The 922,746-nt window shown below is 53.5% G+C and carries 840 protein-coding genes, 10 tRNA genes, 3 rRNA genes, 2 other RNA genes, 7 pseudogenes, 2 CRISPR repeat arrays and 1 riboswitch (2 of these 865 cut by a window edge); of the genes and pseudogenes, 414 read left to right on the top strand and 448 right to left on the bottom strand.

Annotation, left to right across the window (positions count from 1 at the left end; genetic code table 11):
• The 4 genes from putA to guaD form a co-directional block, all read right to left on the bottom strand.
• Positions 1-782: the 5' portion of a bifunctional proline dehydrogenase/L-glutamate gamma-semialdehyde dehydrogenase PutA gene (gene putA, locus ACU6TU_RS10160; RefSeq protein WP_447141316.1), read on the bottom strand. 2,410 nt of this gene lie to the left of the window's left edge; only the first 782 of its 3,192 coding nucleotides appear in the window; the start codon lies at positions 780-782; its stop codon lies beyond the left edge, outside the window.
• 153 nt (positions 783-935) lie between these two features.
• The gene (locus tag ACU6TU_RS10155; RefSeq protein ID WP_447141315.1) at positions 936-1,766 is read right to left on the bottom strand and encodes a helix-turn-helix domain-containing protein; all 831 of its coding nucleotides are present in this window, start codon (positions 1,764-1,766) and stop codon (positions 936-938) included.
• Between the two features lie 23 nt (positions 1,767-1,789).
• Entirely contained in the window at positions 1,790-2,149 is a 360-nt protein-coding gene (locus ACU6TU_RS10150) for a hypothetical protein (RefSeq protein WP_447141314.1), read from the bottom strand.
• 226 nt (positions 2,150-2,375) lie between these two features.
• Complete coding sequence (gene guaD, locus ACU6TU_RS10145; protein WP_447141313.1) at positions 2,376-3,701, bottom strand: guanine deaminase; 1,326 nt, start codon at positions 3,699-3,701, stop codon at positions 2,376-2,378.
• A 42-nt stretch (positions 3,702-3,743) separates the two neighbouring features.
• On the opposite strand from guaD, the gene hrpB reads away from it, so the two are divergent.
• Positions 3,744-6,221, top strand: coding sequence for an ATP-dependent helicase HrpB (hrpB, locus tag ACU6TU_RS10140; RefSeq protein WP_447141312.1), 2,478 nt, complete (start codon positions 3,744-3,746; stop codon positions 6,219-6,221).
• A 19-nt stretch (positions 6,222-6,240) separates the two neighbouring features.
• Here hrpB and ACU6TU_RS10135 read toward each other — a convergent pair whose 3' ends face one another.
• The 3 genes from ACU6TU_RS10135 to ACU6TU_RS10125 form a co-directional block, all read right to left on the bottom strand.
• On the bottom strand, positions 6,241-8,988 hold the full coding sequence (locus ACU6TU_RS10135) for a cation-translocating P-type ATPase (protein WP_447141311.1): 2,748 nt from the start codon (positions 8,986-8,988) through the stop codon (positions 6,241-6,243).
• Positions 8,989-9,124: 136 nt separating this feature from the next.
• On the bottom strand, positions 9,125-9,454 hold the full coding sequence (locus ACU6TU_RS10130; RefSeq protein WP_447141310.1) for a DUF6482 family protein: 330 nt from the start codon (positions 9,452-9,454) through the stop codon (positions 9,125-9,127).
• 524 nt (positions 9,455-9,978) lie between these two features.
• The gene (locus ACU6TU_RS10125; RefSeq protein WP_447141309.1) at positions 9,979-10,371 is read right to left on the bottom strand and encodes a hypothetical protein; all 393 of its coding nucleotides are present in this window, start codon (positions 10,369-10,371) and stop codon (positions 9,979-9,981) included.
• A gap of 256 nt (positions 10,372-10,627) precedes the next feature.
• Here ACU6TU_RS10125 and ACU6TU_RS10120 point away from each other — a divergent pair, with 256 nt between their 5' ends.
• From ACU6TU_RS10120 to ACU6TU_RS10020, 21 genes are all read left to right on the top strand, one after another.
• Positions 10,628-11,095, top strand: coding sequence for a DUF2489 domain-containing protein (locus ACU6TU_RS10120; protein WP_447141308.1), 468 nt, complete (start codon positions 10,628-10,630; stop codon positions 11,093-11,095).
• Positions 11,096-11,483: 388 nt separating this feature from the next.
• Positions 11,484-12,350 (top strand): OmpA family protein, encoded by an 867-nt coding sequence (locus ACU6TU_RS10115; RefSeq protein ID WP_447141307.1) that lies wholly within the window; start codon positions 11,484-11,486, stop codon positions 12,348-12,350.
• Positions 12,351-12,589: 239 nt separating this feature from the next.
• Positions 12,590-14,512 (top strand): threonine--tRNA ligase, encoded by a 1,923-nt coding sequence (gene thrS, locus ACU6TU_RS10110; RefSeq protein ID WP_447141306.1) that lies wholly within the window; start codon positions 12,590-12,592, stop codon positions 14,510-14,512.
• A gap of 12 nt (positions 14,513-14,524) precedes the next feature.
• Positions 14,525-15,064 carry a translation initiation factor IF-3 gene (gene infC / locus ACU6TU_RS10105; RefSeq protein ID WP_447144223.1) on the top strand — a complete coding sequence of 180 codons (540 nt, stop codon included), beginning with the start codon at positions 14,525-14,527 and terminating at the stop codon, positions 15,062-15,064.
• Positions 15,065-15,146: 82 nt separating this feature from the next.
• Positions 15,147-15,341 (top strand): 50S ribosomal protein L35, encoded by a 195-nt coding sequence (gene rpmI, locus ACU6TU_RS10100; RefSeq protein ID WP_089725334.1) that lies wholly within the window; start codon positions 15,147-15,149, stop codon positions 15,339-15,341.
• Between the two features lie 62 nt (positions 15,342-15,403).
• Positions 15,404-15,757: a 50S ribosomal protein L20 gene (rplT, locus tag ACU6TU_RS10095; protein ID WP_100820269.1), complete on the top strand. Its 354-nt coding sequence runs from the start codon at positions 15,404-15,406 to the stop codon at positions 15,755-15,757.
• Between the two features lie 167 nt (positions 15,758-15,924).
• Positions 15,925-16,944, top strand: a complete 1,020-nt coding sequence (gene pheS, locus ACU6TU_RS10090; protein ID WP_447141305.1) for a phenylalanine--tRNA ligase subunit alpha — start codon at positions 15,925-15,927, stop codon at positions 16,942-16,944.
• A 27-nt stretch (positions 16,945-16,971) separates the two neighbouring features.
• Positions 16,972-19,353, top strand: coding sequence for a phenylalanine--tRNA ligase subunit beta (gene pheT / locus ACU6TU_RS10085; RefSeq protein WP_447141304.1), 2,382 nt, complete (start codon positions 16,972-16,974; stop codon positions 19,351-19,353).
• Between the two features lie 68 nt (positions 19,354-19,421).
• Positions 19,422-19,718 carry an integration host factor subunit alpha gene (locus ACU6TU_RS10080; RefSeq protein ID WP_447141303.1) on the top strand — a complete coding sequence of 99 codons (297 nt, stop codon included), beginning with the start codon at positions 19,422-19,424 and terminating at the stop codon, positions 19,716-19,718.
• Positions 19,719-19,923: 205 nt separating this feature from the next.
• On the top strand, positions 19,924-20,373 hold the full coding sequence (locus ACU6TU_RS10075) for a LexA family protein (protein ID WP_447141302.1): 450 nt from the start codon (positions 19,924-19,926) through the stop codon (positions 20,371-20,373).
• Positions 20,370-21,650 carry a Y-family DNA polymerase gene (locus tag ACU6TU_RS10070; RefSeq protein ID WP_447141301.1) on the top strand — a complete coding sequence of 427 codons (1,281 nt, stop codon included), beginning with the start codon at positions 20,370-20,372 and terminating at the stop codon, positions 21,648-21,650. The genes ACU6TU_RS10075 and ACU6TU_RS10070 overlap by 4 nt, the downstream gene beginning before the upstream one ends.
• A gap of 51 nt (positions 21,651-21,701) precedes the next feature.
• Positions 21,702-22,253, top strand: coding sequence for a hypothetical protein (locus tag ACU6TU_RS10065; RefSeq protein ID WP_447141300.1), 552 nt, complete (start codon positions 21,702-21,704; stop codon positions 22,251-22,253).
• A gap of 107 nt (positions 22,254-22,360) precedes the next feature.
• Entirely contained in the window at positions 22,361-24,337 is a 1,977-nt protein-coding gene (locus tag ACU6TU_RS10060) for a type I restriction-modification system subunit M (protein ID WP_447141299.1), read from the top strand.
• On the top strand, positions 24,334-24,687 hold the full coding sequence (locus ACU6TU_RS10055; protein ID WP_447141298.1) for a hypothetical protein: 354 nt from the start codon (positions 24,334-24,336) through the stop codon (positions 24,685-24,687). The genes ACU6TU_RS10060 and ACU6TU_RS10055 overlap by 4 nt, the downstream gene beginning before the upstream one ends.
• Positions 24,684-25,607, top strand: coding sequence for an Abi family protein (locus ACU6TU_RS10050; RefSeq protein WP_447141297.1), 924 nt, complete (start codon positions 24,684-24,686; stop codon positions 25,605-25,607). The genes ACU6TU_RS10055 and ACU6TU_RS10050 overlap by 4 nt, the downstream gene beginning before the upstream one ends.
• The gene (locus ACU6TU_RS10045; RefSeq protein WP_447141296.1) at positions 25,604-26,980 is read left to right on the top strand and encodes a restriction endonuclease subunit S; all 1,377 of its coding nucleotides are present in this window, start codon (positions 25,604-25,606) and stop codon (positions 26,978-26,980) included. The genes ACU6TU_RS10050 and ACU6TU_RS10045 overlap by 4 nt, the downstream gene beginning before the upstream one ends.
• Before the next feature lie 331 nt (positions 26,981-27,311).
• Positions 27,312-28,253, top strand: coding sequence for a GIY-YIG nuclease family protein (locus ACU6TU_RS10040; RefSeq protein WP_447141295.1), 942 nt, complete (start codon positions 27,312-27,314; stop codon positions 28,251-28,253).
• Entirely contained in the window at positions 28,246-28,764 is a 519-nt protein-coding gene (locus tag ACU6TU_RS10035; RefSeq protein ID WP_447141294.1) for a hypothetical protein, read from the top strand. The genes ACU6TU_RS10040 and ACU6TU_RS10035 overlap by 8 nt, the downstream gene beginning before the upstream one ends.
• A gap of 16 nt (positions 28,765-28,780) precedes the next feature.
• A complete protein-coding gene (locus tag ACU6TU_RS10030) occupies positions 28,781-32,005 on the top strand; it encodes a type I restriction endonuclease subunit R (RefSeq protein ID WP_447141293.1) in 3,225 nt (1,074 codons plus the stop codon).
• Between the two features lie 590 nt (positions 32,006-32,595).
• Positions 32,596-33,921: a tyrosine-type recombinase/integrase gene (locus ACU6TU_RS10025; protein ID WP_447141292.1), complete on the top strand. Its 1,326-nt coding sequence runs from the start codon at positions 32,596-32,598 to the stop codon at positions 33,919-33,921.
• 58 nt (positions 33,922-33,979) lie between these two features.
• Positions 33,980-34,684 carry an endonuclease/exonuclease/phosphatase family protein gene (locus ACU6TU_RS10020; RefSeq protein ID WP_447141291.1) on the top strand — a complete coding sequence of 235 codons (705 nt, stop codon included), beginning with the start codon at positions 33,980-33,982 and terminating at the stop codon, positions 34,682-34,684.
• Positions 34,685-34,851: 167 nt separating this feature from the next.
• On the opposite strand, the gene ACU6TU_RS10015 is transcribed toward ACU6TU_RS10020, so the two are convergent.
• Positions 34,852-34,928, bottom strand: a tRNA-Pro gene (locus ACU6TU_RS10015).
• A gap of 238 nt (positions 34,929-35,166) precedes the next feature.
• Here ACU6TU_RS10015 and ACU6TU_RS10010 point away from each other — a divergent pair.
• Positions 35,167-36,753: an ABC-F family ATPase gene (locus ACU6TU_RS10010; RefSeq protein WP_447141290.1), complete on the top strand. Its 1,587-nt coding sequence runs from the start codon at positions 35,167-35,169 to the stop codon at positions 36,751-36,753.
• A 132-nt stretch (positions 36,754-36,885) separates the two neighbouring features.
• On the opposite strand, the gene arfB is transcribed toward ACU6TU_RS10010, so the two are convergent.
• Both arfB and ppnN read right to left on the bottom strand, forming a co-directional pair.
• On the bottom strand, positions 36,886-37,299 hold the full coding sequence (gene arfB / locus ACU6TU_RS10005; RefSeq protein WP_447141289.1) for an alternative ribosome rescue aminoacyl-tRNA hydrolase ArfB: 414 nt from the start codon (positions 37,297-37,299) through the stop codon (positions 36,886-36,888).
• Positions 37,300-37,362: 63 nt separating this feature from the next.
• The gene (gene ppnN / locus ACU6TU_RS10000; protein ID WP_447141288.1) at positions 37,363-38,745 is read right to left on the bottom strand and encodes a nucleotide 5'-monophosphate nucleosidase PpnN; all 1,383 of its coding nucleotides are present in this window, start codon (positions 38,743-38,745) and stop codon (positions 37,363-37,365) included.
• A gap of 252 nt (positions 38,746-38,997) precedes the next feature.
• On the opposite strand from ppnN, the gene ACU6TU_RS09995 reads away from it, so the two are divergent.
• Positions 38,998-39,903: a LysR family transcriptional regulator gene (locus ACU6TU_RS09995; protein WP_447141287.1), complete on the top strand. Its 906-nt coding sequence runs from the start codon at positions 38,998-39,000 to the stop codon at positions 39,901-39,903.
• Positions 39,904-39,973: 70 nt separating this feature from the next.
• Here the strand turns inward: ACU6TU_RS09995 and gcvP are convergent, their stop codons facing one another.
• The gene (gcvP, locus tag ACU6TU_RS09990; protein ID WP_447141286.1) at positions 39,974-42,898 is read right to left on the bottom strand and encodes an aminomethyl-transferring glycine dehydrogenase; all 2,925 of its coding nucleotides are present in this window, start codon (positions 42,896-42,898) and stop codon (positions 39,974-39,976) included.
• A 92-nt stretch (positions 42,899-42,990) separates the two neighbouring features.
• Positions 42,991-43,377, bottom strand: a complete 387-nt coding sequence (gene gcvH, locus ACU6TU_RS09985) for a glycine cleavage system protein GcvH (RefSeq protein ID WP_447141285.1) — start codon at positions 43,375-43,377, stop codon at positions 42,991-42,993.
• 571 nt (positions 43,378-43,948) lie between these two features.
• On the opposite strand from gcvH, the gene ACU6TU_RS09980 reads away from it, so the two are divergent.
• Positions 43,949-45,358 (top strand): alanine/glycine:cation symporter family protein, encoded by a 1,410-nt coding sequence (locus ACU6TU_RS09980; protein WP_447141284.1) that lies wholly within the window; start codon positions 43,949-43,951, stop codon positions 45,356-45,358.
• 166 nt (positions 45,359-45,524) lie between these two features.
• Positions 45,525-46,658: a glycine cleavage system aminomethyltransferase GcvT gene (gene gcvT / locus ACU6TU_RS09975; RefSeq protein WP_447141283.1), complete on the top strand. Its 1,134-nt coding sequence runs from the start codon at positions 45,525-45,527 to the stop codon at positions 46,656-46,658.
• Positions 46,659-46,696: 38 nt separating this feature from the next.
• Here the strand turns inward: gcvT and ACU6TU_RS09970 are convergent, their stop codons facing one another.
• The 3 genes from ACU6TU_RS09970 to ACU6TU_RS09960 all read right to left on the bottom strand — a co-directional run bounded on the left by ACU6TU_RS09970 (position 46,697) and on the right by ACU6TU_RS09960 (position 49,468).
• Positions 46,697-47,458, bottom strand: a complete 762-nt coding sequence (locus tag ACU6TU_RS09970; protein ID WP_447144222.1) for a LysM peptidoglycan-binding domain-containing protein — start codon at positions 47,456-47,458, stop codon at positions 46,697-46,699.
• 116 nt (positions 47,459-47,574) lie between these two features.
• Positions 47,575-48,447 (bottom strand): acetyltransferase, encoded by an 873-nt coding sequence (locus ACU6TU_RS09965; RefSeq protein ID WP_447144221.1) that lies wholly within the window; start codon positions 48,445-48,447, stop codon positions 47,575-47,577.
• A gap of 124 nt (positions 48,448-48,571) precedes the next feature.
• The gene (locus ACU6TU_RS09960; RefSeq protein ID WP_447141282.1) at positions 48,572-49,468 is read right to left on the bottom strand and encodes a LysR family transcriptional regulator; all 897 of its coding nucleotides are present in this window, start codon (positions 49,466-49,468) and stop codon (positions 48,572-48,574) included.
• A gap of 195 nt (positions 49,469-49,663) precedes the next feature.
• Here ACU6TU_RS09960 and ACU6TU_RS09955 point away from each other — a divergent pair, with 195 nt between their 5' ends.
• Positions 49,664-50,362 carry a CoA transferase subunit A gene (locus ACU6TU_RS09955; protein ID WP_447141281.1) on the top strand — a complete coding sequence of 233 codons (699 nt, stop codon included), beginning with the start codon at positions 49,664-49,666 and terminating at the stop codon, positions 50,360-50,362.
• Positions 50,363-50,442: 80 nt separating this feature from the next.
• A complete protein-coding gene (locus ACU6TU_RS09950; protein WP_447141280.1) occupies positions 50,443-51,108 on the top strand; it encodes a CoA transferase subunit B in 666 nt (221 codons plus the stop codon).
• 114 nt (positions 51,109-51,222) lie between these two features.
• Here the strand turns inward: ACU6TU_RS09950 and ACU6TU_RS09945 are convergent, their stop codons facing one another.
• Entirely contained in the window at positions 51,223-51,993 is a 771-nt protein-coding gene (locus ACU6TU_RS09945) for a DUF1338 domain-containing protein (RefSeq protein ID WP_447141279.1), read from the bottom strand.
• 105 nt (positions 51,994-52,098) lie between these two features.
• Positions 52,099-52,362 (bottom strand): GrxA family glutaredoxin, encoded by a 264-nt coding sequence (locus ACU6TU_RS09940; RefSeq protein ID WP_447141278.1) that lies wholly within the window; start codon positions 52,360-52,362, stop codon positions 52,099-52,101.
• Positions 52,363-52,507: 145 nt separating this feature from the next.
• Here ACU6TU_RS09940 and hybE point away from each other — a divergent pair, with 145 nt between their 5' ends.
• Complete coding sequence (hybE, locus tag ACU6TU_RS09935; RefSeq protein WP_447141277.1) at positions 52,508-52,933, top strand: [NiFe]-hydrogenase assembly chaperone HybE; 426 nt, start codon at positions 52,508-52,510, stop codon at positions 52,931-52,933.
• Between the two features lie 87 nt (positions 52,934-53,020).
• Complete coding sequence (locus ACU6TU_RS09930; protein ID WP_447141276.1) at positions 53,021-53,800, top strand: 3-hydroxybutyrate dehydrogenase; 780 nt, start codon at positions 53,021-53,023, stop codon at positions 53,798-53,800.
• Positions 53,801-53,856: 56 nt separating this feature from the next.
• Here the strand turns inward: ACU6TU_RS09930 and ACU6TU_RS09925 are convergent, their stop codons facing one another.
• The 3 genes from ACU6TU_RS09925 to ACU6TU_RS09915 all read right to left on the bottom strand — a co-directional run bounded on the left by ACU6TU_RS09925 (position 53,857) and on the right by ACU6TU_RS09915 (position 56,168).
• Positions 53,857-54,411 (bottom strand): response regulator transcription factor, encoded by a 555-nt coding sequence (locus tag ACU6TU_RS09925; protein WP_447141275.1) that lies wholly within the window; start codon positions 54,409-54,411, stop codon positions 53,857-53,859.
• A gap of 61 nt (positions 54,412-54,472) precedes the next feature.
• On the bottom strand, positions 54,473-55,747 hold the full coding sequence (locus ACU6TU_RS09920; protein ID WP_447141274.1) for an ATP-binding protein: 1,275 nt from the start codon (positions 55,745-55,747) through the stop codon (positions 54,473-54,475).
• 4 nt (positions 55,748-55,751) lie between these two features.
• Complete coding sequence (locus tag ACU6TU_RS09915) at positions 55,752-56,168, bottom strand: hypothetical protein (RefSeq protein ID WP_447141273.1); 417 nt, start codon at positions 56,166-56,168, stop codon at positions 55,752-55,754.
• 263 nt (positions 56,169-56,431) lie between these two features.
• Here ACU6TU_RS09915 and pyrC point away from each other — a divergent pair, with 263 nt between their 5' ends.
• Positions 56,432-57,478, top strand: a complete 1,047-nt coding sequence (gene pyrC / locus ACU6TU_RS09910; protein WP_447141272.1) for a dihydroorotase — start codon at positions 56,432-56,434, stop codon at positions 57,476-57,478.
• A 28-nt stretch (positions 57,479-57,506) separates the two neighbouring features.
• Here pyrC and mtnN read toward each other — a convergent pair whose 3' ends face one another.
• Complete coding sequence (gene mtnN, locus ACU6TU_RS09905; protein ID WP_447141271.1) at positions 57,507-58,238, bottom strand: 5'-methylthioadenosine/S-adenosylhomocysteine nucleosidase; 732 nt, start codon at positions 58,236-58,238, stop codon at positions 57,507-57,509.
• 52 nt (positions 58,239-58,290) lie between these two features.
• A complete protein-coding gene (folD, locus tag ACU6TU_RS09900) occupies positions 58,291-59,160 on the bottom strand; it encodes a bifunctional methylenetetrahydrofolate dehydrogenase/methenyltetrahydrofolate cyclohydrolase FolD (protein WP_447141270.1) in 870 nt (289 codons plus the stop codon).
• Between the two features lie 186 nt (positions 59,161-59,346).
• Between folD and ACU6TU_RS09895 the strand changes: the two genes are divergently transcribed.
• The 6 genes from ACU6TU_RS09895 to ACU6TU_RS09870 all read left to right on the top strand — a co-directional run bounded on the left by ACU6TU_RS09895 (position 59,347) and on the right by ACU6TU_RS09870 (position 61,962).
• Positions 59,347-59,423, top strand: a tRNA-Pro gene (locus tag ACU6TU_RS09895).
• 96 nt (positions 59,424-59,519) lie between these two features.
• Positions 59,520-59,596: transfer RNA gene (locus ACU6TU_RS09890), tRNA-Arg, on the top strand.
• Between the two features lie 65 nt (positions 59,597-59,661).
• Positions 59,662-59,736, top strand: a tRNA-His gene (locus ACU6TU_RS09885).
• 52 nt (positions 59,737-59,788) lie between these two features.
• Positions 59,789-59,863: transfer RNA gene (locus tag ACU6TU_RS09880), tRNA-His, on the top strand.
• 556 nt (positions 59,864-60,419) lie between these two features.
• Positions 60,420-61,658 (top strand): NAD(P)/FAD-dependent oxidoreductase, encoded by a 1,239-nt coding sequence (locus tag ACU6TU_RS09875; protein WP_447141269.1) that lies wholly within the window; start codon positions 60,420-60,422, stop codon positions 61,656-61,658.
• A gap of 88 nt (positions 61,659-61,746) precedes the next feature.
• Positions 61,747-61,962 (top strand): putative motility protein, encoded by a 216-nt coding sequence (locus ACU6TU_RS09870; protein WP_447141268.1) that lies wholly within the window; start codon positions 61,747-61,749, stop codon positions 61,960-61,962.
• 280 nt (positions 61,963-62,242) lie between these two features.
• Here the strand turns inward: ACU6TU_RS09870 and ACU6TU_RS09865 are convergent, their stop codons facing one another.
• From ACU6TU_RS09865 to ACU6TU_RS09850, 4 genes are all read right to left on the bottom strand, one after another.
• Entirely contained in the window at positions 62,243-62,977 is a 735-nt protein-coding gene (locus ACU6TU_RS09865) for an RNA methyltransferase (protein WP_447144220.1), read from the bottom strand.
• Positions 62,978-63,221: 244 nt separating this feature from the next.
• Entirely contained in the window at positions 63,222-64,865 is a 1,644-nt protein-coding gene (gene groL, locus ACU6TU_RS09860; protein WP_447141267.1) for a chaperonin GroEL, read from the bottom strand.
• 68 nt (positions 64,866-64,933) lie between these two features.
• Complete coding sequence (locus ACU6TU_RS09855; RefSeq protein WP_100820035.1) at positions 64,934-65,227, bottom strand: co-chaperone GroES; 294 nt, start codon at positions 65,225-65,227, stop codon at positions 64,934-64,936.
• A gap of 233 nt (positions 65,228-65,460) precedes the next feature.
• Positions 65,461-65,988, bottom strand: a complete 528-nt coding sequence (locus ACU6TU_RS09850) for an FxsA family protein (RefSeq protein WP_447141266.1) — start codon at positions 65,986-65,988, stop codon at positions 65,461-65,463.
• Between the two features lie 152 nt (positions 65,989-66,140).
• Between ACU6TU_RS09850 and ACU6TU_RS09845 the strand changes: the two genes are divergently transcribed.
• Positions 66,141-66,902: an SDR family oxidoreductase gene (locus tag ACU6TU_RS09845; RefSeq protein ID WP_447141265.1), complete on the top strand. Its 762-nt coding sequence runs from the start codon at positions 66,141-66,143 to the stop codon at positions 66,900-66,902.
• Positions 66,903-66,989: 87 nt separating this feature from the next.
• Here the strand turns inward: ACU6TU_RS09845 and ACU6TU_RS09840 are convergent, their stop codons facing one another.
• The 3 genes from ACU6TU_RS09840 to ACU6TU_RS09830 form a co-directional block, all read right to left on the bottom strand.
• The gene (locus ACU6TU_RS09840) at positions 66,990-67,949 is read right to left on the bottom strand and encodes a hypothetical protein (RefSeq protein WP_447144219.1); all 960 of its coding nucleotides are present in this window, start codon (positions 67,947-67,949) and stop codon (positions 66,990-66,992) included.
• Between the two features lie 150 nt (positions 67,950-68,099).
• Positions 68,100-69,629, bottom strand: coding sequence for an AAA domain-containing protein (locus ACU6TU_RS09835; protein WP_447141264.1), 1,530 nt, complete (start codon positions 69,627-69,629; stop codon positions 68,100-68,102).
• Positions 69,605-73,435 (bottom strand): hypothetical protein, encoded by a 3,831-nt coding sequence (locus ACU6TU_RS09830; protein ID WP_447141263.1) that lies wholly within the window; start codon positions 73,433-73,435, stop codon positions 69,605-69,607. Before ACU6TU_RS09830 ends, ACU6TU_RS09835 begins: the two co-directional genes overlap by 25 nt.
• A 142-nt stretch (positions 73,436-73,577) precedes the next feature.
• Here ACU6TU_RS09830 and cas6 point away from each other — a divergent pair, with 142 nt between their 5' ends.
• Both cas6 and ACU6TU_RS09820 read left to right on the top strand, forming a co-directional pair.
• Positions 73,578-74,510, top strand: a complete 933-nt coding sequence (gene cas6, locus ACU6TU_RS09825; protein ID WP_447141262.1) for a CRISPR system precrRNA processing endoribonuclease RAMP protein Cas6 — start codon at positions 73,578-73,580, stop codon at positions 74,508-74,510.
• An 83-nt stretch (positions 74,511-74,593) separates the two neighbouring features.
• Positions 74,594-75,064, top strand: a complete 471-nt coding sequence (locus ACU6TU_RS09820) for a hypothetical protein (RefSeq protein ID WP_447141261.1) — start codon at positions 74,594-74,596, stop codon at positions 75,062-75,064.
• Between the two features lie 153 nt (positions 75,065-75,217).
• Here the strand turns inward: ACU6TU_RS09820 and ACU6TU_RS09815 are convergent, their stop codons facing one another.
• The 6 genes and pseudogenes from ACU6TU_RS09815 to cas1 form a co-directional block, all read right to left on the bottom strand.
• Complete coding sequence (locus ACU6TU_RS09815; protein ID WP_447141260.1) at positions 75,218-75,565, bottom strand: hypothetical protein; 348 nt, start codon at positions 75,563-75,565, stop codon at positions 75,218-75,220.
• Positions 75,566-75,794: 229 nt separating this feature from the next.
• Positions 75,795-76,640: a hypothetical protein gene (locus ACU6TU_RS09810; protein ID WP_447141259.1), complete on the bottom strand. Its 846-nt coding sequence runs from the start codon at positions 76,638-76,640 to the stop codon at positions 75,795-75,797.
• 74 nt (positions 76,641-76,714) lie between these two features.
• Complete coding sequence (locus tag ACU6TU_RS09805; protein WP_447141258.1) at positions 76,715-76,879, bottom strand: hypothetical protein; 165 nt, start codon at positions 76,877-76,879, stop codon at positions 76,715-76,717.
• A gap of 71 nt (positions 76,880-76,950) precedes the next feature.
• Complete coding sequence (locus ACU6TU_RS09800; protein ID WP_447141257.1) at positions 76,951-77,154, bottom strand: hypothetical protein; 204 nt, start codon at positions 77,152-77,154, stop codon at positions 76,951-76,953.
• Positions 77,155-77,483: 329 nt separating this feature from the next.
• A CRISPR array of direct repeats spans positions 77,484-77,860; the repeat unit is 36 nt; unit sequence GTCTTAATCCCTTTGAAAGCAGGGAAGGGTCCGGAC.
• A gap of 141 nt (positions 77,861-78,001) precedes the next feature.
• Positions 78,002-78,319, bottom strand: a complete 318-nt coding sequence (cas2, locus tag ACU6TU_RS09795; protein WP_447141256.1) for a CRISPR-associated endonuclease Cas2 — start codon at positions 78,317-78,319, stop codon at positions 78,002-78,004.
• Positions 78,316-79,209, bottom strand: a pseudogene (gene cas1 / locus ACU6TU_RS09790) (CRISPR-associated endonuclease Cas1); the annotation flags it as partial. The pseudogene cas1 and the gene cas2, both read right to left, overlap by 4 nt.
• Before the next feature lie 317 nt (positions 79,210-79,526).
• On the opposite strand from cas1, the gene csm6 reads away from it, so the two are divergent.
• From csm6 to ACU6TU_RS09765, 5 genes are all read left to right on the top strand, one after another.
• The gene (gene csm6, locus ACU6TU_RS09785; protein ID WP_447141255.1) at positions 79,527-80,777 is read left to right on the top strand and encodes a CRISPR-associated ring nuclease Csm6; all 1,251 of its coding nucleotides are present in this window, start codon (positions 79,527-79,529) and stop codon (positions 80,775-80,777) included.
• Between the two features lie 130 nt (positions 80,778-80,907).
• Positions 80,908-81,426, top strand: coding sequence for a hypothetical protein (locus ACU6TU_RS09780; protein ID WP_447141254.1), 519 nt, complete (start codon positions 80,908-80,910; stop codon positions 81,424-81,426).
• Between the two features lie 143 nt (positions 81,427-81,569).
• Positions 81,570-82,094 carry a hypothetical protein gene (locus ACU6TU_RS09775; RefSeq protein ID WP_447141253.1) on the top strand — a complete coding sequence of 175 codons (525 nt, stop codon included), beginning with the start codon at positions 81,570-81,572 and terminating at the stop codon, positions 82,092-82,094.
• A 47-nt stretch (positions 82,095-82,141) separates the two neighbouring features.
• Entirely contained in the window at positions 82,142-85,642 is a 3,501-nt protein-coding gene (locus ACU6TU_RS09770) for a hypothetical protein (protein WP_447141252.1), read from the top strand.
• Positions 85,639-87,735, top strand: coding sequence for a hypothetical protein (locus ACU6TU_RS09765; protein WP_447141251.1), 2,097 nt, complete (start codon positions 85,639-85,641; stop codon positions 87,733-87,735). Before ACU6TU_RS09770 ends, ACU6TU_RS09765 begins: the two co-directional genes overlap by 4 nt.
• A 55-nt stretch (positions 87,736-87,790) precedes the next feature.
• Here ACU6TU_RS09765 and ACU6TU_RS09760 read toward each other — a convergent pair whose 3' ends face one another.
• The 3 genes from ACU6TU_RS09760 to ACU6TU_RS09750 form a co-directional block, all read right to left on the bottom strand.
• On the bottom strand, positions 87,791-88,621 hold the full coding sequence (locus ACU6TU_RS09760) for a cold-shock protein (protein WP_447141250.1): 831 nt from the start codon (positions 88,619-88,621) through the stop codon (positions 87,791-87,793).
• Positions 88,622-88,745: 124 nt separating this feature from the next.
• The gene (locus ACU6TU_RS09755; protein WP_447141249.1) at positions 88,746-89,270 is read right to left on the bottom strand and encodes a hypothetical protein; all 525 of its coding nucleotides are present in this window, start codon (positions 89,268-89,270) and stop codon (positions 88,746-88,748) included.
• A 155-nt stretch (positions 89,271-89,425) separates the two neighbouring features.
• Complete coding sequence (locus ACU6TU_RS09750; protein ID WP_447141248.1) at positions 89,426-90,409, bottom strand: hypothetical protein; 984 nt, start codon at positions 90,407-90,409, stop codon at positions 89,426-89,428.
• A 309-nt stretch (positions 90,410-90,718) separates the two neighbouring features.
• Here ACU6TU_RS09750 and csx16 point away from each other — a divergent pair, with 309 nt between their 5' ends.
• The 8 genes from csx16 to ACU6TU_RS09710 all read left to right on the top strand — a co-directional run bounded on the left by csx16 (position 90,719) and on the right by ACU6TU_RS09710 (position 100,713).
• Positions 90,719-91,039: a CRISPR-associated protein Csx16 gene (gene csx16 / locus ACU6TU_RS09745; RefSeq protein WP_447141247.1), complete on the top strand. Its 321-nt coding sequence runs from the start codon at positions 90,719-90,721 to the stop codon at positions 91,037-91,039.
• 131 nt (positions 91,040-91,170) lie between these two features.
• A complete protein-coding gene (gene csx2, locus ACU6TU_RS09740) occupies positions 91,171-92,397 on the top strand; it encodes a TIGR02221 family CRISPR-associated protein (protein ID WP_447141246.1) in 1,227 nt (408 codons plus the stop codon).
• Positions 92,398-92,489: 92 nt separating this feature from the next.
• Positions 92,490-94,124 (top strand): Cas10/Cmr2 second palm domain-containing protein, encoded by a 1,635-nt coding sequence (locus ACU6TU_RS09735; protein ID WP_447141245.1) that lies wholly within the window; start codon positions 92,490-92,492, stop codon positions 94,122-94,124.
• The gene (locus ACU6TU_RS09730) at positions 94,121-94,798 is read left to right on the top strand and encodes an RAMP superfamily CRISPR-associated protein (protein WP_447141244.1); all 678 of its coding nucleotides are present in this window, start codon (positions 94,121-94,123) and stop codon (positions 94,796-94,798) included. The genes ACU6TU_RS09735 and ACU6TU_RS09730 overlap by 4 nt, the downstream gene beginning before the upstream one ends.
• On the top strand, positions 94,798-96,411 hold the full coding sequence (locus ACU6TU_RS09725; protein WP_447141243.1) for a type III-B CRISPR module-associated Cmr3 family protein: 1,614 nt from the start codon (positions 94,798-94,800) through the stop codon (positions 96,409-96,411). Before ACU6TU_RS09730 ends, ACU6TU_RS09725 begins: the two co-directional genes overlap by 1 nt.
• The gene (locus tag ACU6TU_RS09720) at positions 96,408-97,841 is read left to right on the top strand and encodes an RAMP superfamily CRISPR-associated protein (protein WP_447141242.1); all 1,434 of its coding nucleotides are present in this window, start codon (positions 96,408-96,410) and stop codon (positions 97,839-97,841) included. Before ACU6TU_RS09725 ends, ACU6TU_RS09720 begins: the two co-directional genes overlap by 4 nt.
• A complete protein-coding gene (locus ACU6TU_RS09715) occupies positions 97,838-98,353 on the top strand; it encodes a hypothetical protein (RefSeq protein ID WP_447141241.1) in 516 nt (171 codons plus the stop codon). The genes ACU6TU_RS09720 and ACU6TU_RS09715 overlap by 4 nt, the downstream gene beginning before the upstream one ends.
• Positions 98,350-100,713 (top strand): TIGR03986 family type III CRISPR-associated RAMP protein, encoded by a 2,364-nt coding sequence (locus ACU6TU_RS09710; RefSeq protein WP_447141240.1) that lies wholly within the window; start codon positions 98,350-98,352, stop codon positions 100,711-100,713. Before ACU6TU_RS09715 ends, ACU6TU_RS09710 begins: the two co-directional genes overlap by 4 nt.
• Positions 100,714-101,179: 466 nt before the next feature.
• Positions 101,180-101,772: direct repeats of the CRISPR family, unit length 36 nt; unit sequence GTCTTAATCCCTTTGAAAGCAGGGAAGGGTCCGGAC.
• 214 nt (positions 101,773-101,986) lie between these two features.
• On the opposite strand, the gene pgi is transcribed toward ACU6TU_RS09710, so the two are convergent.
• From pgi to pyk, 3 genes are read right to left on the bottom strand one after another with little or no spacing between them, the layout of a single operon-like run.
• Entirely contained in the window at positions 101,987-103,642 is a 1,656-nt protein-coding gene (pgi, locus tag ACU6TU_RS09705) for a glucose-6-phosphate isomerase (protein ID WP_447141239.1), read from the bottom strand.
• 44 nt (positions 103,643-103,686) lie between these two features.
• Entirely contained in the window at positions 103,687-104,163 is a 477-nt protein-coding gene (locus ACU6TU_RS09700; protein WP_447141238.1) for a methylglyoxal synthase, read from the bottom strand.
• Between the two features lie 28 nt (positions 104,164-104,191).
• Positions 104,192-105,664, bottom strand: coding sequence for a pyruvate kinase (gene pyk, locus ACU6TU_RS09695; RefSeq protein WP_447141237.1), 1,473 nt, complete (start codon positions 105,662-105,664; stop codon positions 104,192-104,194).
• A 207-nt stretch (positions 105,665-105,871) separates the two neighbouring features.
• Here pyk and gap point away from each other — a divergent pair, with 207 nt between their 5' ends.
• Positions 105,872-106,876 (top strand): type I glyceraldehyde-3-phosphate dehydrogenase, encoded by a 1,005-nt coding sequence (gene gap / locus ACU6TU_RS09690; RefSeq protein ID WP_447141236.1) that lies wholly within the window; start codon positions 105,872-105,874, stop codon positions 106,874-106,876.
• A gap of 150 nt (positions 106,877-107,026) precedes the next feature.
• Here the strand turns inward: gap and ACU6TU_RS09685 are convergent, their stop codons facing one another.
• The 6 genes from ACU6TU_RS09685 to ACU6TU_RS09660 all read right to left on the bottom strand — a co-directional run bounded on the left by ACU6TU_RS09685 (position 107,027) and on the right by ACU6TU_RS09660 (position 114,350).
• Entirely contained in the window at positions 107,027-108,076 is a 1,050-nt protein-coding gene (locus ACU6TU_RS09685; protein WP_447141235.1) for a LacI family DNA-binding transcriptional regulator, read from the bottom strand.
• Positions 108,077-108,323: 247 nt separating this feature from the next.
• Complete coding sequence (locus ACU6TU_RS09680) at positions 108,324-109,430, bottom strand: ABC transporter ATP-binding protein (RefSeq protein ID WP_447141234.1); 1,107 nt, start codon at positions 109,428-109,430, stop codon at positions 108,324-108,326.
• Between the two features lie 176 nt (positions 109,431-109,606).
• A complete protein-coding gene (locus tag ACU6TU_RS09675) occupies positions 109,607-111,217 on the bottom strand; it encodes an alpha-glucosidase family protein (RefSeq protein WP_447141233.1) in 1,611 nt (536 codons plus the stop codon).
• A gap of 27 nt (positions 111,218-111,244) precedes the next feature.
• On the bottom strand, positions 111,245-112,087 hold the full coding sequence (locus tag ACU6TU_RS09670; RefSeq protein ID WP_447141232.1) for a carbohydrate ABC transporter permease: 843 nt from the start codon (positions 112,085-112,087) through the stop codon (positions 111,245-111,247).
• Entirely contained in the window at positions 112,087-113,064 is a 978-nt protein-coding gene (locus ACU6TU_RS09665) for a carbohydrate ABC transporter permease (protein ID WP_447141231.1), read from the bottom strand. The genes ACU6TU_RS09670 and ACU6TU_RS09665 overlap by 1 nt, the downstream gene beginning before the upstream one ends.
• A gap of 14 nt (positions 113,065-113,078) precedes the next feature.
• A complete protein-coding gene (locus tag ACU6TU_RS09660; protein WP_447141230.1) occupies positions 113,079-114,350 on the bottom strand; it encodes an ABC transporter substrate-binding protein in 1,272 nt (423 codons plus the stop codon).
• 444 nt (positions 114,351-114,794) lie between these two features.
• Here ACU6TU_RS09660 and ACU6TU_RS09655 point away from each other — a divergent pair, with 444 nt between their 5' ends.
• From ACU6TU_RS09655 to ACU6TU_RS09640, 4 genes are all read left to right on the top strand, one after another.
• The gene (locus tag ACU6TU_RS09655; protein ID WP_447141229.1) at positions 114,795-116,327 is read left to right on the top strand and encodes a carbohydrate porin; all 1,533 of its coding nucleotides are present in this window, start codon (positions 114,795-114,797) and stop codon (positions 116,325-116,327) included.
• A gap of 283 nt (positions 116,328-116,610) precedes the next feature.
• Positions 116,611-118,104 (top strand): glucose-6-phosphate dehydrogenase, encoded by a 1,494-nt coding sequence (zwf, locus tag ACU6TU_RS09650; protein WP_447141228.1) that lies wholly within the window; start codon positions 116,611-116,613, stop codon positions 118,102-118,104.
• A 1-nt stretch (position 118,105) separates the two neighbouring features.
• The gene (gene pgl / locus ACU6TU_RS09645; RefSeq protein WP_447141227.1) at positions 118,106-118,771 is read left to right on the top strand and encodes a 6-phosphogluconolactonase; all 666 of its coding nucleotides are present in this window, start codon (positions 118,106-118,108) and stop codon (positions 118,769-118,771) included.
• A gap of 73 nt (positions 118,772-118,844) precedes the next feature.
• Positions 118,845-119,507, top strand: a complete 663-nt coding sequence (locus tag ACU6TU_RS09640; RefSeq protein WP_447141226.1) for a bifunctional 4-hydroxy-2-oxoglutarate aldolase/2-dehydro-3-deoxy-phosphogluconate aldolase — start codon at positions 118,845-118,847, stop codon at positions 119,505-119,507.
• Positions 119,508-119,796: 289 nt separating this feature from the next.
• Here ACU6TU_RS09640 and ACU6TU_RS09635 read toward each other — a convergent pair whose 3' ends face one another.
• The 4 genes from ACU6TU_RS09635 to edd are packed head-to-tail and all read right to left on the bottom strand — an operon-like array spanning position 119,797 to position 124,534.
• Positions 119,797-120,756 carry a carbohydrate kinase family protein gene (locus tag ACU6TU_RS09635; RefSeq protein ID WP_447141225.1) on the bottom strand — a complete coding sequence of 320 codons (960 nt, stop codon included), beginning with the start codon at positions 120,754-120,756 and terminating at the stop codon, positions 119,797-119,799.
• A gap of 36 nt (positions 120,757-120,792) precedes the next feature.
• Positions 120,793-121,662 carry an aldo/keto reductase gene (locus tag ACU6TU_RS09630; RefSeq protein ID WP_447141224.1) on the bottom strand — a complete coding sequence of 290 codons (870 nt, stop codon included), beginning with the start codon at positions 121,660-121,662 and terminating at the stop codon, positions 120,793-120,795.
• A 17-nt stretch (positions 121,663-121,679) separates the two neighbouring features.
• On the bottom strand, positions 121,680-122,645 hold the full coding sequence (gene glk / locus ACU6TU_RS09625) for a glucokinase (RefSeq protein ID WP_447141223.1): 966 nt from the start codon (positions 122,643-122,645) through the stop codon (positions 121,680-121,682).
• Complete coding sequence (gene edd / locus ACU6TU_RS09620; protein ID WP_447141222.1) at positions 122,645-124,534, bottom strand: phosphogluconate dehydratase; 1,890 nt, start codon at positions 124,532-124,534, stop codon at positions 122,645-122,647. The genes glk and edd overlap by 1 nt, the downstream gene beginning before the upstream one ends.
• A gap of 275 nt (positions 124,535-124,809) precedes the next feature.
• On the opposite strand from edd, the gene cobT reads away from it, so the two are divergent.
• From cobT to cobO, 14 genes are all read left to right on the top strand, one after another.
• Positions 124,810-125,859, top strand: a complete 1,050-nt coding sequence (gene cobT / locus ACU6TU_RS09615; RefSeq protein ID WP_447141221.1) for a nicotinate-nucleotide--dimethylbenzimidazole phosphoribosyltransferase — start codon at positions 124,810-124,812, stop codon at positions 125,857-125,859.
• Positions 125,856-126,575 (top strand): adenosylcobinamide amidohydrolase, encoded by a 720-nt coding sequence (locus ACU6TU_RS09610; protein WP_447141220.1) that lies wholly within the window; start codon positions 125,856-125,858, stop codon positions 126,573-126,575. The genes cobT and ACU6TU_RS09610 overlap by 4 nt, the downstream gene beginning before the upstream one ends.
• Positions 126,563-127,579 carry an adenosylcobinamide-phosphate synthase CbiB gene (gene cbiB, locus ACU6TU_RS09605; protein WP_447141219.1) on the top strand — a complete coding sequence of 339 codons (1,017 nt, stop codon included), beginning with the start codon at positions 126,563-126,565 and terminating at the stop codon, positions 127,577-127,579. Before ACU6TU_RS09610 ends, cbiB begins: the two co-directional genes overlap by 13 nt.
• A gap of 35 nt (positions 127,580-127,614) precedes the next feature.
• A complete protein-coding gene (locus ACU6TU_RS09600) occupies positions 127,615-128,154 on the top strand; it encodes a bifunctional adenosylcobinamide kinase/adenosylcobinamide-phosphate guanylyltransferase (protein ID WP_447141218.1) in 540 nt (179 codons plus the stop codon).
• Positions 128,151-128,927 (top strand): adenosylcobinamide-GDP ribazoletransferase, encoded by a 777-nt coding sequence (gene cobS / locus ACU6TU_RS09595; RefSeq protein WP_447141217.1) that lies wholly within the window; start codon positions 128,151-128,153, stop codon positions 128,925-128,927. Before ACU6TU_RS09600 ends, cobS begins: the two co-directional genes overlap by 4 nt.
• Positions 128,864-129,547: a histidine phosphatase family protein gene (locus ACU6TU_RS09590; protein WP_447141216.1), complete on the top strand. Its 684-nt coding sequence runs from the start codon at positions 128,864-128,866 to the stop codon at positions 129,545-129,547. Before cobS ends, ACU6TU_RS09590 begins: the two co-directional genes overlap by 64 nt.
• Entirely contained in the window at positions 129,499-129,924 is a 426-nt protein-coding gene (locus ACU6TU_RS09585; RefSeq protein ID WP_447141215.1) for a bifunctional adenosylcobinamide kinase/adenosylcobinamide-phosphate guanylyltransferase, read from the top strand. The genes ACU6TU_RS09590 and ACU6TU_RS09585 overlap by 49 nt, the downstream gene beginning before the upstream one ends.
• A 33-nt stretch (positions 129,925-129,957) precedes the next feature.
• Positions 129,958-130,178, top strand: a riboswitch (cobalamin riboswitch).
• A gap of 145 nt (positions 130,179-130,323) precedes the next feature.
• The gene (locus ACU6TU_RS09580; RefSeq protein ID WP_447141214.1) at positions 130,324-132,153 is read left to right on the top strand and encodes a TonB-dependent receptor domain-containing protein; all 1,830 of its coding nucleotides are present in this window, start codon (positions 130,324-130,326) and stop codon (positions 132,151-132,153) included.
• The gene (locus ACU6TU_RS09575) at positions 132,143-133,138 is read left to right on the top strand and encodes a cobalamin-binding protein (protein WP_447144218.1); all 996 of its coding nucleotides are present in this window, start codon (positions 132,143-132,145) and stop codon (positions 133,136-133,138) included. The genes ACU6TU_RS09580 and ACU6TU_RS09575 overlap by 11 nt, the downstream gene beginning before the upstream one ends.
• Positions 133,138-134,109 (top strand): FecCD family ABC transporter permease, encoded by a 972-nt coding sequence (locus tag ACU6TU_RS09570; RefSeq protein ID WP_447141213.1) that lies wholly within the window; start codon positions 133,138-133,140, stop codon positions 134,107-134,109. Before ACU6TU_RS09575 ends, ACU6TU_RS09570 begins: the two co-directional genes overlap by 1 nt.
• The gene (locus tag ACU6TU_RS09565; protein WP_447141212.1) at positions 134,109-134,876 is read left to right on the top strand and encodes an ABC transporter ATP-binding protein; all 768 of its coding nucleotides are present in this window, start codon (positions 134,109-134,111) and stop codon (positions 134,874-134,876) included. The genes ACU6TU_RS09570 and ACU6TU_RS09565 overlap by 1 nt, the downstream gene beginning before the upstream one ends.
• Before the next feature lie 66 nt (positions 134,877-134,942).
• A complete protein-coding gene (locus tag ACU6TU_RS09560) occupies positions 134,943-136,256 on the top strand; it encodes a cobyrinate a,c-diamide synthase (RefSeq protein WP_447141211.1) in 1,314 nt (437 codons plus the stop codon).
• 84 nt (positions 136,257-136,340) lie between these two features.
• Complete coding sequence (locus tag ACU6TU_RS09555) at positions 136,341-136,781, top strand: YtoQ family protein (RefSeq protein WP_447141210.1); 441 nt, start codon at positions 136,341-136,343, stop codon at positions 136,779-136,781.
• A 21-nt stretch (positions 136,782-136,802) separates the two neighbouring features.
• Positions 136,803-137,414, top strand: coding sequence for a cob(I)yrinic acid a,c-diamide adenosyltransferase (gene cobO / locus ACU6TU_RS09550; RefSeq protein WP_447141209.1), 612 nt, complete (start codon positions 136,803-136,805; stop codon positions 137,412-137,414).
• 102 nt (positions 137,415-137,516) lie between these two features.
• Here the strand turns inward: cobO and ACU6TU_RS09545 are convergent, their stop codons facing one another.
• A complete protein-coding gene (locus ACU6TU_RS09545) occupies positions 137,517-139,307 on the bottom strand; it encodes a methyl-accepting chemotaxis protein (protein ID WP_447141208.1) in 1,791 nt (596 codons plus the stop codon).
• Between the two features lie 570 nt (positions 139,308-139,877).
• Here ACU6TU_RS09545 and ACU6TU_RS09540 point away from each other — a divergent pair.
• From ACU6TU_RS09540 to rho, 3 genes are all read left to right on the top strand, one after another.
• Entirely contained in the window at positions 139,878-140,477 is a 600-nt protein-coding gene (locus ACU6TU_RS09540; RefSeq protein ID WP_447141207.1) for a pentapeptide repeat-containing protein, read from the top strand.
• An 83-nt stretch (positions 140,478-140,560) separates the two neighbouring features.
• Complete coding sequence (locus tag ACU6TU_RS09535) at positions 140,561-140,968, top strand: hypothetical protein (RefSeq protein ID WP_447144217.1); 408 nt, start codon at positions 140,561-140,563, stop codon at positions 140,966-140,968.
• A gap of 149 nt (positions 140,969-141,117) precedes the next feature.
• Positions 141,118-142,071 carry a transcription termination factor Rho gene (gene rho, locus ACU6TU_RS09530; protein WP_447144216.1) on the top strand — a complete coding sequence of 318 codons (954 nt, stop codon included), beginning with the start codon at positions 141,118-141,120 and terminating at the stop codon, positions 142,069-142,071.
• Between the two features lie 53 nt (positions 142,072-142,124).
• On the opposite strand, the gene ACU6TU_RS09525 is transcribed toward rho, so the two are convergent.
• Together ACU6TU_RS09525 and rlmF are read right to left on the bottom strand one after the other, a co-directional pair.
• Positions 142,125-143,321, bottom strand: coding sequence for a DEAD/DEAH box helicase (locus tag ACU6TU_RS09525; RefSeq protein WP_447141206.1), 1,197 nt, complete (start codon positions 143,319-143,321; stop codon positions 142,125-142,127).
• Between the two features lie 120 nt (positions 143,322-143,441).
• Positions 143,442-144,380: a 23S rRNA (adenine(1618)-N(6))-methyltransferase RlmF gene (gene rlmF / locus ACU6TU_RS09520; RefSeq protein ID WP_447141205.1), complete on the bottom strand. Its 939-nt coding sequence runs from the start codon at positions 144,378-144,380 to the stop codon at positions 143,442-143,444.
• A gap of 309 nt (positions 144,381-144,689) precedes the next feature.
• Between rlmF and ACU6TU_RS09515 the strand changes: the two genes are divergently transcribed.
• The gene (locus tag ACU6TU_RS09515; RefSeq protein WP_447141204.1) at positions 144,690-145,133 is read left to right on the top strand and encodes a tetratricopeptide repeat protein; all 444 of its coding nucleotides are present in this window, start codon (positions 144,690-144,692) and stop codon (positions 145,131-145,133) included.
• On the top strand, positions 145,123-145,593 hold the full coding sequence (locus ACU6TU_RS09510; protein ID WP_447141203.1) for a DUF1456 family protein: 471 nt from the start codon (positions 145,123-145,125) through the stop codon (positions 145,591-145,593). The genes ACU6TU_RS09515 and ACU6TU_RS09510 overlap by 11 nt, the downstream gene beginning before the upstream one ends.
• A 269-nt stretch (positions 145,594-145,862) precedes the next feature.
• On the opposite strand, the gene ACU6TU_RS09505 is transcribed toward ACU6TU_RS09510, so the two are convergent.
• Positions 145,863-146,504, bottom strand: coding sequence for an alternative oxidase (locus tag ACU6TU_RS09505; RefSeq protein ID WP_447141202.1), 642 nt, complete (start codon positions 146,502-146,504; stop codon positions 145,863-145,865).
• 265 nt (positions 146,505-146,769) lie between these two features.
• Here ACU6TU_RS09505 and ACU6TU_RS09500 point away from each other — a divergent pair, with 265 nt between their 5' ends.
• Positions 146,770-147,318, top strand: coding sequence for a GNAT family N-acetyltransferase (locus ACU6TU_RS09500; RefSeq protein WP_447141201.1), 549 nt, complete (start codon positions 146,770-146,772; stop codon positions 147,316-147,318).
• Between the two features lie 18 nt (positions 147,319-147,336).
• Here the strand turns inward: ACU6TU_RS09500 and ACU6TU_RS09495 are convergent, their stop codons facing one another.
• Both ACU6TU_RS09495 and ACU6TU_RS09490 read right to left on the bottom strand, forming a co-directional pair.
• Positions 147,337-148,341, bottom strand: a complete 1,005-nt coding sequence (locus tag ACU6TU_RS09495) for a GlxA family transcriptional regulator (RefSeq protein ID WP_447141200.1) — start codon at positions 148,339-148,341, stop codon at positions 147,337-147,339.
• Positions 148,334-148,900 carry an isochorismatase family protein gene (locus tag ACU6TU_RS09490; protein WP_447141199.1) on the bottom strand — a complete coding sequence of 189 codons (567 nt, stop codon included), beginning with the start codon at positions 148,898-148,900 and terminating at the stop codon, positions 148,334-148,336. The genes ACU6TU_RS09495 and ACU6TU_RS09490 overlap by 8 nt, the downstream gene beginning before the upstream one ends.
• A 253-nt stretch (positions 148,901-149,153) precedes the next feature.
• On the opposite strand from ACU6TU_RS09490, the gene ACU6TU_RS09485 reads away from it, so the two are divergent.
• Positions 149,154-149,474, top strand: coding sequence for an antibiotic biosynthesis monooxygenase family protein (locus tag ACU6TU_RS09485; RefSeq protein ID WP_447141198.1), 321 nt, complete (start codon positions 149,154-149,156; stop codon positions 149,472-149,474).
• On the top strand, positions 149,471-150,340 hold the full coding sequence (locus tag ACU6TU_RS09480) for a helix-turn-helix domain-containing protein (RefSeq protein WP_447141197.1): 870 nt from the start codon (positions 149,471-149,473) through the stop codon (positions 150,338-150,340). The genes ACU6TU_RS09485 and ACU6TU_RS09480 overlap by 4 nt, the downstream gene beginning before the upstream one ends.
• Here the strand turns inward: ACU6TU_RS09480 and ACU6TU_RS09475 are convergent.
• Positions 150,320-150,913 (bottom strand): LysE family translocator, encoded by a 594-nt coding sequence (locus ACU6TU_RS09475; protein WP_447141196.1) that lies wholly within the window; start codon positions 150,911-150,913, stop codon positions 150,320-150,322. The two genes, ACU6TU_RS09480 and ACU6TU_RS09475, sit on opposite strands and share 21 nt — an antisense overlap.
• Before the next feature lie 166 nt (positions 150,914-151,079).
• On the opposite strand from ACU6TU_RS09475, the gene ACU6TU_RS09470 reads away from it, so the two are divergent.
• Complete coding sequence (locus ACU6TU_RS09470) at positions 151,080-151,943, top strand: bifunctional transcriptional activator/DNA repair enzyme AdaA (protein WP_447141195.1); 864 nt, start codon at positions 151,080-151,082, stop codon at positions 151,941-151,943.
• Between the two features lie 14 nt (positions 151,944-151,957).
• Here ACU6TU_RS09470 and ACU6TU_RS09465 read toward each other — a convergent pair whose 3' ends face one another.
• Complete coding sequence (locus ACU6TU_RS09465; RefSeq protein WP_447141194.1) at positions 151,958-152,878, bottom strand: glutaminase; 921 nt, start codon at positions 152,876-152,878, stop codon at positions 151,958-151,960.
• Positions 152,879-153,099: 221 nt separating this feature from the next.
• Between ACU6TU_RS09465 and ACU6TU_RS09460 the strand changes: the two genes are divergently transcribed.
• The 3 genes from ACU6TU_RS09460 (at position 153,100) to ACU6TU_RS09450 (ending at position 156,220) form a co-directional block, all read left to right on the top strand.
• Positions 153,100-154,005, top strand: coding sequence for a DNA-binding protein (locus tag ACU6TU_RS09460; RefSeq protein ID WP_447141193.1), 906 nt, complete (start codon positions 153,100-153,102; stop codon positions 154,003-154,005).
• 133 nt (positions 154,006-154,138) lie between these two features.
• A complete protein-coding gene (locus ACU6TU_RS09455; RefSeq protein WP_447141192.1) occupies positions 154,139-155,602 on the top strand; it encodes a cobyric acid synthase in 1,464 nt (487 codons plus the stop codon).
• Between the two features lie 57 nt (positions 155,603-155,659).
• A complete protein-coding gene (locus ACU6TU_RS09450) occupies positions 155,660-156,220 on the top strand; it encodes a hypothetical protein (RefSeq protein WP_447141191.1) in 561 nt (186 codons plus the stop codon).
• Positions 156,221-156,230: 10 nt separating this feature from the next.
• Here the strand turns inward: ACU6TU_RS09450 and ACU6TU_RS09445 are convergent, their stop codons facing one another.
• Positions 156,231-157,301 (bottom strand): extracellular solute-binding protein, encoded by a 1,071-nt coding sequence (locus ACU6TU_RS09445; protein ID WP_447141190.1) that lies wholly within the window; start codon positions 157,299-157,301, stop codon positions 156,231-156,233.
• On the bottom strand, positions 157,288-159,003 hold the full coding sequence (locus tag ACU6TU_RS09440) for a chloride channel protein (RefSeq protein ID WP_447141189.1): 1,716 nt from the start codon (positions 159,001-159,003) through the stop codon (positions 157,288-157,290). The genes ACU6TU_RS09445 and ACU6TU_RS09440 overlap by 14 nt, the downstream gene beginning before the upstream one ends.
• A gap of 147 nt (positions 159,004-159,150) precedes the next feature.
• Here ACU6TU_RS09440 and ACU6TU_RS09435 point away from each other — a divergent pair, with 147 nt between their 5' ends.
• Both ACU6TU_RS09435 and ACU6TU_RS09430 read left to right on the top strand, forming a co-directional pair.
• The gene (locus ACU6TU_RS09435) at positions 159,151-159,840 is read left to right on the top strand and encodes an aspartate/glutamate racemase family protein (protein ID WP_447141188.1); all 690 of its coding nucleotides are present in this window, start codon (positions 159,151-159,153) and stop codon (positions 159,838-159,840) included.
• A 295-nt stretch (positions 159,841-160,135) separates the two neighbouring features.
• Positions 160,136-161,536 (top strand): xanthine/uracil/vitamin C permease, encoded by a 1,401-nt coding sequence (locus ACU6TU_RS09430; protein ID WP_447141187.1) that lies wholly within the window; start codon positions 160,136-160,138, stop codon positions 161,534-161,536.
• 94 nt (positions 161,537-161,630) lie between these two features.
• Here the strand turns inward: ACU6TU_RS09430 and ACU6TU_RS09425 are convergent, their stop codons facing one another.
• From ACU6TU_RS09425 to ACU6TU_RS09375, 11 genes are all read right to left on the bottom strand, one after another.
• Complete coding sequence (locus ACU6TU_RS09425; protein WP_447141186.1) at positions 161,631-162,812, bottom strand: acetyl-CoA C-acyltransferase family protein; 1,182 nt, start codon at positions 162,810-162,812, stop codon at positions 161,631-161,633.
• A 139-nt stretch (positions 162,813-162,951) separates the two neighbouring features.
• The gene (locus ACU6TU_RS09420; RefSeq protein WP_447141185.1) at positions 162,952-164,130 is read right to left on the bottom strand and encodes a vWA domain-containing protein; all 1,179 of its coding nucleotides are present in this window, start codon (positions 164,128-164,130) and stop codon (positions 162,952-162,954) included.
• A gap of 3 nt (positions 164,131-164,133) precedes the next feature.
• Entirely contained in the window at positions 164,134-164,988 is an 855-nt protein-coding gene (locus ACU6TU_RS09415) for an AAA family ATPase (protein ID WP_447141184.1), read from the bottom strand.
• A gap of 543 nt (positions 164,989-165,531) precedes the next feature.
• Positions 165,532-166,830: a Xaa-Pro dipeptidase gene (gene pepQ, locus ACU6TU_RS09410; protein ID WP_447141183.1), complete on the bottom strand. Its 1,299-nt coding sequence runs from the start codon at positions 166,828-166,830 to the stop codon at positions 165,532-165,534.
• A gap of 42 nt (positions 166,831-166,872) precedes the next feature.
• Positions 166,873-167,793, bottom strand: a complete 921-nt coding sequence (locus ACU6TU_RS09405; RefSeq protein ID WP_447141182.1) for a LysR family transcriptional regulator — start codon at positions 167,791-167,793, stop codon at positions 166,873-166,875.
• A gap of 55 nt (positions 167,794-167,848) precedes the next feature.
• A complete protein-coding gene (locus ACU6TU_RS09400; protein WP_447141181.1) occupies positions 167,849-168,916 on the bottom strand; it encodes an ABC transporter ATP-binding protein in 1,068 nt (355 codons plus the stop codon).
• Positions 168,913-169,929: an ABC transporter ATP-binding protein gene (locus ACU6TU_RS09395; protein WP_447141180.1), complete on the bottom strand. Its 1,017-nt coding sequence runs from the start codon at positions 169,927-169,929 to the stop codon at positions 168,913-168,915. Before ACU6TU_RS09395 ends, ACU6TU_RS09400 begins: the two co-directional genes overlap by 4 nt.
• Positions 169,930-169,934: 5 nt before the next feature.
• On the bottom strand, positions 169,935-170,876 hold the full coding sequence (locus ACU6TU_RS09390) for an ABC transporter permease (protein WP_447141179.1): 942 nt from the start codon (positions 170,874-170,876) through the stop codon (positions 169,935-169,937).
• Positions 170,873-171,922 carry an ABC transporter permease gene (locus tag ACU6TU_RS09385; protein ID WP_447141178.1) on the bottom strand — a complete coding sequence of 350 codons (1,050 nt, stop codon included), beginning with the start codon at positions 171,920-171,922 and terminating at the stop codon, positions 170,873-170,875. The genes ACU6TU_RS09390 and ACU6TU_RS09385 overlap by 4 nt, the downstream gene beginning before the upstream one ends.
• A gap of 150 nt (positions 171,923-172,072) precedes the next feature.
• A complete protein-coding gene (locus tag ACU6TU_RS09380; protein WP_447141177.1) occupies positions 172,073-173,671 on the bottom strand; it encodes an ABC transporter substrate-binding protein in 1,599 nt (532 codons plus the stop codon).
• Between the two features lie 321 nt (positions 173,672-173,992).
• Positions 173,993-174,379: a glutaredoxin family protein gene (locus ACU6TU_RS09375; RefSeq protein WP_447141176.1), complete on the bottom strand. Its 387-nt coding sequence runs from the start codon at positions 174,377-174,379 to the stop codon at positions 173,993-173,995.
• A gap of 326 nt (positions 174,380-174,705) precedes the next feature.
• On the opposite strand from ACU6TU_RS09375, the gene mpl reads away from it, so the two are divergent.
• The 3 genes from mpl to ACU6TU_RS09360 are packed head-to-tail and all read left to right on the top strand — an operon-like array spanning position 174,706 to position 177,397.
• The gene (gene mpl / locus ACU6TU_RS09370; protein ID WP_447141175.1) at positions 174,706-176,091 is read left to right on the top strand and encodes a UDP-N-acetylmuramate:L-alanyl-gamma-D-glutamyl-meso-diaminopimelate ligase; all 1,386 of its coding nucleotides are present in this window, start codon (positions 174,706-174,708) and stop codon (positions 176,089-176,091) included.
• Between the two features lie 42 nt (positions 176,092-176,133).
• Positions 176,134-176,754, top strand: coding sequence for a flavin prenyltransferase UbiX (locus ACU6TU_RS09365; protein ID WP_447141174.1), 621 nt, complete (start codon positions 176,134-176,136; stop codon positions 176,752-176,754).
• Between the two features lie 19 nt (positions 176,755-176,773).
• The gene (locus tag ACU6TU_RS09360) at positions 176,774-177,397 is read left to right on the top strand and encodes a LysE family translocator (RefSeq protein WP_447141173.1); all 624 of its coding nucleotides are present in this window, start codon (positions 176,774-176,776) and stop codon (positions 177,395-177,397) included.
• Positions 177,398-177,416: 19 nt separating this feature from the next.
• On the opposite strand, the gene ACU6TU_RS09355 is transcribed toward ACU6TU_RS09360, so the two are convergent.
• The 3 genes from ACU6TU_RS09355 to ACU6TU_RS09345 form a co-directional block, all read right to left on the bottom strand.
• A complete protein-coding gene (locus ACU6TU_RS09355) occupies positions 177,417-178,808 on the bottom strand; it encodes a bifunctional DedA family/phosphatase PAP2 family protein (protein ID WP_447141172.1) in 1,392 nt (463 codons plus the stop codon).
• An 82-nt stretch (positions 178,809-178,890) separates the two neighbouring features.
• Positions 178,891-179,844: a diguanylate cyclase domain-containing protein gene (locus ACU6TU_RS09350; RefSeq protein ID WP_447141171.1), complete on the bottom strand. Its 954-nt coding sequence runs from the start codon at positions 179,842-179,844 to the stop codon at positions 178,891-178,893.
• The gene (locus tag ACU6TU_RS09345; protein ID WP_447141170.1) at positions 179,841-180,698 is read right to left on the bottom strand and encodes a hypothetical protein; all 858 of its coding nucleotides are present in this window, start codon (positions 180,696-180,698) and stop codon (positions 179,841-179,843) included. The genes ACU6TU_RS09350 and ACU6TU_RS09345 overlap by 4 nt, the downstream gene beginning before the upstream one ends.
• Positions 180,699-180,952: 254 nt before the next feature.
• Between ACU6TU_RS09345 and ACU6TU_RS09340 the strand changes: the two genes are divergently transcribed.
• From ACU6TU_RS09340 to lipB, 11 genes are all read left to right on the top strand, one after another.
• Positions 180,953-182,254 (top strand): glutamate-5-semialdehyde dehydrogenase, encoded by a 1,302-nt coding sequence (locus tag ACU6TU_RS09340; protein WP_447141169.1) that lies wholly within the window; start codon positions 180,953-180,955, stop codon positions 182,252-182,254.
• Entirely contained in the window at positions 182,251-182,910 is a 660-nt protein-coding gene (nadD, locus tag ACU6TU_RS09335; RefSeq protein WP_447141168.1) for a nicotinate-nucleotide adenylyltransferase, read from the top strand. The genes ACU6TU_RS09340 and nadD overlap by 4 nt, the downstream gene beginning before the upstream one ends.
• Before the next feature lie 105 nt (positions 182,911-183,015).
• Entirely contained in the window at positions 183,016-183,405 is a 390-nt protein-coding gene (rsfS, locus tag ACU6TU_RS09330; RefSeq protein ID WP_100821717.1) for a ribosome silencing factor, read from the top strand.
• Positions 183,402-183,869 carry a 23S rRNA (pseudouridine(1915)-N(3))-methyltransferase RlmH gene (gene rlmH, locus ACU6TU_RS09325; protein ID WP_447141167.1) on the top strand — a complete coding sequence of 156 codons (468 nt, stop codon included), beginning with the start codon at positions 183,402-183,404 and terminating at the stop codon, positions 183,867-183,869. Before rsfS ends, rlmH begins: the two co-directional genes overlap by 4 nt.
• A 97-nt stretch (positions 183,870-183,966) precedes the next feature.
• Entirely contained in the window at positions 183,967-185,871 is a 1,905-nt protein-coding gene (gene mrdA, locus ACU6TU_RS09320) for a penicillin-binding protein 2 (RefSeq protein ID WP_447141166.1), read from the top strand.
• 13 nt (positions 185,872-185,884) lie between these two features.
• A complete protein-coding gene (gene rodA / locus ACU6TU_RS09315; RefSeq protein ID WP_447141165.1) occupies positions 185,885-187,045 on the top strand; it encodes a rod shape-determining protein RodA in 1,161 nt (386 codons plus the stop codon).
• A gap of 34 nt (positions 187,046-187,079) precedes the next feature.
• Positions 187,080-188,177 (top strand): lytic murein transglycosylase B, encoded by a 1,098-nt coding sequence (mltB, locus tag ACU6TU_RS09310; RefSeq protein ID WP_447141164.1) that lies wholly within the window; start codon positions 187,080-187,082, stop codon positions 188,175-188,177.
• Positions 188,174-189,133 (top strand): septal ring lytic transglycosylase RlpA family protein, encoded by a 960-nt coding sequence (locus tag ACU6TU_RS09305; protein ID WP_447141163.1) that lies wholly within the window; start codon positions 188,174-188,176, stop codon positions 189,131-189,133. Before mltB ends, ACU6TU_RS09305 begins: the two co-directional genes overlap by 4 nt.
• Before the next feature lie 153 nt (positions 189,134-189,286).
• On the top strand, positions 189,287-190,447 hold the full coding sequence (locus ACU6TU_RS09300; protein WP_447141162.1) for a D-alanyl-D-alanine carboxypeptidase family protein: 1,161 nt from the start codon (positions 189,287-189,289) through the stop codon (positions 190,445-190,447).
• 122 nt (positions 190,448-190,569) lie between these two features.
• Positions 190,570-190,887 (top strand): HP0495 family protein, encoded by a 318-nt coding sequence (locus ACU6TU_RS09295; protein ID WP_447141161.1) that lies wholly within the window; start codon positions 190,570-190,572, stop codon positions 190,885-190,887.
• Positions 190,887-191,537 (top strand): lipoyl(octanoyl) transferase LipB, encoded by a 651-nt coding sequence (gene lipB, locus ACU6TU_RS09290; protein WP_447141160.1) that lies wholly within the window; start codon positions 190,887-190,889, stop codon positions 191,535-191,537. The genes ACU6TU_RS09295 and lipB overlap by 1 nt, the downstream gene beginning before the upstream one ends.
• 18 nt (positions 191,538-191,555) lie before the next feature.
• On the opposite strand, the gene lipA is transcribed toward lipB, so the two are convergent.
• Positions 191,556-192,623 (bottom strand): lipoyl synthase, encoded by a 1,068-nt coding sequence (gene lipA / locus ACU6TU_RS09285; RefSeq protein WP_447141159.1) that lies wholly within the window; start codon positions 192,621-192,623, stop codon positions 191,556-191,558.
• A 374-nt stretch (positions 192,624-192,997) separates the two neighbouring features.
• Here lipA and ACU6TU_RS09280 point away from each other — a divergent pair, with 374 nt between their 5' ends.
• From ACU6TU_RS09280 to ACU6TU_RS09255, 6 genes are all read left to right on the top strand, one after another.
• On the top strand, positions 192,998-195,463 hold the full coding sequence (locus ACU6TU_RS09280; RefSeq protein ID WP_447141158.1) for a DUF3141 domain-containing protein: 2,466 nt from the start codon (positions 192,998-193,000) through the stop codon (positions 195,461-195,463).
• Positions 195,464-195,758: 295 nt separating this feature from the next.
• Positions 195,759-198,386: a type I DNA topoisomerase gene (gene topA / locus ACU6TU_RS09275; RefSeq protein WP_447141157.1), complete on the top strand. Its 2,628-nt coding sequence runs from the start codon at positions 195,759-195,761 to the stop codon at positions 198,384-198,386.
• Positions 198,383-198,844, top strand: coding sequence for a DUF6586 family protein (locus tag ACU6TU_RS09270; RefSeq protein WP_447141156.1), 462 nt, complete (start codon positions 198,383-198,385; stop codon positions 198,842-198,844). The genes topA and ACU6TU_RS09270 overlap by 4 nt, the downstream gene beginning before the upstream one ends.
• Positions 198,845-198,969: 125 nt before the next feature.
• Positions 198,970-199,437 (top strand): 2-hydroxyacyl-CoA dehydratase, encoded by a 468-nt coding sequence (locus tag ACU6TU_RS09265; protein ID WP_447141155.1) that lies wholly within the window; start codon positions 198,970-198,972, stop codon positions 199,435-199,437.
• A gap of 51 nt (positions 199,438-199,488) precedes the next feature.
• A complete protein-coding gene (locus ACU6TU_RS09260; RefSeq protein WP_447141154.1) occupies positions 199,489-200,109 on the top strand; it encodes a L,D-transpeptidase family protein in 621 nt (206 codons plus the stop codon).
• A 208-nt stretch (positions 200,110-200,317) separates the two neighbouring features.
• A complete protein-coding gene (locus ACU6TU_RS09255; protein ID WP_447141153.1) occupies positions 200,318-200,581 on the top strand; it encodes an Lpp/OprI family alanine-zipper lipoprotein in 264 nt (87 codons plus the stop codon).
• 214 nt (positions 200,582-200,795) lie between these two features.
• Here the strand turns inward: ACU6TU_RS09255 and ACU6TU_RS09250 are convergent, their stop codons facing one another.
• Together ACU6TU_RS09250 and mfd are read right to left on the bottom strand one after the other, a co-directional pair.
• A complete protein-coding gene (locus ACU6TU_RS09250; RefSeq protein WP_447141152.1) occupies positions 200,796-201,950 on the bottom strand; it encodes a L,D-transpeptidase family protein in 1,155 nt (384 codons plus the stop codon).
• A gap of 125 nt (positions 201,951-202,075) precedes the next feature.
• Positions 202,076-205,525, bottom strand: a complete 3,450-nt coding sequence (mfd, locus tag ACU6TU_RS09245) for a transcription-repair coupling factor (protein ID WP_447141151.1) — start codon at positions 205,523-205,525, stop codon at positions 202,076-202,078.
• A 244-nt stretch (positions 205,526-205,769) separates the two neighbouring features.
• Here mfd and ACU6TU_RS09240 point away from each other — a divergent pair, with 244 nt between their 5' ends.
• From ACU6TU_RS09240 to nqrM, 9 genes are all read left to right on the top strand, one after another.
• Positions 205,770-207,233, top strand: coding sequence for a glyceraldehyde-3-phosphate dehydrogenase (locus tag ACU6TU_RS09240; protein WP_447141150.1), 1,464 nt, complete (start codon positions 205,770-205,772; stop codon positions 207,231-207,233).
• A 286-nt stretch (positions 207,234-207,519) separates the two neighbouring features.
• Positions 207,520-208,869, top strand: a complete 1,350-nt coding sequence (locus ACU6TU_RS09235; RefSeq protein WP_447141149.1) for a Na(+)-translocating NADH-quinone reductase subunit A — start codon at positions 207,520-207,522, stop codon at positions 208,867-208,869.
• Entirely contained in the window at positions 208,869-210,095 is a 1,227-nt protein-coding gene (locus ACU6TU_RS09230) for an NADH:ubiquinone reductase (Na(+)-transporting) subunit B (protein WP_447141148.1), read from the top strand. The genes ACU6TU_RS09235 and ACU6TU_RS09230 overlap by 1 nt, the downstream gene beginning before the upstream one ends.
• The gene (locus tag ACU6TU_RS09225) at positions 210,095-210,913 is read left to right on the top strand and encodes a Na(+)-translocating NADH-quinone reductase subunit C (protein WP_447141147.1); all 819 of its coding nucleotides are present in this window, start codon (positions 210,095-210,097) and stop codon (positions 210,911-210,913) included. The genes ACU6TU_RS09230 and ACU6TU_RS09225 overlap by 1 nt, the downstream gene beginning before the upstream one ends.
• A gap of 2 nt (positions 210,914-210,915) precedes the next feature.
• Entirely contained in the window at positions 210,916-211,584 is a 669-nt protein-coding gene (locus ACU6TU_RS09220) for an NADH:ubiquinone reductase (Na(+)-transporting) subunit D (protein ID WP_447141146.1), read from the top strand.
• 1 nt (position 211,585) lies between these two features.
• Positions 211,586-212,203 (top strand): NADH:ubiquinone reductase (Na(+)-transporting) subunit E, encoded by a 618-nt coding sequence (gene nqrE, locus ACU6TU_RS09215; protein WP_447141145.1) that lies wholly within the window; start codon positions 211,586-211,588, stop codon positions 212,201-212,203.
• Positions 212,204-212,275: 72 nt separating this feature from the next.
• Positions 212,276-213,508, top strand: a complete 1,233-nt coding sequence (nqrF, locus tag ACU6TU_RS09210) for an NADH:ubiquinone reductase (Na(+)-transporting) subunit F (RefSeq protein ID WP_447141144.1) — start codon at positions 212,276-212,278, stop codon at positions 213,506-213,508.
• A gap of 520 nt (positions 213,509-214,028) precedes the next feature.
• Positions 214,029-215,417, top strand: a complete 1,389-nt coding sequence (gene ltrA / locus ACU6TU_RS09205) for a group II intron reverse transcriptase/maturase (protein WP_447141143.1) — start codon at positions 214,029-214,031, stop codon at positions 215,415-215,417.
• A 354-nt stretch (positions 215,418-215,771) separates the two neighbouring features.
• Positions 215,772-216,032, top strand: a complete 261-nt coding sequence (gene nqrM / locus ACU6TU_RS09200; RefSeq protein ID WP_447141142.1) for a (Na+)-NQR maturation NqrM — start codon at positions 215,772-215,774, stop codon at positions 216,030-216,032.
• Between the two features lie 15 nt (positions 216,033-216,047).
• On the opposite strand, the gene holA is transcribed toward nqrM, so the two are convergent.
• From holA to leuS, 3 genes are read right to left on the bottom strand one after another with little or no spacing between them, the layout of a single operon-like run.
• Entirely contained in the window at positions 216,048-217,106 is a 1,059-nt protein-coding gene (gene holA, locus ACU6TU_RS09195) for a DNA polymerase III subunit delta (protein ID WP_447141141.1), read from the bottom strand.
• Complete coding sequence (locus ACU6TU_RS09190; protein ID WP_447141140.1) at positions 217,103-217,609, bottom strand: hypothetical protein; 507 nt, start codon at positions 217,607-217,609, stop codon at positions 217,103-217,105. The genes holA and ACU6TU_RS09190 overlap by 4 nt, the downstream gene beginning before the upstream one ends.
• Entirely contained in the window at positions 217,606-220,191 is a 2,586-nt protein-coding gene (leuS, locus tag ACU6TU_RS09185; RefSeq protein ID WP_447141139.1) for a leucine--tRNA ligase, read from the bottom strand. Before leuS ends, ACU6TU_RS09190 begins: the two co-directional genes overlap by 4 nt.
• A 153-nt stretch (positions 220,192-220,344) precedes the next feature.
• Here leuS and ACU6TU_RS09180 point away from each other — a divergent pair, with 153 nt between their 5' ends.
• Positions 220,345-220,854, top strand: a complete 510-nt coding sequence (locus ACU6TU_RS09180) for a zinc ribbon-containing protein (protein ID WP_447141138.1) — start codon at positions 220,345-220,347, stop codon at positions 220,852-220,854.
• On the opposite strand, the gene ACU6TU_RS09175 is transcribed toward ACU6TU_RS09180, so the two are convergent.
• Positions 220,851-221,012, bottom strand: coding sequence for a hypothetical protein (locus tag ACU6TU_RS09175; protein ID WP_447141137.1), 162 nt, complete (start codon positions 221,010-221,012; stop codon positions 220,851-220,853). The genes ACU6TU_RS09180 and ACU6TU_RS09175 overlap by 4 nt on opposite strands.
• A 61-nt stretch (positions 221,013-221,073) precedes the next feature.
• Here ACU6TU_RS09175 and ACU6TU_RS09170 point away from each other — a divergent pair, with 61 nt between their 5' ends.
• Together ACU6TU_RS09170 and ACU6TU_RS09165 are read left to right on the top strand one after the other, a co-directional pair.
• On the top strand, positions 221,074-221,475 hold the full coding sequence (locus ACU6TU_RS09170; RefSeq protein ID WP_447141136.1) for a ribonuclease domain-containing protein: 402 nt from the start codon (positions 221,074-221,076) through the stop codon (positions 221,473-221,475).
• Positions 221,472-221,858: a barstar family protein gene (locus ACU6TU_RS09165; RefSeq protein WP_447141135.1), complete on the top strand. Its 387-nt coding sequence runs from the start codon at positions 221,472-221,474 to the stop codon at positions 221,856-221,858. The genes ACU6TU_RS09170 and ACU6TU_RS09165 overlap by 4 nt, the downstream gene beginning before the upstream one ends.
• On the opposite strand, the gene ACU6TU_RS09160 is transcribed toward ACU6TU_RS09165, so the two are convergent.
• Positions 221,847-223,166 (bottom strand): hypothetical protein, encoded by a 1,320-nt coding sequence (locus ACU6TU_RS09160; protein WP_447141134.1) that lies wholly within the window; start codon positions 223,164-223,166, stop codon positions 221,847-221,849. The two genes, ACU6TU_RS09165 and ACU6TU_RS09160, sit on opposite strands and share 12 nt — an antisense overlap.
• Before the next feature lie 272 nt (positions 223,167-223,438).
• On the opposite strand from ACU6TU_RS09160, the gene ACU6TU_RS09155 reads away from it, so the two are divergent.
• The 7 genes and pseudogenes from ACU6TU_RS09155 to ACU6TU_RS09125 all read left to right on the top strand — a co-directional run bounded on the left by ACU6TU_RS09155 (position 223,439) and on the right by ACU6TU_RS09125 (position 228,993).
• Complete coding sequence (locus ACU6TU_RS09155; protein ID WP_447141133.1) at positions 223,439-224,644, top strand: winged helix-turn-helix domain-containing protein; 1,206 nt, start codon at positions 223,439-223,441, stop codon at positions 224,642-224,644.
• A 29-nt stretch (positions 224,645-224,673) separates the two neighbouring features.
• Positions 224,674-224,970 carry an antibiotic biosynthesis monooxygenase family protein gene (locus ACU6TU_RS09150; protein WP_447141132.1) on the top strand — a complete coding sequence of 99 codons (297 nt, stop codon included), beginning with the start codon at positions 224,674-224,676 and terminating at the stop codon, positions 224,968-224,970.
• A 211-nt stretch (positions 224,971-225,181) separates the two neighbouring features.
• Positions 225,182-226,537 (top strand): magnesium transporter, encoded by a 1,356-nt coding sequence (gene mgtE / locus ACU6TU_RS09145; RefSeq protein WP_447141131.1) that lies wholly within the window; start codon positions 225,182-225,184, stop codon positions 226,535-226,537.
• 216 nt (positions 226,538-226,753) lie between these two features.
• Positions 226,754-227,668, top strand: a complete 915-nt coding sequence (locus tag ACU6TU_RS09140) for a hypothetical protein (RefSeq protein ID WP_447141130.1) — start codon at positions 226,754-226,756, stop codon at positions 227,666-227,668.
• Between the two features lie 97 nt (positions 227,669-227,765).
• Positions 227,766-228,125, top strand: a complete 360-nt coding sequence (locus tag ACU6TU_RS09135) for a hypothetical protein (RefSeq protein ID WP_447141129.1) — start codon at positions 227,766-227,768, stop codon at positions 228,123-228,125.
• A gap of 157 nt (positions 228,126-228,282) precedes the next feature.
• A pseudogene (locus tag ACU6TU_RS09130) lies at positions 228,283-228,635 on the top strand (transposase); the annotation flags it as partial.
• Positions 228,636-228,774: 139 nt separating this feature from the next.
• A complete protein-coding gene (locus tag ACU6TU_RS09125; RefSeq protein WP_447141128.1) occupies positions 228,775-228,993 on the top strand; it encodes a hypothetical protein in 219 nt (72 codons plus the stop codon).
• A 92-nt stretch (positions 228,994-229,085) separates the two neighbouring features.
• Here the strand turns inward: ACU6TU_RS09125 and ACU6TU_RS09120 are convergent, their stop codons facing one another.
• Positions 229,086-230,162: a TauD/TfdA dioxygenase family protein gene (locus ACU6TU_RS09120; RefSeq protein ID WP_447141127.1), complete on the bottom strand. Its 1,077-nt coding sequence runs from the start codon at positions 230,160-230,162 to the stop codon at positions 229,086-229,088.
• A gap of 171 nt (positions 230,163-230,333) precedes the next feature.
• On the opposite strand from ACU6TU_RS09120, the gene ACU6TU_RS09115 reads away from it, so the two are divergent.
• Positions 230,334-230,810 (top strand): DUF6314 family protein, encoded by a 477-nt coding sequence (locus ACU6TU_RS09115; RefSeq protein WP_447141126.1) that lies wholly within the window; start codon positions 230,334-230,336, stop codon positions 230,808-230,810.
• 12 nt (positions 230,811-230,822) lie between these two features.
• Here ACU6TU_RS09115 and ACU6TU_RS09110 read toward each other — a convergent pair whose 3' ends face one another.
• Positions 230,823-231,710 (bottom strand): LysR family transcriptional regulator, encoded by an 888-nt coding sequence (locus ACU6TU_RS09110; RefSeq protein WP_447141125.1) that lies wholly within the window; start codon positions 231,708-231,710, stop codon positions 230,823-230,825.
• Between the two features lie 183 nt (positions 231,711-231,893).
• Between ACU6TU_RS09110 and leuC the strand changes: the two genes are divergently transcribed.
• The 18 genes from leuC (at position 231,894) to ACU6TU_RS09020 (ending at position 252,207) form a co-directional block, all read left to right on the top strand.
• On the top strand, positions 231,894-233,345 hold the full coding sequence (leuC, locus tag ACU6TU_RS09105; RefSeq protein WP_447141124.1) for a 3-isopropylmalate dehydratase large subunit: 1,452 nt from the start codon (positions 231,894-231,896) through the stop codon (positions 233,343-233,345).
• Positions 233,346-233,348: 3 nt separating this feature from the next.
• Positions 233,349-233,987, top strand: coding sequence for a 3-isopropylmalate dehydratase small subunit (leuD, locus tag ACU6TU_RS09100; protein WP_447141123.1), 639 nt, complete (start codon positions 233,349-233,351; stop codon positions 233,985-233,987).
• Positions 233,988-234,052: 65 nt separating this feature from the next.
• Positions 234,053-235,132, top strand: a complete 1,080-nt coding sequence (gene leuB / locus ACU6TU_RS09095; protein WP_447141122.1) for a 3-isopropylmalate dehydrogenase — start codon at positions 234,053-234,055, stop codon at positions 235,130-235,132.
• A 151-nt stretch (positions 235,133-235,283) separates the two neighbouring features.
• Entirely contained in the window at positions 235,284-236,396 is a 1,113-nt protein-coding gene (gene asd, locus ACU6TU_RS09090) for an aspartate-semialdehyde dehydrogenase (protein WP_447141121.1), read from the top strand.
• 375 nt (positions 236,397-236,771) lie between these two features.
• Positions 236,772-238,934 (top strand): type IV pilus assembly protein FimV, encoded by a 2,163-nt coding sequence (locus ACU6TU_RS09085; RefSeq protein ID WP_447141120.1) that lies wholly within the window; start codon positions 236,772-236,774, stop codon positions 238,932-238,934.
• 20 nt (positions 238,935-238,954) lie between these two features.
• Complete coding sequence (gene truA, locus ACU6TU_RS09080) at positions 238,955-239,893, top strand: tRNA pseudouridine(38-40) synthase TruA (RefSeq protein WP_447141119.1); 939 nt, start codon at positions 238,955-238,957, stop codon at positions 239,891-239,893.
• Positions 239,893-240,528 carry a phosphoribosylanthranilate isomerase gene (locus tag ACU6TU_RS09075; protein WP_447141118.1) on the top strand — a complete coding sequence of 212 codons (636 nt, stop codon included), beginning with the start codon at positions 239,893-239,895 and terminating at the stop codon, positions 240,526-240,528. The genes truA and ACU6TU_RS09075 overlap by 1 nt, the downstream gene beginning before the upstream one ends.
• 163 nt (positions 240,529-240,691) lie before the next feature.
• Entirely contained in the window at positions 240,692-241,879 is a 1,188-nt protein-coding gene (gene trpB / locus ACU6TU_RS09070; RefSeq protein WP_447144215.1) for a tryptophan synthase subunit beta, read from the top strand.
• 9 nt (positions 241,880-241,888) lie between these two features.
• The gene (gene trpA / locus ACU6TU_RS09065) at positions 241,889-242,692 is read left to right on the top strand and encodes a tryptophan synthase subunit alpha (protein WP_447141117.1); all 804 of its coding nucleotides are present in this window, start codon (positions 241,889-241,891) and stop codon (positions 242,690-242,692) included.
• 212 nt (positions 242,693-242,904) lie between these two features.
• Entirely contained in the window at positions 242,905-243,942 is a 1,038-nt protein-coding gene (gene accD, locus ACU6TU_RS09060) for an acetyl-CoA carboxylase, carboxyltransferase subunit beta (RefSeq protein ID WP_447141116.1), read from the top strand.
• Positions 243,935-245,221, top strand: a complete 1,287-nt coding sequence (gene folC / locus ACU6TU_RS09055) for a bifunctional tetrahydrofolate synthase/dihydrofolate synthase (RefSeq protein ID WP_447141115.1) — start codon at positions 243,935-243,937, stop codon at positions 245,219-245,221. Before accD ends, folC begins: the two co-directional genes overlap by 8 nt.
• A gap of 34 nt (positions 245,222-245,255) precedes the next feature.
• Complete coding sequence (locus tag ACU6TU_RS09050; RefSeq protein WP_447141114.1) at positions 245,256-245,879, top strand: SPOR domain-containing protein; 624 nt, start codon at positions 245,256-245,258, stop codon at positions 245,877-245,879.
• A 3-nt stretch (positions 245,880-245,882) separates the two neighbouring features.
• Complete coding sequence (locus ACU6TU_RS09045; protein WP_447141113.1) at positions 245,883-246,431, top strand: CvpA family protein; 549 nt, start codon at positions 245,883-245,885, stop codon at positions 246,429-246,431.
• A gap of 112 nt (positions 246,432-246,543) precedes the next feature.
• Entirely contained in the window at positions 246,544-248,064 is a 1,521-nt protein-coding gene (purF, locus tag ACU6TU_RS09040) for an amidophosphoribosyltransferase (RefSeq protein ID WP_447141112.1), read from the top strand.
• Between the two features lie 23 nt (positions 248,065-248,087).
• Entirely contained in the window at positions 248,088-249,278 is a 1,191-nt protein-coding gene (locus tag ACU6TU_RS09035) for an O-succinylhomoserine sulfhydrylase (RefSeq protein ID WP_447141111.1), read from the top strand.
• A 284-nt stretch (positions 249,279-249,562) separates the two neighbouring features.
• Positions 249,563-250,120, top strand: coding sequence for a cytochrome b (locus ACU6TU_RS09030; RefSeq protein WP_447141110.1), 558 nt, complete (start codon positions 249,563-249,565; stop codon positions 250,118-250,120).
• A 48-nt stretch (positions 250,121-250,168) separates the two neighbouring features.
• The gene (locus ACU6TU_RS09025; protein ID WP_447141109.1) at positions 250,169-250,753 is read left to right on the top strand and encodes a YceI family protein; all 585 of its coding nucleotides are present in this window, start codon (positions 250,169-250,171) and stop codon (positions 250,751-250,753) included.
• A gap of 143 nt (positions 250,754-250,896) precedes the next feature.
• A complete protein-coding gene (locus tag ACU6TU_RS09020) occupies positions 250,897-252,207 on the top strand; it encodes an MATE family efflux transporter (protein WP_447141108.1) in 1,311 nt (436 codons plus the stop codon).
• Positions 252,208-252,224: 17 nt separating this feature from the next.
• Here ACU6TU_RS09020 and ACU6TU_RS09015 read toward each other — a convergent pair whose 3' ends face one another.
• The 3 genes from ACU6TU_RS09015 to ACU6TU_RS09005 all read right to left on the bottom strand — a co-directional run bounded on the left by ACU6TU_RS09015 (position 252,225) and on the right by ACU6TU_RS09005 (position 255,296).
• Entirely contained in the window at positions 252,225-253,706 is a 1,482-nt protein-coding gene (locus ACU6TU_RS09015; protein WP_447141107.1) for an NCS2 family permease, read from the bottom strand.
• A 110-nt stretch (positions 253,707-253,816) separates the two neighbouring features.
• Positions 253,817-255,007, bottom strand: coding sequence for an amino acid aminotransferase (locus ACU6TU_RS09010; RefSeq protein WP_447141106.1), 1,191 nt, complete (start codon positions 255,005-255,007; stop codon positions 253,817-253,819).
• 1 nt (position 255,008) lies between these two features.
• The gene (locus ACU6TU_RS09005) at positions 255,009-255,296 is read right to left on the bottom strand and encodes a 4a-hydroxytetrahydrobiopterin dehydratase (RefSeq protein WP_447144214.1); all 288 of its coding nucleotides are present in this window, start codon (positions 255,294-255,296) and stop codon (positions 255,009-255,011) included.
• Between the two features lie 321 nt (positions 255,297-255,617).
• Here ACU6TU_RS09005 and cobA point away from each other — a divergent pair, with 321 nt between their 5' ends.
• The 5 genes from cobA (at position 255,618) to glpK (ending at position 262,648) form a co-directional block, all read left to right on the top strand.
• Complete coding sequence (gene cobA / locus ACU6TU_RS09000) at positions 255,618-256,430, top strand: uroporphyrinogen-III C-methyltransferase (protein WP_447144213.1); 813 nt, start codon at positions 255,618-255,620, stop codon at positions 256,428-256,430.
• 267 nt (positions 256,431-256,697) lie between these two features.
• Complete coding sequence (locus ACU6TU_RS08995) at positions 256,698-258,242, top strand: kinesin (protein ID WP_447141105.1); 1,545 nt, start codon at positions 256,698-256,700, stop codon at positions 258,240-258,242.
• A 149-nt stretch (positions 258,243-258,391) separates the two neighbouring features.
• Positions 258,392-260,215 carry an SLC13 family permease gene (locus ACU6TU_RS08990; protein ID WP_447141104.1) on the top strand — a complete coding sequence of 608 codons (1,824 nt, stop codon included), beginning with the start codon at positions 258,392-258,394 and terminating at the stop codon, positions 260,213-260,215.
• Between the two features lie 58 nt (positions 260,216-260,273).
• Positions 260,274-261,032, top strand: a complete 759-nt coding sequence (locus tag ACU6TU_RS08985) for a DeoR/GlpR family transcriptional regulator (RefSeq protein WP_447141103.1) — start codon at positions 260,274-260,276, stop codon at positions 261,030-261,032.
• Between the two features lie 131 nt (positions 261,033-261,163).
• Entirely contained in the window at positions 261,164-262,648 is a 1,485-nt protein-coding gene (glpK, locus tag ACU6TU_RS08980) for a glycerol kinase GlpK (protein ID WP_447141102.1), read from the top strand.
• Positions 262,649-262,740: 92 nt separating this feature from the next.
• Here glpK and ACU6TU_RS08975 read toward each other — a convergent pair whose 3' ends face one another.
• The 11 genes from ACU6TU_RS08975 to betI all read right to left on the bottom strand — a co-directional run bounded on the left by ACU6TU_RS08975 (position 262,741) and on the right by betI (position 277,705).
• Positions 262,741-264,393: a glycerol-3-phosphate dehydrogenase/oxidase gene (locus ACU6TU_RS08975; RefSeq protein WP_447141101.1), complete on the bottom strand. Its 1,653-nt coding sequence runs from the start codon at positions 264,391-264,393 to the stop codon at positions 262,741-262,743.
• A gap of 209 nt (positions 264,394-264,602) precedes the next feature.
• Entirely contained in the window at positions 264,603-266,369 is a 1,767-nt protein-coding gene (locus ACU6TU_RS08970) for an ABC transporter substrate-binding protein (RefSeq protein WP_447141100.1), read from the bottom strand.
• A 144-nt stretch (positions 266,370-266,513) separates the two neighbouring features.
• Positions 266,514-266,786, bottom strand: coding sequence for a DUF2160 domain-containing protein (locus tag ACU6TU_RS08965; RefSeq protein ID WP_447141099.1), 273 nt, complete (start codon positions 266,784-266,786; stop codon positions 266,514-266,516).
• A 14-nt stretch (positions 266,787-266,800) separates the two neighbouring features.
• Positions 266,801-267,697 carry a carbohydrate ABC transporter permease gene (locus tag ACU6TU_RS08960; RefSeq protein ID WP_447141098.1) on the bottom strand — a complete coding sequence of 299 codons (897 nt, stop codon included), beginning with the start codon at positions 267,695-267,697 and terminating at the stop codon, positions 266,801-266,803.
• Position 267,698: 1 nt separating this feature from the next.
• Positions 267,699-268,583 carry a carbohydrate ABC transporter permease gene (locus tag ACU6TU_RS08955; RefSeq protein WP_447141097.1) on the bottom strand — a complete coding sequence of 295 codons (885 nt, stop codon included), beginning with the start codon at positions 268,581-268,583 and terminating at the stop codon, positions 267,699-267,701.
• The gene (locus ACU6TU_RS08950; RefSeq protein ID WP_447141096.1) at positions 268,580-269,677 is read right to left on the bottom strand and encodes an ABC transporter ATP-binding protein; all 1,098 of its coding nucleotides are present in this window, start codon (positions 269,675-269,677) and stop codon (positions 268,580-268,582) included. Before ACU6TU_RS08950 ends, ACU6TU_RS08955 begins: the two co-directional genes overlap by 4 nt.
• Positions 269,670-270,767 (bottom strand): ABC transporter ATP-binding protein, encoded by a 1,098-nt coding sequence (locus tag ACU6TU_RS08945; protein WP_447141095.1) that lies wholly within the window; start codon positions 270,765-270,767, stop codon positions 269,670-269,672. Before ACU6TU_RS08945 ends, ACU6TU_RS08950 begins: the two co-directional genes overlap by 8 nt.
• 400 nt (positions 270,768-271,167) lie before the next feature.
• The gene (locus ACU6TU_RS08940; protein WP_447141094.1) at positions 271,168-273,642 is read right to left on the bottom strand and encodes an acyl-CoA dehydrogenase; all 2,475 of its coding nucleotides are present in this window, start codon (positions 273,640-273,642) and stop codon (positions 271,168-271,170) included.
• Positions 273,643-273,873: 231 nt separating this feature from the next.
• The gene (gene betA / locus ACU6TU_RS08935) at positions 273,874-275,541 is read right to left on the bottom strand and encodes a choline dehydrogenase (RefSeq protein WP_447141093.1); all 1,668 of its coding nucleotides are present in this window, start codon (positions 275,539-275,541) and stop codon (positions 273,874-273,876) included.
• A 44-nt stretch (positions 275,542-275,585) separates the two neighbouring features.
• Positions 275,586-277,055 carry a betaine-aldehyde dehydrogenase gene (gene betB, locus ACU6TU_RS08930; protein WP_447141092.1) on the bottom strand — a complete coding sequence of 490 codons (1,470 nt, stop codon included), beginning with the start codon at positions 277,053-277,055 and terminating at the stop codon, positions 275,586-275,588.
• A 14-nt stretch (positions 277,056-277,069) separates the two neighbouring features.
• The gene (gene betI / locus ACU6TU_RS08925) at positions 277,070-277,705 is read right to left on the bottom strand and encodes a transcriptional regulator BetI (RefSeq protein ID WP_447141091.1); all 636 of its coding nucleotides are present in this window, start codon (positions 277,703-277,705) and stop codon (positions 277,070-277,072) included.
• 223 nt (positions 277,706-277,928) lie between these two features.
• On the opposite strand from betI, the gene ACU6TU_RS08920 reads away from it, so the two are divergent.
• From ACU6TU_RS08920 to ACU6TU_RS08895, 6 genes are all read left to right on the top strand, one after another.
• A tRNA-Met gene (locus tag ACU6TU_RS08920) sits at positions 277,929-278,005 on the top strand.
• Positions 278,006-278,057: 52 nt separating this feature from the next.
• Positions 278,058-278,154: signal recognition particle sRNA small type (gene ffs, locus ACU6TU_RS08915), an RNA gene on the top strand.
• 365 nt (positions 278,155-278,519) lie between these two features.
• Positions 278,520-279,110 carry a histidine phosphatase family protein gene (locus ACU6TU_RS08910; RefSeq protein WP_447141090.1) on the top strand — a complete coding sequence of 197 codons (591 nt, stop codon included), beginning with the start codon at positions 278,520-278,522 and terminating at the stop codon, positions 279,108-279,110.
• A gap of 169 nt (positions 279,111-279,279) precedes the next feature.
• Complete coding sequence (locus ACU6TU_RS08905; RefSeq protein ID WP_447141089.1) at positions 279,280-280,119, top strand: fructosamine kinase family protein; 840 nt, start codon at positions 279,280-279,282, stop codon at positions 280,117-280,119.
• A 58-nt stretch (positions 280,120-280,177) separates the two neighbouring features.
• Entirely contained in the window at positions 280,178-280,669 is a 492-nt protein-coding gene (locus ACU6TU_RS08900; RefSeq protein ID WP_447141088.1) for an NfeD family protein, read from the top strand.
• Between the two features lie 17 nt (positions 280,670-280,686).
• On the top strand, positions 280,687-281,742 hold the full coding sequence (locus tag ACU6TU_RS08895) for an SPFH domain-containing protein (protein ID WP_447144212.1): 1,056 nt from the start codon (positions 280,687-280,689) through the stop codon (positions 281,740-281,742).
• A gap of 63 nt (positions 281,743-281,805) precedes the next feature.
• Here ACU6TU_RS08895 and ACU6TU_RS08890 read toward each other — a convergent pair whose 3' ends face one another.
• Positions 281,806-282,063, bottom strand: a complete 258-nt coding sequence (locus tag ACU6TU_RS08890) for an RES family NAD+ phosphorylase (RefSeq protein ID WP_447141087.1) — start codon at positions 282,061-282,063, stop codon at positions 281,806-281,808.
• Positions 282,030-282,194, bottom strand: coding sequence for a hypothetical protein (locus tag ACU6TU_RS08885; protein WP_447141086.1), 165 nt, complete (start codon positions 282,192-282,194; stop codon positions 282,030-282,032). The genes ACU6TU_RS08890 and ACU6TU_RS08885 overlap by 34 nt, the downstream gene beginning before the upstream one ends.
• Before the next feature lie 259 nt (positions 282,195-282,453).
• Here ACU6TU_RS08885 and ACU6TU_RS08880 point away from each other — a divergent pair, with 259 nt between their 5' ends.
• Positions 282,454-283,983 carry a sensor domain-containing diguanylate cyclase gene (locus ACU6TU_RS08880; protein ID WP_447141085.1) on the top strand — a complete coding sequence of 510 codons (1,530 nt, stop codon included), beginning with the start codon at positions 282,454-282,456 and terminating at the stop codon, positions 283,981-283,983.
• Positions 283,984-284,051: 68 nt separating this feature from the next.
• Here ACU6TU_RS08880 and mntR read toward each other — a convergent pair whose 3' ends face one another.
• The 5 genes from mntR to ACU6TU_RS08855 all read right to left on the bottom strand — a co-directional run bounded on the left by mntR (position 284,052) and on the right by ACU6TU_RS08855 (position 287,154).
• Complete coding sequence (mntR, locus tag ACU6TU_RS08875; RefSeq protein WP_447141084.1) at positions 284,052-284,528, bottom strand: manganese-binding transcriptional regulator MntR; 477 nt, start codon at positions 284,526-284,528, stop codon at positions 284,052-284,054.
• Positions 284,529-284,779: 251 nt separating this feature from the next.
• On the bottom strand, positions 284,780-285,214 hold the full coding sequence (locus ACU6TU_RS08870; RefSeq protein ID WP_447141083.1) for a CBS domain-containing protein: 435 nt from the start codon (positions 285,212-285,214) through the stop codon (positions 284,780-284,782).
• Between the two features lie 10 nt (positions 285,215-285,224).
• A complete protein-coding gene (locus ACU6TU_RS08865; RefSeq protein ID WP_447141082.1) occupies positions 285,225-285,575 on the bottom strand; it encodes a P-II family nitrogen regulator in 351 nt (116 codons plus the stop codon).
• Positions 285,576-285,622: 47 nt separating this feature from the next.
• Positions 285,623-286,390, bottom strand: coding sequence for a Na,Li,K/H(+) antiporter subunit UmpB (gene umpB / locus ACU6TU_RS08860; protein ID WP_447141081.1), 768 nt, complete (start codon positions 286,388-286,390; stop codon positions 285,623-285,625).
• The gene (locus tag ACU6TU_RS08855) at positions 286,390-287,154 is read right to left on the bottom strand and encodes a DUF1538 family protein (protein ID WP_447141080.1); all 765 of its coding nucleotides are present in this window, start codon (positions 287,152-287,154) and stop codon (positions 286,390-286,392) included. The genes umpB and ACU6TU_RS08855 overlap by 1 nt, the downstream gene beginning before the upstream one ends.
• Positions 287,155-287,369: 215 nt before the next feature.
• On the opposite strand from ACU6TU_RS08855, the gene fabI reads away from it, so the two are divergent.
• From fabI to ACU6TU_RS08825, 6 genes are all read left to right on the top strand, one after another.
• Positions 287,370-288,146: an enoyl-ACP reductase FabI gene (gene fabI, locus ACU6TU_RS08850; RefSeq protein ID WP_447141079.1), complete on the top strand. Its 777-nt coding sequence runs from the start codon at positions 287,370-287,372 to the stop codon at positions 288,144-288,146.
• A gap of 51 nt (positions 288,147-288,197) precedes the next feature.
• Positions 288,198-289,628, top strand: coding sequence for a bifunctional enoyl-CoA hydratase/phosphate acetyltransferase (locus tag ACU6TU_RS08845; RefSeq protein ID WP_447141078.1), 1,431 nt, complete (start codon positions 288,198-288,200; stop codon positions 289,626-289,628).
• Between the two features lie 2 nt (positions 289,629-289,630).
• The gene (locus ACU6TU_RS08840) at positions 289,631-290,857 is read left to right on the top strand and encodes an acetate/propionate family kinase (RefSeq protein WP_447141077.1); all 1,227 of its coding nucleotides are present in this window, start codon (positions 289,631-289,633) and stop codon (positions 290,855-290,857) included.
• A 133-nt stretch (positions 290,858-290,990) separates the two neighbouring features.
• Positions 290,991-292,352, top strand: a complete 1,362-nt coding sequence (locus tag ACU6TU_RS08835; RefSeq protein WP_447141076.1) for a Na+/H+ antiporter family protein — start codon at positions 290,991-290,993, stop codon at positions 292,350-292,352.
• A 247-nt stretch (positions 292,353-292,599) separates the two neighbouring features.
• On the top strand, positions 292,600-294,189 hold the full coding sequence (locus ACU6TU_RS08830; RefSeq protein ID WP_447141075.1) for a peptide chain release factor 3: 1,590 nt from the start codon (positions 292,600-292,602) through the stop codon (positions 294,187-294,189).
• Between the two features lie 35 nt (positions 294,190-294,224).
• Complete coding sequence (locus tag ACU6TU_RS08825) at positions 294,225-294,995, top strand: TatD family hydrolase (protein ID WP_447141074.1); 771 nt, start codon at positions 294,225-294,227, stop codon at positions 294,993-294,995.
• A 44-nt stretch (positions 294,996-295,039) separates the two neighbouring features.
• On the opposite strand, the gene ygfZ is transcribed toward ACU6TU_RS08825, so the two are convergent.
• Positions 295,040-296,050: a CAF17-like 4Fe-4S cluster assembly/insertion protein YgfZ gene (gene ygfZ / locus ACU6TU_RS08820; RefSeq protein ID WP_447141073.1), complete on the bottom strand. Its 1,011-nt coding sequence runs from the start codon at positions 296,048-296,050 to the stop codon at positions 295,040-295,042.
• A gap of 193 nt (positions 296,051-296,243) precedes the next feature.
• On the opposite strand from ygfZ, the gene ACU6TU_RS08815 reads away from it, so the two are divergent.
• The 7 genes from ACU6TU_RS08815 to ACU6TU_RS08785 all read left to right on the top strand — a co-directional run bounded on the left by ACU6TU_RS08815 (position 296,244) and on the right by ACU6TU_RS08785 (position 304,112).
• Positions 296,244-296,444 carry a hypothetical protein gene (locus ACU6TU_RS08815; RefSeq protein WP_447141072.1) on the top strand — a complete coding sequence of 67 codons (201 nt, stop codon included), beginning with the start codon at positions 296,244-296,246 and terminating at the stop codon, positions 296,442-296,444.
• A 64-nt stretch (positions 296,445-296,508) separates the two neighbouring features.
• Positions 296,509-296,925 (top strand): OsmC family protein, encoded by a 417-nt coding sequence (locus ACU6TU_RS08810; RefSeq protein ID WP_447141071.1) that lies wholly within the window; start codon positions 296,509-296,511, stop codon positions 296,923-296,925.
• Between the two features lie 48 nt (positions 296,926-296,973).
• Positions 296,974-298,998 (top strand): excinuclease ABC subunit UvrB, encoded by a 2,025-nt coding sequence (gene uvrB / locus ACU6TU_RS08805; protein ID WP_447141070.1) that lies wholly within the window; start codon positions 296,974-296,976, stop codon positions 298,996-298,998.
• 2 nt (positions 298,999-299,000) lie between these two features.
• On the top strand, positions 299,001-299,828 hold the full coding sequence (nei, locus tag ACU6TU_RS08800) for an endonuclease VIII (RefSeq protein ID WP_447141069.1): 828 nt from the start codon (positions 299,001-299,003) through the stop codon (positions 299,826-299,828).
• 223 nt (positions 299,829-300,051) lie between these two features.
• Entirely contained in the window at positions 300,052-301,557 is a 1,506-nt protein-coding gene (locus ACU6TU_RS08795) for a fumarate hydratase (RefSeq protein WP_447141068.1), read from the top strand.
• 150 nt (positions 301,558-301,707) lie between these two features.
• Positions 301,708-303,126, top strand: a complete 1,419-nt coding sequence (gene cls, locus ACU6TU_RS08790; RefSeq protein ID WP_447141067.1) for a cardiolipin synthase — start codon at positions 301,708-301,710, stop codon at positions 303,124-303,126.
• Positions 303,127-303,194: 68 nt separating this feature from the next.
• Positions 303,195-304,112, top strand: coding sequence for a LysR substrate-binding domain-containing protein (locus ACU6TU_RS08785; protein WP_447141066.1), 918 nt, complete (start codon positions 303,195-303,197; stop codon positions 304,110-304,112).
• A gap of 88 nt (positions 304,113-304,200) precedes the next feature.
• On the opposite strand, the gene ACU6TU_RS08780 is transcribed toward ACU6TU_RS08785, so the two are convergent.
• Positions 304,201-305,310 carry a bifunctional nicotinamide-nucleotide adenylyltransferase/Nudix hydroxylase gene (locus tag ACU6TU_RS08780; RefSeq protein ID WP_447141065.1) on the bottom strand — a complete coding sequence of 370 codons (1,110 nt, stop codon included), beginning with the start codon at positions 305,308-305,310 and terminating at the stop codon, positions 304,201-304,203.
• Between the two features lie 206 nt (positions 305,311-305,516).
• On the opposite strand from ACU6TU_RS08780, the gene ACU6TU_RS08775 reads away from it, so the two are divergent.
• Complete coding sequence (locus ACU6TU_RS08775; RefSeq protein ID WP_447144211.1) at positions 305,517-306,440, top strand: YihY/virulence factor BrkB family protein; 924 nt, start codon at positions 305,517-305,519, stop codon at positions 306,438-306,440.
• Between the two features lie 31 nt (positions 306,441-306,471).
• Entirely contained in the window at positions 306,472-306,747 is a 276-nt protein-coding gene (gene yccX, locus ACU6TU_RS08770) for an acylphosphatase (RefSeq protein ID WP_447141064.1), read from the top strand.
• 6 nt (positions 306,748-306,753) lie between these two features.
• Here the strand turns inward: yccX and ACU6TU_RS08765 are convergent, their stop codons facing one another.
• A complete protein-coding gene (locus ACU6TU_RS08765; protein WP_447141063.1) occupies positions 306,754-307,713 on the bottom strand; it encodes a D-2-hydroxyacid dehydrogenase in 960 nt (319 codons plus the stop codon).
• Positions 307,714-307,920: 207 nt separating this feature from the next.
• Here ACU6TU_RS08765 and ACU6TU_RS08760 point away from each other — a divergent pair, with 207 nt between their 5' ends.
• From ACU6TU_RS08760 to ACU6TU_RS08700, 13 genes are all read left to right on the top strand, one after another.
• A complete protein-coding gene (locus tag ACU6TU_RS08760; RefSeq protein ID WP_447141062.1) occupies positions 307,921-308,199 on the top strand; it encodes an FmdB family zinc ribbon protein in 279 nt (92 codons plus the stop codon).
• A gap of 68 nt (positions 308,200-308,267) precedes the next feature.
• Entirely contained in the window at positions 308,268-310,046 is a 1,779-nt protein-coding gene (aspS, locus tag ACU6TU_RS08755; protein WP_447141061.1) for an aspartate--tRNA ligase, read from the top strand.
• A 115-nt stretch (positions 310,047-310,161) separates the two neighbouring features.
• Entirely contained in the window at positions 310,162-310,707 is a 546-nt protein-coding gene (gene ruvC, locus ACU6TU_RS08750; RefSeq protein ID WP_447141060.1) for a crossover junction endodeoxyribonuclease RuvC, read from the top strand.
• Positions 310,708-310,857: 150 nt separating this feature from the next.
• On the top strand, positions 310,858-311,463 hold the full coding sequence (gene ruvA, locus ACU6TU_RS08745) for a Holliday junction branch migration protein RuvA (RefSeq protein WP_447141059.1): 606 nt from the start codon (positions 310,858-310,860) through the stop codon (positions 311,461-311,463).
• 18 nt (positions 311,464-311,481) lie between these two features.
• Positions 311,482-312,519 carry a Holliday junction branch migration DNA helicase RuvB gene (ruvB, locus tag ACU6TU_RS08740; RefSeq protein WP_447141058.1) on the top strand — a complete coding sequence of 346 codons (1,038 nt, stop codon included), beginning with the start codon at positions 311,482-311,484 and terminating at the stop codon, positions 312,517-312,519.
• A complete protein-coding gene (gene ybgC / locus ACU6TU_RS08735) occupies positions 312,516-312,914 on the top strand; it encodes a tol-pal system-associated acyl-CoA thioesterase (RefSeq protein WP_447141057.1) in 399 nt (132 codons plus the stop codon). The genes ruvB and ybgC overlap by 4 nt, the downstream gene beginning before the upstream one ends.
• A 93-nt stretch (positions 312,915-313,007) precedes the next feature.
• On the top strand, positions 313,008-313,682 hold the full coding sequence (gene tolQ, locus ACU6TU_RS08730; RefSeq protein WP_447141056.1) for a protein TolQ: 675 nt from the start codon (positions 313,008-313,010) through the stop codon (positions 313,680-313,682).
• 12 nt (positions 313,683-313,694) lie between these two features.
• Positions 313,695-314,132 (top strand): protein TolR, encoded by a 438-nt coding sequence (tolR, locus tag ACU6TU_RS08725; protein WP_447141055.1) that lies wholly within the window; start codon positions 313,695-313,697, stop codon positions 314,130-314,132.
• Positions 314,125-315,531 (top strand): cell envelope integrity protein TolA, encoded by a 1,407-nt coding sequence (tolA, locus tag ACU6TU_RS08720; RefSeq protein WP_447141054.1) that lies wholly within the window; start codon positions 314,125-314,127, stop codon positions 315,529-315,531. The genes tolR and tolA overlap by 8 nt, the downstream gene beginning before the upstream one ends.
• Positions 315,532-315,557: 26 nt before the next feature.
• Positions 315,558-316,838: a Tol-Pal system beta propeller repeat protein TolB gene (gene tolB, locus ACU6TU_RS08715; RefSeq protein WP_447141053.1), complete on the top strand. Its 1,281-nt coding sequence runs from the start codon at positions 315,558-315,560 to the stop codon at positions 316,836-316,838.
• Positions 316,839-316,922: 84 nt separating this feature from the next.
• Positions 316,923-317,492 (top strand): peptidoglycan-associated lipoprotein Pal, encoded by a 570-nt coding sequence (gene pal, locus ACU6TU_RS08710; RefSeq protein WP_447141052.1) that lies wholly within the window; start codon positions 316,923-316,925, stop codon positions 317,490-317,492.
• Positions 317,493-317,718: 226 nt separating this feature from the next.
• On the top strand, positions 317,719-318,612 hold the full coding sequence (gene ybgF / locus ACU6TU_RS08705; protein WP_447141051.1) for a tol-pal system protein YbgF: 894 nt from the start codon (positions 317,719-317,721) through the stop codon (positions 318,610-318,612).
• 45 nt (positions 318,613-318,657) lie between these two features.
• Entirely contained in the window at positions 318,658-319,419 is a 762-nt protein-coding gene (locus tag ACU6TU_RS08700) for a YciK family oxidoreductase (RefSeq protein ID WP_447141050.1), read from the top strand.
• 32 nt (positions 319,420-319,451) lie between these two features.
• Here the strand turns inward: ACU6TU_RS08700 and ACU6TU_RS08695 are convergent, their stop codons facing one another.
• Complete coding sequence (locus ACU6TU_RS08695) at positions 319,452-320,114, bottom strand: HAD family hydrolase (protein ID WP_447141049.1); 663 nt, start codon at positions 320,112-320,114, stop codon at positions 319,452-319,454.
• Entirely contained in the window at positions 320,111-320,857 is a 747-nt protein-coding gene (ubiG, locus tag ACU6TU_RS08690; protein ID WP_447141048.1) for a bifunctional 2-polyprenyl-6-hydroxyphenol methylase/3-demethylubiquinol 3-O-methyltransferase UbiG, read from the bottom strand. The genes ACU6TU_RS08695 and ubiG overlap by 4 nt, the downstream gene beginning before the upstream one ends.
• A gap of 116 nt (positions 320,858-320,973) precedes the next feature.
• Between ubiG and galU the strand changes: the two genes are divergently transcribed.
• The 7 genes from galU to ACU6TU_RS08655 all read left to right on the top strand — a co-directional run bounded on the left by galU (position 320,974) and on the right by ACU6TU_RS08655 (position 331,272).
• Positions 320,974-321,867, top strand: a complete 894-nt coding sequence (gene galU, locus ACU6TU_RS08685) for a UTP--glucose-1-phosphate uridylyltransferase GalU (protein ID WP_447141047.1) — start codon at positions 320,974-320,976, stop codon at positions 321,865-321,867.
• Between the two features lie 3 nt (positions 321,868-321,870).
• A complete protein-coding gene (locus ACU6TU_RS08680; RefSeq protein WP_447141046.1) occupies positions 321,871-323,163 on the top strand; it encodes a nucleotide sugar dehydrogenase in 1,293 nt (430 codons plus the stop codon).
• A 9-nt stretch (positions 323,164-323,172) separates the two neighbouring features.
• Complete coding sequence (locus ACU6TU_RS08675; protein WP_447141045.1) at positions 323,173-323,997, top strand: hypothetical protein; 825 nt, start codon at positions 323,173-323,175, stop codon at positions 323,995-323,997.
• A 34-nt stretch (positions 323,998-324,031) separates the two neighbouring features.
• On the top strand, positions 324,032-325,945 hold the full coding sequence (gene tamA, locus ACU6TU_RS08670) for an autotransporter assembly complex protein TamA (protein ID WP_447141044.1): 1,914 nt from the start codon (positions 324,032-324,034) through the stop codon (positions 325,943-325,945).
• A gap of 100 nt (positions 325,946-326,045) precedes the next feature.
• Positions 326,046-330,092, top strand: a complete 4,047-nt coding sequence (gene tamB / locus ACU6TU_RS08665) for an autotransporter assembly complex protein TamB (RefSeq protein WP_447144152.1) — start codon at positions 326,046-326,048, stop codon at positions 330,090-330,092.
• A gap of 6 nt (positions 330,093-330,098) precedes the next feature.
• Complete coding sequence (gene msrA, locus ACU6TU_RS08660; protein ID WP_447144151.1) at positions 330,099-330,710, top strand: peptide-methionine (S)-S-oxide reductase MsrA; 612 nt, start codon at positions 330,099-330,101, stop codon at positions 330,708-330,710.
• A 70-nt stretch (positions 330,711-330,780) separates the two neighbouring features.
• Positions 330,781-331,272 (top strand): c-type cytochrome, encoded by a 492-nt coding sequence (locus ACU6TU_RS08655; RefSeq protein WP_447144150.1) that lies wholly within the window; start codon positions 330,781-330,783, stop codon positions 331,270-331,272.
• Positions 331,273-331,354: 82 nt separating this feature from the next.
• Here ACU6TU_RS08655 and can read toward each other — a convergent pair whose 3' ends face one another.
• Complete coding sequence (gene can, locus ACU6TU_RS08650; protein ID WP_447144149.1) at positions 331,355-332,002, bottom strand: carbonate dehydratase; 648 nt, start codon at positions 332,000-332,002, stop codon at positions 331,355-331,357.
• 152 nt (positions 332,003-332,154) lie between these two features.
• On the opposite strand from can, the gene gorA reads away from it, so the two are divergent.
• The 4 genes from gorA to ACU6TU_RS08630 all read left to right on the top strand — a co-directional run bounded on the left by gorA (position 332,155) and on the right by ACU6TU_RS08630 (position 336,260).
• Entirely contained in the window at positions 332,155-333,549 is a 1,395-nt protein-coding gene (gene gorA / locus ACU6TU_RS08645) for a glutathione-disulfide reductase (protein ID WP_447144148.1), read from the top strand.
• A 225-nt stretch (positions 333,550-333,774) separates the two neighbouring features.
• Positions 333,775-334,356: a diaminobutyrate acetyltransferase gene (gene ectA, locus ACU6TU_RS08640; RefSeq protein WP_447144147.1), complete on the top strand. Its 582-nt coding sequence runs from the start codon at positions 333,775-333,777 to the stop codon at positions 334,354-334,356.
• 182 nt (positions 334,357-334,538) lie between these two features.
• The gene (gene ectB / locus ACU6TU_RS08635) at positions 334,539-335,807 is read left to right on the top strand and encodes a diaminobutyrate--2-oxoglutarate transaminase (protein ID WP_447144146.1); all 1,269 of its coding nucleotides are present in this window, start codon (positions 334,539-334,541) and stop codon (positions 335,805-335,807) included.
• Positions 335,808-335,867: 60 nt separating this feature from the next.
• A complete protein-coding gene (locus ACU6TU_RS08630) occupies positions 335,868-336,260 on the top strand; it encodes an ectoine synthase (protein ID WP_447144145.1) in 393 nt (130 codons plus the stop codon).
• 115 nt (positions 336,261-336,375) lie between these two features.
• Here ACU6TU_RS08630 and ACU6TU_RS08625 read toward each other — a convergent pair whose 3' ends face one another.
• The gene (locus tag ACU6TU_RS08625; RefSeq protein ID WP_447144144.1) at positions 336,376-336,918 is read right to left on the bottom strand and encodes a DUF3833 domain-containing protein; all 543 of its coding nucleotides are present in this window, start codon (positions 336,916-336,918) and stop codon (positions 336,376-336,378) included.
• A 534-nt stretch (positions 336,919-337,452) separates the two neighbouring features.
• Here ACU6TU_RS08625 and ACU6TU_RS08620 point away from each other — a divergent pair.
• From ACU6TU_RS08620 to yidD, 6 genes are all read left to right on the top strand, one after another.
• Positions 337,453-338,097 carry an ATP-dependent zinc protease family protein gene (locus tag ACU6TU_RS08620; RefSeq protein ID WP_447144143.1) on the top strand — a complete coding sequence of 215 codons (645 nt, stop codon included), beginning with the start codon at positions 337,453-337,455 and terminating at the stop codon, positions 338,095-338,097.
• A gap of 105 nt (positions 338,098-338,202) precedes the next feature.
• The gene (locus ACU6TU_RS08615) at positions 338,203-339,726 is read left to right on the top strand and encodes a UUP1 family membrane protein (RefSeq protein ID WP_447144142.1); all 1,524 of its coding nucleotides are present in this window, start codon (positions 338,203-338,205) and stop codon (positions 339,724-339,726) included.
• Entirely contained in the window at positions 339,723-340,724 is a 1,002-nt protein-coding gene (locus ACU6TU_RS08610; protein ID WP_447144141.1) for an alpha-L-glutamate ligase-like protein, read from the top strand. Before ACU6TU_RS08615 ends, ACU6TU_RS08610 begins: the two co-directional genes overlap by 4 nt.
• Positions 340,725-340,834: 110 nt before the next feature.
• Complete coding sequence (locus ACU6TU_RS08605) at positions 340,835-341,281, top strand: Fur family transcriptional regulator (protein ID WP_447144140.1); 447 nt, start codon at positions 340,835-340,837, stop codon at positions 341,279-341,281.
• A 63-nt stretch (positions 341,282-341,344) separates the two neighbouring features.
• Positions 341,345-341,791, top strand: a complete 447-nt coding sequence (hisI, locus tag ACU6TU_RS08600) for a phosphoribosyl-AMP cyclohydrolase (RefSeq protein ID WP_447144139.1) — start codon at positions 341,345-341,347, stop codon at positions 341,789-341,791.
• 58 nt (positions 341,792-341,849) lie between these two features.
• Positions 341,850-342,146, top strand: a complete 297-nt coding sequence (gene yidD, locus ACU6TU_RS08595; protein WP_447144210.1) for a membrane protein insertion efficiency factor YidD — start codon at positions 341,850-341,852, stop codon at positions 342,144-342,146.
• Positions 342,147-342,177: 31 nt separating this feature from the next.
• Here the strand turns inward: yidD and ACU6TU_RS08590 are convergent, their stop codons facing one another.
• A complete protein-coding gene (locus ACU6TU_RS08590; protein WP_447144138.1) occupies positions 342,178-342,588 on the bottom strand; it encodes a SufE family protein in 411 nt (136 codons plus the stop codon).
• Between the two features lie 65 nt (positions 342,589-342,653).
• Positions 342,654-343,814, bottom strand: a complete 1,161-nt coding sequence (locus ACU6TU_RS08585; RefSeq protein ID WP_447144137.1) for a tyrosine-type recombinase/integrase — start codon at positions 343,812-343,814, stop codon at positions 342,654-342,656.
• Positions 343,815-344,025: 211 nt separating this feature from the next.
• On the opposite strand from ACU6TU_RS08585, the gene ACU6TU_RS08580 reads away from it, so the two are divergent.
• On the top strand, positions 344,026-345,057 hold the full coding sequence (locus ACU6TU_RS08580) for a DNA-binding protein (RefSeq protein WP_447144136.1): 1,032 nt from the start codon (positions 344,026-344,028) through the stop codon (positions 345,055-345,057).
• Positions 345,058-345,130: 73 nt separating this feature from the next.
• On the opposite strand, the gene nfuA is transcribed toward ACU6TU_RS08580, so the two are convergent.
• Positions 345,131-345,739: a Fe-S biogenesis protein NfuA gene (gene nfuA, locus ACU6TU_RS08575; protein ID WP_447144135.1), complete on the bottom strand. Its 609-nt coding sequence runs from the start codon at positions 345,737-345,739 to the stop codon at positions 345,131-345,133.
• 272 nt (positions 345,740-346,011) lie between these two features.
• Here nfuA and metH point away from each other — a divergent pair, with 272 nt between their 5' ends.
• From metH to ACU6TU_RS08555, 4 genes are all read left to right on the top strand, one after another.
• A complete protein-coding gene (gene metH, locus ACU6TU_RS08570; protein WP_447144134.1) occupies positions 346,012-349,707 on the top strand; it encodes a methionine synthase in 3,696 nt (1,231 codons plus the stop codon).
• Positions 349,708-349,736: 29 nt separating this feature from the next.
• Positions 349,737-351,029 carry an MATE family efflux transporter gene (locus tag ACU6TU_RS08565; RefSeq protein WP_447144133.1) on the top strand — a complete coding sequence of 431 codons (1,293 nt, stop codon included), beginning with the start codon at positions 349,737-349,739 and terminating at the stop codon, positions 351,027-351,029.
• Between the two features lie 190 nt (positions 351,030-351,219).
• Positions 351,220-352,875: a nitrite/sulfite reductase gene (locus ACU6TU_RS08560; protein WP_447144132.1), complete on the top strand. Its 1,656-nt coding sequence runs from the start codon at positions 351,220-351,222 to the stop codon at positions 352,873-352,875.
• Positions 352,865-353,401, top strand: coding sequence for a DUF934 domain-containing protein (locus tag ACU6TU_RS08555; protein WP_447144131.1), 537 nt, complete (start codon positions 352,865-352,867; stop codon positions 353,399-353,401). The genes ACU6TU_RS08560 and ACU6TU_RS08555 overlap by 11 nt, the downstream gene beginning before the upstream one ends.
• 137 nt (positions 353,402-353,538) lie before the next feature.
• On the opposite strand, the gene smrA is transcribed toward ACU6TU_RS08555, so the two are convergent.
• Positions 353,539-354,129 carry a DNA endonuclease SmrA gene (smrA, locus tag ACU6TU_RS08550; protein WP_447144130.1) on the bottom strand — a complete coding sequence of 197 codons (591 nt, stop codon included), beginning with the start codon at positions 354,127-354,129 and terminating at the stop codon, positions 353,539-353,541.
• Between the two features lie 146 nt (positions 354,130-354,275).
• On the opposite strand from smrA, the gene ACU6TU_RS08545 reads away from it, so the two are divergent.
• From ACU6TU_RS08545 to ACU6TU_RS08530, 4 genes are read left to right on the top strand one after another with little or no spacing between them, the layout of a single operon-like run.
• Positions 354,276-354,764: a gamma-glutamylcyclotransferase family protein gene (locus tag ACU6TU_RS08545; RefSeq protein WP_447144129.1), complete on the top strand. Its 489-nt coding sequence runs from the start codon at positions 354,276-354,278 to the stop codon at positions 354,762-354,764.
• On the top strand, positions 354,761-355,381 hold the full coding sequence (gene wrbA / locus ACU6TU_RS08540) for an NAD(P)H:quinone oxidoreductase (RefSeq protein ID WP_447144128.1): 621 nt from the start codon (positions 354,761-354,763) through the stop codon (positions 355,379-355,381). The genes ACU6TU_RS08545 and wrbA overlap by 4 nt, the downstream gene beginning before the upstream one ends.
• Positions 355,381-355,773, top strand: a complete 393-nt coding sequence (locus ACU6TU_RS08535; RefSeq protein ID WP_447144127.1) for a DUF2069 domain-containing protein — start codon at positions 355,381-355,383, stop codon at positions 355,771-355,773. Before wrbA ends, ACU6TU_RS08535 begins: the two co-directional genes overlap by 1 nt.
• Before the next feature lie 32 nt (positions 355,774-355,805).
• A complete protein-coding gene (locus tag ACU6TU_RS08530; RefSeq protein ID WP_447144126.1) occupies positions 355,806-356,276 on the top strand; it encodes a c-type cytochrome in 471 nt (156 codons plus the stop codon).
• Between the two features lie 349 nt (positions 356,277-356,625).
• On the opposite strand, the gene ACU6TU_RS08525 is transcribed toward ACU6TU_RS08530, so the two are convergent.
• Entirely contained in the window at positions 356,626-357,297 is a 672-nt protein-coding gene (locus tag ACU6TU_RS08525) for a cytochrome b/b6 domain-containing protein (protein WP_447144125.1), read from the bottom strand.
• A 251-nt stretch (positions 357,298-357,548) separates the two neighbouring features.
• Between ACU6TU_RS08525 and pdxH the strand changes: the two genes are divergently transcribed.
• Positions 357,549-358,193, top strand: coding sequence for a pyridoxamine 5'-phosphate oxidase (pdxH, locus tag ACU6TU_RS08520; RefSeq protein WP_447144124.1), 645 nt, complete (start codon positions 357,549-357,551; stop codon positions 358,191-358,193).
• Between the two features lie 99 nt (positions 358,194-358,292).
• On the opposite strand, the gene ACU6TU_RS08515 is transcribed toward pdxH, so the two are convergent.
• Entirely contained in the window at positions 358,293-361,040 is a 2,748-nt protein-coding gene (locus ACU6TU_RS08515) for a bifunctional acetate--CoA ligase family protein/GNAT family N-acetyltransferase (RefSeq protein WP_447144123.1), read from the bottom strand.
• Between the two features lie 251 nt (positions 361,041-361,291).
• Between ACU6TU_RS08515 and ACU6TU_RS08510 the strand changes: the two genes are divergently transcribed.
• Both ACU6TU_RS08510 and ACU6TU_RS08505 read left to right on the top strand, forming a co-directional pair.
• A complete protein-coding gene (locus tag ACU6TU_RS08510; RefSeq protein ID WP_447144122.1) occupies positions 361,292-362,242 on the top strand; it encodes a histone deacetylase family protein in 951 nt (316 codons plus the stop codon).
• An 80-nt stretch (positions 362,243-362,322) separates the two neighbouring features.
• Complete coding sequence (locus ACU6TU_RS08505) at positions 362,323-362,955, top strand: helix-turn-helix domain-containing protein (protein WP_447144121.1); 633 nt, start codon at positions 362,323-362,325, stop codon at positions 362,953-362,955.
• Positions 362,956-362,988: 33 nt separating this feature from the next.
• On the opposite strand, the gene ACU6TU_RS08500 is transcribed toward ACU6TU_RS08505, so the two are convergent.
• The 4 genes from ACU6TU_RS08500 to ACU6TU_RS08485 form a co-directional block, all read right to left on the bottom strand.
• Positions 362,989-363,288 (bottom strand): DsrH/TusB family sulfur relay protein, encoded by a 300-nt coding sequence (locus tag ACU6TU_RS08500; protein WP_447144120.1) that lies wholly within the window; start codon positions 363,286-363,288, stop codon positions 362,989-362,991.
• A gap of 30 nt (positions 363,289-363,318) precedes the next feature.
• Entirely contained in the window at positions 363,319-363,687 is a 369-nt protein-coding gene (locus tag ACU6TU_RS08495) for a DsrE family protein (RefSeq protein WP_447144119.1), read from the bottom strand.
• A gap of 8 nt (positions 363,688-363,695) precedes the next feature.
• Positions 363,696-364,088, bottom strand: coding sequence for a sulfurtransferase complex subunit TusD (gene tusD / locus ACU6TU_RS08490; RefSeq protein WP_447144118.1), 393 nt, complete (start codon positions 364,086-364,088; stop codon positions 363,696-363,698).
• A gap of 86 nt (positions 364,089-364,174) precedes the next feature.
• Positions 364,175-364,855 (bottom strand): Bax inhibitor-1/YccA family protein, encoded by a 681-nt coding sequence (locus tag ACU6TU_RS08485; RefSeq protein ID WP_447144117.1) that lies wholly within the window; start codon positions 364,853-364,855, stop codon positions 364,175-364,177.
• 235 nt (positions 364,856-365,090) lie between these two features.
• On the opposite strand from ACU6TU_RS08485, the gene ACU6TU_RS08480 reads away from it, so the two are divergent.
• From ACU6TU_RS08480 to ACU6TU_RS08470, 3 genes are all read left to right on the top strand, one after another.
• Positions 365,091-365,849 (top strand): dienelactone hydrolase family protein, encoded by a 759-nt coding sequence (locus ACU6TU_RS08480; RefSeq protein ID WP_447144116.1) that lies wholly within the window; start codon positions 365,091-365,093, stop codon positions 365,847-365,849.
• 84 nt (positions 365,850-365,933) lie between these two features.
• A tRNA-Ser gene (locus ACU6TU_RS08475) sits at positions 365,934-366,024 on the top strand.
• 340 nt (positions 366,025-366,364) lie between these two features.
• Positions 366,365-366,586 carry a hypothetical protein gene (locus ACU6TU_RS08470; RefSeq protein ID WP_447144115.1) on the top strand — a complete coding sequence of 74 codons (222 nt, stop codon included), beginning with the start codon at positions 366,365-366,367 and terminating at the stop codon, positions 366,584-366,586.
• Here the strand turns inward: ACU6TU_RS08470 and ACU6TU_RS08465 are convergent, their stop codons facing one another.
• From ACU6TU_RS08465 to ACU6TU_RS08360, 22 genes are all read right to left on the bottom strand, one after another.
• Entirely contained in the window at positions 366,587-375,691 is a 9,105-nt protein-coding gene (locus tag ACU6TU_RS08465) for an LPD38 domain-containing protein (RefSeq protein ID WP_447144114.1), read from the bottom strand.
• 73 nt (positions 375,692-375,764) lie between these two features.
• Positions 375,765-376,877, bottom strand: a complete 1,113-nt coding sequence (locus ACU6TU_RS08460) for a hypothetical protein (protein WP_447144113.1) — start codon at positions 376,875-376,877, stop codon at positions 375,765-375,767.
• A 10-nt stretch (positions 376,878-376,887) separates the two neighbouring features.
• Complete coding sequence (locus ACU6TU_RS08455; protein ID WP_447144112.1) at positions 376,888-377,487, bottom strand: hypothetical protein; 600 nt, start codon at positions 377,485-377,487, stop codon at positions 376,888-376,890.
• Between the two features lie 12 nt (positions 377,488-377,499).
• Entirely contained in the window at positions 377,500-378,348 is an 849-nt protein-coding gene (locus ACU6TU_RS08450; protein WP_447144111.1) for a hypothetical protein, read from the bottom strand.
• Positions 378,345-378,791 (bottom strand): GNAT family N-acetyltransferase, encoded by a 447-nt coding sequence (locus tag ACU6TU_RS08445; RefSeq protein WP_447144110.1) that lies wholly within the window; start codon positions 378,789-378,791, stop codon positions 378,345-378,347. The genes ACU6TU_RS08450 and ACU6TU_RS08445 overlap by 4 nt, the downstream gene beginning before the upstream one ends.
• Positions 378,792-378,801: 10 nt before the next feature.
• Complete coding sequence (locus ACU6TU_RS08440; RefSeq protein ID WP_447144109.1) at positions 378,802-381,015, bottom strand: DUF4214 domain-containing protein; 2,214 nt, start codon at positions 381,013-381,015, stop codon at positions 378,802-378,804.
• Positions 381,016-381,045: 30 nt separating this feature from the next.
• Positions 381,046-381,639 carry a DUF4376 domain-containing protein gene (locus ACU6TU_RS08435; RefSeq protein WP_447144108.1) on the bottom strand — a complete coding sequence of 198 codons (594 nt, stop codon included), beginning with the start codon at positions 381,637-381,639 and terminating at the stop codon, positions 381,046-381,048.
• On the bottom strand, positions 381,639-381,920 hold the full coding sequence (locus ACU6TU_RS08430) for a hypothetical protein (RefSeq protein ID WP_447144107.1): 282 nt from the start codon (positions 381,918-381,920) through the stop codon (positions 381,639-381,641). The genes ACU6TU_RS08435 and ACU6TU_RS08430 overlap by 1 nt, the downstream gene beginning before the upstream one ends.
• A gap of 1 nt (position 381,921) precedes the next feature.
• Positions 381,922-383,679 carry a hypothetical protein gene (locus ACU6TU_RS08425; protein WP_447144106.1) on the bottom strand — a complete coding sequence of 586 codons (1,758 nt, stop codon included), beginning with the start codon at positions 383,677-383,679 and terminating at the stop codon, positions 381,922-381,924.
• Positions 383,672-385,795: a hypothetical protein gene (locus ACU6TU_RS08420; RefSeq protein WP_447144105.1), complete on the bottom strand. Its 2,124-nt coding sequence runs from the start codon at positions 385,793-385,795 to the stop codon at positions 383,672-383,674. The genes ACU6TU_RS08425 and ACU6TU_RS08420 overlap by 8 nt, the downstream gene beginning before the upstream one ends.
• Positions 385,792-386,430: a phage adaptor protein gene (locus ACU6TU_RS08415; RefSeq protein ID WP_447144104.1), complete on the bottom strand. Its 639-nt coding sequence runs from the start codon at positions 386,428-386,430 to the stop codon at positions 385,792-385,794. The genes ACU6TU_RS08420 and ACU6TU_RS08415 overlap by 4 nt, the downstream gene beginning before the upstream one ends.
• 3 nt (positions 386,431-386,433) lie before the next feature.
• On the bottom strand, positions 386,434-386,832 hold the full coding sequence (locus tag ACU6TU_RS08410; protein ID WP_447144103.1) for a hypothetical protein: 399 nt from the start codon (positions 386,830-386,832) through the stop codon (positions 386,434-386,436).
• Positions 386,833-386,904: 72 nt separating this feature from the next.
• A complete protein-coding gene (locus ACU6TU_RS08405) occupies positions 386,905-387,894 on the bottom strand; it encodes a N4-gp56 family major capsid protein (RefSeq protein WP_447144102.1) in 990 nt (329 codons plus the stop codon).
• A 25-nt stretch (positions 387,895-387,919) separates the two neighbouring features.
• The gene (locus tag ACU6TU_RS08400) at positions 387,920-388,807 is read right to left on the bottom strand and encodes a hypothetical protein (RefSeq protein WP_447144101.1); all 888 of its coding nucleotides are present in this window, start codon (positions 388,805-388,807) and stop codon (positions 387,920-387,922) included.
• A gap of 125 nt (positions 388,808-388,932) precedes the next feature.
• Complete coding sequence (locus ACU6TU_RS08395; RefSeq protein ID WP_447144100.1) at positions 388,933-389,505, bottom strand: hypothetical protein; 573 nt, start codon at positions 389,503-389,505, stop codon at positions 388,933-388,935.
• Positions 389,502-389,813, bottom strand: coding sequence for a hypothetical protein (locus tag ACU6TU_RS08390; RefSeq protein WP_447144099.1), 312 nt, complete (start codon positions 389,811-389,813; stop codon positions 389,502-389,504). Before ACU6TU_RS08390 ends, ACU6TU_RS08395 begins: the two co-directional genes overlap by 4 nt.
• Entirely contained in the window at positions 389,797-390,000 is a 204-nt protein-coding gene (locus ACU6TU_RS08385) for a hypothetical protein (protein ID WP_447144098.1), read from the bottom strand. The genes ACU6TU_RS08390 and ACU6TU_RS08385 overlap by 17 nt, the downstream gene beginning before the upstream one ends.
• Complete coding sequence (locus tag ACU6TU_RS08380; protein ID WP_447144097.1) at positions 389,993-392,305, bottom strand: portal protein; 2,313 nt, start codon at positions 392,303-392,305, stop codon at positions 389,993-389,995. Before ACU6TU_RS08380 ends, ACU6TU_RS08385 begins: the two co-directional genes overlap by 8 nt.
• A 1-nt stretch (position 392,306) precedes the next feature.
• Complete coding sequence (locus tag ACU6TU_RS08375) at positions 392,307-393,023, bottom strand: phage terminase large subunit family protein (RefSeq protein WP_447144096.1); 717 nt, start codon at positions 393,021-393,023, stop codon at positions 392,307-392,309.
• Positions 393,020-393,241, bottom strand: coding sequence for a hypothetical protein (locus tag ACU6TU_RS08370; RefSeq protein WP_447144095.1), 222 nt, complete (start codon positions 393,239-393,241; stop codon positions 393,020-393,022). Before ACU6TU_RS08370 ends, ACU6TU_RS08375 begins: the two co-directional genes overlap by 4 nt.
• Complete coding sequence (locus tag ACU6TU_RS08365; RefSeq protein WP_447144094.1) at positions 393,238-393,954, bottom strand: terminase large subunit domain-containing protein; 717 nt, start codon at positions 393,952-393,954, stop codon at positions 393,238-393,240. Before ACU6TU_RS08365 ends, ACU6TU_RS08370 begins: the two co-directional genes overlap by 4 nt.
• A complete protein-coding gene (locus ACU6TU_RS08360) occupies positions 393,947-394,543 on the bottom strand; it encodes a hypothetical protein (protein ID WP_447144093.1) in 597 nt (198 codons plus the stop codon). The genes ACU6TU_RS08365 and ACU6TU_RS08360 overlap by 8 nt, the downstream gene beginning before the upstream one ends.
• 88 nt (positions 394,544-394,631) lie before the next feature.
• On the opposite strand from ACU6TU_RS08360, the gene ACU6TU_RS08355 reads away from it, so the two are divergent.
• Entirely contained in the window at positions 394,632-395,282 is a 651-nt protein-coding gene (locus ACU6TU_RS08355) for a hypothetical protein (RefSeq protein WP_447144092.1), read from the top strand.
• 104 nt (positions 395,283-395,386) lie between these two features.
• Here ACU6TU_RS08355 and ACU6TU_RS08350 read toward each other — a convergent pair whose 3' ends face one another.
• From ACU6TU_RS08350 to ACU6TU_RS08270, 17 genes are all read right to left on the bottom strand, one after another.
• On the bottom strand, positions 395,387-395,710 hold the full coding sequence (locus tag ACU6TU_RS08350; RefSeq protein WP_447144091.1) for a Gp49 family protein: 324 nt from the start codon (positions 395,708-395,710) through the stop codon (positions 395,387-395,389).
• Between the two features lie 26 nt (positions 395,711-395,736).
• Positions 395,737-396,138 carry a 3TM-type holin gene (locus tag ACU6TU_RS08345; protein ID WP_447144090.1) on the bottom strand — a complete coding sequence of 134 codons (402 nt, stop codon included), beginning with the start codon at positions 396,136-396,138 and terminating at the stop codon, positions 395,737-395,739.
• Complete coding sequence (locus ACU6TU_RS08340; RefSeq protein ID WP_447144089.1) at positions 396,135-396,443, bottom strand: hypothetical protein; 309 nt, start codon at positions 396,441-396,443, stop codon at positions 396,135-396,137. Before ACU6TU_RS08340 ends, ACU6TU_RS08345 begins: the two co-directional genes overlap by 4 nt.
• Entirely contained in the window at positions 396,440-396,928 is a 489-nt protein-coding gene (locus tag ACU6TU_RS08335; protein WP_447144088.1) for an N-acetylmuramoyl-L-alanine amidase, read from the bottom strand. The genes ACU6TU_RS08340 and ACU6TU_RS08335 overlap by 4 nt, the downstream gene beginning before the upstream one ends.
• Positions 396,929-396,964: 36 nt before the next feature.
• Positions 396,965-397,561, bottom strand: a complete 597-nt coding sequence (locus tag ACU6TU_RS08330) for a hypothetical protein (protein WP_447144087.1) — start codon at positions 397,559-397,561, stop codon at positions 396,965-396,967.
• Between the two features lie 141 nt (positions 397,562-397,702).
• On the bottom strand, positions 397,703-398,446 hold the full coding sequence (locus tag ACU6TU_RS08325; protein ID WP_447144086.1) for a hypothetical protein: 744 nt from the start codon (positions 398,444-398,446) through the stop codon (positions 397,703-397,705).
• A 196-nt stretch (positions 398,447-398,642) separates the two neighbouring features.
• The gene (locus tag ACU6TU_RS08320; protein ID WP_447144085.1) at positions 398,643-398,906 is read right to left on the bottom strand and encodes a DUF3892 domain-containing protein; all 264 of its coding nucleotides are present in this window, start codon (positions 398,904-398,906) and stop codon (positions 398,643-398,645) included.
• Between the two features lie 107 nt (positions 398,907-399,013).
• Positions 399,014-399,628, bottom strand: coding sequence for a hypothetical protein (locus ACU6TU_RS08315; RefSeq protein WP_447144084.1), 615 nt, complete (start codon positions 399,626-399,628; stop codon positions 399,014-399,016).
• Positions 399,628-399,852, bottom strand: a complete 225-nt coding sequence (locus ACU6TU_RS08310; protein WP_447144083.1) for a hypothetical protein — start codon at positions 399,850-399,852, stop codon at positions 399,628-399,630. Before ACU6TU_RS08310 ends, ACU6TU_RS08315 begins: the two co-directional genes overlap by 1 nt.
• A gap of 92 nt (positions 399,853-399,944) precedes the next feature.
• On the bottom strand, positions 399,945-400,313 hold the full coding sequence (locus ACU6TU_RS08305) for a hypothetical protein (RefSeq protein WP_447144082.1): 369 nt from the start codon (positions 400,311-400,313) through the stop codon (positions 399,945-399,947).
• The gene (locus ACU6TU_RS08300; protein WP_447144081.1) at positions 400,310-400,624 is read right to left on the bottom strand and encodes a hypothetical protein; all 315 of its coding nucleotides are present in this window, start codon (positions 400,622-400,624) and stop codon (positions 400,310-400,312) included. The genes ACU6TU_RS08305 and ACU6TU_RS08300 overlap by 4 nt, the downstream gene beginning before the upstream one ends.
• Complete coding sequence (locus tag ACU6TU_RS08295) at positions 400,624-401,133, bottom strand: hypothetical protein (RefSeq protein WP_447144080.1); 510 nt, start codon at positions 401,131-401,133, stop codon at positions 400,624-400,626. Before ACU6TU_RS08295 ends, ACU6TU_RS08300 begins: the two co-directional genes overlap by 1 nt.
• On the bottom strand, positions 401,130-401,951 hold the full coding sequence (locus ACU6TU_RS08290; protein ID WP_447144079.1) for an ATP-binding protein: 822 nt from the start codon (positions 401,949-401,951) through the stop codon (positions 401,130-401,132). The genes ACU6TU_RS08295 and ACU6TU_RS08290 overlap by 4 nt, the downstream gene beginning before the upstream one ends.
• A gap of 2 nt (positions 401,952-401,953) precedes the next feature.
• Positions 401,954-402,895, bottom strand: a complete 942-nt coding sequence (locus ACU6TU_RS08285; protein WP_447144078.1) for a replication protein — start codon at positions 402,893-402,895, stop codon at positions 401,954-401,956.
• Positions 402,896-403,432: 537 nt separating this feature from the next.
• Entirely contained in the window at positions 403,433-403,624 is a 192-nt protein-coding gene (locus tag ACU6TU_RS08280) for a hypothetical protein (protein ID WP_447144077.1), read from the bottom strand.
• Positions 403,625-403,656: 32 nt separating this feature from the next.
• Positions 403,657-403,986: a hypothetical protein gene (locus ACU6TU_RS08275; RefSeq protein ID WP_447144076.1), complete on the bottom strand. Its 330-nt coding sequence runs from the start codon at positions 403,984-403,986 to the stop codon at positions 403,657-403,659.
• A gap of 61 nt (positions 403,987-404,047) precedes the next feature.
• Positions 404,048-404,245: a hypothetical protein gene (locus ACU6TU_RS08270; protein ID WP_447144075.1), complete on the bottom strand. Its 198-nt coding sequence runs from the start codon at positions 404,243-404,245 to the stop codon at positions 404,048-404,050.
• Positions 404,246-404,289: 44 nt separating this feature from the next.
• On the opposite strand from ACU6TU_RS08270, the gene ACU6TU_RS08265 reads away from it, so the two are divergent.
• From ACU6TU_RS08265 to ACU6TU_RS08180, 18 genes are all read left to right on the top strand, one after another.
• The gene (locus ACU6TU_RS08265; RefSeq protein WP_447144074.1) at positions 404,290-405,075 is read left to right on the top strand and encodes a LexA family transcriptional regulator; all 786 of its coding nucleotides are present in this window, start codon (positions 404,290-404,292) and stop codon (positions 405,073-405,075) included.
• A 35-nt stretch (positions 405,076-405,110) separates the two neighbouring features.
• Positions 405,111-406,829, top strand: coding sequence for a DGQHR domain-containing protein (locus tag ACU6TU_RS08260; RefSeq protein WP_447144073.1), 1,719 nt, complete (start codon positions 405,111-405,113; stop codon positions 406,827-406,829).
• Positions 406,795-407,805 (top strand): DNA-methyltransferase, encoded by a 1,011-nt coding sequence (locus tag ACU6TU_RS08255; RefSeq protein ID WP_447144072.1) that lies wholly within the window; start codon positions 406,795-406,797, stop codon positions 407,803-407,805. The genes ACU6TU_RS08260 and ACU6TU_RS08255 overlap by 35 nt, the downstream gene beginning before the upstream one ends.
• 584 nt (positions 407,806-408,389) lie before the next feature.
• Complete coding sequence (locus ACU6TU_RS08250) at positions 408,390-408,545, top strand: PA3496 family putative envelope integrity protein (RefSeq protein ID WP_447144071.1); 156 nt, start codon at positions 408,390-408,392, stop codon at positions 408,543-408,545.
• A 150-nt stretch (positions 408,546-408,695) separates the two neighbouring features.
• Complete coding sequence (locus ACU6TU_RS08245; RefSeq protein WP_447144070.1) at positions 408,696-408,896, top strand: hypothetical protein; 201 nt, start codon at positions 408,696-408,698, stop codon at positions 408,894-408,896.
• Positions 408,896-409,180 (top strand): hypothetical protein, encoded by a 285-nt coding sequence (locus ACU6TU_RS08240; RefSeq protein ID WP_447144069.1) that lies wholly within the window; start codon positions 408,896-408,898, stop codon positions 409,178-409,180. The genes ACU6TU_RS08245 and ACU6TU_RS08240 overlap by 1 nt, the downstream gene beginning before the upstream one ends.
• Positions 409,177-409,350 (top strand): hypothetical protein, encoded by a 174-nt coding sequence (locus ACU6TU_RS08235; protein ID WP_447144068.1) that lies wholly within the window; start codon positions 409,177-409,179, stop codon positions 409,348-409,350. The genes ACU6TU_RS08240 and ACU6TU_RS08235 overlap by 4 nt, the downstream gene beginning before the upstream one ends.
• Positions 409,351-409,422: 72 nt before the next feature.
• Positions 409,423-410,265: a hypothetical protein gene (locus ACU6TU_RS08230; RefSeq protein ID WP_447144067.1), complete on the top strand. Its 843-nt coding sequence runs from the start codon at positions 409,423-409,425 to the stop codon at positions 410,263-410,265.
• Positions 410,258-411,202 (top strand): hypothetical protein, encoded by a 945-nt coding sequence (locus ACU6TU_RS08225; RefSeq protein ID WP_447144066.1) that lies wholly within the window; start codon positions 410,258-410,260, stop codon positions 411,200-411,202. Before ACU6TU_RS08230 ends, ACU6TU_RS08225 begins: the two co-directional genes overlap by 8 nt.
• Positions 411,203-411,260: 58 nt before the next feature.
• Positions 411,261-411,854 carry a 3'-5' exonuclease gene (locus ACU6TU_RS08220; protein WP_447144065.1) on the top strand — a complete coding sequence of 198 codons (594 nt, stop codon included), beginning with the start codon at positions 411,261-411,263 and terminating at the stop codon, positions 411,852-411,854.
• A 53-nt stretch (positions 411,855-411,907) separates the two neighbouring features.
• Positions 411,908-412,285: a hypothetical protein gene (locus ACU6TU_RS08215; protein ID WP_447144064.1), complete on the top strand. Its 378-nt coding sequence runs from the start codon at positions 411,908-411,910 to the stop codon at positions 412,283-412,285.
• Between the two features lie 3 nt (positions 412,286-412,288).
• Positions 412,289-413,095, top strand: a complete 807-nt coding sequence (locus ACU6TU_RS08210; protein ID WP_447144063.1) for a YfdQ family protein — start codon at positions 412,289-412,291, stop codon at positions 413,093-413,095.
• Between the two features lie 47 nt (positions 413,096-413,142).
• Positions 413,143-413,685, top strand: coding sequence for a single-stranded DNA-binding protein (gene ssb / locus ACU6TU_RS08205; RefSeq protein WP_447144062.1), 543 nt, complete (start codon positions 413,143-413,145; stop codon positions 413,683-413,685).
• Positions 413,686-413,797: 112 nt separating this feature from the next.
• A complete protein-coding gene (locus tag ACU6TU_RS08200; RefSeq protein WP_447144061.1) occupies positions 413,798-414,106 on the top strand; it encodes a hypothetical protein in 309 nt (102 codons plus the stop codon).
• Positions 414,107-414,179: 73 nt separating this feature from the next.
• Positions 414,180-415,865 carry a DNA cytosine methyltransferase gene (locus ACU6TU_RS08195; RefSeq protein ID WP_447144060.1) on the top strand — a complete coding sequence of 562 codons (1,686 nt, stop codon included), beginning with the start codon at positions 414,180-414,182 and terminating at the stop codon, positions 415,863-415,865.
• Positions 415,866-415,891: 26 nt separating this feature from the next.
• The gene (locus tag ACU6TU_RS08190; protein WP_447144059.1) at positions 415,892-416,335 is read left to right on the top strand and encodes a hypothetical protein; all 444 of its coding nucleotides are present in this window, start codon (positions 415,892-415,894) and stop codon (positions 416,333-416,335) included.
• A 328-nt stretch (positions 416,336-416,663) separates the two neighbouring features.
• Complete coding sequence (locus tag ACU6TU_RS08185; RefSeq protein WP_447144058.1) at positions 416,664-416,885, top strand: DUF4224 domain-containing protein; 222 nt, start codon at positions 416,664-416,666, stop codon at positions 416,883-416,885.
• Positions 416,882-417,922: a tyrosine-type recombinase/integrase gene (locus tag ACU6TU_RS08180; protein ID WP_447144057.1), complete on the top strand. Its 1,041-nt coding sequence runs from the start codon at positions 416,882-416,884 to the stop codon at positions 417,920-417,922. Before ACU6TU_RS08185 ends, ACU6TU_RS08180 begins: the two co-directional genes overlap by 4 nt.
• 283 nt (positions 417,923-418,205) lie before the next feature.
• Here the strand turns inward: ACU6TU_RS08180 and ACU6TU_RS08175 are convergent.
• A pseudogene (locus ACU6TU_RS08175) lies at positions 418,206-418,358 on the bottom strand (peptidylprolyl isomerase); the annotation flags it as partial.
• Between the two features lie 21 nt (positions 418,359-418,379).
• Between ACU6TU_RS08175 and ACU6TU_RS08170 the strand changes: the two are divergent.
• Genes ACU6TU_RS08170 through ACU6TU_RS08160 form a run of 3 tightly spaced genes read left to right on the top strand, consistent with a single transcriptional unit; the run spans position 418,380 to position 420,423 of the window.
• Entirely contained in the window at positions 418,380-419,573 is a 1,194-nt protein-coding gene (locus ACU6TU_RS08170; protein WP_447144056.1) for an NnrS family protein, read from the top strand.
• Positions 419,574-419,626: 53 nt separating this feature from the next.
• The gene (locus ACU6TU_RS08165; RefSeq protein ID WP_447144055.1) at positions 419,627-420,013 is read left to right on the top strand and encodes a SirB2 family protein; all 387 of its coding nucleotides are present in this window, start codon (positions 419,627-419,629) and stop codon (positions 420,011-420,013) included.
• A gap of 35 nt (positions 420,014-420,048) precedes the next feature.
• Entirely contained in the window at positions 420,049-420,423 is a 375-nt protein-coding gene (locus tag ACU6TU_RS08160) for a YbaN family protein (protein WP_447144209.1), read from the top strand.
• A 29-nt stretch (positions 420,424-420,452) separates the two neighbouring features.
• Here the strand turns inward: ACU6TU_RS08160 and ACU6TU_RS08155 are convergent, their stop codons facing one another.
• Positions 420,453-420,869: a DUF488 domain-containing protein gene (locus ACU6TU_RS08155; RefSeq protein WP_447144054.1), complete on the bottom strand. Its 417-nt coding sequence runs from the start codon at positions 420,867-420,869 to the stop codon at positions 420,453-420,455.
• 164 nt (positions 420,870-421,033) lie between these two features.
• On the opposite strand from ACU6TU_RS08155, the gene ACU6TU_RS08150 reads away from it, so the two are divergent.
• A complete protein-coding gene (locus ACU6TU_RS08150) occupies positions 421,034-421,561 on the top strand; it encodes an HPP family protein (protein ID WP_447144053.1) in 528 nt (175 codons plus the stop codon).
• Positions 421,562-421,583: 22 nt separating this feature from the next.
• Here the strand turns inward: ACU6TU_RS08150 and hmpA are convergent, their stop codons facing one another.
• On the bottom strand, positions 421,584-422,756 hold the full coding sequence (gene hmpA, locus ACU6TU_RS08145) for an NO-inducible flavohemoprotein (protein ID WP_447144052.1): 1,173 nt from the start codon (positions 422,754-422,756) through the stop codon (positions 421,584-421,586).
• A 134-nt stretch (positions 422,757-422,890) separates the two neighbouring features.
• On the opposite strand from hmpA, the gene ACU6TU_RS08140 reads away from it, so the two are divergent.
• Both ACU6TU_RS08140 and ACU6TU_RS08135 read left to right on the top strand, forming a co-directional pair.
• Positions 422,891-423,340, top strand: a complete 450-nt coding sequence (locus ACU6TU_RS08140; RefSeq protein ID WP_447144051.1) for an Rrf2 family transcriptional regulator — start codon at positions 422,891-422,893, stop codon at positions 423,338-423,340.
• A gap of 204 nt (positions 423,341-423,544) precedes the next feature.
• Complete coding sequence (locus ACU6TU_RS08135; protein ID WP_447144050.1) at positions 423,545-423,703, top strand: hypothetical protein; 159 nt, start codon at positions 423,545-423,547, stop codon at positions 423,701-423,703.
• Positions 423,704-423,794: 91 nt separating this feature from the next.
• Here ACU6TU_RS08135 and ACU6TU_RS08130 read toward each other — a convergent pair whose 3' ends face one another.
• A complete protein-coding gene (locus ACU6TU_RS08130; RefSeq protein WP_447144049.1) occupies positions 423,795-424,646 on the bottom strand; it encodes a sulfurtransferase in 852 nt (283 codons plus the stop codon).
• A 455-nt stretch (positions 424,647-425,101) separates the two neighbouring features.
• Here ACU6TU_RS08130 and ACU6TU_RS08125 point away from each other — a divergent pair, with 455 nt between their 5' ends.
• From ACU6TU_RS08125 to ACU6TU_RS08105, 5 genes are all read left to right on the top strand, one after another.
• Entirely contained in the window at positions 425,102-425,767 is a 666-nt protein-coding gene (locus ACU6TU_RS08125; RefSeq protein WP_447144048.1) for an ABC transporter permease, read from the top strand.
• Positions 425,768-425,813: 46 nt separating this feature from the next.
• On the top strand, positions 425,814-426,974 hold the full coding sequence (locus tag ACU6TU_RS08120) for an ABC transporter ATP-binding protein (protein ID WP_447144047.1): 1,161 nt from the start codon (positions 425,814-425,816) through the stop codon (positions 426,972-426,974).
• A 2-nt stretch (positions 426,975-426,976) separates the two neighbouring features.
• On the top strand, positions 426,977-427,708 hold the full coding sequence (locus ACU6TU_RS08115; protein ID WP_447144046.1) for an ABC transporter permease: 732 nt from the start codon (positions 426,977-426,979) through the stop codon (positions 427,706-427,708).
• A gap of 52 nt (positions 427,709-427,760) precedes the next feature.
• Positions 427,761-428,642 (top strand): glycine betaine ABC transporter substrate-binding protein, encoded by an 882-nt coding sequence (locus ACU6TU_RS08110; protein ID WP_447144045.1) that lies wholly within the window; start codon positions 427,761-427,763, stop codon positions 428,640-428,642.
• 115 nt (positions 428,643-428,757) lie between these two features.
• Positions 428,758-429,600 carry a nitrilase-related carbon-nitrogen hydrolase gene (locus ACU6TU_RS08105; RefSeq protein WP_447144044.1) on the top strand — a complete coding sequence of 281 codons (843 nt, stop codon included), beginning with the start codon at positions 428,758-428,760 and terminating at the stop codon, positions 429,598-429,600.
• Between the two features lie 91 nt (positions 429,601-429,691).
• On the opposite strand, the gene ACU6TU_RS08100 is transcribed toward ACU6TU_RS08105, so the two are convergent.
• The 3 genes from ACU6TU_RS08100 to ACU6TU_RS08090 are packed head-to-tail and all read right to left on the bottom strand — an operon-like array spanning position 429,692 to position 433,426.
• Entirely contained in the window at positions 429,692-431,182 is a 1,491-nt protein-coding gene (locus ACU6TU_RS08100) for a CoA-acylating methylmalonate-semialdehyde dehydrogenase (RefSeq protein WP_447144208.1), read from the bottom strand.
• Between the two features lie 19 nt (positions 431,183-431,201).
• Positions 431,202-432,485, bottom strand: coding sequence for a M24 family metallopeptidase (locus ACU6TU_RS08095; protein WP_309655377.1), 1,284 nt, complete (start codon positions 432,483-432,485; stop codon positions 431,202-431,204).
• Between the two features lie 59 nt (positions 432,486-432,544).
• A complete protein-coding gene (locus ACU6TU_RS08090; protein WP_447144043.1) occupies positions 432,545-433,426 on the bottom strand; it encodes a HalD/BesD family halogenase in 882 nt (293 codons plus the stop codon).
• Between the two features lie 149 nt (positions 433,427-433,575).
• Between ACU6TU_RS08090 and ACU6TU_RS08085 the strand changes: the two genes are divergently transcribed.
• The gene (locus ACU6TU_RS08085) at positions 433,576-434,475 is read left to right on the top strand and encodes a LysR family transcriptional regulator (protein ID WP_447144042.1); all 900 of its coding nucleotides are present in this window, start codon (positions 433,576-433,578) and stop codon (positions 434,473-434,475) included.
• A gap of 294 nt (positions 434,476-434,769) precedes the next feature.
• On the opposite strand, the gene ACU6TU_RS08080 is transcribed toward ACU6TU_RS08085, so the two are convergent.
• From ACU6TU_RS08080 to ACU6TU_RS08065, 4 genes are all read right to left on the bottom strand, one after another.
• Positions 434,770-435,075, bottom strand: coding sequence for a chaperone modulator CbpM (locus ACU6TU_RS08080; RefSeq protein WP_447144041.1), 306 nt, complete (start codon positions 435,073-435,075; stop codon positions 434,770-434,772).
• A gap of 3 nt (positions 435,076-435,078) precedes the next feature.
• A complete protein-coding gene (locus tag ACU6TU_RS08075) occupies positions 435,079-436,029 on the bottom strand; it encodes a DnaJ C-terminal domain-containing protein (RefSeq protein WP_447144040.1) in 951 nt (316 codons plus the stop codon).
• Between the two features lie 167 nt (positions 436,030-436,196).
• A complete protein-coding gene (locus ACU6TU_RS08070) occupies positions 436,197-436,412 on the bottom strand; it encodes a hypothetical protein (RefSeq protein ID WP_447144039.1) in 216 nt (71 codons plus the stop codon).
• Between the two features lie 506 nt (positions 436,413-436,918).
• Positions 436,919-437,632 (bottom strand): Crp/Fnr family transcriptional regulator, encoded by a 714-nt coding sequence (locus ACU6TU_RS08065; protein ID WP_447144038.1) that lies wholly within the window; start codon positions 437,630-437,632, stop codon positions 436,919-436,921.
• A gap of 299 nt (positions 437,633-437,931) precedes the next feature.
• On the opposite strand from ACU6TU_RS08065, the gene ACU6TU_RS08060 reads away from it, so the two are divergent.
• A complete protein-coding gene (locus tag ACU6TU_RS08060) occupies positions 437,932-438,135 on the top strand; it encodes a CsbD family protein (RefSeq protein ID WP_447144037.1) in 204 nt (67 codons plus the stop codon).
• A 77-nt stretch (positions 438,136-438,212) separates the two neighbouring features.
• On the opposite strand, the gene ACU6TU_RS08055 is transcribed toward ACU6TU_RS08060, so the two are convergent.
• From ACU6TU_RS08055 to ACU6TU_RS08045, 3 genes are all read right to left on the bottom strand, one after another.
• A complete protein-coding gene (locus ACU6TU_RS08055) occupies positions 438,213-438,653 on the bottom strand; it encodes a Crp/Fnr family transcriptional regulator (RefSeq protein ID WP_447144036.1) in 441 nt (146 codons plus the stop codon).
• A complete protein-coding gene (locus ACU6TU_RS08050; protein WP_447144035.1) occupies positions 438,643-438,942 on the bottom strand; it encodes a hypothetical protein in 300 nt (99 codons plus the stop codon). The genes ACU6TU_RS08055 and ACU6TU_RS08050 overlap by 11 nt, the downstream gene beginning before the upstream one ends.
• Before the next feature lie 423 nt (positions 438,943-439,365).
• A complete protein-coding gene (locus ACU6TU_RS08045) occupies positions 439,366-441,924 on the bottom strand; it encodes a bifunctional diguanylate cyclase/phosphodiesterase (RefSeq protein WP_447144034.1) in 2,559 nt (852 codons plus the stop codon).
• A 934-nt stretch (positions 441,925-442,858) separates the two neighbouring features.
• Between ACU6TU_RS08045 and ACU6TU_RS08040 the strand changes: the two genes are divergently transcribed.
• Both ACU6TU_RS08040 and ACU6TU_RS08035 read left to right on the top strand, forming a co-directional pair.
• The gene (locus ACU6TU_RS08040) at positions 442,859-443,002 is read left to right on the top strand and encodes a DUF3096 domain-containing protein (RefSeq protein WP_447144033.1); all 144 of its coding nucleotides are present in this window, start codon (positions 442,859-442,861) and stop codon (positions 443,000-443,002) included.
• Between the two features lie 203 nt (positions 443,003-443,205).
• Complete coding sequence (locus tag ACU6TU_RS08035) at positions 443,206-444,009, top strand: SDR family NAD(P)-dependent oxidoreductase (RefSeq protein WP_447144032.1); 804 nt, start codon at positions 443,206-443,208, stop codon at positions 444,007-444,009.
• 25 nt (positions 444,010-444,034) lie between these two features.
• Here ACU6TU_RS08035 and ACU6TU_RS08030 read toward each other — a convergent pair whose 3' ends face one another.
• The 11 genes from ACU6TU_RS08030 to ACU6TU_RS07980 form a co-directional block, all read right to left on the bottom strand.
• Positions 444,035-444,508 carry a TspO/MBR family protein gene (locus tag ACU6TU_RS08030; protein WP_447144031.1) on the bottom strand — a complete coding sequence of 158 codons (474 nt, stop codon included), beginning with the start codon at positions 444,506-444,508 and terminating at the stop codon, positions 444,035-444,037.
• A 57-nt stretch (positions 444,509-444,565) separates the two neighbouring features.
• The gene (locus ACU6TU_RS08025) at positions 444,566-445,816 is read right to left on the bottom strand and encodes a sensor domain-containing diguanylate cyclase (RefSeq protein WP_447144030.1); all 1,251 of its coding nucleotides are present in this window, start codon (positions 445,814-445,816) and stop codon (positions 444,566-444,568) included.
• 145 nt (positions 445,817-445,961) lie between these two features.
• Positions 445,962-446,777 carry an EAL domain-containing protein gene (locus ACU6TU_RS08020; RefSeq protein ID WP_447144029.1) on the bottom strand — a complete coding sequence of 272 codons (816 nt, stop codon included), beginning with the start codon at positions 446,775-446,777 and terminating at the stop codon, positions 445,962-445,964.
• A gap of 691 nt (positions 446,778-447,468) precedes the next feature.
• Positions 447,469-450,507: an efflux RND transporter permease subunit gene (locus tag ACU6TU_RS08015; RefSeq protein ID WP_447144028.1), complete on the bottom strand. Its 3,039-nt coding sequence runs from the start codon at positions 450,505-450,507 to the stop codon at positions 447,469-447,471.
• Complete coding sequence (locus ACU6TU_RS08010) at positions 450,504-451,565, bottom strand: efflux RND transporter periplasmic adaptor subunit (protein WP_447144027.1); 1,062 nt, start codon at positions 451,563-451,565, stop codon at positions 450,504-450,506. The genes ACU6TU_RS08015 and ACU6TU_RS08010 overlap by 4 nt, the downstream gene beginning before the upstream one ends.
• A 311-nt stretch (positions 451,566-451,876) precedes the next feature.
• Positions 451,877-452,977: a flavin monoamine oxidase family protein gene (locus ACU6TU_RS08005; protein WP_447144026.1), complete on the bottom strand. Its 1,101-nt coding sequence runs from the start codon at positions 452,975-452,977 to the stop codon at positions 451,877-451,879.
• A gap of 159 nt (positions 452,978-453,136) precedes the next feature.
• Positions 453,137-456,064 (bottom strand): response regulator, encoded by a 2,928-nt coding sequence (locus tag ACU6TU_RS08000; RefSeq protein WP_447144025.1) that lies wholly within the window; start codon positions 456,062-456,064, stop codon positions 453,137-453,139.
• A 74-nt stretch (positions 456,065-456,138) separates the two neighbouring features.
• Positions 456,139-458,997 (bottom strand): PAS domain-containing protein, encoded by a 2,859-nt coding sequence (locus ACU6TU_RS07995; protein WP_447144024.1) that lies wholly within the window; start codon positions 458,995-458,997, stop codon positions 456,139-456,141.
• A 32-nt stretch (positions 458,998-459,029) separates the two neighbouring features.
• Positions 459,030-460,676: a diguanylate cyclase gene (locus ACU6TU_RS07990; RefSeq protein WP_447144023.1), complete on the bottom strand. Its 1,647-nt coding sequence runs from the start codon at positions 460,674-460,676 to the stop codon at positions 459,030-459,032.
• On the bottom strand, positions 460,669-461,058 hold the full coding sequence (locus ACU6TU_RS07985) for a response regulator (RefSeq protein ID WP_447144022.1): 390 nt from the start codon (positions 461,056-461,058) through the stop codon (positions 460,669-460,671). Before ACU6TU_RS07985 ends, ACU6TU_RS07990 begins: the two co-directional genes overlap by 8 nt.
• Before the next feature lie 418 nt (positions 461,059-461,476).
• The gene (locus ACU6TU_RS07980; protein ID WP_447144021.1) at positions 461,477-461,878 is read right to left on the bottom strand and encodes a nuclear transport factor 2 family protein; all 402 of its coding nucleotides are present in this window, start codon (positions 461,876-461,878) and stop codon (positions 461,477-461,479) included.
• Positions 461,879-462,446: 568 nt separating this feature from the next.
• On the opposite strand from ACU6TU_RS07980, the gene ACU6TU_RS07975 reads away from it, so the two are divergent.
• From ACU6TU_RS07975 to ACU6TU_RS07960, 4 genes are all read left to right on the top strand, one after another.
• Complete coding sequence (locus ACU6TU_RS07975) at positions 462,447-463,625, top strand: ABC transporter substrate-binding protein (RefSeq protein WP_447144020.1); 1,179 nt, start codon at positions 462,447-462,449, stop codon at positions 463,623-463,625.
• 56 nt (positions 463,626-463,681) lie between these two features.
• Complete coding sequence (locus ACU6TU_RS07970; RefSeq protein ID WP_447144019.1) at positions 463,682-464,551, top strand: branched-chain amino acid ABC transporter permease; 870 nt, start codon at positions 463,682-463,684, stop codon at positions 464,549-464,551.
• Between the two features lie 77 nt (positions 464,552-464,628).
• Positions 464,629-467,055: a branched-chain amino acid ABC transporter ATP-binding protein/permease gene (locus tag ACU6TU_RS07965; RefSeq protein WP_447144018.1), complete on the top strand. Its 2,427-nt coding sequence runs from the start codon at positions 464,629-464,631 to the stop codon at positions 467,053-467,055.
• A complete protein-coding gene (locus tag ACU6TU_RS07960) occupies positions 467,052-468,299 on the top strand; it encodes an amidohydrolase family protein (RefSeq protein WP_447144017.1) in 1,248 nt (415 codons plus the stop codon). Before ACU6TU_RS07965 ends, ACU6TU_RS07960 begins: the two co-directional genes overlap by 4 nt.
• 3 nt (positions 468,300-468,302) lie before the next feature.
• Here the strand turns inward: ACU6TU_RS07960 and ACU6TU_RS07955 are convergent, their stop codons facing one another.
• Positions 468,303-468,962, bottom strand: coding sequence for a GntR family transcriptional regulator (locus ACU6TU_RS07955; RefSeq protein ID WP_447144016.1), 660 nt, complete (start codon positions 468,960-468,962; stop codon positions 468,303-468,305).
• Positions 468,963-469,204: 242 nt separating this feature from the next.
• On the opposite strand from ACU6TU_RS07955, the gene ACU6TU_RS07950 reads away from it, so the two are divergent.
• Positions 469,205-470,776, top strand: a complete 1,572-nt coding sequence (locus ACU6TU_RS07950; protein WP_447144015.1) for a gamma-glutamyltransferase family protein — start codon at positions 469,205-469,207, stop codon at positions 470,774-470,776.
• Between the two features lie 87 nt (positions 470,777-470,863).
• The gene (locus ACU6TU_RS07945) at positions 470,864-471,655 is read left to right on the top strand and encodes a sulfite exporter TauE/SafE family protein (protein WP_447144014.1); all 792 of its coding nucleotides are present in this window, start codon (positions 470,864-470,866) and stop codon (positions 471,653-471,655) included.
• 78 nt (positions 471,656-471,733) lie between these two features.
• Here the strand turns inward: ACU6TU_RS07945 and ACU6TU_RS07940 are convergent, their stop codons facing one another.
• The gene (locus ACU6TU_RS07940; protein WP_447144013.1) at positions 471,734-472,564 is read right to left on the bottom strand and encodes a 3-keto-5-aminohexanoate cleavage protein; all 831 of its coding nucleotides are present in this window, start codon (positions 472,562-472,564) and stop codon (positions 471,734-471,736) included.
• A 314-nt stretch (positions 472,565-472,878) separates the two neighbouring features.
• Positions 472,879-474,567 carry a sensor domain-containing diguanylate cyclase gene (locus ACU6TU_RS07935; protein WP_447144012.1) on the bottom strand — a complete coding sequence of 563 codons (1,689 nt, stop codon included), beginning with the start codon at positions 474,565-474,567 and terminating at the stop codon, positions 472,879-472,881.
• 299 nt (positions 474,568-474,866) lie between these two features.
• On the opposite strand from ACU6TU_RS07935, the gene ACU6TU_RS07930 reads away from it, so the two are divergent.
• Positions 474,867-476,354: a bifunctional 2-methylcitrate dehydratase/aconitate hydratase gene (locus tag ACU6TU_RS07930; RefSeq protein ID WP_447144011.1), complete on the top strand. Its 1,488-nt coding sequence runs from the start codon at positions 474,867-474,869 to the stop codon at positions 476,352-476,354.
• Between the two features lie 93 nt (positions 476,355-476,447).
• Here ACU6TU_RS07930 and ACU6TU_RS07925 read toward each other — a convergent pair whose 3' ends face one another.
• Positions 476,448-478,154, bottom strand: a complete 1,707-nt coding sequence (locus ACU6TU_RS07925) for a potassium/proton antiporter (protein WP_447144010.1) — start codon at positions 478,152-478,154, stop codon at positions 476,448-476,450.
• Between the two features lie 253 nt (positions 478,155-478,407).
• On the opposite strand from ACU6TU_RS07925, the gene ACU6TU_RS07920 reads away from it, so the two are divergent.
• Together ACU6TU_RS07920 and ACU6TU_RS07915 are read left to right on the top strand one after the other, a co-directional pair.
• On the top strand, positions 478,408-479,571 hold the full coding sequence (locus tag ACU6TU_RS07920; protein WP_447144009.1) for an ABC transporter substrate-binding protein: 1,164 nt from the start codon (positions 478,408-478,410) through the stop codon (positions 479,569-479,571).
• A 24-nt stretch (positions 479,572-479,595) separates the two neighbouring features.
• Positions 479,596-481,032, top strand: a complete 1,437-nt coding sequence (locus ACU6TU_RS07915) for an exonuclease domain-containing protein (RefSeq protein WP_447144008.1) — start codon at positions 479,596-479,598, stop codon at positions 481,030-481,032.
• On the opposite strand, the gene ACU6TU_RS07910 is transcribed toward ACU6TU_RS07915, so the two are convergent.
• The 3 genes from ACU6TU_RS07910 to ACU6TU_RS07900 all read right to left on the bottom strand — a co-directional run bounded on the left by ACU6TU_RS07910 (position 481,029) and on the right by ACU6TU_RS07900 (position 484,662).
• Positions 481,029-481,862 carry an alpha/beta fold hydrolase gene (locus tag ACU6TU_RS07910; RefSeq protein ID WP_447144007.1) on the bottom strand — a complete coding sequence of 278 codons (834 nt, stop codon included), beginning with the start codon at positions 481,860-481,862 and terminating at the stop codon, positions 481,029-481,031. The two genes, ACU6TU_RS07915 and ACU6TU_RS07910, sit on opposite strands and share 4 nt — an antisense overlap.
• Before the next feature lie 20 nt (positions 481,863-481,882).
• Entirely contained in the window at positions 481,883-482,551 is a 669-nt protein-coding gene (locus tag ACU6TU_RS07905; RefSeq protein ID WP_447144006.1) for a 7-cyano-7-deazaguanine/7-aminomethyl-7-deazaguanine transporter, read from the bottom strand.
• Between the two features lie 200 nt (positions 482,552-482,751).
• Positions 482,752-484,662: a propionyl-CoA synthetase gene (locus tag ACU6TU_RS07900; RefSeq protein ID WP_447144005.1), complete on the bottom strand. Its 1,911-nt coding sequence runs from the start codon at positions 484,660-484,662 to the stop codon at positions 482,752-482,754.
• A 542-nt stretch (positions 484,663-485,204) separates the two neighbouring features.
• Between ACU6TU_RS07900 and ACU6TU_RS07895 the strand changes: the two genes are divergently transcribed.
• Positions 485,205-485,525 (top strand): ArsR/SmtB family transcription factor, encoded by a 321-nt coding sequence (locus ACU6TU_RS07895; RefSeq protein WP_447144004.1) that lies wholly within the window; start codon positions 485,205-485,207, stop codon positions 485,523-485,525.
• 106 nt (positions 485,526-485,631) lie between these two features.
• Here the strand turns inward: ACU6TU_RS07895 and sohB are convergent, their stop codons facing one another.
• Positions 485,632-486,678, bottom strand: a complete 1,047-nt coding sequence (gene sohB, locus ACU6TU_RS07890; RefSeq protein ID WP_447144003.1) for a protease SohB — start codon at positions 486,676-486,678, stop codon at positions 485,632-485,634.
• A gap of 146 nt (positions 486,679-486,824) precedes the next feature.
• Between sohB and ACU6TU_RS07885 the strand changes: the two genes are divergently transcribed.
• Positions 486,825-487,136 (top strand): SCP2 sterol-binding domain-containing protein, encoded by a 312-nt coding sequence (locus ACU6TU_RS07885; protein ID WP_447144002.1) that lies wholly within the window; start codon positions 486,825-486,827, stop codon positions 487,134-487,136.
• 36 nt (positions 487,137-487,172) lie between these two features.
• Here the strand turns inward: ACU6TU_RS07885 and nudC are convergent, their stop codons facing one another.
• The 4 genes from nudC to ACU6TU_RS07865 all read right to left on the bottom strand — a co-directional run bounded on the left by nudC (position 487,173) and on the right by ACU6TU_RS07865 (position 490,142).
• The gene (nudC, locus tag ACU6TU_RS07880; RefSeq protein WP_447144001.1) at positions 487,173-487,967 is read right to left on the bottom strand and encodes an NAD(+) diphosphatase; all 795 of its coding nucleotides are present in this window, start codon (positions 487,965-487,967) and stop codon (positions 487,173-487,175) included.
• A gap of 7 nt (positions 487,968-487,974) precedes the next feature.
• Entirely contained in the window at positions 487,975-488,694 is a 720-nt protein-coding gene (gene dnaQ, locus ACU6TU_RS07875; RefSeq protein WP_447144000.1) for a DNA polymerase III subunit epsilon, read from the bottom strand.
• A gap of 90 nt (positions 488,695-488,784) precedes the next feature.
• The gene (rnhA, locus tag ACU6TU_RS07870) at positions 488,785-489,231 is read right to left on the bottom strand and encodes a ribonuclease HI (protein WP_447144207.1); all 447 of its coding nucleotides are present in this window, start codon (positions 489,229-489,231) and stop codon (positions 488,785-488,787) included.
• Positions 489,232-489,251: 20 nt separating this feature from the next.
• On the bottom strand, positions 489,252-490,142 hold the full coding sequence (locus tag ACU6TU_RS07865; RefSeq protein WP_447143999.1) for a class I SAM-dependent methyltransferase: 891 nt from the start codon (positions 490,140-490,142) through the stop codon (positions 489,252-489,254).
• Between the two features lie 63 nt (positions 490,143-490,205).
• On the opposite strand from ACU6TU_RS07865, the gene gloB reads away from it, so the two are divergent.
• The 6 genes from gloB (at position 490,206) to ACU6TU_RS07835 (ending at position 498,018) form a co-directional block, all read left to right on the top strand.
• Positions 490,206-490,973: a hydroxyacylglutathione hydrolase gene (gloB, locus tag ACU6TU_RS07860; RefSeq protein ID WP_447143998.1), complete on the top strand. Its 768-nt coding sequence runs from the start codon at positions 490,206-490,208 to the stop codon at positions 490,971-490,973.
• Between the two features lie 75 nt (positions 490,974-491,048).
• Positions 491,049-492,260: a transglycosylase SLT domain-containing protein gene (locus tag ACU6TU_RS07855; protein WP_447143997.1), complete on the top strand. Its 1,212-nt coding sequence runs from the start codon at positions 491,049-491,051 to the stop codon at positions 492,258-492,260.
• A 53-nt stretch (positions 492,261-492,313) separates the two neighbouring features.
• On the top strand, positions 492,314-494,221 hold the full coding sequence (locus ACU6TU_RS07850; RefSeq protein WP_447143996.1) for an extracellular solute-binding protein: 1,908 nt from the start codon (positions 492,314-492,316) through the stop codon (positions 494,219-494,221).
• Positions 494,222-494,301: 80 nt separating this feature from the next.
• The gene (locus ACU6TU_RS07845) at positions 494,302-495,375 is read left to right on the top strand and encodes a microcin C ABC transporter permease YejB (protein WP_447143995.1); all 1,074 of its coding nucleotides are present in this window, start codon (positions 494,302-494,304) and stop codon (positions 495,373-495,375) included.
• A 2-nt stretch (positions 495,376-495,377) separates the two neighbouring features.
• Positions 495,378-496,421, top strand: coding sequence for an ABC transporter permease (locus ACU6TU_RS07840; RefSeq protein ID WP_447143994.1), 1,044 nt, complete (start codon positions 495,378-495,380; stop codon positions 496,419-496,421).
• Entirely contained in the window at positions 496,414-498,018 is a 1,605-nt protein-coding gene (locus ACU6TU_RS07835; protein ID WP_447143993.1) for an ABC transporter ATP-binding protein, read from the top strand. Before ACU6TU_RS07840 ends, ACU6TU_RS07835 begins: the two co-directional genes overlap by 8 nt.
• 48 nt (positions 498,019-498,066) lie before the next feature.
• On the opposite strand, the gene ACU6TU_RS07830 is transcribed toward ACU6TU_RS07835, so the two are convergent.
• Positions 498,067-498,771, bottom strand: coding sequence for a pseudouridine synthase (locus ACU6TU_RS07830; RefSeq protein ID WP_447143992.1), 705 nt, complete (start codon positions 498,769-498,771; stop codon positions 498,067-498,069).
• A complete protein-coding gene (locus ACU6TU_RS07825; RefSeq protein ID WP_447143991.1) occupies positions 498,771-499,586 on the bottom strand; it encodes an amidohydrolase in 816 nt (271 codons plus the stop codon). Before ACU6TU_RS07825 ends, ACU6TU_RS07830 begins: the two co-directional genes overlap by 1 nt.
• Before the next feature lie 94 nt (positions 499,587-499,680).
• Between ACU6TU_RS07825 and rarD the strand changes: the two genes are divergently transcribed.
• A complete protein-coding gene (gene rarD / locus ACU6TU_RS07820) occupies positions 499,681-500,592 on the top strand; it encodes an EamA family transporter RarD (RefSeq protein ID WP_447143990.1) in 912 nt (303 codons plus the stop codon).
• On the opposite strand, the gene ACU6TU_RS07815 is transcribed toward rarD, so the two are convergent.
• Entirely contained in the window at positions 500,548-502,209 is a 1,662-nt protein-coding gene (locus ACU6TU_RS07815) for a methyl-accepting chemotaxis protein (protein ID WP_447144206.1), read from the bottom strand. The two genes, rarD and ACU6TU_RS07815, sit on opposite strands and share 45 nt — an antisense overlap.
• A 239-nt stretch (positions 502,210-502,448) precedes the next feature.
• On the bottom strand, positions 502,449-503,723 hold the full coding sequence (locus tag ACU6TU_RS07810; RefSeq protein ID WP_447143989.1) for an O-acetylhomoserine aminocarboxypropyltransferase/cysteine synthase family protein: 1,275 nt from the start codon (positions 503,721-503,723) through the stop codon (positions 502,449-502,451).
• A gap of 129 nt (positions 503,724-503,852) precedes the next feature.
• Between ACU6TU_RS07810 and ACU6TU_RS07805 the strand changes: the two genes are divergently transcribed.
• From ACU6TU_RS07805 to ACU6TU_RS07785, 5 genes are all read left to right on the top strand, one after another.
• On the top strand, positions 503,853-505,568 hold the full coding sequence (locus ACU6TU_RS07805) for a SulP family inorganic anion transporter (protein ID WP_447143988.1): 1,716 nt from the start codon (positions 503,853-503,855) through the stop codon (positions 505,566-505,568).
• Positions 505,569-505,636: 68 nt separating this feature from the next.
• Positions 505,637-506,779: an MlaE family ABC transporter permease gene (locus tag ACU6TU_RS07800; protein WP_447143987.1), complete on the top strand. Its 1,143-nt coding sequence runs from the start codon at positions 505,637-505,639 to the stop codon at positions 506,777-506,779.
• 62 nt (positions 506,780-506,841) lie between these two features.
• The gene (locus ACU6TU_RS07795; protein WP_447143986.1) at positions 506,842-507,618 is read left to right on the top strand and encodes an ABC transporter ATP-binding protein; all 777 of its coding nucleotides are present in this window, start codon (positions 506,842-506,844) and stop codon (positions 507,616-507,618) included.
• Positions 507,618-508,568, top strand: coding sequence for an MlaD family protein (locus tag ACU6TU_RS07790; RefSeq protein WP_447143985.1), 951 nt, complete (start codon positions 507,618-507,620; stop codon positions 508,566-508,568). The genes ACU6TU_RS07795 and ACU6TU_RS07790 overlap by 1 nt, the downstream gene beginning before the upstream one ends.
• Positions 508,565-509,164 (top strand): ABC-type transport auxiliary lipoprotein family protein, encoded by a 600-nt coding sequence (locus ACU6TU_RS07785; protein WP_447143984.1) that lies wholly within the window; start codon positions 508,565-508,567, stop codon positions 509,162-509,164. The genes ACU6TU_RS07790 and ACU6TU_RS07785 overlap by 4 nt, the downstream gene beginning before the upstream one ends.
• Before the next feature lie 39 nt (positions 509,165-509,203).
• On the opposite strand, the gene ACU6TU_RS07780 is transcribed toward ACU6TU_RS07785, so the two are convergent.
• The 10 genes from ACU6TU_RS07780 to ACU6TU_RS07735 form a co-directional block, all read right to left on the bottom strand.
• A complete protein-coding gene (locus ACU6TU_RS07780) occupies positions 509,204-511,054 on the bottom strand; it encodes a serine/threonine protein kinase (RefSeq protein ID WP_447143983.1) in 1,851 nt (616 codons plus the stop codon).
• A gap of 24 nt (positions 511,055-511,078) precedes the next feature.
• Positions 511,079-512,398, bottom strand: a complete 1,320-nt coding sequence (locus ACU6TU_RS07775) for a 2-oxo acid dehydrogenase subunit E2 (protein ID WP_447143982.1) — start codon at positions 512,396-512,398, stop codon at positions 511,079-511,081.
• A gap of 30 nt (positions 512,399-512,428) precedes the next feature.
• A complete protein-coding gene (locus ACU6TU_RS07770) occupies positions 512,429-513,406 on the bottom strand; it encodes an alpha-ketoacid dehydrogenase subunit beta (RefSeq protein ID WP_447143981.1) in 978 nt (325 codons plus the stop codon).
• 1 nt (position 513,407) lies between these two features.
• Positions 513,408-514,610, bottom strand: coding sequence for a thiamine pyrophosphate-dependent dehydrogenase E1 component subunit alpha (locus ACU6TU_RS07765; RefSeq protein WP_447143980.1), 1,203 nt, complete (start codon positions 514,608-514,610; stop codon positions 513,408-513,410).
• A 134-nt stretch (positions 514,611-514,744) separates the two neighbouring features.
• Positions 514,745-515,449: an ABC transporter permease gene (locus ACU6TU_RS07760; protein ID WP_447144205.1), complete on the bottom strand. Its 705-nt coding sequence runs from the start codon at positions 515,447-515,449 to the stop codon at positions 514,745-514,747.
• A gap of 52 nt (positions 515,450-515,501) precedes the next feature.
• Positions 515,502-516,467, bottom strand: coding sequence for an ABC transporter ATP-binding protein (locus tag ACU6TU_RS07755; RefSeq protein ID WP_447143979.1), 966 nt, complete (start codon positions 516,465-516,467; stop codon positions 515,502-515,504).
• The gene (locus ACU6TU_RS07750; protein WP_447143978.1) at positions 516,464-517,684 is read right to left on the bottom strand and encodes an ABC transporter permease; all 1,221 of its coding nucleotides are present in this window, start codon (positions 517,682-517,684) and stop codon (positions 516,464-516,466) included. The genes ACU6TU_RS07755 and ACU6TU_RS07750 overlap by 4 nt, the downstream gene beginning before the upstream one ends.
• A gap of 100 nt (positions 517,685-517,784) precedes the next feature.
• Positions 517,785-518,660, bottom strand: a complete 876-nt coding sequence (gene osmF / locus ACU6TU_RS07745) for a glycine betaine ABC transporter substrate-binding protein OsmF (RefSeq protein ID WP_447144204.1) — start codon at positions 518,658-518,660, stop codon at positions 517,785-517,787.
• Positions 518,661-518,817: 157 nt separating this feature from the next.
• On the bottom strand, positions 518,818-520,218 hold the full coding sequence (gene cysS / locus ACU6TU_RS07740; protein WP_447143977.1) for a cysteine--tRNA ligase: 1,401 nt from the start codon (positions 520,216-520,218) through the stop codon (positions 518,818-518,820).
• A gap of 51 nt (positions 520,219-520,269) precedes the next feature.
• Positions 520,270-521,949 (bottom strand): glutamine--tRNA ligase/YqeY domain fusion protein, encoded by a 1,680-nt coding sequence (locus tag ACU6TU_RS07735; RefSeq protein WP_447143976.1) that lies wholly within the window; start codon positions 521,947-521,949, stop codon positions 520,270-520,272.
• A gap of 127 nt (positions 521,950-522,076) precedes the next feature.
• Here ACU6TU_RS07735 and ACU6TU_RS07730 point away from each other — a divergent pair, with 127 nt between their 5' ends.
• Entirely contained in the window at positions 522,077-522,574 is a 498-nt protein-coding gene (locus ACU6TU_RS07730; protein WP_447143975.1) for a peptidylprolyl isomerase, read from the top strand.
• A gap of 84 nt (positions 522,575-522,658) precedes the next feature.
• Complete coding sequence (locus tag ACU6TU_RS07725) at positions 522,659-523,435, top strand: UDP-2,3-diacylglucosamine diphosphatase (RefSeq protein ID WP_447143974.1); 777 nt, start codon at positions 522,659-522,661, stop codon at positions 523,433-523,435.
• A gap of 122 nt (positions 523,436-523,557) precedes the next feature.
• On the opposite strand, the gene ACU6TU_RS07720 is transcribed toward ACU6TU_RS07725, so the two are convergent.
• From ACU6TU_RS07720 to ACU6TU_RS07685, 8 genes are all read right to left on the bottom strand, one after another.
• Positions 523,558-525,372: a SurA N-terminal domain-containing protein gene (locus tag ACU6TU_RS07720; RefSeq protein ID WP_447143973.1), complete on the bottom strand. Its 1,815-nt coding sequence runs from the start codon at positions 525,370-525,372 to the stop codon at positions 523,558-523,560.
• A gap of 114 nt (positions 525,373-525,486) precedes the next feature.
• On the bottom strand, positions 525,487-525,759 hold the full coding sequence (gene hupB, locus ACU6TU_RS07715) for a nucleoid-associated protein HU-beta (RefSeq protein ID WP_100820107.1): 273 nt from the start codon (positions 525,757-525,759) through the stop codon (positions 525,487-525,489).
• Positions 525,760-526,230: 471 nt separating this feature from the next.
• Complete coding sequence (gene lon, locus ACU6TU_RS07710) at positions 526,231-528,636, bottom strand: endopeptidase La (protein WP_447143972.1); 2,406 nt, start codon at positions 528,634-528,636, stop codon at positions 526,231-526,233.
• 253 nt (positions 528,637-528,889) lie between these two features.
• Positions 528,890-530,170 carry an ATP-dependent Clp protease ATP-binding subunit ClpX gene (gene clpX, locus ACU6TU_RS07705; protein WP_447143971.1) on the bottom strand — a complete coding sequence of 427 codons (1,281 nt, stop codon included), beginning with the start codon at positions 530,168-530,170 and terminating at the stop codon, positions 528,890-528,892.
• Positions 530,171-530,267: 97 nt separating this feature from the next.
• A complete protein-coding gene (gene clpP, locus ACU6TU_RS07700; RefSeq protein WP_447143970.1) occupies positions 530,268-530,885 on the bottom strand; it encodes an ATP-dependent Clp endopeptidase proteolytic subunit ClpP in 618 nt (205 codons plus the stop codon).
• Positions 530,886-530,977: 92 nt separating this feature from the next.
• Positions 530,978-532,330, bottom strand: coding sequence for a trigger factor (tig, locus tag ACU6TU_RS07695; RefSeq protein WP_447143969.1), 1,353 nt, complete (start codon positions 532,328-532,330; stop codon positions 530,978-530,980).
• 325 nt (positions 532,331-532,655) lie between these two features.
• Entirely contained in the window at positions 532,656-533,030 is a 375-nt protein-coding gene (locus ACU6TU_RS07690; protein ID WP_447143968.1) for a hypothetical protein, read from the bottom strand.
• Complete coding sequence (locus ACU6TU_RS07685; protein WP_447143967.1) at positions 533,030-533,497, bottom strand: flavodoxin; 468 nt, start codon at positions 533,495-533,497, stop codon at positions 533,030-533,032. The genes ACU6TU_RS07690 and ACU6TU_RS07685 overlap by 1 nt, the downstream gene beginning before the upstream one ends.
• 194 nt (positions 533,498-533,691) lie before the next feature.
• Here ACU6TU_RS07685 and ACU6TU_RS07680 point away from each other — a divergent pair, with 194 nt between their 5' ends.
• Both ACU6TU_RS07680 and ACU6TU_RS07675 read left to right on the top strand, forming a co-directional pair.
• The gene (locus ACU6TU_RS07680; RefSeq protein WP_447143966.1) at positions 533,692-533,901 is read left to right on the top strand and encodes a DUF2788 domain-containing protein; all 210 of its coding nucleotides are present in this window, start codon (positions 533,692-533,694) and stop codon (positions 533,899-533,901) included.
• Between the two features lie 240 nt (positions 533,902-534,141).
• The gene (locus ACU6TU_RS07675; protein WP_447143965.1) at positions 534,142-535,164 is read left to right on the top strand and encodes an aldo/keto reductase; all 1,023 of its coding nucleotides are present in this window, start codon (positions 534,142-534,144) and stop codon (positions 535,162-535,164) included.
• Between the two features lie 166 nt (positions 535,165-535,330).
• Here the strand turns inward: ACU6TU_RS07675 and ACU6TU_RS07670 are convergent, their stop codons facing one another.
• On the bottom strand, positions 535,331-535,969 hold the full coding sequence (locus ACU6TU_RS07670; protein ID WP_447143964.1) for a hypothetical protein: 639 nt from the start codon (positions 535,967-535,969) through the stop codon (positions 535,331-535,333).
• 31 nt (positions 535,970-536,000) lie between these two features.
• On the bottom strand, positions 536,001-537,053 hold the full coding sequence (locus tag ACU6TU_RS07665) for a hypothetical protein (protein WP_447143963.1): 1,053 nt from the start codon (positions 537,051-537,053) through the stop codon (positions 536,001-536,003).
• A 275-nt stretch (positions 537,054-537,328) separates the two neighbouring features.
• On the opposite strand from ACU6TU_RS07665, the gene ACU6TU_RS07660 reads away from it, so the two are divergent.
• The 3 genes from ACU6TU_RS07660 to ACU6TU_RS07650 are packed head-to-tail and all read left to right on the top strand — an operon-like array spanning position 537,329 to position 540,715.
• Positions 537,329-537,838: a molybdopterin-dependent oxidoreductase gene (locus ACU6TU_RS07660; protein WP_447143962.1), complete on the top strand. Its 510-nt coding sequence runs from the start codon at positions 537,329-537,331 to the stop codon at positions 537,836-537,838.
• Positions 537,838-539,637, top strand: a complete 1,800-nt coding sequence (locus ACU6TU_RS07655; protein ID WP_447143961.1) for a sensor histidine kinase — start codon at positions 537,838-537,840, stop codon at positions 539,635-539,637. Before ACU6TU_RS07660 ends, ACU6TU_RS07655 begins: the two co-directional genes overlap by 1 nt.
• Positions 539,624-540,715, top strand: a complete 1,092-nt coding sequence (locus ACU6TU_RS07650) for a response regulator (protein ID WP_447143960.1) — start codon at positions 539,624-539,626, stop codon at positions 540,713-540,715. Before ACU6TU_RS07655 ends, ACU6TU_RS07650 begins: the two co-directional genes overlap by 14 nt.
• Before the next feature lies 1 nt (position 540,716).
• Here ACU6TU_RS07650 and ACU6TU_RS07645 read toward each other — a convergent pair whose 3' ends face one another.
• From ACU6TU_RS07645 to ACU6TU_RS07615, 7 genes are all read right to left on the bottom strand, one after another.
• A complete protein-coding gene (locus ACU6TU_RS07645) occupies positions 540,717-541,547 on the bottom strand; it encodes an inositol monophosphatase family protein (RefSeq protein WP_447143959.1) in 831 nt (276 codons plus the stop codon).
• A complete protein-coding gene (locus ACU6TU_RS07640; protein ID WP_447143958.1) occupies positions 541,534-542,586 on the bottom strand; it encodes a pilus assembly PilX family protein in 1,053 nt (350 codons plus the stop codon). The genes ACU6TU_RS07645 and ACU6TU_RS07640 overlap by 14 nt, the downstream gene beginning before the upstream one ends.
• A gap of 209 nt (positions 542,587-542,795) precedes the next feature.
• A complete protein-coding gene (locus ACU6TU_RS07635) occupies positions 542,796-543,359 on the bottom strand; it encodes a PilW family protein (RefSeq protein WP_447143957.1) in 564 nt (187 codons plus the stop codon).
• Between the two features lie 7 nt (positions 543,360-543,366).
• Positions 543,367-543,768 (bottom strand): type IV pilus modification PilV family protein, encoded by a 402-nt coding sequence (locus ACU6TU_RS07630; RefSeq protein ID WP_447143956.1) that lies wholly within the window; start codon positions 543,766-543,768, stop codon positions 543,367-543,369.
• The gene (locus tag ACU6TU_RS07625; protein ID WP_447143955.1) at positions 543,758-544,237 is read right to left on the bottom strand and encodes a GspH/FimT family pseudopilin; all 480 of its coding nucleotides are present in this window, start codon (positions 544,235-544,237) and stop codon (positions 543,758-543,760) included. The genes ACU6TU_RS07630 and ACU6TU_RS07625 overlap by 11 nt, the downstream gene beginning before the upstream one ends.
• A gap of 168 nt (positions 544,238-544,405) precedes the next feature.
• Positions 544,406-544,780 carry a pilin gene (locus ACU6TU_RS07620; protein WP_447143954.1) on the bottom strand — a complete coding sequence of 125 codons (375 nt, stop codon included), beginning with the start codon at positions 544,778-544,780 and terminating at the stop codon, positions 544,406-544,408.
• A gap of 69 nt (positions 544,781-544,849) precedes the next feature.
• Positions 544,850-545,245 (bottom strand): pilin, encoded by a 396-nt coding sequence (locus tag ACU6TU_RS07615; protein ID WP_447143953.1) that lies wholly within the window; start codon positions 545,243-545,245, stop codon positions 544,850-544,852.
• A 186-nt stretch (positions 545,246-545,431) separates the two neighbouring features.
• On the opposite strand from ACU6TU_RS07615, the gene pilB reads away from it, so the two are divergent.
• From pilB to ACU6TU_RS07585, 6 genes are all read left to right on the top strand, one after another.
• Positions 545,432-547,189 carry a type IV-A pilus assembly ATPase PilB gene (gene pilB, locus ACU6TU_RS07610; protein WP_447143952.1) on the top strand — a complete coding sequence of 586 codons (1,758 nt, stop codon included), beginning with the start codon at positions 545,432-545,434 and terminating at the stop codon, positions 547,187-547,189.
• A gap of 17 nt (positions 547,190-547,206) precedes the next feature.
• The gene (locus ACU6TU_RS07605) at positions 547,207-548,433 is read left to right on the top strand and encodes a type II secretion system F family protein (RefSeq protein WP_447143951.1); all 1,227 of its coding nucleotides are present in this window, start codon (positions 547,207-547,209) and stop codon (positions 548,431-548,433) included.
• Between the two features lie 61 nt (positions 548,434-548,494).
• A complete protein-coding gene (locus tag ACU6TU_RS07600; RefSeq protein WP_447143950.1) occupies positions 548,495-549,340 on the top strand; it encodes a prepilin peptidase in 846 nt (281 codons plus the stop codon).
• Positions 549,341-549,388: 48 nt separating this feature from the next.
• Positions 549,389-549,985 carry a dephospho-CoA kinase gene (gene coaE, locus ACU6TU_RS07595; RefSeq protein WP_447143949.1) on the top strand — a complete coding sequence of 199 codons (597 nt, stop codon included), beginning with the start codon at positions 549,389-549,391 and terminating at the stop codon, positions 549,983-549,985.
• A gap of 306 nt (positions 549,986-550,291) precedes the next feature.
• The gene (yacG, locus tag ACU6TU_RS07590; protein WP_447143948.1) at positions 550,292-550,525 is read left to right on the top strand and encodes a DNA gyrase inhibitor YacG; all 234 of its coding nucleotides are present in this window, start codon (positions 550,292-550,294) and stop codon (positions 550,523-550,525) included.
• 9 nt (positions 550,526-550,534) lie between these two features.
• Positions 550,535-551,434 carry a DNA replication terminus site-binding protein gene (locus ACU6TU_RS07585; RefSeq protein ID WP_447143947.1) on the top strand — a complete coding sequence of 300 codons (900 nt, stop codon included), beginning with the start codon at positions 550,535-550,537 and terminating at the stop codon, positions 551,432-551,434.
• A gap of 29 nt (positions 551,435-551,463) precedes the next feature.
• On the opposite strand, the gene ACU6TU_RS07580 is transcribed toward ACU6TU_RS07585, so the two are convergent.
• The 9 genes from ACU6TU_RS07580 to ACU6TU_RS07540 form a co-directional block, all read right to left on the bottom strand.
• A complete protein-coding gene (locus ACU6TU_RS07580; protein WP_447143946.1) occupies positions 551,464-551,886 on the bottom strand; it encodes a hypothetical protein in 423 nt (140 codons plus the stop codon).
• Between the two features lie 433 nt (positions 551,887-552,319).
• On the bottom strand, positions 552,320-552,697 hold the full coding sequence (locus ACU6TU_RS07575) for a histone-like nucleoid-structuring protein, MvaT/MvaU family (RefSeq protein WP_447143945.1): 378 nt from the start codon (positions 552,695-552,697) through the stop codon (positions 552,320-552,322).
• Positions 552,698-553,373: 676 nt separating this feature from the next.
• Complete coding sequence (gene rpsA, locus ACU6TU_RS07570; RefSeq protein WP_447143944.1) at positions 553,374-555,053, bottom strand: 30S ribosomal protein S1; 1,680 nt, start codon at positions 555,051-555,053, stop codon at positions 553,374-553,376.
• A 183-nt stretch (positions 555,054-555,236) separates the two neighbouring features.
• Positions 555,237-555,926 (bottom strand): (d)CMP kinase, encoded by a 690-nt coding sequence (gene cmk / locus ACU6TU_RS07565; RefSeq protein ID WP_447143943.1) that lies wholly within the window; start codon positions 555,924-555,926, stop codon positions 555,237-555,239.
• The gene (locus ACU6TU_RS07560; protein ID WP_447143942.1) at positions 555,919-558,204 is read right to left on the bottom strand and encodes a bifunctional prephenate dehydrogenase/3-phosphoshikimate 1-carboxyvinyltransferase; all 2,286 of its coding nucleotides are present in this window, start codon (positions 558,202-558,204) and stop codon (positions 555,919-555,921) included. The genes cmk and ACU6TU_RS07560 overlap by 8 nt, the downstream gene beginning before the upstream one ends.
• A gap of 2 nt (positions 558,205-558,206) precedes the next feature.
• Entirely contained in the window at positions 558,207-559,298 is a 1,092-nt protein-coding gene (gene pheA, locus ACU6TU_RS07555) for a prephenate dehydratase (RefSeq protein ID WP_447143941.1), read from the bottom strand.
• A 5-nt stretch (positions 559,299-559,303) separates the two neighbouring features.
• Positions 559,304-560,407, bottom strand: coding sequence for a 3-phosphoserine/phosphohydroxythreonine transaminase (gene serC, locus ACU6TU_RS07550; protein WP_447143940.1), 1,104 nt, complete (start codon positions 560,405-560,407; stop codon positions 559,304-559,306).
• Positions 560,391-563,132 (bottom strand): DNA gyrase subunit A, encoded by a 2,742-nt coding sequence (gyrA, locus tag ACU6TU_RS07545; RefSeq protein WP_447143939.1) that lies wholly within the window; start codon positions 563,130-563,132, stop codon positions 560,391-560,393. Before gyrA ends, serC begins: the two co-directional genes overlap by 17 nt.
• Before the next feature lie 154 nt (positions 563,133-563,286).
• Positions 563,287-563,724, bottom strand: a complete 438-nt coding sequence (locus ACU6TU_RS07540) for an acyl-CoA thioesterase (RefSeq protein ID WP_447143938.1) — start codon at positions 563,722-563,724, stop codon at positions 563,287-563,289.
• 230 nt (positions 563,725-563,954) lie between these two features.
• Between ACU6TU_RS07540 and ACU6TU_RS07535 the strand changes: the two genes are divergently transcribed.
• From ACU6TU_RS07535 to nth, 11 genes are all read left to right on the top strand, one after another.
• Entirely contained in the window at positions 563,955-564,884 is a 930-nt protein-coding gene (locus tag ACU6TU_RS07535) for a recombination-associated protein RdgC (RefSeq protein WP_447143937.1), read from the top strand.
• A 165-nt stretch (positions 564,885-565,049) separates the two neighbouring features.
• Complete coding sequence (locus ACU6TU_RS07530; RefSeq protein ID WP_447144203.1) at positions 565,050-566,162, top strand: 1-acyl-sn-glycerol-3-phosphate acyltransferase; 1,113 nt, start codon at positions 565,050-565,052, stop codon at positions 566,160-566,162.
• Positions 566,163-566,321: 159 nt separating this feature from the next.
• On the top strand, positions 566,322-566,603 hold the full coding sequence (locus ACU6TU_RS07525) for a hypothetical protein (RefSeq protein WP_447143936.1): 282 nt from the start codon (positions 566,322-566,324) through the stop codon (positions 566,601-566,603).
• A gap of 93 nt (positions 566,604-566,696) precedes the next feature.
• Positions 566,697-568,733 (top strand): methionine--tRNA ligase, encoded by a 2,037-nt coding sequence (gene metG, locus ACU6TU_RS07520; RefSeq protein ID WP_447143935.1) that lies wholly within the window; start codon positions 566,697-566,699, stop codon positions 568,731-568,733.
• Positions 568,734-568,762: 29 nt separating this feature from the next.
• A complete protein-coding gene (gene rsxA, locus ACU6TU_RS07515; protein WP_447143934.1) occupies positions 568,763-569,344 on the top strand; it encodes an electron transport complex subunit RsxA in 582 nt (193 codons plus the stop codon).
• 58 nt (positions 569,345-569,402) lie between these two features.
• Positions 569,403-570,014 carry an electron transport complex subunit RsxB gene (gene rsxB / locus ACU6TU_RS07510; protein ID WP_447143933.1) on the top strand — a complete coding sequence of 204 codons (612 nt, stop codon included), beginning with the start codon at positions 569,403-569,405 and terminating at the stop codon, positions 570,012-570,014.
• Positions 569,998-571,656: an electron transport complex subunit RsxC gene (gene rsxC / locus ACU6TU_RS07505; RefSeq protein WP_447143932.1), complete on the top strand. Its 1,659-nt coding sequence runs from the start codon at positions 569,998-570,000 to the stop codon at positions 571,654-571,656. The genes rsxB and rsxC overlap by 17 nt, the downstream gene beginning before the upstream one ends.
• Positions 571,657-571,687: 31 nt before the next feature.
• Complete coding sequence (locus tag ACU6TU_RS07500) at positions 571,688-572,734, top strand: RnfABCDGE type electron transport complex subunit D (RefSeq protein ID WP_447143931.1); 1,047 nt, start codon at positions 571,688-571,690, stop codon at positions 572,732-572,734.
• A complete protein-coding gene (gene rsxG / locus ACU6TU_RS07495) occupies positions 572,731-573,399 on the top strand; it encodes an electron transport complex subunit RsxG (protein ID WP_447143930.1) in 669 nt (222 codons plus the stop codon). Before ACU6TU_RS07500 ends, rsxG begins: the two co-directional genes overlap by 4 nt.
• Complete coding sequence (locus ACU6TU_RS07490) at positions 573,396-574,100, top strand: electron transport complex subunit E (RefSeq protein WP_447143929.1); 705 nt, start codon at positions 573,396-573,398, stop codon at positions 574,098-574,100. The genes rsxG and ACU6TU_RS07490 overlap by 4 nt, the downstream gene beginning before the upstream one ends.
• A gap of 10 nt (positions 574,101-574,110) precedes the next feature.
• Complete coding sequence (gene nth, locus ACU6TU_RS07485; protein WP_447143928.1) at positions 574,111-574,752, top strand: endonuclease III; 642 nt, start codon at positions 574,111-574,113, stop codon at positions 574,750-574,752.
• Here nth and ACU6TU_RS07480 read toward each other — a convergent pair.
• Positions 574,741-575,793 (bottom strand): tRNA-queuosine alpha-mannosyltransferase domain-containing protein, encoded by a 1,053-nt coding sequence (locus ACU6TU_RS07480; RefSeq protein ID WP_447143927.1) that lies wholly within the window; start codon positions 575,791-575,793, stop codon positions 574,741-574,743. The two genes, nth and ACU6TU_RS07480, sit on opposite strands and share 12 nt — an antisense overlap.
• 439 nt (positions 575,794-576,232) lie before the next feature.
• Between ACU6TU_RS07480 and ACU6TU_RS07475 the strand changes: the two genes are divergently transcribed.
• From ACU6TU_RS07475 to ACU6TU_RS07460, 4 genes are read left to right on the top strand one after another with little or no spacing between them, the layout of a single operon-like run.
• Positions 576,233-576,607, top strand: a complete 375-nt coding sequence (locus ACU6TU_RS07475) for a response regulator transcription factor (protein ID WP_447143926.1) — start codon at positions 576,233-576,235, stop codon at positions 576,605-576,607.
• A complete protein-coding gene (locus ACU6TU_RS07470) occupies positions 576,604-578,661 on the top strand; it encodes an exonuclease domain-containing protein (RefSeq protein WP_447143925.1) in 2,058 nt (685 codons plus the stop codon). Before ACU6TU_RS07475 ends, ACU6TU_RS07470 begins: the two co-directional genes overlap by 4 nt.
• Before the next feature lie 40 nt (positions 578,662-578,701).
• The gene (locus tag ACU6TU_RS07465; protein WP_447143924.1) at positions 578,702-578,905 is read left to right on the top strand and encodes a hypothetical protein; all 204 of its coding nucleotides are present in this window, start codon (positions 578,702-578,704) and stop codon (positions 578,903-578,905) included.
• Positions 578,906-578,908: 3 nt separating this feature from the next.
• Positions 578,909-581,641 carry an ATP-binding protein gene (locus ACU6TU_RS07460; RefSeq protein WP_447143923.1) on the top strand — a complete coding sequence of 911 codons (2,733 nt, stop codon included), beginning with the start codon at positions 578,909-578,911 and terminating at the stop codon, positions 581,639-581,641.
• Here the strand turns inward: ACU6TU_RS07460 and ACU6TU_RS07455 are convergent.
• From ACU6TU_RS07455 to ACU6TU_RS07445, 3 genes are all read right to left on the bottom strand, one after another.
• Complete coding sequence (locus tag ACU6TU_RS07455) at positions 581,638-582,789, bottom strand: DUF294 nucleotidyltransferase-like domain-containing protein (RefSeq protein WP_447143922.1); 1,152 nt, start codon at positions 582,787-582,789, stop codon at positions 581,638-581,640. The two genes, ACU6TU_RS07460 and ACU6TU_RS07455, sit on opposite strands and share 4 nt — an antisense overlap.
• Before the next feature lie 8 nt (positions 582,790-582,797).
• Positions 582,798-583,133 (bottom strand): HlyU family transcriptional regulator, encoded by a 336-nt coding sequence (locus ACU6TU_RS07450; protein ID WP_447143921.1) that lies wholly within the window; start codon positions 583,131-583,133, stop codon positions 582,798-582,800.
• Between the two features lie 86 nt (positions 583,134-583,219).
• Positions 583,220-584,440: an argininosuccinate synthase gene (locus ACU6TU_RS07445; RefSeq protein ID WP_447143920.1), complete on the bottom strand. Its 1,221-nt coding sequence runs from the start codon at positions 584,438-584,440 to the stop codon at positions 583,220-583,222.
• Positions 584,441-584,692: 252 nt separating this feature from the next.
• Between ACU6TU_RS07445 and rnt the strand changes: the two genes are divergently transcribed.
• Positions 584,693-585,364 (top strand): ribonuclease T, encoded by a 672-nt coding sequence (rnt, locus tag ACU6TU_RS07440; RefSeq protein ID WP_447143919.1) that lies wholly within the window; start codon positions 584,693-584,695, stop codon positions 585,362-585,364.
• Positions 585,365-585,633: 269 nt separating this feature from the next.
• A complete protein-coding gene (locus tag ACU6TU_RS07435) occupies positions 585,634-586,893 on the top strand; it encodes a 6-phosphofructokinase (protein WP_447143918.1) in 1,260 nt (419 codons plus the stop codon).
• Between the two features lie 73 nt (positions 586,894-586,966).
• On the opposite strand, the gene ACU6TU_RS07430 is transcribed toward ACU6TU_RS07435, so the two are convergent.
• On the bottom strand, positions 586,967-588,676 hold the full coding sequence (locus ACU6TU_RS07430) for a protein kinase domain-containing protein (RefSeq protein ID WP_447143917.1): 1,710 nt from the start codon (positions 588,674-588,676) through the stop codon (positions 586,967-586,969).
• 288 nt (positions 588,677-588,964) lie between these two features.
• On the opposite strand from ACU6TU_RS07430, the gene ppa reads away from it, so the two are divergent.
• From ppa to purH, 8 genes are all read left to right on the top strand, one after another.
• Entirely contained in the window at positions 588,965-589,495 is a 531-nt protein-coding gene (ppa, locus tag ACU6TU_RS07425; protein ID WP_447143916.1) for an inorganic diphosphatase, read from the top strand.
• 215 nt (positions 589,496-589,710) lie between these two features.
• Complete coding sequence (gene dsbD / locus ACU6TU_RS07420) at positions 589,711-591,597, top strand: protein-disulfide reductase DsbD (protein ID WP_447144202.1); 1,887 nt, start codon at positions 589,711-589,713, stop codon at positions 591,595-591,597.
• Between the two features lie 337 nt (positions 591,598-591,934).
• A complete protein-coding gene (accB, locus tag ACU6TU_RS07415; protein WP_447143915.1) occupies positions 591,935-592,399 on the top strand; it encodes an acetyl-CoA carboxylase biotin carboxyl carrier protein in 465 nt (154 codons plus the stop codon).
• A 31-nt stretch (positions 592,400-592,430) separates the two neighbouring features.
• Positions 592,431-593,771, top strand: a complete 1,341-nt coding sequence (accC, locus tag ACU6TU_RS07410; RefSeq protein WP_447143914.1) for an acetyl-CoA carboxylase biotin carboxylase subunit — start codon at positions 592,431-592,433, stop codon at positions 593,769-593,771.
• A gap of 148 nt (positions 593,772-593,919) precedes the next feature.
• Positions 593,920-594,837: a 50S ribosomal protein L11 methyltransferase gene (gene prmA / locus ACU6TU_RS07405; RefSeq protein WP_447143913.1), complete on the top strand. Its 918-nt coding sequence runs from the start codon at positions 593,920-593,922 to the stop codon at positions 594,835-594,837.
• Positions 594,838-594,910: 73 nt separating this feature from the next.
• The gene (gene dusB / locus ACU6TU_RS07400; protein ID WP_447143912.1) at positions 594,911-595,978 is read left to right on the top strand and encodes a tRNA dihydrouridine synthase DusB; all 1,068 of its coding nucleotides are present in this window, start codon (positions 594,911-594,913) and stop codon (positions 595,976-595,978) included.
• Entirely contained in the window at positions 595,975-596,334 is a 360-nt protein-coding gene (fis, locus tag ACU6TU_RS07395; RefSeq protein ID WP_447143911.1) for a DNA-binding transcriptional regulator Fis, read from the top strand. Before dusB ends, fis begins: the two co-directional genes overlap by 4 nt.
• Before the next feature lie 50 nt (positions 596,335-596,384).
• Positions 596,385-597,965 (top strand): bifunctional phosphoribosylaminoimidazolecarboxamide formyltransferase/IMP cyclohydrolase, encoded by a 1,581-nt coding sequence (gene purH, locus ACU6TU_RS07390; protein WP_447143910.1) that lies wholly within the window; start codon positions 596,385-596,387, stop codon positions 597,963-597,965.
• A 132-nt stretch (positions 597,966-598,097) separates the two neighbouring features.
• Here the strand turns inward: purH and ACU6TU_RS07385 are convergent, their stop codons facing one another.
• Both ACU6TU_RS07385 and folE read right to left on the bottom strand, forming a co-directional pair.
• Complete coding sequence (locus ACU6TU_RS07385) at positions 598,098-599,555, bottom strand: NAD-dependent succinate-semialdehyde dehydrogenase (RefSeq protein ID WP_447143909.1); 1,458 nt, start codon at positions 599,553-599,555, stop codon at positions 598,098-598,100.
• A gap of 156 nt (positions 599,556-599,711) precedes the next feature.
• On the bottom strand, positions 599,712-600,263 hold the full coding sequence (folE, locus tag ACU6TU_RS07380) for a GTP cyclohydrolase I FolE (protein ID WP_447143908.1): 552 nt from the start codon (positions 600,261-600,263) through the stop codon (positions 599,712-599,714).
• Between the two features lie 364 nt (positions 600,264-600,627).
• Here folE and ACU6TU_RS07375 point away from each other — a divergent pair, with 364 nt between their 5' ends.
• Complete coding sequence (locus tag ACU6TU_RS07375) at positions 600,628-601,194, top strand: hypothetical protein (protein WP_447143907.1); 567 nt, start codon at positions 600,628-600,630, stop codon at positions 601,192-601,194.
• Between the two features lie 138 nt (positions 601,195-601,332).
• Here the strand turns inward: ACU6TU_RS07375 and ACU6TU_RS07370 are convergent, their stop codons facing one another.
• Both ACU6TU_RS07370 and ACU6TU_RS07365 read right to left on the bottom strand, forming a co-directional pair.
• Complete coding sequence (locus ACU6TU_RS07370) at positions 601,333-602,307, bottom strand: serine/threonine protein kinase (protein ID WP_447143906.1); 975 nt, start codon at positions 602,305-602,307, stop codon at positions 601,333-601,335.
• 29 nt (positions 602,308-602,336) lie between these two features.
• A complete protein-coding gene (locus tag ACU6TU_RS07365) occupies positions 602,337-603,059 on the bottom strand; it encodes a ComF family protein (RefSeq protein WP_447143905.1) in 723 nt (240 codons plus the stop codon).
• A 119-nt stretch (positions 603,060-603,178) separates the two neighbouring features.
• Here ACU6TU_RS07365 and ACU6TU_RS07360 point away from each other — a divergent pair.
• From ACU6TU_RS07360 to ACU6TU_RS07350, 3 genes are all read left to right on the top strand, one after another.
• Positions 603,179-603,263, top strand: a tRNA-Leu gene (locus ACU6TU_RS07360).
• 387 nt (positions 603,264-603,650) lie between these two features.
• Positions 603,651-604,232: a hypothetical protein gene (locus tag ACU6TU_RS07355; RefSeq protein ID WP_447143904.1), complete on the top strand. Its 582-nt coding sequence runs from the start codon at positions 603,651-603,653 to the stop codon at positions 604,230-604,232.
• A 219-nt stretch (positions 604,233-604,451) separates the two neighbouring features.
• Positions 604,452-606,638 carry an AAA domain-containing protein gene (locus ACU6TU_RS07350; RefSeq protein WP_447143903.1) on the top strand — a complete coding sequence of 729 codons (2,187 nt, stop codon included), beginning with the start codon at positions 604,452-604,454 and terminating at the stop codon, positions 606,636-606,638.
• Positions 606,639-606,713: 75 nt separating this feature from the next.
• Here ACU6TU_RS07350 and ACU6TU_RS07345 read toward each other — a convergent pair whose 3' ends face one another.
• Positions 606,714-607,946, bottom strand: coding sequence for a GAK system CofD-like protein (locus tag ACU6TU_RS07345; RefSeq protein WP_447143902.1), 1,233 nt, complete (start codon positions 607,944-607,946; stop codon positions 606,714-606,716).
• 177 nt (positions 607,947-608,123) lie between these two features.
• On the opposite strand from ACU6TU_RS07345, the gene ACU6TU_RS07340 reads away from it, so the two are divergent.
• The 7 genes from ACU6TU_RS07340 to ACU6TU_RS07310 are packed head-to-tail and all read left to right on the top strand — an operon-like array spanning position 608,124 to position 614,305.
• Complete coding sequence (locus tag ACU6TU_RS07340) at positions 608,124-609,635, top strand: aminoglycoside phosphotransferase family protein (RefSeq protein WP_447143901.1); 1,512 nt, start codon at positions 608,124-608,126, stop codon at positions 609,633-609,635.
• Positions 609,628-610,527 carry a GAK system ATP-grasp enzyme gene (locus ACU6TU_RS07335; protein WP_447143900.1) on the top strand — a complete coding sequence of 300 codons (900 nt, stop codon included), beginning with the start codon at positions 609,628-609,630 and terminating at the stop codon, positions 610,525-610,527. The genes ACU6TU_RS07340 and ACU6TU_RS07335 overlap by 8 nt, the downstream gene beginning before the upstream one ends.
• Positions 610,524-611,624, top strand: a complete 1,101-nt coding sequence (locus ACU6TU_RS07330) for an HprK-related kinase B (protein WP_447143899.1) — start codon at positions 610,524-610,526, stop codon at positions 611,622-611,624. The genes ACU6TU_RS07335 and ACU6TU_RS07330 overlap by 4 nt, the downstream gene beginning before the upstream one ends.
• Positions 611,624-612,316 (top strand): histidine phosphatase family protein, encoded by a 693-nt coding sequence (locus tag ACU6TU_RS07325; protein WP_447143898.1) that lies wholly within the window; start codon positions 611,624-611,626, stop codon positions 612,314-612,316. Before ACU6TU_RS07330 ends, ACU6TU_RS07325 begins: the two co-directional genes overlap by 1 nt.
• 16 nt (positions 612,317-612,332) lie before the next feature.
• Positions 612,333-613,673 carry a metallophosphoesterase gene (locus ACU6TU_RS07320; RefSeq protein WP_447143897.1) on the top strand — a complete coding sequence of 447 codons (1,341 nt, stop codon included), beginning with the start codon at positions 612,333-612,335 and terminating at the stop codon, positions 613,671-613,673.
• The gene (locus ACU6TU_RS07315; protein WP_447143896.1) at positions 613,674-613,955 is read left to right on the top strand and encodes an amphi-Trp domain-containing protein; all 282 of its coding nucleotides are present in this window, start codon (positions 613,674-613,676) and stop codon (positions 613,953-613,955) included.
• Between the two features lie 44 nt (positions 613,956-613,999).
• Positions 614,000-614,305 carry a winged helix-turn-helix domain-containing protein gene (locus tag ACU6TU_RS07310; protein WP_447143895.1) on the top strand — a complete coding sequence of 102 codons (306 nt, stop codon included), beginning with the start codon at positions 614,000-614,002 and terminating at the stop codon, positions 614,303-614,305.
• A 7-nt stretch (positions 614,306-614,312) separates the two neighbouring features.
• Here the strand turns inward: ACU6TU_RS07310 and ACU6TU_RS07305 are convergent, their stop codons facing one another.
• The 7 genes from ACU6TU_RS07305 to ACU6TU_RS07275 all read right to left on the bottom strand — a co-directional run bounded on the left by ACU6TU_RS07305 (position 614,313) and on the right by ACU6TU_RS07275 (position 620,017).
• Complete coding sequence (locus ACU6TU_RS07305) at positions 614,313-615,158, bottom strand: DUF2797 domain-containing protein (RefSeq protein WP_447143894.1); 846 nt, start codon at positions 615,156-615,158, stop codon at positions 614,313-614,315.
• Positions 615,142-615,426, bottom strand: coding sequence for a YeaC family protein (locus tag ACU6TU_RS07300; RefSeq protein WP_447143893.1), 285 nt, complete (start codon positions 615,424-615,426; stop codon positions 615,142-615,144). The genes ACU6TU_RS07305 and ACU6TU_RS07300 overlap by 17 nt, the downstream gene beginning before the upstream one ends.
• Positions 615,427-615,439: 13 nt before the next feature.
• On the bottom strand, positions 615,440-616,297 hold the full coding sequence (locus ACU6TU_RS07295; RefSeq protein WP_447143892.1) for a rhomboid family intramembrane serine protease: 858 nt from the start codon (positions 616,295-616,297) through the stop codon (positions 615,440-615,442).
• Positions 616,298-616,496: 199 nt separating this feature from the next.
• A complete protein-coding gene (locus tag ACU6TU_RS07290; protein WP_447143891.1) occupies positions 616,497-617,465 on the bottom strand; it encodes a metallophosphoesterase in 969 nt (322 codons plus the stop codon).
• A gap of 2 nt (positions 617,466-617,467) precedes the next feature.
• Entirely contained in the window at positions 617,468-618,397 is a 930-nt protein-coding gene (locus tag ACU6TU_RS07285) for an NAD(+) kinase (protein WP_447143890.1), read from the bottom strand.
• Between the two features lie 87 nt (positions 618,398-618,484).
• Positions 618,485-619,354: an EamA family transporter gene (locus ACU6TU_RS07280; RefSeq protein WP_447143889.1), complete on the bottom strand. Its 870-nt coding sequence runs from the start codon at positions 619,352-619,354 to the stop codon at positions 618,485-618,487.
• Between the two features lie 78 nt (positions 619,355-619,432).
• A complete protein-coding gene (locus ACU6TU_RS07275) occupies positions 619,433-620,017 on the bottom strand; it encodes a YqaE/Pmp3 family membrane protein (RefSeq protein ID WP_447143888.1) in 585 nt (194 codons plus the stop codon).
• 141 nt (positions 620,018-620,158) lie between these two features.
• Here ACU6TU_RS07275 and ACU6TU_RS07270 point away from each other — a divergent pair, with 141 nt between their 5' ends.
• Entirely contained in the window at positions 620,159-620,578 is a 420-nt protein-coding gene (locus ACU6TU_RS07270; protein WP_447143887.1) for a CBS domain-containing protein, read from the top strand.
• Positions 620,579-620,652: 74 nt separating this feature from the next.
• Here the strand turns inward: ACU6TU_RS07270 and rrf are convergent.
• From rrf to ACU6TU_RS07255, 3 genes are all read right to left on the bottom strand, one after another.
• Positions 620,653-620,768, bottom strand: a 5S ribosomal RNA gene (gene rrf, locus ACU6TU_RS07265).
• A 165-nt stretch (positions 620,769-620,933) separates the two neighbouring features.
• Positions 620,934-623,824 (bottom strand): 23S ribosomal RNA (locus ACU6TU_RS07260).
• A gap of 360 nt (positions 623,825-624,184) precedes the next feature.
• Positions 624,185-625,717: ribosomal RNA gene (locus ACU6TU_RS07255) — 16S ribosomal RNA — on the bottom strand.
• The 16S, 23S and 5S rRNA genes sit together here, the layout of an rRNA operon.
• Before the next feature lie 777 nt (positions 625,718-626,494).
• Between ACU6TU_RS07255 and ACU6TU_RS07250 the strand changes: the two genes are divergently transcribed.
• On the top strand, positions 626,495-627,472 hold the full coding sequence (locus ACU6TU_RS07250) for a cytochrome-c peroxidase (RefSeq protein WP_447143886.1): 978 nt from the start codon (positions 626,495-626,497) through the stop codon (positions 627,470-627,472).
• A 109-nt stretch (positions 627,473-627,581) separates the two neighbouring features.
• Here the strand turns inward: ACU6TU_RS07250 and ACU6TU_RS07245 are convergent, their stop codons facing one another.
• Positions 627,582-628,562: a calcium/sodium antiporter gene (locus ACU6TU_RS07245; RefSeq protein ID WP_447143885.1), complete on the bottom strand. Its 981-nt coding sequence runs from the start codon at positions 628,560-628,562 to the stop codon at positions 627,582-627,584.
• Between the two features lie 144 nt (positions 628,563-628,706).
• Here ACU6TU_RS07245 and ACU6TU_RS07240 point away from each other — a divergent pair, with 144 nt between their 5' ends.
• The 7 genes from ACU6TU_RS07240 to ACU6TU_RS07210 all read left to right on the top strand — a co-directional run bounded on the left by ACU6TU_RS07240 (position 628,707) and on the right by ACU6TU_RS07210 (position 635,811).
• The gene (locus ACU6TU_RS07240; protein ID WP_447143884.1) at positions 628,707-630,107 is read left to right on the top strand and encodes a PqiA/YebS family transporter subunit; all 1,401 of its coding nucleotides are present in this window, start codon (positions 628,707-628,709) and stop codon (positions 630,105-630,107) included.
• Positions 630,100-631,794: an intermembrane transport protein PqiB gene (gene pqiB / locus ACU6TU_RS07235; protein WP_447143883.1), complete on the top strand. Its 1,695-nt coding sequence runs from the start codon at positions 630,100-630,102 to the stop codon at positions 631,792-631,794. The genes ACU6TU_RS07240 and pqiB overlap by 8 nt, the downstream gene beginning before the upstream one ends.
• A gap of 15 nt (positions 631,795-631,809) precedes the next feature.
• Positions 631,810-632,415 carry a PqiC family protein gene (locus ACU6TU_RS07230; RefSeq protein ID WP_447143882.1) on the top strand — a complete coding sequence of 202 codons (606 nt, stop codon included), beginning with the start codon at positions 631,810-631,812 and terminating at the stop codon, positions 632,413-632,415.
• 176 nt (positions 632,416-632,591) lie between these two features.
• Positions 632,592-633,095 (top strand): hypothetical protein, encoded by a 504-nt coding sequence (locus ACU6TU_RS07225; protein WP_447143881.1) that lies wholly within the window; start codon positions 632,592-632,594, stop codon positions 633,093-633,095.
• 8 nt (positions 633,096-633,103) lie between these two features.
• Complete coding sequence (locus ACU6TU_RS07220) at positions 633,104-634,303, top strand: MFS transporter (protein ID WP_447143880.1); 1,200 nt, start codon at positions 633,104-633,106, stop codon at positions 634,301-634,303.
• 53 nt (positions 634,304-634,356) lie between these two features.
• Positions 634,357-635,424, top strand: a complete 1,068-nt coding sequence (locus ACU6TU_RS07215) for an asparaginase (RefSeq protein ID WP_447143879.1) — start codon at positions 634,357-634,359, stop codon at positions 635,422-635,424.
• Positions 635,425-635,571: 147 nt separating this feature from the next.
• On the top strand, positions 635,572-635,811 hold the full coding sequence (locus ACU6TU_RS07210; protein ID WP_447143878.1) for a DUF2789 domain-containing protein: 240 nt from the start codon (positions 635,572-635,574) through the stop codon (positions 635,809-635,811).
• Positions 635,812-635,888: 77 nt separating this feature from the next.
• On the opposite strand, the gene ACU6TU_RS07205 is transcribed toward ACU6TU_RS07210, so the two are convergent.
• Together ACU6TU_RS07205 and trhP are read right to left on the bottom strand one after the other, a co-directional pair.
• Positions 635,889-636,311 (bottom strand): SRPBCC family protein, encoded by a 423-nt coding sequence (locus tag ACU6TU_RS07205; RefSeq protein ID WP_447143877.1) that lies wholly within the window; start codon positions 636,309-636,311, stop codon positions 635,889-635,891.
• 98 nt (positions 636,312-636,409) lie between these two features.
• Positions 636,410-637,825, bottom strand: coding sequence for a prephenate-dependent tRNA uridine(34) hydroxylase TrhP (gene trhP, locus ACU6TU_RS07200; protein WP_447143876.1), 1,416 nt, complete (start codon positions 637,823-637,825; stop codon positions 636,410-636,412).
• A 60-nt stretch (positions 637,826-637,885) separates the two neighbouring features.
• Between trhP and ACU6TU_RS07195 the strand changes: the two genes are divergently transcribed.
• Entirely contained in the window at positions 637,886-638,203 is a 318-nt protein-coding gene (locus ACU6TU_RS07195; RefSeq protein WP_447143875.1) for a YkgJ family cysteine cluster protein, read from the top strand.
• 17 nt (positions 638,204-638,220) lie between these two features.
• Here ACU6TU_RS07195 and ACU6TU_RS07190 read toward each other — a convergent pair whose 3' ends face one another.
• Both ACU6TU_RS07190 and miaE read right to left on the bottom strand, forming a co-directional pair.
• A complete protein-coding gene (locus ACU6TU_RS07190) occupies positions 638,221-642,117 on the bottom strand; it encodes an AAA family ATPase (RefSeq protein WP_447143874.1) in 3,897 nt (1,298 codons plus the stop codon).
• A 29-nt stretch (positions 642,118-642,146) separates the two neighbouring features.
• The gene (gene miaE / locus ACU6TU_RS07185) at positions 642,147-642,803 is read right to left on the bottom strand and encodes a tRNA isopentenyl-2-thiomethyl-A-37 hydroxylase MiaE (RefSeq protein ID WP_447143873.1); all 657 of its coding nucleotides are present in this window, start codon (positions 642,801-642,803) and stop codon (positions 642,147-642,149) included.
• A 524-nt stretch (positions 642,804-643,327) separates the two neighbouring features.
• Here miaE and acnB point away from each other — a divergent pair.
• The 3 genes from acnB to ACU6TU_RS07170 all read left to right on the top strand — a co-directional run bounded on the left by acnB (position 643,328) and on the right by ACU6TU_RS07170 (position 648,589).
• Complete coding sequence (gene acnB, locus ACU6TU_RS07180) at positions 643,328-645,931, top strand: bifunctional aconitate hydratase 2/2-methylisocitrate dehydratase (protein WP_447143872.1); 2,604 nt, start codon at positions 643,328-643,330, stop codon at positions 645,929-645,931.
• A gap of 176 nt (positions 645,932-646,107) precedes the next feature.
• Positions 646,108-646,605: a ribonuclease E activity regulator RraA gene (gene rraA, locus ACU6TU_RS07175; RefSeq protein ID WP_447143871.1), complete on the top strand. Its 498-nt coding sequence runs from the start codon at positions 646,108-646,110 to the stop codon at positions 646,603-646,605.
• Positions 646,606-646,699: 94 nt separating this feature from the next.
• Positions 646,700-648,589 (top strand): glycerophosphodiester phosphodiesterase family protein, encoded by a 1,890-nt coding sequence (locus ACU6TU_RS07170; RefSeq protein ID WP_447143870.1) that lies wholly within the window; start codon positions 646,700-646,702, stop codon positions 648,587-648,589.
• A gap of 106 nt (positions 648,590-648,695) precedes the next feature.
• Here ACU6TU_RS07170 and ppsA read toward each other — a convergent pair whose 3' ends face one another.
• Complete coding sequence (gene ppsA / locus ACU6TU_RS07165) at positions 648,696-651,068, bottom strand: phosphoenolpyruvate synthase (RefSeq protein WP_447143869.1); 2,373 nt, start codon at positions 651,066-651,068, stop codon at positions 648,696-648,698.
• Positions 651,069-651,329: 261 nt separating this feature from the next.
• Here ppsA and ppsR point away from each other — a divergent pair, with 261 nt between their 5' ends.
• Complete coding sequence (gene ppsR / locus ACU6TU_RS07160; protein WP_447143868.1) at positions 651,330-652,163, top strand: posphoenolpyruvate synthetase regulatory kinase/phosphorylase PpsR; 834 nt, start codon at positions 651,330-651,332, stop codon at positions 652,161-652,163.
• A gap of 74 nt (positions 652,164-652,237) precedes the next feature.
• Here ppsR and ACU6TU_RS07155 read toward each other — a convergent pair whose 3' ends face one another.
• The 4 genes from ACU6TU_RS07155 to ACU6TU_RS07140 form a co-directional block, all read right to left on the bottom strand.
• Complete coding sequence (locus ACU6TU_RS07155; RefSeq protein WP_447143867.1) at positions 652,238-652,816, bottom strand: hypoxanthine-guanine phosphoribosyltransferase; 579 nt, start codon at positions 652,814-652,816, stop codon at positions 652,238-652,240.
• Positions 652,817-652,907: 91 nt separating this feature from the next.
• Positions 652,908-653,927: a beta-N-acetylhexosaminidase gene (nagZ, locus tag ACU6TU_RS07150; protein ID WP_447143866.1), complete on the bottom strand. Its 1,020-nt coding sequence runs from the start codon at positions 653,925-653,927 to the stop codon at positions 652,908-652,910.
• Between the two features lie 136 nt (positions 653,928-654,063).
• Positions 654,064-654,582 (bottom strand): L,D-transpeptidase family protein, encoded by a 519-nt coding sequence (locus tag ACU6TU_RS07145; protein ID WP_447143865.1) that lies wholly within the window; start codon positions 654,580-654,582, stop codon positions 654,064-654,066.
• Positions 654,560-655,279 (bottom strand): TetR/AcrR family transcriptional regulator, encoded by a 720-nt coding sequence (locus ACU6TU_RS07140; protein ID WP_447143864.1) that lies wholly within the window; start codon positions 655,277-655,279, stop codon positions 654,560-654,562. Before ACU6TU_RS07140 ends, ACU6TU_RS07145 begins: the two co-directional genes overlap by 23 nt.
• A 345-nt stretch (positions 655,280-655,624) precedes the next feature.
• Between ACU6TU_RS07140 and lexA the strand changes: the two genes are divergently transcribed.
• Positions 655,625-656,296 (top strand): transcriptional repressor LexA, encoded by a 672-nt coding sequence (gene lexA, locus ACU6TU_RS07135; RefSeq protein ID WP_447143863.1) that lies wholly within the window; start codon positions 655,625-655,627, stop codon positions 656,294-656,296.
• Between the two features lie 34 nt (positions 656,297-656,330).
• On the opposite strand, the gene ACU6TU_RS07130 is transcribed toward lexA, so the two are convergent.
• Positions 656,331-657,002, bottom strand: a complete 672-nt coding sequence (locus ACU6TU_RS07130; protein WP_447143862.1) for an energy-coupling factor ABC transporter permease — start codon at positions 657,000-657,002, stop codon at positions 656,331-656,333.
• A gap of 89 nt (positions 657,003-657,091) precedes the next feature.
• Entirely contained in the window at positions 657,092-657,946 is an 855-nt protein-coding gene (gene purU, locus ACU6TU_RS07125) for a formyltetrahydrofolate deformylase (protein WP_447143861.1), read from the bottom strand.
• A gap of 316 nt (positions 657,947-658,262) precedes the next feature.
• On the opposite strand from purU, the gene ACU6TU_RS07120 reads away from it, so the two are divergent.
• A complete protein-coding gene (locus tag ACU6TU_RS07120) occupies positions 658,263-659,864 on the top strand; it encodes a ribonuclease J (RefSeq protein WP_447143860.1) in 1,602 nt (533 codons plus the stop codon).
• On the opposite strand, the gene moaE is transcribed toward ACU6TU_RS07120, so the two are convergent.
• From moaE to ACU6TU_RS07070, 10 genes are all read right to left on the bottom strand, one after another.
• On the bottom strand, positions 659,844-660,323 hold the full coding sequence (gene moaE, locus ACU6TU_RS07115; RefSeq protein WP_447143859.1) for a molybdopterin synthase catalytic subunit MoaE: 480 nt from the start codon (positions 660,321-660,323) through the stop codon (positions 659,844-659,846). The genes ACU6TU_RS07120 and moaE overlap by 21 nt on opposite strands.
• 2 nt (positions 660,324-660,325) lie before the next feature.
• Positions 660,326-661,132 carry a cyclic pyranopterin monophosphate synthase MoaC gene (gene moaC / locus ACU6TU_RS07110; RefSeq protein ID WP_447143858.1) on the bottom strand — a complete coding sequence of 269 codons (807 nt, stop codon included), beginning with the start codon at positions 661,130-661,132 and terminating at the stop codon, positions 660,326-660,328.
• Between the two features lie 47 nt (positions 661,133-661,179).
• Positions 661,180-661,725, bottom strand: coding sequence for a molybdopterin-guanine dinucleotide biosynthesis protein B (gene mobB, locus ACU6TU_RS07105; RefSeq protein ID WP_447143857.1), 546 nt, complete (start codon positions 661,723-661,725; stop codon positions 661,180-661,182).
• 164 nt (positions 661,726-661,889) lie between these two features.
• Complete coding sequence (locus ACU6TU_RS07100; protein WP_447143856.1) at positions 661,890-663,122, bottom strand: uracil-xanthine permease family protein; 1,233 nt, start codon at positions 663,120-663,122, stop codon at positions 661,890-661,892.
• A 159-nt stretch (positions 663,123-663,281) separates the two neighbouring features.
• The gene (gene upp, locus ACU6TU_RS07095) at positions 663,282-663,911 is read right to left on the bottom strand and encodes a uracil phosphoribosyltransferase (protein ID WP_447143855.1); all 630 of its coding nucleotides are present in this window, start codon (positions 663,909-663,911) and stop codon (positions 663,282-663,284) included.
• A gap of 95 nt (positions 663,912-664,006) precedes the next feature.
• Positions 664,007-664,690, bottom strand: coding sequence for a uracil-DNA glycosylase (ung, locus tag ACU6TU_RS07090; protein ID WP_447143854.1), 684 nt, complete (start codon positions 664,688-664,690; stop codon positions 664,007-664,009).
• A gap of 70 nt (positions 664,691-664,760) precedes the next feature.
• The gene (gpt, locus tag ACU6TU_RS07085) at positions 664,761-665,240 is read right to left on the bottom strand and encodes a xanthine phosphoribosyltransferase (RefSeq protein ID WP_447143853.1); all 480 of its coding nucleotides are present in this window, start codon (positions 665,238-665,240) and stop codon (positions 664,761-664,763) included.
• A gap of 8 nt (positions 665,241-665,248) precedes the next feature.
• A complete protein-coding gene (locus tag ACU6TU_RS07080) occupies positions 665,249-665,794 on the bottom strand; it encodes an adenine phosphoribosyltransferase (protein ID WP_447143852.1) in 546 nt (181 codons plus the stop codon).
• A gap of 33 nt (positions 665,795-665,827) precedes the next feature.
• Positions 665,828-667,126 carry an NCS2 family permease gene (locus tag ACU6TU_RS07075; RefSeq protein ID WP_447144201.1) on the bottom strand — a complete coding sequence of 433 codons (1,299 nt, stop codon included), beginning with the start codon at positions 667,124-667,126 and terminating at the stop codon, positions 665,828-665,830.
• 149 nt (positions 667,127-667,275) lie between these two features.
• Positions 667,276-667,956, bottom strand: a complete 681-nt coding sequence (locus ACU6TU_RS07070) for a riboflavin synthase subunit alpha (protein ID WP_447143851.1) — start codon at positions 667,954-667,956, stop codon at positions 667,276-667,278.
• Positions 667,957-668,725: 769 nt separating this feature from the next.
• Here ACU6TU_RS07070 and ACU6TU_RS07065 point away from each other — a divergent pair.
• The 4 genes from ACU6TU_RS07065 to ACU6TU_RS07050 all read left to right on the top strand — a co-directional run bounded on the left by ACU6TU_RS07065 (position 668,726) and on the right by ACU6TU_RS07050 (position 671,977).
• A complete protein-coding gene (locus ACU6TU_RS07065) occupies positions 668,726-669,769 on the top strand; it encodes a methionine ABC transporter ATP-binding protein (protein ID WP_447143850.1) in 1,044 nt (347 codons plus the stop codon).
• Complete coding sequence (locus ACU6TU_RS07060; protein WP_447143849.1) at positions 669,750-670,403, top strand: methionine ABC transporter permease; 654 nt, start codon at positions 669,750-669,752, stop codon at positions 670,401-670,403. The genes ACU6TU_RS07065 and ACU6TU_RS07060 overlap by 20 nt, the downstream gene beginning before the upstream one ends.
• Before the next feature lie 160 nt (positions 670,404-670,563).
• The gene (locus ACU6TU_RS07055; RefSeq protein WP_447143848.1) at positions 670,564-671,355 is read left to right on the top strand and encodes a MetQ/NlpA family ABC transporter substrate-binding protein; all 792 of its coding nucleotides are present in this window, start codon (positions 670,564-670,566) and stop codon (positions 671,353-671,355) included.
• A gap of 145 nt (positions 671,356-671,500) precedes the next feature.
• Positions 671,501-671,977, top strand: a complete 477-nt coding sequence (locus ACU6TU_RS07050) for a GAF domain-containing protein (protein WP_447143847.1) — start codon at positions 671,501-671,503, stop codon at positions 671,975-671,977.
• A gap of 52 nt (positions 671,978-672,029) precedes the next feature.
• Here ACU6TU_RS07050 and ACU6TU_RS07045 read toward each other — a convergent pair.
• Positions 672,030-672,106 (bottom strand) — tRNA-Val (locus ACU6TU_RS07045).
• Between the two features lie 56 nt (positions 672,107-672,162).
• Positions 672,163-672,239, bottom strand: a tRNA-Val gene (locus ACU6TU_RS07040).
• A 170-nt stretch (positions 672,240-672,409) separates the two neighbouring features.
• Between ACU6TU_RS07040 and ACU6TU_RS07035 the strand changes: the two genes are divergently transcribed.
• A complete protein-coding gene (locus ACU6TU_RS07035) occupies positions 672,410-673,480 on the top strand; it encodes an endonuclease/exonuclease/phosphatase family protein (RefSeq protein WP_447143846.1) in 1,071 nt (356 codons plus the stop codon).
• 29 nt (positions 673,481-673,509) lie between these two features.
• Here the strand turns inward: ACU6TU_RS07035 and ACU6TU_RS07030 are convergent, their stop codons facing one another.
• On the bottom strand, positions 673,510-674,886 hold the full coding sequence (locus ACU6TU_RS07030) for a class II fumarate hydratase (protein ID WP_447143845.1): 1,377 nt from the start codon (positions 674,884-674,886) through the stop codon (positions 673,510-673,512).
• A gap of 306 nt (positions 674,887-675,192) precedes the next feature.
• Here ACU6TU_RS07030 and ACU6TU_RS07025 point away from each other — a divergent pair, with 306 nt between their 5' ends.
• A complete protein-coding gene (locus tag ACU6TU_RS07025; protein ID WP_447143844.1) occupies positions 675,193-675,567 on the top strand; it encodes a phasin family protein in 375 nt (124 codons plus the stop codon).
• Positions 675,568-675,723: 156 nt separating this feature from the next.
• Here the strand turns inward: ACU6TU_RS07025 and hda are convergent, their stop codons facing one another.
• On the bottom strand, positions 675,724-676,428 hold the full coding sequence (hda, locus tag ACU6TU_RS07020) for a DnaA regulatory inactivator Hda (protein ID WP_447143843.1): 705 nt from the start codon (positions 676,426-676,428) through the stop codon (positions 675,724-675,726).
• Positions 676,425-677,549, bottom strand: coding sequence for an AI-2E family transporter (locus ACU6TU_RS07015; RefSeq protein WP_447143842.1), 1,125 nt, complete (start codon positions 677,547-677,549; stop codon positions 676,425-676,427). The genes hda and ACU6TU_RS07015 overlap by 4 nt, the downstream gene beginning before the upstream one ends.
• 205 nt (positions 677,550-677,754) lie before the next feature.
• Between ACU6TU_RS07015 and purM the strand changes: the two genes are divergently transcribed.
• Positions 677,755-678,822 carry a phosphoribosylformylglycinamidine cyclo-ligase gene (gene purM / locus ACU6TU_RS07010; protein WP_447143841.1) on the top strand — a complete coding sequence of 356 codons (1,068 nt, stop codon included), beginning with the start codon at positions 677,755-677,757 and terminating at the stop codon, positions 678,820-678,822.
• Positions 678,819-679,550: a phosphoribosylglycinamide formyltransferase gene (gene purN / locus ACU6TU_RS07005; protein WP_447143840.1), complete on the top strand. Its 732-nt coding sequence runs from the start codon at positions 678,819-678,821 to the stop codon at positions 679,548-679,550. The genes purM and purN overlap by 4 nt, the downstream gene beginning before the upstream one ends.
• A gap of 120 nt (positions 679,551-679,670) precedes the next feature.
• Here purN and dcd read toward each other — a convergent pair whose 3' ends face one another.
• The 5 genes from dcd to ACU6TU_RS06980 form a co-directional block, all read right to left on the bottom strand.
• Positions 679,671-680,237, bottom strand: a complete 567-nt coding sequence (gene dcd, locus ACU6TU_RS07000) for a dCTP deaminase (RefSeq protein ID WP_447143839.1) — start codon at positions 680,235-680,237, stop codon at positions 679,671-679,673.
• 10 nt (positions 680,238-680,247) lie between these two features.
• A complete protein-coding gene (gene apbC, locus ACU6TU_RS06995; RefSeq protein ID WP_447143838.1) occupies positions 680,248-681,048 on the bottom strand; it encodes an iron-sulfur cluster carrier protein ApbC in 801 nt (266 codons plus the stop codon).
• 109 nt (positions 681,049-681,157) lie between these two features.
• Positions 681,158-681,958: an enoyl-CoA hydratase-related protein gene (locus tag ACU6TU_RS06990; RefSeq protein ID WP_447143837.1), complete on the bottom strand. Its 801-nt coding sequence runs from the start codon at positions 681,956-681,958 to the stop codon at positions 681,158-681,160.
• A gap of 70 nt (positions 681,959-682,028) precedes the next feature.
• A complete protein-coding gene (locus tag ACU6TU_RS06985; RefSeq protein ID WP_447143836.1) occupies positions 682,029-684,206 on the bottom strand; it encodes an acetate--CoA ligase family protein in 2,178 nt (725 codons plus the stop codon).
• Positions 684,207-684,259: 53 nt separating this feature from the next.
• Positions 684,260-685,102, bottom strand: a complete 843-nt coding sequence (locus tag ACU6TU_RS06980; RefSeq protein ID WP_447143835.1) for an enoyl-CoA hydratase/isomerase family protein — start codon at positions 685,100-685,102, stop codon at positions 684,260-684,262.
• Between the two features lie 318 nt (positions 685,103-685,420).
• Between ACU6TU_RS06980 and ACU6TU_RS06975 the strand changes: the two genes are divergently transcribed.
• Positions 685,421-686,359, top strand: a complete 939-nt coding sequence (locus ACU6TU_RS06975; protein ID WP_447143834.1) for a MurR/RpiR family transcriptional regulator — start codon at positions 685,421-685,423, stop codon at positions 686,357-686,359.
• Positions 686,360-686,372: 13 nt separating this feature from the next.
• Here ACU6TU_RS06975 and ACU6TU_RS06970 read toward each other — a convergent pair whose 3' ends face one another.
• On the bottom strand, positions 686,373-687,350 hold the full coding sequence (locus tag ACU6TU_RS06970) for an NADPH:quinone reductase (protein ID WP_447143833.1): 978 nt from the start codon (positions 687,348-687,350) through the stop codon (positions 686,373-686,375).
• 171 nt (positions 687,351-687,521) lie between these two features.
• Between ACU6TU_RS06970 and ACU6TU_RS06965 the strand changes: the two genes are divergently transcribed.
• Entirely contained in the window at positions 687,522-688,310 is a 789-nt protein-coding gene (locus ACU6TU_RS06965) for a glycerophosphodiester phosphodiesterase family protein (protein ID WP_447143832.1), read from the top strand.
• Between the two features lie 41 nt (positions 688,311-688,351).
• Here ACU6TU_RS06965 and ACU6TU_RS06960 read toward each other — a convergent pair whose 3' ends face one another.
• Positions 688,352-688,810: a hypothetical protein gene (locus tag ACU6TU_RS06960; RefSeq protein WP_447143831.1), complete on the bottom strand. Its 459-nt coding sequence runs from the start codon at positions 688,808-688,810 to the stop codon at positions 688,352-688,354.
• A 239-nt stretch (positions 688,811-689,049) separates the two neighbouring features.
• On the opposite strand from ACU6TU_RS06960, the gene ACU6TU_RS06955 reads away from it, so the two are divergent.
• Both ACU6TU_RS06955 and ACU6TU_RS06950 read left to right on the top strand, forming a co-directional pair.
• Positions 689,050-690,774 (top strand): proline--tRNA ligase, encoded by a 1,725-nt coding sequence (locus ACU6TU_RS06955; RefSeq protein WP_447143830.1) that lies wholly within the window; start codon positions 689,050-689,052, stop codon positions 690,772-690,774.
• Complete coding sequence (locus ACU6TU_RS06950; protein WP_447143829.1) at positions 690,752-691,333, top strand: lytic transglycosylase domain-containing protein; 582 nt, start codon at positions 690,752-690,754, stop codon at positions 691,331-691,333. The genes ACU6TU_RS06955 and ACU6TU_RS06950 overlap by 23 nt, the downstream gene beginning before the upstream one ends.
• Here ACU6TU_RS06950 and ACU6TU_RS06945 read toward each other — a convergent pair.
• The 4 genes from ACU6TU_RS06945 to ACU6TU_RS06930 all read right to left on the bottom strand — a co-directional run bounded on the left by ACU6TU_RS06945 (position 691,330) and on the right by ACU6TU_RS06930 (position 694,175).
• Positions 691,330-692,502, bottom strand: a complete 1,173-nt coding sequence (locus ACU6TU_RS06945; protein ID WP_447143828.1) for a diguanylate cyclase domain-containing protein — start codon at positions 692,500-692,502, stop codon at positions 691,330-691,332. The two genes, ACU6TU_RS06950 and ACU6TU_RS06945, sit on opposite strands and share 4 nt — an antisense overlap.
• On the bottom strand, positions 692,496-692,936 hold the full coding sequence (locus ACU6TU_RS06940; protein ID WP_447143827.1) for a hypothetical protein: 441 nt from the start codon (positions 692,934-692,936) through the stop codon (positions 692,496-692,498). Before ACU6TU_RS06940 ends, ACU6TU_RS06945 begins: the two co-directional genes overlap by 7 nt.
• A 319-nt stretch (positions 692,937-693,255) precedes the next feature.
• A complete protein-coding gene (gene ccoM / locus ACU6TU_RS06935) occupies positions 693,256-693,411 on the bottom strand; it encodes a cytochrome c oxidase subunit CcoM (RefSeq protein ID WP_447143826.1) in 156 nt (51 codons plus the stop codon).
• Between the two features lie 245 nt (positions 693,412-693,656).
• Positions 693,657-694,175, bottom strand: coding sequence for an FKBP-type peptidyl-prolyl cis-trans isomerase (locus ACU6TU_RS06930; protein ID WP_447143825.1), 519 nt, complete (start codon positions 694,173-694,175; stop codon positions 693,657-693,659).
• A gap of 93 nt (positions 694,176-694,268) precedes the next feature.
• On the opposite strand from ACU6TU_RS06930, the gene ACU6TU_RS06925 reads away from it, so the two are divergent.
• Complete coding sequence (locus ACU6TU_RS06925; protein ID WP_447143824.1) at positions 694,269-695,636, top strand: AmpG family muropeptide MFS transporter; 1,368 nt, start codon at positions 694,269-694,271, stop codon at positions 695,634-695,636.
• Here ACU6TU_RS06925 and ACU6TU_RS06920 read toward each other — a convergent pair.
• Both ACU6TU_RS06920 and ACU6TU_RS06915 read right to left on the bottom strand, forming a co-directional pair.
• Complete coding sequence (locus ACU6TU_RS06920) at positions 695,633-697,444, bottom strand: SEC-C metal-binding domain-containing protein (RefSeq protein WP_447143823.1); 1,812 nt, start codon at positions 697,442-697,444, stop codon at positions 695,633-695,635. The genes ACU6TU_RS06925 and ACU6TU_RS06920 overlap by 4 nt on opposite strands.
• 90 nt (positions 697,445-697,534) lie before the next feature.
• Positions 697,535-698,782, bottom strand: coding sequence for an ABC1 kinase family protein (locus tag ACU6TU_RS06915; protein WP_447143822.1), 1,248 nt, complete (start codon positions 698,780-698,782; stop codon positions 697,535-697,537).
• A gap of 192 nt (positions 698,783-698,974) precedes the next feature.
• Between ACU6TU_RS06915 and ACU6TU_RS06910 the strand changes: the two genes are divergently transcribed.
• Positions 698,975-700,546, top strand: a complete 1,572-nt coding sequence (locus ACU6TU_RS06910; protein ID WP_447143821.1) for a Fic family protein — start codon at positions 698,975-698,977, stop codon at positions 700,544-700,546.
• A gap of 31 nt (positions 700,547-700,577) precedes the next feature.
• Positions 700,578-702,521, top strand: coding sequence for a DNA topoisomerase III (locus ACU6TU_RS06905; protein ID WP_447143820.1), 1,944 nt, complete (start codon positions 700,578-700,580; stop codon positions 702,519-702,521).
• On the opposite strand, the gene ACU6TU_RS06900 is transcribed toward ACU6TU_RS06905, so the two are convergent.
• From ACU6TU_RS06900 to queC, 8 genes are all read right to left on the bottom strand, one after another.
• Complete coding sequence (locus tag ACU6TU_RS06900; RefSeq protein WP_447143819.1) at positions 702,518-703,882, bottom strand: CHAD domain-containing protein; 1,365 nt, start codon at positions 703,880-703,882, stop codon at positions 702,518-702,520. The genes ACU6TU_RS06905 and ACU6TU_RS06900 overlap by 4 nt on opposite strands.
• A gap of 88 nt (positions 703,883-703,970) precedes the next feature.
• Complete coding sequence (locus ACU6TU_RS06895) at positions 703,971-704,690, bottom strand: ZIP family metal transporter (RefSeq protein ID WP_447143818.1); 720 nt, start codon at positions 704,688-704,690, stop codon at positions 703,971-703,973.
• Positions 704,691-704,775: 85 nt separating this feature from the next.
• Positions 704,776-706,740 carry a M48 family metallopeptidase gene (locus tag ACU6TU_RS06890; RefSeq protein ID WP_447143817.1) on the bottom strand — a complete coding sequence of 655 codons (1,965 nt, stop codon included), beginning with the start codon at positions 706,738-706,740 and terminating at the stop codon, positions 704,776-704,778.
• Positions 706,741-706,777: 37 nt separating this feature from the next.
• Positions 706,778-707,371, bottom strand: a complete 594-nt coding sequence (locus ACU6TU_RS06885; RefSeq protein ID WP_447143816.1) for a LemA family protein — start codon at positions 707,369-707,371, stop codon at positions 706,778-706,780.
• Between the two features lie 407 nt (positions 707,372-707,778).
• A complete protein-coding gene (locus ACU6TU_RS06880) occupies positions 707,779-708,183 on the bottom strand; it encodes a DUF2784 domain-containing protein (protein WP_447143815.1) in 405 nt (134 codons plus the stop codon).
• A 2-nt stretch (positions 708,184-708,185) separates the two neighbouring features.
• Positions 708,186-709,025: a 6-carboxytetrahydropterin synthase gene (locus ACU6TU_RS06875; RefSeq protein ID WP_447143814.1), complete on the bottom strand. Its 840-nt coding sequence runs from the start codon at positions 709,023-709,025 to the stop codon at positions 708,186-708,188.
• Positions 709,025-709,678, bottom strand: coding sequence for a 7-carboxy-7-deazaguanine synthase (queE, locus tag ACU6TU_RS06870; RefSeq protein ID WP_447143813.1), 654 nt, complete (start codon positions 709,676-709,678; stop codon positions 709,025-709,027). The genes ACU6TU_RS06875 and queE overlap by 1 nt, the downstream gene beginning before the upstream one ends.
• Before the next feature lie 2 nt (positions 709,679-709,680).
• Entirely contained in the window at positions 709,681-710,403 is a 723-nt protein-coding gene (queC, locus tag ACU6TU_RS06865) for a 7-cyano-7-deazaguanine synthase QueC (protein ID WP_447143812.1), read from the bottom strand.
• 265 nt (positions 710,404-710,668) lie between these two features.
• Between queC and glaH the strand changes: the two genes are divergently transcribed.
• Positions 710,669-711,631 carry a glutarate dioxygenase GlaH gene (gene glaH, locus ACU6TU_RS06860; protein WP_447143811.1) on the top strand — a complete coding sequence of 321 codons (963 nt, stop codon included), beginning with the start codon at positions 710,669-710,671 and terminating at the stop codon, positions 711,629-711,631.
• A gap of 61 nt (positions 711,632-711,692) precedes the next feature.
• Positions 711,693-712,919 (top strand): L-2-hydroxyglutarate oxidase, encoded by a 1,227-nt coding sequence (gene lhgO / locus ACU6TU_RS06855; protein WP_447143810.1) that lies wholly within the window; start codon positions 711,693-711,695, stop codon positions 712,917-712,919.
• Positions 712,920-713,035: 116 nt separating this feature from the next.
• Here lhgO and ACU6TU_RS06850 read toward each other — a convergent pair whose 3' ends face one another.
• Positions 713,036-716,371: an EAL domain-containing protein gene (locus tag ACU6TU_RS06850; protein ID WP_447143809.1), complete on the bottom strand. Its 3,336-nt coding sequence runs from the start codon at positions 716,369-716,371 to the stop codon at positions 713,036-713,038.
• A gap of 223 nt (positions 716,372-716,594) precedes the next feature.
• Here ACU6TU_RS06850 and ACU6TU_RS06845 point away from each other — a divergent pair, with 223 nt between their 5' ends.
• On the top strand, positions 716,595-716,927 hold the full coding sequence (locus ACU6TU_RS06845; RefSeq protein WP_447143808.1) for a hypothetical protein: 333 nt from the start codon (positions 716,595-716,597) through the stop codon (positions 716,925-716,927).
• Positions 716,928-716,999: 72 nt separating this feature from the next.
• Here ACU6TU_RS06845 and ACU6TU_RS06840 read toward each other — a convergent pair whose 3' ends face one another.
• Complete coding sequence (locus ACU6TU_RS06840; protein WP_447144200.1) at positions 717,000-717,176, bottom strand: transposase; 177 nt, start codon at positions 717,174-717,176, stop codon at positions 717,000-717,002.
• 126 nt (positions 717,177-717,302) lie between these two features.
• Here ACU6TU_RS06840 and kaiC point away from each other — a divergent pair, with 126 nt between their 5' ends.
• The 4 genes from kaiC to ACU6TU_RS06820 are packed head-to-tail and all read left to right on the top strand — an operon-like array spanning position 717,303 to position 722,873.
• The gene (kaiC, locus tag ACU6TU_RS06835) at positions 717,303-718,811 is read left to right on the top strand and encodes a circadian clock protein KaiC (RefSeq protein ID WP_447143807.1); all 1,509 of its coding nucleotides are present in this window, start codon (positions 717,303-717,305) and stop codon (positions 718,809-718,811) included.
• Entirely contained in the window at positions 718,808-719,089 is a 282-nt protein-coding gene (locus ACU6TU_RS06830; protein ID WP_447143806.1) for a circadian clock KaiB family protein, read from the top strand. The genes kaiC and ACU6TU_RS06830 overlap by 4 nt, the downstream gene beginning before the upstream one ends.
• Positions 719,089-720,279, top strand: a complete 1,191-nt coding sequence (locus ACU6TU_RS06825) for a sensor domain-containing diguanylate cyclase (RefSeq protein ID WP_447143805.1) — start codon at positions 719,089-719,091, stop codon at positions 720,277-720,279. The genes ACU6TU_RS06830 and ACU6TU_RS06825 overlap by 1 nt, the downstream gene beginning before the upstream one ends.
• Complete coding sequence (locus ACU6TU_RS06820; RefSeq protein WP_447143804.1) at positions 720,276-722,873, top strand: EAL domain-containing protein; 2,598 nt, start codon at positions 720,276-720,278, stop codon at positions 722,871-722,873. The genes ACU6TU_RS06825 and ACU6TU_RS06820 overlap by 4 nt, the downstream gene beginning before the upstream one ends.
• 213 nt (positions 722,874-723,086) lie before the next feature.
• Here the strand turns inward: ACU6TU_RS06820 and ACU6TU_RS06815 are convergent.
• Both ACU6TU_RS06815 and ACU6TU_RS06810 read right to left on the bottom strand, forming a co-directional pair.
• A pseudogene (locus ACU6TU_RS06815) lies at positions 723,087-723,347 on the bottom strand (IS5/IS1182 family transposase); the annotation flags it as partial.
• Between the two features lie 409 nt (positions 723,348-723,756).
• Positions 723,757-724,626, bottom strand: coding sequence for a LysR family transcriptional regulator (locus tag ACU6TU_RS06810; protein WP_447143803.1), 870 nt, complete (start codon positions 724,624-724,626; stop codon positions 723,757-723,759).
• Between the two features lie 94 nt (positions 724,627-724,720).
• Here ACU6TU_RS06810 and ACU6TU_RS06805 point away from each other — a divergent pair, with 94 nt between their 5' ends.
• Both ACU6TU_RS06805 and ACU6TU_RS06800 read left to right on the top strand, forming a co-directional pair.
• Positions 724,721-725,224 (top strand): lactoylglutathione lyase family protein, encoded by a 504-nt coding sequence (locus tag ACU6TU_RS06805; RefSeq protein ID WP_447143802.1) that lies wholly within the window; start codon positions 724,721-724,723, stop codon positions 725,222-725,224.
• Positions 725,220-725,399, top strand: a pseudogene (locus tag ACU6TU_RS06800) (IS3 family transposase); the annotation flags it as partial. The gene ACU6TU_RS06805 and the pseudogene ACU6TU_RS06800, both read left to right, overlap by 5 nt.
• A gap of 178 nt (positions 725,400-725,577) precedes the next feature.
• Here the strand turns inward: ACU6TU_RS06800 and ACU6TU_RS06795 are convergent.
• Positions 725,578-726,717, bottom strand: coding sequence for a DUF5924 family protein (locus tag ACU6TU_RS06795; protein WP_447143801.1), 1,140 nt, complete (start codon positions 726,715-726,717; stop codon positions 725,578-725,580).
• Positions 726,718-727,059: 342 nt separating this feature from the next.
• Here ACU6TU_RS06795 and ACU6TU_RS06790 point away from each other — a divergent pair, with 342 nt between their 5' ends.
• The gene (locus tag ACU6TU_RS06790) at positions 727,060-727,392 is read left to right on the top strand and encodes a type II toxin-antitoxin system PrlF family antitoxin (protein WP_447143800.1); all 333 of its coding nucleotides are present in this window, start codon (positions 727,060-727,062) and stop codon (positions 727,390-727,392) included.
• Positions 727,389-727,886 carry a type II toxin-antitoxin system YhaV family toxin gene (locus ACU6TU_RS06785; protein ID WP_447143799.1) on the top strand — a complete coding sequence of 166 codons (498 nt, stop codon included), beginning with the start codon at positions 727,389-727,391 and terminating at the stop codon, positions 727,884-727,886. Before ACU6TU_RS06790 ends, ACU6TU_RS06785 begins: the two co-directional genes overlap by 4 nt.
• 540 nt (positions 727,887-728,426) lie before the next feature.
• Here ACU6TU_RS06785 and ACU6TU_RS06780 read toward each other — a convergent pair.
• The 7 genes from ACU6TU_RS06780 to ACU6TU_RS06750 form a co-directional block, all read right to left on the bottom strand.
• Positions 728,427-729,455, bottom strand: coding sequence for a hypothetical protein (locus tag ACU6TU_RS06780; protein ID WP_447143798.1), 1,029 nt, complete (start codon positions 729,453-729,455; stop codon positions 728,427-728,429).
• Between the two features lie 113 nt (positions 729,456-729,568).
• Positions 729,569-730,120 (bottom strand): hypothetical protein, encoded by a 552-nt coding sequence (locus ACU6TU_RS06775; RefSeq protein WP_447143797.1) that lies wholly within the window; start codon positions 730,118-730,120, stop codon positions 729,569-729,571.
• Between the two features lie 29 nt (positions 730,121-730,149).
• Complete coding sequence (locus tag ACU6TU_RS06770) at positions 730,150-730,677, bottom strand: hypothetical protein (protein WP_447143796.1); 528 nt, start codon at positions 730,675-730,677, stop codon at positions 730,150-730,152.
• Between the two features lie 297 nt (positions 730,678-730,974).
• Entirely contained in the window at positions 730,975-731,829 is an 855-nt protein-coding gene (locus tag ACU6TU_RS06765; RefSeq protein ID WP_447143795.1) for a mechanosensitive ion channel family protein, read from the bottom strand.
• Positions 731,830-731,988: 159 nt separating this feature from the next.
• Positions 731,989-734,202, bottom strand: a complete 2,214-nt coding sequence (locus ACU6TU_RS06760; protein WP_447143794.1) for an EAL domain-containing protein — start codon at positions 734,200-734,202, stop codon at positions 731,989-731,991.
• Between the two features lie 277 nt (positions 734,203-734,479).
• Positions 734,480-736,249 carry a methyl-accepting chemotaxis protein gene (locus tag ACU6TU_RS06755; RefSeq protein WP_447143793.1) on the bottom strand — a complete coding sequence of 590 codons (1,770 nt, stop codon included), beginning with the start codon at positions 736,247-736,249 and terminating at the stop codon, positions 734,480-734,482.
• 224 nt (positions 736,250-736,473) lie between these two features.
• Complete coding sequence (locus ACU6TU_RS06750) at positions 736,474-737,493, bottom strand: acyltransferase family protein (protein WP_447143792.1); 1,020 nt, start codon at positions 737,491-737,493, stop codon at positions 736,474-736,476.
• Between the two features lie 129 nt (positions 737,494-737,622).
• Here ACU6TU_RS06750 and ACU6TU_RS06745 point away from each other — a divergent pair, with 129 nt between their 5' ends.
• Positions 737,623-738,528, top strand: coding sequence for an alpha/beta hydrolase (locus tag ACU6TU_RS06745; protein WP_447143791.1), 906 nt, complete (start codon positions 737,623-737,625; stop codon positions 738,526-738,528).
• On the opposite strand, the gene ACU6TU_RS06740 is transcribed toward ACU6TU_RS06745, so the two are convergent.
• Positions 738,514-739,212 carry a class I SAM-dependent DNA methyltransferase gene (locus ACU6TU_RS06740; protein WP_447143790.1) on the bottom strand — a complete coding sequence of 233 codons (699 nt, stop codon included), beginning with the start codon at positions 739,210-739,212 and terminating at the stop codon, positions 738,514-738,516. The genes ACU6TU_RS06745 and ACU6TU_RS06740 overlap by 15 nt on opposite strands.
• 576 nt (positions 739,213-739,788) lie before the next feature.
• Here ACU6TU_RS06740 and ACU6TU_RS06735 point away from each other — a divergent pair.
• Both ACU6TU_RS06735 and ACU6TU_RS06730 read left to right on the top strand, forming a co-directional pair.
• Positions 739,789-740,364, top strand: a complete 576-nt coding sequence (locus ACU6TU_RS06735) for a class I SAM-dependent methyltransferase (RefSeq protein ID WP_447143789.1) — start codon at positions 739,789-739,791, stop codon at positions 740,362-740,364.
• A gap of 273 nt (positions 740,365-740,637) precedes the next feature.
• Positions 740,638-741,966 (top strand): aminotransferase class III-fold pyridoxal phosphate-dependent enzyme, encoded by a 1,329-nt coding sequence (locus ACU6TU_RS06730; RefSeq protein ID WP_447143788.1) that lies wholly within the window; start codon positions 740,638-740,640, stop codon positions 741,964-741,966.
• A 293-nt stretch (positions 741,967-742,259) separates the two neighbouring features.
• Here ACU6TU_RS06730 and ACU6TU_RS06725 read toward each other — a convergent pair whose 3' ends face one another.
• Positions 742,260-742,658: a GNAT family N-acetyltransferase gene (locus ACU6TU_RS06725; protein ID WP_447144199.1), complete on the bottom strand. Its 399-nt coding sequence runs from the start codon at positions 742,656-742,658 to the stop codon at positions 742,260-742,262.
• Positions 742,659-742,934: 276 nt separating this feature from the next.
• Here ACU6TU_RS06725 and ACU6TU_RS06720 point away from each other — a divergent pair.
• A pseudogene (locus ACU6TU_RS06720) lies at positions 742,935-743,051 on the top strand (transposase); the annotation flags it as partial.
• A gap of 35 nt (positions 743,052-743,086) precedes the next feature.
• Here ACU6TU_RS06720 and ACU6TU_RS06715 read toward each other — a convergent pair.
• Positions 743,087-744,139 carry a permease gene (locus ACU6TU_RS06715; protein ID WP_447143787.1) on the bottom strand — a complete coding sequence of 351 codons (1,053 nt, stop codon included), beginning with the start codon at positions 744,137-744,139 and terminating at the stop codon, positions 743,087-743,089.
• Positions 744,140-744,180: 41 nt separating this feature from the next.
• Positions 744,181-744,495, bottom strand: coding sequence for an ArsR/SmtB family transcription factor (locus ACU6TU_RS06710; protein ID WP_447143786.1), 315 nt, complete (start codon positions 744,493-744,495; stop codon positions 744,181-744,183).
• A 60-nt stretch (positions 744,496-744,555) separates the two neighbouring features.
• Here ACU6TU_RS06710 and ACU6TU_RS06705 point away from each other — a divergent pair.
• A pseudogene (locus ACU6TU_RS06705) lies at positions 744,556-744,726 on the top strand (arsenical resistance protein ArsH); the annotation flags it as partial.
• 307 nt (positions 744,727-745,033) lie between these two features.
• Here ACU6TU_RS06705 and ACU6TU_RS06700 read toward each other — a convergent pair.
• On the bottom strand, positions 745,034-745,585 hold the full coding sequence (locus ACU6TU_RS06700; RefSeq protein ID WP_447143785.1) for an outer membrane beta-barrel protein: 552 nt from the start codon (positions 745,583-745,585) through the stop codon (positions 745,034-745,036).
• Positions 745,586-745,979: 394 nt separating this feature from the next.
• Between ACU6TU_RS06700 and ACU6TU_RS06695 the strand changes: the two genes are divergently transcribed.
• Positions 745,980-746,912, top strand: a complete 933-nt coding sequence (locus ACU6TU_RS06695) for a ketopantoate reductase family protein (protein WP_447143784.1) — start codon at positions 745,980-745,982, stop codon at positions 746,910-746,912.
• Between the two features lie 64 nt (positions 746,913-746,976).
• Here ACU6TU_RS06695 and ACU6TU_RS06690 read toward each other — a convergent pair whose 3' ends face one another.
• The 9 genes from ACU6TU_RS06690 to ACU6TU_RS06650 form a co-directional block, all read right to left on the bottom strand.
• Entirely contained in the window at positions 746,977-747,603 is a 627-nt protein-coding gene (locus ACU6TU_RS06690) for a glutathione S-transferase family protein (RefSeq protein ID WP_447143783.1), read from the bottom strand.
• A gap of 155 nt (positions 747,604-747,758) precedes the next feature.
• Positions 747,759-748,655, bottom strand: coding sequence for a 3-hydroxyisobutyrate dehydrogenase (gene mmsB, locus ACU6TU_RS06685; protein ID WP_447143782.1), 897 nt, complete (start codon positions 748,653-748,655; stop codon positions 747,759-747,761).
• 51 nt (positions 748,656-748,706) lie between these two features.
• Positions 748,707-749,822 carry an enoyl-CoA hydratase/isomerase family protein gene (locus ACU6TU_RS06680; protein ID WP_447143781.1) on the bottom strand — a complete coding sequence of 372 codons (1,116 nt, stop codon included), beginning with the start codon at positions 749,820-749,822 and terminating at the stop codon, positions 748,707-748,709.
• Positions 749,823-749,871: 49 nt separating this feature from the next.
• Complete coding sequence (locus ACU6TU_RS06675; RefSeq protein ID WP_447143780.1) at positions 749,872-751,026, bottom strand: acyl-CoA dehydrogenase family protein; 1,155 nt, start codon at positions 751,024-751,026, stop codon at positions 749,872-749,874.
• 225 nt (positions 751,027-751,251) lie between these two features.
• Positions 751,252-752,244 (bottom strand): branched-chain amino acid ABC transporter permease, encoded by a 993-nt coding sequence (locus tag ACU6TU_RS06670; RefSeq protein WP_447143779.1) that lies wholly within the window; start codon positions 752,242-752,244, stop codon positions 751,252-751,254.
• A 2-nt stretch (positions 752,245-752,246) separates the two neighbouring features.
• Complete coding sequence (locus ACU6TU_RS06665) at positions 752,247-753,134, bottom strand: branched-chain amino acid ABC transporter permease (protein ID WP_447143778.1); 888 nt, start codon at positions 753,132-753,134, stop codon at positions 752,247-752,249.
• A gap of 83 nt (positions 753,135-753,217) precedes the next feature.
• Positions 753,218-754,441, bottom strand: a complete 1,224-nt coding sequence (locus ACU6TU_RS06660; protein ID WP_447143777.1) for an ABC transporter substrate-binding protein — start codon at positions 754,439-754,441, stop codon at positions 753,218-753,220.
• A 195-nt stretch (positions 754,442-754,636) separates the two neighbouring features.
• Positions 754,637-755,377, bottom strand: a complete 741-nt coding sequence (locus ACU6TU_RS06655; protein ID WP_447143776.1) for an ABC transporter ATP-binding protein — start codon at positions 755,375-755,377, stop codon at positions 754,637-754,639.
• Positions 755,374-756,168 (bottom strand): ABC transporter ATP-binding protein, encoded by a 795-nt coding sequence (locus tag ACU6TU_RS06650; RefSeq protein WP_447143775.1) that lies wholly within the window; start codon positions 756,166-756,168, stop codon positions 755,374-755,376. Before ACU6TU_RS06650 ends, ACU6TU_RS06655 begins: the two co-directional genes overlap by 4 nt.
• A 350-nt stretch (positions 756,169-756,518) precedes the next feature.
• Between ACU6TU_RS06650 and ACU6TU_RS06645 the strand changes: the two genes are divergently transcribed.
• From ACU6TU_RS06645 to ACU6TU_RS06595, 11 genes are all read left to right on the top strand, one after another.
• Positions 756,519-756,959: a MerR family transcriptional regulator gene (locus ACU6TU_RS06645; RefSeq protein WP_447143774.1), complete on the top strand. Its 441-nt coding sequence runs from the start codon at positions 756,519-756,521 to the stop codon at positions 756,957-756,959.
• A gap of 159 nt (positions 756,960-757,118) precedes the next feature.
• Positions 757,119-758,288 carry an isovaleryl-CoA dehydrogenase gene (locus ACU6TU_RS06640; RefSeq protein ID WP_447143773.1) on the top strand — a complete coding sequence of 390 codons (1,170 nt, stop codon included), beginning with the start codon at positions 757,119-757,121 and terminating at the stop codon, positions 758,286-758,288.
• Between the two features lie 52 nt (positions 758,289-758,340).
• The gene (locus ACU6TU_RS06635) at positions 758,341-759,948 is read left to right on the top strand and encodes a carboxyl transferase domain-containing protein (RefSeq protein WP_447143772.1); all 1,608 of its coding nucleotides are present in this window, start codon (positions 758,341-758,343) and stop codon (positions 759,946-759,948) included.
• Between the two features lie 11 nt (positions 759,949-759,959).
• Positions 759,960-760,790 carry an enoyl-CoA hydratase/isomerase family protein gene (locus ACU6TU_RS06630; RefSeq protein WP_447143771.1) on the top strand — a complete coding sequence of 277 codons (831 nt, stop codon included), beginning with the start codon at positions 759,960-759,962 and terminating at the stop codon, positions 760,788-760,790.
• Complete coding sequence (locus tag ACU6TU_RS06625; RefSeq protein ID WP_447143770.1) at positions 760,787-762,862, top strand: ATP-binding protein; 2,076 nt, start codon at positions 760,787-760,789, stop codon at positions 762,860-762,862. The genes ACU6TU_RS06630 and ACU6TU_RS06625 overlap by 4 nt, the downstream gene beginning before the upstream one ends.
• Positions 762,863-762,895: 33 nt before the next feature.
• Entirely contained in the window at positions 762,896-763,804 is a 909-nt protein-coding gene (locus ACU6TU_RS06620) for a hydroxymethylglutaryl-CoA lyase (protein WP_447143769.1), read from the top strand.
• A gap of 91 nt (positions 763,805-763,895) precedes the next feature.
• Positions 763,896-765,611: an AMP-binding protein gene (locus tag ACU6TU_RS06615; protein ID WP_447143768.1), complete on the top strand. Its 1,716-nt coding sequence runs from the start codon at positions 763,896-763,898 to the stop codon at positions 765,609-765,611.
• A 5-nt stretch (positions 765,612-765,616) separates the two neighbouring features.
• On the top strand, positions 765,617-766,432 hold the full coding sequence (locus ACU6TU_RS06610) for a class I SAM-dependent methyltransferase (protein ID WP_447143767.1): 816 nt from the start codon (positions 765,617-765,619) through the stop codon (positions 766,430-766,432).
• Between the two features lie 189 nt (positions 766,433-766,621).
• On the top strand, positions 766,622-766,918 hold the full coding sequence (locus tag ACU6TU_RS06605; RefSeq protein ID WP_447143766.1) for a Trp family transcriptional regulator: 297 nt from the start codon (positions 766,622-766,624) through the stop codon (positions 766,916-766,918).
• A 2-nt stretch (positions 766,919-766,920) separates the two neighbouring features.
• A complete protein-coding gene (locus ACU6TU_RS06600; protein WP_447143765.1) occupies positions 766,921-768,342 on the top strand; it encodes an anthranilate synthase component I family protein in 1,422 nt (473 codons plus the stop codon).
• Entirely contained in the window at positions 768,339-768,998 is a 660-nt protein-coding gene (locus tag ACU6TU_RS06595) for an anthranilate synthase component II (RefSeq protein WP_447143764.1), read from the top strand. Before ACU6TU_RS06600 ends, ACU6TU_RS06595 begins: the two co-directional genes overlap by 4 nt.
• A 74-nt stretch (positions 768,999-769,072) precedes the next feature.
• Here the strand turns inward: ACU6TU_RS06595 and rluF are convergent, their stop codons facing one another.
• The 7 genes from rluF to cysM form a co-directional block, all read right to left on the bottom strand.
• Complete coding sequence (gene rluF / locus ACU6TU_RS06590; RefSeq protein WP_447143763.1) at positions 769,073-770,155, bottom strand: 23S rRNA pseudouridine(2604) synthase RluF; 1,083 nt, start codon at positions 770,153-770,155, stop codon at positions 769,073-769,075.
• Positions 770,156-770,210: 55 nt separating this feature from the next.
• Positions 770,211-770,756, bottom strand: coding sequence for a DUF924 family protein (locus ACU6TU_RS06585; RefSeq protein ID WP_447143762.1), 546 nt, complete (start codon positions 770,754-770,756; stop codon positions 770,211-770,213).
• Between the two features lie 87 nt (positions 770,757-770,843).
• The gene (gene ppc / locus ACU6TU_RS06580) at positions 770,844-773,492 is read right to left on the bottom strand and encodes a phosphoenolpyruvate carboxylase (protein ID WP_447143761.1); all 2,649 of its coding nucleotides are present in this window, start codon (positions 773,490-773,492) and stop codon (positions 770,844-770,846) included.
• 47 nt (positions 773,493-773,539) lie between these two features.
• Positions 773,540-774,376 carry a nucleoside triphosphate pyrophosphohydrolase gene (gene mazG / locus ACU6TU_RS06575; protein ID WP_447143760.1) on the bottom strand — a complete coding sequence of 279 codons (837 nt, stop codon included), beginning with the start codon at positions 774,374-774,376 and terminating at the stop codon, positions 773,540-773,542.
• Between the two features lie 11 nt (positions 774,377-774,387).
• Positions 774,388-776,652: a GTP diphosphokinase gene (gene relA, locus ACU6TU_RS06570; protein ID WP_447143759.1), complete on the bottom strand. Its 2,265-nt coding sequence runs from the start codon at positions 776,650-776,652 to the stop codon at positions 774,388-774,390.
• Between the two features lie 76 nt (positions 776,653-776,728).
• Positions 776,729-778,162, bottom strand: a complete 1,434-nt coding sequence (gene rlmD, locus ACU6TU_RS06565) for a 23S rRNA (uracil(1939)-C(5))-methyltransferase RlmD (RefSeq protein ID WP_447143758.1) — start codon at positions 778,160-778,162, stop codon at positions 776,729-776,731.
• Complete coding sequence (gene cysM / locus ACU6TU_RS06560) at positions 778,162-779,058, bottom strand: cysteine synthase CysM (RefSeq protein WP_447143757.1); 897 nt, start codon at positions 779,056-779,058, stop codon at positions 778,162-778,164. The genes rlmD and cysM overlap by 1 nt, the downstream gene beginning before the upstream one ends.
• A gap of 91 nt (positions 779,059-779,149) precedes the next feature.
• Here cysM and ACU6TU_RS06555 point away from each other — a divergent pair, with 91 nt between their 5' ends.
• Positions 779,150-781,852, top strand: a complete 2,703-nt coding sequence (locus ACU6TU_RS06555; protein ID WP_447143756.1) for an ATP-binding protein — start codon at positions 779,150-779,152, stop codon at positions 781,850-781,852.
• Between the two features lie 48 nt (positions 781,853-781,900).
• On the opposite strand, the gene acpS is transcribed toward ACU6TU_RS06555, so the two are convergent.
• The 7 genes from acpS to lepA all read right to left on the bottom strand — a co-directional run bounded on the left by acpS (position 781,901) and on the right by lepA (position 788,172).
• Complete coding sequence (gene acpS, locus ACU6TU_RS06550; protein WP_447143755.1) at positions 781,901-782,278, bottom strand: holo-ACP synthase; 378 nt, start codon at positions 782,276-782,278, stop codon at positions 781,901-781,903.
• Positions 782,278-783,087: a pyridoxine 5'-phosphate synthase gene (gene pdxJ, locus ACU6TU_RS06545; protein ID WP_447143754.1), complete on the bottom strand. Its 810-nt coding sequence runs from the start codon at positions 783,085-783,087 to the stop codon at positions 782,278-782,280. The genes acpS and pdxJ overlap by 1 nt, the downstream gene beginning before the upstream one ends.
• Positions 783,088-783,171: 84 nt before the next feature.
• Positions 783,172-783,891 carry a DNA repair protein RecO gene (gene recO, locus ACU6TU_RS06540; RefSeq protein ID WP_447143753.1) on the bottom strand — a complete coding sequence of 240 codons (720 nt, stop codon included), beginning with the start codon at positions 783,889-783,891 and terminating at the stop codon, positions 783,172-783,174.
• A gap of 7 nt (positions 783,892-783,898) precedes the next feature.
• On the bottom strand, positions 783,899-784,798 hold the full coding sequence (gene era / locus ACU6TU_RS06535; protein ID WP_447143752.1) for a GTPase Era: 900 nt from the start codon (positions 784,796-784,798) through the stop codon (positions 783,899-783,901).
• Positions 784,795-785,487 (bottom strand): ribonuclease III, encoded by a 693-nt coding sequence (rnc, locus tag ACU6TU_RS06530; RefSeq protein WP_447143751.1) that lies wholly within the window; start codon positions 785,485-785,487, stop codon positions 784,795-784,797. The genes era and rnc overlap by 4 nt, the downstream gene beginning before the upstream one ends.
• Positions 785,488-785,538: 51 nt before the next feature.
• Entirely contained in the window at positions 785,539-786,342 is an 804-nt protein-coding gene (gene lepB, locus ACU6TU_RS06525) for a signal peptidase I (RefSeq protein WP_447143750.1), read from the bottom strand.
• Positions 786,343-786,357: 15 nt separating this feature from the next.
• Positions 786,358-788,172 (bottom strand): translation elongation factor 4, encoded by a 1,815-nt coding sequence (gene lepA, locus ACU6TU_RS06520; RefSeq protein WP_447143749.1) that lies wholly within the window; start codon positions 788,170-788,172, stop codon positions 786,358-786,360.
• Between the two features lie 400 nt (positions 788,173-788,572).
• Here lepA and ACU6TU_RS06515 point away from each other — a divergent pair, with 400 nt between their 5' ends.
• Positions 788,573-789,475: a GGDEF domain-containing protein gene (locus tag ACU6TU_RS06515; RefSeq protein WP_447143748.1), complete on the top strand. Its 903-nt coding sequence runs from the start codon at positions 788,573-788,575 to the stop codon at positions 789,473-789,475.
• Between the two features lie 82 nt (positions 789,476-789,557).
• On the opposite strand, the gene ACU6TU_RS06510 is transcribed toward ACU6TU_RS06515, so the two are convergent.
• The 4 genes from ACU6TU_RS06510 to rpoE all read right to left on the bottom strand — a co-directional run bounded on the left by ACU6TU_RS06510 (position 789,558) and on the right by rpoE (position 793,367).
• The gene (locus tag ACU6TU_RS06510; protein ID WP_447143747.1) at positions 789,558-790,973 is read right to left on the bottom strand and encodes a DegQ family serine endoprotease; all 1,416 of its coding nucleotides are present in this window, start codon (positions 790,971-790,973) and stop codon (positions 789,558-789,560) included.
• Between the two features lie 105 nt (positions 790,974-791,078).
• Positions 791,079-791,582, bottom strand: a complete 504-nt coding sequence (locus ACU6TU_RS06505; protein ID WP_447143746.1) for a SoxR reducing system RseC family protein — start codon at positions 791,580-791,582, stop codon at positions 791,079-791,081.
• A gap of 29 nt (positions 791,583-791,611) precedes the next feature.
• Positions 791,612-792,361 (bottom strand): sigma-E factor negative regulatory protein, encoded by a 750-nt coding sequence (locus tag ACU6TU_RS06500; RefSeq protein ID WP_447143745.1) that lies wholly within the window; start codon positions 792,359-792,361, stop codon positions 791,612-791,614.
• A 403-nt stretch (positions 792,362-792,764) separates the two neighbouring features.
• Entirely contained in the window at positions 792,765-793,367 is a 603-nt protein-coding gene (rpoE, locus tag ACU6TU_RS06495; RefSeq protein WP_447143744.1) for an RNA polymerase sigma factor RpoE, read from the bottom strand.
• A 406-nt stretch (positions 793,368-793,773) separates the two neighbouring features.
• On the opposite strand from rpoE, the gene ACU6TU_RS06490 reads away from it, so the two are divergent.
• Entirely contained in the window at positions 793,774-794,850 is a 1,077-nt protein-coding gene (locus ACU6TU_RS06490; RefSeq protein WP_447143743.1) for a 3-deoxy-7-phosphoheptulonate synthase, read from the top strand.
• Between the two features lie 50 nt (positions 794,851-794,900).
• Here the strand turns inward: ACU6TU_RS06490 and dinG are convergent, their stop codons facing one another.
• Both dinG and rhlB read right to left on the bottom strand, forming a co-directional pair.
• Positions 794,901-797,027, bottom strand: coding sequence for an ATP-dependent DNA helicase DinG (gene dinG, locus ACU6TU_RS06485; RefSeq protein WP_447143742.1), 2,127 nt, complete (start codon positions 797,025-797,027; stop codon positions 794,901-794,903).
• Between the two features lie 5 nt (positions 797,028-797,032).
• Positions 797,033-798,307, bottom strand: a complete 1,275-nt coding sequence (gene rhlB / locus ACU6TU_RS06480; protein WP_447143741.1) for an ATP-dependent RNA helicase RhlB — start codon at positions 798,305-798,307, stop codon at positions 797,033-797,035.
• A gap of 207 nt (positions 798,308-798,514) precedes the next feature.
• Here rhlB and ACU6TU_RS06475 point away from each other — a divergent pair, with 207 nt between their 5' ends.
• Positions 798,515-798,754, top strand: a complete 240-nt coding sequence (locus tag ACU6TU_RS06475; protein WP_447143740.1) for a hypothetical protein — start codon at positions 798,515-798,517, stop codon at positions 798,752-798,754.
• Positions 798,754-799,590, top strand: a complete 837-nt coding sequence (xthA, locus tag ACU6TU_RS06470; protein ID WP_447144198.1) for an exodeoxyribonuclease III — start codon at positions 798,754-798,756, stop codon at positions 799,588-799,590. The genes ACU6TU_RS06475 and xthA overlap by 1 nt, the downstream gene beginning before the upstream one ends.
• A gap of 11 nt (positions 799,591-799,601) precedes the next feature.
• On the opposite strand, the gene ACU6TU_RS06465 is transcribed toward xthA, so the two are convergent.
• The 11 genes from ACU6TU_RS06465 to ACU6TU_RS06415 form a co-directional block, all read right to left on the bottom strand.
• Positions 799,602-800,699 (bottom strand): tetratricopeptide repeat protein, encoded by a 1,098-nt coding sequence (locus ACU6TU_RS06465; RefSeq protein WP_447143739.1) that lies wholly within the window; start codon positions 800,697-800,699, stop codon positions 799,602-799,604.
• 42 nt (positions 800,700-800,741) lie between these two features.
• Complete coding sequence (locus tag ACU6TU_RS06460) at positions 800,742-801,569, bottom strand: TonB family protein (protein WP_447143738.1); 828 nt, start codon at positions 801,567-801,569, stop codon at positions 800,742-800,744.
• Positions 801,566-801,973, bottom strand: a complete 408-nt coding sequence (locus ACU6TU_RS06455; protein ID WP_447143737.1) for an ExbD/TolR family protein — start codon at positions 801,971-801,973, stop codon at positions 801,566-801,568. Before ACU6TU_RS06455 ends, ACU6TU_RS06460 begins: the two co-directional genes overlap by 4 nt.
• On the bottom strand, positions 801,966-802,508 hold the full coding sequence (locus ACU6TU_RS06450) for a MotA/TolQ/ExbB proton channel family protein (RefSeq protein ID WP_447143736.1): 543 nt from the start codon (positions 802,506-802,508) through the stop codon (positions 801,966-801,968). Before ACU6TU_RS06450 ends, ACU6TU_RS06455 begins: the two co-directional genes overlap by 8 nt.
• 1 nt (position 802,509) lies before the next feature.
• Positions 802,510-803,880 carry a MotA/TolQ/ExbB proton channel family protein gene (locus ACU6TU_RS06445; protein WP_447143735.1) on the bottom strand — a complete coding sequence of 457 codons (1,371 nt, stop codon included), beginning with the start codon at positions 803,878-803,880 and terminating at the stop codon, positions 802,510-802,512.
• Entirely contained in the window at positions 803,877-804,674 is a 798-nt protein-coding gene (locus ACU6TU_RS06440; protein ID WP_447143734.1) for a DUF3450 domain-containing protein, read from the bottom strand. Before ACU6TU_RS06440 ends, ACU6TU_RS06445 begins: the two co-directional genes overlap by 4 nt.
• A 386-nt stretch (positions 804,675-805,060) precedes the next feature.
• Positions 805,061-805,360, bottom strand: a complete 300-nt coding sequence (locus tag ACU6TU_RS06435) for a CcdB family protein (protein WP_447143733.1) — start codon at positions 805,358-805,360, stop codon at positions 805,061-805,063.
• Positions 805,360-805,605, bottom strand: coding sequence for a type II toxin-antitoxin system CcdA family antitoxin (locus ACU6TU_RS06430; protein ID WP_447143732.1), 246 nt, complete (start codon positions 805,603-805,605; stop codon positions 805,360-805,362). Before ACU6TU_RS06430 ends, ACU6TU_RS06435 begins: the two co-directional genes overlap by 1 nt.
• Before the next feature lie 156 nt (positions 805,606-805,761).
• Positions 805,762-806,025 (bottom strand): Txe/YoeB family addiction module toxin, encoded by a 264-nt coding sequence (locus ACU6TU_RS06425; protein ID WP_100819879.1) that lies wholly within the window; start codon positions 806,023-806,025, stop codon positions 805,762-805,764.
• Entirely contained in the window at positions 806,022-806,264 is a 243-nt protein-coding gene (locus ACU6TU_RS06420; protein WP_100819878.1) for a type II toxin-antitoxin system Phd/YefM family antitoxin, read from the bottom strand. The genes ACU6TU_RS06425 and ACU6TU_RS06420 overlap by 4 nt, the downstream gene beginning before the upstream one ends.
• Positions 806,265-806,507: 243 nt before the next feature.
• Positions 806,508-807,770, bottom strand: coding sequence for an OmpA family protein (locus ACU6TU_RS06415; RefSeq protein WP_447143731.1), 1,263 nt, complete (start codon positions 807,768-807,770; stop codon positions 806,508-806,510).
• Between the two features lie 76 nt (positions 807,771-807,846).
• Between ACU6TU_RS06415 and ACU6TU_RS06410 the strand changes: the two genes are divergently transcribed.
• On the top strand, positions 807,847-808,170 hold the full coding sequence (locus tag ACU6TU_RS06410; protein ID WP_447143730.1) for a CcdB family protein: 324 nt from the start codon (positions 807,847-807,849) through the stop codon (positions 808,168-808,170).
• Between the two features lie 101 nt (positions 808,171-808,271).
• On the opposite strand, the gene ACU6TU_RS06405 is transcribed toward ACU6TU_RS06410, so the two are convergent.
• The 10 genes from ACU6TU_RS06405 to ACU6TU_RS06360 form a co-directional block, all read right to left on the bottom strand.
• Positions 808,272-808,847, bottom strand: a complete 576-nt coding sequence (locus ACU6TU_RS06405) for a hypothetical protein (protein ID WP_447143729.1) — start codon at positions 808,845-808,847, stop codon at positions 808,272-808,274.
• Positions 808,848-808,946: 99 nt separating this feature from the next.
• On the bottom strand, positions 808,947-809,336 hold the full coding sequence (locus ACU6TU_RS06400) for a hypothetical protein (protein ID WP_447143728.1): 390 nt from the start codon (positions 809,334-809,336) through the stop codon (positions 808,947-808,949).
• 91 nt (positions 809,337-809,427) lie between these two features.
• Positions 809,428-810,318 (bottom strand): hypothetical protein, encoded by an 891-nt coding sequence (locus ACU6TU_RS06395; protein ID WP_447143727.1) that lies wholly within the window; start codon positions 810,316-810,318, stop codon positions 809,428-809,430.
• Positions 810,319-810,494: 176 nt separating this feature from the next.
• Positions 810,495-811,466, bottom strand: coding sequence for a class 1b ribonucleoside-diphosphate reductase subunit beta (gene nrdF, locus ACU6TU_RS06390; protein WP_447143726.1), 972 nt, complete (start codon positions 811,464-811,466; stop codon positions 810,495-810,497).
• 30 nt (positions 811,467-811,496) lie between these two features.
• Positions 811,497-813,665: a class 1b ribonucleoside-diphosphate reductase subunit alpha gene (gene nrdE, locus ACU6TU_RS06385; protein WP_447143725.1), complete on the bottom strand. Its 2,169-nt coding sequence runs from the start codon at positions 813,663-813,665 to the stop codon at positions 811,497-811,499.
• Positions 813,659-814,093: a class Ib ribonucleoside-diphosphate reductase assembly flavoprotein NrdI gene (gene nrdI, locus ACU6TU_RS06380; RefSeq protein WP_447143724.1), complete on the bottom strand. Its 435-nt coding sequence runs from the start codon at positions 814,091-814,093 to the stop codon at positions 813,659-813,661. The genes nrdE and nrdI overlap by 7 nt, the downstream gene beginning before the upstream one ends.
• 9 nt (positions 814,094-814,102) lie before the next feature.
• Positions 814,103-814,324 (bottom strand): glutaredoxin-like protein NrdH, encoded by a 222-nt coding sequence (gene nrdH, locus ACU6TU_RS06375; RefSeq protein ID WP_447143723.1) that lies wholly within the window; start codon positions 814,322-814,324, stop codon positions 814,103-814,105.
• Between the two features lie 314 nt (positions 814,325-814,638).
• A complete protein-coding gene (locus ACU6TU_RS06370) occupies positions 814,639-815,250 on the bottom strand; it encodes a superoxide dismutase (protein ID WP_447143722.1) in 612 nt (203 codons plus the stop codon).
• Positions 815,251-815,585: 335 nt separating this feature from the next.
• The gene (locus ACU6TU_RS06365; RefSeq protein WP_447143721.1) at positions 815,586-816,512 is read right to left on the bottom strand and encodes an electron transfer flavoprotein subunit alpha/FixB family protein; all 927 of its coding nucleotides are present in this window, start codon (positions 816,510-816,512) and stop codon (positions 815,586-815,588) included.
• Positions 816,513-816,610: 98 nt separating this feature from the next.
• A complete protein-coding gene (locus ACU6TU_RS06360; protein WP_447143720.1) occupies positions 816,611-817,360 on the bottom strand; it encodes an electron transfer flavoprotein subunit beta/FixA family protein in 750 nt (249 codons plus the stop codon).
• Positions 817,361-817,849: 489 nt separating this feature from the next.
• Between ACU6TU_RS06360 and ACU6TU_RS06355 the strand changes: the two genes are divergently transcribed.
• Positions 817,850-819,490, top strand: coding sequence for an electron transfer flavoprotein-ubiquinone oxidoreductase (locus ACU6TU_RS06355; protein WP_447144197.1), 1,641 nt, complete (start codon positions 817,850-817,852; stop codon positions 819,488-819,490).
• A 70-nt stretch (positions 819,491-819,560) separates the two neighbouring features.
• Here the strand turns inward: ACU6TU_RS06355 and ACU6TU_RS06350 are convergent, their stop codons facing one another.
• From ACU6TU_RS06350 to ACU6TU_RS06280, 15 genes are all read right to left on the bottom strand, one after another.
• Entirely contained in the window at positions 819,561-821,831 is a 2,271-nt protein-coding gene (locus ACU6TU_RS06350; RefSeq protein WP_447143719.1) for an ATP-dependent helicase, read from the bottom strand.
• Positions 821,828-822,379: a DUF1285 domain-containing protein gene (locus tag ACU6TU_RS06345; protein ID WP_447143718.1), complete on the bottom strand. Its 552-nt coding sequence runs from the start codon at positions 822,377-822,379 to the stop codon at positions 821,828-821,830. Before ACU6TU_RS06345 ends, ACU6TU_RS06350 begins: the two co-directional genes overlap by 4 nt.
• A gap of 36 nt (positions 822,380-822,415) precedes the next feature.
• The gene (locus ACU6TU_RS06340) at positions 822,416-823,249 is read right to left on the bottom strand and encodes a TatD family hydrolase (protein ID WP_447143717.1); all 834 of its coding nucleotides are present in this window, start codon (positions 823,247-823,249) and stop codon (positions 822,416-822,418) included.
• A 72-nt stretch (positions 823,250-823,321) separates the two neighbouring features.
• A complete protein-coding gene (locus ACU6TU_RS06335) occupies positions 823,322-823,657 on the bottom strand; it encodes a PilZ domain-containing protein (protein WP_447143716.1) in 336 nt (111 codons plus the stop codon).
• Between the two features lie 23 nt (positions 823,658-823,680).
• A complete protein-coding gene (locus tag ACU6TU_RS06330) occupies positions 823,681-824,661 on the bottom strand; it encodes a DNA polymerase III subunit delta' (protein WP_447144196.1) in 981 nt (326 codons plus the stop codon).
• A complete protein-coding gene (gene tmk / locus ACU6TU_RS06325) occupies positions 824,658-825,314 on the bottom strand; it encodes a dTMP kinase (RefSeq protein WP_447143715.1) in 657 nt (218 codons plus the stop codon). Before tmk ends, ACU6TU_RS06330 begins: the two co-directional genes overlap by 4 nt.
• A gap of 43 nt (positions 825,315-825,357) precedes the next feature.
• Positions 825,358-826,368 carry an endolytic transglycosylase MltG gene (gene mltG / locus ACU6TU_RS06320; RefSeq protein WP_447143714.1) on the bottom strand — a complete coding sequence of 337 codons (1,011 nt, stop codon included), beginning with the start codon at positions 826,366-826,368 and terminating at the stop codon, positions 825,358-825,360.
• Positions 826,369-826,503: 135 nt separating this feature from the next.
• A complete protein-coding gene (gene pabC / locus ACU6TU_RS06315) occupies positions 826,504-827,328 on the bottom strand; it encodes an aminodeoxychorismate lyase (protein WP_447143713.1) in 825 nt (274 codons plus the stop codon).
• Between the two features lie 32 nt (positions 827,329-827,360).
• Entirely contained in the window at positions 827,361-828,599 is a 1,239-nt protein-coding gene (gene fabF, locus ACU6TU_RS06310) for a beta-ketoacyl-ACP synthase II (protein WP_447143712.1), read from the bottom strand.
• A gap of 298 nt (positions 828,600-828,897) precedes the next feature.
• Entirely contained in the window at positions 828,898-829,131 is a 234-nt protein-coding gene (acpP, locus tag ACU6TU_RS06305; protein ID WP_447143711.1) for an acyl carrier protein, read from the bottom strand.
• Positions 829,132-829,254: 123 nt separating this feature from the next.
• Positions 829,255-829,998 carry a 3-oxoacyl-ACP reductase FabG gene (gene fabG, locus ACU6TU_RS06300; RefSeq protein WP_447143710.1) on the bottom strand — a complete coding sequence of 248 codons (744 nt, stop codon included), beginning with the start codon at positions 829,996-829,998 and terminating at the stop codon, positions 829,255-829,257.
• Positions 829,999-830,042: 44 nt separating this feature from the next.
• Positions 830,043-831,014, bottom strand: coding sequence for an ACP S-malonyltransferase (fabD, locus tag ACU6TU_RS06295; protein ID WP_447143709.1), 972 nt, complete (start codon positions 831,012-831,014; stop codon positions 830,043-830,045).
• Positions 831,015-831,147: 133 nt separating this feature from the next.
• Positions 831,148-832,206 (bottom strand): phosphate acyltransferase PlsX, encoded by a 1,059-nt coding sequence (gene plsX / locus ACU6TU_RS06290; RefSeq protein WP_447143708.1) that lies wholly within the window; start codon positions 832,204-832,206, stop codon positions 831,148-831,150.
• Between the two features lie 61 nt (positions 832,207-832,267).
• Complete coding sequence (gene rpmF, locus ACU6TU_RS06285) at positions 832,268-832,438, bottom strand: 50S ribosomal protein L32 (protein ID WP_087109291.1); 171 nt, start codon at positions 832,436-832,438, stop codon at positions 832,268-832,270.
• 30 nt (positions 832,439-832,468) lie between these two features.
• Positions 832,469-833,017, bottom strand: coding sequence for a YceD family protein (locus ACU6TU_RS06280; RefSeq protein ID WP_447143707.1), 549 nt, complete (start codon positions 833,015-833,017; stop codon positions 832,469-832,471).
• A gap of 137 nt (positions 833,018-833,154) precedes the next feature.
• Here ACU6TU_RS06280 and ACU6TU_RS06275 point away from each other — a divergent pair, with 137 nt between their 5' ends.
• The gene (locus ACU6TU_RS06275; RefSeq protein ID WP_447143706.1) at positions 833,155-833,763 is read left to right on the top strand and encodes a Maf family protein; all 609 of its coding nucleotides are present in this window, start codon (positions 833,155-833,157) and stop codon (positions 833,761-833,763) included.
• Positions 833,764-833,772: 9 nt separating this feature from the next.
• Here the strand turns inward: ACU6TU_RS06275 and sppA are convergent, their stop codons facing one another.
• Genes sppA through ACU6TU_RS06260 form a run of 3 tightly spaced genes read right to left on the bottom strand, consistent with a single transcriptional unit; the run spans position 833,773 to position 836,518 of the window.
• A complete protein-coding gene (gene sppA / locus ACU6TU_RS06270) occupies positions 833,773-834,879 on the bottom strand; it encodes a signal peptide peptidase SppA (RefSeq protein WP_447143705.1) in 1,107 nt (368 codons plus the stop codon).
• A gap of 13 nt (positions 834,880-834,892) precedes the next feature.
• Complete coding sequence (locus tag ACU6TU_RS06265; protein WP_447143704.1) at positions 834,893-835,555, bottom strand: HAD family hydrolase; 663 nt, start codon at positions 835,553-835,555, stop codon at positions 834,893-834,895.
• A 21-nt stretch (positions 835,556-835,576) separates the two neighbouring features.
• Positions 835,577-836,518 carry an RluA family pseudouridine synthase gene (locus tag ACU6TU_RS06260; protein WP_447143703.1) on the bottom strand — a complete coding sequence of 314 codons (942 nt, stop codon included), beginning with the start codon at positions 836,516-836,518 and terminating at the stop codon, positions 835,577-835,579.
• Positions 836,519-837,304: 786 nt separating this feature from the next.
• Between ACU6TU_RS06260 and rne the strand changes: the two genes are divergently transcribed.
• The gene (gene rne, locus ACU6TU_RS06255; protein ID WP_447143702.1) at positions 837,305-840,871 is read left to right on the top strand and encodes a ribonuclease E; all 3,567 of its coding nucleotides are present in this window, start codon (positions 837,305-837,307) and stop codon (positions 840,869-840,871) included.
• 112 nt (positions 840,872-840,983) lie between these two features.
• On the opposite strand, the gene murB is transcribed toward rne, so the two are convergent.
• From murB to ACU6TU_RS06220, 7 genes are read right to left on the bottom strand one after another with little or no spacing between them, the layout of a single operon-like run.
• Positions 840,984-841,994: a UDP-N-acetylmuramate dehydrogenase gene (gene murB / locus ACU6TU_RS06250; protein ID WP_447143701.1), complete on the bottom strand. Its 1,011-nt coding sequence runs from the start codon at positions 841,992-841,994 to the stop codon at positions 840,984-840,986.
• Positions 841,991-842,455 (bottom strand): low molecular weight protein-tyrosine-phosphatase, encoded by a 465-nt coding sequence (locus ACU6TU_RS06245; protein ID WP_447143700.1) that lies wholly within the window; start codon positions 842,453-842,455, stop codon positions 841,991-841,993. The genes murB and ACU6TU_RS06245 overlap by 4 nt, the downstream gene beginning before the upstream one ends.
• An 11-nt stretch (positions 842,456-842,466) precedes the next feature.
• Entirely contained in the window at positions 842,467-843,288 is an 822-nt protein-coding gene (gene kdsB / locus ACU6TU_RS06240) for a 3-deoxy-manno-octulosonate cytidylyltransferase (protein WP_447143699.1), read from the bottom strand.
• Between the two features lies 1 nt (position 843,289).
• Entirely contained in the window at positions 843,290-843,499 is a 210-nt protein-coding gene (locus tag ACU6TU_RS06235) for a Trm112 family protein (RefSeq protein WP_447143698.1), read from the bottom strand.
• A complete protein-coding gene (gene lpxK, locus ACU6TU_RS06230; protein ID WP_447143697.1) occupies positions 843,492-844,517 on the bottom strand; it encodes a tetraacyldisaccharide 4'-kinase in 1,026 nt (341 codons plus the stop codon). The genes ACU6TU_RS06235 and lpxK overlap by 8 nt, the downstream gene beginning before the upstream one ends.
• A complete protein-coding gene (msbA, locus tag ACU6TU_RS06225; protein WP_447143696.1) occupies positions 844,514-846,280 on the bottom strand; it encodes a lipid A export permease/ATP-binding protein MsbA in 1,767 nt (588 codons plus the stop codon). Before msbA ends, lpxK begins: the two co-directional genes overlap by 4 nt.
• Positions 846,281-846,333: 53 nt before the next feature.
• Complete coding sequence (locus ACU6TU_RS06220) at positions 846,334-848,613, bottom strand: DNA internalization-related competence protein ComEC/Rec2 (protein WP_447143695.1); 2,280 nt, start codon at positions 848,611-848,613, stop codon at positions 846,334-846,336.
• 108 nt (positions 848,614-848,721) lie between these two features.
• Here ACU6TU_RS06220 and ACU6TU_RS06215 point away from each other — a divergent pair, with 108 nt between their 5' ends.
• On the top strand, positions 848,722-849,282 hold the full coding sequence (locus ACU6TU_RS06215; protein ID WP_447143694.1) for a DUF2062 domain-containing protein: 561 nt from the start codon (positions 848,722-848,724) through the stop codon (positions 849,280-849,282).
• A gap of 16 nt (positions 849,283-849,298) precedes the next feature.
• Here ACU6TU_RS06215 and ACU6TU_RS06210 read toward each other — a convergent pair whose 3' ends face one another.
• A complete protein-coding gene (locus tag ACU6TU_RS06210; protein ID WP_447143693.1) occupies positions 849,299-850,015 on the bottom strand; it encodes an ABC transporter ATP-binding protein in 717 nt (238 codons plus the stop codon).
• Between the two features lie 10 nt (positions 850,016-850,025).
• On the bottom strand, positions 850,026-851,267 hold the full coding sequence (locus tag ACU6TU_RS06205) for a lipoprotein-releasing ABC transporter permease subunit (RefSeq protein ID WP_447143692.1): 1,242 nt from the start codon (positions 851,265-851,267) through the stop codon (positions 850,026-850,028).
• Positions 851,268-851,515: 248 nt separating this feature from the next.
• Here ACU6TU_RS06205 and ACU6TU_RS06200 point away from each other — a divergent pair, with 248 nt between their 5' ends.
• Entirely contained in the window at positions 851,516-852,547 is a 1,032-nt protein-coding gene (locus ACU6TU_RS06200; RefSeq protein ID WP_447143691.1) for an agmatine deiminase family protein, read from the top strand.
• 66 nt (positions 852,548-852,613) lie between these two features.
• Positions 852,614-853,519 (top strand): carbon-nitrogen hydrolase, encoded by a 906-nt coding sequence (locus tag ACU6TU_RS06195; RefSeq protein ID WP_447143690.1) that lies wholly within the window; start codon positions 852,614-852,616, stop codon positions 853,517-853,519.
• A 394-nt stretch (positions 853,520-853,913) separates the two neighbouring features.
• On the opposite strand, the gene ACU6TU_RS06190 is transcribed toward ACU6TU_RS06195, so the two are convergent.
• From ACU6TU_RS06190 to secA, 3 genes are read right to left on the bottom strand one after another with little or no spacing between them, the layout of a single operon-like run.
• On the bottom strand, positions 853,914-854,870 hold the full coding sequence (locus ACU6TU_RS06190) for a Nudix family hydrolase (protein ID WP_447143689.1): 957 nt from the start codon (positions 854,868-854,870) through the stop codon (positions 853,914-853,916).
• 43 nt (positions 854,871-854,913) lie between these two features.
• A complete protein-coding gene (argJ, locus tag ACU6TU_RS06185; protein WP_447143688.1) occupies positions 854,914-856,143 on the bottom strand; it encodes a bifunctional glutamate N-acetyltransferase/amino-acid acetyltransferase ArgJ in 1,230 nt (409 codons plus the stop codon).
• A gap of 37 nt (positions 856,144-856,180) precedes the next feature.
• Complete coding sequence (gene secA, locus ACU6TU_RS06180) at positions 856,181-858,925, bottom strand: preprotein translocase subunit SecA (protein ID WP_447143687.1); 2,745 nt, start codon at positions 858,923-858,925, stop codon at positions 856,181-856,183.
• 532 nt (positions 858,926-859,457) lie between these two features.
• Here secA and ACU6TU_RS06175 point away from each other — a divergent pair.
• Complete coding sequence (locus ACU6TU_RS06175; RefSeq protein ID WP_447143686.1) at positions 859,458-859,916, top strand: DUF721 domain-containing protein; 459 nt, start codon at positions 859,458-859,460, stop codon at positions 859,914-859,916.
• A gap of 149 nt (positions 859,917-860,065) precedes the next feature.
• Here ACU6TU_RS06175 and lpxC read toward each other — a convergent pair whose 3' ends face one another.
• From lpxC to rsmI, 17 genes are all read right to left on the bottom strand, one after another.
• Positions 860,066-860,977 (bottom strand): UDP-3-O-acyl-N-acetylglucosamine deacetylase, encoded by a 912-nt coding sequence (gene lpxC / locus ACU6TU_RS06170; RefSeq protein WP_447143685.1) that lies wholly within the window; start codon positions 860,975-860,977, stop codon positions 860,066-860,068.
• 205 nt (positions 860,978-861,182) lie between these two features.
• Positions 861,183-862,361, bottom strand: a complete 1,179-nt coding sequence (ftsZ, locus tag ACU6TU_RS06165; protein ID WP_447143684.1) for a cell division protein FtsZ — start codon at positions 862,359-862,361, stop codon at positions 861,183-861,185.
• Between the two features lie 34 nt (positions 862,362-862,395).
• The gene (gene ftsA / locus ACU6TU_RS06160) at positions 862,396-863,682 is read right to left on the bottom strand and encodes a cell division protein FtsA (protein WP_447143683.1); all 1,287 of its coding nucleotides are present in this window, start codon (positions 863,680-863,682) and stop codon (positions 862,396-862,398) included.
• A gap of 470 nt (positions 863,683-864,152) precedes the next feature.
• The gene (locus ACU6TU_RS06155) at positions 864,153-864,866 is read right to left on the bottom strand and encodes a cell division protein FtsQ/DivIB (RefSeq protein WP_447143682.1); all 714 of its coding nucleotides are present in this window, start codon (positions 864,864-864,866) and stop codon (positions 864,153-864,155) included.
• Complete coding sequence (locus ACU6TU_RS06150; RefSeq protein WP_447143681.1) at positions 864,853-865,797, bottom strand: D-alanine--D-alanine ligase; 945 nt, start codon at positions 865,795-865,797, stop codon at positions 864,853-864,855. Before ACU6TU_RS06150 ends, ACU6TU_RS06155 begins: the two co-directional genes overlap by 14 nt.
• Positions 865,794-867,206: a UDP-N-acetylmuramate--L-alanine ligase gene (gene murC, locus ACU6TU_RS06145; protein WP_447144195.1), complete on the bottom strand. Its 1,413-nt coding sequence runs from the start codon at positions 867,204-867,206 to the stop codon at positions 865,794-865,796. Before murC ends, ACU6TU_RS06150 begins: the two co-directional genes overlap by 4 nt.
• A 49-nt stretch (positions 867,207-867,255) precedes the next feature.
• The gene (murG, locus tag ACU6TU_RS06140; protein WP_447143680.1) at positions 867,256-868,350 is read right to left on the bottom strand and encodes an undecaprenyldiphospho-muramoylpentapeptide beta-N-acetylglucosaminyltransferase; all 1,095 of its coding nucleotides are present in this window, start codon (positions 868,348-868,350) and stop codon (positions 867,256-867,258) included.
• Positions 868,351-868,377: 27 nt separating this feature from the next.
• Positions 868,378-869,562 (bottom strand): putative lipid II flippase FtsW, encoded by a 1,185-nt coding sequence (gene ftsW, locus ACU6TU_RS06135; protein WP_447143679.1) that lies wholly within the window; start codon positions 869,560-869,562, stop codon positions 868,378-868,380.
• Complete coding sequence (murD, locus tag ACU6TU_RS06130) at positions 869,559-870,950, bottom strand: UDP-N-acetylmuramoyl-L-alanine--D-glutamate ligase (RefSeq protein WP_447143678.1); 1,392 nt, start codon at positions 870,948-870,950, stop codon at positions 869,559-869,561. The genes ftsW and murD overlap by 4 nt, the downstream gene beginning before the upstream one ends.
• A gap of 9 nt (positions 870,951-870,959) precedes the next feature.
• Positions 870,960-872,042, bottom strand: coding sequence for a phospho-N-acetylmuramoyl-pentapeptide-transferase (gene mraY / locus ACU6TU_RS06125; RefSeq protein ID WP_447143677.1), 1,083 nt, complete (start codon positions 872,040-872,042; stop codon positions 870,960-870,962).
• Positions 872,043-872,056: 14 nt separating this feature from the next.
• Positions 872,057-873,418, bottom strand: a complete 1,362-nt coding sequence (locus tag ACU6TU_RS06120; protein ID WP_447144194.1) for a UDP-N-acetylmuramoyl-tripeptide--D-alanyl-D-alanine ligase — start codon at positions 873,416-873,418, stop codon at positions 872,057-872,059.
• A complete protein-coding gene (locus tag ACU6TU_RS06115; protein WP_447143676.1) occupies positions 873,418-874,923 on the bottom strand; it encodes a UDP-N-acetylmuramoyl-L-alanyl-D-glutamate--2,6-diaminopimelate ligase in 1,506 nt (501 codons plus the stop codon). Before ACU6TU_RS06115 ends, ACU6TU_RS06120 begins: the two co-directional genes overlap by 1 nt.
• A gap of 12 nt (positions 874,924-874,935) precedes the next feature.
• Positions 874,936-876,642, bottom strand: a complete 1,707-nt coding sequence (locus tag ACU6TU_RS06110; protein WP_447143675.1) for a peptidoglycan D,D-transpeptidase FtsI family protein — start codon at positions 876,640-876,642, stop codon at positions 874,936-874,938.
• Complete coding sequence (ftsL, locus tag ACU6TU_RS06105; protein ID WP_447143674.1) at positions 876,639-876,944, bottom strand: cell division protein FtsL; 306 nt, start codon at positions 876,942-876,944, stop codon at positions 876,639-876,641. Before ftsL ends, ACU6TU_RS06110 begins: the two co-directional genes overlap by 4 nt.
• 32 nt (positions 876,945-876,976) lie before the next feature.
• Positions 876,977-877,933 (bottom strand): 16S rRNA (cytosine(1402)-N(4))-methyltransferase RsmH, encoded by a 957-nt coding sequence (gene rsmH / locus ACU6TU_RS06100; protein WP_447143673.1) that lies wholly within the window; start codon positions 877,931-877,933, stop codon positions 876,977-876,979.
• 96 nt (positions 877,934-878,029) lie between these two features.
• Positions 878,030-878,381: RNase P RNA component class A (rnpB, locus tag ACU6TU_RS06095), an RNA gene on the bottom strand.
• A 32-nt stretch (positions 878,382-878,413) separates the two neighbouring features.
• Positions 878,414-879,286 (bottom strand): 16S rRNA (cytidine(1402)-2'-O)-methyltransferase, encoded by an 873-nt coding sequence (gene rsmI, locus ACU6TU_RS06090; protein WP_447143672.1) that lies wholly within the window; start codon positions 879,284-879,286, stop codon positions 878,414-878,416.
• 268 nt (positions 879,287-879,554) lie between these two features.
• Between rsmI and ACU6TU_RS06085 the strand changes: the two genes are divergently transcribed.
• From ACU6TU_RS06085 to ACU6TU_RS06070, 4 genes are read left to right on the top strand one after another with little or no spacing between them, the layout of a single operon-like run.
• Entirely contained in the window at positions 879,555-881,060 is a 1,506-nt protein-coding gene (locus ACU6TU_RS06085) for a penicillin-binding protein activator (protein WP_447143671.1), read from the top strand.
• A complete protein-coding gene (locus ACU6TU_RS06080; RefSeq protein WP_447143670.1) occupies positions 881,047-881,421 on the top strand; it encodes a YraN family protein in 375 nt (124 codons plus the stop codon). Before ACU6TU_RS06085 ends, ACU6TU_RS06080 begins: the two co-directional genes overlap by 14 nt.
• Positions 881,422-881,442: 21 nt before the next feature.
• A complete protein-coding gene (locus tag ACU6TU_RS06075; RefSeq protein ID WP_447143669.1) occupies positions 881,443-882,036 on the top strand; it encodes a phosphoheptose isomerase in 594 nt (197 codons plus the stop codon).
• Positions 882,037-882,092: 56 nt separating this feature from the next.
• Entirely contained in the window at positions 882,093-882,665 is a 573-nt protein-coding gene (locus ACU6TU_RS06070; RefSeq protein WP_447143668.1) for a BON domain-containing protein, read from the top strand.
• Positions 882,666-882,754: 89 nt separating this feature from the next.
• Here the strand turns inward: ACU6TU_RS06070 and ACU6TU_RS06065 are convergent, their stop codons facing one another.
• The 8 genes from ACU6TU_RS06065 to zapE form a co-directional block, all read right to left on the bottom strand.
• Positions 882,755-883,300, bottom strand: coding sequence for a ClpXP protease specificity-enhancing factor (locus ACU6TU_RS06065; protein WP_447143667.1), 546 nt, complete (start codon positions 883,298-883,300; stop codon positions 882,755-882,757).
• Between the two features lie 58 nt (positions 883,301-883,358).
• Complete coding sequence (gene sspA / locus ACU6TU_RS06060) at positions 883,359-883,985, bottom strand: stringent starvation protein SspA (protein WP_447143666.1); 627 nt, start codon at positions 883,983-883,985, stop codon at positions 883,359-883,361.
• A gap of 160 nt (positions 883,986-884,145) precedes the next feature.
• Positions 884,146-884,913 carry a cytochrome c1 gene (locus ACU6TU_RS06055; protein ID WP_447143665.1) on the bottom strand — a complete coding sequence of 256 codons (768 nt, stop codon included), beginning with the start codon at positions 884,911-884,913 and terminating at the stop codon, positions 884,146-884,148.
• Positions 884,913-886,172, bottom strand: coding sequence for a cytochrome b (locus ACU6TU_RS06050; protein ID WP_447143664.1), 1,260 nt, complete (start codon positions 886,170-886,172; stop codon positions 884,913-884,915). The genes ACU6TU_RS06055 and ACU6TU_RS06050 overlap by 1 nt, the downstream gene beginning before the upstream one ends.
• Positions 886,172-886,771 (bottom strand): ubiquinol-cytochrome c reductase iron-sulfur subunit, encoded by a 600-nt coding sequence (petA, locus tag ACU6TU_RS06045; RefSeq protein ID WP_447143663.1) that lies wholly within the window; start codon positions 886,769-886,771, stop codon positions 886,172-886,174. The genes ACU6TU_RS06050 and petA overlap by 1 nt, the downstream gene beginning before the upstream one ends.
• Positions 886,772-886,979: 208 nt before the next feature.
• On the bottom strand, positions 886,980-887,369 hold the full coding sequence (rpsI, locus tag ACU6TU_RS06040; RefSeq protein WP_171701370.1) for a 30S ribosomal protein S9: 390 nt from the start codon (positions 887,367-887,369) through the stop codon (positions 886,980-886,982).
• Between the two features lie 13 nt (positions 887,370-887,382).
• Positions 887,383-887,811 carry a 50S ribosomal protein L13 gene (gene rplM, locus ACU6TU_RS06035; protein ID WP_447143662.1) on the bottom strand — a complete coding sequence of 143 codons (429 nt, stop codon included), beginning with the start codon at positions 887,809-887,811 and terminating at the stop codon, positions 887,383-887,385.
• A gap of 203 nt (positions 887,812-888,014) precedes the next feature.
• A complete protein-coding gene (gene zapE, locus ACU6TU_RS06030; protein WP_447143661.1) occupies positions 888,015-889,163 on the bottom strand; it encodes a cell division protein ZapE in 1,149 nt (382 codons plus the stop codon).
• A 248-nt stretch (positions 889,164-889,411) separates the two neighbouring features.
• Between zapE and ACU6TU_RS06025 the strand changes: the two genes are divergently transcribed.
• Positions 889,412-889,876, top strand: coding sequence for a ZapG family protein (locus ACU6TU_RS06025; protein ID WP_447143660.1), 465 nt, complete (start codon positions 889,412-889,414; stop codon positions 889,874-889,876).
• A gap of 27 nt (positions 889,877-889,903) precedes the next feature.
• Here ACU6TU_RS06025 and ACU6TU_RS06020 read toward each other — a convergent pair whose 3' ends face one another.
• Positions 889,904-890,668, bottom strand: coding sequence for a Nif3-like dinuclear metal center hexameric protein (locus ACU6TU_RS06020; RefSeq protein WP_447143659.1), 765 nt, complete (start codon positions 890,666-890,668; stop codon positions 889,904-889,906).
• Between the two features lie 200 nt (positions 890,669-890,868).
• Between ACU6TU_RS06020 and ACU6TU_RS06015 the strand changes: the two genes are divergently transcribed.
• Complete coding sequence (locus ACU6TU_RS06015; RefSeq protein WP_447143658.1) at positions 890,869-892,134, top strand: Do family serine endopeptidase; 1,266 nt, start codon at positions 890,869-890,871, stop codon at positions 892,132-892,134.
• A gap of 124 nt (positions 892,135-892,258) precedes the next feature.
• Here ACU6TU_RS06015 and hisD read toward each other — a convergent pair whose 3' ends face one another.
• The 9 genes from hisD to ACU6TU_RS05970 form a co-directional block, all read right to left on the bottom strand.
• Complete coding sequence (gene hisD / locus ACU6TU_RS06010; protein WP_447143657.1) at positions 892,259-893,578, bottom strand: histidinol dehydrogenase; 1,320 nt, start codon at positions 893,576-893,578, stop codon at positions 892,259-892,261.
• A gap of 20 nt (positions 893,579-893,598) precedes the next feature.
• On the bottom strand, positions 893,599-894,255 hold the full coding sequence (gene hisG, locus ACU6TU_RS06005; protein ID WP_447143656.1) for an ATP phosphoribosyltransferase: 657 nt from the start codon (positions 894,253-894,255) through the stop codon (positions 893,599-893,601).
• Positions 894,256-894,282: 27 nt separating this feature from the next.
• A complete protein-coding gene (gene murA / locus ACU6TU_RS06000) occupies positions 894,283-895,545 on the bottom strand; it encodes a UDP-N-acetylglucosamine 1-carboxyvinyltransferase (RefSeq protein WP_447143655.1) in 1,263 nt (420 codons plus the stop codon).
• An 11-nt stretch (positions 895,546-895,556) separates the two neighbouring features.
• Positions 895,557-895,808, bottom strand: a complete 252-nt coding sequence (locus tag ACU6TU_RS05995; RefSeq protein WP_447143654.1) for a BolA family protein — start codon at positions 895,806-895,808, stop codon at positions 895,557-895,559.
• A gap of 144 nt (positions 895,809-895,952) precedes the next feature.
• A complete protein-coding gene (locus ACU6TU_RS05990) occupies positions 895,953-896,312 on the bottom strand; it encodes an STAS domain-containing protein (protein WP_447143653.1) in 360 nt (119 codons plus the stop codon).
• Entirely contained in the window at positions 896,309-896,905 is a 597-nt protein-coding gene (locus ACU6TU_RS05985; protein WP_447144193.1) for an MlaC/ttg2D family ABC transporter substrate-binding protein, read from the bottom strand. Before ACU6TU_RS05985 ends, ACU6TU_RS05990 begins: the two co-directional genes overlap by 4 nt.
• Before the next feature lie 150 nt (positions 896,906-897,055).
• Positions 897,056-897,520: an outer membrane lipid asymmetry maintenance protein MlaD gene (gene mlaD, locus ACU6TU_RS05980; protein WP_447143652.1), complete on the bottom strand. Its 465-nt coding sequence runs from the start codon at positions 897,518-897,520 to the stop codon at positions 897,056-897,058.
• 15 nt (positions 897,521-897,535) lie between these two features.
• Positions 897,536-898,336: a lipid asymmetry maintenance ABC transporter permease subunit MlaE gene (mlaE, locus tag ACU6TU_RS05975; protein ID WP_447143651.1), complete on the bottom strand. Its 801-nt coding sequence runs from the start codon at positions 898,334-898,336 to the stop codon at positions 897,536-897,538.
• The gene (locus ACU6TU_RS05970) at positions 898,337-899,158 is read right to left on the bottom strand and encodes an ABC transporter ATP-binding protein (RefSeq protein WP_447143650.1); all 822 of its coding nucleotides are present in this window, start codon (positions 899,156-899,158) and stop codon (positions 898,337-898,339) included.
• 247 nt (positions 899,159-899,405) lie between these two features.
• On the opposite strand from ACU6TU_RS05970, the gene ACU6TU_RS05965 reads away from it, so the two are divergent.
• The 10 genes from ACU6TU_RS05965 (at position 899,406) to ACU6TU_RS05920 (ending at position 906,570) form a co-directional block, all read left to right on the top strand.
• The gene (locus tag ACU6TU_RS05965; protein WP_447143649.1) at positions 899,406-900,395 is read left to right on the top strand and encodes a KpsF/GutQ family sugar-phosphate isomerase; all 990 of its coding nucleotides are present in this window, start codon (positions 899,406-899,408) and stop codon (positions 900,393-900,395) included.
• 47 nt (positions 900,396-900,442) lie between these two features.
• Positions 900,443-900,985 (top strand): KdsC family phosphatase, encoded by a 543-nt coding sequence (locus tag ACU6TU_RS05960; RefSeq protein WP_447143648.1) that lies wholly within the window; start codon positions 900,443-900,445, stop codon positions 900,983-900,985.
• 18 nt (positions 900,986-901,003) lie between these two features.
• Positions 901,004-901,567 carry an LPS export ABC transporter periplasmic protein LptC gene (lptC, locus tag ACU6TU_RS05955; protein WP_447143647.1) on the top strand — a complete coding sequence of 188 codons (564 nt, stop codon included), beginning with the start codon at positions 901,004-901,006 and terminating at the stop codon, positions 901,565-901,567.
• A gap of 11 nt (positions 901,568-901,578) precedes the next feature.
• Positions 901,579-902,088, top strand: coding sequence for a lipopolysaccharide transport periplasmic protein LptA (gene lptA, locus ACU6TU_RS05950; RefSeq protein WP_447143646.1), 510 nt, complete (start codon positions 901,579-901,581; stop codon positions 902,086-902,088).
• Between the two features lie 10 nt (positions 902,089-902,098).
• Complete coding sequence (gene lptB, locus ACU6TU_RS05945; protein WP_447143645.1) at positions 902,099-902,866, top strand: LPS export ABC transporter ATP-binding protein; 768 nt, start codon at positions 902,099-902,101, stop codon at positions 902,864-902,866.
• A gap of 122 nt (positions 902,867-902,988) precedes the next feature.
• The gene (locus ACU6TU_RS05940; protein ID WP_447143644.1) at positions 902,989-904,410 is read left to right on the top strand and encodes an RNA polymerase factor sigma-54; all 1,422 of its coding nucleotides are present in this window, start codon (positions 902,989-902,991) and stop codon (positions 904,408-904,410) included.
• Positions 904,411-904,514: 104 nt separating this feature from the next.
• Positions 904,515-904,823, top strand: a complete 309-nt coding sequence (hpf, locus tag ACU6TU_RS05935; RefSeq protein ID WP_447143643.1) for a ribosome hibernation-promoting factor, HPF/YfiA family — start codon at positions 904,515-904,517, stop codon at positions 904,821-904,823.
• A gap of 4 nt (positions 904,824-904,827) precedes the next feature.
• A complete protein-coding gene (locus ACU6TU_RS05930) occupies positions 904,828-905,295 on the top strand; it encodes a PTS sugar transporter subunit IIA (RefSeq protein WP_447143642.1) in 468 nt (155 codons plus the stop codon).
• A 60-nt stretch (positions 905,296-905,355) separates the two neighbouring features.
• Positions 905,356-906,264, top strand: coding sequence for an RNase adapter RapZ (rapZ, locus tag ACU6TU_RS05925; protein ID WP_447143641.1), 909 nt, complete (start codon positions 905,356-905,358; stop codon positions 906,262-906,264).
• Between the two features lie 36 nt (positions 906,265-906,300).
• Positions 906,301-906,570, top strand: coding sequence for an HPr family phosphocarrier protein (locus ACU6TU_RS05920; protein WP_447143640.1), 270 nt, complete (start codon positions 906,301-906,303; stop codon positions 906,568-906,570).
• A 56-nt stretch (positions 906,571-906,626) separates the two neighbouring features.
• Here the strand turns inward: ACU6TU_RS05920 and pmbA are convergent, their stop codons facing one another.
• On the bottom strand, positions 906,627-907,967 hold the full coding sequence (gene pmbA, locus ACU6TU_RS05915; RefSeq protein WP_447143639.1) for a metalloprotease PmbA: 1,341 nt from the start codon (positions 907,965-907,967) through the stop codon (positions 906,627-906,629).
• A gap of 97 nt (positions 907,968-908,064) precedes the next feature.
• On the opposite strand from pmbA, the gene yjgA reads away from it, so the two are divergent.
• Complete coding sequence (gene yjgA, locus ACU6TU_RS05910; RefSeq protein WP_447143638.1) at positions 908,065-908,586, top strand: ribosome biogenesis factor YjgA; 522 nt, start codon at positions 908,065-908,067, stop codon at positions 908,584-908,586.
• An 84-nt stretch (positions 908,587-908,670) separates the two neighbouring features.
• On the opposite strand, the gene tldD is transcribed toward yjgA, so the two are convergent.
• From tldD to ACU6TU_RS05875, 7 genes are all read right to left on the bottom strand, one after another.
• The gene (gene tldD / locus ACU6TU_RS05905; protein WP_447143637.1) at positions 908,671-910,122 is read right to left on the bottom strand and encodes a metalloprotease TldD; all 1,452 of its coding nucleotides are present in this window, start codon (positions 910,120-910,122) and stop codon (positions 908,671-908,673) included.
• A complete protein-coding gene (locus tag ACU6TU_RS05900) occupies positions 910,119-913,970 on the bottom strand; it encodes a YhdP family phospholipid transporter (RefSeq protein ID WP_447143636.1) in 3,852 nt (1,283 codons plus the stop codon). The genes tldD and ACU6TU_RS05900 overlap by 4 nt, the downstream gene beginning before the upstream one ends.
• Before the next feature lie 4 nt (positions 913,971-913,974).
• A complete protein-coding gene (gene rng / locus ACU6TU_RS05895) occupies positions 913,975-915,438 on the bottom strand; it encodes a ribonuclease G (RefSeq protein ID WP_447143635.1) in 1,464 nt (487 codons plus the stop codon).
• Between the two features lie 78 nt (positions 915,439-915,516).
• Entirely contained in the window at positions 915,517-916,110 is a 594-nt protein-coding gene (locus ACU6TU_RS05890; RefSeq protein ID WP_447143634.1) for a Maf family protein, read from the bottom strand.
• 64 nt (positions 916,111-916,174) lie between these two features.
• Complete coding sequence (gene mreD, locus ACU6TU_RS05885) at positions 916,175-916,663, bottom strand: rod shape-determining protein MreD (protein ID WP_447143633.1); 489 nt, start codon at positions 916,661-916,663, stop codon at positions 916,175-916,177.
• Positions 916,663-917,535 (bottom strand): rod shape-determining protein MreC, encoded by an 873-nt coding sequence (gene mreC, locus ACU6TU_RS05880; protein WP_447143632.1) that lies wholly within the window; start codon positions 917,533-917,535, stop codon positions 916,663-916,665. The genes mreD and mreC overlap by 1 nt, the downstream gene beginning before the upstream one ends.
• Before the next feature lie 106 nt (positions 917,536-917,641).
• A complete protein-coding gene (locus ACU6TU_RS05875) occupies positions 917,642-918,679 on the bottom strand; it encodes a rod shape-determining protein (protein WP_447143631.1) in 1,038 nt (345 codons plus the stop codon).
• Between the two features lie 253 nt (positions 918,680-918,932).
• Here ACU6TU_RS05875 and gatC point away from each other — a divergent pair, with 253 nt between their 5' ends.
• From gatC to gatB, 3 genes are all read left to right on the top strand, one after another.
• Entirely contained in the window at positions 918,933-919,220 is a 288-nt protein-coding gene (gene gatC, locus ACU6TU_RS05870) for an Asp-tRNA(Asn)/Glu-tRNA(Gln) amidotransferase subunit GatC (protein ID WP_447143630.1), read from the top strand.
• Between the two features lie 99 nt (positions 919,221-919,319).
• Positions 919,320-920,780, top strand: a complete 1,461-nt coding sequence (gene gatA, locus ACU6TU_RS05865) for an Asp-tRNA(Asn)/Glu-tRNA(Gln) amidotransferase subunit GatA (RefSeq protein ID WP_447143629.1) — start codon at positions 919,320-919,322, stop codon at positions 920,778-920,780.
• On the top strand, positions 920,780-922,234 hold the full coding sequence (gene gatB / locus ACU6TU_RS05860; RefSeq protein WP_447143628.1) for an Asp-tRNA(Asn)/Glu-tRNA(Gln) amidotransferase subunit GatB: 1,455 nt from the start codon (positions 920,780-920,782) through the stop codon (positions 922,232-922,234). The genes gatA and gatB overlap by 1 nt, the downstream gene beginning before the upstream one ends.
• A gap of 90 nt (positions 922,235-922,324) precedes the next feature.
• Here gatB and sixA read toward each other — a convergent pair whose 3' ends face one another.
• A protein-coding gene (gene sixA / locus ACU6TU_RS05855; protein WP_447143627.1) for a phosphohistidine phosphatase SixA crosses the window boundary here: on the bottom strand, positions 922,325-922,746 show its 3' portion. It continues 91 nt past the right edge of the window; 422 of the gene's 513 nt are visible here — the last part of the coding sequence; the start codon falls outside the window, past its right edge; it ends in the stop codon at positions 922,325-922,327.

Below are 922,746 nucleotides of genomic sequence, written 5' to 3'. Positions count from 1 at the left end.
GCTGACAGTTTTATGGAAACTGACGGTGACGGCGTTTTGTTACTCAGATTTTTGCAGGTTTTGCCGACCTGCTCGATGGCGTGAGCGTAATCATCGAAATAGCGCTTGGCATCTTCTTGCGCGCGCGCTGCTTCGCCCAGCATATCGTAAGAGTAGGTATAGCCCTTATTGAATAATGGCTTGGAGCGTTTAAGGGCTTCATTAATATCGCGCCCCAGCACGAACTGCTTGCCCATGACTTTCATGGCTTCGACCATCGCGCGCCGAATCACAGGCTCACCCAGCCGGTTCACCATGCGGTTGATAAAGTGGGCGGGTTGCCCTTCCCTGGGGTGGTCGAGTTTTAATACCCGGCCTGTCATCAAAAGGCCCCATGTCGAGGCGTTTACCATCCAGGATTCGCTTTTTCCCAAGTGTGCCTGCCAGTCAGCAGGGCCGAGTTTGTCTTCAATCAGGGCATCGGCCGTGTCTTTGTCAGGTATGCGCAGCATGGCTTCTGCCAGGCACATCAGCATCAGGCCTTCATGGGTGTCCAGGCTGTACTGCTGAAGTAATTCGTCAATGGTATCAACCGCCGTATCCATTTTACGCACGTCGCGCACGAGGGCGGCAGTGTCCGCTTCAATGCGAGCAAAGTCATCACGGTCTGCATTCAGCAGCTTGATCAATTCGTTGACAAACGCTTCCTCGTCAACGACGTAATGATCACTGACACGCGTCAATAATGTATCAAGATCAGTCTGCCAAGTGGCAGGGTCACGCAGTTTCTTAGCATTGAGCATTGAAGCCCCCAAAAGTCAGAACAGGAACGAATGGGTAATAAGGGCGGTGTGCCCAAAATTGACAATTGAATGTAGAGTGCCAGGCGGTAATGTGTGTGTTTAAAGCATGGCAAAACATGTCAATTTCGTGGCAAGCGCGCCCGATGTTCGACTTTAGTAGGGCGTTTTATGAGCGATGGACGCTGGAGAAGGGGTTGATGTGGAAGAGGTGGCTGGCATCTCAGGGCGATGTTGGCGTAGCTGGCGAGGAGACATACCAAAGCTGCTTTTGAAGGCATGAGACAGGGTGCTCTGGTTGGCGAAGCCGGTTTGAACCGCGATATCCGCCAGTGGCAAGCGGCTTTGCATAATCAGCTGACGGGCGGCGCTTAAGCGCTGGCGGCGCACATATTGCCAGGGAGACAGCCCCGTCTGAATACGGAAACGCTCTGAAAAGTGCGCTTCGCTCAGGCAGGCAAGCTTGGCGAGGTCAGCCACGCGTAACTCATCAGCCAGGTGATGGCGGATGTAACGATTAATCAGGCGAAGGTTGAGTCGCCCGCTGTGTTCACGTGGGGTATCGCCTAAACGCGCTTTCAGAGAGCCAAGTAAGGTGCCAGCCAGACGGTCGTGCTGAAAGGTGTCGGTGTCATCGACGTTATGGGCAATTTCACTTTCCACAAAAGCAAGATAATGACGCAGTGCATTATCCAGCGAGAAAAAGCGCGGCGCATCAAACAGGGCAACGAGCTCACGCTGCTCCCCGGAGAGGGCGGGCGCGTCTTCAGGTAGATCCAGAATCAGTTGGCGGTTTCTGGCATTGCCGGAATAATAGTGCTCATGATTGGCAGGCACGATGCAGCCAGAAAAAGGATTGATAAGACCTCCCAGCCCCTCAATCTCAAATTCAGCAGTACCGCACATGGTAATCACGATCTGGTGAAAATCATGTGAATGATGATGCGTTACAGCGTCTAGTGGTAACTGACGAATCTTGCTGGGCATGATGCTGTCCTCATGCGGGCATCTTAGGTTTGGCGCAGCGCAGTATGGGCGGCAAGGTGGTCACGCAACGCTTTAAGCTCCATCTGGCCTTCTTTGTCCAGCAGTGGTTTGCCTTGAGCCACTTGCCAATGTCGCCCGTGCTGATCCATCAGGTGGCTGGCGCGTCGGCGAACGCCATCCAGGTATTCATTATGCCGAATGGGGTAACCAATAATAGCATTCCACTCGGTTTCACTAATCTGGCTCATCAGGGCTTTATCAAACAGTATCAGCATGTCTTGTGGTTCCGTCCGATAACGCGGTGTTCTTGAGGTGAGAAGAATGGCTAACACACCACCGATTATCAGTACACAAACACCAAAGACAAGTAGATAAAGTGCCATAAACTGCTCCCAGAAGAAGGTGTTCAGTATACGCTCGCCACATCGGCAGAGAAAAATCGAGATAGTGGCGAACTTTTTGCTGACACGCTGTCATATAAATAGCAAGTCAACGCAACGACATCAGTCGTTAACAGTGTTGATGAGTATGTTGCAATAGCTTCATGTTTTCGATCCCTTGCTTATGCTGCTCACTGAGCAGCATTTTTTTTGCATGAAAATTAATTGTCTAGCTATCACGTTGGGTGGCTGGGCAGTGACGTTTGCCTGCCACCCAGGTCTCATGAATGGCGCGTTCATCTCCCAGAATCATCAATGCAAACAGCCGCTCAGCGAGCGTTGAACAGCGTTGGACGCGCCGTGAAAGAAGCGTGTTGGAACATGGGTCCACAATAATGAAATCAGCTTCTTTACCTGCTTCCAGCTGACCCACGTAGTTCGCTAACGACAACGCTTTTGCATTACCGAGAGTAAGGCCATAAAACCCTTGCCAGGCGGTTAGTGGCTGCCCGCGTAGTTGACCAACCTGATAGGCCGCTTTGAGCGTACTGAACCCGCAAAGATCAGTACCCGCACCAATGTCGCTGGCATAGGTAAATGCCATCCCTGTATCAATCGCCGCCTTTCGATCAAAAAGACCACTGCCGAGGAACAGGTTTGATGAGGGGCAGAAAGCGATATTAGCGCCGTGAGCGGCCAGTCGCTTTCGCATACCATTATCCAGATGAATGCCATGGGCGAAGGTACTACGCGGCCCAACCAGGCCGGCCTGTTCGTACACGTTCAGGTAATCATGGCTCTCAGGAAACAGCGTTGCTACCCAATCAACCTCTTGGGTGTTTTCTGCTAGATGCGTCTGTAGCCAGAGACTAGGATCATTGCGTAGCATGCCGCCCGCTGCCTCTAGCTGCTGCCGGGTTGAAGTGGGCGCAAAGCGTGGCGTGACGCTATATCCCAATCGATCTTTGCCATGCCAGTCAGCGATCAGCCGCTCACTGTCCTGAATGCCGGTTTTGCCATCAAGCAGCGCCTCCGGCGCGTGACGGTCCATTAATACCTTGCCTCCCAGCATGCGCAGCTGGCGTTGTTGGCAGGCACTGAAAAACGCGTCCATTGAACCGGCATGACTGGATCCGAATACCTGAGCGGTGGTGGTTCCCGCGCTCAACAGGGCATCCAGGAAGGCGTCCGAAATAGCATGTGCGTAGTCAGGGTCATTAAAGCGGCATTCTTCAGGGAAGGTGTATTCGTTCAGCCAGTCCAGAAGTTGGCGACCATAAGACGCTACAATATCAAGCTGCGCATAGTGAACATGCGTGTCGATGAATCCCGGCATGATCAGTTTGTCTGGATAATGCTGCACGCGTAAATGCGGGGGTAAGTCAGGCTGCAGGGCGGTGAAATCACCGACCCGGTAAATTTTGCCGTTCCTGATCCACAGTACGCCGTCATGATGATGGGTCACGCTACCCGGGTTAGGGGTGGTCTCCTCGCCTGGGTCGGCATTAAAACTGAGTAATTCACCACGAATCACGATTTCATTGGTGTCTTTCATGTTGCTCCACAATGGCAGAACGATCATTTCAATGAGTATTGTATGCGAATGAACTATACAGGTGAGCTGCCTGTCGATGCACATCTGACGGATATTGCTGCAACACTTTCCAAACACTCAAGTCTGGTGCTGGTGGCCCAGCCCGGCGCTGGTAAAACCACACGTGTTCCCTTGTCACTGCTCCAGCAACCCTGGGTGAATCTGCAGAAAATTCTATTGCTGGAACCTCGCCGGGTTGCCGCCCGATTGGCGGCAGCATTTATGGCTCAGCAGTTGGGGGAGCAGGTCGGTGAAACCGTGGGTTATCGTATGCGGGGTGAAACCTGTTGCGGTCCTGCCACCCGCCTTGAAGTTGTTACGCAGGGCGTACTGACGCGCATGCTGCAAGATGACCCCTTGTTGGAAGGCGTGGCCTGCGTGATCTTCGATGAATATCACGAGCGGAGTCTGGAAGCGGACTTAGGGCTCGCTCTGGTGCTGGATGTCCAGCAAAGCATCCGAGACGATCTGCGTCTGGTGGTCATGTCGGCAACGCTGGATACTGATGCACTGCTAGCGTTGCTAGGCGAAACCACGCCGCTGATCGAATGCGAGGGTCGGCAATACCCTGTTACCACACACTACCGGCCGTGCCGCTCTGACGTAGCGCTTGATGCTCACTGTGCTGCTGTTGTGAAAGAGGCGCTCAAGGCTGATCACGAGGGAGATGTTCTCGTCATTCTCCCTGGCGTAGGTGAGATTGAGCGCACCGCCAGACAGCTTTCCCGGCAAGGGATAGCGGCGCTTGTCAATCGCTTGCATGGCCGTATGCCGTTGGCAGATCAGCGCGAAACGTTGCGCGCTTCGCCAGATCAGCAGCGGGTTATTCTGGCAACGGCGATTGTTGAATCAAGCGTGACGGTCGACGGGGTAGCCTGCGTGATTGATGCTGGACTGGAGCGTGTCCCCACGTATCAGCATCGCACGGGGGCGGGGCAGCTTGAAACCCGTCGGGTGAACCGTGCCAGCGCCGATCAACGGCGTGGTCGGGCAGGGCGTCAGGGGGCCGGTGTATGTTATCGGCTGTGGTCGCAGGAGCAGCCGTTACCTCCTCACCGAGAGCCTGAGCTCCAGCAGGCAGACTTAGCGGGCCTGGTGTTTGAGCTGGCACGCTGGGGGGTTAAAGACCCTCGCCAACTGGCATGGATGACGCCGCCTCCGCAAGGTGCCTGGTCGAGTGCGCAGCGAACGCTGATTCAGTTAGGCATTCTTGATCAGCGATGCCAGCTCACCTCTCTGGGTCAGCGGTGTGGTCGCTGGCCACTGCCGCCCCGTTTGGCCGTGATGGTAGAGCGCTCATCAAGCCTTGATGCAACGTCCCTGGCTTGCCTGTTAGCCATGCTGCTGGAAAGTGGGGAACGACTGGAGTTGCACCTTGAACAGTGTCTGGCGCGAGCCTTGGGTTCCGCGTTTCACCAGAAGCCTTTGTGGTTTACGCAGGCGAAACGTTTGGCAAAACGGGCGGGCGTTGAGGTGGATGACGCCGTTCTGAAGGGCAGTCATCACGAAAAGCTAGTGGCTTTGTTGGCGTTCGCCTATCCGGACCGGATTGCTTATCGGTTATCGCCTGGGCGATTTCAGCTAGTAAATGGTGTGATTGCAGATATAGCGTTGGACGATACGCTGGCGCATCATGACTGGCTTTTGATTGCCCATTGGCGTGAGCGCAGAGAGGGTTATGTGATTAGCGCTGCCATGTCAATTGAGAGCACCCTGGTGACAGAGCTATTTCCTGATGCCAGGCAATGGCAGGCCAGCGTGGCCTGGTCCGACAAGCAAGGTAAGCTGGTGGCAAGAGAGGTGAGGGCGCTTGGTGCGATTGAGCTGGAAAGCCGTCCTTTACGCGAGCGCTTGCCAAGGTCATTAATCGATAACGCCTTGGTGGAAGCGGTGCAGCGTCGCGGTTATTTACCCCAAAGTGATGCGCTTAGACAGCTGCAAGGGCGGATGTGTCTGTTAAACGTGCATGATACAGACGCTGACTGGCCGGATTGGTCTGAAGCCATTCTGCTGGAGACCCTGGAAAGCTGGCTGGTGCCTTATCTTGGTGATATAAGCACCTTGAATGCCTTGGATAAACTGCCTCTGGATACCTTGTTGCTAGAAGGGCTTAGCTGGCAGGCGCGTCAGCAAATGGACCGGCTGGTGCCGCGCCGAGTCGACGTGCCAACCGGTGGAATGATCACCCTGGATTACCAGCCTTGCCTCGAAGGGCAGCCTCCCGTGTTGGCGGCTAAATTACAGGAATTATTCGGCTGGCAGGATGCACCGTCATTGATTAACGGTAAAATCAAAGTGCAGATACATTTGTTATCGCCAGCGCGTCGGCCGCTTCAGGTAACGCAGGATCTGGCGCATTTTTGGCAACATGGTTATGCCGACGTGCGCAAGGAAATGCGGGGGCGCTATCCAAAGCACCCCTGGCCAGAAGACCCCTTGACCGCATTGGCAACCGCTAAAACAAAACCTCGAGGCGGTTAAGGTAAATCTTATGGTGATGTTAATGTGCCTGGCGACGCCGCCAGATACGCTTTTCGCCTTCAACGGCAAGGTAGACCAGTCCGCTGATTAACAGAATGACTAACCAATGGCCTAAGGCAAGCCCTTCACTGGTGAATATCAGCTGCATGAAGGGAACATAGGTAAATGCCATTTGAAACAGCATGATCAGGCCTATAGCGATCCATACCGGTCGGCTACCGAAGAGGCCTTCCATGGACAGTGTGCTATTGACCAGAAAGCGGCTGTTGATCAGGTAAGCCGCACTTCCGGTTACCAGCATGTTAACCGCCCCCGTGCGTGCCAGCTCGATGCTACCTCCCTGCTGGGTTATCCAGATGAAAATGCCGAACACGCCGATCAGCAGTAACATCGATACAAAAACAACTCGCCACAACAGGAAAAAATCAAGCAATGGTGCTTTAGGGTCACGCGGTCTGCGCTGCATCAAATCTTTCTCACCACGCTCAAACGCTAATGCCAGACCTAGCGTCACAGCGACGACCATGTTCACCCACAAAGCTTGCAGTGGGGTAACAGGAAGTACCGAACCTGACAGCACGGCTAGCATGATGGCCAAGCCTTGAGCCCCATTGGTTGGCAAAATAAAAGTAATCGTTTTGCGGATGTTGTCGTAAACCTTACGGCCTTCCTCAACGGCCCTGACAATCGTCGCAAAGTTGTCATCAGCCAGCACCATTTCTGCGGCATCTTTGGCCGCTTCAGTGCCTTGTATGCCCATGGCGACCCCAACGTCGGCGCGTTTTAGAGCTGGGCCGTCGTTTACACCGTCACCAGTCATTGAACACACACCACCACGTGCCTGCATGGCCTTCACAAGGCGAAGTTTGTGTTCCGGTGAAGCGCGCGCGTAAACATCGACATCAAGAATGATAGCTTCAAGCTGCTCGTCTGACATGGCTTCAATTTCTCGCCCCGTCAACGCCCGTTGGGTTTGTGAAAAACCAAGCTGGCGAGCAATGGCAAGCGCTGTTGTTGCATGGTCGCCGGTAATCATCACCGGTCGGATGCCCGCTTTCTGACATAACTTAACCGCTTCGATGGCTTCCTGGCGGGGCGGGTCGAGCAAACCGATGATGCCTAACAAACGAAGGTCACTCTGCACATGCTGATGATCCAGCTCGTCAACAGTGGAGCAAACTTTATCGGCAATGGCTAAGACCCGTAGACCACGCGAAGAAAGCGCGTGGATACGTTCCTCCCAGCGTTGATGATCAAGCTCAACGTCACCGTGAGGTGTGTAAGCGCATTGACACATTTCAAGCAGGCGGTCCGGAGCGCCTTTGATAAAAATGCGTTGCTGGCCGTCTTCATGGTCATGAAGTGTGGCCATATATTTGTGTTCCGACTCAAACGGAATGGCATCCATCCGTGAGTGGGTGTTACGTAATGCATGTATGTCAATGCCTGCTTTGGCTGCCGCAACGACGAGTGCACCCTCAGTCGGATCACCAAAAATCTGGTGATGTCCTTTATGCTCGGCAAGTTCGCTGTCGTTGCACAGTACTGCCGCCTGTAAAAAATCAATGAGGCTTTTTTCGTCTGTGAGCTTGGCTGCTTCCGGCGACACCTCACCATTATCCTGAACGTGATGAAAGTCGCCTTCAGGAGCAAAGCCAATGCCGTCTATCTGGTACTGTTGATCCTGCATCCAGATGGCTTGGGCTGTCATCTCATTACGTGTCAGCGTGCCTGTTTTATCGGAAAAAATCGTTGAAATGGAACCGAGTGTTTCTACTGCTGGTAAATGACGGACAATCGCATTGCGTTTTGCCATGCTTTGCACGCCTAACGCCAGGCCAATGGTCACAATCGCCGGTAAGCCTTCCGGGATTGCCGCTACGGCTAACCCGACCGCTGCCATAAACATATCGCTGGCAGGCTGCTGATGAATCAGCACTCCAAGAACGGCGGTAAGGGTAGCCGCCGCAAGTATAAATAACGCCAAGACCCGGCCGGCACGGTCCAGTTGCTGCAATAGCGGGGTTTTCAGTTTTTCAACACCCCGCAACAACTCTGAAATCTTGCCAATTTCCGTGTGATTACCGGTTTCTACCACTAGCCCGCGAGCACTGCCCTGAACCACGATAGTACTGGCGTACGCCATTCCGCCACGCTCAGCCAGGTCAGCATCTTCCGCGACAGTTTCAGTGTGCTTCTCGACAGGCACGGATTCGCCGGTCAGCGCTGCTTCTTCGGTTCGAAGCCGGTTGGCTTCTATCAAGCGTAAATCAGCAGGTACTCGGTCGCCGCTTTCCATCAAAACGATATCACCAGGCACCAATTCTTCAGCGGGAACCGTTGTGCGGTGGCCATCACGTAGCACGTTAGCCTTTGGCGAAAGCATATTACGAATGCTGTTTAATGCCTGTTCTGCTTTTCCTTCCTGAATGAAGCCTATTAACGCAATGATGACCACTACGCCGACAATCGCAGCAGCATCAATGGTATGCCCCAGCAAAAAACTGGCAATCGCTGCTACCAGGAGAATCAACATCAGGATATTGTTGAACTGCGCTAGCAGCCGTTGTGTCCAGTGACGTCCTTGTTGTTGCTGCAACTGGTTTGGACCATTATCTGCCAGGCGCTGAGTGGCTTCTTGCTGGCTAAGTCCTGAAGAGGAGGTGTTCAATCTATCCAGTGCGTCATCAAGTCTGATGCTATGCCAGGCGTGCGGCGTCAATCCGTCTTTCGCCGTTTTGGATATGCGCTTCGGATGACCAGCCATTCGGAAACTCCCTGCAATGATGAATTTAAGTTAATTATAGACTTCATCATGCTGCGCTGCAGTAATTCAGTGCTCGGAGTCCACTAATCCTTCCTGACAAACTCATCTTTCAGGTTAATCCGGCATTGAAAAAGGGTTACCGCGTTTCAAAGCTGACGCGGGTGCCGCTGGCCATGAGTTCTTCAGGGGAAGGTGGCAGAGTTGCCATGCCTATCATCTCATCGGTCACCGGCGGGTATGTCAGCGTGGCATGAGTGAAGCCTAGTGGAAGCAGTGAGCGACTGACCCACTGTGTTCCTGTGAACATCAGGGTCTGTCCTGATTCGTCCACCAGGGTTAAAACGCTATTGTCAGCATCATGCAGGCGGACAAAATACCAACCCAGATCAAGCGCCTGGATTTCTACCTGAAAAGTGTTTCCAGGCACTTGTTGCGCTAACGTACTGAGAGTCATTGTGTCTGGCATGGCAGATACCTTACTCCTGAATATCTTTTTTGGGTGGAACTTCACCGGGTAACCGGTAACGTGTGCCTGAGTCGATATTCTCTTCTTCGTACCGGCTATTTTCGTCAGCTGCAGGAACGCCAATGACCGTTTTTTGGGATCCATCAGGCCATGTGTAGGTGGTGCACCCGGATAGACTGATTAGCCCAATGGCCATAGAAAGACACAAGGCAGCGCGTACAGGAATACGACTGTTTTTGCAGAGAGGAAAAGATGTGGTGTCAGTTTGAGGTGTGCTCTGTCTGGAAAGCAAAGTGTTGTCCTATATATAAAATATAAAGCTATCTGAATAAACAAAAAAGCCGACGGGTTTGTTCTCGTAACCAGACGGCTCGCTTGAGAAGGGCACGCTTGGTGCTTAAGTCGTTGCAAGCGTTCAATAAACCTTATCATATGGCAATTTCAGGGTATTGCCAGAGGCATTATTGAAAAGCTTAACGTTTCACATCTCGTGTCGATGAGGCTCTTGTAATAAAATCATCACATTAAAGCTCTTCCCAGAGAGATTTACGAAACTCAAGGTTTAATTCAGATGTTTTTTGCAGCCTGTCCATATGCGCATCTGTGAGCGTTTTTATAACCTCCTGATAGCAATTGGCCATGTTAAGGTTGCTGTCCGGTGTAGCAGACGCATTGATGAAACAGTGTGCGATTTTTTCATGGCTTTTACTGATCGCTTGAAAAAAATCCAGCTCGGCCTGCATTGCCTGAGAAACACCTTCCAACCATGCCATTTGAATTTTGGCCATGGGTGCTATGCCTTGTGCGCTTTGCTCGGTCCACCACAGAAGCATTGGCTGACTGGCGTCCAACCATGGGTTTAAAGAGCCGTAAGGCATCTGTGGTGCTTTAGAGGTTTTGATATTAGATGTGGTCATGACAATCTCCTGATGTGTGGCGTTTTGTACGGACAAGATTTATCTGTTTTCTATATTCAGTATAGTCAATCAGCATTCAGGCGAGAGTATGAATTGTCACTATTGAGCGGCTGATGATGAGCGTGAAGGGAAGAGCGCTTGGCGTTAAAAATGCTGGGGCTATTTTTGCGGTGTGATGGAACCTGTGTTTGGGGTTGAAGATCAAAACAAGTACAATTTTCGTAGAAATTTTGTCGACCCAACGTTTGAGGATTTTATGAGCATTACAACCGTGATGATTTTATTGGCTGTTGGCCTGCTGGCAATCATTGGCTTGGGGTTTTATGCCTTGTCCCTGCGCAAGGAAGTAAAGCGCCGTGAAGCCTTGCTGGAGGAAGAGCAGCGCAGAGCCATTACGAATAGCCTGGAGAATCTCGATCATGTCGTCAGTGCATTAGCCCAAAAGCAGGTAGACATAACGGAAGGTAGCTGGCGCTGCAAGGTGCTGCTTGAAATTATTGATACAAGCCTGGCTGAACGTCCTGAATTTCAGGCATTTGCTGAGGTTTACGAACGTACTCGGCACTTGAAAACGCATTCTGCCCGTAGTCAGCTCTCGCCTAAAGAGCGTCATCAGGAGGATAAGGAGCGCCTGGCGGTAGAACGTGAAATGCATGACGCTGTCATTGCTGCTGCGCGGGCTGTTATTGAATGGCGCAAGAAAGGTGGGCGCGCTCTACATTAGGGAGGGCAGTTGCAGCTTCTGAGTGTAACGCCATTTTATAATTGTTGATTTTCATTTGGCTTTCAATGAAAGGCATAATATTTAGGTCTTAGGCGTGAGCGCCATAAATTATGCTTTATTTATGGTGAAGGGCATACCATTGTGCGGTAACCTGCTATATTAATGGTTGGCGTCTCATTGCATCATGTTTTTGAACCGCGTACGTTTTTGAGCGACGTGTGTTTTTGAACTACTATTCGGTACTGCTGGCTAGTACTATTATTCAGCACTACTATTCAGTAATACGATGTAGGTGTTGGGAAAAGGTGTAAGTTGCCGAGCTTAAATCTCAAATGGTAGCTTCATCATTGGCCAAGCTGCCTGTTATATTATTCTCAAGGAGTTCTTAATGAAAAAATCAACGACTGGCTTGCTCATCGGATCGGCATTGGTAGTAGGTCTTTCTGGTTGCGCTAGCTCTGCTTCTCAGTCGTCAGGTTCAGCGTCCGCGAGCTCTGATCGCAGTGGCGGCATGCATCCTTTTGTTTGCGGCCTTGCTGGCAGTGTCATTGGTGGGGCTATTGGCTATTCCACCAGCGGTAATTCTGATGAAGATGAAAACGCTCTGATCGGTGGTACAGCTGGTGCAGCTATCGGCGGTCTTCTGTGTGCAGACCGTACGGTTAAAGCAGAGCCACAGTGCCCAAGCTATGGTGTCGTACCTGCGGGTGCAGCCGTTGATGCTGAAGGTTGTCCGTTGGATACCGACGGTGACGGCGTTGCAGATTATCGTGATCAGTGCCCAGGCACGCCTGCTGGCGTTGCCGTTAATGCCAATGGCTGCCCGCTTGATTCCGATAACGATGGCGTGCCGGATTACCGTGACCAGTGCCCAGGCACACCGGCTGGCGCTTCCGTGAACTCTCTGGGTTGTGAAGAAAGCCTCGTACTTGAAGGTGTTAACTTTGAGTTTGATTCTGCCCGTTTGACAGCTCAGGCTCAGCAGGAGCTGCGTAACGTAGCGCAGCTGTTGGTTAACAATCCTGGTGTTCGTGTGAGCATTGAAGGACACACTGATTCACGTGGCGCCGCGACTTATAACAAGCGTCTTTCTCAAAGCCGTGCTCAATCAGTTGCCGCTTACCTGAACCAGTTGGGTGTTAGTGCTGACCGCATGATGGCAGTAGGCTATGGTGAAGAGCGTCCGGTTGCTTCTAATAACACTGACGCTGGCCGTGCCGAAAACCGTCGTGTTGAACTGGACGAGTGGAACTGATTCATTACGAATTAATTTCCTTCGTCTCACGTAGACGGTGAAGCTCGAAAACGCGGAAGACCTTGTGTCTTCCGCGTTTTCTTGTATGGACGCCTGCTTTATTCAAATGGCTGGGTTTGCTAGGATGCAGCAGGGTGCCAAGCGCCTGTTTTTCGTTTTGAAATTTTTTTATTGATACCCATTGATAGCGATATGTGACCCTTGGTATGGGTCACCACTGCGCTCAAGGAATTACCCGAATGCCTATTGTTACTTTGCCTGATGGCAGCCAGCGTGAGTTTTCCGAGCCACTGTCAATCATGCAGTTAGCAGCTTCCATTGGCCCTGGTTTGGCCAAGGCCTGCATTGCCGGCAAGATTGATGGTGTCCTCGTCGATGCGGCGGACATAATTGAGCGTGATGCTGATGTCGCTATTATTACAGCGCGTGATCAGGAAGGCCTCGAGATTATCCGCCATTCGTGTGCCCATCTTGTGGGGCATGCTGTCAAGCAGCTATACCCAGAAGCAAAAATGGCCATTGGGCCCGTCATCGATGACGGCTTCTATTATGATATTGAGTTCGCTGAATCGATTACACCGGATGACCTTCAAGCGATTGAAGCTCAGATGAAAACGCTGATTGAGCGTGAATATGATGTGGTACGCGAGTACGTAGATCGAGACAAGGCGATGCTGACTTTCCTGCATCGCGATGAGCCCTATAAACAGGAAATTGTACGTGATATTCCTGAGGGAGCGTCTATCCGTCTGTATCACCATGAAGAATACACGGATATGTGTCGTGGGCCTCACGTTCCTAATACGCGGCACCTGAAGGCTGTCAAATTAACCAAGCTGGCTGGCGCATATTGGCGTGGTGATGCAGAAAATACCATGCTAACACGCGTTTATGGTACGGCCTGGGCGGATAAAAAGCAGCTTAAAGCCTATCTTTTGCGCCTCGAAGAAGCAGAAAAGCGTGATCACCGTAAACTGGCGCGCAAGATGGATCTCTTTCACTTGCAGGAAGAGGCGCCAGGGATGGTATTCTGGCATCCTAATGGCTGGACAATGTATCAAGCGTTAGAAGAGTATATGCGCAAGATACAGCGCGAGCATGGTTATCAGGAAATTAAAACCCCCCAGGTGGTGGATCTGTCTCTATGGAAAAAATCCGGCCACTGGGGGCACTACAGTGAGCTGATGTTCACTACTGAATCTGAAAAGCGTGAGTATGCCGTTAAGCCGATGAATTGCCCCTGTCATGTGCAGGTGTTCAATCAGGGGTTGAAAAGCTACCGGGATTTACCTTTGCGCTTGGCAGAGTTTGGCAGCTGTCATCGGAATGAACCCTCTGGGTCGTTACATGGTCTGATGCGTGTTCGTGGCTTTACGCAGGATGATGCGCATATTTTCTGTACGGAAAGTCAGATTCAGGAAGAAGCCGAGGCATTTATCGCCTTGACACTTGAGGTCTATAAAACGTTAGGTTTTGATGATGTAGAGCTCAAGTTATCGACGCGACCAGAAGACTTTCTGGGCGAAGCAGAGCTTTGGGATCGTGCCGAGCAAGGCCTTGAGGCTGCGCTGAGTGCCACAGGTCTCGAATGGGAGCTGCAGCCTGGGGAAGGTGCCTTTTACGGGCCAAAAATTGAGTTTGCGTTGAGAGATTGCCTGAATCGTGTGTGGCAGTGTGGTACCTTACAGCTGGATTTCAATTTGCCAGGGCGCTTAGGTGCCCAGTTTGTCGATGAAGACGGTGCGCGAAAAACGCCTGTTATGCTTCACCGTGCAATTCTGGGGTCCTTTGAACGCTTTTTGGGCATCCTGATTGAACATTATGCTGGCGCTATGCCTTTATGGCTTGCACCGCAGCAAGCTGTCATAATGACAATTACCGATGCTCAGCGTGAATATGCGTTAAAATTGGAAAAACGTTTGCAAAAAAGTGGCCTAAGAGTCAAAGCGGACTTGAGGAACGAGAAAATCGGCTTTAAAATCCGTGAGCATACGTTACAGAAAGTTCCCTATCTCCTTGTGGTAGGAGATAAGGAAATTGAAGCTGACTCAGTTGCCGTGCGTACACGCAGCGGCGAAAACCTCGGCACCATGACGGTTGATGAATTCATCGAGCGCCTTGAGGTAGAAAGAGCAGCCCTGGCGACATCGTCAATTGCCTAAGGAGACGGAACGATCAAGCGAAGCAATCAGCGTGGGCGCCCACAAGACAAGCGCCCCCCAATGAACGAGAGAATTACCGAAACCGAAGTACGCCTTATTGCGAGTGATGGCGAACAGTTGGGGGTTGTCCCTACAACTGAAGCCATGGAGCGTGCTGAAGCAGACGGTATGGATCTTGTGCAAATCTCTAATGCCGATCCGATTGTTTGTAAGATCATGGATTACGGCAAGTTCGTTTTTGAGCAGAAAAAGCAGAAAGCTGCTCAGAAAAAGAAGCAAAAGCAGATTCAGGTCAAGGAAGTAAAATTCCGGCCTGGCACCGACGAGGGTGATTATCAGGTGAAATTGAAAAACCTGATTCGATTCCTCGAAGGTGGTGACAAGGGGAAAGTCACTTTGCGTTTTCGTGGTCGTGAAATGGCACACCAGGACATCGGCCGTAAGCTGATGGAAAGGATTGCCGCAGACCTCGAAGAGATCGGAACGGTTGAAGCCTTCCCGAAAATGGAAGGCCGCCAGATGATCATGATCTTGGCCCCGAAAAAGAAGTGATCCGATGGCTTGTTAAACGCGCCACAGCTTCGGCTGTGGCTGGCCTTGGGTTTTCTAAAAAAATATCGAGCGGAGTTTTCTCATGCCGAAAATCAAAAGTAACAGTGGCGCTGCCAAGCGCTTCAAAAAGACAGCGAATGGTTTCAAGCACAAGCAGTCGTTTCGTAGCCACATTCTGACCAAGAAATCGACCAAGCGTAAGCGTCAACTGCGTGGTATGAAGCAGATCCATGACGCCGATAAAGCGCTTATCCAGCGTATGCTGCCGAATCTCTAAGTTCGGGTTTCTTTTTTTGAACACATCGAAGTTGTGTTCATCGTTAATGTCAGGAGTGTGTTATGACTCGTGTTAAACGTGGCGTTGTTGCCCGTCGTCGTCACAAAAAAGTATTAAAGCAAGCCAAAGGTTATTACGGAGCTCGTTCGCGTGTTTTCCGTGTTGCCAAACAGGCGGTTATCAAAGCCGGTCAGTATGCCTACCGTGACCGTCGTAACCGCAAGCGTCAATTCCGTGCGCTGTGGATTCAGCGTATCAATGCGGGCGCGCGTCAGCACGGTATGTCTTACAGCCGTTTTGTTGGTGCTCTGAAGAAAGCCGGTATCGAAATTGATCGTAAAGTTCTGGCGGATCTTGCTGTTCACGAAAAGGCGGCGTTTGCTGCTATCGTGGAAAAGGCCAAGGCTGCCCAGTAAGGCTTTCTTGCGCACTGTTTGCGTAAGGTTTTAAGCTCGGTCATTTTTGTGACCCACACAGGGGAAGAGCAGCCGCTCTTCCCCTGTTTTTTTTGTCGCTGCTAACGCGTTACAAGCAACTTGCTGACCTCTCGGACAAGGAGGTAGCTCACTTCGGAGTCAATTGGATGGATCACCTTCCCACTCTGGTATCTCAAGCACATGAAGCTATTCACTCAGCTCAAAGTGTCGCTGCATTAGAAGAAATTCGTGTACGTTACCTGGGCAAAAAAGGTGAGTTGACTGCCTTGCTCAAAGGTCTGGGCAAGCTCTCGCCTGAAGAACGTCCCCAGGCAGGTGAGCAGATCAATCAGGCAAAGCAACGTTTGGCGAGTGATATCGACCAGAAACGTGAAGCACTGGATCAGCAGGCATTGAATGCCCGTCTGGCAGCAGAACGCATCGATGTCACATTGCCTGGGAGAGGCCAGCCTGGCGGTGGTCTGCATCCTGTAACGCGGACGTTGGAGCGCATTGAAGGGCTATTTACCCGCATTGGTTACGATGTGGCGGTAGGGCCGGAAATTGAGGACGACTATCATAACTTTGAAGCGCTCAATATTCCGGCACACCACCCAGCTCGCGGAATGGCTGACACGTTTTATTTCGATGCGACCCGCCTGCTGAGAACCCATACGTCGCCGGTGCAAGTGCGCACCATGAAGAGCAGTGAGCCGCCGATTCGGATCGTTTGCCCTGGGCGTGTCTATCGCAGTGATTCGGATTTGACGCACACGCCGATGTTCCACCAGGTAGAAGGCTTATTAGTGGATGAAGGCGTCAGCTTTGCCGACCTGAAAGGAACCATTGAAGACTTTTTGCAAGCCTTTTTTGAACGTGATGATCTGTCAGTACGCTTCAGACCTTCTTATTTTCCGTTTACTGAACCCTCCGCCGAGGTGGATATCCAGTGCGTAATGTGCAGTGGAAAGGGGTGCCGTGTCTGCTCACACAGCGGTTGGTTGGAAGTCATGGGATGCGGAATGGTGCATCCTGAAGTCTTCCGTCATTCGGGTATTGATGCTGAGCGATTTACCGGTTTTGCGTTCGGTATGGGGGCTGAGCGGCTTGCAATGCTGCGTTACGGCGTGAATGACCTGCGTCTGTTTTTTGAAAATGATCTGCGTTTTTTACGCCAGTTTGCTTAATCCTCGCTGCCGACAACAGGAAGCCCTATGAAATTTTCTGAAGAATGGCTGCGTGAGTGGGTATCTCCGCAGCTTGATACACAAGCCGTTGCTGACCAGATTACCATGGCGGGTCTGGAGGTGGATGCTGTCGAGCCTGTCGCCGCTGCCTTCAGTGGTGTTGTCGTGGCCGAGGTCATAAGTAAAGACCAGCATCCGGATGCCGACAAATTGAATGTCTGTCTGGTGAACGATGGATCCCCTGAGCCGGTTCAGGTGGTCTGTGGTGCGCCGAATGTAGCAGTTGGCCAGAAAGTTCCTTTTGCACAGGTTGGCGGAGTGCTGCCGGGCGATTTCAAAATCAAGAAAGCCAAGCTGCGCGGCGTTGAATCGCGCGGCATGATCTGCTCGGAGTCTGAGTTAGGCCTGGTTGAGGAAACTTCGCCGGGTATTTTTGTGCTGCCTGACGCCGCGCCTGTGGGTACATTATTGCGCACGTATATGGCGCTTGATGACCACACGATCGAAGTGGACCTGACACCGAACCGTGGTGACTGCCTGAGTCTCAAAGGGCTCGCCCGTGAAGTGGGCGTGCTGAATCAACTGGACGTTGTGACGCCTGATACAACGCCTGTTGAGCCAAGCTTCGAAGAAACCTTCCCGGTCAGTATTGAAGCACCGTCTTTGTGCCCGCGTTATCTGGGGCGTCTGATTCGTGGTGTCGATGTTAATGCGCAGACGCCTTTGTGGATGGTTGAACGGTTGCGTCGTGGGGGCATCCGTTCGATTGACCCTGTGGTGGATGTCACCAATTACGTGATGCTGGAACTCGGCCAGCCCATGCATGCCTTTGATCGCGATAACCTCAATGGTGAGATTGTTGTTCGTCAGGCACGCGAAGGCGAGCGGCTCGTGTTGCTGGATGGCCAGGACGTGGAACTACGGCCGGAAACCCTGCTGATTACTGATCATGACGGCCCGTTGGCACTGGCGGGTGTGATGGGAGGCGAAAAATCCGGGATTAATTCGGCGACGCACACTATTTTCCTGGAGTCGGCATTCTTTACGCCATTGGCCATTGCCGGGCAGGCGCGCTCTTATGGGCTGCACACTGATGCTTCTCATCGCTTTGAGCGAGGCGTTGATCCTGCACTGACGCGTACGGCTGTTGAGCGTGCAACGCAGTTGCTGTTAGACATCTGCGGTGGTGAGGCTGGCCCGATCAACGACGTCAGCGATGAATCTGCGTTGCCGCAGCCACGCGAAATCGTTTTCCGCGAAAAACGTCTGCAGGACGCGTTGAGCAAGCAGCTACCGCGTGAAGAGGTGAGTGATATCCTCACACGGCTTGGCATGCAAATCAGTGACACTGACCAGGGCTGGCATGTCTGCGTACCTAGCTGGCGGTTTGATATCGCTATCGAAGAAGATCTGATCGAAGAAGTGGCGCGTATCCATGGCTATAACAATTTGCCTGTGCGGCGCCCAGCGGCACGCCTGGCGCTCAAGCCAGCGCAGGAATCGCGTGTTTCCCAGGCCAGTTTACGTCACCAAATGGTAGCGCGTGGCTATCAGGAAGCGGTGACCTACAGCTTTGTGGCACCTGACTTACAGGCTGCGCTTTTGCCGCAAGCGGTGTCTCCAGAGTTGGCAAATCCCATTTCCGCAGATTTGTCCGTCATGCGCGCGAGCCTGTTTCCTGGTCTGGTGCGTGCATTGATGCATAACCTTAACCGTCAGCAAACCCGTGTGCGTCTGTTTGAAACGGGGCTGGTGTTTAACGGCCCGCTTGACGAACTTCACCAGACGCCGATGCTGGGGGCGGTAGTGTGTGGGTCGCGGTACCCGGAAGGCTGGACGGGAGGGAAGGAAAGCACGGATTTTTATGACCTGAAAGGTGACCTGGAAAGTCTTATTGACCTGGGCGGACAGCCTGAGTCATGGCGCTTTGAGGCAGCCGATCATCCGTCGCTGCATCCTGGTCAATGCGCGCGCATTCTGCATAATGACCAGCCCGCTGGCTGGATAGGGACACTACACCCGGAAGTGCGCGCCAAGCTTGGCTTGAAGGTCGATGCCTTATTATTTGAAGTGCGCCTTGATGCATTAAGCCAGGGGTCGATACCTGCTTTTGAGCCTCTGTCACGTCAGCCGGAAGTGCGCCGAGATCTTGCCTTTATTGTGAATGAAGACGTGCCGGTCCAGACTCTGCTGGATATGGCAAAAACGCATGCCGGTGAGCACCTCAAGCAGCTACGTTTGTTTGATGTTTATGCGGGTAAAGGGGTAGAAGAAGGCCACAAGAGTATTGCGTTAGGCTTGACCTGGCAGCATCCTTCGCGCACTCTAAATGATGATGAAATCAATCAGTTGGTTGACGTCATCGTTTTGCAGGCGCGTGAGCAATACAGCGCGGCATTGCGCAGTTAATCATGACGCGTCATCCTGCTGTGCTGAGACCAGACACTGGGCTAAGCGCTGGTGACAAGGAGATATCCATGGGTGCGTTGACAAAAGCAGAACTCGCAGAGCATTTGCATACCGAGCTTTCACTTTCCAAGCGCGAGGCGAAAGCAATGGTAGAGGCTTTTTTCGAAGAAATTCGAGCCTGCTTGCGTGAAAATGAGCAAGTAAAACTCTCCGGTTTTGGAAATTTTGATTTGCGTGACAAGCGTGAGCGCCCTGGTAGAAACCCTAAAACCGGCGAAGAAATACCTATTTCTGCTCGTCGAGTCGTGACGTTTCGCCCCGGACAGAAGCTCAAGCAGCAGGTTGAAACCTACCGTGGTGAATAGGCGCTCAGGCATATGAGTGCTGGGAGCCTGGTTAGGTAATCCCACTATTTATCATTGAAAAGGGTGCCATTGACGGCGCCCTTTTTTTATAGGCTGGCGATGGTTGCGCTGTTGTTGTGTGATGGTACTATGCACTGATGCTGTTTTTATATACAGTGTATGTATGCAATTTTTGTTATACAGCTCATTACACAGGTCACGCGTGATGTCGTTAACCATTTCTGTTCTGGGGCGAGCGGATCCGTCTGCCTTGCCGTTAGCCTTGCCACTCTTTTCCAGTGCGGTACGCGCCGGCTTCCCAAGCCCGGCGGATGATCATCTCGATACCGATCTGGACCTGCATCGTTATGTGGTCAAGCGTCCTGCTGCCACCTATTTTGTACGTGCTGAAGGCGACTCCATGGTCGGTGATGGTATCCATCACGGTGACCTGCTCGTCGTTGATCGCAGCCTGGCAGCGATGTCAGGCCGCATTATCGTTATCGCCGTTGATGGCGAGTTGACCGTCAAGCGTCTCGAATATATGGGGCAGCGTGCCTACTTGCATGCCAGCAACCCCGCTTACCAGCCGATACCCCTTGAAGGCCGTGAGTCTCATGTCTGGGGCGTGGTCACGCACGTATTGCACAGTCTGCCTGGTGCATCATCGCCATGATGGCGTTGGTGGACTGCAACAACTTCTACGTCTCCTGTGAACGGGTATTCAATCCGTCGCTGGAAGGGCGTCCTGTTGGTGTGCTTTCCAATAACGACGGCTGCATTGTGGCGCGCTCCAATGAGCTGAAGGCGTTGGGGGTGGCAATGGGTACGCCCATGCACGCCTTGCCTCCACCCATTCGCCGCCAAACGATACTGCTTTCCAGTAATTACGCGCTGTATGGTGATATGTCACGACGTGTCACCGATGTGCTCGGCGAATTCTCGCCCAATGTTGAGGTGTACTCGATTGATGAAAGTTTTGTGGGCTTTCAGGGCGAGGCGTCAGGCACATTAGAGACCCAAGGCCAGCAGTTACGTAAGACGGTGCGCCAATGGACAGGTGTGCCTGTGTCGGTAGGGCTTGCACCGACTCGGGTATTGGCGAAAGTGGCAAATCATATGGCCAAAAAGCATGCCACTTACCAGGCCAGTGGCGTTTGCTTGCTGACAGCGGATAGCGACATTACCCGCCTGCAGCTGCAGCAATTGCCGGTAACAGAACTATGGGGCGTTGCCTGGCGAACAGGTGAGCGTTTGAAACGTTTAGGGATCAAAACCGCCTGGCAGTTACGCGAAGCTGACCCCCGGCAAATACGCCAGCATTTTTCCGTTATTCAGGAGCGCATTGTTTGGGAGTTACGCGGCCAGCCAGCGATCCCATTGGATGATATGCAGATGCCCAAGCAACAGATCATGGTATCGCGCAGTTTTGGGCGGCTGACCAACGACTTTCGTGATTTGCATGAGGCGTTGCGGCATCACACCGCGCGAGCCGGAGAAAAACTGCGCCTGCAACAAAGTGTCACCAGTGCGGTGCTGGTGTTTATACGTACTAACCCATTTCGCGTGGAGTTGCCCCAGCTGCGCTGCCAGGTCGTAGTGCCGTTACATCGACCAACCGATGACAGTCGTGAGCTGATTGGCGCAGCCATCCAGGGTCTCAGGCAATTATGGCGAACCGGTTTTCAATACCATAAAGTGGGGGTGATGTTGTTGGATATTGCGCCTCGTGAGAACCGGCAACTCAGGCTGACGGAGTCAGCGCAAACGACGGCAGACGCCAGGCGCCGTGAACGGTTGATGGCGACAATGGATAAGCTTAACCGCGAGCTCGGAAAAGGCACCATACAGCTTGGCTTGCCGCGTCAGCACAACGCCTGGATGCTACGTTGTGCGCATCGTACCCCGCGTTACACTACGCACTGGAATGAATTGTTGCGTATAAGGGGGTGATGAATCATCCGTCACCCGACAGATATATTCTAAACAGACAGGAACGTCTCTATGTGGCAAAAAATGATCATCGCCGTGTTACTTCTAAGTAGCGGTCAGGCCTTTTCTCAGCCCGAGGCGAGGGAGTACCTTCAGTTAAAAGACCGGTTGGACCGCCCCGACGATGGTTACTGCCTTGATGTGGTTGGCAGTGGAAGGCATATCCGTTTAGATATGCCCCTGACGGCCCATAATTGCAAAGGCCCGCAGGTTTATGCAGACGAAGTCGTTCAGTACAGAAATGATCAAAGCCTGTATTTTCCGGCTTACGAAGGCTGTGTCACCGTGATGGGGCTAAACGATAAAGCGCTGGCTGGCAACGCCCTTATGCTTAAAGCCTGTGGCGCCGAGCAGCCTTTCCTGAACGCCAGGAACTTTCAGAAATTTGAATTCAACTCGAAAGAGCAGTTACAGCTGAAGGGCAGCCACCTGTGTATAGCGGCAGGGACAGAGTCGCATACAACATACAGCCCGGATCACAGATGGAGAAGCCTGTTAATGCTGCCTTGTGAAGAAGCCGATCCTGCGAACAGCGCTTGGCAACTGGTTCCCGCGGGGTATTAGCGTTCCCCAGTTGCCTTGCGTAAACGGTTCGCCCACTGATCAAGCCCTGCAAGCGGTGTATGATAGTGCCCACTATTACTCATTGCACTTAGACTTGGAGATGCACCGTGAACACGGAAAGTCACTCTCAGCTGGCGGCCTTTATCTGGTCGGTGGCTGATCTTTTACGCGGCGATTTCAAACAATCCCAGTATGGCCGTATCATTTTGCCGTTTACGCTGCTGCGCCGTCTGGAGTGTGTATTGGCACCCACCAAGGCTGAGGTGCTGAAAGCGACAGAAGATCACCAGAACAAGCCCGAAGCCGTGCGTGAGAAGTTGCTCCTACGCGCAGCGGATCAGCCGTTTTTCAATGCCTCACCGCTTAGCTTGGGTAGCCTTTCCGACACCCAGACCAGCGACGACTTGATGAGCTATGTGCAATCGTTCAGCCAGAGCGCTCGTGAGATCTTCGAGCACTTCGAGTTCGAGAGCTTTGTACAGCAGCTCAGCACCAATAACCTGCTCTATAAAGTAGTGCAGCAGTTTGCGGCGATCGACCTGAGCCCGGCGCGGGTAAGCAACCATGGCATGGGCGGCATTTTCGAAGAGCTGATTCGCAAATTTGCTGAAAGCTCCAACGAAACCGCCGGGGAGCACTTCACACCTCGCGACATTGTTCATCTGACCACTTCGCTTGTGCTGACCGGCCAAGATGCCAAGCTGAAAAGTGGCAGTATCGTGACCGTTTATGATCCCACCGCAGGCACCGGCGGCTTTCTTTCCGAAAGCGATGAGTATATTCAGCAAGTGAGTGGCGGCATGAGCGTGTCGCTGCACGGCCAGGAGCTTAACCCTGAGTCCTACGCCATCTGTAAGGGTGATATGTTGGTCAAGGGGCAGGAAGTCGAACGGGTCAAGCTGGGTAATACGCTCTCCGATGACCAGCTGGCCGGTGAGCGCTTTGATTATATGCTCTCCAACCCGCCGTTTGGCGTCGAGTGGAAAAAGGTGCAGAAGCAGGTCACCGATGAACATAAGTATCGCGGCTACGATGGCCGCTTCGGCCCTGGCTTGCCGCGCGTTTCTGATGGTTCCCTGCTGTTTCTGATGCACCTGGTGGCCAAAATGCGCCCACGTCAGGACGGCGGCTCGCGGATCGGTATCATCCTTAACGGTTCGCCGCTGTTTACCGGCGGTGCGGGCAGTGGCGAATCCGAGATCCGCCGCTACCTGCTGCAGCATGACCTGGTGGACGCCATTATCGGCCTGCCCACGGATATGTTCTATAACACTGGCATTGCTACTTATGTGTGGGTGCTTTCCAACGACAAGCCCGCCGAGCGCAAGGGCAAGGTGCAGCTGATCAACGCCACCGGCCGCGCCAGCAAGATGCGCAAGTCGCTGGGCAGCAAACGCCAATACATCACTGATCCTGACATTGACGATATCGTGCGGAGTTATGGTGCCTGTGAAGAAAACGACGAGAGCAAAATCTTCCCGATAGAAACCTTTGGCTATCGGCGCATCACCGTTGAGCGTCCGCTGCGTCTCAATTTCGAAGCCAGCACCGAACGTCTGGCCAAGCTGGATGACGAAAAAGCCCTCCAGAAACTCGATGATGCTGAGCAAGCCGCCCTCAAAGCCGCCTGCGAACAACTAGGCGAGCAGCACTACACCAATCGCGACGTCTTCATAAAGGCTTTGAATGCGGCGCTAAAAGCCGAAGGCCTGAAGATTGGTGCTCCGGTACAGAAGGCGATACTCAACGCGCTTTCCGAACGTGACTCGGCCGCTGATATCTGCCTGGATAAACACGGCAACCCTGAGCCGGATACCGGCCTGCGGGATAACGAGAACGTGCCCTATGGTGAGTCGATTTATGACTACTTCGAGCGCGAGGTGAAACCCCACGTACCGGATGCCTGGATCGATGAAAACAAACGTGACGAGCTGGATGGCCGCATCGGCATTGTCGGCTTCGAGATTCCTTTCAACCGCCATTTCTACCAGTTCACGCCGCCGCGCCCGCTGGAGGAAATCGACGCCGACCTCAAAGCCTGCACCGACAAGATCAAGCAGATGATCGAGGAGCTATCGGCATGACGATGAGAAAGCGCCTGAATACGCGGTTGATCTTGTGGGCATCATTCCCTACTCTTATCGGCAACAACACCCGCCAAGGCTATGCTCTCAAGAGTACCCTCAAACCGGCGGGTTACTTTTTCAGCAAGTGTTTTACGTTCACCCTGATGACACACTCGCCACGCCTCTCACGGAAGCATACTTTGGCGGGTTTTTTTGATTTCAAAAAAAATCACCCTAGAACGGCGCTGGTGAGCACTTGCCTTGCTGAAAAAAATTCTCTAATATTCATGTCAAGAAAACCCGCCAAGGCTATGCTCGCAAGAGTACCCTCAAACCGGCGGGTTACTTATTTGTGGGGTTTGAAATGAAGTTCAGCAAACCCGCCAGTACCTATGAAGAACAGCTTTCCATTCTGCGTGGTCGCGGTCTTGATGTGCATGACCCGGCTAGCGCGCTTCATTACCTACGCCACCTCAACTATTATCGGCTAACTGCTTATTGGCTTCCGTTTCAAGAGCAGTCATCACCCCGGCAGTTTCATAAGGGAACCGATTTTGAGGACGTGGTGAACCTCTATGTATTTGATCGAGAATTCCGGCTGTTACTGCTTGATGCGATTGAGCGGATAGAAGTCTCCTTTCGAACGGCCTGGGCTTACTACATGGCTCACCGCTATGGTTCTCATGCCTATCTCGATCCAGGGCTTGCAAAGCGTTCTGTCTGGCACGTTAAAAATCTCGCCAGTTTGAAAAAAGAAATCTCACGCTCTGATGAAGTATTTATCGAACATTATCAGCAGACCTACTGCGAGCCTGAAACACCTCCCGTATGGGCAGTTTGTGAAGTCATGTCGCTTGGGTTGCTGTCACGTTGGGTTAACCAGCTGCCGCCAGGAGATGTGAGTCAGATAGCATCAACCTATGGCTTGGATCAGGGTGTCATGCGTTCAACCCTTCAGCATATTACCTACGTACGCAACCTATGTGCTCATCATAGCCGCGTTTGGAATCGCCGCCTTACTGTGACCATGAAAGTGCCAAACCGTAAACCCGCTGAAGTCGCTGCGGTAGTGAACCCTGCAAGCCCGCGGAATATTTATAACACGCTCACTATGTTGGCTTATTTACTGGACAAGATCAGCCCAGGGCATACCTGGAGGCAGCGTCTTGGTAAATTACTTGCTAGTCATGATGTTGATACCCAACAGATGGGTTTTTTACCCAACTGGCAGGCTCAGCCATTCTGGGCAGATGCCTTGCAAGAAATGCAGCCAGGGAGCCATTTATGAATTACCCCGCCTATCCCGAATACAAGGACTCCGGCGTTGAGTGGCTGGGGAAAGTGCCGGTGCATTGGGAAGTTACAGCTTTGAAGCGTGGTCATGACGTTATTTTAGGAAAAATGCTACAACCTGGGCCCAAAAAGGAAAGTGACCAACTTCTTCCATATTTGCGTGCTGCTAATATACAGCCCACGGGAGTTAACCTTAAAGATGTAAGAAAAATGTGGTTCAGCCCATCCGAAGCGCGTCAGCTGGCTCTCGAGTATGGAGATTTATTGGTCAGCGAAGGAGGCGATGTTGGTCGTCCAGCACTATGGAGCAATGGCCCTGGTTATCACATTCAAAATTCAATAAATAGGGTGAGACCAAATGCTAATAATTGCTCGTCTTTCCTTTTCTATTGGATGCTCGCTATTAAGCAAAAGGGCTTCGTTGACGTGCTCTGTAACAAGTCGACTATTGCTCACTTTACTGCAGAAAAAGTAGCGTCAGTGCCTACACCTTTCCCCCCAGGCTCAGAGCAAACTCAAATCGCCACCTTCCTCGATCACGAAACCGCCCGCATTGACGCCTTGGTGGAAGAGCAGCAGCGCCTGATCACACTGCTTAAGGAGAAACGCCAGGCGGTGATTTCCCATGCCGTCACCAAAGGGCTCGATCCCGATGTGCCGATGAAGGACTCCGGGGTGGAGTGGCTGGGGGAAGTGCCTGAGCATTGGGGAGTGCAATCGATAAATCAAGTCACTCAAAAGATAACGAATGGCTATGTAGGGCCCACTAGGGACATTTTAGTTAGTGCGGGGGTCCCTTACGTACAAGCGACACATATAAAAAATGGAGTCATAAACTTTGATGGAAAATATTTTGTAACTCCCGAATGGAGTAACAAAATGAGGAAGTCAATTCTTCAGGAAGGTGATGTGTTGATTGTTCAGACAGGAGCAGGGACTGGCGACGTCGCTGTAGTTAGCTCCAGCGAGGAAGGTTATAACTGCCATGCTTTAATAATACTGCAGCCAGTTTCGGAAAAATTAGTAGGTGCATATTTGGCAAAATTCCTGCAGTCACATGTAGGTAAGTCAGTGCTTTTTTCGTTAAGAACTGGGGGGATGCACCCTCATTTAAACTGTGGCGAGGTTAAGTTTATTAAAATGCCCATACCCTCGTGTGAGGAGCAGGTCAAGATTTCAGCTTATATTAGCTCAATCTCTAGTGTTATAGATGAACTCACTGCAGAATCGAAGAAAGCTATTAAGCATCTTCAAGAACGCCGAACAGCCCTTATCTCCGCTGCGGTCACCGGCAAGATCGATGTTCGCGGCTTGCAGCCGCCGCCGGAGAAGGAATTGAGAAGCAGGGAGACAGTCGATGAAGTTTGAGACCTTTCCGGCCTGCCGTTGGGTTCAATAATATCAGTACATAAGCTTTAGCCCCGTAGCCGCCAACCGTATAAGAGCGGCATCTTGGCATGCAAAACGTATGTGTAAACTTGGTGACTCAAACCTTACATATAGATTTCATATGTAAAGTAGTCAGCCTGTATCTTTCATGGGTAAGCTCGGTTATCTCCTCAGACACTGTACCTAGCTTTATTTGATGGGTATTTGATAGAAGAGCTGTTTTTATAATTGGTTTGTTTAATTTTTATATAAAAATCATTGGCTTAAGGAATTTTTTGGCATTTTTTTCTATTTGACGGGTATTTGATTAATGACACAGGGACGCAGCATTCGGCTGTTTCTGGTGGATGGCACGCCCAATGGCTTGCTAACCGCCGAGATCATGAACTGGACGGGCCATGTACTCACCGGCCCACGCACCAAGCTAACAGAGCTGGTGCAGCGCCCCGAGTGTGGCCGTACTGGTATCTACTTTCTGGTAGGCCCTGACCTGGAAGGCAGCCCGCGCCCGCAGGTATACATCGGTGAGAGCGATGATGTCGGCACCCGCCTGAAACAACACAACCGGCCAGAAGATAAAGGCGGCAAGGATTTCTGGGAAAAGGTCTGCCTGGTCACCAGCAAGGACCAGAACCTCACCAAAGCCCACGTGAAATACCTGGAAAGCCTGTTGATTCAATCGGCAGGCGAGCTTGGCCGTTGCAAACTGGTCAACGGCACCGCCCACGACTACATCAACCTGCCGGAATCTGATCGCGCCGATATGGCGTTTTTTATCGAGCAGATTCGTACCGTGCTGCCGGTGCTGGGGCTGGATTTCTTGCGTGGACGACCGACACCATCAAGCCAATCTAGGGTAGAACCCAAGGTGCCGGAAGCATCGCCTCGCTTTGTTGCTGAAGTGCCTCGTTACGGCATTAAGGCCTATGGGCAGGAAGTAGATGGTGAATTCTACGTGCTTGAAGGCTCAACGGCGCGCGGTTCCTGGACAGGTGCTAAAGGCGGCTACCAGTCGTTATATCAGCAACTATGTGATGACCAAGTGCTCGTGGATATTGATAGCGGTTTAAAGCGCTTTACCAGCGACTATGCTTTCACAAGCCCCAGTGCTGCGGCAGCCGTTGTGTCAGGCAGAAGCTCCAACGGTAGACAACATTGGAAGCTGGAAAGCACCGGCCAAACGTATGTTGCATGGTTAGATCAAAAGGTCAGCGAGGCCGTTAAAAAACCTAACGAGACCGAGCATGGATAACCCTCAGCAGCGGGATAGTGAGATCCAACAGGCCATTGATCACTACCTTCAGGCGCGCGCGGCGATTCTGGAGCTTGGCCGTAAAGTGCCTGGGCGTATTGGCGGTAACGACAACATTATTGGCCGTATTGGTGAGTTTATCGGCCTGCGCTTTTTGGAGGCTCTTGGTCAAGAACCCGTGATGGTGCCAGGTAGCTCCAATCCAGGCTTTGACCTGGAAGAAGGAGACCAGCTCACTCAGGTCAAGGCCATTACGCACGAAAACCGGCGTGGCCGCACCGTGCGACTAACCCCTGGGTGGACGCAATTCACGTTGATAGAACTTGGCGAGCATTACATACCCGAGCGAGTTGGTTTGCTTACTTTGCCACAGCAGGAGCAAGCACTGGCAGATGGCTTTGCTAAAACCGCAACGCCGGTAGTGAGCCTAACCATGCTTGGCCCTAAGGGGCTGATAGGTACTTACGGGCGTGTGTATACTCAGAATGAACTCAGGCAATTTGGTATTTAACCACTAAGGATTTTCTATGGCGGACAGCAGGGAAGCCCAGTTCCAGCAGGACATCATCGACGCTATGGCTGCCGGTGGCTGGCAGGTGGGCACCGCCAGTGGTTATGACCGCGCCACGGCGCTGTATACCGAAGACCTGTTGGGCTACGTGCAGGACGCCTGGCCCGAGCGTTGGGAGAAGTTCTGCAAGGCCAACCCGCAAGCCTCCGAGCAGGTGTTTGTGCAGAAGGTGGTGCGCGAGCTTGAACGGGCGGGCACGTTAGACGTGCTGCGTCACGGCTTCAAGGTGCCTGGGGTAGCGTTTGATCTGTGTAGTTTCAAGCCCGACCACGCCATGAACCCGGAAGCGCTTTCCCGCTATCAGGCCAACCGCCTGCGGGTGGTGCCGGAAATCTCCTATTCACCCCATGCCAAAGAAAAGGGCAAGGGCGGGGAAAGCCCTGGTCAGAATTACAATCCACGTCTCGATCTGGTGCTGTTCGTTAATGGCATACCAACTGCCACGCTGGAGCTGAAAAGCGAGTTCAAGCAGTCGGTGGAAAACGCCAAGCGCCAGTACCGCAACGATCGCCCCCTGAAAGACTCAATCACCCGTAAGGTCGAGCCGCTGCTGGCCTTTAAACGTGGTGCCTTGGTGCATTTTGCCGTCAGCCAGGCGGAAGTGGCGATGACCACAAAACTGGCGGGCAAAGAGACGTTCTTTCTGCCGTTCAACTTGGGCACTAACGACGGCGGTGCAGGTAACCCCGCGCCAGAAGATGAGAACCACTTCGCCACCGCCTACCTGTGGGAAAAGGTATTCGCCCCGGATGCCTGGCTGAAAGTGCTGGGCCGCTTTTTGCATCTGGAGCAGAAAACCACGGAAGATTTCCACGGGCGTCGCAAGACCAAGGAAACCCTGATCTTCCCGCGTTATCACCAATGGGAAGTGGTCAACCGGTTGATTGAGACTACCCAGGACGAGGAGGGTGGCCAGCGTTATCTGGTGCAGCACAGTGCCGGTTCCGGCAAATCCAACTCCATTGCCTGGCTGGCCCACCAGCTCGCCAACCTCTACGACGAAAGCGGCCAGCACAAGCGCTTTAACTCAGTAATTGTGGTAACCGACCGCACCGTGTTGGATCGTCAGCTGCAAAGCACTATCTACCAGTTTGAGCATGCCCATGGGGTGGTGTGCCCGATTACCCGGGAAGTGGGCAACCAGAGTAAATCAGAACAGTTGGCCGAGGCGTTGGCTAGCAATACCCGCATTATTATCGTCACCATCCAGACGTTCCCGGCACTGTTTGATGCTCTTGATAAACGCCCGATGCTTGCCGAGGGCCGCTACGCCGTTATTGCTGATGAAGCGCATTCATCACAGACCGGCAGCTCGGCCACCAAGCTAAAAACCTTGTTGGCTGCTGCCGGTGAGAGCACAGGAGACGATGAAGAGGTTAACGCCGAAGTCATATTGGACGCGGCTGTCTCGTCACGTCGCCCCAATGAGCGCATCAATTATTACGCCTTTACGGCAACCCCCAAGGCCAAGACCCTGGAGCTGTTTGGCCGGATGCCAGACCCGAGCCTGCCGCCCAGCGCCGACAACAAGCCCGAGCCGTTTCACCTGTACTCTATGCGTCAGGCCATCGAAGAGGGCTTTATTCTGGATGTACTGCGCAATTACGTGACTTACGGCACCGCCTGGAAGCTAGCCCACCTAGATGATGAAGATCCAGAGGTGGATGCCAAAAAAGCCTCGCGTACGCTGGCCAAATGGGTACGCCTGCACCCTTACAACATCGCCCAGCGGGTTGAGGTGATTGTCGAGCATTTCCGCGCCAATGTGCGCCATCTACTGGATGGCCAGGCCAAAGCCATGGTAGTAACCGCCAGCCGCCAGGAGGCGGTGCGTTATCAGCTAGCCATGCGCCAGTATGTGGAAACTCAGGGCTATGGAGACGTTCACCCGTTGGTAGCGTTTTCCGGTAGTGTACCTGCGGATGAAATGATCCCTGAAGAAGTCACCGAGAAAAGCACTTTGCTTAACCCCAAAGTGTACAGGCGTGATATGGCCGAAGCGTTTGATACCGACGACTTCAATGTCATGATTGCCGCCAATAAGTACCAGACCGGCTTTGACCAGCCGAAACTGTGCGCCATGTACGTCGACAAAAAACTGCAGGGCGTGGACTGTGTGCAAACGCTTTCGCGACTCAACCGCCTGTTTCCCGGTAAGCAGACATTCATCCTCGATTTCTACAACGAGCCGCAAGATATTCTCGACGCCTTTGCGCCGTATTACCGCAAAGCAACGCTTTCCGACGTTTCCGACCCGCAGGTGGTGTATGACCTCAAGCGCACTCTGGATGCCAGCGGTATCTATCACTGGCCTGAAGTCGAAGCTTTTGCAACTGCCTTTTTTGACCCTAAGGCACCGTCATCACGCTTGAATTATCATTGCCAGCCCGCCCAGGAACGTTTTAAGAAACGTTATGAGGTCATTCTGGAACAGCAGAGCACCTGGAAAGAAGCCCGCCGACAGGCTGAGCAGCAGGGCGATGATAAAGGCATCAAGCGTGCCGAGCAGGAGCTGGAAGACGCGGGTAAAAGCCGAGATGAACTCGATCTGTTCCGCAAAAACCTGCAAAGCTTTGTGCGCACCTACGAGTTCCTGAGCCAGATCATCACCTTTGATGATACTGAATTGGAGCAGCTGTGCGTCTACGCCAGACACCTTTATCCCTTACTTCGCATCGACAGGCTATTGATTGATGACCCCATCGACGTCAGCGAGCTTGAACTGGATAGCTACCGACTGACCAAGCGCGCGGAACAGCGCCTCTCTCTGGAAGAGCAAGACGGCGATTACGGTCTGAAGCCCATTTCAGAGGTCGGCTCCGGCAAGCCTTATGATCCAGAAATCCAGCGAATTAATGAGATTATCGAACGCCTGAATGACCTCTATGGCGCTGATATCAGCGACGAAGATAAGCTGCACTTCGCCAACGGCATCGCCGACCGTATTCAACGGGATGATGCTGTGATGGCCCAGATCAACCAGCATGATGAAGCGCAGGTGATGCATGGGCTTTTTCCCAGGCGCGTCACCGATGCGATACTTGATGCTATGAACGATCATGAAAAACTCAGCATGCCGCTGCTGGAAAACGAAGAAACGGGTAGGCAGTTTGCGCTGCTGATACTCAAGTTACTGGCGGGGCGAGGCCAGTCTTCTTCTGAATCAGCGGGCAAGTATTGAAGAGCAAAGTACTGAAGAGCAAGGTACTGAAGAGCCACGCTCTACAGACGCCATGCTCGCCGCTGACTAGGAAAAACACGGCCAGAATGATTGTCTGCTAACGCCAGTCGGCTCGAAAGAATTTGAGGGTTATTCCGTGCCTAAAAAAAGGAGCGGGGCTGACGGTTTACAAAGGTCCACCAATGGTCCAAAAAACCGCGTAGAGTTTTGACATAATTTTGACAATTTTTTGACATAACAAAAAAAACCGCCGCTCGGAATGACCCGTAAGCGGCGGTTTTTCTTGATGTTTCTGGTCGGAGCGACAGGATTCGAACCTGCGACCTTTGCAACCCCATCTTGCTGGCGCTCCCTTAGGCGCAAAGGCTCCAAACGCAAAGAGTTCAAATAACATATTGATCAATAGAATCTTTTGATCGCCGTATGGTTCCATGGTTATATTAACTTTGGACACTGAAGGCGGAATATACTAGTCCAATGATGCAATGTTCGTATCATCTGGAGCCGTAACGGACGACTCGCTGAGCCGTCCATCCCTGCCATGTTCAGGCGTCTAACCAGACCTAATCATCACTGGAGGCGCATCCGAGATGACTGACTATACCCTGAAGCGGAAGATCACTGAGTCTGCAATCAAGTATGCAAGACAAAAAGGCATCCGCATCATCTACGACACTGTTACCAGTGGTTTCACCTGCACGCTTTACAACCGTAACGTCACGACCTTTTCGTTCCGCTATCGATCGAAGCTCACGGGTAAGAGACCGACGGTCAAAATTGGCCGCTATCCAACAGTCTCTCCTGATGAGGCAAGGGTGATGGCCAAGAGTATGGCGACAGGTCTTTCTCAAGGCGTTGAACCTCGATTGGTTGAAGAGGCTTCTAAGGAATCCGAACGACGCAAGGAAGAGCAACGGCGCAGAGAGGACGCTTCGATCATCCAGACGTTTTTAGAAACTGTTTACCGCCCGCATAAGGCACGTATGAAGAGAGGCCAGGAAGACCTTGACCGTATTGAACGGCACTTCAAGTCTTGGTATCGAAAACGCATGACAGAGCTAACGAAGTCTGACGTGACTCGCTGGCACCATGGGCTGGAAAAAAAGGGGCTGGCATTTCTGACTATCAAGCGGTCTTATGACGTGCTCCAGAACATGCTCAACATGGCGGCTGAAGAGAAGTTCATCTCTGAGAATCCGATAAAAGGTATTCGACTTAAAAAGCCTATTGCAGGCGATGATCATGGTATTGATATTATTCGTTCACGAAGGGCGTTGACTGACGAAGAAGTGATTGGGCTGTTTCGAGGGCTTGATGCCTATACTCAGAATCGCAAGGATATGCGCCGTCGCTCGCGCACCAAGAAGTCGAATCGGCATCTTCCCGACTGGGATCACCTCACATATGTCGATTATGTAGTTCCCGCGATTTTGGTCATCTACTACGCTGGATTTCGGCCAGGTGATGTCTACGGTCTGCGCTGGGAGAACGTCAACTTCCAGACAAAGACGATCACCAAGGTAATTGAGAAAACAGCGCATCATAGCACTCGGCCGACTAGCTTTCCGATTTCTGAACGCCTCTTGGAAGTGCTTCAGGTTTGGTGGGTCGAAAACGGTCGTTCCAATACAGGCTATGTTTTTCCATCTCCTAGGAGTGGTAGGCGACTTTCGTCCGGAGCGCTGGGCCGTCGACCGTGGCCGATCATCAAAAAGCTTGGCGGTCTTGACCCTGATCTCGATCTCTACACACTGCGCCACAACTTTGCTTCACAACTTATCATGTCCGGTGCCGATCTGATGACAGTGATGAAACTCATGGGGCACCGTGACATAGCAACCACAATCGATCACTATGGGCATTTGACAACAGAGCATCTTCGTTTGGCACTTGGTGCGCTAGACATGCCTGAGTAAAAGGAAAGTCAGAAGGGAATGGCTTAAAGTAATGCTGTCATTGGCCAAGCGAGGTTGTATGCGGGTCGTCACCTGGAATTGCCACGGCGCCTTCAGAAAAAAGTTCATGGAAATCGAGAAGCTTAATGCTGATATCTATGTGATCCAGGAGTGTGAAGACCCGAACCATGTTCGACATGAGGGTTACCGGGAATGGTCATCAGGTGGTATATGGACAGGTGTCAACCGGAATAAAGGGTTGGGCATCTTCTCACCTACACCTGAAAAGCTTGGCTATTTGAGTTGGCCAGCGAGCATCTACGAGCTCTTCCTGCCGTGCTCTTTTGAAAATCAGTTTAACGTGCTTGGTGTTTGGACGAAGCAAGCGAATTCACCGAACTTTGCCTACATCGGACAACTCTGGCGTTATCTGCAAGATAATTGGCCACGCTTTGTTGAGTCACCCTTGATAATCGCTGGAGACTTCAATAGCAATTCTCGATGGGATGAGTGGGATCGCTGGTGGAATCATTCCGATGTAGTGAACCAGCTAGCGTCATTGGGTATTGAAAGCCTGTATCATCATTGGACAGGGGAGGCGCAAGGAAAAGAGGCTCAGCCAACATTTTTCATGCATCGCCGTGTCAGTCGCCCGTATCACATCGATTACCTCTTTGCCTCGCAGTCACTGCTTGCACGTCTAGTCGACTTCAAGGTTCATGATGATCCCGCTTGGCTGGAGCTAAGTGACCACCTGCCAATATCGCTCGATCTTCGACTGTAGTGGAGTTAGTGTTTTAGCAGAGAAGTTAGCGTGGCAGAAAGCAAAAAGCCCTCCGTATATGGCAGCTAAGCCATGTTGAGAGGGCCTTCTTAGTGGACCAGCACTGGACTTTTGGTTTCCGTTTAATCTGCTAATGGAAAAACCGAAGTGCTAACCCTTTGAATTTCTGGTCGGAGCGACAGGATTCGAACCTGCGACCTTTGCAACCCCATTGCAACGCGCTACCAAGCTGCGCCACGCTCCGATGCCTGTTTTGACGCGTTTATAAGCGCCTCAAGACGGTGCGTATACTAGCGTTTCAGACGTTAAAATGAAAGTTCTTTTGTGACTTTTTTCAAATGCTTGACGTTTTAGGCAGCGCCATTCCGGGTGAAAACCTGGTATTGGCAGTCGTTAAAGACATAAACGCCATCAGGGTGGGGTGAATGCTGCGTGGATAGCGCGTAAAATGGCGGACTTTTGCACTTCAACTGGACCAATACGTGATCGCAACCGCCAATATCACCATGCAGTTTGGGGCTAAGCCTCTGTTTGAAAACGTTTCTGTCAAATTCGGTAACGGTAATCGCTACGGCCTGATCGGCGCCAACGGCTGTGGCAAATCGACCTTTATGAAGATTCTGGGCGGCGACCTTGAGCCTTCTTCTGGGCAGGTGATGGTGGATTCCAGCACTCGGCTGGGTAAGTTGCGACAGGACCAGTTCGCCTTTGAAAATGAGCGTGTCATTGACACGGTGATTATGGGCAACACCGAACTCTGGCAAGTGGCAGCAGAGCGCGAACGCATTTATTCGCTGGCCGAAATGAGTGAGGAAGATGGTATGGCAGTGGCGGACCTGGAGGTTCGCTTTGCGGAACTTGATGGCTATACCGCCGAGCCGAGAGCAGGGGAGTTATTGCTGGGCCTGGGGATTCCCATTGAGCAGCATTTTGGCCCCATGAGTGAGGTGTCACCGGGTTGGAAGTTGCGGGTGTTACTGGCCCAGGCGCTGTTTTCTGACCCTGATGTACTGCTGCTGGATGAGCCGACCAACCATCTGGATATCAATACGATCCGCTGGCTGGAAGACATGCTGAAAGCGCGCAGCAGTACCATGATTATCATTTCTCACGACCGCCATTTTCTTAATAGCGTGTGTACCCACATGGCGGATCTGGACTATGGCGAGATTACGCTGTTCCCTGGCAACTATGATGACTATATGACGGCAGCCACTGCCGTACGCGAGCGTCAGCAATCGGATAATGCCAAGAAAAAAGCGCAGATTGCCGAATTGCAGCAGTTTGTCAGCCGTTTCTCTGCCAACGCTTCAAAAGCCAAGCAGGCGACATCACGTGCGCGCCAGATTGATAAGATCAAGCTGGAAGATATCAAGCCTTCCAGCCGCGTCAGCCCGTTTATTCGCTTCGATCAAAACAAGAAAATTCATCGTAATGCAGTGAATGTGAAAAATATTACCAAGGGCTATGATGCATTGCCTTTGTTTGAGCGGCTTTCCATGACCGTGGAAGCGGGTGAGCGTATTGCGATTATTGGCCCTAATGGCGTTGGTAAAACCACGCTACTGAAAACACTGGCGGGAGAGCTTCACCCCGATTCAGGGGAAGTCCAATGGACAGATAGTGCCGAACTTGGTGTCTTTGCCCAGGAACACGGTGATGATTTTGCCGTCGATGCCACCCTGTTTGAATGGATGTCGCAGTGGACTCAGGGCGGTGAGCAGATCGTGCGTGGCGCACTGGGCCGTATGCTGTTTTCCAGCGATGATATTGATAAGTCGGTTAAGGTCATCTCAGGGGGTGAGCAGGGGCGCATGCTATTCGGCAAGCTTACGCTCACTCAGCCTAATGTGTTGTTGATGGATGAACCAACCAACCACCTGGATATGGAATCTATCGAGTCGCTCAACCTGGCGCTGGAAAACTATCCAGGCACGCTGATTTTTGTCAGCCATGACCGTGAATTTGTGTCATCGCTGGCGACGCGCGTGCTCGATATGAGCGATGACGGCGTCGTCGATTTCAGTGGTAGCTACGATGACTACCTGCGCAGCCAAGGGGTTATCTGAACGTTTATATAAGATAGCCCCAGGCAGAAGCGTCATGGGCGGGATGTTGTCGAACCGCCCTGAGTGTACGCCTGATCGCCATGAAAAAGTCATCAAGCCTGGCAACCGCCCTCCGGTGCCGGGCGTTGCTGCTTAAGGTGACACCTTTCCACGTAATGCCTTGGTTTTACCTTTGCGGGTTTTATTATCCACCCGTTTACGCTTGGCTGACCGGGTGGGTCGAGTCGGACGGCGAGCACGCTGCTGTTTGGTAGCTTCGTGTATCAGTTCTGCCAGCCTTGCCAGTGCGTCTTCACGGTTCTTTTCCTGGGTGCGAAAGCGCTGGGCCTTGATAATGATCACGCCATCCTGAGTAATACGCTGATCATTGAATGCCAGCAGCCGCTCTTTATAAAAAGGCGGCAGGGTGGAATGCTGGATATCAAAGCGCAGATGGATGGCGGAGGCCACCTTGTTGACGTTTTGGCCTCCTGCACCTTGAGAACGAATGGGATGTAGTTCAATTTCCCATTCGGCAAGTGTCACTGTGTTGGATAATCGCAGCATGGGACTCCTTGGTTATAAATCAATACGCGCCCGTTAACTTAATGCCGGTGGCCGAAAATCTGATTAACCGAGTACATAACAGGGCGTATAGGGTTGTCCATCAAGCTTCATCCGGCCTTGGGCAACAAAAGAGGTCAGCAGGGCATCAAGACGCCGCATCAGTTCTGGTTCTGCCTGGAGTTGGAAGGGGCCATGGGCTTCGATGGCACGAATCCCCTGTTCCTTTACGTTACCCGCGACGATACCGGAAAATGCACGCCGCAGGTTGGCCGCAAGCTCGTGGGTCGGCTGTTCGCGGTCAAGCTTCAAGCTCTGCATGGCGGTGTGAGTGGGCTCAAACGTGGCCTGAAAATCACGTGCAATGGTTAAGCGCCAGTTGTAATAAAAGGCATCCTGATGATGACGACGAAACTCGGCGACTTCATCAATGTCGCGTCGCATCTTACGTGCTACCTCAACCGGGTCGCCGGTAATGATGGTGTAATATTGGCGTACGTCTTCACCGAGCGTGTAAACAAGAAACTCATCAATTTTGGTGAAGTAGTCTGCTGAGTCGGCAGGGCCTGTGAAAATCAATGGGAAAGGGGTTTCTTTATTGTCGGGATGCAGCAAAATGCCGAGAAGATAAAGAATTTCTTCAGCGGTACCGACGCCGCCAGGGAACACAATAATGCCGTGGCCCAAACGTACGAAGGCTTCCAGACGCTTTTCAATATCAGGCATCACTACCAGTTCATTGACGATCGGATTTGGCGCTTCCGCAGCGATAATGCCGGGTTCTGAAATGCCCAGATAGCGGCTGTCAAGGCGACGCTGCTTGGCGTGAGCCACATTGGCACCTTTCATTGGTCCCTTCATGGCGCCAGGACCGCAGCCAGTGCATATGTCGAGATCCCGAAGGCCCAGGTGATAGCCCACATCCTTGGTGTACTCGTATTCCTCACGCGAGATTGAGTGACCGCCCCAGCAAACCACCAGGCTTGGATCACGGCCCGGCTTTAACGTGCCCGCTTTGCGCAGAATATGAAAAACGGCGTTGGTGGTGCCTTCACCCGTTGTCAGGTCAAAGCGGTGATGTTGCTGAATTTCGTTATAAACGTAGACGATATCGCGAATGACAGCGGAAAGGTGCTCACGAATACCGCGGATCATGCGGCCGTCCACAAACGCTTCCGCCGGGGCGTTGGTCAGTTTGAGCCGAATGCCGCGGTCCTGCTGCAACACCTCGATATCAAAATCCTTGTAGGCTTCCATCAATGCCAGGCTGTCGTCTGTCGGGCTGCCGCAGCTCAGCACGGCCAGGGCGCAACGGCGTAACAGGTCATGAAGCCCCGTTTGCGAGGTGCGGTGTAGCCGGTTGACTTCATGCTGAGAGAGGACTTCCAGGCTGCCTTCCGGGGAGATGATACTCGACAGCGTGGGTCGTGGCTGAAGGGGGCTGCTCATAGGTCAGGTTCCATCTAGTAAGCGTGAAGTCTTGTGATGTTGGCAACGAAATATGTCGGCTAAGCAAATAATCGTAGGCGATTTATATGGCCAATGTTAGACGGCAATATTACCACGTCACCATGACGCTGGCAGCGCACTGAGGCAAGGGGGTTAATATGTTAGAATAATAGCCCCAAAGGTTGAAATAACTCGAAAAATTGCCTGCACCGCGTTTTTTGGGTTCGATTCGTTACACAGTGGCTCCTTGCTATGTTTAATGCACAATATTTTCGTACTTACATCACGTTGGTGGAAACCGGCAGTTTTACGCGCACAGCGCAACGTCTTGAAATGACGCAGCCAGGCGTTAGTCAGCACATTCGTAAGTTGGAAACCTATCTGGGCAAGGTGTTGATCGAGCGTCAGGGCCGCCGGATTGTATTGACGGAAGCCGGGCGGCGCGCTTATGACTATGCCTTGAAGCTGTTTGCCGAGCATGAGCAATTTCGTCATGGGCTTGATGATGACCAGTTGGATTCAGGCGAGTGTCGTATTGCATCACCGGGTAGCGTGGGGTTGATGCTTTACCCCTACATCCTGGGTCAGCAGCAGATGCAGCCTAACCTGACCGTTAATTACAGCTTTGCCTTTAATCATGAAATCGTCGCGGACCTTTTGAATGGCCGTTACGATATCGGGATCGTGACGGAAGCGGTCAAACACCCTGATTTACAGTGTGTTATCTGGCATCAGGAGCCATTGTGCCTGGTGGTGCCCGCTGATTTTGCAGGTAGCACATTAAGTGACCTGATGGGGATTGGGTTTATTAATTATTATGATGGCATCAATCATGCCAACGCTCTGTTAAAAGCCAACTACGCCGATGACTTTCGCTCCATGACCCATTTCCGGCATCAAGGGTTTACCAATGAGGTCAGCATGGTGCTGGATGCTGTGGCACGAGGGCTGGGGTTTACGGTGGTATCGCGCCTGGTGTTGGAAACCTCCCCCTGGCAGCGTCAAGTGAAAGAGTTGATCGTGGCCAATGGCGTGGACGAGGTGCTTTATCTTGTTCACCGCGCTGGCGTTCCTTTGCCTAAACGCTATGAAAAGCTGCTGAATGGGTTCAAGGAGCAGCGTATTCCTGAAAAAACGCCCTCGCTGCCTTTGGCATAGAGGGCGTATGATCCGCTAAACTAATTAGCTAAACAGTACCGTTGCTGATTAGCTAGACAGTCGCGTTTATTCAGGCGGGATCGCGGTACTCATCAATGCTTGGGCACGTGCAGATCAGCTGCCGGTCACCAAAAACATTGTCCACACGATTGACGGTAGGCCAGTATTTCGATGCTTTCACCGCGTCGGTGGGGAAAGCACCAATTTCACGCGAGTAGGCGCGCTGCCAGTCAGCGTCCATGATATCCGCCATGGTATGCGGCGCATTGACCAGCGGGTTATCTTCCAGCGACCATTCGCCACGCTCAACCTGAGCAATCTCCTCACGAATCGCAATCATCGCATCGCAGAAACGATCGATTTCATACAGTGATTCTGATTCCGTCGGCTCAATCATCAAGGTGCCTGGCACCGGGAAAGACATGGTAGGCGCGTGGAATCCATAATCCATCAGGCGCTTGGCGATGTCTTCCTCGCTGATGCCGGAGGCAGCCTTGAGTGGCCGAATATCAATGATGCATTCATGCGCCACCGAGCCGTTTTCTCCGCGATACAGCACCGGGTAGCTGTCTTCCAGGCGTTTGGCGATGTAATTGGCATTCAGAATGGCCAGTTCGGTTGCTTCGCGCAGGCCACGAGCGCCCATCATTTTGATATAAGCCCATGAAATCGGGAGGATCGAAGCGCTACCGAACGCCGCAGCAGCCACGGCGCCGCTGTTTTTGTCGATACCTTCGAACGGTGTGACGACGTGGTTGGCCACATAAGGTGCCAGATGCGCCTTGACGCCGATTGGCCCCATGCCAGGGCCACCGCCGCCATGGGGAATGCAGAACGTCTTGTGCAGGTTGAGGTGGGAAACGTCGCCACCGAAATCCCCCGGCCGGGTAATGCCTACCTGAGCGTTCATGTTGGCGCCATCGACATACACCTGACCGCCATGCTGATGAACCACCTCACATACCGCTCGTACATGGGATTCAAACACGCCATGGGTAGACGGGTAGGTGATCATGATAGCGGAAAGCGTGTCATGATATTTTTCCGCTTTCTGGGTCAGGTCATTGAGATCAACATTCCCCTCATCATCACATTCGACAACGACGACCTTCATGCCCAGCATGGCAGCGGACGCCGGATTGGTGCCGTGAGCTGAGCTGGGGATCAGGCAGACATTGCGATGGGCTTCACCCTCTGCGGCCTGGTAACGACGAATGGCAAGCAGTCCAGCATATTCACCCTGAGCCCCGGAGTTAGGCTGCATGGAAATATGATCGTAGCCTGTGATCTCAACCAGAAACGCGGCCAGTTCATCGATCATCTGATGATAACCCGCCACCTGTTCACGTGGTGCAAAGGGGTGAAGGTTGGCAAAGGCTGGCCAGGAGACGGGAATCATCTCGCTGGTGGCGTTGAGCTTCATGGTACAGGAGCCCAGCGGAATCATTGCATGGGCAAGGGAGAGGTCCTTGTTCTCCAGGCGTTTCAGGTAGCGCAGCATCTCGGTTTCGCTACGGTAACGCTTGAAGGTCGGGTGGGTCAGGAAGTCGCTTTCCCGCTGGCAATCGGTAGGGATGCCGCTGATGGATTGTGTGACGACCTGTTCATCAAGGACGGGAATGGCAAGCTGATGTTCGTCACCCAGAATAACGTCCAGCAGCATTGCCACATCATGGGCGGTGGTGGTTTCGTCCAGGCTGATGCCGACGTCACCGTTGTCAAAGTAACGCAGATTGACGTCATGCGTCATGGCGCGGCCATGGATCTTGCCTTTATCAACGCCACTGAGGCGCAGGGTGTCGAACCAGCTGTCATTGGCAAGGGTAATGCCGGATTGGCGCAACCCAAGGGCGAGTATGCTGGTCAAGCGCTGAACGCGGTTAGCAATGGTGCGTAGCCCATCGGCGCCATGGTAGGTGGCGTAAAAACCGGCGATATTCGCCAGTAGTGCCTGAGCGGTACAGATGTTCGACGTCGCTTTTTCGCGGCGAATATGCTGCTCGCGGGTTTGCATTGCCATGCGCAGCGCGGTTTTTCCACGACTGTCTTTCGAGACGCCAATGATACGCCCGGGAATGGAGCGCTTGAGCTTGTCTGACGTGGCAAAGAAAGCAGCGTGCGGGCCACCGAATCCCATGGGTACGCCAAAACGCTGAGAACTGCCGACGACAATGTCAGCGCCCAGTTGGCCGGGTTCCTTGAGGAGAACCAGACTCAGAAGGTCGGTCGCGATACAGACCATCATGTGCTGTTGATGAGCCGAGTTGATCAGCTCGCTCAAGTCGCGAACCTGGCCCGTTTCACCCGGGTACTGAAGCAGCGCGCCAAAGGCATCGTGCTCGCTCAAGGTGTCAGCTGGGGCGACAATCAGCTCAAAGCCGAAATATTCTGCACGGGTCTTGAGCACATCCAGGGTTTGTGGGAAGACATCATCGGCAACGAAAAAGACGTTGGACTTGCTCTTTTTATTGGCGCGTTTACATAGCGCCATGGCTTCGGCGGCGGCGGTGGCTTCATCCAATAAAGAAGCATTGGCAAGTTCCATGCCGGTGAGGTCCATCACAACCTGCTGGAAATTGAGCAGACCTTCCAGCCGTCCTTGAGAGATTTCCGGTTGATAAGGTGTGTACGCCGTATACCAGCCAGGGTTTTCCAGCACGTTGCGCTGAATCACCGCCGGCATAAGCGTGCCGTAATAGCCTTGGCCAATATAGTTTTTGGCAACGCGATTCTGGCGTGCAAGCTGTGCGAGGTAATCGAGTGCTTCCGCTTCACTGCGAGGTTCGTCCAGGTTCAGCTCACGGCCCAGACGAATATCATCCGGCACGGTTTGCTGGATCAAATCTGCCATGGAGGAGACGCCAAGGGCCGTCAGCATTCGTTTGCTGTCGGTAGCGTCAGCACCATTGTGGCGTTTGATGAAGGCGTCGTGGTTGGCCAGTTCCGCCAGCTTGCGTGCCGCAAAAGGCCGCGTTTCGGTAGACTCTGTAGACATTGTGCGATATCCAGACGTTAAAGAAGACCAGGCAGTAACTAAAACTGCCCGCAGGGTGTAAGCGGGCAGTGGGAAGCGTGTCGGACTAGGGTTTAGTCGTCAGCATCAATGGAAGCTTTGTAAGCCTCGGCATTGAGCAGGTCATCAATGCTGCCGTCCAGGCGGACCTTCATGATCCAGCCATCTTCATAAGCCGATTCGTTAACAGTTTCGGGAGCATCCTCCAGGTTTTCGTTGACTTCGATCACGTCGCCACTCACCGGTGCGTAGAGATCAGAAGCCGCCTTGACAGATTCAATGACGCCGAACTCGTCGCCTTTGTTCAGCTTCTGGCCGACGTCAGGCAGTTCAACAAACACAACGTCACCCAATGCCTCCTGGGCATGGTCGGTAATACCGATTGTGACGGTGCCGTCCTGATTATCCAGCACCCACTCATGGCTGGGAGCGTAATGAAGATTCGCGGGAACTTGGCTCATGCTATTTTCCTATATAAAACGTGGATCATAAACGGATGTGGAGGTACGAAGCACATACTCCGTCGCAGGTTCAATGCTCTGAAACTCTGAAAGAGTGGCGTCCTCACGATTGGACACATGTTACCGTGTTTCCAAAAGGAAACAAATTTCTTGTTAACACTTTGCACGGCACGCGTCTTGTTTTAGTTTATAGCAGTGGGTATTGCTGGTTCTGACGGAAAGTTTAGTCAGTTTTTCTGGCAATGCTTGCAATGAAGCTATCCACTAACCATAAAAAAACTGTTTTGCGATGAAAACCGGGCTTGATAACGTGCCTTTTTACGCAACGGCAAGTAGGCTTGAAGCGTCGTTCGAGCGTTGAGATCTGCTGATGACAGTGCATGTGTCGACGCTAGAATAACGCGGGTAGCTGATGGCGACCCGATGTTGCCAAATAGCTTTTTCGCTGCGTATTAATGCCGTCATATAACACTAACGATTGTATCAGAGCTGAGCATCTCAGGGCTGCCTGCGTCAGGTCTGCTGTCAGCCACGGTACAAATCAATCGCAAAAGGTATCAGGAGAAGAGTAATGGAGACGTTGACCAACATTTTTGGGTCAATCAACGGGGTCGTTTGGGGGCCCTTGATGCTGATTTTGCTACTAGGGGTAGGGATCTACCTGCAAATTGGCTTGAAACTGATGCCGATAAGAAAGCTTGGCATGGGTTTCAAGCTAATGTGGCAGGGTCGTGACGCGAAAAAAACGCCTGATGGTAAAGCCAAAACCGACGATGATGGTGAAATTTCACCGTTCAATGCCTTGATGACGGCACTTTCTGCCACCATCGGTACCGGTAATATCGCCGGTGTCGCCACCGCTATCGCGTTAGGCGGGCCGGGTGCCGTTTTCTGGATGTGGATTACTGCCCTGGTGGGGATGGCGACCAAGTTTGCCGAAGCCGTTCTTGCAGTACGCTTTCGTGAAACTGATAGCACCGGATTTCACATTGGTGGGCCGATGTACTACATCAAGAATGGCCTGGGGCGTAAATGGTTGTGGCTAGGGGGAGCCTTTGCTTTCTTTGGTGCGGTCGCCGCCTTTGGTATCGGCAATACCGTTCAGTCGAACTCTGTGGCGGATGCCATGAATTCGACCTTTGGTATTCCCGCTTGGCTGACCGGTGTGGTGATCATGGTGCTTTCCGGCGCGGTGATTCTTGGGGGCATCAAGCGTATTGGTAAAGTCGCCGGTAAGCTTGTGCCGGTCATGGGGATTGCTTACGTCATCGCGGGCATTATTGTGCTGATCATCAATGCCAGCGAGATTGGCGAAGCCTTCAGCCTGATCTTTTATTATGCCTTTAATCCGCATGCGGCCATGGGCGGTTTTGCTGGCGCTGCGGTGATGGCGGCAATCCGTTTTGGTGTGGCACGCGGTATCTTCTCAAACGAAGCGGGCTTGGGCAGTGCGCCAATTGCCCACGCGGCAGCAAAAACCAAAAATCCGGTTCGCCAGGGCATGGTAGCGATGCTGGGTACCTTCATTGACACCATCGTGGTGTGCACGATTACCGCGCTTGTCATCCTGACCTCGACTGTCTGGATCGATGGTGAAGTAGGGGCGTCATTGACCGCCTTGTCGTTTGATGCGGCCTTGCCGGGATGGGGGAATCCAATCGTTTCCATCGCGCTGGCGGTGTTTGCGTTCACGACCATTATTGGTTGGTCTTTCTACGGGGAAAAATGCTTCCAGTTCCTGTTCGGTACACGGTCTATCATGCTTTATCGCGTGTTGTTCGTGCTGGCGATCCCGCTGGGCGCCATGGCGAATCTGGGCTTTATCTGGCTGATGGCGGATACCTTCAACGCGATGATGGCGATCCCCAACCTGATCGCTCTGGCGCTGCTGTCACCGGTGGTCTTCAAACTGACCAAAGACTACTTCGACGGCAAGGATGTCTTGCCGGGTGAAGAACTGGACCACGATAAGACCTCGTAAATCCAGCTCCAGCTGTCTATAACGAACTGTCTACAAAGAACTGTCTGTAACGAACTGTCTACGTACGAGCAACCAGGAATGCAGTGCCGTTTTGCTGCATGAGGTAAAAGCCGGGAAGGCACATTGTGTGTCTTCCCGCGCTTTTTTAAGCTGCGAGGAAACTTGAATGAGCGAGCTGAAGAAAACCCCTCTGCATGATCTGCATGTCGAACTTGGGGCAAAAATGGTGCCTTTCGCGGGATATGATATGCCGGTGCAGTTCCCGCTTGGGGTCAAAAAGGAGCATGAACATACGCGTGCGCAATGCGGGCTTTTTGATGTTTCACACATGGGGCAGATCACCATTAGCGGTGAAAAGACAGCAGAGGCGCTGGAAACGCTGATCCCCGCTGATATTGTCGGGTTGGCTGAAGGCGCACAACGCTATGGGTTGTTTACCAGTACATCCGGCGGCATCCTGGATGACCTGATGATTGTTAATGCTGGCGATCATTTCTATCTGGTGGTGAATGCTGCCTGTAAGGCTCAGGATCTGGCTCACCTGAGGACAAACCTGGGCGAGCAGCAGGACATTACTTACCTGGAAGACCGTGCCCTGTTAGCCCTTCAGGGGCCGCAGGCAAAAGACGTGATGCAGCGTATTTGCCCTCAAGCCTGTGAGCTGGTTTTCATGCAACATCAGCGTTTCACGCTGGCGGAAGGCGAAGGGCTGGCAGGCGAAGTTATCTGGGTAAGCCGTAGCGGTTATACGGGAGAAGATGGCTTTGAAATTTCCGTATCCTCACAGGCAGCTGATGCGTTGGCAAGGCGCCTGCTGGCGGAGCCTGAGGTGGAAGCCATTGGCCTGGGAGCTCGGGATTCCTTGCGTCTTGAAGCTGGGTTGTGCCTCTATGGCCACGATATGGATACCGAAACAACGCCTGTAGAAGCCGGATTGATCTGGGCGATCAGCAAGCCTCGCCGTCTTGGTGAAGCACGCGCCGCAGGCTTTCCGGGGGCCGATCTGGTGCTGCATCAGGTGGACGCCAAGGACCACACCCGAAAGCGGGTAGGCCTGACGGCTGAAGGCAGGGCACCCGTACGTGAAGGTGCTGTACTGGTTAACGAAGCGGGTAAGGAAATAGGCGTTGTGACATCAGGTGGCTTTGGCCCCAGTGTCGGTAAACCGATTGCAATGGGATACGTCTTGCGTGAGTGGGAAGCCGTAGGCACACAGGTTTACGCTTTGGTAAGAGGAAAACACTTACCGATGAACGTAACGAAAACACCCTTTGTGAGCCCCGGCTATTATCGCGGCTGAATCTTCTTCGTTATGTCAGTACTGTTACTTCAGCACCGTTATTTCAGCACCCGGCGTGGGTCGATAGGGTTTCCGCCCTGACGCAGGTCGAAAAGAAGGTCATGGCGCCCGCCTCTGTTGAGCCCGACATCGCACAGCACATCGCCTGTCGCAACGCGGGTGCCTTCTTCTACCAGTAAGGTCTCGCAAAGGGCATAGACGCTTTGCAGATTGTCCTGATGGTGAACAATGACCACCTTACCCAGTTGACGCATGCTGCCAGCAAAACGTACATCCCCTGGCGCTACAGCTGTCGCCTTGGCGCCTGCCTGAGTGGCAAGCAGCATGGGTTGTAGCGTTCCCCGGTCATCCGGCCCGAAACGACGTACAATTCGATAGTCTTCCAGCGGCCACGGCCAGCGCCTCGCGGAGTCGGGGAGGTTGCCCGTTGGCGGTGGGCCGGATGCGGCTGTAGCGCTGGGCGCTGGCGTTGCTGGACGATTCGAGCTGCCTGATACCGGGATGCTGACCAGCTGGCCAATTCTTAAGGCAGTCGGCGATACGCCTGGGTTGGCATTGATGATGCTCTGCGTTCGCACACCAAAATGGCGGGCAATACCGGCAAAGGTATCCCCTGGACGAATCTGATAGCGATAAGGGCCGGCTAGGGGAGCACGTTCCTGCTGAAACGGAATCAGTAACGATTGGCCAACGACCAGACGACGTGGATCAACATCCGGGTTGAAGCGCTGCAGGCGCTCGATGGGCACGTTAACGCGTTGGGCGATTTCTCCCAGCGTATCGCCTGACTGAACCGTCATCCACAGGCCATTTTCGTAAGGTGCCCCGGTAGAAGAGGGTGGCCCCGAGGCGCTATCGGGTGTGCTCGCACACCCTGTCAGCAAGGCCAGAACGCAGACACTCAACCAGGCGAGTATCAGTCGTGCTGAGTGTGGTCGTCCAGCAACGCGTCTTTTTCTTGCCACAAAGCATTGATCCATTGGTGAAAGCGTTCCTTATCCTGAGGTTGCGCATGGTATTGAGTATCCAACATCCACTTGGGGACTTCCAGACGCCGAACGGTGAGCTTGATAGGTGCTTCTTCGCCACATAGGAATCCCCAGAAAGTGGGCACGGGGTTTTCATACTTGATGGTGACGTCCAGAATGCCGCTGAGCTGATCACCCATCAAACTTAATACCTGTGCGATACCGCCCGACTTTGGGCGAAGTAAGTGTCGATAAGGGCTTTCCTGACTCTCGCGCTTAAGCGGAGTGAAACGGGTGCCTTCTGCATAAATAACAATGGAGATAGGATAATCCTTGGCCCGTTCGCACATCTGCTGGGTAGCGCGACGATCTATGTCGGCAAGTTTCGGATTTTTGGCCAGCTGTTGCCGACTATAGCGGCGCATGACGGGATAATCCTGAGCCCAAAAGGCTAATCCGACAATCGGTATCCAAAGCAATGCTTTCTTGATGAAAAAACGCGGTATGGAAATGCGACGGTGGAGCGCCAGAAACAGTACGAAAATGTCTGTCCAGCTACGGTGATTGGAAATAACCAGCCACCATTTGTCTTCACCCAGGCCGTCGGGCAGCTGCATTGATAATGGTGTCTTTAACAAGCGCCGCATCCACCATAGGTTGAAATCGAGCCAATGCATCATCACAAAGTTCAAGCTTTTCATGATCATGAGGCGAATCTTTGGTGTGGGCGCGAGCAACTTCAACAGCGCCAGGACAATGAGAGGCCCCCCCCACACTAAGGAATTGATGCTCAATAACAGTAAACTGATAATTCCTTTCATCGTTGACATAGCCTGATCCCTGATTTTTGGTATCGTTCTTGTAGCTGGCTGAAATGATAGTCCAATAAATGCTAATGGATATTTTGTTCGGTTCCCAGCAGTGGGTAAAACAAAAATTCCTGCGTTAACGTGTCGCCAGAGACGGTGCCTGGACCGTGTCTTGTATTACATTACGCAATGCTTGCGCCGCTACCGAAAGTTCCTGATGGGTAAGGATGCCGACCTGACATGAAATATCCGGTTGGGTGAGTGGCACGCAATGCGCCCCCAGTTCTGTCATCTGTTGGATACACATTGAGGGGACCGCGCTCACGCCAAGACCATCCGCGACCATGCGACCAACCGTGGCAAGCTGATGACTCTCGAAGGCGACGGGTAACTCGATTGAGCGCTTGATCAGTGCCTGTTCAAGCAAGCGGCGGACCATCGACGGGCGTTGCAGAGTAATAAATTCCTGACGAATCATCTCGGCCCACGTCAGGCGTTTAGCGCTGGCGAGTTGACTATTACGCGGCACGACGGCAACAAATCGATCATCAAACAAGGGAGTGAAATAGAGGCTGCCCAAGCCTTCAGGTGCAAAGGCAATCCCCATTTCCACCTCTTTCAAGCGAACCATATCAACGACTTTTTCGTTGATCACATCGTGTACAGTGATATTGATTTTCGGATATTGCTGACGAAATCTGACCAGGGCAGCTGGCAACAGGTTACCCGCAAAGGCTGGCATGGCGGCAACGCTAAGGCGACCCAGCTGAAGGGTAAAGCGCTGGCGCAGACGTTCTTCTGTGTTGTCCCACTGGGCAAGTAATTGCTTGGCCTGCGGCACCAGGGATTCCCCTTCAGGGGTTAAACGCACGTTGCGAGTGTTACGGATCAGTAACTTGCCACCTAAGGTATCTTCCAGCCCCTTGATCGCCAGACTCAAGGCTGGCTGTGAAAGGTGCAGCCTTTCACAGGCCTGGGTGAAGCTCAAGGTCTGTGCTACGGCGAGAAACGCACGCAGCTGCTTGACGGTCATGGCGAGGCTCCGATTATTTTTATTAATAAAATAAATCAATTGATAAATAAAACAAACTTAACAAATATATGATCTAGTACAACACTGATTCAGCCCGGCGGCAAAGGCTGTCAGTAGGTTTGATCGTAAATAGCATGTGAAAGACATAAGCAGCGTTCGTAACCAGTATCCATTAACAACAAGCGAGGATTGACCATGGCGGGTTTTGATAAACGAGTCGCTTCCTACGAAGAAGCAATGGAAGGAATTGAAAGCGGCATGACCATCATTGCAGGTGGCTTTGGTCTGTGTGGTATTCCTGAAAATCTGATTGCCGAAATCAAACGCCGTAATGTGAAAGACCTTACTGTCGTTTCCAACAACTGCGGTGTTGATGGGTTTGGTCTGGGGTTACTGTTGGAAGATCGTCAGATCCGTAAGATTCTGGCGTCTTATGTGGGTGAAAATGCCCTTTTTGAGCAGCAGATGCTCAATGAAGAAATTGAAGTGGTTCTCACCCCTCAGGGTACGTTGGCAGAAAAAATGCGCGCAGGTGGGGCGGGGATTCCTGCTTTCTACACCGCCACAGGTTACGGCACCCCGATTGGTGAAGGGAAAGAAGTACGCGAATTCAATGGTCGACCGCATATTCTTGAAGAAGCCATTACCGGTGATTTTGCCATCGTAAAAGGTTGGAAAGCCGACTGGTATGGCAACGTGGTCTATCGTCATACGGCACAGAACTTCAACCCGATGGCGGCGACAGCAGGCAGAATTACCGTGGTGGAAGTTGAGGAAATTGTTGAGCCAGGCGAGCTGGACCCGGCTCAGATTCATACGCCAGGTATTTATGTGGATCGCCTTATTAAGGGATCGTTTGAGAAGCGGATCGAAAAGCGCACGGTACGTAGCTAAAGCGCTTCTTCAGGCACTCTCATTGGATAACCGTTCTCTTTTATCTGAACAATTTTATCTGAACAACAGGATCTAACACCATGGCTTTAACACGAGAACAGATGGCAATGCGCGTTGCGCGTGAACTGGAAGATGGTTTCTACGTTAATTTGGGGATTGGTATCCCTACGCTGGTTGCCAACTACATACCCGAAGGCATCGATGTCATGCTGCAGTCAGAAAATGGCTTGCTGGGTATGGGGCGCTTCCCGACCGAGGAAGAAGTCGATGCGGATATGATCAATGCGGGTAAGCAGACGGTTACCGCACGCCCGGGGGCAGCCATTTTTTCATCCGCTGAATCCTTTGCAATGATCCGTGGCGGTCATGTTGATCTGACGGTGTTGGGCGCTTTTGAGGTTGACCAGAACGGCAATATTGCTTCCTGGATGGTGCCTGGAAAGTTGATCAAAGGCATGGGGGGAGCGATGGATCTGGTGGCCGGTGCTGAAAACATTATCTGCACCATGACACATGCGTCAAAGCATGGTGAATCCAAGCTGCTTGAATCATGTGCGCTGCCGCTGACAGGCGCTGGCTGCATCAATCGAGTGTTGACGGATCTGGCCTATATGGAAATCAAGGACGGAACCTTCATTCTCAAGGAGCGCGCGCCGGGCGTCAGCGTCGAAGAAATTGTCGAAAAAACGGCGGGTAAGCTGGTAGTGCCGGACCACGTACCGGAAATGACGTTTGCTGAAGAATAAACGTTATCTGATTGGTTGATATACGCCCATCGACAATCTGGCACAGGATCAGGACTGGCTGATACTGTGCCTTTTAAAGGCAGGTTTGGGCGATATTTCTGAAAAAATGACGGATCAGGTAATTTCGCATCGCGTGTGATGGGGAAGTAACAGGCAGGCAATCGGTTCGTGGTCATGTTCGACGCGCTTTTGTACCAAAGCCAGTCCGCCGAAAGACACGCGGTGTTCATCACCTTCAGAGAAAACCATTTTCTGTGCGTTGGTCGGGTAAAAGCGATGCTCTAACAGCCCGGAAACAGGAAAAATACCATTTTGTTCAGCGCAGCCATGAGCCACGCCGCTTTCGCTGAGCTGTTGGTCTATTGTGTGTAACGGCTGGCCTAGAGACTGACAATCAAACCCGGCATGATGGAGACGTGGCCCCATCACAGCGAGCCAGGCGGCTAGCGGATGTGTCGCGATGAGTTCTTCATGAAGTGACCATGAGGGCATCGGCCAGGGGCGGCCATGACAGAAAGGTGCTACATCCTCTGATGTACGTTTGAGAGAGCGCTGTTCAATGAGAGCGATCAGGTTTTCTCTGGGTTTTTTGGGTAAAGCTCCCATCTGAAGCTCTACCACGATTAACCAGCTGCTGTCGTCGTCAGGAGCCCATATATGAATCAGCAGACCTTTATCCGCCATGGCATAGCGACCCACCGGTTGATATCCCATCTGTGCCAGCAAGGGTGCGGTCGCCTTGGCGCTATATTGGCCAACGTTCATCGTCAACAGCGTCAGATACTCTGCTGGCACTGAGGTTGGCCATAACGGCAAAGCCCCAAGGTCGGGGTGGATGTGAACATAATCCAGCCATAGCTGCTGAACAAACTCCTTGCGCTGCATAATAACCTCGCCTGAGAACGACGTGAGAGGTGAATCGTTAAGGTATTATAGGCAAGGAAAGCGAGGCGGCGTTCAACGCAGATTAACGACTAAGGGAGCTTCAGCTTAACTACAAAGCGAAGGGTGACGGCGGACGTACTGATCAAATTCGCTAAATCCTCCGATATGTTCCTGGTCAATAAATACCTGAGGCACAGTGTGAACAGGCTTGCCAGCGGTTTTGGCGATATCTTCTTTGGTGATGCCTTCGCTGGGCATGTCAATATAGCGCACGCCGTCTATCTTGCCATTCTGCTCAAGCTGATCAGCTAACTGCCTGGCCATCACACAGAAAGGGCAAGACATGCGACCGTAAATAACAACAAACATATCGTTGTACCTGTTAGATAAAGAAACTGAAGAAATTTATACACAATAGTCTGACGCAGGTGATGGCGTTTGGCCAATAGTGCCATACTACGTCATCCATTAATGTTGATTATGGCAATTCGGTTACCTTGAGAAAATGATGTTTATGCAGTTACTCACGCCCGCTGAGTACGCCGAAATGGCGGAATTGGCAAGTCATTATCGTGATCTTCACCTGTCGGCGATGAAGCAGCAGCCGGTCTTTAATCCACGGCTGGGCGTTGATGCATTGTGCTGCCAGCGTTGTGAGCTGGCGGGTTTGGGTGACTCAGGGATTCTGGGCGCTCTGATTACCCCTTGCGCTCTATGGTTAGTGGCGTTGCCGGACGATAAGGATCAGCAGGGTGGGGCGTCAAGTCAATTGATCACGCTTCCATCAGGCACATATCGTTTTGATTTCGATGCCTTACCCAATAACCAGGGCTGGTACATGTGTCAGATACTGGATGAGCTGAGTGATATGCAAACCATGCAGGAAGCGGCCCAGTTGGCACAGCGGTTAATGGAGCGCATTATGGCTCCCATGCAGTAACCCTGCTGTGCAGGGCTTCAGTTTTTGGGCCAGGATATGGCCTGTGTTCAACACAACAGTTTTTATCTACTCAATACGGGATACATCATGACAACAAACGCTTCGACGACGAATACACCACGTGTTGCACTGGTAACAGGAACTAGCAGCGGAATTGGCGAAGCCGTCGTCAAAAAGCTCTGTGCTTTGGGGCATCAGGTGTTAGCGGTAGATTTCAACCCTGCCGGTAAAGAAGTAGCAGAAGCCGCCGGTGCCGCTTTTTTTCTGGCCGACCTGACCGATGCTGATGCCTGCCGTGCTGCGGTCGATGAAGCAGTCAAGCGGTTTGGGAGCGTCGATATTCTGGTCAATAATGCCGGTATTCAGCATGTCGCTTCGATTGAAGCATTTCCCGAAGAGAAGTGGCGCCAAATCATTGACCTGATGCTGACCGCGCCATTTCTGCTTTCTCAGGCGGCTTGGCCGCACATGCGTGAAGGTGGCTGGGGGCGTATTGTCAGCATCGCTTCGGTTCATGCCCAGGTTGCGTCACCAGGAAAGTCAGCGTATGTCAGCGCTAAGCACGGCATGATTGGTTTGACCAAAACTGCGGCTCTGGAGGGCGGCGAGCAAGGTATCACGGCAAATGCCATTTGTCCGGCCTATGTTAAAACACCCTTGGTTGACAACCAGATTGCCGATCAGGCAAAGCTGCACGGCATGGATGAGCAGGAGGTGATTGAGAAAATCATGCTCAAGAATGCGGCAGTTAAACGCCTGATCGAGCCCTCGGAAGTGGCTGAAATGGTAGCGTTTCTGTGTTCGGATACGGCGGGTGCCGTGACCGGTTCCAGCTGGAATATCGATCTTGGATGGACGGCTCAATAGTCATCTCGGTGTAAAACATGAAAACCCGCTGCCCGGCGGGTTTTTTTGTTAACGTATCAGCGTTTGACAGGGCGTTTCTGGAGTTTTCTCTGCAGCGTGCGGCGGTGCATTCCCAGTGCGCGAGCCGTGGCGGAAATATTACCATCGTGCTCCTGCAGGACCTTCTGGATATGCTCCCAGGTGATCCGGTTAACCGAGGGAGGATTGTCTGCCACTTCCGTATTCGGGTCGCCTTCCTGACGATCAAAGGCGGTAAGGACATCATCGGCGTCTGCTGGCTTGCACAAATAATTCACCGCCCCTAATTTGATGGCTTCAACAGCAGTAGCAATGCTTGAATACCCTGTCAGAACCACCACGCGACATGCGGGAGCGACCGCCAGCAAATCAGGCAGCAATTTAAGGCCGGATGTATGCTCCAGTTTCAAGTCCAGAGTGGCCATGTCGGGTTTCTCACTAGCCGCCAGAGTCAGCGCCTGATCGGCATCGTGGGCGACGCTGACCTGATAGCCGCGCCGTGTTAGCGCCCGACTCAGCACATGACAAAACATCTCGTCGTCATCAATGATGAGTAGGCGTTGCTCTTGTGTCGGCGACTTGTTGGTTGACATAGTTTCCTCGGTTAATCAGCAAAGCAGTATTCAGCAGATGAGGGCACCGGGAAAGTGGCAATCATGAGGAGGGTGATTCGCCTAAGGGGAGAGTCACTTCCGTCAAGGTGCCGCCATCGGGATGATTATACAGGCTGACCCCACCGCCAAAGCGGTTGATCGTAGCATGAGTCAGAAATAAGCCAATACCCATTCCTTTGCTTTTTGTCGACACAAAGGTGTCACCCAGCTGGTCAGCAATCGACATGGAAATGCCGGGGCCATGATCGCGGATATCGATAATGACACTGTCATTTTGCCAATCCAGACGTATGGAAATACCTTCAGGGTTGGCATCTGCGGCGTTGTTGAGCAGGTTGGTCAATGCCTGATCAAGGGTCGCATCAACAGCCAGCCAGGGGCGGCCACGCCGTTCTGATACCTGAAGGTGGTGACTGACGTCTGGACGTAACACCAGCCAGCGCTGGACCACACCCGCTAACCAGAGCTCGGCATCACGCACTTCCGGTTCTGCCATACGGCGACGATCGGCATGCGCCACCAGGTTCTGAAGGCGTGATTTGCAGGTATCGACTTGCTGTCTCAACAGGTGAATATCCTGCGCCAGAGCGGAGTCTTTTGGCGTTTCTTCGGCCATCTCATTCAATAGCACCGCCATGGTGGAAAGTGGTGTGCCAAGCTCATGGGCCGTACCTGCGGCCTGTGTTGCCACGGCTAGAACCTGTTCGTTTCTCAAGGCCGCTTCCCGCGTGCGGGACAGCGCCTTATCCCGGCGCCGAAGGGCATGCGCCATTTTGTAGATGAAAAAAGTGATCAGTCCTGCGGAAAGCCCGAAGTTGAGCCACATTCCCATGATGTGCAAGCTAAGCGGGGAAGCGCTATTGATATGACCGAGCTGTGGGATAGGGTCATAATAGAACATCAGAAAGCTGTAACCGACCAGGGCCACAGCAGCGATAATCCAGGTATGTCGCCATGGGAGCGTGGCAGCGGCGATGGTGACGGGGACCAGATAGTAAGTAATAAAGGGATTGGTAGCGCCGCCAGTAAAATAGAACAGCAGCGTCAAGCCAGCTACATCGGCCAGTAAGTGCAGCAGATACTCGGTATGGTTAACTGCGCGAGGCCGTCCAAGTCGCCACCATGTCGCAATATTCAGCAGGCCCATGGCAATCACAACGCTGATCACCGCTGGGATTTCAAGCTCAAAGCCGAGAGCTTCAACACCGATAATGATCGCCAGCAAAAAACCTGTCCAGGTAATGCCGCGAACAATGGTCAGGCGAACAAGATTGCGATTAGGCGTCGACAGTGGCAAAGGTAATTCTGTAGGCATGAGCTTATTTGTTGGCTTTTTTAACGCGGCGAATCATGTCTTTGATCACCAGAGTGAAGACGAAGGTCAGCCATCCAGCGGAAGCCAGTACATTGACGGCCAGCATTTTTGGCGGCAGCCAGGCAGTGCCGAGTAACGCTTCGAGAAACATGTAGGCGGCCATGCCCAGCAGAAGAGGCAGAGCCAGTAAGTGGATCCACATATCCGTTCGCCGCTTGCGTACGTGATAGCGACGCAGAAAAAGACGTAAAGGGCGGTGAAACCAGCTAACGAATATCACAGTGGCAATCATCAATATGATGCCGACGGTTGGTTCGGTGCTGCCACGGTAGACGGAAAGAGTGACGGACCAGCCAAGCGCCAACCATAACAAGCCTTCAACGCTGGCAACGACATCCGCATAGCGCCTTACGTTATGCATAGTAAAAGTGTGTCCTGAAGCTGATTTCAACATGAATGATACGTTAATTCATTGGCTTTGTGGGGATTGTCCGGCGGACGATTTGAGCAATGTGCGTATCCCGTATAATCTGCGCTTTGGTTGGAGGCTTGAGCCATTGATCAAGCTCCGTCATGTAGTTAACTGCTGATGTATCTAACTGCTCATGTAGTTAACTGTTCATGTATTTAACTGTTCATGTATCTAACTTCTCATGTATCTAACTTCGCTGGATAGGAATCGCCGTGAATACACTTAGCCTGACGCGCCCGGATGACTGGCATTTACACCTGCGTGATGACGCCGCCATGCAGGCGGTTGTCAATCATAGCGCCGCCCAGATGGGGCGCGCCATTATCATGCCCAACCTGAAACCACCGATCACCACGACGGCCCAGGCCCAAGCTTATCGCGAGCGAATTCTTCAAGCATTGCCGGCTGAATCAAGGTTTGAACCGTTAATGACGCTTTATCTGACCGATACCACGGCACCTGACGAAATTCACCGTGCTGTCGAAAGCGGCATCATCAAAGCCGTCAAGCTTTATCCGGCGGGGGCCACCACGAACTCTGATTCAGGTGTCACCGATCTGCAACACTGTGATGACACCCTGGCCGCGATGGCGGCGGCAGGCTTGCCTTTGTTGCTTCATGGGGAAGTGACTGACGCCGATATTGATATTTTTGATCGTGAGGCGGTGTTTATCGAACGCGTTCTCAAGCCTTTACTTGACCGTCACCCCACGCTGAAAGTTGTCTGCGAGCACATAACGACCGAACAAGCTGCGGCGTTTGTGGCCGAAGCGCCGGACACGGTGGCCGCGACAATTACCGCTCACCACCTGTTGTTCAATCGCAACCAGATGCTGGCAGGTGGTATTCGGCCGCATTATTACTGCCTACCGATTCTGAAGCGCGAACGCCATCGTCAGGCGCTGCTCAAGGCTGCCACGTCGGGTAGCCCCAAATTTTTCCTGGGAACGGACAGCGCGCCTCATGCTCAGGGCGATAAAGAGTCCAGCTGTGGTTGTGCTGGCGCCTATACCGCACCTGCTGCCATTGAGCTTTATGCCATGGCGTTTGAACAAATGGGCGCGTTGGACCAGCTTGAAGCCTTTGCCAGTCTGAATGGCCCTCGATTCTATGGTCTCCCGCGCAACCCGGATAAGGTGGTGCTGGAGCGTAGTAACTGGACCTTGCCGGAAAGTTATTCCTACGTCGACGGGCAACGCCTCGTGCCGCTATTGGCAGGGGAAACGTTGCCCTGGAAGCTCAAGGGTAGCCATCAATAATACTAGGCTAGGCGTTAGGCGTTAGGCGTTAGGCGTTAGGCGTTTCGCTAATAGCGTCGGCGCCGATCTGCTTGAGCATTTGATCGACCATGCGTGAAGAGTGTTTGGCAGCAAGCGCCAGAAACTCTTCAAACGAAAGGTGGTTATCCGTGTCGCCAGGGATATCGGAAAGGGCGCGGATAACCACAAAAGGCACGCCAAACAGATGACAGCTCTGGGCAATCGCCGCCGCCTCCATCTCGACGGCCAGCATGTCCGGAAACTGCTGGCGAACGCGTTCTACCCGCTCGGGTTCAGCCATGAAACTGTCGCCCGTGGCAATCATTCCTTCGCGAACATTGACTTCATCAATCACCGCAATGGCACGTTGGGCGTGTACTTTCAGCGAAGCATCCGCGACAAACGCTGCAGGCATTCCCGGCACCTGCCCGATTTCATAGCCAAACGCAGTGACATCGACATCGTGATGGCGTACTTCATCAGAAATCACCACGTCACCAATGGCCAGATCAGTCGCAAATCCACCGGCAGACCCGGTGTTGATAATCGCTTGAGGCTGGAAGCGCTCAAGCAACACGGCAGTTCCCACGGCGGCATTCACTTTGCCAATACCCGATAAGAGGATAGTGATCTCCAGGTTGTGGCGCTGGCCGTGATAAAACGTAAAGCCGGCGTGCTCAAAGCGTTGAGCGTTTTCGAGTTGTCCAGCAAGAATCTCAACTTCCTGGGCCATGGCACCAATAATACCGATATGCTTCACGTCAAATTCCTTGAAACGAAAGGGATGAATTAAGAGTCAATGTTGTTAATGCTTATAGCGCTGCCAGTGAAGGGGCGTGCTGCTCGGCGGATTCCAGCGTGTTCTGCAGCAGAGTAGCCACAGTCATCGGGCCTACACCGCCCGGTACGGGCGTTATATAGCCAGCTCTCTGTTGAGCTTGAGCAAAATCGATATCGCCAATCAAGCGACCATCATCCTGTCGGTTAATACCGACATCAATCACGATAGCGCCGGGTTTGATCCACTCACCTTTGACAATACCAGGTTTGCCCACCGCAACGACTAATAGCTCGGCACGTCCGACATGGGCTTCAAGGTCGCGGGTGAAGCGATGGCATACCGTGGTGGTACAACCTGCCAGCATCAGCTCAAGCGCCATCGGGCGGCCAACAATATTTGAAGCACCAACGATGGTGGCATCCATTCCCCGCACGGCTAAGCCGGTTTTTTCAAGCAGTGTCATAATGCCTTTGGGTGTGCAGGGGCGAAGGGCAGGAAGCCGTTGCGCAAGGCGGCCGAGATTGTAGGGATGAAAACCGTCAACATCCTTACTGGGAAGAATGCGTTCAAGTAACGGTCCGGTATCCAGGTGGGGCGGCAAAGGCAGTTGCACCAGAATGCCGTCAATGCTGTCATCCTCATTAAGCTGGTCAATCAGTGATTCAAGCGCCTGCTGGGTAGTGGTGCTTGGGAGTTCATGTTGAATGGAATGGATGCCTGCGTTTTCACAGGCACGGTGCTTATTGCTAACGTATACATGCGAGGCAGGATCATTGCCCACTAACACAACCGCTAGACCAGGAGCGCGAGCGCCTGCTTTGATGCGGGCCTCGATCTGGGTGGCGACTTCTTGGCGTACGCTAGCGGCGATGGCTTTACCATCGATTAATTGGGCGGTCATCGGTGCAGTCCCCGTCGATTAAATACCTGAATGGGTGTATCAGAATAAAAGGGATTTTCGCATGCCAGCCCGTGAAGGCAAAGCGGCCTAAAGAATTATGTGGATTAGTGGTTGACTTTGAAATTAAAAATAGTAATATATGCCTCGCTTGAGACGAGCCGCACGGTAGCGTCTAGGTTGTTAAATCGGGGTGTAGCGCAGTCTGGTAGCGCGCCTGCTTTGGGAGCAGGATGTCGGGGGTTCGAATCCCTCCACCCCGACCACTTCCTAACGTGGATGGTGGCATTTGCATATCCAAGCGTTGGTTGTGGTTTAGCACTTCAGTGTCTTCAGTTTGCATCTTGAGCTGTCTTCAAAGTGCGCCCATAGCTCAACCGGATAGAGCAACGGCCTTCTAAGCCGTAGGTTGCGGGTTCAAGTCCTGCTGGGCGTGCCAATTTAAATCGCTCGCATGTGATTAAGATAAAGTCTAAGCGCTTTTGGCTTGTTTCTTACTTTATGGTGGATGTAGCTCAGTGGTAGAGCCCCGGATTGTGGCTCCGGTGGTCGTGGGTTCGATCCCCATCATCCACCCCATAATGTTTTGTAAATAAGTATCCTCGATTTAGTACTTTGGTCTTTGGTTATGGTGGATGTAGCTCAGTGGTAGAGCCCCGGATTGTGGCTCCGGTGGTCGTGGGTTCGATCCCCATCATCCACCCCATTAACCTGTTTTCTTCTGTTAATTTCCCTCCTTGTGTTGTTCTCTTACTCTTCCGCTTCGCATCTCTTGTTCTGACCATAGCTGCTTGATGATTTCGCGGCTTATATTAGTGTCTTGAATAAATGTTTTGTCAGTTTCTGATAATTACCTTTGTCCATCTTTGCCATGTCTGCGTAGTCCCCTTGCGTGACTCATTCATGCTGTTTCAAAGCGATAGAAAGACGTCCTGGTCTTGGTCAAATGTCTGATTTTGATGCCCGTGGTGGATTTTCCTGATCCATTTCTTTTGTCGGTTTTTAATAGCGTTTAAAGCAATAAATACAGTTTTTATCACTGTATAAATATTGTTTTAGTAGTGGTAATTTCTTTATGGCTGAGTGGCGTGCTGTCCGGTTTTTCGTGAGCGGCGATAGACCGTCTTTCATGCCTGGCGAGTCGCCACTACACTGAAGTTCATTCAACCTATTATTAATATCGTTTCCCGTCATGCTCCCCTTGATCATTATATTAATGGGCGGTGACGAAAACACGAGAGCGTAACAACAAGGAGTGCAGGATGGCGCATAGTATCGTTTTGGGTGCTGGCATGATCGGGGTCAGTATTGCCTGGCATCTCGTGCAGCGTGGTCATGACGTCACATTGATTGATCGTCGTGAGCCGGGACAGGAGACGTCATTCGGTAATGCTGGCATTATCCAGCGAGAAGCGGTGCGCCCCTATGCATTCCCGCGTGATATGAAGACATTGTTGAGCGTTTTGCCAAACCGTCGCGTCGATATCCGCTATCGGCCGGGCGGTATGATTAGTGCGGCATCACCGCTGTTGCGCTACTGGCACAACTCGGGTGCTAAAGCTTACAGCCGAATTGTTCCTGAATATGCATCGCTGATTAAAATGTGCCTCGATACCCATGCGCCGATGATCGAATCCGCTGGCGCTGAAGATCTGGTAGCCAAAGAGGGTTTTCTTGAGTTGTTCCGCTCTGAAAGCAAGCAGAAGGCGCGTCTGAAAGAAGCTGAGGAAAATCGTCAGCGTTTCGATGTTGAGTTCAAGCACCTCGATCGTCAGCAGCTATCTGAACTGGAGCCTGACCTTTCCTCGGACATCATTGGCGCGATTCATTGGGTGAGTTCCTGGGTAGTCACTGACCCTGGACGTCTGGTGGCTGCCTATGCGGATGCCTGTAAGCAGCAGGGCGGCCGACTGTTGCAAAGTGAAGTCACTGACATAAAGCAGAAAGCTGACGGTTGGGAAGTGACTACCCCGGGTGAGACCTTGCAGGCTGATAACCTGGTAATGGCGTTGGGGCCGTGGGCGGGAAAATGGCTCAAGCCCTTGGGTTATCATTTCCCGACGTTCGTCAAACGTGGTTATCACATGCACTATGCGCCTCGCGAAGGTGCAAAGCTCAATCACTGGGTAATGGATGCTGAAGTTGGCTATCTATTGGCTCCGATGCGTGCTGGTATTCGTCTGACCACAGGAGCCGAGCTTGATAATCTGGAATCACCTGCCCACGATAATCAGCTGGCAAGTGCGGAAAAAGCAGCACGTAAGCTGTTCCCGTTGGGAGACCGTAAAGACCCGCAAGCCTGGAAGGGCGCGAGACCCTGTCTGCCGGATATGAAGCCGGTGATTGGCCCGGCCCCGCGTCATAAGGGGTTGTGGTTGGCGTTTGGGCATGGCCATCAGGGGTTCACCCTGGGGCCAGCAACCGGCAAGCTGTTGGTAGATATGATGGAAGGCAAGCCAACCGAGATCGATATGGCACCTTTCCGCGCTGACCGCTTCTAATCAACTGATTGAAGGGCGTGAAGGTTTTGCGGGTTAATGACGCTTCTGCTATTGTTGAGTAACATTTATTAATGAGTGAGGTGGCGCCATGGATGCTTCCGTCAGTAGTGCTGTTTCTGCATCGTTATACATGAACCAGGCTCAGACTGCCCAGCAGGTGCAGATGCAAGTATTTAAGGATGGTCTGGATAACCAGCAGGAGCAGGTATCAGCATTGATGGAGTCTGCTACTACCGGCTCAGGTGGACAACAGAATCTTGCCTCTGAAGGTAACCTGGGAACCCAGATCAATACATTTGCCTAGAGAGGCTTGCTGCCTTGTTTCGATGACTAATGTTTTGATGATCAATGTTTCTATGACAGTTGTTTCGACGACCATTGCTGCTTTATAGCAGCGCGTCAGAATTAACGGCTTTATAAGAGCCACGATCCACATCGGCACCAAGCTGGTGTGGCTTTTTTCTGTGCCTGGCTGGCACAAATGCCATCATCTGCCCAAGAGGGGCAAAGCGGACCCCTGAGTTCCAGCCGGTGGGCGTTTAGAGAGCCACGGCTCCTGCTCGATATAAAAGCAACAGTTCAGCTCAATCGGATGGTAAGTGGGCATCCAGCGCGCTTAGCCAGCCACGCAGCAATGAAAGCTCTTTGCGGCTGGGTTCGGCTCTGGCAAAGAGTGCCTGAAGCTGCTCTTCAGTGCGCGCATGGGGTTGGGTCAGAAAGCCGCTTTGGCGCATGACCTTGCTTAGATGAGCCTGAAAATAGCCAAACTGTTCCCGGGTGGGTGGCATCGCCTCGCTAGGTGTTTGATAGACAAAGCCACTGTCAGAGCGCTTACGCCAATCGCGATGTAGCTCATAGGCAAGAATCTGAACGGCCTGTGAGAGATTGAGAATACCGTAATCCGGATTGGCGGGGATACTGACCTGATGGGTGCAGCAGCGGATCTCAGCGTTGGTTAAGCCTGAGCGTTCCCGACCAAAGACAAGTGCCACCGGATGGCTTTGGGCGTTTTGAATGACACTCTCGGCCATTGCATCAGGCTCGTCAAAATGGGGCAAGGGCATGCTGCGTAAACGGGCGCTGGCGCCCACCACCTGAACGCAGCCAGCCACGGCCTCTTCAAGAGAAGTTACCACCTGTGCTGTGTCGAGCACGTCAGCGGCACCTGCTGCAAGCCGGGTGGCTTCCGGGTCAGGAAAGTCCTTGGGGTTGACCAGAATTAGCTGCGTGAGACCCATGGTTTTCATGGCGCGTGCCGTTGCCCCGATATTACCGGGATGAAAGGTTTGCACGAGGATAATGCGAATATTGGAAAGCACGGAATCAAGAACCTGAAAGCTGTCGAATAAAGAGGCTGATACTAGCATGCTTTCATGGAGTTGAGAGGCAGTTGTCGGTGTGAGTGTTTGTGTGGAATGTGACTGTTCGTGTGAAACGTGAGTGTATATGCAAAGTGAGCGGGTGTGTGACCAAGCGGCGATACGGCACAATAAAAGAACCCCGCGCAGGGCGGGGTTCTTATGACGTCAGGCGTCAGGTGGTACGAGTGCGATGTTTATCGCATCACATCATGCCGCCCATGCCACCCATACCGCCCATGCCACTCATGTCCGGTGCTGCTTCTTTCTCATCCGGATCATCAGCAATCATGCATTCGGTGGTGATCATCAGACCAGCAACAGAGCCAGCGGACTGCAGGGCAGTACGGGTGACTTTTGCAGGGTCGAGAACACCCATTTCGAACAGATCGCCAAACTCGCCAGTCTGGGCGTTGTAACCGAAGTTGCCTTCGCTATCTTTAACACGATTGATAACGACAGCCGCTTCTTCGCCCGCATTGGTCACGATTTGACGTAGCGGAGCCTGAAGGGCACGCAGTGCCATGTTGATACCATGGTTCTGGTCTTCGTTTTCGCCCGTTAGGCCCTGAACCTTGGCCATGACGCGAACCAGTGCAGTACCGCCACCAGGCACAACGCCTTCTTCAACCGCGGCACGAGTCGAGTGCAGCGCGTCTTCTACGCGAGCCTTCTTCTCTTTCATTTCGACTTCAGTTGCTGCACCAACGCGGATAACGGCAACACCGCCTGCCAGTTTGGCAACACGTTCCTGCAGTTTTTCCTTGTCGTAGTCAGAAGAGGTTTCTTCGATTTGCGCACGAATCTGACTAACGCGTGCTTCGATGTCGCCTTCTGCACCTGAACCATCAATGATGGTGGTGTTTTCCTTGGACATGGTGACGCGCTTGGCGGTACCCAGATGGTCCAGGTTAGCCTGTTCAAGAGTCAAGCCAACTTCTTCAGAGATCACGGTGCCACCGGTCAGGATAGCAATATCCTGCAGCATGGCTTTACGACGATCACCGAAGCCAGGTGCCTTGGCAGCGGATACCTTGACGATGCCGCGCATGTTGTTGACAACCAGCGTGGCCAACGCTTCGCCTTCAATATCTTCAGCGATGATGACCAGTGGCTTGCCCGCTTTGGCAACGGCTTCCAGGGTCGGCAGCAGTTCACGAATGTTGGAGATCTTCTTATCGACCAACAGGATGAACGGATCTTCGACTTCTACCGCCATGGTGTCCTGATTAGTCACAAAGTAAGGAGACAGGTAGCCACGATCAAACTGCATGCCTTCAACGACTTCCAGTTCGTCTTCAAAGCCGCGGCCTTCATCAACGGTGATGACACCTTCTTTACCCACTTTCTCCATCGCTTCAGCGATGATTTCACCAATGCGCTTGTCGCCGTTGGCAGAAATGGTACCTACTTGAGCGATGGCTTTCGTATCGGTGCAGGGAACCGACATTGCCTGAATTTCTTTAACCGCTGCGCTGACTGCCTGATCAATGCCGCGCTTAAGATCCATCGGGTTCATGCCGGCAGTAACGCCTTTCAGGCCTTCAGCAATAATCGCTTGAGCCAGAACGGTGGCTGTCGTAGTACCGTCGCCTGCAACGTCGGAAGTCTGTGATGCCACTTCCTTGACCATCTGAGCGCCCATGTTTTCGAACTTGTCTTTCAGTTCGATTTCTTTGGCGACAGAAACGCCGTCTTTAGTGACGGTCGGTGAACCAAAGGATTTTTCCAGTACAACGTTACGACCTTTCGGGCCGAGCGTGGCTCTTACTGCGTTGGCAAGAACGTCAACACCACGCGCCATGCGCTTGCGAGCATCATCGGAAAACTTGACTTGTTTAGCTGCCATGTTCGTTACTTCCTGACTTTAAGTTCGTTTTGGGAATGCGTTAAACGTGAACGGCCTGGATTGCTGAATTAACCTTCAACAACGGCCAGAATGTCGGACTCGCTCATGATCAGAACTTCTTCACCGTCGATTTTCTGCTTTTCGACGCCAAAGCCATCCTTGAAAATCACCGTGTCACCAACCTTAACGTCCAGAGGGCGAACGTCTCCGTTATCCAGAATGCGGCCTTTACCAGCAGCCAGCACCTCTCCACGCGTCGGTTTTTCCTGGGCGTTGCCCGGCAGCACAATGCCACCCGCAGTGGTTTGCTCTTCTTCAACGCGACGTACAACGACGCGATCGTGCAGAGGACGGATATTCATGCTTACGCTCTCCTGAGTATCATTCAATGCCCGTTTGGGCGGTTTCAGACCAATCATCCGGCGGCTAAAAAGCCAGCAGAATGTGAAGGCGCTTGCCTTCCTTGTTAATGGCGGCAATATCTTTTGCCACCGATTCTGTGTGCTGCATCAAAAGTGGGGGCTAGGTGAGTCCTTTCAAGGGGTAGGAGATAAAAAAATCCAATTTTTTCAGGTAATGGGCGATAAAAGTGGCTTTACCGGCGTCGAGATTCGTCGCCAGAAATAAAGTCACCTTCCAGCGGGCCATCCTTTTCTGTCTCGCCCGTCCGCCTGGATGTTCTTTCCTCTCGTGAATGCCAGCCGTCAGCACCATTTGGGCGTGACGCGCCATTATGAGACGCCTTGTTGTGTGTGGTGCTTCCAAGTCCTTTTTTGCCCACTCCTACCCAGGTAGCAAACTTGAACATGAGCTTGCGCGCATTGGGGAGTAGGCAGGCAAGCCCGATGGCATCCGATAAAAAGCCGGGGGCCATTAACAGTGCACCGCCGAAAATTAACGCCGCACCTGTCAGCAATTCATTTGAGGGAAGCTCGCCTGCGTTCATCTTTTCTCTGGCGCGCCCCAGTGTGACTGCGCCTTCTCGGCGAATAAGATGAAGGCCCCCTACGCCGGTAACCAATATCAGCAACAGGGTGGCAAGCAGACCGATGTCGCTACCGACCGTAAACAGAACAACGAAATCCAATAGCGTGAACAGGGAGATCAGCAGTAATAAGGGCATAAAGCGCTCCAAAGGAGGTATTTTTATAATATGGTGGTGGTTACGCTGCAACTCAACCTTTTGGGGAGCGATAAAAGCAGCTGTCATCGCTTTTTATGCATGAATGTTTTATGCTGCAATGCACTAATATTAGATCAAAAGGTGATTCAAGCATGGAGTTACATAATAAGGTAATTGCGGTAACAGGTGGTGCCCAGGGACTGGGGTTTGCCATGGCTGAGCGTCTGGGTGGATCAGGCGCCAAGATGGCATTGCTGGATCTTAATGCCGAAAAGTTGGAAAAAGCGGTGGCTAAACTGGCGGCTAACGGTGTCGAGGCCAAGGCATTCGTGGTGAATGTTGCCGATGAAGCTTCAGTGACTCAGGCGTTTGCTGAGATTCTTGAGCAGATGGGAGCAGTCAGTGGTTTGGTCAATAACGCGGGTATCACCAAGGATGCGCTGTTGATCAAGGCCAAGGATGGTGAGGTGCAAAAACGGATGTCACTGGAAGCCTGGCAGAATGTTATCAATGTCAATCTGACCGGCGCTTTCCTGTGTGGCCGTGAGGCGGCAACGCAGATGATTGAAGCCGGTCAGGAAGGCGCCATTATCAATATTTCAAGCATTTCACAGGCTGGGAATATGGGGCAAAGTAACTATTCGGCGGCCAAGGCAGCAGTGAATGCCTTGACAGTCACCTGGGCAAAAGAGCTGGCGCGCTATGGCATTCGCACAGGGTCAGTTGCCCCTGGGTTTATCAATACCGAAATGACCGCTGCCATGCGCCCGGATATGCTTGAGCGTATTGCGTCAGGTGTGCCTCTCAAACGTTTGGGTGAAGCAGATAACATTGCTCAAAGTGTGGAATTCATTTTCACTAATGATTATTTCACTGGTCGTATCATTGAATGTGATGGTGGCCTGCGCCTGTAACCCTGTTTGTTCCTGTAATCCTGTTTGTTGCAACGTCCAGACAGACCAAAACCCCGGTCGGCCTGATGGCTTACACGGGGTTTGTGGTTAAAAATAGTTCTTGTTGATTTCACGCTGAAAATACATTTCCAGACGGAATGTCATCGCCCAGCGTGGGTCATAATCATGCTCCCGTGGAAAATGCAGCTCAGGAATCAGATCAGCAAATAACACGCCCTTGTGAAGGTTTCGCCGATAGCGGGTTTGAAGGTAATAGTTGGTTATTCGTGGGCTTGAGACGCTTTTGCCCAAAGCAATAGCAGAATAACGCAAAGCACTGCGGCGATTAATGCGATGATTCAGCTCGGCAATTTCACTGTATTCCAGGTTGTCTTCTTCTTCCCGCCATTGAACAGTCGTAATGAAGCGCAGGTGTTTCGATGCATCGATAGGCCGCCCCATGTCCCAGCTTGTACGCGCTGAATAGCCGCTGTTATTAAACCACGACAGGCGGTTATTGGACTCCAGTAGCCATGGGCCTTCACCGACTTGCCAGAGCCGTTCGCTAGTGAAGCGCACATAAGGATCGAGCGGTATACGCAGCCGGATACCGGCGCCCACTCGATTGCTCCAGTTTTCGCGTTTATCACGGCTTTCCAGCCAGTTTAGCCCCAGGGTAGAAGAGCGACGATCTCGTTGGTCATTGGCGAGACGCCCAGAGCCCTGCTCTTGCAGTGTGCCCTGGGATTCCTCAGGGTCACTTTCGATAACCAGGCGCAGCCTTTCTTCCGATGTCGGCAGGTCAAGGCGGAATCGCAGGTTAAGATCGACGTTGACGCCATCGCCTTCCATCCAGTCCAGTTCCTGGCCCACGCGAAGATAGGATTCGTTATCGACGTTGACATTGTCAGCGGTGCCAAAAAAACCATCGATATTACGTGAGGTATTGTCTACCCAGCGTCCTACGCGCTCTCGTGCTGGTTCGAGTTTCTCAGCTGCCCAGTCAGGCAGGTCGCTGTCACTTGACTGATCATCACTTTCCAGATCCGTAAAGACGTCGTTTGCCATCAAGCTGTGACTGAGGAGCAGGCTCATAAAGCCCAGCAATATGTGTTTTCTCACCGAAGCGCTTCCTTTGCTTGAGCTGACGCAGAATAGGTTATCTTGAAGATGAGAAGAGACTTTATAAGGTTGCAGAAGCCACATCTACAGCTTGAATCAAAAAATGACGATTTTTCTTGCGGGGGAGGGGTAAATCGAAGAGTGACTTTGAAGAGCCTTGTGCAGGCGCGATTTGACACTACCCACCTCATTCAAGCTGTCATCATTAAAAGCTTTCTGAGCGTGAGTCAAAAAAGCCTTTTCGGCGTCCTGAATATAAGCCTGCGTTTCTGTATGACGATAGAAAGAGGGGGTTTGATACGTTTTCTCTGCCTCTTTTTGTTTACTTTGGGCTGGATAATAACCGCCAAAGCTATCGATTCCGGGCAGCCAGCGACCACCAAAGGGGCCATCACTTCGTTGAAAGTCTTTAGCGAAGGCTTCAAGAATATTGGTAACGGCCTGATTATTGGTGGAGGCTGCAATAATCAAGGGAGGTTCTGTTTCAGCTAAAGCGGCTTTGACCCATAAAGACGCAACAGCAGAAAGTACAAAGGTAGTTTTTCCTGTGCCTGGTGGGCCATTTACTGCCAGGATTTCACCTTCATCCATAGCAAGTACTTGTGTCAGCGCATCGCGTTGAGCAATAGCCAGTGGGTATTGGGTACCCGCATGCCCCAAACGGGTTGTCATGCTGGTTAATGGATGAGCGCAGGGTTGATAGTGTTCCGTCTGGTTGAGCGCATAGCAATCCATCAATGGAAGGTGGCTATCTGACCTGGAAAGCCAGTCGTAAAGTTCTATGATGCTACGAGCTGCGCCTTTATGGTCATCAATTTTGAGTATTCGCCCTTCATCAGCTTTGATAAATTCATTTTTAAGCCGTTCCTGGGGGCAAAGGTCGTCAAAAAGCTTACAGGATATTTCGTAATACGATTGCCAGACATCAACCTGTTCTGAAGATTTCAGCAGTGTAATAGCGTCTGTTTCCGAGAAAACGCTAGGCGCTGACTTGGTTAAAAACCGATCAAGCGCTTCAACCTCAGCCAGAGTAAAACGGTCATCTGCCTGAGGATATAATAGATCACGAGGGATAACTGGCGGGTCGGCAGGCACCAGGCGGCCATCTCGGGCGACCCACGCGCCGCACAGCAGAGGAGTAACGACCTCGGGATAAAGCGCTGTTTTCTTGGCTCCATGCTCCATTGGCGCAAAGTAAACGTGCGGGCGAATAACGGCCCTGACGACCTGCTTGTTGTCATTTTCCCCTTCAAATAGTTTTGCCAGCAAAGGGCTGTCTACAGGAAGGCAGCCAGAGCGTAAGTTGCTGTGTTCCAGTGCATAGGCAGGTTTTAAATCATCGTTTTTTAATGCTCCACGTAAGCTTTCTGAATCAGCCAAAGAGTTACGCCAATAGCGCAGCCATTGTTGTGAGCGATTAGCCTTGATGCTTCCATGCTGTAATGCTTTTTTCATACCGTTGTTTGCTTCCTTGTTTGTGTAACGTGCATCTTCATCCGTCATGGTGATATTGCCCTCTCTATAATGACTGAAGGCAATAAGCCTTGTTTGATGGAGTGGGCCGCTGGTTGTTATAAAAATCGCACTGGAAATAGATTCAATTAATGGAAATTGAACGGCAGACATTCACTGAAGCAGCCCCAACGCTGCTTGTGTCCGACATTGGCAGGTAATGCCTGCAGTTTTTCCAGCGCACGATGCGGGGCCTGGGGCAGGTTTTCTTTCAGCGCCTGAGGAGTTGCTTGCTTTGGAATGTCTACATCAAAGCCCTGAATAAGGTTGCTTGCCAGTGCATGCAGGACAGCGCCAATCCACTGCAATGTCACGCCGCTGCTTTCATGCCAGCAGATGTCCAGGGCGGCGCTGAAGTGGGTGCTGGCTGTCTCAACGTCCGGGCGGGTTTGTTGCATCAACAGCCAGCCACGGTAGGCATGAATCAGCTGCCATGGGTGGCCGTCATGCCACTGCCACTGATGAGCTTGCGAGAGATAGTCTCGGGTTTCCTCTGCAAACATCTCCGGGTGAGCGACGCAGGCACGCAGCATGAGATGATGTACATAGGTTTCATCGCCGCTGCCGCCATGGGCAAACCGTTGTGCCGCCGGGGTTAATGGCTTACCGGTTTTCTCCATGATCACCTGGCTCACCCGGTCGCGGGCGGCCTGGGGTGAATGGCTGCCATCGTCAAGCTCTACCATGGTCAGGTAGGTGCTGGTCTGGAGACGCTCGCGTTTTGCTTGCGTTTCGTCGGAGAGCTTATCGATCACCGCCAGGCTTTTGGCAAAGTAATCCTTGGCAAGGGCGTTATGGCGCTCGAAAGCTTCCAGCTGCCCAAGGGTAGAGAGCAGCTTGGCATGGTTAAGCCGCCCGGGAATCGCAACGGGCTTTTCTGTCCATGCTTCAAGATGCTCTTTCATTACCGTAAAATCGAAGTGATTGGTCGTTGCAACCGCAGCGCGAAGATACGCATGGCAGACAGCGTGGGCGTTTTCCTCTTCAAGCTGGTTACCCAATTGAAACAGTTTCCCTACACCCTGGATATCGACGCGACCCTGATGATTGGCCAGCGCCAGTTGAGCGCTGACAAATTCCAGCTCCAGCTCGCCACCAAATGAGCCGTTACTGGGCTTGTAGCGTTCCAGCCAGTTAAGAGCTGAAGCCAGCTCTGATATATTCAAGCCCTTGATTCGCTGACGACGCTTGACTTCCTCAAGTAGGCGTTGCCATTCGGCATGATGTTGTTGCACTTTGCTGCCAAAGCGCTCTAGCCAGCCGGTGAGTAGCCCTTGCGGCCCCTCATGATCGGCACCAACGCAAAGGTCAAACCATTCCGATACGGGAAGCCGGTCACTATGGGAAAGTGATTGATATAAATAAGGAAGTGCTTGCTTGGTGTTAGAATCCAGCAAGCAGTTTCCGAGCAATTGAGACTTTTGCATTCGGTCATTACTGATTTTTGCCGGACTGCCCCAGGTGTAAGCAACCGCATCCGCATAAGCGAGGTGGGGGTGTGTTTTTTCAACAATCTGCATGTTGAGGGTCAGTAGACCAAAACGCTGGGGATAGAGTGTTTTGAATTCACCTTCCAGCATTTCAGAAAGAGATGTGAGCTTACCATTTTGGGGGTTATAGCCACTGCGAAGCTCGATGCTCGCAGTAACGCTCAATGGCTTGTTGTCTTCAGCAGGCAGCATGTAAAGCACCCAGCGCACAAGCTGGATAACATGGTTCATCCAATAGCTGCCAGTAGCTAACCTATCACGCATGGTAAAGCCAAACACACCCACCTGTGGTGTGGTAAGGAGATTATGGAGGACTCTATCAACTTCGCTATGGCTGGCGTCTTTGCCGTGGAAGTTGCTTTTGATGACAGGCAGATTGGCTTCCTTGGGCTTGATCACTGCCACCATTCGGCCAATGCCTGATTCCTTGTGAGATGCCAGGTCAGCGTCGGAATCAAAATGCTTGCCGGTTTCATCAATCAGGATTTCCCATTGTGATGAAGGCGACAGTGACCTGAGACTATTGAGGTGTTCCTCGCCGGGTTTGAGCACGACCGGTGTCAGTGAAGAGGTGTTCACAGCATTAGGTTGCCCCTTTCCTTTTTGCTGGTATTCACATGCACGACGTTTACGGCTCTCTTGATTTTCCTTCCACTTATCCAGTGTGATGGTGAGGTGTTTGTAGACCTGTGGCTTGTTGTTATTTTTCATGTTGTTAAGCCAGGTATGCAGGGCCTCACTATCAGGTCCTGCTTTGTCAAGCTTGTTTATTAATGTCTTGCCCAGCTCATGAGCGTGACGTCCAAGACGTAACTCATTTTCAAACCGGGTAATGGCTTCCTGCATGTCTAACTGAAGAAGCTCCTGTCTTGCCCGAGCGATATCGGCTGCGTTGTCCGTTTGGTCCTCTCCCCACACTGCACGCATAAAGGCCAAGCGGCATAGTTTGTCAATTTTTTGCTGAACAGCTTTGTTATCCGCAGCATTCTTGCTGCTGTGTTTCACCGACGCTTGCGCTTGGGGGGCGGCTTTGGCGACTGGTTGAAGATCTCGGTGTGTTGGCGCTTCAAAGGTTTTTTTAGTTAACGTATGCTCTTTAACGTCAGTAACAACGCCATTATCACCGCTTGAAGCCGCTTTGGTCAGCTTCAGTGCATCCAGTAACTCTTCCCGGTTATTACACCGTTTCGCCTTGCCAGCCTTCAAACGGTCGTCCAGGTGTTGTTGCTGCTGATCGTTCAGCTGAGTAACCAACTGAGGGCCAGCAAACAGAATCAGCGACACTCGCCCAAAATGATCCTGCAGGCTGGTCAGCTGGGTCTGGATGTCCACTGCAGATTTGTTGGCTGGAATGGCCGCCTTGACTTCCACAATGTGGGTCCGGCTTTGATGTTGCACAAGCAAATCCGCCTCGCGTTTGGAGTTGCTGTTGTCTTGCTCTTCACCACCTTTCAGGTTGAGGGCAACACCGCTTTCGGGCACGCCTGCTTCCAGCACCCAGTGATAGACCAGCTGTTCCAGCCAATCGCCTTTTAGCCAGTTTTTGATGTTCTTGGCGGGGGCTTTCAGATTCTTATGGTTGCCCGGCAATTTAAACTGTTCGCCATCCCAGTGAAACACCGGCTCATCAGTTTTGGGTGGCAATGCATTAAAACGTTGCAGCCAGATCTCAATATCTTCCAGCGTGGCCTTTCCATCAAGGCGTTCAATCAGCTCAGCCCGGGCTAGGGTGATGGATTTTTCCGGATGTTCTTCCTTATGCCAGATGTGGTCAAGCAGGTTGAACAGACAGGTCAATCCGGCATCTTGCTGTTGCAGGGCATCAAAGATCTGAGCGGCAAGGTCGTCATTTTTGAGCTTGGGTGTACCTGTCTCGACACTTGGGTTATAAAGCCTGGCGACATCTATGGCCGCTACTTCATCAAGTTGTTTGGACGTTGGCTGGTGTGCAGAGGACTGCAGCTGCAGAAGGCCATGTTGATGGGATGCCAGCTGAAAATGGCTGAGTTCGTTATTGTTCTCCGGCTTGTAGTCCAGACCATCCCAGTGCCGACAGGTGGATAACGCCAGCGACATCGACTTGGTGCCCCCGGTCAGGTTCAGCCAGTGGGGCTTTCCGCTGAACTCGGCGCTTTCCATGAAGGGAATGAATTTCTTATCTATCCATGTTTGATCCCCCAATGGGTCGTTGCCGGAAAAAGCGTTTTCCCCGTTTTCTTCACCAATGGTATGTAGGCGGATTTCAGGCTCGCGCTGTTGCAGCACCTCGGCCAGCCGTTTAGCCGCTTCCTGCGCCTTGTCAAAATCGCTGACAACCAGCACCACATCCGTTGGCCGGCGGGTGAGAATCGCTTCCAGGTTAGGCAGCGAGAATGCCGACATGACACAGGTATACACGAGAGGGGTGAGGGGGCTTTGGTGAGTGTTCATAACAGGGAGAGACTCCCTTCTCCTTTAGCGAATCAGTTAGAATAACGGCTGAAGCCGGTAGGTAGTTCCTGCATCATATAGTAACCTTGATGAGCCACTTGTAAATTAGCAAAAATCTTTCCACGTTTGCCAGGGAGGGCAAATGACGCCTTCAGCGATTGCGATTAGCCGTTATCGTTTCACCTTGACGGCTCAGGCGCCCTTTACGCTACGCGGCCACCCAGGGGCCATGTTACGCGGGGCATGGGGGCATGCCTTGCGCGCATTGGCCTGCAGCACGGGGCGGCCACAGTGTACGGATTGCCCACTCACGGCTAGTTGCCGCTATGCCGTGCTTTTTGAGCCAGCGCCGGACAATCAGCGCAGCATTCCCCCACCTTATACCTTTCAAACACCGCTAAACGCCCCGGAAAAATTAACAGCGGGTGAAACGTTTCAGTTTGACATGGTGCTGTTTGGCAATGCCTGCCAGGAGCTTGGGCTTGTTACCTGGGCCTGGCAGGATGCCGCCCGGCGCGGCCTGGGAGAGCAACGCACCCCAATGCAACTAACGGGGCTGGCCTGTGAAACGGCGCCCGCCCAATGGCAAGCCTTGTGGCAGGCGCCGGCATCACGCCTGGCGGCCGCGCCACGCATCCCCGCCCATCAAGCCACGCTCGTGTGGGAAATGATGCCACCGGTGCCACCCAATGGTGTAACGCTAAGCATGACTTCCCCGCTGCGTCTGCAGGTCAAGGGTCGGGTCGTCGGTGCTGAGCAAATCAATGCGGAATCCCTGCTGAATACCCTTTGGCGACGCATTCAACTGTATAACAAGTACTACCTAAGGCTGCCCCTGAGGGAAAGGCCGCCGGTGGAAAATCTGCACCTGCATACCCAAGGCCTTCATCGCCAGCGTTGGCAGCGCCATTCCCAGCGGCAAGGCAAGTCGATGCGCCTGGATGGCCTGCTGGGCACGGCAACCCTACATGGTGATCTCACCCTCTGGTGGCCCTGGCTATGGCTGGGTCAATACACCCACCTGGGCAAGAATACGGCGTTTGGGCTGGGGCAATACCAGCTCAACGCGCTCTGAGCGCTGACAAGTTTTTCGCCAACCCACCGTCGTAACGGAATAAGGCAGAGTGTTACTTTATTACCATGTCAGGAGGACATTTGATGCTTACCAGGTTTCACTCCAGCCGCCGGTACGTTCGAGGCGCTTACCGTATCTTGCCTTGGCTGCTGGCAACCAGCGTGTTGTTTAGCGCCAACGCCGCCGCTCAGGAAGTGCGTGTTTTCAATGCTGAGACAACCGGAACCGACACCCTAAGCTGCGCCATTGAAGGGGAACTCTACCTCTACGGGCGCTGGCAGCAAATGGAAACCCTGGTGTTTGAAGCCGAGCGGGGCAGCAATGCAAAGGTGCCCCTGCAAACGTTGGACGGCAGTACTCGCACGGAAGGGTATATCGAGTTTGATGGAAACGCTCTGGCGCTGTGTGACCGCCGCCATGGCGTTGTGCGTTCCCCGCAGCAATGCCTGGTGCTGGAAGCCACCCGCTGGCAGTTTGCCCGAGGCGCCTACCAGCGCTTTCGGGCGGAAGGTTTTCTGCGAGGGCACGCCCGCTGCCTGGCATCTGGCCGCTAGAACCAAGCCGGGGCCAGTCATCACCGGCCCCGGCACGAACATCATTCCCCATATCGCTCTGCAAAAATCCAAAAGGCAAACAGCGCCATCCAGATCACCGCCATTGCCAGCATGCGCACAAAGATGTCCAAAATGGAATATCGACAAACAGACCTAACGTTTCTGTTGAGAAGACTCTTCTTTAAACAGTTCGGGAGACCTATCCTTCATTAGGTCTTCACAGGCGGCTTGGTGAGCCATGCTTTCCATGAGGAAACGAGAATGTGTAAAGCCGGTGTGAAGACATTCCACAGCGACTTCCTTGGAAATCATTGGCAACGTGTGGTATTGAAGACTAAGGCTTATGCCGTCATCAAGCTTGTCGGCTTTTTTTCGTAGAAACCACGCCAACCGTTGCTTTAGAGTTGGTTTATGGGGGGCGGCATCTCGGACCACCACTTTGGCCCCCCAATGAACGGTTGTTGCCGACGTGTTTGTGTTTTCAGGCGAAGGCGTGGTCATAGTCTATCTCCAAAATAAGTGGTCATCTGTTGTCCAGGATGATGGTTAAGGCACGGGTAACTGGTCTCATAAAAAACGAAATGCCAAGTGTTAATGCACCTGCGTCGTGGTGTTGTTGTTGGATGAAGGGCACGGATAGGCGGGAGGCTGGCTGGTTCACGCTGAACTGGCGTGTTTGCCAAGGTGGCCCGGGATTATCGCGTTTGACATCCTCGTAAGGCTGATGCCGTCAAAGCATGAGCATTTTTTCGCCAGGGCACGGGGCAGGCTTTTTGTTTCCAATTATCCGGTGCTCGCCCAGGCGATGTTGAGGGAGCTGCACTACCGTCAACAAGGTTCTGCACAGGTGTCCACGCGCCAGGATAAAGAGCATATCCCCGGTATCGTGTCGCCAGCACTCTACATCCGGGTTCCCCTGGTACTTGACAAGTTTGGTTCGCTCAACATTCTTGGGTAAACGGATTTGGACCAGTGCTTCACGCGACAGGTAGCGGTTGATCTTGCGTACCTGATGGTTGGCATTGCCCTGATACTGTTCAAGCCGCTTGAGCGCATGTTCCGTAATGCCAACCGCGCCGAAGTTACGGGGCCATACGATAAAACTTGGGCACCGGTGCCGAGGGCGAATAAGAAAGTCTTCCTCTTCAAGAGCGTGAGTATTCGCGCCTGACTGTTCTTGAAACGCGTTATCCCATGGGTAAGGCGAAAGGTCAGGGCATTCACTGGCTAGGCTGGCATTACTGGCCGGCTGGTGAGTTCTCAGGTAGTTGGCATACGTATAGGCGCCAGCGCACGATGAGGTCTTTCTGACGACCGCGAGTGTCTCAGGGTCAGAGAAAAAAATGAGTGGCTGGTGCTGAGCGGGATCATTTCGAAAGCTGGCACAAGGGGCTGGATAAAGGACGTGATGAACAGCAACCAGCTCTGATGCCGGGCGGACGTCGCGGGGCTTTACGTCTTCGTATTCAAAGTCAATGGTAAGGACGCCGCGTGTTAAGCATCCGTAGCGCCAGGCGACCCTGGCGCTGAAAGGGGTTGGCTGGTCGATGATGCACGTTTGGACAAAGTGGTTCATGGTTTCTCCTGGTGTAAGGCCGCTACCGATATCCGTGAGGATGGAGCGGCCATCAAAAGGCGTCAGCCCGAATGTCAAGCTTCGTGCGCGGCCAGCAAGTCCATCACGCTTTTACGCCAGTCGATGCGGAATTCATCGCCGGTCTTGCGATAGCCGATGAAGTTATTGACCCCACTTTCCAGCACTCGATGTAACGAGCCCAGCCGTTCAATCACCACGATGCCAAGGGGCACCAGCACGCCGGAAAAATCCCCATGGCAATCAGCTGACTACTCAATTCAAACCCACTATCGGTCCCGGCGGCGGAGGGTTATTCCTTATATCGCTCTGCAAAAATCCAAAAGGCAAACAGCGCCATCCAGATCACCGCCATTGCCAGCATGCGTAGCGTGACGAGTTGCACCATCAAATCCGTGGTATGGATCTCTCCAAAGGTGCCCACCAACGGGATGATGCCCGCCACCAGCATAAGAAACGACCACATCAACAGCACAAAATTTATAAATACGAGCATAAAACACTCCCTGTATCGTTAAAGGATTTCCCCTGATTGGGAAAGCGCATTATCGAGCCAGGGGGAAATAAGTGGGGGAGGGAAAATTTTTCACGCCGTGCAGGCTGATTAGGGGCAGGGCAGGCGGTAATGACAGTTTGGCAGCATCATTTCCGTTCCGGATACAGCCTCAACGCCGTTATTCCGGATTTAGCCTCAACGCTGTCATTCCCGAATGGGGTTATCGGGAATCCAGTTTGACCTTTCTTAATGCAGCCCGGGAGCCTGAATCACAATGGATTCCCGCTAAGGGCATGCGGGAATGACGGGGTGCAGGGCTTGCGTGCCCCGTCTTAATCCCTTTGAAAGCAGGGAAGGGTCCGGACGGAAGATGATTGATTCGCAAAGGGTTGCGGAGGGTCTTAATCCCTTTGAAAGCAGGGAAGGGTCCGGACTTCAACGACTGACGAATGGGCAAACGGCATGTGTCTTAATCCCTTTGAAAGCAGGGAAGGGTCCGGACGCAGGAGTATGAGATGTTGTACGCATATAAAGTCTTAATCCCTTTGAAAGCAGGGAAGGGTCCGGACCGTCAGCACCCGATCAGCCACGCCCTGCCCTTGGTCTTAATCCCTTTGAAAGCAGGGAAGGGTCCGGACGAATGAGAAGCCGTTCCTCATTAATGAGGAGAGTCTTAATCCCTTTGAAAGCAGGGAAGGGTCCGGACCCTATGGCCTAAAAAAGGTGTTTATTATCAGAGAGTTGCAAGCCAAATTTTATGACTGTTTTTGAACATAAAAAGTTGCTACAAATTTCTGAATGTGGTAAGGGTTTGTCTCTTTGCCTTACCCACCTCGATCACGCCCTGCTAATATTGCCCAGGTAGCGGATGAATTTCAAGTCTGGGTAACCCCTCCATAAACATCCCTTCCATAAAGGGCAGTTTGCCCCAGCAGTGGATGGGCTCCCCGCATGCCATGGGGTAACCACGGATATCGTCTTCCAACGGGTTGATCAACTGGCTAAGCTGCTGTTTCAACACTGCCAATTGCCGAGCATCGCCCTGCCACAAAAATACCGAACGCTGCAGCGCAAAGGCACACTGCTGAAGACAAGTGTGTACCCGGCGCAGGCGCTTTACATCGCGGATATCATAAGCAATCAGGTGCCACTGTGGCTGGCTCATGGCTGGCCTCCCTGTTGGGTTTCCTTGTCGATATGGCGGGCCAGCACGCCTGCATAGCGGTTAAGTGTTCGCCGCCAGCGGGGCATGGCAGTATCCAATGCCTGAAAATAAAGGCTGCGGCCTTGTTTGCCCATAATGCACTGCGTACCTTTTTGCGTCTTCAGGTAGGAAAAATGGCGGCCATTCAGGCCACCGTGGCCAAACAGGCCCACTACCCAGCTTTCAATATGCGGCCGCAAGGGCTCCATGATATCGCAGGCCAGCGATTCACGGCCGCTACACACCCGGTGGTAAATACCCAGGTCATTATCCAGCCCATGGATTCTCAGCTGACGAATGGCTTCTTTATGCACCAGGGTGTAGGTGAAGGACAGCACCGCATTGACAGGGTCCGGTGGCGGGCGGCGTAAGCGCTGAGTAAAGCCCAGGCTGGCCGGTAGCTGGGTACGCCAATATTCAAATAGCTGGCGCTGGGCATAGCCTTCCATGCCGCGCAGGGCGTTTTCGTCCTGTGTGTTGAAAAGGTTGGGCACCTGCTGGCGTAAGTGACAGGCCAGGGCATCTGCCTTTCCATCACGGCCGTGCAAAACACTGGCGGACACCTTGAACTTATGCGCCACCAGTTGGCGAGCCATCTGCGCCCTGAGGGTTTCATCGCACTGCCACTGGTACTGGCGGACTCGCCGAGCAGCGCTGCGCACCTGATCGGCAAACAGGCTGAAGCTATGGGCGGCATGGCGTGAATTGACCAGGACAAAATCAATGCCGTGCTTCATCAGCTGGCCGACCAGTTGCGTAGTGACCACCGTGTTATGTAAACACACCAACTGGCTGATGTGCTTAAGAGGAACTTGACGCGGCGGCAGCTTGGCTGAACGGATGATCAGGCAGCGGTTGTCATATTCATCGTGTTAAGTGCCCCCAGCAGCGGCCATCAGCCGGATTTGACATAGCCATTTTTCATGAGACTCTGGTAAATTAGCTTTGATAAAGGGGCCGGGCAGTCGCCACTTACCGCAAAACTTTTTACCCCTTGCGTCAGGTTCATCCCGTACCTATCGTCTCCATCAGAAAGTCGCTGTCAGGGCCGTTCACCCAAAACAGCAACCGCCTGGCAGGAAAATTTTTACGGGGCGACAGCGAAAAGACATCCGCCGATACTGTGCAAAACGTCACAAGACAAAACAGACACCACAAGGAGCGTGCCATGACCGTAAATACAACCTCGACTTCCTCTCAGGAACTAACCCTGCTGGCAGTGACCGGTATGTCACCTCAGGTAGTGACGGAAACCCTGTATGGATTGCACGAACAATCCAATGTTTGGCCCAGCCGTATCGAGATCATTACAACCCAAAAGGGCAAGCAGAAAGTTGCCGAAGGCCTGTTTGACGATGGCTACCTGGCAGCGCTGTGTGATGAGCTGGGTATGCCCGCCTACACCCGTGAGCAGGTGGTGATTCGTGTGGTGCCGAATGCACAAGGCGAGCCAGTGGACGATGCCCGCACCGAGGCGGATGCAGAGGCGCTTGGGGATTACATCATGCAAACGGTGCGCGACTTGACGGTAGACGGCAGTGCGCCCCTGCATGCGTCCATTGCCGGTGGTCGCAAAACCATGACCTTTTATCTGGGCTATGCCATGAGCCTGTTTGGCCGCCTGAGCGATAGCATGTCTCACGTGCTGGTCAGCGAAGGCTATGAGGGCCTGCCGGATTTCTACTATCCCACCCGCGTCTCACGGATGATCAAGACCTTTAGCGGCCAGACGCTGGACACCGCTAATGCCGAGGTGAGCCTGGCGGATATTCCCTTTATCCGTCAGCGTAAACAGCTGCCGGAAATGTTGCGCCACAACGATAGTACGATGAGTTTTCGCGGCCTGGTGGAGTTGATTAACCTGGGGGAAGAGCCGGAGCGGTTGGCTATCCGCCTGGATGCCGTTACGCGGCAGGTGGAAATCTACAGCGGCGACAAGCAGTTGCAAACGGTGGCCATGGGCGGGCTGTTTGACTGGTGCTGGTATGAAGTGGTGGTACAGGCGACCCGTGAAAACGATGCCAGCCTGCGCCGCTTCGCGCCGGACGGCGATGAAAACGGCAGCTACCTGGGGCACCGGGTAATGGAAAAGCTCGCCGAGCATTTGGCATTGCCCTACGACGCGGAGCGTGACCTGCGCCCCCAGGTGGATGAATGGATCAACCACCACGAGCAGACGCTAGAGCAGGCGGGAATCCGCCCCGGTGATTTTGGCTCCAATATGCGCTTCGGCCTGGATGTCAGCCAGATAACCACTCGGCTTAACAAGCGCCTGAAAAACCGCTTGCCGACGGAAATCGCCAAGATGGTGGTCGCGGCCATGGTATTTGATCACCAGGGCCAGAAAACCAGCGGCTCGAACAACAAGCGCGGCGGTTATGGGCTGAGTATTGCCCCCGAGCGTATCCGGGTGGGCTGATAGCCCCATGGATGGCCGCCGCAAGGCGGCCTGGCCAGACACTTAAATAACCACTGACAAGTGCCAGTTACCTGATGCTTTTTGCACATCGGGCAGGGGTAAGGCATGCCTGAAGAAAAAGGAAGTTAATATGAAATTCAAAAAAGGAAACGTGATGAAATCAATAATCAAGAATGCACTGTTAGGCGGTTTTATGGTGGCTGGAATGGGGTTAGCGTCGTTGGTATCTGCCAATCCAAATAGCGAGTATTGGGCGAAACATGAAAACGGTTTTTACGTGGTTTTTGGGCAAGGGAGCGCAGCAAATGTAACAGCAGTATTGGGCACTGTTGATAATCAGGAGTATTTAGCTTTTAGTGTGGCTTACCCCGACTGCCAGCAGAAAAGGATCGAAGGGCGGAGTCAATTTACTATACCAGTTGCCGTCAATGGAAGACCAATGAATGCTCAAGTTGATTGTGTAGAAGTTAAACAGGAGATTGAAGATGCACTTGTACTTTCGTTCCCGAATTATGCGGATTCGCCGTATGTCATTAATCAGTTCAAAAAATCCCGCAAAGTTATTGTCAAAATAGGCGATGATGAGCATACCTTCTCCGCTATGGGGTTTAGCCGTGCCCTGCGGGATTTTCGACGCGCTAACCGTTAACGTCTGAAAGTGTGCAGGATTATTCAGTTTGGCAGCTGAGTCGCTTTTGGTGACAGTTATGTTGGCTCCTAACTAATGGATTGATTAAAGTCGTTCGTCAAAGTGAAGTTTAAATAAAAAACGATAAAAAAGTGAGGTTTATTATGAAAGCAAACAAGGGGAGCGTGATGAAATCAATAATCAAGAATGCACTGTGGGGTGGAGTTTTTCTGGCGGGAGCGGCAGTGTCATCTGTTGCTTATGGGATGGAAAACCGTGATGCTTGGGAACTAAGATATTTTGACTATTACTGGGTTTGGGAAAAAGGAGAAGAGTCATTTAATAAAGCTCTTTTAATGCAAAACAATGGCCTTTATGGAGTGCATTTTGTTGGGCCCGACGAACCTTGCGATCAGATTGCTAAAAAAGGTTTGCATAATAATTCAATCGTGCCATCTTTTATTAATGGTAAAAGTGTGATGTTAAGATTTTTATGCGTTGAGAATAAAGAAGGCCTTGATTTCGATGCCGTTTCACTTTCAGCGGATAGCTTAGAAGGTAATCGATATATTGTTGATCAGTTCAAAAACTCCCAGGAAGTTGTTTATAAAATAGGCGATAATGAGTTTGTGTTTTCTGCCATGGGGTTTACCCGTGCCCTGCGAGATTTTCAACGCACTAACCGCTAGCTGCTGAGAGCGGGCCGAAGGCAAACGCTTTAATAAAGGAGAAGAATGTGAACACATCGTCTTCGGCCCCGCAGGATGCGCTACTTGATGAACTGCTCGACCCCTGGTTGGCGGCCCAGCCGCCGCAGGGGTGCTTGATCCCGCTGCCCGCCCAGACGGGGATCGGTAAAACCCACGCCATCCTCAATAAACTGCTCAAACAGCTAATGGCGGCTCAGGCCAGTGGTGCGCCGCCACCCCGCATGTATTACATCACCAACTCAGTGGATAACGTTTTTCAGGCCTTCAACACCTTGAATCGGCTAATTGACCAGCGCCCAGAGGGCGAGCGTCAGGCGCTAAAAAAGTATCTGGTTTACCTGCCCAATCAGGGCCAGCAGTTACGCCGTGTCAGCCCTTGGTATATTGATCATCTGATGAAGCGGTTTGGGCTGGATGGCAACAAACACATGCAGGCTGAATGGAAAAGCCTCAGGCGTTACCACCCCTTGGGTCAGGGTGCCCCGGATGTACCGGCCGAGATAGAGTCCATGCTCACGGAGATGGCAGGCAGGTTTTACGGCGGACTGGCACAGGCCATTCAACGCAGGCAGCGAGAAGCACCGCTGGATATCAATGCCGATGACCAGGCTGCACTGAACGCCCTGATGCCTGGTAACTGCCTGATCACCGATGACGACCCGGCCTGCCTGGGGTTCATGACGACCCGCAAATTCCTGCGCGGTTTTCACACCACCCGGACGCGTCACTTTCCCGGCCGAAATGCCGGCAATACGCTGATCATCATGGATGAGTTTGATCGTCAGAATGAGATCATTCTGCAACATATGGTCGAGCAGAAGGCCGTGGATCTGATTGATTTTCTGCGCGACCTCTATGCCAATCTCAACCGCTACCGGCTGGAGCGGTCTACCCGCTATGACGGCATTCATGAATTGCTGGATGCGTTTACGCAGCAGTTGAATAGTTTTGCTGAACAGTGGCAGTTGGAATTCGCCTTTAACCTGGAGGGTGACTCCCTGCACAACAACCGGGTTCAGCTGTTTTCCGACAGGGCCGTAACCCACGCCCATAGTAGTCAGCACCATTTAAGCCTGAACACTGATGTCGCCAAGCACAAGAATGTTATCCAAAGCCTGAATAAAAACGCCCCGGAAGGCCTGGACGAGCAGGCGCTGACGCGCTTTGTGAACGGGGCGGATCGGCTTTACCAGGGCTTTATGCACACCATGCGTCAAGCGGTCTGGCAATATCAGCGTAACACCCCGGATGAGACACGCCCCGGCAGTAGCGCTATTCGCCAGCGTGACGTCGTCAACGCTATCCTGGAACACTACAATTTGGCAGAAAAAGAAGCGCTTGTGATGGAGGCGCTGGATCTACAGGGAAAACCGCATACCGGAAAGGCCGGGGGGCAAGGCGTTCTCAGCAACTACCATGCGCGAGGTTTCAAGCTGACCAGCATTCGGCGTAACGGCGTGGATGGTGATACCGTGGGCTGTCTTCACACCGGCATCAGCCATACCCCTACCAGCCTGCTGGCGCAGTGGGTTGAAGCCGGTGCCTGTGTGCTGGGCATTAGTGCCACGGCGGAAGCCCCTACCGTGGTGCATAATTTTGACCTGCATTATCTGGCCGGGCGCCTGGGCTCCCAACTGCAGCCCCTGAGCGCTGAGCAGCGTAGCCGCCTTGAAGCCTGCTATCATGCCTGCCGCCGATATGACGAAGAAGGGATTCTGCTGGAAACGCACTTTATCGCCCCGCAGCGAGCGACGCTCAGGCAGGCATTGAACGTTCACGAAAACAAGGTGATACGTCAGCCTGTGCGGTTGCTTAACCGCTGGATGCAGTTGGATGATGAGAGTGAATTTATTCTCGATTGGGTATCGCGCCTGATCGTGGCGTTAGCCACTTTTGCTCGCCAGGATGACAGGCGCTACATGCTGGTATTGCTTAATCGTACCCTGAGCCCTGTCGGCCATGCCAGGCTGGTCGAATTCCTGCAGGCGTATCTGGACCGTCAATCCAGCGAAGCTGGCACCGGCAACGTTTATCTGGCGGCGGGAATGAATGCCGAGGCCATGCGCCATAACCGCTTTGAGAAAGTGCGTGAAAAACTGTCCAATGGCGAGCGAGTGGTGGTGCTCTCTACCTACGCTTCCATGGGTGAAGGGAAGAACCCGGAATACCCGGTGCAGTGTGAGCATGATCGTCAAGCGCTGTGCTGGGTGGGAGATGGCCCCGCACCCGAGGAAGTCAAAAGCGATATTGATACCCTGTATCTGGAAAAGCCTAGCTACTGCCTGCTCAGTGATGCAGACAACTCCCAGGCAAATCAGCTGCTGCTTTTTCACCAGATCATGGTGTTGCAGGAGGTCGGCTGCCTTTCCGCGCGCGATGCCCGGAGATGGGTGATGGATGCCCTGCACGGGGTTCCGCATAACAGCCACCTCTCCCATTATTATCAGACCAGTGATTTTAAGGCACAGGTGTGCAAGATGGTCGAACAGGCGGTGGGGCGTATGGCCAGAACCGCCTTCAAACGTTCCCGTATTACCTTGCTGGGGGAGGACGGCCTGGTGCCCATCCTCGCAGAAGATAGCCGTTCGCCCCACGGCCGCTCCCACGAATACCTGGCGATGTTGAAGGCCGCTCAACATTACTATAACAACGCCATCCCCTTGCCAGAGAGCCAGCAGGAAAAGCATCAACAGCGTATCAATCGCGCCCGCCTGAATACCCACAAAACACTGACAGCGATCAGCGTGCTGCTGGGCCAGTTTGGTCAGTCGCCATCCGAGGGCAGCATCCAGGCATGGGAATCACTGCGCACAACGCTGCTCGAGCGGCCAGTGATGGATAACCTGGACTCCCCCTTGTATCTGGAATCCCCGGACCCGGAAAGCTACCGTTATAAGGGCAGCCTGGAGGTGGTGCCTGGCTATCGCCCGCTGCGCTGCGACGTAGCATTCTTTGAGCTGGCAACCGGTGGCAAATGGGTCAGCGAAATGGAAAGCGGCCTGCCGGTTGTTATGCGTAACCCGCAGGTGAAAGGGTACTTCGAGGCTCAGGGGTATGCGACTCAGTGGCCCTCAGGCAAGGTGCTGATGAACCCGGCGGCGTTTAATAACCTCTATAAAGGCGCCCTGGGGGAGGAGGGCTGCAAGGCCGTGCTGGAGCAGGCCGGGTTGCGCCTTCTGGAGGTGCCCGCGTCAGTTTACGAACTGTGTGATTTCATCATTGAAGACAGTGGTGAGCGGATCGCGGTGGATGCCAAACACTGGAGCCAGCCTGGCGACCCCACTGGCCATGCTCATAAGGTCGCTAGGCTGGCGGAAGCGGAGGGCATCCAGCGGTTTGTGTATATCAATCTTCTGGGGCAACCCCAGCGGGATTGCCAATACCTGAACCATGATATGCGCACTGATAACAATGCCGGTAACCAGTTGCTGACGGTACCGGGGCTGTTGGATCAACAAAGCGGTGCCTTGCTGGATAGGCATCTGCACGCATTGATTGACTGGCTGGCACAAGGAGATAAAACATGACCCCGGTACTGACAAATCTGATTGAGATTGAACAGCTGGATAGCACGGCGCTGGCCAGGCGCTTTAGCGTGTGTAATGTAAGCTACAAAGGCTGGAGCCGTGAAGAGCGCAACAAACACCTGGCCCACCTGCCTGGTCATTTGTACCGTGCCAGCCCGGTGCTGGCGCTCAATGGGGTTGGCAGCCATAACGCGTTTTATCTGCTGTTGCCGGTGGAGGCAGCGCAGTCAGCCATTTTTTCAGGCACGGCCTTTGCCAGTGAGGTGCCGGCCGGTGATGCCCTGGCGTTTCAGTTTCTGGCACTGGATAGCCTGGCCGCTTGGCTTCAGCTGAGCCTGCTGATTCGTGCCTTGCCCAGAGTGCAGTCGCTGCATGTCCAGCCACAGCGCCTGGCTCGCTTTGAGGCGGATGGGCTTTATTATGTGGTTCACCCGGATACAGGTAAAGGCAGAGTAGTCACCGTTCAACCTGAGTACAGCTATAGTCACGCCATGAAGCAGCACTATCTCGATGTGTCCACTGCCACCTTTACCCGGCTGGAAAACTTCCGGAAAGAAGATGGGAGCCTTTACGCTGATGCGGCCAGAAAACCACGCTATGCGCTGGATGACTTGGGCGAGCAGCTTTTCCGGCAGGCGGGGGGCAGCTATATCAAGAAACCCCGCTACGCCGGGAGTAAGAATCGCGTGGATGCTTTCAAACTGACAAACACCAGTCTTGAAGCCTATTATCAGACGCGCTTGGGTGTGCTTTCCCTGTTTCTGGAAGACCTGCACCAGGCCTACGCTGGAAGCCTGAAGCTGAGCCTGCAGTCAGTGCCCATGGATAATCGCAGTGTCAAGCAGGGAGAGGTCGAGCGGCACTATCAGGGCCTGTACCGCTGCCTGGTTCGCAGCCCCTTGGTTATCGTCAATCGTACTCAGTCGTCGAGTGTCTCTGCTCAGCTAGAAGCGGAACTGCTTAAGCTACTGACACCTTCGGGCAACGATATACGAGTCATCCATCGGGAGGATGTGATGCCTGACGGGCTTAACCTTCTGTTGGTAGATAAAAAGACGTACTACGAAGAACACAACATTGACGACCCCTACCTCACCACCCGGCAGGCGCATCCTGACGCCATCATTCAATCCTGCCACCCGCAAAGCCTGGCAAAAGGGGCGAGCCACACCGTAGAGGTCCTGCTCAAGGAGTTACTGATCAAACAGGAAGTCCAGCAGCGCCGCCTGTTGCTGGATTACCCATCGCTGCCGGAGGATGTCTGGCTGATTCATTCGGTGAAGCCCGAGAGTCAATCATTGGTATACAACACCGAGTGGCCCATGGTGTATGCCCGATGCCACAGGGGGCAATTGACGTTTGCAGAACTTCCGCAGAGCGTGAGGGAATCACTTGAAATTCACTTGAAGGAGGAGCATCGCCGTCAGGTGCTGAAAGGCAGTATCAGAGCCGATGTGATGTACTGGCCGCAGACGGGGCAGTACTTGATGATTACGGATACCGAGGTGGCCTGCCTGCCGGATCTGCCGCGAATAGATCAATGGATCAAGGAAATTGATCATACCCGTGACCAGGGTATTCCTGCCGAAATCGTCCGGCAGTTTGCGATGGATTACCCCAACAACCCCAATCTGGAAGCGCTTCAGACGTTATTGCGTCAGCATCCACTCTGTTTGCCGGCAAGCACTTTTGATCGGTGGCAGAACAAAGGCAGGGCCAACCAGCAATGGTTTGACTATCTGGCCGAGGCGGGATATCGCCTGAAAGCGCCGTTTGCGTCCGCTCAGAAAGGGGCGTTGCAGGCAACGGTGGGGCTGTTATGCAACCGTGAGCAAGGGATATATGCGGCTGCCGCAGCCGGATCACCGCATCGTGACCAGAGTAATTTCAATCATCTGTATAAGGTCGTAAGCCACAATGGCCCGGTGCCAGGCTGGTTCTGGGATTCCCTGCAGGTATGGCACATCCGCCACCGCGGGACCACAGTGACCCCTTATCTGTTCAAGCACCTGCGTGAGTATGGATGTCATCAACAGTTGATCGGTAAGCTAAACCAGACAGGCTCCGATAACCTACTGAATGAGTTTATCTGAGCACCGCCAGCGAGAGGCATGCCAGCGGCTGACGTCAGGCAGGGATGACTGTTGATTATTTTTCATTATCAGGGTTGCGGTTTTTATTAATGGTTTGTTCATTAACGATAATGCCGAGATTCTCGTCCCAGGTAATGCTACTAGAGCGTGTGTTTTCATCTGAGGAGCGTATGTTATTGATTACTTCATTTATCATAGCTTTATTTTCAGCTTGTTGTTTTAAAGCTGGTATTGCAAAGGCTAAAATGATGGCAATTATTACAGCGCCGATCACTAAGTTGTATCTACTGGCATCGTGAACCTTGGCGTTTTCGACTTTTGCACTGGCAACCTTTTGGATGTCAGTCTCAAGCTGTTGTTTGCTTTGGTTGGCTTGGGTTAGGTCGGTGGTATGTACAATACGCTTTACCAGAGCAGGCTGGGCACTGACCGCATGGACGGAAAAGCGGTAATTGCTATTCGTCCAGGCCTGACCCCTTCTGCGTCCTTTGCTCAAGTTAACAATCGCATTGCAGCCCGCATTGCCTGCCTTGATTTTGAGGCGTGCAACCGCTGCCTCCGGGTTTCTGTCTTCCACCGTGATGCGGGGCAGTTTATGGACAACCCGGTTGTCCTTACCGCAGGCCTCGGTTTTGCTCACAATGACTTCATTGCTTTGTGGGGCAACATAACGCTCAGCAGCCTTGCCCGCGATGACGATCTTTTCCGCCGCCATCCCCTTGGGCGTCGGGCACTCATCAAAGGACACGATGCAGCCCGCTTTGATGTTGTTTTTGTCATTGGGGGCCACTTTGGAAATATGAAAAAATACGGACTCCCCGTTTTCACTTTCAATAAACCCAAAGGATTTCTGCGTGGAATAGGATTTGATGGTTCCTGTTGGCATAAAAACACCTCCCTGTGTTTGAAACATATTATATTCAATACAGTTAATTGATAACAATTAGACACAACGCCGTTTCCCGTCAGGGTGCTGGCAGGGCGTTTGCGCCGCTGCCAGCAAGGTGGTGTTAAAGCTGAGACGCCTCCTGCTCGCGGCGCTGGCGCTGTTCCTGCTGAGAGCGCTGGTTGAAGGCGGTGTTGAAGTTATCGCGCAAGTAGGAAAGCGTCAGTTCAAAACTCAAGTGCGGGGCGTCAAGAATGATCTGGGTATCGCCATCGCGAAAAGATGCCTTTTTGTTGCCCACAAAAGGTATCTGCTGGTTAACACGGCGATATTTCTGACCGATGGCTTGGTTCAGATCATCAAAACGATTCTTGTGGAAAGTCGCCAACAGGGCCACCAGCACTTCGTCTTCATCGAAAATAGCGGTTAACTTTTTCAGGCCATTAAAGGCAACCTGATGCGCCGGTATTTCATAGGTGTTGCCATCGCTGTAACGATTAACGCCGGTGTGTTCCACACGGTACTGCGCTTTCATTTCGGCTTCGCTGCTGGCACCCAGCGTCAAGCCAAAGGCGGTTGGGTCGGCCAGGGCGGTATGGCTGAAAACGGCCAGCAATAAGGTCAATAGGGGGCGGGTAAAACGCTGCATAAACATCTCCTTGTTTGTCGTTTCGGTGACATCGCCAATTGTGCCGATGTTGGGCAACAGGGGGGGATTGGAAAATTTTTGTTTACGTCCGATCAAGGGCCATGTCCATAGCCTGATCGTCTGCAACATGGCCCTGTCAGGCAAACAGCCGGTTTTCAATAGTAGGTGATCAGCTGCTGTTCGTTTCTGCATTCGTAGCGCTGGTCGTCGCTATTCACTAAGCATTTTCGGCGATGTGTCCAGTTACCCTGTTCATCTACCCTGTACTGGTCGTATGCGACGTATGTCGGGTGATAGGGGGCGTATAACAGAAAGTAATCAACCAACAGCAGCCCCTCAGGCGAATATTGGTCAATATAGACGCTGCTTTTTTCGCCATCGTCAAACCCCGTCTTGATCTCCTGCTGAAGCTGCCCGTTGGGGTAAAAGCTGTAATCGTACTGGTAAACTGCATCGACGGTTCCCGAAGCGCCAGTGGATAAGTTGATGGTGGGGTAATCCTTGGTTTCCTGGCGGATGATCCTCCCATTCTGGAAATAATTTGCGGGCGAAGGCATACCTAAATCATCCGTTTCATAGGCAGGGTTCGATGAAACACGCATGCCATGCGCGGTTTTCCTGAATATGCGCTGATAGGTGTACTTCTCTCCACTATCGTTAATCTGAACATACGACAAGGCATTATCATGTTCATCGCGACGGTAATAGGTTTTCGATGAATAACCCGATGAGCTGCTACTGTATGTGCGCATAACGGGCACTTTTGCATCGCCTTCGTAATGGCTTTCACTGGTAATGATACCGGTGCCGGAATAAAACTCCCTGCGGGTTTCGCGTCCTTGCTCATCGAGCCAGTAGCGGTATTTGATATAGTTGCCATCGCACGCTTGCTGGCAGTCTGCATAATAATTCAGCGTTTTCACTGGGCCACGGGCCAGGCTATTGTGATCCAGCCGCTCCGGTGCATTGGTCAGCGGGGCGTTCAGTAACGCCGCCGTTGGGTGAGCCGGAGGCAGGTCAGGGTGGTGGCTGGGCAATGCAGCACAGCCGCCAAGGCTTGTTATCAGCAGGGCTGTAAGTGTGAGGGTTGGAAGTCTGAAAGTTGGAAGTGTGACTTTTAGCAAAGCGTGGTTCGGCATAAGGGTTCTTCCTTGATTGTTGAATACAGGTCAGCGTTCGCTACCTTGATCGGCGTTGTTCCTTGCATCGCCAATTGTGCCGCTATTGGGCACCCGAAGGTGATTGGAAAATTTTTCGGCAGAGGGCGCAAGCCTTTGGCCACAAATTTTTCCCCAAAGCAAAAAAAAGCAGAAGATGCTGTCATGTGACGGTGAGTTCGCGCTGGTTAATGGCATAACGCAACGAGCGCAGGCACTTTTCTATTGGATGTTGGGCAAGGATGATTTTGTACCCAACGGCTCGTTACTGATCAACACAGGGAAATAATCATGACCGATTATGTTGTTAGCCGCCATTCAGGCGCTTTGCAATGGCTGGCGCGCCAGGGAATCAAGGTGGATAAACATATCACCCATCTGGATGATGAACCATTAAACCCCGGTGACCGGGTAATCGGCACGCTGCCGCTGCAGTTGGCTTGCCAGGTGTGTGAGCAAGGCGCTGAATACTGGCACCTGAGCCTGGATATCCCCGCCATCTGGCGCGGGCAAGAGCTCAGTGACGAACAGATGGATGCTTGCAACGCCCGGCTGGAAGCCTTTCATGTTCAGCGCCTTGCCAAAAGTAGACTTATGTCGAAAGCCAATTAAACTCTGCTATATCCCGTTGATTGCTAATTTCGGGTATCGTTAAGTAGCGCTACAAACAAAAACGCATACTCGTTCCCAAAGGCTTCGCTATAACGGATGTTGAAGAGAAGCCCAATGACACGGAGGTCATTATGCCCCATGTATTGATTACCCATCTGGGTAAACCACGTCTGCCCCATGGTGTTCAGGATGGCCCCGGCCAGGTTCGCGACTACGTAGATGCAGTGTATGAACTCGATGGCCGCACCTTCGAAACCCCCATGATCGGCTTCGGCCTGATCGACCAGGTCCAGCCTGACCGGGTTGTTATCCTCGGCACCACCGCCAGCGCCTGGTCCTCGGCAGTGGGTGTGTGCATGAACCGTGAAATCTGCCCTGCCGACGACGAAAATGCCTGGGCGCTGATGGATGAACTGCTGGCGCTGGAAAAAGCCGATGCCATGAGTGCTGCGCTTCTGATCAAGCTCAGCACCTTTCTGACGAATTGGCTGAACCTGCCGGTGACCTGCCAGCTTGTGCCCTATGTGGAAGACAACCCCCGCCAGGATACTGCCCGTTACCTCAAGGCGCTGGATGAAGTCATTCATACTCAGGAACGCCTGTCCATCGATGTGACCCACGGCTTGCGTTACCACCCCATGCTGGCACTAGTCGCTGCCCAGTATTTTGCCAGCCTGCGCCAAACCCAGTTGGAAGCCATTTACTACGGGGCGTTTGACCGCATGAAAGAAGGGGTTGCCCCCGTGCTGCGCCTGGATGGCATGCTGGAAGTGCTCAACTGGGTGCAGGCGTTGAACAGCTTCGACAAGGATGGCGATTACGGCGTGTTTTCCGGCCTGTTGGCCCAGGATGGCGTTGCCCAGGAGGTGTGTGAGTCGATCCGTCAGGCCGCCTTTTTCGAGCGGGTCACCAACGCCTCCCAGGCCAAACAGAAGCTGACACCGCTACGCCAATATACCTTTGATGCCGATACCCAGCCGCTGGCGGAACTCTTTTCCCCGGCCTTGATGGAGCGCACCGGGTGGGCCTCGGTTTCCAGCCGTGGCAACGCCGAGCTGCGCCTGGCCGATGAGTATCTTGGCCGGGGAGACTACCTGCGCGCCGTGATCTATGCCCAGGAAGGCTACATTAGTAAGCGTATTGATCTGGAGCGCGGCAACCCGAACGATTTTGATCATCGCGACGAGATTTCCCGGGGAGACGACATCCCCACCGCGTTCAGAACCCTCAAACGGCTTCGCAATGCGCTGGTGCATGGGTTGCGCAACACGGATAAAAAGCTGGCCCGCCAGCAGCAGGATGAAAAAAGCCTGAGAAACACCATCAGGCAGCTGATCAATGAGATCAAGCAGGGTTAATACAGCACAAGTTTTTCCGATCAGTATCGGTAGTCACTATTTGACACAGTGGTTAGCCAGACGCATTTAACCTTTTGGAGGGAACCAACACCATGACCATCAGTGCCTACCTGTTTGAGGTACGCTCGATCCAGCCGTTTTTATTTGCCACTGGCAAGTTGAAGCACATGGTAGCGGGCAGTGAGTTGATTGATTACCTTTGTACTCAGCCGCTGGAACAGGCTTTGGCCGTCTGTGGGCTGGAAGGTTACAGCGACAAGCAACACAGCCCGCGCTGTGCCGGTGGGGCGTTTTATCTGCTGATTGAAGAGCCTGAAAAGGCTCAGCGTTTTCGTCGTCTCTGGTCACTGCTGGTCAACCAGTTGTTACCGGGCGTTGAGCAGGTCGATGCTCTGGTTGAAGCACCCACTGCTCGGGAAGCCATTCGGCAGGGGCTGGAAGCGCTCAAGGTAGCACGTAACCGACCAACGGCCATATTGCCAGCGGCCTCGCCCCTTGCACAGCGCAGCCCACGGACCGGTCAGGCGGCTATCAAGCAGAAAGAAGGAGAAAGCCTTGATGAAGCCACCACGGTCAAACTGAGTTTCAAGCGGCCAGAAGACTCCGTTCCATTGGCTCAGCGGGTTTCCTCTTCTCAGGATGTGCACTGGCCGAACAACTTTGAAAGTGATGCCCCAAAGGAGCAGCGTTTTCCGCTGGGAGACGGGGACAGCATCGCCATGATCCATATTGATGGCAATGGTCTGGGTGAGGTATTGCGTGTCGTTAACGTTGTTGCTGGCCATGCGGATGATCAGGCATACATACAGCTGTACCGCCAGTTTTCCGACGGCCTTGAAGACGCCACCATTGCTGCCTGCAAGCAGGCAACGGACGAAGTTCTGGTGCCGCAGGTCAGCCGCCACGGTGTGATGCCGGCCCGCCCTCTGGTGCTGGGCGGTGATGATGTCACGCTGCTGGTTCGGGCAGATCTGGGATTTGCTTTTACCCAAGCCTTTGTGCGGGCCTTCGAGCAGAAAACTGTCGATTTTCTCAAGGCGCTCAAGGAGCAGGCCAGCCAGATCAATGCCGAGGAAACCAGGGAGTTGCCGAGTCGTCTGACGGCCTGTGCCGGTATTGCCTTTATCAAACCCAGCCAGCCATTTGCCCAATGTTATGAGCTGGCTGAAACCCTGTGTGACCGTGCCAAAAAGCAGTCGCGCAAGGCCCAGGCCGAGCTGGGCCTGAAAAACATTCCCTCAAGCCTGGCGTTTCACCGTGTCTCCGCAAGCCTGATCGAAGAAGCTGACATCCTGTTCGATCGTGAGATGCTGGTGCGTAAATCGGACGAGAAACTGGCCTTAGGGCTGCCCGCCTACAGCCTGGATTCTGAACTGAACACCCCCATGCTGGGCGACTTCAAGCGCCTGCAGGCACTGGCGGGCTGCTTTGGTCAGGACAGGTTAAATGATAAACGCCTGCGTTCACTGGCCACCCTGTTGCATCTGGATAGACACACCGCGCTTAACGACTATCAGCGCTGGCGCAAATTGGCGGGAGATAAAACCAGCACAGCGGCGTTGCTGACAAGCTTTGACGATCACCATCGGGCTTTATTGGGCAGTCTTGGGCAGGATTTACCGACCAGTGAAAATGGCCAGCAGGCACTGCTGGCGGATCTGCTTTGCTATCTGGGCGTGGTGGGTACATCACACACAGCCACAAGTTTACAGGAGGTTGGGCAATGACAGCCTGGCAGTTGACGGTGGAACTTCACCATTACTGGCATGCAGGGAGTGGCAGCAGCAGTGGTACTCACCTGGATGCGTTATGCGAGCGTGACAATCAAGGCCTGCCGTTTATCGCCGGGCGGCACCTGAAAGGTCTGTTACGTCATGCCCTGCAGCGGGCCGAACAGTGGCAATGGTTGGATGATCTACCCTTGCCGGAAGGGCCTCAGCCCAGCTGGGAAGCCATGCTGTTTGGTACACGCAGCCAGGCCGTCCAGCGTTTTCAGACACTGCCTGGCCTGCTGATGATTGACGATGCAAGGCTGCCTGCACCAGAGCGCGCTTGGCTGCATGATAACCCTCTGGCCAAATCGCACCTGTTCGAAGAAATCTACAGCACCGCCATCAATGAAAACGGCACCGCCGTGGCGAAAAGCCTGAGGGGGATGGAAGCCGCCTTGCCGATGATGCTTACGGCTTCTGTCAGTGTCGAACTGACTGCCCTTGAATCAGCTCATCGTCAGCAACAGCAGGCCGCCATGGCGACTGACCTGAGCACCCTGTTAGGGCGCGTCTTGCCCCTGATTGATAGCGTAGGGGGGAATCGCACCCGTGGGTTGGGGGAAGCCGTTCTAAGCCTGTCATCTCACACAGCCGACTCTAAGTTACACACCGCGCAAGGAGGCCAATGATGAGCGGATGGACACAATGCGTCCTCAAGGTGACGCTGGAGCAGGATGTCATTCTGGGAGCGACGGGCGCTACCCTGGGTAATCTGGAAACGCTGGATTACCTGCCCGGCTCTGTCTTTTTAGGCGCCGCCGCCAGCCGCTTGTATAGCGAGTTGACGGACGAGGAAGCCTGGCGGTTATTTCACAGCGGCGCGGTGCGTTTTAACGATGCGTTGCCACTGGCAGGCAGCGAACCCGCCTGGCCGGTGCCTTTGAGTTGGCACCACTACAAAGGGGAAGACTTCAAAAAAGATGCTCCGTACGGTGCGCCTGCCACCCTGAGCGCCAGCAAGATTTTCGATTCTGCGCTGAACACTGACACGGATGGCCAGCGTCAACCCAAACAGTTACGTAAAGGCTATGTGACGCTCTCCGGTGGATATTCTACCAGCAGCAAGCAGTTGCGCATGAAAACCGCGCTGGATGCGGATACTGGCCGAGCTGCCGAGGGGCAATTATTTGGTTATCAATCCCTTGAGGCCGGGCAGGTGTTTGTCTTCATGCTTGAAGCTGCCGTGGCTGATCAGGCGCTGCTGGACAAAGCCGTTGCCAGCCTAACCGGCACCCTGCGCCTGGGGCGTTCGCGTTCAGCGCAATATGGACGGGTACGAGTGGAGCGCCTGGAGTTGGCGGCTGCCACACAGACCCAGCTTCCCACTGCCACGGCGGAAGGCACCACCCTGTCGCTGTGGTTACTGTCTGACTTGGCGCTGGTGGATGAACTCGGCCAACCCACAGTGCAGCCGCACCCCGAGTGTCTGGGGTTGCCAGAAGGGGCAGAGTGGCTGAGTAAAGAAAGCTTTCTGCGTACCCGCCGTTACAGCCCTTATAACGCCTACCGTCGCAGCCATGATGAAGAGCGTCAGGTGATTACGCGGGGTAGCGTGTTGCGCTACCAGTTGCGCAACCCCCTGACAGAGGATCAGTTCACTACTCTGCAACAAGGGCTGGGGGTATATCAGAGTACGGGGTTGGGAAGAGTGGCATTGAACCCCTCTTGGTTGAGCCAGAAGCAGCCCCGTTTTGCTGATGCCAAACCGTTGGCTGGACCCCAGCCCGAACCCGCCGCGATGAAGATGGCGACGCCGGAGACATCCCGCTTGCTGAGGGTCGTTCAGCAACGTGCCCAGGGGAGTGATGCGGATCACGTTGCTGAGAAAGCTCAGGAACTGTTTGCCATGCTAGTGGCGGCAGTGGGAGAGGCCCGTATCTGGCAGGGGATATCGGCCAATCAGCCGGTGCCAGCACCCAATCGCAGCCAGTGGGGCAGAATCAAGACGCTGGCCAATCAATACCGGCATGAACCCACAGCACTTCGTCAGGCGTTTTATCAGAGTAAGCAGGCGATTATTCGCGAGCGTTCCGGCTGGGAGTTGGAACTTGGCCCACGCACAACCCTCGCCAAACGCATCATTCCTGAAATTGACGCGATTAAAGACAGTGACATTGTGGCTATCGTCGGTCGTCTGGCGACCCTGGGCCTCACCCAGCATTGGGAAACAGTAATTCAGGGATCGCCGGATAGCGCATCCGCATCATCACAGCCCACAGCACAATCAGGAGGCGCCGCATGATCGCACAACGGCCCATTTACCATTACGCCCGCCTGGTGCTGGAAGCCACCACGCCCCACGGTGTGCATAGTGGGCGCGGCGATACCACCCATGATGTGCTTTTGGTAAGAGATGCCAACGGCTTGCCCTTCATCCCTGCCACCAGCCTGGCCGGTGTTCTGCGCCATCTATATGCCGCTGAACACGGGGAAACACAGACCAGACAGGTGTTTGGTCATGCAGAGGGGGATGATGGCCAGCCCAGCTGGCTTAATGTAACGGCTGCGCTGGTCAATGACAGCCGCAATCACGCGGAGGAAGGGCTGCGCGACCACCCTCAACAGGATCCTGTGCTGGCATTTTTGCTGGACGATAAGCCGCTGGTACGCCAGCGCGTCAAGCTGGGAATACGTGGAACAGCCGCCGATACCGGTAAGTTCGATGTCACCTTGATACCTGCCGGCACCCGCTACACCACGTTCATTGGCTACTGGGCCAGCGATGCCCCTGAAGAAGCGGCAATATTTGACCGCTTGCTGGCCCTGCTGAACCACCCAGCGTTCAGGCTTGGGCATGGCACACGCAGTGGCAGCGGGGCGTTTCGGGTACAGGCGCTGGAGACCGCCTGCTGGGATCTGCGCACCCCAGAAGGGCGTGAAGGCTACTGCCAGCGGCCACGTAAACGCGCCAGCAACAAGGGGCTGACAGCGGTTAGCTCCAGCAAAGCGGTAATGACGACTACCAGCGTGACGGCCAGTGTAGCGCTGCAAGCCGAGGGCGGCCTGCGTATTGGCGGCGGCGAAGTGTCGTTGTCCGAGCCAGACGCACAAGGCCGCCTGCCGGATCTGTTACCCCAGAGCGAACCGCGTATTGTCTGGAACGGCGATCATGCCAGGGTGAGTGAGCCAGTGCCGGTGATTCCTGGTTCTGCGGTCAAGGGCGCTATCGCCCATCGGCTCGGGTTCCATTACCGGCGGTTAAGCGGCAACCTGCTCGACCCTGCAAATATGTCACCTCCGGCTGACACCCCAGAGCCAGGTACAATAAGCCTGCTGGGAGAGGCCGTTAATGGTGACGAAAATGAAGGTCAGGCAGGCAAGCTGCTGATTGATGATATCTACCTTGAAGCGCCAAAAGTGCTACGCCAGACCCATAACCGTATTGACCGCTTTACCGGTGGGGTGATCAACGGTGCCTTGTTTGAACAGGAGTTGCTGTGGCAGCCGCCGCTGACCTTGAAACTGACCGTGTTGGCCATTGACAGCCTTAATCAGGACCCGGCGCTTTGCCAGGCGCTCAACGCCACCCTGGAAGACCTTGCTAGCGGCGCCTTGCCATTAGGAGCCAATGGAAGCCGTGGGCAGGGCAGCCTGATAGGAACAAACGCGATTCAATGGAGCGATCAGGGCCAGTGGCTGGCTCGCGAAGAGACGCAGGAGGCAAGTGCATGACGCAACGGACAACCACGCTTTCAACCACGCACCAGGACTGGCAGGCACTGACCCAACGCCTTCAAGCGCTTAAACTCGGCTGGCAGCCCCGGGCACTGACGCCCATGGCGGTGGAGATTAACCAGCAAGCCCTGACAGCCGATCAGGCCCGTGCTTTTATGGCCAATGCCTGTGGCGACCGGGGTTGGTGCCAACAGGCGTCAGCCTTGCTTTCACTGCCCGTTGATGCACAGCAAGCCACCCAGCAGTTGCCCCTGCTGGCGGAAGGTGTTCGCTCTGGCCGTAGCTGGAAACTGCGCCACCTGCAGAGGGAGTTCTGGCAGCTGGTAGAGATAGATTTCCGACCAGCGGCCAGCACCGAGGAAGCCACCCACCTGGCAGAAGCTGTGTCGCACCTGTCTCACCAGGCCAAAGACGCCAGCCTGGATTACTTACGGTTATGGTCACTCGAAGGCGACAAACCGGTACTTGAGATGGCGATTCTGGAAACCGTTGCAGGAGGCACACAATGACCGAACTATCCGCACCATATCGATTCGTGCCGCTGTCGCGCTATATCCTGCGCCCGGACTGGGCTGGCCATGTTAGCCATGACCACCCCTTTGCAGACGGCGTATGTGGCGAGTTGGACATCAAACTAACCGCCCACACCCGGTTGTGCGTAGGCGGCCAGCAGCAAGCGCCTGGTGACAACACTCCCGGGTTGGTCAAGTTCTTCCGTACGCCGGATAACCAGTTGGCCATTCCGGGCAGTAGCCTGAAGGGCATGCTGCGTTCTGTGATGGAAATTGCCTGTTTCGGGCATTTTCAGCAGGTGGAAGACCAGCAGCTGGGTGTGCGTGATATTAGTAAAGGCAATAATTTTTACAGTCGAGAAATGATAAAAAAGCCAGTTAATGCGGGTTGGCTTGATTTTGAAGATGGTCAATGGAAAATTACGCCTTGTTCTTATGTTCGAGTACATCAAGAAGAATTGCTGCGATATTTTAAAATAGATGAACAAGACTGGAAGTCTAAAAAGGGGAATACTGTTATAGAGCGCTATCGCTTAATTAAGGGGCAGCGTTTTGTTACTTATGATACAAGGCCTTATGGAAAGAATAAGAAAAAAGAAGCATTCAGAATGGGGTATGGTAATCAAGAAGGATATGTGGTTGTAACAGGTCAGCCCGGCTCGTATTACGATAAAGACGGAGCAAAAAAACGTGAATTTATTTTTCTTAATGAAAGTGTGAAAAAGAAGAAGGTTGTCAATAATTCTGTTATGCAGGGATTTTTAAGTATTCATGAATCCAGTGAAGAATGGGGGTTTTGGAAGTTAAAGCTTTTTAGTAAAAGTAAAAGATTTAAAGGTGTTCCGGTTTTTTATCAACTTGATGATAATAAGGAAGTGGCTTCTTTAGGCTTGTCGAATATGTACAAGCTGCCCTACAAGAACAGCTTGCACGATGCCATTCGGAATACCCAGCCTGGGCATGTTACGGCGGAAAACCCAGACCTGGCCGGGCTGATCTTTGGCTGGATGAACGAAGAAAACGCGAGCCAGAACCTGCGGGGCCGTGTCATGCCCGGCAACCTGCACGCGGAAGGTCTGCCAGCGCTACGCGAGGACGGCCCTGTGGTGTTGAGCAGCCCCAAGCCCACCTTCTACCCGGCCTATATCCACCAGCCTAAACGAGGCAGGGATTACAAAACACTGATGGACAAGGATGCCGAGCTGGCAGGCTGGAAACGCTACCCAGTAAGGCAAGCGGCAGAGGTTCCTGAACTCACCGAGTTGGTCAAGAAAAATAAGAAAGTGCAGACCTACCTGGAGACCGTGCCGCAAGATACCGCGTTTAAGGGCAAACTGCGTTTTCATAACCTTCGCCTGGTGGAATTGGGTGCTCTGCTGTGGTGCCTGGATTTTGGCCAGCGCACACAGTATCGCCATGCCCTGGGGCTGGGCAAGTCAATGGGGTTTGGACAGGTAGCACTGGATATTCAAGCCGCGAGTTTAACGCATAACGACCCCACCCAAAAAGCAGTAGCCAGTGAAGCTTTGCTGCAAGCGGCACGTTCTGCCTTTGAAACTTATATGAATAACGCTTGGCAAAAATTGGCTGATTCAGTTAAGTGTTGGGAGCAAAGCCCGCAGGTGACAAACCTGTTGGCAATGGCAGAGCCGAGTAATGCGCGTGGCCAAAATCTGCAAGCTTACTCGTCACCTCAGCACTTTGTTAAGGCAAAGCAGAAAAAGTTGCGCTTATCCTCTTATCCTGCAGAAATAGTTTCAGGGGATTCTCAGAAATCGGCTGAGGTATCTGTTGAGAGTACGCCTAAATCTGAAAGTCACCCAAATGAGGTTGGTGTTAAGAAAGTTAAAAATGAAAAAAATAATAAAGTTAAAACAACAGATGGAGTTTCAAGAAAAAGTTTGATGAAGGGTAAAGTTAAATGGTTTTCGAAAGAAAAAGGTTTTGGCTTTGTTATTGGTAGTGACAATGTTGAGCGTTTTTTTGGGGTGCGGGATATTCAGGGAGCTGATTTGCCCAACCATGGTGCCACAGTAGAGTTTGAGCCTGCCCAGGGTAATAAAGGCCCAAAGGCCTGCCTTGTCCGCATAAAGCAAAACTCAACACATGATGACCGTTCAGATAGCCGGGTAAGCTGCCAGCACTGTGGGAAAAGAATGGTGCCCCGCATTATCACCGGCCCACCATTGGTACATGCAAAACACGGTTGGACGCCAGTACCCAAAAAATCTATCTGTCCTTTCTGTGCGTCTACTCACGAGAAGTTTCCGGTATCAAGTGGAGAAATCGTGAGTGTTGTTATCTTTGGTCTTGTGGCGCTGTTTGTTTTATCCATGATTTTTGGCGGGGGCCGGTAGTCCGCCAGAAGTCAGGCCCGTTTATTATATTTCCGTCAAATGTAAGAGCCCGTTATCCTTAAAGGATAGACGGGCTCTACTGTTTTCAACACTAACTTATCTTCTGCGGCTCAGGCCGTTTGTAAGCAGAGAGGGGCTCCAGTGATTTGCCAGCCCGCATCACTCGCGTCCACCATAGTAACATCCCCCTGACGCAAATAACCCGATAATCCCGAACGAGTCATCCCTGACTCAGCCTCAGTTCTGTCATTCCTGATTCAGCCACATCTCTGTCATTCCCGAGTGGGGTTATCGGGAATCCAGTTTGACCTTGCTCACCGTAGCCTGAGTGCCTGAATCACAATGGATTCCCGCTAAGGGCATGCGGGAATGACGGGGTGCAGGGCTTGCGGGCCCCGTCTTAATCCCTTTAAAGCAGGGAAGGGTCCGGACGCAAGAGTATGATGAGTGCGAGTGCGAGTGGTATGTCTTAATCCCTTTGAAAGCAGGGAAGGGTCCGGACGCAAGAGTATGATGAGTGCGAGTGCGAGTGGTATGTCTTAATCCCTTTGAAAGCAGGGAAGGGTCCGGACTCATGTCCCTAAGGGGCACAAAAATGAATTTGATGTCTTAATCCCTTTGAAAGCAGGGAAGGGTCCGGACGAAGGAGTAAGACGCATGACCACAATGAACAAGTCTTAATCCCTTTGAAAGCAGGGAAGGGTCCGGACGGATTTTTAATTGTCGGTTGCCAATTCCGGTGGCTGGTCTTAATCCCTTTGAAAGCAGGGAAGGGTCCGGACCATGAACAATGCTTTGTTTGAGAGTGGGTTTTGGTCTTAATCCCTTTGAAAGCAGGGAAGGGTCCGGACTTTTCCTTCACGGATGGCGATGTTCATCTTTTGGTCTTAATCCCTTTGAAAGCAGGGAAGGGTCCGGACCTGATTTCGATACAGATGGCGTTTGTCATCAGGTGTCTTAATCCCTTTGAAAGCAGGGAAGGGTCCGGACTGGTTGACACTCCCATCAAGGAGGCGTCAAAGGGTCTTAATCCCTTTGAAAGCAGGGAAGGGTCCGGACCCTTGGGCAGAAAAAAGGTGTTTTAAATCAGAAGCTTGCAAGCCAAATTTTATGACTGTTTTCGTACATAAAAAGTTGCTACAAAATTCTGAATGTGGTAAGGCGCTTGCTGCTTTACCCACCTTTATTGCTTGCCGCTAATATTGCCTTGGTGGGCTGATAAATGCAACCCGCGCCTGCGCAAAAAGTGCGGGCCAGGCGCGGGGTGGCGGGGTTAGCGGGTTCGGGCCGTGTTTTTTGCTTTGGGTGAGCTTTGGTGGCCGCTGCTATTGCCAGGAAAATGCCCGCGCACCAGTTCCAGCAGGCCTTGGGTAGAGGCGTCGAAGTCGGCGGCGTTGGTGTCGATTCGCTCGCTGATTTCACCGGCAATGCGTTTGCCCAGCTGCACGCCCCACTGGTCAAAGGAGTTGATGTTCCAGATCACACCCTGCACAAACACCTTGTGCTCGTAGAGGGCAATCAGCGCACCGAGGTTTTTCGGCGTTAGCTCGTCCAGCAGCAGGGTGCTGGAAGGCCGGTTACCGGGGCAGCTGTAGGGGTCATGCTGGCTGAGTTCCTTGCTGTCGCCCTGGCTGCCTTCCATAAAGGCGTTGGCCTGGGCGAGCATATTGGTGAGTAGCGCAAAGTGGTGGTCTTCCACGCCGGGTTCGGGCTTGAGTGAGGCAATAAAATCGATCGGAACGTAGCGGGTGCCCTGGTGCAGCAGCTGGAAGAACGCATGCTGGCCGTTAGAGCCGGTCTGGCCCCACACAATCGGGCCGGTTTTGTAGTTGACCGGATGGCCGAAAATATCCACCGATTTGCCGTTGGATTCCATATCCAGCTGTTGCAGGAACGAGGGCAGCTGGTTGAGCGCCTGGTCGTAGGGCACGATGGCTTGGGTTTCGGCACCGATAAAGTTGATGTACCAGATACCGATCAACGCCATCAGCACCGGCATATTCTGCGAGAAGGGCGCTTCGATAAAGTGTCGATCCATCTCATGGGCGCCTTCCAGCAGCTCGATAAAGCCGTCAAAGCCAATCGAAAGCGCAATCGGCAGGCCGATAGATGACCACATGGAATAGCGCCCACCGACCCAAGCCCAGAATTCGAACACGTTCTCTTCACGAATGCCGAACTCCATCGCCGCCTTGCGGTTGGTGGAAGCGGCAATAAAGTGGGCACCCACGTCAGCGTCTTCGCCGGCGTTTTCCAGGAACCAGCGCCGTGCGGTTTTCGCGTTCAGCAGGGTTTCCTGGGTGGAGAAGGTTTTGGTCGACACGATAAACAGGGTGGTGGCGGGGTCAAGCCGCGATAGCACCTTCTGGATATGGGTGCCATCGACGTTGGAAACAAAGTGGAAGTGGAGTTCCGGGTGGCGGTATTTGAGCAATGCGCGCACCGCCATGTTGGGGCCAAGGTCCGAGCCACCAATGCCGATATTGACCACGTCCTTGATGCGCTGGCCGTTATAGCCTTTCCATTCGCCGCTTCTTACCGCTTCCGAAAACTGCTTGATCTGCTCGCGGGTGCGGTTGATTTCTGGCATCACGTCATCGCCGTCAACATGCACCGGCTCATCGCTTAAATTGCGTAACGCAGTATGCAGTACCGGGCGGTTCTCGGTGACGTTGATAATGTCGCCGGAGAACATCTGCGCCCGGCGCTGAACCAGGGCGGAATGGTCGGCCAGCTCCAGCAGCTTATTTAGCACGTCATCCGAGACGTGGTGCTTGGAGTAATCCAGAAACAGGCCGCCCACCCGAAGGCTCATTTTTTCAAAGCGTTGCGCATCCTGGGTGAAGTAATCACGGATGCGGTCGTTGGCGGTTGTGTCGCGCAGGCGTTCGAGTGCCTGCCAGGTAACGCTACGGGTGAGTTGAAACATAGAGTGCTCGCTATTGTTCGATATTGTAGGGTCGACCACCGGATTTATTGGCTACGCGCCTGCGCCCAGGCCGCTGCATCGGGAATCGCCATTTCATAGCGTTCGCTGAGATACGGCGATGACAGCAGAAAGTCCGCGCTGGCGGCATTGCTGGCGATTGGCACATTCCATAACGCGGCCAAGCGCAGCAGGGCTTTGACATCTGGGTCGTGGGGCTGCGGGGCAAACGGATCCCAGAAGAAAATCAGCACATCCAACTGCTGCTCGGCAATACGCGCGCCAATTTGCTGATCACCGCCCAGCGGCCCGCTCATCAACCCCTCGACCTCAAGACCCAGCGCCTTCTTAAGACGCCCGGCGGTGGTGCCGGTGCCAATCAGGGTGTGCTGGCCGAGCGTGTCCTGCCAGCGCGTCGCCCACTCCAGCATTTCGGTTTTTTTGCCGTCGTGGGCAATCAATGCAATGCGTTTGCGGGCTTGCAGGGTGCGAACAGCTTGACGGGGTGGGCGTGCGTCAGTCATGGCAGGGTTCTCTTGGTATTGGGTGCGTTTATTCTGAGTCGACGGCCAGTACTTTCATGGTGTTGGTGCCGCCGTGGGCGTTCATATGGTCGCCACGGGTAAGAATGACATGCTCGCCCGGGCCTGCCAAACCCTGAGCATGCAGCAGTTTCAGGGCTTCTTTATTGAGTTCTTGCGGGTCCATGTCGGTGGTATCGAAAGGAATCGATACGACGCCGCGATACAGTGCCATGCGCCGCTGGGCAATCGGGCTGTGGGCAAGGCCAACAATCGGCAGGCCAGAGCGGATGCGTGAGGCAATCAGCGGCGTGTAGCCTGTCGACGTCATGCAGGCAATGGCACAGACACCGGTCAAGTGGTTGGCGGCGTACATGGCGGAAAGCGCAATGGTTTCATCAATACGCTCAAAGCCTTCATGGATGCGGTGGCCAGATTCCTGGGCAATACGTTCACGCTCGGCGCCCAGGCACACCCGGTCCATCGCCTGAATGGTTTCGACGGGGTAGTCGCCTGCAGCAGTTTCCGCCGAAAGCATGACGGCATCGGTGGCATCCAGTACGGCATTAGCCACGTCGAAAACTTCGGCGCGGGTAGGCAGCGGCGACTCGATCATCGACTCCATCATCTGCGTGGCTGTAATGACCGCGCGGTTAAGGGTGCGGGCATGCTTGATGATACGTTTTTGCGTGCCGATCAGTGCGGCATCGCCAATTTCTACGCCCAGGTCGCCACGCGCTACCATCACCGCTTCAGAGGCTTCAATAATGCCATCCAGGGTTTCATCATTGGCCACTGCTTCGGCGCGCTCAAGCTTGGCCACCAGGCCGATTTCCTTGCCTGCCTCGCCTAGCAGGTCGCGAGCTTCCTGCATATCGGCGGCGCTGCGCGGGAATGACACCGCCAGGTAATCAACGCCGATATCAATCGCGGTTTTCAGGTCTTCTTTATCTTTTTCAGTCAGCGCCGGGGCAGATAGTCCGCCGCCTTGTTTGTTGATGCCCTTGTTATTGGAAAGCTTGCCACCCACGTGAACGCGGGTGTGGACTTCCTGCCCTGTAATAGAGGTCACATCCACGACCAGGCGGCCATCGTCCAGCAGCAGGCGGTCACCCGGCACGACATCGTCAATCAGCGACTTGTAGTCACAGCCAACACGTTCGGCGGTGCCGCTGTTGGCATCCAGTGCCATATCGAGCACAAACGCCTGTCCTGCTTCCAGATGAACGGCGCCTTCGGCAAAACGTGCGATACGAATTTTCGGCCCTTGCAGGTCGCCCAGTGCGGCAACGCTGCGGTTCAGGCGCTGGGCGATTTCGCGAACGTCCTCAAGACGGCGGCGGTGATCATCGGCGGCACCGTGAGAAAAGTTGAGCCGCACAACATCAACGCCCGCTTTTAGCATGGCTTCCAGTACGCCCGGGCGGTCACTGGCGGGGCCAAGTGTTGCGACAATTTTGGTGCGGCGAAGGGGAATAGAGGCGGTTGATGTCGTGTGAGTCATGGAGGTTGCTCCGGTTGGGAATTCAAGTGATTAATTATTGGACTACGATAGCTGTTTTATAGTAATTTTACTACATATTGGAGTATTGGTAAGCTTATAAGGCCATTTTTTAGAGTTAAATTGCTTTTTTGACAATTAAATACGTATTTTTAGTAATTTTTTTACAGAGTACGCCATCCATAACCACTGCATGATTGAGGTAATACCATGACAATAAGAGTTGCCATTAACGGATTTGGACGGATTGGCCGCAACGTACTGCGTGCGCTTTACGAAAACAGCTACCGTGATCGCCTTCAAGTCGTTGCGATCAATGATCTGGGCGACCCTTCGCTTAACTCGCACCTGCTGCGCCATGATACCGTTCATGGCCATTTTGCGTATTCGGTCGAACACGACGCGGAAAGCATTAGCGTCGACGGTGACCGGATTGCGATCTCCTCAGAGCGGGATCCTTCAAAGTTACCCTGGGCATCAATGGACATCGATATCGTCATGGAATGCACCGGCTTGTTCACCAAGCGCGACGCTGCAGCCAAGCATATCGAGGCGGGTGCCAAGCGGGTATTGATCTCGGCCCCAAGCCCTGATGCCGATGCCATGATTGTTTACGGCGTCAATGAAGGATCACTCACCGCTGACCATAAAGTGGTCTCGAATGCCTCTTGCACGACTAACTGCCTGGCACCGGTGGCCAAAGCGCTGAATGACGCGGTGGGCATTGAAAACGGTTTAATGACCACGGTCCATGCTTACACTAACGATCAGAACCTGTCGGATGTCTATCACACTGACCCCTACCGGGCGCGGAGTGCGACACACTCGATGATTCCCACCAAGACGGGTGCTGCGGCTGCCGTTGGCAAGGTGTTGCCCGAGTTGGAAGGTAAATTCGATGGCCTGGCGGTTCGGGTGCCGGTGATCAACGTTTCGTTGGTGGATCTTACCTTCACCGCTGGCCGTGACACTACCGTTGAAGAGATCAATGCGGTTGTTGAAAAAGCGGCGGCGACCTCCTCTGTGTTAGCAGTCAATGCCCAGCCGCTGGTGTCTATTGATTTTAATCATGATGCGCACTCGTCTACCTTTGACGCTAATCACACCCGGGTGAATGGCCGTCTGGTGAAAATTATGGCGTGGTACGACAACGAGTGGGGCTTCTCCAACCGTATGCTGGATACCGCGGAAGCCATGCAGAAAGCGGCCGGTTAAGCGTTATTAAATAACCGCTATTTTGCCTGGGGTGCAGGGACGCGCTCTACGCGTTTTTTCAAACGCTGTTTTTGCAAACGCTGCCCAGTGATGTTGATCAGTAATGGCCATCTGAGGTGATGATCCACACGGCTGGTCACAGTAGAAGGCTTATGGGCAGGTTTCTCCCACTATCAGTTGCGTTTTGAGCAGCTTCGCCTTTTTGGCCAAGCGGCCTAACACAATCTGTGCTGCCACGCGGCCTTTTTCGGCGCTATCCTGGCGCACGGTGGTCAAGCGTGGCGATCTGTATTGCCCCTCTGCAATGCCGTCAAATCCGGTGATTCTCAGTTCTTCAGGGACTTTAATATTCTGCTGCTCTGCCAGCGTCAGGGCTGTGAGCGCAATACGGTCAGACATGCATAAAAGCAGATCGGGGCGCTGATCATCAGGCGCATCGAGAATTTCGGTGACCACGGGTGAGCAGACATCAAAGACGTTTTCCTCGATATTCCAAAGTGGAATCTGTTCGATGTCATAGCCCGCTTCACTCAGCGCTGCATGAAAACCCGCCAGGCGGGCACGGCTGATGGTACTGCTGTTGGGAAGCATGGTGTGTTCCCGCGTCACACGCCCGTTGCAATGCTCTTTGGTAAGGCGAAGGTTGATCACCGCTGGCCGCTTGGGCCGCGTTTTTAACGCGTGCTGGGCAATATGGTAGCTGGCCTCCTGGTCATCAATATGAACCGTTGGGCTGTCTTCGATATCGAAATCTACCGACACCAGTAAGCGTTGTGAAGGCAGTTCATCGAGTAGTCGGTTGTCAGGCATCAGGCCATAAACAATAAAACCATCGGCGATATTGGCCGAGCCCGGGGGGCGGGAGGCGTGGCCACGGCCCGGCAGCAGCAGCATGGTATGGCCATGGGCATCCAGCACTTCGGCAACGCCGGCTAAAAACTCACTTGCGACAGCATCGTTGAGGCTGTAGGTCAGGCTTTCGGCAAGAATCACCGCCACGATGCCGGAACGCCCGGTGCGCAAACTGCGCGCCTTGGCATCCGGGCCGTTGTAGCCCATACGCTTGGCTTCCCTCAATATGCGATCACGCAAGAGGGGGGAAAGCTGGTCGGGGCGATTGAAAGCATTGGATATAGTCGCGGTGGAAACGCCGAGTTCAGCGGCAAGATCCTTAAGGGTCATTCGACGATGAGCGGTCACGGCGTGTCTTCCCTGTCTAATTGTGTAATGTGATTTTATAATGCGTAAATGATTTGAATCACGTGCACAAAAATAACGGCCCTGATGCGATTTGATCAAGGGCCGTTATCCGTTAAGCCAACTCATTTCAGCCAACCTATCTCAGCCAACCTGTCTCAGCCAACCTGTCTCAGCCAACCTGTCTCAGCCAACCTATCTACTAACCATCAAAACTGGCTATTAAGACTGAAACACTGACAATCAAACGTCAGGCGGCACTACGTTTTTCAGACAGGATTAATGCCGCGCCGCTTTCGTCGAATAGGTGGACATGTTCAATGTCAGGCACCAAGGATACTTTCTGGCCTTCTTTCCATTGGCTTGGGGCTTCGCTGCGATGAATCAGCAAGATGTTACCGTCTTTCGGCTCCAGGTAGACATAAACCTCATTCCCCAGATACTCAACATTGAAAATCTCAAAGCAATTATCGTCTGTTGGTGCTTCTAAACGAAGGTGCTCAGGGCGCACACCCATCGTGAGCGGGCTGCCTGTGCGATAAGCATCTGCCGCTTGGGGAAGGGCGATTTCTCCCAATCCTTTTGCCGTCACCCGGCAACCATCCTGTGAACCGCTGATCAGTTCGGCAGGCATGAAGTTCATGGTGGGCGAGCCCATGAAGCCAGCAACAAACTGGGTCGCTGGTCGCTGGTAGAGTTCATGTGGGCTACCCACCTGTTCAATATGACCGCCGTTAAGCACCACAATTTTATCTGCCAGGGTCATGGCTTCGACCTGATCATGGGTCACGTAAATCATGGTAGAGCCCAGACGGTTGTGTAGCCTGGCGATTTCATTACGCATTTGTACCCGCAATGAGGCATCCAGGTTGGAGAGCGGCTCATCAAATAGCAGAATGCGCGGCTCCCTCGCCATGGCACGCCCCATGGCAACCCGCTGGCGCTGGCCACCGGAAAGCTCTTTAGGTTTGCGGTGGAGTAACTCTTCGAGTTGCAGGATGCGAGCCGTGGACATGACGCGGTCGTCGATGGTTTCTTTGGTCTTCTTCGCCAGCTTTAGGCCGAAGGCCATGTTCTCGTAAACCGTCATGTGCGGATAAAGCGCATAAGACTGGAATACCATACCGACACCACGCTCACGCGGGGGTAGCTCATTGACGACATCACCCCCTATTTTAAGGTCGCCTTCGGTGATGGACTCCAGCCCGGCAATCAATCGCAGTAGCGTAGACTTGCCGCAGCCTGAAGGCCCCACAAAGACGACAAATTCGCCGTTGCCAATGTTGAGATCGACATCCTTGATGATGTGATCGCGGCCAAAAACCTTGTTAATTTTTTCAAGCGTGACACTTGCCATGGGTGACTCCTTTCCAGCCGCTCGCACTTAATGATGGCGGCGGCCTTGTTTGGTCGTTAATTGTTTTCACTAACTGTTTTTTACTAACTGCTTTCACTAACGGTTTTCACTAACTGTCGTCATTTAAAGGTGTCACAGGGGCGGCTTTTGCTGCCTGCCTGAGCACCGGTTCACTCTTATACGAAGTAGGCCGCCTGGTAGGCAGGCAGTGTAAGAGACTCCCCATCCAGGTGGGCAGTAAAGCCATGCCCCGTGAGTTCATTCTTGACGGCGACAGGTAAGCGCGTTGTGTGCGACTTGCCGGTCAGGTTGAAAACACACAGTACCGTTTGCTCTGGCGTTTCACGTAGGAAACCCAGCAGGTCTTCACCGACGTCCACCAGAGACATGTCGCCATCAAACAGGGCGGCGTGCTGACGACGGAACGCCAATAGCTGGGCGGTGGCACTGAGTACCGATTGCGGGTCATGCTGTTGATGGCTAATCGCCAGGCCAAGATGGCGTGGGTCGACCGGCAACCAGGGCTCGACAACAGAAAAGCCAGCGTGCAGACCGTTGCTCCAGGGCATGGGCGTACGACACCCATCGCGACCCTTGAATTCCGGCCAGAGCACTTTGCCGTAGGGGTCCTGAATACGCTCGTAAGACACATCCGCTTCCGGTAGTCCCAGCTCTTCACCCTGATAGAGGCAGACGCTACCGCGCAGTGATAGCAGCATAGCCATGGCAACCTTGGGGAAGGCACGGGGATCTTCCTCAGCCCCCCAGCGGGTTGCACTGCGCACCACGTCATGATTAGACGTCGCCCAGCATGGCCAGGCATCGCCCGCCAGTTGCTGGAAGCGGGTGATGACTTCACGCAGGTAGGCGGCTGAATGCGGCTTATTGAGCAGATCGAAGGTATACGCCATATGCAGCTTGTCACCGCCAGCCGTGTACTCAGCCATCCGCTCCAGTGGATTGTCATCACCGATTTCACCGACGGTCGTCGTGCCGGGATATTCATCCATCAGGGCGCGGAGTTCCTTGAGAAAGCCAAGGTTTTCCGGACGGCTGATATCATAGACATGGCGCTGCCAGGTGTACGGGTTGGTTTCTGGTGCCCCGAGGGTTTTGGATTCCCCTGCAGGGACAGGCGGATTGTCACGTAGCTGGGTGTCATGGTGGTAGAAGTTGACGGTGTCCAAGCGGAAGCCGTCCACGCCCATTTCGAGCCAGAAACGCATGTTATCCAACTGTGCCTGACGGGCGTCAGCGTTATGGAAATTGATGTCCGGCTGACTGGTCAGAAAATTATGCAGATAATATTGCTGACGACGCGAATCAAAGGTCCACGCTGGCCCACCAAAAATGGAAAGCCAGTTATTGGGTGGCGTGCCATCCGGTTTTGGATCCGCCCATACAAACCAGTTCGCTTTAGGGTTGTCGCGGTTCTGGCGGCTTTCCTGGAACCAGGGGTGTTGATCTGACGTATGGCTGATGACCTGGTCAATCATCACTTTCAGACCCAGAGAATGGGCCTTTTCCAATAGCGTTTTAAAATCTTCCAGGGTGCCGAACATGGGGTCGACATCACGGTAATTGCTGATGTCGTAACCGAAGTCGAGCATGGGTGACGTGAAGAAAGGGGACAGCCAGATGCCGTCCACGTTCAGTGACGCCACATAATCAAGCTTATTGGTGATGCCATTGAGGTCGCCGATACCGTCACCGCGACTATCCATAAAGCTACGCGGATAGATCTGGTAAATAACACCGCCGCGCCACCAAGAAGTTGTGTCATGCATAAAAGAATCCAGTCAATGAGTAGAAGGTTAGCCTTTTACCGCGCCAGCGGTCAGGCCAGAAACAATACGGCGTTGGAAAATGATCACCAGAATCACCAGCGGCACCGTGACCACCACGGAAGCGGCCATGATTGGCCCCCAGGGCAATTCGTAGGCGCTACCACCCGACAGCAGGGCAATGGCGACAGGCACGGTGCGCTGGGTATCCGTCAGGGTGAAGGTCAGAGCGAACAGAAACTCGTTCCAGGCGGCGATAAAGGCAAGCAGCCCTGTGGTTGCCATGGCAGGCCACATCAGCGGCAGAAATACCTTGGTAATCGTAATCCATGGCGTTGCACCATCCATGATGGCCGCTTCTTCCAATTCCATGGGGAGCTCTTTCATAAACGTCGTGAGCACCCACACGGTGAAGGGCAGGGTGAAAATGGTGTAGCTGAGAATCAGGCCAGCAGGATTGTTGTAGAGGTTCAGGGCACGAATTACCTCAAACAGACCCGACAACACGGCGACCTGAGGAAACATCGACACCCCAAGAATCACCAGCATGATGGTCGAGCGGCCCCGAAAACGAACGCGGCCCAGTGCATACGACGCCGTGATACCCAGCAGCAGCGCAATGAAAACAACGCTAAAAGCGACGAGCACCGAGTTAAAGATGGCACGCACAAAGCTCGACTGACTGAAAATCTGCGCGTAGTTATCCAGGTTCCAGTTCGACGGCCATAGTTCCACCAGGAACAGATCACCGGAGGGTTTGATAGAGGTAATGACGGCGTAATAGAACGGGAAAACCGCATACACCATGATCAAGGCAATAAGCATCCAAAAACCGATAAATTTACCGACTCTGGCTAACTGACGTTGGTTCATCAGTCACCTCCCAGTTTTATTTTGTTACGGCCTAAATAAAGGTAAGCAACGGTGGCCAGGGCAATAATCAAGAACAGCAGCGTGGAGGCGGCACTGCCGTAACCCACATCCTGGAATTCAACCAGTTGCTGGCGCGCGTATACCGACATCGACATGGTGCTGGTGGAATTCGAGGTCAGAACGTAGATGACGTCGAATACCCGCAAAGCATCGAGAAGGCGGAAAATCACCGCCACCATCAGCGCCGGGGTGATTAGCGGCAGGGTGACCTTGAAGAACACGCGGACGGGGTGAATGCCGTCGACTTCTGCGGCTTCATAGCAGTCTTTCGGCAGCATTTGCAGGGCGGCCAACACCAGTAGGGCAACGAATGGAATGGTTTTCCAGACATCGACCATGATCACGGCCCACATCGAATAGGTGGCGCTGGCGGTCCAGGCAATCGGGTTATCAATGATGCCTACGGCCATCAACATATGGTTGATGATGCCGAACTGGTCGTTAAGCATCCATGCCCACATCTGCGCAGAGACGATGGTGGGTATTGCCCAGGGAATCAGGACGGCGGCGCGAACAATGGTACGGCCCTTGAACTCGGCGTTGAGAATCAGCGCCACTATGACACCGAAGATCACTTCCAGAGACACCGACACCATCGAGAAATACACCGTATTCCAGACGGACTGCCACCATACCGAGTCTGCTAAAACGCCATACCAGCGGCCATTGTCGTAGACCAGATAGTTTTCAAAGCCAATCAGGTTGGCCGCACCCAGATCCGACAGCGACGCATCGGTCAGACTCAGGAAGAAGGTGCGAAACAGAGGCCAGCCAGCCACCAGCGTCAGAGCAATCAGCATCGGGGCAAGGAACAGCCAGGCTGCCTTTACCCGCTGACGACGCACCTTGGTGCTGCGACCTTTACGGGTCGGTAAGTGCGCCTGTTCAGGCGCACTGTTATTGAGAGACGTTGACATGAGAAGCTCCGCGGTTACCAGTTACGACGCTTTAAGCGAAGCAGCTCATTTTCGAGCCGTTCAACGGCTTCATCACCTGTTATCTGTCCGGATAGCACGTCATGAGAGGCACTGAAGAAGGCGTTGCTGACACGGCCATAAGCATCGCCAGTGGGGGCTGACGGGCGGGCAACAGCATTGGTGAACGTATCGTAAAGTGTGCCGAAGAACGGAACCGCTTCGAGGACTTCTTCATCCTGGTAGAGCGCATCGATCGTCGGGTTGTAAGACGCCTCGATGGCGCGACGCTTCTGTTCTTCCATGCCCGTCAGATACGCCACGAGGTCGGCAGCCAGCGCCGGATTTTCGCTGTAACGCGATACCGCCAGGTTCCAGCCGCCCAGGCCAGCGGCACTTTGGCCGTTTTCACCACCGGCGGGTAGTTGAACCACACCGACCTTGTCACGCACATCGCTGTCTTCGCTTTGTGCCAGCGACCAGGCATAGGGCCAGTTGCGCATGAAAACAGCATTGCCCACCTGGAACACGCCGCGAGCTTCTTCTTCGGTGTAGTTCAGAACGCCGTTGGGAGAAATGTCACCAATCCATGATGCGGCCAGATCCAGAGCCGTCGCTGCATGCTCGTTATTGATGCTGACTTCACCATCGGCTTCCACAATATTGCCACCGCCGTGGCTGGCGACCCATTCCAGCGCATTGACGGTCAGGCCTTCATAGGCACGTCCCTGGAAAACAAAGCCCTGCATGCGGTCATTGCCAGCTTCGCGCTCAGCATCCTGAACGGTTCTGGCGATCTCGGTCAGTTCCTGCCAGGTGGTTGGCGCTTCAAATCCGTGCTTTTCCAGGAGATCTTTACGGTAATAAAGAACACCTGCGTCGGTGAACCAGGGCATGGCCACCAAGCGACCCTCAATGGTGTTGTTCGTCACAATGGTTTCAAAGTGGCCATCAGCGACATTTTCGCCCAGTGCTTCATTGAGATCGAGCAGATGGTTAGCAAGCAGGCCTGGCCACACCACATCAATCTGCATCACATCGATATCGCTGGAATTGGCCGAGAGAATCTGCTGATAAAGCGACAGGCGCTCGGTTGAGGAATTAGGCGTCGATACGATATCCACCTCATGGCCCGTTTTGTCTTCCCATGCGGAAACGCCTTCCTGGCAAAGTGTCAGCTCAGCCCCAACGGCGCCGCAGGAAATCGTTAATTCAGCCGCTTGTGCGTGTGTAACAGCACCGGCAGCGCTGGCAATGGCAATCGCGGTTGAGATTAGAGTCTTTTTCATCGGAGCATTCCTCACTAGTTGTTGTTGTCGACGCTGGTTGGACTCTTGAGGCGAATTGGCGTGCCCATGTAAGCGTATAGAACATCCAGAGCGTCTATGACTCATCAAAACTTATTCTAAGAACTTAATCGATTAAGATTCGATTTAGACTAGTTAGCCGTTTCATAAGCAAAAATTCAACATCGACTTTTGTCTACTGCCTTTTTAACAAAGCTGCCGTGAGCAAAAGTCTTGTTAGACATTAGTCGCTAATTGGCGTTTGAGGCTTGGTTTATGGAGACTTAATCGATTAAGTTCTGGTGGCCCCATTTTTCGGTGAGCGTCGATATTGCTTCATCGCGCTGCCGTAAAGACGGTGCATATTAATAATAATTTTGATTCGAAGGATAAATATCACTTCGATCACGACTTCAACAGGGTAGTCGAACCATGCAAGCAACAATCATGCAAAACAAAAAGTCCAAGACCGCATTCAAAACGCCTCTCGCTATTGCCGTTACTGCGGCTTCTCTGAGTTTTAGTGCCGGTGTATTGGCAGATGCCAGTATGGAAGAGCGCATGGCAGCGTTGGAAGCGCGCATTGCCGCTGCCGAGCAGCTTGCTGCTGATGCCGAACGGCGTGCTGAGATTGCTGAACGGAACCTGCAAAGTGTGCCTGCTTCCAGTGCACCTGCTGCCGCCAGCCCGGATGTAGAAGAGCGCCTTGCCGCTGTCGAACGCCAGACCAGTGGGGAAGAGGGTTTTTCCTTTAATGTTTATGCCCGCTCAGGATTACTGCTGGGTGAAGATGGCAAAAGCATCAATGGTGGCCCCTATGTCACCCCGGCTGGCAGCCTGGGAGGCGCGGTTGGCCGATTAGGTAACGAGCCGGATACCTATTCTGAAGCCATTTTTAATTACCGTATGCAGTTTGATAATGGTGCCAAAGCCCGTTACACCACCATGCTGGCGCATGGCACCAACTCCAGCAATGATTGGGTCGGTGATGATACCAACCTGAACGTCCGCCAGGTTTACGCAGAATTCAGTGACCTCCCAGGTTTTACCGGTGCGTTTGAAAATGCCTCCATCTGGGCGGGTAAGCGCTTTGACCGCAATAACTTCGATATTCACTGGTTGGATAGCGATGTGGTCTTCCTTGCCGGTACCGGTGCCGGTATCTATGACATGCAGTTGGCTGACAACTGGAAATCCAGTTTCTCGCTCTATGGCCGCAGTTTCAGTGACTACCCTGTGGTTAACCGTGAAAACCCCGGACTGGATGGCGAAAACAGCGATACGGATAACCTGATCCTGACCTCCAATAACTATTTTGGCGATGTGCAGGTGATGGTCAATGCGATGTCGGCTGCAGACAACGACGAACGTGATATCGGCGTTGGCCAGCAGGCCGCTGATAGTGGTTGGCATACCATGGTGGCTTACCATGGCGATAATTTCTTCGGCAGTGAAGGTAACTTCAAAGCGGCGGTGTTACATGGTCAGGGGCTCGGGGCAGAAGTCAAAGGCCTTGGTAGTAACGGCGATCTGACGGAAGACGCAACATCGACCCGGCTGGCGCTGTATGGCACCACCTATGTTGCACCGAACTGGCGTGTTGCACCGTCTGTGTTGGCTGAAACCAGTGAAGACCGCCTTAATAAAGGGGGTCGTTTTGACTGGGCGACCTTCAATCTGCGTTTTGCCAACGAAATTACGCAAAACTTTGAAATGCAGTATGAAGGCAGCTACCAGTACATGGATCTTGACCGAGGCAACGGCAATGCCGTTAGCGGAAATTTCGGCAAGTTCACCATCGCTCCAACCTTCAAACCGCAAGTCGGAGGTTTCTGGAAACGCCCGGAAGTTCGCCTGTTTGCTTCTTACACCGACTGGGATGCCGAGCTTAACCGTTTCGACAGTGGTGATGCCTTTGGAGATGAAGGTTATACCGGCGGCCAATGGAGCTTTGGTGTGCAGACAGAAGTCTGGTTCTGACACCAGTAGATTCGAACCCAATGGCTCGATGAGTAGAGTAGAAAACTGTTTCGCTGATGGCTTGCCCGCGTTTTCGCGGGCTTTTTTGTCGCCAGTCCAGAAAATCGCTAGTCTTTTGGATGAAGCATTGTTCAGTCGTAATGCTACCTACAAAGAAAATATGATAAGGCAACATTAAAATATGTAGTAAAATTACATAAAATATTGCGCATAACCCCCAATATACGATAAGTTTTAGGTAATCTAACAACATAAAGTCATCTCATGATGGACAGGAGCGACAATGAGCCAGTCACATGCCCCCTTGGGCGATCAGAATCACGCGATTGATCTGGCGCTGTTTGGAGCGTTAGGCGATCTTGCCATGCGCAAGCTGTTTCCTGCGCTTTATCATCTTGACCGTGAAGGCCTGATGCCTCAAAGCACGCGGATTATGGGGTTGGCGCGTCATGAGCATGATACGGCAGCGTTTCGTCGGCTGGTCAGTGAAACGCTGCACAACCGCCTTAACAGCGAAGAACGCGACAAAGAAAGCCTGACACGCTTTCTCAACCGTCTTGATTATTGTCAGTTGGATTTCAAAAAAGTCGATGGTTTTGAGCAGGTACGGGAGTGGCGTGAAGGCGCGGATCGTCCGATGGTAGTTTATCTGTCGGTAGGCGCGATGATCTACGGCGATATCTGCCGCCATCTGCAGGCCAGTGGCAGTCTTGACGATGAAACTCGCGTAGTCGTTGAGAAACCGATTGGCTATGACCTGGTGTCATCACAAGAGATCAATGATGCTATCGGGGAAGTCTTCCCTGAATCGCGCGTTTATCGCATTGATCATTATTTAGGTAAAGAAACGGTACAGAACCTGATCGCCCTGCGTTTTGCCAACCCTCTGTTCGGCACGCAATGGAATCAGAACCATATTTCCCACGTAGAAATTACCGTGGCGGAAAAAGTCGGTATAGAAGGGCGCTGGGGGTATTTCGATGATGCCGGTCAGCTGCGCGACATGGTGCAGAATCACTTGCTACAGCTATTGTGCCTGATTGCCATGGACCCGCCCTCCAATCTGGATGCCGATGCCATCCGTGATGAAAAGGTAAAAGTGCTGAAAGCCCTGAAGCCGTTTTCCGGTGAAGCGCTGGGCCGGGATGTGGTGCGTGGCCAGTATATCGCAGGCACCAATGACGGTCAGTCAGTGCCGGGTTACCTGGAAGAAGAGGGTGCGAATACGCAAAGTCAGACGGAAACCTTCGTGGCCATGAAAACCGAGGTGGCCAACTGGCGTTGGGCAGGGGTGCCGTTCTACCTGCGGACCGGTAAGCGCATGCCTGAAAAACTATCTCAGATCGTGATCCACTTCCGCCAGCAACCCCACTATATTTTTGACCCCGACCAGCGCGGCATTGCTGCTAACAAGCTGATTATCCGTCTGCAGCCGGATGAGGGAATTGCCTTACAGGTACTCACCAAAGATAGCGGTCTGGATAAAGGCATGCGGTTGCGGCCTGGGCCACTGCACCTGGACTTTAACAACGCCTTCCCTAAATCACGTATCCCCGATGCCTATGAGCGTCTGCTGCTGGAAGTCATGAAAGGTCAGCAGTATCTGTTTGTTCGGCGCGATGAGATAGAACACGCCTGGCGCTGGTGCGACCAGCTCATCGATGGCTGGAAAGCACGTGATACGCCACCACGTCGTTATCCGGCAGGTTCCTGGGGCCCCGTCGCTTCCATCGCGATGATTACCCAGGATGGCCGCAGTTGGTATGAGGATTATTGAAATGAGTGAAGCACGTCAAGCGCTGGCAGAACAGCTGGCGGAAGCCGTCTTTCAGGCATTGGCCGAAGACCTTGAGCACCAGGAACGCGCCCTGTTAGTGGTGTCGGGCGGATCGACGCCGGTACCTTTTTTTAAAGCCCTGGCGGCCAAGCCGCTGCCTTGGGCACGTGTGGATATCACCCTGGCCGATGAGCGCTGGGTGGATGAACACAGCAGCGACAGCAATGCCAGGCTGGTTCGAGAAAACCTGCTTCAGGGCGCCGCTGCCGAGGCCAGTTTTATCGCCTTGACCTCGGAGGCCTCGACGCCGGAAGAAGGTGTCGCCGAGGTTGCCCAGCGCACCGCTTCTTTATCCTGGCCGGCAAGCGTTGTGATTCTGGGCATGGGCGGTGATGGCCATACGGCCTCATTATTCCCGGATAGCCAGGAACTTGGCCTGGCGCTATCCACTGATGAACCCCTGGTGGCTGTCCGAACGCCCAGCCAGCCTCAGCCTCGTATCACGTTCTCGGCGGCCCGCCTTCATCAGGCACAGCGTCATTTCCTACATATCACCGGCGAGGATAAACGCAGCGTATTGGCTAATGCCATGAACGGCGACGACGTTCGCAAGCTGCCCGTTCGCGCGTTTTTATCCTGCCCGTTAGCGATCTACTGGGCGCCTTGATGCCCTGGCTTTCGTCAATAAAACGTTTGCCAATAAAACATTTGCTAATAAAAAATCGCTTGGAGACTCACTGATGACCATTGATAAACAGCTACCCTCAACGCGCACGGCCGAGCTTGATAGCATCTGCTTAAAAGCCGAAGTTATTCCGGTGATTACCATTGACCGTCTTGAAGATGCGGTACCGCTGGGTCGCGCTTTGGTCGAAGGTGGTTTAAGCGTTCTGGAAATTACCTTACGTACCGAATGCGCGCTAGATGCTGTCAAACGCATGAAAGAAGCGCTGCCGGGTGCCAGTATCGGTGTCGGTACCGTTTTGACGCCTGCGCAATATCGCCAGGCGGAACAGGTGGGCGCCGATTTCGTGGTGACGCCGGGCGCGACAGATGCCCTTTATCGCTACGGCGTAGAAAGCCCGGTGCCGATGTTGCCGGGGGTTTCGACCATTTCCGAGCTGATGAACGGCTGGCAGTATGGCTACCGTCGTTTCAAGTTCTTCCCTGCGGAATCCAGCGGCGGTGCAAAAGCGATTAAAGCCTTTGGCGCTCCGATTCCCGAAGCGCGTTTCTGCCCGACCGGCGGTATCACCGTCGAGAATGCCGATACCTACCTGTCAATGCCTAACGTCATGTGTGTTGGCGGCTCCTGGCTAACACCGAAAGCCATGGTGGAAGCGGAAGACTGGGACGGCATTCGCGAGCTGGCCCGTCAGGCCTCTGAGCGTTTCCATCATTAATCAGCCATTTTGAATCGGTACAAACGAACACTCTTTTGGAATGAATACTCTTTTGAAAGATTCTCCTGGCCTGCCACACTGATTACGGGTCGTGTGCGCAAGTCTTTTGCCCGGGCATGGTGACATGCCCGGGTTTTTTTGTGCGCCAGGCATAGCGCGCATCGCCTTGACTGGGGCTAGCCAGTGGGTAGGTGGATAAAAGTCAGGTGAGTATTGCGTGGGAACAGGCAAGAAAGGGGCGCACGGTTGCAATCCTTTCTTGCTGAAAGCTGTTGTTAAAGCGTTGTGATCAGGTTTTGCGAAGCGCTTCGATATCAGCATGGGTCGGCAGTGCGGCGTAGGCGCCTGGGTGGGTGACTGCGTGGGCACCGCAGCGGCAGGCAATATCCACGGCGCGCATGAGAAACTCGCTGTCCTGGTGCCAGTCTTTATCGATGCCATGCATTGAGAGCTCAGCCAGCAGGCCGCCAATAAAGGCATCGCCGCCAGCGGTGGTATCAACGGCAGTCACCGGGGGTGGGGTGATTGCCTGGTCAATGGCAACTCCTTTCAACACCACGCGGTTGGGGCCATCGGTGATTAAAATCACCTTGACGCCAGCCGCCATGCGCTCGGCTAACCAGGTGTCCTGTGAATGGTCGCCACGCAGGTAATCAAGCTCATCCAGCGAGACTTTTACTAACTCGGCGCTATCCAGCAGTTCCGTCACCCGCCAGGCATCGGCACAACCATCGGCCCACAGGTTATGACGCAGGTTGGCATCCACGCTTACCAGGCACCCCGCCCGTTTGGCCAATGATGCGATGGCCAGAGTGGTGTCGGCAATCTCGGGGTCGGTCAAACTGTTGCTGCACAGGTGAACAATCGCTGGCTGTTCGAAAACACCCTGAGGTAAGTGCTCCAGCCGATACAGCAGGTCGGCTGCCGGTGGGCGATAAAAATCAAAGGTGCGCTCGCCGCTGCTATCCCGTGAGACAAACGCCAACGCCGTGCGCGAGGCTTTTGTCAGCACAACCCCTTGAGTATCGACGCCGTGATGTTTCAGTTCGCGAATCAGGAAATGGCCAAACGTATCGTCACCTACCATACCCAGAAAACGGCTGGGGACATTCAGCCGGGCACAGGCAACCGCGACATTGGCTGGCGCGCCGCCCGCGTAAGGCGTGAAGGTTTCCTGCTCAGTCTCATCGCCAAGGCGGCTGGACAACATATCGACCAAGGCTTCACCAAACGCAATCACCGGTGTCATAAATTATTCCTTGTCATTACGGAGGTTAAGAAGCCGTTATGCGACGCAGTGGCCGCGTGCAGCTTCGAGTAGTTCATACCAGTTGTCTCTGGAAAGCATATCCGGGCCATTCAGCATGGCGGCAATGCGCTCGGGTTTCACGCTGCCAACCACCGGGACAGGGCGGCAGGGCAAGGTGCGCAGCCAGGCCAGTGCAAGTGCACCGGGCGTGCTGTTGAGTTCGCTTGCCAGGCGCTTGAGCACCCGGCTTGTTTCGCCCTGCATCAGTGCGCCGCCGGCCAGTGGTGACCATGCCATTGGTGCGTGGCCATCAGCGCACAGGTCGTCAAAGCTGCCATCAAACAGCGGGGTACTGTGAGCCAATGAAAGCTCAATCTGGTTAGCAAGTAGCGGCTGGTGCATGGCGTTTTGTAGCCTGCGCCACTGGCTGGGCAAGTGGTTGGAAATGCCCGCTGCGCCAATCTTGCCAGCTGTAACCGCGTCATCAAGGGCGCGCCCGGTTGCTTCTGCGTTCATCAGAAGGTCCGGGCGATGAATCAGAAAGTGATCAATACGCTCGACGCTGAGGCGTTTTAGCGCGTCATCAATGGCCTGATTCAGGTAGTTGGGGCTGGCATTATAGTGCTTTACCTTGCCAGAGCCAGGGGCTGGGTTGTCATTGGCGATACTGGCTTTGCTGATCACGTTAAGCCGTTTAACCAGTGTCGGGCGCGAGCGCAGTGCCTGACCAAATAGCGTTTCGCAAGCACCGTTGCCATAAATGTCGGCATGATCAAACCAGTTCAGGCCCTGTTCGATACGCGCCTCGATCCAGTCGGCGAGGTGGCTGACCTGATGCATTTCTGGTGCTTCATGCAGGCGCATCATGCCGAGAACAAAGGGCACATCGAAAGTGTGAGCGGGCATGGGCATTCCTGATAAGTTTAAAAGACTTCTTCGTTATGCAGCGCTTCAGCGGCACCCAGTAACCCCGTCCACGGGTGAGTGACAATCGAGACGGGAATATCGGCGTTATAAGCGCCCATCCGCCCCTTGTTCACAAAGCTATTACGCAGCTCGGATCCGGGTAGCCACTCCAGCAGGCGAGGCAGAATACCGCCACACAGATAGACCCCACCTCTGGCGCCCATCGTCAGCGTGGCATCTCCGCATACATCGCCGAGAATTTTCAGGAAACGCAGCAGGGTGGCGGTGGCCATTGCATCGCCCTGGTTGGCTGCCTGGGTGACGTCTGCTGGGGTCTTGCAGTCAGGCGTTTGATCGTTCAGCGCACAATGGGCCTGATACAGCTCCAGAATTCCCTGGCCACAGAGCAGGCGCTCAACGCTGACCCGTTGATGACGCTGGAGAAAAATATCCAGCAAGGCACGTTCGGTGAGATCGGTCGGCGCAAAACTGACGTGGCCGCCTTCGGTGGGCAGCGGTATCCAGGCGTGCTGGCCGGGAAATACCCCGGCAACGCCCAGGCCTGTGCCGGGGCCAATGACCAGCCGGGCAGAGTGGGGCAGGGCCGTGCCTGCCTGCACTTCCACCAGATTGTCGCTGTCTACGTGAAGAACCCCCAGCGCCTGGGCAGTAAAGTCGTTAATCACCTTGAACAGCGACAGGTTCAGCGTTTGCTGAACGTCGCGCTTCATAAAATCCCAGTGATTATTGGTCATTTTGACCCGTTCGTCATGAACCGGGCAGGCAAATGCCAGGCAGGCCTCGACAGGCGCGTTGTCACCGGTGGCCCCCGCGCGTTCCAGGTAATCCTGAATGGCTTCGATAACGCCCGGATAGTCAGCACAGGGCAGATTAATAATATCGTGGGGCGTTATCTCGCCTGGCGTCACAAGCGCCAGGCGGGCATTCGTGCCCCCGATATCGCCGATTAATGCCGGTCGCATCAGGCATCCTCTTGTGAAATCTGGCCCTGTTGGCGAGCAAGATCATCGGCTTCAAAGCCGCCCAGTGAACCAGCGCCTTCTTCACCGCGCATGGCCAGATGGCGGAAGCCGCTGAACAGTTCGCGACCAAGCCCGACATGATAGTGATCGAGGTTAGCGACAACACGCTCGCGATCTGCCCAGGTAGCGGCATCGACTTTGGCTTCCAGCGTGCCTGCGTTGGCATCCAGATGCACCATATCGCCGTCGCGCAGTTTTGATAGTGGCCCGCCATCGAGGGCTTCCGGACTCATGTGAATCGCGGCGGGCACTTTGCCTGATGCGCCAGACATACGCCCATCGGTCACCAGCGCGACTTTGAAACCGCGATCCTGCAGCACGCCAAGGAAGGGGGTCAGCTTGTGCAGTTCCGGCATGCCATTGGCTTTCGGGCCCTGGAAGCGCACGACGACAATCACGTCACGGTCCAGATCGCCGGATTCAAACGCGGCTTTCATTTCGTTCTGGTCTTCGAAGATCTTGACCGGCGCTTCTACCACGCGGTGCTCGTCGGCCACAGCCGAAACCTTGATGACACCGCGCCCCAGATTGCCTTTCATCACGGTCAGGCCGCCAGTCGGGGCAAACGGTGTTGCCACCGGGCGCAGGACGTCTTCGTCGAGGCTTTTCTGCGGACCTTCGTACCAGACCACTTTGCCATCTTCCAGGAAGGGTTCCTGGGTATAGGCGGTCAGATCGGTGCCAAACACGGTCGGAATATCGCCATGCAGCAGGCCAGCGCCGAGCAGTTCGCGGAACAGATAGCTCATGCCACCGGCTGCCTGGAAGTGGTTGATATCGGCCTGGCCGTTGGGGTAGACCTTCATCAGGCTGGGGGTGACGGCAGAGAGGTCGGTGAAGTCGTCCCAGTTCAGGGTGATACCCGCCGCTGCGGCCATGGCGATCAGGTGCATCGTGTGGTTGGTGGAGCCACCAGAGGCCAGTAGCCCCACCACGGCATTGACAATGGCGCGCTCATCAATCTGCTGATAGAACGGGCGATAGTCGCCACCGGGTTCCGTGTTGCGAATGGTCTGTTCGGTGGCGTAGCGGGTGAGGGCTTCACGCATTTCCGTGCCCGGGTTCACAAAAGAGGTGCCCGGCAGGTGAAGGCCCATGACTTCCATCATCAGCTGGTTTGAGTTGGCAGTGCCATAGAAGGTACAGGTGCCAGCGCTGTGGTAAGACGCGGATTCGGCTTCGAGTAAATCGTCGCGGCTGGCTTTGCCTTCTGCGTATAGCTGGCGAATACGGGCTTTTTCTTTGTTCGGTAATCCGCTGGGCATCGGGCCTGCAGGAACAAAGGTCGCGGGAAGATGGCCAAAGCGGGCGGCGGCAATAAACAGCCCAGGAATGATCTTGTCACACACGCCCAGATAAAGAGCGGCATCAAACATGTTGTGGGATAACCCCACCGCTGCCGACATGGCAATCACATCGCGGGAAAACAGCGAGAGTTCCATGCCCGGCTGCCCCTGGGTGACACCGTCACACATGGCTGGAACGCCACCGGCAAACTGTGCCGTGGAGCCCATGGCGCTGGCAGCAGCTTTAATGGTTTGCGGGAAAGTTTCAAACGGCTGGTGGGCCGACAGCATGTCGTTGTAGGACGAAATAATCCCCAGGTTGGCGCTGTTCATCAGCTTCAGGGAGTCTTTATCCTGAGGGTTGCAGGCAGCAAAGCCATGGGCCAGGTTGCCGCAGGATAGCTCTGCACGGTGCACGCCACGCTTATGCTGGTCCGCCATGCGTTGCTCATAGAGAGCACGCCGCTCGGCAGAGCGCTCACGAATGCGTTGGGTGACCTCGGCAACGGTAGGATTCAGGGTGGCGGATGTTGAACTCGGCATAGTGACCTCTGCGTGGTAGAGATAGTGAGTCTGAATTGTAGTTATTTTACATATTTTTGCGTCGATATAAGAGACTTTACGGCAATAAAAAATATATTTGTAGTTTTATTACTTAAAAAATCAAAGCAGCGCTTGTTGAAGAAAGAGCCCTGTATAACAGTGGCAAGCCTCACCAGGCAGGCCGCCATCTTAATCGATTAAAGCGTAAGTATAGCAGCCCAGCTTTTGCTAATATCGTGGGCAAAATAATTTTGATTGCTGACCCTGGAGCTGCCATGCCCTCCCACGTTAACCAAGTCCCGCCGATTGATAAACCTGCTGGCGCCTTGACGCGCACCTATATCGATACGCTGACCAAACCGCCCGGAAGCCTGGGGCAGCTGGAGGCGCTCGCTATTCAGCTCAGCGAAATCAGCGGTGAACACAAGCCCGTTATTACGCCGCCAGCGGTAGTGGTGTTTGCGGCCGATCATGGCGTTGCAGAGGAAGGGGTCTCGGCGTTTCCCCAGGAAGTCACGGCGCAAATGGTGGCGAATTTTGTGCAGGGTGGGGCAGCCATTAATGTGTTCGCCAGACAGATAGGCGCTCAGGTGGAAATTGTCGATGTTGGCGTGGCATCTTCATTAACCCTGTCCGGCGTTACCCACGCCAAGGTGCGCGAGGGTACGGCCAATATGCTACTGGACGATGCCATGACTCTGGCGCAGGCGAACGCCGCGTTACAGGTTGGCAGCGATGCCGTTGAACGGGCCGTTCAGAACGGTGCGAAATGCATCATCGCGGGCGAAATGGGCATTGCCAATACCACCGCCAGTAGTGCCATGCTGGCCGTGCTGACGGGTAAGCCAGTGAGCCGGCTGGTGGGTGCAGGTACCGGTATCAGCAGTGACCAGCAAGCCCATAAAGTGGCAGTGATCGAGCGCGCCCTGAAAGCACGCCAGGCGAACCCGCAAGACCCCATGGATATCCTGAGCAAGTTAGGCGGGCTGGAAATTGCCGCCATGGTCGGTGCTTACCTGGCTGCTGGCGCAAACCGGCAGCCCGCCATTGTGGATGGTTTTATTGCCACCGTTGCCGCGCTGATAGCCTGCCGTTTATGCCCTGCAGTGCGTGGCTATCTGATCTTTGGGCATCGTTCTGCAGAACCCGGCCACGCCACCGCACTTCAAGCGCTCGATGCTGAGCCGCTGTTGTCATTGGGGATGCGCCTGGGAGAAGGCAGTGGAGCGGCACTGGCATTTTCTCTGCTGCAATCCGCTGCCGCCATGCTCAACGAAATGGCAACGTTTGCCGATGCAGGCGTTAGCGATAATGCCGCCCCATGATCATGCCTGAGACCCTACCGTTCAGTCGGCCGCTCACGTTGACAAACAGTGAGTCCTGTCTGGTGGTATCGGCGGTCGAGCCGCTGTACACCCTGAGTAGCGCGCTGCTGGGCGAAGGCTTTGGCTACCGGCAGCACTTTGCCAACTTCCACGTGAATAAGCATTACGATGGTCATCACCCAAGAGGTGACCTGTCGCGCTGGCTGGCGGACCGGCACCTGCCCGCGTCATCGGTAGCCATGATGACCGCTGTGTACTTGCATAGTGCCTGCGTGGCCAGCGTCGCGTTAGATGACACAACGGATGGCGTAATGGCGCTGGTCACGGCAGGCGTTGGCAACGCCGTGGATATCAGTGTTGCACACCCGTCAGACCCGCGTTTAGTGTTGCGGACATCGCCAGGAATCGGCACGATCAATACCTTTCTTTTTTTGGACGCTCACTTAACTGATGGTGCCTTGGTGAACGCCGCTTTATCGGCTACGGAAGCAAAAGTTCAGGCACTAAGAGAGGTGGGCGTAAAAGACCCTTACAGCGGTACGCCCGCCACGGGAACGTCAACCGACAGCCTGTCCATTGCCGCCACTCAGCAAGGGGATGCGACTCCCTATGCGGGCTCGGGCACGCTTATCGGACGAGCGATCGGGCAAGTGGTGTATCAGGCCACGCTAGGCTCGCTGACTAAATCGCGACAGGAGTCGTCATGCCAGGGGTAATGTCGGTGGGAATCATGCCGGTGGGATTAATAGCAATAACATTAGTGGCGCTGGCAATTGTGATCGACATGATGGTTGGCGACCCGCGCAGCCTGCCGCACCCGGTGGTGGTGATTGGGCGTGCCATCAGTGCGCTGGAGAAACGCTGGAACCAGGGGAGTGCCAGACGGCGGCGACTAATGGGCTTTTTGCTGACCGCGACGATTGTGTTGGGCACGTTCAGTCTTGCCTGGTTGGGTCTTGTTCTGCTTACCTGGCTGAACCCCTGGCTGGGGCTAGCCGTAGAGCTATGGCTGCTGTCGTCCACGCTGGCGATAAAAGGCCTGGCGCAGGCCGGGCGTGCCATTGCCGTGCCGCTTACCAGTGGTGACTTTGCCGCAGCACGCCGGGCGCTTTCCATGGTGGTCGGGCGTGATACCGAGCAGCTGGATGAAGCCGAAATTACCCGTGGTGCGGTGGAAACCATTGCTGAAAACACGGTGGATGGCATTACCTCGCCGCTGTTTTTTGCCTTGATCGGCGGGGCACCGCTGGCACTGGCCTATAAAGCCATCAACACGCTGGATTCCATGGTGGGCTACAAAAATGAGCGCTACAGCGACTTCGGCTATGCCTCGGCAAAACTGGATGACATCGCCAACTGGCTGCCAGCCAGATTCACCGCGCTGTGTTTATGGGCGGCCGGTGTGCTGATGAGCCTGAAAGGAACTGCATTGAGATGGCAGGGCGCACTGGCTGCCACTTGCCAGCAGGCGCCGCGTCACCCCAGCCCCAATGCTGGCTGGCCGGAAGCCATGGTGGCCAATCTGCTCGGGGTACAACTCGGCGGCACGAATTTTTATCAGGGGGTCGTTTCCCATCGTGCCACCCTGGGGGAGCCGCTGATCCAACTTCGCGTGGCGCATATCCACACCACCATAGGGTTGATGCACGGCGCCTGGCTGATATTTTTCCTGCTGATGAGTCTCGGCGTAATGGGAGTGGCAGCATATGGCGCTGCGTGATGAATCCACCACTAACCGGCTGTTAAAGGGTCTGAATGATAGTCTTTGTTAGCGGGGGCGCTCGCTCCGGTAAAAGCCAGGTCGCCGAGCAGTGTGTGCTGGAAGCGGCAGGCAAGGCGGCGTGTTACTACATTGCCACGGCCAAGGTGTATGACGCCGAAATGGCTGAGCGGGTCGCAAGGCACCAGTCTGGCCGCGATGCCCGCTGGATAACGCTGGAGGCTCCCTTGGCCATTGACCACGCCATTGCCCAGGTGTCTGATGGCCATGCGGTGCTGCTTGACTGCTTAACGTTGTGGGCAAGTCAGGTTATGTTCAGTGCTGGCCTAAGCCCGCCTGAGGGGCTTGCGCTGCTTGAACGCGCCCTGCAAGATGCCAGGGCGCGGGGGCTGGCGCTGGTGGTGGTATCCAACGACCTCAACGAAGCACTGATTCCCAATCAGCCGGATACCTGGCGCTATGTAGCGTTTATCCAGCAGCTGCATTGCCGGGTCGCGGCGCTGGCCGATTCCGTGCTGGAAGTCATCGCAGGCTGTGCACGGGAGTGGAAGCCTGCCAGGGAAGGTGATCAATGAAAGATGCGATGTTTGGCGTATTGCTTGCGCTGCAGTTTCTGACTCGAATTCCGATCCCCATCGCCTGCCCCTGGACACCGGCAACCCGGCGCTGGGCCATTCGTGCCTATCCGTTAGTCGGGCTCTTGATTGGCAGCATGCTGGCGCTTGGCGCGCTGCTGCTGACTCTGTGGAACACGCCTACTCCAGTGGCTGCCTTGCTGTTGCTGAGTTTATGGGTGGCGGTGTCAGGCGGCCTGCACCTGGATGGCGTGATGGACCTCGCCGACGCGCTGGGTAGCAACCAGCCCCTTGAACGGCGTTGGGAAATTATGAAAGACGCCCAGATAGGCAGCTTCGGCATTCTGGCGCTCCTGTTTCTGCTGGCCTGGAAGGGCGTCCTGCTGTGGGCATTACTGACCTATCAGGCGCCGCTTTGGTGGTTGGTGGTAGTGCCTGCGCTGGGTCGGCTTGGCGGGGTTGCGCTGCTGATTCTCACCCCCTGCGCCCACGCAAAAGGCCTCGCCTGGAGCTGGCAGCAGTCACTCAGCGCCCGTGATGTCGGCTATGCCTCGCTCCCTCTGTTGGCGCTGTGTGTGCTTGCCCCGGGGCTTCTGGTTTGGGGGTTGGGAATAGCTGTCTGGGTTATCGTCAGCAGAAGAGTGTTTGTGCGTCTGTTCAACGGCATCAACGGCGACATGGTGGGTGCCACAATTGAAGGAGGAGAACTTTGGCTACTGGTCTTGATGTGGAGCTGGTGGCAGTTCGCCACGGTATTACCGCCTGGAATCTAGAGCGTCGTTATCAGGGGCAGCGCGACATTCCGCTGCTGTTTCCTGATGCTGAAGCGGGGCTTTTGGCCTTGCGTGAGGCGCTGGCGGAAGAGCGTTTTGATGCGGTGTATTCAAGCGACTTGAACCGTTGCCAGCAAACCCTTGAATGGTCTCAGGCTGCAAAGCCCGGCGTGCCCGTGTATTTAGAACCCCGCTTGCGCGAGCTGGATTTTGGCGAGTACGAAGGCAAAGTCTACGACGAGCTAAAAAATCTGCCCCATTACCGCGCCTGGATTGATAGCGTGGGGGAGCTGCAGATTCCCGGTGGCGAATCCTCAGGCCAGCTGCGCGAACGCCTGGATGCCTGGCTTAACGACGTGGCCACCCATGCGCGTGAACACCGCTATCAGAAAGTCCTCGTGGTCACCCACGGCGGCGTGATTCGCGAGTTACGCCGTCGCTTTGAAACCATCGGTTTCTGGGAAGGTATCGTCCATCAGGCCCAGGGCAGGCGCTGGCAGCTAACTGAGAAAGTAGATGAGAAAGTAGATGAGAAAGTAGATGAGAAAGCAGTTGAGACAGGAGAATGGCAATGCAGCTTTTCATCGGCGGTGCCTGCGCAGGAAAGCGAGACGCCGTAAAAGCCCGCTTTCCCGATGCCATCTGGTCGCGGCTTGCCCCAGGGCAGCGGCTACACCTCGCCACCAGCGAGTTGCAGCCCAATACGCCGCTGGTGCTTTACGGCGTGTTTGAATGGCTGGAAGCGTCGCTGAATTCGGATATAGATCGCTGGCGCGCCGAATGGCGGGAAGACTTGAAGCATCTGGATGAAAAAGCGCAGGCACAGGGCATCACCCTGGTCTTGATCATGAATGAACTGGGGCGAGGCATCGTCCCCATCGCGCCCAATGAGCGCCTTTTGCGCGATGTGAATGGCTGGTTTAGCCAGGATGCGACCGCCCAGGCCGCTCAAGTGTTCTGTGTGCGACATGGGCTTGTTCATGCGCTTAAGCCCTAGCCAGTTCAATTGACCTCCCCCTGGCAACTTGCTAGTTTACTCCCACTCTCAGGTGCTGGCGGTGTTTAAAACGCCAGTGAAACGGGAAGTTGGTGAACATTTCTGTGAATCCAACGCTGCCCCCGCAACGGTGATCGAGATAAGAACGACTGATACGCCACTGTGCCGACGCACGGGAAGGTGGTCGTTCGGAAAGGTGAGTTTACAACCTTTCGCTCGTCAGCCCGGAGACCGGCCTAAGAGTCAGGTTCAACTGAACCAGTACGCATACATGCCGAGACACGGAGGGTGTTCTCAGGGTGTTTTACGGTCGCTCAATGTGACCGCTGCTCCCTTATACCCTTTGCTCGGCCAAATAAACACGTTGTGCGGGTGAGCACGACGAGCAAGGGTCCTCACATGAATCACCGTTTTCACATGACCGCCAAACGCGCGGCACTAGGCATGGCTGCCTTACCCCTGGCCATACAGGTCCAGGCACAATACGCCGCTCCCTCGACTGACATGGCAGCTCTTGACCCGGTGGTCGTTACCGCTGCGCTGGCACCCCGCACGGCGAATGAAAGCCTTTCATCGGTAAGCGTTCTTGATGAAGCCACCTTTCGTCGCCAGGACCCGACAAGCCTGACTGACCTTCTGCGCGGCCAGCCAGGGGTTGATGTCGTCAGTAACGGCAGTTTCGGTAAAAGCAGCAGTGTCTATCTGCGTGGTGCGCCAAGTGATGCCTCTGTCCTGCTGATTGATGGCATTCGCCTGCGTTCCGCCACGGCGGGTGGCGCAGCGTTTCAATACCTTGACCCGCGCATGTTTGAGCGTGCCGAAATTGTACGTGGCCCACGCGGTAGCCTGTATGGCGCGGACGCGGTCGGCGGCGTGATCCAGCTATTTACCCCTGATGGCGACGAAGAAGGCCCGCATCCGCGCATTTCTGTTGGCGGAGGCTCGTTTAATACCCAACGCCTGAGTGCAGGTGTCAGCGGTAAGGAAGGCGGCACTCGCTACAGCTTTGCCGGCAGCCACTTCAACACCGACGGCCAGCCGGTTCGGCGCGGTGGTGAAGACAAAGGTTATGACAACACCTCGGCCCTGGCGCGGGTGTCCCATCAGTATGACAATGGCGCTGAAGTTGGCGTGCTGGCCTTGCGTGCCACAGGCAACAACGAATACGACGGTGGCGAGAATGATTTTGTCCAGCAGGTTATGGGCATTTATGCCGAAGTGCCTGTTACGGCGAACTGGCAAAGTCGTGTCACCCTGAGCGAGGCCCGCGACGAGCTGGACACCATCGATAATTTCGGCGGTTCGGTCATTGACACCCGCACTCAGACGGCGCGTTGGAAGAATACCTTCCTGCTCGGCGACCATGACCTGATTGCCGGCGTAGAAGTCAGCGAAGACAAGGTATCCAGCACCAACGACTTCGCTGTCACCAGCCGCGATAACAGCGCTGCATTTTTACAGGGGCTGTTTGACTTTGCACCAGTCGCGATTCAGGCCAGCCTGCGTTATGACGACAATGAAGCCTATGGCGATGAAGTCACCGGCAGCCTGGCGCTTGGCTACGATCTGGATGATCACCATACCCTGCGTACCAGCCTGGGCACGGCGTTTAAGGCACCCAGCTTCAATGATCTTTACTGGCCGAGCTCGGGTAATCCTGACCTGAGACCGGAAACTTCGGAAACCCTCGAAGTGGGTGTGCGCGGCCAATACCGCCAGTGGTTCTGGGATCTGGCCGCTTTCCAGAATGACTACGATGATCTGATTGCTTGGGCACCCACGCCAAGCGGTTCATTTGCTCCGCAAAACATTAACAATGCCCGTATCCGGGGGGCAGAGCTGTCCAGTGGCGTTGAAGTTAACGACTGGACACTGCAGGCAGCTTTTACCTATCTGGACCCGGAAGATCGCGATTCCGGCAAGCAGTTGGCACGGCGTGCCAGCCAGAGCTTGCGCCTGGATGCGGATCGTGGGCTGGGCGACTGGTCGCTGGGCGGTTCATTGGTCGCTCAGAACCAACGCTATAACGACGCAAGCAATGAAGACGTTCTGTCTGGCTTTGGCTTGGTCAATCTGCGTGCCAGTTGGGAGTTTGCCCCAATGTGGTCAGCACGGCTGACGGTTGAGAATGCTCTGGATAAGCAGTACGCAACGTCCAGATTCTTTGACGGTGATGATTACCTTAATGCAGGCCGGGCAGGTTTCCTGAGTGTTCATTTTGGCGAGTAAAAAAGCACAGCGTCGCGGGGCCATGGGCCCTGCGACGTTATCAGGTGCTGGTTTATCAGGTACTGGATTATCAAGTGCACGGTTATCCGGCGTGCCGCTATTGAGTTTCCTCCTGTTCAGTGGCCTGTCTTTTAGCCCGCTGCACGCCGATGAAACACAGCGCTGCGTGATCGATGACCGCGACCGTGATGTCTGCCTGAGCGCGCCAGCCGAGCGCATTGCCACGCTCTCGCCGGGGGCAACTGAGCTGACCTATGCCGCTGGCGCTGGCGATCAGGTGGTAGCCGTGGTCAGCTACAGTGATTACCCGCCGCAAGCCCAGCAGGTGGAATCCGTGGGTAGTCATACGCGGGTGGATCTGGAAGCGCTGGTGGGCCTGACCCCTGATCTGGTGATTGGCTGGGTCACCGGTAACCCAGCCGAACAGATGGAAACCTTGGAAGCCTTGGGGATGCCGGTGTTTTACATTGAACCCCGCACGGTGGAAGACGTGGCGGACTCCATCGAGCGCCTGGCAACGCTGGCAGGAACGGAAGCCGCCGGGCAGCAGGTAGCCGATGATTTCAGAGACGGCATGGCGGAGCTGGCCGCTGAATACAGCGACCGAGCGCCAGTGCGCACCTTTTATCAGGTGTGGGATCAGCCGCTGATGAGTGTCAACAACGAACATCTCATCGGCCAGGTGATAACGCTATGCAGTGGGGAAAACGTGTTTGGCGACCAGCTTCGTCTGGTGCCAAGGCTGGATGACGAAGCCGTGTTGATGGCCAACCCCGAAGCCATTCTTGCCGGTGGCATGGGCGAAGAAAACCGTCACTGGCTGACCCATTGGGAGCAATATCCCAATCTGGATGCCGTCGCCAGCGACAGCCTGTATTTTGTTCCACCTTCACTGATCCAGCGCCCCACACCACGCTTGTTGGAGGGTACGCAACGGCTGTGTGAAAAGCTGGAACAAACCCGCCAAAAACGTAAGGATTCGTAATGGCAACGCGGTTGTGGCAACCCCTTGGCCTGCTGGCAGTGATTGCCATCGCCGCTCTGTTCTTTTCCCTGGCGGTGGGCAGTGCCCAGCTTTCCATCAGCCAGTTGTGGTCGGTGGTCCTGGGGCAGGGCGATACACTGGCCAGCACTATGGTGATGGATCTACGTCTGCCACGTGCGCTTTCCGCGTTTGCGGTGGGTGGGCTTCTGGCCGTGGCGGGCGCACTGATGCAAGTGCTGTTGCGCAACCCCCTTGCTGACCCCTATGTGCTCGGGCTTTCCGGTGGTGCGTCTATTGGCGCACTGGCGGCCATGCTGGCAGGCGTTGGCGGTATATTGATGTCGGGCTCAGCATTTCTGGGCGCGCTGATATCCACCTTTCTGGTCTTCGGTCTGGCTCACGGCAGCGGCGGCTGGACACCTTCGCGGCTGTTGCTGACCGGTGTCGTGGTCGCGGCTGGCTGGGGGGCGGTGATCACCCTGATGCTGGCACTTAGCCCCGCCGAGCGGTTGCCGGGGATGCTCTACTGGCTAATGGGGGATCTTTCCTACGCTCGCACCCCCTGGCCACCGCTGCTGCTGTTAATGCTGACCTGTATAGCCTTGATTCCTCTCGGGCGTAGTTTGAATGTGCTGGCCAGAGGGCCGCAGCAAGCCGCCGCACTTGGGGTTGATGTGCGCCCGCTGGAGTGGGGCATTTACGTGTCGGCCAGCCTGCTAACTGCCGCTGCCGTTACCACGGCAGGCAGTATCGGCTTCGTGGGGTTGGTGGTGCCGCATATGCTGCGCCTGCTGCTGGGCAATGATCAGCGCTTGATTCTACCCGCCTGCGCCCTGGCGGGAGGCGCTTTGCTGGTGCTGGCGGATACGCTGGCGCGCACCATGATCGCCCCGGAACAGCTACCGGTGGGCGTGATTACCGCGCTGTTAGGCGTACCGACCTTCCTCTTCCTGCTTTACCGGAGCCGCTGATGAGTCGCCTGGTAACGCAAGACCTCATCGTTGATGTGCCTGGCCGTAGCGGCGGAACAGCGCTCAATTTTGCCATTGAACCTGGGCAGATATGGGGCGTGCTGGGCCCTAACGGTGCCGGTAAAACCACCTTGTTGCATACCCTGGCAGGGCTAAATTCACCGCGCGCCGGGCAAGTGCTGTTGGCGGAACAGCCATTGGCCACCCTACGCAGGCGTGACATTGCCAGGGCGCTGGGCATGGTGTTTCAGGAGCGCCTGGATGGCTTTCCCGCCACGGTGCTGGAAACTGCCCTGATTGGCCGTCATCCCTATCTGTCGTTATGGCAGATGGAAGGCGCGGATGACTACGCACGTGCCGAAGCAGCGCTGAAAAAACTCGACGTTGCCCATCTGCGTGACCGGCTCGTCAGCACGCTTTCCGGCGGCGAACGCCAGCGGGTCGCCATGGCCACGGTGCTCACCCAGGCGCCCAGCATCTGGCTGGCTGATGAACCCACCAACCACCTCGACCTTCACCACCAGAGCGCAGTGATGGCGCTGATGGCTGAGCAGGCAGCCGAAGGGCGTGCGGTGATGATGTGCCTGCATGATTTAAATCTGGCGGCCCGCTGGTGCGACCATATTCTACTGCTTTACCCCAGTGGCGAAGCCTGTTGGGGGCCACGCGATACCATGCTGGTGCCCAGCGCCCTGGAACGGCTGTATCAACAGCGTCTGGCGACTGTCGAGGTGAACGGCGCACCGGTGTTTGTGCCGGTTCAGTAAATCTCGAATGCCACGCTTAATATAAAAAGACACGCTTAGAAAAACGGGTTTTTAAAAGGACAGGACATGTTGCAAGGTGAAGCGCACGCAGCGTTAATCAGCGCCCCCGGTTCCGGCCAGGGGAAATCCATGGTGACCGCGGCGCTGGCTCGGCTGCACCGGAATGCGGGGCGCACCGTTCGAGTCTTCAAACATGGCCCGGACTATCTCGACCCCATGATTCAGGAAGTTGCCTCTGGCCAACCGGTGTATCAGCTCCACCCCTGGATGACCGGTGAAGACGAATGCCGCTGGCGTTTGGCCCAAGCCGCCCAGGAAGCCGACGTGATTCTGGTTGAAGGCTCAATGGGGCTGTTTGATGGCTCGCCTTCCAGTGCGGATCTGGCCATTCTCGCAGGCATCCCCGCGCTGCCGGTGATTGATGCCTGGGGCATGGCGCAGACCTTTGGTGCCGTCGCGCAGGGGCTGGCTAACTACCGTTCTGATCTCGCCATTCATGAAGTCATCGCCAACCGTGTGGGTAGCCCCGGCCACGGCAAGTTACTGGCGGATAGCATGCCGGATGGCATTGCGCTGCTTGGCGCGATTCCCCGTCACGAGGCCATGAAAATCCCTGACCGCCACTTAGGTCTGGTACAAGCCAGCGAGCTAAGCGACCTGGATACCCAGCTGGATGCCGCCGCCCAGGTACTGGAAGATGCCGGGCTGGGGCGGCTACCCAAAAAGGTCACGCTAAGCGCTGAGCTGCCCGTTCCAGCGCCTGATTATCTGAACGGTGCGCGCATCGCCATTGCCCGTGATGATGCCTTCGCTTTTATCTACCGGGCCAACGTGGAGTTGCTGCAGGCCATGGGTGCCTCGGTTCACTTCTTTTCACCGCTTGATGATGTTGCACTTCCCGCCTGTGACGCGTTGTGGTTGCCGGGTGGCTATCCGGAATTGCACGCGGCCCGTCTGAGTGTTAACACACCCATGTGCAAGGCAATAGTGGCGCATCATCAGCAGGACAAACCGATTCTGGCCGAATGTGGCGGGTTGATGAGCTGTGTCGAGCAGCTAGTGGATGGTGAAGGCAACGCCCACGCCATGCTGGGGCTGATGCCCGGCACCGCCAGAATGGCGGGCAAGCTGACAGCGCTTGGCTTGCAGAGCCTGCATGCCCACAACGGTGAGCTGCGCGGCCACACTTACCACCATTCGCTGTTGGAAACCGCGCTTCAGCCACTGGCCCGTACCCGCAAACTGGCGGGGAGCGAGGCCGAGCCGATCTACCGTGAGGGCTCGCTGGTGGCGAGCTACTTCCACGGTTATTTCCCCTCGGCCCCCAGATTGGTAGCGGACATTTTCAGCGGCCAGACCATGCAGCTCATGGCGTCATGATGTTTATGGAAAATTTTTCCATAAAGCGTGTGTAAGCTATGATAGTGGTTTCAACCGTGACATCCACCATCATCAGGAGTTGCTATGAGCTTTTACGTCTACCTTTCCGGCGAGATTCACACCGACTGGCGTGAAGAAATTCAGCAGGGCGCAGACGCTGCTGGGCTGGATATCGTCTTCACCGCACCGGTCACCGACCACGCTGCCAGTGATGCCGCAGGCGACCACCTGGGCAAGCCAGCCGATGGCTTCTGGCGTGACCACCAGTCATCCAAGGTCAACGCCATTCGCACCCGCACCATGATTGAACAGGCAGACCTGGTGGTGGTGCGCTTCGGCGACAAATACAAGCAGTGGAACGCCGCCTTTGATGCGGGCTACTGCGCGGCCCTGGCCAAACCCTATATCACCCTGCACAGCGAAGATATTGTTCATCCCCTGAAAGAAGTCGATGCCCAGGCTCAGGCATGGTGCACGACAACCGATCAGGTGGTGGAAACGCTGCGCTATGTTCTGAAAGCCTAAGCGTTAACTCAAGGAGCCCCCATGCGCGAAAATGCCAAAACCCCGGAACGCCATGCCCAGCGCATGGCCGCCAAGCAGAAAATCATGAACGAGCGCATTGCCAGCGCGGATAAAGAGCAGGGCGTGCTGCTGGTGCTGACCGGCCCCGGCAAAGGCAAAAGCAGCTCCGGTTTTGGCATGCTCGCCCGCGCCCTTGGCCACGGCATGAAAGTCGGCGTGGTGCAGTTCATCAAGGGCGCGTTCAGCACTGGGGAAGAAGCCTTCTTCCGCGACCTGCCGAATGTGGATTACCACGTGATGGGCGAAGGCTACACCTGGGACACCCAGGACCGCGAACGCGATGTTGCCGCCGCCAATGCCGCCTGGGAGCAGGCCAAGCGCATGCTGCAGGACGACAGCTACCACTTGGTACTGCTCGACGAGCTTAATATCGCCCTGCGCTATGAGTATCTCGACCTCGACCAGGTACTCGACGACCTGCAAGCCCGCGCCGCCATGCAACATGCCGTCGTCACCGGTCGTTACGCCCCGGAACAGTTAATTGAACTTGCTGATACCGTCACTGAAATGAAGGTGGTCAAACACGCCTTCAAAGACCAGGGCATCAAAGCCCAGAAAGGCATAGAGCTTTAAGGGTGAAGGGTAAAGAAAAACAGCTGCCAGATGGCAGCTGTTTTTTTAGAAAACGCTAAACCTTGACGCTCAATCTCCGATTTCACAGGTCAGAAATGGCCGTTAAAACTCTTCCCAGTCGTCCTCTGCGGTTGTTGCCACCGGCCGCTTAAGCTCGGGACGTTTGAGAGGCGTTTCTTCTGTCCGTGATGCTGGCTTGGGGCTGGAAAGGGCTAGCTTACGCTGTGGTGTGACCGCGCCACCGCTGCTCAGGGCGGTGTTGTCATCCAGCACGAAGCTACTGATGACCTGCGAGAGCTTCTCGGCCTCCTGGCGCAGCTTCGCTGCCGTGCGAGCGGATTTAGAAACCATGCCGGCGTTTTGCTGGGTCATGGTGTCCATCTCCCCCACGGCAGAGTTGATTTGATGAATCCCGGCACTTTGCTCCTGGGCGCCCGCCGTGATCTCCCCGATGACGGCGTTGACTTCGCTGACACGCGTGAGGATTTCCTTCATCGTCTGCGTTGCACTATCGACGATTTTCTTGCCATGACGAGAATGCTCCACCGAGGCATCGATCAAGCCGCGAATTTCTTTTGAGGAATCCGCGCTGCGTTGGGCCAGCTTGCGCACTTCTTGGGCTACGACGGCGAACCCTCTGCCATGCTCACCGGCGCGGGCGGCTTCCACCGAGGCGTTGAGGGCAAGGATGTTGGTCTGGAAAGCAATCGAGTCGATCATCTCGACGATGTCGCCAATACGTGAAGAGGAATCGTCGATTTTCATCATTGTCTCAACGACCTCGTTCATCGCCACATCGCCCTTGCGCGCAACATCGGCCGTGTTATCGGAAATGCGGCTGGCGGTTGTGGCATGCTCGGCGCTGTGCGACACCGTCGAGGTAATCTCTTCCATCGCGGATGAAGTTTGCTGCAGATTCGCCGCGGCCTGATCGGTACGGGACGCGAGCTCTTCGCTGCTTTGGGAAATGTCCGCCGACGCGCGATCCACCGCCAGCGCTGTGTCCCGCACGTTAACGAGCGTGTGCTGCATATTCGCGAGGAAGCCGTTAAACCGCTCCGAGAGATCGCTAATTTCGTCATTGCCGGCCACCGCAAGACGGCGCGTTAAGTCCCCGTGTCCTTCCGTGACACTTTGGGAAATATCGGTAATGTCGGTCGCGGCGTTACGAATACGCGTCACGATGCGCCGCGTCGACCATAAAACGCCTGCGATCACGAAAAGATTGATTAAGGAGGCAATCACGAACGTCCGTATCAGGTTCTCCTTCAAGTTGGCCGCATACTCCGCTTCGATGGTGGCGATCGTCGCCTCGATATTGTTCGCGTAGACACCCGCACCAATCACCCATTCCCACTCAGGCACCGGTACCACGTAGCTGTACTTGATTTCCTCCTCGCCGGTCACTGGGTGGGGCCAGGCGTACTGATGCTCTCCGCCTCCCTGTTGCGCCACGTCGCGCATATCGCGCAGCGGCTCTCCACCATTGGGGCCTTTTGCATCAAGCATGTACGTGCCTTCCATCGAAGGCATGGGCGGCTGGACGCGCATGATGCCTTCATAGGTGTAGGCAAAAACATAGTTATCCTCATCGAAACGCATACTACGCAAGCGCGTTGCGGCCAGCTCTCGGGCTTCGGCTGTATTACCTTCGGTCTGCATGATGTTGTCGACCAGCGAGCGGGCCATTTGCACCACACCTTCCACGGCTTCTTTGCGCGATTCCAGCAGTTGCTTGCGCTGCTCCGCAACCCGCTCACGGTTATCCCGTACCTGCTCCATGGTAATCAACCCAAGAATGCACCAGCCCGAGATCAGCAATGGAATGATCGCCAGCAGAAGTATCTTTCCCTCAAGGTTGAGAAGCCGACGTTTGTGTGGTGAGCGTGACATTTTTTATCCTTGTCATTGTGAGAAAGCGCTTATTAAATCATTAAATAGTATTAATGACCTACTGTGGTTGCTATGGAAATAACAGCAATACGACAGAAGTAGTGTGCTCTACAGTAGAGACAGGTAAACATTAACGGCTTGCCTTGCTGCGTCCAGCTCGACCGGTTATCGCGTTAAAGATAATTTTGGACGAGACGTGGCTACGACGAGCCGAAGGTCAGCAGGGCGCAGACGCCATTGGCCTGGATAATCGTCTTCAACGCGCCGGTCACAGACCACGTGGGCAAACCGGCCGATGGCTTCTGGCGCGATCTTCAAAGCCCAGAAAGGCGTTGAGTTTTAAGGGGGAAGGATAAAGAAAAGCAGCTGCCAGCTGTCATTCCCGCATGCCCTTAGCGGGAATCCATTTTGGTTTAAGTGCCTTGGCTTCGGCTGAAAAGGTCAAATTGGATTCCCGATAACCCCACTCGGGAATGACGGGGCTGAGGTGTCTCGGGAATGACAGGGTTGAGGTAAGTCTGTAATGATGAGGCTAAGATGGCTCGCCCTTACAGCATATGAGAGGAAATCATGGAAGATTTAAAAGATAACGAGCAGTATCTGGATGCTCATTTCGAAAAGCTGAGCCTGCCTGATGGGCGCTATCGTCATATCGAGTTTGAGGACTGCCGGTTTTCCGACTGTGATTTCTCAGCATCGAAATTCCATCACTGCAAATTCACGAACTGCGTGTTTGAGCGCTGTAATCTGAGTTTGATAGACCTTTCAAGCTCAAAGCTGTTTGCCGTGAATTTTCAAGATAGCAAACTGGTGGGCGTGGACTGGACAAAAGCCAGCTGGCCGATTTACCACCTTGATTTCGAATTGCGTTTTCAGCGTTGTATCCTGAATGATTCCTCGTTCTTTGGGCTTACCCTGAATGCGCTGGTGATAGAAGAATGTAAATCACATGAGGTGGATTTTCGTGAAGGGAATTTCAAAGGCTCAACAATGACCCATAGCGATTTTACCCGCTGCCTGTTCATGCACACCAACCTGCAAAGCGTCGATTTTAGCGACTCGATGGCGTATGCCATCAACATCCTTGAAAATGACGTGAAAGGGGCCAGGTTTTCACGCTATGAAGCCTTGAATCTATTGGAGTGCTTAGGGATAGAGCTGGTCGACTAATCACCGAACTTACATCAGGGAATGGATGCCACCGCTTCTGTTTCGCTTCAACAGATTGAACGCGAGCGTTAATCAATATGCCAATGAACCCCGTCATTCAGGAAGATACCACCGGGTGCGGCATCGCCTCTTGTGCGGTGCTTGCCGGTATTACCTATACGCAGGCGAAAGCCAGGGCCAGCGCCTTAGGGATTGATGTTGAAGACACCGAGCTGTGGTCAGATACTGAGTACGTTCGTAAACTCTTACGTGCGTTAGACGTCAGGGCAGAACCCAAAGAAACCCCTTTTGACACATGGGAAGCGCTTCCTGATAGGGCGCTGCTGGCCATCAAGTGGCGGGTGGAGCAGGGCACACCTTTCTGGCATTGGGTGGTGTTTGTCAGAACCCAGCAGGATGCCGTAGTGCTTGACCCCAAAAAAGCGTTGGCAAACAACATCCGCCGCGACTTCGGACGAATCAAGCCGAAGTGGTTCATTCGAGTAGATTAAGGCTTGGTGGCTATTATGGTCGAGTTTGATTGCCTTCTGTTCTACCTGATCCAAAAGAAACTTAGCCGCTACCTGCAAGACCAATATCATTTTCAAAGCGCTGCAGTTATTCTATGAACTCAGGCTATTTAAGGCGATCCATCAATACTATGGCGAGAAAAACACTCAGTTTGAAGACGAAAAGGCAGCTAGATGCCAAGCCCGCCGACGAAGTTGAAGATCAGTTTCCTAATGATCCCGAAAAACGTTTTTTAAATGGCGTCGCTATTCATCCTTCCCCACGCATCTATTTAGAGCCTGGCTCTAAGCAGCGTACTGTGCGTGCGATGGATCTGATTACGCCCATCGGGATGGGGCAACGCGGGTTGATTGTTGCACCGCCAGGCTCTGGCAAAACGACGATGTTAAAACATATCTGTCAGGCCGTGGCAGAAGCGCATCCTGATATAAAGCTGTATGCCTTGCTGATTGATGAACGCCCTGAAGAAGTGACAGATTTTAAGCGCAGTGTGTCGGCAGAGGTGCATGCATCGTCGTCAGACGAAACCTACACACACCATGTGCGTTTGGCGGATCAGCTTCTTGAGACAGCGCGTAAGCAGGCAGGCGACGGTCATAATGTGATGATTGTGATCGATTCTCTGACGAGGCTCTCGCGCGTTCATAATGCCGAACAGCGGGGCAATGGTCGTACCATGTCGGGTGGGCTGGATTCCCGAGCGATGGAAATACCGCGAAAACTGTTTGGCGCTGCGAGAAAGATCGAAAACGGCGGGTCGCTCACCATTCTGGCCACCGTGCTGGTGGATACGGGAAGCCGCATGGATCAGGTGATTTTCGAGGAGTTCAAGGGCACGGGCAATATGGAACTCGTGTTATCGCGCGACGCGGCAAATCAACGGATTTTCCCTGCGATAGATATCGCTAAAAGCAGTACCCGTCGGGAAGAGCTTTTGATTGATGAAAAAGATATTCAAAAAGTAAGAGCACTGCGTCGAGCGTTGACAAGTCTTAAGCCTGTAGAAGGCGCGCAGAAATTATTTGGGTTATTGGAGAAATATCCCACGAATGCCGAGCTGTTAGATGCGTTTTTACCCGCCTAGTGGTTAGGTGTCGGGGCCCGAGTGATTAATCATTCGGGCCCCGACATTAATGCTTAACGATGGCTTTTTTTAACATGGTTCAGGTTGGAAGCGGGTACGGCTTTTTTAACCGGAAAGCCTGTAACTTCTTTGCGCTCAATAATAGTTTTCAGTCGCCTCTCAATCGCACACAGGTTTTTAAAGTCACTGATGTCGACAAGAGAGATGGCTTCACCTGAGGCACCTGCACGGCCGGTTCGGCCAATGCGATGGATGTACTCTTCTGGCTGAAAAGGTAAATCGTAATTCACCACACGGCTCAGTTCACCAATATCCAACCCCCGAGCGGCCACTCCCGTGGCGACCAGGTATTTCAGTTCGCCAGCTTTGAACTGAGCCAGAATCTTTTCGCGCATGGCCTGGCTTCTGCCGCCATGAATGGAATCGGCTACGATGCCGCGTTTTTCCAGCTGAGCAACAAGCTTGGCTGCACTGTGCTTTTTCTCGACAAAAATAAGTGCCTGATCCCACGCCTGCTCGTTGATCAAGTGACTCAACAAGGCAGATTTGATGTCTTTGTCTACCGTGATTAGCCATTGTTTGATATTAGCGGCGGCGCGGATGTTGGGAGAAATGGATATTTCAGCCGCCAGATCGGTCATCTTGCTATCAGAAAAATCGTAGGCAAGGGCTCGAACGTCGTCGGTCATGGTGGCCGTAAACAACAGGTTCTGACGGATTTCAGGCAGGCGTACGATGATTTTGTGGATATCGTCGACAAAACCCATGTCGACCATTCTGTCCGCTTCGTCCAGTACCATGGCTTCAAGCTCATCAAAGTGCAGTGCGCGCTGATGAGCCAGGTCAAGCAATCTGCCCGGCGTGGCGACCAGAATATCCACCCCTTCGATTAGGCGCTCTTTTTGAGCTTCGGTATCCACACCGCCATACACAGCCATAGAGGTTAAAGGTATATGTTGAGCGTACTGAGCCACACTGGCCTCGACCTGAACCGCTAACTCACGGGTCGGCACGAGAATCAGCGCACGTATGCGTTTGCCGCGTAACGTTTCCGCTTTACTGAAGCGTTCCAACAGAGGCAGCACAAAGGCTGCGGTTTTGCCTGTGCCTGTTTGTGCGGTGGCGATTAAGTCGTTACCCGAAAGAATGGCAGGAATCGCTTGTTCCTGGATGGGCGTTGGCGTTTTGTAACCGAGTTCAGTAATCGCTTGAACAAGAGGGCGGGATAAGCCTAGTTTTGAAAATGGCATTAGGTGCTCAGACAGATGGTCGTAAGGTGTGTCGAAATTAACTATTATGCATTATAACGGAAAAGCAGCCGCTGGTAGCGGTATGGTGCTGGATGATTGTTATTCAGTGCTGGTTGCGGCTCAGATGAATGTCCAGGCCAGTATTCTCGTGATCTTATTTCCCTGCTTCATTTCAATTTCCCTTATATCAACGGCACCGAGCTTGCGAATCAGCTTCTTTGCAGGCTTAACATTATCAGCTTTTGAAACCAGGCTGCTAAACCAGCGGCATTGAGTTGAATAGATTTGGCTTTCTCTGATCAGCTTTTTAAGAAATAGCTGTTCGCCCCCTTTACACCAAAGCTCTGCCCCCATTCCGCCAAAATTCAGCGTGGGAGATCGGGGGTCTGCTTTTTTCTCACCGCGACTACGCGCAAGGTTATTGAGTTTACGCTGGCTACCTTTAAGTGCGTCATCAAGCGAGGCATGAAAGGGTGGGTTGCATACGCTGACGTCAAAAAACTCTCCCGCTTGAATGATGCCTTCAAAAATATGATTTTTATCGTGCTGCATACGCAGCGTGAAACGATCTTTGAGCGTGGGGTTGTTGGCGATAATCGTGGCGATGTTTTCAAGCGACTGCGGGTTAATGTCACTACCGACACACTGCCAGCCGTAAATCTGGCAGGCCAGTAGTGGGTAGATTCCATTGGCTCCGGTGCCGATATCCAGCAGCTTGATGCTGGGCTGTTCATGTCCAAGCCCAACTAAATCCGCCATGTAATGAATGTAGTCGGCTCTGCCCGGAATGGGAGGGCAAAGAGCGCCCTCTGGAATATCCCAATCGATAATGTTGTAGTACCGGCTTAATAACGCGGCGTTGAGCGTTTTTACTGCCAAAGGGTCTGCAAAATCGAGGGAAAGTTCGCCATGAGCGTTTGTTTTTACATGGGGGGCGAGTGCCGGGTGGTTTTTTACGAGAGCCGGAAAATCATAGCCCTGGTTGTGTAGATTCTTGGGGTGCAGGCCTTTGCGAACAGGCTTGGTTCGGTTTTTTTCACGTCGATGGAGGTTGTTCACAGTAATAGGCCTAAGGCTTGGCGTTCAATAGCAGTGGGGTTGGCTTAGTCCGTGATTATAATCTTAATGGTTGTGTTGAGCATACTCGGCAGTTCGCGGATCACCGGTTGCGGCATCGCCTATGCGTCGAGAAACGTCCTTTCCTTTGCGGTGGATGTTAAAGTAGCGCGTGCATTCAACGGATCGCTGACGGTCTGATGATAATGGCTGGTATCTACCTGATGGCAACGGCTTAATGGCACGAATGACGTTAACGCCTTCAAGGCGATGCGTATTTGTGTTTTTCTTAATAGAGGAAAGGCGTTAGTAATGATTAACACCAAGATATACAAAGCGGTTTACGAGCTGGCTGAGAAGCTGATGAAAGCCGCCGCTAAAGATGATAGAGAGACTTTCGACGCCCTCTATGCCGATTTGAATGCTATCTGCATCGATAACGAAAATACCGATAAAGATCACCCGGAGCAGTGGGAAACGCTGGCTGACTTCACGGAAGAGATTGATGACGCCCTGGCTGGCTACCAAAAAGCCCTGGAAAAAGCGGCTGCCATCAATTCAAAAGATCATCTGTCATCCATTGGTTATTCCATGGCGAAGCTGCAGGTTGAGGTAGGTCAGACTGACGCCGCTATCAAAAACCTTCAAAATGCTAAAGTCAGCGCCAACAAAATCGAAGATAATGAGTTGAAAGCAGAGATAGATCAGCTGCTCGAAAAGCTAACCTCCGATCAGGACCCAGATTTTGACCAATAACGATATTTTTCGCCGTATTCGCTACACCTTTGATTTAAAAGACAACACCATCGTGAAAATCTTCGAGCTGGCAGAGGTCAACGTGACTCAGGCGCAGGTGACTGCCTGGTTAAAGAAAGATGAAGATGACGACTTTGTCAGCATGAAGAATAAAGAGCTGGCGTCGTTTTTAAATGGTTTCATCAGCTTTAAACGGGGTAAGCGCGAAGGTCCGCAGCCTGCGCCGGAAGCGCAGTTGAACAATAATATGGTGTTCCAGAAGCTGCGCATCGCGCTGAATTTAAAAGCGGATGATGTTCTGGAAGTGTTTGAGCTGGTGGGCCTGCCATTAAGCCATCATGAACTCAGTGCGTTTTTCCGCAAGCCCAGTCATAAGAATTACCGTGAGTGCAAAGATCAAATGCTGCGCAATTTTTTACTCGGGATTCAACGCCAGCTTCGGCCCGGCGATAATGGCTAAATCTGCTGTGTTGGCGCTTCACACTCGAAGATTGCATTGCCTGTAATGGTATTCTAGGGGGGGGCCTCGTAATTGTGCTCAAACACGTGCACCTCGAAGTAGGGTTCCAGCAGGGTGAATGGGTTCACTAAAGCTGACAGTTACTATGGGGTGCTCGTCGTTCCAAACATGGGTGGCGCCTGCGTTGGTTTTTTCGCTGCTGCTAGCTTTCACTTTTTGCTGTGTTTATTGCTTGACGGCAACGCAAGTCAGTGGCGCACGCCAAGGTATTACGATATCTGATCGGCAAAATCGTGGTTAGTGTCGCGGTGGCCAGCTTCATCGGCTCGAACAGCGACGACCACTTCGCGCAATCGTGCATCCTGTGGCAGGTTCCAATAGTCAATGGCGATCTGCGGCGCAGGCACGTTCTCATATTCGCCGCTGTCGATACCTTCGAGGTATTCGGTATAGCTATACACCGCTTCTTCTTCTAAATAACCGACAACTCGGTGAGCCGTTTTACTTGAGCATAGGTAAAGCAGGAAAAAGAGGTTATAGAACACACCTTGTGCCACCATGATGATGAATCGCTCGAGGCGGTTCGGTTTCGCGATCTCAATAAACGTCATTAAGTGCATACGTTCATTTTCAGCTTCATCTAGCAGTGTGCGAATCCAACCATCATCATCTTTAATGCGCCTTATTGAATGCAGGTGTTGAATAGCCCCTCCTACCATGCCGGGTACAGCGGCGACAGTTTCTAAAATGACCGCTCTGTGGCCATAACGACCTGCAAAAAACACATCTGCAAAAAAGCGCATGAACCGCACTAAACGGTACGCGATGCGATCAGAAAGCCCACGTGGCTGGTAATGCGTCTGTTTCGTATCGGTTTCATGATGGGGGTGGTCTTTGGTGGTGCGCATCATTGTGCTCCATATCCAAGATGTTATAGCAGTACGACTTCTGTATAAGAGTGTGGTTCACCTTGTCAGGTTCAACAGTTAAAGACTAGTGCTTATTTATGGCAAGCACCCAGGAGTGCTACGTTGAATGAGGTGTCGGCGAGAGTCCTTGGTTATTTGCAGGCTCTTCGAAATATAGGTTTTGTTAAACAGGGTGGCATGGAGGCGGTCTCTAGTGTGGAGAAGTCGTTGGTACAGACAGCTAGACAATCGTTCAAGGGAGGTAAGCGTGACAATCTGCCATACGCAGCGACTGTTGATACGGACGTTAAGTCTTAACGACGTTCCCGAACTGACCGGAATGCTCAGCGACCCTGACGTCATGCAATTTTCGGTTCACGGGGTTTGTGACGAGGCGGCCACTCGGCGGTTTATCGAAAGGTGTATGGCGTGTTATGCCGATGATGGTTTCGGGCCGTGGGCATTAGTGGAAAAAGACACCGACCAGTTGGTGGGGTTTTGTGGTATCAGCGCCGAAAAGGTGAATGGTGTTGAGGAAATGAGCCTAGGCTATCGGCTTGCCAGACGCTACTGGCGCAAAGGCCTGGCATCGGAGGCGGTGAAAGCGGTGCTTGGCGTTGCCTTGAGTCAAGCGCTGACGCCGTCTGTGGTTGTCATTATTGAACCCGAGAACATGGCGTCTCTCAAGGTGGCCGAAGCCGCCGGATTTCGCGAGTTCGAGGTTCTCGAATTCCATGACCGCCAAGTGAGGGTATACCGGTTAACGTTGCAACAGTGGGCATTGCACAACAATGCTGCGACATTGGCAGGTATTTGAAAAAAGGCGCTCACGGGGTTAACCGCTTGTTGAAAGCTGAGATCGACGCCATGCGCTGGGTGTGGCGTTTTCCTGGCGGGCCCAGATGCGCCTTAGCTGTCGTTCATCACCGAACCCCGACGCTTCGGCGATACGCCCAAGGGGCCAGCTTGTCTCGGTCATCAACGTTTTGGCGCGCTGCAGGCGCAGCCCTGTAATATATTCGCCTACCACCATGCCGGTCAGGCTTTTGAATCGCCGCCGGAAATGGCGTTCACTCATGGCAGCCTGTGCCGCTAGCGTTTCGATGCGCCAGGTTTGCGAGGGGGCCGCACAGATTGCATCCTGAACGCGATGTAGCCGTTCATCCACATGATTGCGGCCTTCAAGCCAGGCGCCTAACTGAGGTTCCTGCCCGCTGCGCCTAAGATACAGCACCATCTCCCGTGCTACTGCCAAGGCCAGCGAGTGGCCGCAAACGCGGGTCAGCCAGAACAGCATGGTATCAATTCCCGTTGAGATCCCCGCGCTGGTCAAGTAGCGGCCATCTTCAATAAAAATACAGTCGCTTTGTACTCTGGCTTTGGGGGCTCTGGCCCGCAGTTGTTCGATTAGCGCGTGGTGGGTCGTGCAGCGTCGGCCCTCCAGTAGCCCTGCGTCAGCGAGCAATAACGTGCCGGAACACACCGTCATCAGCGTATCGGCAAACTGCGCGTTAGCCTTGAGCCAGCCGACACATTCCTGCTGCGCCATGAGGTCAAGGCGATTGCGATACTGCCCTGGGATCAGCAATAGATGCTGATAGGGCAGCTGTTCAGGTAGCGGGTCAATTCCACTAAGCGTCAGCGGCCCCAACCATTGCATGGCCGACGCTGGGCCGATGTAGCGCACCTCAACGTCTACTGAAAGCCGGTCTGCGCACTGCAAAACCTGGAGAGGGCCTATCAGATCAAGCGGCACCTGGCCTGGCATCATCAATACCGCTACCCGCAAGGTGTTGCCGCGCTGGGATAGCGGCTGGCTATTTAGCTGTTCATCACTCACGCGTTGTTTGCCATTCGTTAATCAAATCCTGTGTCAGGATAATACGCGCAAAGCGGTCTTCAAGGACTAATTCTGTGCGTGCCTTGATATCTTCCGATGACCAGGTGATTCCCTGGCGCGTCATGGGAAACGTCAGGGTTGCATCGCTGACAAAATCGACCTTAAAACCGAGATCAGACGCGATGCGGGCAGTTGTTTCACAGCATTGTTCGGTACGAATGCCGCTAATGGCAAGCCGTGTAATGCCCCGTTCGCGCAGCCAGTTTTCAAGCTGGGTATAGCTGAAAGCATTGTGGGCACGTTTATGGAAAGTTACCGCTGCCTTATCGTCAAAACCTTCAAGCGGGTGAATCAGGCCAAATTCAGGGTCAAAAGGCCCTTGGCTGCCTGGTTCTTCGTGAAAAATGCGTACCATTGGTATACCGTTTTTTTGCGCTGTATTCAGCAGTGCGCGCTGCTTAGGACGCCATGCTTGCGCCAGAGACTCTAGCCAGTAATCGCGCGCGGGAAAGGAGGCTTGAACGTCAATTAAAAGTAAAGCGGTGTTAGAAAGGGGCATGGTACGCCTCGTTGTGCTGGAATGAGGCGACAGATTAGCGGTTACAACATTCCCTAACGACGCATTTCGCGGCCTGAAAGCGGACATTTTCGGCCCAAAGCATGGGGCGTTGAACAAAACGTCAACAGACTCTAATGTTGTATCTCCTGTGGCAATTGAAGACAGACTCAGCGTTCAATGGCTATGATAAGGTTGCTTCAGGCTCTGGCCACTCAGTGGCGGAGACTTTCATAACGCCGGATGAATGTAGACGATGCCCTTGATTGCTAACACGCCCGAACCGCCTTACTACGCCGTTATTTTTACGTCTCAGCGGACTGATATAGATGATAACGGCTATAACGAAATGGCTGCCCGAATGGTTGAACTTGCCGCCCGGCAGCCAGGGTTTCTAGGGGTTGAATCGGCCCGTGAGGAAGTCGGTGTCACGGTTTCCTACTGGGCCGATGTCGCGTCGATTAAAGCGTGGAAAGCTCACGCTGAACATCAGGAAGCCCAGCGCTTGGGGCATCAGCAGTGGTACCAGCATTTTAAAACACGTATTGCCAGGGTGGAGCGCGATTACGGGATATGAACAACACGTCATCTGGGTCTCAATCATCAAGCCTTCATCCGCCGCCTGTTTTCTGGCGCGATGCTCGTCTGCCTTACGTTGAGCTGCGAAAAATCAGTGACGCAAGGCAGGTTTGTTATGCGCCGCATAGCCACGTTGAGTGGTCGGTGGGAGCGGTGACCTCTGGCAGAAGTACGTTTTGCTATCGAGAATCGACGTACGCTATCCGCGCGGGGGATCTGGTGATGATGAATCCTGACTGGGTGCATGCATGCAATCCGGTTGAGAACCAGCCCTGGGCCTATCTGATGCTGTATGTAGATGCGCAATGGCTGGCGGGCTTGCGCTATCAGATCGGCGTTCTGGAGACGCCTAGCTGGGTAGATATCGAGACAGCGGTGATTTCAACCCCAGCCTTATATGCCCACTATTGTGATATGGCAGCGTGCCTCTTGGATCAGCAGCGCTCGATTTCAGAAAAGCACACGGCGCTCACCGGGTTTCTCACTACACTGATGTTGGCGTTAGCGCATGAAACCCGCGCTTCCCGCCCCCAGCCGCCGGAGGGCTTGCGCGCTGCTGCCGCGTACTTGGAGGTAAACGCCGCGGTTGATGTTTCCCTCGATACGCTGTGTCAGTTAACCGGTTACAGCGCCGGGCATCTTATTCGTGCGTTCAAGCAGCATTATGGCCTGACACCCCACGCCTACCTGATTAATCGACGTGTCCAGCTGGGGCAACGGGCGCTTAAACAGGGTGAGTCGATTGCTGATTCCGCCCTGTTGGCCGGTTTTAATGATCAACCTCATTTTCAGCGCACGTTTAAGCGCCTGGTAGCCGCGACGCCTAATCAATACCGTCGGCCACTATCGAAACACCAGGAATAAACTGCTCGCCAGCAGGCAGATAGCCAGAAAACGATTAATGGTCAGTAAAATAAATGGCCGATTGATGTAACGCTTCAGAAAAGCACCGGCATAGACCCAGCTAGCCAGAGACAGCCAGCAGATTGGCAAGTAAACCAGGGCAAATAGCCACAGCTGATGAGGGTCATTACCACTGGTGTAGGCACCGATGCCGGAGGCTGATGCCAGCCACGCTTTCGGGTTTAACCACTGCATCATGGCGCCGGTGATAAAGCCAGGCGGTTTATCGGTGCTCTGGCCATGAATCGAGCCGTCATGTCGGAAGAGTTGGTAGCTTAAATAGAGCAGGAAAAGCATGCCTGCCCAGCGTAACGCCTCTTCCAGCACTGGCATGAGCTGCAGCAGTGAATACAGTCCCGCCCCGATTGCCAGAAAAAGCGCTATAAAGCCTAACGTTGCACCAGTCACGAAGGTTAACCCTTTTGCGATGGGGTAATCCGTGCCGCTACTCAGGCACACAATATTGACCGGGCCAGGGGAAATAGACGCCGCCAGTGCAAACGCAGACATGGGTAACAGTAGTGAAACGCTCATTATCATTCTCCTGAAGGGGAGCGTCAGTTTGCAGTAGCGTCTCAACGGCGTATTGAACAAAATTGAGATACCGCGCCATTGCGCAAGATTCGGGTGTGCGTGATGGCACGGGCTGGTTAAGCTTGGTGAATGCGGTGTTTCGATAAGCTCTGATGAGAACCGGTTTATGAATGATTATGCGCGTATTGAAAAAGCGATGGCCTATATGGTGGCGAATGCCGCTGATCAGCCATGTCTGGATGACGTGGCGGCGCAGGTGCATTTGAGTGCTTACCATTTTCAGCGCATATTCTGCCGTTATGCGGGGATCAGCCCCAAGCGTTTTTTACAGGCGCTGACGCTGGAGAGAGGCAAGCAACTGATTGCCTCGGCGGAAAGCCTGGCCACGACCGCGCATTCGTTGGGGCTGAGCGGTAGCTCGCGTCTTTATGATCACTTTGTGCAGCTGGAAGCGGTGACACCGGGTGAATTCAAGCGCCAGGGGGAGGGGGTTGACATTGCCTACGGCGTGCATCCCACGCCTTTTGGTGAGGTGCTGGTGGCGATGACACCAAGGGGAATCTGCCGAATGGCCTTTGTGGCGGCTGGCAATCAGGCGTCGCTGTTGGAGCAACTTGGCAAACAGTGGCCGCGCAGCACGCTAAACCACCGGCCTGAGGCCACCCGCTATGTGGTGGATGCCTTGTTTCTGAAAACGTCTCAAACGCCGTCGGCGTCAACACTCCCCGTATTGCCGCTACACGTAAGCGGCACCAACTTCCAGATCGCCGTATGGCGAGCACTGCTGACGATTCCGGATGGGCATCTGGCAAGTTACTCGCAGATAGCCCAAGCACTGGGCATGCCAAAATCCTCTCGTGCTGTTGGCAATGCCGTAGGGGCTAACCCGATTGCACTGTGGATCCCCTGCCACCGTGTGATTCAGCAAAGCGGTGCGCTAGGCGGCTATCGCTGGGGCGTTGAAACCAAACAGCAGGTACAGGCGTGGGAGGCTGCCCAGCATTCCCCTTTGCTCGCCGACTGTTCATAAAACGTCAATAGACCCTAGTGCCCAAACACCGACCAGCCGGTGTGCTGGACAAACATTTCCAGTGCACGCGTGCCGAGCAGGCTATTGCCATAATGATCCAGCCCCGGCGACCATACGGCCAGCGAACCGCGGCCGGGTGCAACTGCCAGAATACCGCCGCCAACGCCACTTTTGCCCGGTAAACCCACGCGGAACGCAAACTCCCCGGAGGCATCATAGTGGCCGCACATCATCATCAGCGAGTTGATCCGGCGGGCGCGCTGGGGCGATACCACACGTAAATCGCTGGGCTGATTGACGCCATCGGAGGCCAGAAACAATCCGGCGTGAGCCAACTGGTCGCAGCTCATGGCAATCGCGCACTGGTGGAAATAGGTGCCGAGCACTTTGTCGACATCGTGGCGCAGACGGCCAAAGGCTTTCATGAAATGCGCCAGCGAGGCGTTGCGGTCTTTGTGCTGCATCTCGGACGCGGCGACCTGATGGTCAAAACAGATACTGTTATCGTCGGCGATGTAGCGCACAAAACTGAGAATTTCTGCCAGGGTCTCTTTGGGCTCGTGGCCCATCATGATGGCATCAACAATGGCAATCGCCCCGGCATTAATAAAGGGGTTGCGCGGCTTTCCGCCCTCGTGTTCAAGCTGCACGATGGAATTGAACGGGTCGCCGGAAGGCTCACGCCCAACCTTTGACCACAGCCCGTCTCCCCATTTGCCTAGCGCAATGGTCAGGGTGAAGACCTTGGAGATGCTCTGGATCGAGAAGGGGGTGGAGGCGCAGCCCGCCGAGAAGCGTTGGCCATCTACCGTGGCCAGGCTGATGGCGAATCGGCTGGGGTCTACATGGGCTAGCTGAGGAATGTAGTCAGCTACTTTGCCCCGCTCGGTTTCAAGGGCAAGTTCGGCGGCAATGTCGTTGAGTAATTCTTGCATTAAATACGGGTTCGTTTGGCAGCGTAAAGCGTTACCCTAGCGGAAAAGATTCGGGTTGTCTGCCACGTGCGCTGGTTAGTGAATCCGGTTCTGTGCCTTTTCGCTCTTGTTTGCACAGGTTGGAGCGGTCAGGTAAATCCTTGAAGGTATTTAATATTACATTTGTGTACCATGAAACACTATTAGACTACCGCAGTGCCGACTATTACGGAGACTTCCCCATGCCTCGTTCTGAAATCAGCTATGAAGAGGTGGCGCGCGCCGCCGCTATGTTGGTCGAGCGTGGTTTTACCCCCTCCATCCAACGGATTCAAGGAGAATTGGGCGCTGGCAGCCCAAATTTAATCCATGGTCATCTACGTGCTTGGAAAATAGCTCAACAGCCGGCTGAACGTGAACCCGTGCACTTACCCGAGGCATTGCTGCGTGCATTTGTCGATGAGATTGAGCGACAAGTATCAAAGGTGCGTCTCGAGGCGGAAGCACACGTTGAAGAGGCACTGGAGGCGGCTGATACTCTTGCAGAAAACGGCCATGAGCTTGAAGTCAAGACGGAGCAATTTCGCTCACTCGCCACACGTCTGGAAGGTGAGTGCGATAAGGTTAGTCTTGAGCGTAACGAAGCCGTTATGGAAGTTGAGCGTTTGCGCAAGGCATTAAACGATGAGCGTAACCAAGCTAAAAAAACGCAAGAGTCACTTGTGCAAGCTCAGGAGCGTATCAGCTTACTTGTTGAAGAGCGCGATAAATACCGTCAGGAAAGTATGGAAAACCAGCGTGCACTTCAGGTTACAAGACGCTTGCAACTCGCTGCAGAGAGAGCCAGAGCCGTTGCTGAAACCAAGCAGGCAGCGGCTGAGCATAATGTTATTGAACAGCGAGAGGCTTTGAAGGCTGAACGCCAAGCCCGTCGGCTTGATGCCGATACAGTACGCAAAGATATTGCACTAACGCACAGCGAATGGAAGGAGCGCTTGGCGGTATTGGAACAGAAGGTGCAGAAAGCTGAGCAGCGAACGGTTGCCGCAGAACGAGAGCGTTCAAAGCTTGATATCCAACTCAAAGCACTGAAAAGTCAGGATGGTGTAAGGTCTCCTGGCAAACGCCGTATGGAACGTAATGAGTAAACGCTGACGCTACGCTTATCAGCGGTGATCAAGGGCCTCTGATGTTTCCCAGGATGCGTCAGAGGCCTTTGTGCCGTTGCGCCACCTGCGTTCGCCCGCTAAAGTTTGGCGCAATTTCGCAGGATGAGTGCCGATGACCACATTGATGATTCAGGGAACCACCTCTGACGCAGGTAAAAGTACGGTGGTTGCCGGGCTGTGCCGAGTATTAAAACGCCGGGGTGTCTGTGTGGCACCGTTCAAGCCCCAGAATATGGCGCTGAATAGTGCCGTTACCAGCGATGGCGGCGAAATAGGCCGCTCAACCGCGCTGCAGGCCCAGGCGGCCGATGTGGCGCCGCATAGTGATATGAATCCGGTGCTGTTAAAGCCGGAAAGCGACCGAGGCGCTCAGGTGATTCTGCGCGGCAAGGTGCATGGTCATATGGATGCACTGGACTACCATGCCTATAAGCGCACCGCCAAAGACACGGTTATGGCGGCATGGCAAGCGCTGGAAAGCCGCTTTGATGTGATCATTGCTGAAGGTGCAGGCAGCCCGGCCGAGGTGAATCTGCGTGAGGGTGATATCGCCAATATGGGCTTTGCCGAAGCCGCCGACTGTCCTGTGCTGCTGGTAGGGGATATTGACCGTGGCGGTGTCTTTGCTCAACTGGTTGGCACGCTGGCGCTCTTAAGTGATAGCGAACAGGCCCGCACACTAGGGTTCATTATTAACCGTTTTCGCGGCGATATTACCCTGCTGGAGCCGGGTCTTGAGTGGTTAGAGGCGCGCACCGGCAAGCCGGTGCTGGGCACCTTGCCGTATCTGCAGGGCCTGTTGCTGGATGCTGAAGACAGCATCGGTGAGGTACACGCTGAAAAGCGCGAGCACACGCTGAACGTGGTGGTCCCTGCGCTGCCGCGCATCAGTAATCATACGGATTTTGACCCGCTACGCCTGCATCCCCAAGTGTCATTGACCTTTGTGGGGCCAGACCAGTCAATACCACCTGCCGATGTAATCATTCTCCCCGGTAGTAAAAGCACCGCCAGCGATCTGACATGGCTGAAGCAGCAGGGCTGGGACGCCGTTATCGCCCGGCACCTTCGCTATGGCGGCACCGTGCTGGGAATCTGTGGCGGCTTTCAGATGCTGGGCGAGTGGGTGGATGACCCTGATGGACTGGAAGGTCCATCAGGAAAAGTTGCAGGCTTGGGGCACTTGGCGATGTCCACCCGCATGGTGCCAGGCAAGCAGCTACGCAATGTCAGCGGTGTGACAGCGGCAGAGCGGGCAACGGTGGCTGGGTACGAAATTCATAACGGCGTCAGCGAAGGGGCTGCACTCAACCAGCCATTGTTTGATCTGGGTGGCCGGTTTGACGGCGCCATCAGCGACGATGGCCAGGTGTTAGGCACCTATCTGCACGGCCTGTTTGATCACCCCGAGGCCTGCCAGGCACTGCTTACGCGGTTAGGACTGGCATCAGCTGCGCCCGTCGATTACCGTGCCCACCGAGAGCAGGCGCTGGAGCGTTTGGCTGACACCCTGGAAGCGCATCTGGATATTGATGCCATTCTAGTAATGTTAAAAGCGCATGGTGCTTTTCAATGATTCCCCTTGATGCTTGCCCGTTTTAGGCGTGGCTGAACATCCTGATGAGAGTATGTAATGAAGGTAACCCAGATTAGTCAGAGTGCCCCGCGAGATGCCTGTTTGGCCACCCTGTGCGCCAAGGTGTACGGGCAGCAGGCAGGTTTAACGCCACTGGTGGTCTTTGCCGGCACCCGAAACGTTCTGTTTGCCCAGGAGGCAGCGCGCCTGTTAGCGGGCGTGGACAGTGATGGCAAGCCGCTCGCGTTAGCGTTGCTGGTATTGGATGAAGCCGGTGAGGGGATGACGGTGACGCATACCTGTGAGTTTGTCGATGGTGCTAAAGCGCGCCTGATCAGTGAGTTAAGCCTGAAAGCCCCGTTACGCGTTGAGGTAAGTGACACCGCCGACGAAGCTTTTTACCAGCAGTGTGGCATCACCCGCTGGTTAACGGATGAAGGCAACCTGAGGGTGGGGTTGGGCGCACGCCATCCTGCCAAGACCCTTGAGAACCTGGCGCCAACGCTTACGCTGGATGAAGCATTGATTCTACGCCGTTTCAAGCATGACCCGGCGGCGTTTGCTGCCGCAAAAGACGCCTTTCTAGCCGGGCTGGATAGCTTTCCCGAGACGCTATAAGCCATAAACCTTATTGTTCTCGCCACTGTTCGAAGCGTTCCTGCAAATGTGCTCGCACGCGGGAATACCAGGCGACATCTTTGGCAATCGCCGTTTGATTGTTATAGGGGTGGGTGGGGATATGCGGGCGGATATCAAAGCCGTCAGGGTGCTGGTGCATTAACGCCGATGCCGATTGGCGGGCAGGCCCGTAAGCAATGCGTTCCGCCACGGCTGCAAGGCGTTCGGTGGTGGTGGCAAAACGTATAAAAGCGCGGGCGGCCGATTTGTTGCGGGCCGAGGCGGAGATGGCCCATGTCTGGTATTCCTGTATCTGGCTATCCCAGAGTATCTGAATCGGACTGCCTTCGACGATGGCGGCAAAAAAACGTCCGTTATAGCCGGACGCCATGACCACCTGGCCGCTTTCCAGTAACTCGACCGGTTCACTGCCTTCTGTCCACCATAGGATGTGCGGTTTGAGTGTCGAGAGGCGCCGAAACACCAGCGCCATGCCACGCGGTGTGCTGATCAGCTCATACAGGGATTCACGGGGAACATCATAGGAACGCAAGGCCCATTCGATATTGGCGTCGGGGACATCCTGAAGCGCGCGTTTGCCCGGAAAATCTTCCAGATTGAACAGGTCTTCAATACGCTCAGGACGAAACCCTCTGAACGCGCGGGTATCGTAAGCCACCACGGTGGCGTACAGCGTATGCGTCAGGCTGCATTCTCTCAGCGCACCGGCAATAAAATCCCGGTCGGCTGGCGTTCCGTCGGCACCGTCTGGCAGGTCATCAAGTTCCAGCTGCGTTAATCGCCCCTGTTCGCACGCCGCCATGGCATCGTTCATGTTCATATCAATCAGATCCGGCACACGCTCAGCCTTCAGAACATCAAGGCCGCCGCTGTAAGGGCGGGTTTCAATGGGAATGCCGGTCTCCGCGGTAAAAGGGCTGAAAAGCACCTCTTGCAGCACTGCTTGATAAGCGCCTCCCCAGGTGGCGATGACCAGCGGTGATTGCGCCATGGCAACCGGGTTCACCGAGAGCAGGCCAGTCAGCGTCAGGCTGGCGAGCAGGCTGTTAGTGGGGCGCATATTCCTCCCGGCGCATGTCTTTGAGAATATCCAGATAGGCGCGAATGACATCCGATTCAACCACAGCACCGACCAGGCGATGCTGCCTATCAAGAACCGGCACGCTTTCACCGACAAATTCACGCAGGGCGTTCATGCTTTCCCATAGCTGCATGTCCTCATACATGGTCAGGTCATCTGTGGAGCAGTAGCGGCTGGCGGGTTGGTCGGGCGGTGAACTGACCAGCGAATGCAGGTGGACAGTGCCAAGATAGCGGCGCTCGTGATCCACCAGGTAGGCATCCGCCGCCTGTGCCTGGCTGATGGCCGCAATGGCATCACTGACCCGCGTATCCTTGTGCAGCTGTAGGCAATCCTTGGTGACCAGCGGTTTGATGGTATGAGCGCATAGCAAGGCCTTGCTACGCCCGCCGGAAAGATCAATGCCGCGTGTATGGAGTTGGCGGTCAAACAGTGAGCGCCCAAACAGCCGTGAGGTAGTCAGGCTGGCAAGTGCCACGCTGCTTAAAGCAGCAATGGTCAGTGGGTAATGGCCCGTCATTTCGAATACGATCACCACCGTGGTCATGGGCGCGCCAATCACCGGAGCGGTCACCGCGACCATGCCGCACACCGCATACACCACCACTGCGGATGAAGATCCGCCAAGCGTTGCCACCAGGCTGCCGAACAAGGCTCCGAACAGGCTTCCGATCAGTAAAGCCGGGCTGAATACGCCGCCAGCAAAACCCATGCCAAGGCACCAGGCGGTGGCAAGTATTTTCAGCACCAGCAGCACGAGCAGTTCCCAACGGCTGAAAGCTTCGTCAATCAGCGAAAAGCGTAAACTCTCGCCGCCGTTACCGAGAATTTCCGGCACCCACAATGCCACGACACCCAGCATCGCACCGGCAAACGCCGGGCGACTGATAGCGGGAAGGGGCATCGTTCTGGCAAACCGGCTCATCCATAAAATGGATTGCATATAGACAACAGCCACCAGAGCACTGGCTGAGCCCAGCAACAGGAAAAAGCCGAATTCCCAGAAGTGCAGGATTTCCGCGGACTCGATCTGGAGAAGAGGAACCTGCGGAAGAATGGTATTGGCGGCGACGTAACTGACAATTGAAGCTACCGCGATGGGCGCCAGGGCTCGCAGTGAGAAATGGCGCAGAATGACTTCCTGGGCAAACAGAATGCCGGCGATGGGCGCGTGGAAAATCGTTGAGATGGCAGCCGCCACACCACAGGCAATGGCAATGTTGCCCATGGAAATATCCATACGAAACAGCTTCGACCATAGCGACCCCAATACGCCGCCCAGATGAACCAGAGGGCCATACTGGCCCACTGAGGCGCCGCTACCCAATGAGAGCAGGCTGGCGATTCCCGAGAGCAAGGCTGGCCGTGTCGCCAACTTTCCTTGGCGCGTCTGTACGGCGGCAATGACATCCGGTGGGCCCTGAAAGCGTTTGTCTGCAATGAAGTGCTTGATGATACCCACTGCCAGCCCGCCCAGCGCAGGTACCAGAATGGTGGCCACGATCAGGATGAGCTCATTGTTGGCCATCATGCGGCTGCGCGGCGATATCAGCAGGGTATCGTTCATCCATGTGATACCGGCGACGAAAAGATTGGCAATGATGGCTGCCGACAAGCCAATCAGAATGCCAAGCCCCGCCACATGGCTTGTTTGCAGCAGTGTCCTTAGTGTTGCTTTCATCTGCTTTCCTGGCAGTGGAAAATCAAGTCGTTATTTTTATTTGAATTAATATTAGGTTTATAGACACTAGTGTAGTCATAAATCTTCCTCGCATTGTGTGCGATAAAGACAACGTACGTTAAAAGCAGAAGAAAAAGGAGTTTCGGGATGAAAACCATTGGCCTATTGGGCGGAATGAGCTGGGAATCAACGCAAACCTATTATCGTCTGCTCAATCAGCAGGTCGCGGCGCATCTTGGTGGCTTGCACTCGGCAAAAATCATTCTCGATAGCGTGGATTTTGCGGATATCGAAGTGTTACAGCGGGCCGGTGAGTGGGAAGCCCTGGGAGATCTGCTGGTGCAGCACGCCCTGAGAGTGGAAACAGCAGGCGCCGATTGCCTGATGATAGGCACTAACACCATGCACCGCGTGGCCCCTCAGGTCGAGGCGGCAATCTCCATTCCCCTGGTGCATATTGCCGATGCCACGGCGCAGGCACTGCTGAAAGATAACGTACAGCGCATCGGGCTTCTGGGCACGCGGTTTACCATGGAGCAGGCATTTTATCGCGAACGCCTGGAAGCGCATGGCATTGAAGTGCTGGTGCCTGATGAGGCCCAGCGTGATGACGTTCACCGCATCATTTATGAGGAACTGTGCCGTGGCGTGCTGGAAGATAGTTCACGCGCGACATATCTGGGTGTAGTGGAGGCATTAACCCAACGAGGCGCTGATGGAGTGATTCTGGGCTGCACGGAAATCGGCTTGCTGATTAACCAGAGCGACACCCACACGTCGCTTTATGACACGACGTTTCTGCATGCGCAATGTGCCGTTGAGTGGGCGCTGGCATGAAAAAACAGTGAGTTAAGACCAAAGAGTGATCTTAACGTCAAAGCGTTTTCATACTGTGTTATTGTCGACAAAATTCTGTTTTTGGCAGCTGTTTATACGACGTTTGAAGCTTTTGGGGTGTTAGTTTTGACATCTCGTATTGATTGTCAACATTGAGTCGGTAGGTGAGTGGTGCTGTAATGCACAAAAGGTCGAATGTTTTCTCCCATCTGATACACGTAAAACAACGTCTTCAAACAATAACAATAGCCATGAGGACTGGATAATGAACCATCAGACATTATGAGGAAACGTCGTGCTGCTCAAACGTAAGTATGGAGAAGAACACCCCTACTGGCCGCTTGGCCCTTTCAAGCTCCGCCTGCCTTTCATCCATTTCCGTTGGGAAATACCCGAGACGATTCAGGCACTGGTGATGTTTGTCATCGGGCTAGGGATGATACCTCTACTGGAACAGTACTTAGGACTTCCTTACGATGTCGCCCTGGCTTATGTCGTGGTGTGTGGCATCGGGTTTATCCTGCCGCCGCTGTTGGGGGTGCCTTTTGTCGCGGGTTGGATTACCCCGGCGATTCCTGTGGTATTGCTGTTTATCGGCCAGTTTGAACCCGGCCCTGAGGCCATTCGCGCCATGGTTGCCTTGCAACTGATGGTGACGGCGATTTTTCTGTTGATGGCGGTAACCCGGTTAGGTTCGAAACTGGTTAACAGCGTGCCGGATTCTATCAAGGCCGGTATTCTGTTAGGGGCGGGTATTGCCGCCATCAGTGGGGAAATCAGCGTGGGCGGGCGCTTGTACGAAACGCCCATCTCTTTGGGCATCGGCGGGTTGATCACCCTTTATGTGCTGTTCTCTCTGTCGTTTCGTGACCTGACCGAAAAATTCCGCTGGGCACGTAACATTGCTGCCTATGGCATGGTGCCGGGTATGCTGATCACCATGGCGATTGGCTGGGGCGTGGGTGAATATCCGATGCCGACGGTTGAGTGGGGTATCGCCGTGCCAGACTTTGGTGGCATCTGGGCGTATCTGCCGTTCAGTATTGGCTTACCGGGTATTGAGCTGTTAATGGCTGCGATTCCGACGGCCATCATTGCCTATATTATTGCCTTCGGTGACATTATTGTCGGCCAGAGCCTGATCAAGCGGGTTGACCATCTGCGCCCGGATGAAAAAATTGAAGTGAATGTGGACCGTGTTCACCTGATTACGGGTCTGCGCAACCTGATGCATTCCTTTCTTGCTCCTTATCCGGGCCTGGCGGGGCCGCTATTTACTGGTGCCATGGCCACCATTGCTGAGCGTTACCGTTACGGTCGCGGTGCCATGGATACCATTTATTCCGGTGCCTCGGTTTTCTGGATAGTGGGGTTTCTGGCGCTTTTCATGCTTCCCCTGGTCACCCTGTTCCGGCCGGTATTGCCGATTGCGCTGTCGATTACGCTGTTGATAACCGGTTATCTGTGCATTGCCGTAGCCGTTGAACAGATCAAGAATGCCACCGCCATGGGTGTTGCCGGCATCATGGGGGTAGTGCTGGCGACTCATGGGGCAGCCTGGGGCCTGGGCGTCGGGGTGGTGCTTTACCTGATGATTGAGCATCGTTCGCGTCGTCATGCGCAGGATGAAGCTGATGAGCCGATTCATGTGGAAGATGATATGGCGGTAGAGTCGGAAGAAAAACCAGTCATCTAAAGACCGGTCAGCCAAGGATAGTCTTGAGGCCGACAAAAAACCGGCGGGCTCTCAAAGCCCGCCGGTTTTTATTGCCTGCTGATAAGGGTGACGTTTATAGACGTTCAAAAATAGTGGCGATACCCTGGCCGCCGCCAATACACATAGTGACGAGGGCATAACGCCCACCCGTGCGCTCAAGCTCGTAGAGAGCTTTAGTGGCAATAAACGCACCTGAGCAACCCACTGGGTGACCAAGCGCAATCGCGCCGCCGTTGGGGTTGGTTTTCTGCATGTCTAAGCCAAGGCCCTTGGCTACTGCCAGCGCCTGAGCGGCGAAGGCTTCATTGGATTCAATCACATCCATATCGCCCAGAGACAAACCGGCCTTTTCCAACGCCAGCCGGGAGGCGGGAATCGGGCCTTCGCCCATGATTTCATTGGGCACACCTGCCACTGCATAGGAAACCACGCGGGCAATCGGTTTATGCCCGGCGCTTTCGGCCGCCTCGGCGGATGCCAGCACCATGAAGGCAGCGCCATCGTTAATGCCAGACGCATTTCCAGCGGTGACGGTGCCATCTTTTTTAAAGGCAGGGCGCATCTTCGCCAGACTTTCCATGGTGGTGCCAGGTTTTACATGTTCATCGGTATCGACCACCACCGGGCCTTTGCGGGTTTCAATGGTGATCGGGACGATCTGTGACTTGAACCGGCCTTCTTCAATGGCGCGTGAAGCACGGGCATGAGATTCCACGGCAAAGGCATCCTGCTCCTCGCGGCTGATGTCCCATTTCTCCGCCAGGTTCTCGGCGGTGATGCCCATATGACCAACACCAAAAGGATCATTCAGCGTGGCGACCATCATATCGACCATGCTGGTGTCGCCCATACGTGCACCTGAGCGCATGGCGGGTGACAGGTACCCACCGCGTGACATGACTTCGACGCCACCGCCAACCCCGTAATCACAATCGCCGAGCATGATGTTCTGGGCAGTGGTCACAATGGCCTGGAGGCCCGAGCTGCATAGGCGGTTAACCGCCATCGCGACGGAGTCCATCGGTAGGCCGGCCTGAATGGAAGCGACGCGGGCGACATAGGCAAAGCGCGAATCGGTAGGGATGCAGTTGCCTACGGTGACGTAATTGATCAGGGCGGCATCCACCTGGGAGCGGTTAACTGCCTCCTTCATCACTTGCCCCGCCAGTTCATGGGGCTCTATGGAGCTCAGGCCACCGCCAAAGGCGCCAATGGCGGAACGAACGGCACTTAACACAACGACTTCTCGACTCATTATGGTGTTCCTATTGTTGTTGTTGACTATTGTGAGTTGACTTTTGTGAGTGGTTAACGCGTCGCTTGCTACGTTAATTTTAGAGATTAGCACATAGCCTCACGTCTATATGACACGACGTTCGTTTACCCGGTGTTTCTTACTTGGCCAGTTGCCCCATGGCCGCTTCCAGACCTTCCAGGGTCATGGGGTACATGCGGTCGTCGATCAGCTCGCGTATCAGCTGGGTAGAGTAGGTATATTCCCAGGCTCTTGGCGGCATCGGGTTGAGCCAGGCCAGGCGCGGGAATGCTGATGTCAGGCGCTTGAGCCAGATGCCACCGGCTTCTTCGTTGAAGTGCTCGACACTGCCACCCGGGTGGGTGATTTCATAGGGTGACATGGCCGCATCACCGACCACCACGACCTGGTAGTCATCGCCGTAGGTATGCAGCACATCCATGGTGGGAATGCGCTCGCTGCCGCGCCGCTGGTTATTGCGCCAGACCCCTTCATACAGGCAGTTATGGAAGTAGTAATGTTCCAGATGTTTGAACTCGGAGCGGGCGGCGGAGAACAGTTCCTCGCAGACGCGAATGTGGTCATCCATGGAGCCGCCGACATCGAGAAACAGCAGTACTTTCACCGCATTGTGGCGTTCCGGGCGCATCTGGATATTCAAAAGGCCGGCGTCGCGGGCGGTTTCGCGAATCGTGCTGTCAACATCGAATTCCTCCAGGGCGCCCTGGCGAGCAAATTTGCGCAAACGGCGCAGCGCCATCTTGATATTGCGGGTGCCGAGTTCGAGGGAATCATCGTAATCGCGAAAACGGCGTTCATCCCAGACCTTGACCGCGCGACGGTGGCGCGAGCCGTCCTGGCCGATGCGGATGCCTTCAGGGTTGTAACCATAAGCCCCAAACGGGCTGGTGCCGCCGGTGCCGATCCACTTATTGCCCCCTGCATGACGTTCTTTCTGCTCTTCCAGACGCTTTTTGAACGTCTCGATGAGCTGTTCCAGCCCACCCAGGGATTCAATCTGGGCTTTTTCTTCATCGCTTAGCTGCTTTTCGAATTCGCGGCGCAACCACTCATCCGGTATCAGGGCTTCAATCGCGGCGTCCATGTCTTCGATGCCTTTGAACCAGGTCGCAAAGGCCCGATCAAAACGGTCGAAATGGCGCTCATCTTTGACCATGACCGTGCGTGCCACCTGATAGAAGGCTTCCATGTCGGCAAACACGACGTCACGTTCTACCACAGCGTGCAAATCAAGCAGTTCACGCAGTGATACCGGCACGCCTGTGCGTTTCAGTGTTTCAAACAAGCCGATAAACATAGCTTAGCGCCCCGTGTTTTTCTGGCGGCGAAGCATGAAGGCCAGACGCTCAAGCAGCTGAGTGTCCTGTTCGTTCTTGACCAGAGCACCTGCCATCGGCGGCAAGGCCTTGGCGGGGTCACGGTTGTAGAGGGCTTCCTGAGCCAGCTCATCCGCCATCAGTAGCTTCAACCAGTCAACCAGCTCAGACGTGGAAGGCTTTTTCTTCAGCCCCGGCGCATTGCGCAAGTCAAAAAATACTTCCAGTGCCTGGCTGACCAGCCGGGGCGCAATGTCGGGGAAATGAACATCGACAATCGCCTGCATGGTCTCGCGGTCGGGGAACTCGATGTAGTGGAAAAAACAGCGGCGCAGAAATGCATCCGGCAGCTCTTTTTCGTTGTTCGAGGTGATGATAATGATCGGGCGCTGCTCGGCGCGGATGGTTTCGCCGGTCTCGTAGACGTGAAACTCCATGCGGTCGAGTTCCTGCAGGAGATCGTTGGGGAATTCAATATCCGCTTTGTCGATCTCGTCAATCAGCAGGACAACCCGTTCCCCCGCGCTGAAGGCTTCCCAGAGCTTTCCGGGCTTGATGTAGTTACCAACATTTTCAACGCCCTCAACGCCCAGCTGGGAATCGCGCAAGCGGCTGACCGCATCATATTCATAAAGCCCCTGGGCGGCCTTGGTGCTGGATTTGATGTGCCAGGTGATCAGCCGGGTGCCTATTGATTCGGCCAGCTCCTCAGCCAGCAGTGTTTTGCCGGTGCCTGGCTCGCCTTTGATCAAGAGAGGGCGTTCCAGCACAACGGCTGCGTTGACTGCCTGTTTGAGAGCATCGGTAGCAATGTAGGAGGACGTGGATTCAAACGCCATGAAGATTCCTTGGTAGTTGGGAAAGTCGTTGAGAAAGTAACTGAGAACGAGCAAGTAAGAACTGAATTCAAACAAGTGTACGTGAGGAGTTTAAGGATGTCTTGGGGGAGGCGTGCACTGCCGTGTGGCAGCGCAGCAATTTTTTGCGCTGCAAAAGTGCACCACGACGGGTGCCTGGCGTGAAAATAAAAAGGCGAAAACGTCGCTTCTTGTATAACTACTTGAATTTAATGAATTAATAAATTGTTGGCACGCGAATCGCAATATAAAAGATATAGGGCGGATTACTCGCCGCCCAAGTCGCTGCCATGCAACATCTAGGGTTAAGAACCATAGGGTGCTAAGTACCAGATGGGACCATAAATCTAGCGCATGGCAACGATAAACCGAGTGAGCTGGCGTGCTCCACCTGGTCCCCTTCGGGGGGCCTTTTTTATGCCTGCGTTTTTATCGCCGCATTGCTTCAGCGACGTTCTTTCTCAATAACGTTCTCTTTCAGGAACGTTCTTTTCAGCATAGCATGTCAGGCGCTGAGGGCTAGTTTTAGGGCGTCAGATTCTCATAGCCATCTTCAGTAATCACAATATTATCTTCAATGCGAATCCCGCCGCAGGGCGTGAGCTGCTCCACCAGAATCCAGTTGATGGGTAATGACTGATTGCGCAAGGGTGCCAACAGCATGGGGATGAAATAAAGCCCTGGCTCAATGGTGATGACCATACCGGCTGACAACTTACGGGTTAATCGTAGGGCCGGGTGCTGCGAGGGAGGCGGCGCCGGGTCACCTTCAGGAGTCCGTAATCCTGCCACGTCATGCACTTGAATGCCCAGTAAATGGCCCAGCCCATGAGGGCAGAAGGCGCGGGTGACACCCTCCGACACGGCGGATTCAGCACTGCCACGATAGATGTCATGGCGGATGAGAATATCGGCAAGCCCCTGATGCATCTGTTCTTGCAGCTCAATAAAGCTTTTACCCGGCCCGGTCTGTTCGATCAGTTGGTCTTTTAGCTCGTGCATGGCGTCGATCAGTGACTCGAACAGGGCGGGCGCATCCGGCCCCAGATGGGTGCGGGTAATATCCGCGCTGTAGCCGCGAAAGCGCCGTCCGGCATCTACCAGCAGGCTAAAGCGTTGATGGGTGGGCTGCACCTCATAATGTTGATAATGCAGCACGCCCGCATGCTGGTTCATGCCGATGATGTTGGAATAGGGCACCTGAAACTCGCGCTGTCGGCTGGCGGCGAGATAGGCCAGTTGAATATCGAGTTCGCTGGAGGCCCCGGCGAAAGCGGCGTGGGCGGCCTGATGCCCGGCCATGGCCAGGCGGTTGGCCTCACGGATGCAGCTGATTTCATAGGCGCTTTTAATGACCCGTAATTCATCCAGGGCAAGCAACAGGTCTGGCGGATTGGGAGTGCCTTCGGGCAGGGGCAGGCTGGCATGTTCCAGTGCCGCCATATCCCCGATCCAGGCGCTGTTCCGGGGCAGGCTGGGCGCTTGTGTCTGTGTGCAGAATTCAACGTCGAACTCAGCCACCCAGGGTTCATCTGGCAACGTGGTGGGTTGATGCCAGAAATCCGCCGGTGCGTGCAGGTGCAACCTTGGCTTCGCTTGCGGGGTGATGACCAGCCAGCTATGTGTCGCCTCGGGAAGCGGTAACCAGTGCTGAAAATGCCCGAAGGACTGAAAATTAGGCATCTGGTCATCGCCGTAATGCGCCGTGGGGTGGCCGCTGTAAATGGCAATGGCATCGAGATTGAACTGACTCATCAGTGAGCGATAGGCGTTGAGCAGATGCGCCAGATGCTCTTTTTGCTGGAGATGAAGCTGATCGGACATAGCGTGTGACCTGTCATGATGACGCCAGGCGCTCAGGCAGCGCTAGCGATGTGAAAACGTAAATGAAGGCAGTGCGTTCCAGAACGCATCAAGATCGGTATGGTGTTGAGCCTGATGGCGGTATAAGCGTATTTCCAGAGGAACATCCCAGCGCTCATCGCCGGCACGTTTGAACACACCGCTTGCCAGCTCAGCCTGAACGCAGCGCTCAGGTAGCCAGCTCATCCCATAGCCCAGCGCCACCAGTTCCTTGATGCCAGCGGCATACAGATTTTCGCTCTGGATATTTAAAAAGGTATTGATGGGCATTCTCGTCAGATGCGCTTTGAGCGCTGATCCTAGCAAACCCCGTTTCGGGTAGGCCAGCCAGGGCAACGGTGCCTGGCGTTGCCCTGGTAACAGGTGGTTGGGGTTGCCATCGCTATCGCAGGCCGTGACTGGAATAAGCCGTTCCTGGCCGACGACACGATAACGGCAGGTGGAGGTGTCGATATCCAGCTCGCAGCGCTCAACGGGCCAGTAGCAGAGTGCCAGATCACACTCTGCGCGTGTCAGGGCCTGGAAGTAGTCTCCCGCGACCCAACCGGTCGCTCTGAGGTAGGGTTGAACGCGCTCCTGCCCCCCGTTAGCGGCCAGCCATTCCGGCAGAAAGTGTGCCAGCAGACTCTGCGGCGCGGCCAGCATAATCCGTCGTTGCTGCCCGGCACTGATTTCGCGCACTCTGTCACGGGTTAGCCGCACCTGTTCGGTCACCTGCTCACACAGGGTCAGGAACTCCTCGCCCGAGGGCGTGAGCGACAGCGGTAGCGTTTGGCGGTTGATCAGTGTCACTCCCATTTCTTCTTCCAGCAGCTTGATGCGTCTTGAAAAAGTGGGTTGGGTGACATGCTGTTCATCCGCCGCCCGCGAGAAATGCCGGGTTCTGGCCAGGGCAATAAAATCTTCTAGCCAGCGAATTTCCATGGGTCTTCCTGCGGTGCCTGTGAAAGGTCGTGGGCGAAACGATCATTGACGATGATTATAACCGGTCTTCCTCCACGGCGTGGCATGCCACTCGGGTGCCGTCATTCTGCGTTTGCAGCAGGGGGATTTCCTGCTTGCAGCGAGCATTGGCGTAGGGGCAGCGTCCATGGAAAACGCAGCCGCTGGGCAGATTCACCGGCGTGGGCACTTCACCTTCCAGCCGGATATGCTGCGGGCGGTCATCTTCCAGACGAGGAATCGCCGATAGCAGTGCCTGAGTATAAGGATGACGTGGCTTGGAAAACAGGGTGGCCGTACTCGCCACTTCGCAAATCGTACCCAGATACATCACCGCAACGCGGGTCCCGAAGTGTTCGACCACGGCCAGATCATGGGTGATAAACAGGTAAGTGAGGTTATGTTTGCTCTGAGCCTCCATCAGCAGGTTCAGTACCTGGGCCTGAATCGATACATCGAGAGCTGAGATCGGCTCATCGGCGACGATAAATTCCGGGTCGACCGCCAGGGCGCGGGCAATGGCGATACGCTGGCGCTGGCCACCGGAAAACTCATGACCAAAGCGCTTGCCCCAGTCCGGGTCGATACCAACGGAATGCATGACGTCTTCGACTTTTGCAACAATCTGCGCGCGGTTCCAGTCCGGGTGGTGAAGGCGCAGCGGTTCTTCCAGGGTCTGCTGAATGGTCATGCGCGGGTTCAGCGAGGCATAGGGGTTCTGGAAAATCATCTGCATGCGTTTGCGATAGGGCAAAAGCTGGCGCGGGCTCAGGTTATCAATCCGCTGGCCGCCATAGTGAATCTCGCCTTCTGACGGATTAAGCAACCCCATGACGGTGCGCGCGACAGTCGATTTGCCGCAGCCGGATTCCCCCACCACGCAAAGTGCTTCGCCGCGTTTGATGTCCAGGTTGACGCCATTGATGGCATGCACATGCTCCTGATGGCGCACCAGCTTCCCGCCCTTGAATTTCAGCTGGTCGAGAAAATCACCGGACAGCGAAAAGCGTTTTTTCAGGTTGCGAATCTGCAGCAGTGAGTCTGCACTTTCTTCATTCTGGGTCGGAATCGTTGGATCCCGCATCGCCTCTGCCTGCGCGCTCATGAGGTTTCCTCCTTAAGTCGGCGATCTTCCAGCAATTCAGCCACCATGTGACAGGCGACACGACAGTTGCCGGATTCAACAAATTCAGGTACTTGCTGCATACATGCAGGCCTTGGCTGGCCATCGGCACGGTTGATGAAATCGCAACGCGGATGGAAGGCGCAGCCATCAGGCAGGTTGGACAGTGACGGCATGCTGCCGCGAATCTGGTTGAGCCGTTCGCCGGGTGTGGCCATCTGCGGCAGGGCGTTGATCAGCCCCTGGGTGTACGGGTGTTGCGGATCATTGATGATTTCACGGGTTGGCCCTTGTTCAATCACGCGTCCGGCGTACATTACCAGCATGCGCTGGGTCACCTGACTGACCACACCCAGGTCATGGGTAATCAGAATCAGGCCGACATTATGCTTTTCACACAGCTCCAGCAGCAGCGCCATGATCTCGGCCTGAATGGTGACATCCAGCGCGGTGGTGGGCTCATCGGCAACGATGATGTCCGGGTCAAGCAGCAGGGCGATGGCAATGATGATGCGCTGGCGCATACCGCCTGACAGTTCATGAGGGTACTGGTCAAGCCGGGTGTCCGGTGAAGGGATCTGAACCTGACGGAGTTTATCCAGGCAAATATCCCGGGCTTCCCGAGAAGAAATGCGGCGATGCGCCTTGAGGCATTCGACCATCTGTTCCCCGATGGACAGCACCGGGTTCAGGGTCATCATCGGGTCCTGAAATATCATCGAAATACGGTTGCCGCGCACCTTGCGTAAGGCGCGTTCGGACAGGGTATTCAGCGGCTTGCCATCGAAATTGATGCTTCCACCGGCAATGTAGCCAGGCTTGGCAATCAGGTTGAGCAGCGAAAAAGCCGCGACCGATTTCCCCGCGCCGGACTCACCGACGATCCCCAGGCGCTCACCGCGTTCGAGGGTGAAAGAAATATCGCGCAGGGCATGAACATCCCCTTGACGCAAGGCGAAACGAACATCCAGTTGATTGACTTCCAGCAGTGCCATGGTCTTCAGCCTTTATAGAGTCGTGGATTCATGACATCGCGCAGCCAGTCGCCGAGCAGATTGATCGACAGCACCAGGACAATCAGCATGGCACCGGGAATCATGGTGATCCACCAGGAGCCTGACTGGATATAGTCGAAGCCTGACTTGATCAGCGAACCGAGTGACGGGTGGGTTTCCGGCATTCCCAGACCCAGAAACGACAGGGCCGCCTCGGAAATGATCGCATTGGCAATCTGTACGGTAGAAATGACGAAAATCGGTGACATCGTATTGGGTAGCACATGGCGGAACATGATGCGTTTGCTGGAAAGCCCCATAACGCGGGCCGCATCAACGTATTCCTTGTTTTTCTCGGCCAGCACTGAAGCGCGCACGGTACGCGCATACTGAGGCCATTCCGCCAGACCGATAATCAGAATGAGCATGATTACCGCGTAATTGCTGTAGAACGTGCTACCCATGGTGGCTTTGACGATAGCACCGACCACGATGGCGACCATCAGGGTGGAGAAAGATAACTGGATATCGGCCAGACGCATAAAGAAGGCGTCTACCTTGCCACCCAGATAGCCTGACATCAGACCAAACGTAACGCCGAGCAGCGCCTGAAGGGCGACGGCACCAAAGCCGATTAACAAGGAAACTCGAGTGCCATACAGCACAATTGACCATAGATCACGGCCTTGAGCATCGGTGCCGAGAACATACTCGGCGTCAGATCCGTCGATCCAGAAGGGGGGCAATTCCGAGGCCATGATGTCAATTTGCGCGAGGTCGTATGGATTGGTCGGCGCTAATAATGGCGCTGAAAAAGCGGCGATAACCATACAGATAAATACAGCCAGACATAGCTGCGCGGTATAGTCGCGCTTGAAGCTGTACCAGAGATAGGAGTCACGCAGCCGCTCCCAGCGACTTGGAGTTGTTTGTACGCTAGTCGTCATGCGGGCTTACCAGTCAGTTTGACAGTGGGGTTCACCAAGCCGTAGATCACATCTACGATGGTATTGGTGACGACGAAGATGACGCCGACAATCATCAAGTAACTGACGATTAACGGAATATCGGCGTGATTAATGGCATCAAGGAACATCAGTCCCATGCCAGGCCATTGGAAGACCGTTTCCGTCAGAATGGTGTAGGCCACCATGGTGCCTATCTGCACGCCACCAACGGTGATTACCGGTAGCATGGTGTTTTTCAAGGCATGCAGAAAATAGATGCGGCGCATGGAGATGCCTTTGGCGCGGGCATATTTCACGTACTCGGATTGCAGTACTTCCATCATTTCTGCACGAATGAGACGGATAAACAGTGGCAGCATGATAGAAGCTAACGAGACAGCCGGTAGCACCAGGTGTTGCAGGCCGTTCCAGGAGGCCAGATTGGTTTCCCAATCGCCAAATACAGGCACCAGGTCATAGCCACGCCCAAAGGAAGGCATGTTGCCTTCTGTGGAGAAAAGTCCATTTAACCAGGCCCCCCAGGCGGTGCTTTCAGGGAATAACGAAGTTGTTATGCCGATAGAAAAAATCTGGATAAGCACAATCGCAGTAAGAAATACCGGAATAGAGATGCCGACGATCGAAATGCCCATAAAAAAACGTGAAATGAGTGAGCGTGGTTTAATGGCGCTGTAAACCCCGATGGGCACCGAAAACACGACGATAATCAGGGTGGAAGCAAACACCAGTTCCAGCGTGGCGGGTAAATACCGGGCAATTACTTCCAAAGCGGGTTCGCGATAAAAGTAAGAGTTACCAAAATCCCCCTGTACAGCGTTCTTGGCGAATCGCGCATACTGCACTAGAAAGGAGTCATTCAGGCCCAGGCGTTCACGAAGTGCTTCACGCTCGCTTTCCGGGACTGACTGTCCGACCATCTGTTGAACAGGATCGCCCAGGTTATCCTGGATGGAAAAGGCCAGTACGCTGATGACAAACATCACCAGCACGGCGTGCATTAGCCGTTTGATTAAAAAAGCAATCATGGCTTACGCCACCTCTTTTTAAAGGGTTGCAGTTAAGGTCGGCAAGAATGGTGGCGGGCAGTCATTATTGTTAAACGCCCCTGAAAGCTTCGCTCACGATATTTTCCGTGAGCGAAGCTGATCAAACTGCCTGATGGCTGGCGCCTGTTTTTAGCGCTCGATCACCAGATCACCCAGGTAAGGAAAGTCGATGGCATTGACGATAGGCTCGATATTGACATCATCCGCAGCGGCATAAGCCAGGTTCTGCCAGTGCAGCATGATGTAGCCGACATCTTCATATAGCATGGCTTCCGCTTCGCGAAGCATCTGGTTACGTTTTTCCAGATCCGTTTCGCTATCCGCCGCCGTCACCAGAGCATCGATTTCTTCGTTGCAGTAGCTGCCATAGTTGTATTGGCCAGCGCCCGTCTCATCATCAATGCAGAAAGAGAGGTACTGGAAGAAGTTCGCAGTATCTTCGGTATCAGCGTGCCAGCCAATCATCGCCATATCGGATTGACGGGTATCGTACTCAGGCCAGTACTGAGCAAGCGGCATGGTGCGAAGGCTAACGTCAATACCGATCTGCGCCAGCATGTTGGATACCGCTTGTGCGATCTGAGCATCGTTCACGTAGCGGTTGTTCGGGGCGATCATGTCAACGCTAAACCCGTCCTCATAGCCCGCTTCAGCCATCAACTCTTTGGCACGTTCAATATCGTAGCGCGGCGTCAGGTCCGGGTTGTGGCCGGAGTAGCCCTCTGGAGAGAACTGACCTGCTGGCGTGGCGAAACCACGCATCAATCGATCAGCAATGGCTGTCTGGTTAATTGCCAGATCAACGGCTTGACGAACACGTGCATCCTGGAAGGCTTCAATGCGTTCTTCATTCATCTGAAAGCCGATGATACGTGTGCCGTCAACTTCTACCAGATTGACGCCATCAGCGTTGCGTACGCGGTCCAGATCATTGGGGGGAACGGCATCAATAAAGTCGACACCGCCTGAGAGCAGGGCGGCAACACGTGAAGCATTCTCGGCGATGGGCGTCAGCACAATTTTGGATACATTACCTTCCGTTTCGGTATCCCAGTAATTGTCAAAACGTTCGAAGTTGACTTCGACACCCTGGCGGCGGTCTGTGACGATGAAGGGGCCAGTGCCAGAGACATTACGCGATGCATAAGAGTTGCCCGCCTTGACAATTTCAGACTTGTCAGCGCCACTATCGGTTTCGCCGTTATAAAACTCGCTATCCATCGGGAAGATGTAGGTGGCCAGGTTGAGCAGCAGCGGATACGGCTCTGTCGTGGTGATTTCCACCGTATAGTCGTCGATGGCTTCTGCACTGGCGACAGGTTCAAAAATGGCACGGTAATCAGGGCTTTCCTTCAGACGCTCAACGGTCCAGACCACGTCTTTGGCGGTGAACTCGTTACCGGAGTGGAAGGTAACGCCTTCACGCAATGTCATGCGTGTTGTGGTTTCGTCGATCTGCTCCCATTCAGTGGCCAGGCGCGGCTCGAATTCAAAATTCTTTGTCCAGCGAACGAGCGGATCAAACGCCAGGTGAGAGAATCGCAACATGCCACCAGACAGCTGCTCATGAATATCGAGGGTTTCAGGGTCGGCTGAGTAACCAATACGCAATGTTTCCGCACTGGCTGTCATTGGCAGTAGTGCCGCTCCCACCATGGAAGCACCCACCAGAGAAGCCAGCAGTGTCTTTTTAAAGGTCTTTTTTGTAGAAACAGCATTGAGCGTCATAGTCATTCCCAAATCATCTAGCCAGTTATTTCCGAAAGAATTGTGGTAATACTTTCAATCTTTCGATGGGCTTTCCGGCAATTATTATTTATTTCGATCACGCATTGTGAACGATGCATGTAGCGTTGTTTAACATAGAGAGCGACACGCAAAGTGCACAATCGAAATAATGACTGAAGCTATACGGCTTATGAATAGCGACGCTAAATGGGGGGCTGCGGGTGATCCTGGTAAGACTAAAGTCGGTAGGTTGCACCCAACAGCTGTTTGATTATTAGAGGAATGTGTATTTATCTTGTTTCGGTGCTAATTAACGAGACGCTAGCTAAAACGCTCTTCGAGATAGGTGTTGATGTCATCGGATTCATACAGCCATTGAATCTTGCCATCAGGATGCTGGATTTTCAGGCAGGGCACTTTAACCTTGCCGCCGCCTTCCAACAGGTCCTGTTTGTGCTGAGGATCAACCTGGGTGTCACGTAACTCAATGTTCAGGCCCAGGCGTGCCATCTGTTTACGCACTTTGATGCAGAACGGGCAGGTGCGAAACTGATAAAGCGCGAGGTCTTCACAGGCGCGGTCGATCTTGGCCTGAGCGTCAGGCGTGCGCTCGACCGCTTTCGGAGTGGACAGTTTTTCAGAAAGAATCATGAAAGGTGCGAGCAGTACGCGAATCGTTCGGAAAAAGTAACGCAACACAATACGCATGGTTAACTCCATTGGTGGGTGTCGAAGGACAGCATAGACGCGCATCCTGCATCAATCTTTGCGTGTTGTCACACTGTCTTGTCCCGTTGTCTTGTCTTACTGACTTGTCCTGGTGTCCTTTCAAACGGCGCTGTACCTGGCAGGTGAGCTGTCGAGGCTTCCATGCTAGGCTGAGCGGCGATATTTCAACGCCCGTCAGGCGACGGCAAGGCTTCGCCAGACAGGCAGTGAATGATGACAGGCCTTGACTGGGCCATTATCAGAGCCATCACTAGAGCCATTATTTGAGCCATCACCAGAGCTATTATTAGAGGAAACAAGGCGCGATGCATCTGCACATTATAGGGATTTGCGGGACTTTCATGGGTAGCCTGGCGTTATTGGCGCGAGAGCTTGGGTACACAGTGAGTGGCTCGGATGCCAATGTTTACCCGCCAATGAGCACACAGCTGGAAGCCGCGGGCATTGTGCTGCAGGAAGGCTACCGGGCTGACAATCTGATGCCGGCACCTGATCAGGTCGTAGTGGGGAATGCCCTTTCCCGCGGTAATGTCGAAGTAGAGGCTCTACTCGATAGCGGCCTGCCTTATACCTCAGGCGCACAGTGGTTGGCCGAACATGTACTGCAAGGGCGCAAGGTGATTGCGGTTGCGGGTACCCACGGCAAGACAACCACCGCAAGCCTGCTGGCGTGGCTGCTGGAAAGTGATGGCCAGACCCCTGGCTTTCTGATTGGTGGTGTGCCGCGTAACTTTGGTGTTTCCGCCAGGATTGGCGATAAGAAGGCGCCTTTTGTGGTGGAGGCTGACGAATACGATACGGCATTTTTCGATAAACGCTCCAAGTTCGTGCATTACCGTCCTGACATTGCGCTGCTGAATAATTTGGAATTTGACCACGCGGATATCTTCCCGGATCTGGCGGCGATTGAACGCCAGTTTCATCACCTGATCAGAACCGTGCCTTCGAAGGGCGCACTCCTGGTGGCGGATGATCAGCCCGCGTTGCAACGTGTGTTAGAGCAGGGCAGCTGGACACCGGTAGCCCACTTTGGGGCGCATTCACAAAGCCAGTGGCAGTTCGAACTTGAGCGTGACGATGCCAGCCGCTTCCGGGTGATTTACCGCAGCCCTGACGGTGATGAGGATGCGGTTGTCGATTGGTCGCTGAACGGGGAATATAATGCGCGTAATGCCCTTGGCGCGCTGGCGGCCGCTCATGCCTGTGGTGCGGACCTGGCCCGCAGCTGTGCCGCGCTGTCACGCTTTGAAAGCCCCAAGCGTCGCCAGGAAGTACGTGGTGAGGTCAACGGTATTCAGGTGATAGACGATTTTGCCCATCATCCCACGGCCATTGCTGCGACACTTTCTGGCCTGCGGGCGGCAACCCCCAAAGGGCGGTTATTGGCGGTAATCGAGCCACGCTCAAACACCATGCGCCTGGGGGCTCTTAAGGCCCGCTTGAACGACAGCGTGGCCGCTGCGGATCATGCTTTCTGGTATCAGCCACCTGGGCTTGACTGGTCCATGCAGGCGTTGATTGAACCACAGGGAGATAGGGCCAGCCTGCATCATCAGATTGATGAGCTGGTGCAGGATGTGGTGTCACAGGCTGCGCCGCTGGACCGTATTGTGGTGATGTCAAACGGTGGCTTTGACGGCATTCATGAGCGCTTGCTTGAGGCATTAACGGCCCGGAAAACGAAGCGCTGAACGCTGTAACGCTCAATGATCTAACCTCGGGAGTACGTTTTTTTGACTCAGGCAACCTTTAAGTCTCCGGTGACGGTGGCACTGACCGGCGCCTCCGGTGCGCAGTATGGTCTGCGGCTGATTGATGTACTGGTGGCTTCTGGTCACGAAGTGTGGGTGATGATTTCCAAAGCGGCTCATATGGTGATAGCCACGGAAACTGATGTTTCGCTGCCAGCGCAACCACAGCGCCTGACCGCTGCGTTGATAGAACGTAGCGGCGCTCAGGAAGGTCAGATACGCTGCTTTGGCCGCGAGGACTGGATGGCGCCTGTGGCCTCTGGCTCTGGGGCCGCGTCGGCCATGGTGATCTGCCCATGCTCAACAGGAACGCTTTCGTCGGTGGCGACCGGCGCCAGTAATAACCTGATTGAACGGGCCGCCGATGTGGCGATCAAGGAACGTCGTACGCTGGTGATGGTTCCTCGTGAGACACCATTTTCGCCCATTCATCTGGAACACATGCTGACCTTGAGCCGCATGGGCGTGGTCATTCTGCCGGCGGCACCGGGTTTTTATCATCAGCCTGCGTGTATTGATGATCTGATTGATTTTATCGTTGCACGGATTCTTAACCAGCTGCAGATCAGCCATACCCTGGTGCCACGCTGGGGTGAGCAGTGATTCTCAAGGAAGTCCGCTGATGCTCTCATTGTCGACTCTGTCTGTCTTTGTGCCGACGTTTCTGCTCGTTTCCCTGACGCCGGGAATGTGTATGACCCTCGCCATGGTGCTGGGGATGACGCAAGGCGTGAAGCGAGCTCTATGGATGATGGTGGGTGAACTGGTTGGTGTCGGCCTGGTGGCGGCAGCGGCTGGGGCTGGTGTCGCGGCGTTAATGCTCAAGCATCCTGAGATCTTTGCATTGTTCAAATGGGTAGGGGGTGCTTACCTTGGCTACCTGGGTGTGATGATGTGGCGCTCACGTGGACGCATGGCAGTGCCCACTGAGTTGGAAGGCGGGCCACCCGCCGGGCGCTTGCAGTTGGCCGCTCAGGGATTTCTGACGGCTGTTGCCAATCCAAAGGGGTGGGCATTTTTCATGGTGTTGCTGCCGCCGTTTCTGGATAGTACACGACCCTTGGCGTTTCAGTTGGGCGTTTTGATCAGCGTTATCCTGACGATTGAATTTGCCAGTCTGCTTGTGTACGCCACTGGCGGAAAAACACTGCGGCGAGTGCTCGGCAAAAGTGGCAATGTGCGCCTTTTGAACCGCATCGCAGGGACTCTGATGATCGGCGTGGGCATCTGGCTGGCCGTTGGCTGATTGAAAATATGCCAGACCATCAGGCGCTTGGTAGGTAAGCAAGACGTGCCACTAACATGGCAAGCGATATGCTACATAGCCATACCCAGGGTAATGACATCAGCGGGCGGCGTTCTTTCTGCTGCCAGTTGAGCCTCACCAGCGCACACACGATCAAGCCCAATAGTGCCCCACCCATCAGGTCTGTCAGCCAATGTACGCCTAATACCAGACGTGAAAGCGCCATGGGTAGACTCAACGCGATGGCCGTCCAATACGCCCAGAATCGCTGTCGCCGCGCTAATCGTGCCGCATAGAAAGCGGCGGCAAGCCCCAACACCACCACGGTTGTCGATGTATGTGCACTGGGATAGGACATTGAGCCGATCAGTTCATCGGTGATCATCGGGCGCTCGCGCCCAATCAGGGCTTTGCCAAGGGTATTGAGCAGGGCAATTCCCACCAGGGCTGCCAGCCAATGACTAAGTAATGCCCAATAACCTCTGATGTACATCCATATCCCCCAGGGCAGTGTCAAGGCCAACACACCATACAGGTCGCCAACGCGGGCGAGAGTGGCTGACACGGCCATCAGGGTGTCGTTACGTAGCCAGTCGAATAGTTGCTGCACGTGCAGGTCAAGCAGGGTAGGCCCCTGCTGTTGCATTACCCAAAGGGTGCAGGCGGAAAATCCCCCAATACACATCACCAGCAATAGTAACGATGCGATAGGCACTTCACCTTTCTGGCTCATGGCCAGCCAGGGGCGACGCAGCAGGGAAAAGCGACGCGCGGCGAGCATCGACCAGCGGTAAATGCTGCCTTGTCGCGATGTTTGTGTTCGCCCCCAGGAAAACAGTACTGCCAGCAAAACCATGCCAGCCATCAGGATGAGTAACGCTATTTCCAGCCCCGCCGGTAATGTCAGACGCTGCTGCCAGGTATGGCCTAACCAGTAGCCAGGGAGCGTGTAAGCAGGTGCCCACAACAAGGCCGATGCCAGGTTGGCACCCAGAAAAGTGCCTGATGGCATACGCATCATGCCGGCAATCAAGGGAATGATGGGCCTGACCGGTCCAAAAAAACGGCCAATGAACACAGAGTAGACGCCATAACGAAGAAAGAACTGTTGTCCGCGCTGCACCCATTCCGGATGCTGAGACAGTGGCCATCGATTAAGCACCCGGCCTTTTTCCCAAAGCCCCAGCTGGAAGCTGATGAGGTCGCCGACAACCGCACCAATAAAGGCAGCCGCCAGCATCCAGATAATCGCAATATCCTGATGACCTGCCAGCGAACTGGTTGCCGTGATCAGTACGACACCCGGCACTAAGAGTCCAACCAATGCCAACGATTCAACAAGCGCAATGATTCCAATGAGTAGAACCAGCGTAAAGGGAGACAGGCTTAACTGCTGAATAAAATCCACCATGGATGTCAACAACTCTTCAATATTAGCGGTCGAAGATGATAACCCCATCATCGATCAGAAAGACACTAAACGAGACTGTGGCTTATTCAGACGTGTCAAAAACGCGATTGGCGAGGGTTTGGCCGCGTTCTTCAAGGCGCTGCATAAACACATTAAAAACCTCTCGGTGACGAGGGAGGCAAGCCACGATACGGGCGTCCAGCTGGCCTGTTTCGACCAGTACGCAGCGGGAAAGCCCTCTCTGTAGACGCTCGCGAACCAGCAGAGCACCGCTTTCTGTGGTGTCAGGGAGCACTAGCCAGAAAGTGGACTGATTTGCTCTTCCCAGCAGGTCATGATCGCGACAGCGCAAGAGAACCTCACTGCAGAGCCTTTCCAGCAATGCCAGCTGGGCGCGTCGGCCAAACTGCTCCCCCACCATGTCAAACTGCGGCAGATGTATGACCAATACTGCTAGTCGACGCCCAAGGATATAGGACCGCTGATACTCATTGTGCAGACGTTCCTGCAGGGATTGTGTTTGATAGGCATTACAATCGCTGTCGTTCGGGTCGGTGGCACGCAGCAATGCCTGACGACGTAAATGTTCCCAGCGTGGTAAGGCAAGCAACAGGAAAAGCGCGACCATCTCCGGTATCCACGCTGGATCGTGGCGTGCGGTGGGGGTCAACCACCACAGTAATGGAATCAACAGGATATTGACGATCAGTACGGGCGTCAGAGGCAAAAGAACAAAGGAAGCAGTGATGGGCAGCCCCAGCCAAAGAGCAGATGCACCGCTTGATGGCTGCATGACAGCCTGGATAACAATCAGATAAACACAGCAGAGTAGAATAATCCGCGGGGCTAATGGGTTAACTCCTTGACCAACGTGCATGAGCAACGCCGAGACCAGCAGCAGCTCAAGAAAGGCCGGCAGAAAAAACATGCCATATTGACCCATGGCATAAAGCCACGCGGTGTAAGTGGCCAGTAGTAAAAGGCTGAGGCTGTAGGTAGCCGTCATCAGCCGATGGGGAATGTTGGGCTCTATCACAATCGCTCCACTGGACTGGCTTTGTGCTTTTGCCTGATAAGCGCATTAACGTCCAGCACCGACGTTTCTATATCAATCAGTTCGATAACATGGAAGGCAAGTTTATCGGGAATGGCCTGAAGTAAACGCTGGCGACGCTCAACTCCTTCGCTCGGGCTACGTGAAAGCAGCAGAGTGGCAACGGTTGTGCCGTTAATGCGGTAGACGTTTTCAAAATGATAAGTGAGAAGGCATATATCGCGCGCAATCTGCCAGAGTTGGTGACGTTTGAGTCGGAAAATTACCAGTTCTGAATAAATGCCTTCGCGTTCACAGCGGATCTGCTCACGGGGCAAATCCCGTACCAATTGTTCCCTTGCCCAAATGTTCAGGCCTGGGATAAGCCGAAAACGCTGACGAATGGCTCCGTTGATATATAGCAGTTGCCTGGCACGAGCCAGCGATAACAGGCTGACAATGATGAGTGTTAGGGTGATCAGCCATCCTTCAGGGTGGGATAATGTGGGCAGAATGAACACCAGACTCAGCATGGCGCTGAACAGATTGATGGCAATCACCCAGCTGCTTTGTGGCAGCATGAAAAGAGCGGCCCATGCCCATACCAGAATGCCGTTTTGTTCCGGGGCACTTACCAGTAATGCCGTCAGCAGCGCACCGGGAAGTAATTGCCAGGGTAGGTTGCCCGTTCGACGATGGCTGAAATCAAGCAATAGAGCGCTCATAAAAAGCCAGCCAACCGAAAGCCATACCACCAGTAGGGCATTCGATGTCAACTCCATTGCCATAAATGCCAACGCAACGGCGGCGGCCAGTAAGTTGGCACGTAACAGGTTAACTTTGTATTTGCTTTGCATGGTGACTTACTATTTACCTATTACGCTAAGCGTTTGCAGAGATATGTCTGCTTCCATTGGCAGATGCAGATAACAGTTGTTACCACACTTTATCCACTGACCTGCGAGCAGGATACGGCCTGTACAACGGTCTGTACAACGGTCCGTCATGGCATCGCAATGCATAACGTTGCTGGTGGATGGCGTGTGGCATGGGAGGGGGAATGGATTTTATAAAGGGCGCAATAGACATGAAAGGCGACGTTGGAGAGGTTATGAGCAATCAAAATGGCAACGGTGAGCAAGGTTCAGCGGTTGCCGAGGATATCCCTGCTTACATGCAGACGCTAGGTAAGGCAGCTCGTGCAGCCGCCAGCGTTATGCGCCGTGCATCGACAGGGCAGAAAAATGCCGCGCTGCTCGCGATGGCAACGCATCTCGACGAAAATCGTGAGCAAGTGCTGAGCGCTAACGTCGAGGATATGCAACGTGGCAAAGCCAACGGTCTGGATGCAGCTCTGCTCGACCGCCTGGCGCTTAACCCTGAGCGTCTGGAGGCGATGATAGATGGACTGCATCAGGTGGCCAGCCTGCCGGACCCCGTCGGTGAAATTGACGGTCTGCGTTCCAGGCCAAGCGGTATTCAGGTCGGTAAAATGCGCGTGCCGCTGGGAGTGATCGGCATTATTTACGAATCGCGCCCGAACGTGACGCTGGAGGCAGCGAGCCTGTGCCTTAAATCGGGGAATGCGTGTATTCTGCGAGGCGGTTCTGAGGCGAGCGCATCCAATGCTGCCTTGAGTGAGTGTATTCAGGCGGGTCTGAGCGAGGCGGGTTTGCCTGCTGGTAGTGTTCAGGTGATTGCAACGACAGACCGTGCGGCCGTTGGAGAACTGATTCGCATGCCGGAATTTGTCGATGTCATCATCCCGCGTGGCGGGAAGTCGTTGATCGAGCGAATTTCCAGAGAAGCCCGGGTGCCGGTTATCAAGCATCTTGACGGCATCTGCCATGTTTATGTGGATGCCAGCGCCGATCTGGATAAAGCTCTGGCGATTGCCGTAAATGCCAAAACCCATCGTTACGGCACTTGCAACACCATGGAAACCCTGCTGTTGGACGCATCGATTGCCGATGTCATGTTGCCTCGACTGGCAGACGCCTATGCACAGCATCAGGTGGAGCTGCGCGGGTGTGAACGTACCTGTCAGCGTTTGCCGAATGCGAACGTCGCCAGTGAAGAAGACTGGGCTACCGAGTATCTGGCCCCCGTATTGGCCATTAAGATCGTGGATGGCATTGATGAGGCGATTGCGCATATCGAACACTACGGCTCTCATCACACGGATGCCATCGTGACAGAAAATTATACGCTGGCGCGATATTTCATGGCCGGTGTGGATTCAAGCTCCGTTATTGTCAATGCCTCTACACGTTTTGCCGATGGTTTTGAGTACGGCCTGGGCGCTGAGATTGGCATCTCCACCGACAAGCTGCATGCCCGTGGGCCAGTCGGGTTAGAAGGCTTGACGACCCAGAAATACGTGGTGCTGGGCGATGGTCAGGTGCGCGAATGAATGAAGTGGCGTTGAAAATCGGGATGTTCGGGGGAACCTTTGACCCCGTGCATCTCGGGCATTTGCGCAGTGCAGTTGAGCTTTATGAAACGTTGCAACTGAATGTGCTGCATATGATTCCCGCGCCACGGCCACCCTTGCGAGATCAGCCTGAGGTCTCCGCGCAAGACCGACTGGCACTGCTGGAAGCCGGAATCGACGGTACGCCCGGGTTGGTGGCTGATGGTCGGGAGCTGCTCAGGGAAGGGCCTTCCTACACAACCCTGACATTGGGAGAGCTGCGCGAAGAATATGGTGCCGAGGCGCGACTCGTCATGGTGTTGGGGCAGGATGCGTTTTTGCGCCTGGCCGACTGGCACCAGCCCGAACAGTTATTTGAGTATGCTCATGTGGTGGTTATCTCACGTCCTGGCTATCGGCCTGAACGTTCGGCAGCACTTAAGGAACTGATTGGCCATCGTGAAGTCGATAGTGTGGCTGCTTTGATGGAAGCGCCACATGGCGGCTTACTGGCGTTAGCGCTACCGACGACGATGTCGATTTCTGCGACGGATATCCGTCGGCGACTTGCCGAAAGCAGAAGTATACGTTATCTGGTGCCCGCGACGGTTTATGAAGCCATCCACCAACGCCGACTCTATGCGTCGCCTTCCTGATCAGGTTGCAATAAGCGCTGGTAGTCATGCAAATAGCCGTTACAATGGCCGGTTCACAGATCACTTATACTTCATCGTTACCTAAAGGGTTGGCATTCATACGTCATGCAAATTGAAACATTAAAGACACTCGCGATCGATGCACTTGAAGAATTGAAAGCGCGCGATATTACCCAGCTGGACGTGGCGAAACTGACTGACGTCACCGATTTAATGGTGATTGCCAGCGGCACTTCGACCCGTCATGTCTCTGCGCTGGCGCAGAATCTAGTGGAAAAAGCCAAAGAGCAGGGCTTGCAACCACGTGGTGTTGAAGGTGGCGACAACGCTGATTGGGTGCTGGTGGACCTTGGTGATGTGATTGTTCACGTCATGCTGCCCGAAGCCCGCGCGCTATATGACCTGGAACGCCTATGGGCCGACCTGCCCGCTGATAGTGCGCTGGCACACGATATGCTGCGTGAGCGAATGGAAGGTCAGGTGTCGGATTCATGAAACTGCGTATGCTGGCGGTGGGAACGAAAATGCCAGCCTGGGTTGACGAAGGGGTTGAAACATACCGCAAACGTCTGCCGCGAGATTTTACGCTTGAAATTGAAGAAATTCCCCTTGGGCAACGTGGCAAGAATGCTGACGTCAGCAAAGCGCGCTTGCAGGAATCGGAGCGAATCAGAGCGAGGCTCAAAGGTGATGAATACCTGGTGGCACTGGAGGTAAAGGGAAAGACCTGGTCAACACCGCAGCTTGCCAGTGAAGCCGATGAATGGCGCATGCTGGGCAAAGATGTCGTGCTGCTGGTAGGCGGGCCCGATGGGCTGGATCCAGCCCTATCGGCGCAAGCTGATAAAATCTGGTCGTTATCTCCTCTTACCTTACCGCATCCGCTGGTTCGCATTATGCTGGCTGAGCAGCTTTATCGCGCATGGACGCTTCTTGTCGGGCATCCATATCATCGTTAAGCAGACCGATGGCGACCCGGTGAGCGGGACGTTATCGAAGATGCAATACGCTGTCGCGCCTGGCGTCAGCCTTTTATAGTGAGAAACTGGTCGCATCATGCCACAGCGCTCCGATACATTGAAAAACAGCGAAACAGAACTACGTATCTTCCGGGTTCGGGCTTTACTCGCTGTCATTGTGGTCTTTGCGCTGACCGCCTTGTTAATGGGTCGGCTGGCGTATCTGCAAGTGGTTCAGCATGATCTTTACAGCACGCGTTCGGAGAATAACCGCGTGCGGGTTGAGCCACTACCGCCGACCAGAGGGTTAATCTTCGACCGCAACGGCGAGATGCTGGCTGAAAACCGTCCTACCTATAACCTGACCATCGTACGGGAACGCGTGGATGATCTGGATGAAACCCTGGCGTTTCTGATCGATCTCCTGGCGCTTCCTGATGAAGACGTCGAAGCATTCAAGCAACGCTCACGCCAACGCCAGCGACCTTACCAGCCAGCGTTGCTGATGAGTGACCTGACGGAAACACAGATTGCCAGGCTTGCCGTCAACCGTCATCTTTTGCCAGGCCTGGAAGTCGAAGCGCAACTGCTGCGCTATTATCCCGACGCTGAAATCATGGCGCATGCGCTAGGTTATGTGGGGCGCATCAACGCAGAAGAATTGAAGGCGCTGGAACCTGGCAGCTATGCCGGAACGCATTTTATCGGCAAGACAGGCGTAGAGCGTTTTTACGAAACTGAGCTGCACGGCGAGGCCGGGCTTCGTAAGGTGGAAACCAATGCGCGTGGACGCGTTCTCCGTGAGCTTGGCAAGAATGACCCGGTACCAGGGCAGAACCTGACACTGACCATTGATAAGCAAATGCAGATGCTAGCCTATGAGCTGCTGGATGGTCGTCGTGGCTCCATTGTCGCCATTGAACCTGCCAGTGGCGACATTCTTGCCATGGTGTCTGTGCCCGGTTTCGATAGTAACCAGTTTGTCACAGGTATCAGTGTTGAAAACTATCGTGGTCTTCAGCAGAACCTGGACTTGCCGCTGTTTAACCGAGCCATTCGCGGTCATTACCCACCCGGTTCAACGATCAAGCCGTTTCTTGCCCTGGCGGGGCTGAGAGAAGGTGTGCGTACCCCTAATTCAACCATCCGCGACCCTGGTTACTATCAACTGCCGAATGACTCGCGGCGTTACCGTAACTGGCTGCGATGGGGGCATGGCCGAGTGGACCTTGAACGCTCCATTGCCGTATCAAACAACACCTATTATTACTCGTTGGCCCATGAACTTGGCATTGATCGTTTGCACAAACAGATGAGTGCTTTTGGATTTGGTCAACGAGTTGCCCATGACGTTCAAGGCGAAAGTGATGCCCTTATGCCTTCCCGCGAGTGGAAACTGGCACGCTACAATCAGCCCTGGTACCCCGGCGAAACGCTTTCCGTTGGTATCGGGCAAGGTTACTGGCAGATAACGCCTCTCCAGCTTGCAGCAGCAACCGCGACGCTTGCTAATCGCGGTCATTGGGTCAAGCCACGCCTGGCAAGTAAGATTGGTGACGAACCGGTGCCAACGGACCTGCCCAACACGCCTGACGATATTGAATTGACCAACGATAACTGGTGGAACAGCATCTTCAATGGTATGGAAAAAGTGCTTTCAGGTCGGGAAGGCACCGCTCGCCGTACTGGGGTCGGGCTTGAATATCGCATGGGGGGGAAATCCGGCACAGCTCAGGTGTTTTCTCTAGGGCAAGACCAGCGCTACAACGCGGCCGAACTGGAAGAGCGCCTGCGCGACCATGCGCTTTTCATGGCGTTTGCGCCTCTTGAAGACCCGCAGATTGCCGTCTCGGTGATTGTCGAAAACGCGGGTGGCGGAAGTACCCATGCGGCGCATCTTGCTCGGGCCATGACAGATGCCTGGTTGCTGAAAGAAGAGATACCTGACGCTGAAGAGGTACGCGAGACCCTGGAGCTGGATGATGGAAACCTTGATGGATGAAGGACTTTAACGCATGCCCTGGCAACTGCTGACACGTCCTTTGCGACGCTACCCCGTTCGACCGCCTGACAGTGGTATTGCCCGGCGAAAAAGCCTGTGGGAAAAGATTCATATTGATCCGATTCTGGTCGGGCTGTTGTTGATCCTGATGGCATCTGGCCTGGTGGTATTATTCAGCGCTTCCGGTCAGCGTATTGAAGCTGTCTACGCCCAGGGTATTCGCTTCGTGATTGCGTTTGTCGGAATGTTGATCATTGCCCAGTTTTCCCCGACCACCTTTCTTCGCTGGGCACCGGCCGCCTATTTGGTGGGCATGCTGATGCTGTTGGCCGTAGAATTTTTTGGTGATATGGGGATGGGGGCCAAGCGCTGGCTGGTGATTCCGGGTGTTATCCGCTTTCAGCCATCTGAAATGATGAAGCTTGCTGCACCGCTGATGGTGGCCGCCTACCTGAACCGTTGCCAGCTACCTCCGCGTCTACGCGATATTGTCATGTGTGCCTTGATCATTGGCTTACCCGTGATGCTGATTGCTACACAGCCGGATCTGGGAACCTCCCTGCTGGTGGCCAGTGCCGCTGTGATTGTTGTACTTCTGGCAGGGCTTTCCTGGCGGTTGATCGCATTTGCTGCTGCTTTACTGGCATCAGCGCTGCCATTTTTATGGATGAACCTGCATAACTATCAACGCCAGCGGGTGCTGACCTTCATCAACCCCGAATCTGACCCACTGGGAGCAGGCTGGAATATCATTCAGTCGACAACCGCCATCGGCAGCGGCGGCGTCTGGGGGAAAGGCTGGCTGGAGGGAACCCAGTCACAGCTGGAATTTCTGCCCGAACGTCACACCGATTTTATTGTGGCTGTTCTGGGTGAAGAGTTTGGGTTGGTTGGCATGCTACTGATTCTGTTGCTTTATCTACTGATTGTCTGCCGTGGGCTGTGGCTGGCAGGTTCCTCCCAGGACACCTTTGGTAGACTGGTGGCAGGCAGTATTATTCTTACCTTCTTTATTTATGTCTTTGTAAACGTAGGAATGGTCAGCGGGATTCTTCCTGTGGTGGGCGTACCACTGCCGCTTGTGAGTTTTGGCGGCACATCCAGCGTTACGCTGCTGGCGGGTTTTGGTATTCTAATGTCCATTCATGCACACCGTAGGCTATTGCCACGTTAATGCACGCAGTGACGACACATAAGGAGTCTTATCGATGACAACAGCCAAAGGAAAAGGCTTCAAGCGTGCTTTAGTGCACATGCTTTTGGCAGGAGGAAGTGCCGTTTGCTTCTCGGCAAACGCCGCTGAGGTAAAAAGCTTTCATCCGGATGACCATCCTGATACGGCCGCGTTAGTGGCAGAACTGAGTGAGCAGGGCGTTTCCAGGCAATGGGTGCTTGATGCCTTGAGTCGGGCGACGTATCGCCAGGAAGTTCTTGATGCTATGGAAGGAGCTGCTGAGCGCCGTCTGGTATGGCACGAGTATCGCAATATCTTTTTGAAAGACGAGCGTATCGAGCAGGGTGCCGATTTTATGCGCCAGCATCTTCCTGCGCTGGAGCGAGCGACACAGGTCTACGGTGTGCCTGCCGAGTTTATCACTGCCATTATCGGTGTAGAGACCTATTACGGGCGCTTTACGGGTAAGCATGCCGTCCTGGATTCCCTGGCGACGCTTGGTTTCCATCACCCGACGCGCGGACGTTTTTTCCGTGGTGAATTGGCTGCCATGCTGCAGATCGCCTATGAACAGGGTGTTGATCCGGCGGAACTGATGGGTTCCTATGCGGGCGCGATGGGATACCCGCAGTTTATTCCCACCAGTTATCAAGCCTATGCTGTTGACTTTGACCAGGATGGCATTCGGGACCTTTGGAACAATCCGACAGATGCTATTGGTAGCGTCGCAAATTACTTTGCCGAGCACAGATGGCAGGCGGGTGAGCCGGTTTATGTTCAGGCACAAGGGCCTGAGCGCATGCCTGATGGCGTTGAGTATAATCAGTCAAGCACGCCTACCCAGACCCTCAACGAGATCCTTGAGGCAGGTATTGAGCCCATTGGGCCAGGTGCCGATGCTTTTATGTCTGACCCTGACCGGCTGGTGGTGCCATTGCACTTGGACGTCAGTGAAGATGAAAAGGTGTATCGACTGGGTAGCTTTAATTTCTACGTGATCATGCGCTATAACCATAGTCATCTTTATGCCATGGCCGTATCAGAGTTGGCCGAGGCCATTGCCGAGAAAGCCGCCGATGAATCCGGCAACCTGCTGGATGCCGAGATAGATTTTGAGGGGAGTTTTCAATGAAAGGTGTTGTGATTTCCCATCATCCATCAGGGGTGTCCGCCTGGCTGGCCCCCGGTGTATTGAGCATGGGGCTGGTCCTGTTATCCGGCTGTGCTGGCAAGGCGCCAGCGCCAACACCAGCTGAGTCTTCTGGTACGCAAACGGTGCAGACGCAGCAGCCAGCGTCAACGGGAGGGCGTTATGCGATCAGTTCCGATGCCTATCCTCAGGATCCGCCGGATGTTTCCCGAGTGCCGGATGCTGAGCCACGGCTAGAGCCACCTTCGCGTGCCGGTAACCGCCCAACCTATGAGGTGTGGGGGAAAACCTACCATGTTATGCCGGATGCCAGAGGATACGTCAAGGAAGGAACGGCTTCCTGGTATGGCGAAAAATTTCATGGTTACGCCACCTCTAATGGTGAAATCTATGACATGTACAAGATGTCGGCCGCTCACCGTTCCCTGCCGTTGCCAACCTTTGCTCGGGTGACCAGTCTTGATAGTGGGGCGTCTGTGATTGTCCGGGTGAATGATCGTGGCCCTTTCCACAGTGAACGTGAAATTGATCTTTCTTATGCGGCGGCTTATCAGCTCGGGTTTACCGATGCCGGTACCGGACGCGTCAAGGTGGAAGTCATTGATCCACAGCGTTGGATGGCGCGTTCATCGGGCAATGTCGGCCAGAACAATACTGCCCCAACGGCATCTGTTTCTGCTGCGCCTGCGCCTGCGCCGATGACGAACGCCAATGCGTCTTCTATTGGATATCTACAGGTAGCCGCCCTGGGGGATCAGAGAAATGCCGAGCAGTTAAGGCAGAAACTGGAAAATCGCCTTAGCCATGGTGTCAGGGTAGCAAGTGACGCAGGGCTTCATCGCGTCCAGGTGGGCCCCGTGCGTCATGCGCAAGAAGAGCGGGCGCTGCGAGATACGCTGCGTCAAGTGGGCTACCCGAAAGTTTTTATCGTAAAATAGCACCCAATACCTGCCTCGCACGGGGCCCAACGATTTTAGTGGGATACAGCGGTTATGAATAACCTATTGAAGAATATACCTTTACCAAGCATGTCGACGGTTAAGCGTGTTTTATCATTCACGCCAGGTGTACGACGTGTAAGTAGTGTTGCATTGGCAGGCGTTCTGACAACGGCGCTTTCGGTCACGGTCAGTGCGCAATCCATCCCTCAGCCGCAGATGATTATCCCGTCGCCACCCCAGCTGGCGGCTAAATCGTGGATCCTGATGGATGCCGATAGCGGTCGTGTACTGGCTCAGGAAGTTCCCGATGAGCGGCTACCTCCCGCTAGTCTCACCAAGCTGATGACCGCCTATCTGGTTGAACGAGAGCTGGACCGTGGCTCGATTCAGTCTGATGATATGGTCAATATCAGTGAAAAAGCCTGGCGTACCGGCGGTTCTAAAATGTTCGTCGAAGTCGGCACCCAGGTATCGGTGGATGACCTGCTACACGGCATTATCATTGTCTCTGGTAATGATGCCAGCGTGGCTATGGCGGAACACCTTGCCGGTGGTGAAGTGCCATTTGCTGACTTGATGAACCAGCATGCCACTCGTCTAGGGATGCACAATACAAATTTTGAAAATCCCACTGGTTTACCCGGGGATAACCATTATTCCAGTGCTCGGGATATGGCGCTTCTGGCTCAATATATTATCAACGACTATCCAGAGCACTATGCGATTTATTCTCAGCGTACCTTCTCTTTTGGTGGTATTGATCAGCCAAACCGCAATCGATTACTGTGGCGCGACCCAACAGTTGACGGTTTGAAAACGGGTTGGACGACGGAAGCTGGTTATGGCCTGGTCGCCTCTGCCGAGCGTGATGGAATGCGCCTGATTTCCGTGGTGATGGGCACAAATTCAGAAGAAGCGCGTGCTCAGGAAACCCAGAAACTGTTGAGTTATGGTTACCGCTTCTTTGAAACGCTGCCCATTTATGAAGATGATGCCGTATTGGCCACTCCGCGTATCTGGGGCGGTGAGCTTAATGAAGTCAGCGCTGGCGTTGGCGAGGCGGTGCACGTTACGCTTCCCCGCAATCGCAACGACGAATTACGCGCACGGATGGACTTGAACCGTGACCTGATGGCCCCCATTTCAAGAGGCGATCAGGTTGGTCGTCTGGAAATCGTGCTGGGTGAAGAAGTGGTAGGAGAGCGTCCTCTGATTGCTTTAGAAGGAGTGGAAGAGGGTAGCTGGTTCAAGCGCCTTCTGGATCAGGTGCATCGTTTCTTTAGTGGTTTAATCAGTGGATTCTTTGACTGATAATAGATTTTGAATCGCCTCATACGAAAAACGGCCTGGAGATTCCAGGCCGTTTTCTTATCAGCGTTATAAAGAGGCTGATAGTAGATGATAATGAAGGCTCAACCCGTGTGGATATTGCAATGAAATCGAATGGTAAACAAACCTTCCGCGATATGCGTCAACCGCAGCAGAATGGTGGCAAATCGCACAAGATAACTTTTCCCTGCGACTACCCGATTAAAGTGGTTGGCGACGCCGCTGACGACTTTGCTGCGGTGGTGTGTCAGATCGTTGTGACATACGCGCCAGACTTTGATGCTGATGGGATTACTGTGGTTGATAGTCGTAATGGCCGCTTTCAATCTATCAGGCTATCTATTCAGGCCACCAGCGAAGAGCAGATCAATCAGCTGTTTCTTGCCCTGAAAGCGACAGGGCGCGTGCATATGGTGCTGTGATGACATTATTGCCTGTTGAGTTGTATCAGCTGGGGCGGCGTCCTTATCTTCCTGTCTGGGAAGACATGCGAGCGCTGACCGATACCCGTAATGAAAAAACGTCAGATCAGTTCTGGCTGGTAGAGCATGAGCCAGTGTTTACTCAAGGGCGTGCGGGAAAGCCGGAACACCTGCTGATGCCGGGCGATATTCCCGTGGTGCATACTGATCGAGGCGGCCAGGTGACTTACCACGGGCCAGGCCAGGTCGTGCTATACCCGCTCCTGGATGTGCGGCGCGCAGGTTTGGGGGTGAGAGACCTCGTCACGGCGCTCGAAAATTGCGTGATTGATGTGCTGGCACGATATTCGGTGAGTGCTCGGGCTCGGCCGGATGCGCCAGGCGTCTACGTCATGACAGCCGTTGGTGAGAAGAAAATTGCCTCACTTGGCTTGCGCATTCGCAGAGGGGGGAGTTTTCATGGCGTTGCATTGAACGTTAACGGTGATTTGACGCCTTTCGAGCGGATTAATCCTTGTGGCTACGCAGGGATGCAGATGACAAAACTGGCTGATCTGACGGATCAGCCAGTAAGCGTTGAGGATGTGGGAGCACAGTTGGCCCAGGCACTTGCTTCACGGCTTCAGCGTTCGTTGATGCCAAAGCCGTGAAAAAGGCAGTGACGCTGACTAGCCAACGTTCAGTGCAGGGATAAGGTTGTTATCCTCGCCTTTTTCCTGCTGCCCGGGGACGGCCGCGGGGGATGCCAGGCCGAGGTTGTTTTTTTCGAAAACCCGGTCAGCACGGTAGCTTGAACGCACCAGCGGACCGGAAGGCACTTCCAAAAAGCCTTTCTCAAGCCCCAGAACGCGATATTCTTCAAACTCTTCCGGCGTCACGTAGCGCTCTACCGGCAAGTGGTTTTTCGTCGGGCGCAGATACTGACCCAGCGTGACAATATCAACGCCGATGGCACGTAAGTCATCAAAGGTCTGCAGAATTTCTTCGCGGGTTTCACCTAAACCCAGCATCAGGCTGGTTTTGGTAATGATATCAGGACGGTAGCGCTTGGCATGAGCCAAAGCGTTCAGTGTTTTCTGATAGCCTGCCCGTGGGTCGCGGACCCGCTGCGTCAGCCGCTCAACGGTTTCAATATTCTGTGCAAACACCTGAAGGCCGGAATCAACGACGTTTTCGATTGCCGTCGGCTCGCCGTCAAAATCGGGGGTGAGTGCTTCGACGACCACCTGTGGCGTGCGCGCTTTAATTGCTTTCACGCAGGCCGCGTAGTGAGAGGCACCGCCGTCTTCCAGGTCATCCCGGTCAACAGAGGTCAGTACGATGTAACGAAGCCCCATCAGTTCGACAGACTTTGCGGTATTTTCCGGCTCTTCCTGGTCAAGCCAGCCTTTGGGGTTGCCGGTATCGACGGCGCAAAATCGGCAGGCGCGTGTGCAGACCGACCCCATCAGCATGATGGTGGCCGTCCCGTTACTCCAGCACTCACCCATATTGGGGCAATGAGATTCGGCGCATACTGTGCTCAGGCGGTGAGACGCCACGTTTTTCTTAACGGCTTCAAAACGTTCGCCACCAGGAATCTGGGCACGCAACCATTTGGGTTTGCGATCCGGTAGGGTTGAAAACGTTTCTGGTTGTTGCTTGCCTTGCTTGATACCGTCTTTAATAACGGCCATACCATGCTCATTGCGAAATTTCTCTCCGCTGGAGACACGGTGCGAGGAGTTATTGCTCATAAGAAAGCGCCTCTACTTAGCGAGAGCGATCAACGTACGTTACATCGTTGACGGCCCAGAAATATGGGTCAATGTCGACAGAAGTCTATACACGTAATGTAACATATTTGGCGAAAAGCAGGATATCCGTATAAAACCCGGAGTAGCACACTTTAAGTGCGATTCTCGTCATAGGTGCGATAACCAATCTCAAATGCCCTCAAGGTGCATGCCTAGCACCTGGAAGACGTATTGAATCATGAACAATCACAACATTCGCCCCGTCAAAGCGGGATTCTTTATCGACGTTGAGGGTTGCGTGGCTTACACTATATTGCGTTGCAGCATGAAACGATTTAGGGTCACCGCATTCACGCTGGCCCAAGGGAGAACCTATGAACTTTCTCGCCAACCCTTTTTTACCATCAGTGTCCACTGACGCTGATGACGAGATCGCCGAATTGCCGGGCCTGAACGCCGGCACGCGGGCGATGATGACACTGTGTGATCCTTTTGGCTTTAGCAGAGCCGCGCTGGATTATTGGCGCGACGGTGTTGAACGTAGCATCCTTTATTGGGATGTCATGCGCCAGCGCGGTAATCAGTATCTTGAGCATATGGAATGTACCAAACCCAATGTGCTCGGATTCAAAACTGAAGTCGTCATGGATGGCCGTGAGCTAAAGCACCCAACCAACTACGAATTACTGCGCGTATTACCCCCAGAGGGCGTCGAGATCGATGAACTGAAACGCCCCTTTGTCGTTGTTGATCCGCGTGCCGGTCACGGTCCGGGAATTGGGGGGTTCAAGCCGGATAGTGAGCTGGGTGTTGCGCTGCGCGCTGGCCACCCTTGCTATTTTATCGGCTTCTTGCCGTTCCCTGAGCCCGGCCAGACGGTTGAAGACGTAGTAGAAGCGGAAATCGCTTTTGTTCGCCACGTCAACGAACTGCATCCGGATACCTGTGAAAAGCCCATGGTAGTAGGCAACTGCCAGGCTGGCTGGCAAATCATGATGGCGGCCGCACTGGAACCCGATGTGTTCGGCCCGATTCTGATTGCGGGTGCGCCACTGTCCTACTGGGCCGGGGAGCGGGGTAACGCGCCTATGCGTTATACCGGTGGAATTACGGGCGGCAGCTGGATTACCGCCATGACCAGTGATATTGGCAATGGTCTGTTCGACGGCGCCTGGCTGGTACAGAATTTTGAACGCTTGAACCCTGCCAATACGTATTGGAAAAAACAGTATCACCTGTTTGATAACATCGACAACGAAGCCGAGCGTTATCTGGAATTCGAACGTTGGTGGGGTGGTCACGTTGTGTTGGGTGGCGAAGAAATCCAATACATCGTTGATAATCTGTTTGTCGGTAATCGGTTGTCAACCGCTCAACTGATAACCCGTGACGGGCGTCGTGTTGACTTGCGTAATGTTCGCTCGCCAGTGGTTGTGTTCTGTTCGCGAGGCGATGATATAACGCCGCCGCCTCAGGCATTAGGCTGGATTCGTGACCTTTATGAAGGCGAAAAGGATATTATCGCCAACGATCAGACGATCGTGTATTGCCTGCATGATACGACGGGCCATCTGGGCATTTTTGTTTCTGGCAGTGTTTCACGTAAAGAACACTCCGAGTTCACGGCCAACATGGATTATATCGATGTAATGCCGCCCGGACTCTACGAAGCTAAAGTGGCCAAAGCCACGGATCGGCCGGATGCTGAGCTGATTGAACGTGATTACCTGCTGGAGTTCGAGACGCGTAACTTTGATGAGCTGGATACGGAAGTCAAGCCTATCGCCGAAGATGACCGCCGCTTTGCGACAGTTGCACGGGTGTCGGAAATCAATCTGGGCATTTACCGTCTGGCGATTCAACCCTGGATTCAGGCGGTAAACACCCCGGAAATGGCGCGTTGGATTCGCCGCATGCACCCGATTCGCTTGGGCTATCGGTTAATGTCGGACCGTAATCCTCTGACGGTGCCGTTGCCGGTCATGGCAGATGTCATTCGTGCCAATCGCCATGAGGTAGGTCATGACAACCTGTTCAAATCTCTGGAAGGGATCGTTTCCGATCAGCTGGGAGCCAGCTTGGATGCCGTCCGCGACCTGCGTGATGGCTCAATCGAGAAGCTGTTCCTGAATATTTATGGCCAACCACTCCTGCAGGCGGCCGTTGGCCTGTATGGGGACGCCCACATCCATCGCCGTCGTCCGGGTGCCGAACCTGAGCACCGCCGCTTTATTCAGCAGCGTGGTGAAGAGCTTCGCGAGCGCATCGCCCATGGCAGTGACCATGAAGCGGTCATGCGGGGTCTGATCTACGTGCTGGGCGGTTCTGCGGCAACGGATGAGCGTAACTTTAAGCGTCTCCGGGCATCCCGTGCGGAGCTGGAGCCGGGAAGCTCGCTGGTAGATTTCAAAAAACTGGTTCGCGAACAGTTCTTTATTCTAAAACTGGATCGTGAGAAAGCATTAGCGACCTTGCCGCAGCTGTTGAGTGGTCAGAGCAACGAGCAGATTGATGCGCATATTGCGCACCTTGATCATGTGCTGGCCGCTAGTGGAGATCTGTCAGAACATTCCACGGAACGCTTTGATCAGGTTAAGGCGCTGTTTGATCAGGCGCGCCCTGAAAAGCCGCTGGAAGCACTTGAACCGCCAGTCGCCACTGAAGTCGAAGCAGTTGTTGCTGACACCGATGTCACTGATACGAGTGTCACTGATACTAATGTCACTGATAACCAAGCTGCCAGTCAGCTTGCAGAGCAGAAAGGTGGAGAACAGCCGCAGGCCAAAAAATCACCTGCCGCTAATCGGAATACGCGTCGCAAGCCGCCGCGTAAACGCTGATTAAATCGCTGCTACCCACGCCCTGGCTGAAATAGCCGGGGCGTTTTTTTTAGTAAGAGGGTTGATATCGGTTGGGCAGCATGAGGTTGCCGTTTTATGCTTGGCAGTCTAGTGTCTAGCTGAGACCTTCAACCGTGTCTTTAGCAGATCGGTATTTCTCAAGGCTGGCGCTTCTGCATGGCCTGGGGTAGGGTAAGCGCATTTTTCACGCGTACGGTGATGGTTTTCTTATCCGTGCGCTGTTGTATTCATTTGCCGCCTCACGTTAGCCGGCACGTCATTTAAGTGGAGCACTATGGGCAAGTCACTGGTCATCGTCGAGTCGCCCGCCAAGGCGAAGACGATCAATAAATATCTCGGCAACGATTTCATCGTCAAGTCGAGCGTAGGTCATATCCGTGACCTGCCGACCAGCGGCTCGGGCAAGACGGCCTCCGATCCAAAGGAGCGTGCTCGTCAAGCTGCGTTAACGCGCAAAATGTCAGAGGACGAGAAAGCAGTTTATAAAAAGCGCAAAGTGCATGACCAGCTGATTCGCCGCATGGGGATAGACCCTGACAACGGCTGGGAAGCCAACTATGAAATCCTGCCAGGCAAAGAGAAAGTGGTTGCCGAACTCAAAAAACTGGCAGAGAAAGCCGATGCGGTTTATCTCGCGACGGATTTGGACCGAGAAGGTGAGGCGATTGCCTGGCACCTTCGTGAAACGATTGGCGGCGATAACGAGCGCTATAAACGGGTGGTATTCAACGAAATCACCAAAAATGCGATCCAGGACGCATTTAAAGCACCCGGTGAGCTGAACATTCCCCGAGTAGAAGCCCAGCAGGCGCGACGTTTTCTCGACCGTGTCGTGGGTTTTATGTTGTCCCCGCTGCTATGGGCCAAAATTGCCCGTGGTCTGTCAGCGGGCCGGGTACAGTCTGTGGCAGTGCGCCTGATTGTTGAGCGGGAGCGCGAGATTCGCGCCTTTATTCCAGAAGAGTTCTGGGATGTCCATGCGGATCTGGTTTCGCCGGAGGGCGAGCTGATTCGTTTTGAACTGGCGCGACAGGATGGCAAGACGTTTCGCCCCACCAGTGAACGTGAAACTCTGGACCGGATTGCCGCGTTACGTCAGGCAAGCCTGTCGATTACGTCACGGGAAGATAAACCGACCCGCTCAAAACCCAATGCGCCTTTTATTACCTCAACGCTGCAGCAAGCCGCCAGCAGTCGTCTAGGGTTTTCGGTCAAGAAAACCATGACCATGGCCCAGCGCCTCTATGAAGCTGGCTATATCACCTATATGCGTACTGACTCGACCAACCTCTCCAAGGATGCGGTTGAGAGTGCTCGTGCGTTTATTGGCGATACCTATGGGGCACGCTACCTTCCGGATGAGCCCATTCGCTATTCCAGCAAGGAAAGCGCGCAGGAGGCACACGAAGCGATTCGCCCTTCAAGCGTTGAGCGTAAAGCGACAGAACTGGCGAGTATGGAGCGTGATGCTGAACGGCTATACGAGCTGATCTGGCGCCAGTTTGTGGCGTGTCAGATGACACCTGCCGAATATCTCTCCACGACCCTTAGCGTGGAAGTGGATGGTTACGTCTTACGCGCTAAAGGCCGTGTGCTTAAGTTTGATGGTTATACTCGGGTACTGAAACCCTCGGGCAAAAATGAAGACCAGCAGCTTCCTGATCTGCCTCAGGGGACGCCGATGTCGCTTGAAGTCCTTGATCCTCAACAACATTTCACCAAACCCCCGGCTCGGTATTCCGAGGCTGCGTTGGTGAAAGAACTTGAGAAACAGGGAATTGGTCGACCTTCAACGTATGCGTCGATTATTTCCACGATTCAGGATCGCGGTTACGTCAAACTCGATAACCGACGCTTTTATGCGGAAAAACTGGGTGACATCGTTACCGAGCGGTTAAAAGAGTCGTTCCCGGACTTGATGGATTTCTCGTTCACCGCCCGCATGGAAGATAGCCTGGATGAAGTCGCTGAAGGGGAACGTAACTGGCAGGCGTTGCTGGATGCCTTTTATCACGAATTTCGTGATGAGCTGGCACAGGCTGAAAGTGAAGACGGCATGCGCCCTAATCAGCCTGTACCGACGGATATTGACTGCCCGACCTGCGGCCGAAAAATGCAGATTCGTACCGCTTCCACGGGTGTTTTCCTGGGATGCAGTGGTTACAACCTGCCGCCTAAAGAGCGCTGTAAGACAACCATCGACCTGATTCCCGGTGAAGAAACCGTTGCAGCCGATGCCGGTGAAGAAGCGGAAACCGATGCCCTGCGTGCCAAACGGCGCTGTGCCAAGTGTGGCACGGCAATGGATAATTACCTGATTGATGAAACCCGGAAATTGCATATTTGCGGCAACAGCCCGGATTGTGATGGCTACGAAGTGGAAGCCGGCAAATTCAAGATCAAGGGGTATGACGGCCCCGTTATCGAATGTGACAAGTGTGGCAGTGAAATGCAGTTGAAATCGGGTCGCTTCGGTAAGTATTTCGGCTGTACGAACAGCGAATGCAAAAATACCCGGAAATTGTTGAAAAGCGGCGAAGTCGCGCCCCCGAAGATGGATCCGATTGCTATGCCTGAGCTGGCCTGCCAGAAGGTTGAGGATCATTATGTGCTGCGTGATGGGGCGAGTGGTCTGTTTCTGGCGGCGAGCAAGTTTCCCAAGAACCGTGAAACCCGTCCGCCACTGGTCAAAGAGCTGAAAGCCCATGCGGCTGAACTGCCTGAGAAATATCATTTCATTCTTAAAGCGCCAACCGAAGACCCGGATGGACGTCCTGCCCAGATTCGTTACTCACGGAAAAACAAGGAGCAGTTCGTGATGACCGACGAAGAGGGCAAGGCAACTGGCTGGAAAGCCACGTTCTCTGGCGGCAAATGGCATGTCGAGGATAAGCGCAAATGACACCACGTTCTCGCACCAACCAGCTTTTTTATCACGCGCAGCTGATGGCGAATATGCCAGTGAGTGATGATGAGCACGCCATTGCGCGAAAAATGGCATTGGAGGAAAGTACGCTGGCTTTAATGGAGCTGGCGCTTGTATCCTTGCTCAAGGAAGTGACGGAGCATGCCCGGCTTGAGACCCATGACTGGCAGTTTCTGCTGTCTGACGGTGGTCCTGACGTCGCTGAGTTGCAACGCCTGAGAGATCTGACCAGGGATTCAGATTCCTGGTTGAGTTGGTTGTTGTTTCAGCTTGACCGTCTGCATAGCGATGAAGGTGCCGCCAGGCGCCCTGTCAGCAACCCTGGCATGATTGCGTTGGGTAGTGAATCAGAGTTTGTCGACCAGCTGATGGGTTGCCTCGAGGCAGCCAAGGTGGAAGTCGCTCAGTTACGTGAAACCAGTCAGGAATGGTGATCTGAACGGGTGAGTAGATTTGTTCAGAGTTGACCCGCTCAACTCGCTCAGTAGGCAAACGTTGTTAACTTGCTATTTTACCTCAATACCGAAACTATTTATTCTGAGCAAACGAGGAAAAACGAATGCGCTACCACCAGGTAAAAGATCTGGTCATCTGGGCCGCTGACTTTCATCAACGTATGGCTCAACAATTCAGTGACGCGGCGCGCCGGGCAGATTCAGAGCGTTCAAGCATGGTGCTGGATTATCTGGCCGAACGCGAAAAACGTATGCAAGGTGGCCTTATCGCTATTTTTAGCGATGGTTCCGATCACCGTGACGTGCTGGAAACCTGGTTTGATGATCCGACCGACTTTCCCCAGCCGCCAATGCTTGTTCAGATTGCGGAAAAAAGTGTGGCACACGATGATATTGATGCCGCCACACAAACGGCGTTGAGTGCAAATAAGTCGCTACAGACGCTATATGCATATCGTGCAGAGAAAGCGGTGATCGAGCCTGAGCAGGCGTTTTTTGAAGCGCTGGCTCTAGGCCATGAAAATGAGGCGCGCCAGATCGTCACTCACCTTGAAGAATTTTCTGACCTTTAATATTGCTGTTTTGCCAGCAGCGTATTACGTCAGTGTTGTGAGATCAAAAGAATGCCTGTAAATCGTCGTCAATTTCTTGCTTATGCGCTGTGTTTACCGGCGTCAGTGACTATGGCCAACATTCCGACTGGCGAGCCACCGGACCTGGTTGAAGCACTGATCTCCCGTGCTCATGTGCCACGTTACTTAAATGAGGTGTGGGTGTTGGTCGATGATCAGGAAGCGACCTTGAGTGTTTATCGAGGAGACGTTCTTCTTGAACATTACACGCCGATTTCGTTGGGGCGTTCAGGCGCCAAAACCCAGCGTCTCAGAGGAAGTAATGTGACTCCCAAGGGGGAGTTTCGTATCAATCGGTTTAATTATGAAAGTAAGTGGAATATTTTTGTCGGGCTTGACTACCCAACCCCTTCGCATGCAAAAATGGCACTGGATACAGGGGTTTACACCCAACAGGATTATAACGACTATTTCGATTACTACCGCCGACATGGCGAACCGCCGCAGAATACGGTGTTGGGCGGTGCGATCGGTGTCCATGGGCTGGGAAGTGCTGATCCTGATATTCACCAGCAGTTTCACTGGACACAAGGCTGTGTGGCGTTAACAAACAGTCAAATCGAACGTTTCAGTCAATTGATCGGCATTGGCACTCGGGTTGTGATCCGCTAAGCTAAAGCTGCAGAAATAAGATGATGGTTTTGAAGTTGCGGCTATAGACAAATGCTGTTGTCTATAATACAACAGCGTCTGTCGATTGTACTGAGAGGTACAAGTCGCTGAAATGAACCTGCACCGCAGGTAGATAACGTCAACTAGCTTTTGTTAGAGAGTTATCTTACCCTTAATGTTGTACCAAGTAAGATTCAAGGAGAACTTTATGACTCTGAAGACGACTCTTAAGATGTCTGTTGCTGCTGCTTCACTGGCCGTTCTGGCTGGTTGTGCTTCTAACGGCGCTCTGGAAGAAGTTCGCATGACGGCAGAATCTGCACAGGCTGACGCCGCTGAAGCACGTAGCATGGCTTCTCAGGCAATGAACACTGCTAACCAGGCGCAGCGTGACGCGCAAGCGGCTATGCAGATGTCTCAGCAAAACCGTGAAGAAATGAACCGCATGTTCCAGCGTTCCATGCAGAAGTAAAACAGTTGATTATCTGCCTGAAAGTTCGCTTTCAGGCAAATTTTATTTGACTGTTTAAATTCACCTGACTGTAATGAAGCGTTATCTGGCGTTTCAGACTTTTTCAAAGAGTTTTATCTAGATTAAGTTGCTATCAGTTAGCGTGAACAAAAAAACCCTGCTTTGGCAGGGTTTTTTTGTTGCTATTTTAGATGTTGATTTTGGAAAGCCTCTGTCAGGCTTCGTCAGCAGTCATTTCGGGTGTTTTACTTAATTCCATTTCATTCATTAACTCATTGTTCCATTCAGGCTCGTCTGCAGCAGGAGCAGGTGCCTGAGGGCCGAGAACGGCTATCATGCGTCCATCAGGTTGCTCAATCACTTTCTTGATCTGAGCGTAATCTAGACCGGCTTCATCCTGCGCTTTTTCCGATATGCGTTCTGATACGCGCTCAAGTGCATTCAGTAGTGGTTCGAAGTTTCCCATGTTTTCTTCAAGCTGTGGGAATGATTGAACAAATAGAGTGCCATCCTGCGCCCAGCCTGCCTTGAACGGAATGTCAACCAGGTTCACCTTGGTGCCACTGGGGATTTTCTCAAACATGGATTTAATGTCTTCCGGGTACATGCGAATGCAACCGCGGCTGACACGCATGCCTACGCCATCGGGGCGGTTAGTGCCATGAATCAGGTAACTCGGCATATCCAGAAGAATGGCATGTTCGCCCAGCGGGTTTTCTGGTCCGGGAGGTACAATCTCGGGAGGTGGATCGCCACGTTCTGCTGCTTCACGACGCATGGAGGCAGGCGGCGCCCAGGCGGGATCTTTTACCTTTATCGTGGTGCGTGTGACACCAACCGGCGTGGCAAACTCATCGCGCCCCACGCTGACCGGGTAGGTTTCTACAATGTCGGGGTTATCCGCAGGGTAATAGTAGAGGCGCAACTCTGAGAGGTTGATGACAACGCCCTCACGGGGAACAGGCGGTAAAATGTATTGAGTGGGGATAACCACCTCGGTACCTTTACCTGGCACCCACAGGCTGACATCCGGATTGGCCATACGGATTTCTTCGTAACCGATATTGTGGCGACGGGCAATATCAATCAGCGTTTGTTCGTGATCTTCAACGATTACTGTGTAATGCTGGCCAATAATATCGCCTTCCTCAGGCATGGCAAAGTGACCACGGGGCAGCTCACCGGGACGTGGACTTTCCGATGCCTTGTTGGCGTTATCCGAGTCGGTAGACGACGATGTGGCCGCCTCATCGTTTGTCTGGTGAGTGTCGGCTATACCTGGCGTCGCCAGAGTAGCCGCTACCAGCGCAGCCAAGGGTAGACTGTAACTTAACAGCCTGTTCAGCCGTGGACGTTTATTAGCAGTCATGCATTTTTCCTCTGATGAGTTGGTCTGGCATCAGGTTAATTCATCCAGATGCAATAACGGGTGAATACTGTATCGGCAACACCTTTTCGGGAGTTGCCTTTATGGCTCTTAGTTTGCCCCAAGTGTCATGCGGCGGCTACTTTTTGATTCAGTTGTTCCATAACGGTTTCCAGCTGCTTGAAGCGGTCGTCAACGGATTCCATCGGAAGTTCGAGGCGCAAGGTGTCCGAACCCTCAAGCCTGAAATGCTGGGGGGAGCGCTGGATAAGGTTGACCAGCGTCATTGGGTCTATCGGGGTTTCACTTTCAAAGGTTATCTTGCCACGGGTTTCACCGGCTTCCAGACGTTTTATGCCCAGTTGTTCCGCACGATGGCGCAACTGGGTTTGACGCATCAGGTTCTTGACGGGCGCAGGGAGCAAGCCAAAACGGTCGATCAGCTCTACCTGCAGTTCCTTGAGCTGTTCTTTGCTCTGAGTGTTGGCGATGCGTTTATAAATGACCAGACGTTGTTGAACATCATGAATATAGTCTGCCGGAATAAGCGCGGGTAAATTCAGATTGATCTCTACGCCAGTATTGAAAGGCGCGTTGATGTTTGGGGTCTTGCCGGCTCGAATGGCTTTAACCGCGCGATCCAGCATTTCCATATAAAGCGTATAGCCAATCGTTTCCATTTGCCCGCTTTGTTCATCGCCAAGCAGCTCGCCCGCGCCGCGGATTTCCATATCGTGACTGGCCAGTGTAAAGCCAGCACCCAGATCATCAGAGGCGCTGATGGCCTCCAGGCGCTTGATGGCATCGCGTGTCATGGCCTTGGGCGGTGGCGTCATCAGGTAGGCGTAGGCCTGGTGGTGGCTGCGGCCCACACGTCCACGCAATTGATGCAGCTGGGCAAGACCAAACTTGTCGGCACGCTCTATGATAATGGTGTTGGCGTTAGGCACGTCGATACCGGTTTCGATGATGGTGGAGCATACCAGCACGTTAAAGCGGCGGTGGTAAAAATCTGACATGACGCGCTCAAGACTGCGCTCAGGCAGTTGCCCATGGGCAACTGCCACCCGAGCATCGGGCACCAGTTCGCGGACTTTTTCAGCGGCGTTCTCGATCGTTTTGACTTCGTTATGCAGGAAGTAGACCTGACCGCCACGCAGAATTTCGCGAAGCAGGGCTTCCTTGATCGTGCCATCTTCATGGCGCTGGACGAAGGTTTTGACCGACAGGCGCCGCGCTGGTGGTGTGGCAATGATCGATAGGTCGCGAATGCCGCTCATGGCCATATTCAGTGTGCGCGGAATCGGGGTCGCTGTCAGGGTCAGAATATCGACTTCAGCGCGCAGCGTTTTGAGTTTTTCCTTCTGAGCGACGCCGAAACGGTGCTCTTCATCAATAATCAGCAATCCCATTTTGGGCAGTTCGACACTTTTTGACAGCAATTTATGGGTACCGATGACGATATCCGTCTGGCCATCCTTAATGCGTTGCAAGGTTTCATTCATGCTCTTGCCTTGCGTGAAACGCGACACCAGGCTGATGTTGACGGCCGTGTCGGCAAAGCGGTCACGAAAGTTTTCATAATGCTGACGGGCCAGCAGGGTAGTTGGCACCAATACCACGACCTGGCGACCTGACTGGGCGGCCAGAAAGGCAGCGCGCATGGCGACTTCTGTTTTGCCAAAGCCCACATCGCCACACACCACACGATCCATGGGTTGCGGTGACGTCATGTCGTCAATGACGGCTTCGATGGCTGCCTGCTGGTCAGGGGTTTCCTCAAAGGGGAAACTGGCGGAAAAGCGCAGGTATTCACTATCGGGTGCGGCATAGACGACACCCTCCTGGGCTTCACGGCGAGCGTAAATGTCGAGCAGTTCTGCAGCGGTATCACGTATTTTTTCAGCGGCTTTTCTGCGCGCTTTTTCCCATTGTTCAGAGCCCAGTTTATGCAGCGGTGCCAGGTCATCTTCGGCACCGCTATAACGGGAAATAAGATGCAGGCTATCGACCGGCACATATAGCTTGGCCCCATCCGCGTACTCAAGAGCAAGAAATTCACTGGCCTGCCCGCCAGCTTCCAGAGCCTCAAGCCCCAGGTAGCGACCAACGCCATGCGCCTGGTGGACAACTGGCGCGCCGGTTTTTAGCTCAGATAAATGGCGAACAGCAAATTCGTTCTCATCAGTGGCCTTTTCACGGCGGCGACTTTGGCGTACCACTTCACCAAACAGTTCTGATTCGGTAATCACCGCAATATTGGGATCATTTAACCATAACCCCTGAGCAACCTGGCCTTCCGCAATCGCATATGAGGCTTGGCTGTCGAGAAAATCGGCAAAACTGTCCATGTAGGGAAGTGTCAGCGATAACGGTGCCAGTAGCTCTTCAAGCGCCTCGCGTCGCCCACGTGACTCCACTACAAACAGAATCCGGGTGTCCGTCTCGGTATTGAGGAATGTCTCCAGCGCTGCCAACGGTGTTTTACTGCGCGCATTGATCGCGACTTCGGGCAGCAGACGTGCTTCAGGCTGCTGCGCATGACGATTTTCCGGATTATCGGTAAGTTCAACCCTTGGGCGCTGGTTGATCGCGGCGAAAATATCGTTATAGGCAATGAAGGCGCGATGAGGGGGTAGCAGAGGGCGAGTCGGATCGACCCCCATATTGGCATAGCGCGCTTCGATCGATGCCCAGTGCTGTTCGGCGGCCTCGCGTATGCCGGGCATCAGCGCCACCTGAGTGGAATCTATCAGGTGTTCAAAAAGCGTAGCAGTGTGCTCAAAAAATAGCGGTAGGTACTGTTCAAGACCCGGTGAGGGAATGCCTTTCAGAGCATCGTTATACAGTGGGCATTGGCGTGGGTCGATGTCAAACAGGGTTTCAAAGTTCTCACGAAAACAGGCAATGGCGCTACGGCTCAGCGAATACTCGTGAGCTGGCAGTAGCTCAATGGCATCAATTTTGTCGGTGGTACGCTGAGTGCCGGGGTCAAACCTGCGCAGAGTTTCGATTTCGTTATCGAAAAGATCAATGCGGATCGGCGCATCTACCCCCATCGGGAAGAGGTCGATCAGCGCGCCGCGTAAGGCGTACTCACCGGGTTCATAGACAGTTTCTACGGCTCGGTAGCCAGCCCGGGACAGTGACTCGCGAAAGGCTTCACGCTCAAGGATATCGCCTGCCTTGAGTGACATGACCCGCCCGGCGATATATTCCACCGGCGGGAGACGCTGCATAAGCGTATTAATCGGCACCAGTACAATACCATGCAGACCATCCTGCAACTGTCGCAGGGTCCGCAGGCGCGCAGAGACAATATCCTGATGGGGAGAAAAGCTGTCATAGGGCAGCGTTTCCCAATCAGGAAAAGGAAGGACAGGCGTGTCGGTATAAAAGCTGATCGCCTGTTCCAGTGTCTGTACATCGGCGGTACTTGGAGTAACCACCAGCAAGGGGGCCTTGCGCGCGAGCCGTGCTAACCCTAGCGCAACCGCGCTGCCAGGCGGGTTGATCCAGTATAGCGTGTCACGTGATCCTTGAGGCGCGAGCGGTTCCAGCAAAGAGAAAGTCGGCATAATAGAAGTATCGGTTGCACACGAAAACGGAAAACCCCGATGATACACGACCATCAGGGTATAAGGCTTTGTCAGTGATGGGTCAGGCATATGAAAAAAATCATCTGACTGACATTTTGTAGTCAAAAGCGGATTTCTGTAATCTCCTTACACGGCGTGCGACTATCCAGTGATTGCAGCGCTTATTTTAGGGCGGGATAATATCCCTCAAACTCCTTACTACTTTACTATGAAGAGGTCGCACGTGAGTCAGCAAACGCTCGATAACGTTTTTCAGGAATGGCAAAGCAATGAAGCGCTCGCAGAGCAGATGATCCCCTTGGTGGGTCGTCTGTACCGTCAAAATAACGTTGTCGCCACCATGTTTGGGCGTTCGCTGATCAAGCGATCTGTCATTCGTATTCTTAAAGATCACCGCTTTGTCCGCAAGATTGAAGGAACCGAACTGTCGGTTCAGGACACTTTTCCCATTATAAAAACCATGTGCGAGCTTAACCTGGGGCCTGCTCATGTGGATGTGGGTAAGCTTGGGGTGATGTTCAAGAAGCAGGGCGGTGGTGACGTTGAAGCCTTCCTGCGCAAAGAACTGCACGAAATTGTCGATGGTTTCCAGCCGGGCGCGAGCACTGGCGAGCCTAAAGACGTTGTTCTTTATGGGTTTGGCCGTATCGGTCGTCTGTTGGCGCGTGTCCTGGTCGAAAAGGCGGGCGGTGGTAATCTGCTGCGCCTGCGTGCCATCGTGGTGCGTGGGCGCGGCGATGTTGCCAAGGATCTGGAGAAACGGGCCAGTCTGTTACGTCGCGATTCTGTCCATGGGCCTTTTGAAGGCACCATCAGTATTGACGTGGATGCGCGTACGCTGAACGTCAATGGCAACGTGATCCAGGTGATTTATGCAGATTCACCTTCCGACGTGGATTATACCGCTTATGGAATTGATAATGCGGTAGTCGTTGATAACACGGGCATCTGGCGTGACGAAGACGGCCTTGGTCAGCACCTGGGCTGCAAGGGCGTTTCCAAAACATTGCTGACCGCGCCAGGTAAAGGCGATATCAAGAATATTGTATTCGGCATCAACCATGATGCGATTGGGAAAGACGACAAAATTCTGTCAGCCGCTTCCTGTACTACCAATGCTATTGTGCCTGTGCTGAAAGCGCTCAATGATGAGTATGGTGTGGTGATCGGTCACGTTGAAACGGTGCATGCCTACACTAATGACCAGAACCTTATTGATAATTATCACAAAGGGGATCGTCGTGGTCGCAGCGCAGCACTTAACATGGTGCTAACTGAAACCGGTGCGGCTAAAGCCGTCGCCAAGGCGCTGCCTGAGCTTGAAGGCAAGCTGACCGGGAATGCTATTCGAGTACCTACTCCGAACGTTTCAATGGCGATTCTTAATCTGACGCTGGAAAAAGGCACTGATGCTGCTGCCTTGAACGAATATCTGCGTGATGTATCAGTGAATTCCTCTTACCAGAAGCAGATTGATTTTGTTGACTCACCTGAGGTGGTGTCCTCCGATTTCGTGGGCAACCGCCATGCGGGTATTGTTGATGCCAAGGCAACGATTGCTAACGGTAATCATGCTGTAGTGTATGTGTGGTACGACAATGAGTTCGGCTACAGCTGCCAGGTAGTGAGGATTCTGCAGCAGATGTCGAATGTAACCTTCCTGAAACTGCCACATATGCAAAGCTGAATAGCCTCCATTTCCTGCATTCTGCCAACGCCGCCTTCGGGCGGCGTTGGCATTTCTGAGGGGGCTGTCGGAATGGCTGATCTGTGAAAAGATGAGCATATAGCACTTTTGGAGAGCGTTTAGGATGTGGTCATTAGGCGCAGTTATCTTTATAATAAGCTAGATTTTTGGGGTGGTTTGAATCCTGATTCAAGCCAGACTGGTAACAATCTGAACACATAACAAGAATTCGAATCCATTCGAACCCCTTATCTTCGTATATCCGATCCATCAACTGGGCGAGACTATGATCGAAGTCAAGAAAGGCCTGGATCTCCCCATCACGGGAGCGCCCGAGCAACGCATCGAAGATGCCAAGCCTGTGCGTCACGTGGCAATCCTGGGCACCGACTACATCGGCATGAAGCCGACCATGGAAGTTCAGGAAGGGGATAAGGTCAAACTGGGCCAGCTACTCTTCACCGATAAGAAAATCGATGGCGTTCGTTTTACGTCGCCAGCGGCAGGTGAAGTAGTCGCAATTAACCGTGGCGAAAAGCGTCGTTTACTATCCGTTGTTATCAAGGTCGATGAAAGTGAAGAGGCCGTTTCATTCACTTCTCATGACCGTGCTGGTCTTGAGCAACTTGAACGGCAGAGCGTTGTTGATCAACTGGTCGAATCGGGCTTGTGGACGGCGTTGCGCACGCGTCCGTTTTCCCGTACGCCAGAGATTGACAGTGTTCCTGCTGACATCTTTGTCACTGCCATTGATACTCATCCATTGAGCCCTGAGCCTGCCGTTATCATTAATGAGCAAACTCAGGCGTTTGAAGATGGTCTAAAAGTGCTGACACGGTTGACCGAAGGTAAGGTTCATCTGTGTAGTGGGCCAGATAACAGTATTCCTGGCAGTAACATTGCCGGTGTTCAGGCGCAGACATTTTCCGGTCCGCACCCCGCCGGGTTAGTCGGTACGCACATTCATTACCTGTCGCCAGTCGCGCTGCATAAAAAAGTCTGGCACATTGGCTATCAGGATGTGATTGCCTTCGGTAAGCTGTTTACTGAGGGCAAAATTGATATCCAGCGTATTATTGCAGTGGGTGGGCCGAGGGCAGAAAAACCGCGTCTTCTGCGTACCCGTGTTGGTGCCAGCACTGATGAGCTGCTTCAGAGTGAAGTGGTTCTGCCTGAAGACACTCGCGTGATTTCGGGTTCTGTTTTTTCTGGCGCCATTGCTGAAAGCAACCTGGCCTATATGGGGCGTTTCCATAATCAAGTGAGCTTGCTCGAAGAGGGCAACAAGCGCACCTTTATGGGATGGATATCGCCAGGCGCTAATCGGCACTCTGTACTGGGTATCTATATTTCCAAGATCAAGGGGCTTAGCAACTACGCTCCCACAACATCAACCAATGGCTCGGAAAGGGCGATGGTGCCGGTGGGGGCTTATGAGACGGTCATGCCGCTGGATATCATGCCGACTCAGCTGTTGCGTTCACTGATTGTGGGCGACATTGAGGTTGCCATGCAATTGGGGTGTCTGGAGCTGGATGAAGAGGATCTAGCACTATGTACCTATGTTTGCCCAGGCAAATATGAGTACGGTCCCATCCTGCGTGATAATCTCACCATGATCGAGAAAGAGGCCTGATGATGGGTATTCGACAAACACTCGACAATCTTGAACCCAGCTTTCATAAAGGTGGTAAGTTCGAGAAGTTCTATCCGCTTTATGAAGCGGTTGACACGATTTTCTATTCTCCCCCCAGCGTGGCGAAAACCACGGCTCATGTGCGTGATGGTATTGACCTGAAACGCATCATGATCACGGTCTGGATGTGTACCTTCCCCGCCATGTTCTTTGGTATGTGGAACGCAGGCTGGCAGGCCAACACCGCCATCGACGCCGGTTATGCCTCCATGGCAGGTTGGCGTGAAGCGATCATGATGACCCTGGCAGGCGGGCATGATCCAAGCAGCCTGTGGGCCAACTTTGTGCTGGGCGCCACTTACTTCCTGCCGATTTATCTGGTGACCTTCATTGTTGGCGGTTTCTGGGAAGTGCTGTTTGCGATCAAGCGCGGTCACGAGGTCAACGAAGGTTTCTTCGTTACTTCCGTGCTGTTTGCATTGATCCTTCCGGCGACTATCCCGCTGTGGCAGGTTGCACTGGGTATTACCTTTGGTGTGGTGATCGGTAAAGAGATCTTTGGTGGTACAGGTAAAAACTTCCTGAACCCAGCATTGACCGGTCGTGCTTTCCTGTATTTCGCGTATCCGGCGCAGATTTCCGGTGATGCGGTATGGGTTGCCGCTGATGGTTATACCGGTGCTACCGCACTGTCCATGGCTTTCCAGAATGGCATGTCAGAACTGTCTTCTACCTTCAGCTGGTGGGATGCTTTCCTGGGCTTTATTCCGGGGTCGGTAGGTGAAGTCTCTACATTGGCCATTTTGATTGGTGCAGCGGTGTTGCTGTGGACCCGGATTGCCTCATGGCGAATCATGCTAGGTGTATTCCTTGGTATGGTCGTTACCAGCACGTTGTTTAATCTGATAGGCTCCGGCTCCAATCCGATGTTTGCAATGCCCTGGTACTGGCACCTGGTCGTTGGCGGTTTTGCCTTCGGTATGGTGTTCATGGCAACTGACCCGGTATCTGCTGCAATGACCAACCAGGGTCGCCTGGTATTTGGTGCCTTGATTGGTGTAATGACGGTTCTGATTCGCGTGGTGAACCCGGCTTTCCCGGAAGGCATCATGTTGGCAATCCTGTTTGCTAACCTGTTCGCACCGCTGATCGACCATTTCTTTGTCCAGGCAAACATCAAACGTCGCCAGAAGCGTGTTGGCGTACCGGCCGAGGAGACTGCCTGATGGCTCAAGGTAACAACTCGATCAAGAAAATCCTGACGGTGGCGTTCGCGCTATGTATCGTCTGTTCGATTATCGTATCGACAGCAGCGGTTGCGCTGCGTCCGCTACAGCAGACGAATCAGGAACTTGATCGCAAATCAAACATTCTCAATGTTGCCAAGCTGCATGAGCCTGGCATCAATATTGAAGAAACCTTTAGTGAAAAAATCACCGCTCGCGTCGTTGATCTGCGTACGGGTGAATACACGGATCAATTTGATCCGGATACCTTCAACCAGTTTGAAGCCGCACGTGATCCAGCGACCGGTCGCACGCTTTCCGGTGATAAGGACATTGCTGGCCTTTCACGCGTAGAAAATTTTGCGACGGTTTATCTGGTCGGTGATGTAGACGACCCCAGCCAGATCGTACTGCCCATTCGTGGACAAGGTCTGTGGGGTAGCATGATGGGCTTTCTCTCAGTTGAAGGTGATGGCAATACCATCGTGAGTATCACCTACTACGATCACAGTGAAACGCCAGGTCTGGGGGCGGAAGTCAATAACCCCCGTTGGCAGGCACAGTGGGAAGGTAAAAAGATCTATGATGAAGAAGGTGATCTATCACCGGAAATTCATCTGACTAAAGGTGGCGCGAGCACTGAGTATGAAGTTGACGCACTTTCTGGGGCAACATTGACCAGTAACGGCGTGACCAACATGCTTCAGTTCTGGCTAAGCCCTGAAGGCTTTGGTGAGTATCTGGCGGGATTCCGTAGTGGAATCACCCAGGACGAAGCTCAGGAAGCCGACGTCGAACTCGAATCCGAAGGAGCCTAATCATGGCAGACGTCACTCCGAAAAGTGTTCTGACGGCACCAATCTTCAAGAATAACCCCATTGCATTGCAAATTCTGGGGATATGTTCTGCATTGGCCGTCACCACTAGCATGAGCGTTTCGCTGGTCATGGCGCTTGCGGTAATTTTCGTTAGTGCTTTTTCTAACCTGTTTGTTTCGTTGATTCGTAACCACATTCCTTCCTCGATCCGTATTATCGTCCAGATGACGATCATCGCATCGCTGGTTATTGTGGTTGATCAGATCCTGAAAGCCTACGCCTACGAGATGTCCAAGCAGCTGTCGGTATTCGTGGGGCTGATCATTACCAACTGTATCGTCATGGGTCGTGCCGAAGGTTTTGCCATGTCAAACTCGCCGGGATTATCTTTCCTGGATGGTATCGGTAATGGCTTGGGCTACGGTTTCGTATTGATGGTGGTTGGCTTTGTGCGCGAACTCCTGGGTTCAGGTAGTGTGTTTGGCTTCACCATTCTTGAAACTGTGCAGAACGGTGGTTGGTACGTGCCTAATGGCCTGCTGTTGTTGCCACCGTCCGCTTTCTTCATCATTGGCTTGCTGATCTGGGTGATTCGTTCCGTTAACACCGAGCAGGTTGAGTCAAACGAATTCAAGATGAAGGAAAATACCAAGCCGAAGGAGGCCGTGTAACATGGAACATTATCTGAGCCTATTCGTTGCCTCGGTATTCGTTGAAAACCTGGCGCTGGCATTCTTCCTGGGGATGTGTACCTTCCTGGCGGTTTCAAAGAAGGTGTCTTCTGCGTTTGGTCTGGGTATCGCGGTTATTGTCGTATTGACGATTTCTGTACCGATTAACAACCTCGTCTTCAGCTTCTTGCTGGCAGAAGGGGCGCTGTCCTGGACCGGAATCAGCGGTGCTGAGAACATTGACCTGTCCTTCCTGGGTCTTCTGAGCTATATCGGCGTTATTGCTGCTCTGGTTCAGATTCTTGAAATGTTCCTGGATAAATACGTACCTGCGCTTTACAACGCGCTAGGCGTATTCCTGCCGTTGATTACGGTTAACTGCGCGATTCTGGGCGGCGTTCTGTTCATGGTGGAACGTAACTATAATTTCGGTGAATCCGTTATTTATGGTTTCGGCTCCGGTGTTGGCTGGGCGCTGGCGATTACTGCACTGGCGGGTATTCGTGAAAAGCTGAAGTACAGCGATGTGCCTGCAGGCCTGCAGGGCCTGGGCATCACCTTTATTACCGTGGGCCTGATGTCATTGGGCTTTATGTCCTTCTCTGGCATTCAGCTTTAATGAGAGACGGTTTTTCCAGCGGCACTCCGGTGTCGCTGGTTGACAGAAAACCCTCAGCAATAGGAAACCGACATGGTTGATACAACTGTCATCTTGCTCGGTGTCGTCATGTTTACCATCATCGTCATCAGTTTGACGGCGATTATTCTGGCGGCGCGAAGCAAGCTTGTGAGTAGTGGGGATGTGACCATTGAAGTCAATGGTGATCCTGAACATACGCTGTCTACCCAGGCCGGTGGCAAGCTTTTGAATACGCTGGCAGCCAACGGTATTTTTCTTTCCTCTGCCTGTGGCGGTGGCGGCTCCTGTGCTCAGTGCAAGTGCCGAGTGGAAGAAGGAGGCGGTTCCATCCTGCCGACTGAAGAATCTCACTTCACCATGCGTGAGAAGAAAGAAGGCTGGCGCCTTTCCTGCCAGGTGCCGGTCAAGCAGGACATGAGAATTGAAGTGCCTGAAGAAGTGTTTGGCGTGAAGAAGTGGGAAACCGTAGTTTCTGCCAACCCCAACGTGGCTACCTTTATCAAGGAAACCAATCTGAAGCTTCCGGAAGGCGAAGAAGTGGCTTTCCGCGCGGGTGGATATGTTCAGCTGGTAGCGCCGCCCTACGATATCAAGTTCTCTGATTTCGATATTGATGAAGAGTACCGTGGCGACTGGGAAAAATTCGGTCTGTTTGATATTTCCCACAAGAACGATGAAGAAGTCATCCGTGCCTACTCCATGGCAAACTATCCGGATGAGAAAGGCCTTCTCAAGTTCAATATCCGTATTGCTACGCCGCCTCCGGGCACCAGTCATCCGCCTGGCTTAATGTCGACTTATGTCTTCAGCCTGAAACCGGGTGACAAGGTTACCGTTATGGGACCATTTGGTGAATTCTTTGCCAAGGATACCGATGCTGAGATGGTCTTCATCGGTGGTGGTGCGGGCATGGCGCCGATGCGTAGCCATATTTTTGACCAGCTCAAGCGCCTGGAATCCAGCCGTAAGATTTCGTTCTGGTACGGTGCACGCTCCTGGCGTGAAACCTTCTACAACGAAGAATACGATAAGCTGGCAGAAGAGTTCCCGAACTTTGAATGGCACCTGGCATTATCCGATCCTCAGCCCGAAGATAACTGGGAAGGGCCGACAGGATTTATCCATAACGTGCTCTTTGAGAACTATCTGAAGAACCACCCGGCGCCTGAAGATTGTGAGTATTACATGTGTGGGCCGCCCATGATGAACGCCTCTGTCATCAAGCTTCTGCTTGATCTGGGGGTGGAGCCCGAGAATATCATGCTGGATGATTTCGGCGGATAATCTCCTCATCAATCAGTGCAACGGGGCTAGCCAATCGGCTAGCCCCGTTTGTTATGGTGCGCCAGGCATGGCGCGCAGCGCCTTGACTGGCGCTATTCCTGAGGGTGGTGCCTCAGGATGACTTGGGGGTGAAAGTCCCCTGCACGCCCGGCAAGGGGAAGTGCTAGCCGATGGCAAGGGTGTCTCCCGCGAGGGGGGATCTGAAGGCAGCCCGAGGCAAAACGCTGGCCTGACGAACAGGAAGCGGATACGAGGCGGCATGGCGGGGTGAGATGGCCATACTCATCAAAGCCCGGTACTTGCACGGAACGCCATGACGTATATCCGACAGGCATAAGCGGGAAGGTCGCGCGTCTTACCCTGGGAGATCTGGTGGTCTGCCACGGTGCTACCGGCGCCGAGAGGCGACGGGATGGGCCACTAGATGTCAGCAGAGGCCATAGTAAGTGCCGGTTCACCGCGGCACCAAGGGCCGAACATGAAGAACCGCGAGTAGGCGATAACGTCTCGAGGATCGATCATGAAGACAGAAACCGACGCTAATACCGTCACTCACCCAGAGGGGCAGGGGCAGTACCCCGAGTCCCAGCCGGTGAGCGTCGAGACGAACCCGGCGTCGCTATCGTGGACGAAAGCGGAGTCAGCCTCGCTCATGGAACGGGTCGTTGACCCGGACAACATGCAACGAGCTTACCGTCGGGTGGTGGCTAACAAAGGCGCACCGGGTGTCGATGGCATGACGGTGCATCAGTTAGCGGGCCATCTAAAGCAGTACTGGCCAACGCTGCGCGAGCGGTTGTTGGCTGACGAGTATCACCCTAGCCCGGTCCGAGCCGCCACGATCCCCAAGCCCAAGGGTGGGACGCGGCAGCTCGGTATTCCCACGGTGACCGACCGCCTAATCCAGCAAGCGCTGTCCCAGGTGCTCATGCCGATCTTCGACCCAGCGTTCTCAGCGTCGAGTTACGGCTACCGCCCCAAGCGCAGCGCCAAGCAGGCCGTCTCAGCCATGAAGGCCCATGTCACCGCCGGCCACCGCTGGGTAGTCGACCTTGATCTGGAAGCCTTCTTCGACCGAGTCAACCACGACCTGCTGATGGCACGAGTCGCGCGGCGCGTTGACGACAAACGCGTGCTGCGCCTGATTCGTCGCTATCTGGAAGCGGGCATGCTCCAGGACGGCTTGCCCATGCCACGACGGTTGGGGACGCCCCAAGGTGGGCCACTTAGCCCACTCATGGCGAACATCCTGCTGGATGACATGGACAAGGAGCTGGAACGCCGAGGCCATCGCTTCTGCCGCTACGCCGATGACGTCCAGGTGTACGTCAAAAGTCGGCGGGCAGGCGAGCGTGTCATGGACAGCTTGAGTGAGTATCTCGAGAGCTCACTTCGGCTGACGGTCAATCGCATGAAAAGTACGGTGGATCGACCATGGAAATGTGGCTATCTGGGCTACACGCTGACCCGGCACAAGCGGCCGAAGCTGACGCTGGTCAAAGCCAGCTTGCAGCGCCTAATGCAGCGTGTCCGCGAGATCCTGAAGCGTGGCAGGGGGCGTAACATCCAACGGGTAATCGAAGGGTTGGGGCCAGTCCTGCGAGGATGGGCCAACTACTTCAGCCTTGTTGATGTGAAACGCCCATTGGAAGCGCTGGATCAATGGATACGCCGCCGCTTACGCGGCCTAATCTGGCGGCAATGGAAGCGCTCGGCGACCCGACGGCGGAAACTCCGAGGACTAGGACTGGATGCGTCCCGGGCTTGGAAATCGGCGGGCAACGGGCGAGGCCCTTGGTGGAACGCCGGTGCTTCGCACATGAATCAGGCCCTGCCGAGGAAATGGTTCTACGATCAGGGCCTGATTTCGATACTCGATACAGTAAGATGGCTTAACCGTTCTTCATGAACCGCCGTGGTACGGAACCGTATGCCCGGTGGTGTGAGAGGACAGGGGAGGCAACTCCCCTTCCTACTCGATGTTGTGCTTTCCGGTCAGAAAAGCCGATAATGGAACAGGTGTTCAGCTGTGTTGTCGATAGGGTATATCCGCCATCATTGGACGATAAGGCGGAGGATTTAATGGCAAGTGTTGATTTGACGGAAAGTTTTGATTTAATAGCAAGTGTTAAAAATGGAACGTTTTAGAAATGGAGCGTATTAAAATAAAACGTATTAAAATGGAACGTATTAAAATGGAACGTATTGAGACGACATCAACATTTGCTGCTTTTTAAGCGTTTTTTTAAAAGAGGTGTTCAAAATGGCAATTTGGTTACTTGTACTGGCTTTTATGCTGTTGGTAATGGGTGCCATGGCTGTCGGGGTTATTCTTGGACGCAAGCCAATTGCTGGCTCATGCGGCGGCCTCAATCAGATTGGTATGAAAAATGGCTGTGACATCTGCGGTGGTAAAGACGACGTATGCGAAGAAGAGAACCGCAAGCGCCGCGGCGTGTCTGAGCGCCGTACGAGTGATGAAAGCCGCGGTGCTGATCTTGGGTACGATGCCACGCGACGTTAATTTCAGGCGTTAATCTCAGTGCAGCCGGTATGTCCAGGCGGACTCTGCAAGAAGGCCACGTGCGCCAGCCAGAGTGAATGCAAGATCATGTAGCCCAGGCCAGAGCGGTACAGGTGAAGCACCTTTTACCGCCAGGTCTAGGCGTTGAGCCATTAATAAAAGTTTGTGAAGGCGTTTCATGGGTAGGCGTTGAATGGCTTTCTGATAAGCCGGGCGACGTTTATCGAAAATCATCGGCTTCTGCGCCTTACAGGCATGATCAAAGCTCTGCCCCTGATCAAGGTGCTGATGAATTGACAGTAAGGTGCGCAGCTCGCGACTCAGCGCCCACAAGACAATCGGTGCCTCAACGCCTTCACTGCGCAGGCCATGAACGATACGTGAAGCCCGTGAGGGTTCACCTTTCAGGCAGGCGTCAGCCAGGTTGAAAACGTCGAAGCGGGCGTTATCTTCCACTCCCTGAGCAATCGTTTCTGTGTTGATCCGGGCGTTGGGCGGGAGCATCAAAGCAAGCTTCTGCAGTTCCTGATCTGCGGCCAGCAGGTTACCTTCGGTGCGTTCACCGAGTAACCGGGCCGCATCAAGGTCCAGCTGTAAACCATGCCGGTTAGCACGGTCGCGCAGCCAATAACCGAGCCGCGAGACATCGACCGGCCATACCGGTACAAATAATCCCTGTTTATCCAGCGCTTTGAACCAAGCACTTTTCTGTTGCTTGGCATCCAGTTTGCCCATGCTCAGCAGCAGCACGTCATCGCTGTTAGTCAGTTGCTCGGCATAATGTGTCAGGATTTTGCTACCTTCCTGGCCAAGCTTCTGGTTGCCAAGGCGCACATCAATCAGCTTACGAGAGGCAAACAGGGAGAGATTGCCAGCGACATCCAACAGCCGACTCCAGGCGAAATTCGGTTCAACGTCAATGACTTCACGTTCTTCAATCCCCGTCTGACGCGCTGCCGCCCGCACCGCGTCACAGGCATCGCGGTGCTGTAAGGGTTCGTCACCGGCAACGATAACCACCTTGGGTAACTTTTTCTCGAGCGCTGGCGGCAGTTGATCGGAAAACACTTTCACGAGTCAAATGCCTCCAGCACGGTGATTCGCTGGATAACGCGCTGTGCCAGGCGTTTTGAGAGCATGACACGAACTTCCTCGACCATGCTTTCACGGTCAAGCAGGTCATCATCATTGAGGCGTTGACGCGTCGATACACTTAAACGAGGGACATTCAGCGCATAAGCATTGTTATCACGCTGTTGCACGGATACCTGCACACTCAGCGTGAACTCATGTTCCCGGCTACCCCGGCCTTCACTGCCCTGACGGCGTTCCATTAATTCAGGTGAGGAAAGTGTCAGACGCCAGTCAGCGTCGTCATTCACCCCATTGCCAAGTGTGTTTAGCTCGACAGTAACCGCACGGGCCACCAGGCTGCGTGTATCACCTTCAAGTGTCAGTAGTGGAATCTGGGTCTGGCGTTGGGTGCCACGTAACTGAAAGCCGCAGCCAGCCAGCATGGCCGCCGAAGCGACCATGCCTGAGCCAAGGGAAAGACGTAAAAAATGACGTCGGTTCATCCGCTCACCACGATATTGACCAGTTTACCCGGCACGACAATCACTTTACGCACTGCCTTGCCGTCAATATGCCGCTGAACATTGTCGTCAGCCATGGCCAGCGCTTCGACGGCAGCTTTATCTGCACTAGCTGGGGCTTCAACACGAGCCCGAAGCTTACCGTTGACCTGTACTACCAGCTCGAGGCTGTCACGGGTCAACGCCTGCTCATCCACGCTCGGCCAAGGGGCAACAATTACAGGGTCAGTATGACCCAGCTGTTCCCAAAGCGCGTGGCAGGCATGCGGGATAATCGGAGCCAGCAGCAAAACGCTGGCTTCCACGGCTTCGCGAGCGACGGCCAGCCCCTGCGGAGTGAAATCCTCGAACCTGGCCAACGTATTGGAAAGCTCCATTACCGCCGCAATGGCTGTGTTGAAGGTTGTCCGGCGGCCGATATCATCACTGGCTTTCTGAATGGTCTCGTGGGTTTTGCGCCGCATGGTCTTCTGGTCATCGGATAAACTACCTACCTCTAGGGCAGGCGGTTGGCCTGCGGCCAGATGTTCCTGAATTTGACGCCATAGCCGCTTGATAAAGCGGTGGGCACCTTCAACACCCGAATCGGACCATTCCAGTGACTGTTCCGGTGGGGCTGCAAACATCATGAACAAGCGCACCGTGTCGGCACCGAATTTGTCGATCATCGACTGCGGGTCAACGCCGTTATTCTTGGACTTCGACATTTTTTCAATGCCGCCCATTTCGACGGGTTGACCATCACTGAGCAGTACTGCGCTGATCTGGCGGCCTTTTTCATCGCGCTTGACTTCGACATCCGCTGGGTTGAACCATTCCTTGCCGCCATTGGGCTGGGTGCGGAAATAGGTTTCGGCGATGACCATGCCCTGAGTCAGCAGGCGCTGGAACGGCTCGCTGGTTTCTACCAGGCCGAAATCGCGCATCAGCTTGGTAAAGAAGCGTGCATACAACAGGTGTAATATCGCATGTTCGATACCGCCGATATACAGATCGACCGGCAGCCAGTAATTCACTCTGTCGTCCAGCATGGCCTCGGTGTTATCGGCGCAGCAGAAGCGGGCAAAGTACCAGGAAGATTCCATGAAGGTGTCGAAGGTGTCGGTCTCACGTAGCCAGCCGTCGCCCAGATCAGAGAATTCCGGCATTTTCTTGAGCGGCGAACCTGAAGCATCGACGGTGACTTCCATCGGCAGTTCAACCGGCAGCTCAGCATCCGTGAGTGGAACGGTTTCACCCGCTGGGCCATATTTCACCGGAATCGGCGCGCCCCAGTAACGCTGGCGGGCAACGCCCCAATCGCGCAGACGGTAATTGGTTTTGACTTCGCCACGTCCCATTTCAGCCAGTTTAGCGGCAATGGTGTCGAAAGCGGCTTCAAACGTCAGGCCGTCAAACTCTCCCGAGTTAATCAGCGTGCCGTGTTCGGTATAAGCCCCTTCAGAAAGATCAGGGGTGCTGCCATCTTCTGTAGCGATAACCGGCAGAATGTCGATGCCATATTTGGTGGCGAACTCCCAGTCGCGCTGGTCGTGGGCCGGAACGGCCATCACCGCGCCGGTGCCGAATTCCATCAATACGAAGTTGGCCACAAAGACCGGCACTTTCTTGCCGCTCAACGGATGAATGGCCATATGACCCGTCGGCAGGCCTTTCTTTTCGCGAGTGGCCATTTCGGCTTCCGAGGTGCCGCCCTTAGCGCACTCCTCGCGGAAGCTGGCAATTTCTGTGCTATGTTCCGCCGCCTGTTTGGCAAGCGGGTGGTCAGCCGCCACGGCCAGATAAGTCACTCCCAGCAGGGTATCCGGGCGAGTGGTATAGACCGAAATTGGCTCAGCAGGCAGATTTTCTGCGGTTTCAATATCAAAACTCATCTCAACGCCACGGGATTTACCAATCCAGTTGCGCTGCATGGTTTTTACCTGTTCGGGCCAGTCAATATGGTCGAGATCCGCCAGCAGTTCATCCGCGTAATCAGTGATCTTCAGGAACCACAGGGGGATTTCCTTGCGCTCGACCAGCGCACCGGAACGCCAGCCACGACCATCGATGACCTGCTCATTGGCCAGTACGGTCTGATCCACCGGATCCCAGTTGACCGTCGACATCTTCTTGTATACCAGACCTTTATCCACCAGCTTGGTAAAGAACCACTGTTCCCAACGGTAGTAGCTGGTATCGCAGGTAGCAAATTCACGCCCCCAGTCATAGGCAAAACCCAATGCTTTCAGCTGGTTGCGCATGTAGTCAATGTTCTGGTAAGTCCACTTGGCCGGTGGCACCTGATTCTGAATTGCCGCGTTCTCGGCGGGCATGCCGAACGCATCCCATCCCATCGGTTGCATGACATTCTTGCCCTGCATACGCTGAAAGCGTGAGACCACATCGCCGATGGTGTAGTTACGCACATGGCCCATATGCAGTTTGCCGCTGGGGTAAGGGAACATCGAGAGGCAGTAGAACTTCTCTTTTGAAGCATCCTCTATGGCTTTGAAGCACTGGTTTTTTTCCCAATACTGCTGTACCTGGTGTTCGAGTTCACGTGGGCTGTAATGTGCGTCCATCGGTGTATTCAATGCCTTGGCGTGCGCGCCCGAAATCTCGGGCAGGGTGAATGATGAAAATCCAATGTATATCGTCGCATCTGATTGTATCCTAAGAGAAGGGAACCTTGAACGGTAACCCATCATCCGCGCAACGCGAGTAAGGAGAACGTTATGGAAAATCATCAAGAGAAACGCCTGCGCGAAGGCTATGAACGCCTGCTGGAGCGGTTGCAGGAAGGCGCTAATGAACTTACCTGGGAGGCGTTGCAAAAGGATCTGGATGACGCCGTCGAGTTCGAAAGCGAGCTGGAAGAGTATTCCCGCGACGAATTGGCGCTGTTACGTGCCTGGGTTGAGCGAGATCTGCGCGATATGCGGTACTTTCTCGCTGATACCGGCAAGCAGGTAGCGCAATGGCTGGACATCGACATTGATGCGCTCTCGCGTCGTGTGGTGGAATCGCTCTTATCGATTGCCGACCGCAGCGTGGTTGACCGTGAGCGTTTTGAAGATGATCTGGAAGCCGCACGCGCCGACTACTGCGAAGGCGAAATGGCGGCACCTGGCAAAATGGCCTGCGTGCATTGCGATGCCCAGGTAACCCTGGCGGAAGTTGCACGCCTGGAACCTTGTCATCAGTGTGGCCATCGCTATTTCTACCGTCTATCGCAAGCGTCCTAGACTTTTAACCAGACGCCTAACAGGCTGGTCACAACCACCACGCCGTTGCTCAATGCAGCGGCGTGAACCAGGCTGTTCTTCGTCATATAGACGCCAACAGTCGCTATTTTGCCTGAAAGCAACCCGGCAATGACAGAAAGTGTTGGTGCAGCAATCATGCCTTAAGGCTTTTAATAATCTTGATGGGACTTGTGTTAAAAACACGTAAAGGAACTTGGAATGTTAAAATTCAAAAAACTGTTGGTGCCGTTAATCCTGGTTGTTGGTGCCTTCTTTCTGCAGGATGGTGCTCTTGACAGTTTTAATCAGTCATCTTCATCCGAGTCTTCGTCTACTTCTACTTCTACTTCCCTATCCCAGCAAGAGCAGAATCTTCACCAGACTCTGACGCTGATACAACAGGGTGGTCCGTACCCTTATAGTCGGGATGGAATCACGTTTGAAAACCGCGAGGGTCGACTACCGCAAAAGCCTCGCGGGTATTATCGTGAATTTACGGTGGATACACCGGGACTGAATCACCGTGGACCCAGGCGAGTGGTGACGGGTGGAAACCCGCCAGAAATTTACTATTACACAGAGGATCATTATGGGTCCTTCACAAGGATTACACCGCCATGAGTGATCTGCTCGTTTCGGGTGTTTATTCAGTTGATCAGATGAAATCTATCCAGCCCGATATCACGATACAGCTGGATGATCAGGGCGAGGTTAGCAAAGACTCAGTGTTAGCTGCATTAGCAACGGCCTTTGGTTTTCCCGATTACTTTGGCCATAACTGGGATGCCGCGTTCGACTGCTTGTGCGATGCCATGGATACCCATGATCAACTGGATGTGCTATTCAGGAGCTTATCCAGTGCGACACTTGATCAAGCGTCGCTTGCTGAACTTTTAAAAATTCTGAAAGACGTGATTGACCAACAACCGAAGGAAAAAACGCTGCGGTTTTTCCTGGCGGGCATTCCCCTTCAAACGGATGGCATTAGCCGTCTAGACGTTTAACCAAATGCCCAGCAGGCTGATCATTACTACTGCGCCGCTGCCCAGAACAGCGGCGTAGAGCAGATTGTTTTTCATCATATGATAGCCGCTGACGCCATAGCGCCCCTGTAAAGACAGGTTAATGCCTGACAGCGGGCCGACGCTGGTGCCTACCGCCCAGGCAGATAAGGCCACAAACGCAAACAGCGTCTGCTCATGGCCTTCAAGCGGCAGCATGGACGCCAGCACCGACACACCGATGATCGGGTGCAACCCCAGCAGGGCACTTAAGGTAATCGCCACAAAACTGACCACCCCTTCAGCAATGCCAAATTCCGCAAACAGCGACCAGCTGTCTTCCGTGGCAGCACTCAATAACGTCGATAGCCCGAGTGTCAGTAAGCCCGCCGCCAGGAACAGCGAAATTTCGCCACGCATTGCTGGTAAGCGGTTAAGCGTATGCTGTTTTACTCGACGGCGCGTCCATTTCAGGCCTTCGGGCAGGTTGCTGATAATGGCTACGGTTGGCAACAGAAAGGTAATAATGCTGACAATGGAAAGTGTCGGGCTGATCACAAAGTGAAACAGCATCACCAAGGCGGCCATGCCCAATGGCATTAGCAGGCTGCGCGGAGAGAGCGAAAACCCAACGGTTTCACTCAGATCAAAACGCTGTTTGAGTTCCAGTGTCGTGAATAAGCCTGCCAGCATGGCCAGCGGAAAACCGACGATGGCAATGGTCAGGTAGTCCATCTGCGGCACCAGCGCCATCACCACCCCCATGGACGCAAAAAACGGCGACCACAAAGCCGCGCTGGAAAGCCCACGGTTCAAGGCCAGCAGTTGTGGGGTGCTCAAGGGTTGATGGCGAGCCAGGCGGTCGCCTACCATAAATACCGTCGACAGGTTGAGAATAGTGCCCAGAAAATGCACGCCCAGCCAGGTACGCAGAATGCCGCCTGCGCCCGTCACCGACTGGCCAGGCACTCCCTTTCGCCCTTGCTGTTTGCCAATCAGGGAAATAAAGCTGACACCCACCAGCATCGCCACCACAAAGGTGTTACCGGTCAGTATGCTCGCCCAATCAATGGTGGCACCGTAATAAAACCTGGCCACCAGCAGCATCGCAAAACCGATCATTATCAACGCCGCCGCCTGAAGGCGCGAGCGGCGGGGAATATCCCGCCACAGCAGCACCACGGCCACCCACAGCAGATAGCTCACCGCCAGGCCCGTTGACACCCAGCCGGTAAAGCCCGCTATCTGTAACAAAAGCCCGAGCAGTATCAGCACGCCCGCCAACCGCTGCCTAATCGTTGTTTCTTGCATCTGGAACCCTTACTGGTGAGTTAGCAGGCTAATATTCTTTGCCACGCTTTTCCAGTGCTTAACAGGCAAACAGAAGGGCGGTGACGCAAATGATCAAAGGGTAATACAGGTTTTGCAAAGCCAAAGGGAACTGAGTAAGGTCAAAAAAAGCATTGCCGAAAAAATAACAGCAAAGCCCACCACACCAACAGTCTCAAGCGGCGCGTAATAACGCAGCCACGTTGTGCTGGGCGGTAGCGTGCCTTCAGGGTGCTTAGGCAACAGGGAACACCATGATTGAAATCGAACGCCCACAGGAGTTGACTCGATTACGCCGTCTTGCCTTGTCTTCTCAAGGTCTGCTGCAGGCTCAGCCCTTTGGGCGTGGTTTTGCGGGGGCACGGAAGGCGGTTAACCATCTTGGTTATGTGCAGGTTGATAGCATCTCGGTTGTGGAGCGGGCGCATCATCATGTTCTTTACGCAAGGGTTCCGAACTTCACCCCAGCGATGACCAATAAACTGTTGGTTGAGGGGGATGTATTCGAGTATTGGGCGCATGCGGCCGCATTTCTGCCAATCAGCGATTTTCGTTTTTCATTGCCTTACAAGCACGCCATTAAAAGCGGTCAGACGCATTGGTATCGAAACCCGGACAAAAAACTGATGGGCGAGTTGTTGGCGCGTATTCGCCTGGATGGCCCGATACGTTCTCGCGATATTGCCACCAAAAAGACCCAACGTGGCGGCTGGTGGAATTGGAAGCCGGCAAAAAAGGCGTTAGAGCAGTTGTATATGCAGGGTGACCTGATGGTCAGTGACCGCACAGGCTTTCAGAAAACCTATGATCTAACCGAGCGAGTGCTGCCAGCGCATGTCGATACCACCATGCCCAGCATGGAAGCGTTGGCTGGCTACCTTCTGGATCAACAATTACGCAGCCAGGGCGTTGTGTCTCTCAAGGGAATTACCTATCAGCGGCGCAATGCTGAGCTACGCAAGGCGGTTAATATATTGGTCAACGAGCGCTTGGCGCAGGGCGATTTAGAGCAGGTAAAACTCAACCGTGGGGATGTCTTTCTTATTGAAGCTGGAGCGCTTGAACGCCCGATGCCACGGTTAAGTAACCGTATGCAGATTCTTTCTCCGTTTGATAACAGCGTTATTCAGCGCGAACGGCTCAACGCTATTTTTCACTATGATTATCAAATTGAATGCTACGTGCCAGCGGCCAAGCGTCAATACGGTTATTTCAGTCTGCCGCTTCTCTACCGTGATGCGTTTGTGGGTCGGATGGACTGCAAGGCGCATAGAAAGGAGCGGTTGCTGGAAATTAAATCGCTGTATCTTGAACGACATGGCTTTGACGAAGAGCCTCTGATGATGGCTTTTGTGGAGGCGGTTCAGTCGTTCTGCCAGTTTCAGGAATGTGATCAGGTGCGTTTGACAGAGGTGTACTCCAAATCTCTGGAGCATCGTTTGCGCAGCGTGCTGAAATAGACAGCTTTTATCGGTAAGGGGAGAGCATCATGATTCGCGTCGTTTATTGCTGGAGAGTCCAGGAGCCTGATTTCGCTAGTTTTCAGCAGGTATGGGAGCGGACAACGAACAGCATCCATGAAACGGTACCCGGCGCGCTGGGAAGTTTCATGTTGCGTAGCCCAGAAGATAAAACCGAAGTGATTACTGTGGCAAAATGGGACTCAATAGAAAGCTGGGAAGCCTTTTGGGGCGCTGAAAACCCATCGGAAATGGCGAATATGTGCAAGATAGGCGAGCGAATTTCTGCCACGGTATACGATGAAATAGGTGACTACACGCGTTGATGTGTCGTCAAACCGTTATCAGTCCCTTAAAATTTAACGGATAATTCTGGTGCCCCGAGCAACATTGCCAGGCAATGAAGGTCATAAAGTTTACTTTTTATAAGCGTAATCTCAATCAATCTATTATTGCTTGATGCTGTCGATGCATTGCGCATGAAACCTGAGGTCATCGATCTTATTTAAACACCGGCCCCTATAAAGGATGGACTCTATGCGCGATGACGAGAAATACACCAATAACGAAGAGCAGATGCTGTATCTGCAGAAGCTGATCGATACGTCAGACGGCGCAGGTCTTAACGATCACTTCACGGATCTGGATGTGCTGGATACGGCGCGGACGCTGGAATCTTTTCCGGCCAAAACGCGCGATCTGCTGTGGGAATTTGTTCCTGAAGATTTAATCGGTGAGGTGCTGGCGGAGGTTGATGAAGACATCCGCGCGGACTACATCGAGGATTTATCCGCCAGCGATGTTGAACAGATTATCAGAGGGCTGGACGCTCAGGAAGTGGCTGAAGTCCTGGGTGTTGCTGACGAATCGATCAAAAACAGCGTTTACGCCAGCCTGGATGACGATATTCGTGCTCAGGTGGAGAATCTTCACGCCTATGAGGATGACGTAGTCGGGCGTTACATGGACCCCGAGACGGTTAACGTCAAGCAAGGCGTTTCGTTAGAAGCGGTGCAGCGTTACATCCGTATCCACCATTTGCTGGACGACGAGTCGCAGCAGATCATGGTCACCGATAAGGATAAGCACTTACTCGGCACCTTGACCCTGATCGATTTGATCAAGCAACCCCAGGAAGCGGTGGTTGATGAGTATATGTATGAACCCTTCATGCTCAATGACCAGATGAAGGTAAATGAAGCCGCGTCGATATTACGTTCAAAGGAAATCCCTTTTGTGCCGGTGTGCGACAGCAATGGCTTATTGGTAGGTCAGTTGAACACGGCGGATGTTCTGGAAATTACCCAGGACGATGCTGATATGACGTTAAAGCATATGTCGGGTGTCAGCGATGAAGAAGAAGTTTTCACGCCCATTATGCGCAGTGCAAGAAGCCGGGGAGTCTGGCTGGGTATTAACCTGCTGACGGCGTTTTTAGCAGCGGCGGTGATTGGGCAGTTTGAGGCCGTGCTGGACCAGATTGTGGCGTTGGCGATTCTGATGCCTGTGGTGGCCAGCATGGGGGGGATTGCCGGAAGCCAGACGCTCACCGTGGTAATTCGCGGCCTGGCGCTGGGTCAGCTGGCCGGTAACAATAAGCGATGGCTATACAATAAGGAAATGTGGGTGGGGGCGCTCAATGGTTTTGTCTGGGCATTGGTGGTAGGCCTGATTTCACATATCTGGTTTGGTGACCCGATGATCACGCTGGTGATAACGCTGGCGATCTTTGTCAACATGAGCATTGCTAACCTGGCGGGCGTGCTGATTCCTCTGGTGTTGAAACAGCTGAAAATTGACCCGGCATTATCCGGGGCGGTGATTTTAACCACCGTGACGGATGTCGTGGGCTTCCTGTCTTTCCTGGGGTTAGCGACCCTGATTATTCTCTGATAACTGCTGAATGCGTGGCCAGCGCCTGAACGGCGCTGGTCATAGCAAGCATGCGAATTTTAGATATGCAGCCAATATTCGCTTTGCTCTCAAGGTAATCAATGGGTAGAGTGAAATTTCAAGCAACATAGTCTCAATAAACGCACCGTCAGGTTTATTGAGGTTATGCTAACGGGTTTATAATCACTTTTAGTTGAACTCAAGAATTGGGAATCTATGGCTGAACACTTATCTCACCAACATGCAGTAAATTCGATTCGGCTCATCTATGAGAATCAGGGATTTCAGTTGGCTGATGCTGTACCTGGAAATCAGGTTGAGAATGAACTTGGGATTGATGTAAGAGGTGCTCCATTCGCAGCTTTATATGCTTTTGTGGACGAATATATAATTCTGCTGAGGTGCCAGAGTATGTATTTTCTTTCGGTTGATCATAAAAATAGTCCTACAGCAATGACGTTTTATAGGCTCAGCATTCGTCAATTACGCACGTTGACGTCAATTCGAACTTTGTGTAGCTATGGACTGGATGCAAATGCTAGACTTCAGCTTCGACTGCTCTATGAGACAGCTCAACTTTGGGCGCGCTTCAGAATCGATTCAGATGTTCTATGTGACTACACGGCTTGTACCAATCCCGAATCTGCAAACAAGTTCTGGCATAAATACTTATCGAAAGAAAAGACAGAACGTTACCTAAGAAATCAGGTTCAAGAAGGGAGAGTTAGTTGGATTGGAGGCATGGAGGATCAAATAAACGATTTAAAGCAGAAACTAAGCCTTGTCGCCCATCCAACGTTCATAGCGGACTACCATGAAACCCTCGCGGACTGGAATGACAGTCTAGAAACGGGTGTAATAATAAAGCCTTTGACGTCCTCGTATTTCACTTTATCAAAGGCAATATTTGTTACCGCTATGCCTTTTACCATTTCTCCTGACCCTCCTTATAATTTTGATACCATATCGCTACGTAAAGATGATGCAGGTTGGAATCCAATTCCGCATCCAACGGAGTCATGGGAGGAGTATAACAAGCAGCTTAGAAATATGCTGCCATCCCTTTTCTTAATGGCGTTCCGGTTTTTTGAGGAGTTTGATAAAATTAGTAAGGCTGAATGTGGACATTAAAACCAATAATCGGCTGCACCGCGACCATTTTTACGCCGCTTCGAGGCTCCAAGTCGACGCGTGAGCAGGGCGCTATATGCTTAGAGGAAATTAAAAAATGAGTCTAATTGGCAAGCATCAACTTCGTGAAGTTAATGGAATTAGTGGCTCTCAGACTGAAGCTATTAAAAGTTTTTTACAAGGTGCGGTCTATTGTTGGTGTAAAAATCGAAGTCAAGAAGACTGGTTCTCACTAAGCGAGTTAATGGGCGGAGAAAATTTTTACTGGCAAGGAACGCCATTAATATTTCTCTATCTTAAGCATGAAGAAAATGGTTGCGAAAGTCCAGTAAATCAAGCAGGTGTTGACGCTGGTTGGTTGCTTAAGTCAGTCATTGCTAATGACCTTAGGTGCTTTGAAACGAAGAAAGAATTCCGAAAGAGAATGTACCGTTGGTGTGGTGAAGAACGCACATAACAAATTCTTCAAGATGGATTGGCAACGCTCGGACGTTTGAGTTTGATTTGGATTACAGTGTAATAATAGAGTGTCATGATAGCGTTAAGGCTGTAGCAAAACGCCTTTGATGCCTAGTTTTTGGTTGGATCGAAGAAGCAGACATGAAGTCGTCAGCATGCCGCGTTTCAAGCCTTACAACCACGATCAGAACGCTATAATAGTGATCAACTACTAAGACGCTTCAGCCAGGCTCTTTTGAACACGAAATGCACTGTCTGATCGAGCGCAAGCTGGACTTGTCGGTTTTTCCACCCGAAGTAACGCAACGATGCGACCGGTCAGCTGGCCTATGATCCGGCTATCTTGTTGAAGATCATTCTGTTTGCTTACTCAAAAGGCATCATCTCCAGCCGTGAAATGCAGTGGTGCTGTGAGACCAATATCATTTTCAAAGCGCTTTCCTGCGATACCGTTCCCCACTTCACCACACTGGCAAGCTTCGTCAGTCGCCATGCTGATGAGACTGAAGTTTCAGGCAAATCCTCTGTAGAAGCTTTTGTGTTGAGGAAAAAAAATGCCTATGAATCCTTGTGTCTGCTAAATTAGTGCCTGTAGATAAACAGGATCTACGAGCACTTATATCAACGATAGCGACAGGAGATGATTTATGGCTGAGTGGCGTAAGGTGGCGAAAGGCTTTGCCCTGGGTGACGGGCACGTTAGCACTAAAGAAGTGGACTTGTTGCGCGAGCTCGTCCTAAAAGATGATCACGTAAGCCAAAGCGAACTGGATTTCCTGAAAGAAATCAAAGCTGAGGCGAAAACGTCAGTTCAGGTGCTGGATGACTTGATCGCTGACTGTGAAGAGATGGTTAACGGCAAATAAAGGTCGTTAAGCATCATAGGCGCAGCTAAGCTGCTTGCTTGCTGCGCCTATCGGTATTGCGACAAATGGCATCATCGCCAGAGATAGTGCCCTCAGTTCTGCATCGGGATATCGTCCTTCCAGCGGAAGCCGACGCCACCGGCTTTCCAGATGCCATCGTCATTAAACGGGTGTGGCCTGCCGATATTGATGTGTTGAGGCAGGCCAAAGTGCGGCGCCAGGTTCTGCTTTGCCTTGACGGTGACACGATCCATGATCCTCAACCCTTGCTCTTCAGCCGACATATGCGCTTCAGGCGCTGCCCGATGTGCCAGGGCCCAGTTATCAATGTACAGCAGATCACCGGTATCATATTGATAACGTATGCCAAAACCTTTCTCGAACGACGCATTCAAAAGATCGTTGTAATCATTGAACAGTTGCTTCAGTTCATCTGCGTTGAGCAAACGCATCTCTTCGACCGTCGCCGGTTGCTTTTGCAGTTCATCAATTGGCATGTCATTTTCAGGAAGCCGTTCAATGACTGCGCCGGTCATACCCAGGTGCAGCCAGACGCTCTTGCGTCCGGAAATCGGGTGGGTATGAACGACAGGGTGGCTGACGCCTGATGCGGAATTAACCGACACAAGGCGTTCCCAGAAGGCCTGTTTGTCTTCCGGAAGGGCATCAAAAGCGGCCCCTTGATGGGCGAAATGCGTACCACCGCCATGTTCCGGCGCGCGCGCCATGTAGTAGGCGGAATGAGAGAAAATCGCGGCTTCGAAACTGCCATCGTTATGCCACTGAGGGCCAACGCCCAGGATGCCGTAGCGGTCATCATTGGAGCAGCGGAAAATATCCCGGTTCATGTCCGGTGTGGCAGGGTGTACGCCGTGAGTGGAATGAATTTCCCCGGCTCCCCACCATTTGCTGGCGTTAACCAGTTCCTCTGCTGAGAGATCTGTCTGGTGTTTAAAAACCACAAACCCACGGTTGGCCATTTCCATTTCCAGCGCTTTAATCACCGGCTCTGGAAGTTTTGAGCGAACATCGGCGCCATAGATCTCAACGCCCAAAGGCTCCAGCTGTTTGACGGTTAGGCCATGTTGCTCAAGAAGCGCCATGCGGTCAGGGTCTACTGGGGGGATAGTGGGTGGCGTATGACGTAATTTATCGGCTGCGTTACCCATGGTGTGATTACCTCAATGGGTGAATTTCTTCCAGACTAACGCAGTGTATAACAGTGACAAGCCCCCTCGACCCAAAGGCTGGGTTATCCGTTGCGACTAATCGGTGTCGAGTCAAGGGTTTATGGGGTAAATTCGGCATGGAAACAATCTTTTCAGATCAGGAATATCATCATGCTGTCATCAGAAAATGTGCTCAGCCTTTTACGCCAGGTCACCTCGCTGAGCTTCACCGCGCAAAGTGAAGCCAATACCGGCTGGCAGGGTGTCGGCAATGGAAACGTCGTGGTGGATGAACCCACATCAAAAACCGTGGTGTTTCATGAAGCCGGTACCTGGCAACCCAGTGCCCAGCATCAGGGGGAATTTGATTTCAGTAACGTCTTCCGTTGGACGGCGGTCGGTGAGCATTTGCGCCTTGAACACCTGCGTTTTGGTGTCGATAACCCTGTGTTGTTGTTTGATATGGCGCGCCAAGAGGACGGCATCTGGCGGGAAGTCAGCCCGCACGAGTGTGGCGCAGACCGCTACGCGGCAACGCTTGAGGTGACAAAGGGCAAGGCGGAAAACGTGCGCATTGACGTCGCCTGGTCGATCATCGGGCCACGCAAGCAGGAAACCATTGAATATTGCTATCAGACAGGCACTTGAGACAGCCACTCGTCAGAGTCGATTTTTTTCAAGTGCTTCAATCATCATTCGCGCGGCATTGGAAAGGGTGCGATGGGTATGGGTCAGATACCCCAGCGGACGATGAATAGGGGCTGTCGCCACTTGGAGTTCGACCAGATCGTCATCCAGCATTTTTTCCGGTAGCAGGCTCCAGCCCAATCCGACGCTACACATCATCTTGAGCGTTTCCATGTAATTGGTCGACATGTTGACGGATACCGCAAGCCCCGCCTGGGCAAAGCGTTCTTCCAACAGGATGCGGGTGAATGTCTGGGCGCCAGGCAGAACGCACGGATACGCGCATAAGGTGCTAAGCGGCAGTGGCTGAGTCTTATCGCTGGCTTTGTGTGCCAGCGGGTGATCATGAGCGCAGACAAAGCACATGCGGTCGCGCCAGCGCTCGACTACCGCCAATGGCTCGATGGGATGGGGTGCCAGCGTGACCACCGCCAGCTCGTGGCTGCCTTCGAGAACGCCCTGGTAGGCCAGTTCAGAATCGACAAAGCGCAGGTCCAGATCGACATCCGGGTGTTGCTGGGTATAAGCCTTGAGAATCGGCGGCAAACGGTGCAGGCCGATATGGTGGCTGGTCGCCATGGTCAGTCGTCCGCCCACCTGGCCGGAAAGGTTGGCCAGCGCCCGGCGGCTATCTTCGACGCTTTGCAGAATATGGCGTGCCTGGGGCAGCAGCAGATGGCCCGCTTCGGTCAGTGCAATCCGCCGCCCGATGCGGTCAAACAACCGCGCATTGAGCTGCTGTTCCAGCATGGCAATACGTTTGCTTACCGCCGGTTGGGTCAGAAATAGCTGGTCTGCGGCTTTTGAGAAACTTTGGCTATCCGCGACAGCCAGAAAGGCTTGTAGATGTTGAGTGTCCATTGGTATTCCTTTATGGAATCCAATCCATAAATAACATGAATTGATTTTATCTGCGAGCCGCGTAACACTAATACCATCATTCTGTTGCCCATTCTGAAGGTGGCAGGTTTAATGCTTTTATTCTAATAAATCGTATCCAGTCAAAAGACCGCGAAATGATAGGGCCGAGGCCCGGGAGAACACATGTCAGCTAAAACGCTTTACGACAAGCTGTGGGATCAGCACCTGGTCAAGCAGCGCGATGATGGCACGGCGTTGATTTATATCGACCGCCATATGCTCCACGAAGTGACCTCGCCTCAGGCGTTTGAAGGCTTGCGCCTGGCCAACCGCAAACCCTGGCGTCTGGATGCCAATCTGGCGACGGCCGATCACAACGTGCCGACCACCTTGATCGAACGTGCCGAAGGTAATAAAGGCATTAAAGACCCGATTTCGTTGATCCAGGTGCAAACCCTGGATGATAACTGCCTTGAGTACGGTATTACCGAATTTGGTATTAACGACCCGCGTCAGGGCATCGTTCACGTGATCGGGCCGGAGCAGGGCGCAACACTGCCGGGTATGACAGTCGTCTGTGGCGACTCTCACACCGCGACCCACGGTGCCTTCGGCGCGTTGGCTCATGGTATCGGCACCTCGGAAGTTGAGCACGTGCTGGCGACCCAGTGCCTGCTGACCCAGAAAATGAAAAACATGCAGGTTCGTGTAGAAGGCGAACTGGGGCTGGGCGTGACGGCCAAGGACGTTGTGCTGGCGATTATCGGAAAAATTGGTACCGCTGGCGGCACGGGCTATGCGATTGAATTTGCTGGCAGTGCAATTGAGTCCCTGTCGATGGAAGGTCGCATGACCGTCTGTAATATGGCGATTGAAGCAGGCGCCCGCGTAGGCATGATCGCCGTGGACGACACTACCATTGAGTACATTGGTAATCGCCCCTATTCGCCGACGGCGGAGCAATGGGAAGCAGCCGTTGCTGACTGGCGCAACCTGGTCTCCGACCCTGAGGCTGAGTTCGATAAAGTGGTGACGCTGAACGCCGCCGAGATTGAGCCGCAGGTCAGCTGGGGCACCAGTCCTGAAATGGTCACTGGTATTTCCGGTCAGGTGCCTGACCCTGATGCCGCGCTGGACGAAACCGTCAAACGTAGCCACGTACGTGCGCTGGAATATATGGGCTTGCAGCCTAACCAGAAGATTACTGACATCCGCCTGGACAAGATTTTTATCGGCTCCTGCACTAACTCGCGGATCGAAGACCTCCGGGAAGCGGCCAAGGTTGCCAAAGGTAAGAAAGTCGCAGAGAGCATTCAGTTGGCGATGGTGGTGCCGGGGTCTGGCCTGGTCAAGCGTCAGGCAGAAGAAGAAGGCCTGGATAAGATATTCACCGAGGCGGGATTCGAATGGCGCGAGCCGGGCTGCTCCATGTGTCTGGCCATGAACGCCGACAAACTCGGGGCGGGCGAGCATTGTGCGTCGACCTCCAACCGTAATTTCGAAGGGCGCCAGGGCTACGGTGGCCGGACGCATCTGGTGAGCCCGGCGATGGCCGCCGCAGCCGCGATTGCCGGTCATTTTGTCGATGTACGCAGCCTGCCTGCTAACGATGCCAACCATGCCCAGGAGGCCTGAACCATGAAAAAGTTTGAACGTTTTGAAGGCGTGGTGGCACCGCTGGACCGCGCCAATGTTGATACCGATTTGATTATTCCCAAGCAGTTTCTCAAATCCATCAAGCGGACCGGGTTTGGCGTTAATCTGTTTGATGAGCTGCGCTATCTGGACGAAGGTCAGCCGGGGCAGGATTGCTCGAACCGCCCGCTAAACCCTGACTTTGTATTGAACCAGCCGCGTTATCAAAACGCCGAGGTACTGCTGACCCGGCGTAATTTCGGCTGCGGCAGCTCCCGCGAGCACGCGCCATGGGCGCTGGAAGATTTCGGTTTCAAGGTGGTGGTTGCACCGAGCTTTGCTGATATCTTCTACAACAATGCCTTCAAAAATGGCTTGTTACTGGTTCGTCTGGAAGAAGATGAGATCGAGCGTCTGTTTCAGGAAGTTGAAAAGCGCGAAGGCTACGCATTGGATGTGGACCTGAAAAACCAGCGGATTATTACACCACGCGGCGAGATCCTTGAGTTTGAAGTGGATGAGTTCCGTAAACATTGCCTGCTCGAAGGTCTGGATGATATTGGCATTACCCTGAAAGATGATGCAGTCATCCGTCAGTTTGAACAGCAGCACCGCGAACAGCGCCCTTGGCTGTTTCGCTAAGCGGTTTGTTGACTTCCTGGCTGAACAACGCGGTTCAGCCTGTTTCATGATGAAAGGATCTGGTAATGACGCACAATGTTTTACTTCTGCCTGGCGATGGCATCGGCCCGGAAATTGCTGCCCAGGCCAAGCGCCTGTTAGAGGCCTGTCAGAAGGCTGGCATGGATATCAATTTGCAGGAAGGGCTGGTGGGTGGTAGCGCCTATGATGCCCACGGTGAACCGCTACCGGAAGAGACGCTGTCCAAGGCCAAGGCGGCCGATGCCATCTTGCTTGGTGCAGTAGGTGGCCCAAAGTGGGATGCATTGGAAGACCTTTCCAAACGTCCGGAAAAAGGTCTGCTGGGGTTACGCAAAAATCTGGGGCTGTTTGGCAATTTGCGTCCGGCGATGCTTTATCCGCAACTGGCCAGTGCTTCCAGCCTGAAGCCTGAGCTGGTTGCCGGACTGGACATCATGATCGTGCGTGAGTTGACCGGCGGTATCTATTTCGGCCAGCCACGCGGTATTGAAGAACGCAACGGCGAGCGTGTTGGCTTTAATACCTACGTTTACTCGGAAAGTGAAATTGAGCGGATTGGTCGCGTGGCGTTTGAAATGGCCCAGAAACGCGGCAAGAAACTGTGTTCGGTTGATAAAGCCAATGTGCTGGAAGTGACCATTCTGTGGCGTGAAGTGATGAACCGGCTGGCACCGGAGTATCCGGACGTCGAGCTTTCGCATATGTACGTGGATAACGCCGCCATGCAGCTGGTTCGCGCGCCGAAACAGTTTGATGTCATGGTGACGGGCAATATGTTTGGCGATATTCTTTCCGATGCGGCGGCCATGTTGACCGGTTCTATCGGTATGCTGCCGTCGGCCTCGCTGAATGAAAGCGGCCAGGGTATGTATGAACCCTGCCATGGCAGTGCGCCGGATATCGCCGGGCAGAATGTCGCCAATCCGCTGGCAATGATGCTGTCGGTGGCGATGATGATGCGTTACTCGCTGGGCGAGAGTGCCATGGCTGAGCGAATTGAAGCCGCGGTCGGTCAAGTGCTTGATGATGGCCTGCGTACAGCGGATATTGCCTCTGAAGGCATGCAGACAATCGGTACTGATGCCATGGGGGATGCGGTACTGGCCGCGTTTGCCAAACGATAAACGCCTTGTTAGAAAAAGACGTGGTAGGAAAAGACGTGGTAGGAAAAGACTTAGCAGGAAACGCCTTGGCAGGGCTGAGTTGGCGGTGGGGAAAATTATTTTTAATAGTTGTGTATAATGGTCAGTTCATTCTTTATTGGAGGACTTTACGATGTTGAAAGTCGGTTTCGTCGGATGGCGCGGTATGGTTGGCTCTGTGCTGATGCAGCGCATGCAGGAAGATGGTGATTTCAATGGCATTGAGCCCATTTTCTTCACCACTTCCCAGGTCGGTCAGCCGGGTCCCGATATCGGCGTAGACGTACCTCCGTTAAAAGACGCTTTCTCGTTGGACGACCTGAAGTCGTTGGACGTTATCGTGACCTGCCAGGGGGGTGACTACACCAAGGCCGTTTATGGGGATCTGCGCAGCGGCGGTTGGAACGGTTACTGGGTTGATGCCGCAAGCTCGCTGCGTATGGAAGATGACGCCACCATTGTACTTGACCCGGTTAACCGCAAGGTGATTGATGCCCAGCTGGCCAAGGGCGCTAAAACCTTTGTCGGTGGTAACTGCACCGTCAGCCTGATGCTGATGGGCCTGGGTGGCCTGTTTGAAGCCGATATGATCGAGTGGATGACCTCGATGACCTACCAGGCGGCGTCTGGTTCAGGTGCCAAGCACATGCGTGAACTGCTCAATCAGATGGGCACGCTGCGCGACTGTGTCGGCGAAGAGCTGAAAGACACTTCCAGCGCGATTCTGGATATCGACCGGAAAGTGACCGCCGCCATGCGCTCGGGTGACTTCCCTACGGATAACTTTGGCGCGCCGCTTGCCGGCAGCTTGCTGCCCTGGATCGATACCAAACTCGATAATGGCCAGAGCCGTGAAGAGTGGAAAGGTAGCGTCGAGTCCAACAAGATTCTCGGCTTGCAGAATAACCCGATCCCCATCGATGGTCTCTGTGTGCGTATCGGTGCCATGCGTTCTCATAGTCAGGCGTTCACGATCAAGCTCAAGCAGGATGTGCCGCTGGATGAAATCGAAGAGCGTATTGCCAAGCACAATGAGTGGGTCAAGGTCATTCCCAATGACAAGGACGCCAGCATTGAGGGGCTAACGCCGACCGCCGCCACCGGTACGCTTCAGGTGCCTGTAGGGCGTCTGCGTAAGCTCAACATGGGCGGTGAATACCTCTCAGCCTTCAGTGTCGGCGACCAGCTGTTGTGGGGCGCAGCCGAGCCGCTCAAGCGTATGCTGAAGATTCTGCGTGAACAATAAAGGCATGGTTATCCTGTATAGCATGTTCTGAAACGTTAAAAGGGGGCTGATAAGTCCCCTTTTTTTATGGCTTTTTATCGATTTTTTATCGCTACGCTCCAGGTGATGAGACATTATGCTTGAGTTAATATAAGTTTACCTTTGCGAAGCGCACTTACATGGGGCAGTCTATTATTAAGGTAAATCTTATAAAAACGTTGAGCCGCCAGGTTTCCATGGATTCAGTCTTTATGGCTTGAGGTTTTATCATCGGTTTTTGTTAACGGTTTTCATCAACGGTTTTCATCAACATTTCTTATCAACATAGTCGTTCTATTTTTCGTCGTTAATCATCTGTAGCACATGCCAGACGACGCTGGACAACAAGGGGTGTCAATGAAACGATCATTTATATTGGCGTCGTTGGCGGTATGGGCGCTTACAAGCCCGCTGGCAATGGCGCTGAACATTGGTGATCCAAGGGTCGATTCATTTCTTGATGCTCCGTTGCAGGCAACGGTTCCACTGACCGGGACGGAAGGCTACGGCGCTGATGCTATCCGTGTGCGCCTGGCAGACCCGTCGGCGTTTCGCGCCCTGGGGCTGGATTGGTCTGCAACGACGCAAAGCGTTAGCGTGACATTGCAGGAAGGTTCGCCCCCTTATCTGCGCCTGACCTCTTCAGCGCCTGTGCGTGAGCCATGGCTGGACCTGTTGATCACGCTGGAGTCTCCTGATGGCCGTCAAACCCAGGCACTGACCTTGCTGCTTGACCCTCCTGGCTCGCGCTCCCCCGGCGCCGTTTCATCCAGTTCTGCCTCATCCAGCACAGGTTCATCTGCGACTGCGCCTACACCTCCATCGGCATCACCATCGGCATCTCGCGAGAGAGTCAATGCGCCTGCAAGCGCTTCGCCATCTAATTATGTGGCTAGCGGTGATACTTTATGGAGCGTGGCCGAGCGCCTTAAACCGCCTCAAGCCAGTGTTCAGCAGATGATGCTGGCATTATTCGAAGCCAATTCGAATCTGTTTCCGTCTGGCAATATCAATGAGATGCGAGCGGGGTATCGCTTACAGATTCCCGAGGATAGCCAGGTGTTCAGCCGTACCTCGGATGCAGCCGCTGATGCGATCAGGCAAATAAATCGCACAGGCGGCGGGCCGCCTCAAGTCGCGTCTGAACAGCCAAGTGAAACGGCTGCACCTGAAGCGCCAGCTGACGTCGCTCCTCAAGCGGAAGACGCGAATAATGCGCTGAATGTCAGCGATTTATCGACCATGATTTCAGCGCCTGCGATTGAAGCGGCTCAAACGCTGGATAGCCGCCTGCGTGACGCACAATTGATTGAGCAGCAGGTGCAGCTAGATCAGCTGCTGCAGGAGCGTGTTCAGCGCCAGGCGGAAATCGCCGATTTACGCCGCCAGGTAGAGAATCTGACGGATGCGCTTTCAGCATCGCAGGCGGCAGAAGATCCCCAGGTTGCCGGTGAGGTAAGCGAGCCCGTCAGTGATGCGGGACAAAACAGCCCGGCGACGAATGGAGATGCCAGCGCAGATAGCGAGATGGGCGTAATAGCAAAGGCGGCAAGCTGGACGCAGGGCGTCTATCAGCAGGCGCTGCGTGAGAGCCGCCTGTTGCTGGCGGCTGGGGCCATTTTACTGTTGTTGTTATTGGTATGGATGATCCGGCGTCGCCAAACCAAAGAGTGGCAGAATGTAGAGCAAAATGCAGCGAGTTCGGATGCAGAACCAACGCCGGAATCGCCGCACGCGGCAGGTGCAGCGACTGTTGTCGCTCAGGCAGCGCCAACACAGAACGATGCTGTCCCTGCACAGAACGACACTGCCCCTTCACAGAACAACGCTACCCAATCGACTCTGTTTGCGGCCTCAAAATCGGATGCCCCCGTCAGTTTTAGTGCAAAAGAAGAAACGCTTGATGTCGATGATGTCGAAACGAATAACGCCGAGACTGATAAATTGACAGGCAGTAACGAGAACGTTAGTGATGCGCCATTAGAGGATGTGCAAGCGAAAGCCCCGGACCCTGAAACAGGCGATCTGGAAACACACGATCTGGAAACGTCAGGCTCAGCAGCAGAGGTGGAGGAATGGCCATCACTGGATGATAGTAAAGTGGCCGACACTCCTTATTGGTCCGAGGATGAAGAGGCCGACCTGGGGCGCAGCCAGGCGGCGGGGCTAACGGCACAGCGCAACGCGGAACCTGTGATGGTTTTAGATGATGAGAGCCCTTCGGAGGATTCTCTGGATATTCCAGAAACGGATGACGGGCGCTCGCATTTTATTGATTACCACCCGCCATCACTCAGCGAAGAGCCCAGGACACCGCGGGAAGAAACGCCCATGCAGCCAACGGTTGACTTTCCCGCTTCCGGGGAAGCCCCTTCTCAGGCGCCTGATAGCGGTTCACCGGAGAATGAGCGTCGTCCTACTACCCAAAGCAATGAGGAAGATTCTCCCTTGGGCGAAGGATGGGAGATAGAAGAGGTGGCATTCCACCGTTCAGGTCGGGATAATAAGCGCTCTTCTTAACCTGATAAATATGTGAGCCGATGTCGCTGTTTGATCGCTTTGATGAAAAAACACCGCTGACGGGCCGCCTGGCCATGGGGATCGAATATGACGGTACCCACTATTGTGGCTTTCAGCGCCTCAGTCACGCGGCGTCAGTTCAAGCCAGCCTGGAAAAAGGGCTTTCCCGTGTGGCCAATGAACCCGTAAAAGTTCATGCCAGCGGTCGCACTGACTCTGGGGTCCATGCCACTCGCCAGATAATTCACTTTGATGCCCCGGTGGCGCGCAGTGAAAAGGCCTGGATCTTCGGGGCCAACACCCATCTCCCCAAAGATATTGCGGTGCGCTGGGTGAAAGAAGTGCCGGACTTTTTTCATTCACGCTTGCACGCGCTGGCTCGACGCTACCGTTATCTGTTGATCAACCAGATGAATCGGCCGGTATTGGAGCGTGCCAATGTGACCTGGTGCCGTGATCCATTGGATGCGCAAGCCATGCACCGCGCTGCTCAGGCACTGATAGGTGAGCATGATTTCTCCAGCTTCAGGGCGGCCGGGTGTCGTTCCAGAACGCCATGGCGTTTTATGCACTTTATTGATGTAAAACGTTACGGCCCTCTGGTGATGGTCGATGTGCAAGGCAATGCGTTCTTGCACCATATGATCCGCAATATCGTAGGGGCGCTGGTTAGCGTTGGGCGTGGCACGCAGGATGAAGGCTATATCGAACGCCTGCTGGCGCTCCGTGACCGCAAGCAGGGGGATGTCACCGCGCCCGCCTGTGGGCTGCATTTTGTCGATTCCTGCTATGATGATGCCTTTGAACTGCCGCGTGAACCGTTAGGCCCCAACCTGTTGGCGTTCACCGGTGAATGGACGGGAGAGCGGGAAATTCCTGATAATGCCATGGTGCGCTTGCGCCGTGAAGAGGTCAGCGGTTTGCTCAATTTGCCTAGCCTGGAGAAGCCAGTATCGTGATGCCGATTCAACGAACACGCGTCAAGTTTTGCGGGTTAACACGACGCCAGGATATTGCCGATGCGGTAGCGCTGGGCGTCGATGCCATTGGCTTTGTTATGTGGCCTGAAAGCAAGCGGGGTATCAGCCTGGATCAACTTGCTGAGCTGTCTGCCGATGTCCCGGCATTTGTCACTCGGGTCGGCTTGTTTGTGGATCAGCCCGTGGCGATGGTTGAGCGTTGTCTGCCTTATCTGGATCTTCTGCAATTTCATGGCGACGAGTCGCCCGAGGTGTGTGAAGGGTTTGATCGTCCGTGGATCAAGGCGTTGCGTATGCGCGATGGCCTGGATCTGCATGATGCCGCAGAGCGCTATCATGCGGCCAGTGCCTTACTGCTGGATGCTTATCGTCCTGGTGTACCAGGCGGGACAGGTGACACCTTCGACTGGTCGAGAATTCCCGCAAACCTGGCAAAACCTGTTATCCTCGCAGGTGGTTTAGTGTCTGGTAATGTCGGTTCTGCTGTTCATCAAGTATCACCTTATGCCGTTGATGTGTCGGGTGGCATTGAAAGTGCACCAGGCCACAAAGCAGTAACCAGGATGCAGGCGTTTATGGAGGCTGTGAAAATGGCGAACCAAACGCCATCCTGAGTGCCAGATGTCATATATTTCCGTTTTATCGGTTCATTTACCTTTGCCTGTTCGGGCAATCTTGTGAGGTATCCTTGTGACTGTCTCTGAAACCGTCTCTGAAACCGTCTCCAATACCGCTTCCAAGGCTGGTTCCAGGACCAGGTTCAGTGACCTGACGCAAATGCCGGATGCCCGTGGCCACTTTGGTCCTTACGGTGGGCGTTTTGTGTCAGAGACGCTGAGCTTTGCGCTGGAAGATCTGGAAAACACCTATGCCAGCATGCGTGATGATCCCGCCTTTCAGGCTGAGTTTGATCGTGACCTCGCCTATTATGTAGGGCGTCCTTCGCCGCTTTACCATGCCGAGCGATGGTCGCAGAAGCTGGGGGGAGCGCAGATCTGGTTAAAACGCGAAGATCTTAATCACACGGGCGCCCATAAGGTTAATAACACCATTGGCCAGGCACTGTTAGCCAAGAAAACCGGCAAGCCGCGGGTTATTGCCGAGACAGGGGCTGGGCAGCATGGTGTTGCCACGGCTACCGTGGCCGCTCGCCTTGGCCTTGAGTGCGACGTGTACATGGGTGCCGCTGATGTTCAGCGTCAGAAACTCAATGTCTACCGCATGCGCCTTCTGGGCGCGCGAGTCATTCCGGTCGAATCGGGTACTCGCACTCTCAAGGATGCCATGAACGAAGCGCTGCGTGACTGGGTCACTAACGTTGATAATACTTTCTATATTATTGGCACCGTGGCCGGGCCGCATCCTTATCCGCTGCTGGTACGTGACTTCAATAGCGTGGTGGGCCGCGAGGCACGCTGCCAGTCACTGGAACAGATCGGGCGCCTGCCGGATGCGCTGATCGCCTGTGTGGGCGGTGGCTCGAATGCGCTGGGGCTGTTCTACCCGTTCGTGGAGGATGACGACGTGGCCATGTATGGCGTTGAAGCCGGTGGTGATGGTGTAGAAACCGGTCGCCATGCGGCGCCCCTGTCGTCCAATGCGCCCCGGGGTGTTCTGCACGGTAACCGTACCTACTTAATGTCGGATGAAGCCGGACAGGTGTCTGATACACATTCGATTTCTGCGGGGCTGGATTATCCGGGCGTTGGGCCCGAGCATGCGCTATGGAAGGACGTCGGTCGCGTTAATTACGTGGCAGCCAATGATGATGCCGTACTCGAAGCTTTCCGCGAATTAACCCACATGGAAGGCATCATGCCTGCGCTTGAGTCTGCGCACGCTCTGGCACATGCCAAGGTGCTGGCGCCGACCATGCGCCCTGACCAGCATATTGTGGTGAACCTTTCCGGTCGTGGCGATAAAGACATCATGACGGTAGCCAAACTCGACGGCATCGAAATCTAAGGGATCGCAATGAGCCGTATTAAACAATGTTTCAGTGAACTTAAGCAGCAAGGCCGTAAGGCCCTCATCCCTTATATTACCGCCGGGGATCCAGCTCCCGAACACACGGTTGGGTTGATGCACGCGCTGGTGGAAGCCGGTGCTGATATTATTGAGCTTGGCGTGCCATTTTCAGACCCCATGGCAGATGGCCCGGTCATCCAGAAAGCTTGCGAGCGAGCTTTAAAGCACGGCACTCGTCTGGTGGATCTGTTCGAGATGGTCAAAACCTTTCGCCAGACAGATTCAACGACCCCGATTGTATTGATGGGCTACTTAAACCCCATTGAGCGTATTGGCTATCAGGCGTTTGCCGATCAAGCCGCCAGTGCTGGTGTTGATGGTGTGCTGATTGTTGATATGCCGCCGGAAGAAGCTGAAGAAATCGGTCCGCTACTCAAGTCGCATCAGCTGGATGCGATCTTTTTGGTTGCACCTACCACTTCACGTGAACGTGCCGCTACAATATGTGCCCACGGTGAAGGTTACCTCTATTACGTGTCTTTGAAAGGTGTGACAGGAGCCGCAACGCTCAATGCTGATGACGTTGCCGAGCATCTGGCCCCGCTGCGTGAAATGACCGAACTGCCTCTGTGTGTCGGGTTTGGTATACGCGATGGCGTCACCGCAGCGGAAGTCGCTAAAGTGGCAGATGGCGTAATTGTGGGAAGCGCTCTGGTATCGCGGATTGCGGCCAGCGTCGATACACCGGAAACCATTGCCGGTCAGTTGAAAAGCGTGCTGGGTGAAATGCGCACAGCGATGGATGCCTAACGCTGATCAGCATTCAGACTGTTTATTTAATGCAAGCGTTGTGTCGTACGAGCTGAACGGTTCGAATTGAACAGCTTTAGTTGATCGGTTCGAATTGAACAGTACCGAGCAGTATCGGCAGCGTTGCCGCCAGAACGGGCAGCGCCTTCGCTTGAAAACCTATCAACGCCTGGCCTTGCCGGGCATTGACGTATAACGGAAGCCTTTTTGATATGAGCTGGTTAGACAAGATTGTTCCTTCCATGGGGCGAATCCAGCGCAAAGATCGCCGCGCCAGTGTGCCTGATGGATTATGGCGCAAATGCCCGAAATGCGAGGGTGTACTCTACCTTCCTGAACTGGACAAGCACCAGAGTGTCTGCCCGAAGTGTGACCACCATTTGCGTCTGACGGCGCGTAAGCGTCTTGACTGGTTTCTTGATAAGGACGCGCGTCAGGAAATCGGTAAGGATGTTGCGCCAAATGATCGCCTTAAGTTTCGCGATTCAAAGAAATATAAGGACCGCTTGTCGGCTGCACAGAAAGCAACCGGTGAAAATGACGCACTGGTTGCTTTCAAGGGGCAGCTGGATGGTTTGCCGATCGTTGCTGTTGCGTTCGAATTCACCTTCATGGGTGGTTCCATGGGGGCGGTGGTCGGTGAAAAATTTGTACGGGCAGCGACGCTGGCGCTGGAAGAGCAAATTCCACTGGTCTGCTTTGCAGCATCGGGTGGGGCGCGTATGCAGGAAGCCCTGTTTTCTTTGATGCAGATGGCGAAAACCTCCGCTGCGCTTGAAAAACTCAAGCAGTCTGGCGTGCCTTATATTTCAGTGCTGACTGATCCTGTGTTTGGTGGTGTATCGGCGTCACTGGCCATGCTGGGTGATCTGAACGTTGCTGAGCCCAACGCGCTGATCGGCTTTGCAGGCCCGCGAGTGATTGAGCAGACAGTACGCGAAACCTTGCCTGAAGGTTTTCAGCGCAGTGAGTTCCTGCTTGAACATGGCACGGTTGACATGATTGTGCATCGCCATGAAATGCGTGCGCGTCTGGGTGGTATCCTACGCAAACTCACGCATCATGATGCGCTAGGTAACGCTGAAGCGTTTCTGGCTGAGGCGAAAATTGCTGAACCGGTAGCGGATGAAGCCGTGTTAGCTGATGCCGCTCAGGAAGCGCCGCCAAAGGAACCTGTGGCTGAGCCATCTGAGCCATCTCCTGACGCAAAGCCGCCTGGCAACGAGAATGACGCCTCTCGTCATGCCTAAGCAACTTGTAGACTGGCTTGAGTACCTGGAGCATCTTCACCCTGTCGGGATTGATATGGGGCTGGAAAGGGTGGCTGACGTGGCCCGGCGAATGGGGCTGCTTGATTGCCCGATGGCTCCTAAGGTCGTTACGGTAGCGGGCACCAATGGAAAGGGCTCGACGCTTGCCATGATGGCGGCGGTCGCTGAGGCCCATGGTAAACGGGTCGGCACTTATACGTCGCCGCACCTTTTGCGTTACAACGAGAGGGTCACATTGCTGGGGCATGAAGCCAGTGATGAACAGCTGGTTAGCGGATTTGAACAGGTGGAAGCCGCACGTCTGGTTTCCCCGTCGATCAGTCTGACGTATTTCGAAGCGGGTACACTGTGTGCACTCTGGTGTCTGGCTAACGCTGAACTGGATATTGTGTTCCTTGAAGTTGGCCTGGGAGGGCGGTTGGATGCGGTCAATATCATTGATGCTGATGTTGCGATCGTGACCACTATTGCGCTTGATCATGCCAGCTATCTGGGAACGGATCTGGCGCAGATCGGACGTGAAAAAGCTGGTATCTTCCGCCCGGCTCGCCCTGCCGTACTGGGCAGTGATTCACTGCCTGCCAGTGTGGCAGAGACAGCGAGTCAGCAGCAGGCACCGATTTATGCATTGAATAACACGTTCAGGCATACACCGGCTAAAGGAAGTCGCTGGGATTGGCAGGGGTGTTCACCAAACGGTTCACCTTTAACGCTCAATGCGTTGCCTGACCCCGGGCTTCCACTGGATAATGCGGCGACGGCACTGCAGGCGCTGACGTTGGCGGGGTGTGAACTGAACGCTGAAGCGACCCGAGAAGCAATGCACAGCGTGGTGCTACCGGGGCGCATGCAATGGATCGGGCAATGGTGCCTGGATGTGGGCCATAATCCACATGCTGCCGCTTATGTGGCCAGTCGGTTAGCGGTTCAGCCACCAGGCAGGCTCTGGTGTGTTATCGGTATGCTGGACGACAAGGATATTGAGGGTGTTGTCGCTCAGTTGATGCCGGTGGTTACGGACTGGGTATGCGTTTCTTTATCTGGCCCAAGAGGACGCCTGGCGACAGAACTTGCTGCTGAGGTGCAAAAGCAAGGTGGGCGTATGCATTGGTGTAGCGATACACCTGCCCAGGGAGCTCAATGGCTGAGTGACAAACTCCAGGCTGAAGATCGTGTACTCGCCACTGGCTCGTTTTTTACCGTAGGGGAACTGTTGGCAACTGAACTGCCACAGGCGACGTGCATCAACCAGGTGTGAAGCCGCTGTTGGTGTATGCAGACAGGAGAAGAGTATGAAATACGGCAAAACAGAACGCATCAGCGGCATCGTGATTCTGGTGGCACTAGCGGTGATTTTAGTGCCCTGGCTAATGAGTGAGCCTACACCGCGGGAAGACGGCCCGGAGCCATCGTTTACGATCGAGCGACCGATAGAGGTGCCGCGCCAGGAAGTTGCACCTCCGGAGCAGCCGGAAAGCATCAACCTGGCAAGCACTGCGTCGTCCTCTAATCAAAGCGATGTTGTTTCCCCTGCGCCTGTTGATGTCGAGCCTGCTCCCGCACCGGCACCGGCACCAGAACCAGAGCCGGCACCAGCGCCTACGCCTGAGCCAGCGCCTGAACCTGAGCCAAGCCCAGCATCATCCAGTTCTGGAAATGACTCTGCGATTCCAGCCGCAAGCCCTGAAGGGGACTGGGGTGTTCAGATCGGCAGTTTCGGCAACCCCGAAAATGTTCAGCGTCTGATACAGGAACTTGAAGGGGAAGGGTTTCGCGTCTTCACGCGTGAGCGCAACGCTGACCTGACCGCTGTCCTTGTTGGCCCGTTTGCTTCCTCGGCCGAAGGTGAGCGTGCAATGGCGCTGGTTAAAGAGCGAGCGAATTATCAAGGTCTGCTTGTACGTGTGAGAGACTGATTAATGTCGCTGACATGGATTGATACACTTTTTCTCGCTGTGCTGGCGTTATCGACGCTGGCCGGTTTTACCCGCGGACTGGTTCGCGAGGCGTTGGGGTTAGCGGCCTGGGTAGTTGCTCTTTTAGTGGCTCGCGTATTGGCAGAACCCGTGGCCGCACTGCTGGCAGATTTTATCGATAATGCTGATGCTCGCTTGGTATTGGCATTTGTTCTGGTTATTTTTGCGGTGATTTTGCTGTGTGGCATTGTTATCCGCCTGCTGCATGCCGCTATTGTCTGGGTCGGTATGGGCTTTTTGAACCGCCTGGCTGGGGCTGTGTTTGGGGCGGCTCGTGGTGCTGCCATTCTGGTGGTAGTTACTGTATTGCTTACGTTAACGCCGCTGGTAGAACTGCAGGCCTGGCAGGAAGCTTCGTTACGGCCTACTTTTGAACAGCTTCGAGAATGGGCGTTAAGTCAGCTTGACCAGTGGGATGGGGAGCTTCCTCAGGCGCCGGATTCATTAAAAGAGATTCCGTTGCCTGGATTACCCGGCCGAGATGCCAGCTGACCCAGCTATTGAATTTGATAGCTATTGATCAAGAAACATCGACAGTATCGCCATGGGCGATATAGCAACAACGTTTAGTAACCCGTGCCATCGTATCGAGTGAGGTAATAGTATGTGCGGTATAGTGGGCCTTCTGGCCAAGCAAACGGTTAACCAGGCGATTTATGATGCCTTGACCGTACTTCAGCACCGAGGCCAGGATGCTGCGGGAATGATGACCTGGAGCGAAGGACGCTTTTTACTGCGCAAGAGCAATGGACTGGTGCGCGACGTGTTCCATACCCGTCATATGGCACGGCTGAAAGGGAATCTGGGCATTGGGCATGTGCGCTACCCAACCGCTGGTTCCTCCAGCGAAGCTGAATCACAGCCGTTTTATGTCAATTCGCCGTACGGAATTGCATTGGCACATAATGGCAACCTGACGAATTCTGATCAGTTGAAGCAGGAACTGTTCTCAACCGATTTACGTCACATCAACACCAGCTCCGATTCTGAAGTGCTTCTTAATGTGTTTGCTCACGAGTTAGGCAAGCAGGGGCTACACCTGGAAGCGGAAGATATTTTTGATTCGGTCCGCCGTGTTCATCGTCGCTGCCAGGGCGGTTATGCAGCGGTAGCGATTATCAATGGTTTTGGCATGGTGGCGTTTCGCGATCCTTTCGGTATCCGTCCAGTGGTCTTTGGTACCCGCGAAGTCGATGGTCAGCAGGAAGTCATGATCGCCTCTGAATCCGTTGCGCTGGATGTCGGGGGGTTCGAACTGGTTCGCGATCTTTCGCCGGGTGAAGCCATTTTTGTGGATATGCAGGGTAATATCCATACTCAGGTGTGTGCTGATCGTCCGGTATTGCGTTCCTGCATTTTCGAACATGTGTATCTGGCTCGGCCGGACTCGCTGTTGGATGGCGCTTATGTGTACGGCACCCGTATGCAGATGGGGCGTAAGCTCGGCGACCTTATCCTGAGCGAATGGCCGGACCATGACATTGACGTGGTGATTCCGATCCCGGATACCTCGCGCACGTCAGCGCTTGAAATGGCACAGCATCTGGGCGTGACCTATCGTGAAGGCTTTATGAAGAACCGCTATATCGGGCGTACCTTCATCATGCCGGGGCAGACCCAGCGTAAAAAGTCCGTGCGCCAGAAGCTCAATGCCATTGATGTCGAGTTCAAGGACAAGAATGTTCTCTTGGTAGATGATTCGATTGTACGCGGCACAACCTGCAAACAGATTATCCAGATGGCCCGCGATGCCGGTGCGCGAAATGTCTATTTCGCTTCTGCTGCGCCTCCGGTGCGCTTTCCGAACGTTTACGGCATCGACATGCCAGTTGCCTCTGAACTGATTGCTCATGGCCGCAGTGAAGAAGAGGTTGGCGAACTGATTGGTGCAGACCGGATGTTTTATCAGAACCTGGAAGATCTCAAAGCAGCCTGTCGCGAGGTCAACCCAGCGCTTGATGAGTTTGATTGCTCAGTATTCGACGGGAACTACGTCACCGGCGATATCGATGGCGCCTATCTGCAAGCGCTTGAAGAAAGCCGGAATGATTCTGCCAAGGATCACAGCGCCGGAGATCACGCGCTGGTCGATATGCACAATCAGGATGACGATCTGGATGACTGAACGCCGACTACAAGGAATCTTTCATGCACGATGATGAGTTAGCCTGGTCACAGGAAACCCTGGCACTTCGTGCGGGTCACGACCGTACTGCAGAGCAGGAACACGCAGAACCGATTTTCCCAACGTCCAGTTTTGTTTACGGGAGTGCTGCTGAAGCTGCGCGCAAATTCAATGGTGAAGAACCGGGCAATGTGTACTCGCGTTTTACCAACCCGACGGTACGAACGTTCGAGCGCCGTTTGGCCGCCCTTGAAGGCGGAGAGCGTTGTGTTGCGACCAGCTCGGGTATGGCCGCGATCCTGTCGACGGCACTGGCGCTGCTATCAACCGGGGACGAAATCGTTGCCTCCCGCTCCCTGTTCGGTTCAACGGTCAGCCTGTTTGATAAGTACCTTGGCAAATTCGGGATTACGACCCGTTATGTGGAACTCTCGGATTTAGCCTCCTGGGAAGCGGCCATCACACCGGCAACAAAACTTCTGTTTGCTGAAACACCATCAAACCCACTGTCTGAAATTGCTGACATACCCGCATTGGCGACACTTGCCAAGCGTCATGGTGCGCTTTTGGCCATTGATAACTGCTTTCTGACACCAGCGCTTCAGCAGCCGCTGGCACTTGGAGCAGATCTGGTGATTCACTCCGCGACCAAATACCTTGATGGCCAGGGGCGGGCTGTCGGCGGTGCTGTGGTGGGCAGTGAATCCCTGCTTGAAGAAGTGTTTGGTGTGGTGCGTACCTGTGGGCCCTGCATGAGCCCTTTTAATGCCTGGATATTTACCAAGGGGCTGGAAACACTGTCTTTACGCATGAAAGCTCACTGTGAGCAGGCGTTGACACTGGCTAGGTGGCTTGAGCAGCATCCTGCCGTCATCAAGGTCTACTACAGCGGGTTGGAAACCCATCCTCAGCACGCTTTGGCCAAGCGACAGCAGTCCGGCTTTGGCGCTGTATTGGGCTTTGAAGTGGTTAATGGACAACAGGGTGCCTGGCAGGTGATTGATGCTACTCGCTTACTTTCCATTACCGGCAATCTGGGCGACGTTAAAACCACGATTACCCATCCCGCGACGACCACTCATGGCCGACTGTCAGAGGCTCAGCGTGACGCGGCCGGGATTACTGACGGTATGATCCGTATCGCGGTGGGGCTCGAAAGTCAGGCCGATATCCAGCACGATCTGGCACGTGGTCTGGATGCATTAGCGCGTTAAGTCGGCACAAACTCTGGCAAAAAACCGGGCCTCCAATCGCCCGGTTTTTTTAGCTCGTTTGTGCAGTACAAGTTGACTGAAACGTTTTTTACGAATGAAGCATTCAGCTTTTTTCAGCGGTTTCTTCCGCGTTAGAACGCTACCATGACGTATCTGAACAACGGCAGGAGAGGGTCTATCCTGCTGTTTTGGAATAGCTCGATTTTTAAGGGCCTGGTTTTTAAGAACCTGGTTTTTAAGAGTCTAGTTTTGAATACGCAAGCATTCACACCAAGGACGTTGCTATGTGGAAAAACAGTCAAACCGGTTGGGGCATAATCACCATCTTCATGCACTGGGTGAGTGCTATCGCTATTATCGGTTTGTTCATCCTCGGTTGGTGGATGACAGGGCTTGGCTACTACGACCCCTGGTATAACCAGGGGCCATGGGTCCATCGTTCGATTGGTATATTACTGTTTGGTTTTATTGTGTTGAGAATGGTCTGGCGTTTATGCCAGCCCACACCGGTCGCCGAAGGCAAACGCTGGGAAGCATTGGCGGCCCATGCAGGCCATATGTTGCTGTATGTTCTACTGTTGTCAGTTTTTATCAGCGGTTATCTAATGTCGACGGCTAAAGGTAGTCCAATCAGTGTGTTCGGTTGGTTTGATGTACCTGCCACCCTTCATGGTTTACCTAACCAGGCGAGTTTGGCGGGTGATATTCACTGGTATAGCGCGCTGGCGCTGATGGTGTTGGCGGCGGGGCATATGCTGGCCGCTTTAAAACACCACTATCGGGATGGCCACACGACCCTTAAACGTATGCTCAGTCCTCGCTATTCCGAGCGTGATGAATAGCAGGAAGCAAATTCAGCAAAAATCAAAACCCACGAAAGGAAGATGATAATGTTCAAGAAAACAGCAATGACCACTGCAATTATCGCGGCAGCACTGGTACCGCTTAGCCAGGCTCAGGCCGACGATTACGTGATTGATACTGAAGGCCAGCACGCATTTGTTCAGTTCAAAATAAGCCATCTGGGCTTTTCCTATATTCTGGGAAGCTTTGAGACGTTTAATGGTGAGTTCCAGTACGATCCTGAAAACCTGGACGCTTCCGCAGTTAACATGGAGATTCAGATTGATAGCCTGAACTCCAACCATGCTGAGCGGGATCGCCATATTCTCAGCGATGATTTCCTCAACGCAGACGAATACCCAACGGCAACCTTTACATCGACAGCGTTTGAAGCAACAGACGAGCAGTCAGGTGTTGTGACCGGGGACCTTACCCTGCATGGTGAAACGCAAAGCATCGAAATGCCTGTTACCCTGATGGGCGAAGGCGAAGACCCCTGGGGCAACTATCGTGCTGGTTTTGAAGGCAGCACTGAACTCGTGCTTGGCGATTTCGGCATCGACATGAGCAGTTTTCCTGAGTCAATGCATACCCTTGAACTTTATGTCACGTTTGAAGGTGTTCGCCAGTAATACGGCTCTGTCATGATACTAGCCACCACTGCTGAATGCGGTGGTGGCTTTTTAGTTTTAATAATTCGAGTTCTGGAGGATGCGTCATCAACATCGCGTCTCAACAGCGTTTAGGTAAAACGCTTTGGCAGCAAACGTGGCCCATGGCGATTGGTGTGCTTGCGTTGCTGGGATTTCAGCTGGTCGATAGTGCCTTTATTGCTCGTTTGGGTACTGCACCGTTGGCAGCACAGTCCTTTACCTTTCCGTTATCATTTTTGATTATTGGCGTGCAGGTGGGGATGGGAATTGCGATTGCTGCGCTCATCTCACGTGCCATCGGCGCAGGTGATGAGGTGCGTGCCAAGCGTCTGGGTAGCCTGGTGCTGATGATAGGCAGCGGCGTTATTGCTCTGCTGGTGATAGTGTTGGGCAGTTTTCAAACTGAAATTTTTGTTCAGCTAGGTGCCGATGGCGCCACGCTTGGCTACATTCACCGTTACTGGTGGCCACAGCTTTTATCCGCTTGGCTGGGCGCTTTACTTTACTTTGTTTACAGCCTGTTTCGTGCCCATGGCGACACGCATCTGCCTGGCAAGATGATGGTGGTCAGCAGTGCTGTCAATCTGGCGCTGGACCCTCTGCTGATTTTTGGTATCGGTTCATGGGAGGGGCTAGGGCTACCCGGCGCTGCCTGGGCAACTGCCATCGCGTTTACAACGGGCTTATTGATTACCGGACGGCGCTTGATGCTACGCCGCTGGTTAAGTGTTACTGGGCTTCGCCAGGAAGCCGGAACCTCGGTTGGCCCTTTTATGCAGATTGCCGGGCCTGCCATGATTGGCCAGTTGATGCCGCCACTGGCTGCAATGCTGGCGATAGCCGTCGTTGCTTCTCTTGGGGAGACGTATGTGGCGGCGTGGGGCTTGGCAAGCCGCCTGGAAACCGTTTCCCTGATGGCCATTCTGGCGTTGACGATGTCATTGCCACCCTGGCTTGGGCGTTGTTATGGCGCGGATGACTGGGGGCAGATTCATCGTTTGATGAGCCTGGCGCTGAAAGTGGCGTTAGTCTGGCAGCTGGGGCTGGGCATATTGCTGGCTATCATTGCGCCATGGGTGGCGGCTGCACTGACCGGTGAAAGGGCCGTCCAGGAAGCATTGACGTTATTGATACGGTTTCTATTGCCCAGTTACGCGGCATTAGGTGTCTGTATGCTGGTTGTTTCAGCGGGTAACGCCCTGGGATGGCCTTTACGCGCCATGTTGCTATCCGCTGCACGACTATTTATCTGCTATTTGCCATGTATCTGGGTAGGGTCTGCGCTGGGCGGGTGGTCAGGAATCGCCATGGGGGCCGCGCTGGGTAATCTACTGGCAGGCATTATGGCCTGGCGTGTGCTGGTTCGCATTCTGTCCAGTCCAAAGCGTCAACCAGAGGATCAGCCTGCCAGCCGTAATTCGATGGCAGGCTGATCACGGTCTGGCATTATTTACGGCTGGCGACGCTGCTGCCATTCGAAATACATCAGCATCGCCGCCATGATCAGATAGCCCATAACGAAATCCGGTGCCGCGTTAAAAGACAGTTTCGGAGCGTGCATCAAGCCGACAAACGAAAAGGCCGCGGCGGTTGCCGCAAAAGCAGCGGCGCGACGGAACTGGTGGTCAATGACCGATACGGTCACCGCCCCCAGGAAAATCGCCATAAACATGGCACCCTGGCCCATAATCACGATGGCATTGGATATGTCGCTGACCACGTCCTCTGCGCCGCGATTGAAGCGCGTCATCACGTAGTTGGCAAAGTAGGGCAGCATGGCGAGTGCGACAGCGGGGTAGTGACGCGTATCATTGGCCTGAAAGGCCGTGGCAATCATGGAAATACCCACAAACACCAGAATCGGCGCTACCACCGAGACGGGAATGATGGCTGCCAGGGCGGCGATCAGACCAAACATGGTCGCAATGGCATAGGCGACACCATTTAGCAGGCTATAGCCGCGTCCAGCTCCCATCCACTTGGCACCTACGGTGGCAATGTACACCGTGGTAGGGAAAACGCCGCCAAACAAGGCGCCTATCATGGTACCGGCTCCATCAACGGCCTGACATTCTCTGACGTCATAGGCGTCGCCCGCCGCTTCCATGGCTTCCACATTGTTCATGGTTTCAATGGCGTTATACAGAGTGATCGGTAAAACCACGGTTAACACGGCGAGCATGCCGGTAAACAGCAAGCTCATGCCTTCATACCAGGCAAGATTAGGTAACAACGGGTAAAAGCCGAGGTGCGTGAAGGCATCACTAAAGCGTTCGCTGCCTGCATCGCCAATGACATAGGCCATTAACGTGCCGATGATAATGGCAAAAAGCGAGGTAGGTAGGCGAAATGGCATGCTGACCCGAGCGACCAGCCCGACAATAATCAGCGTTAACACCACCAAGCCAATGATCGGCATTTCCAATGTTTTGAACAGCATTTCACCGGCGATAAACGTTAATGCCACACCGGCAACAGCGCCCAGCATGGCAGCGCGAGGCAAGTGATGCTGCACCCATCGCCCAATGAAGCTGATAGAGGTTTCTATGGCGCCGCTGATAAAACAGGCCGCTACGGCAATTTTCCAGGCTAATTCGGCATCCCCCGTGAGCTGTTTGGCGGGTAATAGCACGCCAAACAGGAAAACAAACATGACCGGGGTGGAAATGCCGTAGGAAAGCGCCGTCACATCATTGCGGTTTTCCTTACGGGCCAGGCGTGAAGCGCTCCAGGCGTAGTAGAAATTCCCCGCCATAACGGCAACTGCCGCGCCGGGTAGCACCTGGCCGTAAACAATATCAGCAGGAAACCCCATTCCCAGCATGGTGATGGCGATAATCACAAAGTTGGCAATGTTGTTCTGAAAAAGGGCAAAGAAAGCGTCAGTGTCTTCTTTCTTGTACCAGGGGTAAGGGGTTCTGGCAGCCGACATTGGTAGCCTCGTCGTTTAGATGCGGAAGGTGGGTATAACGCTGGATAGATGGCATATAACGTAAAAACGCCCGAGACAGTCTCGGGCGTTTTTTCCTGCGGGTGTCGTACTTATTCGTTGACGGCGGCAATGGCCTTGGCAAGGTAAGGCAGATTTTCATGCGAGAAGCCGGCGACGTTAGCGCGGCCTGAACGGACCATGTAAATCCCGAATTCATCGCGCAGACGATCAACCTGTTCAGGCGTCAGCCCTGTGTAAGAGAACATACCCTGCTGTTCGGCAACACAGGCATATTTCTGGTCGAGGCCGTAAGGCTTTAGTGCTTCCACAAAATCGCGACGCAAGGTGTTAATCCGGTCACGCATTTCGGTGAGCTCTTCACGCCACATGGCAGACAGTTCTGCGTCATGAAGAATCTCGCTGACAATGGCGCTGCCATGAGCTGGCGGGTTGGAATAGTTCTCACGGGCCACAATGGCAATCTGTGAGCGAACATTTTCCATCTGCTCCGTATCTTTTGCCACCATGATCAGGCAGCCAGTACGCTCACAATAGATACCGAAATTCTTCGAGCACGAGCTGGTGATGATGACCTCATCGAGCTGTTCCGCCATCAGGCGAACACCATAGGCATCTTCATCCAGCCCGGCGCCGAAGCCCTGATAAGCAAAATCGATCAATGGCAGCAGGCTACGCTCGCGAACCACTTCCAGCACGCTTTGCCACTGCTGCTGGGAAAGATCAAAACCGGTCGGGTTGTGGCAGCAGGCGTGTAGCACGACAACGTCACCCTGCGGAATCTGTTTTAGCGCTGCCAGCATGCCGTCAAAATCCAGACGGTTATCCGCATCGACATACGGATATTTCTGAAGCTTGATGCCAGCCGCAGAGAAAATGCCCAGGTGGTTGGGCCAGGTCGGATCGCTGACCCAGATACCTTTATCTGGCAGCTGTGCCGCAATAAAGTCTGCGGCAAGGCGAAGTGCGCCGGTGCCACCGGGAGACTGCGTCGCGCTGGCACGCTTGGCTTCCAATACAGGAGATTCTGCACCCAACACCATTGGCAGCACGGCATTGCCGTATTCAGGCGCGCCATGCGAACCAATATAGGTTTTGGTCGTTTCATTCTTGAGCAGGCGAGCTTCCGCTTCCTTGACGGCACGCATCACTGGCGTATTGCCCTGTGAATCGCGATAGACCCCTACGCCAAGGTCAACCTTCTGGGGATTGGTATCTTTTTTGAAAGCTTCGATCAGCCCAAGAATGGCATCTCCAGGGACTCGCTCAATATGCTCAAACATTTTAGTTGGCTACCTCGTCAGTTTTGGCGGCAAGAATGAAATCGTTTTGACACAGACCGCCCATATCGTGTGACCACCAGGTCACGGTTGTACTACCCCATTGAGTCGTAATCATGGGGTGATGCCCCGCCTGCTCAGCCAACTCGCCTACTCGTTGAGTGAAGGCCAAAGCACCGGCAAAGTCATTAAAGGCAAAACGGCGTGTCAGCTTCATGATGCCATCGCGGTCGATAATCTGCCACTCTGGAAGCGTTTCTGCTGCTTTCTGCAGGCAGGCGTCCAGGGTCATGAGGGTAGCTGGCTGGCTGGAGGACTGTTCGCTATGAGTCATGGTCAACTCCTTAAACACTAGGAATGAAGAACCTGAAATGAATCAGGCATTAACAACAATCAGTCACACAGGAATGCATGCTTATTCCTGTGTTGAATATAAATCTTATTATATATTCTTTTTTATTCTTTACAATAAAGGCTAACGTGGCCTTTTATAGCTCTTTTTTTATAGCTCTTTCTTGATGTGAGGTATGGGGTGTCGTTTCCAGAGAGTACCTGTGTAGATCGTACCTGTGTAGATCGTACCGGTTTAGGTCGAACCTGTTTTTTAGATCGTATTCCAGCACAGCGCCCTGGGAGTGTCAGTCTCGTCGGTGCTGGGCCGGGAGACCCTGAGCTGCTGACGCTTAAAGCCTATCGGCGAATTCTATCGGCCGATGTGGTTCTTTATGATCGTCTGGTGAGCGAAGAAATTCTGGCGCTGATCCCTGCCGATGCCAACAAGTATTATGTTGGTAAAGCCCACTCTAATCACAGCGTAGCACAGGAAGGCATTAATCAGGCATTAGTGGACTGGGCACTGGCGGGTCGCACGGTTGTTCGTCTGAAAGGGGGAGACCCATTTATTTTTGGGCGGGGTGGCGAAGAAATGGAAACATTGGTCAGCCACAATATCAGCGTAGAAGTGATCCCAGGCATCACCGCCGCTTCCGGCTGCGCCGCTTATGCCGGAATTCCCCTTACCCATAGAGACTACGCGCAATCGGTGCGCTTTGTGACAGGGCACCTGAAACACGGTGGAGAACTGGACTGGCCTTGTCTGGCACAGCCAGGCCAGACACTGGTGTTTTACATGGGGCTTGGCAACCTGGAAACGATCTGCTCATCTCTGGTTGCGCATGGTTTGTCTGCGCAGACACCAATGGCTTTGATTTCTCAGGGAACTACCCGTCATCAGCGTGTTCACACAGGTACGCTCTCATCGCTCCCGAAGGGATATTATCGTGGTGAAGTGACATCGCCCTCACTGCTGGTGGTTGGCGGTGTCGTGGCGCTTAACGCCAACTTGAACTGGTTTGATCCCATCAACGCCGGTGCGTCAGGGTATAGCAATGGCCATCATCCGCCACCAAGGTCATGTGCACTTTAACGCAGGAAAGGTTGATTGTCTGTGCAAGGATTAATTGCCTTTGCAGGAGTGAGTGAAAGGCGAGGTTGCAGGTGGCGATTGAAGAGCGAAATGGGCCTGGAATGGTCCAAACGTAAGAGAATTTAACGTTAAGCGCTTCCTTGTGACTAGCCAGCGCCGCACAGCTGTGTATGCTGTAAGGGTAACGCTTTTTTCGTTTGCCAATCACCGTTCGCTGCCATGCCTTGTTGCATTAACGAGCAGCGCCCACGAGAGAGAGAAGCATCCATGTCAGATACTAACAATTCTTCTGATAACCAGTCTTCCGATAAGAACAGCCACACGTCAGCCAATACATCGGGTGCCGCTCCAGCGCCTGCTGCTAAGCCTGATATGACAACTCTGATGAAGGATAACCGGGTGAGAGGTATTGCCGGTATCGCGGCAATAGCGGTGATCTGGGCAGTCATTGCTCAATCCAGCGCGGGGTCTCGTGCAGATCGCATTGATATGGTAGAAGGCCAGCTCGCAGAGGCTGAACAATCTCGCCAGGAGTTGAGGTCCGAGCTTTCCGAGGTAGAAGAAGCCGAGCTTAATCTGTCGGCCATGCAGGAAGAAATGGCCGCATTGGAAGAGCAGCAGGCGAGTGCGCAGGAAAATCTGTCATCGATTCAAGCCTCCATTACCGAAGCGGAAGATGCACTGGCATCGCTGAACGAGCAGCGTGAGTCGCTAGAACAGGAAATTGCCTCGCTGACCAGCGACATTGAGACACGGCAAGCCAGTCTTGAAGAGCTTAATAGCGAGCTTGCCCAGGTGGAACAGGCACGTGACGAGGCAGAGGCAGCCCGCCAGGAAGCTGAAAAAGCACGTCAGTCAGCAGAAAGTGCCCGCCAGGAAGCCGAGCAAGCACGTCAGCAGGCGGAAGACGAGCGTCAGGCAGCGGTAGAAGCACGTAAGCAGGCGGAAGCTGATATGGAAGGCCTCAACACCCAGATTGAGGAAGCTAATGGCCAGCTTGAAGCACTTCAGGAAGAAATTTCCACGATTGAGCAGGAACGGAATGCGCTGGTAGAAGAGCGCGACACCCTGACCAATGAGCGCGATGCGTTACAGTCAGAAATTGAAGGTTTGACCGCTCAGCGTGAAGAAGAGCAGGCAAGCCTTGAAGAAGCCCGTACCGAGTTCAACGATCTACAGGTTGCCCTGGAAATCGGTCGGGAAGAGCTGGGCACTGTTAACAGCAATATTGATCAGCGTGAAGCACAGCTTGAGCGTTTGGAAATGCAGCTGCAGAACTGGCGTGAAGAGCTGAGCACGTTGGAATCACGTCTGGCAGAGGTTGACGATACCGCTCAAGGCGATGTGCCGGCCCTGGCCGCTGAGGCATCAAGCACTGAAAGCAGCAGCACTGATGCGTCTAGTGCGCAAACGCAAGAAGACGATAATGCCGCTCAGGAATCTGACGGTGCTGCACAAGAAGCTGGCAGTGCTCAGGAATCTGACGGTGCTTCACAAGAGGCTGACAGTGCTCAGGAAACCGACGGTGCTGCACAAGAAGCTGACAGCGCTCAGGAATCTGACGGTGCTGAACAAGAGGCTGACAGTGCTCAGGAATCTGACGGTGCTGAACAAGAGGCTGACAGCGCTCAGGAAACCGATGGTGCTTCACAAGAGACAGATACCACTCAGGAAGCTGGTGGTGCCGCACAGGAAGCTGACACTGAAAACTCTGAGACAGACAGCGCTGACGAAGAAGCCGCTGCTGACGATCAGGAGGCCAGCGAGCAGAACACTGAAAGCGAAGACGCGATGGCTGAAACTGAAGCCTAGTCATCACTGAGCTGACGACGCTGGGTAATGTCACGTCACACTGACCTGACACAAAATACCCATCATAGCGACAGAGAGCGGGCATCTGCATTGCGCAGGTGCCCGCTTTTTGCTTACTCTCATGATGACCTCCTGAAAGTGGATACCGCATGGAAAACAGTCTGTTGACGACAAGCCTGGCTTCTCTGACGCCCAGCACCCTGGTGTTTGGCGTGTTGGGTCTTACCCTGATGGCTTTTATCTGGGGACGTTTTCGGTATGACCTGGTGGCTCTGGCAGCGCTGTTAGGTTCTGTCATGTTGGGTCTGGTGCCAGCACAGGAGGCGTTCAGTGGTTTTGGGCATCCAGCCGTCATTACCGTAGCGGCAGTACTGGTTCTAAGCCGTGGGTTTGAGCGTTCTGGTGTGGTGGATCTTATTGCTGATCAAGTGTTGAAAGTGGGTGAAAGACTGTTACTGCAGCTGGCTGTGTTGGTCGGCACCGTGGTCGTGCTTTCCGGTGTGATGAACAACGTAGGCGCACTGGCCTTGTTATTACCTGTCGCCATGCGTCTTGCCCGCGAACACAATACGTCACCTTCCTTACTATTAATGCCGCTGGCGTTTGGTTCGCTGCTGGGGGGATTGACGACACTGATTGGAACGCCGCCGAACATCATTATTTCCAGTTATCGCGGCAACCTCACGGGTGAAACGTTCAGTATGTTCAGTTTTTTCCCCGTGGGCGCAGCGGTGGCGCTGGCCGGGCTGCTGTTCATTGTATTGATTGGTTGGCGCCTGACCCCTAAGCGCGCCGGTAAAGCGTCAACACAAGACATGTTTGATACCGCCCTCTACCTGGTTGAACTGCAGATTAATGAAGATGCCAAGGCTAATGGCCTTACGCTGCAACAACTACGTAACGAGCTTGACGAGTCGTTGCCGATTCTTGCCGTGTTACGCGGTGATAAGCGACACCCCGGGACAGCGTTTTATGGTGCCTTGCAGGTGGATGATATTTTGCTGCTAGAGGCTGAACCAGAAGAGCTGAAGTTGCTTGAAGATAAACTGGGGCTCAGTGTGCTTGGCGTCAAGGATGACGCAGAAAGCGAAGCAAACAAGACCGAAGTAGATACTGAAGGGTTGCAGTTAGTCGAAGCTGTGGTGCGCACCGATTCGATGATGATTAATCGCAGCGTACGCCAGCTCAGGTTGCATCATCAGTTTGATCTGCATCTGGTGGCGGTTGCCCGAGATGGTGAACGTCTTAAGCAGCGTTTGCGGGATGTTCGCTTTCAATCGGGCGATGTGTTGCTCTTCCAGGGCGATGAGGATGAAATGCATGAAAACCTGGCGACCTTAGGTTGCCTGCCGTTGGCCAATCGAGCATTGCAGTTGGGGCAACCACGGAAACTACTGCTTTCCATCGGCATTTTTGCATTGGCTATCATGGCGATGCTGATGGACTTGCTGCCCGCCGCTGTCGCACTAAGCTCAGCCGCTCTGATATCGCTACTGATTGGTATTTTGCCGTTGCGTGAAGGGTATCAGGCGATAGACGGCCCGGTTATTGTCTTGCTGGGAGCGATGATCCCAGTAGGCCAGGCATTGGAAACCAGCGGAGGTGCCGCTCTGATTGCCGATAACCTCTTGCTGCTGGGGAGCGGTTGGCCGGTACCGATTACGCTGGTTGGGCTTTTTCTGCTCTGCATGCTGCTCTCCAACGTGATCAACAATGCCGCCGCCGCCCTGTTGATGGCGCCTATTGCAACCAGCCTGGCACGAGGGTTTGACGCTTCGCTTGACCCATTCCTGATGGTGGTGGCGGTGAGTGCCTCGTGTGCATTTCTGACGCCGATTGGCCATCAATCCAATACGCTGGTGCTTGGTCCGGGAGGGTACCGGTTCAGCGACTACTGGAAGCTTGGCTTGCCACTTTCGATAGTGGTTATGCTGGTCGCTATACCAATGATTCTGTGGCGATGGCCTATCTAAACAGGAAAATTTTGCTACGCTTGCTGCTTAAAAGCGAACATAACAAACAGGCCAGGTTATGAACCAACACTTCCGGCAAGATGCTATTGTGGAACTTGTACGCCAGCACGGCTACGTCAGCATTGAGCAGTTGACAGAGCATTTTGCGGTGACGCCTCAAACCATTCGGCGTGATCTGAATACGCTGGCGGATGAAGGGAGGATTCGCCGGGTGCATGGTGGGGCCGGCATAGAGTCAAGTACCGTCAACACGGCCTACAGCACCCGTAAAACTTTGCACCTGGAAGAAAAAGAACGGATTGCGCGTCGTCTGGCATCCAGTATTCCTGATCATTCTTCGCTATTTATTAATATTGGCACCAGTAACGAGATTATCGCCCAAGCACTTTTGGAGCATCGCGGGCTGGAGATTATTACCAATAACTTAAGCGTGGCGGCCATTTTGCAGCACAAGGAAGACTTCACCGTTATCGTTGCGGGCGGGCAGGTGCGCTCCAGAGACGGGGGGATTATTGGTGAGGCCACCATTGATTTCATTAATCAGTTTAAGGTCGACTACGGCATTATCGGTATCAGTGGCATTGATGAAGATGGCTCTTTACTGGAATTTGACTACCAGGAAGTGAGAGTTGCACAAGCCATTATTGCCAATTCACGGCGAGTCTACCTGGCGGCTGACTTCTCCAAGTTTCACCGTAACCCTGTGGTGCGTCAGGGCAATATTGCCCAACTGGACGCCTTGTTCACGGACCGCCAGCCACCTGAGTCCATCATGCAACTACTGACCCAGCACGATGTAGCACTGCATATTGCCTGATCGATATTGATGGCAAGCTAAAAAGCTCTGATATTGAAAGAACCTGCACTTTCGGACTTGAGCCTTTGAAAGCGGTAAAGTAGCCTTGCAATGTAATAAAACGAAAACCAACAAAACAAAGCGAAACTACCATGTCATCTTATATACTCGCCATTGATCAAGGCACTACCAGCTCACGTGCCATTCTGTTTGATCGTCAGGGTCAGGTTGTTAGTGTGGCCCAACAGGAATTTCCGCAACATTTCCCCCATGACGGCTGGATTGAGCATAACCCGGACGATATTTGGGAAAGTGTGCTTGATACCTGTCGTAATGTGATAGCCAAAGCCAATATCGACATTCAACAAATTTCTGGCGTCGGGATTACCAATCAGCGTGAAACCACCATTGTGTGGGACCGTAAAACCGGTAAACCAATTTACAATGCCATTGTCTGGCAGGACCGTCGTACCTCTGATATTTGTGAAACCTTACGTGACCAGGGGCATACACAGACGGTACAAGCCAGTACCGGTTTATTGATTGATCCTTATTTTTCGGCAACAAAAATCGCTTGGGTGTTGGATAATGTAGACGGTGCCCGTGAGCGGGCAGAGCGTGGAGAGCTGGCGTTTGGCACCGTGGACAGCTTCCTTATCTGGCGTTTGACCAACGGTCAACGGCACGTCACGGATGCCACCAATGCTTCACGTACAGCACTTTTCAATATTCACCGTCAGGAATGGGATGACGAGTTGCTCTCGCTGTTTCGTATTCCTGCTAGTCTGCTTCCCGAGGTCAAGGATTCCAGCGATGACTTTGGCACTCTGGCCAAACAGTGGTTGGGGGCTGAACTGCCGATTGCCGGTGTTGCCGGAGACCAGCAAGCCGCGTTATTTGGTCAGGCATGCTTCACGCCGGGTATGGGCAAAAGCACCTATGGCACCGGCTGTTTCATGATCGTCAATACCGGCGACGAACCGGCGACGTCACGTAACCGCTTATTGACCACAGTGGGGTATCGCCTGAACGGTAAGCCAACGTACGCCATGGAAGGCAGTATTTTTGTTGCCGGTGCCACAATGCAGTGGCTGCGTGATGGCCTTAACCTGTTTGCGGATGCAGCGGAAACCGAAGCTCTGGCCAAAGAGACTCGGGCAGGGCACAGCGTGTATCTGGTGCCTGCTTTTACAGGCCTGGGCGCTCCCCACTGGGACCCCAAGGCTCGCGGTGCCATCTTAGGGTTAACCCGAGATACCGGCATTGCCGAAATCGTCGCGGCAGGCCTGCAGGCTGTGTGCTATCAGACCCGTGACCTGCAGAACTGCATGAATGATGATATGTCAGCCACACCAGGCAGATTGCGCGTGGATGGGGGGATGGTCAGGAACAACTGGGTCATGCAGTTTCTTGCCGATATGCTGGGTGTGGACGTTGACCGGCCAGCCGTGCTGGAAACCACGGCATTAGGCGCCGCGTATCTGGCGGGGTTACGGTTGGGCTGGTACAAGAGCCTCGATGAAATTCAACAGCTATGGCAGTGCGAATCGAGTTTTACGCCGACAATGGATGAAACCACGCGAGAAACCTTGTATCAAGGCTGGCAGGATGCTGTCGCACGGGTAAAATCCAACTAGTAAGATAGGTAGAGCTCATCGAATAGATAGCAACCAAAAACCCCACTGGCATTAATAAATGCCAGTGGGGTTTTTATCTATATAAAGGCTGTTTAAGCACTGGCGACTGGCTGGTCGCTATCAGTAAAACGCGCTGTATCCGGCACCTTGTCAAAGTATTCATTGAATTGCTCATCCGCCTGATCGCCAAATAACATGCGGCAGGCTTCTTTCAAGCCTTCTGAATGGCGAAGCTCGTCATGCGAGACCACCAGCGAGACTTTGGCTCGACGCCGCAGGAAATCGTCCAATTTGGTGATCATTTCACTGCGGTGTGTCTGGCGCAGCTCACAGCGGATATATTCGGTGCCCTCAATCAGCAGTTCAGCTTCCCGCGGGTCCTGGCGAATCTGTTCAAGCATGTCCAGCGACTGGGCCGCGTAGCGTCGCCATAACCGCTTGCTAAGTGGCTCAGACGATGTCGTCGGTGTCATGGCATCCAGCCCCATACGCTCTGCCTGCTGAATGAATTCATGTTTCACGGCTTCAGGCGGTTCGCCATACCATTTGTAATCGGGGAAGGGAATGTCCACGCCCAGATTGCGAACTTCATCGGTAATTTCATCGCCGACATTCAAGCAGTCAGTTAATTTGCCGCCGAATATACTGATATGTGCACTTTCCGGGTTGGTGTCGACCACATGTTTACGTGATATTTGCAGGAAATCCCGTTTGTTGCCCTGGCTGGCTTTAATTGCCAGAGGGCGCACGCCACAGCGGGTAGAAATAATATCGGCCGTTGTGATGGGCTTTTCCAGCGTCAGTCGTGTATTGATGTTTTCCAAGACAAAATCAATATCTTCCTGGGTGACATCGACTTCCGGATTCTCCATTTGAGTATCCGTGGTGCCAATGCAGGTACGATTGCCCATGGGAATAACAAAAAACAGTCGACCATCGTTGGCAAAAAATGCCAGTACGCGTTTGGAGTCGGTCAGCTGCGGCACAATGAGATGAATCCCTTTGGAATACACGTGCTGGTGCTCGGTTTTCTGTCCGGTCAAGTTGTTGTGCTGATCTACCCAGGGGCCTGCGGCGTTGACGAGCACCTTGGCGCGGATAGGGAAGGTGGTCCCATCAATCACATTACGTGCCTGAACGGTCCAGTGGCCATTTTCAAAGCTGGCACCACTGGATTCCACATAATTGGCAATGCTGGCCCCATAATCGATGGCGTGACGAATGAAGTTAAAGACAAAGCGCGCGTCGTTGTCATGCAAAATGGCATCGGAGTACTCGAAGCCCCCGACGGCATTTTCGGTATTGATAATTGGTTCGGCGGTTTTAATCCCTTTGGACGTAAACAGCTTGGGAATTTTGGTAAACGCATTACCCATCAACCAGTAAAGCCAGGTGCCCGCGTAGAGATAACCGGGGTGATGGCGGAACCCTTTGCTGATGGTAGTTAGAAAACGAATCTCCTCCACAGTGGAAGGATAGTTTTTGATTAAATGATTACGGCTTTTGCATAATTTACGCACCAGGCCGAAATCCTTACTCTCCATATACTTAATGCCGCCCCAAACCAGATTGGAGGAGTGCATGCTGGTACTGCCAGCAAAATCACCGCGGTCGATCAGACCTACCTTGGCCCCTTTGCCTGCCAGCGCTGCGGCTGCTGAGGCACCGTTGATTCCACCGCCGATGATCAGGACGTCGAAATCGTCGTTAGCCAGCTTATCAAGGTTGCTATTGCGAAGTTTCATAAGTGACCCATTGCTGAATAGAAATAGCCTCGTTTTGCCCAACGAAGGCAAGGTTTTCCGTTTGAGCATCCGTGCGTTGGTAAAAGCGGCTCTCTGGCAAAAGTAGCTCGCCTGGAGAGCCGCAAAGTAAAACTCAAGCTGGTGTCATACAAAAACCAGCGTTTTGCGCTTAATGGCTGGCGAACCCCTTGGGGTTCGCCATGCAGGTATTAGCGCGATCCTGCTGACATCCATGCTTCCATCATTTCTTCATAGGGAATGGTTTCTCCCTGAGGCATTTCGTTATCGAGCTTCGCTTTGGGTGAGCCTTCCATGTTCAACCAGTACTCGGGGTCGCGCTCTTCGTTAAGGCTTGGCGCGTAGGTTTCAAATACATTGGCGCGAGCCAAGCGGTGCATGGTGTTATCCATGTCGGCGGCGAGGCTATCCAGCCCTTCCTGAGCGGAGACTTCACCGCTCATGACGGGCGCCAGGTTCTGCCACCACAGCGGTGCCATACGCGGATAGTCAGGTACGTTGGTGCCGGTTGGCGTCCAGTTGGATTCGTTGGGGCTGCGGTAGAACTCCACCAGGCCGCCCAGTTTGGGTGCCATTTCGGTCATCTGGTCAGAAAAGATGTCAGATTCACGAATCGGTGTGAGGCCAGCGATGAGTTTTTCCAACGAGGTGCTCTTGGCAACGGTGAACTGCGCGAACAGCCAGGCGGCCGTACGGCGGTCTTCCGGGGTAGAGTCAAAGAAGGTCCAGCCGCCTACATCCTGATAGCCGACTTTCATGCCTTCTTCCCAATACGGGCCAGTGGGAGACGGCGCCATACGCCACAGCGGGTTGCCTTCATCGTCGGTCACTGCGACAGCGGGATCGGTCATGTCCGCAGTGAAGGCGGTGTACCAGAATATTTGCTGGGCAATATGACCCTGTGACGGTACCGGGCCAGCTTCACCAAAGGTCATGCCCTGGGCTTCGGGGGGCGCATAGTCGCCAAGCCAGTCAACGGCTTTCTGCATTGCAAAGACAGAGGCAGGCGAATTAGTGGCACCGCCACGGCTGACGCTGGCACCCACCGGCTGGCTGTCTTCATTGACCCGGATACCCCAGTCATCCACCGGGTTGCCGGAAGGAACGCCCGGGCTACCCATGCCTGCCATGGAAAGCCAGGAGTCATGGAAGCGCCAGCCTAGTGATGGGTCGCGACGGCCATAATCCATATGTCCGTACACCTTGGTGCCGTCGATTTCGCCAACGTGCTCGCTAAAGAATTCGGCAATATCTTCGTAGGCCGTCCAGTTGGTCGGTACGCCCAGATCGTAACCATAGATGTCGCGGAACTGCTCCTGGAAATCTTCGCGCTGGAACCAGTCATAGCGGAACCAGTAGAGGTTGGCAAACTGCTGGGTTGGCAGCTGGAAAAGGCTGCCATCCGGACCGGTGCCGTACTGCAGGCCGATAAAGTCATCCAGGTCGAGTGTTGGCAGCGTGTAATCTGCCCACTCGTTTTCCATGGCATTGCTCAGGTTGATGGTGGTGCCATAGCGGATATGTGTGCCAATCGCATCAGTATCGTTGACGAAACCATCATAGATGCTGTTTCCCGACTGCATCTGGTTCTGCATGGTATCGACCACATCACCTTCACCGATAATGTTGTGGGTAATATTGATGCCGGTTAGTTCACCAAAGGCTTCGGCCAGCACTTCACTTTCATACACGTGCGTGGTCAGGCCTTCCGCAACGGTTTGAATGTCCATGCCGCGGAAGGGCTCGGCAGCTTCGGCAAACCACACCAGCTCTTCAATCTGCTCTTCACGAGAGAGAGTCGAATTTTGGAAATGTTCGTCGACCAGACGTTCGGCAATGGCGCGAGCATCGTGGTTATCGGCGAATAGAGACCCTGACGCAAGCATTAAACTTGCTGCCAGCGTGGTGAGTTTGAATCCACTGACGTTGACGTGCTTTTTGAAATTATTGTGTTGCATGATGACCTCGTTTTACGTTGAGGAGTTATCAACCAGACATTTAATCAAGACTGGCGTTGGTACTACTTTTCTTACAAACAGGCATCCTTGCCGTTGGAGCTTTCCTGAATCGCCTGGTTTCTCACACTTGTGAGCATGCGGGTTTTACCCCCAGCGCATCAGCACAAGAAGCCAGACAACTGAAATGGCGGATGCCAGTAATAGTGGCCATGTGGTAAAGCCAACAATGCCCAGGTGAATGAAGGCAGCCGACAACAGGCTGATAAACAAACGATCGCCACGGGTTGTTGGGATAGGTAAAAAGCCTTTTCTTTCTATGCTCGGTGAACGCAGTTCCCAGATCGTCATGCCTGCCAGCATGGCCGCAATGGAAGAAAAGAAAATAGCCGTTGGTAAAGTCCATACCATCCAGGACATGAGATTTCCTCCTCTTAGGTGCGGCCCAGGGCGAAGCCCTTGGCGATATGATTACGTACGAAGTAAACCACCAGAATGCCGGGCACTATCGTCAACATGCCAGCAGCAGCAAGGGTGCCCCAGTCGATACCAGATGCCGTCGAAGTTCGGGTCATGATCATGCCGATGGGCTGAGCATCTGTAGAGGTCAGTGTGCGTGCCAGCAGCAGTTCCACCCACGAGAACATGAACAGGAAGAATAGGACGACGCCTATGCCTGAGCTGATCATGGGGATAAAAATCTTGACGAAGAACTTCGGAAAGCTATAGCCGTCGATATAAGCCGTTTCATCAATTTCCTTGGGCACACTGCTCATAAAGCCTTCCAGAATCCAGATAGCCAGCGGAATATTGAACAGGCAGTGCGCCAGGGCGACCGCAATATGCGTATCAAACAGCCCGACTGAGTAATACAGCTGGAAGTAGGGCAGCAGGAATACCGCCGGTGGCGCCATCAGGTTGGTCAGCAGCCAGAAGAACAGGTGTTTGTCACCTATGAACTTGTAACGGCTAAAGGCATAGGCGGCAGGCAGTGCCACCAGCATGGTAATGATCATGTTCATCACCACGTACAAGATGGAGTTGACATACCCCATATACCAGCTGGAATTGGTGAAGATGCCGATATAGTTATCGAAAGTGAGGTTCTTGGGCCATAGGGTCATTGACCCCAGAATCTCGCTGTTGGTCTGCAGCGACATATTGAGCAGCCAGTAGATCGGCAGCATCAGAAGCACAATATAGGTGCCGAGCAGTATCCGTTTTCTCAACCGGGAGCGTGAGTTACGCTTGCGTCGCTCAGCGGCCGGCACCTTGCTGAAAATCGTGTTGTACTTTTCACCCTGCTGGGTGTTTTCAATTTGGTAAGCCATCTCACGCGCCTCCCTGTGAATTCTTGTCTTTTTGCATATGCATGATGGTGGTGTAGAACACCCAGCTCACCAGCAGAATGACGAGGAAGTAAATGATCGAGAAAGCAGCAGAAGGCCCTAAATCCTGTTGGCCGATGGCCATGGTGGCAAGCGACTGCGTCAGGAAGGTCGTTGAGCTGCCCGGACCACCGCCGGTCAGAACGAAAGGCTCGGCGTAGATCATAAAGGAGTGCATGAAACGCAGCAGTACCGCGATGACCAGCACATTAGTCAGCTTGGGCAGCTGAATGTAGCGGAATACCGCCCACTTCGACGCGCGGTCGATGCGAGCTGCCTGATAATAAGCTTCCGGTATGGAGCGCAAGCCGCTGTAGCAAAGCATCGCGACCAGGGGTGTCCAGTGCCAGACGTCCATCAGAACAATGGTGAACCAGGCATCGCTGCCATTACGGGTAATGTTGTAATCGATTCCGATCTCGCGCAGGCTCCAGCCCATCAGGCCAATGTCACCACGCGTAAATATCTGCCAGATACTGCCGACCACGTTCCACGGAATTAGCAGGGGCAGGGTAATCAGGATCAAAACGGCCGATGCCTGCCAGCCTTGTTTCGGCATGAGCAAGGCAATTCCGATCCCCAACGGAACTTGAATGGCCAGAATGATCAATGAAAACAGGATCTGCCGGCCGAATGCGGATTGCAGGGACGGGTCATTCAACATGGTCCGGAACCACTCGGTACCGGTGAAGAAGCTTGCGTGCGGACCCAGCACGTCCTGAACGGAATAGTTCACAACGGTCATCAAGGGAATGATGGCAGAAAAGGCCACCAGCACCAGCATTGGTAAAACCAGTAGCCAGGCGCGATTGTTATAGACTTTATTCATGAGGTAACCTCCACCCGGTATTCATCGACAAACAGCCCTAACTGGTTGGGGTCAAAGGTGAGATAGATGTCGTCACCGAATTCAGGATGTCCTTCTGTCAGGCGCGCCTTGAAGGTCTGGCCGCCCAGCTCAAACGTAACAATCGAGTAAGTGCCCAGATCCTGCACCTGACGTATGCGAGCGGGCAGGGCGTTTTCACGTTTGTTGTTATGCACAGAGATAAACTCGGGACGAATTCCTATCTTCACGTTGGTGCTGTCGGTGCTGGCAATGGCATCAACAAAGGTTTGCGGAATGGGTAGGGACATGTCTGCAAAAATGACGTTGCCATCACGATGTTGAACATCGAAAAAATTCATACCGGGGCTGCCGATAAAGTAGCCAACAAAGGTGTGAGCGGGCGTTTCGAACAATTCCTGCGGGGTGCCGAACTGAACCACCTGACCTTCGTACATCACGGCAATTTTGTCGGCAAACGTCGCTGCCTCTAACTGGTCGTGAGTCACGTAGATCATGGTGATGTTGAAACGCTGATGGATCTCTTTCAGCTTGCGGCGTAATTTCCACTTCAACTGTGGGTCGATAACGGTCAGCGGTTCGTCGAAAAGAATGGCTGAAACATCATCGCGCACCAGACCACGCCCCATGGACACCTTCTGCTTCTCATCGGCTGTCAGCCCCTTGGCTCTCCGTTTGAGCACTGGCGTTAGTTCCAGAATATCCGCAACTTCTTCGACCTTTGGCCTTATACAGTGATCCGGAATATTGATATTGCGCAGGGGAAAGGCGAGGTTATCAAACACCGTCATGGTGTCGTAGATCACCGGAAACTGGAAAACCTGAGCAATATTGCGTTCTTCCGGTGGCAGTTCGTTAACGCGCTGGCCATCAAACAGGACATCGCCTTCAGAGGGTTCGAGCAGTCCGGAAATAATATTCAATAACGTCGACTTGCCGCAGCCGGATGGCCCCAGCAGTGCATAAGCGCCACCTTGATGCCAGACGTGTTCCATCTGGCGAATCGCGTAATCTTCAGGTGATTGCGGGTTGGCACTGTAGGTGTGCGCAAGGGTCTTCAGTACGATCTCAGCCATGGTGAGCACCTCCCCGTGTTTCCGGCGTATGAACAATATTGCCCTGCTGGTCAAACACGAACAGCTTGTGGATAGGGAAGTACACTTTTAACCGCTCGTTGACCTTCGGAGTGTGGATGCCGGTCAAGTGGAGGACGAGAGGGAACAGGCTGTGATGGACGTGAAGAAAGGTTTCCGAACCACTGATTTCCGCCACGTCAACGCTGACTTCCAGCTCAAGGTCATCGGCTGAGTTGGGTTGCATGCTCAAATGCGACGCACGAACACCAAAACGATATTCCCCGGCTGGCAGGTTGCGTAACGCCTCATCGCAGGGGAAGTGAATGTCCTGGTCAAAGGTGATTTCTTCGGCGGTCAGGTGGCCGGGTACGATATTGATCGGCGGTTCAGAAAACATCTCGGCACTTAAAATGCCGTTGGGTTCGCGATAGATCCTTTCGGTGGAACCATATTGCAGCAGCTTGCCTTCATGCAGTACCGCGGTGTTGCCGCCTAGCGCCAGCGCCTCATTGGGCTCAGTGGTGGCATACACGGCAATACAGTTACGTGCCTTGAACAAGTCACGCAACTCATCACGCAAGTCTTCACGCAGTTTGTAATCAAGATTAACCAAAGGCTCATCAAACAGAATCAGGTCGGCATCCTTGACGAGAGCCCGCCCCATGGCGGTGCGTTGTTGTTGACCACCGGAGAGCTCCAGCGGCAATCTGTCCAGCAAGTGGTCAATGCCCAGCATGGCAGCGGTTTCGCGTACGCGCTTGTCAATTTCCAGTTTGGAGGCTTTGGCCAGTTTAAGGGGTGAGGCAATGTTGTTATAGACGTTAAGGCTGGGGTAATTGATAAACTGTTGGTAGACCATGGAAACGTTGCGATGGCGCACAGAAACCCCGGTTACGTCCTTGCCATCCATCTTGATTCGCCCCCGTGTTGGTGGCTCAAGGCCGGCCATCAGGCGCATCAAGGTGGTTTTACCCGCCAGGGTTCTTCCCAGCAAAACATTGAAAGAGCCAGGTTCAAGCTCCAGGTCAATGCCGCTTATATGGGTTTCACCACCGACGATATGATCGATGTGTTGCAGATGTAATGACATGCGAATCTCGCTGACGTCGTTTTTATTAGATTTTGTGGTTTTAAGCGTTATTTGGTGTTGTGGTTTTTTACTTTTCTTTTCACAAACGAAAGACTAGTTGATCGTATGCGAACCTGCAAGACGTTTATAGTCCTTGGTCAAATGACCCCGGTAAGTTAAATTGCATGCTTTTATGTTGGCTAAAGCATTGTTCTATATATTAAAAATGCTGAGTTCTGAGTTCTAAAAGATAAAAATTCGGCGGGTTAGACATAGGTCTTAAGACCTGTGTTCGAAAATAAACATCCGATGATTGATAGCCAGAAAGTCTGCATCAGGCGTAAGTCGTGTTTTTTAAGCAAAAAAAACCCCGGACTTCTCCGGGGCTTTAAGCTCACTTCCTGTCAGGTTCAGATAATGATTAGTCCGCCGCAGGAATTGTAGTGCTGGATTCTACGTTGTGGTTGATCAACGTAGACTTATCATTGGCAAAGGCGTCGTAAGCAAAGTCATCAACGGTAAGCATATCGAGGACTTCTGCTTCGAAAGTACGCATGAACTGAGCATCTTCTTCATTGATAATGCCTTTTTCCAGACCGGCTTCAATACGCTGTTCTGGATGCAGTGCTGTCTGGGGGAGTTCGCCTTTGGCATAGGCTTTATTCACTGTACGGTACAGAGCCTCAGCGCGATCGTATTCGATCAGCAGGGCGTTGTAGCGAGCCAGCGGGTTCGATACTGCGCCATCGTCTTTATCACAGGTATTGGTGAGCAGCTTGCTGCGCAGTGCGCTGTGCGAAGACACATGCTGGGCAATGCTGCGAGCCAGGTCGTCGTGTGGGCGGTTCCAGCGACGTCCAGTCGGCATGACCATTACCTTGAGTGCTTTACCCAGTGCACGGTTGGGCAGGTTGTCGAAAATTTCGACAAAGGCCTGCTCGGCACGCTGAAGCAGGAAGCGGCAGCTGTAATGGAGAAGCGCTTCTTCACCTTCAACCTTCTCATCAGAATGCCACTGTTTGAGCACCATGGACGCCAGGTAGAGATTGGAAAGCACATCACCCAGGCGTGCCGAGATCATTTCACGTTTTTTCAGGGCGGAGCCAAGGCTTGCCATGGCGGCATCAGCACACAGGCTGAAGCCAGCAGAAAGACGAGCAATGTCCTGTGCGTACACTTTGGCAGGGCCATCAAAAGGAACGCCGGGTTTACCCAGGCCCAGGCCTTGCGTGAAGGCGCGAGCAGCGTTGCCAAAGATCATGCCAGTGTGACCAAAGAAGGCTTTATCAAAGGCCTTGATATCGTTGGCATCTTTGGCTGCCAGTTCCTGCAGCACATAGGGATGACAGCGGATCGCACCCTGACCAAATATCATCAGGTTGCGGGTCATGATATTGGCGCCTTCCACGGTAATGGCTACCGGGTTGGCACTGTAGCCGATACCGATATAGTTACGTGGACCCAATGTGACCGCTTTACCGCCGTGTACATCCATGGCATCGCTAAGCAATAAGCGCTGAAACTCGGTCAGTTGGCTCTTCAGGATGGCAGAAGGCACGGCGGGCTTTTCGCCATGGTCGATCAGGTTAGCGGTCTGGTATACCGTGGCAATCGAGATATAAGACAGAGCGGCGATTCTTGCCAGAGGTTCCTGAACGCCTTCCATTTCGGCGACCGGCACGTTGAACTGACGACGAATACGGGTAAAGCCACCGCTCCAACCTGTCGCATAGCGGCTGATGCCGGTCGCACCAGAGGGTAGGGTGATACAGCGACCAATGGAAAGGCATTCCACCAGCATGCGCCAGCCTTCACCGATCATATCTTTACCGCCGATGATGGTTTCCAGCGGGACAAAAACGTCTTTCCCTTTGATCGGGCCGTTCATGAACGGGCTGCCGATCGGGTGGTGACGACGACCAATTTCCATGCCGTCAGTATCGCGTGGGATCATCGCCAGGGTGATGCCGCGATCTTCTTCATCGCTTAACAGGTTCTCTGGGTCAAACAAGCGAAACGCCAAGCCCACGACGGTGGCAACGGGCGCCAGGGTAATCCAGCGTTTTTCAAAGTTCAGGCGAATACCGAGTACTTCTTTGCCATCCACTACCTGCTTGCAGACGATACCGGTATCTGGCAAAGAGGTTGCGTCAGAGCCAGCACGCGGGCCCGTCAGTCCAAAGCAGGGGATTTCACGGCCATCGGCCAGACGCGGAAGATAGTAGCTTTTCTGCACTTCCGTGCCGTATTTGAGCAGCAGTTCGCCTGGACCGAGCGAGTTAGGAACGCCAACGGTAACCATCAGGGTTTCATTAAATGCGAGCTTCTGTAACACCATGGACTGCGCTTTGGCAGAAAAGCCTAAGCCGCCATATTCCTTGGGAATAATCATCCCGAAGAAGCCTTCTTTCTTCAGGTAATCCCACACTTCCTGGGGGAGATCGGCACGCTCGCGGGCAATATCCCACGAATTACACATGCCGGACACATGGCTGCACTGTTTATCCAGGAATGCCTGCTCGTCATCACGTAAGCCATCGTCTTTAAACGCGAGTAGGGTGTCCCACTGTGGCTTACCTGAAAACAGCTCGCCATCCCAGGAGACGCTGCCTGCTTCCAACGCGGTGCGTTCGGTCGCAGAGACTTTCGGCGCCACTTTCTTGAACATGGCGAAAAGACGTGGTGTCAGCCATTTGCTGCGTAAAGCAGGTAGACCTGCGACACCGACAATAGCGGCACCAATTAGGAGAAGTGTGCCGATGATTTCAGCATCAAAAGCCAGACCCACAATCCCGAGGACAGCAAGTACGACAAGAGCGGCAACAGCGCCTGATTCACGGCGCATCACCACGAGCATTGCGACAATCGCTATGATGATTATTAGTAAGGTGGACATAAAGTCACTCCGTAGTATGAGAATCTGATGTTGTTAGTATTTAAAGGTGTGGCTAGATGACAGATTTAAACATGTGTTTGAATTTTGGCAGAGCGAGGCTGTCGAGTGCAAGCGTTTTGATGTTTTTAGTGGGACAAAAAATAGTGGAACAAAAAAGCGCCATGGCTCATCGCCATGGCGCTTAATGCAGGATGCTGATCCTTCATCACCGATCAGACCGCGTTACTATCCCTATGCGGCTGACGTGCGGTGGGCCACATAGTAGTCGACATTGGCCCTGGGTAGGGGATTACGGCCTCGAATACGGTCGGCAATTTTTTCCGCCAGCATGATGGTCGGCGCATTAAGATTTCCTGTGGGAATGACAGGGAACAATGATGCGTCAACCACTCGCAGGCCTTCAAGCCCGTGGACACGACCTTGTCCGTCAGTGACTGCCATTCCATCTTCGCCCATGCGACAGCTTCCGCACGGGTGGTAAGCGGTCTCGGCATGCTGTTTGACGAAGCTGTCGAGCGCCTGATCACTTTGCACGTCAGGGCCGGGTGCAATTTCACGACCACGGTACTTCTCAAAAGCGGGTTGCGCGATGATGTCGCGGGTCAGGCGGATGGCATCGCGAAACTCTTGCCAATCCTTGTCTTTGGACATGTAGTTAAACAGGATGCTGGGAGCGGTGTGCGGATCCTTCGATGTCAGACGAATACGTCCGCGACTTTCCGAGCGCATCGAGCCAACGTGGGCCTGGAAGCCGTGGGCCTGAACCGCACTTTTACCATTGTAGCTGATGGCAATGGGGAGGAAATGGTACTGCAGGTTCGGCCACTCTTCCTCCTCACGGCTACGGATAAAACCGCAGGATTCAAACTGGTTGCTGGCGCCAACCCCCGTCCCTTTAAATAGCCACTCAGCGCCAATCTTTGGCTGGTTATACCATTTCAGCGCGGGATACAGCGAAATCGGCTCTTTACATTCGTACTGAATGTACATTTCAAGGTGGTCTTGCAGGTTTTCGCCTACGCCGGGCAGCTCATGAACGACGGGGATGTCTACATCCTTCAGCCACTCGGCGTTACCCACGCCAGAACGTTGGAGAATCTGTGGCGAAGCAATGGCACCACCACACAGTAGTACTTCGCGGCGTGCCCGAGCCACTTGTGACTGGCCTTTTTGCTCGTAGCGAACACCAACGGCACGCTTGCCATCAAATTCAATCACATCGGTGACCGCGTGGGTTTCGATGGTTAGATTGCTGCGTTGCTTGGCGGTATCCAGGTAGCCGCGTGCCGTCGACGCACGGCGACCGTTAGGCGTGACGAATCGGTCCATGGGGCCAAAGCCCTCTTGCTGGTAACCGTTCACATCGTCCGTTTCCGGGTAGCCAGCCTGTTTGCCCGCTTCGATAAAGATGCGGTAAAGCGGATTATTGCCAGCCTTGGGCGTGGTCACACTGACCGGGCCGTCGCCACCATGATACTCGTTGGGGCCAATATCGCGGGTTTCGCACTTTTTAAAATAGGGCAGGCAACTCAGATAATCCCATTCTTCCAAACCGGGCTGTTTGGCCCAATTATCGTAATCCAGGGCGTTACCGCGGATGTAGCACATACCGTTGATCAGTGAAGAGCCGCCCAGGCCTTTGCCCCGGCCGCACTCCATGCGGCGGCCATCCATATGCGGCTCAGGGTCGGTTTCAAATGCCCAGTTGTAGCGTTTTCCCTGTAGCGGGTAGGCCAGGGCGGCGGGCATTTGGGTACGAAAATCGAAGCGATAATCGGGGCCACCTGCTTCGAGAAGCAGCACGCTGATGTCGCTGTCTTCGGTAAGGCGGGTTGCCAGCACATTACCCGCTGAGCCTGCGCCAATAATGATGTAATCAAATTCGCGTGATTGAGACATGGTTTCACCTGGGAAGAGTCGAGAAATGGTTAATAAACCTTGATTTAAAATACCGACTCAAACGGCCCCATCTCGATCTGTACGGATTTAGTCTGGGTATAGTGATTAAGTGTCGTGACGCCATTTTCACGGCCAATGCCTGACTCTTTATAGCCACCAACGGGCATTTCAGAGGGAGACTCGCCCCAGGTGTTAACCCAGCAGATACCGGCTTCCAACTGATGTATAACCCGGTGAGCGCGGTTCAGGCTCTCGCTGAATACGCCTGCTGCCAAGCCGTACTTGGTGTCGTTGGCGCGACGAATGACGTCGTCTTCATCATCAAAGGCGAGTACTGACATCACTGGGCCAAAGATCTCTTCTTTAACGATGCGCATGTCATCGGTGCAATCGGTGAACACAGTGGGTGACGCCCAGGCACCTTCCGTCCATTCACCGGTGTTCCAGTCGTCGCCACCGACCAGTACGCGCGCGCCCTGTTCTTTACCTAAGGCAATGTAGGAAAGCACTTTGTCCTGATGTTCAAAGCTGACCAGCGGGCCAAAGTTGACGCTTGGGTCCATCGGGTCGCCCGCTTTAATACGCTTGACCCGCTCAACCAGTTTTGTCTCAAAGGCGTCTTTAACGCTGCGCTCAACAAATACACGAGTGCCATTTGTGCAGATCTGGCCGCTTGAATAGAAGTTGGCCATCATGGCGGCATCGGCAGCACGATCTAAATCGGCATCGGCAAACACGATGAGGGGAGATTTACCACCGAGTTCCATGGTGACATCTTTCAGCGTAGAACCACCGGCCGCGGCCATGACTTTTTTGCCTGTCGCGACTTCACCCGTGAAAGATACCTTGGCGATACCGTCGTGCTCGGTCAGCATGGCGCCGACACGGCCATCGCCCTGTACCACGTTAAATACACCGTTGGGCAAGCCTGCCTCCGTAAAGATTTCGGCCAGTTTAATGGCGGTCAGCGGCGTGACCTCACTGGGTTTGAAGACAATGGCGTTACCGGCTGCCAGCGCAGGAGCGGCTTTCCAACAGGCGATTTGAATAGGGTAGTTCCAGGCACCAATGGCGCCAATAACGCCGAGAGGCTCGCGACGGGTATAAACAAAGGAGCTATCACGTAGCGGAATCTGGGTGCCTTCGATGGCGGGGGCAAGGCCTGCGTAATATTCCAGGGCATCGGCACCCGTCACGATATCGACGCTGGCGGTTTCGCTGATCGGCTTGCCCGTGTTGTGAGTCTCCAACTCGGCAATCTCGTCATTGCGCTCACGCAGCAAGGCGACGGCACGCAGCATGATGCGTGAACGCTGCATGCCGGTCATGGCAGCCCATTCGCGCTGGCCTCGTTGAGCTGCCTTGACGGCGCTATCAACATCACTTTGGCTTGCCTGGCCAATGGTGGCGAGTAAACGGCCGTTATAGGGGTTGGTGACGGTAAATGTCTCACCGGAGGTCGCATCTACCTGGCGACCATCAATATAAAGTGGCTGTGTGTTCTGAGCGACCATGTTGGCCTCCTTGATTAAAGTTCTGATGTATATGGTTCTGTAATGGATGCATCTTGATAGCACCCATGGTGAGCCAGTAATTGGTCGAGATAGGTGTGCGCAAGCTGCCTGGCTTTGACAACATCCAGACCTTCTGGCGTCAATGCTCCGCGCAGCCACAAGCCATCGATCATAGCGGCCAGGCTACGGGCGGCGTTGCGCGCTTCATGACGGGGCATGACTTGCTGAAACTGGTGACATAGATTGGCGTACAGGCGCCGGTCATTCACATATTGCAGTCGCTGGAGCATGGGTTTGTGCATGCTGCTGGCCCAAAAAGCGAGCCATGTTTTCGCCACTGGCCCCGTCACCTGGGTGCGGTCAAAGTTACCTTCAATAATGGCACCAATGTGGGCACGGGGAGTATTGGCTTCCAGCGCGCGTCGTCGTGCGGCGACAGCATTACCGAGATCCGTCAGAATTTGACGCATGGTAGCTTCCAGCAGGCCATTTTTGCCGCCAAAATAATGGCTTATAATGCCGGCTGACACCCCAGCTCGGCGAGCAATCTGAATAACCGTCGCTTCTGCCAGGCCGACCTCATCAATAGCCTCCATAGTGGCTTTGATTAACTGCTGACGGCGTATGGGTTCCATTCCTACCTTGGGCACAGTGACCTCCTGCTGACGTTGTTTGCCTCTAATTGCAGCGCTTCCTGCCAAGGCGTTAACTTACCTGATATCATGACATTTCTTTATTGAACGTTCAATCAATAAAAGGCGGGCGGTTTGTTGACTTCATTTCCGGCCGTGCAGAATATCTTTCCGTCACCGTATCCAGGGCTTGCCTTTTATCAACAAGGTAGGCATAATCTGCACCCGCTGTGAGGGAAAAGGCTACGTAGCTCAGCTGGTTAGAGCACATCACTCATAATGATGGGGTCCCCTGTTCAAATCAGGGCGTAGCCACCACAGCATAGGCGCAAGACAGTATAGAATTGATCAAGCGCCGTTATGGTGGCCCCTTAGGTCCTCCCGCAACGCTAAACTGCGAACCCCGCCAGGCCCGGAAGGGAGCAACGGTAGTGGTGGCTGCGTGTGCCGGGATGTGGCTTTTGGGGCCGCCTCCATTTCATACCCCTCCTAGTTTAAATTGGCGTTAATTACCGCCAAAATGTCATAAGCGCAGCGGTGAGTGGTTTTACTAGAAAAGCTCGCTTCACTCGCCATATCCAGTGACGCATTCCCTGCACAAAACTCCCCTCGGTATTCTTTAGCTTATTTTGGCTGGTGCGCTCCGGTTGGTGTCGATTATCAAATATAAGGTTGGTGAATCGCTGGGCTGCCAGTCCAATGATGAACGTAACAACTGGGTCTTGATAAGAGCGCCTAATATGGGCAAAAAATATAGGCAAAAAGCACCTTGCACCACTTATCTAAACGCTTGAAGATCGACCTCTAGGCACGTTTTCAGAAAGGGGCTGCTATGGTCGCGCTGCATCGGTTTTACATTGCCTTACTGACGGCTTTTTTTAGCGTAACGTCTTCAGTGTCTGCGGCTGACCAGGAGGTTTGGCAGGCGCTTCGGGAGGGAGGGCATGTCATTCTGATGCGCCATGCTCTTGCGCCTGGCGTGGGCGATCCTGACAATTTTGTACGCGGAGACTGCACCACTCAACGTAATTTGTCAGCACAGGGGCGCGCTCAGGCAAGTGCTATCGGAGATGCCTTTCGTCAGCGTAATATCCCAATCGATACCATCTATTCTTCACACTGGTGCCGTGCTCTGGAAACCTCCGGACGGATGGCCTTGGGAGACGTGCAACCGGTTGCCTGGCTGGATTCCTTCTTTATCGCCAGTGAGCGCTCTGCTCGCGACGAACGAATGCTGCAGGCGCGTCAGCAGATCCTTGATTGGCAGGGAGAGCGGAATCTTTTACTGGTGACGCATCAGGTGAATATCACCGCACTGATAGGCGGCGGCGTTGCTTCCGGGGATATGGTAGTGGTCAGAGCGGAAGATAATAACCTGACTGTTGTTGGTCGACTCAAGGATGTTCACACTGCTGCCCCGTAAGCGTTAATTTCATGCCGCTTTTCCTGACCTTTTTGCCGGCCTGATGAAGATTCAGCGCTCAAGCGAACCGTTAAGCGCTATAGTGTTTCGCGAAAGTTGATTTTCTCTTCCGTAAAGTGTTGTCAGTTGGCTTACACTTATCTGATGCATCAAAAACGGGAGCTATAAAGTGAATCGTTCGCTCGAACAGCTGTTACAAATCACTGGATTGACCCCTGATGGTCCGCTTCAGCCTCTTAGCGGCGGTGATATTGCCGCGGTCTACCGTTTGGCGACCAATGCCGGTGATGTCGTGGTGAAGTCGGATGCTTCTGCTCGGTTAATGGGAGAAGCGGAAGGGCTGCAGGCACTGGCAACCGCCGATAGTGGTTTGGTAGTGCCCGCGGTGTTGGGTCAACAGGACGAGTGGCTGGTGATGGAGGCATTGGAAACTACGCCGTACCAACCTCAACATGAAGCCGCATTGGGTGAAGGGCTGAGTCGGCTGCATCGAGTAACCGATAAATTCCATGGTTGGTCTCAAGACAATGCTTGCGGGCGAACGCCTCAGCCCAATGAGCCACTGTCGGATGGACGAGTATTTCAGCGCGAACGCCGTCTGCTGCCTCTCGCGGAGGCCTGTTACACCCAGGGGTTGATTGACCAAACGCTGAGAGACCGTCTTGAATCGATTGCCTATGGTTTGGAAACCTGGTTGCCAGATGTTCCACCCAGCCTGGTACATGGCGATCTCTGGTCAGGAAACGTGCTTTATACTCCTCAAGGCCCGGCTGTCATTGATCCGGCCGTCTATCGCCATTACCCGGAAGTGGACCTGGCGATGCTGACGCTGTTTGGCTCTCCAGATACCGCTTTCTTTGAGGCTTACTGGGACGGCAACCCTCCGGCCGATTGGCCAAGACGGGAAACCCTCTTTCAGCTCTACCCGTTACTCAATCATTTGCTGCTGTTTGGTGGTGGCTATCGCCAGGCGGTAGAGCGCGCCGTTTCCCGCCTGGAAGAATGCTGATCAAGGGTCAGCGTCGAATCTTTCGGTAGCGGGTATCTTCAATTGGATGGGAGTTCGCATGGATTGGAATCCTGCTTATAACTGGCTGGTGATTGCCTTATTGCTGAGTCTGGCAGAGTTGACGTCTGGCGCGATGTTGCTATTGGCGTTGGGCGTGGCCGCGGCCTTTACTGCGGCGGTCACCGCCTTGGGTTTATCGTTACCGTGGCAACTTTTCAGTATGGGCGTTTTTTCGGGTGTATTCGTTCCGTTGGGTATCATGGTGATCCGCCCGCGCTTTTCGCCAAAGGGCGTCGCCTATGGCACAACCGGTACGGGGGTCGAAAAGGGACGGCGCTATAAAATACTCAGGCGCGATTTTGATAACGCAAGCGGTATTAAAGTGAATGGTGATTTCTACCGTATACGTGTTATTGAAAGCGGTGATACTGAGCTACCGCCAGAGACTTTCGTCGAGTTCAAACGATTTGAAGGCACGACGGCGTTGGTTGAACGGTGTGCATCAAAAAATCCTGACCCACAGAAGCCGAATTCGTCACATAAGGAGTGATAATTATGAATAGCCTCATGGATTTATCTCTTAGCCCCGGTTTGATTATCAGCGTGATCATTGTCGTGATCGGCATACTGATTATTTCCAAAGGACTGGTGATTGTCCGCCAGTCTGAGGTCATGGTCATTGAACGTCTGGGGTCGTTTCATCGCGTGCTGGAAAGTGGCATCAATATCATCGTGCCGTTTATTGAGCAGCCACGAGCGATCACCATGCTGCGTTACCGCAAGATGGGGGATGACTACACGGCGATCACCAGCGACGAAACACGTATTGATCGACGTGAGACCGTCATGGATTTTCCGGGCCAGCCAGTTGTCACGACCGACAACGTCACGGTGAGAATCAATGGCGCGCTTTACTATCAGATTATCGATCCTAAACGCGCTGTCTATGAAGTCGAGAACATGAGTCAGGCGGTGGAAGTGCTGGCGAAAACCACGCTTCGTTCGGTGGTTGGCAAAATGGAGCTGGACAAACTGTTTGAATCGCGTGCCGAAGTGAATAATGAAATTCAGGCAGCGATGGAGGAGCCGGCTTCAAAATGGGGTGTCAAGATCTCCCGTGTTGAAGTGCAGGATATTGCCATGCCGGAAGAAGTGGAAACGGCGATGCGCCTGCAAATGGCCGCTGAACGTAAGCGTCGTGCAACGGTAACCGAAGCCGAAGGTGAAAAATCCGCCGCGATTGCCATGGCGCAAGGACAGCGGGAATCCGCGATTCTTAATGCCGAGGGCGATAAACAATCGGCGATTTTACGTGCTCAGGGCGAGCAGGAATCCATCAAGCTGGTCCTCAGTGCGATCGGTGACAGTGAAGAGAATAAGCGAACGGTAGTCGGCTATCTGTTAGGCCAAAGCTACATTAAAGGGCTGCCGAATATGGCGAAAAACGGTGAGCGTGTTTTCGTGCCTTACGAGTCTTCTGCATTGCTGGGTTCAATGGGTATGTTCCGTGAAATGGCGGGGTCGCCGGAAGACACGGTCTCTAACCACCTGAAAAACCGTACGACCAATGATGACGGCTTTCGCAGTGGTATCGTCGGTGGCGCGGCAGGTACCAATGGATAGCACTTTTTTTAGACGCCCATGACGTTTCTTCTGGCGGTAATTTTTCCGTCTGGCACGATGAACTCATAAGGTCAATTTATCGAATTTGAGGTCATCAATTTTCCAAAGATACCGGCCCTGGTGATACTCCACCTCGGCGAGCGCCGTTTCTATCGTGTCGGCAATGTATAGCATTCCGTATTCTCCATGACTGAACCGGCTTCCGTCCGGAGAAACATGGGTAAAAGGGGCCGCCGCATAATGGCAACCCCTTATGCCCCAGGGAATCTCAACGAGATCGATATAGTTCAGATCGCCAACATCCTCCGGGTTTTCAAACACAATCCGCACAGCTTATGTATGTTGAGCAGATAGCTGATGCGCGTTAGCTGATCTTTGTCCAGGCGGGCACTTTCTGGATGGTTCCTGTATTTGTAGAAGGTGGCTTTGGGAAGTTTCAGAATTGCCTGCATCTGTTTTTCGGGAGGATTACCATCGCACCTAAAACGTCGCCGTATATCGACGACTTCTGTGAGAAGAGCTAAGTAGATATAATACGAATTTACCAATAATCTCGGCAGGCTCATCTTTTTGCATCATTAAGTATTTTGAGTGATCAGATGTTTAAGAGGTGAGAAAATATAGTAATCTGTTGCCTGTTAACATTAGTTTTGATGGTGAAAAAATTGGTAGCGCTCATAAACGATGGCAAAAAATAAACAGGTCAAGGCAATGCCCGATTCCGAATCCCTGATTGAGGGAGCTGAGCCAGCGCAGTTATTTTATTTGCCAGCTACGCTTCAGGCCAAACTTGAAAAGTGCACGGTATTACCTTCCATGCCGGCAGCGGTGGTCAAAGTACTGGAAGTGGCGCGGCGCACGGATGCCGGTTTTATCGATTATGCGCGTGCCATAGAAAACGATCCTGCCCTGACACTGCGTTTGTTATCACTGGCCAACAGTGCATTCTATTCGCGTCAACAGGTTCGCATTCGTACCTGTTACGAAGCAGTTTCGCGCATTGGGCTTGATGCAACGCTGGCGGCTGTATTGAGTTTTGGGCTGGCGCGAATGGGAAAGCACAATGTCTGCCTCAAACGGCTGTGGCGGCGGGCTGTGGTAGCGGCTTTGGCGTCACGTTATGTCGCCAGGCAGATATGTCCCGTTCATTCAGGAACTTTGTTCACGATGGCGTTGCTGCAGGATATTGGCGTGCTGGCGCTTGTTTCCATCTCATCAGAAGATGCCGAGTGTTTGTACTGTGAGCATTTCATGAGTCATCACCAGATAGACAAACGCGAAAAAACGCTGTTTGGTTGTGATCATGCGACAGTTGGTGCCTGGCTTGGCCAGCATTGGGGGTTGCCGGATCACTTGGTGAAAGGCATAGCAGAAAGTCATGGCCCATTGGTATGTCATCCTGCGGATTTACTTTGTTTGCGGCTTTCAGGCCGGATTGCGGATGCTTGGTTGTGTGATAACCCCGTCAAAGGAATTGCCACTCTTATACGTCAATTTAAACGGACAGAAGGTGCAGAGGCTATCTCGATTGATCAGCTGTTATCTTCTATCCATACAGAGCTGCCTGAAATGGCAGCGCTTATGGAAGTGGATGCACCAGCGCATCGCAATAACGAACAGATGCTGCATGAAGCCCAGCAGCACCTGTTTCATCAAACGCTGGTATTAAGTGAGCGGCTTGATCAGCAGCAGAGCGAACTGGAATTTTTGCGCCAGCGACAGGATGCGCTGGAAGCACTGAGTCGTCAGGATGCCTTGACGAAACTGGCCAATCGCGCCTGGCTGGAAGAACAGTTACAAAAGCGCTTTGTGATCTGCCAGCAACAGCAGCGGACGATGTCGATTGCATTTATCGATCTGGATCATTTCAAACAGTTGAATGATAAATACGGCCACCAGGTCGGAGATAAAGCGTTGGAACGTTTTGGCGCTTTGCTTGAAACGATCGTTCGTGAAGGAGACCTGGCTGGGCGCTATGGTGGTGAAGAGTTTCTGGTAGTGCTGCCAGACGAAGAGGCAAGCGGTACTCAGATCATGGTGGAGCGCTTGATTCATGAGCTGGAATCCAGGCCGATAATTTACGTGGAAGACAAGCCTGTTTTTATCACTGTGTCTGTCGGTATTGCCTGCTTGAGTGACGATGATTTCGTTGATATACGTGAGCTGATAGATGTCGCGGACCAATGCATGTATCAAGTGAAGCGATCCGGTAGAAGTGGTGTGGCGGTTTACCATCGCTGAGCACGGTATCTATACAAGTCACCTCATCATTCGTTGGTGCCGCTAGTCGCAGAAAGGTTGCGTTGCGGTTATTTACCTTGCTGTTTGGTGAACTGCTGCATGATGGCAAGCGTCTCGTCACTCACATGGTGCTCCATACCCTCTGCATCAATGCGTGCTGTCGTGTCATTGACCCCTAAAGCACGTAAGAAATTGAGGACAATATCGTGGCGTTTCCGGGATATCTGCGCCATTTCCTTGCCAGCAGACGTCAAAAACAGTGAACGGTATGGCTGGCTGGTGACTAGTTCCAGCTCGTTGAGGCGGCGAATCATCTTGGAAACCGTTGCCTGGCTGACCCCCATACGGCTGGCGATATCGGCAGCGCGCGCTTCACCCCGGTGGGCAATCAGGTCGCCAATCAACTCAACGTAATCTTCGATCAGTTCTGTCTCATGAGCAAAACGTACCGTTTCATATTGACGTATGTGTTGTTCAACAGGGGGAAGTGCATCATCGCTATCAGGCGATGAGACGGTTTCAGCGGGCTCTTTGCGTTGGCTCATAAGTCATCTGTTTTAAATACGGTTGCTACGTTTAGAATGCTGTACTGATAGCGGTGATAACTGACATTCCATGGTAACGCATTACTCGCTAAAATTGTTAGCCAAGGCTAAGTAGTTTGCTCAGGGCTTTGCTTTTGTTGCTCATCATATGTGGAAGTCACTTGAGCCGCAGGCAGCTGATGGTGTACCAGACAGGCTGGTGTCATCATACGTCAGTGGCGACGTATGATGGCGTGAACCAAATCAAACTGTTAGATGAATATTCCATGCTGTGGAGCTAAACCGCGCAGTATCAAGGTCGGGTAATCCACAATACCTATAATATTGTGTTGATGGTCAATAACCGGTGCCAGTGCCAAGCCGAATTGATCAAAAAGGCGCGCACAATAACGTACATTCATTGAGGGTCGAATGCCGATAGCGGGCTTGCTCATGATTTCGTAGAGATTCATCCTCTCAGCCGCCCGATTCGGTGCGAGTACTTTTTTTGCGATATCCGATGGCAGGACGATGCCGTATTCATCGTCCGGATTGCGTCTGTTAACGATCAGGCAGCTTGCATTATTTTCGCAAAGTAACCTGATGCCATCAGCAACCGTTACAAAGCCATCTGCCAGCTGGTAACGGTCATGCATGATGCTTTCTGCGGTGATAGAAGGAGCCGATGTGTGATGGTTCGCTGACATTATAAGCTCCTTAAATTGCCTGGTTAACAGTGCTGGAAAGTGATTTGATTTGATGTTGTACGCCGATGGCATCTTCCACATCAACCTGAAACGCAATACCGGTACCCGACGTTGCATCAAACTCACCGACCTTGGCAATGGCTTCAAGTATGGAGCGGCTGATATGCTCTTCTACCAGAAAAAGCAGGACATCACGTTGGGCGTTGATTTCCATACCAAAGATACCGCGCGCTTTTTTTAATCCTTCGCCGCGAGCGTTATTAATAACCGTTGATCCTGTTGCGCCCGCATCGCGAGCCGCTTTGAGTATGTCGTCTGTGCGTTCATCTTCAACAAGGGCGACAATTAGTTTAAAGCGCATTTGAGCCTCCTTAATGCTTGTTCAGCTATCAATAGAAAGTCAGTTGTTTATTCCGCAGGGGATGATGTCTTGCGACGAGACTTCCATTGCGCGATCTGTGCATAACCCATGACGGTGATAATCGGGAAAAGACAGGCCAGGGCAATCATGCCAAAGCCATCCATGATAGGGCTTCTTCCAGGAATTGTCGTCGCCAGGCCCAGCCCAAGCGCCGCGATGATGGGAACGGTAATGGTAGAAGTGGTCACACCACCGGAATCAAAAGCCAGTGGAATAATCGCTTTTGGGGAGCGGAAGGTTTGTATGATCACGAGAATGTAGGCAACGAAAACAAACCACTGTAATGGCCACCCCATGACAATACGCCAGGTACCCAACGTAATACCGAAAGCCATGCCAAGGGCTACGGAAATGCGTAGCATGAAGGGGTTAATAGTACCGCCGGAAATTTCCCCTGCTTTAATTGAAACGGCAATCAGCGAAGGTTCGGCAATCGTTGTGCTGGCACCAATCGTGAATGCAAAGATATAGACCCAATAATAATCACTCCAATGCCGTTCTACGCCATCTGCTATTGAAGGTAAGAAGGTCGTATCCGTTAGCTGGCGAGCCATCAACTCTCCCATCGGGAACAGGGCCTGCTCCAATCCCACCAGAAAAAAAGAGAGCCCCACCCAGACCATGAAGAAACCGGCCAGCACGCGGCGTAAGTGCTTTATACGTTTGCGAATTACCAGGTATTGAAAACCAAAAATAATGGCAATGATGGGCAGAATATCGAGCAGGGTTTGCCAGAAAATACCAATAGATGCCATTAGTTGCTTCCTGCTATCAAGTTAAGGCCAAAAATACCGAACAACAGCACAAAAATGATCGGCATAACGGAGGCAAATGCAATCAGGCCAAAGCCATCGAGCATGGGGTTGCGGCCTTTAATAGCAGTGGCCAGACCAACACCTAAAGCCGTCACCAGGGGAACCGTTATCGTTGATGTGGTGACCCCGCCGGAATCGTAGGCAATGCCAACAATTTCATTGGGGGCAAACACCGTCAGCAGCAGCACCAGTACGTAACCGCCAATGATCATGATGTGCAAGGGCCAGCCTTTAAATATGCGTAGAACACCTATTACTACCGCAGCTCCCACGGAGAGAGCGACCACCATGCGCAAAATAAAGGCAAATGACTGTTGGGCCGCATCACTACTGGCAATTAGCCCTCCTTCTGAAACGACTTCACCGGCACGAGCAGCCACCGCGATAAGCGCCGGTTCCGCAACGGTTGAGCCAAAGCCCAAGGCGAATGCAAACAGCAGTAACCAGGAAACAGAGCCTTTCGTCACAAAAGCGTGTGCCAGGCCTTCTCCAACCGGAAATAACCCAATTTCCAGGCCTTTTATGAACAGTGTCAGTCCTATAACAACTGCCACCAAGCCGAATGCCAGATCCAGCAGAGCCAGACTTTCCGGTAAAGGCTGACGTATAACGATCAGCTGGAAAAAACCAATGACAATAACCACAGGTGCCAGGTCACGAATGCTATCCCGCATCTGGCTAAAAATTGATTTTAAAAAATCCATCGTTTGTCCGTAGGCTGGTGAATGGATCAATAATACATCAATTAATCCAATCAGACGTTGAGGCACATCAGTAACCTGATGCAATTATGCGGTGATGGTTTAAAGATTTTGAAGGGTCAAAATATTGAAAATGCAAAGAAAGTGAAAAAATGATAATTTTGTGCGGTGCAATAATTTACCTGTCTTCACCATTTCATCCTTGCAAAGGAGTTGATATGTCGCAGAACCCTTTCTCATTGGCTGGCAAAGTCGGCATCGTAGCGGGTCTTGCCAATCATGACAGTATTGCATTTGGCTGCGCTCAAGCACTGCATAACGCAGGTGCTGAATGCCTGGTAACGTACGCCAGCCCTAAAGCAGAAAAATTTGTCACTCCCTTGGCTGATGAAATGGGATCGCCAGAACTGTTGCTGTGTGATGTCCAGCAGGATGAACATGTGGATGCTCTGTTTGATCGGGCCAGAGAGCGCTGGGGAAGAGTCGATTTTGTGGTTCACTCGATTGCTTTTGCCCCTCTGGATGATTTGCATGGCAGGGTAGTTGACTGTTCCAAGGAAGGTTTCGCGTTGGCCATGGATATTTCCTGCCATTCTTTTATCCGTATGGCAAAACGTGCGGAACCTCTGATGGAGGATGGTGGCACGCTATTCAACATGACTTACTACGGCGCTGAGAAAGTGGTCGATAACTATAACTTGATGGGACCGGTGAAGGCAGCACTAGAGTCGGCAACGGCCTATATGGCCGCCGAACTTGGTCCTCAAGGTATTCGTGTTCACGGAGTTTCGCCGGGTGCAATCCGAACGCGGGCGGCTTCTGGCCTGAAGGCGTTTGATGAACTGGCTCATGCCGGTGAGACGCGTTCCCCGCTTCGCCGTTTAGCCAGTGTTCAGGATGTTGGTAATGCGGTGGTCTATCTTGCATCGGATGCAGGCGCTGCACTCACGGGGTTGACCCACTACGTGGATGCAGGACATCACTTGCGCTTCTAAACACCTTAAGTGTTGAACCCATATCATCATATATTCGACAGGAGCCTTTTGATGTCTGCCACTGATAAGCAGGATGTGATAGAAAACCGCACCTATGAAGAAATCACCGTAGGCGAAGAAGCTTTTCTGGAAAAGCGCCTGACCGTTGAAGATATTAAGCTGTTTGCGGTGATGTCAGGTGATGTTAACCCCGCCCATGTGGATGAAGATTTCGCTAAAAGCAGCCGCTTTCAGGAAGTAATTGCCCACGGCATGTGGGGAGGCGCCCTGATTTCTACTGTACTCGGCACACAGCTACCTGGGCCTGGAACGGTTTATCTCGGTCAGACGCTGCGTTTTAAAGCCCCGGTTCGGCTAGGGGATGTGTTGCGGGTGTCGGTGCGCGCCACAGAAAAAGACGATCAGCGCCATCAGATTACCTTTGCTTGCCGCTGTGAAAATCAGCGCGGTGATACGGTGATTGAGGGTGAGGCACGCGTTCTGGCACCGACGAAAAAAATCAGTCGTCCGCGGACCCTGTTACCCAAGGTGCGATTAACCGAACGCGGCCGCCTACATGAAATACTGACCGCTGCTGACCATCCGGAAGCCATGCCGACGGCGGTGGTTCATCCCGTCGATGAGAGCGCGATTCGTGGCGCGGTGGAGTCAGCCGCGCAGGGGCTGATTATTCCGGTGCTGGTTGGGCCTAAGGCCAAAATACATTTAGCGGCGGAAAAAGCCGACGTGGATATCAGTGCCTTCGAACTCGTCGATGTGCCGCATAGTCATGCGGCGGCAGAACAAGCCGTGGCGTTAGCGCGTCAGGGGCGTGTAGGCGCCTTGATGAAAGGGACGCTTCACACCGATGAGCTGCTCCATGAAGTGCTCAAACGAGATACCGGACTGCGGACCGAGCGCTGTCTTAGCCATGTGATGGCGTTTGATGTGCCGACGTATCCACGTCCGTTATTGATTACTGATGCTGCTATCAATATCTATCCAAAGCTTTCGGAAAAGCGCGATATCGTTCAGAACGCAATTGAGCTGGCGCATGCCTTGGGTAATGAAAATCCTAATGTGGCCATTCTGTCTGCCGTGGAAACCATTAACCCGAAGATCCTATCAACTCTGGATGCCGCCTCGTTGTGCAAAATGGCGGATCGTGGGCAGATTACCGGCGCAACTCTGGATGGCCCGCTGGCTTTTGATAATGCGGTGTCAGAAGCGGCAGCCAAAACCAAAGGGATTACCTCACTGGTGGCTGGCCATGCGGATATTTTGCTGGCGCCAGACCTTGAAGCGGCCAATATGCTGATAAAACAGCTGACTTATCTGGCTGATGCCACTGGTGCAGGCCTGGTTGTTGGTGCGCGTGTGCCAATTATGCTGACCAGCCGTGCCGATGATGCATTGACGCGTATGGCCTCCAGTGCACTGGCGTTACTGCTGGCAGATCATCAGCGTAATAGTGGCATTCTCAGCGGTAGGGCAGGCAACTAATTATGCGTGACATTCTGGTTCTCAATAGCGGTTCTTCAAGCATCAAGTTTGCGGTGTACCACGTCAGTGTGGTTGACGCGCCACAGGAGGCGCTGTCGTTGGCTTACAGTGGTTCTTTCTCAGGATTGGCCACGCCTCAACGTCATGTGTCATTAAAGCATTGGGCACCAGGGCAAGGCGCTCAGGCGTATGATCAGCAGGCATTAGAACAACAGGGGCTGATGCCTGCGCAGACGCATGAGCAGGCCATCACCATGTTGCTGGCCTGGCTTGATCAGCGAGAAGATATGGGCGAGCTTGTGGCGATTGGACACCGCGTGGTGCATGGCGGGCAGGTTTACCATGAAGCCATCCGGCTGAATGCTGACGATGTTGCCATACTGGACTCCTTTACAAGCCTGGCACCCCTGCATCAGCCTCATGGCCTGGGGCCAATCAAGCTATTGATGGAGAAAGTGCCTGATGTACCACAGATAGCCTGCTTTGATACCGCGTTTCACGCTCAACAGCCCTGGCAGGCGCGTCAATATGCGTTACCGCGTGAGCTAACGGCCAAGGGTCTGCTGCGTTATGGGTTTCATGGCCTTTCCTACGATTATATCCAGCGTACTTTGCCCAATGTATTACCTGATAGTGCGCCGCGTTCCCGGGTCATTGTGGCGCATTTAGGTAATGGAGCCAGCATGTGTGCCATGCGTGATGGTGTGAGTGTGGCGTCTACGATGGGGTTTACGGCCCTTGAAGGGTTACCCATGGGAACGCGTTCCGGTGCATTGGACCCTGGGTTGGTTCTTCACCTGATCGACCATGAAGGGATGAGTCTGGAAGAAGTGACGGCGCTGCTTTATAAGCGTTCTGGCCTGTTGGGTGTTTCGGGGATCAGTAGTGACATGCGTGAGTTGTTGGCCAGTGATGCGGCTGAAGCCAAAGAGGCCATTGAGCTTTACTGTTACCGGGCCGCACGAGAAATCGCCAGCCTGGCCGGGGCGTTAGGCGGGGTAGAGCAACTGGTGTTTACCGCGGGAATTGGAGAGCATGCGGCTTTAGTTCGTGCGAAAATCGTGACGCAATGTGAATGGTTGGGCATGGATATTGATGCCAGGGCCAATGCACAGGATGCTATCTGTATCTCTTCTCCGAGTAGCCGCGTGGGTATCTGGGTGATTCCTACCAACGAGGAGCGCGTCATCGCCAGTGATTGTTTGACGCTGCTGAATCATCAATATTAACCTCTGTTTATCAGCGTTTTCATAGATTATTCGCCTACCGAAATGGCATTAATCTGATAGAATTCCCAGCTTTTGTAAGCTTGCTTACATTACTTCACTCATTGTCTATCCACTAACTGAGCTGGGAATTTTAATGAACGCGGTTATTCTTGCTGTGCTTGTCATGGTCGCACTTTCGCTTGCCCGTGTGTCCGTGGTTTTTGCGCTTGTCGTTGGGGCCCTGGTGGGAGGGTTAGTCGGAGGATTATCCCTGGAGCAGACGCTGGACGCCTTCAATCAAGGAGTTGGCGGTGGTGCTCAGGTGGCCTTGGCCTATGCCACCCTGGGCGCGTTTGCGGTGGCCATTTCGCGTTCAGGCTTACCGGATATGCTCGCCCGCCGCCTGATCAGCCTGTTAGGGCAGGATGCTAATGTTGCTCAGCAGGCGCGGGTAAAAACTCTGCTGCTAAGTGCCGTGTTACTGGTGGCAGTGTTTTCCCAGAACCTGATACCCGTGCACATTGCGTTTATCCCGATTCTGATTCCCCCCTTACTCAAGGTAATGAACCAGCTGAATCTGGACCGCCGCGCTGTGGCCTGTGCGTTAACGTTCGGTTTAACCGCACCTTACATGCTGCTACCGGTAGGCTTCGGGGCAATTTTTCTTAACGATATCCTGTTGGCTAACCTGAACAGTGCGGGCGCTCCGCTGGGTCTGGAAGTCACCCGCACCATGGTGCCGTTGGCCATGGCGATTCCTGTAGGTGGTATGGCCCTGGGGTTGCTGGTGGCGCTGTTCTGGAGTTACCGCAAACCCCGGCATTACGAAACCTTAAATGTGGCGAATCATCTCACTGCGCACTCACGTCCAGATAGCCATGCTGAAGCGGCAGCGCCTCACCGGCTGGGGTTGATCATGTCAGGCATTGCCATCGTTGCCGCGCTGGCGCTACAACTTTACAGCGGCTCAATGATTCTTGGCGGGCTGGTAGGGGTCGCACTGCTTTCGTTGGGCGGTATTTTTAAATGGCGCGAGGCGGATGATCTGTTTACCAGCGGTATGCGCATGATGGCCCTTATTGGCTTCATCATGATTTCAGCCGCCGGGTTTGCTGAAGTCATGAAAACCACAGGTGATATCGATACGCTGGTAGAAGGGGCCTTTGCTATCTTCGGTGAGAACCGTGGACTAGCTGCCTTTATCATGTTGCTGGTCGGGTTGTTTATTACTCTCGGCATTGGGTCGTCGTTTTCGACCATACCGATTATTGCCGCCATTTTTGTGCCGTTAGCGTTACAGTTTGGTTTTTCGCCAATGGCAACCGTGGTACTGGTGGGAACAGCGGCAGCATTGGGGGATGCGGGTTCACCGGCATCAGACTCAACCCTGGGCCCAACCTCGGGGCTGAATGTGGACCGCCAGCACGACCATATCTGGGACAGCGTGGTGCCTACCTTTCTGCATTACAATCTACCGCTAATCGGCTTTGGCTGGCTTGCGGCCATGATGCTATAGGCCAGCCAGGATGGAAAGTCAGAAAATAGCTTGATCAAAGGCAATCGGAAGCATTCGGCTGCTTTTTATGTAACTCACCAACGACAAGCCACACGCGTTGCTTGACGATTAACCGCCTTCGGGCGGTTTTTCTTATCGTAGCAGGCAACCACGCCAGACGGTACAATGTCTCTACTTAATAGAGGCTCCGACAAAGGCAACTCACCAAGTGAGTATACGCCTTAGTACAAAATACCGATGAGGCACAATGAAAGACTCTGAAATAGCCCGTGAGACAGAACTTCGCCGCACCTTTGCTATTATTTCCCACCCGGATGCCGGTAAAACCACGATTACCGAAAAAATGCTGTTATTCGGGAATGCTATCCAGATGGCGGGGTCGGTCAAAAGTAAGCGTAACGACCGACATGCGACGTCCGACTGGATGAAGATGGAGCAGGAGCGTGGTATTTCTGTGACCACGTCCGTGATGCAGTTTCCTTATAATGGCCGAATCGTGAACCTGTTGGATACGCCAGGGCACGAAGACTTTTCCGAAGATACCTATCGGACACTAACAGCGGTAGATTCGGCCCTGATGGTGATTGATGGTGCCAAAGGTGTTGAGGACCGTACCATTAAGTTGATGGAAGTGTGTCGGCTGCGTACGACACCTATCCTAACGTTCATTAACAAGATGGACCGCGATATACGCGACCCCATTGAAGTGATGGATGAAGTGGAGACAGTGCTGAATATCCAGTGTGCACCGATGACCTGGCCGATCGGTATGGGACGCCACTTCAAAGGGGTCTATCACCTTTACAATGATGTGATCCATCTCTACACCCAGGGCCAGGGCAGCCGTATTCCGGATGACAAACGGATTGAAGGGCTGGATAACCCGGAAGTTGACGAGATACTGGGCGAAGAGCAGGCCGAAGAACTGCGTATGGAAGTGGAACTGGTGCGTGGCGCTTCCCATGAATTTGATCTTGAGGCCTACCGCTGCGGGGAACTGACGCCGGTCTACTTCGGTACGGCGATGGGCAATTTTGGCGTGCGTGAAATGCTTGACGGTTTTGTTGAGTATGCACCTGCGCCGCAGTCTCGCGAAACGGATACACGCGTGGTCAGCGCAGAAGACGAACGCTTCAGCGGGTTTGTGTTCAAGATTCAGGCGAACATGGACCCGAATCACCGTGATCGCATTGCGTTCCTGCGGGTGTGTTCCGGTAAGTACGAAAAAAACATGAAAATGCGTCACGTGAGAATTGGCAAAGATGTGAAAATTGCCGATGCATTGACTTTCATGGCGTCGGACCGTTCTCAGGTAGAAGAAGCCTGGCCCGGCGATATTATTGGTTTGCATAATCACGGCACTATCCAGATTGGCGATACTTTTACCCTGAATGAAGACATGCGTTTTACCGGCATTCCTCACTTTGCGCCTGAGCTGTTTAAACGGGTGCGCCTGAAAGACCCTTTAAAAATGAAGGCATTGCAAAAAGGGTTGCAGCAGTTATCAGAAGAAGGGGCCACCCAGGTCTTTATGCCGGTCGACAATAATGACCTGATTCTGGGGGCCGTCGGAACGCTACAGTTCGATGTGGTCGCGCACCGTCTCAAGGAAGAATACAAAGTGGACTGCCTTTATGAAGGCGTTAACGTGAACACTGCCCGCTGGATCTATTGTGACGATGCCAAGAAACTTGAAGAATTCAAACGTAAGGCGAGTGCCAATCTGGCGATTGATGGCGGCGGCTACCTCACTTACATTGCGCCGACTCGCGTGAATCTGCAGATGACCCAGGAGCGCTGGCCGGATATCCGCTTCCAGCAAACGCGGGAGCATTAAGTGCTAAAGCCGAGGCTCAGTGTGGGAAAGCCAGGATGTTGATAGATGCGCATTGCCATCTGGATTTTGCTGACTTCGATACGGACCGTGATCAGGTGTTTGAACGCGCCCAGGCAGTGGGAGTTAAGCATTTTGTCGTACCTGGCACCACGCGTGCACGCTGGCGCCAGGTACAGGCACTTGGGCAGCGCGATAACGTCAGTATCGGCCTTGGGTTGCATCCCTATTTTATGCAGATGCACGCAGACGAGGACATCCAAGCGCTGGAGCAGGCACTGGATGTGTCTACAACACAGGTGGTGGCGGTAGGAGAATGCGGCATTGATGCGCGTCTTCGCGATACGCTCGAACAGCAATGGCGGTTCTTTGATGCGCAGTTACGCCTGGCCAAGGCCTATTCGTTACCCGTTATTATCCACTGCGTGCATGCCAATGATCAGGTGGCCAAGCGTTTGCGTCAGCTAGCACTGCCCAAGGGCGGCATGATTCATGGTTTTGCGGGCTCGCCTGAGCAGGCGCAAGCGTTTAATGCTTTAGGGTTTGTGGTCGGTTTGGGGGGCACCTTGACGTATTCGCGTGCCCGCCGTGTGCAACGTGCCGTTAAGTCTCTGCCTGATGACGGCTTTGTACTGGAAACAGATAGCCCTGATATGCCGCTTCAAGGTCAGCAAGGAGAGCGCAACGAACCTGCCAATGTAGCTAAGATCTGTCGGCAGGTGGCAGCGTTACGCAATCAGTCAGAGGCACAGGTCGAAGCATTGAGTACCCGTGCGGCGGTAAAACTGTTTAAGTTGCCTGCTGCTTAGTCTTAAAAACCGGTCTTAAAAGCCAGTGTTAAAAAAAGCCATTCTTAAAAGTCAGTCGTGATCGTCAACGCAACTTGCTCTGGATCCAAGCGTTCCAGCGGATAAGGCAAATCCGTCAGCGTAACAGGATGGCCGCTAATGCTAAGCGGTACTTCATTTTCGATGGCGCGAGTGTTGATAATGGCGAGAAACTCAGTGGTTGCGTCGCCAGCGGCGCAGCTGGTGACAATTTCTCCTACGCTGCGATCGGTGTCGTCTTTCACCTCTGTGCCATCGGGCAATGCTTCAGCGATCGCCACACTTCCCAGCCAAAGGCGTTTTTTTACCTGGCCACGGAAATGCGCGCGAGCCACAACTTCCTGACCGGTATAGCAGCCTTTCTTGAAACTGATACCACCAAGCGCTTCCCAGTTAATCATCTGGGGGAGATATTTATCTTGCTGCTCAGCATTAAGCCAAACCAGGCCGCGCCGAATATCCGCCAGTTGCCAATTTGCCAGTTCGTCTTTACTTGAAAAGGCCTCGGCGTCAGCACTGGGTAAGATAAACAGCCAACGATAATCGTCAGCGCCCTCGGGAGCTGATGCCGGGTAAGCCAGGATACTGCGATGGCTGGCATCACTGACCTGCTGCCAGGAATTGGCCGGTAGCGGCATATCAAACGCTGTTGCTATCTTCTGAGCCTCGTCGAGCGTGACTCCGAGTATCGTAAGCGGCTCGCCAGGGGTTAATTCTACCCGATAGAAGGGCGCAAACTTCTTTAAGTGTGCCATAAGAGGCTCGACCAGACTGGCAGATAGCAGCAAGCGCAAATGTTCGTTGTTCAGGCGGATCAACTGACCGTTGGCGATCATGCGACCCTTGGGTGTGCAAAAACAGGTCAGGGGGGCAAAATGATCATCAGCCAGGTTAACCTGGGCGCTGGTCTGGCCTTGTAGAAATTTTTCCGCTCCCTCACCCTTGATATCCAGTGTAGCCAGATGCGTTAGTCGCACGCTGGCGCCAGCGTCCTGCGAAACGTCAGGGGTTGAACGTGATTCTGCTGATGAACGCATTGCGTGAGCATCTCCTCGCCGAGTGGGTGTCTGTGTGAATGTTTGTGTGTAAATGATTAAAGCACGAATTAATCGTACCACGTATGGGGTGTCAGGCCTGATTGCAAGCCATCATCAGCATGCTAGACTCTCAGCCTGTATCAGCATTGCATAACCTTATTTATATTGCGTCATTATCAGGCAGGGAGGATGAATGGCTCATCAAGTGTCATTATCGTTTAGCGGCGTCAAGTCGGTTGAACACGTTAATAAGATCACTACCGCTTTAATGATGGTGGATGGTGTGGAAAGCGCCGAAGTGGGTCAACATGGAGCGGAAGTGGAAGGACGGGTAAAGCGCGATACGCTTATTGCCGCCGTTAATGCACTGAAGCTGGGTATCAAGGTGTCATAGAAAATCAGACGTCACAGCAAGCCGATAGTCATCCTGAGCCAATCGTTAAGTTAAGGACAGCATCATGGGAAAAAAGAGCATTACTGTTTTGACAGAGCGTGGTCATCTGCTGCGTCATCGCGTAGAACTGGATGGCTTTGAAGATCTCTACGTAGACGTTCCCAAAGCGTATGGCGGTGAGGAAACGGCGCCCGACCCGCACGACTATTTTGACCTGTCGCTTGGCGCCTGTAAGGCCATCACGGCCAAAATGTATGCAGATCGCAAGGGCTGGCCACTGGAAGGGATCACCACCACCGTCAAGCGCGATGATTCTCAGGAACGTAAAGGCTTGTATAAACTTGACGTGACGCTTGTTTTTCACGGCATCACAGACACCGCTCAGCAAGCGCGTCTGGAAGAAATCAGTGAACGTTGCCCGATTCACCGTTTGATTACCCACGCAACGGTAGAGGTCACCACGCATTCTGATATTGACTGATAGCTTTAACATGCCGCACTTGACTACTTTTTCCAATAAGGAAGCTTGATGAGCAAAGCGTTTCGATTGCAATCCAAATTTGAACCGGCCGGTGACCAGCCCACTGCTATCAAGTCGCTGGTAGGCGGATTGGAGTCCGGTCTTGCTCATCAGACGCTGCTTGGGGTGACCGGCTCGGGTAAAACCTTCACCATGGCAAATATCGTGGCGACGCTGCAGCGTCCTACCATCGTGATGGCGCCCAATAAAACTCTGGCCGCGCAGCTTTACGGCGAGTTCAAAGCGTTTTTCCCGGATAATGCGATTGAGTACTTCGTTTCCTACTACGATTACTATCAGCCGGAAGCTTATGTACCGTCGTCAGATACCTTTATCGAAAAAGACGCTTCGATCAACGATCATATTGAGCAGATGCGCCTTTCCGCCACCAAGGCATTGCTCGAGCGTCGTGATGCCTTGATCGTGGTATCAGTATCGGCCATTTACGGTCTGGGTGACCCGGATCAATACCTCAAGATGCGGTTGCACTTCACGCGAGGCGAGCAGATAGACCAGCGAGCGTTTCTGCGCCGCTTGGCCGAGCTTCAATACACCCGCAATGATATGGATTTTCGGCGTGGCACTTATCGCGTGCGCGGCGATGTGATCGATATTTTTCCCGCAGATGCCGAAGAAGAGGCGGTGCGCGTTGAGCTGTTCGACGATGAAATTGACTCTATCCGACTGTTTGATCCGCTGACGGGAGATGTTCGTGGCCAGGTGCCGCGCATGACGATCTACCCTAAATCACACTACGTGACGCCGCGTGACACCATTCTCAAGGCGATTGATCACATCAAGGAAGAGTTGAAAGAGCGGCTTGAATGGCTACGTAAGCATGAACGCTTGGTCGAAGCGCAGCGCCTGGAGCAGAGAACGCTTTACGATATTGAAATGATGCTGGAGCTTGGTTACTGCAACGGCATTGAAAACTACTCACGCTATCTCTCAGGGCGTGAACCCGGACAGGCACCGCCGACTTTCTTTGATTACCTGCCTGATGATGCGCTGCTATTCATTGACGAATCCCACGTCAGTGTTCCGCAGGTTGGCGGTATGTACAAAGGCGACCGCTCGCGCAAAGAAACCCTGGTGGAATACGGTTTTCGGCTGCCCTCGGCTCTGGATAACCGTCCCATGAAGTTTGAAGAATGGGAGTCTATCAGCCCTCAGACCATTTTTGTCTCGGCAACGCCAGGGCCTTATGAAGCCGAACACACCGGGCAGGTCGTCGAGCAGGTGGTGCGCCCGACCGGGCTTCTGGACCCGGAAATAGAAGTGCGCCCGGCATCAACCCAGGTCGACGATCTGCTTTCCGAGATCCGCCTTCGCACGGCGGTTGGCGAGCGTGTGCTGGTGACAGTTCTGACCAAGCGCATGGCGGAAGATCTAACCGAATACTTCGACGAGCACGGCATTCGCGTGCGCTATCTACACTCTGACATTGATACGGTCGAGCGGGTTGAAATTATCCGAGATCTGCGCCTGGGTAAATTCGATGTGTTGGTCGGCATTAACCTGCTGCGTGAGGGATTGGATATCCCCGAAGTCTCACTGGTAGCCATTCTTGATGCCGACAAGGAAGGTTTCCTGCGTGCTGAGCGCTCGCTGATTCAGACGATTGGGCGTGCGGCGCGTAATGCTCACGGCAAGGCGATTCTGTATGGCGATAGAATTACCGACTCAATGCGTAAAGCCATGGATGAAACGGCCCGTCGACGGGAAAAGCAGGCTGCGCATAATGAAAAGCATGGCATTACGCCCACCACGGTGACCCGTTCAGTGGCAGATATTATGGAAGCCGCCCAGGCACCGGGTAAAAAATCCAGCCGCCGTCGCGGTAATGAACGCAAGGTTGCTGAACCGGATGCCGCCTATGAACCGGCCAGCATGAAGCCCGGCGATGTCGCCGCCGCCATCAGCAAACTCGAAGACGGAATGTTTGAAGCTGCACAGAACCTTGATTTTGAGGAAGCGGCCCGTCTGCGTGACCGAATTCACGAGCTGAAAGAAAAGCAGCTGGCGCTGGGGTAACGATGCCTGAAGGTCCTGAAATTCGTCGGGCGGGCGACCGCATTCAAAAGCAGCTTCAGGGCGGTGCAATCGAAGACGCCTGGTTTGCCTTCGATGAACTGAAGCCTTACGCATCAACGCTGATCGGTCGGCACGTTGAACGTGTGGAAACACGCGGTAAAGCCATGTTGATGTTTTTTTCCGACCATAATGTTCTGTACTCCCACAATCAGCTTTATGGTGTCTGGAAATGCCATGCGGCAGATAAAGAGCCGTCAACGCGTCGCTCGTTACGCGTTAGGCTGGAAGTGGATGGCCGTGCCGCCAGCCTTTATAGCGCCTCGGATATCAGCTTATGGGCGCAAAGTGAGTTGGATAGTCATCCTTTTCTGGCAAAGCTGGGTCCAGACCTTTTATCGCAAGGGGTATCGGATGAGGTTATTCTTAATAGACTCACAGAGCCCATGTTTCAACGTCGTGGGCTGGGCGGTTTGTTGCTGGATCAGGGCTTTCTCGCTGGGCTTGGCAACTACTTGCGCAGTGAAATTCTGTTTTTCGCTGGCCTAAATCCTCGACACCGGCCCTGTGACCTATCGCAGGATAAGCAAAACCAGCTGGCGCATTGCATAAGCTCGGTGACCTGGCAGGCCTATCGTCAGGCGGGAGTAACGAATACGCCTGAATGGATTGCGCTGGCAAAAGCCTGTGGAGAGCCGCGTCGTCAGTGGCGTTTCAGTGTATTCGAGCGCGACGGGTTACCTTGTCATTGCTGTGCTGCGCCCATCGAAAAAGTCAGTATCGCTTCTCGTCGCCTGTATTTTTGCCCTGAATGCCAAGCCATTTCCCCATGAAAGACTGTGATTAATGGCCTGTTTAATACGCGATATAAATTATACCGTTATCTTGCTGATTTGCTAAACCGCTCAAACTAAAGCACCAGTCTTCACGAGGAAACAGCGGACTGCCTCATCCGAGTCGATGGGGTATACTTGCCCACACAAAAGCAGACGTTGAGTCGCAGCCTTGATGTCTGCTGAATAACTAATATCAAAGTAATACCAAGGAGTATTTCACATGACCGTGATTCGCCAAGATGATGTGATCCAAAGCGTTGCTGACGCTCTCCAGTACATTTCCTATTACCATCCCAAAGACTTCATTGACGCCATGGCGCAGGCTTATGAGCGTGAACAGAACCCGGCTGCCAAGGATGCCATCGCCCAGATTCTGATCAACTCCAGAATGTGCGCGACCGGCCATCGGCCTATCTGTCAGGATACCGGCATTGTCACCGTGTTTGTCCATGTGGGTATGAATGTTCAGTGGGACGCAGACATGAGCCTGGATGACATGGTCAATGAAGGGGTTCGACGCGCCTATCTGCTGCCGGATAATGTTCTACGTGCCTCTGTTCTTGCCGACCCGGATGGAAAGCGGCAGAACACCAAAGACAATACGCCCGCGATTATTCACCATAAACTGGTGCCGGGTAATACCGTTGATATTCATGTGGCAGCCAAAGGCGGCGGCAGTGAAGCGAAATCCAAATTTGCCATGTTGAACCCTTCCGACAGTGTGGTGGATTGGGTTCTGGAACAGTTGCCCAAAATGGGAGCAGGCTGGTGTCCGCCGGGTATGCTGGGCATTGGTATTGGCGGGACCGCGGAAAAGGCGATGGAAATCGCCAAGGAAGCGCTGCTTGACCCGATCGATATTCAGGAACTCCAGGCGCGTGGTGCCTCGAATCGCGCAGAAGAACTGCGTCTTGAGCTGTTTGAAAAGGTTAACCAATCCGGCATTGGTGCCCAAGGGTTAGGCGGATTGACAACAGTGCTGGATATCAAGGTCAAGGACTATCCAACACACGCGGCGAACAAGCCGGTGGCCATTATTCCCAATTGCGCAGCAACCCGTCATGCGCATTTTACCCTGGACGGCTCTGGCCCGGTGGCCCTTAAAGCGCCCAAGCTGGAAGACTGGCCGGAAATTACCCGTGAGATGGGGGATAACGTAAAGCGTGTCAATCTCGACAACATTACGCGGGAGGAGGTGAAAACCTGGCAGCCGGGCGATACGTTGCTTCTGAACGGTAAACTCCTTACCGGACGTGATGCGGCGCATAAGCGTATGGTCGATATGATTGCGAAGGGTGAGCCGTTACCGGTTGATATGAAAGGGCGCTTTATTTACTACGTTGGGCCTGTTGATCCGGTGAGAGATGAAGTGGTGGGGCCTGCGGGTCCAACAACGGCAACGCGTATGGATAAGTTCACCCGGACCATGCTGGAAGAAACCGGCCTGTTAGGCATGGTAGGTAAAGCGGAGCGAGGTTTAGCGGCCATTGAGGCGATACGCGACAATGAAGCCGTTTATTTGATGGCGGTAGGTGGCTCGGCGTACCTGGTGGCGCAGGCTATCAAAAAATCCCGTGTAGTCGGGTTTGAAGACCTGGGTATGGAGGCAATCTACGAGTTCGAAGTCGAAGATATGCCGGTCACTGTTGCAGTGGACTCCCAGGGAACCTCAGTACACCAGACGGGCCCCGCGAAATGGAAAGAGATTATTGCTGAAACCGTATGATTTAAGTTAGATTAATTTCACGTATATCATGGGCCCCGCTAGTCGGGGCCTTTTTCGTAGGTTTATGGTGTTGGAATATAAAAGGGCAGGCCCCGATAGACTGCTATAATAGGCGCTGCTTTTAAGTTGACTTGAATAAATGGAGCTCTTATGACGTCCTGGCTTTGGGGAACGAGCCTGCTGCTGATATACCTGATGGGTATTGTCTCGGCGATTATGGCGCTAATGTCGAGCCGAACTTCCCAGGGTGCCATCGCCTGGATCATATCGTTACTGACATTTCCTTATGTTGCGGTGCCTGCGTACTGGTTCTTTGGTCGACCACGTTTTTATGGTTATGTATCTGCAAGAGGTGAACGTGACAGTGTTCTCCGTCAGGTGCTAAATCGCTACCGCCCTAATATGCAGCCGTTTTGTTCACCATCGCTGACAGCGGATATTCAAGCGGTGGAACAGCTTGCCATGATGCCGTTGACGCAGAAAAATCATGCACAGTTGCTAGTCGATGGTGAAATAACCTTTGAAAGTCTGTTTGCCGGAATCGACAAAGCGAAAGAATATGTACTAGTGCAGTTTTTTATTGTCCGCAATGATGTCTTGGGACGTCAGTTACAACACCATCTACAACAGGCTGCTGAGCGAGGCGTACGGGTTTACTTTCTCTATGATGAAGTGGGAAGCCGAAAACTTGATGAAGGTTTTCTGAAAGACTTATCCAGAGTAGGTGTCAACGTTAGCGCGTTCAAGTCATCACGCGGCTTTAAGCATCCTTTTCAGTTGAATTTTCGCAATCATCGTAAAATCCTCGTTGTGGATGGCTATCAGGGCTGGTTAGGTGGTTTCAATGTCGGCGTTGAGTATCTTGGCGAATCAGAGCGTCATGGTCCTTGGCGGGATACCCACCTGATGCTGGAAGGCCCGAGTGTCCTGGGGCTACAGGAAGCGTTCTGGGAAGACTGGCACTGGGCGACAGGAGAGGTTATCACCCTGCAATGGCAGCCAGTGGCTATGCCATCGCCAGGCCATGATGTGGTGATTGTTCCTTCCGGGCCGGCAGACCGGCTGGAAACAGCAAGCTTACTGGTTCAGAGTCTGATTCACAGCGCTAACGAACGGTTATGGCTGACGAGCCCGTACTTTGTGCCTGATCAAGGGGTTCAGGACGCATTGCGTCTGGCGGCTATGCGTGGCGTAGATGTCAGAGTGATGATACCGGAACGCCCAGATCATCTATTGGTATTTCTGTCTGCGTTTTCATTTTTGCCTGATATGCTTCGTACAGGCGTAAAAATATACCGTTATCTACCTGGGTTTTTACATCAAAAAACTATCCTGATTGATGATACCGCAGCAGCAGTAGGGACGATTAATCTGGATAACCGCTCATTTCGCTTAAACTTCGAAATCACGGCGTTTATTCCCAGTCAGGAATTTGCCGCGCAAGTTCGCTTGATGCTGGAAAAAGACTTTGCTCAGTGTCGTCGAGTATCACTGGATGAAATTCAGCAGCGCCCAATGTGGAAAAAAGTCGTTTCACGTGCTGCCTATCTAACGTCACCTATTCAATAACCAAATCTTGTTGCTCAGTTAATGAACACCTTGCGTCGCATCACCGTCATTATGAAAAGGAGCCTAGGGTGAATTTGGAAACCAAATGGTTGGAAGATTTTGTCGCCCTGGCTAATACGCGTAGCTTTTCTGCTTCTGCACGTCAGCGTCATGTCACACAGCCTGCCTTCAGTCGCCGTATTCGTGCGTTGGAACAGGCGGTTGATGTCACACTCGTTGATCGGTCTACAACCCCCGTTGGCTTGACGTCGGAAGGGCAGTTGTTTCTGGTGACCGCGCGTAATCTGGTGGAACAACTGAATGAGTCATTAAGTCATTTACGTGGTTTATCGATTGCCAACGAGGCTCTGGATATTGTCGCGGCCCATTCGTTGGCACTCAGCTTTTTCCCCCCCTGGATTTCGCGCTTACAGAAAGGCCTGGGAGAGCTTCCTACACGGCTTGTAGCGATGAACGTCGGTGAGGCGATTCATGTGCTGCGGGAAGGCAATTGTGACCTGATGCTTGCTTACTACGACCCGTTTGCAACCATGCAGTTAGATGCCGAGGTCTTTCCTTCGTTTTCAATCGGTAAGGTAAAAATGCTGCCTGTTTCTTTGGCTGATGAACAAGGCAAACCTTGCTATTCGTTAAAGTCAGATAGTTCTTTGCCCTATCTCGCCTACACGCAAGGCGCTTTTCTGGGGCGCAGCGTAAGAATGCTGCTTAAAAATGATCCTCTGCGACTGAAATTGCGAACGGTATACGAAACGGCAATGGCAGAAGGCCTGAAAGGTATGGTGCTACAAGGAGTTGGCGTGGCATGGATTCCTGACTTCTGTATTCGTGAAGAGTTGAAGAAGGGAACGCTTGTGCGTGCCGGTGATGAAAGTTGGGACATTCCACTGGAAATCCGTCTTTATCGTTGTTCCATGGTACATAAGCCTGGCGTGGAACGCTTATGGCGACAGATGATGAAATTACCGCGTGACTTTCTGGAAGCCTGACAACGTTGTGAAAGTCACCAGGGCCCGTTGGCGTAGCAACGCGATTCACGAATCACGTCAACAGGCCCTGAGAATCATGTGCCAGTCTTTAACCACTTGCGCCAAAATCAGTGGGTAGCCCTAAAAAGTTCTGAATAATGAAGAAATGATCTTCAAATAGTGTATGTGGCTCGAGGTCGGCCAAAGCCACCCAGCGCGCATGATCTCCACCTTTGACCGGCTTGAGTCTTGGTAGCTGCTGGTCGGGTCGCAATGCAAAATAAAATGCTTCTGCCAGAGTCCGTCCCCGCCAGCTACGGTGAGGTTCATCAAACAAACGCTGACCTCTCAAGGAGCCTTTTAGCACGGGTTCCGGCACTTTCAGGCGTATGCGTTCGCGCAATTCTCGCAGACAGGCATCCAGCAAACGTTCATGAGAGTTGATGAACCCGCCCGGAAGGGCATACAGCCCTTTGCCTGGCGCTGCTGTTCGGCGCACCAATAGGATATGACCTGACTGAACAACCACCGCATTCACGGTCACAAAAATTGGCGGATAGGGCGCATGTGCCCAGGCTTGTCGGTATTGATCAAGTAACTGCTGTTCTTCAATCAGGCGCTGGTAGGCTTCTTCATGACAGAAGTGAGAGACGCTTTCTATAACACCCGGCGGAAGGTCGTGAAATGCGCCTGTACTCAGGTAATCACTACTGGACTCCTGTGAGCGAAACAGTCGATCTCGAATCTGACTGGCAGAAATGCCTTCCACCACCGGAACACTAACAGATTCCCATTGCGGAAAGAGTGATAGGTAATAGCTTGATTGACCACGGCTGGCACCGATTAACCCTATCCGTGGGAGTTTGCCATTTTCCGGTACCGTCAGATCACGTACTCGGCGCTGGACATCGCGCACCCAGACATCATCATTATAAAGTGCATCCAGTAATGGGGTGATCTCCAGCCGCGTCTTTTCTTCGTCATCAAAGCTGGAACTCAGCATGTTCTGACGTTCGGTAAACTGCCATGGGTTACGCAGAGAGCGCGCCTGCCAAGCAGAGCCAACCAGCACAATGACTTGGCGTGCCTGTTTCAATGCTTCACGAATTACCGCCACGTGACCCAGGTGAGGTGGCTGAAAGCGACCAATGAAAACCAGGCAATCAAACCTATAGCTTGTGTTAACAGTGTCATATTCAGCAGATTGAGCGGTGGGCATTAAACATTTCCCTAGGGTCCAAAAGGCACGGAAAAGCCGATACCTGTGCAATTAGCAGTTGGGCAGGGCGATGGAAGTTCACCCTGCCAAGCGACTTCATGTCAGGTATGCTATCAGGAAAACTTTAATAAACCATGGCGCTTGCTGTTCAAGTACTGAAAATTGACGTCAGTAGGCTAAGTGTCTCTCACTACAAGGATGCAATGATGATAAAGCGCACGGTCATTTTTTGGGGCAACGTGGTAAAAGATGCCGTTCAACTCTGGTTGGAGCGTAATGCTTTCAGTTACGCAGGTTCGCTTGCTTTCTATACACTTTTCTCTTTAGCCCCCACCGTGATTATTGCCGTAACAGTGATCGGTGTGGTGATGGGGGAAGATGCGGCCCAAGGTCAGATAGTCGCTCAGTTGCAGGATACGTTGGGTATGGAGGCGGCATTGGCAATCGAACAGGCTGTCGCTCATTCACGCATCGAAGAGGCAGGTATTCTGCCCTCGCTATTGGGCTTTTTTGCCTTGCTGGTGGGCGCAACCACGGTGTTTGCCCAGATGCAGTTTTCCCTGAATACCATCTGGGGTGTCACCGCCCGACCGACGGCCAACAGTGCTTTAATCTTTCTCAAAAACCGCTTTTTGTCCTTGACTGTTGTGCTGTCAATCGGCTTTATTCTTCTGGTGTCATTAGCGGCTGGCGTGGTGATCCGTTCAATGCTTCAGGCAGCAGATAACCTTCTGCCATACACGGGGATACTGGCTTCCAGCGCTGAATCACTGGTTTCGCTTGGTGTGGTCATTCTGCTGTTTGCCACTATTTTTAAAGTGTTGCCTGATGTGGTGCTGCGTTGGCAGGATGTTCTGATTGGTGCTGTGGTCACTGCGGTACTCTTCACGATCGGGCGTAGCGTGATTGCTATTTATCTGGCCTATACGGCGACGGCATCGACCTATGGTGCTGCAGGGTCAGTGGTGATGATTCTGTTATGGGTCTACTACTCGTCACTGATTCTTTTATTTGGCGCCGCCTTTACCCGCTCATTGCTGTTGAGGCGCGGCCGTCCGCTTGTGCCACGAAACAGTGCAGTGATTGTTCAGCGTGAGCTTATTGACAGCAAGGTGAAGCAATCCGTCTGATGGCCATAGGCCTTAACAAAAAGGAGCGACCATGAAGCCGTGTTGTGCACGCGCATGGGTAACTGGCAAAGTTCAGGGTGTCTGGTTCCGGTTTTCAACCCAGGAACAGGCGCTTCAATTAGGTATTACCGGTTACGCTAAAAATTTGCCCGACGGGCGGGTGGAAGTGCTGATGTGTGGTTCCAGTGATAACGTAAAGAAGCTGTCTGAGTGGCTGTGGAAAGGCCCGGAAAAAGCGCATGTCACTCACGTTGAAGTAGAAGTCATTGATCAGGCAGCCGTGCCTGATCATTTTTCGACGTATTAAGGGCGGTTATGCCATTGCTTTCCATGCCTGAATATTATCCGCTGTCAGCGTGACGATATTCTGTCTTGCTTCTGGCGTGATCCAGGCGTTGTGGGGTGTCACAATCAGATTAAGTGCTTCACTCTGCTGGGCATTGTCATGCAGGGCATCGAGCATTGGGTGTCCATTTTTCGGGGGCTCTTCCGGCAGTACATCAACGGCTAAACCGCCTATCCGGCGTTGTCTTAGGGCTTCAAGCGCCGCCTGTTCGTCAATAACGCCGCCGCGGGCACAGTTCACCAGCAGCAACGAGGGTTTGACGTTTCCAAGACGTTCGCGATTGATCAGGTGGTGCGTGCTGTCGTTTAGCGGGCAGTGCAGGCTGAGAATGTCTGCTTGGGGAAGAAGGTCATCCAATGTCGGGCGTGAGTCGTTCGTCTCGTTACCAGGGCGTGCACTAAAGCTGACGTTGAGCCCGAACGCTTTTGCCAGACGGGCCACTTCATTGCCCAGCTCACCCTGGCCCACCATGACTAGATGTTTGCCAGCCAGCTGTAGGGTCGAGTGGTCCTGGAGACAGAAAAATGGGCTTTGCTGCCATTTTCCTTGCGCTATGTCGGCTTGATACAGCGGCAGTCGGTTGGCTAACGCTAATATAAGCATCAAGGTATGCTGGGAAACGCTGGCAGTACCGTAAGCCGTCACATTTTTGACAGGAATGCCATGCGCGTCAGCGGCGTTTAAATCAATATTATTCAGACCCGTGGCCAACACACATATCAGGCGCAACCCGGGTAGCGCCTTGATGGTCCTGGCATCGATCGGGACTTTGTTGACGATAGCGATATCAGCACCGGCCAGCCGCTCGCGCGCTTGTTGCGCGGTGCTTTGGTGATAAACGGTAAGCGTCTCTACCTGGCTCTCGATGGCGGCAAGATTGATCTCAGGCCCGAGGCTTTCGGCATCGAGAATGACCGCATTGGCCATTTTTATCTCCTTTTTGTTGATAAGGCATGTTTTATGTAATGCTGAGCCTTGCTCGTCAGGGGCAACAAAAGGGTATAATACGCCCCCTTGAATAATTGCCATCTTGGAATTTTTCCAGCTGGCCGTATATAAGCAATGGCATGACCGATATATGCCATTATCTTGTCTTTGCTTCGATTTTCATGTGTTGATAACAGGAGTCATAAAATGCCCATCTATGAATACGAGTGCAAGGCCTGCGGCCAGCGTCTGGAGAAATTGCAGAAAATGAGCGCTGACCCGCTAACGCGTTGCCCTGCATGTGAACAGGATACACTGTCACGCCTGGTGTCAGCCGCAGGGTTCCGCCTGGCCGGTGGTGGATGGTATGAAACCGATTTTAAAACGGGTAGCAAGAAAAACCTGGTCGCGGACAATAACGCCACGACGACTCAGAAGATCAGTACAGACAAGGGGTCGGCCAAGAAAAGTGATACCGCTGCCTGATGGCGAGTTCACTTTGAATGATGCTTGCCTGAACGTAATTTTAGCCACGAAACAGAACAGGATTTAACATGCGCAGCCATTATTGCGGCCAGCTGAACGAAACATTGGTGGATCAAACGGTTACCGTTTGCGGATGGGTACACCGCCGCCGCGACCATGGTGGGGTGATTTTTCTCGATATGCGTGATCGTGATGGCATCGCGCAGTTTGTCGTTGACCCGGATACCGCCGAGGCTTTCGCCCATGCCGACCGTGTGCGGAGCGAATATGTGCTGCGCATTACTGGCCGCGTGCGTTTGCGTCCTGAGGGGACGCAAAACCCGAATATGCCGACCGGCATGATTGAAGTGCTGGCAAAAGACGTTGAGGTGCTCAATACGGCAGCGACACCACCTTTCCAGCTCGACGAGCATGGTAAAGTCGGTGAAGAAGTGCGTTTAAAGCATCGCTATATTGATCTGCGTCGCCCGGAAATGATCGAGAAACTGCGTTTACGTTCGCGTATCTCTCATAACGTTCGCGCTTATCTTGAAAACCAGGGTTTTCTGGATATCGAAACGCCGGTGCTGACTCGGGCCACCCCCGAAGGCGCACGGGACTATCTGGTTCCTAGCCGTACCCATGCCGGTAGCTTCTTTGCCTTGCCGCAGTCGCCACAGCTTTTCAAACAGCTGTTGATGGTTGCCGGGTTCGACCGTTACTACCAGATTGCCAAGTGTTTCCGTGATGAAGATCTGCGTGCGGATCGACAGCCAGAATTCACCCAGATTGATATCGAGGCGTCGTTTGTGAATGAAGACGACATCATGTCAATCACTGAAGGCATGATTCGCCAGCTATTCAACGAAGTTCTTGACGTTGAGCTGCCGAATTTCCAGCGCATGACATGGCACGATGCCATGCAGCGTTTCGGCTCTGATAAGCCTGACCTGCGTATCCCGCTGGAATTGACCGATGTTGATGACCTGATGAAACAGGTTGATTTCAAAGTCTTCTCAGGCCCTGCCAATGCCGATGACGGACGCGTGGCAGCGCTTAAAGTGACTGGCGGTGCGTCGTTGTCACGTAAGGAAATCGACGAATACACCAAGTTCGTCGGTATCTATGGCGCCAAGGGGCTTGCCTGGATCAAGGTGAACGAGCGCGCCAAAGGCCTGGAAGGCCTGCAGTCTCCGATCGTCAAATTCATGGAAAACGTGGTTGAAGAGCTACTGGACCGTGTTGATGCCAAAGATGGGGATATCATCTTCTTCGGGGCTGACAAAGCGCGTATCGTTAATGAAGCCATTGGCGCGTTGCGTGTCAGAATTGGCGCGGATCTTGATCTGTATACCCATGATTGGGCGCCGCTTTGGGTCGTTGACTTCCCGATGTTTGAAGCCGATGACAACGGACGCCTGAGCCCGCTTCACCACCCGTTTACGGCGCCTGCCTGCTCACCGGAAGAACTCAAGGCTGACCCTGCCGCTGCGTTGTCCCGTGCTTACGATATGGTGCTTAACGGTACCGAGCTGGGCGGTGGTTCGCTGCGTATTCATGATCAGACCATGCAAAGCACGGTGTTTGAGATTCTTGGCATCGGCGAAGAAGAAGCCCGTGAGAAATTCGGCTTCCTGCTGGATGCCCTTCACTATGGCGCGCCACCCCACGGTGGCTTGGCATTTGGTCTGGACCGCCTGGTGATGTTGATGACCGGTGCGACAACTATCCGTGAAGTCATTGCCTTCCCGAAAACCCAGAGCGCGGCATGTTTGATGACCGATGCACCGGGTGATGTCAGTGCCGACCAGCTCAAGGAGCTTAATATTCGTCTCCGCCAGAAAGTTAAGGCAGAAAGTGGCGAATAACGCCGCCTTACTTAGCTAACGTGCGACCCTGATCCTTGATCACACCGACGTCAGATGACGTCGGTGTTTTTTCAGGGATGCCAATAAGGCAGAACACCATGATCAAATTTATACTGTGTTAGAACCCACCAACGTGACACGTATTTTAGGCATTGACCCTGGCTCGCGTATTACGGGGTATGGCGTTGTTGATGTTCAGGCAGGCAAGCCCATCTATGTGGCCAGTGGCTGTATCCGTACGACCGACACCGCACTTGAACAGCGCCTGGCGCAAATCTATGCGGGCTTAAGTGAGGTCATCGGGCAATATCGCCCTAATGCAGTGGCGGTAGAGCGTGTGTTTTTGGCAAAAAATGCAGATTCAGCCCTTAAACTGGGGCAGGCAAGAGGGGCTGCACTGGTTTGCATGGCCAACCACGGCTTAGCGATTAATGAGTATGCTGCACGCCAGATCAAACAGACGGTTACGGGTAAAGGCAGTGCGGATAAATCCCAGGTCCAGCATATGATAACGGCGTTGCTGAAACTGTCTGCTACGCCTCAGGCAGATGCAGCAGATGCGTTGGCCATTGCCATCACTGATGCCTATTCACGCAGTGGTTTATGGGTTCCTTCGTCAGAGCGTCGCACTCGGCGAAGCAGCGGTCGGTGGCGCTTGTAAAGCGAAACCCAGGCATCGGATGACTGGCTACCTGTACAGATAAACTCTATATTAGCGACCATTCCGTATTCAATGACGCTAAAATGCGAACACAGTTAATTCTACAATAACTTATCAAACGTTTGCTTTGCCAAGGAGTGAGTTCACCCTATGATCGGACGATTAACCGGACAGCTACTGCACAAGCAGCCACCATGGATTGTGATTGATGTGCACGGGGTGGGTTACGAGCTGGAAGCATCAATGACGGCGCTGGTAGCACTCCCGGCCGTTGGCGAACAGGTCTCTTTATTTACTCACTTGACGATCCGTGATGATGCTCATCTGCTGTATGGATTCGTACGTGAGCAGGAAAGAGCGCTTTTTCGCGCGTTAATAAAAGTCAATGGTGTTGGGCCCAAGCTTGCTTTGGCGATTCTCTCGGGGATGGACGAAGAAGCGTTTATGCGCTGCATCCGCGATGATGACAGTAAAGCGCTGACCCGCCTGCCTGGGGTAGGTAAAAAAACGGCAGAGCGCCTGATAATCGAGATGCGTGACCGCTTTCCCGATTGGGAGAATGCCGCCAATGGGCCTTCGTTGCTGGATTCACCATCCAGCAACCCACACCGTAATGCGCTGGCTGACGCGGAGTCAGCTCTGGTCAGCCTGGGCTATAAACCCACAGAAGCCGCAAAAATGCTGTCAGGCCTGGATGCCGACCAACCCACAGAAGCCTTGATCAAGTCAGCGTTAACCCAGCGCATGAACAGCTAATGGTTCGCGAGGAGCAGCATGCTTGAACATGATCGTTTGATTGCAGCGGCCCCTGAGCAGGGCGAGGTTCGGCTGGATCATGCCATCCGCCCTAAACGTCTGGCGGACTACATTGGTCAGCCACGCGTACGCGAGCAGATGGAAATCTTCATTGGCGCGGCAAGGCTAAGGGAAGAGAGCCTTGACCACACACTGGTTTTTGGCCCACCTGGGTTGGGTAAAACGACGCTTGCCAACATCATTGCCGCTGAAATGGGGGTTGGGCTGAAATCGACCTCAGGCCCCGTGCTTGAGCGTGCCGGGGACCTGGCGGCGATGTTGACCAACCTGGAAGAAGGCGATGTGCTCTTCATTGATGAGATCCATCGTCTTTCTCCCGTGGTGGAAGAAGTGCTGTATCCCGCGATGGAAGATTTTCAGCTGGATATCATGATCGGTGACGGGCCTGCTGCACGCTCCATCAAACTCGACTTACCACGTTTTACGCTGGTAGGGGCAACGACCCGTGCGGGGCTTTTAACGTCGCCTCTGCGGGATCGCTTTGGCATTGTTCAGCGCCTTGAATTTTATAACCTGAGTGAGCTGAAAGAAATTGTGACCCGCTCAGCGGGCCTGCTTAACGTGCCTGCCACGACAGAAGGTTGTGAAGAAATTGCCAAACGCTCCCGTGGCACCCCTCGAATTGCCAACCGTCTGCTAAGGCGCGTACGTGATTACGCCGACATAAAAGGGCGTGGGGAGATTGATACGGCCATTGCGGATGCGGCGCTCAACATGCTCAATGTTGATCATCATGGGCTGGATCATATGGATAGACGCCTGTTGCTGGCGATGATGGACAAATTCGATGGGGGGCCGGTAGGCGTGGATTCACTCTCGGCGGCGATTGGTGAAGAACGCGATACCATTGAAGATGTCATTGAGCCTTATCTGATTCAGCAAGGTTTGATGATGCGCACACCACGTGGGCGAGTGGTCACCCGCCAGGCCTGGTCACACTTCAGCCGGGTTCCGCATGAGCAGGCCACAGATGTGAGTGGAGAAACCCGACCATGATACCGATTTTCAGTGTTCCCGTGCGCGTCTACATGGAAGATACCGACGCTGGCGGTATTGTCTACTACGTCAATTATCTGAAATTTATGGAGCGGGCGCGCAGCGAATGGTTGCGCCAACAGAACATCAATCAACAGACATTGCTGGTCGAAAATACGCAATTGGTGGTCTATCGTCTAACGTGCCATTATGCGTTGCCCGCCCGTTTGGATGATGCCTTGTGTGTGACGGCAAAGGTGATAGACGTCGGCCGCTGTAAAGCGACTTTCGAACAAACGGTTGAACGTGAAGGGGAACTACTTTGTCGCGCAACAGTCGAGATAGCGTGCCTGGATGCAAGGCGCTTAAAGCCAAAGGGGTGGTCCAAGGCCATTCTGGATATTTTACGTCTGTAACTTACTGAATAATTAGCTTTTGATGCTTGCGAATAAAGCAGGCTGCCTGGCTTGAACCAAGAGACAACGAGGATAATCGTGAACGAAAACAGCATGTCGATTCCACACTTAATAATGAGTGCCAGTACCGTTGTCCAGCTGGTCATGTTGCTGCTGGTCGTGGCGTCACTATTGTCGTGGGTGGTTATTTTCCAGCGCAGCTTTGCGTTATCACGCGCCAAAACCGCTTATCAGAAATTTGAAGAAACCTTCTGGTCGGGCGTTGATCTGAATGAACTTTATCGGGATATTCCAGCTGATGATCAACGTCAGGGGGCGGAACATCTCTTTCAGGCTGGGTTTAGAGAGTTTCATCGCCTGGCTTCACGCACGTCTCAGCCAGAGCAGGTACTTGAGGGTGTTCAGCGCAGCATGCGGGTCGCCTGGTCACGGGAAGATGAACGCCTGACCAAGCATCTGGTATTTTTAGCCACGGTTGCGTCTGCAAGTCCTTACATTGGTCTGTTTGGCACAGTCTGGGGAATTATGGGGTCGTTCCAGTCACTTTCCATGACGCAGCAGGCCACACTCGCGACGGTAGCGCCCTGGATTGCAGAAGCGTTGATTGCCACTGCCATGGGCCTTTTTGCAGCAATACCGGCGGTTATTTTCTATAACCGCCTGTCCAATAGCGCCACACGGTTACTGGGTAAATACGAAGATTTTGCCGAAGAATTCTATGCGATTCTACACCGCAATCTTCAAGGACGTGAGTCGAATACCCAGTAAGGGAGTGATGCCATGCAAGGTCCTTTTAATCGCAATAGTCATCGTCGGCCGATGGCGGAAATCAATGTTGTTCCATTTATCGACGTCATGCTTGTGCTGTTGGTGATTTTTATGATCACAGCCCCCATGCTGACGCAAGGCGTACAGGTTGAGTTGCCCCAGGTGTCCTCACAGCCAATTGATACGCAGGAGAATAGTGAACCTGTCATTGTTTCTGTAGATAAAGACGGCCAATATCACATCACCCTGGGTGATAGCAGTACCCTGGTCAGCCTGGATGAGCTTGACCAAAGAATTATGACGATTCTGGCGCGTAGCCCAGACTCTCCGGTTCTGGTAAGAGGCGATCGCAACGTTGCCTACGGGCAGGTAGTCACGTTAATGGGTACGTTGCAGGGAGCTGGCGTTGAGAATGTTGGGCTGATATCAGAGCCGCCGAACAATGAGTGAAGGTAAGCTAAACAAAGGGCAGTTGCCCCGTAAACGCAGAGGTGAAGACGTTGGTTATGGATGGCCTACGCTGCTGGCTATTCTGTTACATGCTGTCGTGGTCTTTTTTAGCGTGGTGAGTCTTCCAACGAGAGAAGAAACGCCGGAATCTTCATCTATTGTTCAAGCAACCCTGGTCAGTACCGAAACGTTTACCGATCAAGCCCAACAGGCTTTTGATCAGCCCAGCGCAGCCATACCTGAGGAAAGTCAGGAAACAACTTTACCAGAAGCAGGAACTGCGCTGGATGATATAGCCGTTGAACAAGCTGAGGCAGAAGCCGAAGCAGAAGCTCAACGCCAGCGGGAAGCCGAGGCAGAAGCCCAGCGCCAGCAGGAAGCCGAGGCAGAAGCTCAACGCCAGGCCGAAGCCCAGCGCCAGGCCGAAGCCCAGCGCCAGGCCGAAGCCCAGCGCCAGGCCGAAGCCGAGGCAGAAGCCCAGCGCCAGCGGGAAGCCGAAGCAGAAGCTCAACGCCAGCGGGAAGCCGAGGCAGAAGTTCAACGCCAACAGGAAGCCGAGGCAGAAGCTCAACGCCAACAGGAAGCCGAGGCAGAAGCTCAACGCCAGGCCGAAGCCGAGGCAGAAGCCCAGCGCCAGCGGGAAGCCGAGGCAGAAGTTCAACGCCAACAGGAAGCCGAGGCAGAAGCTCAACGCCAGGCCGAAGCCGAGGCAGAAGCCCAGCGCCAGCGGGAAGCCGAAGCAGAAGCTCAACGCCAGGCCGAAGCCGAGGCAGAAGTTCAACGCCAACAGGAAGCCGAGGCAGAAGCTCAACGCCAGGCCGAAGCAGAAGCTCAACGCCAACAGGAAGCCGAGGCAGAAGCTCAACGCCAGCGGGAAGCCGAGGCAGAAGCTCAACGCCAGCGGGAAGCCGAAGCAGAAGCTCAACGCCAACAGGAAGCCGAAGCAGAAGCTCAACGCCAACAGGAAGCCGAGGCAGAAGCTCAACGCCAGCGGGAAGCCGAAGCAGAAGCCCAGCGCCAGCGGGAAGCCGAGGCGCGCCGTGCTGCTGAGGCAGAAGAAGCGCGTCGAGCTGCAGAAGCTGCGGCTAATGCGCGGCAGGCAGAGCAGGCTGCCAATAGCTTTATCAACATTGTCCGCACCGCTGTGGAGCAGACATGGATTATTCCACCTGGGGCCGGCAATAGTATGGTCGTCACATTGAGCGTACGCCTGGGGCCATCTGGCGAAGTGCTCGCCACCTCAGTGGTTACGACCAGTGGCGATAGTAATTTTGATCGTTCAGCACAACAAGCTGTCGAACATGCAGCTCCGTTTACCGAGCTGCGAGAGGTACCTGCTGAACTACAACGCAATCTGCGCCAATTTAATCTGCGCTTTACTCCGGGGGATGTTCGCTGATGGCAATGTTAAAACGACGAATAGGGATGTTAAAACAAATAGGGATGTTGTTAGCTTTGTGGCTGCTTAGCAGCACAGCGCAGGCAAATCTCACCATTGAAATTACGCGTGGCAGTGATAGAGCGCTGCCTATTGGTATTGTGCCTTTTGAACAGGCCAACAACCTGCCTCAGGATGTCGCACAGATTATCCAGGACGACCTGCAGCGCAGCGGCTATTTCGAGCCTCTGTCACGCAATGACATGTTTGAGAAGCCAACCAGCGAAGATCAGGTTAACTATGCGACCTGGCGAAGCCTTGATGTTCGCTATCTGGTGGTTGGCAACGTGGAAGAAACTGCCAATGGCTTTAGAGTTAGCGCTTCCTTGATGGATGTCAGCGGCCAGCGTCGTATGTTGACAGAAAGCGTCACCACTCAACAAAACGGGTTGCGCAGTGCAGCCCATTATTTGAGTGATGAGATATTTGAAGCTATCACGGATATTCGTGGTGCTTTTTCAACCCGAATTGCTTACGTGACAGCTAATGGCGTTGGCGATAATATGCAGTTTGCGCTGTACGTTGCCGATAGTGATGGTCGAAACAATCAGGAAATACTCAGTTCAGATCAACCTATCCTGTCTCCTGCCTGGTCGCCAGATGGTGAAAAGCTCGCCTATGTGTCATTCGAGACCGGTCAACCGTCCATTTATGTTCAACAGGTGGCTTCCGGCCAGCGTGTCAAGTTGACGTCATTCGATGGTCTCAATAGTGCCCCGGCCTGGTCGCCGGATGGCAGACGTCTGGCCATGTCTCTGTCGAAAGACGGTCAGCCAGAAATCTATATCATGAATCTATCGGACCGCTCTCTGACACGCGTCACGAACAACAACAGCATAGATACCGAACCTTCATGGGCACCTGATGGGCGTAGCCTGCTGTTTACGTCGGATCGCAGCAGTGGGCCACAGATCTATCGTTACTCGATTGCCAGTCAGGAAACACAGCGACTGACTTATACAGGTAACTATAATGCTCGTGGGCGCTTCTCGCCGGACGGTGAGGATCTTTTCCTTGTTCACCGTTCCAGTCGTGGTTATCAGGTAGCACGCCAGGATCTGGCTAATAATCGTCTTGTCGTTTTGAGTGAGTCAACACAGGATGAATCTCCTAGTGTAGCGCCGAATGGCACCATGGTAATCTTCGCCACTCAGCAAGGCGGGAATGGGGTGCTGAGTGCTGTTTCAGCTGATGGGCGGTCGTCTTTCCGCCTTCCATCGGCACAAGGTGACGTCCGAGAACCCGCGTGGTCACCGTTTCTGGATTAATTTGCCTACTCTGTGAGCAAATCGATATTTATTAGCTGTTTTTATTAACCGTTATCATTAACTGTTCAGACAAGGAGTCTGATTATGCAAATCAAACCATTGGTTCGTTTATTTGCCGTTGCACTTTCCATCACGGTCATTGCGGGTTGTTCCAGCACCGGCGGTACACAAGGTAGTGATGCCTACGGTACTCAAGATGGAATGGGGGGCTCTTCAAGCGGCAGCTCCATGGGCAGCGCATCATCTACAGGCGTTAACGGCACAGGGCAATACGGCTCTTCCTCTGGCACGGGTTCAAGCGCCAGCCAACAGGCGGATGCCAGAATTCCTGCTGCGCGCACAATTTATTTCGATTTTGATCGCGACACCATCAAAGGCGAATATGAGTCTGTGGTGATGGCGCATGCCCGTTATCTGCGTGCTAATCCAAGTGCACAGGTGGTGCTACACGGCCACACAGACGAACGCGGTACGCGTGAGTATAATCTGGCACTTGGTGAGCGTCGTGCGAATGCGGTTCAGCGCTTTTTGAATATCCAGGGTGTCTCTAACGGCCAGATGAATGTTGTGAGCTATGGTGAAGAACGCCCGGCCGCTCGAGGCAACGGTGAAAGTGCTTATTCGCAGAACCGCCGTGTGGTATTCAGCTATTAAGTTAGCCGTTTATATGTGATAACGGTCGATAGGGAATAATGCTGAACGAAGGGCAGTGCTGCCTTGGATGACGTAATAATCCATGTGCAAGTCACTGCCCTTGGTTTTTTTATGGATTACGTTTTATGGATCTTGTTGTCTATAGGCAGTGTTATCTGTCTATAAGTCATAAAGACACTTCATTAAACGGAGGTCTTGCCCAGACTGGCAAGATCAAGGTGATATCATGATTCAACGTCGCGCGGGATCTAAAAACTTCAGGCTGGCAGAAGATACGTCTCTCACACAGACGCCTTTTGGCAGTAAATATCTATATTTGGCGGGTTTAGCGCTTTCGCTAAGTCTGGCTTCTCCCGGTATATTCGCTCAGCAACCCGTTGTTCAGGATTTGTCAGCGTCCTCCGCAGGCAGTTTCTACCAGCAGGCTGATACACAGGTGGCTAGCAATGGCGCTCTGGTTCTGTTCAATCAGGTTCAGGAACATCAGCGTGAAATTCAGGAACTGCGTGGTCAGATGGAAGAATTGCGCCATCAGTTAGAGCAATTACGTAACCAGAGCGAACAGCGCTATCTGGATATGGATGACCGGCTTTTTGCTCTGGAATCGAACACGGCCAGCAACACAGTAGACACATCCAGCTCTGTTCCAGAGTCAACGGCGGACTCAGAAGTCGCAGACTCCCCTGATACCACCGATGACGAACAGGAGACTGAGCCGCCGAAAGTCAGTAATAATGCGCCGCCGGAAGTTCAGGAAGCCTATCAGGCTGCGTTTGCCTTTGTTCAGAATCGGCAGTTCAATGAGGCGGTCAGCGCATTCAATGCGTTTGTTGATGACTACCCAGACACGCGACTGACGCCAAATGGTTACTACTGGCTGGGTGAGCTGCATGCCGCCAATGACGACCTTACTGAAGCCGAAATGTCATTTAATAAAGTGATTAATGATTTTGGCGATAGCAACAAGGTGGCAGACGCGCTCTATAAGCTTGGGCTCGTCAAGGCGCGCCAGGGGGATACCGAACTTAGCCGTGAATTATTGGCTCGTGTTCAGGAAGACTTTCCTCAAAGTAGTGCTGCTGGGCTTGCCGGGGATTTCTTACGTCAATCCTCAGATTAATACGTCTTTTATCAACTTCAAGTCTATCAATCTCAAGGACATACCATGAGCTGCAAGATTGACTACCAGGCGCCTGCCGGTCTACTGGAAAACCGTATCATTTTGGTGACAGGTGCAGGGGACGGCATTGGCCGCGCTGCTGCGTTGGCCTATGCACGGCATGGTGCCACGGTCATCCTGTTAGGCAGAACCATCGCTAAGCTGGAAAAGGTATATGATGAGATAGAAGCGGCAGGCGGGCCTCAGCCTGCGATTTTTCCGCTTAATTTCGAAGGTGCCACGCTCAAGGACTACCATGACATGGCGCAGACCCTGGAGAGTGAATTTGGGCGTTTAGATGGCATTTTGCATAACGCCGGTCTTCTCGGGCGCATCACACCGTTTGAGCAATATAATCCAGAATTGTGGGCGCAGGTTATGCAGGTCAATATCAATGGCCCTATCTGGATGACCCAGGCATTGCTACCTCTGATTGAAGCCTCTGATGATGCCTCTGTGATTTTTACTTCTTCTAGTGTTGGCCGAAAGGGGCGCGCTTATTGGGGGGCTTATTCCGTTTCCAAGTTTGCAACGGAAGGGTTTATGGAAGTACTGGCGGATGAACTGGATAACAAGCCTAACATCCGTATCAATACCCTTAATCCCGGCGCGACGCTGACCCAGATGCGACGTAATGCCTATCCCGGTGAAGACCCGAAAACCTTACGTACGCCGGAAGATATCATGCCGACCTATTTATGGCTGATGGGGCCAGACAGTAAAGGCGTGAACGGGGAAAAGTGGGATGCCCAGCCGCCACGTAGCTAGCGGCCAGGCAAAGGCGTTAATAATGCATACGTTCAGGATGGCTTGGGTAACGCTTCAACCAATTCAATGCAGTCAGTAAACCATTGGTCGGCGGGCCATTTTCGGTAGTCATCCTGTTCGGCGATATAGCCATAGCCAACCGCAATTGCCTGCATGCTGGCCGCTTTCGCTGCCTCCATATCACGTAAATGATCCCCAATGTACCAGCAGGATTGCGGTGCAACGCCGAGCTGTCTGGCGGCTTCCCATAAAGGCTCAGGATGTGGCTTTTTAACCGCCAGATCATCGGCACAGAGCAGCGCCCCAGGCTGCAGAGATAGCGCCTCTAATAAAGGTTCTGTGTAGCGGCGTGGTTTATTGGTCACGATTCCCCACGGTTTATCCTGAGCTTCCCACTCACTTAACCACTGGTCTAACGGCGAAAAAACGCAGCTATGCTCTGCAAGCGCCTGTTCATAAGCGTCAAGCAGCCATGTTCTGGCTGCTATGTGGTTCTCGCACCCCACGGGCAGCCCCAGAGCCAGCGTTACCAGGGCACTGCCTCCGTTAGAGACTTCCTTTCTGATTGTCGCAAATGGCAGAGGCGTCAAACCATGGTGTGCACGCAGCCGGTTAGTGGCATTTGCCAGATCTGGTGCGGTATCTACCAGAGTGCCATCAAGATCAAACAAAATCGCCTGGGGTGATGTGTTCATGCGTCGTTATCCTGGCGGCAGTGCATCATATAGTTGACCGATACATCGTGTGGATCCAACCGATAGCGTTTCAATAACGGGTTGTAGATCAGGCCGGTCTGTTCGCCGACATCAAGTTGGCTTGCCCGGCACCAGGCGGCCATTTCCGATGGACGAATAAACTTGGCGTGCTGATGAGTGCCACGCGGGAGTAGATGAAGCAGATACTCTGCGCCAACAATCGCAAAGGCATAGGCTTTGGGGGTGCGGTTCAGGGTTGAGAAGAAAACGTGGCCACCTGGCCGTACCAGTTTGCTGCATGCGGCGACAACGGATGCTGGATCAGGGACGTGCTCAAGCATCTCCATGCAAGTGACAACATCAAACTCTCCTGGATGCTGTTGCGCAAAATCTTCGACTGCACAGTGCTGGTAGCTAATGGCAAGGCCGCTTTCCTCTGCATGCAGGCGAGCCACGTTAAGCGGAGCTTCGCCCATATCCAGCCCTGTCACATTCGCGCCCCGGTGGGCCATGGATTCACTTAAAATTCCGCCACCACAACCAACGTCAAGGACCCGTTTGCCGGCGAGTCCAGCGCGTGCATCAATGAAGTCCAGACGTAATGGGTTGATGTCATGCAGCGGCTTGAACTCACCACTCCTGTCCCACCAACGGCTGGCCAGCGCCTCAAATTTTGCCACTTCCGCTTCATCGACATTGCCTTGGAAACGTGGTGCAGTGCTATCCTGATGTTTTGCTGGCATTTTTACTTCCTCAGGTGATAAGCGAGCATGACCCCTGTGGGTGATCATGAATGTATCTCGTGTATGATGATCATTCTAACCATTCCTGGGTCGTAACGCATGAAAAGGACCTTTGTATGATTCGTAAAGCTGTACTGCCCGTTGCCGGTTTTGGCACACGCTGTTTACCTGCCTCCAAGGCAATCCCGAAAGAAATGATTACGATCGTCGATCGTCCTGTGATCCAGTATGTGGTTGAAGAGGCCATCAGTGCGGGCATCAAGGAAATTGTGCTGGTCACCAGCAGCAGCAAAGGTGCTATCGAGAATCACTTTGACACCCATGCTGAGCTCGAAGCGAGCCTGGAAGAGAAAGGCAAACACGCGCTGCTTGATAGCATTCGGCATCTTATTCCGGATGATGTCAGTATTCTCAGTGTACGCCAGGGCAAACCCCTGGGGCTGGGCCATGCGGTGTTGTGCGCGCGACCCTTGATCGGCGACAACGAGCCATTCGCTGTTTTGTTGCCGGATGTTCTGGTCAATCAGGATGATAATGCAAGCGTCAATGATCTGAGAGGCATGCTGGAAGCTTTCCAGCAACGTCAGGTGGCACAGCTAATGGTCGAGGAAGTCGACTGGGCACATGTCGAGCGCTATGGCATCGTATCTCCTACGGAGAAAGCCCCTGACGCAGGTAAATCCGCGCCACTTTCGGCTATTATTGAAAAACCATCCCGTGATCAGGCACCTTCCAATCTTGCGGTAATAGGGCGCTATGCCTTGCCAGGGGAGATTTTTAAATTACTCGAGCACACACCGCCAGGCGCCGGTGGAGAGATCCAGCTTACGGATGCCATTGATACCTTACGCGAGCATTCAGGTGTTGATGCTTACCGTATGCAAGGGGTGACGTATGATTGTGGCCAGCCTCTGGGTTATATGGAGGCCACGCTAGCCTATGGGTGCTCACATCCGGAGTTGGGCGACGCCTTCAAAGCCCTGCTGACTCGCTACGCACAGGAGTCTTAAGCAATGCGCATTTTCATCTATGGGAGTGAGCTTAGTGCAGCCACGGCAGCGGCGGCACTTTCCTGGGTTGGCCATCATGTACATTGGCATGCCCACGAATCCGAGCCTTGGGAAACCTTACAGCAATCAGGCTGGATGCACCGCGAACCCCATTTGCTTGAGCAGCTTAAGCAGAGTATCAACGACGGTAGCCTGGTGATGGAACATCAGTCTGCCGCACTATCCGATAGCGATGTGGTGTGGCTGGCATTATCGCCTGAACAGCGCAGTGATGCGGCACGTTTAATGGCTGAAACCTCTGCCAACGCTCCGGCTGGATTATTGTTAATTAACAATTCAACATTTCCCGTCGGTGAAACCGAGCGTCTCCAGCAACAGCTTCAGGAAGGCCAGCTTAGCGTGGCTTTGCCTGATATGCTGGAAGAGGGTCGGGCCTGGCTGACATTTACACGTCCAAGCCGTTGGTTACTGGGGTGTGATGATGCCGACAGTGAGCGCGTTGTCAGAGAGTTATTGCGGGCATTCAATCGGCGCAGCGAAATTTTTCAATGCATGCCCCGGCGAGCGGCTGAGCTTACCAAGCTGGCGATTAACGGCATGCTTGCGACACGCATCAGTTTCATGAATGAAATTGCCGGCCTGGCAGATACGTTAGGCGTCGATGTTGAGTATGTACGCCAGGGAATGGGGGCCGATACGCGCATTGGCTTTGAGTACCTGTATCCCGGTTGTGGTTTTGGTGGACCCAACTTCTCTCGGGACCTGATGCGCCTTGCCGATGTTCAGTTCGCCAGTGGGCGTGCTTCTGCGCTGCTTGAGCAGGTAATGGACATTAATGAAAACAAGAAAGAGACCCTGTTTCGCAAGCTGTGGGCTCATTTTGATGGCAACCTGCAAGGCAAGACGATTGCTGTGTGGGGTGCGGCCTTTAAACCGGGTACAGCACGCATTGATCAGGCGCCAGTGTTAACGTTATTAAGGGCTCTTTGGGCCCAGGGCGTACGCGTACAATTGCATGACCCTGCGGCTGTGCCTGCCCTGTTGGCAGCCGTTGGTGAGCGTGACGATCTTGTTACGTTTCAGGATGACCCTTATCTTGCGTGTGAAGGCGCAGATGCCATGATGTTAGTCACGGAATGGAAAACCTACTGGAACCCGGATTGGCAGAAGCTCCGCACATTACTTAAAGCCAGATTGATCCTGGACGGACGCAATATTTACGATCCGGCTTATGTGGCGAGCTGTGGTCTTGACTATAGAGGTATCGGCCGCCGAGCCGACATCACCGTCCCTTAAGGAGAACCCATGTCTGATTCCGCTGCGTCAAAACGCATTGTGCCTGATGTTGAACAAAGCGTCAGTGCCCAACATCTGCGTTACAGGAAAGGCCCAAGCATCTGGCCACTATGGTTTGCCTTGATCGTGATATTGGCGTTATTCGCGGCTTCAGCGGTTGGGTTATGGTATGAGCGTGAACGCCTGCTTGACGAGGTGAATGGTATCAGCGGAGAGGTTTCTAACATGCATGCTAGACTGGATTCTGGTGATACCCAGATGCAGGATGCAATTACGTTGTTACAGGCGCAGATGGGAACACTTTTTCAGGAACAGGAACAACTGAGTTCGGCGCTAAACAATACCCGCGATGAACTTTTCAGCCTGATTCCTGCCAGTGAAGAGATGGTATCGACAGAAATGGTTGAAACACTATTGGCCGATATCGAGGCTCAACAGGAAGCGGCGCAGGCGGGTAGTCGTCAATTAACGCAACTTAACGCTTCACTTGAACAATTTGAACAGGAAGTCGCCGACAGCCGTCAACAGCTATCAGAACAGATGGCTAATGTGGAGACGCAACTTGAACGCAGAGACGCGGTCCTATCGGATTCCATTGACGCGTTAAACCGCCAGTGGGAAACACAGCAGAACCAGTTGCAACGTCTTGAACAGCAGTTGGCAGAAGAGGCGGCACGTGACAATGCTGACGCAATTAGCCGTACAGAGGTAGCCACGCAAATTTCAGCCGTTGAACAGTCCTGGCAACAGGAGCTGGAGGCATTGGAAAGTGATCTTCGTCAGGTCAGGCAGGCCCAGCTGGCCTTAAGTGCTCAGTTGGAAATGCTTCGATGAACCAGGCCAGGCCATATAGCTAGGAAAAGACTCCATGGATAATTATTGCCGAGGAAAGGCGATCAAACGGCTGGCAGCCGGCACGCTGTTCTCCTCGTTGCTATGTATTTCGTCTTCTGCATTGGCGTTTGATATTAGCATCGAGGGCGTCGGTGAAGACATTAGGGCGAATATTAACGCTTATCTGGATGCGCTTGAGACAGATGAGTACACACAAATACGTCTGGAAGGTGAAATCCGTCGTCGTGTTGCAGAGGCCATGCGCCCCTTTGGTTATTATGAACCGAAGATTACCTTGACGCTTCGGGAAGATCGCCAAGGAGTTAACGTCTCCATCGATCCAGGTGAGCCGGTCACGATTGAAACTCTGTCGCTGCAGCTCAGCGGTGACGCGACCCAAGATGAACCTTTCGTTCAGGCCATCGATAGTTTTCCACTTGAAGAAGGCGATGTGCTGCTCCATAGCCCGTGGGATAGCCTGCGTGGCCGACTGTCGACCCTCGCACTGGAGCGCGGTTATTTTGACTGGCAATTTACTGATCGGCGAATGGAAGTGCGCCCCTACCTGCAAAGTGCTCGCTTATACCTGGATTTTGATAGTGGGCGTCGTTACCAGTTCGGGAAAATTAACGTTTCCGGCAGCCATATTGAACCGGCGCGTCTTGAAAAAATGCGCCCCTTTGACATGGGCGAGCCCTATCTGGCGTCTTCCATTGCGGAATACAGCCAGCGCCTGGCGGAAACGGGTTGGTTTAACTCAATTTCTGTTCGCCCACGGCTTGCAAGTGCCGAAGAGCTTGTTATCTCTGCCGATACCTCATCAACCAGCCCCTTGGAACCTGCCCAGTGGTGGCAAGAGGCCACGGGCAGAGAAGTGACATCGACAGCCGTTACGTCTACAGAGTCACGGCCATTACTTGAGAATATCAGCCTTGACGCCATGCGTAGTGCGCTCGGCGTTGCTCCATCAAACGACGTCACGTTACCCATTGATGTAAGAGTCGAGCCTGCTGCGCGGCATCAGTTTGAATTCGGTGTTGGCTATGCCACCGACGTTGGGCCGCGGACGAGCTTTTCCTGGGAACAACCCTGGATCAACCGATTTGGTCACAGTCTGGACCATGATTTATATATCTCGGCCCCCGAACAGCGCCTTTCAGGAGAATACAGCATACCGCTAGACGATCCTCTACGGGACAGTTATGAGCTGCAATATGGCATAAAGCATCAGGACGACAATGACACTCGTACCCTGGAAGGCTCAGTGCAAATCGCTCGTCGTTGGAAATTCGATAACGACTGGGTGCAATCTGTCTATGTACGTACTACCTATGAAGATTTCACCCAGGGCGGCGAGTCAGATCAGGTGTGGTTGCTTTATCCCGGCATCGAATGGACGCGTACCCGTACACGTGAACCCCGCTTTCCTGTCTGGGGTGACCGTCAACAACTTTCTATTGAATACTCGGATACGTTCTGGGGCTCGGACGCTCAATTTTTACGCCTGACTGGCAATACCCAATGGATTCGCATGATAGGCACGGATAATCGCTTTGTCGGGCGGCTGGGGCTTGGGGCGATTGAAACCAATGACTTTGCCGTCATTCCGCCTTCTCTGCGCTTTTTTGCCGGTGGGGATCAAAGCGTACGTGGCTATTCCTATGAAAGTCTTTCTCCGCGCAATGCTCAAGGACGCTTACGAGGCGGCCAGCAGCTATTAACCTCTAGCATAGAATATCAACGCAGAGCCACAGGGAACTGGTGGGGCGCTACATTCGTTGACACGGGCGATGCATTTGATAACTGGGGACCTTCCGGTTTGAAAACTGGTGCTGGTCTGGGGGTTCGCTGGGTGTCACCGGTTGGGCCGATTCGTCTCGATGTTGCGCATCCATTCGACCATGAAGACGATTGGCGACTGCACTTTTCTATCGGGCCAGAGTTCTAAGAGATCGTTCTAAGAGACAGTCTTAAGAGACAGTTTTAGAAGATGGTTCCAGGAGAGTGTTCTAGAAGATAGTTCTAGGAGATGGTTTTAGGAGAGTTCTGTGTCCCAAGATGATCAAGCCGTTGTGAAACGGCATTATTTTTCTGCGCGAAGGCGTGTGTGGCTCGTGTTCTGGAGCCTGTTGCGACTGGTTATCGTCCTGCCAATCTGGCTGCTGGCACTTGTCTTTGTGATTCTTGGCTGGGCATTGTCGCCATGGGGGACAGGTGTGCTGCTGTCTCAGGCGGAACAGCGCGACTGGATACAGCTGGAAAGCCACCAGGGCAGTTTGTTCGAGCATCTTGAACTCGAAGGGTTCGGCCTGGATGTCGCAGGTATGTCCGTTTCGCTGGGTGAGTTTGAGCTTAGCTGGGCGGAAGATTGCGTGCTTTCCGGCCGGTTATGTATTGATACTTTGCGGATCGCGGATGCCGATATTCGTTTACCTGCTGGTACAGATACTCCAGAAGAGAAGGAAGATAGCGCGCCATTAGAAGACATTCGTTTGCCGTTTCCCATCGAATTACGTGAATTGGTCTTCGACAACATCAATATTCGCCTGGCTAACGGAACCCGTATCGGCTGGGAAAGCTTTACCTCGGCAATCAGCGCTCAGGATAGTCATGTCCAGATTGCACCGACCCATCTTGAGCGCCCACGCGTTTACTTACCTCCAAGCCCTGGTGTGCTATTGGCAGGTGGCGGTACCGGTGCCGTTTCAAGCGCTGCCATTGATGCTGCCATTGCCTTGCAAACGCCCATAGAGGTAGCACCAACAGCCTCGTTTGAAGAAACGCTGGCAGCGCGCGAACCTATCGTGCTTCCCGAGGTTCGCCTTCCCATCAGTCTGGAACTGCCATCGCTGCGTATCCATGAACTGGAACTGACCGGTGCCACTGAATATGTGGTCAACGACCTGCAGCTGGGCCTGAAGGCAGAAGGCAGTGATGTCACGCTGACGCAGCTCGATATCACTACGCCCGATGCCTCCGCTCAGATGACGGCAGATTTATCGTTGACAGGACAATATCCGTTGTCCGCTCAGCTTGATGCCCAACTGTTTCTTCCTGAGTTAATTCCAGAACTGGCAGGCGAGCAAATTTCCCTTAAGCTTGAGGGAGCGGCCAATGATCTGACGGCCACGCTGAACGCACAGGGGCCGGTTAATGCCGACTTGACGGCGAATATCAATGCATTGGCACCGACGCTGCCTTTTCGGATAACGTTAGACAGCGAACAGGTTCAGTGGCCGTTGGCGTTGGCGTCAGCGTCAGCCTCAACAGCGGATAACCCGGAGGGAACACCGCCAGAACCTTATGTGCTGGACGGACTGTCGTTAAGCGCAGAAGGCGACCTGACGGGCTATGACGTTGACTTACAGGTAGCCGCACAAGGGCCGAGTGTTCCCGCTAGCCGTATCGCGTTGACGGGCCAGGGAGATTTAGGCAGTCTTCGTTGGGCACCTTTATCGCTAGCGGTCAACGAAAGTCAGCTTTCAAGCCGAGGGACAGTCAGCTGGGAAGAAGCATTAAGCGTTGATGCCATACTTGAGCTTTCTGAGGTTAACCCTAATGACCTTTTTCCCTCTGTTGAAGGCCGCCTGAATGGCATGCTTGATGTGTCAGTCCGCCAGGAGGGTGAGCGATGGACAGTGGCATTGCCGGTACTGGATATCAGCGGTGAGTTACAAGGTTATCCGTTAACCCTGAAGGCGGCGCTGAACGCGGATAGTGCGCTGAATGTTGATCTTCAGCAGCTGGCTTTTTCTCAAGGAGAAAATCGCTTAAATGCGCGCGGCCGTATCAGCCCAGAGAGCATGGACGTAGAGGCAGATATTGATCTGCGTGGTCTTGATACACTGGCACCTGATTTACAGGGCGCGTTGACAGGACAGATTCAGGCGAGTGGAAGCCTGGAACAGCCGCAGATTGCTGCCGCCCTTGAAGGGCGAAATCTGCAGTTTGGTGAAAACCGCTTGTCTGCCTTACAGCTGAATGCGGATATCAGTGGAATAGAAGATCCCAGCATGAATATCCGTCTTGATGCCAGTGACGTTGCGGCAGGCGGACAATCGCTCGAACGTATTAACCTGGTGCTGGACGGGCGGCTTTCCCAGCATCGTCTCACGCTGGATGTCGCTGGCGGGGCGGATAATGAACTGCTGGAAAGCGCCACCCTGGCCATTGACGGTCAATTCGATCAGCCCGGACAGCGCTACCAGGCGACACTGACGCCACTCGAAGTCGTATCAGAATTTGGCACGATAAGTCTTGAAAATGCGCTTGATCTGGCCTATCGCCTGGATAGTGGCGTAGCCAGCTTGTCACCGTTTTGTTTGCGTCGTTCAGAAGGGGGTGTTGTTTGCTCCGAACAGGCGGTTAACGCCTCAGCAGAATCTGGAGAAGCGGTCCTCTCAATCACTGAAGTGCCGATGCAAATGCTTGCGCCTTTTCTGCCAGAAGGGTGGTCGCTGGTAGGTGACACCACAGCCGATCTGACCGCTTCATGGCGTCAGGGCGGCGCTGACTGGCAAACGGATTTCGGCCTGGATAGCAGCCTCGAAATTACCGCTGTGAATGATTTTGGTCAGCCTGTTGTATTACCTCGCTTAAGCCTTGAAGCACAGGTTGATGCTAACCCCCGCCTGATAGAAGCCAATGCCTCTTTGGCACTGGGTGACGCAGGCGATATCAACCTGACACTTGGGGTAAATGACCCACTTGGTCAGGCTGGGCTGGAGGGTAACCTGAGTGTTAACCGTGTTCGCCTGGCACCGTATCGCCCAATGGTGGTGGGGCTTGGAACCATGGAAGGGCAGCTTGACGGCAACGTGCGTATTGCTGGTTCGGTTGAGCAGCCTGATCTACAGGGGCAGTTGTCACTGAAACAGCTTCAGGTAGCGGGCGCAAACCTACCGTTTGTGATTCCCGACGGTGAAATCAATGTCGATTTTACCGGGAATTCAGGCCGGATTGGCGGCTATGTTGACGCTGAGCGTGGCCGCCTGAACATTCAGGGGGAAGCGATCTGGCCGGAAGGTGATGACTGGGGCATCAGTGTCGATCTGGATGCCACACAGAACCCGTTACTTATCACTTTGCCACAGTTCGGACGCCTGGAAGCCGCGCCGGATATTCGGATTCGCGTGACACCGGATCGCCTTCAGGTTAGGGGAGATGTTACGGTGCCCTGGGCGCGTCTGGAAGCAGGCGAGCTACCTAGTTCAGCAATCGGCCCAAGCAGCGATGAAATCATCATTACCGAACGTGATGATCGAGAAGCCGAGCAACGGGCCGAGCAATTAGCAGTTCAACAGGCTGCAAACGGCGGGCCTAGTGCTGCCGAAACGCTTGAGCAAGGTGGTATGGCCATGGATGTTCAACTCAATGTTATTCTCGGTCAGGATATGCAGCTCTCTGCTTATGGGCTCGATTCTCGCTTGCAGGGAACGCTTGAAGTCAACCAGGATAGCGGTGGTTTGCAGTTGTTTGGTGATGTAAATCTGGTGGATGGTCGCTTTCAATCCTTCGGCCAGGACCTGATTATACAGCGTGGCAAAATCCTCTTCAGCGGCCCGCCTGGAGCGCCTTCCCTGGATTTCGAAGCCATTCGTAACCCAGAGATCACTCAGGATGATGTTATTGCGGGCGTTAAAGTCACAGGGCTTGCTGAGGCGCCTAATCTGGCGATCTTCTCGACCCCTGCCATGGATGAGACCCGAGCGCTTTCCTACCTGCTGCGCGGCAGGGCACCTGATGAATCTGGCGGTGGCTTTGACAGTGCGGTGGCCACCGCCTTGATCAGTATGTCGTTGGGCAGAACAGGGGGAGCGGTTGGCTCTATCGGCCAGGCCTTTGGGGTCGATGATTTACGCCTCGATACCACCGGTGCTGGCGATAACAGTCAGGTAGCACTGAGCGGGCAACTTACCGACGATATCAGTGTCAGTTATGGCGTCGGCATCTTTACCCCAATAGCAGAGTTAACGTTGCGTTATACCCTCTGGCGTGACCTATATCTGCAAGCGGTTTCCGGTGCCAACCAGGCGGTTGATCTTATCTACCAGTTCAACCGCAGCGGCAACCCTACAACGTTTGAAGCGAGATAATTCTTTATGAAAGCTTTTAACCGTGTACCGACGGGACGAGATACACCAATCGCCACGAGCGATCATCATGCCGTGAACGGAGAAGCCTTAAAACCAGCCCATCGGCCGGGCTACGATACGCTTGTCGTAGGAATGGGCTGCTTTTGGGGTGTTGAGCGGCTATTTTGGCCGTTGCCGGGTGTTTTGGTGACCGCCGCAGGCTACGCAGGTGGTGAGACGCCCAATCCTGTTTATGAAGAGGTTTGCACCGGCCAGACAGAACACGCCGAAGTGGTACTGATACTCTTTGATCCGTCAAAGACGGATGTCAGTACACTGCTGAAGGTGTTTTGGGAGAATCATGATCCGACGCAGTTAAACCGCCAGGGCAACGATATTGGTTCCCAGTATCGCTCGGCTATTTATACAACCAATGCCGTGCAGCATGAAGCGGCTACCCGAAGCGCAGAGATTTTTCAGCAACAACTCGATAATGCCGGGCAGGGAGTGTTGACAACCGAGATCAAAGCGCTTGAGACGTTTTATTATGCCGAGGCCTACCATCAACAGTATCTCCACAAAAACCCGGGCGGTTATTGTGGGCTGAAAGGAACCGGTATCAGTTGTCCGATCGGTTGACGCGATATTATCTGGAGAACGTTCGACCATGATCAGAAACCTATGCCGGACATCACGCTGCGGTGCCAATATGACTGTATCTGCCTTCTTGGCGGCGGTTTTATGTACTGCTGTCTGGCCATCCAGCGTCAAAGCTGATGTTTTATGGTCGTCTCCGCCTGCAAGTGCGGAGAAGACGCCTTTTGCCGACCAGCGTGATGCAGTTAGTTGGCGACGTGAAGAGTTCAAAGAGATAGAGACGCTGGTGCGTCAATTACGCTTTGACATCGTTAACCAACGAGACCTCTCCAAGGCCCGCCCGAGCCTGGAAACGCTCAAAAAACTTGCCAGTGCCGACAATTTGTTGCCAGCATTTATTGAAGGAAGCCATGGGGCTGGGTCCGATGCCAGACCTGATATCTGGGAAGAGTGGGATGAATATCGTGATGGGTTCAAGCGCCTTGAAGGCTCCATCACGACATTGATGGACGCGGTGGCAAGCGATGATTTAGCGGCAGCGGCGAAAGGGCTCTCAGACGTGGGCGCCAGTTGTAAAAGCTGCCATCGTGGTTATCGTTACTGAGCAGGCCTACTTTGTTAGATAAATTTCGAGCACAACGTAAAAGGCGGCCAATAAAAGCCGCCTTTTGCTTTAGTATTTTGCTTTAGCTGCTGGGTTCAATGCGATCAATTCGATAGAGTGTTTCAACTTGAGACAGACCTGACACGGTGCAGTGTAAATCCTTGATCAAGCCGTCACTGAGCCCATACACCCAGCCATGTACGGCGATGTCATCACCACGTTGCCAGGCACGCTGGAGAATTTTGGTTCGACAAAGGCTGTTAACCTGAGCTTTGACATTGAGCTCACACATGGTGTCAATCTGCTCATCCAGTGACAAATGGCTTAATGAAGCCCGGTGCTGGCTGTAAAGCTCGCGTACCGAATGCAACCAAAAGTCGACCATCCCGCATTCACCACCGGTTACGGCCGCCTTAACCCCACCGCAACCATAGTGCCCTACAATCATGATGTGCTTGACCTTGAGAACATCAACGGCAAACTGCACGACTGATAACGCATTCATGTCTGTGTGATGTAAAAGATTCGCTACGTTACGATGAACAAAGACTTCGCCAGGGGGAAGGGCAATAATCTGATTGGCAGGTACGCGACTATCCGAGCATCCAATCCATAAATAATCGGGGTTTTGTTGCCGAGATAGACGGGCAAAGTAATCCGGATCCTCCTTGCACATCTGATCGGCCCAAATACGGTTATTAGCTAACAATTTATTGATAGAATCTGACATGAAATTTCTCGTTGGTGAAGCAAGGATCACACTAAGCGAATGGGTAGCGTTTTAACCTTACCGTACGGCAGGGTCAACCTCTTACCTAATGGAAATGCCCAACTTCAAGGGATAAACCACCTTGGATAATTTGCCAGCTGAAGGAGCAATGCATGACGCAATCAACCGAATATGAGTATGACCTGTTTGTTATCGGCGCGGGATCCGGCGGTGTCCGTGCGGCCAGAATGGCTGCTGCAGAAGGCGTTAACGTAGGCATTGCTGAGAATCGCTACTTAGGTGGGACTTGTGTCAATGTGGGTTGTGTACCCAAAAAACTTTATTCTTACGCCGCGCATTTTCATGACAGCTTCGATGATGCCGCAGGGTTTGGCTGGCAGTTGCCAGGACCCGCAACCTTTGACTGGGGAACCTTGCGCGAAAATAAAAAAGGAGAAATCAAACGTCTGAACGGCATTTATCAGCGTCTTCTTGAAAGCGCTAATGTATCGCTGCACCACGCGCATGCGAGTATTAAAGATGCACACACAGTGGTTTTGCACAATGATCAGGGGGAACAACAGGTAACCGCTGCCAAGATTCTGGTAGCAACGGGAGGGTGGCCATGGCTACCGGATTTTCCAGGCAGTGAGCACATGTTCAGCTCCAACCAGATTTTTGATCTGGAGACCTTTCCTAAGCGTTTCCTGGCCTTCGGAGGTGGTTATATCTCTGTCGAGTTTGCCAGCATTTTCAATGGGCTGGGTAGTGAAACGCACCTGATTTACCGCGGCGACCTGTTTTTGCGCGGTTTCGATCATGAAGTGAGAGAATTTACCCGAGACGAAATGGCCCGTAAGGGCGTTAATCTGCATTTTAACGTCAATATTGCGCAAATCGACAAAGTGACCGATGACGCTGGTAATGACGAATATCGCGTCACACTGACTGACGGCAATGTGATGCACGTTGATGCCGTGTTAGCCGCTACCGGCCGCCATGCCAATATTGAAGGTCTGGGTCTTGATACATTGGGTATTCAACTCGATGCGCAAGGTAAAATCCCCGTCAATGAACGCTTTGAAAGTCAGATTCCGTCCATTCTGGCATTGGGGGATTTGATCGCTGGGCCAGAACTGACACCAGTCGCATTGGCTGAAGCCATGCAACTCGTCGACATACATATTCGTCAGAAAAGTCCAGCACCACTTGATTATGCCAATATTCCCACGGCTGTCTTCTGTCATCCCAATATTGGTACGGTTGGGCTATCAGAAGAAGAAGCACGCTTAAAAGGCAATATTCGTGTTTATCAGGCTAATTTCCGGGCCATGAAACACACCCTGTCGGGAAGCCAGGAACGCACGTTAATGAAGTTGATTGTCGACGATGAAACCGATGTTGTCCTGGGGGCACATATGGTCGGCGATGAGGCGGGAGAAGTCATCCAGGGCATTGCAATTGCGGTGAATGCCGGTCTAACCAAAGCAGATTTTGACCGCACGGTGGGGATTCATCCAACGGGTGCCGAAGAATTTGTCACCATGCGTAATGTGACACGGCATTGATTGAGTGACGCTAGATTGAGTGGCTGTATGCCAAGCCAGGTGGGCTTTAACGGCCCACTTGGTGACGCCTCGCTGGCTGTATTGAATTGATATTTTGAGAACCAGTCGCATGATTTTTGTATAATATTAAATTATGGATATGTGCATTACAAATAATCCAGCATTTGTAATGGTCATCGTTAGTCGTTATAATATTTAACAAAATCGCAAAAGCGAAGCCTATTAATGACCACGCCAATACGACCATTTACTTCTTCGGCAGATCTGATTCGACCTACCGTTGCTGATGCCGTTGTAGGAAATGCAGAAACTTCCTTGTTTATTCGTAAGCCAAATGCTGAAGATGGATGGGGAGTGTATGAGCTGATCAAATCCTGCCCGCCACTGGATGTTAATTCTGCCTACGCCTATTTACTGCTGGCAACGCAATTCAGAGATACCTGCGCGGTCGCGACGAATGATGAAGGTGAAGTCGTCGGATTTGTTTCCGGTTATGTCAAGGATAATGCGCCTGACACCTACTTTCTCTGGCAGGTGGCGGTGGGCGAAAAAGCGCGCGGGACAGGGCTTGCCCGTCGATTGGTGGAAGCCATTATGACGCGTCCTGAGTTAGCTGGAGTTCATCACCTCGAAACAACCATCACACCCGATAACCAGGCTTCCTGGGGGCTTTTTCGTCGTCTCGCTGCGCGCTGGCAAGCGCCGTTGAATAGTCGTGAGTATTTCTCGACAGAGCAGCTTGGTGGTGAGCACGACCCTGAAAACCTGGTCAGAATCGGCCCCTTTCAGACAGATGCTATTCAGTGACAGAGATTGTCCAGTGATAGATTTTCTCTCGTCATACTTTCTCTCGTCATGTTGTAGAACGAGTGCTGGTTGACCAGGACGTACGGCATAACCCATCTCGATTTTTGTCGTGATGTGTCTTGCCTCGTCTTTGCCAACAAGCATTTCTTCGTTTCCTTTCTTTTCTCTTATTCGGAGGTCAAATGCAGACTCAGACACTAGAACGCATGGAATCCAATGTACGTACGTATTCTCGTTCGTTCCCGGTGGTTTTCACTAAGGCGAAGAATGCCCGTCTTACTGATGAAGAAGGGCGTGAATACATTGATTTTCTCGCCGGCGCCGGCACGCTGAACTATGGGCACAATAACCCACATTGTCAGGCAGCGATGATCGACTACATCTCCAGTGACGGTATTGTTCACGGGCTGGATATGTGGACAGCCGCCAAGCGGGATTACTTTGAAACGCTTGAAAAGCTGATTCTGAAACCGCGCGGTCTGGATTATAAAATCCATTTGCCGGGGCCGACAGGAACCAATGCGGTAGAAGCCGCCATTCGTCTGGCTCGAGTTGCCAAAGGCCGCCATAACATTGTGACTTTTACCAATGGGTTTCATGGCGTCACTATGGGTGCGCTGGCAACAACAGGGAATCGTAAGTTCCGTGAGGCAACGGGCGGTATTCCTACTCAAGGTGCGAGTTTTCTGCCATTTGATGGCTACATGGGCGAGCATGCTGACACGCTGGACTACTTTGAGAAACTGCTTAACGATAAGTCTGGTGGCCTTGATATCCCTGCTGGCGTTATTGTCGAAACCGTTCAGGGTGAGGGCGGAATCAATGTCGCAGGACTGGAATGGCTCAAGCGCCTTGAAGATATCTGCCGCAGTCACGACATCCTGCTGATCGTTGATGATATTCAGGCAGGTTGTGGACGCACAGGTAAATTCTTCAGTTTTGAACATGCCGGGATTGTGCCGGATATCGTCACTAACTCGAAATCCCTTTCCGGTTTTGGTCTGCCATTTGCCCATGTGTTGATGCGTCCTGAATTGGACAAGTGGAAGCCTGGGCAATACAACGGCACTTTCCGCGGCTTCAATCTGGCCATGGTGACGGCAACGACGGTACTGAAAAAATACTGGCAGGACGATACGTTTGAGCGTGATGTTCAGCGTAAAGCACGTATTGTGGAAGAACGTTTCCAGGCGCTTGCCAAGAAGCTTAGCGATAACGGTATGCCAGCGAGTGAACGTGGGCGCGGCTTGATGCGTGGCATCGATGTGGTATCAGGCGATATTGCTGACAAAATTACCAGCAAAGCGTTTGAGCATGGCCTGATCATCGAAACTAGTGGCCAGGATGGTGAAGTTGTTAAATGCCTGTGTCCTTTGACAATTCAGGATGAAGATTTGCTTGAAGGGCTGGACATTCTGGAAGCCAGCGTTGATGCTGTTATCCATCATTAACAGTTAGCGTCGTCTGTTATTTATGGCGTCGTTAGATGCCAGCTTGATAAGGAAAACACTATGATCGTTCGCAATATTGAAGAAGCACGTCAAACAGACCGTTTAGTCAAAGCGGAAAATGGCAACTGGGATAGCACACGTCTCGTTCTTGCTGGCGACGGTGGCAATTTCTCTTTCCACATTACCCGTATTTATGAAGGCACCGAAACGCATATTCATTATAAGCACCACTTTGAATCTGTTTATTGCATCGAAGGGGAAGGGGAAGTAGAAACACTTGCCGACGGTAAAATCTGGCCGATCAAGCCGGGCGACATCTACGTACTCGACCAACACGATGAACACCTGCTGCGTGCTCACAAGACCATGCACCTGGCATGTGTGTTTACGCCGCCAATTACGGGTACCGAAGTACACCGTGAAGATGGCTCTTACGCACCAGCGGAAGACTGATAACGTTTTGCGTGTGTAGGTATGAAGCAGCCCGTCAATAAATGGCGGGCTGTTTTGCGTATTAATGAAGCTCAACGCGTTGTCTGTATCCGCTGCTGATGATGAAAAATCAGATTTAGCGTTTTTCGAATACCAGAGTGATTTCACCCAGCGTTACGCCGAATTTACGCATCGCGGTTCGGTTAATCAGCTTCCCATCCGGCTGCAGGTGCATCCAGTCATCCATCGTGAACGTCAGGTTTCTGCCACTGACATTGATGTCTAATGGATAGCGCATATGGAAAGCGTTGCCATATTGCTGCGCGTTAACATCGCCGTCTACATCATTGGCTGAGCCTCTCCAGGTATGTTCGTCAATACGCTCAAACGTCCATACACGACGATCCGTTTCACCATTGGCAAACACGAAGGCTTCGTCCAGCACCAGTGTTTGGCCATCATAACTGCCTTGAATATCTACTGTGAATTGACGCTGGATTTCACCGCTATAATCCTGCACGATTCCCCAGGCGCGAGTATCGCCAGCAAAATACTCCGCAATATCCAGCCTTGGGGTGTTGTCTGCATAGTTTTCAATATCAACACTGGTGCAACCAGCAAGGATGGCAGCAATAAGAGTGAAAAGGCTCCATCGCCAAGCGTTGGCCAACAAAGTCATCGTTTTTTCTCCTGCGGGCAGGTGCAAATTGGGTAGTACATATCTGGATTGAATCCAAACATTACACTGTACAGTCGCTGTATAGCAATCAGCGATTTTACAGCATGGAAACGTCAGGAAAGTGAGTTTGAGGCAGGTGGCTATAGTGGATTGCCAATAGGTTCGCATAATGTATATTATGTTAAATCAATGATTGTCTAAATATAACCACTGCCAGCGTTGGACAATGCTACCACCAACTCCTTATCATGCTATCTCTGCAGATCAAGGATATCGCTTACTATGCACAATGGCAGTTCATGGAGTGCTGTTTTACCCTCCGTTCCATCATTATCCTCCACGTTGTTGTCGTCTTTATTGGCTGTCAGCCTAGCGGGATGTGTATCGTTAGCGCCTGAGGAGCCACAGGAAGCAGCCCCTCCGCCGCTAACAGAGAACGCATTTGAAGCTCGCATCAATGAATTGGCGTTATCGCTTCAGGCTCAATGTGATACGTCTCAAATCCTTGATAGCCAAGCGCGTCAGGCACACAAAATGACGGCTGATGTGCGTGAAATCGGCAGTCTGCTAAGACGCTTGAGTAATGATGTTAATGCTTTGGAGCTCACAGTACCTCAGGCGCCAGAGCCGGTTGTTGTGCAGCAGGAATGCGAAGTTCCGGACTCTCCAGATGCCAACAAAACGTTGGTAGGCAGAAGTGAGTGGATCGGTTTGCCGAATTATGGCACTTACCTTAAAGCCCGTATTGATTCCGGCGCCAATACAGCATCGCTTTCAGCGCAGGAAATTACGCCTTTTGAGCGTGATGGTGAAGATTGGGTGCGTTTTAAATTGGCACTTAGTGACGATGATGTAGTCGTAGATGCTGTGCGTGATGAATGGTTTGAAGCCCCAGTTGAAAGACGTGTCAAGGTGGTACAGGCGTCAGGTGAAGATTCACGCCCTGTTATTTCGTTACTTATTACACTGGGGCCTATCCGTCAGCATGCTGAGTTTACGCTGAACGACCGTACGCACCTCAATTTCCCCGTCTTATTGGGTAGGCGCTTTTTGCTTGATATTGCACTCATAGATGTTGCTGAAACTTATCTGCATGACCGCCCGGAATTTCCTGGTGGCGAACCGGCGGATGACGCTGACGATGATGAAGCATCAGACCCGGATGAAATTGATGAGTAGAAGCGCTTAATCTAACGTTTCGAACAAGCGTCTCGAACAACTGTCTCGAATAAAGGTTTTAAATAACGGTTTCGAACAATGGTTTCGAACAACCAAGGAAGAGTCATGTCACGTCTCCCCTTCTATTTTATTGTCGGGCTGCTTCTTGTGGTCGGTATTGCCATGAGCGTGCAACGCCATTTGCAGTTTGAAATTCCCTGGTTGCCGGGTGAGCAGCAACAGGTTTGGGAAGTCGAAGCCATGATCAACTTCTCAGCGCAAGGTAAGCCGGTGGAGGTCAACTTTGCGCTTCCTTCCCACCAGGAAGGTTTCCGGATACTGACGGAAAATACCGCATCATCCGGATATGGATTGGCTTACCAGACCGATGAGTTCGGGCGTCGGGCACAATGGTCTATTCGTAATGCGACGGACTCCCAGCAGCTTTATTACTCGGCGCAGATTCTGGTGTCACCCGATGCTCGTGCGCCCAATCAATCTGCACCTGAGTTGCCAATGGTGACTGCCTGGGAACGGCCTTATGATACGGCTGCCAGTGAAGTGATTGAACGCGCCTGGGCACGCAGCGCGAATAATTCCTCCTTTGCCCGAGCGCTGATTCGAGACGTGAATGGCGAGTTACAAGGTGAAAACGCCCGCCTGCTGCTGACTCAGTTCAAGCCGACAGATCTGATTGTCAGACTGCTCAGTCAGGCCGATGTCAAGGCACGCGCCATCAGTGGCCTGTTGCTGGAAGATGGCCGCCGCCGCCAGACATTAACGGACTGGATTCAGGTCTTTAGCGAAGATGAGCAGGAATGGTGGTTATTCAACCCAGTGACCGGTGAACAGGGAAAACCTGACAACCTGCTACTCTGGGAAACCGGTGGTCAGGCGGTGTTGGAGGTATTGGGCGGCACCAACTCCCGGGTGACTTTTTCCATGTTGACGCACTCACAGCCGGCATCGGCAGCCGTGCGCAATCACCTTTCCGATGATACCCTGCTCAACTTTTCCATTCACAGCCTTCCTTTGGAAGAGCAGGCCCTTTTCCAGACGATTCTTTTGATCCCGATTGGCGCCCTGGTCGTGGTGTTTTTACGTGTTCTGGTCGGCGTCAAAACGTCAGGAACCTTTATGCCTGTCCTGATCGCCCTGGCGTTTATTCAGACAACGCTGATGACGGGTTTGATCGGCTTTCTGCTCGTGGTCGCCATTGGGCTTGTGATCCGTAATTATCTGTCTTATCTAAACCTTTTACTGGTTGCCAGAGTCTCTGCCGTTATCATAACCGTCATTGCCATTATCTCGGTGTTTTCCGTTATGGCATACCGCATGGGGCTTAATGCGGGGCTGACGATTACATTTTTCCCGATGATTATTCTTGCCTGGACGATTGAACGGATGTCCATCCTGTGGGAAGAAGAAGGCCCGAAACAGGTGCTGATTCAGGGCGGCGGAAGCCTGTTAACCGCCATATTGGCTTTTCTGGCGATGAATAATCCGGTCGTGCGGCATATCACTTTCAACTTCCTTGGCGTTCAGTTCATCCTGATGGCAATGATTCTGTTATTGGGCAACTACACCGGATACCGACTGCTGGAGTTACGCCGCTTTAAACCCATTACTGATGATGAGCCGTCATCATGACGTTTTTATCTCAATGGACCTGGCCTACCCGCTTACGGGAAAAAGGCATTATCGGCATGAATCGGCGCAATATCCGCTATATCAGCCGTTACAATAATCGTCGCCTGTATCCTCTGGTGGATGACAAACTAAAAACCAAACTGCTTGCCCAGTCTTATGGTGTTACCTCACCGGCATTGATCGGTACTGTCGAGACGCAGTTTGGAATCAAGCGTCTGAATGACCTTTTGAGTGGCCATGCGGGATTTGTCATCAAGCCTGCCAAAGGCAGTGGCGGCAAAGGTATCCTGGTTATTGAGAAGATCGGCGATGATCAGGCCTTCATCAAACCTAGCGGGGCAAGGCTTTCACTTACGGATATCGAACGCCATGTATCCAACATCCTTTCCGGCCTCTACTCACTAGGGGGCTCACCGGATGTTGCGGTTATTGAGACCTTGATCAACTTTGAAGAGAGCTTACTGGACTACACCTATGAAGGTGTGCCGGATATCCGAGTGATTATCTTCAGAGGCTATCCCGTCATGGCGATGATGCGGCTTTCAACCGCTGCTTCCGATGGTAAAGCCAATCTCCACCAGGGCGCAGTCGGCGTGGGGCTGGATATCGCCACCGGCTTTGCCTTACGCGGCGTGCAGTTTGATCGACCCTGTCAGCGCCACCCGGATACCAATCATGATCTTGCCAGTCTTAAAGTGCCGCATTGGGAAACCCTTCTCAATCTGGCAGCCAACTGCTATGAAATGACGGGATTGGGCTATCTGGGCACTGATATGGTGCTCGACCGGGACCATGGGCCGATGCTGCTTGAGCTGAATGCTCGCCCGGGGCTTGCGATTCAGATGACCAATGGAGAGGGGCTTCGCCCTCGCCTTGACCTGATTGAGCGTCAGCCAGACGGTGTTGAAGCCAAGCAACGGGTTGCCTTTGCTCAGAAACATTTTGCCCGCCAGAGCGAGCTGGTCAGTAACGCTGACAGCCCTGCCGAGAACACGTAAACTGCCTATAAACTGATAGTATATGAAACACCATCAGCTACAGTGCGATAAATGTGATGGTGGTTTCTTTTACTTTTTTATTGATTTTACTTTGCCACCAGAGCCGTTCAATGCCGCATACTCCTGCCTTGATACAGCAAGCCGCCAGCCAATGCCAAACACGTGGCGTGCGTTTTACGCCTATACGCCGCAAAGTGCTTGAGCTGATTGCGCAAGCTGGCGGTGGCTTGAAAGCGTATGACCTGCTTGATCAGCTTTCTACCGAACATACTGCCGCTCGCCCGCCGACCGTTTATCGCGCATTGGATTTCCTGATCGAACAAGGGCTGGTGCATCGTATTGAATCACAAAACGCCTATGTTGCCTGTGCATGCCCTGAACACGCTCACGGTTTCCAATTGCTGATCTGCCGACACTGCAGCCATGTTGAAGAACTGCACCTGGATGACATCGGTGAACAGCTGGCCAGCAAGGCGCGTGACAAAGGCTTCAAGGTAGAGCGTCAGACCATTGAGCTGCAAGGCACCTGTGCACGCTGTCAGGCCACGAATACCTGATCATTGGCGCGGAGAGTTTTATAGCCTGATGATCTGTTTTACCCATTATCTTACGAGTATGTTATGTCGACTATTTTCAAACAGCTTGAACCGGCCGAGCCTGATGTCAGCCTCCCTGACCTTAATACCCTGCTGGATGCCGTCAAATTTAATGATGATGGGTTGATTCCCGCTATTGCACAGCAGTTTGATAGCGGTGAAGTGCTGATGATGGCCTGGATGAACCGTGAGTCTTTGAACGAGACGTTGCAGACACATCGCGTCTGCTACTATTCCCGCTCACGTGGGAAGTTATGGCGTAAAGGCGAGTCTTCCGGGCAACAGCAGCGTTTGAAGTCGGCAGCCCTTGATTGCGATGGTGATACCCTACTGATGCAGGTTGATCAGACCGGCCCTGCCTGCCACACCGGGCGGCGCAGCTGCTTTTATATTGAACTGAGCGATAACGCTGTTCAGATTAACGCTCAACCCCTTATCGACCCAGCAACCCTATATGGTTCATCGAAATAACACGGCCATCCAGCGTATTGCCACCCGGTTGATTGGAGCCATCAGACGACTCGTCATCATGCTGATGGTGGGTTTAATCCGCCTTTATCAATTGGTGATCAGCCCGCTGATGGGGCCACGTTGTCGCTTTTGGCCGAGTTGTTCGTCCTACACGATTGAAGCCATCCAAGTTCACGGCCCCCTCAAAGGTGGCTGGATGGCCATCAAGCGCATTGTCAAATGCCACCCTGGCAACCCAGGCGGTATGGACCCTGTCCCCGGCGGGCGCAGTGAAGCATTGTGCAAAGAAGATGCTGAACTTGAAAGCGCCTCACGCCATACCTGCTGCAATGACGATAACCTCCCCAGAAGCTAGGGTCTTTAAGCAGAACTAGCTTAAGGCAGAACTAGCTGGCCTGCTTGGCCACGCTATAAATGCGTTCCAACATGGCATGTAGGCCATTACTGCGAGTTGGCGACAGGTGCTTATCGAGGCCAAGGTCAGCCAGAAAATGCGGCGGTGTTGACTGAATATCGGCAGGCGTGCGCTCGTTATAAATACGCAGTAGTACCGCAATCAATCCAGATACAATGGCTGCATCCGACGTTGCCTTGAATTGCAGCTTATCGCCCTCCTGCTCATGGCACATCCAGACGTTGGACTGACACCCCTGTATCTTGTTTTCATTGGTTTTCCAGTCATCCGGAAAGTCAGGCAGCTGCTTGCCCAAATCAATAATGTATTGATAACGATCCATCCAGTTATCAAATATTTCAAACTCTTCAATTAAATCACGCTGGGCCTGTTCGGTACTCATGGCGATCCTTTATGGGTTTACGCGTTAACAATATTGCTATGTCCAGGATTATAACGTGTTGGCAGTCACTCACGCGATGTTGACGACAAGCGATGGCGCTGTTGTTCGTCATGCCATTGTTCGTCTTCGTTGTGTAAATAACGTGACGTTGTTTCCAGCCGAGCATGGCGGGCACTTTCTGCCAGATAGCGAAGGTTGATACCCGCCTGAGCCTGATGAGTGATGGCAGTATGGCGCAGCCAGTGAGGTGTTGCGCTGCGTAGCGCGGCAACCTGAGCGGGAGGTCCGTTTTCCTGTTCAAGCGCTAGCGCTGCGTCCTGGAATGTCTTGCGAATCAAGCGATACAGCTGGTTCTCACCTATCCCGCGTTGACCATTCAATGAACGCAGCAAAGGCGCCTCTTCCTGAAATAGAGGTTCAGCTGGCAAGCCAAGCGTTGTGCGCCACCTGGCAAGGTGATGCATAAAATCATCGGGTACGGGGATCTGCGCAAGCTTTGCCCCCTTGCCGACCACCTGCCACCACCACCGCCCTTCCCGCAAGTAGATATCGCCCATTGTTGCTCCCGCCATTTCACTGATACGGGGAGCCAGCAGATAAGCGAAGGCAAAAATGATTCGCAGACGCTCCGCCTCGAACCGTTGGCGCGGGCGATGATCTGTATCGCGATGTAGCCAAGCCCATAACCAGTTCCATAAACGCTGCTCCAGATAGCGTTCGATGCGAGGCGCCTGATTATTCAGACGACGGGATTTGTCGCGCATCAGACGAAACGGATTGTGAGCGACCCACCCGGCTTCGACTAACCAGCTAAACATCCCCTGCAGAATAATCAATGACTGGCGACGGCTGGTGGCGGATAACGGGCCCCGAAATGGCTTCCATTGCGGATGGTGTCGAGGTTTTAACGGCCCTACCCAATAGGTTCTCGGCTGTGGGTCCGCAAGAAATTCCTCAAAATTGCCAAGCACTTCACGGTCGACGTCTTCCAGGTTCATCTTCTGGTGGCCAAGCCATAGCAGCAAACGCTGAGCTTCGCGCTGGTAAGCACGCAAAGTTTGAGGGCTGGACAGGTACTCGTTTAACCATTGCGCCACGGCTTCAGCATCATGGCGCGCAGTGATTCTCAGCTCCCGTCCGTGTGGTAGCTGGCCAGGTAACCAATCAGTGGTTAACGCATGATTATCTGGCGGAATATCGGCTTTGGTGCCAGGAAAACGGTTCATGCCTGTCCTTTCGCTTCTTGAATGACGTCATCTTATGAACAATGTCATTTGCTGGCTAAAAATTCAAGATAAGACGGGTAATCTTGAATTTATTATTTTAAGATAAATAATATTACATATTATGTTTTACGTAATATTAGGCTTTTTGCCCCCTTATCCTCTAAAAACCGTTATACTAGGCACGCCAATATCCCAGAATCAGGAGCGACGAATGGCACGTAACGGCATTCAGTACAGCGACGTACAGCAAGCAATTGATGACCTCCTGGCGCGCGGTGACACTCCCAGCGTGCAACGCATCCGTGATGTACTGGGTACCGGCAGTTTTACAACGATCAGCGAGCACTTCCGTCATTGGCGACATGAACGCGAGCAGAACAAGGACGTTCCTCCGCCCAGAGGGGTACCTGAGGTGGTTGTCACCGTCGCGTCAGAAATATGGCGGCAGGCTCAGGAAGTTGCCCACCAGGGGCTGATTCATTACCGGGATGAAGCCGATAAAAAAACGGCGGAAGCGGTGCAAATGGCTCAGGCCGCTGATGAGCGAGCGGCCAACGCAGAACAGCGCGAAAGCGCCCTGGCAGAGCACTTACGGCATACCGAACAGCGTCTTGAAACACTGAACCGCGAGCTGGCGGCCAGTCAGGCGGCGGAGCGCCAGTGGCAGCAGACGTCAGAAAAAGCGGCTCAGGCATCCAGGCAGTACCAGCAACAGCTGGCGCAATCCACTCAAGAGACCGCGACACTGAAAGAACGCTTCGCAGACGAACAACGCAAGCAGCAAACAAAATGGGAGCAGCGATTGGCGCAGGAGGAGCAGCGTAACGAAGCCGCCGAAGGCAAGCTGATGACGCTTTTGGACACGCTACGCCAGGAGCGCACTCAAGAGGAGAAAGAACACCACAAGCGCTTTCAGAAGATGGAACAACGCTCAGAGAAACTGGCGCAGGAACTACAACTTAAAAAAGACACGCTACAAGATTACGTGTTGGACAATAGCCGTCTGCAGCAGCGTGTTGATGAACTGGAGCGCATCAATGAATCACATCAGGCGCAGCAAGCCCGCCTGCAACGTGAGCTTGAACAGGCTGAGCATGCGCTTGAGCAACATCAACATCGGGCGGAGAAGGATAAAAACTGGCAACAGCAGCTGTGGCAGCAAATGGAGACGCTTCAGGCGCAGCTAACGGCTTTGCCAGAGACACTTTCCCCACAGGATAAAGCGCCCCCTTCTGCGGAATGATTTGTCATCCAACGCAAAAGCCCAGCAATTCGAAGCTGGGCTTTTTAAAAGCAGGCAAGTAAGAAGTTAAGCGTTAACGATAATAGGCGTTTGTGGTGTCAGTATGGTCGGTGACGTCACGAATACCCACCAGCTCGGGAATCCGCTCCATCAGTGTTTTTTCTACACCGTCTTTCAGGGTTAAATCTACCGCTGCGCAGCCCTGGCAACCGCCACCAAAGGCAAGAACGGCGACATTTTCTTCCGTCAACTCGACCAGTTTGATTTCACCACCGTGGGCTGCCAGCCCAGGGTTGATCTCGCTGTAAAGCGTATAGTTGATACGGTCTTCAAGCGGACTGTCTGCATTGACCTTGGGCATTTTGGCATTAGGCGCTTTGATGGTCAGCTGCCCACCCATGCGATCCGCATTAAAATCAACCACTGCCTCTTCTAAAAACGGCAGACTGTTCTTATCGAGATAAGCGCCAATTTTTTCAAGCTCAAGCTTTTCGTCGGTTGGCTCTTCTTCACCTGGCCGACAGTAAGCCAGGCAGGTTTCTGCGTAGGGCGTACCCGGCTGAGTGATAAAGATGCGAACAGCAATACCATCGACGTTCTGCTTTTCAAGCAGCTCAGCAAGATACTCCTGCGCACTATCGGTAATCTCAATGCCTTTAAGTTCTGTTTCGGTCGTGCTCATGGGGACTGTATTCCTCCAGTGGCGGTGGCGAGTGCCACCTTCACATCAGTTTTATCTCTATGGTAAGCAAAATTTCTCTTCAGCACAATCCCGACTATTTTAGTAGGCTATTCTTGGTGTCCATGAGCGCGCCTCATCAAGATGCTGCAATAACTTCACGTCCTTACATACTGCTCTGCGGCATGCCCTTTGCTATGATAGGCGCCGCTTACCAATTGACGATGATAAAAAAATATTCCCTTCGACCGAGACGCTGGAGATTCCCCCCTGCCATGGCTGCTAGTGATTTGACTGCTTCCCTCACCCAACGCCTTGCCCAACGTATCCTGATTCTGGATGGCGGCATGGGTACCATGTTGCAGAACGCCGAACTCAGCGAAGATGATTTTCGTAGCGACCGCTTTCGTGACTGGCCGTCGGACCTCAAGGGCAATAATGATTTATTGGCACTGACCTGTCCGGACCTGGTCACGCGCATCCACCGCGACTATCTGGAAGCCGGCGCGGATATTATCGAGACCAATACATTTAACAGCACACGCCTTTCCCAGTCAGATTACGGCATGGAAGACCTGGTGCCTGAGCTGAATCGTGAGTCCGCGCGCCTGGCACGCAGCATTTGTGACGCCGTGGCTGCTGAAACCGGTATCCCCCGCTATGTTGCCGGGGTGCTTGGGCCAACCTCGCGCACGGCGTCTCTTTCGCCGGATGTTAACGACCCGGCTAAACGCAACGTCACCTTTGATGAGCTTCGTGAAAACTATTACGAAGCTGCCAGCGCACTGATTGAAGGTGGTGCCGATCTGATTATGATCGAAACCATCTTTGATACACTCAATGCCAAAGCCGCTATCTATGCGCTGGAAGAGCTGTTCGATGATCTAGGCACTCGGCTGCCAGTGATGATCTCCGGCACGATTACCGATGCGTCCGGTCGCACGCTTTCAGGCCAAACCACCGAAGCCTTCTGGAACTCCGTACGCCACGCCCAGCCGCTTTCAGTTGGCTTGAACTGTGCCCTGGGGGCTGAAGAGCTGCGCCCTTATATTGAAGAACTCTCTACGAAAGCCGATACTTTTGTCTCTGCGCACCCCAATGCGGGCCTGCCCAACGAGTTTGGTGAATACGACCAGACGCCAGAGGAAATGGCGGCGATTGTCAGCGAATTCGCGGAAAGTGGGCTGGTCAATATTATCGGTGGTTGCTGTGGCTCGACTCCTGAACATATTCAAGCCATCGCTGAATCCGTGCGTTCCATTTCGCCCCGTCAGGTGGCTAAGCGCAATCATGCCTGTCGTCTGTCGGGTCTGGAGCCATTCAACATTGATTCCGGCTCGCTGTTCGTTAACGTCGGTGAACGTACCAACGTGACAGGCTCTGCGCGTTTCAAGCGGTTAATCGTCGAGGAAGACTTCACCACGGCGCTTGAAGTGGCGCTGGAACAGGTAGAAAACGGCGCGCAGGTTATCGACATCAACATGGATGAAGGCATGCTGGAGTCCAAGGAAGCCATGGAGCGCTTCCTTAATCTGATCGCTGGCGAGCCCGATATCGCCCGCGTGCCGATCATGATCGACTCCTCCAAGTGGGATATCATCGAAGCGGGCCTGAAGTGCGTTCAAGGCAAGGCGGTTGTGAATTCGATCTCGCTGAAAGAAGGTGAAGCCGCGTTCCGTGAACAAGCCACCAAATGCCGTCGTTTTGGTGCGGCCATTGTGGTCATGGCGTTTGATGAAGAAGGTCAGGCCGACACCTTTGCGCGAAAAACCGAAATTTGTGAGCGTGCCTACCGCCTGCTGGTTGACGATATTGGCTTCCCTGCCGAAGACATTATCTTCGACCCTAATATTTTTGCCATCGCCACTGGGATCGATGAGCACAATAACTACGCCGTCGATTTTATTGAGGCGACCCAATGGATTCGCGAACACCTGCCTCATGCGATGATTTCCGGCGGCGTGTCGAACGTCTCGTTTTCATTTCGTGGCAACAATCCGGTACGTGAAGCCATCCACTCGGTGTTCCTCTACCACGCCATTCGCGCGGGCCTTTCCATGGGCATCGTCAATGCGGGTCAGCTGGCCGTCTATGATGACCTGCCGGCCGAGCTGCGTGATGCGGTTGAAGACGTGGTACTCAACCGTCGTAGCGATGGCACCGAACGCCTCCTGGATCTGGCTGACAAATATAAAGGTGATGGTAGCGGCGCTGCCAAGAAAGAAGACCTGGAGTGGCGCAGTTGGCCGGTTAATAAACGTATCGAGCACGCATTAGTGAAAGGCGTGACCGTTTATATCGAAGAAGACACGGAAGAAGCCCGCGCACAGGCAACAAGGCCCATTGAGGTCATTGAAGGCCCGTTGATGGATGGCATGAACGTGGTCGGCGACCTGTTTGGTGCGGGCAAAATGTTCCTTCCCCAGGTGGTTAAGTCGGCCCGCGTCATGAAACAGGCGGTTGCTTACCTGATACCCTATATCGAAGCGGAGAAAAGCGAAGAGACCAAGGCCAAAGGCAAGATCGTGATGGCCACGGTCAAAGGGGATGTTCACGACATCGGCAAAAACATTGTCGGTGTCGTGCTGCAGTGTAATAACTATGAAGTCATCGACCTGGGTGTGATGGTACCTACGGAAAAAATTCTGCAGGCAGCTCAAGACCATAACGCAGACATCATAGGGCTTTCCGGGTTGATTACCCCATCGCTTGATGAAATGGTCCATGTGGCTAAAGAAATGAAACGCAGGGGCATGAATTTGCCACTGTTGATTGGTGGTGCCACGACTTCCAAAGCTCATACCGCGGTAAAAATTGAGCCACAGTACGACCATCCTGTGATCTATGTGACTGATGCCTCCCGGGCGGTTGGCGTTGCGGGTCGCTTACTGGCCCCCAACCTTAAAGAAGCCTACGTTAGCGAGATTCGTGAAGAGTACGAAAAAGTACGCGAGCGTAATGCCAAACGTCGCCCTAAAGCGGCCGATCTGGATTACACCCAGGCCCGTAAACGGCGCTTCCGTACCGACTGGAACAGCCTCACCCCGGTTAAACCCCAGGTATTGGGCCTCAAAACCTTCGATAATTACGATCTTGAATCGCTGGTAGAACGGATCGATTGGACACCGTTCTTCATGAGCTGGCAGCTCGCCGGTAAGTACCCAAAAATCCTTGAAGATAACGTTGTCGGCGAAGCCGCTCGCAACCTGTTTGCGGATGCCCAGTTAATGCTGCGCAAGCTGATCGACGAAAAACGTGTGCAGGCACGGGGCGTTATTGGTCTGTGGCCCGCTAATAGCGTCGATGACGATGTCATTGAAATCTATGCCGATGAAAGCCGCACCGAAGTGGTTGAGCGCCTGCATCACATTCGCCAGCAGACCACTAAAGGGCGTGATGGCATTTGCTACAGTCTGGCAGACTTTATCGCCCCCAAAGAAAGTGGCAAAGCCGACTGGATTGGCGGCTTTGCGGTAACCACAGGCCACGGGGTTGATGAACTCTCGAAAGCCTATGAAGCGGCCGGTGACGATTACAACGCCATCATGGTCCAAGCGTTAACCGACCGCTTGGCGGAAGCGTTTGCTGAAAAGATGCACGAAAGAGTTCGTAAAGAGTTCTGGGGCTACGTACCGGAAGAGACGCTGGACAATGACGCGCTAATTGCCGAGAAATATCAGGGTATCCGCCCTGCTCCTGGTTATCCCGCCTGCCCTGACCATACAGAAAAAGCCACACTGTTCCGTTTGCTTGATGCCACCGAAAACACCGGCCTCGCGCTGACGGAAAACTTTGCCATGTGGCCTGCGGCGGCGGTGTCTGGCTGGTACTTCGCGCATCCCCAGTCAAAATACTTCTCCACTGGCAAGATTACTCGGGATCAGGTTGAAGTCATGGCGCAGCGAAAACAGATGCCGTTAGCAGAAATGGAGCGCTGGTTATCTCCGGTGCTCTCTTACGACCCAGTCTAATGGCGTCTGTGCACCGCCAGGGTAAGGTTATGCGTTTGGCCTTACCCATCATGTTGGGCATGCTATCGCAGAGCATGCTTAACCTGATTGACGCTGCGCTAGTTGGCCATTTAGGTGAGGAGGCATTAGCCGGTGTGGGTATCGGCGGCTATGCCATGTTCATGATGACGGCGCTGGTCTTTGGACTCTCCTCAAGTGTTCAATCCCAAACCTCTCAGGATTTGGGCGCTGGAGACTCCCCTCTGACGCGCTCACTTCATTCAGGGTTGCTTATTGCTGTCATGGCTGGCCTCCCGCTGTCATGGTTGGCGTGGTGGCAGGCTCCCTGGATAATCAATCTTATTACACCTGCTGATGACGTAACCCGCATTGCCGTTGACTACTTCCGCTGGCGGGTTGTTGCGTTAACAGCTGTAGCCCTGACACTGTGCTTTCGCGGTTACTGGAACGGGCGGCAGCAAACGCACCTTTATTTGCGTATTATCCTGATTGTGCATGTGTTTAACGTGATCGCCAGTGCCGGACTAATTTATGGTATTGGTGGCCTTCCCGCGCTGGGCGCGCGTGGCGCAGGTATTGGCACGACACTTTCTTTACTGCTCGGGCTCATCATTTGGATGGGAGTGACGTATAACGCCCATGCGCTGACTCAGCAGAAACAGACACTACATTCAATACGGACAACACTTCTACTGGCGCTACCCCATTCCATGCAACAAGTATGGTTTGCGGCTGGGTATGTCGTGCTGTTCTGGCTATTAAGCAGGATGGGCACAGAGAGTGTCGCCGTTGGCCATGTGCTAGTAAATCTGTCCTTACTGCTTATTTTGCCTGGTGTGGGCGTTGGCGTTGCAGCGATGAGCCTGGTGGGTGAAGCATTAGGTCGGGATGATCAACAGGCAGCCCATCGCTGGGGCATCGATGCGCTAAGCGTTGCCGGTGTACTGTTGACCGTATTGGCTTTACCCATGCTGTTGTTCCCTGCAGCGCTGCTGAGTCTCTTTTTTGATGACAGATCACTAATCGAGCTCGGTACACTACCGTTACAGATCACCGGCCTGATGATTGTTCTGGATGCCGCTGCCCTTGTGCTCGCCCAGGCATTAATGGGGGCTGGTGCCCAACGCACCGTGATGTTTCTGACCTTGAGTATGCAATGGCTGGTATTTCTGCCGCTGGCCTGGTGGGTGGGGATCAACATGGGCTACGGGCTACTCGGTGTCTGGCTTGCCCAACTTTTCTACCGTACGCTGAATTCCGGCAGTTTCTTATGGGTATGGCAGCGGCGACGTTGGCAAGCGCAGTCATATGGCCTCAAGTAGCTTACATACTTTTTCTGAATACCTTTCTGAATACCTTTTTGAATACCATTTTAAGCGCTAGTCTAAATACCATTTAGCGATAAAAAAATAATTATATATTCTTTTGTAGAATATCAATCCCGCGTTAGAGTAATGATACTTTACCGTCTGTCTCGACGTGACCATTTCGCTTTCAGCAGGATCGTGCCACATGTACCGTTATGATATTCACGACCAGACACTGGTTGACGAGCGCGTTGCTCAGTTTCGCGACCAAATGGACCGCTACCGCGCCGGGCGTTTGGGAGAAGAAGAGTTTCGCCCGCTACGGCTCCAGAACGGCCTGTATATTCAGAAGCATGCGCCAATGCTGCGTATTGCTATTCCCTACGGCATGCTGGCAGGTAAGCAGCTTCGTGCATTGGCGGATATTACCCGCCGTTATGACCGTGGCTACGGCCACTTCACGACCCGGCAGAATCTGCAGCTGAACTGGCCAGCTCTGGAAGACGTGCCCGACATTCTGGCCGACCTGGCCCAGGTGCAGATGCACGCCATTCAAACCAGCGGCAACTGTATCCGCAATACGACCAGTGATCAGTTTGCCGGTATCGCCAACGATGAAGTGGAAGACCCACGCCCTTGGTGCGAACTGATTCGCCAATGGTCGACGCTGCATCCTGAGTTTGCCTACCTGCCGCGCAAATTCAAAATTGCCGTCAGCGGCGCCGCAAAGGACCGTGCCGCCATTCAGGTGCACGATATTGGCCTGCGTCTATGGCGTAACGATGACGGCGAAATACGCATTAAAGTATTAGCCGGTGGTGGCCTTGGGCGCACCCCGATGATTGGCGACGTGGTGCGCGAAGATCTTCCCTGGCAGCACCTGTTAACGTATCTCGAAGCCTGTGTTCGCGTTTATAACCAGTTTGGGCGTCGTGATAACAAGTTTAAAGCGCGCATCAAAATTCTGGTGAAAGCGCTGGGGATTGAAGAATTCCGTCGCCGCGTTGATGAAGAATGGGCGCACCTTAAAGATGGCTCGCAAACGCTCAACCAGGCAGCCGTGGATGCGGCCAAGGTGCACTTCCCTGAGCCACAGCGCCGCCCCGTTGCTGAGAGTGCGATTGCCGACTTCGAACAATTGCGCAGCGAAAATCGCAGTTTGGCGCGTTTCGTGACGAATAACGTCACCGACCACAAAGTGCCCGGCTATAAAGCGGTAACGCTCTCTCTGAAACGTCGCGAACACGCGCCTGGCGATGTCACGGCCGACCAGATGGAAGCTGTCGCCGACCTGGCAGACCGCTATAGCTTTGGTGAAGTACGCGTGACGCACGAGCAGAATCTGGTGTTGTCTGACGTACCTGTTGATGAGTTGGAAGCGCTTTGGAAAGACCTGGAAGCATTAGGCATGGCCAACCCTACGGTAGGTACGCTTAACGACATTATCTGCTGCCCTGGTGGTGACTACTGCGGCTTGGCCAACGCGGTCTCCATCCCCATTGCCCAAGCGCTGCAGGAAAGGTTTGAGGACCTGGATTTTCTTTATGATCTCGGCCCGTTGGACCTTAATATCTCGGGCTGCATGAATGCCTGCGGGCATCATCACGTTGGTCATATCGGCATTTTAGGCGTTGATAAAAAAGGCGAAGAGTACTACCAGATCTCGATTGGAGGTAATTCAACCGATGATGCTTCGCTAGGTAAAATTCTTGGGCCTTCCTTCTTCCGCGAAGACGTGCCGGAAGTTGTCGATAAAGTTCTTCAAGTCTATGTGGCGCAACGTCACGAAGATGAGCGCTTCCTCGACACTTACCGCCGTATTGGCTTAAAACCCTTTAAGGAGCATGTTTATGCCCAGTAATACTCCTCAGACTGACGCGGCTGAGCTTACTCCGATTCATGTCGATCACCTGATTGCCGATGGTGAGCTGGCATCAGAAAATGCCTGGTGCGTCTCCTACGACGCAGAAACGCTTCCTGAACAGCGCCCCGCTTTTGTGCCCTTGGTACTATGGCAGGCGAATCAGGACGATACCGAGCTGGCACCGTTGCTCTCAAGTGACACCGTGTTAACCGCTGAACTCAGCCTACAGCTCAGTAACAGCGATGCCATCGCCATTGATTTCCCTGCCTTTACGGATGGGCGTGGCTACACAATGGCTCGCCTGCTTCGCGAACGCTACCACTTTACGGGCGAAATACGTGCCGTGGGTGACGTTCTGGTCGATCAGCTGGATTACATGCGTCGGTGTGGTTTTACTGCCATGGCCCTACGTGACGATCAGCGTCCTGACGATGCAATTCGCGCGATCAACGCCTTTAGCGTTCGTTATCAACCCGATGTTGAAGAGCGTCAGGCACTGTTCGAGCGCCGCTTATCCGCTTAAGCACGGCAATAGGTGAGTGAACTGTCAAATGTTCAAAGGGCAGCCTGATTCATGGCTGCCCTTTTTTAGGTATATAGGTTAGGTATGAAGGTTAGTTAGATATAAAGAAAAGTTACGTATAAAGGAAAGGTTGGCCGTTAGCCGCGCCTTTTCTGCTGGCGCTCACGGTTATTGGCTTTAGCACGGTCACTCTTTCGCAGCATGACCCAGGTTGCGCCAATACCACCCTCTGATGGCTGTGCCGAAACATACGCTTGCACTTCTTCAAACTGGCAAAGCCACTTGGCCAGGTAAGAACGTAAAACGTTGGCGGGGCTGTCCAGCTCTCGCCCTCTTCCATGTACAATCAATACAGAGCGAAGATCATGGGCGTAAGCTTCCTGAATAAACGGAAACAGCATTCTGCGACATTCAGCTAAAGGCCGTCTTAGAAGATGTAATTGAGACTGCACGCTATAACCACCGTGCCTGAGTTTATCAACAACCCCTTCCTGAATACCTTCTCGACGATATTCAATCGGATCAAAGGGCGGCAATAGATCAACAAAATCGTCAGATAAAAAATTACGCTCATCAATAAGCGCTTGTGCAGCTTCACGCCTTGCACGCTGCGCTTCCGTCGCCTGCGAACGTTTCTTGCCAGTATCGGCAACATTGGAGTGACTGAGTGGCTTTACATCACCCATTATGGCCTTGAAATCCATTTCATCACGCAGTGGCTGATTCATGTTGAATTCCTCCGGCAGGTGAAGCCTCATCGTAACAAAATACGTCATATTTCATAAGGACGGTTCAATTCCCTGTAAAATACAAATGCATATTCAGGGAAAGCACCCTTCATAAGCAACGGAAAATAGCAGGAGCTCTGTCGATAATGAAATGGTTCAAACGTTGCCTGATCATCGCCCTGCTGGGGTTGTCAGGATGTGCGGTATGGCTTTGGATGACGATGCTGAGCCCCTGGTGGTATGAACAACCGGAACACGTTGCGGATATCGAACAGCGCACTCACCAGGTGTTTGTTTATGGGACACTGACCTACGCACCAGTGAGGTGGCTGGTGATGAGGGCCAATGGAAAGCCACAACCAGCACAACTGAAGGGATTCAGGCAAGATGGCCTGGATATTTCGGTGGCTGAAGATGCCCATATTGAGGGTTTACAACTTACCGTCACCCCAGAACAGCTTAAACGACTTGACCGTTACGAACGCCTTGGCATTCGCTATACACGCCAGAATGTTACCTTGGCAGATGGTACAACTGCATGGGTTTACCGCCGTTTGACTGACTCTGCTACCATAATGGTCGACCATATTTACGTTTTTTTACCGCACCACTTTCGGAGAACTCTCACTTTATGAGCGCCACGCTTCCCTATGTTCTTGTGCTTTATTACTCACGTAATGGTGCGACAGCCAGTATGGCGAAATATATTACCGAAGGCGTTGAGAGCATCAGCGGCATACAGGCCCGCCTGCGTTGTGTACCTCCGGTTTCGGCTACCTGTGAATCTGTTGATCCTGAAATTCCCGAGGAAGGCGCTGTTTATGCGCAGCTTGATGATCTTCGCCATTGCGCAGGCCTTGCCTTGGGAAGCCCCACCCGTTTTGGTAACATGGCAGCGCCTTTAAAATATTTTCTCGATAGCACCAGCAACCTCTGGCTTAACGGTGCCTTGATCGACAAACCGGCCTGCGCCTTCACCTCCACATCAAGTTTGCACGGAGGGCAGGAAAGCACCCTTCTTAGCATGCTGATTCCACTACTCCATCACGGCATGGTTTACGCAGGATTGCCTTACAGTGAAACTGAACTGCTAAGCACTACCAGTGGTGGCACACCTTATGGAGCAAGCCATGTGGCAGGCACGCGCAGTGACCGCCAGGTGGATGAGCATGAACGCCGCTTATGTCATGCACTAGGTAAGCGTATTGCACTACTATCGCTGGCTTTGACAAGCCTTCAGGAGAAAAACTGATGCGACAATGGCTGGAAGAGCTAGAGCAGACGCACGGGCTGGACAACTTGACCCGCCTTTCCCGTCAACTGGTCCTGGCAAGCTTTGTCTTGCTCATAATGCTGACTGTTTATCGAGGTTTTCTTCTTCAAGGTGATACCTTCAATTGGCGGCCCATTGTCGCTTTTGTCTTGCCATTGATCCTGTTTTTACCATCGATTATTGGTCGGCGTCCGCGCGGTCATGCCTGGCTTTCCTTTGTCAGCCTGCTCTACTTTACCCAGGGCGTCATGGTGGCCACATTGCCAAGCCAGGCATTTCGCGGTATCGCTGAATCCTTGGTATCGCTGGCGCTGTTTACCGGTTGCATGGGATATGCTCGTTTTCGTAGTCGTCAACTTCAGCAAACGTAACGACAACGTCCACACCAGAGGATGAAATTGTGATGCGAATGATTAAAGGAAGCATTATTGCCAGTGCCGCAGCCTTCTTATTGTCTACAGGTGCCGTGGCACAAGAGGTTGAGCCTGCTGATGCCATTAATTACCGCCAATCCGCTTTTAGCGTCATGGCGTGGCATTTTGGCCCGATGGGAAAAATGGCTAAGGGCGAAATTGATTATAATCCCAAAGAGTTTGCAAGCCGTGCCCAAACGGTCAATGCGTTAGCCGGCTTGCCTTGGGAAGGTTTTATCGACGGCTCCTATGCGGGTGATGCCCACGGTGTCGATACCGACGCAATGGCTAAAATTGCTGACAATCAGGACGATTTCAGAGAACGCAAATTCAACTTTATGGGAGACACGGCCACCTTAGCGGAAGTTGCTCAGGAAGGTGATTTTGATGCTTCACGGCGTGCTTTTGCGACTGTCGCAAACTCCTGTAAGGGATGCCATGACAACTATCGTGACAAGTAATAGCGTGATAAGTAACAGCGAAAGCTGATGCCCAGCCTTCTAGGGTCTGTTGACGTTTCATCACGAACCGCGTTGCCGCATCAAAATGTGCCAGACAAGGCGCGGAACGCCGTTAAGGGTGGTTCCCTTTTCAAGTTTCGCAACGCAGTATGGCGAATTTTGAGGCGCAACCCGCAGGGCTGGGTCAGTTTTTATCCGCCGCGGCGTTAGTCGTCGTTCATTTGGAATAACCAAACGTCTCTCCTCCTGCCTTGCTGCGAATAAAAACTGACACCAGCGCGGTCGTGAATGAAACGTCAACAGACCCTAGTAAAAAGCCGGATACTTTATCCGGCTTTTTGATAGCGTGTTACAGCCAGAAGTATGCGCTGACGCCAGCGCCTAACCCGACTGCAATAAGTGCAGGAATAAAAGGCAATTTTATGGGCGTGGCCAGAGCGTCGACGGGCTGTTGAGTAAAGTTTTTGACGCCAGTCACCATGGCTTTCGTCAACTTCTCACCCATCATGGCATGAATAACAACGGCTAGCAGATGCAAACCGATCAGTATCATCAATAGGTCGCTATTGAGCTTATGCAAGGTTAGCAGCAAGCTGCTGAAGTCGCTTCCCAAACTGCCATAAAGCGGCCCCGTAAAAAAAATATCGTCACTCAGGAACAACCCGCTCACCGCCTGAAAACTCAGCGACAGCATTAACACCACTACCATCCAGCCGCCTAATGGGTTATGCCCGGCATAGGGAAGTGGCTTACGTTGGATAATACGTTTAGCGTAGTTTAAAGATGTTCTGGGTGAGGCGAGAAAAGCACGAAAGCGCGCATAATACGTGCCGATAAATCCCCATATCCAACGAAACACCATCAGGCCAAGAACGACATAACCCGCCTGAGCATGAATCTCGACTGGGAATAAGAAAGGAGAACCTTCAGTTTTCATGGTGTAGAAAGACAATAAAACGGCTACGACCAAGCTCCAGTGAAAAATGCGCACCAGCACATCCCATACGTGAACACCTTGCATATTCCCTTTCCTCTGCATGCCAGTAAGCAAGATAGTTTCGCATTTCTTTACCTTTTCTCATAGAATGCGCAACATTTCGTCGCAGGTGACATTTCCTTTTATGGTAGTGGTAATCTCGCGGATTGGCGCGCCTCAGGCAGCTAGACAGCGCTATAAATCAGGCTAATTTCACTCCACTTATAACTAAAAGAGCCCTTGAGCTTTTTCTTTAGAGCGGCGAACATGAGCAAAACACTCCAAGGAGTTACTCCATGAAACGTGAAATCGCGGATATCAGACGCGACTATGAAGGTGGTCAGCTCGACGAAGCCCAGACGCCGGATGAACCCATTGCGCTGTTCGATGAGTGGTTTACTTTGGCGGTTGAATACGAAGCGAAAGACAGCAATGCCATGACACTGGCGACGGTCGACAATCAAGGCCGTCCGCATGCTCGCGTTGTGCTGTTAAAAGATTTCGATGAAGAAGGGATGGTTTTCTTTACCAATTACCATAGTCACAAAGGGAGTGAGCTAAGCAATGTACCCTTTGCTGCGCTGACCTTCTGGTGGCCTTCCCTTTCGCGTCAGGTGCGTATTGAGGGGCGTGTCGAACAAGTGTCTGCCGATGAGTCCGACGAGTACTTTGAGAGCCGTCCTCGTGGAAGTCAGTTAGGTGCCTGGATTGCGACACAAAGCGTGGTGATTCCAGGGCGCAGCTGGATAGAAGAACGCCAAAAACGCTTTCAGCAAGCTTATGACGGTCAGGAAATCCCACGCCCTATCCATTGGGGTGGGTATCGCGTGATTCCGGAAATGATCGAGTTCTGGCAGGGCCAGCCCAGCCGTTTACATGATCGCATCCGCTATGAGCGTCGTGATGGCGAGCCATGGAACCGTTTCAGACTTGCCCCCTGATAACCGAATGCGATAAGACACATCTGCCAAGAGCGATGACTGACACGCTCTTGGCAAGCTGTTTTTTTCATCGCTATACAAGGCAAATCGGCGTTTTTCTTAGTCAGGCAAACTTTCCAGACGGTGTCTCTGCCACTCGCTGTCCGGCTCGTTCAAACGCATCACCGCATCAATAACCTGCTCTTCCATGTTGTAACGAACCTTGAAACCAAGATGTTTCATCAACGCTCGCATGGGATGGTTATCCGGCATGATCTTGCCAATCATTTCCAGGGTGCCAATACGACGGCAGTAATCGATCATTTTTTTCATTAGTAAGCTGCCGATACCCAAACCTTGCAGGTCATCACGGATAATCACGGAAAATTCCGTACGGATATTATCCGGGTCGTTCCACACTCTCACTACACCAAGCATTTCCTTGCTGCCATCGTCGAGCTGGTATTCTGCGATAAATGCCATTTGCCGATCGTAATTGATGTGGGAAAGCATTGATAAATCGCGGTTGGACAAATCTGCTTTATTGTGGAAATAACGAAAACGAATACTTTCTTCTGACAATTGGCGGTGAAAACTGGTAATTAATGGCGCATCTTCCGCGCGAATGGGACGAGCTTCCACTTTCCAGCCGTTCTTAAGAGTTACCCATTCACGTAACTCTTCCGGGTAAGGCATGATCGCAAAGCGTGCGGGAGTACCCAGGTCAATAGCAAAATCAACCGCGACCATGCCATCGCGGTTCAGTAGAAGCGGATTCAACTCTAGCCCTCGCAATTCGGGTAAATCCGATGACATTTGCGAGAGTTTGACCAACAGCTGACAAAGACGGTGAATATCACGCTGAGGGTCAGCTGAGTGTTCACGCAACAATGAAGCGGCATGGGTACGCCCGACAACATCTGCGGCCAGGCTCATATTCAGAGGCGGAAGCGCCACCTGGCGGTCAGCGAGAATGTTGACTTTATAGCCGCCAATACCGAAGACAATCAGAGGGCCGAATACCGGATCACGAGTAATGCCGGCACAGATCTGCATTGAGTGTTTGCCCCGTTGCATCGATTGCAGGCAATATTCGCGTATCTGATAGTGCGGAAATTTCTCGCTGACTTTTTCCCTCAAACGAAGAAAACCTTCCCCTACGTCAGTCGGTGTATTCAGGTCCTGCAGCAAACCCGCCGAGATTTTATGTGGATGCTTACGATAACGATAAGGGCGGCAATTACCTTCGTGAACCACTTTAAGCGCTTTGGGGCCGCTAAACGTCTGCGCGGCATCCATCGCTTCCTGTTGACTATGTACGTATAGGCTCGGTGCCGCCTCAATCCCATAAGCCTCCAGTACTTTGGCGGCTTCTGAGTGGTATAGCGTCTGTCGCCCTTGCTCCTTGGCATTCTGAATCAAGGTGTGACATTCAGCGCGAATTTCCTTGCTGGTTGAAAACGGTAAGCTGGGAGGGATTTCCTGCAGCAGCAATTGCACGCGCTGGTAATCCACCATATGCATGAAGGCATTAACCGCTTTTTCAGGCGAGGTATACGTAGGTATACCTGAGATATTGCACTCATGGCGTGCGTTAAGCGCTTCCTTAAGGCCCATCCAACTGATTAACAGATTGCGGCGAAACTTTTTGCGATTCGCCACTAACGCTTGCGCAGTGGTCAGCGATGGCGCTAAACGGGTGGGCGCATGCACGACCAATACCGCATCAACGTTAGGATCTCCCGCCACTATTTCCAGGGCGTCTACAAATCGCTGCGGTGTCGCATTGCCACCCAAGTCAACAGGGTTTTCGCCAGGCTTGCTGATATCAACCTGGTTTTTATGTAGGGCATGCTGGGTATCAACCGTGAACTGTGCCAGCTTTCCTCCGGCACTGATCAGTTTATCGATCGCCAGCATGGCAGGACCTAAACCATTTGAGACAACCGCGAGACGGTCTCCTTTCAGTGGTTTCATGCGCGATAAGGTTTCCAGTGCGTCAATTAACTCGTCAGAGTCATTAACACGCACGACGCCTGCCCGGGAAAAGGCAGCGTCAAAAACGGTGTCCCGATTGGTAATGCCTGGCGTCGGCGGCATGCCGGAAATATCTGACTCGGGCGTGCGACCGCTTTTGATTGCAACCACCAGGCGGTTACGGGAGGCGTCCCGTAAAGCTGTCATGAAATGCTGGGCATCATTGACGCGTTCAAGATGTAACAGAATGGCTTGTGCAGGGGAAAACTGGTTGATGTAATCGATCAGGTCGGGAAGCAACACGTCAACACTGTCGCCAACAGTGATCAGGTGAGAAAAACCCACGTCACGCCCTGCGGCCCAGTCAATCATGGCATTGGCCAGCATACCGGACTGTCCGATATAAGCGACTCGTCCTGCTTTCACCGGCTGACTGGCGTAAGACGCGTTGAGCTTTTTGCCAGGCACTATGACGCCCATGCATTCAGGCCCCAACAAGCGAATTCCAGAGGAACGGGCAGATTTGAGCATGCGCTCACGAATCGACCCCTTATTCCCCTTGTTACGATCCAGATAAGCGCCACCAGAGAGCACGACGGCAGCCTTAACGCCAAAATCACCCAACTGCTGAATCAGTTTGGGCACCCCTTCAATGGGAGAACACACCACGGCAAGATCAGGGATTTCCGGTAAATCTGTCACATGACGCACACACATTTCACCATGCACCGTGCCATAACCGCGCAGATTGACTGCCCATATTTTGCCTTTGAAGCCACCCTCCTGAATATTGCGTAACACTAATCCACCCAGTGATTCGGGTTTTTCAGAGGCGCCAAAAACAGCTAATGTGCGCGGCTCAAAAAAGTGATGCAAGAAGCGTGTACTCACGTTTGGTTCTCCCACTCAGAACAACATCAGGTAAGTTTCAGCATAAACCTGTTACGTCTGGGTCTGCTGAGGTTTTCACGACCCTGCCAGTCTCTTGGTTTGTAAAAGACACCGCTTCAAGGGGCCAACTCTTAAAAACTCAACATTCAAGGTCAAGTTTGCAGGATAAATTGACCAATTACGACTTATTGACACTGTTACATGACACCGTGTCGCGATTAAGGTGCTCTAAGCTATCCTGGAGTACTGGAATGATTACTGCCTACCTGACTCACCCACATTGTTCACTGCATCACATGGGCCCAGAGCACCCCGAAAACCCGCAGCGTCTGGAAGCAATCAGCGCTCGGCTTGCCTTGTCAGGGTTGCTTCAGCAAACCATGCAAGGAGATGCGAAAGAGGCAACCGATGAAGACCTTGCCCGTGTGCACCCTATGCGCCACCTCAAGGCGTTGGAGAAATGCGTACCTGAACAAGGTATCGTGACTCTCGACAGCGATACGATGATGAATCCCGATAGCCTGAAAGCGGCAAAAGTCGCCGCAGGTGCAGTGATAAAAGGTGTTGATCAGGTATTTAAGCGCCAGGCCGACAATGTGTTTTGTGCTGTTCGTCCACCTGGACATCACGCGGAAGCGTCCGATGCCATGGGGTTCTGCTTCTACAATAATGTCGCCGTTGGAGCCGCTTATGCGCGGGAAAAATATGGCGCAAGGCGCATTGCCATCCTTGATTTCGATGTTCATCAGTGCAATGGCACTATCGATATTTTCAAGAATGATCCTGACATTTTGATATGCAGCAGTTTTCAGTATCCCTTCTATCCTTGGCGCTACCTTCGCAGCGAATGGCAGAATGTTATCAATACACCGCTGGAAGTTGGCACCGACAGCAAAGAATTCAGACGGATTATTGAACGCCACTGGTTGCCGGCTCTACATGCGTTCAAGCCTGACCTGGTCATGCTTTCTACAGGGTTTGATGCCCACCGGGAAGATCCAATGGCTGATGTCTGCCTTGAAGATGAAGATTTCTACTGGATAACACACATGGCAATGGAAATCGCCACCCTCTATGCAGATAATCGCGTAGTGTCCGTGCTTGAAGGTGGCTATAACCCCGAGACACTGGCAAGCGGTGTAGAAGCGCACTTGAAAGCCTTGCTAGGCATGCCTTTCAGCGATACGCCACTCACTGAGTGAGGCCATTGGATCAACATCATTTCACACGTGATATAGTCTTGGCCTAATATATTGAATTTCATGATTTTGGGTGTCGGTCCATGTCAGCAACATCAGAAGAACATGCTGCGTTAAATATTGCTTCCGGTAGTAAACCCTTTGTGGAGCCATTAAGACTTGGCGAACGGCTGAAGCAGATCCGGCTGGCCAATCAATGGACCCTGGAGGAGACAAGTCAGCGAACAGGACTCGCCAGATCAACCCTGTCGAAAATTGAAAATGATCAAATATCCCCGACGTTTACAGCGGTACAGAAACTGATTTCGGGATTAAATATTGATCTTCCCCAACTATTCACGCCCCCCAAACGTGAGCATTACACTCTCGGGCGGCGTGATCTGACGCGAAGGGGAAAAGGCAAGCTGCACCCTACTCCTACGTATGAGCATGAATTACTGGGCCATCAATTAGCACAAAAACGCATGATCCCTTTTAAAACAGTCGTAAGGGCACGGGATTTCAGCGAATTCCAGCAGTGGGTTCGTCATGATGGAGAGGAATTCTTGATGGTGCTGAAGGGTGAAATTTCTTTATATACAGAGTTTTATGCACCATTACATTTAGCTGAAGGTGATAGCATCTATTTTGATAGTGAAATGGGCCACGCTCTGATTTCTGTTGGTGACGAAGATGCCACTGTTCTCTCGGTATGCACTCGAGGAGATAATGATTAATTTATTTAACAAAGTAAGATAACGGTATAAAGTTTAGTGCCATGAAACACTCCTCGGATAGTTAACGGTTAGATCAACCAAGCCATTCATATCAATCACTCGATAGTTAAGCGCCTCATGCGGACCTTCTTCGGATGCTAGCCCTCTCAACATCAGATCTTCACGCAACACGGAGATTCTATCAGGCCCAATCCTCCACCCTTCCCACTGCGTGGTTACAACTGCCGTTACCGCCTCTTCTATCAGAACCAAATGGTCCTGAGGGCCCATTGTACGTAACACCTGTTGGGCTGAGACATGGCCAGGATCACGATTCAAAATGTGCAACAGCATCAATACTCCCCCTGCCGCAAATGACACCGCTTAAAAATTGAGCAAGTGATCCGCTTTGGAAAAACATGCGCGTAACTGAGCATTATCAATTAAATGCACGCCATCTATCAGTTGGTCCTGAGTCAATCCCAACCTGCTTAAATCAGTTTCGGGAACCATTATGTCTTTAATGCCATACATATCCAGGCTCTTTAATAAGGCCAGTTCTTTTGATGACGGTTCAGCGTCGCGGCTCTGCTGGTTCTTTATAAGCCCCATTGCTCCCTGTTCCAGAAAGAGTAGCTGAACTTTTTGGCCAAAAACGGCACCTACCAAGGCAGCATCCAAGCCTTCGGCAAACCAGTGGCCGCTCCATGGCGAGTGACGCAGCACGACCAATAACGTTGGCGTTTCTTCCACGATAACTCCTACGGCGCAAAACTGATAAAACGATCACAGCGTCGCTGCAGATCTATTAGCTGGCCTATCCCAGTCAATTCAAAAGGGGGTGTTACGCTATAACCCTGCCTCCCCTCTTGGGCGGCTGCATTGATATCAATCAAACCGCGACGCTTAGCCGCCGTAACGCACACATCAAACTTTACGTCGTGTTGTTCATGCAGAGTGAGCCACTGTTGATAGATACCCGCATGTTCTGACGAAGCCAGCAATTGCGTCGAAGCATTAAATACGCCGTCATGATGGAAAAACACGGCTTCTAGCTGATGCCCTTGCGCAATCAGGGCATGGGCAAATCGTAAGGCTGATGAGGGTGCCTGGCTATTGAATGGAGCGCCAAGCACTAACAGGGCATATTGCATAGACTCTCGTCCTTAACGACAAGCAGGCACCATCTTTCGATGGTGCCTGCTAAACAACCGGCTTAGATAGCAAACCAGATTATTGATCAGTCACTGCTCATAATTCCTAGCAGAGACAGTAGGCTAACGAACAGGTTGTAAATCGAAACGTATAACGTAATCGTGGCCAGGATGTAATTGGTTTCACCTGCACGATGAATAATTTCGCTAGTCTGATAAAGAATAACCGCGGAAGAGAACAGCACAAAACCTGCTGACACCATCAAAGATAGTGCCGCGATATTGAATACAATGCCTGCCACCATTGCCAGTATCAGTACGATAGCGCCAGCCAACAGGAAATTGCTCAAGAAACTAAAGTCTTTCTTAGAAACCAGAGCCACAGCTGACAAGCCAATAAACGTCAGCCCCGTCATGGCAAACGCATTCATTATCAGCGCAGCACCATTGGGAAGTGCCAGGTACGCAGACAGAATTGGCCCAAGCGTGAAACCCATAAAGCCAGTGAAGGCAAAGGTAGACAGCAGACCAAGTGCGGAATTAGCTGTTTTATGCACCAGGAACATTAACCCGTAGGCGCCAATAAAGAACACAAAAATATTCATGCGTTCGATGCCCATCGCCATCGCTGCACCGGCAGTCAGTGCAGAGAAGATCAGAGTCATTGCTAACAACGCGTAAGTATTACGCAGCACTTTGTTGGTACTGACGCTGTCTTTCTGCCCAGTCGCTACGGACGTGGAGGTACGCGTATCATTGTAAGCCATGTAACTTACTCCATAAGGTTTCAATTACTCACAATTGACAAGGATGCCGTCGTAGAGTTCCCAACGCAAGCTTTGTTGCACAACTCTATTTCCACGCTCTAATGTAACAAAGCGCATGCAGATATTTCACTTACCTTTTACATTGTAGAACGAAGCGTTAACTTTTGCCCTCACGCTGTCTTTCTGGGCTCAAAATAGCATGATTCATCATTGACTAAATAAAAAGGGTGGCTTTATGACCTGCTCCCAACGTATTGCTGGTATAGCATTATTGTTCAGCTCGCTTCCCGCCTTAGCGTTTACGCCTTCCGGGACCAATGTTTCTTATCAACTGGGTGATGAGACCTTTGAGGGCTACTTCGTAGCAGCCAAAGGCAGTGCCAAAGGTTCCGTTTTGATTGTCCATGACTGGGATGGTCTCGACGATTATGAACGCCAACGCGCTGATATGTTAGCCGATCAAGGATACGACAGCTTTGCTCTCGACCTTTATGGTGAAGGTAACCGCCCTCAAGCGCTGGAAGACAAACAAGCCGCTACCCGTGAACTGTATCAGGACAGGGAACGCATGCGATATTTAACCCATGGCGGAATAGAAGCTGCATTAGCGGAAGGAATGGCTGAAAACAACGTTCTGCTTGGTTACTGTTTTGGTGGTTCCGTCGTGCTTGAAATGGCTCGTGCCAATACCCTTGAAAACACGGCAGGTTACGCCAGTTTTCATGGCGGCCTGGAAACGCCTGAAGGCCAGTCATACGAAAATGGCATCTCACCCATTTTCATCGCTCATGGCGGTGGCGACCAAATTGTGAGCTTGGAGTCAGTATCCTCTCTCGCCTCTGCTCTGGAAGAAGCTGATGTTAGCTACGAAGTTGGCATTTACTCAGGGGCTCCACATGCTTTTAGTGTTTTTGGTAGCGATCGCTACGATGAGCAAGCAGACCAGCGTTCCTGGGCAACCTTTACCGACTGGTTGGAGTGGCAGATGAATTAACACCACCCTACACAGAAAAATGCTATTGAAATCAGCCAAGCTCGTTGACTTTCAGGATAATGCTGATAGTATACGCACCAAGTCGGAGGGATGGCAGAGCGGTTGAATGCACCGGTCTTGAAAACCGGCAAGGGTCAATAGCCCTTCCAGGGTTCGAATCCCTGTCCCTCCGCCAGAATGCAAAGGGAATCAGTTACTTAACTGATTCCCTTTTCTGTTTTGTGCGGTCAAAAAACACCAAAAATATTACGAGGGGAACGACTGCCGTTATACAGCTCCCGCCAGACCAGCAAGGGTTGCCCCCTCCTCGCCTAAATTTGCAAACTTTCTTCACAATCTGAATCAAAAAAGCCACCCGAAGGTGGCTAATCATCTAGCAGCGCTTGCGGCATGCCAATGGCGACGTTTAAGGCGTTGCTAATATCAAAATAGATGAAATCAGAAGCCTTGTATGTAAGTTATTTCTTACATTAGCGTATTATATATCCCTCAATTAACGCATTAAGGATGGGTCTATGACGCTTGAAGAGATTCTTGGGCTTGCCTTCATCCTGCCGTTGCTGGGAATACTCGTCATGACCGCCATGCCAAGAAACTGGCAAAACGTGCAGGGCTGGCTGATCGTCAGTTACCTCGGGCTGCCTGGCAGCCTGATCATTATTGCCCTGCTTGTTAATATGCCAGCCTTATTGTTTGGCTTGTTGTTTCTGCTTGGGGTTTTCGCTGCAGGCAAGTAATTAGCCTGCCACCCTTGCCTCTAGCACCCTTTCCCCCAGCGCTCGTTGAATCTGGTTCTTGATCGCTTGCAGCCGCTCAATGCGTTGGCGTTTCAGTTCACCGCTCATGCTGGATTTTCGCACCAGATCAATACGCTTGTTAATGGTGCTGAGTCGGCGTTGCGCCCTGTTAAGCGGTGTACGCAAGGCAAGTAATGCCTGCTTGTCGCGGGTCAGCTCCATGGCGTCAGCAAGCCTACCCATTTCTCGTAATTCCTTCACGTCAGCCTGCGCCCGGCTAGCTTCGCGCAGCCCTTCATAAAAGAGGGTACCGTATTTTGTGTAGCCGCCTTCACCACTCAAGTCGCGGTAAAAGCGTCTGACCGGCTGGTATTCATGCCAGCGCCGTTCGGGAGCTTCAACCCCCGTCGCAAGCCGCCAGGCTATATCGCCTGAACCTGCCACCCAGGTACCTACCTGCCCGAAGTAACCGCCAATCAAATGATCGACTTGCACAGGTGACAAAGCCAATGGGTTCTTATCAGGGTGACCAATGGCGCCCAATGTCTTATTCAATCCTGCGCTTATCCATTCGCCTGCTTTTGAGGTGTTATGCCGACGTCGCAGTTCGGGGGAAAGTCGATCCATGCCCATGCTTTCAATAGGCCGTCCGGTAAAGGCGTCATAGTTAGCGTAAATATCCAGCGCAGGCTGCACCGCCTGGGGCACCGGCGAAAAGCTGAAGGTGTCCGTCATCATGTGCATTAAGCGCTGGGCGAACACCTTGCCAGTAGCTTTGTCGTCAACGAACTGCTGGGTAACCCGCTCGGCCAACGTCGCAATGGCACCCACTTCAAACGGTTTAGGAATAAACATCGCATTTTCCCCTACACGGAAGAACCAATACGTATCTTTTTGCCAGTCTTCCAGCTTGTCGTACTCCTCGTCATCATGGTTATGCAGGTATAGCGCAATGGTGGCCATGGTCAGCGCACCGGTCACTGCCCAGAAACGGCCAGCCGCTTGTTTATCGGTCACATTGGCTCTATTGCCACCAAACAGCTCACGCAACACGGATGCGCCAGGCTTTATACCACTGCGGTAAATCTTGTCCAGGCCCTGAATACGCGCATTCAGAAATGGCACGATATCAATCAGTATGCGAACCGCTGGCCATGCCCCATGAGCGCTGAAATCAATCAGGTCGCGTGACTCAAAGGCAGCGCGAAGCTCACCACCTTCACGATTCTGGGTATATATCGCCGCACGGTTAACGTTCTCCGCTGCATTGTTAATGTCGTTCCAGCCACTCCACGCCTTTGCTAGTACCTTGGGCACCATGTGAGGCCCATCAACAAGATCAGCCCCGCGCATATTACGAGTAAGCTGGGCGCGAAGCTCGTCAGGGTTGGTGCCGTACAGGTGGCCGAAGTTAAAGGCGGCTCCGCTCGCCATCATCTGTGCGCGAATACGTTGATCTTTCCAGCTTCGTCCACCCTCCACGACGTTTTTGAAAACGTTTTTGCTTACGTCGTTGGTGGCCGTCGCCTGCAGCGAATCCCGGATCAGGTTGGCAATTATGAATTGTGGCGTTGTCGTCGTCATATTGGTAAACACACGCTTAAAGCCACGCATTACCTTCATAGCCGTGCTGTTCATGCCGGGGTGTGCTAAAGCAGTCAGCGCCTGGAACACCAGCGGGTCATCAATCTCATAAAACACCTTCTTACCGTTCTCCATCACAAAAGTGCTTTTCTTGGTATCGCGGTTGCTTTCCGGTACGCGCTCGGCCATGCCAAGCTGTTTAGCGTTCTCTACCGCCTGAACCGCTGCCTGGTTCTTCAGGCTTGCATCCAGTAGGTGGTGGAAGTTCATCATGGTGTTTTGTAGCAAGTCGTTCAGGTTCTGGGTGCCCCCTTTCAGGCGTTTGTATGCCTGCTGTCGTGAAAGCCCCGCCGTGCCAAGCTGTCCGCTGGGCGCGCCTTTATCCTCGCTCAAACGGTAGAACGGCACATAGAAATCATCACGCCACAGGTCGCGCTGTTCGCCGGAAATAATGCCGCTCTGTTCAGCAACCGCCAGCACGTCATCCCGGTATTGCTGAAACTCATTGAAAACCTCCTGATATACCTGTTCGCGGCGGCGACCATCTTCCATCTGGCCACGGTTCCAGCGTTTCATGGCACCGACATTTTCCGCATCAAACAGGTTTTCACGGCCTTCTTCTGCCAGTTTGGCGGCACGGTTACCCGCTATCCATCCCATGAAACGCTCAATTTCGGCGGCGCTCCCCAGGCGGCCAAGCACTTCACCCAGCCCCTTGGCGTCCCCGTCCTGCAGGTTAATCACCTTCTCCTGTGCATCCAGCTTGATACGCCCGTTGTGCAGCAAGGCATGTAGAGCGCCGTTGGCAGCGTTACTCATGCGAGCCAGCACCCAGCTGGAGCGCTGAATATTCTCACCCAGGGTAGACTCCCCATAGATGGCTTCATCCATTTCTTTCAGTGCCGCGAAACGATCGACCATGCCCTGGCGAATTTTGGTACCGGCCCGGTCAGCATGCTCCTTGAACCACTGCATCGCTTGTTGAGGCGGTGTGCGGCTACCAATCTTGGCGGCCGCCGCTCGGTCAGCATCGGTAAAGTCACTGAACTGGTTTTCAAAGGCGCTACGATGATTGCCGCGAAGGCTGTAGCGGATATCAGCATCAAGATTGCCAATATCATCAGGGGTGAGTAAACTTGAATATGGGCCTTGAGAGACTCCCTCCCCCGGCAATTGTAGCCGTATGGACTGGAGCCACTCAGGGCTTTTTTGTGTCTGCAAATAACGCACCCTGCCTTCAACGAATTCGCGTTCAATAAAGGCTTGTGGATTATGGCGACCATAAGCACTGGCGACACGATTTACCTCTAATCGAGCTTCGCGCTTATTCAAGTGCAGCGGCACCAATACTGGTCGCCCCTGTTGGTCTACTCCCTGCACCATCACGACAAGTGCTGATTCCTGCGTGGCAGAGTCCATTACCATTATCGGATCATGCAACAACTCGGGCAGCTGCTTAACGACTTCCATAGAAACGCTATGCTTACCCTGAGTTGCCTTATAAATAACACCGCTATCAACAGACAATGGCAAGTCTGGCGCACCCAGTGCCGCCAAAACTGGCGGTGTGCGTCCCAGTGAAAAACGTTTGCGTGGCATCCGCTCTCTAATAACCTGCCTGGAAAGCTCAGAACGATACGCCTCTGCCTCCTGCTTGATCGGCGTAAACAGCGTGTTCTCGCCGCTTCGTTGGCTATAGCGTGCCATGGTGGTAGCTGCTTTCTCAGCTACCCGACGATCCTGCTCACGACGCAAATACTCCCGGCTTTGCTCACCCATGGCCAGCACATCGGTATAGGTCCAACCAACCGATGGAAACAGTCGGCGCAATGCATCACGAATCTTGGCAACAGCCCGCTGCCAAGCCTTGGGTCGGTGGCCTTTCTCCAGCAGGTGCGCCACCATTTCCTCGCCAATGGTAATACGGTCTTCGCGTTTTTGTGGGTCAAGGAAGGGGTAGTTATCCAACACTTCTTTGAGTGCGGCACGGCCTTCCTTGCTATTCGGTAAACTGCGGTATAGGGCCAGCATGGTGGTATCCAGGCTGTCGCCCAGCACACCACGAATACCCTTATGGCCCACGGCTTCATGCACAGCGGTGCGAATACCCTCCTGCACACTGTCCACGTTATTGGCCACCACATACAGCTTGTCCCTCGCATACAAGCCACGCACATCACCGGGGCTCACACCATCAAGGGCCATTCTCAACTGTACCTCGGGGGGTAAATCACGAGTGGACTGCACCACCGCCACATCGCCTAACTCCCTGACACCCTCTAAAGCCTGCTTGATATCCTCAGCTCGTGGCGCTGGCCGAGTGCTTTCAGACCCCACATTGGCTGAATATAGCTGCACACCCCGCTCTGTTTCCCGGTGTTCCAGCGTTCCTAGCAAGCGGTCAAAAGCCGGGCGAATAACGTCCATTTCCTGATCGGTGGGATAAGGGGATTCCTCACCCAGCACGATATTCACCAGGTAGTCGTTACGAACCCCTTGCTCATCAAGGCGCTCGCGGGTATAGCGCTCGAAGGAACGCGCCGCCAGTTCAACCGGTGTGCCGTAATAAGGCTTGGAACGCGCCTCATCGAAACCGTCAGAGCGCTTTTTGAATCCGCTGTCTTTCAGTGCGGCACGCATTTCCCGCCAGCGCTCGGCCAACTCTGCGCGTGCAGGGCCTTCGCTGGTCAGGTCGGTCTGAAACTTCTGGGTTCCCTGGCCATGCGGGATGAAGTTGTCCAGGGCATGAAACCATTCATGGGCAAGGCTGCCAGCACCGCTTTTCTTGGTAAGGTTGATCACCACCTGGCCGGGTTCGTAGTGAGCGGCAGCAGGTCGCTTGCCGCCTCTGCCGCGCGCGCCGAACGCCAGCCCAAGGGTGCCATCCAGTGACATCGCCTTAGGCGGCACGCCCAACGACATGGCCAAGTCCATCAGTGCATCATAGGCACGGTTCAAATCATCCTGGCGGCGTTTGTCTTCCACGTAGTTGCCAAACTGTACGCCACGAAATCCAAACGCTGCCTGAAAATCATCAGGGGAAATATCCCCTTCTCTTTGATCCATGCCCTCACGCGGCGCGTTGGTTTCGCCGCGCATCCTGGGGCCTGCACGCAAGGCATCAATCTGCTGCTGAATAGCGTCCTGATTTTCATCGATATAAGTGGATGCCTCCGCTACCGACTCAAAACCACCTTTCAAACGAATCACGCGGCTTGATGCTTTGAAGGCAATAAAGCGGTCACCTGTCCGGGTGTTTCGGTAAACGTTGACCTTGGTGTATTTGCTTTTCGGCTTGCTACCGTCGTCTTCAACCGCACGGGTAATGGTGTTGGCGGCTTTCTCACGCAACTGTTCAAAGTCGGTTGCCCATATCCCTGTGCGTCGCCCACGTTCGTCACGCAGTTCATAAACAGTGGTGTTGAGGTCAAACTTTTCACCGTTGTAAAGGCTAAAGCCGGATTTTGCTTCTACCTTCCACTTGGCGGCTTTGGTTAACAGGCTGGGCTTGATCGGCGCGATAAGCTCTGCGGTTCGCAAAGTGCCTTCCAGCTGGCGGTATTCCTTGGCGCTCACCTTCTCAAGCATTGCATCAAACGAACGGCTGCCATCCAGCAGCTGCTCAGCAAGTGATTGGGCGCTTTGTAACGCCGACACCCACTGGCGCAGCTTGTACGCATTGCGCGGCTTGGCGGGAATACTCTGTCGAAGCACAGCCACCATGGCGGCGGAACGCGGGTCCACGCCTTCTTCTATCAGCTTGGTATAGTTGGGAGCCGGGAAGGCTTCGCTTAGCGTTGAGGTGTTATCTGCCTTTTCTTTCAGGCCATCCAGCACCTTATTCACCTGGTCTTTACGGGCACCCTCAATCTTCTCACCGAAGTCCTGAATAGGCTGCTTGGCGGATTGCTCGCCGCCTTCGGCTTGATCTATATTTGTACTGGGTTCCGCTCCCACGGTGGAACGGGTGGGTGTAGGTCCATCGTGCGTAGCACCGAGATTGCCGTATCCCTTTCCGGTGTCACCGGAACCCATTTTACTGGCTTGCTCGCCGTCCTTACCTTTGGTGCTGTCTTCAATCTGTACAGCATAACCACCCTCCACCGGTACCGCTTTTACACGTCGACCTTCTTTCTTGGCATCGCGGGCGTACTTGCTCGCCATTGCGCTGCGCTCGGATCCAAAGGCATCACCATTGGCGCGGCGCTGAATGACTGGTTCTAGCGCTGGTTCTGTCTGAGCTGGCCCAGCTTGAGCACTCTCCAAGGCGTCATCAGCGTCAAGCTGTGCCGCATCCGGCGTGCTGATAGCTGGTTGGCTTTCTGCATCATTCTGCACGCTTTCTACATTCTTCATCGGTGCAGTATCAGGCTGCACCCCAAGCAAGTCATTCTGCCCGCGTGACGCCGCTATATCGGTGGTGCTGTTGCTGCCGCTCAGGTTAAAGTCGTCAACCTCGGCGTCTGCCTGGGCGCGCTGTTCCTGCTCGCGCATGCTGGTTTGCTCGGCGGCGTCAGCCTCTTGCTGCTGAAGGTCGCGCTCGGCAAGGTCTTGCTCGGTATAGGTGTTGAGTAGCGGCTCGCTGTCTACTGCTGGGGCTTCTCCGGTAAGCGCAGCCCCTTGGGTAGATTCATCTTGTGGCCTTCCGGTAGCGCCTGATTGGCTTCGTGGAACGCCTGCTGAAACATCGGTTTCAGGCGGGCGTTGTCCTTGCACTTGATCTTGACCCTGTTCTGCGGCTTGCCCTTGGAATCCTGCATTGAATACATCCTCGTTGGTGGTCGTGTCTTCAAACAGCGCGCCGTTGTTTTCGTTTTCTGCTCGTGTGCGAATATTACGCGCCACTTTGGTTAAGGCATCAGTCATTCCCTGACGGCTGCGCATGCTGTTATTAAGCCCCAGCGCAAGCTCAGCGGTTGATTCCGGTACCGGATCGCTGAAGGCATCCTGCTGACGAACCAATTCACGCACACTCATGTCATCACGACGAGATTGACGCACCAAACGCACCGCATCGGCAATCGTATCGATGGCATCAAGTGCGTCTCGGCTGCCGGTTTCTCGCGCTGCCGCCAGGTCAGCGGCGGCAGCCTGCAGGCCAGCCGTCAGGTTGCGCATATTGTCAGACTGCTCGGTGGTCATTTCCACCATATCCGGATCCTGATACGCGGCGGCAAAGATGGCACGCTGCATACGCTGGCCAAGCTCCGGCGTGGCCTGGCCATCACGGGTGGTGTAGCGGCTGGCTTCGTTATTGCCAAGGCTGCGCACAAAGTTGCGCTGGAAGTTGCGATTGCTGGCGGCCAGTGGGTCGCCGCTTTCGTCCGGTGCCCATGCTTGAATGTCCTGCGCAGTCAGGCTATCCGCGTCGGCCTGCGCCTGCTCATAGGCAGTCATACCGGCCACGCTGCTTTCATTGGCACGACGGGCAAAGTCGGCCCGGTCTACATTGGTCGTGCGCTCACGAACCAGTACCGGCTGCTGCATGTTATCAACGGCGGAAGGATCGATACCCTGGCGCTCGGCTTCGGCGCGTATGTATTCACGGTAGCGCTGTGACTGCGGGCTGTTCTGGTTGTACGCCGCACTGATCGCCATGGTGCGGCCATTACCAGATTCCACCACACCATCGTTGCCGATAATGGGGGCACCGGTGCTGGCATCCGTGCTTGACCCCAAACGCTCAGGGTTCAAGCGGCTGGCGATGTTGCGTACCTGCACCTGGCTGTTAGCGTTGGTACGGTCTCGCGGCTGAAGCTCCTGCGGGTAACGGGGGTTGACGCGGCCATCCGGCGTGTTGGAAGGCGTTAGCGCACTGGCTTCCATGACACGAAAGCGGGTCTTGATGGGGGTATTGTCTGGCAGGTACGTGGTTTCGCTCTTGCCACGCGAACGTGCAGCCTGTGCGGCGCGCTCTGCCTGTGCTTGCTGTTGGGCACGCTGGCTATCTACAGCGGAGCGGGCACCCGTATCAGTAAAGCGGGCGCGGTCAAAGGGTTGATCCAGGCCGGTGTTGGCATTGCCAGCCGTTGGGCCTTCCCCGTAGATAGTGCCGTAATGAGGTAATAGCGGTGTTTCGGGTTCGCGTTGCTGTGGTTCCTGTTTTGATGCTTCTTGCCGCTGTCGGCCCGCTAGGTACTGAACCTCGCTATCAAGTTCCTGCAAACCGCTCTCGGCCAGGTTTAATAAGTTACCGGCTTCTTGATAGCGTTGTTGCTCAAAGGCACGGTCAGCACGTCGCACTTTATCGCGCACGCTGTTTAGCTTGGTACGGCTCATGCCCTGCAAGTCGCCTTGGCGGCTTTCCAGAACATCAAGCACGCCCATTGAGCGATTAAGCCGCTGATAGAGGTCAGTGCTGAGTTGCGACCCCTGCTCTTGCTGACGCTGCCGATTGGATGCCTGCTGTTCGCTTTCGGCTTCCTGTTCTGCCTGCTGCGCGGCTTGCGCCTGACCAAGTGAGTCTTCACCTGCAGCAGCGGCCTGTTCACGGGCTTCGGCAGTGCGGGCGGCAGTATTCTGCTCAATGCTGGCCTGCGTCTGGCGAGCCTGGCGGCGTTCAGCCAGTCCGACAGGTGCGCCGATAATCCCGCCCATCAAGCCACCGGCAGCGGCCTCATCCGCCAACTGCTTGAGATTGACTTCACCCAGGTTAGCCAATAGGGTCTCGCCGTTATTTTCCACCCAGTAGCTCGCGTGCTGGTGGATCAAACCCTGCAAACCTTCGGTGGTAGCTTCAGACAGCATATTAGTCAGACTTCCCCTGGCAGCACTTCGCATGCCGCTCCGCTCTGCCTGAGCACGTAGATCACGCAGAGCGCGGGAAGAAATCTCGTCAGCTGCTTTATCGGCAAGGTCGCCTTTACCCATGCTGCGTAGCATTCTTAAAGGTGTCAGGGTATCAAGGGAACCAGCAACAACGCCGTGAGCGAGAGAAACATCAAGATCGCCGGTTTCCCCCATAAGGGCACCGGTCTCCATGCCAGTAGAGGCTGTGGCAGCACCCAGAACCTGACCTGCCTTAATGGCGGCCTGCTTGGCTACCGTGCCAGCAACCGCTCCAGCCGCCACGCCACCCACACCACCACCAGCGGCTGACGTCGCCAACATCGGCAACATGTTGCCAGCGGTAAATTTAGCCCACTGCCAGGCCTCGCCAGCATCACGAATATCAGTGAATCCGTAGCCCAGGCTGTTCTCACCGGCTTCATCCATGTTGCGCTGGTAGACATCTCGGCCTGTATTGAGCAAGCTTTCAGACTCAAGGGCTTCACCTGCAGCCATAACCAGACCGCCACCCATGGCCTGAACCTGATCGATACCCGCGCTCAAGCCTGCCATAAAGCCAGGCTCTTCATCCGGCTGCGACTGCCCGGCAGGTTGACCAAACACCTGGGCTTCAAATTCTGTTGGCTGCAGGTTCGCGAACTCTGGCCGCTGGCGTAAGCGGTCGGCAATTTGGCGGTCGGTAAAGCGGTTCAGGTTGGGGTTGCGTTGACGTAGGTCATCAATAAAGGACATAAAGCGTTGTCTCCCGACAAGGCGAAAAAGAGTGGCGATATACGAGGCTCATTATACCGCAGCGGATAATGCTTTAAGGTAGGTTGACTGGCACACCGAGGTTTTTCAGCTCAATCAGCCGCTCGGCAATCCAGCGTTTTTGGTCAGCAGATATATTAGGGTTGTTATCAAGGGCGATAAGGTTATTGGCAGCTGACTGTGCTTCGTTCAGGGTTTCCTGACTAATACCACCACCACGCCCGGCAGCTTCGTTAATTCCCGCCATTAGCCCACCAGGCGTAGCGCCGCCTACCTTTTCACGCTCAACCTTGCCAATAACGCGGTCGGCTTCCTTCCGTGCCTGCGTAGCTTCTCTACGTGACTTTGCCGCCTCTGCATCATTGCTACGATTTTCCAGTTCTCTGTTAACAAGGCCTGGGATCGTTCCACCGCCTTCTTCTTCCATCGTGTTATCTGCGCCGCTGGGCGTTACCCCACCAACGCCCAAGGCAGCATCAAGTTCTGCATCTACATCGCCAGCATCCATGCCCGTAATGTGCTGTTGCATCAAGGTGGGCAACTCTTTCAAACGGCGCTGCTCGCTCGGGTCTAATGCTTCGACCCCCATGGTTTCGGCCCGCTTGGAAAGGGCGCTATATTCATTCTCAAACGCATTCATCAGCGCTTTATCGCGGTCGCCCCATTCGTTAGTGGCACCAACTCCCTCCGGCAAATTGGCCGCCCGGCTCTGGTTGGTCACCGGGTCATACTGGATATAGCCACCATTGCCATCAGGCATCAGTTGCCACTTTGGTTGCTGGCGGCGGCTCGCCGCACGGCTGGCAGCGCTGCGGGCGTTCTGCTGGCTTTGGCGGTAGCGTTCCATAGCCATCTGTCGCTCATACTGCGTATCGTCCCGCTTCAGGGTGAAGTTTGCCTGAAAGTCCCGATCCTCAACCTGATCAGTGCGCTGCATCTGGTAATCTTCCAGCGAATGCTCGCGCTGCTTGTCGTAATCCTCCAGCTGCCACTCCCGATCCTCACTGCGAATCATATCCTGACGCTGATTCTGGCGTTTCTCACGCGCCATCTCATACTGGCGCAGTCGTTTTTCCTTCTCTTCCTCGGCGGTGACCTGCATCAGAAAGTCACCTGTCTGCGACAGGCCAGCCCCCAGGCCAGCCATGGCACCTGTCAGTAATCCCATGGTTCACCTCTTAGTCGGGTTGGCCCTGCGGCGGCATATTGCCAGACGGCGCCTGTGGTGCAGGTTGGGCGCCTTGCGGCATCGGCTGCTCGCCGTCTTTCACCATCTGGTTGAACTGGTCAGGCGGTATCGCATCCATTGCCTGTTGCAGTTGGCGGGTATCGTGACCCATCTCCCCAACGAACCGTAGGATCATCTGTTTCATCGCCTCCGCAAGTTCGGCCGGGGCAATCTCGATGCCGCTGGCAAGGGCAATATCGCCCACTTCGGTCAAGCTGTTAGAGGCCAGCAGAATCATCAGCTCGTCAGGCACCTGGCCGTCAGTGCGCTCATCGACCATGCTGGTGATTTCATAGGCGATATTGGCCATCGCCTCCACCGGGTTGTCACTGTTCATCAACTGCTGGTGAATCTTGTCAGCTGCCCCCTGTTTATACAGGGCGTCATAGGTCAGCTGCAGCGCCATCTGAAACGCCGGGTCATCTTCGTTCAGGTCGGCATCGTCGTCTTCGGGCGGCATACCCTGCTCTGGTGGCATGCCCTGCCCGGGCTGTGCTTCTGGTGGAAGCGCCTGTTCATCCTGCATGCCTTGTTCAATCAATCCTGCCATGGTCGTCGCTCCTTATCCCCAGAGACGGGTGCCAATGTTGTGGTTGTAACGGCGGCGGCTTTCTTCATCCATATCTTCCTCATATTGCCGCTGCTCTTCTTCTGCCTTCTGCTGCGCCATACCTGACATCATTTTCCCGCCTGTCTGGATCAGCGTCGGCATGGTGTAGGGCGAACTCATCACGCGGCCCAGAAGCCCCTTGCCGCCTTCCTGCGTTGCACCCGCTGCCGCCTGGCCGTAGAGGTTACCGGGCAGTGTTGCCCCGGTACCGGTGTTGGCCATAAAGCCGCCAGTCACTCCGCTGCCTGCCGCGCCTGCGCTGCCAGCGGTGGTTACACCGCCTACCTGTTGCGCCGCATTTAACGCCGTGCCACTCAAGCCGTTACCGGCAAACGTTGACGCGGTTGCACCACCGCCGCCTGCCGCCCCGGTAGCCGCCTGAGACAGAAAGCCACCACTGGCCACCCCGTTAGCGGCTGCATTGGAAAGCCCGGCAGCACTGGCACCGGCAGCGCCTGCACCACCCCAACCACTGGCAATCGCGGAGCCAGCGCCTGAAAGCCCGCCACCGCCAGCCAGCGCCGCACCCGCGCCGGTAATGCCCGACCAAGCTGACGACAAGCCCGCCATGGCCCCTTGCCCCATAGCGGCCATCCCGCCACCGGATGCCCCCAGGGCGCCAAGCGCCGCTCCCCCTGTAAAATAGACAGCGCCCGCTGTAATTACCGCTTTACCAATCGGGTTATCCCACACCTTCTTAACCAGCTTGCCCGCGCCTTTAGCGACCTTCTTAACCAGCTTGCCCGCACCTTTAACCACCTTCTTGATGGAGCGCCCAACGCTCTTAACGACCTTGCTCATACCGCACCTCGCACATACACCTGATTCTTGGATGGCCGGGAAAACCCCAGCCGCTCGACAAAGCGAACCACCTTGTCATCGTGGCAATCTTCAATCTCGATTAGCGCCATCTTGATAGCGCTGCGGCCCTTGATCCACGCGGCCAGTTCACGCATCAACTTCACCCAGGCACCGCTTTCGCGGGCGTAGTGCATCAACACGGAACACTGCAGCCGCCTGAACCAAAACCCCGGCATCACCTGAGCCACTACGGCCCCTACGACGACACCCTCAACCTCGGCCACCAGGCAGCAATGGGCAGGCCCCAGGCAAAGCTCCACGGTGTTTTTCATGGCTTCCCTGTCAATCTGCAGCTCCTCTATCGGGGCGATGGTCGTGACCGACTCCACCGCCAGCTCAACAATGGCTGTCACATCCTGCGGCTTGGCGTTACGGATAATCACATCACCCCCTTTACCGGCTGCGGTATTCGTCGCTGTTCTTCAGATCACGCTCAACATCCGCCAGCGTCATTTCCCCCCGCGATAGCTTCTGAACGTAGTAATCACGGCCTGACTTGTCCGGGTCTCGGCCCAGCAGATTCTGGTAAAGGTCCATCACCTTGTATTCATGGCTTCCCTGGAACTCGTTACGAATCTGGTCAAGGGTCATTTCGCCGCTTTCCAGTTTCTGGCGGTAATGGCTAAGTGCTGGCGTCCCAGGTGCGCGGTTGAAAATTTCCTTATAAAGCGTGGAAACCTGATCAGCGGGTTTGGAGGATGGCTGGCTGCTTGACGACTGACTGCTTGACGCAGACGACTCGTTAATCGCATGCCGTAGTTGACGCTCGTTCAGCCCGCCAGCGTCAAACACCTTATTAACAACAGTATTCAGCTGGTCATTATTCAGAGATAACCCAAAATCCTGCGCTGCCCGTCGGACACCATCAGCCACATAACTGGCAGAGGGCTGCTGGTGCGGGTTATTGACAGTATTCGCCCATCCGCCACTGTTAGCGCCGCTGACACTCGGTGCTTCAGGCAGGCTAGGTGCTGGCGTGTTCGGGTTAGGTGTGTAGGTGGTCGAACTGGAATCCGGTGTCGACATACCCGGTACCGGCGTCTGGTAGAAATCGGAGGCCCATGAAAGCGTCTGGTTGGCCATATCCACCGTATTCTTGATAGCGGCCTCTTTGGCAGCCGGGTCAAGGTTCGGGTCAGACTGCAGCGATTGGATGTTCTGCAGCGTCTGCTGAGTAATAGCAGAGCCATACTGTTGGCTGACGTTATAGCGGCTGATATCGAACTCATAGCCCATGCCGGTAATCTGGTTCTGGAAGCGTTGCTGCTCTGCCGCCATGTCCTGATCAAAGCCCTGGCTGTTGAGCTGGCTTTGAATCCCACCTTGCTGCTGATTGAGTCCCGCCCGTTGCATAAACTCCTGGTAGGATTGCTGGCTAGCAATATTGCCCTGAAGCTGGCTCAACCCTGCCTGCCGTAAGAAGTCCTGGTAAGCCTGCTGGCTCTGGTTGTCGTTATCCATTTCGTTCAAGCCTGCCTTCTGCAAGAACTCCTGGTAACTCATCTCCTGGTTTGCGCCCAGCTCCGCACCGATCAAGCCAATGTTCTGTATATAGTCCTGATCCTTTAAGGCAGATTGAACGCCAAACTGCTGGTTCGCTCGGCCAAGATCGTGCAGGTAACCCTGATCATTCAGCGCCGAGTTGATATTGAACCCCTGCTGGTTAAGACCCAGCTGGTGGCCGTAACCCTGCTCATTCAGGAAACGGTCATGGCTAAACTTCTGCTGGTTCAGTTTCTGCTGCAGTGTGTTGGCGAGCTCCATATTGCCTTGCTCAAGCGCATTCTGGAGTTCCATCTGTGTCTGGCTGATCTGATCCGCAAGGCTCATCTGCCCTTGCTGAATCTCGTCATCCAGTTTCATGTTGTCCTGCTGGAAGCCCTGCATCTGGCTGTTTAATCGCTTCTGCAATTGGTTGGCCAGCTGCATATTGCCTTGTTCCAGTGCCTGCGAAAGCTCCATCTGCGTTTGCTTAATGCGGTCTTCCAGCTTCATGTTGTCCTGCTGGAAGCCCTGCATCTGGTCGTTCAAGTCTTGCTGCAGGTTGTTATCAAGCTGCATGTTGTCTTGCTGGAAGCCCTGCATCTGACGATTGATGTCTTTCTGCAGGCTGTTGGCCAGCTGCATATTTCCCTGCTCTAACGCCTGGGCCAGCCGCATCTGCTTTTGCTGGATGGTGTCATCCAGCTTTGTATTATCCTGCTTGAAGCCCTGAAGCTGATCGTTCAAACCTTTCTGTTGCTCATAGCCCTGATCACTCAAGTGGCTTTGACTCATCAACTCGGATTGAATCAGGCCGCGCTTGTTACGCGCATCGGTATTGAACTGCTCGTTATTGATCAGGTTGTTGCTGTCCTGCAGTGCGAACGGCTGAGCGCGGTCAATCATCGCCCCTTGAGAAGCGCCCGCAGCCAGGCTGCTGTTCAACAGCCCACGGCGTTGGGCCGTCTGCTGGCCCTGCGTCGATGCCCGTTTCATCAGCGGCGAATCACTGGACAGCATCTTATTCAGCCGGCCGGCGCTGGTCATCGACTCGGTGATATTGGCCTGCTCAGCCTCGGGCATCTGCTTGAAGGTAGATTGCAGCTTCTTGAACTGTTTTTGCATCGTCGCCTCCCGGCGAGTGAGGTGGAAGGTTTACCAGGTGACCGCTTTAACTTCCTCCACCGTGCTGGAGGTGTCGATAGCATCTTTTAACTGCCACGATTCGGCGTAAATCAATTTGATGTGTGCAAGTGCTGCATTAGCAATATTGATCATTTCCTGTGGTGTTACCGCATGGTCGGTGTTGTTTTCTCCACGGAATGCCATTACCGCGTCCATCTCGCCAGCAGCGCGGCGTTCTTCTGCTTCAGTACGCAGCGCCATCAGGTTGACTCTGTCTTCAAGCCGGGTCTGAATAACATCATCCATGCCATTAACAACGTAAGGAACGCCCGCATTCAGCACCTTGTCACGTTCCTGGTTGATGATTTCAAGCTGAAGGGTTTTTGCTGCTTCCAGTGTCGTGACTACATCAATCCCTAGCGTTTCACGGGCAGCCTTTATATCTTCCCAGCCGTCTTTCAACCGCACAGCACCATCAACGTATTCATAGCAATAAAGCGGCTGTGAGAGGTTTCCTTCATAAGAAAGGTATTCAGGGTTGCTGTTAATAAACTGTGCTGCTCGCTGCTCATTGTTAATGGTTATCGACGCGGTAATTGAGCTGCCATTTGTCTTGATCAGCATTAAATATCATCCTCTATCACAAGAATGTTTCCAGTGGACAGGTCCCTAGAAATCAATTTCACCACTTCGCTAGGGGCGATAATGAACGGAGAAGGATGCTGATCACCATCGACCGACTCAAAAAGTCCAAAAGGGCTTTCTATAGATGTTGCCATTTTTCTCACAATAACTTTTGCTGCTTTACCTGGTGGGCAGGTGTATGTGGTCTCATTCGGAATAAAACCATCCTCGTCAGGATTGCTTGTCCCGGCCACAGTAATGCTTAAAAAATTTCTGGCCACGTTAAACCCCTCCAAACATACTGTTATCAAATAAAAGGCGTGATCCTTGAATTGGCTGCACAGCTGCATCCACTTCGCTCTTTGTGTAATAGCGCCCGTCATGGTCAGCACTGGTTCTATGTACATTCATGGCACTCGCCAGTAAAAGCGCCTCGTCTGAGGTGCTGAAACGCGAAGCGGTAGCCACAATATTGTGAGTGTGACTGTCATCTGAACGACTGTTAGCGGTTGTTCCTGATAGCGTGCTTGGCATACCCAACTGAATCGAGCGATTGGCGCTCAGATCGCCACCTCCCACTAAGCCGCTACCTGCGGTAATTGTGCGGCTTTCAAGTGCATTGATCGCACTGGTGTTAGCCTCTACGTCGTCTTGCAGCGTAGAAACGCTACCTGAAGGATCATTGCCTGCCACCAGCGCTTCGGTTTGTGCTTTGGTGTAATAGCGTCCGTCATGGTCATCGCTGGTACGGTGAGCGTTCATGGCACTCGCCAGTAAGAGCGCGTCATCTGAGGTGTTGTTGCGTGCCGCTGTCGCCTTGATGGCATGAGAGTGACTGGTGTCGGTACGGGCGTTGGCGGTCGTTCCGGAAAGCATGCTTGGAAGGCCCAGGGTAATGGTTCTGTCTGAGGTTAAATCACCGCCACCGACCAGGCCGATACCTGCAGTAATAGCGCGACTCTCAAGCGCGCTAATGGCATCGGTATTGCTGTTCACAGTAGATTGCAAGCCACTGGTATCGCTTGAAGACTCAACGTTGGCAAGCGCGGTATCTACTTCGTTCTTGGTATAGTAACGCTCATCATGATCGGCGCTGGTACGGTGGGCATTCATCGCACTAGCAAGCAACAAAGCATCATCTGAGGTGTTGTTACGGGCTGCTGTCGCCTTGATGGCGTGGGTGTGGCTGTCTTCCGTCCGCTCGTTCCCTGTGGTGCCTGTTATCATGCTTGGCACACCAAGCCGGATACTCCGGTCAGCGCTCAGGTCGCCGCCACCAATCAGCCCATTGCCTGCCGTTATGGAGCGGTTCTGTAATGCGTTAATGGCACCAGCGTTGGTTGAGATATTCCCGGTATTGGCCGCCACATCGTCCTGCAGCGTGCTGATGTTGTTGGCGTTGTTACTCGTGCTGGTTTGCAGTGCGTCCAGCGCGTCACCCAGTCCACCTGTTTCATTGACGATGTTATTGACCGTCGTTTCGATATTGCCGACATTCTGGGCCAGGTCATCCACGTCAGATTGCGCATTATCAGCAGCACTCTGGGCGTTATCAGCTGCCGCTTGCGCACCGTCGGCGGCATCCTGAGCACCGCTTGCCGCATCGCGGTTATCCAGCACCTGCCTGGTCCAGTCATCCAGGCGCCGCTTATCGTTGGTGTCCGTTGCCGTGACTTCCACCCCATTAGGGTCGCGCTTGTCCGCATCAATCCACGCCTGTTCCAGCTTTTCGTTCAAGCCGTCCAGTAAGTCCAGCGCTTTATCCAGTGCCTCCTGCGCGGAAAGGTGAAGCATTAAGTCGCCGTTCTCATCAAAGCCGATCATCTTGTAGCGTCGCTGCGTCGGATTGGCGAGAATTTCCTGGCTCTTCATGGCAGGCGTAAAGGGCAACTTGACGGCACGGCGTATGTCCTGCTCTGCCTGTTCAAACCCAGCCTGAACCTGGTCAAATTTGCTATCAACATGCTCGCCCCGCGCCAGGGTACCAGGCTGAAAGCGTCGTCCTTCGTTGCTGTTGTCGTAATAGGTTTTCTTAGCCACGCTTTAGCCTCCTGGGTTGAAAATGCAGGTCATACCCCAGCAGTTCATGGGGGGCATCATGGGTGTCGGAGAAAATGGCAAAGTTGACGGAAGTGGCGGTACCGGGCAGGTCAATCATCTCGATACCCATCACGCCCACCGACCAGTAAAATTCGTTCCAGCTGTCGATATTCCAGAGTCCGCCGCTCAAGATAAAATCAATCGGGAAGCGGCACGGCAACGCCACACGGCAATCGCCATACTCAAAGCTGGGCTGCACCCAGATACGCGACGATGTGCCAGAACGGATGTCGAAGAAAGCACGACGGAACCGCTTGCGCATGCTGGATTGGTTAATGTCGTTGTAATTCAGGGTGAGAAAGGCGCGGATGGCTTCACCATTAAAGTCATCCCCATGGTCCAGGCGATACACACGACCTTCGTCATCGCCCATCATCAGGAACTCTTCACCGGAAAACAGTTCGGCGCTATGGGCAGCCGCCACCTGTACCGGGTATTGCACCTGTGTGATACCGGTCGGGCTCATATAGAAGCCGGTGCCGTTATCAAACCAAACCCGGTATTGTGCCTTGCGCTTTGAGACGCCGCTGGCCACCACGCGGTCAGGCAAACCGCCCTTGGTGAATAGCGGCTCCACCGGCGCGCCTGGGTGAAGTGCCGAGAAGTCACCAAACTCCTGCGCTGCCTGCAGTGCGGTAATACCGCGCTCGCTGACAAAGTACGGCTGTAACATGGTCTGGGCGGAATGCTCACGGGCTCCGGTGTTGGGGGCTGTCATCACCAACTGCCAATCCATTTCACTGGTGCCGCGTAGCATCTGGATGCTGTCACGGGTCAGAATGTGCAGCACGCCCCCCACGCCAGGCACAATGCCGGTAACGGTCTGGCCAACACCGATTTCACCGGCGCCACCCGTTGCCGCATTCCAGTTGAGTGGGTCACCGATACCGGAAAACTGCACTGACCCCGCAGGATACCCAAGGAAAAGATGGTTCTGGTGTACGGCAATGCTGGTGGCACCAGGCTGAGCGTCCGCTATGACGGTCAAGGTGTTATCTTGTGCCAGCTCAAACGGCTTGCCGCCTGCCACACCATACAAGGCGTTACCCGCGTCAGTGGCGTAAAGGTTGCCCTCAACCAACGAATGTCTGGAAGGCTCAAGGCCACCAGCGATCAGCACCCATTCCTGATTATCCGCATCAATATCAACTAGCTGGTAAAGGCTGGCTTTGTTATTGGCTCCAACGTTTTCAGGTGGTCTGGTGACGGTGATTGTTGCCATGAAACGGTTAACCATCACATCATCTAATGGTGCGCCTCCCGGCAGTGATAGCCGAAGCCAGCCATCATCTTTTATTTCCTGAATTTCAAAACGCCGGGTCAGCTCATCCGATTCAACATCTAACCACCAGCCTACCTGCAGATCGATATTGCCGAAGTCAGCGCGAAACAACAGGTCTAGTGTGTATGCTGGCGAAGCAAGAAAGTCCGTGTCGTACATGGCAATATAAGGATCATGTGCCAGAGTGTTTTCCTCGCTGGAAAAATGCACTCTTGCCTCAGTAGCCCCTTCGCCAACGCTAAGCAAAGACACAAGAGGCCACGGCTCATAATCACTTTCAACATTGCCCTCAGCATCCCGCCAGCGTATTCGAGTACGGTCGATCACGCCCTGCCAGGTTAGCTTTAGGTACTCCCCGTTACTTTTCACAGGGAAAGGCTTGGTTGTCCGCGTGTTACCTTTTGAACCGGCCAGCGTGTCGAACCTGCTACCGGTCGAAAACCAGCCCGCATCAAACCCGGTTACCAAGTCAGCGCTTGGATCATAGATAATAAGGTCTGACGAGACCGTCCCGATAACTTCTGGCTCGGTTATTATCGATTCGCCATTCTTGCGTATTGCATAGTGCCGATCATAGAAGGTGGCCACCCCCAGAATCGGGCCGACACCGGGCACCTCTGGCCCCATCTGCGTATACCCCTCAATTCGGGCATAGCCTCCCGTTACCGGGCATTCATAGTTCACACACGCAATGGTTTTCCCCGGTGACATTTGCCTGAGCGGCGTCACCAGATCAAGCCCACCGCCCAAGGGAACGAAAATGTTTCGTGTCATGCCAGCGGCTCCCCTGTTTCCATACGCGGCATTTCATCGTTAACCATCTCGACGAACACTCGCGCCTCGCCACGGTCTGCCGCCTGAATCACCTCTGGCGCGTTCTCGTAATAGCCGTAGTAACGCATTGCCCGGTACACAATCGCCATGTGAAAGCGCGATGGCATTCGGGGAACATCGGTGTTTTCAACCAGCGCCTGGGGGATACGCCAGTATTCATAGGTCACTCGACCATTTGCGTCTGGCGTTGTATCCATCAACAGCATGCCGTCAGGCCTGATCGTGATATAGCGCGGGCGAACGTAGCCGGTATCTTCGCTGTAACGCTCTCGAAAGTCCGGCCAGCTCACTTGTGTCAGCGGAATGCCATTGCACTGAAGGGTGTCAGACGCCCACTCGCGCACATCCTCGGGCATTTCATAGTTGCGAAACTCTGGCTGCACATCAAAACCGCCCTGCGCCCAGGCAAACCGCCAGCGCGGTTGCTCGGTCTGAATTTCGTGCCAAGCCAGCTTGATCCAATCAATCAAGCGGGCGTATTCCCCCCCGCAACCATTCAGCTGAACGCTCTGCGGCCCGTTCCCAGCTGCGCCAACCTCCTGACGCAACCGCTGGCACAGCTCCAGAAACGTCATGGTTTACAGCTCGCGGTGAACGGTGAACGGGTAAGCGGTGATCTCACTACGCTGCATCGTGCGCGGGTCATACTCAAAGCGCGTGGCATTTTCAAGAACGTGTACCACGGTGTCCGGCACGGTGACCTTGACGCCGCGCTTCATGACATACATGCGCCCATTAACGCCCACCTGCACGGGCTGTTTATCGTTGGAATCTTGATGGATGGTGATTTCAAAGCGCTTGCGCTTTGTGTCAGCCGGTGGTGCCGTGATAGCCGGTGGCGGCGCTTCACCCAGCTGTTCGGCAATTTTCTTGCGCAGCGTGTCATCAGTGATGTTGTGTGCGAACTTGATGCCCAGGTCATTGGCGGTCTGCTCAAGCTCAGGGCGTTCCATGGTTGATACGTTAACGTCTGACATAACGGTTACCTCACGGTAAGCGGGAAAGAAAAAGCCCCAGCGGTTGCCAGGGCTTGTGGATGCTACTCAGGGTTACTCAAGGTTGGTCGCGGCAACCTCAAGGCGAGCCAGCCAGGCCTCGTTGAGAATCTTCGCCACAAAGTAGGTTTTCCAACCAACGGAACCACGCTGGCCCAGCGGGTCACCGCCACGCGGGGTGTCGGGGTTCAACACCTTCGGCGTGATGGACCCCTTGCCTTTCAGCGGAATCAGGCCGTAAGACTCTTTAGCGATGTAGACGACCGGATAAACATCGGCATTCCCACCACCGGTGGAAACCATGCCGTTCTCTGCGCCACCGGCGTCAATGAACTTGTCCAGCACCGGCGAGAGCACATAACGCACATCCTCAACCTTACCGATCTCATACGGCAACGCCTTCATGCTGCCGTACTTCTCGGTGGGCACGAAGCCGTTCATGTCGCGGATATCCGCCTCAAGATCGGTGTGGGCGAAGGCAATAAACGCCGCGTCCACCGGCTCGGTGGAATAGTTGGGCGAGCCACCTACCATCTGCGTGACTTTCTTGGCCCGCTGCGCCTTCAGAGCACGGGTGACGGTGCGCTGCTTGGCCAGGCTGATCGGCGTGTTAACGTCTGTGCGTAACGCACCGTTGGCGTATACCACGTTGGTACCCGCTCGGAGCGCGCCCCAGGTTTGCAACTCGATGGTTTCCGCCGCCTGTTCGCCACACAGCATAGACGCATCAGATAGCACCGGGTCTTCCGCCAGATCGTCCACCACGTCGGTGATCTCAACCCAAGCGCCCCACTGCTTGATCTGGACTTCTACGTCCTCATACTGCATCTGCTGAGCGGCGGGCGTTTCACCCTCGATCAGCGGTATATCCACCACCACAAAAGGCACCGGTCGGCGAAACTTAACGGTGTCGGCCTTGTTTTTCGGTAGCGGTTTGGACTGCCCGAACTTGGAAAGCACCAGGATAGGCTCGGCATGAGCCAGCATTTCAGTGGCGGCCCAGGCAGCGGTTCGCTGGCTAATATCGCCGTATGTCGTACGCATTGTGTGTTACCTCACGGTAAGTTGATTAGCGTTGCCGCATTCGTTTTGCGGCGTAATGATCAAAGGCGGCATCAAAATCTTCTGGTGTGCCCCGTTGCTGAGCGGCGCCACGGCGGCTCACGGTTTGCGCACTGGCCAGTCGATCCTGCCGTTTGTCGTGCGTTGCACGGCTGTTATTCCCCGTCGGCACCATGCCTTTGTAGAAGTCGATCAGTGCGGATGCGTCATCGGCACTATCACTTGCTGCCAAGGCTTTAATCGCCGGGTTCTGTACCTGCAACCATGTTTTAAATTCAGGCGCACGAATCACATCACGCCAATCTGAGTGCCGGTCTTCGAGACGGGCATATTCCGATTGTATGGCTTGCTCATGGGCCTGTTGCTGGATGGGTTGAACGGCGGATTGCAAGGAGGCAATCTGTTGCGCAAGTTGCGCCTGTTTCTGCCGGTCTGTATCAAGACGGGCCTCAACGGCGCGCGCCATATCCGGAAAATCGTCTTTGAACGCCTGCCAATCATCGCTACCCATCTCCTGGGCAACTTCATCTCGGCGCTCATCATCGGTTTTTTCCTGACCGTTGGCGTGCTGGGTTTGCTGCTGGCGTTGCTGCAGCTGCTGCTGTAGTTCGTTGATCTGCCGCTGGTAGGCACCTAATCGCCCCCGCTGGCTGGCATCGGAATGTCTGAGTTTCTGGTTTTCGGTTTCAAGCGTTTTTAGTCGCTCGCTAACATCCGGCTCCGGTGCTGGTTCAGGCGCGGGTTCAGGCTCAGGCGCTTCCTCACGATAATATTCATCGCGCTCATCCGGTGCCGTACTCTTACCGGCGTACTCGTCAAACGCTGAATCAAACTCATCGTCAGCTTGGGGGGTGTCCTGCGGCTCTTTATCAAGCGGCTGGGTATCGGTTTTCATAGCGGTTCTCCCGAACGGCTGTCGTCACTACGTTAGTGCCTCACGGCATGAAAAAGCCCGCACTCCTTGAAGGAATGCAGGTATAAAAAAACCCGCATTAGCGGGTGAGTTAAAAATCAGTTTTGTCAAACAATGGATTGGAATGAGTCAACAGATGCTTCACTGCTATCTAGCAGCTCAAACAAAACTCTATCCCCTTCAACAAAAACCTGATTATTATTAGGAAGCTCCCATCTAGCATCATCACGCCAGCCAAGCAGCTCGACGCCGACTGTTTCAGACCACCCTTGCTCGATATTCGTAATTCGAACCGTATGATCCGTTGGCGCATCACCGCTGATAGAAAACCCCCCGTCATAGATGGAGAAAAATCTTAACGCAAAGATTTTAACAATCACCTTGTCAACGGGAGCGCCCCAACGGCCATCTTCAGAAACTCCCACCCAAATGCAGCCGGGCTCATTAAAAATCGGCGCTGTTTTATCAGGGTTAGGCATTAGCAGTGTTTCGTTATCACCAACTGGGAATACAGCACTTCCTTCAGTCGTGATCACTTGTACGTAAGGTGTTTCAGATTCAACAATCGCAAAGCGTTGGTTGTGTTTAGCCAGGCGTACTGTAGGAACTGTTACTGGCGGAAGCTCCGCTGACTCACCACCGACACCATTACCTGCCGACATAAACAGAAAATTGCTCACTGCGTCACCTCCCATGCTCCATCGCCTACCAGCCGTAAAGCGCTAACCGCACCGGCTGCCAGGTCGGTCGTGTTATCAGATACATCGCCCTGCGGCCACGGGTGCCATTCGGCCTCGCCATTACGGATCGCCGCATAAGGGCTTAACGTGGCCTCTACCCGTGCGCTACCGCTGGGCATCACCGCAATCGCGGTCAGCCGGCCGGTTGATGGAATCAGTAGCGGCTCGCTTTCACCTGCCACCGTTTCCTTGTGATGCCATCGACGGGTGGTTGTGCCCGGCACCGTGAGTTCACTCAGTTGGTTCATCGCTTTCTCCTGTGGTGTGCGCTTCATGCGCGTGCTCGATCAGGTCATCCATCACGCGAATTTCTCCGCGCAACCGCTGATCAAACTCGGTGCCGTTGATAAGCGACTGCACGCAATCAGCGCGCCGCTCGGTCAACCAGGCTTCCACGGCCTGCCAAGTCAGGCTGTGTATGTCGATCTTACCCATAGCTATCAAACCCTTGGGCCATGTTGTCACGTCGTGCCAGGCGGTCGTTCTGGCGGTCGGTCAGCCGTGCCGCCTCTACATCGCGCTGGTTCTGTAGCTGGGCTGCCGTTTTCTGCATTTCAAGCTCCAGTTTCTGGCTCTCAAGCCCGGCTTTCTGTTCAAGTTGTGCCAGCGTCAGCCCTTCTTTCAGGGCGATTTCAAGGCGCACCCGCTCCTGTTCAGATTGAAGCTTTGCCGCCTTGTACTGTTGCTCGAATTGCTGCTCCTGCGCTTTCATCTGGCTTTCCTGCTGCCACTGCTGGGTCTTCAACTGCAGTTCCTGCTCTCGCAGCTGCAGCTCCTGCATCTTGACCTGCAACTCTGGCGGCGGGCCTTCTTCCCCCTGCGATGATTGCTGCTGCTCTACTTCCTCGTCGGAGTAAGTCACCGTATCCACCGGCACCTGCAGCGTGCGCAGTATCTCCTTGTACAACCCACTCCAGTTTGTAAGGTCAGCAAAAATGGGGTTCTGTGCCGCCACCTGGGCCAACAGCATCAGCTTTTCCTGTTGTTCTTCGCGGGCAATCAGCACGCTCGTACCTCTGGCCAGCACATCAAAATCGCCTTTGATCTCGGCCCGGTCGGTGTACATCATGTGGTAGTCGTAGAAGCGGCGAACCGTGGGCACGCTGATACCGTCGTCAAAATTCTTGACGGCAGAGCGCAGCACGATGTTGGAGTTGTTCATCAGCATCTGCATGCCGGACGCAGTGCGGGCGCCAGGGCCGTCGCCCATGCCTTCACCCTGCAGCAGAATGGGCAGATTGGTTTCGGTATCCGCCAGGCTTTGCGCCATATTGAAGATGGCTGCCATATCGCCCTGGTTATTCTGTATCTGCACGCTTAGGAAGGCTTGATCTATCGGCGCATCGCCGGTGTACTCCCACACTTTGTTGGGGCGTATCGTCCAATCGTTATCTTTTGGGCGTACAGTACGTTTATTGACCACGATCTGCGGGCCAGCGGATAGCCCGGCGTTGTCCATCATCATTCGCCAGGCAGCGTTGACCACCTTCTGCGGCTGACGCATCAGGTAAGGCACGCCAAAGCCGAAAATGCTTGCTGAGTCCTCTTCCCAGTTGAACACCGAGTATGGCAATTCGCCGCTGTCCAGCGGGTGCATGGCGGCTTTAATCACATGACGGCCCACCATCAGTACGCAACCGGTGTACTCCACCAGTGGGTCGTCGTCGGTCTCGCAACCGCACGCTTCAAGCTCTTCTTTGTCCAGCGGCCCCCAGTATTCCCACAACTCGTAGCGGCTACCGTTGGCCACCGTGTCAACGCCCGTAATCTCGCGCAGGTCGTCGCGCCTGTCCTGGGCAATGTGGCCACCATCATCGTCTTTCAGGGCACGACGTAGTTGGTCTTTCATCACACCTGGCAGGTCGGCCAGTTCTCGCAGCTGTTTGCGGTTGATCAGCTTGCGCTCGAAAACGAACTCCGCTTCCCCCATGTGGGCAGCGCTCATGTCCGGATAAAAATCCCAAGGGTCCACGCGCTCAACCACGGGCCTGAACTCTTCCTGCATCTCAACGAACGACTGCCCCGTCTGCTCGTCAGTCAGCCAGGCGCGGCGGGTGCGGTTGATAATGCTGGGCCCCTTGAGGATGCCGATACCGGTGATACAGGCATCTTGAATCACATCGCGCACATGGGCGTTATAGCGGCTGTCGGCAAAGTCATCTTCGATCTGCTTTTGCATCGCCCTTGCTGCATCGTCTGCCACCTGCTGTGGGTCGGGCGCTTCGGGCTGCCCCATGCCCGGCTGCCCTTGCCCTGGCATCATGCCCTGCTCTGGCATCGCCTGCGGCTGCATCGGGTCTTGCGACATCCCTTCCTGCATCATGCCGGACTGCTGCATATCCGCCTGCATCGGCGGCTGCACTTTGCTCATCACCGGCACCGGCGTCGATTTAACGGCAAAGTTGGTATCGTCGTTGGGCAGTAGCATGTCGCTTAGACGGGCAATCGCGGCGCGGGTCTTATTGCGCGTGATATTGACGTAGACACTGCTTTTTTGCTGCATGCGCCCCAGCTCGTCAGGCGTGTACTTGCCGTTGTACTGCCGCAAGTCCTCCAGCCAGCGGGTCTCAATCTGGTCACGCGCTGCCACCTGATCATGAGCCAGGGTGTGCAGTTTGCTACCCAGCACATTCAGCTCTTCTTCCTGCTGCTGTTTCAGTGCTTCCGCTTCCTCCGGTGTCAACTCAACCGGCGTCTCGTCGTCTTCGTCTGCCATCACGGCAGTCGCTTGCTGTTGCATATTAGTATCCTGCTGTGGGGTCGCCGGGCAGTGAACCGTAGCCGATCTGCTCAACCGGTCGCGTCGTTGCCAAGTGCAGCTTCATCACCAGGTATCGGGTGGCGTCCATCAGGTGGTCGTTCTGCTTGACGATCTTGCCTTTCTCATCGCGTCGGTAAAGCCGGTACTCGCTTAACCAGTTCTGCATCGTGCTGAACACCTTGAGTCGCCCGGTGCTAAGTCGGTCCAGCATTTCAAGCAACCCGGCCTCAACGCTTTTGTCAGCGGCGGTCAGGTTCAGCCCTTCATCCTGGTAAAGCGTCATCACGCGTTTGCCGTCGCTCTGATTCGTGCCTGCATAGTCGATGATTCCAGGTATCCAGTCGCCGCGCATCTTGATCGACTTGGCGTGTACCGTCGGCTCTGCCTGGCCCCGGTAATGCTCGCTGTACAGGTAAAGAATGTCAGTGTCGCGGTCGTGCGCACCCCAGATGCCCGCCGTCTTCTTCCAGCCTACGTCCAGGCCATAAGCACGCGCCCACCAGCCAGGCAACTGGAAGGGGTCACAGATAATGTCCTCTTCCGGTACCGGATAGATGGCACCAGAGCCAAGCGTCGGTGTGCCGTTCATGCGTGCCTCAAGTTGGTGAGGGCTGATACCTCGGGCCATATCGTCAATATCCTCTTGCTTAAGGTGCGGCGCGTCTGCCCACCCTGCCTGCACGACGTAGCGGCTCAACGCAGGCCTACCATGAAAGTAGCGCCTGCAATCGTCAGCGTGTCGCCGCTATTGAGGTGTGGGTCTACCTGCCGCGCCACCTTCACCGACAACATGCCTTCCTTGATGCCGCGCTCCCGCACCAGGTCAGCAATACGCCTGGCCACTGCCGTAGTGCGGTTCTGGTACTTGGCGCTAACGCTGCCCGCGAGGTATTCGCCTTGGATGGGGTCGGTCATACCGGCTCCTGTTCATGTTTGGATTCAAGAAAGGACACAACCAGTTCTGTCAGGCCAGACAATGGCGTGAACGTCATCATCACAATGCCGCGTGTGGTCATCGTCCTGATCAGGGCTTCGTCGTACACGTCTTTGGGCACTTCTTCATCCAGCCACACCACGTCCTGCTCGGTGCCCTGGAAGATACGGCGCCCTTGGTCATAGCTGCGCAGCATCAATCGGCTGGTGCCACCGCTGGCATGGCTGACGTTGATCTCTTCGTAAAGGTTGGCAACGCCGCGTGCCGGTGTCGGCTTGCCCAGCTTGTCGCGGGGAATCAGACCGCTGCCGAACTCTGGGGTATCCCACAGCCCGCCAAGCAGCTTGGATTGAATAATGTCGCGTGTCGTCTGGCTGGTATCGCCTGCAGCGAGCGCCGTGACTGGCTTATCAAAGGTGCGGCCTTCCCACCAGTCGGGATACTCGCCCGTAAGGTGGTACGTCATTTCCCCGCCACCAGCGATGGTCTTACCAACGCGGTTACCGGCCATGAAAAGCCGCTCTTTGTGCTGTTTGCCTGCCCTGAAAAACTCCAGATGCTTTTTGTACAGCTCACGCCGGTAGGGGCCGGTGTCGGGAAATATGTCGCGTATCAGGTTGTAGCGCTTGCGGCGGGCCTTCTCTTCCAGCGCTGCCAGCAACGCCAGTCGGGCAATACGGCTATCATCACTCACCTTTCACCTTGCGGGTGTACTCTGCGATACGGGCATCTAGCTCGTCATCGGTTAGCTCAGCCTCTGGCGCTTTAGAGTCATCGTCTTTCAGGTCAAGGCCGTAGTTCTGGCGTTCAAGCTTCACCACCCGCTCAAGGGCTTGAGTGCCATGGCCCATGCACTTACCGACATACTCCAGCGGCACATCGATCTCTGCCGTTCCTCCGGTGGGTAGATCTACCTTGATCTTGCCTTCAGCTAGCTGCCCTTCAAGCAATTCAGCAAAGCGTTCAGCAATGCCCCGCCAGCGCTCAAGGTTTTTACGGTGCCCCTTAACCACGGCGGCGTTCTCGTTCGCCGCAAACTCAACGATGGCATCATCCTGCTCAGCCAGTGCTTCTTGAGCCTCCGGCGGCAGCGATACACGGGTAATCTTTTCCTGGGTGCGCTCACGCACACGCCCGCTCAGGTCTTTCTTCCAGCCGTACTTCTTTGCGCGACGAGAAATGTTTGAGCGGTTAACGCCGTGGCGCGCTTCTAACTGAGCAAGCGAAAAACGACCGGTTCGGTACTCACGCTCGATCAGCTCCCAATCGTGTCGTTTCGCCATAAAAAAAACGCCGCCATTGCTGGCAGCGCCTCCTGTGCCTTTGAGATATAGTTACATCTAATTTATTTTTTATATAAAAAGGTGCAGCATGCTAGAAGAATTTGTTTCTTTAACTCTTAGCTTTATCAAACAACTACCAATAATAAACTCAACGCCTAACCAATGGGTTAGTGCACTCATTGGGTTACTTGCGCTATTTCTCACATGGAAATTTAGCAGGCATAACGGTTCAAACAATTACATGGAAAAAAGAAGACAGTTTCTAGTTGACTGCAAGCCTTTATTCAACAATCAATCGATGCAAAAACATGAAGAAAAACTAATAAAAGATTCATACTTATCTCTTACAGGAAAAAAGCTTAACATACTAACCCTTAGATTATTAATTGAAATATCCAACACCAACTCTACATTAACAGAATTTATTATAGCCGGACACCTAATTAAAATAAGAAGAAAATCAATCATAAAAAAAGATAAAAGCATTTTATTTAGAGTGCTCTCCTTGACTCTTTTTTTTGCAGGAGTTTTTCTTGTACTGGCTATTTATTTTTTCATTCTACACACTTTACCAAACCACCTTAGCAATATAACAACAGATGAATCAAAAAAAGCTATTACAATTATGTACTTATTATTTTTCGCAAGTGGAGTCTTTGTCACAACCATCATCACTCGCTTTCTACAGAAAAAAATAGATGAATGGGTTTCATTACGAAGGCTTTTGAAACTTAACTAAAAAAGCCCAGGCGTCTCACGACGTGCCGGGCGGGGATGGCTGTGCCTCACGGCATGGCCTCTTGCAACGCTTCACAGCGTGGCGTGTCGCTTCACAGCGAGAGTCTAATCAGCTTCAACTAAGCGTTTCTTTAGTGCGTAGCCTTCCAGCTTCCACAGCTCCTCAAGAGCATTACGCTCTGCATTCTGCTTGGCAATCTTCTCGCCTAGTTCAACATTGAAATTTTCAGGCGATGCGCAAGCGCTCACGCCAGTGGCAAGCGTAAAGCCATCCTTATCGATAGCGGTACAAACGGTGGTGGTCGTGCCAGGTACCACGTGACAGTAGTACGTTACATGGCTCATCAGGCTATCAATGTCAGCTGGCGTAACACGCGGCGCGGTCAGACCCTTGTCCTGAATCTCTTGTTCAATCGCTTGATCATTCATCTCGACTTCCTCACGAAGTGTTGGTTTTATTGCTTCCAGTTTCGGATACCCTTTTCCACAGAGCGCCCTACAACGTAGCCCCCCATGCCAATGGTTATCGCATCCCATAGACGTTCCGGCAGTTCCAGTTGCAGCCCGATGCCGAACATAGCGCCCAAGTAAGGGGCAATCAGGTAGTTGTTACCGATGATGGCAACGATGGTCACCATCAACAGTGGCCGCCAGTTACGTTGCAGCCAGCTCTCGCCCTGCGCTTCCGCTAAGATCACCTGCATCTGCGCCTTGAGCGCTGAGTTATCAGACTCGATCAGCTGAGCTTGTATCTCCTGCTTGAGTCGCGCCGCTTCGTCTTTGTCCGTCACCGCTTTATCGATCACACCGAACAGCGGGCCAGTCACTGCGCCAAGTGCTTTGCCGATCAGGCTCACAACCCACCTTCCAGCGCCGACACACGGCCATTCAGGTCATCAATGCGGGTTTCGATATGATCCAGCTCACGCCGGGCATCTGTTGCACGGTAGTAGGTTTCACCCCACACCTTCAGCTCCTGGCGCAACTCAGCCAGCATGGCGCCCTGTGTCGTTAATCGCTCTTCAAGCACAGCACTTTGCTGGCCCAGTTTGACCAGCTCAGTGCCTGCCCACAGCAAAAGCCCTACCAGCAGCACCTGGATAGCGGTCTGCATGTGGCGTTCAAAAACGGAAGGTTTCATTGGCTTGTAGTCGGTTGTCATTCAGCGCCCTCCATATCGATTTCGTCATACCAGTGGCCACTCCACTCTATCGGCTTCTCCTGCCAAGCCGCGTGCAGCTGGTCACGGTAAGTACGCCAATCGAAGCAAGGGCAGCCTCGGCTTTCGTGGCCTGGGAATCCGTTGTGACCCATGATGACCGCCTGCGGATAGCGCCCATGCAGGTCTTTAAGCAGCGGCTCAAGTGCTGCCCACTGCGCGGGTGTAAAGTTATTTTCAGGGGTCTTGCCATCTTCAGCTACACCGCCGACCAGACAGATACCGATATTGCCGGTGTTATGCCCGCCAACATGAGCGCCCATAACGTTTTCTGAGCGTCCTTTCTCTACGGTGCCATCGCGTTTGATGACGTAGTGATAGCCAATGTCACGCCAGCCGTTGCCATCTACGTGCCAACGGCGTATCTCAGCCGCGTCAACGTACTGACTGGCTCGGGTAGCCGAGCAGTGGATAGTGATATATCGCATGGTAAGCTCCAGCGCCTCACGGCGTGAGAAATATGATTAACGTTTTTTACGAATACGTTTTGCTAGCTTAATACTAATAGCGCCTATTGCACCCTGTATATTATCCAGCTTAGACATAGAATCTTTACAGGCTTCCAAATCTAACGGCTCGCCACTTTTTAGTATATTTTTTACTAAAGCACTAATGCTGATTTCAAATTCAGCACATTTATTTTGGAAAAAACTTATATCGGAATCATATTCAGGCAAAGAAATATGCAGCAATCCAGCAATATTACGTTCTGTATCACGCGACTCAATTAAACCGCTCATCAACTTTTGCTGTAAACTCTTATCAGTCGAAGTGTTTTGTAAAATTAAACTTAAATCAGTTTTTAACTTATTCAAACCCTGCCTATAGCTATAAATCTCAAGATAAATGCGTTCCCACCGCTGTAATTTAGCATTGTCATTTAAAGTTTTGCGCGTGAACACATAACTTAAGAGCGCACCAGATAGCGCACCTATAAGAGAGCCAGCCGCCGCACCTAGCATATTCATCTGAGACGCGTGTTTAACGGCATCCCAATCCGTTGGAATATGCTTGATCACTACTTGCAGCGGCTCATTCAATAAGTCTAACAGCAACGGCACTCGCAGGCCCTCATAGCAAAACGCCCCGGCTTAAAGCCAGGGCGCAAAATGGGACAGTAGAAGCATGCTAGATCAAACTGCGGCAGAGGGCAAGCATTCAGGTTGTTTTTGTTTCTCACAAAGAAAACTCTCATCAAGTGATTATGACTCCGCTTGCTCTATGTCGAAAGGCGTGGGCATGCCAATTTCTTTAAGCAGCATCCGACCAAGTTGAGATATTTCAACGTGGTGCTTAAAATCGCCTTTTTTTGGATCAAACTCAGGTAGTTGACCTTTCTTAACGTTCCCATAATTTTTTCTCAATAATCCCATACGAAGCAGATGATTAGGCCCGCTTTCATAGAGGTGTTCATTCTCAATATCTTCAATACTGGAGCCTAAATGAACGGAATGAGGGCGCTTCACATCAGAAAAAGGATTACCATCATTCCCTCCGTATGCACGGCCATGCGCATTCAGAAGCACCATTTCATCTTCATCTAACTCACCTAGCAGTGATAATAAACGCTTTCTTCGAACCAGCTCCGCATCGTCTAGTGTCAATCCTCGTGATACAGCCTCAACAATCATTTCTATGCGGTTATCAGAAGTGGCTCTAGCAGCTTGATAACCACCTTCCTCGATAAGATCAACTTTTTCTGGGTTTTGTAAAAGCGATTCCTGAACAGTCGTTTCCAAGTGTTCCACTCTTTCAGAAAGAGCACGAAGGTATTTAGAAACCCTTTCAGCTCGCTGGCCTGGAATTACATTCCCAATGATCTCAGCTAAAGAGCCGCCCACCATAGGGACTAAACCTGAAGCCCCCTTTCCTATAGATACGAGCTTATCAACTAACTTATCATCAAGCCCATCACTGTTTTTTTGTGATTCGGTGTTTTCTCCCATACACCCCCCTCATGAAGAAAATAAAGCGTAACCTAAGGCTAACCTTAAGACTTTCCCACTTCAAAGGGAAGCCAGTGAGTAGACAGCCACTTATAAAAACACCCTTGCTAAAAGCAAGGGCAGAAATGGAATAAGAGAAAATTCGCGTGTTCGTGCTTATGAGGCAACGTGGTAGGACGAACTCACAGTAAAACATCTAACAATCTGGCAAATTATCGAGATTATTAGACGATGATGAGTCAGCATTTGTCCTCAGGTACTTAGATGCACCGGAACCAGCCACATGGATATCGGCTCGTCTGCCACCTCCGTCAGTGACGTAATACGTGTGAATATTCAGCTCAATATCGCTAATTGCGTCTGCCTTACTACGAGGGGACCACCACTCAGGTGAATTACAGAGCTTCGTGATATCTTTGTCGCTATTTTTTCCTGTTGCGGTTACTCGACGATCAGCCATTGTCGGCCTCATATTTAGTTAATGAATATTACTCCCTAATCAGGAAACAGCATATTCATGTACGCTGGCAATGAGACCCTCGTTGTAGGCAAATGACTACAGTCTACTTAAGCAGCCTTTTGAATCAGCGTAGCCACTGGCGCCAATGCCTCGCACTCCCATCGATCCAATACATCCAGCAACCGCTCCCAGATACCTCCCCATGTTGAGCGATCCCGCCTGCTCCAATCACGGGCGTTAACTCTCTCCCCATGCTCCAACTCAATCCAAGCCGCAATCCTGCGCGGATTATGCAGCCCTGGCCGATTATACGGATAAGTCGTCTCAGCATGGTGGTGTATCGCTGCCGATGCTATCCAGTGCAGTTGCCTGACTGCCTCCGCTGGCGGGTGTTCGCTCTGCCCCTGACCTGGCAAGCGCATTTCCATGCCAACTTGCATCAAAGCGGTATGCAACCATTCCCGATCCTCTGACAGTTCATCGCGAGTAAACGGCCCAAAGCAGTAGCGTGCCAGCGCCTGCAGGTGCTGAGGCTGACGCTCAACAGCGCTAATCACCGCTCCCGATTCCAGCCCATTCACAATGCGCCAGTCATTGTTGTTGCGCTGTGTCGTCTGAACCTGAGCCCCCATGCGCGCTATCTCCTGCGCATACGCCATCACGCTGCCGCGCTGCTCGTGATACGCATCAAAGATCATCTGCCTCGCCGATATAAAACGCATCACTTTCTCCTACCGTTGCGCATTTGTTGCGTTTTCGTTGCGTTATTGCGCAACTGTTGCGTTTTGTTGCCCTGCAGCGTTGCGTTTTTCTCTGCAACCACTTCATTCCAAACGTCTTTTATCCGTTGCGGTGTTGCGTGTGGAAACTTCTTAAACCATTGCGCGTGTACTGCTCGACGTTGCTCACCTGGCACCGCCAGCATTTGCTTGGCAATAAATCGCACCTCACACTCCCTAGCCCACTCAAACCACTCAGGCGGGTAACCGTTGGTGCCACCAAGCTTGCGACCGTCTGGCCATGCTGTTGGCCGCTCTATCACGCGGCTATCTCTTCAATGTGCCAGCCACCGCCATGCTTCTTGGCCTGTGGGTACGCCACCTTGAACCTAAAAGGGTAAAGTTCTGCGGCCACTTTCATCTTTACTCGAGCGTCGTCGGTGAATATGCGCGGGCTACCCTTCGTGTCATGTAGCTCCATCACGCCATCCTCTGCCATAACAGCAAAGTCCACTGTCAGGAATGTCTTATCAGCAAGGCGAAGCTTAATGCCGTCAAAGCGGTACCACTGGATATCACCGGCACGCTTTCGCATTTCGAGGTACTGCGCGTAAGCCGCTTCTGTCTTGTTCATCTGCCCTGCTTTGAGACGGCCAAGGGCAGCAAGCTGCTTATTGTTATGCATCATTTCTTCACCGCCTTAACAAGTTGACGCCTGGCTAACCGATCCAGAGTCAACACGATGGCTTCATTCATTCGTGCCCGGCGCTCGTCACGGCTCAGATGCTTACCGTTATCAATTTCGTGATGACACGTTGGGCAAAGCGCGGCTGTTAACGCATCGCTAGCTTTCTGGCCTCTCCCTCGGTGTTGGTTACTATGCGCGGCCTGGATGCCCCAGGCGCCGCAGAACACGCAGTTCTCAATCTCGTGTACATTGCTCAACCACTGGCGACAGCGGTGTGGTTTGGTGGGCAGATAACATTCATTGGGAAGCATTACGCCACCTCCCTGTAGTCGTGAGGATTGAAGCCTTTAAGGTTCGGGTCGGTCAGCCTGAAACCCAGCCCGGTGAAGTGCTGCCAGCACCGGTCAAGGTATTCAGTCTTTTGCTTTTTGGTCATTGCCCTGGTCACCGGGTAGTCGTGTGGCTCCATCATTAGAGCGATACACTGCTCATAACTCAGGGCGCCAAGCACTCGCTTGCATGCACCACGGTAGGCATCCGAGTCACGGCACAAAATGCCCAAGCCGAAGTGGTACTTGCAGTAGCCTCGATACCATTCCGCGTCACAATCGCCCTGTTGAGCCGCCTGTTTGCACCAAAGGCGCTGCAGCCGGTTTTGGTCGATGCTCCGCTTTGGCTCATGCTTCTGAACCACGATTTCGACTTGGCCCCACTGTTCGATGGCAGTAGTGAGTATGCTGGGCAGACGACCGATAGCGGCCAGCGCCTCGGTCACGCTACTTGCTCGGGAAACGAATGGTTTATTGGCAGGCTTGTTCATGCGGCACCTCGCTGAGTCCGGTAACTCCCCCAATCCAGCTTGAGCGTGGCGCCGCCACCTTCCTGCATGCGGTCAATGATTCGCTTACCCAGGTAGTCTTGAAGTTGGTCAGCCTCAAGGTTGCTAATCAAAATCGTCGGCAGCATCTGCTTGTATCGCTCGTTAATGATCTTGAACAGCATCAGCCGCTCCCACTCAGTGCCAAGCTGCGCACCGACTTCATCCAGAATCAGCAGATCTAAGCCACCCACAAAGGCGCGAATTGCCTCACGTTCACTGGCCCCTTTCTCCTTGCTGAATGCGCGCTCTTTGATCAGGTCAATCAGCTCGTAAACATCAATACCCATGACGACACGGCCACTGACCAACAACGCATTCCCGACGGCATACGCCAGGTGGCTCTTGCCGGTTCCTACACTGCCGGTAAAGATCAATCCACCGCCCTGTGCCAATCGCTCATCAAACTTGCTCACGTAGGCCTTGCACACGCTCAACACATAGGCCTGCTCACGGCTCTGAACATCAAAGGCCGTCAGAGATTTATCCGCGAACCGTTTCGGTATCAGGGATTCTTCACGCAGTTTCTCAAGGCGTCGGCGGTTGCTGGCTTCACTGGTCTGGCTGACTTCGGCCTGGCTAACCCCCCTGGCATCTTCCATCACACACTGCGGGCACCCTGCCCAGCGGCCATTCGGCATTTTGGTGTTGCAAAACGCCCCATGAATCCGGCAATGGTCGGCTTTGGTTTCGGCGTTGCCCGCCAACATGCTGGAAAGCTGGCCACGCACTTCAGGCGTCGTCGTCAATGGTTGCGCCATGGTTACTCCCTTGCCCATTCAGGTAATTCCATGTCGTTGGTGCCGTAAGAACCAACGGGCATCGGCTGCGCAAACCCCTTGCGGCCATCGTTGCGCTGGGGTTGCGCGCCACGGCCACCCTGGCGGTTGATTAACCACTGCGCTTTAACGCCTTGCCAGCCCGCTAGAATGGTCTCGTCAATCGCTTGATCCGGCGTCATGCCGGAGATCGCCTCGCTCGCCTTCACGGCTTCGCCTAACGAAAGCATGAGCGCACGCTGGGTAAGTGGTTTTTTTAACGCCTTCCGGTGGTCGATGAATGCTTTGGCGGCATCCTCAGAAACCCCGCTCGGCAGGTCGGTCAGATCAAGGCTGGCGGGTTTGGCTTTAGCCGTTTTTTTCGAGACGGTAGGCTTTGATTTTTTTGGAGAGGGATCGCTATCCCCCTCGAACGAAGTGAGAGGGGGTATGTCTTTCCTGTCTTTATTTGTCACTCCATCTTGGGGTGATTCAGTTACCCCATTTTGGGGTGACTCACCCCAAGTTGGAGCGTCCTTCCGTTTTGGGGTAACTCGCGATTTCTGAGCTGTAAAATTCCACTCATCTATCTGCTTGTTGATCTTCACCGGCGAACGGCTACCCCCCAGCCTAACCAGCACACGCTTTCGGATAAGCGCGTTCAACGTCTCGCTACATTTTCCTTCTGGCATGCCTGTCATTTCAGCCAATACTGAAGCTGCCAGCCAGGCAGAAGGCTTATTCCATCCATAAGTGGCCCGTTCAACGGCACGCACAATCCGCGCTTCACGGCTTGTGAGCGGCGCTTTCATTAACGCATCAACAATGGCATTCGCGGTGCGGGTATACCCATCTTCCACCTGAATACTCCTGCCCCGGTCTTGCGCGGGCGCTTGTCCGTCATCCCGACGGTCTGGAAACTGGATTATTTCAGCGGTATCGCTCATAATTACCTCATTCACTGGTACTTCAAAGCCCGGCACGCTCCCCAGCGATTACTGCCGGGCTTTGTCGTTTCTGGCTTGCCCTATCAGGGCCTGTTTCCTTCCTAACACCGCATCAACTCGCTATGCTGGCTAGTGCCAGGGTCGTCATCCCTGGTTGTCGCCAATGACACGGCGGCTAAAGGGCACCGCAACCCGGAGCGCCTCGGCTCCCTTTGCTCCTGGCCGCTCGTCAGGGACGAGCCGCTAGCAAGCTCTGGGAATCCCAGGGTTAACCGCTGCAGTGCCTGCTCGCTGATCCCTCGTTGCTAGCGCGATATCAGCAAGCGCTCGCAAGGCGCTATATAAAACCAGGTCTTCCATGACCTGAGCGCTCAGGTCGCTGACCACGGGGATGTTGCCGTGAAAAAGCGCCTGAACCTGGAAGTCAAAATCGATGTGGCTAAAACGATCTCTGCATTAACGGTGCTGATCGTTGTACTTAGCCGCCTCTGACTTCCCCAAGCCCTGGCCGGGGTGCAACCCGGTCAGGCACTTCTCTTACACAGCCCGCAACGTCTGCTTACGCCGTAAGCTATACAGCTGCTCTTTCAGTGGCCCCGCGATAGCTATCGCGTGATCAAGCATCACGTCCTCCACTGCGACTCCCCGCCGCGATGCCTCTTCTTCTACCACTGCTTGATGCTGTGGCGTCATGCGCCGATAAGTGCGCGTTAATGCTGCACGGTTCACAGTCACTCCTTGGGCCTAATCCGGCCCTTCTGCTAGGCGCGTAAGCGCTGCATCATCTGCTCAGTGATGCGGTTTTCAATGAGGTGTGCCATGAGGGCTTCCACCATGTCATCCTGTGCGGCCTGCATGCTCTGGCCTTCGGCCAAGCGCTTTAACAGCACGTCTTGGCGCAGGTTAATGACCTCCATGCCCACCAGGGCGCATTCCCGAATGGCATGGGAGATAACACCGCCATGGCGCATTTCGGCTACCTGTTCCAGCGCGAGGTATTCCGAATCCTTAAAGCGAACGCGAGCAGGATTATCCAGGTGCTCGCCCTCCGCTTTGCGGGTAGTGGGAATACGAGGTTCACGTTTCAGCATTGAGACGTCCTTTTTCATAGGTGCTGAGGTCGCGGCCTTCACAGGCAGGCGGTTGAATGGTTTAAGCGGCTACTTTCTCGATTGCTGCAAACATTTCATCAATGGCACGACCAACCGAGTAACTGGGATTGATAATCGCGCCGGTTCGAATCCGGTAAACGGTGGAAACGTCGCATTCCGCACGCTTCGCAACCGCTTTATAAGTGGCCCCAGATGCGAGAATCGCCTCCAGTTTCTTGGCCAGTTCATCGCCATGCATGGGCTGTTCCTCTCCAATGATCTATATGCATAGGATATGCGTTAATGCATAAAAATCAAGAGCAAATGCATTTGCCGTATGCACAAAGGTCAGCAATCATTGCATTCATGCAAAAAGATACTGTCAGAAAGGTGCTTCAGCGCCTTATAAATGAGTCTGGAAAACGCCCTACAGAGGTGGCGCGGTATGCGGGTGTGTCTCAGTCCACGCTATCGCGAATCCTTAATGGGAAAATTGAGTCTCCAAGTGACCGGCAGGTATCTCTATTAGCAGAATATTTCGGTGTTACCGGTGACCAATTGCGTGGATACGAGCCAATAAGCAGTACAACCGGCTCTACTAAGACAGCTACTCACGATATCGAGCTTCATACCACTGAAATTGTGGAAGGTAATGAGCCACCTCGTTCAGATGAGGTTGACCTACCTTGTTTCCGGGAAGTCGAGTTTTCGGCGGGCGACGGACGTACTCAGATCGTTGAAAACGGCGGGCATACCGTGCGTTTTCCACTGGCCAAGCTGGCAGCACGCGGGGTATCCCCTGCCAATGCCGCCTGCGCCACGGCCAGCGGCTCGTCCATGACCCCAACCATTGCCGATGGCTCTCCCATCGCCATTGACAAAGGCACCCGCCATATCGTCGATGGAAAAATCTACGCACTCGACCACGGCGGCATGTTGCGCATCAAACGGCTTTACAAGCTGCCCTTGGGCCGTATACGCCTGGTCAGCGACAACAGCGACGAATACCCGGAAGAGGTTCATAGCCTGATGGGGCCGGATGCACCGAAGATCATCGGCAGAGTCTTCTGGTGGGAAGTCTTTGATTAAGCGATTTAGAAAATCTAACCATTGGGTTATAAAATATGACGACAAAAGCTAAAGAAACGAGAAAAAACACTTCACAAAAGCAAAGCTTGCTGAGAACAGTTTTTTCTGGTTGCGGCTTTGAGGAAATAGTATCAGAAAATATCACATTCACATTTAAAGGAGACTCTTCGGAGTTTGATTACATCTTTGCTTATAAAAACTTATTAGTTATTTGCGAAGAAACCTCCGTTACTCAAAACACTTCAGAGCATTTCAGAAAAAAGCAATCATTTGCTACACTCTTTGAGCAGGATTTGACCAACGCTTTAAACAAATACTCTGACACAAACAATGAACTTAGAAATTATTTAGATATAAATGAATATGAAACAGATGACTTGGAAGTAAAGTTTCTTTATTATTCAACTCAGAAAAACCCCAGCGCTAGCAATACATCACCTTATATTTTACTAACAATAGATGCGGCAAAGTATTTTGAGAAAACAATTAAAACAATTGGCAAGTCAGCAAAATTTGAACTCCTTAAATTTTTAAAAGTACAACTAGCTCATTTGGGGGACCAAAAAATAAAAGGTCGCCCAGAAAACACATCTGAAGACACCTTCAATGCGTTTGCATTGCCAGCTAAACAAACGAACTACCCTGATGGTTTTTTAATAATTTCCTTCTATGTAGACCCAGAAGCTTTGATTGAACGCGCGTATGTCTTGAGAAGAAATGGATGGGAAAAACCAGAAGTTTCATACCAACGCATGCTAGACAACAAAAAACTTAAAGAGATGAGAGAGCACCTTTCAAATGACCAGAAAGTTTATATCAACAACCTAATAATAACGCTCCCAAACAACCTAGGAATTTACAATACCACTGACTCTGGCCAAAAAAATCAACTAAACAAAAAAGAAATTAACGGAGTAACTCCGGTAGAAATCAACTTACCCAGAGAATTATCGACTATAGGAATCATTGATGGACAACATAGAATTTATTCATATCACGAAGGCACAGATGAACTAGAAAGAAAGATTAAAAGAGTTCGCAAACGGCAAAACCTACTTGTTACAGGATTGATTTTTCCTGAAAGCTATTCCGAACAAGAAAGAGTTAGCTTTGAAGCAGAGCTTTTTTTGAATATTAATAACACGCAAAAGCCTGTCGCTTCCGCATTACGTCAAGAAATAGAAACCTTAGTAAATCCACTCTCTGGTTTAGCAATTGCAAAAGATGTTATAGACCAACTCTCTAACAGGGGGTCACTAAAAGGCCTACTTAAAGTTTCTGTATTTGATGACAGCAAGCTTGTCGCAACCTCTTCTATAGTCCGGTATATTTTAAAACCACTGGTTGACCCCAACTCTAAAGGTGCAAATCAACTATTTAAGCTTTGGGAAAAAAAGACAGGCCTTCAACATCTAACGCAATCTAACCGAGATTCTTATATTGACTTTTGCTATTCGGTAATTAATGATTTATTGCTTAGTATAAAGCTAAATCTTGTACACAAGGATATGTGGGAGGCTCGCAGTAAAAAAGGTAAAGGTATACTTTCGCCGACAACAATAAATGGCTTTCTAATATGTCTACGAGAATTAATATCTACTAATAAAATTTATTACGACCCTTCTAACGATTGTATTAAAAACCCTAATTACGAACAAGGAACTAAAAATATTGATAGCTTTGATTTTTTAAGTTATACTTCTAGCGGATGGAATGACCTTGGAAAAAAAGTTTATTCCGAATACTTTGAATAGCTTAGGCGTTAAGATGGATATCATCTTTAGAAATCCGAAAAAAACACTTGATAACTATAATAATGGCGGTAAGGCTTCTATTTATCAAGGGGATTATCTTAAGCTCATCAAATATATACCAGATAATTCAATTGATCTTGTGTTTTCTTCTCCTCCATACTGTATTGGTAAAGCGTATGAATCGACAAAAGAGCTAGCTGATTTTATCTCTTCACATGAATTAATTTTTAGCGAGCTTGTACGTATATTAAAACCTGGTGGTAGCATCTGTTGGCAAGTTGGGATGCATGTTAAAGATGGTGTTAGCACGCCGCTAGATGCTCTGGTTTATGCAGAATCGCTTAAGCACCCTAGCTTAAAGTTGAGAAATAGAATCATTTGGACTTTTGGTCATGGTCTTCATTGCAATAACCGTTTTAGTGGCCGACATGAAACTATAATGTGGTTTACAAAAGGTGATGACTACATTTTTAAATTAGATGAGGTTAGAGTAAAGCAAAAATATCCCGGAAAAACATCTAGTAAAGGTGCTAATAAAGGCCAGCCTAGTGGTAACCCGCTTGGTAAGAATCCTGGTGATGTATGGAATATACCAAATGTGAAGGCAAACCATGTTGAAAAAACCCAACATCCATGCCAGTTTCCTGTTGCTTTACCTCAAATTTTCATTCGAGCTTTAGTGCCAAATAATGGCGTAGTTTTAGATCCATTCTCAGGTAGCGGTACTACTGCCGTTGCAAGTCTTGTCGAAAATAAAAGCTTTATAGGGTCTGAGCTATGCATCGACTATAACAGAATGTCATATGACCGGGTATCATCAGTTCTGAAGGGTTCACCAAGAATAAGGCCTTGGGACAAAGAAGTAGCTATTCCTAATGGAAATTCAAAGGTGGCAAAAGTCCCTGATGGATACAGCCAGCCAGAAACAATAATGGATAGCTTGGTTCAGTCTCTGGCATCTACTTTCCAGCCTTAAGAAAAACTATTGTTAGTTTGAGATTTTCCACCTAACTATTTTTTCTTCTCCGCCGCCATGGCGGTTTTTTTTATGCCTATAAAAAAATATGCATTTATGCATTGACATGAATTGCATCAATGCATAAATTATATGCATAGGCACATCACAAGACGTGTTAGGCCCTCACAGGCCGCGCTCTTTAACAATCTGATAAGCCTGTCCGTGCGTAGGGATTAACCCCGAGACACCGGCAGGAGTACGCCGACCGGGGCTGTTGAAGTACCGGTGTGATCCGCTACGTAGTGCGGCTAAACGCCTGCTGTCTGGGCTGAGAATACAGACGGCATCCAGATGTTTCCTGCCTTGGTACTTTTTCTTGTGGGTACTGAGGAAGCGCCAGGGAGCATCTGGATGCGGCTTAAATGTCTGGGGCCGTATCGACGCAACGGGTATCGCCTACCCGGCCTTTCGCCCTCTTCGGAGGGCTTTTTTCTGGCATGGCCGCGCATCGTGACCATTCCCGTGCCGCTTCCCCACTCCTAACCATTGCTGTTGGCGCTGCGATCGTTAAACGAGGCGGCACGCCTAATAACGGAGGCTTTATGACACTTCTACCCACTAAGGCAATCACCAAAAGCGAGCTGAATAGGCGCAACGATAAACAAGCAGCAGCTCGTTACAGTCGCCGCCGCGATATTGATAACCGCAATGCTGAGCGCCGCTTACAACAGCAGCTGCGTGAGGTATGGGATGGCTAAACGCTACCTGGTCATTGAGCGTCATCAACATATCGACATACCGCGCTGTGACTTACCTGGCTCGCCTTTTGTCAGCAAGCGAGCAGCACAAAAGGCCGCAAGCAAACTGTCATGCCCAACGCATATCAAGCCTATCAAAAGGAACTGAACATGAAGGCACTCAATATCGAATATCGCGCACAACAGCGCGCCAAGGGTAATAGCGTCACCGGCCGGCCAAAGCTGGCAAGCCGCCCTTTTCAACCCGATTTAAGCAAAGCGGCAGACCGAGCCAACGCGGCGAGAATGGAAGCATACGCAAGCCGCCGCGCTGGTACCGCTGAACCACTACTGCAACTTTGGAGCGCCTAATGAAACGCTCAACAAAAATTCAGTTACGCGCTGAATCCCTCACAGAGTCAATTCATGACGGCGATCCCGAAGGCGTGGCCAAGTTTGGTACCTATCTGGACGAAGTTGGCGACCTCGCCAGCGCAGTCGATGAGTTCACAGCATCAACAACCGTCGCGGATATGGTCGATGCCTATATCCAGTCGGCTGATGGTCAAAGCGTGCTGTACGCCTGGGCAAAAGACATTGCCGAAGATGAGCAGTTAAGCCTCGAAGAAGACCAGGCCGAAAGGAGAGTCGCATGAACGAATGGCGAGTCACCGGCCAGGCAGGCTGGGATGACAAAACCGGCGAAGCCGTCTACTTCGTCACCAAGGGCAGCACAAGCCTGAACGTCAATGACCACGACGAATTGAAGCAGCTATTGAAAAAGGCTCAAGAGCCAGTCCCTCAGCAAGAGCCGCCCACAAAATAAAAGCCCCTTTCGTGCGCGAACACGTCAGGGGCCACTGATCCAGTCGAAATAGATCACCTCGGAGTATAAACCATGACACCTATCAGCGAGAAGCCGCGCATCCGCGTGCCTTCCGGGCGCTTTCGCGTTGTCGATAGCGCCGACCACCTCGAACTATGGCGCCAAGTCGATAAAACGCCGACCACTGCAGTTAAGCCTGCCAAGGTAAAGGGCCAGCAAATTACGAGCCTTGATCCAATGCACGTCATTCAACAAGCCACACGCATCTTTGGGCCGTTAGGCATCGGCTGGGGCTATGACATTGAAGTAGATCGTTATGACCAGGGCGCGCCAGTTTACGACGCAAAAAAAGAAAAGCTACTCGGGCATGAACTAACGCACACCATTCGCCTAGCCCTCTGGTACGACTGGCATGGACGAAAAGGCAAGGTCACACAGTACGGCCATACGCCTGCCGTGTATTACGCAAGCAAAGGTTACTGGGCAACCGATGATGATCCAGCAAAAAAATCACTCACCGACGCCATCAAAAAATGCCTTTCTTGGCTTGGCTTCTCGGCTGACGTTTATCTCGGCAAATTTGATAACAACGACTACACCCAGGCACAGCAGGCTGCGACACGCATTGCAGTGGCAGAAGATCAGGATGCCGAGATCGAGAAATACCGCAAAGATTATGCGGACTGGCTTAAGCGTGAATGCGACACCCTGCGTAACAAAATCCCGCATCCCAAAAGCATCCAGTTGGCAGCCGATGGCGTTCTCAATCGCGTGCCGGACAAAGCCAGTATTGCCCGCGTAGAGCCAGACAAGGGCCGGGAAATGATCACAAAGGCGCGTGATGAAGGTATTGCCCGCGTCTATGCCGAGCAAGAAAAAGCCAAACAGCAGAAAGAGGTAACGACCCATGACTAACGCAGCCCCCAGCACCGATTACAAAGGCGAACTCGTAAAGCTGGATGCCGTTGAGCAGGCCCTGGCAGGGCTGCGCGAAAAGTACGGCACGGTACCCGATATCCAAACCAAAGATGGTTATGAGCTATGTAAGAAAGGCATCAAAGAGCTGACGAGCTATCGCACCGGTACCGAAAAACTCCGGAAGGAAATCACAAAGCCGCACCGCGACTTCATTGAGCGGGTGAACAGCTACGGCAAAGACCTAACCGAGAAACTGCAAGAAATTGAACAGCCATTGAAAGATGCCAAAAAATCAGAAGACGAGCGCGCTGATCGTGAAAAGCAGGAGCGCATCGCAAAACTGCGTGAGCGCATTAACGTGGAAATCTGGAGCTTTCTGGATACCGCTGTTGGGCTCGACTCAAACGGGCTAGCAGAGCTGCACGATGCTGCCGTGGCCATCGACGTAGACGGCTTCTTTGATGTAACAAAAGAAGCCGAAGACGCCAAAGCCGAAGTGTTAAAACGCATCAGCGAGCAACACGGGCAAACGCTGGAACGTGAACGACTTGCGGCAGAGCAAGCCCAGGTGGAAGCCGAACGCCGGCGTCTGCGTGAAGAAGCCGAGAAGCGAGAAGCCGATCAACGTGAGCTTGAAGAACTCCGTCGTGAGAAAGCTGAACGCGAGCGCAAGGCTCAACCAGAGCCAGAACCGGAACCTGAGCCACTGCCCGCTGCTGCTGAGCATAAACCGCTGAATACCAGGCGCTTGAGCGCCGCCGCTGATTCCTACTCAAAGCCAGCGCCCACCGCCGCTAAACCCGAAACAGTCACCATCAGCCGCGGCGATTACGAGCAATTACTGGCTGACCAAGCCAAGCTGCACGCCCTGGAAGCCATGGGCGTTGATAACTGGTCTGGCTATTCCGCTGCCATGGATCAACTGGCCGCCTAACCGATTAACACTTCCCACCATCAGGGGGCCGCAAGGCCCCTTTTCTTTGGAGCTTACTATGAACCCTGTTCTCTTCTTCGACACTGAAACCACTGGATTGCCTGACTGGAAATCACCTAGCGAAAGCGAACACCAGCCACACCTGGTGCAGATCGCTGCAATTCTGGCGGATACCGACACACGCAAGGAAATCGCCACACTGGATTTGATCATTGCCCCAGATGGCTGGGAGATTCCGGCTGAGGTTTCAGAAATTCACGGCATTACACATGAGCATGCCGCCGCTGTTGGTGTAGACGAATCCCTTGCCCTCAACCTCTTCTTCCAACTTTGGGGCCGTTACCCACGGGTAGCCCACAACCGCACCTTTGATCAGCGCATCATTCGCATTGCGGCCAAGCGGTATATGGGAGAGGCAGACGCAGAAGCCTGGGCCGATAAAGAACAATTCGCCGACACCATGCTGCTGGCCAAGCCAATCATGCAAATGCTTCCCAAAGGCCGGTATGGCTACAAGTCGCCGAAGCTGTCAGAAGCCTACGAGTTCTTCACTGGGAAACAGTTGGAAAATGCGCACAGCGCCATGGCCGACACCCGCGCCTGCATGGAGGTGTACTGGCACCTACTCGACCACGAAGCCAAGGCCGCTTAACTCTTCACCCACCTGGGCTGCTGGCCCAACCCCACCGCAAGAGGCAACACGCAATGGAACTTAACCCGCAAGCATTCACCATGATGCTGGCCAAGCTTCGGCGTGGCCAAACGCTGGAAGAACTATCTGAAGCGCTGGTTGAGGCTCAGGAGCGCTGCAAAGACACAGGCAAAATGGCCGAGATCACGCTGAAGGTAAAGATCAAGCCAGAGAAAGGTATGCCAGGCATGTTCATGCTGTCCGATGAGATCAAATCACGACTTCCTGAGTTTGATCGTGGCGCAAGCGTCATGTTCGAAGACGCCAACATGCAACTGCAACTGGAGGACCCCCGCCAGCAGAAAATGGACTTGCGCGAAGTCGAGCTGAAAAAGCGTGAAGCCAAGCAGTTAGAAGAAGAAACCAAACCCACCAAACTTAAGAAGGTGTAACCGATGACAGAGCTAAACCAATCGTTCGTTGCTGACGCTATCGCCGCTGGAACGCAGATGGCAGGCTTTGACCCAGAAAAAGATGAAGCCGTCATGCTGCCGGATGGCTATCGCCTCGAAGACCTGGAGGAATACCGCGAGTCGCCGCGGCGAACGCGCCACAATGTCAGCATTCACAATGCCGCCGACTTCACGACTTACGTCAATCGCTTTAAGAATGAAGCAACGACGGTATATGCCGATCTGTCTGCGACACGATTCACGGCGGTGATTGATCACCCTGATAAGGATGCGCCCGCTTGGGGGCAGCATCGCGCCACATACGCCTGCCCACACTCACGCAGCTGGAAAACTTGGTCAGGCGCTGACGGTAAGAAAATGGTGCAGCAAGACTTCGCCAAGTTCATCGAGGACAATCTGCCCGACATTCAAGAGCCGAACGGCAGCGACATCCTCACCGTCAGCCGAACCCTGGAAGCCAAGAAGAAAGTCGACTTCCAAAGTGGTGTTCGCCTGGATAACGGCGAGGTGCAGATCACCTACAACGAAGACATTCAGGGAACGGCCGGCAAAGGCACGATTGAGATTCCCGAAGTTTTCAAGCTGGGAATCCCGGTGTTTGAAGGCGGTGACCACTATGCGCTTGATGCCCGTCTGCGCTATCGCATCAATGACGGTCAGCTTGTCATGTGGTTCGACCTGCTGCGCCCTGAGCGACTGCTGGAAGATGCGTTCGCGCAGACTATGGTGAGCATTAAAGAGGCGCTTGGTGATGACGTGATGATTTTACACGCCGACGCGCCGCGCTAAGCGCTTAGCTATATAGGGCCTTCGGGCCCTTTTCTTTTGGAGGTCACATGGCCCGAGGCATTAACAAAGTCATCTTGATTGGCAACCTGGGCCAAGACCCAGAAGTGCGATTCACCCAAGGTGGTAACGCTGTCGCTAATCTGAGCATTGCCACCAGCGATACCTGGATGGACAAGCAAAGCGGTCAGCGCAAAGAGCGCACCGAGTGGCACCGCGTCATCCTGTTCAGAAAGACCGCTGAGATTGCTCAGCAATACCTGCGCAAAGGCTCAAAGGTCTACATCGAGGGCCGCTTACAAACACGTAAATGGCAAGATCAGAGCGGCCAGGACAAGTACACCACCGAGATTGTTGCCAACGATATGCAAATGCTGGATAGCGCAGGCCAACAACAAGCCCCACAGCAAGGTGGATACCAGCAACCACCTCAGAATCAGCAACGCGGTGGCTACCAACAGCCACCGCCAAACAATTCAGGCTATGGCGCGCCACAGCAGCCCCAGAGCCAGCGACCACAACAGGGGCAGCAACCGTATGGCGCGCCTGACCCTTCGCAGTACGACGATTTTGATGACGAAATTCCGTTCTAGAAAAGAATAACGTTATCGTAAATTATTCTAAAGAAACGTGATTGTATACAAGGTTGCTTCGCTAAATACATATGCAGCATTACCGCTGCACACTAAATATACGAGGTAACCAATGATTAAATATCAAAAAATCGCGTTCATTTTTCCAGGCAAAATGATTCGTTTAGAAATCGACGCATATCCAGAAATCAACCGGTACGAATACTGGATCATTGATAATGACTGGACGTTCACCCAAGTTGCAATTGCCTGCTCGCCCACGGCTGCTTTGGGACACTCTTTTCAGACCATATTGAGAATGGCTACCGAAATGCCCAAAGAGATCTGGGTTGATCCTGTTGAAGAGTTCATTTCAACACAAGAGACGTTGTGTACGCTTTCTCGATGCAATATGTGGACAAAAAAAGTTAGTTACCACTAATAAACATTAACCTAACTTTTTGATAAGCCAATATAAACCCCGCTTTCCTAGCGGGGTTTTTTATGGAAAAAATATGATTACTCAGACGACGATTAGCCACTTTCACCTTTTCTGTGGCCTGGGCGGTGGCGCGCTGGGCTTCAATCGAGGCCATGCCCGCGTTGGCAATACCGAAGCCAAGTTCCAATGCGTAGGTGGTATCGACGTAGACGCAGGCGCTATCGCTGACTTTCAACGACTAACCGGCACGCCTGGTACTGTGCTGGATATGTTCAGTCGCGATCAGTACGAAGCTTTCCACGACCATGAGCCACCCAGCGATTGGAAGGAAGCCACCCCCGCAGATATCCAGGCAGCAGCGGGTAACCAACGCCCTAACATCATCTTTCTAAGCGCGCCATGTAAGGGCTTCAGTGGCCTGCTTTCTCAAACACGTAGCACCACACCGAAGTATCAAGCTCTAAACCAGCTCACTGTTCGAGGTATGTGGCTAGCCTTGGAAGCTTGGGCCGACGATCCGCCAGAGCTGATCATTTTCGAGAATGTTCCGCGTATCGCCAACCGTGGCCGCGAGCTGCTGAACAAAATCACCAGCATGCTGCAACGCTATGGGTATCACGTTGCCGAAACTACCCACGACTGCGGCGAAATCGGCCACCTAGCACAGTCACGCAAGCGCTTTCTCCTGGTGGCACGCCATGCTGAGAAGGTCCCGCCGTTCTTGTATGAGCCGGTGAAGCGCCCGCTAAAAGCCGTGGGTGACGTGCTTGGGCAAATGCCGTTACCTGGTGATGAGCTTGCCGGGGCAATGCACCGCATTCCTCGCTTGCAGTGGAAGACGTGGGTACGCCTCGCATTCGTTGAGGCGGGCAGTGATTGGCGATCTCTTAACCGTCTGGGTGTGCAAGACGGTTATCTAAGTGACTACCTCATTGTTCCGGATTATCGAAGCGGCTACATGGGCGTCAATAAGTGGGACAGCTACATGGGTACCGTCGCTGGACGCAGCACGCCGACAAACGGCACGTTCAGTATCGCAGACCCACGTTTCAATCAGTCCGCTAAGTGGAAAGATGGCCAAGCTTACGGGGTACGACGATGGGATGGCCCGACAGGCGCTATTACAGGCCAGCAGTCGCCCGGGCAAGGGGCTTTTGCTGTCGCCGATCCACGCCGCAAAGGCCCATCGTATGGTAAGTACTCAATCACGCCCTGGAATAAGTCCACCGGTACAGTGATATCAGGCAGCACAACCGGACAAGGCGCATTTGGTGTTGCCGACCCTCGCCCTGGTCTAAGCCGCTCGAAAGGCGACCATTACTTAACCGCTGGCCATTATGGCGTTGTACCGTGGCAATCATCGTGCGGCGCTGTCTCGGCTTCCGCTGGCCATGACAATGGCAATTGGTCAGTGGCAGACCCTCGTCTACCTGAACCTAATGACAAGCTATTGGCTGTGATTCGCTCACTGGATGGAACCTGGCACCGCCCTTTTACCACTTTAGAGCTTGCCGCTCTGCAAGGGCTAGTTAATCCCAGCGAACACTTGGAGCTTGAAGGGTTAAGCGATAGTGCTTGGCGTGAACGCATCGGCAATGCTGTACCAGCCCCTGCCGCTGAAGCTATCGCCAGCGTGATGGGCACCACCCTGTTACTGGCATGGTCAGGAGAAACCTTTGCATTAGGAAGCACGCCTATCTGGGTGCGCAACGTTGCCGCCAGTCTATCGATTCAACAACCAAGCCCCACCATAAACTAAAAAGTGACCACTTCACGAGGTAAAGCATGAAGCTCAATATCACTGCTCACATCATCGGCGATGATGAAAATGATAAACGCCCGCTAATAGCGGGAGGAAATATCGAAATGGTCAGCGCCCTGGGCGACCTAAAAGCAGAAGTCACTGAGGGCAAGCACAAAGGGCGCATCATCGAGGCCTTTGCTTGGCTCGCTTGCGATGACGAAAGCGCGACAATCAATATTACCGAAGCCTCAACGGGCTACTGCCTTGAGCGAATACAGGCTATTGCCGTCATAAACGGCAAGCCATGTAGCGCCACGAACCTACCGGACGAAGCGTTATGGAACATGACGCCCAACTTCATGGACGCTGCCAAGAAAGCGGGGTTCTATCGCTTCGAGAAAGCAAACGATGCAGAAGCCGACGTTCTTTTCGAACGCATAAACGCTTTGCCGAAAATTAAAACAACTGGATCGTTAGTGGCATAAGAGAAACATGAATTATTACCCAAAACCCATCATGTGCATGACGTGCCGCCACGCCATAGCAGACTGCGGCCATCTGCCCTTCTCCAGCATGCCCATACTGAGCAAAAGCAAGCACCGCATCATTGTCAGCTGTAAGGAGTACCAAGATGCTCGACCAGCTCCCAAACGCCAAACGAATCGCCGCACAAGTAGTGCGTAGCCGGATACTCGACACGCCGATATGGCGACTATCGACACGACTGTTTAAAGACTATCGCCGCCAGTGAGCGGTTTTTTTGTGCCTACAGGCCCTGCTTGGGCCTCGCTGTCCACCAAGAGAGACGCCATCATGGACCTGTTATTAACGCCTGAAGAAATAGAAACCCTGACTGGCCGCAAACGATCAAAAGAGCAATGCACCGCTCTTGACGCCATGGGGGTACGTTGGAAGGTCAACGCCAGCGGCGCGCTGATCGTTGGTCGACGCCACGTTGAACAAGTGCTGTGCGGTGAAAATATCAGCCAGTCACCAGAAACCAAGCGACCTAATTTTGAGGCCTTACACGCATGACGCAGGAAAACCCAGGCATCCCCCGGGTGTATTGGAAAAGCGGCGCATGGAGGTACAAGTGCAACGCCCGCCAGAAAGCACTGGTGGGCAAAAGTTGGATACGCCTGGGGGAAACAGCCACGGAAGCCAAAGCAGCGTATGAGCAATGGCAAGTACGGCTATTCCCCAAAGCGGGCATGGGCCGCATCTTTGACCGCTATGAAGCAGAAATCATACCCGCCAAGCCTGCCGAGGCCACACGCCGCTCAAATATCCAGGAGCTGAAAAAACTGCGCATCGTCTTTGCTGAATGCGAGCCGGAAGATATCAGCGTACATGACATTTATCGTTATATGGATGCTCGCGGCGTTCAGTCCAAAACACAGGCAAACCACGAACTATCATTACTCAAACACATTTTTCGGTACGCTCAGCGCTGGGGCATTGTCGAGCATAACCCAGCCGATCCGGTGGCAAAGTTTAAACTGAAACCAAGGGATCGATACATCACTCATGCTGAGTTCAGCCGCTTTATAAAATTCACGTCACCATGGGTGCGTCGGTACGCCCTACTGAAATACAAAACCGGTCTACGTCAGCGAGATTTGCTGACACTTCGCCTGTCGCAGTTCACCCCAAGCGGCATTATCCTGAAAAGCAGCAAAGCCGGTAAGCAGGCGGTGATTCCATGGGACGATGAACTAACGCGCTTGGTGGAAGAGATAAAAGCCGACAACCTGCTGCGCGGCAGGCAAGGCCCTACCCTCTTTTGCAAGCGTGATGGCATGCCATATAACAAAGACCAGTTTCATAGCCGCTGGCAATACGGCATGCGTAAGGCTATGCACGAAGGCCACACCGAGCGATTCACCGAACATGACTTACGCGCAAAACATGCAACAGACGCAGAAGCCCAAGGGCTGGACGTTCAAGCAAACCTTCAGCACAGTGATAGGCGAACCACAGAAATTTACCTGCGTGCAAAACAGGTCCTGAAGGTCAGCACATTAAACGCTGATATTTTCACAGGTCAGGAAAATACGACCGATAAAGGGTAACGAAAAGCGCGCAAAGAACGGTGGGTAACTAGCCTAAAACGTAAAGTATAACGCCTAACCGTTATACAACTACACGTTAAACTACTGATAAATATACTTAAAAACACATTACATTTACGGTCTTGAAAACCGGCAAGGGTCAATAGCCCTTCCAGGGTTCGAATCCCTGTCCCTCCGCCAAGACTCTATAAGACCAGCTATTTACAGCTGGTTTTTTTATGTCCAACATTCAGTCCACCGAATCTAAAATACTTAGGTGACTGGCATCGCGTAGTATACCCCACCCCTCCTTACGGGCATCAATTGGCACCAGATACCAGCCATAACGGGAGGCCAACGGCCGGTCATGCAAACCAACCGGAAGGTGATGCAGCCCACGGTCAAGCTCTTCCACGGTTTGCCCTGGCGCCAGCCATACTAGTTCTCCGCCCTGCTCTCAAGGCACTCAGGTATTACCATGAAGGCATCAACGATCACGGAGCACTTCCCCTTGACGCGCCTGGCATTCAGGCCGTTGTTCCTCCTCGGCGCCCTGTTCAGCATCCTCGCCATGCTGGCCTGGCTGGCGTTCTGGCATGGCAATCTTTGGATTACCCCCTATGGCGGCATGCTGTGGTGGCATCAACATGAAATGCTGTTCGGCTTTGGCAGCGCCATCATCACGGGCTTTCTGCTCACCGCCGTGCAGAACTGGACCGGGCGACCCAGCCTGTCCGGGGCACCACTCTTAGGCATCGTGCTGGTCTGGCTTTCTGCCCGCGTAATGTTGGCGTACCCAAGTAACCTGCCCGACACCCTGATAATGCTATTAGATGTTGCTTTTCTGCCCTTAGTGGGCTTGGTAATGGCTAGACTCGTTATCGCCGCCAAGCTGTGGCGTAACCTGATTTTTGTGCCTGTCCTGCTGTTATTGGCTGGCGCAAATATCGCCATGCATCTTGGCGTCAGCGATGGCAATGGCGTACTGGTTCGTGATGCCAGTCATTTGACGGTATTGCTAACTGTTCTGTTGATGGTGGTCATGGGTGGCCGTGTGATTCCGTTTTTCACCGCTCGCAAGCTGGGCGTCCAGCAAGCGTCGCCGCCACGTATAGTGGAAACAGGCAGCCTGCTGAGCATGGCAGCGGTCGTGTTTGTTCAACTGCTGTCCATGCTGAACGTTATGCATGCCGATAAGCTGATGACCGTTTTAGTTCTGGTGGCAGGTGTGGCGAATGCCTGGCGTCTGGCATATTGGAAGGGCATTCGTACCTGGCGTGAACCGCTACTCTGGGGGCTTCACCTCAGCTATGGATTTATTGCCGTCGGGCTTGTGCTTTGGGCCTGGCAGTTAGCCAGTGGCGCGCGGGTGGAAGCAGCACTGCATGCCTTGGCTATTGGCAGCATGGGTACCATGATGCTGGCCATGATGGCGCGTGTTTCCCTTGGCCACACCGGACGAATGATTCGCACCTTACCCGGTATTGGTATCGCTCTATCCATGCTCGTCGTGGCAGCACTTGCCCGCTCGGTATGGCTTATTCTGTACCCGGCAACAAGCCACTGGGTCTATAGCCTGGCGATTCTGCTGTGGTGCACTGCCTTTTTGATCTTTGTTGCGCACTACAGTGTGCCGCTGCTAAGTCCCCGTTCGGATGGCAAGCCGGGGTAAAGCCGATTTTTGAATGAGAGTAAACCCCTTAAACCAGCATCCAGGATGCCTGCATGGCGGAACATTATCTTCTGATCAAGCACTGGCATATGTCAGCGGCCTATCTGAGCCTCATTTTTTTTGTGATACGGGCTTTCTGGTCTGTGCGCGAAATGCCGGTACTTAACGCGCGCTGGGTAAGGGTTGTGCCCCACATTATCGATACCACGCTGCTGACCTTCGGGGTACTACTGGCTGTCACACTCAGCTTATGGCCGCTGCCAGAGTGGCTGGGGGCAAAGATTACGGCGCTGATAATCTATATTCTGCTGGGCACCGTTGCCATCAAACGTGGCCGCACTCCAAAGATACGGGCGGGTTCTGCCATCGCCGCCGTTATGGTATTCATCTATATTCTGGGGGTCGCCACGCAGCGGTCGGCGTTTTCCTGGATTGGATAATCAGAACCTAGCGGGAGGGAGGTAGACCAGTGAACATGAAACAGCTGGCCTGGTGTTCTTTGGCGTATGGTTGTATCGGTCTGTGTACGGCAGGTATTGTGCTGCCGCTTCTGCCCACCACGCCCTTCCTGTTGCTGGCTTTCAGAGCCGCCACCAAGGGGTCGCCCCGCTTGGCCCAATGGCTGTACAACCACCCACAGTTTCATCCTTACCTTGATGCCTGGCAGACACAGCGGGCCATACCCGGAAAAGCTAAATGGCTGACATTGATACTGCTCTCTGCAAGCTGGCTAACGCTTTTCCTGATGGACGCGCGCCCACTACTTTTGATCGTACTTTGGCTTTTTTTCAGCGCTGTGACTGCGTTTATTTTCACGCGACCCACTACCAATACTTACACATCACGTTAACGGAAAGACGGACATCGATCACTCAGAGATCATAATGTATGTGCCCAGCACGGCGGGGATGAAGGTTCATTATCTTCGGCGTCTTCCTTCTCAAGCGCCTGCAGAACAGCGGCTTTTAAAACCGGCAGATGAGAGTTTTCCACTTCACGCGCAGCGGTCAGCAATGTCAGACGCCCTTCTCGGGCATACCGCATCAGTGGCAGCAGTTTATCTGGGTTATACGCTAACTCTCTGGTGTAGCGCTCAAAAAACTCACTCCGCGTGATTTTCCCCTGATGATACTGACGCCTTAACTCTGATGCAGGCGCGGCTTCCTGATACCACTCCTGCAACGCGAGTTCATTGCGCTTTTTACCTCGAGGCCACAACCGATCGACCAGTACCCGGGAGCCATCCTCACCTGCGTCCGGCGCATAAATACGCTTGAACATAATCTGATAGGACATCTCTTTTCTCCTTTTGGTATCAACCAAAGGTGAGCATTGACGAATGTTGCGATTCCTTGAGCCAAGTGAATATTTCGAATATGAGCATGAGGAGACTTCACTTGTATCCAATTAAATTATTGGCATAATAAAAAAAGTTTCTATTCTTTTAAGAAATAATCGACATGCGATTCTATCTGGAAAAAATGCGTGGTGAGCGCAGGACACGGTCTTTTGTTGGCTGGCATGATGCCTTCTGGTCATGGGTTGGTGCTTTTTGCGGCATGGCGATCATATGTTTACTCAGTGCTGGCTGGCTATCTCAAGAACTGCTTATTGTCGGCTCCTTTGGAGCAACGTCGGTGCTTATTTATGCGGCACCTGAAAGTCCCTTTGCTCAACCCAGTCATGTCCTTTTTGGCAGCGTCATTTCTGCTTTCATTGGCGTCGCCTGCTACAAAGTGCTGGGTGCGAGCCCAATCGCCATGGCACTGGCTGTTTCACTTGCCATTCTGGCCATGCAACTCACCCACACGGTACACCCACCCGGCGCAGCCGCCGCACTGATCGCCGTTGCCGGAAGTGACAGCGTTCAGCAGTTGGGGTGGTGGTACCCTTTCATGCCCATTGGGGCTGGCTGCATTGTGATGTTGATCGTCGCGATTGTAGTCAACAACCTGGCCAGACACCGAAGATACCCAGTGTATTGGTAAGCAGACTTCCGACGGTGAAATCTTACGCAGCCTCGAGCGTCGATTCCGGGCCGAAATGTTCAAAATGTCGCCTGTCTGCCGCTATCCCCAAGGTTTCCAGGCTTCTGTTAACCGCCGCCATAAAGCCATGTGGGCCAACAAAATAGCAACGGGCTTCCTGTGAGGGAAGGTACTCAGCCAGTAACGACTGATCTATGCGCCCTTGATGGTCACCGCTGTCATCATTTTCGTAAACCGTCACAATGCTCAAACGCTCGGGATAGCTTTGATGCAGTTCCGCCAGTGTATCCGCAAACGCGTGGTGCCTGGCATCCAGCGCAGCATGCAGATAAATGACCTCACGTCCCTGCTGTAAAGCCTGCTTGGCAATCGGCAACAAGGGAGTCTGCCCCACACCACCACTGATTAACATCAGCGCCTCTTGTTCCCCCGATAGTGTCAGATTTCCTGCTGGAGGCAGCAACTCAAGCGTTTCTCCGACTTCCATGCGGTCATGAAAATGTCGGCTTGCCAGCCCCTTAGGCTCGCGTTTGATTGATACTCGGTAGGAGCACCCATCCGGCACATCCGACAAGCTGTAGTGGCGATACACAGGCTCTCCGTCGATGATCAGTCTTACACCGATATACTGACCCGGCATATGTGTTGCCACCGCCCCGCCATCTTCCGGTTCAAGCCTGAACGAGCGGATGACACAACTTTCCTGGCGAACACCAGCAATGCGAAAAAGACGTGTCCCGCGCCAGCCACCAGACGCAGCAGCGAAAGCGTCATAGCGCTCAGCCTCCAGCTCAATCAACAGGTCTGCCAATTCCTGATATAGCGCGCCCCATGCATCGGCTATCTCGGGCGTAACGGCATCACCCAATACTTCTGCAATCGCTGCAAGCAAGCATTCACCCACAATGGGATAGTGCTCAGGCTGAATGTTCAGCGAAACATGCTTATCCACCACGATCGCAAGTGTCTCGCGAGCCTTTTCAGGGTTCGAGCGCAGCTGAACGTAAGCCAGCACCATGCGCGCCAGTGCCCGCGGCTGTTGACCATTCTGCTGATGAGTTTGATTAAATAACGGCATCACCTGCGGATATCGGGCAAACATCAAGGGATAAAAGTGAGCAGTGATAGCGTCAAGGTGTTCTGCGACAACAGGAGCCGTCGCGTGAATGATTTCTTCCTGGGTAGTTTTCAGCATGTCGGTCTCTTAAGATGCATTAATAATACATCTTTAAAGTAACAGCTTCGCCCGTAAGGGTAAACACATCACTGCAGGTTTCTCACCACACGCAAACGCCGTACAATGCAACCTTCAATGGCCTATGGCATTTTATGCACCTTACCCGATTTACTGACTATTCGATTCGTGTGCTGCTGTTTCTTGCGGTCAAAGACGGTGAGCGTACGACAATTAACGAAATTGCGGAGACCTTCTCGATCTCACGCAATCATTTGATGAAAGTGGTCCAGGAGCTCAATCAGAAAGGTTATCTCGCCGCAACACGCGGAAAGAACGGCGGTTTGAGTCTCGGCAGAACGCCCGACAGCATATCGATCGGCGCTCTGGTTCGCGATACCGAGGAAATGCCTCTCGTCGAGTGTTTTCGCGACGACAACGCTTGCATCATCACACCATCGTGTCGTCTGAAACCTATTCTCACTGAGGCTCTGGATGCCTTTGTGGCGGTATTGGATAATTACACGTTAGCGGATCTGCTCGAAAATCGCGCTCCACAACTTTCCCGATTGATGCATATCGAAAGCGTCACCGTGAACGACTAAACCCTGCCGAGACAAGCATCTAGTAAAGCCCGCCTCCCGCCAGAATTGCGCCGTAAATACCCACAATGATTCCCGACCGGCATTACGGTGCCCACGCATAAATATGCGCACGTTATATCTAACATGACACCGTGCAAAAGAATTCCCAGCGTTGCTGCGTGGTGATGGTTGCCTACGGTGTCTATTACGGGTTTGGTATCACCGATGGCCACAATGAACGAAAGCTGGCCATTAATATTGGCCATTGTCGTCACTATATTTACGTCGTTTTTTGTACAAGGCTCGGAGGGTGCCACCTTTGGCATCATTCCTTCCATCAAACGCCGTATTACCGGGCAGATTTCCGGGATGGCGGGGGCTTAGGGTAACGTCGCTGCAGTGGTTTATCTGACGATATTTACCTTTGTCACGCCTACACAGTCCTTTTACATCCTGGCAGCAGACGCTAGCGGCACTAGTTAGATACTGGCAGCGACGCGTCGCTACCCCAGTCCGCCCAGGAACCGTCGTACAGCGACAGCTGATCATACCCCGCCAGCTCAGCTGCCAGCAGAATAATGCAGGCGGTGATACCGGAACCACAGGAAAACACCACCGGGTTCCCATTACCGGATTGCAAGGCCGGAGCCAGCGATGTAAATGTTGCCACCAGTTCGCTGGCAGGCTTGAAACGGTATCCCTCCAACACCTCGGTAAATGGCAGGTTGCAAGAACCGGGAATATGACCGCCGCGCACACCTGGGCGGGGTTCGGGCATCTGTGCCAGAAAACGCGCACGCGACCGGGCATCAATGACAGTTACACGATCATCTTCCAGATGGTGTAAAACGTATGCCGAGTCTTGAACTCGGTTATGGTCAAGGTTGGCGATGATGTTGCCAGGGGTTGCCGCATTGGCAACCGGCGCAAAAACGACCTCCCGCCTTTCGGCCAGCCACTGCGGCAGGCCACCATCCAGAACAAAAACGTGTTTGATCCCCATCGCCCGAAAAATCCACCAGGCCCGAGGCGCTGAATAAATACCCTGGTTGTCATAGACCACCACCAGGCTTTCGGCCGTAATGCCCAACCTGCGAGCTTCCTCAGTGACCTGTTTCTCAGTTGGGAAGGCATGAGTCTGAGAAGAGTCGGTGTCGCAGAGCCCTCCCTCCAGATCAACCTGATAGCTACCCGGTATCCACATCGGTCGATCATAGACAATTGGCTCTTTACCAATAACAGTCGCCATGCTCGCGTCAATCAGCACCAACCGCTTATTATCCAGGTTTTCCTGCAGCCATTGAGTCGTCACAAGAAGTGAAAACATAGTGTTCTCCAGTCTGAAATGGAAATCCGTAAGATTATTTTAGAATAAGTATCGAGAGACAGTTTTCGGCCGGTGAACACTCCTTCCCTTGGAACCCAACTTCGATGACGGTAGGTGTCCACCTATTACTTAGTGGACACCTGTCATGAATGAGTTAAGCGTATTAAAGAATCGTTACCCCTACCCCATCACCCGCGCAGCGGACCGTAACAGTATTGATCATAAAATCGCTTCCATAAAAATTAACTATTACGCCCCCTGATTGTACCTATTACCCATCGTCATGCCCATTTCCCATAATTCAGCTACTCTTTTGGTAAGCTGCATTTCTTCTAAATACTGGCGCCGTGCCCTGACGAGCTCCGTTTTAAGCACCATCAGTGTGTATGAGCTTTTTTAAAACGGCGATTAGTACTCTTAATAACGAGCAACGCTACATAACAAGGAGGCAGCGTTTGGAGCTATTTCTCTACGCCTTGGATAATGCGGGTCTACTGCTAACGCGCACGATTGAGCATATTGCGCTCGTAGGTGTCGCTGTTGGCATTGCGACCTTGACCGGCGTGCCGATTGGTATTGCTATTACCAAAAATGAACGGGTAGCTCAGGGGGTGCTTTATATAGCCTCCATTATTGTCACCATTCCCTCAATCGCGCTTTTTGGCATCATGATTCCCGTTTTATCGCTAATCGGGCATGGCATCGGTTATGTGCCGGCGGTTATTGCGGTACTGCTCTACTCTCAACTGCCCATCATTCGCAACACATACACGGCGATCAATAACGTCAATCCTGCATTGCGGGAAGCCGCAAGAGGCATCGGCATGAGCCCTAACCAGCGCTTGCGCTTGGTCGAAATCCCGCTTGCGGTACCGGTCATCATGGCAGGGGTTCGCACGGCGGTTGTGCTCAATATCGGCGTTATGGCCATTGCGGCTTATATCGGCGCTGGCGGCCTTGGCACTTTCATTAGTCGCGGTATTTCTCAGTCTGATCCGCGTCAGCTGATTGTGGGAGCAATCGCCGTCAGCTTGCTGGCGATTATCGTTGACTACTCGTTGCTGTATTTACAAAAGCGCCTAACCCCTAGAGGGATGAGCCGTGAGGCTGCAGCGAGCTAATGCCTTTTGCCAGATACCATTTCGACTATAAGAGACACACACCACTATGATTCGACTGGATAACCTGACGAAGGTGTTCGATACGCCAAAAGGTGCTGTGGTTGCTGCAGACCATATCAATATGGAAGTGCCGGAAGGGGAAATCTGTATCCTTATTGGCCCCTCAGGCTGCGGCAAGACCAGCACACTCAAAATGATCAATCGGATCATCAAGCCCACCACCGGAAAAGTGTTTATTAATGGGGACGATACCACCGGTCTCGATACCCAAACATTGCGCCGTAATATTGGCTATGTGATCCAGCAAATCGGCCTGTTTCCTAACATGACGATTGAGGAAAACATTACCATTGTGCCGAAGCTATTAGGCTGGGATAAAGCCAGGTACAAAGCACGGGCGCGCGAGATGATGGCGATGGTCGCATTAGAGCCGGATGCCTTTCTCAAACGCTTCCCTAGTGAATTATCCGGTGGCCAGCAGCAACGTATTGGTGTGGCCCGCGCGCTAGCCGCCGACCCGCCGGTCATGCTGATGGATGAGCCCTTTGGTGCCATCGATCCGATTAATCGAGCGGTCATTCAAGATGAGTTTTTGAAGATGCAGCAAGAACTCAACAAAACCATTATGTTCGTCAGCCATGACATTGATGAAGCCATCAAAATGGGCGACCGCATAGCGGTTTTCCGTGAGGGAAAGCTGGTTCAGTACTCCACCCCCGATGACTTGTTGGCGGGCCCCAAAAACGCCTTTGTGGAATCATTTCTGGGTGAAGACCGCGCGCTTAAGCGCTTAAACTTGGTTAAAGTGCGCGAAATTGTCACTGACGAAATTGGCACGGTCGTGCCAAGCGATACACTTGAAACAGCGTTGGCGAAAATCGAAGACTACGGTTACCAAAACGCCATTTTGATGGTCAATGAGCGCCGACAACCTGTCGGAATTATTAACCGCTCTATCGCTCGCACCACCAAAGGCTATTGCCGCGATCACTTTCAAGCCATCCCCGCCGTTGTCGGCCTTGATGATGACCTGCGCAAAGCCGCCTCATTAATGTTTGCTCACGACCAGACTTGGCTTCCATGTATTAATGAAGAAGGAACCGTGTGCGGCCAAATCACCCAGCGCGCCATGACCAGCCACCTAGGTGCACGCTATCGCGCACGCCAGGGGGATGACCGCAAGCCATCGGCGGCCATTAAGGAGTGACCATGCCTATTCGATCCATAAAAGGGGCGCTTAAGGTATTGGTGCTGGTGGCCATTTTTTTCGCCGGCGTATGGAGCCAATCTAGCGGCGTCATTGACGACTTTATCTGGTATCTACCGGACGTTCAGTATTTGATGGTGCAGCATATATGGCTCACGTTAATGTCGGGAAGCCTGGCAATTGTCGTTGCCATTCCGCTGGGCATTGTGCTGTCGCGCCCCAGAATGTCGGGCGTAGCGGAGTCTCTAATGCAAGTGCTCAACGTAGGGACCACCATCCCGACGCTTGCTGTGCTTGCGCTATCAATGAGCTTTTTAGGCATTGGCACGGTACCGGCCGTTTTTGGGCTCTTTGTGGCCACGCTACTGCCTATTACCCGTAACACGTACACGGGATTAAAAGGGGTTAATCCGGCACTCATGGAAGCGGCCGCTGGTATTGGCATGTCACCCATGCAACGGCTTTTCAAAGTTGAGTTACCCAATGCCCTCTATGTGATTTTTGCGGGGATGCGTACGGCGCTAACGATCAACGTGGGCACGGTGCCCCTGGCGTTTTTGATCGGCGCAGGCGGTCTCGGTGAGCTGATTTTTACCGGCATAGATCTTTACGACCCGGTCATGATGCTATCAGGCGCTATTCCTACGGCACTTTTAGCCATCGTGGTCGACGCCCTTATCGCGTTGATAGCGTTTCTCCTGGTTCCCCGTGGGGTTAACCCCGGCCGAGCCTAATCCTTACACGCCATCAATACTTAAGTTTCACTAATAAAAGAAGGACCCGATGATGAAAACATTAACGACAACACTGACAAGTATTGCCCTGGCAAGCAGCGTTTCGCTTGCTAGCGCCAACGAAATTAGCGTGGGCGGTAAGAACTTTACCGAGCAGCAGATCCTTTCCACCATGACAACACAGTACTTGGATGGTTTGGGTTACGACGTCGATAACCGCTCAGGCATGGGCTCCGCCATTTTGCGCCAAGCCCAGGAAAACGGCCAGATAGACCTTTATTGGGAGTACACCGGCACGTCGTTGATCAACTACAACGACATTACCGAAAGCCTAAGCCCCGAAGAAACCTACCAACGGGTCAAGGAGCTCGACGCTGAGAAAGGCCTAACCTGGCTTGAGCCGTCCGATGCCAACAATACCTATGCGCTTGCCATGCGCGAAGCGGCCGCCGAGGAACGCGGCATCAAAACCCTCTCCGATTTGGCCGACGCGGTTAACAATGATGAAGGCCTGACCTTTGCGTTGAACGCCGAATTCTACGCCCGTGAAGATGGCTGGCGTCCGCTGATGGAAGCCTACGATTTTCGTGTCGGCCGCAGTGAAGTGAGCCGCATGGACTCAGGCTTAGTCTATCAGGCGCTGCGTGATGAGGAAGTCGACGTTGGCTTGGTATTTGCCACCGACGGCCGCATCCCCGCGTTTAACTTTTACGTGCTCGAAGATGATCAGGGCTTCTTCCCGGCTTACGCCCTCGCACCGGTGGTACGCACAGAAACCTTGGAAGCCAACCCTGAGCTTGCCGATCAGATGAATCGTCTTTCCGCCCTACTGAATGACACCACCATGGCCGAACTCAACGCCCGCGTCGATGTCGAGCGCGAGACGATTGAAGACGTAGGAGAAAGCTTCCTACAAGAGAATGATCTGCTGTAACACCCGCTAGGCGCTCGTTCATGGCACTGGCATAATGCCTTGCCGTTACACCGCAGCAAAAGCCGTCCCAAAAAAGGGCGGCTTTTCTTATGCAATCGTTTACCAGAGGCCCGTCATGCATTATCAAGACAAGCTTCGCGTTGGTGCCGCGCAAATCAACACAACACTGGGCGAGTTGAACGCCAATATCGACCGCCATTTGACGCTAATTGCCGAGGCACAGCATGAAGGCGTGGAATTACTGGTGTTCCCCGAGCTTTCACTAACGGGCTACCGTTTGGCCAGCCGAGTCATGCAGGTGGCAATGCCCTTGGAAGACCCGCGTCTTAGAACACTAGCCGACGCGTGCGGCGCGATGCAGGTGGTGGTGGGTTTCGTGGAAGAAGCAAGCCCCGGCGAGTACTACAACGCATTGGCCATCTTTCAGCACGGCCAACTAATGGCTGTGCATCGCAAGCTTAACCTGCCTACCTATGGCGGGCTGGAAGAAGGCAAATGGTTTACCCATGGCAGCGAACTGACACACACCGATATCTGCCCTGGCTGGTCGGCCACGCAGCTCATTTGTGCCGATTTATGGAACCCGGCGCTAGTGCATGCTGCCTTGCTTGCCCGCCCGACAGTGCTGTGCGCGCCAATTAACTCAGCCAGTGGCATCGTCAGCGACGACTTTTCCAATGAAGAAAACTGGGCGTTGAATACGCGGTTTTACGCCATGACCTATGGCACACCGGTCATTATGGCGAACCGCTTTGGCGCAGAAGGCGAAAGCCATTTCTGGGGCGGCTCGCGCATTCTCGGCCCGGGGGGAGAAACACTCGCACAGGCTGACGACGAAGAGACACTGATTATGGCGGATCTTTCCCGCACCGCGATTGCCAAAGCCCGCTTTGAGTTACCCACCCATCGTGATGCCGATACTCCCCTGGTTAGGGAACTGATGGCGGGTTATCGCTAGCAGCGCCGAATAGCCCGCCAGAAAAAGTCACTGACGAGCAGGTCTCTCAATATTCAGCGAGAAGGAAAACGTTCAGCAGGAATGAAAGCGTTCAATGAGAGGGAAAGTTAAACTGTGCCGTCTCTTGCGCACTTTCCGTCGGCCAGCGTTGTGAAATCGCCTTACGCCGAGTATAAAAGCGCACGGCATCGGGGCCGTAGGCGTGCAAGTCACCAAACAGTGACTCTTTCCACCCACCAAAGCTATGAAAAGCCACCGGTACAGGAAGCGGCACATTGATACCCACCATGCCGACTTCAATTTCATCGGCAAAACGACGCGCAGCCTCGCCAGCGCGGGTAAATAAGCAGGTGCCATTGCCATACTCGTGGGCATTAATCAGCTCAACGGCTTGATCAAATGTCTCCACGCGAACAACGCACAATACCGGGCCAAAAATCTCGTCTTGGTAAATAGGCATAGTGGAAGTGACATGATCAAATAGCGTTGCGCCAAGAAAATACCCTGGGGCGCTTTCCACCAGCGGATGTTGGCGACCATCGAGTTTTAATACCGCGCCAGCTGATTCGCCTTGAGCGATGTAGCCTGCCACTCGATCACGATGGGCTTCGTTCACCAAGGCACCCATATCCAGACCCGGTTCCGTGCCGGGCCCAATATTAAGATGCTTTGCTTTTTCCGCAATCTTGCCTACCAGCACATCAGCGGTTTGCTCGCCCACACACACCACCACCGAAATCGCCATGCAGCGCTCACCGGCACTACCGTAAGCGGCGCCAATCAAGGTATTGGCCGCATTTTCAAGGTCAGCATCAGGCAGTACTACCGCATGGTTTTTCGCTCCACCCAATGCCTGTACCCGCTTACCCAGCGCGGCACCACGCTGATAAATCGCTTTGGCTACCGGCGTTGAACCAACAAACGACAGCGCTTTAACGTTGGGGTGTTCGACGAGTGCCTCGGCAGCTTCACGATCGCCTTGTATGACGCTAAACACACCGGCTGGAAGGCTCGCCTCTTCAAGAAGCTCTGCCATTTTGATGGCCACCGAAGGCACCTGCTCTGACGGTTTCAAAATAAAACAGTTACCACACGCAATCGCCATGGGAAACATCCATAGCGGCACCATCGTAGGGAAGTTAAATGGTGTGACGCCAGCAACCACTCCCACCGGCTGATGGTTTGACCACGTATCAATGCCTGGGCCAGCGTTATGGGAATACTCCCCTTTTAAGAGCTCGGGAATGCCACAAGCGTACTCGACATTTTCGATACCCCGCTTGAGCTCCCCCATGGCATCTTCCAATACTTTGCCATGCTCTTCGCTAATCAGCTCACATAACGCATCAGCATCACGCTCTAACAGCATTTTAAAGCGATACATGACCTGCGCACGTTTGCTGGGCGGCATGTCACGCCAGGTAGGATACACCGCTAATGCTTTTTCCACGGCGGTATTGACCAGTTGCGTATCCGCCATTGCCACTTGGCGAACCGGCTTAGCAAACGCCGGATCTACCACGGGTAAATAACGTCTTGCTTCTATAGGGTCCCCACCTATCCAGTGGGGAACAGTCGTCAGCGATGAATCAAACACGGGGTTACACTTCCTTTTTTAGCAGCTCGTCGTTGAAGGGGTAGCGTGAAAGTTTTTCGATACCGGTATCGGTAATCAACACTTCTTCTTCAAGTTTGACGCCATCGGCCGCGCCGACTTCACCAATGTAACTTTCGACCGACACCACCATGCCCGGCTCAAGGACACCGTCTTTAGAGAACCTATCAAAGTCCATATGGTGCGCTACCAGAGGCGTCTCGCCATGCATCCCGACACCATGAATAATCGACGGATAACGGCGGTCGATAAAGCGCTCCGGGATTTTCCAGGCCTGCTCAGCAATTTCACGGTAGCTCATGCCCGGCTTGAGTAAGCCCATGTTGTGGTGTACCTGATCGTACGCCATGCGATAAATTTCGCGCTGATAGGCCGAAGGTTTACCAGGCCCAACGTGGAACGTACGCGAAAAATCTGAATAGTAACCGTGACAGCCAATCGTGTCGGTATCCAGCGCCACCAGCTCGCCAGGGCGAATCTTGCGGTCGCTGGCTTCGTTAAACCAAGGGTTTGTTCTCGGCCCCGAAGAAAGCAAGCGGGTTTCGATAAACTCACCGCCCCCTTTGATCACTTCGCCGTACATGATGGCAAACAGTTCGTTTTCGGTGATGCCCGGTTTAATCGCAGCTTCGACTTCCGCCACGGCGGCTTCACTGGCGGCCATTGACTGCGCTAAGCAGGCGATTTCCTCTGGTGTTTTGATGCGACGACAGTGAAGCGTATCCTGCATGCAATCATAAACATCAAGCCCCTGCGCTTCTAAGGCACGCGCGAGATTAAGCGCACAACGGTCGAGCCCGACTTTCTTATTACCCTTGCCGTGCTCTTTGACCAGTTCGGCAATCTCGACACCAAAGGGGTCAGACGACATGCCATCGCGCTGATTCACTGCCGACCACACCACCTTAGAGGTGCGTGCTTCATCAATGGTCTCAAGCCAAGTCGACACATGCGCACTGCCAGGGTATTCAAACAGAATAATCGGCCCTTCCAGCGGTACATAAACGTAACGCGTGGAGTTGCGCAGGAAGTAACCAAACATATTGCGCGAGCCTGTTGCGTAGCGCTGGTTATTCGGGTCAAACAGCACCAATGCCGCATAGCCTTCTTCCGCCATCATGGCGCGCAAACGCTCAAGGCGGCCAGCGCGCAGCTGCTTGGGATCAAACGCCGTGGGGATACTATCGCCGTTCGCCATCGGCGCCGACGGCACCACAGGAATCTGATCCGGTTCGTTATCGGTAAGGTTTTCGCTTTCGACAATACTCATGGTATCTCTCGCGTCAGGGTTGGGTTCGCGTATGTATTGAGGGAACGTTCAAACGCAGATCAGTCTGCCAGGCTATCGCTACGCTGCATGCCATCTTTAAGGATTCGTTCATGAACCGGCGCCATGCGGCCAAAGATGCGCTCAGCACGCTCCGGTCGACCCACAAAGCCAGGCTCTTTGGCGTAAGCAAAAATCACGGTGTGGCGCTCTTTATCACCGACAACCGGTGTCACGCGGTGAAGAGAGTAGCGGCCAAAGAACACCTGCAAATCCCCTGGCTGAAGATCCAACGCTTTCAGTTGCGAGCGATCGCCGTCGATCACTTTTTCAACCCCGTCAAAGTTTTCCCCTTCGGGGCTACGGATACCCGGCGCATACTCAAAACGACCACCACCATGAGATTGCCGTGTCATCATGGTGACAATGAACTCGTTGGTATCGTAGTGCCACGGATGCTGGCAGCCCTCACGCAACACGTTAACCACCAAATCCGCCAGCGGATCAGCATACTGATGAACCTCTTCCATGCCGACGACGGCCCCAATAAAGCGCTGAAATTCAGGGTTTTCATATACCTGACGAATAATGGTGTCACTACCGATACGGTCTCCGGCCACAAAACCATTGGTGCGATCATCAAAGCGGTTTTTGGGGTGCGTAGCCGGCAGCGATGGGTCTCCTTCACTGTTATACGGATTTGTCTCGGTTTGATTGTAGTGAGCATCGGGCGATAATCGCTCTGTTTCCCGCTCCAGGCGCTCTAACGCTTCCTCGGGAACAAAGTTTTTCAGCACAACGCAGCCGTCTTCGTCTAGCTGACGGCGACACTGGGTGATTAATGCTCGCCCGGTGTCGGTGTCCAGCGCATCAAGGGGGTATGTTTTGAGATCAATAAGGCCATCTAGGGCGCTCGCTGAAGGCGCAACCGCATTCGCTTGCATGAAAAAACACTCCTGTCTCATTAACGTTTTGAATACGACATCGCGTTGAATAACGTCGCGTTTAATTGCGTTTTAGACAGAGTAGTGATGGATACCTCATAATAAAAATGAATAGTTAAGATACCACCCATTTAAAAGGCTCATGCATTATGGATACGGACTTACTTCGCGCTTTTGTCACCGTAGCGGAATGCCAAGGGTTTAGCGCCGCCGGCAAGGTCCTTCATCGAACCCAATCCGCGATGAGTTTGCAAATCAAGCGCCTTGAAGATCAGATGCGCCAGCCGCTATTTGAACGCACTAGCCGTAGCGTGTTGCTAACGGCAGCTGGAGAGCGATTGCTGCCTTACGCACGTCACATGCTTAAATTAGAAGATGAAGCTAAAGACCTTCTTAGGGGGGGAACACATGGTGAAATCATTCGGCTGGGCACCTCTGAAGAACAGGCGGCGACCTACTTGCCTGAACTGCTACCCCGCTTTTCGGCACAGTTCCCCCATATTCAGCTAGAGGTGCAATGCGATATTAGCGATGCGCTGGTGAAGCGTTTTCAAGAAGGACTGCTGGATGTAGTGCTATCAGTAAGACATAAGCCCACCCAATCTGGGCAACTGCTTGGGTGGGAGCCAATGGTCTGGGTGGTCGCGGAGCACGCCCCTCTGGCGCAATGGCCAACCCTACCCCTGGCCCTAAACCCGGAGGGCTGCATTTTTCGCGCACATGCGCTGTCAGCGCTCGGGCGTGAGGAGAAACGCTGGGAACTTCGTTACGTCAGCCAATCCCCGACCGGCATTAATATCCCCGTGCAAAATGGGCTTGCGCTCACCGTTAAGACACCGCGCAGTGTACCGTCAGGTTGCCGAATTGTAACAGAGGCAGATGGATTGCCTGACTTAGGGCACGTGGAGATAGAGCTTCACCAGCGCCCAGGGCATTCCAGTGAAGCTTTTCAAGCCTTTTGCCAAGCACTCGAAGCGGTTGTTAACCAGCACGACAACATTGCATGCCTAGGTGACGGATCCCGGCTGATATCTGATCCTGCCCAATAACAATAGGCACCAGCATATTCGCTGAGACCATTCTTGTGTAATGTCGTGGATTAATCTATAAACACTTACTTACTGATAAAACAAACAGTAAAGAGACTCGCGTTCCCGATGGAGTCAATGTGGCACAACCACTCTCTTCGCACATAGAATCAGGCGCTTCACATTATAAGGCCCGGGGCGTAAACGCTTTTACTGCCACTGGGGTACTGGCCCGCACATTGGCGATGCTCTCACTGATCGACAACAACCTCGTTGTCTGCCTTAAAACTGTATCGCTATTGAAGGCTTGACATTTCAAAGCCCAGCAGCACGCAGTCGTTCCTTAAGGCGTTGGTTTTCCTCGATCAGATCAGTCGCCAATGCGGCAAGTTCGGGCGCGGCCTCAAAATCGCGTTCCAACTGGCACATCCGTCGAGCACGGGTCAGGTCATGACTGGTGAAACGCCAGCTCGCCACATAGGGTGAACCGTCAGCCAGTAGGCCACTCTCAATGCGCTCAATCACCCAGTCGGTTTCCACTAAGCAGGCACGCGCCAACTCATCGAGGGTCAAGGTTGCCTCATCGACCAGATCACTACTGGTAATAGCCCGCTGTACCATGACCTAACCTCCCTTTCGTTGGCGCGGATCGAAAGCCAGTTCTCGCGCCATGGTTTCGTACAGTTCCCGTGCCTTATCGCTATCGGCCGGGGGCAGCACTACTTCTAATTCCACATATAAATCGCCCGGTTCAGGCCCGGGAATGCCGCGGCCCTTTAAGCGCAATCGACGACCGGATTGAGAGCCCGCAGGCACCTTCACCTTCACAATTCCAGACGGAATGGGGGTCTCAATGCTGGCACCTAAAGCAGCTTCCCAGGGCGTAACCGGCAACGTTTGGTGAACATCCCGGCCTTCAACCCGATAACGTGAGTTGGGGGTAAAGTGGATTTCAAGAAATAAATCACCCGCTGGCCCACCGCCGATACCAGGGCTGCCCTGCCCCGAGAGCCTTATATGCTGACCCGCTTTCACTCCCTTGGGTATCCTCACGTTAAGCGTATGTTCTTTAGAACTGACGCGACCCTGAGCATCGGCCTGAGGCGCTAACAACGTGATCGAACGGGTGGCGCCGAGATAGGCATCCTTGAGATCAATAACCACTTTGGCGTGACGATCTTCACCGCGCATCTTATAGCCGCGCCCACCGTCTCCCCTTCCTCTTTGCCGACTGCCTTGGCCGAAGAGGTTGGCAAAGAAGTCGCTGAACTCACCGAGGTCAGCTTCCTCGAAGCCACGCCCGCTGAACTCAAAGCCTGAATCCCAATCGGGGGGCGGCTGGAAATCCTGGCCAGAATGATACTGCTGAGCAAGTTGGTCGTAGGCAAGACGCTTCTCAGGATCAGACAGCACAGCCTTGGCTTCATTAATTTCCTGCATGCGCTGCTCGGCATCCGGCTCTTTGCTGACATCGGGGTGATACTTGCGTGCCAGCTTGCGGTAGGCTTTTTTAATCTCCTCGGCCGTTGCGGTTTTCTCCACACCGAGCACTTGATAATAATCCTTGAATTCCACGTTAAGAGCCTCCGGTCGTCGGAATGGACTCCAGGCATTGATCCGCCAAGTATCCCGAGTAATTAAGCTGCTGATGATTCAAGGGTAGTCGACGACTTCCTTGAACGCCTATGCGTGCTGAAGATTAGAGTGAGAAATCAAGAGTAACGCAGCACGTCCGACCAGGTTCACCTGAGGTCGATTCCTTCGACCAGCCTGGTTTTGCTCGGCTTGCGTCGCCAGAATGCCTTCATCTCACCTTGAGCAGAACCCGGGGTCAGCGCCACCATACATAATGCCACACCTACCGAGGTTAGAAAGATTTGCGCGCCGGTCGAATCCTTGGCACTGATAGCCAGGAAAAACGCTATTGCTCCAAGAACCAGAACAAAGATGGTTTTCATAAAAACTTTACTCGCAGAGGGGAATGTTTAATAACGGGTCTTCAAGGCTTTGAAGAAAAAATTTAGCGAAGTCACTCATACCGGATGTTTTGCTCGACCCTCTACTTTTAAATACCATGCGCATCACTTCTATTACGGTTCCAATCAGCAGTTCTCGCCATGAGTCATGAAAGCTGATGAAACATAATATCGACATCTGTCTATCAGAGCTTACTCAGTTACGGCTTAAGTACTAGTAAACTCCCTAAAGCCAGGATCGAAGCTCGAATATTGTTCAGCAAGCGGGGGCCACCAAGAAAGAAGGGCGCTACGTTCCCTGCAGCAAAATAAGTGCAACCTCCTGTATTGACGAATCCTTCGCCGCACTAAAAAGATAGTAGAGGATAAATAGTCATCTAGCTGTGCGTTAGCGAACACGGGCGATGAAAAATACATACCGTCAACGCTTCAGTTGCCTGCCATTAGAAAGCATCGCAGTGACGGTGGGGAGTTAGCTGAGTGCCCATTTAGGCTATCGGCAATATCTTGGCATAGAGCGCACAATCCAAACTGTAGCACCCACAGGCCGCCTCGATCAGGCCTGACCGGTCAAGCACGGTGATTTCACCACGTTGATAGCGAATTATCCCACGCGTTTGCAGTGATATTGCGGCTAGCGTAATCCCTGCCCGCCTGACCCCGAGCATCATGGCCAGAAATTCATGGGTTAGTTGTAACTGATCACCGCCAGCGCGGTCCTGAGTCATCAGCAGCCAGCGGGCAAGTCGCGCTTCAATTCGATGGAAGTGATTACAAGCTACTGACCGAGCCAGTTGCCCCATCATGACGTAAATGTATTGCTTTAGCCGCTGATACAATACCGGGCATTTCAATAGCAACATTTGAAAACTAACCGCATTGAGGCGGAATGCCGACCCTGCTCCCTGGACTAAAGCAAGCAGCGGTGATTCATCAATGCCCAACACCAGAGAGGTACCAAACATGCCCTCTCGCCCTGCCATCGCGACTTCTAGCTGTTCGTGGGGATCAAGGGTAGCAATCAGTGAGATGAAGCTGTCGATAGGAAAATAAACGTGAGTAACCGCCTCACTCGGCTTTAGCAGCACCTCACCAAACACAAGTTCAACAGTTTCACAGGCGGCTATAAAAGCGTCTTGTTCAACGGACGGTAGCCCTGCAAGCAGCCGATTGGCATCGGCAACGTGGAAAATAGATGTCATTTGCCTCTCCGGTTAGGAAAACCTGACAAGCGGCACAACGACAATAGCTGTCAATTTGGTGTCGCTGCAGAACTGTTGTTGATCGTCGTCGCATATTAACAGTGGTTAAATCAGGCGTCGGCACGCTAGCGTACATAGCGGCCTGATTCCTTCTTGGCTAATGATGTTTTGTGTTTGTTAACGCACAGACAGAGGCCTGGTTTAAACAGACGATGGTATGGGAGCAGAACGCAGTTCCACATGACGCGGGCTCCCGTGCGATTAATCCACTATCTGGCCGCAGGGTCAAAGGAGCGAAAATGAATAAGGACACGATCGAAGGCAACTGGAAAGAACTTAAGGGCAAAGTGAAAGAGCAATGGGGAAAGTTGACCGATGACCGCCTTGACGAGGTTGCCGGCAAGCGCGAACAGCTGGTAGGCGAGATTCAGCAAGCCTATGGCGTGACCAGAGATGAAGCTGATAAGCAGATCAAAGACTTCGAAGAAACCACCAAGCGCTGATATCTATTAGTGACTAACCACTACCTGCAGGATTTTGCAGGCAGTGGTTAATTGACGGAACCTTTACTTGATAAAACTTACGCGTTCAGGATAACGTCCTGGTGATTGAGCAAGCGGTCATACTCGCGTTTAACCACCGAGTAGCACTCGCAGACCCGCGCTTCCAGCCCCGGGCGGTTGGTCACTTTTATATGCCCTCGATTGTAAGAGATCAAACCAGCCTTCTGAAGTTTACCTGCTGACTCAGTGACGCCCTCGCGGCGAACGCCCAACATATTAGCAATTAACTCTTGCGTCATGACTAGTTCATCGTTTTGTAGTCGGTCAAGGCTCAGCAGCAGCCAGCGGCATAGCTGTTGATCGACGCTGTGATGGCGATTGCATACTGCTGTCTGCGCCATCTGTGTCAGTAAGGCTTGGGTATATCGAAGAAGTAGTCTCTGCATTGCACCGGCACGGTAGAATTCGTTTTTGAGCAACTGCCCCTTAAGGCGGTAAGCATGCCCTTCACTTTGCACAATCGCTCGGCTGGGTGTGGTTTCCCCCCCCCATGAACAGCGAGACGCCGACAACCCCTTCGTAGCCCACTACAGCAATTTCAGTCGAGGCACCATTCTCCATCACGCAAAGCAGCGAAACGATAGCGTCCACGGGAAAGTAGACATGGCTCATTTGCCGACCGGATTCGCTAAGTGATTGGCCTAATGTCAACGTTACTCTTTCAAGATGAGGCCGCAGACGCGCAAGATCACCTTCGGGTAGCAAGCCTAGCAACGCATTATTTTTAAAATCATGCGGTTCAAACATTTATTATTCCCGTTAACCTGATTTTTTACGCTGGCTTTGGCGAAGATTTATCAGTAGACGCTTTTTTAAGACCGCTCTGGTGAACGTCTATCACCAGCCTATAGATATGCTTATTTCTAGTATAGAGTGCCTGAAAGTAATCTCTGTACGCTATCGAACATAAGGCTACCTGGTAGGCTTGAGAGTTAAAAATTTTTAATGAAAATATCGCCGCTTGTGTATCGTCAAATCGTTCTGGAAGGGTAGTTGCCGCTGATGTGTATTCTGTCGCTCCCCATGTAGGTCGTGGGGGTTGCCTATTCAGGTGCCGCTGGATGGTCAGCATCATCAACTAGAGATAGTCATCCGTATGCGACCAGTGAACACACCTTCAACTGAACCGCGACTTTTTTGACAGTAGATGTCCACTGCTAATGGAGAGGATCACAAGACATCAGGCAGCTGTTTCAATTCGGCCAAAGGCATGGGCCGGGCAAACAGATACCCCTGCAGAATATCGCAGTGTCGGCGGGCAAGGTCGCCCTGCTGCTCCCGGGTTTCTATGCCTTCTGCAACCACGATCATGTCCATGTGGTGAGCCATGGTGATGACCCCTTGAACGATGGCAGCCATCCGGTGATCCGTTGCGACTTCCTGTACAAAGCTACGATCGAGCTTGACCTTGTGGGTGGGCAGGTCACGCAGATAGCTCAGGCTGGAAAAGCCGGTCCCGAAATCATCCAGTGCCACGCGAATGCCCATGGTATTCAGGGTTTTCATCAGCTCGATTACGGGCTCGGCCCCGTCGAGTAATACGCTCTCGGTCACCTCGAATTCCAGCAGGTGAGGCGAAATTCCGGTTTCTTCGAGTATCTGGCGAACATCATCAAGAAAGCTGTCGCGGATGAACTGCAGCGATGAAATGTTGACCGCCACCCGCAGCCCGCGCTCCCGATGCGCATTCAGGTCGACGATTTCTGTGCAGGCCTGCCTTAAAATCCAGAGGCCGAGGGGCACAATCTGGCCGGTCTGCTCTGCCAGGGGAATGAATTCGCCGGGCGAGACCATTCCCAGGCGTGGATGATGCCAACGAACCAGTGCTTCAACGCTGCGCATGCGTCCGGTGATGGCGTCCACCAGAGGCTGGTAATAGATTTCAAACTGATGTTCCTGTAACGCTGTGTGCAGGTCCTGTCGTAAAACAACGCTGTGGCGACTAACCTCAATTCTTTGCCCACTGTACCACTGCCAGGTGTTTCGGCCCTGGCGCTTGGCGCGATCCAAGGCAAGATCCGCAAATTGCCGCAGCTCGTGCGGGGCATTCAGCGGCGTCTCGTTACAAGCAATGCCGATACTAACGCTGATGTGAACTTTCTGATCGTCCACCTCAATTGGCTGTGCCAAGCCGGCCAGTAGTCGCTCAGCCAGTTGAATAACCTCGTCCCTTTCCGTGTAATCGGGCACCAGCAGGCTGAATTCATCGCCACTCAGCCGAGCCAGGGCTACATCAGGCCCAGCAAGATCTTTCAGGCGGTTCGCAACAATCTTGAGCACCTCGTCGCCTATAGGGTGACCCAGGCCATCGTTAATGGGCTTGAATCCGTCCAGATCGAGATGCATAGTCGCCAGCGCTCCCGCTCTGCCATTGGCTTTTAATGCATCAGACAGCACTTCCTGAAAGGCAGCCTGGTTGAGCAGGCCAGTAAGCAGATCATGGTTCAGCTGATAGGTAATCCGGGCTTCCTGCTGCTTTTGGCGGGTGATGTCCCGCTGAATACCAATGAAGTGAGTACATGTGCCTGCATCGTCGAGCACCGGGCTGATCCGCAGATGATTCCAGAAAGGCGTGCCGTCTCTGCGATAGTTCAGCAGCTCAACGTTGACCTCGGTTTGGCGATCAAGGCCATGCCTGATGGTTTCGATGGCTTCCGGAGCGGTACCTTCTCCCTGTAGAAAGGAGCAGTTGCGCCCGATAACGTCGTCGTGGGGGTAACCGGTTATTTCGGTGAATGCGGCGTTGGCATAAACCATCGGTAGGCTCGGGCAAAGGGCATCCACCATGACCACACCATGGGGGCTAGCTTCAATGCCTCGCTTGAGCTGTCGCAACTCCGCGTCTTTTTGTTTGTGATCGGAAATGTCCCTGCAAATACCGTAAACACCCACCACCTCGCCACGTATCATGACCGGGAAGGCGATGGTCTTTAAAAAGTAGGGCCTGCCGGTTGCATGGGTGCCCATCATTTCCTGGGTAATGGCTTCACCGTTTCGGGCCTGGTTTAACGCAGCCTGGGTTTGTACGCGGTCATCGGGTTCAATGAGGAAATCGAAGTGCCGTCCAATAATCTGGTCTGCCGGGTAGCCGGTGATGTCTTCCAGAGCCCTATTGCAGCTCTGGAAATGCCCTTCCAGATCAAAGGTGTACACGCCATCGGGATGGTGGGCGAACAGCGTTTGATACCACTCGGCAAGGGTTAAATGATTCTCTGCATCCCGGTGTCTGAGAATGGCCAGTGCCACCAGGGTAGTGCTCCGGGCCAGGTTTCGTTGAGCCTCGGCAGTAGGGTTGGCTGGCACGCGGTAATACGTGGCGAAGGTGCCCAGCAACTCTCCTCTGGCAGTCAGAATGGGCATGGACCAGCAGGCACGCAGCCTCTCGGCCTCAGCGAGATCATGGTACCCCTCCCAGCGCGAATCTTTCTGGATATTCTCAGTGATGACCAACTGCCTTGAGAAAGCCGCGGTGCCGCAGGTTCCCTGGCCGTCGCCGATGGGAAAGTCCTGCATAGACTCGGCATATCGATCCGAAAACCAGCGGCCTGGCATCAAGCTCAGAGTGTCAGTCTCTGGATTGAATCGCATGATTGACACCAGCGCCCCTGGCATCGTGTGACTGGCCCAGTCAGCGATGGCTTCCAGGATTTGTTCCAGCGGCTTTTGCTGGGCAATCAGTTCGTGGATGTTCTGCTGCGCTTCGAGCAGGGAATACTCAATGTCGCTCATAATGAAGCGCCCTTGAAGAGATAGAGTGATTCGACCAAACCATCTTACGCGCAATGTCGACGAAAATACGTTTTAGGCCAGGGGTGTGTTCTACCATTCGTTTTTGTTTTTTTACCTCTCTTGTATTCGCCAGACCGGCTTATCTGCCCGGCATCCTGTTGGTTTAAATCGAGAAGCGACTGACCTGCGAGATCAATCCCTCGAGTTTTGCCAGTTCACGCTGGATGCAGGCACACACTCGAGGACGTAAAGGACTGATCAGCGATGCCCTTGATTTACGTTATGTTAAAGGTAATCGACAATCTGCTGCTACCGCAGCAAGGAAATGAGCCAGTTTTAGGCCGGATTGTTATTCATCAGGGAAGGCTTTGACGGCCTTGGGTCCTTACTCTCTTACCTCCCTTGGGTAGATCAAAAGGCCCTAATGAATCAACATTGATCAAGTACTAGCGATGTTCGACCCTCATCAATTTCATAGGGCTTCTACCTGGTGCCAGAACTGACGGCGCATTTGTGACCACTCAAGTTTTAACCACTATAAACGACCGCACGCGCCCTTGGATGACAACACGGTTACCGTCATGGGCGCTACTATTGGTTGCCAGCACGGTCAGTGGCGATTAGCCACCTGGTGTGGAATATCAAACGGATGCATCGCTTGGCCTCAGGCTGAGGAGGACTTACCACCCCTTCACCGGCGGCAAAAAACTCGGCGCGGCTGATGATGGCTACCTTGAAAGCGCGGTTTCAAGTATGCTCAAAGCATGCTTCCGGTAGATTGAAATCATTACATTCTTCACCCAGTGTGATGAAAGAGATAAACCTGCTGCTAAAGTTCGATCCCGACAGAGTGCAGCATGGACGGCAACACAACGATGCAGTACTCACGTATTCATAACACTTATGCAGAAACAAGCATTCCGGAGCTGACCTTATGACACTTCAACTTGAACTTACACCTTTGATCAGCCTTGCTGCTGGCATTGGTATACTGGTATTTCCCAACCTGGTCAGATATATCCTCGCAGGCTATCTAATCATCGTTGGCATTCTGGGTTTGACGGGATTTTCCTTGTGAACTGAACGCCCCTGCCATAATCGCTGCAGAAAAGCTCGCACACAGCCGGATAATGCCTGCTTTCATCATGGATGTAAGCGACCAGACATTGCTGCCAGCCAGTCATCAGGGGACATGCTTCCAGCACTGAACCAAAACCTTGAGGAGCTGGCTGTCCTTGTCCGTCGGCAGCCCGCCTCCTGGATACAAGCAGGAGATAAAGCATGACAGAAATTACGTCGTCCTCTCTGCAGATCATCATCATCACCGGCGCCAGCAGCGGTATTGGTATGGCCACTGCTAAAAAGCTGGCCGAACAAGGCAAAAGTCTGGTATTACTCGCACGACGAAAGATACCGTTGGATACCTTAGCAACGGAACTTCGTGAGCAGCACCCTGAGGGGGTCTTTATAGCAGTTGCCGGAGACCTGGCCCATCATCAGGAGCGCGAGGCTGTGATGAACAGCCTACATTATATGCTCCGCAACCGACCCTGTCGGTTGGTTGGCTTTATCCACTGCGCGGGAATGGGAACACCCACCAATGATTTATGTCATTGGAACCCGGATGACCTCAACGCTGCGCTGGCGCTGAATGTAATCGCCCCACTGACATTAATTCAAACGCTGTTGCCTTATCTTGATGGGAATACTCCACCCTGTCGGTTCGTACTTGTCGGGGCGGGAATTGACCGTCGGGCGCAACCGGGTACGGGTACTTATGGCATCAGCAAGATGGCATTGCGTCGTTTGTTCGAACAGCTGATTCTCGACCTTACTCCGTATTCCGCCAGCGTTGCACTGTTCCAACCTGGAATGGTGGACACGCCCGGGCTGCGCCAGCACATTCGTGCCGCCCATTCACTTGCGCTACCTCATGCCGATTATCTTCAACAGCGCCTTGTGCAGGGTGACTACTTAACCGCTGAGGCTGCAGGAAGTGCACTGGCTATTTTACTTGACCAGGTGTCAATGGAGAAATTTAGCGGGCAGGAATGGCATGCGCGGCAACTACTACTAGACTATTAAGTCAAACCAGAGCCTGTTTGATATTTCATTCACGGCGGTTATTGAGTCGCAAAATAGCGGTATTAAGCCCTAACGCAACTGCCACCCAAAGCCAGTAAGGTACCATCAACCAGGCAGCCAATACGTTTACCTTGGCAAATAGCACAATAGTTAGCGTAATCAACCCCAGAAGCAGCACGATATCTGCCAGGGCGGCAACAATCTGCTTGCGCCCAAAAAATAGCCACGACCAGGCCGCATTGGCCAGTAATTGAATGCCATAAACTATCAGGCCCGCGGTACGTAATGGGGAGTCATCGCTCATGTAAATGCGCCATGCCGCAACGGCCATCAATAAGTAAAGAATCCCCCAGGCAATAGGAAACGCGATATCAGGGGGTGTCCAACCAGGTTTTTTCAGTTGACGATACCATCCATCAGGGCGAAAACGTGCTCCCGTGGAAGCCACTATACCGACGACCAGGAGTGATAATAATAGAGCGAATAGGGAATAAAGCATGGTTCACTTTTTTAAAGTTTAATCATCATAGTAACAAGGCAAGATGCGAAACAAACGTCAGCCCGTCATAACACGGTTCCTTCCCAGTCGCTTGGCTTCATAAAGTGCCCTGTCCACGTTTTTAACAATTTCTATCGCGGTTTCATTTCCTATTTCGACCACACCGAAACTGGCGGTTATATGCCCGACGGAAGAAAAAGACGTGCCGGCGATCAGCTGGCGTAACTTATCCGCGAGCTGGAAAGCTTGATTTTGTGTCGTTTCAGGTACCAACACCATAAACTCTTCGCCTCCCCAGCGAGCGCAAATATCAAGCTCACGCAGATTTTTGGAAAGAAGCCGGGCAAACTCAACCAGCACTTCGTCACCGACATTGTGGCCGTAGGTATCATTGATAGCTTTGAAGTGGTCAATATCAAGCATGACAAGTGACAGTGGGCGTGCATAACGATATCGACGTGTCATTTCTTTGCCCAGTTGACGGTCAAAGCTCATTCGGTTGGGCAAACCTGTCAGGTTATCCGTATTGGCTATTCGCTTAAGCGCTTTCTCCCTATCAATACGTTCCGTCACATCCTTGCCCACGGATACATAGCGAATAATCTGGTCCTGTGCATTTTTTACCGGTGTGATTGTCTGTTCAAGGTGTACCGTCTGGCCATCCGCAGTCTGATCAATAAACGTATCACTAAAAGGTCGGCCATGAGTGAGGGTGTCCCACATATGAGTGTAAAAACGAGGGGTATGCTGGCCGGATTTCAGAATACGCGGGGTTTGTCCCATCACATCGTTTCGATGGTGGCCCGAATGCTGTTCAAAGGCAGGATTTACATATTCAATATGGCCTTTGACGTCCGTCATAATGACAAGGTCAGATGAGAGTTCTAGCGCACTCGACAGAATCTGTATGGTTTCCTGATCATGGAAAGCGCGCGTGAGATCACGCTGAACAGAAATAAAATGGGTAATCTCGCCCGTGGCACTCCGGACCGGTGAGATACTCCACTCGACAGTATAAGCGCGTCCATCCTTGCAGTAATTAGTGGTTACCGCTTCAAAATGCTCGCCGGCGGCCAGCGCCTGCCGTAGACATGTCAGCATTGACCGGTCTGTTTTTTCTCCCTGCAGTAATCGAGGCGTTTTGCCAATGAGTTCTTCGCGGGTGTAGCCAGTCATCTGCGTCATGGCATGATTGACATAAACAATAGTCGGTCCTGGCAAATCAAGCTGTGCGGTCGTAATCAAGACGGCATTGAATGACTGCTCTACGGCTGCCTCAAGCAGCTGCTGATAGATAACATCTTCCATTGATATGCCTTTCAATTCAAAAGTGGCGAAAACGTATCGTGATTACGATATGAACCGTTATAAATGTCGCGGTTATAACGTATGCAGTCAACACGACAGGAAAAGTTAACAACAGCGGCCTGTATGGTGCCCGTTTCTTTACAAATCAATACATCTCAGGGCAATCCGTTAAAGGTTGACGGGTAGCAGGCGCTTGATGAACGGCGTCAAATGCCTCTTTAAGGTCAGTGACAATGTGTTCAAAGGCAGGCCTTGCATAGAAAAAACCTTGCTGCAAGTGGATGCCAGCGTCCATCAGCCAGCGCGCTTCAGTCACGGTTTCTACACCTTCAGCAACCAGCTCCATATCAAGGCAACGCCCTAAGTTAATCAGCGCGATTAAAAGCGATTGACGCCGGAGATCCTGGTCACAGTTCATGACCAGTTCGCGATCAATCTTGAGTTTGTTAGGCGATAACGTAGTCAGTAGGTCCAAATTGGCATAGCCGCTGCCAAAATCGTCCAACGCGACCGTAAAGCCCATTTCTTTATAGGCATCAACAATATTCTTGATGTGTTGGCGGTCACGCACCTTCTCTGTTTCCGTGATCTCAAAGATCAGTTGATCCATTGGCCAACCGACACGCTGAGAAACCTCAAGGGTTGCCTGAATACAGGCTTCAGGCTCATAAACAGCATTGGGTAGAAAATTGATGGATAAGGGCCTATCCATCCCCAATTGACTGGCGAGTTCAATCGCTTTGACACGACATGCCTGATCGAAGCGATAAAGCAATTTGTCAGTTACCTGGCTAAGAATAAAAAAGGCAGATTCATTATTCATGCCCCGTACCAGTGCTTCATAGGCATAGATGTCTCGCTGGACAACGTCGACGATCGGCTGAAAAGCCATGGAAAACTCGAACGGTGTACCACCACTGCAATGCGAGCACTGCTCATCAGTACCGTCGCAATTTTTCATGATTTATTCCTTATTCGATTACCCAACAGCGTTGTCTTGATAATGCCGGTTCATGCTCTCTACACACAACAAAAAACAGGGTACGAGTTGACCATCATCAGACTGTAAAATACTAGGGTCTGTTGACGTTTCATCACGAACCGCGTTGCTGCATCAAAATGTGTCAGACAAGGCGCGGAACGCCGTTAAGGGTGGTTCCCTTCTCAAGTTTAGCAACGCAGTATGGCGCATTTTGAAGCGCAACCCGAAGGGCTGGGTCAGTTTTTATCCGCTCCGGCGTTAGTCGTCGTTCATTTGGAGTTACCAAACGTCTCTCCTCCTGCCTTGCCCCGAATAAAAACTGACACCAGCGCGGCCGTGAATGAAACGTCAACAGACCCTAGCTTTACCAGTCTATGAAACAGGGATACGACGACGGAAAATGGTTGTAGTCGATGGATAAAAAGTATTGAAGTAATGTCCTACTATTTAATCATTATATCATGGCAGGCAAGGCGCATTTTAAAATCGAGCAAGCCCGCCAGGTGCGGGCTTATTTAGGAGTTATTAATTTTAAAAAATTAGTGGTGTTTTTTGGCTTACTGATACAAGGAATCAACACAGCATGTAGCTTCGTATAAAACTTAATCATTAATTTCTTAACTATTTTCTTTGCATAAACTTGCCTTTTATATCAATGGGAATCCGCATTTCAGGGAGCAATACGGTACCAAAGTGCATAGAGCGCAGGAACAAATAACAAGGTGATCAAGGTACCAATCGCCACGCCGCCGATCAGCACATAAGCCAGCGGCCCCCAGAAACTATCCAGGGTAAGGGGAATAAACGCCAGCATGGCTGCCACCGCTGTGACCACAACCGGTCGAGCCCGCTTTACAGCCGCTTCAACAACAGCATCACGCATTGCCATTTTTTCCTTGATGTTGTCTGCCACTTGTTGAGTCAAAATCAAGGTATTACGCATCAGTATTCCAGCAAGGCCGATGAGCCCTAGCGTCGATACAAAACCAAAAGGCTGATTGAATAGCAGTAACGCAGCTACCGCCCCGATAAGACCCAAGGGTGCGGTGGCTACCACGATGAAGGTGCCCGCAAAAGAGCGCATCTGAAGCATAATAAATATCAGCATTAGCACCACCATCAGCGGCTGTAGCGCCTGAATGGAAGCCTGAGCCTTGGATGACTGTTCGACTGAGCCACCAATTTGCAGCTGATAATCGACAGGCAATTGTTGTCGCACTTCATCTAATGCCGACCAGACCTCTTGGGTGACGTCATTAGGTTGGGCTCCCTCGATATCAGCATTCACGGCCAAAAACCGATTGCGGTCGATACGTTTGACCACGGGTTCTTCAAAGATAGTGTTCAGTTCACCCAACTGAGTAAGAGGTATTTGCCGCCCTTCGTTATTGACGACCTCCAGACTGCGCAGATCGGCAATATCCTTTGTTGCTCCACGCCCGACAGCAGGCACTAGACGAATGCCGTCACGTAACTCAGTGATAGCCATCCCATCCAATTGAAATTGCAACTGACGTGCTACCTCATCGGGAGTCAATCCCATCAACTGTAGCCGATGATGATCAAGCGCAAGGTCCAGCCTCGGCACCCGTTCATCCCATTCAAGGTGTGAATTACGCGTAGCCTTGTGCGCTTCAATGACTTCGTAAACATCATGGCCGATGTCACGCAGAAGTTCTGGGTCCTCGCCCAGCACCCGAATGCTCACTGGCCAGTCGACAGGAGGACCGTAGAGCAGCCGTTCTACGCGCACGCGCGCTTCAGGGAAGGCGCCTTTCGCAATGTGTTCGTTGAGCCTTTCAATCAATTGTTCACGCGCCTCAACGCCTTCTGTCACAGCGATCAGCCTGGCAAACGCCGGGTTGGGCTGTTCAGGGTTGGCCGAAATAAAGAATCGTGGTGCCCCCGCCCCCACATAGGAAGAAAGCGATGCGACGCCTTCTTCCTCGCCAATCAAGGCTTCGAGCCTGCGTGTTGTCGCGTCGGTTGCGCCAATAGCGGTACCTTGAGGATGATAAACGCTGACCAACACCTCGGTGCGGTCTGAGCTGGGGAAAAATTGTTTTTCTACTGGCCCGGCCATACCGGCAATGGCGACGACGAGCAATACCAGAGTCACCCCCACGACGCTCTTTCGAAACCGCACACAGGTACTAATCACACCTCGCAGATAACGATAACCGCGCGACTGGTAGGCCTCCTCATGACCAGCATCGGCGACTTTCTGCTCTGACAGCAGCTTAACGCCTAAATAGGGCGTAAATACAACCGCCACAATCCACGAAAGCAGCAAGGCAATGCACAGCACCCAGAAGATATTACCGGCATATTCGCCCACCGCTGATTTCGCAAAGCCTATCGGCACGAAACCGGCGATCGTCACCAGGGTGCCAAACAACATGGGAGCGGCAGTGACATTCCAGGCATGTGAAGCCGCGTCGATCCGCCCCCACCCTTCTTCCATTTTCACAATCATCATTTCGATGGCAATAATGGCATCGTCGACCAGTAATCCTAAAGCAATGATCAAGGCGCCAAGGGTAATGCGATCCAGATTGATGCCCATTACCAGCATCACAACGAAGGTCAACGCCAGCGTGACAGGGATGGCTATCCCCACCACAATACCGGCACGCAGCCCCACCGCCAGCATGGTTACCAACATCACGACAACGACCGCCACCAGAAATTTAACCTGGAAAAGATTCACTGCCCCAGCAATAGCATTGGCCTGATTGGTCATCACCTCAAGCGACATCCCCAGTGGCAATCGCTCTCGTTCTTGCTGCCAAAAGGCGTCCAGGCGATCACCGAAGGCAAGGCCGTTGACACCGTTCTTCATCACCACACCAAGCAATAATGCCTCTTCACCAAAGGCACGCACCTGGTAACTGGGCGGGTCCTCATAACCGCGAGAGATTTCGGCGATGTCACCCAAACGGATCAGTCGCTCACCAATACGAATGGGTACCTCGGAAAGTGAATCCGGGTCTGACAGGTCATGATTAAGCCGTAGATACACTCGCGGGCCATCGGTATCAACACGACCCGCAGGCAGCAGACGGTTATGCGCATCGATGGCAGCGAAAACCGCCTGAGGGGAAATTCCCAGGCTTTGTAACCTGGCCAAATCAAAATCAACATGCATGCGTTCCTGGCGCTCGCCCAGCACCTGGGCCTTATTGGCGCCCTCAACGCGCTGAAGACGATCGCGAATTTCCTCTGCTTCACGCACCAGCTCGCGCATCGGCATTTCTGGTGCACTCAAGGCAACCAGAGAGAAATAGACGTCGCCGAAGTCCTCATTGATAAACGGACCCATGACGCCATCGGGAAGATCGGGCGCTGCATCCTGCATCCGGCGGCGCACCTGGTAGAAACGCGCGGACATTTCCTCACCAGGCGTATAATCCTCAAACTCCACTTTCATATCCGCCCGACCGGGGCGAATGGTCGTTTCAATTCGGTAGAGGTCGTCAACTTCCTGGATACGTTTCTCCAACGGATCCACCACGCTCTGCTGAATTTCTTGTGGCGTTGCACCCGGCCATGCCGCCGAGACCATCATCACCCGTACGGTAAAATCCGGGTCTTCTGCACGCCCCAGGGAAGCAAACGCATAAAGTCCCGCTACCAGTGAAATTACCAAAAAGAACAATGTAACGGCCCGCTCACGAACTGCCAGAGCAGAGAAATTGGGAAAGCTCACGGCGCGTCCTCCTCACTTAAAGGACGAACCGCCATACCCGGCTTGAGCAGGTGAGTTCCAAGACTGATAACGCTTTGCCCCTCCACGAGGGCTTCACCGCTGACCCAGACATGCTCGCGCGTCATCCGCTCCGGAACAATCGACATCGGCTGAGCCTTGCCATCCACGATTTGCCATAGCTGAGGGCCATCACCACGCTCATCCAGCGCGGCTACTGGCACATAAAAAGACGCCGTCGATTTTTTTTCATCGAGCATGAAATGCGCATTTACCACGTCGCCCAAACCACGCTCTTCCAGGGGTTCTTCCAACCGGTAACGCGCTCGCAAGGTACGACTGGCGGGATCAACCGCACCCGCCACTTCACGGCGAGTCAGTTCAATACGCCGCTCATCTACCAACAGGTTGCCCGTCTCCGGCGGTGGCACATTAGCAGGAAAGTTGACTTCCACCTCTCGGGGCCCTTCATGTGCCAGATTCGCCACCGCCTGACTGGCACCGACAACCTGCCCCGGTTCACCGCTTACCGCAATCAGCATGCCGTCCGCTTCGGCGCGCAAGGTTGCATAATCGAGAGCATTACGCCTCTCGGCCATCCGGGCATTAGCGGCGTCTCGGCGCGTTCTCGCTTCGCGTACCATTAGCTCAGCGCGTTCAAACGCCTGGCGACTCACGTAGTTTTTTTCCAGCAATTGCCGATCACGTGACAAATCCGCTTCAGCCACCGCCAGCGATGCCTGAGCTGCAGCCAGTTCAGAGCGAGCGGCGGCCAGTGCTTCTTCCAGATCACTGGGATCCAGAGTGAACAGAATATCTCCTTGACGCACCACCTGCCCGGCATCAACGTAACGTTTGGTAATTTGACCGCTGATTCTGAATGCCTGAGATGTCTCGTAACGCGCACGCAAAATACCCGTTAACGATATCGATGGACCCGAGTCAGCCAAAACCGCCGTCGTTTTAACCCAGCGAGGATCTGCGTCCGTCGATGTTTGTGGTACCTGTTCTTGACAGCCACCCAACAATAGCATTAGCAGGAACAGAACAAGGTATTGCATCAAACTTCCTTAGCAGTGACGGTGACTCTCGCACCAGGAGGACAAGAAGGTACAGCTTTTATAGGGGTATATCAGTAGATATAATGATAACCATATATTAAAAAATTATATATGTTGCGCGATGGGTCAAACAGCCGCACCAGTCTTGAGCTGCACAACGGCACGCTAAAAGATTACGACGCGCTGCCCGGCGTATGGGAAGAGTTTTAATTCATTACCATTCAATGACAATTTGAGTCGCCAAGCTTAAAAGCACTGCTCGCTCGCTCTGGCAAATCGCTGTTGAATTAGTGGCAAAACAAGCAGGCGCCCTACAGTGCTAACACCTCCGCTACGCCACGCTCGGCCGCTTCAATCGCGCCTGCCAGGTACCCGGCATATTGCTTTCCCCACTCGCTGCCAATGCCAGTCAAGCAAGCCTGCCAGGGCCCATCGGCTGCGCGGGCTGGCGGTGCGATGCCATGATGCTCGCTAGGTATCTGATCGGCGTGGGTAGCGGTAAATGGTTCCTGCGCCCAGTCTTTAATCATATCCATGCTGGGGCTAGCGGCATTGGGGCCAAACAACCTCGCCAACTGTGCGCGACAGTGCTGGCGGAGTGCCTCGTCGCTAAGCTTTTCACGGACATTGACAGGCAAACTAAAGAAGCCGAACAGCGCACCGTGGCCATCGGGATGTGACGCATCATGAATCTCACCCAGGGGACCCAGCAGGCTTCGCGCCTCTCCCGAAATCTGCTGGTCTCGCCAAAACGGTGTGGGATAAAGCGCCACATACTTGGCGTGAGAAGCCATCCAGGTAGCCGTACTCGCCCACTGGTGAGTAAGCCGTTCCGGCAGCGGCGGAGAAAACGTCATCGCCTGTGCAGCCAACCTAGGCGGCACCGCCAGCAGCACATGCTGAGCGATATAACGCTGCCCGGAACCACACAGCAGCTCTACACTGCCATTAGGAGTGAGTGCCACCGACTGAACGGCCTGCCCGGTAAAAATGCGTTCCGGGCCGATGCGCTGGCGCAACGCATCCGTCAACGCCTGCATACCGCCCCTCAGACGCATAGAGGGCGGCTGATTTACAAAGCCCTGCATGCGCATCGGCGGCATCTGGTGGGAGCGCTCTACAACCATATCGCCAGTTTCATACTGGGCAAACGATGACAGCCCCAGCGAATCCACCAACGTTCCAAGCGCCTGCTGAAACCCAGGCCAAAACCAGGAAGGCCCTAAATCAAACGCCTCTGCGTCACCCCCCTGTGCCAATTCACCACTGGGCATTAACGTTGCAATACGCCCACCCACACGCTCTCGCGCTTCCAGCAACACGTAATCGCTAACGCCACATTGTTCCAACAAATACGCTGCATACAGCCCCGCCAACCCAGCGCCCACAATAACGATACGTGTTGTGTACATGAAAAGTCTCATTAGTAAAAACCGAAAGCATACCGCAATACGGTAAGTCAGATGAGCAAACTGCTGAATGATGGTGATTAGACAGTCGTCATCCCAACCCGTCTAAATCCGTGATGACGGTGGCCGAACGCGTTTCAATGCGACCGTCGCCGCTATCGGTCATAACCGTCGTATGCTGCTTGGCAGTCGAGATGACTGTATGCGTGCATTGATACCACTCAGTAATGTGTCTGCCGATAACCGAGATTTCAGCAAAACGGCCTCAACTTGCTCGTATTGTTGGTGAGTCATATCGGCCCCGGATAAAATGACCACTTTTGCGTCAGGTTGATAAGCACGAATGTCGGGGACAAGTTCCCAACCTGAGCCATCTGGCAGCCCTATATCGAGCAATACAACGTCAAATGACTGCTCTTTCAGGCGAGTGCGAGCATTTTCCAAGGTATGTGCTGCCTCAAACGTAAAAGACTCACCGGCCATAGCAGAGACCACTTCGTGTAAGTCGGGGTCGTCTTCAACATGCAATATTCGGGGATGATGCTCCCGCTTAGCTGATAACTGCCGCTGAACCATTCCAATCAACTGATGCTGATCGATCGGTTTTGCTAACCAATCAATGTTGGTAGCATCCCCGCTGATCGCTAAACGCCCCTGCTCTACCTTAGCTGAAACCACGATTATCGGTAGATCAGCGGTATTGGGGCGCTCACGCAGCATACGGATGACATCTAATCCACTGGTATCTGGTAGCGTTAAATCCAGGCTAACAAGGTCGTAATGCCTGTTTTGTAGACCGTTAAGCGCCTCGGTACCATTAAAGGCAATATCGACATGATATCCAGCGTCACTTAACATAATGCTTAATAGGTTGGCGACATCTTTATCATCTTCAACAACCAAAATACGGGCAGCGTCATTATGCCCCGCGTCTAGCCCTGACGGGAGCGTCGTGGTTGCTACTGCCGCTTGAGCTAATGGCAATTCAAAGAAAAAGCGTGAGCCTTTACCCTCAGTAGACTCAAAGTCAATGCGCCCGCCCATATGTTCTACCAGTTCTTGCGTTATGGCCAGACCAAGGCCAGTTCCCTCTTTGACACGGGTATCAGAAGAATCTGCTTGAGCAAAACGCTGAAATACGTGTTTACGAAAGGAATCAGCAATGCCAGGGCCTTCATCAATCACACTAACAATTACTTTATTATCTGACGTTTCCACAACAAGCGTTACGTTGCCACCGTCCGGTGAAAACTTAATGGCGTTGGATAACAAGTTGGCTAGCACTTGCATCAGCCGCTGATGATCAACATTAACAAACGCATCCGGCGCATTATCAGCCAATATCAGCGACACCCCCCTATCACTGCCGTAGTGACGGTTAGCATCTAAGGCCTGTTCGACCAACGGTATCAACGCTTGTACTTGCATATCAAAACGCAGCTTGCCCGCAGCAATTTTTTCGATATCTAATAAATCATTGATTAAGTGAGCTAAACGCTTACTGTTACGGTGGGCTGTCGTTAGTAACTTTTGCGCTTTTTCTGGCAACTCGCCAAAGGCTCCACCCACCATTAAACCCAGTGCGCCAGAAATAGACGTTAGCGGGGTACGCAGCTCATGGCTAACGGTAGAAATAAATTCATTTTTTATCTTATCTGCGTGTTTCCGCTCAGTAATATCTTCCGCAATACCCAGATAGCCGCTAATGTCACCGGCACTATCTCGCATAGGGGTAACCACCAGCGATACCGGCACGTGGTGACCATCTTTATGAACGTAAGTCCACTCGCGTGTCTCGGAACCATTTTGCTCAGCTTTTTCTACAAACACCCTAAAGCCTTCAACCGGCTGGCCTTGCTCAGCACTGAGTTGTACCGAGCGCTGTTCTACCTCCTCTATCAGGTGAAATTTTGCGGGTGTCTGTATGCCCAGTACGTCTGCTTTGCTGTAACCCAGCATATTCTCAGCGCCTTTATTGAAGGCGGTAATCACACCAGTTGTATCAGTCGCCGTAATGGCCACTTCAGACGCGGCTTCAAGAATATTAGATAAAAAACGTTCAGCGTTGTAAATAGCGTTATCTGCGGCTTTACGCTCATTCGCTAAGCGGTTCATCGCGCGGGAAAGCGCGCATACTTCCGGCCCCCCCTGTTCAAGAAAGTCACTGTCAAAACGTGCATTATCGGCCATGTGGTCAATACGCCGGGTGATTCGCTCTATTGGATGCGTGAGGCTTCGCGCAACCCAAGCCCCTGCTAGACCAATGAGCACCATCGCAACCAGGGCAATGAACAAAAATTGACGGAAGGAGGCGGTCGCTGGGGCAATAGCCTGATCGTAGGAGATCGCTCGCAACACAATCCAGCCGAGTGAATCCAATTGCTGGCTGGCAACCAGATAGTGCTGTTGCTGATAGTCAACCAGGGTGCCAGCAGGACTAAGGGACAGTGCGGCGTCAACTAAAGGATCAGTCCCATCATCAGGCAGCGGCTCTAACGTTTCAAACCGTTCCCGCATAGAGACAAACAAGCGGTGTTGAGGGTCGACAATTAACGTTATTGTACCAGCACTAGACTCGACCTCAGCTGTGCGACTGGCATCGATAAGAGGCGTGTTCGCAAGATCCAGTAGTCCACCTGCATATCCGACAATAGCCCCGTCAGGAGATAACATGGGGTGCACGTATGAAATTAGCGGCAGCCCTGTTTTACGCCCAATGATCGGCGCAGAAATCACTGCCTCTTTGGTTTGCCGGGCACGCTGGAAGTGCGGCCGGTCGGCGTAATTAGTCCCCAAGCGGCCTGGCACATAAAGGTTCTCTGCGATGGCAGTTCCATTCGCATCCAACACCAATAGCCCGTCTGGGAAAAGACGTTTAGCGACGGACGTCTGCTGTAAAAGCGACATAAGTTCTTGTTCACTGCGCAGCATTCCCTCATCGTTGAGCAAACGTGTTGCAAACGCTTCTAACCCAAACATTCGCTGCTGCTGTGAGAGTTCAAGCTCAGAGGCTAAGTGCTTTATCTCAGCTGTTTCGCGCTCTGCTACGATAGATTCATAATCGGCCACCATTAACTGGTGGACAGTCATCAGCATTCCACCAACGAGAACACCACTCGTGACCAATACGAGTAGAACAACTCGCACACTCAATGGAACTTTTATCACTGATATTTCCTTGGTAATAAGATATAAAAATTAGCGCCGCCTCCCACCGCATCACGATAGCCAACCTCCCCACCCATCTGCTGGCAAATTTCTTGGCTAATGGCTAAACCAAGGCCGGTTCCAGGTAGCTTTCGGGTATCGCTGCCATCCGCTTGAGAGAAACGCTGGAACAGATGATCACGAAACTCAGGGTCGATGCCGGGGCCGTGGTCACGCACTGAGATCTCGACGGTGCTGTCATAAGGCGTGACGTATAGTTCAACCGCCCTACCAATCGGGGAAAATTTGATTGCGTTGGATAATAGGTTGTTGAGTGCTTGTATTAAGCGAGGGCCATCAACGTTACCCAACACCGTAGGCCACGCATCAGATATCTGGATAGGCACCTGATGCTGCTCGCTGTAGCCGTGCATGGCTTCGACGGCCTCATCTAATAAAGGTGCTAGCCGTTGCACGCTTAGGTTCATGGGCATTTTGCCAGCGACCAGCTTTTCTATATCCAGCAAATCGTTAATCAACAACGCTAAGCGCTGAGCATTGCGTTCAGCGGTATTGATGAGTGTCTGAGCCTTCTCGGGTAGCGAGCCTACTGCACCACCCTTAAGAAGGCCTAGCGAGCCCTTGATAGACGTAAGAGGGGTACGCAACTCATGGCTGACGGTAGAAATAAACTGATCTTTCATTTTATCCAGCTTACGGCGTTCAGTGATGTCTTCAATCAGTGACCAAATCACTTGCTGACCATTTTGCTCTTGGCTGAGCATGCCTTGCAGACGCACCGGGTAGCGACTGCCATCCTTGCGAATATACTCTTTCTCAAAAGGGCCGTAGCGACCCATCGCTTTTAAATTTAAAAGCGCCTGCTCTTCTTCAGGCTGGTACTCTTTTGGCGTGAGATCCCAGTAACTCAGTGACACGAACTCATCACGGGTATACCCCGTTGGAGCAATGAGTGCGTCGTTCAAATCGATAAACTGCCCGGTTATTAAATCATTCAGCGCAATGCCTATGGGCGAAAACTCGAAGAGCCCTCTTAGCCGTGCTTCATTGTTTTCTAGGGCCAAGCGTGCTTGTTCTTGCTCATGAATATCGTGCAAGAAACCGTGCCACAAGGTGCTACCATCAATAAGGCGTTCAGGTTTTGCCTGGCCCATTATCCAGCGATACCCTTCACCCTGCGACCGCACACGATACGTCGCTTGCCAGTACGCCAGCATGTTAGCTGAATGCTCTATAGACGCACTGAGCGCTTCCAGATCATCGGGATGAACACGCAAAAAGGCAGGTGTGGCATCTTCAGCGGCTTCTAGCGGAGTGAGTCCGTATAACGCTTCGATTTGAGGTGAGCTAAACGGGAAGGTGATACGGCCATCTAAAAAGCGGCGAAACTGATAGGTAACGCCAGGTAGTTGAGCCGTCAGCTTGCTGAGACGTTCATTATGAAGACTACTTGCTAAGACATCGGATAACCAGCGCGCTAGTAAGCGTATAAAAAGTTTCTCGCTGTCATCGTAACATTCCACTCGCGCTTTACTGGCGGAAAAATTTAGCGTCCCAAACGCTTCGCCCTCTATCTCAATGACGATGCCTGCATAAGCGCCTAGAGGATTTTCCTGATAGCAGGGATGGCTTTTGAATTCGCAACGTTCGGCATTAGCGATGAACAATTCGCGTTGCTGCGTAGCATTGGCAGAAAAAATATGCTGACACCAAGTATGGCCCAACGCAAAGGTCTGATGCGCATTAATTGAGGTACCTACCACTGCCGCTATCCAGCGTACTGTGTAAACATCGCCCTCGATTTGACTAAGAATCGCTACATCCATCTTTAGATAGTGTCTGGCTATTGTTAGGGCATGGTTGATTTTTTCGTCTAGCGTAACGTGTGGAGAAAAAACGATGTCGTTAAGCAGCACCAGTGCATCGTGATGTTTGTTTAGTTGGCTTACCGTATTTCGTTCGCGGGTAACATCAACAATAAAGCCCTCAAGGATAGCGGGATAGCGAGCATCATCGTGAACGCACTTTCCTCGCTCTTCTACCCAGCGCCAGGTGCCGTCCCGGTGCTGAATACGATACTCAAGATGCCATTCTGTATTGTCAGCCATTGCCTTGGCGACAGCTTTCTCCAGTACAGGCGCATCGTCTGAATGGATCAAGTCTGCGTAACAGATGCTTTTATTGCCAATTAACTCGTCAGCTGGGTAACCACTTACCCGGTCGACCTGCCCGCTGATATATAGCATTGTCCAATGTTTATCGGGTAAACAGCGATAAGTCACACCCGGCATATTGTCAATGATAGATGCCATTTGATCGCGGCTGGCAACCAGCTCAGATTCTAGTGCTGAACATGACGTCTGACTGGCTTCATCAGCGTGTATCAGCTCCTCCACGGTCGCGGCGAGATCCTCAAGCATATCGATTTGCTCAGAAGACAACGATCTTGGCTGCGTATCAATCAGACAGAGGGTTCCGATACGGTAACCACTGCTAGTGTGCAAAGGAACGCCAGCGTAAAAACGTATATCAGGAGGGCCAACGACCAGAGGATTGTCAGCAAAACGGGCGTCTTCTAGCGCATTTTCGACAATTAATGGCGAGGCAGTCAGAATTGCGTGGCCACAGAAAGAAATATTACGCGGTGTTTCATTGGCATTAAGCCCTTGATTTGACTTGAACCACTGCCGATCCTGATCAATTAACGATACCAACGCAATGGGCACTGAAAACATTTGACGAGCGATGCGCGTGATACGTTCAAAACGTGCTTCATACTCGCTCTTAAGCAAACCGGTTTCATCCAGTGCGCACTGGCGCTCGGTTTCATTTTGCGGAATCGGCGGTGCCTTCATTTTCAACCTCAGCTGTCACATCAATAACGATGCTAATCTGCCGCTAAACACACACGGTTACGCCCGCTGTTTTTGGCTTGATATAGCGCTTGATCAGCCCGGTTAAGCAGGGACTCGGCGATATCATCAGGAAAGTGCTGGTTGTCTACCACGCCTGCTGACAAGGTGCAGGAAAACGATTCGCGCCCCCCCGTAAACTGGATAGCCGCAAAATCTTCGCGGAGGCTATTTACCATGCTGGCAGCATTGTCGGCAGTACAGTCGATCAGGACCAACGTGAACTCTTCTCCACCGTAGCGGCCCAATTTATCGGTGCTCCGGAAACGTTGGCGTAACAGAGTACCCACGGCGGCAATCACTAAGTCACCTACTGCATGCCCGTGCGTGTCGTTAACAGCCTTGAAATGATCAATATCGAGCATTACCACAGAAAAAACCTGTGGCTTGCGTTGTGCCAGTAGCCACTGATCTTGCAGGGCCTCTTTGATGCTGGCGTGCTTAAGAAGCCCGGTTAGCGCGTCTCTATTTTTAGTATCCTCCAGCTTACGTAACCGCATAACACGGGATCGGCACAGGTTGATGAGAAGATCTGTGTCGATAGGCTTTTCAAGGAACGCATCGCCTCCCCGTAATAGTGCTTGCCCGCGCAGCTCTGCATTGGACTCAGCAGAAAGGTAAACAATGGGTATCTGTGACCAGCGCTCCATCTGACCCAGCAGGGCAGCTATTTCTGCACCGGTGATACCTGGCAGCCAGAGGTCCATCAGAATCAGTTCAGGATTAAAATCATTGATGGCCTCGAACAGAGGATCGGGCCGATCAAATATACTGACATGCATACCAGCATCTTCCAGAACGCATTGAAGATGATGCGCTAATTCGGTGTCATCCTCGACAATCATCACACGCTCTGGCTGGCTATCTTTCGTTTTAATTAGCTGCGCTATGTGGGAAGCAAGCTTTATCATATCCAGAGGTTTGACAAAATAATTTTGTCCCCCGCTACGCAAGGCATTTAGTCGCGCGGTAAAGCTTTCTTCAGTACCCGTAAAAAGAATTGGGCAGGTGTAATCCTGAAGGTGCGTCTGCCAAAAGGCGACCGGGTTTTCTCTAATCGCCTTGTTTTGCGTGGCGCGATGATCAATTAACAGTAAGTCAGGAGATAGGCTTTTATCTTGCTTCAATTGCTGAGCATCACTGAAATGTCGTACTTGAAAGCCGAAACTGTGCAGCTGTTGAGCCACATATTCCGCTAACATAACATCACGCTCTAGCAACCAAATGGAAGGTGCATCGCCCACGCTTTCCAGGCGCGTAGTCTCCATGCCCACAACCGCTTTCCGGTTTTTGTCCACTTCAAGTGCGCTTTGTAATTGCGTGACCCAATCGAAAACAGGGAGTGATTGCTTGAGATCTTGCTTCAAAACATTTACCACCTGCAGTTCGTACTCTCGCGCCTGACGACCAAGGCTTTCAAAGCCAAAGGTTCCTGCAGAGCCTGCCAGCGAATGTAAGACTGAATTTAATTGCTGGAGGGAGTCAGCGCACGAGGCGTCTGTTGCGAGCTGGTCAGCAAGCTCTGTAAGCCGCTCAAAATCAGAGGTAAGACGTTTCGAATAAGCTACCGAAAGCGTTTCTAATCGCTTGGCGAAAGCCTGAGAGGAGGTTGAATCAACCATGGAACGTTTCCCAGATAGCGCGAACGTCGTCAGCAAGCGTCATTGGGTCAAAAGGTTTTGCAATAACGTCTTCTGCCCCAATTTCTTTGTACCGTGTCACTTCTTCAGGTTGAACCTTAGCGGTCATGAAAGCGACGACTGTGGATTCGTTAATATACCCTTGTCGCTTCAATTCCAGTAGCGTGCTGGGCCCGTCCATACCTGGCATCATCACATCAAGCAAGAACATTTGTGGCGCAAATTCCGCAACTTCTCTTAATGCTTGTTCGCCAGATTCGCAAATTTTGACCGTCAGACCGCCTACATCTTCTAGAGCCATAGAAGCAATTTCACGAATATCAGGATCGTCTTCGACGTATATAACTCTTTCAAGTGTTTCCATGTCACGCTCTCTTCAAAATTTTTAATACGATAATTCACTTTACTCAATGTATAATTTTTGTATCACAATTCCCATGAATTTTTAAAATAGATTAAATATGTTTATCAACAGGTAGGATTTTCACTTCCCACACAGCACACAGCTAGTACTCCAGCCGTGACGATGAACCTGATCGTTCAGCCAGATTCATATGGCGTTGTTGTTGCTGACAAGGAGAGAGAGGAAGCCAATCGGCGACTGAAAAAGGTGCACGCTATGGAAAACCTGCCGCGATGACTCTGGCTCGTCATCTCCACGTTGCCGATGGACAGATGAACAGAAAAGTCAGCAGGACGCCCTCTTAGTGGAGGACGTCGCTGATCTTTATAATAAGTACAGGGCGCCAAATTGCTTTTGAATCCTGTTCAACACTTCAATATCAGACTGAACGGTTAAGTTCGGGCGTCAGGAGCCATTCCGCACTATCGTTCCAGACATCCATTCGGGTGATTTTCCCATCACGTACTTCAAAACGATCCAGATAACGATTACCCGCAAACGGGCGGCCGTCTGGCCACTCTCCATACAGAGTGCCATTCGAGTAGACGACCGTGTAATCCTCGTGCTCTGTCCAGTCAAACTGCCCCAGCGATTTTTTCACCCAGGCGTAGCGTCCAGCATTAAAATCAGTAATGACCTGTGGGCTTGCCATTGACCTGCCGCCAGTAAATGTAATCGCAACATCCGATGACATATAGGTTGCCGCCAGCGCTGGGTCAGGCGCCATGGAAGCCTCCAGGAAGCGATGTACAATCTCGATGGCATGTTGTGCTTCAGACATAGGTAAGTTCCTTTAGAAAAAAATGTTGTTTCAAATTTTTGCGCTTATGTGGTGCAAACACTTGTTCAGGACGACTATACAGGTGCAGAACTTAATCGACCTCTCCTATATAGCTAGCTATTTATGGCTCTTCAAAAAATTTTGTGTTGTCCCCCTTCTTTTTTTTGATACCAGTATCGATTGCTGAATAATAAAGCTGCGATCACTCCAGCCAGCCTGTGCGCCAAAGCATCTGAGAACTCTAAAAAGCACAATCAGCAACATCATTCGTTAGAATCACCTGAATTCCCCTCTTTATACTATACGTAGTATTTTATTTATAAATCATACAGTTAATAGAAAAATATCTCGCCGCTGACAGGAAAGCTGTCTTCCAGTAGCTTCTTATAAAATGCAAGATTTCTGCCATCTATCTCTAGCTATGCGTCTCAGTGTTACTCGTACGCATTCCTGACATAAACCGGTATTTACCAGTGCATTCTGCAAAATTAAAACTACCACAAAACGGCAGATGGCATTCATTTTGCTAGCAACCTATATGTAAATGCTAGCAATCTGGAGAAATGCAATGTCATTCAATAAAAGCATCAAGCAGTGGCTCATACCACTAACCACCGTAGGCCTGATTGCGTCATCAGGTATTACTCAGGCCGAAAATACGCTGAAAGTAGGACTTGTCGCCGCTTTATCCGGTCAGTCGGCTAAATCAGGTGAAGCCATTACACGAGGACTCACAATAGCCATTGACGAAATCAATGCTAACGGTGGCATTCTGGGACGCGAGGTTGAATTGCTGCGCCGCGACGATGAAAGCAATCCGAATAAAGGGCTTCTGGCAGCGCGTGAACTGGTTCAGAACGAAGACGTCGCGGTGCTCTTTGGTGGCTTGGATACACCCGTTTCACTCGCCATCGTGCCATTAGCCAACCGTATGCAGTTTCCTTTTATGGGTGTCTGGGCAGCTGGTACCCCCATTACGCATAACGGTGCGGATGAGAATTACGTTTTCCGGGTATCCGCCGTCGATGAACTGGTGGATGAGGCACTGGTGCAATACGGCATTGATCAGTTTGATATGCAAAACCCCGGCATGATTCTGATCAACAACCCCTGGGGTGAATCAAACGAACTCGGGTTCAGAAAGGCTCTGGAATCTCGCGATATGACATGGGCCGGGATTGAACGCTTTGAAAGCAATGATACGGATGTCGTACCTCAATTAAGCCGGCTCAGGGATGAGGGCGCTGACGCTCTGCTGATGGTAGCAAACGTGGCACCCTCTGCGCAGGTCGTGAAATCACTTGACCGCATGGGCTGGGAAGTGCCGATCATTTCTCACTGGGGCCCTGCGGGTGGACGCTTTAGCGAACTGGCCGGAGAAAATGCTGACAAGGTGCACTTTATTCAAACATTCACATTTGTCGAAGGCGATGAAGGCAAAGGTGGTGAAGTAATGAGCATGCTGCAGGAAAGGTTTCCGGAAATACAGAGCCTTGCTGATGTGACACCGGCCGTCGGTATTGCCAATGCTTATGATGCCATGCATTTAACTGCGCTAGCGATTGAGCAGGCAGGTAGTACAGAGGGACCTGCCATACGCCAGGGGTTCTATGACATCGAAAACCATGAAGGCTTGATCAAATCTTACTCATCTCCTTTCTCTCCCGAGCAACATGATGCTGTTGGGCCAGAGGACTATGTTTTCACGCACTTTGTTGACGGCCGAATCGTACCGTTAAAGTTCTGATTTCACTCTGGTCAATGCCTCCTGAGCCCAGCCTCAGGAGGCAGGAGAAATGACTTATGATCACTGCCAGTATTATCAGCGGGCTGAGCATGGGTAGCATGTACGCCCTGCTAGCCTTGGGTTTCCATATTACGTTTATTGTTTCGCGTACCGTCAATTTTGCACAAGGCAGTGCCATGATGGTGGGTGCCGTACTTGGCTATACCCTCTGCATCACCTGGGGCATTCCCTGGTTTCCGGCTGCTGTGCTGACATTAGGACTGTGTGCACTTTATGGTCTGGCTATCGAGCGTTTTCTGGTAAGACCTTTTCATAGTCGAGGCTCTGAGGCCTGGCTGATGGCCACTGTGGCAGGCGGGCTTCTGGTCGATAACATCGTGATGTTTACGTTTGGCAAAGAGCCACGCCGTTTCACGCTGGATGCCGTCAACCAGCGCCTTGAAATAGCGGGTACCGGCATTGATTTGATGCAGTTGGTGATACCTATAGTTGTTGCCATGACCGTCATTCTGCTGGCGCTAATCGGTCGGTATACACACCTCGGGAAGGTATTAGGTGCATCAGTACAGAACCCGTCAGCGGCTAGGATAATGGGCATTCCTGTCAATCGGGTCGTAGCGATATCCTTTGCTATATCGACGGTGCTTGCAGGCATTGCTGGCTTGTTGATTGCACCTTTGGTCAGTGTTCACTCAGAAATGGGCACGCTATTTGGTTTAAAGGCTTTTGCAGTTGCCATTCTAGGCGGTATTTCCAGCGCCAGTGGCGTTGTACTGGCAGGACTGCTGTTTGGCCTTTCCGAAGCCCTGATCATTGTCTATCTAGGCTCAACGGTTGCGCAGATTATCACATTCACTCTTGTCATCATCTGCCTGGCAATACGTCCTAACGGCCTGTTTGGCAGCAAAGCACTGGTGAAAGTATGACGCTATCATCCCATCTTGTTTCTCACCGATTACTGATACCTAGCCTTTTAGGCCTTATTGCATTGGCAGGCGCTGTCATGTCTTTCACGCTTGGTGGCTACTGGCTTCTGGTGATGACGTTGATCGCACTGACAACGACAGTGTGTACTGGCTTGAATATCCTGATTGGTTTAAGTGGTCAGATCTCTTTTGGCCACGTCGCTTTTTATGCCATTGGCGCCTACATCTCAGCGTTAATGCTGATGGCAGGCGTTCCATTAGGATTAGCAATGGCCACTGCGGCGGTTGCAGCAGCGATTGTCGGCGCTCTGCTGGCCATTCCTGCGGTCCGCGTCAGTGGGCCTTACCTGGCGATGGTAACCATCGCGTTTGGTTTTATTGTTCATCATGGCCTGATTGAATGGCGCTCCGTCACAGGTGGCTCCAACGGCATTGCCGGTGTCCCCATGCCTGATGTCGGTAGCTTGCCTGCTGATACTGGCCTGGCATTGATTGCCATTACGTTAATGATTGCGTCTCTTGGCTTTTTTAACCGATTGACAACAAGTGGCTGGGGTCGCGCTATCCGTTCAGTGAAAGCGACCGAAATTGCAGCACGCTCACTTGGCTTCAACCCGGTACAAACAAAAACACTGGCATTTGCCTTGTCTGCCTTATTCGCAGGCGTCGCAGGATCACTGCTGTCTCCCTTAATGATGTTCATTAACCCAGAGTCTTTTCCTTTTACCCAATCGATTCTTTTTGTTCTGGCGGTCATTGTCGGTGGTGCCGGCACTGTTCTGGGACCTTTACTTGGCGGTCTGCTAATAGTGATGGTTCCCGAACTTCTTTCCGGCATGGCAGAAATGCGCTTACTTTTATTTGCTGCCGTGTTGCTGGGCGTTCTATGGATCGCGCCTACCGGCGTACTTGGCATCATGCATAAGCGTTTTGTGCACCCTGTCATGGTCGCCCCGGGCAAAAAACCGGATCTACAGCGTCTGAGTACTTATCTGACTTGTGATGCCGCCGCACCAGAGGGGCTGAAAGTTGACAGCATAGGCATTCGCTTTGGTGGCGTTCAGGCCGCTGAAAACGTCAGCTTCAATGCCTCACCGGGTTCTGTCACCAGCGTCATTGGGCCGAATGGAGCCGGAAAGACCACCGTGCTTAATATGATCAGCGGCTTTTATACCCCGGATACTGGGCGAATTGATCTCAATGGTAATTTGGCAGGCCTGCCAGCTTGGAAAATTGCCCGTGCGGGGATAGGCCGCACCTATCAAACCACCCAGTTGTTCGCTGGCTTGTCTGTTCTGGAAAATATACTGGCAGGTATGCAACAAGGGAAACTTGGCGATTGCTGGCGACGCCCGGACAAGGAAATGCTAGCACTGGCAAAAGATCTGCTGGCGCTAGTCGGGTATCAAGGATCAATACACACCCCCGCAGAGGACTTACCGCACGTTGACAGACGACTGGTTGAAATTGCTCGCGCTTTGGCACTAAGGCCCCGCGTACTTTTACTTGATGAACCCGCTGCCGGTCTTAGTCGTGCAGATACCGACCAGGTCGCTGAGCTGCTAAGAACCATTGCCAACTACGGTATCGCCGTCATTCTCGTTGAACATGACATGACAATGGTAATGGCCGTCTCGGACCGTATTCTAGTACTTGATTCCGGCCAGCCAATTGCCTGGGGCGAGCCTGAAGCAGTGCGCTCCAACCCCGCGGTGGTAAGAGCTTACCTGGGTAGCACTGACTATCAGGCACCGCCCAGACCTACTCCCTGGAATGGCAGCCGAGACGCGACATTATTTGTCAAGGATCTCGTGATCGACTATGGCGCAGCACCGGTGGTTGAAGGTGTAAGCCTGGTGGTTAACCCTGGCGAACTGGTGGCTATTCTGGGCGCTAATGGTGCCGGAAAATCCAGCATTCTTCAGGCCGTAGCGGGATTGCATGCTCCCAGCAGTGGGAAAGTGGTGTTGGAAAATCATAATATCGAATCTCTTGATGCCAGCGCCATTGCGAGGAAGGGGTTAGCGCTCGTACCTGAAGGTCGGCAGGTTTTTGCAGAGCTAAGCGTACGTGACAACCTCTTGATGGGAGCTTATACCCGCTCGGAAAGTGCGGTTTACGAGCAGGATATAGAAGACATTCTTGGCCGTTTTCCAAGGCTTCGAGACCGTATCGATAGCCCTGCAGGACTGCTTTCTGGCGGCGAGCAACAGATGGTCGCCATTGGCCGCGGCTTGATGGCTAAGCCTTCCATTCTGTTACTTGACGAACCTTCGCTTGGGCTGGCACCTGCCATGGTGGCAGAACTCTATGATGCACTGGCGGCGCTTCGTGATGAGGGCGTAACCCTGCTTCTTGTCGATCAGATGGCAAATCTGGCACTTCAGGTGGCCGATCGTGCTTATGTGCTCGAAACCGGACGCATTGTCCATTCCGGTGACGCTGCGACTCTGCGCAACGACCCTGAGTTGGAAGCCGCTTATCTAGGGGCAAATGTCGCATGAAAATAACCAGATTATTTAACTTGAGATTACCGGATACCCCTCACCAGCTGGATGAGCTTTACGTTGAAAATGGACGCTTTATCGCACCGCCAACCGACGGTCTGAATCCAGACAAAGCCATTGATCTGAAGGGAAACCTGATACTTCCAGGGCTCATTGAGACACACATTCATCTAGACAAAGCCTGCATTATGAATCGCTGCCATTTGGAAAAGGGCACATTAGAAGAAGCGGTAGCACTCACCAGCGCTGCTAAAAAGACGTTTACCGAAGACGACGTTTATCAACGAGGTTCGCACATTATTGAAAAGGCAATTACCCAGGGAACAACCCACATGCGTACCCATGTGGAGCTGGATCCTGGCATTGGCCTAACGGGTTTTCATGCAATACGCCGTTTGCAACGGGATTATGCATGGGCGATCGGATTGGAGATATGTGTCTTTCCCCAGGAAGGATTACTCAATAATCCAGGAACCGAAGCATTGTTATGCCAGGCACTGGAAAACGGTGCCAGCGTTTTAGGTGGCTGCCCTTACATGGATACTGACCCCGAAGGCCAAATACGTCGCCTGTTTGAACTGGCTGAACATTATGACTGCGATCTGGATCTACACCTTGATTTTGACCTTGAACCACAAGGAATGACGGTGCCTGAAGTGATTCGTTGTACGCACCAACACGCTTGGCAACATCGAGTCACCATCGGCCATGTCACCAAACTTTCGGCTCTTGCCCCTGCTGAACTTGAACGCATGGCGCTAGCGCTGGCAGATGCGGGCGTACACGTTACCGCGTTACCGTCAACAGACCTGTTTCTTAACGGTCGTGATGTAACACACAACGTACCGCGAGGCGTGGCTCCTTTGCCGACCCTGCATGCTCATGGTGTTACCTGCTCGCTTTCAACCAATAACGTCGGCAATCCCTTTACCCCCTTTGGTGACGCCTCCTTGATTCGTCAGGCCAACCTGTTAGCCAATATATGCCATATGGGTACGGCGGCAGAGCTTGCCCGCTGCCTGGAATGGATCTCGGTCCAGTCAGCAAAAATGATTCATCTTTCCGACTACGGGTTGTCACCTGGGTGTCACGCTGACTTTATCGTGATGGATGCAAGATCGCCATCGTCGGCCATTGCTGAACTTGGGCAACCTTTGATGGCTTTTAAGCGGGGACGCAAGAGTTTTGAGAGACAGCCTGCCTGGCTTTACAGACCCAAGAAAGAGGAACTCACTGCCTAGCGGTTAAATCGTGGCAAGGACTGACCTTATATCAATCGTTTTATCGCCTTCTTCATTAATGGCCAACTCCCGTTCCAGGTGGTTCAGGTGGTTTTCCATCAGTTCAACCGCCAGGCTGCCGTTATCCGCCTGCAGCGCTAAAAGAATTGAACGGTGCTCATCATGTTGGCAGGTCGGCTCATCATTGCGTTGATACAAGGCAACAATCAGGGCACTGCGAACCATAAGGTTGTCGAGAATGTCAGCCAGCACACGGTTGCCGCCTATGTGACTCAGCAAACGATGAAACTCGCTGAGTTCGCGCACAATGGCACGACGGTCATTGGCATGCGTAGCACGGTGTTCTACGCACATATGGGCTTCAACATCCGCTGCAAATTGCGACATACGTTGTGGGGTAATCGACTCAATCACAGCACGCTCGATAGCCCGCCGTGCCACAAAGATCTCCCGGGCTTCCTGCGCAGTAGGCTGACTTACATGCGCTCCACGGTTGGGTTCGATAGTGACAATGCGCTGCAAGGCCAATCGTTGCAGCGCTGCCTGGACATGGTTTCGGTTAGCGTCAAGCGAGTCGACAATCTGGGCTTCAACAAGTCGAGTCCCCGGAGGCAGCATGTGTTGAGCAATCGCACGGGAAAGCGAATCAATAATTCGCTCCACTTCCTTTTGCTTTCGGGTTCTGAGGCTTTTTCCCATTGGGCGTCTTATCTAACAAGGTTAATGGATATCAATAGAATGTTGGCTCGGCTATTCAAGTATTTGAGCGCACTAACGTCTGAGTTTATCACTTTCCTCACGTCCGTTGAGGTATCTCCCTGTCACAAACTCATCATTGCAACGCCATCATCTTATTCCGCCAGGGGTTTTCAATACACCTCTCTCATCACCAGGTACATGCTGATATGAAAACAAGATCTGAAACCGGTATTGTCTGTACACCTGACAAGCGAGCGACTGAAGCTGGCAAAGAAGTTCTGCGAGCCGGCGGCACCGCGATTGACGCAGCCACTGTTGCAGGTGCTGTTCTATCAGTTGTATGCCCTCACATGTGTGGCATTGGTGGCGATGCGTTATGGCTTCTGAGTGATGGTCGCAAAGTAGATACACTACTCGGCCTCGGTCAGGCTGGAAAAAAGCGACCTTTGTCAGGAGAAATCGCGTTACGTGGTCCTGCATCAGCGGCCACAACAGCTGGTGCACTGCGTGCCTGGTCGTTAGCTCATTCCTGGAGTCACCAGAAATGGGGCTCTCAAATGAAGCTGCCAGACCTGTTAGCCCCTGCCATTGAATTAGCACGTGGTGGGTACGCTATATCAGCCAATCAGGCATTCTGGCAACATCAGCGCCAGGAGTTGATCCAGCAGTTGCCAGACCTGGGCGCTTTATGCTGCGATGCTGACGGCAATCTGCTGCTTGCTGGCACCCTTAAAACGCGTCCACGGCTTGCTAACACTCTGGAGCACTTAGCTCGGGTAGGGCTTGATGATTTTTATGAAGGAGAGCTAGCGACGGCGCTTGCAGAGGGGTTTGAACACCTGGGGAACGGTCTGACGCGTGACGACCTGACAGCGACCCAGGCCTGGCACAGCCAACCTCTGAGTATTCGTTATCGCAAGGGTACCTTGTATAACTTCCCACCTCCGACACAGGGCATCTATACACTTAGTGCCTTAAACGCGTTAAATCACTGTCCTGTTTCATCGATTCAAAATGGTAGCGCCGACTATTTTCATTACTTGATAGAGGCCATCAAAGCTCAACTCAAACAGCGTAACCAAGACCTTTGTGACCCTGTCTGGAAAAATTTCGACGTTACGCAATTGTTGAGCCTTCAACAAGGCGCCTCAGACTATGCAGATATTGCGCTTACCAAGGCATCCCCTTGGCATGAAAAAGGCAAGCCCGCTGATACTGTATGGCTGGCAGTGACTGACAGCAACGGGCGGACTGCCTGTTTGATGCAGAGCCTGTTCCATGACTTTGGCTCAGGATGCATGGTCGGAGATACTGGCGTTCTCTGGCTCAATCGCGCAGCAGGGTTTCACCCAGCCCCTAACCACCCCAATGCCTGGGCGCCCGGCAAACGCCCTGCTCATACGTTAAACCCTTCTGCTTATTTCGCCGACAATGGTGAACAATATTACTTTGGCACTCAGGGGGGTGACGGTCAGCCTCAGACACAGATGGTGCTGGCAACTCAGCTGATAGACTATTGTCAGCCTGTCGATATCGCTTTAGCTTCACCTCGCTTTCTGCAGGGGCGCAGCTTTTTTGGTAGCCACGATAACCTGAAAATCGAACGCAGCATTCCTGAGCACGTTGGCAATGAACTCGCCAGGCGTGGGCACGATATTGAATGGATTCCATCACTAAGCCCCTTTACCGGATTAGCCGGTGCCATCTCAATCCAGCCAAACGGCTTGAAAGAGGCCATGCACGACCCTCGTGGTGAAGGCTCAGCATTGGCCCAGTAATCGTCATTCATGCAGTTTTTAACGTTCAACCGCTCTGGTTACCGAGTCTGGTCATTGTATTTATGACTGAATTAAGGACACCGCATTATGGAAATACTTTTCGCTTACTCTCTTTTAGGCATTATCGCAGGAATACTGGCAGGTATGCTGGGCATTGGAGGCGGCGTGGTCATCGTGCCAGCACTGGTCGTTATCTTATCAGCACAATCCTTTCCTTCAGAATTGATTGTGATCATGGCAGTGGCCACGTCTTTATGCACCATCATATTTACCTCCATTTCCGCTGCCCGCGCCCAAATCAAGCGGCAAGCCGTGGATTGGGCCATTTTTAAACTCTGGGCACCCACCGTTATAATCGGTAGTTTCCTGAGTGGTTTTATCGCGTCTTACCTGCCTGTCTATTTTCTGGAAGTCGGCATTGCCGTTTTCCTGTTTTGTGTGGGCATGATTATGCTGAGCCGCTGGGTACCTGACCCAAAGCGAAGCATGCCCGCTCAGTTAGGCACCTCTGGACTGGGTTTACTCAGCGGATCTCTTTCGGGCCTGGCAGGTATCGGTGGAGGCAATGTCATGGTGCCGCTTATGGTGTTCTTCAACGTCCCCATGCAGCGCGCCGTGGCAACTTCCAGTACGCTTGGTTTTCCCCTTGCGACCGTTGGCACGCTTGGCTATATCATTGCTGGCTGGGGAGAAACATTACTCCCATGGACATTAGGCTATGTTTACTTGCCAGCTGTTTTGTTAATCGCGATTTTCACTGTGCTTTGTGCGCCTATTGGCGTAGCAATAGGCCATCGCATACCAGCGCAAACACTGAAGCGCTGCTTTGGAGGATTTTTGCTATTAATCGCAGGCAGAATGCTGGTCAATGCAATTTAGAGAACATAGGGCGGACTTCTCGCCATGCTTACAGGTGGAGAGCTGATTGGCCAGTCGTCCTTCTGCATTTAATAACGCTCATGAAGCCTTAAGCTTAAGGATTTCACGTGCCTGCTGCCAGGTCGCCACAGGTCGCTCATATTTGTCACAAAGCGATACCGTGCGCTCAACCAGCGCCGCGTTAGAAGGTGCCAGCGTATGACGATCCAGTCGTACGTTATCCTCAAGCCCAGTTCGGGTATGGCCGCCTGCCTCAATTGACCACTCGTTGAGAAGGTGCTGGTTGCCACCGATGCCAGCACCGCACCACTCGGCATCCGGCGCCAGCCGCTTGAGCGTTTTGATATAGAAGTCAAACGTTGGCTTGTCCGCTGGCATGGCGTTTTGTACCCCCATGACAAACTGGACATAGAGAGGCGCTTTGATCTTGCCCTGCTTGGACAATGCCACCGCCTGATGGATATGAGACAGGTCAAACGTTTCGATTTCAGGTTTGATGGCGTACTTGAGCATCTCTTCGGCCAGCCACTCCACAAGCTGGGGCGGATTTTCATAAACACGATTAGGGAAGTTATTGGAGCCCACCGAAAGGCTTGCCATATCCGGCATCAGCGGCAACATCCCGCCCCTTGCTTCGCCTGCGCCAGAACGACCACCGGTTGAGAGCTGGATAATCATCCCCGGACAGTGTTTCTTGATGCCTTCCATCAAACGGCCAAACTTCTCGGGGTCTGAGGAAGGCGTCTGATCATCATTACGCACATGGCAATGGGCTATAGTGGCACCCGCTTCAAATGCTGCCTGGGTACTTTCAATTTGCTCATCAATGCTGATCGGCACAGCAGGATTATTTTCTTTTCTGGGCAAGCTGCCGGTAATCGCCACGCAGATAATACAAGGAGTTGTCATTGTTTTTTTACTCGTAGATTGTTGTCAAATGCTGGTGTCACCGACACCAGGACTAATTTGTCAGGTAAGAATCAACACTTGTTCGTTTAGCGAACATATATTCTTAATACGAACAAAGTAGCTGGCAATCCTGTTCAAGTCAACAATTTCACCTTCCGCATCTCCGACATGCTCGGATTTTTTTGTCAGGGGTATGCCCGCCGACACCACCAGTCTGAGCTCTACTCACTAACCATCGAAGAAGGTGTCTTTTTTCAGCAATCCATGCCCTGACACCCTGTTCGAAGTCATTGAGCTCAGGAGTGGCCGCTACATCAGCCGACCAGTGCGCGATTTCTTCCACTCTCTTTGACGCGGTAGAGTGCTTTGTCTGCACGTTCGAACAGGGTGCTGATCTCGGTATCTTCAGGCGTCACCTGGCTCAAACCAATACTTATCGTGATCGATAGCCCGCCGGAGAACTCTATGCTCTCTACCGCCTCGCGGATCTTTTCCGCGACACTCTCGGCATCCGGTTCAGCAGAGGTATCCGGCAGAAGGACAGCAAACTCCTCCCCCCCGTAGCGGGCGACAAAGTCAGTCACTCGTATCTGGTGGCAGAGCAGGTCTGCCAGTTGGCGTAATATCTGATCTCCTAACGCGTGGCCGTGCTCGTCGTTGACCCCTTTAAAGTGGTCAATATCCAGTATCATCAGGGTAAATGGCCGCTGTGTTCGTCGAAATGTCCGAAACAGCTCAAGCACCTTTTCATCAAAGCGGCGCCGATTAGCAAGACCAGTGAGTGCATCCTGAGTGGCAAGAGCCTCAAGCTGGCGGTTAGCCTGGGACAGCTCCTGTGTGCGCGCGGCAACCTGAGACTCCAGGGACTGGTTCAGTTCCATCAGCTCCCGCTCCTGCTTTAGCAGGGAGTCCGTCATGTGTCGAACGGAGATCACTAGCTGCTGCAGTTCCAGGCTATATACGTTATCAGGATATTTCGGCTTGCCGCTGCGGCGCGCGACGGTGCGGGCAGCTGAAGCCAATTGCTCAATAGGCCGACTAACCTGGGCAGCCAGACGGTGAGCAATCAACGCGAATATCAGCACCGCCAACAAGCCCAGCAGCCAGAGATGATTGCGAAGCGCCTCAACCGGCGCCAGAGCGGCCTGCAACGGCTGGCGCACAACAATATGCCAATCCAGGCTGGGTTTAACGCCGGTATCGACATTCAGCACCGCCGTCAGATATTCCTGACCATCCGACCAGCGCAACTGCTCGTAATGTCCCCGAGTTGAACTGGCGTGCGGCAGGTCTGCCTCGCCGATAAGCGTCAGGGGGTAGATAACGTTACCATCGCTGTCAGCGATCAACAGTTCAATGCCGGATTCTGCCAGATCAGCCGTCATCACCGACTCCACCGTATCGGTCACCCAGCGCCAGTGTGCATGGGCACCCAGAACACCGCGAAGCTCATCATCCAGCCCCTTGATAGGTGCGGCAAAATCGATAAAGCGCAGGGGTTGGTCCGAGGTGTCATTCTCAAGCTTCTTGGCCAGCAATACTGCCTCATGCACATCACCGACAAAGCGGCCCTTCAATGCTTCCTGAAACCAGGGCCGCTGGTCTACCTGAACCCCTACCAGCAGGCCGTTGGTGGCCTGGATAACTTTTCCATCCACATCGGTAACCCCGATCCAGGCGTATTCGTTGTTGGCCTGCTGGCGCATATCAAGCACTTGCCTGACAGCGTCACTGCCAAGATCAGAGTTCACGAAAAGGGGCGAGCGCGACAGCAGGTCAATCTCTTTGCCCCGTTCGCGAAGGTTTGTTTCCAGCAGATCCGTGGCAGATTTGGCGCGCAGATAGAGCTCTTCACCACTTTGGGTAGCAAGTGCCCGAGTCGCAATGCCTCCCACATAAAAACCGGCGCTGAGCAGAATAATCAGCGAAAGACTGCCGAACCAGAACGTGAGTTCCCAGCGAAGGCTACGAATGAAAGGAAGAAGTTTTCGGGTCAATTGCATAGAGTTATCTTGTTTGATCGGTTTCAAGTATTCGCGCCGGTGGAATTATAGACTGGCATTTATTCCGACTTATAGTTATGGATCGTGCAGCCCAGTCAGTGGATCCATGGAGCCAACGTAAAAGCCTGTTCAAACTATTTTAGACCAAGCTGAAAAAGTAACCGACAACAAACCACATACTTTATTTACATAGATAACGTATTGGCTCCCCTTCTCCGTTTAATAGGCCTTTTCCACCTCAATCGTTGTGCTACGCTAAAAGTGAGTTCTCACTGAACACACCAGCAGGAGCGAAGCGAATGAGCGCGACTGTCGAGACCAATATTCGTCCCGATTACGATGATGAACTTCAAAAAATCGCAGACTATGTGCTCGGTTTCAAAATCGAGAATGACGAGGCTTGGGATACCGCCAGAAACTGTCTGATAGACACCTTGGGCTGTGGCCTTCTAGCACTGCGTTTTCCGGAATGTACCAAGCATCTGGGGCCGTTGGTGGAAGGCACTGTCGTGCCTAATGGCGCACGCGTGCCGGGTACGCCCTATCGCCTTGACCCAGTCAAAGCGGCCTGGGATATCGGCGCAATCATTCGCTGGCTGGATTATAATGATACCTGGCTGGCAGCAGAATGGGGGCACCCTTCCGACAATCTGGGGGGAATTTTAGCGGTGGCCGACCACCTTTCACAGAAACGCCTGGCGGAAGGCGATAAACCACTGACCATGCGGGACGTGCTGGAAGCCATGATCATGGCCCATGAGATCCAGGGCGTACTGGCATTGGACAACAGCTTTAACCGTGTGGGCCTTGATCATGTCGTACTGGTGAAAGTTTCCACCACTGCTGTCGTTGCCAAGATGATGGGTGCCAGCCGTGAGCAATTGTTGTCGGCCCTTTCGCATGCCTGGGTCGATGGCCAGAGCCTGCGAACGTACCGTCATGCGCCCAACGCGGGGTCTCGCAAAAGCTGGGCAGCTGGCGATGCCACCTCTCGTGGGGTACGTCTGGCAGATATCGCCATGCGTGGCGAAATGGGCATTCCAGGCGCGCTAACAGCGCCTCAGTGGGGCTTCTATGATGTATTGTTCAGTCATACCAACAAGGACCTGGCGCTGAAACCTGAGGAGAATCGGAAATTCAGCTTTCAACGCGAGTTTGGTAGCTACGTGATGGAGCATGTGCTGTTCAAGATTTCTTTCCCGGCCGAGTTTCATTCCCAAACGGCGTGTGAAGCTGCCGTGACCTTGCATCCGCAGGTTAAGGATCGTCTGGACGATATTCACCGGATTGTGCTGACCACACATGATTCAGCTATTCGTATCATTTCCAAGTCCGGTACGTTAGCGAACCCGGCTGACCGGGACCATTGCCTACAATATATGACAGCGGTGCCGCTGGCGTTCGGTACCCTGGTCGCAGAGCACTACGAGGATGATTTCCACGCCGACCACCCAGTGATCGATCAATTGCGTGAAAAAATGGAAGTCGTTGAAGACGAAGAGTATTCGAGGGATTATCACGATCCTGAGAAGCGTTCTATCGCCAATGCGATTCAGGTTTTCTTCAATGATGGCTCTTCCACCGAAAAGATTGCCGTTGAATATCCGATTGGGCATCGGCGTCGGCGTTCTGAAGGGATTCCTGTGCTGGAAGACAAGTTTAAACGCAACCTGGCTACACGTTTTCCGCCAGGGCGAACCCACGAGATTTTTCAACTATGCAAGGATCAGCAGCGTCTGGAAGACACGCCCGTCAACAAGTTTATGGATCTCTTTACAAGTCCATGAACCTCTTTGTGATTTGACGGTTTTCGTCGTCGCCTTTACTGACAGTGTAAAATACTTTGCCTGCCCCCTTCTTGGGCAGGCGTTTTTTTGCCATTAATAAAGCCGCAGACCAATGCGGGTAATCTTGCCCTTTTCCATATCACTGACTACCCAATGAATACCGTGCCAATCGACATCGTCCCCCACCACCGGGTGACCACCGACGCGCAGGGAAATAAATTCCGACAGGGTCATGTGCTGCTCGCCGGGGCTTAGCGTTAACCCATAAGCTTCGGCAATGTCCTGCATCTGGGCACTGCCATCCAGCGTGAAGGTACCAAAGAAAGCACGTTCCTGCTTTAGCCTGGCGTCACCATTGAAAAGCCGATTAAGGGCTGGCAGGTCTCCCGTGCGCCCAATAACGCAGATCACGTCATCCAGCTTCAACCGGGTACTGCCTTTTGGATGAAGCATGACATGCTGACGAAAAAGAGCGGAAATCAAGGCACCGGAGGGAAACCGCAATAAGCGAATCGGTACATCTTCGAGATCCTGATTTTCCACTTTATAAACAAACATCTCGAAATCATTTTCTGGAAGTATTCCTAAAGGGCCACGGTAATTAGGCGTTGTCCCGACGGGAATTTCTACGCGCATCCAGCGCGCCATCCAGGTAAGTGACCCCCCTTGAATCAATAGCGACAAAAGCACTACGGCAAAAGCAATATTGAAATACAGTGAAGCGTTTTCAACACCTCCTATCACCGGAAAAATCGCCAATACAATAGGGACAGCGCCCCGTAAACCGACCCAGGAAATAAACAGGGTTTCCCGCCAACGAAACTTGAAAAAAGGCTTTATCGTGATCAGTACCGCCAGCGGCCGCGCCAGGAAAATTAACGATAACGCCACGATCGAGGCTGGCAAGGCCACGTCCCAAAGTTCGCTGGGTGTTACCAGTAATCCCAGCACCAGGAAAAGCCCGATCTGGCTAAGCCAAGCCAGACCATCATGAACTGGTAAGATAAAGTTCAGATGCCGCCCCGGTTGATTGCCGATCATCAGGCCCGCAAGATAAATGGCCAGAAACCCACTTCCACCCAGCACACTGGTTAAACCGAACACACTGAATCCAAGTGCCAGCGCCAGCATGGCATAAAGGCCCGGTGCTAAATCCAGCCACCTCAACAGCTTGGCGCTTACCCATCCTCCCCCCAGTCCTACGACCAGGCCGATGCCAAACTGGGAGACCAGAAACATAAATGTTTCCGTCCAGCCGCCCAGATCGCCGACCAGAAGTTCCACCAGCATCAAGGTCAGAAAAATTGCCATGGGGTCGTTGGTGCCAGACTCTATTTCCAGGGTAGCACCGACCCGCTCATTGAGATTGACGCCACGACCACTAAGCATCGAGAACACGGCAGCAGCGTCGGTAGAACCAACGATGGCGCCGACTAGCAATCCCTGAACCAGCGTAAGATCGAAGATCCACATGGCAATGAGGCCAACAAATCCGCTGGTAAGAAAAACGCCCAGCGTTGCCAGGGTAAGCGCCGGCCTGAAACCCACGCGAAATGTTTTGAGGCGGGTTCTTAATCCACCATCCAGCAGAATCATGGCGAGTGCCAGGTGGCCGATCACAAAGGCCATCGAGTAATTATCGAACTCGATGCCCAAAATACCTTCTTCGCCAGCCAACATGCCCAGGCCGAGAAAAATCAGCAACAGCGGTACGCCAAACAGCGATGAAAGCCGACTGGCGAGAATACTCAACGTCATTAGAGAACCGCCGAGCAGGAAAAACGTATAGATTGCGTCCATTGATCACCCTTCCTGTCTTAGCAATGACATTATTGCACGCCAAAGCGCTATTGACTGCGGCTAATGTTGTTTCGCGTTGACAGCCCCGCTAGCCATACCTTCATACGACGGATAAACTCAGCATATTCGTTTGCGGAGTTAGACTATGTTGCGATGCTTTTTTTGCACCGTAATGGCTTTTCGCCCACAAAAATCTATTATCACACCAATACGTGGTGTGGCCAGCCATGAAAATAGCGGAACGGCAAAACTGATGCTGACTGAAATTGCTGCGAATAAAGTCGTCAGCCAGTCGTCTGCATTGCCAGGCAGTGGCTTGTTGGCTAGCGGGTTACTCATTGGCCTGGTGGCTTTAAGCTCTACCGCCTCCCTTGCCGACGATGTGAATAGCACACCACAGGAAAGCTCCCTTTTACAATTGGAATCAGAGGTTTATCTCCCTGACGAGCTGTGGCCAGCAGAACCTTACATAGAAGCACCTACCACTGCGGTGACACCACCCGAACCGTTAGCGCCTCCTCCTTTGGAACATGTTAACGTAATGTTGGATTGGTTTCTTAGCCCACAGCATGCCGCCCTTCTGATTGCTTATCAAAAAGGTTTCTTTCAACAGCAGGGACTTGAGGTCAGTTGGCAGATTCCTGGCGACCCATCCTTACCCACCAAGCTGCTGGCGGCCGGTGAAGTTGACCTGGCATTGGGGCGTCAGCCTCTTCTGCATCTTTCTGTTCATGGAGGTGCCTCTTTAACGCGTATTGCAACACTGGTGAATACTCCTTTAAATGCCATCATCACGCTGGAAAATGGCGAAAAACACAGCCTGGAAAAACTGGGTACACGGCCACTTGGGTATACGACCCTGGAAGGCCAGCAATTGATACTTCCTCTACTGATTTCTGAAACCGTCAGTCAATCGGAACACTATGCAAAACCTCAGGCCATCCATTTTGAGACGGCGCAGTCCCTGACGGAGGGTGGGCTTGAGGGTGTCGCTGATGCATTTTTTCATACCCTGCCTTCGCGGCTTTCCACGCAGGGTCAGCCAACTACCGTGACACGCTATGAAGCCTTGTCTATACCGCGCCACGACGGTTTGATCGTAATGGCTAACCGAAACACGCTGGGGCGCCGCATGGAAACCTGGACGCGTTTTGTGATTGCCCTGGAGGACGCCGCTAACTGGATTATCGAAAACCCTGAAAACGCGAAGGAAACCGTGACTAGCGCTTATCCAAGACTTGAAAACAGCGTGACGACTGACAGTTGGGAAGATCTGTTAAGACGTTTCTCACTAACGCCTGCAGCGCTTGACCTACGCCGCTATCAGGATATGGAAACCTTCTTACACCAGCATGACATTACCAGCGAGATATTACCTATTGAGCAGTTGGCAGTAGATCCCAATCGACGACTTTAATAAGCCCACCCGATGGCGAACTTGATGTGTTCACGATTTTTTTACTTAACAAAAAAGCACTTCCAAAAAGAGGCGCTTATTGTGCTGGTGTTTATCGATGTTGAAACAACGGGGACACGAGCCACCCGTGATCGAATTACCGAAATTTCCGCGCTCAAAGTGGTGGATGGAAAGGTTATTGATCAATGGTCAAGCCTGATCCACCCTGAATGCCACGTCCCACCGACCATCACGCAGTTAACCGGTATCGATGATACCTTGCTGGATAGCGCCCCACGTTTTGCAGACATCGCGCAGACACTGTTTGACTGGCTTAAGGATGGCGAACTGGTGGCTCACAATGCCCGCTTTGATTACAGCTTTTTGCGCAACGAGTTCAAGCGGATAGGCCTTGATTACCGTGCCAAAGTGCTATGTACACTGCGACTTTCCCGCACGCTGTCGCCAGAATGCTCTGAGCACAACCTGCCAGCGTTACTTCGCCGTTATGACATTTCTCATCAGGCACTACACCGTGCCGACAATGATGTGCAAGCGTTATGGGCGCTCTGGCAAATCTGGCAGTCAGATTGCCATGATCAACAATGGGAGCTGCTGCTCAACGCCCAGCGACGCCAGCGTAGCCTACCGGTTCACCTGAATAGCAAACTCATTGAAAAGATCCCCAAACGCCCCGGCGTTTATCTATTCTATGGGCATAACCAATTACCGCTCTACGTGGGAAAGAGCGTTGATTTGCGCACTCGTGTCATGAGCCATTTTCAGAGTGATCATCAGGATGACCGGGAGATGCGGCTGGCTCAGCAGATTCAACATATCGAGTGGGAAGAAACCGCCGGCGACCTGGGGGCCCAATTACGTGAAGCTGAGCTTATCAAGACATTGATGCCCATCATGAACCGTCGATTACGCAAACAGCGGCGGCTCTACGCCTGGCATTGGCCTCAAGACGCATCACACCCTGAACTGATCAATGGCGAATCAATGGCGTTTGCTCACCATGATACGCTGTTTGGTTTATTCAGAAGCACCCGTGATGCCAGGAACGTATTGCGCACGCTCGCCGATGAACATCAACTGTGCCCACAGGTATTAAAGCTGGAGCGAGGTCGGGGGCGCTGCTTTGCCCATCAACTGGGAAAATGCCGTGGCGCTTGCTGCCAACAGGAAACGCTCGCCGAACATACTCAGAGAGCAAAGACAGCGCTTGCACAACAACAGCTTAACCATTGGCCCTGGCAGAACCGAATTGCGCTTTATGAGCAGCATGCCAAAAGCCGCCAGCCTGCCTATCATCTGGTGTCACAATGGCGCTATCTTGGGTCGGTCAACACCCTTCAGGAAGCGACTGATTTCAGCGCAAAAACGGTTCCCTTTGATAGGGATGTCTACCAGATACTCAATCGTTTTTTACGTGACCCCGCGCATCACGGGGTCAGCGTCGTTGAGTTGGATAACTAGCAGCTGGCTGACTGCGCTGTGATAAAGGTTTCCACGGCCTGCTGAAACGCCTTGGGTTGATCCGCATGCAGCCAGTGGCCTGCCTCTTTGAGCGTAACGATACGCGCCTTCGGCAGCCACTCTTTAACGGCAGGTATCCTCTCATCGCTGACATAGTCCGACTCAGCCCCTCGAAGCACAAGGCTGGGCCCCTCATAAGCGGAATCACCGGCAGGCGCTGCGACAATATCAGGGTAGCCCCGCATAATCTGCGCTAATCCGACACGCAAACTCATATGCGGAGTTTCTTTATCAGCGCTGCGTTCGAGATTTGTCGCCAGGAATAAGCGTATGGGACGTGAATTCACGTGTTTTGCCAACAAGTCATCCGCTTCTCGCCGATTAACAGGCTGCCCTTTTTCCACTTCCTGCAATGCAGCAAAGACATCATCATGGCCATGCTGATAGACCACCGGTGCAATGTCCGCTACGACAAGAGAAGCCACTCGCTCCGGGGCCAGGCACGCCAGGCTGATAGCCACTTTGCCACCCATCGAATGCCCCAGTACATGCGCCCTGTCAATTGACAGACTATCCATCAGCGCCAGCACGTCACACGTCATTTCGCTATATGTCATGCCATCGGCGTGAGGTGAACGGCCATGATTACGCAAATCAACTGCAATCACCCGACGGTGCTGCTGCCAGGCTTTTACATTGGTACGCCAATTATCAGCACTGCCCAGCAAACCATGAATGACCACTAATGGCAGGGAGTCGCTCGCCTGCTCAGGCCCCATTTCCATGTAATGTAAGGCCACGGTAGAAACGCTTACCTCAGATGAACACATACAAACTCCTGCAAAAGTGATCAAGCAAACTTCGGCTCAGCATCATCACGCCCTGTCCATACCACCAGACGCCGTGTCAGCCATGCCAGCAATACGCCATATAAGGGCAGGAAAAACACCAGACTGATTATCAGTTTAATGACGTAATCAACCGAAGCGATTTCTACCCAGTTCGCGGCCATAAAAGGGTCCGAGCTACGATAAAAAGCGGCAGAGAAAAACGCAGCCGTATCGGCCAGGTTACCAAGAATAGTGGAACATACAGGGGCAACCCACCACACCATCTGACGTAATCGGTCAAACACCTGAACGTCCAGCAGCTGGCCAATCACATAGGCTAGAAAGCTCGCCAGGGCGATTCTGGCAACAAAGGTATTCCATTCACCCAGCGCTTCGATACCCGCAAATTCACCGCGTGGGAAAATCACTGACACCATATAGGAAACACATAGCGCTGGCAGCATGACGCGCGTCACAATGGCTCTGGCCGGCCCTTTCCCAAACAGCCTGACGGTCAAGTCAGTTGCCAGAAATATAAAAGGAAAGCTGAATGCCCCCCAGGTGGTATGCCAGCCAAACATTTCAAAGGGTAGCTGAACCAGGTAATTACTGGCAGCGATGATCAAAATATGAAAAGCCACCATGATCATCAGGCAACGCTGATACTGCGCGTTTGTCAAAGCAAACATCGGAGGGGTTCCTTTTTGGGTAGATAACAGAAAGACAGAGAGGGGTTAGGGAACCCTCTTTGCCCAGGATAGGGATAAGCGCAGAGCATTATACGCATCCACACCATCGATACCACCGGCAACGTAACGCAAAAACCGCCAGACATATCGGCGGTTTTCGCAATCAACCCTTTTTTAGGGATTAAGCGTGTTTTGGCGCGTTATACTTGAGTGGCTTTATCGGCCGACCCTACCTCCCGGCCTTTCATCGCCAGGTGAACGTCTTCCAGGCTGGTCGGGTCATCAATGGTTGAAGGCACACCAAACTCTTTACCGTCGGCAATATTGCGCAACAGTTTACGCAGTATCTTGCCTGAGCGGGTTTTAGGCAGGCGGTTCACGACCAGTACCTGTTTGAAGCAGGCAATCGGACCTATCTGATCCCTGACGCGAGCAATCAGCTCGTTTTCAAGCGTCGCTTCATCACCATCGAAACCATCCTTGGGGATAACCAGGCCTACCGGTAACTGGCCTTTCAGCTCATCATGAATACCAATGACGGCGCACTCGGCAACGGCGGGATGAGCCCCCACCACCTCCTCCATTTCACCGGTCGATAGGCGGTGCCCAGCGACATTGATAACATCATCGGTGCGTCCCATGATGAATAGATACCCATCTTCATCGTAATACCCACCGTCACCGGTCAGATAGTAACCTGGGAACGCCGCCATGTAAGCGCTATGGAAGCGTTTAGCGTCGCCCCAGACACCCACCAGGCAACCGGGAGGCATGGGTTGTTTTATCACCACGCTGCCTTGCTCCATGGCACCCGCCTGCTCACCGTCACGATCCAGGATCTGAACATCAAAACCGGGAACAGGAACGGTGGCAGAACCGGCTTTGGTCGGCATGGGCTCAAGGCCAGGCAGATTAGCGGCAATCGCCCAGCCAGTTTCCGTCTGCCACCAGTGATCAATAACCGGCACATCGAGCAGGTCATCCAGCCAATGGAAAGTCGGTGGGTCAAGACGCTCACCCGCCAGATAAAGATGTTTCAGACTGCTGATATCATATTGTTCAAGCAGTTTGGCATCCGGATCTTCTTTCTTGATCGCCCGGAAAGCCGTCGGAGCCGTAAAGAAACTCTTAATTTTGTACTCTTCAATCAAACGCCAGAAAGCACCCGCATCCGGCGTTTTCACCGGTTTGCCTTCATAAACGACGGTGGTGCACCCACGCAAGAGAGGCGCATAGACGATGTAAGAGTGGCCTACGACCCAACCCACATCAGAGGCAGAGAAGAAAACCTCACCCGGCTCAACGTCATAGATGACATCCATGGAATACGCCAGAGCAACGGCATAGCCGGCCGTATCACGCACAACGCCCTTGGGCTTTCCTGTCGTGCCTGAAGTATATAAGACGTAGAGAGGATCAGTGCCCTTGACCGGAACGCATTCCGCAAAGGGAGCGTCAGCCACCAGTGCCGACCAGTCATGATCACCAGCGGCAAGCTCTGCTTGATGCTCTTCACGCTGATAGACAATGCAGGCATCAGGCTTATGAGCACTTAATGTGATCGCCTGATCGATAATCGGTTTATAGGGCAGCACCTTGTTAACTTCTACCCCACACGATGCCGCAATGACCACTTTGGGCTGCGCATCTTCAATGCGCATGGCCAATTCATGGGGCGCGAAGCCACCAAACACGACCGAATGAATGGCACCCAGACGCGCGCAGGCATACATCGCCACCAGAGCCTCAGGAATCATTGGCATATAAATGACAACGCGGTCCCCTTTCTCAACGCCGAGCTGCTGCAAACCACCCGCAAAATGCGCGACGCGATCGCGTAATTCAGCATAGGTAATGGTCGCTTTGCGATTCGTGACGGGCGAGTCCCAGAAGATGGCAGGCTGCTCACCACGTCCATTGTCCACGTGATGATCAATCGCCGCATGACAGATGTTCATTTCACCATCGCCAAACCAGCGAGCATGTTGCTGATCATCATAACTGAGGATATTCGTTGGGGGCTTGAACCAGGGGATACGTTTGGCCTGTTCCGACCAGAATTGTTCAGGCTCCTGAAGGGCGTGCTGGAACTCTTTTTGATATCGACTCATAGCGGCTTTTCCACGGTCTGGGGTTTAATAACGTATGATTGTCGACACTGTATAAAGTAAATGGACAAATAACCGTCATACTATTGGCTAAAAAGCGACTAAAGGGGTAGATCTACCTGACTAATTGTCAACAAAATCAGATATCGTTATTTTGGCAACTGACCGTCTTTTATGCATGCACCGGAGCCGCTGAAGACATAGTGAGTTTGGTTTTCATGACTTTTCGGTCATCGTGCAAAAAAAATGAAATGTAACAAAAATTATTTATCCACCAAAAAATCAATATGTTATGTAAAAAAACAACTCATTTACATCTTTTAAATTGACACATTGCTAAACAAACACTTGGATAATCCGCGCTAAATTAATAAAATTTAATAATGCAGCGGTACAGCATGAGCGGGACGTCAACACAACCGGCTGATTGTAGTCATGACGTTTTCCCCGATAAGTGCTTTCCGGCCACCGACCGGCTTAGTGCCCCAATTGACAGGTAAGCGTGAATTGCCATGTACGCATCTTGTGTCGACCAGGAGTTTGAAATGCCCCCTTCCGTTAATGCTGCAACCGATTTATTGCAACATGAAGGTCACGCCATTGATTTGGCAGCGTCTTTACTAAAGGCAATGGCCAATGAAAAGCGGTTGCAAATCATTTGTTTGCTGGCTGACAAGGAATTGTCCGTCACACAAATCAATCATCATCTTGAACTCAGCCAGTCTGCGTTGTCGCAGCACCTGGCGATATTGCGCCGTGAAAATCTTGTCCAGACCCGTCGAGAGTCTCAGACGATTTATTATTCACTCAACAGTGACAGCGCAAAGGCGATCATTGTCACCCTTGCCAGCTACTTTGGCCGCTGAAAATGATCGGTCGCTGACGCTAAAAAAATCCCGCAGCTGGCTAAGCAGTCTGCGGGATCATTTTTTCGCACCAATACTGACGTTATGGCAGCATGCGGAAATAGGATTAACGCTTGTGCCAGCGAGATGCCTCGAGCGTCTCAACCGTTTTCAGTACCGCGCGCTCTACACCAGCTTCTACGGCCAGGCCCAGCTTACGTGTCATCGTTTGCGGTGCTTCAAGTTTGATCTGCAGTACACGTGATGTCTTCATCAGTTGCGTCAGGTAGGCTTCGCTGGTTTGAACACTATCCACCAGTTGCTTTTCCTGCGCCTCGTGGCCATACCAGATTTCACCGGTTGCCAGCGCGTCTATATCCATGCCAGAGCGTCGTTTGGCCACATAGTCCTTGAATAATCGATGGGTATTTTCCAAGTCATCAATAAATTTTTCGCGCCCTTCTTGTGTGTTTTCTCCAAGCATCGTCAGGGTGCGTTTGTATTTACCCGCAGTCAGCAATTCCACATCAATATCATGGCGTTTTAAAAGACGATGAATATTGGGTATCTGCGCGACAACGCCAATCGAGCCAATCACAGCAAACGGCGCGGCCTTGATATGTTCAGCAGTGCACGCCATCAAATACCCGCCACTGGCCGCCACTTTATCAATACACACGGTTGTTTTAAGGCCAGCATCACGCAGACGATCAAGCTGAGCGGCAGCCAGACCATAGGCATGCACCAGCCCACCTGCGGATTCCAGACGAATGACAACTTCATCTTGCGGCTCAGCGACTTCAATCAACGCGGATATTTCTTCGCTGAAATGCTCGGTGGCCGATGCCTTGATATCACCATGGAAATCGAGCACCCAGACGCGCTTGGGAGCGTCTTTAGTGCCTTCATCCGCAGAAATGCCTTTTTTCTGCGCCTTATCGTCCCGCCGGAATGCCTTGATCAGTTTTTTGCGTGCCGAAGGCGAAACAGCCGCTAATTCAAGGCGTTTCTGCCGCTGACGTCGCTGCTCATTAAGCTCGTTTATCTTCAGCGATAATGCTTGTTCATCTGGCTCTTTGGCACGCATTACCATGATGACCACGATACCTAGCAAGCCCACAACAATGAGGGCCTGCAACACAAAGGTAGCCTGTTCAATAATCCATTCAGTCACTGTATTCTCCTACCGGTGATTAGCGTTTATCACTTGATGTAAACGGCTGTTTAAAATAATCTCGTACTTTGATAATTAAACTGACGTGAGATCGCAGCCGTTCGCGTCAAAGCCTCGCTTTACTTGAATCAACAGGAAATCCGTCAATGTCATCTTCCACGCTTGAAAAACTGCATGCGCGTTTTAATCCAGAAGCTGCAAAGGGTATGAGCGATGTCTTCCAGTTCCATTTTTCCGATGCGGGCGATTATTACATGAATATTCATGAGGGAACGCTAGACGTTCAGGAAGGTGAGCATGATGACCCTTCTGTCAGCCTCAGTATGGAGTCAGACACTCTCAAAGGCATTATGAACGGTGAAATCAATGGCATGACCGCTTTCATGACAGGAAAGTTGAAAGCAACTGGCAACATCATGCTGGCCACAAAACTGACCAGCCTGTTCCCAAAAGGTTGATGCCGTCTCCTCTCCAGTTCCATCATACGGCTTTTCTCAGCGCCATTTAGCCAGATGGGCCTCAATCAAAGCCCGTGAGATGGAATAGGGGGGAGGCAACGAAGGCAGCTGGCGTGGCGAGAACCACGCCGCATCCGCAATCTCTACACCATCGATATGTATCCGTCGAGACGTCGCTTCCGCGAAAAAACCCAACATTAACGAATGCGGAAACGGCCATGCCTGACTCTGGTCATAGCGTAACTGACCAATATGCACCCCAACCTCTTCAAACACTTCGCGATGAACGGCTTCTTCTGCCGACTCACCCGGTTCAATAAACCCTGCCAGGGTCGAATAGCGCCCAGGAGGAAAACGCGGACTGCGCGCCAACAGCATGGCTTCACCACTGCTAACCAGCGTGATGATACACGGCGAAATACGCGGATAATTGCGATGCCCGCAGGCATGGCAGTGCATGGCAAACTCCGCCTCCAGCTTGGTGGCCGGTGAGCCGCAGCGTCCGCAGAAGCGATGATTTTCCAACCATGCGCCTACCTGCAAGGCCGTTGACAGCAAACTGAACCAGTCGGTTGGCAGCATTGCCATCCATTGGCGACCATCAATCCACTGTGCCTCGGGCTGATCCAGCAGCAAATGATCTACTAACAACAGCGCCACCGGCTCGTCATCCCAAAAGCACAAGGGCTGCATATGCTCATTCCACGGCTGCCAGGGATGAAGCGGTGAAGGCTCACCATCTTTGTGCTGTGGCGAAGGAAGTAATTTGCTTTTTGAAAGCACGATGACGCGCCCTTCACTTTTATCAACCGGAATTTCTCTTCTCAACATTATCCAGTCACCCCTGCTGCCAACGCAGTTGATGCGCCTGACATTTCGCTTCATGAGCTGCCAGCTCTTCCTGATCAGGTGCAATCACACGAAGTTGTCCGGGCGAGAGCGACAGACGCTGAACCGACATACCTTGCTGTGCGCCTTCCTGCTGACTGTTTTGCTGACTGCCCGAATCAAGCGTCAGGGTTGTCTGGCCACCGGTCATGGCCAGATAGACATCAGCCAGTATTTCAGCATCTAACAAGGCGCCGTGAAGCACACGGTGGCCATTATCCACTTCATAACGCTTGCACAGCGCATCCAGATTATTACGTTGCCCCGGGTGCTTTTGACGCGCCAGGCTCAGCGTATCCAGAATGCCGCAATGCTCTGCCACCGGCCCAAGGGGTTGTCCGCCTCTGGCCTTATTGAGCCTGGCGAGCTCATGGTCGATGAACCCAACATCAAAGGCCGCGTTATGAATTACCAGTTCCGCCCCCGCAATGAACTCCCAGAACGCATCCGCGATTGCCGCGAAAACCGGCTCATTGGCCACCTTTTCGTCGTCAATACCGTGTACAGCCACGACCTCAGCATCAATATGGCGTTCAGGGTTGATGTACTGGTGGTAGGTATTACCGGTCAGACGACGGTTGACCATCTCGACGGCACCAATTTCCACTAATCGATGCCCGTCTTTAGGGTCGATACCGGTCGTTTCCGTATCCAGGATGACCTGACGCATGACGTTCTCCGAATAACTATTTATTTAAGCTCGGTCTATAAGCTCGGTCTTTAAATAAGATCTTTAAATTCTGTCTGGATAAAAAGCGTATCAAGCCTTTTGCCGGGCATGCTCGTCAATAGCGATATTGGCCAACTCATCCGCTTTTTCATTACCAGGATGGCCGCTATGGCCTTTCACCCAATGCCATTCGACCTCATGGCGCTGGGTTTCTTCGTGCAGCATCTTCCACAGCTCAGCGTTTTTCACCGGTTGGCGTGACGCGGTTTTCCAGTTACGTTTGAGCCAATTGTGAATCCATTGGGTAATACCCTGGCGTACATATTGTGAATCGGTCCATAGCGCCACCTCGCAGGAAGTATTCAGCGTGCGCAGGGCCATGATGGCCGCCATTAACTCCATCCGGTTATTCGTGGTTTCTGCCTCATAACCATAAAGTGTTTTTTCATGTTCACCACTTTGCAGTACCACGCCCCACCCCCCTGGGCCCGGGTTGCCACGGCAGGCACCATCGGTATAAACGGTTACTTTGGGCATCGGCTGTTTGTTTTCTTCATTCAACGCTTGGGTTCCTTGGTTTTGTCGAGAGTCCTGGTTTTGTCGAGAGTCCTGATTTTGTCGAGAGTCCTGATTTTCTCGGAGTCCTGGTTTTCAGAATATTTATCTTGAAGAACCCTGGCAGAGGATGCTCGTGAAAGCACCTGAAAAGAACGTCCTGGCGGTGCTAATGGCATGCCGAATTTTACACGCGATGTGCTGACCGGCTGCTGGCGACGCCTGGCACGAATCATATAGGCTTCGCTAACCGGCACATTCTGTCGCCGCCCAAGCGTCTCTAATGATGCCTCGCAGGGGCGCATAAACGGCATTCGAAAACCGCAATAGTCTACGCGTTCTACGTCAAAATCGACAAACCCCAACCAGTCGCGCAGACAACGGGGCGAACGCCACACAGCGCGCTGTTGGTCATTTTCAGGATATTTGTGTCGCTTAGGGCGCATATAACGGGACAGATTGCCGAAGCTTATCGGATTAAAACCAAAAATCAGTAATATCCCGTGATCCGAAGTGATCCGTGCGGCCTCCTGAAGAAGATGATGGGGATCACTGGTGTGTTCCAGCCAGTGATGCACAAGAGTGACATCCATGCAGCCATCAGGCAGTGCCAGGTCATCCAACGGGCAGATCAATGTTTCCTGACATTGGGCGGCCTCGCGGTTTGGCGCCCATTGAATGACATGGGAAAACGTTGTTGAGAGCGTTGTCGATTGTAACATCGATGGCCCCATCACTATCTCAAGCGCACGCCCTTTATTACGCGAATCAATGATGGGCCCCAGGCAGGCCCTCTGGGCATCAAATAGAGCGCAACCTTGCGCCGAACCCCAGAAACGTTGACTTTTCTCGAGTTGTTGATTCAGCTTTTGCGCTGCGTCTGAATTTGACATAAAACGCGCTTGCCTCCAAAGTAACGTTCTTTTGACGCCTTTAACATTTAAAGGATTTCCTCGATGCTGAGCGTGACACCCATTCCTGCCTTAAGCGACAACTATATTTGGTTGCTTCGACAAGATTCTAGCCTCGGTGTTTGCGTCGTGGATCCTGGTGAAGCGAAACCTGTCATTGAGTTCCTGGAACGCGAGTCGTTAACGCTCGAAAGTGTTCTGATTACGCATCATCATCCTGATCACACGGATGGATTAAAGACTCTGATCAAGCGTTACTCCCCGCGGGTGATAGGCCCGGACAGCCCAAGCATTGAAGGCTTGACTGACATTGTCGGGGAAGGTGATGAAGTTCGCATCATGGGGCGTTTGTTTGAAGTTTTTGCGACACCTGGCCATACCCTTGATCATATTAGTTTTTTTGCACCAGGCATACCGCCTCTGCTTTTTTGCGGAGACACCCTCTTTTGTGCCGGCTGCGGAAGGCTATTTGAAGGCACACCAGAACAGATGCACAGCGCGCTCAACCGCTTTGCCAAACTGCCTGAAGAAACCATGGTATTTGCCGGACACGAATACACCCTGGCGAACCTGATGTTTGCCAGAGAAGCAGATCCTGACAACCCATTTGTTACCCAGGCGTTGCAGGAATGCCAGAAAGCGCGGGAACTGGAGCGCCCCACTTTACCCAGTACGATAGGACGCGAGCTGAAAATTAACCCCTATCTCCGCTTGAATACAGACAGTGTCCGTAAGGCTGTTAGTCAGCAGGGGAACAGTAACGATGAACTTGCCACATTTACCACGTTGCGCGAGTGGAAAAATCGTTTTTAATCAATAAGTTTTAAAATTTAAACGTGCAAAGTTCAGCACATTTTGAAACGACCACCGGTTCACCCTTGAATGCCTATGACCTACTATTCGATTAGAGATCGACTGCTACTTAGTGTTGGCAGCACCGTTATCACTGGATTGCTGTTAACAGCCGCTGCACAGAGCCAAGCCTCTACAGCGAACATCAAAAACGGCGATTTTTCTGCCTCAAACCGTGCGAGCATCCCCTCAACCTATTCGTCTTCTTCGCATTTCTGGGGTGCGCTTGACCTCAAAACCCGCGATGCCTGGACAGAATTACGCAAGCAGCTTGCCTGGCAGGCGATGCCACTTTCGGCGGACGCGCAGGCCAGAGTCAACGCATGGATCGAGCGTTATCAGAACAGCCCGGAAAATATTGTCGCGATTGCCCGTCGTGCGGCGCCCTGGCTTGCCTGGATCAATCAGAAAGTCGCTGAACGCGGCCTTCCGGGTGAAATTGCGCTATTGCCTTTCGTAGAAAGCTCTTTCGATCCAACGGCGAAAAGTCATCGTGGGGCTGCTGGGCTGTGGCAGTTCATGCCAGGCACAGGGGATGCTCTTGGGTTGGTACGTAACCGCCATTACGATGGTCGACTTGATGTAGTGGCCTCCACCCGGGCGGCTCTCGATTATATCGAGATGCAGGCAGACCAGTGGTATGACGGCGATCTGGTTCGCTCGCTTGCCGCGTACAACGCAGGCGCAGGCACAGTGAATCGAGCGGTCAGAAACGCACAGAGCCAGGGTAAACAGGGCAGATACTGGGACTTGCAACTTCCCGGCGAGACGATGGACTACGTGCCTAAACTCCTCGCGATCAACGCCATTATTGCCGATCCACAGGCCTATAACATAGACCTGCCAGAGATTGATTCAAAGCCTGCTTTTGCCATGGTAGAGCTTGACCGGTCTCTCAGCCTTGAAGACATTTCCGTGCGTTCAGGGATTGCCGCCGATGCCCTCGCCGAACTGAATCCAGGCTTGTTAAATGGCAGCTTAAATCCGGGTTACAGCGCCACATTACTGGTGCCTCACGATACACAACCGCAAATGATGGCTCAGCTAACACAACCCGATGATGTGAACAGTAACGCCATGTTTGCCAGCAATGCGGCACCATTAACGCATCGCGTTCAACGTGGCGACAACCTGAGCAACATCGCGCAACGTTACAACCTGAATCTTCGCGATATCATGCGCTGGAACGCAATTGATCGACCTGAAGCTTTACAACCGGGCCAACTCCTGACACTTTCCAGCTCTTGAGTTGTCGAGGTAACCTTGGTGTTGCCTCACTTCAAATCTGGAGGGCGTTGAAAATGAAAGCTGGCAGGTCCATGGAGACAGGATCATTGCGCCGCGGATGGCGGTATCTTGCCGTTATCGCGGTGATAGCAGGCCTGAGTAGCGTTGCGTTGGCGGAGCAGCCTCCCGTATCTGACTCAGCGTCATCTGGCGACGTTGACACCGTGCATGCTCTATCACTTTACGATACGCCTGCGTTGCCGGAAAATTTTGCCCATTTTTCTCACGTGAATCCCGATGCGCCCAAAGGCGGCAGCATGGTCCGCACGCCACCGGGTGGGAGCTTTGACTCCACCAACCCCTTCATTATCCGCGGCACCCCGGCCAGCGGCATTTCCCAGATTTATGACACACTGCTGGCCAGTAATCCTAACGAGCCTTTCAGCCTGTACGGTTTATTAGCCAATGGCGTGCGTCTGGACCCCGATCGTCAATGGATCGAATTTGACCTGCATCCTGAGGCGCGCTTTCAGGATGGGGAACCGGTGACGGCTGAAGATGTGGTGTTCAGCCTGGATATTCTGCGTGAACAGGGCAATCCGTTTTACCGCAGCTACTATGCGGGTGTTGAACGCGCCGTTGCGCTGGATAACCATCGTGTTCGCTTCGAATTTAACGACACGCAGTCCCGCGAGCTGCCACTGATTGTCGCTCAGATGCCGATTCTGCCTGAACACTACTGGCAGGCGCATGATTTCACGTCCCCCACCCTGGCGGCTCACCCAGGCTCAGGCCCTTACCAAATTGCCGAGGTTGATCCGGGCAGGCGCATTGTTTTCACGCGTGACGAGAATTACTGGGGCAAAGATCTGCCCGTCAACGTTGGCCGCCACAATATCGACCGAATGGTGTTTGATTATTACCGCGACCGCGATATTGCCTGGGAAGCCTTCAAAGCCGGACTGATTGATTACCGTATTGATGCCCGTGCCGCCACCTGGGCCATCGGATACAACTTTCCTGCCTACGAAGAAGGGTTGGTCGAACGTATCACCGTACCAGACGTTAACCCGTCGCCCATGCAAGCCTTTATATTCAACCTGCGCAGCGAAAAGTTTGAGGACCCGAGGGTACGCGAAGCCCTGAGCCTGACGTTTGATTTCCCATGGTTGAACACCAATATTTTTTATGGTGCTTACAATCGTACCCAGAGTTTCTTCCAGAATTCCGAAATGCAAGCACGCGGCATGCCATCGCCCAACGAGCTGGCGCTGCTGACGCCTTTCAAGGAGGAACTCCTCGCCTCTCACCAGTCAGATCAGCTTTTCACCGAGCCGCTGCCGATTGATCACCCACTGGAGCTACGTGAACGGCTACGCCTGGCATTGGATTTATTGCGCGATGCCGGGTACGAAGTGGAGGATGGCCGTCTGATCAACCCGGAAAGCGGCACACCGCTGACACTGGAAGTGCTTCTTTACGATTCCGGCCTTGAACGCGTTGTACAACCGATGCTGCGTAATATGGCCCGGCTGGGCGTTCAGACCTCGATACGCATAGTGGACATCAACCAGTACCTCAACCGCCTGCGGAATTTTGATTACGACATGGTCATCAGCCAGTTCCCACAATCGAACAATCCGGGCAATGAGCAGCGCGATTACTGGACCAGTGCGTCCGCTGACCAGCCGCAAAGCCGAAACCTGATGGGGCTTAAGCACCCTGCCGTAGATAGCCTGGTTGACCAGCTGATTGCCGCCGATAACCGTGAGCAGCTGAATACCATCACCCATGCGCTGGACCGCGTGTTGCGCTGGGGGTTTTATGTCATTCCCCACTACCATTCCGGGGAAACGCGTATTGCCGTGTGGGATAAATTTGAATACCCCGAACCCTTTCCCCGCTACGCCATGGACCTGGATGCCTGGTGGGTAGATACTCAACGGGAAGCAGAACTTCAACGGCGTCGCAGCGGTCGATAATTTCGGCATATTGCCTGAAGCCTTCCGCTATTATCCAGTGAACGAAATCGAGTGAACGAAATTGCAAAAGGAGCCTTGCCTTGGCGCGTTATACTTTACGTCGACTGCTGCTGATGATTCCGACGCTGTTCGGCATCATGCTGCTCAATTTTGTGATCGTTCAGGCTGCGCCCGGCGGCCCCATCGACCAGATGCTGGCACGCTTTGAAGGCGCCGATGCCATGGCCAGCACGCGCCTGGATATGGGTGGTGGCGATGTTCAGGTGAGCGATGATTCGCGTGGGGCACGGGGAATTGACCCGCGTTTTATTGAACAGCTTGAACAGCAGTTCGGTTTTGACCAACCCGCTCATCAGCGTTTTCTGTCGATGATGGGGGATTACCTGACGTTTGATTTCGGCACCAGCTTCTTCCGCGACAGGCCAGTCATTGATCTAATGATCGAACGCCTGCCGGTCTCGATTTCTCTCGGGTTATGGACGACCCTGCTGGTATACCTGATCTCGATCCCCCTGGGCATTCGCAAGGCGCTGCGGCATGGTTCACGCTTTGACGTCTGGACGTCGGGGCTGGTCATTGTCGGCTATGCCATTCCGGGGTTTCTGTTTGCGATCCTGCTGATCGTGGTGTTCGCCGGGGGCACCTATCTGGACTGGTTTCCACTGCGCGGGCTGACGTCGCCGGATTTTGACGACCTTTCCTCCTGGGGAAAAATCAAGGATTACGCCTGGCACATTACCCTACCGGTCATCGCCGCCTCGATCGGCAGCTTCGCCACCTTGACCATGCTCACCAAAAACAGCTTTCTGGATGAAATCCACAAGCAATACGTGCTGACGGCCAAAGCCAAAGGTGCCGATGAACAGCGCATCCTGTATGGCCACGTGTTTCGCAATGCCATGCTGATCATCATTGCAGGCCTGCCAGCAGCCCTGGTGGGTATTTTCTTTACCGGCGCCCTGCTGATTGAGGTTATCTTTTCACTGGACGGGCTTGGCCTGCTTGGCTTTGAAGCTGTCATGCAACGGGATTATCCGGTGATTTTTGGCACTTTATACCTTTACACCCTCATAGGCCTGCTACTGAAACTGGTATCAGACCTGACCTATGTGTGGGTTGATCCACGCATTGATTTTGCTACCCGGGAGTCGTAACCGTGTCGCCGATTACCCGCCGTCGTATCGCTGCCTTTCGTGCCAATCGCCGTGCTCGTGTGTCGCTTTGGCTGTTCAGTGCCCTGTTCGTGTTCAGCCTGTTTGCTGAACTGGTCGCCAATGACAAACCCCTGATCCTGCAGTTTGAAGGGGAATGGTATATGCCGCTACTGGTGGATTATCCGGAAACAGAATTTGGCGGTTTCCTGCCCACCCACACGGATTACCTGGACCCTTTCATTCAAGAGCAGATTGAGGAACACGGCTGGGCACTCTGGCCGATGATTCCCTTTTCCTACCAGACGCTGGACATGCACATGACCCGCCCATCGCCCGCTGCGCCGGATAGCCGCCACTGGCTGGGGACCGATGACCAGGGCCGCGATGTACTGGCCCGCGTGATCTATGGTTTCCGGCTTTCGGTCGCCTTTGCGCTGGTGCTGACCGCAGGCTCGCTGGTAATGGGCGTGTTCTTTGGCGGCGTACAGGGGTATTTCGGCGGCAAGGTCGACCTGATCGGCCAGCGTTTCACCGAAATCTGGTCAGGGCTGCCGGTCCTTTTTCTGCTGATTATCCTGGCCAGCTTTGTCCAGCCAGGGTTCTGGTGGCTGCTGGGTATCATGATGCTGTTTTCATGGCTGGGGCTCGTTGACATTGTCCGGGCAGAATTTCTGCGTGCCCGAAATCTTGAATACATACGCGCAGCTAAAGCCATGGGGCTTCCCTCGCACCTGATCATGTGGCGGCATGTGCTGCCCAATGCCATGGTAGCGACGCTGACCTTTGTTCCCTTTCTGTTTACCGGTGCCATCGGCACACTTACCGCGCTGGATTTTCTGGGCTTTGGGCTACCACCGGGCGCTCCATCTCTGGGCGAACTGGCCGCGCAAGGCAAAAACAACTTGCATGCCCCCTGGCTGGGCATCACGGCTTTCATGACCCTGGCGATCATGCTTTCCTTACTGGTCTTTATCGGTGAAGGCCTGCGGGATGCCTTTGACCCTCGTCATATACAGACACGCCAAAAGGATGTTTCCCATGGATGATTTGTCACCGGTTTCTTCTGGGCCATCCCTGCTTGCCGTCGACAACCTGAACATTGATTTCGATGGCACCACCGTGGTCGACAACCTGAGTTTTGAGGTCAGGGCAGGCGAAACGCTGGCGCTGGTCGGCGAGTCAGGTTCGGGTAAATCCGTCTCGGCACTGGGGATCATGAACCTGCTACCGGAAAATGCCCGCGTCAGCGGTAAACGCTTTCTGGCAGGGACTGACCTGGCAAGCCTCAAACGCCCTCAATGGAAAACCATTCTGGGCAATCAGGTCGGGTTTGTCTTTCAGGAACCCATGACCTCACTTAATCCTTTACACCGGATTGGTAAGCAGATCGGTGAAACACTGCGCCTGCATCAAGGGTTGACGGGTAAAGCCGCTCGAATGCGCGCCAGAAAATTGCTTGAGCAGGTTCACCTGCCAAGGCCGGACGAGCTGCTTGACGCCTGGCCTCACCAGTTATCGGGTGGCCAGCGCCAGCGGGTGATGATTGCGATGGCCATTGCCAATCAGCCGAAGCTTCTGATTGCCGATGAGCCCACGACAGCGCTTGATGTTACGGTTCAGCAGGAAATTCTTGCCTTGCTGCGTGATCTTCGCGACCAGCATGACATGGGCATGTTATTTATCACCCACGACCTTAACCTCGTGCGCGCCCACGCGGACAGGGTTTGCGTCATGTATCAGGGGCAGCTGCAGGAATGCGGCGACGTTCGTCAGGTTTTCCATTCGCCCCAGAGCGATTATACGAAAGCGCTGCTCGCTGCTGAGCCGGAAGGTCAGCCCACCCCTATCGGGCGTGTTCAGCCACGGCTTAGCGCGACACAATTAAGCGTCGCCTTTGCGCGCCCCAAAGCGGGGCTCTTCCGCCGTCAACCGCCCCCCTTTATTGCGGTTAAACCCACAGACCTGTATATCGCTCCTGGCGAAACGCTAGGGATTGTGGGTGAATCCGGTTCCGGCAAAACCACGCTGGCGTCAGCGATCATGCGGTTGGTACCCAGCCAAGGTGACGTAAGGCTCGGCGATGATGCCCTGCACAGTTTGACCGGCAAGGCACTACGGCAACAGCGGCATCGTTTTCAGATGGTCTTTCAGGACCCTTACGGAGCGTTATCACCGCGCATGTCGGTGTTTGATATTATCAGTGAAGGGCTACGTTTCCATTTCCCAGCGCTATCGCTCACCGATATTGAACAGCGGGTGCATCAGACACTCAAGGAAGTTGGCTTAACCGCCAGCATTGCCAATCGCTACCCACATGAATTTTCCGGTGGCCAACGCCAACGTATCGCCATTGCTCGGGCTATTATTCTGGAACCTGAGCTGCTGGTACTGGATGAGCCGACATCGGCTCTGGACCGCACCGTACAGAAGCAGATTGTCGAGCTGCTGCGGGATTTACAGGTCAAGCGTCAGCTAAGCTATCTGTTTATCAGCCACGACCTTGCCGTAATTCGCGCCATGGCACATCGCATCATGGTGCTCAAGGACAGCGAGGTCGTGGAAGCAGGCTCAAGCTTTGATCTTTTGAACGCACCGCAGCACGACTATACCCAGCGCCTGGTCAAAGCCGCGCAGCTGGCTTGAGGCATGGCAACTGGGTTGAGGGATGGCAAGCTTTCGTTTTTAAAATAGTTAAAACAAGGCAACTTCCTCGGCGCTGAGTTCACGCCATTCCCCCGGCGCCAACCCTTCATCAAGTACGATGGGGCCAATAGAGTGGCGATGCAGTTGCTCAACGTGGTTCCCCAGCGCCGCAAACATGCGTTTTACCTGATGATAACGCCCTTCGGTCAGCGTAAGCTCTGCCTCTGTCGGGCTTAGCATCATCAAGGTTGCTGGCTTGGTTAGCTCGTTTTCGCCATCCAGCATAACGCCTTCGCTGATGTGCTCTATCGCCTGTTGCGCAACATCGCCCTCCCAGGGCTCAGCCAGCGTTGCCCGATAGACTTTGGCACAACGGTGTTTTGGCGACATGATCCGATGCGCCCAGTGGCCATCATCGGTCATTAATAACAGGCCGGTCGTATCCACATCCAACCTGCCAACCGGCTGCAGTCGGTCAGCATTGGGCAGCTCAACCAGGTCAATCGCTCGCGGGTATAGGCCGCGCCGGGCGGTACATTCCACGCCAACCGGCTTATGCACCATCAGGTAACGCAGCCCAACCAGGGAGAGTGTCTCGCCCTGCCAGGTGATTCGGTCATTGTCCGGATCAATATGCAGCGCGGCCTGTTTAATCGGCGAGCCGTTGATTTCAACCTCGCCATTTTTCAGCGCTCGCTTGGCAAGGCTACGCGTCAGGTCGGTAGTTTCACTCAAAAAGCGATCAAGACGCATCAGTTACCGACTCCCGGCAGTAGTTCGTAACGGTCACTATCCTGCCAGGCAGGAAATTTTTGGCGGAATTCATTTAATGCATCCATATCCAGCGTCATGGTGTCGACGAAAGGTTCATAAGCAGGGTGGTCCATCAGCGGGTCTCCCTTGAAGTCTATCAGCATCGAGTCGCCACTGTAGTCCAGGCCTTTGGCGTCTTCACCCACGCGATTCACGCCAATCACATAGCTGAGGTTTTCAATGGCACGGGCCTGCAGTAAGGTCCTCCATGGGTTACGACGCGGCGCAGGCCAGTTGGCGACACACAGTAAAACGTCATATTCAAACGTTTCACCCTGTTCAGGCTGTTGACGCAGCCAGACCGGGAAACGCAGGTCATAACAGACACTGAGAATGATACGCACGCCTTTATAGGTAATCACCTCTCGGGTTTTGCCCATGTTGTAGCGTTCATGCTCACCGGCCATACGAAACAGGTGGCGTTTGTCGTAAAACGTAACTTCACCGTCAGGTGTGGCCCAGATCAGCCGGTTGAAGTATTCCCCATTCTCGGTAATCGCCACGCTGCCGGTCATGACACAGCCCCGTTCGAAAGCCTGCGCTTTTAGCCAGGCGACACTTTTGCTGTCCGCCATCGGCTGGGCCTGCTCACGGGAATTCATGGTAAAACCGGTGGCAAACATTTCCGGCAGCACAATGACATCTGTTTTGCTGCCATCAATATCTGCCAGCAGGGTTTCCAGATGGCGATGGTTGGCGTCAGGGTCTTCCCAGCGTAAGTCGCACTGCACCAATGTGGTGGTTAACGTATTCATGGATAATCTCCTTGGTGGGCGAGCATTTCATTAAGGCTACTTAAGTCTCGGGAATAGTATGCTAGATTAACATTTTTTCGCATCTGAGATCGCCATGTCTACCTCACCTATTCGTGATCCGCAAGCCGTCAAGGGCGTTACGTTTGGACTTACCGCCTACATCATGTGGGGCTGTTTCCCACTGTTTTTTGCTTTGTTCGATGGTGTACCCGCGTTTGAGATACTGATTCACCGAATCCTGTGGTCTTGCCTGTTTCTGGTAGGGTTAATCAGCGTACTCAGGCGCTGGCCACCAGTGGTGGCTGCGTTAAGTGAACCCAAACGCCTCAGCCGCGTGCTTGCCTGCGCCTTGCTGATTGCCGTTAACTGGGGAATCTATATCTATGCGGTGGAAAGTCAGCAAGTGCTTCAGGCGAGCCTGGGTTACTTCCTGACACCGCTGGTCAATGTTGCTTTGGGCATGCTGGTTCTCAGGGAAGTGATGGCAAAGCTGCAGCTGGTTGCCGTGGGGCTCGCGACGCTGGCGATTGGCATTCAATTTATCTTGCTGGGAGAAATGCCCTGGATCAGTCTTATCCTGGCGTTTTCTTTTGGCAGTTACGGACTGTTTCGTAAACAGGTGCCGCTGGATGGGTTGTCAGGTCTGTTTGTTGAAACCCTGCTGTTGATGCCTTTGGCACTGATAGCCTTTAGCTGGCTTAACCTGCAGGGTATATCAAATTTTGCCGAAGAAGCCCGAACCACCTGGCTGTTAATCGCCAGCGGGATATTAACTGCCCTGCCGCTGATGGCGTTTGCCGGTGCAGCAAGGCGTTTACGTCTCGCCACCATCGGGTTTCTGATGTATATCAACCCAAGCATGCAGTTCTTTATCGCCTTGATCTTTTTTAAAGAGTCACTTTCCTTGATTCAACTGGCGACGTTTTTATTGATATGGACAGGACTGGCGCTTTACTCATATTCAGCCTGGCACCAGTCGAGAGCGCGCCCCACCATTGCCCGGTAATAGCTGAACAGACTCAGCGGCTACTACCTCATGCGTGCTACCAGCCTCTGGTTGGTAGCCGACCCGAAACCCACCCCAATGCTTGCCATTAACATAAATCGGAACGGAGAGGTCATGCATGATCTCCCCGGTATCGCGTTTGTAGGTCTGGAGCAAAAGCGGCTGCTCATGCTTACCGCATCGTCTGCCCGTCGGATCGTCGAATATTCGCTTGCTACGGCAAAAGGCCAGATCATGGGCATAATCACCAGTGGGTTTCTGACTGACCGCCTGATTATGAGTGGGTACGTAACCCTGGCGGTCACAGGCGATCGCATAACCGAGCGAAAATTCTTTGAGCATGGGTTCCTGAATCACAGGCAGCAAGCGGTCAGTCACATCGTCAAACCCCGTACGATACATTGGGGGATCGGTACCCTCTACGCGCTCGTAGTGAGGGTCGAAAAGTGCCGCCTGGGTAAGCTCACCTTTTTTCAGCGCCTGTTCAAACCGTTGACCAATCTGATCCGCGGCTTTTCGCGCTACGTGAAATACCGCCTGATGACGACCCGCCAGTCGCTGCTGAGCCAGTTCACCATCAACACTTTCTGCAGCATCCATCAGCGCCCTTGCCTGCTCGGCAAGTGCGTGCATGTTTCGGCTACCCTCATCCACATCATTTTCCAGCTGACGCAGCGAATCCGTCACCGTCTGGCTGTGCTGTCGGGTACTTTCCATGGCCTCTGCGACCTGGGTAATTTCCTGATGTACCTGGTCTACCTCGTCCGTCATATTCCCCAAGCGACTCCCCACCTGTCCGATTCCCTGGGAACGTTCCCGGATACGCGCCATGAGGTGACCCATGGAGTCCACCACACTTTGCCCACTTTGATGCATGTCCTTGACCAGCTCATCCACATTCTGGGTCGCCGTCGAGGTTTTCAGCGCCAGATTACGGACCTCGCCAGCAACGACGGCAAAACCACGGCCGTGCTCACCGGCCCTTGCTGCTTCAATCGAGGCATTAAGTGACAGTAAATGCGTCTGCTCAGCAATATCCTCAATCATTGAAGTGACACTACGTACCCGTTCAATTTTGTCGTTAAGCGCCGTCAGCATTTCCAGCGCCTCATTTGAGCGGCTGGAGATGCCATTCATCTCAGCAATGATTTCCTCAAGCTCACTGCGATTTTCGTGACTGGCATGACGGGCACTTTCTGCAAGCGTCGCCACTTGAGTGGTGCTGTTGCTCACCTGCATGATGGCAGCATTGATGGCGGACATACTCATGGAAGAATCGCGCGCCATATGCTCCTGTTTTTCGAGCCGTTGCCCCATCTGGTCAGCGTGATGAGATACCTCTGCTGAGGCAATGGCAGTGCTACTGGCACGCTGCATCAAGCGGTAAGCCATCGCCCGCAATGAACGATAATCACGGACCGGCCATAACCATGAAACGCCTTGATCCACGCCTCTCTGATCTGCGTAATAAACGCCAAGTGTGCCACTGAATACGATAGCGGCTCCCCCCACTGCCGCGAATGCCAGACTTAAATACCCCCAGAACCCTCCCAGCCACTGCGCGAAAGCCGCACATGAGAAAAACAGCAGTGCCGCCAGAATAGACATATTTCGCATCATTGATGGATACCTTATTTATTATTAGTCGTACACCGGATGACTGACTTTTGTAGCCAACGTCAAAACAATAGGCAAAAAAAGACACAACAGGAATAGAGCTGATCCCCTGACACGATAGCGTCAGGGGATTGTTCAGCGTTTAGAAAAGATTACCGCGTCAGTGACGGGAAATAAGTAACACTTTGGGGGAATAGTGTTTCTAAAACTTAACATTACAGTTATCAGACTGGCATTTTCTAGGCTTGCGAGGCGTCCAGTGCCTGGTCAATATCTGCCAGAATATCGTCGATATGCTCGATACCGATCGACAGGCGCACCATGTCTGCTGTCACGCCCGCCGCCTTGAGCTCTTGCTCATTCAGCTGGCGATGAGTCGTGGACGCCGGAATCGATGAGCAGCTTTTCGCATCGCCAATATTAACCAGCCTGAGGATCAGCGCCAGCGCATCGTAGAAACGTTCGCCAGCGGCCTGGCCACCTTCAATACCAAAGCTGAGAATGCCCGATGCCTGGCCATTCATATATTGCTTTGCCAGTGCATTGTCAGGATGGCTTTCAAGCCCGGCATAATGCACCCATGAAACCAGCGGATGCGCCTCAAGATGCTTGGCCACCGTCAGCGTATTGGTGCAGATGCGCTCCATTCTTAACGCCAGCGTTTCCAACCCCTGTAACAGGTTCCAGGCAGCCTGGGCAGACAACGCCGCGCCCATATTGCGCAGCGGTACAACGCGGGCGCGCGCAATAAAGGCAGCGTCGCCGACATCACGGGTATAGCTGACGCCATGATAGGAGACATCCGGCTCATTCAGGAGCGGGAAGCGATTGGCATTTTCTGCCCATGGGAACTTGCCGGAATCGACAATGACGCCGCCGATGGTAGTACCATGGCCGCCCATGTATTTTGTCGCCGAATTGACGACGATATCAGCGCCATGCTCAATGGGGCGACACAGAAACGGAGTGGCCGTCGTGTTATCAACGATGACCGGTACACCGTGGCGATGCGCCACCTCGGCCAGTCTGGCAATATCGACCACGCCACCCGAGGGGTTGCCGATACTTTCGCAGAAAACGGCTTTGGTCCGACCGTCAATCAGCGCTTCAAGTCCGCTGAAATCGTCTTTGTCGGCAAAACGTACCTCGATACCCTGGCGAGGCAGAGTGTGCGCAAACAGGTTATAAGTCCCGCCATACAGTTCGCTGATCGAAACAATGTTATCACCGGCTTCTGCAATGGTCTGAATCGCATAGGTGATGGCCGCCATCCCGGATGCTACGGCAAGCCCGGCAATGCCGCCTTCCAGCGCCGCCACACGCTGCTCAAGAACCGCACAGGTGGGGTTCATGATGCGTGAATAGATGTTGCCTTCTACCTTAAGATCAAACAGATCAGCGGCGTGCTGGGCGTTATCAAACGAAAAAGACGTGGTCTGGTGAATCGGCACGGCAACGGCATTCTGTGAATCGGGCGAATAACCGTGGTGCAGGGCAATCGTTTCTGGCTTCATAAAAACATCTCTTTAAAAATGAAATAAACAACCCGTTGATCCTAAACAAGCCTCACCCTCAAGGCCAATATCGTTTAGTCTGGTACTCATGATAATTTTTCACTATTACATCACTTTTTCATATAAGCCATGAGCAAACGCTACCTACGCTATCTTCCTATCTTAAGCTGGCTCCCCCACTACCATCGACGTTTACTGGGGGCGGACGCGCTGGCAGGGCTCATCGTCACCATGATGGTGATTCCCCAATCGCTGGCTTATGCCTTGCTGGCGGGGCTACCGGCGGTCGTGGGTCTTTACGCCAGTATTCTGCCTCAACTGGTTTACACCCTGTTTGGCACCAGCCGAACGCTGGCCATCGGTCCGGTTGCTATTATAGCCCTTATGACGGCTGCGGCTCTTTCCCAGGTCGCCCTTCCGGGCTCGACCGCTTATGTGGAAGCCGCTCTGGTACTGGCCGTGTTATCAGGGGGCATTCTGGTGCTGATGGGGCTGCTGAAAATGGGATTTTTCAGCAATTTTCTCAGCCATCCGGTGATCTCAGGGTTTCTTACCGCAGCCGGCATTCTGATTGCGGCCAGCCAGTTCAGTGCCCTTCTCGGCATTGAAAGCCAGGGCTTTACGCTGATTGAGCGAGTCGCATCCCTGTTGCCAAACCTGACACATATTCATCTCCCAACGCTGGGACTTGGCGTTGGCACCCTGATTTTTCTGATAGTCATGCGCCTGTATGCGAAAGCACAGTTCAAGCGCTGGGGTCTGAGTGCTGCGCTGGCCGACCTGATCGCCAAGTCGGGCCCTGTGTTTGCCGTACTGGTAACCACCCTGGCGACTTGGTTCTGGCAGCTGGATACGCTGGGCATCGCCGTCGTGGGTAGCATTCCCATGGGTCTGCCACCACTGGGCTTTCCGCTACCCGAGATGGCGTTATGGCAAACCTTACTGATGCCTGCACTGCTGATCAGCCTGGTCGGGTTTGTGGAATCGGTGTCCATGGGGCAAATGCTCGCCGCCAAACGGCGCCAGCGAATTTCCCCGAATCAGGAGCTGATTAGCCTGGGAGCGGCTAACCTGGCGAGTGGCGTTTCCGGGGCCATGCCAGTGGCTGGCGGTCTTTCGCGCACGGTGATCAATTTTGACGCTGGCGCACAAACTCCGGCGGCGGGCGCCTTTGCCGCGATAGGTATTGCCATCATTACGTTCACCTTTACCGGCTGGCTGCACTATTTGCCGATTGCCACTCTGGCGGCGACCATTACCGTTTCCATTCTCACACTGGTGGACATCTCGACGCTGCGCCAGACCTGGCGCTACTCGCGCAGTGATTTTGCCGCCATGGCCGTCACCATTGTCTTGACGCTGGCAGAAGGCATTGAAGCGGGCATTCTCGCCGGTGTCGCCCTTTCCATCGGGCTTTTCCTTTATCGTACCAGCCGCCCCAACAGCGCCTTACTCGGGCGAGTTGCGGATACGGAACAGTTTCGTAGCATTGCCCGGCATGATGTCGAAACCCATTCCCACGTGGCTTTCCTGCGCATTGATGAAAGCCTGTACTTTGCCAATGCCCGCTATCTGGAAGACACCCTTTACAACCTGGTGGCAACCCGCCCCGAGCTTGAGCACGTCGTCATTGTCTGTTCGGCGGTCAATCTGATTGATGCCTCGGCGCTGGAAAGCCTTGAAGCCATCAACGCAAGGCTCAAGGATGCCAACGTCAAACTGCATCTGGCAGAAGTCAAAGGCCCGGTGATGGACAGACTTAAACAAAGCGATCTACCCGAACAGATTACCGGTCGCATATTTCTCAGCACCTATGCCGCCTGGCGCGAGCTGGAGCACGATTAACCCGATGTTTTCCTGTTTTTTTATTGGTTTCTATCACGATTTGTCTTCATCTTTTGGTGGAGATGGCGATGAGTAGTGAGTTTTCACCCTCTACGCCGGTGCCTGCTGCCCTGCTACAGGAAGGGAAACAGCTGGCGCTGACGGGCACCTGGACACTGGCGCATTACCACCGCATCCAGCAACAGCTTGAGGCTCAGGACCCAAGCCAAATTACGTCGTTATGTCTGCAGGAGGTTACCCAGTTGGACACCGCCGCCGCCCAGCAGCTGGTTGAATGGCTGGGGGCTGAACGGATGCGCCGACAGGCAGAATCCTTCACTCAGCAACGCCGCCAGCTGATTCTTAGCGTGATGGAAGCACTCAACGCGCTGGAACCCCCTCACTCGGCAGCGCGCAGACCCTGGCGGCAACGCAGTGGCGACTGGCTTGCAACCATCGGCCAGCAAGTCAGCGCCCTGGTCGGCCAACAGCTTTATCTGCTCGGTTTTCTGGGTATTGTATTGTCAGCACTGGGGCGAACGGTTTGGCGGCCAACACGCTGGCGCGTCACCGCCACAGTGGCGCATATACACCAAACCGGGCTGAATGCGATCCCGATTGTGGTCCTGTTGACCTTCATGGTCGGTGCCGTTGTTGCGTTTCTCGGTGCCACTGTATTGACGACGTTTGGCGCGACGATATACACCGTTAACCTGGTGGCCTTTTCGTTTCTGCGTGAATTTGGCGTTCTTCTCGCTGCCATTATGCTGGCAGGACGAACGGCCAGCGCCTTCACTGCCCAGTTAGGGGCGATGAAATCCAATGAGGAAATTGACGCCCTGCGCACTCAGGGGCTGGACCCTGTCGAACTTCTTGTGCTTCCCCGGGTGATCGCACTGTGGATCAGCCTGCCGTTGCTCGCTTTCATTGGCACCTTGAGCGGCATGCTGGGCGGAGCAATGGTTGGCGTCATCTCGTTGGATATTCCTTTCGCCCAGTTCTGGCGTATTGTGGAACGTGATATTGGCGTCAGCCACCTGTGGGTCGGGCTGGCAAAAGCCCCGTTGTTTGCCATGGTGGTTGCCATTATCGGCTGTGCCGAGGGGTTCAAGGTCAGCGGGAGTGCCCAGTCGGTGGGGGAACGCACCACCTCGAGTGTGGTGCAGTCAATTTTCATGGTGATTCTGCTTGATGCGCTCGCCGCGCTGTATTGTATGGAGATGGGCTGGTAAACCCACGTCGACAGCATCCCACGTTACGATAGCCCCCCGTCAACAGATCTTAAGGAGCCCGAGTGAGCGATACGGTTATTCGCGTTGACAGTCTGGAAAACCGCTTTGGCACCACGGTTGTGCATCAAGACCTCAACCTGACGCTTCTACGCGGCGAAATTCTTGGCGTTGTGGGCGGCTCAGGCACCGGAAAATCCGTTCTGTTACGCAGCATTGTCGGTTTAAAACCCATTGATCGTGGCGATATTCATGTTTTTGGACAGCGCCTGAGTGCCTTGAACCGGCAACAACGTGCCGCTGTTGAAAGACGTTTCGGTGTCCTGTTTCAACAAGGTGCTCTTTATAGCTCCCTCAATCTACTCGAAAACGTGGCCTTGCCATTGGTGGAACATACGCCGCTCAAACGACGCGAGGCCGAGCATATTGCGCGTATGAAGCTTTCCCTGGTGGGACTCCCCAGCCAGGCTGCCCGGCAGATGCCCGCATCGCTGTCTGGCGGCATGATAAAACGTGCGGCGCTGGCGCGTGCCATGGCGCTGGACCCTGACGTGCTGTTTCTGGATGAACCCACCGCTGGGCTGGACCCGATCAGTGCCGCTAAATTTGATCGGCTGCTGCTCACCCTTCGGGATGCACTGGGTTTTAGTGTGTTTCTGGTCACCCATGACCTGGACACCCTCTATACCGTCTGCGACCGTGTGGCCGTTCTGTCACAAAAGCACGTACTCGTGGCGGATACCCTGGCCAAGGTGGCAGAAACGCAGGATGCCTGGATACAGGATTACTTTCACGGCCCCCGAGGCCGGGCCGCCTACCTTAGCGCGAACGAGGCAACCTGATGGAAACACGAGCGCACCATATCGTTATCGGTTTATTTACCTTGCTGACCCTGTTGGCGGCGGTGGCATTCTCGTTATGGATGGCACAGGCGAGTGTGCAGCGCGAATACGCCTATTACGAGGTGGTTTTTAATCGTGCCGTCAGCGGGTTGAATGCCGGTAGCCGCATTGAGTTCAGCGGGTTGGAAGTCGGTAATGTCGTAGAGATGCGTCTCTCCCCCGACGACCCTCGCCAGGTGCTGGCGCTGATCAGGGTGGACCAGGGAGTTCCGATCAGAGAGGACACCCAGGCTCGCCTGGGGCTTGCCAACATTACTGGCAGCATGACGTTACAGCTATCTGGGGGTTCGCCGGACAGCCCACGTCTGGAAACCACGCAGCAGGCTCCGGCGCAGATCACTGCGGCACCTTCGCCGATTGATTCGCTGCTGTCCGATGGTGAAGCCGTGGTCAGTAACGTCAGCCAATTGCTTAGCAACCTGAATACGCTGTTTGAAGAAGAAAGCACCCAGCGCATCAACCGCATTATTGCCAACACAGAAGCGATTACCGCTGGCATTGCCGACGTACAACCGCAGGTTGCACAAAGCCTGGAAGAGCTTGATTCACTCCTCGCACAGGCCAGCCGTTCGCTGCAACAGTTTGACACGCTCAGCCAGTCGGCCAATCAACTGCTGGTTGAAGACGGCAGTGCTTTGATGCAATCAGCCAACCAGACGGCAAACAACCTGAACGCCACTACCCTGACATTACAGCAGATGCTCACGGATAATGCGCCAGCACTGGAGAACACCTTGCACAACATGGAAACCGGCAGTCAGGCGCTACCCGATATTTTGCAGGAACTCCAGACAACACTGGAAAATCTCAACCGCATCACACGCCGCCTGGAAGATAACCCGGGTGAGTTCATTTTTGGTGGTGACGCGATACAGGAGTTTCGGCCATGAAACATGCCGCTATCATTTTGCTGGTCACGCTACTGGCAGGCTGTACTGTTTTTCCTGAAACCTCGCCAGCCAGGCTTTATCGTTTACCCACGCCATCACTGGACGCCTCACTGGCGCCTGCCAGCCGACAAATCGTCGAAATTCAGCCTCCCATCGCCACCCGCCTGCTGGCCAGTGACCGGATAGTGGTCTGGCCTGATGCCAGTCAGGTCAGCGTTTATGCCGATTCACGCTGGTTCGATAACACCCCGATCATGCTGCAGAATCAGTGGAATGAAGCGCTAATCGCGACACAGATCGCCCAGCCTGCCGGGCCGGGTGAGAAGCATATCGATGCCCGCCTGGCCACTGAACTAAGGGATTTTCATATCGCCTATCGCGATGGAACGCCCACGGCCGTCATGCACCTTCAACTGACGCTGTTTGACGCGACCAGTGGCCAACGCCTGGCCAGCCAACAGCTTTCCTCAAGGCAACAAGCCGCGAGTGAAGACATTCCTGCGGTTGTCGCAGCGTTGGGCAACGCCTCTGAACAGGTCACTCGACAAATGATGCTCTGGCTGGCTCAGCAGCTGGCCAACGCAGAATCACGCTAAGACAGGGAGTGGCATACCAACGCCATACCAACAGCGGCGTTATTGCGTATCGCGTATGAACTGGCGAGGGTCGCGGGGATAAAAACGTTCGGGCTGGCGTGCCAGATGGGTATAGATGCGCGTGTCCTTGTAGGGCATCTTCATGAAACCGGAAATTCCCAACCCTTCAATTTCCGGCACGGCCGCCAGAATGGTGGCCAGATGGTGCTGAAAGGCGTCTTTCTTACGTGCATCCAACAGGCGGTAATAACTGTGAATTTTCAGGTGCTTGGGTAGCGCTTCAAAGATGATCATTCCGGTGTGGTGGATCTCGTTGAGTCGTTCTAGTGTCTCCATGATACGTGGCGGCAACACCAGCAGTTCTTCAGGATCAGGCCCGTCTTCAAAATAACTGTGCTGGCGGGAATCATCTTCCATTTCCGGCACATCACTCACTTCATAGGGAATGCACATTGACGCCTGCGGGTAGAACGCCTGTTCGCTACTGTCACGATCCAGATGCAGGGTCTTGCGCGCGTCAAACAGACAGCTTTTGAAAACCCCCTGGCGATGGATGGCACGCGCCAGAAACACCATGTTGTTGACGGCCTGAACAAAGGCGGGCTTGAGCGTTGGGTCATGCAGGTTCAGTGAGGAATCAATAAATACACCGTCCGGCTCCCAGCGCACCGCCAGCCCACCCACTACCGGGTATTTACCTAGACGGCTGACCGACGCCAGAAAGGCTTTCTCCGTTTCCCCCATCCCCTGCATAAACTGTTTGTAATAACGGTCAAGCTGAACGTCATTGACGTCATTGAGGGTCTCTTCCACATTGGCTTCGCGCAGAAAGGTCTTGCGCGAGCTGTACACCACCGTATCAATTTCACGACCGCTGGCTCTGGCCCAGACAGGCACCAGAGGTTTCAGCGTTGGCTCGGGTAAATCCACCATCACCAGTCGAGCCATCCTTGGCATGGCCTTGAGAAAGTGATCACCTGCCCGGCATCGCACTGCCGGGTCCGGGTCCAGCATGCCGTCAAGCGTACGCGCAAACTCCATGGGAAGCCCCAGAGAGGTCGCGGGAATCGCCCGGCAGCCAAAGCGGCAGGACTGCCCCGATGCCAAGGCATAGAGAGTACCTGCCGCGCCCTGTTCATCGAAACGCGGTGACGAAAGCGCGCCGTTTAACTGTTCTTCGCCAATAAAGTACACATCACCCAGTCGCGCATTGGTCTGTTGAAGGTCGGACGACATCAGCTCCATGACATTGGTCGACACAAACTGCTGTTGCGCATCCAGCTGGGCAAACACGGAAGACCCCCAATCAATCAGCGCGATGGCTTCATGGTCGGGGTCGAACACCAGGTTAGAGGGTTTAATGTCGCCATGAACCACTGGACGGGCCCTGGGCCCGGATTCACGGCGCAGGGCAATCAGTATCTCTGCCAGCTGGCGGGCAATATTGACCACCAGCCTTGGCGAAAGACGCCCTTCGCGCAGGGAGACTTCCTCGAGATTCCAGCCGGGTGCCCGCTCCATCACCAGAATGGATTGCCCGCGAACGCGTTGAAACGCCACCAGCCTGGGAATTCGCGGATGCTCCACCTGTTCCAGCATGAACGCCTCTTCTTCAAGGCGCTCCTGAAGATGCAGCGGCAGAGTAATCCGCGAAAACTTGAATACCCGCTGGCTTGCGCGTGTTTCACTGTCTGCCAGTGGGATATGTCCCGCAAACACAAAACCGTATGCGCCCTTGCCGATCAGCTCAATCTCCTGATACCCCAGCTGCGCCAGCTGGGCCTGGCACAGTGCCACCCACTCTTTCAGTTTGCGCGCATCCTGATGGCTGAGCAGATACACAGACTGGTCTTCAGGAATATAAAACTGCTGTAAAGGCGCTTCAGCCATCCTGCCCTCCTGGACCCATGAACATTAGCGCAGGTGCAGCAGCATGGTTTCCGGGGCTTCCAGGCAGGCTTTCCACTGATTACAGAAACGCGCAATAGTGCCGCCATCAATGAAGCGATGATCCCCGGCCCAGGTCACCGTCATGATAGCGCGGCGCACCACCTGGCCTTGCGCATCAAAACGCGGCAACCACTGGGTCTTGCCAATGGCCACAATCGCGGCTTCCGGGGCGTTGATGATCGGCGCCGCGTAGGTGCCTCCCAAAGCACCGATATTGGAAATCGTGATGGTGCCGCCCTTGATATCCGCCTGGTCAATGCGACCTTGACGCGCTGCCTCGGTCAAACGGGTCACCTCGGCCGCCACTTCCAGCAAGGATCTGGCACCCACGTTTTTGACATTAGGCACCAGCAGCCCCACTTTGCTATCCACGGCCATACCGATATTGCAGTCGTCGTAATAGTGCAGGGCATCAGCGCTTTCGTTTAGCTGGGCATTGAGAATCGGGTGTTCCGCGACCGCCAGTGCCATGGCTTTCATGAAAAAAGGCATCAAGGTCAAACGTTCACCCCGTGCCTCAGCCAGCACTTTCAGACGCTCTCGCATCGCCAGTAGATCGGTCACGTCAATTTCCTCACCATACTGAAAATGCGGAATGGTCGTTGCCGATGCCACCATTTGCCGCGCCATGGCAGCGCGCACACCGCGCAACGGTTCCACTCTTGGCGCTTTGGGTGGTTGTTTGACAGATGATGCCTCAGGCGTCTGTTCGAGAGGTTCTTCGAGATAACGCAGCACGTCTTCTTTGAGTACCCGTCCGTCTTTGCCACTGCCAGGCACTTCACCCAGATGCAGGTCATGCTCACGTACCAGGCGGCGAACCGCTGGGCTTGCGGGTGTTTTCCCCTGGGTGGCAGCAGCTGGTGGTTCCGGCTGTGACTGGCCCGACGTTTTGGCATCCGATGTGTCAGCACCCGACGTTTTAGAAACCGACGTTTTAGAACCCGACGCAGAAGACGCCCTGGCTGACTGGCTGGTGTCATCAGCAGAAGTGTCAGGGCTCTTCTTTTCAGCAGGCGGTTCGCTTGCGGGCTCGGCGTCACTTTCCCCTTCTACCCGATACGAATAGAGAGGCGCATGAACCTTGGCAATCTGCCCTTGAGGCACATACAGCCGGGTGACCACGCCAGCCTCCGAGGCGGTAATTTCCACTAATGCCTTGTCGGTCATCACTTCAACTACCGGCTGGTCTTCTTCAATCGCGTCGCCTTCATTAACGCGCCATTCCACCACTTCACACTCAACAATGCCTTCACCGATATCCGGCAGTATGAAATCACTCATGATTGTCTCCTTTGAACCGCTCAAGCGGTGTTAGAAATTGACGCTTTGCTGAATGGCAGCGAAAATTTTCAGATGATCGGGGAAATACTCTTTTTCCAGCGCTAGCGGGAAAGGAGTATCCATGCCGGTCACGCGAGCAATCGGTGATTCAAGGTAAAGGAAACAGCGCTCCTGAATAGCGGCCGCAATTTCACCCGCAAAGCCACCGGTCAAAGGTGCCTCGTGGGTGACGACCAGGCGTCCGGTTTTGAATACTGAGTCAGCCACGGTATCAGCGTCCCACGGCAACAGGCTTCGCAAATCAATGACTTCGCAGGCAATCCCCGCTTCTTCGGCAAGTTCGACAGCCTTGGCAATAACGTCCATCTGCGCGCCCCAGCCAACAACCGTCACATCACTACCTTCCTTGACGATTTCAGCCTCGCCGATGGGAAGTTGATAATCTTCTTCAGGCACTTCACCCACCGCTGCTCGGTAAAGGCGTTTGGGTTCAAAGAAAATGACGGGATCAGGATCACGGATAGCCGCTAACAGCAGCCCCTTGGCCTGATAAGGGTCACGCGGCACCACCACTTTCAACCCTGGCGTATGGGTGAAATAGGCTTCGGGAGACTGGGAATGATAAAGCCCGCCGTGTATACCGCCGCCATAAGGGGTCCGTATGGTCAGACCGCCGACGTTAAACAGGTCACCGGAACGATAGCGGTATTTGGCCGTTTCATTAACGATCTGGTCAAAGGCAGGAAAAATATAATCGGCAAACTGGATTTCAGCCACCGGTACCGAGCCCTGTGCCGCCAGGCCATTGGCAAAACCGATAATCCCCTGCTCGACCAGCGGTGTATTGAAACAACGGGTTCTGCCGTATTTTTCCTGAAGGTTACTGGTGGCACGGAAAACACCGCCAAATACGCCCACATCTTCCCCAAAGCAAAGCACTTTTTCGTCCTCTGCCATGGCAATATCCAGGGCGTTGTTGATCGCCTGCAGCATGTTCATGGTTGGCATATCACTGGTCTCCCGCATTTTTCTGTTCACTGTCGCCGTTCAGTTCCAGCGCTTGCGCGCCTTTTGGATAGGCATCGGGATAGCGTCGGATATGCGCTTTAAGCGCATCAAACTGGTGCTGCAGTGCGGGTGTGACCTCGGCATATACGTCGGTGATCAAGGTATCCAGCGCGGGAGCAGGACGTTTCTGCGCACGCTTCATGGTTTCAAGCACTTCGCTGCGTAACCGTTCCTGGGTGTCAGTTTCTTCTTTTTCGCTCCACCATTCATGCTGTTCCAGCCATTTGCGCATGCGCAGGACCGGGTCCTTCAAGCGCCAGGTTTCTTCTTCGTCTTTTGAGCGGTAGCCCGACGGGTCATCAGAGGAGGAGTGCGCCGCCAGGCGATAGGTCATGGCTTCGATCAGTACCGGCTGGTTTTTTTCAACCGCGATCTCACGCGCCAGACGCGTGGCTTCATAGACAGCCAGCACATCGTTACCATCCACACGGATGACATGCATCTTGTAACCGAAGGCGCGCGGTGCAATGCCGTCAGCCGCAAACTGTTCCACCGCTGGCGTTGAAATCGCGTAGCCGTTATTACGGCAGAAGAAAATTACCGGTACCTGATGCACTGACGCCATATTCAGAGCCGCATGGAAGTCCCCTTCTGACGCCGCACCTTCACCAAAAAACGTCAGGGTGCAATGACCTTCACCGGCCAGTTTCTGGCCATAGGCATAGCCCGCCGCCTGAGGAATCTGCGTCGCCAAGGGTGAGGAAATCGTCATGTAGTGCAGTTTGCGGGAGCCATAATGCACCGGCATCTGGCGGCCTTTGCCATAATCCAACTGGTTGCCAAATAACTGGTTCATGAACTCATCAAAACTGAAACCGCGGTACATCAAAGCGCCCTGCTCACGGTATTGCGCCATGATCATGTCAGCATCATCCAGCGCGGCGGTCGCGCCAATGACGGACGCTTCTTCACCGGTACTCTGCATGTAAAAACTTAAACGTCCCTGGCGCTGGGCCGCCAGCATGCGTTCGTCAAGAATCCGCGTCGCCAGCATGGCGTGGTAGATATCACGGGCTTTATCGCGGTTCAGGTCAGGCGACCTGGCACCCGGGTAAAGCGCGCCATCATGGTTCAGCACACTGAAGGTAGGAATCGAGAATTCTTCACCGGTCATGAAGGCCGGCTCATACGTGGGTTGTGTCATACTTGTTATCCTTATCAGGCCCCTTTTGAGGGCAGTGTTGTCGGTTATTTCCCTTTATGCCAGAGGATTTCCCCGGCATTGGTCAACGCAACACTGACGACACTAACGCAGCAGACAACTTTAAGGCATACGACTTAAGGTGTACGTGTACGTAAACGTCGCTGAAGGACATCAAACAGGCTATCAATACTGACCGCTAACAGCGCAATCACCATAGCGCCCTGCACGATATAGGCATTATTGGCATTAACGATACCGGCGATAATGGGGTCGCCCAGATTGCTCGCGCCCACCGTGGCACCCAAGGCCGCCGTGGCAATGTTAATGGTGATGGAGGTTCTTACGCCCGCGAGGATAACCGGCGCCGCCAGCGGCAGCTCTACCTGGCGCAGGATCTGGCCGGGCGTCATGCCCATGCCTTTGGCCGCTGAAATAACCGCCGGGTCAACGTCGCCAAGCCCAGCAATGGTATTACGCACAATCGGCAGCAAACCATAAAGGATTAAGGCAACGATGATAGGAACCGTGCCAAAGCCCAGGGCAGGTACAGCAAGGGCCAACACGGCAACCGGCGGGAACGTCTGCCCCAATGAAGAAAGCTGGGATACCAGTGGGAGAAAGTCCCGCCCCCATTGGCGCGTCACCACCACACCCGCCAGCACCCCGGCAAACACGGTCACCATGGCAGCCACACCCACCACCAGCAGATGCCGCCCCAGTAACTGAGTGAACGTGGCGCGCTGGTAGATAACCTGACGTGCCTCCGGCGCCAGCCAGCGAAACAGGCCTTCCGCAAAAGGAATCGTCAGTACCACAATGGCCAGCAAGGCAAACCACATCACCGGCCACAGCAGCTGCGTCGGATGGTAGGATGAACGGGTATTCAGGCGCTTAGGACTCACGCAGACTCCCCTGCTCGGCGTGAGCTTCCTTGATCAGCTTACGCAGTGACAACTCGCCCACCGGCATGTCGTGCTGGTCCACCACAGTGAGTCGGTCGCTGTGATCGCGCAGCATCATGGAGAGCGCCTGGCGCAGGTTGTGCTCGGTGGTAATGCGCGATTGTGCAGGCAATGTCGGGCCAAGTGGCGCCATGTGATCCTTCACCCGGGTAAGTGCTGCCTGCTTGAGTCCGCGTTCCATCCCCCCCAATAACGAGTCGACAAAAGGGTCCGCTGGCTTCTGCAGCAATGCCAGTGGCGTCCCTTGCTGGACAATTCGCCCCTCCCGCATGACCACCAGCATATCGGCCAGACGTAAAGCTTCATCCATATCGTGTGTGACAAAGACGATGGTTTTATGCAGGCGGGACTGTAACTTCCTGAGCATTTCCTGAAGTTTATCCCGGGTAATCGGGTCCAGGGCACCAAAGGGCTCATCCATCAACAGAATATCCGGATCCGCTGCCAGGGCGCGAGCCACACCGACCCGTTGTGCCTGACCTCCGGAAAGCTGGTGGGGGTATTTGTGCGCAAATTCACTGATCGGCAGGTCCAGCAGTAACATCAACTCTTCTACCCGCTGCTGGACCTGGCTTGACGGCCAGCTCAAAAGCCGTGGTACCAAGCCAATGTTACGAGCGACATTCCAGTGGGGAAACAGACCGGTATTCTGAATGACGTAGCCAATCCGACGCCGCAGCAAGACAGGGTCGTAGGCATCAATGGACTGATTATCCAGCGTAATCTCACCACTGCTATGAGGTAGCAGACGGTTGATCATGCGCAAGGTTGTCGATTTGCCGCAGCCAGACGTACCCACCAGAGCGCAGAACCTGCCTTTGGGAATGCTCAGCGTTAATTCTTCAACGGCAGGCACACCACCAAAAAGCTTGCTGACATCACGTAGCTCAATCATGTAACAGCTCGATCATGTGACGGCCCCTGACGCAACAATTCTGTTAACGCACCTAACCCTGCATCTGCTATCAGAGCAATGATCAAAATAGGCAGCGCCCCCAATAACACCATATCCATTGCAGCCTGCCCTAACCCTTGAAAAATGAACGTGCCCAGCCCACCGGCGCCAATCAATGCCGCAACGGCCGTCAAGCCAACAGCCTGAACCGTGGTAATTCTAATGCCTTCCAGCAGAATCGGCAGTGCCAAGGGTAGGCGCACCTGCCAGAAACGTTGCGAGGCGCGCATTCCCATCCCCTTGGCAGCATCCAGTACATCAGGGCTTACCGACTCAAGCGCGATATGGGTATTGCGCACGATGGGTAATAGGCTGTAAATCACCAGCGCCAGCAAGGCCGGTGTCCAGCCAATCCCCTGAATCCCCAACGCCTGGGCAAAGGGTATATTGGCAGACACCCAGGCCAACGGTGCCAATAGAAGGCCGAATAAGGCAAGGCTGGGTATCGTCTGACAAAAATTCAGCAGCGCAAAGGCTCCCCGCTGGAGACCACGATAACGCCGAATCAGTAACGCAATACTGCTTCCCAGCACGATGCTGACGCCAACGGCGATGGAAACCATTGCCAGATGTTCCTGCAACGCAAGAAAAAAAGCCGCGTCACGGGCATGAAATTCCTGCACCAATGCTAACCGGTCAAGCCAAAGAGCGGCGCAAAGCCACCACAGAGCGCCCACACAGAGAGTGATCAATACGACCCAACCCCGAGACAGTTTGAGGCGCAAGCGCAGCTCCACCACTGCCAGCATGGCGCAGAACAGGAGAACCCAGTAACCCGCCCCGACACTCAACCGCGCCTGTGGCAACTGAGGGTCAATCAATTGAGTACTGGCGAACATCAGACCGAAAGGCATCAACGACAGCAACAGAACGATTCCCGCCAGCTGGGCAAGCAGGTTGCTACGCGAATGAGCCGGTTGCCAGGCCATTGACATGACCGTCAGTATCACCAGTGACGCCAGCGCACTTCCCACCCATCCGATAGATTGCCAGACGCTATATCCACTCGCCGCGACGATACGGTTCGCTGCAACGCCCACGCTATCCAGACTCCATAATGCTGCCAGCATGATGAGGGACAATAACGTCATTACCCAGTTCGGGCGCCCTCTTATCCATCCCTTGCGGGGCGAAGGTAGCGCATCCACTAATGGCATAGAAAAGAGGGTCCTGTTAGCTGTGCTGGCGCAAAAAACTGTCACAAAAGACTGGCAGAAAAACGCCCGCGGGAACGGGCGGCTTCACAACCACTATAGGTCAGTTATCCAGGGTGCGGTCGAGATAGGCTTCTGCCACGGCTTCAGCAGATAGACCATTCACCGCCACATCGGCGTTCAGACGTTGCAGCGTTTCGAGATCCAGGGTCATAAACACTTCATTCAGAGCAGGCTCAATCTGCGGGTAGCTGGCCAGTACCTCTTCACGAATCACCGGCGCTGGCTGATAGACAGGCTGTACCTCTAGCGTATCTTCCAGCACCACCAGGCCCAGGGCGCTTAACCCCCCGTCGGTACCGTAAGTCATCGCGCCGTTGACACCACTGGTCTGACGGGCTGCTGCGCGCATGGTTGCGGCTGTATTCCCTCCTGACAGTACCAGTAACTGATCATCGCTCAGCTCGAAATCATAGGCTGACTGAAAAGCGGGCAAGGCCTGCTCGGATTCGACAAACTCGGCGCTGGCAGCAAACTTGAACTCACCGCCGTTCGCCAGATAGCGCGATAAATCTTCCAGCGTAGACAAGTTGTTGGCCTCAGCCAGATCCGCCCGCACGCTCATGGCCCAGGTATTATTAGCACTGGCAGGCGCAAGCCAGACAAGCCCGTTTTCAGCGTCACGCTGTTTCACCGTATCAAAGGCGGATTCAGCGTTTTTCCAGACGGGGCTATCGGTCATATCAAAAAAGAAGGCACCATTGCCGGTATATTCCGGATAGAGATCGATTTCTCCCGCCAGCAGTGCGCCCCTGACGACGCTGGTGCCCCCCAGCTGAAGGCGCTTTTCTACAGGAATTTCATGGCGTTCGAGCGTCTGTGCGATCAGTTGGCCCAGCACGGACCCTTCGGTATCAATTTTCGACGATACCACAACAGCATCGTTTGCCTGTGCCGTCAGCAACGCCTGCGTCGCCATCACGGCCAGTGATAATACGCCAGCAGACACCCTTTTATTGGTCAGATGCATGGTCATGATCCTTCTGATGAGAGGTAACAGTCACCTCTAAGCGGGTTTTATGGCTCGAAAAACAAGTATAAAACCCGCAAGCGTTGAAGTCAGATTGACCGCCAGATTAACGCGATTCCAATATCCAGGTCGTTCCCTCGCGGGAATCCTTAAGAATGATTCCCTGGTCCGCCAGCGCATCACGAATGCCATCTGCTGCGGCGAAATCTTTATTGGCCTTGGCTTCGGCTCGCTCAGCAATTTTTGCTTCGATCGCAGCTTCGTCCATGGGCGCGGATTGACCTTGCCCGCCTTTAAGGAAATCCGTTGGCGATTGCTGCAGAAGGCCGAGAATACTGCCCAGCGATTTCAGTTCGCTGGCAAGCAGGCCCACGTCTTCACTACCTGACGCCTTGGCACGATTCAGTTCACGTGCCAGATCGAACATCGCAGAAAGCGCTTCAGGCGTATTGAAATCATCATCCATGGCGGCAAAAAAGCGCTGATAATACGTCGAAGACTGCGCCTGACCGTCATCAACCGCGGGCACCTGCACGCCTTCCAACGCCGTGTAAAACCGGGTTAGCGATTTACGCGCTTCACTCAGCGCATCAGGTGCATAGTTGATCGGGCTACGATAATGGCTAGCCACCAGTAGAAAACGTACCACTTCAGCGTCGTGCTCGGTCAGGACGTCACGGATCGTAAAGAAATTACCCAACGATTTGGACATTTTCTCCTGATTGACCCGCACGGCGCCGGCATGCATCCAGGTCATCACAAAAGGTTTGTCGTTAGCCGCTTCCGACTGGGCAATTTCGTTCTCATGATGGGGAAAGGTCAGATCCGGCCCACCGCCATGGATATCAAACGTATCTCCCAGGCAGCATTTGGACATGGCAGAGCATTCAATATGCCAGCCCGGACGCCCGTTCCCCCAGGGCGATGACCAATATGCTTCGCTGGGCTTGGCCGCTTTCCACAGGACGAAGTCCAGCGGGTCTTCTTTATGGACATCGACATCAACACGGGCACCAGAGCGCATATCGTCCAACTGACGGTTATTCAGCTTGCCGTAATTCTCAAAACGTCGAACCCGGTAATAAACATCACCATTGTCTGCCGCGTAGGCAAACCCTTTGTCGATCAGGGTTTGAATCATACGGATGATGTCATCAATGTGCCCGGTGGCACGCGGCTCATGACTGGGGCGCTTGACGAACAGTCGCGCTTCATCCTCGTGCATGGCCGCAATCATGCGTTCGGTCAGCGCCTCGATGCTTTCGCCATTTTCGTCGGCACGCTTGAGGATCTTGTCATCAATATCCGTGATATTGCGCACGTAGTTGACGTCATATCCCCGTGCACGCAGATACCGTGTAATGACATCAAAGGCCACCATGACCCGAGCATGGCCAAGATGGCAGTAGTCATAGACGGTCATGCCACACACGTACATGCTTACTTTGCCCGGTACCAGGGTAGTAAAAGGCTCCTTGCGACGCGTCAGCGTGTTGTAGATCTGCATAGTGCTTCTTTATCCCTTGATGATTAGCCCTTGGTGAATAGCCCTTGGTGATTAGCCCTTCTGCTTGATTTTGGCCCAGGTGTCTTTCAGACCCACTGTGCGGTTAAACACCAGTGCTTCCGGTGTTGACGCATGACGATCCGCACAGAAGTAGCCGACACGCTCAAACTGAAAACGCGATTCCGGTGTGGCTTGTGCAAGGCTTGGCTCTGCAAAGGCCTGAGTCACTTCCAGGGATTCAGGGTTGAGGTGTTCAAGGAAGTCGATGTCCTTATCCTTGTCTGGCTGCTCTTCAAGGAACAGATTGTCATACAGACGCACTTCAACGGGAATACCGTGAGCCGCACTCACCCAATGGATAACGCCCTTTACTTTACGGCCTTCCGGATTTTTACCCAGGGTGTCGAAATCGACACTGCAGTGCAGTTCCGTCACATCGCCATTCGTATCCTTGATGACATCATCACAACGGATCACATAGCTGTTGCGCAAGCGGACTTCCTTGCCAGGCGCCAGGCGGAAGAACTTCTTCGGGGCATCTTCCATGAAGTCATCCCGGTCAATATAAACCTCTCGAGTGAACGGCACGCGACGAACGGGCATATCGTCCCGTGCAGGGTGACCAGGCACTTCGTAGACTTCTTCATGCCCTTCTGGAACGTTGGTCAGCACGACTTTCAAGGGTTTCAACACACACATGGCGCGCGGTGCGTTATCTTCCAGGTCAGAACGGATGGCGTGGGTCAGCATGGCAATATCGACCAGGCCGCCATCAGCACGGGTTACCCCGATCATGTCACAGAACTTACGAATCGACGCTGCTGTGTAGCCGCGACGACGCATGCCTGAAACGGTTGGCATGCGCGGGTCGTCCCAGCCATCCACAATACCCTCATCAACCAGCAGCTTAAGTTTACGCTTGGAGGTCAGAGTGTAGTTGAGGTTGAGGCGAGCAAACTCGATCTGACGCGGCTTGCCGGGAACCGGTAAATTATCCAGGAACCATTCATACAGCGGACGGTGGTCTTCAAACTCCAGCGTACAGATAGAGTGAGTAATACCCTCAATGGCGTCCGACTGGCCGTGGGTGAAATCGTAGGAAGGATAAATCTTCCACTTATCACCGGTCTGATGATGTTCTGCATGGCGGATGCGGTACAGAATCGGGTCGCGAAGGTTGATGTTAGGTGACGCCATATCAATTTTGGCGCGCAACACCTTCTCACCTTCAGCGAATTCACCGATGCGCATACGCGCCAGAAGGTCGAGATTGTCTTCAACACTGCGTTCCCGATAAGGGCTCGGCTTGCCGGGCTCGGTCAGGGTGCCGCGGTACTCACGGATTTCATCGGGAGAAAGATCATCCACGTAAGCCTTACCATCACGGATCAGCTGTTGCGCCCAGGCATACAGCTGATCGAAATAATCAGAGGCAAAACGTACCGGGCCTGCCCACTCAAAGCCAAGCCAGCTGACATCTTCTTTAATGGCATCAATATAAGCCTGCTCTTCCTTGGCAGGGTTGGTGTCATCAAAACGCAAATGACATTCACCACCCATCTGTTCCGCCAGGCCAAAATTGAGGCAGATTGATTTCGCATGGCCGATATGCAGGAAGCCATTCGGCTCCGGCGGGAAGCGCGTCACAATTTTCGTGACCTTGCCGCCCTCGATCTCATCGCGTACCTGGTTACGAATAAAATTCGGCGCTGGGGTGGTCTCGTTGGTCATGGTGGAGTTGATAACCTCTAGGTGGATGACGTGCCGGGCTTCGCGCTGCCTAGCAAAAAGGCTATTATAACGTGACACTTGCGCATAGCGCCAAGGCGGACTCCCCTTATAACACAGGAATTTACTGATGATCGTATTACAGACCAACCACGGTGACATTACTATCGAGCTGAATCATGAGAAAGCGCCGGTCACCGCCGCCAACTTTGAACAGTATGTGCGCGATGGTTTCTACGATGGCACGCTGTTTCACCGCGTGATTGATGGCTTCATGGTGCAGGGCGGTGGTTTTGATCTGGATTTCAATCAGAAGCCCACCCGCGACCCGATCGAAAATGAAGCGGACAACGGCCTCAAGAACACCAAGGGCACCCTGGCAATGGCGCGCACCCAGGACCCGAATTCCGCCTCATCGCAGTTTTTCATCAACGTCAATGACAATACCTTTTTGAACCATACTGGCAAGAACCTGCAGGGCTGGGGATATGCGGTGTTTGCAGAAGTCACTGACGGCATGGACATCGTGGATGCTATCCGCAAAGTCAGCACCACGCGCCGTGGCATGCATGCCGATGTCCCCGCAGAAGACGTGGTGATTGAAAAAGCCTATGTTAAGGAAGACTAACGCAAAAAAATCTGGCCAGGGAAGACCAGGCCAACGAGACTTTGTCCGTCTCGGGTCATCATAAAAATCACGATGGAGGGCTTGATGCGAACGCTGCTGATTGCCGATCTGCACCTTAACGAGCACTCCCCTGAAATCACCCAGGGGTTTCTCGACTATCTATCCACAACGGCGTCAGGTGCTCAGGCGCTTTATATTCTGGGCGACCTGTTTGATGCCTGGATTGGTGACGATCTATTGGCTTTGCCGCACCCCATGGCTGAGGTTGCCGGTCGGGTGACTCATGCGCTGTCAGCCCTGGCGGAAAGCGGTACCACCATTTATTTCATGCATGGCAACCGTGACTTCCTGATTGGCGAACGGTTCATCAACGCCTGCCAGGCTTCGCTATTGCCTGAAACAAAACTGGTGGAACTGCATAACATTCCGGTTGTATTAATGCATGGCGATAGCTTGTGTACTCGGGATGAAGCCTTTATGGCCTTCCGCCAACAGTCCCGCGACCCGCAATGGCAGGCCCAGATGCTTGCCCTGCCAATGCAGCAACGCCTTGAACTGGCCAAGAGCCTGCGTCAGCAGTCAGATAGCGCCAATGCGGGTAAAGCCGATGACATCATGGATGTCACGCCATCAGAAGTCGTTAACGTAATGGCTTCTTACGGTGTAGCGACTTTGATTCATGGCCATACGCACCGTCCTAAAGTGCATGATCTGACGGTGGAAGATGTACCCGCCAAACGCTATGTCCTCGGCGACTGGGACTCACAGCACGGTTGGGATATTATGATTGATGATGAGACAACATCTACGACAATGCCTCAATTACGTCAATTCTCATTATCCGAGCCACCTGTAGCGTAACGCGGACCATATCGTTCCCAAAAGAAAACCGCCTTGCTGGCTTTTACCTGCAAGGCGGTTTTTTCGTATCACCCAACAATTTATCAAACAATAACATTTCGTCTGATGGCTGTCGGAGGGTTTTAGCGGCGAACGATCTCAGCCTCGCTGTAGAGGTAGTCAATCAACCCCTGAATAACCGACTGAGCGCGAAGCTGTTCAGCCATCTGCGACACAAACTGCTCAGTCTGCTCATCCACTTCACCTGCTGTGACTTCATCAAGGGCGACAACAGCGACTCCCTGTGACAGCTCGACAACATCAAAGACAGCGCCATCCTCTTCAGGGTGTGGCAGACGGAAGACGGCCTGGACAACCGTGCGCGGCACATTGGTCTGCTCCTGTTCGCGGGCAATCCCCTCAGCACGCTGCCACTCAATGTCGGCATTCTCGCGATCTTCCAGAAGGCGTTGCGCTTTTGCGACCAGGGCCTGCTGTTGCGCCTGAACAGTCACTGCGGCGACAACCACATCGCGTACGTCCTCAAGAGGCAGCTGTGCTGCTTCACGATGCTCTGCAACGCGCAGCACCAAGCGGCGATCGTTATCCAGTTCAATGACTTCGCTGTTATAACCTTCCTCCAGCACATCGTCACTGAAGGCAGCTTCCATGACACCAGGTTCTGAAAGAACACCGTCCCCTTCATTGCTGGCCAACCAGTCACTCTCTTGAAGCGTCAATCCAATGTCATCTGCAACACTTTGCAGGTCATCAGCCGCAAAGCTCTCATCGATCAGCTGCTGCACTTTCTGGTTGAATTCACTATTAACAGCATCCAGGGCTAACTGCTCACGGAGCGTATCGCGTTGCTCTTCAAACGGCGGACGATCAATGTCAGTAACCTTGATGATATGGAAGGCATCATCCATTTCGACAGCGTCTGAGACGTCACCTTCCTGCAGTGAAAACGCGGCTTCATCAAAAGCCTCACCGAAGAATCCCCGGCTGATTTCCCCCAGATCTCCGCCGTTTTCTGCGCTGACGTTATCGTCAGAATAGCGGTTTGCAGTATCCGCAAAGCTTTCGCCGCTATCCAGATCATCCAGAGCTTCCTGAACGGTTGCTTGAGCGTCTTCACGACTCCGATCATCACCAAAAGAAACCATGATATGTGCTACGCGGCGGTTAACATCGTCATTCTGACTGCGCCAGGCATCTCTCAGCTGAGCTTCATCGATATCCACGTCTGCCGCCATGGACTGACGGTCTACCACAACATACTCAAGACGCACCTGTTCAGGGCGCTGGAAGCGTTCAGCATTATCCTCATAATAGGCTTCAATCTGCGCGTCAGTCACGCTGACCTCTTCGTCAAGGTCTGCTGACGACAAGAGACGATAGCGAAAGCTGCGCTGCTGGCGCTGGAGGGACGCGAGGCGGTTCTGTTCAGACTCAAGCGTGAAGTCGCTGAACGCCAACCCCTGCTGCAACTGACGGCGCTTGATGTCGACACGCAGCTCATCGCGAAATGACAGCGGCGTATAGCCAGCGCTCGCCAGACGGTTGCGGAACAGCTCTGTCGAAAAACGTCCTTCCTGATCCTGAAACTCTGGCAAGTTGACAATCAACTGATCAAGCTGTGCTTCGGAGACATGGAAACCGCCTTCCTCAGCATAGTGAGTCAGCAATTGCTGGGTGATTAACTGATCCAGCACATCACTGCGCAGCGCCCTTTCCTGGTCGGGAGGAACCTGGCCGGAACGCATCGCGCGCTGTACCTCAAGCTCCACCTGCTGACGCTTGATAGAATCCCCATTAACCTCAACCACTTCTTCAGGGTCAGTGCCAAACAGAGTAAACAGTGATTCCACGCCAAACAGCGCCATCGCAGCAACCACAACGCCGATGATGATCTTGGCCCCCCAGCTTCTGGAGCCATCTCGGATACTTTGCAGCATGTTAGCCTCGATTCAAACAAATGTAACAGCAATTTAAAAAACATCATGGCTTAAAAATAACATGGGCGCGCCGTTTTCACGACGCGCCCATCAGATAGCTTCAAGACAATCCGATCAGTTAACGGCGTCTTTAAGTGCTTTACCTGCTTTAAAGCTGGGTACCTTGGCAGCACTGATCTCGATTGGCTGGCCCGTTTGCGGGTTGCGGCCAGTGCGAGCAGCACGCTCTTTAATAGCAAACGTACCAAATCCTACCAGTGAAACACTTTCGCCTTGCTTGAGGCTTTCGGTGACAGACTCCACCATGGCATCCAATGCGCGGGTTGCCGCTGCTTTGGAAATATCAGCAGATGCGGCAATGGCTTCAATCAGCTCAGACTTATTCACACTTCACCCCTTGACTGTTTCAAAAAATGGTTCAGACGGTATGGTCACCGGTTGGATCGACGATCAAAACGTAGCTGCGTTTTATAGCAATGCCGCGCTTCACCTGTCAAGCAACCATACCGGAAAACGCCCGCCATACAAGGCCTTGGGCGCATTAATAATGAAAACAACGTCATTGTTTACAATAAATCAAATGACATTATCTATCCGTAACACTCTACCAGAATCATTCACTAGCCCACGAAAGGCCGATAGACAACCTATATCAATACAGCATATCAGTTAACAATAGTGTTTATTAGCCTTCAACACGACTACCAAGACCATTGGCAATATTGTCTCCTGGTACTGTTTCCTAATACTGTTTCCAATACTGGCTCCAAATACTGGCTCCCAATACGATTGCCCATACGATTTGTCTACATATCGGCACTTATATTGCAGGCTATGCTGATGGTTAATCGGTACTGGTTAATGGGTGCTGGCAACCACCGTACCTGGATAGACACCTTCCCCGCTGACAGGTGCCCCTTCTTCATCATGATTTATCAATGCCACCCGAAGAACATCATCAATCCAGCGAACGGGGCGAATATCAAGGGCATCCTTGATGTTGTCGGGCACTTCTTTCAAGTCGCGACGGTTTTCTTCAGGTATAAGAACAATCTTTATACCACCCCGGCGAGCTGCCAGCAATTTCTCCTTCAAACCGCCAATCGGCAATACTTCACCACGCAGGTTGACTTCGCCTGTCATGGCAACATCACAACGTACACAGCGCTTGGTATATGCGGAAACCATTGCCGTTACCATCGCGATACCCGCGCTGGGGCCATCCTTCGGTGTAGCGCCTTCTGGCACGTGGATATGAAGGTCATCTTTTTCGAATCGTTCAGGGTCAATGCCGTATTCTTCAGCACGCGCACGAACCACCGTGTGCGCCGCACTGACTGACTCCTTCATCACATCGCCAAGCGAACCCGTCTTGTTGACGCGCCCTTTGCCTGGCGTTACCACCGACTCGATATTCAGCAGCTCACCACCAACGGAAGTCCACGCCAGCCCGGTAACCCGTCCGACCTGATCTTCCTGGTCAGCAAGACCATAGCTATAACGGCGAACCCCGGCATAGGTTTCAATCTGACCATCATCAAGCAGCTTGGTGACGGGCTTTTCTCCCTCACGCTCCTGCTCAAGACGCTCCCTGAGCACCTTACGGGCGACCTTGGCGATCTGCCGCTCAAGCTCCCTGACACCGGCCTCACGCGTATAGTAGCGGATCAGCTCAAGCAAGGCTGAGTCATCAAGCTCAATCTCATCGGCTTTCAGACCGTTGGCTTCACGCTGTTTCGGCAGAAGATACCGCTTGGCAATGGCCAGCTTTTCGTCTTCGGTATAACCGGGAATCCGGATGATTTCCATCCGATCCAGCAAAGGCCCTGGGATATTCATCGAGTTTGCGGTACAGATAAACAAGGTTTCAGACAGATCATAGTCCAGCTCAAGGTAATGATCGCTGAAACTGTTGTTCTGCTCTGGATCCAGCACTTCCAGCAGTGCAGACGCCGGATCACCGCGATGATCCATGCCAAGCTTGTCGACTTCGTCAAGCAGGAACAACGGGTTCTTGACACCGGCACGACTCATACGCTGCATCAGCTTGCCCGGCAGCGAGCCAATGTAGGTACGCCGATGCCCGCGAATCTCGGATTCATCGCGCACACCGCCTAACGCAAGGCGTACATACTTACGGTTCGTCGCTCGCGCAATGGATTGACCCAAAGACGTTTTACCCACGCCGGGTGGGCCTACCAGGCACAATACGGGCCCTTTCATCTTGCGCACCCGTTTTTGTACTGCCAGGTATTCAAGAATGCGTGACTTGACTTCATCAAGACCATAATGGTCTTCATCAAGTACTTTCTGTGCCTTGATCAGGTCGTGCTTGACGCGGGTACGTTTTTTCCATGGCACATCCACCAACCAGTCCAGGTAAGTGCGCACCACAGTCGCTTCCGCCGAGTTGGCCGACATCATTTTGAGCTTCTTCAGCTCTTGAAGGGCCTTATCCTTGGCCTCCTGCGGCATGCCCGCTTCATGAATATCTTTTTCGTACTTCTCTACTTCGTTGGGTACATCATCAAGATCGCCAATCTCTTTCTGAATGGCTTTCATCTGTTCGTTGAGGTAATACTCACGTTGCGTCTTTTCCATCTGCTCCTTGACTCGCGAGCGGATACGCTTTTCTACCTGCAACAGATCAATTTCTGTCTCAATTAACGCCATCAGATGTTCAATCCGATCACGTACCCGATCCATTTCCAACAGCTCCTGCTTGTCACCAATCTTCAGCGAAAGATGTGCGCAGATGGTGTCAACCAGACGACTGGGATCTTCAATACCCGAGAGTGAGTTAAGCACTTCATTGGGCACTTTTTTGGACAGCTTGACGTACTGCTCAAACTGGTTCAGCAGCACCCGCACCAGCGACTCCTGCTCACGCTCGGTGAGTGGTTCACTTTCACGGGGCTGGATGAAGGCTTGAGTATAGCCATCCTGATGTTCTTCAATACGGCTGACATCGGCACGGAAGCTGCCTTCGATCAACACTTTCACAGTGCCGTCGGGAAGCTTCAGCAGTTGCATGATGTCAGCAACCGTCCCCATTGCATAAAGATCCGCGTTGTCAGGATCATCCTGAGAAGCTTCACGCTGTGCTACCAGCAGAACACGCTTATCGGTGTTCATCGCCGCTTCCAGCGCTTGAATCGACTTCTCTCTCCCAACAAACAGTGGAATCACCATCTGCGGATAAACCACAACATCGCGCAGCGGCAGTAATGGGAAACATTGTGTCATTTCGGCGTTCTGCTGCATCGCAGACGATCCTCGGAAATCGGTAAATATGTAAATGAAACCCTTGATGCCTCGTGCACTAACTTCTAACGCATTTAATGTCTAGTGCATTTAATGTCTAGCGCATTGAAAGGATGTCATAAACAGAGGTGAGCGGTGAGGCTGACTGAAAAACAAGGGGCCGCAAGAGCGACCCCTGTCATGGCGCGTGTCGTAAAGCAAGCGTTAGCAAAGGCATGAAACAACCATCGCCAAGCGGACAGTCGGCCTGATATTAGCCGTCGGTACCATCCACTCGAGTCTCTTCCTGCTGCGAATAAATCAGCAGTGGCTCGCTATCACCAGCAATTACAGAGGCATCGATCACCACCTGCGTTACTCCCTCAAGCGAGGGAATCTCGTACATGGTGTCAAGCAACACAGATTCCAGAATAGACCGCAGACCCCGTGCGCCTGTCTTGCGCTCCATTGCTTTAACCGCAACAGCACGCAAGGCATCTTCACGGAAATCCAACGTTACGCCTTCCATCTCGAAGAGTTTTGCGTATTGCTTGATCAGCGAGTTTTTAGGCTCGGTCAGAATCTCTACCAACGCATCTTCGGACAGCTCAGTCAGTGTAGCGATTACCGGCAAGCGACCCACAAACTCCGGAATCAGGCCAAACTTGACCAGATCATCGGGTTCAACATCAGCCAACAGCTCGCCAACACCGCGTGAGGAATCCTTGCTTTTCACACTGGCATTAAAACCGATACCGCCTTTTTCAGCGCGATCACGAATGACTTTATCCAGACCGGCAAAAGCGCCACCCACAATAAACAGGATATTGCCCGTATTGACCTGTACAAACTCCTGCTGGGGATGTTTGCGCCCGCCTTGAGGCGGCACCGATGCCGTTGTGCCTTCAATCAGTTTCAACAACGCCTGCTGCACACCCTCGCCCGACACGTCGCGGGTAATCGAGGGGTTATCCGACTTGCGTGAAATCTTATCGATCTCATCAATATAGACAATGCCACGCTCGGCTTTATCTACATCGTAATCGCATTTTTGCAGCAGCTTCTGGATGATGTTTTCAACATCTTCACCTACGTAACCCGCTTCAGTCAGCGTTGTTGCATCGGCAATGGTAAACGGTACATTGAGAAGCCGCGCCATTGTTTCAGCTAACAGGGTTTTACCACTACCCGTCGGGCCGATCAGCAGAATATTGGATTTACCCAATTCTACATTCCCTTCACGAACCTCGGATTTCAACCGTTTGTAGTGGTTGTAAACCGCTACCGATAGCACCATTTTGGCGCGATCCTGCCCAATGACATAGTCATCAAGGGTATGACGAATTTCGCGAGGCGTAGGAAGACGTTCTTCGTCGCTCTCGGCATCGGCTTCGAGAACTTCCTCGCGAATGATGTCATTACACAGATCGACACACTCATCGCAGATATAAACGGACGGACCGGCAATCAGTTTACGTACTTCATTCTGGTTCTTGCCACAGAACGAGCAATAAAGCAGCTTGTCGCTCTCGTCTTTGCCTTTGCCGTCGGCCATTCGCGTACCTCTGTCACTTTGGCGGCATATTGCCGCCGAGAAAGCTTGTTAAAAAGCGCTACTACCTAAATTCAAGCGCTACTGACTCATCACGCTATCAGGATGTAGGCCGCTTATCCAGCACCGCATCAATCAAACCATACTCTTTTGACTGTTCTGCGTTCATGAAGTTGTCGCGGTCGGTATCTCGCGCCACTGTATCGATGTCCTGTCCGGTATGATGAGCCAGAATCTGGTTCAGGCGATCACGAATACCCAGAATTTCACGAGTGTGAATTTCGATATCCGACGCCTGTCCCTGATAACCGCCCAGCGGTTGATGGATCATCATTCGGGAATTCGGCAGGCAGAAACGTTTTTCTGCAGCGCCGCCTGCCAGTAGCAGAGCGCCCATGCTGGCCGCCTGACCAATACACACGGTAGATATGTCGGGGCGAACAAACTGCATAGTATCGTAAATCGACATACCCGCCGTCACAGAGCCACCTGGTGAATTGATATACAGGTGGATGTCCTTGTCGGGATTTTCCGACTCAAGAAAGAGCAACTGTGCCACCACCAGATTTGCCATGTAATCTTCTACAGGGCCAACCAGAAAAATCACGCGCTCTTTCAGCAAACGAGAATAGATGTCGTAGGCACGTTCCCCTTTGGCGCTTTGTTCAACCACCATTGGCACCAGGCCGCCGGCGTTCTGAATATCAAATTCACTCATTCGGATGATCCTTGCGTCCGGTCAGGGAAGGATGCGCCTTGACGGCGCATCGGCAATTTAGCGTTCAGATAAACGTTCAAATAAACAGCTTATCAGGCGCTTTCGCTTTCGTCTTTCTCTTCACCTGCTTCATCGTCAGCTTGTTGCTGTGCCGCTGCCAGCACCTGCTGGTATGACATTTCAACGTCATTAACGTTCGATTGCTCAAGCAGCTTACTAACCGCTTTTTCTTCAAGAATGGCGGACTTCACCTGAGTCTTGAGCTGATCATTACTCATGTAATAGTCGACCACTTCCTGAGGGTCCTGATACTGCTCTGCAAGTTCAGCAACTTTCGCTTTGATTTCGTCATCGTTGGCATCAAGCTCATTGGCTTTAATGACTTCAGCAAGCAACAGGCCAACTTGAACGCGGCCTTTCGCCTGTTCAGCAAACAGCTCGTTGGGCAACTGACTCACGTCAAAATCTTCACCCAGGCCAAACTGCTGAGCTGCCTGGCGCTTCATGCCATCCGTCTCTTGCTGAACCAGAGCGCTGGGCACCGGAATCTCGTTAGCTTTCTGAAGCGCGTCCAACACCTGCTGCTTCACGCGGTTATCCACCGCCTGTGACGCTTCACGGGTCATGTTCTTCTTGATTTCAGCACGGAACTTGACTTCATCGCCATCTTCCACGCCAAAACGTTCGATAAACGCCGTATCAACGTCAGGCAACTCCTGAGCGCTGACAGAATGAACGGTTACCTTAAAGGTTGCATCTTTACCTGCCAGGTTCTCTGCCTGGTAATCTTCCGGGAAAGTAACGCCCAGGGTCTTTTCTTCACCTGCTTTAGCGCCCACCAGCTGTTCTTCAAAGCCTGGGATAAAACTGTTGGAGCCCAATACCAGCGTATGCCCTTCAGCACTGCCGCCTTCAAACGGCTCGTCACCGATGAAGCCCTGGAAATCAATTTTGACCTGCTCGCCATCAGCAGCAGCACGATCAACTTCCGTCCATTCAGCATTCTGTTTACGCAGTGTTTCAATCATTTCGTCCACGTCAGCGTCAGTCACTTCAACAACGGGACGCTCAACGGCTGTACCTTCAATAGAGGCCAGCTCGATCTGTGGATACACTTCCATGATGGCAACGAATTCCAGGTCTTTTCCGGTTTCGTTAACCGTCGCTTCAATCTGCGGGTAGCCGGCAGGATTGAGTTCCTGTTCAGTAATCGCGCGGACATAACGCTCACGCATCACTTCGCCCACGACTTCGTTGCGAACATCCTGGCCGTAACGCTGATGGACCACAGCCATGGGCACTCGGCCCTGGCGGAAACCGTTCAGGCGAACGTTCTTAGCGGTTTCTTTCAAGCGAGTGCTGACGGCCTCATCGATGTCTGCGGCCGGCACCTGAATCGTAATCCGGCGTTCAATCTGGGAGGGCGTCTCGACGGAAACTTGCATGAATTGTCCTCTAGCGGCTGTGCGTTTTGTGAGTTTCAGTAATTAAGTTCAAGAGGGTGATTTTAAGAACCCTAGCGCATGGTGGCAAGCACCTTGCACGATAGATGAGGGCAAGGAGTCGAAATACAAGCCCTTTCTGTAGGTAACGCCAGGTTTTATCGCTTATTTCTGATTTTGGAGCAGGCTATCCATCAATTAGCTATCTTCAACGCATTCCAGCTAACAGCCTGAAATTTGATCCATACGTACCGTTTATCAAGACGTAACGTTTATCAATACGGACCATTGACACGTACCATCCAGCACGTACGGATCCATCAGGCATTCACTCCTCGCTTTCCGGCTTCGGCTGCCGCCATAAATTTAATACGTGCAGCAGAAGCCCTAGCGTAGCGCCATGGGAAATGAGTTCCTGCCAACTAAACCAGTCACTCATTATACTGTGCCAGAGCGTCATGATAGCTAACCCGATCAGCATGGCCACCAGCAACATCTTGATAAAGGCAGGCAAACGCTGACGCGCCTCTATGCTCAACAGGCGGTAATTGATGGCCATAACAGCAGCCACGGCCGCAATCGCGATGACTAATAGTGTCTGTCGCGTTTCCAGACCGTTCACGATAAACCGTGGCAACGTCGCCAACATTACCAGGCATAAGCCGATGCCAACGCTAACCCGCTCTGGCGTTGCTGAATCCATCAGGATACCACCTCCAGGTTTTCTGCAGCGATCCATTCCTCTACCCAGGGGACAGCCGCATCATCCGCCATAAACGTCTCCATCGCATCAATTTCCAGACGCTCTCCTAGCCGCTGAGCGCCGTGATCCTGCAGCAGTGCATCCAATGCCCGCCCAGCGCCGCAGTAGGTGTCTCCGTAAGAGCTATCGCCAAGAGCAATCAAGCCATAACGCAGTTTAGTTAGCGCAGGGCTCTGCTCCTGAATTTCACGGGCAAAATTGACGAAATTACCCGGAAAATCACCACTGCCCGTTGTGGAAACACAAAACAGAGTCAGACTGTCAGGCGTCTCGCTGAGATCATGAAGTACAGGCTGTTCGAAGACAGTGACGTCGTATCCGGCTTTTTCAAGCAGCGGCTTGACTTGCTCTGCCACATCAAGCGCACCGCCATACATGGTACCTACAAGAACATTAGCGTTTGGCATTATGGTTCCTTACGTCAATAGAATCGTCAGTATCAACAACACAAAAAAAGATGATATCGATAGCCAGGCGCTGTGTGAGTCAAAAGGCCACAAGCCCTGAGTCGACAAATACCTGATAAATTTGGTCAAATATTACCATATTGACATGAAATGGCGAATGTCTCGTCGGTCTTACTTTCGTCTGAGGAATAGCTATGATACAAACGTTTGAAGCTTGGATTACGCCTATCATGATCGGCAGCTTGATCATTTTTATGTGCTTTATTATCTGGGACCTCGCCAAGGAATCCAAGGCGGGAAAATTTGGCACGGCAATGCTGTTTATTGTGCTGGGCGCAGGTATGCTGGGCTATATCATTAAAGTGGTCATTACGTTTCTGATTGAAAACAATGGTGGCGCCTGACGGATATGGAACCGTTAGTAGAAGAGTTAACTTACGTTCTTAATCATTGGCAAGTATTGCCAGAAATATAAGTTAACTCTTGAATTGATAATTTAACAGGGATGTTTGTTTCTTCTATTAACAATTAATAATTTAAAAGTATTAACTGACATATTTTGATCACTGACCAGAATAGCCGCTGCGAATAACCAGCTGCTATGCTGCGCGTCGTGTGTCGGATACCCCTAAAAAGGAACTATGATGTCTCTGTTGACTTCACTATTGAAAACCGTCAATTCACCACGAATTGGTCTTGGTTGCATGAACCTGTCTCACGGCTACGGTAAGCCAGTCGATGAGGCCGAAGGTATTCATGCACTGGAAGTTGCCTTTGATATGGGTTATCGCCATTTTGATACCGCCACACTTTACGGCAATAACGCTAACGAGCGACTGCTGGGACAGGCGTTGGCCAATAAGCGTCACGCCCTTTTACTCGCCAGTAAATGCGGGATGGCGATGGACCCTTCGCAAGGCAAAAAAGTGATTGATGGCCGTCCTGCAACGTTGAGGCAACAGTGCGAAGAGAGCCTTACACGGCTACAGACGTACCATATTGACCTTTATTATTTGCACCGCTGGGATAAGAACGTACCGATTGAAGAGAGTGTTGGGGAACTGGGTCGGCTGGTTGACGAAGGAAAGATTCGTGCCATAGGACTATCAGAAGTGTCGGCTGATACATTACATCGCGCGCATGCCGAACGTCCCATTGCTGCTGTTCAATCGGAATATTCGCTGTGGACACGCAATCCCGAAATCGGCGTACTGAAGACCTGTCGTGCACTGGATATTGCTTTTGTTGCATTCAGCCCTCTTGGCCGAGGCTTCCTGAGCGGCGCCGTCAATAGCAATAAAGTGTTTGAAGACGGTGATATGCGCCGATATCTTCCGCGCTTCAATGGCACCAATCTTGAGCACAATCTTCAACAGCTCGCACAGCTAAATGCCATTGCCCGCCAGTGGGAAATTCCCACTAGCCAGCTAGCGCTTGCCTGGTTACAGGCCCAGGGCGACGATATCATTCCGATTCCAGGTAGTCGTTCCATTCCGCACATGCGTGAGAATCTTGCCTCCAGCGCGATTCGCCTGCCCGATAGCGCTATCGCCAAAGTCGGCGCGCTATTTACGCCTGAAAACGTCGCAGGCGACCGCTATACAGAAGATCAACTGTTAGAAGTTGATACAGAACAGTTCGATCTGTTGGCATGCATGGAGCCTTAAAAGTTTTCACGCTGCAGCTCAGCATCAAAACTGACATCCATCTCCATGGTCGTGCTGTGATCATAACCTTCTGACAGAGAGACGAGATAAGGCAGTTCGGCCGTTACCCGGCCGACCGCCCTCCTCTCCTCGGCCACCTTTCCTCGCTTGCGCTAAACCGGCGCGCTTAGCGAGCGCTCTGCTCACGAACCGCTGCCAGATCCCAATCGCGCATCAGATCGACGGCGGCATCCTGTGATTCAATATTTTCACCTCTCACTTGCATCATGATGCGACCATCAAGCAATAGCGTGACTTCTGCGCGGGAACGCTCAGGTTCCCACTTCACTACAGCCGCCTCACGGCCCAGACGAATACGTTCCATATCAGGCTGGGCAGCAATCATCGCCGGATTATTGAACAGCGCCCCCATGCTCTGTATCAATGGGCTATCCAGCATCATGCTCGCTGTCATTTGACCATTGCCGTTATCCTGGTCGTAGATGCGTTCAAGCGTCGTACCACCCCCACCAAACATAGCTGCAGCTCCACCACCTGCGCTTCCGGAGGTCGCTTCATTTGCTGTCCAGCCATCCGGGGCGTCAGGGAAGGTTTGGGCCACCAAATCCGACATCATCTTACGCATGTCTTCAATGGCAAATTCCAGTTCAGTAATCGCTGCACCGAACTCTTGCTCATGATAAAGCTCAAGCCCCAGTTCAATCTGTTCGACAACCTCATCAGCCAGTGCATGCTGTGACAAAGGTAACGCCAGCACCGTTGCCAGTACGCCGGTTTTAAGAACGGTTTTATAATCGTTTTTCATGATAAATCCTCTGTATTTGTATTTTTACGTTTTATGTCTGCGTTGATGTCGAAGCATTCGAAGCCTGCTCTCCCATTACTTTCTCTTTGAGTTGGCGGAATTTTTTGGACATGCCATCAAGTTTGGCCTCCCATTCAGGATCAGGCGTCTGACCTTCAATGACTTTGAAATACACCTGCATCATGCAGGTGATGGCCAACGGTTCGAACACAGCGACTTTCACGCTCCAGGCAAACAGAAGCGCCACCACCACACCTGTGGCCGACCAGCCACCGGGAATCAGATAAGCCACCAGCGCTGCAGGCGCCAGCATCACCAGAAAGACAACAAAAGAAAGCAGATAGATGATCAATGTCAGCCAGGCAGCATTGACCATCATGGGTTTCAGGTTCTGGCCGTAAAGCACCAGGGCATCCCGGGAGCTTTCCCAGGGGCGGCTTGAGCGAGTGCGAATACAGTAGGCCAGTATCACTTCATCGATAAAGCCGACAGCAATACGTAAAAACGCCTGCAGAAGACTCAGAAACTGCTGGGCACCCGGAATCGGCAACAGTCTGAAGACGGTTTTCATCATTCCCACCAGTGAGCGCAGAACCCCCTTGATCAACTGATCAATCATGAACAGGGTACTTGCCTGACCAAAGCGCTCCTTGACCACCTCACTGGCATACGTTATCTGGCCGCGATTATCAGGTAACGACTGACCTTCCACCAGTTCAACCAGAACCGCGACATGGCCTGCTTTCACCACATAGAGCAGGTATTCACGCAGCACATACATGACGGCGCCAACAATACCGAAGCCAATGGCACCGCCCCAGAAGGTGGAGGCCGCCCGAAAGCCTTCATCGCCAAAACCACCGATCCCCCAACCAACCCCGGCACCGACACCGGTCATCAGCACATATCCCAGGGCAACGCCGAAATACACTGCCAGTCGAAACATGATGAAAGGCAGCGTCCTGAACATTAGGCCAATGGCCTGGCCAAGCCGAAAATCCCACATTGACATCCCCCTTTTAACCGCTATTAACCGGTTGGCTTTATCATTGGCTAATGCAGACTGATCACGTACGTCGAGCACATCTGCACCGTACCGAAATGATTACTGGCTAAAGCGGCCTCTAAACAAAGACCAGGATTATTGTTATATAACGTTAAAACACACTCGGCAGAGGCGCCCCGTTTAAACGAACAGGCCGCTGTTAATTTTTCACTCTTCCAACGCCAACTCTCGACGGGTTGCAGGAATCAATACAGCAACATTTGAGCAGGGTGCCGTGTTAGCCGCGTGTTAACCGCTGAAACACTTTGTTAGGATGATGTTGCTTGCACTCACAAAATGCAGGAATAACCACCATGCCCAGAAAGTGCGTTCCACTGTTGATTGCTGCCCTATCTCTGCCAACCTCTCTGCTGGCAGAACAGACTCCTTTCGAGGCTCCCAGCGGAGATATCCTCCTGACCATTAATGGCCATATCAAACACACCAATGCGAGTGATACCGCCCAATTTGATGCCGATATGCTCGCAACTCTGGACAGGCATACACTGGAAACAGAGACCTCGGTGACCGATGGCGTCAATCACTTTGAAGGCTTCCTGGTGCGCGATCTGCTGAACTGGGTGGGAGCCGAAGGTGAACAGGTAACGGCGACGGCGCTGAATGATTATATCGTTGAGATTCCCATTGACGATTTCTATCGCTATGAGGTGCTGGCGGCTACCCACATGAATGGCGAGAAGCTTACAGCGCGTGACAAAGGACCATTATGGATCGTCTATCCCCGCAACGATCACAGCGAACTGCAGGACATTCGCTATGACTATCGCTGGGTATGGCAGTTGAATGGTCTAACGGTGGAATGATGCCACTGGCCAACAAAGCGCGTATCTACTGGTTACCCCTGGCGGCCATCGGGCTGTTTTTTGTACTCCTGTTTTTCTCTCTGCTACGCCTGTCCGAATTGGAAAAGGATATGCGCAGTAACGTGGATGAGAACATGTTATGGGTAATCACTCAGGCACAGCTGGCCACCCATCGGCTACAGGAAGCCGTTTACCTTGAGGCAACAGAACGCCCGGGTGCTCACCCCGAGCAGCGCCTCGATGTGCTGTTCAGCCGCCTGACACTGATGGGTGAAGGCCCGCAGCGCCGCTACATCCGAGCCCTTGGATTCGAATCATTGCTGGATGAAAGCCTGCAAAGGCTGGATGAGATTGATGCGCGCATGGATTCTTTTCTTCGCCGGAACCAGAATGAAACGGCTATCACCCAACAGGTTGACCCCTTACTGGTCGCCCTGAACAGAATGGCCAACGCCATCATGATGGCAGAATGGGAATCAAACGGTGACCGGCTCGATGACTACCGCGACAGCCTGATGCAGGTCATCTATTCCGCCATTGGCATTCTGGTCACCGGTCTGCTGCTGGCACTGTTACTTCTCTGGGCATTAACCAAGCGCCGCCAGGCACAGGAAGCCCTCACACGGCATCTTGATCATCTGGAAGATGTGGTCAGTGCACGCACCCAGGAACTGGAGGATGAGCGGCGGCGGCTGGCGGATTCCATCAATACCGCCCCTGATGGCTTTGCTGCTTTTGCTGCCAATGGGCAGTTGCAACTGGTCAACGCTCAACTGGATAAACTTCTACCCCAGTCGCAACAAATATTCGCCACGGACCAACCGCTGAAAAAGGCACTTACTCATCTATGTAACGCCTGCACACGCCATTCAGGTAACCTGGATAGCGTAAAACATAGCTCGCAATGTGATATTGAACTTGCCGATAATGAGTGGCGCCAAGTAACCCTTCGTCAGACAAAGGAAGGCGGGTATGTGATGCGGGTGGCTGATATCACCCCTTACAAAAAAGCGGCTATCGCCCTGGAAAACGCCCTGGAGCGGGAGCGAGGTGTGAGCGATTTTTACCGCAGCTTCGGGGCGATGGTGTCTCACCAGTTTCGCACCTCGCTGGCCGTGATTGATTCCGGCCTGCAACGTCTGATGCGGCATCATGCAAACTACACGGCAGACGTGCGCGAAGCACGCTATCAGCGATTACGTGAAACGGTCACCCATATGACAGCGCTGGTCGATGCCTCTCTACTGACCGCACGTCTGGATGCCGGCCAAGTCTCCAGTCATCGTAAAAATCACGACTTGATCCAGCTGGTCCACACCGCCGTTCACCTCCAGCAAAACCAGCAGGACGATTATCAGCCGCTCATCAATCTTACGATTTTTCCGGCGGGCTTACAGCGCCTGGAAGTCTGTTGCGATAAGGCGCTGACCGAACAGATTATTGATAACCTGCTGACCAATGCCTGCAAGTACGCTTCCCCCGACACCTCTATCGTGATTGAACTCTCTCGGGATGAACAATGGGCTTACTGTTGCGTCAGCAATCAGGGAGAGGTAATCAACGCTGACGAACAGTCGAAAATCTTTGAGCGTTTCTACCGGGCTGCCAACACTGGAACAAAACAGGGCCTGGGGCTTGGGCTCAACATTGCTCGCAGCCTGGCACGCATTCAGCAGGGGGAGCTGGCACTGTTAAGCTCCAGCGCTGACGCAACGGTTTTCCAGCTTCGCTTGCCTTGTGCACAGGAGAATCAATCACACACATATGACAACGGGGAGGAGCGTCATGCAAAACAATGAATCTCCCCTGATACTATGCGCTGAAGACCACGAAGAGCTGCGCCGAGACCTTTGTGACGAACTGCGAGAAGCGGGTTACCGCGTGATCGAGGCCAGCGATGGAGAACAAGCGCTTGCCCATCTCAGCGCGACGCCGGATATCATTCTGTGTGATATCACCATGCCCCGCCTCAACGGCTATAGCCTGCTTGAACGGGTGCGCCGCGATTTCCCGGAACTGGCAGATACGCCCTTTATTTTTCTGACGGCTTTATCCGAGCGACTTGATGTCATCGAAGGTAAGCGCCTGGGGGCGGATGATTATCTGGTCAAACCTATCGACTATGATTTACTGCTTGTCACCCTGGAAGCCCAGTTGCGCCAGGTAAAACGAATGCGCGCAAAAAGCACTCAGGAACTCGACCACTTACGCCAGGGCATTCATCACCTACGCAATGAAAATAACCAAAACGCCTTTGCAGCCGCTAAAACGGCACTGGACATGATGTCAGTGGGCGTCATTCTGCTTGATGGCCAAAGTCTACCGCTCCTCACCAACCGCGCTGCCCTGCGCCTGAACCTTGGGCAGGCCCCCTTCCGCCAGCGGCCAAGCCTGGAAAACCTGAGTGAAGCCTCCAGTCGGCAACTTCACCAGGCCGTTCGTGAAGGTCTCAATGCCAATCAGCAGCACAAAGAGCACACGCAATGCCTGCGGCTTTCGCGCCTGGGTGAGCATAAAGTGAAGCAGGGAATAACGAATCACAGTGACCTGATGATTTTTATCAGCTCACTGGCCAATGGAGGTGACGTCAATAGAATGCCAGCCGTCGCTGTCATGCTGATCGACCCCGCCCAACGGGTTCAGCTTCCCGAGCCCTTGCTGGGCGAACTGTTCGGTTTTACCCCCACCGAAGCGACGATCGCCATACGGCTCGCTGAGGGTCAACGCAAGGAAGACATTGCCGAGCAGCTTGGCGTTTCCACCACCACCATCGCCTTTCATCTGCGCAACCTGTTTCAGAAAACCGATACCCGGCGTCAGGCAGAGCTGATTGCTGTGATTCTGGCAGGCTCCATCAGCCTTACCATTGATGGATAAATCAACCCGACTGATCCGCCGCCAGCAGCATACTGGCAAGCGCTTCATGAACGGCCGGTGTCGTCACCAGCAAATTCTCACCACACAAGTCTTCCGGCACCCCCTCTGGCACAGGATAAAGATGTGAAACCTTGGCACCGGCTTCACGGGCAATCACCCAGCCGCCGACAAAATCCCACGGTGAGACACTTTCGTAGTAAGCATCCAACCGCCCGCAAGCCACATCGCATATGTCCAGCGCGGCCGAACCATTGCGGCGAATGTCCTGACATTGGCTCAATACCGGCCCCAGACGCTGTAAAAGCGCCACGCGTGATGCTTTCTGATAAGGAAACCCGGTACCGATCAGAGTGCATTCAAGCTCGGTTTCACCGCTCGGCTGAATCGTTTTGCCATTACAGGTCGCTCCCAGGCCTTCGGCAGCAGCAAAGGTTTCCCCCATAAACGGCGCATGCACTACCCCGACCTTGCTGACACCATCTTCAAGCCAACCGATAGACACCGCCACATGGCGCAGGCCCTGAGCAAAATTCACCGTGCCATCAATGGGGTCAATCACCCACAGCGCGGGGGCTTTCACCGCCTGCGCCTGCTTGGGGGAAAGCTCCTCTGATAAGCGCATTTCACCAGGGAATGCCTCTTCCAGGCGCTGACTGATCAACCGATCCACCGCCACATCGACATCTGTCACCAGCTCATCACCGCCCTTCAAGCGTTGATTGAAGGTCTGGTCCTCGCGGGCTTTAAGAATCATCCGCCCGGCTTCCTCGGCAATAGCGATGGCGGTGGTGAGGCGTTTTTTTAACGAATATTCTAATTTAGTTAAGTGCATCTACCCACCTATACTTTTTCCCACCTGAACCATCGCCTAAAGAGACTCCTGAATTAGAACCAACATAACTTCTACCAGAGAATGATATGGCACCACCAGAATAGACGCCACCAATTATGTTAGAACGTCCAGAAAAAGAAACACTCCCTGCAGCCCATACAATACCAGTCAAATTGTTATTACCAAAACCCTGAAAACTTATGGTACCACCTGAAACAAAAGAAGCCTCCACGTTGCCCTGTATATTTAAACCACTCATACCTGACTCAGCAATAATAACCAGACCATCTATTTCATCATCAAAATCACCTCCTGGAAAACTGGAGGCACAATATACATACTCAGTTTGAGGCACTCTCAAATCACCAACATTTGAGATATCGCAGGTATTCAAAACAGAAGGATCTTCAGCTATAGCTCTATCTCTTATACTTTTTATGTATCCCGTCCTTGAACTATCACTGGGATGCTCATCCCTTGGATCTGGCACTCCCAAAACACCAACATTTTGCTCAAAATCGCCTTCAACAGTTGAATTACCACTTTGACTAACGGGTCCGCCCGCCAAAATTGCATTATTAGACAACAAGTTATTTTCTGGCACTTGCTCGATAGATAAACGCAGCACATGATAGGCTTCAGGGTTGTCTTCACTGCCGACATAGCCTTCAACTAAAAATTTTCTATTATTAGCACTTGATTCTGCACAAGCGACAACACCACCTTCACGCCCCTCCCTCACTATAGGGTTTAACAAAACCATCCCCATTCTTAATTCGGAATAACTTTGAGTTATTTGCTCACAATCTTCCAAGTTATTCACATCGAAGTAAGCATCATCATCTTCCAATATAATAGAAACCAGTGACTCTGCATTAGCTTGGGCCTTTGAAACTGCGTTATAATTACTGGCCAATCTAGAATCAAGAATCGACGAATTCATTCCTGAAACACCGGCGATTAACCCACCTGCCAGCAAGGACATTACAATAACTAATGCGGCGCCTTTTTGTCTCTTCTTAGTTTGTATTTTTTCCATAAACAGACACCTCATATGCTGGCCCTTAAATTCAGTTAGCTAAAAAATAGAGCAATAATTAATATACCCGCATTATTTATTTTTTATGGCACACTACGTCTTGCTCTATTAAGCCTAAATTTACCACTGCCGTTATAGCATTATACATTCCTACCTCGTAAATATAAAAACTTCATTATTAAAATATATTTTATATTATTTAGAATATTTTAACTGTTCCCTCTATCTCCGCTATTCCCGTTATTCCCGTTATTCCCGTTATTCCCGTTATTCCCGTTATTCTCGTTATTCTCGTTATTCCCGTTATTCCCATTATTCCCGTTATTCCCGTTATTTCCTGTACCACCTTCAGAAATCTCAAAATTTCTGTTAATGACATTAAAAGAAAGCGTCTCACTGCCATCGTTGGCTGCAGGAAAAATAAGCTTTACCTCATAGTGTCCATCATTATTCTCTTTTATAACATAATCACAGCCGTCACCATCTTCGGGCAGGCCATCCATAACAACCGCATTTTCATTGTCTATATCTATTATCTCGCAGCCGTTATCCCCAAGCTGCATATCATAACGCTCTTCACCACGGCGATAACTGTTAACCAGTACATGTGCCGCAAATACCACTGCTTCCTGCTTGCGGCTGATATCCTCTACCTTGCTATAGGTATTAAGCGTTACAATAAATAGCTGCCCAGCCCCAACAATCACCAAACTACCGACTGCCAACGCCACCAGCAGTTCAACCAATGTAAAGCCTTTATTTTTTATCAGCATTTTGGCCTCACAGTTTAGGTAGTCGGACAACAAACGTGAGCGGATTATTAGATGCACTGATGGTTATGACAAACTCACAATCATTAGCATTTTCACTTCCGTCTATACTGCCGGTTTTATTTTTTAATGGAGAGTCTGAACCGCTAAACCAATTATCTACCCAATTCTCTTTAATATCTGAAAGTATTGAGTCTTTAATAGTCCCGCAGTCTCTTTTTTCATCTAACTTCACCCACAATCTCTCTTGAGCGTCCACTGCCGCCAGTGTTGCAACAGAATCCAGATAGCTTTGTTGAGCAGTGATAAGCGCTTTGGTCTGCATGCCTGCCATTCCAATCAGGCCAAAGGAAAGCACCACCAGTGAAATCAACGCTTCAAGTAAACTAAAACCTTTTTGTCTAGTCCTCACGGCGTACCCCTCCCGCAGGCGTAATGATAATAACCTTGTCATCACCCTCACTCTCGAACCGGGAGTGACTCAACGTTAGGCGGCAAGGCGAGGCGCTACAGTTCTCAATCGCCCCCAATGAGCCAAAACTGACGCTATCAACCCCCTCCATCGAAACAGCCGACTGGCGGCCAGTGGCAACACGCAGGGTTTCACTTGAGCTGGCAACAGCCACTGCGATCTGCCAGGTATCGCTAGTTGAATCGATAGTTGCAGCGACCTCCTGACGTCGTTTGATCGCTTCACTACGAGCAAAACTAAGTGCCGATACCACCTCATTCACATCACTGGCCAGCTGCTGGCGAGCGAGAAAACCGGCAAAGGAAGGCGCCACCAGCGTTGCGAGAATCCCCGCCACAGCCAAAGCCACCAGTAATTCCAGCAGGGTAAAGCCTTTTTCGCGATGACATGAGGCGCTATTCAGAATCAAGGATCGCCTCCAAATGATAAATTTAATCAATTGTTACATTTAGGCATATCGGTAGGGATTTTGAAAGGTAAAACGCGGTAAATATGGCGGGAATAAAAGCGTTGATGGGAAGGTCTATTGAAAGGTCTTTGGGATGGTCTATGAAAAGGTCTAACCGTAAGCTGGTGTTCAGTCGTCGCCTGCCAGTTGGCAGCCATTGAGTTCGATATCAAAGGTATGTTCGCAGACCCAAATGCCATCGGTGTTCCGTGTCAAGGTTACTTCACCCATCGAGCGGGTAGATGTAATGGTAGCGGACCCATCATCGGCAGACACTTCCAAAACAATACCCTCGCTAGTCGATTGGGCGGGCGCGCCAATCCCCTGCACCTGGGCTTCCACGGGTGACTGTAAGGCCTTGGCATCAGCTAGGGCAGCGTTAGCGTTTGCTCGCAGTTGATAGCTCTGATAACGCGGCACGGCAATGGCTGAAATAATGCCGATCAGGGCAAGAACTACTAATAGTTCTATTAAAGTTAAACCCCGCTCATTTTCTCTATACATAAAGAACCCATAAAAAAGCCCTTGGCTTTTTCACCAAGGGCTTTAAACATTCAATAGATTAAAAAATCACTATTCAGCATCTGGATCGGTAATGCGGATTGCACCACTGCTTGTGATATAAACAGGCTGCTCTCTATTAACTGAAGTTATTTCGATGGTATCACCTGCTGTGCCTTCAAATCTATTGACTACATCATCATTTCCACCATCTGCCAAGTCACAAACTTCGAAAACAAAGTTGCCTAAATCATCATCATCAGAAACACTGGCTGCTAATACAGCTGAACGAAAAGAATTTAATTCAGCCTGACAACCAGTCGCATCAGCCCGATCAAGATAATTATTATACTGCGGCACGCCCACCGCCGCGAGGATACCGATGATCGCTACCACAATCAGCAGTTCGATCAGGGTGAAACCGCTTTGACGCAGGCGGCGGATGTTACGAATTTGAGGTTTTTGCATTGCACAGACTCCAGGGGGATGCGGAATATTTCTGTTAATTAGCGTAACATTAACGGACATCCACAGGGGTTTCAATTAATTCACGTCATGATATCGGCCAATGGCGGGAACACTTGAGCGTGGATGCGGTTTTATCTTCGAGTATGGTACAAAAGGGGCCATTGTGCATCGCTTTACGGAACCGTCATGAGCCAGCCATATCACGAATCAACCCTCAGCCACGCGGCGGCACGGGGTGGCCTGCGCGGCATTGCCCAGCGCCTGGTGAAACACGGCCTGCTGACCGATGATCAGGCGGCGAATGCCGAACGAACGGCGGCCAGCCAGGATATTTCTATCCTGCGCCATGTGATTGATAGCGGCCTGGTAAAGCCTAACGATGCCGCCACTGCGGCCGGTTGGGAGTATGGCCTGCCGGTGATTGACCTGGATTCGGTGCGTATCAGTTCGTTGCCCCCGGTCGCGGATTATCCGGTTCGTCTGTTGCGTCAGCTAACCGTTTTGCCCCTGGTGCGTTATGGCCATCGTCTCACCGTTGCCGTGCCCTACCCCGCCACCTTGACCGAACTCGATGAGCTGCAGTTTGCTACCGGCTTCAGCGTTGAGGGGGTGCTGGCGCCGATTGATCAATTACGAGGTGCACTGGAAGATTACCTGGCTCAGAACGAAGCCAGCATGATGGCTGAACTGGATGGCATTGATGACGCCGTATCGTCGCTGAATTTTTCGCAGGACGAAGACGCCTCCGAGGTTCCCCTGGATGAAGTTGGCCAGGACAGCGATGACGCCCCCATCGTCAAATTCGTTAACAAGATTCTGCTCGATGCCATTCGCAGGGGGGCATCCGATATTCACTTCGAGCCTTATGAATCCCAGTATCGGGTGCGCTTTCGCGTAGACGGCATACTGATCGAGATTGCCCGGCCGCCGTTCACCATGCGAAATCGTATCGCTGCACGCTTGAAAATCATGGCCCGGATGGATATTTCTGAACGTCGACTCCCTCAGGATGGCGCGCTTAAGCTGCTACTTTCACGCTCTCGTTCACTGGACTTCAGGGTTAACACCTTACCTACCGTGTATGGCGAAAAAATCGTTATGCGCTTGCTGGACCCTGCCGCTGCACAAATGGGTATCGAGCATCTTGGGTTTACTGACACCCAGCGTATCCATTACGAGAAAGCGCTGGAGCAACCCCAGGGGATGATTCTGGTCACAGGGCCAACCGGTAGCGGGAAAACCGTGACGCTTTATACCGGCATTAACATTCTGAACCAGACCGAGCGCAATATCTGCACCGCAGAGGACCCGGTGGAAATCAAGGTGCCGGGCATCAATCAGGTGAATGTGATGCCCAAAATCGGCCTGGACTTTGCCAATGCGCTCCGTGCGTTTTTACGCCAGGACCCGGATATCGTCATGGTGGGTGAGGTGCGCGACCTGGAAACGGCTGACATTGCCATTAAGGCGTCGCAGACCGGCCACCTGGTGCTGTCTACCGTACACACCAATTCAGCAGCGGAAACACTGACCCGTCTGGCGAATATGGGCGTTACATCGTTCAATATCGCCAGTGCCATCAGTTTGATTATTGCCCAACGCCTGGCACGTAAATTATGTGAACAGTGTAAAACTCCCATTAGTATTCCCGAGCAGGCGCTGCGCCATGAAGGCTTCACCGATGATCAGATTGCCAACGCCACCCTGTTTACCGCCAACGGCTGCAAGCAATGCACGCATGGGTTCAAGGGGCGTACTGGCATCTATGAAGTCGTACCTATCGGTGATGAACTGAGCGAACTTATCATGCGCGATGCCAATGCGATCGAAATTGACCGTTTAATGCGCAAGGAAGGCCACAATAACCTGCGAACCAGCGGTCTGATGAAGGTCATGAATGGTACGACCAGCCTCGAAGAAATTAACCGTATCACCCGCGAATAACGCTAAGAGACAATACCATGGCGACCAAAAAGAAAGCCCGCCCCGCCATTCAGCTTTACCGCTTTAAATGGCAGGGGGCGGATCAGACCGGCCGCAAATTAAGCGGTGAAGTGGTCAGCCGTAGCCAGGAAGCCGTGCGTGATGAGCTGCAAAAGCACAAGATCAACGTCAAACGGGTGCGCAAGAAAAGCTCGCTCTCCGGGCGTGGCCGCGTCAATGCCAAGGACATTACCGTGTTTACCCGCCAGATGGCGACCATGATCCGCGCGGGCATTCCCATGCTGCAATCCATTGAAGTCGTCTCAGAAAGTATCAAAAAGCCCAGCATGGTAAGACTACTTCAGGACCTGGCCAACGATGTCTCTTCCGGTTCGAGCTTTTCTGAAGCGCTGAAACGCCACCCGCGCCAATTTGACCGGCTATTTGTCAACCTGGTGGACGCCGGTGAGCAATCCGGTTCTCTGGATCAGATGCTCGACCGCGTGGCGACCTATAAAGAAAAAGTGGAATCGCTAAAAGGACGCGTCAAGAAAGCCTTGTGGTACCCTGCCGCCGTGTTATTGGTGGGCTTGGGGGTGACCTCACTTCTGCTGGTGAAGGTGGTTCCGGAATTCGAAAGCATGTTTGCCGGTTTTGGCGGCGAGCTGCCCGCCATGACTCAGGCAACCATTCGCATGTCTGAAGCCGCTCAGGCTTACTGGCTCCACGCTTTGGGCACCGTCGTCGGCAGCATTTACTTGCTGCGCTTTGCCATGCGACGTTCGCCTGCGGTCACCTATCGCGTCCATGCGCTTATGCTGCGCATGCCGATTCTTGGAGACATCCTGCACAAGTCTGCCGTATCGCGTTTTACTCGCACGGTGGCCACGACTTACACCGCCGGCGTGCCTTTGATTGAGGGACTCGCCACCGCTGCCGGTGCTACCGGCAACGCCGTTTATGAACGCGCCGTCGAGCAGGTTCGCCACGACGTGGCGACTGGCCAACCCCTCCATTTTGCCATGCGCATGACCAATCAGTTTCCGGCGCTGGCCATCCAGATGGTGAGCATTGGCGAAGAATCCGGCGCGCTGGATGCCATGCTCAGCCGAGTGGCAGATTACTTCGAGGAGGAAGTCGACAACAAAGTTGATGCCCTTACATCGCTGATGGAGCCTCTGGTTATCGTTGTATTGGGCGTACTGGTGGGCAGTGTGATTGTATCCATGTATCTGCCAATTTTCGAGATTGGGACAGCGCTTTAATTGCGAGTGGTGAGTCGTCGGGTATGAATAGTTACGTTTATTTTTATTAAACAGGGGATTTATGGCGTTTTCGTGGTTAGTCTGGTTGCTGGTTCTGATTCTTGGGCTGTGCGTGGGCAGCTTCCTGAATGTGGTTATTACCCGCCTGCCGGTCATGCTGATGCAGCAATGGCGAAGCGAAGCACTGGCAGCGCTGGAGCAGCCTGAGGAAGTACAGGAGCGCTTTAATCTGGCCTGGCCTGGGTCCATGTGCCCCGCTTGTCATGCACCGATAAAATGGCATGATAACCTTCCATTGATCGGCTGGCTGAAGCGACGCGGTCGCTGTGCATCTTGCCAGGGCAGGATAAGCCCTCAATACCCGCTCGTGGAACTGGCGGGCGGTATAATCGCCCTCGCGGTTGTGGCCATTTTCGGGCTTGGATGGCAAGCGCTGTTTATTGCCGGTGCCTGTTATGCGCTGTTGGCCATGGCGGTGATTGATCTACGCACTCAGCTTCTGCCGGATATTTTAACACTCCCACTGTTATGGGCTGGCCTGCTTTATCAGTTGCTATTTCAGCCCTTGATGCTCTCTTCGGCCGTGATGGGCGCCATCGCGGGCTACCTGGTATTGTGGAGTGTTTATTGGCTTTTCAAACTGCTAACCGGTAAAGAAGGCATGGGCTACGGCGACTTCAAGCTCCTCGCTGCACTCGGGGCCTGGCTGGGCTGGCAGACACTACCACTGGTATTGATCATTTCTGCAGGGCTTGGGGCGATATTCGGTATTGCATTACAGCTAGCCAATAAGGATAAGCGCGGCTTGCCAATGCCTTTCGGGCCCTTTTTAGCGCTGGGCGGTTGGGTTGCGTTATTAATGGGCGATACACTGATTGCCCTTTATCTTGCCAGCATTGGCGTATAATCCATGCGGTATATCATGCCATTCACGGTTTTTAAGTAAGGAAAACGTATGATTGTCGGGTTGACGGGTGGCATTGGCGCGGGGAAATCCACGGTGGCTCGCGCGTTTGGCGATCTAGGCATTCCCTGGGTCGATGCTGATGATGTGGCCCGTGAAATTGTGGCACCTGGAGAACCGGCTCTGGAGGCGATCTCTCAGCGCTATGGCGATAGCGTATTGCTTGAGGACGGCAGTTTGAACCGTGCCGCCTTACGAGAACTTATCTTCAACCATCCGGAAGAACGCACCTGGCTGGAAAGCGTCACTCACCCCAACGTCCGTGAGCGGCTGACGAAGCATCTTGAACGCCTATCACAGCAAGGCGCACCCTATTTGCTATTAGTGTCGCCCTTGCTGTTTGAGTCAGGCCAGCAGGCCCTGGTGGACACGACGGTGGTGGTGGACATCCCTGAGTCTCTGCAGATAGAGCGCACCCTCGCGCGGGATGGGGTGAGTGAGCAGCAGGTCAATGCTATCCTTGCCGCTCAGATTCCCCGAGATAAACGCCTGAAAAACGCTGACCATGTGATTGATAACCGCCACGATGAGGCTTTCATGCGAACTCAGGTGGCGGCTTTGCACGCCCAGTGGTCTAGAGTCTGTTGACGTTTCATTCACGGCCGCGCTGGTGTCAGTTTTTATTCGGGGCAAGGCAGGAGGAGAGACGTTTGGTAACTCCAAATGAACGACGACTAACGCCGCAGCGGATAAAAACTGACCCAGCCCTTCGGGTTGCGCCTCAAAATGCGCCATACTGCGTTGCGAAACTTGAAAAGGGAACCACCCTTAACAGCGTTCCGCGCCTTGTCTGACACATTTTGATGCAGCAACGCGGTTCGTGGAATGAAACGTCAACAGACCCTAAACAGCCAATGGCTTGAATGCCAACCAAACCGAATCAAAGAGCCCTGTATGCAAAAAGCTGCAAATGATGCCCCTCTCGAAGTTGCCTGCCCGCAATGTTCCCGCAAAGTGGCCTGGTCAAGCAAAAACACGTACCGCCCTTTCTGCAGCAAACGCTGCCAGTTGATTGACCTGGGTGCCTGGGCCGATGAATCACACCGGATTTCCGGTGAATCCGCCATGGATGAGGCTGACCTGGACACTCTGCTGCAACAGGCAGATCGTGACGCCCCCCTTTCTTAGGCTTTCCTCATGTCGTCAAACCAAGTCGCAAACCAACCGCTTGATTATCAACTACGCCATGCATTGGATGAGGCATTTGAGCGACTTATTGAAGCACTGGAACATGTCATCCACTGTTTCGCGCAAAGCCCGCAAACCGTCTGGCGATTTGACCCTTCAAACACCTATTCAGCGTACTCTCATGCAGACTGGTTACGGCATGCATTACTGGATATGTGGCATGAAGATGGCCAGGATGGGCGCGAAACACGCAATTATATTGGTTTGATTGCGGCTGATGATAATTTGCTAAACGCTGTTGAGATGGCCAATGCGGCCAAAGCAACTATGGGAGAGTCCTTACAGCGCATCAAGGAATATTCGCCCACTTTGTTTGGCGAGGCCAAGGCACAGCTGACTCAACGTCACCCTGACGTCGAAAAGGTACTCGAAAAAACGGGGTTGGCCAGATTACATCTTAAACAGTGCTGGCGCAGACTACCGATGGCAGAAGCTTCTGTTTCAAGAGTGCGTTTTGCCTGGTACAGCAGCGGGCGCTCCATCAAGACATTGACGGTACGTGAAGCTGAACAGAAGTTGCTTGCGTTGGATACTGAGGCGGACCATATCCGTATTCAGTTACGTAAACTTGCCGGAATCCCAAGCCGTGAAGTGCTTGCCCAGGTGCAGACCCAAGCACCCTTAATGCGTGCCAACCTGTTTTTTACCGAGCCGCTGGATGATGGCCATACGCGTCGTGCATTAAACGCCGCCATGCCGATTTTCGTACCCAGTACAGATGGTCGACTGCCGAATGTTAAGCAACCACCTCCAACACCACCTGAAGCACGTACACGTGCTCGCCGCCGTGATGAAAAACTGGAAAATGATGTCTTTCTGCCGAGCTTGCGTGTCTATCGCTATCGTTAGGCTTACTGGTTAAAATTTATTCGTTGAACTTATTCAGCAGCGGAAACAGGCGCTTCAATACGTTCAGCGCGAGGTTCAGTGACAACAGGCACTTGATCGAATGACCACTGGCCCACTTCAATCAGCGCATGGATAAGTTTCACCAGCTCCTGCCGCGATAACGGTGCCGTGGCTACCAACGCCTCAAGACGCGATTTGAACGCTTCAGCCAGCTGTTCTTCTTTCAATTTACGCTGCTCTTCGCGCGTCAGACGTTGCTTGTTTTCTTCTAACTCGCGCTCTTCTTTTTCAAGTGCTGCCAACGAGCGTACTGGCGGTCCAGTAGGAATATCCAGGGTGTTGTTGGGGTCTTCCAGTTCACGCAAGGCTTTAGCGAAAGCATCGTCCAGTTCGCGAAACTGACGAAGCTTGTCGCGCTCATCAATAGGTTTATGTGCTTTTTGATATTTCATTGGCATTCCATCTCTGCCCTGCTAAAAGGCAATCACGATTTATTTAGCACAGGTTTAATATAAAACAGTGTTTTTAAATAACATGGCAAAACAGATAATCAAGCCAGATGCGCACCCTTCGAGCCGGTAACACCTGAATCCAGGGAAACTTGGGTCATTTTCAATCCAGCTGCTCAATATGACGCTTTTGCAGGGGACATCAACAGCAGGCCTTAAGCAATGGAATTCTAACGTTCACCATGGGCTGGACTGCGTTCAACACATTTTCTGAAAATAAATTATACGCTTTTCTAGGCTGCTTGACGCAAACGAGATGGCTAAGAGTGAATAATGGAGATATGCATTTCTAATTATAATATAACATCAAGCTTATCAAGCGACCTGCCCGGCATCATTGCTGGACACCGGGCCGACCTTAATTACTGCCTAGTGATCAGTCTTCCATCCGCACCAGCCAGGACTCGACGGTTTCATCGCCATACTGGTCTTTCCAGCCACGAAGCCCTTTGTGGTTACCACCACGGGTTTCAATCACTTCACCCGTGTTAGGGTTCTTGTAAATTTTCAGACGGCGCTTACGGCGACCATCAGTGCTTTTAAGGGGTTGCTTACCACCACGCTGATCAGCGTTGGGGTCTAATAAAGCAATAACATCCGCAGGACGCTTACTGAACTCTTCCATTAGGTCTTCTAGCTGAGCCTTGAATGCCAGTTCATTTTTCAGACGCTGATCGCCTTCAAGACGGCTAAGATCTTCCTGAAGCTGCTTTAGTTGCTGCTCTTTAAGAATGTATTCGTTCAACAGGGACATAGGGGGATCCTTTTAGATATGCAAACAATAATACCAACAAACACCAGATGTTCAATAAAACACCCGTTAATTCACGGCGATGATTCGTTTGGGGCCAAGCTGGCCGGCAAATAATATCAGGCAAAGAGCATCAGGCAAAGAGCATCAAAAAAACAGCCATGAAGTTGCCTGATTACCTCTGACAACACGGACGCAAAACCTGTTTCTCAAAACCTGTTCTCAGAACCGTTATCTCAAAACCTGTATTTCAGAACCTATATTTCAGGCGTCACTCAACCACTTCACATGGGCGTTGAACTATTCACTTGTTATTCGAGTTCCTAAAATGCATCGAGTTCAACGACTCAGCTGCTAATAGTTTAACCTATTTTAGAGACTTGCAAAGGGGCTCTTATTAAAAGACCCTGATAAACAGATCATAAACAATGACATCTAGACAAAAAAGCACTGAAGCACATCGCAAAAAAGGCTTAATTAACACACCTGTTTTTACAATAAAAAATTCAAAAACAGGATGTTAGAAGCAACAACAGGCAATTGAAAAAGGGTTATTGCCGTCGGTCAGCTCATTTGAGCGACAAAGCGTAAACAAAGATCAATAAAGAGATAAGATAAAAAAACGCCGCCTCAAGGGCGGCGTTTTATATACCTTTAAGGTATCAATAAGCTAAGACGCTCAGTCCTGACCCATCTGCTGCTTGATCAGATCACCGATGGTGGTCGGACCACCTGCTGTTTCGGGCTCTTGATCACGGATCTTCTTCAGGTTCTGACGCGTGTCATCCTGCTCTTTCGCTTTCACAGACAGATTAATCTGACGGCTCTTGCGATCAACATTAACAATGCGCGCTTCAACACTGTCACCTTCATTCAGAACATTGCGTGCATCTTCAACACGGTCTGCACTGATTTCAGACGCTTTGAGCACGGCAATAACATCAGTCGCCAGCTCAACGTGTGCTTCCTTGGCATCAACTTCCACGATGCGACCCGTTACGATGCTGCCCTTGTCATTGACTGACAGGTATTCAGCTACCGGATCGGAATCCATCTGCTTGATACCCAGGGAAATGCGCTCGCGCTCTGGATCAATTGACAGAATAACGGCTTCGGCTTCATCGCCTTTCTTGAAGTTGCGAACCGCTTCTTCGCCAGTTTCTGTCCAGGAAATGTCAGACAGGTGGACCAGACCATCAATACCGCCTTCGAGACCAATGAAGATACCGAAATCAGTAATGGATTTGATCGTACCGGAAACACGGTCGCCTTTATTGTACTCAGCGTTAAAGGTTTCCCACGGATTAGCAGTACACTGCTTAACACCCAGAGAAATACGACGACGCTCTTCGTCGATATCCAGAATCATGACATCAACATCATCACCGACCTGAACAACTTTGGACGGGTGGATGTTTTTGTTGGTCCAATCCATTTCTGAAACGTGAACCAGGCCTTCAACACCTTCTTCCAATTCGGCAAAGCAGCCGTAATCGGTCAGATTGGTGACAACGGCGTGCACTTTAGTGCCTTCCGGATAACGCTCTTTGATGCTGACCCACGGATCTTCGCCAAGCTGCTTGAGACCCAGAGATACGCGGTTGCGCTCACGGTCAAACTTCAACACTTTGACGTTGATTTCGTCGCCAACAGCAACGATTTCAGACGGATGCTTGATACGCTTCCACGCCATGTCAGTGATGTGCAGCAGACCATCAACACCGCCCAGATCAACAAAGGCACCGTAATCTGTCAGGTTCTTGACGATACCCTTGATTTGCTGACCTTCCTGAAGCGTTGCCAACAGAGCTTCACGCTCGGCACTGTTCTCAGCTTCGAGAACTGCACGACGTGATACAACGACGTTGTTGCGCTTGGGATCGAGCTTGATAACCTTGAAGTCCAGCTCTTTGTTCTCCAGGTGCGCGGTGTCGCGAACCGGACGAACATCAACCAGAGAGCCAGGCAGGAAGGCACGGATAGAGTCGACGTCGACTGTAAAGCCGCCTTTGACCTTACCGTTGATCACGCCCTTGACGATTTCTTCTTTCTCGAAGGCCGCTTCCAGAATCTTCCAAGCTTCTGCACGTTTGGCTTTCTCGCGAGACAGACGCGTCTCACCGAAACCATCTTCTACCGCTTCCAGTGCAACATGAACGTCATCGCCAATAGCGATCGTCAGTTCACCGTTATCATCACGGAATTGCGAAGCGGGAATCTGGCCTTCAGATTTCAGACCAGCGTTAACGGTAACCCAGTCACCGTCAATGTCGACAACCTGGGCGGCGACAATAGCGCCGGGCTCCATATTGATGTCGTTAAGAGACTGTTCAAACAGTTCAGCAAAGCTTTCGCTCATGGTGTTCCTACGTGATCAACGTTGTTGAGGCAGTTGTGCCTTCTCCGCACCACCAGCAAGTGCGGGCCTAATGTCATTCAACTTTTGAGGGCGTTAACGCTGGTTAGACCTGGCGGGGCTCTCCGTTTGGGTTTGCTGCCCTACCACGTCATGACACCGCATCAAAAGCGCCGCAAGGGAGAATCAAGCGCCGGGAGCAAGACCCCGTTGGGTCAGCCATTCGGTCAGTTGTTCAACCACTTCCGGTATACTCAGGTGCGTGGAATCAAGCAAAATAGCATCATCTGCTGGCTTGAGAGGTGCCACGCTGCGCTGCGTGTCGCGTGCATCGCGTGCCTGAATCTCCTTTAAAAGACTCGAAAGGTTAGCATCCACGCCAGCTTCCTGCAACTGAAGATGCCGCCTGCGCGCCCGTTCCTCGGCAGAAGCGGTTAAAAAAATCTTCAATGACGCATCGGGGAACACCACGGTTCCCATATCCCGTCCATCGGCCACCAGGCCCGGCATAAGCCGAAAATCACGCTGACGTTGTAACAGGGCGCTACGGACTGCCGGTAGCGCGGCAACCTGTGATGCCCACTCGCCTACCTGCTCGTTGCGAATGGCCTGGCCGACGTTTTCACCTTCCAGCAATGTTAACGGCTCTGCCTGCCTGACCGGGAAGCTGACATCTAACGTTTGAGCCAGTTGCGCCAGACGCAACTCATCATCCAGTGCCACGTCATGCTTACTGGCGGCATAGGCGGTTAGCCGATACAAGGCACCACTATCTAACAGGTGCCAGCCCAACCGCTCTGCCATCAGGCAACTGATGGTGCCCTTGCCAGCACCACCTGGGCCATCAATCGCCAGAATCGGGGCCTGTTCATCCATGCTCGCCCTCCACGTTGAGCATCAAACCGATACGCGTGGCCAGCTCAATAAAGTTGGGGAAAGACGTTGCCACGTTCGCGCAATCATCAATAACGATCTCGTCGCTGGCACGTAAAGCTGCAATCGCAAAAGCCATCGCGATACGGTGATCCCCAAGGCTGTCAACCTGGCCACCCCCATAGCTTGGCAGACTGGCATCCCCATTACCGATAATATCGATACCATCTTCCACTACGCGATGTTCAACGCCCAGAATCGCCAGTCCATCTGCCATCGCCTGAATACGGTCAGACTCTTTGACGCGCAGCTCTTCTGCGCCGCGCAGACGTGTTTTTCCTTCCGCATTGGCAGCAGCAATAAACAGCGCCGGAAATTCGTCTATCGCAAGCGGGACTTGATCAACCGGGATATCAATACCTTTTAACGGCGCGTAACGGATACGAATATCCGCCACTGACTCGCCACCCACTTCCGCCTGATTGCCAAGCGTCAGGTCTGCTCCCATCAGGGTGAGAATATTGATGACGCCAATGCGTGTGGGGTTGATGCCAACATGCTCAAGGGTGATATCCGACCCTGGCGTGATGGCAGCCGCCACCAGGAAAAATGTGGCTGATGAAATATCTGACGGCACATCAATCGGCCCTGCCGTCAGCGAGCCACCACCGGACAGCCAGCAGGTATCTCCCTGGCGCTCAACGGTATAGCCAAAACCGTTCAGCATGCGCTCTGTATGATCGCGTGTCGGTGCAGGCTCGCGAACACGCGTTTCTCCTTCAGCATACATTCCCGCCAGCAGCAGGCAGGATTTCACCTGCGCACTGGCCATTGGCATCGTGTAGTCAATACCTTTGAGCGTAGCACCACCGCGAATCCTGAGCGGTGGACGACCGCCGTCTGCGGTATCAATAAGCGCACCCATTTCCCGCAGCGGGTCAGCAACCCGGCCCATGGGGCGTTTGGTCAGCGAGGCATCGCCGGTCAGTTCACTGTCAAACGCCTGCCCTGCCAGCAATCCGGTAAACAAACGCATGGCCGTACCGGAATTGCCAACATAGAGTGGCCCGGATGGCGCTTTCAGCCCCTGCATACCCACCCCGTGAATGGTGACACGCCCTTGATTCGGACCTTCAATGGCTACCCCCATTTCACGAAAAGCCTGCAGCGTCGCCAGGCTGTCCTCACCTTCCAGAAACCCCTTTACCTCGGTAACGCCTTCTGCCAGCGCTCCCAGCATGATGGAGCGATGGGAAATGGACTTATCGCCCGGCACGCGAAGCTGTCCTTGCGCGCTGCCGCCTGGGCGCACTCGGTAAGTCACTTGACCTTGTGGTTGCATTTGGTATTCCGCTTGATAACTGGTTTTATTGAGTAGCGATTCAAAATAGTGTCGAGCGTGGCTCGCGCGGTCGAAGGTTGCCAGCATGGCGTCGCTGTCTCCCGCCTTCACTGCTTTGCGGAGCCGCGCCAGCCCGGTTTCAAAGTCATCCAGCGAGGCCAGCACCGCATCACGATTGGCAATAAAGATATCCCGCCACATCACCGGGTCGCTGCCGGCAATTCGCGTGAAATCGCGAAACCCACCCGCTGCATAACGAAAAATATCCAGTCGCTGATCTTGCCGAGCCAGAGTATCCACCAGTGAAAAGGCCAACAGGTGGGGAAGATGGCTGGTACGCGCCAGCACCTGGTCGTGGCGGGCAACGTCCATTTCGATTACTTCAGCACCACAGGCCTGCCATAGTTGCCGAGTCCGCAAAAGCGCATCAAGGTTTACATTAGGCTCAGGGGTCAGAATCACCTTATGGTTGGCATACAGCATGGGGGTGGATGCCGACACGCCGCTTTTCTCGGAGCCTGCAATCGGGTGGCCAAGCACAAGTGTTGGCGGCATCTGCCCGAAAACGCGCTGAGCACAATCGCGAATCGTCGCCTTGGTACTGCCGACATCGGTCACAACAACCTGTGAAAGGTCGGGCAGCGTCGCGGCCAGTTCGCGCATGACCCCTTCCATTGCCAGCACAGGCACGGCCAATACGATCATGGATGCCTGCGGTGCCAGCTCGGCAAGCTCTGATCCACCTGCATCGATCAGCCCCATCTCAATGCCGCGCTGGATTTCAGTGGCATCCGGGTCACAAGCCAGGAGGGTTCCACTGAATCCGCCCTGCCTTAGCGCCGCTGCAAGTGAGCCGCCTATCAGCCCTAACCCGACAATCAGAATATGCGTTTCCTGCAGCTGACAGGCCTTCAAACAGTTCTTTTCCGAATGACTCACCGTCACAGCACACCCTGGGGGTAGGACCCCAGCACTTTAAGGTCTGACGCACGCAGCCGCACTTCTTCGAGCATCGCCGCGACGTTGGGCTCGGCATGATGACCCTTGAAATCAATAAAGAACACGTAATTCCAGGCACCAGAGCGTGATGGGCGCGTTTCAAGGCGCGTCATGTCGATCTGATGGCGGTGGAAAGGCTCCAGCAGGTCATGCAGTGCACCCGGCTGGTTACGCATGGCCACGACCAGGGATGTTTTATCATCGCTGGACATGGGCACATCCTGATTACCGATAATCAGAAACCGCGTGGAATTATCCGGACGATCTTCGATTTTCTCGGCAACGCGCTCAAGACCGTAGAGTTTAGCGGCCATATCGCCAGCAATCGCGGCACTATGCCATTCGGTTTTCACCAGTTTGGCGGCTTCCGCATTGGAGGCGACCGGCACACGTTCGGCATGAGGGAAATGAGCATCCAGCCATTTCCGACACTGGGCAAAAGACTGGGGATGAGAATAGATTCTCGATACCTTATCGCGCCGGGTGTTCTCGCTGACCAGCAGATGGTGGTGGATACGCAACACCACTTCCCCACAGATGTGGATCGAGGATTCCATAAACGTATCCAGGGTGTGGTTCACGACCCCTTCCGTGGAATTCTCGACGGGCACCACCCCATAGTTGACTGCCCCCGCTTCAACTTCGCGGAACACTTCATCAATGGCGGCCATGGGTAAGCTAACGGCACTTTCACCAAAATGCTTGAGGGCTGCCTGCTGGGTAAACGTCCCCTCTGGCCCTAGATACGCCACCTTGATGGGCTGCTCAAGCGCCAGACAGGCCGACATGATTTCCCGAAACAGACGCGCCATTTCTTCATCATCCAATGGCCCTTCATTAAGCGCCATGATACGACGCAACACTTGCGCTTCCCGCTCAGGGCGATAAAAAACCGATGTCTTGTCTTCGCTGATCTTTACCTGAGCCACCTGTTGGGCACAGCTGGCTCGCTCGCTGATCAGGCGCAGAATATCGTCATCCAGTTGATCAATGCGCTGGCGCAGCTCATCCAGCTTGACGGACGCATCGCTCATAATGCTTAGCCCCTTCTTTTTTCGAAATCTGCCATGAATGCCACCAGTGTATCCACCGCTTCCTGCGACACAGCGTTATACAGACTGGCGCGCATGCCACCCACGCTGCGATGCCCTTTCAGATTTAATAACCCTGCGGCGTCGGCCTCCGCTAGAAACGCGCTATCCAGGGCGGAGTCTGCGAGCACAAACGGCACATTCATGATGGAGCGATTCACCACCTGAATGGGGTTGCTGTAGAAATCACTGCGATCAATCGCGGCATATAAGGTCTTGGCCTTGCGCTGATTGATCTCGGCCATGGCCGTCAGCCCGCCAATGTCATTTTTCAGCCAGTCAAACACCAGCCCAGCGAGATACCAGGCATAGGTCGGCGGCGTATTCACCATTGAGCCCGCAGCGGCCATCGCCTTGTAATCAAACAGCGTGGGGATGCTGTCACGCGCCTGATCCAGCAGGTCGTCGCGCACAACGACCAGCGTCAGCCCCGCCGGGCCGATATTTTTCTGAGCCCCGGCATAGATAACGCCGAATTTCGAGACATCCAACGGTGCCGACAGAATGTTCGATGACATATCACACACCAGAGGCACCTCACGCCCATCGGCGCGCTTCAGCTCAGGAATGTAATCAAACGCCAGACCGCCAATGGTTTCGTTGGAGGTGTAATGCGCATAGGCAGCGTCGTCACTCACCTGAATTTCATCAGCCTTCGGCACGGCGGTAAAACCGTTGCTTTCACTGTTGGCGATGACATGGTGCGGTAACTGCAGGCGCTGAATTTCGGCCAGTGCCTTTTTCCCCCAGATGCCTGTCTGGATGAAATTAGCGCTGCCACCCTGCCCAAGCAGATTCATTGGCAACATGGCAAACTGCAAACTGGCGCCACCCTGCATAAAGAGAACGCGATAGTTATCCGGCACGCCGAGCAAGGCACGAAAATCACGTTCTGCCTGTTCGGCAATGGCCACAAACTCATCACTTCGGTGACTCATTTCCATCACCGAAAGGCCGCGCCCGTGATAGTCGAGCATTTCCGCCTGAGCACGCGCCAGAACATCTGCCGGCAGCGCTGCCGGCCCTGCACAGAAATTAAAGTGACGTGTCATCGTCTCCCGCTGCCTCCTCGCCATTGGACTCTGGGGTGGTTTCATCTTCCAGCAATGCGTCGTCAAGCTCAGTGTCTTCCGGCTCGTCGACACGAACGGTTTTCACCAGCTTCTCTTCTTTACCAAGACGAATCAGCATGACGCCCTGAGTGTTGCGTGACGTCGTTGATACTTCTTCAACGCGGGTGCGCACCAGGGTGCCGCGATCGGTAATCAGCATCATTTCATCGCTGTCGTAGACCTGCATACCGGCAACCATCTGACCGTTACGCGCACTGGTTTGCATGGCAATAACACCTTGACCACCACGCCCACGCAGCGGGAACTCTTCCAGGCGGGTACGCTTGCCAAAGCCATTTTCACTCGCGGTGAGAATGTAGATCTGTCCGTCAGACTGAAGAGTTTCGGAGGTGCTTACAGCCACAGTGGTTTCTGTTTCTGCGTCGTCACCTTCAGCGCTATCCAGTTCAGCGCTATCCAGTTCGGCATCAATCTGCTGGCTCTTGGGAATAATCAGGCTGATCACTTCCGCATCACCTGTCAGACGCATCCCCCTGACACCGCGCGCGGTGCGACCCATAGCGCGTACTTTGCCTTCCTCGAAACGAATCGCTTTACCGTTGGAAGACAGCAGCATGGCGTGGTCATCACCTGAAGTGATGGCAGCGCCAATCAGGCGGTCATTGTCTTCGATATCGATCGCAATCAGCCCCACACTGCGTGGGCGTGAGAACTGTTCAAGGCTGGTGCGCTTGACCGTACCCTTGGCCGTGGCGAAGAAAATATAGTGGCTCGGGTCATAATCACGCACCGGCAGGATCGTACTGACCTGCTCGCCTTCATCCAGCGGCAGCAGGTTGACCAGCGGTTTACCCCGCGAACCCCGGCTGGCGACCGGCATTTCATAAACTTTCAGCCAGTAAACCTTGCCACGGTTGGAGAACAGCAACACGGTATCGTGGGTCGAGGCCACCAGCAGATGTTCGATCACATCTTCATCTTTCATTGATGTCGCGGACTTACCACGTCCACCCCGGCGCTGAGCCTGATAATCAGACAGCGGCTGCGTCTTGGCATAGCCGGAACGCGATACGGTGACCACCATATCTTCTTCAGCGATCAGGTCGGCCATGGAAAGATCCAGATGGCTGGCCTGAATTTCGGTCCGTCGATCGTTACCAAACTGATCACGCACAGCGTGAAGCTCTTCACGGATGACTTCCATCAACCGGTCCGGCGACGCCAGAATCGTCGTTAACTCGGCAATTCTTTCCAGGATCGAGAGGTATTCATTCAGCAGTTTTTCGGTTTCAAGCCCCGTCAAACGGTGAAGACGCAGTTCCAGAATGGCCTGGGCCTGAGCGGGCGACAGCCGGTAATCGGTAGCGGCAGGATTGAGGCCAAAGCCTTCTTCCAGTTCCTCAGGCTTGCACGAGGTTGCCCCAGCCCGCTCCAGCATGCCGGTCACCTGGCCAGGCTGCCAGTTGCGCGCCAGTAGTTTTTCCTTGGCTTCCGCCGCGTTGGGCGAGGCCTTGATGAGTTCGATGACTTCATCAATATTCGAAATGGCAACCGTCAGGCCTTCAAGAATATGCCCACGTTCACGGGCTTTCTTGAGCTCAAACAGGGTGCGCCGGGTCACCACTTCGCGACGGTGACGAATAAAGGCTTCCAGTAGCTGCTTCAGGTTGAGCGTTTTCGGCTGGCCATTTTCCAGCGCCACAATATTAATACCGAAAACGTTCTGCAGCTGGGTCTGCGCAAACAGGTTATTGACAACGACTTCGCCTGATTCACCACGCTTGATCTCGATGACCACGCGAAGGCCATCCTTGTCAGATTCATCACGCAGCTCGGCAATGCCTTCAATGCGTTTTTCCTTGACCAGATCAGCAATCTTCTCGATCAACCGCGCCTTGTTCACCTGATACGGCAGCTCGGTGATGATGATGTGATCACGGCCGGTTTTGTCATGGTGCTCGATGGTGTGACAGGCGCGCACATAAATGCGCCCTCGACCGGTACGGTAGGCTTCGAGAATACCGGCACGCCCGTTGATGATACCGCCGGTGGGGAAATCCGGCCCAGGAACGTACTCCATCAGATCATCCACCGTCAGCGTATAGTCATCAATCAACGCCAGACAGGCGTCAATGACTTCACGCATATTATGCGGTGGAATATTGGTGGCCATACCCACCGCAATACCGGAGGAACCGTTGATCAGCAGGTTGGGGACTTTGGTCGGCAGCACATCAGGAATGCGCTCGGTGCCATCGTAGTTATCGACCCAATCGACCGTTTCTTTTTCCAGGTCCGCCAGCAGCTCATGCGCCAGGCGCGACATACGCACCTCGGTGTAACGCATGGCAGCAGCACTGTCACCGTCGATCGAACCAAAGTTACCCTGGCCGTCTACCAGCACGTGGCGCATGGAGAAGTGCTGCGCCATGCGAACGATGGTGTCGTATACGGCACTGTCGCCGTGGGGATGGTATTTACCAATAACATCACCGACCACACGTGCTGATTTTTTATATGGTTTGTTCCAGTCATTACCCAGTTCATGCATGGCAAACAGCACACGCCGATGCACCGGCTTAAGGCCGTCGCGAACGTCCGGAAGCGCACGGCCGATAATGACACTCATCGCATAGTCTAGGTACGACTGCTTGAGCTCGTCTTCAATATTGACGGGCAAGATTTCTCTGGCGATGTCACCCATGAAAGTCAGATCCTTTGCACTGCTTTGGCGCTGCGATAGTTGAAAGCGCTGAAAAAAACCGCCCCTGATGGTACAACAAGGCGGTGCGCAAATACCTGACCATCATACCACTGCAGAAGCGGCAAGGGCAGTCAGGGAAATCGACTTGCCAGGATCAGGCGGTGAAGTCCTGTTTGTCTGTTGCCAAAGCTTCCAATGCCTCGCGCACCTTGCCTTCTATCGGCGCCGCTTTGTTGGCTTTCATATCCAGCAGTACGAAGGTCAGATCCGCCTGCGCCACCAGGGCATTGTCGCGTTGACGAACCACCTGGTGATGACAGACAGCGCTGCGTTCACCGACGCTGATGATTCCCGTCAGCACTACCAGATCATCTCTATCCAGCGCGGCCTTGCAATAATCAATATTCAGATTAACGACGACAAATGCCTTACCTGCCTGATGCAGCTGCTTGATCAACGCTGGGTGATCATCAAAAAAGCCCCAACGCCCTTCCTCCATAAATTCAAGATAGCGGGCGTTATTTACATGACCGTAACCATCGAGGTGATAGCCGCGAACTCTTAATGAGTGACGAGAAAGCTTATCGTGCATTGAATCATCCTTATTGAGCGATTGAATTAATTGGGCGCGGGTAACATTAGCCTCGCAAATACAAGCAATTGACGTTTTGAGTGTTACGTTGCGCACACGCCTCAATAATCAAACACATGTTTGATTGTGGTGCAATCTTCGCGGTTATTGACGAATCCATATGAATCACGCTGGCAGGCAGGCGCTGCATTCGACATAATGAGCCACTTTTTAAATCGGGTACGGGCGTTATGTGGTTCAAAAACCTGTTGTTATACCGTCTTCATGGTGATCCGGCGATTGCGCAGGATGAACTGGAAGATGCCTTGCAAGCACAAAAAGCCACGCCATTAGGTAATGCTGATGCCAGAAGGCTTGGCTGGACCGCCCCCGCCGGGCGAGCCGGACACGGACAATTACTGCACGAAATCCAGGGCCAGCGTTTGCTAAGCGCCTTGCGTCAGGAGCGGCTTCTACCTGCCTCTGTGGTCAAGGAAGAAGTTGATGAACAGGTCGCCGAAATAGAAGCCGCCGAAGGCCGGAAAGTCACGCGTAAAGAAAAAACGACGCTCAAGGAGCAGGTCACCGAGGAGTTACTACCTCAGGCATTTGTGCGTAGTCAGAAAATTGATGTGTGGTGGGATACCCGCCATCAGCTGATCGGGGTCAACGCCAGCTCGCGAACTCGCGCCGAAGACATTCTTGACCTGCTGCGCGAAACTCTGGGCAGCCTTAAGGTGACCCCATTAGCATCGAAGACATTGCCACTTCGCGCCATGACGACATGGTTGACCGATGCCAGCACGCGCCCAACGGACATGCAGCTTGGCGACCAGGTTGAGCTCAAAGCCAAGGGTGACGACAGCGTTCTGCGTGCCCGTCAGGTGGATCTCGACAGCGACGACATTCAGCAGTTGCTTGCCGTTGATCGTCAGGCCAGTAAGCTGGCACTTAGCCTTGAAGGACGATTAAGTTTTGTTTTGCATGAGGATCTGGCGCTCAAGGGCTTGCGGTTCAGTGATGCCTTGATCGAAGAAGCCGACCATGCAGATGATGGTGACGACGCCCTGATTCGTCTGGAAACGGACTTTATTCTCATGGCACAGGCGCTGGCGGAAGATACCGAACGCCTATTGGAGTGGCTGGATGGGGAAGCCACTTCATCGTCCGAGCTGGCGTAAACGCAAGGTGTGACTGCAGGGGGTATTGATACACGTCATATGACTGATTTTCATACAACATCTAAAAATACATTTAAAAAAATATCTAAAACAACACCAGAGACAGCAGACGCCACGGCCAACAGCGCTGAGGCAGATGATCCGTGGGCGGAAATCCGCCCCTACATGGATTATGAAGTCGCTGAGGTTCTGGCCAGGCTTTCCCGGGATAGCGAACTGCTTAACGCCCTGACCCGCTTTCGACTCCCGCGTCTGGCCCGCTGGGCTCCGCCGTTGGCTCGCGCCCTGGCAAGTCATGCGGTTCGCCGCGAAGTAAGCGATGTATCGACGGTCTACGATTTCCAGATGCGCATTGCCAGTTATATGGAGCGCATGATTCGTACCAGCACCGACAGCTTTGACGTGTCAGGGCTGGATAAGCTTGATGGCAACAGCGCCTACTTTTTTATTGGTAATCACCGGGATATCTCACTCGACCCGGCTTTCGTGAATTACGCACTGTACCTGGCAGGCCGCGATACCGTCCGTATCGCAATTGGCGATAACCTGCTTAAAAAGCCGTATGTGACCGATCTGATGCGGTTAAATAAAAGCTTTATTGTGCCGCGCAGCGCCCGCGGCAAGCGCGCCATGCTGGCCGCCTATCAGCAGCTTTCCGCGTATATCCGCCATTCCATTACGGTTGACGAGCATTCGATCTGGATGGCTCAGCGCGAAGGGCGTGCCAAAAACGGCATTGATCGTACCGACCCTGCCATCATCAAGATGCTGACCATGGCACGCCGCAATTCAGACCGGCAGGCGGCGTTTGGTGATGCCATTGCCGAACTGAAGATGGTGCCTGTCTCGATCAGTTACGAGTACGACCCTTGCGACCTGCAAAAAGCGCAGGAGCTGCATGATATTGAGCACCAGGGCAGCTATGCCAAAAGCGAATTCGAGGATATCCAGTCGATCGTTGCAGGTATCACTGGCCACAAGGGACGCGTGCAGCTGCATTTTGGCACTCCGATAGGTAACGACATGGCCACGCCTGATGAAGTTGCCGCTGAGATTGACCGCCAGGTGATTGGTGGATACCGGCTGTTTTCCAGCCATTATCTGGCCTTGGATGCCATTGGCGACGCGCCAGAACTGGTCGCCCGCAAAGCCATTACCCGCCAGGATAAAGAGCGCTTCCAGGCACGCCTGGCAAGCGTACCGGCACACTTAAAGCCTTACTGGCTGGCGCAATATGCCAACCCGGTCAAACACAAGTCGGGGCGACTCAGGCTATAACAGCGCATCAGGGGCATCATCGCGGGAATCTTGCGGCCGATAACTTCCGCTTGGGCTGAAGGTGCCCCGATGTTTTCAAAGCTAAAAAAATGCTATCGTCAGCAGCATAAATACTGCGCCTTGCGGCTTTGCAAGCCAGGCTAAACAAGGAGACCTCTCATGTCTGCTTCAGAAATTCAGAAAACGCGTATTATTAATGAGTTGCAAGGCTTTATCCGTAAACTGCTGCAGGACCCGAAAATCCTGGAACAGTCACTTGCCGTTGCTCGCAAGGAATTTGCCAATGGCAGTTCGCAGGATGTCATGGCGCGTGTCGCAAATGAGATTTCCGACACCACCAGTGTGCATATTCCCGAGGATCCGGCCGAACATTCGGAAGCCGACAAGTTATTCCTGGCCCTGTTACGTGAAGTGGTTCTGGAAGAGCAGGCACTCTACTAGCGCTACGCTGTTCTTTTTACTGGTTCTCGGCGAAGCATCGGCCTCCTTCGCCGAGCTTATTTCAGCCTGATTTCAACGGAAGTATCTTTACCTATGTCTCATACTGCCACGCGCAACATTCTGGTTACTAGCGCATTGCCCTACGCCAATGGCGATATCCACCTGGGTCACCTGCTGGAGTATATCCAAACAGACATCTGGGTACGTTTTCAGAAAAGCCGTGGTCAGGCCTGCTACTACGTATGTGCCGATGACGCGCATGGTACCGCCATCATGCTGCGCGCCGAGCAGGAAGGCATTACCTCTGAAGCATTGATCGAGCGGGTATCCCGCAGTCATCAGGCTGACTTTGCCCGTTTTGGCGTCAAATTTGATAATTACCATTCCACCCATTCCGACGAGAACCGCTATTTCAGCGAGCTAATTTACACTCGCTTGCGTGATAAGGGTCATATCGCCACGCGCGATATTGAACAGATGTATGACCCTAAGAAAGGGCTGTTTCTTGCTGACCGTTTTATCAAAGGGACTTGTCCAAAGTGTCACTCTGATGATCAGTATGGCGATAACTGCGAAAAATGCGGCGCCACCTACACACCGGCAGAACTGATCAATCCGGTGTCGGCTATTTCCGGCGCCACACCTGAAGTGCGCAGCTCGACCCACTACTTCTTCAAGTTGCCGGATTTTGCTGATTTCCTGCAACAGTGGATCAATGACGGCCATGTCCAGCCACAGATTCGCAACAAACTGATGGAGTGGTTTGAGTCTGGCTTCAATGAGTGGGACATCTCCCGTGATGCGCCTTATTTCGGTTTTGAAATTCCTGACGCCCCAGGCAAATACTTCTATGTCTGGCTGGATGCCCCTATCGGCTACCTGGCTAGCTTCAAGAACCTGTGTGAACGCGAAGGAATTGACTTTGACGCCTTCTGGCAACCCACATCCAATGCCGAAATCTATCACTTTATCGGCAAGGATATTGTCTACTTCCATGCGCTTTTCTGGCCGGCCATGCTGCATGGGGCTGATTTCCGCACACCAACAGCGGTTAACTGCCACGGCTTTTTAACCGTTGACGGCGCCAAGATGTCAAAGTCCCGTGGCACCTTCATCAAGGCAGCCACCTACGCGGACTTCCTCAACCCGGAATACCTGCGCTACTACTTTGCTGCCAAACTGACGTCCAAGGTGGATGATCTCGACCTTAACCTTGATGACTTCGCCGCCCGCGTCAACAGCGATCTGGTTGGCAAAGTTGTCAATATCGCCAGCCGCTGCGCCGGTTTTATCAAAAAACTTGGCGATGGCCAGCTCTCCGCCCAATGCGCCGAACCGATGATGCTGGCGCGTTTTATTGCCGCCGGTGACGATATTGCTGCTGACTATGAAGCGCGCGAGTTCAGCCGTGCCATGCGTAAGATTATGGAACTGGCGGATGAAGCCAACACTTACATTGCCGATGCAGAACCCTGGGTACTCGCCAAGCAGGAAGGCCGCGAGCAGGACGTACTGGATATCTGCTCGGTCGGCATCAACCTGTTCCGCCAGCTGATGGTTTACCTGTCCCCGGTGGTGCCTGCCATGGCTGAGCAGGCGCAGGCATTCCTCGCGCTTGAAACACTGGACTGGCACAGCCGCCACGACACCCTGCTGGGTCACACCATCAACAAGTTCAAGCCATTGATGACCCGTGTAGAACGCGACAGAATTGATACCATGATCGAGGCATCGAAAGAGGATCTTGTGGAAGAACAGAAACTCAAAGATGCCCCCAAAGGGCCTCTGATAGAAACCCCCATCGCAGAAGAAATCAGCTTTGATGACTTTATCAAGATTGACCTGCGCATCGCCCGAATTGCCAAGGCCCAATACGTTGATGGCGCGGATAAGCTGTTGCAGTTGACTCTGGACCTGGGCGGTGAAACCCGCAATGTATTTTCAGGCATCCGCAGCGCTTATGCGCCGGAAGCCCTGGAAGGCCGCCTTACTGTCATGGTCGCAAATCTCGCGCCTCGCAAAATGCGTTTTGGCATGTCGGAAGGTATGGTGCTGGCCTCTGGCGATGATGATGGCATTTATCTGCTCTCTCCGGATACCGGTGCCGAACCTGGCCAACGGGTGACTTGATGACTCTGCTTGCTTGAGTTGAAGGCTTCATGACAGAAATCTTCGTCATACTGCTAAGCACTGCACTGGTCAACAACTTCGTACTGGTTCAGTTTCTGGGGCTTTGCCCTTTCATGGGGGTCTCCAATAAACTGGACTCCGCCATTGGTATGTCAGCCGCCACTACCTTTGTGTTGACGCTGGCTTCGGCGGCCAGTTACGTGGTGTATCATGGTCTGCTGGTGCCGTTTGATGTTACCTATCTGCGCACGATCAGCTTTATTGTCGTGATAGCCGCTGTGGTACAGTTCACCGAAGTGATGGTGCGTTATTTAAGCCCCCTGCTGCATCAGGTATTGGGGATTTTTCTGCCGTTGATCACCACCAACTGCGCCGTTTTAGGGGTTGCGCTGTTATCGCTTAACCGCGAGTTGAGCTTCTTCCACACCACCCTTTACGGGCTGGGCGCTGCGCTGGGGTTTTCGCTGATACTGGTGCTGTTTGCTGCCATGCGTGAACGCCTGGCAGGCGCTGACATCCCCGCTCCGTTCAGGGGCGCCGCCATTGCGATGATCACGGCGAGCCTGATGTCGTTAGCCTTTATGGGATTTTCCGGGCTTACCCAGGGGTAACCCTGTTTCCCTGACGCCTACGTTCGACCCCGTTCTTTTTTAGTCGAGTGACGCTTATATGGATACCAGCTCAGTGATCAGTCTTGCCAGCGCTGTGGCCGTATTAGCGGGCCTGGGCATAGGGTTTGGCGCCTTGCTGGGCTGGGTCAGCCAGCGCTTCAAGGTCGTGGGCAACCCCCTGGTTGAAAAAATTGATGCCTTGCTACCACAAACCCAGTGCGGCCAGTGTGGCTACCCCGGCTGCCGCCCTTATGCAGAGGCCATCAATAATGGCGATGCGATTAACAAGTGCCCACCAGGCGGTGACACCACGATTCAGGCGCTCGCGGACCTGTTAGGCAAGGAGCCGCAGCCTCTCGACGGCGAAGCTCAGCAGGAAGACCGTGTCGCATTCATTCGTGAAGATGAATGCATTGGCTGCACCAAGTGCATCCAGGCCTGCCCGGTAGACGCCATTATCGGCGCGGCTAAACAGATGCATACGGTTATCGAAGATGAATGCACCGGCTGTGACCTGTGTCTTGACCCGTGCCCGGTTGATTGCATTGATATGCTGCCAAGACGCACGCCGCTGACCCAATGGCAGCCGGTCACCCAGAACATCAGCACTGATGTGATTGCCAGCGATCGCACTCCCGTTTCGGAGCCGCTTCATGCCCCGCGCCTTTGATTTTCCCGGCGGTGTTTATCCGCCTGAGCGCAAAACACTATCAACCTCCCGCCCGTTAACGGTTGCGCCACTGCCCAAACGTGTCGTTCTGCCACTCAAACAGCACAGTGGGCGTTCTGCCCTGCCTTGCGTGCAAACCGGCGAGCACGTTCAACGCGGCACGCTGCTTGCCAAACCTGATGGCATGATTTCCGCTGCGTTACATGCCAGCATCAGCGGGCATATCAGTGAAATAAGTGACACTCACATCGTGATTGATGGCGATGGACAGGACACAGCTACTTATTTGCCGCCGCTCAACTGGCGCGAGACCGATACGTCTACCCTGCTGGCACGGCTTGATGCCAGCGGGGTTGTCGGCCTTGGAGGCGCAGGCTTCCCCACTCAGGTCAAAGCCCGCGTGCGTGAACGCCACGCCATCGACACCCTGATTATCAATGCCGCCGAGTGCGAACCCTATATCACGGCGGATGATATGACGCTGCGCCATTTTGCGGCCGACGTGCTTGAGGGAGCCCAGCTGATGGCTGGCTTATGTGGGGCACAGCGCATTCTGGTGGGCATTGAAGACAACAAACCAGAGGCTATCAACGCCCTATCGTCGGCACTCAAGGGCAGCCAGCCACTCCCGGTGGAAATGATCAGCATCGCCACTCGCTATCCAAGTGGCGGTGAACGCCAGCTGATAAAGAAACTGCTGGATCTCGAGGTTCCAAGCGCCGGGCTGCCAGCGGATGTGGGAGTGGTATGCCATAACCCCGGCACCTTGTTGGCCTCCCTCAAGGCCGTTCGCGATGGCGAACCGCTGGTGAGCCGTATTGTGACACTCACCGGCCAGGCGTTGGCACACCCAGGCAATTACCAGGTGGCCATCGGCACGAGCATGGCAGAAACGCTTGAGCAGGCAGGGCTTGACCACTCCCGCCTGGGCCAGTTGGTCAGCGGCGGCCCGATAATGGGAGCACAAGTGGATGACCTATCGCTGCCCGTCAGCAAAACCACTAATTGCCTGATCGCCGCCACGCCGGAAGAATTCCCGGCACCTCCCACGGAAATGCCGTGTATTCGCTGCGGCGCCTGCGAAACGGTCTGCCCGGCATCCCTCCTGCCTCAGCAGCTCCACTGGTACGCCCGCCAGGCCGATGATGCTCGCCTGGAACGTTATCACCTGTTTGACTGTATCGAATGCGGTGCGTGCAGTTATGTCTGCCCCAGCCATATTCCGCTGGTCGACGATTACCGCGGGGCCAAGCAGCGCATTCGCTTACAACAGATCGACACCGCCAAGGCTGAGCACGCCCGTCATCGTTTCGAATTCCGTCAGGCGCGCCTGGCCCGTGAAGAAGCCGAAAAGCAGGCACGGCGCGAAGCCCGTAAGACGCGCAGCAAAAACACCGTCACGCAGGAAGCAACAAAAACGACTGCTGATAGCAACGTGTCACAAAGTGAAATACGCCGCTTGAGAATTGCCCATACAGCGGCTCGTTCTGCCGTTCGTAAAGCCGAAAAAGCCCTTGCGCGCGCTGCTGAGCAGTCCCCGGAAGTCTCTCAGGAAGACCTTGAGATCCAGCTTGCCACCGCCAGGGAAAACCTGAAAACCACCGAAGCACAGTTGGCCAGCGCTCGGGAACAGGCATCATGATTCACATCACTTTTTACACAGTCGGGTCACCATGAGTTTTCTTCATCAATCATCTCCTACCCTTGGTGCGCCGCCTTCCAGCAGTGCCTCGTTAATGCGCTGGGTGCTGATCGCTACTCTGCCAGGCATCGCCACATTGACGGTGTATTTTGGCCTCGGTGTCATCACCAACATTCTGATTGCCGCTTTCATCGGCGTTGGCCTGGAGGCAATCATACTCCGCCTGCGACAGCGTGCGGTCATGCCGGTTCTGAACGACAGTAGCGCCCTGGTCACCGCCATTCTGTTGGGGGTGTCACTGCCCCCCGGTAGCCCCTGGTGGTTAATCGGTGTCGGCATGGTCGCCGCCATTGTGGTAGCTAAACAGCTTTACGGTGGCCTTGGCCATAACCCCTTTAATCCTGCCATGGTGGGCTATGCCTTACTCCTGGTGTCATTTCCTGCTTACATGACCTTATGGTCACCGCCGCAACCCATACTCCCTGACACACTTTGGCGCCAGGTACTTGGTGTGTTACCGCTCACTGAGCTGGATGCCCTGAGTGGTGCCACGCCTTTAGATGCCTTCAAGCATAAAGGCGAGGCGGTGATGGCCAGTGAGTTCTGGGCCAGCCAGCCACTTCCGCCAGGCACCTTGAATGCCTGGCAACATACCGCCTGGGCCTGGGCAGCGGGCGGTGCCCTACTGTTGTACAAGCGAGTGATCAGCTGGCATATTCCTGTCGCCATGCTCGGCAGCCTGATGCTTCTGGCGGCGCTGTTTTACGCTGGCGACACCAGCCACTTTGCGTCACCCAGCTTTCATCTGCTGACTGGCGCTGCCGTCTTCGGTGCTTTTTTTATAGCCACCGACCCTGTCTCTGCAGCCACCAGTCGGCGCGGGAAACTGATTTACGGCGCTGGCATCGGTGTGCTGGTCATTCTGATTCGTACCTTCGGGGGCTACCCGGATGCCGTGGCCTTTGCTGTCTTGCTGATGAACCTGTGTGTTCCGCTGCTGGATCTGTACAGCGACCCGCGCCCTGCGGGGCATGCCAGTGCCAGTCGCGGTCATCGCCCGCCGGGGGGCTCCTCATGAAGTCTGCCATGAATGCCCGCCAGGCCATGCGTCGCGGCGCACTTGCGCTGGGGGCCTTTGCCCTGGTAACGGCGGGTAGCGTCGGCGCAATTCGCGCCCTCACCGCCGAGCAGATCAGTCGCAATGCGCAGGTTTATCAGCACCAGCAGTTGCAGAAAGTCCTTCCGCCAGCGCTGGAAAACGTCGCGACCGAAAAGATTCTGCAAGGCGCTTTCAACCTGCCTGACGCCCAGCAACTGGGGCACCGTCAGCCCACTCAGGGCTTTACCATCAGCAACCCGGACACCAGCATTGTGATTCTACCGGTCGTCACCCGTGAAGGTTACAATGGTGAAATACGCTTATGGGTCAGCATCAACCGTACCGGGCAGATTACCGGCGTGAGGGTTAGCGAGCATCAGGAAACCCCAGGCCTTGGTGATAAGATTGAACGCCGCCGCAGTGACTGGATCACCCGTTTTGATGGCTTAAGCCTGGATAGCCTGCCTCCTCAAAGCTGGGCGGTAAAAAAGGAAGGCGGCCAGTTTGATGCCTTTACCGGTGCGACGATTACCCCACGGGCGGTGATTCAAGCGGTTTACCAGGCGCTTGTTTATGCTCAGCAAACCGCATGGCCCTACCTTCAGGAACGCTCAGAAACCCGCCAACAGGACGTGACGCCATGACCACTTTCACGAACCTTGCTCGCGACGGTCTTTGGAACAACAACCCGGCGCTGGTGCAACTGCTGGGGCTCTGTCCGTTGCTGGCCGTCAGCAATAGTGTGGTCAATGCGCTGGGGCTTGCCATTGCCACTCTGCTGGTGCTGATCGGTGCCAGTACAACGGTATCACTGATTCGCCAGCAGGTGCCGGACAGCGTCCGCCTGCCCGCCTTTGTGATGATTATTGCCGCCTTTGTTACCTGTGCGGAACTGCTCATGGCAGCCTATGCCTTTGCGCTTTACCAGATACTCGGCATTTTCATTCCGCTGATTGTCACCAACTGCGCCATTCTTGGGCGTGCCGATGCCTTTGCCTCACGCAATCCGCCACTGCCTGCCGCACTGGATGGCCTGATGATGGGGCTTGGTTTTGGCGCTGTTCTGGTGGTTGTCGGTGCGCTACGCGAAGTACTCGGCCAGGGCACTCTGTTGAGTGATATGGATCTGTTATTCGGCTCCATCGCCCGCCAATGGCAACTGACTCTCGTTGAGGAGTATCAGTTTCTGTTCTTCCTGCTGCCCCCTGGTGCGTTTTTTGTGGTCGGGCTGCTGATTGCGCTTAAAAATGCCATCGACCAGAATGCCGCCAAACGCGCAACGTCCGTCAAGAATGTCGGTACCAACGGTCAGCGGCGTGTGCGCGTGACTGGCACGATCAAATAGAGATACCTTCATGAACGCTGAAAAACGCTATGAGATCTTTGCCCGCTTGCAGGCGGAGAACCCCCACCCGACCACGGAGCTTAACTGGACAACACCGTTTGAGCTGCTCGCCGCGGTGCTGCTTTCGGCGCAGGCCACCGATGTTGGCGTCAATAAAGCGACCGCCCGGCTTTATCCCGTGGCCAATACGCCCGAGGCGATTATTGCGCTGGGCATCGACGGCTTGAAGGCGCATATCAAAACCATCGGCCTTTACAACACCAAAGCCGAAAACCTGATGAAGACCTGTCATTTACTGGTAGAGAAACACGCCGGCGAAGTGCCTGATACACGCCAGGCGCTGGAAGCCTTGCCAGGGGTTGGGCGCAAAACGGCCAATGTGATTCTTAATACCGCTTTCGGTCAGCCCACCATTGCCGTGGACACGCATATCTTTCGCGTGTCCAACCGCACAGGGGTCGCCAAAGGCAAGGATGTCATTGATGTCGAGAAAAAGCTGATTCGCCACGTGCCCAAAGTCTTTAAACAGGACGCCCACCACTGGCTGATCCTGCATGGCCGCTACACCTGTGTCGCAAGGAAACCGCGTTGCGGCAGCTGCATCATTGAAGATTTGTGCGAGTTCAAGGAAAAAACCGAATTAGACGCTTAACAACTGCTGATACGCTGCCTGCCATTGCGGCCATTCCCAGCGCTCAGTGAGCAGTGCTGGCGGACATGCGGCTGGATCGGTCAGCCAGGATTTTAACCTGTGTTGCAGGTCTTCAACACTGCCGTCATAGCGATAGTCAGATGGATAGAGCTCAGGAAAACACAGCCGGTCCGGCACCAGTGGCAGCATCCCCCGCTGAGCGGCTTCCATAATGGCCAGCCCCTGAAATTCATGCCAGGTCGTTGATACCACAATACCGCCTTCACTCAACAGGGCATGATAGTCACTTTCCGGCTGTGGCCCCCAGGCAATGATATGAGGCTTGAGGCGCTCTTTTGCTTCATCAAAAATCGCGGGTGACTGACGGAACTGTTGCCCCATCACCGCGAGCTCAAAGGGTATGCCCTGTTCACTCAGTGAAAACAGTGCGCTGAAAAAATCCTGCGGATTTTTGTCGTACTCCCAGCGATGGTTCCAGACAATTCTTCGGCAGTGATGAAATGCTTTAATTTTGCAAGATAACGGTATAATTGGAACAGGTAGTAAATGGGCATTACAACGTAGTGTTTCCAGCCGGTTGGCAGCGGGCAAATTTTCCGGCATTTTTTTTAAAAATGCGCGCGCCCCCGCCACAAAAGAGTCCCGGTTGTAAGCGGTATTAAACACGACGTCATCCGCTGCTAACGCGGCATAAAGGTTAACCATCTTGCCTTCTGCCTGAGGAGATTGTTGAGCTGATTCCGGGTAAGCAAACTGATTTTCGTGGAAATACACGACTTTTCTGGCGCTTCCCAGTACCGGGTAAAGGCCAATGAGCGTGGCCAGATCTACCATGGACGTCGCCAGCACCAGGTCATAATGCTGATTAAGCGTGGCGTGCTCTTTCAATGCCCAGGTCAATGGGTTACCGCGTATCCGCCAGCGAAAATGACGTGGCGGCAGGGCCAGATACGTCCAGTCTGCCGATACATGTGCCATCACCTGCTCTGCCCAGAACTGATGACTTACGGCGGAATAGGCAGATAACAGCAATGCTCGCATGGGGCTTCACCTTGGAATCCTTAAGACAGGAACGTTAGGGTCTGTTGACGTTTCATCACGAACCGCGTTGCCGCCTCAAAATGTGCCAGACAAGGCGCGGAACGCCGTTAAGGGTGGTTCCCTTTTCAAGTTTCGCAACGCAGTATGGCGAATTTTGAGGCGCAACCCGCAGGGCTGGGTCAGTTTTTATCCGCCGCGGCGTTAGTCGTCGTTCATTTGGAATAACCAAACGTCTCTCCTCCTGCCTTGCTGCGAATAAAAACTGACACCAGCGCGGTCGTGAATGAAACGTCAACAGACCCTAGCAATGGGTGTGAATAGACAGTGCGCACTTTACCAGCATTCGGCCAAGGTCGTCTTTGCCTTACGCTAGCCTGCTCATACACTGAAATCATAAAAGCAAAAAATTAAACGCCACTCAGCACCTCGGGAGAGTCAGATGGCCAATGTACTGGTAGTTGATGACGAGCCCAATATTGTTCTTTCATTGGAATTTCTGATGGAGCAAGCGGGTTTTACGGTCACAACCGCAGAGGACGGTGAAAAAGCCCTTGTATGTGTGGAGCAAAAGACGCCTGATTTAATCCTTCTGGATATCGGCTTGCCAGGCATTAGTGGCTTTGACGTTCTGGAGCAACTGCGTGCCCAGCCTTTAACCAAGCGTCTTCCAGTTATCATACTGACAGCCCATGGCCGTGAGGTTGAACGGGAAAAAGGCATGGCCCTCGGTGCTGATGACTACATTACCAAGCCCTTTTCAACCCAGGCGCTGGTTGAAAAGGTTCGTCAGCTGCTGACTGAGACGTCGTCATGAACCGGCGCGGCTTGCCCAAGCGCCAGCGGCTGATTGGTCTGTGGCTGTTACTCACTGGCATCAGCTTTCTGGGCGGTGCCATCTTTGCTGCTTTACTGGATGCCCAACTGGCCCCTCAAGGCTGGCAGCGCTGGGTGTTATGGCTTGGTAGCTTCTCCGGCGGCGCCACTATTTTTCTGGTTGGGCTATTGCTTGAACGCATGCTATTTACCCCACTGCGCCACCTGCAGGTCCAGCTTGCCAGGCTGGTGGCCAACCCGGATGCTCAGAATGAGCATCCTCCAGAAGGTTGGCTGAAAGGCCTGGGGCCGGACCTGCAACGCGTGCATGAAAGCTGGCAGGCGGACCGCACCCGGCTGGCAACGGCTCATACCGAAGGGGCTCGCAGTGCCGCACGCATCCGCCAGGAACTGGAAACGCTATTACAGGTACTCGAAACGCCGTTATTGCTGTGTGATCAGCATCGGCGCGTCATGCTGTTCAATCAGGCGGCTGAAGATTTTTTCCACGATCAGGATGGTCTCGGCTTAGGCAAACGGCTGGAGGCGCTGGTACCCAGCCCCAGCCTGCAACAGGCGCTGACGCAATTGCCCCAGGATGGCTCACCCCGCGAAATACTCGCCCCCTGCGATGAGCGCTGGTTGAAAGTCATCTTGCGCCGCGTTCCCGGAAGCGAGGGAGAAACCCTGCTGACCTTTACCGATGCAACCGCATCCTGGTCGAATGAAATGGGGGTACGTGCCGACCTTGCTGCCATGTTGACGCCCCTTCGCCAGCATACCGCCAGCCTGATCAGCGCCGCCGATGCGCTGATTCAGCTACGTCAACAGGGCGATGCCAGCAACACCCTGTGCGAGCGGCTCGAGGGCGTTATTCAATCCGAAGGCACCACACTGGGAGACAACGTCGCACGCGTAGGCCAACTGCTTGACGAAATGCAGCATCAGGGCGAGCGCCTGTCGCCGATGTGGTCGAATGATTTCTGGCAGGCACTGGATGAGCGGCTGGACCCGGCGCACCGCCTGATTACGCCCATTGGCATGCCTGCCTGGTTCAAGGGGGATGCACCGGCGTTGATTGCCTTAATGGCTTCGTTGGTTCAGCACCTAAGCGCTTACCTGCCCTCCAGTGGCTTTGAGGGCGAAGTTTGCCTGGGTAACAAACGCGTTTACCTGGATTTCATCTGGAAAGGTGAGCCGCTGCCTGAACGCGAATTGACCCAGTGGCACCGCCAGACACTGGATGTTCTGCCGCTCTCCCCCAGCGTCGCTGATGTTCTGCGTCAGCACGCCAGCGACACCTGGAGCCTGGCCGACAAAGACACCGGCTATGCCCGTATCCGCTTGCCACTGCCCGCGACCGAAAAGGTAGGTGCCCCAAGGGAACCCATGCCACCTCGCCCGGAATTTCACGACTTCGGCATTGCTGACCTGCCCCACCCGGATGAAGCACTTGCCACCCGCTCGCTGCGCAGCCTGGAAGTTGTCGCGTTTGATACGGAAACCACCGGCCTTGAATTGCGTCGCGGCGATACGGTCATCAGCGTCGGTGCCTGTCGCGTGGTCAATAACCGCTTGCTGGCGAGTGAAACTTTTGACCACTACGTTGACCCCAAACGGCCCATTCCGCCTGCCAGTACCGCTATCCACGGGTTAACTGACGCTGATGTCGTGGGCGCCCCACCACTGGATATCGTGCTCAGCCGCTTTCGCCAGTATGTCGGCGAGGCCGTTCTGCTGGCACACAATGCATCTTTTGATATGTTGGCCATTAGCCATCACGGTGTGGATTTTGACCTGCCTGTTCTGGATACCTTATTGATTTCCCGCGCCTTGGATGAAGCTCTGGATGGTCATGACCTGGATAGCCTGGCGGTGCGTTATCATCTGGCGTTTCCTCCCGGCACCCGTCACACCGCGCTAGGCGATGCCCGTGTCACGGCAGAATTATGGCTTGCATTGCTGCCACGCCTGGAAGCCCGCGGTATCAACACGCTGGAGCAGCTGTTGGCTTTGCAGGCCAACGCCTTTGACAAACAGGATGCCAGCGCATGAAGCCTCTCATTTGAAGAACTCTCACTTGAAAAACTCTCACATGAAACCCCTCAGTGCGGGATCGCGGCGCAATGAACGCCTGATAGCGCTTATCCTGCTGGCGATTGTGCTGTTCAGTCCGCCGCTACTCATGGCGGTGGATCGCTTGCCTGGCTGGGCCAGCCTGGCATTCTATCTACTGTTGGCGTGGGCCACGCTCATTGCCCTCACCGCCTGGCTGATGGAACGTTCGACGAGACAATAGCCGATGCGTAACGATATGGTCATTCTAGGAGCGGCCTTCAGCTATCTGGCGCTACTGTTTGTGGTCGCTGCCTGGGGAGACCGGCGCGCCGAAGCCGGGCGAAGCGTGATTGGTTCGCCCAGCGTGTATGCGCTTTCGATTGCGGTCTATTGCACTGCCTGGACATTTTACGGCAGTGTCGGGCGGGCAGCGGAATACGGGCCCAGCTTTCTGCTGATTTACCTGGGCCCGACGCTGGCCATGCTGATGGCACCTTTTCTGCTACGTAAGATGGTGCGTATTGCTGCCCGTCAGCGAATCACATCAATTGCTGATTTTATCAGTGCCCGCTACGGCAAGAGTTCAAGTTTAGGGGCTCTCGTGGCATTGATAGCACTAATTACCATCACGCCCTATATTGCCCTGCAACTGAAAGCCATCACCGTCAGCCACGCGGTGTTGATCAATTACCCTGCGTCACCCCAAGTCAGCCTGGGGAATGAGGGCTTCTGGCTGGATAAATCACTGTGGGTGGCGTTGGTGCTGGCCGTTTTCATTATTCTTTTCGGCACGCGTCATCTGGATGCCAGTGAGCGCCATGAAGGCATGGTGGCCGCCATTGCGCTTGAATCCCTGGTCAAGCTGGCAGCCTTTATGAGTGTCGGTATATTTGTCATCTTTGTGCTGTTTGCTGGCCCGCAGGATCTGTTTGCCCAGGTGACACTTCGCCCGGAACTGGCCAACATCATGCGCCTTGATAACGTGCCCGGCGGCACCACAGGTTGGGTCGGCATTCTGATACTGGCTTTTCTGGCGTTTCTCACCCTGCCGCGCCAGTTTCAGGTACTGGTGGTGGAAAATGTCGATGAAAATCACCTGACACGCGCCAGCTGGCTGTTTCCTCTTTACATGCTGCTGATCAACCTGTTTGTGATACCGATTGCCCTGGCAGGCCTGCTGCTGGGTGATGTCACCGGCGACCCGGACAGTTTTGTCCTGACCCTTCCTCTTTCGGCAGGCGTTGAGGCCTTGCCACTCTTTGTGTTTATCGGCGGGCTATCGGCGGCAACCGGTATGGTGATTGTAGAAACCATTGCGCTGTCTACCATGGTCAGCAACCAGCTGATCATTCCTTTATTGCTGCGCTTCCGGTTTCTGCCCGCCAGCCAACCGGGTCAGCTGGCCAAATGGTTACTCGGAATTCGGCGGATTGCGATTATTGCCATTCTCTTGCTCGGCTATCTGTATCACGCACTGATCGGTGAGTCTTACAGCCTGGTCACCATCGGGCTGGTGTCCTTTGCCGGCGTTGCCCAGTTTGCCCCGGCATTGTTGATCGGCCTTTACTGGCGCGGCGCGTCTCGTCTGGGGGCCATGCTTGGGCTGATGGCAGGATTTAGCGTTTGGGGCTACACCTTGCTGCTGCCGGGCTTTGCTCAATCCGGGTGGTTAAGCACCACGCTGATCAACCCAGGCCCCTGGGGAGTGGAATGGCTTTCGCCTTATGCGCTGTTTGGCTTGCAGGGCTGGGATATCTATACCCATTCTCTGTTATGGAGCATGCTGGCCAATGTCGGCCTGCTGGTGGGTGTGTCACTATTCAGCCGCCCCACACCGCTGGAACAGACCCAGGCAGCGCTATTTACCGAAGCCATGCACCCCAACCTGCAAAGCGCCACGCTATGGCAGGGGCAAACCACCCTGGGCGAGCTGCGCGAACTGCTGGCGCGCTACCTCGGCGCCTCCACCACCCAACGCGTTTTTGCCACGGCACCCGAGCCAGAGTCCGACAAACAGGTGGCGTCTCATGAGTTGGTAACGCGTGCCGAGCAGGCGCTGGCAGGTGCTCTGGGGAGTGCATCAGCGCGGGTTTTGATCAATTCTGTCGTACGCGGCGAAGCGCTGGATCTTGAAGGGCTATTAAGCATTCTCGACACAACCTCGCAGGCCCTGGAGTACAACCGGCGACTGGAGCAGAAATCCGACGAACTGGCGCGCATTGGCGATGCATTACACAAAGCCAATGACCGCCTCCGTGAACTTGATCGTCTGAAAGATGAATTTGTCGCCATGGTCAGCCATGAGCTGCGTACGCCACTGACCTCAATTCGTGCCTTTGCTGAAATCCTTCGTGATAGCGACAACCTGCCGGAAGAAAAACGTCAGCACTTCCTGGGCGTGATTGTGCATGAAAGCCAACGTCTCTCACGGCTGATTGAAGAAATTCTTGACCTTGCACGACTGGAAAGCGGCCGCTTGACCCTTGACCCTCAGCGCCTCGACCTCGCCGACATAGCCAGGCGCAGCGTTGATGCCATCTCACGCTTGCAGGAAAACCGCGGCATTACGCTTGACGTTGAGATCAGCGCAGCACCTGCCTGGATTACTGGGGATGCTGACCGTCTTGAGCAAGTCATTATCAACCTGCTGGATAACGCCGGAAAGTTCGCCGATAGCCAACACCCTCAGGTTTCCCTTCGCCTTTATCGCCACAAGCGTCATTACCGCCTGAGCGTTGAAGATAACGGCCCAGGGATCAGTGAAGATGAACGCGAAAAAGTCTTCGAAAAATTCCACCAGATTCAACAGCAGGGAGACGTGCCTCGCGGCAGGCCCAAGGGCAGTGGTTTGGGGTTACCGATCAGCCGCGGCATTGTTGCACACCTGGGGGGACGGCTGTGGGTGGAGGACGCTCCAACCCTTGGTGGCACCTGCCTGATAATGGAGCTTCCCGAAACGCCTGATGCATCAACCTAATGGCTGATACGCGAGCCACTGCGCACCTGCATTTGCACCCTGGCAACGAAGCGCCTGACGACCTCAAGATCGTACTTCAGCATATGAACCTCATCATCACGCAAGCGGGTCACTGCGACCCAGTTATCCACCGTCATCCCCTTACTCAGCTGATAACGTTGCTGGTCGAGGAGATTCTGCTGTAGCCGCTGGAACGTGGCCAGCAGAGTTTCCGCTTCCTTGGGAGTCACAGCGCATTGCCCGTTCACACCCAGCGCCAGAAGCCGCTCACGGGTGGATACCTGTTTCTGCCGATAGTACAGCGCCAGCAGGCGCACGGCACTGACCAAGGGCATCAGCCCCTGATGTTTGAGGTCAATTGCCTGCTCGAAAGGGGCTTGTTCCGGTTGGCGATTCACCAGATGCCCCCGGCGGTTTAACGCGACCGGCAGTTCGTCCAGTAGCACGGCCATTTCATCCATGAACAATGCCTGCCGTGGCAAGGTGCTGGCAATATGCTGCGCCAGCTCGTTGGCGAGCTGGGCATCACCATACACCGGAGAGAAATCAAGCAGGATATTGGTTTGTTGCACACGCTTGATCCGACGGTCCCGGGACCATAGCTCCAATTGCTTTTGCCAATCGCTTACGCGCTTGCGCCACATTGGCCAGCGCGCCATTACATGCCCCTGGCATAACGGAATACCTGCGTCATCCAGGCGTTGTGTAAAACGCTCACCCAGCGCCTGAAAATAACCATCGATCTCGCGATGACGATGATCAGGATAGTCTTCAATAATCAGGGCGTTATCCTGATCCGGGGCGAGAAGACTCTCGTGACGTGCGCCAGACCCCAACACCAGTACACAGTATCGCGCTGGCACGGGGCCCCAGCCCTGGCTGAGCATGTCTTCCAGGGAAGCATCAATGGCTTGCCGGTAAAGCCAGGCATTGTAATCACTGATTAATTGGCTGATACGCCAGGCAGGAAGGTCATAATGCACCAGCACCTCAACCCAGTGGCGTTGCCAATGGTAGGCCGATTCGAGTGTGTCAGGTGCCTGGGCCAATACACGCTGGAGAGGGGCAATCAGCTGCTGCTGACCCGTCGGTTCAAAAGGCGCCTGAAACAGACTCCGCCAGGGTGATGCACGGTGCAACCATCGCATAAGCTGGGCTAGGCGCTGGTGTCATCCGCCGCTTGCTGGCGGGGGTCTGGATCGAACATAGCATCGCCGACTTCATCAATGTATCGCTTGGCCTTGGTGACCATCATCTCATCGCAACCATCACGGCTTGGCAGCATATCCGAGCGTTCGAAGCGATGCTCACGGGGTCCACCTTCGTTGAGTGGCTGCTGAATCACACCACTGACACGATACTGGCCACCCTGCTCATCCGGTTCTGAAATGATCAGATAGCCAGCATATTCGACCGGCTCGGACGCTTTGGCCCGGCTGTTGGTATTTCCATCATTCGACCCTAAAAGACCCGAAAGCAGCTTTTTCAGCATACTGACTCCTTAACTGGCGAACGGCGGCAGCATGGCTGCCGCACGTATCAAAACGATATCTCAATACCAGCAGAGAAACGCCTGATTCAACTCTGCTGACGGCCTTTACCGGCGGCAATACGCAGACGCAGGGCATTCAGCTTGATAAAGCCTTCTGCATCTTTCTGGTCGTAAGCCCCTGCATCGTCTTCGAAAGTGGCAATCGATTCGTCAAACAGCGACGCATCTGACTTGCGACCTACGACCGTTGCGTTGCCTTTATAGAGCTTCATGCGCACGACACCGCTGACATTTTTCTGTGTTTCGTCAATGGCAGCCTGCAGCATGCGGCGCTCCGGGCTCCACCAGTAGCCGTTGTAGATCACCTCGGCGTACTTGGGCATCAGCTGATCTTTCAGGTGCGCTTCTTCACGGTCAAGAGTCAGCGATTCAATCGCACGGTGAGCACGCAGTATGATCGTGCCCCCCGGCGTTTCGTAACAGCCGCGCGATTTCATGCCCACGTAACGGTTTTCAACGATGTCCAACCGGCCAATACCGTTATCACCGCCCACTTTATTCAGTGTTTCAAGCACTTCATGGGGTTTGGTTGCTTTGCCATCAATGGCCACGATATCGCCCTGATCAAACGTCAGCTCAACATAGGTTGGCTGATCCGGCGCGGCTTCAGGAGAAACGCTCCAACGCCACATGTCTTCTTCTGCTTCGGCCCAGGGGTCTTCCAGAATGCCACCTTCGTAGGAGATATGCAGCAGGTTGGCATCCATTGAGTACGGTGATTTTTTCTTCTTGCTGGAAAAATCCACCGGAATGTTGTGTTCTTCGCAATAGGCCATGAGTTTTTCACGGGACGTCAGATCCCACTCACGCCAAGGGGCGATGACTTTGACGCCGGGTTTGAGCGCATAGGCACCCAGCTCAAAGCGTACCTGGTCGTTGCCTTTACCGGTAGCACCGTGGGAGATGGCATCTGCACCGGTTTCGTTGGCAATTTCAATCAGACGCTTGGCAATCAGAGGACGTGCAATGGAGGTGCCGAGCAGATACTCACCTTCATAAATGGTGTTGGCACGGAACATCGGGAAGACGTAGTCACGCACAAACTCTTCACGCAGGTCTTCAATGTAGATTTCTTTAACGCCGAGCGCCTGAGCCTTGGCACGGGCAGGCTCCACTTCTTCACCTTGACCGATGTCGGCGGTAAAAGTCACCACCTCGCAGTGGTAGGTTTCCTGTAACCACTTCACAATCACAGAGGTATCCAGGCCGCCGGAATATGCCAGGACCACCTTTTTGACATCGGACATTCTTGACTCCTTTTTAATGCAAAAATCATGAAAAAGCGTTTGCGAATAGCTTACGCAAAAAGCTCACATGAAAAAGACGATAGGCATCGTCATCGTTTGAAAACACTGAGTATAGCGTTCTGCGCTGTCAACGAATACCGTCAACGACGACTGACTGAGAAAGCTGTTAGAATCTGCCTGAAGATACGCACACATAATGACTTTTTTATCAGTGGCACTGAGCACCACTGACTCGCTATTAAGGAGAGCAGCATGAGCGAGGCAATTGCCCGCGATTTGATGGCACAGCGTTTTCGCAGTTACCTGCCTGTCGTGGTGGACCTGGAAACCGGCGGTTTCAATGCCGAACGTGATGCTGTGCTGGAAATTGCGGCCGTTACCCTGACCATGGATCCGGAAGGTAATTTGCTGCCCGATGCCACCTACGCCTATCACCTTCATCCTTTTGAAGGTGCCAATGTAGAACAGGCTGCCCTGGATTTTACCGGCATACGCCTTGACGATCCGTTACGTCGCCAGGTCGCCTTGTCGGAAGAAGAAGCCTTAGGTGAAATATTCCGCCCTATCCGTAAGGCAATCAAGGCCCACGGCTGCACCCGGGCGATTCTGGTTGGACATAATGCCGCCTTTGATCACGGGTTTCTGAATGCGGCGTCGAATCGTTGTGGCATCAAACGCAATCCGTTTCATCCGTTTTCCAGCTTTGATACCGCTACATTGGGCGGTCTTATCTACGGCCAGACAGTGCTTGCCCGCGCCTGTCGTGCGGCGGGAATTGACTTTGATAACAAGTCAGCTCACTCAGCGCGTTATGACACTGAGCGCACGGCTGAGCTTTTCTGTGCCATGGTCAATCGTTACAAGGATCTTGGCGGCTGGCAACTCGCCCTGCGCGAACAGGCCATGGACGATAACGACAGTTAATTGCTCTGGTTAACCCATGGCCTGATCCTTCTCGCCTGGAATCGTATCGAGCGGGTGCAGGCATATACCCTTTGCGCTAAACTGTTCCACCAAATCGTTTCGCTAAACCGTTTTAACAGGTTATTTTGCTCAGCTATTTGTTGAGTATTTTGCGCCAAACAATGCCCGTTACTGACAATAGATGCCAAGGAAAGCCGACACTTTCCTTGGCATTCATTTGCATGATGCATGTCAGACAAAGCCCCGTTTTCAGGAGATAAAGCGTTTCCATGGCCCAGTACAATGCCTTTTATGCCCAGTCCGGAGGCGTCACCGCCGTTATCAATGCCAGTGCCTGCGGCGTGATTGAAGCTTGCCGTGAAGCTCCCGAGCACATCAACAAGATCTATGCCGGCCATAACGGCATCATCGGTGCGCTAACCGAAGATCTGATTGATGTGTCACAGGAAAGTGAAGAAACGGTTGCCGCCTTGCGCCATACACCGGGCGGTGCCTTCGGCTCCTGCCGTTATAAGCTCAAGGATATCGAAAGCCATCGTGCTCAGTATGAACGCCTGATTGAGGTCTTCAAGGCCCATGATATTCGCTATTTCTTCTATAACGGCGGCGGAGATAGCGCCGATACCTGCCTGAAAGTTTCTCAGCTTTCCGAGAAAATGGGTTACCCGCTAACGGCAATTCACGTGCCTAAAACGGTCGATAACGATCTTCCGATCACTGATAACAGCCCCGGATTTGGCAGCGTCGCCAAATATATCGCCACGTCTACTCTTGAGGCGTCGCTGGATATCGCCTCAATGTGCGCCACCTCTACCAAGGTGTTCGTTCTTGAAGTCATGGGCCGCCATGCAGGCTGGATTGCCGCCGCAGGCGGTCTGGCAGGGGAAGGCGATAACGAGCCACCCCATTTGATCATCTTTCCGGAAATTGCTTTTGATCGCACAGCGGTCATGGCACGGGTCGATCAGTGCGTCAAGGATTATGGCTACTGCGTCATCGTGGTGTCTGAAGGCGCACGCTATGAAGATGGCACCTTCCTGGCAGATGCAGGGAATACCGACGCCTTCGGTCATCGTCAGTTAGGTGGCGTTGCACCCACGCTGGCAGGCATGGTGAAGCAGGATCTGGGCTATAAATATCACTGGGCGGTGGCCGACTATCTGCAGCGTGCCGCTCGCCACCTGGCATCCAGGACAGACGTCGAGCAGGCTTATGCGGTTGGCCGTGAAGCGGTCACTCTGGCACTGGCTGGCAAAAACGCCATGATGCCTGCCATTCGTCGGGTTACCGATACGCCTTATCAATGGGACATCATTTCTGCGCCCCTGAAAGATGTCGCTAACCAGGAAAAATTCATGCCGCGTGATTTTATCAGCGACAGTGGTTTTGCTATCACCGATGTGTGCCGCAACTATCTGTCACCGCTGATCCAGGGCGAAGACTTCCCTCCCTTTGAAAACGGCCTGCCCAAAGTGGCCAAACTCAAGCTGGCCAAAGTTGAACGTCGCTTACCTGTGTTTACGCTGTAAGCCTGATATTAAACAGCCGTATTGAAACCATAAAGCCGAGTGTTTAATCACTCGGCTTTTTGCGTTTTGTGGGTTAGCGCAACAACCAGGACAGCACCAGTAGCAATAACAGGATGCCGGCCACGCCCTGCCAGAAAAAGCGCGAATCGTGGCGGTTGTCGCGCCGGTTGCGCCCTAGCGGTAAGCGCAGGGCATGGAGAAATTCCGACATCCGCCGAAAACGCAGTGCCCGCTGCGGGTCCAGCGCACGTCGCAGCGCATCATCCAGCTCAACGGAAATTTCCGGATTGGCGACACGTGCACTCCGGTAGATAAGCCCTTCAAGGTCGGTGTGGCTGCGTAGCTTGTCAGGCGTTAACTGGTAAGGTAGCTGGCCGGTCAGCAACCAGTAGGTTGTCGATGCCAGCGAATATTGATCGCTGCGCCGTCCCACGCTATCACCCAACGCATATTCAGGTGCGGTATGCTCGCCGTAACCTACCTGCGCCAGTAAAGCCCCTGAGTGACGATGACCATCCGCCTCGCGCACATGGCAGGCGCTGAAATCCGTCAACACCAGCTTGCCATGAGGGTCTATCAGAATGTTGTCCGGGTTGACCTGCTGATGCAATACATCACGATGATGCAACGCCTGAACAGCTTTACCCAGCTGATTGGCAATATCCAGACGCTGATTCAAGGTGGCCTGCGGGTGACGCTGTGCCCATTGACGCAACGTCTCCCCCTCAACCGGTGCCATCAGGTAATACAGGTAGCGTCGCGGCCGCGACGGCTCCATCACTTTGACCACATAGGGAGAATTGACCCGCTCTACGACCCACTGCTGGAGTAAAAAGTGTTCCAGGTAGGCGTTGCGTAACGAAAGCTCGGGGCTTGGTGCCTTCATCACCATTTCCCGCTGGGTATGGACATCGCGCACTCGATAGACACGTGACTGTGCCGTTCTGGCTAGCACGCTCAGCACATCAAAACCGTCAAAGCGCTCACCGGAAGAAAGTTCTGGCGGAATTGGCAGGTCACCGTAAACCTGGCCTGGATGATCATTCACTTCATCCGGTAGCTCATCGATACGCATAACCTGAAAACAGAACTGCTCGCCACCATAGCCACGCTCTTGAGCGCGTGACTTGGCTTCATCGGCAAGGCGTTCGCAGGCGGCATCCAGATCACTGGCATCCTGACGAATCAGACGTACATAATCCGAGGGCAATAAGGTGCCACGCACGGCTTGCGTCGTGAAAAGGAAAATATCCCCCTGCTTGAGCGCCAGCTGGGTGTAATCGATATCCACACTGCCATCCAGCCCCAACGCTCGCGACGGGTAGCGATAGCCGCCCAGATCCGTAATATGGTCGCGGGTAAGCTGCTCAAACTCAGCGCCACGGAGGCGAAACACCAGCGTATCGCCCATATGAAAAAGATGCCCATCACGATGGCGCAGCACCAGTGCCGAGAGTGACGAAACAAAACTGCCATTACTGACATGCTGGCTTTGACTGTAGCACCAGCTGTTCAGGGCTCTCAGCACACGAGTGGCAGAGACCTTGACATCCCAGTGATCAGGCGTTGAGAAGTAGTCCGCCAGAAATCCGCGAACACTGATATCTCCCGCCTGCTTGGCCAGGCTATTTCGCGCCACCGAATCACTGATGACGGCACATCCACCTTTGGCCTGAAGCAGCGCGGCTTCCGGAATTCGCACTGACATAGAGCTTCGATGTTCGCGATGGTCAGGTGCGACAAACGCTTGACCATAACTGATCAGCAGTTGAGCTTGGGCCAAGGGTTCCTCCTCGTGCAGTGAGCCAATATCATGACACTACCGTCTGAATATCAGCAGATAGCGCTATGATACACCGCTGATCTCCATACACCTAAGCTGCTGCCACCGACCTAGGTGTAACAAACCTACGTCGCATTGGTAATCACTCTCTCATCTTCGTATAATCGCCCTCCAATAAAGGCTGATAAACATTGAATCAGTCACAGTTTCGTGTTGCTTTATCATTTCGCAACTGACGTGGCATGCCAAACTCGTCTAGTGCGACCCCGTACCACCAAGGAAATTACGATGAACTTTGACAACATCCCCGCTGGTAAGGATCTGCCCAACGACATTTACGTGGCAATCGAAATCCCGGCCAACCACGCGCCTATCAAGTATGAAATCGATAAGGACATGGATGCCCTGATGGTTGACCGTTTCATGGCCACGCCAATGTTCTATCCGGCGAATTACGGATTTATTCCGCACACGCTCGCCGACGATGGAGACGCGCTGGACGCACTGGTCGTTACACCACATCCGGTACAGCCTGGCTGCATTATTCGCGCGCGTCCGATTGGCATTCTCAACATGACCGATGAAGCTGGCGAAGATGCCAAGCTGGTCTGTGTTCCTCATGCCAAACTGTCTTCGCTTTACGATGATGTTCACGAAGTCACCGACCTGCCCGAACTGCTACGCCAACAGATTGCTCATTTCTTCGAGAACTACAAAGATCTTGAAAAAGGCAAATGGGTGAAAGTTGAATCCTGGGAGGGCGCCGATGCGGCTCGCAAGGCCATTGAAAAATCGGTTGCTGCTTACAAAAAAGCCTAAGTCGCTGACCTGCATGGCAACATGCAAGTCTGCTGACGATTCGGGCCGCCTTAGGGCGGCCCGATTACGTTGCAATCAGGATTACGTCATCATTAAAACCGAACCGCGTCATGAGAGCGCAGCCCAAGGTAGGGAGCGTTTGCTGAGGTAAACTGTCCCAAGATTTCAGTAGTATCGATCCAACCATGATGATTCAAGGACATAGCGTGCCATCAATTCGTCTATTTTTAACCGTTACGACGGCCCTGGCCTTTAGCCTGCTGTCTTTCTTTGCTCAGGCACAGTGGTTTTCTTCGTCGGACGGCCAGGGTGACTTTCTGCCCGTACAGGAAGCGTTTCAACCCAGCGCCTGGCATGATGGCAACACCTTGTATATCGGCATGGAGATTGCCGAAGACTATTATCTGTACCGTCATCAATTCGATGTCGAGAGCATCGATGACGATTCAGGTGGCAACGCAAAGCTGGGCGCACTGCAACTGCCGGAAGGGACTTTCACGACAGATGAATTCATGGGGGATGTGTATGTCTTTCGTGACAGGATGGTATTTGAGGTGCCTTTTGTGTCCCCCCACAGCGGCCCGCTCCCGATCAGGCTGACGTATCAGGGCTGTGCCGATGCAGGACTCTGTTACCCCCCCGAAAAAGTATCCCTGCAGGCGGCCCAGTCTCAACCGCCAACGACATTTGTGAATTGGCAGCCAAGCGATTCGCCAGTCAGCGCCAGCACAGCGGAACCGGCGGCACAGGAAGATACCAGCCTTGCCAATCAGAATGACTTTAACGGCACACAGAGCAGCGATCGCCGCTTCACCACCTTACTCAGTGAAGCCAGTCTGCCACTGGCATTAGGGCTGTTTTTCATCGCTGGACTTGGGCTGACGTTTACTCCCTGCGTCCTGCCGATGATCCCGATCCTTTCCTCTATCGTGGTCGGCCAGAACCCCACACGCCCGCGCGCTTTTGTGCTATCCGCCAGCTACGTGCTTGGCATGGCGCTGACTTACGCGCTGGTGGGCGTTTTAATGGGCCTGTTTGGCGCTGGACTTAACCTGCAGGCTCACCTGCAATCTGCACCCGTACTTATTCTCTTTGCCGCCCTCTTTACGCTCTTCGCGTTGGCCATGTTTGGTGCCTTTAATCTTCAACTGTCACCACGTCTTGCCAGCCGTATCGATGGCTGGCAAGCACGCGCACAGCGTAGCGGCCCCCTTGGGCTTGCCGTGGCGGGTGCCTTGTCCGTGCTGGTGGTATCACCCTGCGTAACCGCACCACTGGCAGGTGCCATGGTGTTTATTTCATCAACCGGGGATGCATTGCTGGGCGGCGCTGTGCTCTTCGCGCTGGGTATGGGGATGGGGATACCCCTGTTATTGGTTGGCACCTTTGGCACCACCTTGCTCCCGCGTACAGGCAGCTGGATGCAGGGGGTAAAAATTGCCTTTGGGTTACTCCTGTTAGGTGTGGCTATCTGGATGATCGAGCGATTGGTCCCCGCCTCCCTGGCACTGCTTCTTTGGGCAGGATTAGCGATTGGTAGCGCCCTGGCACTCGGGGCACTCAATTTCAATCAACCCCAGGGCTGGGGTAGAGCCCGTCAGGCACTCGGCATATTGCTGCTCGCCTGGGGGGTAGCACTGGTGATTGGCGCGGCTCAAGGGGGAAGCAACCCTGTGCGTCCTCTACAAGTCACAATGACGACACAACAGAACTCGACCGCTCAAGCGCCATTGGCATTCAGTACTGTTGATAGCCTTACAGCGCTGGAAAATGCCATTGATCAGGCTGCCGCTCAGGACCAACCTGTTTTTGTTCATTTTACGGCTGAATGGTGCATTTCCTGCAAACAGTTAGAGCGTGAAGTCTACCCCACACCCACGGTGGCAGAGGCATTGAATGGCTATGTACTCATCAAAGCGGATGTCACACAAACCAACGCACGCAGCCGCGAACTTCTTGAACATTTTGACCTCTTTGGCCCGCCCAGCCTGCTGTTCTTTCACCAGGCTGAAGAAGTGACAGCGGCACGTATTCAGGGAGAAATTAACGCTGGCCGTCTGACCGAACATTTACAACGTCTGAATCAGTGGATGGCTGGCTAGCATTGCCAGCATACGCCTCTGTCAACTGGCACAGTTGTCGGTACCGTTATTGGTACCGTTATCAAACGAACGTTCGCCATTAGCCTGCTGTCCCTAGTAATGGCGTTACTGGACAACGGGGTCGTTTTTCGGCAAACTCCCGATCCATTATATTCAAAATATTCCGCATAAACACACTGTCTATTGAGCAACATTCGTTAACGTGTCGGTTTATGCGTTTTTTTGACACAGGTTTACTACGCCTTGCCTACCTGATTCGAGGCACCTTTCCTCGACGCGTACTATCATGGTTGGCCAAGGCATTAATTTTTTTCATTCTGGATTGTAGGGCGACGCGATGGATATCCGTAAAGTTAAGAAACTTATCGAGCTATTAGAAGAATCCGACATCAGTGAAATCGAGATTCAGGAAGGTGAAGAGTCTGTTCGCATCAGCCGCCACCCTAACGGCATGCCAACGGGCGGTTACCCGATGCAGCAATATGCCCCTCAGGCGGCACCCGCTCAGGCACCGGCTCAACCCGTCAGCACCACAGAGCCCGAGCCAGAAAATGGTGTGACTTATCGCGGTGAAACCGTCAACTCGCCCATGGTCGGCACCTTCTATCGCAGCCCGGCCCCCGGCTCCAAGTCCTTTGTTGAAATCGGCGATAGCGTCAAGAAAGGTGATACCATCTGTATCGTTGAAGCCATGAAAATGATGAACCAGATCGAAGCTGATCGCGACGGCATCATTGAAGCCATTCTCGCTGAGGACGGCGAACCGGTTGAGTTTGATCAACCCATGCTTGTCATCGCCTGATCTCCTCTTTCTGACACGGGTGGACTTCCCCATGCTGGACAAGGTACTAATCGCCAATCGCGGCGAAATCGCTTTACGTATCCTGCGCGCTTGCAAGGAACTGGGCATCAAGACTGTGGCAGTGCACTCCAAGGCTGACCGCGAGCTTATGCATGTGCGCCTGGCGGATGAGGCCGTCTGTATCGGCCCGGCTTCATCGGCGCAATCCTATCTCAACATTCCGGCCCTGATCAGTGCTGCAGAAGTCACAGACTGCAGCGCGATCCACCCCGGCTATGGGTTTCTTTCCGAGAACGCCAACTTTGCCGAACAGGTCGAGCGCTCCGGATTTACCTTTATCGGCCCGAGGGCTGACACTATTCGCCTGATGGGCGATAAAGTGTGCGCCATCGAATCGATGAAAAAAGCGGGTGTCCCTACCGTACCCGGTTCGGACGGCCCATTGGGTGACGATGAAGAAACCCTGCTGGCCACTGCCAACCGGATTGGCTACCCAGTGATCATCAAGGCAGCAGCGGGTGGCGGCGGACGTGGCATGCGTGTTGTGCATACTGAAGCCCACCTGCTTTCTGCCATTAATGTGACCCGCACCGAAGCCCATACGTCGTTCGGCGACGGCACGGTTTACATGGAAAAATTCCTTGAAAAGCCGCGCCATGTGGAAGTCCAGGTGCTGGCAGATGGCCAAGGCAATGCCATTCATCTCTATGATCGCGATTGCTCCCTGCAGCGCCGTCACCAGAAAGTGCTTGAAGAAGCGCCAGCCCCCGGCATCGACCCTGCCGCTCGCGCCAAGGTGCTGGAAGCCTGCCGTCAGGCCTGCCTGACGATTAATTACCGTGGTGCAGGTACCTTCGAGTTTCTGTATGAGGACGGCGAATTCTTCTTTATCGAGATGAATACCCGCGTACAGGTCGAACACCCCGTCACGGAAATGGTGACAGGCGTTGATATCGTCAGAGAGCAGCTACTGATCGCCTCAGGTCATCCGCTCTCGATCACCCAGGACGATGTCAAGGTCAGCGGTCATGCCTTTGAATGCCGGATTAATGCGGAAGATTCGCGTAATTTCATGCCATCCCCCGGCAAAGTAACGCTCTACCACGCACCCGGCGGTTTAGGCGTTCGTATGGATTCCCACCTGTATACGGGCTACACGGTACCGCCCCACTATGACTCATTGATCGGCAAGCTGATCACCTGGGGCGCTGACCGTGACACGGCTTTAACGCGCATGCGCAACGCCCTGGATGAGCTTCTGGTGGAAGGCATCAAAACCAACATTGACCTGCATAAAGACCTGGTGCGTGACAGCTATTTCCGTCAGGGCGGCGTCAATATTCATTATCTGGAAAAGAAACTCAGTTCCTGATGTGTTGAAGCCTGTTGGCCAACGGGGTGGCGCAGGCCGCCCCGTTTTGCTTTGTTTTTTTCGTTTGGTACGCCTTTCATACAGGCCCGTCTGATAATCGCTTTATCGTCGCTTTAAAGATCATTCCCCAGCTGCGCGGAGACAAATAATGCCCTGGCTACAACTTAGCGCTCATGTAGCGCCCGAACAGGCGGAATTACTCGAAGACCTGCTGGTTGATGAAGGCGCCACCGCCATTGCGTTACAGGACGCCCACGACGACCCTGTTTTTGAACCAGAGCGCGGCACGACTCCGTTATGGGAAGATACCATTCTTACCGGTCTGTATGATGATCTTGAAGGCATCGATGCCATGCTGGAGCGCTTACAGGCGGCCTGGGCCGAACATTACCCGGAAGAACCCTGCCCGGATATCAGCTATGAATTACTGGCTGATCGGGACTGGGAGCGGGAATGGATGGATGACTTCAAACCATTGAAAATGGGACAGCGTCTCTGGATTGTGCCTAGCTGGCATGCACCACCCGAGCAGGACGCCGTCAACCTGGTGCTCGACCCCGGACTGGCCTTCGGCACAGGCACCCACCCCACCACCGCCTTGTGCCTTGAATGGCTGGATGAACTGGCGGTTTCCGGCGAGCTTGAGCAGGCCAACGTGCTTGACGTCGGCTGTGGCTCCGGCATTCTTGCTATTGCGGCCTTGAAACTGGGCGCCGCCCACGCAGATGGCACCGATATTGACCCTCAGGCGCTACAGGCGAGCCGAGACAATGCCGAACGCAACGCCATTGACGATACGCGTCTGGACCTTTTCTATCCCGAGCAGCTGCCACCAGGTGACTATCCGCTGGTAACCGCTAACATTCTGGCTAGCCCTTTGATTGAGCTGGCGGAAATGATCGCCAGCCATGTCGCGCCGAACGGCCGTATCGCTCTGTCCGGGATTCTTGCCAATCAGGCCAACGACGTACTTGAAGCCTATCAGGCGCAAGGTTTGCTGATGGATGAGCCTACCCTGCGCGATGGCTGGGTCAGACTCACAGGCCAACGCCTGCAGCACGGATAAAATCACCAAAGACGCGGCATTGTGACGAACGACCTTCACCCGCAAGGCGAGTCGGCGTATCATGTGCTCCCCCATGCATCAGGCAAATCGTGACCATTACGTTATGAATCCGTTGACACCATTACCGACCATTGGCGAGCACCGACTGCTTAATCGCGTCATTCTCGCTCCGATGGCGGGCGTTACTGACCAGCCCTTCCGGCAGCTTTGCCGCCGATTGGGGGCTGGCTGGGTAGTGGGTGAAATGGTCACCGCAGACCCGAACTTATGGCATACCCGCAAATCCAGACAGCGCATGAATCATCGTGGTGAACCCTCGCCACGCGTCGTACAGATTGCGGGTGGCGACCCACAGATGCTGGCTGAGGCAGCGCGTCTGAATGCTGATTTAGGTGCTGAAGTCATTGATATCAACATGGGTTGCCCAGCCAAAAAGGTCTGCAATAAAGCCGCCGGATCGGCGCTTTTGCGCGATGAAATCCTGGTTGCCCAGATTCTTGAGGCCGTCGTCGCTGCCGTCGATATTCCCGTGACACTCAAGATTCGTACCGGCTGGTGTGCTGAAAGCAACAATGGGCTGAGGGTTGCCAGACTCGCCGAAGCCTCAGGCATTCAGGCATTGGCCGTACACGGACGCCATCGTCAGCAGCGCTATAATGGCCTGGCGGAATATGACACCATTGCCGATATAAAATCCCGGTTATCAATTCCGGTGTTTGCCAATGGCGATATTAACAGCCCGCAAAAAGCCCTTGAGGTACTAAGCTATACTCAGGCTGATGCTCTGATGATTGGCCGGGCCGCACAAGGCAATCCGTGGATTTTTCAACAGATCACCCATTACCTGACGCATGGCAGCGTCTTACCAGCTCCCACGCTTGCCGAACGCCAAGAGGTGCTATGCGAGCATCTCTGCGCATTACATACGTTTTATGGTCTACCCATGGGACCCCGTATTGCCCGTAAACACCTTGGTTGGTATCTGGATACGGATAGTCGCTTCAATGACGTCCAGATACGAGAATTAAAGCGCCAGTTCAATGTGCTGACATCCCCCAGCGCTCAACTGGAATGGATTCATAAGGCGATGGCTGATGATGCTAACGAGCGCCTCTTCGCTAAAGGAAGCCATGCCGCATGAAAGAACCGGCTATGTTAATGCATTCTGATTTACCCGATCCGTTATCCGGCAAGCCTTCCGATGCGCCTCTTAAGGACGTTGATGGCATATCGTCACCGATAACAGCGGCGCCGCCTCAACCGTTGCGTGAAGCCGTTGAAGCTTCCATGCAACGCTATTTCGAGCATCTTGATGGCGGAGATACCAGCGATCTTTATGCCATGGTGATGGCTGAAGTCGAGGCGCCGCTTCTAACGTCTGTACTGGCTTACACCGACGGCAACCAGACACGCGCGGCTGCGGTTCTCGGCTTGAACCGCGGCACGCTGCGCAAAAAACTCAAACACTACGGTCTTCTTGAAGGTGATGCTCCCTAAACAGGGCTTCGCTGTTTTTTATTCATCGTTTCTGCGTAAGAGCACCCCTAATGGCTGATATAACTGCAACTCCTGTGCGCCGCGCTTTACTGAGCGTTTCAGATAAAACCGGTATTGTTGAATTTGCTCGCGGTCTTTCCGAGCAAGGCATCGAACTGCTTTCCACAGGAGGAACATTCCGCCTCTTGCAAGAAAACCAGATTACGGTGAAAGAAGTCTCCGAACATACCGGCTTTCCTGAAATCATGGATGGCCGGGTCAAGACCCTGCACCCCAAGATTCACGGTGGCATTCTGGGCCGTCGGGGCCAGGACGACGCTGTCATGGCAGACAATGATATCGCGCCAATTGATATGGTCGTCGTCAACCTCTACCCCTTTGCCGCCACCGTCGCCAAATCGGACTGCACCCTTGAAGATGCGATTGAAAACATCGACATTGGTGGACCGACCATGGTGCGCGCCTGCGCCAAAAACCATGCGTTCACGACGATTGTCGTCAACGCCGATGACTACCCGCGCATCATGGGTGAACTTGCCGCCCAGGATGGCCAGGTAAGCGCAGCGACCCGTTTTGATCTTGCCGTAAAAGCGTTCGAACACACCGCCGGCTATGACGGCGCGATTGCCGACTTCCTCGGCCGCCAGATCAGCGAGGCTGACCAGCAGTTCCCGCGCACCTTTAACCTTCAGCTGCATAAAAAGCAGGATATGCGCTACGGCGAAAACCCTCACCAGGCGGCGGCCTTCTATGTGGACCCTGATGCCAGTGAACCCAGCGTGGCGACAGCGAAAATGCTTCAGGGCAAACCGTTATCCTACAATAACGTAGCGGATACCGACGCGGCTTTTGAATGCGTCAAAGCCTTTGAAGAAACCGCCTGTGTGATTGTCAAACACGCCAACCCGTGTGGCGTTGCGGTCGGCAATAACGCCTTGGAAGCCTACGACAAAGCCTTTGCCACTGACCCTACCAGCGCCTTTGGCGGCATTATCGCCTTCAATGTTCCGCTGGATGCCGAGACGGCGCGTACCATTATTGACCGCCAGTTTGTGGAAGTCATTATTGCGCCCGGCGTCAGCCAGGACGCTCTTGCGATTGTGGCGGAAAAACACAACGTACGTCTCCTGGATGTTCACGCCCACTGGCCAGCCAATACGCAGCCAACGCTGGACTTTAAGCGTGTTAATGGAGGCTTACTGGTTCAGGAGGCCGACCATGGCATGGTGGGGCGTGACGAGCTTACGATTGTCAGTGAACGCACCCCAACCGAACAGGAGCTGCGTGACCTGGCATTTGCCTGGCGTGTTGCAAAGTTCGTCAAATCCAACGCGATTGTTTACGCCAAAGCAGGCCAGACCATCGGAGTGGGTGCTGGGCAGATGAGTCGTGTTTATTCGGCTAAAATCGCAGGCATCAAAGCGGCCGACGAAAGCCTTTCTGTACCTGGCTCTGTGATGGCATCCGATGCTTTCTTCCCCTTCAGAGACGGCATTGATGCCGCTGCCGCTGCCGGTATTACCGCAGTGATTCAGCCGGGCGGCTCCATGCGTGACCAGGAAGTCATCGATGCCGCCAATGAAGCGGGCATTGCCATGGTGTTTACCGGCATGCGCCACTTCCGCCACTAACGCGAACCTGCAAGTGCCCACAAAAAAACCAGCCGCTCTTAAAAGCCGCTGGTTTTTTTATTAATGACGACGGTGAAATCAATCACACCGTCAGGCAATACCCTTTAACCAAGATTTTTTTAACCAGGATATTTAACCAAGGTCAATACATAAGTACTTGGTTTCCAGATACTCTTCCAGACCCTGATGACCACCTTCACGGCCCAATCCGGAGGCTTTGACGCCCCCAAAGGGAGCTGCCGCATTCGAAATCAGTCCGGTATTCACACCTACCATGCCATATTCCAGCGCGTCCGAGACACGCCATACGCGCCCCAGGTCCCGAGAATAAAAGTAGGATGCCAGACCATATTCGGTATCATTGGCCATATCAATCGCGGTCTCTTCATCATCAAACGGAAAGACAGCGGCTAATGGGCCAAACGTTTCTTCTTTGGCAACTTTCATGTCCTGTGTTACGGAACTGATCAAGGTCGGCGTAAAAAAGTTGCCTCCCAATGGATGTGGATGGCCACCCAGAATCAGTTCAGCACCATGATCCACGGCATCATGAACGTGCTCACTCACCTTTTTAACCGCATTTTCATCGATCAGTGGGCCAATGTTTACGCCCGCCTTGGTGCCATCACCTACCGTTAACTCGCTGTGCATCGCCACTGCCAGCTTTTCGCAGAAAGCATTCACCACACTGGACTGGACAAGGAAGCGGTTGGTGCATACACAGGTCTGACCTGCATTACGGAATTTGGCTGCCATCGCGCCTTCGACAGCCGCATCCAGGTCCGCGTCTTCAAACACGATGAAGGGGGCATTGCCACCCAGTTCAAGCGAAATTTTCTGGATATTTTCAGCCGCCTGCATCATCAGTTTACGCCCCACTTCCGTGGAACCGGTAAAGGTGATCTTGCGAACTTTAGGCGACGATGTCATGGCCTCGGCAATCTCTGCGGCACTGCCAGGCACCACATTGAACACGCCACGAGGAATACCAGCACGCTCTGCCAGAAGCGCTAATGCTGTCGCGGAAAACGGCGTCTGGCTGGCAGGTTTCACCACAATCGTACAACCTGCCGCCAGGGCAGCACCGGCTTTGCGAGTGATCATGGCGGCAGGGAAGTTCCATGGCGTGATGGCACCCACTACCCCAACGGGATGTTTGGTGACCACGATACGCTGATTGGACTTGGCCGCAGGAATCGTTTCACCATAAACACGACGGGCTTCTTCAGCAAACCAGCGCAGGAAACTTGCCGCGTAAACAATTTCACCCTGGGCTTCCTTAACCGGCTTGCCCTGTTCGTGAGTCATCAGCAAGGCAAGATCATGCTGATGCTCCAGCATCAGGTCATGCCACTTAAGCAGAAGGTCCGCACGATCTTGAGCCGTCATGGCTCGCCATGCAGGCTGAGCGGCATCTGCTGCATCAATGGCACGTAATGTTTCCTGCCTACCCAGACGCGGCATATCGCCCATGCTTTCCTGAGTGGCGGGGTTAATCACATTAATCTGCTCGCCACTGTCGGCGGCAACCCAGCTGCCATCAATATAGGCAAACGGGCAATATAGCTGGGTTTCTTTCAGTGCTTCCATTACAAGCTCCTGATCAAATGATAGCCCTATGGGCAAACTGTCTCACCTCCATGCTAAGACGAAACCGCTCATTTAACCAAGTGTCATACTGCATTTTTAAAAAAAACATCCGCCAGCAACATAAGGGCCTTGCACGCTGAGCCATCCACCAATTGTTCAATTGACCAGTGTCAGAAACTCTTGGCGAGTTGCCTGGTTGTTACGGAAATCTCCCAGCATCACAGAGGAGCTCATGCTGGAGTTCTGCTTCTCGACACCACGCATCATCATACAGAGATGACGCGCCTCAATAACCACAGCAACCCCTCGTGCCTCTGTCACTTCCTGAACAGCCTCAGCAATTTCACGCGTCAAATTCTCTTGAATCTGCATGCGACGAGCGAACATATCAACAATTCGTGCAAACTTAGATAGCCCTAACACCTTTCCATTTGGCAGGTAAGCAATGTGGCATCTGCCAATAAAGGGTAGAAGATGATGCTCGCACATCGAATACAGCTCAATATCTTTAACTAACACCATTTCATCTGTCTGGGATTCAAAAACCGCGTTGTTAACCACTTGTGTCAGCGATTGCTGGTACCCTGCGGTTAGAAACTGCATAGCCTTCGCAGCACGCTGTGGAGTATCCAGCAGCCCTTCACGCTCAGGGTTTTCTCCAAGCAATTGCATGATCTGGCGATAGTGATGGGCAATTTCGTCTGTCATATTTAGCCTCGTCAGTCCACGGAACGCTTGCACGGCAAACCATCAACGCGTTAAATCCTGTCTTATCAACGTTAATTCGTTTTGGGCAACCTGCCTGCCCTGCGAAATTAACGATAAATAACAAGCAAGCAAAACAAAAACACTACAAAAAATATACTTAAAATAGCTTTTGTACAACTAAATTTTAGTAGGTGATTATTTTAGCTTACTTTAACAACCCTGTGTCACAACGACGCTCCATTTTATGTCCTGCGCTGTGGCAGAGTGACACGCGCAACTGCTTACTCAATCGTTGCTGTGGTATTATTAACCATGAGTATTAGCGTCTTCTTTTGCACACCTCACGAAAAAGCGAGATCCTGCCATGCCAATGAGATCTTTATCATTGCAGTCATCAACCAAGTTATCTGTCACCTTGTTCAGTATGCTGCTGCCTCTGATGGCGAGTTCCTCGTTTGCCGCTGATGCCAAGCTGACATTTCCGGAACAGGCAACGGTTGGTGTGGAATTTATTGAGGACGTGACATTTGCTGATGGTGGGTCTTCCTTTACCAACATTCTGTTGCGCCCCAATCACGAAGCATCAACATCACACCAGTTGCCTGAATACTGCGTCATCATTGGTGACGCACTGCGTTCCGGGGAGCGCGTTCGCATCACGGCCCATGATGTTACCTGCATCGAAGCAGAAAACTCGGAAAGTGCCATTTTCTCAGGCGAAATAGATGCAGGGGTGTATGACACCGATGGCCAGTATGGATTGAACTGCGAAGATACCGATTGTGCTTTTGTGCAGGAACACAACTTCACATTAACGCTTAATAAATCGTTGGAAATCGAGGCACAAAACAACCCCTCTGCTGAAATCAATGCCCGACGTCGTCAAGCTGACCAGGAAAGTGAATCTGAGACCAAAGCAGACGCCGAGTAACACCCACGCCATTATCTCTCCTGGTTATTTTTAAACGTGGCATATTAAACGTGACATAAACGGGCCCTGATAAAGACAACTTTATCAGGGCCCGTTGGCGTTTTTACAGAATGCTCAGCATGCGCCTGAATATACCCTTTACGCCAACCACTTAGGCGTTTCCACCTGCATGCGCTGCTGCTCTAACTGACGTATCTGCTGATCCCAGTAACCACTATCCGCAAACCATGGGAAAGCCAAAGGAAAAGCCGAATCGTCCCAGCGCTGAACCAGCCAGGCGCTATGACGCATCAATCGGTAACTGCGCAAAGGCTCTACCAGCGCCATCTGATGACCAGGAAATGGCAGGGACTCTTCATACCCCTCACTGATTTCACTCAGCTGGGCACGTTGCTCTTGCGGCTCATCCACAGCCAACAGCATCCAGATATCCTGAATGGGCGGTGCCATCAGACAATCATCAAAATCTACCAGGCTGAAGTGCTCGTCACGCCCTAGCACGTTCCCCAGATGACAATCACCGTGACAGCGAATCTTCTCGATATAAGGCGGCAAATGTTGCCCGATACTATCGATGAGTTGGGTACTGACTCGCTCGTAAGCGCGTTGTTGATGCCTGGTTAAACGGCCGCTGCCTAATACCTGCTGCTGGGCGCTCAGCATACCCTCAACAATCGATAAAGCAGGTCGATGCTGAAACGCTTTTCGCCTGGCGACCGCGTGCAATTTACCAATCACCTGCCCCAACGCAAACAGATGCGCCGGGTTATCCAGTTCGGGGGCCTGACCAACGCAGTGGGGGAAAAGCGTAAAACGAAAACCGTCATATTCATGCAAAGACACATCATCAGCATTCCGCCAAGGCGCACTCACTGGCACCTGCGCTTCATACAATTCCGCCAGATAGTCATGTTCCTCCTGGATCACCTCAGATGACCAGCGCTCAGGGCGGTAAAATTTCACCACCCAGCGAGCCCCGGACTCATCGCGAAACATCAGTACGCGATTCTCATAACTGTTTAATGCAAACGGCTCACTACTCGGCTGAATGCCTAGGTTCTCAAAAGCGGTCATGATGACATCAGGAGACAGTGCGCTATAGGGATGACTCATCAATAACTCCATGAAAATACATCAGTCTATCACCCTGCCCCAAGCGGTGTACGAGCAAACGCCATTACCGAAACATCCGTGGCACCCGCTAGCCACGCAGCACTGGCTAATGACTGCACCGTGGCGCCGGTTGTTACGACGTCGTCAACAAGAATCACTCTCGCAGGCGAAGCCAATGTCAGCTGAAAAACATCCCCCAGGTTGTTACGCCGGGCAGAGCGCCCCAGCAAACGCTGGCTTGGAGTATCCACCGTGCGAATAGCGTGAGTGACAGCAAGGCCCAGATGCTGGCTTAGCTGTCGGGCAAACCAATCCGACTGGTTAAACCCCCGCTCCCGCGAGCGGCGTGTAAACAGAGGAACTGGCACCAGCACATCGCTATCACGCTGCCATTCAGCGTGACCACTCAAGGTGTCAAGATACAAGGCCACCATCAAGTTTCCGGCACGTGGCGACGCTTTAAACTTGAAATCATGCACCAGCTGGCGCACTGGCCCGCGATACAGAAAAGGCACATGAGCACTGGCAAAGGCTGGCAGGTCTTGCTGACAGTGAACACAAAGCCCCTGCGTCAAAGAGGTCAGCGGCTCGGCACACCGTTGACAGCACACCCTGTTCCACGGCATCCCATCAAAGCACTCCTGACACCAGGCTTTATGGGGCATAGGCTCACCCAGGCAAAAAGCACAATGCCCAGGCAATGCCTGCCGCAACTTTTTTTCCAGCCATCGAATACCTTGAAACCCACGCATATTGCGCCCTCCCTGGCAACACCGCCACTGGATGATACTAAGCCACCCAGCCTTTTTGATGAATATTTACATGGTTGATTGACATGTAAGAAAAGTTTGCTATTATATGCGCCAGTTGTGCGGATGTGGTGGAATTGGTAGACACGCCAGATTTAGGTTCTGGTGCCGTAAGGTGTGGGAGTTCGAGTCTCCCCATCCGCACCAATTAAGCGTTACTTTTCAATATCTTAGCTATTCCCTTCTTATTAAAAATGTCACTGTATGGTCAGTTTTAGGCATGCGGTGGTCAGTTTTCTAGTCAGTTTTTTTCGCGAACGAAGATAAAACGCCTTCCTTGGCACGTTTTTTTATTTAAGCTTTGCATCTTCCCAGAAATTATCATCTTCCCATTCTGGCTCACCTACCTGATCAGTAGGATTTTGGTCCTGCGGTTTTTTTACATCTTGATTTTGCATTTTATTTCTCCTTATCAAAAACTTAATGGGTAATGTCCTTGTGCGGACACTAATATGACAACTATTATCATTTGAGATTCATTATAATATAATACTTTTTCTTTTTTAAAATATCAGCCCGAACAGAGATATCCCTATGGAAGTCATCTTTTACTGGATAAGCATGCTGGCAGATTTTGGAACGCTAACGGCGATGGTTATTTCCATTTTTGCTCTTTGCATAGCCAGGCGCGAAATGAAAAACAATAGAAGTCAACGCCAGCAAGAAGCAAGGTTCAATTATGCAAAAAGAGCCATGAAACTGTATGACCTACTCATGCTGAATGAGAGTGATTTCCTGGAATTAGACGAACAGCTTCCGGTAAGAGCGACTGGGTACACTCAGAAGCATTTAGAGAGAATATTGCCTATAGATTTTGAAAGCATTATTCATGAAGCCAAGGTTACGCATGCACTATCCAAAAGCGTCACTAATACTTGCCCTTCAGTACAGATTTTTGAATATATGTCAGCCTTAAAATCATGCAAAGACAAGCACCTTGAACAGGCTTCTCGCCCTCCAGCTGCCAGAGATCCAATGTTCGTGGGAATAATGGTGGGTATGAACTTTGCGGATGAAAAGCATTACGCAATTGCCAATTTATTAGAAATTAAGCACCCTTACCAGTACCTTCGGCAGGCGCTTTTTGAACAGATAGAAATCGCCTATCAAGCATAACCCTCACCCTTTCGTGTGCGGAGAGTATTGCGCGCGTTCATCATGCGTCTTTTTTTTGGCTTAAGCTTGTAAACGCTGATTACCCTTGCCTTCGCTCAGCTGGCTGAGCTAAAGCAACTCTGGCAAACACATGATGAAAAGCAAGTCGAGCTATCCGAGCTTCTAGGCAATGAAACATTCACCGCAGCACTGGGCAAAGCTCAAAGCAAACTCACCGTTTTGAAATACGAATATACGCAGGTTAAGGAAGGCCTTAACCATTGGCGGAAGTTTTGCGCCAGCGAGTCATTGTGGCTGACTCTATTCGGCTTTTTACCCATGATAGCCAAAAGACGCCGACTTAAACGCCAGTTGTTTATCGACGAATACCTTGATGAGCAAACGCAGGATATCCTGGCACAGAATAGCAGTACCTCTCCTGAAAAAGCCCTGCAACTCTGGCTTGCACAACACAAGGAAAGCATTCAACAGTATCAACAATTTATTGATACCTTGAAGCAATTACAGCAACAGGTTCAGCAGGCACACCTTGAGCTGGAAACGGCTTACCGCGCCCTCTATCCTGACGATCCTCTCCCTGACTTTTTCGATGCTTTCGATCAATCACTCGATACCTCATTGCGCTTTCAGCTATTCGAGTTGGCCACGCACTACTGGGAGTCACGCTGGCTGGAGGAATGCAAGGCGCGCCATAAAGAGTTGGCAGAACAAACCGCCAAGAAAACTGAAAAAACAGGATTGAAATCTGTTCTTCCCCGTTGGCGCAGGCGTATGATGCTTACGCCTTGTATCGTTTCAACGCTTTACTCGCTGCCTAAGCACATGATTTATAGTGAATATTTAAGCAAGGATGATTATCGATTCTATTATCTGATTAACAAAATTGATCTACTGATCATTGATGAGGCAGGACAAGTGGCTCCTGAAGTGGCTGGCGCTTCAATGGCGCTGGCTAAGCGTGTGCTTGCCATAGGGGATGTACATCAGATCAAGCCTGTTTCACAACAGCTACCAAGCGTTGATATTGGCAACCTGATGCATGAAAAGCTGATAGCGGACAACAACGCCTACGAGGCCCTTCAAGATGGTGGCCGCTGCGTTGTCAATGGCAGCGTTATGCGCATTGCTCAGACTACCAGCCAATATCACTACTTACCTGATGCCGAACCCGGAATGTTTCTGCATGAACATCGGCGCTGTTTAAGCAGTATTATCGCCTACTGTAATGAACTCTGTTACAAGGGGCTACTACAGCCATTACGCGATACACCAGCCGTGGAGCCGGCGCTCCCTCCTTTTGGGTATGTGCATGTCGATGGGCGTGCCGAAAAACCGCCGACAGGTAGTCGGATCAACCGGCAAGAAGCCATTACCATTGCGGAATGGCTGCTGGATATAAAACCTCAGCTGGAAAAGACCCACGGGAAAACACTTGAAGAGATTGTCGGGGTTGTCACTCCCTTTAAGGCACAGGCAAATCTGATAGAGGAAGAATGTCGCACACGTGGCATCCGTGTTGACAATGCAGCATCAGATCTCTCGTCCATGACAACGCCATCCATGACAGCACCGTCCATGACAATAGGTACAGTGCATGCTCTACAGGGAGCTGAACGACCCATTGTTGTCTTTTCGGGAGTTTACTCCCGGCACGAAGACGGGAACTTTATTGATCAGGACCCTTCCCTGCTTAACGTTGCCGTTTCACGCGCCAAGGATAGTTTTATCGTCTTTGGCGACATGGATGTCATTGCAACAGCTGCTTATGGCTCACCCAGACAACTTCTGGGGAACTACCTATTCAGCTGCGAAGACAATGAGCTGAATTATATTGCAAGCTCTGTACGGCCTGATTTGCAGTCACACTGCAAGGCACCAAGAATGATTAATGATTCGCATGAACATGATCAGTGCCTGAAAGACTTGCTCAACACTGTCCAGCATCGCGTTGATATTGTGTCTCCCTGGATTTCCCTGGAGAGGCTGCAAACCACTGGGCTACTTGAAGCATTATCAAATGTTGCCCAGCGAGGGGTGAAAGCGACAATATTTGTCGATCATCATTTCAATACAACCAATGGTAACCAGCCTTGTGAAACGAAAAACAAGCGTTTCAGGCATTGCTGTGAAACATTAGCCGCTAATGGTTTGAAGGTATACGTGGTTAATCAGGTACACAGCAAAATGGTGATGGCCGATAAACAGTTTATGATTATTGGTTCTTATAACTGGGGAAGTGCTGTACGCGAAGGTAAATACAAAAACATGGAAACGTCAGTGTTCTTGCATGGTGACCTTTCAGATGAAATCAGCCTACAGCTAGAAGCGTTAAAGGGACGCATTTATCAAACTTTCTGTATCGAAAAAAATCAACTTAATGTTGACCAGGTAGCCTCTCAGGTTTAACAGCGTAATATCGGTAGAGCAAGTGTCAGGTATGGAAAGCATCCACACCTGACACTTTATTGTCTTACAGCATTGTCACGTTAACCCCATCAGCGCTTCGGCGAGTTTAACGTCATCGTAATAATCACTGTCGGCATTTTGCGCTACCAGGTCGGTGTCGATGATCTGAACGCCCATTTCTTTTATCGCTTCCACCTGCCTGGGTGTGACGCTCAGCAACCGCGAATCAAACAGCATAAAATCAAGGCAAGACTGACCGGAGGGTTTCGTTTGTGACTGACAGGATAAATGCTGGTTAAGAACACGCACCTGATCGACCAGTGTCATGCCCAGGGTTTCAAGATCCGTTCCTAAACTTGGTATATACACTTTTGGCGCCTGATTTTTATCGAGGGCTTTGCTCACCCCTTCGGGCAGCAGATTGGCAATCACGCTGCTGTAAAAACTGCCGGGAGGAAACACCAGCAGTTCGGCAGACTCGATCAGCATACGGGTCTCTTTACATACCCTGGAGGCATCCTGAGCATCAATATCATCCGCCTCGCCCGACAGTTTTATGGCTTTTATCGGCGAATCAATGCTTGCGGTTTCTTTTCCGGTAAAGCCATGCTGACCAATAATGGATCGGCCATTTTCCAGTAATACTTCAAGCTGAAGATCAGCATCGGTGGTGGTACGCACGATGCCACGGGTTTTAATCAACTGGCCAAACAAAAAGGCAATGGGGTCCAGTGAGCGGTTATGGATAAGATACCCGCCCGTCAAAATCAGATTCCCAACACTGGCCCCCGCCAGGTTAAAATCCTCGGGCATATGCTGATAGAAAGCGGCGATGTAACTCTGAATCAATGAGCGCATCGGCTCAGCAATGGCCTTTAGCAAAGGGTGTTTAGCGCTGACAAGTGTCTGCAGGCGGTGCTCAAGAACCGCCTTTTCCTGTTCTTTTGAACGTTGGTTTTCAACCAGCCGGTGCGAAAAAAGAGCGGCAACCTCAGGATGCCCCGTGACTGAGTTATCCGCTAACGAAAGTAGGCGTGCGCGCAAATCGCCCACAGCTGGCATGGAGAAAACGCGACGCAGCTCTGCTGAGCTGCCCCCGGAATCAAAAGGTGTGACAAGATGAATAGAGTTATGGGTATAGTCAGTCAGGACGTCAGAAAACTGCCGCAGCGCTGTGCCGCCACTGAAAAAAAGCACTTTGGGCCCCAGTTCTGGCGCTTTACGATATCTGGCAAGGCGCAGCGTCTGCCCTTTGGTAAACTCACGAGACATCTTTATTTTAGGGCAAGCAATACGTTTTTTATTCATACAACCCTTTGAAATTTAACCTATTCGTAACACAAAAAATGGCACGGTTACGTATAGTGATTGCCGCTCAAAATCGCACTTTTTACGGTGAGGCCGTCTATCAACGCATCAATTCTGGAGCACTTCTATTTTCTACGATTTGAAGTTGAAAATCACTTCGAGTTAATTGAAGTTTATATGACGCACCCCAGTGCTTCCATGGCGCGGCGCATCATTGATCGCAAGGGTTATCGAAGCACTCTGCTGGAGAAAGTAGAGCTTGCGGTTGCGGTTGATGTACAAAGACGCAAAATTGACGGCTCTGGGTTTCAACAGTCCAAATCTCTGGAACGCCTGGCAACACTGCTTGATCAGCTGGGGCAAGCCTGCATGGAAGTGACGGACATAAAGTCACTGAAACACCTATCGGACAAACGCCGTAAAGAATACGCCAAGCTGATTCGCTGGGTTGGCAAATCATTGAAGCTGGTCATTATCAATATCGATGATGCCAATACCCGCCAGGGTTTAAAACTCGGCCGCCGGATACCGAAAATTTCTGCCCGCTTGTCCAACACGTCTGAAGCGGCTAATGGCGCCGTGCTGGATTTCCAGATTCATCGAATGACACAGTTACTCGCCGAGCTGGCCGATGCCCTGCTTGCCGCTAACTTTGGCCCCGCCGTGCGTCTGCAGAATTACAAGCAGCTAAAAAATGCGGCACACGCCATTACCAACCAGGAAGGTGATTTCACGGTTGAGCGGCTTGCTTTGACCCGCAGCGGCAGTACTATCGCGACGCTTAAGGCGGAACATGCGTCCTCGGGTAACGTGATGGCGGTTTACAAGGAAGGGCAAAGCCAGAAAGTCATGGAAGAGCTCTCAGGGGTTCATCAATGGCAGCAGGTTTATCCCAAGGTGGCCCCCACGGTGCTCTCCCATAATGTCGAGCCTGGGAGCGAACTGGCTTCCATGGTGATTGAACACCTACCTGGCCGAACGCTTGAGTCAATGCTGCTGAACAGTCAGTGGGAGATGGCCTATCAGCTTGTCGATAAATTGCGTAAGACACTGAGAAAAATCTGGAAAAGCTCGCGTACGCATGAGCCGCCTCACCCCGAGTACATGCAGCAATTACGCAAACGCATGCCCGAAACGTATCAGGCTCACCCGACGCTGTTTCAGAGTGACCAATCCATTTGCGGACTCACACGCCCCAGTTTTGACAGCTTGATGGATCACGTCGAGCGCCTTGAATCCCAGGTGCGAGCCCCCTTTTCCGTTTTGATTCACGGTGATTTTAACGTCGATAACATTATTTACGATGAACTCAAAAAGCGTATTTATTTTATCGACTTACACCGTGCGTCCTATTCTGACTATGCTCAGGATCTATCGGTGCTGATGGTATCCATCTATCGACTGCCGGTTATGGATGCGTCACCAAGGGCAGAGTTAATGCGCTTGATCCGCCTGCTTTATCAGTTTGCCCGGCGATTTGCCAAAGACACTCACGATGCAGACTTCGATGTGCGCCTGGCCATTGCGTTAGGACGCTCTTTTGCCACTTCCACACGGTTTATTTATGACCGGAACTTTGCCCGAAAACTTGCACTGAGAGCGAGCTATCTATTGGAAGCCATTACACGTTTGAAATCGGAAAACTACGCAAAGTATCGACTTCCTCTTGAGGATATTTTTAATGATTAATCAGCGGGTTGCTGTCGTTGGAATCCCTGGAAAGTGGTCAACGGAAGTCTTGGCGAATCATCTGGAACAGCGCACCGGCTTTCGCTGTGTTGTCGATATGTCAGAGGTCGTGCTAGAGCTTGAAACCGGTAAGCTGCGTTACCGGGATATTGTTCTTAACGAACTTGACGGGGTGGTGATCAAGAAAATAAGCGAAGCCTATTCCCCATCCACCGACGACCGGTTACGCATGCTGAACCGGCTTGAGGCCGATGGTGTTCGCTGTTTCAGTAGCCCATCCCAGGTCATCCGCCTGATTAACCGGCTGGAAGGCACATCTGCCTTGGCCTCAGGCAACATCGCCCTTCCCGAGACACGCGTCACAGAAAGCGTCGAGGCTGCTTTAAAGACGATTAAACACTTCGGCACTGCGATTTTAAAACCGCTTTACTCGACCAAAGCCCGTGGGATGGTCGTATTAAAAAAGCAGGATGGGATTGCGACTAACACGCAAAAACTCAATAAGTTTAAAGACAGACACGGCCTTTTCTATCTGCAGAAATTCGTTAATCTGGGCGGGCAGGATCTAGGCATGGTCTTTCTGGGTGGTCAGTATCTGTGTACTTATGCACGCGTCGGTGATGCCAACGCATGGAATACGACAATACATAGCGGCGGTAAGTATAAAGCCTATGAACCCAGCCCTGAGTTGATTGAGCTGGGAAGAAAAGCACAGGCCTGCTTTACACTCAGTTTTACCACCGTTGACATCGCCTTGACCGATGAAGGCCCTGTGGTCTTCGAGGTCTCTGCCTTTGGCGGATTCAGTGGCGCGCAAAAGGGCTGCGGTATCGATGCCAGCGAAAAGCTGTGTGAGCATATTCTTGATGAGTTAGAAAGGACCGCTGAATGATCCCTCTGTTGGATGATGCGCAGATCGCAAAGGCGAAAGCTGCCTGCCAATCAACACTCTCTTTAACGTTTAAGGGGCTGACATTACACATATTGGCGGATGACGCTGTTCTTTTGGACTATCTCAGCGACTATTATGCAGCACTGGCCTGCCATGCCCCGCCTCCCTCATCTGCTCAACATGCAACGCTACGTGTTTTTCTTGTTAATCAACTGCCTGAGACGCATGGCATTGACTGGACGCCCGTCAAGCGCAACAAAATCAGCCCGCTTGGCCTGAAAGAAGCCTACTGGGATTGCCCTCAGGGCCGCTGGATCCACAAAACCCGCACTGGCATCACCCTGCTTCAATCACTGACGGACCCTGTGGCCATTGGCGAGCTAACCCAACACAGGTCCCAGGTTGTCAACTTCATTAATAACCAGTTTCTCAATCAGCAGCAGCGTTGCGGATACCTTCTGGGGCATGCCTCAGCGTTTGAACGCCAGGGGGCCGTGACGGCAATTGCCGCAAGCTCCGGTGGTGGCAAGTCAACCTTGATGCTGAAAGCTCTGGAAAATGAAAGTGCGCGTTTTCTTTCCAATGATCGTATTCTGTTTCAGCCAGGCAGCGGGCAGGTTGAGGTACTGGGCGTTGCCAAGCACCCGCGCGTTAACCCGGGGACACTGCTTAACTCGCCACGCCTGGTGAACCTACTGCCTGCCGAGGAACGCCGTCATTTTGATGGTATGTCGAAACGTCAGCTTTGGGATATCGAGCAAAAATATGATGTCCTGATCGACAATGCTTATGGCAAAAATAAAACCGCGCTTTCCGGCAGCCTCAGCCATCTTATATTGCTGGATTGGTCCCTGGATTCGACGGTGCCGACTGCATTATCGCCTGTTGATATTGAGCAAACACCCAAGGCGCTTGAAGGCTTACGCAAAGGTCCAGGGCCATTTTTTCAGCAGGAGGATGGCCACTTTCCTGATGAACATACCCCTGACTGCCAACACTATGCCAAGTACTTAAGGGGCGTTCAGGTGATGAGGCTGACGGGTATCATCGACTTTGCGCGTGCCATGGAACTGCTCCAACGCGAAGGTATTCTGTAATGGCAGCACTCGCGTTGATACGACACGGTGAGTACGCCCAATTGGCACAGACCCCCAGCGCCCTGCAGCCCTTTCCGCTCACCCGTAAAGGGGCGGAAGACGTTAGATGTCAGGCGCACCAATTTGGCGAGTGGCTATCCACATCAGGCTATCAACTCAACACTGAGATACACTGTTCAACGTTATTACGAGCATGGCAAACTGCGGAAATCTACCGTGAAGAGCTAGCTGCTGTAGGTGCGGGGCACCTCTCTACGCGTAGCTTTTCGGCCCTTTGTGAGCGCAGTGTCGGAGCGGTGGCCAATTTGAGCGTCAAGGAAATCGAAAGCATTGTAGCGCTTGACCCGCGCCTGACAGCCCTGCCAGAAGGCTGGAAATCCACCAGCGATTTCAGACTGCCTTTCGAGGGCGCGGAATCGCTTCTGGAAGCCGGAGAACGGGTAGCAGGCCATCTAAGCGCTCTGTTAGAAGCACAAGCCGCTCAAGAAACAGGTCGACGATTACAGATTATTGTTGGCCATGGCGCCTCAATCCGCCACGCTTGCTATCATCTGGGTGTCATACCTTTCAGCGAGATTCATCGGTTAAGCATGTTTTACGGCCAGCCGGTTGTCTTTGAACGACAGGAGCATGACTGGAGCCGAGTATACGGACACTGGAAGCATCGCCAGACAGTAGACCCAATCGATTAAAATAGTGACTTACAAGATGGCAACGACGACTGCGTCAGACTTTATTCCGAAGGTAAGAAAACAACCGTATCATAACGCCATCCTGGCACGCCTTCCCACCACCTGGGTTACCTGGCCAGAGGATTCAGACTCGGTCAACCATGACGATGCGTTATCGACGTTTTTAAAACGCTCGCAAAAAAGCGGCTTTGCCTGGCCCAAAAATCCCGTTGTATTTATCTCTGACCCGCATGCTGATGCCGAAGCCTTCGAAGCTTCACTGATCGCGGCCGGGGTTATTGAGCGTGATGGTGCTCATCCGGGTGAATATGAGCTCACCCGGTTTGGAAAAAAAGCGGAAATTGTGGTGGGCGGTGACTGCCTTGATAAAGGGCCTAGCAACCTCACCCTGCTGCGCAGTCTGGCTCATCTGTATCGACTCAAAGCGGATGTTGCCCTGCTGGCGGGCAACCATGACCTGCGCCTGCTGATGGGTCTACTTTCCCTGGAACGAGAGAAGGATGCTGGCAGTCAGCATCTTTTTGTGCGCATGGGCAAAAAGGTGATTCCTTTATTCAAGGAAGTCTTCGATCAGTATCTTGCCGATACGCGATGGGACAGTGAAATCCCTTCGGAAGCAGCGTGCCGTAAAGCCCTCTTCCCGAGCGAAGCCTGGTTTGAAAATTTCCCGTTCTATGCGGCAGGGTTTCTTACCCCTGAGGGAATATCACGCGAGATCAGTAAAATGCAGAGCAAGGCCCAGAGCTTTGAAGCGCATTGTACAAAGGCCGGTCTGTCGTTACAGCAAGTCTACGCAGCGGCCATGAAATGTCGTTCACTGTTTCTGAAGCCTTCTGGTGAGTTTGGCTGGTTTTTCCGCCGCATGCGTCTGGTGAAAAAGCGGGGATCGTTTTTATTTTTGCACGCGGGACTGGATGACAACATGGCGGAGCTAATCGCCAATCATGGCGTCAAACATGCCAATCGGGCTTTCAAAAAGAACCTGATGCATCAGAACCTGTTCAGTTTTTATTACGGGTCACTCGCCAACACTTTCAGAACAAAATACCGTAAAGCAGACCTACCACTCACCCAGCATGGCGCCAATGTGGCACGTAAAGCAGGCATACAGGTTTTGGTTCACGGTCATATCAATCAGCATTTTGGCCAACGCGTAACCCTTAAAAATGGCCTCATTCATATTGAGGCTGATATTACTCTGGATGCCAATTCTCGCCAAAAGGAAGGACTGGAAGACCATGGTATGGGCGTAACGCTTATCGATAAAAAACGTGGCGTTATTGGCCTAAGCTGCGATTACCCCAGCGCAAAAGTCTTCAAGCCCAATCGCAAGGGGCAACTGGCAGGAGCTTACTAGATGAAGTCTAAAACAAAATTCAGCCACGATTCGTTGCTGGATCGTCAGTCAACCCATGAGCTTTTAATGACGCTGGCCAATGCGATTCAGGCAGGGGAACTCACGTTTCAGGAAAGTGATGATGATCTGGTTTTATCCCCTCAGCCGCTGCTACAGGTCTCCCTTAGGGCAAGTGACGAAGACGATAAGCAGGAAGTGGAAGTGAAGATCAAATGGCGCACCAAAGAAAAAGCCATTTCCGACACGCCCCCCAAAATCAAAACCAAACCAGGAAAGCGTTAAGACCACGAACCGCCTGGCAGGCTACACGACTCAAAGGAACCTTCATGTCCCTCCCGCTTAGTAAAACCAAGGCCAGTTTCTATCGTCGTTTATTTGTTGCCCACTTGATTGATCAGGGAGTCGCGAGCGTACCGGCGTTGATTGCAGCCACCGGTATGCCCCGCCGTACCGCTCAGGATACGATTACGTCACTGGCGGAACTGGATATTGAGTGTACGTTCGAAAAAAGCGATGGAGAGCGCCATAATATCGGTCACTACAGGATACATAACTGGGGAGCGATTGACCCGCAATGGGTCGCCCAGCATGCCGAGTACTTACGTGACGCTCTTGGCTATGCTCAGCGTTAAAAACACATCACGAAACCACGATTTCATACCCTGTGAATTTGCGTAAGTTAATCACACCGCTATCCAGGATCAGATACTGGCCTTTCATCCCCTGTAACGTCCCTTCAACAACCGGTTGTTTATCAAGGTTATGTGAGACCACCTTGCCTGGATAAGTGGCAACCGGGTAATGAAACGTCTGCGGCGTTGCTTCCAGGGAGCGAATAGCGTCTTCGCCATGCACCTCTCGCAACTGCCGCAGCCCATCACCAAGCTGTTGTAAGAGACGGTCCCGCTCTGCAGGCAAGTCCAACGTTTCCACTTCGCCTTTCAGCATGGCGCGCCAGTTCGTTCGGTCCGACACCTGCTCTTTAAACAGCATTTCGACAAAGCCGGATTGCTGACGAGTCTCCACTTCCAGAATGGGTAACGCTTGAATCGCCCCTTGATCCAGCCAGCGAGTGGGCATCTGGGTTTTGCGGGTAATGCCTACTTTCAGCCCTGACGAATTGGCCAGATACACAATATGTGGTTGAAAACAGTGCTGCTCACCCCATTTCGGTTCACGGCAGGTGCCCTGATGATAGTGGCAGGTTTCCGGCTTCATGATGCAGGTATCGCACTGAGCCAGACGCTTGAAACAGGGATAACAGTGGCCTTGGGCAAAACTTTTTTTCGTGGCACGTCCGCAGTGGGTGCAGGCAATGGCTCCTGTCCATTCAAGCCGCAACGGCTGCCCAAGCCGTTCATTCATGGCCCAGTGATGCTCATCAAGCCGCATGGCATAGTGAGCCGCCGCGTCAGTCTCTGCGGCAGGTGTAATCGCCATTTTACGCAGGCAGCCCTGCACAGACGCTTCAGCCACGCGTTGCATCCTTGGCCAACCCTGCCAGCTCTGGCGACACGCCCTGCCCTGTTGCACCGGCGCCGCAGGTACGCTGCTCAAGGTAGCCCACGCGATTTTGCTCAGGGACATTATTTTCGAACTCGTAACGCATCACCGCTTCCATACAGAGCTCGGTCTGTTCCGCGGTTAAATACCGCCCATCGGGCCACTTCCTCAATTCAATCGACTGTTTGAGACTCTGATAAATCGCTGGAGTCATCTGATTGATCATTTTATCAAAGGTCATGTCGCTCATTGCTTGCTCCCATTCAAGAACGTAAACGCCGTGAAGAATGATACCATCCCGATACCAAACCCACGAGCAGCCCACCCAAATGCGCTTCATTGGCGACATTGCCAAAACCGACAATGCCCGCCATGTCGGTCATGGTGAAGACCATCCAACCAAGCATGAACACCACCAACATATGGGGGACAAAAAAACCGCTTCCCGGCACTCGACGAGCCATTAACCAGACATGGCCCAACAATGCATACACCACCCCTGACATCCCGCCAAAAAGAACCGTGCCAGTCATATATTGCGAAAGGTTGGAGCCGATCCCTGCAACAAGCAGTAACACAAGCATCACTCGACTGCCCTGCAACGCTTCAACCTGTTTGCCGAAATACCACACCCACATCAAGTTGAAGATCAGATGCATCCAGCCAAAATGCAGAAACGCAGGTGACAAAAACCGCCATACCTGACCGCTCATCACACTATCCTGCAAGCTGCCATAAGCTAGCTCGCCACCTGATATTCCAATGGGAACAATGGTCAACGTCACGATCAGAAGGTCACCAAATACACCTAACAGAGCAAATACCAGTAAGCTCACCACTATCATCAGCGCTGTTACGGGCACACGCTTCAGGGTGGGCATCCATGTCGAAACCGAAGCAGGTAAACCGGTTTTTTTCTGCAAGGGAACTGCATCGAGCGATTCTCCTTGCTTCCAGCGTTTGACGAGCGCTTCCAGCTCGCTTCGCTGACGAGGGTCGGCAAGCCAAAGCAACTGCCCATCATCCTCTTCGCTAATCTGATGCGCGATACGATGTTGCCAAAGGGCTTGACGCAGCGATGCGGTATCCGCATCAGGGGGCAATAGCATCACTGGATGCATGATATTTTCCTTTGTATTCAATAATCCCGATTTATTAACGGCGTTAAAAAACCCGGCGGTGGTAACCGCCGGGCAAAAGCAAGGGATCATTCAAGGGAACATTTACTATGATTGTCATGCGCAGTATGAGTTCCCCTGATAGTGCAAATTAATGTAACGAAATGTACAAAAGTGATCGTTATCGAGTTTACTCCAGGCTTCAGCCAGATGGGCATGCCTGCTCCTCTTTGATGACTCGAATCCAGACAAAATTATCTGCATTCAAATTTTCCTCGCCGCTCCAACGGTATGCAACAAGGCGGCCATACTTAACCGCACTATAATCCAGGCAAGCGATATTGGCGGCCGGCAACGCGGGAATACCTTCACACCAATAATGGCCAATAAACAGCGGTGGTTGATTAATATCATAGTAACTCAGCCGCTGACGTTCACTTTCCGTCAGATGGCGAGCTTCAAGTTCACCGGGGAGATTATCCGGCTGGAAAACAACGTCTCCCCAAACGATCGGTTTTTCACACCAGAAATGAGCGCGGAAACTTTTTCGCGTGAACCCATCGCCAGAATGGATTTCAACATCTTTCGGTAACGGTATATGCGCACCTCTTGTCAGGCGGTCCACAATCTGGAAGGCTTGTGTTGTGTAATCAGTTGATTCGACCAGAAAGCTGTCATTCATACAGGCATCAGGAGAGCGACGCTTAAGTGATTGAATCAAGGCATCGTCCCAACAGGCATGAACGACCCGAAACTGATCAAACTCAAGAAACAGAGGGATTCGTTTAAACCATGCAAGGGTATCTTCCCACTCATTGGTGTGGTCACGATACTGATCCAGTGTGTCCTGAATAATCCGGTTATGTCGAGGCGAATGCTCCCTCAGCCAGCGTTTCCCACTTCCTTCAGGTGCAGGGTGACAATACGCTAATGCGTTATATTCATGATTTCCCATCACGATAAACGCCTCACCCGCCTCCACCATTCGACGCGCCGTTAGTACCGCAAGACGAATTCTTGGCCCTCGATCAATCAGATCACCCAGAAAAATAACTTTGCGATGCGGATGGCAATAAACCCCCTTTTTTTCCCGGTATCCCATCTTCTTTAGCAGCGCAACTAAGGTGGCACCGCAACCATGAACATCGCCTATCAGATCGAATCCCTGCATTATCAATCTCCTAGCCGATGGCTCCAACCGAGCTTACTGCGCAGAACACTATAAAAATTATGCCCGATAGGATGCACCAACTGCACACGCTGCGGTTTACGCGTAATAACTAGGACATCATCCGGCTTGGATACCGCTCTTGTCTGACCATCACAGCTGATATGGGGATAGGTTTGATTGGTCTCGCCTATATGAATGCGAATCTCGCTGGCCGCATCAACCACAATGGGTCGGCTGGATAAGGTGTGGGGAAACATGGGCACTAAAGTAATGACATCCAGTTTAGGATGCATAATGGGCCCACCGCCGGACAATGCATAGGCAGTGGACCCTGTTGGGGTCGCAACAATTAAGCCGTCACTACGCTGGCTATACACAAACTGGCCATCAATGAAAAGTTCAAACTCAATCATGCGTACCGCTTTACCGGGATGAACCACCACTTCATTGAGAGCTTCACCAGCTCCTACCACTACGCCGTTACGATATAGCTCGGCATCCAGCAGAAAACGCTCTTCTACCTCATAATGCCCTGACAGTACTTCGCCAACGCGTTGCTCTAACTCATCGGGAGAAATATCCGTTAAAAAACCCAGCCGTCCGCGATTCACCCCTAGAATCAGCGTGCCTGTTTTGCATAAAGAGCGTGCCGCTCCCAGCAGGCTTCCATCACCTCCTACCACGATAACCAGGTCACACAGTTCGCCTAATGCTCGACGACTCGCTTCAGTCTGACCGTGATGTGGAATAACCGTAGCAGTCCGGTCTTCAACAACGACGTTATAATGATGCGACGTAAGATAATGCACTAGCCTGGTTAGCGAATCGGTGACCTTGTCGCTTCCCAAACGACCAATCAACCCTATGGTAGAAAAGGGTTGATGATCATCCGCGTTAATAGCAGCAGTGGCAGATAAAGATGTCTGTGGCATGAATCAGGCTCATTAACATAGTGCCTCATTATGTCTAGCCTGACGTCCGCAAGCAAATCAAGCCGGTGTTTTCATACATAAAAACCCTCAAACAGACTGCAATGCTCGACGCCCTAGCCACCAATGGTTAAGCCACAGAGAAAATCCCATAATCAATGCGCCGAGCAGTAAACGACTGAGGTCCGCATCACGATTCCATATCAGCAGGTTCACCAACAACCCAGCCGGAATCAGCGCATTATTCATGACCGCCAAGGTACCTGCATCAACCTTGGCAGCGCCAAGATTCCATGCAAAGTAACCGCCACCTGATGCAATCAGGCCAAGCCACGCCAATACGCCCCACTGAATACCGGTTGTTGGTAGTGCTGATGGGTTGCCTAACAGCAGGAAAACCGGAATTGATACGCCTAAGGCACCTATGAAAAACCATCCAAAGACATTGTGCCACGGAAGAGAGTCCGGCAACTCAGCAGAAAGACGACGATAACCTACCTGCCCTAAAGCGAAGCACAGATTGGCACCTTGTACCACTAGGAAGCCCAACCAGAAGCCGCTATCGATACCATCGTAACGAATCACTGCCGCTCCTAATACTGCCAGTAAGGCAATGACAAGATAGAAGGGAGTAAAACGACCAAATAGAAGGTCATCCAGCAATGCGATGTATAAAGGCGTGAAGATAGTGAACAGCAACACTTCCGGCACGGAAAGCAGCAGGAAGGACTGATAAAAAAAGATGTACATGACGCCCAGTTGGACGGCGCCCAACCCTGCCAGAATAAAACGCTGCCGTACTGAAATCAGGCTGGGGCGCAGAAAGGGAAGAAATACCAATGTGGCCAGTGCGATCCTGATTAGCACCGCAAGGTAGCTATCTACCTGACCGGCAATATAAACACCGATCAATGAAAATGAAAACGCCCATAACACCGTTACACCGATAAGATAAGCCATAGTAAACCCTTTAAGATTTTAGAGTTTACAAATTATACGCAAATCATCAGCAATCAAAAGTGTTAACCGAAAATAAAATCAAGGTTTACGGTTTAGTAGCCAGCGAACGGCATAAATGACCCCAGGGAGCCAGAGCAATACTGTTAACAGGCAAGTGATTCCCACACGCCGAGCATTGCCGCCAGCGAGGCCCACGGCTAAAGGTGGCAACAAAAAAGCAAGGGCAATATATGCCGCTTTTAGCTGACCAGACATGCGAGGAAAAGGAGGTAGTATTTCGTCGCTAAAAGAATCATCACGCGCTGATTCAACACTGGCATTACCGGCATCCGTTGGATCGAAATAGCTTACGCTTTCGTGAGTCGTTTTTGCTTCTGATGGCGCGTCGTGTGTCGCGGAAACACTCTTTTTCTGCGGCTTGTCTTTTTCTACTGTTTCCCGATGGGCATCTTTATCAATTTTCTGCTCAAGCGTATCCGCTTCACTGGCCAGATCGCCATGATAGCGCTCCCACTCTTCCCAGTCATGAGGAGTGCCAGACTTTGGGCGCTGCTGTCCTGAACCTCTGGCCCGGTCCCAGGCTTTTTCTTCGAGCGTATTTGGCTTGTCCGGGTCTTTATCCAGGCCAACCCCTTGACGGCTCAAGTATTCACGTGCATCCATTTGAGAGCTCCTGTTAAAAATTAACCGTTGAAAACTCGATTCGAAGCTTTGGAATGATCATCTATATTAAGTATGTATCCACCTTTTTTTGTACGATTCAATCAGCCATCACCTTTGTGTTAAGCGATAAGGAGCACAAATATGGGTAGCAAGGCCACTAACAAAGTACCTGATACTGTAAGAGATATCATGTCCCGTGACTGTTATCGCGTTTCACCAAATGCTTCAATTACCACCTTAGCTCAGGGTCTGGCCTTACACCGCTTGCCTGGTGCTCCCGTGGTCGATTCGGCCGACCGGCTGATAGGCTTTATTTCCGAGCAGGATGTTTTGGGTCAAGTGCTTGATAGTATTTACAATGATGGTGAGGCACCGCTGGTCAATGAGTTAATGAGAAACGATGTGCTCAGCGTGACACCTAATAAAAGCATTACGGATCTTGCCCAGGAAATGTTGGGAGCCAAACCTAAAATTTACCCTGTCGTTGAACAAAACCGACTTGTGGGTGTGGTAACGCGCCGCGATATTCTTATTGCATTGTTAGAAATTCGTCGTCACTGAATAGCAAATTATCCTCTACTCTACCCCAAAAACAAAAAACCCAGCCGGATGGCTGGGTTTTTTGCGGTATAAGTGCCTGACGATGACCTACTCTCGCATGGGGAGACCCCACACTACCATCGGCGCTAAGCGGTTTCACTGCTGAGTTCGGCAAGGGATCAGGTGGTTCCCGCTCGCTATGGTCGTCAGGCGTAACTGGTCTATATCAAGCTGATGCGCAGGCTATTGATGACCTGCGCTGTACGTGTTCTTAAATTGTCCGCGCTTTTACTTATGCACTGTGATCGTCTCTTGCGTATCCGGCTTTGCTCTTTCGAGCATCGTTATCACTGCGACCAGACCCCTTGGGTGTTATAGGGTCAAGCCTCACGGGCCATTAGTACACGTTAGCTCAACGCCTTGCAGCGCTTCCACACCGTGCCTATCAACCAGCTGGTCTCGCTGGGCCCTTCAGGAGGCTCTAGGCCTCAGGGATGTCTCATCTTGAAGGGGGCTTCCCGCTTAGATGCTTTCAGCGGTTATCCCGTCCGCACTTAGCTACCCGGCAATGCCACTGGCGTGACAACCGGAACACCAGAGGTGCGTCCACTCCGGTCCTCTCGTACTAGGAGCAGCCCTTCTCAAACATCCAACGCCCACGGCAGATAGGGACCGAACTGTCTCACGACGTTCTAAACCCAGCTCGCGTACCACTTTAAATGGCGAACAGCCATACCCTTGGGACCGACTTCAGCCCCAGGATGTGATGAGCCGACATCGAGGTGCCAAACACCGCCGTCGATGTGAACTCTTGGGCGGTATCAGCCTGTTATCCCCGGAGTACCTTTTATCCGTTGAGCGATGGCCCTTCCATACAGAACCACCGGATCACTAGAACCTGCTTTCGCACCTGCTCGACGTGTCTGTCTCGCAGTCAAGCACCCTTATGCTCTTGCACTCATTGCACGATGTCCGACCGTGCTGAGGGTACCTTCGTGCTCCTCCGTTACTCTTTGGGAGGAGACCGCCCCAGTCAAACTACCCACCACACACTGTCCTCGATCCGGATAACGGACCTGAGTGAGAACGCCAATGATGCCAGGCTGGTATTTCAAGGTTGGCTCCGCCCGAACTGGCGTCCGGGTTTCCAAGCCTCCCAGCTATCCTACACAGGCAACATCAGCGTCCAGTGTGAAGCTATAGTAAAGGTTCACGGGGTCTTTCCGTCTAGCCGCGGGTACACCGCATCTTCACGGCGATTTCAATTTCACTGAGTCTCGGGTGGAGACAGCGTGGCCATCATTACGCCATTCGTGCAGGTCGGAACTTACCCGACAAGGAATTTCGCTACCTTAGGACCGTTATAGTTACGGCCGCCGTTTACCGGGGCTTCGATCAAGAGCTTCTCCGAAGATAACACCATCACTTAACCTTCCGGCACCGGGCAGGCGTCACACCCTATACGTCCGCTTGCGCGTTAGCAGAGTGCTGTGTTTTTACTAAACAGTTGCAGCCACCTGGTATCTTCGACCGGTTCGGGCTAGGAGAGCAAGTCTCTTCACCCTACGCCGGCGTGCCTTCTCCCGAAGTTACGGCACCATTTTGCCTAGTTCCTTCACCCGAGTTCTCTCAAGCGCCTTGGGATTCTCTCCCTGACCACCTGTGTCGGTTTGGGGTACGGTCGCACATGATCTGAAGCTTAGAGGCTTTTCCTGGAAGCGTGGCATCAATGACTTCCTGACCGTGGTCAGTTCGTTTCGTGTCTCGGCCTTGAAGTCTCCCGGATTTACCTGGGACACAAGCCTACTCACTTTCACCAGGACAACCAACGCCTGGCTCACCTAGCCTTCTCCGTCCCCCCATCGCAATCATGTCCGGTACGGGAATATTGACCCGTTTCCCATCGACTACGCCTTTCGGCCTCGCCTTAGGGGCCGACTCACTCTGCTCCGATTAGCGTCGAACAGAAACCCTTGGTCTTCCGGCGAGGGCGTTTTTCACGCCCTTTATCGTTACTCATGTCAGCATTCGCACTCGTGATACCTCCAGCAGACTTCTCAATCCACCTTCATTGGCTTACACGACGCTCCTCTACCGCTCATCCAGAGGATGAACCCGTAGCTTCGGTACCTGATTTAGCCCCGTTACATCTTCCGCGCAGGCCGACTCGACTAGTGAGCTATTACGCTTTCTTTAAAGGATGGCTGCTTCTAAGCCAACCTCCTAGCTGTCTGAGCCTTCCCACATCGTTTCCCACTTAATCAGGATTTCGGGACCTTAGCTGACGGTCTGGGTTGTTTCCCTTTTCACAACGGACGTTAGCACCCGCTGTGTGTCTCCCACGCGTCACTCACCGGTATTCGGAGTTTGCCTCGGGTTGGTAAGTCGGGATGACCCCCTAGCCGAAACAGTGCTCTACCCCCGGTGGTGCTACATGAGGCGCTACCTAAATAGCTTTCGAGGAGAACCAGCTATCTCCGAGCTTGATTAGCCTTTCACTCCGATCCACAAGTCATCCAAATCTTTTTCAACAGATCCTGGTTCGGGCCTCCAATTGATGTTACTCAATCTTCACCCTGCTCATGGATAGATCGCTCGGTTTCGGGTCTATACCCTGCGACTGGTGCGCCCAGTTAAGACTCGCTTTCGCTACGGCTCCCCTATACGGTTAACCTCGCCACAGAATATAAGTCGCTGACCCATTATACAAAAGGTACGCCGTCACGGAACAAGTCCGCTCCGACTGCTTGTACGCACACGGTTTCAGGGTCTATTTCACTCCCCTCTCCGGGGTTCTTTTCGCCTTTCCCTCACGGTACTGGTTCACTATCGGTCAGCCAGGAGTATTTAGCCTTGGAGGATGGTCCCCCCGTCTTCAGTCAAGGTTTCTCGTGCCCCGACCTACTCGATTTCACATGATCAGATTTTCGACTACGGGGCTATCACCCGCTATGGCCGCGCTTCCCAGCGCATTCGCCTAATCAGTCACATGCTTAAGGGCTGGTCCCCGTTCGCTCGCCGCTACTAGGGGAATCTCGGTTGATTTCTTTTCCTCAGGGTACTTAGATGTTTCAGTTCCCCTGGTTCGCCTCCTGTCACCTATGGATTCAGTGCAGGATACTCATCTTGTGATGAGTGGGTTTCCCCATTCAGAAATGCCCGGGTCACAGGTTGTTTGCCACCTCGCCGAGCCTTATCGCAGGCTTCCACGTCTTTCATCGCCTCTGGCTGCCTAGGCATCCACCGTGTGCGCTTCATTGCTTGACCCTATAACCCGAAGGAGTCTGGGGTTCGCAATGACAACGATTGCCGGATACGCTTGAGACGTATCACATAACAATTTATTACGTACATGGTTCTTTCACGTTCGTGATCCACAACAGCGTCATAAAGACGGTGATGGATCGCGTTCTTAAAAGAACCTTATCAGCTTGATATATTGTTAAAGAGCGACTGCCATAAGCAGTGATAAACGAATGCTTTTTCACGTTAAAAAGAAAAAGAAAAGTCTTTAAAAAAGGTCTTTTCTCTTTTTTCAATATGAAGAAATCGCTTATCACTGCGTATCAACAGCTATCTGATCAGGTAATTCATTGTGAGCGCTTACCGCGAGGATAATGCATCGTTTAAGGAGGTGATCCAGCCGCAGGTTCCCCTACGGCTACCTTGTTACGACTTCACCCCAGTCATGAACCACACCGTGGTGATCGCCCTCTTGCGTTAGGCTAACCACTTCTGGTGCAGTCCACTCCCATGGTGTGACGGGCGGTGTGTACAAGGCCCGGGAACGTATTCACCGTGACATTCTGATTCACGATTACTAGCGATTCCGACTTCACGGAGTCGAGTTGCAGACTCCGATCCGGACTGAGACCGGCTTTAAGGGATTCGCTCACTCTCGCGAGTTGGCAACCCTTTGTACCGGCCATTGTAGCACGTGTGTAGCCCTACTCGTAAGGGCCATGATGACTTGACGTCGTCCCCACCTTCCTCCGGTTTGTCACCGGCAGTCTCCTTAGAGTTCCCACCTTTACGTGCTGGCAAATAAGGACAAGGGTTGCGCTCGTTACGGGACTTAACCCAACATTTCACAACACGAGCTGACGACAGCCATGCAGCACCTGTCTTACAGTTCCCGAAGGCACACCAGAATCTCTTCCGGCTTCTGTAGATGTCAAGAGTAGGTAAGGTTCTTCGCGTTGCATCGAATTAAACCACATGCTCCACCGCTTGTGCGGGCCCCCGTCAATTCATTTGAGTTTTAACCTTGCGGCCGTACTCCCCAGGCGGTCGACTTATCGCGTTAACTTCGCCACAAAGTGCGCTAGGCACCCAACGGCTGGTCGACATCGTTTACGGCGTGGACTACCAGGGTATCTAATCCTGTTTGCTACCCACGCTTTCGCACCTCAGTGTCAGTGTCAGTCCAGAAGGCCGCCTTCGCCACTGGTATTCCTCCCGATCTCTACGCATTTCACCGCTACACCGGGAATTCTACCTTCCTCTCCTGCACTCTAGCTTGACAGTTCCGGATGCCGTTCCCAGGTTGAGCCCGGGGCTTTCACAACCGGCTTATCAAGCCACCTACGCGCGCTTTACGCCCAGTAATTCCGATTAACGCTTGCACCCTCCGTATTACCGCGGCTGCTGGCACGGAGTTAGCCGGTGCTTCTTCTGCGAGTGATGTCTTTCCTGCCGGGTATTAACCGACAGGCGTTCTTCCTCGCTGAAAGTGCTTTACAACCCGAGGGCCTTCTTCACACACGCGGCATGGCTGGATCAGGGTTGCCCCCATTGTCCAATATTCCCCACTGCTGCCTCCCGTAGGAGTTCGGGCCGTGTCTCAGTCCCGATGTGGCTGATCATCCTCTCAGACCAGCTACGGATCGTCGCCTTGGTGAGCCATTACCTCACCAACCAGCTAATCCGGCATAGGCTCATCCGATAGCGGGAGCCAAAGCCCCCTTTCTCCCGTAGGACGTATGCGGTATTAGCCTGAGTTTCCCCAGGTTATCCCCCACTACCGGGTAGATTCCTATGCATTACTCACCCGTCCGCCGCTCGTCAGCATCTAGCAAGCTAGATCTGTTACCGCTCGACTTGCATGTGTTAGGCCTGCCGCCAGCGTTCAATCTGAGCCATGATCAAACTCTTCAGTTTAAAATCATTGTGATTCTTACTTGTCACTCTAGAGCAACAAAAGCGAATCAAACTTGGCTCAAGGTTTAAACGAATTCATTTCAATTTACATTGTCATGACCGCTTACCTTGATATTTGGTGATTTATCACCCTCATCGGCAAGCGCCCACATGAATTACCTGATCAAATTATTAAAGAGCTTGAACTGCGTGACTGCTGCCGTTCAATGGATGCGTATCCTACCAGTTTTTTTGCCTGGGTCAACCCCCCCTTCTTATGTTTTCAATGGCAGCACTGTATAGGTGGCATCATCCACAACACACACTTACTAATACGTTAGGGTCTGTTGACGTTTCATTCACGGCCGCGCTGGTGTCAGTTTTTATTCGGGGCAAGGCAGGAGGAGAGACGTTTGGTAACTCCAAATGAACGACGACTAACGCCGCAGCGGATAAAAACTGACCCAGCCCTTCGGGTTGCGCTTCAAAATGCACCATACTGCGTTGCGAAACTTGAGAAGGGAACCACCCTTAACGGCGTTCCGCGCCTTGTCTGGCACATTTTGATGCAGCAACGCGGTTCGTGATGAAACGTCAACAGACCCTAGTAAACACCATCGATAATCAAGCAGATTTATCAAAAAAACCTGAACTCATGATCTGGCTCAACATCAGGCTTTACCTGACTCATCACCTGATTGATTTTTAACAACAGTTAAACCTTACTGTGAGTTAAGGCTAGCCTCGCTAGCTAAGTACCTCTCATCCGAGAGGGATTGACGCAAGGGGGACATCAAAATGAAAAAAACCTTATCTGTGATGGCAACAGCAGCTGCCATGATATCCAGCGGCATGCTGGTGGCAGACGACCTGCAAAATTATAAAGATCGCTTTGAAGCACTGCCGTATTTACCGCCTATCCCAGCTGACAATTCCATGACGCCTGAAAAAATTGAACTGGGAAATATGCTGTTTTTTGAACCGCGTATTTCTTCAAGTGGCGTAATTAGCTGCGCTACTTGCCATAACCCGGCATTGGGGTGGGCAGACAGGATTCCTCGCGCTACGGGGCACGATGGTCAAATTGGGGAGCGCAACACACCCACCGTACTTAATAGTGGTTTTTTGGGCTCCCAGTTCTGGGATGGCCGCGAGCCAGATCTTGAAGGTCAAGCCCTGGGTCCGATTGAGGCAGATGTCGAAATGGCTATGGACCTTGATGCGGCATTGGAGCGGTTGACCGAGTTTGATCTGTATCAACAAAAATTTGCAGCCGCTTTCCCGGATGATGAAGAGCCGATTAATGCAGACAATCTGGCGCACGCAATGGCAACTTTTCAGCGGACACTAAACACACCAAATTCAACATTTGACCGTTATTTGCATGGTGATAACAAAGCCATCAGCGATCAAGCCAAAGACGGTATGGTGGCTTTTGTCGACAATGGTTGCATTGCATGTCATCGCGGCCCCGCGTTGACAGATAGTCAATTTCACGCCATCCAGGTACCTGGTTCCAAGGATTTAGGCCGTTTCATCGTGACCGGTGAAGAAAGCGACAAATACCGTTTCAGAACACCCACCTTACGCAACGTTGCAGTGACTTACCCTTATATGAACAACGGCGCCACAGAAACGCTAGAAGAAGCCGTTGCGATCATGGGCAAGGAAATGCTGGGACGTGAATTTGAGCAGCAGACCATCGATGGCATCACTGCTTTCTTACATACATTGACAGGGGAAATGCCTGGCTTCGAAGTTCCCGCTTTACCTTAATGATAACGTTTAAGTGGTCCACGCTCACCATCGTGCCTAAATAAACAAAGCTTAAGATCAGGCTGCCAGCACTCATGCACTGGCAGCGTTTTATCGTCGTAACATAAAGTCACGGACGACTACCAAGCACAAGTGAAACCATATACAGGGTATAACCAACAAACATCAATAGCAGAAACCCACCTTCCCAACGGTTAATCCGACGCGAACGACCGCGCCAGGAAAATGCAAATGCCATCATCAACAACGTCATCACCAGCATCACCGGCCAATCACGAGTCAACACGTCATTGCCCGCCTCAATCGGGCGAATCACCCCCGCCAGACCGACAACTCCCAGTGTATTGAACAGATTGGAACCCACCACGTTACCCAACACCATCTCGTGCTCTTTACGGCGTAAGGCACTAATAGATGAAGCTAGCTCAGGCAGAGAAGTACCAATGGCAACAACGGTTAAGCCAATGATCAAGTCACTTACGCCAAACGTAACGGCAATATCTACCGCGCCCCAGACAAGCAGGCGGGAGCTGACAATCAAAAGCATCAGTCCTATCAGCGTCCACATCAGGGCCTTGCCACGCGACATGGGATGACTTTCTAATGTCGCGGCCACTTCTTCGACAATGGCATCATCCTGGCTTTTACGCGATTGCAGGATGCTAATCACAATCAGTAGAACCAAACCTAGCAATAAAGCAATGGCTTCCCAGCGAGCTATCCATCCATCAAACAGCATTAACCCTGTTATCAAAGTTACCACTAGCAGAACAGGCATTTCTTTACGTACAACACCAGAATCAACCGTTAAAGGTGCAAGCAAGGCCACAACCCCCAAAACCAAACCAATATTAACGATATTGGAACCATAGGCATTACCGACTGCCAAACCGGGGTTGCCCTGCAACGCAGCCAATACTGATACCATCATTTCAGGCGCCGACGTACCAAAGCCGATGACTAGCATTCCGATCAATAGAGGTGATAACCCTAACCAGCGAGAAGTCGCCGCAGCACCTTCAATAAATTTTTCTGCACTCCAGATAAGCAAAACAAGTCCGCAAAGCACAGCGAGCAGGGACACTAGCATTGGATTTCCTTTATTGATTCAGCCTATGCACAATTGCTGCAGCATCGTTAGTTACGCTGGCAGAATAGTCAAGTGCCAATCCATTCATATCGTCTTGCTCACGATGCCGCACATACGTCTAGACTCACTTAATCAGGCCGTTGTATGAAAACGCAGAAACGCTCGTCCATGACACGTCCCGAGTTAGCCAAAGCGCGTTTTCGCCAACTGGCAGAAGCCGCTTCGCAGGCAGACCTTTCGCCGCCAGAAACAAGAACTCAGCGCAGGCGATTAAGAGCTTGTCATGAATGTGACTGGGTTTCTGCCCTTCCTCCATTAAAGCCCGGTGAAAAAGCCAGCTGCCCACGTTGTGAGCATGTACTGGTCAAAAGGCACCGTTATCCGGCACAGCGCAGCATGGCCTTAGCAGCCTCAGCGCTGACGATGCTATTGCTCGCGATTTCTTTTCCTTTTGTACGTTTTAGTGTCAGTGGCATCGGCAACGAAATTGAATTGACTCAGACCGCGACCACCCTGATAGGCTTTCATCAACCAATCGTGGCAATCGCCGTCATCATGAGTATTGTCGTCTTACCAGCGGTCTACCTTATCGGTCTGATATGGTTGCAGTTTGGCTTGCTGATAGATCGTCAGCTACCGTTTAGCAAAGATGTCGCTCGCTCGCTGACTCACCTTACCCCCTGGTTGATGGCAGATGTATTTATTGTCGGCGCACTGGTGAGCCTGATCAAGATCGCTGGCATCGCGCAGGTCACCTTAGGCGTTTCGTTCTGGGCATTCTGTGCTTTTGCCATTCTACTGTTATTTACTATTCAATCTGTCGATGCCGACTGGATGTGGTTTTCACTTGAAGATGGTGAGCCATTAGCGCCAGAAGGCACTCAAACCGGTGCGCCTGCGGCTACCCAAGGCGTTGTTGGTTGCGCGACCTGCGGGCTCATTAACAGACCTGCCCCCAATGTTCGCAAACCACGCTGCCTTCGTTGCAACGAGCGCCTGCATTCGCGTTTACCTTCCAGCTTACAGCGAACCTGGGCACTTCTGGCGGCGGCCATGGTCATGTATATTCCGGCCAACCTGTATCCCATTATGACCACTACCAGCCTTGGAAAGGAATCTCCTTCGACCATCATCGGTGGCGTCGTGCAGCTTATACAAATGGGATCATGGCCGATTGCTCTGGTCATTTTTATAGCCAGTGTCGTTGTCCCGGTCAGCAAGCTAGTGGCATTAATATGGCTATGCCTGGTTGTCCGCAAAACAAGCGAAATGAACGCACACAACCGCACCGTTATTTATCGGATCACGGAATTTATTGGTCGCTGGTCAATGGTAGACGTTTTTGTGGTCGCTATTCTGGTTGCCCTCATTCGTGCCGGCTCGCTGATGTCGATAACACCCGGTCCCGCAGCGCTCGCCTTCGGCGCCGTGGTAGTCTTGACGATGCTGGCCGCCATGATGTTTGATCCGCGCTTGATATGGGACACACCTTTACCGCGCAATCGCCGCCGAAATCACGTCAACCAGGAACCTGTTGATGGCTAACGAAACACGCAATGAACCACATGGAGAAGAAGCGCTACACCGCGCCAAAACTTCACCTCAAGCCAGACTTTCTCCGATATGGATTATCCCATTGGTGGCCATTGCTATTGGCATCTGGCTGGTATACGACAACTACAGCAGCCGTGGCACGCTAGTGACTCTGACAATGGATAACGCTGATGGCATTGAAGCCGGTAGTACGCTGATCAGAAGCCGAAGCGTTGAAGTCGGTCATGTGGAGAGCGTGAAACTGTCTGAAGACCTGTCTCATGCGGTTATATCAGCGCGCATTAACCAGGAAGCAGAGGAGATGCTGAACGAGAACAGTCGTTTCTGGGTGGTTAAACCACGGATTGGCAGAGAAGGCATCAGTGGCTTGGGCACCGTTTTATCGGGTGCTTATATCCAACTGGAGCCTGGTGATTCCGAAGAGTTTCAGCGCGAATTCAGCGTCAGCGACGTTCCTCCTGTCGCGCCGGCTGGTGTAACCGGGCTTCAGCTTAAACTGGTCAGCCAATTGGGTAATTCCTTGCGCCCTGGTGACCCTGTTTCATATCAAGGATTTACGGTTGGCCGCGTCGATGAGGTGCGTTTTGATGCTGAAGAGCGCACCATGCATCACACCATCTTTATCGAAGACCCTTATTCCAACCTGGTCACTGATAGCACGCGCTTCTGGACGGCCAGTGGTGTTGATTTCCGTCTGGATGCAGACGGTGTGCGCTTGAATCTTGAGTCACTCGAAGCGTTGTTAGGCGGTGGCGTGACTTTTGGGGTACCTGAAGACATGCCAATGGGACAACCCGTTGAGCCTGACACCCGTTTTGACCTCTTCGCCGATGAAGACAGCGCGCGTCAGGGTACCTTCCAGCACTACCTGGAATATGTCTTACTGATTGAAGATACGGTTCGCGGGCTAAGAAAAGGAGCCCCCGTTGAATTCCGTGGCGTGCGGGTCGGCTCCGTCACTGCCGTACCGTGGAATTTCATGGCGCCACAGCCTGATTCGCGCTCAAGCTTTGCTATTCCGGTACTGATCAGAATTGAGCCAGAGCGGCTGGGAATTGCCGGTGACGACATTGACCTAAGCGAATGGCAACAGCGTTTTGAGCGTATGTTCACCAATGGTCTGCGTGCATCGCTAAAAAGTGGCAGCCTGCTTACCGGCGCTCTGTTTGTTGATCTAAATTTCAAACGCGATCTGGCAGGCAACTACGCGGAGGAAACGTTTTCCGGACGCACAGTTTTCCCTATTGTGGCTGGCGACTTTGCTCAGATACAGGCACAGATCACCGCGTTATTGGACAAGTTAAACGGGCTTGAAGTCGAACCATTGCTGGCCGGTCTAGACAGAAATCTGCAGGCCTCTGAAGCCGTACTGAGCGAAACACAGTCGCTGATAAGCGAAACCCGGTCTGTATCAACCTCTATCAATCAGCTGCTGAATGACCCGGACACACTTGAGATGGGCAATAACATCAATGCCACGCTGGAAGAACTGCGCACTACCATGGAAGGTTTATCACCGACGTCTCCTGCCTACCAGGAACTGCTTTCCACGGCTGAGCGCATCAATCGTCTGTTACGTGATCTGCAGCCATTAACGCGTACGTTGAATGAAAATCCACGCGCGCTGCTGTTTGACAACCTGGATACGACTGATCCAATTCCGCGGGCACCACAATAAGTAAGGAGACTTAATATGGCAAGGCGCGTTGACCTATTCATCATGACACTGCTGCTCACATCATTCCTGACGGCCTGCGCCAGCAGCGTCAGCCCACCGTCGCGTTACATGTTACCTGGCGTGTCACCGACGGGCGCTCCAGCCTCACCTCAGACACAGATTAAAGTAAACCTGCCCCGCCTGGCACATTACCTGGATGTCGATGGTATTGTCTTCCAGCTGGATGATATTGAAATGCGGGAAGCCAGAGAGCATCAATGGGCAGACACACTGGCCAGTCAGCTGGAAAAAAATCTGCGCGGCGGATTAGCTCAAGCGCTTCCCACCATCCGTTTTTCCCGGGCAGATGGCCCCTCGGATGAAATACTCTCCTTACACCTGGACGTTGATGAATTCCAGGGACGCTATGATGGCTACGCAGTTGCAAGCGGCCAATGGCAGCTAAGGGACAGAAATAGAAAACTTGTCCATCTTGACAGTTTTCATGCTCGCACCGCATTAAGCAATGATGGCTACCCTGCATTGGTCAGAGCATTAGGCAAGAGCTGGTCTGATGTTGCGCAAGACATCGCCCGGACATTAGAACAGAGAGGTTATACGCAAACCTCACAGACACAATAAAAACGCAGTACATTCAGTCGATCAGCAGTCAATTAACCTATCAAACGGTTAGGCGACAACAGGGTTAACTGTCACAATATGTCAGGTAGCTTTTATCACCGGTTTCCACCACGGCGGGGTGAGAGGTGCTGTGACATTTCATTCATCTGTTAACGTATTTATTCAGGAGTCGCTCGATGGCGTCGTCGCAATTAATGGCAGAGTATCGCCGCTGGCTAACTTTTCAGCGTCAGGAACAACTGAGTCGTGAGCATCAAGGAGTCGAGCAGCGCCTTGAAGATGCCCGTGTTCCTGCCTCCCAAGTCGCTCAGGCCTACCGCAGTATGGCTGAAAAAGCAGCGAAAGAAGGTGCCTGCTATCGTACGCTGTTTCTACGTACCACAGCGGACCAGCCCGCCCTTGTTTGTGAAGGCTGGCTATTTGTGCGTCGTATGTTAAGTGAAGGGCAGCAGACTCGCATCCGAGCCACCCTGCTGGAAACGTTCACGCTCGAAGATGGCATTATTTCGATAGGTGACAAGCCTGCCAAAAAAATTACGCTGGAAATTTACGACCGGTTAAACATTGATAAGGGAATGCGTACCTCACCGCGTGTCGATGCTCTCGAATCAACTCATGACACACACTTCATTACGCTGCTGGATGACGTTCGAGGCGATCTACGTCAACACATGAAATAAGCCTTTTCATGACCCAACGCCAACCAGTGGTTTTTCTCATCTTAATGGTTATCGTCGGGCTTAATTTACGCCCGGCGCTTTCTTCTGTGGCACCATTACTGACACGCCTGCAAGAAACGGCGGGGCTGACTGCCACGGCGGCCGGCCTTCTGACGACACTGCCTGTACTTTTTCTAGGCCTATCGGCACCCCTTGCCCCCTTGCTTTCAAAACGCGTCGGAAGAGAGCGAGCCTTAAGCATAGCGTTAGTCATTTTGACGCTCGGGCTGATCGGGCGTGGCTTGCCCTTGCCAGGCGCTTTATTTATCGGTTCGGCAATGTCAGGTGCTGCCATTGGCCTGGCGGGCACCCTTCTACCTGCCTTGGTCAAACATGAGTTACCCGGCAAGGCTGATCTTGTCACGGGCTTATACACCATGGCGCTATGTCTGGGTGGCGCCATCGGCGCTGGCCTGAGCGTACCATTAACCCTTTGGCTGGGTAGCTGGCAAACGAGCCTGATGAGCTGGTCATTATTGGCCGCGTTCGCCTTGGCGCTATGGCATTTCGCGATACCTGAATCTCAAGCAACGCCGATCACCCAAACCAGCCGCAGTGGTTTCTCAACGCTATTAAAGCAACGCTTAACATGGCAGATCATGCTGTTTATGGGCCTTCAATCTTCCATGGCCTACGTTGTGTTTGGCTGGCTTCCTTCACTACTGGTTGACCGCGGCTACAATGAGTCTTCTGCTGGCTGGACCATGGCAATATCCATTATGTGCCAGCTTTTTTCAGCACTGGCAGCCCCTTGGTTAGCAAGGCTCGGCAGAGATCAACGGCCTGCGTTGATGGTTGTACTACTGCTAACCGCCTCCGGCCTGTGGCTATTACTCATTGGTCCCTTAAGCTGGAAATGGCCTGGTGCCATCCTGCTTGGCATTGGTCAAGGGGGAAGTTTCAGCCTGGCGCTAACTTTATTAGTATTAAGAACCGCTAACTCGCGTTTGGCCGGCCAACTTTCAGGCCTGGTGCAAGGTGGTGGGTACACACTGGCGTCATTGGGGCCTTTTCTGGTTGGCTGGCAACTTCAATCGGGTGCCAGCACCATGTTTGTTGGTTGGTTTTTAATTGCGGTAATCGGACTGTGTGCTTGCTTCGCGATGTTTGCTGGGCGTAATCAGCGCCTTGATGATGACAGCGGATCCTTGACGGTGCATCGTTACTGAATCACGTTTTCTTTTCCACTTTGATGCTGCCTTGCTGGCACTGGAGTTCGTTCATGAGCACGCTTTCACTTACTGCCTGTGCCCCCACCAGAGAACGGGTACTGATTATTTACACAGGCGGCACTATCGGGATGCAGGCCTCCTCTAAAGGGTTGGTGAGTGGCGATAATATTGAAAAAAGAATAGCTCAATCGTTGACCACATTGCCCATCAAAGAGCGTCAACACCTCCCTGTTTATGATGTCATCAGTTATTGCGAATTAATCGACTCCAGTGCGGTAACGCCGTGGCACTGGCAGCAGCTTGCGGCGGATATTCATGCCAACATCAATGACTATGCGGGCATTGTCGTCCTACATGGCACTGACACCATGAGCTGGACAGCGGCAAGCCTTGCTTACCAGTTACAGGGGCTTGATCGCCCCGTCATCCTGACCGGCGCAATGCAGCCGCTTGAAGTAGCTAACAGTGATGCACTGGAAAATATCGTGGGAGCGCTTCGTTTTGCGACCCAGGCAGACCTCCAGGAAGTGGCACTCTACTTTGCTGGCCAGCTATTGCGCGGCATCCGCAGTAGTAAACAGCACACCGAGGCGGCGGATGCCTTTTTCAGCCCTAATTACCCTTTATTAGGCGAGCGCGTAGGGGATGATTTCGTCTACTACGCCCGCCGCGGCTTGGCGTATCAGCAACAGGGAGCACCACGCTTCGAACTTGCCGATTACAGTGCCTTCGCCAACGGTGAAGTGGTTAGGATTGTGCTATGGCCTGGCATCGCTGCCTGGCAGTTAGACGCCTGGCTTGATGATCCTCGCGTCAAAGGCGCTCTGCTGCAACTTTGGGGTTCTGGCAATATTGGAGAAGACGACGCCGTTCTAGAGGTGTTGGCACGCGCCAGCGGCGAAGGAAAACTCATTGCCGCCACCAGCCAGTGCCCGATAGGCCATACCCACCTTGGCGCTTATGCTGCTGGCCATGGCCTTGCCGAGGCTGGCGTTTTATCAGGGGATGGCATGACTGCGGAAGCAGCCTATTGCAAGCTTGTCCACCTTCTTGCTCAACCGCTAACCGATAAGCAGCGCCGACAGCGATTCATGACAGCGCTGGTGGGTGAGCGATAGCCAAGCGAGCGATAGATTGCATATGTTGAAATGAAGCATTTAAGCTACATTAAGGTATGTTCATCACGACAACCTGTTTTATTGTCGATTCAACCTGCCTTATTATAGTTTCAAGAGTTAACACACTCATGCTATTGGAGATAACTAATGGAAAAACCCGTTCATCATTTCAGTGAACTGTTTGAACAACTTGGTCTGGCTAATGACGCTGAGTCCATTGAGCGTTTTATTGAGCGAAACTCACCACTAGCGGATGATATGCCACTTGCAGATGCACCTTGCTGGAACGAAGGGCAAGCCGAATTTCTTCGTGAGGCTGTCGCAGAAGATGCTGACTGGGCCGAGACTGTCGACCACCTGGATGTGTCGATGCATAAGCAAAAATAACGTATTGGTTTTGGTGTGGTTTTATTGGGCATCGTTTTATTGAGCATCATCTCATTGATGCCCAATTAAATTGCTAGCTAGGCATTGTCTTTCAGCTTGGCTTCAACCCGTTCGAGAATTTGCCGACTGACTTTGCCAACTAACGGTTTCGCGGCTTTATTCACCGCTTTCTCTACCAAACGGTTGCGAATCTCGTAAGTCAGGGTCAATGACACCTCGGTACCTTCTGGTACAGCACGTAACTGATAGCGACCATAGTTCTTTACGCCATCCAAAGACTCCCAGGCCAACACTTCGGGTGCACGCGACTCGGTTACTTCAACATCAAAGGTCCAATCCATCCCTACGGCTCGCACATACCAGCGATAGCGTTGATTACCCAGTACTTCAATCCGTTCAATAAGATCTGAATAATCGGCAAAGTCTTCTACCTGGCACAATACGCTGAACACCTTTTCGGGTGGAGCGGATATGATTTCGCTATGTCGGATGGTAGCCATAGAAAATGTCCATTTAGATCAAATATAAGGGGCCAGAATATTCAAGTAATGCATGTAATACTGGCTACATTCACTCTTTTGCATTCAACCATTTGCATTCACCCTTTGGGTAAATCACGCATCAGCAGTGCAAATTCAATACGCTCTGCCGCAATAGCATCACCAGGAACAGGAATACGCACAATGTGTCCCGACCCCGGTGCAGCGCCCATTGACTCTCCGCGCCTGTTCTCAATGTGCTCAAGGATAAAACGGCGGTTCCCGCCCGGGAGCATTAGCTCCATGCCGTCTCCCACTTCAAAACGGTTTTTGACATCGATTTCAAGAATGCCACGCTCTGGGTGGTAACTCATCACTTCACCCACAAACTGCTGATGCACGCCTATTGAATTGCCCTGCTGATAATTCTGATATTCATCATGAACATGCCGACGATAGAATCCTTCGGTGTAGCCACGATTTGCCAGGTTATCCAATTCATCCATCAAGCGCATATCAAACGGACGCCCTGCCGCTGCATCATCAATTGCCTGACGATAAACCTGTGCTGTGCGTGCCACATAGTAAGGCGACTTGGTACGTCCCTCGATTTTCAGAGAGGTAATGCCCATTCGCGTTAACTCCGGCACATGCTGTACGGCGCGCAAATCCTTGGAATTCATGATGTAAGTGCCATGTTCATCTTCGAACACCGGCATCAATTCACCCGGACGGGTACGATCTTCTATCAGCGCCGACAGCTCATCCTGCCCTTCCACACCACCAGCGGTAGCCGTCGATGACGAACTCCCACTGCTCGCGGCAATCAGCCCATTGTCTTCGGGTGTCCAAATACCGCTGGCTGAGTGCGCACGCGCCGAATTGGCAGGCACCACGTCCCCGGTTTCATCCTGCGCGGCTGCCACCGTGTTATATTTCCAGCGGCAAGCGTTAGTGCAGGTTCCCTGATTTGGGTCACGATGGTTAAAATAGCCTGACAGCAGACAGCGCCCCGAGTAAGCGATACATAGCGCACCGTGGACGAAAGTTTCAATTTCCAGATCCGGACACTCAGCGCGAATTTCACCAATTTCGGCTAATGAGAGTTCACGTGACAAAATAATACGGCTAATGCCCTGTTGCTGCCAAAACCTCGCGGCCGCCCAATTCACAACGTTAGACTGCACGGAAAGGTGGATAACCTGCTCTGGCCAACGCTCACGAATCATCATGATTAAACCCGGATCGGACATGATCAATGCATCCGGTCCTGCCTCAATCACCGGCTCCATGTCGCGCAGGTAGGTTTTTAGTTTGCTGTTATGCGGCGCAATATTGGACGCAACATAGAACTGTTTGCCACGTTCATGTGCGTAGGCAATCCCTTTATGCAGGTTATCGATTTTAAAATCGTTGTTGCGTACCCTTAATGAGTAGCGAGGCTGCCCTGCATAGACAGCGTCAGCGCCATAGGCGAAGGCATAGCGCATGTTCTTGAACGTGCCTGCAGGAGACAGTAATTCGGGAGCATTCATTACAAAATTCACTTATAAACAGAACGGTTACATTCACCCAGACAGCGATGCAAAATCCTAATGGTCACATTGATTCAAACAGACGAAGGCGGACAGTCTCAATTCGCTGAACAGACTGAGCAATGCCGCCCCGGATGCGGCGCCTGCTGTATCGCGCCTTCCATCAGCAGTGCTATCCCCGGCATGCCAGATGGCAAGCCCGCAGGTGTGCGTTGTCAGCAGCTTGATAATGATAATCTGTGCCGCCTCTTTGGTGACAGCCGACGGCCAGAGGTATGTGAGCAGTTCACTTTTGACAAGGCGTTATGCGGCACATCACGCCGCGAGGCCCTTGAAAGCCTTTCATGGTTAGAAGGCCATACGCTTACCAACCGTTAACTGACGTTATGCCATCATCAGCTTTCCAGGTTTTCCACTGCAAAACGATGGTCAAGAAGGCTCACCCAACGCACCAATACAGGCGCATCTGTATGATTGACATCTCCCAGCAAGCGGCGGAAAACATCGCGGTTCTCGGTGTCTTCAGGCGCAACTCGAGTCAGCCAGAATGCCAGTGCGGTAAGCTCCTGATGACGATTGCCATGCTCCCGCGCCTGACTGATAGCAAGCTCTACCAGTTGACGAACTCCCTCAGATGAGTGCCCCATCTTATCGCGCACTCGCGCCAACTGAATCGCCAGCTCAGGTAAGAATAAAGTGTTTCGCTCCCGGGCAATTATCAGACATTGATCGAGGTAATCTTCAGCGACAGCAAAATCACCGACCGCTATGCAGGCATCGGAGTACCAGAGGACCGGGCGTTGATAATGGTCACGACCATTAAGCTCTGCCATTTGCTCAAGACTTTGACGAACCTGCTGCACGCCCCCCGCGTCGCCGGCCAATGCCCGCTGCCAGCCAAGCACCCCTTGCGCCGATATCTGCCAGAGCTGCAGGTCAGGGGTTGCCGTCATCGCAGCGGCGCGCTCAGCATGCCGGGCTGCCAGATGCACATGCCCCAGCTGACGATACAGTGTGGCGGCAAACAACAAGGCCATGGCCAGCGTGCCGGGGTGGCCAATCTGCTCAGCCAGGCGAATGGCTGCCGATACCTGACGCTCGGCACGCTGATAATCGCCACGCAGACAAAGCGCCCACCCCTGAAAACACGCAGCGGTGACTTGCGGATGATCGGAAAACGGCAGCCACTCAATCATCATGGGAGAGTTAAGCGGATCAATTTCATCCAGATGGTCATAGGCTTGCTGAATTTTACCCGCCCAATACTCACAGTGTGCGCGAGCGTAATCTGCCAGCCGCTGGTAACGTGGATCTTCCAGCCTGGCCGCAAGGTCCGCCAGCGTCGATGCCAGCGCAAAGGCATCCGCGTGAGCGTAACGTTGGCTGCGCCCTACCCATAATCCCCATTTGACCAGGAATATCTGCTCAATGTCTTCCGGCTCATTAGACTCATGGCCATCGGCACTGATCAGCAATTCACGAGCACGTAAAAAGCTCTCATGGGCGGTGGGTGAACCATGGCCCTCCAACGCAAACGCCGCTTGCCCACGAACGGTCAGCAGACTGATTTCGCGCTCTGCCTCATGATCGACATGCCGTAAGCTCGCCAACCCAAAGTCTGCCATGCGCAACGCGGTGCGGTTGGCACTGACTTTTAAGGCTTCCCGAGCGGCAAGTTCAAAATAACGGGCGCCACGAGCGTAATGACCGCTACGACGTAGATGGGTCGCAAAATCGCCCGGATGACGACTGATCCACATCGGGAAGCGCTCTTCAATCAGGCTGACGACCTGCTGATGAAGTTTGACACGCACATCACGTGGACATGACAGGTATGCCGCTTCCTGCAAGAGCTGATGACTGAATTGATACTCATACTCCGGCCCTTCATGCTCCACTGACTCAATGATCTCCAGCTGACGCATGTGGGTGAGCGCCTGCTGCAAGGCCGGTTGATCAAGTTCACAGCATTCAGCCAGAAAATCCAGCCGGAAGCGTTTGCCCAGCACCGCCGCCACATGGGCAACATGGCGATCCTGTTCCAGCTGGTCAATCCGACTCGCCAGCAGACCCAACAAACCTTTAGGCAAATCATCAAACTGTACGGAACGCCCTTCACGGCGATCCAGATCCAGGCGCCGACAAATTTCCTGCATGTACAGCGGAACACCGTCACAGCGCTCAATGATCTGATTACGTAAGCGGGGACTTAAATGAATGCGATAACGCCGCGACAGCTGAGATAACAGACGCGAGGATTGCTGGGTATCCAGTCGTCCAAGGGTAATCTGCTGGTCCCAATGAAGCTTGACCGGCAATGACTCGCGCCCGTGATGGCTAGCCACCAGCATAAAGGGTGTATGGATCGGCAAGCGAGCCTGTAGGCCAGCTAGCACTTTGAAAGAAGGCTCATCCAGCCACTGTAAGTCATCCACCATCAAGACCAGTGTGCGTTGTGCTGACTGGGACTCAATGACGGCATGCAGCAGGTTAACCACCAGCTCCAGCGCTTCACCGTTCTGAATCAGATGTGAAACTTCCTGAACATCGCGAACCCCCAGCGCCTCCTCCAACAGTTGTTGCTGGCTGTCGTTCAAGGCTTTCATTTCAAGGTGCGTCTGAAGCTCGTGTAGCCTATCGACATCCGGTGATGCATCCAGGTGCCAGGCCACCAGGCTACGTGCAACACCGTAAGGTTCCAGTACTGAAAGGCGTGTCGTGGGCTGCCAGCAAATGGCAGCATCACGGCTAAGCTCAAGCTGGCGAAAACCCACCATTAACGCGGATTTCCCCATTCCTGAAGGCCCCCGCACCATGACGCTCTGGCGCAACCCGATGCCAGCCCGCGCGAGTGCGTCGCGTAACGTGCGTAAAGCGGTTTCCCTGCCTACCAGGCTAGGGGGCGCAGCATCGCGCCCACCTTCATTGCGGCCCAATACAAGCGCCCGCAAGCGCACACGGCCATCGCTGGCGACCAGGCGTGATACCAGACGCGGCTGAAGATCCAGCGCAGGCGGCATATGCTGGCTGGCTTCCTGGGAAATCACCAGTTCACTGCCTTCAGAAGCACTCATCAATTCCAGTGACGTCTGCGTTACCTGCCCTAATGGATCCGCCAATTGGCGCTCTGGCAGATAGACCACTCGCCCGCTATGTAAGCCGGCGGCAAGCTCAAAATGCGGCGGCTCACCTTCACCTGTCCAGTGACGCTCACATTCTTGCGGCAAGGCCTGCTGACAATGTTCATAAAGCGCGACCAATTCTGCCAGTTGATGCGCAGGACCATGCGTACCGAAACAGGCAAGGCCCAGGCCACCCGTGGCACCGGGTAGCCAGAACCCGCCCAGGTGATGGCATTGGCGTTCCAGCCAGCGCAGCAACTCAAGTTGAAGCGATAAACAGCTTCGCGTTGCATCACGATCCTGCCAGTCACCCTGTAGACGCAGCCGAATCGCCATCACGGAGAGCTGACGTAGCTCAATTTCATCTTCTCTCAATGGCTTGCTATCGGCGGCCAGTACTCTTCCATAAGCCCCCTGGGGTGACATGCCATGAGGATCCTGCGGCACATCGGACCAGAAATTCGCCAGTTTTAGAAAGCTAGGCTCCGGCTGCTGCCCCGACAGCGCGAGCAGCTGCAGATAACTGTTGTATTGCTCATGGGCGGCTGCCATCTGGTCTTTTTCAGCCAGCTGTTTCACCAGACGCTCGTGAAAAGGCCCGTAGCCTGAAAAACGGCTAACCAGGGTTTCAAGCAACTCATCAGGCAAGTTGCTGTGCCCTTCAAGAACCTGTTCGGCGAAGCGGATAACGCGCTGACGCCATTCGTTTCTGGTCTGTACCAACCAACGCTGGAATTCACCACAGTTCGCCAGTTGCAGCTCTTCGACGAGATCTCCCTGGTAGCACGCCATGATGGTTTCCAGGGTTTCAAGATCTCGCGGCCCCTCAAGCATGCGCTGTAATTCATGCAGATCGACGCGCCAATCAGCCGGGAGCTGAAAGGCAATTGTCTGACGGGATACCGTTAATACCTCGTCGGCGTTCTCCCCCAGGGATTGACGCAGACAATGTAAAGCATGGCGCAGGTTTGTCCGCCCAGAAGACAGCCCCTGGTCTGGCCAGAGCAATTCCGCCAACGCCGCTCGATTAATCGACTGACGATGGAGTAAAAGGTAAACCAGCAGCGCCTTGACTTTGTCATAGCTGAAGTGGGTGATGACATCATCACCCTGCGTCAGTGAAAAATGTCCCAAGAGCACCAGTTGGTCGGTTTCACGAGCATCGAGCATGGTACATGTCCTAGTGGGCTGCCAGCAGATTAGGCTGGAACACCGCTGTGGAAACGAAATGCGGTATCGGATGACAGAATAAGATCCTGTTCCCGGGCGACGAACAACGCAATACGGTCATCGATAGACACTTTTGTCTGCTGGCGAGCCAGTAAAAGATAATCTTCGAAGTGACGGCCTTCCGATTTGACCAGTGTGCGGTAAAACTTCGCCAACTCTTCATCAAGATAAGGAATCAGGCGAGCAAAGCGTTCGCAACTGCGCGCTTCAATCAAGGCACCGATAATTAACACGTCAATCAGACGCTCAGGGTCACTGCTACGCATATGTTGGCGCAGCCCGTCTGCATAACGTGATGCCGTCAGGTGGTGATAGGTCACGCCGCGTTTTTCCATCAGCGTCACCACCTGCTCAAAATGCAGTAACTCTTCACGGGCCAGCTGTGACATCTTGCTCAGTAACAGTGGCTGATCCACATAGCGATAAAGAAGGCTCATGGCGGTGGACGCCGCTTTTTTTTCGCACTGGGCATGATCAATCAGCAGGATATCCGGGTTGGCAAGCGCCCATGAAATCCAGGCGTCTGGCGTTGGGCAGCCAAGGAAATTTAGCAGGCTCTCTGGTAGCAGATCATCTGCTTGAAGGCTGTGATGCGCTTTATTTAACGCCACAGGAAGGTTTGACATACAAGATCTACTCAAGACTTTTATCGCCATTGTACAACATTTAAAAACTTTATTTAAAAACTTTCACCCATGCACCAGAGACTTTCGGCGCATTTATGTACCGTTGAATCCTGCCCATGGTAACGTGCAACACGCATAATCACACCTGCTTACCTCGTAAACTGCTTACCTGTTCCTGCCTGCTCGCCCCCAACACAATATTTTGTCTAAATTGATCCTTCCTTAAAAATACTGGCAGCACACTTGCGCCTCAGCGGCATATCCTAAGTCCTGATTCCTTACTTGCCGACACCTTACGTGCTGATTCCTTACGTGCTGACTAAATGACTAAAGTACTAAATGACTAAAGTACTAGGGGCTTGAAGCGGCTTCATCTTAACATTGTCGACAGTTTGCCGTAGAATTAGCAACATCTAACCAGACGCTGTTTGTCAAGCGTATAAAGTGAGCCTAGCGAAGAATGAGTGGTTGCCTTGCAGCCGCGCCTCGCTGGCCATCATAAAGCCAATGAGAGGGCCCCAAACGTGCTTGAAGCTTACCGCCAACATGTCGAAGAACGCGCTGCTGAGGGCGTCCCTGCCAAGCCTTTAAATGCAGAGCAGGTTGCTGCACTTATCGAGCTCCTGAAAAACCCGCCGGCAGGTGAAGAAGAATTCATTCTGGAACTGATTACCGACCGCGTTCCTCCGGGCGTGGATGAAGCAGCCTATGTAAAAGCTGGCTTTTTGACTGCCATTGCCAAGGGAGAAGCAACGTCTCCCCTGATTGACAGGATTCATGCTGTAAAACTTCTTGGCACCATGCAGGGCGGTTATAACATCGTTTCCATGGTCGAGCTGCTGGATGATGAAGCGCTGGCTCAAGAAGTCGGTGAACAGCTCAAGCACACCCTCCTCATGTTTGATGCTTTCCACGACGTGGAAGAACGCGCCAAAAATGGTAACGCGGTTGCAAAAGATGTTATCCAGTCCTGGGCTGACGCTGAATGGTTCCTGGCCAAACCGGCACTGGAAGACAAAATCACCTTGAGCGTTTTCAAAGTGCCAGGTGAAACCAATACAGATGATCTTTCGCCTGCACCGGATGCATGGTCTCGCCCGGATATTCCCCTGCACGCCCGAGCCATGCTCAAAAACGAACGTGAAGGCATCGAGCCGCAGGAACAAGGGCAAGTAGGGCCGCTGCAACAGATTGAAGACGTGAAATCCAAGGGCTTCCCGGTTGCCTATGTAGGTGACGTGGTAGGTACCGGTTCTTCGCGTAAATCTGCGACCAACTCCGTTCTGTGGTTCTTTGGCGACGACATTCCGAATGTCCCCAATAAACGTGCAGGTGGCTTCTGCTTCGGCAGCAAGATTGCACCCATCTTCTTCAACACCATGGAAGATTCCGGCGCTCTACCGGTCGAAATGGATGTTTCCAACCTGAACATGGGTGACGTGATTGACGTTTACCCGTATGAAGGCAAGGTCTGCAGACATGGGACCGACGAGGTTCTCAGCACCTTCGAGCTCAAGACCCAGTTGATTCTTGATGAAGTGCGTGCTGGCGGACGTATTCCGCTGATCATTGGCCGTGGTTTGACCGGCAAAGCGCGTGAGTCCCTTGGCCTGGAAGCATCTGATGTATTCCGTCTTCCAGACCAGCCGGCCGATACGGGCAAGGGCTTCACACTGGCTCAGAAAATGGTCGGTAAAGCGTGTGGCCTCGATGGCGTTCGCCCCGGCATGTACTGTGAGCCGAAGATGACCACGGTGGGTTCCCAGGATACGACTGGGCCAATGACCCGTGATGAACTGAAAGACCTGGCTTGCCTCGGCTTCCAGGCGGATCTGGTCATGCAGTCTTTCTGTCACACAGCGGCCTACCCGAAGCCGGTGGACGTGGACACTCACCATACCCTGCCCGACTTCATCATGAACCGTGGTGGTGTTTCGCTACGTCCGGGTGATGGCATCATCCACAGCTGGCTGAACCGTATGCTGCTGCCGGATACCGTCGGTACCGGCGGTGACTCGCACACCCGCTTCCCGCTGGGCATTTCCTTCCCTGCTGGCTCTGGCCTGGTAGCGTTTGCCGCTGCCACCGGCGTCATGCCGCTGGATATGCCGGAATCCGTTCTGGTTCGCTTCAAAGGCAAGCGTCAGCCTGGCGTGACCCTGCGTGATCTGGTTCACGCCATTCCGCTGTACGCTATCAAGCAAGGGCTCTTGACCGTTGAGAAATCCGGCAAGAAAAATGCCTTCTCCGGGCGCGTGCTTGAAATCGAAGGATTAGAAGACCTGACCGTTGAACAGGCGTTCGAACTGTCTGATGCTTCGGCCGAGCGCTCTGCTGCCGGTTGTACCATTACCCTTTCCGAAGAAAGCGTAACCGAGTACTTGAAGTCCAACATCACGCTGCTCAAGTGGATGATGGCCAATGGTTATGGCGATGAGCGCACCATCAGCCGTCGTATCGAAGGCATGCAGGAATGGCTGGCTAACCCGAGCCTGATGCGTGGAGACAAAGACGCTGAGTACGCGGAAGTCATTGAAATCGACCTTGAGGAAATCAAGGAGCCGGTTCTATGTGCCCCTAACGACCCGGACGATGCCCGTTTGCTGTCTGAAGTGGCTGGCGAGAAAATCGACGAAGTCTTTATCGGCTCGTGCATGACCAACATCGGCCACTTCCGCGCCGCTGGCAAACTGCTTGAAAAACAGCCTGCCGGCAGCCTGAAAACTCGCCTGTGGCTGGCACCGCCTACCAAGATGGACCAGCACCAGCTGACCGAAGAAGGTTACTACGGCATCTACGGTCGCGCTGGCGCACGGATGGAAATGCCAGGCTGCTCGCTGTGCATGGGTAACCAGGCACGCGTTGCTTCCAAGAGCACCGTTGTGTCGACCTCTACCCGTAACTTCCCCAACCGTCTGGGGGATGGTGCAAACGTTTATCTGGCGTCAGCTGAACTCGCCGCCGTAGCAGCCGTCGAGGGTCGCCTGCCTTCGGTGGAAGAGTATCAGCGTTACATGAGTGAGTTCGACGCCATGGCCGGTGAAATTTACCGTTATATGAACTTCCACGAAATCGAGGAGTACCAAAAAATCGCCTCGAACGTGATTCCGATTGCTCAGGAAGCGTAACCCAAGCAACCTGCAAACGTTATCGCCGATGCTCGCAACATCGCAGGCGCACGGTATTATTACTGTGCGCCTGAGCCGATGATCCAACGCCTCGCCTGGTTTCCCAGTGCGAGGCGTTTTTTTATAGCTCTTCGAAACAGCTCTTCGAAAAAACCACCCAAAACTGGAGACATGCAATGAACGACACTCCCTCTATTGTTACACCTGATATCTGCGATGCTTACCCGGAAGTGGCGGTTGTTGACCCTATCTTTGCCAATTTTGGTGGTCGCGATGCCTTTGCTGGCCCGGTGAGAACCGTTAAGTGTTTTGAAGACAACTCCATGGTCAAACAAGCGGTTGCCGAACCTGGTGAAGGCGCGGTACTGGTTGTCGACGCAGGTGGTTCCTGCCGCTGCGCCATGCTTGGCGACATGCTGGCCGAACAGGCAGCATCCAATGGCTGGGCAGGAGTTGTGATGTACGGTTGCGTACGCGATGTTGATATTCTGATAACGCTTGATCTGGGGGTTCAGGCATTAGGCAGCCATCCACGCAAGAGTGAAAAACGCGGTGAAGGTCAGCGCGATATTCCTGTCGACATCGGTGGCGTTAGCATCTCGCCTGGCCAATGGCTGTATGCCGATAACAACGGCATCCTGATTGCTGACCAGCGCCTATCTCTTTCTATCTAAAACAGATACAACAGCTGCCTAACCACTTGCCCACCCTTGCCAGCGCTGGCCATGAATGCCACGCTGGCATTCTCATCAGCCACTTGCTAATGCCATGCAACCACTTAAAACGCTTGGTAGTTTATTACTCAGGACGTTAAGGGAACACGTTCGCCCACTGATCGCCTTTCATCTGTTTTTTACTTTACTGGCATCATTCCTGCTGTTGCCCGTTGCCTCCTGGGCGACACAACGTATTTTTGCCCAGCTAGACAGCAGCGTAGTGACGACCAATGCAATGGTTGCACTACTGTTCAGCCCGACCGGGCTTGCTATCGCGCTGCCAGTGATAGCAAGCGCCTTTATTATTCTCTACTGGCAGCAGGCTGGCATGCTGCAGGTTGCCGTGCGGCCACAGGCTAACCACTACCGCCTGGCGCTTGTGGCGCTCTGGCTGAGCACCCACCGTTTACCTGCGCTTTCTGGCCTGGTGATACTTCAGGTAGGCGCACATCTATTGTTGATTGCCCCTTTCATGCTGGTGCTTACCTGGCTTCATGATTTCTGGTTGAGTGGCATTGACGCGTACTACCTGCAGATTGCACGACCACCAGCGCTCTGGTATTTCATTGCTTCCGCCTTACCCGTCATTGGTCTATGGGCATGGCTTGCCAGCTGGCTTTATCTGCGTTGGGTATTGGCGCTGCCACTCGTCTCTTTGGAAAAAAAACCTCCCCTTCAGGCACTTAAGCGAAGTGTTGTTTTAACACGCGGGTGGCACCGCTCCATTGCTTTTGCAGTGCTGGCAGTACTGCTCGGCGTTATTGCGCTGCCTGTTCTGGTGACATGGGTCTTTGACCACCTGTTCACCCCGTTGCTTTGGTGGCTACCCGAACACAACGCCCTGCTGATCCCCGCCACCCTCGCCTACCTGACTGGCTACGTCCTGTTAACATTAGGTATTACCTTTCTGGGGGTTGCTGTCAATGCCATGCTTTCGGCAAGTCTTTACACTCAGCTGGTACATGCAGCACCACCGGAGAGCCTGCCTCCTGCTTCCCATCCTGGGCGACTGGCCTGGGCGGTAGAGATGGGCGTTTTACTATTCGCCGCCGTTCAGGCGTGGTGGGTGTTGACCAGCTTCGAGTTGCGAGATGACGTTGACATCATCGCTCACCGCGGTAGCTCCATGGTAGCGCCAGAGAACACCCTGTCGGCCATTCGACAGGCGTTAGTGGATGGTGCCAACAGCGTCGAGATTGACGTTCAGCTAACCGCTGATCAGGACGTCATGCTCTATCACGACACCAGCCTGCAGAGACTGACAGGCAATCCGCGTAATTTCACAGAGCTGACACGGGAAAAACTCAGCCAGCTTGATGTCGGAGAATGGTTTGATGCTAAATATCGCGGAGAACGCATTCCCACCCTTGCCGCCGCCCTGGAAACCGTGCGCGGCAGTGCCAGTCTGATGATTGAACTTAAGCCGCAGTTTGGGCATGAACGCACCTTGGCGGAAGCCGTTCTGCGTATACTGGAGGAAGAAAACCAGCTGCGGCTTGCCTGCTGGGCAGCGCAAACCGACAGTATTCAAGCTTATGTGACCTGTGGTTTCCCGGATGTCTTTGCAGAAATGCGCATCGCCGTTATGACGCCCTCTCTGTTGCGCTACATTGAGGGTGCTGCCCCACAGCTGCGTACAACATTACTGGCTCAGCTGATCATGCCAGGCACTCTTAATCGGCGAGACTTTGATGCGCTTGGCCTACGCCATAACCGGATTACCAAAAATGAAATTCGGCTGGCACGTGTTTACGGTTATGAGATTCATGCATGGACCGTTAATAGCCGTGCACGCATGTCGACGCTTATCGATATGGGGGTTGACGGCATTATTACCGACTATCCGCAACAACTGGCCCAACTCATGGATGACCGTCGCGAACTCAGTGATGGGGGGCTGATGCTGGTAAAACTGCGTAACTGGTTACGCAGTGAAGGATAGGAACGATTTGATTTATCTGTAAAAACACCGTCACGGCACACAAAGGCGTGCCATGACGGTGTATTTTTGACAACTCACCAGTAGCTTTACACCAGCAACTAGCGGCTTAGTTGAGGGTTTCACCCGCCAGCATGAACCAGGTTTCCAGAACGGCGTCCGGGTTCAGGGAAACAGAATCAATCCCCTGCTCCATCAGCCATTTGGCCAGGTCTGGATGGTCAGACGGCCCTTGACCACAGATACCGACATATTTCCCCTGTGCCTTACAGGCCTGGATAGCCATGGCCAGCAGCTTTTTGACGGCTTCATTACGCTCATCAAACAGATGCGCCACGATGCCGGAATCACGATCAAGCCCAAGTGTCAGCTGGGTTAAGTCGTTTGAGCCAATCGAGAAACCATCAAAGTACTGCAGGAATTCATCTGCCAGCAAGGCATTCGCTGGCAGCTCACACATCATAATTACCTTCAGTCCGTTATCACCGCGCTTCAGACCGTTGGCCGCCATCAGATCAACGACTTCACGCGCCTCATCAGGAGTCCGCACGAAGGGCACCATGATCTCGACGTTATCAAGGCCCATGACCTCGCGTACGCGTTTGAGCGCACGACACTCCAGTTCGAAGCACGGACGAAACGCTTCAGAGATATAACGTGAAGCACCCCGGAAGCCCAGCATGGGGTTTTCTTCACCGGGCTCATACAGTTTGCCGCCGATCAGATTTTCATATTCGTTGGACTTGAAGTCGGACAGGCGAACAATTACCCGCTGCGGATAAAAAGCGGCGGCTAGCGTTGAAATCCCTTCCACCAGTTTATCGACATAAAAACTGACTGGATCCGTATAGCCTGCCGTTCTCAAATCAATAATCTGCTGCAGATCTGACGGCAGCGTATCGTATTCCAGCAGCGCCTTGGGATGGACGCCAATCATACGGTTGATAATGAATTCCAGGCGTGCCAGGCCCACACCTGCATTGGGCAGACTGGAGAAGCCAAAAGCACGATCCGGATTGCCCACGTTCATCATGATCTTGAACGGGATATCAGGCATGGCATCAACAGTGGAGACTTTATAGTCGAACTCAAGAAGTCCTTCATAGACGTGTCCAGCGTCGCCTTCCGCACAGGAAACCGTCACATCACTGCCTTCGTCGAGCAGCTCGGTGGCCTCTCCACAGCCTACGACGGCAGGAATACCCAGCTCGCGCGCGATAATAGCCGCGTGACAGGTACGGCCACCGCGGTTAGTCACGATGGCAGAGGCGCGTTTCATGATCGGTTCCCAATCCGGGTCGGTCATGTCGGTCACCAACACATCTCCATCATGAATCTTGTCCATCTCATCAGGGCTGAGCACAATCTTGACAGCCCCGCGACCAATGCGTTGACCAATGGCGCGACCCGTTACCAGTGTGCGGCCTTTTTCTTTAAGGTGGAAACGTTCCAGTTTGCCACCTTCCTGCTGAGACACTACGGTTTCAGGGCGGGCCTGGACGATATACAGCTCACCATCATCGCCATCCAACGCCCACTCGATATCCATTGGGCGCTGATAATGCTTTTCAATCGTCATAGCCTGTTCAGCCAGTGCCATCACCTGAGCATCATTGAGGCAGAAACGACCACGGTCTTTGAGCGGCACATCGACGGTCTCTACCGATTTGCCCGCACTGGTATCGTCGGTGTAGACCATCTTGATCAGCTTTGAACCGAGATTACGCCGCAGCACGGCCGGACGCCCTGCTGCCAGCGTCGGTTTGTGAACATAGAACTCGTCAGGATTAACCGCCCCCTGAACCACGGTTTCACCCAGACCCCAGGAGGCGGTGACGAAAACAGCATCCCGATAGCCGGATTCCGTGTCTAACGTAAACATCACGCCAGCAGCACCGGTTTCAGAACGTACCATCTTCTGAATGCCTGCTGACAACGCCACGTTTTCATGGGCATAGCCACGGTGAACGCGGTAAGAAATGGCACGATCATTAAACAGCGAGGCAAATACTTCATGCACCGCTCGCTTGATGTTGTCGAACCCTTCAATATTGAGGAAGGTTTCCTGCTGGCCAGCAAAAGAAGCATCCGGAAGGTCTTCAGCTGTCGCTGAGCTTCGCACGGCCACTTTCAGGTTGGGGTGTTGCTGTTGAAGTTGCTCATAAGCCTGGCGCAGAGCGGCCTCAAAAGCGGGTGGTAACGGCGTATCAATCACCCACTGACGAATATCGCGGCCCGCTTCTGCCAGCGCTTTAACGTCATCAACGTCCAGGCGTGACAAGGTCGCATTAATACGTTCATTAAGATTTTTGTGGGAGAGAAATTCCCGGTAAGCATGTGCCGTGGTAGCAAAGCCGCCAGGCACCGTCACGCCAACGCCAGACAGGTTTGAAATCATTTCACCTAACGAGGCGTTTTTACCACCGACCCGTTCTACATCGCCCATGCCCAACTGGTTAAACCACAGAATGTAATCTTCCACGCAACCCCCTAGAGTTTAGCCTCTGCACGGCCAGCGGGCCGCCAAAATAGATGCTGACACCCTAGCATCGCCCCATCTTATTCGCCATTGGTCTAACATCGAAGGTGATGGAGGATAATTACAACATAGAGGGGATTTTGCTGATTTGTGTAGTCTTCCGGCATGACGTGAAGTTTTCTAAAGCGTTATTGTTCTTGATAACAAGCCGTGACAATATCACACGATATGGACAGCCCCGAGCATCAATAGAGCGAATACCCGATGACACGCACCGCTTTTTTTATTTCCGATGGTACCGGCATCACGGCAGAAAGCCTGGGCCGTAGTCTGCTGGCACAGTTTGAAAACGTCGATATTAAAATGCTGACCAAGCCCTATATTGACACACTGGCCAAAGCGCGTGCGCTCGTGGAAGTCATTAATGCCACGGCTGCTCATGATGGCGAACAACCGATCATTATTGACACCATCGTTGATCAGGAAATACGTGACGTCATACGTGAAGCATCAGGCTTCAAGGTCGATATCTTTTCGACCTTCCTCAAGCCGTTGGAACAGGAATTGGAGACACACTCGTCATACAGCGTCGGACGCACCCACTCAATTGGTAGCGACGATGTCTACATGGACCGCATCCACTCTGTTCACTTTGCACTTGATAACGACGATGGTGCACGCACACATCAATATAACCAGGCTGATGTCATTCTGGTGGGCGTTTCACGCTGCGGCAAAACCCCCACCTCACTTTATCTGGCGCTACAGTTTGGCATTCGTGCGGCCAATTACCCACTTACCGAAGACGACCATGACGAAGATGGCGTACTCAAGTTACCCAAGTCCCTGGCGCCGCATCGACACAAATTATTTGGCCTGACGATTGATGCCCGCCGTCTCGCCGCCATTCGGCATGAGAGACGCCCTAACAGCCGTTATAGCTCAATGGACCAGTGCCTTCAGGAAATCGAGCAGGCGGAATCTCTCTACCGCAGCATGCACATCCCTTACATTGATACCACACGCTTTTCCGTTGAAGAAATATCCACACGAATGATTGCGGAAACCGGGCTAACGAGGCGTTTTTCACCACGTTAAACAGTCAAGCCGTCTATGCAGGCATCAGAACGACTGATGCCTGATTTCTAGGCCCCTGACTCAAAGCGCCTGAATCAAAGTCCTTTGGGAGCAAATATCCCAGGCGCGTTGCGCCAATATCCTTTGTAATCCATGCCGAAACCAAACACAAAGCGATCGGCAACTTCCAGCCCACAGTAGTCAGCTTTCAACCCCGGCGATGCCTTGCGGTCATGCTGTTTATCCACCAGGACGGCGGTGCTGATGCTGGCGGCCTGAGCGTCTTTGCAATAGGCCAGAATGGCAGCCAGTGTTGCCCCTTCATCTAGAATGTCATCCACAATAACCACATGACGCCCCGCCATGGGAACTTCAGGTGATACACGCCAGAATAGCTCGCCGCCACGCAGTTCACTGCGATAACGGGTGGCGTGAATGTAATCCACTTCCAATGGGAAACCCAGGCGCGTTAATAGATGACCGGTGGTAATCAGGCCGCCATTCATCACACAGTAAAAGACCGGTAGCTTGTCACCCATATCCCGAGTAATTTCTTCTGCCATGCGGCCCAGTGCATGCTCAACCTGCTGCTGTGTAATCAGGCAGTCGGCGTTTTCCATTAACTCGCGCATGGAATCGCGCGAAGCCTGTGTTTCGTTATCTAACTTGGCCATCATTTATCCTAAAACAATCATTCAAACTCGTTTCACACCATCTGAGTTAACCCGACCTGACGCCGACGGTTATAACTATCCGTTTATCCGTTTATCCGTTTCCGTTTGTCATGGCTTCAAGCTTGGCGTGCGTACGGCGCCAACGCCCCAAGGCAGAAAGCGCCTCAAGGTCGGGGCGCGCGCGGGCATAGCGCAACTTCGATGGGCGCTTGGTGCTCAGTTCTGCACACGCTTTCACCACGTCAAGTGCGGCGGCGCGATCGTTGCACACCAGCAAAATATCGCAGCCAGCGTCGAGAGCGGCCTTGGCTCGCTGGGCAGGTGGACCTGCCTCATGTGCACCTGCCATGCTTAGATCATCAGAGAAAATACAGCCCTTAAAGCCGAGTGATTCGCGCAACATACCCAACCAGGAGCGTGAAAAACCTGCTGGGCGATGGTCAAAAGCGCTGTATATGACATGGGCTGGCATGACGCCATCGAGCATTTTGGCAAGCTGCTTAAACGGAACCAGATCATGCGCTTTGATCGCACTTAAAGGCCGCTCATCGACCGGTAGCGCAACATGCGAGTCTTCTGCCACGCTGCCGTGCCCAGGAAAGTGCTTACCCACTGCCGCCATACCGGCATCATGCAAGCCTTGGATCATCGCCTGCCCGAGGTCAGCCACTTGCTGCGGGTCGTTACCAAAGCTGCGGTCACCAATCACGCAGGAAGTACCGCCATCAACATCCAGCACCGGCGCAAACGTAATATCAAGCCCACAGGCTGCCATTTCCATGCCAAGTAACCAGCCAGTATCCCGCGCCAGCGCAACGCCCTCTGCCGGGTCAGACTGATAACGCTGACCGAGCATGGCCATGGGTGGCAAACGGGTGACGCCTTCCTTAATGCGCTGAACGCGACCACCTTCCTGATCCACAGCAATCAGTAATTCAGGGCGTATCCGGCGAATGGCATCACACAACGCCCGCACCTGGGTGGCACTTTGAATATTACGCGCGAACAGGATAACGCCACCGACAGCAGAGGCTTTCAAAAGGCGGCTCTCATCAGGCGTTAACGACGTTCCTTCGAGGTCAAGCATGACCGAGCCAACGGGGTGTGTCATGACAAAGCATCCTGAAAAATAGACAGCAATTCTAGTCAATCGGCGTCAACATGCAACGAAACCATCAAAACGGCATTGTCACATCGGCTGATGTCAAAGAATTGATAATCAGTAAGTAACGTAAGGCAGTCACACCTTATAGATGAATCCATACCGGTGTTCCCGGCACGGCAGACGCAAATACATGCAGCAGGTCATCACGCTTGAGCCGAATACAGCCATGAGACATTGGCTGTCCCATCGGTTCCGACGGCGGCGTTCCATGCAGGTAGATAAACCGCCGCTGGGCATCGACATCCCCTCCCCGGTTAAAGCCACGCTCAAGACCACAGAGCCACAAGATACGTGTCAGGATCCAGTCTCTGTCTGGGTTCTGTTCGCCCAGTGCCGGCGTATAAACTTCACCGGTCCAGCGGCGGCCACGAAATACGCCATCCATGGGTGCCTCGGCGCCAATGGCCGCACGAACGTAATGCCAGCCTAATGGCGTTTTGCCACTTCCCTCCTGCTGACCTGCCCCGGCTTTACCGGTTGACACCAGACAAGAAAAGCCCGCTTCGCGCCCCTGCCACAACGTCAACGTTTGCTGTTGAATATCAATTTCAACCCAGTGCCCCGTGTCAGGCGGAAGATCAGCTAACGACGGCGTGTACATGAGACCCCTTGCTCTGTCCATCCTTACCCTGTTCATCCTTCTGGTCATTCTTTTCGAGCCTTTCAGGCAAGGGTGCATTCATGCCAGCCACCACGACCGGGCGCAAACGACGCACCAGGTCGCGCACGGAAATATGCTCCTGATAATCTTTCTGAGCGATATCTTTCAGTGCATCCAGACCCGAAAAAGTAAACGTCACCGTGCCCAGCATAAAGTGCAATCGCCAGAAGCGCTCCGCATCAGGCAGATCGGGAGTTGCTTGACGAATCAGCTCCGTAAAGCGCGTAAAGACATCGCCATATTGCGCCTGGATAAAATGACGCAGATGCCCTTGGGCCTGACTGTAAGCCAGGCCCAGAAGGCGCATGAACACCTTGAGACTGTTGCGTTCAGCAGGAACCGACAATACCGTTTCAGCCATGGTTTCCAATAACACTTCAAGAGGAATCACCTGGCCTTTGTATTGCACTTCAAGTTCATCCAGAGCGCTATGAAAACGTTCGCTGAAAGGATCGAGATAACGGGAAAACACTGACTGAATCAGCGCTTTCTTAGAGCCAAAATGGTAATTGACCGCTGCCAGATTAACTTTGGCTTTACTGGTGATATTGCGCAGCGACGTTTCCGCAAAGCCCCGCTCTGCAAATAGTACTTCAGCGGTGTCGAGAATGCGTGTCACTGTGTCAGGCTGAGCCATGGACGCTCCAGAGAACAGATGTTTAAAACAACGCCTGATATTACGTCATGGGTCAAAGGTGCTCAACGTTTGTTACACAAATACTTACAAACATTTTATGCCACCGCATGGCTTATTGACTTGCCAACACGCAAATGCTTGGTATCACTACACAAAATTTAACGTTCAGCCTGTACTGGATAGAGACACATACTGTATACTTAAACACATGCTTTATTAAATTTTTTTATTCATAAATGCTGGTTAACGCATGACACATCCGTCTCAGACACCTGTCGTAATCACGCTGCCAGCATTTGTCTGTTTTTTATTTCATTAACCAACAAGATCAGGTGGGAGCGTATTATGTCTCGGCCTTTAACAGCACGTCAGCAAAATGTTTACGACTTTATCGTTAAGACCATGGGTGAATACGGCTATCCGCCGACTCGCGCTGAGATTGCCAAAGCGCTGGGATTTCGCTCGCCGAATGCAGCGGAAGAGCATCTTCGGGCACTTGAGCGTAAGAAAGTCATTCGCATTATCCGTAATACTTCCCGGGGCATCCGCCTGCCCGCTCAGGAAGGTGTCGATATAACAACAGCGACACCGGAAACCTCACCGGTAGAAAACATGTCATCCGGCTTACCCATCATTGGGGAAGTTGCCGCTGGCAGCCCGATTCTGGCCGCTGAGCACATTGATCGTTACTGCCCTCTGCCCGCCGAATACTTTACGCCAAAAGCTGACTACCTCCTGCGAGTACGCGGCCTATCCATGAAAGATGCTGGCATTCTGGAAGGTGACCTGCTGGCGGTTCACCGCACAGAGCATGTACGCGATGGGCAGATTGTCGTGGCCCGGCTGGAGGATGAAGTCACCGTGAAACGTTTTAAACGTGACGGGCACCTGGTACAGCTTCTGGCAGAAAATGAAGATTTCTCTCCCATCAGCGTTGACTTACGTTCACAGCCTCTCGAAATCGAAGGCGTGGGAGTGGGCGTTATTCGTGGCGGTAACGGTCAGGCACTTGGTTAAACATCACCTGACCTGCTCTCATCATCCATTCTGCTTACTGCATGTCGATGTATCGGTGGTCATTAAAGGTGGCCACCCAATCAGGGTGATAGACCAACAGAACACTCAGTAGCATACCGGTAATAAATGCTTCTGACGGCATCAGCAACGGCAGAAAACGCGCATACTCCTGAGCCAGATAAACCGCTTCTGGTTCAGTTCCCGCCACAACGATCATCCCAACGGCTACCAGCCCTCCTGCCAGCGTTGCCAACGCAGAGCCGAAAAATCCGCAAGCAAACAGAAAAACCATCAGGTTATCAGGAAGTCTGCGGTCTACAAAACGCCATATCAACACCGTCGTCAGTGCAGGCACAATACCTGTGACAAGCACATTTGCGCCTAGTAATGGCCACTCATTGCGTCCAATCACGACCATTGCCACATTGATCATGAGATTGCTTAAAAGCGCCAGTGGTGCTTTGAACACAATTGTCATCAGTACGGTAAACACCAGATGCAGTGTTAACCAATCCACGGCTTGTGCACGCAGCTGCCACATCAGCACAACGGCCAGTGTCGCCGCCAGCCAGCGGTGCTGCAGTGCTGTGTCATTCATCAAAGGCTTCCAGGGCTTTAACATGACAACCCATATCAGCATCGCCGAGGACATCACTGCAGAAAGCACTAGCGCCCAGGGTGCCAGGACGCTTTCAGCAAAGGACATAAAGCCACCTCAATGGTATCGATAAAATCACGCACTATGATATGAAACCACGCACTATGATATTAAACCACGCTCTGTGATCCTCAACGTTAGCTGAACACCACCGTCTTGTTACCATGAATAATCACACGGTCTTCAAGGTGCCAGCGAACCCCGCGAGCAAGTACCGACTTTTCAACATCACGCCCGAAGCGGACCAGATCTGTCGGCGTATGACAATGCGTTACACGATGAATATCCTGCTCAATAATAGGGCCAGCATCGAGTTCTTCGGTCACATAATGACAGGTCGCCCCGGTCAGCTTGACGCCTCTTTCATAGGCCTGATGGTAAGGCTTTGCCCCGGCAAAGGAAGGCAGAAAGCTATGATGAATATTAATCACCCGGCCACGGTAACGCTGGCATAAGGCAGGCGGCAGAATCTGCATGTAACGGGCCAGTACCACACAGTCTGCCTGCAAGGCTTCTATATGTGACTCAACAGCAGCGAATGCGGGCTGTTTGTCGTCAGGATCAACGGGAATGTGATGATAGGGAATGCCGTACCACTCTGTGAGTGAGCGTAAATCATCATGATTGGATAGCACCCCAACGATTTCACACGCAAGCTCCCCTGCCTGCCAACGATAAAGCAGGTCTACCAGGCAATGTGACTCCTTGGAGACCATGAGTACGACTTTAGGGCGTTGCGCGGTATCGGTCAGCGCCCACTGCATTTTGAAATCATCCGCAACGGGGCGAAACGCTTCACGAAACGCCTCCAGCCCAATCGCCAGCGAATCAGCGAGAATTTCATAACGCATGAAAAATCGACCCGTCTCAAGGTCCGAGTGCTGACTCGCTTCCGTAATTGAGCCCCCCTGCTGAGCGATAAAATTGGCCACACGCGCCACAATGCCCACCTGGTCGGGGCAGGAAACCACTAAACGATAGTATCGGGACATAAAAAGGACTCTTGAAGTAATTCTAGCCTGACAACAGCAGCGTAACGATAGCAACACATCAAAATATCGGGAATCGCGTTTCCGCTGAATATGCCAAATGGAAGACATTAAGTGTAACGGATGTATTCTCTCTGATCACGATCAGAAATTGCGTCAGATCGCGACGATGATTGTGGCAGCCCCCTTCAATCCCGTATAGTAAAGGTCTTACTTTCAAGGCTTTTCACTCACGATGCATCCACCGCGCGTACACATTCGTCCCCGTCGTCGTCCTCCTCTGAAGCTACTACCACTAGGAGGATGCGGTGAAGTCGGTATGAACTTCACTCTATACGGTTACGAGGACCATTGGATCGCGGTAGATTGCGGCATGATGATTCGTCAGGACATGCCAGGTACCCCGCTACAGGTTCCCAACCTTGATACTCTGACGGCATTGGATATTACACCTGCAGCACTGTTTATTACCCATGGCCATGAAGATCATATCGGCGCAGTGGCCTGGCTCTGGCCGAACTGGCAATGCCCGATTTATGCCACTCCTCTGGCTGCAGGTCTGTTGCGCTTAAAATTCGCCGAACACGGCCTCAGCCCTGACAAAATCATCGTCGTTGACCTGGGAGAGGCGCTGTCTTCAGGGCCTTTTACCATCCGCCACCTTCCGCTAACACATTCCATTCCGGAAAGCTGTGCGCTAATGATGCAGGTGGGTGACTATCGGGTTCTACATACCGGCGACTGGAAACTGGATGCCCAGCCATTGGTGGGCAAACCGGTCGATGCCAGCCAGTTTCGCGCCCTGGCCCCTCTGGATCTGGTGGTGGGCGACTCCACCAACGCGCCCATGCCAGGCCATTCAGGCAGTGAAGGCGATGTGGCAAAAGCGTTGGCAAAAGCCATTGCGACCTGCAAGGGTCGCGTGGTTATTTCCTGTTTTGCCAGTAACGTAGCCCGTATTGTTGCGATTGCCCGGGCGGCGCAGCAATGCGGACGCAGAATCAGCCTGATGGGCCGCTCGATGGAACGCATGGTCACCGTTGCCAAGGGGTTGGGATATCTGGATGATCTGCCGCCGCTGGTACCCGCGCATGATCTGGGTTACCTGCCTGCCGACGAAGTGATTATTATTGCCACCGGCAGCCAGGGAGAGCCACGCGCCGCTCTCCAGCGTTTAGCCCAGCGTCGTCATCCGTTTGTCGATCTGGAACCGGGCGATAACATTATTTTTTCAGCCAAAACCATTCCTGGTAATGAACGCCCTATCGAACGGCTGAAAAAACGCTTTACCCAGATGGGTATCACCCTGTTTGATGAATTCAATCATCCTGAATTACATGCCACCGGGCACCCGGCTCAAGAAGAACTGCGCACGCTTTACCGCTGGATCAAACCGCGTCATCTACTGCCGGTGCATGGCGAAGCTCGTCATCAGCAGGCCCATCAGGAACTGGCCGAGTCAATGAACATCACCGCGCCGATAGCGCCATTAAACGGTGATCTGATTCATTTTGATGTCAACGGGCTGCGTCACGAAGGACGCTATCCTCAACCACCTTGCATTGTCAGCCAGAACAGCGTGGTTCCTCACCCAGGGCTGGATGCACCCAGTCGGCATAAGCGCCGTGGCAGCCTCTATCTGGCGCTGCCGGTCACCGCCAGTGACACCGGTTGGTGGCGGATTGGTCGGCTGATGCTCGACAACGCGGGTGCTGGCGCGCTTGATGAGGACAGTTTCAGTGACTGGCTGGATGAGCAGCTTGGCGACATTCATGCTGATACACTGGCAGAGTTACGTCAGGCATTACAGCCGCGCCTGATTGCCTGGCTGGCCGAGCACATGCAGCATCTTCCTGAGGTGCACTTACAGATCATGGCTGCAGAAATGCCTGAATCGACATCACCGGGTCAGGAGGCCTGAGGACGGCGCCCATCGCGTTGCATCCTCTTGATCCGAGGCTCGCTCTCGCACCCAGTAATCACCTTCTCGCGCATGTTCCTTTTTCCAGAACGGCGCCTGGGTTTTCAGAAAGTCCATGATGAAGTCGCACGCTTCAAAGGCATCACGGCGGTGAGCACTAGCAACCGACACGCGAACAATCGGGTCACCCGGTGCCATATAGCCAATACGATGAATAATCCGCACCCCCTGAAGTGCCCAGCGATGCCACGCCTGCTCGCCAATATCTTCCAGTGTTTTTTCCGTCATGCCCGGATAATGCTCAAGCGTCAACCCCGTCACATCGGGGGACTCATTGAAGTCACGAACCAAGCCGGTAAAACTTACCACCGCGCCGACATCCGTACGGTTTTCAAGAAGGTCATCGTAGGCATAGGCCATGTCAAACGGACGGGTCTGGATACATACAGCAATATTCATCGTTAACCGCCTGTCACTGGAGGGAAGAATGCCACCTCGTCGTCATCTGTAACCCGTGCACTGTCATTCACCATCACCTGGTTGACCGCACACAAGGTCCGCTGGTCACGTAATATGCTAAAACTTTCACCTCGGCTTACCAGGAAAGCTTTCAAACCTGCGATGTCTTTGGTTTCCAGCGCGTCCAGAGCAATGCTTAAATCGCTATAGCCAAGGCGCTCACGTAGCTCGGCCAGAAATTTAACGCGGACACAGTCACCCTCACAGCGCTCGCCAAGCCGCACTTCCCCTGTGGAACACACACCGGTGACAATTGGGCTAGCGTCTGGCTCTTGGTTAAAACGCTGATAATCGCTGCTCTTCCCTCCCACCTTGCTGTCCAGCTGAACACCTTCGATACACATCGACTTATCCACGGCTTTGCACATATCGTAAAGTGTCAAACAGGCAACTGACACAGCGGTCAGTGCTTCCATTTCCACACCGGTCTGACCGGTTAAACGACACATAGCCGATACATGCACACAGCCTTTTTGCGTGTCGATTTCAAAATCAAGCGACACTTTCGATAAGGCCAGTGCGTGGCACAGTGGAATGAGCTCATGCGTGCGTTTGGCCGCCTGAATACCGGCAATCCGTGCCGTCGCAATCACATCGCCTTTAGGTAAGGCACCATCGGTTAATAGCTGGAGCGTACGCGGCTGCATCATAATACGCCCGGAAGCCACCGCCTCACGACGTGTTTGCTGTTTATCGCCTACATCGACCATGTGTGCTTCGCCATTGGCATTAAGATGCGTCAACTGCATGTAGAATTACCCCAAGATTTGATTAAAGCCGTTAATTAACGCCGGGCTCAGCGATGCATCCAATGTTGAATCCATTCAGCGATGTCAGCAACGTTATCGATATCAAGCCGCGTCACAGATGTTTCCAGTGAACGCGTGTCCGTGTGCTTGAGAGCAGCGGCACATATTCCTTCACTCGTTAGTATGGAGGCATCGCCTACCCCGTCACGATACAACACCAGCTTAGGCAACGGCCACGCTTTGAAACCTTCAACAATCACCAGGTCCGGGGCATGTGGCGCCATCAAGGCAAGCAGGTGGTTCAGATCGGGCTCCTGCTGGCCAGGCGTTTCCTGCATCAACGCATAGCGCTGGTGCGACGCCACCAATACAGGCGCTGCCCCCGCCTGACGAAGCTGATAACTATCCTTACCCGGCTTATCGATATCAAACGTATGGTGCGCGTGTTTAATGACGCCAACGTTCAGGTGGCGCTGTCTCAACGCTGGCAACAACGCCTCCAGCAAGGTGGTTTTACCAGTACCACTCCAGGCAGCGACCCCTAAAACGGGAAACCCCAGGTCAGTAAGCGGTGTCATCGGCGAATGTTTCATGGCAGCCCTTATGGTTATATGAAAGATCAGTCACTCGAACAATCCGTCATTTGAACAGTCAGTCATTTGAACAGTCAGTCATTTGAACAGTCAGTCATATGAACAATGAGTCACTTGAACAGCCACTGAGTTCGCGTAACGGATTGTTCACGGGATAAGACCTTCTATTCATCTTCCTGCGCGCGCGGCAGGACCCAGTTCAGCACAATGCCGACAATCGCAGCCAGACTGACACCTTGCAGGGTAAATTGCCCGCCACCAAACTGCATACCACCAATACCGAACACCAGAATAAGCGATACCACCACCAGATTGCGCGGCGCAGTTAACGATTGTCCTGCGCGCACCAGCGTATTCATACCAACCACCGCAATGGAGCCGAAAAGTAACGTCATGATGCCACCCATCACCGGGCCAGGAATGGTCTGCAGTAACGCCCCCAATTTACCAATAAAGGCGAGCAGAATGGCAATCACGGCGGCGATGATCATATACATGGGGTTAAATGCACGTGTCAGTGTGACAGCGCCGGTCACCTCTGAATACGTCGTGTTGGGCGGCCCCCCAAAGAGCGCGGCCACAGTGGTTGCCAGGCCATCGCCCAACAGAGTGCGATGCAAGCCAGGTGTTTCCAGATAGTTCTTACGCGTGACCGAGCCAATCGCGATCATATCGCCGATATGCTCAACGGCCGGCGCAATGGCCACCGGAATCATGAACAGAATAGCCGCCCAGTGAAAGCTGGGAGCCGTAAAGTTGGGCAGCGATAACCAATCGGAAGATGTCACCGCAGAAAAATCCACCACGCCCATGATCAACGACAACACATACCCCGTGACGATACCGCCCATAATAGGCACCAGACGCAGTAACCCACGCCCGAAGACCGCCAAAACCAGCGTCACTAACAAGCTGGTCATGGAAAGAAAGATCGCTGGCCCGTAGGAGATATTGTCACTGGTTTCGCCGGTTGCCATACTGACCGCCACCGGTGCCAGCGCAAGGCCAATCACCATGATCACCGGCCCCACCACCACGGGTGGCAGCAACCGATGCAACCAGACGGTGCCTTTAAGGCGTACGACCTGGGAGATCACGACGTACACCAGGCCTGCCGCCATCAAACCGCCTAGCGTCGCCGACACGCCAAAGCTTGCGATAGAGCCTTGAATAGGTGCAATAAAGGCAAACGATGAGGCCAGAAAAACCGGCACACTCTGGCGCGTCACGGCATGAAACACCAGCGTACCCGCACCAGCGGTGAAGAGCGCAACGCTGGGGTCAAGGCCGGTCAGAAGCGGCACCAACACCAGCGCACCAAACGCCACAAAGAGCATTTGCGCACCGGTGAGTATCAGCTTTAGCCATGAATCGGTTTGCGCGCTTGTGTCGCTCACAAAATGCCTCCTTGATTGTGGTGAAAAAGATAGTTGAGCCAGTGCGATTGAGATAACGCTGAATGCGCGCTGCTATGTTCAGACGTTCAATGCCTCAGGATTGGCTCAAAAAAATGCCCCCAACGCCTATGGCGCAAGGGGCAACGGAGTTGAGCACGCTTAGCGTGTCCCAAAGATCTTGTCGCCGGCATCTCCAAGCCCGGGAACGATATAACCGTTCTCGTCGAGGCGCTCGTCTACTGATGCCGTATAGATGTCCACCTCTGGATAAGCGTCCTGAACGCGTTTAATCCCTTCAGGTGCGGCAACCAGCACAATCACTTTCATCTGCTCGCAGCCGTTTTCACGCAACATATCCAGCGTTGCGACCATAGAGCCACCCGTTGCCAGCATAGGATCAATCACGATCGCCATGCGTTCTTCAATGTCATTGGCAAACTTGGAAAAATAAGGCACGGGCTGGAGTGTTTCTTCATCACGATACAGACCAACAACGCTGACCCGCGCACTGGGAATCAGGTCTGTAACGCCTTCCAGCATCCCCAGCCCCGCCCGCAGAATAGGGACAACCGTTACCTTCTTGCCTTTCAGTCGACGCGTCATGATCGGCTGATCATTCCACCCCTGAATTTCATGATCTTCCAGCTTGAGCCCTTGTGTCGCTTCATAAGTGAGCAGCTTGGCCACTTCACCGGCCAGCTCACGGAAGCTTTTCGTGCTGATGTCCGCTTCGCGCATGAGACCCAGTTTATGCTGCACCAGTGGGTGGTTGATGGCGTGTACGCTCATGGGACTTCCTCGTTGCGGTTAAACGGAATACGACGTTTGTCGACGTGACAAGCGTGTAAAATTGCGCGCTATTCTACCCCCAACCTGCGGGAAGTTTAAGGGGCTGAAGGCAATTGCCAGTCAATAGGGGTGCGCCCCTGCGCTGCCAGAAACGTATTTGCCTGGGAAAAATGCCGTGTACCAAAAAAGCCACGATGCGCCGATAGCGGTGACGGGTGAGGCGCTTCCAGAATCAAATGGCGTTGCTGGTCAATCAACGCCTTTTTCTGCCGCGCATGGCTTCCCCAGAGTAGAAACACACTGGGTGGTGAGCACTGGCTGACGGTTTCAATGGCACGGTCAGTAAAGGGCTCCCAGCCTTTCCCGCGATGCGAAGCCGCGTTCCCCTGCTCAACAGTCAGCGCTGTGTTCAGCAAAAGTACGCCTTGCCTGGCCCAGTGTTCCAGGCAACCGTGCCCGACAGGCTGAAACCCGACGTCGCTGGCCAATTCCTTATAGATATTGACCAGCGACGGCGGCACCCGAACGCCTGGCTGCACAGAAAAACACAACCCATGAGCCTGATCAGGGCCGTGGTAAGGGTCCTGGCCAAGAATCACCACCTTGACGGCATTCAATGGTGTCAATTCAAACGCGCGAAACCAGTTGGAAGAATGCGGGTACACGACTTTTCTGGCGGCTTTTTCTGACGCCAGAAACTGCTTGAGCGAATGCATATAATCCGCCCGAAACTCAGCATCCAGTGCGCTTGCCCACTCGCCCGATAACGGATTCGTCATATCAGCCCTCGCCACGACACTTAACGTTGTAACATCAGTTCCTTTTCAACCACGCCTGCTACCAACAGCGCTACTTTTTGACCTGATTGACCAAGGGCTCCACATAGGACACCCCCATATCCCATGGGAACTGAATCCAGCATTGCTGACCCACTTCTGTCAGGTACTGGTCAACCAGCGGTTTGCCGTCCGGCTTGGCATAAATAGTGACAAAGTGAGCTTTCGGCAGCATTTCACGCACGGCCCTGGCGGTCTTGCCGGTATCGACCAGATCATCCACCAACAGCCAACCCTCACCGTCGTGATCCACCCCTTTAAGCACATCCAGCTGGCTTTGCTCCATGTGGTCATAACTCTTGATGCACACCGTATCAATCAGGCGGACATCCAGTTCACGGGCAATCAGTGCCGCTGGAATCAATCCACCACGGGTAATCGCCACGATTCCCTTGAAATCGCGCTCTACCAGCTGATGGCAAAGTTCGCGCACATCACGGTGCAGCTGGTCCCAGGAAACCGTGAAATGCTGCAGATAACGATCACTGCTCATAAAAGGCGTTACTCGCTTTCGTTGAAGGAACACACCGCGAATACGCCATAGCCAGCATCGCGAATCTTCTGGGAACCGCCCAGTTCGGGCAAATCGATAATCGTTGCGGTTTCTACTACCTGCCCACCGCAGCGCTGAATCAGATTCGCCGCTGCCAACATGGTGCCACCGGTCGCAATCAAATCATCCATCAGCAGGATTCGATCATTTTTGTGAAACGCATCTGCGTGCAGTTCCACTTCAGAATGGCCGTACTCCAGCGTATAGGTTTCACTGATGGTTTTGAACGGCAACTTGCCTTTCTTGCGCACAGGGACAAAGCTGCAACCCAGTTCATAAGCCAGGGGCGCACCAATAATAAAACCACGCGCATCAATTGATGCGATGGCATCGAGGTTCATTTCCTGGTAACGGTGAACAAAGCTATCAATCAACTTACGAAACGCAGCGCTATTCTGCAGCAGCGGCGTAATATCGCGAAAATTGACACCGGGCTCAGGCCAGTCAGGAACCGTACGAATAACGGACTTGATATAATCGCCGTAAATGCTCATTGCGCCTCTCGTTGGGTCATCAAAAATAGAGGATTAATTCAGAAACAGAAACTTGCCAGCAAACAGCAGCGCCAACAGAATCACAGCCGGGTTCAAGTCTTTGAAACGGCCCGATAGTGCCTTGATAGCGACAAAGCTGATAAAACCTAACGCAATTCCTTCTGCAATCGAGAACGTTAAGGGCATGGCCAACGCCGCAATCAATACCGGCGCTGCTTCCGTCGGATCATCCCAGTTAGCGTGCGCCAGGCTACCTGCCATCAACACTGCCACATAAAGCAGTGCCCCGGCGGTAGCATAAGCAGGAATAGAGCCTGCCAATGGGGCAAAGAAAAGACTTATCAGAAACAGGATAGCGACCACCACCGCGGTCAACCCCGTACGACCACCCGACGCAATACCGGCGGTGGACTCGATATAGCTGGTCGTCGTTGAGGTCCCCAACGCCGCCCCGGCCATGGATGCCGTACTATCCGCCATCATGGCGCGACCAATGCGTGGCAGCTTACCGTCTTTATCCAGCAGTTTGCCGCGTTGCGCCACCCCCACCAGCGTGCCGGACGTGTCGAACAGATCAACAAACAGAAACGCAAAAATGACACTGATCATAGCCACGTCCAACGCGCCCATCACGTCCATTTGCATCAGCGTCGGCGCGATGGACGGCGGCATTGACATCAGCCCACCGTACTCATTATGGCCCAGCAATATGGCAACGACGGTGACACCGAGAATGCCAATCATCACTGCACCGGTGACGTTAAGATAAGCCAGCGCAGTAATCACGAAAAATCCCACTAATGCGTAGATAGCAGCCGGCTCACTCAAGTCGCCCAGCGCGACAAAAGTCGCAGGGTTTGCCACCACAATACCGGCATTTTTCAATGCAATCATGGCCAGAAACAGACCGATACCTGCTGCAATACCCAACCGCAACGACAGAGGAATCGAGTTAATGATCCATTCCCGAATTCTGAAGATACTCAATAGAAAAAAGCACAGACCGGAAAGAAACACCGCCCCAAGCGCGGCCTCCCAGGTGTACCCCATACCTAACACAACGCCATAGGTAAAAAAGGCGTTAAGCCCCATACCAGGCGCCTGAGCAATTGGGTAATTGGCCCAGATCCCCATCACAAGACAACCGATCGCCGCCGCCAGGCAGGTCGCAACAAACACCGCCCCGTAGTCCATCCCTGCCTCGGAAAGAATGCTCGGGTTGACGAAAATGATATAAGCCATCGTCAGGAAGGTGGTAACCCCTGCTATGACTTCCGTTTTTATCGTGGTTTTGTGTTCTGTCAGCTTGAAGTGCTTGTCCAGAAAATTCATGAGCATTATTACCCTTCGTGCAAACGCTGGAGCGTGGGGGTGCAGGAAAAGCCGGCCATACTACCGAAAGCCTAAGGTTGATGCGAGCTTTCAGCGTATGGATGGCGACTCAACAAGTGCAAGGTAAAGCTGCAAAAACGGGGCCAATATTAACGCGCCACTCCCACTTGGACGTCTGCCATTTCTCGACCTGGCGACTCATCACCTTCCCGGGCTGCCAACACACGCTCTACCGTTTCCACAATAACCTGGGTCTGCGGATCTATCTCGATATTGACGCTGTCGCCGATCAGACGTGCGCCCAGTGTGGTTCGCGCAAGGGTTTCAGGAATCAGGTTCACACAGAAGGAAAAGGTCAGATTTTCCTCATCGCGGTTGACCTCACCGACCGTCAGACTAATGCCATCAACGCCAATATAGCCCTTCTCGAAAATGAAACGCCCGACATCCATCGGCAAGGTGAACCACAGCCGACGGTTATTGGGCGCAACGTCAATCTTGTTCAGCTTCGCCATACAGATGATATGGCCAGACATGGAGTGTCCGCCAATCTCGTCACCAAACCGGGCAGCACGCTCTATATTGACGCACCCTCCTTCTACAATCGCACCAAGATTGGTCAAGCGTAAGGTTTCGCGCATCAGATCAAAACTCACCCGGTCACCGTCAATATCGGTAACCGTCAGACACACACCGTTATGCGCAACGGATGCGCCAATGGCCAGTCCTTCACGCATTGCCTCAGGCATTTCAACAACGTGAGTCCTGAAGTTATCCAATTCTTTGATTGCCACGACCTCAGCCGTACCCTGGACAATACCGGTAAACATGATGACCTCATAAATGAAAAACGGGCACAGGGCCCGAAGGGTTAAGGAGACAGAACCTGGGGTTATTGCCTATTGTGCCATTTTTCAGAGGTCATTTGACGGATTGTTAAGCCACAAACATTCACATGCCTCATAAAATTTACTAGGGTCTGTTGACGTTTCATTCACGGCCGCGCTGGTGTCAGTTTTTATTCGGGGCAAGGCAGGAGGAGAGACGTTTGGTAACTCCAAATGAACGACGACTAACGCCGCAGCGGATAAAAACTGACCCAGCCCTTCGGGTTGCGCTTCAAAATGCACCATACTGCGTTGCGAAACTTGAGAAGGGAACCACCCTTAACGGCGTTCCGCGCCTTGTCTGGCACATTTTGATGCAGCAACGCGGTTCGTGATGAAACGTCAACAGACCCTAACACTCGAATAGGCACACACAGCAGAAGATAACCCCAGAAAAAACCAGTTTGATAACAGATAATATCAACAAACAAACTTAGTCTAAAAAATACGGCTGTAACATTTGACAGTTACGCGGTTAAATTTTAGACTTTAGCATTAATCGAAATGACGCCGATTTGTACCCAGATTGCGGGCGTCCACCAAGCCAACGGCATGGTGAAGTGCAGCTAAAAGGGTGTGTCCAGCGTTGATGGCCGCCCGTTAGGGTGGCCTTTTTTTATTTCCCGCCCTACGCTTGCCTCCTCGCACTTTGTCTCTGGCCCACCATGTCTTTGGCCTAACATGTCTTCGGCCTACCATTATGGCAGACGCTATGATTGAACTTAGCAACGTTAGTAAAACCTATGGCACAGGCAGCCAGGCTGTCCACGCCCTGAAAGACGTTAACTTAACGATACCCAAAGGCACTATTCACGGCGTTATCGGCCTTTCCGGTGCCGGGAAATCGACCCTTATTCGCTGCGTTAATCTGCTCGAACGCCCCACCAATGGCAGCGTTTCCGTTGATGGCCAGGAAATGACCCGCCTGACGCGCGGCGAGCTCAATCGCGCTCGTCATCGTATCGGGATGATTTTCCAGCATTTTAACCTGCTCACCACGCGCAACGTGTTTGATAATGTGGCACTCCCCCTTGAACTGATGGGCGAAAGCCGTCGTGCGATCAAGGAACGCGTGCTGCCACTACTGGAACTGGTTGGCCTGGCAGACAAAGCCAAACAATACCCTGCCCAGCTTTCCGGTGGACAAAAACAGCGTGTCGCCATTGCCCGAGCCCTCGCCAGCAAGCCAAATGTTCTGCTGTGCGATGAAGCCACATCGGCACTCGATCCCCAAACCACCAGTTCAATTCTTGAGTTACTGCGGGAAATCAATCAACAACTTGGCATCACCATTTTGTTGATCACGCACGAAATGGAGGTAGTGAAATCCATCTGTCACCGGGTCAGCCTGATTTCTGACGGTGAGCTTGTGGAAGACGCTGAGGTCGGAGACTTCTTCACCGCCCCCGACACGCAACTAGGCAGGGAATTTCTCAATGACTTTTTGCAGCTAACCCCTCCTAAAGAGCTGATCGAGCGTTTAAGCGATACGCCAAGTGAACATACACACCCTGTCGTTCGCCTGACCTTTTCGGGTGATGCGGTATCCACGCCCCTCATCTCACGCCTGGCGCGCGAGTGCAGTGTCGATGTCAGCATCCTTCAGGCAAAAGTCGAATCCATCCAGGAACGCACCTTAGGACTCATGATTGCCGAGCTGCTTGGCTCTCCTGCCCAGACCCAGGAAGCCATGTCCTATTTAGAAGCCCATCATTTACAGGTAGAGGTACTTGGTCATGTCCAGCGCAATGTTTGATCTTATTTTACAGGCCACGCTGGATACGCTTTATATGGTGGCCGTTTCAGGCGTGATAGCAACGCTGATTGGCCTGCCACTTGGTGTGATGCTCTACGCGACACGCCCGCGCCAGATTCTGGCCATGCCAGTACTTAATCAGGTGCTTGGCATTATCACCAACGTTGGCCGCTCAATCCCATTCATCATTTTAATGGTCGCCATCATCCCGTTTACGCGCATGCTGGTGGGCACCTCGATTGGCATTAATGCCGCTTCAGTGCCATTAACCATTGCCGCCATTCCCTTCGTGGCCCGCCTTATTGAAGGTGCCCTCAACGAAATATCGCCAGGGCTCATCGAGTCCGCACAATCAATGGGCGCCACCCCCTGGCAAGTGATTACCAAGGTGCTTATTCCTGAAGCGCGGGGCGGTATTATCACAGGCCTGACAATTACGCTGGTCACCCTGGTCAGCTACTCTGCCATGGCAGGCGCTGTGGGCGGTGGTGGCCTTGGTGATCTGGGCATTCGCTACGGCTACAACCGTTTCAATCCCACCATCATGCTGATTACCGTGGTTATTCTGGTCGTGATGGTTCAAGGCTTCCAAAGTCTTGGCGACTATCTGGTACGCAGGAGTGACCGCAAGTAGTTAGGATCGAGAGTAGTTAGGATCGAGAGTAGTTAGGATCGAAAGCAGGAATGGCTGCACGTTTCATCGATACAACTATTATAACCAAAATGCATTAGAATTTATTTTTTTATTGCTTTATAGTTTCGCCCATTATCTTCTTCTCAACAGGAGTGACACCATGAAGACATTACTGATCGGTAGCCTGACAGCGTTAGCACTGGCGGTTAACGTCGCCAACGCAGAAACACGCACCATCAAAATGGGCACCGTGGCAGGCCCGGAAACTGAGGTCATGGAAGTGGCTGCCCGCATTGCCAAAGAAGAATACGACCTGAATGTCGAAATCATTGAATTCACCGACTACGTCACGCCAAACGCAGCACTGGCAGATGGCAGCCTGGATGCCAACGCCTACCAGCATGAACCCTACCTGCAGGCAATGGTCAATGATCGCGATTACGACCTAGCGATTGCTGGCTACACCTTTGTTTACCCAATCGGCGCTTACTCCGAAAAATACGACAACGTCGACGACCTGCCTGACGGTGCACAAATCGCACTGCCCAATGACCCTTCCAATGAAGGACGTGCGCTTATTCTGATGCACAACAAGGGGCTGATCACGCTTAACGACCCAAGCAACCTCGAAGCCACGCCAATTGATATCGCCGAAAATCCGCGCAACTTCCGTTTCCGCGAAATTGAAGCGGCTCAGCTTCCCCGCGTATTGCCGGATGTTGACATGGCGTTCATCAACAACACTTTTGCTCAGCCCGCTGGCTTGAACCTGGATAATGCCCTCATCAAGGAAGGCCCTGAATCACCCTACGTCAATTTGATTGCCGTGCGTGGCGGCGATGAAGATCGCGAAGATATTCGCCAGCTGGTCGATGCTTACCAGCGCGAAGAAGTCATTGAAAAAGCGGAAGAGCTGTTCAAGGGTGCCGCCGTACCCGGCTGGACGGAATAATTCAGACGTTATCTCGGTTAATACCGTCTATTGATTCCGTCTTTTAATACCATCCGTTGGTATTAGCAGGCCAGCCAAGAGGCTGGCCTGATGCGTTTCCCCATCAAGGAAATCGTCGAAAGAACGTTTTTTGAAGGAACATCGAATGCCCCGCATTGACTACGCGCTGCTTAACCGGCAGCTGGAAGCCCTACTGGACACGCGTGACTGGCTCATCAACAGCGCCCAAACCAGCGCCTTTATTCACCAGGAACTGGAGGCGCTGAACTGGGTTGGCTTTTATCTTCAGCGAGAACCGCAATGCCTTAGCCTCGGGCCTTTTCAGGGCAAGCCTGCCTGCAACCCCATCCCCTTTAGCAAAGGCGTCTGTGGCGCAGCCGCCCGCCAGCAAACCACTCAGCGTGTCGATGATGTTCACGCCATTGCCGACCATATTGCCTGCGACGCCGACTCCCGCTCGGAACTCGTCATTCCCATTGTGCTCAACGATCATCTCTGGGGATTACTCGACCTGGACAGCCCGCAGCATGCCCGCTTCAGTCAGGAAGATCAGGCAGGCATTGAATCACTGGTTGCGACGTTTATCCGCCACACCGATCTGCCTCATTTTCTTGAGCCTTAGCACCAGACGCAAAAAAGCCCCATGCTTGGCACAGGGCTTTTTTTGCGGTATCTGGTAGGACCAGGCGGATTTGAACCGCCGACCTCCACGATGTCAACGTGGCGCTCTAACCAACTGAGCTATGGTCCTGTAAAAATTATTGGCTGCACACAGATAATCGTCATGAATAGATGGTCACCGACGAATGGTAGGACCAGGCGGATTTGAACCGCCGACCTCCACGATGTCAACGTGGCGCTCTAACCAACTGAGCTATGGTCCTGCTGTGCAACGGATGCGTATTTTACGGTTTCATGGCTGAATTGCAAGTCATTTTATCCGCTTCCGCCACTCTATCTGATTGGGCAGCGGCCAGCACAGACAAGCATCGACACTTCTGGTAATAAAAAACTAAGATAAACACCTATCACCCACTGAATAAGGAGATTCATCTTGCCTGGTCCATTGCTAGGAGGCATTGCCATTACTCTCTTGCTCGCAACACTGATTGCGCGTATTCGCTTGCGCTGGTGGTGGGTGCGCAGTTTTGAGTTCCCTCGGCTGCAAATTGCAGTGCTGGCTTTTGCTTGTAGTTTGGCAAGCCTATGGCTACTCGAACCAGGCCTTTGGCGCATAACAGCCAGCGCTGCATCGCTAACCGCTCTAATACTCCAGCTACGCTATATTTTACCATGGACAACGCTTTGGCCTGTCCAGGTAAAAACCGCCCATAACGCCCCAGATAATCAAAAAATCACACTGTTAATCGCCAACGTATTGACGTCCAACCGTCAATCAAAAGGCCTGATCAAGATGATAACGGACCACCAGCCCGATATTATTCTCACTCTGGAGTCTGATCAGTGGTGGCAGGACCAGCTGGACCCTGCATTAGCGCAGCAGTGGCCTCATAGCGTTAAGATCCCACTCGACAACCTCTATGGTATGCATCTCTATTCGCGCCTGGCGCTGAAAGACACTGAGATCAAGTGGCTGATTCAGGAAGATATTCCCTCGATTCATACCCAGGTTGAGCTTGAAAGTGGCGACCGTATTCGCCTGTTTGCGGTTCACCCTCGGCCACCCGCCCCTGGTGAGAGCGAAAAATCTCTTTGGCGGGATGCTGAACTGTTATGGGTGGGCCAGGAGATTCATCGCCACCCAAAAGCCACCCTCGTTGCCGGTGACCTCAATGATGTTGCCTGGTCACGCACCACGCGACTTTTCTGCCGAGTCGCCGGCATGCTCGACCCACGTCGTGGGCGCGGCATGTTCAGCACCTTCCATGCCCACTATCCTATCCTGCGCTGGCCACTCGACCATGTCTTTGTCAGCGAGCACTTCACTCTCGTCAACATGCAGCGGCTAGGTGCATTCGGGTCTGACCATTTTCCTATACTGACCACGTTCTGTTATAGACCTTCACGTCAGGAAGAGCACGAAACTCCCGAGGCCAATGGCGACGAACACAAGGAAGCTAGCGACACCATCCAACAGGGCAAAACAGAAACGCAGGACACCTGACGGATTGCCCTATTGGAAATACCCAGGAGCTACTCCGGCACACCACCCTGGGTCAGCACTGTAGGGTCAAGCAGGCGCTCCAGGGTGGCACGGTCCAGCTCGGTTTCCTCTTCTGCCACATCGATAATCGGCCGTCCCGCCTGATAGGCCTTTTTGGCTACGGCAGCCGCCGCGTTATAGCCAATGACGCTGTTCAGGGCAGTCACCAGAATAGGGTTACGAGCCAGCGGCCCCTGAAGATTATCTTCGCGCACCTTGAACGTTGCCAGTGCGCGTTCTGCCAACAGCACCGAAGTATTGCTCATCAGCGTAATCGACGTCAGCAGATTAGAGGCCACCAATGGCAGCATAACGTTCAGTTGAAAATTACCGCTCTGCCCTGCCACGGTCACGGCCATATCCAGACCAATCACCTGTGCAGCGGCTTGCGCAGCTGATTCGGGGATCACTGGATTGACTTTACCGGGCATGATTGAGCTGCCCGGCTGAAGTGCTTCAAGCTCAATCTCGCCCAGCCCAGCCAGTGGCCCTGAATTCATCCAGCGCAAGTCGTTGGCAATTTTCATCACAACGCACGCAAACCCCTTCAACTGGCCGGATAATTCCACCGCGGCATCCTGCGAGGAAAGGCTGGCAAAAAAGCTATCATTCGGCACAAAAGGAAGCCCGGTCTGGTCGCTTAAATCACGCGCCATTAACTCTGCAAAGCCTTCTGGCGCATTGATGCCTGTACCCACTGCAGTTCCACCCTGAGCCAACCGGCATAATCGCGTCATGGCGCTGTCAAAACGCTCAATGGCCTGCGCTACCTGGCTCGACCATGCCCCCAGCTCTTGATCCATACGCAGTGGCATAGCGTCCATCAGATGTGTTCTGCCGGTCTTCACCACATGCGCCAGCTCGCTGGCACGCCGGTCAATGGTTTGCTGTAGCGTCATTAATGCTGGCCGCAGCGATTCATTCACCGCAATCGCCGCTGAGAGGTGAATCGCCGTCGGGATCACATCATTGCTCGATTGCCCCATATTGACATGGTCATTAGGTGTCACCTCTACCCCGTCACGGCTGGCAAGCGTCGCCAACACTTCATTGACGTTCATGTTTGTTGAGGTACCCGACCCGGTCTGAAAGACATCAATCGGAAAGTGCGCGTCACGCTGACCCTCAATCACCGCCTGGGCAGCTTTTATGATGGCATTGGCACGTGGCTCATCCAGCAGCCCCAGTTGACAGTTACTGCGTGCTGCAGCGAGTTTTATCCGTGCAACGGCATGAATAAATGCACTCGGCATGGGTGTATGGGAGACAGGAAAATTATTAATTGCCCGCTGGGTTTGCGCGCCGTAAAGCGCCTCCGCTGGCACCTCCAGTTCGCCCATACTGTCACGTTCGATACGTACAGCCATGACATACTCCTCTGTGCTGAATTAACCGTTCAAGCCTGACGAAGGAAACGCTGTCAAGCAAGCCAAACACAGGCAGCGCGCTGGATCTACAGCAACCCGATCAGTCGTAACCCGATCAGTCGTAACCCGATCGATAGCAATCCGTACGCTCAAAGCCAATTTTAATATTGCAGTGCACAAATAATATTGCACTGCACAAAAGAACCCTCTATACTGCAACGCAACATGCAGTGAAAAGCATCCACGACTTATTTACGCTTCATCCTACAGATTGAACGCACTATCAATACCCTTGGAGGGATTACAATGCGCACTATTAATACTAACGAAATGAACCAGCAGTTCGACAACATGTTCATGGCGCCGGCTCGCGCTTTTGCTGCTCTGAACGTCGATTTTGCTGAAAAAATGTTCAATGCACAGCTCGACGCTGGCAAAGCCTACGTTGATACCAGCATGGCACAGGTTCGTAGCCTGATGAATGTTAAAGATGCAGAAGGTCTGCGTTCTTACATGGAAGGCCAGCAGAAAGTGGCTAAAGAATTGGCTGAGCGCGTTAAAGGCGATGCCGACAAAGTAGTGGCTCTTCAGCAGGATTTCATTCAGCAAAGCCAGAAGCTGACAGAAGATAATGTTAAGCAGGCTCAGGAAACAGCTACCAAAATGAGCAAAACTGCCTGATTCAGTTCAGCGCCAGTATCTGCTGAGTCAGCATAGCTGAACTCGCACCAAGGCTGACACTGAAGACCAGTGACAGCCTTCTGAAATACCGCCAGCGATGCTGGCGGTATTTTTTTGTTGGCACATTTTTTCTGTTTACACAGAAGCGTTAAATCACTACCAGCCTAGTGCCTGTTTAATAAACGGAATGGTCAGTTTGCGCTGAGCAGACAAAGACGCCCTGTCCAGCTGCTCCAATGATTCACACAACGCCCCCAGTTCCCGTGGGCCACGATGCAGAATATAGCGCCCAACATCGTCCGGCAGCTGCATACCCCGCACTTTCGCACGCAGTTTCAGCGCGGCCAGCCGCTCTTCATCATCCAGTGGGTGAAGATGGAAAGTTCCCCCCCAGGTCAATCTCGATGCTAGGTCAGGAAGGGCAACATTCAGTTGGCGTGGGGCTGCATTAGAGGCGATAACAATACGTTTACCCGCATCGCGAAGCCGGTTAAAGGCGTGAAATAGCCCCTCTTCCCAGCGTTTACGCCCCAGCACGCATTCAAGGTCGTCCAGCGCCACCAGATCCAGGCGCTCAATATCTTCCAGAATCAGTGGCGGAAAATGACCGATATCCGCCAGAGGCAGGTACAAGGCTCGCCTGTCAGCATCCGATGCGGCATGGCATGCGGCCTGAAGGAGATGGCTACGCCCAGTCCCCGTCGCCCCCCAAACGAAAATATAAGGCTCACCGTTATCACGCAGCTGCTCTTGCAACTGAGTCACTAACGCGGCATTGCGCTGACTGGCATAAAAGCTGTCGAAGGTAGCATCATCACGCAACCCGATACCTAGCGGCAGCTGTGCCGGTGCTCGGCTCATGATGACTCCCTTTCGTCATGCGGCCCTTGGTGGCCAAGGCAACTCTTTGGCTCGGCGTCGTCTTGTGTCACTTCGCTACGGTCCTCATATAAGGTGCTGTTTTTATAGCGTTCATGCCCCTCGCGTAAGAGTACCATGATGACAGCAGCCACCGGCAAGGCCAGCAACACACCAATAAACCCGAAGAGTTCGCCACCCACCAGTACCGCAAAGATGACAGCCACGGGATGCAGCCCGATCTTGTCACCCAATAACTTGGGCTGAAGCACCACGCTTTCAATCACCTGGCCCGCCGCGAAAATCGCGATAACCCCCAGGATGGCCCAGATAGTGCCCATCTGAAACACCGCCACTAACAGGGCAATACTCAATCCGACAATAAACCCCAGAAAAGGCACAATACTGGCCAGGCCGGAAACAAAACCAATCAATAATCCAAAATTCACCCCCATCAAGGTTAAACCCACGGCGTAGAGCACCCCCAGGCACAGCATCACCAGCAGCTGCCCGCGCAAAAACGCTGAAAGCACTTCATCACAGCGGCTTGCCAAACGGTTAGTATCAGACAGCCAGCGACGTGGCACAAAATCCTGAATGCTCTGCATCAGGCGGTCCCAATCAAGCAGCAGGTAGAAAGTCACCACAGGAACCAGCGCCAGGAATGTGACCCAGGAAACCAGGGCCATACCGGAGCGGCCAATCTGCCCAAGGGCTTGTGCCAGGTAGCCACCCGCATCACGCCAGTTTTCCGTCAACACCTGCTGAAGATTTTCCATTTCGGTTTGCAGGTCGTAGCCCGCCCACTCTTCCAGCCTGGGCGCCAGGACATTCTTGACCCACTCAAAAATCGCGGGAACTGACTCACCGAACTGTTTGGCCTGCTGCACAATCAGCGGCACAATAATCAGCAAACTGACGATCAATACAATGACCAGAATAAGAAAGACACTACTGACCGCCATCACGCGGTTCATTCCCCAGTTTTCAAACCGGTCTGCCAATGGGTCGGCCAGATAAGCGAGAATCATACCCGCCACAAATGGCATCAACACCGCATCCAGCAGATAGACCAGCCCTGCCAGCACCACCAGAAATATAATCCCCCACCACGAATGGCGCATTGTCACCCCTCCCTGAAAGTCGCCTGAAAAAGCTGTCAAAAAAACGTTCAAAAATACGCTTAGAAATACAGTCAAAAATACGCTATCCGCTCTGTACGGCATTCCATACCAGGTACATCGCTGTCAGCCTGAGCGATGCGTGATGCCATCGTCAGTGTTACAATCCGCCTCTCGATTTATCGCATAGCTCATCACAGGATTCGCCATGACCCAGACGCCTTCATCCACTTCTCAACCATCGCTTAGCTATAAAGATGCTGGCGTTGATATTGACGCGGGTAATGCCCTTGTCGAGCGCATCAAGCACGTTGCCAAGCGCACCTCACGCCCTGAGGTCATGGGCGGACTTGGCGGCTTTGGCGCGCTGTGTGAGCTGCCCAAAAATTATCGCGAGCCGGTACTGGTATCCGGCACCGACGGCGTTGGCACAAAATTACGCCTTGCGATGGACCTTGGCAAACATGACACCATCGGCATTGATCTGGTGGCCATGTGCGTCAACGACCTGATTGTAGCAGGCGCCGAGCCGCTGCTGTTTCTTGATTACTATGCCACGGGCAAGCTCAATGTCGATATCGCCGCCGACGTCGTTAACGGCATTGGTGCTGGCTGCGAACAGGCAGGCTGTGCATTGGTCGGCGGTGAAACGGCCGAAATGCCGGGCATGTACGAAGGCGATGACTACGATCTGGCTGGCTTCTGCGTTGGCGTGGTCGAAAAATCCGAGATTCTCGATGGCAGTCGTGTCAGTGAAGGCGATGTCCTTCTTGGTCTGGCATCGTCCGGCCCCCATTCCAACGGTTACTCACTGATTCGCAAGATTCTGGATGTCAGCCAGGCGTCACTGGAAACCGTTGTTGACGGGATGCCGTTGAGTGCCGCTCTCATGGCACCAACCCGCATTTACGTAAAATCGCTGTTATCCCTGATGCGTGACACCGAGATCCCCGTGCATGCGCTTTCACATATCACTGGCGGCGGTTTGCTGGAAAACATTCCCCGCGTACTGCCCGAGCACCTTGGCGCGCGTATCGACCTGTCCAGCTGGCAACGCCCTGGCGTTTTTGACTGGCTGCAGGAAAACGGCAACGTCAATGAAACGGAAATGCACCGTGTTCTTAACTGCGGCATTGGCATGGTGGTTGTCGTGCCTGCCGAACAGGCAGTAAAGGCCCGTGACCATTTGCAGGCGCAGGGCGAAACCGTTTATACCCTTGGCAACATCGTAACACGCCAGGGTGAGGCAGTGACGCTGGAGAACCAGGGCGTATGAGCAGTAACGTCAGCAACGATGCGATCACCAGTGAACTGCCTTCTGTCCCTGCCGATACGCCCACGATCGTCGTACTGATTTCAGGCAGCGGCAGCAACCTGCAAGCGCTGATCGATGCTCAGTCACACAACCAGCTGAGCGGCAATATCGTCGCGGTCATCTCGAATGAACCGGATGCCTATGGCCTGATCCGCGCCCGTGAAGCTGGCCTGGATGCCGTGGTACTTCCCCATCGCGAGTATGACAGCCGTGACGCCTATGACGGCGCACTGATCAAGGTGATCGAGCGCCATGAACCCGACGTGATCGTTCTGGCCGGTTTTATGCGTATTCTGACGCCGCGCTTTGTGCAGCGCTTTCTTGGCAGAATGCTCAATATTCACCCCTCGCTGCTACCGGCCTATCAAGGCCTGAATACGCACGCCCGGGTGTTGGCCGATGGCGGCAAGGAGCACGGCTGTAGCGTTCATTTCGTGACAGAAGAGCTCGATGGCGGCCCGGTCGCCATTCAGGCAGCACTGGCGATTCAGCCCGACGACACCGAAGCCACGCTGAAAGACAAGATTCATGCCCGCGAGCATCTGATTCTGCCTATCGCCATCAACTGGTTTCTGGAAGGTCGGCTGCAGTATAGCGGCAGCGGCGCCACGCTGGACGGTATTGCGCTCCCCCCGGAAGGGCTGCGTTTAAGCCACGAAGATGCGGCAGAAGAGCTGGACGAAATATAACCCGCTATTAACAGCCGATACTCAGCAGAACGCCCGACAGCCTGAAAGGTGTCGGGCGTTCTGCTTTAGCACTTAACAACCAGCACTTAACAACCCGGCACGACGGTTGCCGATCAGGTGTCAGGTGCGCGGCAGCGTGACCCCACGTTGGCCCATGTATTTGCCACCACGGTCCTTATAGGACATTTCGCAGACTTCATCGGATTCCAGGAACAGCATCTGCGCTACCCCTTCATTGGCGTAGATTTTGGCCGGCAGATTCGTCGTGTTGGAAAACTCCAGCGTCACATGACCTTCCCATTCCGGCTCCAGCGGCGTGACGTTAACGATAATGCCACAGCGGGCATAGGTCGATTTACCCAGACAGATTGTCAGCACGCTACGCGGAATCCGGAAATACTCGATAGTGCGCGCCAAGGCAAAAGAGTTAGGCGGAATAATGCACACATCGCCCTTGATATCCACAAAGCTTTTTTCATCGAAGTTTTTTGGATCGACCACGGCTGAGTGAATATTGGTAAACACCTTGAACTCATCCGCGCAACGAACATCGTAGCCATAACTCGATGTGCCGTAGGAGATAACGCGCTCACCCTCGTTGTAACGTACCTGTTCTGCTTCAAAGGGTTCGATCATGGCCTGTTGTTCGGCCATGCGGCGAATCCATTTATCCGATTTAATGCTCATTGTTAACGTGTCACTCGCTGAAAGAAATCGTCGGGCCCTGCTGATCAGTGCCACTTAACTTAGCGGCAATCTGGCGGGCAATCTCACCAAAGCTCTGGCTGGCGGGGCTTTCGGGGTCGGCCACGACGCTTGGGTTGCCGGAATCGGCCAGTTCACGGATCGAAAGGCTCAGCGGAAGCCGCCCTAACACCTGGGTATCGTACTCTTCGGCAATACGATCACCGCCACCGGTCCCGAACACAGCGGCTTCATGACCGCATTTTTCACAGTGGTAAACACTCATGTTTTCCACAATACCCAGGACCGGCACGTTGACCTTACGGAACATCTCAATGCCCTTGCGCGCATCCAGCAAGGCAATGTCCTGAGGCGTGGTGACAATTACCGCACCGTCCACCGCAACGCGCTGCGATAAGGTCAGCTGAATGTCACCGGTGCCCGGCGGCAAATCAATCAGCAGGTAATCCAGATTATCCCACTGGGTCTGATTGAGTAGCTGCTGAAACGCACCGACGACCATTGGCCCGCGCCAGACCATCGGTTCTTTGGTATTCACCAGAAAAGCCATCGACATCGCCTGGATACCATGGGCTTCAAGTGGCAGAAACTTATCGTCTCCCGCCGCCTGAGGGCGTGTACCTTCCTTGACCCCCAGCATCTGCGCCTGGCTTGGGCCATAGATATCCGCATCCAGAACGCCCACGCGATAGCCCTGGGCAGACAGCGCCAGTGCCAGGTTCACGGTCACCGTGGATTTGCCCACGCCTCCTTTACCGGAAGCAACGGCAACAATATGTTTTACCCCTTCCATTCAGCGGCACTCCTCACTGTGTGATTGGCAATCGGCATTGATCATACCCGCAAGAGGCGCACTCATAAACCAAACTACCCCAGAGCCGTACCAATCTCCACGCAAGCCGCTATTTTTTAGCCATATTTTCCAGCATGCGATTCACGGCTTCAAGATGCTCAGGTTCGTTGTGGCACATGCCCTGAAAGGTGGCGCACACATCCAGGAAGGCTTTCAACTGCATATCAGGCGCCATTTTCATCAACCGCTTGGTCAGTCGGGTGGCCTTGGGCGGTTGTGCGGCAATACGTTTTGCATGCACCAATGCCGCCTCAAGTAGCGTTTCCGGCTCAGCAATTTCCAGCACAACGCCAATCGCCAAGGCTTCCTTCGCGTCGATAATCCGCCCGGACAGCGTCAGCTCAAAGGCACGCTGATAACCAATCTGCCGCTGCATGAACCAGGCCCCGCCATCACCGGGAATAATACCCAGATTGAGAAACGTCTCGCCAAACTTGGCACGCGTGGAGGCAATACGCATATCCGCCATATTGGCCAGATCAAACCCGGCCCCGATGGCGGGGCCATTCACCGCGGCGATAATCGGTACTTCCACCGCCTGCAAGGCCAGTGGCATGCGTTGGATACCACGCCGATAGCGTTCAGCCACCTCTGCCACATCACCGGCAAAGTCTCCGCCGCGATTGGCCATATCCTTGACGTTGCCTCCCGCAGAAAATGCCGAGCCTTCACCGGTAATCACCAGAACGGACACATCGTCACTAAGATTCGCCCACTCCGCCACCGCGACAATGTCATCTACCAGCGCCGTCCCCGTCAGGGCGTTGCGAACGTCATGACGGTTCAACGTCAACAAGGCAACACGGTTATCCAGCGTCAGGGTTGCATCTTTCAATTTGGGCAGCGTCATGCCGACTCCTGTTTATTGTGAGGTGAACAGCGCAAGCCTGTTAAGAATAGCTGATTAAAAATAGCGCTGATTAAACCTGGCGTGCACCGCCAGAACGCTCGACGATAACCCGCGCATCCACGATCGCATAGCCGTTCGGATAGGCAATCACCGGATTCAGGTCAAGTTCACTGATCTGCGGATATGCCTCGATAATCGCCGAGACCTTGAGCAACAGATCAATCAGCGCTTCCTTGTCAATGGCAGCCCCGCCGCGCACCCCATCAAACACCTTTTTCGCCTTGATCTGTTCCACCATGGAGGCTGCATCAAACCGGCTGAGCGGCACAGCCCGGAAAGCGACGTCTTCAAGTATTTCCACAAAAACCCCGCCCAGGCCAAACATCAGCACAGGCCCGAAAATCGGGTCACGCAGCATACCAATAATGACCTCGACGCCCTTCTCGGCCATGGGTGTCACCAGCACGCCTTCAATATCGGCATCCGGCGCATAGGCCCGTGACGACGCCATAATCTGCTCATAAGCCGTCTGCAGCGCGGACTCTCCGCTCAGGTTGAGTTTGACGCCGCCTGCATCGGATTTATGCAGAATATCTTTAGACACGACCTTCATGGCCAGCGGTTTATCCGCCAATGCCGATGCGATCTGGCTTAACGCTTCCGGGGTGCGCACCACCTGCTCCTGGGGAACGTCAATACCATGTTCGGCCAGCAGCGACTTGGCTTCATACTCGAACAGGTCCCGCCCTGCCTCTTGCGCGCCTTTCAGCAGTGCTTGAGCAGCGTCAACGGGCAGCGCCTCAAACGCGGCTCGCGGCTCACGCTGGTCCAGGTATTCACCCCGTTCACCGAGTGCGGCTAAAACGCGCACCGCGTGTTCAATCGAGGCGTAAATAGGTAGGCCCGCCTCATGCAAGCGGCGCAAGGCAGGCGGCTTGATCGGCGCATACAGGCTATAAACCACGAGAGGTTTGGTGGTTTTCCGGGACAGGTCAATCATGGCCTCAGCCCCACGCATTTCATCCCCCAGCAACGATTCGGCAAAGCGCAGGCTGTATCCTCCGAACATGCCGACCAGAAAGACGCTATCCACGTTGTCATCGGCAGCGACAATTTCCATGCATAGCGCCAGCAAGGCGGGGTTGGCATCCGTAGAGCCCGCCACGTCCACCGGGTTGAGCGTCGATGCCTGTGGGAGCAGAATGCTGCGCAACTGTGCGCGAGTATCCTCAGACAGCTCGGCCAGTGTCAGGCCGGCTTCCGCCAGACGGTCTGAGGCGATCGTCGCCTGACCACCACCATCTGCCACCACCGCAACACGCTTGCCGGACGCTTTCTGCAACAGGCCAAGCCCTTCTGCCACCGGCAGAATTTCATCGGAATACTGCACCACACTGACACCGGACTGGCGCAGCAGATCCACGGTCATCTGGTAACTGCCCGCCAACGCACCGGTATGCGAGCTTGCCGCTTTCTGGCCCTGTTCGGTAGAGCCGGATTTATAGACCACGACCGGCTTCATCGCAGTGACGTCGCGCGCAACGTCGAGAAACTTGCGCCCATCACGGAAGCCTTCCACATACAGCGTCGCTACACGGGTATTTTCATCTTCCCCCAGGTAACGCAGGTAATCGTTGAAACCGATATCACTCTGGTTGCCTGGCCCAACATAGGTGCTGAAACCCACCTGGCCGTTATACTGCGCTTCCAGTGCCAGTGACAGCAGCATATTGCCTGACTGGGAGATGATACCGATACCACCGGGCTTCACGTTGTCCAGCGCCAGCAGATTAAGTTGGTGATGAAGGTTAAAAACCCCTGAGGTATTTGGCCCGATGATGCGCACGCCGTGAGCCTCGGCCTTAGCCATCATCTCACCTTCCAACTTAGCGCCTTCCTCGCTCATTTCGGCAAAACCGCTGGCGAGAATAATCGCTCCCTTGATCCCCCGACGGCCACATTCAGCAATCAGTTCCGGCACGCTGGCCGCTGGCGTACATAGTAACGCCAGCTCCGGGTTACCCGGAATCGCCGCAATACTCGGCCAGGCTTTCACTCCCAGAATCTGGTCGGCTTTGGGGTTCACCGGATAAATGTCACCGCGATAGCCGTCCTTGATCAAGCCCACCATGGCCTTGTAGCCGCGTTTAGTGGGGTCTGCCGACGCGCCCACAATGGCGATGCCTTTAGGCGCCAGGATGTCGTGAAGCGGGCTACGTGTAGTGAGATGGCCTTCAATCGGATTCATGCGTCAACCTGTAAAGTGATATCAAAGCGTAAGCAAAGGGAGAGGAGAAAAAATTAACGGCCTTTGAATTGCGGATGACGTTTCTGGGCAAACGCATCAACGCCTTCCTGCCAGTCCTCAGTGGTCGAACAGGTAAACACCGCATCCAGCTCCTGCTGCAGTTGACTGTCGAAATCGTTGGCACTGCCGTGATTGACCAGGCGCTTGAGCATGGCGATAGAAACCGGTGCCTGCTGCGCTAATCGAGCCCCCAGTTCGTGGGCTTTTTCCAACAACCCGGTTTGCGGATACGCTGCCAGCGCCAGACCAATACGCTGTGCTTCCTGGCCATTAATCTTCTCACCGGTAAAAAGCAGGCGACGTGCCTGGGTAAATCCCACCAGCTGCGGCAGAATCTTCGAAACACCGCCGCCAACGCAGGTCCCGATGCCGGTTTCCGGAAACCCTAGCTGCGCGTCTTCCGCCATCAGCATAAAATCACACGCCACGGCCATTTCTGCGCCAGCGCCCAGGGCGTAACCGTTCACTACCGCGACCACTGGCTTTTTAAGCCGATAGATGGCTTCGCAGACATCATTCCCCAGTTGCAGATATTCCCGCCGCTGATAGAGGGTGCGGGCGGCACCACCGTGCTCTTTCATATCGGCACCAACGCAGAAAGCGCGGCCTTCGCCCGTCAGCAATATAGCGCGAACATTCTCTGACGCTTCGGCCAACGCCAGCGCGTCAAGCACGTCGTTATAGAGCCCTTCCACCACCGCATTCAGACGATGCGGGCGATTCAAGCGCACCTCCAACACTTGACCTTTCAAGACAACATTGAGCGTTTCATAAGCAGGAATACTGACAGGTTCCAGCGTAAAAGAATCGGTGGAGGAAGCGGGTATATTGGGCATCGTAAGGCTCGGCAAAGGGAAACAGACAGGTGGCAAGAAACAACAAACGTTTCATAAAAACCAGTAATTAAAAACCAATGATTAAAAAACCAGTAATTAAAAACGTCCGCTCTCACAGCATGCTAGACCATGGTTTCAGCACTAGTCAACACAAATGTATCTTTTAAAAAAACAAATGATACAAACGTTTCTCTATAGCCCATTACCCCACTTATCACTGCGGGTATGCGGGATTACTAGCCCGCTTGCGTTACACTGTGCCCACTTATTTTCATGCTGCCGTTGATTAAGCCTCCTAGTTGATTTAAGGACCTGTATATGCCACGCCCAACCCAGCATGCACCTGATACGGCTAAAAACCGCCCGACGCTTTCAACCTCCTCAGCGGCTCGAATGGATGAGATCAATCAGCAGCTGGCGAAAGCCTATGCTGAGCTTAGCCCACAGCTCAAGCTCGCAGCCGGGTATGTCCTCGAGCACCCGATGGAAATTGCCTTCCAGTCGATTCGCAAATCCGCTACTGCCGCCCAGGTCACGCCGTCCACTCTGGTGCGCCTGGCCAAGCGGCTAGGGTTTGATAGCTATGAACTGTTTCGGGAGGTTTTTCAGTCAGCCGTTCAGGCAAGCCCCGTCGAGCTGTCGGGTAAAGCCAATCAGTTGCGTCAGCTGGCAAGCCAGACGGATGATCAGGTGTTTCTCGATGTGGGAGACGCCGCTTTTGATAATATCGGGCGTTTATTTACGCCAGACAATCAGGCGCGCGTGCGCGAAGCCGCTCAGCTGATTCTGGCGGCCAAAAAAGTCGCCGTTGTGGGGTTTCGTGACACCTTCGCCTGCGCCTATCACTTTGCTTATGTGGGGCGCATCGCCATGCCGGAAATGCATTTGATTCGCGGTCTGGAGGGCGGGCTTCTGACGGAACTCGACCGCTTTGATGATCAAGACATCGTGGTCGCTTTTGGGTTTGAGCCTTACTGTGCCGAGACAATGAAAGCGCTGGAAATCACCCGTCAAAATGGCGTTAAAGCCATTGTGGTGACCGATACCATGCGCTCCCCGCTAGTGCCTGGTGCGCAGATTACCTTCAACGTTGCCAACGCCACACCCCACTTTTTCCCGTCGATTCTCTCTGCCATCACTCTGATAGAAGCGATTCTCGCCGAATGTGTGGCCTATGGCCCGGATGATCTGGTCGATAACGTTTCCCGATTCGAACAACGTATGCGCCATTTAGGCGCATACGTGGATATTGACTAGGATCTGGAACCATCTAGGGCAACAGAATCGTTGAGCCGGTGGTTTGACGGGATTGCAGTGCTTCCTGCGCTTTACCCGCGTCACTGAGTGCATAACGCTGGGCGACATCGATGGTGATCTGGCCGCTTTCCAGCATGCTAAAGAACTCCTCGCACATTGCCTCCAGCCGCTCGCGGGTATCAGCGTAGCCGTTCAGGCTCGGGCGGGTTGCAAACAGTGAGCCCTTCTGATTAAGGATACCGATATTTACGCCTTCCACCGGCCCTGACGCATTCCCGAAACTGACCATCAAGCCTCGGGTTTTCAGGCAATCCAGTGACGTTAGCCAGGTATCCTTGCCGACGGAATCGTAGACCACATCACACATTGCACCATCAGTCAGTTCACGAACGCGCTCTACCACGTTTTCCTTACTGTAATCAATCGTCGCCCAGGCACCGTTTTTCTCTGCCAGTGCGGCTTTCTCCGGCGTACTGACCGTACCAATCAGCTTAACCCCCAACGCCCGCGCCCACTGACAGGCAATTGACCCAACACCACCCGCTGCCGCGTGAAAGAGAATCGTCTCGCCCCCTTTCAGCGGGTAGGTCTGGCGTAACAGGTATTGCGCGGTCAAACCTTTCAGCATACTGGCGGCAGCCGTTTCAAACGCGACGGACTCAGGCAGGATCACGACTTTTTCGGCAGGTAGTGTATGCATCTGTGCATAGGCGCCTAATGGCCCCTGGGCGTAAGCCACCCGGTCGCCCTCTTTCAGGTGCGTAACCCCTTCGCCGACCGCATCCACCACGCCAGCGCCTTCCGTGCCCAGCCCTGATGGCATCGACGGCGCAGGGTAAAGGCCCGTGCGAAAATAGATATCAATAAAATTAAGGCCCACCGCTTTATTGCAGATACGCACTTCACCAGGCCCTGGCGGCTTGGGTGTCGCTTCCACCATTTGCAACACCTCAGCCCCACCTGTTTCAGCAAACTCGATTCGCTGGCTCATTAACAGCTCCTTATTCGTTAAACGCATTACACTCTGGACGTAAGCCAACTTATCAGAATTTAATAACTGAAAGAACGTACTTAGGTCGCCGAGCTGAACAGAGGGGTTTCTTCTGAGTGTCATCTTCTCGTGCTAGGCTTATCAGCAGACTTTCAGACCCTAAGGTGTGCCATGACATCGCCAACCCACTCAGCTGGACAGAACGTTCGGCATCCTGCCATCACACTGCCACGTTTGATTGCCCATCGAGGGTATTCCGCCGCCGCGCCAGAGAACACCTTGGCTGCCGTGCGAGCCGCCCATGCAGCGGGTGCAAGCTGGGTCGAACTGGATGTACAGCTACTTGGCGATGGCACGCCGGTGATCTGGCACGACGGCGATGTCACTCGCTGTTCCGATGGCCGCGACAAGCTTCAAAATCTTGATTGGGCACAGGCGCAAAGGCTGGATGTCGGTGCCTGGTTTGGCGATGCCTTTGTCGGTGAGCGCATGGCAAGCCTAGAAGCAATGCTTGACCTGCTTAACTCACTGGACATGGGGGTCAACATGGAGCTGAAGGTCAATAAGGGCCGGGACCCATACCATCTGGTAAATGTCTGCCTGCCGTTGATGCGTGACATCCTTCCCCCTGAACGGATGATTATTTCATCTTTCAATCAGCAGGCTTTGCAGGCCTGCCGTAAGCAGGCAGGCGCTGAAGAACTGGCGCTGGGTGTTCTCTGTGATGCAATACCGGCTGACTGGCAGGCGCAGTGCGAATCTGTCGAGGCATTCAGCCTGCACCCGAGCTGGGCGCGCCTCAAGCGTAGCCAGGTGACGGCTGTCAAGCAGGCGGGCTACCCGCTACTGTGTTACACCGTTAACGACCCGAGCGCCTTTGCGCCCTACTGGGCGTTGGGTGTTGATTGCGCTATCACCGATCAGCCCAGCGCATTTCAGCGTTATCTCGACAACCATTAAATGCTGGAAAACGACATGGTCTGGGGCTATATGGTGGAGGGCTACATGGTGGAAAGCTTTTCATCATCCATTACGCCAGACATCCGCACCATGGCAAGCGCTTCATCAAGACTCTCGACTTCTTCCATTTTCACCAACTCACTGTTCAAGGTAACGGGCTGACCGGCTTTTTCCGATAACAGCGCTTCCAGCGCCTGTTTGTCATTGGCATCTTCAAGACGCTGAACATCCAACGAAGCAGAATGGGTGCCCGGCAGGTAAATTGTGCCGTTAGAAAAGTCCACGGCGTAGGCAATCACACCCGGCACCAGGAAAAACAGCAGCCCCACGCCATTTGCAACAGCAACGATAGGATCAATCTCACCGCTGATCTGCCCCTTGCGCTCAGGATAGAAAACCGTGCCACAGCCGGTGAGTGATACCACACAGGAAGCGACCACCGCGCGCTTCAACCAGGATTTCAACCGTTCACGTTGACAAGTACGATGCACCTGAATCATTAATCAGCCCCAGAAAATAATCGTTATTTGTAATATGTAAAAAGTTACATCTTGTATATAAGAAAAATTATTCTGGATATTACCATGGGCGGCAGCCTACCAATCAACTAAAAGCCGCCAGATGATCCGCTTAGGGCCAGTTTACGTTTTGCCGCTGTCAACGGTTCACCGTACAATAGTCGCATTGTGACATTCCGCTTCATACCAAACCGACTCGACACCAAGGGAACACCCACCTTATGCGCGCCAGCCAATTACTGATTGCCACGCTCAAAGAAACACCAGCCGATGCTGAAGTTATCAGCCACCAGCTTATGCTTCGCGCCGGGATGATCCGTCGTTTGACCTCCGGGCTTTACACATGGCTGCCGCTGGGTCTGCGCACCTTACGCAAGGTGGAAACCATCGTACGCGAAGAAATGAACCGTGCAGGCGCTCAGGAAGTACTGATGCCGGCAGTTCAACCGGCGGAACTTTGGCAGGAATCCGGGCGCTGGGAACAGTACGGCCCAGAGCTACTGCGCCTGAAAGACCGGCATGAGCGTGACTACTGCGTTGGCCCGACTCATGAAGAGGTCATCACTGACCTGGTGCGCAAGGAAATCGCCAGCTACAAACAGCTGCCGACCAATTTTTACCAGATTCAGACCAAATTCCGCGATGAAATCCGCCCACGCTTTGGCGTTATGCGCTCGCGTGAATTCATCATGAAAGACGCCTACTCGTTCCACCTGGATGAAGCCTCGCTGCAGGATACCTATCAGGTGATGTACGACACCTACACGCGTATCTTCACCCGCCTGGGCCTGGATTTCCGCCCGGTGATTGCGGATAACGGTTCGATTGGCGGTACTGGCTCGCATGAATTCCACGTGCTCGCTGACTCTGGTGAAGACGATATCGTTTTCTCCACCGAGTCCGACTACGCAGCGAATATGGAAAAAGCCGAAGCCTTGCCCGCCCCCCTGAACAGCCCTCAGGAACGTAGCGCCCCTGCCGATGCCATGACGCTTGTCGACACGCCCAACGCCAAAACCATTGCGACGCTGGTAGAGCAGCACGGCCTGCCAATCGAAAAGACCATCAAGACCCTGATGGTTCACGCCGCTGAAGGCGGGTTGATTGCCCTGCTGGTACGTGGCGACCATGAACTGAATGAAGTTAAAGCGGAAAATCATCCCCGTGTTGCGACCCCGCTGACCATGGCCAGCGAAGAAGAAATTCGCGCTGCCGTTGGCGCAGGCCCTGGTTCACTCGGCCCGGTCGGGCTGGACATGCCGATTATCATTGATCGTAGCGTTGCCCTGATGAGCGATTTTGGCGCGGGCGCTAACATCGAGGGTAAGCACTATTTCGGCATCAACTGGGAACGCGATGCGCCTCTGCCCGACGTGGCTGACCTGCGTAACGTGGTAGAAGGTGATCCGTCCCCTGATGGCAAGGGAACCCTTGCCATCAAGCGCGGCATCGAAGTCGGTCACGTTTTCCAGCTGGGTCAGAAATACTCCCAGGCGATGAACGCCAGCGTGCTTGGCGATAACGGCAAAACCAGCCACCCGTGGATGGGCTGTTACGGTATCGGCATTACCCGTGTTGTGGCTGCGGCAATTGAGCAGAACCACGATGCGTCCGGCATCATCTGGCCTAACGCCATTGCGCCTTTTCAGGTGGCACTGGTACCAATGAATGCTCACAAATCCCAGCGTGTACGCGAAGAATCCGAGCGCCTGTATCAGGCCCTCAGCGCTGTCGGAATGGACGTCTTACTGGATGATCGCGATACCCGGCCTGGCGTCAAGTTTGCCGACCTGGAGCTGATGGGCATTCCTCACCGCCTGGTGATTGGTGACCGCAGCCTGGATAAGGGCGAGCTTGAATACAAAGGCCGCCGTGATAGCGAAGCCACCATGATCGCCGCTGAGTCGGTGATTGATTTCCTGCGTGAAAAAGCTGGCCTTAGTTAATCGTTACCTAACGCTTGGGGCATCGCTTGGAGCATGGCTTGCGGTGGGTTGTCTGCTAGGCCCTGTGGCATTGGCAGCACCCCATGAAACGCTGATGCCAACCTTTGAAGCGGCGATCACCTCCCAGAAGGCAAGCCTTGAACAGCAGCGCTGGGAGCAACGCATGGCTCCCCAGCTTGCCCGTTTTGTGTCATCTGCAGTATTACGCGCTCTGATACTCAGACGCACTTATCAGGAAGCCTCGCTGGCGGGGCTTCCGCCTGCATTGATACTGGCACTGATGGAAGTGGAAAGTGCTTTCAAGCCGTCGGCAGTGTCATCAGCAGGTGCCGTCGGGTTGATGCAAATCATGCCGTTCTGGATTGATGAACTTGGCCTGGCCGCCGATAACCTCAAGGATCCTGCCAGAAACCTGCGTTACGGCTGCACGATCCTGGCTCACTATCTGGCCGTTGAAAACGGCGATTTCACCCGTGCTCTCGCCCGCTACAACGGTAGCCTCGGCCAAACCTGGTACCCGGAACGCGTAATGCGTGCCTGGCAGCAGCATTGGCGTTAACCGGCAATCCGAAAGCCATCGCGACCCGTCGATTTAACTTCATACAAAACGTCGTCCGCCGTCACATAAACTTCTGAATACATACACTGCCCGGCGTGAAAACAGGTAGCGCCAACACTCAAGGTGACAACATCATGATGCGGATGGGCAGGATGCGGTAGGGCCGCCTGTTTCAACTTCTCCATCAAACGCTGACAATGCTGTTCAAGATCCGCCGTGTTCCTACACGGAATAAGAGCCGCAAATTCGTCTCCCCCGAGGCGGTACAGCCTGGCATCTACGGCAAAGGAAGAGCGGATCAACTCGCATAACTCAAGCAGTAAGGCGTCTCCTCTGGGGTGGCCCAATGCATCGTTATACTGCTTGAAAAAATCCACATCAATCAGGATAAACCCAAGGGACAGACCGTCCAGCAGTGCAATATCTTCATTCAATGCGCTGCGATTCCCCACGCCCGTCAAGGGGTCATGTAGCGCTCGCTGAATCCAGGCCAGTGTTTCAATGGTTGCTTTTTCGGCTCGCCGTAACTGGCGCTCATGCATCCACCAGAACACAATCCCCAACAGGAAGATTACCAGACTGGTGTAAGTCACTAATTGGCTGTTAAAACGGGCATTCTCGGAAAAACGGTTGATCGCTTCGCCACGCCGGTCAAGCTGGCTCATTTCTATCTCTGTCAGACACTGGATCGGCAAATACAGCTGGCGAGCCGCATCAAGTGCACTGATTTCCTGGGCTATTATCGTCTGGGCCAGAGAGTCAATGTGATCCAGACTTTCTTTTGTACAGGCATACTCGTTTTGATAGATCGACACATCGAAAAGCCCATAAGCCAGGTTTAGGCTCAACATGATGGATGCATCAGCAGTGATTGATTCATGCACATCACTTTCTGCCAGCAACTCCAGTTGGGTATTTTGCAGATAGTTACGGGCTCGGGTAGCAAGCTGCTGCCCGGTGAGGTTGCCCGTCTGACTGAAATATGCCTGAACTTCCGGATTCACCCAGCGAGTCTCATAAACAATCACTACCATTAATGCTAAAAAACTCATCAGACTCAAGGAAAGCCAGCTAAGGTAGCGCCGCTGCCATTTAGGCTTTTTTGTCGGCGGCGGCGCCAACGACTGGAACGGCGACAGGTCCGAAAATGGCTTCTGCGGGGCTACCATAACGCCTCAATGCGTCGAATCATCCACACCCAGTCATTGAAGGCGCGCAGGTTACTGGTGTCGCGGTCGCCGTAGTCACGCTCGACCAAACGCAGCGGGCCACGCTCACGCAACGTTATCGGCGCCCCATTTTCATGAGTGATCAGATACCAGTTGGGGTTACTCCAGCCTGAAAGTGTCACCTTATAGTCATCCCAGGCAGTAAAATGCAGGGCAGGCGGCACCTCACCCCAGTGATGCATCAGAAAGTCACGAAAGATGACGCCTTGCATCTCAACCGTTTCCCCCTGGTAAGGGTCGTAGAGTGCAAAACGATGCGACGGAATATGTGTGCCAATCTCTTCAACCGGCACTTCCAAGGTCGTTTCACCATTATCAAGCGTCAGTGTGTAGGCCGTTGCCGTGGTTGCCACGGCCAATAGCCCAATTGTCATTACCATCCTGCTAATTGCACGCCACGCCACTTTTTTATCTGCCAGCATATGAGGCACTCACTTAAGTTGCATTAGCTCATTTTATCAGAAGTTACATTTCCTTATCGCGAAAGCCAAAAATAAAAAAAGCCGACCCAAATGGGCCGGCAACTAGAAGCTTACCCCTAAAAGCAAGCCTCCTCCCCTGACAACTGGTAGCTGACAACAGATAGCTGAAAACAGATAACTAAGCAAAATCAAAAGCGCTATTGAAAACCTTGATAACCCCCCCCCTGAACTGCGCCATTATCAGATGCATTTATCGCAAGCTGTCTGCCACTCAGTGATGATGCGACGCTTGATGATGCGTAATGGTCGGTTTATTGCCTTTTTTACGGCGGTGGTCACGAACGATAAAACCGACCCAGCCAATCATGAAGACAACCATGAGGGCCACGGTAACCAGACCAAAAATGATAGTGTCGTCCCAGTACATAGCGACTCTCCTCGCCGTGAAGTAATGAAACAATCTTAGCCGTGAAAACAGCGGCAGGAACTGACGTAGATCAAGTTTGCGCCGCCAGGCTAATCTTTGTGGTGGCCAACTTGATTTACGTCAGTTTTTAAGGGTATCAAGGTCCGTTTTTAAGAGCTTCAGGATCAGTTGTTAAGGGTTTCAATATCGGTTGTTAAGAGCCAAGATGAGTTTTTACGAGTGTAATACGCAGTTAACGCGCTGGCTTATAACACCTTACGGTCTTCTACTTTGCTATGATCGGTGCCCGGCGGCAATGGATGGCCTTTTGCCAACTCTGCACGGGTCGCCTTACGCACCTCAAGAATCTTTATCTGGTAACGCAAGGTCCTGCCCGCCAGCGGATGATTGGTATCCACCGTCACACTGTCTCCATCAATCGCCACTACGGTGACAATCTGAGGCCCCGCTTCGCCTTCCGTCTGAAAACGGCTTCCCACCTGCAAATCAGCACTTCCAAAGGCATTACGGCCAACGCTCTGCACCAGCGCTTCATTGCGAACGCCATAAGCATCTGCCGGCATTAATGTCACACTCAGTTCACTGCCAACAGACTGACCTTCAAGCGCACGCTCAAGGCCCGGCACGATATTATTGTGCCCATGCAGATATTCCAGCGGCTGTTGGCGCGCCTCGGAATCATCCAGTACCTGCTTGTCTCCGTCATGCTGAACATCACTAAGCACGTAATGAAGGGTTACTACCTGATGCGCGGCAATCGACATGGAAAACTCCTCTCCGGTAAGCTATGGACTTTCAAAATATCGGGCGCAGTGTATCACCCGCCTTTAGTAGTCGTCTTTATGGAGCCTCACCCTATGCCTACCCCAACGCCGCAACGCAGTTGGCGGGATGCCTTTGCTGTGTATTGGCATGCACCGGTTATCACCATGCTATTTCTGGGGTTTTCCGCTGGCCTGCCGTTTCTTCTGGTTTTTTCTACCCTCTCCGCCTGGCTACGCAGTGATGGGGTTGAAGTCGCCGCCATCGGCTTTTTTGCCTGGGTTGGCATGCTCTACTCCATCAAGTTTTTCTGGGCGCCGATTGTCGACCGCCTGGCCCTTCCGGTACTGACGCGCACCTTTGGCCAGCGCCGGGGCTGGATGCTGTTAGCCCAGGCCATGATGGTGGCGGGTCTTGTCGGGCTTGCCAGCATTGAAACTCAGGGCAACCTTGGCTGGGTGGCTGCTTTTGCGCTGCTGGTGGCTTTTGGTTCCGCCACGCAGGATATTGCCATTGATGCGTTTCGTATCGAATCGGCAGACGACGATATTCAGGCAGCCATGGCGTCGACCTATATCATTGGCTACCGGGGCGGCTTGCTGGCAGCGGGCGCAGGCGCCCTGTTTATTGCCGCGGCAACCTCCTGGAATATTGCTTACCTGTGCATGGCCGGGTTGGTGGGCGTAGGCATCATGACGGTGCTGCTGCGCCCTGAGCCACCGCGCAGCTCGCTGACAGTTCAGCTTGCCCATGAACCCAGAGTGCGTGCCTTTTTGCGCGCCAGCCGGGGAAAACCCCGCTGGTCACGGCGGCTGGGCGCCTGGGCCATCGGCGCAATCATCTGCCCCTTCAGCGACTTTTTCCGTCGTTATGGCATAAAGGCACTTTGGGTACTGGTGTTTATTGCGGTATTTCGAATCAGTGACCTGGCCATGGCGTCCATGGCCAACCCGCTGTATATCGATCTGGGTTTTTCCCTGGCAACCATCGCCAACGTCACCAATATTTTCGGGATCGCCATGAGCGTGACCGGCGGCATATTAGGAGGGCTTCTGGTGGCCCGCTACGGCATCGGGCCACTGCTGGTATTCGGTGCCGTGCTGGTGATGCTGACCAACCTGTTGTTTGCCCTTCTGGCGCTGGTGGGGAATCAGCTGCCGATGCTTGTCGTAACCATTGTCGGCGATAACCTGGCCAACGGGCTTGCCAGTGCTGTGTTTATCGCCTTTCTGTCAAGCCTGACATCCCGCGCTTACACAGCCACCCAGTACGCCCTGTTTTCCTCGCTGATGACGCTACCGGGCAAATTCATCAGCGGCTTTGGCGGGCTGGTCGTCACCTCACAGGGATATGCCAGCTTTTTCGTGGCAGCTGCTTTACTCGGCCTACCAGCGGTAGCGCTGGCCATCTGGGTCAGCCGCGATAAACAGCTGGTACCCCGTCCGGTGTCAAAGCAAGGCTAGCGACTCGACGTCAGCCATGCCAGCGCGCCCGGAGTAGAACGCCACTGGTCACGCATCAAGGTACGGTACTGCCAGGCCTCTCCCCGAGTGCCTGGCTCAATATTGGCATCCCAACTGGATTTCATCGGTCGGGGGTTCTCAGCCCCCAGCAGTTCAATGGCATAGCGATTGTGGCGCTGGACATCTTCCAGCGCAGCCGACGCCTGATCGAGCTGCCCGAGACGAAAATGCGCCAGTGTCCGGCCAAAAAGGATGTTCAGCGGCATGGAACCATCGTCGCGGTTTTCTTCCAGCAACTCCAAGGCGTCTTCGTTACGGTCATCCCGCAACAGTTGATCCAGCACCAGTTCCAGCAGTCCCAGACTATCCTGACGGTTAACCAGCAGCATTTTTTCTGCCAGCTGGCGGGAATGCTGGCGAGCGCCTCGCTCCATCCCTACCACCAATGCCAGCCCGGTACGCAGCAGGATGGCATTATCGGCATCGTCCCAGCACAGGTTGCCATTCCCCGCCGCGCGGGCCTGATCCAGCCAGCGATCCAGCCGTTGCGCCAGCGGTTCCAACAGGCTGGGCGCCATCCACGGCAAACTACCAAAACGGCTGGTCAAGGCGAGGGAAAGATCCTGTAACACCTGGGGAGAATCCAGCCATTCAGGATTGGCACACAGCGCCGACATCCAGCCCACAGCGTTATCCCAGGGGTCATCCAGAAATCCCAGCGCCACTTCTTTATCAACCATTACCTGAAACTCGGCATGCCAGGCAGCAAACAGGGTCGCCTCACGGGCACTGACATGATAATCAAGGCGCTCATCGCGCTCACGAAAATCCAGCTTGGGCGCGGTTGTCAGCGCGGCCAGCAGTGACTGCAGAGCAATCAGGGGCGTCGCAAGGTCCTCTTCCGCGCTCAACAGTTGATCGGCCAGCGTCGCACCGGGGTTCTCGGCCAATGCCGCCAGGAAGTCCAGCTGATCGTCATCCAGTTCGCCCTGACGCACCAGGCGGCGATACCAGAAATCTGCCCGCGCTCTGGCTTCCTCTTCGTGCCCCTCATGCAGCAGCAGCATGGCCTCGATATAGGCAAGTGTCGGCGAATCCGGCAGTGCCTGCTGAGCGCGCACAAAGGCGGCACGGGCGCTGTCCAGATCATCACTGTCCAGGTGCATCAGACACAGACGCTCCAATGCCACACCGCGCAGGAACATCGGCCCACGGTCCAGCACATCGTCCAGCAGATCAGCACGCTTGCGGTTGAAGCCGCGCTCCTGATAGAGATCCAGCAGGATCTCAAAAGCAGGCTCGGCCTGCTCCGGCAGGCGAGCCCAGTCACTGCCATCAAACAGGGATTCCAGAATCTGCATGGCACGCCCGCTCTGGCCACTTTCAGCAGCAATCAAGCCTGCCTCCAGAAGCGACTGCGCCGGTGCTTTGCCGCTGGCCAGGGCCGCTTTCAGGGTGGCACCCTTCCACTCGCGCAGGGAAAGCATCCACATCATCTGTGGAGGAATATCCGTGGGGAATTCCACCTGAGAGCAGCACTGCTTGAACTTGCGACCGGAGTCGCACCAGCAAGGCTCATTACGCCCTGGCGTTGCCAAAGGTTGAGCGGCAAAATCCAGGCGTTCCAACGGCGTCTGCGACCATATGATCGGCGCAAGCGCCTGAGCCTGAGTGGCGTCGTCGCCAAAGTAATCTGCACCGTGGGCGCGCACCCAGGTCATGAAATCAGGATAGTGTTCATTTTGCCGAATAGCCGAGAGTGCCCCAGAGGCAAACCCCAGTAATTGTTCAACCCATACCGCCAGCATTGGCGTCTCCACTCAGCTGCGTTAAAAACGCAATAGTCTAGCATGACCAAGCTCCGTGTCGCAGAGAGGATTGACGGGCCAAGCAGTGTTTCAGGGCTTTTTAGCCCAGGCCAGCAGAGGCGCCGTGCGTGAATGCATATCCAGCCGCGCTTTCAGCCGCACCAGATTCCAGTAATGGCCATTCAGGGCCCGCGACAGCAGCAAGGTATCCGCCGGTGGCTGCAGGCGATCCATAGCCGCCCAGACCTTGGGCGTCAGTTCGCGCAGGCGGCGATGCACGCGCACATCACTGAAATCCTGCTCACCCGGCGCAAACAGCGGTGATACGCACTCAGCAGATTCCCGATATAAAGACAGCGGCGCGCCCTGCCCCTGACGTCCGCCCATCTTGAGCAGCGCGTCATCCATCGCCATTGCGTCCTGGGCCAGGGTGGCATCCAGCAACTGCATCATGGCTTTCAGGCGTTCTTCCGGCACCGGAATCACCGCGCCGAAATCATAGATCACCAAGCGCCCTTCATCGTCGGCGGCAAAATTCCCCGCATGCGGGTCGGCATGCAGCTCGCCATAGGTGAACAACTCTTTGGTAATCCAGTCAGCCAGCGTTTCGGCAACCTTCTGGCGGCGCGTATCATCGGCACTTTCCAGATCGCGCAGTGGCGTCCCGTCAACAAAGCGCATGGCCAGCACATGCTCGCCGGAAAGCTCGAACAACGGCTCTGGAATCACCAACCGTGGGTCATCCTGATAACGCTCCCGGTAGCGCGCCAGCGCCTTGGCTTCTGCGTGGTAATCAAGCTCTTCACGCAACCCGGCGGCCAGTTCTTCAAACAGCGCATCCAACCTGGCCTGAGGTACTTTGAACCAGCGCCCCAGGCGCATCAGCCGCCTGACCTGTTTCAGATCACTCTCCAGCACATCCGCAAGGCCCGGGTACTGAATCTTGAGCACCACGGTTTCACCGGCAGCGGTAACCGCACGATGCACCTGCCCCATGGAGGCACTCGCAAAGGGGCGCTCTTCAATCTGGGTAAAGTGAGCCTCAATATCGCCATACTGGAGTACCAGTGCTTCACGGATACGCGGCCACGGCATCGGCTCCGCCTGACGCTGCAGGCGCGCCAACTCATCGGCCAGATCCTGGGGCAAGAGATCATCCCACTGGGACATGATCTGCGCCAGCTTCATGGCCGGGCCTTTGAGCTCGGAAAGCCCCTCGAACAACGCCTCACCCAAGGCACGCCAATCCGCCTGCCCACCCATTCGGGTCTTTAGCAAAGCCCCGCCCGTTCGGGCACCCAACCCCATCAATCGCCGTGTTCTTCCGCGCTCACGCATGGCGCCACTCCCTTCAGATCAATTCACTCGAATCAGCTCAGTTTACCCAATGGCTTCTTCTTGTACAAAATATTTATACAAAAGATATACAAGATAGCTTGATAAGGGTGTTTGCGTTGTCATGTACCTTTTAACTTCATCAGGTTAACCTTGAACATCAGGCTTTAACTGTCACGCCATGGCACCTACCCGATGACACCGACACTCCCCATCAATATTAATAACCTGCTTCACCACCGAACGGTGGAAAGCGAACGCATTGAATACAAAGAAGGCTGGAACCCTGAGTCTATCCTGCATACCTTGTGCGCCTTCGCTAACGATTTCCACAACCTGGGGGGCGGTTATATTCTGGTGGGCGTGGCTGAAAAAGATGGCCAACCGCAACTGCCGCCAGCCGGTTTATTGCCGGAACAGATCGACGCCATTCAAAAAGCGCTATTGAACCTTGGGCATTCAGCGATTGCGCCGCCCTTTCATCCGCTAACCGCTACCTATGAGATTCAGGACAAAACCATTCTGGTGCTATGGGCGCCGGGGGGTGAAACACGCCCTTATAAAGCCAAAACAAGCTTGAGCAAGAAAAGTGACTGGGCCTATTACCTGCGTAAACATACCAGCACAGTGAAAGCATCGGGTCAGGATGAACGCGAGCTTTTACGTCTGGCCGCCACCGTGCCCTTTGATGATCGCTATCGCCAAACCGCCGGTTTAAGCGACCTTTCCCCTTACTTGATGCGTGATTTTCTGCACGACATTGGCAGCGAGTTAGTCGCTGAAGCCCGCGAGCTGGATATTGAAACCCTGGGCCGACGGATGAATGTGGTGGGCGGCCCTAGCGAAATGGCCTTTCCTAAGAATGTGGGGCTATTGTTCTTTAACGAGCAACCCGATCAGTTCTTTCCAGCGACTCAGATAGACGTGGTGTATTTTCCTGACGGCGCCGGAGGTGACCACTTTGAAGAGAAGATATTCAAGGGGCCACTGGGGCGTATCACTCGCGATGCGCTGGACTATATCAATCGCAGCTACATAAAAGAGGGCGTGACAAAACACCCTGATCGTCCTCAGGCCGAACGTTTCTGGAATTTTCCCCAGACGGCCATTGAAGAAGCCGTGGTGAATGCGGTGTATCACCGCTCTTATGAAATTCGTGAGCCGATTGAAATCCGCATTGATGGCCAGGAGCTTATGGTACTCAGCTTTCCAGGCCCAGACCGTTCTATTCGCTTGCAGGATCTACAGGTAGGTAAAGCCGTTAGCCGTCGCTATCGTAACCGGCGTATCGGCGAGTTTCTAAAAGAGCTGGATTTAACTGAAGGCCGCTCAACAGGCGTGCCAAAAATCCTTCGAGTGATGAAAGCTAACGGATCCCCAGAACCCGTATTTGAAACGGACGATGAGCGTAGCTACTTTTTAATTCGCCTACCCGTTCATACCGGGTTTTCGGTTGATGAAGAATTGATACCTGAAGCAGCTGATCAAGTAACCGAACAAGTAACCGAACAAGTAACCGAACAAGTAACCGAACAAGTAATGCGATTGTTACGGGTTTTGGTTGAAGAATCCCTAAGCACCAAAGCGTTACTCAAGGCTTTATCCCTAACGCATCGCCCAACGCTTTTACAAAACTATTTGCAGCCAGCATTGGCGCTGGAATTAATTGAAATGACCCAGCCTGATTCGCCGCGCAGCCCAACTCAGAAATACCGCCTAACCAAGCTGGGCAAGCAGGTGCTGGCCACCAAGGATATGCCTCAATGAACACCGCCGCGATTCAGCATAAGGCACTGCCATGCGTTTGATTATTGCCGAAAAACCCAGCCTGGCACGTGCCATTGCCGAGGCCCTGCCGGGGCGCGCTCAGCGTCAGGAGGGGTTGATTCAGTGCGGCGACACCACCGTTACCTGGTGCCTGGGGCATTTACTGGAGCAGGCAGCGCCGGAAGCCTACGACGCCGCCGACAAACAGTGGCGGCTGGACCGCCTGCCGATTGTACCCAGCCGCTGGCAGCTTGCCCCCCGGCCAAAGGCGCGTGGCCAGCTCAGCGTGATTCGCAAGCTGCTCAAACAGGCAAAGATGGTGGTTCATGCTGGCGACCCGGATCGTGAAGGCCAGCTGCTGGTGCAGGAAGTCATCGAATACCTCAACTACCGTGGCCCGGTTCAGCGCCTGCTGGTCAGCGACCTTAACCGCCCGGCCGTGGAACGGGCGCTGGGTAAACTTCAGGATAACAAGGTCTTTCAGCCGCTTTACCGCGCCGCGGAAGCCCGTGCCCGCGCTGACTGGCTATATGGCATCAACCTGACCCGTGCCTGGACGCTCACCGGCCGCCAGGCAGGCCATGACGGCGTGCTTTCGGTTGGCCGCGTGCAAACGCCGGTGCTGGGGCTGATTGTGCGCCGCGATAACACCATTCGCGATTTCGTGCCTTACCCGTTCTATCCGCTATGGGTTGACCTGCAAGTGGCCCAGGGCCAACTGCGCGCCTGGTGGGCCCCCAAGCCGAACCAGCCGCTGGATGAACAAGGCCGCTTGATTGACCGCGCCCCGGCGGATGCCCTGGCGGCCAGTTTGCCCGGCACGCAAGGCTGGCTTTCAAAGCTGGACCAGCAGGAAAAACGCCAGAATGCCCCGCTGCCCTATTCGCTTTCCGCCCTGCAGGTGGATGCCGCTCGGCGCTTCGGGCTTTCCGCCCAGGCGGTGCTGGATGGTTGCCAGCGCCTGTATGAGCAGCACAAGCTGATCACCTACCCACGTTCGGACTGCCGCTACCTGCCGGAAGAGCACTTTGCCGGGATGCGCCAGCTACTCGGCAGTGCCTGCCAGAATGACGCCACGCTGAAAGGCTGGTACCAGGGTGCAGATTTCAGCCGCCGCTCCAAAGCCTGGAACGACAAACAGGTGGGTGCCCACCATGCCCTGGCACCCACCGGAAAACCCTTTGATGTCAGTGCCATTAGCGATATCGATGCCAAACTGTTCCAGCTGATCAGCCGCAATGTGCTGGCCCAGTTCTACCCGCCGCTGAAAACCTTCGAGGTCAAGGCCGAGTTCACCCTGCTGGAAGAAAGCTTTCGTGCCCGCGGCCAGCAGGTTCTCGACCCTGGCTGGAAACCGCTTTTCACCACCAGGGAAGAAACCCCACCGCTGCCGCCGCTCAGCGAAGGGGAAAGCTGCCAGGCGCTGAACGCTGGGGTAGAAGCCCGCGAAACCCGCCCGCCGGAGCACTTTACCGACGCCAGCATTATCAAGGCGATGATGAATATCAGCCGCTACGTGGACGACCCCGAGGTGCGCCGCACCCTGCGCGATACCGACGGCCTGGGCACCGAAGCCACCCGTGCGGGCATTCTCGAAACCCTGGTTCAGCGCGGTTATATCGTGCGCAAACACAAAGCTCTGCGTGCCACCCGCCTGGGCAGCGCATTGATCGCCGCCCTGCCCGGTGCGGTCAGCACACCGGAGCGCACCGCCTTGTGGGAACAGCGGTTAAGCGCCATCGCCGAACGCCAGGATGACCCGGACGCCTTCCAGAGCGCCCTGGTAAGCGACTTGCGCGAACTGCTCTTCCAAAGCGATGCAGGGAAACTGCGCCACAGCCTGCAAACCGCCCAGGGAGAAGCGGTGGCACCCGCCAAGCGCAGCGGAAAATCGACGAAAGGCTATACAAAACGCAAAACGACGAGCCCCCGTAAAAAGCCAACGGGGCGAAAAAAGACATCGTCTTCCGGTTAGCCCTTGGCAGTTCTTACCAACGGCGGCAACGCTGACACCTCTTTACGCAGCTGCTGCTTTTGTTTGTTGAGTGCAGCGTCAGAAGAGCTGGCTGATTTCTGCTTTGTGTCATTAGTAGAGGTTGCGTCGAAAGCCTTCAGCCAGGACTGACGGGCGCAAAGGTCCTGAAAATCGCCAAGCAGCTGCTGACGATGCTTCAATCTGGATAGCAGATGCTGATGACTTTTCGGGTCAAGATCCGCCAGGTAGCGGATGCGTTTTACTCCCTTGCGGAGTGAATGCAAGGCATCGTCTTTTGCCTCTAACGTAAGTGCCGCCAGATCGTAGTTATGGCGAGCAATGCGCTCATCCAGGACTGCCTTGATTCGCTTTGGCGTGAGTTTTTTACTCAGCGCCTTGCGAAAGGCTTTTGAACTGATAAATGCCTGCCAGTCCTCAAGTTCCCAGGCGTAGTCGGCGCCAGTGAGCTGCTGGCATATTGCATCGTGCTGTTCCTGCTGACGCTCCTGCAGCCATGGTTTCAAGAATGGTTTCAAATTACCTGCTGGCGGCGCTTCATCAAGGTGTTGCAGAAACACATCCAGATCGCGCAGATCACTGGTCGCCTGAGCACGACGCTTGAGACGTTTCAGCCTTTTTTTAAGGCCCGGCACCTCAATGATCGCTAACACGGATTCTCCAATCGCCCGGCTGCGACGCAGGTTCACGCGGTACTGGTGAAGGAACTCCGGATCAACGCCAGCCATCACACCAGGTTCCAGAGCTCTGATCGTCAAATACTGATGCGCCAGTAAGCCTTGAATACGGCGGGCCATGTCGGCATGGCCACGCGTTGATGGCTTGGGTTGCTGACGCTGGAAAAGTGGATAGCTGGCAGCGGCTGGCGTCACGCTTTTTGACAGAACCGCACAGCCTTTTTTTATCGCCGATGAAGGTACATCAGGCAGAGTGAGATGCAGCACACTGCCCGTGGGTAGCGAGTCAACCGGTGTCTTGCAGAGCCAGGCAACCAGCTCCTGCAACGCTGGGTTGTGGCCAATGATGAACACTTTTTCTGGATTGCCGGGCAACGCTTTTAACCATGCGCGCAACGCATCGCCTTCGAAGGTGTAAAGTGCCTCATCAAAATGCGCTTGACGGGGCTCCTTACGCTCGGGCAATTGCTCGACGATCCCATCAAAGGTTGCCCGTGAGCGAACCGCCGTGCTGACGTAAACCTCCCCTTCCAACGCCTGCCACTGCTCCAGCAAAGGCGCCATCGCCGCCGCCTGACGCTTACCGCGTTTGCGCAACGGCCTTTGATGATCAGCCACGCGGGTTTGTTTGGCCTTAGCGTGCCGCATCACATAGAGATGCTGCATGGACTCACTCCCGATCCAGATATTTAACATGGTTTTTAAAGCAGTCTTTAAAACAGTTTAGCCCATATCGACTCTCTGAAGCGTGAGTTTAACTGACGCTGATCAGCATGTTACCAATCAGGCCGAGCAGAAACCCTGCCACGGCACCCAGTGCCGGCATACTTTGCTGGGCGACTTTGGATTCCGGCGCGATATCCTGAAAAACCAGATAAAGAATGCCGGCACTGGCAAACAGCATCAAACCACCCAGGAGTGCCTCATATTGCGCCAGCAGGTAATACCCCAGTGCGGCAGAAAGGGGCCCCACCAGCGCCAAGCCACTAAAGGCCAGTACGATCTTGTTAGGCGGTATCTGCGCGTGGCTGTTCAACTCTTCAAAGGCGCTAAAGCCTTCGGGCAGGTTCTGTAGCACCATCAACAGCGCGAGCAGAAAGCCCGTGCTTCCGCCGACGGCAAATGCCGCTCCCAGGGCAATGGCTTCCGGAATAAAATCAGAAAGCATCGCCACCAGCTGGCCAGCCGGGCTGTTCAGCTTGCTTAAATAGCTTTCCAGAAAGTAAAAGCACACGCCGCCTAAGGCAAAACACAAGGCCGCCGGTAACGGCGAGAGCTTATTGACCCCTTCGGGAACAAGCACCAGGGCAACGGCCGAAATCAACGCCCCACCCCCGAAAGCAACAATAAAATGACGCCAGGACGTGCCTAATAGCGCAGGATGCACAAGGTCTAACCGGGCCAGCAACGCACCTGTTGGCATCGCCGCCCCGGCCAGTAATGATAAGAAGAGAATATAAGTGATTTCCGTCATACAATACCGGTGACCATCTCTGAGTGAATATGCCAATGACATAGGGCTGAACAGCAATGCGAGGTAACGCACCCCGCCCCGATAATCAATCGGCGCTGATCGTCGTCTCTTCATCATTGAGTAGTGGGGGCATCGGGCAGTCAAGAATATCGGCTGTAGCGCGAAAAAGCTCCGCTTCCGCCGCACTGACCACGCCGTTGTGCTCGATACAAGCGGCCATCGCCTGCAGTAGCATCGGCTTGTGCATGGGTTTCAAACGTCTTAAGCGTTCAACTGCCATACTCAGCGCCTGCATATCCGACACATCTATCTCGGCATCACCATGAAGCGCAAACGGCAGCTCTTTGGCAGCAACGGCCAGCGCTTTATGCATTTCTTCAGCATCATCCTGCCCGGCACTCGCCAGGACAGTAAGCAGGCGCTGACATTCCCGGTCCAGGTCCTTTAGTTTCAGGTTGGCAGGACCACTCCCCCGATCTATCAGATTATTCTGCAATAGCTGATGGAGCGTCCATTCAAACAGGCTGGTCTTACCGTCAACCTGAATCAGGCGCTCAATACACAGGCGAAAATGCTGCGTCTGATCCAGGCTCAGCGATTTCAACGCGGGCAGCGAAAGCTCCACCAGGGGCAGGCGTAACTGGATATTGAGGTTTGCCACTTCCGGCGCCAGCGCCAACAGCTGTTCATATACGTCTGGCAGGGCAATCTGTTCCAACGTTTTCAGCTGCTGATCACGTTCGTGTTTATCGTCAGCCAGCAACAAGGCATACATGAGGGCACGCGCAGAATAGGGTTCATGGGCAGCGTCATTGATGCGCTGTGGCAAAGCATCCAGCCTTGCCCTGGCCTGCTCAAGATGCCGCTCATCGGGCTGCCCCACAGAGGCGATGGCCGTGCGGGCAGAAGCCGCCGTGAGAATCGCCGCTAGCGGGCCGCGTCCCAGCCCTGGCCCCGGCCTGGAATCTTGCTCATCGTCCTGGTCAGTGGCTGCGCCCTTTTCATCGTCGCCAGCCATCCGGGTGAGCTCAAAACTGCCGTCCCAATCAGGCATAATCCGCTGTATACGCTCGTTGACCGGCGGATGCGTCGACATCATCTGGCTGAGTTTCATCCCCTGGCCGAAAAACAGATGGCTGAACTCTGCTGCCTGAGGTGCCTGCAGACGTGACCCCTGAGCATGGGCACCCACCTTGATCAGGGCATTGCCAATGCCTTTGGGATTACGGGTATATTGCACAGCCGACGCATCAGCCAGATATTCGCGCTGACGGCTGACCGCAGATTTAATCAGGTTGCCAAAGAAAGTACCTGCGTAGCCGACCAACATCAGCACCGCCCCAAGGGCCAGTATCACCACCGCCGAATTATTACGTTTGCCACGCCCCACGCGTCGAAAGCGCATACTGCGCAACAACATACCGCCCAGCAAGCCGATAACCAGAATACCGTGCAACACACTGACCAGACGAATATTCAGGCGCATGTCACCATGCAGGATATGGCTGAACTCGTGGGCCACCACGCCTTGCAGTTCTTCACGGGTCAAGTGACGTATGGTGCCTCGGGTAATACCGATGACCGCATCTTCCGGACGGTGCCCTGCCGCAAAGGCATTAATGCTGTCCTCTTCCATGACGTAGACCGAAGGCACCGGAGTGCCCGAGGCAATGGCCATTTCTTCCACGACGTTGAGAATGCGGCGTTCATCACTGTCGCGGGTGTTCATATTAATCTCACGCCCACCAAGCGCTTCTGCCACTGCTCGGCCACCACGACCTAGTTGGTGCTGCTTGAACAAGCCGCCCAACACCACGACGGCCAATACCGCAACAGCAACTACACCCACCAGTTCAATGGAAAACGCAGACGTTATTCCGGCGACAGAGAATCCGCCTTGCGGGGTGGACGAACTACCATTCATAAAGTGCAAACCGATCACAATTGCTACGGTGGCGACGGCGGTCAGCGCCACGATAGCCAGAATCATCAGTACAACCAGACGCCCGGTGTTGCGCCGGGCCTGATCCTGGGCGGTAAAAAAATCCATGGTTCTACCTGCCTTTCGCTATGAGGAGAGAGGGTATCTAGAAGGACACCTTGGGCGCGACCTGAATTTCGGCACTGTCTTCAAACTCCAGCAGGGACGCATCCTGCCCATGGCCGAACATCCCCGCCACCGCCACAGGGGGAAAGCTTTGCCGGTAAGTGTTGTATTGCATGACCGCATCGTTGAATGCCTGCCTGGAGAAGGCGACCTTGTTTTCCGTACTGGTCAACTCCTCAGAAAGCTGCTGCATATTCTGCGAGGCCTTCAGATCCGGGTAAGCTTCCATCACCACGTTGAGTCGCCCCATGGCCTGAGTCAAGGCCCCTTCAGCGCCACCCAGATCCGCAATCGCCTTGGCACTGCCCGGATTCTCAGCCGCCGCCTTGAGACCGGAAACCGCCGTATTGCGCGCCTCAGTCACGTTCTGCAGCGTTTCTCGCTCATGCTCCAGATAGCCCTTGGCGGTTTCCACCAGGTTAGGAATCAGGTCATGTCGGCGTTTAAGCTGAACTTCTATCTGCGCGAAGGCATTCTCAAAGCGGTTACTCAATGACACCAGACGGTTATAAATGGAGACCACATAGAAAACGATCACTGCAATGATCGCCAACACTATTATCAACGTCAGCATGGCAAGCCCCTTACTTGGATTTTTTGAATTCACGATTCACTGGTTTGCAATCAGCGCCCTTATCAAGCAAGCGTAACACCAAATACTGAGCGCGTAGTATTTGAGCGCGTAGTATTTGATAGCAAGTCCTGATAACGAGGGCTGACAACCAGTTCTGATAGCCTGTTCTGATAACCCGTTCTAATAACAATCCACCAGCAGGGCTCACCAGGCGGGTGCCGTAAGTAAATTTTATCGCTTTAACATTAACTTAAGGCACCAAAAAATGAAGCAAGGCTATTTAAACCTCGCTCAGGCACCCGGTTTGTTAAAACCCGTTTAATAAACAGTTTGTTAAAAAAAGCAAAACATCGACTTGGCAGGCAGATTAAAGTAATCCAGCTTTCATCACTAAACTTGATGTTGCGCTATTTCAGCATGCGCTTTTGAGGACGTACAACAAACCAGCTGGCCAGCACTAAACTGCCAAATACAGTGTAAACCAGCACAAAGGCCCAATCCGGCGCGTTAAAAAACAGCAGATTCTGTAGCCAATGCTGGATAAAGGAACCTGCGTAGATGGCTCCCCCGGCTTTTTCCCGTAATGCCATTTCCCATACGGTCAGCGGGCAGACAATACCCAGCCAGGATTGCACCACGACATAGCCAATGGCCAGCAGGTGCGCCACCCGCCAAACCCGGTGGCGCACCCACTGCCATTGGAGGAAATATCCCGCGTAAACCGCCAACAGGCCGAACACAACAAACGCGACAAAGAGGATGTGAAAAATCAGCACGCCATCGGCCATCAGTAGCAGTATTTGCCGAGACATTGTTACTGGCCCCACGCGTCGGCCGTGGCGCCTTTACTGATGCCTTCAAACACCACCACGCGAGTGGGCTCGCCGGATTGCTGGGCCACCTGACCGGCAATCCAGCGGGCGATATTTTCAATTGTTGTCGGGGTATCCAGAATCGCCGTTGCGGCTTTTGGCAGGCTCAGGGTAAATTCACCCTGGGTGGCACGGTATCGACACGTCACCCTATCGTCCGGGGAGGCTTCCACGATGTCTTGTGCTTCAATCAGGTAGCGATGTTGCAGCCAGTCGCTCCACTCTTCTTCCAGCGCTGGAACGCGTTCGCCGTGCTGGTGAATTTCCAGACGCGAACGGTGGCCATGGGCAATCCGTTGGCAGTTTCCCAGGTGGCGTTTCAGGCCATGGCTGTAACCAAACTCCGCGCCCTCAATGCGCTCCGCCTCCAGCGTCAATCGCACACCGGTGACGTTGGTGGGTAAACGGGCATTCAACAGCGCTTCACAGTGAGCCAGAATATCCGCTTCGCTCACCTTTGAGGTTGGTAGCGCTGTCAGCGCCTGAGACGGGGCTTTCATCTGAAATGGATACGGGCTTGTTGCCTCAAACAGGCAGGTTTCGTTCTGGCTGGTAACACTGACACCTTCTGCCTGTTCCGGCACCAGCAGGGTGTGATCCGGCCCATCGTCGAGAATCTGCTTGATCCAGGGTTTGACCTCGCCAAAATCCAGCAGCATACCGTCTGCGCCGATCTCGCCTTCCAGGGTCGCGTTGACCCGCCAACTCATTCCGGTCAGCCCATGCTCAGGGCTCCAGATAGAAACATCTAAATGTGTCAAATGATTAACAAATAGTGCCATTACTCGAAACCTGCGAATTTGTGTAGTTGCATGGACAGACGCCACTGCGGATGGTTCATGCAGTAAGCCACTGTCTGGCTGACCGGGTCGCCGGTGGGTTGGTTCAGGGCGCACTGATCCATCGGCTGAAGGTAGAAATGCGTAAAGTCGAGATCACGAAACTGCTCCGGCAAAGCATCCTGCTGCGGGTAAACCAGCTTAAGCTCATCGCCCTGCGTAACTACTAGCGGCGCCTGGCTTTTAGGGCTGACGCACACCCAGTCAATGCCCTCCGGAACCGTCAGAGTGCCATTGGTTTCCACCGCTATCTCGAAGCCCCGCGCATGCAATGCTTCTATCAACGGCGCATCCACCTGTAGCAGTGGCTCGCCACCGGTCATCACCACATAAGGCCTGGGAGGTTTGCCTTGCGGTATGGCGGGCCAAAGGGAGGCAATATGTTCCGCCAGCGCAGCGGCATTCGAAAACCGTCCGCCATTAACGCCATCCGTGCCGACAAAATCCGTATCACAGAAACGGCACACCGCTGAGCTTCGATCCTTCTCCCGGCCGGACCATAAATTACACCCGCTGAAGCGACAGAAAACGCTGGCACGACCGCTCTGTGCCCCCTCACCCTGCAGGGTGTAGAAGGCTTCCTTGACATGGTACATGGCTATTCCCCGCGAGCCGTTGGCCGGTCAGTTGGCATAGACGCGTAAGCGACAGGATCTTCAATGCCATTGGCAGCAAAGGCGTCAAGACGGTCGATACAGCTGCCGCACTCCCCGCAGGCCAAGGCCTCGCCCAGGTAGCAGGTCCAAGTATGCGCATAGTCCAGCCCCATCTGCAGGCCGTCGGCAAGAATATCCGCCTTGCTGGAATGCAGGTAAGGCGCATGCACCTTCACCGGGTTGAAATCCGCCAGCCCAGCAGCGTGCTGCATGGCGGCAACAAACTCAGGTCGGCAATCCGGGTAGATCAGGTGATCCCCCGCATGGGCACCATAATAAACATCGCGGGCACCAATATTGATCGCCTTGGCGATGCTCATCGACAGCAGGATCATGTTGCGGTTAGGCACCACGGTCGACTGCATATTGTCAGCCGCGTATCGCCCTGTCGGCAGAGGTTGACTAGCATCGGTCAGCGAAGAACCGTCAATAAGGCCGTGAATGGCACGGATATCCACCACCTGATGCGCGATACCCAGCATTTCGCAGACCTGTCGAGCCATCTCCAGTTCACGGGAATGGCGCTGGCCATAATCAAATGACAAGGCATGCACGCTGGAATGCTCACGCAGGGCGCGGTGCAACAGAGTGAAAGAATCCATACCGCCGGAATAGACCACCACTGCCGGGCAGTCGTGGGCAGGCGTAGAGGTAGGGTGAGACATGAAAGGCACTCATCGTCGGAGAATTTATCGTCAGTCAATGACCCGAATGACGGGTTACCGGGTTCCGGTCCGGCGGGGGCAATCTTACGTGGAGAACGTCTGGCTGGCTAGCAACCAGGCAAGGAAGCGGCAATGGGAGATGGCCAAAATTTCTATATTTTGAATAAATTTATTCAAAACGTTGACGAAATTAAAAAATGTATATATTTTTTAATGACTGGTTATTTTTACTCACCTGCTTCTACTAGCGTTGACGAGGTTTCCCATGAATGCACCTGCCAATATCCCAGCACAACAGCACCACGGCTTCTCCCTTGACCGCTCACCGCAGTCAGCGCGTCTGCTGCAACTGAGCTTTCCAAAGGAAACCGTTCAAGCGTTTCTGGATGCCGTCGCACAATGGCCGGTTCAGGCGTTGGAATACAAGTCTTTCCTGCGCTTCCGTGTTGCCAGGATTCTGGACGACATCTGCCACAACACCCTGCAGCCGCTGCTGATCGACACCATGGTTGACCGTGAGACCGGTGCGTTTCTGGTCACGCCGGAAGGGTTGGATCAGGTAGAACAGGCAGATGACATGGTGATGTTCGCCACCGCGGTTTCTCACCTGATGGGGCGTTCCAACTTCGATGCCATGAGCGGTCAGTACTACGCCCGCTTCGTGGTCAAGAACGTCGATAATTCCGATAGCTACCTGCGTCAGCCGCACCGCGTGATGGAACTGCATAACGACGGCACCTTTGTCGAGCAGGACACTGACTACGTGCTGATGATGAAAATCGACGAACAGAACATGGAAGGTGGCAACTCCCTGCTGCTGCACCTTGACGACTGGGAAGGGCTTGACACATTCTACCCTCACCCGTTGGCGCGTCGTGAAATGCGCTGGACCGCACCGCCAAGCAAGAATGTTGACCGTGATATTTACCATGCGGTCTTTGATGTGGACACCGAAGGTCGCCCGATCATGTCGTACATCGACCAATTTGTGCAGCCGAAGAACTTCGAGGAAGGCAACTGGCTGGCCAACCTTTCCGAATCGCTGGAAACCAGTGAGCAACGGCTATCGGTTCCCGTTTCCACCGGCAGCTTCCTGCTCATCAACAACCATTTCTGGCTGCATGGCCGTGACCGCTTCACGCCGCACCCGGATCTGCGTCGGGAACTGATGCGCCAGCGGGGTTACTTCACCCACGCAAAAACACTGCGCCAGCCGCGCCAGGTATAATGTAAAAACAATCAGCCACCGCCCGGGCGGTGGCTTTTTACCCTTGACTACCGAGACGCCTATGTACGATTACATCATCATCGGAGGTGGCATTCTTGGGCTGTCGACGGCCATGCAGCTGATCCGTGCCTTTCCGGATAAAAAGATGCTGCTGGTCGAGAAAGAAGACGGCCCGGCTCGCCACCAGACAGGCCATAACAGCGGCGTGATCCATGCCGGGGTTTACTACACGCCCGGCAGCCTGAAAGCGCGCTTCTGCCTGGAAGGCAATATCGCCACCAAAGCCTTCTGTGACGAGCATGGCATTGCCTATGATGAATGCGGCAAGCTGCTGGTAGCCACCAACGACCTTGAAATGCAGCGCATGCAGGCATTGTGGGAACGCACACAAGCCAATGGGCTGGAACGCCACTGGCTGAAAGCGGAAGAACTGCGCGAGCGCGAGCCCAACATTACCGGCGTCGGCGGCATCTTTGTTCCCTCCAGCGGTATCGTTGACTATGCTCAGGTCGCCGCTGCCATGGGCCGCGAGTTCGCAGCGGCTGGCGGTGAAATCCGCTATTCCACTGCTGTCACCGGGTTGAAGGAAAGCGCCAGCGAAGTTGTGGTATCCACCAGCCAGGGCGACTTCTCCACCCGCTATATGGTTTCCTGTTCCGGCCTGATGGCAGACCGCGTGGTACGCATGCTGGGGGTTGAACCCGGCTTCACCATCTGCCCGTTCCGGGGCGAGTACTTCCGCCTTCCCGCGCAGCATAACCAGATCGTCAACCACCTGATCTACCCGATTCCCGATCCGTCCATGCCGTTTCTGGGCGTACACCTGACACGCATGATCGATGGCAGTGTCACTGTCGGCCCCAATGCGGTGCTGGCCTGGAAGCGCGAAGGCTACCGGAAAACCGACATCTCGTTCTCCGATACGCTGGCGATGCTGCGCCACAGTGGCATCCGTCAGGTGCTGAAAGACAACCTCCGCCCAGGGCTTTTCGAGCTGAAAAACTCGCTCTATAAGAAAGGCTATCTGGAACAGGTTCAGAAATACTGCCCGAGTCTGACCCTGGCCGACCTCGAACCCTACCCGGCTGGCGTACGCGCCCAGGCGGTCTCCGATGATGGTAAGTTGGTCGACGACTTCCTGTTCGTTAACACCCCGCGAACGGTCAATGTCTGCAACGCGCCCTCGCCCGCCGCCACCTCAGCCATCCCCATCGGGGCGCATATCGTTGAGAAGGTCGTTGAGAATGCAAAGCAGCAGGTTGGATCCACCGTCACCGTTCCCGCCTAAGCGGCTGACGAGTTTTCTCTGTGCTTGATAGTTCCCTGCACAGATATTGCCCTGCACTGACAGATACCGGGCGCATGTTGTATGCCCGGTATCACCACAAGCCCAGTTGCGTGTTTTCAAAAAACGAAATCTGCAAGCTCACAAGGCCTGCCGAAAAAGTAACCCTGGTAGGTCTCGCAGCCCATCTCGAAAAGCAGTGCCCGCTGTTCTTCGGTTTCAACACCTTCCGCAATCACGTTCAGGCCCATCGTGGCGGATAAAGTGACTACTGCTTGGGCAATCGCCCGATCGTTAGGGCTGTTGGCCATATCCCTGACAAAACTCTGATCGATTTTCAGCTGATCAATGGGTAATTTTTTCAGGTAGGACAGAGAGGAATAGCCCGTACCAAAATCATCAATCGCAAAAGAAACCCCGTGATGCTGTAATTCTTTCATCCTGGCGCTAACGTTTGGAACGTTACTTGCCAGCAGAGATTCGGTAATCTCCAGTTTGAGTTTATAAGGACTGGCACCGGAAATAGCTAATGCGTTGAGCACCGTTTTAACAAAATCCAGTTTATTAAACTGAACCACGCTGACGTTCACCGCCAGCACGATTCCGGCTTTAGCCGGAACCTTCGCCCACTGAGCCAACGTTTGACAGGCCTCGCGCAAAACCCATTCACCAATGGGAACGATGAGGCCAGTCTCTTCTGCTGATGGAATAAACTCTGCCGGAGAAATAATCCCCTTATCAGGGTGCTTCCAGCGCAGAAGTACCTCAGCGCCAATCACCTGCCCATGCTGGTCAACCTGTTTCTGGTAGTAAAGCTGAAACTGCTGGCCCAGCAGCGCGACGTGAAGATCACGTTCGATTTCCATCCGACGATCCACCGCCACCTGCATTTTTGAATCGTAGAAACAGATACCATTACGGCCAGCCGCCTTGGACTGGTACATCGCCATATCCGCATGCTGCAGCAGATCCTGTTGCCGAATCTTCGCATCATTGAATATCGTGACGCCGATACTGGCAGAGCAGTTGTACGGCAAGCCGTTTAGATTGAAGCCACGTGTCAGCTCGATCATTATTTTTTCTGCTGTTGTCTGGATTCGAACGGCGGCTTCATGTGCGTCGGTACTGAAATTCTCGACCAGAATCACAAATTCGTCACTGCCAAGCCGGGCGACGGTGTCACTTCGCCGAACCGACTGAACCAGGCGCTGTGCGACCTTGCATAAAAGCAGATCCCCGATGGTGTGACCGGCGCTGTCGTTGAGGTCTTTAAAGTTGTCCAGATCGAGGAAAAACAGGGCCGCATGACGGTTGTGCCGTTCGCAGTTGGTCATAACGTGTTGCAGGCGATTCAGTAACAGGCGCCGATTCGGCAGTTGCGTCAAGGGATCATGATAAGCGAGATGTTCGATTTCATGTTCGCGTTTCTTGCGGTCGGTAATATCCCTGACGATGCCAGTAAAGTTTTTTTCACCCGCAATCTCTAATTCGACGACGCCCAACTCTATGGGGAAAACCTTTCCGTTTTTGTGCAGGGCCGAAAGCTCTCGAATACGGCCTATGGCACCGCCTTTTCCCGTACTGAGATAGCGAGACAAATACACATTGTTATGTTCTCTGTGCGGTGAGAGCATCAGCAGACTTATATTTTGCCCGAGTATTTCATTGCTTCTGTAGCCAAACATGTGTTCTGCCGCCTGATTGAAGGTCAGCACGATACCTGCCTGATTAATGCTGATAACGCCGTCCAGCATGTTTTCAACAATGGCCTGCATCTGTTTCGACTTTTGAAGCAACGTATTTTCAGCTTCCATTCGAGCGCTGACATCAAAGTGCGTACCCGAAAGCCATTCTGCCTTGCCATCCTCGGTACGTGACGAGATTCGCCCCCGGGTGTCGATCCAAACCCACTCACCATTCTTGTGCTTCATGCGGATAAAAGCTTCATAAACCGGGATCTGCCCGGTGGCGTGTTTTTCGAGTTGATCAACACAGTAGGCAAGATCTTCCGGGTGAGTCAGGTTCTCCCAGGTGTTGCGATCGGTAGGCATCAGCTCGCGGAGCTGGTAGCCCAATAAGGCGGCCCATTGGTCGTTGATGGTAAGCTCACCGGTCTGTAAATTGAGCTGCCAGGTGCCGATGTTGTTCGCATCAATCACTGACTTGAGCAGGCGATCACTTCTGCGAATCAGGTCTGCGTCGTGCTTTTCTTTGGTGATATCGGTCTGAATCGAAATGAAGCCCTTGTGTTCTCCATCGTCACCATACATCGGGTTGCTGGCAATTCTGATCCAGTAAGGCTTACCCGCCTTCGAATAATTGAGCACTTCAACATTGAAACTTTTTTTGGCACTCAAGGCACGACGCATGACATTGACAGTCGCTGGATCCGTATCTTCACCCTGCAATACATCGCCGGGCCGCTTACCGACGACCTCATCTATCCGGTAACCGGTGATGCTCGTAAAAGCCTCATTGACCCAGACCACCAAGCCCTTTTCATCTGTGATAATCACGCCGTTCGTCGTCTGTCTGGCGACTTCTGACAGGCGTTCGACTTCAGCATTGGCTGATTTCTGTTCCGTCCTATCGCGGATAATGACCAAGACTTCCCGCGGGTTGATTTTTTTGTAGCGAGCTTCAAACGACTTCTGGGTCTCTGCTAAAAAATAATTGTGGTGAATGATCTCATCAGAGCAGAACGCCTTTTCAACATAGCTCGTAAGCTCTTTGCCCAACTCACCGGGGAGCACCTCGTTAATGGTTCGACCGAGCAACTTAATATGCGGATTAAGTAAATCCGGGTGTTCGTTACAGTCCAGAAGGCGGAACTCACGATCAATCACGAAGACCATATCAGGTAATGTCGACAGTATGGAGGTTGTTCTGGCCATGCTGGCCGTCAACTGATGCTGCACGTCTGCATGCTCCATTCGAGCAATTTCGTGCTCAACCATGTCCGCAAAATCACGCAGTGCCTGTTGATGCTCGGCGGGAAATTCGCGAGGTGATGAATCGATGAGGCAAAGTGTACCCAGCGCCTGACCGTCAGCATCGCGCACAGGCGCTCCGGCGTAAAAACGGATTTTCGGAGCCATTGTCACCAGTGGATTACCTGAAAAACGCGCATCCATGGTTGCATCCTTCACCACGAAGATGCCTTCATTCATGATTGCGTGAGCGCAGAAGGAAATATCTCTTTCTGTCTGCTGTGTCTCAAGGCCGACTTTGGACTTGAACCATTGCCTGTCGGTATCCACCAGTGAGATCAAGGCGGTCTTTACGCTAAAATAACGTGCAGCCAACCGGGTAATCCGATCAAATCGCTCCTCTGGAGCAGAATCAAGAAGGTTACTGCGATGTAGCGCCAGCAAACGGTTCGATTCGTCAATGGGGCCGCTCGATACACTCAACGTTTCATTCACCTCGGGTCTACTCGCTTCTAAATAGCGCAACGTGGCACTTTGTAAACGAAAACTCTCGATCAGCTACTGAGATGTCGTGGACTTGCGATTTCAACTAATTTTTAATACCTGCCAGAACCAATGAAGCCGACATTCACTTCAATAAAGCTCCGCTTTCCTTCTTTTGGCGCAGACCTTCTTCGCGCCAAGTTATCTTAGATTTCACACTAGCAGATGATGCAAGATACCGTCATTAATACTTTTCTGCACATTATTGAGAAGCCACCTCACGAATGAAGGCCGACATGCGCTGGATGCCTGGCTCGCCGAACTACTCGTCGCCAATCCCGTTCGCCAGCCGCTGTTTGCCAAATTCTTTGCCTGGGAACACTGGCCCGAACAGGCCCGCCACGAAGAGATCACCGCCCTACTCGAGCAGCTTGAAAAGCGCCTGATAATCTACGCGGCCATCGAGCAGGCGTATTTCAGCGACCCACAATCACTAACACCTGACCAGCGCGCGCCCTGGCATACGCTACGTCTCGGCCAGCGTCTGACAGAAACCTGGATTGAATGGGTCAAGGAAGTGATGGAGGAAAAGGCATAACTGGGGAAAGCCTGACGCCTCAGCGCCTGGATTCAGGGCGCATTTTAAAACCAAACTCTCAGATCAAAAGACTCATTCTGAGTCATCCCAGGTTTTGTCTGAAAAGCTGGCTCGCAAGCACCGATTGATGCAGGTGATGCATATCATGGCCTCGAAGCTGCTGGCCAGTTTGTCAAAGCGTGTACAAATACACCGCAGCTCTTTGATCCAACTAAAGTGACGCTCAATAATATTTCGCTGCCGTGGAATATTACGGTTAAGGCAAACGCGTCGATTTAACAGCGTGTCGAAAACATCCTATAAAACGGCGCTTACGTCGAAAACATTCTATAATCTGCAAACTGCAACCAAGCATTCCGTCCCTCGGAGATGGCTATGGCCACAAAGCAAGACACTGAGTCGGGTAAGACCGGCCTGCCGTATATCCGTGACGACACTGCGGCTCCCCGCATTGACTCACCGGTCGCCGCAACCGGCATTGAAGGTTTAGACTTCATCATGCGCGGCGGCCTGCCCGCCGCCCAGCCCACCCTGCTGCGCGGCGGACCCGGTACCGGCAAGACAGTCATCAGCCTGAGTTTTCTTTGTCATGGCCTGGACATCGGCGAACCCGGCGTGCTGGCCACCTTCGATGAATCGCCGCAGGCCCTGATTCAGCACGCCGATGTTTTGGGCCTGAACCTGGGCGCGCATATCGAGGCTGGCCGGGCACGCATTCTGGACATGCGCCCAGATCGCGAGGAAATGACGAGCGGGGAATCACTGGAATTAAGCGCCATCCAGGTCCGCATCGATCATGCCATTGAACAGATCGGTGCCCGAAGACTGGTGATTGACGCCATCGACGGCCTGGAAGGCGCCTTCATCGGCGCCGACAAAAGCCTGCAGTTCGAATTGCGCCGCGTCTTCGACTGGATCCGCGAGCGGCATACCACCACGGTGATTAACATAGGTGAACGCGGTGACTTCAACCGGCGCTACGGCATCGAGGACTACATCGCCGACTGCGTCATCGCCCTCAAACAGGAGATCACCGAACGCGTCATGATCCGCCTGCTGCGGGTAGTCAAGCGTCGCGGCGGCGGCCACGGCACCAATGAGTTCCCCTATCTCATCGACCAGGAAGGCATCTTCGTAATGCCGCTGACCGCCACACGCATGCACGTCAGTTCCTCCACCGAGCGGTTATCCACCGGCATCCCCGGCCTTGACGGCATGCTTGGCGGGGAAGGCATTTACCGGGGCGTGACGGCCATGTATTCCGGCCAGTCCGGCACCGGTAAGACTACATTCGCCGCTTCCTTCGCCCGCGCCGCCTGCGAGCGCGGCGAGGATGTACTCTACCTGAGCTTCGAGGAAGGGGATGATGAACTCATGCGCAACCAGCGCAGCGTCGGCATCGACCTGAAGCCCCATCTCGACAAACCCCGGGGCAGAGGGCGGCTGGTGCTGGAACCTATGCTGGCGGCAGAAACGGGCTGGGAGGAGCATTTGTTGCGGATACTGCGAGCGGTACATCAGCACCAGCCAGCCATCGTGATTCTGGACCCGCTCAGCGCCCTGAGCCACAAGCTGGTCGGCGCTAACAGCACGGCCATGGTGCTGCGCCTGCTATCGCTGCTCAGGGTCGAGGGCGTGACGACGGTGGCCACGGAACTGCTTACAGACAGCAGCGGTGGTGAAAGCACACTCGGCATCTCGTCGGCCATCGACATGTGGATCAAACTGCGCCGCGAGGAACGCGACTATAAGCTGCAACGGTTGCTGACAGTCGTCAAATCTCGTGGCATGTCCACTGCGGATTACGTCAACGAATACACCCTGAGCGACCAGGGAGTGGTCACCCATGGCCAGCCAGGCGCCCAGGGAGTGGAACAATCGTGACCACCATTGTTCTGCGCCTCTACATCGCCGGACTCACCGCCACGGCCGAACGCGCCATCGATAATTTGCGCAGGCTTGTCTCCGAGCTGGAGGAAAACGGCCGTCACGTTGATGTCGAGGTAATCGACATCCTGGAACAGCCGCAACTGGCGGAGGACGAGCGCATCCTGGCCACGCCCGTGGTCATCAAGAAATCACCGCTACCGTCACGGCGCATTGTCGGCGACCTCTCGGAACAGGACAAGGTGCTCATCGGCCTTGATCTCAAGGAACGCTGATGCACACTGACGAATCGGCATTTCGGTTTTTGGTCGAACAGTCCAGCGACACCATTCTGCTGCTCGATCCCGCAGGCACTGTTGCCTACGCCAACCCCGCCGCCGAGCAACTTTTCGGTCGTCCCCTGGCCAATCTGGTTGGAGAGGAATTCGGCGGCATCTCCACGGCCGAGGAACAATCCGATATCTACATCCCCCATCCTCAGCGTGGAAACGTGGCGACCAATGCTCGCAGCACGACCATCCGGCTGGATGATATTCCCTATACTGCCGTCTATCTGCGCGATATCAGCGAGCGCGTCCAGGCTGAAGAACGGCTGCGGCAATCTTCTGTTGCCCTGGACGCCATCGATCAGGGCCTGATGATCACCCGGCCGGATACTACCATCGTCGCCGTCAACCCGGCCTTCACCACGATTACCGGCTACACGCAGGAGGAGACACTGGGGCATACTCCGGAACTGCAGCGGACGGGGCGGCAGGAAGATGAAGAGAGCTTTACGGAAATGAGGCGCATCCTGGAGCGCGAGGGGCACTGGACGGGCGCGCTGTGGCGACGTCGCAAGAACGGCGAGATATACCAGGAATGGCTGAACATTAGTCCCGTCCACCGCGATAACGGCGATTTGATTTATTATGTCGCTATCTTCTCGGACATGACCGCCATCAACGAGTTGCGGCAGCTTGCCCATCACGACTATCTCACCGGTCTCTTCAATCGTGCCGCTATGCAAGAGCATCTGGATGAGGAAATGCACCGCACAGCGCGCTACGGCGACGTATTTTCCCTCATCATGTTCGATCTCGATCATTTCAAGGCGGTCAACGACCGCTACGGACATGACACGGGGGACCGGGTTCTGCAGCAGGTTGCCGAACTGACCCTCGACGAGGTGCGCGACATCGACATCACGGCGCGCTGGGGCGGCGAGGAGTTCATGATCCTGCTGCCGGGAACGGAGGGTGACCGGGCGCAGGTACTGGCCGAACGTATTCGAAAGCGAATAGCGCGTGCCGCGTTTCCAGAGGCGGGATGCATCACCGTCAGTCTGGGCATCGCCGAAATACCTGCGGGCGAATCCCAGCAGGATATGATCAAGCGCGTGGACCAGGCCCTCTACAAGGCCAAGGAAACCCGCAACCGCTCTGAAATGGCCCAGAACCCCTGGCCCGAGGAAGCTTCCCGATGAAACCCGGCACCGCAACCTTCCGGCATCTGGTGGAAGCGGCCATCGATACCGTGCTCGTGCTCGACGCCGACGGCCTTATCGTCTATACCAACCCGGCGGGCGAAACGCTGTTCGGCCGGCTGGCGACCGAATTGCTGGGACAGCCCTTTGGACACGTTATCACGGCTGACAGTCCCGCCGAGATTCAGATCACCCATCCGCAACGGGGTACAGTCACCGCCGATGTCCGCAGTTCCCGAATCACACTATCGGAACAATCCTGCGCAATTATTTATCTGCGCGACGTCACCGAACGCAAGCTTAATGAACTGGCTCTACTGGAAACATCGCAACAATTGCGAAAACGGATCAAGGAACAGTCCTGCATCCGTCATGTTGCCGAAATACTGCTTAATCCCGAAGATCCACTGGAGGAAATGCTGCAGACGGTGGCGGATGTTCTTCCTCCCGGCTGGCAGTATCCGGAAATCGCGGCGGCAAGAATCACCTTTGATGACCGCGCCTATACCAGCAAGGGCTTTCGCCAATCCATCTGGCAACAGAGGGAAGCTATCATCGTGGGTGACCGTAGCGCGGGCACGGTCGACATCTTCTATCTCGATGAACGCCCCGAAGCGAATGAAGGCCCGTTTCTCAAGGAAGAACGGGCGCTCCTGAAGCAGGTCGCCCTTAAGGTCGGCGAGGCCATTGAACGAAAACGGGCAAAAGAGGCATTGGTCAGGTTCAACCGTGCGCTGCGGTTGCAAAGCGCCGGGAATTCGGAACTGATCCATGCAAAGGAGGAATCCGCCCTGCTCGATGCCGTCTGCCGGTTATGCGTGAGCCTGGGCGGCTACAGCCTGGCCTGGGTCGGGTTCAAACAGGAAGACGCGGCAAAGAGCGTGCAGCCGGTGGCGCAGGCCGGGTTTGAAGCCGGCTATCTGGAAAGTGCCCGCATCAGCTGGTCGGAAGAAGAAGGCCGGGGCCTCGGACCCGCCGGCCGGGCGATTCGTGCCGGTGAGCCTCAGATCAGCCAGAACATTTCCACTGATCCGAGCATGACACCGTGGCGCGACGAGGCGGGCCGGCGCGACTACCAGTCTTCCATCGCGCTGCCGCTCAAGGATTCGGCAGGTATTACCTTCGGGGCGCTGATAATTTATGCCAACGAACCGGACGCCTACGATGACGATGAACTGCGTTTATTGGTGGAGCTGGCCGACGATCTTGCCTTCGGCATTGTCACCCTGCGCGCCCAGGCACAACACAGACTCGCCGAGGAACGCATCGAGTATCTCGCCTATTTCGATGAACTGACCGATCTGCCCAACAGTAACCGGCTGATGGAAACACTGAAGCGAACCATCGCCGCATTGTCTGCCGGGCAACAGTGTGCCCTCCTGACTCTGAACGTAACCCGCTTCGGCGAAATCCAGGCTGGCATCGGGGTGCGACAGGCAAATGAACTGCTGAAGCAGGTCGCGAGTCGCCTCCGTGACGCCCTGCGTGAAGGCGAGATGCCGGCGCGGACCGGCGGCGACGAATTCGCAGTTTTACTGAGCGAAGGTGGCCTCGAAAATGCGCGGGATTGTGTACGGCGTATCGAGCGGTTATTGGGCGACCCCTTCCGGCAGGCGGGTATCCCCATCAGCATCCAGATGCGCGCCGGTGTGGCGCTGGCGCCCGATCACGGCCTGAACCCCGAGGCCCTGATGCTACGCAGCGCTATGGCGATGCGGCACGCAAAACGGAACGGAACAGTGTTTGAACTGTACAGCGGACCGGCGGAATCGGAAAGTCCGCGTTACCTGACGCTTATCTCGGAACTGCACACAGCCATCGTGGACAACCAGTTCGTGCTGCATTACCAACCCCGGGTGGATATCGGTACGGGCAGGATCTCCGGTGTCGAAGCCCTGGTCCGCTGGCGGTATCCCGAACAGGGCTTGATGCCCCCGGCCGAATTCATCGCCATCGCGGAACAGACCGGGCTCATCGACCCACTGACCCACCTGGTTCTGGAGGCCGCTGTGCAGCAGTGCCGCGCGTGGAGTGATCAGGGCTTTGACATGCCGGTGGCGGTCAATATTTCCGTGAACAGTTTCCACGATCCCGATTTCCTGAACCGGATCGACACGCTACTGGATACCTGGAAGCTCAACCCAGCGTTATTGCAGCTGGAGATCACCGAAACCACGCTGATGAAGGAGCCCGCCGTGGTCCGGGGTCTGATCAACCGGCTCAAGGAACGGGGCATCGTGGTCGCCATCGATGACTTCGGCACCGGCTATTCGTCCCTGAGTTACGTGGCGAGCCTGCCCATCCATACACTGAAGATTGACCGTTCCTTCGTCATCCGGATGCTGGAATCCCCGCGCACGCGCAGCGTGGTGGCGGCAACCATTTTCCTGGCGCGCTCCCTTGGCATCAGAACCGTGGCCGAAGGCGTCGACGTCGGTGAACAGGTAGAAGCGTTGTATGAGATGGGCTGCACGGAAATCCAGGGCTACTATTTCTCCCGGCCGGTGGAAGCGGAGCAACTGCGCCGCTGGGCGGTAGCTTTCTCGCTGGAGAATTATGCGTTAAAGCTTCCCGCCGGGAGAGCCAACGCATAGGGGACCAGTCAGAAAGCAGGCGTTCAATTGCTCCCAGTCGGCACTTATCACAACGAAAGCCTCTCCGGCCCGTCGTGCTACCTTGTCACACTGGTCAAAGCCCTTACCGGTAACCGGCATGATGCGTGACTGCGGATCGGTGAGGTTGATCTGATCCTTGTGATCACGCCCGCGGGGGTTCTTACCGATCTTCCGCTGCACGTCTCATCGCACCACCTTGTCATAGGTAGCGCGATCGATCTTGCGGCTGGAGACCACGCCGGTGGCGTAACCGTAGACTAGCAGGCTCAACAGCACAGCCGGGTGGTGCGCCTTGTGCCCGGGACCGGCGTAGCACCGCGTCAACGCCGAGAGGTCAAGTTGCTCGATAACGTCCACCACGAACCGCGCCAGGTGGTCATCGGGCAGCCACTCATCCACCGAAGGTAGCAGGAGGTGGTCGGTCTGGCGGTCAACGGGAATGAAGCGACTCATGGTGAGGTTTCAGTAGTGACGGCATGAGGCCAACCGGCCAAGATAATTGTCGCTAACCGGTCATCCTAATTGTCGCCGAACACTCCATAGCACGGACCGAGTTGTCGTCTGCAATGAAGTCGTCTAAAAACGCAGGAAATAACGTACTTTGATCTCCACCTGATGGAGGAACACGCCATGAACGTTCCGACTGAAATATCATTTACACCTTGGAATAAAGGCAAGTTGATTGGGCAGAAGGCGCATCTGCGTCTTAGATATATTTGGGCGATCAGTAAAAAAACGAGAGACCTCGCCCTCTTCAATTTAGCCATTGATAGCAAATTACGAGGCTGCGACCTCGTCAATTTACGGATACGCTAGTGTTTAGTGCGTCTCCGTGACACGACCTGTTAAATTCCAGGTCAGTTTAAAGCCACCGTTTGGCTTCAGCTATTACAGTATTTATTCTCGCCTGAATCGCCCGATGACGATGTAAACAAAGATATAGCGTTTCGCTGACAGGGGTAGCGAGTCGATGAACGTTAATGTGTTCTGACTTCTCAAAGGCTTCAACCGCATGTGCAGGTAATACAGTAAAGCCAAAGCCCATGCTGACCGGCTTCAGAATTAAACCGATCTGGTTTGAGAATCCCTTTTGGGGAAACAGGCTGCTGTGCTGAAAATCAGGGTAATTGGCACCAAGAAGCAGGTTGGCGTGATGACTTCCATCGGGGTGATCAATAAAACCGAGGGTCATTAGAGTGTCCCAATCCGGTTCTTTTACGGTAGCAGGTGTTACCAACAGCAGTGATTCTTGCGCAATGGGCTTACAAGTTACGTCAGCCATGGTCGATTTCGACGTCATAAATCCGAGATCAACACTAGACTCGACAATCGCGCTTTCAACATCTGGATTTGGCGCAAACCGGTAATCGATAACCAGGCTCGGGTGCCTGCTCTGTAACGCCAACAAATGCGGATAAAGCTTCAGCCCGACACTTCCCGGCGACATAAGCCGCACACATCCTTCAAAAGGCGGATCTTCGCCGACTTTCTGTTCAAGGTTCGACAGTGCAAAGAGAATGCCCTGCGCTTCGATATAAAGCCGTTCGCCGCCCCCCGATAGATAAAACTGTTTACCCTGCCTCACAATCAATTCGGTGCCGAGCTGCTCTTCCAGCTTACGTATATGCTGGCTAACCCCTGACTGCGTCATGTGTAGACGCTCAGCCGTACGGGTAAAATGTCCTACATCCACGAGGGTGCAAAAGGTGCGTAGCCAAGTAGTGTTAATCATCACTATACATGATCACAATAATCAAAAATGATAATTTTAAATGATTATAGACACTCTGTAACCTGCTTTCAGTCTTACTATAGGAGAACAAGCAATGCACAGCGTCTACCCAAGAAACTTCTCGCACATCGGTATTTCCGTACCGGATCTTGAGCAAGCCGTTCAGTTCTACACTGAAGTAATGGGCTGGTATCTGATCATGGAACCCACTGAGATCGAAGAGGATAACAGCGCTATCGGAGAAATGTGTACAGATGTCTTCGGAACCGGCTGGGAAAGCTTCCGAATCGCGCATCTATCGACCGGAGACCGGATAGGTGTCGAGCTTTTTCAGTTCAAGAATCAGACCAACCCAGAAAATAACTTTGAATACTGGAAAACTGGCGTCTTTCACTTCTCTGTGCAAGACCCCAATTTGGAAGAGCTCGTTGATCGCATTGAGGCCGCTGGTGGTAAGCGGCGCATGAAGAAGCCGCGATACTACTATCCGGGTGAGAAGCCCTATCGCATGATTTACATGGAAGATCCATTCGGAAACATTGTGGAAATTTATAGCCACAGCTACGAGCTAACCTACAGCGAAGGCGCCTACTCTTGATCAACGCGTGGCTGAGGCTTTTCACCAGCGTAAGGAAGGCTCAGGCGCCCCGAGATTAGCTCTGAATCTGCAAGATGACGGATTGTCGATCAATCGTAAGACGGTGGCTACCAGCTTACAGCGTCAAAGTTTGCGTGCTAAAGCTGCGCGTAAGTTCAAGGCCGCCACAAGGGCGGCCCTCTGCTGTGAGTGCAGTTTTTATGACTTCCAATGTGTATACGTCAACCGTCCCTAGAAAGCCTCAACGCATCCACCATGCAGACGTAAAGCGCTAAATAATAGCCCTACCACCGCCGCGATGAATGAGGTGGGTTAATCACGGTTGGCTGACGTCACTTTCAACCCATTCTTCCTCAACCGTTACTTGATTGCGATTGGCCAGGAATAAAACGCTGCAAGTTCAGCTTTCTTAAGCCACTTGCATGAATTTGGCTATCGGCGCGTGTGGCTACTTCTTCATTTTCCGATACCCTAAAACGAATCAGCCCTAAGCGCTGTCCGCCTGCCGTCATGATATCAACCCGCCACCGGCCCGTTGGATCCTCGGGGAAGTGCAATTTGTGGCTCCAGGCGCGATACCCCTCCTCGCGTCCGCCGTCAATATCGAGATCGATGGTGTCGAGCCGCTCGCCGTTTTGGTGCCAAACGTGAGTAATGGTTTCGCTCAAGCCACGTGGTGCGCGAATCGCGGTATACACATAAAGGCCGCGCGATTTAAGTGCGTCGGGGGTTAATATCATCGCCCCTTCGGGGTTACGCTGCTCTTCGTTAAGCGCAGGAGCGAGTGCACTCCCAGTCATCCAGAGCGTTGCCGGCGGCACCCATATCCGCCCAAGCCAACCTGCGCTTGCGAGTAAGAGTGCCAAACATCCGAATATCATCCAGCCTTGCCAGGTACCGCGTCTGAGTAAGTGAAAAAAGCTAGGAAGGCCGGTTAACACCATCACGCCGAGGGCGAGCAGCAAACTTTGCGCCGTAGTGAGCTTCAGCATGATGGGGAGCGTGACAAGGGTGACCAGGAAAACGCAGTGGGCATGAAACACAAAGTACGCGCTGCGCCATTTCTCAGCGATTTTGTAATACAGCGGGTCGGTCATAGAGAGAATGGCCATCGCCACGACCATAAGGGCGAAAAGCGCTTGGCCGCTATTCCATACCGTGGTTGCGAGAATAAACGGAAGCGTGAAAAAGAGAGTCTCTTGGTGAACCATTTGCGTGATGAAGGTGGTGACACCCCGCGGAAACGTCGGGTAACCGCGCCGATCTAACCAGCGGCTAATCACGCCCTCAGTAAGCAAGAGCACCCAAGCACAAAGCAGCCCTAAGGCCAGGGCAGCGCCTAGCCATTGTTGGCGGTCAACTAAAAACAAACTGCCAAGCCCCGCAGCAAAGGCTACCGGTGGCCACATCCATGTCCAGGGTCTAGCAAGTGCGACAAGACATTCGATATGTTGTTGTAGTTGAGCAACGCGAACAGTAGAGAGCTTATGCATGGTGAGTCATCATCGAAAAACATCCGCTATAGTATCAGTCTGGGGGTGAGCTCTCTTCGCCCAACGTCAGGGCTTTACCCCGCCTCATTCATGACGCAGGCCTGAAAATGAAGATGGCGAAAGGTATTATCCAGGTAAATCAGTACGTTCCACCAAGAACCTGACCCTAGAAGACCATTCGCCATGGGTGAAAGACTACCGCCCTGCTCTCCGTCCTGCAACGGGTCCATTCTTAGGGCGAACCAGAGACGTATTGATTGCTTTCCCTGCCATTGACGAGGCAATGCGGCTGCATTACTTTATTTGCATTACTTTTGCATTGTCATTAAGCGGAGACCAATCATGAACACGATTATTGAGGACGACTCCACCCTGACGGACCGCTACCAGACGACCGTTCCGGCATCGGTTCGTCGTGTGCTGAAGCTGAAACGCCGCGATCGGATTCACTACATAATTCGTCCCAATGGAGAAGTACTGCTCACTCGCGCCCGCGATGAGTCCAGCCAGGACCCCGTGATTGCCAACTTTCTGACCTTTCTGGAGCGCGATCTTCAGGAGCACCCGGAAAACATTCGCCCTCTCACTGCCAGCACCTTTGCCGAGGCTGAACGCCTGACGGCAGGCATTGAGGTAGATCTCGATGAGGAACTGCCAGAGGACGACGATACATGAATCCTCTAGAGATAAACGGATGGACGATCTACGCACATCCGCTATTTCTGGAGCAGGTCGATGCGCTCACCAGTAAAGTAAAGCAACTCCAAGAAAAGGATCCGCTCGGATATCGCAGCAAACCCGCCACCAAGCGTCTGGCGGCGATTGTAAAGCTAGCGAAGAACGACATTCCACAGGATCCGGCAGGCCCTCAATATCGCCAAGGAAACACCCTCGGGTCTGAGCACACGCATTGGTGTCGAGCAACGTTCTATCAGCAGTACCGGCTGTTCTTTCGCTACGACCTTGATAGCAAGATCCTCATTTACGCCTGGGTCAACGACGAATCCACCAAGCGCGCCTATGACAGCAAACAGGATGCTTACGCTATTTTCCGCAAGATGCTCAAGAACGGTAACCCACCAGATAGCTGGAATGACTTATGGAAAGCGGCCATCAGTAATGGCGAACGCATCAAAGCGCGTCTGGGGGCAGAAGATGATGAGCCTTAATTTATGATGTTCAGACCATATATTTCACGCCCCTTTTCCTAAAGCGCGAAGCGCGGCGGGCTGGGAATTTCAGTTTCCGTCCTTGAATTTTGCTTTGCAATTGCCGCTCATGCACATAGTACAGTAGTGCTCTCTGTCCTCATGCTGGTTACCCTCAGCAATGATAATGCCGCAGCCGTTACAGAACAGAGTGCTAACCCCTTCTTCGAATTTCACAATTGCATGTTTGTAGTCCATAAAGTTCTCCGCGAAGACCCCATCCAGCAAGAACGGGGAGTAATAACTTGTCAGCGAAAGCCAGCCCTTACCTAATATTCCCTTCGATGGCACTATCAGGCATCAGTTCAATTTCCTCTCGGCCATCAAGTTGATACAGTTAATAACAACACACCTAAACAGCACAGGCTAAGCAATTCTCTCCCTGGCAACAGATGCATTCAGTGCCATAATTCTCGGATATGCTACTCTGCAGCACTAAAGTTGGTTTGGACGCTATCGGCCAGGAGCTGCCTTTTAGTCGTCTCTGATATAACGTCGCACTCAGCGGCTTGTCCGCTGCAATGCTTTGTTACGCCAATCTATAATCTCACTCTCAAGATTTTGCAGCTCACTTACTGACCTAACTGGCAAGCTTTTCGATATTTTGATAATCTCTGAACGGCTAGATTTCATTCTATTTAATTTTTTAGGTTTATTTAAAGCTTCATAGATAGCGCCATCTTTACTATCTATGTAATAGTACCTGATCTTCGGATTTTTTATGTTTTTAAAATTAATTGAAATTATAATAAAATCTGAATCTTTTTTGATATCTAGAGATTTAATATCTTTAGTTCTGACTTTCCCCCAATAAAGCCTTTCAAAAAGACCATCGCTTGAAATGATATCGCTTTCAACAGATGACAAAGACCCATGCTGAAATAAAACAGATGATATTTTTTTGAATTCTTCAAGGTATGTAAAGTCATTAGATATTCTATTCAAACTGTTCGCTGACTTCATATTAAGAGCAGGAGCCAATGCTTCGGGTCTACTGTTATTTGCCAAGTCAATTAAGTCTAAATTTTCAGCTGCATATTTGTAAATAGAGCATCCACTTTCATTTTTAAAAAAACTCAAAGTTAGATCATTGTCGCTAACCACGACGCAGCAAATATCTTTATTAGGAAATAATTTTTTTAGAAGTTTTGATTTGCGTCTAGCTTCTTTTTTTAAAGCCCTTAAGTTTTCAGCCCTCTGAGTAAGAGTGCACTCATAGAAAAATAGAGAATATTTATCTATTTTGATACAATCAAATTCAGCAATTGATATGCGATCGCTGTTGTATATACACCTGCCAAAACTATCACAGAAAAAGCCAGTACTTAGATACTTATTATCTTTTTGAGCATACGGACCTTTCGAAATTATTTTAATACTATTTTCAGATTCACTTTCGATATTAGCAACCATCGTTTCATAAAAAGAAGCCTCATAAACCTCTCCTCTGAAGTTCATCTTTTTTGCATGATTTTCAGGATCTTTTTTATAGCTCTTAGAATGTGAGTATTGATATTTATATAGATTCATTACTTAATTCCAGGAAAGTATAACGCTTGGCACACGTGCTGGTTTGGAGCGGCAGATAAGCAGTCACCATGCTGCCACTTGTTAGTAGGAATAACGCCATAGTAGAAGCACCGCTATCCGCTGAGTGCATTAAGGAAATCCCAGTTTTCATGGAATGTGCTCAGGTCACGGCTAGCAGTATCATATTGCCTAGCCATAAAGGCCCGCTTATCAGCCTTCTTCAAACCTCGTCCTTCGATGCACCGCCCATCAGTAAACAACCATGGGTACAAGTGATAATTCTTTTGCTTCCCGTGTGTCTCGACCAAACAACGCAACAGTTCGTTTGGAGGGACATTGAGAAAAACTGGCTTCGACTTCCTTTCATGAGAGATCAGGATGATGCTCCAAATATCGGCAGGCGATGATTCGAGGGCTGAGTGGCTAAAAACAAACCATCCTGCGGCTTTGAGACTTTTATCAAACTCAGTAGTTGCTAATGACGGGCGATAATCACGAGACATCTTTACCTGTACCGATACAGTCTTCCTACCAGCCGAATCAGTAACCAAGAAGTCTATTCCTGTGTCTTTCGTAGGCACCCAAAGCCGCAACCCTTGGAAGTTCTTCTCAACATGCTCGCCAAAAACAAACTCGCCAGCATGAACCGTAAAGATCGGCTTCAAATCATCCTCCTAATGCTTCATTAAGTGGCTTATCGCTCAGAATCAACATTGAACCAAGGCCTCCAGATCCCAATTAGGCGATCTTCCGTGTAAAACCGTTCCGCTATTGCATTATCGGAAAAGCGAGTTGTAAATGAAAACCCCACCTTGTTGTTGATTATATCAAGCGGTGCGTTATGGCTGTTGAATACATGCTCGATCCCGTAGCGCACCTGGCAAGAAGTGGTTACTGCACGCTGTTTCTGATTGTCCCCCGGAATTTGGTGTTGGCGGGCAGGAGAACCTCGCATGATATGGAGAGAAAACCGCTTCTTAATGTTTGTTGATTTACCCACATACAAACAAGGAAATTCCAGTTCAGGAGGCCACCAATCCTTGAATTCAACATCGACCAACCTGCCGCTAGGCCCCTTCAAGACAATATGACAATTTGCCGCCAACAGTTCATCTCGATCTGCAATCCACCAAAAGGCATAAACTCCGGCCTGCTCAGGAAGCGCTACCCTGTTACCTGAACATATATCGGATATTTTTCTTATTGAAGATGCAGAGTGCACAACTTCTCCTTCTTACACTTAACATAGATTATCATGCTAGCTGCATAACACGGTTGAATCAGCATGCCGCTTTCGCCTCCATCGCCGCTCAGGGTCGATACCAGCCATTTACCACACCCCCACTTTTTCTTATTAAGTGACACAGACTACCTTTATGCCAAATTTTCTTAGCTTTCACGCTAGCAGATAATAAGGTATGTCGGCATTAACCATTAGCCGTGCATGGTCTTTTTTTACTGAAGGTAAATTTGTTGGAAACTACAGTGGCCACGTAAAACTGTACATCGGGGTCTCTGTTCATTTGTCCGTCGATGCGCTCGCCTCATTGCGCAATAGCCAGTAACGGCGCAGTACAGCATCGTTAATCGCCTGCTCCAGCTCAAAGGCATTGGAAGTCGGGCAAAACAGAGTGACGCCCAGACGCTGTTTTCCGATGTCCGTGGTGCCAAGCGTCACCCGAGGATGGGGGTCCGCGATATCGATGCCGCTGCGCTTTCTGATCAGTGCGCTGTAGCGTTGGGCCAGTTCGGCATGAGGGACGTGTAACGTCGCCACCTCCTGCTTTAATGTCGGCAGAACCGACCGCATGTCCACATCAGGCTCCAGAACGACGCAGACTTCTAAATATACCCATTTATTGAAGAAGTTCTGGTTCCTGATCGGGGTGGTCAGAAAAACGCTGTTGGGAACCACGATTGTCTTGCCCGAGTATTCAAAGCGCCCTACGGGCCCGCCAATTTCCTGAAGGGTCGTTGCCAGCATGGTCTCGTCGACCACCTGACCGCGCAGATTGCCAATCTCAACCCAGTCTCCAATCTCGAAAGGCTGGTTGACAACGCGCAGTACGGTGCCCGACAGACAGAGGATCAATTCCTTGGTTGCGATAACTAAAGCGACAGCGAAGGCGGTGATGGACAACGCGAAGGCATGCAGTGAAGGCAACCATATCAACACCAATCCGACCAGGATGAGAACCACGGTGGCATTCCGGATCCGGGCCAGCCACACGCGGCGGTAATCAGACAGGAGTTCTTTATGGCCACGTATGACGCGAACCGCGAGGATGCGAAACAGGGCGACAATGCATACCAGTGCTACTGAACTCACACCGCGGTTACCCAGTAGCTCCATCCAAAACGAATTTTCAGGCATGGCGATTCTGCTTAACCTCCCTATGTTCAGATGAGACACAAACATGACACAGAGACGTTGCTGCGTCGATTGAGGAGGCCAACGCTACCTTCTGATTCTCGGCTAAGCGAGTCATGTCCTGCTGAACCGAGACGAAATGCGTTAGCGCGCCTGCTCCGATTAGATGAACACGCTGGAAAAGACGCCGGGCATGTCCTCAATAGGTGCCGGGTGAGCCAGGAGAAAACCTTGAACATAAGCGCAGTTTCGCTCGCCGAGAAAGGCCAGCTGATCACGGGTTTCCACGCCTTCAGCCACCACATGCAGTTTCAACGCCTTGGCCAGCACAATCACGGCTTCCGTGATGGCAGCATCTTCGGTGCCGTGCGGCAGATCGCGGATAAAGGAACGATCCAGTTTCAAGGTATTAACCGGGAAACGTTTGAGATAACTCAGCGACGAATAGCCAGTACCGAAATCATCAATGGCAAGCTGTACGCCAAGCGCGCGCAGCGCTTGCATGGTCTCGATGGCGGCCTCCACATCGTACATTACCATGCTTTCGGTAATTTCCAGCTCCACCTTTTCTGGCGGTATCGCACTCTCTTCAAGGGCGAAACGCACTGCCTCAATAAGGCCTGGCTGGCGGAACTGGCGGGCGGAAAGGTTAATCGCGATGCCAGGTACTCGGCCAATACGTTTGCTCAGTGCCATGGCATCCCGACAGGCGCGGCGCAGAATCCAGGCACCTAGCGGTACGATCAGATTGGTTTCCTCAGCCAGCGGTATGAAATCGGCAGGCGACACCATACCGCCGCCATGAGGCCAACGAATAAGCGCCTCCATACTCGAGAAGCGATTTGTGTCGACGTCTAGCTTTGGCTGGTAGTACAGGGTGAAGGCTTCTTCCGCAACGGCACGGCGCAGATCACTTTCCAGCCGCACGCGCGCAGCACTGTTCTCATTCATGCTATTGGAGAAGAAGCGAAACTCGCCACCCCCCTGCGCCTTGGCCTGCACCAAAGCGGTTTCAGCCGCCTGGATAAGCTCATCAATGTTGGTTGCATTATCGGGGAAAACGCCGATCCCGATACTCGCCTGAAGAAAGATATCTTCCCTATGCCCTGCCTCACCCTGAACCGTGAAAGGCTGCCTTAACGATTCCAGTATTCGCGTCGCCACGACGGACGTATTATCAGGTTTCTTGAAATCACTGAGAATAATGGCAAAGCCGTTCCCTTCCATGCGAGACACAACATCGGGGTCACGTTCACGGCGGCTCTCCTGGCGGGCGACCAGATCGGTTCGCCGAACGGTGGCCGCCAAGCGCTCCGCCACTTTCACCAGCAGTTGATCACCCACAAGAAAACCAAAGGTATCATTGACCTGCTTGAATCGGTCCAGGTTGACCAACATAACACTGACGGGGGTATTCTGGCGGCGAGACACCTCGAACTCGTGCTGAAGACGATGGCGAAATAGGGAACGGTTGGGCAACATCGTGAGAGAGTCATAATACTGCAGCCGCTCGATTTCCGCTTCCGACGATTTTTGCTGCGAAAGGTCGTGAAACATTGCCACGAAGTTGCGTATATTGCCCGCCTCGTCGACTAGCCGATCAATACTCATCAACTTGGGAAAAGCGACACCGTTTTCGTGCCGATCCCAGATCTCACCCTCCCAGTGCCCGTCCTTGTCCAACGCCGCCCACATTTTGCGATAGAACTCGGCGCTGTGCCGGCCGGACTTGGAGATTGATGGCTTCTTGCCAATGATATTTTTTCGTTTGAATCCCGTCATTTTCTCATAGGCGGGATTAACATAGAGTATGTTGTTGTCGGCATCAGTAATAACCACCGCATGGGTGGCACGGTCGACGACCCGATTGACGAGTTCGAGTTTATTGATCGTCTGCTGGTGGCTTTTAACTTCTTTTTCCAGCGCCGCCGTTCGTTCGCACACCCTCTTCTCAAGCTCGGCATTAAATGCTTTGAGCCCCTGTTCCTCGCGTTTGCGTTCGCTAAAATCATGAATAACGATGGCAAAAAGAGGCGCATTGTCTGCCTTGAAACTGCTTACTGATACCAGCAGAGGAATCTTGTTGCCCAGGCGGTCAACACCCTCTACTTCGCTTGTGACGCCTGCTAGGCAGGTTGGGACATGATCAAATTCGGCTGATCTATGATCTGAATGGCGATCATCCTCGGGAATGGAAAATAAAGCGCTGGCAGAACACCCCAGCAATGCCTTGTGTGCATAGCGAAACATCATTTCTGCCGCCTGATTGGCTTGCAGGATGATGCCACGTTTATCGATAACAATAATGCCGTTAATGGCGGTTGCTAACAGCGCTGCGGTACACACATTTTCAGCTCCCCGACTGACTTCGTCCATTCCTTACAACTCCCGTTATTGCGATATTCGCTCTCGTTGCCTTACCGTTTGGTGGCTACGACGCTACGCCTGAAGCAGGCTGAAAGCAGGCAGCCAATTGGTTTCAACTCATCGCCTGAAAGACGATTGATAGTGCCGAGGATACCAAAGGACTCTGCTGACGCTCCTTGACCGCTAAAAAGTTACCACGCGCTTAACCGTGAAGTAATCATACTTTGTTACTTTCTATTTAACATTTGACTCATTCGACTTCTGGCGCCTCACGGCCTAATCCTTGCTATTGCAGTGCCCTGCGGGGTGATTGACTGACTTGGCCCACCTTACGCTGTGGCATCTTGACGTGTGGAAGTGGCGACGGTGCTTTGGAGTCGAGCAGTGCCTGAGTGAACGTATTGCGTTGGCGTTCATTTAAAAACGCCATGGCGCTATGTGAAAGCCCGCGAATCTGCTCGGCAAGCTCGGTGGTAGCATCTTGGTAGGTGCTCATAGTAGTAGCACTGGATTGCGTACTATGGTCGATATCGTTGATAGCACTGCTGATCTGGCGAATGCCTTCGCTTTGCTCATGGGTCGCCGCGGTAATTTCATCCATGAGATCGTTAACCCGACGGCTTGCCAAGCGGATTTTTTGCATGGCATCGGTGGCTTCGTGCGCCTGTACCTGTGCCTGTGCCTGTGCCTGTGCCTGTGCCTGTGCCTGTGCCTGTGCCTGTGCCTGTGCCTGTGCCTGTGCCTGGCCAGCGTGAATACTCTTGCGTGCCTGGTCAATCAACCTTTGTATCTGCTTCGCCGCCTCTGCCGATTGGTTAGCAAGTTTTCGCACTTCTTCCGCAACAACGGCAAAGCCACGTCCGTGTTCACCGGCACGAGCTGCCTCGACCGATGCATTGAGCGCTAGAATATTGGTCTGAAATGAAATGGTATCGATAGTGCTAACAATGCTAGCCATATTATCAGCATGTTGTGTAATCTCTTCCATGGCGATGGCGAGGTTGCCCATGACGTTGCTGGTATGGTCTACCTCGGTGACATTGCCTACGGAGGCATTGCTGGCCAGGGTTGCGTTCTCAGCACTTTGTGCCACGGTAGAAGAAATTTCTTCTGCGCTCGCTGCTGTTTGCTGTACGGAGGAAGCCTGCTGTTCCAGGCGCACAGCCATATTGTCATTACCTTGCGAGATGCTCTCCACAGCGGGTTGAATACGTTCGACACGCCCATTGAGATCGCCAATTAGCGCTTCAAGCGAACGTCGCGTAAAATTCATAGTGTCTAGGGTTTTATCCATCTCCATTTTCCCCATTTGGGGAACTCCCGCTTCGAGATTGCCTGCCGCAAGCTGTAGCGCAAAATCATTGGTGCTATAGAAAAAGCGTCGATTACGCAAACCGTTAAACAGCTGCCACGCTCCTATTCCAAAGCCACCCACGAGGCCAACGGCAATAAATACTGTGTCCGCGCTGCTTTGCGGTGCTAGCCGATCAAGGATAATTGATGCAGCAATACCTAACCCACTGAAAAGTCCAAAACCAACAATGCCTGACAACACCGACTTTACGCGCATACTTTTAACGTTAATGGGCATTAGCCGACGCAGCGAACGGCGATACGCAACGCCATGTTTGACTTGATAACGCCCTCCTTGATCACGGATGTCACGGTACACCTCTTCGGCGTGCACTACTTCTTGGCTGCTCGGTTTGATACGAATAGAGCAGAAGCCGGTAACTTTATCGCCTTCACGGATGGGAACAACATTGGCTCGAACCCAGTAGTGGTCGCCGTTCTTGCGCCGATTTTTGACCAAGCCCGACCAGTACTTACCCGCCTGCAAATCTTGCCACATATCCTTAAACACCACTTCGGGCATATCCGGGTGACGAACGATGTTGTGTGATGAGTTATGCAGCTCTTCATAACTAAAGCCACTGACATCAATAAACGCTTTATTGGCATAAAGAATACGGCTTTGACTATCGGTTTTTGAGATCAGAACGTCGCCATCATCAAGAAGATACTCTTGCTGAGTCACTGGCGCATTGTTACGCATAAATTTTTCCTGTCCAATTATTTTTGGGGAAAAACAACTGTTGTACAAATTTTATTACGTAAAGATATAACTAGTTTAACTTAGAAAGCAACTATTTTTTCACAGCTCAACCGCGCAATAACCTTGATAGATAAAAGTTATTACAGGCAGGCGGCAGGGAAAGAGATGGAGGCAGGGTAGTAGCTTCTTATCCCGCCATGTGAATGATGTCAGCCAAATCCGGCTCAACGAACGTTCATACGCTTACCGAACACAAGCCCTCCCCAGTGCCAGCGATTAGCGATGATATTCCAACCAATGGACCCCACCATGCCCACCACTGTCAGTAAGAGGAGATATAATACCGGTGATAAACGTTCTCCCGTATCAAACAGGTCGACAAGGTTAAAAAACATCGGGTGCGCAAGATAGATACCAAAGGAGAACTCATTAAGCCGCCGGACGAATAGCGGCGCTGGACGACCTTTCAAGTAGTTCATCACCCAGAGGGTAAAGATCACGAAAAGAGGCACCACCCATACCTCTTTAGAGGAGTAGTTCAGCCACCCAAACAGCGAGAACAACACGATTAAGCCCACCATGATGATGAGCCACTTGATACGGGCAAGGCTCATCATCCAGGCGGGGCGTTTCTTGAATAAGGTTCCGTAATACGGCACCAAAACAAGTGCGAAGAAAAACAGATAAAGCCATCCTAATGGCGCAATCCAATGAAGATACCCGGATGGTAGGGAGCTACTCCATTGCCAGTACCCCCACCACCCCATGCTCACCAGACTACCCATCAGAAGCCATGGAACGGCTGGCATGCCGCGTGCCAGGTTAAAACGCGCATAAAGCCAGTAGAAAATATAGAACTGCACGGCAATGATCAAAAAGTAACCATGCCACCCTGCAAACAGCATGTACTCCTGCAGGGTCGACCATAGGCCTATATCGTTACCTGAGGTACGCTGCTTGATAAACTCTGCCATTGAGTAGGCAAAGCCATAGACGAGATACGGCAACATCAGGTACTTCATCCGATTGCCGAGAAAGCCATCAGGAATGTTGCGCCCATAACGAGAAGAGAATAAAAAAATCGAGATGAAAATAAAGATCGGCGTACCGAGCACCGTAGGAATTCGAGCCAGATCCAGTGCAAAGGTATCAACATGCTGCTCGAAATGATCAAGGAGGTGAAAAAAGAAAACGGCCAGACAACCATAGGCACGCAGCCAGTATATTTCCTCAATACGTTGCATGGCCGGATCTCCTGTTTGCCTTTATCAGAGAGGAACATTACACGTTTCCCAATTGTCTGATGGCGTTATAATGTAAAAATTCCTTAAATATTGGCAAGTCTGTTCATTTGCTAGCGATGAGGATGACGCATGACGCCAGAACTGCGCTGCATACGATCGCATGTCATTTTTTTACTTATGCTATTCATTTTCACCCTGTTCGTGCCAAAGCAGGGGCTTGCCGGTCAGGTAACGCATCACCGTTTCCACTCTGAAACGCTGGGCAGAAATTACCCTTACTCACTCTACCTGCCTGATGGTTATCATGATTCAGGGCTCAACTACCCGGTGGTGTACCTACTGCATGGTTCTTTTGGCACAAGCCGTGATTGGGTTAGCCGCGGAGCGCTTGAAGAGGTGGCCGACCGACTGATCCGCCGCGGGGATATCCCCCCCGCCATCTTTGTTATGCCTGGCAGCCAAAGCTGGTGGGTCGATGGATATAACGAGTCGGCACGCACAGCCTTTCTGGATGATCTAATGCCACATATCGAATCGCTCTGGCGAGTGGTGCCTGAGCGTGAATGGCGCGGTATCGGCGGACTCTCTGCCGGAGGCTACGGTAGTATCAACCTGGCCCTTGAGAACCCGGCACTATTTGCTGCCACCGCGGCGCTAAGCCCTGCTAGTTATTATCCATTACCACCACTGAATTCAACGGCTCGTGAGCATCCAGCCTTTTTAGACGATGACAGCCGTTTTGATGAATCTCTCTGGAAAAATCTTAATTACGCTAGCCACGTAGACAGCTACTTAAATCAATCGCTGGTGGTACCCATCTATTTGAGTGCAGGAACTCGCGATATCTATAACGCTGTGGAACATGCACGCCGTTTACAGGCCGCACTCATGCCGCACCAGGCGGGTCAAATCCCACTAGAGGTGTTTTCTGGCGGCCATACCTGGCGTGTCTGGCGGGCAAGCCTCGCGCCTGCGCTGAAGTTCATGTTTCGTCACCTTGAGTCACCCGTACCGACGTCTTCACTCGACAGTTAGCGCCCGCTGATAACTCTCATTCGCGCCGATGAAAATGACGGATGCAGGTTGATGAGTCATGGGGTGAATGGGCTCACGCACCTCCCGTAAGTAAAACCCGTTGTTCGAGAACAGCGCTACCCAGCTTTCAAGCGTTCTGAAATACCAAGGGGCTGGGTCAGTAAACTCCGGGCTAAAGCCTGCCCAGGAGCCTTGCCGCCAACTGTCTGTATAAGACTCGCCACCCGCCAGCAACGGGTGAGGTGTTTGCACGATAAACACCCCGCCCGGCTTCAGGTTCAACGGTATGGCTCTAAACAACGCATCGACCGACTCCTTTCCCAACAGCGAAAAGTTACAGACAACCACATCGAACAGGCCTTCAACCGCGCCAGCGGCAATGCCTTGGTAGGATTCGACCCGGAACTCGCGCCCACCAGCGCTTATCGCCTGCTCAATAAGGTCTGGCACCACATCAACCCCGACCAGGTGCGTGACCTGAGGCGCGAGTTCACGGATAAGCCACCCTTCGCCGCAGCCAATATCAAGAACCGACTCGGGAGAAACGCTAAGCACAGCCTCAACGATAGCCTTGTCGGTTGTCAGCTTGCGGCTTTCAATGTGCCCGCCTCGCACCGCTGCAGACCACTGAGCTGAGTTCTTCTCCCATGAATCTATAATCTTTTCATCACTAAGCGGGTTCATGGAATTATCCCTTTCAAAACGTGAATACCCGGCGCAGCGGTGAGCGCCACTTCTACTCCATATACGGATACCACCATAATTGCATCCCAGGACACACCCTTCAGCCGCGTCTTTGGTTGAATATCGAGAAATCAGCCGTTCGACCCTTGCAACCGGCACACAGCAAGGCTGGCTCGCGTGCTCTTCCTTCTCACCCGGATTCAGGGATTTTTAATCATTTAAACGCTTGATTTAAAGGTGGCATAGCTTGACTTTTCTGATGAACCATTAATCCTTTACGATCACCTTTATAAAGTGCATCATAAGAAGATTATTACTTATCAAGACAACTTGAAAAAGCTATTTATTACATTAAAAAAACATGAAAAATATGAAAAAAATTAACAAAAAACTCACCAGCAGGTAAAAAAGTTACAGTAAGATATTTTTTTATTATTATAAATTTCACACAAGGCTTTAACAACCTAAGTGATTTAAAATATTAAAAAAACAAGACAAGATTATTATGAATAATAAATCATGCACGACGCGACAAGAAGATACTAACTTTTGTTGAATTAAAATCATGGAGTTTTTATGTCACAAAGTTGGTTGTTTCTAAAACATTTTTTACGCTCCCCTATCGCAATTGGCAGCGTCATCCCAAGTTCACGTCATCTGGCTGCCGCTATGGTTCGGTGTGTAGAATGGGAGCAAGCTGACGTTATTATTGAACTTGGCGCTGGCACAGGTGTTATAACACAAGAGATCAATACGTTACGCTGCGAAAATTCAACATTTTTATCTTTCGAATATGAAAACTCATTGCGTGAAAATCTTACTCAACGCTATCCCAATGTCAATTTTTATAAAAACGCCTTTCAATTAAAAGACCAGATGGCCGCCCAACAGCAAGGCAAAACAAGAGCTGACTGCATTATATCTGGCTTACCGTTTGCAAATTTTTCTCCGCAGCAACGCAGTGATCTACTTAGCGACATTTATGAAGTTTTAAGTCCGGGCGGTTTATTTGTCGCATTTCAGTACACTCGCCAGCTTCAACCATTTCTTATATCATCTTATGATAAATTTGACTGTCATAGAGTATGGGCTAACTTACCCCCTGCCTATGTGTATTTATGTCAAAAAACATCTTTATCAAATAATTTTTAACGTGCAACTGGCACCCCTTTATTAGATATTTGAAAATATTGGCAACCTGTTCATCTCATGTTCGATACCTTACCCTGATACCGCCGTCGCATAACCCATACTTCAGACGTGCATGGCGATGCCTGCGGCGTCTTCTCCATCTCCTTCTTCTGCTTCTCCTTCATTTTCTTGTCGTGATTAATGTAAACTTAGCGGAAACACTTCAGCGATCGCTGACGGTGTCTATTTTTATTGGCGGCTCACGCATTCAGCCAATGCGATAAGGGGATTACCATGACAACGTCTTATGCTAATGAGGCCATTAGCAACCAGACAGTCAAGCAATTAGACCGTCAGGGGGTATTTCACTCCTGGTCAGCGCAGGGGGCGCTGGACCCAGTAGCGATCAAAAGCGGTAGTGGCTGCCGGTTATGGGATTACGACGGCCGTGAGTACCTGGACTTTTCCAGCCAGATGGTAAATACCAATATTGGCCACCAACACCCCAAAGTGCTTGAGGCGATCAAGACTCAGCTTGATGAACTGGCCACGTTGGCGCCAGCCCATGCCAACTACGCACGAGGCTTGGCTGCCGAGAAGATTCTGGCCCGCGCACCTGAAAGGTTCAAAAAAGTGTTTTTCACCAATGGCGGCGCTGATGCCGTCGAGAATGCGATTCGTCTGGCGCGCAAGGTCACCGGCCGGGAAAAGGTGCTCTCGGCCTACCGTTCCTACCATGGCGGAACGGGGTCGGCCATTGCAGCCACCGGTGACTTCCGGCGTTTTCCCAACGAGTTCGCCCGTGGCCACGTGCACTTCTTTACCCCCTACCTCTACCGCACCGACTTCTGGGCGCAGAATGAAGCCGAGGAATGCACCCGCGCCCTGCAACACCTGCGCCGGGTGATTGAGTCGGAAGGGGCTGGCTCTATTGCGGCCATTCTGCTGGAAACCGTTCCCGGCACGGCGGGTATTCTGGTGCCGCCGGAAGGGTATCTGGCAGGCGTCAGGGCGCTGGCGGATGAGTTCGGCATCATGCTGATTCTGGATGAGGTGATGGCTGGTTTCGGGCGCACCGGCCAGTGGCTGGCACTCGACCACTTTGGCGTGACGCCGGACCTGATCACTTTCGCCAAAGGCGTCAATTCCGGTTATGTGCCCGTGGGTGGCGTCATGATCTCGGAACACATCGCCCAGCATTACGATGACACTGTCTTCTTTGGCGGCCTTACCTACTCTGGCCACCCGTTAGCCATGGCGTCCATCTGCGCCACGCTGGATGCCATGCAGGAAGAAGACATCGTGGGCAACGCCGAGCGGATTGGCAGAAACGTATTGACCCCTGGCTTGGCGCAGTTGGCCGAGCGGCACGAGATTGTCGGTAACGTGCGAGGGCTGGGCGTGTTCCAGGCAATTGAACTTGTCGAAGACCGGGAAAGCCGCGAGCCACTCAATGCCAATGCCATGGGGCAGCTGAAAGCCGCCTTGATTGAGCGTGGATTGCTGCCCTTCATCGCCGCGAATCGCATTCACGTCGTGCCACCCTGTGTCATCACCGCCCATGAGGCGGAGCAAGGGCTGTCGATCATTGATGATGTACTGACGAACGTCAGGAGCACTTAAACGCAACCTGGCCGACATCGCTTGATGCCGGCCAGGTTATCCGTCTTTCTTTCTATCTATCTACCTAACTATAAAGCCTCGGCCTATCAGAATAACCGCTAAGGCGTGTCGCCCTGCTGTTTTTAGCTGCTCTTCTAAATGTTTTAACAACAGAGCGTCGAGTTCTTCCAGTGCTTTGCTCTGGTTCGTCCACCAGTCGGATGACCAGACCCGGAAAAGCGTCCAGCCCGATGTTCTGGTATGCAGACAATTGTGTGCCCTGCTATGTCGAGGGCTCTATGGCCAAGCCTGCTTCACACGTTCCTGGCCACCATAAAAACTTCATCGGAAGAATATAAATTGGAAAGCGTCGCTTCGACTTCGGCTCCCAATGTCTTGCGGTAGAGCTTTTGCGCGTGATTATCCGCTCGGGTGGTGACAACAATGTGTTTCAAAACCGAGCCTTGATCAGCTAACGGCTCTTTCACTAAGGGCAATGATGCCTGTATCAATGTTTGCCCTATCCCTTGCCCATGGTGGTCTGGCAAAACAGCCAACTGCTCCTGCTCCAGCTCAAGCACGACTTCCGGTCGAAAACCACTTTTATGCGACCAGATAATATAGCCGAGTAAAACGCCTTCTTGCTCCGCAACAAAACAGAAGGTTCTCGGATACGCGTTCAGGCTGCATTCAAGCCACTCCAACGACAACATCTGGCGCACAAAGGCCGCTTTATGAACAATGCCGCCTTGAACAAATCCTCACGTTCCATGATCCGTATTTTCAGCATCACTCCGCATCCTGCAAAAATGAATGATATTAGCCTTGCTACTCAGCTATCTAATTGTGCCGGGCAACCTTTCGGCCAGGAGCGGTCTATTATACCGTCCTGATATAACCTTGTAGTTAGGAGGATGCGGTCGGCAGTCTGAAGTGGTTGTATGGATGTGACCAATTCAATTAAGGAATAATAACCTCAACTGGAGACTGTGCTAAATGACTGCAAAAGGAAGTATTCAAGGGAATTCAAGCTGGACGCCATTAGCCTCGTTTTAGAGCAAGGCTACAACCGAGCGGAAGCCGCGCGCAGCTTGAGTGTCAATGCCACCGGTAGATCAAAGAGCTAGAGCAGGCTCAGGCCTTACAAGAGGGTCCAGGCATGGAACAGCGAGCCTGTAACGAAGGCTCCACCCAACGAGATTGCGATATACAACGCGAAAACCCGGAATTTGACCAGCGCCCACACGGCAATGGCAGCGGGAAGCGAAGTCACACCGCCGGCAATCAAGAAGGCCATGCCCGCACCTGCCTGCATACCTTGATCAATCAGTGTGCCGATCAGTGGCAGTGCAGCATAACCATTGAAATAGGCCGGCACCCCGATGAGCGTTGCAATGACAATGGGAGCAAGACCGTTGCCTCCTAGCGCCTGCGTCACCAGTTCAGCAGGCACATAGGCCAACATCAGGCTTTCCAGCAGGAAGGCCAGCGACAACCATTTCAGAAGAAAGAGGAAGGTCTTGACTCCCTCGGTGCGGAACTTGGCCACGCGAACTGGATCTTGCCAGAACCGCCAGACCGGGGGCTTTGGGTTTCGCACTTTTGCACCGCCGCAGCCGCCATTCCCAATATCATCACGCAGCGGATCAGTCAGCCCCCCAGCGCGGATCAGCAGATGCACGATCGTGCCACCGAGCACCCCCATGCCAACCGCGATAAGCGTCTTGGCGATGGCGAATTCGAACCCCAATACCCCTGTCGTCAGGACGAACATTGCCGGGTCCATCAACGGCGAGGCTAACCAGAATGCCATAACCGGAGCCAGCGGAACGCCAATGGCAAGGAAGGCGGCGATCAGAGGGATCACCCCACAAGAGCAGAACGGCGACAACCCACCTGCCAGCGCCCCCATCATTATCATCATGGCAGGTGCACCCGTGAAAGCGCGGGCGATCAGATTATCGGCCCCGGTTGCACCCGCCCATGCAGCGATCAGGATCGAGGCGCCCAGAAAGGGGGCGATCGAGATGAGTGCGCCTATCACCATGGTCACAGAGGGGGCAACCTGCCCCGTGTCAAACAAGGCAAGGATCAGCAGAATCATCACAAAAGCCAGCCAAGGACGCTCCTTGTTCCAGATGTACTGCCAGATCACGCCAAGCGCGCCAGGTTGCGGAAGAGTCTGATTTTTCATATCTACACCACTAGTTTAATAGTTATTTTAGGCAGCCATTTTTAGGCATTTAGATTCAACGCTGGCACCCCTGTGCAGCATTCGCTCATCAGGAAATCAAGCACCTCACGCAACGCTCCCGTGTCGGCAACATTCTGCACCTCACGTCCGTTACGGGTTTGCAGGACCAATCCCGCCTGTTTCAAGTTCCGCAAATGGTGTGCAAGCGTAGAGGCTGGCATATCCAGATGTTCGGCAATTTCACCCACCAGCAAACCCTCCGGTCCAGCGCGAACTAGCAAACGGAAGAGTGAAAGCCTGGCAGGATGCCCCAAGGCTGAGAGCGCGGCTGCTGCATGGTCTGTTTTTACAGTCATACAATCCAATATAACTAATTTTATAGTTATGTAAAGAGATTTGCTGCTCCGGCCTACACCCGCATGAAGCCATCGCCCTTCTATGACCGCACCGTCGACGGGATGGAGGAGCTAGTGAAATTCGCGCTGCTACTACATGGACACAGCGAGGCACTCAACGACCACTACTCCGAACGCAAGGAGTCTGCGGAGCAGCTCTCCGCCCGCGTTAACCAGCGCACTATCTTATAGGAGTCATCACATGACCACTCAGCAAGATTCATAGGCACCTAGCCTTTCCGAGGGCATGGGGCTGCTATATATATGCGTAGGTGTAAGGTGCCGGCCATCAAGCCCAATCTGTTGATGCTATGATGAGTGAGTTGACTGAGGGTAATTAAGCGATTCGCAGGTGAAGCAGGCTGGGAAAGCCAAGCTATATTAAGCTGTCGACCACAATGCCAGGGCTGATTTTACGGGGAGCGCATACAGAAAAGCCCTGGATTGCCCAGGGCTTTTAGCGCAGCCTATACATCAGGTAAGCGTTTTACTTCAGAAATCAGAAGTAGAAGCGTGTACCGATCAGGATGTTAGTGGCTGAATCGGATAACTTGTCACCGTCAAAATTAACGTCATCTGTTGCGATGTTGTAGTTAATCTCACCAGCAATCGCGATATTATCGTTAATGAAGTATTTAACACCACCTGACAAAGCAACATTCAATGCTGTAACGTCTTCAAAATCAACGTCAGTGCTATCTTTTAAACTTTCATCAAAGTCAAAGTTAGCAGTTGCAAGCCCAGCAGAGGCGCCAACATATGGAACCCAAGATGAGGCGTTGTTGAAGTTATACTCAGTGAACAGGCCTAAATCAAAGTTTAAAACGCTTGCAGAGGCACCAACGCCTGTTTTAGCACCTACTTGCCAGTTATCACGTAAAAAACGGCCGTAAGTTACGTCCAGGTTCAATTCAAAATCATCCTGTGCGTCAAGGTCCAGGTTACCCTGCACACCTAATTCTTGAGTGCCTTGCTCCAGGCGGGCTTCAGCAACCATTGAAGTCATAGCAATCGCGGCAATCAACGTCGATAAAGCGGCTTTTTGTTTCATTTAGTTAAATCCAAAATAATAATGTATATTCTTGCAGCAAACTGCAAACCAACAAAAAATATACCATTTTCTTCTTACATACGTCATTCCAAGTAACTATTCTTAATAACTTCAGGCTCCTGAATACTTCCTGTCGATATATTAAAAATACTCTCAAGAGAGCATGGGCTGCTCGCTTTAAAAGTGAAAAATTCAAAAAATAAATTGTTAAAAGATGTTAGAAATAAGATCATCCCGCTACGGTGCCTGATATCTGTTGATGCCAGTACCCGCCATGCATCTTGCCTTCATTTTTTTGTGGTGAACGCGGTAACCTTGGTGGTTACAACGCTGCTTGTGGTGTTTATACAGGCACAGCGAAATTTTCTCCTAATGGTGCAAAAAAACCACACCCATGACGACACACTGGATACTTGGCCCTGGGGCCATTGGCCGCTTGTTGGCCCATTCGCTGGCTCCGTTTTGTGAGGTGGTGGTGATTGGCCGCCGTGCGTTGCCAACACAGCAAACGCTAACCACGCCCGAGGGCGAGCAGAAGGTGCAGCGCCTTAACACCGTCACGGTGGCCGGGCTGGCCACGCAAGCACCCTCCCCGCCGGATTTTGTGCATATCACCACCAAGGCAATGACTGCTGAGGCAGCGCTGGAAAGCCTGACGAAAAGCCTTCCCTCTCGCCTTTCCCCCACCACGCCGCTGGTACTGTGGCAGAACGGTTTTCTTGCTCAGCCACGGATTACCGAGGCATGGGCGGGGCCGGTGCTGTGCGCCACCACTACCCAGGGCGCTTACCTGACGGGCGATGATGGCGTGGTTCACGCGGGGCGCGGGCCAACCTTCGTGGGGGATCTGTATCATCAACATGGCGCGCTGGCACAAACCCTTGCGCTGGCACTAACCCAGGCGGGGCTTGAGGCAACCGCGGTGAGCGATATTCGCCAGCGCCTTTGGCAGAAGCTCGCGGTTAACGCGGCCATTAACCCGCTGGTGGCGCTGAAGGGAGTGCGAAATGGTGAGCTACGCGATGAGACGTATGCTGGCCATGTGGGGGCAGTCGTGAAAGACGTCGCGGCGATTCTGCACGCTGAGGGCATTCAGCCGCCAAACGGTGGGCACGGTGAGGCCGCGTGGTTAGACCTGGTGTGGCAGGTGGTGGATAACACCGCCAACAATAAAGCGTCGATGCTGCAGGATGTGGAGGCCAAACGCCCCACCGAACGCGAGGCAATTCTGGGGCCCTTGATGGAAAGTGCCAGGCACCATGGATTGCCGTGCGAAGTGTTAAGCAGGCTGGATGCTGAACTGGCCGAGCTGGAGGCTGCGTTTTAAGTCGGGTTAATGGCAGGATGAGCGCGGCTGATCAGTATCCGCCAGCGCTTTTAGCAGGCTAACGTTAGCAAACAGGAATCATTACTACCTTGCGGAAAGCAGGCAGTTCGGTGAGCTGCTGGTACCAGCGTTCGAGATGAGGATGAGGCTGCCAGTTGAGGCCGCAGTTGAACAGGTTATAGATAAAGGGTGCCAGGGCGATATCGCCCAAGCCATAGGTATCGCCGGAGAACCAGGGCTGCGTTGCCAGCGCATCGTCCAGAATGGTGAGAAGCTTTTCGCATTCCTGTTGCGCGGCCTCTATCGCTGCCTTATCACGATTTTCCGGTGGGGTTCTGATATAGCTTGTCAGAATCGCGCGATGGCGCGTCGCCAGCGTGATATTGGCCCAGTCCATCCACTTTTCTGCCTGGGCACGTTTGGCGGGTGGCTCAATCCATAATTTGCCCTGCCCGTATTCAGCGGCCAGGTAGCGAAGAATGGCGTTGGATTCCCAGAGCACGCTATCGGTCGCGTCATCCTTGATCATCGGCACCAGGCCGTTGGGGTTCATGGCCAGGTATTCCGGCGTGTCGTTCACCCCGTGATGAAGGCCTGCCTCAATCTGCGTGTAGGGCAGTTCCAACTCTTCCAGCACCCACAGCACTTTTTTGACGTTGGTGGAATTATTGCGGCCCCAAAGCGTGATCATGGCAATCCCTTCTGTATCAGTAACAAACCGTCAGTATTAAACAGTCAGTGTATTAAACTAACTGAGTTTGCCCCGCAGTCGCCTGCGAGGCAACCATTCACGATTCACAACTTACGATTCACAACTTACGACTTACGACTTACGATATTCCCCACTCACGATTCCCCATCCTGATAGAACTGCATCAGGCTGGAGAAGTCTTTGCTGCCGTTACCTTTGGCACGGTGCAGGGTGAACAGGGAGCGGGCGGCGGAGCCCATGGGCACGGGCGAGCCGCTGAGCTGACTGACGTCCATGGCCAGGCCCAGGTCCTTGAACATCAGATCGACCATAAAGCCGCCTTGATAGCCGTTGGAGGCCGGGGCATTTTCCATCACGCCGGGGTAAGGGTTGTAGACATTCAGCGCCCAGTTACCGCCGGAGCTCTGCTTCATGATTTCGGAAAGTACGGCGGGGTCGAGGCCGTTTTTAACCCCCATATTGATCGCTTCACAGGTGCCCGCCATAAGAATCGACAGCAGCATGTTGTTGCATACCTTAGCCACCTGCCCGGCACCATGGTCGCCCGCATGGAAGATATTCTTGCCCATGGCTTCCAGCACTGGTTTGGCCTGGGCATACTGCGCCTCAGTGCCACCCACAATAAAGGTCAGCGTTCCGGCCTTGGCACCACCTACCCCACCGGAGACCGGCGCATCCACAAAGCCAACGCCTTTTTCGGCACCTGCGGCGGCAACGTCACGGGCGGTGTCGGCATCGATGGTGGAACAGTCAATGACCAGCGAACCCTCTCCCATCTGCTCAAACAGTGGTGCATCACCCTCAACATAAAGGCCGCGTACATGCTTGCCTGCTGGCAGCATGGAAATCACCACCTCTGCGCCACTGGCCGCTTCTGCGGCGGACTCTGCCACATGGCAGCCCTGCTGTCTGGCAGCATCCAGTGCATCGGCAGAGAGGTCAAAAGCGCGCACCTCAAACCCGGCCTTGGCCAGATTGGCCGCCATTGGCCCACCCATGTTGCCTAAACCGATAAATGCGATCGTCTTCATATTATTAGCCTTGTTAACGAATATTGGATTTGTGAAAGATAAAACGGGCTATCAGCCCAGGTCCGCCAGCGGATTTTCCGCCCACGGCGGTGTTAGCAGGCCGTCGATGAAGCTGTCTTCCACCGAGGCCACATCCGGGTAGCGCCACTGCGGCTTGCCGTCTTTATCTACCAGCAGCGCGCGAACCCCTTCGGGGAACTCCGAGTGGCGGCAACACTGAACCGACACCGCCAGCTCCGCCTGAAACACCTGTGCCAGTGACATATGCCGGGAGCGTTTGAGCTGCTCATCGATCAGTTTGACCGAGACCGGGCTGCCGTGAGCCAGAGTTTTCTGGGCTTTCTGGAACCACTTGTTATCGCTTTCAATGGCGGCGATGGCAGCGACCGCCTGTTCGATGGTGTCATGGTCCATCAGCTCACGAATCAGCGGGCTGAAGGCATGCACCGGCGATTCCAGCTCGACAAACGCCGCTTGAGAATCCCGTTCAAGCTGGCGCAGTACCTGATTGACCACCCCTTCGGCATCCAGGCTGTCAGCATCACCCCACTGGGCCTGGGTCAGCTGCTCGACCAGGGCGTCGCGTTTATCGCTGGCAATTAGTCGGTCGGCAAGGCCCAGATAATGCGCGTCCAGGGCGTTAATCTGTGCCCCCGTAAGCGCCAGGAAGCGCCCGGTGCCATTGGGCAGGCGGTTAAGGAACCAGCTTGCGCCCACGTCCGGGTATAGGCCGATCGTCACTTCCGGCATGGCCAGGCGCGAGGTTTCGGTCACAATGCGATGACTGCTGGCACTCAGAAGCCCCATGCCACCGCCCATCACAAAGCCATTACCCCAGCAGATTACCGGCTTGCTGAAGGTATGCAGGTGGTAATCCAGACGGTACTCATGGTTGAAAAAGCGCTCGGGGAATTCCGGGTCGCCGTCGCCAATAATCGCCTTGTACAGGTTGACCACATCGCCCCCCGCACAGAAGGCTTTCTCACCGGCGCTGTCGAGCAGTACGGCAACAATCCGGTCGCTGTTTTCCCATTCCGCCAGACGCGGCAGAATTTCCTCGATCATATCCAGCGTCAACGCATTCAGGCTGCGCTCGGCGTTAAGGCGAATTTCTCCGATGGCCCGGCCATCCTGAGTGGGATGTTCGCTAAAAATCACGCTGCTCATGCGATGCTCCTGATAGTCGTTTGGTTAGGCAGTTTACGCTTGGATGAGCTTATAACTCAGCGGCATTATCAGCCAACACCCGACGCGAGATAATCATGCGCATGATTTCGTTGGTGCCCTCCAGAATGCGATGGACGCGGGTATCACGCACGAAACGCTCCATCGGGTATTCCTTGATATAACCGTAACCGCCGTACATCTGCAGCGCTTCGTCACACACTTTGAACCCGATATCGGTGGCGTAGCGTTTGGCCATGGCGCAGTAAACCCCGGCATCTGGCGTACCGGCATCCAGCTTGGCGGCGGCCATACGCACCATCAGGCGAGCAGCGACCAGTTCCGTCACCATATCGGCAAGGCGGAACTGCAGGGCCTGGAAATCTGCCAGACGTTTGCCGAACTGCTTGCGATCCAGCATATATTCGCGGGCTTTATTGATGGCCTGCTGAGCGGTGCCGATGGAACAGGTGGCGATGTTGATTCGCCCACCGTCGAGCCCTTTCATGGCGATTTTGAACCCGTCGCCTTCATTGCCCAGCATATTGATGGCGGGTACGCGAACATCCTCAAAGGTAATCATCCGCGTTGGCTGGCTGTTCCAGCCCATCTTTTCTTCCTTGCGGCCATAGCTGATGCCATCGGTTTTGGCATCCACCGCAAAGGCGGATATTCCGCTTGCCCCTTCACCGCCAGTGCGCGCCATGACTACCAGAAAATCCGTGCTACCCGCGCCGGAAATAAACATTTTGCTGCCGTTAAGCACAAATTCGTCGCCATCCAGCTTGGCCGTGGTTTTGAGCGAGGCTGCATCAGAACCTGCGTTGGGTTCTGTCAGGCAGTAAGAGCCGAGCAGTTCACCGGTGGCGAGTTTTTCACCCCACTGCTCCACCACTTCCGGCTTGCCGAAATCCGCCAGCATCCAGGTCACCATGTTATGAATGGTGAGGTAGGCCGTGGTTGAGGTGCAACCCATGGAAAGCTGTTCGAAAATAATGCTGGCATCCAGCCGCGACAGGCCAAGACCGCCAACGCTTTCCGGTGCATACAATGAACAAAAGCCCAGCTCACCGGCCTTGCGAATGACATCCACGGGAAAAATCGCTTCCTGATCCCATTCAGCCGCATGGGGTTCAAGTTCGTTAAGGGCAAAGTTGCGTGCCATATCGGCAAAGGCGATCTGATCTTCGTTGAGCTCAAAGTTCATGAGGGTCTCCACTGGCTCAGCCTGGGCTGATGCGTTGCTGTTATCATTTTTGGCAGATCTAATTGACGTTAACGTTAACTTACTATTTACCACCTGAGCAAGCAATGGCTTACCCACTTCGACCTTTGACTAACCTGGTGACAGACACAAAAAAGGCGCCCTTCAGCGCCATAAAAACGGGTAACGCGCCTGTCGCCAGGCGCAGATTGATAAGATAGAAGCGCTTTATTTAAAGTTCTTGTTATACATGCGCGTGATTTCACCCACGATACCGCTGCGAAAGCTCAGTACGCAGACCACAAAGATAATCCCCAGAATCACGCTCACCCAGTTACCCAAAGGAGATTGCGCCAGGATATGCTGCAGACTGACCACGATGCTTGCGCCCATCACCGGACCCAGCAGGGTTCCTACGCCGCCCAGCAACGTCATCAGAATGACCTCGCCTGACATATGCCAATGGGCATCCGTCAACGATGCCAGCTGGAAAACCACCGTTTTGGTGGAGCCCGCCAGCCCCGCCAGCGCAGCGGAAATCACAAACGCGAGCAGCTTGTACATGTCGGTGTTGTAACCCAGCGATACGGCACGCGGCTCGTTTTCGCGAATCGCTTTGAGCACCTGCCCATAAGGCGAATGCACGGTACGCTGAACCACCGCAAAGCCGAACAGGAAAACCGCAAATACGAAGTAGTACATGGCCAGATTGCTGCTCAGGCTGATAAACCCGAACAGATCACCACGCGGCACCCCGTGCAACCCGTCTTCACCGCCGGTGAACGGCGCCTGGATAAAGACGAAGAACACCAGCTGCGCCAGCGCCAATGTCACCATGGCAAAGTAAATCCCCTGACGACGAATCGACAGGATACCAAACAAAGTCCCCAGCACCGTTGCTGTCACCGTGCCGGCAATAATCCCCATTTCCGTCGTCAGGCCGGGGTAACTGGCTAGCAGGTAACCGGTGACATAGCCCCCGGTTGCCAGAAAGGCCGCATGCCCGAAAGAGAGCAGCCCTGCATAGCCAAGCAAGAGGTTGAAGGCACAGGCAAATAGCGCAAAGCACAGTATCTTCATCAGGAAAACGGGATAGGCAACAAAAGGCGCTACCAGGCCAATCACCACCAGCGCAAGATAGAACAGATTACGCCGCATGTTGGCACGCTTCTGACGTTCCACTACCGCTGAGGGTCTATCAAATGTTTGAGCATCAGCCATGGTTATGCCTCCTTACCGAACAGGCCCGCAGGACGGAACATCAGAACAAAAATCATCACCAGGAAAATCACGGTGTTGGACGCTTCGGGGTAATACACCTTGGTCAGACCTTCGATGATCCCCATTGCCAGCCCCGTCAGGATGGCCCCCAGAATCGAGCCCATACCGCCGATAACCACCACGGCAAAGACCACAATCAACAAGCTGGACCCCATGGTTGGCGACACCGGATAAAGCGGCGCGGCAAGCACCCCGGCAAACGCCGCCAGGCCCACACCAAACCCGTAGGTCAGGGTGATCAGCAGCGGCACATTGACACCAAAGGCCTGCATCAGCTGGGAGTTTTCCGTACCGGCCCGCAGATAGGCTCCCAGGCGGGTACGTTCAATCATGAACCAGGTGAACAGACACATGGCGAGTGCCGCGACCAGCACCCAGGCGCGGTATGTCGGCAGGAACATGAAGCCAAGATTGAGGCCGCCCTGGAAGACTTCCGGTGTGGCATAGCGTGCCCCGGAAACCCCGAAGAAATTGACCAGTGTTCCTTCAAAAATCAGCGCCAGCCCGAAGGTCAGCAGCAAACCATAGAGATGATCCAGGTGACTGATCCGACGTAGCATATAACGTTCCAGCAACATGCCGAACGCCCCTACTACCAAAGGCACCAGCAAAAGCGCCAGCCAGTAGTTGATTCCCAGGTACTGAAAACCCAGCAAGGTGGCAAAAGCGCCAAGCATGTACTGCGCCCCGTGGGCAAAGTTGACGATTTTCAGTAGACCAAAAATCACCGCCAGCCCCAGGCTAAGCAGCGCGTAAAACGCCCCATTGACCAGCCCCAGGGTAAGCTGCCCCATAAAAACCGCCAGGGGCACGCCAAATATCATCATCATGGTGTAATACTCCTCGCCGTAGCGAAGCGGCCGATCACTACCGGCCGCTTCAGGTACTTATCTCAGTGCAGTGCTATCCGGCGTTAGTTCTGAACCAGGTCGCACTGGCTTTCAGAAAGCGGACGATAAGCTTCCTCGGCAGGAATCGTGCTGAGGATTTCGTAGAGATCCCATTCATTCGTGGAGGCTTCCGGGGTTTTCACCTGAGCCAGGTACATGTCATGAACCATGCGGCCATCTTCACGGATCTGACCATTGCGGGCGAAGAAGTCATTGATCGGCTCGGCGGCCATCTGGGCGCGTACGGTTACCGGATCATCGGTACCCGCCGCTTCAACAGATTTCAGGTAGTGCATGGTGCTGGAGTAAATACCGGCCTGAACCATGGTTGGGCGAGCGCCCACTTCTTCATAGTAACGGTCTGCCCAGGCACGCGCCTCATCATCCATATCCCAGTACCAGCCGGTGGTCAGCAGCAGGTTCTGGGTGGCTTCCAGGCCCAGTGCGTGAACATCGTTAAGGAAGATCAGCAAACCTGCCAGCTGCTGGCCGCTCTGGGTCAGGCCGAACTGGCTGGCGGTGGTGATGGCATTCACCGTATCGGAACCGGCATTGGCCAGACCCACGATCTTGGCACCGGAGCCTTGCGCCTGAAGAATGTAGGAAGAGAAGTCATTGGTCGGGAACGGATGACGCACGCCGCCCACAATTTCGCCGCCGCTTTCTTCTACTACCTTGGTAACATCCGCCTCAAGCGCATGACCGAAGGCGTAGTCGGCTGTCAGCAGGAACCAGCTGTCACCGCCCTGCTCAACCACTGCCTTGGCAGTGCCGTTAGCGAGCGGGTAAGTGTCGTAAACATAGTGGATATGGTTTGGCGTGCAGTGCTCATTGGTGATGCTTGATGCCGCCGACCCGGAAATGATCGCTAGGCCGTTGTTTTCTTCTATTACCTTGGTAACGGCGATAGAAACCGACGAGGCAACCAGCCCGCCGACCATGTCGACGTTATCCCGGTCAATCCATTCGCGGACGGTGTTAGCCCCGACGTCGGCGCTGTTACGGTCATCGGCACTGGATATCTCAATCGGTGCGCCATTGACGCTGCCGCCGAAATCCGCCACCGCCATTTCCATGGCCGTCAAACCACCCGGCCCCGCCAGATCACGGTAAGTACCTGACATGTCAGCCAAATAACCGATACGGACTTCGCCATCGCTCATTTCAGCGTGGGCGGTAGACATTGCCATGCTGGTGGCAGCGGCAACGGCGATACTGGCGGTCAGTGTTTTTTTCATGAAGGTCATCTTCGTCTCCTGGCCCTTGGGGCCTTTGTTGTTGTGTTGCGACGTACGATTGCGACTTGCGATTGTGATCGTTCTGTTTAAATCGTCCGGTTCAGATCGTTCGATCCAGACTGTTGTTTATCTGTTTTTCAGTACGCTTTTCGGCCTGGTTCTGTTGATATGCGATGAGATGTTGTTGCGCTGTAAAGTGTCGCGTTATACCCCCAGCATGCTGTTCAGATGTTCCCGCCGCGAAGGCAGCTCGGCGGCGCTGATTTCTTCAACGATCTGCCCGTGATCCATCACGAAGTGACGATCCGCCAGGGGCGCTGCAAAGCGGAAGTTCTGCTCTACCAGTACAATCGTCATACCTCTGTCCTTGAGCATCACCAGCACCTCACCCAGTTTCTGAACGATAACCGGTGCCAGCCCTTCGGTAATTTCATCGAGCAGCAGAATGCGTGCGCCGGTACGCAGAATTCGCGCCATGGCCAGCATCTGCTGTTCGCCACCGGAAAGCCGGGTGCCCTGGCTGCGCCGCCGCTCATAAAGATTGGGAAACATGGCGTAGATTTCATCCAGCGACATGCCGTCCGAGCGCACCGTGGGGGGCAGCAGCAGATTTTCATGCACATCCAGGCTTGCAAAAATACCGCGTTCTTCCGGGCAGTAACCGATCCCCAGACGCGGTATGTGGTGGGGCTTCATCTGCATGGTTTCATTGCCGTTGATCATGATCGAACCGGTTCGCCGCCCGACCATGTTCATCATCGACTTGAGTGTGGTGCTGCGCCCGGCGCCGTTGCGCCCGAGCAGCGTCACTAACTCGCCCCGCTTAACATCAAAATTGACGCCATGCAGAATATGCGATTCGCCATAAAAAGCGTGCAGATCCTGCACACGGATCATTTCCGCCTGTTGCGGTTGCTGTACTTCAAGCTGTTCTGCGGTATTCACGCGTGTGCCCCCTCTTCCTCGGCCGATTCGGTGCCCATGTAAGCTTCACGGACCTGCGGATTCTTCGAGACACTGGCATAATCACCTTCTGCTAATACAGAACCCCGTGCCAGGACGGTAATCCGATCGCATAACCGACTAACCACGCTGAGATTGTGTTCTACCATCAACACGGTGCGGCCTTTGGAAACGCGCTGGATCAATTCAACAATCCGGTCAACGTCTTCCGCGCCCATGCCCTGGGTAGGTTCATCCAGCAGCATCATGTCCGGATCCAGCGCCAGCGTCGTTGCCACTTCAAGTGCGCGCTTGCGACCATAGGGCATCTCGACGGTGAGAATATCGGCGTATTCGCGAAGCCCGACTTCTTCGAGTAATGCCAGGGCACGCTCATTGAGGTGGTCCAGGGATTTTTCGGATTTCCAGAAATGGAACGACGTGCCCAGGTTGCGCTGTAATGCCACACGGACATTTTCCAGCGCCGTCATATGGGCAAAGACGGCCGATATCTGGAAGGAACGCACCAGCCCCATCCGCGCAATCTCGTTGGATTTCAGGCGGGTAATGTCCTTACCGCGATAGATAATATTGCCCCGAGTGGGCGGTAGAAATTTGGTCAGCAGGTTGAAGACCGTTGTCTTCCCGGCACCGTTAGGGCCGATCAAGGCATGAATATGTCCTTCCTGCACCTGGAGGTTAACGTCATCAACCGCTGTAAATCCGCGGAACTCTTTGGTCAGACCGCGGGTTTCAAGAACCATTTTACTGGCCAGAGCTTCGTCTGCACTCATACCGTAACAAGCCTCTTTGTTGTTATTGTGCTGACTTAATTCACCGACCAAGCAATTTCATTAGCCGGCGCTCTATCTTTACCTAAACGTAAGATGTGACCTCAAATTAGCAATGTAAATAGGGCTGTGACAATTACAACTTTGGTCTACGCAACAGGGTCTTTGCCTCTAAAAATGCCTATATATATTTAAAAATCATGTAGTTAAATATTTCGAGTAATAAAAAACATTAAGCAATCTTCACTTTACGTTAACGTGAACTTGTTTTAGCCTCAATGAAAAGGTTCCATACATGACGTACCCCCTGTCAAACGTCCTCGTCGAGAGAACCTAACAAGAGACACAACACGATGAGTAAAACTTACACAATCAGTGAGCTGGCCGGTGAGTTTGATGTCACGACACGCAGTATTCGCTTTTATGAAGACCAGGAGCTTCTGCACCCTGGCCGACGTGGACAGACCCGCGTGTACAGCAGCAAAGACCGCGTTCGCCTGAAGTTGACCTTGAGAGGTAAACGCCTGGGCTTTTCGCTGGCGGAAATCCGTGAACTGTTTGAACTCTGGGATGAAACCCGTAGCGGCAGTGAAAAACAGCTGCAGCTGATGTTAAGCAAAATTGCCGAACGTCGCGCCGCCCTGGAACAACAGATGAAAGACATCACCATGGTGCAGCTGGAGCTGGAAAGCGCTGAGATACGCTGCCGCCAGGCACTGGAAGAAATGAACGAAAAACAGGATAGCCGTAACCCGGACGATAAAGGTTCTACTGAATCAGCCACGATGCACTGAATTGTTGTAATAACCGTTTTCTCGCAATCGTTTCCAAAAACCGTTTTTCTACGACCGTTTTCAACAACCGTTTCTTCACCGCACTTTTTACAGCGGTTGCAAATAACCAGAAATGAGACGTCCGATGACGTCTCACGACACGCGCAAAGGTGATTGACCATGTTTACCCACTACTCAGAACTAAACTTCGGCCTTGATGATGAACTGAACATGCTGCGTGAGCAGGTCAACGCCTTCGCGCGGGATGAAATTGCGCCTCGCGCCGCTGAGATCGATGCCAATAACGAATTCCCCAACGATCTGTGGAAGAAATTTGGCGATATGGGGCTGCTGGGTATCACCGTCTCCGAAGAAGACGGCGGTAGCGGCATGGGCTATTTGGCCCACTGCATTGCCATGGAAGAAATTTCCCGCGCCAGCGCATCCGTGGGGCTTTCCTACGGTGCTCACTCGAACCTTTGCGTTAACCAGTTGAAGATCAATGGTTCACCGGAACAGAAAAGCAAATACCTGCCTAAACTGATCAGCGGTGACCATGTGGGCGCTCTGGCCATGTCGGAACCGGGCGCAGGTTCTGATGTGGTTTCCATGCAGTTGCGTGCCCGCAAAGAAGGCGATCAGTACATTCTCAACGGCAACAAGATGTGGATCACCAATGGGCCGGATGCGGATGTGCTGGTGGTCTACGCCAAGACCGACCCGGAGGCAGGCTCGAAAGGCATTACCGCCTTTATCATCGAAAAAGGCATGCCCGGCTTCACCACCGCCCAGAAGCTCGACAAGCTGGGGATGCGTGGCTCCAACACCTGTGAGCTGGTCTTCCAAGACTGCGCCGTCCCGGCCGACAATATCCTGGGCGAGGAAGGCAAAGGCGTGCGTGTATTGATGAGCGGGCTGGACTATGAGCGTGCAGTGCTTGCGGCTGGCCCGATCGGCATCATGCAGGCGGCGATGGATGTGGTCATGCCCTATATTCACGAACGCAAGCAGTTTGGTCAGTCGATTGGTGAGTTCCAACTGGTGCAGGGCAAGGTGGCGGATATGTACACCACCATGAACGCCTGCCGCGCTTATCTTTACGCGGTTGCCGGTGCCTGCGACCGGGGCCAGACCTCACGCAAAGATGCCGCAGGTGTGATTCTTTACTGCGCCGAGAAAGCCACTCAGGTCGCACTGGATGCCATCCAGCTGCTCGGCGGTAACGGTTATATCAACGAATACCCCACCGGACGCCTGCTGCGTGATGCCAAGCTGTATGAAATTGGTGCTGGCACCAGCGAAATCCGCCGCATGCTGATCGGCCGCGAGCTGTTCAGCGAGTCGGTATAAACATGGCTTCTTGTTCGTCATTTTCCTTGTCCAGCGCTAATGGAGCCGACTAATGGCCGTGTTAAAAACCCATATCAATCCCCGCAGCGACGTTTTTCTGGCGAATGCGGCCAGCATGCAGGCCCAGGTCCTGAAGCTGAATGAACTGACCGCCGCCATCAGCCAGGGCGGCGGTGAAAAGGCCCGCCAGCGGCATGAATCACGGGGCAAGCTTTTTGTCCGTGACCGGATTGACCACCTGATTGATGAAGGCTCGCCGTTTCTGGAATTTTCCAGCCTCGCGGCCCACGACGTTTACGACAGTGACATTCCGGCAGCCGGTGTCGTGACCGGTATCGGGCGAGTCTCAGGCGTTGAATGTGTGATTGTCGCCAACGATGCGACCGTCAAGGGCGGGACCTACTTTCCGCTGACCGTCAAGAAGCACATCCGCGCTCAGGAAATTGCCCGTAAGCATCGTCTGCCATGTATCTATCTGGTCGATTCCGGCGGTGCCTTCCTGCCCCGCCAGGATGAAGTCTTCCCGGACCGGGATCATTTCGGGCGTATTTTCTATAACCAGGCCACCCTGTCCGCCGAAGGTATTCCACAGATTGCCGTGGTCATGGGTTCCTGCACCGCAGGCGGCGCTTACGTGCCCGCCATGGCGGATGAATCAATCATCGTTAAAGAACAGGGCACCATCTTCCTGGGTGGCCCACCGCTGGTTAAAGCGGCCACCGGTGAAAGCATCAGTGCCGAAGACCTGGGTGGCGCCGATGTTCACGCCAAGGTCAGCGGCGTTGCCGATCACTACGCCGAAAACGACGCTCACGCCCTGCAGCTGGCCCGTGCCTGCGTGTCACGCCTGAACTGGCAGAAACGCGGCAAGCTTGCCATGCAGTCGCCCAAACCGCCACAGCTTGACCCGGCCGAGCTTTACGGCATTGTTGGCACCGACCTGAAAAAGCCCTTTGATGTACGCGAAGTCATTGGTCGGATTGTCGACGACTCTGATTTTGATGAATTCAAGCGCTACTACGGCGACACCCTGGTCACGGGTTTTGCCCATATTCATGGCCACCCGGTGGGCATTGTCGCCAATAACGGTGTGCTGTTTTCCGAAAGTGCCGTCAAGGGCGCGCACTTTATCGAGCTGTGCGCGCAGCGCAAGATTCCCCTGGTGTTCCTGCAGAACATCACCGGCTTTATGGTCGGTTCAAAATACGAGCATGAAGGCATTGCCAAGCACGGCGCCAAGCTGGTGACGGCGGTGGCCTGTGCCAAGGTGCCCAAGTTTACCGTTTTGATCGGGGGCAGTTTCGGTGCGGGTAACTACGGCATGTGCGGCCGCGCCTTCGAGCCCAACCTGCTGTTTATGTGGCCCAACGCGCGTATTTCCGTCATGGGCGGCGAGCAGGCGGCTGGCGTACTCTCCCAGGTCAAACGCGAGCAGTACGAGCGCGATGGCCGAGAGTGGACCGCAGAGGAAGAAGAAGCCTTCAAGAAACCCACCCGTGAACAGTATGAGCACCAGGGCCACCCTTACTACGCCAGCGCCCGGCTGTGGGATGACGGCGTGATTGACCCCGCCCAGACCCGTGATGTACTGGGCCTGTCCCTGGCTGCGGCGATGAACGCCGAGATTGAAGAAACACGCTTCGGCGTGTTCCGGATGTAAGGAGCAACTGCATGGCTTATTCCTCACTTGGCATTGATGAAAATGGCGTTGCCTGGTTGCTGCTGAATCGTCCTGAGGTTCACAACGCCTTTGATGATCACCTGATTGCCGAACTCAACGCGCACCTTGAAGAACTGCATGTACTGGCGGAAGCCGGCGACGTGCGTGTGGTAGTGCTGGGTTCAGAAGGCAAGAGCTTTTCGGCAGGCGCTGACCTTAACTGGATGAAGCGCATGGTCGATTACTCGCTTGATGATAATCTGGCTGACTCGCGCAAGCTGTCGACCCTGATGCATCGGCTGGACACCCTGCCCTGCCCGACGCTGTGCCGCGTACAGGGCGCGGCGTTTGGTGGTGCCGTTGGTCTGGCAGCCTGCTGTGATGTTGTGGTCGCCTCCGAAAAGGCCAAATTCTGCCTGTCAGAAGTCAGGATTGGCCTGTCGCCTGCGGTCATCAGCCCCTATGTTCAGCGTGCACTCGGCGAGCGGCAGATGCGCCGCTACGCGCTGACGGCTGAAGTCATGGAAGCCGCGACAGCGCTGGATCTTGGCCTGGCCCATCAGGTGGTCGCCGCTGACGCCCTTGATGAGGCGGTTAACGCCATGCTCAAGACGCTGCTGGGCGGCTCGCCACAAGCACAGAGGGCCACCAAGTCGCTGCTGGCCAGCGTTGCCAGCGCCCCGGATGCCGATGACACCCGAGAAACCACCTGCCAGGTGATCGCCCGCTTACGCGTGAGCCATGAAGGTCAGGAAGGGCTTTCCAGCTTTTTTGACAAGCGCCGCCCTGCCTGGACGACCCCTCACCACACAACGACAAACGCTGCGGAGCCACGCTCATGACGTCTGAAGCCAACCGATCTAAAAAACCAACATTCGACACCCTGCTAGTGGCCAACCGCGGTGAAATCGCCTGCCGCGTCATGCGCACGGCCCGCCGTATGGGGCTTAAAACCGTCGCCGTCTATTCCGATGCCGATGCCAACGCCCGCCACGTGCGTGAAGCCGATGAAGCCGTACGTATCGGGCCCGCCGCTGCCCGCGAAAGCTACCTGAGCGTTGAGGCGGTGGTTGAAGCCGCCAAACGCACCGGCAGCGGTGCCATTCACCCGGGCTACGGTTTCCTCTCGGAAAACGGCGCCTTTGTGGATGCCCTCGATAAGGCAGGCATCACCTTTGTTGGCCCGCCGGCCTCGGCGATTGCCGCCATGGGCGATAAATCCTCCGCCAAGGCGCGTATGCATGCCGCCGGTGTACCCCTGGTGCCGGGCTATCACGGTAATGATCAGGATGATGCCCTGCTCAAAGCTGAAGCCGACAAGATTGGCTATCCGGTGATGCTCAAAGCCAGCGCCGGTGGTGGTGGCAAGGGAATGCGGGTGGTCGAATCCAATCAGGCTTTCCAGGCTTCACTGGATGGCTGTCGGCGTGAATCCAAAGCCGCTTTCGGCGATGACCGCATGCTGATCGAGAAGTATCTGGTACGGCCGCGCCACGTGGAAGTGCAGGTATTCTGCGATGCCCACGGCAACGGGGTTTACCTGTTTGAGCGTGACTGCTCGGTTCAGCGTCGTCATCAGAAAGTTCTTGAGGAAGCCCCGGCTCCCGGCATGACACCCGAGCTGCGAAGCGCCATGGGTAACGCCGCCGTGCGCGCCGCTCAGGAAATCAACTACGTGGGTGCGGGCACCGTCGAGTTCCTGCTGGATCATGATGGTTCTTTCTACTTCATGGAAATGAACACCCGCCTACAGGTCGAGCATCCAGTGACCGAGATGATCACCGGTCAGGATCTGGTCGAGTGGCAGCTAAGGGTCGCCATGGGCGAAACGCTGCCGCTGACCCAGGAAGAGTTGACGATTAATGGCCACAGCTTTGAAGCGCGCCTTTATGCAGAAGACCCGGAGCAGGACTTCCTGCCTGCCACCGGCACGCTGACGCGCTTTGCCATGGATCTGGAAGGTGCCGGGCTTGGCACTGATCAGGTGCGCCTGGACAGCGGCGTGGAAAGTGGCGATGTGGTTTCCATGCATTACGACCCCATGCTGGCCAAGCTGATTGTTCATGGTGTTGACCGCAATGCGGCGCTGGCGACGCTGAACCGTGCACTGGCAGCGCTGGATGTTCAGGGCGTGGTCACCAACCGCGCCTTCCTGCAGAAACTGGCCACTCACCCAGGCTTCAAGAACGTTGAACTCGACACGCGGTTTATCGAACGCAATGAAGCCACCCTGTTTGCGCCCCGTCGGTTCCGGGTTGAAGAATACGCAAGCGCCGCCCTGATTGGCCTGGGCCAGCTGGCCCGCGAAAGCGAAAGTGACTCGCCCTGGGACCGGCATGACGGTTTCCGCCTTAACGCACCGCACACCATCCGTATTGGACTTTGCGACCCGGACCATGCGCAAGACGAGGACTCCGATCAGATCGTCGTGGTGGAAGGCACTCGCCACAACGCCGACGACCCCTGGCAGCTGACGTTTAGTGGCGGCGATGTTGACGGCCAGACGCTCACCGCCCGCTTGCAACAGTTGGCCGGCGATGCCGTGGCCGTGACGCTCAACGGTCATCGTCGCCGTTTACAGGCCCGCCTGGTGGGTCAGGAACGCAACCTGGTGGTGCTGTCTGACCCGGCAGGCGAAACCCGCCTTTTCTGGCGACGTATTGATGCCATTGATCATGGTCATCATGAAGCGGAGTCCACTCTTACGGCGCCCATGCACGGCACTATTGTCACCTTGCTGGTTGAGCCTGGCCAGGCGGTGGAGAAAGGCATGCCGCTGATGGTAATGGAAGCCATGAAGATGGAGCACACCATGACAGCCCCCGCCGATGGCCATGTGGAAAGCTTTCACTTCAGCGCTGGCGACACCGTTGGCCAGGGCGATGTGCTACTCGAATTTGCGGCTGACGACTGATCTTCACTATTGATCCTCAAACAGGAGATTGCCATGTCACTGCCTGATTCAGTAAGGCTGTTTGAAATGTCGCCCAGAGATGGACTGCAGAATGAGCCTGGCACCCTGGTGCCCACGGCGACCAAGATTGCCTTGATTGAACGGCTGGCCGATGCAGGCATGACGCATATCGAAGCGGCCAGTTTCGTTTCCCCCAAGTGGGTGCCGCAAATGGGCGATGCCAGCGAGGTCATGAACGGCATTTCGCGACGCCAGGGCGTTGTTTATTCCGCCCTGACGCCTAATCTCAAAGGGCTGGAAGGTGCTATCGCCGCCAACGTCGAGGAAGTCGCCGTGTTCGGCGCGGCGTCTGAGTCGTTTTCGCAGAAGAACATCAACTGCTCGATTGCCGAGTCACTGGCCCGCTTTGAGCCAGTGCTGGCACGCGCTAACGACGCTGGCGTTCGAGTGCGCGGCTATGTGTCCTGCGTGCTGGGCTGCCCTTACGAGGGCGAGATTGCGCCCCAACAAGTAGCCGATGTGGCCAAAGCCCTGCTGGACATGGGCTGCTACGAAATTTCGCTGGGCGATACCATCGGCGTGGGTACGCCATTAGCCGCCAAGCGCATGCTGGAAGCCGTGAGCCATCATGTTCCCATGCACCAGTTGGCGGCACATTTTCATGACACCTATGGTCAGGCCATCGCTAACCTGTATGCCGTGCTGGAAGAAGGTCTCAGCGTGATTGATGCCTCGACAGCCGGGCTAGGCGGCTGCCCTTACGCCAAAGGGGCCTCGGGCAACGTCGCGACAGAAGATGTGCTTTACCTGTTGAAAGGCCTGGGCATCGAGACCGGCATTGACCTTCAGGCGGTGATTGATACCGGGTATTGGATTACCGCAGAGCTGGGCCGCACTTCCGGCTCAAGGGTGGCACTGGCGCAAGGTGCCAGCTCAGCGTAAGCCCCGGCGGATAGCGCGGTTAATAACAAATCATTTTGTGCTTATTCGGACAGCGTTCTTGGCACAACAAAAAGATCCTGGAGATACACCCATGTCAGAACCACTCAACGCCCCCATTCTGCCCAGTTACACCAGCAGCATGGCGGATAAACCGCTGCTCGGGATGACCATTGGCGACAAGTTTGATCAGATTGCGGCGCAGTACCCTGACAACGATGCACTAATCGTGCTGCATCAAGAGATTCACTGGTCTTACCGCCAGCTGCAGGAAGAAGTCAACCGCTGCGCCCGCGCTCTGCTGGCGATTGGTGTTAAATCCGGTGACCGTGTTGCTATCTGGGCGCCCAACTGCAGCGAATGGACCTTGACCCAGTTTGCCACCGCCAAAATTGGCGCGATTCTGGTCAACATCAATCCATCCTACCGTACCCATGAACTGGAATACGCCCTGAATCAGTCAGGCGCCCGCTTCCTGGTAACCGCTGCCCAGTTCAAAAGCTCCGACTATACCGCCATGCTGTTTGAGCTCGCGCCTGAACTGAGCAACAGTGAAGAAGGCCAGCTGAACGCGCAGAAGCTGCCGGACCTGGAATGCGTGATTAACTTGAGCGCGGAAAAACATGCGGGTATGTGGCGCTGGGCAGACTTCATTGAGCAGTCCAACAACACAAGCCAGACAGATGTTAACGACCTGCAGGCGACGTTGCAGTTTGATGACCCGATCAACATCCAGTACACCTCCGGCACCACCGGCTTCCCCAAAGGGGCAACGCTTTCTCACCACAATATTCTCAATAACGGCTTTTTCGTCGCTGAAAGCATGGGCTTTACCAGCGAAGACCGCCTGGTCATTCCGGTACCGCTTTACCACTGCTTCGGCATGGTGATGGGCAACCTTGGCTGCATGACCCACGGCGCGACGATGATCTATCCCGGTGAAGGCTTTGACCCGGAAGGCGTGCTCAAGGCAGTTCATGAGCAGCGCGCCACGGCGCTTTATGGCGTACCCACCATGTTTATTGCCGAGCTGGATCATCCAGACTTTGAGAGCTTTGACCTCTCAACTCTGCGTACCGGTATCATGGCAGGCTCTATCTGCCCGGCTGAGGTGATGAAGCAGGTCATCGACAAGATGCACATGAAAGGCGTACAGATCGCCTACGGTATGACAGAAACCAGCCCGGTATCTACCCAAACCGGTGCCAATGACAGTATCGAAAAGCGCGTTTCCACCGTGGGCCGTACCCAGCCCCACCTGGAAAGCAAGATTGTCGACCCTGGCAACGGCGGTATTTTGCCGCGCGGTGAAATCGGCGAACTGTGCACCCGGGGTTACAGTGTCATGCTCAAGTACTGGAAAAACGCAAAGGCCACAGAAGAATCCATTGATGCGGCGGGCTGGATGCACACCGGCGATTTGGCCAGCATGGATGAGGAAGGCTATATCCAGATCGTTGGGCGTATTAAAGACATGGTCATTCGCGGTGGCGAAAACGTCTACCCCAAGGAAATCGAGGAATTCCTGTATACCCACCCGGCGATTTCCGAGGTTCAGGTCACCGGGGTGCCGGACAAGAAGTATGGTGAAGAGCTGATCGCCTGGGTCAAGCTCAATGGCAGCAACGACGACATCACCAGCGAAGACCTGCGGGAATTCTGCAAGGGCAAAATCACTCACTTCAAGATTCCACGCTACTTCAAGTTTGTTGACGACTTCCCGATGACCGTGACCGGCAAGATCCAGAAGTTCAAGATGCGCGAGATTTCCATTCAGGAACTCGGTCTGGATGACGGCAAAAAGGACTGAAGCTGATGACGCTTGCCCACCACTACCAGCAGCATCTCAGCGTTGACCGCGTGCTCGGCCAGGTAGCCGAGCATTACCCTGACGGGCCAACGCTTTACCAGCTGGCCCCGCTTGACCAGCTGCATATTGGTGGCATCAAGGCGTCGGCACGGCTGATCAACCTGCTGGACCCGAGCACCCACCCCAGAGTGCTGGATATCGGTGCCGGGGTAGGCGGCTTGATGCGCCAAGCCGCTGACGCCGGTTTTGATATGCTTGGGCTGGATATCACCCACGACTTCAACCGCCTGAACCAGGGGCTTTCCAGGCTTGCTGGGCTGCAACACCACACCCACTGCATCACGGCAGATGCGCTGAATTTACCTCTACCTGATGCCAGCATGGACGCCGTGCTGTTCCAGCACAGCTTTCTGAATATGCCGGACAGCAGGCGGGTGCTGGAGGAATGTCGCCGCGTGCTACGCCAAAATGGCAGGCTTGTCATGCATGAAGTGGTACTAGGGCCGAATTCGCAGGCCATGCGCTACCCGGTGCCCTGGGCCACCGATGCCCAGCATTCACATCTTGAAACTGCTGTAAACCTTGTGCATCAACTTCAACAGGCGGGGTTTAACGTCGAGCATTGTGTCGACTGGAGTGCCGACGCCTTGGCCTGGCGACAGCGTCAACGCGAAAAAGAAACCCAGCAGGAGCGAAAAGCGGTGTTATCTCCCCAGCTGGTGTTTGGTGAACGCTTTCTGACGATGGGCCAGAACCTGATTAACAACCTCAGCCATGAGGCCATTAAAGTGATTGAGATTCGGGCCAGTTTAGGGTCTTGACTCCCCGCCATTATCTCCGGACGTCTCTTCGGGCCGCATCCCCGCGCATTGACGTCCACACATTGACGTCCACACATTGACGTGAACACCTGACCTGAAGACCTTGACTTCGCTGAGCAATAAGATATTGTACTAGTACGCTAGTACAATATCTTATTCTCTCGGCTGGTAATACGGTGACCTTAATCCATGTCATTAGACGATGACCACCAGGCTGAACTTGTCAGCTACCTGCTCGCGATCGACTCGCCTGAGGCGATGCACGAAGCTCTATCCAGCCTGCTGACACCTGCCGAATACCAGGAAATCAGCAAACGCCTGCAGATATTCAGGTTGCTTCGTGACGGTGTTCCTCACCGCAAAATTGCCGAAACGCTGGGGGTGGGTATCGCCACCGTGTCTCGCGGCTCACGCGCGTTAGCCACATTACCTTCATCAACATCGTTACCCACACCAACATCGTTACCCTCTTCACGGACCGATTAACCATGACGACAGCCAATATGCCTGCTTCATCGGGCCCGCAGCCTTTTACGCTGCCGCGCAAACCTCATTACGTTACTCTGGCCGCCGACTGCGATTTCTTTGCCCTGTTTCAAAAAATCGAGCGCCAGTTTGATACCTGCTACATGCTCGAATCACTGGGCGAAGATAGCCACATGGCGCGCCACTCGATTATTGGCTTTGACCCGGAGTACACGCTCTACGCCAATGGCCAGACGCTAAGCATTGAAGATCGCGACGGCAACGCCAATCATTACCCCAGCGACAACCCGTATGAACTGCTGCGCAGCCTGATCCCGCAGAACATTATTTCACGCAAATATGCGGGCGGACTCAGTGGCTATCTGGGTTACGACGCCATGCAATACTTTGAGCCTTCCTTGACATTAAAAGCCAGTGACGACTTCGATACCTTCCGGTTCGGGCTTTACAAGGATGGGTTGATCCTCGACAAAATGACCGGGGAAGTGACCTATTTTTACTACGATAATAGCCGCTATGCGTTCCTTCAGGCGCTGATTGACGCTGACGACGCCCCCTCTGGCCCACTGCATATCACCGCCCTTGGCGACACCATGAGCCAGGCAGAACACGCCGCCGCCGTGGGCAAGGTGAAGCAGGACATTATCGAGGGTAAGGTGTTCCAGTGCGAAGTGGGCTTTAAAAAGCGCTTTCGCATTCAAGGCGATACCCTGGCCCTTTACGACCAGCTACGCACCATCAACCCGTCGCCGCAGATGTATTACGTCAAGTTCGGCGAGCAGAAGCTGATTGGCGCAAGCCCTGAACTGCTGTTCCGGTTACGTCAGGGAGAAATGGAAACCTTTCCGCTGGCAGGCACGACCACACGCGGCAAGACAGCGCAGGAAGATACCCAGCTGGCCCGCGCGCTGCTCAACGACCCGAAAGAAATTGCCGAACACAACATGATTGTCGACCTCCACCGCAATGATATTGGCCGGGTGGCGCAGTTTGGCACGGTGAAAGTGCGCAGCCTGATGGACATCAAACGTTTCAGCCACGTACAGCATATCTCCAGCGAGATTGTCGGGATTATTGCCGAAGGGGAAGATATGTTTACTTCACTGGCCAGTAATTTTCCGGCGGGCACCCTGACTGGCGCCCCCAAGATCGAGGCGATGAAAATTATCGACGATCTGGAAACCGACGGGCGTGGCCCTTACGGTGGCGCGGTTGGCCAGTTTTCATTCAATGGCGACTGCACCTTTGCGATTCCCATTCGGACGGTATTTGTTAACGGCGAAAACGCTTATGTGCAAACCTGCGGCGGTAACGTCTTTGATAGTAACGCCGAGGATGAATACGAAGAAATCCGGCGTAAATTTGCCGGTACCCGCAAAGCCCTCGCCCCCTTTATGAATACGGATACGGAGCGCCACGCATGAAGGTGTTGATCATCGATAACTACGATTCTTTTACCTATAACCTGTATCAGTTTATTGGTGAGATTCTGACCACGCAAAAAAATCGCGGCGGGCTGGCGGATTTCGAGATTCTGGTGAAGCGCAATAATCAGATTGATTTTAAGGCCATTGAGGCCATGGCGCCGGACCGTATTATTATCTCCCCCGGCCCGGGCTCCCCGGATGATCCACGCTATTTTGGCGTCTGTGCTGACGTAATTGAAAGGCTCGGCAAGACGACGCCGCTGCTGGGAGTTTGCCTGGGTATGCAGGGAATCGTGCATGTGTTTGGCGGCAAGGTGGTCAAAGCGCCGTTACCCATGCATGGCAAAATCAGCCCGATCAATCATAACGGTCACTCGGTTTTTAATGGCGTGCCCGACCAGCTGGAAGTCATGCGTTACCATTCACTGATTGCCGACGCCATGACCTTACCCGATTGCCTGGAGGTCACGGCCACGGTGGGCGCACTGGAGACTAAACATTTTGAACAGCGCGAGCATTGGCAGGACGCAGGGGAATTTGAGCTGATGGGGGTCAAGCATCGCGATTACCCGATTCATGGCATCCAGTTTCACCCGGAGTCCTTTGCCACCGAAGGCGGCAAGGAACTGATCGCTAACTTTCTGTTTGCCTGAGCTGTGTTTTTTAACCCCTGTTTTTTTAACCCCTGTTTTTGAACCATGATTTGAACCGTGTTTTCGGCCCCTGTTTAACGCTTTCCTTTGGCGCGCGGGGGCTTACTTGAGACAGACTTACCTGAGGCGGGCTTGCCTGATCGCCCGACCCCACCTTTACTCACTGGTTTCGCCCCGGCTTTGCCTTTCGCACCGGGCTTGCCCGCTTTGGCCTTTGGGGAGTGCTTGCCAGCCGGGTTACCTTTCGGGCCAGGGTGTGCTTTTCCACTGGCGGCTTTTTTGCCTTTGGCCGCAGGTTTCCCTGAGGCGCTGGCACCGTTGGCCGCGGCTTTTGCCCCTTGCTGACGCCCCTTTCCAGCTGAAGGCTTTTTGGCTTTGTTGGAACCGGCACCGCCGTTGTAATCGGGCCTGGCGGGCTTGCTTTTATCGGGCACGGCTTGCGAACGTTCCGTCAGGGCGACGATGGTATCAATCTCTTTCGGCGTTAAGTCCCGCCAGTCACCCAAAGCCAGGCCTTTGAGTGACACGTTCATGATCCGCGTGCGAACCAGCTGAGTGACCTCATAACCGAAATATTCGCACATGCGACGAATCTGGCGATTCAAGCCTTGCACCAGGGTGATCGTGAACACAAAGGTCGATTCTTTGCTCACTTTGCACTTTTTGGTGACCTGGCCAAGAATCGGCACGCCGCTTTGCATCCCGGCAATAAACTCATCGGTAATCGGCTTGTTGACCGTCACCGCATACTCTTTCTCGTGGTTATTATTGGCGCGCAGAATCTTGTTAACCAGGTCGCCATTGTTGGTCAGAAAGATCAGCCCCTGGGAGTCTTTATCCAGCCGCCCAATGGGAAAGATGCGCACCGCATGTTGCACAAAGTCGACGATATTGTCTTTTTCCGAGGATTCCGTCGTGCTGACAATACCCACCGGCTTGTTAAGGGCAATCAGAATGAGATCGTCGTCTTCCTGAGGCTCAATCTCCTGGCCATTGACCTTGACCCTGTCGCCCGCCACCACCTGATCGCCTGTCGTTGCACGGCGTCCGTTAATCCAGACATTGCCTTGCTCCACAAAGCGGTCAGCCTCCCGACGGGAGCACAGACCGCTTTCGCTGATGTACTTATTGATCCGGGTCGATTTTCGTAATGACATAAAACGCCATGGGCATAGGTGGAATGAATGAACAAAAGCCGGGTATTAAAAGCGCTTAAAACGCCGAGCCGGGCTGTGTGAGAAAGTCGACTTCTTCAGGCGTTGAAGCTCTTTTCAATGCCGCGTTGCGATGCGGGTAACGCCCAAAGCGGTCGATAATCGCCTTGTGGCGGATTTCAACGTTCAGGTTGTTCTCTAACCCCAGCTGATTAAAAAGCTGCATGGCGATAGCGTGGATTTTAGCAGATTCACTGTGCATAAAGGGCATGTATAAAAAGCTACATTCGGTCACTGATAATGTCTGGTCCGCACCTTCGGCAACCGCTTCCTGAGCCAGCACCAGGGCCACCCCGTCACTGGCAAATGCGCGCGCATCGTCTCGGTAAATATTTCTCGAAAACTGATCCAGCACAATGATTTCCGCCAACCGCCCCTGAGCGGTACGACGCCATTCATAACACTCACAGGCGGCGGCCTGAGCATGGATAGCACCAAAACGCGCTGCGATCTGTTGGTCCATATCAGGGTCTTTTTTAAACCATTGGGGGGGAGTTAATTCATCAAACCAGAACTTTAGTACGGCCTGGGCATCCTGTGACATGTCACGTCCCTTTTTGATGGCTATTTTTATGGCATAGCGATAAAAATGCCGCCACAAATGTGGCGGCAAAACCGAATAGCGTTGTATTTAACCGGTGTTACGCAGGCCTGCGGCAATCCCGGCCATGGTCACCATCAGGGCCCGCGAGAGATCTGCACTAATCGCGCCATCAGCATCGCGGTTACGCTGCAGAAGCTCTGCCTGCAAGCCATGAAGCGGGTCAATGTAGGGGTTGCGGACATCAATTGCCTGGCGAATCAGCGGTGTGTTTTCAAGCAGTTTCTCTTGCTGGAGGATATCCAGCACCACGTTTTCCAGGCACTCAAAACGCGTGCGCAGTTTTTTGCCCAGCGCTTTCAATGAAGGCTCGTCGACCAGACGATGCTCATAGTAGGCCGCAATCGCCACGTCGGCTTTGGCCAGCAGCATCTCCAGCATGTCGAGATAGGTGCCAAAGAAAGGCCACTGGGTGCGCATTTCCTGAAGCACTTCGCGCCCGCCGGGCTGCTCCAGACGCCGTGAAAATGCTTCGCCGCTGCCTAGCCAGGCAGGCAGCATTAAACGAATCTGCGTCCAGGCAAAAATCCACGGAATGGCACGCAGGGTTTCGACGCCCCCGTCCTGGCGACGCTTGGTCGGACGAGAGCCCAGAGGCAACCGGCCCAGCGCCCCTTCCGGCGTAACTGCGCGGAAGTAAGGTACGAAATCCGGATCTTCACGCACGACGCCGACATAGGCGCTATGCGCAACTTTGGCGAGCTGATCCATTTCTTCGCGCCAATGCGGTTCCGGCGCAGGCGGCGGTAACAGCGTGGCTTCCAGCACGGCACAGGCGTAAATCTCCATCGAACGCAGGGCGATATCCGGCTGACCAAACTTGAAGCGAATCATTTCCCCTTGCTCGGTAACGCGCAAGCTGCCATTCACCGAGCCTGGCGGCTGGGAAAGGATCGCCGCATGTGCCGGGCCGCCCCCACGGCCAACGGTGCCACCGCGACCGTGGAAAAGCGTCAGATCAACGCCGTGTTTTTCACACACATTGACCAGCGATTCCTGGGCGCGATACTGGGCCCAGGCAGCCGCCAGCTGCCCGGCATCCTTGGCCGAGTCAGAGTAGCCAATCATCACTTCCTGACATTCGTCCGTGAGTGCCCGGTAACCCGGCAGGGAGATCAGCTGATCAATGGCATCGGCGGCATGGTCAAGGTCGTTGAGGGTTTCGAACAGAGGCGCAATCGGCAGTTTTACCTGCCCGCCGACTTCTTTCATCAACAGCGCCACCGTGAGTACATCGGAAGGCTGTGCCGCCATGGAAATGATATAGGTGCCTAACGCTTCCGACTGTTCTTTCGCAATGACGTTAAACGTATCCAGCACTTCGCGGGATTCAGCCGAACATTCCCAGTGCCGTGGAATCAGCGGACGACGCGACTCCAGCTCCGCGAGCAGAAATTCCTGGCGTTGCGCTTCGCTCCATTCCTGGTAGTGGCCAAGGCCCAGCGCACTGGTCAGCTCTTCCATGACCTGCGCATGGCGGCTTGCTTCCTGGCGCAGGTCAAGCTTGGCCAGAGTCACGCCAAAGACCGCCACCCGGCGCAACGTATCCAGCAGTGCGCCATTGGCAATGGTGTCCAGGCCGACATCACACAGTGAGCGATAACAGGCCAGCAGCGGCGCGTAGAGCTGTTCGCGGGTTTCAATGATCGGCCCGCCATCATAAGTGTTGCCATCCAGCTCGGCTTTTGCCCAGTCACGGGTCGCTTCCATTTTGCCAAGCAGACGCTTGAGCAATTCGCGATAAGGCTCGGCGACATCGCCGACTTCCGCACTTAACGCACTGTTGACTTTCCACATGGAAAGCTCGGTTTTCAGCTGTTCAAGGTCACGCAGATACAGATCCGCCGCCATCCAGCGACCCAGCAGCAAAACTTCACGGGTTACCCGGGCGGTCACATTGGGGTTGCCGTCGCGGTCACCGCCCATCCAGGACGCGTAGCGAATCGGTGCCGCGTCCAGTGGCAGACGCTCGCCAGCAGTCTCCAGCAGCAGGTTATCCAGGTCACGGTGAAAATCCGGTACCGCCTGCCACAAGGAGTTTTCGATGACCGCAAAGCCCCATTTGGCTTCATCTACCGGTGTGGGCCTTTCATGGCGTATTTCATCGGTATGCCAGGCTTGGCTGATCAACTCTTCCAGACGCCCTTGAGCGCGTGCGCCACGTTCCGGGTAATCGTCAGAACCTTCAATGGCCGACAAGCACTCATCAATGGCGTCATATTTCTGAATCAGGGTACGTCGGATGACTTCTGTGGGATGCGCCGTCAGCACCAGTTCAACGCGCATATTGGCCAGCGTTTCCACCAGCTTGCGGGGTGAATTGCCTGCCTGCTGCGCACGGTTGAGAAGCTCCCCGAGTACCGGCTGAGTGCCGGGTTTGTAATCTTCCACGCGGCGGAAACGTGCCCGATAGTGCTGTTCAGCAATATTGGCAAGGTTCAAAAACTGGTTAAATGCGCGGGTCACCGGCAAGAGATCACGCTCAGGCAATTGGCGCAGATATTCAATCAGTTGGCGCTGCTGCAGCGAATCGCCTTGTCGCCCCTGCTTGGCATGGGCGCGAATCGTTTCGATCTTATCAACAAAAGACTGGCCTAAATCGTCGGCAATGGTGCGGCCCAGGCTATCACCCAGGATACGTACGTTATCGCGCAACGATTCGTGTAGATCATCACTCATTAGCAAGGCCTCCTTGCGGGATCGCGTTAGTTGTTAAAAGTTAGCTGTTAAGAAGTAAGCTGTTTTTCTTGCGCTTTGGCGGCTTGCCAATGGGTTTCCATTTCATCCAGCGAGGCGTCTGTCAGCGAACGCCCAGCGGCTTCAAGCTCGCCTTCCACATAGCGAAAGCGGCGCTCAAATTTCGTGTTGGTCGTGCGCAGGCACTGCTCGGGGTCAGCGCCCAAGGTGCGTGCCAGGTTGGTGACAGCAAACAACAGGTCGCCGACTTCTTCCTGGGCATGCTGTTGATTGCCTGCGGCCAGCGCTTCTTCGACTTCCGCAAGCTCTTCGCGGATTTTATCCAGCACACCACGGCTATCCGGCCAGTCAAACCCCACGCGGGCGGCGCGTTTGGAGAGTTTGGCGGCGCGACTTAGCGCAGGCAAGGTCCGTGGCACATCGTCAAGCACCGAGGGAGCGCTCTGTGCTCTCTCGGCACGCTCATTGGCCTTTAGCGCCTCCCAGCGGGAATTGACCTGGCGGGTTTGCACTTCATCCGCACTGACGCCCGGCGGCCGCCGGGAGGCCAGAGTGCCATCGGGAAACACATGCGGATGGCGGCGGAGCATTTTCGCGGTCAGCGTGTCGACGACATCGTGAAAATCGAAACGCTTTTCCTCAGCCCCAAACTGGGCGTAATACACAACCTGAAACAGCAGGTCGCCCAGCTCGCCCGACAGCTCGCTGTAGGCACGCCGCTCAATGGCATCGGCGACTTCATAGGCTTCTTCCAGCGTATGCGGCACGATGCTGTCCCAGTCCTGCCGGATATCCCAGGGGCAGCCCTGCTGCGCGTCACGCAGCACCGCCATCAGGGTCAGCAGATCCTCCAGTTGATAACGCATCAGGCGTCTCCTCAGCGAGCCAGTTTGTCAGGGTTAGCATCGCGCAGACGGCGAACTTCGGTGACATTGGGCAGTTGCTGAATCCGCGAGAACAGGCGCCCCAGTGCCTCAAGCCCATCCACTTCAAGCGTGATACGCAAGCGGGCAATACCTTCATCGGTATCGGTCAAGGTATTCACCGCCAGAACGTTGACCTTTTCGTTACCCAGTAGCCCCGTGACATCACGCAGCAGCCCGGAGCGATCCCAGGCCTGGATTTCGATGGTCACCGGATAGCGGGTGTGTGCCCGCTCCCCCCACTCCACTTCGATAATACGCTGCGGTTCGTCAACGCGTAACTGCAGGATGTTCGGGCAGTCCTGGCGATGCACGGTGACGCCACGCCCCTGGGTAATAAACCCGACAATCGGCTCGCCCGGTACGGGACGACAGCAGTTGGCCATGCTGGTTTTGAGGTTGCCGACCCCAAGCACCGTAATATCGCTTTTGTTGGCATTACTGGGTTGGCGTCTGGGTTTGGCCAACAGACGGTCAAGCTGCTCCTGGTCGTCATGCTCACCAAACAGCTGCTGGGCCTGATGCAGTACCTGACCAATGCGCAGGTCACCCGCCCCCAACGCCGCGTACATATCTTCCGCCGAGACATAGTTAACGGCCTTGGCCAGCTGTTTGAGGTCGAGCCCTTCCACATCCAGACGGCGCATTTCACGCTCGAACAGCGCACGCCCTTCTTCGACATTCTGGTCGCGGGCCTGATACTTGAACCAGGCCTGAATCTTGGCCCGTGCACGTGACGTGCGGACATAGCCGAGGCTCGGGTTGAGCCAGTCCCGACTTGGCCCGCCTTTGCTGGCAGTAAGAATTTCCACCTGCTGCCCGGTCTTCAGCTTGTAAGTGAGCGGTACGATACGCCCGTTCACTTTAGCCCCCCGGCAACGGTGCCCTATCTCGGTATGCACCCGGTAGCCAAAATCAATCGGCGTGGCAATACGCGGCAGGTCAATGACATGGCCATCCGGCGTGAACACATAAATGCGGTCAGGCGCAACGTCGCTGGTGAGCCCTTCACGCAGATCGCTGAAATCCCCCACTTCATCCTGCCATTCCAGCACCTGTCGCAGCCAGGTGATTTTCTCGTCGTAGCTGCGGCTTTTGGCACTGGTATCGTGACCTTTGTAACGCCAGTGAGCACATACCCCAAGCTCGGCTTCATCATGCATCGCAAAGGTGCGGATCTGAATTTCCAGCACTTTGCTTTCCGGGCCAAAAACCGCCGTATGCAGCGACTGATAGCCATTTTTTTTGGGGTTGGCAATGTAGTCATCGAATTCGTTGGGCACATGGTGCCAGCGCGAATGCACGATCCCCAGCACGGTGTAGCAGTCAGTCACTTCCGGCACCAGAATCCGCACCGCGCGAATATCGTGCACCTGAGAAAAATCGATTTTTTTGCGCTGCATTTTGCGCCAAATCGAATAGATGTGCTTGGCGCGACCGCTGACGTCGTATTGATGGATATGCTGGGCTTCCATCAATTGCTTGAGCGTGTCCATGACTTCGTTGATGTAGCGGTCACGGTCAAGACGCCTTTCAGCCAGCAGCCTGGCAATGGTTTTATAGTCGTCCTCATGCAGGTAGCGAAACGCCAGGTCCTCAAGCTCCCACTTGATCTGCCCAATCCCCAGCCGATGAGCCAGGGGCGCGTAAATATCCGACACCTCTCTTGCCACCTGCAAGCATTTCTCAAGCGGTGCATCCTTGACCTGGCGCAGCGCACAGGTACGTTCGGCAATCTTGATCAACGCCACCCGCACGTCATCCACCATATTAACCAGCATCTTGCGCAGGTTTTCCTGCTGGTTATGCTGGTTCATGCTGTTATGTGGCATGTGCGGCTGGCTGATCGCAGCCATCTGTAGAACGCCATCAATCAGCCCCGCCACTTCGGAACCGAAGCGCTTCTCGACAGACGCCAGGCTAATCAGGCCTTCACGCACCGAGCGATACAGAACCGCGGCTTCCAGCGCCGTCTGATCCAGCTTTAACTCACCCAGAATATCGGCCATTTCCAATCCCATTCGGAAGCTGGAACCGGGTTCTGAGCGCACACGATGACTATCCGGCGCTTCTTGCTCCAGACACTGTGCCCATTCGCAGGCCTGTGCCAAACGGTCAGGGTTGCGCAGCCGCACGTCCTCTTGCAGACGTGCCAACCATTGCTGGACATCTACCTTACCGCTTACGGTAAGCGGCTGGTCTTCACGGACTTTGACCATGGGGTTTACTCACCTTTATTCGGGCCACCGTCGCGTACAACGGTGCCTTGCATTGAGCCTCACTTAACCCTGGCGACTACGTCGGCTCGAGCAGCATCAGGGTTTCCATATGAGCCGTGTGCACAAACATATCAGCGACAGCGATCTGCGTGATGCGATAACCACCATGCACAAGGTGTGCCGCATCGCGCGCCAGGGTGGCAGGATCACAGGAAACATACGCCACCCTTGGCGCCCGTTCACCATTCTCCCCCTTGGCGGCCAAGCGCCCAAGTGCCTGGCAAACCACTTCCGCCCCGCTACGTGGCGGGTCAAGAATCACGGCATCTGGACGAATGTCCGCCAGTAAGACATTGATGCTGTCAGGCGTATTCAAATCTGCTTGTTGACCACTCACTGGCAGCGCGTGGCGACGCGCATTAGCGGCAATACGTGCCACCATGGCGATATTGCCCTCAACTGCATGCACCTTCGCCCCCAGCGCTGCCATTGGTAAACTAAAGTTACCGATACCGGCAAACAAGTCCAGTATTTGTTCATTTTTAGCAGGCGCCAGCCAGTCAATGACCCGTGCCACCATCTGTTGATTGACCGCTGAATTAACCTGAATGAAATCACCCATCGCAAATGACAGCGCCAAGGGGTCTGCATCAGGCAAGGCTAGCGTATCTTCCAGCACAGGCTCTGCACCATACCAGTGCAGCCCGGAGCGTTGCGCCTGGGTACTATCCCGACCGGTCATCATGGCCAGGGCAATGCCCTGTTGATCAGCAAACGCCTGCCAACGCTGAACATCAGCAGGCGGCGGTGTCAACTGGCGAACCACAACGACGCATTGACTCGCCGTGGCCAGCAGCTCGATATGACCCACGTCGCGTGGCGACTTGAGCGTATTCAACAGCGCCCGCAAGGGTGTCAGCAGTGCCTGCAAAGCCGGCACCAGCACGCTGCACTGTTCGATATCGACCAGACGATGGCTACGCTGGGCGCGAAACCCCATCAGCACCTTGCCGTCACGGTCCATATTGACGCCCAGACGGGCACGCCGACGGTAGGCCGTTTGATCGGTCGCAATGGTGTCAATGTCGCCGGGCCAATCAAGCCCCTGGCGAGCCAACAACTCACTCACGACATGACGTTTATGTTCGCGCTGGGCGTCAATCGCCATGTGCTGCAGATCACAGCCGCCACAGCGGTCAAAGTGTGCGCACACCGGTACGACCCGGTCGGGCGAATCAACAAAACGTTCACGCACATGGGCTTCATCGAAGCGTTTACGGTTGCGGTGCACCGCGACGTCAACCGACTCACCTGGCAACGCCTGATCAACAAAGACCGCCTTGCCATTGGACCAGTGGGCAACGCCACGGCCATCGTGGGCAAGTCGTTCTATCGTTAACCGATGATCATCGCCATGGGATGACGTCCTGGGCGATGTTTTTTCCTGACGCGCCAGACCTGATTTTCCCGATTCAGGTCTGGCTGGACGACGCTTACCGAGCATCGCCATTACAGATCCGGCGCAAAGAGGCCGGTGGAAAGATAGCGGTCGCCCCGGTCACACACGATAAAGGCGATCACTGCGTTGTCATGCTGCTCGGCAATGCGCAACGCACCAGCCAGGCATCCGCCGGAGGAAACGCCTGCCAGTATGCCTTCTTCGCGCGCCAGCCGGCGCATGTGCGCTTCGGCCTCCTGCTGGCCGATATCCAGGGTGACATCGACTCTTGGCGGTTCAAAAATACTCGGCAGGTAGGCTTCAGGCCAGCGCCGGATACCCGGAATACTGGCACCATCGGCCGGCTGCAGGCCGACAATCTGAATATCGGGGTTTTGCTCTTTGAGGAAGCGGGAAACCCCCATGATGGTGCCGGTCGTTCCCATGGAACTGATGAAGTGGGTCACTTTACCGGCGGTCTGCTGCCAGATTTCCGGGCCGGTGGTGCGGTAATGGGCCAGCGGGTTATCAGGGTTGGCAAACTGATCCAGCGGTTTGCCTTCCCCACGGGAAATCATTGCATCCGCGATATCCCGGGCTTCTTCCATACCGCCTTCCTTGGAGGCGGAAATCAGTTTGGCACCATAGGCGGCCATGGCCTGCTTACGCTCGGCAGAGGCGTTTTCAGGCATCACCAATACCATGGTGTAACCTTTGATCGCGGCCGCCATGGCCAAGGCGATACCGGTATTTCCGGACGTGGCTTCAATCAGCGTATCGCCCGGTTTAATATCGCCGCGCGCTTCTGCTTCCACCAGCATCGACAGCGCCGGGCGGTCCTTGACAGAACCCGCCGGGTTGTTACCTTCAAGCTTGGCCAGCAACGTATTATTACGCCCTGCCGTGATACGCTTCATTCGCACTAGTGGCGTATTGCCAACCACATCTTCTAGCGTGGGATAATCCATCGTGCATTCCTTATCTTGGCCGTTATACGGCATTATATCGGTGCAAGCCTGGGCTGGACAGGTAACCACACTGAATTACTGAGCGCTTTTCATGTCTTTGAATACCCGAGTTCTTGTTGCATTGATGGGCATTCCGCTGATTGTTTATGCCATCATGGCGTGTCTGTTTGTTATTCATAACGATAAAAAAGCATATGACCTGCTGGCCCAACGCCTGCAAAACAGCGGCGAAGTGGTTGCCCTTCCTCTGGCACGGGCGCTGCAGGAAACCGATGCAGACGCCATCGAACAGCTGACCCAGCGGTGGTTTGAACAGATGGGCCTGCGTTCGTTAACTCTGCATGACAGTAACGGAAACCGCTTGATATCGCTGGGCCGTTCGCCACTGGATAGCCGGGCAACACCCCCCGAACACGCCTTTCAGCTTGATGACCAGGCACAGGTCTGGCGGCTGGCCACCGCACTGCCTGCGCTTGCCTCCAATGCTTCTGCTGGCTGGGTCGAAGCGGAACTGGATACTCACTTATTACGCCTGGAGTATTACCGCTGGATCGCGATTTTCAGTCTGGGTGGCATGCTTCTCGGGTTGACACTGTTTCTTATCGCTTTTGCCATCAGCCGCTTCGTGACTCGCCCTCTGGAAGAAGCCAACCAGGCGCTTTACCGCCTTTCACATGGTGATTACCGCTTTATGCTGTCGCCAGCGAAGACGCAGGAACATCGCCAGCTCGTCGATAACATCAATACCCTGGCCGATACCATGCAGCTGGCTCAACACGAAATGCAGGTGCAGATCGAGCAGGCCACCAGCGAGCTGCAGGAGTCCATGGAAACCATCGAAGAGCAGAATATCAAGCTGGATATGGCGCACCGCAGCGCTGTGCGAGCCAACACGGTGAAATCCGAGTTTCTGGCCAATATGAGCCATGAAATCCGCACCCCGTTAAACGGTATTATCGGTTTCTGCCGCTTGCTGGGGCGGTCCAGGCTTGAAGAGCGTCAGCAGGAGTGGTTGCAGCATGTTCACCGTGCCTGCGACAACCTTTTGATGCTGGTGAACGATGTGCTGGATTTCTCAAAGCTGGAAGCCAACCAGCTGACGCTTGAAACTGCCAATGTGGATATGGTCAAGCTGGTCGACGAAGTCGTGGGTCTGCATGCACCCGAAGCCCAGCGTAAGCAGTTACAACTGATCGGCATGGTGTATGACGATGTTCCCACTCCCTTGCAGGGCGACCCGCTAAGAATCCATCAGGTACTCAATAACCTGGTGGGCAATGCCGTGAAGTTCACCCAGCAGGGCGATGTCATCATTCGTGTCATGCTTGACGAGACCGCAGAACCGTTACACGAAGCTCACCACACGGTGCTGCGTATCAACGTCAGCGACACCGGCATTGGCTTGAGCGAAGAACAGCAGCAACAGGTTTTTGGCTTATTTTCTCAGGCAGAACCCAGCCACAGCCGCGAGTTCGGCGGTAGCGGCCTGGGGCTTTCCATCTGCCGCCAACTGATTCAGCGCATGGGCGGTGATATCAGCGTGGAAAGTACGCCAGGACAAGGAACGACATTTTCTTTCACCCTCAGCATGCATGCCAACAATGCAAAGCCGCGTCCGCGTGAGCTGATGCTTTCGCAGCCTGCCATCTGCCTGCAGGAAAGCCACACGCCAACGCGCTTCATGCTTGAGCACCTGATTCAACGCTGGGGCGGTCAGGTCATGCCGCTCACCTCACTGGCGGAATGTCAGTTACTGATCATTGGCGTGTCATTGGAGGAATGCCATTCTTCCTATTGCGAGAAACTCCAGGCCATTATTCAATCGGCCCCCTGCCCGTCTTTGGTGCTGGCCAACAGTCAGGACATTGAAGCAACGGCTTTTCATATGCCCAGGGGCGGCCAGCTACTGTGCAAACCAGTAGGTCGCGATGCCCTGGCGGCCGCCATCCGACAGCAACTGATTACTCACTCTATTGTTCCCACCTCAGCGCTGCCCATCAAGAAGACAGATGATGCGCAGACTCAACAACGCCATGTTCTTGTGGTTGATGACAACACATCTAACCGCGAGCTGCTGCAGGCAATGCTGCACCAGGATGCCATACAGGTAACAGCGGCTGACAGCGGGCATGTCGCGTTGGCACTGGCCAGAGAGGCCAGCCAGCCCTTTGACATGGTGCTGATGGATATCCGCATGCCGGAAATGGACGGCATTCAGACCATGCAGGCTATCCGCCGTCTTGGGGGGCTGTGGGCCTCATGCCCGATTGTGGCGGTAACTGCCCACGCGCTGAATCAGGAGCGCCAGCAGTGGCTTAATGAAGGTATGGACGATGTGCTGATCAAACCGGTGAATGAGCAGCAACTTGAGCAACTGATGCAGCGTTTTCTAGGCATCGGCCTTCCAGTTGAAGCGCCAAGACACCCGCCCCTGCACCCGCAGAATACGCTGCCAATTGTTGACCTGGAACTGGGAGCCAAGCTGATCAACAGCGACGAAGCGAGAGCCTGCCAGCAGTTACTCCAGCTGATTGATACGCTGGACACCACCGAAACGGCGATTACCCGCGCAGTAGCCCGACAGGATGAACAAGCGCTGCTGGAAGCGGTTCATCATCTCAATGGTAGCAGCCGTTATTGTGGCGCGCCTGAACTGGCGTTGCTGGTAGAAACGCTGGAAACCCTGATTCGTACCGGCGGTATGGAAGACGCAAAGCCATTGTTGAACGACCTGTATGCGTCAATCAGGCGCTTGTGCGCCGAACGCTCACGCCTGGAAAGCAGCCAGTATTAAGCGCCGCCCCAGGCGTGCCAGCCGCTGCTATTAATAAGGAGTTCGGTGTCAGCGCTCCAGAATGACAAACGCCAGGGCATAATCGGCTTCATCGCTCAGGCTGATATGCATGGCGTTGACACCCAGCCCATCTGCCTGCGTTCTGGCAGCGCCGTCAAGTAGCAGATACGGTTTACCCAGATCGTCGTTTAACACCTGAATATCACGCCATTGCAAACCGTGACGTAGCCCCGAACCCAGGGCTTTCACAAACGCTTCCTTCGCGGCAAAACGTTTGGCCAGATAGCCAGTCGGTTGCGCATGGCGCGCAAAAAAGGTGAGTTCATCAGGCCCCAGCACACGTTTGGCAAAACGCTCGCCATGGCGTGCAATAGCATGCTCAAAGCGAGCGACGCGAGTAATATCAGAGCCGATCCCGACGATCATTAGTGCCCACAGCAGGCGTGAGAGTCATCATGGTCGTGGTCATGCGCATCCAGCGCAGCCATCAAACCCGCTTCCTGACCGGCAATAATCAGACGCTTCATGTCGCTGACCGCTTCTTTGAGGCCCACGAACAGGGCACGCGCTATAATGGCGTGACCAATATTGAGTTCATTGATGCCCGGAATGGCAGCGATAATCTCCGCATTGTGATAGTTCAGGCCATGCCCGGCATTCACCACCAACCCCGCTTCATTGGCCAGATGGGCCGCCTGAGTCAGACGCTGATATTCCGCCTCGGCAGCCTGGCTACCGATGGCGGCTTCAGCAAACGCTCCGGTGTGTAACTCGATGGTCGGCGCACCGGCACGCACCGCGGCATCAATCTGTTCAGCGTCAGGGTCAATAAACAGCGAAACATCGCAGCCGACGGCAGCCAAACGCTGACATGCCGCCTGGATGGCTGAAAAACCACCGACCACATCAAGCCCTCCCTCGGTAGTCAGTTCTTCGCGCTTTTCCGGCACCAGACATACGTGGGCTGGCCGAACCTCTTCGGCTAACGCCAGCATTTCTTCCGTGACGGCCATTTCCAGATTCATACGGGTATTCAGCACCTCGGCCAACAACCGGACATCACGCGGCTGAATATGTCGGCGGTCTTCACGCAGGTGTACGGTAATTCCATCAGCACCCGCTTCTTCTGCCTGCAATGCTGCCTGGACAGGGTCTGGGTAACGCGTGCCACGGGCCTGCCGCAGGGTCGCAATATGATCGATATTGACGCCAAGTAAAATACGCGGGGGATGCATAACGCCTCCAGCCAGATAGATAGGTAGATAAATAGATAATAAGGGATCAACGTTGCGTGATACAGCCAGCAACGACGTTCAATATTAATCGCGGGTGGAGCCAGGTACAGAAGGCCGCTGCCGACGACGGGCCAGATCCAGCATCAAGCGCCGTGAGCGTAACTCCTGGGTCCCAAGTAAGGGCGCCAGCGCTGCGCGCATCACCATCTTGAGCGCTTGCGCCAGTGCGGGCTGATCCCAGTCACCCTGCTCAATATGTCGCAGGGTGCGCCCTTCCAGCCCACGTTCCGCGGCGATAAAACATCGGCTAGCCGCCTCGAAGCGGTAGCGTTGATGGACATCCAGCGAGCCTCCCTGGGGCGTCGTAAAACGTGGCGTGGCATCCAGCACATCGAGCAGCGACCATTCATAACGACGCAATGCCAGAGCACGCTCGGCGGGCAACGGCAGCGCCTCCAGAAGTGCGGTGTAAAAGGCAAAAACGTCGTTACCGGGAACTTCAAGCGGCAGCAGGCGGGTAGCTATTTCATTGGCATAAAGCCCGCACAGTAACCCTTCCCCTGCCAGTAGCGCCGTATGTCCACGTGACTCCATGACCACCAGGGTTTTCAGCTCACGTTCACCCCGCCAGGTAATAAACAGCGGCGTGAAGGGCTGCAACCGCTGGCGCGCCTTGGTCGTTGGGCGATGAACACCGCGTGCCACGGCCCGTATTCGGCCGTGATTAAGGGTGAGCAGATCGACCAGGGCACTGGTTTCACGATAAGGACGACGATGAAGTAAAAACGCCGGCTCTGGAGTCATACGACCCTCAATCGAGGTCGTAGCCGAGGCTCTTCAGTGCCCGCTCATCGTCTGACCAACCGCGTTTCACCTTGACCCACAGGTTGAGCATGACCTTGGTATCGAGCACACGCTCAATATCCAGACGCGCCTCACGACCAATATTCTTGATCCGCTCACCGTTGTCGCCAATCAGAATGACTTTCTGCCCCTGGCGCTCGACCAGAATCAGAGCACTGATATGGGTGACACGCTCGGTTTCACGAAACTCTTCAATCTCGACGGTGACCTGATAAGGCAGTTCATCGCCTAACTGCCGCATGATTTTTTCGCGAACCAGCTCTGCCGCCATGAAGCGCAGGCTTTTATCAGTGATCTGATCTTCCGGGAAGAAATGTACGCTTTCCGGCAGGTGCTTGGCCACTTCCGTTTCCAGGGTATCCACCTGGGTACCGTGCTTGGCTGAGATCGGAACAATGGCGGCAAATTCACGCCGTGCGCCAACGTCCGACAGCCAGGGCAGCAGCGAGGCTTTATCCTGCAGACGATCAACCTTGTTGACCGCCAGAATGATCGGCGCTTGAACATGTTCAAGACGCTTCAGCACCGCCTGGTCTTCGTCGCTCCAGCGGGTGCGATCAATAATAAATACCACACAGTCCACATCACGCAGCGCCTGAGTGGCAGCCTGGTTCATGAAGTGATTGATCGCCTTGTTGCGATCCTTGGACATGATGTGCATGCCCGGTGTATCCACGTAAACAAACTGGGCGTCACCATCGGTTTTGATACCCATGACCTGATGCCGCGTTGTCTGCGGACGACGTGAAGTAATCGAGACTTTCTGGCCCAGAATACGGTTCATCAATGTTGACTTACCCACGTTGGGGCGCCCAACAATGGCCACAAATCCACAGGTCTGGCTCATTGGGTATCGTCTCCGGAGGGTTCTAGAAAACTCAGGGCTTCGGCGGCAGCCTGCTGTTCAGCGTGGCGGCGGCTCGGCCCTTTGCCGACGGTATGTTGCTCAAGAAGATCGATATGACACTCCACTGTAAACGTTTGTGCGTGGGCTTCGCCCTTTACGGACACAACCTCATAGCGCGGCAGCGCTGCCTGACGAGACTGCAAAAATTCCTGCAGGCGTGTTTTCGGGTCTTTCTGGGTATCCTGCAGGGAAATGCTTTCCAGGCGCTGGTGATACCAGGCCATGACGCGTTCGCGCACAGCGTCCATCCCTGCATCCAGATAAATCGCGCCAATGATAGCTTCAACGGCATCGGCAAGAATCGATTCGCGACGATGGCCGCCGCTTTTCATCTCACCGGAGCCTAATCGCAAGCACTCTCCAAACGCCATCTCACGTGCCAGTTCAGCCAGCGTCTGGCCTTTGACCAAACGGGCCCTTAACCGTGAAAGCTGACCTTCACGTGCCTGGGGAAAGCGTTCAAACAGCGCTTCAGCAATAACAAAATTGACGATCGAGTCACCCAGAAATTCCAGGCGCTCGTTATTACGGCCACCGTAGCTGCGATGTGTCATGGCCAGTTCCAATAAGCCACTGTCGTTGAACTCGTGGCCTATTCGTCGGCAAAAAGCGTTCAAGGGATTACTCACAGGGCTCCTACGTCATTGACGGTTATCAAAGGGAACACACTTAGCCGTCGCTTAATCAATGCGACGCACCTCGCTGAAACTGGGCAGACCACCGTCCCAGTGCATCCAGACGGCAAAGGCACGGCCGACGATATTTTCTTCCGGTACAAAGCCCCAGTAACGGCTGTCATTGGAATGGTCGCGGTTATCGCCCATGGTAAAATAATGCCCTTCCGGCACCTGAACAGCACGCAGCTGAGGTCCAGGGTCACGCGGATTATTGTAAATCTGGTGAGGGGCGTCGTTAAGCTGTTCTTCCAGCAATAACTGCTGTGGCGATGCGTCAGGCGCTTCTTCCAATAGCTGCTTACCGATCCTTTCATCGTTGATGAAGAGCTGTTTGCCTTCATAACGAATAATATCGCCGGGCAGCCCCACGACGCGCTTGATAAAGTTGATCGAAGGGTCCTCAGGAAAGCGGAACACCATGACATCACCACGCTCAGGCTTATCCATTTCCAGAATCTTCTGGTGTGTCACAGGCAGACGCAACCCATAGGCATACTTGTTGACCAGAATGAAATCCCCGACCTCAAGGGTGGGTTTCATCGACCCGGATGGAATCTGAAATGGCTCGACAATGAAGCTGCGCACCACCAATACCACCAGCAGCACAGGAAAAAAGGAGCGTGCGTAATCGACCGGCCAGGGTTCTTTGAGTAATGTTTCACGACTCGCAGGATCAAGGCCTTTTTCACTGGCGGCATCGGCTGCCTCGGTGCGCTGACGACGCTTGGGCCGAAACACCAAAACATCCAGTAAATAAATGGCGCCCGACAGCAACACCGCAATGACCAGCAATAATGAAAAGTCCATGGGGGCTATATATCCCTAATCGTTAACCTTGAGCACAGCGAGGAAAGCATCCTGGGGAATTTCTACCCGCCCGACCTGCTTCATGCGTTTTTTACCTGCTTTCTGTTTTTCAAGCAGCTTTTTCTTACGTGATACATCGCCACCATAGCACTTGGCGGTGACATTTTTACGCAATGCCTTAACCGTCGAGCGGGCGACTACCTGACCACCAATCGCTGCCTGAATCGCCACATCAAACATCTGACGCGGAATCAGTTCTTTCATTTTTTCCACCAGCAGGCGTCCACGGGAATGCGCATGATCACGGTGAATAATGACAGCCAGTGCATCAACCTTGTCGCCGTTAATCAGGACATCAAGCCGCACCAGCTTGGCCGCTTCGAAGCGTTCGAAGTTATATTCAAGCGACGCATAGCCTTTGGAGATGGACTTGAGCCGGTCAAAGAAATCCATGACCACTTCAGACATTGGCAGTTCATAGGTCAGCTGGATCTGGTTACCCAGAAACTGCATATCCAACTGAGTACCACGACGCTGCTCGCACTCCGCGATCACATTGCCCACGTAATCCTGCGGCACCAGGATACTGGCACGCACGATGGGTTCGCGCATTTCTTCAATATCCGCCAGGTCAGGCAGCTTGGACGGGTTGGAAACGTACTGGATATCGCCATTCTTCAACGCCAGCTCGTACACCACCGTGGGAGCCGTGGTCAGCAGATCAAGGCCATACTCACGTTCCACGCGCTCCTGAACGATCTCCATGTGCAGCGTGCCGAGAAAACCTACACGGAAACCAAAGCCCAGCGCATCCGAGTTTTCAGGCTCATATTCCAGCGACGCATCATTAAGCGCCAGCTTTTCCAATGCGTCACGGAAGTCTTCATAGTCATCGGCACTGACCGGAAACATCCCCGCGTACACCTGCGGTTTGACCTTCTGGAAACCCGGCAGACGCTCGACATCCGGCGTCTTGGCGTGGGTAATGGTATCGCCGACAGGCGCGCCATGAATATCCTTGATACCGGCGACCAGAAACCCGACTTCCCCCGCGCGGAGGATGTTGGTTTGCTTGCGCAGCGGCGTAAAAATACCCACTTCCGTCGCGCCCCAGTCACGCCCGGTCGACTTGATGCGAACTTTGTCTCCCTTGCGCAAGGTGCCATCAAACACGCGAATCAGTGACACGACGCCCAGATAGTTGTCGAACCAGGAGTCAATAATCAACGCTTGCAGCGGTCCATCACGATTTCCCTTGGGCGGAGGAATATCACGCACCAGGCGTTCCAGCAACGCATCAATACCAATGCCGCTTTTCGCCGACACCTGACAGGCATCCGTCGCATCGATACCGATGATTTCCTCTATTTCCTGGGCAACGCGGTCCGGGTCTGCCTGAGGCAAGTCAATCTTGTTGAGAACCGGCAATACTTCAAGCCCCTGTTCAACCGCTGTGTAGCAGTTAGCCACGGACTGCGCTTCGACCCCTTGCGCCGCATCGACCACCAGCAGTGCACCTTCACAGGCATACAGGGAACGCGAGACTTCATAGGAGAAATCCACGTGGCCCGGCGTATCGATAAAGTTAAGCTGGTAAACCTCACCGTCAAGCGCGTGATAGTCCAGCGTCACCGACTGAGCCTTGATGGTAATGCCACGCTCGCGCTCAATATCCATGGAATCAAGCACTTGCTCTTTCAGCTCACGCTCGGTTAGCCCCCCACAGGTCTGAATCAATCGGTCCGACAGGGTGGATTTCCCGTGGTCGATGTGGGCAATAATAGAGAAATTACGTATTTTGCTGAGATCTTTAGAATTTTCTTGATTCATTTGCCGACGAAGTCCGGTCTGTGTACGCAGCCATGCACAGCGTTATGAACATGCTAATGGGCGCTAGAAAATAAAATTGGGAGGTATTGTACACTGGCGAGGCTGGGCTGTCGTCATATCGCCCGGACTGACTGCAATGAGAATTCCCTTAGAGCAGCCCTCAACCCAAAGCAGAATTATGACTCACGCTATTAATACGTGACCTATACATCATTTATGCATAAAGTAAGCCCTGAAAAGAAGCAGCGGGCTGATGCTTTCGAGCTGACTCAACAACGCTTTCAACTGTCTGCGTTGGTTCTTCCTGCCAGCAAAAGTTGTTGCGTCATCACCCCGTTAACGCAGGTTCCTACACTGGATAATGTGTGACTATTGATGATCGCTCAGAAGAAACATTCTTATGATTAACGTTGAGCAGATGGCCGCGGTATTAAAGGCCCTCCCGGACCCTGCTTTTATCCTGTCTCGAAGCGGCAAATATGTCGCAGTATTCGGCGGCAGCGATTCCCGCTATTACCACGACGGCACTGGCCTCGTTGGCCTCTACATTCCTGAACTTGTCAAACCGGCAAAGGCAAACTGGTTTCTTCAACAGATTGATCGGGCACTGAGCTCACGAAAGTTACTGGTTGAAGAATACGAACTGAGCAACAAAGATGTAAAAGGCCTGCCAGATGAAGGCCCCGAGGAACCCATATGGTTTGAAGGGCGCATTCAGGCTCTGGATTTTCTGGTAGATGATGAAGCGGTGGTTCTTTGGGTAGCAAGTAACATTTCAGAGCGGCATAAGCTGGAAACCCAACTTCGCGAATTAAGCGATACGGATCAGCTCACCGGCCTTTTCAACCGCAGGAAACTGGAACGTGACCTGACGCTTCACTACGAATCCTTCGTACGCAATGGCACGCCAACTTCCATCCTGATGTTTGACTTGGACAATCTTAAGAAAATCAATGACTCCCAGGGGCATCATGTTGGCGATGAAATGATTATGGCCGCCGCCAACATTTGCCGATCAGAGCTTAGAAAAACTGATACGGCCTGTCGCTTTGGGGGGGATGAGTTTGTCCTGGCTCTTTTCAATACGGAACATGAAAAGGCAATGCAAACGGCCAGACGCTTGAATCAGTGTCTTAGAAAGGCGTTAAGCCGATTTTCAGTGGATGATACTATCGTCACGGCCAGCATTGGCGTTACCGCCATGATACCGACAGACCGTTCCTACGAAGACACGCTAAAACGTGCCGATATAGCCCTTTATGAAGCCAAGGGACTGGGCAAAGATAGAGTCGTACCGGCCTAAAAAAAGCCACCCGGCAAGCTGCACTGGGTGGCCTCTTTACTTTCGGCCGTCAGGAATACCTTTAACGGCAGGTCATAAACGCTTATTCAAGGCGCAATGCCACAAACAGCGAACGACCATCGCGGAAAAGACGCAGCGGTATTGCCCGATCACCCGGCAGTTCTGCAACAATATCGCGCATTTCTTGCGCTGACGTCACGATGCGGTGATCAATACTGACCAGAATATCGCCGCGCTTCAGGCCAGCCTGGGAAGCGATGCTTTGCGGTTCAACTTCAACCACCTCAACGCCACCCTGAACATTCAGACGCTCACGGGTTGGTTGGTCGATTTCGCGAACAACAACCCCCAGGCTCGTCTGGTTATCACTGTTAGCCAATCCACTTTCGTCTTCACTGTTGGGCCAGCGTCCCAGTTCAACTTCCTGGGAGACTTCCTCACCATCACGCAGCAGCAACAGATTCACTTCATCACCAGGCGCCACTCGGCCGATCAGACGCGGCAACGCACTGGACCGGTCGACTTCTTCACCATTGACCTCAAGGATGACATCTCCAGCAAGGAGCCCTCCTTCGGCGGCTGGTCCTTCAGGGTCAAGATCAGCGATCAGCGCCCCTTTGGCATCATCCATGCCGAACGACTCCGCCAGATCGCGGGATACCGGCTGAATCATGACCCCCAGCCAACCGCGGTTCACACGGCCGTCCTCACGCAACTGGTCGGCAACATCCATGGCAACGTTAATCGGAATAGCAAAAGAAACCCCCATAAAGCCACCGCTGCGGGTAAATATCTGGGAGTTGATACCGACGACTTCGCCATCAAGATTAAACAACGGACCACCGGAATTCCCCGGATTAATCGCCACGTCTGTCTGGATAAAAGGCACATAAACATCGCGTGGCAGCGTGCGATTGATCGCACTGACGATACCGGCAGTGACGGAATGGTCAAAACCAAACGGCGAGCCAATGGCAGCGACCCATTCGCCCACTTTCAGCTCGTCAGAATCGCCCAATTCCAGCGTTGGCAATTCATCAACATCGACTTTCAGCAATGCCACATCAGTTTGGGTGTCGCTGCCAACAAGCTGTGCAGGCAGTTCGCGGCGATCATTCAGGCGAACAAGAATTTCATCAGCTTCATTGACGACGTGCGCATTGGTCAGAATGTAGCCATCTTCACTGATTATAAAACCCGACCCAAGGGACTGGCGTTCCTGACTGCGACCCCGACCACCTTCACTGGGTGGCACTGGGAAACGATCGCCAAAGAAGTGACGGAAAATCTCGGGAATGTCTTCATTACCAAAGCCATGAAACGAAGGTGCGCTCCGGCTCTGTATCGTACGACTGGTAGAAATATTGACAACCCCAGGGGCTGCGTCTTCAACAAGTTCCGTAAAATCAGGGAGAGAGTTGGCCTGCGCACTGGCACTCAGTGACAGCATAATAGCCAGACTCCACCCCATTACAGCAGGCACAATCAAACGTTTCATGAATAGCTCCTAAATGACAACGTTGTTCACGTTAACTGTTCTCACTAACAGGCCATAATGAGACATCAGGGAGTGATGACAGGTTTCAGGCAATTGATAAAAAACCTAAAAAATCAAACGCGGCCGAAAACGCTCCATGACGTTTCCTAGCGTATATTTAAGGGCTACCAAGGTTGCTATCAAGGCAATAAAAAAGAGTGCGGGAGCACTCCAGGAAGGCAGATTAGGTAAATCATACAACGACACAGCCCCCGACAGAACCAATGCCAGGAGTAGCGGAATCGTATAAACAAAAAGGGATAACATTGTTAGCGAAGTGGCGGGCAGACCTACCGTCACTTCGCTCCCGATGGGATACAGATGCGGACCAGATTCAGTGCCGTAACCTACTGACGGGGCCTCGGATTGCGATGCATTGTGCGCCTGTGGTGGAAAAGAAACCTCAATCAACCACTGCCGACGCTGGGCAAAAAGCCCTGCACCGCAACCTGCACCCTGTTCACAGCGCTTGCATCCGGCTTGCCGATTGACAGCCACTCGAAGCCCTTCGGGAGTATGCGCCACCACGGTTGCGAGGCGGCGGGTTTCAGAATATGCGTCGCGGGTCATGACGATAGTTCAGATGTCAGATTCGGCGATTACTGAGCAGCGCTCGAAGAAGTCGCTGACCAGGTATCGCTGGTTTCAGTCTGCTCCAGGCTCTGTCCATGTTCTTCAAAGTAGGACTGCAGAAGACGCAACTGCTCACTGTCCATCGCGAATGATTGAATATTCATGGTAGAGGCAGGCTGCACATTGGGCATAGTCATACCATTTTGCCCCACTGTCATAAAGCCGCTGTTAGATACCTGACCGTTCACCCTGAACGGCGTCTGTTCAAACACAGGTACGTCGCTAACCACAGCGTTGGGCGTCGACAGCGAGGAAAGATTCACTGGCTGCACCTGTTGCGTCGCACTGACAGAGCTGGGTGCACTGCTGGCAACACTATCAGACTGCTCTAGCGTGTCGGAGCCGCTGTTAAAATACTGAACGCCCGTAATTACCATCAGAGAAACCGTTGCGGCTATCCCCGCCCCTCGTGCTAACGAGAATGATGATTTACGCGATTTTGAAGCAACGTCTGTCGAAGCAACGTCTGTCAAGGAGGCATCATTACCAAGCGGTACGGGCTCATCCTGAAGTCGCGCCATGACACCAGCGGAAAGATCCACGCTGACATCAATATCCCGATCACGTTGCATAAGGCTACGGGCCAGATGATAGCGCCGCCAGGTATCGGCCGAATCACTGTCGCTGGCCAAAGCCTTCAGTACCCGACGCAACTCCAGCTCATCACTTTCACCATCCATTAATGCTGAAAGCGATTCATGCGTGTTCTGACTCATACTTTACATCCTCACAATAATCCGGGGGCATGATCATCAACCTGAACGTCATGCAGTGAAATCATCCGTGACGTTCATTACAGCGCTTGGCTCATAGAGCACAATGCTATCGGCACCTTGACATGCTTCCCCAATCCAAGACCCTGACGTCTTCCCACCGTTGTGGGATGGTGGCTGCCTTCATTGGGCAGCCTTATTGGCTAACTTGCCTACTCTAGGACGCTGGATTTTCGTAACAGTTCAATACAATTTCGTAATCCAGCAAAAACATTTCCCATCGCAGTGTTTCCAATGACAACACGTCCAGCAGCAATGTTTCATTAACAATGCATCAGCAGCACTATTTCAATAAAAACACAACACTAACAATGCCTTAGCAACAAAATTTCGGATTCAGCGCAACCTATATCTCGTCGCGGCTGTTGCGAGTCGTGGTCACCAGAGGACGAATATGCTCATCCACGGCTTCACGTGCACGGAAAATACGCGAGCGCACGGTACCTACCGGGCACTGCATAATCTGGGCAATATCTTCATACGCCAGGCCATCCAGCTCACGCAGGGTAATGGCAGTGCGCAAATCATCCGGCAGATTTTCTATTGCCTCGTAGACGGCAGCCTCAAGCTGATCACGCGCAATGGCGGCTTCCGGCGATTCGCTGTCGGCAAGTCGTCCGCTTTGGTCAACAATTTCAGCATCGCTGATATCAACATCACTGCCCGGCGGACGGCGGCTACGAGACACCAGATGATTTTTCGCGGTATTGATGGCGATACGGTACATCCAGGTGTAGAAAGCGCTTTCTGAACGAAAATTTCCCAAGGCACGGTAAGCCTTGATAAACGCTTCCTGAGCAACGTCCTGAACTTCCGAATGGTCATGCACATAGCGACCAATCAAGCCGATGATCTTGTGCTGATATTTCTTGACCAGAAGATCAAACGCCTGGTTATCGCCTTTCTGCGCCCGCTCGACAAGCTGTTGGTCTGTCTCACGAGTGTCCATGCACACGCTCCTCTTGCAAACACTCCTCTGATCCGTCTAGCGGCGCGGAGGTATCCTGATACGGTCCCTGATCATTCTGGGCATTCACGGCAAGCGGCATAGCGTCCCTTGGGCATGTGGTTTAACAGTTCACACAAACAGACGACCAATTTTCACGTCGCTGACAGCATTCGCCGTCAGACATCGGCACGGCCATCGAATTTAAAGTGAGTAGTGTTACGCGTTCTGGCCTTTGCATCAAGCGGTTGAGTCGGTGATCTGCCCAAGCCGTCTGTCAGTTTCCATGACAATTGGTTTTTGATCACTGGCCAAGCGATGGCAGGCACTATAAAGTTGCAACTACTTTGACTTATCAAGATTATTTCAGAACCACGTCATTAACCCTCGTTCAATTACAGGTAGCAAGATGTCAGAACAGCAGGTGAATAACCTAAACGTGCTCGCTCAGGACGTACTCATTACACCGGAAGCCCTCAAGAAAGCCGTTCCCCTGACCGATCAGGCTGAACGCTCCGTCATCGAGGGCCGTCAAACCATCCAGAATATTCTCGACGGCAAGGACCCGCGCCTACTGGTTGTCGTTGGTCCGTGCTCCATTCACGATGTCAACGCTGCCAAAGACTACGCCAAGCGTTTACGTGAGCTGGCTGACAAGGTCAGTGATAGCCTGTATATCGTCATGCGCGTCTATTTTGAAAAGCCACGTACCACTGTCGGCTGGAAAGGCCTGATCAACGACCCGCATCTGAATGACTCCTTTGAAATCGAGGAAGGCCTACATATTGCCCGTCGTTTGCTGGTCGATCTGGCAGAAATCGGCTTGCCTCTGGCCACTGAAGCCCTTGATCCGATTTCTCCTCAGTACATGCAGGATTGCATCAGCTGGTCGGCCGTCGGTGCGCGCACCACCGAATCCCAGACTCACCGGGAAATGGCGTCTGGCCTTTCAGGGCCGGTCGGCTTCAAAAACGGCACGGACGGCAGTCTCGATGTTGCCATCAATGCCCTTCAATCGGTTGCCAGCCCGCACAACTTCCTGGGCATCAACCATGAAGGCCAGGTCGCCATCATTCGTACCCGTGGCAATGCTTACGGCCATGTCGTGCTGCGCGGCGGTAACGGCAAGCCCAACTACGATAGCGTGAGCGTAGCGCTGGCAGAAAAAGAGCTCAAGAAAGCTGGCCTATCGCCCAACATCATGATCGACTGCTCGCATGCCAACTCCAACAAGGACCCGGCATTACAGCCGTTGGTGCTTGAAAATGTCACCAACCAGATTCTGGATGGCAACACGTCGATTATCGGCTTGATGGTCGAGTCGAACATTGGCTGGGGCAATCAGAAAGTGCCTGCCGATCTGAGCCAGCTCACCTACGGCGTTTCCATTACCGATGCCTGTATCGACTGGGATGCCACCGTGAAAGCGTTCACTGAAATGAACGAAAAACTGGCGGCCACACTCGCCAAGCGAATCAGCGCTTAACGAGAAGGCCCGATTGGTTAGTGTCAGTAAGAAACAGCCAATCGGGCATCTCAGGCAATTTCGCGCCGAAACGGCGGCAACGCATCCAGCAGCGCCTTGCCGTAGCGGCGCGTCAGAACCCGTCGATCCAGTAACGTAATCCGCCCTCTATCGCTTTCCTTGCGAATCAATCGCCCGCAGGCCTGCACCAGCTTGATGGACGCATCGGGAACACTGATCCGCATAAAGGCATTTCCGCCCTGACTTTCTATCCACTCTGCCAGGGTCGCGCCGACCGGGTCATCCGGCACGGCAAACGGCAACCGCGTAATCACCACATGCGTCAAATAGTCGCCGGGCAGATCAATCCCTTCTGCAAAACTTGCCAGCCCGAAGATGATACTGCCCTTTCCGGCATCCACCGCATGACGATGACGCTCCAGCAATTCCCGCTTGGGCAGAGCATCCTGCGCCAGCACCCGCGCCTTAACAGAGGCAGGCAGAGATTTCTCGACCGCCCGCAACTGTGCCCGCGAAGAAAACAGCACCAGCGTTGCCTCGTCGTCCCCAAGGTCGGTCACAAAATCTACAATCGCCTGTTCATGTACCTCACGGTTGCTCGGGTCTTGTGCCGCCTGCGGCACGCTAAGCACTGCATTGGCGTAATCAAACGGGCTGGGTAGCGCCTGATAACGGTAGCGGCTGGCCAGACCGGCCCGCTCCTGAAGCCGTTCAAAACGCCCCAGCGCGGTGAGCGTGGCCGAGGTCACCACGGCACCATGACAGCGCCCCCATAAATGCTTTGCTAACGTAGGGGCAGCCGATACCGGACTTGCCGAAAATTCAATATCTGCTTCGCCATTGACGCGGTTCAACGTTATCCAGCGGGCACTTGGCGGGGCATTCGCCGGATCCACCGCCCCCATTGCCGTCCATAGCGCATGGGCGTCATCTGCCCGGCCGTGCACCAGCGCCACCAGGGGCAGCCAGGCTTCCGCCTGTTCGCGGTCAAGCCCGGTCTGCTTATCCGGGTCCAGGCTCTCGCGCAGAATGTCACCGATACTTTCCAGGCTACGCGCCAGGGTCGCAAACACCGTGACCAGCTGGCTGGCTTGCTCGCGCAACGCTTCGGGTGCCTTGCCCCCTTCAAAGCGCATCTGCTTGAAGGTTTCATCATCGTGTAACCCATTGGGGCGCTCGGCCAACTGATAGCCGGTCTGGAACACATCCCCGAGCAGCGGCTCCAGCGCCTGAAGCGTATCCGGCAATGTCGCCAGCAGGCGTGCAACGGTGTGCTGGGCACCTAATGCCTGGTTGAGTTCAGTCAGGCTACCCTTGAGGGTTTTAATCCAGCCCAGACAACCGTGCACGGCGAAACGATGCGCAAAATGCGACAGCGCTTTATCCGGCAGATGGTGGCCTTCATCAAAGATAAAAATGGCATCTTCGGGCGCTGGCAGAATGGCACCACCGCCAAGTGACAGATCCGCCAGCACCAGATCGTGATTGGCAACGATCACATCGGCTTCTTCCAGATCACGCCGTGCGCGAAAAAAGGCGCACGCGGCGAAATGCCCACAGCGGCGATTGGTGCACTGACGATGATCGACTGTCAAACGTCGCCAGCTCTGGGCATCAATGCTTTCCGGCCAGCTATCCCGGTCGCCCTGCCACTCGCCCTTCCCATAGGCGTCGACCATCTCCTTCGCCAGCGCCTCAAACTCGCTGTTGCCCGACTCCATATCCTGCTCGAACAGTGACATGGCGGGATTAGGCTCGCTACCTCCCGATGCCTGATCAAGGCGCGCCACGCATACATAACGGCCCCGCCCCTTGGCCAGCGCATAACGAAAGGCCAGCCCGCTGTGGCGGGCAAGCATGGGAAGGTCCTGATTAAGCACCTGCTCCTGGAGCGCAATCGTCGCCGTGGAGATAATCAGGCGCTTTCCCTGGGCTTTGGCAATCGGCAAGGCCGACAGCAGGTATGCCAGGGTTTTACCCGTACCCGTGCCAGCTTCCAGCACGCACACATGCGTATCGTTCTGGCGCTTGCCTTCGTCATCCATGCTGATACCGCCCAACGTTCGGGCGATTTCTGCCATCATCAGGCGCTGGCCATAGCGAGGGGTCAGCGACAGCTTTTCCACCACCTGACGATAGGCCGCCTGAATTTCGCCTTTTAGCGCGTCATCCAGCATAAGGCTTAAAGCAAACCTTCCGGCGGATGTTCGCAGGGCAGTTTTTCATCGATATAGCGTTCGATTTCCGGCAGCGAGAAGGCATCTTCTTCACCCACAAAGCTGATGGAGACACCTTTTGCGCCTGCCCGGCCAGTCCGCCCAATACGGTGAACGTAATCTTCGGGGTCTTCCGGCAAGGTGTAATTAATGACGTGGCTGACATCATCGATATGAATCCCACGACCGGCCACATCGGTTGCCACCAACACCTGAATTTCCCCTTCGCGGAAACGCTCAAGCGTTTTGATGCGCTGTGCCTGGGGCACATCACCCGACAGCATGGCCGCATTAATGCCGGCTTTGGCCAACACGTCATTGAGCTTGCGAACCAGGTCACGACGGTTACCGAACACCATCACACGCTCGAAGCTTTCCTGCTCCAGCAAGCTGACCAACAGGCGCTGCTTGTCATCGTCAGACACCATATAGACACGCTGATCAATGTCCGCCTGGTTTTCGATGGTGACTTCGATTTCCACATGCGCAGGGTCGACCGTCCACTGGCTGGCCAGATTCAGGATGTCTTCCGTAAAGGTGGCGGAAAACAGGAAGGTCTGACGCGCGTCTTTGCTGGGCGTGTAACGAATGATACGTTTCACGTCCGGAATAAAGCCCATCGACAACATGCGGTCGGCTTCATCCAGCACCAGCACTTCCACTTCGCCGAGGTCGATATCCTTCTTCTGATGGAAATCCAGCAGACGACCGGGCGTTGCCACCAGAATATCGATTTTCTTACCAAGGCTGTCGCGCTGCTTCTGGTAATCCATCCCACCAACGACGCTAGCCACATTCAGCTTGGTAAAGCGCGCCAGGGCACGGGCATCTTTTTCAATCTGCAGTGCCAGTTCACGCGTAGGTGCAATCACCAAGGCACGCGGCGCGCCCTGTTTCTGGCCATCCGGCGTCGGCTCTTCGAGAAAATACGCCAGCATGGAAATCAGAAAGGCGGCCGTTTTCCCGGTACCGGTTTGCGCTTTACCCACAATATCGCCACCCAGCAGGGTCTGGCGAAGCGCTTCGGCCTGAATCGGCGTGCAGTATTCAAACCCTTGGGCATGAATGGCACGCATCAGGGGTAGCGGCAGATCAAAATCGTGAAAGCGCCATTTGCCCGCGACGGCGGGAACCTGAAACTGGCGAAGATCCCAGCTTGATTGGCGACGACGCGGCTTGCGACGACGACGTTTAGGTTTACGGTTCTGGGCCGATGCGGGGGTCTGTTCCGGCTCGCTCATAGGCTCTCTATTCGTTCGTTGCGGTGAATGTTACGGACTGATGTTACTTACGGATATTGCGTACCGTTCTAAGTTCTAGGGGCGTCATTGTAACAGGCTTTGCGCGCGGGGCACCCTATCTGGTTCGAGTTCTCCATGTGCGATGGCGTTCAGGCTGTTAGAATGGCCGCTGACACCAACGCCCCTAACTTTTGTGGAGCGCTATAAATGACACGCAAGAAAAAAACCCGTTCACTGGCCGATAAAGTGACCATCCGTACGGGTCGCCGTAAAGACTTCAAAAAATGGCGCCATGACAACCCCGATCAGGTCGCCCCTTCGCGGCGTTTTGTGGCGAAAAAGCAGCAGCAACGCAAGTTGCAGGCAGCGCGCAAAATGGCCCGTCAGGAAAGCGGCCAATCGATACAGATTCATCCCGAAGGAAAGGATAACAAAGAGGACTCATGATGCGGCTGGTTTCCTTTAACATCAACGGCATTCGCGCACGGCTTCATCAGCTTCAGGCATTGATTGATCAACTCAATCCTGATGTGATTGGCCTGCAGGAAACCAAGGTGCATGACGACGCCTTCCCAAGCGACGCGGTCGAGGCCATGGGTTACCATGTTTTCTATCATGGCCAGAAAGGTCATTACGGCGTGGCGCTGATGTGCCGCCAGCAACCTCAGGCGGTTTTCCGTGGCTTTCCCGATGATGAGGAAGAGGCCCAGCGGCGTATGATCGGCGTGCGCCTGCTTGCCGATGATGGTGAAGCGGTGACCGTCTGGAATGGCTATTTTCCGCAGGGAGAAAATATCTCCCACCCGACCAAGTTCCCGTATAAGGAACGCTTTTATCAGCAGCTGGCGCGCCTGCTGGACAAGCAGCATCGCCCCGATGAACGACTGGCGGTAATGGGTGATTTCAACATCTCGCCGGAAGACCAGGATATCGGCATTGGCGAGCCTAACCGCAAGCGCTGGCTGCGCGAAGGAAAAACCAGTTTTCAGCCGGTTGAGCGGGAATGGCTTGGTGGCATCAAGGCCTGGGGGCTAACGGATAGCTACCGCCTGATGCACCCGCAGCGCAACGATCATTTCAGCTGGTTTGATTACCGCTCCAAAGGGTTTAACGACGACCCGAAACGGGGGCTGCGTATCGACTATATTCTGGTCACCCAGCCGCTGGCGGAAAATGTGACCGGCGCTGACATTGATTACCCGTTACGCGCCATGGAAAAGCCCTCCGACCATGCGCCAACCTGGAGCGATTTTGCTATAACGCTCAAGGATGCTGAGAGCTAGTCAAAGCAGAGCTAGTCAAAATTAGCCAGCCACTGCTGCGCCTGTTGGTCGCCAAGGTTGGCGGCATTGGTCAGTGCTTCTTGCGCTTCGGCATCCTGCCCCCAGCTGTAAGCCAGCTGGCCATATTGACGCCAGTCATCTGCTGCCTGAGTCAGTTCAGCAAGGGCTTCCCAGGCATTCAGGGCTTTTTCGACATGCCTGGCTTGCTGCCAGGCGTTTGCCAGTAAGCGCAATGTTGGCTCATCACGCGCCAGCGCGCCTTCCTGGATGGCGGCTTCCAGGTGCTCGCCCGCTCGGGCTGGCGTGCCACCTGCCAAGTGCAAACGGATTAACGTCAAGCGGTCCCCAACGCTTTGGAACTTGCCCAACTGCCATGCCATTTCCCATACGCCTGCCGCAATGCCCGCCTGACCCGCCTGCTGAGCAAGCCCGGCTGCCTGACGCCAGGCGTCTGGGTCGCTGTCTGCATGTAGCCCTTCCAGCAGGCCGTCAAGTGCCAGTGCATTTTGCCCGGTCTGGCGGAATACCGCGATCGCCAGCGTCTGCTGCGAGGCATTCAAGTCGCCCGCTTCCATTAGCGGCGCTAGCCACTCAGCCGCCGCCTCCCAACGCGCTTCTTCCGCCAGCAGGCGCACCAGCTTCCAGGCAGTCGCAGTGTAATCCGGATGATCAGGCTGGCCGTTCAACCACTGCTCATAGAGTTCAATGGCCGACGTTGTCTGCCCGGCCGTTCGGCGCAGCGATGCCTCATTACGTAGCCACTTGGCTTTCTGGGTACTGGGTACGTAACGCCGTTGCTGTGCGCTGGCCAACTCGTCAGCAGCAGCGCTGTAGTCTTCCTGGTGTGACAAAGCGCTGGCTGCCAATTGATGATACAGCGCACTGGCCCACTGATCGGCTCGGTTGCCACTGGCAAGGCGCGTCGCCTGGGAGCGTGCATGACGGATAATACGCGTGAGCGCATCGCTGTCAACGTCACCATTTGTCTGCTCAGCTAACTGGCTTTGCAGCCCGTTAAGGTCGCGAATAATGTCACCCGGCAGGGGTTCACTCGCCTGGGTGACAGCACTCAGCATACTTAGTAAGACAATTCCCACCCAACGCTGCATATCGGTTCCTCGACTCGTTCCTCAACGGGTTACCTTAACTGGCTATCTTAATTGAAATTCTATGCGTTGCGTGGCGCGGCGTAGCTGTTGGCTGGGTTCGAACTGCCAACGTGCAATCGCCTGTCGAGCCGCATCTTCAAACACGCGGCTCGGCTGCGCACGCGTAACCTGAATTGAGGCGCTATCAACACTTCCATTTCGGCGGATGACAAAGTCCAGTTCAACAAAGCCTTCCATACCACGCCGCTGAGCCCGTCGCGGATACTCAGGGTTCACACGGCTGGTCGGCGCGACCTGCCCAACGCTGACAGGCTCATTCGATGGCGCCGGTTGTACCGCAGGTGCCGTCTCCCGCTGTGCCGTGGCGGGTGCTGGTGATGGTGCCGCCGTTTCAGCTGGCTGTGGCGCAGGGGCCGGCTGGGGTGACGGTGCCGGCTGAGGCGTTGGTTTGGGAGTCGGCTTGGGCGTTGGCTTTGGAGCCGGTTCAGGCGCTGGTTGCGGCGTCGGCTCTGGCGTCGGTTCTGGCTTGATCTCGGTAAGCTCAGGCAGCTCGGTCTCCAGCTCGACCGGCTCGACGGGCTCTTCCGGCAGCGCCACCTCAGGCAAGGTGATATTGCTCTCAGCCATGGGCGTTGGTGCGGGTGCAGGCGCTGGCCTGGGTGGCGGTGTCGCTGGCGCAGCTTCCGAGGGCGCAGGCGGTGGTGCATCCTGCTGAGGTGCCACTTCGGGCGCATCGACCAGGGTCATTGACATAGTCATCTCGGGCGTCTCCTGAGGACGCTCTGGCGGTGCGACCAGCAGGGCCAGCATCCAGAACAGACCAACGGCCAAGGCGATGCCGCCGAACATTGAGAGGACATGGCGTATCATGGCCCACTCCGGCTCGCGGCAACGGCAATCTGGTCAACGCCTGCCTGTTTGAGACGATCCATCACTTCAATCAAGAGCCCGGTGGTGGATTCTCGGTCTGCCTGGATCACCACGGCGCCATCATCGGTCAACATATCGGCCACCTGCTGGCCGATACGATGAACGTCTACCGGCTTGCCATCGACCCACACAGCGCCTTCCGGTGTCACCGCAATCAGCACCTGCGCATCAGGGCGCGGGCTGGCGGCTGAGGACTCAGGACGCTCTATTTCTACCCCGCTTTCCTTGATAAAGCTGGTCGTCACGATAAAGAAGATCAGCATGATAAAGACAACGTCCAACATTGGCGTCAGGTTGACTTCATTGCTATCGGCCATGGGGTCTGTGGAACGGCGTCTACGCATCTTTTTCCTCCAGGGCACGCGCTAAGCGGTCATGCAGCCGCTGATCTTCGCGGCGTATCACATGCTCTAAACGACTAATAAACAGCAACCCCACCACGGCAATTGCCATGCCGGTCAGCGTCGGCAAGGTGGCACGGGCAACGCCGTCAGCCATTGCCCGCGCCTGGTGGGTATCACTCAATGAAAGGCTATCGAACACTGCAATCATGCCGGTCACCGTGCCCAGCAGGCCCAGCAGCGGGCATAACGCCACCAGCAGTTTGAGCCAGGGCAAAGGGCGGCGCAGTTTCGCCACCAGCGCCTGTGTCCAGACACTGCGTAACGTGCGCGCACTCCAGCTACGGTGGTCACTTCGTGCGGTCCAGCGGCGAATCAGCTGACGGCGAGCCCGCCGCCAGCTGAAACGGTAATACCACCAACGCTCGATCGCCATCCCGAACACCAGTACAGCCACCAGCGCCAGCACGACCAGCACGACCCCTCCGGCATCCAGTAGCCGTTCAACAGGAGCAAGCCAAAGCGGTAAGGTGGGCATATTAATTCACCGCTCGCGCATTCGCGGTTGACTGCGCTTCAAGGTGGTCTGCCAGGGTGGCGCTGGCTTCGCCTTCAATCACCTGGGTAATCAAGCGGCTGCGGCTGGCCAGCGCCGTTTGTGCAAACAGCAGTGGCACGGCAGTCACAAGCCCCAACACCGTGGTGACCAGCGCCTGACTGATACCCCCTGCCATTAACTGCGGGTCGCCGGTGCCAAATACGGTAATCGCCTGAAACGTCACAATCATACCGGTCACGGTGCCCAGCAGGCCCAGCAACGGCGCAATTGCCGCCAACAGTTTAACGATCGGCTGGCCCCGCTCGATACGCGGCAACTCAGCCAGCACGGCTTCATCAAGCCTGGCTTCCAGCGCTTCGGGAGCCTGGTGTTTGTCCATGTCCTTGAAGCGCGCCAGCACACGGCCAAGCGGATTATTGGCTTGCGGTTGATCCAGCGCCTTACGCTGACGATGCACGCGAGTGCTGATCACCAACAAATACACATACTGAACCAGCGCGACCAGTAAACCCAGGCCACCAAGCGCCACGACCACGTAACCTACGTAGCCGCCCTGCTGAAAGCGTTCCCACAGGCTGGGCCGCTGAGTCAGCGCTTCCAGTACGCTGCCTTGAGTCGGGTCAATCGCAAACATACGGCTTTCGCCCTGATGATAGGCCGCCAGCGCATTACGAATATCTGACGGCGTGCGCGGCATTTCAGCTAACCCACCTTCATCCTGACCTTTTCTGAGCAATGCGGTTTGCGTGAACGCAGCAAAATCCCCCAGACGCACCACGCTACGCGGCTCAATCTCGCCGCTGACATCGGCCACCGGCAGCGTCAAGCGCTCGGCACGGCCGGTGTTGCGGGTCAATGTCGCCAGGCTATCCACCACGTTTTCAATCTGCTGGCGCTCCAGCACGTCAATGTCATTGAGACGCGGCGGTAAGGCGCCCTCTTCCAGCGTTAACCAGCTATCACCGCCCAGTTCATTGCGCACCGTTTCACTGTGGCGTGCCAGATCCGCCAGCAGTGATGTCAACGCTTCGCCCTGTTCCTCCTGACGTGCCGCCAGCGCCTGCGCCTGCTCGGCCTGCTCCTGCTGCTGAGCGGCTAACGCAGCCTGCTTTTCTTCGGCGGACTGATGCGCAGCCCGCGCTTGTTCTAACGCGGTGTCCAGCGCCTGCTGGTCATCCAGAAATGACTGCAACCGCGCCTGGTCACGCGCCTCGGCGGCTTCGCGGGCTTCACGCAATGAACCCGGGTTGTCGACTTGTGCCATTGCCACACTGCTGCCCAAAAGGCCAACGAACAGCGCCAGACAGACCACGGCTCTACGCACCCCCTGCGGGCGTTTAAACAGACTCATTGCTGGCCTCCTGCGTTGTCATTGGCCACGCTGTCATTGGCAATAATAGAAAGCGGCAGGCGCAGCAATTCCGGTGTGCGCTGGTCATCCGCAATGCGCAGACCATGACGCACTTCACGGCGGACATTTTCCTCAAGCGCCAGCCATTCACCGTTCGCCTTATCCCAGACGCCCCCTTCAAGGCCGTCCGGGGTCAGATAATAAAAGCCAATACGCCCGATACGCAGGTAGTCGACTTCGCGTGGATTACCCTCCGCCAGCTGCAAGCGGCCACGCCAGCTATCCACCTCTCGGCCATAGGCTAACTCAGCCCGCCAGGCTTCAAGCAGGCTGGCAATTCGGGCAGCGCTTTCTGCGGTGGGCGGCTCTGAGGGCTGAACACATGCCAGACGTTCGTCTTTCAGAAAGGGCAGATCCGACTCGATCCAGCGGGTTAACTGCTCTGTCATATCCTGTTCAACGGCGGGCAGCGCGGCGCGAGTGTCGCTTAACGTATCCAGCGCCTGACCAAGACGCTGCAGGCGCTCAGCCTCACTGGCCAGACGCCCACTCAGCGCGGCGTTGGAGGCTTCCATCTGACGGGTTTCCCGCTCCAGACGGCGTAGCTCTTCAATCGCTGAGCGCGTGGCGTCATCGGCGCTATCGATCTGCTGCTGAAGTGCAGACTGCGCTTGCTGGGCTTCCACGCTTTGCACCGCCTGCTCTACTGTCTCATCACTTGCCATTAGCGTCCCGCTGGCCAGCATCGTGGCTAGCCAGCATCCCTGCAGGGCAAAGAAAGGCCTTTTCAGCACGTTACGTCTCCGTTACTGGCTGGCACGCCAAATAATCTGGCACACCAGCCCTCATGGTATGAGAACTATTTGCGTTTAATCGTAGACCGCATAGCCTAACACCTAACCAGCAAATGACAATATTTATCATTCACATTTAACGAAATCGAAGCAGGTGGAGAGCGCTATGAAGGCAATCTGCCTCAATTGAGGCGAGCGGTACAATTAAGAAAAGACACAGGAGGGAAAGAAAAAAGGAAAAATCAAAGATAACGGTATATTACTAGCTTAAGCGGCGCTTGAAGCAGCGGATACCGATGACCCCCAACCACTGATTCAATAGCCGATTCGGGGCTTACGATCATCGCTCCGTGCTTTGTCAGTCCACGAAAGTAAACGGCTATTCATCAAAAGCCCAGAAATAGCATGTCCAACGCTGCGGAGATTTCATCCTGATGCCTGGCCAGGCTATCAACACAAGAACGCAATTCGCCTTCGGGCACCGCGGCCATGTACTGAGTTGCCATTACCAGCTCCTGCCCCTCAATACTAAATACAGGATTCAGCCGTTGGGCAGGAAACGGCGCGGAGGATTTGGGCAACAGTGGGATTACAACACGGGTATTCAGGTCGCTGAGTAGATCTGACTGAACATCTAGCAGGTACCCGGCCTCACCCTCATTTTCGAAGACATCGAAACGGGCCATCAGAACTGACGGTGCCGTGCGAGAGGCAAGCCGTTAGCTTCAACATAGGTATTCGAGCTTGCCAGAGCTTGCGCATTTTCTTTCAGCCAACTTTCCTGCTTATGCCGTTTCACCGCCTCCGCGATCCCCGCCTCTGCGGACCTTGAGATATTGACTCCCAGAGCTTTTGCCTCTTTAAGAAGAGCACTATCCAGCGATAGGTTCGCTGGCTTTCGGGTGGACTTGGTAATTTCAGAAGCTAGCATGGCTCAGCCCTCACGCGGAACAATACACTCAGAATATGTGCATATTACTTGCGCATCAATACTGCACAGCGACAGTTTTTATCTCGGATCACGCAACAGACAGTTAGTAGCCGCGAAGCGGCGGAAAATTGCCCTACAGCAACGGCTGGTTAGGCACTATTCGTAATGGCTCCATAGCCTGAGGACTTTCACTACCTGTTCATCATCGAGCACCTGGTAAACCAGACGATGCTGAATATTGATCCGGCGTGAATAGGCTCCGGCTAGATCACCAATCAGCTTCTCAAACGGAGGCGGCTTGCGGTATGGGTCTTCCGCTACGAGTACCAGCAGTTCCTGGGCTTTTGGTTTTAGGCCACTGGAAGCCAGCTTCTTAGCATCCTTCTGGGCTTGCTTGGTGTAAACCAACGTCCATGTCACCAGTCCAGCTCCTCATCACATTCCTCCACTGGGGTATTCATTCCCTCGCGAATAGATTCCCGCATGCCGGGAACTGACAAAAGATAAAGCGTTTCCTGAATGGCAGACCAATCCTCCTCAGACACCAGAACGGCCTTATTCCGCTTCCCCATGATGACAATTGGCTGGTGAGACTCGGCGGTTTCATCAATCAAACGGTAAAGATTGCTGCGCGCCTCAGTGGCTGTAATTCCGGTCATGATGCACCTCTTGCGAACTCGACTCTCGGTTCAATTTACGCCGCTCAGGACGTACGTCAAGACGAACGTTCCGCATAGCGCTTTTTTCAGCGTTCAACACGTGCTGACTTGTCTTTTGCGCATTATGCGAAAGACGTAATAGTACGACTTGAACGGGCTATCAGAACTGACGGTGACGTTCGCTAAACGATACACTGGCAATATGCGTAACGGCAGGTCAGCAATTTAGCCGTCAGGCCGTGTTCACAGGAGTCTCTCTGCGTGCTGCCAACTGCCGCGCCAGTCTGTATCACCACAATATGACCATTTGGCGTCGAATGCATCGCGATCTGCCGATGTAAACTCGATCCGCAGGTTACCCCAGTGCTTGCTGCCACCTTTTTCCGTGTCACAGGTTCGGCCGGAGCTGTCTTTTATCCAAAACCCTTCGAGGACAGTGTCACTGGTGAATTCCCCCTGAATTTGCCCACCTCCCTTCTCGGTATAATCGCCGCTGATACCGCCATCGTCTCTGCGCAGCGTCGTCTGGCGATTATTGTCCGAGCGCCAGATTCCCAGAATCTCGATGCGCGCAGTATCTATTTCCTGCTCGTCGGGCACGGCACGAACGCGAAGCTCAACCCTGCGATTTTTTTCACGACCTTCCGCGGTATCGTTGCTGGCAACCGGATCACTCTCGCCATGTGCTTCGATACGTATCCTGTCTTCAGGGACGCCCGCGTTTTCAATCAGGTAATCTGCCACCGACCGCGCGCGATTTTCCGACAGCAGCTGATTGGATTCAGCGCTGCCCACGGTATCCGTATGACCTGCCACCACTACCGACTGCAGTTTTTCAGAATCGACGCTGGCCATGGCTTCATTGATCGCTTCGGATGCCTGGGGCTTGAGCTGGTATTTGCCCGTGTTGAACAGCACTGCACTGTCGAGTGCAATATGCTGCAACGAACCGATAGCACCCACCGCATCAATGTCCGCACCCGGTGTTTCACCACCGCACTGCTCTCTCAGGTCCACCAGTTTGACGTAGCGAAAACTCTCATCGCCGTCGATATAGGGCGCGATATCGATCTCTGCCTTGCCGCCGCCAATACCACCAATACGAACCCAATCTTCGTTATTGTTGGATATGGCCAGCGCCGTGGGCTCAATCGCCGGTCCAACCTCGAATACATACAAATCCGGGCCGGGTATATCGATCAACTGGTTATCGGTGAACTTCAGCACCAGTTCACCGCTACACCCCAGCGACAGGTATCCTCGTGTGTCACCTTTGCCATAGTCCGGAATTCCCAACGCCTGCTCGCGGTCGCGGGCTGCCTCAATGGGCTGTTCGGTACCGGTATCGTAATGTACGACCTCATCGGCGAAGGATACGTCCCCCTGAGGGAAGGTAACGTTGCCACCGTGGCCATCCGGGTATGTCTTCGGCTGAGCCGTGCTGGCCTGGGCGGCAAAAAACGTCAACAGGCCGAGCATTGCGACCCGATAAATAGGTATGCGCATGAGCTTGTTTTCCGTTTGTTGATTCTGGCGGTGTCCGACCTCTGCAAGCAAACACCGGCTCTACTACCAACATTCGATGGCTAAAAAGCGGTTTAGCCAGCGGGCCATCGTCTCAATGCTTCATCCAGTCAGTGTAGTTGGGCAATCAGGTGTTCTCGAGGATGAAAGACACCCTCGGGCGACCGGTATCGTCACCCCTTTGGGAAAACGCTCCGCCTTCGGTGGCGAAACCCTGCAAGGTCTCACGCCGGACATCAGCTTTGGAGACGAGGCGCTTCTACTGTTAACCCCACAAATTTCCTCTGTTTCTGAAAAGCACCTCAAAAACCCGATGGGCTCTCTATCGCACTTCAGAAAGCAGATTGTTGGAGCCCTGGATAGGGCTATCACCGGCATTTAACGCCGGCCGTAACCGGAGCATTTGTAGTGTGCGCAGCGAAACAGCCACCATGTTTGTGTCCTAGCGAGCCCGCGAGCGACTACAGCGGTTTGTCATACGCTTTACGCCGTTGCTTTTTCAATGATTTTTTTCCACTCTATCAAACACTTGTTGATAAGTTCAAAGGCATCACCAAGTTTGCCGCTTTTTAGATCATTGATATCCATCGATACTTTTACTGTTGAAGTATCTGACACAACAGTTTCGACGCGATCAGCATAAAGGGTAAGTTTGTTTATTCCTTCCTGCGGAATTTTATAAGCGACTTCGCTAAGTGTAGGCTTTTTACCTGATCTAGAATCTCGGTCTATACCGCCATGTTTGAGGCTATTTGCAATATCTGCGCATAAACAAAGACACTCGGTATTATTAACTTGGTTATCTACCCACTTCTTGTCCTTTCCTTGGGCTAACGAGTATTTTTTTACATAGTCTTTCAAACTCCATAACCAAATAAATCCGTTTTCAATTTCGTCCTGAAGTTCTTTTGGCTCCTTTATACCTTTGATTGAATATTCCTGATAACCTAAATCTTCATGAGTTAGAGCCCACTCAAAACCATCTCCGTCTAGGGAGCCCAGATTTATCTGAATTCGTTTTATTTTTTCTAATAGAGAACTTACTTGATTTAGAGTCACGATTTTTCCAAGCGTATAGTGCAAAGCTAAGCGGTGCCCTGACAAGGGCATCCGGTGGAGGCCGAAGCCCGGAACGAACTTAAGCGCCTTGTTATAGGCTTATTCGGAACTGAATTCGATCTCAAAATTATCTCCATCCCAAAGGGTGACTTTGCCAATCCAGTCTTCCCGAACGTGAAACTGATTTTTAAGCTTGCTTGCGTCATCCCCGCGACGGATAGCTTCTTCATCGATTGTTCGAGCGATGACTACTCGCACTGGCTGATCAGTTTCGTATGCTTTCTGAATACGTTCTCGAAACTCGGCATTTCCATGACCAGACCAACGGGTAACCCTGTCTATATATGTGATTTTGCCATTACCCGTCGACGTAAAGAAATGGTTCCAGAGGCTGACGACCAGCTCTCCTTTTGGATTTTCTGCAGAAACTGACCAATTCACATTCTTAAGCTTGGCACCATATTTCGCAAAGCAGTCTTTAATTCCCATTCTTAACCCTTAGAGTCTACGTAATTCATCACGCTGGCCATAACGACTGCCATCAGCCGCGCGAGGTACGAGCGTCGGATGAATGGCTTGGTTAGCTTTTTTCATCGTGGAGGTCTCTGGCTTCTTGCCGGGCCTTTTCTCTCAGGCTTTCTACAAGACTCTCAGCCTTGAGAGCAGCGAAACCCCTCGGGTTAAGCTGACAATGGTAATCATGATGCTCCATTCTCCGCCGCTTTTCCTCTGCCTGCTTTTCCTTCTTGCTCTTGGGCAGGTAACCCAAGACCCTCAGGCCGCCAATCGCGGCATCAGCCAACGTGCCGAGCAACCCAAGGAAGCCAAGAACTGGATGTAGGTAGAACGCTAAAGCCACGCCTGCTGGGACCACCGCTCGACGAAAAAACAAAAAGGCGATGATAATTCGCACACCACTCATCTGCTCCAGGAGCTTCTTGTCGGCCTTTTGTCGCCTTTGCTCTTTTGTGCTGTGACCAATCGACGAGTAAATCTTTAATATATTATCTGGGCTCGCATCAAATGATGGCATCGAAAACTCGCTTAGCCGCCCCCACTCGGTGACAATCTTACCAGCGCGTGCGTACACCAGAAGATCCCGCCGGTCGTCACCCCCTGATACATCTATTGGGCCATCAACGCTATCAACTGCTGATGCGACAAGTGGAACCGGGAAGCGTCGGAACCACTGCAACGCCTCCTCCCTAATTCGATCTACGATGACCTCCAGCCCCTCGTCGTGCTCCGCATACACCAAAAACAAGGAAGCAAATGGCATCGTTTCATTGGCCGGCTGATACTCGACGAACAATCCTGGTCCACGTGGTTCCTTCACGGTGTCAAAAACCAGTCCAATTGTGTCGCCCGAATCCATCAAAACAGCTCCCAAGGAGTAATACAGCGAACAATGATTGGACTGCACGTTCTGATATTGGATGAACAATCTTGCGCGTTCAGCAATATTAGCCAACGTGCTTCATTTCTTCCAACCCGTTGATTTTTCAAGCACCTAAATATATCCAGATTCGCTCACACGCTCCCCTTCTCCATTCCAACCACCCTTTTGAGCCTGAGCATAGTAGATTTTACTTAGGAAGGTAGTGGCGAGCGCCCTGCTCGCCACTTGTTCGGCGGGAAATCGGCGGCTTAAAATGCCCAGTCGTCGTCTTCGGTGGCGACGGCTTTGCCGATGACGTAGGAGGAGCCGGAGCCGGAGAAAAAGTCGTGGTTTTCGTCCGCACTCGGGGAAAGTGCCGCCATGATGGTGGGGTCGACATCAGTGACGCTGCTGGGGAAGAGTGGCTCAAACCCGAGGTTCATCAGCGCCTTGTTGGCGTTGTAGTGAAGGAATTTCTTCACGTCTTCCGTCAGGCCGACTTCATCATAAAGCGATTCGGTGTAGCGTACTTCGTTGTCGTAAAGCTCCAGAAGCAGCTCAAACGCGTAGTCTTTGACTTCCTGCTGACGTTCCGGCGTGGCTTCTGCCAGGGCTTGCTGGAATTTGTAGCCGATGTAGTAGCCGTGTACCGCTTCATCGCGAATGATCAAACGAATCAGGTCCGCCGTGTTGGTCAGCTTGGCATGGCTTGACCAGTACATGGGCAGATAGAAGCCCGAATAGAACAGGAAAGATTCCAGGAAAACGCTGGCCACCTTGCGCATCAGCGGGTCATCGGAGCGGTAGCGCTCAAGAATCAGCTCGGATTTTGCCTGCAGTGTCGGGTTTTCCTCGCTCCAGCGGAAGGCATCGTCCACTTCTCGCGTGGTGCATAACGTCGAGAAAATCGAGCTGTAAGAGCGTGCGTGCACGGATTCCATAAAGGCGATATTGGTGTAGACCGCTTCTTCATGGGGCGTACGGGCGTCGTCCATCAGCACCGGCGCGCCGACGCTGCTCTGAATCGTATCCAGCAGCGTAAGGCCGGTGAATACGCGGATCGTCAGCTGTCGTTCTGTCTCGGTCAGCGTGTTCCAGGACTGGATATCGTTGGACAGCGGCACTTTTTCCGGCAGCCAGAAGTTACTGGTCAGGCGGTTCCACACTTCCAGATCTTTATCGTCCTGAAGGCGGTTCCAGTTGATCGCGTCGACCCGCGACAGGCGTTGCATTATGGTCATGGCTAATCTCTCGTCAGTATCATCAAACGCTTACAGCGTGCAGGAAACACAGCCTTCCACTTCCGTGCCTTCCAGCGCCGTCTGGCGCAGGCGGATGTAATAAAGCGTTTTGATGCCTTTACGCCAGGCGTAAATCTGCGCCTTGTTGATGTCCCGCGTGGTGGCGGTATCCGGGAAAAACAGCGTCAGCGAAAGTCCCTGATCCACGTGTTTGGATGCTTCGGCGTAGGTGTCGATGATCTTTTCCGGGCCGATTTCGTAGGCATCCTGAAAATAATCGAAGTTGGCTTCGTTCAAAAACGGCGCCGGGTAGTAAACACGCCCCAGCTTGCCTTCTTTACGAATCTCGATCTTCGCCGCCACCGGATGAATGCTTGAGGTGGAATGGTTGATGTACGAGATGGAACCGGTGGGCGGCACCGCCTGCAGGTTACGGTTGAATAGCCCATGGGCCATCACTGATGCCTTGAGTGACTGCCAGTCTTCCTGGGTCGGCAGCGCAATACCGCTACGCTCGAAAATGTGGCTGACTTTCTCGGTGCGTGGCAGCCAGGCTTGCTCGGTGTACTTGTCAAAGAAGGTGCCCGACGCATAGGTGGAATTTTCAAACCCGGCAAAGGCTTCACCCTGTTCGATTGCCAGCCGGTTAGACGCCCGAATGGCATAAAAGGCAACGCAGTAGAAATACAGGTTGGTGAAGTCCAGGCCTTCATCAGAGCCATAATAGATATGCTCGCGGGCCAGGAAACCGTGCAGGTTCATTTGCCCAAGGCCAATGGCGCGAGACTTGGCATTCCCTTCCGCGATGGAGGGCACGCTGCGCAGGTTGCTCATTTCGGAAACGGCGGTCAGTCCGCGAATGGCAATTTCCACACTGGTACCGATATCACCGGCATCCATCACCTTGGCGATGTTCATGGAGCCAAGGTTGCAGGAAATATCCTGACCTACATGCCGGTATCCCAGGTCGTCATCGTATTCCGTCGGCGTATTCACCTGCAGAATCTCGGAACACAGGTTACTCATGTTGATGCGCCCGGCAATCGGGTTGGCGCGGTTCACCGTATCTTCAAACATGATGTAGGGGTAACCGGATTCAAACTGCAGCTCCGCCAGGGTCTGGAAGAAGGCGCGTGCGTTGATCTTGTGCTTGCGGATACGCGCATCAGCGACCATTTCATGGTACTTCTCGGTCACACTGATATCCCCAAGCGGCACGCCGTATACCCGCTCGACATCATAGGGCGAGAACAGGTACATATCGTCGTTGCGCTTGGCCAGCTCAAAGGTGATGTCGGGAATCGTCACGCCCAGTGACAGCGTTTTGATGCGAATTTTTTCATCGGCATTTTCACGCTTGGTATCGAGAAAACGCAGAATATCCGGGTGGTGGGCGTTCAGATACACCGCCCCTGCGCCCTGGCGTGCCCCTAGCTGATTGGCGTAGGAAAAAGCGTCTTCCAGCAGTTTCATGATCGGGATAATGCCCGATGACTGGTTTTCGATACGCTTGATGGGCGCACCCGCCTCACGGATATTGCTCAGCAGGAAGGCAACGCCACCGCCGCGCTTGGAGAGCTGAAGCGCGGAGTTGATCGAGCGACCAATCGACTCCATGTTGTCTTCGATACGCAGCAGAAAGCAGGATACCAGCTCACCGCGCTGCTGCTTGCCACAGTTCAGGAAGGTTGGCGTGGCGGGCTGAAAGCGGCCACTGATGATTTCATCCACCAGCGATTTGGCCAGGGCTTCATCGCCGCGCGCCAGCGTTAACGCCACCATGCAGACACGGTCTTCATATCGCTCAAGGTAACGCTTGCCGTCAAACGTTTTCAGCGTATAGCTGGTGTAATATTTGAAAGCGCCCAGAAAACTCGGAAAACGGAATTTGTAAGCGTATGCCTGCTCGAAAAGCGCTTTGATAAAGGCAAAGCTGTATTGGGCCAGCATGGCGGCTTCGTAGTACTGCTCTTCCACCAGATAATCGAGCTTTTCTTCCAGGGAATGGAAGAACACAGTGTTCTGGTTAACATGCTGCAGAAAATATTGGCGAGCGGCTTCGCGGTCTTTATCAAGCTGCAGTTCACCGTTGGCACCGTAAAGATTGAGCATGGCATTCAGCGCGTGGTAGTCCAGCGTTCGCCGCTCTGAGGCCGCCGCAGCAGGCGCCGTGTCGGGCGCTTTCTGAGTATCTAACATTGACGTTTCCAAAACGCATTTACTCCTTCACGGACCCTGACAACATCGTCATCAGTGCCAAACAGTTCAAATCGATATAAAAGCGGTACCTGGCATTTCTGAGCAATGATTCGCCCTGCCAGCCCGTACGCTTCACCAAAATTCGTATTGCCCGCGGCAATGACGCCGCGTATCAAGCCGCGATTGTGTTCATCATTCAAAAACCGGATCACCTGCTTCGGCACGGCCCCTTTGGCATAGCCGCCACCATAGGTCGGCGTCACTAACAGGTAGGGTTGCTCGATGCGCGGCGTTGGGTCTTCACGGTTCAGCGGCAGCCGCTGGGCGCTTAGGCCCAGCTTTTGAATAAAACGGTGGGTATTACCTGACTTGGTGGAAAAATAGACCAGAGTCCCCATTTGCTCGGCCTCTATGTCAGCGGTTTGCATAACGGGGTGTTACGCCAGCGCCTGAATACGGTCTGGGCGGAAACCCGACCAGTGATCTTCCCCTACCACGACAACCGGCAACTGACGATATCCCAGCGCTTCCACTTCATCCTGAGCACCGCTTTCCGCTGTAATATCGATAACGGTGTATTCAAGCCCCTGCTTTTCCAGTGCCCGATAGGTCGCGGTGCATTGAACACAGGAAGGCTTGCTATAAATCTGGATTTCCATGGCGTTTCCCCTTTTCACAGCGGTGTTTTTCAGGTAGGCACATCTAGTGCCATTGCTAACCTCTCGATACAACAAATACTACATGTAGATATTTTTAAAATCAAACACCATATATATAGAAAAACCACAGAAAATTATTGACACAAAAAACCCTTTGATCTACCCCACAAAAAAACCGCCCCCTAAGAAGGAGGCGGTTTTTTAGAAGGCGCCAATTAGTTAGGCGCTTCTTTTTCAAGAGCTATTTTTAACAGCTCTTTTAACAACTTTCATAACAACCCGTGCTTTTATGGCACGGGTTGAGAGGCGGGTACTTAAGCAGTAGCCGCCTGGTAACGATTTTCAACATCGTCCCAGTTTACTACGTTGAAGAAGGCTTCAATGTAGTCCGGACGCTTGTTCTGGAATTTCAGGTAGTAGGCATGCTCCCAGACGTCCAGGCCGAGCACCGGCGTGTTGCCTTCCATGAGCGGGCTGTTCTGGTTCAGGGTGTTTTCAACGACCAGCTTGTTGTCTGGCGTTACGGAGAGCCATGCCCAGCCGCTACCAAAACGACCCAGTGCCGCTTTTTTGAAGGCGTCCTTGAACGCATCAAAACCGCCCAGCTCAGCTTCGATAGCCTTGGCAACATCACCCTTGGGCTGACCGCCGCCATTAGGCGACATCATTTGCCAGAACATTGAGTGGTTGGCATGGCCGCCGCCGTTGTTGATCACTGCCTGACGCTTTTCTTCAGGAACGCGATCCAGATTGGCGATCAGCTCTTCAACCGGTACGTCTTCAAGGCCTGTACCTTCAAGCGCGGCATTCAGGTTGGTGACGTAAGTGTTGTGGTGACGCGAATGGTGAATTTCCATGGTCATCGCGTCGATATGCGGCTCAAGTGCATCATAAGCGTAGGGAAGTTCGGGCAATGTATGTGCCATTATTGTCATCTCCTTGCGTGGCTTGAGTGATTGTTACGGCGTTCAGTCATTTTCGCCAACCATGTTGGCAAAGGTTTCACTGAACGCTGTATCCAATGCTATACCCATTATATGTGGTCAGCGTGACAGCTTTTCAACTGCTGAGCCTATTTTTTGGATATTTTTCTCAATGGCGTTCAGTGCTTATCACTCGATCTGGACTGCTGAACACCGAGATATTCCGCCAATTTGACCTAGTGATTTACTCAACTATTAATACTGTACCTAATTTTTTGGCCTAAAAAAAGCCGACTCCCGTGGGGAGCCGGCTGATAGATCGTCTGACGCTCTGGACGTTACAGCTTGCTCTCAAGCTCCGGCAGAACATCGAACAGATCGCCTACCAGGCCGTAGTCCGCCACCTGGAAGATGGGTGCCTCTTCGTCTTTGTTGATTGCCACAATGACCTTGGAATCTTTCATGCCCGCCAGGTGCTGAATCGCCCCGGAAATACCCACGGCAATATAAAGATCAGGCGCTACGATCTTACCGGTTTGCCCTACCTGCATATCGTTGGGCACAAAACCCGCATCAACCGCTGCACGAGACGCACCAATGGCCGCCCCCAGCTTGTCGGCGATACCATCAAGCAACTTGAAGTTTTCGCCGTTACCCATACCACGGCCGCCGGAAACCACCACCTTGGCGCCACCCAGTTCAGGCCGGTCAGATTTGGCAAGCTCTTGGCCAACAAACGCGGACTGGTTGTTTTCAACCACAGTATCAACCGCTTCCACGCTTGCGCTACCGCCATCCGCCACACCATCAAAGGCGCTGGGGCGAACGGTAATCACCTTGAGGGAATCCGCGCTTTTTACTGTCGCGATGGCATTGCCTGCATAGATAGGACGCAGGAAGGTGTCAGCGCTTTCTACACCAATGATGTCGGAAAGCTGGCTAACATTCTTCAAAGCGGCCAGGCGCGGCATAACGTTTTTGCCAGTGGTGGAGGCAGAAGACAGTACGTGTGTATAGTCATCTGACAAGGCAACCAGCAGCTTGCCCATCGGCTCGGCCAGCTGATGGGCATAGACGGCGTTATCCGCCACGCGCACTTTATTGACACCGTCCAGCTTTGCAGCAGCTTCAGCCGCTGCCTGAACGTTCTCACCCGCCACCAGAATATCGATATCGCCACCAATGGCTTGCGCGGCGGCAATGACATTCGCCGTGGCGCCTGCCAGTTGGCCTTCATGTAGATCAGCCAGTACCAGAATGCTCATGAAATCAGCTCCTTTCAAAGCACATGTTTTTAAAGGTTTTTCTTAAAAGATTTTTCTTCGAAGGTCTTGTTTATAAAACCTTGTTTCTAAAAACCTTGTTAGAGAACCTTGGCTTCGTTTTTGAGTTTGTCGATCAGCTCATCTACCGAGGCAACCTTGACGCCACCCTTACGCTCGGCGGGTGACTCGACCTTGACCAGCGTAACGTTACTGGAAAGATCAACACCGAGGTCTTCAGGCGTTTTCACATCCATCGGCTTCTTCTTGGCTTTCATGATATCGGGCAATTTGGCATAACGCGGCTCATTGAGGCGCAGGTCAGTCGTGACGATCGCCGGCAATGAAAGTTCGATCGTCTGCAGACCGCCATCGATTTCACGCGTGACTTTAAGCTTTTCACCGTCAACGACCACTTCCGAGGCAAAGGTACCTTGCGGCAAATCGGTCAGCGCCGCCAGCATCTGCCCTGTCTGGTTGTTGTCACTGTCGATGGCCTGTTTACCCAGCACGACCAGGCCGGGCTGCTCTTCTTCTACCAGCTTGGCAAGCGCTTTTGCTGCACCGAGCGAGTCAACCCGCTCATCAGTCTGCACATGAATGGCACGGTCAGCGCCCAGTGCCAGTGCGGTACGCAGTTGTTCCTGCGCTGCCTTGGGGCCAATGGTAACAGCCACTACCTCAGTCGCCACGCCCTTTTCTTTCAGGCGCACAGCTTCTTCAACGGCAATTTCACAAAACGGGTTCATGGCCATTTTGACATTGGTGAGGTCAACGTCGGATTGATCCGCTTTTACACGAATTTTAACGTTGTAGTCGATGACGCGTTTTACCGCGACGAGTACTTTCATAAATTCCTCGCTTGGCTTTCTGATGAGCACTTACTGGAAATAATAAGATACCGCTTAATCTAGCAAACACTCAGCTTATCTTGAATACGCGAAACAATCGCCAGGTAACATTCATGCAAGCGTTTGATAGACACAGCGATAAAAAACCTGACAAACATGCCACAGCCTTATGCCGTGCGGCAACACACAATCATTACGCCCTTGGTATTAATACGCGGTAGCTAAGGCTGCAACTCAATTCGCCACACGTTATGCTGCTTCTATCAATCAAGGATGGTCACCAAGCCGTATTATGCCTATCATGTTAGATAACATGAAGCAAACGACCGTTTAAAATTAAGCGCATATTCTTCTATCGTTATATACCTGTGGCCCGGCGCTATCACAGCCCGCTTACGAATATAAATAACAACGCGATAGGATGACTGAAAAGGAGACACTACCGTGGATAACAATGCCGTAGAGAGTGATGAGATCGAACGTGATGTCATGGAATTTGACGTCGTTATCGTGGGGGCCGGGCCGTCCGGGCTCTCGGCGGCTTGCCGCCTGATGCAGCAGGCCAATGCGGCCGAGCAGGAACTGACGGTCTGTGTGGTCGAAAAAGGCTCCGAAGTCGGCGCTCACATCCTCTCTGGCGCCGTGTTCGAACCCCGCGCGCTGGCCGAGCTGTTCCCCGATTGGGAAGAGCGCGGCGCGCCTTTGAGCACCCCGGCGACCCGCGATGAGGTCTATCTGCTCAAGGATGCCGAAAAAAGCCAGCAGATCCCCAACGCCCTGGTGCCGAAAAGCATGCACAACACCGGTGGCGACCTACCTAACTACGTAATCAGCGCCGGTAACCTGTCCCGCTGGCTGGGCGAGCAGGCTGAGGAGCTGGGCGTGGAAATCTTCCCCGGCTTTGCCGCTCAGGACGTGATCATCGAAGATGACAGCGTGCGCGGCATTCTGATCGGCGATATGGGCGTCGGCGCGGATGGCCAGCCCAAGGATGGCTATATGCCTGGCATGGAGCTGCGCGCCAAGTATACGCTGTTTGCCGAAGGCGCCCGCGGCCACCTGGGCAAGCGTCTGATCAGCGAGTTTTCCCTGGATGAAGGCCGCGACCCGCAGCATTACGGCATCGGCCTGAAAGAGCTATGGGACGTGCCCGCCGAGCAGCACGAACCCGGCCTGGTGCTCCACGGCTCCGGCTGGCCGCTGGATAGCAAAACCCACGGCGGCTGGTTTCTTTATCACGCGGAGAACCAGCAGGTGGTGGTCGGGCTGATCATGGATCTTTCCTACCAGAACCCCTGGCTATCGCCGTTTGACGAATTCCAGCGCATGAAGCACCACCCGGTGCTCAGCCAGCATCTGCAAGGCGGCAAGCGAGTAGCCTATGGCGCGCGGGCGATTACCAAAGGCGGCCTGAACTGCCTACCGAAAATGACCTTTGCCGGTGGCCTGCTGATTGGTTGTGATGCGGGCACGCTCAACTTCTCCAAGATCAAGGGCCTGCACACGGCGATGAAATCCGGCCTGGTGGCGGCGGAAAGCGTCTTTGAAGCCATCCAGAACGGCGACGAAGGTGGCCAGGAGCTAACGTCCTTCACCGAGAAATGGGAAGCCAGCTGGGCCTATGAAGAACTCAAGGCCAGCGCCAGCTTTGGCCCGGCAATTCACAAATACGGCACAATCGGCGGCGGTGCCTATAACTTCGCCAACCAGCTGCTGGGCAATAAACTGCCCAACCTTCACGACACCACCACCGACCACGGCGCGCTCAAACCCGCTGCCGAGTTCGAGAAAATCGACTACCCCAAACCGGATGGCAAACTGTCCTTTGATAAGTCGTCGTCGGTATTTCTCTCCAATACCAATCACGAAGAAAACCAGCCTTGCCACCTGCAGTTAAGCGACCCGGAACTGCCGATTCGCGATAACCTGCCGGCCTACGCCGAACCCGCCCAGCGCTATTGCCCGGCAGGCGTGTACGAAGTGGTGGAAGACGACGCAGGCAATCCCAGGTTCCAGATCAACTTCCAGAACTGCGTGCACTGCAAGACCTGTGATATCAAGGACCCGGCCCAGAACATCACCTGGGTGGCACCGGAAGGCGGCGGCGGGCCTAATTATCCCAATATGTAAAAGCGTAAGAACAGGCCCAGTAGGTAACAAAAAAGCCCCTCGCGATGAGGGGCTTTGATGATCGGTGATATCACGCTGATTTGGGGCTTAGCACCTCAATAGGCGCTTGTCTGGCGACCAGCCGCCGCCTACCGGCTTCGGCAAAACGCACGTCAATGACAGGGTTATCGTCACTCCCTTCCACACTGGCCACTTCTCCTTCGCCGAAGAAATGATGACGCAACCGCTGGCCAGGATAGTAATCCGTGCGGGTTGAATAGGCAGCGGTACTTTCTTCCACGCGCGGGGGCTGGGGAGCCGCCGTAACGCTAATCTCGTCACACCCTGCCAGGGTCAGGTAGCGGCTCACAATAGCAGGTGAGGTTACGTTTAAGACCCCTTGTTCATTATTCTGCTCGACGCCTTGTGCTGTATTTTCCTCCATTACGTTTTCCATTACGTTCGCCACCTGCATGCATTCCTGCCAGGCGCTTTCGGCAATAAAACGGCTAGGCCGATGATCACCACCATCGTGCAGTAGCATCAGTGTTTTCTGGGCGCGGGTAATGGCGACATAAAACAGGCGACGTTCTTCTTCAAGCCGCTCATCATTCAAAGGGTTATCGCGGCTATAGTGGGGAAAGTCTTCTTCATTAACCCCTGCCACGGCCACCAGCGGCCATTCCAGCCCCTTGGCCCCGTGGACGGTGCTAATAAGCACGCCATCCGCCTGGTTTTCAACCGGGCGTTCCAGCAGTTCGATAAACGCCTCCGGGTTCTGGACGTTATCCGCCTGCTCGATCAACACATCCAGCAAACGGACATCCTCCTCGCCTTTATCGCGGCGAGCAGCAGCACGCTTGAGGGTCTTTTCTGCATCAATGGTGTCGACGATGTAGTGGAGCAGCCTGGAGGTTGGCCAATGGCGCAGCGTCGGCAGTTCGCACAGCAGCTGCCAGCGCTTTTTGAGGGTGCGTTTCTGGCCGGGTTTTAGATCAGATAGCGTCGGGGAATCACGCTGTGGCCATGCCTGAAGGCGGGTGAGTTCCAACGCCAGACGCTGCAAGCGCTCGCGCGCCACAAACGGCGTGGGTTGTGCCAGCAAAAGCGTTACTAACTCCGGGTCATTAAGCCATTCGGGCTGACGCGCCAGCTTAAGATAACCCGCCAGCGCCTGAACCAGCGGCAAACGAAACACAAAGCGGTCTTCGCGCTGCATGCGAAAGGGAATCCCCGCCTGCAAGAGCGCCAGCTGAACGGGAACAGACAGCGCCCAGCTACGCACCAGCAGGCAGGCATCCGTTAATGGGCGCCCCTGGGCTTTCCAGTCAAACAGGGTGTCCAGTAGCAGGCGGCTACCCTGCCCGACCCGAATATCGGTAGACGGATTATTTTCAGCGGCCAGGCATAGTTGGTCAGGACGACGACGGTTGGCATTAATGGCGTGATTGGCAGCCAGTGCCAGCGCATGGCCATGACGAAAGGTCATTGATAACGGATAGTCGGTTGCCGCACCAAAGGTCGCCGTAAAGTTCTCCAGCATGGTGTCTGGCCGGGCGCCCCGCCATTCATAAATACATTGATTGGCATCACCCACGGCCATCACCTTGGCCCGGGTCCCCGCCAAAACCGCCAGCAGGCGTTGCTGGGCAGTGTTGATGTCCTGATATTCGTCGATAATGACGTGATCAAGAAAACCTTCCACCCGCTGGCGCAAGGCATCATCCGCTTCCAGGGCACGTAACGGTCGATAGAGCAGATCGGCATAGGTCATTACCCCCGTTTCGCGAAGCAGGCTTTCTGATGCCTGAAACGCGGCGGGGAAGTAGTCGGTATCCGGCTCATAGCGAAGGCGTTGATAGAGCTCAGCGGGGTCTGCCATTTCCGCTTTGACCAACCCACAGAAATGCGCCAGGGCTTCCAGTCGCTCGCCGTCCAGCGCGGCTTCCCGGCGCTCCGGCTCGCTGGCCAGCACCTCCAGGCTTGCCTGCTTGAGCAGGCGCTCCAGCTGCCAGTCTGCTGACAGAAGGCGGCGCGGTTCAATAGCGCCCCAACGGCACAGGCTATTTGTCAGCCGATAGCCTAGTGAGTGAAAGGTGCGGATATCCGGCAGTGGCTGACCCTGCGCCGCCATCAGCTGAAGGCGGCGCTGGAAATCATCTCTTGCCGAGCGGTTGAACATCAGCACCAGCATTCTTTTGGGGGACACCCCCTGCTCCAACAGATGCAGCACCCGCACAGCCATGGTCGTGGTTTTACCGGCACCTGCTACTGCCGCTACGCGGGCATGGCCACCTTCATGAGTCACCACCGCTTGCTGTTGCGCGGTCAGCCGCGAACCCGGCTGTAAGGAAAACTTCACAGCGCCTCGCCTGGGTCAATCACGCCCAATACCTGCCAGTGCCCACCACTCCAGAGGCCGACTTCGCTATGACCGTTTTGCGTCTCGCGGATTTCAGCGGCATCTACCAGCTGGTAATACACATTACGGTTCAGACGCGCCGACATGCCAAATCGCACCGCTACCTGGGGCACCGTTTCATTTTCAGGGGTAGTGGTGACGGTCAGGGAGTGCGTCTCATCCAGGCGGATTTCATCGCCATAGTGGGTCGTTAACCACCAGTCGCCGTCACGCAAGCTGGCTTCAACAATCACAAAGGGGCAGTCTTCTACCTCAATACGCCAACGCTCTGCCGGTGTGACCAGGCAGGTTCCTTCCGGGTCCTGACGCAGCAGGCTCGCCAACATACGAACCAGGGCGGGACGCGTAAAAGCGCGCCCTTCATGCAGCCATTGGCCATCGGCCTTGATAACCAGCGGCATATCACCAATCAAGGGAGGATGCCACTGATCAACCGGAGGAATCGCCGCTGCCGCATCGCAATGATGAAGTAAACGATCAATCTGCATGGCCTTACCCCTCGCGTGTAAAAAGTGACATCAACATCAGGTTACCAGACCCGCTTGTGCCAGCGCATCACGCACATTCGCGGGGGCTTCGGGAACAGCCTTGCGGAACAGGTGATAGAAATTGACCGTGGTCTGCATGGCCACTTCATCAACACTGATACCGCGGGCGTCAGCAATGCACTCAGCTACCTGCACGACCCAGGCGGGCTCATTGGGTTTGCCGCGATACGGCACCGGCGCCAGGTAAGGGCTATCGGTCTCGATCAGTAAGCGGTCCAGCGGAATCTGTTTTGCTACTTCCCTCAACGAGGCCGCATTAGCAAAGGTCACAATGCCTGACAGCGAAATATAAAACCCTAACCTGACCGCTTCCCGGGCCATGTCCAGATCTTCCGTAAAGCAGTGTATAACGCCCCCAACCTTTGGGTCCGTATGCTCACGCAGTAACGCCAGCGTATCGGCTTTCGCCTCTCGACTGTGCACCACAATGGGCACTTCAAGCTCGCGTGCGGCCATCAGGTGGCGCTTGAAACGCTCATACTGAACCTCTGCTGGCACGCTATCGCGATAATGATAGTCCAACCCGGACTCACCGATCGCCACGGCCCCGTATTGGTCAGCCACCTCCACAATATCATTCACCTCGGGTTCCACCTCTGCACTGTGCAGAGGGTGAAGGCCGGCTGAAATCACCACATCCTCATGCTCACGTGCAATGGCGGCTAGCCCTGGAACGTCTTCCAGCGTTACGGCAATCGCCAGAAACTGGCTGACATTGGCCGCTCTTGCCGCATTTAACGTCGCCTTAAGGTCTCCCCCGTGGGTTTTATCGGATAAGCGGTCTAGATGGCAGTGTGAATCAACGAACATGGGATACTCGGCAGAATAAACAGGAAAACAATAATACCGCTGTGGGCGGTGAGATCAGGTTAGCGATACAGATTACAACGTATAGGAAGGCAGAGCTTTATCCAGCTGCCCAGCCAGCAGGGTCTCGATACGATCACGTACGTTATGATCCTGCTGCTTGAAATGGACACCAATCCCCGGCATGCGCCGTCCAGTCACCCCTTCAGGCGAAACCCAGGCCACCTTGCCGTTAATCACCAGCCGCTCGTCATCCCCCGGCAGCGTCAACAGCAAGACAAGGGACTGACCCAGTGTATATAGCTTCGGCGTTGGTACGAAAATTCCTCCGCGTTCCAGAAACGGCATATAGGCCGCTAACAGGGTCGGTATATCAGGAATATGTAGTGATAATGCTTTATGGGTTGTCATGGATGGCAACTCCTCATGGCGACTTATGAGCGCAGCAGGGCCGCCCAACGTACCAGCCATGCTTCCAGAACCAGTTGCGGGTTGGGGTTGGCGCCAACTGCCAGCAGCCGCCGTTGTTCGCGTGCGTAATCCAGCAGGCGAAACCAATCCTGAACGCGCCCGTTTTTCAATGCCTGACGATAAAGCGGAATCAGGTCTGCGTTGTGCAGGCCTGACTCGTTGCCCGAAAGACCGAAGCGAATCAGGTCTTCAAGCCAGGCAATACCGTACCACAGGATAGCATCCAACGCCTGACGGTCGAGCCGAGCCGCTTCGCTGACGGGCTCGGCACCGCGCATCAACTGCTCAAAACTGTCATGCAGCTGATGACGCAGCGCACGCTGTTCGGGGGCGGCCAACTCGACGGCTAAAAGGGGCAAGCCACCCGACACTTGCCACCAGAAATGGGCGTCTTCTTCGTTATGCAACTGCTCAATCAGCCAGCCGCGACAGTCCGCAAAACCTACGGTTGGCAACGACCACTGCTGGCAGCGCGAACGGATGGTGGGCAAAAGCCGCGAAGGCACATCCGAAAGCAAAATAAACAGGGTTTTATCGCCGGGCTCTTCCAGGCTTTTGAGCAGCGCATTGGACGCGGCAATGTTCATGGCTTCTGCCGGTGATATGACAATCACCCGATAGCCACTTTGCTGGGCCGTCTGGGAGACAAACCGGTTGACCTCGCGGATCGGGTCGATACGGATCTGACGCTTCCCCTCTTCCGGGGAGATACGTAAAAGATCCGGGTGATAACCAGAGGCCAGCATTTTGCAGCTATGGCAGTGCCCACAGGGGCGCTCCGCCGGTTGAGCACACAGCATATGGGCAACCAGCGCCTCAGCCAGACGCTGTTTGCCAACGCCGTGCGGCCCGTGGAGCAAGAGCGCATGCGGGAACCGCTGACCTTGCTGCATGCGCATCAGTTGCGCCCAGACGTGCTGATGCCAGGGCAGTATCGAGGTCATTGGTGCCATGCTGCCACCCGACTGGCCAGCACATTGGCGATAGAGGCTTGAACCGCCTCCAGCGGATGTGCCGCATCGATGACAGCAAAACGTTGCGGGGCCTGTTGAGCACGCTCAAGGTAGGCCTGCCTGACGGCGTTAAAAAACTCCTGCTGTTCGCGCTCGAAACGATCACGCTCGCCGCCGGATTGCGACAAGCGTGACGTCACCCGCTGTGAACCTTCATCAGCAGGCATATCCAGCAATAACGTCAGGTCGGGCTGCAGGCCGTGTTGAACAAAGTGTTCCAGCGTCGCGATGCGTTCGGCGGCAATCCCTCGCCCGCCGCCTTGATACGCATACGTAGCATCTGTAAAACGGTCACACACCACCCAGGTGCCCTGCGCCAGCGCCGGTAGAATCTTTTCGTTCAGATGCTGGGCCCGAGCTGCAAACATCAGCAATAGCTCAGCGTCGGTGCTCAGCGGCTCCTCAGGCACCGGGTCAAGCAGCAGTTCGCGCATGGCTTCAGCGCGTGGCGTTCCGCCCGGCTCCCGCGTGCTGATTACCGGATACCCCTGTTCGCGCAGCCAGCTCACGACCATGTGTAAATTGGTTGATTTGCCGACACCTTCGCCACCTTCCAGGGTAATAAAACGCCCGCGCTGCTTCATGATTGCCTCATCTACGTTCACTGCCTTTGACGCCTGACTACTTTCAGTTATCACGGTTACGGATATAGCGGTTGACGGCGTTGTTATGTTCTCGCAGGGTGCGCGAAAACTGATGTGTTCCATCACCTTTGGCCACAAAATAGAGCGTTTCACCCGGCAGCGGATTGACAGCCGCTTCCAGAGACGCGCGCCCTGGCATGGCAATAGGGGTGGGTGGCAAGGCATCAATCACGTAGGTGTTATACGGCGTTTCTTCACGCAGATCCGCGTAAGTGATGCGACCCTCGTAGCGTTCACCCATGCCATAGATCACTGTCGGATCCGTCTGCAGGCGCATGCCGCTCTCGAGGCGACGCTTGAAAACACCGGCAATCTCACGACGCTCCTGGGGGGCACCGGTTTCACGTTCGATCAATGAGGCCATAATCAAGGCTTCATAAGGAGACGCCAACGGAATATCTTCCTGGCGCTCCTCCCAGACCACCTGAAGCAACCGATCCATTTTTTCCAATGATTGGCGCAGTATATCCACATCACTCATGCCCAGGTGGTAGCGGTAGGTATCCGGGAAAAACCGCCCTTCCGGGTGTTCGTCTTCGCGACCGAGTAACGCCATGACATCAGCATCGCTCATGTCCACCGTACGATGCTCAAGCTTGGGTGAGGCATCCAGCTCAGCGCGCATCTGACGAAATGTCCAACCTTCCGGTATGGTCAGGGTATAAGTGACCACATCGTTGTTTTCAAACATCGCCAGCAGGTCACGCCCCTGCATATCGGGCAGCAGTTCATACTCCCCCACCCGTATCGGCGGCACCTCATCAGGCGCCAGGCGCGTCAATAACTGGAATGCCCAGGCATCACTGATGATGCCGCGGTCACTCAGGTCATTAACCACACGGTGAAAACCTGCCCCCGGCGGCACTTGATAAAGAGTAGGTGCATCAACGGCCAAAGGCGCATCCAGACGACTCTGCCAGTAATAATATCCACCTGCTCCGCCTAGTGCGGCCAATAAAACGACGCCTAGCAGTACAGCCAATAAACGTTTCAAGACGCCAGCTCTCCTGATAATGAATGCGGTATATGTCTTTCAAGACTCAAGTAAAAACTGCTTTTAAAAACCGTTCTTAAAAACTGTCTTTAAAAACCGTTCTTAAAAACCGTTCTTAAAAACAAGAAATCGTCGCTACGTTTGATACCCCAACAGGGAGTGAGCCACCGGTTGGAGGGGGTCATCAGCGGCAATAGGCAGACGATGCTGAACCTCACCCTCAGCTGATACCAACGCTGTCACCGGCCACACGCCCTGTACGGAATTGCCTACCCATAAATGTTCGACGGCCGTCAGGTCATTTATTGACAGTGACCCCACTTGTACCCACTGTTCCTTTAACAGCGCCGCGCGCAACGTTCCCGCAACGCCGCACTGCTGCAGGTCTGGTGTCCAAAGCTTACCGTCCTGCTGCCAGAAAAGATTCATACTGGTGGCCTCGATGACGTTACCCTGCTGATCCGCAAGCAATCCTTCGGCAATATCATCACGCTGCCATTCACGGCGCGCCATGACGTTTTCCAGCCGGTTGAGGTGTTTGATTCCCGCCAGCGCTGGCTGTTGACCAAGGCGCATGCGACAAAGGCACACCGATACTCCCTGCTGCCAGCGCGCTGGAGCAGGCGAAAAAGGCGAGCGTTGACTTAACAGACGCGTCACCGGCTCAGCGGGCGAGGCGTAACCTCGGCCACCACTCCCTCGCGTAACGACGATTTTCAGCACCTCAAGCCAGGCCGATTGGCCAGTTTCAGCACTGCTGGGGGCGGCAGCCTGCCAGGTAGCCTCCAGTGACTGATCCGAGGGCGGTGTTATCCCCAACACTTCACAGCCACGCCATAGCCGAGCACGGTGAAAATCCCACAGCACCGGTTGGCCATTACGTAGCAACAGCGTTTCGAACACACCATCACCGTAGGCAAAACCGCGGTCATCAAACGGTACCGTGGGTAAAAAAGCCATCTACGCCCCGCTTACATCAAACGCCTTGTCAATCAGACTTTCTTGAACAGCAAGGACCCATTGGTGCCACCAAAACCGAATGAGTTGGACAGCGCCACGTCAATTTTCATGTTGCGTGCGGTGTGCGGCACGTAATCGAGATTGCAGCCTTCCTGCGGATTGTCCAGATTGATGGTTGGCGGCGCGACCTGGTCACGAATGGCCAGCACGCTGAACACAGCCTCAACGGCACCGGCGGCGCCTAGCAGATGCCCAATCATCGATTTGGTGGAGCTTACTGCCACCTGCCTGGCGGCATCTCCCATCACATGCTCAATCGCGCGGCTTTCAGCAAGATCGCCAGCCTGGGTAGAGGTGCCATGCGCATTGATGTAATTCACATCGGCTGGTTCAAGCTGTGCATCACGGATAGCATTGCGCATCGACAGAGCGGCACCGTTGCCATCTTCCGGCGGGGACGTCATGTGATAGGCGTCATCACTCATGCCGAAACCTACCAGCTCAGCGTAGATGTGCGCCCCCCGAGCCTTGGCATGCTCATACTCTTCAAGCACCAGTACACCGGCACCGTCCGAGAGTACAAAACCATCTCGATCGGCGTCCCATGGGCGGCTGGCAGCCTGAGGGTCGTCATTACGGGTTGATAGTGCACGAGCGGCCGAGAACCCTCCCAGACCCAAGGGCGTCGTGGCCATTTCAGCACCACCACATACCATGATATCGGCATCACCATAAGCAATGGTACGCGCGCTGTAACCGATATTATGAGTACCCGTCGTACAGGCCGTCGTAATAGCAATATTAGGGCCTTTGAAGCCATGCTGAATGGCAAGATTGCCCGAAATCATGTTGATGATCGAACCCGGTACGAAAAAGGGCGAAATGCGCCGCGGGCCACTGTTCAACAAGGCGAGATGATTGTGTTCGATCATCGGCAGACCACCGATACCGGAACCAATCGCTACACCGATACGCTCAGCGTTCTCTTCAGTGCACTCAATGCCTGAATCCGTAATTGCCTGAGCACCGGCAGCCATTCCGTATTGAATAAACAGATCCATCTTGCGCGCTTCTTTTGGATTCAGGTACGGGCTAATGTCAAATGCCTTGACCGAACCACCAAAACGCGTGTTTAAGCCGTTGGTGTCAAAATGTTCAATGGGAACAATACCACTGTTACCCTCAGTGATATTTGTCCATGATTCATCGACAGTATTTCCTACAGGGGTCACCAGGCCTAACCCAGTTACCACTACCCTTTTGCGTGCCATTCGTTTTCCTCCAGGCATCCATGGTGACTTGACCCGTCCAGGTTCTGCTGCACCTGTCAATCACTTGAATGAGTCAGCAATATTGCGCTTAACAACTAAAGATTGCGTTACATTGCCACAGATCGACAGTATAACGAAATTTAACCGCCACTTTTTGCCATTCCAGCATGTACCATTCGAACGTTTCCATTTGAACGTTTCCATTTGAACATAGGCTGAAACAAGAAAGCCGCCCCAAATAAGGGCGGCTTTTCATCAGGCGGTTAAGCCGCCTGGGCTCATGGCATCGACGCCACCCTTACTGATGGGTGTTAACGTAGTCGATAGCTTCCTGAACCGTGGTGATTTTTTCAGCTTCTTCGTCAGGAATTTCAGTATCGAATTCCTCTTCCAGCGCCATTACCAGCTCGACCGTGTCGAGAGAATCAGCACCCAAGTCTTCAGTAAAGGAAGATCCATTCTGGATGTCTTCTTCTTTAACATTTAGGCGCTCGGCCACGACTTTTTTAACGCGCTCTTCGATTGTACTCATTAACGTACTCCAGTTATTCACATTAGCCGTTCAAAAAAACAGCCAGTTGGAAACCGCAAGCCAAAAGCTGCGGAGTAGTTTATAGACGCCCCTTGATAGACGCAACCGCGAAAATCAAAGGCATCATCGCATATTCATGCCACCGTTGACCTGTAGCGTCTCTCCGGTGATGTAACCCGCTGCATCACTGGTCAGAAAACCAACAGCAGCGGCTATCTCTTCCGGCGCACCCAGGCGCGCCAAAGGAATCTGTTTCAGCAGCATTTCATGCTGTGTTTCTGGCAATGCCTGGGTCATATCCGTCGCGATAAACCCTGGGGCAACATTATTAACGGTAATGTTCCGCGAAGCCACTTCCCTGGCCAGAGAACGGCTAAACCCTTCCATACCCGCTTTCGCTGCTGCGTAGTTGGCCTGCCCCAGATTACCCATGGCAGCCACAACAGAACTGATCGACACAATACGACCGAAACGCGCTTTCGTCATACCCCGAAGACAGGCCTTACTGACACGGTAGACTGACTTGAGGTTGGTATCCAACACATCATCCCACTCGTCTTCTTTCATCCGCATCAGCAGGTTATCACGAGTGATACCGGCGTTATTGACCAGAATCGTCGGAGCACCAAACTGCTCGGTTACCTGCTTAAGAACACTGTCAATGCTGGCCTGGTCGTTAACATTCAGGCACATCCCCACGCCTTCAAAACCTTGCGCTTTAAAGTCAGCGTCAATTTTTTCTGCGCCAGCGTCGCTGGTAGCGGTACCCACCACAATGCGCCCCTGGCGAGCCAACTCATGTGCAACCGCGCGACCGATTCCACGGCTAGCGCCGGTTACCAGTGCTACTCTGCGTTCTTGAGTCATCACGTAAAGCCCTTTATAGAATTGTGTCTCGACTCCGATCCCGATCAGCGAACTGTCTCGTCGCTGCCAGCTAGCGTTTCACGCGCCAGCTCCAACGCAGCGCTCAAACTGTCAGGATCGTTAACCGCCAAGCCTTTGCTTCCCCGCACAATACGCTTATTCAGACCCGTTAGCACCTTGCCTGGGCCACATTCGATGAAGGTCCGAGCGCCTTGAGCGCTCATGGCCTCCACGCAGTCAGACCAGCGCACCGGCCGGTAAAGCTGCTCAACGAGGCGTGTGCGCAACGTTTCCACATCCGCATGCGCCTGAGCATCAACGTTCTGAATCACACGGTAACGTGGGGCTCGCAGCTCAATTTCCTTCATCGCTTGCGAGAGACGCTCTGCAGCGGGTTTCATCAAGGCACAATGCGAAGGAACGGATACAGGCAGCGGCATAGCCCGCTTGGCACCCGCTTCCTGACAGGCAGCAATCGCTCTTTCCACGGCAGCTTTCGAACCGGCGATCACCACCTGCCCAGGGGAGTTATAGTTAACGGCGGAGACAACATCCCCTTGGGCAGCTTTTTCACATGCAGCTTCTACCGCATCATTTTCAAGCCCGAGAATGGCGGCCATACCACCTTGACCCGCCGGGACGGCATCCTGCATTGCCTCACCGCGCAGGCGAACCAGTTTGATCCCTTCAGCAAAGCTGATAACACCGGCACAAACCATGGCACTGTACTCGCCAAGGCTGTGACCTGCCATCACACCCGGTCGTGGCCCTTCAAGCTCCTGCCAGATGCGCCAGATAGCCACACTGGAAGCCAGCAGTGCCGGCTGAGTGCAGGCGGTTGCATTGAGAGACGTTTCCGGACCTTCCTGAACCACTTTCCAAAGATCGTACTTCAATGCATCCGCTGCTTCTTCAAATGTGGTTCCTACTACACTGTAGCGCTCGGCCAGCTCTCTAAGCATTCCCAGCTGTTGAGAGCCTTGCCCGGGAAAAATGAGGGCAAGGGGTTGAGACATGTCGTTCACCTTTGCTCTTGTTGGCATTTGCTCATAATGAGCGATAGACACCGGTCGATCAATTTGCACATTGGACAGGTGTCGTAAAGCACATACTCAGATACGCTTTACGTTAAAAATCCTGCGCACAACATTACTTTCCGTGCTGCTTATAACCAGCAGGCAACTGTAAAAGGCGCTCTGAAAGTCGTTCAGGCAACTTTCGAGTCACCTCTTCAATGGCGCGAATAACGGCATAGCAGAATCCGTCGGCATGGGTCGCACCATGACTTTTGATCACTGTACGTGACAGACCCAACAGACTCGCACCATTGTAACGAACCGGATCAAGCTCCTGCTTGAGTCGCTTGAGTGCTGGCCTGGCCAACAACCCTACCAGACGCCCACTCAACCGGGATTCAAATGTCGCCTGCACTCGCTCGACCAGCATGCGAGCCAACCCTTCACTGGACTTAAGCACTGCGTTCCCTACAAAACCATCACAAACCATCACATCAAGATGGCCTTTGAACAGGTCACCACCTTCAGCATAGCCTTGATAATCGAACGGCAACGATGCTCTCATCTGGCGTATCAGCGCGTCGGCCTCACGCACTGTCCGCCCACCTTTGGTAGCTTCTACGCCTACATTAAGCAGGGCAACCTGAGGCGCAGCAATGCCGTCGACGCATTGCGCCATCACTGCCCCCATCAATGCAAATTCTACCAACCGCGTGGCAGGCGAATCTACATTGGCACCCAGATCAAGCAGATAACAGCGTTTACCGTTACGTGTCGGGATCGATGTGCTGATAGCGGGACGGGTAATTGAGGGTAGAGTGCCTGTTTCCCGGCGCGCCAACGCCACCAGGGCAGCCGTATTGCCAGCACTGACAGCAGCATCAACCATGAAAGACGGGTCAGGTTGGACAAGTGAGCGCAGCATCTTTGCCATGCTCGTCTGCTGACCGTGGCGTAATGCCCAGGCGGCCGTCGCATCAGACGACACAACTTCGCTGGCATCACAGACCACCATACGCGATCTTGCCGCAGCCAGGGGCTGCGGCAAGCGCGTAAGCTCAGCAGAAATCTGCCGACTCGGGCCATACAGCAGTAACTGAGTATCAGGATACAGGCACGCAGCCTTGGCTGCTCCTTCAATGATGGCCGGAGGACCTAAGTCCCCGCCCATAACATCAATCGCAATACGCACGTTAATGAGCCATATCTAGTGGATCACCATTGCCCGGCCAGAGCGGCGGATGTTGCGAGCGTTATACCTCGACCACTTTACGGCCACGATAGAAACCGTCTGCCGCCACATGGTGACGAAGGTGAGTCGTGCCGGTTTCTTTGTCCTGAGACAAGGTCGGTGCGCTCAGCGCATCGTGGCTACGACGCATACCGCGCTTGGAACGGGTTTTACGGTTCTTTTGAACTGCCATGGGTAGTTACTCCAGGTGTATAGAAAAAGACTATTTATTGCCTTTTGTCGTGCTGTCGTTTTTCAACGCACTCAGAACGGCAAAGGGATTTTTTGCTGATGAAGCGGTGTCACTGACTTCATCAGCATTGCTGACCAGCTGTTCTGCTGAAACACGACAATCCTGCTCGTCGTGATAGATAACTTGCGGAAGGCTGAGAATTAACTCGTCTTCCACCACGGTCAGCAAATCAAGCTGTTCATTTTCCACTAACACGGGCTCATGACTCGCCGGCAATTCGCCTGCAAGCGCTTCATCGCTGATCATACCGAGCAGAAAATGGCTTTCAACCGTTTCCAGCATGGGTTCCAGGCAACGACGACAGGCAAGCGACAGCTCCGCTTGCAGGTGGCCACGAATTTCACGACGTCCTTGGGCATTGATAGCAAACTCCAGTACCACATGGCACTCTCCGGTTTGCTGACCGGCTTCTTCAGCCAGGCGCGCCAATGAATCAAGCGCAACCGTGCCTTCCAGACGTTCATGGCGGGCTGCAAGCTTATAAGGCTCAACCCGGCTAGGGATTTGTGAGGTCAACATAGGCGCGCAATGATAGGCACTCCCCCCGCCGCTGTCAAAGCCAGCACGACATTTCTTACAGGTAGGCGCGCAAGGCGCGCTTGTTTACACTACACAAAACGCTTCTTTCTTACCGTTTTCGCCACAGGGGTTCCATCATGTCAGCTAACTGTCCGCTCGTGCTTGCGTCTAGTTCCGCCTCCCGACGCGGCCTCCTTGACCGCCTGCGCATCCCTTATCAAGCGCATTCACCGGACATTGATGAAACACCGCGCCACAATGAATCGCCTCGTGCGCTCGTTCATCGCCTGGCACTGAGTAAAGCGCAAGCGGTCGCGGACGACTTTCCCAATCACTGCATTATTGGCTCTGATCAGATCGCCGTCTTTGAAAACGATATTCTGGGCAAACCGCATAGCGTGGAAAAAGCCTGCGCCAATTTGCGCCGTTTTTCAGGCCAACGCGTGACTTTTCTTACCGGCCTGGCGTTGCTTGACACCCGCCAACAGCAACACCAGGTGCATATCGAGGATTTCGAGGTTGTCTTTCGCCCTCTTTCGGATGCCGAGATTAATTACTATGTTACCCAGGAACTGCCTCTCGACAGCGCTGGCAGCTTTCGCATGGAAGGCCTTGGGATTGCACTGTTTGAATCACTGAAAGGCAAAGACCCCAACGCCTTGATTGGCTTGCCTCTGATCGCCCTGTGCAACATGTTGCGCCAGGCGGGCATCAACCCGCTTGACGCTAGCACCTTCTCCAGTTAGTGGGCAGCGTTACAGACCTGAGCCTGATGGCAACTGAAACGAAATCGGCGAAGGCGATGTGCTAACGCCCAACCATTGGGCAGCGGTTTGAGCAAAGCGTCGCGTAAAGCGCTCGAACGGATCAATAGCAGGTGTGTAGTCTTCCCACCGGGACTCGTCAAAATACTCACGCGACAGTGACTCCAACGAGTCAAGGCGGTCGATCAGACCCAGCTCGATCGCCTGCTCGCCACTCCAGATCAAGCCCGAAAAGATCTCGTCGTTATCGCTTAGACGCTCACCACGCCCCGCCATCACGTCATCGATAAACTGCTGATGCGTGTTATCCAGCACCTGTTGCCAGAACGCTGCAGTGTCTTCATCCAACGGCTTGAAAGGATCCAGGAATGCCTTGTTTTCACCCGCAGTGAACACACGGCGCTCAACTCCCAGCGAATCAATGGCGCGCTCAAAACCAAATCCCGCAAAAATCACCCCGATGCTGCCCACCAGACTTGCCGGTGAGGCGGCAATCTCATCGGCCGCCGACGCAATGTAATAAGCACCACTGGCCCCAAGATCTTCAATTACCGCGATAATCGGCTTATCACCGGCCTCTCGCAGGCGCATGATCTCTGCGTAGATACGCTGTGACTGCACAGGGCTGCCACCTGGGCTGTTAATCTGTAATACCACTGCTTCGGTCGATTCGGCCGACCAGGCACGATTTAACCCCTGGATAAGGCGCTCTGCATTGGCAGGTGAATCACTGGCAATCATACCCTCTACCGACACAACCCCCAGGTGAGGCTGAGAAGGCATGGCGCGTCCGGCACCCGCAAACATAGCGCTGGAAAAACCTAACCATAATGCTGCCAGCAGGATAGCAACGAAAATAAAGCGGAAAAACAGTTTCCATCGCCTGCTTCGACGCTGCTCCGTCAACACCCCACCAATCCAGCGGTCCATCATTTCCATCTGCATCAAACGCTGACGCTCGATCAGCGTCTGGGCATCGTCGGAATTGGTTGTGTGCTCAGAGGCGTCAGGGCGCTCCTGCTTTTCAGACGCAGTGTTTTGCGTCCACGGGTCGTAATCCGGCTTGTCAGGCTCTTTGGGTGATTCGTCATCACGCATGGTCATTCCTTATTCAGGCTTCCAGTTCACGGTTCAGCCAGTCGAATAGCCCATCAACGTTGTGGGCAATAAACTCCGGCTCACAAGCCTGCAAGCGCTCCACGCTATGCACGCCGTAACTCACGCCGACACGAGGCATGCCCAGGGCACGCGCCATCGCCAGATCGTACTCGGTATCGCCCACCATCACCGCGCGTTCGGCCGGTAACGACAGCTCTTCCAACAACTCGCTGAGCATTTGCGGATGAGGCTTGGAGCGGGTTTCGTCCGCTGTACGGCTTGCATGAAACCAGTCGCCGCTGCGGGTCTGCTCAAATACGCGCGCCAGACCTTTTCGGGTTTTACCGGTCGCCACTGCCATCTTAAGCCCGGGACGTTGCCTCAGCCCTTGAACGTGCTGCTCAACACCCTCAAAAAAACGCATCGGTGTGGTATCAGCATGCACAAAATGGTGGGCATAACACTCGCGAAGCCGACTTGATTGTGCATCAGTGATTCCTGGAAACAACATCGCCACGGCTTCAGGCAAGCCCAGGCCGATAATGTTTTCAACGGCCTTATCACTTGGCGCAGGCAGCTGGGCGTCCCCGGACGCCGCGCGCATACAGGAAACGATTTTCGGCACCGAGTTCATCAAGGTGCCGTCCCAATCAAAAATTACCAGTTCAAAACGCATAGGTAGGTCCACCAACATTAATTAGCGACGAGCGCGATGCAGAATGGTTTCCAGCGCGTCAGGCAAGGCTGCCTTGACCGTCACGGGACGCCCATTGCCCGGCTCAGGAAAAGTTAACGCGCGAGCATGCAAAAATAATCGCCCCACGTCCATACGCCGGGACAGCTGCTCACTGTCTCGGCTAGGATACTTGTCATCGCCCAGCAACGGATGCCCCGCATGGGCAGCATGAACGCGAATCTGGTGGGTTCTGCCAGTGACCGGTTCCGCTTCAATCAGGGTGGCTCGCTCGAACGTTTCGACCACCGCAAAGCGTGTACGCGACACCTTACCGTTGGGGTCAACCCGAACACGTCGCTCGCCGTTACCCGCATCGTAACGGTCCAGTCGCGCGCTAACATAGCTCTTTTTGGCGGGCCAGCGACCACTAACCAGCGCAAGGTAGCGCTTTTCCATGGCGTGCTTTTTAAGGGAGTCATTCAGCGTTACCAGGGCATCGCGAGACTTCGCCAACAAAAGGCACCCTGAGGTATCGCGGTCCAGCCGATGCACCAGTTCCAGAAACGACAGGTCATCGCGTACCTGGCGCAGCGCTTCAATCAAGCCTATCTTGACACCACTTCCCCCATGCACCGCCAGGCCTGAGGGTTTGTTAAGCACCAGCCAGTCGGGCCCTTCCATGATCACACTACCCAGCAGGACATCACGCAGATTGTCACTGACTTCCTTGACAGCTTCACGCGGGGCAAGCCGGAGAGGCGGCACACGCACCAAGTCTCCTCCTTGCAGCCGGTAGTCGACTTTGACCCGCTTTTTATTGACGCGCACTTCCCCCTTTCGCACGATGCGATAGATCAACGCTCTCGGGGCGCCCTTCAAACGTGTCATCAAGAAATTATCGATACGTTGCCCGGCCTGTTCGGGGGCAATCTCAACCCATTGCACTTCACGCCCTTCGGCCATGCGCCTGCGCTCCTGCTAAAAGAACCAAAAGCGGCATTCTAGCCCAGACGCGAACGTATTGCGTCAATTGCTGGCACGCGGCTTTACTGTTATATTCCAGACTGCTCACCCGCTGACGGTTACTGAAAGCTGGCAATCAACCTCTGACCTTCTGTTACCCATGTGTCAGGCGTAAGCCCAAGAGCCTTCAGCCGTGGTAAAAAAGCGCCTGCTCGACCAACACGCAGGCCTGAGCGAAGCGGAAATGGCTATGTACGCATGGGCATAAGCGCTGATAAAAAATTGTAGGTCTCTGTCGCTGACCTCGGTTGGTTGGCAGTTAGAATTAATGTCTAGCCAGTAACAACGATGCCGCTAAACAGTAAAACGTAGCGAAAAGCAAAGTGTTCAATAGACAGTAAGAATCTAATGAAAGTATTTAATGAAAGTAGCTAACGAAAATAGCTAACAGATGAAATATACGCCACGTCGGTCAGTCATGCGTTTCAATGTCATAAAACGCCTGACTACCTGACGACTAAGTTCAACGTTGTGCCGGTAGCCAACGTTGGCAAATCGATGAATGCCAGGTGTTGGCGGAGTCAGCAGGGCCGGATGGATGTGACAACCACCGAAACACGTCCTGCCTCCGCCACGTACTCAACGCCCTCATCAGCCGTGCAAAATCGCTTGCCCGGCCTGACGCGTTTGCATACCCATGCGCCGAGCACAAGCACGCAGCAGCGCGATTTGCCTCTCGTCCTCCTGATGGACGGGTCACCGGCACGCATCGCTATGTGAGACAACATGAAACGGATGCTCATCAATGCGACCCAGCCAGAAGAGCTGCGCGTCGCCCTTGTCGATGGTCAACGCCTTTACGATCTGGACATTGAGTCCGGCGCTCGGGAACAGAAAAAAGCCAACATTTATCGCGGAAAGATCACCCGCGTTGAACCTTCTCTCGAAGCGGCCTTTGTCGATTTCGGCGCTGACCGTCACGGTTTCCTGCCGCTTAAGGAAATTTCCCGCGAGTACTTCCTCAAGGATGTTTCTGGTCGCCCCAGCATCAAGGAAGTCCTGAAAGAAGGTCAGGAAGTCATTGTTCAGGTAGATAAGGAAGAGCGCGGCAACAAAGGGGCCGCCCTGACAACTTTCGTCAGTCTGGCAGGACGTTTCCTGGTGCTGATGCCCAATAACCCGCGTGCGGGGGGCATTTCACGCCGGATTGAAGGGGAAGAACGCAGCCAGCTTAAAGATGCCATGAACCAGCTGACCATGCCTGACAAGATGGGCCTGATCGTTCGCACCGCTGGTATTGGCCGCTCACCGGAAGAACTTCAGTGGGATCTGGACTACCTGGTTCAGGTTTGGGAGTCGATCACTTCCGAAGCGTCCAAGCGCCCTGCTCCCTTCCTGATTTACCGTGAATCCAACGTTATTATCCGCGCAATGCGTGATTATCTGCGTCAGGATATCGGTGAAGTGCTGATCGACAGCCCTGATATTCACAACGATGCGCTGAATTTTATTCGTCAGGTGATGCCATCGTATCAGCAGAAAATCAAACTTTACGAAGATGAAGTTCCGCTGTTTTCGCGCTTTCAGATCGAGTCGCAGATCGAAACGGCCTATCAGCGCGAAGTGAAGTTGCCGTCTGGTGGCTCCATCGTGATTGATCATACTGAAGCGCTGGTTTCCATCGATATCAACTCGGCTCGCGCCACGCGCGGCAGTGATATTGAAGAGACGGCCTTGCAGACCAACTCGGAAGCGGCCGACGAAATCGCCCGCCAGCTTCGCCTGCGCGATATCGGCGGTCTGGTAGTGATTGATTTCATCGACATGGGCCCGGCGCGCAATCAGCGTGAAGTTGAGAACCGCATGCGTGATGCGCTGAAGCTTGACCGCGCACGCGTTCAGATCGGGCGCATTTCGCGCTTTGGCCTGATGGAAATGTCCCGCCAGCGCCTGCGCCCATCGCTAGGTGAAACCAGCGGCGTCGTATGCCCGCGCTGTAATGGCCAGGGCACCATTCGTGACGTGCGTTCGCTGTCACTTTCCATCATGCGCTTGATCGAAGAAGAAGCCATGAAGGAACGCAGCGCGCAGATTCGCGCCATTCTGCCCGTCCCAGTGGCAACTTACCTGCTGAACGAAAAGCGCAGCGTATTGGCGGATATTGAAGCACGTCAGGAAGTTCGTGTCGTTCTGCTGCCTAACCCGGAAATGGATACGCCGCATTATGATGTCCAGCGCCTTCGGGATGACCATCTGGACGAGGAAGACTTCCAGTCAGTCTCAAGCTTTGAAATTTCAACCGATAGCGACGTCGGCAAAGAGCCTGAGCACAGCTTCAAGCCACCTGCCCAGCGCGCTGAAGCGGCCGTCAAGAGCGTTGTGCATAACGCACCTGCCCCAGCGTCGCTGCAAAACGACACCCAGACAGACCCGCTGGCACCTGCGGCTCCGTCTTCCACACTGGTAGGTCGGCTGATTCGCAGCTTTGCCAAAATGCTCGGTGGTGAAGAAGAAACGCCGGAAGAAACGTCGACGCGCACGCCCGCACCGACTCGCAAGCCGGTTAGCCAGCGTCAGAGCAGCTCACGGTCCTCCAGCAGAAGTTCTAACAGCACAACTGCCAGCAAAGAAACGTCCGGCAAGGGCGGTTCTGGTAGAGATAACGCTGGAAAAGACAGTGTCAGTAAGGAAAGTGGTAGTAAGGATAGTGTCAGTAAGGACAACGTTAGCAAAGACAATGCTGGCAAGGACAGCGCCGGAAAAGAAAGCACCCGCGCTCAGGACAAACGCTCTCAAGAAGGTCGCACTCAACAGGAAAGCGGCAAAAACAGCGCGCCGAAAGCTAAGCGCCAGGAAACTTCCTCTCAACAGGAAACGGCGACTGCCAAGGATGACAACGCCAAGGCCGATAACGCGAAAACCGATAACACAGAGAAGCGCAGCGGGCCGACCCGCACGCGCAATCGCCGCAAGCATCCGCAACAGGATAAAAGCGCCAGCCATAACCGTCAGCAAAGTGATGCCGAGCAACCTGCGGACAGCGTGCCGGAGGCAAGCCAGGCATCCAGGCAAGACGTACCGGACACGGCCAGCGCCGACACACCCAAGGATGACGGCAAACCCAAGCGCACCCGCAACAATCCGCGCCAGCGTTCACGCCAGCACGCATTGAACCCCGAAGCTGAAGCTGAACAGAAAGCCCTGCAGGCTGAAGCGCAGGAGGCTCCTGAGAAGGCTCCTGAGGTGGCGCCGAGCGAGGTAACGGCTGCGCCTGAAGCACCGACTGCTGAACAAGCGGACGCGACACCCTCGGTTGCGGAACCGTCAGCTGAAAAACCGGTCGTTGAAACACCGGTTGCTGAAACGCCCGCTGCTGAGCTGTCAGCTGATGAGCCGACGCTTAACGAGAAGACAGCGGCTGACGAAAATTCAGCTGCGCTGCCATCGGCGACGGAACAGCCTGCGGTCAGTGAGCAGACGACGGATGCGCCGCTGGACAAGGCAACGGCTGACCAAACGAAAAAAGCGGCAGAAAGCGCGGCTGAGTCTGAGAATGTGACACCTCAGGATGAGACGACTGACAGCCAGAAACCGACCTCTCGTCAACGTTCATCATCAAGTGGTGGAAACCGCAGAACTCCTGCCGTTTCAGCCGCCAGAAATGTCACGACAGAAGCACCTGCTGACACGATGGCGACGGAAGCGAGCGAAGCGAATGGCGATGCTGAGCCAGCAGGTGAGCAGACGTCAGAGGCTGCCAGCAGCGTCACACAGCCATCAAGCGAGGCTGCTGCACAGGCAAACGACGCTATACAGGTAAACGTCGACGTACAGGAAAACGCAGTACCTGACAGCGAAACGCCGACGGCTTTCGAAGCATCCACGCCTGTACAGCCCGATGCCAGTGCGCCAACCGCTGAGGCTCAAGCAGCTGAAAGCAGCGACGCTAGTGACGCTCTCGCTGAGAAAGCGGACAGCGACGAAACACCAGCGCCCGCAATGGCAACGGTTGATGCTTCAACTGAAGATACATCAGCCCCGGTGACGGCAACGGCTGATGATCAGCAGCAAACGGCAGAGCCTGACGCCAGTGTTGAAGCTTCTTCTGCTGCCGGAACCTCTTCAGCTGAAACCTCTGCGACCGAGACGCCTTCTGACGCCGACGTCACAGCCGAGGCTACGGCAACCGAAAAAGCCACGGCAACCGAAGGCAGCGCCTCGAAAGAAGACGCTCCTTCCACCGAAGACGCTTCTTCAGCGCAACAGAAAGCCACCTCGCGTCGGCGTCGCCGGGCTCACAATGACCCGCGTGAGTTGCGCAAGCGCCAGCAACAGGATGCCAGCGGTGAGTAAGCCAGCAACCTGAGCCAAAGGTAAGTCGTTCAGCAATGAGCGGCTACCTACCAAAAAGCCCGAGGCAAATGTTTGCCTCGGGCTTTTTACTGGGTAACGTCTTTTCAGGCGTTTAAAGGGTGCGTGGTTCAATCTCCAGAATGACGCCAAAACGCGTTTTCACCGTCGCCGCAATATGATCCGCCACGTCCAGTAATCCCGCTCGATCCCCGCCACCAAAATGCACCAGCACCAATGCCTGGCGCTCATGTACCCCAAAAGGCCCGAAGCGCACCCCCTTGAGTCCACACTGATCAATCAGCCAACCTGCGGCCAGTTTGACAGTGCCATCCGGTTGAGCAAAGTGCACAAGCATCGGATGACTGGCAAGCAGCGCCTTTGCCTGCTCTGCGCTGACCAGCGGGTTCTTGAAAAAACTGCCCGCATTGGCCAGCTCTGCGGGGTCTGGCAGTTTTTCCTGACGCACCTGGCAAACGGCCCGGGCCACATCGGCGCTGCTCGGGTTATCTCCAACCCGCTTGCTGAGATCGCCATACCCCAGCGTCGGCTCGGCATGGCGTTTAAGCCGCAGGATAAGGCGTGTGATGATCACCTGACCTTGTAGCGCATTTTTGAAGATACTGTCGCGATAACCAAAGGCGCAGTCTTCATTCGACAACCAATCGACGGAGCCATCCGCCAGATACATGACCTGCACGGCGTGCAGAACATCCGCCAGCTCTACACCATAAGCGCCGATATTCTGCACGGGAGCGGCCCCGCAATCTCCCGGTATCAACGCCAGGTTTTCGATGCCCCATAGCGCTTTTTCGACCAGAGCCATCACCAGCGTATGCCAGTTAACGCCAGCCCCGACATGCACCAGGACATCCTCGCCTTGAGCTTCAAGCCACCATTGGTTCAACGCCGGATGAATAACCAGACCGTCAAGCTGCTCAGGCAACAAGACGTTACTGCCGCCGCCCAGCACATGGATGGTGTCTTGTGCATGCGCTTGCCTGACACAACGCTGCAACGCTGGCAGCGTCGTTGGTGCACTAAACCACTGCGCATTAACGGGCAGTCTCAGCGTATTCGCCTTCGTCAGATCAACATTTGGCTGCCAGTCATAGTGTGGTTTCATGATGCCTGCCGCAGGTGCGTCACCAGACCTTGTGAGGCGGTTTCAATCAAATTCAAGACGTCTTCAAAACCTTCCTCACCGCCGTAATACGGGTCCGGAACGGCACTATCCGGCTGACCGGCAAAGGCCAGAAAAAGGCAACTCTCGCCCGCATAGTCAGCCGGTTGCATTGCCTGTATGGCATCCAGGTTATCGTGGTCCATCGCCAGAATATAATCAAAGCGTGCAAAATCTTCTCGACAAAGCTGACGGGCACGCAGGTGGCTGATATCTATCCCACGGCGCCTGGCTGCCTGTTGTGCCCGAGCATCCGGCGATTTCCCTACGTGCCAGTCACCGATACCACAGGAGTCCACCGTCACCTTGTCCTGCATTCCCTGCGCCTTTAGCACCTGCCTGAAGACACCTTCAGCGCTCGGCGAGCGGCAGATATTACCCAGGCAGACAAACAATACGTTCATTTTCTCTCCTGTTATTGACGGGTTAATTGGCTATCCAGCAGCTGACGCACGCGTTCCAGATCCTCAGCGGTATCAACGCCGGGCGGATTGACCTCGCTGGCAAGCGCCACCTGAATCACATGGCCATGTTGCAGCGCACGTAACTGCTCCAGTTGTTCCAACTGCTCAAGCATCGCAGGCGGATAATCACGATAAGCTTTAAGGAAAGACGTCCTGTAAGCATAAATACCAATATGTCTTAGCCAGGCATCGGTCTCCAGCAGCTCAGGGCGAGCAGCAAAATGGTCACGGTCCCAGGGAATCGGTGCGCGGGAAAAATACAGCGCCCGGCCTTCCAGGGTACGCACCACTTTCACCACGTTAGGATTGAACAGCGAGTCAATATCACCAATCGATTCTGCCAGTGTGGCAATCGATGCATCCGGGTCGTCCGCCAGACGCTGAGCGACCTGATCAATCAGCGCCGGTGGAATCAGCGGCTCATCTCCCTGCACATTCACCACCAGGGTGTCATCACTCAGGGATAATGTTTCCGCCACCTCGGCCAGCCGGTCAGTGCCGGAGGGGTGCCCAGCATCCGTCATCACCACCTCAGCGCCGTAGGGCAATAGCGCCTCCCGGATGCGTTCATCGTCGGTCGCTACGACGACGCGGGTGGCCTGACTCTGACAGGCACGGCGCCAGACATGCACCACCATGGGCTCACCTGCGATAGGCAGCAGCGGCTTGCCTGGCAAACGGGTCGAACCGAAACGGGCGGGCACCACCGCAATAAACTCGGGAGACATCGAATGAAGGGAGGCGGATGACGGTGTTGTGGCGGAGCCAGTCATGTCACGCCACTCCGTTACGGCCAGGAGACGTCGGCAATTTTTCGTCGGCATCCATCGAGCGCGCCTGTTCCGGCAGCATCACGGGAATATCGTCTTCGATGGGATAGGCCAGGCCATCATAAAGACATTGCAGCTCCTGTGCGTCACGCACATATTTAAGTTTGCCTTTGCAAAGCGGGCAAACCAGCATGGCCAGCAATTGTTTATCCATCAGTGCTTCTCCTCGCAGATAGCATGGCTAACCGGTCGGCTAGCCACTGCTCAAATTCAGGTGGAAGTTCAGCTTCCACATCCAGGACCCAACTATCAGGCGGGGCAATATCACGGCATTTCACCGCGTCTTTCGCGGTCATCAAAAGGGGCCGTGGTGTGTCCGTCTGAGCAAATTGTAATGCAGACGCCTCATACTGATAATGATCGGCAAAGGAATGCCAGCTGCCGACAACACCCAGCGTCGTAAGGGTGTCGAAAAACCGCTCCGGCCGCCCGATACCCGCCATGGCATCCACGGGAAGCGTGAAGGGTAACGGCGCCAGGGAATATTGTTCGCCACTACTCAGCAGGCGCCACTGTCTGGGCACCAGACGCATCGGAGTGATATGCCCTGACAGGCTGTGCTGGCTGTCCCCGTTAACCAGAACAGCATCAACGTCAGCAAGACGAGATGCAGGTTCACGTAAGGGGCCAGCCGGTAAACATCGGCCATTACCCAGCCCGCGTACGCCATCCACCACGGCAAACTCAATATTACGCCCCAGCGCCAGGTGTTGCAGGCCATCATCACTGACGATGACATCGCAGCCAGCATCTATCAGCGCCCTGGCGCCTCTGGCGCGTTGCGGGTCGGCGACCACAGGCACACCTGTCTGCTGGGCCAGCATCAAGGGTTCATCGCCGCTTTCTTCGACCCTTGTGTCTGGCGTCACGGTCAGCGGATAGTGCGCGGCTTTGCCCCCGTAGCCTCGGGTGACAATGCCGGGGGTATAGCCTTGAGCCGCCAGCCAACGGACCAGCCATGCCACGATTGGTGATTTTCCAGTGCCTCCCAGGGTGATATTACCCACGACAATCACCACGACCGGGGCGCTCCATATCCGGCGTTGCCCTGCCCGGTAAGCATTATTGCGTCGGGCCATCAGCCAGCCATAAAGCGCCCCCAGTGGACGCAATGGAGCCAGCCAGACACTGCCTCGATAGGCGGCTTCAAGCCAACGCTGCGCGAGGTTCATGACAGCGCCTGTCCACTCGACGGTTGACCATCAGGCTCCTGAAACTGCAGCTGGTAGAGCGCTGCATAAGCACCTTCACTTGCCAGTAGCTGAGCATGGGTTCCCTGCTCAAGCACACGCCCCTGTTCCATCACGACAATCCGGTCGGCCCGCTCAATCGTTGAAAGGCGATGAGCAATGACCAGTGTGGTTCGTCCCTTGCAGACATGTTCCAGCGCTTTCTGAATATAACGCTCTGACTCGGTATCCAGCGCCGAGGTTGCCTCATCAAAAATCAACAGCGGTGCATCCTTGTATATGGCACGGGCAATCGCCAGACGCTGACGCTGGCCACCCGACAGCATCACCCCATTGTCGCCAACGCGGGTCTGGTAGCCCTCGGGCAGATGCTCGATAAACTCATGCGCATGAGCGGCCTTTGCAGCCGCTTCCACTTCCGCCATATCCGCATCGTCGATGCCATAGGCGATATTGTCGGCAATGGTGGTATTGAACAGGGTGATGTGCTGCGACACGATGGCAATATTTTGACGCAATGGCGCCAGCTGATAATCACTGATATCGATGCCATCAATGGTAATGCGTCCTTCCGTGGGCGTATAAAAGCGCGGTAACAGATTTACCAGTGTCGATTTTCCGCTGCCCGAGCGACCAACCAGAGCCACCAGCTCACCGGCAGCAACCTTCAGGTCAATGCCATGCAAGACATCCGGCTGCTCTTCTCCATAGCGGAAACGCACGCCCTCAAGCGCAACCTCTCCGTGCAATTGCTGAGGCAGGATTTTGCCTTCATCCGCCTCGCGAGGCTCGTCGAGCAGGGAAAACAGCTCGCTGGCGGCGGCAATGCCTTTTTGAATCTCGCTGTTGATTTCCGTTAGCTGGCGCACCGGCTTGACCATCAGTGCCGCGGCAGTAATAAAGGCGACAAACTCACCCGGCGTCATGTCTTCCAGCAAGGCTGGCGCCATCGCCAGCCACACCAGCAGCGCCATCGACACGGCGACCAGCATGAGAATAACCGGAGAGCTGACGGCCTTGGTCATGGCTTCTTTCATGCTCTGACGGCGATTTTCTTCACTCACTTGAGCAAAGCGCTGTTTTTCATAGTCCTCTGCCCCATGAGTGCGCACGACACGGTGACCGGAAATGGCTTCTGAGGCGACATGGGTAACATCCCCCATGGAATGCTGAATACGCTTTGAAATATGCCGAAAACGTTTACTGACATAGCTAACCACCAGGGCAATCAATGGCGTTACGCCCAGAAAAAGCAGGGTCAGCAACCAGTTTGTCCATAACAGATAACCTAACAGACCAATCACAAACAGGCCTTCACGCAGCAGCGTCGTCACGGCTTTGGTCGCCGCCCCTGCCACCTGTTCAACATGATAGGTTACCCGCGATACCAGATGCCCGCTGGAATGGTGGTCAAAGAAAACACCTGGCAAATGCAGCATATGAGCGAACACATCACAACGCAGCGTGTGAATGATGTAGCGTCCGACATAAGACATGAAATAGGTACTCAGGAAGGTGCCCAATCCACGTGCCGAAAACATGATGATCACAAACATCGGCAGGAAAATGCGAAACGCCGCATCCGGGTTCTGAATGCCATCAATCAGACGCTTCATTAGCTCGGCAAGCGCGGTGCTTGAAGCCGCGTAGATAACAAAACCAACGATTGCCAGACTGAAGGCCCGCCAATGTGGCTTTACATAGCTCAGCAAGCGCTTGTAAACGGATAATCCAGATTCAGTCACATGCACTCCTGTTGGCAATGTCCATAAGAAATTCTACCTGATCAAGAACAAGTTCAACACCGCCGACGTCCACCACCCAAGGTGCGATGCGGTTCGATATGTAACGACTCACCAGGAATCAGCCATAGCGTGATAGCACCATCATGAGCCGTATTCCACAAACAGCTGCCCACGCGGCGAAACCGACGGACCACGTCATCGGCAGGATGCCCAAAAGCGTTATCACGACCAGCGCTGAAGACAACATGCTCAGGCCGCGTTGACCGCACAAACTGCACACCCGAACTGGTATTGCTGCCATGATGGCCCGCTACCAGCACTGTCACTGGCGTTGCCAACGTTGAAATCAGACGCCGCTCGACATCAACGCCGACATCCCCTGTAATCAGCAAGGTGTGCTCACCCACCCTCACCTGCAAAACGCAGGAACGGTCATTGGCCGACAGTGTATTGTCACCCGCGGGAGGCCACAAAAAAGCATAACCAACGCCCGCCTGATTCCAGCGCTGCCCGGAATGACAGGCCTGGGTCACAGGCATGTCCGGTACATCAACAACCTCGCCTTGTGGCAACCACCATGTTGCGACGTAATGATCTTCAAGCAGGGCTTTTACGCCACCGGCATGGTCAGTATCGGCGTGGCTAACCACCACCTGCTGAAAGTGCTGCCCCGCTGGCCACAAAGTTTGCAGCGGCATGAAGCCAGAACGAAAACGCGCGCCGGTATCATACAACATCCGTTGATCATGACTGCGCAATTCCACCAGCTGCCCTTGACCGACATCCATAATACGCACCCGCAATGCACCCTCGGGCCAGGCAGGCGAGCGGGGGATAACGGCCAGCAGCAACACCACAGAAAGTGAAAAATAACGCAGTATCCGAGGCACTGTCGGTAATCCCCAGCAAAGCGCCAGCCAGATAAACCCTAGCCCCAGCCTGTGATAATGAGTAAACGCGGGCTCCCACAATGGCAGGTAGGCTGCATGGAACGTCAGCAGCTTATGGAATACACCTAACGCCTGCTCAAATACCCACCAGCTGGCTGCGCTCAGTGGCGCAATAGGCACTAACAGCCAACCCAGCAAGGCACTTGGCACCATGATAAGGCTTACCCACGGCACTGCCACCAGATTAATCACGGGTGCCAGCGGGGCCACACGTCCGAAAGCCAGCAGAACAGCGCCCGCCATCAGAGGCGCCAATAGCCACTGGGTGCGGACTAACGCCCACAGCCAACCTCTCCATCCGCGCGGACGTCGTCGACCATTCCAGATAACAATCAACCAGGCGACCGCCACAAAGGAAAGCCAGAAACCGGGTCGCCAAGCAGCTAGCGGATCAACGAGCATCACCAGCGCAATGGCCAGCCACCACGCCTGCCAGGGACCCGGCGCATGCCGACCACTCGCCACCCACAACCCGACCAACGCCATGATCATGGCACGCAGTGCCGGTGGCGCCAACCCTGCCAGAGTGGCATAGGCAATGGTGGAAAATGCCGCAAACCACCAGGGCCAGGTGCGCAGCCGCCAGTTGCCTGGGCTTATCAAACGAGCCACCGTTCGCGCCAGCAACAGGCCAAAGGTGGCAATCAAACCGACATGCAGCCCCGAAATCACCACGAGATGCGTCACCCCCGCGTGATTGAGCAGGCGCCAGTCTTCGCGGGTAAGCTGATCGCTATCCCCCAGTGTCAGCGCCGCCAGCCAGCGCCGTGATATTTCGTTCAATGGCTGTTCTGCCAGATGATCAAGCCCAAGCTGGCGCAGCGAAAAACCCGGTTCAGAGAGTTTGACGGGAGGTGGGGATTGGCGAATATAGCCGGTGGCATGCAGGCGCTCACGCCACAACCAGGCCTGATAATCAAACGCATGAGGATTACCAAAACCACGTGGTGGACGTAATCTTAAGGTCATTTCCCAATGCTCACCGGGTTGAAACGGCGTAGATTGATACCCACTCACACGTACCTGATTCAGCGACTGGCAGCGAAGTCTGTCAGGGGGCGCCACACAACGCAGCAGCTGCAGATTCAACCGCGAAATCCCTTTGTCAGCGTTTACACTTAGCACTTTAGCTTCAACGCGCAGATCAACGCCACTTAAGCCCAAAGGCAAGGCTCGCCCTTGCTCAAGAGACAGCAATGTCACCAGCACGCCCCAAAGAAGCCATAAACTAAGTGCTGCTAATCGCCAGGCGGTTAGCAGAAGACCAATAACAAGATAGAGACCCAGCATTAATTCCGGGAAGTGTCGAATCAGCCCGGAAGCTACACCCAGCACCCCGCCAAACACTGCAAGTGCGGCGGGTAATGCCCAGCCTATGCGCATTTTCGCCCTCCTTGGCGAACCCTTGGTAAAACGCTGATTTCGCGTTCACATAGCCTAACGCTGATACTATATGGATAATAGACGTTTCACTGGGCAAGAGTATTGACCATGCCGCGGCGGTTTTTACAACGCTACATGCCAAAACCCGACACTCTGCGGCGGCAACGCTCATTGCGGTGGCTGGCACCATTGCTGACCGACCCGCGTTTATGGCTACTCACCCGCCGCAGCGTGGCCAACGCCTTTAGCGTTGGCCTTTTCTGTGCCATGTTGCCTATCCCTTTCCAGATGATCATCGCCGCATTGGGGGCTCGTCTGACCCGTTGCAACCTGGCCCTGTCGGTTGGCCTGGTATGGGTTACCAACCCGCTCACCATGCCGCTGATTTTTTACGGCAATTACCTGATTGGCGCTTTTTTCATGGACATTCCCGTCCGCGAGGCGCCAACGCGTATATCGACTCGCTGGGTGGCTGAACAGATGCAGGACATCATGCCGGCACTTGCGCTTGGCTCGCTGATAAGCGCCATTGCCCTTGCGATTATTGCCAATGTCGGGATTCGCCTGATCTGGCGCTGGAACGTATCACGCAACTGGCGTCAACGCCGCCTGAAACGCCAGCGGCGTCGCGCCAAAATCGAATCGGAGTTTGATGATGATGCCCGCTAGCAGACAGCTTCTTTACTTAGCTGCCATCCTCCACTAATTGGCCGTTATCCAGTTTCATCACACGGTCCTGGTGAGCGGCCAGATCACGGTCATGGGTAACAATTACAAAGGCACAGGCCGTTTCTCTGGCGAGTTCATCCATCAAGGAAAGAATCGTTGAAGCCGTCTGTTGATCAAGATTCCCCGTTGGCTCATCCATCAGCACCAGGCTCGGGTCAGTAACCAGCGCTCGGGCAATCGCCACCCGCTGGCGCTCACCGCCGGATAACTCACCCGGTTTATGGTCAGCACGCTCGGCCATTCCCACACGCGTCAACAATGCCAGCGCCTGCTTTTCTGCTTCCCGCTTGCGCTGACCACGGATAATCAAGGGTAAGGCGGCATTTTCCACCGCCGTGAACTCGGCCAACAGATGGTGAAACTGATACACAAAACCGATATAGCGATTACGGAAACGTCCCAGTGCCGCCTCTCCCAGTCCGGCAAGCGACTCCCCCGCAATGGTAACGCGACCCTCACTGGGGCGGTCGAGCCCGCCCATCAGATTCAGTAGCGTGGTTTTTCCGGAACCGGAACTGCCGACAATCGCCACGCGCTCACCGGCACGCACGCTTAACGACAGTTTATCAAGAACGGTCAGGTCCCGCGGGCCTTCGCTATACACCCGTGAAATCCCTTCACAGTTGAGCATCACCGGTGCCGATGACAGGTTTGACACAGATTCGTTTGACATAACGGCATCCTTACTCATAGCGCAGCACATCAGCGGGCTGAACACGGGCAGCACGCCAGGCGGGATAAAGGGTGGAGAGGAACGTCAACCCAAAGGCAGCAGCCACGATATTACGGACGTCTTCCCAGTGCAGGCGAGACGGCAAATCACTGATAAAGTAAACGCCAGCATTGAGGAACTGGATGCCGAATAGCGTTTCCACCCAGCCAATCAGATCGGCAACGGTCAGCGCCAGAAATATTCCGACGGCAACGCCAATCGCGATACCCATCACGCCAATCGCCAACCCTTGAACGATAAAAATCCCCATGATGGAAGCGGGGGTCGCCCCGATCGTGCGTAGAATGGCAATATCGGCACTTTTATCGGTAACCACCATCACCAGCGTCGAAACAATGTTAAAGGCAGCGACGGCAACAATAACGGTGAGCAATAGCGCAATCATGCGCTTTTCCATCTGAATCGCCTGGAACAGATTCCCTTGGGTAAACGTCCAGTCGCGCCCCTGAAACTCAGGCCCCAGTGTATTAAGAATATTCTGGGTTTCTTCACCGGCAATAAACAGATCGTTAAGCTCCAGGCGAATGCCGCCAACGGCCTCCCCCATTCGCGCCAGCACCTGCATATCCTCAATGTGCGCGTAGGCGAGATTCGCATCCAGCTCGGCTCCGACACTGAAAATACCGCTGACGGTAAAACGCTTCAGGCGCGGGAACACACCGGCCGGCGTAATCGACGCCTCAGGCACCAGAAGCGTGACCTGATCTCCCACGCCAATGCCCAGCTGCCTTGCCAGCATTGACCCCAGCACGACGTTCCACTCGCCTGGCACAAGGTCATCAAGACTGCCTTCACGCATATTCTCATCGATGATAGACACCTTGCCTTCCCATTCGGGCTCAATGCCGTTAACCATGGCTCCCTGGTTACGCCCGCCCACAGAAAACATGCCCTGCTGCTCTATATAAGGGGCGGCGCCAATCACGCGTTCCCGCTCTGACAGCTGGTTAGCCAGGATTTCCCATTCCACCAGTCCCGTGCGCGACTCGATTTTGGTATGCGGCACCATGCCCAGAATACGGGTGCGCAACTCATGATCGAAGCCATTCATCACTGACAGCACCAGAATCAGCACGGCCACACCCAGCATCAGGCCTAACATGGAGGTCATTGATATAAAAGAGATAAAATGATTCCGGCGTTTTGCGCGGACATAGCGCAGGCCCACCAGAAAAGGCAAACGATCAAACATGGCATCATTCCTTGTTAGCGAGCGCTCATGGTACGGTTTTTTTAACCCGACTGCACAGGGTTAGCGGGGTGTTTGGAACATGAAACACACCGAGCGTTCCCTGACATTAACGCTTGGCTCTGCAAACGTCTTAAAATGCTTGCAACTTGTGTCTCTCAGCCCTACATTTCGCGACACAAGATGCATCACTCATTCCCAAAAACGCTCATGGCTCAAGAGGTTCTACGTTGTCGAAAACGCGTTATCAAATGCTCCCCGAATGGGCCCCACAAGATGGCATTCAGCTTACCTGGCCACGCTTCGATGGCGACTGGGGGCCTCTGTTAGAACGTATTGAAGCAACGCTTGAGCGCATTGTGCTGGCGACTGCCCGTTATCAGCAGGTTCTGATCTGTGTACCGGATGGTGCCACCCGTGATCGCCTGTCACTTACATTCGAACGCTATAACGCCGCAAGCCAGCCTATCCACCTGATCGTTGTCGACAGCGATGATACCTGGGCGCGCGACCATGGCCCGATCAGTGTGGTGGATTCAACCGGGCAGGTGACGCTGCTGGACTATACCTTCACCGGCTGGGGCGGAAAATTTCCCGCCGAGCGTGACAATCAACTCACCGCTCAGCTGGAGGCGGCTCAGGTATGGGCCTGCCCGGTCGAGCGACGCTCACTTGTACTGGAGGGCGGCGGCATCGAAACCGATGGTGAGGGCACTTTACTGACCACTGAAGCCTGCCTGCTCAACCCCAATCGAAACCCGACCCTTTCGCGTCAGGACATTGAAAACACGCTTGCAGAAGATCTTGGGGTTGATCGTTTTCTATGGCTTAAAAACGGCCATCTGGAAGGCGATGACACTGATAGCCATATCGATACCCTGGCACGCTTTTGCGCAACGGATACCATCGCCTATGTTCGCTGCGATGACCCTGCGGACCCGCACTATCCGGCATTATCGGCAATGGAAGCAGAGTTGCAGGCCTTCAAACAGCGTGATGGCCAGCCCTATCGGCTGATCCCGCTTCCCTGGCCGTCAAGCTGTTATGCCCCTGACGATGGCCGCCGTTTACCCGCGACCTATGCCAACTTCCTGATTATCAATCAGGCCGTGCTGGCGCCGGTGTATAGCGACCCTGCGGACGTGAAGGCCCTTGAGGCGCTGGGCAATGCCTTCGCGGATCGCGTGATCATACCGATTGATTGCACTAGCGTAATCCGCCAACACGGCAGCCTGCATTGCCTGACCATGCAACTTCCGCAAGGGACGCTGATCAGCGCTTAGGCTGAATTCCAGGTCTGATAAGTTGCCAGAGTACGTGAAGATCTCTTTTTTAGAACAGGAGCCAGCATGGCGGAAAAAACACTGACAGTGGGTATTGTTCAGCAACGCGCCTGGCCAGATAAGGCCCGCAGTCTGGCAGAAAGTGAGTCTGCCATTCATGCACTGGCCAAGCAGGGTGCCGAGCTAATATTGCTGCAGGAACTGCATGCCACTCATTACTTCTGCCAGTACGAAGACCCTGCCCTGTTTGATCTGGCGGAGCCTCTCGACGGCCCGACAGGAGAACGCCTGGCCAAACTGGCGGCAACGCTTGATATTGTCCTGGTTGGCTCAATTTTTGAGCGGCGCGCTTCTGGGCTCTATCACAATACAGCGGTCGTTTACGATCGCGCGGAAGGTCGTGTTGGCCACTATCGCAAGATGCATATTCCCGACGATCCAGGCTTCTACGAGAAGTTCTATTTCACTCCCGGGGATCACGACCCAACCCAGAATGCCGGATTCACACCGATAGATACCTCTGTGGGTCGGCTGGGCGTGCTCGTCTGTTGGGACCAATGGTATCCGGAAGCAGCACGCCTGATGGCGTTGGCTGGCGCTGAACTGCTGCTTTATCCCACCGCGATTGGCTGGGACCCGAATGATTGTCAGGAGGAAAAACAGCGCCAGAAGGATGCCTGGACACTGATTCAGCGTTCCCATGGTGTTGCCAATGGGGTGCCTGTTGTCGTGGCGAACCGCGTCGGGTTTGAGGAGGATTTATCGGCAGTGGGTAGCGGAATTGATTTCTGGGGCGGCAGTTTTACCTGTGGCCCTCAGGGAGAGCTATTGGCTCATGCGGGTCAGGAAAGCGAAAACCTGCTGGTCACTTTAGACATGGCACGCGGCGAAAATACTCGACGTATCTGGCCTTATCTGCGTGATCGGCGTATTGATGCTTATGCTGACCTGACACGCCGTTACCGCGATTAGCCAAACACTAGGGTCTGTTGACGTTTCATCACGAACCGCGTTGCTGCATCAAAATGTGCCAGACAAGGCGCGGAACGCCGTTAAGGGTGGTTCCCTTCTCAAGTTTCGCAACGCAGTATGGTGCATTTTGAAGCGCAACCCGAAGGGCTGGGTCAGTTTTTATCCGCTGCGGCGTTAGTCGTCGTTCATTTGGAGTGACCAAACGTCTCTCCTCCTGCCTTGCCCCGAATAAAAACTGACACCAGCGCGGCCGTGAATGAAACGTCAACAGACCCTAGGCTCAGGCTTGATTTATCAGGTCATCCATCAGGTATATGCACCCGCCCTACTCCTTTGCATTCCATGGCTCAGCTCAGAGCGCCAGGAGGTCGGCGGGTACATATCCTGTCACGGATTATTTCCAGAAATCGCGAATCGAAGCAATTCCTTGAGCGCCAACGGCGCGAGCATGGGACGCATCAAAGCGTGTCATGCCTCCCAGGGCAAACACCGGCATGCCAGCACGCTCCACCAACTGCTGAAAATCATGCCAGCCCATAGGCGGCACTTCTGGATGTGAGGGCGTGGTACGCAGGGGCGACAGCGTCACGAAATCGCAGCCCAGTACCGCCGCCTGATCCAGCTGTGTCTGATTATGGGTCGATGCCGACAACCACTGATTTTCAGCAATCGGACGGCGGTCCAGTTTCATCAAGCGTTCGCTGGTCAGATGAATCCCGTCCGCCTCAACCTCGTCCAGTAAACCCGGATCACCGTTGAGCAAAAGACGCGCACCATGGGCGCGGCACATTACCAGCGCACGCTGGGCGCGTGCTACGTAAGTCGGTGTATCGAGCTGTTTGGCACGCAGTTGAACAAGACGAATACGGTCTTCACGTAACGCCCGCTCAAGCCGAGCGTCAAAGCACGTTTCATCTTCTTCTTCGGGCGTAATCAGATATTCGGTGGGTAGCATCACAGCGCGCAGAATCGGCAGGTTAGCGGCAGGAAACGGATAGTTGACCAGTTCCTCCATCGGTACCCAGCGTACCGCCTGACCTTCTCTGCCAAACGGCTCGCCGGAAAACTCATGTACCTGCCATACATCCAGCAGAATATGCTTGTCAGGATACTCGTGATGAACACGAATCAACGGCTGAGCGTTCATTATTTCTACGCCAAGCTCTTCATGCAGCTCTCGCTTTAACCCTTCCAGTCCGGTTTCGTAAGGCGCCAGCTTGCCACCAGGAAATTCCCACAGACCGCCCTGGTCCACATTGGACGGTCGGCGCGCGATCAGGACTTGCTTCTGATCCGCACTGACCATCGCTGCCGCAGCAACATGTACCCGTCTTTTCACCATTACACTCATTGCGTCAGTATCCACTGTTTAGCTCACCTACCAGCGCTTCCGGCTAGCTGCGGTAATCTGCGTTAATCGATACATAGTCATGCGAAAGGTCTGTTGTCCAGACCGTCGCACTTTCTTTTCCGCGACCAAGATCAATCCGTATCGTGATTTCCTCGCGGGCCATCTCGGCACTTCCTGCCTCTTCGGTGTAACTCATCGCGCGGCCGCCCTTTTCAACCAGCCTGACCCCGTTAAGATCAATCACCACATGACTCACGTCAAACGCCTCAACCGGCGCCCGACCTACCGCCGCAAGAATACGCCCCCAGTTAGCATCGGAGGCATAGAGGGCGGTTTTCACCAAGGGTGAATGTGCCACTGTAAAAGCGACATCCAGCGCTTCCTGACGCGAGTGCGCACCTTCCACCTGCAAGGTGACAAACTTGGTGGCACCCTCGCCGTCGCGGATAATCGCCTGGGCAAGCTCAGTCATTACTTGCTGCAACCCATGACGGAAAACCGCAATATCTGCTTCCGAGACGATGGCGGCACTTCGCCCTGTGGCTGCCAGCATACAGGCATCATTGGTCGAGGTGTCGCTATCAATCGTAATACAGTTGAAGGAACGATCGGTTGTCTCGCGCAGTAGCTGCTCCAGCAAGGGTTGCTCAATCGCTGCATCTGTCACCACAAAGCCAAGCATGGTCGCCATATTGGGGCGAATCATCCCGGATCCTTTGGCAATACCGTTGATGGTGACCGGCTGATTGCCCACTGTCACCACGACACTCGCCCCTTTGGCTCGCGTATCGGTGGTCAGAATACCCTCACCCGCATGCGCCCATGCATCTGACTGGCCATCCCGTTCTGCATAAGCTTTTGGAATGCCGCCCAGCAGCTTCTCCATGGGCAACGGCTCACCAATCACTCCCGTTGAAAACGGCAGCACGGCTTCTGTGGGCACACCGGCAACCTCAGCGAGCGCCTGGCAGCATCGTTTGGCATCACGTAAACCGATTTCTCCGGTACCGGCATTGGCATTGCCGGTATTGATCAACCAATAACGTGGTGTTTGCTGGTGTTTTCCGCAATGGTCAAGATGCGCCTTGGCAACGTGCACCGGGGCAGCACAGAAGGCATTGAGCGTAAATACGCCTGCCACTTTAGTCGTTTCTGGCAACTCAATCACCACCAGGTCACGGCGATCGGCTTTTTTGATGCCTGCCATGGCACACCCCAGGGATACGCCTTCAAGAAGGGGCATTGCCGGAAAAGGCACATTTCCTACTGCCATGCTGTCTTTCCTCCGCCTGTCATGGGCTCAATAGTGATCAATCGAGTTTTCCGCAGCACTGTTTGTATTTCTTACCAGAACCACACGGGCAAGGGTCATTACGCCCGACCTTCGGCCCTTCACGACGCACCGGACGACCGTCAGCCCCTGGCGCCACCCCAGCAGCATCACTGCTTTCTTCATTCTCGGCATTATCAACGTCATCATGACGGCTTGCTGCCGTTGCCTGCTCTCGTGCCAGAGCGTCACGACGCTTTTGCTCCAGCGCATCGACTTCTTCCGGTTGACGTACCTGAACGTGACTCAGGATTCGGGTGACATCTGCCTTGATATTGGTCAAAAGATTCTGGAAAAGCTCAAACGATTCGCGTTTGTATTCCTGCTTGGGATTCTTTTGCGCATAACCGCGCAAGTGAATACCACGACGCAAATGATCCATGGACTGCAGGTGCTCTTTCCACCGGGTGTCCAACACCTGAAGCATAACCTGCTTTTCAAATCGCTGAATCAGCGTCTCACCGGCGGCTTCCACCTTGGCAACATAAGCCTCACGGTGCATCGTCTGCAGACGTTCACGCAGCTTTTCTTCGCTGAAACGCTGATCTTCCTTGGCCCAATCAACGACCGGCGCATCCAGGTTGAATTCTGTCTTGAGATGCGCTTCAAGCCCGGGAAGATCCCACTGCTCAGATAGGCTTTGCGGCGGCACGAACTGACTGACGGCTTCGTCCATGACTTCTTCGCGGATCCCCGCGACAGCATCGGAGACTTCCTCAGCGGCCAGAATTTCGTTGCGCTGTTCATAAATAACGCGGCGCTGGTCATTGGCGACATCGTCATACTCAAGCAGCTGCTTGCGGATATCAAAGTTGCGCCCTTCGACCTTCTTCTGAGCCCGCTCGACCGCATTGGAGACCATTTTATGCTCAATGGCTTCACCATGCTCAAGCCCGAGCGCCTGCATCAGACGCTTGACACGGTCAGACCCGAACAGACGCATCAGGCTGTCTTCCAGAGACAGGAAGAAGCGCGTAGAGCCTGGGTCGCCCTGCCGGCCAGCACGCCCGCGCAGCTGGTTATCAATGCGGCGTGATTCGTGACGTTCAGAACCGACAACGTGCAAACCACCGGCATCCAGCACCGCATCATGGCGTTTTTGCCACTCCGCCTTCAGCGCATCAACCTGGTCCTGAGTGGGGTTCTCAAGCTTGGCCGCTTCAGCTTCCCAGTTACCCCCCAGCATGATATCGGTACCACGACCGGCCATGTTGGTGGCAATCGTAATCGCCCCGGGTCGACCGGCCTGGGAAATGATTTCAGCTTCGCTCTGGTGTTGCTTGGCGTTGAGCACATTGAAATCCAGCTTCGCTTCACGCATCAAGCCGGCAAGGTATTCCGAGGTTTCAATGGAGGCAGTACCCACCAACACCGGGCGCCCTGCTTCGGTTTCTGCTTTGACATCCTTGATAATGGCTTCATATTTCTCTTCTGCGCTCAGAAAAACCAAGTCATTCTGGTCTTTACGCACCAGTGGACGGTTGGTAGGAATCACCACCACATCCAGGCCGTAAATCTGACGGAATTCAAACGCTTCAGTATCCGCCGTCCCTGTCATCCCTGCCAGCTTTTCGTAAAGACGGAAATAGTTCTGGAAGGTTGTTGAGGCCAATGTCTGGCTTTCACGCTGAACGGTCACGCCTTCTTTTGCTTCAACCGCCTGGTGAAGACCTTCTGACCAGCGACGACCAGGCATGGAGCGCCCCGTGTGCTCATCAACAATGACCACCTGGCCTTCACTCAAGATGTAGTCCACATCACGGTGGTAGAGGTGCCTGGCCCTTAGCGCAGAATGCATGTGCTGAAGCAGATTGAGGTTCTGAGCCGCATATAGAGACTCATCTTCGCCTAACAGCCCCTCCGAGCGCATCAACTCTTCAACCTTGTTGTGGCCCTGCTCAGTGAGTTCCACCTGTTTCTGCTTTTCGTCCAACAGGAAGTCGCCTGTTACGGGGGCGTCTTCGTCTTCACTTTCCTCACCGGCTTCAAGCGCTTGAGCCAGGAGGTTAACTACGCCATAAAGGTCAGTGTTTTCATCAACCGCACCGGAAATAATCAGCGGTGTCCGCGCCTCATCAATCAGGATCGAATCGACTTCATCCACAATCGCGTAATGCAACCCGCGCTGGACTTTATCGTCGAGGGAAAAAGCCATGTTATCGCGCAGATAATCAAAGCCAAATTCGTTATTGGTACCGTAGGTGATATCACACTGGTAGGCATGGCGTTTTTCTGCACTGGTCTGGCCAGAAAAAATCACCCCAACCGAGAGGCCCAGATATTCATACAGCGGACGCATCCATTCTGCGTCACGGCGGGCCAGATAATCGTTGACCGTCACCACATGCACGCCCTTGGCAGGCAACGCATTGAGATAAACCGCCAGAGTAGCTACCAGTGTTTTACCTTCACCGGTTTTCATTTCAGCAATCCGGCCGCGGTGCAGCGTCATGCCACCGACCATCTGTACATCGAAGTGACGCATTCCCATTACGCGTTTACTGGATTCACGCACCATCGCAAACGCCGCGGGAAGCAAGCTGTCCAACGGCTCACCATCGTTCAGGCGCTGACGCAACTGCGCTGTTCTCTCCTGCAGATCGGCATCGCTCAGACCATCAAGCTCGGCTTCCAATGCGTTGATATGGTGAACGCTTTTATGCATGCGTTTTACTTCACGGTCGTTTTTTGAACCGACGACTTTGCGCAATAAGTTGTTAATCATGAACAGTCCAATTGGCTTAACTTAGCTCAAGGAGCCTAATAAAAATGAGGTTACCAGGATTGATTTTTCACACATTCATGCATGGTGGGCCACGCCGCGTGAAAACATCTTGAGCAGCCACTAGCGACAAAACCTGCGCGCCAGACCAAAAAACGCACGATTGCAGAGTGGAGCGAACAGGCTGAGTATTGCCCAACCAACGCTGATAAGCCCTCTTTGCCCAGGCAATATGTCGCGACCGTGCCCGTAGCACTGCAGGCATAAAAAAGGCAACGTAAGCACTACGCTCACTATTACGAACAACGTCAACCGGATACAGGGTGGCAGGTAAGAGACAACCTACAATAAAGCCAGCCAACCACCAACGCGCGACCCCGTGACGACGCAAACGTCGCACAGGCAAGGGTCGGGGTGATGGCAATAAAGACATGCTGTGGCTAAACTCCTGAGCGTGTTAGGCTTTACCGATTAACAGTAGAATAATTTCATCTCCCCTAACGCCCACTTGCGGGTTCGCTGAAGAGCTAAGCGCATGAGTATAAAGGTTAAGCGTTCTCGAGCACAGCCCATCGGAAAACTCCTGGAGCAACGCAGCGGTGCCAGCCTGCTAATTCGCCAGTCACGATTAATTGATCAGGCGCAACACCACCTTAGAGCCCACCTGCCTGAAGAGATGCGCACCCATGTGTTTGTTGGTGGTTTTCGGGAAGGCAAACTGACCATTATCAGCAGTCAGGCCAGCTGGGTGACATGGCTGCGTTTCGAACAGCAGCGCCTACTGACACTTCTTCACCAGCTTCCCGGATTTGAAAGCGTGACAGCACTGACTTTCAAGGTACGTCCTGTGAATCCAGTAAAGGTTCCTGAACGCAACACCCGCGAACTCTCCTATGAAGCAGCCAACACATTGAAGGCTTGTGCGGAAGAAACGGATGACCCGGCTCTCAAACGTGCATTAAGCCGACTGGCATCGCATACCAGAAAACGCTAAAAGCACCGCCGTAGCGATGCTTTTGTCCAAAATACTCGTACCTAAACTAAAATACGTGTATCTATAATACGTTCAATTATCAGGCGTATAAAGGCCAGAGACTTGGGAACCAGGCTTTTAAAAAAGTAGCATGGCGGTTTAAGCTTGCGTTATGCCATCGCCGGGGCTGAATAAGAAATCGGTGCCACAGACGACGCTTCTTCAAAGGTGATAATCTCGTAGGCATCCGGCTGAGCCAGCAGCTCTCGGCACAGGCGGTTATTCAGGGCATGCCCTGATTTCACTCCGCGAAACTCACCGATCAGGCTATATCCCAGTTGATACAGATCGCCAATGGCATCCAGCACTTTATGCTTGACGAACTCATCGTCGTAACGCAAACCACCTTCATTAACAATCCGGTAGTCGTCTACCACAATGGCATTATCGAGGCTTCCACCAAGCGCCAGATTATTCGAACGCAAAAATTCGATATCACGCATAAAGCCAAAGGTCCGCGCCCGTGATACCTCTTTTACGAAGGAAGTGGTAGAAAAATCGATGCGCGCTGTCTGGTTTTGCTGTTCAAACACAGGATGATCAAAGTCGATGGAAAACGACACCTTAAACCCCTGATGAGGGAGAAAGTGCGCTTCTTTACCTTCTTCAATAACAGAAATCGGTCGCTTGATGCGAATAAACTTCTTCGCCGCAGACTGCTCCATAATGCCTGCAGACTGAATCAGAAAGACAAAAGGGCTCGCGCTGCCGTCCATAATCGGCACTTCTGGCGCATTAACATCCACATAGGCGTTGTCGATACCTAACCCAGCCAGTGCCGACATCAGATGCTCAACCGTTGCCACCTTCACACCATTACAGGAAAGTGCCGTACACAGCGTCGTATCTTCCACCAGGTCAGCGCGGGCAGAAACTTCAACAACAGGGTCAAGATCGGTTCTGACAAACACAATACCCGTGTTAACGGGAGCAGGACGCAGCGCCATATTGACTTTTTTACCAGAGTGTAACCCCACTCCAGTAGCACGAATGACGTTTTGCAGGGTGCGTTGTTTGATCATGGGCAGTAGTCATACTCTGGTAATGAAAGGTATTGGATAATGAACGACATTGCTCGGACAATAGTTATCGAACAGTGTTCATGTTAGCAGCAAACAAACGTTTCAACCAATAGAAACTCTTGCTTGCTGCCTCCGCATAATCTGTTGAACAAGCTTCTTTCTCCCAGGTAAACCCGATTGCTGGCATACCTGGGTCAAGAAGTCATCAGTCAGCTTGACGCCTCAGAAAAGCGGGAATATCCAAATAATCATCGGCTTCTGGTGAACGGCGTTTTTCTGAACGTGGCTTCGCCGCCACTTCCGGTGCTTCGGCTCTGGCCGCCTGCTGCTGACGCATGACGGTGGGTTGCTGCAGTTTACGATAATCCGACGCGTCAGCGGCTGTCCGCCGTACCGGTTCGCGAGCAGGTGTCACTTTCGCCTTGCTATTATCCAGCCCAGCCGCTACCACCGTGACTCTCAGCTCATCGGTCATTTCCATATCAATAGACGTACCGACCACGATCGTCGCTTCCTGAGAAGCAAATTCCTGAACCGTTGCACCTACATCATTGAACTCACCAATAGAAAGATCAGGACCGGCGGTAATATTGACCAGGATGCCCCGTGCACCGTGCAGATCAATATCTTCAAGTAACGGGCTGCGAATGGCTTTTTCAGCCGCTTCTCTGGCACGATTCTCACCCGTCGCGCCACCCGTACCCATCATCGCCATGCCCATTTCAGACATCACAGTGCGTACGTCAGCAAAGTCAACGTTAATAATGCCTGGGCTAGTGATAAGCTCAGCAATCCCCTGAACAGCCCCCAGAAGCACATCGTTGGCAGCACTGAAAGCCGTCAGCAGAGTGGCGTTTTTGCCTAGAACGGAGAGCAGTTTTTCGTTAGGAATGGTAATCAGCGAATCAACGTGCTCGGAGAGCTCTTTCATGCCCTCTTCCGCAGCTCGCATTCGCTTAGGTCCTTCAAACGGAAACGGGCGGGTCACGACAGCAACCGTCAGAATCCCCAACTCTTTAGCGACCTGGGCGACGACAGGTGCACCTCCAGTGCCTGTCCCGCCTCCCATGCCGGCAGTGATGAACACCATGTCAGCACCGTCGAGCAGCTCAGCAATGCGCTCACGGTCTTCCATGGCGGCCTGGCGCCCTACGTCTGGATTGGCGCCCGCCCCTAAGCCCTTGGTGATTTCACTGCCTAACTGCAAGACAGTTTTAGCGGAGACGCGTTTCAGTGCCTGAGCGTCCGTATTGGCGCAAATGAATTCGACGCCTTCAATGCTGCTTTCCACCATGTGGTTTACTGCATTGCCGCCGCCGCCGCCAACACCAACAACTTTTATAACCGCACTGCTCGAGGGTGCGCTATCTACCAATTCGAACATAAGCCCCGTCTCCTGAACCGTATTTACGGTCCTGTCAGAAATTTCCTTTAAACCAGCCCTTGAATTTTGTCAACGGCGAGACATCAATCTTCAGCTCATGCCGCGCACCTTCCTGGCGCCGCACGCTCGGGATGCCCCCGCTTGCGCCTTCATGGCGTTGACCATGACGCGCCTGTTGCAAAGCATAGTGCAACAGGCCAACGCCCGTTGCATAAATCGGGTTGCGCACAACATCAGATAACCCTTTCACGTTCTGCGGAGAAGCAATTCTTACCGGCATATGAAAAATCTCTTCGGCAAGCTCGCTAACCCCTTCCATACGTGAAGTGCCGCCTGTCAGCACAATGCCGGCGGCAACCATATCTTCATAACCACTGCGGCGAAGCTCATCGCGCACAAGTGTAAATAGCTCTTCATAGCGCGGCTCAACCACTTCTGCAAGTGACTGGCGAGAAAGATCACGCGCCGGACGATCACCAACGCTTGGCACCTTGATCATTTCGTCGCTTGACGCCAGCTGCGTCAGGGCACACGCATATTTGACCTTGATTTCTTCTGCATGTTGCGTCGGTGTCCGTAACGCCATCGCAATGTCATTCGTGACCTGATCTCCCGCGATGGGAATCACAGCGGTGTGGCGAATCGCGCCTTCTGTAAAGATGGCCATATCGGTTGTTCCCCCACCGATATCAACCATGCAAACACCCAGCTCTCTTTCGTCTTCGGTAAGCACCGACATACTTGAAGCAAGCTGCTCAAGAATAATGGCATCTACCTCAAGACCACACCGGCGCACACATTTTTCGATATTCTGGACCGCGTTGAGTGCCGCCGTCACCAGATGCACTTGAGCCTCTAACCTGACACCGGACATTCCCAGAGGTTCACGAATGCCGCCCTGATTATCAATAGCGAATTCTTGGGGCAACACATGAAGCACCCGCTGACCTTCTGAAATCGCCCTGGCACGCGCCGAATCAATCACCCGATCAATATCAGATGATGTGACTTCACGTTCTTTAATGGCGACGACGCCGTCGGAATTCATGGAGCTGATGTGGCTACCTGCCACACCAACGTACACTGAGTGAATTTCGCACCCAGCCATAAGTTCAGCTTCTTCAACCGCCCGCTGAATGGACTGAACGGTTGACTCGATATTGATCACCACCCCGCGCTTCATGCCACGTGAAGGGTGTGTGCCAATACCGACAATTTCGATACTGCCGTCGTCGGTAGGTTGGCCCACGATCGCTACTACTTTGGACGTACCTATGTCTAACCCGACCACCATATCTGATGCGTTAGGTGTACCTGCCATGAGTCGGGATATCTCCTTGGTAGCGACTGAATGAATGAACTTAACAGGCAAACGCTAAATTAACGAAAAATTGATGACTGGCTCGCTGATACCAAACATCTGAAAGCACACAGCCTTGTCGCAATATATTACCTGGCGCGTCACGTATAGAACGGTTCAATACATGACGTTACGCTTCGTTTAAATAACTTTGCCTTTTGTACGAATCTGACGTCTGTTTTTCAAGCAGCAGACATCAATTATGCAACCATAATATAAGACTAATAGCCCAATACAAGAAAACTATAGTAAAGAAACTGTTTTTTTTATATTTTTCTTATTCGATTCTTACAATACGTCCCCCTGCGTGCAATTTAAAGCGTTGACTCGCTTCTTTTCACCCGAATGCACACAAGGTGCTCATACGTATCAAATTTTATATGCGCGCAAAGACCGGCATGAGGCTTCCACAACACTTGCTTTCACAGCATTTACTCAGACAGTGCATCAAACCCTTCTTCGCCGTGCCATGAAACAGCGACACCATTTGGATAGCGCAAATCAATATAGCGTATGTCGCCTCTAAAGCGGTATAAGCCGCGCGTCCAGGATGACATCAGGCGAGCGATACGCATATCCTGCTGGCGGCGCCCCAACATTACCCACATATCGTCATTGAACTGCAGGCGCCACGCACCACGTGGTTCGAGCCTCAATTGCCTAAGTGCCAATTCAAGGTCAGCAAACTGTGGCAGTAACTGTTGATAGTAACCCAATACTTCTTCGCTACTGCCTTCAGGTCCAGCCAGATCAGGCAGCCCTTCAGGCGCTTCCATTGGCGAAAAAGCAAAAGGAACCGCCTCATCATTCAACAGATAGGTGTCGTTCCAGCGAGCAACCGGCTCTTGTTCAACCAGCTCAAACACCAACGTATTCGGCCATTCTCTAGAAATGCGTGCTTCATACAACCAGCCGATATCAAGAACACCTTCACGTAAATCGGTCAGATCGACGGATAGCCAAGTGGCATTTTTCACCAGAGGAGAGAGCTGTGTGCGAAGGTAGTCTGCATTGACATAATCCCACTCCCCCCGAATAGAAACACGTTCAATCGGCCGGTCAAGCCACAACCACAGCGCGCGCCCACCAGCGCCCAGAAGCAGGAGTAACAGGATAAACCCCACCCAGGCGCTACGCCGCTGCATGATCGTCCTGCGGATCAGCCGTTGCAAGAATTTCAAGCACTAGCGCATCAAACTCAATGCCCGCATGGGCAGCTGCCTGAGGCACAAGACTATGATCGGTCATGCCCGGTACTGTGTTGACTTCAAGCAACCAGAACTGTCCATTTGCATCGCGCATGACATCCACTCGCCCCCATCCACTACCGCCAATGGCAGCAAATGCTTGCTGGCATAGCACGGCAAGCGCTTGCTCGTCCTGCTCTGAAAGCCCGCAAGGAAGATGGTACTGCGTGGTATTGGAAATGTATTTTGCTTCGTAATCGTAAAATCCACCTGGGACTTCAACACGAATAGCGGGCAGCACCTGATCGCCAAGTAGTGCAACCGTATATTCTTCACCCACAACGAAACGCTCCGCCATCACCTGGGCATCAAAACGTGCCGCCTCATGGTAAGCCAAGACCAGCTCTTCCTGTGAATGCACAATGGTGATCCCCAGCGTGGAACCTTCGTGCACCGGCTTGACAATAAGTGGCAACCCAAGCTGTGCTACCACGCCTTGCCAATCAATATGTGCATTGAGAATGACGCTCTCAGGCGTCGGCAGCTCAAGCGCCTGCCATACGTGTTTTGTGCGCTGCTTATCCATCCCCAATGCTGACGCCAACACCCCGCTACCGGTATAACGAATATCTAGAAGCTCCAACGCTCCCTGAAGCGTTCCATCCTCGCCACCTCGGCCGTGTAAAGCGATAAACACACACTCTGGGGCTAGCTGCTCAAGACCGGTCAAACCGGAATCATACGGGTCATAGCCAACGGCCTGAACACCTTGACGCAGCAGAGCAGCCAATACGGCCTGGCCACTTTTCAGTGAGACTTCCCGCTCTGCGGATGTACCACCATAAACGACGACGACATTGCCTGTCGGTGTGTTTTGGCTATCGCTCACAATGACACCTCATCTAGCTTCAATTGTGCCTGGGCAAGCGACTGGGAAATACCACCTATATCCCCCGCTCCCTGGGTGATCAATATATCGCCGGGGCGTAATACATTGTGCAGAATACCCGGCAATTCATGCTTCCCTTCTGCAAATAACGGATCAATATCGCCACGCTGACGAATTGAGCCAGCCAGTGAACGGCCTTCCGCCCCAGGGATGACGTTTTCCCCGGCACTGTACACATCCAGCAGCACCAGGGTGTCAACCTGTGACAGAACGCGGACAAAATCTTCATAGAGGTCACGCGTACGCGTATAACGATGCGGCTGATAAAGCATCACCAGACGACGGCCCGGCCAGCCGGCTCGCACTGCCTGGATCACCATGTCGACTTCGCGTGGATGATGGCCATAATCGTCTACCAGCATGACATCACCTTTCTTTCCAGGCAGTTCGAAATGACCATGCACCTGGAAACGCCGCCCAACACCGGCAAACCCTGCCAATCCGCGAAGAATCGCCTCATCACTCACGCCGGCGTCCGTCGCTACCACAATAGCGGCCATGGCATTAAGCGCGTTGTGCTTACCCGGCATCGCCAGACGCACGGGTAAAGGTGCCGCGTCACCCGGCCGTATTGCGGTAAAGGTGACCTCGCCTTCATGCTGAGCAAAATCAGTAATACGATAATCGGCGTCCGGCGCAAAACCATAGGTCACAAACTGGCGTTTGACCTGATCAAGCAGCTCTCTGACATGACTGTCATCAAGACACAGTACTGCCAACCCGTAAAACGGCAGATTATGCAGGAATTCGATAAATGTGCTTTTCAGGCGTTCGAAATCACCGCCATAAGTGGCCATGTGATCCGCATCTATATTGGTCACAATCGAAACCATCGGCTGCAGATGCAAAAAAGAAGCATCTGATTCATCGGCTTCAGCCACCAGGTAATCGCCTTCGCCCAATCGCGCATTGGTTCCCGCACTGGTCAGCTTCCCGCCGATAACAAAGGTCGGGTCAAGCCCACCTTCCGCCAGCAACGTGGCGGCAATACTGGTTGTCGTGGTTTTACCGTGGGTGCCTGCCACGGCGATGCCATGACGAAAACGCATTAATTCCGCCAGCATTTCAGCCCGTCTGACAACCGGCACACGATGCTCATGAGCCCAGTTGATTTCGGGATTGGTGGCATCAATAGCACTCGAAACCACCACGACATCGGCACCTGCAACATGCGTTTCAGCGTGGCCAATCGCCACTGAGACGCCACACCGGCGCAAACGCTCAACTACTGGCGACACTTTCAGATCACTACCACTCACCTGATAGCCCTGATTTGCCAGCACCTCCGCGATACCGCACATCCCGGCACCGCCGATACCCACAAAATGAATTCGTTTAATACGCCGCATTCCCGGACCCGTCACACCACGGGGTACGGAAGTTTCAGATAAGGTTTCTTCAGTCACGTCCATGCTCCTTGTCAGCAAGCATCAAACAGCCTTGCATCAGCTGCTCTGTCGCCTCCAGATGCGCCGCTCGACGCGCATTTGCGGCCTTGGCTGCCAATACATCGGGGGATAACAGATCATTTAATTCTTTCACGAGTCGCTCACGGGTCAATTCAGACTGTACAACACAAATGGCGGCTGATTCGTTGACCAGCACCTGCGCATTGATACGTTGATGGTCGTCAACCGCATGTGGAAAAGGCACAAACAAAGCAGGCTTGGCAGCAGCGGCCAGCTCAGCAACCGTCAATGCACCCGAGCGACACACCACTAGATCAGCCCATTCGTAAGCGGCTGCCATATCGTCGATAAATGCGCATACGTTGGCGTTAACGTTATGGGCCACATAAATTTCCTGCGTCGCCGCCTCACGATTTTTACCTGCCTGGTGCCAGACGTTCGGACGCCTGGCGCCTTCCAGATCAGCCAGCGCCGGCGCTAGACGCTCGTTAAGCGCCACCGCCCCCAGAGAGCCGCCAACCACTAACAGTCTCAACGGCCTGCCATGCATTGCATCAGCCTGGCGTGGATGCTCGCCAAGGGCGGCGATTTCATCACGAACAGGGTTTCCGATCACCTCGGCCCGACCACCAAAGGCCTGAGGGAAGGCCGCGTAGGTTTTCTTCGCCAGATACGACAGGACACGATTGGTCAACCCCGCCACCGCATTCTGTTCGTGAATCACCAGAGGTTTGCGACACAGCCAGGCAGCAATCCCTCCCGGCCCACTCGCAAACCCGCCTAACCCCACCACAACCTGAGGGTCAAAATCACGAATAATGCGTCGCGCCTGATTGACAGCCCGAAAAATATTGATGGGCGCCTTGAGCCAACCTGCTAACCCATTACCGCGCAATCCACTGATCTCAAGCTGGTGCAGGGCAATACCTGCATCAGGCACAAGCTGGTTTTCGATACCGCGCGGGCTTCCCAGCCATTCCACGTCTACTTCCTGTTGGCGCAGCGCATTGGCAAGAGACAGGGCGGGGATGACATGCCCCCCGGTTCCACCTGCCATAATCAATACGCGTCGACGTGCCGTCATTAAAAACTACTCCTTATCATTTAGACGTTATGAAAGCTGCGGTTTACGACGGGCCAGACCGGCCAACGGCACTCGTTTAGCGCGCTGGCGTGTTTCTACGTCAACACGCAGCAAAAGGCCAATCATTACGGCAGTCACTAAAAGACTTGACCCTCCATAACTGATCAAGGGTAGCGTTAAGCCTTTTGTCGGCAACAAACCCGAACTCACCGCCATATTGATAAAGGCCTGAGCAGCAATGACAAAGGCGATACCGTAACAAACATAAGCGCCGAAAAGATGCCCCGCGAGCTCGGCGCGACGTGCTATCAACAAGGCACGCAGAATAAAAACCGTAAATAGAATGATCAGGCTGATCGCGCCAATCATGCCCATCTCTTCCGCCAGAACAGCAAAAATAAAGTCTGTATGCGCTTCAGGCAGGTAATGTAGTTTCTGAACGCTGTTTCCGAGGCCAGTGCCCGTCACATGGCCGCGTCCAAAGGCAATAAGCGCCTGCGTCAACTGGTAACCGGTGGCGAACTGATCCGCCCAGGGGTCAAGGAAACTCGTCCAGCGAGCAAGGCGGTAAGGCTCCATAATGACCAGCAACACAAAGCCAACAACGAGCACACTGCCAATCAGAAAAATCAGAATCAGCGAGGCCCCTGCCATCACCACCATGCCAATGACACAAACGGTATAGACGACGGCACCCCCAAAATCAGGTGCCAGCAGAAGAAAAAAGCCGGGAACGGCCAGGATCATCAGTGGACGAAACACGCTGAACGGCTTTTGACGAAGCTCATCAACAAAGCGTGTCATAAAAGCCGACATATAAATGATCAGGCCCAGTTTACCGAACTCGGAGACCTGGATACTGGGTAGAGGTCCGGGTAACGCAATCCAACGAGTGCTGCCGTTGACTGTCTGGCCAATCACCAATACCAGCATCAGCAAGGCGATACTGATGATCATCAGCAAACCGGCATTCTGACGCCAGACTTCCATCGGCAGACTAACGACAACCAGAGCGGCACATATAGCGATAACCAGAAAAATTCCATGCTGGCGGAGATAGTGGTAACTGTCATCCAGCAATCCAATGGAAGCAGAGCTAACCATCACCCACCCGATAGCGGCCAACGTCAGAGCCGTGATGATCAACCAGACATCACAAGGCAGATTACGTGTTGTCATTTCACCGTGTAAGCGCTTAAGCGTTTGCTTCATTGTGACCCTCCGGCCTGGGACATCTTGTCTTCAATCCATCGACAAAAAACATCACCACGATGTTGGTAATCCGTAAATTGGTCCAGGCTTGCACAAGCCGGAGACAGAAGCACACAGTCACCTGAACGGGCCAGATCGGAGGCGGCTTGCATGGCACTTGGCAAATCGTCAAAACGTTGGGTTTCAACATACCTGTTCAAAGCATCGTCAAGCAGTTTGGCATCTCTACCATACACAAGCACCTGGCGGGCATAGCGAGCCAACGGCTCGGCAAGCGGGGAAAAATCGGCACCTTTTCCGACACCACCAGCAAGCAGCACCAGCTTGCCCTGAAGCAACGGACCAATTCCCTGGATAGCCGCTAGCGTTGCCCCCACATTCGTGCCTTTTGAATCGTTGACCCAAAGGACATCATTGAAGCTGGCCACTCGCTCGCTTCGATGCCTGAGCCCTTTAAAGCGACGCAAGGCTTTCAGCATTCCTTCACGGGTCAGCCCACACAAATTGCCAATGGCTAATGCCGCTAAAGCATTCAGCAGATTATGCTCTCCGGTCATTGTCAGCTCACTCGCCTTGACCCATGGATCGCTGCCATGCATCAGAACGATATCACCATCCTGCTCAACCAGCCCCCATTCATCACCTTTGGGTGAACGGCGGATAAAGCGGCTGACGCGGGGCGGAGTGGATGTCGCTTCAGGCCAGGTCGACGCTTCATCGCCGTTAACAACGGCATTGGACGCATTAATAAAGATACGCCGTTTGGCGGCCGCATAGGCGTCCATTCCATCATGGCGATCCAGGTGGTCTTCGCTGAGGTTGAGAAAGGCACCGCACCAGGCACCCAGCGACGGTGTTGTTTCAAGCTGAAAGCTGGAAAGCTCGAGGATATAAAGATCTGCCTCTGGCGATTCAACCAGCAGGTCCAGCGCAGCCGTTCCCAGATTCCCGCCAACGGCGGCCTTAACCGCCGAAGCCTCGGCCATCTCTCCCACCAGCGTGGTCACCGTGGATTTTGCATTGGAACCTGTAATCGCAACGATCGGCGCCTTGGCCGCACGGGTAAAAAGTGTAATTTCCCCGACGATACGAGGCTCGCCCGTTTCCGGGTTATATACATCATGCAGTGGCTCAAGGCCTGGCGTACGCGGGTAAACGCCTGGGCTGAGAACCACTTCTTCTGCATCACTCAGATCAAGCGCAGTCAGTGGTCCGCAATGGACATCTACGCCTGGATAAAGACGTTGAATAGCGTCAAGACCTGGTGGCTGTTCGCGGGTATCCGCAATCACAAAAGGAACGCCTTGGCGGTCTAAATGACGGCAAATCGCCTGACCTGAAACCCCAAGCCCTACCACCAGGGTGGTTCCTTTAGGAATACGCAGCATACCGGTCTCCTAGCGGATTTTCAGGGTCGCCAGACCCAACAGCACAAGGACGACGGTAATAATCCAGAAGCGCACGATCACCCGTGGCTCAGGCCATCCTTTCAACTCATAGTGGTGATGAAGCGGCGCCATACGGAAGATGCGTCGTCCGGTCAGCTTATAGGAGCCAACCTGAAGAATGACCGACACCGTTTCCAGTACAAAGATGCCTCCCATGATAAAGAGAACAATTTCCTGGCGCACTATGACAGCGACCACCCCGAGAGCCGCACCGAGGGCCAAGGCACCGACATCTCCCATAAAAACCTGGGCAGGGTAGGTGTTGAACCACAGGAAGCCGAGACCGGCGCCAGCAATGGTGGCACAGAAAACGGCCAGCTCACCGGTACCCAGGATAAAAGGAATATGCAGATAATTAGCGAATACGCTATTGCCACTGGCATAGGCAAAAACAGACAACCCCATTGCTACCAGCACGGTGGGCATTATCGCCAACCCATCAAGCCCATCCGTCAAATTCACGGCGTTGGAACTGCCGACAATGACAAAATACGTCAGCACGATGTAGAAAACACCCAAAGGTAGAACAAATTCCTTAAACATGGGAATTAGCAGGCCGGTTTCCACTGGGGTGCTTGCTGTCCAGTAAAGGATACAGGCAGCGCCCAACCCAACAACGGATTGCCAGAAATACTTCCAACGTGCAGGCAGGCCGCGAGGATTCTTCTCGACCACCTTGCGGTAGTCATCGACCCAACCAACTGCCCCGAAACCAAGCGTAACGCCCAGCACGATCCAGACATAAAGATTGGTCAGGTCTCCCCACAACAGCGTACTGACGGCTATTGCAATTAAAATCATCGCGCCACCCATGGTCGGCGTACCGGCCTTGGAAAGGTGCGATTGCGGGCCATCGTCACGGATGGCCTGGCCTATTTGCCCTTCAACTAGGCGACGAATCACCCAGGGCCCTAGCCACAAGCAAAGTAATAGCGCCGTTAATGCGGCAAAGATGACGCGCAACGTCAGATAGTTGAACACCTGAAATGCGCTTTGAAACTGACTGAGAAAATTCGCCAAATGAAATAGCATGGGCGGCGGTTACCTTATTTTTTATCTGTACGCAGGGCAGCAACAAGCCGTTCCATGCCTGCGCTACGAGAGCCTTTGATCAACAAACTGGCATTCGGGGGCAAGTGTTCAATGAGATATGCTTGCAAAGACGCATAGTCATCAAAATGCTTGCCGTTCCCAAACGCCTGACTGGCAGCTCGCGCTGCCTCCCCCAGTGTCACTAATCTGTCTATACCTAATTTGGCTGCATAATCACCCACCTCAGTGTGCAGTGCCGTTGATTCATCACCCAATTCCCCCATGGCACCAAGCGCACACCAACGTGGGCCCGAGAAGCTCATCAGTGTATCCAGAGCTGCCTTGACCGCCCCAGGATTGGCATTATAGGAGTCATCCAATAAATGGCCACCCCGCAGGCATGGCATGACGTTCAGACGCCCAGGCAACGATTGCAGGGTACTAAGCCTGGCAACCACGTCATCTTCTGCCACGCCCAACCCCAAGGCGACCGCCGCAGAAGCCATTGCGTTCAGCACGTTATGGCGCCCAACCAGCGAAAGAGCAACCCTACCCAAGACTCGCTTTTGCCAGCAAAGTTCAAAGGTGTAACGCCCCTGGGCATCACAGACCAGTGAAGTGGCAGTGACATCAGCGTCAGTCGCAAAGCCAAAACTTATCATTCGACGCGGGGCAGCACACTGCTGCCAGAAAGCAAAGTAACGGTCATCATGATTGAGTACCGCCAACCCATCTTCCGGTAACCCTGTAAGGATTTCGCCTTTTGCCTGCGCAATCATCCCCATGCCGCCGAACTCCCCCACATGAGCACCGGTCACATTGGTAATAACCGCCACCTGCGGCTTAGCCAGCAGTGTCGTCCAGGCAATTTCACCAATATGATTGGCACCCAGCTCAACCACCGCCGCCTGATGCTGGTCATTCAACCCAAGAAGCGTCAAGGGCGCACCATAATCATTATTCAGGTTGCCGCGGGTGGCATGTACCGGGCCTAACCCCTGAAGAAGCGTTGCCGTGATTTCCTTGACCGTTGTCTTTCCGCTGTTGCCGGTAATTGCCACCAGCGGCCCACCTTGCCATTTTTCACGCCAAAAACGCGCCAGAAAACCCAGCCCCAGACGTGTATCAGCACATAGCACCTGAGGCCCTGACACGCTGTTGTCAGCCTCCGACACCAGTACCGCAGCAGCGCCCTGTTCAAACGCTTCACCTAAAAAAGCATGCCCATCAAAGCGCTCTCCTTTGAGCGCAACAAAAAGGCAACCCGGCACTATATGACGCGAGTCTGTCACCACACAACTCACCGGCTGGTCTGCCAAGTGGGCGTTGCAGCTCCCCCCTGTCGCTGAAGCGACCTCACCTAGTGTCAAAGACATCATGTACTTTCTCGCTGAGCAAAGGCTTGAAGCACTTCATCACTATCCAGGTAAGGATGGCGTACTCCCTTGATTTCCTGATACGCCTCGTGTCCTTTACCGGCCACAAGAACCACGTCGTCGGGTCCTGCGTGAGTGACGGCGTAGGCGATTGCCTTACGGCGCTCGGCAATTTCCAGGACGCGATTTCCGTCAATGGCGGCCGCGCTGAAACCTGCCAGAATCGCCTGACGAATCCCATCAGCCGATTCATGACGTGGGTTATCGTCAGTTACCACGGCGATATCCGCATACACCTCAGCCATTTTCGCCATTTCTTCGCGTTTACCGGTATCCCGGTCACCACCACAGCCAAAGACGCACCACAGTTTAGCTTGAGTGCCTAAATGAGCACGCAACGCTTCCAACGCTTTATACAAGGCATCGGGCGTATGAGCGTAGTCAACGACAACACCAGGGGTGCCAGAACGGCGATACAGCTCCATTCGCCCGGGCACTGGCTTGACTGATTTCGCGGCTTCCACTAAAGCATCAATCGACTCACCCAGTCCGTAAAGCGTCGCCATCGCAAGGAGGATATTATCAAGATTGAAGCGCCCCATTAACTGAAGATCCAGCACCTTTTCAGCCTCAGGCGTGGCAATAATCGCCTGCTGCCCTTCTGCATGAGGGTGCCACTCCAGCACCTTAAAGGTGACAGCATCATCCTGGCCGGTGGCCAGCACGCGTGCTTCACTGCGGCAACCGGAAAGCATCAGCCGGGCGAGCGGGTCGTCTCCATTGACAACCACCAATTCTAATTCCGCGCGCCGAAACAGTTTTGCTTTAGCGGCGGCATAGGCAGCCATGCTGCCATGATAATCAAGATGATCACGACTAAGATTAGTGAACACGCCAACCTTGACATCCACTGCATCCAGCCGATTCTGGTCCAGTGCATGAGAAGAGGCTTCCAAAGCAATCCGTTTAACACCCTGGCCCGCCAACGCTCCAAGTGTTTCCTGCAACGCCAGGGGGCCTGGAGTGGTCAAGCCGCTATCGACCAACACGCCACTGCGCCCAACCCCGAGCGTCCCCACAACGCCCGCTGGCGTCCCCAGTGCATCGCTTAAATTCGCTATATAATGTGTAACGGAGCTTTTACCGTTCGTTCCAGTTACCGCAATAACATCCAGCCCATCAGGCACCGCGAACAGCGCTCGACCCAGCTCACCCAAGCGTAGAGAAAGGTGCGGAAGCATGAGAACTGCCCCTTCCAGCACAACATCGCTACTTCGTGTATGACTCAGCACCAGCACAGCACCGGCTTCCAGCGCCACCTCAATGAAATCACGCCCATCCATCTGGCTACCGGGAACCGCGACAAAAACATCACCTGGTCGAACCAAGCGCGAATCCGTTATCAGGCGCACCTCATCGGGTAAGCCGGATAACACGTCCGGCAGCGCCGATGCAGGCCATACCTGCTGCAACGCCTGAACCATATCGCGAGAGCGTATTAACATACCTTCTCCTGTTTATAGCGACTCATCATCGGGCGGCACATCGAGAAGACGCAATGCGTTCCCGGTAATACTCGAAAAAACCGGCGCGGCAACAGCACCACCGTAGATATCACCGGCTTTGGGATGATCAACCATGATGACGGTCACGATTCTTGGGTCTGAAGCCGGCGCAATGCCTGCAAAAACACTGCGGTAAGCCGTTTGCGAGTAGCCAGTAGCCCCCGTCTTACGGACGGTACCTGTTTTACCGGCCACACGATAACCTTCCACACGGGCGCGCCTACCCCCAGTGTCGGCGCCTACCGATGTTTCCAGCAGCACCAGAAGTTCATCGGCCACATCGGGTGAAATCGAAGGAATTCCCTGAGGAGCTTCTGCCAATCGCAACAAGGATGGCGGCATTCTCACACCGCCGTTGGCAATGGCCGTATAAGCGCTTGCCAACTGTAAGGGTGAAACAGATAGACCATACCCATAAGACAGAGCGGCCCGTTCGCTTCTTGACCACTGCACCGGGGCGGGCAAGCTGCCACCTGATTCACCGGGAAATCCCGTTCCTGGCGCCTGCCCAAGACCCAGCTGGTTGTACTTATCCCAGATGGCGGTATCAGACATTTGTAATGCCAGCTTGGACATACCGATATTGGATGACTTGGTGAGAATGCCGGAAAAGTCGAGCTTGCCGTAATTACCGATATCACGAATGGTATATTGGTCAATACGCATCCAGCCGGGTGACGTATCAACCACCTTATCCGCTGAGAACTGTCGACTTTCCAGTATCGCCGCCATGGCCAACGGTTTCACCACCGAACCCGGTTCGAACACATCGACAATGGCCTGATTGCGCAGCCCGCGAGGATCAAGGCCTGCACGGTTATTAGGGTTATAGGACGGATAGTTCGCCATCGCCAGCACTTCACCGGTTTGCGCATCCATCATCAACGCAACGCCGCCATCGGCTTCGTTTTCTAACACTGCACTGCGTAATTCTCGATACGCCATATATTGCAGACGTTGGTCAATCGAGAGAACCAACTCACCGCCAGGCTGAGCTTCCTTGACAACGCCAAGCTCCCTGACCAGACGGCCGCGGCGATCCTTGATAATGCGCCGCTGACCAAGATGCCCGGACAGATATGGCTGATAGGCAAGCTCCAGCCCTTCCTGGCCCTGGTCGTCCACGTTGGTAACACCGATTATCTGCGCAGCCACCTCGCCGGCAGGATAGTAGCGTTTATACTCTTGCTGGGAATAAACTCCAGGGGTGCGTAGGTTAAGCACGCGCTGCGCATCATCGGGCGTCATGTGGCGGCGCAGATACATGAATTCATGCTCACTGAATCGCGCTATGCGCGCCTCGAAAGCATCCAGCTCCATGCCTAGCTCACGGGCAAGCACGATGCGCTGAATGGCATCTTCCGGTAATTCCTGAGGATTGGCCCACAAGGTGACAACCGGTGTCGAAATCGCCAACGGCTCGCCATTTCGGTCGGTAATCATTCCCCGGTGAGCGGGGATGGCTTCGTGACGAAGCGTGCGCGCGTCACCCTGGCTTTGCAAAAAAGGGCGGTCGACCACCTGCAAGAGCGCGACGCGTCCGATAAGCACACAGGCAACCAGTATTATGGCAACGACAACCAGAAAAAATCGGCCACCGCGGAGTGCCGGCACATCAGGTGCGGCACGTGAAGAGAGCTTCTTGCGCTGCTGACTCACGGCTTGATTACCTCAACATCATGCACATCGGGAATGCGCATATTCAAACGCTCTGCCGCAATGCTTTCGATTCGAACAGGTGATGACCAGGTGCTCTCTTCCAAAAGGAGCTGCCCCCATTCAGTACTAAGCTGATTCTTTTCCTGGTCCAGTCGCTGCCACTCAGCAAACTGTACTCGGGTCTGGTGGGTTGTAACGACAGCAGCCAGCCCAGTGGCCAGGCAAGCCAGGAAAAGCAACACGATCAGGACAGGCCAGACACCCAAACGCAATCGAAACGGCCATTCAGCGCGCATCGACATAATCCATTGCCTAAAGCCAACGTTCTCCATGTTTATGCTCGTTTTCTGGCGACTCGCATCACAGCACTGCGGGCGCGTGGGTTTTCTGCGACTTCTTCCGGGCTAGACCGTTGACTCTTACCAACAGCTTCCAGACGGCGATTGAGCTGATCATCACGAATGGGCACACCACGGGGTATGTGCGTATCCCCTCGGACATGGTGGCGAATAAAGCGTTTGACGCGTCTATCTTCCAACGAATGAAAGCTGATCACGACGAGGTGTCCGCCAGGCGCCAGGGCTTCGAGAGATTCTTCCAGCGCCGCATCCAGCTGTTCAAGCTCACCGTTGATAAAAATCCGCAGACCCTGGAAAGCCTTGGTGGCGGGATGACGCCCTTTCTCCCAGGCAGGATGAGCCGTCTTCAAAACCTCCGCCAAATCCAGCGTATGGGTAAAAGGCTCGATTGAACGACGAGTTACAACAGCACGGGCAAGTCGCTTGGCGAATCGTTCTTCCCCGTAGGTTTTGAAAACCCGAGCAATTTCCGCTTCGCTGGCACGTGCCAGAAATCCTGCGGCACTTTCTCCCTGACTGGGGTCCATGCGCATATCCAAAGGGCCATCTCGCATAAAACTGAAACCACGCGAGGGGTCATCTAGCTGCGGCGATGAAACGCCAATATCCAGCAGAATGCCAGAAAGCTGGCCGTGAACCCCCTGCTCTCTGGCCACCTCACCTAAACGGGCAAAATCTCGCTGAATCAGAGTAAACCGAGCATCCGATATTGCCTGACCTGCCGCAATTGCCTGAGGGTCACGATCTAACGCCATAAGGCGTCCTGTTTGGCTCAAACGTTCCAGAATCAAACGTGAATGCCCTCCACGACCAAAGGTGCCATCCAGATAAACGCCATTAGCATTCTGCACTAAAGCATCAACGGCACCATGTAACAGAACACTGTGATGGCGAAACGAATCAGCGGCACTTGGCGCTTCGGATGATGACATCTAACTCTCACGTATAAAGTGGACACGATACCAGCCAACAGGAACAGGCGTTACGCGTGCAAACATTGTTTACATAATAATATGTATCGATAAAAGAGGGGGAGTCGGCCGATAAGCCGGGTTCTGTCTAAGACAGCCATTCCTCTAGGCACTGCGTCACCACAGCGCTCAAGCAACCTACCCGGACCCAGCGCGGGCCACGCCATTGGGTCCCTATTTGGTCTTGCTCCGAGTGGGGTTTACCTTGCCACGCACTGTTGCCAGGCGCGCGGTGCGCTCTTACCGCACCCTTTCACCCTTACCTGCCTCGAAAGGCATAGGCGGTCTACTCTCTGCTGCACTTTCCGTCGGCTCACGCCGCCCAGGCGTTACCTGGCACTCTGCCCTATGGAGCCCGGACTTTCCTCCCCTGTGCGCAAGGCACAGCGGCGACTGTCTGGCCAACTCCGGAAGCAAGCATACCAGCGCCCCCTTCCTGCCTCAATCATCGCTTTTCATTGCTTGCAATTTTGCGTACCAGTTTTGCTTGCGCCCACCGAGCAAACGCGCCGCAACAGCCGCCCCCTGCTTGACACCAACGCCTTCATTCAGCAATGCATCCAGCAGCGCATCTGAGGAAAACGCCAGCGCTGTCTGCGGCTCACTTTCCGGCGCACCTTCAATCATGATGACAAATTCACCTCGAGCCTGATTGGGGTCATCTTGCATTTCAGCCAACAACGCCCTTGCCGAGCCCGACAAGAAAGTTTCAAACGTTTTGGTCAATTCCCGAGCGAGTACCACCGGCCTGTCTTCAAGCACCTGCGCAATCGCAGTCAGCGTATGCACGATACGGTGCGGAGATTCATAAAATACCAGTGTTTCTTCTCGCCCCTTGATGTCCTCCAGCGCTTTGAGGCGCGCTTTTGGCTTGGCCGGGAGGAAACCAGCAAAGGTAAAGCGATCTGTGGCAACACCGGCAGCACTAAGGGCAGCAATCAATGCCGACGCACCGGGAACAGGCACTATAGTGCGCCCTCTGTCACGCAATTCACGCACAACGACATACCCCGGGTCGCTGATTAACGGCGTACCGGCATCACTGACTAACGCAATACTCTGCCCTGCCTGCAAACAGGCATCCAGCTGATCAACACGCTGTTTTTCATTGTGATCATGCAAAGAAAGCATCGGAACATTGACGCCCAGATGCGTTAATAACCGACTCGTGTGACGCGTGTCTTCTGCAGCAACCAGTGAAACACTCCCTAGTATCCTGGCGGCTCGCAAAGAAAGATCTTCCAAATTCCCAATTGGTGTTGCAACCACGTACAATGCACCTTGAGATGCTAGGTTCAGCTTCGCGTTTGTCATCATCACTCCTGACCAGACTTAAGTAACGGCATAATGACGTTAAAAACGGATTTGTTGGTGGCAGCATGTGATGCATGGGATATGCATCATGTTAATACCTTGCGTCGCAGCTTATTCTGTACCAATAGTTATGTACGATATTTTTACGAGCTAGGCTTTTACGAGCCAGCTTTTACGAACCACGCGCTTACGTGCGATGTGTTTATGAACAATATCTTTACGCACAACCAGCGAAGCGGCAGCGCTATTGAACACTAAGGAAGGATACATGAAACCGTTATATCGTGGCTTACTTACTATTTTGCTGACGGCACTTTTGCTGGCGGGCTGTGCTGGCCAACAGCAATCGCCCAGCGTCGTTGATCGCACACCACCGAATGCTGAGTACCTACTCAGCCAAGCAGAACAACAAGTGCCGGAACAGGCCGTGAGAACTCGCCTTGAAGCCGCTTTTATCTTCGCTCGACAGGGCCAACAGACCTTAGCCTTCGAAACCGCTGGTGGCATTGATGAAATGCTGCTTCCAATGCAGGACCGGATTCGCTGGGCGCTGCTCTATTCGGAAATGGCACAGGCGGCCAACCGGCCTGATGAAGTGCTTCGCGCAACCGCTATTCTGGACGCTGAACCCGGCATGCCAGCGGAGCAACTTCAAACGTTACAGGAGCGCAAGCGCTGGGCGCTTGGCTCATCCAATCAGTTCAACGCTGAACGCTTTGGCTTGTCGGACATCGGCAATGTACAGCATATTGGCGTTTTTCTACCCAAGTCAGGCGCGCTTGGCAACATTGCCACCACCATCAGTGACGCCATCCAAACCCATCACAATCTTCAGGGTAACGCCATTCAGCTGAGCTTTTTCGATACCAGCAGCTCATCCATGAACGCTCTCTACACTCAAGCCCGCCAACAGGGAGTAGAGTTTGTCATCGGTCCGTTAAGCAAGCAGGAAGTGACCGCAATGGAAGTCCAGGAAAGCGTTCCTCTCCCCACCCTTGCACTGAATTACGGCGAAAGTGAACGCAACCAGGCACAACAGCTACTTCAATTTGGCCTGTCAGCAGAAGATGAAGCACGTCAGGTTGCCAAGCGTGCCTGGGCGGATGGGCACCGCAAGATGGCGGTAATGGTACCTGATAACGACTGGGGACGTCGCGTCGGCGAAGCCTTCTGGAATTCATGGAGCGATGCAGGCGGTGAAGTTACCAATGCCATCAGTTATGCACCCGCCGACCCCGTATCAAACGCTATAAAGTCAGCCCTCAATGTCCGTGGTGATCGCGCGCAACTCGACGGCATTGATGCGCTTTTTCTATTAGCCCTACCCGAGTATGCACGTCAGGTTCCGCCAACGCTTGATTACTACTATGCGACCGAGCTTCCTGTGTATGCCACCTCCCACCTTCATGAGGGCCTGCTTCAGCCACGTCTTAATCAGGATCTGGACGACGTGATGTTTGTCGATATTCCATGGCAAATTCCGGATGCTGCGGTGGGCGGTGAAGAAGTCCTCCCCCACTATGACTCGTATCGCACACTGAGGGATGAGGGCGATAAGTCCATGTTTCGTTTAATGGCGATGGGCGTCGATGCCTATGAAATTGCTTCAGGCATCAGCCACTTTATTGAAAGCGGGCGAATTGCAGGTGCGACTGGCGAATTGAGTCTGAATAGCGATGGTCGGATTTATCGCGAGTTGCCATGGGCAAAGTTCCAGAACGGAATTCCAAGCCCGATTCTCGTACCAGACTTCCCGATTGATGACGAGTCGTAATCCCCAAACAGCACGGGCGCGAGGCGCTGCCATTGAGCAGCGCGCAGCAAACTGGTTACAGCAAGAGGGGCTTATTCTTCTCGGACGTAACCAGTTTGCCAAAGGTGGAGAGATTGACCTCGTGATGATGGATGGAGACACACTCGTCTTCGTCGAAGTAAAACATCGCGAAAGCACTCGCTATGGACACCCACTGGAAACGGTAACAAGTGTAAAAAAGCGCCGCCTGATACATGCCGCGAGTATCTACCTGGCGCGTCATGCGCTGTCCTGCCCCTGCCGATTTGATATCCTTGCCGCAACAGGTACGCCGCCCGATCTATCCTTTGAATGGGTCAAAGCTGCCTTTGACGCCTTTTGAAGCCAAAAACAGGAAGGCCAGATGGACTTTCAGTCTCGGATAATCAGTCATTTTAACGACAGCATTGACACTAAAACCTATGCCAGTGAAGTTCTGCCTCCGTTTATTGAGGTCGCCAGTCAGATGATGGTGCAGTGCCTTGTCAGCGAAGGCAAAATCCTCTCCTGCGGCAACGGCGGTAGCGCCGACAACAGTCAGCATTTCTCGTCAAAGCTTCTTAATCGCTTTGAGCGTGAACGCCCTAGCCTGCCCGCATTGGCATTAACCACTGACACCTCCGCTCTTACCTCAATCGCTAATGACTACAGTTATAATGAGGTGTTCTCCAAACAGATTAGAGCATTAGGGCAGCCGGGTGACATTCTGCTCGCCATCTCAACCAGCGGCAATTCGGCGAATATTGTGCAAGCCATTCAGGCAGCTCATGATCGAGATATGGCGATTGTTGCCCTGACGGGCAGAGATGGCGGTAATATGGCATCATTGCTCGGCCAGGATGATTGTGAAATTCGCGTGCCCGCCACATCCACTGCCCGTATTCAGGAAGTTCATCTTCTTGTTATCCATTGCCTTTGCGACCTTATAGACGAACAGCTCTTTGGCGGAACAATGTGACTTGTTTTATTGTCAATGGACGCTTTATTATCAACGTAATTTACAGGAGTTTTAACATGTCTCGACTTTTTTCCTCGCATTTCTATCTGGCTATCATCATGGCTGGCGTAATGTTGTTGGCGGGTTGCGCCACACAGACCGCACACAACCCCAATAACTACGGCACACGCTCAAGCGACGTAGAAGCCATTGATAAAACCATTGCAACCGAGGTGGAACGTGCACTCAATCAAGCTGATGGCCGTCTTGCTGAAGCCCGCATCAAAGCGCATGCATTTAACGGAGAAGTGCTACTGATTGGCCAGGTTCCCAGTGAGGAGTTACGCTCTCTCGCAGCACAGGTCACTCAGGATATTCGCGGCGTCAGTAAAGTGCATAACGAGCTGGCGATTGCTGCAACGCTACCGGCCTCGCAACGCCTGACCGATAGCTGGATAACCACTAATGTGGTGAGCCAGCTTGCCACCAATAACCGCATCGATTCTTCCAAAATTGAAGTCACGACTGAAAATGCCAGCGTCTACCTGATGGGTATGGTGGCGCGTTCTGAAGCGGATATGATTGTTAATGAAGTATCTACCGTTCGAGGTGTTCAGCGTATCGTCAAGGTGTTTGACTATCTCGACTGAAGCAATGCAACGCAAAGACATTGATAGTAATTAATAAAAAAGCCTCAGATTCTGAGGCTTTTTTATGATCATCTTTTATCCGGCATAAACTATTTAATGACGCGCAGCGTTGGCTTCTTCTTGGACTTTGAAGAGCGAGCATCCGAGTCTTTTGTGTCCGAATGCTTTCCGCTTTTATCATTCTGCTCAGAAACTGGCGTAGATTCGGCAATCGATAGTGCAGGTTGCTTATGCTCTTTTTCTGAAGGCTCTGCGTCTACCTGCGCAGAGCTTTCAGACGCTTCGGTCTCAGTGTCAGGCGCATCCAACTCTGGCTCATCCAGCTCTGGCTCATGACCAAACACCATACCCGCGCCGTTTTCTCTGGCATAGATGGCAATCAGAGCAGGTATTGGAATCATCACCTGCATGGAGTGACCGCCAAATCGAGCACTAAACCCGATGGCCTGGTTTTCCATATACAGATCACGAACCGCCGTTGGCGCAACATTAAGTACAATTTGACCGTTCTGGACAAACTGTCTTGGCACTTCGACACCAGGCAAGCTGGCATCGACAACGAGATAGGGTGTTAATTCATTATCCACCAGCCACTCATAAAGTGCTCTTGCCAGATAGGGACGACTAGAGCGCATCTCACTCCCCTGTTAATGGCCTTCTCCACTGACGTATCAGCAGAGAAGTGAATGTGTATTAAGCACGCATTTCTTTTTCAAATTCGTTCAGCGCGGCCTGAAATGCTTCACGCTCAAAAACACGCGTCATGTAATTAATCAATGGCTGCACCTGCTTCTCTGGCAGTTCAATATTGAGGTCGGGTAGTCGCCAGAGAATAGGCGCCAGACAGCAATCAACGAGTGTAAATTCATCACTCATAAAGAACGGCATATCTTCAAAAATAGGCGAAATACCGATCAGACTTTCGCGCAACTCTTTACGCGCCTTGTCTGCCTCTTTTTTGGTCCCGGTACGAATAGTATCCACCAGCGGGCACCATTCACGCTCAACACGGTGCATCCACAAACGACTTTGCGCACGTGCAACAGGATAGACAGGTAACAGCGGAGGATGCGGAAAACGCTCATCCAGATACTCCATCATCACCTTGGATTCATAAAGCACGAGGTCGCGATCCAACAACGTTGGCACGCTGTTATAGGGATTCAGCTCGGCAAGCTCTTCCGGTGGCTGCTCATCGTTCACATCGACGATATCCACCGTTACGCCTTTTTCCGCTAATACAATACGCACACGATGACTAAAATGATCATCATTACCTGAATAGAAAATCATCGACGACCGTTTGGCCACAACACCCATGAAATCATCCTCGCTTCAAAATCAACTTGATATTATAACACGCAACCAGGATGGGTGGGGAAAGCAACCGCCTGGTTCACACCATCAATACGCAAAGGGCGTACGACAACAATTGTCGCACGCCCTTCTGGCTGCCTAAATCTATCTAACTTACTACCATTTAGTGAACATCGCGCCAGTACTCACGTTTCAGGAAGTAAGCAATCACACCGAAAATGAAAATGAAGATTAACACTTTAGGCGCCAACGCCTGCGCCTGAAGCTTGGAAGGTTCACCAACATAGGACAGGAAGTTGGTAAGGTCATAAACCGCCGTTTCGAATTCATCTTCCTCCATGGTGCCCGGCTGAGTTACCTCAAGTACCCCACAAGACTGGTACTTGCCCGTCAAGGGGTCAAGCTCCCCACCATTCACAGGTTGATCCGTTTCGGTGCAGACCATTTCTTGAACACCTTGCAAAGGCTCCAGGACATTAGGCATTGCCGAGGCTTCCAGCACCGTATTGTTCACACCAAGTGGCTGACCTGCATCACGGTAGAAGCTTAACAGGTAAGAATAGATGTAATCCTCACCACGTAAGCGGCTCATTAGCGAAAGATCAGGCGGTGCCACACCAAACCAGGATTCGCCATCTGCACTATGCATGGCAATTTGCATCTGGTCATTGAATGCCAGATCCGGTGAAAAGATCAGGTTCTGCTCGACGAGATCCTGCGGGATATTCAGATCCTCTGCCGAACGTGCAAAACGCTGATGCTCAAGCGAGTGGCATCCCATGCAGTAGTTGACATAGAGCTTCATGCCATTCTGCAAGGATTGCTTGTTAGACAGATCAGGATCCATATGATACGGAACACTGGCAGCGCCTGCCGCAATCGCCGTTACGGGAAGCAGTGCAAACAGCAGTGCAAATAGTTGTTTTTTCATTAGCCAGTCACCCTTTCCGGAACGGGTTTAGTCTTCTCCAGCTTGGTATAGATTGGCATCAGCAGGAAGAAAGCAAAGTAAATAGCCGTACATAACTGAGCCAAAATAGTGCGCCCTTCTGTTGACGGCAACACACCCAGCACCCCAAGTATCACAAAGCTGACAGCAAACAACGCCAGCATCACCTTGGAAATCCACCCCTTATAGCGCATTGAGCGTACCGGGCTACGATCAAGCCATGGCAGCACAAACAGGATAGCAATAGCGCCACCCATGAAAAGCACACCTAAAAACTTGGCGTCAAGCCCGAACACAGAAAATGTAATCGCCCTTAGAATGGCGTAAAACGGTGTGAAGTACCAGACTGGCGCGATGTGATCCGGCGTTACCAGAGGGTTGGCAGGCTCAAAGTTGGGTTTTTCAATAAAGTATCCGCCACCTTCAGGGAAGTAGAAAACCACAATACAGAAAACAAACAGGAAAATAGCAATACCAACCAGGTCTTTGACCGTGTAGTAAGGGTGGAAGGCAATACCATCAAGCGGCTTACCGGTTTCATCTTTCTTCTGCTTGATGTCAATACCGTCAGGGTTATTGGAACCCACCTCGTGCAGGGCAATAATATGCAGCACAACCAATGCCAGAATAACGATTGGCAAAGCAACAACGTGCAATGCAAAGAAGCGGTTCAACGTAATCCCGGAGATCAGAAAGTCGCCACGTACCCATTGGGCGAGATCTGGGCCAATGGCTGGAATAGCCGAGAACAGCGAGATGATGACCTGAGCACCCCAATAGGACATTTGCCCCCATGGAAGCAGATAACCCATAAATGCTTCGGCCATCAGCGCCAGGTAAATGGTCATGCCAAAAATCCACACCAGTTCGCGCGGCGCCTTATAAGAACCATACATAAGAGCGCGGAACATATGCAGATATATCACCACAAAAAACGCTGATGCACCTGTCGTGTGCATGTAGCGAATCAACCAGCCCCACTCAACATCACGCATGATGTATTCCACGGAAGCAAAAGCGCCTTCAGCGGAAGGGTTGTAGCTCATGGTTAGCCATACGCCGGTCAGAATCTGGTTAATCAGAACCAAAAGGGCCAGCACACCAAAGAGATAAAAGAAATTGAAGTTCTTGGGGGCGTAATATTTTGTCAGATGGTCCTGCATCATCTGCGTGGCAGGAAAGCGGTCATCAACCCAGCGCATGATACCGCTTTCCGCTTTCGCCTTGTTTGGATTAGCCATCAGGCAGCCTCCTCATCTTCGCCGACGATAATCGTATCGTCGTTCTCGAAGCGATACGGCGGCACTTCGAGGTTAGTAGGTGCAGGCACACCGGTATAGACGCGCCCAGCCAAATCAAAGCGGGAACCATGGCAAGGACAGAAGAAACCACCCGGCCAGTTATCAACTCCCACGCCTTCAGCATCAGGTTCCGGGCGGTAAAGTGGTGAACAGCCCAGGTGAGTACAGATGCCAATCAACACGCCAATGTCCTCTTTGATAGAGCGCAGAGGGCCCGTTACATAAGAGGGCTGTTGCGGCACCTCAGAATTCGGGTCAGCAAGAGTACTTGCATCCACAGACTCAGTACGCTCGTTCATTTCCGCAGTGCGACGAATAATCCATACGGGCTTTCCTCGCCATTCCACTGTCATGCGCTGCCCGACTTCGAGCTTGGAAATATCTGCCTGTATAGGCGCACCCGCCGCCCTCGCCTTGGCACTTGGCTGCCAAGAAGCCACAAAGGGAACCGCAACCCCAACAGCGCCCACCGCACCCACTACGGAGGTGGCACCAACAAGGAAGCGGCGCCGACCTTTGTTTACGCCGTTATCTGCCATTTCTGGTTTCTCCCATCAGCTTACCCGTACCGCCACAAAAGAATAATGTGACGACGAATATCAAATACAGTCTATGTTAAAAAAACAAAGCGCTTTACACAAGGACAACCGCCATTGACCATGGTGGTAGACGATATGTAACTTTATGATATTGCATAAAAAAACGCCCAGGCGCATGACCTGAGCGTTATACAGAATGACGCTGAAATTAACGCTTGGAGAACTGAGGACGGCGACGAGCCTTACGAAGACCGACTTTCTTACGCTCAACCTGGCGTGCATCACGCGTTACATAACCTGCTTCACGCAGCGCCGGACGCAGATCTTCATTGTAGACCATCAGCGCACGAGTAATACCGTGGCGAATTGCCCCAGCCTGTGAAGAACCACCACCACCTTCGACCGTCACATAAACGTCGAACTGGTTAAGGGTGTCGGTAAGTTCTAACGGCTGACGAACGACCATACGACCGGTAACACGACCAAAATACTGGTCCAACTCACGGTTGTTGACAGTGATCTTGCCGGAACCCGGCTTCAGAAAGACGCGGGCGGTGGAAGTCTTGCGGCGCCCGGTACCGTAATACTGCTGTGTCATGGCGAAGATTTCCTTAAATGTTCAGTTCAAGCGGCTGCTGTGCAGTGTGCGGATGCTCGGCGCCAGCATAGACTTTAAGTTTCGTGTACATGGCACGACCAAGCGGACCCTTCGGCAACATGCCTTTAACAGCGGATTCGATGATGCGCTCAGGCGCATGATCAAGCATCTTGTCAAATGTCATGGAACGCAGACCACCTGGGTAGCCTGTGTGGCGATAGTAGGTCTTGGCGTTAGCCTTGTTACCCGTGACATGCACTTTCTCAGCATTGATCACGACGATGTAGTCGCCGGTATCAACGTGAGGCGTAAATTCGGGTTTATGCTTACCGCGCAGGCGGCGAGCAATTTCGGTAGCCAGACGACCGAGCGTCTTGTCCGTAGCATCGACAACATACCAGTCGCGCTGGACGGACTGCGGCTTAGCACTGAACGTCTTCATGGATGAAATCACCAATTAAAGTTTATTGGGTGCTAACTACCTGCTGAGCAGGCAATGCACCATCCCTATTTTTTTTGGTTGCCGTGTAAGTGACTAACAACGAACACTCAACGGCAACATCAAGCGAGGGCACATACTACAGGAGTCGCCTATACAAGTTAAGCCTTAGCCGCGTTTTTTTGCATGCTTTCAGCTACCACGTTTCATGGCTTGTGGGCTAATGCCAGATACTCATGGGATTGCATCTCCTGCAGCCGAGACAAGGTACGCTGAAACTCAAAATTCAGTTTTCCATCGGTATATAAATCACTGATGGCCACTTCTGCCGACATCAGTAACTTAACACCACGGTCATAGAATTCATCCACCATATTGATGAATCGCCGGGCCTGATCTTCTTTCTCACTCCCCATCTGCACCACGTTGGACACAAGAACGGTATGAAACTCTCTGGCAATCTCAATGTAGTCATTCTGACTACGAGGACCATCGCAGAGATCAAGAAAGTCAAACCAGATCACGTCATCATGCACTCGTCTGGCCTGAATGGTGCGATGATTCACGTCCAGCGGCACATCAACCTCGCCTTCATGGCCTGATATCTCACGAAAGCTGCGCATTAGTTCGACTTCAGCGTCATCATCCAGCGGTGAGTGGAATATCTCAGCGCGCTCAAGCGCCCGTAAACGGTAATCGATTCCTGAATCAACATTCACTATCTCACAATGCTGGTTAAGCAGTGTGATAGCAGGGATAAAACGCGCTCGTTGCAAACCATCCTTGTACAACTCATCTGGCACAATATTGGAGGTTGCCACCAGAACGACCCCCCTTTCAAACAGGGCTTCCAGCAAATTAGCCAGAATCATCGCATCGGTGATGTCTTTGACAAAAAACTCATCGAAACAAATCACCCGAGCTTCTGCCGCAAATTTACCGGCGATCAGCTCAAGAGGATTTTTTTCACCTTTATAGTGATTCAACTCGTTATGAACACGCTGCATAAACCGATGAAAATGGGTACGCATCTTGTCGGAAAAAGGCAAGGATTCGTAAAAGGTATCCACCAGATACGTCTTCCCTCTACCGACACCACCCCAGAAATAAAGCCCGGTAAAAGAGGGCTCACCTACACTGGGCGTATCGCCACTCTTACCAAACCATCCAGCCATACGGGATTTAAGGCTTTTACCGACACGCATTTCCTCGCGTGGAGGCGATGTTACCGCAACAAGGTCATCATAGAGTCGTTGCAGGTGTTCAACCGCTGCTTGCTGGGCCGCATCGTACTGAAAATCCTCACGTTGCAAATCAGCGCGGTAACGTTCTATGGGAGTTGCAAGTCGTGTCACAGTGTCTCCATAGGTAATAATCGATGAGATCTCGCACACAAGAGGCAGATCACCACCGACATGGCAAGCGAGATTCGACGCAATCCGTTTGACGTCGAGCATTAATAAAAGAAGAGTTTAAACGCTGACGCGCAATAAAGCACATCGTGGATTGACCAACATGGCGCTGTGGCGCCTATAATAGTCTTACATTAGAAGATGGGTCAGTATGACCGACACATTGCACTCCCGGACGCTAGGAGAGAAGAGTGGAATCAAGTTATGAATTAATCTTTGCGTTATCAGGCGTCGTGATCGGCATCATCGTTGGCATCGTCGGATACCGCCTTGTCAGCAAGAGCCATCGTGATGGCATCCAGATGCAGCAACGACTGCTGGAAAGTGAGCGCCAGGTAACTGAACTTAAAGCGCGCATGGGAGCACATCTTATTGATACCCATAAGCACATTACCATGATGCGTAACATGACGGCCGAACTGGAGCAGCAGCTGACTCAGGAAGCAACACACTGGCAGCTGGACGATGAAACATTACAACACCTTGATTTCAGCGACATCGACGCACCCAATGAGAAGGCTGGCATTGCCCCAGAAAGCACAGAGACGCCGACCGCCGGAGTACCGCGCGATTACGCTGACGGCAAGAGCGGCACGCTCTCAGAAGATTTTGGGCTGAAAGAACGTGCGCAGCCCCCTCAGCCCCCTCGCTACTGATTTAACTCAAATCTCTTACTCCCCGCATCAAGCGGGGTTGTCGATATCCACAAAACGATGTTCGATCGCAAAGCGCTCCGCCAACCACTCACCTAACGATTCTACGCCATAGCGCTCGGTGGCATGATGTCCGGCAGCAAAGTAATGTATCCCCATCTCACGTGCAAGGTGCGTGGTACGCTCAGATATCTCACCTGAAACAAATGCTTGCGCTCCTCCTTCAAAAGCCTCAGTTATCATGTCCTGTGCCCCGCCCGTGCACCATGCGATGCGTTCAATACATTGAGCCCCTGTCGGTGACTCGATAACCAAGGGAGAACGGCTCAATACGCGCGCCATGTGCTCCGTAAGTTCGTCCACCGTTCGCCGCTGAGGATCATGACCCAGCCATAACAACCCTTCCCCGAGTTCACCATCCAGGCAGCGCTCGAACTGCCAGCCCAACCGTTTGGCAAGCTGCGCATTATTGCCCAGCGTCGGGTGTGCATCGAGAGGCAAATGATACGCCAGCAAATTGATATCATTGGCCAGCAACGTCTTGATCCGAGAACGTTTCATACCGGTCAACGCTACCGGCTCGTTTTTCCAGAAATATCCATGATGCACCAGCACCGCATCAGCCTTCCATGCAACGGCCTCATCAAGCAGCGCCTGGCAAGCCGTCACCCCACTTAGCACTCGCCTGATTTCATGGCCTCCCTCCACCTGCAGACCATTCAGGGTGTAATCCTTAAATCGAGAGGCATTAAGCTCCTGATGGCAAGCTGCGACGAGTGGATCACGTTCAATCATTGCATTTTCCTTCAACTGAGTTGAGAAGCATCAACATTGCCGCTTTTTTTGGCCAACGTCGAATCCGATCATGACGATGCGTAAATTTCCTGGATGAAATGTTATGATGTCCTCATTGAATTAAGCGCTTTCTGATCGATCTTGCTGCTTCTCACCATTTAACTCGCACCAACTGAATACTTAACTGCAAGGAAAATTCCATGCAACGCTATTTAGGGTCGCACATTGGACCAGTGATCATCGGTATATTGCTGGCGGTGTTGTTACTGGCATTTTTCCCCGAAAAGATTCCCAACCCGTTTGCTCACCAGGACAATGTATCAACCGAACCTCGCTCAGAAGACAAAGCCTTTGTCTCAACAGTGGGCATGCAAAATACGCCTCAGCGCCCGCTACCCGAAGTTCAACAGGCAGAGCCATTAAACCGTGAAACAGGTTCGGTCAGCTATTCACATGCCGTCAACACTGCGGCACCGGCAGTGGTCAATATTTATTCGTCACGCGCTGCTAATCGTGACGAGCACCCATTGCGTTCGGATCCTTTTTTCGAACAGTTTTTTAATGGCGACGACGCGACCAGCCAGCAACGCATGTTATCCAGCCTGGGCTCCGGGGTCATTGTCAGTGCAGATGGTTACGTATTGACCAACCATCATGTCATCAACGGCGCAGACAAAATCCAGGTCGCCTTACGTGATGGCCGGGAATCGATCGCCGAAGTGATTGGCACCGACCCGGAAAGTGATTTGGCCGTGTTACGTATTCCACTGGACAACCTGCCCGTAATAGAACTGAGCAACTCTGAAAATGCGGCGGTTGGCGATGTCGCGCTAGCCATCGGCAACCCCTTTGGGGTCGGGCAGACAGTGACCATGGGCATTATCAGCGCGACTGGGCGTAGCCATCTTGGCATTAACGCCTATGAAGATTTCATTCAGACCGATGCCGCGATTAATCCCGGCAATTCAGGTGGACCACTTATTAATCCCAACGGTGCACTGGTGGGAATCAATACCGCTATATTTTCTCGCTCGGGGGGGTCCCAAGGAATCGGCTTTGCCATTCCCGCCAATCTGGCACATAGCGTTTTGAACGAATTAGTCACCCAGGGGCGTGTCATACGCGGCTGGCTAGGCATTGAAGCCCAGACACTTTCAAGAGAGCTGGCGGCTTCATTCGGCTTACGCAACCCGCAGGGCATGATTGTTGCCGGTGTCAGCAAGGGGGGCCCTGCTGACACAGCAGGGCTACAAGCTGGCGATGTGCTGCTTGCCGTTGATGGCCAACCTGTCCTGGATGCACGTGCAACCATGAGCAGCATCGCCGCCATCAAGCCTGGCACACGCCTGCCTGTCACTATTGTCAGAAACGGCGAGCGCGAGGATCTGACGCTTGAAGTCGCAGAACGCCCCATTCCAGCAGTGCCGGTAGACGATACTGCTGAACCACAAAGACGTCTCAAATAAGCGAATCCGGTAGAGACCTGTCTATTATCTCGATATACCAATCTCTAGATACTATCTCACCGTACTATCTCGACATAAAACGCAGCAGGCCACCTTGCGGTGGCCTGTCAATTGATACGGGTCGCTAGCGCTTCAGACGATACTCCGCTGAGCGCGCATGCGCCGTTAAGGACTCTCCTCTTGCCAGCACGGAGGCAATTTCTCCCAACGTATTCGCCCCTTGTGCTGAACAGTGAATAATCGATGAACGCTTCTGGAAATCGTACACGCCCAATGGCGATGAAAAACGCGCGGTGCCAGACGTCGGCAGAACGTGATTCGGCCCGGCACAATAATCACCTAGCGCTTCAGCCGTATAACGCCCCATGAAAATGGCCCCGGCATGGCGTATATCCGCTAACCATGCCTCGGGCTCCGAAACGGAGAGTTCCAGATGCTCGGGCGCTATCCGATTGATCAATGCCAGGGCGTCTTCCTGATCCTTACATTCGATCAATGCACCACGCTTACTCATCGAGGCACGAATAATGTCCTGGCGTTCCAGCGTCGGCATCAATCGCTCAATCGCCTCCTCTACGGCACTCAGATGCTCGCTATTCCAGCTGACCAATATGGCCTGGGCATCTTCGTCATGCTCCGCCTGGGAAAAAAGATCCATGGCAATCCAGTCAGGATCCGTTTGTCCATCGCAAACCACCAGAATTTCTGATGGGCCGGCAATCATGTCAATGCCGACCTGGCCGAAGACGGCACGCTTGGCCGTTGCCACGTAGATATTGCCAGGACCGACGATCTTATCCACCCGTGGAACGCTTTCGGTACCATAAGCCAAGGCAGCGATCGCCTGTGCCCCGCCAATGGTAAACACGTAATCCACCCCGGCCAGATGAGCCGCCGCCAGCACCATATCGTTAAGAATCCCGTCCGGCGTCGGCACCACCATGACGATCTCCCTTACGCCCGCCACATGAGCAGGAATGGCATTCATCAGTACCGATGAAGGGTAAGCTGCCTTACCACCCGGCACATAGATGCCGGCACGGTCCAGCGGCATGACCTGCTGCCCGAGCACGGTGCCATCATCTTCCGTATACTGCCATGAAGCAGGTTTTTGATGCTCGTGATAACGGCGAATACGCTCTGCGGCAACGGAAAGCGCTTCACGCTGAGCGTCAGGCAGCGCGTTGTAAGCCGTTTCCAGCTGTTCCGGCGTTAAACACAGCTCTTGCATAGAGGAGACAGAGAGACGGTCGAAGCGATTCGTTGCCTCCACTACAGCAGAGTCGCCATGTTGCTTGACCTGGTGAAGAATGTCTTCCACACGCTGCTGTACCGCACGATCCGATACGCCGTCCCAATCCAGCAAGGCATCAAGACGCTGACCAAAATCAGCGTCGCTTGTAGAGAAACGCGCCACCAGTGGCGCTTTCATAATTTCGCTCATGACGACCTCTTGTGGGTTTGTCAGTCGCTAGTGGCGACGCTTTGACGTTCAGTCACCGCTGCCTGCAAGCGCTCAAGAAGCGGCTTGATCTGACGGTGTTTCATGGTCATGGCAGCTTTATTGACAACCAGACGAGTACTGATGGAAGCAATCAGTTCGCGTGGTTCCATACCATTCGCACGCAGAGTATTACCGGTATCTACAATATCGACGATTTCGTCAGCCAAGTTCATCAACGGCGCAAGCTCCATCGCACCGTAAAGCTTGATGACTTCTGCCTGAATTCCCTGAGCGGCGTAATACTGGCGAGCAACGTTGACAAACTTGGTCGCCACTCGACGACGCGCTCTGGCAGGTAATTCGCCTTTAATCCCCGCTGTCATCAGTTTGCAACGAGCGATATTCAGATCAAGCGGCTCGTAAAGCCCCTGCGCACCATGTTCCAGCAAAACATCCTTGCCCGCCACACCGAGGTCGGCGGCACCCAGTTGCACATAGGTGGGTACATCCGTGGCACGAATCACTACCAGTCTAACATTCGGCAGGTTGGTATCGAATAATAGCTTGCGGCTTTTATCCAGGTCTTCCAACGGCGAAATACCGGCGTCAGCCAATAGTGGCAAGGTTTCCTGCAGAATCCGCCCTTTGGAGAGCGCTAAAATCAGTTGCTTACTCATCATGATTGCCAATGGTTAGTACATGACTCAGCCTGGAATACGACGAATTCGCGCTCCTAACTGCTGAAGTTTCTCTTCAATGCATTCGTAACCACGATCAATGTGGTAGATGCGATCCACCAGGGTATCCCCTTCTGCCATCATGGCAGCAATCACCAGCGAGGCAGAAGCGCGCAGATCTGTTGCCATCACCGGTGCCCCGGAGAGCTTTTCAACACCATTAATCAGCGCAGCATTTCCTTCAAGGGTGATGTCAGCCCCCATTCGGATAAGCTCCTGAACATGCATAAAGCGGTTTTCAAAGATGGTTTCAACCACCCGTGAGCTACCTTCCGCTACGGCATTCATGGCGACAAACTGGGCCTGCATGTCAGTCGGGAAAGCAGGATACGGCGCTGTACGCAGGTTAACCGCTTTCGGCCGTTTACCGTGCATGTCCAGCTCAATCCAGTCATCGCCCGCTGTTATCGAAGCACCAGCCTCTTCGAGCTTGGCCAGAACCGCTTCCAGAATATCCGCTCGGGTGCGAGTCACTCTCACTCGACCACGGTTCATGGCCGCGGCCACCAGAAAAGTACCCGTTTCGATACGATCTGGCATGACATCATGTTGACAGCCATGCAGACGCTCGACACCTTCAATCACTATGGTGTCAGTTCCATGACCACGAATGTTGGCTCCCATCTTGATCAGGCACTCGGCCAGGTCAACGATTTCAGGCTCACGAGCAGCATTTTCAAGCACGGTGGTGCCTTCAGCCAGGGTCGCTGCCATTAACAGATTTTCCGTGCCGGTGACCGTCACCGTATCGAAGAAAATTGTCGCTCCCTTGAGGCGCTTATCAACCCGAGCACGTATATAACCGTTCTCTACGCGGATTTCAGCTCCCATGGCTTCCAGGCCGCGAATGTGAAGGTCCACAGGACGCGAACCAATCGCGCAGCCGCCCGGCAGCGATACATCAGCATGACCAAAATGCGCAAGCAAAGGACCCAGCACCAGAATGGATGCGCGCATTTTCTTGACGAGTTCATAAGGCGCATGGCAATGCGTTACCTGGGAACCATCAAGCTCAATGGTCATTTTATCGCCCATGATCGGCTCAACGCCCATCCTGCCCAACAGCTCAAGTGTGGTGGTAATATCCTGCAGGTGAGGCAAGTTGCCAATTACCACGGGGCCATCAGCCAGAAGGCTGGCACACAGAATCGGAAGAGCGGCATTTTTGGCACCACTGGCCCAGACCTCTCCGTCTACATTTCCGTTGCCTGTAATCAGTAATTTATCCATAAAACCTGCCGTTATTGAGCGCTCTCAGGCGCATTTCCCCACTGTGCCGGGGTAAAGGTTTTGATACTGATTGCGTGAAGAGCGCCCGACGCAATCTCGTCACTCAAAGCACCGTAAACCAACTGCTGACGCTTGACCGGCATAAGACCATCAAACACGTCGCCAACCGCCGTCACCTGAAAATTGCAGCCTTCTCCCTGGATAAAAAACTCACATCCGTCTAAGCGGGACTCTAGCAGCGCTTTCACTTCGCTCGGTTGCATATGCAAACTCCTGTTGGAAACGGCGGAAAATCTGTTGTCTATGATAAAGAAAAGCAACCGCTTTGGCGATTGCTCTCGTAAAACACAAAAGGCTCAACAGCCACTTTGCCCCATGTTACTGACAGCGGCTCTCAGTTGACATACTCAACCAGCTGACCCGGAGGAGGAAGCGGAGGAAGAAGAAGCGGAGAAGTCTAGTAACGCATCCAGTTCAGCAAGGTCAGCCAGGCGCTTAAGGGGCGGGGATAAAGCAACAGACAGAAGCGCAATCTGCCGATGGCGACAGGTGCGCACCCACTGCAATAAAATACTCAGGGCCGCGCTACTCGCTTTGCCAACCTCTTCAAAGCTGATGCTCAGTTCTCGGCTGGCGGTACCTGCCAGCCATTGATTTCCGGCGGCGGCCACGCCTGCCGCCGTTGTTGCGTCAACATCACCGCTAACCCACAGGGCATCGCCACGCTGCTCCAACTGGACACCCTGATGGGAAAACAGAATGCTCACGCGCCTCCTCCCTGCTCCAACTCGTCAACACCTACCGAAGGTGCCCAGCCGTCAATCACCGCATCATAGTCACGGTTGTTCTCGCGCATCGCCTGATCGAACTGGTTACGGAAAGTCAGACCAAGATTAATACCATTAACAATCACATTCACGACCCGCCACTCGCCATCAGACAAGCGCAGGCTGTAACTAACCGGATAGACACTACCGTTGGTGGCGACGATTTCCATATCCACACTGGCCTGGTCGTCATAACGCTGAGCGCGCTGATTGTCCATCACACGAATTTCATCGTAGTCAAAGGTCACCAGACCGCGCGTATACGTATCAATCAGCGTCTGGCGGAACACGTCCACAAATTTGCTGCGTTGTTCAGGCGTCGCATTACGGAAATAACTCCCCATCACGCTAGCACCGATATAACGGAAGTCGGCGACGTTATCGAGGTTTTCATCAACCAGCTCTTTCAACTCACCGACATTATCGGCGTAGTAGCTCTTGCGCGATTCAAGCTCACCCATAAAGGAGTCGATGTTCTGACGAACGACCTCTTCAGGACCTGACGTCTGAGCACTGGCGGCAGGCACCCACATTAACCAGAGAGCAAAAAAAGCGATGCTCCAGAGCCCCACCTTGCGATATCCATCATCACGAAACTTCATCATAATATTCCCTTTTAACCTACTGATTCAAAAGTGCTGATTCATTTGCCATACAGCTGGCTGATAAGACATCTGATCGCATCAACCGTTCGCCATACTGGAAACAAATTGTTGTATCAACTCCTCCAGAACCAACGCAGATTGGGTATCTCTTATCGTATCGCCATCCTCGAGCATTTCAGGGTCACCGCCTATGCTCAATCCAATGTATTGTTCGCCTAACAGACCCGCTGTCAGGATGGCAGCCGTTGAATCCCGGCTAAGCTGCCCTTCAAGCTGGCTATCTAGTTTCAGCGTGACTCGCGCGTCGTACCACTGCTTATCCAGCTCAATCGACTCCACTCGCCCGACGGTAACCCCTGCCATCGTGACGCGTGCGCGCGGCTTGAGACTGCCGGCATTGGCAAAGTTGGCTTCCAGGTGAAATGTCTGCGTTGAAGAAGAAAGTGACAGGCCACTCACTTTAAGACCAAGAAAAATCAGCCCGACGATACCGGCCAACATGAAAAGGCCAACCCCCAACTCCATGGTTTTACTGCGTTTCATGTATATACTCCAACGTTAAAGGCCGCCAAACATCACGGCAGTCAAGACAAAATCCAGCCCCAGCACAGCCAGAGAGGAGTACACCACGGTGCGCGTTGTCGCACGGGAAATACCCTCTGACGTCGGCACCAGGTCATATCCCTGAAAAACGGCAATCCACGTGACAACGACAGCAAACACAAGGCTTTTGATCATGCCGTTACCCACGTCATTGAGAAAATTAACGCTGGCTTGCATGTTGCTCCAGTATGACCCTTCAAACACGCCCAGCCACTGGACACCCACTAGGTATCCACCCCAGATGCCCACCACGCTAAAACCAATAGTCAGAAGAGGTAACGAGACAAAGCCGGCCCAAAGCCGAGGCGCCACTACGCGGCGTAATGGGTCCACACCGATCATTTCCATACTCGACAACTGCTCGGTGGCCTTCATCAAACCGATTTCAGCGGTCAACGCCGAGCCTGCACGCCCGGCAAACAGCAGAGCCGCCACCACCGGCGCCAATTCTCGCAGTAGCGATAACGCCACCATTTGCCCAAGCGCCTGCTCAGCACCGAAATCGACCAGAATGGTAAATCCCTGCAACGAGATCACCATGCCGATAAACAGCCCCGACACCAGCACAATTGCCAGCGACAGCACGCCCACAAAATGCATTTGCTGTATCCATAACCGCCAGCCCTCTCGCGAAGGCACGCCAACGGCCGACTGCCATAAAAACAGGCCGGCACGCCCAAGCGCCTCCATCAGATCACAGCCTCTACGGCCTAGCTTTGCAATCCGGGCAATGGCGTGGGAAAAATTTGCATCCATCTAGCCAATCCTTGTGGTTGCACCATCATTAAGAATATCGTCCTGAAAGGGCCGCGCCGGATAATGAAACGGCACCGGCCCATCCGGTTGACCATGCATAAACTGCTCAACACGCGGGTCTTCATGAACATCCAGCATTTCCGGCGTTCCATGAGCGACGATTTCGCCATCAGCAATCAAGTAGAGGTAATCAGCGATACTGAGCGTTTCCTTGATATCATGAGAAACCACCACCGACGTCAGCTCAAGCGCCTGACTCAGACGTTTGATCAACTGCACCAGCACGCCCATGGAGATAGGGTCCTGCCCCACGAACGGCTCATCATAGAGAATCAGTTCAGGGTCAAGCGCCACGGCGCGGGCCAGCGCAACGCGGCGCGCCATACCACCGGAAAGTTCTGATGGCATCAGGTTTCTAGCCCCCCTCAACCCAACCGCCTGAAGTTTCAAAAGCACGATATCGCGCACCATGTCATCCGGCAAATCCGTATGCACTCTTAGCGGAAACGCAACGTTTTCAAAGACATTAAGGTCAGAAAATAGAGCGCCGCTCTGAAACAGCATCCCCATTCGTTTGCGTAGCCCGAACAGAGCTTTTCTGGAGAGCGTATTGACATCCTGACCATCAATCAGGATACGGCCGCTATCTGGCGTCAACTGCCCACCAATCAGCTTTAACAAGGTTGTTTTACCTGTTCCACTGGGCCCCATGATCGCGGTCACTTTGCCATATGGAATAGATAGGTTTACGCCACGAAATATTTCGTGTTCTCCCCGCGTAAAACGCAGGTCTTGTATTTCAATGAAAGCAGAATCAGTCATATAAAAACCAGGCACTCACCTTGTGCACAAAAACGCCCGACATACTGCGACTGAAAAGAAGGCAAGCCTGTCACTGGCGTCAATAGCGTTCAAAAATATTATCGAACATTGTATCCTAACTCACTTTGAAACTGCCAAAACAAATATTGTTCCATAATGACAGGAATTTATATCCGGCAAGTCACCAGCAGATGTTAATATTAACGTCGTCCATTTACCGAGTTGCGATTGCCAGTCGAGCTACGTCATGTCTCATGCCACACCACCGTCAACCAGCCTTATGCGTGAAAGCGCGCTTCGTACACTTCAGATAGAAAAGGAAGCGATTGGCAATCTACAGGCCAAGCTGGACACGCATTTTGACCATGCCTGCGAACTGATCTTAGCCTGCAAAGGCCGTGTCGTCGTTACCGGCATGGGGAAATCCGGCCATATCGCCGGTAAGCTGGCAGCAACACTCGCCAGCACCGGCACCCCTGCCTTTTTTGTCCACCCTGGCGAAGCCAGCCACGGTGACCTTGGCATGATCACACGCAGTGATGTTGTCGTGGCGTTATCAAACTCCGGTGAAACCAGTGAAGTGACCGCATTAGTGCCGTTACTGAAACGTCTCGGCGTTCCGCTCATCAGCATGACCGGGCGGCCTAACTCCTCGCTGGCACGTCACGCAGATGCTCACCTGGATAGCGGTGTGGAACGTGAAGCCTGCCCACTGGACCTGGCACCAACCAGCTCAACGACGGCCGCACTTGCCCTCGGTGATGCCCTCGCGGTTGCGCTGCTGGAAGCGCGCGGTTTTACAGCAGAAGATTTCGCCCTTTCACATCCCGGTGGCACGCTGGGCAAACGCCTGCTTTTACGCGTCAAAGACGTTATGCATAGCGGGGAACGCCTGCCCTGCATTGCTCTGGGCAGCCCCTTGAGAGATGCTCTGATTGAAATCACCCGTAAAGGGTTAGGGTTTACTTGCGTCACCGATGCCCAAGGCCGACTGTCTGGCGTCTATACCGATGGTGATTTACGCCGCACACTGGATGATCATCATGATTTACGCGATATTCTTGTCGATGACGTAATGACTCGGCCCGGAAAGCGCATTTCCCCCAGCATTCTGGCAGCTGAGGCAGTGCGCCTGATGGAAGAAAGCAAAATTACCGTCCTTGCCGTTGTGGATGAAGAGCAGCGCCCGATCGGCGCGCTACATATGCATGACTTGCTCGCCAGTGGTGTTATCTAGCATTCTCTTTCAGTCGATATGCCAACCACCCCTCAAATGGAGGCTGTATGACCTTACCCGCCAATCTGGTTGACCAACTGCGCCGCGTGCGCCTATTTGCCATGGACGTGGATGGCGTTCTGACCGATGGCCGACTGTATTTCCAGGCGGATGGCATCGAAATTAAAGCGTTCCATACTCAGGACGGTCAAGGACTAAAACTGCTCAAACGGGCGGGCTTGCACGTGGCAATCATTACCGGGCGAGATTCCCCCATGGTGAGCCAGCGCGCTGCAGCCTTGGGCATTACGCACGTTTATCAAGGCTGCGAAGACAAACTATCCACATTACGAAAGCTCTGTCAGCGCCTGCAAATAGAGCTGGATCAGGTTGCTTACTGCGGCGACGACCTGCCTGACCTCGCCCCCATCAAGCGCTCAGGCGTTGGTATTGCCGTACCCAATGCCCCTGATTACATGCACACTCATGCGGACTGGGTAACTGACCGCCTGGGTGGCCACGGGGCGGTACGCGAAATCTGCGACGCCTTGATGGAAGCTCAAGGTCACTGGGGCGCCGTTCTCGATACCTACCTGCACGGTCGTAAGTAAATGATCAGTGGCGACGCTATGGTTTCCTTTCGTCGGCTTTTGCTCGCGGGGCTTGTAATAGTCCTTGGCGGGCTGCTCGCCTGGCTGGACTGGCGAACAACGCCCGTCGCCAAAATCGATCAGGATGCCCGTGCCGAAGAGCCCGGACATGTGGTCGAGAATGCCACCCTGACGATTTACAACGATCAGGGCAAGCGCTCGCAGCGTCTGTCGGCAGAGCAACTAACGCACACGCCACAGCACAACATGACCCAGCTGACATCGCCTTACGCGTTATTGCTGGATGACCAGCAACGCGAATGGCATGCCCAGGCGCAGCATGGTCAAATCGACAGCCAAGGAGCACGACTCACCTTGAGCGGAGAGGTGCGCCTGCGAGAACCGCAGGAAACCTGGCAGCTAAGTACTGAACAACTTAGCTACATAAGCGCCGAGACCCATGCGTTCAGCGATGTTCCCGTACTATTCGAACAACCACCGCAATCCGTTCAGGCCCAACGCATGGACTTATGGCTCAATAAAGACCTCTTGCAGCTAAGCGGCGGCGTACACGGCAACCACCCTACCGAGAATGCCCCGTAAAAGGAGTCACCATGAATATTACCGGTTTGATGTATCGTGTATTTTTCAGTCTGCTGCTTAGCATCGCAAGCTTTCAGACATTGCACGCAGCCCCTGGGGACCCTGTTGAAGTAGAGGCTGATCAACTCGACATTGACCAGAATGCCGGCACAGCGGTTTACAGTGGAGATGTCCGCATTCGCCAGGGAGACCTCCACCTTAACGGCGCTCGGGTAGAAATTGTGCGCAATGCCAACGGCGAATTATCCCGTGCGGTAGCGCTTGGCGATCGTGCTTATATCCGCAACCGCTTTGAGGGTCAGGAAGATATTACCGAAGGTCACGCCCAACGCATCATCTACCATGTTGCCGAGCGGCGCGTAGAGCTGGTCAATCAAGCCGAGCTTAGTCAGGGTGGCGACCGTTTCACAGGTGGCCGACTGGAATACTTCATTGACCGTGGCATTGTTCAGGCACGCTCTGATGTCGAGGGCGCTGAGAACCAGCGCATTCGCATGACACTTCAACCTGAACAGCAATAGGAGCCTGCCGGTGTCTTTTGATGATGTAACAGCGTCAGTGCCCGCCCGTGAAGGTAAAACACTCTCAGCACGGCACTTAGCCAAAAGCTACAAACGTCGCCGGGTGGTCAAGGATATTAATCTGGACATTGCCCAAGGCAGCATTGTTGGCCTTCTCGGGCCTAATGGCGCGGGCAAGACCACGTCGTTTTATATGATTGTCGGTTTGGTAAAAGCCGATGCAGGCAAAGTGTATATAGATGATCTCGACCTGACCCGTGCGCCCATGCATGAACGGGCTATTGCCGGGATTGGCTATCTTCCGCAGGAAGCCTCGATCTTTCGCAAGCTGAGCGTTCGCGACAATATCATGGCCATTCTGGAAACCCGTAAAGGACTCTCGCGCACCGAACGCAAAAGCGTTCTGGAGCAGTTGCTGGAAGATTTCCACATCACACACATCCGCGACAATATTGGCATGAGCTTATCGGGTGGGGAGCGACGCAGGGTGGAAATTGCCCGCTCACTGGCGACTGATCCGCATTTCATTTTACTCGATGAGCCTTTTGCAGGTGTCGATCCGATATCCGTGGGTGATATCAAGACCATCATTCGTGCTCTCAAAGCACGCAATATTGGCGTACTGATTACCGACCACAACGTCAGGGAAACCCTCGATATCTGTGATACGGCTTACATTGTTGGCGATGGCCACATTATTGCCAGCGGCTCCCCGGATACGATTCTTGATAACCAGCAGGTCCGTGATATTTATCTGGGCGAAGACTTCAAGCTCTGATTTTATCCGGCCACCTCCCCTGTCTGTTGCCAGCTTTTTTATTGATGGCATGCTTATTGCTACTTGCGCTTGGCAGCGGCTGCTTTTAGGGTAAGGTTTTACATGCCACGGGTGGTTCACGAATGGCCATGAAAGCGTCCCTTCAACTGCGTCTTGGCACTCAACTGACGATGACGCCTCAGTTGCAACAGGCGATTGCGCTACTGCAACTGTCGACGCTGGATCTACGTCAGGAAATCCAGAACGCACTTGATAACAATCCCCTGCTGGAGCAGGAAGAAGAGTTTGGCGAGCAAGCCGTCAAGGAGGCAAAGGAAGCCGACTGGTCGGATGATATTCCGACCGAACTCTCTGTCGACAGTGACTGGTCGGACACCTATCAGGATGTTGCTCATTCCAGTAGCGCCAGCAACACCCATGACGGCGCCGATTTCGAGCGTGACACCACGGTACAGAGCCTGCATGGCCACCTGTTATGGCAGCTGGCCATGACCAACTTCACCGCTCGTGAGCAGCTCATTGCCGAAACCCTGATTGATGCTGTCGATGGCAACGGTTATTTATCACTGTCATTGAATGAGGTTCGCGAAAGCCTTCTGGCCACCGCCCATGAAGGCATTCATCAACGTGATATCGAAAATGTACTGCTGCGCCTTCAACAGTTTGAACCCACTGGCGTATTTGCCCGCGACCTGCGTGAATGCCTGATGCTTCAGCTGGCAGCATTACCGGATGACACCCCGTTGATTGTGCCAGCCAAGCGGCTGGTTCGGCAGTTTCTGGAAGTGCTTGGCAAAGATGACAGTCGCACATTAAAGCGGCGGTTAAACCTGGATGATGAACAGCTCGGCGCCGTCATTCATCTGATACGTAGCCTTGACCCACGCCCTGGAAGCACCTTTGGTAGCACCGCCAGCGGCTATGTCATTCCAGACCTCGTCGTACATCACGACAAGCAAGGCTGGCATCTGACCCTTAATCCTGAGGCAATGCCCAGGCTACGAATCCAGCCAGAATACGCCAGCTTAATTAAACGTGCCGACAAAAGTGATGATAACCAGTTCCTCAAGGATCATCTTCAGGAAGCGCGCTGGCTGATAAAAAGCCTATCCAGCCGCAATGACACCCTGCTTCGCGTCGGCCAGGAAATTATTGTTCGTCAGATCGGTTTTCTCGAACATGGAGAAGAAGCAATGAAACCGCTGATTCTTGCAGATATCGCCAATGCGGTGGATATGCATGAATCCACCATTTCCCGGGTGACCACGCAAAAATTCATTCATACGCCACGCGGTGTGTTTGAGCTTAAATACTTTTTTTCAAGCCACGTCGGCAGTCAGGATGGCGATCATCATTCCAGCACCGCCATTCGTGCACGGATCAAAAAACTGATTCAGGAAGAGCCGCCTCGCAAGCCGCTTTCCGATAGCCGGCTGGTTGCTTTACTCAAGGAAGATGGCATCACGGTTGCTCGCCGTACCGTTGCCAAGTATCGAGAAGCCATGGGAATTCCCTCTTCCAGCGAGCGTCGTCACTTAAGCTGAACCGCCTTAAACCGTTTCTATAAGTGGAAACTGACCTAAAGGGCTTTGCTTAATAAAAAAAAGGGTTACAATCAAAGAACAGTCGACGGAAAGGAGTACGTTCAATGCAAGTCAATATCACTGGACACCATGTAGAACTGACCGATGCCCTGCGCGATTACGTCAACGAGAAACTCGAACGCGTCGAGCGCCACTACGACAACATTACCACTGTTCAGGTTACCCTTTCAGTGGAAAAGGAGCGTCAGCAAGCCGCATGTACCCTACATGCGGCAGGCGCAGACTTGCATGCCGAAGCCACTGATAACGATATGTACGCAGCAATTGATGCGTTGGCAGATAAAATTGATCGTCAGCTGGTAAAACATAAAGAAAAAGCACAAGCGCGCGCCCAAGGCGCTGGTGTCCGGTAATCTAATGACTTTGGAAACCATCTTGCCCCCAGAGCGCGTCCTATATGATGTCCCTGGGGGTAGCAAAAAACGCGTACTGGAATTTTTCAGCACTTTTATTGCTCAGAACACGCCCAGCCTGGACAGCCAAGAAGTTTTTGGACGTCTGATCAGTCGTGAACGGCTGGGTAGCACGGGTATCGGCAATGGCGTCGCCATTCCACATGCTCGCAGCCCTCACTGTTCAACACCGATCGGCAGTTTTCTGAAACTGGCTGAAGCCGTTGATTTCGATGCGATTGATGGCGAACCTGTTGATCTCGTGTTTGTGCTTTTAGTCCCCGAAGAAGCTGACGATACGCACTTGGCACTGCTTGGACAGGTTGCAACCATCATGAATGACGTAAGCGTTCGGGTTCAGCTTCGCAAAGCGGGCAGTCAACGAGAATTGCTGGAACTGATCAGCGAAAAAATACGCGATAGCGCCTTCTGATTCTGACGCTTTCAGTACACTCGAAACTTCTTACGAGTGAATCAACGCAAGAGAGACGCTATGCAATTGGTCATAATCAGCGGCCGCTCGGGTTCGGGAAAATCTATTGCTCTGCAAGCGCTTGAAGATCTTGGTTATTATGCCATTGATAATCTGCCCGCTATGCTGCTTGGCTCCCTTGTCGATGAGCTTCGTGATCAAGGGGAACAGTCGCGTCTGGCCGTCAGCATAGATGCCCGCAACCTTCCGGGAGCACTTGAAAAGCTCCCCCGGTTGCTGAAAGAACTTCATCAACGCGATATTCATTTTCAGATTGTCTACCTGACCACCGATGCACGCATTCTGCTTGAGCGCTATTCAGCGACACGCCGCCGGCACCCGCTGACACGGAACAGTGATTTAACACTGGAAGAGGCGATCAGCAAAGAAGAGGAAACGCTGAGTGCGGTTCGTGACATTGCTGACCTGATCATTGATACCTCGCGAATGAGTGCTCACGACCTGCGCAGCCGTATCACCGATCAAGTGGCATTGCATAAAAACGACAAGCTGACCATTACCTTTGAATCTTTCGGCTACAAACGCGGTGTTCCTCTGGACGCCGATCTGGTCTTTGACGTGCGCTGCCTTCCCAACCCTTACTGGGACCCGGCACTCCGCCAATCCACTGGCCGGGATGAAGAGATTCAGGCGTTTTTGAGCTCCTACCCTATTGTTGAAGCCATGGGCGATGATATTCACGCCTGGGTCAGCCGTTGGCTGCCAGCCTATCAAAGCAGTCAACGCAGCTATATGACCATTGCGATTGGCTGTACCGGTGGACAGCATCGTTCGGTATACACCGTAGAACAGTTGGCCAAGCGAATGGCAGCGGATGGCATTGAAACACACATTCGTCACCGTGAGCTTGGACTGACCTTTTCCACCTCAGAACACAAGGTGATGGCAGATAAAACAACGGCCCAATGAATCCGTTATCGACACCGCTTGGAAAAAGGAACCAGGGTGCCTGAAAGAACATTAACATTGACCAATAAACGCGGCTTACATGCACGCGCCGCGACGAAGCTGGTGACTTGCTGCCAGCCTTTCGATGCCTGCATCAAGGTAAGCAAAGGCGCTCAGGTGGCGGATGCCTGTAATATCATGGCACTTTTGATGTTGGCAGCCCCCTGTGGCACAGAATTACAGGTCAGCGCCACAGGAGAAGATGCCCAACAGGCACTTGATGCCATAGAAGCGCTCTTTGACGCGCGTTTTGAAGAGGACGCCTGATACGGCTGTCAGCGTCCTCTCTGTCAATCACTCTCTCTGCCAATCACCAACGGCGGTCAATCACCAGCCACTGTCATTTTGTCGATTAACCAACTGCCCGTGTGAATGCTACCGCGCGTATCCGTATCATCACCGATGGCTACCAGGCCAGCAAACATGCTGTTCAGGTTACCGGCAATCGTAAACTCCTCGACAGGGTACTGCACACGGCCATTTTCCACCCAGAAACCGGCCGCACCGCGTGAATAATCGCCTGTAACACCGTTTACCCCCTGCCCCATCAGTTCAGTCACCCACACACCGCGATCCATTTCCTTGAGCATGGCCTCAAATGAACGTGTCGGTGTCGCCAAGCGAAGGTTGCGAGCGCCGCCCGCACTGCCCGTTGTTTGCATCCCCAGACGACGGGCGCTGTAGGAAGACAGCATATAGCTGGCGACTTGGCCGTCCGCAATAAAGCGGTTATTACGTGTTTGTACCCCTTCGGCATCAAAGGGCGAACTGGCCAGCGCACCGACCTCCATCGGACGTTCTTCAAGGCTGAACCAGTCGGGAAACAGTGGCGTTCCAAGACGATCGCATAAAAACGACGCTTCTCTATACAGGGCTCCACCCGCCAGCGCACTCATCAGATGGCCAATCAGACCGCTGGCCAGCATCGGGTCAAACAATACCGGGAAGCTACCTGTCTTTGGCCGCTGCGCCCCCAGGCGACGCAATGTACGACGCGCCGCCTCTTCGCCCACTGCAGCGCCCGACCTGAGCGCGCCAGGGTCACGCGCCGACGTGTAGTCGTAATCGCGTTGCATGCCCTTGTCGTCTTCAGCAATCAACATACAGGAAAGCGAGTGAAGACTGCCTTTCTGGGTGCCCAGAAAACCGTGGCTATTGGCATACACCCTCACGCCTTCACCGGTCGATAATGAGGCACCATCGGACTTGGTGATCCCGGCACAATCAAGGCCTGCGCGCTCACACTCCAACGCAATCGTCGTTGCTTCATCGATACTCAATGACCAGGGATAATGGACGCGCAGATCCGGCAGATCACGCGCCATCAGCTCAGCATCAGCGAGACCCGCAGCAGGGTCTTCTCCTGTGTAACGGGCAATCGATAGCGCTTTTTCCACTGTCGCACGGATCGACTCGCTTCCCGCATCGGTCGATGAGGCACTGCCCTTGCGCTGGCCAACGTAAACCGTAATCGCAATCCCCTGATCACGCGATAACTCGACGGTTTCCACTTCACCTAAGCGCACGCTAACGCCAACCCCTTGATCCACACTGGCGCCAACTTCAGCCGCATCAGCTCCAAGTTCTTTGGCGAGCTGAAGTGCCTGCTCCGCGCGTGAGGTCAGCAGCGTTTGCTGTGCGTTTGCCTCGAATGCCTGTGCCATACTGTCTCCTTTACCTTACCTCGGCGAGCGAGATAACCTGTTATTTCAAAACGGGCTGTTATAATGCCGTCTTTAAAACCCACGTTGTGAATGATCCATGCCAAAAAAACGCCCGCTGCATGATGAAGTTGATGATCAGGAAATGCCGCCTAGCAAATCGCAGCTCAAGCGCGAAATGCACGCTCTTCAGCAACTAGGCGAAACACTCATTGCCATGACACCGGCTGAGCGAAGCCGCTTTCCGCTGTCTGACGACCTTCTCCGTGCCATTGATGAAACCACGCGCATTCGCTCCCATGAGGGGCGCCGCCGCCATATGCAATACGTCGGCAAATTGATGCGCAAAGAAGATCTGGAGGCCATTCAGTCACAGTTTGACGCCATTGAAAATGAGCGCGAACAACGTGACCACGCCTTCCATCGGTTGGAAAAATGGCGTGACCGGCTGATCGATGAAGGCGATGATGCTGTCGACCAGTTCATGAATGACTATCCGGATGCCGACCGCCAGACACTACGTCAATTAGTGCGCAATGCGCGCCGCGAACGCGAGCAATCCAAACCACCGACCAGTGCTCGTAAGCTGTTCAAGCACTTGCGGGATTGTGCAGCGCTTTGACGCGCACCACTTGCCTGAGCCAGACAGTATCGTCAAAGCAGCCCTTATGCAGACGATACTGTTCTTACCTTGCATTAGCGGCCTTCAGGACTGAGTACCACCAACCGTTAGCTCGTCCAGCTTGAGGGTTGGCTGTCCAACCCCCACCGGTACCCCTTGCCCTTCTTTGCCGCACACGCCGATACCCGGATCAATCGCCAGATCATGGCCCACCATCGAAACGCGTCCCATGGCTTCCGGCCCGTTACCAATCAACGTCGCCCCTTTGACGGGGGCCGTAATCTTACCGTCTTCAATCAGGTAAGCCTCACTGGCCGAAAAAACAAATTTTCCTGAGGTGATATCCACCTGCCCACCACCAAAACTGACCGCATAAATACCGCGTTTGACACTTTTAATGATGTCATCAGGGCTTTCCTTGCCCGCCAGCATCACGGTATTGGTCATTCTAGGCATGGGCAAATGGGCAAACGATTCGCGCCGCGCATTTCCGGTAGGCGCCATCCCCATCAAACGTGCATTGAGTTTATCCTGCATATAGCCCGTCAGGATGCCGTCTTCAATCAGCGGGGTGTACTGCCCCGGCGTTCCTTCGTCGTCGACGCTCAATGAGCCACGAGAATCCGACAACGTCGCATCGTCTACCACAGTTACCCCAGCCGAGGCGACAGGCTGGCCAAGCTTACCGGCAAAGGCGGAACTGCCCTTGCGGTTGAAATCCCCTTCCAGCCCATGCCCAACTGCCTCATGCAGCAAAATACCGGGCCAACCTGAGCCAAGAACCACAGGCATCTGTCCTGCGGGCGCATCAATGGCTTCACTATTCACCAGTGCCTGGCGAACGGCCTCTTTGGCGAATCGCTCAGCGACATTTTCATCCCGCAACCGGGCCATGGAGTAACGCCCGCCACCACCGGCGCTGCCTCGCTCCCGACGGCCGTTTTTGCTGACGATGACGCTGACATTGAAGCGCACCAGCGGGCGAATATCAGCGGCTAGCGTGCCATCACTGGCACGCACCAAAACAACCTCGTATGTGCCGGACAAAGAGGCGCTCACTTGACTAACACTAGGATCTGCGGCTCTGGCAATACGGTCAGCCTGCTTGAGCATGGCAACTTTTTCGTCTGCGCTGAGCCCGGACAATGGGTCGACACCAGCATAAAAAGGCGCAGACGTCACAATATTCACCGCCCGGCCTGGCAGACGTTTACCGCTACGCACAATGCCGGCGGCCGTTTTGCCAGTATCCAGTAGCGCATCGGCACTGATCTGGTTGGAGTAGGCAAAGCCGGTTTTCTCGCCCGCCAGCGAGCGTACGCCGACACCTCCATCGATGTTATAGCTGGCTTCCTTGACCTTGCCATCTTCCAGTACCCAACCTTCATCCCAGGTACGCTGAAAATACAGGTCGGCATAATCAATACCGGCGCCCATTGCATGGCTGAGCCCGACATCCAAAGCATCAATATCCAGGCCTCCCGGTGTGAGTAATACCGAAACAGCCTGATCAAGATCAGAAGCGTATTGCGTCATTGAGAACCTTCTCGTGTAACTTGCGGTGCGGCCCATGGGCCCTGAATGAGATAATTGATTGTCGTCACTTGCTCCAGCGTATCACCGAACAGAGAGTGTGCAAGCAACAGCGCCCCACCTACCACCGGCGCACCGACTGCCAGCGCGGCAATCGGCAAGCTCTGGCTGATAGGCAGCGCAATGGCAAGACGCTGATCAAGCTCACGTTTAAGCAGATCAGCGCTACCGGTTAAGCGAATTTTGGTCGCCGGCGTATTGATCATGAGCGGACCATCAAGACGAAGCTGGCCACTCCCTACGTTGGCAGCGCCATGCACGCGGTTGAAGGCGGTTCCTTCCCCTGTGACGTCAGAAAAGTCCAGCCGCAGGCGACGCAGGATATTATCGATATTAAGCAAACCGACTAACCGGGCAGTCGCTGAATCCAGGCTCAGAAAACGCCCTTCACGAACATCCGTGGTGATACGTCCGTCAGCGCGGGACAGCGAAAATTGCCAGGGCGCACCCGGCCAGTCCAGGCTAGCTTCAACATCTGTACTCCGACTGCGAACGACCACTGGCTGTCCGAGGCGCTCAAGCGCAGTGCCTACGTCACCGCCCTGAATTGTCACATCGGCGGTCGTCACACTGCCCTGGGGGGCGCGCGTCCATTCAAGCTCGCCACGCAATGATAACTGGCCCAGCGTCAGCCCTACTGGTGCCAGTGTGAAACGCTGCCCTTGCGTCTGCCAGTAAGCCGTCAATGGCCCCAGACGCTGATTCACCACATCAACTTCAGCCATGCGTAAACGCCCATCAGGCACGCTGGAGAGCCATTCAGGAATTGCCGCAGGGGTTGGCCGCTGTGTTTGCACTTCATCAAACCAGGCATCCGGTGCCGGTGCTGACCGAGCATTGTCAGATGACGATGAAAGCGCCAGCAAAGCATCCAGGTCCAGCGTTTCGACGGTAATATCAAGCGGGTACTGTGCCTGCTGACGGTAGCGAACACGTCCTGAAAACATCTCGCTATCCAGGTCGACATCAAGTCCCTCCGCTGTTTTCTGGCCATTCGCAGAAACACGGCCAACGCACGCCCCTTGCCATTCAAGACAGGCGGTATCAAGTGACACCTGTATATCCGGCATAGCGCTATCGTCCGGTGGCGTCGATGCGCCGACATTTTGCGTCAGCGGCTGCAACGCCGCCTGCCATGCCAAAGGGTCGATTTTCGCCAGCTCTGCACGCAGCTGCCATCCTTCCCGAACAGGCCAGGCGGGCATCCCCGTTGACGGCCCCACGTGCAGCGCTCCGGCCATCTCCCCGTTAATCCGCTGGCTGCGCAAACCAGCCAGACCGTTCAGGTTACTTTCGATACGTCCATTCGCCATATCCACCGACAGCATCCAGGGCCATGACTGCTGCGTGCCCTTATCAAAGGGTTCCGGCAGATCAATACCCACCCCTTTGAGATCGCTTTCAAGCTGAAGCCTTGGCTGACCACTCCAGTCCAGCTGGCCTTGCCAGCGCGTACTGCCGGAAAGCCAGGGGAGTCTGGCATCAGCATTAGCCATGGTTAACAGCGCTGGCAGAGAAACCTGTCCATCAAGCATCACCTGCTGATTCGGTTCAAGGTTGGCACTCACCTCGCCTTCCAACCAACGCCCCGCCATATTGCCAAGCAACTCACCGGCTTTCCCAGGTTCCTGCTGCCAGGTGAGCTTGCCGGTAATATCATTGATGGTGACATTCTGGGGCAGATAGGTAATTTGACGAATACTGGGCGTTATATTGAGCGCCAGATCCAGCTGCTCCGGATCATTGAGCAACAAACTCAGATCAAGCTCAGCATCGACACGCCCATCAGCACGGAAGTCATCAAGCCGCTCATCAACAGGCAGAGGGGTCGACGCGAGAAACTGCCGCAACGACGCTATGTCGCCACCAAGCGCTCCGTTCACATTCAAGCGCTCATTGTGCAGGGTGACATCTCCCTGGCTGATGACAATACCTTGAATCAGAGCACGCTCTACCTTGGCACTTAGCCCTTCGTCAGGTCGCCAGCTCATCGCGCCTTCAATACCGCTCAGTGCTGGCCAATCCGGCAGAAGCGGCATGCTCCCCTGGGAAACCTGCAGATCCACAATGGCAGTGGGTGTGGTGTCAAAATCCGACACGCCCAACGGAATTCCCATCTGCAGACTCCCCTGGTTGACGTAGCCACTGACATTGGACAGCCAGTCACTCAATGCCGGATCAAGCATCGAGACCGGCAGCCATTCCACCAGCGGACGATTGACAGCGTCCACATCGCTGAAGTTCAGGTCCAGACCAAAACGCCCTTGAGCCCCGGTGTTCACCAGGCCAAATCCACCGCGAACCTCAGCATCATTCCACTTCACGCGCAGACGTTTACCACTTACCAGCGCCGTGGGCCCATCGTACACCCACTGAATTTCCCCTTCGGCATGTGTCAACGCCAGGGGCTCACTGAACAGTTCGGGCAACTCAAGCGTGCTGGCATTCTGGCTGGAAAACAGTACACGCCCACGCACATCGCGTGCCTGTACCCAGGCATCAAAGGGCCCACCACCGGGCGCCTGCTGCCAGGGAGATGCCGTCAGGCGACTGATTGCGGCATCAACTCGCCACTCACCATCCCGCTGCCCGAGACGCAAGCCATTGACCTGGCCACGCGGATTCAGGGTGCGCAAGGCACGGGTGACGGATTCAGGCAGCAACATATAATCCCGCCAGGCAGCCAGAGAGGCCAACTCGAATTCACTGGTCAAAAGCTCCCAATGCCCTGGCTGATGAGAAAACTGCCAGTGGCGAGGCAAGGCAGGACCTTCACCAACGTCTTCGGGACGCGCCCATTCAACATTTTCTGCGTCACCACTTAACCAGGCCTTGCCGCCTTCTCCGTCACGCTGCCAGATACCCCGCGCCTTGATATTGCGAAGAACAGCCTGTTGTTCCGACTGCTCCAACGTCAACGTTGGCATATCCACCCCCAGGCGCGCTTCCTGCAATCTGGCCGACTGCCAACGCCCCCAAAGCTGAACACTTCCTCCCACTTCCGTAAATTGCGTGGTGGCATCTGGCTGTAAAAGCCCCATCAGGGCCGACAGTTGATCGAGCTGCATATCCAACTGCATCGCCGCTGAGAAATCGCTTAGCCCCTGACGGCCAGGTTGGACCTCTGCGCGTAGGTGAGCCGCAGGCAATGCCGCTGGCTTCCCGCTCTGCGCAGGCGAGTCAATATTGACCCGCCCTTGCAGGTGCGTGCGACGTTCATCGCCGGAAAGCGTCAGCATTGGGGCGTGGAGGGCCAGCTGCTTATTTTCGCCGTGCAGAATAATGCGTGAGTTTTTCACCTGGATCTGCTGACGCAACACTATCCCGACCCAGGCATCAACCAGCGCCAGGTCAATGCCTGGTTCAGCCTCCATTGCCAGAGGGAGCTTCGCAGGCGCTGGCCATTGCCAGGCCATACCATCGGCCTGATATAAATGCACCGCAAAGCCTTCTATATAGGCATCATTAAAGACCGGTGAGAGCGTCGAGAGTGTTTGCCAGCTATCCAACCGCAATTGCAGCTCATTCAGGCGAAACAAGGGTTCACCCGCTGGTGTTAACGCCGTTACACCCGCCAGTGTCAGAGAGGGGTCGTTGCCCGCTAGCGACAACGACAGGCGCTGGATGTCCACCGGCGCACCGATGCGGCTTTCCAGCAGGGATTCGAGATGCGGCGTCAACCATTCCGCCTGGCTCATGGCGAGGCGAAGTAAAAGCAGCGTGACGGCTAAAAAGCCCAGGCAACACGCTACAAAAAACAGCAGCCATTTGCGCAGTCCGGAAACAGTCATCACATTACATTAGCACAATGTCATACTGCTCTTGCGAGTAGTGTTGTTCGACCTGAAAACGAATCGTCTTATTGATAAACGTTTCCAGGTCAGCCACCGACGAGGATTCTTCATCGAGCAGGCGGTCTACGACGGGTTGCGATGCCAATACCATATACGTTTCAGCACTATAGGCGCGTTCTTCACGCAGAATTTCCCGGAAAATTTCGTAACACACAGTTTCAGGCGTTTTTAGCGTGCCACGGCCAGCGCAGGTAGAACAGGCTTCGCAAAGTGTCTGTTCCAGGCTCTCACGCGTACGTTTGCGCGTCAGCTGAACCAGACCAAGCTCTGTCACCCCGGTACATTTTGTCTTGGCGTGATCCCGTTCCAAGGCTTTTTCAAGCACTCTCAATACCTGGCGTTGGTGTTCGGCATCTTCCATATCAATAAAGTCGATAATGATAATACCGCCTAGGTTCCGCAGGCGTAGCTGGCGGGCAATAGCGGTCGCCGCTTCCAGGTTGGTTTTGAAGATGGTTTCTTCCAGGTTGCGATGCCCGACATAACCACCGGTGTTGACATCAATAGTGGTCATCGCCTCGGTAGGATCGATGACCAGATACCCCCCTGACTTAAGCTGCACTTTGCGGCCCAGGGCTTTCTGAATTTCATCTTCAACGCTGTAAAGGTCAAAAATCGGCCGTTCACCGGGATAATATTCAATGCGATCAACCGCATCCGGCATAAACTCTTCGGCAAATTCAACCAGTTTGGTGAAGTTTTCCCGGGAATCGATACGGACCTTTTCAATGTCATCACGCATCACGTCCCGCAGGGTGCGCATAAAGAGCGGCAAATCGTCATAGACAACTGACGTCGGCGATGCGGTTTCCTTACGCTGACCGACTTTGCGCCATAGGCGTAGCAGGAAGTGCATATCGCTGACCAGCTCTTCCTCACCCACGCCTTCAGCCGCCGTGCGCACAATAAAGCCACCCGTCACTTCAAGACTTTGTTGTGCAATACTGGTTTCAAGCACCGCTTTCAACCGTTCCCGCTCTCGCTCATCCTCAATACGCTGGGACACACCATGGTGAGGAGACTCTGGCATGTAAACCAGATAACGCGAAGGCACCGATAAGTGGGTCGTTAAACGGGCGCCTTTCGAGCCGATCGGGTCCTTGGTGACCTGCACGACCAGTGCCTGCCCTTCATGCAACAGTTGTCCGATGGATTGCTGTTCGTCGCTTGGTGTCCCGGAGGGCATAACTTCATGAGCATGGATGAATGCCGCTCGCTCCAGACCAATATCAACAAAAGCAGCCTGCATGCCAGGCAAAACACGTACCACCTTGCCTTTGTAGATATTGCCTACGATACCGCGACGGCGAGAGCGTTCGATCAACGCTTCCTGCAAGACACCGTTTTCCACCAGCGCTACGCGGGTTTCCATCGGTGTTAGATTGATGAGAACCTCACCACTCATTCCTGTTCCTTAATGTTTGCCAGATAAGCGTGAATCAATAAGCGTTTATAAACACCTCGCTGATGACCATCAGCGACTCTAGAGCCCTTTGTTCCAAAGGGAAACCCCCTGTTGACGCAAGAGACCGGCGGTCTCGAACAGTGGCAGTCCGACGACAGCTGAATAACTCCCCTGTATCGACGCCACGAAGATGGACGCCAGCCCTTGAATGGCATAGCCACCCGCTTTATCCCTTGGCTCTCCTGTCATCCAGTAGGCCATTATCTCTTCGTCGCTGATCTCACGAAAATGCACCTGAGTCGAGACACAGCATGTTTGCAAGCCTGCTGGGCCCGAGATGGCAACGCCCGTCAACACGTCATGGGAGCGCCCTGAAAGCGCAGCAAGCATTTCTGCCGCATGAGTTCTGTTGTTGGGCTTTCCCAGTACACTGCCGTCCAGCACAACGGCCGTGTCAGATCCCAGTGTAGGTAATGGCGTGAGCTCATCGGCCGCCAGGGCCTTTTCTACCGCCAGGCGCACAACGTAGTCAGTGGCAGCTTCATTCTCTTGAGGCGTTTCATCAATATGACAAGGCCGAACGTCGGCTGTTACACCAATAGACGCTAATAAATCGCGCCTTCGCGGCGACGCAGACGCCAGGCAAAGGTCAGCACAGAAACTGACGGACATAATATTTCCTCTGCACCACTCTAAACGTAATGCACTCTAAACGTAATGGCTGACAATTGATAAGCTATCGGGAAAACAGTCGACGCTCGAGCGCATGGAACATAGTGGCAAGCCAAGGCCAAAGCACGGCGCTGATTAATGATGGGATCAAAAAGGCCAAATGAATGGCGTAATTACCGGCAAGCGTTCGCACCCATTGCTCCAGCAGCTGAATCAGGCCCAATAACACCAGCACCAGTACTGCCTGCTGAACCAGCGAATACGTCCTGAAGCGCGGATAGACCAGGGCACTCAGAAATGCCAGCAATGAAAAAATAAGGGCATTTTGCCCGAGTGGCACACCCTCAATCAGATCCAGCAGCAGGCCAAGCACGAAACCGTGGAAGACACCTACCCGCGAGGGGGCACGCATACACCAGTAGATCAGCATCAACCCCAGCCATTCAGGACGATAAACCTGCCAGCCTTCTGCCAGCGGCATCACCTGCAAACACAAAGCAAACAGCAGGGTAAACCATACCACCAATAACGGGACGACAGGTGCCTTTGCCATCAGGGAAGCTCCCTTGTGGGTGGCGTCATCGGAAGCGGGAAAAGGCCATTTATCTGTAGAGCGCTTTTTAATGCCTCATAAGAAAGGACAAACGACTCATTCCAGATAGCCACTTCAGAATCGGCGTAAGGCGTGGGGAACAACAAAAGGAAGTATCTGGAACGCTGCAGACGTGCCAGCGGCTCAGCACTGACGCGTGCAAAAGGCGCACCGGGATCATGAACAACAGACGTGATCCTGCCCACCGGATAACCCGGAGGAAAGCGTCCTGCCAAACCAGACGTGGTCAGCAAATCGCCCTCACGAACATCGGCGGTATCGGGTACATGGAGCAGATCCAAGGTATTGTAATTTCCCGAGCCCTGGACAATGTAACGCAGACCATTGCGGTTGATGCGTACCGGTAAAGCATGACTGGCATCACCCAACAACAATACCCGGCTTGAGTAAGCGGATACCGCCGTCACCTGACCAACCAGACCAAACGCATCAATGACCGGCTGACCCACATAGACATCGTTACGGTGTCCACGGTCAACCACCATCTGATGACTGAAAGGGTCATTGTCCAGTGAAATCAGTTCGGCGCTGATGAAGTCGACTTCGCGATGCTCGGCCGCATTGAGCAGCTGACGCAGCTCAGCGTTTTCCGCCATCAGGCTGGCAATCCGCTGACCGCGATGAGATAACGTCAGCATCTGCTCACGCAGCCGCCGATTTTCATCGAGTAAAGCCTGATGATCAGACAGGGCTACCGTTCCCCAGCTAAGCAGGTCGCTGGGCAGACTTACAACCCACTGAATAGGTGCCACAACCGTAGAAAGCTGGGCACGGACCTCTTCCATTCGCGTAAAGCGCTGGTCAGCAAACATCAATGCGCTCGCCGCCAATACGCAAAAGAACAGGCGGTAGCCTGGCAAAGCCTCGTGTGAAAACAGCGGCTTGATAATTAATTCCCCCGCAGATCAACCGCTGAAGTCAGTCACTGGACAGCAATTCAAACGTATGCTGATCGATCATTTCCAGTGCTTTACCGCCACCACGCGCCACACAGGTTAGTGGGTCTTCTGCCACAATGACCGGCAAGCCTGTCTCTTCTGCAATCAGCTTATCCAGATCACGAAGCAATGCACCACCGCCTGTCAGCACCAGGCCACGCTCGGCTATATCAGAAGCAAGCTCAGGAGGCGACTGTTCCAGAGCGCTTTTAATGGCAGCAACAATGGAACCCAGGGTTTCCTGCAACGCTTCAAGAATCTCATGAGAGTTCAGGGTAAAGCTGCGCGGAATGCCCTCTGCCAGATTACGACCACGCACATCGATTTCACGCAGCTCGCCGCCTGGGTAGGCACAACCGATTTCTTCCTTGATCCGCTCCGCCGTCGCTTCGCCGATCAGACTGCCGTAATGACGACGGACATAAGCCGTGATGGCTTCATCAAAGCGATCACCACCTACACGGATGGACTCGGAATAGACGACGCCATTGAGTGAAATAATCGCAATTTCGGAGGTACCACCACCGATATCAACGACCATTGAGCCCTGAGCTTCTTCAACTGGCAGGCCAGCCCCGATAGCAGCGGCCATGGGCTCTTCGATCAGGAAGACTTCCCGAGCACCGGCACCTTCCGCTGATTCGCGAATGGCACGCCGTTCGACCTGAGTCGACATACAAGGCACGCACACCAGCACACGCGGGCTGGGAGTCAGGAAAGTGCTTTGGTGCACTTTACGAATAAAATGCTGAAGCATTTGCTCAGTCACGGTGAAATCGGCAATGACGCCGTCTTTCATCGGGCGGATAGCCGTAATGTTGCCCGGCGTACGTCCAAGCATCCGCTTGGCATCAGCCCCTACCGAGGCGACGCTACGCATGTTGCCTGACTGACGAATGGCAACGACCGACGGTTCGTTGAGAACAATACCGCGACCGCGTACATAAATAAGTGTGTTGGCCGTACCCAGATCGATGGATAAATCGCTGGAAAACAGCCCCCTCAAACGTTTGAACATGGATGTTGTTACCTAGTGCAGACCGGGGGATCCTATGCGGATGCAAACGGTATCACTGCTACCCACTGTCAGCAAGCAGAACAGCGGCAGATACTGCCCGGGCTGGGGAATTTATGGTATATTTTAACGCTATTTGATGATCAAAATGGCTCAGATATCTATATTGTACAGGGCCCAGGAAAATTTACACGGCGCAAAGTGACTGCGCTTATCATTTGTTAGCTTTTCACCTGTTAATAAGGAAGGTTCCATCATGGCGCTTGAAGAAACACATGTGCGCCGGGCTGCCCATCTGGCCCGACTTGCCGTTAGTGATGATCAGGCCAAAGGGTTTGTTGACGACCTGAGTCAGATTCTGGATATGGTTGACCAGCTCCAGCGTATTGATACCCAGGGCGTAGCACCACTGGCACATCCCCTTGATGCAACTCAACGTTTACGTGCCGATGAAGTGACCGAAACCAATCAGCGGGATCACTTCCAGCGCTGCGCACCGGCAGTCGAAGACGGTCTTTATCTGGTTCCTCGCGTGGTTGAGTAACCCCTACTGATCCTTCGTGACCAAAAGATCCATTTCGACTACCAGGCCTTTCAAGCCTTTAGGCCTGTTTAATCGTCACCCGAACGGAGTTTCCGGGTTATGCATGATAAGACTTTAACGCAAATTGCCGCGGCCTTAGCCAACGGCGAAACCTCAAGCCGTGAATTAACGGCGCATTACCTTCATCGCATTGAGCAGACCAACGCTGAACTCAACTGCTTTATCAGCGTGACCGGTGAACAGGCATTGAAGCAAGCCGACCACGCAGACAAGATTCGCGCCAGCGGTCAGGCGGGCCTACTGACAGGCGTTCCTATCGCCCTAAAGGATATCTTCTGCACCCAAGGCGTTAAAACCAGCTGCGGGTCGAAGATGCTGGATAACTTCATCGCTCCCTATAACGCCCACGTCGTTGAGAAACTCAATGCAGCGGGTTGCGTCAGCTTGGGCAAAACCAACATGGATGAGTTCGCCATGGGCTCCTCCAATGAAAACAGCTATTACGGAGCCGTTAAAAACCCCTGGGATACCACAGCGGTTCCTGGTGGTAGTTCCGGCGGTAGCGCGGCGGCAGTGGCTGCAGGCATAACGCCAGCGGCATTAGGCACGGATACCGGCGGCTCCATTCGTCAGCCAGCGGCGTTTTGTGGCATCACTGGCCTGAAGCCCACTTATGGCCGAGTTTCGCGCTATGGCATCATCGCCTACGCCTCAAGCCTCGACCAGGCCGGCCCCATGGCGCGCACTGCCGAGGATTGCGCCCACCTGCTTAACGTGATGGCCGGACACGATGGGCGTGACTCCACCAGCGTTGCGCGCGGCGTGCCTGATTACACCGACACGCTGACGGCGCCGTTATCCGGTCTTAAAATCGGTTTGCCGAAAGAGTATTTCGGTGACGGTCTTGACCCGGACGTTGAAAAAGCCGTTCGCGATGCCGTCAAGGTGTATGAATCGCTGGGCGCCACGGTCAAGGATGTCAGCCTGCCGCATACCCACTATGCCATTCCTGCCTATTACGTCATCGCCCCGGCGGAGGCTTCCTCCAACCTGTCGCGTTTTGATGGCGTACGCTTTGGTCACCGTTGTGACAACCCAGAGGATTTGATCGACCTCTACAAGCGCTCTCGCGCTGAAGGGTTTGGCGATGAAGTGAAACGACGTATCCTGATCGGCACACATACACTGTCTGAAGGCTTTTTCGATGCGTATTACACCAAAGCCCAGCAGGTACGCCGCTTGATTCGTCAGGATTTTCTTGATGCTTTTGAAGATGTCGATGTGCTGATGGGACCGGCATCGCCCACGCCCGCGTTTGACCTTGGCGCCAAGAAAGACCCTGTCTCCATGTACCTACAGGACATTTACACTATCGCGGTCAATCTCGCCGGCATTCCAGGCATCAGCGTGCCCGCCGGGCAGGTTGGCGGCCGTCCGGTCGGGCTTCAGATACTCGGCACCCACTTTGCAGAAGCACAGTTGCTTAATGTGGCCCACCAGTTCCAGCAGACGACCGACTGGCATCAACAACGCCCCACTTTTGCTGAGGAGAACGCCTGATGGAATGGGAAACCGTAATCGGGCTGGAAGTCCACGTTCAGCTCGCGACCAAGTCAAAAATATTTTCCGGGGCATCCACCGCCTTTGGTGCAGATCCCAACACTCAGGCCTGCGCCGTTGATCTGGGTTTGCCTGGCATCCTGCCGGTACTCAATGAGCAAGCCGTTGCCATGGCCGTCAAATTCGGCCTGGCAGTACATGCAGACATCCCTGAAGTATCGGTATTTGACCGCAAGAATTACTTCTACCCTGACCTGCCCAAGGGCTATCAGACCAGTCAGATGTACCATCCGATTGTCGGCCCGGGCAGCGTTGATATTACGCTGGAAGACAATGCCACCAAACAGATCCGCATCCATCATGCGCATCTGGAAGAAGACGCCGGCAAGTCACTTCACGAAGACTTTCATGGCATGACCGGGATTGACCTTAACCGCGCAGGAACGCCGCTACTGGAAATCGTTTCCGAACCCGACATGCGCAACGCCAAGGAAGCGGCGGCCTATCTCAAGGCCATTCACTCCATTGTGACTTACCTGGGCATTTCTGATGGCAACATGGCAGAAGGATCCATGCGCTGTGATGTCAACGTCTCGGTTCGCCCCAAGGGCCAGGAAAGCTTCGGCACCCGCGCGGAAATCAAAAACGTCAACTCTTTCCGCTTTGTCGAGCGCGCCATTGCCTTTGAAGTTGAGCGCCAGATTGAACTGATCGAAGACGGTGGAAAAGTCATTCAGGAAACCCGCCTGTTCGACCCGGAGCGTGACGAAACCCGCAGCATGCGCACCAAGGAAGAAGCCAACGATTATCGCTATTTCCCCTGCCCGGATCTGCTGCCCGTCGTGCTTGACCAGGCTTATCTGGATCACCTGCGTGAACAGTTACCCGAGTTGCCCGCCGACAAGCGCGAACGCTTCCAGAGTGAGCTAGGGCTATCCGCTTATGATGCCCACGTGCTATCCGCCAGCCGCGCCATGGCCGAGTACTTTGAAGAGGTCAAGGATGTGTGTGGCGATGCCAAACAGGCCGCCAACTGGGTACAGGGTGAGCTTTCTGGCGCGCTGAATCGCGAAAGCCTGAGTGTCAGCCAAAGCCCCATCACCGCCCGTCAACTGGGCGAACTGGTGGCCCGAGTGATTGACGATACGATTAACGGCAAGGCCGCCAAGCAGGTATTTCAGGCGCTATGGAATGGCCAGGGGGCTAGCGCCGATGAGGTCATCGAAGCAAAAGGCCTCAAGCAGGTAACCGATAGTGGTGCGATTGAAGCCATGATCGATCAGGTCATCGCTGACAGTCCGGCACAGGTCGCTCAGTATTGCGATGCGGAACCTGACAAACGCGGCAAGATGATTGGTTATTTTGTCGGCCAGGTCATGAAGGCGTCTCGCGGCACCGCCAACCCTCAGCAGGTCAATGCGCTGCTCAAGGAAAAACTCGACGCCAAGCTTTGAAACATCAGAAAAGCCCATAAAACCAACCGGCCCCTTGATGGGGCCGGCTGAAAAACATGTCAAATGACGATGTTTTTCAACTGATGCTTTTCAACTGATGTTTTTCAGTTCACCTGGCGCTGTCAGGCGCGTCAGGCTTGCACAGCCTGACGCCCATATTTCTGCCTTAAGCTCTGCCACCGCTGCAGTGGAAAACCCGACCCCGAAGCCGGCCCGGCCTTCGGTCAATACTCCCGTCAACTCGCCCACCAACGGCATATGGCTAACCAGTATTATCGGCTCCGACTGAGTCATCAACCACTCACAGACATCATGCGGCGCATCATCCGGCGTGATACCTTTATACGTTTCCACCTCGCACCCTAGCGCCTTCCCAATCAACTGGGCAGTTTGCTGCGCGCGGACATAGGGACTAGCGATCACACGCAATGCGCCAAACTCGCCTTTTTCCACCCGACTGGCCAGCCATTTCGCCATCAGGCCAACCTCCTGTTCACCCCTCGAGGTTAAGC

This window comes from Halomonas sp. LS-001 (genome assembly GCF_052983955.1).
Note: the sequence above shows the minus strand (reverse complement) of the source record. Positions and strands in the feature narration are given on the sequence as shown.

What these genes read in the sequence shown, in the direction of transcription:
- ACU6TU_RS10155 (WP_447141315.1), bottom strand. Translation starts at nt 1,766, where the DNA reads ATGCCCAGCAAGATTCGTCAGTTACCACTAGACGCTGTAACGCATCAT.
- ACU6TU_RS10150 (WP_447141314.1), bottom strand. Translation starts at nt 2,149, where the DNA reads ATGGCACTTTATCTACTTGTCTTTGGTGTTTGTGTACTGATAATCGGT.
- guaD (WP_447141313.1), bottom strand. Translation starts at nt 3,701, where the DNA reads ATGAAAGACACCAATGAAATCGTGATTCGTGGTGAATTACTCAGTTTT.
- hrpB (WP_447141312.1), top strand. Translation starts at nt 3,744, where the DNA reads ATGCGAATGAACTATACAGGTGAGCTGCCTGTCGATGCACATCTGACG.
- ACU6TU_RS10135 (WP_447141311.1), bottom strand. Translation starts at nt 8,988, where the DNA reads ATGGCTGGTCATCCGAAGCGCATATCCAAAACGGCGAAAGACGGATTG.
- ACU6TU_RS10130 (WP_447141310.1), bottom strand. Translation starts at nt 9,454, where the DNA reads ATGCCAGACACAATGACTCTCAGTACGTTAGCGCAACAAGTGCCTGGA.
- ACU6TU_RS10125 (WP_447141309.1), bottom strand. Translation starts at nt 10,371, where the DNA reads ATGACCACATCTAATATCAAAACCTCTAAAGCACCACAGATGCCTTAC.
- ACU6TU_RS10120 (WP_447141308.1), top strand. Translation starts at nt 10,628, where the DNA reads ATGAGCATTACAACCGTGATGATTTTATTGGCTGTTGGCCTGCTGGCA.
- ACU6TU_RS10115 (WP_447141307.1), top strand. Translation starts at nt 11,484, where the DNA reads ATGAAAAAATCAACGACTGGCTTGCTCATCGGATCGGCATTGGTAGTA.
- thrS (WP_447141306.1), top strand. Translation starts at nt 12,590, where the DNA reads ATGCCTATTGTTACTTTGCCTGATGGCAGCCAGCGTGAGTTTTCCGAG.
- rpmI (WP_089725334.1), top strand. Translation starts at nt 15,147, where the DNA reads ATGCCGAAAATCAAAAGTAACAGTGGCGCTGCCAAGCGCTTCAAAAAG.
- rplT (WP_100820269.1), top strand. Translation starts at nt 15,404, where the DNA reads ATGACTCGTGTTAAACGTGGCGTTGTTGCCCGTCGTCGTCACAAAAAA.
- pheS (WP_447141305.1), top strand. Translation starts at nt 15,925, where the DNA reads ATGGATCACCTTCCCACTCTGGTATCTCAAGCACATGAAGCTATTCAC.
- pheT (WP_447141304.1), top strand. Translation starts at nt 16,972, where the DNA reads ATGAAATTTTCTGAAGAATGGCTGCGTGAGTGGGTATCTCCGCAGCTT.
- ACU6TU_RS10080 (WP_447141303.1), top strand. Translation starts at nt 19,422, where the DNA reads ATGGGTGCGTTGACAAAAGCAGAACTCGCAGAGCATTTGCATACCGAG.
- ACU6TU_RS10075 (WP_447141302.1), top strand. Translation starts at nt 19,924, where the DNA reads ATGTCGTTAACCATTTCTGTTCTGGGGCGAGCGGATCCGTCTGCCTTG.
- ACU6TU_RS10070 (WP_447141301.1), top strand. Translation starts at nt 20,370, where the DNA reads ATGATGGCGTTGGTGGACTGCAACAACTTCTACGTCTCCTGTGAACGG.
- ACU6TU_RS10065 (WP_447141300.1), top strand. Translation starts at nt 21,702, where the DNA reads ATGTGGCAAAAAATGATCATCGCCGTGTTACTTCTAAGTAGCGGTCAG.
- ACU6TU_RS10055 (WP_447141298.1), top strand. Translation starts at nt 24,334, where the DNA reads ATGACGATGAGAAAGCGCCTGAATACGCGGTTGATCTTGTGGGCATCA.
- ACU6TU_RS10050 (WP_447141297.1), top strand. Translation starts at nt 24,684, where the DNA reads ATGAAGTTCAGCAAACCCGCCAGTACCTATGAAGAACAGCTTTCCATT.
- ACU6TU_RS10045 (WP_447141296.1), top strand. Translation starts at nt 25,604, where the DNA reads ATGAATTACCCCGCCTATCCCGAATACAAGGACTCCGGCGTTGAGTGG.
- ACU6TU_RS10040 (WP_447141295.1), top strand. Translation starts at nt 27,312, where the DNA reads ATGACACAGGGACGCAGCATTCGGCTGTTTCTGGTGGATGGCACGCCC.
- ACU6TU_RS10035 (WP_447141294.1), top strand. Translation starts at nt 28,246, where the DNA reads ATGGATAACCCTCAGCAGCGGGATAGTGAGATCCAACAGGCCATTGAT.
- ACU6TU_RS10030 (WP_447141293.1), top strand. Translation starts at nt 28,781, where the DNA reads ATGGCGGACAGCAGGGAAGCCCAGTTCCAGCAGGACATCATCGACGCT.
- ACU6TU_RS10025 (WP_447141292.1), top strand. Translation starts at nt 32,596, where the DNA reads ATGACTGACTATACCCTGAAGCGGAAGATCACTGAGTCTGCAATCAAG.
- ACU6TU_RS10020 (WP_447141291.1), top strand. Translation starts at nt 33,980, where the DNA reads ATGCGGGTCGTCACCTGGAATTGCCACGGCGCCTTCAGAAAAAAGTTC.
- arfB (WP_447141289.1), bottom strand. Translation starts at nt 37,299, where the DNA reads ATGCTGCGATTATCCAACACAGTGACACTTGCCGAATGGGAAATTGAA.
- ppnN (WP_447141288.1), bottom strand. Translation starts at nt 38,745, where the DNA reads ATGAGCAGCCCCCTTCAGCCACGACCCACGCTGTCGAGTATCATCTCC.
- ACU6TU_RS09995 (WP_447141287.1), top strand. Translation starts at nt 38,998, where the DNA reads ATGTTTAATGCACAATATTTTCGTACTTACATCACGTTGGTGGAAACC.
- gcvP (WP_447141286.1), bottom strand. Translation starts at nt 42,898, where the DNA reads ATGTCTACAGAGTCTACCGAAACGCGGCCTTTTGCGGCACGCAAGCTG.
- gcvH (WP_447141285.1), bottom strand. Translation starts at nt 43,377, where the DNA reads ATGAGCCAAGTTCCCGCGAATCTTCATTACGCTCCCAGCCATGAGTGG.
- ACU6TU_RS09980 (WP_447141284.1), top strand. Translation starts at nt 43,949, where the DNA reads ATGGAGACGTTGACCAACATTTTTGGGTCAATCAACGGGGTCGTTTGG.
- gcvT (WP_447141283.1), top strand. Translation starts at nt 45,525, where the DNA reads ATGAGCGAGCTGAAGAAAACCCCTCTGCATGATCTGCATGTCGAACTT.
- ACU6TU_RS09970 (WP_447144222.1), bottom strand. Translation starts at nt 47,458, where the DNA reads ATGACGGTTCAGTCAGGCGATACGCTGGGAGAAATCGCCCAACGCGTT.
- ACU6TU_RS09965 (WP_447144221.1), bottom strand. Translation starts at nt 48,447, where the DNA reads ATGAAAGGAATTATCAGTTTACTGTTATTGAGCATCAATTCCTTAGTG.
- ACU6TU_RS09960 (WP_447141282.1), bottom strand. Translation starts at nt 49,468, where the DNA reads ATGACCGTCAAGCAGCTGCGTGCGTTTCTCGCCGTAGCACAGACCTTG.
- ACU6TU_RS09955 (WP_447141281.1), top strand. Translation starts at nt 49,664, where the DNA reads ATGGCGGGTTTTGATAAACGAGTCGCTTCCTACGAAGAAGCAATGGAA.
- ACU6TU_RS09950 (WP_447141280.1), top strand. Translation starts at nt 50,443, where the DNA reads ATGGCTTTAACACGAGAACAGATGGCAATGCGCGTTGCGCGTGAACTG.
- ACU6TU_RS09945 (WP_447141279.1), bottom strand. Translation starts at nt 51,993, where the DNA reads ATGCAGCGCAAGGAGTTTGTTCAGCAGCTATGGCTGGATTATGTTCAC.
- ACU6TU_RS09940 (WP_447141278.1), bottom strand. Translation starts at nt 52,362, where the DNA reads ATGTTTGTTGTTATTTACGGTCGCATGTCTTGCCCTTTCTGTGTGATG.
- hybE (WP_447141277.1), top strand. Translation starts at nt 52,508, where the DNA reads ATGCAGTTACTCACGCCCGCTGAGTACGCCGAAATGGCGGAATTGGCA.
- ACU6TU_RS09930 (WP_447141276.1), top strand. Translation starts at nt 53,021, where the DNA reads ATGACAACAAACGCTTCGACGACGAATACACCACGTGTTGCACTGGTA.
- ACU6TU_RS09925 (WP_447141275.1), bottom strand. Translation starts at nt 54,411, where the DNA reads ATGTCAACCAACAAGTCGCCGACACAAGAGCAACGCCTACTCATCATT.
- ACU6TU_RS09920 (WP_447141274.1), bottom strand. Translation starts at nt 55,747, where the DNA reads ATGCCTACAGAATTACCTTTGCCACTGTCGACGCCTAATCGCAATCTT.
- ACU6TU_RS09915 (WP_447141273.1), bottom strand. Translation starts at nt 56,168, where the DNA reads ATGCATAACGTAAGGCGCTATGCGGATGTCGTTGCCAGCGTTGAAGGC.
- folD (WP_447141270.1), bottom strand. Translation starts at nt 59,160, where the DNA reads ATGACCGCCCAATTAATCGATGGTAAAGCCATCGCCGCTAGCGTACGC.
- ACU6TU_RS09875 (WP_447141269.1), top strand. Translation starts at nt 60,420, where the DNA reads ATGGCGCATAGTATCGTTTTGGGTGCTGGCATGATCGGGGTCAGTATT.
- ACU6TU_RS09870 (WP_447141268.1), top strand. Translation starts at nt 61,747, where the DNA reads ATGGATGCTTCCGTCAGTAGTGCTGTTTCTGCATCGTTATACATGAAC.
- groL (WP_447141267.1), bottom strand. Translation starts at nt 64,865, where the DNA reads ATGGCAGCTAAACAAGTCAAGTTTTCCGATGATGCTCGCAAGCGCATG.
- ACU6TU_RS09855 (WP_100820035.1), bottom strand. Translation starts at nt 65,227, where the DNA reads ATGAATATCCGTCCTCTGCACGATCGCGTCGTTGTACGTCGCGTTGAA.
- ACU6TU_RS09850 (WP_447141266.1), bottom strand. Translation starts at nt 65,988, where the DNA reads ATGCCCTTATTACTGCTGATCTCCCTGTTCACGCTATTGGATTTCGTT.
- ACU6TU_RS09845 (WP_447141265.1), top strand. Translation starts at nt 66,141, where the DNA reads ATGGAGTTACATAATAAGGTAATTGCGGTAACAGGTGGTGCCCAGGGA.
- ACU6TU_RS09840 (WP_447144219.1), bottom strand. Translation starts at nt 67,949, where the DNA reads ATGGCAAACGACGTCTTTACGGATCTGGAAAGTGATGATCAGTCAAGT.
- ACU6TU_RS09835 (WP_447141264.1), bottom strand. Translation starts at nt 69,629, where the DNA reads ATGTCTGCCGTTCAATTTCCATTAATTGAATCTATTTCCAGTGCGATT.
- ACU6TU_RS09830 (WP_447141263.1), bottom strand. Translation starts at nt 73,435, where the DNA reads ATGAACACTCACCAAAGCCCCCTCACCCCTCTCGTGTATACCTGTGTC.
- cas6 (WP_447141262.1), top strand. Translation starts at nt 73,578, where the DNA reads ATGACGCCTTCAGCGATTGCGATTAGCCGTTATCGTTTCACCTTGACG.
- ACU6TU_RS09820 (WP_447141261.1), top strand. Translation starts at nt 74,594, where the DNA reads ATGCTTACCAGGTTTCACTCCAGCCGCCGGTACGTTCGAGGCGCTTAC.
- ACU6TU_RS09815 (WP_447141260.1), bottom strand. Translation starts at nt 75,565, where the DNA reads ATGACCACGCCTTCGCCTGAAAACACAAACACGTCGGCAACAACCGTT.
- ACU6TU_RS09810 (WP_447141259.1), bottom strand. Translation starts at nt 76,640, where the DNA reads ATGAACCACTTTGTCCAAACGTGCATCATCGACCAGCCAACCCCTTTC.
- ACU6TU_RS09800 (WP_447141257.1), bottom strand. Translation starts at nt 77,154, where the DNA reads ATGCTCGTATTTATAAATTTTGTGCTGTTGATGTGGTCGTTTCTTATG.
- cas2 (WP_447141256.1), bottom strand. Translation starts at nt 78,319, where the DNA reads ATGAGCCAGCCACAGTGGCACCTGATTGCTTATGATATCCGCGATGTA.
- csm6 (WP_447141255.1), top strand. Translation starts at nt 79,527, where the DNA reads ATGACCGTAAATACAACCTCGACTTCCTCTCAGGAACTAACCCTGCTG.
- ACU6TU_RS09780 (WP_447141254.1), top strand. Translation starts at nt 80,908, where the DNA reads ATGAAATTCAAAAAAGGAAACGTGATGAAATCAATAATCAAGAATGCA.
- ACU6TU_RS09775 (WP_447141253.1), top strand. Translation starts at nt 81,570, where the DNA reads ATGAAAGCAAACAAGGGGAGCGTGATGAAATCAATAATCAAGAATGCA.
- ACU6TU_RS09765 (WP_447141251.1), top strand. Translation starts at nt 85,639, where the DNA reads ATGACCCCGGTACTGACAAATCTGATTGAGATTGAACAGCTGGATAGC.
- ACU6TU_RS09760 (WP_447141250.1), bottom strand. Translation starts at nt 88,621, where the DNA reads ATGCCAACAGGAACCATCAAATCCTATTCCACGCAGAAATCCTTTGGG.
- ACU6TU_RS09755 (WP_447141249.1), bottom strand. Translation starts at nt 89,270, where the DNA reads ATGCAGCGTTTTACCCGCCCCCTATTGACCTTATTGCTGGCCGTTTTC.
- ACU6TU_RS09750 (WP_447141248.1), bottom strand. Translation starts at nt 90,409, where the DNA reads ATGCCGAACCACGCTTTGCTAAAAGTCACACTTCCAACTTTCAGACTT.
- csx16 (WP_447141247.1), top strand. Translation starts at nt 90,719, where the DNA reads ATGACCGATTATGTTGTTAGCCGCCATTCAGGCGCTTTGCAATGGCTG.
- csx2 (WP_447141246.1), top strand. Translation starts at nt 91,171, where the DNA reads ATGCCCCATGTATTGATTACCCATCTGGGTAAACCACGTCTGCCCCAT.
- ACU6TU_RS09735 (WP_447141245.1), top strand. Translation starts at nt 92,490, where the DNA reads ATGACCATCAGTGCCTACCTGTTTGAGGTACGCTCGATCCAGCCGTTT.
- ACU6TU_RS09730 (WP_447141244.1), top strand. Translation starts at nt 94,121, where the DNA reads ATGACAGCCTGGCAGTTGACGGTGGAACTTCACCATTACTGGCATGCA.
- ACU6TU_RS09725 (WP_447141243.1), top strand. Translation starts at nt 94,798, where the DNA reads ATGAGCGGATGGACACAATGCGTCCTCAAGGTGACGCTGGAGCAGGAT.
- ACU6TU_RS09720 (WP_447141242.1), top strand. Translation starts at nt 96,408, where the DNA reads ATGATCGCACAACGGCCCATTTACCATTACGCCCGCCTGGTGCTGGAA.
- ACU6TU_RS09715 (WP_447141241.1), top strand. Translation starts at nt 97,838, where the DNA reads ATGACGCAACGGACAACCACGCTTTCAACCACGCACCAGGACTGGCAG.
- ACU6TU_RS09710 (WP_447141240.1), top strand. Translation starts at nt 98,350, where the DNA reads ATGACCGAACTATCCGCACCATATCGATTCGTGCCGCTGTCGCGCTAT.
- pgi (WP_447141239.1), bottom strand. Translation starts at nt 103,642, where the DNA reads ATGTTTCAACTCACCCGTAGCGTTACCTGGCAGGCACTCGAACGCCTG.
- ACU6TU_RS09700 (WP_447141238.1), bottom strand. Translation starts at nt 104,163, where the DNA reads ATGACTGACGCACGCCCACCCCGTCAAGCTGTTCGCACCCTGCAAGCC.
- pyk (WP_447141237.1), bottom strand. Translation starts at nt 105,664, where the DNA reads ATGACTCACACGACATCAACCGCCTCTATTCCCCTTCGCCGCACCAAA.
- gap (WP_447141236.1), top strand. Translation starts at nt 105,872, where the DNA reads ATGACAATAAGAGTTGCCATTAACGGATTTGGACGGATTGGCCGCAAC.
- ACU6TU_RS09680 (WP_447141234.1), bottom strand. Translation starts at nt 109,430, where the DNA reads ATGGCAAGTGTCACGCTTGAAAAAATTAACAAGGTTTTTGGCCGCGAT.
- ACU6TU_RS09675 (WP_447141233.1), bottom strand. Translation starts at nt 111,217, where the DNA reads ATGCATGACACAACTTCTTGGTGGCGCGGCGGTGTTATTTACCAGATC.
- ACU6TU_RS09670 (WP_447141232.1), bottom strand. Translation starts at nt 112,087, where the DNA reads ATGAACCAACGTCAGTTAGCCAGAGTCGGTAAATTTATCGGTTTTTGG.
- ACU6TU_RS09665 (WP_447141231.1), bottom strand. Translation starts at nt 113,064, where the DNA reads ATGTCAACGTCTCTCAATAACAGTGCGCCTGAACAGGCGCACTTACCG.
- ACU6TU_RS09660 (WP_447141230.1), bottom strand. Translation starts at nt 114,350, where the DNA reads ATGAAAAAGACTCTAATCTCAACCGCGATTGCCATTGCCAGCGCTGCC.
- ACU6TU_RS09655 (WP_447141229.1), top strand. Translation starts at nt 114,795, where the DNA reads ATGCAAAACAAAAAGTCCAAGACCGCATTCAAAACGCCTCTCGCTATT.
- zwf (WP_447141228.1), top strand. Translation starts at nt 116,611, where the DNA reads ATGAGCCAGTCACATGCCCCCTTGGGCGATCAGAATCACGCGATTGAT.
- pgl (WP_447141227.1), top strand. Translation starts at nt 118,106, where the DNA reads ATGAGTGAAGCACGTCAAGCGCTGGCAGAACAGCTGGCGGAAGCCGTC.
- ACU6TU_RS09640 (WP_447141226.1), top strand. Translation starts at nt 118,845, where the DNA reads ATGACCATTGATAAACAGCTACCCTCAACGCGCACGGCCGAGCTTGAT.
- ACU6TU_RS09635 (WP_447141225.1), bottom strand. Translation starts at nt 120,756, where the DNA reads ATGACACCGGTGATTGCGTTTGGTGAAGCCTTGGTCGATATGTTGTCC.
- ACU6TU_RS09630 (WP_447141224.1), bottom strand. Translation starts at nt 121,662, where the DNA reads ATGCCCGCTCACACTTTCGATGTGCCCTTTGTTCTCGGCATGATGCGC.
- glk (WP_447141223.1), bottom strand. Translation starts at nt 122,645, where the DNA reads ATGCGACCGGCATTAATCGGCGATATCGGGGGCACGAATGCCCGCCTG.
- edd (WP_447141222.1), bottom strand. Translation starts at nt 124,534, where the DNA reads ATGCCGAGTTCAACATCCGCCACCCTGAATCCTACCGTTGCCGAGGTC.
- cobT (WP_447141221.1), top strand. Translation starts at nt 124,810, where the DNA reads ATGCCCTCCCACGTTAACCAAGTCCCGCCGATTGATAAACCTGCTGGC.
- ACU6TU_RS09610 (WP_447141220.1), top strand. Translation starts at nt 125,856, where the DNA reads ATGATCATGCCTGAGACCCTACCGTTCAGTCGGCCGCTCACGTTGACA.
- cbiB (WP_447141219.1), top strand. Translation starts at nt 126,563, where the DNA reads ATGCCAGGGGTAATGTCGGTGGGAATCATGCCGGTGGGATTAATAGCA.
- ACU6TU_RS09600 (WP_447141218.1), top strand. Translation starts at nt 127,615, where the DNA reads ATGATAGTCTTTGTTAGCGGGGGCGCTCGCTCCGGTAAAAGCCAGGTC.
- cobS (WP_447141217.1), top strand. Translation starts at nt 128,151, where the DNA reads ATGAAAGATGCGATGTTTGGCGTATTGCTTGCGCTGCAGTTTCTGACT.
- ACU6TU_RS09585 (WP_447141215.1), top strand. Translation starts at nt 129,499, where the DNA reads ATGCAGCTTTTCATCGGCGGTGCCTGCGCAGGAAAGCGAGACGCCGTA.
- ACU6TU_RS09580 (WP_447141214.1), top strand. Translation starts at nt 130,324, where the DNA reads ATGAATCACCGTTTTCACATGACCGCCAAACGCGCGGCACTAGGCATG.
- ACU6TU_RS09570 (WP_447141213.1), top strand. Translation starts at nt 133,138, where the DNA reads ATGGCAACGCGGTTGTGGCAACCCCTTGGCCTGCTGGCAGTGATTGCC.
- ACU6TU_RS09565 (WP_447141212.1), top strand. Translation starts at nt 134,109, where the DNA reads ATGAGTCGCCTGGTAACGCAAGACCTCATCGTTGATGTGCCTGGCCGT.
- ACU6TU_RS09560 (WP_447141211.1), top strand. Translation starts at nt 134,943, where the DNA reads ATGTTGCAAGGTGAAGCGCACGCAGCGTTAATCAGCGCCCCCGGTTCC.
- ACU6TU_RS09555 (WP_447141210.1), top strand. Translation starts at nt 136,341, where the DNA reads ATGAGCTTTTACGTCTACCTTTCCGGCGAGATTCACACCGACTGGCGT.
- cobO (WP_447141209.1), top strand. Translation starts at nt 136,803, where the DNA reads ATGCGCGAAAATGCCAAAACCCCGGAACGCCATGCCCAGCGCATGGCC.
- ACU6TU_RS09545 (WP_447141208.1), bottom strand. Translation starts at nt 139,307, where the DNA reads ATGTCACGCTCACCACACAAACGTCGGCTTCTCAACCTTGAGGGAAAG.
- ACU6TU_RS09540 (WP_447141207.1), top strand. Translation starts at nt 139,878, where the DNA reads ATGGAAGATTTAAAAGATAACGAGCAGTATCTGGATGCTCATTTCGAA.
- ACU6TU_RS09535 (WP_447144217.1), top strand. Translation starts at nt 140,561, where the DNA reads ATGAACCCCGTCATTCAGGAAGATACCACCGGGTGCGGCATCGCCTCT.
- rho (WP_447144216.1), top strand. Translation starts at nt 141,118, where the DNA reads ATGGCGAGAAAAACACTCAGTTTGAAGACGAAAAGGCAGCTAGATGCC.
- ACU6TU_RS09525 (WP_447141206.1), bottom strand. Translation starts at nt 143,321, where the DNA reads ATGCCATTTTCAAAACTAGGCTTATCCCGCCCTCTTGTTCAAGCGATT.
- ACU6TU_RS09515 (WP_447141204.1), top strand. Translation starts at nt 144,690, where the DNA reads ATGATTAACACCAAGATATACAAAGCGGTTTACGAGCTGGCTGAGAAG.
- ACU6TU_RS09505 (WP_447141202.1), bottom strand. Translation starts at nt 146,504, where the DNA reads ATGATGCGCACCACCAAAGACCACCCCCATCATGAAACCGATACGAAA.
- ACU6TU_RS09490 (WP_447141199.1), bottom strand. Translation starts at nt 148,900, where the DNA reads ATGCCCCTTTCTAACACCGCTTTACTTTTAATTGACGTTCAAGCCTCC.
- ACU6TU_RS09485 (WP_447141198.1), top strand. Translation starts at nt 149,154, where the DNA reads ATGCCCTTGATTGCTAACACGCCCGAACCGCCTTACTACGCCGTTATT.
- ACU6TU_RS09480 (WP_447141197.1), top strand. Translation starts at nt 149,471, where the DNA reads ATGAACAACACGTCATCTGGGTCTCAATCATCAAGCCTTCATCCGCCG.
- ACU6TU_RS09475 (WP_447141196.1), bottom strand. Translation starts at nt 150,913, where the DNA reads ATGAGCGTTTCACTACTGTTACCCATGTCTGCGTTTGCACTGGCGGCG.
- ACU6TU_RS09470 (WP_447141195.1), top strand. Translation starts at nt 151,080, where the DNA reads ATGAATGATTATGCGCGTATTGAAAAAGCGATGGCCTATATGGTGGCG.
- ACU6TU_RS09465 (WP_447141194.1), bottom strand. Translation starts at nt 152,878, where the DNA reads ATGCAAGAATTACTCAACGACATTGCCGCCGAACTTGCCCTTGAAACC.
- ACU6TU_RS09460 (WP_447141193.1), top strand. Translation starts at nt 153,100, where the DNA reads ATGCCTCGTTCTGAAATCAGCTATGAAGAGGTGGCGCGCGCCGCCGCT.
- ACU6TU_RS09455 (WP_447141192.1), top strand. Translation starts at nt 154,139, where the DNA reads ATGACCACATTGATGATTCAGGGAACCACCTCTGACGCAGGTAAAAGT.
- ACU6TU_RS09450 (WP_447141191.1), top strand. Translation starts at nt 155,660, where the DNA reads ATGAAGGTAACCCAGATTAGTCAGAGTGCCCCGCGAGATGCCTGTTTG.
- ACU6TU_RS09445 (WP_447141190.1), bottom strand. Translation starts at nt 157,301, where the DNA reads ATGCGCCCCACTAACAGCCTGCTCGCCAGCCTGACGCTGACTGGCCTG.
- ACU6TU_RS09440 (WP_447141189.1), bottom strand. Translation starts at nt 159,003, where the DNA reads ATGAAAGCAACACTAAGGACACTGCTGCAAACAAGCCATGTGGCGGGG.
- ACU6TU_RS09435 (WP_447141188.1), top strand. Translation starts at nt 159,151, where the DNA reads ATGAAAACCATTGGCCTATTGGGCGGAATGAGCTGGGAATCAACGCAA.
- ACU6TU_RS09425 (WP_447141186.1), bottom strand. Translation starts at nt 162,812, where the DNA reads ATGAGTCGAGAAGTCGTTGTGTTAAGTGCCGTTCGTTCCGCCATTGGC.
- ACU6TU_RS09420 (WP_447141185.1), bottom strand. Translation starts at nt 164,130, where the DNA reads ATGTTTATCGGCTTGTTTGAAACACTGAAACGCACAGGCGTGCCGGTA.
- ACU6TU_RS09415 (WP_447141184.1), bottom strand. Translation starts at nt 164,988, where the DNA reads ATGGCGTTTGAATCCACGTCCTCCTACATTGCTACCGATGCTCTCAAA.
- pepQ (WP_447141183.1), bottom strand. Translation starts at nt 166,830, where the DNA reads ATGTCCGATCAGCTTCATCTCCAGCAAAAAGAGCATCTGGCGCATCTG.
- ACU6TU_RS09405 (WP_447141182.1), bottom strand. Translation starts at nt 167,793, where the DNA reads ATGGAAATTCGCTGGCTAGAAGATTTTATTGCCCTGGCCAGAACCCGG.
- ACU6TU_RS09400 (WP_447141181.1), bottom strand. Translation starts at nt 168,916, where the DNA reads ATGAGCGCGCAGGCAGAGGCGATGCGGGATCCAACGATTCCGACCCAG.
- ACU6TU_RS09395 (WP_447141180.1), bottom strand. Translation starts at nt 169,929, where the DNA reads ATGGCACTGCTGGAAGTCAATCAACTGGATGTTCGTTTCGCCTTGCGT.
- ACU6TU_RS09390 (WP_447141179.1), bottom strand. Translation starts at nt 170,876, where the DNA reads ATGACGACTAGCGTACAAACAACTCCAAGTCGCTGGGAGCGGCTGCGT.
- ACU6TU_RS09385 (WP_447141178.1), bottom strand. Translation starts at nt 171,922, where the DNA reads ATGATTGCTTTTTTAATCAAACGGCTAATGCACGCCGTGCTGGTGATG.
- ACU6TU_RS09380 (WP_447141177.1), bottom strand. Translation starts at nt 173,671, where the DNA reads ATGACGCTCAATGCTGTTTCTACAAAAAAGACCTTTAAAAAGACACTG.
- ACU6TU_RS09375 (WP_447141176.1), bottom strand. Translation starts at nt 174,379, where the DNA reads ATGCGTATTGTGTTGCGTTACTTTTTCCGAACGATTCGCGTACTGCTC.
- mpl (WP_447141175.1), top strand. Translation starts at nt 174,706, where the DNA reads ATGCATCTGCACATTATAGGGATTTGCGGGACTTTCATGGGTAGCCTG.
- ACU6TU_RS09360 (WP_447141173.1), top strand. Translation starts at nt 176,774, where the DNA reads ATGCTCTCATTGTCGACTCTGTCTGTCTTTGTGCCGACGTTTCTGCTC.
- ACU6TU_RS09355 (WP_447141172.1), bottom strand. Translation starts at nt 178,808, where the DNA reads ATGGTGGATTTTATTCAGCAGTTAAGCCTGTCTCCCTTTACGCTGGTT.
- ACU6TU_RS09345 (WP_447141170.1), bottom strand. Translation starts at nt 180,698, where the DNA reads ATGCAAAGCAAATACAAAGTTAACCTGTTACGTGCCAACTTACTGGCC.
- ACU6TU_RS09340 (WP_447141169.1), top strand. Translation starts at nt 180,953, where the DNA reads ATGAGCAATCAAAATGGCAACGGTGAGCAAGGTTCAGCGGTTGCCGAG.
- nadD (WP_447141168.1), top strand. Translation starts at nt 182,251, where the DNA reads ATGAATGAAGTGGCGTTGAAAATCGGGATGTTCGGGGGAACCTTTGAC.
- rsfS (WP_100821717.1), top strand. Translation starts at nt 183,016, where the DNA reads ATGCAAATTGAAACATTAAAGACACTCGCGATCGATGCACTTGAAGAA.
- rlmH (WP_447141167.1), top strand. Translation starts at nt 183,402, where the DNA reads ATGAAACTGCGTATGCTGGCGGTGGGAACGAAAATGCCAGCCTGGGTT.
- mrdA (WP_447141166.1), top strand. Translation starts at nt 183,967, where the DNA reads ATGCCACAGCGCTCCGATACATTGAAAAACAGCGAAACAGAACTACGT.
- rodA (WP_447141165.1), top strand. Translation starts at nt 185,885, where the DNA reads ATGCCCTGGCAACTGCTGACACGTCCTTTGCGACGCTACCCCGTTCGA.
- mltB (WP_447141164.1), top strand. Translation starts at nt 187,080, where the DNA reads ATGACAACAGCCAAAGGAAAAGGCTTCAAGCGTGCTTTAGTGCACATG.
- ACU6TU_RS09305 (WP_447141163.1), top strand. Translation starts at nt 188,174, where the DNA reads ATGAAAGGTGTTGTGATTTCCCATCATCCATCAGGGGTGTCCGCCTGG.
- ACU6TU_RS09295 (WP_447141161.1), top strand. Translation starts at nt 190,570, where the DNA reads ATGAAATCGAATGGTAAACAAACCTTCCGCGATATGCGTCAACCGCAG.
- lipB (WP_447141160.1), top strand. Translation starts at nt 190,887, where the DNA reads ATGACATTATTGCCTGTTGAGTTGTATCAGCTGGGGCGGCGTCCTTAT.
- lipA (WP_447141159.1), bottom strand. Translation starts at nt 192,623, where the DNA reads ATGAGCAATAACTCCTCGCACCGTGTCTCCAGCGGAGAGAAATTTCGC.
- ACU6TU_RS09280 (WP_447141158.1), top strand. Translation starts at nt 192,998, where the DNA reads ATGAACTTTCTCGCCAACCCTTTTTTACCATCAGTGTCCACTGACGCT.
- topA (WP_447141157.1), top strand. Translation starts at nt 195,759, where the DNA reads ATGGGCAAGTCACTGGTCATCGTCGAGTCGCCCGCCAAGGCGAAGACG.
- ACU6TU_RS09270 (WP_447141156.1), top strand. Translation starts at nt 198,383, where the DNA reads ATGACACCACGTTCTCGCACCAACCAGCTTTTTTATCACGCGCAGCTG.
- ACU6TU_RS09265 (WP_447141155.1), top strand. Translation starts at nt 198,970, where the DNA reads ATGCGCTACCACCAGGTAAAAGATCTGGTCATCTGGGCCGCTGACTTT.
- ACU6TU_RS09260 (WP_447141154.1), top strand. Translation starts at nt 199,489, where the DNA reads ATGCCTGTAAATCGTCGTCAATTTCTTGCTTATGCGCTGTGTTTACCG.
- ACU6TU_RS09255 (WP_447141153.1), top strand. Translation starts at nt 200,318, where the DNA reads ATGACTCTGAAGACGACTCTTAAGATGTCTGTTGCTGCTGCTTCACTG.
- ACU6TU_RS09250 (WP_447141152.1), bottom strand. Translation starts at nt 201,950, where the DNA reads ATGACTGCTAATAAACGTCCACGGCTGAACAGGCTGTTAAGTTACAGT.
- mfd (WP_447141151.1), bottom strand. Translation starts at nt 205,525, where the DNA reads ATGCCGACTTTCTCTTTGCTGGAACCGCTCGCGCCTCAAGGATCACGT.
- ACU6TU_RS09235 (WP_447141149.1), top strand. Translation starts at nt 207,520, where the DNA reads ATGATCGAAGTCAAGAAAGGCCTGGATCTCCCCATCACGGGAGCGCCC.
- ACU6TU_RS09230 (WP_447141148.1), top strand. Translation starts at nt 208,869, where the DNA reads ATGATGGGTATTCGACAAACACTCGACAATCTTGAACCCAGCTTTCAT.
- ACU6TU_RS09225 (WP_447141147.1), top strand. Translation starts at nt 210,095, where the DNA reads ATGGCTCAAGGTAACAACTCGATCAAGAAAATCCTGACGGTGGCGTTC.
- ACU6TU_RS09220 (WP_447141146.1), top strand. Translation starts at nt 210,916, where the DNA reads ATGGCAGACGTCACTCCGAAAAGTGTTCTGACGGCACCAATCTTCAAG.
- nqrE (WP_447141145.1), top strand. Translation starts at nt 211,586, where the DNA reads ATGGAACATTATCTGAGCCTATTCGTTGCCTCGGTATTCGTTGAAAAC.
- nqrF (WP_447141144.1), top strand. Translation starts at nt 212,276, where the DNA reads ATGGTTGATACAACTGTCATCTTGCTCGGTGTCGTCATGTTTACCATC.
- ltrA (WP_447141143.1), top strand. Translation starts at nt 214,029, where the DNA reads ATGAAGACAGAAACCGACGCTAATACCGTCACTCACCCAGAGGGGCAG.
- nqrM (WP_447141142.1), top strand. Translation starts at nt 215,772, where the DNA reads ATGGCAATTTGGTTACTTGTACTGGCTTTTATGCTGTTGGTAATGGGT.
- ACU6TU_RS09190 (WP_447141140.1), bottom strand. Translation starts at nt 217,609, where the DNA reads ATGAACCGACGTCATTTTTTACGTCTTTCCCTTGGCTCAGGCATGGTC.
- leuS (WP_447141139.1), bottom strand. Translation starts at nt 220,191, where the DNA reads ATGGACGCACATTACAGCCCACGTGAACTCGAACACCAGGTACAGCAG.
- ACU6TU_RS09180 (WP_447141138.1), top strand. Translation starts at nt 220,345, where the DNA reads ATGGAAAATCATCAAGAGAAACGCCTGCGCGAAGGCTATGAACGCCTG.
- ACU6TU_RS09175 (WP_447141137.1), bottom strand. Translation starts at nt 221,012, where the DNA reads ATGATTGCTGCACCAACACTTTCTGTCATTGCCGGGTTGCTTTCAGGC.
- ACU6TU_RS09170 (WP_447141136.1), top strand. Translation starts at nt 221,074, where the DNA reads ATGTTAAAATTCAAAAAACTGTTGGTGCCGTTAATCCTGGTTGTTGGT.
- ACU6TU_RS09165 (WP_447141135.1), top strand. Translation starts at nt 221,472, where the DNA reads ATGAGTGATCTGCTCGTTTCGGGTGTTTATTCAGTTGATCAGATGAAA.
- ACU6TU_RS09160 (WP_447141134.1), bottom strand. Translation starts at nt 223,166, where the DNA reads ATGCAAGAAACAACGATTAGGCAGCGGTTGGCGGGCGTGCTGATACTG.
- ACU6TU_RS09155 (WP_447141133.1), top strand. Translation starts at nt 223,439, where the DNA reads ATGATTGAAATCGAACGCCCACAGGAGTTGACTCGATTACGCCGTCTT.
- ACU6TU_RS09150 (WP_447141132.1), top strand. Translation starts at nt 224,674, where the DNA reads ATGATTCGCGTCGTTTATTGCTGGAGAGTCCAGGAGCCTGATTTCGCT.
- mgtE (WP_447141131.1), top strand. Translation starts at nt 225,182, where the DNA reads ATGCGCGATGACGAGAAATACACCAATAACGAAGAGCAGATGCTGTAT.
- ACU6TU_RS09140 (WP_447141130.1), top strand. Translation starts at nt 226,754, where the DNA reads ATGGCTGAACACTTATCTCACCAACATGCAGTAAATTCGATTCGGCTC.
- ACU6TU_RS09135 (WP_447141129.1), top strand. Translation starts at nt 227,766, where the DNA reads ATGAGTCTAATTGGCAAGCATCAACTTCGTGAAGTTAATGGAATTAGT.
- ACU6TU_RS09125 (WP_447141128.1), top strand. Translation starts at nt 228,775, where the DNA reads ATGGCTGAGTGGCGTAAGGTGGCGAAAGGCTTTGCCCTGGGTGACGGG.
- ACU6TU_RS09120 (WP_447141127.1), bottom strand. Translation starts at nt 230,162, where the DNA reads ATGGGTAACGCAGCCGATAAATTACGTCATACGCCACCCACTATCCCC.
- ACU6TU_RS09115 (WP_447141126.1), top strand. Translation starts at nt 230,334, where the DNA reads ATGCTGTCATCAGAAAATGTGCTCAGCCTTTTACGCCAGGTCACCTCG.
- ACU6TU_RS09110 (WP_447141125.1), bottom strand. Translation starts at nt 231,710, where the DNA reads ATGGACACTCAACATCTACAAGCCTTTCTGGCTGTCGCGGATAGCCAA.
- leuC (WP_447141124.1), top strand. Translation starts at nt 231,894, where the DNA reads ATGTCAGCTAAAACGCTTTACGACAAGCTGTGGGATCAGCACCTGGTC.
- leuD (WP_447141123.1), top strand. Translation starts at nt 233,349, where the DNA reads ATGAAAAAGTTTGAACGTTTTGAAGGCGTGGTGGCACCGCTGGACCGC.
- leuB (WP_447141122.1), top strand. Translation starts at nt 234,053, where the DNA reads ATGACGCACAATGTTTTACTTCTGCCTGGCGATGGCATCGGCCCGGAA.
- asd (WP_447141121.1), top strand. Translation starts at nt 235,284, where the DNA reads ATGTTGAAAGTCGGTTTCGTCGGATGGCGCGGTATGGTTGGCTCTGTG.
- ACU6TU_RS09085 (WP_447141120.1), top strand. Translation starts at nt 236,772, where the DNA reads ATGAAACGATCATTTATATTGGCGTCGTTGGCGGTATGGGCGCTTACA.
- truA (WP_447141119.1), top strand. Translation starts at nt 238,955, where the DNA reads ATGTCGCTGTTTGATCGCTTTGATGAAAAAACACCGCTGACGGGCCGC.
- ACU6TU_RS09075 (WP_447141118.1), top strand. Translation starts at nt 239,893, where the DNA reads ATGCCGATTCAACGAACACGCGTCAAGTTTTGCGGGTTAACACGACGC.
- trpB (WP_447144215.1), top strand. Translation starts at nt 240,692, where the DNA reads ATGCCGGATGCCCGTGGCCACTTTGGTCCTTACGGTGGGCGTTTTGTG.
- trpA (WP_447141117.1), top strand. Translation starts at nt 241,889, where the DNA reads ATGAGCCGTATTAAACAATGTTTCAGTGAACTTAAGCAGCAAGGCCGT.
- accD (WP_447141116.1), top strand. Translation starts at nt 242,905, where the DNA reads ATGAGCTGGTTAGACAAGATTGTTCCTTCCATGGGGCGAATCCAGCGC.
- folC (WP_447141115.1), top strand. Translation starts at nt 243,935, where the DNA reads ATGCCTAAGCAACTTGTAGACTGGCTTGAGTACCTGGAGCATCTTCAC.
- ACU6TU_RS09050 (WP_447141114.1), top strand. Translation starts at nt 245,256, where the DNA reads ATGAAATACGGCAAAACAGAACGCATCAGCGGCATCGTGATTCTGGTG.
- ACU6TU_RS09045 (WP_447141113.1), top strand. Translation starts at nt 245,883, where the DNA reads ATGTCGCTGACATGGATTGATACACTTTTTCTCGCTGTGCTGGCGTTA.
- purF (WP_447141112.1), top strand. Translation starts at nt 246,544, where the DNA reads ATGTGCGGTATAGTGGGCCTTCTGGCCAAGCAAACGGTTAACCAGGCG.
- ACU6TU_RS09035 (WP_447141111.1), top strand. Translation starts at nt 248,088, where the DNA reads ATGCACGATGATGAGTTAGCCTGGTCACAGGAAACCCTGGCACTTCGT.
- ACU6TU_RS09030 (WP_447141110.1), top strand. Translation starts at nt 249,563, where the DNA reads ATGTGGAAAAACAGTCAAACCGGTTGGGGCATAATCACCATCTTCATG.
- ACU6TU_RS09025 (WP_447141109.1), top strand. Translation starts at nt 250,169, where the DNA reads ATGTTCAAGAAAACAGCAATGACCACTGCAATTATCGCGGCAGCACTG.
- ACU6TU_RS09020 (WP_447141108.1), top strand. Translation starts at nt 250,897, where the DNA reads ATGGCGATTGGTGTGCTTGCGTTGCTGGGATTTCAGCTGGTCGATAGT.
- ACU6TU_RS09015 (WP_447141107.1), bottom strand. Translation starts at nt 253,706, where the DNA reads ATGTCGGCTGCCAGAACCCCTTACCCCTGGTACAAGAAAGAAGACACT.
- ACU6TU_RS09010 (WP_447141106.1), bottom strand. Translation starts at nt 255,007, where the DNA reads ATGTTTGAGCATATTGAGCGAGTCCCTGGAGATGCCATTCTTGGGCTG.
- ACU6TU_RS09005 (WP_447144214.1), bottom strand. Translation starts at nt 255,296, where the DNA reads ATGACCCTGGACGCCTGCCTGCAGAAAGCAGCAGAAACGCTTCCAGAG.
- ACU6TU_RS08995 (WP_447141105.1), top strand. Translation starts at nt 256,698, where the DNA reads ATGTCAGATACTAACAATTCTTCTGATAACCAGTCTTCCGATAAGAAC.
- ACU6TU_RS08990 (WP_447141104.1), top strand. Translation starts at nt 258,392, where the DNA reads ATGGAAAACAGTCTGTTGACGACAAGCCTGGCTTCTCTGACGCCCAGC.
- ACU6TU_RS08985 (WP_447141103.1), top strand. Translation starts at nt 260,274, where the DNA reads ATGAACCAACACTTCCGGCAAGATGCTATTGTGGAACTTGTACGCCAG.
- glpK (WP_447141102.1), top strand. Translation starts at nt 261,164, where the DNA reads ATGTCATCTTATATACTCGCCATTGATCAAGGCACTACCAGCTCACGT.
- ACU6TU_RS08975 (WP_447141101.1), bottom strand. Translation starts at nt 264,393, where the DNA reads ATGAAACTTCGCAATAGCAACCTTGATAAGCTGGCTAACGACGATTTC.
- ACU6TU_RS08970 (WP_447141100.1), bottom strand. Translation starts at nt 266,369, where the DNA reads ATGCAACACAATAATTTCAAAAAGCACGTCAACGTCAGTGGATTCAAA.
- ACU6TU_RS08965 (WP_447141099.1), bottom strand. Translation starts at nt 266,786, where the DNA reads ATGTCCTGGATGGTATGGACTTTACCAACGGCTATTTTCTTTTCTTCC.
- ACU6TU_RS08960 (WP_447141098.1), bottom strand. Translation starts at nt 267,697, where the DNA reads ATGGCTTACCAAATTGAAAACACCCAGCAGGGTGAAAAGTACAACACG.
- ACU6TU_RS08955 (WP_447141097.1), bottom strand. Translation starts at nt 268,583, where the DNA reads ATGAATAAAGTCTATAACAATCGCGCCTGGCTACTGGTTTTACCAATG.
- ACU6TU_RS08950 (WP_447141096.1), bottom strand. Translation starts at nt 269,677, where the DNA reads ATGGCTGAGATCGTACTGAAGACCCTTGCGCACACCTACAGTGCCAAC.
- ACU6TU_RS08945 (WP_447141095.1), bottom strand. Translation starts at nt 270,767, where the DNA reads ATGTCATTACATCTGCAACACATCGATCATATCGTCGGTGGTGAAACC.
- ACU6TU_RS08940 (WP_447141094.1), bottom strand. Translation starts at nt 273,642, where the DNA reads ATGTCCACCTTACTAATAATCATCATAGCGATTGTCGCAATGCTCGTG.
- betA (WP_447141093.1), bottom strand. Translation starts at nt 275,541, where the DNA reads ATGTCTCAATCACGCGAATTTGATTACATCATTATTGGCGCAGGCTCA.
- betB (WP_447141092.1), bottom strand. Translation starts at nt 277,055, where the DNA reads ATGGTCGCTCAGAACACACAGCCACTTTATATTGATGGTCGCCAGGTA.
- ACU6TU_RS08910 (WP_447141090.1), top strand. Translation starts at nt 278,520, where the DNA reads ATGGTCGCGCTGCATCGGTTTTACATTGCCTTACTGACGGCTTTTTTT.
- ACU6TU_RS08900 (WP_447141088.1), top strand. Translation starts at nt 280,178, where the DNA reads ATGGATTGGAATCCTGCTTATAACTGGCTGGTGATTGCCTTATTGCTG.
- ACU6TU_RS08895 (WP_447144212.1), top strand. Translation starts at nt 280,687, where the DNA reads ATGGATTTATCTCTTAGCCCCGGTTTGATTATCAGCGTGATCATTGTC.
- ACU6TU_RS08885 (WP_447141086.1), bottom strand. Translation starts at nt 282,194, where the DNA reads ATGCAGGCAATTCTGAAACTTCCCAAAGCCACCTTCTACAAATACAGG.
- ACU6TU_RS08880 (WP_447141085.1), top strand. Translation starts at nt 282,454, where the DNA reads ATGCCCGATTCCGAATCCCTGATTGAGGGAGCTGAGCCAGCGCAGTTA.
- mntR (WP_447141084.1), bottom strand. Translation starts at nt 284,528, where the DNA reads ATGAGCCAACGCAAAGAGCCCGCTGAAACCGTCTCATCGCCTGATAGC.
- ACU6TU_RS08870 (WP_447141083.1), bottom strand. Translation starts at nt 285,214, where the DNA reads ATGTCAGCGAACCATCACACATCGGCTCCTTCTATCACCGCAGAAAGC.
- ACU6TU_RS08865 (WP_447141082.1), bottom strand. Translation starts at nt 285,575, where the DNA reads ATGCGCTTTAAACTAATTGTCGCCCTTGTTGAAGATGAACGCACAGAC.
- umpB (WP_447141081.1), bottom strand. Translation starts at nt 286,390, where the DNA reads ATGGCATCTATTGGTATTTTCTGGCAAACCCTGCTCGATATTCTGCCC.
- ACU6TU_RS08855 (WP_447141080.1), bottom strand. Translation starts at nt 287,154, where the DNA reads ATGGATTTTTTAAAATCAATTTTTAGCCAGATGCGGGATAGCATTCGT.
- fabI (WP_447141079.1), top strand. Translation starts at nt 287,370, where the DNA reads ATGTCGCAGAACCCTTTCTCATTGGCTGGCAAAGTCGGCATCGTAGCG.
- ACU6TU_RS08845 (WP_447141078.1), top strand. Translation starts at nt 288,198, where the DNA reads ATGTCTGCCACTGATAAGCAGGATGTGATAGAAAACCGCACCTATGAA.
- ACU6TU_RS08840 (WP_447141077.1), top strand. Translation starts at nt 289,631, where the DNA reads ATGCGTGACATTCTGGTTCTCAATAGCGGTTCTTCAAGCATCAAGTTT.
- ACU6TU_RS08835 (WP_447141076.1), top strand. Translation starts at nt 290,991, where the DNA reads ATGAACGCGGTTATTCTTGCTGTGCTTGTCATGGTCGCACTTTCGCTT.
- ACU6TU_RS08830 (WP_447141075.1), top strand. Translation starts at nt 292,600, where the DNA reads ATGAAAGACTCTGAAATAGCCCGTGAGACAGAACTTCGCCGCACCTTT.
- ACU6TU_RS08825 (WP_447141074.1), top strand. Translation starts at nt 294,225, where the DNA reads ATGTTGATAGATGCGCATTGCCATCTGGATTTTGCTGACTTCGATACG.
- ygfZ (WP_447141073.1), bottom strand. Translation starts at nt 296,050, where the DNA reads ATGCGTTCATCAGCAGAATCACGTTCAACCCCTGACGTTTCGCAGGAC.
- ACU6TU_RS08815 (WP_447141072.1), top strand. Translation starts at nt 296,244, where the DNA reads ATGGCTCATCAAGTGTCATTATCGTTTAGCGGCGTCAAGTCGGTTGAA.
- ACU6TU_RS08810 (WP_447141071.1), top strand. Translation starts at nt 296,509, where the DNA reads ATGGGAAAAAAGAGCATTACTGTTTTGACAGAGCGTGGTCATCTGCTG.
- uvrB (WP_447141070.1), top strand. Translation starts at nt 296,974, where the DNA reads ATGAGCAAAGCGTTTCGATTGCAATCCAAATTTGAACCGGCCGGTGAC.
- nei (WP_447141069.1), top strand. Translation starts at nt 299,001, where the DNA reads ATGCCTGAAGGTCCTGAAATTCGTCGGGCGGGCGACCGCATTCAAAAG.
- ACU6TU_RS08795 (WP_447141068.1), top strand. Translation starts at nt 300,052, where the DNA reads ATGACCGTGATTCGCCAAGATGATGTGATCCAAAGCGTTGCTGACGCT.
- cls (WP_447141067.1), top strand. Translation starts at nt 301,708, where the DNA reads ATGACGTCCTGGCTTTGGGGAACGAGCCTGCTGCTGATATACCTGATG.
- ACU6TU_RS08780 (WP_447141065.1), bottom strand. Translation starts at nt 305,310, where the DNA reads ATGCCCACCGCTCAATCTGCTGAATATGACACTGTTAACACAAGCTAT.
- ACU6TU_RS08775 (WP_447144211.1), top strand. Translation starts at nt 305,517, where the DNA reads ATGATAAAGCGCACGGTCATTTTTTGGGGCAACGTGGTAAAAGATGCC.
- yccX (WP_447141064.1), top strand. Translation starts at nt 306,472, where the DNA reads ATGAAGCCGTGTTGTGCACGCGCATGGGTAACTGGCAAAGTTCAGGGT.
- ACU6TU_RS08765 (WP_447141063.1), bottom strand. Translation starts at nt 307,713, where the DNA reads ATGGCCAATGCGGTCATTCTCGATGCCGAAAGCCTCGGGCCTGAGATC.
- ACU6TU_RS08760 (WP_447141062.1), top strand. Translation starts at nt 307,921, where the DNA reads ATGCCCATCTATGAATACGAGTGCAAGGCCTGCGGCCAGCGTCTGGAG.
- aspS (WP_447141061.1), top strand. Translation starts at nt 308,268, where the DNA reads ATGCGCAGCCATTATTGCGGCCAGCTGAACGAAACATTGGTGGATCAA.
- ruvA (WP_447141059.1), top strand. Translation starts at nt 310,858, where the DNA reads ATGATCGGACGATTAACCGGACAGCTACTGCACAAGCAGCCACCATGG.
- ruvB (WP_447141058.1), top strand. Translation starts at nt 311,482, where the DNA reads ATGCTTGAACATGATCGTTTGATTGCAGCGGCCCCTGAGCAGGGCGAG.
- ybgC (WP_447141057.1), top strand. Translation starts at nt 312,516, where the DNA reads ATGATACCGATTTTCAGTGTTCCCGTGCGCGTCTACATGGAAGATACC.
- tolQ (WP_447141056.1), top strand. Translation starts at nt 313,008, where the DNA reads ATGTCGATTCCACACTTAATAATGAGTGCCAGTACCGTTGTCCAGCTG.
- tolR (WP_447141055.1), top strand. Translation starts at nt 313,695, where the DNA reads ATGCAAGGTCCTTTTAATCGCAATAGTCATCGTCGGCCGATGGCGGAA.
- tolA (WP_447141054.1), top strand. Translation starts at nt 314,125, where the DNA reads ATGAGTGAAGGTAAGCTAAACAAAGGGCAGTTGCCCCGTAAACGCAGA.
- tolB (WP_447141053.1), top strand. Translation starts at nt 315,558, where the DNA reads ATGTTAAAACAAATAGGGATGTTGTTAGCTTTGTGGCTGCTTAGCAGC.
- pal (WP_447141052.1), top strand. Translation starts at nt 316,923, where the DNA reads ATGCAAATCAAACCATTGGTTCGTTTATTTGCCGTTGCACTTTCCATC.
- ybgF (WP_447141051.1), top strand. Translation starts at nt 317,719, where the DNA reads ATGATTCAACGTCGCGCGGGATCTAAAAACTTCAGGCTGGCAGAAGAT.
- ACU6TU_RS08700 (WP_447141050.1), top strand. Translation starts at nt 318,658, where the DNA reads ATGAGCTGCAAGATTGACTACCAGGCGCCTGCCGGTCTACTGGAAAAC.
- ACU6TU_RS08695 (WP_447141049.1), bottom strand. Translation starts at nt 320,114, where the DNA reads ATGAACACATCACCCCAGGCGATTTTGTTTGATCTTGATGGCACTCTG.
- ubiG (WP_447141048.1), bottom strand. Translation starts at nt 320,857, where the DNA reads ATGCCAGCAAAACATCAGGATAGCACTGCACCACGTTTCCAAGGCAAT.
- galU (WP_447141047.1), top strand. Translation starts at nt 320,974, where the DNA reads ATGATTCGTAAAGCTGTACTGCCCGTTGCCGGTTTTGGCACACGCTGT.
- ACU6TU_RS08680 (WP_447141046.1), top strand. Translation starts at nt 321,871, where the DNA reads ATGCGCATTTTCATCTATGGGAGTGAGCTTAGTGCAGCCACGGCAGCG.
- ACU6TU_RS08675 (WP_447141045.1), top strand. Translation starts at nt 323,173, where the DNA reads ATGTCTGATTCCGCTGCGTCAAAACGCATTGTGCCTGATGTTGAACAA.
- tamA (WP_447141044.1), top strand. Translation starts at nt 324,032, where the DNA reads ATGGATAATTATTGCCGAGGAAAGGCGATCAAACGGCTGGCAGCCGGC.
- msrA (WP_447144151.1), top strand. Translation starts at nt 330,099, where the DNA reads ATGAAAGCTTTTAACCGTGTACCGACGGGACGAGATACACCAATCGCC.
- ACU6TU_RS08655 (WP_447144150.1), top strand. Translation starts at nt 330,781, where the DNA reads ATGACTGTATCTGCCTTCTTGGCGGCGGTTTTATGTACTGCTGTCTGG.
- can (WP_447144149.1), bottom strand. Translation starts at nt 332,002, where the DNA reads ATGTCAGATTCTATCAATAAATTGTTAGCTAATAACCGTATTTGGGCC.
- gorA (WP_447144148.1), top strand. Translation starts at nt 332,155, where the DNA reads ATGACGCAATCAACCGAATATGAGTATGACCTGTTTGTTATCGGCGCG.
- ectA (WP_447144147.1), top strand. Translation starts at nt 333,775, where the DNA reads ATGACCACGCCAATACGACCATTTACTTCTTCGGCAGATCTGATTCGA.
- ectB (WP_447144146.1), top strand. Translation starts at nt 334,539, where the DNA reads ATGCAGACTCAGACACTAGAACGCATGGAATCCAATGTACGTACGTAT.
- ACU6TU_RS08630 (WP_447144145.1), top strand. Translation starts at nt 335,868, where the DNA reads ATGATCGTTCGCAATATTGAAGAAGCACGTCAAACAGACCGTTTAGTC.
- ACU6TU_RS08625 (WP_447144144.1), bottom strand. Translation starts at nt 336,918, where the DNA reads ATGACTTTGTTGGCCAACGCTTGGCGATGGAGCCTTTTCACTCTTATT.
- ACU6TU_RS08620 (WP_447144143.1), top strand. Translation starts at nt 337,453, where the DNA reads ATGACGGCTGATGTGCGTGAAATCGGCAGTCTGCTAAGACGCTTGAGT.
- ACU6TU_RS08615 (WP_447144142.1), top strand. Translation starts at nt 338,203, where the DNA reads ATGTCACGTCTCCCCTTCTATTTTATTGTCGGGCTGCTTCTTGTGGTC.
- ACU6TU_RS08610 (WP_447144141.1), top strand. Translation starts at nt 339,723, where the DNA reads ATGACGTTTTTATCTCAATGGACCTGGCCTACCCGCTTACGGGAAAAA.
- ACU6TU_RS08605 (WP_447144140.1), top strand. Translation starts at nt 340,835, where the DNA reads ATGCCGCATACTCCTGCCTTGATACAGCAAGCCGCCAGCCAATGCCAA.
- hisI (WP_447144139.1), top strand. Translation starts at nt 341,345, where the DNA reads ATGTCGACTATTTTCAAACAGCTTGAACCGGCCGAGCCTGATGTCAGC.
- yidD (WP_447144210.1), top strand. Translation starts at nt 341,850, where the DNA reads ATGCTGATGGTGGGTTTAATCCGCCTTTATCAATTGGTGATCAGCCCG.
- ACU6TU_RS08590 (WP_447144138.1), bottom strand. Translation starts at nt 342,588, where the DNA reads ATGAGTACCGAACAGGCCCAGCGTGATTTAATTGAAGAGTTTGAAATA.
- ACU6TU_RS08585 (WP_447144137.1), bottom strand. Translation starts at nt 343,814, where the DNA reads ATGAACCGTTTTCCTGGCACCAAAGCCGATATTCCGCCAGATAATCAT.
- ACU6TU_RS08580 (WP_447144136.1), top strand. Translation starts at nt 344,026, where the DNA reads ATGGCACGTAACGGCATTCAGTACAGCGACGTACAGCAAGCAATTGAT.
- nfuA (WP_447144135.1), bottom strand. Translation starts at nt 345,739, where the DNA reads ATGAGCACGACCGAAACAGAACTTAAAGGCATTGAGATTACCGATAGT.
- metH (WP_447144134.1), top strand. Translation starts at nt 346,012, where the DNA reads ATGGCTGCTAGTGATTTGACTGCTTCCCTCACCCAACGCCTTGCCCAA.
- ACU6TU_RS08565 (WP_447144133.1), top strand. Translation starts at nt 349,737, where the DNA reads ATGCGTTTGGCCTTACCCATCATGTTGGGCATGCTATCGCAGAGCATG.
- ACU6TU_RS08560 (WP_447144132.1), top strand. Translation starts at nt 351,220, where the DNA reads ATGTACCGTTATGATATTCACGACCAGACACTGGTTGACGAGCGCGTT.
- ACU6TU_RS08555 (WP_447144131.1), top strand. Translation starts at nt 352,865, where the DNA reads ATGCCCAGTAATACTCCTCAGACTGACGCGGCTGAGCTTACTCCGATT.
- smrA (WP_447144130.1), bottom strand. Translation starts at nt 354,129, where the DNA reads ATGAATCAGCCACTGCGTGATGAAATGGATTTCAAGGCCATAATGGGT.
- ACU6TU_RS08545 (WP_447144129.1), top strand. Translation starts at nt 354,276, where the DNA reads ATGAAATGGTTCAAACGTTGCCTGATCATCGCCCTGCTGGGGTTGTCA.
- wrbA (WP_447144128.1), top strand. Translation starts at nt 354,761, where the DNA reads ATGAGCGCCACGCTTCCCTATGTTCTTGTGCTTTATTACTCACGTAAT.
- ACU6TU_RS08535 (WP_447144127.1), top strand. Translation starts at nt 355,381, where the DNA reads ATGCGACAATGGCTGGAAGAGCTAGAGCAGACGCACGGGCTGGACAAC.
- ACU6TU_RS08530 (WP_447144126.1), top strand. Translation starts at nt 355,806, where the DNA reads ATGCGAATGATTAAAGGAAGCATTATTGCCAGTGCCGCAGCCTTCTTA.
- ACU6TU_RS08525 (WP_447144125.1), bottom strand. Translation starts at nt 357,297, where the DNA reads ATGCAAGGTGTTCACGTATGGGATGTGCTGGTGCGCATTTTTCACTGG.
- pdxH (WP_447144124.1), top strand. Translation starts at nt 357,549, where the DNA reads ATGAAACGTGAAATCGCGGATATCAGACGCGACTATGAAGGTGGTCAG.
- ACU6TU_RS08510 (WP_447144122.1), top strand. Translation starts at nt 361,292, where the DNA reads ATGATTACTGCCTACCTGACTCACCCACATTGTTCACTGCATCACATG.
- ACU6TU_RS08505 (WP_447144121.1), top strand. Translation starts at nt 362,323, where the DNA reads ATGTCAGCAACATCAGAAGAACATGCTGCGTTAAATATTGCTTCCGGT.
- ACU6TU_RS08500 (WP_447144120.1), bottom strand. Translation starts at nt 363,288, where the DNA reads ATGCTGTTGCACATTTTGAATCGTGATCCTGGCCATGTCTCAGCCCAA.
- tusD (WP_447144118.1), bottom strand. Translation starts at nt 364,088, where the DNA reads ATGCAATATGCCCTGTTAGTGCTTGGCGCTCCATTCAATAGCCAGGCA.
- ACU6TU_RS08485 (WP_447144117.1), bottom strand. Translation starts at nt 364,855, where the DNA reads ATGGCTTACAATGATACGCGTACCTCCACGTCCGTAGCGACTGGGCAG.
- ACU6TU_RS08480 (WP_447144116.1), top strand. Translation starts at nt 365,091, where the DNA reads ATGACCTGCTCCCAACGTATTGCTGGTATAGCATTATTGTTCAGCTCG.
- ACU6TU_RS08470 (WP_447144115.1), top strand. Translation starts at nt 366,365, where the DNA reads ATGACGCTTGAAGAGATTCTTGGGCTTGCCTTCATCCTGCCGTTGCTG.
- ACU6TU_RS08465 (WP_447144114.1), bottom strand. Translation starts at nt 375,691, where the DNA reads ATGTCCTTTATTGATGACCTACGTCAACGCAACCCCAACCTGAACCGC.
- ACU6TU_RS08460 (WP_447144113.1), bottom strand. Translation starts at nt 376,877, where the DNA reads ATGGGATTACTGACAGGTGCCATGGCTGGCCTGGGGGCTGGCCTGTCG.
- ACU6TU_RS08455 (WP_447144112.1), bottom strand. Translation starts at nt 377,487, where the DNA reads ATGGCAGGATTGATTGAACAAGGCATGCAGGATGAACAGGCGCTTCCA.
- ACU6TU_RS08450 (WP_447144111.1), bottom strand. Translation starts at nt 378,348, where the DNA reads ATGAGCAAGGTCGTTAAGAGCGTTGGGCGCTCCATCAAGAAGGTGGTT.
- ACU6TU_RS08440 (WP_447144109.1), bottom strand. Translation starts at nt 381,015, where the DNA reads ATGCAAAAACAGTTCAAGAAGCTGCAATCTACCTTCAAGCAGATGCCC.
- ACU6TU_RS08435 (WP_447144108.1), bottom strand. Translation starts at nt 381,639, where the DNA reads ATGCTGATCAAGACAAATGGCAGCTCAATTACCGCGTCGATAACCATT.
- ACU6TU_RS08420 (WP_447144105.1), bottom strand. Translation starts at nt 385,795, where the DNA reads ATGACACGAAACATTTTCGTTCCCTTGGGCGGTGGGCTTGATCTGGTG.
- ACU6TU_RS08415 (WP_447144104.1), bottom strand. Translation starts at nt 386,430, where the DNA reads ATGACGTTTCTGGAGCTGTGCCAGCGGTTGCGTCAGGAGGTTGGCGCA.
- ACU6TU_RS08410 (WP_447144103.1), bottom strand. Translation starts at nt 386,832, where the DNA reads ATGTCAGACGTTAACGTATCAACCATGGAACGCCCTGAGCTTGAGCAG.
- ACU6TU_RS08405 (WP_447144102.1), bottom strand. Translation starts at nt 387,894, where the DNA reads ATGCGTACGACATACGGCGATATTAGCCAGCGAACCGCTGCCTGGGCC.
- ACU6TU_RS08400 (WP_447144101.1), bottom strand. Translation starts at nt 388,807, where the DNA reads ATGAAAACCGATACCCAGCCGCTTGATAAAGAGCCGCAGGACACCCCC.
- ACU6TU_RS08390 (WP_447144099.1), bottom strand. Translation starts at nt 389,813, where the DNA reads ATGAACCAACTGAGTGAACTCACGGTGCCGGGCACAACCACCCGTCGA.
- ACU6TU_RS08385 (WP_447144098.1), bottom strand. Translation starts at nt 390,000, where the DNA reads ATGGGTAAGATCGACATACACAGCCTGACTTGGCAGGCCGTGGAAGCC.
- ACU6TU_RS08380 (WP_447144097.1), bottom strand. Translation starts at nt 392,305, where the DNA reads ATGCAACAGCAAGCGACTGCCGTGATGGCAGACGAAGACGACGAGACG.
- ACU6TU_RS08370 (WP_447144095.1), bottom strand. Translation starts at nt 393,241, where the DNA reads ATGACCGACCCCATCCAAGGCGAATACCTCGCGGGCAGCGTTAGCGCC.
- ACU6TU_RS08360 (WP_447144093.1), bottom strand. Translation starts at nt 394,543, where the DNA reads ATGGCGAAACGACACGATTGGGAGCTGATCGAGCGTGAGTACCGAACC.
- ACU6TU_RS08355 (WP_447144092.1), top strand. Translation starts at nt 394,632, where the DNA reads ATGCTAGAAGAATTTGTTTCTTTAACTCTTAGCTTTATCAAACAACTA.
- ACU6TU_RS08350 (WP_447144091.1), bottom strand. Translation starts at nt 395,710, where the DNA reads ATGAATGATCAAGCGATTGAACAAGAGATTCAGGACAAGGGTCTGACC.
- ACU6TU_RS08340 (WP_447144089.1), bottom strand. Translation starts at nt 396,443, where the DNA reads ATGACAACCGACTACAAGCCAATGAAACCTTCCGTTTTTGAACGCCAC.
- ACU6TU_RS08335 (WP_447144088.1), bottom strand. Translation starts at nt 396,928, where the DNA reads ATGCGATATATCACTATCCACTGCTCGGCTACCCGAGCCAGTCAGTAC.
- ACU6TU_RS08325 (WP_447144086.1), bottom strand. Translation starts at nt 398,446, where the DNA reads ATGGGAGAAAACACCGAATCACAAAAAAACAGTGATGGGCTTGATGAT.
- ACU6TU_RS08320 (WP_447144085.1), bottom strand. Translation starts at nt 398,906, where the DNA reads ATGGCTGATCGTCGAGTAACCGCAACAGGAAAAAATAGCGACAAAGAT.
- ACU6TU_RS08315 (WP_447144084.1), bottom strand. Translation starts at nt 399,628, where the DNA reads ATGCGTTTTATATCGGCGAGGCAGATGATCTTTGATGCGTATCACGAG.
- ACU6TU_RS08305 (WP_447144082.1), bottom strand. Translation starts at nt 400,313, where the DNA reads ATGATGCATAACAATAAGCAGCTTGCTGCCCTTGGCCGTCTCAAAGCA.
- ACU6TU_RS08300 (WP_447144081.1), bottom strand. Translation starts at nt 400,624, where the DNA reads ATGCTTCCCAATGAATGTTATCTGCCCACCAAACCACACCGCTGTCGC.
- ACU6TU_RS08295 (WP_447144080.1), bottom strand. Translation starts at nt 401,133, where the DNA reads ATGAACAAGCCTGCCAATAAACCATTCGTTTCCCGAGCAAGTAGCGTG.
- ACU6TU_RS08290 (WP_447144079.1), bottom strand. Translation starts at nt 401,951, where the DNA reads ATGGCGCAACCATTGACGACGACGCCTGAAGTGCGTGGCCAGCTTTCC.
- ACU6TU_RS08285 (WP_447144078.1), bottom strand. Translation starts at nt 402,895, where the DNA reads ATGAGCGATACCGCTGAAATAATCCAGTTTCCAGACCGTCGGGATGAC.
- ACU6TU_RS08275 (WP_447144076.1), bottom strand. Translation starts at nt 403,986, where the DNA reads ATGCTGAAACGTGAACCTCGTATTCCCACTACCCGCAAAGCGGAGGGC.
- ACU6TU_RS08270 (WP_447144075.1), bottom strand. Translation starts at nt 404,245, where the DNA reads ATGCATGGCGATGAACTGGCCAAGAAACTGGAGGCGATTCTCGCATCT.
- ACU6TU_RS08265 (WP_447144074.1), top strand. Translation starts at nt 404,290, where the DNA reads ATGCATAAAAATCAAGAGCAAATGCATTTGCCGTATGCACAAAGGTCA.
- ACU6TU_RS08260 (WP_447144073.1), top strand. Translation starts at nt 405,111, where the DNA reads ATGACGACAAAAGCTAAAGAAACGAGAAAAAACACTTCACAAAAGCAA.
- ACU6TU_RS08250 (WP_447144071.1), top strand. Translation starts at nt 408,390, where the DNA reads ATGACACTTCTACCCACTAAGGCAATCACCAAAAGCGAGCTGAATAGG.
- ACU6TU_RS08245 (WP_447144070.1), top strand. Translation starts at nt 408,696, where the DNA reads ATGAAGGCACTCAATATCGAATATCGCGCACAACAGCGCGCCAAGGGT.
- ACU6TU_RS08240 (WP_447144069.1), top strand. Translation starts at nt 408,896, where the DNA reads ATGAAACGCTCAACAAAAATTCAGTTACGCGCTGAATCCCTCACAGAG.
- ACU6TU_RS08235 (WP_447144068.1), top strand. Translation starts at nt 409,177, where the DNA reads ATGAACGAATGGCGAGTCACCGGCCAGGCAGGCTGGGATGACAAAACC.
- ACU6TU_RS08230 (WP_447144067.1), top strand. Translation starts at nt 409,423, where the DNA reads ATGACACCTATCAGCGAGAAGCCGCGCATCCGCGTGCCTTCCGGGCGC.
- ACU6TU_RS08225 (WP_447144066.1), top strand. Translation starts at nt 410,258, where the DNA reads ATGACTAACGCAGCCCCCAGCACCGATTACAAAGGCGAACTCGTAAAG.
- ACU6TU_RS08220 (WP_447144065.1), top strand. Translation starts at nt 411,261, where the DNA reads ATGAACCCTGTTCTCTTCTTCGACACTGAAACCACTGGATTGCCTGAC.
- ACU6TU_RS08215 (WP_447144064.1), top strand. Translation starts at nt 411,908, where the DNA reads ATGGAACTTAACCCGCAAGCATTCACCATGATGCTGGCCAAGCTTCGG.
- ACU6TU_RS08210 (WP_447144063.1), top strand. Translation starts at nt 412,289, where the DNA reads ATGACAGAGCTAAACCAATCGTTCGTTGCTGACGCTATCGCCGCTGGA.
- ssb (WP_447144062.1), top strand. Translation starts at nt 413,143, where the DNA reads ATGGCCCGAGGCATTAACAAAGTCATCTTGATTGGCAACCTGGGCCAA.
- ACU6TU_RS08200 (WP_447144061.1), top strand. Translation starts at nt 413,798, where the DNA reads ATGATTAAATATCAAAAAATCGCGTTCATTTTTCCAGGCAAAATGATT.
- ACU6TU_RS08195 (WP_447144060.1), top strand. Translation starts at nt 414,180, where the DNA reads ATGATTACTCAGACGACGATTAGCCACTTTCACCTTTTCTGTGGCCTG.
- ACU6TU_RS08190 (WP_447144059.1), top strand. Translation starts at nt 415,892, where the DNA reads ATGAAGCTCAATATCACTGCTCACATCATCGGCGATGATGAAAATGAT.
- ACU6TU_RS08185 (WP_447144058.1), top strand. Translation starts at nt 416,664, where the DNA reads ATGGACCTGTTATTAACGCCTGAAGAAATAGAAACCCTGACTGGCCGC.
- ACU6TU_RS08180 (WP_447144057.1), top strand. Translation starts at nt 416,882, where the DNA reads ATGACGCAGGAAAACCCAGGCATCCCCCGGGTGTATTGGAAAAGCGGC.
- ACU6TU_RS08170 (WP_447144056.1), top strand. Translation starts at nt 418,380, where the DNA reads ATGAAGGCATCAACGATCACGGAGCACTTCCCCTTGACGCGCCTGGCA.
- ACU6TU_RS08165 (WP_447144055.1), top strand. Translation starts at nt 419,627, where the DNA reads ATGGCGGAACATTATCTTCTGATCAAGCACTGGCATATGTCAGCGGCC.
- ACU6TU_RS08160 (WP_447144209.1), top strand. Translation starts at nt 420,049, where the DNA reads ATGAAACAGCTGGCCTGGTGTTCTTTGGCGTATGGTTGTATCGGTCTG.
- ACU6TU_RS08155 (WP_447144054.1), bottom strand. Translation starts at nt 420,869, where the DNA reads ATGTCCTATCAGATTATGTTCAAGCGTATTTATGCGCCGGACGCAGGT.
- ACU6TU_RS08150 (WP_447144053.1), top strand. Translation starts at nt 421,034, where the DNA reads ATGCGATTCTATCTGGAAAAAATGCGTGGTGAGCGCAGGACACGGTCT.
- hmpA (WP_447144052.1), bottom strand. Translation starts at nt 422,756, where the DNA reads ATGCTGAAAACTACCCAGGAAGAAATCATTCACGCGACGGCTCCTGTT.
- ACU6TU_RS08140 (WP_447144051.1), top strand. Translation starts at nt 422,891, where the DNA reads ATGCACCTTACCCGATTTACTGACTATTCGATTCGTGTGCTGCTGTTT.
- ACU6TU_RS08135 (WP_447144050.1), top strand. Translation starts at nt 423,545, where the DNA reads ATGGCCACAATGAACGAAAGCTGGCCATTAATATTGGCCATTGTCGTC.
- ACU6TU_RS08130 (WP_447144049.1), bottom strand. Translation starts at nt 424,646, where the DNA reads ATGTTTTCACTTCTTGTGACGACTCAATGGCTGCAGGAAAACCTGGAT.
- ACU6TU_RS08120 (WP_447144047.1), top strand. Translation starts at nt 425,814, where the DNA reads ATGATTCGACTGGATAACCTGACGAAGGTGTTCGATACGCCAAAAGGT.
- ACU6TU_RS08115 (WP_447144046.1), top strand. Translation starts at nt 426,977, where the DNA reads ATGCCTATTCGATCCATAAAAGGGGCGCTTAAGGTATTGGTGCTGGTG.
- ACU6TU_RS08110 (WP_447144045.1), top strand. Translation starts at nt 427,761, where the DNA reads ATGAAAACATTAACGACAACACTGACAAGTATTGCCCTGGCAAGCAGC.
- ACU6TU_RS08105 (WP_447144044.1), top strand. Translation starts at nt 428,758, where the DNA reads ATGCATTATCAAGACAAGCTTCGCGTTGGTGCCGCGCAAATCAACACA.
- ACU6TU_RS08095 (WP_309655377.1), bottom strand. Translation starts at nt 432,485, where the DNA reads ATGAGTATTGTCGAAAGCGAAAACCTTACCGATAACGAACCGGATCAG.
- ACU6TU_RS08090 (WP_447144043.1), bottom strand. Translation starts at nt 433,426, where the DNA reads ATGCAAGCGAATGCGGTTGCGCCTTCAGCGAGCGCCCTAGATGGCCTT.
- ACU6TU_RS08085 (WP_447144042.1), top strand. Translation starts at nt 433,576, where the DNA reads ATGGATACGGACTTACTTCGCGCTTTTGTCACCGTAGCGGAATGCCAA.
- ACU6TU_RS08080 (WP_447144041.1), bottom strand. Translation starts at nt 435,075, where the DNA reads ATGGTACAGCGGGCTATTACCAGTAGTGATCTGGTCGATGAGGCAACC.
- ACU6TU_RS08070 (WP_447144039.1), bottom strand. Translation starts at nt 436,412, where the DNA reads ATGAAAACCATCTTTGTTCTGGTTCTTGGAGCAATAGCGTTTTTCCTG.
- ACU6TU_RS08065 (WP_447144038.1), bottom strand. Translation starts at nt 437,632, where the DNA reads ATGACATCTATTTTCCACGTTGCCGATGCCAATCGGCTGCTTGCAGGG.
- ACU6TU_RS08060 (WP_447144037.1), top strand. Translation starts at nt 437,932, where the DNA reads ATGAATAAGGACACGATCGAAGGCAACTGGAAAGAACTTAAGGGCAAA.
- ACU6TU_RS08050 (WP_447144035.1), bottom strand. Translation starts at nt 438,942, where the DNA reads ATGTTTGAACCGCATGATTTTAAAAATAATGCGTTGCTAGGCTTGCTA.
- ACU6TU_RS08045 (WP_447144034.1), bottom strand. Translation starts at nt 441,924, where the DNA reads ATGAGCGACATTGAGTATTCCCTGCTCGAAGCGCAGCAGAACATCCAC.
- ACU6TU_RS08040 (WP_447144033.1), top strand. Translation starts at nt 442,859, where the DNA reads ATGACACTTCAACTTGAACTTACACCTTTGATCAGCCTTGCTGCTGGC.
- ACU6TU_RS08035 (WP_447144032.1), top strand. Translation starts at nt 443,206, where the DNA reads ATGACAGAAATTACGTCGTCCTCTCTGCAGATCATCATCATCACCGGC.
- ACU6TU_RS08030 (WP_447144031.1), bottom strand. Translation starts at nt 444,508, where the DNA reads ATGCTTTATTCCCTATTCGCTCTATTATTATCACTCCTGGTCGTCGGT.
- ACU6TU_RS08025 (WP_447144030.1), bottom strand. Translation starts at nt 445,816, where the DNA reads ATGGAAGATGTTATCTATCAGCAGCTGCTTGAGGCAGCCGTAGAGCAG.
- ACU6TU_RS08020 (WP_447144029.1), bottom strand. Translation starts at nt 446,777, where the DNA reads ATGAAAAATTGCGACGGTACTGATGAGCAGTGCTCGCATTGCAGTGGT.
- ACU6TU_RS08010 (WP_447144027.1), bottom strand. Translation starts at nt 451,565, where the DNA reads ATGCAATACCTTGTTCTGTTCCTGCTAATGCTATTGTTGGGTGGCTGT.
- ACU6TU_RS08005 (WP_447144026.1), bottom strand. Translation starts at nt 452,977, where the DNA reads ATGTACACAACACGTATCGTTATTGTGGGCGCTGGGTTGGCGGGGCTG.
- ACU6TU_RS08000 (WP_447144025.1), bottom strand. Translation starts at nt 456,064, where the DNA reads ATGACTGTCCACCAGTTAATGGTGGCCGATTATGAATCTATCGTAGCA.
- ACU6TU_RS07995 (WP_447144024.1), bottom strand. Translation starts at nt 458,997, where the DNA reads ATGAAGGCACCGCCGATTCCGCAAAATGAAACCGAGCGCCAGTGCGCA.
- ACU6TU_RS07990 (WP_447144023.1), bottom strand. Translation starts at nt 460,676, where the DNA reads ATGGTTGATTCAACCTCCTCTCAGGCTTTCGCCAAGCGATTAGAAACG.
- ACU6TU_RS07985 (WP_447144022.1), bottom strand. Translation starts at nt 461,058, where the DNA reads ATGGAAACACTTGAAAGAGTTATATACGTCGAAGACGATCCTGATATT.
- ACU6TU_RS07980 (WP_447144021.1), bottom strand. Translation starts at nt 461,878, where the DNA reads ATGTCTGAAGCACAACATGCCATCGAGATTGTACATCGCTTCCTGGAG.
- ACU6TU_RS07975 (WP_447144020.1), top strand. Translation starts at nt 462,447, where the DNA reads ATGTCATTCAATAAAAGCATCAAGCAGTGGCTCATACCACTAACCACC.
- ACU6TU_RS07970 (WP_447144019.1), top strand. Translation starts at nt 463,682, where the DNA reads ATGATCACTGCCAGTATTATCAGCGGGCTGAGCATGGGTAGCATGTAC.
- ACU6TU_RS07965 (WP_447144018.1), top strand. Translation starts at nt 464,629, where the DNA reads ATGTCTTTCACGCTTGGTGGCTACTGGCTTCTGGTGATGACGTTGATC.
- ACU6TU_RS07960 (WP_447144017.1), top strand. Translation starts at nt 467,052, where the DNA reads ATGAAAATAACCAGATTATTTAACTTGAGATTACCGGATACCCCTCAC.
- ACU6TU_RS07950 (WP_447144015.1), top strand. Translation starts at nt 469,205, where the DNA reads ATGAAAACAAGATCTGAAACCGGTATTGTCTGTACACCTGACAAGCGA.
- ACU6TU_RS07945 (WP_447144014.1), top strand. Translation starts at nt 470,864, where the DNA reads ATGGAAATACTTTTCGCTTACTCTCTTTTAGGCATTATCGCAGGAATA.
- ACU6TU_RS07940 (WP_447144013.1), bottom strand. Translation starts at nt 472,564, where the DNA reads ATGACAACTCCTTGTATTATCTGCGTGGCGATTACCGGCAGCTTGCCC.
- ACU6TU_RS07935 (WP_447144012.1), bottom strand. Translation starts at nt 474,567, where the DNA reads ATGCAATTGACCCGAAAACTTCTTCCTTTCATTCGTAGCCTTCGCTGG.
- ACU6TU_RS07930 (WP_447144011.1), top strand. Translation starts at nt 474,867, where the DNA reads ATGAGCGCGACTGTCGAGACCAATATTCGTCCCGATTACGATGATGAA.
- ACU6TU_RS07925 (WP_447144010.1), bottom strand. Translation starts at nt 478,154, where the DNA reads ATGGACGCAATCTATACGTTTTTCCTGCTCGGCGGTTCTCTAATGACG.
- ACU6TU_RS07920 (WP_447144009.1), top strand. Translation starts at nt 478,408, where the DNA reads ATGCTGACTGAAATTGCTGCGAATAAAGTCGTCAGCCAGTCGTCTGCA.
- ACU6TU_RS07915 (WP_447144008.1), top strand. Translation starts at nt 479,596, where the DNA reads ATGTGTTCACGATTTTTTTACTTAACAAAAAAGCACTTCCAAAAAGAG.
- ACU6TU_RS07910 (WP_447144007.1), bottom strand. Translation starts at nt 481,862, where the DNA reads ATGTGTTCATCTGAGGTAAGCGTTTCTACCGTGGCCTTACATTACATG.
- ACU6TU_RS07905 (WP_447144006.1), bottom strand. Translation starts at nt 482,551, where the DNA reads ATGTTTGCTTTGACAAACGCGCAGTATCAGCGTTGCCTGATGATCATG.
- ACU6TU_RS07900 (WP_447144005.1), bottom strand. Translation starts at nt 484,662, where the DNA reads ATGAGTCGATATCAAAAAGAGTTCCAGCACGCCCTTCAGGAGCCTGAA.
- ACU6TU_RS07895 (WP_447144004.1), top strand. Translation starts at nt 485,205, where the DNA reads ATGCCCCCTTCCGTTAATGCTGCAACCGATTTATTGCAACATGAAGGT.
- ACU6TU_RS07885 (WP_447144002.1), top strand. Translation starts at nt 486,825, where the DNA reads ATGTCATCTTCCACGCTTGAAAAACTGCATGCGCGTTTTAATCCAGAA.
- nudC (WP_447144001.1), bottom strand. Translation starts at nt 487,967, where the DNA reads ATGTTGAGAAGAGAAATTCCGGTTGATAAAAGTGAAGGGCGCGTCATC.
- dnaQ (WP_447144000.1), bottom strand. Translation starts at nt 488,694, where the DNA reads ATGCGTCAGGTCATCCTGGATACGGAAACGACCGGTATCGACCCTAAA.
- rnhA (WP_447144207.1), bottom strand. Translation starts at nt 489,231, where the DNA reads ATGCCCAAAGTAACCGTTTATACCGATGGTGCCTGCCGTGGCAACCCG.
- ACU6TU_RS07865 (WP_447143999.1), bottom strand. Translation starts at nt 490,142, where the DNA reads ATGTCAAATTCAGACGCAGCGCAAAAGCTGAATCAACAACTCGAGAAA.
- gloB (WP_447143998.1), top strand. Translation starts at nt 490,206, where the DNA reads ATGCTGAGCGTGACACCCATTCCTGCCTTAAGCGACAACTATATTTGG.
- ACU6TU_RS07855 (WP_447143997.1), top strand. Translation starts at nt 491,049, where the DNA reads ATGACCTACTATTCGATTAGAGATCGACTGCTACTTAGTGTTGGCAGC.
- ACU6TU_RS07850 (WP_447143996.1), top strand. Translation starts at nt 492,314, where the DNA reads ATGAAAGCTGGCAGGTCCATGGAGACAGGATCATTGCGCCGCGGATGG.
- ACU6TU_RS07835 (WP_447143993.1), top strand. Translation starts at nt 496,414, where the DNA reads ATGGATGATTTGTCACCGGTTTCTTCTGGGCCATCCCTGCTTGCCGTC.
- ACU6TU_RS07830 (WP_447143992.1), bottom strand. Translation starts at nt 498,771, where the DNA reads ATGCGTCTTGATCGCTTTTTGAGTGAAACTACCGACCTGACGCGTAGC.
- ACU6TU_RS07825 (WP_447143991.1), bottom strand. Translation starts at nt 499,586, where the DNA reads ATGAATACGTTAACCACCACATTGGTGCAGTGCGACTTACGCTGGGAA.
- rarD (WP_447143990.1), top strand. Translation starts at nt 499,681, where the DNA reads ATGTCTACCTCACCTATTCGTGATCCGCAAGCCGTCAAGGGCGTTACG.
- ACU6TU_RS07815 (WP_447144206.1), bottom strand. Translation starts at nt 502,209, where the DNA reads ATGCGAAATATGTCTATTCTGGCGGCACTGCTGTTTTTCTCATGTGCG.
- ACU6TU_RS07810 (WP_447143989.1), bottom strand. Translation starts at nt 503,723, where the DNA reads ATGAAGCCAGAAACGATTGCCCTGCACCACGGTTATTCGCCCGATTCA.
- ACU6TU_RS07805 (WP_447143988.1), top strand. Translation starts at nt 503,853, where the DNA reads ATGAGCAAACGCTACCTACGCTATCTTCCTATCTTAAGCTGGCTCCCC.
- ACU6TU_RS07800 (WP_447143987.1), top strand. Translation starts at nt 505,637, where the DNA reads ATGAGTAGTGAGTTTTCACCCTCTACGCCGGTGCCTGCTGCCCTGCTA.
- ACU6TU_RS07790 (WP_447143985.1), top strand. Translation starts at nt 507,618, where the DNA reads ATGGAAACACGAGCGCACCATATCGTTATCGGTTTATTTACCTTGCTG.
- ACU6TU_RS07785 (WP_447143984.1), top strand. Translation starts at nt 508,565, where the DNA reads ATGAAACATGCCGCTATCATTTTGCTGGTCACGCTACTGGCAGGCTGT.
- ACU6TU_RS07780 (WP_447143983.1), bottom strand. Translation starts at nt 511,054, where the DNA reads ATGGCTGAAGCGCCTTTACAGCAGTTTTATATTCCTGAAGACCAGTCT.
- ACU6TU_RS07775 (WP_447143982.1), bottom strand. Translation starts at nt 512,398, where the DNA reads ATGAGTGATTTCATACTGCCGGATATCGGTGAAGGCATTGTTGAGTGT.
- ACU6TU_RS07770 (WP_447143981.1), bottom strand. Translation starts at nt 513,406, where the DNA reads ATGCCAACCATGAACATGCTGCAGGCGATCAACAACGCCCTGGATATT.
- ACU6TU_RS07765 (WP_447143980.1), bottom strand. Translation starts at nt 514,610, where the DNA reads ATGACACAACCCACGTATGAGCCGGCCTTCATGACCGGTGAAGAATTC.
- ACU6TU_RS07760 (WP_447144205.1), bottom strand. Translation starts at nt 515,449, where the DNA reads ATGTGGTTTGCCTTGCTGGCCATTGTGGTACTGACGATTCCTTTTGCG.
- ACU6TU_RS07755 (WP_447143979.1), bottom strand. Translation starts at nt 516,467, where the DNA reads ATGATTGAGCTACGTGATGTCAGCAAGCTTTTTGGTGGTGTGCCTGCC.
- ACU6TU_RS07750 (WP_447143978.1), bottom strand. Translation starts at nt 517,684, where the DNA reads ATGCCATTAGTGGATGCGCTACCTTCGCCCCGCAAGGGATGGATAAGA.
- osmF (WP_447144204.1), bottom strand. Translation starts at nt 518,660, where the DNA reads ATGGCGACGCAGGCGTTGCTGACGGCACAGGCAAACGATGCTGTTGTG.
- cysS (WP_447143977.1), bottom strand. Translation starts at nt 520,218, where the DNA reads ATGCAGATCTACAACACGCTGACGCGTCGCAAGGAGCCTTTTACTACC.
- ACU6TU_RS07735 (WP_447143976.1), bottom strand. Translation starts at nt 521,949, where the DNA reads ATGACCAACGAGACCACCCCAGCGCCGAATTTTATTCGTAACCAGGTA.
- ACU6TU_RS07730 (WP_447143975.1), top strand. Translation starts at nt 522,077, where the DNA reads ATGATCGTATTACAGACCAACCACGGTGACATTACTATCGAGCTGAAT.
- ACU6TU_RS07725 (WP_447143974.1), top strand. Translation starts at nt 522,659, where the DNA reads ATGCGAACGCTGCTGATTGCCGATCTGCACCTTAACGAGCACTCCCCT.
- ACU6TU_RS07720 (WP_447143973.1), bottom strand. Translation starts at nt 525,372, where the DNA reads ATGCTGCAAAGTATCCGAGATGGCTCCAGAAGCTGGGGGGCCAAGATC.
- lon (WP_447143972.1), bottom strand. Translation starts at nt 528,636, where the DNA reads ATGCAGCAGAACGCCGAAATGACACAATGTTTCCCATTACTGCCGCTG.
- clpX (WP_447143971.1), bottom strand. Translation starts at nt 530,170, where the DNA reads ATGGCCGACGGCAAAGGCAAAGACGAGAGCGACAAGCTGCTTTATTGC.
- clpP (WP_447143970.1), bottom strand. Translation starts at nt 530,885, where the DNA reads ATGAGTGAATTTGATATTCAGAACGCCGGCGGCCTGGTGCCAATGGTG.
- tig (WP_447143969.1), bottom strand. Translation starts at nt 532,330, where the DNA reads ATGCAAGTTTCCGTCGAGACGCCCTCCCAGATTGAACGCCGGATTACG.
- ACU6TU_RS07690 (WP_447143968.1), bottom strand. Translation starts at nt 533,030, where the DNA reads ATGGATTCAGCAACGCCAGAGCGGGTTAGCGTTGGCATCGGCTTATGC.
- ACU6TU_RS07685 (WP_447143967.1), bottom strand. Translation starts at nt 533,497, where the DNA reads ATGCCAAACGCTAATGTTCTTGTAGGTACCATGTATGGCGGTGCGCTT.
- ACU6TU_RS07680 (WP_447143966.1), top strand. Translation starts at nt 533,692, where the DNA reads ATGATACAAACGTTTGAAGCTTGGATTACGCCTATCATGATCGGCAGC.
- ACU6TU_RS07675 (WP_447143965.1), top strand. Translation starts at nt 534,142, where the DNA reads ATGTCTCTGTTGACTTCACTATTGAAAACCGTCAATTCACCACGAATT.
- ACU6TU_RS07670 (WP_447143964.1), bottom strand. Translation starts at nt 535,969, where the DNA reads ATGAAAAACGATTATAAAACCGTTCTTAAAACCGGCGTACTGGCAACG.
- ACU6TU_RS07660 (WP_447143962.1), top strand. Translation starts at nt 537,329, where the DNA reads ATGCCCAGAAAGTGCGTTCCACTGTTGATTGCTGCCCTATCTCTGCCA.
- ACU6TU_RS07655 (WP_447143961.1), top strand. Translation starts at nt 537,838, where the DNA reads ATGCCACTGGCCAACAAAGCGCGTATCTACTGGTTACCCCTGGCGGCC.
- ACU6TU_RS07650 (WP_447143960.1), top strand. Translation starts at nt 539,624, where the DNA reads ATGCAAAACAATGAATCTCCCCTGATACTATGCGCTGAAGACCACGAA.
- ACU6TU_RS07645 (WP_447143959.1), bottom strand. Translation starts at nt 541,547, where the DNA reads ATGCACTTAACTAAATTAGAATATTCGTTAAAAAAACGCCTCACCACC.
- ACU6TU_RS07640 (WP_447143958.1), bottom strand. Translation starts at nt 542,586, where the DNA reads ATGGAAAAAATACAAACTAAGAAGAGACAAAAAGGCGCCGCATTAGTT.
- ACU6TU_RS07635 (WP_447143957.1), bottom strand. Translation starts at nt 543,359, where the DNA reads ATGCTGATAAAAAATAAAGGCTTTACATTGGTTGAACTGCTGGTGGCG.
- ACU6TU_RS07620 (WP_447143954.1), bottom strand. Translation starts at nt 544,780, where the DNA reads ATGTATAGAGAAAATGAGCGGGGTTTAACTTTAATAGAACTATTAGTA.
- ACU6TU_RS07615 (WP_447143953.1), bottom strand. Translation starts at nt 545,245, where the DNA reads ATGCAAAAACCTCAAATTCGTAACATCCGCCGCCTGCGTCAAAGCGGT.
- pilB (WP_447143952.1), top strand. Translation starts at nt 545,432, where the DNA reads ATGAGCCAGCCATATCACGAATCAACCCTCAGCCACGCGGCGGCACGG.
- ACU6TU_RS07605 (WP_447143951.1), top strand. Translation starts at nt 547,207, where the DNA reads ATGGCGACCAAAAAGAAAGCCCGCCCCGCCATTCAGCTTTACCGCTTT.
- ACU6TU_RS07600 (WP_447143950.1), top strand. Translation starts at nt 548,495, where the DNA reads ATGGCGTTTTCGTGGTTAGTCTGGTTGCTGGTTCTGATTCTTGGGCTG.
- coaE (WP_447143949.1), top strand. Translation starts at nt 549,389, where the DNA reads ATGATTGTCGGGTTGACGGGTGGCATTGGCGCGGGGAAATCCACGGTG.
- yacG (WP_447143948.1), top strand. Translation starts at nt 550,292, where the DNA reads ATGCAAAAAGCTGCAAATGATGCCCCTCTCGAAGTTGCCTGCCCGCAA.
- ACU6TU_RS07585 (WP_447143947.1), top strand. Translation starts at nt 550,535, where the DNA reads ATGTCGTCAAACCAAGTCGCAAACCAACCGCTTGATTATCAACTACGC.
- ACU6TU_RS07580 (WP_447143946.1), bottom strand. Translation starts at nt 551,886, where the DNA reads ATGAAATATCAAAAAGCACATAAACCTATTGATGAGCGCGACAAGCTT.
- ACU6TU_RS07575 (WP_447143945.1), bottom strand. Translation starts at nt 552,697, where the DNA reads ATGTCCCTGTTGAACGAATACATTCTTAAAGAGCAGCAACTAAAGCAG.
- rpsA (WP_447143944.1), bottom strand. Translation starts at nt 555,053, where the DNA reads ATGAGCGAAAGCTTTGCTGAACTGTTTGAACAGTCTCTTAACGACATC.
- cmk (WP_447143943.1), bottom strand. Translation starts at nt 555,926, where the DNA reads ATGGATGAACAGGCCCCGATTCTGGCGATTGATGGCCCAGGTGGTGCT.
- pheA (WP_447143941.1), bottom strand. Translation starts at nt 559,298, where the DNA reads ATGAGCGATGCGTCCGTCAAGCTGGATGAGCTGCGCCAGCGCATTGAT.
- serC (WP_447143940.1), bottom strand. Translation starts at nt 560,407, where the DNA reads ATGACACGTCACTTTAATTTCTGTGCAGGGCCGGCAGCGCTGCCGGCA.
- gyrA (WP_447143939.1), bottom strand. Translation starts at nt 563,132, where the DNA reads ATGGGTGACATCGCCAGAGAAATCTTGCCCGTCAATATTGAAGACGAG.
- ACU6TU_RS07540 (WP_447143938.1), bottom strand. Translation starts at nt 563,724, where the DNA reads ATGCACGATAAGCTTTCTCGTCACTCATTAAGAGTTCGCGGCTATCAC.
- ACU6TU_RS07535 (WP_447143937.1), top strand. Translation starts at nt 563,955, where the DNA reads ATGTGGTTCAAAAACCTGTTGTTATACCGTCTTCATGGTGATCCGGCG.
- ACU6TU_RS07530 (WP_447144203.1), top strand. Translation starts at nt 565,050, where the DNA reads ATGGATTATGAAGTCGCTGAGGTTCTGGCCAGGCTTTCCCGGGATAGC.
- ACU6TU_RS07525 (WP_447143936.1), top strand. Translation starts at nt 566,322, where the DNA reads ATGTCTGCTTCAGAAATTCAGAAAACGCGTATTATTAATGAGTTGCAA.
- metG (WP_447143935.1), top strand. Translation starts at nt 566,697, where the DNA reads ATGTCTCATACTGCCACGCGCAACATTCTGGTTACTAGCGCATTGCCC.
- rsxA (WP_447143934.1), top strand. Translation starts at nt 568,763, where the DNA reads ATGACAGAAATCTTCGTCATACTGCTAAGCACTGCACTGGTCAACAAC.
- rsxB (WP_447143933.1), top strand. Translation starts at nt 569,403, where the DNA reads ATGGATACCAGCTCAGTGATCAGTCTTGCCAGCGCTGTGGCCGTATTA.
- rsxC (WP_447143932.1), top strand. Translation starts at nt 569,998, where the DNA reads ATGCCCCGCGCCTTTGATTTTCCCGGCGGTGTTTATCCGCCTGAGCGC.
- ACU6TU_RS07500 (WP_447143931.1), top strand. Translation starts at nt 571,688, where the DNA reads ATGAGTTTTCTTCATCAATCATCTCCTACCCTTGGTGCGCCGCCTTCC.
- rsxG (WP_447143930.1), top strand. Translation starts at nt 572,731, where the DNA reads ATGAAGTCTGCCATGAATGCCCGCCAGGCCATGCGTCGCGGCGCACTT.
- ACU6TU_RS07490 (WP_447143929.1), top strand. Translation starts at nt 573,396, where the DNA reads ATGACCACTTTCACGAACCTTGCTCGCGACGGTCTTTGGAACAACAAC.
- nth (WP_447143928.1), top strand. Translation starts at nt 574,111, where the DNA reads ATGAACGCTGAAAAACGCTATGAGATCTTTGCCCGCTTGCAGGCGGAG.
- ACU6TU_RS07480 (WP_447143927.1), bottom strand. Translation starts at nt 575,793, where the DNA reads ATGCGAGCATTGCTGTTATCTGCCTATTCCGCCGTAAGTCATCAGTTC.
- ACU6TU_RS07475 (WP_447143926.1), top strand. Translation starts at nt 576,233, where the DNA reads ATGGCCAATGTACTGGTAGTTGATGACGAGCCCAATATTGTTCTTTCA.
- ACU6TU_RS07470 (WP_447143925.1), top strand. Translation starts at nt 576,604, where the DNA reads ATGAACCGGCGCGGCTTGCCCAAGCGCCAGCGGCTGATTGGTCTGTGG.
- ACU6TU_RS07465 (WP_447143924.1), top strand. Translation starts at nt 578,702, where the DNA reads ATGAAACCCCTCAGTGCGGGATCGCGGCGCAATGAACGCCTGATAGCG.
- ACU6TU_RS07460 (WP_447143923.1), top strand. Translation starts at nt 578,909, where the DNA reads ATGCGTAACGATATGGTCATTCTAGGAGCGGCCTTCAGCTATCTGGCG.
- ACU6TU_RS07455 (WP_447143922.1), bottom strand. Translation starts at nt 582,789, where the DNA reads ATGCGATGGTTGCACCGTGCATCACCCTGGCGGAGTCTGTTTCAGGCG.
- ACU6TU_RS07450 (WP_447143921.1), bottom strand. Translation starts at nt 583,133, where the DNA reads ATGCTGAAAAAGCTGCTTTCGGGTCTTTTAGGGTCGAATGATGGAAAT.
- ACU6TU_RS07445 (WP_447143920.1), bottom strand. Translation starts at nt 584,440, where the DNA reads ATGTCCGATGTCAAAAAGGTGGTCCTGGCATATTCCGGCGGCCTGGAT.
- rnt (WP_447143919.1), top strand. Translation starts at nt 584,693, where the DNA reads ATGAGCGAGGCAATTGCCCGCGATTTGATGGCACAGCGTTTTCGCAGT.
- ACU6TU_RS07435 (WP_447143918.1), top strand. Translation starts at nt 585,634, where the DNA reads ATGGCCCAGTACAATGCCTTTTATGCCCAGTCCGGAGGCGTCACCGCC.
- ppa (WP_447143916.1), top strand. Translation starts at nt 588,965, where the DNA reads ATGAACTTTGACAACATCCCCGCTGGTAAGGATCTGCCCAACGACATT.
- accB (WP_447143915.1), top strand. Translation starts at nt 591,935, where the DNA reads ATGGATATCCGTAAAGTTAAGAAACTTATCGAGCTATTAGAAGAATCC.
- accC (WP_447143914.1), top strand. Translation starts at nt 592,431, where the DNA reads ATGCTGGACAAGGTACTAATCGCCAATCGCGGCGAAATCGCTTTACGT.
- prmA (WP_447143913.1), top strand. Translation starts at nt 593,920, where the DNA reads ATGCCCTGGCTACAACTTAGCGCTCATGTAGCGCCCGAACAGGCGGAA.
- dusB (WP_447143912.1), top strand. Translation starts at nt 594,911, where the DNA reads ATGCATCAGGCAAATCGTGACCATTACGTTATGAATCCGTTGACACCA.
- fis (WP_447143911.1), top strand. Translation starts at nt 595,975, where the DNA reads ATGAAAGAACCGGCTATGTTAATGCATTCTGATTTACCCGATCCGTTA.
- purH (WP_447143910.1), top strand. Translation starts at nt 596,385, where the DNA reads ATGGCTGATATAACTGCAACTCCTGTGCGCCGCGCTTTACTGAGCGTT.
- ACU6TU_RS07385 (WP_447143909.1), bottom strand. Translation starts at nt 599,555, where the DNA reads ATGGAAGCACTGAAAGAAACCCAGCTATATTGCCCGTTTGCCTATATT.
- folE (WP_447143908.1), bottom strand. Translation starts at nt 600,263, where the DNA reads ATGACAGACGAAATTGCCCATCACTATCGCCAGATCATGCAATTGCTT.
- ACU6TU_RS07375 (WP_447143907.1), top strand. Translation starts at nt 600,628, where the DNA reads ATGCCAATGAGATCTTTATCATTGCAGTCATCAACCAAGTTATCTGTC.
- ACU6TU_RS07370 (WP_447143906.1), bottom strand. Translation starts at nt 602,307, where the DNA reads ATGAGTCATCCCTATAGCGCACTGTCTCCTGATGTCATCATGACCGCT.
- ACU6TU_RS07365 (WP_447143905.1), bottom strand. Translation starts at nt 603,059, where the DNA reads ATGCGTGGGTTTCAAGGTATTCGATGGCTGGAAAAAAAGTTGCGGCAG.
- ACU6TU_RS07355 (WP_447143904.1), top strand. Translation starts at nt 603,651, where the DNA reads ATGGAAGTCATCTTTTACTGGATAAGCATGCTGGCAGATTTTGGAACG.
- ACU6TU_RS07345 (WP_447143902.1), bottom strand. Translation starts at nt 607,946, where the DNA reads ATGAATAAAAAACGTATTGCTTGCCCTAAAATAAAGATGTCTCGTGAG.
- ACU6TU_RS07340 (WP_447143901.1), top strand. Translation starts at nt 608,124, where the DNA reads ATGACGCACCCCAGTGCTTCCATGGCGCGGCGCATCATTGATCGCAAG.
- ACU6TU_RS07335 (WP_447143900.1), top strand. Translation starts at nt 609,628, where the DNA reads ATGATTAATCAGCGGGTTGCTGTCGTTGGAATCCCTGGAAAGTGGTCA.
- ACU6TU_RS07330 (WP_447143899.1), top strand. Translation starts at nt 610,524, where the DNA reads ATGATCCCTCTGTTGGATGATGCGCAGATCGCAAAGGCGAAAGCTGCC.
- ACU6TU_RS07325 (WP_447143898.1), top strand. Translation starts at nt 611,624, where the DNA reads ATGGCAGCACTCGCGTTGATACGACACGGTGAGTACGCCCAATTGGCA.
- ACU6TU_RS07320 (WP_447143897.1), top strand. Translation starts at nt 612,333, where the DNA reads ATGGCAACGACGACTGCGTCAGACTTTATTCCGAAGGTAAGAAAACAA.
- ACU6TU_RS07315 (WP_447143896.1), top strand. Translation starts at nt 613,674, where the DNA reads ATGAAGTCTAAAACAAAATTCAGCCACGATTCGTTGCTGGATCGTCAG.
- ACU6TU_RS07310 (WP_447143895.1), top strand. Translation starts at nt 614,000, where the DNA reads ATGTCCCTCCCGCTTAGTAAAACCAAGGCCAGTTTCTATCGTCGTTTA.
- ACU6TU_RS07305 (WP_447143894.1), bottom strand. Translation starts at nt 615,158, where the DNA reads ATGCAACGCGTGGCTGAAGCGTCTGTGCAGGGCTGCCTGCGTAAAATG.
- ACU6TU_RS07300 (WP_447143893.1), bottom strand. Translation starts at nt 615,426, where the DNA reads ATGAGCGACATGACCTTTGATAAAATGATCAATCAGATGACTCCAGCG.
- ACU6TU_RS07295 (WP_447143892.1), bottom strand. Translation starts at nt 616,297, where the DNA reads ATGCATCCAGTGATGCTATTGCCCCCTGATGCGGATACCGCATCGCTG.
- ACU6TU_RS07290 (WP_447143891.1), bottom strand. Translation starts at nt 617,465, where the DNA reads ATGCAGGGATTCGATCTGATAGGCGATGTTCATGGTTGCGGTGCCACC.
- ACU6TU_RS07285 (WP_447143890.1), bottom strand. Translation starts at nt 618,397, where the DNA reads ATGCCACAGACATCTTTATCTGCCACTGCTGCTATTAACGCGGATGAT.
- ACU6TU_RS07280 (WP_447143889.1), bottom strand. Translation starts at nt 619,354, where the DNA reads ATGGCTTATCTTATCGGTGTAACGGTGTTATGGGCGTTTTCATTTTCA.
- ACU6TU_RS07275 (WP_447143888.1), bottom strand. Translation starts at nt 620,017, where the DNA reads ATGGATGCACGTGAATACTTGAGCCGTCAAGGGGTTGGCCTGGATAAA.
- ACU6TU_RS07270 (WP_447143887.1), top strand. Translation starts at nt 620,159, where the DNA reads ATGGGTAGCAAGGCCACTAACAAAGTACCTGATACTGTAAGAGATATC.
- ACU6TU_RS07250 (WP_447143886.1), top strand. Translation starts at nt 626,495, where the DNA reads ATGAAAAAAACCTTATCTGTGATGGCAACAGCAGCTGCCATGATATCC.
- ACU6TU_RS07245 (WP_447143885.1), bottom strand. Translation starts at nt 628,562, where the DNA reads ATGCTAGTGTCCCTGCTCGCTGTGCTTTGCGGACTTGTTTTGCTTATC.
- ACU6TU_RS07240 (WP_447143884.1), top strand. Translation starts at nt 628,707, where the DNA reads ATGAAAACGCAGAAACGCTCGTCCATGACACGTCCCGAGTTAGCCAAA.
- pqiB (WP_447143883.1), top strand. Translation starts at nt 630,100, where the DNA reads ATGGCTAACGAAACACGCAATGAACCACATGGAGAAGAAGCGCTACAC.
- ACU6TU_RS07230 (WP_447143882.1), top strand. Translation starts at nt 631,810, where the DNA reads ATGGCAAGGCGCGTTGACCTATTCATCATGACACTGCTGCTCACATCA.
- ACU6TU_RS07225 (WP_447143881.1), top strand. Translation starts at nt 632,592, where the DNA reads ATGGCGTCGTCGCAATTAATGGCAGAGTATCGCCGCTGGCTAACTTTT.
- ACU6TU_RS07220 (WP_447143880.1), top strand. Translation starts at nt 633,104, where the DNA reads ATGACCCAACGCCAACCAGTGGTTTTTCTCATCTTAATGGTTATCGTC.
- ACU6TU_RS07215 (WP_447143879.1), top strand. Translation starts at nt 634,357, where the DNA reads ATGAGCACGCTTTCACTTACTGCCTGTGCCCCCACCAGAGAACGGGTA.
- ACU6TU_RS07210 (WP_447143878.1), top strand. Translation starts at nt 635,572, where the DNA reads ATGGAAAAACCCGTTCATCATTTCAGTGAACTGTTTGAACAACTTGGT.
- ACU6TU_RS07205 (WP_447143877.1), bottom strand. Translation starts at nt 636,311, where the DNA reads ATGGCTACCATCCGACATAGCGAAATCATATCCGCTCCACCCGAAAAG.
- trhP (WP_447143876.1), bottom strand. Translation starts at nt 637,825, where the DNA reads ATGAATGCTCCCGAATTACTGTCTCCTGCAGGCACGTTCAAGAACATG.
- ACU6TU_RS07195 (WP_447143875.1), top strand. Translation starts at nt 637,886, where the DNA reads ATGGTCACATTGATTCAAACAGACGAAGGCGGACAGTCTCAATTCGCT.
- ACU6TU_RS07190 (WP_447143874.1), bottom strand. Translation starts at nt 642,117, where the DNA reads ATGCTCGATGCTCGTGAAACCGACCAACTGGTGCTCTTGGGACATTTT.
- miaE (WP_447143873.1), bottom strand. Translation starts at nt 642,803, where the DNA reads ATGTCAAACCTTCCTGTGGCGTTAAATAAAGCGCATCACAGCCTTCAA.
- rraA (WP_447143871.1), top strand. Translation starts at nt 646,108, where the DNA reads ATGAACGACACTCCCTCTATTGTTACACCTGATATCTGCGATGCTTAC.
- ACU6TU_RS07170 (WP_447143870.1), top strand. Translation starts at nt 646,700, where the DNA reads ATGCAACCACTTAAAACGCTTGGTAGTTTATTACTCAGGACGTTAAGG.
- ppsR (WP_447143868.1), top strand. Translation starts at nt 651,330, where the DNA reads ATGACACGCACCGCTTTTTTTATTTCCGATGGTACCGGCATCACGGCA.
- ACU6TU_RS07155 (WP_447143867.1), bottom strand. Translation starts at nt 652,816, where the DNA reads ATGGCCAAGTTAGATAACGAAACACAGGCTTCGCGCGATTCCATGCGC.
- nagZ (WP_447143866.1), bottom strand. Translation starts at nt 653,927, where the DNA reads ATGACACACCCCGTTGGCTCGGTCATGCTTGACCTCGAAGGAACGTCG.
- ACU6TU_RS07145 (WP_447143865.1), bottom strand. Translation starts at nt 654,582, where the DNA reads ATGTACACGCCGTCGTTAGCTGATCTTCCGCCTGACACGGGGCACTGG.
- ACU6TU_RS07140 (WP_447143864.1), bottom strand. Translation starts at nt 655,279, where the DNA reads ATGGCTCAGCCTGACACAGTGACACGCATTCTCGACACCGCTGAAGTA.
- lexA (WP_447143863.1), top strand. Translation starts at nt 655,625, where the DNA reads ATGTCTCGGCCTTTAACAGCACGTCAGCAAAATGTTTACGACTTTATC.
- ACU6TU_RS07130 (WP_447143862.1), bottom strand. Translation starts at nt 657,002, where the DNA reads ATGTCCTTTGCTGAAAGCGTCCTGGCACCCTGGGCGCTAGTGCTTTCT.
- purU (WP_447143861.1), bottom strand. Translation starts at nt 657,946, where the DNA reads ATGTCCCGATACTATCGTTTAGTGGTTTCCTGCCCCGACCAGGTGGGC.
- ACU6TU_RS07120 (WP_447143860.1), top strand. Translation starts at nt 658,263, where the DNA reads ATGAACTTCACTCTATACGGTTACGAGGACCATTGGATCGCGGTAGAT.
- moaE (WP_447143859.1), bottom strand. Translation starts at nt 660,323, where the DNA reads ATGAATATTGCTGTATGTATCCAGACCCGTCCGTTTGACATGGCCTAT.
- moaC (WP_447143858.1), bottom strand. Translation starts at nt 661,132, where the DNA reads ATGCAGTTGACGCATCTTAATGCCAATGGCGAAGCACACATGGTCGAT.
- mobB (WP_447143857.1), bottom strand. Translation starts at nt 661,725, where the DNA reads ATGAAACATTCGCCGATGACACCGCTTACTGACCTGGGGTTTCCCGTT.
- upp (WP_447143855.1), bottom strand. Translation starts at nt 663,911, where the DNA reads ATGAGCGTACACGCCATCAACCACCCACTGGTGCAGCATAAACTGGGT.
- ung (WP_447143854.1), bottom strand. Translation starts at nt 664,690, where the DNA reads ATGACGAATCCGTTATCGGGCGAGTGGGCAAGCGCACTGGATGCTGAG.
- gpt (WP_447143853.1), bottom strand. Translation starts at nt 665,240, where the DNA reads ATGAGCAGTGATCGTTATCTGCAGCATTTCACGGTTTCCTGGGACCAG.
- ACU6TU_RS07080 (WP_447143852.1), bottom strand. Translation starts at nt 665,794, where the DNA reads ATGAGCATTTACGGCGATTATATCAAGTCCGTTATTCGTACGGTTCCT.
- ACU6TU_RS07075 (WP_447144201.1), bottom strand. Translation starts at nt 667,126, where the DNA reads ATGAATTTTCTGGACAAGCACTTCAAGCTGACAGAACACAAAACCACG.
- ACU6TU_RS07070 (WP_447143851.1), bottom strand. Translation starts at nt 667,956, where the DNA reads ATGTTTACCGGTATTGTCCAGGGTACGGCTGAGGTCGTGGCAATCAAA.
- ACU6TU_RS07065 (WP_447143850.1), top strand. Translation starts at nt 668,726, where the DNA reads ATGATTGAACTTAGCAACGTTAGTAAAACCTATGGCACAGGCAGCCAG.
- ACU6TU_RS07060 (WP_447143849.1), top strand. Translation starts at nt 669,750, where the DNA reads ATGTCCAGCGCAATGTTTGATCTTATTTTACAGGCCACGCTGGATACG.
- ACU6TU_RS07055 (WP_447143848.1), top strand. Translation starts at nt 670,564, where the DNA reads ATGAAGACATTACTGATCGGTAGCCTGACAGCGTTAGCACTGGCGGTT.
- ACU6TU_RS07050 (WP_447143847.1), top strand. Translation starts at nt 671,501, where the DNA reads ATGCCCCGCATTGACTACGCGCTGCTTAACCGGCAGCTGGAAGCCCTA.
- ACU6TU_RS07030 (WP_447143845.1), bottom strand. Translation starts at nt 674,886, where the DNA reads ATGGCTGTACGTATCGAACGTGACAGTATGGGCGAACTGGAGGTGCCA.
- ACU6TU_RS07025 (WP_447143844.1), top strand. Translation starts at nt 675,193, where the DNA reads ATGCGCACTATTAATACTAACGAAATGAACCAGCAGTTCGACAACATG.
- hda (WP_447143843.1), bottom strand. Translation starts at nt 676,428, where the DNA reads ATGAGCCGAGCACCGGCACAGCTGCCGCTAGGTATCGGGTTGCGTGAT.
- ACU6TU_RS07015 (WP_447143842.1), bottom strand. Translation starts at nt 677,549, where the DNA reads ATGCGCCATTCGTGGTGGGGGATTATATTTCTGGTGGTGCTGGCAGGG.
- purM (WP_447143841.1), top strand. Translation starts at nt 677,755, where the DNA reads ATGACCCAGACGCCTTCATCCACTTCTCAACCATCGCTTAGCTATAAA.
- purN (WP_447143840.1), top strand. Translation starts at nt 678,819, where the DNA reads ATGAGCAGTAACGTCAGCAACGATGCGATCACCAGTGAACTGCCTTCT.
- dcd (WP_447143839.1), bottom strand. Translation starts at nt 680,237, where the DNA reads ATGAGCATTAAATCGGATAAATGGATTCGCCGCATGGCCGAACAACAG.
- apbC (WP_447143838.1), bottom strand. Translation starts at nt 681,048, where the DNA reads ATGGAAGGGGTAAAACATATTGTTGCCGTTGCTTCCGGTAAAGGAGGC.
- ACU6TU_RS06990 (WP_447143837.1), bottom strand. Translation starts at nt 681,958, where the DNA reads ATGACGCTGCCCAAATTGAAAGATGCAACCCTGACGCTGGATAACCGT.
- ACU6TU_RS06985 (WP_447143836.1), bottom strand. Translation starts at nt 684,206, where the DNA reads ATGAATCCGATTGAAGGCCATCTCACTACACGTAGCCCGCTTCACGAC.
- ACU6TU_RS06980 (WP_447143835.1), bottom strand. Translation starts at nt 685,102, where the DNA reads ATGCCCAATATACCCGCTTCCTCCACCGATTCTTTTACGCTGGAACCT.
- ACU6TU_RS06975 (WP_447143834.1), top strand. Translation starts at nt 685,421, where the DNA reads ATGCCACGCCCAACCCAGCATGCACCTGATACGGCTAAAAACCGCCCG.
- ACU6TU_RS06970 (WP_447143833.1), bottom strand. Translation starts at nt 687,350, where the DNA reads ATGAGCCAGCGAATCGAGTTTGCTGAAACAGGTGGGGCTGAGGTGTTG.
- ACU6TU_RS06965 (WP_447143832.1), top strand. Translation starts at nt 687,522, where the DNA reads ATGACATCGCCAACCCACTCAGCTGGACAGAACGTTCGGCATCCTGCC.
- ACU6TU_RS06960 (WP_447143831.1), bottom strand. Translation starts at nt 688,810, where the DNA reads ATGATTCAGGTGCATCGTACTTGTCAACGTGAACGGTTGAAATCCTGG.
- ACU6TU_RS06955 (WP_447143830.1), top strand. Translation starts at nt 689,050, where the DNA reads ATGCGCGCCAGCCAATTACTGATTGCCACGCTCAAAGAAACACCAGCC.
- ACU6TU_RS06945 (WP_447143828.1), bottom strand. Translation starts at nt 692,502, where the DNA reads ATGGTAGCCCCGCAGAAGCCATTTTCGGACCTGTCGCCGTTCCAGTCG.
- ACU6TU_RS06940 (WP_447143827.1), bottom strand. Translation starts at nt 692,936, where the DNA reads ATGACAATTGGGCTATTGGCCGTGGCAACCACGGCAACGGCCTACACA.
- ccoM (WP_447143826.1), bottom strand. Translation starts at nt 693,411, where the DNA reads ATGTACTGGGACGACACTATCATTTTTGGTCTGGTTACCGTGGCCCTC.
- ACU6TU_RS06930 (WP_447143825.1), bottom strand. Translation starts at nt 694,175, where the DNA reads ATGTCGATTGCCGCGCATCAGGTAGTAACCCTTCATTACGTGCTTAGT.
- ACU6TU_RS06925 (WP_447143824.1), top strand. Translation starts at nt 694,269, where the DNA reads ATGCCTACCCCAACGCCGCAACGCAGTTGGCGGGATGCCTTTGCTGTG.
- ACU6TU_RS06920 (WP_447143823.1), bottom strand. Translation starts at nt 697,444, where the DNA reads ATGCTGGCGGTATGGGTTGAACAATTACTGGGGTTTGCCTCTGGGGCA.
- ACU6TU_RS06915 (WP_447143822.1), bottom strand. Translation starts at nt 698,782, where the DNA reads ATGCGTGAGCGCGGAAGAACACGGCGATTGATGGGGTTGGGTGCCCGA.
- ACU6TU_RS06910 (WP_447143821.1), top strand. Translation starts at nt 698,975, where the DNA reads ATGACACCGACACTCCCCATCAATATTAATAACCTGCTTCACCACCGA.
- ACU6TU_RS06905 (WP_447143820.1), top strand. Translation starts at nt 700,578, where the DNA reads ATGCGTTTGATTATTGCCGAAAAACCCAGCCTGGCACGTGCCATTGCC.
- ACU6TU_RS06900 (WP_447143819.1), bottom strand. Translation starts at nt 703,882, where the DNA reads ATGCAGCATCTCTATGTGATGCGGCACGCTAAGGCCAAACAAACCCGC.
- ACU6TU_RS06895 (WP_447143818.1), bottom strand. Translation starts at nt 704,690, where the DNA reads ATGACGGAAATCACTTATATTCTCTTCTTATCATTACTGGCCGGGGCG.
- ACU6TU_RS06890 (WP_447143817.1), bottom strand. Translation starts at nt 706,740, where the DNA reads ATGGATTTTTTTACCGCCCAGGATCAGGCCCGGCGCAACACCGGGCGT.
- ACU6TU_RS06885 (WP_447143816.1), bottom strand. Translation starts at nt 707,371, where the DNA reads ATGCTGACGTTGATAATAGTGTTGGCGATCATTGCAGTGATCGTTTTC.
- ACU6TU_RS06880 (WP_447143815.1), bottom strand. Translation starts at nt 708,183, where the DNA reads ATGTCTCGGCAAATACTGCTACTGATGGCCGATGGCGTGCTGATTTTT.
- ACU6TU_RS06875 (WP_447143814.1), bottom strand. Translation starts at nt 709,025, where the DNA reads ATGGCACTATTTGTTAATCATTTGACACATTTAGATGTTTCTATCTGG.
- queE (WP_447143813.1), bottom strand. Translation starts at nt 709,678, where the DNA reads ATGTACCATGTCAAGGAAGCCTTCTACACCCTGCAGGGTGAGGGGGCA.
- queC (WP_447143812.1), bottom strand. Translation starts at nt 710,403, where the DNA reads ATGTCTCACCCTACCTCTACGCCTGCCCACGACTGCCCGGCAGTGGTG.
- glaH (WP_447143811.1), top strand. Translation starts at nt 710,669, where the DNA reads ATGAATGCACCTGCCAATATCCCAGCACAACAGCACCACGGCTTCTCC.
- lhgO (WP_447143810.1), top strand. Translation starts at nt 711,693, where the DNA reads ATGTACGATTACATCATCATCGGAGGTGGCATTCTTGGGCTGTCGACG.
- kaiC (WP_447143807.1), top strand. Translation starts at nt 717,303, where the DNA reads ATGGCCACAAAGCAAGACACTGAGTCGGGTAAGACCGGCCTGCCGTAT.
- ACU6TU_RS06825 (WP_447143805.1), top strand. Translation starts at nt 719,089, where the DNA reads ATGCACACTGACGAATCGGCATTTCGGTTTTTGGTCGAACAGTCCAGC.
- ACU6TU_RS06820 (WP_447143804.1), top strand. Translation starts at nt 720,276, where the DNA reads ATGAAACCCGGCACCGCAACCTTCCGGCATCTGGTGGAAGCGGCCATC.
- ACU6TU_RS06810 (WP_447143803.1), bottom strand. Translation starts at nt 724,626, where the DNA reads ATGATTAACACTACTTGGCTACGCACCTTTTGCACCCTCGTGGATGTA.
- ACU6TU_RS06805 (WP_447143802.1), top strand. Translation starts at nt 724,721, where the DNA reads ATGCACAGCGTCTACCCAAGAAACTTCTCGCACATCGGTATTTCCGTA.
- ACU6TU_RS06795 (WP_447143801.1), bottom strand. Translation starts at nt 726,717, where the DNA reads ATGCATAAGCTCTCTACTGTTCGCGTTGCTCAACTACAACAACATATC.
- ACU6TU_RS06790 (WP_447143800.1), top strand. Translation starts at nt 727,060, where the DNA reads ATGAACACGATTATTGAGGACGACTCCACCCTGACGGACCGCTACCAG.
- ACU6TU_RS06785 (WP_447143799.1), top strand. Translation starts at nt 727,389, where the DNA reads ATGAATCCTCTAGAGATAAACGGATGGACGATCTACGCACATCCGCTA.
- ACU6TU_RS06780 (WP_447143798.1), bottom strand. Translation starts at nt 729,455, where the DNA reads ATGAATCTATATAAATATCAATACTCACATTCTAAGAGCTATAAAAAA.
- ACU6TU_RS06765 (WP_447143795.1), bottom strand. Translation starts at nt 731,829, where the DNA reads ATGCCTGAAAATTCGTTTTGGATGGAGCTACTGGGTAACCGCGGTGTG.
- ACU6TU_RS06760 (WP_447143794.1), bottom strand. Translation starts at nt 734,202, where the DNA reads ATGGACGAAGTCAGTCGGGGAGCTGAAAATGTGTGTACCGCAGCGCTG.
- ACU6TU_RS06755 (WP_447143793.1), bottom strand. Translation starts at nt 736,249, where the DNA reads ATGCGTAACAATGCGCCAGTGACTCAGCAAGAGTATCTTCTTGATGAT.
- ACU6TU_RS06750 (WP_447143792.1), bottom strand. Translation starts at nt 737,493, where the DNA reads ATGCAACGTATTGAGGAAATATACTGGCTGCGTGCCTATGGTTGTCTG.
- ACU6TU_RS06745 (WP_447143791.1), top strand. Translation starts at nt 737,623, where the DNA reads ATGACGCCAGAACTGCGCTGCATACGATCGCATGTCATTTTTTTACTT.
- ACU6TU_RS06740 (WP_447143790.1), bottom strand. Translation starts at nt 739,212, where the DNA reads ATGAACCCGCTTAGTGATGAAAAGATTATAGATTCATGGGAGAAGAAC.
- ACU6TU_RS06735 (WP_447143789.1), top strand. Translation starts at nt 739,789, where the DNA reads ATGTCACAAAGTTGGTTGTTTCTAAAACATTTTTTACGCTCCCCTATC.
- ACU6TU_RS06730 (WP_447143788.1), top strand. Translation starts at nt 740,638, where the DNA reads ATGACAACGTCTTATGCTAATGAGGCCATTAGCAACCAGACAGTCAAG.
- ACU6TU_RS06725 (WP_447144199.1), bottom strand. Translation starts at nt 742,658, where the DNA reads ATGTTGTCGTTGGAGTGGCTTGAATGCAGCCTGAACGCGTATCCGAGA.
- ACU6TU_RS06715 (WP_447143787.1), bottom strand. Translation starts at nt 744,139, where the DNA reads ATGAAAAATCAGACTCTTCCGCAACCTGGCGCGCTTGGCGTGATCTGG.
- ACU6TU_RS06710 (WP_447143786.1), bottom strand. Translation starts at nt 744,495, where the DNA reads ATGACTGTAAAAACAGACCATGCAGCAGCCGCGCTCTCAGCCTTGGGG.
- ACU6TU_RS06700 (WP_447143785.1), bottom strand. Translation starts at nt 745,585, where the DNA reads ATGAAACAAAAAGCCGCTTTATCGACGTTGATTGCCGCGATTGCTATG.
- ACU6TU_RS06695 (WP_447143784.1), top strand. Translation starts at nt 745,980, where the DNA reads ATGACGACACACTGGATACTTGGCCCTGGGGCCATTGGCCGCTTGTTG.
- ACU6TU_RS06690 (WP_447143783.1), bottom strand. Translation starts at nt 747,603, where the DNA reads ATGATCACGCTTTGGGGCCGCAATAATTCCACCAACGTCAAAAAAGTG.
- mmsB (WP_447143782.1), bottom strand. Translation starts at nt 748,655, where the DNA reads ATGAAGACGATCGCATTTATCGGTTTAGGCAACATGGGTGGGCCAATG.
- ACU6TU_RS06680 (WP_447143781.1), bottom strand. Translation starts at nt 749,822, where the DNA reads ATGAGCAGCGTGATTTTTAGCGAACATCCCACTCAGGATGGCCGGGCC.
- ACU6TU_RS06675 (WP_447143780.1), bottom strand. Translation starts at nt 751,026, where the DNA reads ATGAACTTTGAGCTCAACGAAGATCAGATCGCCTTTGCCGATATGGCA.
- ACU6TU_RS06670 (WP_447143779.1), bottom strand. Translation starts at nt 752,244, where the DNA reads ATGGCTGATGCTCAAACATTTGATAGACCCTCAGCGGTAGTGGAACGT.
- ACU6TU_RS06665 (WP_447143778.1), bottom strand. Translation starts at nt 753,134, where the DNA reads ATGATGATGATATTTGGCGTGCCCCTGGCGGTTTTTATGGGGCAGCTT.
- ACU6TU_RS06660 (WP_447143777.1), bottom strand. Translation starts at nt 754,441, where the DNA reads ATGACCTTCATGAAAAAAACACTGACCGCCAGTATCGCCGTTGCCGCT.
- ACU6TU_RS06650 (WP_447143775.1), bottom strand. Translation starts at nt 756,168, where the DNA reads ATGAGTGCAGACGAAGCTCTGGCCAGTAAAATGGTTCTTGAAACCCGC.
- ACU6TU_RS06645 (WP_447143774.1), top strand. Translation starts at nt 756,519, where the DNA reads ATGAGTAAAACTTACACAATCAGTGAGCTGGCCGGTGAGTTTGATGTC.
- ACU6TU_RS06640 (WP_447143773.1), top strand. Translation starts at nt 757,119, where the DNA reads ATGTTTACCCACTACTCAGAACTAAACTTCGGCCTTGATGATGAACTG.
- ACU6TU_RS06635 (WP_447143772.1), top strand. Translation starts at nt 758,341, where the DNA reads ATGGCCGTGTTAAAAACCCATATCAATCCCCGCAGCGACGTTTTTCTG.
- ACU6TU_RS06630 (WP_447143771.1), top strand. Translation starts at nt 759,960, where the DNA reads ATGGCTTATTCCTCACTTGGCATTGATGAAAATGGCGTTGCCTGGTTG.
- ACU6TU_RS06625 (WP_447143770.1), top strand. Translation starts at nt 760,787, where the DNA reads ATGACGTCTGAAGCCAACCGATCTAAAAAACCAACATTCGACACCCTG.
- ACU6TU_RS06620 (WP_447143769.1), top strand. Translation starts at nt 762,896, where the DNA reads ATGTCACTGCCTGATTCAGTAAGGCTGTTTGAAATGTCGCCCAGAGAT.
- ACU6TU_RS06615 (WP_447143768.1), top strand. Translation starts at nt 763,896, where the DNA reads ATGTCAGAACCACTCAACGCCCCCATTCTGCCCAGTTACACCAGCAGC.
- ACU6TU_RS06610 (WP_447143767.1), top strand. Translation starts at nt 765,617, where the DNA reads ATGACGCTTGCCCACCACTACCAGCAGCATCTCAGCGTTGACCGCGTG.
- ACU6TU_RS06605 (WP_447143766.1), top strand. Translation starts at nt 766,622, where the DNA reads ATGTCATTAGACGATGACCACCAGGCTGAACTTGTCAGCTACCTGCTC.
- ACU6TU_RS06600 (WP_447143765.1), top strand. Translation starts at nt 766,921, where the DNA reads ATGACGACAGCCAATATGCCTGCTTCATCGGGCCCGCAGCCTTTTACG.
- ACU6TU_RS06595 (WP_447143764.1), top strand. Translation starts at nt 768,339, where the DNA reads ATGAAGGTGTTGATCATCGATAACTACGATTCTTTTACCTATAACCTG.
- rluF (WP_447143763.1), bottom strand. Translation starts at nt 770,155, where the DNA reads ATGTCATTACGAAAATCGACCCGGATCAATAAGTACATCAGCGAAAGC.
- ACU6TU_RS06585 (WP_447143762.1), bottom strand. Translation starts at nt 770,756, where the DNA reads ATGTCACAGGATGCCCAGGCCGTACTAAAGTTCTGGTTTGATGAATTA.
- ppc (WP_447143761.1), bottom strand. Translation starts at nt 773,492, where the DNA reads ATGAGTGATGATCTACACGAATCGTTGCGCGATAACGTACGTATCCTG.
- mazG (WP_447143760.1), bottom strand. Translation starts at nt 774,376, where the DNA reads ATGCGTTATCAACTGGAGGATCTGCTGACCCTGATGGCGGTGCTGCGT.
- relA (WP_447143759.1), bottom strand. Translation starts at nt 776,652, where the DNA reads ATGGTCAAAGTCCGTGAAGACCAGCCGCTTACCGTAAGCGGTAAGGTA.
- rlmD (WP_447143758.1), bottom strand. Translation starts at nt 778,162, where the DNA reads ATGGCGATGCTCGGTAAGCGTCGTCCAGCCAGACCTGAATCGGGAAAA.
- cysM (WP_447143757.1), bottom strand. Translation starts at nt 779,058, where the DNA reads ATGGATTATCCCACGCTAGAAGATGTGGTTGGCAATACGCCACTAGTG.
- ACU6TU_RS06555 (WP_447143756.1), top strand. Translation starts at nt 779,150, where the DNA reads ATGTCTTTGAATACCCGAGTTCTTGTTGCATTGATGGGCATTCCGCTG.
- acpS (WP_447143755.1), bottom strand. Translation starts at nt 782,278, where the DNA reads ATGATCGTCGGGATCGGCTCTGATATTACTCGCGTCGCTCGCTTTGAG.
- pdxJ (WP_447143754.1), bottom strand. Translation starts at nt 783,087, where the DNA reads ATGCATCCCCCGCGTATTTTACTTGGCGTCAATATCGATCATATTGCG.
- recO (WP_447143753.1), bottom strand. Translation starts at nt 783,891, where the DNA reads ATGACTCCAGAGCCGGCGTTTTTACTTCATCGTCGTCCTTATCGTGAA.
- era (WP_447143752.1), bottom strand. Translation starts at nt 784,798, where the DNA reads ATGAGCCAGACCTGTGGATTTGTGGCCATTGTTGGGCGCCCCAACGTG.
- lepB (WP_447143750.1), bottom strand. Translation starts at nt 786,342, where the DNA reads ATGGACTTTTCATTATTGCTGGTCATTGCGGTGTTGCTGTCGGGCGCC.
- lepA (WP_447143749.1), bottom strand. Translation starts at nt 788,172, where the DNA reads ATGAATCAAGAAAATTCTAAAGATCTCAGCAAAATACGTAATTTCTCT.
- ACU6TU_RS06515 (WP_447143748.1), top strand. Translation starts at nt 788,573, where the DNA reads ATGATTAACGTTGAGCAGATGGCCGCGGTATTAAAGGCCCTCCCGGAC.
- ACU6TU_RS06510 (WP_447143747.1), bottom strand. Translation starts at nt 790,973, where the DNA reads ATGAAACGTTTGATTGTGCCTGCTGTAATGGGGTGGAGTCTGGCTATT.
- ACU6TU_RS06505 (WP_447143746.1), bottom strand. Translation starts at nt 791,582, where the DNA reads ATGACCCGCGACGCATATTCTGAAACCCGCCGCCTCGCAACCGTGGTG.
- ACU6TU_RS06500 (WP_447143745.1), bottom strand. Translation starts at nt 792,361, where the DNA reads ATGAGTCAGAACACGCATGAATCGCTTTCAGCATTAATGGATGGTGAA.
- rpoE (WP_447143744.1), bottom strand. Translation starts at nt 793,367, where the DNA reads ATGGACACTCGTGAGACAGACCAACAGCTTGTCGAGCGGGCGCAGAAA.
- ACU6TU_RS06490 (WP_447143743.1), top strand. Translation starts at nt 793,774, where the DNA reads ATGTCAGAACAGCAGGTGAATAACCTAAACGTGCTCGCTCAGGACGTA.
- dinG (WP_447143742.1), bottom strand. Translation starts at nt 797,027, where the DNA reads ATGCTGGATGACGCGCTAAAAGGCGAAATTCAGGCGGCCTATCGTCAG.
- rhlB (WP_447143741.1), bottom strand. Translation starts at nt 798,307, where the DNA reads ATGAGCGAGCCGGAACAGACCCCCGCATCGGCCCAGAACCGTAAACCT.
- ACU6TU_RS06475 (WP_447143740.1), top strand. Translation starts at nt 798,515, where the DNA reads ATGACACGCAAGAAAAAAACCCGTTCACTGGCCGATAAAGTGACCATC.
- xthA (WP_447144198.1), top strand. Translation starts at nt 798,754, where the DNA reads ATGCGGCTGGTTTCCTTTAACATCAACGGCATTCGCGCACGGCTTCAT.
- ACU6TU_RS06465 (WP_447143739.1), bottom strand. Translation starts at nt 800,699, where the DNA reads ATGCAGCGTTGGGTGGGAATTGTCTTACTAAGTATGCTGAGTGCTGTC.
- ACU6TU_RS06460 (WP_447143738.1), bottom strand. Translation starts at nt 801,569, where the DNA reads ATGATACGCCATGTCCTCTCAATGTTCGGCGGCATCGCCTTGGCCGTT.
- ACU6TU_RS06455 (WP_447143737.1), bottom strand. Translation starts at nt 801,973, where the DNA reads ATGCGTAGACGCCGTTCCACAGACCCCATGGCCGATAGCAATGAAGTC.
- ACU6TU_RS06450 (WP_447143736.1), bottom strand. Translation starts at nt 802,508, where the DNA reads ATGCCCACCTTACCGCTTTGGCTTGCTCCTGTTGAACGGCTACTGGAT.
- ACU6TU_RS06445 (WP_447143735.1), bottom strand. Translation starts at nt 803,880, where the DNA reads ATGAGTCTGTTTAAACGCCCGCAGGGGGTGCGTAGAGCCGTGGTCTGT.
- ACU6TU_RS06435 (WP_447143733.1), bottom strand. Translation starts at nt 805,360, where the DNA reads ATGGCCCGTTTCGATGTCTTCGAAAATGAGGGTGAGGCCGGGTACCTG.
- ACU6TU_RS06430 (WP_447143732.1), bottom strand. Translation starts at nt 805,605, where the DNA reads ATGCTAGCTTCTGAAATTACCAAGTCCACCCGAAAGCCAGCGAACCTA.
- ACU6TU_RS06420 (WP_100819878.1), bottom strand. Translation starts at nt 806,264, where the DNA reads ATGACCGGAATTACAGCCACTGAGGCGCGCAGCAATCTTTACCGTTTG.
- ACU6TU_RS06415 (WP_447143731.1), bottom strand. Translation starts at nt 807,770, where the DNA reads ATGCGCATACCTATTTATCGGGTCGCAATGCTCGGCCTGTTGACGTTT.
- ACU6TU_RS06410 (WP_447143730.1), top strand. Translation starts at nt 807,847, where the DNA reads ATGGCTAAAAAGCGGTTTAGCCAGCGGGCCATCGTCTCAATGCTTCAT.
- ACU6TU_RS06400 (WP_447143728.1), bottom strand. Translation starts at nt 809,336, where the DNA reads ATGGGAATTAAAGACTGCTTTGCGAAATATGGTGCCAAGCTTAAGAAT.
- nrdF (WP_447143726.1), bottom strand. Translation starts at nt 811,466, where the DNA reads ATGACCATAATGCAACGCCTGTCGCGGGTCGACGCGATCAACTGGAAC.
- nrdE (WP_447143725.1), bottom strand. Translation starts at nt 813,665, where the DNA reads ATGTTAGATACTCAGAAAGCGCCCGACACGGCGCCTGCTGCGGCGGCC.
- nrdI (WP_447143724.1), bottom strand. Translation starts at nt 814,093, where the DNA reads ATGCAAACCGCTGACATAGAGGCCGAGCAAATGGGGACTCTGGTCTAT.
- nrdH (WP_447143723.1), bottom strand. Translation starts at nt 814,324, where the DNA reads ATGGAAATCCAGATTTATAGCAAGCCTTCCTGTGTTCAATGCACCGCG.
- ACU6TU_RS06370 (WP_447143722.1), bottom strand. Translation starts at nt 815,250, where the DNA reads ATGGCACATACATTGCCCGAACTTCCCTACGCTTATGATGCACTTGAG.
- ACU6TU_RS06365 (WP_447143721.1), bottom strand. Translation starts at nt 816,512, where the DNA reads ATGAGCATTCTGGTACTGGCTGATCTACATGAAGGCCAACTGGCAGGC.
- ACU6TU_RS06360 (WP_447143720.1), bottom strand. Translation starts at nt 817,360, where the DNA reads ATGAAAGTACTCGTCGCGGTAAAACGCGTCATCGACTACAACGTTAAA.
- ACU6TU_RS06355 (WP_447144197.1), top strand. Translation starts at nt 817,850, where the DNA reads ATGGAATTTGACGTCGTTATCGTGGGGGCCGGGCCGTCCGGGCTCTCG.
- ACU6TU_RS06345 (WP_447143718.1), bottom strand. Translation starts at nt 822,379, where the DNA reads ATGCAGATTGATCGTTTACTTCATCATTGCGATGCGGCAGCGGCGATT.
- ACU6TU_RS06340 (WP_447143717.1), bottom strand. Translation starts at nt 823,249, where the DNA reads ATGTTCGTTGATTCACACTGCCATCTAGACCGCTTATCCGATAAAACC.
- ACU6TU_RS06335 (WP_447143716.1), bottom strand. Translation starts at nt 823,657, where the DNA reads ATGACAACCCATAAAGCATTATCACTACATATTCCTGATATACCGACC.
- ACU6TU_RS06330 (WP_447144196.1), bottom strand. Translation starts at nt 824,661, where the DNA reads ATGACCTCGATACTGCCCTGGCATCAGCACGTCTGGGCGCAACTGATG.
- tmk (WP_447143715.1), bottom strand. Translation starts at nt 825,314, where the DNA reads ATGAAGCAGCGCGGGCGTTTTATTACCCTGGAAGGTGGCGAAGGTGTC.
- pabC (WP_447143713.1), bottom strand. Translation starts at nt 827,328, where the DNA reads ATGGCTTTTTTACCCACGGTACCGTTTGATGACCGCGGTTTTGCCTAC.
- fabF (WP_447143712.1), bottom strand. Translation starts at nt 828,599, where the DNA reads ATGGCACGCAAAAGGGTAGTGGTAACTGGGTTAGGCCTGGTGACCCCT.
- acpP (WP_447143711.1), bottom strand. Translation starts at nt 829,131, where the DNA reads ATGAGTACAATCGAAGAGCGCGTTAAAAAAGTCGTGGCCGAGCGCCTA.
- fabG (WP_447143710.1), bottom strand. Translation starts at nt 829,998, where the DNA reads ATGACTCAAGAACGCAGAGTAGCACTGGTAACCGGCGCTAGCCGTGGA.
- fabD (WP_447143709.1), bottom strand. Translation starts at nt 831,014, where the DNA reads ATGTCTCAACCCCTTGCCCTCATTTTTCCCGGGCAAGGCTCTCAACAG.
- rpmF (WP_087109291.1), bottom strand. Translation starts at nt 832,438, where the DNA reads ATGGCAGTTCAAAAGAACCGTAAAACCCGTTCCAAGCGCGGTATGCGT.
- ACU6TU_RS06280 (WP_447143707.1), bottom strand. Translation starts at nt 833,017, where the DNA reads ATGTTGACCTCACAAATCCCTAGCCGGGTTGAGCCTTATAAGCTTGCA.
- ACU6TU_RS06275 (WP_447143706.1), top strand. Translation starts at nt 833,155, where the DNA reads ATGTCAGCTAACTGTCCGCTCGTGCTTGCGTCTAGTTCCGCCTCCCGA.
- sppA (WP_447143705.1), bottom strand. Translation starts at nt 834,879, where the DNA reads ATGCGTGATGACGAATCACCCAAAGAGCCTGACAAGCCGGATTACGAC.
- ACU6TU_RS06265 (WP_447143704.1), bottom strand. Translation starts at nt 835,555, where the DNA reads ATGCGTTTTGAACTGGTAATTTTTGATTGGGACGGCACCTTGATGAAC.
- ACU6TU_RS06260 (WP_447143703.1), bottom strand. Translation starts at nt 836,518, where the DNA reads ATGGCCGAAGGGCGTGAAGTGCAATGGGTTGAGATTGCCCCCGAACAG.
- rne (WP_447143702.1), top strand. Translation starts at nt 837,305, where the DNA reads ATGAAACGGATGCTCATCAATGCGACCCAGCCAGAAGAGCTGCGCGTC.
- murB (WP_447143701.1), bottom strand. Translation starts at nt 841,994, where the DNA reads ATGAAACCACACTATGACTGGCAGCCAAATGTTGATCTGACGAAGGCG.
- ACU6TU_RS06245 (WP_447143700.1), bottom strand. Translation starts at nt 842,455, where the DNA reads ATGAACGTATTGTTTGTCTGCCTGGGTAATATCTGCCGCTCGCCGAGC.
- kdsB (WP_447143699.1), bottom strand. Translation starts at nt 843,288, where the DNA reads ATGACTGGCTCCGCCACAACACCGTCATCCGCCTCCCTTCATTCGATG.
- ACU6TU_RS06235 (WP_447143698.1), bottom strand. Translation starts at nt 843,499, where the DNA reads ATGGATAAACAATTGCTGGCCATGCTGGTTTGCCCGCTTTGCAAAGGC.
- lpxK (WP_447143697.1), bottom strand. Translation starts at nt 844,517, where the DNA reads ATGAACCTCGCGCAGCGTTGGCTTGAAGCCGCCTATCGAGGCAGTGTC.
- ACU6TU_RS06220 (WP_447143695.1), bottom strand. Translation starts at nt 848,613, where the DNA reads ATGCGCATAGGCTGGGCATTACCCGCCGCACTTGCAGTGTTTGGCGGG.
- ACU6TU_RS06215 (WP_447143694.1), top strand. Translation starts at nt 848,722, where the DNA reads ATGCCGCGGCGGTTTTTACAACGCTACATGCCAAAACCCGACACTCTG.
- ACU6TU_RS06210 (WP_447143693.1), bottom strand. Translation starts at nt 850,015, where the DNA reads ATGTCAAACGAATCTGTGTCAAACCTGTCATCGGCACCGGTGATGCTC.
- ACU6TU_RS06205 (WP_447143692.1), bottom strand. Translation starts at nt 851,267, where the DNA reads ATGTTTGATCGTTTGCCTTTTCTGGTGGGCCTGCGCTATGTCCGCGCA.
- ACU6TU_RS06200 (WP_447143691.1), top strand. Translation starts at nt 851,516, where the DNA reads ATGCTCCCCGAATGGGCCCCACAAGATGGCATTCAGCTTACCTGGCCA.
- ACU6TU_RS06195 (WP_447143690.1), top strand. Translation starts at nt 852,614, where the DNA reads ATGGCGGAAAAAACACTGACAGTGGGTATTGTTCAGCAACGCGCCTGG.
- ACU6TU_RS06190 (WP_447143689.1), bottom strand. Translation starts at nt 854,870, where the DNA reads ATGAGTGTAATGGTGAAAAGACGGGTACATGTTGCTGCGGCAGCGATG.
- argJ (WP_447143688.1), bottom strand. Translation starts at nt 856,143, where the DNA reads ATGGCAGTAGGAAATGTGCCTTTTCCGGCAATGCCCCTTCTTGAAGGC.
- secA (WP_447143687.1), bottom strand. Translation starts at nt 858,925, where the DNA reads ATGATTAACAACTTATTGCGCAAAGTCGTCGGTTCAAAAAACGACCGT.
- ACU6TU_RS06175 (WP_447143686.1), top strand. Translation starts at nt 859,458, where the DNA reads ATGAGTATAAAGGTTAAGCGTTCTCGAGCACAGCCCATCGGAAAACTC.
- lpxC (WP_447143685.1), bottom strand. Translation starts at nt 860,977, where the DNA reads ATGATCAAACAACGCACCCTGCAAAACGTCATTCGTGCTACTGGAGTG.
- ftsZ (WP_447143684.1), bottom strand. Translation starts at nt 862,361, where the DNA reads ATGTTCGAATTGGTAGATAGCGCACCCTCGAGCAGTGCGGTTATAAAA.
- ftsA (WP_447143683.1), bottom strand. Translation starts at nt 863,682, where the DNA reads ATGGCAGGTACACCTAACGCATCAGATATGGTGGTCGGGTTAGACATA.
- ACU6TU_RS06155 (WP_447143682.1), bottom strand. Translation starts at nt 864,866, where the DNA reads ATGCAGCGGCGTAGCGCCTGGGTGGGGTTTATCCTGTTACTCCTGCTT.
- murC (WP_447144195.1), bottom strand. Translation starts at nt 867,206, where the DNA reads ATGCGGCGTATTAAACGAATTCATTTTGTGGGTATCGGCGGTGCCGGG.
- murG (WP_447143680.1), bottom strand. Translation starts at nt 868,350, where the DNA reads ATGACGGCACGTCGACGCGTATTGATTATGGCAGGTGGAACCGGGGGG.
- ftsW (WP_447143679.1), bottom strand. Translation starts at nt 869,562, where the DNA reads ATGAAGCAAACGCTTAAGCGCTTACACGGTGAAATGACAACACGTAAT.
- murD (WP_447143678.1), bottom strand. Translation starts at nt 870,950, where the DNA reads ATGCTGCGTATTCCTAAAGGAACCACCCTGGTGGTAGGGCTTGGGGTT.
- mraY (WP_447143677.1), bottom strand. Translation starts at nt 872,042, where the DNA reads ATGCTATTTCATTTGGCGAATTTTCTCAGTCAGTTTCAAAGCGCATTT.
- ACU6TU_RS06120 (WP_447144194.1), bottom strand. Translation starts at nt 873,418, where the DNA reads ATGTCTTTGACACTAGGTGAGGTCGCTTCAGCGACAGGGGGGAGCTGC.
- ACU6TU_RS06115 (WP_447143676.1), bottom strand. Translation starts at nt 874,923, where the DNA reads ATGTTAATACGCTCTCGCGATATGGTTCAGGCGTTGCAGCAGGTATGG.
- ftsL (WP_447143674.1), bottom strand. Translation starts at nt 876,944, where the DNA reads ATGTCGATGCGCGCTGAATGGCCGTTTCGATTGCGTTTGGGTGTCTGG.
- rsmH (WP_447143673.1), bottom strand. Translation starts at nt 877,933, where the DNA reads ATGTCATCATCCGAAGCGCCAAGTGCCGCTGATTCGTTTCGCCATCAC.
- rsmI (WP_447143672.1), bottom strand. Translation starts at nt 879,286, where the DNA reads ATGACAAACGCGAAGCTGAACCTAGCATCTCAAGGTGCATTGTACGTG.
- ACU6TU_RS06085 (WP_447143671.1), top strand. Translation starts at nt 879,555, where the DNA reads ATGAAACCGTTATATCGTGGCTTACTTACTATTTTGCTGACGGCACTT.
- ACU6TU_RS06080 (WP_447143670.1), top strand. Translation starts at nt 881,047, where the DNA reads ATGACGAGTCGTAATCCCCAAACAGCACGGGCGCGAGGCGCTGCCATT.
- ACU6TU_RS06075 (WP_447143669.1), top strand. Translation starts at nt 881,443, where the DNA reads ATGGACTTTCAGTCTCGGATAATCAGTCATTTTAACGACAGCATTGAC.
- ACU6TU_RS06070 (WP_447143668.1), top strand. Translation starts at nt 882,093, where the DNA reads ATGTCTCGACTTTTTTCCTCGCATTTCTATCTGGCTATCATCATGGCT.
- ACU6TU_RS06065 (WP_447143667.1), bottom strand. Translation starts at nt 883,300, where the DNA reads ATGCGCTCTAGTCGTCCCTATCTGGCAAGAGCACTTTATGAGTGGCTG.
- sspA (WP_447143666.1), bottom strand. Translation starts at nt 883,985, where the DNA reads ATGGGTGTTGTGGCCAAACGGTCGTCGATGATTTTCTATTCAGGTAAT.
- ACU6TU_RS06055 (WP_447143665.1), bottom strand. Translation starts at nt 884,913, where the DNA reads ATGAAAAAACAACTATTTGCACTGCTGTTTGCACTGCTTCCCGTAACG.
- ACU6TU_RS06050 (WP_447143664.1), bottom strand. Translation starts at nt 886,172, where the DNA reads ATGGCTAATCCAAACAAGGCGAAAGCGGAAAGCGGTATCATGCGCTGG.
- petA (WP_447143663.1), bottom strand. Translation starts at nt 886,771, where the DNA reads ATGGCAGATAACGGCGTAAACAAAGGTCGGCGCCGCTTCCTTGTTGGT.
- rpsI (WP_171701370.1), bottom strand. Translation starts at nt 887,369, where the DNA reads ATGACACAGCAGTATTACGGTACCGGGCGCCGCAAGACTTCCACCGCC.
- rplM (WP_447143662.1), bottom strand. Translation starts at nt 887,811, where the DNA reads ATGAAGACGTTCAGTGCTAAGCCGCAGTCCGTCCAGCGCGACTGGTAT.
- ACU6TU_RS06020 (WP_447143659.1), bottom strand. Translation starts at nt 890,668, where the DNA reads ATGATTGAACGTGATCCACTCGTCGCAGCTTGCCATCAGGAGCTTAAT.
- ACU6TU_RS06015 (WP_447143658.1), top strand. Translation starts at nt 890,869, where the DNA reads ATGCAACGCTATTTAGGGTCGCACATTGGACCAGTGATCATCGGTATA.
- hisD (WP_447143657.1), bottom strand. Translation starts at nt 893,578, where the DNA reads ATGAGCGAAATTATGAAAGCGCCACTGGTGGCGCGTTTCTCTACAAGC.
- hisG (WP_447143656.1), bottom strand. Translation starts at nt 894,255, where the DNA reads ATGAGTAAGCAACTGATTTTAGCGCTCTCCAAAGGGCGGATTCTGCAG.
- murA (WP_447143655.1), bottom strand. Translation starts at nt 895,545, where the DNA reads ATGGATAAATTACTGATTACAGGCAACGGAAATGTAGACGGAGAGGTC.
- ACU6TU_RS05995 (WP_447143654.1), bottom strand. Translation starts at nt 895,808, where the DNA reads ATGCAACCGAGCGAAGTGAAAGCGCTGCTAGAGTCCCGCTTAGACGGA.
- ACU6TU_RS05985 (WP_447144193.1), bottom strand. Translation starts at nt 896,905, where the DNA reads ATGTGGGTGCCTGCCGCCAGTGCTCAGACGTCAGGTCCTGAAGAGGTC.
- mlaD (WP_447143652.1), bottom strand. Translation starts at nt 897,520, where the DNA reads ATGAAACGCAGTAAAACCATGGAGTTGGGGGTTGGCCTTTTCATGTTG.
- mlaE (WP_447143651.1), bottom strand. Translation starts at nt 898,336, where the DNA reads ATGGATGCAAATTTTTCCCACGCCATTGCCCGGATTGCAAAGCTAGGC.
- ACU6TU_RS05970 (WP_447143650.1), bottom strand. Translation starts at nt 899,158, where the DNA reads ATGACTGATTCTGCTTTCATTGAAATACAAGACCTGCGTTTTACGCGG.
- ACU6TU_RS05965 (WP_447143649.1), top strand. Translation starts at nt 899,406, where the DNA reads ATGTCTCATGCCACACCACCGTCAACCAGCCTTATGCGTGAAAGCGCG.
- ACU6TU_RS05960 (WP_447143648.1), top strand. Translation starts at nt 900,443, where the DNA reads ATGACCTTACCCGCCAATCTGGTTGACCAACTGCGCCGCGTGCGCCTA.
- lptC (WP_447143647.1), top strand. Translation starts at nt 901,004, where the DNA reads ATGGTTTCCTTTCGTCGGCTTTTGCTCGCGGGGCTTGTAATAGTCCTT.
- lptA (WP_447143646.1), top strand. Translation starts at nt 901,579, where the DNA reads ATGAATATTACCGGTTTGATGTATCGTGTATTTTTCAGTCTGCTGCTT.
- ACU6TU_RS05940 (WP_447143644.1), top strand. Translation starts at nt 902,989, where the DNA reads ATGGCCATGAAAGCGTCCCTTCAACTGCGTCTTGGCACTCAACTGACG.
- hpf (WP_447143643.1), top strand. Translation starts at nt 904,515, where the DNA reads ATGCAAGTCAATATCACTGGACACCATGTAGAACTGACCGATGCCCTG.
- ACU6TU_RS05930 (WP_447143642.1), top strand. Translation starts at nt 904,828, where the DNA reads ATGACTTTGGAAACCATCTTGCCCCCAGAGCGCGTCCTATATGATGTC.
- rapZ (WP_447143641.1), top strand. Translation starts at nt 905,356, where the DNA reads ATGCAATTGGTCATAATCAGCGGCCGCTCGGGTTCGGGAAAATCTATT.
- pmbA (WP_447143639.1), bottom strand. Translation starts at nt 907,967, where the DNA reads ATGGCACAGGCATTCGAGGCAAACGCACAGCAAACGCTGCTGACCTCA.
- yjgA (WP_447143638.1), top strand. Translation starts at nt 908,065, where the DNA reads ATGCCAAAAAAACGCCCGCTGCATGATGAAGTTGATGATCAGGAAATG.
- tldD (WP_447143637.1), bottom strand. Translation starts at nt 910,122, where the DNA reads ATGACGCAATACGCTTCTGATCTTGATCAGGCTGTTTCGGTATTACTC.
- ACU6TU_RS05900 (WP_447143636.1), bottom strand. Translation starts at nt 913,970, where the DNA reads ATGACTGTTTCCGGACTGCGCAAATGGCTGCTGTTTTTTGTAGCGTGT.
- rng (WP_447143635.1), bottom strand. Translation starts at nt 915,438, where the DNA reads ATGAGTGGTGAGGTTCTCATCAATCTAACACCGATGGAAACCCGCGTA.
- ACU6TU_RS05890 (WP_447143634.1), bottom strand. Translation starts at nt 916,110, where the DNA reads ATGTCCGTCAGTTTCTGTGCTGACCTTTGCCTGGCGTCTGCGTCGCCG.
- mreD (WP_447143633.1), bottom strand. Translation starts at nt 916,663, where the DNA reads ATGGCAAAGGCACCTGTCGTCCCGTTATTGGTGGTATGGTTTACCCTG.
- mreC (WP_447143632.1), bottom strand. Translation starts at nt 917,535, where the DNA reads ATGTTTGCTGACCAGCGCTTTACGCGAATGGAAGAGGTCCGTGCCCAG.
- ACU6TU_RS05875 (WP_447143631.1), bottom strand. Translation starts at nt 918,679, where the DNA reads ATGTTCAAACGTTTGAGGGGGCTGTTTTCCAGCGATTTATCCATCGAT.
- gatC (WP_447143630.1), top strand. Translation starts at nt 918,933, where the DNA reads ATGGCGCTTGAAGAAACACATGTGCGCCGGGCTGCCCATCTGGCCCGA.
- gatA (WP_447143629.1), top strand. Translation starts at nt 919,320, where the DNA reads ATGCATGATAAGACTTTAACGCAAATTGCCGCGGCCTTAGCCAACGGC.
- gatB (WP_447143628.1), top strand. Translation starts at nt 920,780, where the DNA reads ATGGAATGGGAAACCGTAATCGGGCTGGAAGTCCACGTTCAGCTCGCG.